Source organism: Lentzea sp. NBC_00516 (assembly GCF_036346835.1).
GTDB lineage: Bacteria > Actinomycetota > Actinomycetes > Mycobacteriales > Pseudonocardiaceae > Lentzea > Lentzea sokolovensis.
This window is the reverse complement of sequence record NZ_CP107840.1, coordinates 804,248-1,726,993: the sequence shown is the minus strand read 5'-3', so window position 1 is coordinate 1,726,993 and position 922,746 is coordinate 804,248. Positions and strand designations below refer to the sequence as shown.

Here is a 922,746-nt window from a genome sequence, read left to right as displayed (position 1 = left end):
GCCGAGACCTCGCCCACCGACTGGGCCGACTGGATCCCGTTGGTGCCTCACCAGCAGGACACCAGGATCCTGTGGGCGATGACCTTCGCCCGGCACACGATGGTCTACTTCCGCCGCGACGGCACCACAGGACTCAGCGTGCTGTCCGGCGGGAAACTCAGGGAGATCGGGTTTCCCGAGGACGTGCACCTGGTCGCTCCCGCGGCCAACCCGGAGTTCGACGCCGGGCGGTTCCGCCTGACGTACGCGTCGGCCGTGACCCCGGAGACCGTCTACGAGTGCGACATGGACAGCGGCGACCTGACGCCGTTGAGACAACGTCCGGTCCGTGCCCGACCGGACGGGAAAGCCTTCAACGGCAATGATTACGCGATTCACCGGGAGTGGGTGACCTCCCCCGACGGGACCAGAGTGCCCGTGACGGTCGTGGCCCGCCGCGACCTGCGGCGGGACGGCGGAGCGCCGATGGTCCTGTACGGCTACGGCGCCTACGAACGGGCCGCCGACGTGGGGTTCTCGATTTCCCGGCTCTCGCTGCTCGACCGGGGAGTGGCCTACGCGGTGGCCCACGTGCGGGGCGGTGGCGATTTCGGTCGCCCGTGGCATGCCGCCGGAAAACTGGAGCACAAGCAGAACACGTTCGACGACTTCATCGCGTGCGCACGTCATCTGGTCGCAAGGGGATGGACCTCGCCGGAACGGCTGGTGGCGAAGGGAACCTCCGCAGGCGGGCTGCTCGTGGGAGCCGCCGCCAACCAGGAGCCCGGCCTCTTCGCGGGTGTCGTCGCCAGGGTCCCGTTCGTCGATCCGCTCACGACGCTGCTCGACCCGAGTCTGCCGTTGACGAGGACCGAGTGGGAGGAGCTGGGCAACCCCGTGGCGGACCCCGAGGCCTATGCGCGCATCAAGTCCTTTTCGCCGTACGAGAACGTCGCGCACCGGCGTTATCCGGCCGTGCTGGCGCTGGCGAGCATGAACGACACCAGGGTCCGCTTCCACGAATCAGCCAAGTGGATCGCCCGGCTGCGTGCCGAGGCGACCGGTGGCCCGTTCCTCCTGCACACCGAGTTCCAGGCGGGGCATCGTGGCAAAACGGGCCGGCACGAGCAGCGTCGCGTCGAAGCGATGATCTCCGCCTGGATCCTGAGCGTGGTGCGGCCCTCCACCGAGTCCCCGGCGTCCACCGATGCTGCTTGAGGTGGATCGGCTTTTCGACGGCTTCTCCTGGCACGGGCCAAGCACCATCGCCGTGCTGGACGGTGTGGTGCGCGGCGTCGAGGCCGCACGAGCCGGACGAGCACCGACCGGCCTGACCGCCGTTCCCGGCCTGATCGACGCACACGTGCACCTGTTCCCCGGCTACCTGCAGCGATTGCCCTACTTCGGCGTGACCGCTGCCGTCGACATGTTCTGCACCCCTGGGGTCGCACGGGCGCTGTGCGAGGAGTCCGGGGCGTTCTTCGTCACGGCGGGGGTGGGCGCCACCGTTCCCGGTGGGCACCCGCACCAGTTGGCAGGAGGGGCGTACGAGCCTTTTCCGTCGCTGCGAGCGGAGGACTCGCCAGAGGAGTTCGTCCGTGCCCGGCAAGCAGAGGGCAGCGCTTTCCTCAAGGTGTTCGTGGAGGACGGCTCGCTGGCCGGGGTCGCCTTGCCGACGTTGTCCTCCCGGCGGCTGCGCGATCTGTGCCTGGCGGCCCACGACCACGGCATGACGGTGGTCGCGCACGCCCCTACCGCGACCACCGCGGCCCTCGCGATCGAGTCCGGTGTGGACGGACTGGCGCACGCGGTGATCGCCGTCGATGCCGTCGCTCGCGCGGACGTGGTGGACGCGTTGAGAGCACGGGACGTCTTCGTGGTGACCACGCTGTCCGCCACTGCCTCGCTCTGCGGCGTGCGGGTGGCGGACACGCTGACGGCCAGCCCGATCGGGGCGCTGATCGGTCCTCGTTGGCGTGCCTATCTGGATCGACTGGCCTGTGCGCAACCCCGGCGGGCCGAGTGGGAGGCGGCCCTGGCGTTCGTCGCCGAGGCGAACGACCGCGGTGTCCGGCTGCTCGCGGGCACCGATGCCGCCTTTCCCGGGGTCGTGCCAGGTGCCGCCCTGCACTGCGAACTGGAGTTGCTGACCGCGTGCGGGCTGGATGCCACGGCCGCGCTGCGAGCGGCGACCTCCGCGGTCGCCGCTGCGTTCGATCTGGGGGAACGCGGGGAGATCCGGCCGGGTGCGATGGCGGACCTCGTCCTGCTTCGAGGAGATCCGTCGGTGGACGTCACCGCCACCCGCCGACCGGCCTCAGTCATCATCGGCGGCGCGTCGGTGCACTCCTGAGGTGTCGACGGGCTCCCCCGCCGCCGGTTGCCCGGTCCACAGCCATCTGTACAGCACGACAGATCCGGCACCGAAGGCAGCGAGCAGGAGGAAACCCCAACTCAGGGCGGTCGTCGCGGCGTACCCGAGTGACCGCAGGACCGAGTACGTCCCGCCGCCGACGAAGCCCGCGATCGCGGTCCCCGCCGTCTCGGAGAACGCCACCGCGGTCGCCACGGGCAGGACCCGTTCCGGCGGCAGCTCGTCCATCGCCGAGGCGGAGAACCTCGGGTAGGAGATGCCCATTCCCGCACCGGCGAGGAACCAGCTGCCGATCAGCACGACCAGTGCCGTGGTGCCGGTGAGGAAGGTCTGGGTCGCGACCGCGGCGATCAGGGCGACTGTGACCAGAACGAGGCCGGTCACCTGCGGTTTGGGGATCCACCGGTCGGCGAGTTCGGGTTTGAACCCGGTGAGGGACCACGTGAGCAGGCCGGCGCCGACGACGACGGTTCCGGCGACGATGCCGTAGCCGAGTCCTGTGATGGCGGCCAGCGAGACGATGCCGGCCCCGCCGAAGTAGCACAGGCAGAGCAGGAACAGCAGGACGACTTTCCCCAGCCGAGCCCGTTCCGACCCCACCTGGATCTGCAGGATGCGCACACTGGCGACCGTGGCGAGCACGCAGCCGACGACCAGCAGTGCGATTCCGGTGGCGCCCTTGGGAAGGGTGGCCACCGTCGCCAGGACGAGTCCGCCCAGCAGCACGGCGACCCACGTGAGGGATGGCCGTGCCGCCGTGCTGTTCTTCCACGGGACCAGGTCGATGTTCTTTCCGATGAGCATCCGGCCCGCGATGACGAGCAACGCAGGCCACGCGAGTGCGGCGCGCCAGCCCCACGCGAGCGTGACGACGGCGTTGATCGCGGGGCCGACCATCGACGGGAGGAGCCACATCATCGCGAACAGCCCGTAGACGCGAGTGCGTTCCTTGTCACCGAACAGACCGCCGAGGATCGACAGGCCGAACCCGGCGAGCATGCCTCCCGCGATGCCTCGCACGACGGTGCCGATGAGGATCATCGACATCGACACCGCGGCGACCGCGACCACCGACCCGACCACGAAGAGCACCGTCGCGGTTCCCAGCAGGGTGATGGGCCGCAACCGCGCGAAGGGCGCGGACCCGATCGCCAGCACGAGGATCTGGGTGAACGAACCGGCCGCCAGCGTGGCGCCGTACAGGCCCGCGCCGTGCAGGTCCTCGGCCGCGATCGGCAGCACCGACGAGTAGGCGATGCTCTGCACCGCGCCACCGAACTCCGTGAACAGCAGTGCGAGCAGGAGCGCTCCACGCCGTCCGGAGAACATGGACCGCAGGCTCGTGGACGCGTCAGCGGTCTGCTTGTCGCTTTTTCCCACGGCATCACTCCGACGACCAGGCGACCACTCGATCAGTCGATCGCGACTTCGGTTCGGTCAGTTTCGGTTCTTGCCGGAACCGGTTCCCCACCCCACAAGCGGATCAAGCTACCGGCGGTACGACGACGACAGCAAGAGCAACCCACCGGCAGCTTCATTACTACAACACGTCCGCGATTCGCTCGACCTGACCGGCGTCCCTGGCCCAGCAATAGCACATCACTTCGTCGACACCGAGATCCGAGTACCGGTCAATGGCAATTCGGAGATCCCGCGGAGTCGTCACCATGTATTCGGCAATTCCGCCTGCCTCTCCGGTGTAGTCGTAGTAGTCGACCAAGGTGGTGCGTGCGTCGTCGACGACGTCCTCTCCACCCAGTGCCACGTAGCAGTGCGCCACCACTCGCGGAGAGCCGGACCGGCCTGCCGCGCGCCAGTGCCCGTACACCTCCTTCATGAGGTGACCGACGTACGGCGGCGGTCCCGCGGCGAGGAAACCGTCACCGAAGCGCGCGATGCGGGCCAGTGCGCGCGGGCGGAAGCCCCCGAACAGGATCTCGGGCCCGCCGGGCCTCGTCGGCTGAGGGCCGATCGGGTCGGTCTCCGCGTCGTACGGTTCGCCTTTCCAGATGCGCCGCATCTCGGCCACCTGTTCGTCGAGGCGCCGGCCGCGCGTGTGCCGATCCACACCGGCGACCTTGTAGTCGTCGTAGCGCGGCCCCCGGTAGTTGCCCACACCGAGGCCGAGCACGAAACGACCACCGGACAGGCGGTCGAGGCTCGCCACCTGCTTCGCCAGCAGCGCGGTGTTCCTCAGCGGCGCCAGCAGCACCTCGGTCTGCAACCGGACTCGCGTCGTGACGCCGGCGAGCACAGCAAGGGTTATGAGGGGGTCGGGGCTGTGGTAAACGATGCGGTCCAACATGCCGATCGCACTGAAAGGCCCTTTTTCGATCCGGCGCGCCCAATCGACGAGAGAAATGGGATCGTGCGGCGGCAGTCCGATTCCTACCTTCATGAGGTCCTCTCCGAAGCCGAACAAGAAAATGACGCCTCGACATCGTCCTGCTTTTCCGCCTGACAGGCGATCCACTCGCTGAACCCCTGCCATTTCTCCGCACGCCTGCGAGTGAGCTCGACCAACGTGGACAGCCAGTGAACCGGCACGTTCTCCACCAGCTGCCGCCAACTGCCGGGGTCCACCGCGCCCGCGTCGAGAAGTCTCAGCAGGGCCCTGCCGCTCTCGGTGAAGCGGATGGCGGGATCGCTGCGGAGCTGACGGACGATCAGGCCTTCGTCAGGCGACCGGAGCGAGGTGCCGACGTCGCGCCCCGCCTCGTCCTCGACGGCCCTGGCTGATCCACTGCGGAGCTCGTTGCGCACACTGCGGGCCGTTTCCGGCGAGATCCCCACAGCACGCGCGATCGTGCGGAGAGAGGCGTCGGGGTTGCGTTTGATGAAGTCCTCCGCCAGGCCACGCCGAGCAACCTGGTCGAGTGGCCGCATCCGGCCGTCACGACCGATCCTGGCGTCCAACTGGTTCTGCTCGCCACTCAGACACCTGCGTCGCAACGCGCCGATCGTCTTGTGCGCGAGCCCTACCTTGACCGCGACCGTGCGATCCGACCAGTGCGGGTGCGTCGTCAGGATCTTCAACGCCGCCGCACTCCGGTCGTCCTTCGTCAGAGGCAAGCCGTGCACGGTGTTGACCTGCACCGCGAGGACGAACGCGTCCCGTTCGGGTCCGTCGAAGAACCGGACCTTGATCCGCTCGTCGCCGCGGTCCAGCGCCACCCTGAGCCGGTGCGCGCCGTCGATCACCCGCATGGTCGACCGGTGCACGATTATGGGCGGAAGAACAGCCTCGGATTCCGCGAGAACCCGAACGTGATCGTCGTTCTCACCGTCGAGCCGAGGCGATTCGGTGACAGCGATGTCGGCCACCGGAACTTCGGACCAGTCAGCAGAAACTTGTCGTAGAACGTCGTCCACCAATGCCCCTTCCCCTAAGCCGAGCGGAGGCACCGGGGAGGCTGCGCCACAGGCGGAAATCCGGAAGCGCTGATCCCGCACAGAGAAATCACCGAAGGCAGTGACAAAGCAACATCGCACCGATTCGGCACTACAGGCTCCCCCAGGTCGCCACTGGCCAGCTTAGAACCGATCAGCATTGCGGAACTCGGCCGATCGGGTGGTCGGGAAGTGACTGTGAGTGCGCCAAGCTAGACGCTTGCGCAGCACCCGAAGGCGCGCAATACCCCGCCTGCGGGACCTCGAAACACCTCCATTTCATCGAGATCTGCGTCCCGAGCCGCTTATCCAGCGAAATTGTCTTTCACGGCGCTCGGCACAGTTCAATCGGGAGCGCCAACGGGTGCAGGCAGGCCAGTTGCACGTCTCGCGCTCTCATCTGCGCGTCGCGCCTCACCACGTTTCTCGACACCGTCAGACACTGCTCTCAGAGCCGCGAAACCGAACGAGCCGGCAGGCTCTCGACCATCAGCAGGGCCTGCTCGTTGTTGAGCCGTGGGTCGCACAGCGAGGTGTACCGGCGGGTGAGCGCGGCCTCGTCGGGCACGCGCGAGCCGCCGACGCACTCCGTCACGTCCTCCCCCGCGAGTTCGAGATGCACCCCTCCCGGCCACTGGCCCAGTTCGTGCAGGGTCTCGTGGAACGCCGCCGCCTCGCCGGCGATGTCGTCCAGGTGCCGAGTCTTGACGCCGCCACTGGTGATCCTTGTGTTGCCGTGCATGGGATCGCACATCCACACGACCGGATGACCCGCGTCGCGCACCGCGCGCACCAGTGGAGGCAGCAGGGTCCGGACCCGGTGCGCGCCGAGCCGGCAGATCAACGTCAGTCTGCCCGGTTCGCGTTCCGGGTCGAGTCGCGCGCACAGTGAGACGACCTCTTCCGGAACGGCGCCAGGACCGATCTTGCAGCCGACCGGGTTGCCGATCCCGGCCATGAACTCGACGTGCGCGCCGTCGACGGCACGGGTGCGCTCGCCGATCCAGGGGAAGTGGGTGGACGTGAGGTACCAGCCGCCGGTGCTCGGGTCGAACCTGACCAAGGCCTCCTCGTAGTCCAGCAGCAAGGCTTCGTGGCTGACCCACACGCCATTGTGCCGCCAGCGCATTTCGCCGTCGCGGCGGGTGCGGCCGTAGTGGTCGCCGACGGCGCCGAGCGACTCCCCGATCCATGCGGGCGCCCGGTTCCGCCGCCGGGCCAAGCCGCGCAACTCCGACATCACCGCACGTGCTGCGTGATAGGCGGCGACCATCCGCTGTACGTCCGGAACCCGCCGGAGCGCCACGGGGTGCGGGCTGTTCACCGCGAGCCCGCGGAAGGTCGGCATCGCCTCGCCGTCGATGACCTCCGTCGGTTCGGAGCGCGGTTTCGCGAACTGGCCCGCCAGTCGTGCGATCGCGAGTACCGGTACGTCCATCGCGCGGCTGATCCGCTCCGACAGCACACCCAGGATGTTGTCCTTGGCCAGTGCGCCCCTACGCGCGGCGAAGCCGAACGGTTCGGCACAGTCACCGCCCTGCATGACGTACGCCCTGCCCGCGGCGACCTCGGCGAGAGCGCGCCGGACCGAGCGGATGTCCTCGGGGGTCGTGAGCGGCGGCGCGCTCGCCAGCCGCAACCGCGCACCGGTGAGTCCGCAGGAGTCCGGCCAGTCCGGCTGGTGGGCGGCGACCTTGTCGCGCCAGGTCGACGGGCTCCACTCCGATTGATTCCACGCCGCAACACCCTGGGCGGGCACCGCTGTCACTCGGCGCCTCGGTCCCCTGCGCGCAGCACGCGCTGTACGAGCTGGTCGGTCGCGCCGAGATAGTCCGTGGGGTCGCACAGACGCTCCAGCGTGCCGGCGTCGAGCACCGCCGCCACATCCGCGTCCTGCGCCAGCGCCTCCGCGAGTTCCCCGCCTCGGCCGACGGCGGTCGCGACCGCACGCATCGCCGTCACCTTTCCCAGGTGCGGCGTCAGGTGCGCCGAAAGACGTTCGGCCACGATCGCCCCACGAGTGATCTCCAGGTTGGCCCGCATCCGGTCGGCGTGCACGCGCAGACCGGTGATCAGTTCCACCGCGGTGTGCGCGGCGCCGCCCGCCAGACGCAGGCACTCCCTGAGCGGCTGCCACTCCGCGTGCCAGGTTCCGGCAGGCCGCTCGTCCTCGGCGAGCATGCAGTGGGCGAGGGTCGAGGCGAGACCGGGCACCTGCAGCGCCGCGGACCGGATCAGCGTGGCGAGGCTGGGATTCTGCTTCTGCGGCATCGCGGAGGAGACTCCCCTGCCGACGGCGAGGGGCTCGCCGAGTTCGGCGATCTCGGTGCGGCACAACGACTGCACGTCAAGGGCGATCTTGCCGAGCGCTCCGGTGAGCAGCGCACACCACGCGGCGGTGTCGACGATCGGCGTGCGCAGGACGTGCCATGGCACCACGGGCTCGGCCAGGCCCATCTCGTCGGCATAGGCGGTGATGAGGTTCGCGGCGTAGTCCGCGGGAAGCCGGTCAGGGCCGAAGTGCAGCCGGGCGTGCTCCAGGTAGCCCGCCATGGTTCCGGCCGCACCACCGATCTGCACGGGCAGGCCCCGCCGCAGCAGGTGCCGTGCCCTGATGTCCGCTTCCCGCACCAGGTGCAGCCATCCTGCCGCCTTGAGCCCGAACGTCGTGGGCACGGCGTGCTGGGTGAGCGTGCGGCCGGCCATGACGGTGCGACGGTGCCGGTCGGCCAGGTCCTCCAGCGCGCCGATCACCGTGGCGAGGTCCTGCCTGACGTGGACCAGCACCTGCGCGACGACCAGGCAGCAGGCCGTGTCGAGGACGTCCTGGCTGGTGGAGCCGCGGTGGACGTACTCGGCGGCGGCCGGGTCGACGGCGGCGACGCGCGCGGTGAGATCCGCGACCACGGCGACGACCGGGTTCGCCGCGCCACGGGAACGCGCGGCGATCCCGGCGGTGTCGAAGCACCCGTCGCGGGCGACCTCGGTGATCACTTCGGCGGCGGCCGCGGGAACGGTGCCGACCCTGGCCTGGGCGCGGGCGAGTCCGGCCTCCGCCGCGCACATCGCACGCAGCCACGCCTCGTCGGACGTCATCGCCTCCACCGCGGTCGTCGCCCGCACCGGCGACAGCAGTCCCGTGTCGCGGAGGTCGTACCCGGTGTGGATCACATTGCCCTCCCGAGCACGCTGATGTCCTCACGCACGTCGCGAGGAACGCGATGCGGACCGAGCACGGCCCGCGCGATCGCGTCCGCGTCGCCGACGGTCGCCGAGGCCGAGCAGGGCCGGATGCCCACCGCGGTCACCCAGTGCACCGACTCGGTCGGCACGCCGAGCGCGTACAGCCCGGGGGCCGGGGCGCCGTCGGCGGCGATCACCCTGGCAGGTCTGGGGGTCACGTCCAGTCCGCCCGTCTCCAGGACGCCGCCCTCACCGTCGGGTACGCGATGCGGCCTGCAGCGCCCGGTGGCGAGCAGACGCTGGAGCAGCTCGTCGTCGGCCGTGCGGATGTCGGGCGCCGGCATACGCGCGTCGATCACCACCCGGACGGGCATCGGCTTCGGCATCAGGTCGGCGACCGCGAGGAACGTGCCCGCCGCGTGGTCGGCCTCAGCACGTGTGCCGGGCCCGAGCACGTCGAGCACGCCGGCGGAGATCAGCGCCGCCAATTCCTCGATCCGCCGGGCGGGAGGCCCGATGGACAGGAATGCGTTGAGCGGACTGAACCAGCGCTCGAGGTCGTCGCGACGAGAGCGGCCGTGCAGCCCGCCGTGGTCGACCACCGCCCGGATCTCGTTGCGCAGGTCGCGAAGGACGTCCAGCGCCGCCTTGACCGGTCCGCGCACGTTGCCCTCGGCCGCTCTGGCCACGTCGTCGCGCAGGTGTGCCAGCAGCCAGGGGCGGAACTCCTCCAGCGACCGGAACCCGAGCGGGTCCAGTGGATGCTCGACCCGCGTCCAGTCCCATCGCGAGCCCTCCGCGATGCCGTACTCGTCCAGCAGCACCGCTTCCTCCTGGCCACGGGCGCACGAGCGGTACCGGCCGGAGAACCTGGCCACGTCGACCGGTTCCAGCCGTGAGGCCAGCTCGGTCGTGTAGTAGACCGTCTCGACCTCCTTCGCGATCAACGGCCACAGGTCTGCGCGGAAGTCGACCGGCGCGGAACGCAACGCCCGCACGACGTCCTCGGTCAGCACAACTGCCTGGTGACGGCCGTGGGCGCCTTTTTGGTTCTCGCCTCTCGCGTGCAGCGGCACGCCCCGGCGCGACCCCGCGTACAGCTGAGGCTCGTCGCCAGAAGGGTGGTAGACGAGGACTCCGTCGTGGCGCTCGAACCGCCCGCCCCTGCCGGTGCTCAGCACCGCGAGGTGGTCGAAGAAGTTCAGGCCGAGGCCCAGCAGCAGTGTGGGTTCACCCGGTGCGATCGGAGCCAGGTCGGTGTCGGCGGGGTTGCCCGGCGCCACGTACCGCAGACCTCGGGCTGCCGCGAACTCACCGAGTTCACGCTCCCGAGTCCCTGGCCGCGATGGCAGATGCCCCTGCGCCAGGACGACCGCGTCCAGCCCGCCGAGCAGCTGTCCGTCGGCCAGCCGGACCGAGTATCGGGTCCCGTCCACCCCGGTCCGATCCTCGGCCACCTCCACCGCCCTCTGGCGATGGTGGACGATCCGCACCCCGACGGGAGCGCTCCGGACCATCTCCCTCAGCGCCCACACGAGGTAATGCCCGTAGAAGGCGCGCGTGGCATAGGAGTCGGGTCCCAGGCGCCTGGCCTCGCTCCTGATCGTGTCGTTCCCGTCGTCGAGACTCGCGGTGGACGCGACCGATCTCGACCATTCGTACAACGAAGGGCCACGGCGGACCGGACCTTCCATCCGCACGCTGTCATCAGGGAAAACCGTGACCTGTGAACACACCGTGTTCATCAGGAATCCGCTCGACTGCCGCGTGTTCCACACAGATCCAGAACCGTGCTCCGCAGGGTCCACGATATGAACTTCAAGCTCGTCGCCCAACACGACGGGCGCCCAGTTGGAACACATTCTTTCCAATACCGAGAGACCCCTCGGACCCATTCCGACGATACCTACACAGCATTTATCCACAATGGATTTACCAACTTCCAGAGCAGGCGGGCTGCCGATACTCCGCCTGCCGATGTGTGATCGACGTGAGATCCAGCGGCCGCAACTTCGGTTGAACCCACAACTACCTGCGCCCGTATGAATCTTTGTACGCCTTTCATGTCGCACCGAAGGGATCACTCGATGCCTTCCACTCACGCGACTGATCCGACGTACGACGGAAAAGCAGACGTCGTCATCAGCACACACCGGGTGAAGCCGGGCAGGATGGCGAGTTTCGCGACGTCGGTAAAGGGCCTGCTCGGCGCGGCATCCAGATCACAGGGGTATCTCGGCGGGAGAATGGAGAAAGCGCCGGGAGATTCGGCGACCTGGCTGGTCGTCTGCTGGTTCGACAGCGCGGAGAGCGCCGGTGAGTGGAGCCGTTCGCGGTCTCACGCGACCTGGCGCGAGTACGTCGGGCGCTTCGCCACCCGCGTCGATCCGCCGCCACCCACGCAGGCACCGCCGGGCGCCACACCGCCGAGCCCTCCACCGCGGTGGAAGACAGCGCTGGTGACCTTGACCGGCGTGTTCCCCGCGGTGTTGCTGGTCAACGTCACCGTCATTCCGCGCGTGACGGGCCTGCCGCTCCTGGCGCGCACGTTCGTTCTGTGCGTGTGCGTGACGGGGCTGATGACCTGGGTGCTCATGCCGCAGGTGATGAAGGTGCTCGGCCCGTGGTTGCGCCGGGGCACCGTCCCCGTGGCGGCGCCGGGCGGTGCCACGCCCGGCTCTCCGGTCGCCGGCTCCCCCGATACCGACAGACCTGACACCGGCCGGCTTGATGCCGTCGACGCGCCCACTTCGATCTCACACGGCCTCCGGCCCCTGGCCGCGCCGGCAGACAACGGAGCCCGGCAGGGCTCACGACCACCCAGAGCATCGCGGTCACAGCACGCCGCCCCGGCGACCTTCCCCGGCGGGCAGCAGTCTCGCCCGCGTCGCCGCTGAACCGTCGCCGCCGACCCCCGAGCACCGGAGCGTATTCAGTGCGGACCCTTCTGATCGACAACCACGACTCGTACACCTACAACCTGTTCCACCTCGTCGCGAGCGTGAACGGGGAAGACCCCCTCGTGCTGAGCAACGACGACCCGGAGCTGGCCAGGTTGTCGTTCGGCGAGGTGGACAACGTGGTGATCTCCCCCGGTCCCGGGCGACCGGGCCGGAGCCGGGACCTCGCCGGATCGACCAGGTTCCTGAACCAGGACGTGCTGCCGGTGCTCGGGGTGTGCCTCGGCCACCAGGGGCTCGGGTTCCAGGCGGGCGCGCAGATCGGGCTGGCGCCACGGGCCCGCCACGGCCACCCGACCGCGGTCACGCACGACGGTCAGGACCTGTTCGAGGGCATTCCCCAGGGGTTCACGGCGGTGCGCTACCACTCGTTGTGCGTGCGCGAACCGCTACCGCCCGACCTGGAGGCCACCGCGTGGGCGGAGGACGGCGTGCTGATGGGGCTGCGCCACCTGTCGCGCCCGCACTGGGGAGTGCAGTTCCACCCCGAGTCGATCCTCACCGAGTGGGGATCCCGGCTGCTGGCCAACTTCCGCCGGCTCTCCGAGGTGGCGAGGCCGTCCATCACCGTGCGCGGCACTGCCGGCACATCGGCGGACCACGCGATCGAGGCGCCCGTCAGGCACACCAGCCATCGGTTGCACACCGCCGTGCACCACGGGGTCGTCGATCCCGAGCAGGTGTTCGCGGAACTGCATTCGGCATCGGAACGCGCGTTCTGGCTGGACGGCACAGGAGCGGGCGAGCGTGGCGCGCGGTTCTCCTATCTCGGCGACGACACCGGTCCGCTCGCCGAGTACTGCAGCTACGACGTGCGTGCGGGCGTGGTGACGGTGGAGCGCGCGGGCCGACCGGCGACCAGGCTGCGCGACGACGTCTTCGCCTACCTGCGGGACCGTCTGGCCGATCGCGCACACCCGCCGCAGGACCTTCCGTTCGACTTCACCTGCGGCTGGGTCGGGTACTTCGGCTACGAGCTCAAGGCGGCGCTCGGTGGCCGGGCCGCCCACCGCAGCAGCACCCCGGACGCGGCCTGGTTGTTCGCCGACCGCGTCGTCGTCATCGACCACCAGGAGCACACGGCACATCTGCTCTGCCTTGCCGAGGACACGCGATCGGCCCACGAGGAGGCCACCGCGTGGCTCGACGCCACGTCCGCCTTCCTCTCCTCGCTGTCGTCGCACCAGGCACCGCCCGCCGGGCCGCCGGTTCCGGACGACGACGCTGTGGAGATCACCGAGCGCTGGCTGCTGCGTGAGGCGGAGGACTATCGCCTCGACGTCGTTGCCTGCCAGGAACAACTGCGCGCGGGCGAGAGCTACGAGATCTGCCTGACCACGGCGGTGGAACTGCCCGCGACGTGCGCGTCCGCCGACTACTACCGGGCGCTGCGCCGGGTCAACCCGGCGCCGTACTCCGCCTACCTGCGCTTCGGCGAGGTCGACGTGGCCAGTTCCTCGCCGGAGCGGTTCCTCCGGGTCGGCGCCGACGGCGTCGTGCAGGCCGAGCCGATCAAAGGCACGGCCGCACGCGGCGTGACCCCCGAACAGGACGCCGCGCTGCGCGACGGCCTGGCCGAGGACCCGAAGACGCGCGCGGAGAACCTGATGATCGTCGACCTGCTGCGCAACGACCTGGGGCGGGTGTGCCAGGTGGGCACCGTGCGGGTGCCGGAGCTGATGGCGACTCGCACGTACCGGACCGTGCACCAGCTCGTGTCGACGGTGCGGGGCGAGCTGAGGCCGGAGCTGGACGCGCTGGACTGCGTGCGCGCCTGTTTCCCCGGCGGGTCGATGACCGGAGCTCCCAAGGAACGCACGATGGAGATCATCGACGACCTCGAGCCGAGCGCGCGGGGCGTGTACTCCGGCGCGCTGGGTTTCTTGAGCTGCAACGGATCCGCCGACCTGAGCATCGTCATCCGCACCGCGGTCTTCGCCAACGGACGGGTGCGGATCGGCGCGGGCGGGGCGGTCGTGCTGGATTCCGATCCCGACGCGGAGTACCAGGAGATGCTGCTGAAGCTGGCCGCGCCGATGCGGGCGTACTGGAGCTCCGGCGCACACCAACCCGCCGCCGTGCTGCCCGCCGAGCCACGCGTCCACCGGCGGGGCAGGCACGCGCGCCGCCGCCGGGCCGCCACTCGCGGCGCAGAGGTGGAGGCAGGCTGATGAACCGAAACCGCAACGCGGCCCTGGCACTGGCGACACGCGCCGATCGTTCCGGCTGGTCGTCCCGGCCCGCGTACCTGGTGGGCGACGAGGTGTGGACGCACGGCCAGGTTCACGACCTCGCCGGAGGGGCGGCGGGAGTGCTGCACGAGCACGGCATCGGCCGGGGTGACCACGTGCTGCTGGCCGCACCGGACGGTGCCGCGTGGGTCGTCGCCTTCCTCGCGATCGCCCGCGTGGGCGCGGTGGCCGTGCTGGTGAACCCGGAACTCACCGCGGCCGACCATCAACTGCTGCTCGCGGACTGCGATGCCCGTGCCTGCGTGACGGACGCGGCGCTGGAGGACCGCTTCTCCGGCTGCCGGTGGATCGACGTCGACCACTTGCTCGACCAGGCCTGGACCACCACGACCGGACCTGCCGCCGAGGTCACCGCGACGAGCCCGCTCTACGTGCAGTACACCTCCGGCACCACAGGCCGGCCCAAGGGCGTGGTCCACTCGCACAAGGACCTCGCCCTGTACGGCATGTCGGTGGGACGCGACGTCCTGCGCATCGGTATCGGCGACATCGCGCTCTCGGTGTCGAAGATGTTCTGGGCGTACGGCTTCGGCAACGCGCTGGTGTTCCCGTTGCACTCGGGTTCGTCCGCGGTGCTCACACCGCACCGGCCCGGCGCGGAAGAGGTTCTCGACCTGGTGGCCCGGCATCGGGTGAACCTCCTGTACTCCGTGCCGTCCTCCTACACGGCACTGGCGTCCGCCGACACGCGTGGTGCGCTGGCCTGCCTGCGTGCCGCGGTGTCCGCCGGCGAACCGCTGCCGCGGGCGCTCGGCGCACGGCTGCGCGACGAACTGGGGATCGAGATGCTGGAGCAGATCGGCTCCACCGAGGCCGGACACGCGTTCTGCGCCAACGGGATCGGCGACAACACCCCCGGCACGCTGGGCCGTCCCGTACCCGGCTGGGAGGTGCAGGTGCGGGACGAGCAAGGCTTCCCCGCCGAGGCCGACGGTGAGCTGTGGGTGCGCGGCCCGGCGCTGTTCTCCCACTACCTCAACCAGCCGGAGCTCACGCGGAGCACGCTGGTCGACGGCTGGCTGACGACCCACGACCGGGTTCGCCACAACCCGGACGGCACGCTGAGCCATCTCGGCCGCACCGACGACATGGAGATGGTCGGTGGGATCTCCCTGTCCCCGCAGGAGATCGAGGGCGTGCTGGCGGCACATCCGCTGGTGCGTGAAGCCGCCGTGGCCGCTGTTCTCGACCATCACGACGCCTCACGCCTGCGGGCGTTCGTCGTTCCCGCACAACGGACACCGGGGCTCGAGGAAGAACTGATCACCTGGACCAGGTCCCGGCTCCCCTCGTTCAAGGTCCCCCGCACCGTACGGCTCGTACGTGAGCTGCCGAGGACCGCCACCGGCAAGTTGCGCCGGCATGTCGTGCGCACCGGATCCTGGTAGCCGAGTAAGGAGTTTCCCTTGCAGCAAAAGCTTTTCTCCGGTAGCGGCTTCTACATCGGACAGATGTTCCGCGAGGCCGCGGTGCGCCACGGCGCGGTACCGGTCGTCCTCGACCGTCCCCTGGACGTGGCTCCCGGCGACGGGTTGCGGCACACTTACCGCTCACTCGCCGATCTGGTGGACCGCCTTGCCGATCGGCTGTGGGCCACCGGGGTCCGGCCCGCGAGCCACGTCGCGATCCACAAGCGCGACAACGTGGACATCGCGCTGCTCGCCTGTGCCGTGTCGCGTCTCGGTGCGGTGCCCGTCCTGTTGTCATCCGGCCTCGACGCCACTGCGGTGAGAATCCTGCTCGGCCGGCTCGACCGCCCGCTGCTGGTCACCGACGAAGCGACGCTGTCCGGGCTGACGCCGCACATCTCCGGACTGACCGGCGACCGCGTCCTCGTCAGCGCGCTTGCCGGTCTGGAGGTGACCGGACGCGCCACGCCGGTCCGGCTGCATCCCGACGAGCCCGCGATGATCACGCACAGCTCGGGCACGACCGACGTGCCCAAGCTCGCCGTGCACTGCGCTCGCGCGCTGTGGAACCGGTTGGTGCCGCAGAAGATCATGGCGCTGCCCGTGCGCGGGGAGACGGCGGCCTTCTGCATGTCCTTCGTCCACTCGCGCTTCTACCACGCGCTCGGCACGTTCCTGTCCGGCGGAAGCCGCCTGCTCCTGCTGGTGGACCACGACCCCGCCTCGGTCGGGCCACTGCTGGCGCGGTGGCGGCCGGGGGTCGTGGAGACGCACCCCAACACGTTCGTGTTGTGGGAGGACCTGGCGGACGCCCCCGGAGCACCGCTGCGGGACGTCCGCTGCTTCGGCAGCACCTTCGACGCCATCCACCCGCGCACCGTGCAGCGGTTGCTCGGTGCCTCGCGGCGACGTGGGAAGTACCTCATGCAGCTCTACGGGCAGAGCGAGACCGGGCCGGTCGCCATGCGCGTGTTCACCGAACGAGGTGCGGCCCGCGGCAACGGACGCCTGGTGGGTACAGGCATCCCGGGTTTCACCAAGGTCAGGATCACCGACGACGCCGGCGCATCGGTGCCGCGCGGGACGGTCGGGCACATCGAGGCGCGCACCCGCGGGCGGATCGTCACCTACCAGGGGGCTCAGGACAGGTTCGACGCGCAGCTCAACGGAAACTGGTGGCGCATGGGCGACATGGGCACGCGCAGCTGGTGGGGCGGCCTGCACCTGATCGACCGCGAGATCGACCAGATCGAGGACGTGGACAGCAACCTCCGGATCGAGGACGTGCTGATGTCCCGGCTCGGCGAACTGCGCGAGGTGGTCGTGGTTCCCGGCGCGGGCGGCGTTCCGGTGCCCGTGGTGTGCACCCGCAGCGGTGCGCCACTGGCACCGGACCGCTGGCGGCGTGCGACGGCCGACCTGCCGGCCCTGGACGCACCGCGGCAGTGGGCGTTCGACGACCTGCCGAGGACGTCGACGTGGAAGATCAAACGCGTCGCGCTCGCACAGTTGATCGCCACCGCGGACAGCGCGGTCGCCCATGGCTGACGAGGCACCGGTGGTCGTCGTGGGCGCCGGTCCGGTCGGGCTCTTCGCAGCACTGGCCCTGCGCGCCCACCAGGTGCCCGTCGTCCTGCTCGAAGCGGACCCCGCCGACCGGCACCGCGCCGGCAGCCGCGCCCTCTACGTTCATGGAAAGTCGTTGTCACTGCTGGAATCCGCCAGCCCAGGGCTGGGCTCGGAGCTCGCGACGCAGGGCGTGCTGTGGAACGTCCGCCGCACCCTGTACCGCGGGCGGCAGGTGTACGCGCGGGAGTTCCCGCCGCACGACGCCACCCGCGGCCTGCCCCCGTTCACCAGCCTGCGGCAGAGCGAGACCGAGCGCGTCCTGCTCCAGGCCTGTGAACGGGCAGGCGTGGACGTGCGGTGGAACCATCCCGTCACCGAGGTAGTCACTCACTCCGGCGGCGTCACCGTCGCCACCGCTGATGGCACGACCTGGTCAGGAAGCCACGTCGTGGGAGCCGACGGCGCCAGGTCGACCGTGCGCAGGTGCACCGGCACCGCGTTGGACGGCTCGGCCGCGGACGGCTTTCACGTGGTCGTCGACATCGCCGACGAGCCCGGCGGCACACCGAGCCTGGAACGGGTGATGCACTACGAGCATCCCGCCGCGGACGGCCGAGGCGTGCTCGTCGTCCCCTACGCGAACGGCTTCCAGGTCGACGTGCAGAGCCGGGCAGGGGACGATTCGGACCTCCTCGCCTCGCGGCAGGAGGTGCGGCGGTGGCTGCCCGCGTTGATCGGGCCGACACCGACCGAGCGCATCACCGCGATCTCGGTGTACCGGTTCCTGCAACTGATCGCCGATGACTTCACCGACCCGCACCACCGGATCCTGCTCGCCGGAGAGGCCGCTCACCTGTTCCCACCTTTCGGCGCACGTGGCATGAACAGCGGCTTCGCCGACGCACGGGCAGCTGCGGACGCCATCGTTTCAGGGCGTCGTACCCCCGAAGTGAACGCCGGCGCCGTCGCCGAGTTCGCCACGGCGAGGCGAGCGGCGGCAGAGGTCAACAGCGCCGCCGCGGGCGCCGCCCTGCGCCACCTGCGACCGCCCACCGCGGCGGCCCGGCTGCGGCGCGGCGCGGCGGCGCGGCTGGCGCCCGTGGTGCCGAGATTCGGCGAGTGGCTGGAACACGCCCCTTACGGCCCGCGTGTGCCGATGGTGAGGCACTGAATGGCTGAGGACGCTCCCCTGCTGGTGGCCGATTCCCTGCTGGTGCTGGACGGATCGGTGCGGTCGCTGGACCGGCACGTCGGCAGGTTCACCCGGTCCTGTCTGGAACTCGGCGTCGTCACAGCGGAGGAACTGGACCGGTTCTGGCGCGAGACGATCTCCGCCTTGCCTCACACCGGCGCGTGGTTCCCGCGAGTGGAACTCGCGGGCGACCCGCCATCGTTGCGACTGCGGCTCCGCCCGGCACCTGCGCGCGGCGAGCACGTCCGGGTGTGGGTGCCGGACGCGCCCGATCGCCGGCGCAGCCCGGCTTGCAAGGGGCCGGACCTCCACGCGCTGACCAGCCTGCGTGCCGAGGCGGAGAGCCACGGCGCCCAGGAGGCGCTGCTGCGGACAGCGGACGGCATCGTGGTCGAAGCCGCGACCTCGTCCGTGCTGTGGTGGGAGGACGACGTGCTGTGCTCACCGCCAGAGGAGATACCAGCGCTGCCAGGAACGACCGCCGGACTGGTGCGGGATCTGGCTGCCGCACGGGGAATCCGGACAGCGCGACGGGCCCGCCGCGTCGACGACCTGACAGGCCGGGAGGTGTGGCTGCTCAACGCCCTGCACGGCATCCGCCTGGTGACCAGGTGGATCGGCTGCGACACGACTCCCGGCAGCGGCAGGCACTTCACGCCGTGGCGGGAGCGGGTCGAACGGCTGCGCACGCCGCTGAACCCGCTCTCCGCCACGTCAGCTGGAGGTCGCCGATGACTGAGACGGCGGGGGAACCATGCGAGTGCTGATCGCGATGCGGTTGTAGGCGTTGATGACGGTGCAGACCCAGATCAGCGCGGCGGTCCCGTCCTCACCGAACTCTGTGGTGGCGGCCAGGTACACCTCGTCCGGCACCCGGCCGTCGTGCACCAGGGTGATCGCCTCGGCCACCAGGAGGGCGGTCTTCTCCCGCGAGTCGAACAACGTGGACTCCGGCCAGGCGCTCAGCGCGTCCAGGCGCTGCGCCGCCTCGCCGCCGGTCCTGGCGTCGCGGGCATGCAGTTCGATGCAGAACTCGCACCCGTTGATCTGCGAGACGCGCAGGCGCAACAGGTCCAGCAGCAGAGCGGGCAACCCGGCCCGCGCCGCGGAGTCCGCGGCAGCGACGTGCAGCGCCCGCATCGCCGTGGACACTTCCGGGGTGATCGACTTCAGGTTCACCCGCGGCTCACTCGTAGTGGTTGACATGCCTCGACACTAGCGGACTTACACCCCTATTAACGTTGTCGCACAACGGAATTATTCGCTTCTTCCACTGTGGACGTTGCGCTCTGAGCCCTGCAATCCAAAGACAGTCCATTGTGGTGGGACACCCTGGGACCACGATCCGCTGTTGGATCCGTAGCGGCCCGCCGCAACCTCCGTGCCGGTGCGGCGTCCTCATGATCGACGAACGGGGTGCGGCATGTCCGGTTGGCGGTCCGCGTCGTGTCCGGTGGCGGGGGCGCTGTGGCTGATGGCCGGCGCGCGGCACCTCGGCAGGCCCGTTCGGCAGTGGTGGCCGTTGATGCTCGTCCCCGCCCTGTTCGCGACGAGCTGGGCGGCCGCGTCCGGTGACCTGGTCGGCCGTGCGCTGTTTCCGTTGCACCGGGCGGCGTTGGAGAGCCGTTCCGACGGCAGCCCTGGCACCGGGGGACCACGGTCGGCCTCTACTCGTTCAGGACCAGGTTCAAGAGCCGGGGATGCTCGTTCCTCGAAACGGAGGACCCCGGTATGTCGCAGAGTTCGGGGTTCGTCCGGTGTCCCGGTTCGAGCCCCACCGCGCAGAACTGGGACGGACCGATCACGTTCGAATCGATCGAGGGCGGCTGGTCGGCGCGGGGCGTTGCTCGACTAGCTCTTGAGCGCGGCCTTCCGGCACGAGTTCGAGCGGTACTCCAGGAACGTGCCCTTCGGGTCCTCGAAGCGGCTCCACGGTGCGCCGTCCGCCCGGCTGCCGAGGGCCCGGAACTGCTCGATCGCCTCGGCGAAGCGGTTGTGGTCGTACAGCGCGAGGACCAGGTGGCCGCGGTCGTCGTTCGAAAGCTCTTCCTCGGCAAGGAGTTGCTCCACCGCGTCGGCCACGAGTGCCGTGCGCCAGATGAGTGGATCGTCGTCCTCCAGCAGGAACGCCGCCCGCAGGACCAGCGCGGGGCCTGCGTTCGCCGCGAAGTCGAGCAGCACGTCGGACGACTGCCCCGCCCAGTACTCCAGGGCGGCCTCGTGAGCGGCACGGTGCCGCGGCGCGCGGATGAGGAGCTCGTGCCAGATCTCGGCGAAGCGTGCCTGGTCGAACGAGAGACCGCCGGCGACCTGGACCAGCGTCCACCACGGCGTCGGGTCCTGCGGGGCGAGCTCTGCCGTGTGTCGTGCCGCCCGTTCGGCCCGGCGCAGCACGCGGTGGAAGCCGTCCACGTGATCCTGCTCGTCGCTCTCGCCGCGGATCTCCTTCGCCACCAGCACCCACGCGGCGGCGTCGAGCACAGCCAGGTCCCGGTCCGGCTGCTCGTCGCGCCAGTTGTTCAACCACTCGTCGGTGCGCGCGCCTTCACGGGCCAGCGCCAGGGTCACGCGGGCGCGGTCGTCCCAGTCGCCCCAGGTGGTCTTCATCGCGTCCGCGGCCTGCTGCCACCGACCGCGGGAGGCGGCCGTGATCGCGCGAGCCAGCACCGGGTCCTCCTCGGGGAGGAAGTCGCGGACGTACACGTCCGGGACCAGGCCCCAGCGTTCCGGATCTGCATGTCTGGTCGGATCGAGCACCACTGCGTCGTTCTCCTAGCGGGTCGGGACCTGGTCGACGCGGAGTCCGGCGAGCGCCGCGCGCAGACCTTCCGTGGAGCCCCTGTCGTCGGTGGCCCGTTCGATCTCGGCGGTGAGATCGGGGCCGTGGAACGTCGTGGTGCCGAGCCAGTCGGACTCCCAGCGCGCCTGGTGCTGGTCGGCGAAGGTGAGCTCGACGAGCGCGGTCAGCTCCGTGATCAGCAGGCCGCGGGCGAACTCGCGCCGCACTCTCGGCCCCGACGTTCCGCTGCCGGGCCGGACGTCGGTGCGGAGCAACGAGGACAGCCTGCCCTCGTCGATTAGGTCGAGAACGGCGCCGAGCGAGCCTCCGCCGACCCGCACCAACCGCCGCGACCGGTCCACCCGCGTGGCGCGGACCGCGGTCTGCGACAACGTCGCCCAGTCGACGCGCCTCTTCACGCCGAGCTCCTCGACCAGGGGGCTGACCAGGGTCTTGTCCATCACCGCGCCGTTGTTGGCGAGCAGTGCACCGGCCGGCCGGTCGGGGCCCCTGCTCGGCACGGCCATCGCGGTGACAGCGGCGATCCGCTCCGGCAGCGGCGGGTGTGAGTCGTAGCGGCCGAGCACGCGCTCGGGCGGGTTCTGCCTGACCTCGTCGAGGTAGGCGTGCAGCTCCGGCGAGCCGCGCAGCCCCGCGAACGCGTCGAAGATCGTCGTCGGCAGGAACCCCGCCTCCCAGGCCGGGCGGAAGTGCCTGTCGTGGAACAGGGTCCAGGCGGCTTCGACCACCGGGAGCTCCCGCAGAGCGGTCACCGCGGCCTCGGTCCCGGCGATCCGGGTGGCCGTCGCGTCAGCGGCGAGCTCCTGCTGACGCGACAGGGACGCGGTGACAGCGAAGTAGAGCTTCGCGTAGTACGCGAACATCACGGCGACCACGGCGTGGTACCAGGAGCGGTTGTTCAGCTTGGTGAGCATGCGGACCAACGCGACCCGTCCGGCCACCACCACACCCGTCAACCTCGTGTCGTGGTTGCCGTAGTGGCCGAGCTCGTGCGTGAGGACGAAGCTCAGCTGCCGCTCGGTCAGGCACGCGAGCAGCGGTGCTCCCACGTACATCCGGCGGGTGGTCGCGACGAGGCCGAGCAGTCTGGTGCGCTGCGACACCGCGGCGTTCGCCTCCGGCACGATGAAGACGCGGTCCGGCGGACGCGTGCCGACCTCGTCGGCGAGCCTGCGGACCAGCGCCCACAGCTCGGGCTCGTCCTCCTCGCCGACCAACTCGCCGCGCTCCTCGTCGTCCGAGGTGCCCGCGATCGTGAACAGACCGCTGAGCAGCGCGAACGCCAGCATTCCGCCGATCACGACGGACCAGATGAAGCCGATCGGCCGGTCGTTGACGAAGAACAGCACGTTGACCAGCACGATTCCGGCGATCAGCGCCAGCCCGAGGACGTACACCCCCACGAGCAGCGCGACCGCGACGACAGCACGCATAACTTCCCCCCAGCACCGCACCCCTGCGGTGGGAGAAGTGTGCACGATGGACGGTCCCACCGGAGAGCGTGCCCACGAAAGTCGTGCATCAGCCCGTGCCGTCGGTCAGTCGCTCCCGCTCATCGCCGGACGGCATCTTCAAGCTGCCGGGAGGCAGCGGGTCCAGCACAGGAGCATGATCTTCCGGCCGGGACCGATGAGTTCTCGCGGGCCCCGTGGTCAACACGTCGACCAAGAGTGGAAGGAAGCCCATGACCCAGCTGGTGAAGGTCCAGAACTTCGTCGTGTCGCGGGACGGGTTCGGTGCCGGTGAGGACCAGACCCTCGACCGGCCGTTCGGCCACGCGGATCCCGGCACCATGTTCGCGTGGGCGGGTGCCACGGCGAGCTGGCCCAATCGCACCGACCCCGGTGGCACCCGCGGCCTCGACGACTACCTGACCCGCGACTTCGCGCACAACATCGGCGCGGAGATCATGGGCGCCAACAAGTTCAGCCCGCACCGCGGCCCGTGGCAGAACCACGACTGGCAGGGCTGGTGGGGCGACGAGCCGCCGTTCCACACTCCGGTCTTCGTGCTGACGCACCACGAACGGCCGTCGTTCACGCTCTCCGACACGACGTTCCACTTCGTCAACGGCGACCCGGCCGACGCCCTCGCGCTCGCCAAGAAGGCCGCGCAGGGCAAGGACGTCCGGATCGGCGGCGGCGCCACCACCATCCGCGCGTTCCTCGACGCCGACCTCATCGACACGCTGCACGTCGCGGTGTCGCCGGTCGAGCTCGGGCACGGGGTGGCGTTGTGGAAGTCGCCGGACGAGTTGCTCGACCGGTTCCACGTCGACGTCGTGCCCAGTGCGAGCGGCGTGACGCACCACCTGTTCTGGAGGAAGTGACGCAGGCGGACGGCGGGGGCTCGGCCTGCCGCCGTCCGCGTGCCTGCTACTCCGCGCTGTCTTCCCAGAGCCAGCCGGTGTTGTTCATGTTCACGGCCCCCTCGGCGGAGATCATCGTGATGTTGTAGTCGGGCCGGTCCGGAGCGGTGTTCCTCGACGGGCCTGGTGGACGTCGCCTCCCAGCAGGTCCGGGTGTTCTTCGAGGATGCGCGGGTGCACTTCCGCGACACGTTCCAGCGCGCTCTGGCCGAGACGCGCCGGCTGGGTGAGCTCGTACATCCACCTCACGACGAGTTGCACCGCGCCGAACGGGAGGGTCGCGGCGTTCTGCTCGACGATCTCGCTCACCACGTACGCCATGAGCGGCCCGGGCAGCGGCAGCTCGGTCTGCTCGCGTCCTGACCTCGGGTGTCACGGCCGGGGCAGCAGCCCGATCCGGTAGCGGTGGTGGTAGTGCCTGCCGGTGAGCCACAACTCCCCCGCCGCGCCCGGCACCGCCGCGATGCCGCCGATCACCTGGTTGCGGCCCGTCGGCACTTCGGCGACGGTGACGGCGGTGAGGTCGGCGTCCGCGGTGACGGTGCCCGAGGCGAGGTCCACGCGGATCATCCAATCCGTGCCGTCGACGGCCGCCCACACCTGCGGGCGGCCGTCGATGCTCGTGCAGTGGAGTTCGCCGAGCCGTGCGGCACCCCATTCGCGAGCATCGATGCGAAGTTCGCGGATCAGCTCGGCGGTGTCGTGGTCTCGCAGCAGCAGCGTGGTGGTGCCGTCGGACTGCACGAGGTGCGTTCCGTCGTAACACAGTCCCCAGGCCTCGTCTGTGATCGTGGCCCGGCGTCGTTCCGCCAGTGAGCGCGGATCCAGCAGGACGGCGGCGTGCCACAGGCCGGCCGGGGTCAGCGCGGTTCCACTGCCCGGCGCCACGGTGCGCTGGGCCTGGACCTCACCGGTGGCGGGTGCCACCGTGCGGATCACGGGGCCTGTGTTCTCCACCAGCAGATCGCCGACCAGTTCGAGGCCGCGCGCGTCGGCCCTGTCGGTGGGGACACGGGCGAGGACCTGCGCGCGGAAGTGGCGTGAGGCGGACTTCGTGGCTATCGGCACGGGACTGGCGGTCGTCGAGGTGACCTGGGCGACGGGGTGGGGAGCCGCACAGGCGGTGAGGGCCAGCAGCGCCGCGGCCGCCGAGCAGAGGGCTTTGTTGACGCACAACGGTTTCACCGCACCGATCGTCGTGCCGCGCTGACGGTGGCGCTTCCGCCGTCGTGGGTGAGCCCGCCGGGTCCGTTCATCCGCCGGGGATGAGGCCGCCCGCGTCCCGTACGGCCACGCTGGAGGGACATTCCACTGTGGAGGTTGCCGTGACCGATGTGACAACGCCGGAACAACGCTGGGCGGCCCGCCTCGCGTTCCTGGTCGCGGGAACGGCCGTCGTGGTCGTGCTGGTGGCGGCCGGGGTGCGCGGCGGTGTCGGGCTGGTGCTGGTCGGTGCGACGGGAACGGCGCTCGCGCTGGCGGGTGTCTGGTGGTTCCTCGCCCATCGCGGTCTCGTGCGGTGGCTGGCCGGTGTGCTCGTGGTGTTCGTGCCGCTGACCGTGGTCGTCCTGTACGTGCAGGCACGGTTGGCGTGGGTGGTCGTGGTGTGCGCCCTGCTGTGGTTCGTCGCGGTGGCCTGCGGACGGCGTGCGCTCGCCACAAACGGCGGTCCGGTCGAGTTCGAGGTGCCACGGCCCCGGCGGCCGCACCTGATCATGAACCCGAGGTCCGGCGACGGGAAGGTCGGGCGGTTCGGGCTGCCCGACCTGGCCACGGTGCTGGGCGCGGAGGTCTGCGTGCTCGACGGCTCGCAGGACGTCGCCGCGCTCGCCCGGCAGGCTCTGGACGACGGCGCCGATCTGCTCGGGGTGGCCGGAGGTGATGGCACGCAAGCGATTGTGGCCGGTATCGCGGCGGACCGCGGGGTGCCGTTCATGGTCATCTCGGCGGGCACCCGCAACCACTTCGCGCTCGATCTCGGGCTGGACCGCGACGATCCCCGCCGCTGCCTCGACGCGCTCACCGACGGCGTCGAGGTGCGGGTCGACCTCGGCGTGGCCGGGGACCGCACCTTCGTCAACAACGCGTCGTTCGGCGCGTACGCCGAGGTGGTGCGGAGCCCCGCCTACCGCGAAGGCAAGAGGCGGACGACGCTGAACCTGTTGCCCGGCCTGCTGATCGGGCCTCGGTCGGCGGCGCTGCGGGTGCTGGCGGGCGGGGATCGGCTGGACGGGGCGCAGGCGGTGCTGGTCAGCAACAACCCTTACGGCTCAAGCGATCTGGCGGGGCTGGGGCGCAGGCCGCGACTGGACGGCGGCGTGCTGGGCGTGCTCGCGGTGACGGTGCGCGACGCGGCGGAAGCCGCCGGCCTGTTGCGCGGCCGGCGGCGGTCGGACGCCGTGGTCCTGCGGACCGCGACGGAGGTCGTCATCACGGCGGACACCCCGTTGCTGCCGGTCGGCGTGGACGGCGAGGCGGTCACGATGACGGCTCCCGTGCGGTGCGTGGTCAGGCCGGGGGCGCTGCGGGTACGGGTGCCGCGCCACCGGCCTGGAGTCCCGCGGGCACGGCCGGAACTCGACTGGACGCGCCTGCGCGAGCTGGCCCTGTCCTGAGTCGGTGGCGTCCGCCAGTACCACCGGCTCAGGACAGCCACATCCCTAGCGGCGCCGGACTACCCGGCGTGCCCTGAACATTCCCGGAGCTCCTCCGCTTCGCCGCACCGTGCGTCGTGCGGTGCGGCGGGCCACGCGGCGTGAACCGAACATGTCTGCCTCCTCACCGCGTCGATCCTGCTGTTTCCAGGTCGTGCAGTTCCTGTGCCTCCTCCGCGCTCACCAGCCCGATCGCGATCAGGTCGAGCGGACTGATGAAGCCGTCGGAGACGCGGAACCCCTGGGCGCGGGCCACGGCGTCGCGCAGCGGCACGGCCCAGTGGTGCTCGATGAGCAGCAACGCCGCCGCGCTGTCGTTGGGAATCTCGGCGAGCACGTCCCACGCGTCCGCGTCGCTGAACGGGTGGACGCCTCCTTTCTCCCGCACCGACTCGGCTCCCGCTGCCGCACCGAGGCCGAGCAACGCGCTGATCTTGCTGCCCAGCTCGACCGCCTCCGCGGGCGAGAGGTTGCTCAGGTGCTCGACCGCGATGGCGCCCTTGGGGTCCTTGTGGACGGCCAGAGCGTCGATCACGCGGACGGTGTCGGTGCTGCGGAGTTTCTCCAGTTCGGCGATCACCTCACCGCGGAAGTCCGGGTGGGTGAAGCCCAGCACGATCAGTTGGATCGGCCCGATGGCCATACGACTCCTCCTCTGTTCGATCAGTTACGTCATCCGGTGCGGGTGGAGCGCAGGGCGAACACGGTCACGAGCAGCTCGTAGGCCGCCAGCACCACCACGATCGACAGCAGGGCCGTCCACGACGAGAACAGCAGCGCGAGCACGACAGCCACGGCGACTCCGCCCACGCGCACGGCGTCGAGGTGCCGTGCGGTCCAATCGGGACCGTGTGCGACGAGCGCCCGCCCGCCCCGGCTGATCGCGCCCCAGGCCTCGACTGTCCTGTGGCGCAACCACACCGGTCCCCTGCCCGGTCCGATCGCGTACATCAGCAGGGCGAGCAGCGCGCCCGTCCAGAGCATCTGCCAGCCCCGTGTGCGCAGCTGGCTGAAGACCGCCGTCAGCACGTCCGCGGCACCGTCGCGGTAGAGCCCCTCCGGCACTTTCTGGAGGATCTGTTCACGGACCGCGCGCAGCACCGCCGTGACCGCCACGGCGGCGACCACCAGCCACAGGCCGAGCTGCAACGACGTGCGCCGGCGATCGGGCGAAACGAGCAACGCGAGCACGAGCAGCACGAGTGTGCTGAGCAGGAACAGGACGAGGCCTCGCTTGGCCGTCGTCACGGCCTGCTGGGCCGCCCACAGCTGCCCCGAGTCGTAGACGGTGAACCGCGCGAAGTTCTCCGGCAGCATCACGCCGAGCGAGTCCTGCACCCGGACCCGCAGATCGGCGGGGATCTCCCCACTGCTGAGATCGGGCAGCGAGAGTTGCTTGCCGAACAGGGTGGGCAACTGGGCGCTGAGCGTCCGGAGCACCTCGTTGATCAACGGCAGCAGGTCGATCTCGACCCGGTCCTGGTGGACGGCCACGAACTCGCTGTCGCCCTCGACGACGGCGAGCGCGCGTTGGTGGGCGCGGCGGTTCAGCTCAGTCCAGACGCGCTGGAACTGGTCACTGCCCAGGACCTTGGTGGCCGTCGCACGCACCGGGGCGTGCAGCTGGCTCGCCAACGGCCCGGCGACGAACGCGGCCTCCTCGGGCAGCACCGACCGCAGCCGCTGTTCGACGTCGACGGCCTCGAAGAGCTTCACGGTCGCGAAGTCCGCCACCGCCGCGACGACCTCCGGGTCCTTCGGCAGGGGCGCGACCGTGGCGACCCACCGGTCGGTGTTGAGCGCGGTGCGCGCGCTCCAGATGCCGACGACGCTCATCACGAGCGCGAACGCCGTCACCGCGATCAGCACGGCAGCAGCGATCCGGCGGAGCATCCGGACCGTCGCCGCGCGTCGTTCGCGCCGATCCAGCCGTGCCTGCAACGCGTACACCTGCGCCCGCAGCTGGGGCAGCTCGTCCGTCATCCCGGTCACCGCGCCTGGCTCTGCGCGGCCCGCGGCAGGAACGCGGCCGCCACCATGCCGCCGAGTGCGATCAGCGCCAGCACGACCAACGCCAGCGCGTAGGAGCGTTCGGGTGTCCTGGTGATGCCGGCGACGAGGATGGTGCCCGCGATCGCCGCTCCGAGTGAGGAGCCGAGGTTGGACACACTGCGGGACAGACCGGAGATCTCGCCCTGCAGCGCGTCCGGGAAGCTCGACTGCACGACGTTCACCGACGGGGTCAGCATCGCGCCGATGCCGAGCCCGATCAGGAACAACCCCGGCAGGAACGTCCACGCCTGCGGCGACAGGGCCAGCAGGGCGAGGAAGAGCGCGATGCCGCCGATCGTCACGGCGAACCCGGTCAGCACGAGGCTGCGCTGGGCGTGCCGGCGTGCGAGACGTTCGGCCGACAGGGACGCGAGCAGCACACCCGCCGTGGCGGCCGTGAGGATCAGACCGGTCTCGATCGCGTTGTAGCCGCGCACGACCTGGAGGTACGCCGAGACCACGAACGAGATGCCCATGAGCACGAGCCACTGCACGTTCTGCGTGACCAGGCCGAGGTTCGAGGTGCGGCTGCGGAACAACTCCGTCGACAGCAACGGTTCCACACCGGCGCGTTCCTTGGCGCGCACGGAGTGGAAGAACCACACGAGCGTGAGGACCCCGGTGGCGAGCAGCCCCAGCATCAGCCAGAGGTTGTTGTCCGCCGCCAGCACGCCCGACACGATCAGGACGAGCCCGACCGACGACAGCACCGCACCGCGGACGTCGAACGGGCGGCTCGGGTCCGGTGGCCGCGGGTCCCGGACGTACCGGCGGCTCAGCACGAAGATCACCACGACGACCAGCGCCTGGAACAGGAAGGCCACCCGCCAGCTGAGCACCGTCGTGATGAGCCCGCCGATCAACGGCCCGGTGGCCGCGCCGATGCCCGCCATGCCGTTGATCACGCCGAAGGCGCGGGCCCGCGAGGTGACGCCGGTGAACAGCATCGTCGCCAGGATGTAGACGGGCGGGATCAGCAGCGCGGTGCCGACCCCCTCCAGGATCGAGTTGCCGACGATGAGGACGGGCAGGCCGGGCGCGAACGCGCTCAGCACGGCGCCGAGGCCGTACACGGCGAGACCGGCGGTGAGACATCGCTTGCGGCCGTAGCGGTCGGTCAGCTTGCCGCCGGGGATCATCAGTGCCGCCATGACCAGTAGGAAGATCGTGATCGCGAGCTGGACGCCCTGGACGGTGGTGTCCAGGTCCCGGCTGATGTCGTTGATCATCACGTTCATGTTGGAGCCGGCGAAGCTGCAGATGAACTGGGCGAGGGCGAGGGGCACGAGCACTCTGCGCAAGGCGTTGGAGTCCACTCACGCAGACTCCAGCGGTCACGGCCCGAGCGCTTCACGCGGCGCGGATGAGGTGCCGCGCCGGTGCTCCCCCGCGGCGGGTGGTGTGCCGGCGACCGCGGCGGTGTTGCGTCGCAGGTGGACCGGAACCGCCGGTCCCGTCTGCGGGGAGGTGCGCGATGACCGGTTCAGTGGCCGCGAGGGTCGCCGCGGGTCTGGCCGCCCGCAAGGAGGTTCCGCTCGACGCCCACGCGGAACTGAACTCCGACACCGACCGGCGCGACCCGGTGGACGTGCTCGCCGGGCAGGACGCCACGCGGCTGCCGGAGCTCGTGCCGATCCGGTACGGACGGATGCTGGCCTCGCCGTTCGCGTTCTTCCGCGGCGCGGCCGCGGTGATGGCCGGTGACCTCGCGGCCACGCCGTTCGCCGGGCTGACCTGCCAGCTCAGCGGCGACGCGCACGTGAGCAACTTCGGGGTCTTCGCCTCCCCGGAGCGGCGACTGGTGTTCGACCTCAACGACTTCGACGAGACGCTGCCCGGTCCGTTCGAGTGGGACGTCAAACGCCTCGCGGCCAGCATCGCCGTGGCCGGCCGGCAGAACGGGCTGGGGCGCAAGGCACGCGCCGCCGCCGTGCGCGCCGCCGTCGGCCGGTACCGGACGGCGATGATCCGCTTCGCACAACAGGGTGACCTGGAGGTCTGGTACGCCCATGCCGGTGCCGACGAGGTCGAGATCCTGCTCAAAGCACGTGCGGACAAGGCGAAGCAGCGCCGGTTCGCGCAGCAGCAGGCGAAGGCCCGTGCGCGGGACAGCTTGCAGGCCTATCGCAAACTGACCTCCGTCGTCGACGGATGCCGTCGCATCACGGCGGATCCGCCGCTGCTCGTGCCGGTCGGCCACCTGATGCCCGACGCGGACCGCGCGGACCTGGAGTTCCTGATCCAGGACCTGCTCGCCGGCTACGCCACCACCCTGTCCGCCGATCGGCGTCATCTGATGAATGGGTTCCGGTTCGTCGACATGGCGCGCAAGGTCGTCGGCGTCGGCAGTGTCGGGACCCGCTGCTGGATCGTGCTGCTGTACGGGCGGGACGAGAACGATCCGTTGCTGCTGCAGGTGAAAGAGGCGTCGCGGTCGGTTCTCGCGGACCACCTGCCCGACGGCGTGCGCACGTCCCACCGCAGCGAGGGCGAACGGGTCGTGGCCGGGCAGCGGCTGATGCAGGCCGCCGGTGACATCTTCCTCGGCTGGGAGACCGCTGAGGGCATCGACGGTCTCACCAGGGACTTCCACGTCCGGCAGTTGCGCGACTGGAAGGGCTCGGCCTCGGTCGAGGCCATGGACGCGGCAGGCCTGCGGCTGTACGGCGCGTTGTGCGGGTGGACGTTGGCCCGAGCGCACGCGCGCACCGGTGACCGGATCGCGATGGCCGCGTACCTCGACGACGGCAGGACGTTCGACGCCGCGCTCGTCGAGTTCGCCGAGCGCTACGCCGATCGCAACGAGCAGGACCACCGGCTCGTCGCGGAGGCGGCGCGGGCCGGGCACCTCGAGGTCCACAGTGGACTCTGACGACTCTTTGCCAGGAACGAATTCCTTCTGAGGAGGCCACATGTGCCGATGGCTCGCGTATTCCGGTTCCCCCGTTCTGCTGGAGGAACTCCTCTACGTCCCGGCGAACTCGCTCGTCACCCAGAGCAAGCACTCGCGGATGGGAGTGGAGACCACCAACGGTGACGGCTTCGGGGTCGGCTGGTACGCGACCGCACAGCAACCAGGTCTGTTCCTGAGCACCGAACCCGCCTGGAACGACCGCAACCTGCGGGAGCTGTCCGCGCAGACCACGGCGGGCGTCGTCTTCGCGCACGTCCGCGCGTCCACCGGCACGGCGGTCCAGCAGACCAACTGCCACCCGTTCCGGCACGGCCGCCGGCTGTGGATGCACAACGGGCTCATCGCCGGTTTCCCGTTGGTGCGCCGGGAACTCTCGCTGGTGGTCGATCCCTCGCTCTACGCCGAGATCGAGGGATCGACCGACTCGGAGATCCTCTTCTTCCTCGCGCTGACCTTCGGCCTGGAGCACGATCCACCCATCGCCGTCGCCCGCACCGCCGCGTTCGTCGAGGCGATCGGCAGGAACCACGGCATCGCGCATCCGCTCCAGATGACGGCCGCCACGACCGACGGCGAGACCACCTGGGCGTTCCGCTACTCCACCGAACACCGCTCGCGCACCCTGTTCCACAGCACCGACATCACGACACTGCGGCAGCAGTACCCGGACAACCCGACCCTGCACGGGCTCTCCCCCGACACGCGGCTCGTGGTGTCGGAACCGCTGGGCGACCTGCGCGGCGCCTGGCGCGAGGTGCCCGAGTCGACGTGTGTCGTCACGCGGGGCGGCGTCGAGGAACTCCTCCCGTTCGGACCGCTCCGATGACGGCACCCGTGGTGGCCGGGGTCGACGGCTCGTCGTCCGCGCTCGCCGCGGCCATGTGGGCCGCCGACGAATGCGCCCGGCGCAACGCACCGCTGCGGCTGGTGCACGCGTTCTCGGTGCCCGCCCAAGAACATCTCACCGGGACGGACGAGGAGCGGGTCGCGGCGTGCCTGGCCGAGGCCGCCACCGCCGCCCGTGCCGCGGGACCGGACGTGGAGATCACGACCGAACCGCTCGGCGGTGGCGCGACGACCCTGCTGATCGAGGAGTCCCGGCACGCGCGACTCCTGGTGCTCGGGGCGCAGGGCATCGGCAACGTCCGGGGCCTGCTGGTCGGCTCGACGGCGGCGGCACTGGCCTCGCACGGCAAGTGCCCGCTGGTGATCGTGCGCGGCCTGGCGGCGACCGACGGCCCGATCGTGGTCGGGCACGACGGTTCCGCGGCGAGCGAGGCCGCACTGGCGTTCGCGTTCGCGGCCGCCTCTCTGCGCGCCGCCCGGCTCACAGTGGTCCTGTGCCGGCCTGGCTTCACCGTGGAGAGCGCCTACCGCACCGCACGGTTCGCCGCGGCCCGCGACGAGGCCGACGACGACGCGCGCGAGGTGCTCGCCCGGTGGCAGACCCAGTATCCCGACGTGCGGGTGGAACGCGCATTGCCACGGGATCGCCCCGTGCGGGCGCTCATGCGGTACGGCACCGAGGCACAGCTTCTGGTGGTGGGCAGCCACGGCCGAGGCGGGTTCGACGGCATGTTGCTCGGCTCGACGAGTCAGGCTCTCGTCTCGCACGCGCCGTGCCCGTTGGTGATCGTGACCTCGGCGGACCGGCGGGCGGGCCTCATCCGGTGACGGGGTGCAGGAGGCCGCGTTCCGGCCGACCGGCCGCGAGCCACTGCTGAGTGCTCCGGTGGGCGGCGTCGATCAGCTCGCGGGACCGGCTGAAGTCGGCTGGTGACACGCTGAGCGGGCACAACGGCGGCACCACGCGGAGGTCGATCTCGTCCCGGTAGCGCTCGACGTCCACCGCGAGCCGGTGGTTCACCAGCAGCGTCAACGCGTGCAGCGCCATGCCGAGAGCACTGCGCGGCGGCTCTTCGAGGTCGCACGCGTACCCGGTCGGCAGCACCCACACCCGTTCCGCGCCCAGTGCCACCGCGTGCGACACGGGATTGTTGTTCACCGCGCCACCGTCCATGAGGTACCGGCCGCCGAGCGACACCGGCGGGAACACCGCCGGAATCGCGGTGCTGGCCATCAACGCGTCCACCGCGTCACCTTCGGAGAGCACCACCTCCTCTCCGGACAACACGTCCGTGGCGCCGACGTGCGCGGGCGTCGGCGTGTTCTGGAGCGTGATGCCGGAGAGGTGGGTCCGCAGCAGGCGACGCAACGCCGTGCTGGGCACGAGGTGGTCGCTCAGCCCGAAGACACCGAGGAGGCCGCGCACCGGCCGGATCGGGAAGACGTCCTTGCGCGACAACGACGTCCACAGATCCGTGAGGGTGCGGACCCCCTCGGAGCCGGGGTGGGCCGCGTGCCAAACACCGTTGACCGCGCCAACCGATGTTCCGACGACCAAGTCGGGCTGGATGCTCTCGCCGACGAGCGCCGCGAGCATGCCCACCTCGACCGCGCCCAGACTTCCGCCGCCAGCGAATACGAACGCGGTCTTCATCGAGCCATTCTGCCGCCGGGCGGGGCGGCTCACGAGGGGCCAGTCCCCTGCCGAACCACCCGCGCCGGGTGACCCGTCGCGTCCCGTCCACCACCAGCCTGGCGATCACCTGATGTGCCAAGCGAAGGGCGGACGACGTGGCCGGTGCGGAGAAGGAAAGGCTGCGGGAACCGGACGAGTGGCGGCGCTGGGGACCGTATCTCGGGGAACGGCAGTGGGGCACGGTCCGGGAGGCGTCGAACGGCGACGACGCGTGGACGTCGTTCACCCACGACCAGGCGCGCTATCGCGCCTACCGCTGGGGCGAGGACGGGCTCGCGGGCTTCAGCGACGACCGGCAGCGGGTGTGTCTCGCGCTGGCGTTGTGGAACGGGGCCGACCCGATCCTCAAGGAACGGCTGTTCGGCCTGACCAACGGCGAGGGAAACCACGGCGAGGACGTCAAGGAGTGCTACTTCTACCTCGACGCCACGCCCACCTCGTCGTACCAGCGGATGCTCTACAAGTACCCGCAGCGGGTCTTCCCCTACGACGACCTGGTCGTCACCAACGGGAAGCGCGGCCGCGACGACCCGGAGTACGAGCTGCTCGACACCGGCGTCTTCGACGACGACCGCTACTTCGACGTCGTCGTGGAGTACGCCAAGGCAGGCCCCGAGGACGTCCTCATGCGGATCACCGCGCACAACCGCGGGCCGGACGAGGCGACGCTGCACGTGTTGCCGACGCTGTGGTTCCGGCACACGTGGTCGTGGGCGGGCACCTCCGAGCCCTCACTGCACACGCTGGGCACGGGCACGGTGCGGGCCGCGCACCCCGAGCTCGGCGTGTGGTGGTGGTACGCCGAGGGCCAGTTGATGGTCACCGGCAACGAGACCGACGACGAGCGGGTCTTCGGCATTCCCAACACCACCCCGTACGTGAAGGACGGCATCGAACGCGCTGTGCTGCGCGGAGATCTCACCGCGCTCGCTCCGGACGGCGTCGGCACGAAAGCCGCCGCCCACCACGTGCTGACGATTCCGCCGGGTGGCAGCGAGACCGTCCGCGTCCGCTTCACCACCGCCGCCACGGACGAGCCGTTCGGCGGGTTCGACGCGGTGATCTCCGCCCGGCGCGAGGAGGCCGACGACTTCTACGACGAGGTGCTCGGCGGCGATCCGAAGAGCGACGAACGGCTGGTGTGCCGGCAGGCGCTGGCCGGGCTGCTGTGGTCGCGGCAGTACTACGGGCTCGATGTCGAGCGCTGGCTCACCGAACGCGGCGCGGACCCGATCGGCGCACCGACCGGTCTGTCCAATGAGGACTGGCGGCACCTCGCGGCTGGGGACGTCGTCGTCTTGCCGGACAAGTGGGAGTACCCGTGGTTCGCCGCGTGGGACCTCGCGTTCCACGCGGTGCCGCTCGCGGTGGTGGACCCGGCCGCCGCGAAGCAGCAGGTGGAAATGCTGCTCGGCCGCCGCTACCTGCACCCGGACGGGCAGCTGCCCGCCTACGAGTGGAACTTCGGGGACGTCAACCCGCCGGTGCACGCGTGGGCGGCCTGGTTCGTCTACCAGTACGACCGCGACACCACCGGAACCGGTGACCGGGCGTTCCTGGAACGCGTGTTCCCGCCGCTGCTGCGCAACTTCGGCTGGTGGCTCAACCGCAAGGACGCCGACGGCCGCAACCTGTTCCAGGGCGGTTTTCTGGGGCTGGACAACATCGGCGTGTTCGACCGCAACGCCCCGCTGCCTGCCGGTGGGCGCACCGACCAGGCGGACGGCACCGCGTGGATGGCACTGTTCTGCCAGAACCTGTTGCAGATCGCCCTGGAGCTCGCGCGCGAGGACCCGGTCTACCTGGAGCACGCCGCGACGTTGCTGGAGAACCTCGCGTGGATCGCGGCGGCGACCAACCACGTCGGCAACGGGCTGTGGGACGAGGAGGACGGGTTCTTCCACGACGTGCTGCGAAATCCCGACGGCACGTCGACGCCGCTGCGCGTCCAGTCGGCCGTCGGGCTGATCCCGCTCGCCGCCGCGACCGTGGTCGGCGCCGAGCTGCGGCACGACCATCCCGGACTCGTCGACGGCATGCGGAGCTTCCTCGACCGGCATCCCGCGGTGCGGGCCGCGCTGTGGGGCCACGGCGCGCAGACCGACGGCGACGGGCCGGTGTTGTTCGCGCTGTTCGACGAGAGCAGGCTGCGCCGCATCCTCGCCAGGGTGCTCGATGAGAACGAGTTCCTGGGGCCGTACGGCGTCCGGTCGCTCTCACGGTGGCACGCCGAGCATCCGTACGTACTGACGCTGGACGGCGTGGAGCATCGCGTCGGCTATCAGCCCGCGGAGTCGGACAGTTCCATGTTCGGCGGCAACTCCAACTGGCGCGGCCCCGTGTGGTTCCCGATCAACGCGATGGTCGTGCGCGCGTTGCTGCATCTGCACACCTACTACGGGGACGGTTTCACCGTCGAATGCCCGACCGGGTCGGGGCGGCGCCTCACCCTCGAGCAGGTGGCGGGCGAGATCGGCGACCGGTTGCTCGCGACGTTCCTGCCGGGGCAGGACGGTCGCCGTCCGGTCCACGGTGGACAGACGCGCTACCGGGACGACCCGCACTGGCGGGACCTGCCGCTGTTCTACGAGTACTTCCACGGCGACAACGGAGCGGGCATCGGTGCGAGCCACCAGACCGGCTGGACGGCGCTCGTGGCGCTGCTGTCCCGCGTGCCCGCGAAGGAGGACGTGCGATGAGCGGATGGCCGGACCGGCCCGTCGTCCACGAGATCAACACCGCGGTGTGGCTGGGCGAGCTGTCGCGGGACGCCGAACGGCCCGTCACGCTCGCCGAGGTGCCTGCCTCCGCCTGGAACGCCGTGACGCCGGCCGGAGTCGACGCGGTGTGGCTGATGGGCGTGTGGGAGCGCAGCACCACCGGCCTGGCGCTCGCCAACGCGCGGTCCGGGTTGCGGGCGTCGTTCAAAGCCGCGCTGCCGGACCTGCGCCCGCAGGACGTGAGCGGGTCGCCGTACTGCGTGCGGCGCTACGTCGTGGCCGAGGAGTTCGGCGGCGACGACGGCCTCGCGCAGGCGAGGGCGGAGCTCGCGATCCGCGGGGTGCGGCTGGTGCTCGACTTCGTGCCGAACCACGTGGCGCCGGACCACCCGTGGGTGACCGACCATCCGGAGTTGTTCGTCCGCGGTGACGTGGACAACTACGCGGAGAATCCCGAGCGCTGGCTCGCGATCGGCGAGCACATCTTCGCGCGCGGCCGGGACCCGTACTTCCCGCCGTGGCCGGACGTCGTGCAGCTCGACGCCTTCTCCCCCGCCCTGCGGACCGCGGCCGCGACGACGCTCGCCGGCATCGCGGCCCGCTGCGACGGCATCCGGTGCGACATGGCGATGCTCATGACCAACGACGTGTTCGCGCGCACCTGGGGCCGCGAGGCGCCCGAGCGGGAGTTCTGGCCGGAGATCATCGACGGGTTGCGCGATCAGCACGCCGAGACCGTGCTGATCGCCGAGGCGTACTGGGACATGGAGTGGACGTTGCAGCAGCAGGGTTTCGCCTTCTGCTACGACAAACGCCTCTACGACCGGCTCGTCTCGCGGGACGTCGAGGGGGTGCGCGCGCACCTGCGTGCCGACATCGGTTACCAGGCGAAGCTGGTGCGGTTCCTGGAGAACCAGGACGAACCGCGGCTGGCGGCCACGCTCCCGCCGGACGCCGCCAGGGCCGCCGCGGTCGTCATCGCCACGCTGCCGGGCGCGACGCTGTGGTACGAGGGCCAGTTCGAGGGCAGGACGGTCCGGCCACCGGTGTTCCTCAACCGCCGCCCGGACGAGCCGCTCGACCACGACCTCGCCGCCTGGTACCGGCATCTGCTCGCGACCGTGCGGGAGCACCGCCTCCGGTGCGGCGAGTGGTTCCTGCTCGGCACCGAGGGCTGGCCGGACAACCAGTCGCACCGCTCGTTGCTCGCGTGGGAGTGGATCGAGGTCGGCGGGTCCCGGCACGTCGTGGTGGTCAACTTCTCCGATTCACCCGCGCAGGCCCGGATTCCGCTCGACTGGGAGCCGCGGCCCTGGCGGTTCACGGACCTGCTCGGCGGTGAGGTCTTCGACCGCGACCTCACCGCCGAGGGACTCTTCGTGTCACTGCGCCCGTGGGGTTTCCACGTGTTGTCCGTGGCGTGATCGAGCCCGCGTGCGGAGCAGGGCGGCGGCCCAGCCCGCACGCGGGTCCGCGTCCACCAGCAGCACCTTGACCAGCACGGTGAGCGGCACCGCCAGCAACGCGCCGAGAGGGCCGAGCACCCACGCCCAGAACGCCAGCGAGAGGAACGTCGTGGTGGTCGACAACCCCGCGGCGTCCCCGGTGTAACGCGGCTGCACCAACGACTGCACGACGAAGTTCAGCACCCCGTACACGGCCAGCACCGCCAGTGCGCGGCGCGGACCGTGCTGCAGCAGGGCGAGCGCGACGGGCGGCAGCAGCCCGAGCACGAAGCCGACGGTGGGAACGTAGTTGGTGACGAACGACAACACGCCCCACAGCAGCGCGAGCGGGACGCCCAGCAACGCCAGCGCCACCGTGTCCAGAACCGCCACGACCGCTCCGAACACCGTCGTCACCAGCAGATAGCGCCGGGTGCGGCGGGCGAACTCCCGCAGCGCCACCGTTAGATGCGGCCGCTGGTCCGCGATCTCGGCCAGCCTGCTGTCGGTCCAGTGCACCTCGACGCCGAGAAAGAGCAGCAGCGCCAGCAGGAACACCAGACTCGTGGTGAGCCCGGTCAGGTCGGAGAGCAGTCCGGTGATCGAGGCGAGCACCTTGCCCCGGTCGAGGCCGGCGAGCACGTGCTCCGCCTGCTGCACCAGGTGGTGACCCGCGTACTCGGGCAGCATCCCGGCGAGTCGCACACCGGACACCACCACCGTCACCGCGATCGCGCCCAGCACCGCGTACACCAGCACCACGACGGCCGTGGTCGCGAGCCAGGACGGTGCGCCCCGGCCGCGCAACCACCGGTGCGCGGGGCTGATCGCGATCACGATCAGCCCCGCCAGCACGGTGGGCGCCACCAGCCACGCGATCGCCTTCACCCCGGCGACCACGACCACCGCCGACGCGGCGCCGAGCAGAATCGTCAATGCGCGTGGCATCAACGAGATGACGACTCGAGCGTTGCCGCCGCCTCGCTGCCGTGCACCACCACGGCCCAGATCACCACCACGCACAGCGTGATGACGATCGTGGACCACAACGGGTGCACCGAGACGAAAGCGAGTTGTGCCACCGCGTTCACCGCGGCGAGGATCACCGTGATCACTCTGGCCCACGCGGCGCCGGAGAGCAGCGCGGCGCCCGCGACCACCACCAGGACGCCGAGCAACAGGGTGATCCAGCCCCAGGTGGTGAGGTCGAAGACGATCACCTGCTCGCCGTTGGCGACGTAGTACTCGCCGCGGAACAACCCGACGAGCCCCTCGATGGCGTTGAACGCCCCCATGACGATCATCATGATGCCCGCGAACCAGATCCAGCCGAGCCAGCCTGTGTCCTGCATCGTGCCTCCGTTGTCTCCCGAAGCGTTGGTCGGGCTCACCGTGCCCCCGCGCCGAGGCGTGGATCTTCACCCGCCGCGTGTGAGTGCCTGGGCACGTGTCCGCTCCGGCGGGTGAAGACCTGGGCCGTTCGGCGGACGAGCGTCGGCACCATGACCACACCCCCGTACGCGCCGATCGCCGATCACGGGCTGATCGGCGACCTGCAGACCACCGCGCTGGTGTCCACCGACGGCACGGTGGACTGGTTCTGCTGCCCGCGGTTCGACTCGCCCTCGGTGTTCGCCTCCCTGCTGGACCGCAAGCGGGGCGGGTTCTGCCGGATCCGGCCCGCCGGGTTCACCGGCACCGGAAAGCAGCTGTACTTCCCGGACACGGCGGTGCTGATCACCCGGTTCATGACCGAGGACGGCACCGGGGAGGTCGTCGACTTCATGCCGCCGCTGCCGGACGAGGGCCCGTCCGAACGGCACCGGCTCGTGCGCCTGGTGCGGTGCGTCCGGGGCCGGATCACGTTCGAACTCGACGTCGCCCCTCGCTTCGACTACGGCCGCCGGGCGCACCGCGCGCACCTCACCGACGACGGCGTGATCTTCGCGTGCGGCCAGTTCGGCCTGGTGCTGCACGCCGTGCGCGAACCGGGCGACGCGCGGCTGGTGTCCGGGCAGATCACCGACACCGGTGACCTGCGCGCGACGATCAGCCTGGAGGAGGGGCAGACCCGCGGCATCGTGCTGGAGTCCGGTGTGGACGGTCCGCCGCGCGCCGTCGCCGCGGCCGAGGCGCGAGAGCTGTTCGAGCGGACGGTGCGGTTCTGGCACGACTGGCTCGCCCGCGGCACCTATCGCGGCCGCTGGCGGGAGGCGGTCGACCGTTCGGCCATCACCTTGAAGCTGCTCACCTACGCGCCGACCGGGGCGATCGTCGCCGCCCCGACGGCCGGCCTGCCCGAGCAGCTCGGCGGCGAGCGGAACTGGGACTACCGCTACACCTGGATCAGGGACGCCTCGTTCGCGGTGGGTTCGTTGCTGCGGCTGGGGTTCACCGACGAGGCGGCGGCGTTCGGCGGGTGGCTCACCGAGCGGTTCGTGGAGGGTGAGCCGTTGCGGGTGATGTACGCGGTCGACGGGTCGGCCGACCTCACCGAGCACGTGCTGGACCACTGGGAGGGACATCGTGGGTCGTCGCCCGTGCGGATCGGCAACGACGCGGCCGGCCAGCTGCAGCTCGACATCTACGGCGAACTGCTGGACAGCGTGCACGCCGCCCACCTGCACGGCGTGCGCATCGGGCACTGCGGCTGGCACGCGGTGGTCGAGTTGCTGGACTGGCTGGCGGAGAACTGGAACCAGCCGGAGGAGGGGATCTGGGAGACGCGGGCCGGCCGCGCGGACTTCACCTACGGCCGGGTGATGAGCTGGGTCGCGTTCGACCGGGCGATCCGCATCGCCGAGAGCGAGGGAAAACCCGCGCCGGTGGCGAGGTGGCGCTCGCAGCGCGACCGGATCTACGGCCAGGTGTGGGACCAGGGCTGGGATCACCGCACCGGGGCGTTCGTGCAGCGGTACGGCTCGCAGGTCCTCGACGCGTCGTTGCTGCGGATGGCGCAGGTGGGGTTCGTCGCGCCCAGGGACCCGGTCTGGCTGGACGCCCTCGCCGCGATGGAGTCACTGGTCAGCGACAGCCTCGTGCGGCGCTACGACACGGACGCGGCACCCGACGGGCTGCGCGGCTCGGAGGGCTCGTTCTCGTTGTGCACCTTCAACTACGTGACCGCGCTGGCGTTGTCCGGCCGGGCCCGCGAGGCGCGGCTGGTGTTCGAGAAGATGCTGACCTACGGCAACCACGTCGGTCTCTACGCCGAGGAGATCGCGGTGACCGGGGAACAGCTGGGCAACTTCCCGCAGGCGTTCACCCACCTGGCCCTCATCGACGCCGCCGTCACCCTCGACGACCAGCTCACTCGCGACGGGTGAGGACGCGGCGGCGTCGGCCTCGCACAGTCATCGGCATGGCGACTTTGACCGTGTGGAAGTTCGACTCGACCGACGGGGCGCACAGCGCGCTGCAGGAGCTGACGAAGCTGCAGGACCAGCAGCTGATCATCGTTCGCGACGCGGCCTACGTGTACTGGGACCCGGACGCGAAACGGCCGAAGACCAGGGAGCTCGGCAAGCTCACCGGTGCGGGAGCGCTCGGCGGCGGCTTCTGGGGGCTGTTGTTCGGCCTGATCTTCTTCGTGCCCGTGCTGGGCGCGGCGATCGGGGCCGGTGTCGGCGCGCTGGCGGGATCGATGTCCCGTGCGGGTATCGACGACGACTTCGTGAAGGAGATCCGGGACACCGTCACGCCCGGCACGTCCGCGCTGTTCGTGATGTCCGAGGGCGCCGTCGTCGACCGGGTGGCCGAGAGGTTCAAGCAGACCGGCGCAACCCTGCTGACCACCAACCTCACCAAGGAACAGGAGGAGCTGCTGCGCGAGACGTTCTCGTCCTGACGTCTCGATGATCACGGCGGTGACGGTCCGGCGACGACTGCCGGGGTGCCGATGCCGGCCTGCCACCGTCTGCCGATGAACCGGCCGGAGCGCGGAAGACCACGCTCCGGCCGGTTCCTGCGTTCACCGCGCCGGGCCCGCCACCCGCACCCGCGCGGCCGCCTCACCCAGCAGCGAGTGCACGACCCGCAGCACGTCCGCCACGTGGTCGCGGTGCTCGCTGATCACCTCGGCCCGGCGGGTCGCCTCCCGCACCACGCTCTCCGCCCGGCGGCGGGCGGTCTCCTCCATCAGCCGCACGTCGTGGCAGGTCTGCTTGCGCCGCAACGCCAGCGCCAGCTCGAAGTCCTCGGTGACCTTCGCCCGGTGGCGGGCCGCCGCCTCGTCCAGCGCGCGGCGGCCCGCCTCCCCCTCCCGCAGGATCCGCGCCATCCGCACCCGCGTCTCCGCCAGCAGCTCCCGATGCTCGGCGTGCGTGCGGCGCGCGGACTCCCACGCGTGGTCCTCCAGCGCGGTGGCCCTGTCGGTGATCTCGGCCGCCTGCGCGAGCGTGCGCTCCACGACGTACCGGAGGCGTTCGCCGACCGCGTACGGGGACTGCGGCACGGCGCGCAGCCGGTCGAGCCGCTCCCGCAACGCGCGGTTGTCCTCCCGTTCGGACTCCAGGTGCCGGGCGAGCGCCTCTGCCCTGGCCTCCGCCGCGTCGCGGTCCGCGGTGAGCGTCTCGATGTCCCGTTCGGCCTCGTGGACGTAGTGCCACACCTGGTCGCGGCGCAGGCCCAGCCACGCCACGTCGAACGCGGTGCGCAGCGGCACCAGCTCGGCGGTCACGGCCGCACCAGGGTCAGCGGCACGCGGCACAGCGCCCCGATGCCGTCCTCGGGCGCCTGCCGGGTGTCCGAGGCGATCACGTGCACCCGCGTGCCGCTCAGCAACGCCGCTCGCACGGCGACGTCCGCGAGCAGCCCGCAGCGGCGGTGGGACCCCACCGGCCGGCCCGGAGCCACGTCGGTCGGCGCGAGGCCGTACCAGGCGGTGGCGGTGACGTCCTCCGGCTGTCCGACGAACAGGTCGTCGACCCGGCCGTCGGCCAGCGCGCCAAGGGTCTCGTCCACGCCCTCGACCCCCAGCCGCCGGGCGCGGCCGCGTTCGTGGAAGTCCGCCAGCACTCCCGCGGTCCACGTGCGGGCGGCCCCGCGCACCTCGTCCTCGATCCGGCTCGGGCTCAGGTCGGTGCCGACCCAGCGCACCGTCGTCTCGCGCCGCACGGGCGCCGGCAGCGCGGCCCACAGCGCGGCCACCACCTCGTCCTGTCCCGCCACGACCAGCAGCCTGGCGTCCTGCCGGACCAGCATCGCCGCGACCGCCGACGCCACGGACCGCACACCCTCGTGCCAGTGCCGATCCTCGTAGTGCAGCGACATCCACTCCGCTTCAGGCGTGCCCAGTTCGGCCGTCTCGCGGGTCGCGGCGGCGATCACGCACGGCGGCCGGTCCTGCACCCACGCGAGCAACGGCAGCACGTGCGCGGGCGAGCTGAACCACGCGAGGTCCAGATGGCGCAGTCCGGGCGCCTGGAAGACGCGCGGCGGCACCTCTCCGCCCGCGAACGCCACCAACGTTCCGGCGGACGGATCAGCGTCGTGCGCCCGGTTCAGCGCGCCACCGATCGCACCGACCACGTCGTCGCCGGCTCCGTCACTGCGCAGCTGGTCGGCGAGGCGGATCCAGCGCGACCGCCACGAACGCAACGGACTCGATCCCATGTAGACGGACGCGACCGGCCGGGCGGGCCGGACGACGTCGATCAGATCCCGCAGCGCGGGCAGGCAGGTCTTGGGCACAGCAGCGACTCCTCTTCCCCGTCGTGGACTGGCCACAGAGTCCGGGGAGGCGGTGATCCGCTTCTTCACCCGGCGCGGATGAACCGGCCTACCCGCACGAGTGCGGCGCTCGCCCTGTGCGGGGGAAGTCCAGCCCGTGCGCGACGAGCAGCGTCGGACCTCTAAGGAGGTGCGGACTTCCATGAGCCGTCAACCTGATCGTTCCCGCTCCCGTCGCATCGTGCTCGCCGTCGTGCTGTTCGCCTTCATCGTCGCCGCCCCCGGTGACGACGACGAGTGCGGGGAGACCTCTCCACTCGCGGTCACCGGTGTCCTCGCGGCCGCCGGCCTGCTGCCCAGGCTGGTCGGGGTGGCCGGACGCGCGCTCGTGCTGTTGGCCCAGCCGGGCAAGGCGATCCGGCCCCCCTGCCCGGCGAAGTGATGCGGTTCGATCGCATGATCATTCACGGTAACTCCATCGGGGAGAGTCATCTTCATGTCCGACAGTTCGGAGTGCGAACGACCAGCGCACGACACCAGCCCGCCCAGATTCCGGGTTCCCGTCTCGGCCGTTCCGCTCGTCGCACGAGACCAGCTTCTGTCCGTTGTGGACGGTCACGTCGCGGCGGCACCGGTCACCCTCGTCACCGGGCCCGCGGGGAGCGGCAAGACCACGTTGCTCGCGGAGTGGGCCAGACGCCGCGCCGGCCGGGTCGCGTGGCTGACCCTCAACGAGCACGACAGCATGCCCGCCCGGCTGCGCATCGCGATCAGAGACGCGCTCACCGGCGTCTGGCCGGACCAGAGCCATCTCGACGCGATCCCCTGGTCCGAACCGGGTTTCTCCTCGGCGATCGTGGCCGCGTTCGACCACCTGCCCACGTCCGCCTGCCTGGTGCTGGACAACGTGCACGAACTACGTGACCCGGAGGCTCTCGCCACCATCGACCTGCTCACCCGGCAGCCACCGGACCGGCTGCGGCTCGTGCTGCTCGGCCGGTTCCCGCCACCGCTGCACCTCGCCCGGCTGCACCTGGAGGGACGGCTGCGCGAGGTGCTGCCCGACGAGCTCGCGTTCGACCGGGCGGAGACCGAGGCGCTGCTCGCCGCGTACGACGTGCCGGTCTCACCCGAAGAGATCACCCCGCTGCTCAACGGCACCGAAGGCTGGGCGGGCGGGCTCACGTTCGCGGCGATGCGGATGAACACGACCGGCGCCCGCCCGGCCGGCCTGCTCATGTTCACCGGGCAGGACGAGATCGTGAACGGCTATCTGACCGAGGAGGTGCTCGCGCCCCACTCACCGAGCACGCGCGACCTGCTGGTCGCGACCAGTGTCTGCGACTCGGTGAGCACGGGTCTCGCGAGCGCGCTGGCACCGGAGCACCCGAGTCCCGGCGTGGTGCTCGATCAGCTGGAACGCACCAACGCGTTCGTGAGCAGGCTGAGCGAGACACCCGAGTGGTACCGCTGTCATCCGGTGCTGCGGGCACATCTTCTCGCCGAGCTCCGCCGCACCCGTCCGGCCGACGAGAGCGCGCTGCACCGGTCCGCGGCGCGCTGGCACCACGAGCAAAGCCTGCCCCTGACGGCGTTGCGGCACGCGGTCGCGGCCGGCGAGGACCAGCTCACCGCGGAGATCGTCGAGCACTCGGTGCTGCGGGAGATGCTCCACGCGGGCGGCGCGAAGGTGCACCCGGTGCTGGCCTCGGTGCCCGCCCACGTGCTGGCCCGGCCCGCGGTCGGCGTGGTCGCGGCGCTCGTCGCACTCGACGCGGGCGACCTCGCCGCCGCCGACCGGGTGCTCGCGGGAATCGGCGGCGGTTCCCCCGCGCTACGACCGGAACGGGTCAGGGTGTTGCACGGCACGGCGTTGCTGCGCCGCGGCCGGTTCGACGCGCACGTCGGCGAGGCGCTCGACATCATGGCCAGGACGGCCGCCGGTCTGAGCGGCACACCGGACGCGGACGTCGCCGCCCTGCTCGACCGCGGCGTCGCGGCGTTGTCGCGCGGCGAGCACCGCGCCGCCGAGACCGACCTGGTCCGTGCGGCGGCGCTCGCCAGGAAGGAGGGGTTCACCCACGCGGAACTGGACTGCCGGGTGCACCTGGCCGCGCTGGCGAGCGCGATGGGCGACATCGTGGAGGGGGCGCGGCAGGCACAGGCCGCGGTCGAGTTCGCCGAGAGACGCGGGTGGCAGACGCACTTCACCTGCGCGCTCGCCTACTCGCTGATGGGCGTGCACGCCTACCTGCGCATGGAAGACGCGCACGCGACCGACCTGGCCAAGCTCGCGACCACGGCCCTGGGCGACCGGCCCGACCTCGGGGTCGGGATCGCGGTCCGCACGCTGGACGCGGCGGTGTCGTTCGCGACGGCCGGCGACCCGCGCGCCGTCGCCGGGCGCCTGCGCACCCAGTGGCAGGACGTCGCCGGGCGCGAGGTGACGCCGCCGGTGGTCGCGCACATAGCGCCCGCGCTGCAACGGATGGCGCTGCGGACCGGTGACGAGCAGTGGGCCGCGGCGATGCCCGGCCAGGTCGAGGCGATGTTCGGACCCTGCGGAGAACAGGCGGTGCTCCAGGCCGTGCTGCACTCCCACCACTCCCGCGTCAACCAGGCCCGCAAACTGGTGGAACCGCTGCTGTCGGGCGACCTGCCCGCGGTCGCCGCGCCGACCGTCGTCGACGCCTGGCTGCTGGAAGCCGTGCTGGTGGAACGATCCGGCGACCAGCGGCGCTCGCACGAGGCCGTCACCAGGGCGCTGGCGGTCGCCGAACCCGTCGGCACGATCAGGCCGTTCGTCCACGCGGGCAAGCCGGTGCGCGAACTCCTCGCCCGCGGCGCAGGCCGGTTCGGCAGGCTCGACCGGTTCGCCACCACGACGATGACGGCTTTGCCCACGGCGGCAACGACTTCGGCGGGTGTGCTCACCAGTCGCGAGCGCGATCTTCTGGTCGAGCTGCCGTCCATGCGCACCACAGAAGAGATCGCCAACTCCCTGTTCGTCTCCGTCAACACCGTGAAGACGCATCTGCGCGGCATCTACCGCAAGCTGGGCGTCAACCAGCGGCGTGACGCCGTGCTCGTGGCCAGGCGGCTCGGTCTGATCTGACCGCGATTGGCCCCTTGGGCCCCGGACCCGGCCCTTGCCACACTTGATCCGCACGGGCTCGCCACAGCGCGGTCCGCACCCCGAGCCGGCGACACGATCGCCAGGGTCTCGGTCATCGAATTCCCCAGCGGGCACCCCCGACGGTGCTCAGTTCGGCCTGCGCACAGCCGGGTGGGGTGTCCGGGTCGTGAGTGGTTTCCGTTCCCGTGGGCGCACTTTCGGGGTCGCAGGAGCCACTCACGGCCAGTCCGCTGTGGATGGTCGGCAGCGGCGCACTCGCCCGCTCCGGTAGATCTGACGGATGCCCGGCTCGGTCAACTTCGGGATCCGTGCGGCGAGAGGGCGGTCTGCTGGTAGGAAGGTTCGTCTGGCTTCGACCCGTCCGGGAGCCCGAGCGAGTCGAGAAGCTGCCGCAGACGCTCCTCGCGTGATCCGCGACACGAGGGCAACCAAAACGGTGCCCGATCGCATGGGTAGGGGTGAGGGCACCTGACGAGTGCCCCTGACCCGGCGGAGAGTCGCAGTGCGCAGTGGACAGGTGATCGCGGCAGTGGTGTTCGCACTGGCTGTCGCGGGAATCCTGGTCCCCGTGCTCACGCTCGTCGACGTGGAACGGCCTCCCGAGCAACGACCGACGGTGGTGCGGACCGACGACATGACGTGGCGGAGCACGCCGTCATCAGAACCGTCCCTGCAGCCGCGCGCACCGGGCCAATGATGACGCCGAACTGGGAATCCGAGTTCACCCACCTCTACGACCGGTGCGTCGACTCGATGCGCTTCACGGCGTTTCTGATGTGCGGCAACTGGCACGAGGCGGAGGACGTGCTGCAGTCGGCCTTCCTCAAGCTCTACCTGGCGCAGCCGGATCTGGCGGACCGGAGCGGGATGGAGGCCTACCTGCACCAGATCGTCGTCCGGACCTTCATCGCCGAACGCAGGCGCGTGCGCTGGCGCAGGGAGAAGCTGACCGACGCGCCACCCGAGAGCCTGGTCGTCTCCCCCGGCGCCGAGGACGGGCTCGTGGTGTGGGAGGCGTTGTCGTCCATGCCCGCACGCCAGCGCGCGGTCCTGGTGCTGCGCTACTGGAACGACATGAGCGTGGAGGATGTCGCCGCCACACTCGGTTGCTCGACCGGCACCGTGAAGTCGCAGAGCAGCAAAGGATTGGAAACGTTGCGGCGCAAGCTAGGGCCGGAGTTCGCCCGGTCGAGGCTGGAGGCGTGATGGAGCACGAGGACACCCTGCGAGCGACTTTTTCCACACTGGGAGGGGAAGTCGCGCCGCCGAACTCCCACTCGGCCGCCGGCGTGATCAGGCGTGGCCGGGCCGTGCGGTCCCGTCGCCGCACCGCCGCCGTGATCGGCAGCGCCGTCGCCACGGCCGCGGTCGCTGCTCTGGCACTGGCGTTCCTGCCCGGCGCTCCGAGCACGCCGGTGGTGCCGGGCCCGTCCCTTCAGACGCCGAGCCGGACGACGACCGGCGGGGTGAGCACCACGCCCACCGACGTGCCCGAGTCGCCGGCGGGTTCGCCGACCACGACCAGGTGATCCGTCCTAGAACTGCGACAGGACGTTGTGGTTCCACCACAGGTCGAGCTTGTCGAGGGTGTCGACGTCGCCCGGCTTCTTCAGCGTGCCGATGGTGAGGTTCCTGGTGTCGACCCACCAGACCTGGGCGTTGCCGTCGGCGAGGAAGCACGTGGTGAACTCGCCTTCCAGCGGCCCGGAGGTGTCCCGGTAGAAGAGCGCGTAGTGGATGGGGTCCGACTTGGGACGGCACCCGCCGCGCTCGTCCATCCGCGGGATGCCCCGGCTCGTCACCACCGCCTGGAAGAACCCGTCCTGCTTGGCGCGGTCGGCGAACAGCCGGAACTCGGCCTCCGCGGGCGGCGGGGCGTAGGGGTCGTCGGACTTCACGCCGCCGCAGCGAACGGTGGCGACCGTGCCTGTGTCCGGAGCGGTGGGCGCGCACGTGGTGGTGACGGTCCGGTAGATCGCCGGCAGGGCGTCCAGCAGCGCGTTGTCCTGTGGCGTTCGGGTCTTGGTCGGCGTGGTGGTGGTGGTGGTGGGCGTGCTGGACTGAGTGCTGCTCGGGGTGCTGCTGGACGTCGTGCCCGTGCCGAGGATCTTGTCCTTGTTCGCGACGATCAGCGACGTCACGACGATCCCCACCACGACCGCTAGCGCGCCGACGGCGAGAGCGGCGCGCTTGGCCGGTGACACGGCGCCGGTCCGTGCACGGGTCGGCGGGTACGGCTGTGCGGCGACGGGCTGGGGGCCGGTCGCGGTGTGCTGGAAGGGAGGCGGCGTCAGGGGTCCGGACTGGGGTCCGGGTGCGGCCGGACGAGGGAACGGTGGCTGCGGGCCCGTCGCGACGGGCCGTGGCAGGCCTGGGTGCCCCGCGGGCGGGGTCCCGGGGTTGGCGAGCGCGGACTGCCCAGCAGGCGGAGTACCGGGGTTGCCCAGGCCCGGCTGCCCACCAGGTGGGGTCCCGGTGTTGGCGGCGAACTGCCCCGCAGGCGGAGTACCGGGGTTGCCGAGGCCAGGCTGCCCACCGGGTGGGGTCCCTGGAGCAGCGAATCCGGCCTGGCCCACCGGCGGCGTGCCGGAAGCGGCTGGGCCTGGGTGTCCCGCAGACGGGGTCCCCGGGGTGGCGAAGCCCGGCTGCCCGCCGAGCAGGATCCCGGGAGTGGCCAGGCCGGCAGGCGGAGTCGCCGGGGCGGTCAGGGCCTGGGCCGCCGCCTGGGCGAACGCTCCCGCCGTGGCGTAGCGGTCGGCCGGGTTCTTGGCCATGCCCTTCGCGATCACGTCGTCCAGTGCCGCCGGGACCGCCGGGTTCAGCGGGGATGCCTTGGGCGGCGCCTCGTTCAGGTGCGCCCAGATCTGGGCGGCGGTGCCGTCCGCGGTGAACGGGCGGCGGCCCGCCAGGCAGGCGAACAGGACGCAGGCCAGGGCGTAGATGTCGGCGCGGCCGTCCACCAGGCCGCTCTCGAAGCGTTCCGGGGCCATGTAGTCGAGGGTGCCGACGACCGAGCCGGACGCCGTCAGGCCCGTCGCGGACGGCGAGACGCTGCGGGCGATGCCGAAGTCCACCAGGTACACGAAATCGCTCGAGGTCACGAGGATGTTCGACGGCTTCACGTCGCGGTGCACGAGGCCGTCGGCGTGTGCGGCGTCGAGGGCACTCGCCACCTGGTCGACGATGCGCACGGCCCGCACGGGGTCGAGGGTCTGCTCGCGGATCAGGTCGGACAGGTCGGAGCCCTCGACCAGCCGCATGTCCAGGTAGAGGCGGTCGTCGATCTCGCCGTAGGCGTGGATGGGGATGACGTGCGGTTCGCGCAGCCGAGCGACGATCCGCGCCTCGCGGCGGAAGCGGGCGCGGTAGTCCTCGTCGTCGTGGTAGCCGGGTGACAGCCTTTTGAGCGCCACGAACCGGTCGTGCGCCGTGTCGTACGCGCGGTGCACCTCGCCCATACCGCCGCGACCGAGCAACTGCTCGATCCGGTACGGCCCGAACGTCTCTTCCGTCATCGTCCTCGTGTCCCGAGCGTCTTGTCCGTTCGAGTCGACGCGCGCCGACCGCCGCGGGTTCCGCAGGCAGCAGCCTACAAACGCGCGAGGCGGCTGGTTCGTGCAGGACGCGGTCATCCGTTCGGACGTTGTGCCCGGCGGCGGGGGTGGGTGAGGGTTCGGCGGTGGCGATCAAGAAGCGACGGGCCGGCGGCGGGGTCTCGGCCCGGGTCCGGCGGGGGTGGGAGGTGGTCACCACCTCGCTGGCGCTGCTGACGGGTGTCTACCTGATCCTGATCACCATCGAGCCGACCCGGATCGTGCTGGAGCGCTACGTCGGCAAGCTCGACCTGCAGGGACTCGTCGCGCTGGTCGCGGTGATGCTGGAGATCGTCACCATCGCGATCTACCAGCACGGCAGGGACGTCCGGGCACTGAAGGCCCTCGTGACCGAACGCGAACAGCGGGACGTCACGCACTCCATCACCGACGTGCTGTCGGCCACGGCACAGACCGGGGCCGGACGGCGGGCGCGGCAGGTCGAGGTGCTGGGGCTGACGTTGAACACGACCTGGCCCGCGCTGGCGACGTGGCTGACCTCGCAGGCTCAGCCGCACGGCTGGAAGGTCACGCTGCACTGCCTGGACCCGGACTTCGTCGCACGGTCCGGCGAGTTCCCCGCCGAGTGGGCCGGTGAGGCGCGGCGCAGCCAGGACCGCATCCGGTCGTTCCTCGCCGAGGAGGCCGACTACCTGGCCCGGCACCGGATCAGCGTGGAACTCCGGGCCTACGCGTGTGTGCCCGTCGTGCACGGCTTCCGCTTCGGCGACGGCACGGTGTTCCTGTCCTACCTGCAGTGGACGGAGAACGGGCGCATCCGGCCGTTCGAGTTCTACGACCGGATCGGCGCCGACGACCGCTCACCCCGCGCGGGGCACTACCGGGACCTGTTCGACAGCTGGCTGCACCGGGCCGGCGCCAAACGGGTCACCGGCTGATCCTCACTTGAGCGGCATGACCCGCAACAGCACGGGCACCGTGGCCGCGGCGACGACGGTGTGCATCAGGATCAGCGCGAGCGAGTTCACCACGGTGGCGCCGCCCGCGAGAATGCCCAGGTCCGGGATCCACGAGAGCACGACGACGACGGGAACCAGCACCCGCAGGACGCGGCGCGGGTTGCCGGCGAAGCGGCGCACGAGGTACCAGCCGAGCGTGCCCAGCGCGATGCCGAGCACCGTGGCGGGCGCGTACTCCGCGAAGGCCAGGCCCATGCGTTCCGCGCCTGCGGGGACGAACTTGCCCGCGACCAGGGCGACCAGCGCGTTGACCACGACCGAGATCACCGCGGCGCCGAGAAGGCCGACGACGACCTCTCCGACGCTGGGCGCGAGCACTGAGGAGCGAGCGGGGAGGCTGGTGTCGGCCATGTGCCGTGTCCTTCGGTAGGCTGAATTGCAAGCAGTCACTTGCAATCAAGGTAGCCATCCGGTCACGCTTATGCAAGTGTCCACTTGCATCGATCGAGGAGGGTGAGTGGCTGGCAGGGTCACCGACGAGACGGTGTTCGCCGCGGCCTTGGCGGTGATCGCCGAGCAGGGGTACGAACGGGCGACCACCCGCGGGATCGCCGACGCCGCCGGGATCAACGAGGCGACGCTGTTCCGCAGGTTCACGTCCAAGCAGAACCTGTTGCGCCAGGCCGTCCGCGCCAGCTTCGCGGGGTTCGCGCTCGACCTCGACGCACCGGGCGACGACGTGACCGCCGACCTGCTCACGATCGTGGGCTACTACTCGCGGCTCTACGAAACGCGCGGCGGCGTGGTGCTCACCCTGATGAGGGAAGCGAAGTTCAACCCGGAGGTGGCGGCGGTGCTCGCCGAACCGGAGAAGCTGCTGGAGCGGGTGGACGCGGTCATCCTGCACCACCAACGGCGCGGCTCTCTCGTCGTGGAGCCGCCACGGCACACGTTCTTCGCACTGGTCGGGCCGGTGATGATGCGGGCCATCGCCCGGCGGGTGGACCAGCGCGCCACCCAGGCGCCCGCCGATCCCGAGGCCGTGGTGCGCCGGTTCCTCGACGGGCACAGGCCGTGACAACGCACCACTAGAGCCAGCCGCTGTCCTCGGCCACCTTGACGGCTTCCGCCCGCGTGCGGGCCCCGGTCTTGCCGATCGCCGCGCTCAGGTGGTTGCGCACGGTGCCTTCGGACAGGTGCAGCGCCTTCGCCAGGTCCGCCACCGTGCCACCGTCCCGGGCAACGGCGAGCACGTCGCGCTCGCGCTCGGTCAAAGGACTGTGTCCCGTGGCGAGCGACTCGGCCGCGAGAGCGGGATCCACCACGCGCAAACCGGCGTGCACCCGGCGGACCGCGTCGACCAGCTGTTCCGGGGAGGCGTCCTTGACCACGAATCCCGCCGCGCCCGCCGCCATCGCCCGCGCGAGGTAGCCGGGGCGGCCGAACGTCGTGCAGACGATCACCCGGCAGCTCGGCAGGGCCCTGCGCAGGTCCGCGGCGGCGCTGAGGCCGTCCTGGCCCGGCATCTGCACGTCGAGCAACGCGACGTCGGGCGTGGTGCGGCGGGCGGCGGCCACGACCTCGTCGCCGGCGCTGACCTGGGCGACGACCTCGATGTCGGGCTCCAAACCCAGCATCGCGGCGAACGCGCCCCGCACCAGCGCCTGGTCGTCGGCCAGCAGCACCTTGATCACACCGTCTCCCCTGTCACGCGACTTCGGCGCGCAGCCGGTAGCCACCGTCGTCCAACGGCCCCGCGAGCACGGTGCCGCGGTGCGGCGCGAGCCGTTCCGCCAGGCCCTTCAGCCCGCTTCCCGGGGTGCCCACCCCGGTGCCGCGTCCGTTGTCCCACACCTCGAGCCAGGTGTCGCCGAGGCGCACCGAGCACCGGGTCGCGGCGGCGTGGCGCAGGACGTTGGTGATCGCCTCGCGCAACACGTACCCGAACACCCCCTGCAGTTCGGGTCGCACGTTGTCCACGGCGTGCGGCAGGTCCGCCTCGATCTCGGCCGCGCGCAACGCCGCCCGCGCGCCCACCATCTCGGCCGCGAGCGACACCTCCCGATAACCCGACACGGTCGTGCGGACGTCGCTGAGCGCCTGCCGGGTCAGGTGCTCGACCTCGCGGATCTCCTCCAGCGCCCGGTCGGCCGACGAGCTCTCCAGCAGCCGCCGCGCCACCCCCGCCTTCAGGGTGATCGTGGTCAGGCTGTGCCCCAGAACGTCGTGCAGGTCGCGGGCCAGGCGGCTGCGTTCCTCGGTGCGCGCCATCGCGGCGATCTCCTCCTGTGCCGCGGACAAAGCCATGTTCGCCCGGATCATCCTGCCGACCGCGAGCATCCCCAGCGAGATCGACAGCAACGTGCCGAGCTGGCCGCCGTCGATGCCCAGGTCCCGTTCGAGGAACATCGTCCCCGCCAGCGCGAGCAGCACCGTGCCGTCGATCAGGATCGCCCGCCACGGCTTCAGCACCACCGCGACCGACGACATGATGTAGACCATCAGCCCCGCGTACGCCATCCCCAGCCAGTACACGGCCACCAGCCCGAGCACCGTCAGCCCCACGCCCAGCAGCGTGTTGAAGTTCTCGCTGCCGCTGCTCCAGAACCACCGCGGCGCCAGCATCCAGCCGACCGCGTAGGCCACCAGCAGCAGCACCAGCACGACCCGCGCCGCCACGCCCCGGTCGCTGATCACGACGTCGTAGATCACGGACGGGATGTAGAGCAGCACGAAGATGGCGGCGAACCAGAACCACTTGGTGTTGTCGTTGCTGCGGCGCACGACCATGAACCTAGTGCTGTGGAGACGCACCACTAGTTCTGCGCGCGGTAGCGGCGCGCGGCGACCACGGACAGTGCGGCCACCCACAGCCCGATCACCAGCAGCGCCTCCTTGACGTCCACTCCGGACACGAACGGCGCCTGCGTCAGCTGCTTCACCCAGAACGTCGGCAGTACCTTCATGATCCCCGCCAGCCAGGCGGGCGCCACGTCTGCGGGGATCCAGATCCCGCCCAGCAGACCGAACAGCATCGACGCCAGACCGGTGATGGCCTGCATGCCGTCCGGGGTCGCGATCAGCCCGATCACGATGCCCAGCAGCACGAACGGGATCGCGCCCAGCCACAGCGTCGCCAGCACGCCGAGCCAGTGCATCGCGTCCATCCGCACGCCCTCGACCGCGCCGATCACGCACACCAGCAGGATTCCCGGCAGCCCGACCAACATGCCCAGCGCGCCCTTGGTCGTCAGGTAACCCGCACCGGTCAACGGCGTCAGGCGCAACTGCCGCTGCCAGCCCAGCCCTCGCTCCACGGCGATCCGCGCGCCGATCGACAGCGGCCCGGCCATCACGCCGAACAACGCCATGTTCATCATCAGCGACGTGGTGACCGGCAACCCGTTCGGGAACGTGCCCTCACCGCCGCCGTAGAGGTTCACGAAGAGCACGAACATCACCGAGGGCAGCACCACGGTGAAGATCAGGTAGCGGCCGTTGCGCACCGCTCGCCGCAGTTCCAGGCCCAGGAAACGCGTGTTCATCAGTTGTCCTTCCCCGTGAGCGCGAGGAACGCGTCCTCGAGGCCGAGCGCGGTGATCTCGATGTCGTGGGCTTGCGGATAGCGGGCCAGCAGCGCGCGCACGGCAGCGTCGGAATCCGCACAGGTCAACATGATCTGGTCGCCCCGCCGCTCGATCGCCCGCACGCCGGGCAGGTCCAGGTCCCCAGCCCCCGGCACGACCGCGCGCAACGTGCGGCCGGACACCGTGGCACGCACCTGCGCCACCGACCCGTCCGCCACGATCCGGCCCGAGCGCATCAGCACCACGCGGTCCGCGTACTCCTCGGCCTCGTCGAGGTAGTGCGTCGCGAACAGCACCGTGCGGCCCGTGTCGGTGTACGCGCGCATCTGCTGCCAGAACGCCCGCCGCGTCTCCACGTCCATCGCGACCGTCGGCTCGTCGAGCACCAGCAGGTCCGGCTCGCACACCAGCGCCAGCGCGAACCGCACCCGCTGCTTCTGCCCGCCGGACAGCTTCGTGCACTTGCGCCCGGCCAGATCCGCGATCCCCGCCTGCTGCAACGCCCGCGCGACCGGCATGGGCCTGCGGTGCAGCGCCGCGATCAGCCCCACGGCCTCGGCGACCGTCGCGTCGTCCAGCAGAGCGCCGCTCTGCAGCATCGCCGAGATCTGCCCCGCCACCACGGCGTCGCGCGGCGACTTGCCGAAGACCCTGATCTCGCCCTCGTCCGGAGTGGACAGTCCGAGCAGCATGTCCACCGTCGTCGACTTGCCGGCCCCGTTCGGCCCGAGCAACGCCACCACCTCGCCGGGAGAGATCACCAGGTCGACCCCGTCGACCGCGCGGACCTCACCGAACCGCTTCCGCAGGCCGCTCAGCGCCACCGCGGCGCCGGCCCGCACAGCTGTTTCCGTCATGCCCCCAATGCTCGGCGCCGGAGCAGGACGGCGAGGGGCTCAAGCGTCACGACCTCGCCATGACAGATGTCATGGGCGTGACCGTGGCGGCTGTTCGGGTGGTTTCTCCTCGCCACACTCGAAGTTCATTTGGTTGCTCATTGACAGACCCGGCGCGGACTCGACACTCTGCACCTTCCCTGTGATCGAAAGGTGCCGCTTGTCATGAAACTCCGTTTCGTCTTACCGGTCCTCGCCCTGCTCTCCGCGGTGGTCGTCACCCCTGCCGCGGCGGCGGAGGCGGATCCCGTGCAGGCCGCCGACGCCTGCTACACCTGGGGACGCACGCTGTCGCAAGGAGCGTCGGGCGAGGACGTCCGGCAGCTGCAGATCCGCGTGGCCGGCTATCCCGGCTACGGCGCCGTGCTCGCCATCGACGGGCAGTTCGGGGCCGGCACGAAGGCGGCCGTGACCCGGTTCCAGCAGGCCTACGGTCTCGGTGCCGACGGCATCGCCGGCGCCGCGACGTTCTCGAAGATCTACGCGTTGCAGGACAACGACTGCACGCCGGTCAACTTCACCTACGACGAGCTGAACAACTGCAACTCCGACTGGTCCGGCGGCAACGTCTCGGCGGCGACCGCGCGCGCCAACGCGTTGGTGTCCATGTGGAAGCTGCAGGCGATGCGGCACGCCATGGGAGACAGGCCGATCGACGTCAACGGCGGCTTCCGCAGCGTGTCGTGCAACAACGCCGTCGGCGGTGCGACAGGAAGCCGGCACCTCTACGGCGACGCCGTCGACCTGGGGGCCGGGCCGCAGGGCTTCTGCGCACTGGCGAAGCAGGCCCGCAACCACGGCTTCAACGAGATCCTCGGCCCGGGCTACACCGGCCACAACGACCACGTGCACGTGGCACACAAGTCCAGCCGTTTCTGGTCCGCGCCGACCTGCGGCATCTAGAGCCGGTGGCGTGAAACAGAGCGACGGCTTCCGAACGGGAGCCGTCGCTCACTCGTTCGACGTCCTCGGTGGCACCGCGAGCCACTCGAGTTCGGCGGCGAGCACGCCGAGCTGAAAACGCGACTGCACGCCCAGCAACGACTGCAGGCGCGCGATGCGCCGGTTCAGCGTGCGGAGGCTGACGTCCAGTTCGCGGGCGATCGCCCGGTCGGTCGCGCCGGTCCGCATGAGCCGCAACAGGTGCTGGGTCGCCGTCGTGGGTTCCTTCCCCACGGACCCCACGAGCGCGCGCGTCCCTACGGGGTGTGCGACCACCCCCGGTGTTGCGTGGGTCACCGTCATGAGGCGACGGTAGGCCGGACTATTGGCGACTGTCAATCAAAAGTCGGCGCTTTGCTGTCAAATCGCACCTATCTTCAGGATGAACGACGCCATTACTCCGCCAGTTGCACCTCACTGGCGGCAACCTCGTCCAGCCGCGCGTCCAGCACCTCCGGCGACAGCACGTGCCGGACCACCATCGCCGCCGCGCCCAGCGCGCCGGCGGTGACACCGGCGCCCGACGCGACGATCCGCAGGTTCTCCGTGGCCAGCGGCAGCGAACGCCGGTAGATCGACTCGCGCACGCCCGCCAGCAGCATCTCGCCCGCCTCCGCCAGCAGGCCGCCGATGACCACGAGCGACGGGTTGAACATGCTCACGCACCCGGCGAGCACCTCCCCGATGTCCCGGCCCGCCTGCCGCACGACCCGGCCCGCCTCGAGGTTGCCGGAGCGGACCAGGTTCACCACGTCGGCCGTCGAGTGCGCGGGATGCCCCAGGTCGCGAAGCTTCACCGCGAGCGCGGGACCGGCGGCGACGGCTTCGAGGCAGTCCGTGTTGCCGCACCGGCACAACGCCTCACCGCCCTGGGGCACCCGGATGTGCCCCAGGTCCCCTGCCGCGCCCGCCGCGCCGCGGTGCAGCACACCGTTGCTGATCAGCCCGGCGCCGATGCCGGTCGCCGCCTTCACCACGATCATGTGCCGCACGTCCGGGTGCGACGCGGTGTGCTCGCCCAGCGCCATCAGGTTGACCTCGTTGTCGACCAGCACCGGCACACCGAACTCCGCCGCGATGGCCGCCGGCACGTCGAACCCGTCCCAGCCCGGCATGATCGGCGGGTTGTTCGGGCGGCCGGTGGAGTGCTCGACCGGCCCCGGCAGGCCGATGCCCACGCCCGCGATCTGCGCGTCGTCCCCGGTCTTGAGCAACGAACGCCAGGTGGCGACGAGGAGAGGCAGGATCGCCTCCGGGCCGTCCGCCACGTCGAGTTCCACCTGTTCGACGGCGAGCAACCGGCACGCCAGGTCGGAGACGGCGACGGTGGCGTGGGTGGCGCCCACCTCGGCCGCCAGCACGTGACAGGCGCCGGGGTTGAACCCGAACCGGCCCGCCGGGCGGCCGCCGGTGGACTCCCCCGTGCCGCTGTCGCTCACCAGACCGGCCGCCACGAGCAGGTCCAGCCTGGCGCGCACCGTGGACCGGGCGAGGCCGGTCGCGGCCACGATCTCCGCTCGGGTGCGCGGGCTGCCGTCCATCAGCATGCGCAGCACAGCGGCCGGCGAACCCGCCTCTACACCCAAGGTGCTCTCCATCGAACAATTGTCACATCGGCGACACAGGACCGAGCGCCACCGTCAGCCACCCGAACTGAACGCGGCGTCGAACGAGGCCGACGGCGGGTCGAAGGCGTTGCGGCGGATGAACTCCAGCGCCTCGGGCGCACCGACGAGCCGGTCCATCCCCGCGTCCTCCCACTCGACGCTGATCGGGCCGGAGTACCCGATGGTGTTGAGCATCCTGAACGACTGCTCCCACGGCACGTCACCGCGTCCGGTGGAGACGAAGTCCCAGCCACGCCGCGGGTCCCCCCACGCCAGGTGCGAACCCATCCGGCCGTTGCGGCCGTTGCCGACCTGACGCCGGGCGTCCTTGCAGTCGACGTGGTAGATCCGGTCGCGGAAGTCCCACAGGAACCCGACCGGGTCGAGGTCCTGCCAGACGAAGTGCGACGGGTCCCAGTTGAGGCCGAACGCGGGCCGGTGCCCGATCGCCTCCAGCGTGCGGACGCACGTCCAGTAGTCGTAGGCGATCTCCGACGGGTGGACCTCGTGCGCGAACCGGACACCGACCTCGTCGAACACGTCCAGGATCGGGTTCCAGCGGTCCGCGAAGTCCTGGTAGCCGGCGTCGATCATCGACGCGGGCGCCGGCGGGAACATCGCGACGGTCTTCCAGATCGACGAGCCGGTGAACCCCACGACGGTGTCGACGCCGAGCCTGGCCGCGGCCCGCGCGGTCATCTTCATCTCCTCCGCCGCCCGCTGCCGCACCCCCTCGGGGTCCCCGTCACCCCAGTTGCGGGCGGACAGGATGCCCTGGTGCCGCTCGTCGATGGGGTCGTCGCAGACGGCCTGCCCGGTGAGGTGGTTGGAGATCGCCCACACCTTCAGGTCGTGCTTGGCGAGGATCGCGAGCCGGTCCGCGACGTAGTCGTCGTCCTCCGCGGCCCGCCACGGGTCGAGGTGGTCGCCCCAGCAGGCGATCTCCAGACCGTCGTAGCCCCAGCCGGAGGCCAGCCGGCAGACCTCCTCGAACGGCAGGTCGGCCCACTGACCGGTGAACAACGTGATCGGACGTGCCATCTCCGGAATCCTCCCTCAGACCTGTTGCCACGAACCGGACGACGCGCTGTCCTCGACGGCGGCGAGGACGCGCTGCACCTGGAGCCCGTCGGCGAACGACGGCGCGGGATCGGTTCCCTCCGCCACCGCCCGCACGAAGTCGACGGCCTGGTGGGTGAACGCGTGCTCGTAGCCCAGGCCGTGCCCGGCGGGCCACCAGGCGGCCACATACGGATGTTCCGGCTCGGTCACCATGATCCGGCGGAACCCCGAGACGGCGGCGTCCTCGGTGCCGTCGAAGAACTGCAGCACGTTCATGTCCTCGAAGTCGAAGGCCAGGCTGCCCGCCGAGCCGTTGATCTCGATGCGCAGCGCGTTCTTGCGGCCGTTGGCGAACCTCGTGGCCTCGAACGAGCCGAGCGCGCCACTGCCGAAGCGCGCCAGGAACAGCGCGGCGTCGTCCACGGTGACAGGCCCGGTCTGTCCGGTCGCGGCGGTACCGGACAGACCGGAGTGCGTGGAGGCGAGCGGACGCTCCGGCACGAACGTCACCAGCGTCCCCATCACCTCGCTGATGGTGTCGCCGAGGATGAACTGGGTGGCGTCGACGATGTGCGCGCCGATGTCGCCCAGCGCGCCCGAACCGGCCTTCTCCTTGTCGAGCCGCCACGACAGCGGCGCGGCGGGATCGACGATCCAGTCCTGCAGGTACTGGGCCCGCACGTGGTGGATGCGTCCTAGCCTGCCCTGGGCGACCAGATCACGGGCCAGGCCCAGGGCAGGCACTCGCCGGTAGCTGAACCCGACCATGGCGCGCACGCCGCGCTTCGCCGCCCGTTCCGCGGCCTCCGCCATGGCGACGGCCTCGGCGACGGTGTTGGCCATCGGCTTCTCGCACAGCACGTGCTTGCCCGCGTCCAGGGCGGCGACCGCGATCTCGGCGTGCGTGTCACCTGGTGTGCAGATGTCCACCACGTGCACGTCGTCGCGCTCCAGCACGGACTTCCAGTCGCTCGTCGCCTCCGCCCAGCCCAGGCGCTCGGCCGCGGCCCTGGTGCGGTCGGCGTCCCGCCCGGCCAGCACGGACATCACCGGCCGCACCGGCAGGTCGAAGAAGTGCGGCGCGACCCGCCACGCCTGGGAGTGCGCCGCTCCCATGAAGGCGTGGCCGATCAGCGCGATGCCAAGTTCAGTCACCGTGCGGTCCTCTCGTGTTCTCAGGACTCGAAGGCAGTCGGCAGGTAGCGGTCGACGTTGTCCTTCGTGACGACCGGGGCGTACAGCTGGACCTGCCGGGGAACCTCCACCTCGACCAGGTCGCCGAGGCTCTTGTTCTGCACCGCGAGCCGCGCCAGCCGGATGCCGTCGGCGCCTTGGGTTGACGGGTAGATGACGGTCGCCTTGTGCGGGCCGTTGTCCGCCTTGATCTCCCGCATCACGTTGGCCGATCCCGCGCCGCCGACCATGAAGAACTCGCTGCGGCCGGAGTTCTTGATCGCGGCCGCGACGCCGACGCCCTGGTCGTCGTCGTGGTTCCAGATGGCGTCGAGCTTCGGCGCGGCCTGCAGCAGGTTCGCGGCGGCCCGCTCGCCGCTCTCCACGGTGAACTCGGCCGCCACGCGGTTGTTCACCTTCAGCCCGCACCCCGCGAGCGCCTCCGCGAAGCCCTTGCTGCGGTCCTGGGTCAGCGGCAGCGAGTCGATGCCGGCGATCTCCGCGACGACGGCGTCCGCCTTGCCCTTCAGGCGTTCGCAGACGTACGTGCCCGCGGACACGCCCATGCCGTAGTTGTCGCCCAGCACCGTGGACCTCGCGGCGAACGGGCTGTCGAACTGCCGGTCGACGTTGATCACGGTGATGCCGGCCTTCATGGCCTTGAGCGCCACCGGGGTGAGCGCCGCGCCGTCGAACGGCAGCAGGACGATCGCGTTCACCTTGTCGTTGATGAACGTCTCGACCTGACTGATCTGGAGGTTGACGTCGTTGGTGCCCTCGACGACGCGCAGCTCCACATCGGAGTACTTGGTCGCCTCTGCCTTGGCGGCGTTGGTGATCGCGGCCATCCAGCCGTGGTCGGCGGCCGGTGCGGAGAAGCCGATGACGACCTTCTTGCCGGGCTCGTCGTTGGCGACCTTCACTCCGCCGCTCTGGTTCCCGCCGCCCTGGGGCTCGGGCGTGTTGCCCGTGCAGGCGGTGAGCGCGAGTGCTGAGGCGGCGGCGAGAAGAGTGATTCTCTTGAACTGCATGGGTTTCTGGTCTCCTCGGGGGGCGGCGGTCGTGGACGGCGCGTCAAGCGCCACTGCGTCGGGCCAGTCGCTGCTGGAGGAGGACGGCGACCACGATGATCGCGCCCTTCGCGACGGCCTGGGCGGAGATGGAGAGGTTGTTGAGGGTGAACACGTTCGACAGCGTGGTGAAGATCAGGACGCCGAAGACGGTGCCCGCGATCGTGCCTCGGCCGCCGGACAGCAGCGTGCCGCCGATCACGACCGCGGCGATCGCGTCGAGCTCGTACAGGCCGCCGTGGGTCGCGCTGCCGGTCGTGGTGCGGGCGATGAGCATGGCGGCGGCCAGCCCGCAGCACAGCCCGAGCAGCGCGTAGAGCAGGACGGTGTGCCGCCGCACGTCGATGCCCGCCAGCCGGGCCGCCTCCGGGTTGCCGCCCACCGCGAACGTGCGGCGGCCGAACGTGGTGCGGTTGAGCAGCACCCATCCGGCCACCGCGACCACCGCGAAGATCACCACGAGCACCGGTACCCCCAGCACCGATGCGTCGAAGAACGCGGCGAAGCCCGGCACGTTCACGATCTGCGTCTTGCGGTTGGAGATGATCTCGGCGAGACCGCGGGCGGCGGCCAGGCTCGCCAGGGTCGCGATGAACGCCACGACCCGGCCGTAGGCGATGAGCATGCCGTTGACCAGTCCGCACGCCCCGCCCACCAGCAGCGCGGTGAACACGATGACGATCCAGTGCGTGTCGTTGGCGATGCCTTGGGTGGCCAGGGTCGTCGCCCACACCGAGGACAGCGCGACGATCGCGCCGACGGACAGGTCGATCCCTCCGCCGGTGATCACGAACGTCATGCCGATGCTCACGACACCGATCACCGCGGCGAGCCGCAGGATGGTCAGCACGTTGTCGACGTCGGCGAACCGGTCGCCCGCGGTGATCACCCCGCCCAGGCACAGCAGGACCAGTGCGACCACGAGACCGGTGTTGCGCCCGGCCGGGGAGGCGAGCAGCGCCGAGACGCTCGACTCCTTGGCGACCGGGGTGTGCTGGGGCGCGGCCACTGCGGCGGTGTCCTCGCTCATGCTGCGTGTCCTTCCATGACCAGGTCGAGGACCCGGGACTCGTCGATCTCGTCGGCGGGACCGTCGTGGACCACCCGGCCCTCGCGCACCACCAGGACCCGGTCGGCCAGGCCCAGTACCTCCTCGACGTCGCTGGACACGACGACGACGGCCACGCCGGAGTCCGCCAGCGCGCGGATGAGCTCGTAGATCTCGCTGCGCGCGCCCACGTCCACGCCGCGGGTGGGTTCGTCCAGCAGCAGCACCCGGCACTCCCGCAGCAGCCACCGCGCGAGCACGACCTTCTGCTGGTTGCCGCCGGACAGGCCGCGCACCACGCGGTCGACGCCGGCCGGCCGGACGTCCAGCGTCTCGGTGAGCTGGGCCGAGCGGACGCGTTCGGCCCGGTCGTCCAGGAACCCGAAGCGGGCGAACGACGACATCGACGAGACGGTGATGTTGCGGTACACGGCCTGGTCCAGCAGCAGTCCCTGGCTCTTGCGCTCCTCCGGGCACAGCCCCATGCCCGCGCGCACGGCCACGCCGACACTCCCCCGCCGCAGCCGTTTGCCGTCGACCTCGACGGTGCCTTCGGCCGCCTTGCGCGCCCCGTAGATCGTCTCCAGGATCTCGGAGCGGCCCGACCCGACGAGCCCAGCGAGCCCGACCACCTCACCCGCGCGGACCGTGAGGTCGACGTCGCGGAAGCGGCTCTTGTCGGCCAGCCCGCTCACCTTCAGCACTTCCGGTGCGGCCGGGTCGACGGGTTTCCGTTGCGGGAACACGTTGTCCAGCACGCGCCCGGTCATCAGCCCGATCAGTTCCGAGGTCTTCACCTCGCGTGCGGGCAGACCTGTGGCGACGGTGCGGCCGTCCTTGAGGACGGTGACCCGGTCGCCGATCTCCCGGATCTCCGCGAGGCGGTGCGAGATGTAGACGACGGCCACGCCCTGCGCGGTGAGCTCCCTGATCACCCCGAACAGGACCCGCACCTCGTCCGGGTCCAGCACGGCCGACGGCTCGTCCATGATCAGCAGCTGCCCGTCCAGCGACAGCGCCCGTGCCATGCTCACGACCTGCTGGTGCGCGACGGACAACCGGCCGACGTCGCGGTCGGGCGAGATCTCCGGGTGCCCCAGCCGGGCGAGCAGCGCGCGGGTCCGGCGCCGTGCGTCCGCCCGCCGCGTGAAGCCCGCAGTGGACAGTTCGTGGCCGAGGAACACGTTGTCGGCCACCGACAGGCCGCTCACGAGATCGAGCTCCTGGTAGATGGCCGCCACCCCGCTGCGCATCGCGGCGGTCGGGTTGCCGAACGACACGACCTCGCCCCGCCAGCGGATCTCACCCTCGTCGGGACGGTGCGCGCCGGACAACACCTTGATCAGCGTCGACTTGCCGGCGCCGTTCTGCCCGAGCAGGCAGTGGACCTCACCCGCGCGGACGTCGAAGTCCACGCCCTGCAGGGCCATCACGCCGGGAAAGCGCTTCACCAGACCCTGGACGGACAACAGTGCCGCGGCCGTCATCCGGTCCACAGCCGAAAAGGCGCGCGGCAACGCGCGGGCGAGCTCACCATTGAGTCCTCCGGGGCCCCGGCAACCGTTGTGCCATCGGGGAATTCGGTCTTGCGGACTCTCAAGCTAATTCGCCGGTTTTGTCCCGGCAAGAAGGTGGGAGTGGCACATATCGGCCAACTTTTCCCTTGACCCGGCGAGCCCTCCCATCCACATCCCATCGACAAACGGTCGACCGCCGCAGTGCACCGTGCGTGCGTCACAGGAGGAGACACCAATGGCGGCACTGCAAGCTGGGTTCGTCCGGACGTACGCGCACAAGAAGGTCGTGATCCTGAAGACGGGCTTGAGCATCGGCGACGAGGACGCCGTGCTGATCGCCCCGCTCATCTCGGCCAAGCCGCCCGCCACCACTCGCGGCGTCGAGGTGAAGACCGGCTACGGCAGACGCTGGGTGCTGATCGGCCAGGTGAACACCGTGAAACCCGCCAGCCTGGTCACCGTGTGGAAAGGCCCGGACCGTCTCAAACCAGACCAGATGAAGATCGTCCTGCAGGAGCTCGACAAGCCCTCCAGGTAGAGCAGCGACGGCTGCGCGTCCGCGTGACTCCCGGCAGTGGAAATGCGGCGCGCCCGCACCGCGCCCTCTGCGATACTTCTGCTGTGAACAGGGGGAACGGCCTGCCGGGAGTGCATTTTCTGCTCTCGCTGATCGAAGCGCGGGACGCGGCCGTGGTGCGGCATCGGCTCGGCATCAGAGAGCCCGAACAGCACACCGTCGACCGCGCGGCGCAGGAGTTGGAGCGGCTGCGTGCACCGCGATCGGTGCTGCTGTGGATGCTCGAGGAGGACGACCCCTGGACGAACCGCGTGGTGTTCCACCACTCCGGTACCCCGGACTCGGTCAAGCGCGACATCCTGCGCGGAGTGCCGTTCGGCGGCGCGGAGGGGTGGCTGCCGATGGCTGCGCACTGCCGGGATCCGTTCTGCTCCCACAAGGCGCCGGAGATCCAGGTCGGCCCGCACGGTGTGGTCGGCGGGCTGCGTGCGGCTCGGACGTTGGGGGTGGCCAGGAACGCCGCGCGGGCGGTGGGCCGGGACGACTGGGCCGAGGTCGCGGAGGCGGACCGGGTCGAGCCGCTGCCCGGCTATGCGCGCTGGGCGCTGACCGAGCGGATCGACTGTCCGCCGGACGTGCGCGCGCAGTTCGGGTCGCATCCCAAGTTCACTCGTCGGCTGCGGCAGGCGGGCATCGTCGAGCCGGCGGAGTACGTCGAACTGGCCAGGCCGCCGCACGAGGTGCTGGGGGTGCTGCAGTTCGGTCGCCTGCTGTTCCCGCGCCGCGGGCGGGAGGTCGCCACGTCGCTGGCGCCGTTGGTGCACGCCGAGGTCGGTGCGAACCCGGACGCGTGGGCGGTGCTGGCGCGGTTGCTGCCGACGTTCGCGGGAACGGTGCCGGAGCTGGTGAGGACCAGCGGAGCCATCGCGCACGCGTGAGGTGACGGGCGGCTGGATTCGAACCAGCGTGCCCCACCTGTGCAGGGTGGTGCGTCTGCCTCTGCGCTACGACCCGTCGGCACGGATCCTACTGGTGGGAAAATGAGCATCCGAAAGCGGTTGCCGGTCGTCGACCTGACCGACCGCCGGGCACTGGCGAACTGGCGTCCCGCCGCGCCCTCGGTGATCGCCGAGGCGGAGCGGCTCAAGGAGGCCGCGCTGCTCGACTTCGGGCTCACCGAGTCCGCGGTCGGCTCGTGGCTGTTCTCCAAGTGCCGCCACCAGATCGCCACGACCGCGGTCGACACCGCGGCCGTCGTGGCGTCCGGAGACGGCACGTGCCTGCTGCTGTTCAACCCGGACTTCTTCGCCGGCATCGGACTGGACGGCGTGAAGTTCGTGCTGTTCCACGAGGCTCGGCACCTGGTGCACCGGCATCTGTTCGTGGAGCAGGACCTGCGGGCCGACCCCGTGTTCACGCTCGCGGCCGAGGTGGTGATCAACCACGTCGCGACGGTGCGGCTGGGCCGGGGACTTCCCGTGCTGGAGGGCAAGCCCATCGGCATCGATCCGGCGGCGATCCACGCGAAGTACGTCGAGGACCTGACGGCGCATGACCTCGTTCCGTTGGAGTACGAGGACTTCCTCGACACCGATATGTCCGTCTACACCGAACTCAAGCGGATGAGGAACCCGCCGGTACCGGCACCACTCTGTGTCCACCTGACCCACGAGGTCCAGCTGGACCAGGAGACGGTCGACGCCGTCGTGTCGTCGACGCTGCTGAACTCCCTGCTCGCGGCACGCCGAGGCAACGGCAACGCCGAGTCCGAGCTGCTCGACCTGATGGGCCGCACCGAGGACGTCGCGAGCAAGGTGTGGGGGAACCTCGGCGCGGGCGCGTTGCGGGGCACGACGTCACGGACCGGCAAGGTCGACTGGTGGCAGCGGTGGCTCGTCGACGTGCTCGGGTCGAAGCTGCGCGAGGGCGAACGGCTGGTGTACCCGAAGAAGCGCGGCGCGGTTCTGGCCGTGCTCGGGCACGACCCGATGCTGTCGCGGCGTGGGCCGGTGCGAGACAAGGTGCTGGTCATCGCCTACGACACCTCGGGGTCGATGCCGTCGAGCGTCGTCGAGTGGATGACGGACCTGGTCGGCGGGATCGACGGCGTGCGGGCGCACTGGCTGGCCTTCGACGGCGTGGTGATGCCGTTCCGGCCGGGTGAGCCCGTGCTCGGCGGTGGCGGGACCAGTTTCCAGGCCGTGGTGGACCACGTCGAGGGACGTTCCATGGTGAACGGCGAGCACTTCGAGGAACAGCCGGACGCGGTGATCATGCTGACCGACGGTCACGCCCCGCCCGTCACACCCGCGGAGCCGGACAAGTGGATCTGGCTGATCACCGAGGGCGGCGACGACTGGCCCGACCACCACACACCACCCATGGCCTGCCACCGCGTGCGGCCCGTGACCGGAAGAAGCCGATGACCCCGACGACCACCACCCGGTCCAAGCTGGCCGCGTTCATCGACGCGATGATCGACATCGGCCAGACGGGCCAGATCTTCGGCTCGCACGGCATCGGCAAGACCGCGACCTTCTTCTCCCACCTCGCCGAGGCGCACCCGGACACCGAGCTGGTGTTCGTGCCGGCGGCGAACCTCACCCCGGACGACCTGCTGATCAACGCGCCGGTGCGGGAGGCCGACGGAGAGCTCGTGCTGCGCCAGCTGGTGATGAGCCAGCTGCGGCCGGGCAGGAGGTTCGTGCTGCTGATCGACGACTCGCTGCAGGCGGGCGAGACGATCCAGTCGCAGCTCATGCAGGTCGCGTGCAACTGGACGCTGGGCGAGTTCGACCTGCGCGCCCTGGGCTGCGTCGGCGTGTTCCTGACCGACAACGAGTCGCTCGCCGAGACGTCGGCGCGACGCAGCGACCTCGCGATCCTCGACCGCATGGTGACCGTGCGGATGACCGCGAACGACACCGCGTGGCGCACCAAGCTCGCCGGGCGGTACCGCGAGTGGGACCTCGGCCCGTTCTTCGGCGTGTGGAGCTCACTCGGCCCGGAACTGCGGGAGTTGTTGTCGCCGCGCACGATGGAGCACGTCCTGGCCAACGCCCGCGAGGGTTTCCCGTTGCGCTGGGCACTTCCGCTCGTCAACGGCGAGCGGCTGCGGCTGGAGGAGACCCGCGGACGCAAGAGTGCCGACCGCACGCCGGAGATCCTCGACAGGCTCGCGACCGCGCTCGGCGTGCGCAATCCCGCGACCGTCCCGGATCCGGTGCGACAGGTCCTCAAGGCCGCGCTGCGCAACCGCTGGAGCGTGCTGCTCCAAGGACCGCCCGGCTGCGGCAAGACCGAGCTGGTGCGCGAGACGATCCGGGCCGAGCTGGGCCGCGACCCGCTGTACTTCTCGTTGCCGGTGACCAACGTCGAGGACCTCTGCGCGCCGCTGCCCACCTCCGACGGCACGCTGGTGAACCTCATGGCGCGGGCGTTCACCGGCCGTGACCCGAAGGCGATCGTGTGGGACGAGTACAACCGGCCCAAGGACAAGGCCGCGTTCGCCCGGCTGATGGAGATCACCCAGGAGTGGTCGCTGGCCGGACAGCCCATCGAGAACCTGCGAGCCCAGATCGCGATCCAGAACCCGCCGTACCACCTGGGCCGCAAGCTCCTGGTGGCACGCAACAACATCGCGCAGGCGACCCGCTTCACCGCGTCCCTCGTCGTCGAGCCGTCCGACATCCCGGCGAACGAGTGGCTGATCCGCAAGTACGGCGGCGTGGCGGAGACCGTGCTGGAGTGGTGGAAGCACGACATCGACGACGAGGGCCGGGAGTGGATCACCAAGCGCACGATCGAGCGGCTCGTCAAACTGCACGAGCGCGGACTGCCGCTGGAACTGGCGACGATCTACCTCGGCGAGGGCGAGTACGCGCCCGTCCCGCTGACCGCGCTGATGGACCGCCTGACCAACCGGCCCGTCACCGGGCTCGGTGAGCTCGCCCGGCAGGTGCACCTGTGGGAGGAACGGCTGCGCGCCGAGTCGGCGTCGGCCGAGGGTGGCAACGACGGCGACGTCGTGCACCAGGTGCTGGCCAACGCCGAGCTGTCCCAGCTGCGCCGGCATCGCAAGGTCGTCACGCGGCTGGTCGCGCTGCTGCCACCCAAACTCCGGGCCACCTACTTCGTCGGGGTGGCGGAGGATCGGCAGCGGTTCTGGGTCGAGATCTTCGCGAAGATGCCGCGTTAGGCCCTGTCCTGCAAGTTCGTCAGGTGAGAGACGCGGTCGAGAGTCCCGGAGGCGGTGCCGCCGCGGTGCCCTCATACCCGGGCGTATTCGGGCGTTGCGGCGGTGCCGTCTCCGGGGCCCTCGGCCGCTGCTGTCGCCCGACGAGACTTACAGGACAGGGCCTAGCTTGAGTTTTAACCTCTGAGCTGTTGGGTGAGACCCCGGTTGATCATGGGTGAAGCCCTTGGTCGATTCTTCTTCTTGCGACAGACGAAGATCGAGACCAAGGGCTTCAGTTGATCAGTGTGCACCATGCCCGGGACGCCGCCGCGTTCAGGGAGTTATCGGCGTTGCGGCAGGAGTTCTACCGGTGCCTGCTCAAGCGGGCGGACGCGTTGTTCGAGCTGACCGACGCTGTGTTGTGCGCGGACGGGCCGGTCCGGTCGGTCGCGGAGTTGTCGCTGGCCGGTGAGCATCGGCGTGGGCATGGCAGTGGCTATGCCGCGCTGGCCCAGGGGCGCGTCGAGTTCGACCGGTTACGGACCGCGCTGACCAGTGTGTCGTTGCCGCGCGCGGCGGATGGGCGGCTGGTGCTGGCGGTGGACGTGACCTGCTGGCTAAGGCCCGAGGCGCACACGTGCCCGCAGCGGATCCTGTGTCACACCTACGGCCGTGGCAAGGACCAGCACGCGATGGTGCCGGGCTGGCCCTACTCGGTCGTCGTCGCGCTAGAAGCCGGGCGGGGTTCGTGGACCGCGCCGCTGGACGTGGTCCGGCTCGCGCCCGGTGACATCGCCGCGAACGTCACCGCCCGGCAGATTCGCGACGTGGTGGACCGCCTGACCACCGCCGGGCAGTGGCGGCCAGGAGATCCGGACATCCTGCTGGTCGCCGACGCCGGCTACGACGGCCCGCGCCTGGCCCACGTGCTGGCCGGCCTGCCGATCACCGTGCTGGTCCGGATGCGCTCGGATCGGGTCCTACACCGCCCGGTCGGACCACAGCCGCCCGGCACGACGGGCAGGCCCCGCCGCCACGGCAGCGAATTCGCCTTCAGCGACCAGAACACCTGGGGCGCACCGGATATCACCATCGAGACCACGACCCGGCTCTACGGTCCCGCGCTGATCCGCGCCTGGGACCGGCTGCACCCCCGCTTGACGCACCGCATCGCCTGGGCCGGCCACGACGGCACCCTGCCGATCCTTGAGGGCACCGTGATCCGGCTGCAGGTCGAACGCCTGCCCTCCGGGGCGACACCGAAACCCGTGTGGCTCTGGCACTCCCGCACCGGCCTCGACCACACCGAGGTCGATCTGGCCTGGCAGGCGTTCCTGCGCCGCTTCGACATCGAGCACACCTTCCGCATGCTCAAACAAACCCTCGGCTGGACCACCCCGAAACTGCGCTCACCCCAGGCGGCCGATCGCTGGACCTGGCTGCTGATCACCGCCTACACCCAACTTCGACTCGCCCGCAACCTCACCACAGACCTGCGCCGCCCCGGGAGAAACCCCGCCCAGCGCAACGCCTCAGCCCGGCACGAGTCCGCCGAGGGTTTCGGAACCTGCGCCCACAACTCACCTGCCCAGCCCATGTCCCGAAACCTTCACGGCCAGGCCCCGGACGCCCCGCCGGAACACCCAACCACCGGCCCGCCACACGACACGACGTCCACACCGTCACCAGCACGAACACCCGAAAACCCAGACGCGGCAACAAACCCGCGTCGAGCAACCCCCGACCCCGCCGAACCAGTTAAAACTCAAGCTAGTCGGCCGGCTGTCGGTGCACGCTGCGCACCGCCGCCACGTCCGCGGGCACCGGCGGCCGTTCGGGAATCGCGGCGCTCAGCGCGTCGAGTCTGCGCCTGATGCTGCCGGCGACCCCCTTGCCCAGCACGAAGCGGGTGGGGGTGGCCGCGCGCTGGGCGCCGTCGAGCAGCCGATAAGCGGCCTGACTGCCGAGCCCGGTGTTGCTCAGCACCAGGTGCCGCAACCGATGTGGCCGTTGCGCCAACGCGTCCGCGATGGCCGTCGCCGCCGCCGAGTCCATGCGGTTGTCGTGCGCGCCCAGGACTCCGGCGGCCTTGACCCGTCCGAGATCGCACACCTCGACGCCGGCCTGGGCGGCGGCGACCACCAGACGGGCCGCGGCCTGTGGGCCGATACCGTTGCTGGCCAGGGAGATCCGCCGCAGCCTGCCAGGGACGAGCGCGTCCGCGATGGTGTGAGCGCCCTCGTCGCCCAGTCCTGCCGCGGACACGTACAGCTCGCTCACCGCGTCGGCGGCGAGCAGCGCCGCCAGGTGCGTCGCGCCGGCCGGGCCGAGCGGGTTGCCGCCGACGTAGAGGCGTTCCACGGGACGGCCCGCGGCGGCAGCGGTGATCATGGCTGCTGCCAACCGTTGCACGGCGGTGGCGTCGAGGTCGGTCTGGACGAGGTCGAGCGTGCGCAGCGACCGGGCGGACTCCACGAGCGCGGCCGCCGCGTCGCCGTCGCCGATCGGGTTGCGCTTGAGCCAGATTCCGGTCACCCTGCTCGCCTGCGGCGACATCCGCAGGTTGTCCGCGATGCGACAGGCGCCGCCGGCCGTGATTCCGTTGCACCCCAGGTACAACGTCTCGACCTCGCGCTCGACCGCCTGCCCCGCCACCTCGGCCGCGCCGTCGCCGAGACCGTCGGTGCCCAGCAGCAGGTGCTTGACGACGCCGGGCCGCAACGCCTGCGCCACCTGTGCCGCGCCGCCAGGCCCGAGGTCCTGCTTGCACAGATCCAGCCTGCCGTCGGGAAGCGCGGTGCCGGTCGGGAAGTCCAGCCGCTCCCCCGCGCTCGTGCCGGTGCGCAGCCAGGCCAGCAGCGGCTCCAGCGGGCTCACCACGCCGCCTCCCGGTAGTCCTTGAGGAACACTCCGGCGACCGGTGCGCCGGCCTCGCCCCGCACGATCGGGTCGTAGATCCGCGCCGCACCGTCCACGACGTCCAGCGGCGTGCGGAACCCGTGCTCCGCCAGCCGTGTCTTCTTCGGCGCCGGGTTCTCGTCGGTGATCCAGCCGGTGTCGACGGAGCACATGTAGACGCCCTGGTCCGCGAGCTCGGGCCCGCTGGTGCGGGTCAGCATGTTGAGCGCGGCCTTGGCCATGTTCGTGTGCGGGTGGCCGGAAGTCTTGTTCCGCACGGCGAACCGGCCCTCCACGGCGGTCACGTTGACGACGTACCGGCGCGGGTGCGGCGACGCCAGCAGCAACGGCAACAGCCGATCGCACAACAGCGTCGGCGCGAGCGCGTTCACCAGCTGCGTCTCCAGCACCTCGGCCGCGTCGAGCTCGCCGACCCGTGCCGACCAGGAGTTGACCGGCGCGGTGTCCGGCAGCAGCCCGGCCTCGTCGATCTCCGCGAGCGCCAGCGCGCCGTGGCTCTGCTCCAGCGCGAGCATCGGGCTGAAACCCGGCGCCAGCAACACGTTCGGCGGCACACCGGTCTCACCGGCGATCAACGCCGCATAGGACTCCGGCGGGCGGCGCACGGTCTGGGCGGCGTTGTTGACCAGGACGTCGAGCGGCCTGCCGTCCTCGCGCAAGGACTCGGTGAGACCGAGCACCTGCCGTGGGTCGCGCAGGTCGATGCCGACGAGCGTCAGCCGGTGCAACCACTCCTCGCTGCCAGGAGCCTCCTCGAACCGGCGCCGGGCGTCGCGCGGGAACCTGGTCGTGACCATCAGCTCGGCCCCGTCCCGCAGCAGCATCAGCGCCACCTGGAAGCCGATCTTCACCCGCCCGCCGGTGAGCAACGCCCTGCGCCCGGTCAGGTCGGCGCGCGCACCGCGGCGCTCGGTGTTCTCCCGCGCGCACGACGGGCAGAGCCGGTGGTAGAACGCGTCGGCGCGCTGGTAGAAGTCCTTGCACACGTAGCAACGCCGAGCCCGCGACAGCTCGAGTGCGACCGCGTCCTCCACAGCCGGCAGCGGCGCGTCCTCACGTCGGTCCAGCGCACCCGTCGCGGTCGAGGCGTCGATGGCCGCGTCGGCTCGGGCGTGCTCCTCGCCGCGCACCTTCCTGCGGTTCTTCCTGCCCTCGCGGGCGAACGACTCCGCGACCCGCTCGGCCTTGAGCCGAACCGGGTCGTCGGCAGGAAGCGCCCGCAACCTCGCGACGGTCTCGTGGAACGTCGCGAGGTCTGCCTCGGTGATCGTGCTGTCCTTCATCGTGCGGTCCCGGCCGGATTCGAACCGGCGTGATCCACCCTGACAAGGTGGTGCGACTGCCTCTGCGCTACGGGACCTGGCCTGCCGGGGCGGCCGGATTCGAACCGGCGTGTGCTGGATCTGGAGTCCGGTGCGACTGCCTCTGCGCTACGACCCCGGCATTGCCGCCATCGTATCCAGCGATCGGCGAACGGGCGGCGCCACCGTCCGTAGGGTGTTGCCCGCCGAGCACACCTGGGGGACGAGAAATGGGCGAGAAGACCTACATCCTGCACGACGAACCGGCGTTGACGACCGCGCAACCGTGCGTCGCGCACGCGGACCTCACCCCGTTCGGATTCGACGACCTGCACGAAGAGCTGTGGCTCGCGGATCTGGGCGACGGCACGTTCGAGCTGCGCTGCCTCCCGTTCCTGGTCCACGGCCTGTCCCTGCACGACCGCGTCACCGTGACCAACGGCCTGGTGACCGGCCTGGCCGCGGCGCGCGGCCACCGCACGTTGCGGGTCCTGATCCTTTCCGAACCGCCGACGGCGACGCTCGAAGACCTCCGAGAGGCGTTCATCCGGTTCGCCCGTGACGAGAAGCTGTTGTCCGAGTGGAGCGGTGACAGGCACGTCGCCATCGACTTCCCGCCGGACCGCAGGCCCGCGTCTCTCGCCGACCTCCTGGTGCAGAACCAGCGCGACGGCAACATCGTGTGGGAGTGGAACATCGCCGAGCCGTTCGTGGCCGGCACTCCCGAACCGCTGGACCGCCACGTCCGGTGCGTGCTGCCGCAGCCGGTCCTCGACTCCCCCGGCCGCGAGCAGGTGGACGGCGCCTGGCTGAGCCACGAGACGGCAGGCGAGTCGGTGATGATGCAGGTCCCCGGCGTCGGTGCGTTCGTCCGCGTCCTGCTGCCGATCCAGCTCGTCGACGGCGGCAAGATCACCTACAACGTCTGGATCGGCGTCCCGCAGGAAGAGCTGGCGCGGATCTTCGGCGTGTGGTGGGAACCGGAGTACGCCGACCTGCGGATCGCCGGGCTCCTCGCCAACCCCGTTCCACCCTGGGGACTGCTCGGCGCGCCGGTGGAGGCCGTGGTGCGCGACGTCGACGAGGTGCCGTACTGCGCGCGTTCTGACCATCCCGAGCTGGAACGAGCGCTCACCGCCGAGTGGCCCGTCGACGTCGCCGACCAACCTCGTCCCTAGCGGGCGGTGAGGGCGTAGGCGGGCAGCGGCACGTTGCCGCTCTCCCGCGCGGTCTGGCGGAGCAACTCCTTCGCCAGCCCGTCCGGCGCCTCCTTCAGCGCGATGGAGATCTCCCAGTCCGCGTCCTGCAACGCGCTCGTGTCGACGTCGCCGATCTGTTCGACCTGCCAGCCGGCGGTGTCGAGCGCGGCGAGCAGGGTGGCGCGGGTCAGCGGGGCGCGGACGTTGCCGTCGGTCTCGCCCATGCGGTCCTGGGCGAGCACGGCCAGCAGGTGCGGCACCTGGTCGGCCCGCTGGGGTTCCGGGTCCCACTCGGCGAAGCAGAGCCGCGCACCGAGCGCGCGGGCCTTCGCCAGGGTGCGTCCGAGCAGGTCGGCCGACGCGAAGTACCAGGAGCAGTGGGCGAGCACGACGAGGTCGTAGCCGGTGCCGACGTCGTCGGTGAGCGCGTCGGTCTCGTACCGCATCTCGATGCGGTCGCCGAGCGGACCGTCGAGCAGGTGCCGCGCGGAGTCGCCGACGGTGACCGGGGCGCCGTAACCGGGTGGCGCGATGTCGGTGCCGACGACCCTCCCGTGTGGACCGACGAGGTCCGCGAGCACGGCGGTCATGTCTCCCTGGCCGCAGCCGATCTCCAGCACTCTCGCGCCGTCGGGGATCTGCCAGGTTCGCGCCAGCTCCAGGCGGTACGCGGTCTGCGTGACCTGAACGTCCGGGCTGACGGAGTGGGCCGCCATGAGGCGGGCGATTTCTTGGGGATTCATCGTGGCGGAGCGTAAGAGCGGTACTCCGCCACCGCATCTTATTTCGGGCCGATGCCGAACCGGCCCAGGCCCAGCGGCGTCCGGTCGTGCTCCAGGCGAGTGCGCAGCGCGGCATACGCCTCCGCGCGGGCAAGATCCTTCGCTCGGGGCGGATCAGGCACGCGGTCCAGCACCTCGCGCGGATCGCACACCCACACCGGCAGCCCGGCGAGTTCCATCCTGGACGCGCCCTCCTTGAGCTGGGCGTAGGTGCCGGTGAGCTTCGGCGGGACGTCCACCATGCCCAGCCTGGTGACGAACAGGTGGTCCAGTTGCTCCAGCGTCACCGGCTCCGGGCGCCACGCACGGCACTGCTCGACGGTGAGGCCGTTGCGCCAGCTCGGGTCGTGGGCGGGGACGGCGTCGAGTCGCAGCAGGAGGTCCGCCACGCGGCGCAGGTTCGCCGGGTCCGGCGACGGCACGACGTCGAGGTCGTTGGGTTCCAGGTCCACGCCGTAGATCGCGAGGACGGTGGACCCGCTCATCACCCAGTCGATCTCACGCAGTGCTTCGAGCAGCTCTCGCACCCGCAGCCGCGGACGGTCTCGTGGATCAGGCATTCCGCCGAGGCTAGCCCGCAGGGGCCGGAGACGTTGCTCACGATCAACCCCCGCCGAACCAGGCCCTGCCCGCACGGCACCCTAGAGTTGGGCCACCTCCTGGGCGGCGTTGCACCAGGACGTTCACCCGATGCTCATCCTGCCAGGCACCACGCCGCGGGACCGTCTCCTGAGGTGCTGATGTCCTCGTTCCAGGCCGCCCCGCGGCCGTCCCTGTCGCAGCGCGTCCGCACGACGTGGTTCGCGAACCCGCGGGCCGATCTGCTGTCCGGTCTGGTCGTCGCGCTCGCGCTGATTCCCGAGGCGCTGTCGTTCTCCGTCATCGCCGGCGTCGACCCGAAGGTCGGCCTCTACGCGTCGTTCACCATCGCGATCATCATCGCGTTCGCGGGCGGGCGGCCCGCCATGATCTCCGCCGCCACCGGTGCGATGGCTCTCGTGCTCGTGGGGCTGGTGCGCGATCACGGTGTCGAGTACATGTTCGCCGCCACGGTGCTCACCGGTGTGTTCCAGATCCTGTTCGGACTGCTCGGCGTGCACAGGCTGATGCGGTTCGTGCCGCGCACGGTGATGGTCGGTTTCGTCAACGCGCTGGCGATCCTGTTGTTCGCCGCGCAGATCCCGCACATCACCGGAGGCGGCTGGCCCGTCATCGCGCTGGCCGCGCTCGGCCTCGCGATCATCTACCTGCTCCCCCGCCTCACCAAGGCCGTGCCCGCGCCGCTGGTCGCGATCGTGGTGGTCACCGCGCTCACGGTGTTCCTGCACATCGCCGTGCCCACGGTCGGCGACCAGGGCGAGCTGCCTTCCGCGCTGCCCGGTTTCGGCCTGCCGATGGTCCCGTTCACGCTGGAGACCCTCGGCATCATCGCCCCGTACGCGCTGACGCTCGCCGCGGTCGGCCTGATCGAGTCGCTGCTCACCGCCCAGCTGCTCGACGACATCACCGACACCGGCTCCAGCAAGGGCAGGGAGGTCCGCGGCCAGGGCATCGCCAACATCGCCACCGGCTTCCTCGGCGGCATGGCCGGGTGCGCGATGATCGGCCAGTCGATGATCAACGTGAAGTCCGGCGGCCGCACCCGGCTGTCGACCCTCGCGGCGGGCGTGTTCCTGCTGGTCCTCGTCTTCGTGCTCGGTCCGGTCGTCTCGCTGATCCCGATGGCCGCGCTGGTGGCGGTGATGGTGTTCGTGTCGGTCAGCACGTTCGACTGGAGCAGCATCAAGATCTCCACGCTGCGGCGCACGCCGAAGAGCGAGACGGCGGTGATGGTCGTGACCGTCGGCACCGTCGTCGCCACCCACAACCTCGCACTCGGCGTGCTCGCGGGCGCGTTGCTCTCCGCGATCTTCTTCGCCCGCCGCGTCGCGCACCTCGTCGAGGTCTCCAGCGTCCTCGACGGCGACACCCGCGTCTACACCGTCACCGGCGAGCTGTTCTTCGCCTCCACCAACGAACTCATGCACGCCTTCGACTACACCGACACAGTGTCCAAAGTGGTCGTCGACCTCTCCGGCGCCCACGTCTGGGACAGCTCCGCCGTCGCCACCCTGGACGCCGTCACCGCGAAGTTCACCTCGCGCGGCGTCGAAGCCGAGCTCATCGGCCTCAACCCGGACAGCGAGCACCTGCACACCAGACTGTCCGGCCAACTGACCGGCTCGCACTGACCGCGAAGGCCTCCGCGGCTTCCTCAACGGAGAGCCGGGTGCCCGGCTCGAACGCCACGCCGAACGCCGCGTCGCCGAGCTGGTTGACGAGTTTGGTTTGTGATGCAAACCTAATGGCATCACAGTCGACTTGGGGGACGAGATGACGGACGATCCGGCGGAACTGCTCGACGAACTGGCCGGCCTGCGCAGGCGGGCGCGCGACGACCGGCACGGCTACTGGTTCCCGTTGCTGCTCTTCGGGATCCTGTCGTTCGGCTCGATCCCGCTCTCCCAGCCCGATCCCCACCCGACCGACCACCTGGTCGACGGCGGGCCTGGCTGGTGGCTCAACCCGCTGATGCACCTCGGGACGACGTACGAGGTGACGCACCCGCTCGCACTCGAGCTGTACTGGCTCGGTGCGCTGATCGCGGGGCTCGTCGCCACGGTGTGGTGGTATCGCTGGCGAGCCCGGCGCGTCGGCGTGGAGACCTCGACCGGCACGTATGCCCAGGTCGCGTTGTTCGGCTCGGTCGCCGTGCTGCTCGGGATCCCGCTGAGCACCAGCCTTTTCTTCGAGTACCGCCTCTTCTACCCGACGCTGCCGGTGGCCGTGGCCGTGATGCTGGTGCTCCTGGGGCTGGCCCTGCTGGCCTTCCGGGCGCGGCGGGCCAGGCCGCTGTTCGTTCCCCTCGGTCTGGTGCTGGTGTCGATCGCGTTGTCGTTGCTGCAACTGCCCGGCATCGACGTCGACCTGGGGATGGGCGGCATGGCCCAGTTCATGGTGATCGCGCTCGGCCTGCTCGCCCTCGCTTGGATCGAACGCAGCGTGGTGTGCTCGGTGATCGCGGCCGTGTTCGCGGTTGCGGTGCTGATCGTCAACAATTCGCCCATGAAGATCGACGCGTTGGGCAGCGCCCAGGACGTCTTCCTGCCCGCGACGGTGCTCGTGCTCGGCGGGCTGGGAGCACTTGCCGCCCGCCGGTACTCCTCATGAGCGAACACCCCACCGCGGCGCTCGACGACGTCGTTCACCAGCGCCACCGGCTCGGCATCCTGACCGTCGCGGCGGAGGTGAAGAGAGTGGAGTTCGGTTACCTGAAGTCCACCCTGAACCTCACCGCGGGCAACCTGTCGCGGCACATCACCGTGCTGGAGGACGCCGAGCTCGTGGTGGTCGAGAAGGGGTACGACGGCAAGCGCCCGAAGACCTGGGTCAGCATCACCGCCGCGGGGCGCCACGCGCTCGCCGTCGAGATGTCCGCACTGCGCGCTCTGCTGGAGCGCCACGGCAAGTCCGGCTGAGGTCAGCCTGCGTCCACAGGGGTGCCGTACTCGTCGTGGCGACGCCACCACTGGTACGGCGCCTCCTGCGGATAGCCCTCCGGCGAGTCCTCCCACTCCTCCTGGCGGCCGAGCGGGGTGAGGTCGAGCAGGCTCCAGACGTTGCCGGTCTGCTCCGCCGAACGCGCGTTGGTGAAGTAGGTGCGGTAGACCTCGTCGCCGTCGCGGAAGAAGACGTTGAGGCCGAAGTACTCGTCGACACCGAAGTCCTTCGAGAACTCGTCCCGCGTCGTGCACCAGGGCACCTGGTCCCAGCCCATCCGGTGCCGGTAGCGCCTGATGTCGGCCTGCGGAGCGGGTGAGACCAGCACGAACGTGACGTCGCGGGCGTTGAGGTGGGCGAGGTGGCCCAGGTTGTCGGTGAACATCGCGCAGCCGCTGCAGCCGCCCTCCGGGAAGTCGGCGACGCCCGGCTCGAAGAAGTGCCGGTAGACGATCAGCTGGCGCCGCCCGGCGAACAGGCCGGGCAGGTCCACCGTCCCGTCCGGCCCCTCGAAGGCGTACTGCTTCCCGACCCGGACCCACGGCAACCGGCGACGCTGCGCCGACAACGCGTCCTTCGCGCGAGTGTGCTCCTTCTCCTTGCGCAGAAGGTCTTCACGGGCCGCGTTCCACTCCTCGGCCGACACGACAGGTGGCGTCCTCACGCCTTGTCCGTACCCCGCACCGGCCGCCCGGCAAACCTCAGCCGGTACCGATGGCGAACAGGTGGATCTGCTTGTCGGACGGCAGGGTCACGGCGGCGATCGTCTTGCCCTCGGGCGCGTCGAACGGCGCGGTGGCGAAGATGAACGCGGGTCCGGTGCCGCCCTGGTTCACGTTGCGGTAGCGGGGATGCGCGACCACGGTGTTGCCGAAGACCGGGTCGTTCGCGCTGCCGCCGGGCAGCACCCAGTCGCCGAACGACAGGTCGGTCCGGGCGGTGCCGCCGTCGGTGAAGGTGACGGTCGCGGTGCCGCGGTGGTCGCCGTTGCTCGCCGCGCCCACGAACACCAGGCGCCGAGGCTGACCCGCCACGGTGACGGTCTGGCCTTCGGCGGCGACGTTGTCCGGGCGACCGTCAGGAGCGGCGGGCCAGGTGAACGCGGTGCCCGCGACCTCGACCCGTTTGCCCCCGGTCAGGCCCGCCTCGGCCAGGGCCTGGCGGGAGTAGCTGTTGCCGGCACCGTCCAGGTTGGCCTGCGACCTGGCGTCGTCGTCCGAGATTCCGGTGTTGTCGTACCGGGTGGCCAGGCTGCCTTCCGGTGCCACCAGAACGGTCACCGTGGTCGTGACCGTGCGGTGGTCGCCCTTGAGGGTCACCGGGATGTCGTGGTAGCCCTCGGGCGCGGTCGCGCTCACCTGGAACTTCGCCTGGCCGTCCTCCAGCCGGAACCGCTGCGGACCGCTGACGGTGATCCCGGCGGGCGGGGCACTCGACACCGCGAGGGTGCGATCCTTGCCCGCCAGCTTGCGCGCGGACACCGTGAACTCCGCGGTGCCACCGGGCCGCACCGTGATCATGCTGTTGGCACTGGCCAGGAAGTCGTACTCACCGTCGCGATAGGACGGTGGCGCCTCGTCGGCGTCCGTCGCCCAGCCGCGGTCAGGCGTGGTGCCGAGCTCGAAGTCGAGCCTGCCGCCGGTGCTGACGATGTCGCGGGGCAGGCCGGTGCGCTCGTGGTCGCGGCCGTTGAGGTTCAGGTCCTGCACGTACATCGCGGTGGCGGAGGCCTTGGGCGCGTTGATGGTCAGGTCGCGGCCGGGCAGGTCGAGCACGATTCGGGGGAACAACGGGCTGTGCAGCGCCAGGTCGGACGTGCCGGGTGTGGCGGGATAGAGACCCAGTGCGGCCCAGACGTACCAGGAGGACTGGGCGCCGAGGTCGTCGTTGCCGGGTTCGCCGTCAGGGGTGGGGCTGAACAGGGTGGTCATGATCTGCCGGACGACCTGCTGGGTGCGCCACGGCCGTCCGGTGTGGTTGTACAGCCAGGGAATGCCGAACGCAGGTTCGTTGCCCGCCCACATGTACGGCTCCTGCGGACCGGCGTTGAGCTTGGTGGTGAACGTGTCCAGCCGCGCCGCCGCGGCGTCCTTGCCGCCCATCGCGGTGATCAGGCCCGCCGGGTTGTGCGGCACCATCCAGCTGTACTGCACCGAGTTGCCCTCGTCGAACCCGTCCTGGCCGAACCCGCCGCCGGGCGAGAAGGCCGGACCGTCCGGGAACCGGCCGTCGCCGTCACGCGGCTGGACGTGGGAGGTGGCGGGGTTGAACAGGTTCTGCCAGTTCTGGCCGCGCTGAGTGAACTCCGCGGCGGTCTTGCGGTCACCGGCGGCCTTCGCGAGCTGGGCGATGGCGAAGTCGTCGATCGACCACTCCAGCGTGATCGAGGCGCCGACCCGGTTGTGGTCGCCGCGGGCGGCGTCGGTGTTGGGCAGGTAGCCGCGCTTCACGTACTCGGCGATGCCCGGCCGTTCCTGGTAGGCGCCGGGCGTGGTGTCCACGCTGGTAGCGCCCTTGACCAGGTACTGCATCGCGGTCTTGAGGTCGAAGTCGCGCGCGCCGTACGCGTACAGGTTGGCGATCAGCGGGACGGAGCTGTCGCCGGTCATCTGCGCGGTGTAGTCGTTGGCGAGCGGCCAGCGCGGCCACCAGCCGCCCTGCACCGCGTCGTTGACGAGCGACTGCGCCATGTCACTGGCCTCGCGCGGCCACAGCATGGCGTGCAGCGGGGCGAGGCTGCGATAGGTGTCCCAGTCGGAGAAGTTCGCGTACTGGGTGCGTCCGGCGGGCAGCGTGTGGATCTGGTCGTCGAAGCCGATGTAGCGCCCGTCCACGTCGTTGAACGTGTTGGGGTGCATCAACGAGTGGTACAGAGCGGTGTAGAAGGTCTTCAGCTCGCCGGTGTCCGTGCCCGCGACGCGGATCTTGCTCAGCTCGGTGCGCCACTTCGCCCTGGTGTCCGCGCGGACCTGGCCCGCGTCCCAGTGCGGGATCTCCTGGGCCATGTTCCGCTTCGCACCGTCCACACCGACGAACGACAGCGCCACCTTCGCCTTGACCTGGCCCGCGGGGAAACTCAGGTACGCGCCCGCTTTCGGGGCTTTGACACCGCCGCTGCCGGGGCTGATCGCGTTGCCGTCCCACGTGCCGCCGGCAGTGAACGGCTGGTCGAAGGTGATGGCGTAGTAGACGGTGTACTTGTTGGACTTGCCGCAGAAGCCGCCGGTGCTGGCCGAACCGGTGACCGTGGTGTCGTTCTCGATCCTCACCTCGGCCGCCGAGTTGCCGGACAGGCTCGCCCCGCCCTTGATCAGCACGTGGCCGTCGGCGGGCAGCGTGAACGTGGCCAGGCCGGTGCGGGTGGTGGCCGTGAGCTCTGTCCGGACCTTCGAGTCCTCCAACGTCACCGCGTAGTAGCCGGGCTCGCCCTGCTCACTGGTGTGCTGGTAGCGATCGACCCGGTCCCAGGGCTTCTCCCCCAGGTCACCGGTGATCGGCAAGATCGGCACGTCACCGAAAGCGGTGCACCCGACGCTGGCGTGCGTGAGGCTGAAACCTCGGATCTTTTCGTTGTGGTACTGGTAGCCGGCGTAGGAGCCCAAGGTGTCCGGCGAGAACTGCATCATGCCGAACGGCACCGCCGGACCGGGAAAGTTGTTGATCTCACCAGCGGCGGCGTTGGCCAAACCGGTGCCGATGAACGGGTCCACGTACGCCGTGGGGTCGGAGACCAGCGCGGGCACCGGTTCCGCGGCGGCCACCACCGGAGCCGCGAGCACCAGCGCGGCCGCCATCACTACCAGTCCCCTGAAGCCCATAGATCGGAACTTTCCGCAGACCTACCGCGCTGTCAACGTTGTCGACATCGATCTGGCCGGTTCCGGACACCACGTCACGCGGGTGGCGCCAGCACGATCGCCGAGTTGTGGCCGCCCATGCCGAGCGACGACTTGATCGTGAGGCCGTCGGCGAGCGGCGTGAGCCCGTCCAGGAGGGCCGGATGCCCCGGCGCGACCACGGGCGGCGCCGGGATCACGCCGGTGTCGTACGCCATCGCCGTCACCGCGGCCTCGATCGCCGACGCGGCGCCCTGGCAATGTCCCGTCAGCGGCTTCACCGAGTAGACCTCGGTCTCCGGCCCGAACAGCTGCTCCAGGACTGCCGCCTCGGCCGCGTCGCACTGCGCGGTGCCGGGACCGTGCGCGTTGAGATAGCGCACGTCCGCGGCGCTCACCCCGGCGTTGTCCAGCGCGTCGGTGAAGCACGCGGTGATCTGGTCGAGCTGCGGATCGATCGACGTCACGTGGTACGCGTCGTGCGACATCGCGCCGCCCAGCGTCATGGCGTACGGCCGGGACGCGTGCCGGGAAAGGACGAACGCCACCGACGCCTCGCCCATCACGAAACCCCGGCTGCCCTGCTGGAACGGACGGCACGCGTCGAGCGGCTCGGCGTCCACGATGGCCACACCGAGCCGGACGAAGTGAGCCACGTTCTCGGGCGTGAGCGACAGATCCGTCGCGACGAACACGACGTCGTCGACGATTCCCGCGTCCAGCCACGCTTTCGCCGTGATCAGGCCGGCGTTGCCCGACGCGCACATCGCCGAGACGTTCATGGCGGGCCCGTGGAAACCGTATTCCTGCATGAGCATCGACATCGGCGTGGACGGCATCAGCGCCAGATAGTCGTGCACCGGCAACGACCCTCCGCGCGTGACGTAGAAATCGCGCCACAGGTCCACCTCGCCCAGCACCACCGCGTGCAGGAGCCCGACCCGGCGACCGGGATGCCAGCCGCGGGTGCCCGCGTCCTCGATGGCCTCTCTGGCAGCGGCTCGCATGGCCTGCGCGAACCGGCTCGGTCCGTCGAGCGGATCACCGCCGTCGCCGACTCGCGCCGCCCAGACCGTCTCGCCGGGGTTCCTGCCCAGCTCGGGAACAACGGTGGCGGCGGGTTTCCCGCTCGCCAGACCGTCCCACAGAGACCGGCGGCTCCAGCCGTACGCGCTGACCACGCCGATTCCGCAGATGCTCACACCTCGCGCGACCATATCCAGCTCCACCACCGAGGGCCGACACCTCCTACCAGGGTAACTGCCCAGCACACCTGGCGGGTGAGCGATCTATTCGTCCACATTGGACAGTGAAGTCGACCCCCTGACCGTCGGACGGTGTCCGGGTACCGATATAACGGCACACCATGTTTACGCCAGACGGATGCGCCTCCGGCCGCCTGTGCGGTAGGACTTCACGATGGCCACGCCACCGCGAATCCGAGGGAGCGCAGGACCTGGGAGTCATGACGTGAGCGGCCTGACCGGTGACGCGGAGTTCGACCACGAGCTGCTGGCCGGCCTCGCGCTCTCGATCGGCGCCTCGGTGGTGTGGTGGCTCGACCTGGACGAGGACCGGCTCGGCTGGATGCCGGGCCTCGACGTGGTGATCGGGGTGCCCGGCGCGGACTCCGGCACCGTGCGCGCCGCGCTGGCCGGCCTGGTGGCGCCGCTGACGGTGGCCGCGAAGTCGGCCCCCGCCTGGCAGGACTTCGAGCTGGAACAGCCGGTGGAGACCCCGGCCGGCACGCGCCGGCTCCAGTTCCGCGCCCGCGTGTCGACCCGCGGCTCCGCACCGGCGCTGGTCGGCGTCGTCGCGGACGTGACCTGGCGGCACACCCAGCAACAGCAGCTCACCGACCTCGCGGACCGCTACCGGCTGCTGGTCGACCTCTCCCCCGACGCGATCGTGGTGCACGAGTCGGGCCGGATCGTGTACGCGAACCCGGCGGCGGTGCGGTTCGTGCGGGCGCTGTCCGAAGGCGAGATCGTCGGCAGGCTGATCACCGACTTCGTCCACCCCGCCTCGCAGCAGGAGATGCTGCGCCGGATCGCGAAGCTGTCCGAGCCCGGCGCCGCCAGCGACCCGGCGGACGCGGTGCTGGTCCGGTTCGACGGGGGCACGACCGACATCGAGTCGGTGTCGGTGCGCACCACGTGGGAGGGCAGGCCCGCGTTCCAGGTGATCATGCGGGACGTCACCGAGCAGAAGGCGGCCGCGGCGGCGTTGCGCTACCAGGCCGCGCTCGCCGCGCACGTGAGCGACGCGCTCGTCGCCACCACCTCCAGCGGCGTCGTGACCAGCTGGAACCCCAGCGCGGAGAACGTCTACGGCCACCGCGCCGCCGACGCGATCGGGCGGCCCATCGCCCTGGTGGTCGGGGCGGCGCTCGACCCGGCGACGATCCTGGACGCGGGCGGCGTGGTCCAGGCGGAACACCGCAGATCCGGCGGCGAGCCGCTGACGGTGCGCGTCTCGGTCGCCAGGATGGACGACGGGTACGTGCTGATCTGCGCGGACGAGACCGCGCGCAGACGGGCCGAGCAGCGCTTCACCGCGGTGGTCGACGCCATCGAGGAAGGCGTGCTCGTCGTCGGCGCCACGGGGCTCGTCGAGTCCGTCAACCCGGCCGCCGAACGGATCCTCGGCGTGAGCGCGCGCGAGGCGACCGGCGAGCTCGCGTCGTCGGTCGGACTGCACGACGAGGCGGGCAGGCCCATCCCGCTCGAACGCTTCCCGTCGGCCATCACCCGCACGACCGGCAGAGCGCAGCACGGGCGGATCGTCCGGGCGCCCCGGCCGGACGGCAGCCACGTCTGGCTGTCGCTCAGCGCCCGTCCACTCAGCCAGGACGGCACCCTGCCGACGGCGACGGTGTTGTCCTTCACCGACATCACCGAGCGGCGCATGATCGACACCAGGCTGGAGCACGAGGCGACGCACGACGCGTTGACCGGCCTGAGCAACCGCACGGTGACCATCAACCGGCTCAGCCAGCCCGCCAGGGCCCACCGGTCGGGGCTCACCGCGGTGCTGTTCATCGACCTGGACAAGTTCAAGGTCATCAACGACTCCCTCGGCCACAGCGCCGGCGACGAGGTGCTGCGGGTCGTCGGCTCCCGGCTGAGCCTGAGCGCCCGCCGCGGCGACGTCGTGGGCAGGCTCGGCGGCGACGAGTTCACCGTCATCGCGTACGGCGTGACCGGCCAGGACGAGGCGACCTCCCTCGCGGACCACATCCGCGCCGAGATGAACCGGCCGATCATGGTGGACGGCCGCCAGCTGCACGTCGACGCGAGCGTGGGCATCGTGCTCGCCGAACCCGGCGACCCCCGCGACGGCGCCGACCTGCTCCGCGACGCCGACCTCGCGATGTACCAGGCCAAGACCAAGGGGCGCGGGCGGATCGCGTTCTTCGACGTCGAACTGCGCGACCGCATCCAACGCCGCCTGCAGCTGGAGCAGGACCTGCGGATGGCGCCGCTCAACGACGAGCTGTGGCTCGCCTACCAGCCGATCGTCGACCTCCGCACGGACCGGCGCACCGCCGTCGAGGGCCTGCTGCGCTGGACGCATCCCCGCTACGGCCTCATCTTCCCCGGCGAGTTCATCACGCTCGCCGAGGAGAGCGATCTCATCAACATCGTCGGCGCGCACATGCTGCACACGGCGGCACGCGAGATCGCCGAGCAGGCACCGGATCTCCAGCTGACGGTGAACCTGTCGGCCCGCGAACTCGACGACCCGTGGCTCGTGTCGGCCATCCGCAACGCCACGCACAAGGCAGGGCTGACCCCCGCCTCGCTGTGCCTGGAGATCACCGAGAGCGCTCTCATGCGCGACCCGGCGCTGGCCGCCCGCACCCTCTCCTCGTTGCGCGACCTGGGAGTGCGGCTCGCGATCGACGACTTCGGCACCGGCCACTCCTCGCTCGCCCAGCTGCTCACCCTGCCGCTGGACACGCTCAAGATCGACCGCTCCTTCACGGCGGGCCTCGGCCGTTCCGACGAGGCGACCGCGATCGTCACCAGCATCATCGCCATGGCCCACGCGGTCGACCTGACCGTGATCGCCGAGGGCGTCGAACATCCCGAACAGCTGGAGATCCTTCGCGCCCTCGGGTGCGACCAGGCACAGGGGTACCACCTCGGCCGGCCGGCACCACTGGCCGAGCTCTGACTCTGTTGACGCCGTAACCGGGCAGGTCCTAGGGTCGGTGCAGCACCAAATTGAAACGTTTCAATCGGCCGCCTGCGTTACCAGCACTCCCCTAGCCCAGGAGAAACGCGATGCGAAGTCGATCCCTGCCGCACGCCCCAAGTCGGTTACTCTGCGTGATATTGTCGGCACTCCTCGCCATGTCCGTGATCATCGTGGTCCCTGCCGCGGCGGCGCCCGCCGATCTCTCCGGGGCGCACTGGATCTGGTACCCCGAGGGGAACCCCGCGGTCTCCGCCCCTGCCGAGCACCGCTACTTCCGGCGCACGTTCACCCAGCCCGCAGGACAGGTCGGTGAAGCCAGGCTGACCGTCACCGGCGACGACACGGTCGACGTGTGGCTCAACGGCGAACCTCTCGCCGCGTCCGCCCGCTACGTCAGTTCCTGGCAGCGCGCGGTCACCGTCGATCTGCGCTCCGCCCTCGTCACCGGCACCAACACGCTGGCGGTCGCGGTGCGCAACACCACCGCCGGTCCGGCGGGGCTCGTCGCCCGCGCGCGGATCGTCACCGGCGGCACGGCCGCCGACCTGGTCACCGACGGGGCGTGGAAGGCGGGCCGGGGCGCGGGCGAAGGCTGGGAGAAGCCTGGTTTCGCCGACGGCGCCTGGCCCCAGGCCGCGGACCTCGGCTCGTACGGGATCGAGCCGTGGGGCAGCGGTGTGACCACGACCGATCCGGATGGGGCGTCGCCGTTGTCCATCGCCTCGATGACGACGGAACGGCGCGTCGCCCCGCTCGGCGTAGACGCGAGGCGACCGAGGCTGGGCTGGACGCTCGCCTCCACGGCCTCTGCTCAACGGCAGGGCTCGTACCAGGTGATCATCGCCAGCACGAAGGCCCTGGCCGAGGCCGGGACCGGAGATCTCTGGGACAGCGGCCGGGTGCACGACGAGCAGTCCGTGGACGTCATCTACGGCGGTGCCGCGCTGTCCTCGCTGACCGCCTACCACTGGCGGGTCCGCGTCTGGGACACGCAGGGCAGAGCAGGAAACTGGAGCGCGGTCTCGTCGTTCGAGACAGGGCTCTACAACGCCGCCTCGGAGTGGCGTGGAGCGTTCGTCGGCGGGCCGGTCGGCCAGGGCTTGGACGGCGCCACCTGGATCTGGTACCCGGAGGGGTCGCCGACGGCCGGTCTGCCGCCGATGACGAGGTACTTCCGCAAGACGTTCACGCTCGCCTCGGTGCCGGCCGCCGCCACGCTCGCGGTCACCGCCGACGACACGGCGACCGTGTGGGTCAACGGCGTGAAGATCTACTCCAGTCCTCAGGTCGAACATGCCTGGCGACGCGCCGGAGTGATCGACCTGACCGGCCGGCTGCGGTCCGGTGCCAACACCATCGCGGTGTCGAGCGCCAACACGTCGGACTCCCCCGCGGGTCTCGTGGCCAAGCTGACCGCGGACGCCCTCGTGGTGCAGTCCGACGGCAGTTGGAAGGCGTCGACCCAGTCCCCCGCCGGCTGGGAGCAGCCTGGGTTCGACGACAGTGCCTGGGTTCAGGCGAGGGCGCTGGTCGGCATCGGCGGAGCGCCGTGGGGCAACGAGGTCGTCGTGCCGCAGCCCGCTCCGTTGCTGCGCAAGGGTTTCACCGTGAACAAGCCCGTGCGCAGCGCCCGGTTGCTCACCACCGCGCTCGGTCTGCACGAAACGCAGCTCAACGGCGCCAAGGTCGGTGAGGACGTGCTGGCCCCGGCGTGGACCGACTACAACAAGCGCGTGCAGTACAAGGTGCACGACGTCACCAGCCGCATTCGCCAGGGCGACAACGCTCTCGGCGCGTGGCTGGGCAACGGCTGGTACTCCGGCAGCCTCGGCATCGGTGGCAACAGGTTCTACGGCACCCAGCCGTGGTATTCGGCGCAGCTCGTTCTGACCTATGTGGACGGTACGACGCAGACCGTGGCGACGGACGGTTCCTGGAAGTACCGGGCCAGTCCGATCATCGCCGACGACCTCTACCACGGTGAGCACCAGGACGCCCGGCTCGCGGTGCCGGGATGGGACGGCGCCGGCTTCGACGACAGCGGCTGGCGTTCCGCCCAGGTCCGGCAGGGTGCGTTGCCGAACCTGGTGGCCCAGGTGGACGCCGGCACGAAGGTGCAGCGGGATCTGCGGCCGGTCGCGCTGACCCAGCCCAAGCCGGGCGTGTGGGTCTTCGACCTCGGCCAGAACTTCTCCGGCTGGAACCGGCTCCGGGTGCAGGGCCCCGCGGGTACGACCGTCACGTTGCGGCACGCGGAGGTCCTCAACCCCGACGGCACGCTCTACACCACCAACCTGCGGGCCGCGCAGGTCACCGACCAGTTCGTGCTGGCGGGTACCGGCCAGGCCGAGACCTTCGAACCCAGGTTCACGGTCCACGGCTACCGCTACGTCGAACTGACCGGTCTGCCCAGCGCGCCGACGCTCGACACGATCACCGGCCGGGCGGCGTGGACGAACGGCGAGGAGATCGGCGGGTTCGACACCTCCGACCCGATGCTCGACAAGCTGCAGAACGCCATCGTGTGGGGACAACGGTCGAACATGCTCTACGTGCCCACCGACTGCCCCCAACGCGATGAGCGACTGGGGTGGACCGGGGACATCGCGTCGTTCGCTCCCACGTCCACGCACAACATGGACGTGTCCGCGTTCCTCGACAAGTTCACCGACGACATGGTCGACGCCCAGCGCTCCGACGGCGCGTTCACGGACGTCGCTCCGAACGTCGGCGGCATGGGCGGCGGCACCGCGGCGTGGGGCGACGCGGGCGTGATCGTGCCCTTCACGCTCTGGCAGCGCTACGGCGATCTGCGCGTGGTGCAGGACAACTTCGGCGCCATGACGAAGTGGGTCGACTACCTGCGTTCGACCGCGGAGGCCGATCTCATCCGTGATCGCGGCGGATTCGGTGACTGGCTCAACGTCAACGACGACACGCCTCGCAACGTCATCTCGACGGCGTACTTCGCGTGGTCCGCACGTCTGGTGTCCCAGATGGCGCAGGCCATCGGGAAGCCCGCCGAGGCGGCGGCCTACGGTTCGCTCGCCGACCAGGTCTCTGCCGCGTTCACCAACCGGCTCGTGGCCGCGGACGGCACCGTCTCCGGCAACACCCAGACCGGGTACTCGCTCGCGCTGGCGTTCGGCCTGGTGCCGGCGAACCGGGTCCAGTCCCTGGTGGACAAGCTCGTGGCCAGGATCCGTGCCGCCGGCAACCACCTCACCGTCGGGTTCGTCGGGGTGTCGCACCTCCTGCCGGTGCTGGCCGACCACGGCCGGGCCGACGTCGCGTACCAGGTGCTGACGCAGCCGGACTACCCCGGCTGGGGCTACATGATGAACAAGGGAGGCACGACCGTGTGGGAGCGGTGGGACAGCCTTCGCCCGGACGGGTCGTTCCAGGATCCGGGGATGAACTCCTTCAACCACTACGCGATGGGCTCGGTCGGCGACTTCCTCTACCGCACCGTCGGTGGCCTGAGCCCGGCCTCGCCCGGCTACCGGTCGCTGCTCATCGCCCCGAAACCGGGTGGCGGGCTGACCTCGGCCAGGTCGTCGCACCGGACGCCGTACGGAGAGGCGGTCAGCGAGTGGAACACGACCGGAGGGCGCTTCACCCTCCACGTGGTCGTGCCCACCGGGACGTCGGCGGTCGTGCGCGTGCCGGCGACCACCGCGGTGACGGCTCCGGCCGGGGCCGTTCCGCTCGGTTCCGGTTCGGGTGTGGCGTCGTTCCACGTTCCGGCCGGTGATCACACCTTCACGGTCTGACGGGTGAACGGTTCGGCGCGGATGTCGTCCGCGCCGAACCGTTCAGCACAGCGACGAATTGCCTTAATACTATTATCGGCCGTTCGCCGCCCAAATTTTTATTAGGCGTCTGGACCGTTTTCGCGAAACGCAGCAGTCTGGCTGTGCGCCCGCAACCCTGCCGGGGGCGATTCTCGTTGCACAGTCGGGAGTTTTCGATGCGCAGTTTCCCTGCCGCACTCAAGTTGGTGTCGATAGCCGCGCTGGCGGCCGGTTTCGTCACCGCACCCGCCGCACAGGCCGATGTCTCCACTCTGGAAAAGCGGCTCGGCTCGTCCGCCGCGGGGTCCTATTTGGACGATTCCGGCCGGCTCGTCGTCGCCGTGACCGACCAGGCCGCGCTCGCCACCGTCACCGCGTCCGGCGCACGAGCCCGGCTCGTCCAGCACAGCGCCGCCACCCTTCAAGCCAGCACCGCCGTGCTCGACCGCTCGGCGAAGATCCCCGGCACCTCCTGGGGCACCGACCCGGTCACCAACCAGGTGGTCGTCTCCGCCGACACGACCGTGACCGGCGCGTCGCTCGCCCGGTTGAAGGCCGCGGTCGCCGGTCTGGGCGACACCGCGCGACTGGAGCAGGTCCCCGGCTCGTTCACGACCACCATTTCGGGCGGTGACGCCATTCTCGGCGGCGGCGTGCGCTGCTCGCTCGGGTTCAACGTGAAGAGGCCCGGCACCAGCACCGCCTACCTGCTGACGGCCGGCCACTGCGGCAACCTCACGTCCACCTGGTCCACCTCCGGCGGCCAGGTCATCGCCTCCAGGACCGGAACCAGCTTCCCCGGCAACGACTACGCGCTCTTCCAGTACACCAGCAACATCAGCAGGCCCGGTGAGGTCAACCTCTACAACGGCACCCGGCGTTCCATCGACAGCGCGGGCAACGCCGTGGTGGGCCAGACCGTCGGGCGCAGCGGCAGCACCACCGGGTTCCACCGCGGCAAGGTCACCGGCCTCAACGTCACCGTCAACTACGTGGACGGCACGACGGTCACCGGCATGATCGCGACGACGGTGTGCGTGCAGGGCGGCGACAGCGGAGGGCCGTTGTTCGCGAACAACACCGCGCTCGGCCTCACCTCCGGTGGCAGCGGTGACTGCACCAGCGGTGGGCGGTCCTTCTACCAGCCCGTCACCGAGGCACTCAACGCCTACGGGGTGACGGTCTACTAGCCGGCACGCCGGTCGGCATGATCGACGCCTACCGCGTCGCGCCCTGATCACCGCGGGGCCGCTTGCGCAACCGAAGCGGGTCGCCGGGCGACGGGGTCTCAGGACTCCGTTCGCCCTCGATCTGGATCTGGATGTTCGTCCGGTGCGAGATCGGGTCCCAGATCTCCTCGATCGGCGACAGCATCGACCCGCCACCTCCGCTGCGGCGGGCGCGCACGGCGTACAGCACGAACCCGGCCAGGCCGAGCGGCACGCTCAGAAACGCCGCCAGCGGCCCCAGAAGCTCCATGCGTCCGACGGTACAGTAACGTCGTGTTTCCAGAAACGGTCTGTTACTGAACGGCGGGCGATGACCAGGCTGACGCGGGCCGAGCAGCAGCGACGCACCCACGAACACCTGCTCGCCGCCGGGCAGCAGGTGTTCCTGCGACGTGGTTTCCTGGCGGCGACGGTCGAGGAGATCGCCGCCGACGCCGGCTACACCCGTGGCGCCGTCTACAAGCACTTCGGCGGCAAGGAAGGGCTGTGGCTGGCGATCATCGAGGCCGGCGCGGACGCCCACCTCCAGGGACTGCGGGACGCTCTCGGCCGCGCCACCGGTCGTGAGCAGGTGCTCGCGGCCCTCGCTCCGGCCGACCCGTCGGACGAGGACGCCGCGAAGTGGAGCGCCGCGGCCGCGGAGGTGCTCGCAGCGACGGCCCAGCAACCCGAGACCGCGACCCTGGTCGCCGCCATCCAGCGGCGGCACGACGACGAGGTCGTCTCCCTGCTCACCGAGCACTCGCAGCGCTTGGACCTCGAACCCGCGATGCCACTGGACCAGGCCGTGGTCATGCTGGGTGCCCTGGGCATCGGGCTCGCCCTGCGGCAGACGGTCGCCCCCGCGTCCGATCCCGGCGCCATCCTCGCCCACGTCCTGGGCACGATCTTCCGGTGACCGTCAGGGCTGGAGGCGCACGACGTCCTCCAGCACGGCACGCACCGGAATGGCCGGTCGTCCGAGCAGGTTCTCCAGCGCCGGGTCGGTGACCGCGAACTGACCTGCCCGCGCCGCGCGGAACATGCCGAGCGTGAACTCGGCGGCCGCGGCCGGCATGCCCTGGGCGACCACCGTCTCCTTCCACTCCTCGTCGTCCACCACGACCCGTTTGATGTCACGTCCGGTCAGTTCACCGAGAACACGTGCCACGTCGGCGAAGTCGAGCAGGTCGGGCGCGGTGAGCGGCGGCGTCAGGCCGTCGAGCGCGCCGGGGCGCGTCAACGACAGGACGTCCGCTTCGACGAGGTCGGCGTGCGCGGTCCAGGAGAACGGCCCGTCCTCCGGCAGCCGGAACTCACCCGTCTGCAGCGCGGCGGGCACGTAGTGCTCCAGGGTGCTCGTGTAGAAGCCGTGGCGCAGGGCCGTGTACGCGACGCCCTGGCCGGCGAGGTGCCGCTCCGTCGACGCGTGCTGCCGTCCCGGGTCGAACAACGAGTCAGGCGAGGCCGCCTGGTGGCTGGTGTAGTGCACGCGCGACGCGCCCGCCCGCACGGCGGCGTCGATCGCGGCCACGTTGGCACCGGCGGCCTGCGGGCCCCTGATCGAGGCCGAGACGACGAGCACCTGGTCCGCACCCTCGAAGGCGTGGTCCAACGTGGACGGATCGGTGAAGTCGCCGGCGCGCACGCGAACGCCGCGAGCGGCCAGTGCCGCCGCCTTGTCCGGATCGCGCACGCTGGCGCCGACGGTGCCGGCGGGAACGTGGTCCAGCAGCTTCCCGACGATCTGGGCGCCGAGCCTGCCGGTGGCTCCGGTAACGATGATCATGGCTTCCTCCTGCGTGAACCAGTGATTCGTTTCGACGATATCACTGATCCGGATCGATGATATCAACTTCCTGATACCATCGATCCATGTCGGAGCCGACCACCACTGACACCCGGTCCGGGATCGTCGCCGCCGCGGCCCACCTACTCCGCACGAGCGGCGCCAAGGCGGTCACCACCCGCGCGGTCGCCCAGGAGGCGGGCGTGCCGCCGCCGACGATCTTCCGGCTGTTCGGCGACAAGGACGGTCTCCTGGAGGCGGTCGCGGAGCACGTGCTGGCCGACTACGTCGCCACGAAGGCAGCCAGGGCCGCCGAGGAGAACGGCGACCCGGTCGAGGACCTGCGGGCCGCCTGGCGCGCGCACATCGCGTTCAACCTGGCCAATCCCGACGTGTTCCTGCTCCTCGTCGCGCCGGGGCGGCTGCGGAACTCCTCCGCCACCAGCGACGGCGCCGAGGTGCTGCGGGCCAGGGTCGCACGGGTGGCGGCCGCGAGGTTGCTGAAGGTCTCCGAGGCACGGGCGGTCGACATGATCCACGCCGCCGGCACCGGCGCCGTGTTCGCGCTGCTGGGGCAACCCGAGGACCGTCGCGATCCGGACCTCGCCACCGCGCTGCTGGACGCGGTTCTCGGCGAGATCCTGACCTCGACGTCCGTCCGGCCCGACTCCGGGCCCATCGCTCTCGCCGTGGCGCTGCAGGCCGCGCTGCCCGAGTTCCCGGCGCTCAGCGAGGCTGAGCGCACCCTTCTGGCGGAGTGGCTCAGCCGTGCCGTAGCCGAACTCCAGGACCGTCCACAACGGTGACCGACACGGGCCGGCGCAGCGCGATCGCCGTCACCGCAACGAGAAGCTGCACCACGAGGACCACCACCTGCGTCATCGGTGAGAAGGCGTTCAGCACGGCCGTCGTCGCGTTGACTCCGAAGTGGACGGCGATGGCCGCGGGCACCCCTCCGAGTTCGTAGGCATAGCCGGTCAGCAGTGCCATCGGGAAGACGCTGAGCGTGAACAACAATCCGCTCCAGCTCACCAGCCCGAAGCCCGCCTGCACGGTTCCGGTCATGAAGAACAACGGCAGGTGCCAGACCGCCCACGCCGCACCGAGAACCAGCCCGACGCGGACGCGCCCCAGGCGCGCCAGCAGGCGCGGATAGGCCGTGCCGCGCCAGCCCGGTTCCTCGGCGAGCGGACCGCCGATGAGCATGCTGACGAAGAACGGCGCAGCGCCGCCGGCCGTCGCGATCAGCGCCCGTCCCGCGTCCAGGCTCAGCACCGGACCGCCGAGTGCCTGAGCGAGCACCGTGCCACCGGCCACCGTCGCGACCGCCAGCACCAGCAGGGGCAACGCCCAGAGCAGCCGGGCGTTCAGCCGGAACCTGACGGCGTGGACGGGAACCGGCTCGCCGAGCCGGTTCCGGCGCAACCTGACCGCTATCGCGCCGAAGACCGGACCGAAACCGCCGAGCAGGAACGGGATCACCGCCGGGAACGTCGTCGGCGGTTCACCGAGCACGATGGCGACGAGCCAGCACCCCCACGTGACGATGAAGGTGACCACGAAGAACGTGGCGAGGCCACTCCCCCGGCCGGCCCGCGCGTTGTCGTCCATCTCTGCTCCTCGAGGTGCGATCGCTATCAGTTTCGAGAACATTATCAGAACTGATAGCGATGTCGAGCCCTCAGTGCCCGAGGCGGGCCAGCAGCAGGTTGGGGTCCTTCGCGGTGAGGTAGGCGGCACTCGGCACGTACACGGTCCGGCCGCGCACCGCGATCGACGTCGGGCCCTGCAGACCGTCGGCGGCGGTCAGGACGACCTCGTGCGTGCCGTCGGACTTGACGAGCGCGACCTCGTTCACGGTGTCCAGCGCGGCGATGATCTCCTCGCCCCTGCCGGTGAACGCGAAGTCGTCGATGCCGGTCAACCCGGTGGCGGCGACCTGCGTCTGACCCGCACTTCCGTTGGCGCGCAAAGGGATGCGCAGGATCGTGCCCCGGTCGAGGTTGGTCACCCACACCGCCCCGTCGTGCAGCTTGAGACCGTTCGCGCCGAGGAAGCCGGCCGGCTTGAGCTCCTCGCCGGACGCCCAGACGGTCGCACCCCCGGACGTCGGCACCTTCCACACGGCACCGGTGGAATCGGCGACGTAGAGGGTGCGGGTGCGCTGGTCGAGCGCGAGGCCGTTGGGCAGGCTCGCTGCGGGCAACGGTGCGATGCGGCGCGGCGGCGTCCCACCCGGTCGCAGGCTCCACACGCCGGTGAGGTCCGCGGTGCCGGTGGCGTACAGGAAGTACAGCGTGCCGTCGGACGCCCGGTCGATGCCGACCGTCAGCGGGAAGCCCAGCGCGGGAGTGCCGACTCCGCCGTCCGCGGGCGCGGGCAGCGTGGCCAGGATGCGGATCTTGCCGCTGGGCGAGATCTCGGCGATCTGCCGGGCCTTGGCGAAGGTCACGTACGCGGTTCCGTTGGGAGACAACACGATGCTCTCGGGCGTCTGCCCCTTGGCCAGGTCGAAGTGCTGGACGACGTGCGGGGCGCACAACGCGGCGTACGCAGGGGTGGCAGCAAAGGTGGTCGCGGCCAGGATCGCGGCGACGAGCGCCTTGCGGACATGCTTCGCGGACATGGTTTCCTCACTGTTTTCGGGCATGCGGCAGCGCCGCACCCTTCTGATGTGGTTGCTGTGCGGGCGTTCTACGCCCGGATCAGGTGAGCGAGCAGGGACAGCCCTGCGGCCGACGGCGAGCCCGGCGGCGCGGTCGCGACCACGATGCTCGGGCCCGGTCCGTTGCTCAGGGTCTGCTGCGTGACGACCAGCGGACCGACGAGGGGATGCCGCATCTCGTACACGGCGGTGGCGCACGCTTTCACGCGGTGGTCGGCCCACATCGAGGCGAAGTCCGTGCTCTTCGCGCTCAGCTGTCCCACCAGTTCGTGCAGCGCGGCGTCGTCGGGATACCGCCCCGCCATCAGGCGCAGGTTCCCCACCACCGCCCTGGCCTTGCTCTGCCAGTCCGCGTACAGCTCACGGGTGTGCGCGTCGAGGAACACGAGCTGGGACATGTTCGGGCGTTCCGCCACCCTGTCGACGGCGGTGAAGTCCAGATGTCCCGCGAACAGCGAGTGCCCCAGCCTGTTCCAGGCCAGCACCTCGCTGCGGCGGCCGAGCACGATCGCGGGAACGTCCGCCAGCGCGTGGAGCAACTGGACGGTCGCCTCCGGCACGCGTTCGGGAGCGGGCCTGCGCGCTCGGCGAGCCTGCTTCGCGGGCGTCGCCAACGTGTGCAGGTGCTGGCGTTCGGCCTCGTCGAGCTGCAGAGCGGTGGCGAGCGCGTCCAGCACCTCGGGTGAGGCGCTGAGGGAGTGTCCCTGTTCGAGCCTCGTGTAGTAGGACACGCTCACGCCGGCCAGCTGCGCGAGTTCTTCCCGTCGCAGACCCTGCACGCGTCGCCGTTCGCCGTAGGTCGGGACGCCGACGTCCTCCGGGCGAAGCTGCGAACGCCTCGTCTGGAGGAAGTCCCCGAACTGTGCGGTTCCGCTCATGGATTCGAGTATGGGCCGGGGCGGCGCCCGTTACCTCTCCCAGCCAGGGATACGCAGAGCCGGGAGTGGTCCGCCCGCGCGGCACCCGCTGAAGTGAGTCCCATGAGCACTGTCACCGAGCTGGACCCGTCCGATTTCACCTTCACGCGTCGCACGTGGATCGATGCCGATCCCGTCGACGTCTACCGCCTCGTCAGCGACGTGGCCGCGATCAGCCGCTGGAGTCCCAACGCGAGCGACGTCGCGTTCGACGAGGGTTCCGGACCCGAGGCTGGCGCGTGGTTCAGCGGCCGCAACCGCAGGGACGGCAAGGAGTGGACCACCCGGTCGCAGGTCGTGAAAGCCGAGCCGGGAGCCGTTTTCGCCTTTGTGGTCGACGGAATCGTCGAGTGGACCTGGACGTTCGAGGCCCACGACCGCGGCACCGCGGCGGAGCAGTCGTGGCGGTTGCTGCGCATGGATCCGGTGCTCGGCGGCACTCGCGCGGACGTGGAAGCGCTGCGCGACTACATGGCGGCCAGCGCCGAGACCACGCTCACCGCGCTCGCCGACTGGGTCACGCGGAACCCGCCGGCTCGTCGGGCACCACGACAAGACTGACGACCCTGCGGCGGCGTCCGCCGTCCCGCTCCCCGCCCGTCCGCGACAGGACCGCGTGCTGGATCTCCTTGAGCATCGTGGCGAACTCCTCGTCGGTCAGCCACACCGCGGCCTGCTGGTAGACCACGCCGTCCGCGTGCGGATCCGCGTCGGGATGAGCGAGATAACGGTCGAAGTCGCCCATCAGCGAGGCGGCGAACGTCGAGTACGACCGCAGGTGGTCTTCCCTGGTCATCGCGGCGCGCGCGTCCTGGTCGACCGTGGCCTCCTCCTTGCGCACCCGGTAGCTGCGCTCGACCGTGCCTCGCACCCGGCGTTCGTCCGCCACTTCGAGCACGCCGCTCTCGGCGAGGACCGCGATGTGCCGGTACATGGTCGCCGGCGCGATGTCGGGCAGGCGTTCCCTCAACTGGGCCGTGGTGAGCGGATCAGTCTCGAACAACGCCTGCAGGATGCGCATCCGCACGGGATGCAGGAGGAGGTCCGCGGTCGCCATGACCCCATCTTCTCACGTACGGTAATGTTCTCAGAGTCGATAATATTCGTGCCCCTGAGAGACGTGCGGAGCTGGGACTTTGCGGAACCTGGACCTGACGATCATCGCGAGTGACGGCACACCGCTGGCGGGCACCCTGTCCGTTCCCGACGGCGCCGGCCCACACCCGGCCGTTCTGCTGCTGCACGGCTCCGGGCGGCTGGACCGCGATGGCAACGCCGGGCGACTGAAGCAGAACCTCGGCCCGGTGCTGGCCGAATCGCTTGCCCGGCAAGGCATCGCGACCCTGCGCTACGACCGGCGCGGCGTCGGGGCCTCCCCCGGCGACTGGCTGACGACCGGGTTCGCCGACAACCGGGACGACGCCGCCGCGGCACTCGACGCTCTCGCGGCGCGGCCCGACATCCGGTCCGACGGCATCGGCGTCGTCGGCCACAGCGAAGGCGCGCTGCACGCCATGGCACTCGGGTCCCGTCCCGGTGTCGCCGCGGTGGTGCTGCTGGCCGGGTTCGCTCGTTCCGGCGAGGACGCCCTGCACTGGCAGGCCGACGCCATCGCCCGTGGACTTCCCGCACCGTTGCGGCCCCTGGCCCGGCTGGCCGTCCGGCGGGTGATCCGGCTCAGGACGCCCGGGCCGGACGTCGTCCGCGTCGCCGGGAAACCGATGAACGCCCGGTGGACGCGGGAGATGCTGGGCCACGACACGAGGTCTGACCTCGCACGCATCCAGGTTCCGGTGCTGGCCGTGACCGGCGAGAAGGACATCCAGGTCGATCCCGACGACCTGCACCGGATCGACGCCCTCGTCCAGGGCACGGCGGAGGTGCGGCGAGTTCCCGACCTGACGCATCTGCTCCGCCGCGACCCCGGCCGTCCGTCGATCCTCTTCTACCCCAGGCAGTTGCGCCGGCCCGTGGACGAGGAACTCGTCGGGACCACGACGTCGTGGCTCGCCCGCACTCTCGCCCCCGAAGGAACCGAACTACGCCGGTAGTCCCCGCGCGGCGATCGTCAACGCCTCGGCGGTCGCCACCGCCAAGGACGCGGGCGTTTCGGCGTTGAACGCGTGGTGCTCCACGGCCACCCGCAACGCCCCGTTGATCATCGCCGCCTGGATCGCGGTGGCCAGGTCCGGCTCGGCCAGCCCCGCGCGGTGGGCGAGCGCCTCGGCGAAGGCCGGCTCCGCCTCCCGGTGCGCCTCCAGCCAGACCGCGCGCAGGCCAGGATCGGTCCTGGTCAGCCGGACCAGGTTCAGCATCTCGGCCATGCTCTCCGGGGACCCGGCGTGGCCGTGTGCGAGCGTGCTGAGCAACTCCGACACGCCCTGGTCACCGCGCCACGACCGCAGCCGCGCCGCCGTGTGCTCGATCCCGCTGACCAGCAGCGGCATGACGCAGCTCTCCTTGCTCGGGAAGTAGCGCCACAGCGTGCGCGCGGAGATGCCCGCCTGCGCCGCGATCTCCTCGACGGACGTGTCCGCGACCCCCTGTGCCAGGAAGAGGCGGACGGCCGCGCGGGCGACCTCAAGCCTGGTCTCCGCCTTGCGCCGTTCGGTCAGCGGCGGGCGCCCGGTCCGCTCCGCCGCACGGGTCTGCTGATGGCCGGTCATGCCACCTCCGTCCTGTGTGCTCCACATCCTACTTTTTGTCTGTGAATGACATAGTGGCGCATCGTGCCATTAAGTCGGTACGGTGATCACATGACCACAACCAGTGACCTGGACGGCAGCAGCGTCGTCGTGACCGGCGCCGGATCGGGCATCGGACGGGCAGCGGCCCGTCAGTTCGCCCTGCTGGGCGCGAAAGTGGTGGTGGCCGACGTCAACGGCGACGCCGCCAAGACCGTGACCGAGGAGATCACGACGGCCGGCGGGACCGCGGTGGCCGTCGCGGGCGACCTGACCGAGGCAGCCGTGGTGGACGAGGTGGTCACGACGGCGGTGAGCACGTTCGGCGGCCTGGACGTGCTGGTGTGCAACGCCGGGATCATGGACTCGATGACGGCGGCGGCCGACGTCTCCGACGAGGAGTGGGATCGCCTCATCGCCGTCAACCTGACCTCGCCCTTCCGGCTGACCCGTGCCGCGTTGCCGCACCTGCTCGCCACGGGCAGGGGCGCCATCGTGTACACCGCGTCGGAGGCCGCGCTGCGCGGCAGCGCCGCCGGACTCGCTTACACGACAGCGAAAACAGGACTCGTCGGACTCATGCGCTCGGTCGCGGTCATGTACCGGGAGTCGGGTGTCCGGGCCAACGCGATCGCGCCCGGCGGCACGGCGACGGGCATCTCCACCTCCCCCGATCCCGCCGGGCACGGACCGCGGGTCGTCGGCCGGTACCTGCCCAACGTCGGCCGCATCGCGGAGGCCGAGGAACAGGCCGCCGCGATCGTCTTCCTCGCCTCCGCCGCCGCCTCCAACATCACCGGCGTCGTCCTTCCGGTCGACAACGGCTGGTCCGCGGTCTGACGACCCCTTTTCAGCGAAAGGCTTTCTCTGTGCTGTCCGTTTCCGACGCCGTTCCGGAAGACCTCGGCTTCGACCCGCACGAACTGCGCGCCAGGTACCAGGCCGAACGGGAGCGCCGCATCCGTCCCGACGGCGCCGCCCAGTACCGCGACGCCTCCGGCGAGTTCGGCTACTACGCCGAGGACCCGCACGTGGATCCGCAGTTCACCCGCGAACCTCTGCAGGACAAAGTAGAAGTGATCGTCATCGGTGGCGGGCTCGGGGGCCTGCTCGCCGGGGCACGACTCCGGCAGGCGGGTGCCGGTTCCATCCGGGTGATCGAGAAGGGCGGGGACTTCGGCGGTACCTGGTACTGGAACCGCTATCCGGGCATCCACTGCGACATCGAGTCCTACATCTACCTGCCGCTGCTGGACGAACTCGGTTACGTCCCCGAGTGGAAGTACGCGCCCGGCGAGGAGATCCGCCTGCACGCGCGCGCCATCGGTGAGCACTTCGACCTCTACCGCGACGCGTGTTTCCAGACCGCGGTCACGGAGCTGCGTTGGGACGAGGACGCGGCCGAGTGGATCGTGTCCACCGACCGCGGCGACCGGATGCGCGCGCGGTACGTGGTGATGTCCAACGGAACCCTGGACCGGCCCAAGCTCCCCGGCATCCCCGGCATGGAGACCTTCACGGGCCACACCTTCCACACCAGCCGCTGGGACTACGGCTACACCGGCGGCGACACGAACGGGAACCTCACCGCACTGGCGGACAAGCGCGTCGCCCTGATCGGCACCGGCGCGACCGCGATCCAGGTCGTCCCCCATCTCGGCCGGGACGCCGAGCGACTGTACGTCTTCCAGCGCACGCCGTCCACTGTGGACTACCGAGCCAACCGGCCGACCGAGGCGGCCTGGGCCGCGTCCCTGGCACCGGGCTGGCAGCGGCACCGGATGGAGAACTTCCTCGACATCCTCAGCGGTGGCCAGGCCGACGAGGACCACGTGGGAGACGCGTGGACGGACAGCGCCCAGTTGCTGCGGAAGATGACCCAGGGCCAGGCGCACGAGTCGCTGACGCCGGAGGAACGCGAGCGCGTCGAGGAGATCCTCGACTTCCGCAAGATGAACCAGGTCCGCGCCCGCGTCGACGGCATCGTGGAGGACCCGGACACGGCCGAACTCCTCAAACCCTGGTACCGCTACGCGTGCAAGCGGCCGACGTTCAGCGACGAGTACCTCCAGACCTTCAACCGTCCCAACGTCACCCTGGTCGACACCGCCGACCAGGGCGGCGTCGAACGCGTCACGGAGAACGCGATCGTGGTCGGCGACCGCGAGTACGAGGTGGACTGCATCATCTTCGCCACCGGCTTCCAGGTCGGCATGTCGGACCTGGTGACCGGCCGGCTGCCCGTGTACGGGCGCGACGGCACCCACCTGTTGCAGCACTGGAGCCGCGGCCTGCGGACGTTGCACGGCTTCTACAGCAACGGTTTCCCCAACCTGTTCACGATGGGCGCGCTGCAGAACGCCGCCTCGGTGAACTTCACGCACGTCCTGGACGAGCAGGCGAGCCACATCGCGGCCGTCGTCGCGGAGGCCGGCAAGCGTGGCGCGCGGTGGGTCGAGCCGAGCGCCGAGGCCGTGGACGCCTGGGTGTCGGCCCTCGGCGCGAACGCGGAGGAGCTCTACAGGTTCCACCTCGAATGCACGCCCGGCTACTACAACAACGAGGGGAAACCCCAGCCGCGCAACGGTTACGGCGGCGGTGCCAGCGCGTTCCACGCCCTGCTCAGGGACTGGCGGGCCGGCGGCGGCATCGACGACGTCATGGTGATGGCCGGATGAGCCCGTTCCGCGGCACCAACGGCATCGCCTTCGGCCCGGACGGCCGGCTCCACGTCGCCGAGTACCTCAGCGGACGCATCAGCGCCGTCGACCTCGCCACCGGCGAGATCGAGGTGATCGTGCCGGACGGCAGCGTCGTCCAGTCGCCGGACGACCTGGCGTTCGGCGCGGACGGCTCGATGTACATCGCCGACCTCGCACCCGGCCGGGTGTGGCGCCGCGACCCGCTCGGCGAGTACACGCTGGTCTCCGACGAGGTGAAGGCGCCGAACGGCATCACGTGCGTGGGAGACCGCCTGTTCGTCAACGAGATGCGGCCCGGCGGCCGGTTGTTCGAACTGTTCCCGGACGGCCGCGAGCCCGTCGTGCTCGCCGCCGAGCTGGCCATCGGCAACGCGATGCAGGCCGGCCCCGACGGACACCTGTACTACCCGCACATGCTCACCGGCGAGGTCCACCGGATCTCACCCGACGGCGGAACGCCCGAACTCGTCGCCGACGGGCTGCACTCCCCGGTCGCGGTCCGCTTCGACCGCGAAGGCACCCTGCTGATCCTGTCCGCCGGCGTCGAGGGCGAGATCACCCGCATCTCCCCCGCCAGGCAACGGCGACTCCTCACCACCGGGGTGTTCGGACTCGACAACGCCGCGGTCGACGACGACAACCGCGTGTACGTCTCCAGTTTCGCGGGCGGCGGTATCGCGGAGGTCCACCCGGACGGCCGGATCCGGCAGATCGTGCCGCAGGGCCTGGTCGGGCCCTACGGCGTCGCGGTCGACCCGGCCGGCGTCGTCCACGCGGCGGACCACTATCGCGTGGCCGGTGACCGGGCGGTCAGCTTCACGCACGGTGTGGCCGCCGATGGGGACCGGCTGCACACGACCTCGCAGTACGGCGAGGTGCGCACGGACGGGAAGGTGCGGGCCAAGGGACTGCGCTGTCCGCTCGGTGTCGCGGTGCGCGACGACGGGGTGCTCGTGGTCGCGGAGACAGGCGCCGGGCGGATCATCGCGATCGACGCCGACGACACGGTCACGGTGCTGGCGGACGGGTTCCGCGAGCCGGTGGACGTGGCGTTCGATGCCGGGCAGCGGTGCTACGTCAGTGACGAGCAGGGCGTCCACCGCGTCGACGACGGGCGGCCGGTGCCGATCGCTGAAGGCCTTGCGGCACCTCAGGGTCTGGCCGTCCGAGACGACGAGCTGTTCGTCGTGGAGGCGGGCCGCCGGCGGTTGCTGGCGATCGACCTGACCACCGGCGCGATCAGGACCGAGGCCGAGGACCTCGCCCTCAGTCCACTGGAGACGGTTCCACGCGCGCTCGTCGTCCACGGAATGCCGGGGTGCCCGCGTGGCTTCGCCGGGCTCGCCGTCGCACCGGACGGCGCGCTGCACGTCTCCGGCGATGGCGTCGTGCTCCGGCTACCGCGGTTCAGATCACCGATTTGACCGTGCCGCCGTCGACCCTGATCGTCGCGCCGCTGACGTAGTCCCCGTAGGGGCTCGCCAGGTAGGCCACGGCGCCGGCGATCTCCTCCGGGCGGCCGAAGCGGCCGATGTCGTTGGGCACGAAGTCCCTGGCGGCGTTGCGTTCGATGTCCTCCCAGCGCTCACCCCAGCCGTTCGCCGGCGCGTGACTCGTCAGCCAGTCGCGGACCGAGTCGACCATGATCGCGCCCGGCGAGACCACGTTCGAGGTCACGCCGGTCTCCTTGAGCTCTCGGGCCAGGGAGACGGCGAGGCTGTGCCGGGCGGCCAGGGTGGCGCTGTAGTGGGGCTGGACCGGGATCGGCTGGGAGCCGAGGCCGCCGCCGATCTGGATCACCCGGCCCCAGCCGCGGGCGCGCATGCCGGGGACGAAGCGCCCGATCATGCGCACCGCGGAGACCACGTTGGTCTCGTAGATGTCCCGCCACACGTCCGGCGTCGCGTCCTCCCAGCCTTCGTGGCCGTACACACCGGCGTTGTTCACCAGCACGTCGATCTCGCCGGCGGCCTCGGCGACCGCGTCGGCCCCGGCGTCGGTCGCGAGGTCGCCGATCGCCACCGCCGCGGCGCCGATGTCCGCCGCGACCGCCTTGGCGCGAACCTCGTCGCGACCGTGCACGACGACCTCCGCCCCTTCCGCGGCCAGCAGTCGTGCGATTGCTTCTCCCAGCCCTGAGCTCGAGCCCGTGACCAGGGCGCGCTTGCCTTTCAGGTTCAGTTCCACTGCGTCTCCGTCAAGTCTGCAGTCGTATACTTACAAAGTAAGTCTACACTTGTATACATGACGACGACACATCGCCGGGACGCGTCCGCCACCCGTGCCGCGATCCTGCGCGCGGGCATCGAGGGATTCACGCGGCACGGCTTCGACGGGATCGGCGTCCGCGAGATCGCCCAGGCGGCCGGGGTCAGCGCGATGCTGGTGAACCGCTACTTCGGTTCCAAGGAAGGACTGTTCGCCGAGGTCGCCGAGGTGTCCATGACCGACCGCACGGTGCTGGGCGGCGATCCCGCGACCCTGGCCCGCGACATCGCCGCCGCGCTGGTCCGCCGCACCGCGCCGACCGCGGACGACCTGTCGCCGTTCCTGCTCATGCTGCGGTCGGCGGCCAACCCGCGGGCCGCCGAGATCCTGCGCGAGAACATCGAACGACACGTCGAGGCCCACCTACACGAGGTCGCGCCCGGGACCCGCGGCACCGACCGCGCCGCAGTGGCGTTGTCGGTGATCGCGGGATTCTGGTTGCTGCGCAAGGTGATCGGCAGCACCGCGTTGAACGGGACGGACGAGGAGACGCTCGAAGCCACCCTGCGGCAACTGTTCGAGCTTCTGCTGCCCTGAAGTCAGCCGAGGAGCCTCACGAGGTGCACCGCCTGGTCACCAGGCCACGATTGGCGCGTGCCACCGCGGAAGGTCACCTCGACGACCTCGCCCAGCGTCACCGCCGCGACGTGCCCGACCGGTCCGATCGAGCCGTGCAGCCGAACGTCGTCGCCGGGCATCAGCTCACCCGCCGGCGTGGTCCCGATGTTGCGGGCCGGGGACGCGGGCTTCAGCCGCCCGGTGAACAGCCACCACGCCCCGCCGCACACCAACGGCACCGTGAGCACCAGGACTCCGGCGGCGACGGGTCGGGTGCCCACCAGCGCGGCCGCGACGACCAAGGCTCCCAGCAGGCCCACGACCGCGGCGACGAGTGCCGAGCTCACGGGATGGTCGCCGACCTGGAGCCAGCCCGTCGTGCGCACCCAGCCGCCGGGCGTCAGGCCTCGCGGTGTCCTGCCGTCGGCGAGGCTGGGCCCTGTTTCGGCGGCAGGCACGGCTTTGCTGAACAGGTCGACGTCGTCCTCAGTCGGCACGGCGCCACCTCAGCTGGTTCTTTCCGTTGCGGGAGCAGACGATCTCGTACCCGTCCTTGGTCGTCCTGCGCGCGCCCTCGAAGAGACACAGCTTGCCCAGCCGGGAGTCGTCCCACTCCTCCTCGTCCGGGGGCTCCGACGAGGTCGTCGTGGTCGGCGGCGGCGGAGGTGGTGGAGGGGTGGAGGTCTCCGTCGTGGTCGTGACCGTTGTCGTCGTGGGCGCACTCGACTCGGAAGACGACGGAGGCGTGCTGGAAGCGGTCGTCACTCCGCCGGGAGCGCACCCGGCCGCCCACAGACCGAGGCGCCCCAGCCGGGCGGCGGACTCGTCCCCTGCCAGCTCGCCGCGAGCCGTCAGGTCTGCCGGCACCGCGCCGCCGCTCACCACGGCCTGCGCGTAGTCCGCACCGTCCGGCAGTTCCACGTCGACCAGGAGCCGATCGCTCCCCGACGCGTCCTTCTTCACCACGAGACGCACGTCCTTGCCGCGCAACAGGTCCTGGGCGGTGGCCCGGGACTCCGCCGCCCAGCAGTCCGCCACCGGCCGCAACCCGGCGACACGGGCGCGGACGACGCGTCCGGTGATGGGCTCCGCGCCCTCGAAAAGATCTACTTCGGTCACTTCGCGCACGGTCAACTGGAGTGTGTCGCCTCGGAACCCGCTCGCTTCGAGCCCGTTCCCCCGTTCCCGAGAAAGATCGTCGCCGCCGAACGCGACCGCGCCCGTGGCGGCGAGCGCGGTGACGACACCAAAACATCCGATCGCCAGCCTCGCGGGCTGGCTGGTGCGCCACCAGAAGCGGCGAACGATCCCCGTGACCGCCCCGTGAGCGGCGGATTCAGCTGTGCTGGGCAATGGCGGTCCCCGGCTTGATGAAGGTCGGACGATCCATGACACAAACGGCCGTTCCGTTCATTGACTAAATACGCGTCAACGACGGGATCGTTCATTCACAGAGTTCCGTTATCGTTCACAGCACGCCGGGGGCTGTGATTGATGGCGCACGTTCTGTCACTTCTTCTTGGGCCAGGGAATCAGCATCATGACGCCGGCGCTGGCGCACAACAGCCCGATCGTCGTCCACAGCTGCTGCCCCGTCATGAAGCTGCCCTTCAGATAGCCCAGCCCCTGCGCGGTCCACACCCCGCCGACCAGCAGCAACACGATTCCGAGCCCGACCAGCAGTTTTCTGCTCATGGACGGGAGGCTACCGGCGGCAGGACGCCCGGAAGGTTCGATGGCGGTCGTACTATGAACGCCGTCGAAGTCGTGAGGAGTCACCGTGGCACGTCCCCGCACCACCCCGCGGACCGTGGAGCACCCCGAGCTGTCCGAGGTCACGTTGCAGCAGGCCCTGGAGGCGCTGGCGGACCCGGTCCGGCGCATGGTCGTGTGCCAGCTGACGCGGGCGGGCGGCGAGAAGGGCTGCGGCACGTTCGACACGCCGGTGTCGGACTCGACCCTCACCCACCACTTCACCGTCCTGCGCGAGGCGGGCGTGATCCGGCAGCACTACCGGGGAACGACCAAGCTGAACTCGTTGCGCACGGCCGAGATGGAGGCCCGGTTCCCCGGCCTGCTGCCGGCCGTGGTGACCGCGGCGGAGACCGAGGCCTAACTTCGATGGCGGTCAAAGTTTGACGGCCATCAAACTTTGGGGCAGGGTGGGCGGCACAGCTTCCCGACCCCTGAGGACGGCTCCCCCATGGCAAGACTCGTGCAGTTCGACCGGCTCGGCGGTCCCGAGGTGCTGACGCTCCGCGACGTCGCGGTCGGCGAACCCGGAGCCGGCGAGGTGCGGATCCGCGTGGACGCGATCGGCCTGAACCGGGCCGAGATCATGTTCCGCGAGGGCGTCTACTACGAACAGCCGGTCTTCCCCGCCACGCTCGGCTACGAGGCCGCGGGCGTGGTCGAGGCGGTCGGCGAGGGCGTGTCGCACGTCGCTGAGGGCGACCCGATCGCCGTCGTGCCGGCGTTCTCAATGACCAGGTACGGCACCTACGGCGACCACGTGATCGTGCCCGCCTCCGCCGTGTTCCCCCGCCCGGCGAACGTGGGCGCGGTGCAGGCCGCGGCCGTGTGGATGGCCTACATCACCGCGTACGGACCGCTGTTCGAGTCCGGCGAGGTCCGCCCCGGCGACCACGTGCTGATCAGCGCCGCCGCGAGCAGCGTCGGCCAGGCGGCCGTCCAGATCGCCCGCCACATCGGCGCGATCCCGATCGCCACCACCCGCGACGCCGCGAAGAGCCAACGACTCCTGGACGCGGGCGCGGCCCACGTCATCGTCACCGCCGAGGAGGACCTGCCCACGCGCGTCAAGGAGATCACCGGCGGCGAGGGCGTCCGCCTGGCGTTCGACCCGATCGCGGGTCCCGGCGTCGAGACCCTCGCCCAGGCCATCGCTCCCGGCGGCCACCTGGTGGTCTACGGCGCGCTCGACCCGCGCCCCACGCCCCTGCCGAACGCGAGCAGCTACCCGCAGCTCACCAGCCGCGCGTACTCGATGCACTCGATCAGCAGGGACCCCGAACGCCTGCGCCGCGCCGTCGCGTTCATCAACGCCGGGCTCGCCGTAGGCTCGTTCACGCCCGCCGTGGACCGCACGTTCGATCTTGCCGAGATCGCCGACGCCCACCGCTACATGGAGGCGAGCAACCACATCGGCAAGATCGTCGTCACCGTCGGCTAGACCAGCCAGGCCGGCTCTCCCGTCACCACCTCCGCGATCGCGGACAGCGGAATGACCGTCCACTCCGGACGGAACCGGTGCTCGTGCAGCACCTCCAGCACCGCCCGGTCCAGTTCGACGGCGGTCAGCAGCGCGCCATCGGGCCGCAGGTCCGGCGCCAGCTCGGCGTACCCGTCGCAGAACGCCTTCCGGTTGCGCTCCAGCCACCGCGCCGCGCTGGGCAGCAGGGTGGCCACGTCCTCCGCGCCGACCAGCAGCTGTGCCGCCGCGTAGTGCAGCGACCTCAGGACGGTGGCCACGTCGTGCTCGGCGGGGCGTGGCCGCGCGCGTTCCGCCGCGCTGCCGTTCGGGTCTCCCTCGAAGTCGACGAGCACCCAGGTGCGCGGCGACCGCAGAACCTGACCCAGGTGCAGGTCGCCGTGCACCCGTTGCAGCCGCAGGGATTCGGAGGTAGCCGGCACCGCGTCGAACCGGGCGCGCAGGCCCGCCTCGAACGGCGCCAGCGCGGGGACCTCGGTCAGCGCGGCGTCCAGGCGGCGGTGCAGGGCCGCGGCGAACTCGACCTCGTCGTCCGGTCCGGCGATCTGCTCGCCGAGCGTCTCGCGCAGGTCGGCGTGCACGCGGGCGACGGCCCTGCCCAGCCGGTGCGCCTCGGCGGCGAAGTCGCCGCCCGCGTCCTGCGGGTCCGCGCCGGGGCCTGCCAGGAAGTCCCGGACGCTGGCGGTGGCCATCGGCCAGCCGAGCGCGCCGAGCGGCACGAACTCGTGCAGCACCGCGAAAGTCGTGCGCACTCCGTCCAGTTCGGACTCCAGCGCGCCCAGCGGCGGTGCGATGTGCGGGTCGTCGATCTCGTGCAGTGCGGTGTGCAGCACCAGTTCCGGGTTGTCGCCGGGCACCAGCTCGCGGAAGAACTTCAGCACGTGCCGCTGGCCGTAGACGATCGAGAAGTTGCGCTGCGGGCCCGGGAACGGCCGTCCGACCGGCGCGGCGGTGTACCTGGGCGGCAGCGCGCCGCGGAACCGCAGTTCCTCGATCTCCGAGGGCTTCTCGAAACGGTCGAGCAGCACGGCCGTCAGTTCCGGGTCGTACACCGCCTCGTACACCTCGCGCTCGCCCGCGCGGCCGATCCGGGCGTGCACCAGACGCTCGGGCAGTTCGTCGCGCAGGCCCAGCAGCAACTGGTACCGGCGTCCGTCGCACGCGAGCACGACGTGGACCAGCGCGGGATCGCCGTCGCGCAGGACGGTGACTCGTTCGCACACCACCGGCCCGCGGCCGTGGAACCAGGGCTGCGCGTGCAGCCAGCGATCCAGCTGCTCGGGGGCGGGGACGACCTCGACGGCCTCGCTCGTCGTCACTTCTTGTCGCCGCCTTCCACGTCGGAGCTCAGCTGGAACCAGTAGAAACCGTGGCCGGGCAGGGTCAACTGGTACGGCAGTTCGCCGACCGCGGGGAACGCCACCCCGCCGGTGAGCTCCAGCGGCACGGTGCCGGCGTGCTCGGACAGGTCGAGCTCGACGGGCTGCGGGAAGCGCGAGAGGTTGTTCACGCACAGCACCACGTCGGCGCCGAGCGTGCGGCGGTAGGCGAGCACCGTGGGGTTGGACGCTCCGAGCTCGGTGAAGTCGCCGTGCCCGAACGCGCGGTGCTGCCTGCGCACCTCGATCATCCGGCGGGTCCAGTTCAGCAGCGACGACTGGTTGCGGGTCTGCGCCTCGACGTTCAGACCCTGGTAGCCGTAGACCGGGTCCATGATCACCGGCAGGTAGATCCGGCCGGGGTCGCACGACGAGAAGCCGGCGTTGCGGTCGGGCGTCCACTGCATCGGCGTGCGGACGGCATCGCGGTCCTGCAACCAGATGTTGTCGCCCATGCCGATCTCGTCGCCGTAATACAGAACGGGCGAACCCGGCAACGACAGCAACATCGCGGTGAACAGCTCGTGCTGGTTGCGGTCGTTCTCCAGCAACGGCGCGAGGCGGCGGCGGATGCCGATGTTCGCCTTCATCCGCGGATCTTTCGCGTACTCGGTGTACATGTAGTCACGTTCGTCGTCGGTGACCATTTCCAGCGTCAGTTCGTCGTGGTTGCGCAGGAAGATGCCCCACTGGGCGTTCTCCGGGATCGCCGGCGTCTGCGCCAGGATCTCCGAGATCGGGAACCGCGACTCGCGCCGCACCGCCATGAAGATCCGCGGCATCAACGGGAAGTGGAACGCCATGTGGCACTCGTCGCCACCGACGGCCTGGTCACCGAAGTACTCCACGACGTCGGACGGCCACTGGTTCGCCTCGGCCAGCAGAACGCGGCCGGGGAACTCGTCATCGACGACCTTGCGGCACTTGCGCAGGAAGTCGTGGGTCTCGGGCAGGTTCTCGCAGTTCGTGCCCTCACGTTCGAACAGGTAGGGCACGGCGTCGAGGCGGAAGCCGTCGATGCCCAGCTCCAGCCAGAACCGGAGGATGTCGAGCATCGCGTCCTGGACGGCGGGGTTGTCGAAGTTGAGGTCCGGCTGGTGGCTGAAGAAGCGGTGCCAGTAGAACTGCCCGCGCACCGGGTCGTAGGTCCAGTTCGACGACTCGGTGTCGACGAAGATGATCCGCGCGTCGCTGTAACGCGAGTCGTCGTCGCTCCACACGTAGTAGTCGCCGTACGGGCCCGTCGGGTCCTGCCGTGACTGCTGGAACCACGGGTGCGCGTCGCTGGTGTGGTTGAGCACCAGGTCCGTGATCACCCGGATCCCGCGCCGGTGCGCCTCCTCCAGCAGGTACACGAAGTCCTCGACCGTGCCGAACTCCGGCAGCACCGCCCGGAAGTCGCTGATGTCGTACCCGCCGTCACGCAACGGCGACGCGTAGAACGGCGGCAGCCACAGGCAGTCGACACCCAGCCACTGGAGATAGTCCAGTTTGGACGCGAGCCCGCGGAGGTCGCCGGTGCCGTCACCGTTGGAGTCGCTGAACGCCCGGACCAGAACCTCGTAGAAGACCGCGCCCTTGAACCAGTTCGCCTCGTGCTCCATGGCACCTCTCGCTCGCACGTAGTGGGAATTGCGGCAGAGTGCGGCACAGCGGGCGCCAAGATCAAATCGTTCACCTGACCGTGTGAACGGCTCCGGAGGTCAGTGTTTTTCGTGCCGTTCGAGCACGCAGGCGATCCGTTGCATCGGGATCTCGTGCCGGTCGCGGGTGAGTTCGTCCTGCACGACGTAGTGCAGCTTCTCCCCCACGCTGCGCAGCATCATCACGATCCCCTTGTGCGTCTGTTCCCCGTCGACGCTGAACTCGACGAAGTCCCCTTGCCGCGCATCAGACCCGTGGTCACGCAGAATCACGGTCCCCACCTCCACCTCGTTGTGGCTGCGAACTGCACCTCGCCGAGGGGATACCCCCGCGCGAACGGCCCAGTTCGGCGTTTCCCCTGTCGTGGCGGGAATTCACCCGGCCAGGTGGCAGGATGCGGTGATGGACACGCGGCGGAGGAACAACGTGACCGTCATCGGTCGCGAGGACGGTCCGACCGTGCTGCTCGCCCACGGCTTCGGCTGCGACCAGAACCTGTGGAGACTGGTGGCGCCGGCGCTGGCCGAGCAGTTCCGCGTCGTGCTGTTCGACTACGTCGGATCGGGCAAATCCGACATCGCCGCGTGGTCACCACAGCGCTACTCCACGCTCGACGGCTACGCCGAGGACGTTCTGGACATCTGCGCCGAACTCGACCTGCGCGACGTCGTGCTGGTCGGGCACTCGGTCAGCGCGATGATCGCCGTGCTCGCCGCCAACCGCGAACCGGCGCGGTTCGCCAAGCTCGTGCTGCTCACCCCGTCGCCCTGTTACCTCGACGACGGCGACTACCGCGGCGGTTTCTCCCGCGCGGACATCGACGAGCTGCTCGACTCGCTGGAGTCGAACTACCTCGGCTGGTCCGCGGCGATGGCACCGGTCATCGCCGGCAACCCTGACCGTCCCGAGGTCGCCGGTGAGCTGGAGGACTCGTTCTGCCGCACCGATCCGGCGATCGCGCGGGTGTTCGCGCGCACCACGTTCCTGTCGGACAACCGGGCGGACCTCGCGGACGTCACCGTGCCCACCGCGGTGGTGCAGTGCGCGGCGGACGCGATCGCGCCGCCCGAGGTGGGCCAGTTCGTCCACGACCAGATCCGGGACAGCGTCCTGGTGACGCTGGACGCGACCGGGCACTGCCCGCAGCTGAGCGACCCGGAGCAGACCACGGCGGCGATCGCCGGGTTCGCGGGTGCCCGGTGATCAGCCAGGCTGACGACGCCCGCGAGAACTTCGCGGACCTCTACGAGCACGCGCCGTGCGGCTACCTGTCCACGTCGATGGACGGCACGATCACCAAGGTCAACGGAACGCTGCTGGGGTGGCTCGGCATCGGGCGCGACGAGCTGGTCGGGCGGCGCCGGTTCGCCGACCTGCTCACCGTCGGCGGTCGCATCTACCACGAGACGCACTTCGCGCCGATGCTGCGCATGCACGGTGAAGCAGGCGGCATCGCGCTGGAACTGGTGCGCGCCGACGGCACCCGGTTGCCGGTGCTGGTGAGCTCGACCGTCAAGACGAGCGCGAGCGGCGCCGCCGAGCTGATCCGCACCACCGTCTTCGACGCGCACGACCGGCGCTCCTACGAGCAGGAGCTGCTGCGGGCCCTGCAGGTGGCCGAACGGGAACGCGATCGGGTGCAGCTGCTGGCCACGACGTTGCAACGCACCCTGTTGCCGCCCTCGCTGCCGCACATTCCCGGCATGGACGTCGCGGCCTACTACCACCCGGCCTCGGCGGACGAGGTCGGCGGCGACTTCTACGACCTCTTCCCGCTGGCCGACGGCACCTGGGCGTTCTTCCTCGGCGACGTGTCCGGCAAGGGCGCGGAGGCCGCCGTGGTCACGTCGCTGGCCCGCTACACGCTGCGCGCCGCCGCCGTGTACGACCCGCGTCCGGTCGCCGTGCTGGAGCACCTCAACACGGTGCTCATCCAGGAGCAGATCAGCACCACGCCACGCTTCTGCACCGCCATCCACGGCCTGCTGGAGCCGGCCGACGGCGGCGCCACGATCACGCTCGCCGGCGGTGGGCACCCACCCGCGCTGCTGATCCGCCACCACGGCGCGGCCGAGCTGCTCACGATCCGCGGCGGTCAGCTGATCGGCGCGCTGCCCGGCGCGCGGTTCGCCGAGCTCCAGGTGCACCTGCGGCCCGGCGACACGCTGCTGCTCTACTCCGACGGCCTGACCGAGGCCAGGACCCACGGCCGCGTCCGCTACGACGAGGAGGAACTGCGCGACTTCGCCGACGCCCTCGACGTCAGCAGCGCGACCGAGACCGTGGCCGCCGTGTCCAAGCTCCTCGCGGGCTTCGGCGTCGACGACGACACCGCGCTGCTCGCGCTGAGCGTCAACCTCGACGAGGAAAGCCGGTCATGACCACGTTCACCGTCCTCACCAGCGACACCCCGGCCGGACCGGTGCTCGAACTCGCCGGAGACCTCGACGACGCCACCGCTCCCCTGGCCCTCCAGGCGGTCAAGGCCCTCACCCCACGAGCGGGCCAGCAGGTGGTCGTCGACCTGACAGGACTGCGGTTCTGCGACTCCAGCGGCATCTCCACGCTGATCGCCGCCCACAACCTGGCGCACGCGGCCGACGCCGGCATCGCGCTGGCGGGCGTGCCCCGCCACCTCACCCGCACCCTGGCGCTCGTCGGGCTGGGCGACTTCTTCGTCACCCATCCCACCGCCGCGCAGGCCCAGGCCGCCTGGGCGGAACCGCCTGGCGAGTGAGTGGCATCTGGCCCCTCGACGTGCGTCGGCCCGTTCGGGACAATCGTGACCTCGCGCGGGTTCCGACCAGGTGACGGAGGCTGAACGGCGGCACGCGGGCGCGAGCCGTAAGCTGAGTGAGTTGATCCTGATGCGATCGTGCAAGGCGTGGGCCTAGACCTCGCTACGTCCAGGAAAGACTGGAAGCAGTCGACGTGGTGGAGGAAGCTGTGCCAGCCGTGAATGATCTGCCTTTTCCCGGTGGTGTGATCACCGGTGCGCGAACCTGACAGACCCCGTCAGGCACTGAGTCATGCGCGCGCGACGGTGATGGCCGCGCTGCGCGACAGCGAGAGCAAACTCGACACGCTGGCGCGCGTTGTTCGCGCGTGCGTGGACGTGCTGCCGGTCGACGGCGCCTCCATCTCGGTGATGAGCGGTCCGCGCGAGCGGGAGACCTTGTACGCCAGCGACGAGATCGCGGCGCAGATCGAGGACGTGCAGTTCAGCCTGGGCGAGGGTCCGTGCTTCGAGGCGTTCTCCACGCGCAGGCCCGTGCTGGTCCCCGACCTGCCCCAGGCATCGATCGTGGAATGGCCGGTGTTCGCCACGGCGATCGCCACCCTGCCCATCGGCGCGATCTTCGCGTTCCCGTTGCAGGCGGGCGCGATCGGTATCGGCGCGGTCGATCTGTACCGCCGTCGGCCCGGCTGGTTGTCTGGCGACGAACTCGCTGTGGCGCTGGAAGTCGTCGACCTCGTGACCGCGGTACTGCTCGGGCTGCTGCTGGGCGAAGCCGGTGACGTCGACGGGTTCCAGGGTGTGCTGTCGCCGGGACGGGAGCAGGTGCACCAGGCGACCGGCATGCTCATCGCGGCCTTCGACATCTCGGCGGAAGAGGCTCTGGCCCGGCTGCGGGGCTACGCCTTCGTCATGGACAGGTCGCTGGACGACGTCGCCAAGGACATGGTGAGCCGCAGGTTGTCTCCGCTGGAACTGGGCAAATGATCGCGCAGGAGGTGTCGATGGCTACCCGGTGCGGGCAGCACTACCGTCGGACGAACATGACAGGAGCTGTTGATGAGCGGTAGCGCACCTTCCAGAACGGAGCGAGAATCCCGGCTGCTCCAGGCCTTCGTGCAACTGGCGGACACCCTCGTCGACGACTACGACGTGGTGGACGTGCTGCACCGGCTGGTCGACCACTGCGTTCAGCTGCTGGACGCGACGGCCGCCGGCCTGATGCTGTCCGACCAGCGCGGCGGTCTGCGGGTGGTGGCCTACTCGTCCGACCAGACTCGGATGCTCGAACTGTTCCAGCTCCAGGCCAGCGAAGGTCCCTGCCTGGAATGCGTCCAGACCGGCGAACCGGTGCTGGTCGCGGACCTGAAGACCGCGACAGAGCGCTGGCCCCGGTTCGCGCGGCTCGCCATCGAGGAGGGTTTCGCCTCCGTGCACGCGGTGCCGATGAGGTTGCGCCGCGAGACCATTGGCGCGTTGAACCTGTTCCGCCGCGAGACCGGCGCGCTGGGCGACGAGGACCTGCTGGTCGTGCGAGCGCTGGCGGACACCGCCACGATCGGGATCCTGCAGGAACGTGCCATCCGGCGCGGTGAGGTCGTCACCGAGCAGTTGCAGACGGCGCTGAACAGCCGGGTCGTCATCGAACAGGCCAAGGGCGTGCTCGCGTTCGCCGGAAACCTGGAGATGGAGAAGGCGTTCCAGGCGTTGCGCGACTACGCGCGCAACCGTGGCCGCCGGCTGGCCGACGTCGCGCGGGAACTCGTCCTCGGCGAGCTTCGCCCGGACGACCTCCTCACCTCGCAGCACCGTCCGATCGACGGATGACCGGGGTAACCTGGTCAGGCTGGTAGAAGCAGCAACCGCCCGGACCCGCGGTCTCGTCACCTCGTCGTGAGGAGATCACCGTGGCCGGCGGTATCGAGCCAATCGCGCTGACGCGGATGGGGATCGCGCTCGTCTCCGAGCACGCCAGCCCGCTGACGCCGCCCGGCGCGTTCGGCGCCGGAAGCCAGAACCTCCACGTGGCGGGGCTCGCGGCCGCGTTGTCCGCCCTCGGCCACCAGGTGGTCGTCTACACGCGGCGCGACCATCCCCACGTTCCGCAGCGCGTGCGCGCCGCTGACGGGTACGACGTGGTGCACGTGCCGGCCGGGCCCGCGAAGAAGCTGAACGGCGAGGAGGTCCTCGCCTACATCGGGGACTTCGTCGGATTCCTCAAGCTCACCTGGAAAGCGCGCCGTCCCGACGTCGTGCACGCCCACGGCTGGTTGTCCGGCATCGCGGCCGTGCTCAGCGCGCGGGACTTCCCGGTGCCGGTGGTGCAGACGTACCACTCGGTGGGCAGCGTGCCACTGCCCGACCGACAGACGAACGGTCCGGCATCGACCAAACGGCTGGCCGTCGAGCGGCTCGTCGGCCACGAGGTCGCCCGTGTGGTCGCGCTCTGTTCGACTGAAGCACGGGCCGTGCTGGGCATGGGGATAGACCGGGCGAAGCTCGCCGTGGTGCCCAGGGGTGTCGATCTCGACCTGTTCACCCCGAAACGGGAACCGGTGCGCCGGCTGCGGCCGCGCAAGATCGTTTCGGTCGGCAGGCTCCTGCCGCGCAAGGGATTCGACGCCACCATCCGCGCTCTGTCCACAGTGGAGGGAGCTGAGCTGGTGATCGCCGGCAGTGGCGCGCGGGGTGACGTCTACGGTGATCCGGAGACGAAGCGGCTGCTCGCGCTGGCACGCTCGTTGGGAGTCGGAGACCGGGTCGTGTTCGCGGGCCACGTGCCGTACGCCGAGTTGCCCGATCTGCTGCGGTCCGCGGACCTCGTGGCGTGCACCCCGCAGCACCAGTCGTCCGGTGGCGTGGCACTGGAAGCCATGGCATGTGGCATACCGGTCATCGCTACCGCGGTCGGAGGCCTCATCGACGCCGTCGTGGACGGGCTGACCGGCGTGCTGGTCCCGCCGGGGAAACCGGACGCGATCGGCAAGGCGCTGAGAGCGTTGTTCGCCGACAGCACGCATCGGGAACTGCTCAGCGTGAGCGGGCACGACCGTGCGCACGCGCGGTACTCGTGGCAGCGCGCCGCCACCGACCTGACGCGGAACTACGCCGCGGCGGGAGTCCGCCGATCGTCCTTTGTGGATGGACGTACCGCCACGAGAGGTAACGCTCTCGCTCCGCAGCGCGACAGCCGGTAGCCTGAACCCCGTTCAACCGCCCGGCCCCCGCGGACTCGTCACCTCGCTGTGAGGAGATCCACCGATGGGCAGGATCGCGCTGGTGTCCGAGCACGCCAGCCCGCTGACAGCACCCGGTCAGCTCGACGCGGGAAGCCAGAACGTCTACGTCGCCGCTCTTTCGGCCGCGTTGTGCGGCCTCGGTCACGAGGTCGTCGTCTACACCCGGCGCACCGCACCGCGTGTCCCGAGCCGGGTGCGCACCCAGGCCGGTTACGAGGTGGTCCACGTGCATTCCGGCCCGTCCAGAAAACTGGCCGAGGGCGAGGCCACCGCCCGCGTCACCGACTTCGCCCGGTTCCTGAGCACCGACTGGAACGCGAAACGGCCTGATGTCGTGCACGCACAAGGCTGGCTGTCCGGGATCACGGCGGTGCTGGGAGCCCGCACCAGGCAGGTGCCGGTGGTGCAGACGTTCCACACCCTGGGCTCCGCCGACCGGAGCCTGGCGGTCGAACGCCTGCTCGGCCAGGAGGTCGCCAGGGTGGTGGCCACCCACTCGGACGAGGCGGACGACGTGCTCAGGATGGGGATCTGCGAGTCGAAGGTGTCCGTGATTCCCCACGGCGTCGACTTGAAGTTGTTCACACCGCACGGTGCGATCGCGCCACGCGACCGCGCACGCCGCGTCGTGACGATCGGCCAGCTGGTTCCGCACCAGGGATTCGACGACCTGATCCGCGCATTGTCCACTGTGGAGGACACCGAGCTGGTGATCGCCGGCGGGTCCGCGAACGGACCGCTGCGCGGCGACCCGGAGGCGAGACGGCTGCGGACGCTCGCTCGTGCCCGCGGCGTCGCCGACCGGGTCACGTTCACCGGCCACCTGCGCCAGCGCGAACTGCCCGCCCTGCTGCGGTCGGCGGATGTCGTGGCCTGCACACCGTGGCACGAGTCGTTCGGCGTCACCGCGCTCGAAGCGATGGCCTGCGGTGTCCCCGTGGTGGTGACCGCCGTGGGAGGCCTGGTAGACGCCGTGGTCGACGACCGGACCGGCGTACGGGTCCCGCCGCGGGATCCGCCGGCGATCGCCGAGGCGTTGACAGCACTGCTCCGCAACGCCACCTGGCGCCGAGCGCTCGGCGTCGCGGGTCAGGAGAGGATTCGCGCGCGGTACTCCTGGGATCGCGTCGCCGCCGAACTGGTTCGGGTCTACGCCGCTGTCATGCGACCGTCATCCGAGGTGAACCGCGCCGACGAGCCGTGGGCGTAGTGTGAGCACCCCGAGGGGACTCGCGCATCGGTGGCCAAGCCGGTACCACCCCCGGAGCGTCAGAAACCCGCCCGGCTGGTCCGGACGGAGGCGGGAGAACCGAGATGATCTCGGGCCCGATCAGCGTCGACGTCGAACCGACCCCACTTCGCGGCCTGCGCCCACCGGCGACCGGCCCCGCCATCGCCGTTCTCCCGCTGAACCCGCCGTCCCCGGCGAAAGCGGCCGTGACACAGCACGCCTGACCGCCGTCTCCCGGCAGTCCTCTGTGGACTTCTGCTCGGCAGCCGATCCGAAAGGCCGTCCGCTTCATGGTTCGCACCTATGGCTTCATGAGCACGTATCCGCCAACACAATGCGGGCTCGCCACGTTCACCGCGTCTCTCCGGCGCCATCTGACCGCCGTCACCCCTGGCAGCGGAAGCCGGGTCGTCCGCGTTCTCGCGCACACGGACGCCGACACCGCGGCAACGCCGGCCGTGCACCCGATGCGTCCCGGCGCGGTGGAGGCCGCCGCCGATGTTCTCAACCGTTGTGACGTCGCGGTCGTCCAGCACGAGTACGGGATCTACGCCGGGCAGGACGGCGCGGAGGCGCTGAGCGTGCTCGTCCGGCTGCGGGTCCCGGTGATCGTCGTGCTGCACACGGTGCTCACCTCTCCCTCCCCCGGACAGCGTCAGGTGCTCGAGGCCGTCGTCGACCACGCCGGCGCCGTGGTCACCATGTCCGAAGCGGCGCGGAGCCGCCTCCTGGCGGGCTATGCGGTCGAACGGCCAGGCAAGGTCGTGGTGATTCCGCACGGCGCCGTCCCTTCCGCCAGATCCGCGCCCGGCACGCCCGGAGGCAGGCCGTTGATCCTCACCTGGGGCCTGCTCGGGCGCGGCAAGGGCGTCGAGTGGGGCATCGCGGCACTCGGCGCGCTGCGCGACCTGCGACCGCGCTACCTGGTGGCGGGGCAGACCCATCCCAAGGTGCTTGCCCACGAGGGCGAGGCGTACCGGACGCACCTGCGAGATCGCGCTGCCGCCGGTGGCGTCGCGAACCTGGTCGAGTTCGACCCCGCCTACCTCGAAACGGACGCGCTGGCGAACCTGGTCGGCCGGGCGGACGTCGTCCTGCTGCCGTACGACTCGTCCGAACAGGTCACCTCCGGCGTGCTCGTCGAAGCTCTCGCGGCACGGAAACCGGTGGTGGCGACGAGGTTCCCGCACGCGGTGGAGCTGCTGGCGGACGGCGCCGGTCTGCTGGTGCCGCACCGGGATCCCTCCGCCATCGCCGCGGCGCTGCGACGGGTGCTGACCGAACCCGGACTCGCCGCCGCGATGCGCGATCGCTCCGCCGACCTGGGTCCGGCGCTGAGCTGGCCCGCGGTGGCGAACCGCTATCGCCGGCTCGCCGGGGACCTGGTGGCGGACGAGCTGCTCACCGGCCGAGCGGTCGTGACGACGTGAGCGGCCCCGACTTCGCCCACCTGATCCGGCTCAGCGACGACACCGGCCTGTACGAGCACGCGGAAGGCCCGTTGCCGCGCCTGGAGCACGGCTACTGCCTCGACGACGTGGCCAGGGGCCTGGTCGTGCTGAGCCGTGAACCGCACCTGTCCGCCGACCTGACCGCGCTGGCGGAGCGCTACCTCGCCTTCATCGCCTACGCGCAGAGCGAGGACGGCCGCTTCCACAACCGGCTCGGCCCCGCCCGCGTCTGGCTGGACGAGCCGGGGCTGGGCGACTGGTGGGGACGCGCGCTGTGGGGGCTCGGCACCGCCGCCGCCCGCTCCCCCGTGCCCGCGGTCCGTCAGGCCGCGCTGGAGTGCTTCGACCGCGGCGCCCGGCACCGTCCGCCGTCGGTGCGCACGATGGCGTTCGCCGCGCTCGGGGCCGCGGAGGTGCTGAGCGCCGACCCCTTGCACGCCTCCGCCGCCGCGTTGCTCGGCGACGTCCCCTCGTACGTCGGTGAACCACGTCCCGACGAGAACTGGCCGTGGCCGGAGAACCGGTTGTTCTACGCCAACGCGGTGCTGCCGGAAGCGTTGATCGCCGCGGGCGACCTCCTCTCGGACGACAAGGTCCGCGACGACGGCCTGCGGCTCCTGGACTGGCTGCTGGCCGTGGAGTCCACGGACTTCCACCTCTCGCCGGTCCCGGCCGGCGGGTGGTCCCTCGGCGAGTCGCGTCCCGCGTTCGACCAGCAACCCGTCGAGGCCGCCGCGATGGCCGACGCCTGCGCCCGCGCCTACCGGATCACCGCCGACCCCAGGTGGCTCGCCGGGGTCCATCGTTCGATCGCCTGGTTCAACGGCGACAACGATCTCGGCACGCTGATGCACGACGAGCAGACCGGCGGCGGCTACGACGGCCTGACCCCGGACGGCCCCAACATCAACCAGGGCGCCGAGTCGACGCTGGCGCTGATCTCCACCATGCAACACCTGCGCACGCTCCTGGAGAGCACCGGATGAACGCCCGAGTCACGCGCAGTCCGCTGCGGCTGCGCCCGGACCCGCGACGGGTCATCACGAAGCTCTTCGTGCCGGGCGAGGAGGTTCCCGAGCACGAGTCGCGGTCCGCGGCCGTGATCCGGCGGGTGATGGCACTCGACGAGGACACCGCGTGCGCCGCGCTGGAACGCACGGTCCGCCTGTTCGCGGGACGGCACCGGGACGTCCGCGTGACCTTCGCGGACAACTTCGCGAGCGTGAGCCACCGGCTGCCGGAGGACTCCGGCCTGTCCGAGTCCCGCCGGTTGCTGATCGGCGCGTACTTCACCCACGAGTACGCCGTCGAGGGCGCCGCGCTGTGCAACCCGTCCATGGTCGCGCATCCGGACCAGAGCGGGACGGCGCCGGGACAGCTGCGGTTCGTGCTGAGCGTCCGCGGCATCGGCGAGGGGCACCTGTCCTCGATCGGCTTCCGGACCGGACTGGCCGGGCCAGGCGCTGTGCTCACCGTGGATCCGCCACCGGGCATCATCAGCACCGGCCTGCACCGGGACTCGATCTACGAGAAGAGCCTCTTCCAGGGCAAGCTCGCCGATCGCGGCCACGACGACGAGGTCTCCGCCGTGCTGAACCGGTGGCTGCCCGAGAAGTTCACCGGCGCCGAACTGGACGAGCTGCTGGCGGGCCTGCACCCGAAGCTGGTCGCCAGGCAGGCGGCTCACCGAACCGTCGAACTGGTCAGGTGGATCGCCGCGTGCAACTACACCACCGAGTTCCCGGAGGACTCGGTGGTGAGCGGGCGCGTGCTCTGGCCGATCGGCCCGTCCGAGCGCCACGGCATGGAGGACGCGAGGTTCGTCCTCTTCACCGACGACGACGGCGATCAGACCTACTACGCCACCTACACCGCGTACGACGGGGTCGACGTCGAGCCACAACTGTTGCAGACCAACGACTTCCGCACCTTCAGGGTGTCGCAGACGACGGGTTCCGCGGCACGCAACAAGGGCATGGCGCTGTTCCCCCGGCGGATCGGCGGAAGGTTCGCGGCGTTGTCCCGCGGAGACGGCGAGAGCACGGCCGTGACGACCACCGACGACATCCGGACGTGGAACGATCCCCGGCCGGTGGCGGTGCCGGCCAGGGACTGGGACCTCGTCCAGGTCGGCAACTGCGGTTCACCGATCGAGACGCCCGAGGGCTGGCTCGTGCTGACCCACGGCGTCGGGCCGATGCGGCTCTACTCGATGGGCGCGATGCTGCTCGACCTCGACGAGCCCTGGAAGGTGCTGGCCACGCTGGCGGAACCGTTGCTGGTACCCAGTTCCACCGAACGCGACGGATACGTGCCCAACGTCGTCTACTCGTGCGGTGGCCTGCTGCACGGCGACACGCTGGTGATCCCGTTCGGCGCGAGCGACGCGACCATCGGCCTGGCCACGACGTCAGTGAGCGCCCTGATCGACGCCATGGAGCGGTGACGGCGGCTCACCGACGAGGAGGTGCACGAACGTGCCCGACAGGCCGTAGCTGCTGACCCCGGCGATCGCCGGTCCGGTGCCCGGCCACGGTGTCGTGCTGGGCACCGGCGCGATGTTGAGGCCGGTCCAGTCCACCTGGGACGTGGGCCGGTCGCTGTGCAGGCTGGCGGGAACCGTGCGCTCCCGCACCGCGAACGCCGCCTTGACCAGCCCCGCCATCCCGCCCGCTGCCTCCGGATGGCCGATGTTGGTCTTGACCGATCCGACGAGGCACGGTTCGGCGCGGTGCACGCCGATGGTGGCGCCGATGGCCTGCAGTTCGAGCCGGTCGCCCGCCGGAGCCGCGTTGCCGTGCGCCTCGACGTACCCGATGGCGGCCGGGGTGATGCCCGCGACGGCCGCCGCGCGGGAGATCACCTGCACGTAGCCCTCCACGGACGGCGCGATGACCGCCTTGGCGGTACGGCCTTTGCTGGCCTGTGCGCTACCGAGGATGAGCGCGTGGATCCTGTCGCCGTCCGCCTGTGCCTGCGAAAGCCGTTTGAGTACAACGACTCCAGCACCGTCCGCGCGCACGAAACCGTCGGCGTCCTCGTGGCCGAAGCGACAGCGGCCCGAGGAGGACAGCATGCCGGCTGCGGCGTAGCCGTCGGTGTGGTCGGTGCCGAGCACGAGGCTGACACCTCCGGCGAGTGCCGTGTCGCACTCGCCGGTGCGCAGGCTCTGGCAGGCCAGGTGGACGGCGAGCGTGCCGGACGAGCAGGCCGCGTCGACGGTGGCGCAGGGACCGCGCAGGTCCCAGGCGTAGCTGATGCGGCCCGACGCCATGCCCCGCGCGGCGGCAGTCGCGATCGCGTACATGTCCACAGTGGTCTCACCGTGCAGGCGGTCCCAGTGTTCACCGGTGCTCTGTCCCATGAACACGCCGACGTCCTGGCCCGCGATCACCTCGTCCCGCAGTCCGGCGTCGGCCAGCGCGTCACGAGCGCAGGACAGCAGCATCCGGTGCTGCGGGTCGAGGGTGGCGTTCTCCCGTTCGGTGACGAAGTAGTCCTCCGGCGCGAACTCCGGCGCGTCGTCGGCGAACCGGCCGGTGGTCACCGCGTCGACCTCGCCGCGCACCAGTTCCCAGAGCCGCCGGGGGCTGTCCGCGCCGGGGAAGCGGCAGCCCATGCCGACGATCGCGATCGGCTCGCAGGTGTTCATCAAGATCTCTCCGTCATCACTTCGGGTGTCCTAATTGGACCATCAGTCGATCTTGCTGCTCTCATTGGCCCGTTCCTGATCATCGATCGAAAGAACCGTGAGCCGATGTGCGGCATCGCAGGCTGGGCCGATCTCGTCCACCCCTCCCCCGGGATGCACTTACGCGTCCAGCGGATGAACGACGCCGTGGCGTCACGCGGACCTGACGGAGACGGCGTCTGGTCAGGTCCCCACGCGGTGCTCGGTCACCGCCGCCTCGCCGTGCTGGACCCGGCGCACGGGCAGCAGCCGATGGTCTTCACCGACGACGGCGACGAACCGGTCGTGGCGCTGACCTACAGCGGTGAGGTCTACAACCACCGCGAACTGCGCGACGAACTGGAGCGGCGCGGACACAAGTTCCGCACCGGCACCGACACCGAGGTCGTCCTGCACGCCTACCTGGAGTGGGGCACGGACGCGGCCTCCCACCTCAACGGCATGTACGCCTTCGCCGTCTGGGACCACCTGCGCGGCCGCCTCGTCCTGGTCCGCGACCGCCTCGGCGTCAAACCCCTGCACTACACGCGGCACGGCGCCGGCCTGCTCTTCGCCTCCGAGCCCAAGAGCCTGTTCGCCAGCGGTCTGGTCACCCCGTCGGCGAGCACGGACGGGCTGCGGGACTTCCTCGCGTCCGTGCACACTCCGGGAACGAGCCTCTTCCAGGGCGTGCACGAGGTCCGGCCGGGCACCGTCGTGATCCTCGACGCGAACGGCGTGCACGAGCAGCGCTACTGGCAGCTGGAAGCACATCCGCACCACGAGGACGTCGGCGCGACGGTCACGAACGTCGCCGATCTCCTGGAGGACATCACCACGCGCCACATCCAGGCCGACGTCCCGCTCGGCGCCCTGCTCTCCGGCGGACTGGACTCCAGCGCACTCGTCGCGCTCGGTCAGCGCGCGTCGAGGCGGAGTGGAATGCCGCCGTTGCGGACGTTCTCCGTCGACTTCGCGGGCGACCACTTCACCGGCACCGGCCTGCGGTCCACTCCGGACGGTCCGTTCGTGCGCGATGTCGTGGCGCACTGCGGTACCGACCACCGCGACATCGTCCTGGACGCCGCCGATCTGACCGATCCCCGGCACCGGCAGGCCGTGGTGGCCGCCAAGGACGCGCCCGCGCTCGGCGACCTGGACGTCTCGCTCTACCTGCTGTTCCGCGCGGTGCGCGAGCACACCACCGTGGTGATCTCCGGCGAGAGCGCGGACGAGGTCTTCGGTGGCTACCCGTGGTTCCACGAGACCGATCGCGTCGGCGCCCACGACTACCCGTGGCGGTACTTCACCGGGCACAGCGGTACCTACCAGGCGTTGCTGCGCGACGACGTCACGACCGAACTCGGGATCGCCGCGCATCGCGAGGCGCACTACCGCCAGGCCCTCGCCGAGGTGCCCCGGCTCGCGGGCGAGACCGGCGGCAGGATGCGCGAGGTGCTGTACCTGCACCTCACCCGCTGGCTGCCACACCTGCTCGACCGCAAGGACAGGCTCAGCATGGCCGTGGGGCTGGAGGTGCGCGTGCCGTTCTGCGACCACCGGCTCGTCGAGTACGCGTTCAACGCGCCGTGGACGCACCACATCTCGGACGGCCGCGAGAAATCCCTGCTGCGCGCCGCGGTGGCTCCCCTGCTGCCCGCGAGCGTGATCGGCCGCACCAAGGCGCCCTACCCGATCACGCACGACCCGGCGTACCACCGGATGATCTCCGGGCAGGCGCACGACCTGCTCGCCACCCCGTCGGCCCCGGTGTGGACCCTGCTGGAGCCCGCGCGCCTGCGGGACCGGCTGGAGCGACCGGCCACCGACCACGCCACCCGTTCCGGCATCGACTTCGCTCTCAACCTCGATCTGTGGCTGCGCGCCATACGACCCTGATAACACCCAGCAGGGTTTCGCCATCGCGCGATTCCGGGTAGACACCAGGTTCCGGCGCTTCGGCACCGCTGCCAGCGCCGGCCCCTTCCCGTTCGCCCGAGACCCCGGCGGCATCGACGAGATCGCCGTCCCGGAGGTTCGCGACGTGAGCACGACTACCAGCACCGCACAGCCACTGCTGGCGGGCGAGAACTCCCCGTTCGAGAGATTCCTGATCAAGCTCTTCACGGTGGTGCCGGCACTGGCACTGGCCGCCGCGGTCCCGCTCGCGTGGGGCTGGGGCCTGGGCTGGACCGACGTCGGCATCGCCCTCTTCTTCTACTCCTTCACCAGCCTCGGCGTGACGATCGGCTTTCACCGCTACCTCACCCACGGCGCGTTCAAAGCCAACCGGGCACTGCGGATCGCCCTCGCGGTCAGCGGCAGCATGTCGATGCAGGGGCCGCTCATCGGCTGGGTCGCCGACCACCGCCGGCACCACGCCTTCGCCGACCGCGAGGGCGACCCGCACTCCCCCTGGTTGTTCGGCACGTCGATCGGCGCGCTGGCCAAGGGTTTCTGGCACGCCCACCTGGGCTGGATGTTCCGCCGCGACCTGACCAACGCCGCCCGCTTCGCGCCCGACCTGCTCGCCGATCCCAACATCCAGCGCGTCAACCGGCTGTTCCCCGTGCTGACGGCCGTCACGCTGGTGGCGCCCGCCGTGGCGGGCGGGCTGATCAGCTGGAGCTGGTGGGGTGCGGTCACCGCGTTCTTCTGGGCGAGTCTCGTGCGGGTGGCCGTGCTGCACCACGTCACGTGGTCGGTCAACTCCATCTGCCACATGATCGGCGACCGGCCGTTCGAGGCGCGCGACAAGTCCGCGAACTTCTGGCCGCTCGCGATCCTGTCCATGGGCGAGTCCTGGCACAACTCCCACCACGCAGACCCCACCTGCGCACGGCACGGCGTCCGCCGTGGTCAGATCGACATCTCCGCGCGGCTGATCCGGGTGTTCGAGATCTTCGGCTGGGCCACCGCCGTCCGCTGGCCGCGGCCGGAGCGGCTGGCGCGCAAGCTGAAGGCGTCCGGTGACGTCCGAACGGCGGCGTAACCCGGGATTGCGGAGCACTAAGATCAACCGTGAGCCTGGCCCAGGTCAGGTGAGAGAGCGACACCCGCCCCGGCCCCCGGCGGTGCCACTTCCACCACCACTGGTCTGGGGTGTTGCCTGCCATGATCGGTCTCGCCGACGTCACTCGTCTGGAAGAGGACATCCGCGCCCTGCGCGAACTGGACTACCGCCACGGCGGCGAATCCTGCCTGGACCGGGTGCGGCGGCGGATCCGCGACAACCTCCCGTTGCTCACCGCGCCGGCGGCCGCGGAGGTGCGGCAACGACTGCACGTCGCCATGGCCGACCTGCGGAACCTGGCCGGGTGGGTCTGCTTCGACGCCGGACTGGTCACCAACGCGCACAACCACTTCTCGCACGCGCTCGCGCTCGCCGGGATCGCCGGGGACGACGGGTTGATCGCCAACGTGTGCTACCGCCTCGGACGGGTCTACCTGCACCACGGGCACCTCGACGAGGCGCTGCGGTACTTCGACCTCGGCCGGATCGCGGCCTCCCGGTCCGGTGACCGGCTCGCCGCCGGCATCATCTCGGTCAACTCGGCCTGGGCGTGCGCGAAGAAGGGCGACGAACACGGCGCGCTCACGTTGCTCGACCGCGGTCGTGAGCAGTTCACCGCCTCGAACCGCACCGAGGTGGCCGAGTGGGCCCGGTTCTTCACCGAGTCCGACCTGTCGGCCATGGCGGGGGCGGTGCACACGACCCTGGCGGGCACGGCGGGCAGGCACCACGCGCGGACCGCGGTTCCGTTGCTCCACACGGCGGTCAACGGCTACGGCGAGGACATGGCCCGCAGCCGGATCCTCAGCCTGGTCCTGTTGTCCACCGACCAGTTGATCGAGGGGGACGTCGAGGTCGGGGTCGGCACCGGGCTGCGGGCGCTGGACTCCGCCGCCGCTGTAGGGTCGGCCCGCATGCGCGACCGCTTCCGCCCGCTCGCCCTCCAGGCGCGCAGGCACCACGACCACGCCGGCGCACTCGACCTCGCCGAGCGGATAGACGCCCGCACCACCCGGCCGGACGCGCTGTGAGCGGTGAACGGCTCGCGAAAGTGCTGGCACGCCTCACCGGCGACACGGCTCATCGCGATGTCGCGATGCCCAGCGAGGCGGCGTGTGAAGCGAGCGTGGCGTTGCTCGGGGTGAGCGGCGCTCAGCTGACATTGACGCGCGGCACGGGCCGGACTGCGTACAACTACGCCACGAACCAGACCGGCACGCTCCTCGAGAACATGCGGTTCATCCTCGGTGAGGGGCCGTGCGAGCATTCTCTGCGGTCCGGCTCACCTGTTCTGGTTGAAGACCTGGACTCCTGGGAAAACCATCAGCGGTGGCCGCTGTTCACGCTGTCCGCCGGCGCGACCGGGGCGCGGGCGGTTTTCGTGTTCCCGTTGCGCAGCGGCGCGATCCATCTGGGCGCGCTCGTGCTCCACAGGACGAGCCCGGGGCCGTTGACCTCAGAACAGGTGGCCGACGCGCAGGTCGTGACCGACGTCGTCATGTCGTTGGTGCTGGACGAGTTGACCCGCGTCCACGTCGAAGTTCCCCCGCCGACTGGAATGCCGCTCCGCCAGGCCGAAGTGCACCAGGCCATCGGGATGTTGTCCGTCCAGTTGGGAGTGAGCATGGACGAGGCGCTGGTGCGGCTGCGCGCGCACTCGTTCGCGCACGACAGGCCGGTCGTCGAGGTCGCTCGCGACGTCGTCACCCGGCACCTGCGACTGAGTCCGGACGGCCGGTTCGATCCCCGATGATCCTGCCGCCCCGGCGAGAACCGACAGAGGTGACTTGTCATGTCCGTGGAGAACCTGGCGGAGACGTTCGTCGAACTGGCCGACACCCTGGTCGCCGACTTCGACCCGGCCGAGTTCATGCATCTTCTGGCCGACCGCTGCGTCAGCACCCTGGAGGTGGACGCGGCCGGCATCCTGCTCGCAGACCACTTCGGTGAGCTCCAGGTGGTCGGTGCGTCCAGCGACCGCGCCCGGCTGCTGGAACTCTTCGAACTCCAGCACCGGCAGGGCCCGTGCATGGAGTGCTACCTCACCAGTGCGCCGATCACGGTCACCGGTTTCACCGAACCACCCCAGCGGTGGCCCGAGTTCTCCTCGGCCGCGGTGGCCGCGGGCTTCGGCGCGGTGCACGCCCTGCCGATGCGGCTGCGCGAGCAGACCGTCGGAGCGCTGAACCTGTTCACCGCCAACGAGAACGAGCTGGACGAGACACGGGTAAGGGTGGCGCGGGCCATGGCGGACGTCGCCACCATCGGCCTGCTCCAGGCCCAGGTCATCAGCCACCGCGAACTGCTCGCCGGGCAACTCCAGCACGCGTTGCAGAGCAGGATCCTCATCGAACAGGCGAAGGGGGTGCTCGCCGAGCGGCTGCAGATCGACATGAGCACGGCCTTTCAGACCCTGCGGCAGTATTCGAGGAGCAACCGTCTTCACCTGAGCAAGGTGTCGGAGGACGTCATCGACGGCACGATCGACATGACCGCGCTGACGGCCTCCAGGGCGTAGTCGCCGGGCCCGCTCACCGCAGGGCCGGCGCCCCACCGTCGTGGTGTCAGGTCACCGCACCCGCTCCGGGATGTGGTCCAGCGCGCGCAACACCTGCGCCGCCACCTCCCGCGCGTCCTTGCCGATCTCGGTGCGGCCGGTCAGCACGTCCTCCACCATCTTGAGCCTGCGGTCGTAGGCGGACGTGTAGGTGGAATCAGTCATGCGGGAACTCCCGACTTCGGCCGAAAGACGACCGCGTCACGTTTCATCGAGCACGACAGGAGCTTGAACGCTCAGGTGCGAAATGTTCTCGACGAATTGACACTACACTCTTTCGGACGCGTTCCACCGAGGTGGAACTCGGCATTCCGATGGTAATTCCCGGAAAAGCGTGTCCCCCGCCGTCGCGGCGCTAGTCTGACCAGAACCGCCCTGACCCCGCGGCTGCCACATCGACGAGCGAGAGGTGACCGGCGTGTCGGACCAGCGGGTGGCACAGACGTTCGCCGAACTGGCCGACGCACTCGTGGAGCGGTTCGACACCATCGAGTTCCTGCACGTCCTGACCGAGCGCACAGTCGAGCTGCTGCCCGTGGACGCGGCGGGGATCCTGCTGGCCGACGATCAGCGCGCGCTCAGGCTGATGGCCACCTCCAGCCACCTGGCCCGGCCGCTCGAGAACCTGGTGCCGCAGGGCGAAGACGGCCCGTCCGAGGAGTGTGTCCACTCCGGATGGACGGTGCGCTGCCCCGATCTGCGCGGGCAACCGCGGTGGCCCCGGTTCACCGCCGCGGCCGTGGAACTGGGATTCGCCGCGGTCGACGCGGTGCCGATGCGGTCGCGGGACGAGGTCATCGGTGCGCTGAGCCTGTTCCGCACGTCGCCCGGCGCGCTGCCCGCCGAAGCCGCCGCGCTGGCGCAGTCCTTCGCGAACGTCGCCACGATCAGCCTTCTCCAGGTGCGCGCGACCGAGCAGAGCGAGGTGGTCGCCGCACAACTCCAGACCGCGCTGACGAACCGCGTCGTGATCGAACAGGCCAAAGGCGTGCTGACCGAACGGCTGGAGATCGGCGTCGCGGACGCCTTCTCCCTCATGCGGAACTACGCGCGCAACACCGGTCAGCTGTTGTCCGACGTGGCCCGGCTGGTCAACGAACGGTCGCCGGAGGCCGCCGGGCTGACGAGGGTCGACAAACCGCGGCCGCGGTGGTGACGGAGTAGCGTCGAGCCATCGACCCCTCATCGCAGCGCGAACCCGGCACGGACTCGGCTCGGCTCACCGGGAGGATCCGGGCGGGCGCCGCGGTGGTCGCGATCCTGCTCGTGCTCCTCGCGGCGACGCTGGCGGTCCTCCTCGGCGTCTCCCAGGCGGGCACGGCGCTGGTCGGCGTCCTGGGCTGGCTGGCCGCACTGGCGGCACGCCTGCCTGCGCTGGGCACGGCCGGCAGACTGCACGCGGTCCGGCGGCGGGACACGATCATCGGGGTGACGACGGGAATCACCGACGAGGTGGTCCGGCTCGCGCTGGTCCTGGTCGCCGTCAGTGGCGTCGAGTCCGCGCTCTGGGCCGGATTCGGCTGGGCGCTGGCCCAGCTCGTGTTCATCGCCGCCATCGAGCTGACGACGTTCACCTGGCCCATCGGGCGTCAGGCCGCCGAACAACTGAAGGCGCAGGGCGGGTTCGTCAGCACGCATCCCGCGCACAGCGGCGTTCGTGGCCTCACGGCGATGTCGTTCTACCTGGGTGCGACTCTGCTGCTGACCGCAGGGCCGTGGTGGGTGCTGGCCACCGCGTCCGCGCATGTGCTGGTGAACCTGGCTTTCGCGCGGCAGGCCAGGAAACGGCTCGTGGCGGTCGAGGTGTTCGGCGCCGTCATGAGCGTGGCGCTGTTGCTGGCCGGTCTGATCGGCGCCGAAGTGCTCGCCTGAACGCAAAACGGGAGCACGCACCCGGAGGATGCATGCTCCCGTGAGAGCGGAACGCCGGTCAGTCCTTCTTGAAGGCGTCCTTGACCTTCTCCGCCGCGTCCTTGAGGTGACCCTTCGCCTGGTCCACCTTGCCCTCGCCCTGCAGCTCACGGTCGCCGGTGGCGTCGCCGACGCCTTCCTTGACCTTGCCCTTGACCTGGTCGGCCTTGGCGTCGATCTTGTCGTCGGTGCCCATGTCTTCCTCTCCTCCACCCGTATCTCAGATGGGACGTCGACCATCGGATGCCCACGGCGGAGAACCTCAACCATCGTCCACGCCACGTTTGTGGCGCGTCCGGCGGGGAAACCTGGACAGAGGTGTGCGGGCACGCATCGCCCATCTCACCGATGACCCCGGACCCCGGCGTCGGAGACCGACACCGGAGGTACGAACGCCGTGAGCACCGACCGCCGGGACCCGCAGGACTCCGTTCCCTTCGGACTGCGCGTCGGTGCGGCTCTCGGGTGGCGCTTTCTCGTCGTGGTGGCCTCGCTCTACGTGATCGGCACCATCTTCGGCCGGCTCGCCTCGCTCGTCGTCCCGCTCGCGATCGCGTTGCTGCTGGCCGCGTTGCTCACTCCCGCCGTCAGTTTCCTGACGCGACACACGTTTCCGCGAGGATTCGCCACCTTCGTGGTGCTCGTCGGCGGACTGGCCGTGCTCGGCGGACTGCTCACGTTCGTCGTGATGACCTTCGTCAACGGCCTTCCTGATCTGGCGGCACAACTGGCCCGCAGCATCGACGCGGTGTCCGACTGGCTCGTCAACGGCCCGTTGCAGCTCAGCGAGACGCAGCTGCGCGAGTTCGCCGACCGGATCGTGAAAACCCTGCAGGAAAACCAGACCGGCATCACCACCAGCGCCATCACCACCGCCGCGACGGTCGGCGAGACCCTCGTCGAGATGTTGCTGGTGCTGTTCGCGCTCGCGTTCTTCCTCTACGACGGCCCCAGGATCTGGCAGTTCCTCATCCGCATCGTCCCCGGTGGGCCCCGCAGGCGCGTCGACGTCGCTGGCAGGCGCAGTCTCGCCGCACTCGTCAGCTACGTCCGCGCGACCGGAGCGGTCGCCGTGGTGGACGCGCTCGGCATCGGCATCGGACTGGCGATTCTGCGTGTGCCTCTGGCGGTTCCGTTGGCAGCACTGGTGTTCATCAGCGCGTTCGTCCCGATCTTCGGTGCCGTGGTGGCGGGTGGCGTGGCCGTGCTCATCGCCCTGGTCGCGAACGGGCCGGTGACCGCCGCGATCGCCCTGATCATCGTCATCGCCGTGAACCAGCTGGAAAGCCATGTCCTGCAACCGTTCCTGCTGGGCCGCGCGGTGAAGCTGCACCCGCTCTCGGTGGTGCTGGCCATCGCGTCCGGCCTCCTCGTCGCGGGCATCGCGGGCGCATTGCTCGCGGTGCCACTGCTGGCGGTGCTCAACTCCGCGATCCGGTCCCTGCTGAGCGAGGCGGACGAACACGTCGCGCCCGCCGACGTGCACACCAGCGAACCGGAGGAGTCCGGGCCGGACGAACCCGGCCTGGACAGGGAATCCGACGAACCATCGCCCGCCTGACTCAGCCGCCGGCCTCACCAGGCCGAAGTCGAGATCGCCTGCTCGCGGAGCGCCTCGACGAGGGTCGTGACGCAGGGCTGGTCGCTTCGGCTGAGCGCGGCAACACCGATGTGGCGGATCGGTCGCGGCTGCGCGATGGCGACGGTGCACAGGCCTGGGATCTCCGGGGCGAGCGCGATGGACGGGATCAGCGAGATCCCCATTCCCGCGGCGACGAGTGAGCGGGCGAAGAAGTAGTCGGTGGTGGTGCCGCGAACGTCCGGGACGAACCCGGCGCGCTCGGCGTAGCGGCGCAGATAGGCCTCGGTCTTCAGGCAGCCGAGCACCCACGGTTCGGCGGCCAGTTCGGCGAGGTCGAGCGCATCGCGGCCGGCGAGCCGATGTCCTTGGGGCAGAACGACGTGCAGGGGGTCTTCGAGGAGCGGAGTCCACTCCAGACCGGCGTTCGGCCCGGTGGGGAGCGGGCCGTCGAAGTGGTAGGAGAGGGCGAGGTCCACGGCGCCTTGGCGGACCAGCGGCAGCGCCTCCTCGGGTTCACTCTCCCTGATGTGGACGACGGTGCCGGGGTGGACCGTCGTGAGGCGCGTCAGGGCGGCGGGCAACAGGACCCGGCCGCCGCTGGTGAACGTGGCGACGGTGATCTGCGTGCGGCCGGTGCTGAGCCGGGCGACCTGCCGCTGGGCGTGTTCGAGCTCCGCTGCCACGGACTCGGCGGCGCGGACCATGATCTCGCCGGCCCTGGTCAGGGTGACACCGCGGGTGCTCCGGCTGACGACCTCGGTGCCGACGCTGCGTTCCAGCGCAGCCATCTGCTGGGAGACGGCCGAGGGGGTGAGACGAAGCGCGGCGGCCGCCTGGTTGAAGCTGCCGTGCTCCGCCACTGCCCGCAGGACGCGGAGCCGTTGCACGTCGATCAACAGTTTTCCTTAATGCCAGTACAGCAGGTCGGGACTTCTGCTGATGATCGCAGATCTCCACGATGGGGACATGTCCAAGATCTGCGTCATCGGCGGAAGCCGGTACTTCGGAACGCTCCTGGTGGAGCGCCTGCACGAGGAGGGCCACCAGGTCACCGTGATCAACCGCGGTGCTGCCTCGCCGCCCGCCGGCGTCGAGCACCTCGTCGCCGACCGGAACGACGAGTCCGCGCTGAAGGCGGCGCTCGGCGACCGCACGTTCGACGCCGTGGTGGACCAGGTCTGCTACACCCCGGTGCAGGCCGCGATCGCCGCCCGCGTCTTCACCGGCCGCACCCTGCGCTACGTCATGACGTCCACGATCGAGGTCTACGACCCCGCGACAGCCGCACTGACCGTGCCTCCCGGTACGCCCGTGCGGGAGGAGCTCGTGGACCCGTCCATTTGGCTGGTGGCCCTGGACCTTCCCTGGCACGACAACAGGTATCTGGAGGCGCACTACGCCGAGGGCAAGCGCCAGGCGGAGGCGGTGTTCACGCGTGCCGGCGGCTTCGACTTCGTCAGCGTGCGCAGCGCTCATGTGCTCGGCGGCGGCGCCAGAGAGTTCACCGGACGGCTCGCGCACTACGTCGGACGCGTCCTGCGCGGCGAGGAGATCCTGGTGCACGCCAACGCGTTGCCCACGGTCTTCGTCCACTGGGAGGAGCTGGCGGACGTGCTGCGGTGGACGGCCACCGGCGGCTTCACCGGTCCGGTCAACGCCTGTTCCGACGGCCCGCTCGACGTCCACGAGCTCATCGCGCTCATCTCCGCGCAGGCTGGCCGGGCGCCCGTCTGCCGAACGGTTTCCGAGGGCGCCGAGGCGTCGCCGTTCTCGTTCGACCGCCACTACGCCATGAGCAACGCCCGCGCGAAGCAACTGGGCCTTTTCGTCTCGCACACCCGTGACTGGCTGCCTGGCGCCGTCACCGACCTCCTGGGGACCTGATGCGCCACCGCTTCATCGCGACCACCGCCGTCAGCGCCATCGGCCTGGGCGCCATGCCGTTGTCGATCGAACACCGTCCGGACGAGACACGGGCCGTCGCCACGATCCACGCCGCTCTCGACGCCGGCGTCACGCTGATCGACACCGCCGACAGCTATCACTGGCACGCCGCCGAGGAAGGCCACAACGAACTGCTGATCGCACGCGCCCTGGCCCGCTACGGCGACACTTCCGGCGTCCTCGTAGCCACCAAGGGCGGGCGCGGCCGTCCCGGCGACGGCAGCTGGACCGTCACCGCCACCCCGGAGCACCTCAAGCGGGCCGCCGAAGCCTCCGCCCGGCGCCTGGGCGTCGACGCGATCGGCCTGTACCAGCTGCACAAGCCGGATCCCGCGGTGCCGTGGGCCGAGTCCGTCGGCGCGCTGCGCGACCTGCTCGACGCCGGCACGATCCGCTCTGCGGGCATCTCCAACACGACGACGGCCCAGGTCCTCGAAGCACGCGAGATCCTCGGCGATGGACTCGCGTCCGTGCAGAACAGGTACTCCCCCGCCGTCCGCGACAGCGAGCCCGTGCTGCGGCTGTGCACCGACCTCGGCCTGGCGTTCCTGCCCTGGAGCCCACTCGGCGGCATCTCCCGCAGCTCCCTCGACGGACCGGGCCCCGCCTCGGCGGGCACCGCGTTCCACGCCGTCGCGGCCGAACGCGGCGCGAGCCCGCAGCAGATCGCCCTGGCGTGGCTGCTCGCCCGCTCCCCCGCCGTGATCCCGATTCCGGGAGCGAGCCGTCCGGCGTCCATCACCGCGTCGGCCCAGGCCGTGGAGTTCACGCTGAGCGCGAACGAGCTGGACCGGCTGGGCGACTAGGTGAGATCGGCGAGCCGTTCGACCTCGGACGTCCTGCCCGCCACGATGAGCACGTCACCGGCGTGCACCATGGTCTCCGCGGTGGCGTAGGTGAAGCCTTCGCCTGGACGCTTCACGCCGACCACGGTCACGCCGTACTTCTTGCGCAGCCTGCTGTCGCCCAAGGTGTGGCCGACGGCCTCCTTCGGCGCGCGGGTCTTGACGATCGCGTAGTCGTCCTCGAACTGGATGAAGTCGAGCAGGCGGCCGGTGACGAGGTGGGCGACGCGTTCACCCATCTCGTACTCCGGCAGGACCACGTGGTGCGCGCCGATGCGTTCCAGGATGCGGCCGTGCTCGCGGCTGATCGCCTTGGCCCAGATGGTCTTGATGCCGAAGTCGGCCAGGACGGCCGTGGTCAGGATGCTGGCCTCCAGGTTCGTGCCGATGCCGACGACGGCCAGTTCGAACTCGTCCACGCCGAGCTGCCGCATCACCTCGGCATCGGTGCTGTCGGCGACCACGGCGTGCGTGAGGTCGTCGGCGTGGCGCTGGATCAGTTTGGGGTCCTGGTCGATCGCCATGACCTCGGTGCCGTGACTGACCAGTTCCAGCGCGAGCGAGCTGCCGAACCGGCCGAGGCCGATCACGACCACCCGGTTGGCCTGCCTATCCGACAATGGGGCGCTCCTCGGGTAGTTCGTAGCGGCGCCCGCGTTCGCGCAGCGCCAGCGTGGACACCAGTGTGATCGGGCCGAGCCTGCCGATGAACATCAACGCCATGATCACCAGCTGTCCCACCACGGGCAGCTGCGCGGTGATGCCGGTCGACATGCCGACACCGCCGAACGCCGACGCCGCCTCGAACAGCACGGCGTCGAGCCGGAACGAGGTCGTGGCGAGCATGATGAGCGTGGCGGTCATGACGGCGCCTATGCCCATCAACGCCACCGTGACGGCCTGGCGCTGCACGTCGTTGGCGAGCCTGCGGCCCATCACGTGCACGCTCGGTTCGGCCCGCACCTCGGCGAGCAGGACGAACGCCAGCAGCGCGAACGTCGTCACCTTGATGCCGCCGGTCGTACCCGCACTGCCGCCGCCGATGAACATCAGCACGTCGTTCACCAGCAGCGTGGCCGGCTGGAGCTGGGAGACGTCGACGGTGTTGAAGCCCGCCGTGCCCGGCTGCGCGCCGTGGAAGACGCCGATCAGCAGCTTCTCCCAGATCCCGTACGGGCCGAGCGTGTCCGTGCGGGCCCACTCGACGACGAGGAACATCACCGCGCCGAACGCGATCAGCGACAGGTACACCGGCACGGTGATCCGGGTGTGCAGCGACCAGCGCTTGCGCCGCCGCCCGCGCAGCACCTCGAACAGCACCGGGAAGCCCAGCCCGCCGATCACGCCCACCGTCACGACCGTCAGCGACACCCACGGGTCGGTCGCGAACCTCATCAGGTTGTCGGGGTAGAGCGACAGTCCGACGCTGTTGAACGCCGACACCGAGTGGAACACGCCCGAGTAGAACGCCCTCTCCGGCGTGTAGCCGTGGCCGAGCCAGAACCGCAGGCCCAGCACCACCGCGCCGATCGCCTCGACCACCAGGCTGATCACGACGACGCCCAGCGCGACCCTGCGGACGTGGCCGAGGTTCAGCGTGTTCGTCTCGGTCCGGACCGTGAGCTGCAACTGCAGGCCGATGCGGTTCGACACCATCATCGCCAGCAGCGACGCCAGCGTCATGATCCCGATGCCACCGATCTGGGACAGCACCAGCAGCAGCACCTCGCCGAACGTCGACCAGTGCGTGCCCGTGTCGACCACGGCGAGACCGGTGCCGGTGAGGCCGGAGACCGCGGTGAAGAACGCCGTCATGAACGGGGTCGTCTTCCCGGGCTCGGCCGCCATCGGGAGCATGAACAGCGACGTGCCCGTCGTGACCGCGGCCAGGAACGACAGCACGACGAGGCGGCCAGGGTGGCGCCGGCCATTGATCACCGGCGTAGCTTAACCGTCCTCACCGGACGAAACAGGCTCGCACCTCTGGCGGCACGCTGGCACGATCGCGACCGTGCAGCGCGTGGTGATCCTCGGCCGTGGCGGCGCGGGGAAGTCGACCCTGGCCGCCGCCCTGGGCGCCGCGACCGGGCTCCCCGTCGTCGAACTCGACCAACACTTCTGGGGACCGGGCCTGGAAGCGACTCCCCCGGACCGCTGGGCCGTCGTCCAGGGCGAACTCGCCGCCGCCGACCGGTGGATCATGGACGGCGACCTCGGCCCCTACGACGTGCTCGACGTCCGGCTGCACAGGGCGGACACCGTGCTGCTGCTCGACTACTCGTTCCCGCGCTGTGCCTGGCGAGCGCTGCGCCGTTCACGGGAACGGGCCGATTTCTGGCTCTGGGTGTGGTCGTGGCGCCGCCGGCATCGACCGCTCCTGATGAACGCGATCGCGACGCACGCTAAAGGCGCGCGACTGCGGGTGTTCCGAAATCCGCGGGCGACGGCGCGGTTCGTGGCACACGAGGTTTGCGGCGTTCCAGGATCCAGTCCGTCAGCAGGAGCAACAGAAGCGGACTGAGCCAGACACCGATGCTCGTCGCGGTGTTCCGCATCAGTTCCTCGTTGCCACCGAACGCCGTGTCGACCTGCGGCGTCAGCACGATCATGGCCGGGATGTTGATCACCCGGCTCAGCGCGATCGACATCGCGAGCGCGAAGCTGCGCGACATCCACCGGCGGTGCTCGTCGTAGCGCCGTTGAAGGGCCTTGCGCAGCCCGACGATCGTGACGAGCAGCCACAGCGCCGATCCCACGAGGTTCGCCACCAGCACCGACGGGCCTGCCACGGTGTGCCAGCCGATGTACAGGCCGAGCACACCGGCGGGCAACGCCCCGGCGTAGACGTAGATCCGGCCGGTGATCCGGTGCCCGACGCGGTGCCGCGCGCGGAACGCCGGCCAGACCTGGAAGCAGGCGGTCGCCATCGCGACGGTGCCGAAAAGGACGTGCGCGACCAGCAGCGGGTAGTAGAGGTCGTTGCCCTCCGGCGGTTTCAGGCGGGACTGGGCGGGGTCGAAGGTCAGGTACGGCGGCACGGAGAACGCCAGGAACGCCGCCACCACCAGCATCAGCGGCACGATCCAGGGCCGCCGCCACCAGGACGTGCGCGAGGTCGAAGTCATGACAAGTCCGTTCGAGTGGGGACCGGGCGGAAACTATGTACACCATACATAGAAACGTATGACGTACATAGTTTTAGGATGACACCGGGCGACCGGACGGGATGGCGGATGACGACACGTGACAGCAAGGACCCTGACCTGCGGCGCAGCCTCACGCTGCTGTGGGAGGGACGCCAACCCGGCCGGCGCGGCCCCCGGTCCCGGCTCAGCGTGGAGCTGATCGCGCAGGCCGCGGTCAGGGTCGCCGACGCCGACGGCCTGGAGGCGCTGTCCATGCAGCGGATCGCCGCCGAACTCGGCTACTCGACGATGTCGCTCTACAACCACGTGCCGAGCAAGGACCTGCTGCTGGAGGTGGCGGCCGACGTCGGCGCGGGCGCTCCCCCGGACCTCGACGACGCCGCGGACTTCCGGGAGGCCGTCCGGCTGTGGGCCGGCGCGCTGTGGGCCGGGTTCCACCGCCGCCCGTGGATCCTGCGCGTCCCGCTCGACCACGCGCCCGTCGGGCCCAACCAGCTCGCTTGGCTCGACCGGCTGCTGCGCCCCCTGCTGGCAGCGGGTCTGAGCGGCGGCGAGGCGCGGGCGGCGGCCCTGCACCTGACCGCGGTCGTCCGCGGCACGGCGCAGATCAGCACGAGCATGGCCGGCCAGTACAAGCACGACGACGGAATCCCGCACACCGACGCCGACCTGACGCACGTCGTCGCCGACCTCATCGACCCGGAGGCCTACCCGGCGCTGACCGCGGTCCACGCCGCCGAGATCGCCGCAGGGCCCAGGAAAGCGAGCGGCGACGCGCTGCCGTTCGAACTCGGCTTCGGCGTGGACCGGTTCCTGGACGGGCTCGAGACCTGGGCGGCCACGAAGTCCCGTTAGCGGACCGAAAGGGGCCGAACGAGTGAACCCGCCCCAGCACCCGTAGCGCCGGAAGTCCAAGCCGCGACAGCACGAATGTGGCACTTGCGGACGTTCTGCGCGCCCTGATCGGCCCGGTCACCGGAGCCATCCTCGGAACGCTCGTGCTCGGCGGGTTCATCACCTGGCTCAACCACACCATCCAGACCAGGCGCGCGAACCGCGAGCTCCGCAGCGAACTGGTCAACCAGGTCACCGACGCCGCCGGCTCGTTCCACTTCCTCGCCACCTACTACTGGTTCATGAAGGACACGACGGCGTCCGCCACGGGCAACCGCGGCTACCTGGAGACGGTCAAACACGACCTCGGCCAGCAGTACCGGAGATCCCGCGTCGTCGGCAAGGCACTGGAAAGCCGCCTGCAGACCTACTTCCCGAAGGCCGGCCTGCACGCGGACTGGCACGCGATGATGGACATCTGCTCCGTGCTGTACTTCCGGCTCGTCGACAGCCCGGCCGAACGGCTCGAACGGATCTACCGGCAGGACGCGATGACCGAGACCGACCGGCACTCGGGGTTCTCCGTGGAGGAACTGCGGACCAAGCCCACCGACGACCTGCTCGACGCCCTCTGGAACGGCCTCACCGCGCTCGCCCGGCAGCTCCTGGTGGCGAAGATCGCCCGCACCTGACCGGCCGTGTCAGCTGATCGCGAGCTGCCGCACCGACGCGGTCCCTGCGTACACGTTGAGCCCCACCCGTCCCGCGCCGTAGGTCGCGTCGGTCGCGTCGATGACCGGTGAGGTGCCGCGGTCGAGCCAGACCTGGATCCGGGAGCCGGTCGCCTGCACCTTCAGGTGGTAGGCGCGGCCCTGGACGATCGGCGTCGAGTAGGTCGCGATGTCACGGCCCGGACGCCACAGCTTCACCGCGCCACTGGAGTCGATGTTCGCCGTGTAGCCCGCGCCATCGGCACCCGCGCGGAACGTCAGGCCCACCGCCACCCCGTTCACGATCGACAGGTCGCCCTCGTAGACGAGGTCGGCCGCGGTGCGGTCGCTGAGGTAGAAGGCGTCGCCGGAAGCGCTGGCGCGCAACGAGTCCGGTGTCGCGGTCCAGGTGCCGCCGACCGCCGTCCACGGTCCGGACGCGAACGCGGCGAACCCGGACGGGCCGGTGTTCAGGTTCTGCACGGTCGCCGCGCCGCGATAGACGTTCGCGCCGAACCGGCCGCTGGCGTACGCGGTGTCGGTGGCGTCGATGATCGGCGAAGTGCCGTGGTTGAGCCAGACCTGGATGCGCGATCCGGTCGTCTGCACCCTCAGGTGGTAGGTCTGGCCCTGCGCGATCGGCGTGGCGTAGCTCGCGATGTCACGGCCGGGACGCCACAACTTGACCACCCCGGCCGCGTCGATGTTCGCGGTGTACCCGGCACCCTCTGGCGTGGCACGGAAGGTGAGGCCCGCGGCCTGCGCGGTGTCCAGGCGCAGATCTCCCTGATAGGTCGCGTCGCCGGCCGTGCTCGCGCTCAGGTAGAACGAGTCGCCGGCCGCCTCCGCCCGCTTGCCGCCCGCCACGTCGGTCCACGAACCCGCGGTCGCGTGCCAGGGCCCCGAGAGGTTGCTCTCCAAAGTGGACTGAGCGGTGCCCCAGCTCGTGCTGAGCCGGGTGAACTTCGCGTCCTTCAATCGCACCTGGCCGCCGTTCGCGAACAGCCTGATGCCCTGACTGACAGCGGCAGAGTCGAAGTTCACGTTGTCCGCCACCGAGAACAGCCCGTCACCGCTGAAGACCTCCAGCTGGCCCCGGTCGACCAACAGCCGCACGCTGACCTCGTCACCGGTGACCTGGAAAGGCCTGTCGTACAACGTGCCCGCGGCCCGGTCGTAGGTGACCGTGCGGTCGGCGGTGCCATCGGAACGGCTGTGCAGCGCGAAGCCGAACTCCTGGGCCGTCGCACCGCGCAGGTCGAAGCGCGCGGTGATCTCGTAGGTGTCGGCGAGGATTCCGGAGAACGGGTTGTTCGTGGCGGTCACCGTGGTGTTGCGCCAGGTTCGGGTGTCGGCGCGCAGCGAGTCCAGTTCGGCCACCGGGGTCCTGGTGATCTTCGGGCCGTCCGGCGACCCGACCAGGCCCAGCGCCACGGGGAACGTCGCGTTGCCGGTCCAGGAGCCACCTCTGTTGCCGCCCTGCCAGGCCATCTGCACCACGCGGCCGTCCGGCGTGTTGTCGAACGACTCGGCGGCGTAGAAGGTCCCGCCGGGGTACGTGGTGCCCAGGTTCATCTTCTTGGGCTGCGGCCGGTCGGTGCGGAAGGTCTTGCCGTCGAACGTGCCGACCACGTACTCGCTCGTGGCGGACGTGAGGACCCACTGCGGCCTGCCGTCGAGCGGCAGCACGAACAGGTCGGGGCACTCGAACAGCCAGTCCGCGGCGTAGCGGCTGGCGAACGTCCACTGGAGGAGGTTGGGCGAGGTGTAGATGTCGGCGCCGTTACCTCCCCGGTTCGACCAGACGACCATGACCCACTGGCGGCGGTCGGCGTCCCACACGACGTTGGGGTCGCGGCTCTCCTCCGGGATCTCGATCTGCTTGCGCCCGCCGTCGTACGCCTGGAAGCTGCGGCCGTTGTCGTTGCTGTAGAAGACGCTGACGCCGTTGGTGTTCGAGAAGACAACGATCGGGTCCAGGGCGCCGGTCTTGAGGCCCGAGGTGTTGAACTTGTCGACGATGCCGCCGCCGGAGAACAACGTGCCGGGGTGCACGCCGGGTTCCAGCGCGATCGGTTTCTGGGTCCAGTGCACGAGATCCGGGCTCGTGGCGTGGCCCCAGTGCATGGTGTCCCACTCGAGACCGTGCGGGTTGTGCTGGTAGAAGAAGTGGTAGAGGCCGTTCGCGAACACCAGCCCGTTGGGGTCGTTCATCCACCCCGACTGCGAGCTGAAGTGGAACTGGCCGCGGAACGGCTCCGCGTAGGTCGTCGGCGCGTACGGGAACTCCGCGTAGTCCGGCGCGGTGCCCGCCGAGGTGGGCCCGGCCGGAACGAGCAGGGCGAAGGCGGTTGCCAGCACGACCAGCAGCGCACGCATGAACAGACCTCCGGGACAACGTTGTCAGCCGGTGGTCACCGTGGCGCACCACCCGCGGGCGTCACAACCGCCCTCTGGGTGAGAGCGTTCCCATCGTTCTGGGCCTGCGGAGTGCGGGCGAGCACCTGGTAGGCGGAGGCCGCGAGCAGGGCGAGCACCGCGATGGTGATCGCCATCGGCAGCGCCGAGTGGCCGTCGCCCACGCTGACCAGCGGGGAGACGAGCGCGGCGAGCGCGAACTGCGACGCTCCCAGCACGGCCGACCCGGTGCCAGCGGCGCCCCGCACCGCGTCGAGGGCGAGTCCCGTCGCCGGTCCCGCGATGAAACCCAGGGCCGGGACCAGGAAGAAGATCGGCACGACGAGCCAGGCCGCGTTGATCGGCAGGAGAGCCAGGAGCAGCAGCGTCACGGCGGCGGTGAGCAGCCAGGTGGTGCCGATGGCGAGGATCTGCCGCGGGGACCGGGTGCGCAGCAACCGGGAGGCGACCGTGCTGCTCGCGATCAGGCCGAGCGCGTTGAGCGCGAACAGCATGCCGTAGCCGACGGGGCTCAGCCCGATGACGACCTGGTAGAGGAAGGGCGAGGCCGAGATGTAGGCCATCAGCACGGCGAACGAGAGCACGAACGTCGCCGTCGCGGTCAGGTAGGCGCGCCGGCCGAGACTGCGGAAACCGCCGCCGTGCGCCGAGCCACGGCGTTCCCGGGGATGGGTCTCGCGGACGAGCGCCGCCGATCCGGCGAGCATCGCGACGGCCAGGCCGGCCAGCACGAACAGCACGCCTCGCCACCCGATGCCGTCGACCATCAGGCTGCCCAGCAGCGGCGCGACCACCGGCGCCACCCCGGTCACGGTCATCATGAGGCTGAACGCCCGCGCCGCGGCACGTCCGGTCACGAGGTCGGCGATGATCGCGCGGCCGATGACCATGCCCGCCGCGGCACTCACGCCCTGGACGAGCCGGGCCACCAGCAGGATCGCGATCGTGGGCGCGACGGCGGCGAGCAGGCTCGCGGCCACGAACAGCGCCGACCCGATCAACAGAGGCCCGCGCCTGCCCCACCTGTCCGAGACCGGGCCGAAGACGAGCTGACCGGTCGCGAGCCCGAGCAGGAACATCGTGAGGGTGAGCTGGATGGCGGTGTCGCTGGTCACCAGTTCGACGGCCATGCGCGGGAACGCCGGCAGGTAGAGGTCGATGCCGAACGGGGCGACGCTCGCCAGCAGGGCGAGCACGAGCAGCAACGGCACGGGAATGGCACTGCGTGACGGCGAGTTCACCACTTCTCCTGTCAGATGATAGCTATCAGATGACAGCAAAAGTAACATGGGTCGCGTGGATGAGGACGAGAAGGCCCGTTTGTTCGAGCTCGCCGACCTGATCGCCGCGGTCGGCCGCCAGATCCACGCCTCCAAGGAGGCGCTGAACCGGGAGTCGTGGACACCGGGCGACATCGCGGTGATGCGGTACATCGACCGCAACCCCGGCACGTCGGCCCGCGCCGCCGCCGAGGCCACCCAGCAGATCTCCAGCAACTTCAGCCGGGCCCTGCGCGGTCTGGAGAACAAGGGCCTGGTGCACCGCGAACCCGACCCGGAGGACGCCCGGCGTGTGCGCCTCTACCCCACCGACCGCGCGCAGGAGAACCTCCGGCGGCTCAGCGACCTCTGGAGCGACCTGCTCGACGGCGTCGTCACCGACCGGGCCGAGGTGGACGCGACGATCGCGACGCTGCGGCACATCGAGACGAAGCTCGCCGAGAAGGCCCTCGCCCGGCCCGACAGGTGATCAGCCGATCACCGCGTTCAGGCCGCTCGCCTGCGTGCGCCAGTCCACCTGGTTGGGCGTGCCTCCGGCCCAGCGCTGGCCGATCCGGTTCAACGCGTCGCGGTCGTTCGCCCACACCGAGTCCGACTGCTGACGCGCGAACCGTTGGTAGGCGGCGGAGTTCGTGGCTCTGGCGAGGTCGTTCAGGTAGCGCACGAAGATGCCCTTGAACTGCTTCTGGTTGTCGTCGCAGGAGTTCGAGCCGACGTCGCAGGACTCGGTGAGCACGCCGCCGCGGGTCAGCACCGGGCTCGCGATCGCCGAGTCCGCCAGGCGTTTCGCGGTGTCGAGGTACCTGGTGTCGCCGGTCGCGCGCCACACCTCGACGAAACCGCCGATGCCCAGCCCCTGGTTGTAGGTCCACACCGTCTGGCCGTTGTTGCGGCAGTCGCCGGTCAGCCCGTCGTTGACCAGGCCGGACGAGCTGATCAGTCCGCTGTTCAGGTACCAGTCCGCAGCGGTGCGGGCGCGTTGGAGCCACACCGAGTCGCCGGATGTGCGGCGGTGGATCGACGCGGTCAGCCGCAGGTACTGGCCGTTCGTCACGGCGTTCTTGTAGGTGCGTTCGCGGTCCCACCAGACCCCGCCGCCGCACGTGCGGGTGTCCCAGTACTGGTGCACGTACGTCGCGATGGTGGTGGCCATGGTGAGGTAGCGCTGGTCGCCGGTGTGGTCGTAGGCCGCCACCCAGGCGAGGCCCCACCAGGCGCTGTCGTCGATGGAACGGCTGATGAAGTCGCCCTCGATCGGGTCGCTGCCGCGCTGTCCCGCCGCGAATCGGCCGCGGTTCACGTCGAACGTCCGCGCGATCACCCAGTCGTAGTCCCGGATTCCGGAGTCCATCACCGCTGTCAGCGTCGTGGCCGAGTTCCACCAGCTCGTCGGCCACCACGCGGTGAACGGGTCGTAGGAGTACAGGAGCGCGTCCACGGCGGCGCGCGCCCTCGTGGGGACGGGTCGCGCCCACGCCGTGCAGCTGCCTTCCTGGTGGGCTGCTTCTCTGCCGCACGCGCGCACGGCGCCGCCGTAGTGGCGGCCGCGCGGGTCTCGGGTCGCGAACATGCTGCTGCGCACCGAGTTCGCCCCGGCGGGTGTCGCGGTGCGCCCCAACGAGGAACCGCCGGGCCAGCTCACGCCGCTGTCCCAGGAGCGGTCGAGCCAGACCTCGTCGCCCGGCCCACCCGCCTCGATGCTCGCCCACGCCATCGCGTTCGCGTCGGTGTGCAGCCGGATGACCCGGCCGTACAACGTCGTCGGCGGCACCGGCTGCACGTCGCCGTTGGCCTGGCCTGCGCTCGTGCGGTCGCACAACACGTCGCACACGGTCGGATAGATCCAGTCGGTGCACGTGACCGCGGCGGCGTCACCGCACGCGCGGAGCAAACCGCGCCGGTGGCTGACGGGGTCGGTCACGTTGTACATCAACGTTCTCGTGCCCGTCCACGAGCCGGGAATGCTCGCCCTGCCCAGCAGACCCTCCCAGCTCGCGCCGCCGTCCCACGACCTGTCCAGCCACACCGAGTCGCCGGCGACACCGTTGTCGATGCTCCCCCACGCCATGCCGTCGCGGTCCGACACGTGCAGCACCAGCCGCCGGCCGTTGATCTGCTTCTCCGGCACTGGAAAGGTCTCCTGACCGGCCTTGGAGGGATCAAGCGTGTCGCACGAGAGCACGCACACCACGGCGGCCGCGACCACGGGCAGGGTGCTGGGCGGCGGTCCGCTGGGCGGTGCGGAGGGAACCAGCGCCACCAGGAACGCCACGAAGAAGTTCAGCACACCGACCACACCCTCGCGTCCGTGGGAACGCTCTCATGGTCTTGGGTGCGGCGCGGCCCGGTCAACGGCGCGATCGATTGATGTCCTGGACAGGTTTTCTAACGGTCGCCCGGCATCACTCCATGGCCGAACGGGAAGAGCGGGTCCTCGTAGCCCGCGACGTCCTCGGGGTGGCGGCGGACCTGTTCCATCGAGCGCGGCAGGTCGAACGGAAGCCTTCCCTGTGCCGGGCACACGCCCGTCAGCGCGTCGACCAGGGCCTCGTCGTTGGTGCCGTAGCTGACCACCAGGGTCGACGCGACCTGAAGCAGTGGCGTCAGGACGGCCGGGCGGTCCAGCGTCACGTCGACGACCAGTGGACAGGCCTCGGCGATCCGCGCCAGGCGTGAGGCCAGGCCCGGCTGGAAGTCCAGCGAACCCTGGTGGAACCACGACTCCAGAAACAGGTCCGATCGCGGATCGAACGGGGCCATCAGCCGCACGAGCGCGAAGTCGGCCTCTTCTGGCGTGGCTACGACGGTCCCCAGACGCGCTGCGGCCTCGGGCGAGACGTTCTCCACGTAGACCTTCAAGCCTGACTGCAATGGCAGACCCGAGCCCGCCTGCAGCACCGTGACCGACCTGGCCTGCGCTTCGTGGCCCTCGTCGCGGAAGTCCTGCCGTCCCACAACCTCCGCCGCCAGGTCCTCGTCGACGAACGGGTCGTCGAAGAGGCCGAGGAGGAACTTGACCTTGAGCAGCCTGCGCGCCGACTCCTCGATCCGCTCCTCCGAGACTCGGCCCTGCGCCACGAGTTCGAGCAGTACCTCGACGCATTCCTCGCCACCGAACTGGTCGGCTCCCGCAGCAAGAATGAGTTCCATGCGTCCGTGCGCGTCGAGGTGTTCGACACCCCAGGCGCGTGCGGGGAGCACCTTGTCGCCGACGTGGTTGTCCATGACGAGTTCCCAGTCGGTGAGCACCACGCCGTCGAAGCCGAGGCCCTCGCGCAGCATCCCGGTGACGACCTGGCGGTTGTAGCCGAAGCCCACCTCCTCGATCGCCTCGCCGTCCACCTCCAGGCCGACGGGCATCCCGTAGTACGGCATCACCGCCGCCGTGCCCGCCTCGATGACCGCGCGGAACGGCGCGACGTGGTCGTCGAACCGGCCGCCGGGATAGACCTGCTCACGGCCGTACGGGAAGTGCGCGTCCTCGCCGTCCTTCTGCGGGCCGCCGCCGGGGAAGTGCTTGCTGGTGCAGGCGACCGATTCCGAGCCCAGTGACGGACCCTGGAACCCGCGCACGTAGGCGACGGCGAGTTCAGCCGTCAGCGTGGTGTCCTGCCCGAACGTGCCCGCCTGCCGCGCCCACCGCGGCTCAGTGGCCAGGTCGATAGCGGGATGCAGGGCGCAACGGATGCCGGCCGCGAGGTACTCCTGGCGCGCGATGTCCGCGAACCGTTCCACCAGCGCCGGATCACGCAGCGCCGCGAGGCCCAGCGACTCGGGCCACTGGGAGAAGGCCTTGGCGCTGAACGAAACACCCGCGTTCTCGATGAACGCGTGCCGCGGGTCAGTGGAGATCGTCACCGGGATTCCGTGCGGCGTGCTCTCGGCGATGAGCTGGAGGTTGTTGTACCAGCGCGCCGCCATGCGGGCGTCGTCGAGCGCGTGCACGTTGAAGTGCGACAGGTGTTTCTGCTTCACCACAACACTGGTCGGCGACTTGCTGATGTCGCCGGGCGCCTCCTTCACCGTGCCGTCCGAGCCCGCCTCGATGACGGTGTGGAACAGCAGGCCTGCCTTCTCCTCCAGAGTCAGGCGTCCCAGCAGGTCCGTCACGCGTTCCGCCACGGGCAGGCGTGGATCCTCGTAGGGGTCCATGACGCCGTTGCCGTTGAGGTCGCGGTACTCGACACCGTCCTCGGAAATCAGCCGTACGGGCCGCATGCCTTACCTCCCTTGCTCTCAGACTCGGCTCGCACCGAACTCCTCGACACCGATCACCGGCCGGAGCGCGCGCTCGACGGCCGGCGTCGCGAACGCCCGGCGGATCACGTCGCGGCACAGGACGTTCCCGATCGCTCCCATGACCATCGCCTGGTCCAGCGAGAGGTAGCGCCGCGCGATGGTGCCCGACCGCACGGCGACCGAGTCGAAGAACCCGCCCGTCCCGTAGGCGCGGAGATCGTTCTGGATGCCGACGAGGTTCGTGTACGCCTCGTCGCGTTCGTGCATCATCGCCAGGAACGCCGCGTGCGGGGTGACCACGCCGTCGCCGTAGGTCGGCGTGGGGGCGGTGGCCGGACGGCACGAGCCGAAGCCGACGTCGTAGTTGGTCATCTCCTGGTCGGAGAAGTAGCCGCTGGCCGGGTTGCCGGGCTCGCCGCCGGGCCCGATGCCCAGCGCGTCGACGCCGTACTCGCGGTACCCGCCGGCCGGGTTGCTCGCCGGGCTGAAGCCCCAGAAGCCGTACTTCGCTTCCAGCAGACCGTGTTCCCGCTGAGCCCGGACGTGCAACGGGTGGTTGCGGCCCCACGACCGCGGCGCCCACTTCGCCTCGGGCACGAACACGTCCGGCATCAGCTCCTCGAACATCGAACCGCCCCAGCCCGGCACGATCCGCATGCCGCGATAGGTGTAGGCGCCCTCGAAGACCTCGATGCCGTAGTAGGTCCGGTTCTCCCCCACCGGCTGCATCTCGTGCCACGACCAGTCGCACGACGCCGGCAGCGTCCGCCACATCGCGAAGTACTGCTTCGGCGGGATCTGGCCCGTGATGATGCCCAGGTAGCTGGTGATGCGCGTTTCGGACACCGTGGTGTCGTAGTGGTGCGTGGTCAGCCAGACCGGGTCGCCGCCGATGTGCGTGCCCTGGTAGACCCCGCCGGGCCGGTCGTGGTCGAACGGGAAGAACCCGCCGTGGATCAGGCCGCCCGGCCGCACGGGGTGCGCGGGATCGTCGCCGGGGTTGTAGAACGCGTCCCACCGCATCCGGCCGAAGATCCGCTTGGCCAGGCCCGACGCCGCGCGGTCGGCCTCCGCCACGACGCGCAGTGCCGCGCCGAGCCAGCCGTTGTCCACGCTGGAGCAGAACGGGTGGACGACGGCACCCGTGCCGGGCCAGGCGCGCAACGCCTCCCCGGTCTCCTCGTCGTACCAGTTGTAGTACATGCCACTCGGGGTGTGGTGTTCCATCCGGTCCAAAGTGGACAAAGTGCGGACCAGTCGTGCCGACGCCTCGCCCGAGGTGATGAGACCGAGTTCGCGGGCCACGATCGCCGACCACAGGTACCCGCCGATGTTCGTCGGCGACGTGTAGCCAGAGCGGTCGGACGCGGCGAGCGACTCGGGGATGTTGTCCGCGGGCAGACCCGTGCGGGACGGGGTCATGGCGACGAGGCTGCGCCAGGTGTCTTTAGCCCATCCACGCACTCGGACGGGGTCGGCGGTCAGCACCTTCCGCGCCGGAGCGGCGGAGGCGAACGAGGGAACGGCGAGCGTGGCCGCGCTCGCGACGAGCAGTGTTCGGCGGGTGATCCTTGCTGGCGTTGCCATGAGAGTCCCCTTTGGACGATCACTTGATGCCGGTGGTCGCGATGCCTTCGATGAAGCGCCGCTGGAAGACGAGGAACACGAGCAGGACCGGGACGACGACGATGGTGGCCCCGGCCAGCAGCAGGCCGTACTGGATCGAGTTCTGGCCGGTCGAGTACAGGGCCAGCGCGACCGGGAGCGTGTACTCGCTCTCCTGCTGCGCCACGACCAGCGGCCAGAGGAAGTTGTTCCAGCTGCCCAGGAACGTGAGGATGCCGAGGGTGGCGAGCGCGGGCCCGCACAACGGCAGGATGATCCGGGCGAAGATGCGCACCTCGCTCGCTCCGTCGACGCGGCCGGCGTCGATCAGCTCCGTCGGCAGGCCCGTCATGAACTGCCGCATCAGGAAGACGCCGAACGGGGAGACGAGGAACGGCAGGATCAGCGCGGGCAGCGAGTTCGCCAGGCCCGCGTTGACGACGAGGACGTACAGCGGCACGAACGTGACGACGCCCGGGATCATCAGGGTCGCCAGGACGACCGCGAACAGCGCCCGCTTCCCGCGGAACTCCAGCTTGGCGAGCGCGTAGCCCACCATCGAGCAGAAGAGCAGGTTCCCGGCGGTCACCAGGACGGCGACGATCGCCGAGTTGAGGAAGTACGTCCCGAACCGCAGGCGGGAGAACAGCTGCGTGTAGTTGTCCAGGGACGCGGACTCCGGCAGCCACGTGGGCGGGTTGGCCAGGATCTCGCCCTCGCCCTTGAAGCTGCCCAGCACCATCCAGACGAACGGCGCGATGACGGCGACGAGCGCGACCGTGAGCGGAACGTAGATCCACCAACGGTTCTGCGTGCGTTGCCCGGTCATGTCAGCCCCTCTCCCGCAGCAGGCGGAACTGCAGGGCGGTGACGATCGCGATGACCACGAAGATCAGGTAGCTCATCGCGGAGGCGAAGCCGTAGTTGCCGAACCCGAACTGCCGGTAGGTGTACATCGACGCGGAGATCGTCGAGTTGAGCGGGCCGCCGTTGGTCATGACGTACGGCTCCTCGAAGAACTGCAGGTAGCCGATCGCCGTCGTCACCGACACGAACAGCAGCGTCGGGCGCAGCAACGGCAGCGTGATGTACCGGAACCGCGTCACCGCTCCGGCGCCGTCGATCGAGGCGGCCTCGTGCAACGACGCCGGTACCGCCTGCAGCCCGGCCAGGAAGATGATCATCGCGGTGCCGAAGTTGCGCCACGCGGCCATGAGGATCAGCGCGGGCATCGACCAGTCGGGGTCACCGAGCCAGTTCGGCCCGGTGATGCCGACCCAGCCCAGCACGGTGTTGATCAGCCCGAACTCGTCCTGGAGCAGGAACCGCCACACCACCGCGACCGCGACGATCGACGTGATCACCGGCGTGTAGAACCCGAGCCGGAAGAACGCGCGGAACCGCGAGATCCCCTTGTCCAGCACGACAGCTGCCACGAGCGCGACGGCGAGCGTGAGCGGCACGCCGACCAGCACGAAGTACGCGGTGTTCGCCGCCGCCGTGCGGAACAGCGGGTCGGCGAACGCCTGGACGTAGTTGTCCAGCCCGACGAACTCCACGGCGAACGGCGTGCGCAGGTCGCGGTTGCGGGTGTCGGTGAAGCTCATGAACAGCGACTGGATCACCGGCCACGCCGTGAAGACGAGGAACAGCAGGCAGAACGGGAGGATCAGCAGCCAGGCCGCCCGCTCCGCGCCTCGGCGGCGGGCCGGAGCGGTCAAGCTCACCGGCCGGTGCCGATCGAGTCAGCCGATGCCTGGGCCGCCTTGAGAGCAGCGGCCGGGTCGGCGCCGGAGCGGGCCACCTTCTCGACCTCGGTGTCGAGCGCGGTGATCGCCTGCTCCCAGGTCGCGAAGGTCGGCGGCGCCTGCGCGGTGTCGAGCTGCTTGCCGAACTTCGCGAGCTTCGTGTCGGCGGCGAGCGCCGAGTCCTGCCAGGCGCTCTTCACCGACGGCAGGTCGGTCGACTGCTGGTACCACTTGGCCTGGGTCTGCGGGTTCGCCAGCCAGTTCACGAACTTCCAGGCGGAGTCGCGGTTCTTGCTCTCCTTGAAGACGACGAAGTTGCAGCCGCCCACGAAGCTCGACGACGTCTTCTTCACCGGCATCGGCATGACGTCGTACTTGTCCTTGAAGCCTTCCCCGCCGAGCTTCTCGACCGCGGACATCATCCAGGGACCGGAGATGAACATCGGCACGCGCCCGCTGACGAAGTCCGGTTCGGTCGTGGGCTGCGCGGGGGCTTCCTTGTCCGCGATGCCCTCGTTGAAGAAGGAGCCGTAGTACTTCAGCGTCTCCTGCATCTCCGGGCTGTCGAAGTTGTAGGCGGCGTCGTTGTTCTTGGTCAGCGCCGCGCCGTTCGACCACGCGAAGGGCAGCAGCGACTGCCACGAGCCGGTGCCGCCGGCCTGCAGCCCGATGCCCCACTTGGCGCCCGACTTGGCCTGCAGCGCTTTCGCCATCTCCTTGAGGCCCGCCCAGTCGGTGGGCGGCGTCTCGTACCCGGCCGTCTTCGCGAGGTCCTTGCGGTAGTAGAGAAGCCGCGTCTCCACGTACCAGGGAATGCCGTACGAGGTGCCGCCGACCTCGGTCGTGCGTTGCGCGCCTTCGAAGAACGCCTTCTTGTCGATCGAGGACGGCGTCGCGTCGAGCGCACCCAAGCCCGCGAACTCGCCCATCCACGTCGATCCCACCATGGCCGCGTCGGGCGCCTGGCCCGCCGTGATCGCCGAGGTGAACTTGTTGTGCGCGGCGTCCCACGGGATGGCGGTCACCTGGACGTCGACGCCGGGGTTCGCGTCCTCGAACTCCTTCGCGAGCGCCGGGAGCTTCTCGCCCTCGGCACCCATCGCCCACACGGTGATGGTGCCCGTGGCAGGGCCCTGCGCGATGTCGGCGCTGCTCTGACCACCGGTCTGGTCGTCGCCGCGCCCGCAGGCGGCCAGCACCAGCACGAGGGCCGACACCCCCGCGATCGACCTGGAAGTTTTGCGCACCATTGCTTTTCGCTTCCTTTCGGCGTTCGTCTCGAGTAGACGGTGGTGAATCAGGTGACAGGCAGGCAGCCGCACGAGGTGCGCACCACCAGCCGCGTCGGCAGCATTTGGGCGTAGGTTCGCGGTGACTCGCCGCCCACGAGTTCGTGCAGGCGATCCGCGGCCAACGCGCCCAGTTCGTGCACGGGCTGGCGCACGGTGGTCAGCCCCGGCCGCACGTACCGCGCGGTCATGACGTCGTCCCAGCCCACGATGGCGATGTCGCCGGGTACGTCCCGGCCGGCGTCCTGCAGCGTGGTCATGATCGACAAGGCCAGCTCGTCGTTGGCACACATCAGGGCGTCCGCCTCGTGCTCACCGGCCAGCAGCCGTTGCGCGAAGGCCGTGCCGTCGGCCTCGGACAGCCGGGCCAGGACGGGTTCGGCGGCCTTGAGACCCCGATCCCGGTGCGCGGCGAGGTAGCCCGCGTACCGGTTGCGGATGTCGGGACCGCTGTCCGGGTCGCCGACGAACAGCGCCCGCCGCCGGCCGTGGTCGAGCACGTGCCCGGCCAGCTCCCGCGCGCTCTCCAGGTTCTCCGCCGCGACCGCCTCGATGCCGTCCTGCGGTTCGCCCGCGATGACGACGACCGGCTTCTTCGCGCGCAGCAACCGCACGAGGTCGGCCGGAATCGCCGCCGAGCCGAACACCGCGATGGCGTCGACCCTGGTCGCCAGCTGCCGTACCGCCGCGGCCATGTCGGTGCGGCTGTTGGTGAGCACGAGCACCACGGACTGCGCGAGCTCGGCGGCACGAGCCTCGAAGCCCATCAGCAGTTCGGCGTAGTAAGGACCGGACAGTTCCGGCAGCACGAGCCCGTGTGCCTCGTGGTGCCGCACGGCGAGACTGCGGGCCGCACCGGTCGGCACGTAGCCGAGCTCCTCGACGGCCGTGAGCACCTTCTGCCGGGTGGCCTCGGCCACGACGGTCGCGCCCTGGAGCACCCGCGACACGGTGGCGATCGACACGCCGGCGTGGTCGGCGACCGAGTAGATCGTCGCTCCAGCGGACCGGGCCTCCGCAGAGGCTGGGTGCTGCTTCGCCATGCGCTGCCTGCCGCCCTCGTCGTCGTTGATCGAGATGTAAGCGCTTACATGTCACGCTTCGTAATGTAAGCGCTTACATAGTCGTGTTTCGGCAAATATAGGCACGAGTGGACGCCCGACACAAGGGCCGTCAGCGATGGTTGCTTGCTGGCAACCTGAAGAAAGCGCAGGTCAGGAACGCGCGAAGCCGCCAAAAGAAGTTTGCACGGCTAAGAGCGTGCCTCGATGGCGTCGAGGTCGCGGGTGGCGTAGCGCAGGTGCTCCCACTCCTCCACGAGGATCGTGCGCAGTCACGAACCCGTGGTCACTTCGTGCTCAGGACTCCAGGGGTTGCTGCGCGTCACGGCCAGGTCGGCCGCGGTCACCCCGGCCAGGAAGTCGCGCACCATCGCCATCCGGCCGGCCCGCGCTTCCAGCACCTCGGCGTACGGCGGGGTGCCCGGCACGAAGACGGACAGGTCGTACCCGTCGGTCCCGTACTCGGCGTTCGGCAGGCCCAGCGGGTGGTAGGGCTTCTCGTGGCCCAGGACCGGCCCGCCCAGCCAGGTGTCCGTCGCCATGATCAGGTGGCGGACCGTCTGCGCGAACGACCACTCGCCGTCCACCGAGACGTCCTCCGTGCCCGGCGGCATTCCGGCGACTCGCCGCAGGGCCGCGTCCCACGCCGCTTCGGCCTTGGCCCAGGCCGCGCGCAGCCCGTCCGGATCCTTCGCCCGCCGCTCCCCTCGTCCGGGAAAGCGCCGGTCGAGCTCGGCCTCCACGAACGGCGCGACGTCGACCCCGTTGACCAGCAGCGCGTTCTCGCCGCCGAGCAGCCACGGCGCGTCGATGTCGGCACCGGCGATGTCGACCGCCCGCATGACCACGCCGGACAGGTCCGACCGCGTGAAGCGCGCGCCCCGCAGACTCACGTCCGCGAACGCGGCGCTGGTCAGATCGTCAGGATGGCTGAAGGTCACCATCGGCCGACCCTACTGCCAGGCGCGGAGCTTCTCCGGGTTGCGGACGGCCCAGATGCGGGTGATCCGGTCGCCTGCGATGTCGAACGCGTAGACCGACGACGTCACGCCGTCGTTCTCGATCAGCAGACCGGGCCTGCCGTTGACGGCGCGCTCGGTGATCGTGAAGTCGCCGGGAACCCTGGTGGCGACGGCGACGACGAACCGGGCGATCCGGTCCCCGCCCTCGATCGGGTCGAGCACGGTGGTGACCAGGCCGCCGCCGTCCGCCGTGAAGGTCGCGCCGGGGTCCAGCAACCCGACCAGGGCGGGGATGTCCCTGGCCTCCCAGGCGTGCTTGAAGTCGCGGACCAGGCCGGCGTGGTGGACGGCCAGTGCGGCGGGCGGCACGGACGTGCTGACGCGGCGGCGTGCCGCGGAGGCGAGTTCACGGCACGCGGCCGGGGTGCGGCCGGTGATCTCGGCTATCTCGTTGAACGAGTAGCGGAACACGTCGTGCAGGACGAGCGCGACGCGTTGGGCAGGCGTCATCGATTCGAGGGCGACGAGGAACGCCATGCTGACCGACTCGTCCAGGGTGACGCGGTCGGCCGGGTCCGCGGTGGTCCCCTCGGCGGGGTCGGGCAGCGGCTCGGGGATCCACTCGCCGACATAGCGCTCCCGGCGCGCGCGGGCCGACCCCAGCAGGTCGAGGCAGATGCGGCTGGTGACGGTGGTGAGCCAGGCGCCGGGAGAGGCGATCTCGTCCTGCTTCGGCCCGGACAGCGCGTACCAGCGGGCGTAGGCCTCCTGGACGGCGTCCTCGGCCTCGGCGAGGGATCCCAGCAGCCGGTAGCCGAGGTTGATCAGATGGCGTCGCTCGCCGAGGATCGCGTCGGTCACCGGTGCTCCTGTCCGTTCGTGGCTTCACCCAGTCTGACGAGACAGCGCGCCGGAATGTCAGGCCTGACGTTTCCCGGAGTCGTCTCGTCGTAGTGCTCGGAAGCGACACACGAACGAAGGAGACCGATGATCAGGATCGGCATCGTCCTCGGCAGCACCCGGCCGGGTCGCCGGGGCGAGCAGGTGGCCCGATGGGTGGAGCAACGGGCGCGGCTGCGCGCGGACGCGGAGTTCGAGGTGATCGACCTGCTCGCGCATCCGTTGCCGCACCTGGACGAACTGCCCGGCGAGTACGAGCACCCGCACACCAGGGCGTGGGCGGAGACGATCGCCTCGTTCGACGGGTTCGTCGTGGTCACGCCCGAGTACAACCACTCGGCGCCGGGGGTGCTGATGAACGCGATCGACTTCCTGCGCGCGGAGTGGCGGGACAAGGCGGTCGGGTTCGTCTCGTACGGCGGGGTCGGCGGCGCCCGCGCGGTCGAGCAACTGCGGTTGATGTGCGGGGCGTTGGAGATGGCGGACGTGTCGTCACAGGTGACGTTGTCGCTGGCGACCGAGTTCGAGAACTTCGTGGTGCCGGCGCCGGGCGAGCACCACGTCGCCGCTCTGGACCGGACGCTGGACCAGGTCGTCGCCTGGAGCACGTCTCTTCTGCCACTGCGCGCCGGTTCCCCGGTGGCCGTGGCATGACCGTGCACAAAGGACGGATGATGGACGAGATCACCCAGCACATCACCAGGATCGTCGAAGGCATCGAGGCCAAGGACCTGGACGTGCTGCGGCGGCTGTACTCGGCCGACGTCGTGTCGTTCGACGTCGAGCCGCCGCTGCAGCACGCCGGCATCGACGCGAAGCTAGCGAACTGGGCCAAGGCGTTCGCGTTCTTCCAGGACGTGCGGTACGAGGTTCGCGATCTGGCGGTGACAGCGGACGAGAACGTCGCGTTCGCGCACGGCTTCGGACGACTGCACGGCACGCTGAAGAACGGCGTGCCGGTGGACGGGATGTGGGTGCGGGCGACGTTCTGCTGCCGCAGGATCGACGGGCACTGGCTGGTCACGCACGATCAGGTCTCGGTGCCGTTCGACATCGCCGGTGGCACGGCGGTGACCGGCCTCGAGCCCTGAACCGGCCCGGCTCAGGAGCAGATGCATCCTCTGGGCAGTGCGGAGGCCGCCGTCGCGGTGCAGTACCGCACTCCCAGCGGGTCGTGCTCGCGCCACGGGTGGGGACACACGTCGCAGGAGAGGTCGGGATCGGTGATCAGGGGCTCAGGCGTGGTCAGGGGCTCAGACGTGGTCATGCGGGTACTCCGATGAACGCTGCTGGAACGTGAGGATGCCGGGGTTCTGGATGACGCCGTCGCGGATCTCGATGGCGCGCCGGATGGTCTCCCCGGCGTCCCAGGCGCCCGTGAGGACGGTGCGCAGGTGCGGGAGCAGCGCCTCGCTGATCTCCCAGGTCGCCGAGTTCCACAGGTACGACGGGCTGTGGTCGACCCCGTAGTGCACGACGTGGTCGCCCACCACGAACGACGGCTCGGCGAACGAGGTGGGGCGGGCCCAGCTGAAGCCCATCCCCCGGTCGCACGACACGTCGATGACGAGGGTGCCGGGCGGCAGGGTGGGCAGGTCGTCGTCGATGAGGAACGTCAGCGGCTTGTCGGGGTCCTGCAGCACGCAGTTGACGATGATGTCGTGCTGCGCGAGGTAACCGGCGAGCGGGACCCGACCCTCGTCGGTCAGCGCGTGGCTGCGCCGCGGATCCTCGTCGTCGTGGTCGAAGTGGACCATCCGCGCCGAGTGGATCGGTGAGCTGACCGCGGCGACGCCGCGGTTGGTGAGGATGTTGACCTCGTGCACGCCGTGCGCCTTGAGCGCCGTGACGGCACCTCGTGCGGTGGCACCGAATCCGATGACGGCGGCGGTCAGCCTCCTGCCGTAGTCACCGGTCGAACCGGCGATCTGCAGGGCGTGCAGCACCGAGCAGTACCCGGCCAGCTCGTTGTTCTTGTGGAACACGTGCAGACCGAACGAACCGTCGGTGGTCCAGTGGTTCATGGCCTCGAACGCGATCAGCGTCAGCCGCCGTTCGATGGCCAGCTGGGTGAGCTTCGAGTCCTGCACGCAGTGGGGCCAGCCCCACAGCACCTGGCCCTCGCGCAGTTCCGCGACGTCCTCGGCGAGAGGTTTGGGCAGCAGAATGACGTCGCACTCCGCGATCAGCTGTTCGCGGGTGCGCAATCCCCCCACGGACAAAGAAAGTTGTTCGTCGGAGACACCGAAGCGCTCGCCATAACCGCGTTCGAGGAAGACGCGCTCACGCAGATCAGCGTCGATCCGGTCGAGGTGCAGCGGATGGATCGCCAGCCGGTGCTCGTTCTCCTTGCGCGACAGTGCGATGACGCCGAGACTGAGGTGCGCGGCACGGGTCAGCATCGACCGCTTTCCGCGAGAAGTTCTTTGGTGCAGAGCAGATCCGAGCTCAACTCGGCGCTCCCGCCTCCAGCCAGACGGCCGGGCTTCCTGGTGCGCCCAAGGCGGCACCAGCTTGACCGCTGCTGCACGACATGCCCTCGGTGGGTGCAGCTTACGCTAAAATCGGTGACGACCCGGCCGCTCCGGACCTCGGCGGTGCCCGCTCGCAACCGAATCCGGTGTGAGGTGCTCCCCCGTCATGATCGGCCTGTCCGAGGTCACGCGTCTGGAAGAAGCCACCCGCGCGTTGCGCGAACTCGACTACCGCAGCGGGGGCGAGCCCTGTCTCGACGGCGTCCGCCTGTGCCTGCGTGAGAACCTCCCGCTGCTCACCGCGCCCGCGTCGGAGCAAGTCCGGCAACGGCTGCACGTCGCCGTGGCGGACCTGCGGAACCTGGCGGGCTGGGTGTGCTTCGACGCCGGTCTGGTCGACAACGCGCAGAACCACTTCTGCCACGCCCTGGCGCTGGCCGGGCTCGCCCGCGCGGACGAGCTCACCGCCAACGTGTGTTACCGGCTCGGCCGCGTCTTCCTGCACCACGGGCACTTCGACGAGGCGCTGCGGTACTTCGACCTCGGTCAGCTCGCGGCCTCCCGCTCCGGCGACGGACTCGCGGCAGGCCTGCTGTCGGGCAACGCGGCCTGGGCGTGTGCGAAGAAGGGCGCCGAGCACAGCGCCCGCATGCTGCTCGACCGCGGCCGGGCGCAGTTCGACGCCGCGAGCCGCACGGGCGTGGCCGGCTGGGCGGCGTTCTTCACCCCTGCCGACCTGTCCGGGCTCGCCGGGGCCGTGCACGCGGACCTGGCGGTCACCGCGGGCAGGCACTACGCACAGACGGCCATCGTGCTGCTCACCACCGCGATCGACGGCTACGACGAGGGCATGGCCCGCAGCCGCACGCTCGGCCTGATCTCCTTGTCCACCAGTCATTTGATCGAGGGCGACCTCGAGGCGGGCGTGGAGGCCGGGCTGCGCGCGCTGGCGTCGTCGGGGCCGATCGGCTCCGCTCGCGTGCGCGACCGCTTCCGGCCACTCGCCTCGCACGCGCGCCGCCACCGCGGCCACTGCGGGGCGCGGGAACTGGCCGACCGGATCGACGCCGTCTCAGCGGCGTGAACGGGCGTGGCCCCTTCCGCTGTGCGCACCCTCGCGTGGGATGCTTCCGCACAACGGAAGGCGGAGTCGGTGAGCGGTGAGCGACTGGCAAAGGTGCTGGCGCATCTCGCCGGCGAGGCAGCGGCGAGAGGCGTGGCGACGTCCTGCGAGGCCGCCTGTGAGGCGTGCGTGTCGCTGATCGGGGTGACCGGCGCCCAGCTGACCCTGATGAACGGCACGGGCCGTGGCGAGTCGCGCTACGCCACCAACGACATCGGCGCCCAGCTCGAGAACCTGCGCTTCACCCTCGGCGAAGGACCGTGCGAGGACTCGATCCGCTCCGGGACGCCGGTGCTCGCCGGTGATCTGGACTCGTGGGACAGCGACCGGCGCTGGCCGTTGTACGTGCGGGCCGCTGTCGCCGCCGGGGCCAGGGCGGTCTTCGTGTTCCCGTTGCGCAGCGGCGCCATCCGGATCGGCGCGCTGGTGCTGCACCGGACGAGCCCCGGCCCGCTGACCCAGGAGCAGATCCTCGACGCGCACGTCGTCGCCGACGTCATCATGTCGTTGCTCCTGGACGAACTGACCATGGCGCACCTCGACACCGAGATCGTTCCACTGGACGGCATGCCGCTCAGCCGCGCCGAGGTGCACCAGGCCACCGGAATGCTGTCCGTCCAGATGGGGGTGAGCTTGGACGAGGCTCTGGTGCGGCTTCGCGCTCACGCGTTCGCTCATGACCAGCCGGTCGTCGACGTGGCCCGCGACATCGTCGGCCGACGCCTGCGACTGAGCCCGGAGAGCAGCTCTGATCCCCGATGATCACGCCCGCTCCCCGGCGAGAAGACCTACAGAGGTGACTCCCATGTTCCTGGAGAATCTGGCGGAGACGTTCGTCGAGCTGGCCGACACGCTGGTCGCCGACTTCGACTCGGTCGAGTTCATGCATCTGCTGGCCAACCGCTGCGTGGCCACGCTGGAGGTGGACGCGGCCGGCATCCTGCTCGTCGACCACCACGGCGAACTGCAGGTGGTCGGCGCCTCCAGCGACCGCGCCCGGCTGATCGAGCTCTTCGAGCTCCAGCACCGGCAGGGTCCGTGCATGGAGTGCTACCTCACCGGTGAACCGGTGACGGTCGCCGGCTTCACCGAAGCACCCCAGCGGTGGCCCGAGTTCTCCGCCGTGGCGAAGGACGCCGGGTTCGGCGCGCTGCACGCCCTGCCGATGCGGTTGCGCGAGCAGACCGTCGGGGCGTTGAACCTGTTCAGCGTCGAGGAGGGCGCGCTGAGCGAGCCGACGCTGCGGGTCGCGCAGGCGATGGCGGACGTCGCCACCATCGGCCTGCTCCAGGCCCAGGTCATCAGCCATCGCGAACTGCTGGCCGGGCAGTTGCAGCACGCGTTGCAGAGCAGGGTCCTGATCGAACAGGCCAAGGGCGTGCTGGCCGAACGGCTCCAGATCGACATCAGCACGGCCTTCGAGACGCTGCGCCGGTACGCGCGAAGCCACAACGACTACCTCAGCACCGTGGCGGCGGACGTCATCGCCGGCACGATCGACATGGCCGCGCTGACGGCCGTCGCCGAGGCGAGGCACCCGAGGCCGTAGTCGGAGCGAGCGTCACCCGCCCACGGGACTGAGCTCCTCCTCCGCGCGCACGACCATGGACTCCAGCACCGGGCCGCCGAACGTGGTGACCATGGCGACGTCCGCGGCGTCCCTGCCGCGGCCGATCACCACGCGTCCCTTGCGCGGCATGTTGTTGCGCGGGTCGAAGGTCCACCAGCGGTCCTCCAGCCAGACCTCCATCCACGCCGCGAAGTCCATCGGCGCGCCGTCGGGCGGCACGTCCAGATCCGGCAGGTAGCCGAAGACGTAGCGGGCGGGAATGTTGAGGGCGCGGCAGAACGAGATCGCCAGGTGCGTGAAGTCGCGGCAGACGCCGAAACCCGCGGCGTTGACGTCGGCCGCCGTGGACAGCGCGGTGGAGGCGCCGTAGCGGAAGCTGAGCGCCTCGTGGACGTACCGGCAGATCTCCCTGACCCGGCCGTAGCCGGGCGGATGGGCGCCGAACCTCGACCAGGCCTCGTCCCCGAGCACGTCGGACACGCAGTAGCGGCTGGACAGCGTGTACAGCAGCACGTCGTCGGGAAGATCGTCGGGCAACGCCTCCGGCACCGTCTCGTCGACGGCCTCGGTCTCGTCGGGGACCTCGGCCCACGCGCTGTAGTTCACCGTGGACAGTCCGGGCGGCAGCACCAGGCGCGCCAGCCAGTTTCCGTAGAGGTCGAAGTAGTGCCGCACCGGGGTGTCCGGCTCCACGGACATGCGCTCACAGCTGACTTTCACGTCGCCCTGGCGGTCAGGGCGCACCAAAAAGACCGCCGGGGTGGGCGCTTCGGCGCGGTAGGTGAACGCGCAACCGACGCGGAGCATTCGGGGTGCCCGCGTCGGTTGCGCCTCCTCGCGGCCGTTGTCGCGGTGCGAGGTCAACGAATGCGCTCCGAACAGTCGTCCGAAGCGCGTGGCAATGTGGTCATCAGAATCCTCGCGTCTCCTGCCTGATGACGTCCACAGTGGACTTGCGGGCGCGGAGCAGGGTCTCGACGGAGTCGGTGTTGTCCCGCAGAGCAGCGCGCATCATGGTCTGGTGAGCGGCGAACGGGTCGGCGTCGGGCGGCACGAGCAGCAGCGTGGTCCGGCTTCGGTCAGCCGCGACGACGTCCACGGTGTGCTCGGGCCTGGACCAGAACCCGCTGAGGCGGACCCGGACCCCGCCGACCGCGATCTGGCGCGGCGCGATGTCCCATTCGGTCAGGTTGTAGCTCACCCGCGGGATGTCGCCCAGCCGAACCGCCAGCACCGCGAGCAGTGCCGGCAGCTCGGCGGCGAGGTCCCGGGTACGTGGCCACCAAGCACCGTCGACGTGCCCCGTGGTGGGCGCCTTCGGCCGCAACCGCAATCGCAGCGGATACCGAGGCTGCTCGCTGGCCTTCATGGCCGGTGGGGCGTGGGAGAGGTGCGGAGCCGACATCATGCCGGGACTCCCGTCTCCGACCGGAAAACGGCCGGTTCTGGTTTTGCCGAGCACGACTTGAGCTTGACCGCTCAGGTGCGAGAAGTTCTCGACGAATTCGACACTACACTCCTCTCCGGCTGATCAACCGAAATAGTTCGAAGTATTTCCAAACGACTCCGTGCGCACGTCAGAGCCACTCAACCGTTCGGACGCACAATTCTCAGTCAGCTTCCCGACACACGGCTGACAGCGGCGAAAAATTCCTTCAGAAGGTTTGACACCTGTTGACCTGGCGTTACCGTGAAAACACCGCCCAGACCCTGCGGTCGCCGAGTACCACCAGTGAGAAATGGCGAGGTGACGCAGTGTCGGAACACCGCGTGGCACAGACGTTCCTCGAGCTGGCGGACACGCTCGTGGAGCGGTTCGACGGCATCGAGTTCCTGCACGACCTGGCGGAGCGGAGCGTCGAGCTGCTCGGCGTGGCCGCGGCGGGGATCCTGGTGGCCGACGACCAGGGCGAGCTCAGGCTGATGGCCGCGGCCGGCGACGGGGTGGGTTCCCCTGAGGAGTTCCAGAACGGCGAGGACTCCCGCTGGGCCGCGGTCGACGCGTTCCCGATGCGGATGCGCACGGAGGTCATCGGCTCGCTGAACCTGTTCCGGACGTCGCCCGGCGCGCTCCCGCCGGAGACGGCGACCCTGGCGCAGTCGCTCGCGAACGTCGCGACGATCAGCCTGCTGCAGGTGCGGGCGGTCCGGCAGGGCAGCGTCGTCGCCGAGCGGCTGCGGACCGCGCTGGACGGCCGCGCCGCGATCGAGCAGGCGAAAGGTGTGCTGACCGAACGGCTGGAGATCGGCGTCGCGGACGCCTTCTCCCTCATGCGGACCTACGCCCGCAATACCGGCCAGCTGCTCTCCGAGGTCGCCGGGCAGGTCAACGCCCGGTCGCCGGAGATCGCCGGCCTGACGAGAGTGAGCAAGCCGCGGCCCCGCTGGTGAGTGAAGTGCGCGCGGACAGGGTACAAAGGAGATAGCCCGTGCGTTCGAAGCTCCGCACGGGAGGTTCGCCGCCGGACCCTCCGCGAACATCACCGCTGTGCGTTCATTCCCGCCTTCGGCATGTCCGAGCCTCCCCGCAGCACCTCGACCCGGAGCAGGTACATGACCACGACGGACACCATCCCGACCTCGACAGCGGAACGACAGCCCGGCAGTGACTTCGCCCGGCTCACCAAGGAGCTCAAGGCGGCCGGCCTGCTGGACCGCCGGCGCGGCTACTACCTGCTGCGGATGTCGATCAACGCGCTGGCGCTCGCCGTGATCGCCGTGGCGTTCGTGTGGCTGGGCGACTCCTGGTGGCAGGTCATCACGGCGGTCGCGCTCGCCGTGGCCTCGACCCAGCTCGCCTTCATCGGGCACGACGCGGGACATCGGCAGATCTTCCGCAGTCACCGCAACAACAACGTGGTCGGGCACCTGCACGGCAGCCTCACCGGGATCAGCTACCAGTGGTGGGTCGCCAAGCACAACCGCCACCACGCGAACCCGAACCACGAGGACCAGGATCCGGACATCGAGATCCACGCCCTCGCCTTCAGCCGCGCGCAGGCCGAGACCAAGCGCGGTGTGTACCGCTGGATCACCCGCAACCAGGCGTTCCTGTTCTTCCCGCTGCTGCTCGCCGAGGCGGCCGTGCTGCGGATCTCCGGCCTGGTGGCCCTGTGCCGCAAGGAACTGCGCAACCCGTGGCGTGAGGCCGCCCTCCAGCTCCTGCCACTCGCCGCATACCTCGCGGCGGCGTTCATCGTCCTGTCACCCGTGAAGGCACTCGTGTTCATCGCGGTGCACCAGGGCCTGATGGGCGTCTACCTGGGCTGCTCGTTCGCGCCCAACCACAAGGGAATGCCGATCATCGCCGAGGGCCAGCGCCTCGACCACCTCCACAAGCAGGTGCTCACCTCGCGCAACGTCACCGGCGGCGTCTGGGTCGACGCGCTGCTCGGCGGCCTGAACCACCAGATCGAGCACCACCTCTACCCGCACATGCCGCGCCCCAACCTGCGCCGCGCGCAGCCCGTCGTCGAGGACTTCTGCGCCCGCCACGGCATCCCGTACAGCAAGACCACCATGGTCCGCTCCTACGCCGAGGTGCTGCGCCACCTGCACGACGCCGGGGCGCCGCTGCGCCGGGCGAGCTGAGCTACAGCTTTCGCAACCGGACCCGGTCCACCCGGTGGTCAGGGCCCTTCTGCAGCACGAGGTGGGCCCGTGACCGCGTGGGCGCGATGTTGCGCACGAGGTTCGGGCTGTTGATCCGGTCCCAGATGTCGAGCGCGGTCCTGCGCGCGTCCGGTACCGACAGTTCCGCGTACTTGCGGAAGTAGGAGGCCGGGTCGCGGAAGGCGGTGCGGCGCAAGGTGAGGAACCGGTCGACATACCACTTCCTGATCAGGTCGTGGCCGGCGTCGAGGTAGATCGTGAAGTCCAGGAAGTCGGCCACGAACACCGACGGCGCGTCCTCGGCGCGGCCGGTCCACGTCTGCAGCACGTTCAGTCCCTCGACGATGAGGATGTCCGGCGTCGAGATCCTCTCGACGTCCGGCAGCACGTCGTAGACCAGGTGCGAGTACTTCGGCACCTCGACGTCGTCGCGGCCGGAGGTGATCTCGTCCAGGAACCGGATCAGCCGGCGCACGTCGTAGCTCTCCGGGAAACCCTTGCGGTCCATCAGACCGCGCTCCTTCAGCACCGCGTTCGGGTGCAGGAAACCGTCCGTGGTCACCAGGGCGACCTCGGGATGGTTCTCCCACCGCGACAGCAACGCCCTGAGCACGCGTGCCGTGGTGCTCTTGCCGACCGCGACGCTGCCCGCGATCCCGATGACGTACGGCGCCTTCACCGGTTCACGGCCCAGGAAGTCGTTCGCCACGTGGTGCAGGCCCTGCGTCGCGACCACGTACAGGTTCAGCAACCTGGACAGCGGCAGGTAGACCTCGGTGATCTCCTCGACCGACAGCTCCTCGTTGAGGCCCTGGAGATCGGTCAGCTCCTCCTCGGTCAGCGTCATCGGCGTGGACTGCCGCAACCGCGCCCATTCGGCCCGGCTGAAGTCGAAGTGGCCGACCGCCGCACGGTCCCCTGTGGACAATTCCGAAGTGGACAAGCTCTCTCCCCCGATCGTCCGCGTACCGGTCCAGTCTCAGGCGAACCAGACCAGGTCGCCAACGGTCGCGACGTCTTCGGCGAGCCGGGCGGGATCGCGGTGCCACAGCAACACCGAGGCGCCGATCAGCCCGCCCCCGGTCTCGTTCCCCTCGCGGCCGGCCCGGCGGACGTGGACCTCGTGCCCGCTCGCCAGACCGCTCAGATCAGGGCCCGGCTCGTGGAACCTCGTGCCCGGCATGACCGGTGGCCACAGCCAGGCGGCCTGGAGGTCCTGCGCGACCGGCTCCGGCACCGGCAGCCCTGCCTGCATCCTGAGGTTCGTCACCTCCAACTGCACTCCGGCGTGCAGCAGCGCCAGTTCCGACACCAGCGCGCCCGGCGCTCGTCCGGCCACCTCCAGCACCACCATCTCGCCGTCGCCGTTCACCGCGAACTCCGTGTGCACCACGAAACTTCCTATGCTTCCCAACGCGCGCACGACGCGTTCGTTCAGCTCGTGCGCGGCTTCGGTGAACTTCGACTCTTGTTCGGTGGCACCGCCGAGGGTGCGCCCGGCGTCCAGGCCGATCAGGGGCCCCAGGTATCGGCCCACCTGCACCGGGGTGATCACGCCGTCCCGCACCAGCGCGTTGACGTGGTGCAGTGGGCCGTGGACGAACTCGTCGACCTGCCAGCCGGGCTCGCCGTCGTGCTCGGCCAGCCAGGCGCGCAGATCCTGCGGCGTGTGCAGGATCGTGATGCCGCGCGAGTTCGCCTCCTGCCGCGGTTTCGCCACCGCGGGCAGGCCGATCTCCTCGATCAGCAGGTCGGCCGCCGTCGCGGTGACGACGGGCTCGAACGCGTGGAACCTCGGCACCCGCACGCCACCGGCCGCGAGCAGCCGCTTCATCACCACCTTGTCCAGGTAGGCCGCCGGCCGGCGCGGGTGCCGCGGCGCGAGACCCAGTTCCTCCCGGATCCGCGCGCACTCGGCCAGGCAGTACTCGTCGTTCGTCACGACCTCGACCGGCCCCTCGAAGCCGCGGATCTGCTCCAGCCACTTCTCCCGGTCCAGCACGATGATCTCGGGCGCGGCACCGGTGACGTCCTCGCGCAGCACCGCGTCCGCCTCGCCGTCCGTCAGCACGACGAGATCGAACTCACCGGGAGGGAACGCCACGGCCGGCGCGACGGTGAGCGGCTGCTTCGACTGCAACGCGACGATCGTCGTCCTCATCGGTGCTCCCCTGCTCACACACGCTGGTCCCGTTCGAGCCTTCCGGAACCTCGCCTCCGCACGCCAGCGCTTCGGGAGTGGGATGAGCCACGTGGGAGGCGGGTCCTGGGGGTGAGATCGCGCCTCCCACGCCGCCGGTGCCGGGGTGCGCCTCAGTTGACGCTTGCCCGCAGCTCGCGGATCAGCTCGCGCACGGCGAGGGAGTGCCTGGCCGCACTCGTGGTCACGTGGACGAGCCTGCGCGTCGGCCGTTCGGGCCCGAGGTCGACGAGCTCCACCCCAGGCGGAGGACCGATCACCGTCAGCCGGGGCAGGATCGCCATGCCGATGCCCTGCGCCACCATCGACAGCACGACGCTGTCGTCGGCCACGTCCAGCCTCCTGGGCGGCAGCCAGTCCTGCGTCCTCCACCACGTGCGGGTGTAGGAGGAGCAGTTCTCCGGCCAGTCGAGCAACGGCAGCGTGCGCGGCCGCGGGTGGCCGGCCGGGTGCACCAGCAGGTACGGCTCGGTCAGCAACTCGCCGTGGTGCAGGCCGGGGAGTTCCGCGTGGTCGTCCAGGGTGGCGATGGCGAGGTCGGCACGGCCGTCCGCGACCTCGCCCGCCGCGCCCCGCCCCAGCTCGGGCACGACCAGGACCTGCGGTTTCAGTCCGGGGAACCGGGTGGTCAGCCGGTCGAGAGCGGGTGGCAGGAGGTGCGCCGCGGCGGTGCGGAACGCCGCGATGCGCACCGTCCCGGTGACCGATCCGGCCGCCGCGTCGCGTGCCTCGGTGCGCAGCAGCTCCAGCTGGCGCAGGATCTGGCGTGCGTGCACGAGTGCTCGTTCACCGGCCGGTGTCGGGTTCGCGCCTCGCCTGCCGCGTTCGAACAGGACGGCTCCCACGCGACGCTCAGCCTCCCGCACGGCGTGCGACACGGCGGACTGCGAGAGGCCGACCTCGCGTCCCGCGGCGGTGAAGCTGCCGGTGTGCTCGACGGCGACGAGCAGGCGCAGGTCGGAAGGGCTCAGGTCCACGGTTCCACTATCCATGAGCGCGGTTCATGGAACGGCGGGATCGATCGACTTCGCGCTCTGCCGCATAGGGTCCTGCCGTCCCTACGTTGTCCGCATGAGCACATTCCTCGCCGTCCGCCAGGTGCGCCGCCCGCAGGGCACGCCCAGCGCGGAGGACTTCACCGTCGTGACGGAGTCCCTGCCCGCCCTCGCCGACGGACAGGTGCTCGTCGAGAACGTCTACCTGTCGGTCGACCCGTACATGCGGCAGCTGATGAACACCGGCGAGGCCGGGACGGAGGGCAGGGCCATCGGCCGGGTCGTCGAGTCCCGGGCACCGGAACTCCCCATCGGGACAACGGTGTTCCACCGCGCCGGGTGGTCGACGCACGCCGTGGCCGCAGCTGAGGAGGTTCGGCGCGTGCATCAGGCCGAGGGCGTGCCGCTGAGCGCGTACCTCGGCGTGCTGGGCGGCACGGGCCTGACGGCGTTCGTCGGACTCACCCGGATCGCCGCGCTGCAGCCGGGCGAGGACCTGTTCGTGTCCGCCGCGGCGGGAGGGGTGGGCAGCGCGGCCGGGCAGATCGCCAGGCTGATGGGCGCCGGGCGGATCATCGGCAGCGCCGGATCCGCGGCGAAGGTGGCGCACCTGAAGGAGATCGGCTTCGACGCGGCGTTCGACCACCGCGCGGGACCGGTCGGCGAGCAACTCGCGCAGGCCGCGCCGGACGGCATCGACGTCTACCTCGACAACGTCGGCGGTGACCACCTCGCCGCCGCGATCGACGCGTTGCGCCCGCACGGCCGGATCGCGTGGTCGGGCGCGGTCGCCCAGTACAGCTCGGCTCCGCCCGCCGCGCCGCACAACCTGGCCGACGTCATGTTCAAATCCCTGCGGCTGGAGGGCTTTCTGGTTCGCGAACACCTCGACGCCCGCGAACGGTTCGAACGCTTCCTCGTACCGCACGTCCAGAACGGCACGGTGCGCGCGTCCGAGACCGTGGTGGACGGGTTCGAGAACGTCGTCGAGGCGTTCCTCGGTGTGCTGCGCGGGGACAACATCGGCAAGATGCTGGTCCGCGTGACGTCTACAGAGGACTAGTCCGGAAGGCCCGGATCACGAGTTCGGCGAACCGCCGGGAGGCCGCGGCACGGGTGGCCGGTGAGCTCGCGTGGATGCCGCTGTTGGCCATGAGGACGAGGATCAGGTCGTCCAGCACGAAGTCCTGGCGCAGATGACCGGACCGCTTGGCCTTGCGGGCCAGCTTCGCGACCGACTTCAGCGTCCGCTCGCGCCGCTCCGTGAAGTCCACGGCGTGCGGGAAGGCCGACGTGAAGGCGGCGGTGAAGCCGCGGTCACGGGCGTGCAGCTCGCAGATCCGTTCGATCACCGAACAGAAGCCCTGCCACGGATCGGGATTCGCCAGCCCGTCGTCCACGATGGTCTCGCAGGTCCGCATCTGGCCGGCGAACGCCTCGGTGGCGAGGATCTCCTTGGTCGGGAAGTGGCGGTAGAGGGTCGCGGGACCGACACCGGCACGGCGGGCCACCTCGCGCATCGGCGCGTTCAGGCCATCGGCGGCGAACACCTCGCGCGCCGCGTCCAGGATGTGTTCGCGGTTGTACCGCGCGTCGGAACGCACTGTCTGAGACAAACGACCGGGCATGCTCTCACTTTAGCGAAACGGACGGGTGCGTCCGTTAGTTTCGCGGTCGTGAAAGCTGTTGCGGTGCAGGAGTTCGGCAGCCCGGAGGGGATGGCCGTGGTGGACCTCGCCACCCCGGTTCCCGCGCGGGGGCAGGTGCTGATCGCCGTCGAGGCGATCGGGGTGGGCGGGGTGGACGTGGTGATCCGGCGCGGTGATCTCGCCGCCTACGGGTTCCGCGAGGGCCATGTCCTCGGCGGTGAGGTCGCGGGCACGGTGATCGCGGCGGGCGACGACATGGCCGCGTCCTGGATCGGGCAACGGGTGTGGGCGGCCACCGGCACCGGTGGTGGCTACGCCGAGTACGCGGTCGCCGCGGACTTCGTCGCCCTTCCGGCGGCCCTGTCCGCGGTCGACGCGGTGGCGCTCGGCAGCGCCGGACTCGTGGCGCACTTCGGTCTCGCGCACGCCCGGTTCGTTCCCGGCGAGTCCGTGCTGGTGCGTGGCGCGTCGGGCAGCCTCGGGATCATGACGGTCCAACTGGCGGCGCTGGGCGGTGCGGGCGCGGTCGCGGTCACCACGTCCTCGGCCGCGAGGGGCGAACAGCTGCGCTCGCTCGGGGCGACCGAGGTGCTCGACCGCTCGGGTCAGGGCGGCCAGGCCGGTTACGACGTCATCGTCGACGTCGTCGCCGGACCGGACCTGCCGTCGTTCTTCGGCAGGCTCAACCCGAACGGGCGCATGGTCGTGGTCGGCGCTGTCGCGGGCCAGCCGCCGGACGACTTCGGCACCCGGATCATGGGCGCGTTCCAGAAATCGCTGTCGTTCGCGACCTTCAGCGCCTCCACCGTGTCCGAATCGGACGGACGAGCGGTGCGGACCGGGCAGTTCGACGCGGCCGCGCGCGGCGAACTGCGGGTGGTGGTGCACGAACAGCTGCCGTTGACGGAGGCCGCGCTCGCGCACCGGAAGATGGACGCGGGCGAGGTGTTCGGCAGGATCGTGCTGATCCCTCAGGGGTAGTAGCCCTTGACCGGGATCCACGCCTCCTCGAACAGGTGCGGTCCGTCGGCCGGCACGTCGGCGAACCCGCCGGAGGTCTTCAGCAGGTTCAGCTGGCTGCCCGACAGCGCGAACACCACGTGCCCGATGCCCGACCGGGCCAGCGCTCCGGCGCACATCCCGCACGGCTCGCAGCTCGTGTACATGGTGGTGCCGGCGGCGGTGGCCTGGTCGAGCTTCTGGGCCGCCCAGCGGGCCAGTTTCAGTTCGGGATGGGCCGTGATGTCGTCGTCGGTCAGGCAGGAGTTGCGCTCCTCCGCCAGCACCGACCCGTCCGGGCCGACCAGCAGCGACCCGAACGGCGGGTTCCCGCCGGCCCTCGCCTCCGCCGCCAGCGCGATCGCCCTGCGCAGGTGTTCCTCGTTCACCGCAACTCCTTTCGCACCGCTGCCAGCGCGTGCCACGCGGCTTCCGGACGCCGAGTCTCCTCCGGATCACCGATGAACGGGTCCAGGACCACGGCCTTCGCGCCGTCCGCACGCAGTCGTTCGAGGTCGCCGACGACCTGTTCCAGCGTGCCCTCCCCCAGCCTGCGGTCGTCGAGCGGCTGGTCGGTCAGCCTCAGCAGGATGCGCGGCGCCAGTTCGGGCAGTGACCGGTCCTCCTCCACCGCGACCTTCCGCAGTCGCGTCAACGACTCCTGCCACCCGTCCGGAGTCTGCCGCAGCGGGTGCCAGGCGTCGCCGAGCCGGACCGCGCGCCGCAGGCCCGCGTCGCTGTCCCCGCCCACCCAGATCGGGATGTCCCCGGCGCGGTAACCCTCGTCGCGCCACGCCTCGCGCACCGTCATGATCAGCTCGTCGGTGAGCTTGCCGCGACGGCCGAACTCGACGCCCAGCGCCTCGAACTCCTGCCGCGCCCAGCCGACCCCGACGCCGAGCACGAACCGGCCGCCGCTCAGTTCCGCCAGGTTGGCCGCCATCCGCGCAACCAGCAGAGGGTGCCGGTACGGCGCGATCAGCACGGTCGTGCCCAGGGTGATCCGTTCCGTGACGCCGGCGAGCCACGCCAGGGTCGTGAACGGGTCGTAGAACGGGGTCGGGTACTGCTGCGCCACGTCGGGGGTCACCACCACGTGGTCGGACACCATGAGCAGGTCGAAGCCCAGGCCTTCCACCGTCCGCGTCCAGTCGCGCAGCACGGCCGGGCTGGTGCCGGGGCCGAAGTTGGGGACGTTCACGCCGATCAACACGTGATCAAGACTAGGCGCTCCCTGCCTGCCGCTGAAGGGAGTCTTCACGGCTTGAATCCCGTTCAGCCGTGGAATCCACGGTAGTTTGGCGGGATGACCGAGACTCTGGACGAGACCGACTGGGCGATCCTCGCCGAGCTGCAGCAGGACGGCCGCGTCCCGCTCACCGAGCTGGGCCGCCGGGTCAGTCTCAGCGCCTCGGCCACCACCGAACGCGTCAAGCGCCTGGAGAGCATCGGTGTCATCACCGGCTACCGCGCCACCGTGGACCTCGGCAAGGTGGGCTACGGCGTGCTGGCTGTGGTGCGCCTGAAGTACCCGGGCAACCAGCACGGGCCGTTGCACCGGCTGCTCGCGCACCGCGCCGAGATCCTGGAATGCCTGCGCACCACCGGTGACGACTGCTACACGCTCAAGGTCGCCGCCACCTCGATGCGGCACCTCGAACAGGTCGTCGACGAGCTGATCGCGTTCGGCAGCACCACGACCAACATCGTCTACAGCGAGACTCTGGGCTACCGGGGCGTGCTCACGGCGCCGCCGGAGTCCTCCCAGTAGCTGGAAGCGACTGACAGCGACGGGCTTCTGACGGACTTGGCGAGTTCACCGGCCAGCCGCCGGGTCCGGCTCTGGGTGGCGGCGTCGAGGTCGTGGTGCGCGGTGAGGACGATCTCGGTGGCCCCAGCCTCGGCATACTGCCGCAGTCCCTTCGCCACGTGGTCCTCATCGCCGATCAGCGCGAGGTCCACGGGGTTCTCGGTGTCATTGAGCGCAAGAACGCGCCGATAGGACTCGAACTGCGTGTAGAAGGACAGCCCCTCGGCCATCTTGTCGTGTGCCTGAGCGTCAGTGGTGACCGCGGCCGGCACAAGGGCGACGATCCGCGGCGCGGGCCGTCCGGCAGCTTCAGCGGCGGCCGTGATGGCGGGAATGATGTGCTCCGCCAGCGCTTTCGGACCCGCCAGGTACGGCACGGTCCCGTCCGCCAGTTCGCCGGTGACGCGCAAGGCCTTGGGAGCCATCGCAGCGACCAACAACGGTGTGCGCCGCGCGCCGGGAACATGCGTCGGCAGCAGAGAGCGAGCGGTGATCAGTTCACCCTCGTGCTCAACCGCCTCACCACGAAGCAACGGCCCCAGCACGGTCAGAAACTCGCGCAACCGTGCCACCGGCCGTTCCCAGGCCAGCCCGAACGCCTGCTCGACGATCGGTGGCGCCCCCAGAGCCACGGCAAGTTGGAACCGACCTCCGGTGGCCGCCTGCGCGGTCTGAGCCTGGCTCGACACCAGCAACGGATGACGACCGAAAACCGGCACCGCCGACACCCCGACGTCGATGCCCGGCACCCGCGTGCCGACGATCCCGGCCAGCCCGACCGCGTCGTAATCCAGCCGCTGCCCCATCCAGACCGAGTCCACGCCGCTCTCGGCGGCTTCGCGGGCTTCGGCCACAGCGGCCTCCACCAGGTTGTACCCGGCCGAACCTGCCAAAGTCACGCCGAACCGTGTTGTGATCGCCATGCCGCAATCTCACTCGGCGAAGGCCTCCACAGGTGGCGATGATGCCCGCCCACCCGCTTTCCGATGCCTCTTGAGCATCAACAGGTTGAGCCGCTTGCCCGTGTCCGGGCAGTGCACAGCCGTGACGGCAAGAAACGCGTCCAGCGGCGGCGACTCGTCCGCGGTGCGAAACGCCATCGTGAGGTCAGGCAGCCGCAACGGCGGCTCCACCTCCACCATCACGGTCTCCGCCCGAGTGAGCCGCCGCGCAGAGGACGGCAGCAACCCGACCCCGATCCCACAGGCAGCAAGCCCGATCACCGTGTGCACATCACGAGCATGCGTAACTCCGCTAGCCGCCCCAAGCAACGGCTGCAACACGCGAACCGCAGCGGGTTCGTCAGCGGCAGACGCGGCAACAAGCGCCTGCCCACGCAACTGCTCCACTGAAACCGCCGGCCGACTAGCGAACGGGTGGGCACGGTGGCACGCGACAACAAGGTGATCCCCGGCCACAGGCACCGCAGTCAGCCTCTCCGCGCCATCACCGGTAGGCGCACCCCGACTGATCGCCAGATCGATGTCACCCGCAAGCAGCGCGGCACCACTCTGCGCCGTAGAGAGCTCACGACACTCCAGGTGCACCCCGGGATGAGCAGACCGAAACCGCGCCAACAGCGACGGCAACAACTCGATCAACGCCTCGCCCACAAACCCAAGCCGCAAAGCCCCGGTCTGCCCGCGCGCAGCCCGCTGCGCCTCAGTCGCCCCAGCGGCAACCTGCTCCAGCACACGCCGAGCATGCACGACATAAACCTCGCCCGCCGCAGTCAACACAGCGCCACGCGCAGTCCGCTCGAACAACGCCGTGCCCAACTCCCGCTCCACCGCGCCCACCTGCCGCGACAGCGAGGGCTGAGTCATACCGAGCGCCTGGGCGGCACGCCTGAAGTGACGGTGCTCGGCCACCGCCACCACATACCGCAGTTGCCTCAACTCCACAGCCCAAGCCTGCCACGCCGATGCCCAGCAGGCATCGATCACGCCCACGCTCGCCCCCGCGCGGTGCCAACCGGCGCATACCAAAGCAACTCGACCCGCACGGCCCCCTTGCCGCCAACGCAAAACGACCCGCGCGGTGCCACCAGGCGCGGCCCCTCGCAAAGCAACCACGTACGAAGCCTGGCGTGGCGATGCGGAGCGAGCCGTCTGAACCTAGGCCGCCGGGTAAGCGGTGCACCCCGCTCACGGCGATTGGGGCTTTACCTTGAGGGGGCGGGATGCTCCCCTCATGGGCACGGCCGGGCGCTTTTCAGCCCGGCCTTTTCCGGCCGTCAAGCATCCCGCCAGAGGCTCAAGGTCAAGCCCCAATCGCAACCCCGCACTTCGTCACTACCCGCGCGCCCACCCTCGCAAGGCGACCACTCGCACGGAACGCGACCAACCCCGCTGGAACAGGAACGGCCCGCACGCAACGAGCCCCACACAAGCCGTCAAACCGCAGAAAAGTGCCCCGCATCCCCCACAATCGTCGTACTGGCCACCCCATCCACACTGACCGGCACATCACCGGCAACGGTGATCCGATGCAGCCGCCGCCTCAAATCGTCATAGTCAGCAACCCCGTAGTGCTGAGTAGCCCGGTTGTCCCACACAGCGACGTCCCCATCCACCCACTGCCACCGCACGGTGTTCTCCAACCGAGTAACCCGATTCTGCAACAACTCGAAAATCGCCCGAGACTCAGACGGACTGACCCCCACGATCCGCTTCACGAACTGCCCCAACAACAACGCCCGCTCCCCGGTCTCCGGATGCACGCGAACCACCGGATGCTCGGTCTCGTACCGCTGAGACACGAACTCCTCACGGTAGGCCTGCTCCTTCACGTCCACTCCCCCGATCCGGGTCGAGTCGACGTGCCCCGCGTAGTCGTAAACGTTGGTGTGCACAGCCCAAAGCCGATCCACCAACGCCTTCAACGCCTCCGGCAGTTCCAGATACGCGCGAGCGGTGTTGGCCCACACCGTGTTGCCACCGTAGGGAGGAAGCTCGACAGCACGCAGAACACTGATCGCGGGCACCCGATCGACGAACGTCACATCGGTGTGCCAACTGTTGGCCTTGCCGTGCTCGGAGTCAATGGCCAGGACATTGCTGTGCGACTGCCCCGCCACCGTGGGATGCGCCAGCGTCGGCTCACCCAGCAACCGCGCAAAGGCCAACTGCCCGGCGTCGTCAAGGTGCTGCTGATCGCGGAAGAACACAACCTTGTTGGCCAGCAACGCCTCCCGGATCTCGGCGACCACCTCGACGGCCACATCCCCGCCAAGCCGGACCCCGTCGATCCGCGCGCCGATGCCCGCGCCGAGTTTGTGCACGGTGACGGTGCTCGAAAGCTGTCCGTTGCTCGAAAGCTGTGCGGTCATCGCGATCTTCCTTCCCTGGAACGGCGAACCCCCTCCACCGTGCTCAAGCCCGCACAGCCGACGCAACATTGCGACGAAGGAAATTAAGACTTCCCAGCAGCTGGACCCCTTCAGGACACCGTCTCAGCAGCCCACTCCGCGAAGCTCGTGAGCGGCAACCCGAGCGCCGTGGCGTACGAGGGACGTCCCACCATGCCGGTCTCGTTCAACCGGTCGTGTCCGGCACCCATCTCCGGCATGCCCGCGGCGAACGCCTCCTCCAAGGTCATGTCCGGTGCCGGCAACGGGAAGCCGAGCGCGTCCGAAAGCACCGCGGCGATCTCCGTCATCGAGAGGTGGTCGCTCGCGAGCTCCAGTTCGACGCGGTCGAACCGCTCCGGATCGGCAACGGCGGCCGCGACCGCGGTGCCGACGTCCCGCACCGCGACCAGGGACAGCCGGGTGTCCGGCTTGAGCAGGCTCACCAGGCCTCCCTCGACGCCGCGCGGGAACAGGAACGCCGACGACGGCAGGAAGTTCTCCATGAAGAAGCCGGGTTTGAGCAACGCCCACCGCTCGAACCCGGCCGCGCGGACCCGGTCCTGGATCTCGGCCTTGGTGTTCAGCGACGCCTCACGGATCGGGAAGCGCTCGTCGGTGATGCGTTCCCCAGCACCATCCACTGTGGTCTGGATGAACTGCCGCACGCCGGCCTCCGCCGCGGCCTCCAGCAGGTTGGTGGCCTGGGCGAGCTCGCCCGCGAAGTCGAACCCCTCCTCGGTCAGCGCGGCCATCTGCACCGAGAACACGGCCCGAGCGCCCTTGGCGGCACTGACCAGCGAGTCCCGGTCGTTCAAATCACCCGCGACGAGCTCAACGCCGAGTGCGGACGCACGATCGGCCGACGGATCACGGACCAACGCGCGCACAGGCACGCCTGCCGCCTTGAGGGCGTGCACAGCGGCACCGCCCTGCTTTCCGGTAGCTCCCGTGACCAGCACTGGTGCGGACATGGCTCTCCTCAGCAGCGAAAACATAAACGGCGGGGCCCGCCGTTTAGACGTCCGCTACGATATGGCGGACCCCGCCACTTAGCAAGAGGGTGACCATGGCCGACCGCCAGCGCGCCGACGCCCGGCGCAACTACGAGCGAATCCTCGCCGTGGCCGAGCAGGAGGTGGCCGCACACGGCGGCGGCGCGTCACTGGAACAGATCGCTCGCATCGCCGGAGTGGGCTCGGCGACGGTGCGACGGCACTTCCCGACCCGTCACGCCCTGCTGGAAGCGGTCTCCGCACAACGGATCGAGGCCCTCTGCGACCGGGCCCGCGAGCTCGACGGCGTGGGCGACAGCCGGGACTCGTTGCTCACCTGGCTGGACGACGTGATCGCGTACTGCGTGGCGGCACGCGGGCTCGCCACGGCACTGGCCTACGAAGGCGATCCGGTGCACGGGAACTCCTGCGCGTCGGCCATCGAAGAGGCCGCCAAACCGCTGCTGCACAGGGCGATCCAGGACGGCGCGGTGACCGCCGGCGTGACGGTCGTCGAACTGGTCACGATGATCGTCGGCATCGTGACGGTCACCGAGCACCACCAGGATCCCGCCGCCTCGGCCGAGCGGCTGTGGGCGCTGGCCGTGGCGGGGATCAGCCCGGTCCGCTGACTCACCAGGGCAGTTCGCCGGACTCGTCCTGCAGGGTTCCGGTCGGACCGTCCGGCCCGAAGGTCGCGAACCGCACGACGACCCTGGCGCTCTCCTGCACCGGCCGGCCGATTCCGAACGCCGCGGTCATGTCGGTGGCGGTCGCGCCGGGCTCCAGCGCGTTGAACTTGATGCCCGGATGGGCCTTGGCGTACTGGACGGTCAGCATGGTCGCTGCCGACTTGGAGGCGGCGTAGAGCGCCAGCGGCAGGCCGAACTCGGGCCGTTCGGGGTTCGTCACCGCCCAGAACGACCCCAGGCTGCTGGAAATGTTGACCACGTTCGGGTTCGAGGACTTCCGCAGCAACGGCAGGGCCGCCTCCGTGACGCGCACGATCCCCACCGCGTTGGTGTCGAAGGCGCGCAGTGCCATCGGGCCGTCGAGAGCCTCGGTGGCGAGGATGCCCGCGTTGTTCACCAGCACGTCGAGCCGTCCCTCCTCGGCGTCGATCGCGGCCAGCGCGGCGGCCACCGAGGCGTCGTCGGTCACGTCGAGCTGGACGAACCGGGTGCCGAGCTCGGCCGCGGCCTTCTCGCCGCGCTCGGCGTCACGCGCACCGACGTAGACGACGTGGCCCAGCTCCAGCAACTGCTTGGCGGTCTCGAAACCGATGCCCTTGTTGGCCCCGGTGATCAGCGTGACGGTCATGCGCTTCTACCCCTCAGTTCTAGAGCGATCACTTCAGAACTCGACCGTAGCACGTTCTGCAGCGATCACTTCAGAAGAGGTAGGCTGCGGACGTGACGACCACTCCGCGCCGTGCGACCGGCCGACCCAGGGGGTTCGACGCCGACGAGGCCCTCGACCGCGCCCTGCTGGTCTTCTGGGAGCAGGGCTACGAGGGCGCCAGCCTGGCCAACCTGACCGAGGCGATGGGCATCTCCACGGCCAGCATGTACGCGACCTTCGGCAACAAGGAGCAGTTGTTCCGCAAGGCTCTGGAGCGCTACGACGAGGGCCCGAGCGCGTACGTGCCCCTGGCTCTGGCGGAACCGACCGCGCTCGGGGTCGCCAGGGCGCTGCTCGCCGGCACCATTCGCACCACCACCCGCGCGGACCAGCCGCACGGGTGTCTGGGCGTGCAAGGCGCGCTGGCCACCGGTGACGCCGGCCGGGAAGTGCGCGCTCTCCTCGTCGACTGGCGCAAGAACGGCTTCGCGCGCATCCGGGAGCGGTTCGAGCGAGCACTCGCGGAGGGAGATCTGCCCGCGGGCACCGATCCCGCGCTCCTGGCTCGCTACATCGCGATCCTGCAGCAGGGCATCGCCGTGGAGGCCGCCGGCGGCGTCGATCCCGCGGAACTCCAGGAACTCGCCGACGCCGCCCTGCGCAACTGGCCGCTGCCCTGACTCACAGCTCCGTGTTGATGATGGCCTCCACCAGCACCTCGCCGTCTTCGGTCAGCGTGACTCCCCCGGCGTCGACCGACACGAGGCCGCGGTCGGCCAGGGAAGCGAACTTCTCCCGCCACGGACTCTCGTGCAGGGACCTGCCGTACAACGAGCTGTGCAGATCGGCGCGAAGAGGTTGCAGGGTCGACAGCGCCATCTTGACCGCACGAGCCTCCTGCGCGGTGGTGTCGAACCCGGTGGCCGAGCCGAGAGGCACCCTGCCTTCGTCGACGGCCTGGGCGTAGTTCTTCCAGTTCACGTCGGTGATCGCCTCGGAGGCGCGGCAACTGGAGCTGCCACCGAGGCCGATCGCGACCTCGGCCTCCTGCTTGTCCTGGTCCACCATGATGGACTTCCACTTCTCCGGACCGAGGCCGTCGCGGGCGAAGTACATGGTGGGGTGCTCGGTGTAGCCGGCGGCGCGCAGGCCGTCGGTCAGCACCTCGCGCATCCGGTACTGCTCCTGCAGGGTCGGCCAGAAGTGACCGTCCTTGACGAGCTTCTCGCGGTACTGCGGCAGTTGCCACGGCGCCGGCTGCTCGCCTGCCACCCCAGTCCTGGTCTCTGCGTAGGACTTCAGGTGCAGCTTCGTGCACACCACGGCGGTGATCTCGTTCTCCAGCACCACGTCGAGGTCGCGTTTGACGCTGTCGACGGTCTGGTCCAGCAGGCCGTACATCAGGTCGATGCTGACCCACTCGAACCCGGCGGCCTGCGCGTTGCGGACGAAGTCGACGCACATCTGCGCCGAGTGCTCGCGGCCGCACTCCCGCAGCACGTCGTCGTCGAACGACTGCACGCCGCTGGACAGCTTGGTGCAGCCCAGTTCCCTCAGGGTCTCGAGCTTCGCCGGGGTGAACGTGCTGGGGTCGCCCTCGAACCGGATCGTCGTGTCGTCGGTGAACCCGAAGTTCTCCCGGTAGAAGTCGAGCAACCGGCGGATGTCCTTCTCCGGCAACAACGACGGGGTGCCCCCGAAGACGTTGAACTCACCGACCGGCGCGGTCGCCAGCTCCGGCACGCGTTGCAGCCAGAGCTCGGCCTCCCGGATGTTCCAGTCCACCCACTGCGTCAGCTTCTGCTCGTTGCGGCCGCCCTTGACCAGCACGACCGGGTACTGGCAGAAGCGGCACTTGTAGGCGCACGTGGGGATGTACGACCAGAGGTGGATCGGCGCGGTGCCGACGAGCTGGTCGGTCAGATCGTCGAGGAAGTTGTCGACGCCGTAACCCTCGACGTTGCCGGGGAACACGTGCGCGCCGAACGGGTCTTCGGTGACGTAGTCGAGCAGGTGGGCGTTGGCGGGGTCCTGCAAGGCCGCCCACACCCTCGGTTCGGGGTTCGTCAGGACTCGGTTCATCAGAACACGCCTCCATTGCCGAAGTAGTTGTGCGCCTCCCCCGATTCGCGGTCCTCGCAGTAGTACTTCACGAACTCCGCGAACCTGGTGGCCGGTACCGAGTCGAAGCACTCCGGCAGCGGTGGCGGGAAGCCGATGTCCTCGCCGACCGTCGCACGCAACCGGGCGAAGATCTCGTCCCGGAACTCCAGGTAGAGCCGGTACGACGGCGTCTTGTACGAGTGGATGGGCAGGAAGTCGGTGACGCTCATCTCGGCCTTGATCTCCGCGATGCGTGCGCCCAAGCGGTGCGCGAGGTCCTCGCCGAAGAACTCGACCACGGCGTCCTCGTCCAGAAAGGACGGTGTGAGCAGGACGGGGAGGATGGTGTTCTTCGGGGTGAAGTCCTTGATGGAGAACTCCCAGGCCTGCACCGCCTCGGCCTCGGTGAGGTCGACCGTCACCGGCGGTGCCTCTGGCCGGATGTCCCGCATCACGATGATGCCGTCGTTGCCGTACGCGCGGCCCGTGATGACCTCGTCGATGGCGTGGTTGACGCGCCGCGGGTTGATCTCGACCTTCGACTTCGGGGCGTAGGTGATGTCGTGGCCGAAGCCCGCGACCCGGATGCCGAAGTCCCAGTCGTCGGACAGGTGGTTGACGAACCTGCCGTGCTGCAGCTGGTAGAAGATCTCGATGCCGCCGACGTCCTCGTAGGCCTCGCGCTCCACCGCGAAGCCCTTGCCGTCGGGAAAGCCGCCGAACAACGAGAACGTCACCGCGCGGCACCGCAACGTGCGCTGGATCGCGTCCCAGAGCCGTGGCCTGCCAACGAAGTGCTCGGCGTTGTAGTAGTAGTCGCACACGCCGATCGCGGCCTTGTCCTTCTCCATCGCCGCGAGGAGCTCGGTGAGCCAGCGACGGTCGACCCGGCAGTCCGCGTCGGCCGACATCAGGTAGAAGCGCTCGCCGGGGTCCTTCCGGTTCCTGCTCCTGCGCACCGCGAACTCCATGCCCGCCCGGCGCGCGCACGCGACGCCCTGCTCGCGTTCGCTGATCACCTGGATGTCGACCGGTGAACTCTCGGCGAACCTGCGGGCGATCTCGACCGTGTCGTCCGTGGAGTTGTTGTCCACCAGCACGATCTCGTAGGTGCCGGGGTCGATGTCGTCCTGGTTCTGCAACGACAGCAGCACGGCGTCGATGTTCGCGGCCTCGTTGTACACCGGCAGCACCACGCTGAGCCGGACCTCCGCGCCCATCGCGGGCGGGTACAACGTTGTCACCAGCTCGTCCGCGACCTCGCGGGTGTGCGTGCCGAGCTGCCGGTTGTGCGCCACCACTTCCGCCCGCCTCTCCGCGTTCGTCATGAGATCGTGCACCTGCCGCGCGAACTCCGGCGTCGGCAGGTCGTGCTCCAGGATGTCGAGGACCGGGGCCTCGAAACCCGCGTACACCGTGTCGTACAAGGCATAACGGCTCGCGATGTACGGCACGCCGGCCGCGATCGCCTCGCCGATGGGGTTGCCGTAGCTCTCGTAGTCGTACGACGTCAGGAACGACACGACGTCGGCGTGCGCGAGCAGATCGCGCACCGAGAACTCAGCACTGGCCGACTCGCACGGCTCCAGCACACCGCCGAAGACGACCGGCACCTGGAGTTCTTCCGCGAGTGCACGGAGTTTCGCGGTCTCGGCCGGGTTCTCCTCGGTGTCGCCCGCGATGAACAGGCACGTACCCGGGAGCTGGGCCACCAGGTGCAGGTCCCGATCGATGCGCTTCTGCGGGATGATCCTGGTGAACCTGGCGATGATCTTCGTGTCCGGCGCGATGCCGTGCCGTTCACGGAAGTCCGGACGACCTGGCCGAGTCGGCGGGGTGAAGGTGTTCGGCAGCACGTCGAGATTGCGCAGCTGCGGCATCCATTCGAGCGTGCGCCGTTTCGCTTCCCCGTGCAGGGCGAAGTAGTGGATGTGCGGCGAGTTCACCATAGGAGGCGTTGCCGGATAGGGAAAGCTGCCGTACTTCGCCGGCTCGCTCTGCCACATCAGGTCGTGATCCCGCCACAACACGAACCGGCCGAGCTCGTGCGCGGCGCCGTATCTCGCGATCGCCTGATAAAGCGCCTTCGTGTAGGCGACGTTCTCCGGCAGCGTCCCGTTCTCGACCACGACGAGCGTGACACCGCGGTCTTCCCAGGTCCGCACGATCGCGTCGGCGAGTTCCGCGGTGACGCGATCGGTGTCGGGCAACTCGTTGCGACGCACGGATTCCAGTGTCGCGGCCACGAATTCCCGGTCGTATCCCGCAATGCGCGCGACGCCGTCGACGCGGTCGAGCGTCACCCAGTCCGGCACGCGTTCGTGCCGATAGTCCTGGAAGAAGCGGCCTTTGTCGGCCTTGATGTCGTACCCGAGATCGAGATGAACGCGATAACCCTGGTCCGCGAAGGACCTGGTGGTCTTGAGAAACTCGACCACCACTCCGGACATTGCCGTGGCATCGAAAGAAACACCCCAAAGAGCCGGCATTGGCTGCTCCGTTTCGAGTGAGTCACTCTCACTCGAACCTAGCATGGAAGCGCTTCCCCACCAGTTTGCGTCTCAATGGGCTCGACGCCGAACGGACCGCTCACCACGTTCAGCGGTGAGCGGTCCGTTCCCGTGCTACTTCGTGGCGATCCTGTCCCCGACCCCGATGAGGTCCGGGTTGGTCAGGAACCGGGAGTTCTTGGCCACCAACGCCTGCCAGCCCCCGTCGACGCGGAGTTCGGCGGCGATGCTGCTCAGCGTGTCACCGGGCTTGATCGTGTAGTCGCCGTCCGGGTTGCTCGTGGAGGGCGCGGCCACCGATACCAAGGGCGCCACCCGCGACACGGCCTTGCTGCCGACCGGGACCTGCCGCTGCCGGACCGGCTGCGGGCTGCTGCCACCGCGCCGGCCGCACGCGCCCCACGCTCCGATTCCCTGGCTGGCCAGCACGCGTTCCGCGACGCGGATCTGCTCCTCGCGGGAAGCCTGGTGGGCGCTGCCGGTGCCGCCGTTGGCCTGCCAGGTGGACGGGCTGAACTGCAGTCCGCCGGAGTAGCCGTTGCCGGTGTTCGTCGACCAGTTGTTGCCGCTCTCGCACTGCGCGATCCGGTCCCAGTCGACCGACGGCGCGGCGGAGGCGATGGTGCTGCCCGCCGCGATCAGTGCCGCCGTGGAAGCGGAGAGGAGCAGGACGCGGGCGGTGGTGGCGCTGAGATGACGCATGTCTCTTTTCGGGCTCCGCCGCGCTCTCGCCGCGAACGGCGCCTGTCCGGCGGAGACGTGTTCCGTGACCTGGAACAAGGCCCGGCCGCTGGACAGGTGAGCGCACGGCGGGCCTTGGTGCTGCAGCGGCCTTGCGGTCGCTGGCAGGACCGTAAGAACGCCGGGCCGGATCCGCACGTCCGGACGCGAGCAAGATCACTCGATCGGTGATGATCACGAACTTCGTGTTTCGGCTTCGCGCGACCGTGTTCACGGTGGACGTGTTTGCGTCACCGCCGTGAGGTCGATCCGTCGGTCAGCGGCTCGCCAGTCCGCCTACCGCACCCGTGTGCGCCGAGCAGCTGAGAGGACCCGATGTCTGACCTTCCCACCACCAACGACGCCGGCATCCCGGTCGAGAGCGACGAGCACTCGCTCACGATCGGCGCCGGTGGCCCGATCGTCCTGCAGGACCACTACCTCATCGAACAGATGGCGCAGTTCAACCGCGAGCGCATCCCGGAGCGCCAGCCGCACGCCAAGGGCAGCGGCGCGTTCGGCAGGTTCGAGGTGACCGCGGACGTGTCGTCGTTCACGAGGGCGGCGGTGTTCCAGCCGGGCGTCACGACCGACGTGCTGGCGCGGTTCTCGACCGTCGCCGGCGAGCGCGGCAGCCCCGACACCTGGCGCGACCCTCGCGGGTTCGCGCTGAAGTTCTACACCTCAGAAGGTGTGTACGACATGGTCGGCAACAACACGCCGGTCTTCTTCATCAAGGACCCGATGAAGTTCCAGCACTTCATCCGGTCGCAGAAGCGGCGCGCCGACAACAACCTGCGCGACCACGACATGCAGTGGGACTTCTGGACGCTGTCACCGGAGTCCGCGCACCAGGTCACGTGGCTGATGGGCGACCGGGGCATTCCGCGCACGTGGCGGCACATGAACGGCTACAGCTCGCACACCTACATGTGGGTCAACGCCGCCGGCGAGCGGTTCTGGGTGAAGTACCACTTCAAGACCGACCAGGGTGTCGAGTTCTTCACGCAGGACGAGGCGGACCAGCTCGCCTCCGCCGACACGGATTACCACACGCGCGACCTGTTCGAGTCGATCGCGAAGGGCGACAACCCGAGCTGGACGCTGTTCGTGCAGCTCATGCCGTTCGACGAGGCGGCGGGCTACCGGTTCAACCCGTTCGACCTGACCAAGGTCTGGCCGCACGGGGACTACCCGCTGACCGAGGTCGGCAAGCTGACCCTCGACCGCAACCCCACCGACCACCACACCGAGATCGAGCAGGCCGCGTTCGAGCCGAACAACCTGGTGCCCGGCATCGGCGCCAGCCCGGACCGCATGCTGCTGGGCCGGATGTTCGCCTACGCCGACGCGCACCGGCACCGCATCGGCGCGAACTACAAGCAGATCCCGGTCAACGCCTCGAAGTCGCCCGTGCACAGCTACAGCAAGGACGGGGCGATGCGGGTGACGAACGTGTCCGACCCCGTCTACGCGCCGAACTCCAAGGGCGGCCCACGCGCCGACGTCGAGCAGTACGGCACACCGGCGGGATGGGCGGCGGAGGGCGACATGGTGCGCGCCGCGTACGTCTCGCACGCCGAGGACGACGACTGGGGTCAGGCCCGCACGATGGTCCGGAAGGTCCTGGACGACGACGCGCGGGCACGGCTGACCGAGAACATCGTCGGTCACCTGCTCAACGGCGTGTCCGAACCGGTGCTGGTCCGCGCGTTCGAGTACTGGCGCAACGTCGACGAGGACCTCGGCAAGCAGGTCGAGGCCGGGGTGCGCGCGAAGCAGGACGAGAAGGACCCGAAGGCGGAGAAGCAGGCGAACCCGGCACGCGAGAGCATGCAGCGAAAAGCCTGAACCAGGCCGTGAACGGGCTGGACGACGTTGCTCGTCCAGCCCGTCGGCTCACCGGTTCCGGTAGGCCGCCAGACCGCCGAGTTCCTCGCTGGCGATGTACACCGATCGCACGTGGATCAGGGCTTCCTCGACGTGGGCGGCGCAGCCCCAGGCCGCGTCACCCCACGAGTCGGCGACCTTGACCTCCGCCGCCGCCGTGCACCCGGACCTGCCGCCGAGCTGGCAGTGCTCGGGGTGCGGCGTGGCGGCCTGCTCCGCCGCGGCCGCGCGCAGCTGGGCGGCGAGTTCGGCCGCGGCGGTGGCGCGTTGCTCGGCGTCGGCGCGCAGCTCCTGCTCCACGCGCATCGCCTCTGCCAGGCGGGCTTCTGCCGCCTGTTTCGCCTGTTCGGTGTGGTGGCGTTCGATGGCCAGGGCAGCGGTGCCGGCGAAGACGCGGATGAGGGCCAGGTCGGTGTCCTGCGGCGCCCGCGGGGCCCGGTGGTACATCGCGAACGTGCCCAGCAGGCCGCCGTCGCGCGCCAGGATCGGCGTGGACCAGCAGGCACCCAGCCCAGCCTTCTCGGCCAGATGGCGGAAGTCGTCCCAGAACGGGTCGGTGGCGATGTCCGTGACGATGACCGGTTCCCGCCGGTGCGCCGCGGTGCCGCAGGAACCGACGCCTTCACCCGTGGCGATGCCGTCGATGGCATCGTTGTAGAAGGCGGGCAGGCTGGGCGCGGCGCCGTGCCGCAGGTGCAGGCCGTCGGGTTCGGCCAGCAGCACGGACACGAGCACCTCCTCCGGCGCCAGTTCCTCGATGCACCGGGCCATTCCGTCGAGCACCTCGGTCAGCGGCGCCTGCCGGGCGATCTGCTCCAGCAACGCGCGGTGTTCGGCCATCAGCCGTTGGGCGTGCTTGACCTGAGTGGTCTCCACGCCGATGACCGTCACCCCGGCCACGTCGCCGGCCGTATCCCGGCGCGGTTCGCAGGTGAGGTCGAAGAACAACTCCCGCACGTGCGGCCCGGTGCCCAGCACGACCCGGATGTCACGGCCGGTGCGCGGTTCACCGGTGCGGTACACCTCGTCCAGCAGCGGGTCGAGGTAGGTGCGGTCCTCGCCGATGGTGGCGAGGAACGGCGGGTTGGCGGTCTCCACCGCGTGTGCCGGGCCTGCGAACGCCGCGAAAACAGCGGCGGACTGCCCAAAAAGTGTCCTTACGTCCTCGGTCTGTTCGTGCATGCCAAATGCGCTCACGGCGCGCCCTCTCGCAAATGCGCCACAGGCTCGCTGCTTGACCTCGGACGCTCATCTTCTGTGCCCGCCCACGGCGAGTTGCTCCGATCGTACGCACCGCCGGTGATCGCCGGTCAGGAGCACTTCCGGTCGGGCTCGGCGCGGTCCGCGTTGTCGACGTCCAGCAGGTCGAGCAACGACTCCACCTTGCCCCCGCGGAACACCTGGCGCTGCCGGTCCGCGCCGCCTCCGTCGCCGTCCAGCAGCCGCAGACCTCGTTGCACCGCAGGCAGATCGCCGTTGGACTCCAGCACAGGGGTCAGGCGGCGCACCAGGTCGTCCAGCTGCTCGCGCACCGGCCGGGTGTCGCCGGACAGCACGTCGAAGGTGTCGCCCCGCAGGCCTTCGTTGGCCACACCCCAGCACGCCTGTCTCAACGTCTCCTGTGGAACGTCCGGCGCGGACACACCGCGTTCGACGTCCACCACGGCCTGAGCGACCAGGGCGCGAACGAGCGCCGCGAGCAGCACCGCCTCGTCCGCGGTCGCCGCGACGTCCGCGACCCGCACCTCCACGGTCGGCAGGTCGGTAGCGGGGCGGACGTCCCAGTAGACCATCGCCCGGTCCAGCGCCGTGCCGGCCTTGATCATCGTGTCGGCGACCTCTTCGTAGTGCTGCCACGAGGTGAAGAACGGCGGCGGGCCGGAAACCGGCCAACGCGACCAGATGGTCGAACGCCAGCTCGAGAAGCCCGTGTCCTCTCCGTCGGAGAACGGCGAGTTCGCGGTCACCGCCGACAGCACGGGTAACCAGGGCCGCACGTGGTTGCACACCTGCACCGCCGTCTCACGGTCGGGCACGGCGACGTGCACGTGGCATCCGCAGATCAGCTGCTGCTCGGCGAGCGCGCCGAACTCGCGGGCGATCCGCCGGAAGCGCAGGCTGTCCGTGATCTCACCGGTCGCGCGCCCCAGCGGCGGAGCCCCGACGGCGATGGCCCGGCAGCCCGCCGTTCGCGCGGCCTGCGCCACCAGACGACGCAGGTCGAGCAGTTCGCGGCGAGCCTGTTCCGCGTCGGCGCACACGGTCGTGTTGATCTCCACCTGCGCCCCGGTCAGTTCGTGGTGCAGATCAAGACCCAGTTGCTCCCGTGCGATGGCGACGACCTCGTCCGCACGGTTCACCGCGACGCCGGTCGCCGCGTCCACCAGGAGGAACTCCTCCTCGACGCCGAGGGTGGGACTCCACGCGTCCTTCGATGACGCCATTTCCACGTCTCACCAACCTGTTCTGGGCGCCGTTGCGCGCCGGGGATTCCGGGAACCGGCGAATACCCCTTTCCCACCAGGGGAAACCCGATCAGCGGCCGGTGAAAGTCGGTAACGCGCCGTAGGAGGCCTTGCGCGAGGCGCGCCGCAGGGTCGCCAGCACCGCCGGCCCGATGACGAGGATCGCGACGGTGTTCGTGATGGCGCGGCCGGTGTCCCAGCCCGCCGTCGAGGTCAGCAACGTGAACACCGCGAACCGGTGCAGGTTCTCGAGCATCGGAGCGCCTGGCACATAAGAGATGTGGCCGTCGTGATACGGGACCTCGGCGTCGGTGATGAACGGCCAGAACCACAGGTTCATCAGGAACCCGAACACGTACGCGACCACGATCCCGTACGCCACGAGCATCGCGATCTCGGCTTTGCCGGTGACCCGCTTCGGCAACAGGCCCGCGCCCATGCCGATCCACGCCGAGCACATCATCTGGAACGGCAGCCACGGCCCGACACCGGCGGTGAGCAACGCCGAGGCGAACAACGACGTGCAGCCCAGGACGTAACCGAATCCGGGGCCGAAGACGCGGCCCGCCAGGATCAGCAGGAAGAAGACGGTCTCGATGCCCGCCGTCCCCGCGCCCAACGGCCGCAGTGCCGCGTTCACCGCCGAGAGGACACCGAGCATCGCCAGTGCCTTGGAGTCCATGCCGCCTTCTGACAACTCCGCCAGCACGATGACGATCAGGATCGGCAGGATGCCGATGAACACGAACGGCGCGTCCGGGCCGTGTTGCATCGACTGCGGTTCGACACGGACGAGCAACGGCCAGACGAACATCATCAGGCTCGCGATCGAGGCCAGCGTCAGCACGACCGCCGAGCGCTTGCCGATCTTCACCGCCGAGCCGGTCATCGCACCTCCTGCGGCAGGGCGGCGCGCACGTCGGCGACGGTGAGCCAGGGTTCGCCGAGGATCTTGGCGACCTGGGTGGCGAACGCGGGTGAGCCGCCGAGGACCTCGGCGGTCGGCCCGTCCGAGACGACCTCGCCCTCGGCCATGACGACCACGCGCTGGGCGATCGTCGCGACGAACTCGACGTCGTGCGTGGCGACGACGACGGCGCGTCCTTCGGCGGTCAGGCCGGCGATCATCTGTGCCAGCGCGGTTTTCGCGGTGTAGTCGAGGCCTCGGGTGGGTTCGTCGAGCAGCATGACGCGCGGCGCGGCGGAGAGCTGGACCGCGAGCACCAGCGCGAGGCGCTGGCCTTCGGACAGGTCGCGCGGGTGCACGACGGGATCGATGCCGGGAGCCAGCCGGTCGAGCAGACCCCGGCACAGGCCAGGTTCCGCGCCCGATTCGGCGTCGGCGGCGGTGCACTCGGCCTCGACGGTCTGCAGGTACAGCAGGTCGCTCGCGGTCTGCGGCACCATCCCGACCAGTTTGCGGCCCTCGGAACTGCTCAGGGACTTCGGGTCCGCGTCGCCCACGCGAACTGTGCCGCCCTGCCGGGGACCGGAGCCCTGCACCGCCCAGAGCAGCGACGACTTGCCGGAACCGTTGCGGCCCATGATGGCCAGCACTTCGCCTGCGTGCAGCGAGAGGTCCACGTCGCGGACGGCGACCTTCGGCCCGTACCGCACCACGACTCCCGACGCGGTGAGCAGCACGTCCCCGGCTGTCGTGGTCCTGGCCGGTGGGCTGCCGAGCGTGAGCGACGAGGCGCGGCGGCGGGCGTCCCGGACGGACATCGGCAGCGGGTCCCAGCCGGCCAACCGTCCCAGTTGGACGATCGGCGGCGCGATCGGCATGTCCCGCAGCACTTCCGGCGGTGTGCCGTCGAGCACTCCCCCGCTGCCCGGCACGTAGATCATCCGGTCGGCGAACGGGATCACGCGCTCCATGCGGTGTTCCGCCATCAGCACCGTCGTGCCGAGGTCCTGCACCAGACGCGCGAGCGTGGCCAGCACGTCCTCCGCTGCCGTCGGATCCAGTGCGGACGTCGGCTCGTCCAGCACGAGGACCTTCGGGTGAGTGGTCAGCACCGAGCCGATGGCGACGCGTTGCTGCTGGCCGCCGGACAACGTGCGCAGCGCTCGCCGGCGGAGTTCCGCGATGCCCAGCAGGTCCAGGGTCTCCTCGACGCGGCGGCGCATGACCTGCGGTGACAGGCCGAGTTGTTCCATGCCGTAGGCGAGTTCGTCCTCGACGGTGTCGGTGACGAAGCCCGCCAGCGGGTCCTGGCCGACCACGCCGACCAGGTGCGCGAACTCGCGCGGCGGGCGCGACCGGGTGGACACGCCGGCCACCGACACGTCGCCTTCGAGGTGGCCGCCGGTGAAGTGCGGGACGAGGCCGTTGATCGTGCCGAGCAACGTCGACTTGCCCGCGCCGGTCTGGCCGGCGAACAGCACGAGCTCGCCTTCCCCGATGGACAGCGAGATGTCGCGCAGCACCGGCTCGGACCGGCCCGCGTACCAGAAGCCGACGTGGTCGAGTTCGATCATGAGGCGGCCACTTCTTCTTCGAAGGCAGCGAAAGGTGGTTCCGGAACGGGAGTGAGGAACGCTGGTAGGACGCCGATCAGCACGCCCAGCAGCGGCCCCCAGGACAGCAGCGGCCACGACAGTTGGATCAGCGACGGGTTGAGGTTCGTCGGGTCGACGCTGGACGTCACGAACAGCACGGCCGCGACACCGAGTCCGCTTGCCGCCACCACGAGTTCCGGTGGATGCCAGCGGTCCGGGCGGTAGCGGGTGCGTTGAACTCGCTGACCGGCCATGCGGAATCCGGCCAGGCCGATCAGCAGCCCGACCGACAGCACCGGCGCGGCCAGGAAACGCGGCGTCGACCCGTCCAGCGTCGCGTAGACGCCCACGCACACGCCGATCAGGCCGACGATCATCATCGTGCCGGTGAGCACGCGCTGCCGTGCCTCGACCAGCCCTGCCCGGCCGTAGCCGCGGGAGTCCATCGAGGCCGCGAGCTGCAACGAGCGGGACAGCGCGTCCTCCAGGATCGGGATCATGATCGAGTGCAGCACCTGTGTGCGCTTTCCGCTGCCACCACGCAACTTCCGGGCACGACGCACGCGCAGCACGCTCTCGGCCAGTTGCGGGAACACCGACAGCGCGACGATCACCGCCGTGCCCACCTCGTAGAGCGCCGGTGGCATGGCCTTGAGCAGCCGCTTCGGATTCGCCAGCGCGTTGGCGGCGCCGAGGCAGATCACCATGGTCGCGAGGCGCAGGCCGTCGTAGAGGCCGCCCAGCAACGACTCCGCGGACACGTCGCCGAACAGCCGGATGCCCGCCGCCCACGCCGGCAACGGGATCTCCGGCAGCCGCAGGATGATCGTCGATCCCTCGGCCCCGCCGAACACGAGCCGGAAGAACACCCGGATCGCCACGATCCACGCACCGAGCACGAGGTACAGCCGGAACGCCAGCGCCCACGGCGCCTCGGAGCGGCGGGCCACGACGACGTACCCCGCCACCGCGATGATCGTGAGCAGCAGCCACGGGTTCGTGGTGCGGGTCGCCGCGACCGCGAGGCCGAGCGCCCACACCCACCACGCCGCCGGGTGCAGGTCGCGCGGCAGGAAGTACGACGTCACGACTCGTTGACCCGTTTCCGCCGCCGTGCCACGAAGAACCCGGCGGCCAGCAGCACCACGACCGCACCGCCCGCGGCCCACGGCGCGTAGTCGCTCGCGCCGGACGTCCGCTTGATCACCTCGTTGACGTCCTCGGCGTTCTCGCCGCCGCTGAACGCGATGTTGCTCGACGGGTCGTTCGCCTTCGGCCGCGCGGTGGCACTGGCACGGGGCTTGGGCGGCGGCAACGCACCGGTCGGCGCACCGGGCGGCGGAGTCTCCTGCCGCTCTGCCTCAGGAGTGGCCTGCGGCGGGCGGCCCTGGACGGGAGCCTGCGTCTCGTTGGGGTCGTTGCTGACCGGCTTCGCCTCCTCGACGGCGTTGCACGCCTTGCCCTCGGTGCCGGGACGCACGGCGGCGACGCGCGGCACCGGGTTCGTGTCCGCGGTGGCGTTCAGGGAGAACGACCAGCCTTCGAAGCCGCCCGGGATGAACTGGCGGTTCTTCACGCCCCACTGGCTGTAGTCCCAGGCGCAGTTGTTCCCGGCGTGCCAGTACGACCAGTAGGCCGCCGCGGGAGGGGTGTCGATGCACAGCTCGCGGTAGTTCGCGCGGCCGTTGATCGGGATCTGGTCCGCGGCGGCGGGCTTGTTCTCGACGCGGCAGATGAAGGCCTCACCCCACCGCTGCGCGCCGGCGACCTGGAAACCGGCGCCCTTCATCGCGTCCAGGCCGGTGCCCGCGGTCGGCTGCGGGTTGCAGCGCACGATCGCGTCGCCCCCGAGCTGCTGGAAGTCGATGACGACCGTCACGCCCTTGTCGTCCTTGCAGAAGCCGGGATGGCCCTTGCCGTGGTCGATCGCGTGCACCACCGGTGCCGCCGCCACCGCCAGGAAGGCGGCGGCCAGCGCCGCGAGCGTCCTCATTGGACGGTCAGGGTGGCGGACGAGTACACCGTCACCCCGTTCCCGGTCGCGGAGATGATGTAGGTGTACGTGCCGGTCGCCGTGGGCGTGATGTTCTGCGTGCCGCCGGGCGTCGCTAGAGAACCGGACCAGCCACCGCCGCCACTGGCAGGAGAGACGGAGGACGCGCTGACCGACGTGGCGTTGGTCGAGGTCCAGGTGAGCGACGTGGTCTGGCCGAGGGTGATCTTGCGGTCCAGGTCGTTGATCGAGAGCGCCACGGTGGGGTTGCTCGCGCTCACCGCCGGGTTCGTCGGTGTCACGCCGGGAACCGGGTTCGTGCCGGCCGACTTGTTCAGCGAGAACGACCATCCCTCGAAACCACCGGGGACCACGTTGCGGTTCAACGCGCCGTAGCTGCTGTAGGTCCAGGTCGAGCCGGAACCGTCGGCGTGCCAGTAACCCCAGTACGCGGCGCCGGGCGGGGTGTTGAAGCACCCCTCCTTGTAGGTCGGGTTGCCGGTGACCGGGATGTTCTCGGTCGACGACGGACGGCCGCCCACTCGGCACACGAAACCGAGGCCCCACTTGACGGTGCCCGCGACCATGATTCCCGCGTCCTGCAACGCCTTGATGCCGGTGCGGTCCGTGCCGGGAGTGGCGTTGGGCGAACAACGCGTGATCGTCGGCGCGGCCACCCCGCCGTTGCCGTCCAGTTCCTGGAAGTCGACCACGATCGTCGTGCCGCTCAACGCGTCCGCGCCGGTGCAGATGCCGTCGTAGCCCGCGGCACTGGCCGGAGCGGGCGCGACGACCAGCCCGGTGAGCACCAACGCGGCGGCGAGAACTCTCTTCATCACTGAACCCCCTGAGTGAGACGACGGCGAAGCAGCAGAACGAGACCGGCGAGCACCATGGCGCCGCCGAATGCGAAGTAGGACCACAGCGGCGGATGCCACGGCGCGTTCTGGGCGACCAGTGCGGGAACCGGTTCGGCGTCCGTCAGCGGCAGGCGCACCACCGGCGACAGCCCGGACCCGTCCGCGCTGATCCACGAGCGGCCCGCGATGCCCTGTGCGCCAACGAGACTCGTGCCGAAGTCGGTCGCGCCGTCACCGCCGGACACCCGCGGCAGACCACCGTCGGCGAGCACCATCCCGCCGATCGTCTTCGCGGTGCCGCTCACGTCCAGGCCCGCCGCCTGCCGGGCGCCCGCGACCGAGGCGCTCAACGCGATGGAGGGCGCGCCGCCTTCGTCGTCGACCATGCCCTTGCCGTTCGGCTTGGCGCTGAGCAACGAGATCGCCTTCACGAACGCGGCCGCGCGTTCCTTCGACCACTCGGCCGGGGCCTGGGCGGCGGGCGCGTCCTCGGTGAACGGCCTGCTGTTCAGCGCGGTCACCGCGGCGGCAGTGGAGGCGAGATCCCCTGCCTTGCAGTCGTTCTCGTCCATGTGCTCCGGGAAGGTGCCGTCCGCGCACTGGCGAACGGCGAGCGCCTCGATCGCCTGGCCGGGGTCGGCGACGGTGGCGAGCACCGCCCAGGTGTGGCGGCGGACGGAGTCCTCGGAGTCCGCGAACGAACCGGTGTCGGTGAACAGGCCGTCCGCGCCCCGCAGCCCGGCCAGTTCGGTGCGCAGCCGGTTCGCGAGGTCGTCGGACTTCTGGAACTGAGCGAGGATCACGAGTTTCGCGAGCGGTTCGGCGTAGGCGGCCTCGCCGGTCTCCTGCCCGGCGCCGTGCGCGTAGGCGTTGATCGCGTCCGGCGTCAGCAGGAACTCCGTGGCCTTCTTCGCCGCGTCCGGCTGTTCGCCCAACGCGTGCAGCGCCAGCACCAGGTCCGCGGTCGCGTCGTAGTCGACGTAGGTCCTGTCGTTCTCGGTGACCTCGACGTGGTCGCCGCGCACGAGCTTGTTGGCCAGATAGGCGCCGAGCTTCGCGGCGGACGTCTTCGCGGCCGGTTGCACGGTCTTCGGCGCCGGGGCAGGTTGGCGGACCACGGCCTTCGGCCTGGTCGCCGGCGCGGGCGTCTGAACGGTGACCGTCGCGGTCGTGGTGTGCCCGGTGACAGGTGGCGGCGTGGTCGTCGTGCTCTGAGAAGTCGTGGTGGTTCGAGACGTGGTCGTCGTCGTGGTGCTGCTCGGCGTGGTGGGCTCGGGCCCTTCGCCCTTGGCGAGCGCGTAGAAACCGGTCTGCGACAACCCGAGCGAGGCCTGCGCGCTCGCCCTGATCCACGTGTCGATGCCGGAGATGCCGCCGGTGCGCGCTGCCTGGTACGAGGCCGGGTTGTACGCGATCGCACCGATCTGCCCGGCCAGCGCGGTGCCCGAGTCGGACTCGCCTGCCTGCGCGGACTTCAGGAACTCCGTGCCCCTGCCCACCTCAGGGCCTGCGCCGCCTGCATCAGCGAGCGCCTGCACGATCAGGCCGGTGCTGTTGGTGTTCGGCGCCTCGGTCCCGACACCGCCACCCCAGCCACCACTGTCGGCCTGGTTGTTCTTCAGCCACGTCACGGTCCTGGCGATCGGCTCGTCGAGCCCGGCCGCCCCGGCGCGCTTCGCGGCGAGCATGGCCGACAGCGCGAGGCCGGTCGCGTCACCGTCCGGGGACGACGAGCCGTCGGCCTTGCCCTCGTCACACGACGACACCTTGAGGCCCTCAGGCCCCTGCACGTACCCGAAGAAGATCCGGAAATAGCCCTCGGAACACTGCTGCGTCACCATCTTGTCGATGGCGGGCTGGTCGTTCTCCCCCGCCACCGCCAGGCCGATCACGGCGAGGGACTGGCCGAACATGTTGGCGTTGTTGTTCACCATGTCCGACCACTCGGGGTTCTTCGAGTAGTCGCTGATCCGGCCGGCGTCGACGCCGGAACGGCGGATCGCCGCCTTCGTCTCGGCGACCATGTCGTGGCCGTCGAAGTCGCGCGGGTCGCGGCCGGAGATCTGCGCGGTGAGCAGGGTCTTGGCCACAGCACCGCCGACGATGATCTGGTCGAAGCCCTGGCCGGGAGCGAGGCCGTCCCAGGTGAAGTAGTCGGTGGCGTGCCCCTGGTCGTCCAGGAACTTGACGATCGGCTCGGCGAGCGCGCCGTCGCCGGACGCGTGCATCGCGAAGACCAGGTCGATCATCAGACCGTGGTCGGGCAGCTCGCCGCCGAGCGGGTTCTCCAGGGTGCCGTCGGGTCGAAGCTGGTGGGAGAGCCACACGGAGCTGGAGTGGGCGGCTTCGCGATCTCCCGCGGCGGCCGCGGTTCCGGCGATCGCCGTGGTGATCAGGCCCGCGCTGACGACGAACGCCAGTGCGGCCAGGCTCCTTCGCCGGGTCATCCTCTCCCCCTCCTCGTGCTGCTCGAGGAGAGGAGACGGCGCGGGGCGCCGGCAGCCACCCCTGCGTTTCGCGACAGCGGTCGGTCTGTTCACCCCGCCCGGATGGTGACCCGACTCGCCACTGCAGCAGTGGCCCACGGTTGCGCGACAGTGCCGGATTCCGACCGGCTTCCCCGTCACGGGCGAGGTATGAAGTTGTCGAGCCGAGCGAGGCTAACACCTGGAAACCGCCGATCGGCACCGCCTTCGGGGTCGGAGGCGAGCGTCACATCGCAACTCGGCACGAGGTCTTGCGCGACATGAGAACCTGTTGGGCGTTCAGCGCGGCGCGGGGGAAGTCCGGTGAGAATCCGGCGCTGTCCCGCAACGGTGTGCCCATTCGGGCGAGCCCGGTCACCCGCATCGCGCGGTGTTCACCAACTCCTGTCGTGGAAGTGCGGGAAAGGGTTCTCATGAGACGTCTGGTGCTCGCTGCTGTCCTGATGCTGGGCATTGGCACCGCTGTCACCCCCGCGGTGGCGGCAACGCACAACAAGTCCGACGCCGCCGCGGGCTGGCTCGCGCGGCAACTGGTCGACGGCGAACGGTTCGAGGCCGACTTCGGTGGCGAGAAGTTCCCCGACCAGGGCCTGACCATCGACGCGATCTTCGCGTTCGCGGCCGCTCGTTCCTCGGACACCAACGCCGAGAAGGCCATCACGTGGCTGGCCAAGCCGGAGATCACCACCGGGTACGTCGGTTCCGGCACCGAGGCCTACGCGGGCGCGCACGCCAAGCTGTTGCTGGCGGCGAAGGTGCGGCACAAGAACGGCAACTCGTTCGGCGGTGCCGACCTGGAAGCCGGTCTGCGCGGCCTGCTCGCGCCGTCGGGCAGGTTCTCCGACCGCTCGGACTTCGGTGACTTCTCCAACGCCTTCACCCAGTCCCTGGCGCTGCTGGCCCTCGACCGCACGCCGGGCGGCACGCCCGCGGCGGCCAGGACCTTCCTCGCCGGAACCCAGTGTCCTGACGGAGGTTTCCCGCTGAACTTCGGCCAGACCCCGTGCGCCAGTGACGTGGACTCGACCGCGCTGGTCGTGCAGGCGTTGCGCGCCACCGGTGACAGCGTGAACGCCGCCGAAGGCACCACGTGGCTCGTGTCGAAGCAGAACGCCGACGGCGGTTTCTCCGTCGGCGCCAACGCGTCCAACGCGAACAGCACCGGTCTGGCCGCGCAGGCGCTGGCCGGTCACCGCCCGGCCGCCGCGACGCAGGCACGGCAGTTCCTGCGTTCGCTCGCGGTCGGCTGCCCGGGTGCCGTCGCGGACCGAGGCGCGATCGCCTACGACGCAACGGGATTCGACCAGACGACCGCTCCGCGTGCCACGGCTCAGGCGGTCCTCGGCCTGACCGGGGTCAAGCTCGCGAACCTCGACGGCGGCGGCAACCCCGCCGCGCCGACGCTCGCCTGCTGACGAAGCGGTGCCCCTGACCGGCTTCCCGGTCAAGGGCACCGCACCCGCACGACTCAGAAGTCCTCGTCGAACGCCACCGTGCCGGTCACACCGACCTGGTAGGCCGACACGCGCCGTTCGAAGAAGTTCGACAGCTCCTGCACGTCCTGCAGCTCCATGAACGCGAACGGGTTCTTGGAACCGTAGATCGGCTCGATGCCGAGCACCTGCAGCCGCCGGTCCGCGACATGCTCCAAATAGGACCGCATGTCCGCCACCGACATGCCGGCGACACCGCCACCGAGCAGGTCCTCCGCGAACTGCACCTCGGCCTCGACGGCCTCGCGCAACATCTGCTTGACCTCCTCGTACAAGGAGTCGTCGAACAGGTCCGGCTCCTCGCGGCGCACGGTGTCCACGACGTCGAACGCGAACGCCATGTGCATCGACTCGTCGCGGAACACCCAGTTGGTGCCCGACGCGAGACCGTTCAGCAGGCCGCGCGAACGCAGGAAGTAGACGTAGGCGAAGGCGCCGTAGAAGAACAGGCCCTCGATGCACGCCGCGAAGCAGATCAGGTTGAGCAGGAACGACCTGCGGTCCTCCCGCGACTCCAGCTGCTTGAGGCTCGAGATCGAGTCGATCCACTTGTAGCAGAACTCGGCCTTGGCACGGATCGACGGAATCGTCTCGACGGCGGCGAACGCCTCGATGCGGTCGTTCTCGTCGGGCAGGTAGGTGTCGAGCAGCGTCAGGTAGAACTGGACGTGCACGGCCTCCTCGAACAGCTGCCGCGACAGGTAGAGCCGGGCCTCCGGCGCGTTCACGTGCTCGTAGAGGTTGAGCACGAGGTTGTTCGCGACGATCGTGTCCCCGGTCGCGAAGAACGCGACGAGCCGGTTGACCAGGTGTCGCTCGGCCTCCGAGAGCTTGTTCAGGTCGGCGAGGTCCGAGTGCAGGTCGACTTCCTCGACGGTCCACGTGTTCTTGATGGCGTCGCGGAAACGCTCGTAGAAGAGCGGGTAGCGCATGGGCCGCAGGGTGAGGTCCATGCCGGGGTCGAGCAGGGCGTTCTGACGCGCGGTGCTGGCGAGCGTGGTCACTGGCAGGCCTCACAGGACTCGGGGTTTTCGAGGGAGCAGGCGATGGCTTCGTCCGACGTCACGACGGGCACGGTCGGCGCCGCCGTGGTCGTCGTCGTGGTCGCCTGCTGGATGCGCGTCGCCGGGCGGGAGCGCAGGTAGTACGTGGTCTTGAGCCCGGCTTTCCAGGCGTAGAGGTACATCGAGGAGAGCTTGCCGATCGTCGGCGAGGCGACGAACAGGTTCAGCGACTGGCTCTGGTCGACGTACGGGCCACGCGCGGCGGCCAGTTCGATCAGCGCCTTCTGCGGCAGTTCCCAGGCCGTGCGGAACAACGAGCGCACGTCCTCCGGCAGTTCGGCGATGCCCTGTGCGGAGCCGTCGTCCTGCTTGAGCCGGTTGCGCACGGCCTCCGTCCACAGGCCTCGGGCCTTGAGCTCGCGCACCAGGTAGGAGTTGATCTGCAGGAACTCTCCGGACAGCGTCTCGCGCTTGAACGTGTTCGACACCTGCGGCTCGATGCACTCGAAGCAGCCGGCGATCGAGGCGATCGTCGCGGTCGGCGCGATCGCGATCAGCAGCGAGTTGCGCAGGCCGTGCTCGCTGACGCGTTCCCGCAGAGCACTCCAGCGCTCGGTCTGCGTGGGCGTGACGCCCCACAGGTCTGGCTGCAGATCTCCCTTGGCGGCACGGGTCTCCCGGAACGCCGGGTGCGCGCCCGCGGACGAGGCCAGCTCCGCCGACGACTCCAGCGCCGTCAGGTAGATCTCCTCGGCGATGCGCGTCGACAGCTCACGGGCCGCCGGCGAGTCGAACGGCAGGCGCAGCTTGAAGAACACGTCCTGCAGGCCCATGACACCGAGACCCACCGGGCGCCAGCGCGGGTTGGACCGCGCCGCCTGCTCGGTCGGGTAGTAGTTGATGTCGATCACGCGGTCGAGGAACACGACGGCGGTGCGGACCGTGGAACGCAGCCGCTCCCAGTCGACGGAACCGGCAGCGTCGTCGATATGAGCACCGAGGTTGACCGAGCCCAGGTTGCAGACCGCGGTCTCCTCGTCGCTGGTGACCTCGAGGATCTCTGTGCAGAGGTTGGAGAGGTGCACCACGTTCGAAGGCGACGCGGTCTGGTTGCACGTGCGGTTCGCGGTGTCCTTGAACGTCATCCAGCCGTTGCCGGTCTGGGCGAGCGTGCGGATCATCCGTCCATAAAGGTCACGAGCCTTGACCGTGCGGACGGCGCGACCGGCCTCCTCGGCGCCGCGGTAGGCGCGGTCGAACTCGTCGCCCCACAGGTCGACCAGCTCGGGAATCTCGTCGGGGTCGAACAGCGACCAGTCCGCGTCCGCCTCGACGCGGCGCATGAACTCGTCCGGGATCCAGTTCGCCAGGTTGAGGTTGTGCGTGCGGCGCGCGTCCTCACCGGTGTTGTCGCGCAGCTCCAGGAACTCCTCGATGTCCGGGTGCCACGTCTCCAGGTACACGCAGGCGGCGCCCTTGCGCCGGCCGCCCTGGTTGACCGCGGAGACCGACGCGTCGAGTGTGCGCAGCCACGGCACGATGCCGTTGGAGTGGCCGTTCGTGCCGCGGATCAACGCACCGCGCGAACGGACCCGGGACCACTGCACGCCGATGCCGCCGGCGAACTTCGACAGCCGGGCGATCTGCTTGTAGCGGTCGTAGATCGACTCGAGCTCGTCGCGCGGCGAGTCCAGCAGGTAGCACGACGACATCTGGGTGTGCTGGGTGCCGGAGTTGAACAGCGTCGGCGAGCTGGGCAGGTACGCCAGCGACGACATCAGCCGGTAGAAGTCGATCGCCTCGGTCGCCGTCTGCGAGAGACCGCAAGCGACGCGCAGCAGCCAGTACTGCGGCTGCTCGATCACCGAACGCTTCGCGGGGTGGCGCAGCAGGTAGCGGTCGTAGACCGTGCGCAGGCCGAAGTACTCGAACCGCCGGTCGCCGTCGAGGTCGATCGCGTCGTCGAGCTTGCGGGCGTTGGCGGCCACGAACTCCGCGGTCGCGTCGCCGATCAGGCCTTCCGCGTGGCCGAGCGCGATGCTCTGACTGAAGGACATCACGCCCTGGCGGCGCACTTCCTTCTCGATGAACGCGGCGAGCAGACCGGCGGCGAGCTTGGAGTACTCGGGCTCCTCGGACACGAGGGCCGCGGCGGTCTGGATCGACAGCCGGTCCAGTTCCTCTGTGGTGGCGCCGTCGTAGAGGCCGCTGATCGTCTTGGTGGCGACCCGCAACGGGTCGACGTCGTGCAGACCGACCGTGCAGCGCTCCACCGCGCGCACGATCTTGTTCAAGTCAACGGGTTCCAGTGAACCGTTGCGTTTCTTGACGCGCATAGTGGTGGTGACCGTGTCGACCGCCGTCACTAGCTCTCTCCTCGCGAGCTCGGGTGGCCACGGGGACAGCGAGGAGTGAACGGGCGCGCGCGACCGCCACGTCCTCCCGCCCTCCCTCGGGGCCGCGGACGCCCGCACGCAGGCACGTGCGGGGCGCTGGCAGGTCTTCGGACTCATGGGCGAGCCTGTCGCCAGGCGCCTACCGGCCGTCGCTTCCCAGACATCGATGTCCAGTGCTTTCTGACGGCTTTCGTTCCCACTCACCGCTGCGGGGCAGTCCCGGACTCACACCGGGTTCCCTCTTGCGACGACCGATCTGGAGGATCGGCCGAACCAGCTTCGGAGCACAATACATGGGCGCGGTCGAGCCACGAGCAACTACATCTAGTGGGCGTGTCGCTCAGTTGGCCCAGAGGACGTCGGTCAGGGCGCGCAGGCTGTTGTGGATGTGGAACGACATCGCCAGCGCGGCCCTGTCCTCCTCCCCGTCCGCGATCGCCTGACAGATCACGCCGTACTCCCGCATGGTCACCCCGAGGCGTTCCGGCGAACGGCGCGCGGCCAGTTGCAACCGCCGCAGCTGCCCGCGCAGCGACCCGAGCGCCTCGCCGAGGTAGGGGTTGCCGGCCGCCTCGTCGATCAACTCCTCCAGCCGCGCGATCAACTCCTCGGGGTCGCCGTCGCCGAACTCGGTGTGCAGCCGCACGAATCGGGAGCGGTCGTGGGCGCGAGCGCACATCTTGACCGCGTACGTCTCCAGTGCCTCCCGCATCTGGAACAGGTGCCTCACGTCGCTCAGCGCCACCTCGGTGACGAACGCGCCGCGCCCCGGCGTGATCCGCACGAGGTTCTCCCGCGCGAGACGCTGGATCGCCTCCCTGAGGGGCGTGCGGGAGACGCCGAGCCGTTCAGCGAGACGCACCTCGTTCAGGTGCGCACCCGGCGCCAGGTCCCACGCCACGATCTCGTCGCGCAGCTGTTCATAGGCCTTGAGACTTTGACTCACCAGCTCTGTGTACACCGTGAATACACGGCTCACCACATATCGCTTGCGACCAGATCCGGGGAGCCCCACACTAGGCCGCCGATACCGGGGCTGAATGGGTGGTTCATGTTCGATGTGATCATTGCCGGGTGCGGTCCGACCGGTGCGATGCTGGCCGCTGAACTGCGGCTGCACGACGTGCGAGTGCTCGTTCTCGAAAAGGAACCGGAGCCCGCGTCGTCGTTCGTGCGCATTGTCAGTCTGCACATTCGCAGTCTGGAAATCCTGGCGATGCGCGGACTGCTGGACCGCTTTCTGGAACGCGGCAGGCAGCGTCCGGTCGGCGGTGCCTTCGCGGCCATCCCCAAACCCACGCCCGAGGGCCTGGATTCCGCGTTCACCACCATGCTCGGCATCCAGCAGCCGATCGCCGACCAGTTGCTCGCCGACCACGCGATCGCACTGGGCGCACAGGTCCGGCGCGGTGCCGCGGTGATCGGGTTCGAGCAGGACGACGAGGGCGCGACCGTCGAACTGGCCGGCGGCGAGCGGCTCCGGTCGCGGTACCTCGTCGGCTGCGACGGCGCCCGCAGCACGGTGCGCAAACTTCTCGGCGTCGGTTTCCCCGGCGAGCCCTCGCGGAACGACACGCTGATGGGCGAGATGAAAGCGGGCGCACCCGAGGACGAGATCGCCGCCAAGGTGGCGGAAATCCGCAAGACCAGCAAGGTGTTCCACCTCGGACATTTCGGGAACGGGCTTTATCGCGTCGTGGTCCCTTGCGCGGTAGTCAGCGAGGATCGCGCAGAACCGCCGACCATCGAGGATTTCCGGCGGGAACTGCGCGCCGTCGCCGGAACCGATTTCGGCGTGCACTCCCCGGGCTGGTTGTCCCGTTTCGGCGATTCCACCCGATTGGTCGAGCACTACCGGATCGGGCGGGTGCTGCTGGCCGGCGACGCGGCGCACATCCACCCGCCCGCCGGTGGCCAGGGCCTGAACCTGGGCGTGCAGGACGCGGTCAACCTCGGCTGGAAACTGGCCGCGCAGATCCGCGGCTGGGCGCCGGAGACGTTGCTGGACAGCTACCACTCCGAACGTCATCCGGTCGCCGCGGACGTCCTGGACAACACCCGCGCCCAGGTCCAGCTGTCGTCCCCCGAACCGGGCGCGCAGGCCGTGCGCAGGCTGCTCACCGAACTGATGGACATCAACGAGGTGAACCGGCGGCTGATCGAGAAGATCACCGCGATCGGCCTCCGCTACGACTTCGGCGAGGGCCCCGACCTGCTCGGACGGCGCCTGCCCGACACCGACCTGGCCCAGGGCCGTCTCTACGACCGGCTGAGCCGGGGGCGAGGTCTCCTGCTCGACCGCACCGGACGTCTGGCCGTCGACGGCTGGTCGGATCGGGTGGATCTCATCGCGGATACCGTTGCGGCACTGGACGTTCCGGCCGTCCTGCTGCGCCCGGACGGCCACGTCGCCTGGATCGGCGAACAGCAGCAGGACCTGAACGACCACCTCGCCCGCTGGTTCGGCAAGCCGTTCGCCGCCTCCTGACGAGCCGTCAGCGAGCGAACTTCTCGACCGCCGCCGGGGTGACCGGGGTGAAGAAGTTGACGAGGTTGCCGTCGGGGTCGCGGAACAGCAACGCGCGGTTGCCCCAGGGCATCGTGGTGGGTTCGGTGACGACGTCCTCCACGAAGCCGGTCAGGTTCTCGCGCACCGCGTCCACGTCGTCGACGAGGAACTCGATGATGACGCTGCGGTTCGCGCTCGGCTCTGCCGAGCCGGGCGCGAACAGGCCGACGGTGCGGGTGCTGCCGATCGCGAGCGTGCCCGAACGGGTCGTGAGCTCGGCGAAGTCGTCGTTCGCCCAGGTCGCCCGCAGGCCGGTGGCGCGCTCGTAGAAGGCGACGAGCCGGGTGATGTCGCCGGTGATGACGCGGATCGAGATGAAGTCCATGACTGCACGCTAGAAGCGATACCGGACAGAATCCGCCCGGTATCTGCGGAATACTTTCGGACATGCCCCGGCCCACCGCCCGCGTCCTCACCCTGCTGGAACTCCTGCAGTCGGGAGGCCTCCGGACCGTCGCCGAACTCGCCGACCGGCTCGGCGTGGATGAACGCACGGTGCGCCGGTACGTCGAGCACCTCGTCGATCTCGACGTCCCCGTCGAGTCGGTGCGCGGCCGTTACGGCGGCTACCGGCTCGCGTCCGGCTACCGCATGCCTCCGCTGATGCTGAGCGACGACGAAGCACTCGCCGTGCTGCTCGGCCTGGTCGCCGGGCGCCGATCCGGTTTGACGACGGCCACGAACACGGCCGGGGAGACGGCGGCGGCGAAGATCAGGCGCGTGTTGCCGCAGCGGCTCGGCGGCAGGCTCGACGCCGTCCTCGGCTCGATCGCCTTCACCGCGCCCGAAGGTGAACCCGCCGCACCTGACGCCACGGTCCTGCTCACGATCGCCGACGCGGTGCGCCACCACAGGCCGGTCTCGATCCGGTACACCGCAAGGGATGGCCGGCACAGCGAACGCACTCTGCACCCGTACGGGCTCGTCGCCCACTCGGGCCGGTGGTACGTGACGGGCACCGATCCCGCGATCGAGGAGAACCGCACGTTCCGGCTGGATCGCATCGCCAGTGCGCGGACGCTGCCCGGCTCGTTCGACTCGCCAGAGGGAATCGACCCGGCGGAACTGGTCCTGAAAGGACTCGCCACCGCCGCGTACCGGTACGAGGTCACTCTGCGAATCCGGGGAACGGCCGAGCAGATCCGCACCCGGTTGCCCGCGAGCGTCGCGCTGATCGAGGAGTCGGACTGGTCCCGCGTCGAACTGCGGGTGGAACGGCTCGACTGGCTGCCCGGCGTCCTCGCGTTGCTGGACCTGCCGTTCGTGATCGAGCGACCGGATGAGCTGCGCGGCCTCGTCGCAGCACTCGCCGACCGACTGAAGAACTCAGCCTTGCGTTGACCTCTATGAAGGTAAGCGCTTTCCAGTTAGCCTCTGAACCGCCGGGGGCACGCGGTTGTTCCAGCCGCCCGTGCCCCTGGCCCTACCTCATCAGACGCCGTCGATCAGCCGGATGGCCAGATCGGGGTTGAACGTGCCCGCCGGGGTGTTCGGCGCGATGCCGCACGGACCGTCGGACACACCCGGTGTCTTGACCCACAACAAGAGGTCGGCACCGCCACCGATCTGCGACGCCACACCGAGCTTGCGACCGGCGGGGTTGCACCAGCCGTCGCCGCGCCCCTTGTCGTTGCGGCTCGTGTCCACCACGAAACCGGCCGAGTAACCGAGGAAGCCGTTGACCTGACCGGCATAGCTCGTCGACTGGCTCGTCGTGTAGTAGTTCGACACGTTCACCGAGAACCCGCGCACGTTCCGCACGCCGGCCTCGTTCAGCCGGTACGCGATGGTGGACGGCGACACCCAGCCGGCGTTGCCGCCGTCGAGGTACGCGTACGTGTTGGGGGCCTTGGCCTTGAGCTGTTCGGTGGCGTACTTGAGCAGGCCCGCCATCTCCGTCCGCTGTGCCGCCGTCAGGCAGTCGTAGGCGGCGAGCGCGTCCGGTTCGATGATCACCACCGCGGGCTTGGTCCCGATCCCGGCCGCGAAGCCCGAGATCCAGGTCCGATACGCACCGGCACTTCCGGCGCCACCACCGGAGTGGCCACCGCAGGCGTCCCTGTTGGGGATGTTGTAGGCGACCAGGACGGGGAGTTTGTCCTGGCCGTCGGCCGCGCCCGCGTAGTTCGCCACGGTCGAGCCGATGGTGGCGTCGTTGCCGAACCAGCGCGCGATCGGCCTGGAGCCGATCGAGGACTGGATCCGCGCGGACCTGGAGTCACTCGGGTTGTTCCGGGCCCAGGTGGCGGGCGCGGAGTTGGGGTTGACGTAGAAACCGCTGGTCAGGTCGAGCGGGCTGGCTGCTGTGGCAGGGGTGGCCGGGGACAGCAGCAAGACCGCGCAGACCGCGACCGTCGAACGGGCAATCCACCGCACTGTGGATCTCCTCTCGGATGGGACTCTTCCTCTCACCCACCGCCCGCGCGGCATCGCGCGGACGGTGGGAGTTCTCGTGACGGGGAGGTCAGCGGGTGTCGGCGAACGCCGCGACCCAGGCCAGGGCCGAGTTCCAGTTGATGGCGACCTCGTTCGTCGACCACGACCCGAGCTCGTCGAGGTAGCACTTCGCGGGCGCGCAGCCCGGCAGGTTCTGCTGGGCCACCGGGTCCTGCAGGCCAGAGTTGGGGCCGCCGGCGAGCGATCCCGCCGGTGGGTTCGGCATCCTGGCGTCGACCTGGTTGGCCCAGTGCCGGTGGTGCTGGTTCCTGCTGGCCTTCTCGCCGTAGCCGCTGATGAACGACTGGTTGAGGCCGTTGCGGCCGAGCAGGTAGTCCATCGACTCCAGCACCGCGTCGCTGTACTTGCGGTTGAGCGTGGTGTCGTAGGCCATCGCCATGATCATCGACGCGGTGAGCGTGGCGCTGGTCGAGCCCCAGGCGTACAGGCCGTCGGCGGGCTTGGACGGGTTGGGGTAGCCCTGCGACCTCAGGTCGCGCAGGTGCCCGTCGGCAACGTTGATGACCCGCGCGCGGGCGGTGATCACTCGATCCAGCGGGAACTTCAGCGGCAGCCGCAGGATCGTGAGGTCGGCGAGGCCGCCGGTGTCCTTCCAGGAGAACCCGGCCGAGGTGAGCTTCGTGGTGACCTTGTTCAGGTACTCGCGCTTGCCCGTCGTCCCGTACAGCTCGGCCGCGGCCCACGAGAACTCGTCGGTCACGTTGGTGTCGTCGTAGGCGCCACCGCCGACGCCGTCCTCCTTCGGGGCGTACTTGGCCGGGGTGGCCAGGGCGGCCTTCCAGGCGGTCTCGGCCGCGGCCAGGCACCTGTCGGAGAACGCGCGGTCCCACAGCTTGTAGACGCGGGCGCACTGGGCACCGGCGGCGGCGAGGTTCAGGGTGGCGGCCGTCGACGGGGCGTGCAGATAACGCGGCTGCGGGTCGTTGCCGGGCAGCATCGGGTGGCCGGTCCAGGCCAGGTCGTGGATCTTGTGGTGGACCATGCCCGCGAGCGGTTTGCCTGCCGGGACCTGCATCTTCAGCAGGAACTCCATCTCCCAGCGCGCCTCGTCGAGCACGTCGGGCCGGTGGTTGTCCTGTTCGGGGATGGACAGCAGGCCGTCCCGGAAGCCTTCGACGTCGAGCGTGTAGAGCGACCGCTCGTAGGTGTCCATGAGCTGCCATGCGGCGAGCGCGCCGTTGACGACGTACTTGCCGTGGTCGCCCGCGTCGTACCAGCCGCCGCTCACGTCGAGCGAGTAGTCGCACTCCCCCGGCAGACATGGCACCGACACGTCGCCCTGGTTCGGCGCCACACCCACGTGTCCAGCGGGGCGCGCGTACGCCTCACCCACGTACTTCGCCTCGATCGGGATGCCGCTGCGGTTGTGGTAGAAGTACGCCAGCGAGTCCCGTCGCAGCTGGTCATAGGGCTTGTCGGTGATGTCGAACGGGAAGCTGCTCTGGTCGCCGACGGTCAGACTGTAACCGCTTCCAGCCTTCCGGTAGGCCGAGAAGTCGGCGATGTGCACGTGGTCGCGCGTCATCGCGTCGTCGCCCTTGACCTGCGTTTTCCCGGCTTGGACGACAGCGCCCGCGGCGTCGCGCAGCTGCCAGTCGACCGGCGTGGTGGAGCTGTTCACGATCGACGCGCGCTTGGTGCCCGCCGTCGGGTAGGCGTACTGGTTCGTGCGCACCGGTGAGCCGTAGTCCCAGCCACCGCCGGGCGGGACGACGCCGCCGGTCAGCGACACGTCGTCGATGCACAGCGTGTACGGCTCGGCGGAGACGCCACCGGCCTGGATCGCGACCTGGCCGCCGGTGCGAGTGGCCACTGTGGACGTGCCGGTGAACTCGAACGTCTTGGGAGTGCTGGTCAGCGCGGCGGCCTTGTTCAGGACCGTGGTGTTCGGCGCGACGGACAGAGCGACCGCCGCCCGCAGCGTGACGTTCTGGGAAGCGGTCGCGGTGAAGCGCAGCGTGTAGGGCTGACCGGCCTCCAGCGGGATGTCGTTCTGGCCGATCATCGCCGTCCACGGGTTCGCGGTGCCGCCGGGGATCTGCGCGCACAGCCTGCCGCCGGCCACTGTGGACGGAGCGATTCCACTGCTCCACCAAGGCGTCTTCACACTGTCGAACTTGCCGTTGAGCACGCGCTCATAGGGCTCGGCCGCGGTCGCGGGTGCCGCGATCGTGGCGATCAGGACGAACGGAAGGCCGGTTGCCACCAGCCTGGTCTTCACGGACATACCGGGGGCCTCTCGAGGTCGACTGTCTCCCGGCGCGACCGCAGCGTCGAGGCGAATGTTCACCCACCCGACCCCGTGTGTCAACGATCCCGCGTCATCGAAATGTGACCGGCGCTACCTCTTCACATCCGGATGGCCTCGTGGTTACAGTCCTGTAAGCGCTCACAGTTTCCCCCGATCCCGGTGGGCGCACACCGGCCGAAGCCGCAGCGTCGCAGCAGGTGAACGGTGTTCCAGTGGTCTGTCAGACGGCCAATTTCAGGTGTTAGCGCTTGCAGACCATCCGCCAACTGGAGGTTCTTCGATGGGTGTTCGACCAAGGCGCGCTCTGCTCGCCACAACTCTGCTCAGCTCGCTGGTGGCCGTGTCCGCGTGTGGCGGTGCCGCCGACTCCGCGTCGTCGGGGGACGTCACGCTGATCGTCAAGACCTTCAGCCAGTTCGGCTACGACGAGCTCTACGAGGAGTACGAGGCGAGCCATCCCGGCATCAAGATCAAGGAAGAGAACATCGGCAAGCTCGGCGACTACACGCCGAAGCTGCAGCAGTGGCTCGCCACCGGGAAGGGCGCGGGCGACGTCGTGGCGATCGAGGAGGGCATCCTCTCGCAGTTCATGGCGAAGCCCGACCAGTTCGTGAACCTGCTCGACCACGGCGCCAAGGAACTCTCCGGCAACTTCCTGCCGTGGAAGTGGCAGCAGGCGTCCACTTCGGACGGCAGCAAGGTCGTCGGCCTCGGCACGGACGTCGGCGCGCAGGGCATGTGCTACCGCAAGGACCTCTTCGAGGCCGCGGGCCTGCCCACCGACCGGGAGGCGGTCGGGAAGCTCTGGCCCACCTGGGACGCCTACCTCGCCACCGGCAAGCAGTTCAAGGCGAAGACCCCCGGCGCCGGGTTCTACGACTCGACCGGCGGCGTCTACCTGAACATGCTGATGCAGTCCGGTGACCACACCTACTACGACGCCACGAACAAGCTGGTGATCGACTCGAACGCGGCCGTGCGGGACACCTGGGACAAGTCCATCGAGATGGTGAAGGCCGGTCTCTCGGCCAACATCGAGATGTGGAGTCCACAGTGGAACGCGGGCTTCAAGAACGGCACGTTCGCCACGATCCCGTGCCCGTCCTGGATGCTCGGCACGATCGAGAAGCAGGCGGGCCCGGAGAACAAGGGCAAGTGGGACGTCGCGAAGGTGCCGGGCAACGGCGCGGTGCGCGGCGGTTCGTTCCTCGCGGTGCCGGCGCAGAGCACGCACCAGAAGGAGGCCGCCGAGCTGGCCAAGTTCCTGACCAGCGCCAAGGGGCAGACCACGGCGTTCAAGGCGAAGAACAACTTCCCGTCCTCGCCGCAGGCCATCGACGACCCGGTCGTGCAGGACTTCAAGAACCCGTACTTCGGCGACGCGCCCGTCGGCAGGATCTTCGGCGAGAGCGTGAAGGCCCTCAAGCCGGTCTACCTCGGCCCGGACAACAACGCCATCGGTGACCGCGTCGGCAACGCGCTGCTCGCGGTGGAGCAGGGCAAGCTCCAGCCCGACGAGGCCTGGGCCAAAGCCGTCGACGACGCCAAGCGCCTGGCCAAGTAGGGGCTCGGGGCGGCGCGGAGTCCCCGCGCCGCAGCCGACCACAGACCTGGCGGCCGGGGCGCTGCGGAGAAACCCGCCCCGGCCGTCATCCCCACACCACCTGAGGACACACGATGGTGACCGATCTGCGGCCGAGAACGGCCCCAAGCACCCCGGCGGGCGGGAGCAGGCCTCCCGAACAGCCACGTTCCCGGCTGCGCGACCGGATCTCGCGCGTCGAGGTGAAGTGGTCGCCGTACCTGTTCATCGCGCCGTTCTTCGTGATCTTCGTGGTCTTCGGGCTGTTCCCGCTGATCTACACGGCCTGGGTGTCGTTGCACGACTGGGACATCACCGGCGCGGGCGCGTTCGTCGGGCTCGACAACTACGTCACGTTGTTCGCCGACCCGGACTTCTGGAACGCGGTCGTCAACACCCTCGGCATGCTCGTGCTCGCCACCGTGCCGCAGTTGCTCGGCGCCCTGGTGCTCGCGAGCCTGCTCAACCAGAAGCTGCGCGCCGTGACGTTCCTGCGGATGGGCGTGCTGCTGCCGATCGTCACGTCCGTCGCGGCCGTCGGCATCGTGTTCAGTCAGATCTTCGACCGCGACGCCGGCATGGTGAACGGCCTGTTGGGGCTGGTGAACGTCGACGCGATCGACTGGCGCGCCGACAAGTGGTCGTCGTGGACGGCGATCGCCACGATGGTCAACTGGCGGTGGACCGGCTACAACGCGCTGATCTACCTCGCGGCCATGCAGGCGATCCCGAAGGACCTCTACGAAGCGGCCACTGTGGACGGTGCGGGCAAGATCCGGCAGTTCTGGAGCATCACGGTCCCGAACATCCGGCCCGCGATCGTCTTCACCGTCATCATGTCCACCATCGCGGGCATGCAGCTCTTCACCGAGCCGCTGATCTTCGGCCAGGGCAGCTTCGCCATCTCCGGCGGCAGCCTGCGGCAGTTCCAGACGGTGTCGATGTACATGTTCGAGAAGGCGTTCCGGGACTTCGACTACGGCTACGGCTCTGCCGTCGCGTGGATGATCTTCCTGCTGATCACCCTGCTCGGCGTCGTCAACTTCCTGATCACGCGGAGGTCGAGGTAGCCATGCGCAAAACCCATCCCCTGGTCTACTTCACGCTCCTCGCGGGCATCGTGCTCTCGGCGTTCCCGCTCTACTGGCTCTTCGTCGTCGCCACCCGCGCCAACGACGTCGTCGGCGACTGGCCACCGCCGCTGGCACCCGGACCCAACTTCGGCGACAACGTCGGCAGGCTGTTCGCAGCGGAGGACGCTAACTTCCTGCTGGGCCTGTGGAACTCGCTGCTCAGCTCCGCGGTGATCACCGTCTCGGTGGTGTTCTTCTCGTCGCTCGCGGGTTTCGCGTTCGCCAAGCTCAAGTTCCGCGGCCGCAACGGGCTTCTGCTCGTCATCCTCGCCACCATGATGATCCCCGTGCAGATGGGCATCATCCCGCTGTACATGATCATGGTCGAACTGGGCTGGCAGAACCGGATGGAAGCGATCATCGTGCCGGCGCTGGTGTCCGCGTTCGGCGTCTTCCTGATGCGCCAGTACGCCGAGCAGGCCGTTCCGGACGAGCTCATCGAGGCCGCGCGCATCGACGGGTGCAGCACGTTCCGCACGTTCTGGAGCATCGTGCTGCCCGCGTTGCGTCCCGGCGCGGCGGTGCTCGGCCTGTTCACGTTCATGGGCGCGTGGAACGAGTTCCTGTGGCCGCTCGCGGTCCTCGAAGCGGACAACCCGACCGTCCAGTTCTCGCTCTCGCAGCTCTCCACCACCTACTACACCGACTACACGCTCATGTTCACCGGAGCGCTGATCGCCACCGTGCCGTTGCTGCTCGTGTTCGTCGCGTTCGGTCGCCAGATCATCGGCGGCATCATGGAAGGGGCGGTCAAGGCATGACCACGTTCGAACCCGGTTTCCTCTGGGGCGCGGCCACGTCCAGCTACCAGATCGAGGGCGCGGTGGCCGAGGACGGGCGCGGACCGTCCATCTGGGACACGTTCTGCGCGACACCGGGCAAGGTCGACAACGGCGACACCGGTGACGTGGCCGCCGACCACTACCACCGCTATCCCGAGGACGTCGCCATCATGCGCGAACTCGGGCTCGGCGCCTACCGGTTCTCCGTCGCGTGGCCCCGGATCCAGCCGCTCGGCTCCGGTGCGGCCGACCAGCGCGGGCTCGACTTCTACTCGAGGCTCGTGGACACGTTGCTGGACAACGGCATCCAGCCGTGGCCGACGCTCTACCACTGGGACCTGCCGCAACCGCTGGAGGACGCGGGCGGCTGGCCGGAACGCGACACGGCCCTGCGGTTCGCCGAGTACGCGCAGATCGTGCACGAGGCGCTGGCTGACCGCGTCACGCACTGGACGACGTTGAACGAGCCGTGGTGCTCGGCGTTCCTCGGTTACGCGACCGGCAGGCACGCACCCGGCCGCCAGGACCCGGCCGCGTCGATCCGCGCCGCCCACCACCTGTTGCTGGGCCACGGACTCGCGGCGCGGGCCATGCCCGACGCGCGACTGGGCATCACGCTCAACCTCACCCACGTCACGGCGGGTTCGGCCACCGAGGAGGATCTCGACGCGGCACGCCGGATCGACGGCATGCAGAACCGGCTCTTCCTCGACCCCGTGCTGCTGGCGGAGTACCCGGACGACGTGCTGCGGGACCTGGCGCCCGTCACCGACTTCGACCACGTCCAGGACGGCGACCTCAAGACCATCGCCGCGCCCATCGACTTCCTCGGCGTGAACTACTACTCCCCCATGCTCGTCGGCCACGGCACCACCCCGTCGCCCTCGGCCTACGTCGGCTCCGAGCACGTCCGGCACCTCGACGGCGGCCGGTCGCGCACGTCCATCGGCTGGGAGATCGACGCCGGCGGGCTGTTCGACCTGCTGCTGCGGCTGGACCGCGACTACCCCGCGATCCCGTTGTACATCACCGAGAACGGTGCCGCGTTCGACGACGAGGTGCACGACGCCGGCCGCGTCGCCTACCTGGACGGGCACGTGCGGGCCTGCGCGGAGGCCGTGGCGAAAGGCGTGGCGCTGAAGGGCTATTTCGCCTGGTCGTTGCTCGACAACTTCGAGTGGTCCTTCGGCTACGCCCAGCGGTTCGGCCTGGTGCACGTCGACTACGACACCCAGCGCCGCACCCCGAAGGACAGCGCACGGTGGTACGCCGACATGATCGCCAGAGGTGGACTGTGAGCGCTTACAACATTGGTAGGGTGCGGCCATGAACACCCGGCCTCCCACCCTGGAGGAAGTGGCGCAACGCGCGGGCGTCTCGACCGGCACCGTGTCCCGCGTCATCAACAACGCGCGCCACGTCAGCGAGAAGTCGAAGCGCGCGGTCCAGAGCGCCATCGCGGATCTGGGCTACGTCCCGAACACCGCCGCCCGCTCACTCGCGAGCCAGCGGCGCGGCGCCGTCGTTCTGGTGATCTCCAGCGACGACCCGGCGATCTTCGCCAACCTCTTCTTCGCCGAGGTGATCAGCGGCGTCAACGCGGCGCTCGAGGAGACCGACCTGCACCTGATGCTGCTGCTCGCCGCGTCCCAGCGGGGCAGGGACAGGTTCGCGCAGGTGCTGCAGTCGCGCGGCGCGGACGGCGTGATGCTGCTGGCGCTCAAGGAGAACGACCCGCTGTCCAAGATGGCGGAGGACAGCGGTCTGCCGGCCGTCCACGGTGGACGGTCGCTCGACCGCGCACCGCAGTGGTACGTCGACGCCGACAACCGGGGCGGTGCCCGCACGGCCGTCGAACACCTGATCTCCTCCGGCCGCACCAGGATCGGCACGATCACCGGCGAACTCGACACCCACGCCGGCATGTCGCGTTACATGGGCTTCCGCGAGGCCGTCGTCCTGGCGGGACTGAGCGACGAACGCGTGACACACGGCGACTTCAGCGAGGCCAGCGGTGCCGCGGGCATGAAACTCCTGCTCGACGACCACCCCGACCTGGACGGCGTGTTCGTCGCCTCCGACGCGATGGCCACCGGGGCGCTCGCCGTCCTGCGGGAACAGGGCAAGCGGGTTCCCGAGGACGTCGCGGTCGTCGGGTTCAACGACATCGTGACGGCACGGCACACCCAGCCCGCGCTGACCACCGTCCGGCAGCCCATCGAGGCGCTCGGCCGGGAGATGACCAGGATGCTGATCCGGCTGCTGAACGGCGAACAGCCGACGTCGCTGATCCTGCCCACCGAACTGATCGTGCGCGACTCGGCCTGAGAAAAGGGTGGCGGGCGCCCGGGAAACGGGCGCCCGCCGTCACCTCAGTGCCTGCCCCAGCCGGGAACGGTGCCGTCGATGGCGACCTCGAACTGGTCGTACTTCGCCATCAGGGTCAGCAACTCGTCCTCGGTGGGCTGGTTGCCGTCCGCGTACATCTCGGAGAGGCCCCGGAAGTACTCCTCGCGGTTGAGCGCGGGCGTGAAGATGATGAGCATCGTCGCCTGGTCCTGATACGGGTTGTGGAACCCGTGCGACACGCCCATCGGCACGTTCACGTACGTGCCGGGAGGCGCGGCGAACGACTTGCCGTCGAGGTGGAGCTCCACCATGCCGCTCAGGACGTAGAACGCTTCCAGCTGCTCGTTGTGCACGTGCGGCGAGGCACCGGGAGCTCCCGCGGCCATCCGGTGCTCGTACAGGCCGAGGCGCCCGTCCGTTTCACTGCCCCTGGCCTTGAAGGTGGTGTGGGTGGTGGTGCCGATCTGCACCGACTCGCCTTCGCCGGGAAGCAGGATGTTGGACACTTGCGTCATGTCTGTTCACTCCTCGTTGATGGCTGCGGGCGTCTCGCCGCTGTCCGTCGTGTCTTCCTGGTTGAACCACGAGAGGTACCGCTCGCCCGTGTCCGGGAACACGGTGACCAAGTTCTTGCCCGCGTACTCCGGCCGCGCGGAGAGCACCCGGCAGGCGTGCGCCGCCGCGCCGGAGGAGACCCCGACCAGCAGCCCCGCGGTCCGCGCGAGTTCCCGCGCCGTGCTGTAAGCGTCCTCATTGGACACCGCGAGGACCTCGTCGATCAGGGCCACGTCCGTCGTCGGCGCGACGAAACCCCCGTTGAGCCCGGGAATGCGGTGCAGTCCGCCCCATCCCTGACTCAGCACCGGTGACCCTTCCGGCTCCACCGCGACCACGCGGATGCCGGGGTTGCGCTCCTTCAGGTATTTCGCCGTGCCGCTGAGCGTTCCGCCGGTGCCGACGCCGCAGACGAAGACGTCGACCTCGCCGTCGGAGTCGTTCCAGATCTCCGGTCCGGTGGTGGCGTAGTGCGCCGCCACGTTGTCGGGGTTCTCGTGCTGGCAGGCGAACCACGACCCTGGCCGTTCGCGGTAGATCTCCTCGGCCTTGGCGATCGCCGCCACGTACCCCTCCTGGTACGGGGTCAGCACGATCTCGGCGCCGAACGCGCGCAGCAACTGGATGCGCTCGCTGGTCGCGCTGTCCGGCAGGACGATCACGCACTTGTACCCGCGGGCGGCCGCGATGGCCGCCATGGAGATGCCCGTGTTGCCCGAGGTCGCCTCGACGATCGTGCCCGTGCCCCTGGTCAGGTCCCCGCGCTCTTCCGCACCGTCGATCATGTAGAGCGCGGCGCGATCCTTCACGCTGGACAGGGGGTTGGCCATCTCCAGCTTGGCGTACAGGTTCGCGGTGGTCACGCCGAGGTCGAGCCGGACGGTGGGTGTGCCGCCGATCAGGTCCACGAGCGAGTGCGCGGGCGGGCGTCTGGTGAGGGGCTGACTGACTCGGGTGTTCACGCGAACTCCGATCGGTTAGTTGTCACCAAGTGGGGAACACGGCCTGGGCGCCCTTGTGCCGCAGTCCCGTGATCTGCACGGGATGACGGGCCCTTGCGGCCTTCACCACTCCACGCGTCGACCTCAGTGCGGGCACGGAGAACGGCGCCAGGACACGCGAGTCCGCCGGTACGTCGCGGATGACGAGTGCCTGGGCGCCGACCACCGAGTCGTGGCCGACCGTGATCGGGCCGAGCAGCGTCGCGTTGGCCCCGACGACGACCCGGTCGCCGAGCTTCGGATGCCGCCGGGATCCTTCCGGGCGTTGGTTGTCGTGCCACCACCCGACCGCGCCGAGCGTCACCTGGTGGAAGATCGTGACGTCCTCACCGATGATGACCGTCTCGCCTATGACCACGCCTGCGCCGTGGTCGATGAAGAATCCACGGCCGATCTCCGCACCGGGATGGATCTCGATGCCGCCGGTCAGCAGTCTGGCGATGACCATGACCAGCCGGGCGCTGCGCCGGTGACCCCGCAGGTGCAACCAGTGCGACACGCGATAGCCCCAGATCGCGATCACCGTCGGGTGCAGCAACGCCTCGCTGCGCGACGTGATCGACGGGTCGCGGTCGAGGACCATGTCCAGGTCCGCGGTGATCGCGCCGAGCAGCGCCCGCGGGTTCACCGGACCGCTCCCGCCTTCTCCGGGGTCTTGCGGAGTTGTCCGAGCCTGTTCTCCGCGTAGGCCACGCCGACGAGCACGACGAGACCACCCGCGATGAGGTTCCACGTGACGTGCTCACCGAGGAACAACACGCTGACGAGCACCGCGAACACCGGCACGACGTAGTTGACCGCCGATGCCGTGGTGGCCCCGACGTCGCCGATGAGGCGGAAGTACAGCACGTAGGCCAGGCCGGTGCTCAGCAGGCCGAGCAGCACGATGCTCATCGTCACCGGGCCGGTGAAGCTGGGCGTGCGCCAGTCGAGGAACGGCGTCACGACCGCCTGCAGCGCGGCCGCCGCGACGAGCTGCGACGCGGCCAGCGACAGCGGCGCCAGTCCGAGCGGCGACAGGTACTTGCGGACGTACACGAAGCCGATCGCGTAGCTGACGGCCGCGCCGAAGCAGGCCAGCCGCCCGCTGAACGAGCCGAGCGCCTCGTCCCACGGGCCGATCAGCAGCACCACGCCGATGAAGCCGAGCACCAGGCCGACCGCCTTGCGGGAGGTCGCCCGCTCGGTCGGCAGCGCGGCGGTGGCGAGCGCCAGCGTCAGCAACGGGCTGGCGCCGATCAGGACGCCCGCGATGCCGGCGCCGGTGGTCTTCTCGCCGTAGGACAGCAGGAGGAACGGGATCACGTTGCCGAACAGTCCGGCGGCGGCGATGTGCCCCCAGATCTGGGCGGAACGCGGCAGGGCGACCTTGCGGACGGCCGCGATGGAGAGCAGGACGGCCGCGCCCAGGATGAGTCTGCTGAGCACGAGCTGTCCCGGTGTCAACCCTTCCAGGGACACCTTGATCAGGGTGAAGCTGCTTCCCCACAGCAGCGCCAGCAGCAGGAAGCGCGCGACGGATGCCTTGTCCATTGCTTCTCGATTCGGATCATCTGTCAGTAGTCGTTTGGACACTTCAACAGATGCTCCTAGGGGCTCACTAGAGCGAGCCCCGTCAGCGCGAGGAGATCAGCCGGCGACCACCGCGACCCCGGTCCGCCCGCCGTCGACGTCGATCACGGTCCCGTGCACGAACGCGGCGTCGTCCGAGGCCAGGTAGACGGCAGCCCCGGCGATCGCGTCGGGATGCCCGGACCGGCCGGCCGGCGTGCCGTGCATCATCACCTCGCCGGGGTGGACGGTGGAGGGGTCCCAGTCCGGCGAGACGACCACGCCGGGCGAGATGGCGTTCACCCGCACGCCCTGCGGGCCGAACTCCGCCGCCCACGCGCGGGTAAGCGTTTCCATGGCTCCCTTGGTGGAGCTGTAGAGCGAACCGCGCGGCACGGCCAGGCGGGCGATCCACGAACCCAGGTTGATGACCACGCCGGAACCCGCGCCGATCATCGTGGGAACCAGGGCCTGCGTCAGGAAGAACGGTGCCTTCACGTTGACGCCGTAGACGCGGTCGAAGGTCTCGTCGTCGGTGTCGAGGGTGCCCGGCGACGGGTAGATGCCGGCGTTGTTCACGAGGATGTCGACGCGGCCGCCCAGCAGCGTCAGCACTTCCGCGGCCAGCGCGCGACTCGCGGCGGACGAGCCGTCGAGGTCGGCGCGGACGAAGTCGGCTCGGCCGCCGGACGAGCGGATCTCGTCGACGACCTCCGCTCCCCTGGCCTCGTCGCGCCCGGAGACGACGACGTGCGCGCCCTCGTGGGCATAGGCGACCGCGATCGAGCGGCCGATGTTGCTGGTGGAACCGGTGATGAGGGCGGTCCTGCCCTGCAGTCGTTGTGCCATGCACTCGAAGCTAGGTCCGCATTTTTGGACCCGCAAGTCCAGGACTTCAGCCGCGCAGATAGTCGATGACGATGTCGAGAGCCGCCTCCAGATGCGTGACGTCGCCGGTCGACCGGAGCACCTGCACGCCGCCCTGGATGCCCGCGATCAACGCCGCGGAGACGCGGCCTGCGTCCACGCCGGAGCGCACCAGACCCGCCTGCTGCATCTCGGCGACGCCGCGGCGCAGCTCTGACTGCCACTGTTCGAGGAGCGTGCCGATGACCTCGTGCGCGCCCGGCGTGCTGTTGAGCTGGCCCATCAGCACGCCCAGCGGGCAGGTCCGGCCCTGCGCCCGGTAGCGGGCGATGACCGAGTCGCGCCAGCGTTCCCAGGCTGCCCACGACGTCAGGGCACTGAGGTGCGGTTGCTGGTCGGACAGCACGCGATCGGCCTCGAACCGGGCCACGGCGAGGAAGAGCTCCTCCTTGCCGTCCGGGAAGTAGTGGAAGATCTGGCCTTTGCTGGTGCCGGTGATCGCCCGGATGTCGTCCAGGGTCACGCCCGCCGCGTCGTCACTGCGCAGGTACGAGGCCGCGCCCTCGATGATGCGCTGCCGGGTCGCCTGCCCCTTCACGGTGAGCTTCATGTACCCAGAATACGTTTTCTGGACCAGAGGGTCCACTGTGGTTGACTGGGATCATGCTGCCTTGGGAGGGACCGCTCGCCGGCCGGCTCGACCGGCACACCGTCGAGTCCGCGTTGCTGCGCGACAACCCGCTCGGAGATCCGCACGAGCGGCCGCTGTGGGTGTACGTGCCGCCGGGCTACGACTCCGGGACCGAGCACTACCCCACCGTCTACATGATCCAGGGCTACACCGGGCACGTGCAGATGTGGGCGAACCGCATGCCGTTCCGCCAGCCGTTCATCGAGACGGCCGACGCGGTGTTCGCGCAGGGAACCCCTGGCTGCATCGTCGTGTACGTCGACGCGTGGACGTCGTACGGCGGGTCGCAGTTCGTCGACTCGCCCGGCACCGGTCGCTACCACTCGTACCTGTGCGACGAGATCGTGCCGTGGGTGGACCAGCACTACCGCACGATCCCGGATCGCGAGTCGCGGGCGATCGCGGGCAAGTCGTCGGGCGGGTTCGGCGCGATGATCACGCCGATGCTGCGGCCGGACCTGTTCGGCGCGTTGGCCACGCACGCGGGCGACTCGCTCTACGAGCTCTGCTACCTCGCGGACTTCGGCAAGGCCGTGCGGGCGTTGCGCGGGTACGACAACGACGCCCAGAAGTGGTGGACGGACTTCCAGAGCCGGACGGCGTTCACCAAGCCGGAGGACATGGACCTGCTCGGGATTCTCGGTGTGGCAGCCTGCTTCTCGGCCACCGAGGACGGCACGCCGGAACTGCCGTTCGACTCCGTCACCGGAGCCCTCAGGCCGGAGGTGTGGCAGCGTTGGCTCGACTGGGACCCGGTGCGGATGGTCACTGGGCACGCCGACGCGATCCGGTCGCTGCGGGCCGTGTGGATCGACGCGGGCACCAGGGACGAGTACTTCCTCGATCTGGGCGCAGAAGCGTTCCGCAAGGAGATCGCGCTGGCCGGAATTCCGGACGACCGCGTGCACTTCGAGCTCTTCGACGCGGGCCACGGCGGCATCGACTACCGATATCCCCTCTCGCTGGCGTGGCTCGCGACTAGGCTGGCTCGATGATCGGTGAAGTGACTCTGCGGGGCGTCGAGGACGCGGACCTGGACGTGTTGTTCGAGTTCATGCGCGATCCCGAGGCCGCGTGGATGGCGGCGTTCACGGCGGAGGACCCCGAAGACCGCGAGGCGTTCGACGCGCACATGCGCAGGATCCGGGCGAACCCCGAGACCCTCAACCACGTGATCCTCGGCGACGGCGTGGTCGTGGGCAGCATCGCCAGCTTCGTGATGGAGGGCGACACCGAGATCACCTACTGGGTCGACCGCGCGGTGTGGGGTCAGGGCGTCGCCGGGCGGGCGCTGGCGTTGCTGCTCGAACGCGTGACGGTCCGGCCGCTGCACGCCCGCGCCGCCAGTGACAACGCGAGCTCGTTGCGGGTGCTGACCAGGGCGGGGTTCAAGCCTGTCGGCACCGATGTCGGCTATGCGGCGGCACGGAGGGCCGAGATCGAGGAGACGATCCTCGTCCTCAGCTGACGAACTTCTCCGTGCCCAGCACGCCGAGCAGCTGCAGCTTGTCGAACGCCTCGGTGCGCGGCGGCGCGGTCAGCACCAGCAACGCCTGCGACTGGTCCTCGGTGAACAACGCCTGGCAGTCCACCTCGATCTCGCCGAGCTGCGGGTGGATCAGCACCTTGTGATCCTCGAACCGCTTCGAGACCTCGTGCCGTTCCCACAGTCGGGCGAACTCCGCGCTTTCCTTCTGCAGCGCGCGAACGAGCTCCCCGGCCCGTGAGCGCGGACCCATCGAGGCGTAGGCGGCACGGAGGTTCGCGACCTGGGTGCGGCTCTGCCTGTCGCGGTCGTGCTCGGGGTAGATCAGGCGTTCGTCCGGGTCGGTGAACCAGCGGTAGATCCCGCTGCGGGCGTGGCCGGTGAAGCGCGACGAGTCGCCGTACAACGCCTCGGCGAACCGGTTCTGCAAGAGGACCTCGCTGAGGTTGGACAGGATCAGCGCGGGCGTGTCGTTGAGCCGGTCCAGCACCCGTTGCAACGCGGGCGCGACGTGCGTGGGGGCGGACCGGGGCGACGGGGCGTTCCGTCCGGCGACGCGGAACAGGTAGTCGCGTTCGTCGTCGCTCAGCCGCAGAGCACGGGCCAGCGAGGCCAGCATCTGCTCGCTGGGCTGCGGGCCGCGTTGCTGTTCCAGGCGCGTGTAGTAGTCCGTGGACATGGCGGCCAGCGCCGCGACCTCCTCGCGCCGCAGCCCCGGTGCACGCCTGCGCGCGCCCGTCGGCAGGCCGACGTCCTCCGGCCTCAGCTCCTCCCGGCGGCGGCGCAGGAAGCCGGCCAGTTCCATCCGATCCATGCACCCCAGTATCCGGGGTCCTGCCGGTTCAACCAGGGATCGCCGATCCCCCGATAAGGGCTCTCTGGTGAGGTACCAGCGATCCGGCCGAAACTCAGTGCCATGGACATCACCGGAAACACCGTCTTCATCCCCGGCGCCACCAGCGGCATCGGCCTGGCGCTCGCCCTCGCACTGCGCGAGCGCGGCAACACCGTGATCGTGGGCGGCCGGCGCACCGAACTGCTCGACCGGATCGCCGCCGAGCACCCCGGTGTCGAGACCGTCCGCATCGACACCGCCGACCCCTCCAGCATCCAGACCGCGGCCAAGGACGTCATCGCCCGCTTCCCGTCGGTCAACGTGCTGGTCACCATGGCCGGTGTGATGCGCGTCGAGGACTGGCACCGCCCGGAGTCGTTCCTGGAGTCCGCCGAGGGCATCGTCACGACGAACGTGCTCGGCCCGATCCGCCTGATCGCTGCGTTCGTCGAGCACTTCCAGTCGCTGCCGGACGCCACGATCATGACCGTCTCCTCTGGCCTCGCCTTCGCGCCGTTGAAGATCACGCCGAGCTACAACGCGTCCAAGGCCGCCATCCACATGCTCAGCGAGACGCTGCGACTCCAGCTCGCCGACACGTCGGTGAAGGTCGTGGAGCTGGAGCCGCCGTCGGTGCAGACCGATCTGCTGCCCGGCCAGGCCGAGAGCGATCACGCCATGCCGCTCGACGCGTACGTCGCCGAGGTCATGAGCATCATCGAGACCCAGCCAGACGCCCGCGAGATCCAGGTCGAGCGCGTCAAGTTCCTGCGCTACGCCGAGGCGCGCGGCGACTACGACCAGGTCGTCGCCATGCTCAACAACTCGGACCCGCACGGCAAGTGACGCTCCGGGGCAGGCGTCCTCCGAGGCCTGCCCCGCGCCGGTCACAGGCCGCGGGCGTACTCCCGGAACGTGACCGGTTCACGGCCGATCAGACTCGCCAGCGCGCCGGCGTCGGCCGCCACGGTCGAACCGTGCTCCGCCACCCGTGCCGCCACCGAGGTGATGTGACCGGCCATGTCGGCGTTCACGACATCGTCCACAGCGGACAGTTCGACGAGCTCACGCCGCCACCGCTCCGCGGAGACGGGCTCGAACCGGACCGGCCTGCCCAGTTGCTCGGCGAGGACGGCCGCTATGTCGTGGTGGCTCAGTTCCTCCGCGCCCGCGGGGTAGCAGATCGGGCCCTCGAACCGTTCGGGGTGCAGGATCGCGGCCACGGCCAGTTCGCCCGCGTCCCGTCCGTTGATCCAGGCGACCGGGCCGGGCCCGAAGCAGTTGCGGATCACGCCCTCGTCCCGGACGGATTTCCCGTGCAGCGCGGGGATGTTCTCGTGGAACGCGGCCGCGACGCGCAGGATCAGCACGTCCAGGCCGGCCCACTGCAGGACCTCCTCGGCGAGCCACTGGTCACGGCCTCGAGCGCTGGGATGACCAGGATGTGCCGGCCCCATCGACATCACGACCGTGCGTGGTGCCGTGCCGGACTCCTTTGTGGCGGCCGCGAAGTTCGCCGCGGCTCCGATCACTCCGGCGTCGATCGGGTACGTGAAGTAGGCCAGTTCCACGTCCTGCAGCGCCGGCACGATGCTGCGGCGGTCCTGCAGGTCGCCGATCATCACCTCCGCGCCGAGCGATTCGAGGAACTCGGTGCGGGCACTGCGGGTGCGGGCGAGCACGCGGACGTCCCGGCCCTCCTCGCGCAGCCGTCGCACCAGGTGGGCGCCGGTGCCGCCGTGCCGTCCGGTGGCACCGGTCACGAGAATCCGCGTCAACTCTTTCCTTCCTGGATCAGGCAGGTGCTCGACGCGGTCGCCAACAGCCGCCCGGCGCCGTCGACGAGACGTGCCTCGGCCAGCGCGGTCCGTCTTCCTTGGTGGACAAGGGTTCCGACACACGTGACCGTGCCGGTGTCCGTCCTGATCGGACGGAGGAACCGCACGGCGAGGTCGAGGCTCGTGTACCCGGTTCCGGCGGGGAGCGTCGAATGCACGGCACAACCCGTCGCCGTGTCGAGCAACGTCGCGTAGACGCCGCCGTGCACCGAGCCGATCGGGTTGTAGTGGAACTCCGCCGGGTCCAGGGAGAAGACGACCGACCCCTTGTCGACGGACACCATGCGGGCGCCGATGAGTTCCACGACGGGCGGAGGCGGCACCTCACCGGCGGCGATGGCGCGAAGGAAGTCCAGGCCGTTGAGCTTCATGGCCATCGCGGCGGTCTTCTGCGGATCGGCCCAGGTGACCGTCCGCGTGCGTTCTTCGGACATCAGGCGGCCACGTTCCCCTTCATCAGCCACGTCGGACCCTCGGCGTAAGCACTGGCCTCCGCGAAGAAGGCACCGAAGTACGGTCCGGTCGCATGGGCGGTGAACGCGTCGACGTCGGCGTAGACCTCGTTGAGGTAGAAGAGATCCGGGTTCTCCTCGTCCGCGATGACCTCGAACCGCAGCGAGCCGGGTTCGTTCGCGAGGGAGTCCTCGGCGGTCTTGCGCGCGACCTTCACGAAGTCCTCGCGGTGTGCGGGCTGGACGGTGAACGACACCAGGAACTGGTACATGGCGGCAGCCTCTCTCGATCGGTCAGTTCATTCACTGAACTAGACGAACCGTAGCATGGCAGTTCAGTGAATGAACTACAGTGGGATCCATGGCACTGCCCAGCACCTATGCGGACCGCAACTGCTCGTTGGCGCGAGCGCTGGAGATAGTCGGCGAACGGTGGACGTTGCTGATCGTCCGCGACGCCTTCCTCGGCATCCGCCGGTTCGGCGACTTCGCGACCCAGCTGGGCATCCCGCGGGCCGTCCTGACCAACCGCCTCAAGTTCCTCGTGCAGGAGGACGTGCTCGCCCACACCGACGGCGAGTACCGGCTCACCCCCAAGGGCGTCCAGCTCTGGCCGATCCTGCGGGCGATGATGACCTGGGGCGACGAGCACTACTCCCCCAACGGCGAAAAACGCACCTTCTGGCACGCCGCCGACAACGGCCGGCTGGACCCCGAGGGCCGCTGCGCCACCTGCGGCGGCCTGGTTCCCGCCGGAGACACCCGCGTGGACCCCGGCCCGGGCTTCGAACCGGGCAACGCCAACCCCGATCCCGTCTCGGCGTTGCTCAACACGCCCCGCCGCCTGATGGAGCCGCTCGCATGAACCCGCTCGACCACGCCGCCCACTCGGCACTGACCGGCCCGCACGCCCAGTTCGCCGAGCACAAGGGCAACGTGCTGCGCTACCCGCCGGACATGTCACCGTTCGTGGCGCTGCCTCCCGAACCAACGGACGCCGACTGGCGGGACCTCGCCGCGCTGGCCCCGCACGCCGCCGTGACCAGCCACGAACCGCCGTCCGGCTGGGAGATCGAGGGACGCCTGCCGCTGCTGCAGTACGTCGGCGAGGACCTCGCGGCGGCGCCGGAACCCGAGGCCGTTCGCCTTGGTGCTGCGGACGTTCCGGAGATGCTGGCACTCGCGGAACTCACGCGGCCGGGCCCGTTCCTGCCACGCACCATCGAGATGGGTGCGTATTTCGGCGTCCGGCGCGAAGGCCGGTTGGTGGCGATGGCGGGCGAACGGCTGCGCGTGCCCGGCTACACCGAGATCAGTGCGGTCTGCACGCATCCGGACGCGCGTGGGCAGGCGTTGGGGACGCGGCTGTTGCTCGCTGTCGCACACGGCATCCAGGAGCGTGGGGAGACGCCGTTCCTGCACGTGCTCGCGTCCAACACCGGGGCGATCCGGCTGTACGAGAAGCTCGGGTTCCGGCTGCGGCTGAGCACGGAACTCCTGATTCTGACTCACGACGAGGCCGCGTGACCTAGGCTGGGGGAACATGATCGCCCGTTGGCGGTCCGATTCGAAAAGAAGTCGCCTGGATGTCCCAGGATCTCTCGCCCATGGTCGACAACGTCCCGTGGGAGTCTCTGCACCATCACTACGGCTCCGCAGAGGACATTCCCGCTCTGCTCCTCGCCAGTGCCACCGATCCCCATGCATTCGGTGAGCTGCACAACAAGGTGTACCACCAGGGCGGCGGAATCCTGTCCGCCGCACCACCCGTACTCCCTGTTCTCGTGCTGTGGGCACATGATCCGGGTTTCGCCTTGCGGGACGCGGCCATCAGGTTCATCGGCGACCTCGCCCAGACCGCGCGGAAGGCCGATCCCCAGTACGTCAACGCCGCGTGGCCGGCGGCATGGCAGGAAGCACTGCCGCAACTGCTCGGCCTGCTCGCGGACCCCGATCCAGTAGTCCGCAGAGCGGTCGCGTCCCCGTTGGGACAGGCCGCCGACCAGGCCGCGGTCGTGTTGCCCGCGCTGCTCGCGAGGTGGCACGAGGAACTCGATGAGGCGGCCAGCCTCAAGTACGTGCTGGCTGCCGCCCAACTGCTGCGTGACACGTCCGCAGAGTGGCCGGTGGAGGTGATCGACTGGCTTTCCTCCTTGCACGAGAACGAAAACCCCGCACTCCGGTTCGCCGGGGCTTTGGCGGCACGCCGCTGCGGGCTCGGAGGCCGCGACCCCCGGCACGTCGACGAGGCCGCGTCCTACCTGTCCTCGGCAGATCTGGCTGTGTGGCACGACGTCTGGCCGGTAGGACGACGGGTCGTCGGGCGGCTTCTGTGGTGCACGAACGACTATCTCGACGACGACCGGGACGGCAGAACCAGGCTGGCCGCGACCCTGCTGGGCAGCCTCGATGCCGACCGCCGCGCCAACGCGCTGACCACCGCCGCAGCCGTGATGGACCGCTGGCGTTCCCCAGTCACGACGCTTCTGCCACTCGTCGCGAACCGGCTGTCCGATCCCGACTCCCGGCAGCGGCGGTCGGCGTCCTCGATCCTCGCGTCCGCCGGCCGGGCGGCCGCGCCTTGGACGGCACAGCTGCTCGCCGCGTGCGAAGACGAGCCCGCCGTGGCCCGGCCCGCCCTGCAGGCCTTGGTCAGGATCGGCGCTCCCGAAGCCGTCGGCCTGGTCGCGGACCTTCTCGACGCACCCGATCACGGGCTCTCGCACAACGCCGGATGCAACGGCCCTTCACTTCGCGACATCCTCACGGCACTACGTCCTGCCGCCGCGTCGCTGCTGCCGGCTGTACGGCGGCGACTGACGGCGTCGAGCACGCTGACGGAGCAGCGCGCCTTGCTGTTGACGCTGGCGGAGTGGGGTCCTGACGCCCGGGACGCCTTCGTGGAGATCACGTCGTTCCTCGGCACGGAAGCAGAAGACTGGGCACTGGACGCCCTCATCGCATTGGATTCCGAGGAAGCACGCGAGGCGGCGCTGCCCGCGGTCGTGGCCGCCAAGGACGTTCCGGTCTCCACGAGGGCGGCAGTACGCCGGTGGAAGGTGACCGGCGAGCCCGGAGAACTCCTGCTCCACCTCCAGGCGGACGACCCCACCCTGCGGCAGCACGTCGAGGTGCTGGCCCGACTGGGCCCGGCAGCGGCCGGGCTCGCGGACCGGGTGCGCGACCGAACAGCGCTGCATCGCGGATGGGCGCTGGTGGAACTCCGGTACGCGCTGTGGCGGATGACCGGAGACCCTGAGGACGGGCTCTCGTTCGCCACCGCCACGCGGTTGGCGATCAGTTCGGACGGCGTCTTCGGCCGCTATTGCATTCGCGCTGTCGGCAAGCTCGCGGCGCTGGGCACCCTCGCCGCACCGGCCGTGCCCGCGTTGCGGCCGTTGCTCCACGGGGACGTGCGTCCCACCAAGGGAATCCCAAATGATGATCTGCTGTGCGAGACGGTCCGCGAGGTCCTGGCCGCCGCCGGTAGCGTGAGCCCATGCCACAGATCACCGTCGAGTACTCCGCCGAACTGAGCGACGCGTTCGACCGCCGCGCCTTCGCCCTCGCGCTGCACCAGGCCGTCGGGCCGCTGGTCAGCGCGGAGGTGTCGGCGTTCAAGACGCGGTTCCGGCAGATCGAGGAGTCCGTGATCGGGGACGGGTCGGCTGCGGGGATGATCCACGTCAGGGTCGGGTTGCTGACCGGGCGGTCCGTCGAGCTCAAGCAGGAGGTCGGGCGGGTGAGTCTCGGGATCGCTCAGGATCACCTCAAGCCGGTCGACGGGCTGCCGACCCAGGTGACGCTGGAGGTCTACGACATGGACCGCGAGCAATACCAGAAGGTCGTTCTCTAGGGCAGGATGCCGACCGCGCTGGTGCAGTACTGCCAGAACGCGACGACGTCCTCGGGCTTCTCGCCGGTGGTCGGCAGCAGGTGTGTCGGGCGCGCGCGGCGGTCGTGCCAGAACTGGCCGGAGCGGGGCGCGGGGCTGGTCGCGGCCAGCCAGACGATGGTGTCCGCGCCCTCCTCGGCGGTGCGCAGGAACGCCTTCGTCAGCTGGTGGAAGCCCGGCAGCGAACCGGCGACGCCCGGCGTGTCCGCCCAGCCCGGGTGCATGGCGTGCACGCCGATGCCGTCCTGGGCGTAGCGCTCGGTCAGCAGTGGAGCGAGCGTGACCTGCATGCGTTTCGTGCGGGCGTAGGCGGTCGCGCCGCGGTAGTCGCCCTCGCGGTACTCGGGGTCGTCCGCGCGGAGGCGTTGGGTGTACATGCCTCCCGACGAGACGAGCACGATTCGCGGGTCCGGGGAGGCGGCGAGGAGCGGGCGCAGCAGGTCGGTCATCAGCAACGGGCCGAGCACGTGGGTTGCGAACGTCAGCTCGTGGCCGTCCGGGCTGACCTTGCGCTCCGCGGGCAGGACGCCGGCGTTGTGCACCAGGACGTCGAGGCGGTCGTCCCGCATCTCCGCGGCGAACCGGCGCACTGACTCCTGGCTCGACAGATCACAAAGCCTGATCTCCACCACAGCTCCGGGCACCGCGGCGACGATCTCGTCGCGAGCGGCGGCGCCTTTGCGTTCGTCGCGCACCACCAGGACCACCTCGGCGCCGAGGCGGGCCAGGCCCAGGGCGGTCGCCTTGCCGATGCCCGTGCCTGCTCCGGTCACGACGGCTTTCCTGCCGCGCAACGCGTCAGGCGACAGGTCGGGCCAGCCTCGGCGGCGGAGTTGGAATCCCAGCTTCGAGTAGCCGGGGACCACGAGCCGGTCCGCGACGGTGTCCAACACGCGGAAGAGTCCGCTCACCCGTTTCACTCCCTGCATTCGTCACCCGTAGCGGAGTGGTTTCCTCGCGGGCTCTGCCAGCACACGTGACGCGAGCCACGCGAGGCCGTCGGCGGTGCCGGCCGGGGTGCCCGTCGGCTGGACGACGTGGCTGAGCACCGTCCTGGTCATGAGGTCGATCAGCACCTCGATCTGCTCGCCCGTGAGGCCCGGCCGGTAGGACTCGACCCGTGCCGCGAGCATCGTCTTGACCTCGATCAGCAGGGTTTCGGCGTGGGTGGTCAGCAGCGGCACCAGTTCGGTGTCCGCGCCGTGCGTCGCCGAGGCGATGGCGCGGACCAGCAGGTTGTCGCGGGCCAGGTCGAGGACGTCGCGGACGGCGTCGTAGATGGCCTCGACCAGGTCGTCGGCGTGGCGGTCGAACGCGGCGCCGATCACGGCGAGGAACCGGCCGAGCTCGTGGGCGAGCATGGCGTCGGCCAGGGAGTTCTTCGAGCCGATCTCGTTGTAGACGGTCTGGCGGCTGACCCCGACCTGCTCGGCGAGCCGCGTCATGGTGACCGCGGCCCAGCCGTCGCGGGCGGTCATCTCGACGGCCGCCTCGATGATCGGCTGCCGCCGGCCGGAAGCCGCCGCTGAAGTCCCGCCCATGAGAGCGATCCTAGGCCGTGCCGACGCGTCCCGGCGCCACGAAGTCGATCTTCTCGCGCACGCCGCAGTCCGGGCAGCACCAGGAGTCCGGGATGTCGGACCACGGTGTTCCGGCGGGGAAGCCCTCGCGCGGGTCACCGGTCTTCTCGTCGTAGACGTAGCCGCAGCCTGGACACATGCCGCCCGCGGTCGCGTCGCCACGGGTGTCGGTGACGACGTCCTCGCCGGCGTCCACGCCGTCGTAGCGGGCCAGGACCTTCGTGCGCTTGCCGGGCTGGATGTTGGCGCGGCCGATGTCGCCGCCGAAGTGGCCCTGCACCCGCGGGTCCATCACGCGCCGCCACAACGGCGGCACCAGTGCCAGCAGGATCATGCCCGCGTAGCCGGTCGGCAGCACCGGGGACTCGGCGAAGTCGCGCAGCGTCTGGTAGCGCCGGGTCGGGTTGGCGTGGTGGTCGCTGTGCCGCTGCAGGTGGTAGAGCAGGACGTTCGTGGCGATGTTGTTGGAGTTCCAGCTGTGGCTGGGGTCGACCCGCTCGTACCGCCTGCGGTCCGGCGCCCCGACCTTCTGCCGCAGCATCCCGTAGTGCTCCATGTAGTTCACGACCTCCAGCAACGAGAAGCCGATCACCGCCTGGATCAGCAGGTACGGCACGATGCCCGCGCCGAGCCAGATGATCATCGCCGCCCACAGCACCGCGGACATCAGCCACGCGTTGAGCACATCGTTGCCCAGGCGGTACGGGTGGCGGTCGCGCCGCCCGTAGCGCTTGCGTTCGAGCCGCCACGCGGACTTGACCGAACCGAACACGGTGCGCGGCCAGAACCGGTAGAAGCTCTCGCCCACCCTGCTGCTCGCCGGGTCCTCCGGAGTCGCGACCCGCACGTGGTGGCCGCGGTTGTGCTCGATGTAGAAGTGGCCGTAGAAGCTCTGCGCCAGCGCGATCTTGGACAGCCAGCGCTCGTGGCTCTCCTTCTTGTGCCCCAGTTCGTGCGCCGTGTTGATGCCGATGCCGCCGATGCACCCGATCGACACCGCCAGGCCGATCTTGTCCACAACGGACAGATCTCCGCGCGCGATCACCCAGAACGCCACCACGAACCCGACGTACTGGATCGGCAGGAACAGGTAGGTGATCCAGCGGTAGTAGCGGTCGTTCTCCAGCCGCTCGATCACGTCGTCGGGAGGATTGCTTCGATCGAGGCCCGCGAAGAGGTCGATCGCCGGGACGATGACCAGCACCACGATCGGGCCGATCCAGAACCACACGCCCCAGCCGGTCGCCGCGTGCATCCCGATCGCCAGGAACGCCAGGGACGGCACGACCAGCCCCAGCAGCCACAGGTACCGCTTGCCGTCCGTCCACTGCTCGGTTGAGCCGACGGGCACCGTTGCCTTCATGTCGCTCATGCCACGCTCCTCAGGAGGTTGACAGAATGGTAGGACATGTAAAGTCCATTTGACAAGGGGGCACTATTTGTAAACCACGAGCAGAGTCGTGGCGCGCCTCCTGTAGGCGACGGCGGACACCGTCAGGCGTACGGGCACGCCTGGAAGCACGGCACCGAGAGCGGCGGTGATGTCGTGGACGGTCCGCAGCGGCGAACTTCCGCGCCACACCACGACCTCGACGCGGATCCCGTCCTCAGAGGACAGTTCGACGCTGTGCACGGCCGGGTGGCACAGGGCGGTCTGCTCGACGAGCAACAGTCGCTCGTCCTCGTGCAACTGGCGCAGGGTCACGAAGTCCAGGACCGCGCAAGACGCTGATACGTCACGCTCGTTCACCGAATCGAGGTACGACGCCGTTGAGCCGCAGATGGGCGAGCAACGGCTGGGAGTGGCTGTGCAGGTTCGCGACGGGGTACGCCTGCATCGCGGTGCCGAAGTCGGGCAACGCCCACGTCTCGCCGGGACGGTCGCTGTCCGGCGCGAGGTAGCAGTCAGGACCGGACAGCGTGCCCGTCCACACGTCTGGATAAGCGGCCGTGTGCGCGTGCAGGGTCATGCGCCGCCACTCGTCCCAGGCCAGGTCCGGGAAATAGCGCGAGGCCGCCCAGATCAGGGTCATGTTGACCGAGAACCACACCTGGCCGTGCGTGCCGTCGGGAACGGGCCAGCGATGACGGGCGCCCAGCGGCGAACCGGCCCGGCACGTCTCGTCGATCGTGGTGAGCAGGGCACGCGCTTGGTCCGGAGTGGCGGCACCGCACAGGATCGCCCACGGCTGCACTTCCAGCCACAGGTCATGATCGCCGACGACCTTGCCGCCAGGGCCGTGTGCGCGCCGGAACCAACGGCCGTTCCACTCCCCCGCGACCAGCGAACGGAGTGCGGCGGCACGTTCGCGTGCCTCGGCGGCCGTCGCGTCATCGCCCAGACGTTCGGCGAGGTCCGCGTACAGCGGAAGCACCCAGGCCGCCATCGCCGAGTTCAGGACCGACTCGCCCCGCTCGATCATCAGCTCACGGTCCACACCGGACTCTTTGATGGCGAGGTCGTTCCAGTCGGCGTTGAGAATCCGGACGTGACCGTGCTCCCCCACGCCCACTTCGTCGACGAAGAACCGGAACTGGCGCCTCAAATTCTCGGCGAGCGGAACAGGAACGGCGCCGTGACACGGGTGGTACGGCACCGGCTGTTCGAATGCGGCGAGATCACCGGTCGCGGCCGCGTACTCGGCGGCGAGCCAGAGCGCCCACAGGTTCTGGTCGGACGGCCGGAACAGCTGCGTCCACGGTTGTTTGCGGCCGTCGAGGGCGTACGGGAGGTCGCCGTCCGGGCTTCCCCAGGCACAGGTGTTGCGCAGCACCGACAGGGCGAGGTCCGGTTCGAGGTGCACCAGCGGCAGGGCGTGCTGCAACGGATCCCTTGCGGCGCCGTTGAAACCGTGCCGGAACGAGTAGGCGGACCCCTGGTTCAGCGTGTGACCGCCGAGCACACCGTCGACGCAGGCACCGCCGGTGAGCAGGGCCGCGTGCCAGGGAATCTCGGCGGCGGCCTCGGGAGCGCGGCCGGACGCGGCGGACGGGAGCCGCTCGCGCAGTCCCGCCAGACTGGCCGCGTAGATCGCCGCCGGGTCGGCGGCGGGATCGTCGAGCAGACCGAACCGGAACCACACCGTCGTCCGCTCCCCCGGCGCCAGTTCCAGCGCGGCCTCGACGGTCAGCATCCCCGCCGTGGTCTCCGCCCGTTCGCCGCCGAAGTTCTCCAGCGCCACCACGGGTGCGTCCGGCGGAGCATCACCGCGCACGGGCCCGAACTCCAGATCCACCAGGCGTGGCCGCACGACCCACTCCTCGGTCAACGACCGACGCAGCACCGCATCGCCCCGGTTGAGCACGTCGACCCTGATCAACACCCACGGCACCTCGCCCTCTGGGCACAGCACCGTGCGTTCGATCTCGACCTCGTCCGACACCACCGCCATCCGGCAGAAGGTCGGCCCGAACAGCTTCGCGGAATCGATCTCCAGGTCACCGAACCGCGCGATGCCCGTGTGCTCGGCGATCCACCGGCACCCGAGGTGCTCGTCCCAGAGCCCGAACAGTCCGTCGCTGCCGGCGACCAGGGTGATCCGGCGGTTGCCCAGGTGCACCCGATGTGTCGACGTCGGCGGGTCGATGATCGGATCCCACGGCCGGGGGCCTGCCCGGTACTCGAAAGCGGGCAGGCCCTCGACTGTCGTCCACTCACCGAACGCGCTCACACGACAGAGCGTTCCGGCACGACCACCCGGTGGGCAATCGTCCGATCAGCGCCAGAACCTGCGGCGGCGCTCCGGCTCGGCGGTCTTCCCCGCCACGAACTCCCGCAGCACGTCCAACGCCCGCGCCCAGAGCTCGTCCACGTCTCCCCCGGCCGTGATCTCCGCGACCAGGCCGTGCAACGGCGCGTGGGCGTCGCCCTGCCGACCGGCGATCAGGGTGCCGAGCCGGCTGGCCAGGTCGGCGAGCAGGTCACGACGCTCCCACGAGGGCAGCGCCACGTCCTTCTCCAGGCGCTGGACCTCCAGCGCGACGATCTCCCGCAGGTCGGCGGGTTCCTGCACCGGCACGGGCACGGGCATCGGTGGCGGCACGGGCATCGACACGGAGTCGCGCATCCGCTTCGGCGCCGCGGCCCTGGCCATCGGCGCGGCGGCCACAGCAGGCGGTGGCGCGCCGTAGCCGCCACCAGGCGCGGCACCGGCGAAGCTCGCCGCCACCGGCATCGCGAACCCCGGAGCCGGACGCTCCCATCCCGCGGGCTGCTCGACCGGCTGCACGACCCGGTGCACCGTCCCGTCGGACACCACCCGCTCGTCCACCGCCACGAACGCGGTGAAACGGCACAACACCCCGAACTTCAACGAGGTCTGGACGATCGACGACTCCAGCGTCCTGTCACCGACCGCGTACCGGTCCTCCAGATCACGCAGCGCGGCACGGGCCCACTGCGCCCGGACTGCCGGTGACGTGTGCTGTTGAACGGCCACCGTCTCCTGCCAGTCCGCACCTTCCCGGGTCCGGCCGCGCACGCTGAACGACTCCGGCACCGCACCCCGGTACCGGCCGAAGGCGACCAGCGGCACGCCCGGATAGATCGCCGTGGGCTGCCGGGGCAGGTCGGACGACGGCGACACCACCACGTCGGTGATGACCGGCGCGCCGATGCGCCGCTGGATGTGCGTCATCGCCTCGTCCAGCCGGTCCTCGCTCTCGACCAGCTCGCAGCGGCCCGCACCGGCGGCGGCGAGCCTGCCGAGAAAGCCCGCGTTGACGGCCGTGTCGATGCCGACGGCGTGGATCCGCGTCCGGTTGATCATCGGCGCGATGTCGCGCAGCATCTGGTCCTCGTTGCCGACCTGGCCGTCCGTGACCAGCACGAGGACGGGGTCGCGTTCCGAGGTCGCGTCGGCGAGCAGGCTCAGGCCCTGCCGCAACGGCTCGTACATCTCGGTGCCGCCACGGGCCTGCACGGCCGCCAGGTGTTCGACGGCGCGGAAGCGGTGCCGGTCGGTGGCCGTGACCAGCGCCGAACCGAGAGTCTCCGGCCGTTCGAGGCGGTCGTCGAAGGTGATCACGGAGAACGTGTCGTCCGCGGTCAGCGTGTCCACGATCCGGGCGGCCGCACGCCTGGCCGCGACCATCTTCCAGCCCGACATGCTGCCGGAGCGGTCGAGCAGCAGCACGACGTCCCGCGCACGGACCGGGGCCTCGGGCTCGGGCGGCAGTACCGTCAGCTGGTAGGTGCCCTCACCGCTGTCGTCCAGATCCGGCACGCACACGACGGCGGAGCTGTTTCCCTGGTACGCCAGGCGAAGCACGAAGTCGCGATCGACCCGCTCGCCCGGCGCGACCGTCACGGTGTTGCCCTCGGCGACCACGGTGTGCAGGCTCGACCGCACCTCGCCGAGCTCCAGGCCCGCCGGGTCGATCTCCACGCCGATGCCCAGCCGCACGGGGTTGGGGAAGCCCGGCAGCAGCACCGGCGGCGTGATGCGCGACGCGTCCGGCACCGCGTCCGTGTCCTGCGCGTACCCGTCACCCACCGATGGGCCCTCCAGCGGCGAGCCCGGCACGTACCTCGGCGCCACCACCAGCGGGAACCGGAACGTGGCCGCGCCGTCCTCGAACACCAGCGGCCCCACCATCGTCAGCTCGACGGTGACCCGTTCGCCGGCCGGGATGTTGCCCACGCGCATGGTGAAGACATCGGGCCGTTCTTCCTCCACGATGGACGCTCTTTTGCCCGCCGCGATCGCGTCGTCGTAGGTCTGGCGAGCCTGCGCACGTTCCTGCAGGTCGGCTTCCACTGTGCGGTCGCCGGCGGTCATCTTCATGCCGGTGACGGCGGCGCGATCCGGCAACGGGAACACATAGGTCGCTTCCAAAGCGGTGTCATAGGTGTTCACGAACCCGGTCGTCAGCACGACGCGGCCGACCAGACCGGTGATCGCCGCTCGCACGTCGAGCCGCTCCAGCGGCAGGTTGCCGCGTTCGGTGCGCAGCGCACCGACACCCGCGTCCTCGGTCGTCCGGCCGATGCGGTCGGCTTCGGCGGCCTTCATCGGGGCGACGGAGATGGTCATGACGGATCCCTTTCGTTGAGCAGGCCACGGGCGGCGAGCAGATCGAGCAGTGGCCGGGCGGCGGCGGCGATGTCGGCGCGGTCGGCGGCGGTCGGCGTCCCCGGCACCAGGACGACGGCACCTCCGCCGAGCGCGACGCCGTTGAGCGCGAACGCCTCCGGAGGTGCGGGTGGAGCGGGCGGTGCGGCTGCCGGTTCGGCCCAGAACCTCGGGCGAACGGCCTCCGGCTGCGGTGCCTCACCGGAGTCGAGCAGGTGTTCCGGGACGCGGGCGACGGCCGCCAGCGTCGTGTCGGTGGCGCCCGCGAGCACCTTCTGGATGTCGGCCAGCGTCCTCCCCTGCGACTGAAGTCTCTTCACCGCCACGAGCTGGAGCAGGTGGCGCCTCTCGTACAACGCGGTGCGGCCGCGCATCGCCGATGGCCGGTCGACCAGCCCCGTCGTCGCGTACCAGCGGACGGCCCGCTTGTCGGGCACGTCCCGGACGCGGCCGTTGGGCGCGCCCGAGTACTCCGCCGTCAACGCGGCGGAGACACGGTCCAGCAACTCGTCGAGCGTCCACACCCCTCGATACTGACACTGCAACCGTGACAGTGTCAACGTCACCCGAAAAACCTGATGATGTTCACGCGCGGTAGCCGGGTAGGGTCCAGCGCGTCCGCGTGCCCCTGAAAGTTCACCCACATGAGGACGGAGAGCACGAGTGACCACGGACGAGGTCGGCACCCTGACCGACCACCGCGCCGAGTTAGGCCGGTTGAACACCAAGAAGGCCCAGATCGTCTATGCGCTGGAGAACATGCCGCGCGGTGGCACGGTCGAGGACGTCCGGCGCTGGCTGCACAAGCAGGGCCAGGTCGTGCCCGCGCCTTCCCACGCCAGGACGATCGTGAACGAGTGGCGTGCCCGCAACGGCATGACCGACACGAGCGGTCACGTGGTGCTGACACCGGAACTGATCGCCGAGTTCGACAAGGCAGAGGCAGAGGCCTCCTCCCACGCCCCTGAACCACCCGCAGAGCCCGCGGAGCCGTCAAAGCCCGCCGGTGCCAAGGGTTTCTACGCCGTCGCGCTGATGAGCATCGGCGTCAGCGTGGACACGTCGTGGCGGTTCTTCGAGCAGCGCCTGGGCATCACCGACGTCGTCGAGCGGGTCGTCCTGTTCTCCGTCATGGAGGCGGCACTCGTCGCGTGCGGCTGGGCGATGCGCGGTGGCGTGCGCCGGGACGGCCGTCCCGGTCCGGCCCGCCTGGTGGCGTGGGCGCTGACCGCGTTCGCCGCCTTCGCGGCCTTCAGCCTGTCCGGCCCGGTCGCCGGTACCGCCCGCGTCCTGCTCGGACCGGTGCTCGGCCTGGTGATGCTACACCTCGCGCTCGGCATCGAAATCCGCGCCTCGCGTCAGCGCACGACGACGTGGGCACGCGTGGGCCGTGAGCTCCGCGAACGGCTGCTGTCGTTGCTGGGCCTGGGCGACGACCACCGGGACGCCGCCGCGCGCACCCGCGACAAGGCCGCCCTGCGCGCCGCGAAGCTGGCCATCGCCAGCCGGTGGACGCCGCGCCGCAAGGCCCGTCTGCGCAAGGCCCTGCACGCGTCGCACGTCGCGCACGACTCCACCCAACGCGACCGGATGCTGCGGGAACTCGGCGTGCTCCAGCACGCGGACGAGCTCGCCAAGATCTCCCAGCCGTCGCCGTGGTGACTCCTGTCCTGATCTCCGACACCGGACTGGCCGCGGAGATCGCCGGCCTGATCAACCGCGTGTACGCCAAGGCGGAAAAGGGGATCTGGCAGGAGGGCAGCGCCCGGACCACCCAGGAGGAGGTGGCGGAACTCATCGCCACCGGGCAGATCGCGGTGCTCAGGTCGGACGATCGCATCGTGGGTTCGGTGCGCGTGCACGAGATCGAGGACGGCGTCGGCGAGTTCGGGATGCTGGTCGCCGCGCCGGAAGAGCGCGGCACCGGCATCGGCCGCGACCTCGTGTCGTTCGCCGAGAACTGGGGCCGCGAGCGCGGCTTCGCGGAGATGCAGCTGGAGCTCCTGGTACCGCAGGGGTGGGCGCACCCGGTCAAGGAGTTCCTGCGCGGCTGGTACACGCGGATCGGCTATCAGGTCGTGCGCAAGGACAGTCTGGAAGACGCGTATCCGTTCCTGGTGCCGCGTCTGGCGTGCCCGTGCGACTTCCTGGTCTTCCGCAAAGATCTCGATCCCAGTAAGTGAACTCTCAACCGGTTTGATCGAGGTGCGAGGTACCGTCCGCCTCCTAAAGCCGAGTTAGAGGAGACGAACCGTGCGTCGTCGTATGCGTGGCACCGCCGTGGCCGCGATCGCGCTGACCAGCCTCATGGTGGTGAGCGCCTGCGCGAAGGACTCCGGTGGTGGCACCACGCCCACCGGATCCGGCAGCGCCTGCGAGTTCTCGACGCCGCCCACCGCCCCCGCCACGTCGAGCACCAGCGCCGCGAGCGGCGACAAGGTCGACGGCAGCGCGTTGAAGATCGGCCTGGCCTACGACATCGGCGGCCGCGGCGACGCGTCGTTCAACGACCTCGCCGCCCTCGGGTTCGACCAGGCGATCAAGGACATGGGCGTCAAGAAGGAGAACACCCGCGAGCTCTCCGCCGCGCCGAACGAGGACGAGGCCGCGAAGCAGACCCGCCTGCGCCAGCTCGCGTCCGAGGGCTTCAACCCGATCGTCGGCGTCGGCTTCGCGTACACCGAGTCGCTCAAGGTGGTCGCGCCGGAGTTCCCGAACGTCAAGTTCGGCCTGGTCGACTCCGCGGTCGAAGGCGCCACCAACGTCACGCCGCTGGTCTTCGCCGAGCAGGAGGGCGCGTTCCTCGCGGGCGTCGTAGCCGCCTACCAGAGCAAGAAGTGCCACGTGGGCTTCGTCGGCGGCGTGGACATCCCGCTGATCCAGAAGTTCGAGGCGGGCTACAACCAGGGCGCCCGCACCGCCGCACCCAAGGTCAAGATCGACAAGAAGTACATCACCCCGGCCGGCGACTTCACCGGCTTCCAGGACCCGCCGAAGGGCCAGGAGGCCGCGAAGGGCCTGATCGACAAGGGCGCCGACGTCGTCTACCCGGCCGCCGGCGCGTCCGGCATCGGCGTGTTCGCCGCGGTCAAGCAGGCGGGCGTGCTCGCGATCGGCTGCGACGCCGACCAGTACAACCAGCCGACGCTCGCCGCCAACCGGGACGTCATCGTGGCGTCGAGCCTCAAGCGCGTGGACGTCGCCGTCTACGACTTCTTCCACGCGGCCGCCGCCAACAACCTCGCGGCGCTGCCCAAGGTCTTCGACCTGAAGGTCAACGGCATGGGGTACGCGACGTCGGGCGGCAAGATCGACGCGAAGCTGCAGGGCATTCTCGAGGGCTACAAGAAGGACATCGTCGACGGCAAGATCAAGGTCGCGGACACGCCGTAGTGCTCACGCCGTTGGCCGATGCGATGAGCGTCATCGGCCAACGGACGTCCTCGCCTTCGCCCCGACGGCTCAGCGCGATGGTCAACTGCTCGCCGGTGAGCCGCCTGTTGGCGACGCACGACCGCACGAGTGACCGCACTTCATCGTCCACAATGGCCGGTTCCTGCTCCCACAGCTTCAACGCGTGCAGGGCGGCGCGCCGCGCCATGCGTGGATCCCGCGCGTACCACTGGCCCGTGCGCCAACTCTGGAGACCGCCGAGTTCGCGCGGCCTAGCCGCACGACTGGCTTCCAGTTCGTCCATCGCACGCAGCAACGCGCGCTCGTTCCGTTGGTACGGACCGGCCAGTTCGATGAGGAAGCTCAGCGTCGCCCGGTGGCCGATCGGGTGGTACAGGCGCACGCACGAGCACAGCGCCGCGACCCGTTGGCCCTGCTGGAGCCATTTGTTGCGCACCCTGCTCGCTCGATCGTTGAACCCCACCAGCCGAGGCTACCGACCACCCGCAACCGATTTGGATACGCGGGCGATATGAGCCTTGGCCTAGCCTCGCGGCGACGGGCTGGGAGGCGGGCGTGGACAGGGCACCGGGCGTGAGCGTCCGCCTCAAACTCACCATCAGCTACGCCGGCTTCCTCATGCTCACCGGCATCCTGCTGATGGCCGCGGTGCTCGTCTACTACACCTACTTCCTGCCCACCGGCTGGATCCTCACGCCCACCGGCGACTTCATGATCAACCGTGGGCGGCTGCTGGGCTCCTTCGCCCCGTTCATCGTCGGCGTGCTGTGCTTCCTGCTGGTGTTCGGGCTTCTGGGCGGCTGGTTCCTGGCCGGGCGCATGCTCGCGCCGCTCGACCGCATCACCGACGCCACGCGCGTCGTCGCCACCGGTTCGCTCTCGCATCGCATCGAGTTGCCGGGACGTTCGGACGAGTTCCACGAGCTCGCGGACGCCTTCGACGCCATGCTGGCGCGGTTGGAGACGCACGTCGCCGAGCAGCAGAGGTTCGCGGCCAACGCCTCGCACGAGTTGCGCACTCCGCTGGCCGTGACTCAGACGTTGCTCGACGTGGCGCGCAAGGACCGCGACTCCGATGAGCTCGTCGAGCGGTTGCACTTCGTGAACGCGCGGGCGATCGACCTGACCGAGGCGTTGTTGTTGCTCAGCCGGGCCGATCAGCGGTCGTTCGTCAAGGACCGGGTCGACCTGTCGCTGGTCGCCGAGGAGGCCGCCGAGACGTTGCTTCCCTTGGCGGAGAGGCACGGTGTCACCATCGAGACGGCCGGCGATCTGGCGAACGCCGTCGGGTCGCCCGCGTTGTTGTTGCAGATCACGACGAACCTCGTGCACAACGCGATCGTCCACAACCTCGCCGAACGCGGCACCGTGTGGATCGGCACCGCGGCCGGGCCCGCGTTCGTCACGCTCACCGTGGAGAACACCGGCGAGCAGCTCACGCAGCACCTGGTGTCGACGCTGACCGAGCCGTTCCAGCGTGGTGCCGAACGCGTCCGGCGTCATCACGCCGGGGTCGGGCTCGGGCTGGCGATCGTCAAGAGCATCACCTACGCGCACGACGGAACCCTCACGCTCACGCCTCGGGCCGGTGGCGGGCTGCGCGTCACGGTGCGACTGCCCGCCGCATCGTGACGCGAGGCTTCAGCCGATCGGGAAGTCGAAGTAGGTGTCCGGGTAGGGCTCGTCGATCAGGGTGTAGTGCCACCATTCGCTGTCGTAGCGGTGGAACCCGCAGGCTTCCATGATCGAGCAGAGGTGCTGCCGGTTCGCCGTTTCGGCCTCGGTGATCCCGAACGCGCCGTGGTGCGAGATCGGGTCCATCAGGTCGTGGTCGCCGCCCATCGGCACGAGTTCGCCGGTGGTCAGGTGGTAGAGCGTCAGGTCGACGGTGCTGCCCCGGCTGTGGCCTGATCTCCTTGCCACATAACCCTTCTCGAACATCTCGGCCCTGGTGATGTTCGGGTGGTACCGCGCTTTGGTCTTCTCGTCCTCGGGTTGGTCCGCCCAGCGCAGGAAGCAGTCCACGGCGCGTTGCGGGCGATAGCCGTCCCACAGCAGCAGGCCGAAGCCGAGCGACTCGGCCTTCTCGTGTGCCTTCTCCAGCGCGGCGGTCAGGGCGCGCGTGCCGACGACGCGGTTGACGAGGTAGCCGTCGACGGGTTTGCCGGTGAAGTTGTCCCACGTGGCGTACTTGGCGTCCCAGCGGATTCCGGGTGCGCACTCGTCCACGAAGACGAAGTCCGGGTTCACCGGAACCTTCCCGTCAGCGCCAGCGACACCAGCCGGTCGATCACGTCGCCCAGCGACAGGCCCGCGGCCGCCATCATCCTCGGGTAACGGCTGTAGGAGGTGAGGCCGGGCATGGTGTTGACCTCGTTGAGGACCACCTTCCCTTCCGGCGTCAGGAACATGTCCACCCGCGCGAGGCCGGAGCAGCCCAGCGCGCGGTAGATGACCTTCGCCGTCTCCTGCACGAGTGCGCGGGACTCCGCCGGGATGTCCGCGGGCACGATGAACGTCGAGTTCTCCGAACCCGTTTCGGGCGTGCTCTCCTGATGGATGCGGAAGAAGCCGTGGGTCAGGGCGACCCGGTCCGGTTCGCCGGCGATCAGGTCCAGGTCGTTGCCCAGGATCGAACAGCCGATCTCGTTGCCTGTCACGGCTTCCTCGATCAGCACCTTCGAGTCGTACTGCCGGGCGACCTCCACCGCGACCGCCAGTTCGTCCTCCGTGGACACCTTGGTGACGCCGAAGGACGACCCGGAGCGGGCCGGTTTGACGAACACCGGGTAGGTGAGCTCGCCGGGTTCGATCTTCTCGTCCGGCGTCACGGTCCAGAAGTTCGGCGTCGCCACGCCGGCGCTCCTGGCGACGACGTACGTGAGGGACTTGTCCATGCACAGCGCGGAACTCTGGACGTCGCACCCGATGTAGGGCACGCCCGACAGCTCCAGCAGGCCCTGCATCGCGCCGTCCTCCCCCAGCCTGCCGTGCAGCACGGGGAAGACGACGTCCAGGCTGATCGATTCGAAGCGGTCCTCGTCGAGGACGAGCAGTCCGTCAGCGGAGAGCACGACCGGGCGGCCGTCCGTCGCGTCCGGGCCGTCGCACAGCCTCCAGTCGCCGTTGCGCGTGATCTTGATCCAGAACGGGTCGTACTTCGCGGCGTCGAGGCTCCCCGCGACCTCCTGCGCGGACTTCACCGAGACGGGATGTTCCTCGAACGACCCGCCGAAGATGATTCCGATCTTCACCTTGGTCATGCTCTTCCCCCGAAGTTCAGGCAGTTGATGAGACTGTTCTCCACGGTGTCGCTCAGCGCGTGGTCCGTGTAATAGGCCGTGTGCGGGCTGATGAGCACGTTCGGCATTCCTTGCAACCGCAGCAGCGGTTCGCTGTCGATCTCGCGGGCACGACAGTCGGCGTAGAAGATTCCCTCTTCGCCTTCGACGACGTCCAATGCCGCGCCGCCCAGACTGCCGCTTTCCAACGCCTCGACCAACGCCTTGGTGTCGATGAGCGGGCCGCGTCCGGTGTTGATGACGACCGCGCCGCGTTTCATCAGCCCGATGCGGTCGCGGTCGAGGAGGTGATGGGTTTCCGCGGTCAACGGCGTGTGCAGCGTGACGATGTCGCACAGCCGTAGCAGTTCGTCCAGCGGCACGTAGTCGGCGGAGTTGCGCGGCCTGCTGTCGTGGGCCAGCACGCCGCAGCCGAAGCCGCGCAACCGGTCCAGGACCGCCACGCCGATGCGCCCGGTGCCGATCACCCCGACGGTCAGGTCGCGCAGTTCCTTGCCGCGCACGGCCTGAAGCCGATAATCGTGCAGGTCAGCACGCCTGAGGACGGACTTCATGTCGCGGATGACCATCAGCATCAACATCATCGTGTAGTCGGCGACGCTGTCGGGTGAGTAGGTGACGTTCCCGACGGTGATGCCCACGCTCTCGGCGTACTCGACGTCGATGTGGTCGAAGCCGACGCTTCTGGTGGAGATGTAGCGGACGCCCACACGACCGAGCGCCGAAAGCGTGGCGCGAGTGATGCGGGTTTTGTGGCCGACGCTGACGCACTGGTTTCCGCGTGCCAGTTCAGCGTTGGACTCGGAAACCGCTTCTTCGGTGATGGTCGGTGTCACGCCGCAGCGGGGTGCCATTGTCCGGAACAGGACGGCCTCGTCCTGCCCGCACCCGTAAATCGTGATGCCCGTTGCCATGCGCCTCAGTCAAGACGGCACGGCGTTGCCAGCCCGTATGCGGTTTTCGATATGTCGGCGATATGGCCGCTATTCGGCCTTGGTCACCATCAGACCGATCGCGGCGGGCAACTCGACGCGCAACTGGGCGACGTTGTCCGCTTTGCCCGCCAGATGGTTCAGCAACGCCCGCTGGAAGATGCCGTCGAGCGTCACGTAGATCATGGTGGGCGAGACGGCGACCGTGCCGCCGACCAGTTCGGCGTAGCGGCTGACCACGCGCCACACCATGTCCTCGCGGTGGCCGTCGATCTCGAGCACGTCGGCGCGGAACGACTCGTCGAACAGGCTCTGGTTGCGCAGGTCGTACCAGAGGCGGTGCAGGGTCGCGTCCTGGCCGAGGGTGTCGAAGAACATCGCCACGAACTCGTCGCGCAGCTGGTCGGCCGTCGTGGAGGTGGCCACGACCTCGTCGTAGCGCGTCACGCAGACGACCTCGTACTGGCGGACGGCCTCGGTGATCAGGTCACGCTTGTCCGCGAAGTAGTAGTGCAGGACGCCGTGGGAGAACTCGGAGTTCTGCGCGATCTCCCGCAGGCTCGTCCGCGCGTACCCGAGTTCGGCCAGCGTGTGCAGGGTCGCCACGGCGAGCTCGGTCCGCCGGGCGTCGAACTTGTCGACCTGCCGGCGGGTGATGCGGTCCTGCTTGCGCGAAGCGACATCCGTCACGCCTCGGATCCTAACGCTCACTGCGACAAACATTGACCATTCGTCCAAAAAATCTTGGACAGTCGTCAAAGAAAAACTTGACGACTGTCAAGGAAAAGCTAGTGTGTGAGCCATCTCACCGAGGAGGCGACTCAATGACGAGTTATCAGCTGAGCGGACGAAAAGCGCTGGTCACCGGGGGTGCGCGAGGACTGGGCGCGGGCATGGCCCAGGCCCTGGCGCAGGCCGGCGCGGCGGTCCTGATCGGCGACGTCCTGGAGGAGGAGGGCAAGCAGACCGCCCAGGCGTTGCGCGACTCGGGCGCGACGGCGGAGTTCGTTCCGCTGGACGTCACCGACGACGCGAGCTGGGCCTCGGCGGTGAGCACGGCGGTCGACGCGATCGGCGGCCTCGACATCCTCGTGAACAACGCGGGCATCGAGATCACCAGCCTGATCACCGAGCTCGACCCCGCCGACGTCCGCAAGATGCTCGACGTGAACGTCCTGGGCACCGCCCTCGGCATGAAGCACGGCCTGCGCGCGATGCGTCCCGGTGGCGCGGCGGGCAACGGCGGCTCGATCATCAGCGTCGCGTCGGTCGCGGCGACCATCGCCTTCCCCGGCATCAGCGTCTACTCGGCGACCAAGTCCGCCATCGACCGGCTGACCAGGGTCGCGGCCGCGGAGTCGGGCAAACTCGGCTACGGCGTGCGCGTCAACTGCATCTACCCCGGCCTCACGCCCACCGCCATGGGCAACCAGCTCGCGGTCGACTGCGCGCAGCTGGGCCTGTTCCCCTCGGTCGAGGCCGCTGTCGGAGCGGTCATCGAGCTCACCCCGCTCGGCCGCCTCGGGCAGGTCGACGACATGGCCGACGCGGTGGTCTTCCTCGCGTCCGACGCGTCCAAGTTCATCACCGGAGCGGGTCTTCCGGTCGACGGCGGAATGGGAATTTGACTTCATCCCCGCCATGAAGAACGGGGATTCCCGTTCGGCTCGCGCCGAACACCGCTCACGCGGTTTGCCTCGCAGCACGGGTTTCCTGTTTCACAGCCGACCGCGGAAGGGAGGTCCCTTGCCGGCTCACGTCAGCTCCACAGGCATCGCCCTGGCTGTCCGCCAGGGCTACGGCTCGACCAGCCGCAAGAATGTTCTTCGCCGCGTTGATGTCCCGATCATGCCGGGAGCGGCAGCCTGGACATGTCCAGTACCTGGTGGACAGCGCCAGTTCAGCCAGCAGATGCCCGCAGGCCGAACAGGTCTTGCTGCTGGGAAACCAGCGATCGATGACCACCAGCAAGCGCCCGGCACGCTGGGCCTTGTACTCCAGCATCGCGCGGAACTCACCCCACCCGGCATCGCTGATCGCGCGGGCCAGACGGCGGTTGCGGATCATGTTCGCCACCGCCAAGTCCTCGATCACGACAAAGTCCGCACGGCGAATGAGCCCGGTGCTGGTGCGGTGCAGGAAGTCCTGCCGGGCGTGCCGAACTTTGCGATGTGCGGCGGCGACCTTGCGCCTGGCCTTCGAACGGTTGAGAGAGCCGCGCTGGGTGCGCGCCATGCACCGCTGGTAGCGGGCCAGGTTGCGCGCCTTGCGTTCCAGGTGCCGCGGGTTGGGGATCTGCTCGCCATCCGAGGTCACTGCAAAGTCCTTCACCCCGAGATCCACGCCGACAGCATGGCCGATCTCGGGCAGCGTCGCGGGAGCGGCCGTGTCCACGGCGAACGTCACGTACCAGCGGCCGTCCGGCTCCCTGGCCACGACCACCGTGGTGGGATCCACAGTGGACAGCTCTACTTCGTGGAAGGACCATGCGAAACGCAATGGCCTGCTCGTCTTGGCGAGGTAGAGCAATCCACCACGCAGCCGAAACGCCGACCTGGTGAAGTGCGCGGTCTGCCGGCCGGAGCGGGACTTGAGGCGGGGACACTTCGCGCGCCCGGTGAAGAAATTCCGGTACGCGGCATGCTGGTGTCGCAACACCTGCTGCAACGGCACGCTGGACACCAGGGACAGAAACTCCAGTTCCTCAGTGCGTTTCCACCTGGTCAGCGCCGCGTCGGTCTCTCGGTACGAGGTGGACTTCCCCTCGGCGTGGTAACGGTGCTGCCGCTCAATCAGGGTCTTGTTCCACACCAGGCGCGCACACCCGAACGTGCGGTTCAACACCGCGACCTGTTCTGCGTCCGGGTAAGCCCGGCAGCGATATGCCGTACGCACAACATCTAGTCTACCGAAAGGGTTTTGTCGTGAGTGAACACCCTGGTCGTCTGCTGGCACGCTCCTTGCCGGAGCTGCCCCGGCTTCATCCGGACACTCCTGCGGGAATCCGGATACCTGCCCTGGCTGAAGGCTGCGGCCTTCACCGCCGGACGCGGTGATCGGCATGCCAACTGACAAGCCTGTCGTCGTCTACGGAGCCTCCGGCTACACCGGACGCCTGATCTGCGAGTACCTCCGCGAGTACGGGATCCCGTTCCTCGCCGCCGGCCGCGATGGCAAGAGGGTCAAGGAGACCGTCGACGCCGTGCCCGGCATCGACACGGTCTCGTACGACATCGTCGAGGTCGAGCACACCGAGGCCGCGCTGACCGAGGCGTTCACCGGTGCCAAGGTCGTGCTCAACACCGTCGGCCCGTTCTCCCGCTACGGCCACGAAGCCGTGCGGGCCAGCCTGAACGTCGGCGCGCACTACACCGACACGAACGGCGAGCAGGACTGGATGATCGACACCGACGCCCAGTACGGCGCCGAGTTCGCGAAGCAGGGCCTGCTGCTCTCCCCCGGCATCGCCCAGATGTACACGGTCGGCGAGATCGCCGCGCAGATCTGCCTGGAGCAGCCGGGACTGGACACTTTGGACATCGGGGTGTTCTGGAAGGGTTACCCCACCGTCGCTTCCACCAACACCATCCTGACGAACGCCGCGTTCTCGAAGGCCTTCTACCTGGAGCAGAACGAGTACGTCGAGTGGCCCGCGGACGCCGGCCTCTACGAGCTCGTCGTGCCCGGCCAGCACGAGCTGGGCCTGGCGCTGCCGTGGGGCGGAACGGCTCATCCGGTGTGGTTCAAGAGGGATCCGCGGGTGGCGTCGGTGCGTGCGCTCGGCGGCGTGTTCAACCGGCCGTTGATGCAGGGTGTGCCGCAGATCGTCGCGGCGGCGCTGGAGCAGATGGAAGGCAAGTCGGACAAGGAGAAGTACGAGATCGTCGACGCGTTCTCCGCGCAGGTGCGCAGTGAGATGCCGCCGCGCGAGAACCCGCGGATCAACATCTCGCTGGACTCCGTGCACGCCTCGGGTCCGCTGGGCCGCGCGAGCTGCGTGATCCACGGCAACTGCAACTACAAGCAGACGGCGTTGCTGAACGTGCACGCCGCCGTGCACCTGCTGCAGGACGCGCCTCGACGGGTCGGGTTCGCGTCCGGCTGCCAGGCGTTCGGGCACCGGGAGCTGCTGGGCGCGCTGCGGTCGTTCGGCCTGGTGCTCGACCCGATCGTCGAAGTGCACCGCTGATGCGCCTCTGCGACTACCTGGACAAGGGCGCGTCGCTCGGGGGCGACGCGCCCTGCCTGACCATCGGCGGGGTCTCGCAGAGCTATGCCGAGGTGCAGCAACGCTCCCGTGCCATCGCGGGAGCGTTGCAGGGCAGCGGAATCGGCCCCGGCGACCGGGTCGCGGTGCTGTCGGCGAACGACCCGCTCGCGCTCACCTGCGTGTTCGGCATCTCGCGGGCCGGGGCGGTGTGGTGCCCGGTGAACCCCCGCAACGAGGCGGCGGAGAACCGTGAGCTCCTCGACCTGTTCGGGTGCCGGTGCCTGTTCTTCCAGGCGAAGTTCGCGCCGCTCGTCGACCGGATCCGGGGCGATCTGCCCGCGCTGACCACGCTGGTGTGCCTGGACGGCGAGGTGGAGGACGCGGTCACGTTCGCCGACTGGCTCTCGGAGCACGGACGCGAGCCGGAACCGGTGGAGGTGGCCGACGACGATCTCTGCGTGCTGGCGGGCACCGGCGGCACGACCGGGCGCCCCAAGGGCGTGCGGCTGACCGGGCACAACCTGGAGACCGCGACCGCGCTGACGTTGATGAGCTACCCGTTCAGCGCTCGGCCGCGTTATCTCGCGCTCGCCCCGCTCACGCACTCGGCGGGCGTGCTCACGTTCCCGATCATGTCGCTGGGCGGCGAGACGGTGATCATGCCCGCACCGGACCTCGGCGAGTTCCTGCGGCTGATCGAGCACCACCGGATCACACACGCGTTCCTGCCGCCGACCGTGATCTACGGCCTGCTCGACCACCCCGCCCTGGACTCGACGGAACTCGGTTCGCTGCAGTGCCTCTGGTACGGCGCCGCACCGATGTCCCCGGTGCGACTGACCGAGGCGCTGCACCGGATCGGGCCCGTGATGGGACAGCTGTTCGGCCAGACCGAAGCGCCGAACATGATCGCCACGCTGGCCCCTGCCGACCACTTCCTGCCCGACGGGTCGATCGCGGTCGACCGGTTGTCGTCGGCGGGCAGGCCCACGCCGTTGACGCAGGTCGCGATCATGGCCGCGGACGGCACGCTGCTGCCGCCGGGTGAACGCGGCGAGATCGTCGTGCGCGGGCCGTTGGTGATGGCCGGGTATCACGAGAACCCGGCGGCCACGGCCGAGGTGAGTGCGTTCGGCTGGCACCACACCGGTGACATCGGGTACCTCGACGCGGACAACTACCTGTTCATCGTCGACCGCGCCAAGGACATGATCATCACCGGCGGGTTCAACGTGTACTCGGCCGAGGTCGAGCAGGCGTTGCGGGCACATCCGGCGGTCCAGGACAGCGCGGTGGTCGGACTGCCCGACGCCAAGTGGGGCGAGCGGGTGACCGCCGTGGTGCAGCTGCGGGTCTCCGGTCAGGCCGACCCCGACGCGTTGATCGCGTTCGTGAAGGACCAGCTGGGCAGTGTGAAGGCGCCCAAGCAGGTGGAGATCTGGCCGGACCTGCCGCGGTCCAAGGTGGGCAAGGTGCTCAAGGCCGAGATCAGGCAACAGCTGACCTCTGGGCCCTGAGTTCGGCGAGGTGCTCCTCGAACGTGCCTGAAGCCTCGGTGAACGGTCCCTGCGGCAGCAACGCGCCGCCGGTCATCGCCTTGCCGACCCGGCCGGGCAGCCGCACCGGGACGAGGATCTTGCGGTCACCCCGTGCCTGCGCGATCTGCTTCGCCATGTCCTGCATGAGCAACTCCCGCGGCCCGGCGATCGGCGGCACGAACCGCCCGCCGGGCCGTCCTGCCAGCTCCACCAGCCTCCTGGCCACGTCGGCCGTGGCGACCGGGCGGCACAGCATCTTCGGCACCACGACGAACGGGCCGCGTGCGTCGAGCAGCGGTTCGGCGAACCCGTGGAACTGGGTGGCGCGCAGGATCGTCCACGGCAGCGGGCCGTCGCTGACCAGCGCTTCCTGCCGGCGTTTGCCCATGTAGTAGCCCGAGTCCACCTTGTCGGCGCCCACAATGGACAGTGCGACGAAGTGGCCGATCCCCGCTCGCGCACCCGCGTCGAGCAGGTTGCTCGTCACGGTGCCGAAGAACCGGACGGCCGCCTTCCTGCTCAACAGCATCTGGTTGCTGACGTCGATGATCGCCTCGCAGCCCTTCAGCCGCTCCACGAGCCCGTCCCCGGTCATCAGGTCCACACCGGACCCGCGGGACAACACCACGGCGTCGTGCCCGGCCCGTTCCAGCTCTCGCACCACATGCCGGCCGACCGCACCCGTTCCCCCAGCCACTGCCACTCGCATCGCCGTTCTCCTCTCCCTGACCTGGTCATCAAGTAGACGAGGCAGCGCTTCGTTTTGTGACAGACGCGCGGTCAGGGATCACCAGAATGATCGACATCACCACGAGCAGGCTCAGCGAGACGACGTTCAGCGCCTGGTCGAGCGGCTCGTACATGTGCAGCATCGTCAGGTGGTAGAGGAAGTGCAGGGTGTTGAACACCAGCAGGGCGGCACCCGCGAGTGGCACGACCCCCGGCTTCCTCGCGTAGGCCAGCGCGACCAGGCTCAGCGCGGTGAACGCCAGGTAGGCCGCGCCGACGTCCTTGGCGAAGTGCTCGTTGTAGGGGCCGAGCTGCGGCAGCCAGCGCAGGCCCAGTCCGGGGAACGTGTCGTACCAGGTCCTCGGGGCGAAGTAGGCGAAGACACCGACGTAGGCGGACGTGGCCCCGATGAAGGCCAGGCTGATCCGGTCGAGCAGAAGTTTCATGTCACGGTCCTTTGCGTTGGGCAGCGCGAACGTAGAGAACCTGGACATTGAGTGTCAAGGTTCGGCGCGGAGTGGGTCGACTCCGCCTTCCGGGGCTGAGCGGGGATCACCGGGTAGCGTTCAGGTCGTGGAACCAGTCGCGCTGCCGTTGGGACGTCCCCGAGAAGAGCGGGCCGATGCCGCGCGCAACCGTGCCCATCTGATCGAGGTCGCCCGCGAGATGGTCGCCGAACTGGGCGTGGACAAGGTCACGATGGACGGGCTAGCCGAACGCGCCGGGCTCGGCAAGGGCACCGTGTTCCGGCGCTTCCGCACCCGTGCGGGCATCTTCCACACCCTGCTGGACGAGGAGGAGAAGCTCTTCCAGGAACGGGTGATGACCGGGCCGCCGCCGCTGGGTCCCGGTGCGCCGCCGGCCGAGCGGCTCTCCGCGTTCGGACGGGCCCGGCTCGAGTTCCTGATCGAACACACCGCCCTGGCACGTGCCTCGCTGGACCCCGGCCAGCCCGTCCCCGCCGGGGACAGCCCCTCGCTGTTCCACGTCCACATGCTCCTGAGCGAGGCATGTCCGGACGACGCCGCCAGCGGCACCCTCGCCCTTCAGCTCGTCGCCGCGCTGGAAGGGCCGATCCTGCTCTACCTGCGGACGCAGGACGGCGACGCGCCCGACCCGGAAGCCGTGGTGCACAACCTGATCACCAGCTGGCAGGTCCTGGTCGAGCGCGTCTGCGCCTAGGCCGTGTCCTGCAGGTCTCGTCCGCGATAGTCGCGGCCGAGGGCCCCGGAGGCGGCACCGCCGGAACGCCCGAATACGCCCGGTATGAGGGCGCCCCGGCGGCACCGCCTCCGGGTCTCTCGCCCATGACACTCATCGAACGGACCTGCAGGACACGGCCTAGCGGGCCCGCACGGTGAAGCGGTCGATCGTCAGCGCGCCCGCGTCCAGCCGCAGGCCGAGAGCCGGCGCCCATCCCGCGACCAACGAGGGATCCACAGCGGACCCGATCGGCGCGGACCGCAGCAGCGTCCACCGGCTCGCGTGCTCCTGCCAGCTGGTCAGCTGACCGTTCTCGACCACCACGGCGAGCCGGTCGCCCGGTGCCCAGGTCAGGCTCGCGCAGCACCCGCCGGTGGCCTCGTCGCCCCTGCGGACGCCGTCCACGGTCACGTCGACGCCAGAGGCCTTGCCCGCGTTGTTGAACCAGGCCAGGGCGAAGTCGCGGTTGCCGGCGGTCTGGCCGAGGAACAGGCTGTCCTCGGGAGCCGAGCCCGCGAACGACCGAGGTTCGACGACGACGGCGGTCCCGCGCGCGTCCCCGGTCACCGGCGCGGCCAGCACCGCACCGGCGCGACCACCGGCCGAGGCGGTCAGCACGCCGTCCGCGACCTTCAACGTCGGCGGCGGTTCGCCGAACGGGCCGTCCACGCGGTAGGGGGCCGCGCTGGAGTCGAACGTGTCGTCCCACACGACGGTGCCGTAGTCGGCAGGATCGAACACGGTCTGCGCCGAACTCAACGAGGTCGTCGCGCCACCAGAGCCGGAAGCCGTTGCCAGCAAACGAATCGGCGCACGCTCTCCCAACCGAAGGCCCGCAGGTGCCGTTACGCGCCACCGGGTCACGAGGCTTCGGCCCGGCGCGAGCTGCGCGGCGTAGGCCGAACTGAGCGGCACAGCGTTCCACCCGGCTGGCACGGCGAGAGTCGCCCGGACGCCGCGCAACGGTTGCTGCGCCTGCAAAGTCGTAGTCGTCTCGACCCCACCGGCACGGACGGCGAGATCATCCGGCAGCGACGCGCGCAGACCACGGACGGCCGAGCGCCACGACGAGAACGACGTGACGCCCACAGCTCCGCCATCGGCACGGCGCGGCAGGATCCGCACCCGGCTGGTGGTCAGCGCCGGTTGCACCAGGACGCGATTGACCTGACGCGCCACCGGTTGCGCGGGAGTTCTTTGCTGGCCCGGTATGTCACGCCACTGGCCGTCCCAGTACTGCAGGTCGAACGTCGTCGGCGCCCGCACTCCCCCGCCGTCGTCGTAGAACACGACGCGCAGGTCGGAGATCTGGATCGGCGCCCCGAGGTCGACCTCCAGCCAGTCCGCGGCGTTCGGACTGCCGTACGACGTCCAGCGCGTGCCGGGCACGTCGAGGTGGAAGTCCTGGCCGTCGATCGCCTTCGTGGGCGGATCGGCGCTGTAGCTGTAGGACGCGCGGGCGGTGGGGAACCCGGACTGGCTGACGTTCGCGAAGTCGTCGACCAGCTCCGGCACGTCCGCCGAGGTCCGCGCCGGAATGGTCAAGCGCACCGCGGCCAGACCGGCCTGGGTGTGGGTGAGCCTGCCGTCGACCCAGACGCGCAAGCCGGCGCCCTTGCCGTAGCGGCTGCCGTCCCTGTCCCACAGCACGGTGAGGTTGTGCCCGTGGTACGGCACGTTCTCGACGGCGAAGTGGTTCCACGAGTCCGGGACCAGCGGCGCGATCGACACCGTGTTGCCGAGCTGCGGCCGGATGCCGAGCAGCCCGGAGAGCACGTTGTCGTTGAAGGTCGAGTGGTTGTAGTCCTCGCTGTGGCCCTTGCCGTCGTACAGCCAGCGGTTCTCGTCGGGGTGGTGCGCCTCGGCGACGTAGGGCTGGCCGTTCTTGCGCTGGGTCAGGGCATAGCCGCGCAGCACGGCGAGGTAGTCGTCGCGGTCGACGTAGGGCTGGCTCGGGTAGTCGATCAGCAGGTTCGCCAGCGCGGTCAGGGTCTGGCTGGTGGCGAACGGCCAGCTGGGGCCGTTCCAGCGACAGCACCCGTTCAGCGCGTCGCGCATGAACCACGGGCTGCGGCGCTCGGCGGTGGTCGGGCCGTAGGGAGACGCGAACCCCTGCGGGTCGGTCAGCTGCGCCCAGGCCGCGCTGTTCGCGGCCGGTGGCATGTGGAAGTACCACGGCACAAAGCCGATCTCCTCGCGGTCGGCGAGCTTCGTGCGGCCGGGGTTGTTGTCGCGCATGACGTGCTTGTAGAACTTGCCCGCGTCGTCCCAGAGCCACCGCTCCTGGTTCGTGCGCAACGCGTCGGCGGCCTGGTCGAACGGACGCGCGCCCGCGGCGTCTCCCCGTGCCCTGAACAGCTGCGCGATCGCCCGTGCGTCGCCGTACTGGTAGGCGTTGAGGGTCGGCCGGAAGCCGTCGCCGCCGTGGTAGGGATCGGGGCTCTGGTACGAGCTGGCCGTGTACTCCATCGCGTCCCACACCGGCGTCTGCCAGTAGAGCCCGAGGTCCTGGTTGAGCTGCGGCGACCAGCGCTGCCACTGTCGCACAAGCTCGGGCAGTCGGTCGGTCGCGAACTGGGAGCGGCCGTCGACCGCGGCACGGGCGGCCACGGCGTCGGCGGCCCAGAACGAGTACTGGTGGGCCCAGTCGGTGGTGTTCTTGTTCAGGAAGTCGGTCGCGGGCTTCGGTCCGGCGCCCGAACCGCGCAGCCAGTAGTCGACGTAGTCGTCCAGATATCGGTGGTCACGCAGCCAACGGCCCTCGTAGACGTGATGGCCCGCCGCGGCGACGATTCCGCCGTTCGGCGCCGAGTAGCCGACCGGGCCGAGGAACTCCGAGATGATCCAGCCGTCTTTCGGGCCGGTGTACTTGAGCGCCTCGCGGTAGGTCCGCCAGCGGTAGTAGTAGGTGTCGCGGATCTCCCGGTCGGGAAGGTCCACGAACGGGATGTTGGCCTCGTACCAGGCCGGCTCCGGGACGTTCCCCAGCAGCTCGGAGTGGTTGAGGAAGTTCGTCCCCGCGCCGACGGCCGGGTACAGGTCGGGCGCCACAGCGCGGTCTTGCCGCGCCACCGCCGGCAGGGTCGAGATCGATAACGCCGCCACCACGAGCATCGTCATTGACACGCGCATGGGTCCATTGAAGTGGGAGCGCTCTCAACGCGCAAGACTCAACGCAGTCCGACATACCTCCACAGGATCTCGAACATCGGCGATCGTCGCCGCCGCGAGAGCCGCCGCAGACGCGAACGCGGGGTCGCCCAGCACGCGCGTCACCGCGTCCCGCAGCCCGTCCACGGTGGACGGCCGGACGATCACGCCACTGCCCTGCCGCGCGACCCGGCAGGCCATCTCCCACTGGTCGCCACCACCGGGCACGACCACGACGGGAACACCGGCCCGCAACGCCTTGACCAGCATTCCGTGCCCGCCACCGCACACCAGCACCGAGGACTGGCGCAGCAACTCGTCCTGCTTGCCCGGCCCCGACCGCACCCACTCCGGCAGACCGGCAGGAGCAGGCGCGAACGTGGACACCACTGCCCGGACATCCATGTCCCGCAACGCTTCCAAGGCCATCTCGGCCATGCTCTCCGCCCCGGTCCAGGCCGTGGACGGAGCCACCATCACGAGCGGGGCGTCGCCCGGCGGCGGGCTCAGCGTCTCCCTGCTCGCCTCCCACAGCAGCGGCCCGACGACGTGGGCGTCGCGCGGCCAGTCCGGGCGCGGCACCTCCAGTGCGGGCAGCGTCGCGATCAACCGCGCGGCCGGGCCGGGCTCCTTCGCGGTGAGGCCGATCCGTTGCCGCACAACGGCTCGCTGCCGTTCACCCTGACGCAGCGACCTGGCCGTCATCGCCCGCAGCACCGCGTCCCGGAGCTTGCCGCGCACACCGGTTCCGGCGGCCAGCCCGCTGCCCATCGGTGGCAGCCACTTCGACGGCTCGTAGAGCGGGTGCGGCGACAGTTGAACCCAAGGCACGCCGAGCAGTTCCGCGGCCATGCTGGCCCCTAGAGCGAGAACGTCGCAGACCACCAGATCCGGTTCCAGCTCAGCGAGTTGCGGGGCGAGCGCCGACGCCAGCACCGCGGCCTGGTCGTGCAACGCGCGTCCAAGATCCGGCACGTCCCGCAGGTCGTCCAGCGACAGGCCCGGGACCCGTGACGCCGTGATCCCCTCGGCGGTGGCGGGCTCGACCCAGCGGTCGCCGGTCAGCAGGATCGGGGTGTCCCCGGCCTCCGTGAACCGCAGGCACAACGCGATGGCCGGCACCACATGACCGGGATCGCCCCCGGAGACAACGACGACTCGCACGGAGCAGATCCTGCCCTGCTCGCACTGGTGTTGACTGGACGGCATGGACCAGGCCCGCTGGCAGACGTACTGGGACCGCAAGTCGGCCACCTACGACGCCGAGATCGGCATCCTGGACCGCCGGGTCTTCGGCGACTCCCGCCAGTGGGCCTGCTCCCAGGCCTCCGGCGAGGTGCTCGAGGTCGCCGTCGGCACCGGCCTCAACCTGCCGCACTACCCCGCCAGCGCCACCGTGACCGGCCTCGACCTGAGCGAGCAGATGCTCGGCCTCGCCCGCTCCCGTGCCGCTGACCTGGGCCTGCAGGTGACCTTGCGGCAAGGCACCGCGCACGCCCTGCCGTTCGACGACGGCTCGTTCGACACGGTCGTGTGCACGCTGGGCCTGTGCGCGATTCCCGACCACGAGGTCGCGGTGGCCGAGATGGTGCGGGTCCTGCGGCCGGGCGGACGGCTGATCCTGCTCGACCACGTCGCCAGCACGTCCCGGCTCGCGCGGGGCGTGCAGTGGCTGGTGGAGCGGATCACGGTGCCGATGGCGGGCGAGCACTTCCTGCGCCGTCCGCTGCACCTGGTCGAGGCCAACGGCCTGGTCGTAGAGCAACGGCAACGCTTCAAGCTCGGCGTGGTGGAACGACTCGTCGCCCGCAAGCCGGTCAGCAGCAGTGGTGGCCGCGCCACGCCTCCCGGCCTTCTTTGACCGCCACGACGGCGATCACCAGCGCCGCCAGCGGGTCGGCCCACCACCAGCCGAACAGGCTGTTGACCACGAGCCCGACCAGCAGCACCGCCGACAGGTAGGTGCACAACAACGTCTGCTTCGAGTCCGCCACCGCACTGGCCGACCCGAGTTCGCGCCCGGCCCTGCGCTGGGCGTAGGACAGGCCGGGCATGACCAGCAACGAGACCGCGGCCAGCACGATGCCGACCGTCGAGTGCTCCGCCCGTTCCCCCTGCAGCAACGACAGCGCGGACTCGACCGACACGTACGCCGCCAGCGCGAAGAACGACACCGCGATCACCCTGAGCGCCGCCCGTTCGCGCTGCTCGGGATCGCGCCCGGCGAACTGCCAGGCCACGGCGGTCGCCGACGCGACCTCGATCACCGAGTCCAGTCCGAACCCGATCAGCGCCGTGGAGCCCGCCACCGTGCCCGCCGCGAGCGCGATGACCGCCTCGACGACGTTGTAGGTGATCGTGGCGGCGACGAACATCCGGACCCGGCTTTGAAGTACGAGCTTGCGCTTGTCCACCGCGGGTGCGCAGCAGGCGTCACTCATCGACGCAGTCCGGTCCCGGCTCGACGGCCAGCACGACGTCCACGAGTTCGCTGATCGCGCGCTTGAGGTGCTGGTCCGCGAGTTCGTAGCGCACCTGCCGGCCCTGGTAGGTCGCGACGACCAGGCCGCACCCGCGCAGGCAGGAGAGGTGGTTGGAGACGTTCGACCTGGTCAGCTCCAGCTTCTCGGCAAGCTGCGCGGGATAGCCGGGGCCGTCGAGCAGGGCGATCAGGATGCGGCACCGCGTCGGGTCCGCCAGGGCGCGGCCCAGCCGGGCGAGAGCCGCCTCCCGCGTCTCACAGGTCAGCATGGGCAGAACAGTACAGCGTTGGCTGTAGTACAGCCAACGCTGAACAGTTGTTCAGGGACGGACGCGGTCGGTCGCGCAGCCGACGAGGAGCATCGCCAGGACGGCCGCGAGCGCGTGGTCGCCACTGAGCGCGCAGACGCACGCGAGTGTGAGCCAGAGCACAAGCCTCATGAACCGAGGTTAGGGACCGTACGACGGAGATCGCATCTCATTTGGGCAAGGCTTGATGGTCTCTTAGGCAAAACTGAATCCGTGACGACGCGAGAGTTCTGGGACGAGCACGCCGCGACGTTCGACGACGAGCCTGACCACGGGCTTCGTGACCCACGGGTGCGCGACGCCTGGGCCCGTCTTCTCCTGCCGCTCGTCCCCGCGGAGTCGTCGGTGGCGGATCTCGGCTGCGGCACCGGCAGCCTGTCGGTGCTGCTCGCCGAAGCGGGCCACGACGTGCACGGCCTGGACCTGTCTTCGCAGATGGTGGAAGCCGCGCGAGCCAAAGCGTCAGGCATGTCCGCCAGCTTCACCAACGGCGATGCGGCTCATCCGCCGTACTCCAAGGCGTCGTTCGACGTCGTGCTGGCGCGGCACGTGCTGTGGGCGTTGCCGGATCCGGCAGCAGCCCTGCGGGAATGGGTGTCGCTGCTCAAGCCGGACGGCGTTCTCCTGCTGGTCGAGGGCCGGTGGTCGACCGGAGCCGGGCTGACCGCCGCACACACCCGTTCGTTGGTGCTGGGGGTGCGCACGGAGGCCGTGGTCACCCCGCTGACCAGCGAGGACCTGTGGGGACGCCCGATCGAGGACGAGCGCTACCTGCTGGTCAGCCGGCGGTAGCCAGACCGTCGAGCAACAGCCGGAGCGCGAACTCGAACCGCTCGTGCCCCTCGCCGGAGTTCAGCGTGTCCACGTGCTCGACGACGTGCGGGAAACGGCTCGCCGGAAGCATCCGCAGCCGTGCGAGCATCTCGGCCCTGTCCGGCTGCCCGCCGCGCAAGGACGATTCGTACGTGTAGCCGCTCACGTACAGAAGCACGGCGTCGATCGCCCACGCCGCCGACTGCGGTGACACGCCACCGACCAGGAAGATGCCGAGCAGGCCCTCGGTGATCCGGAGCGTGTCGAGGTTGGCGGGCGGGGCGGACAACGCGGCCCGCGCGATCCCCGGATAGCGCAGGAACTGGTCGCGCAGCTGACCGCAGACGTCGAGGACCTGCTCGCGCCACCGTTCCGCGTCGGGCGCTGGCACCGACACGTTCCTGCTGAGCGTCCCGATGAGCAGGTCGTCGAGGTCGGCCTTGTTGCGCACGTGCGCGTAGAGCGAGGCGGGCCCGGTCTGCAGCGCGGCGGCGACACGACGCATGGTCAACGCGTCGAAACCCTCGGCCTCGACCAGCGTCAACGCCGTGGTGACGATGCGGCCGACCGTGATCGGCTCCTTGCGCGCCGGGGCGGGTTTCTGCTCGAGCTCGGCGATTTGGGTCGCCCACTCCTCGCGGGACTTGCGGTTCATGTGACCAGCCTACCAGTTGACTCGAACAGTGTTCGTGAGTAGAACAGTGTTCGTGACTATCTACGACCTCGCGCAGCCCGGACTGCGCTCACCGCGATCCCTTCGGGAAGCGTGGATCGCCCTAGCCGGGCTCTCCGCGGTGTTCCTGTTCGAGATGCTCGACAACTCGATCCTCAACGTCGCCCTGCCCACGATCGGCCGCGACCTGCACGCCTCGACGACCGCGCTGCAGTGGGTGTCGAACTCCTACGCGGTCGTGTTCGGCGGCCTGATGCTGGTGTTCGGCGCCGTGGCGGACCGCGTCGGCCGCCGCCGCGTGATGCTCGCCGGACTGGCGCTTCTAGGGGTGGCGAGCCTCGCGACCTTGTTCGTCACGTCCGTGAGCGGGCTTATCGCCGTGCGCTCGGTGATGGGCATCGCCGCCGCCATGACCACACCGGGCTCGATCGCGCTGGCGTTCCGCCTGTTCCAGGCCGACGACCTCCGCATCCGCGCGATGACGCTCATCTCGACCGTGGGCCTCGTCGGCCTGGCGATCGGCCCGCCACTCGGTGGTTTCCTGCTCGCCGTCGCGCCCTGGCAGGCGTTGCTGCTGATCAACGTCCCGATCGCGGTGCTCGCGTTCATCGGCATCGGCCGCGGTATTGAGGCCGACACGGACCTGCACCGCGGTCCCGCCGACTACCTCGGCGGCCTGCTCGGCACCGCGACCATCGCACTCGCGCTGGTGGTGCCGACGCTGTTCGTCGAAGGCTCCTGGACCGCTTGGGGCGCTGCCGCACTGACCGTCGTGACCGCCGTTCTGTTCGTGATTCGCGCGCGCACGGCCAGCCATCCGTTGCTGGACCTCAAGCTCGTCGGCCACCCGTTGGTCGCCAGCGGCCTCGCGTACAAGGCCGCGACCGGACTGGCTGCAGCCGGTCTCACCTACCTCGTGACGCTCCAGCTCCAGCTCGACTGGGGCTGGTCCCCCGCGCTCGCCGCCGCCGGCATGCTGCCGCAGGTCGCCGTCCTCATCGCCGCGGGCCCGCTGGTCAACCGCTTCGTGCGCTGGGCGGGCCTCGACCGGGCCGTGTTGCTCGGCGCGCTCTGCGTCGTCGCCGGACTGGCCGTCTACGCACTACTCGGCCGCCTCGGCTACGCACCGGTCGCCGTCGCGCTGGTGCTGGTCGCCATCGGCATCCGCGTGGTCGGCGCCGTCGCGGGCGTCAACGTCCTCAAGGGCCTGCCGGAGAACCGGACCTCGATCGGTGCCGCCCTGGTCGACACCGCGTCCCAGGTCACCTCGGCCGCGGGCGTCGCCGTCAGCGGCACGGTGCTGGCGGTGCTGTTCACCGGCGGCATCGCACAGGCGGGCTGGACGAGCGCGCAGACCGCGCAGTTCGAGCGGGCCGTCACGATCGGCAGCCTCGCACTCACCGCGATGGCCGCCGCCCTCGTCGGCTGGGCGTACTTCCGAGCACGTCGCGCGCACTAGGCCGAATTACTCCGGAAAGTTCTTGCAACGCTTTGCCCGGTGTGCCTGCGGATGCTACGACGTGTGGTGAACCCCTGCAGCAAGGAGACAACGTGGTTTCCTCGGCTTCGCGCACCCTTCTAGCGGTGCTGCTGATCGTCGGACTGTCCACACCGGTGCAAAGTCTTGCGGCGCCACCGGGCGCCAAGGACGTCACCGTCACCCTGTTCCAATGGCCGTTCGCCCGTGTGGCGACGGAATGCACGAACGTTCTCGGTCCCAAGGGCTACGGCTACGTCGAGGTCTCCCCCGCGACCGAGCACGTCCAGGGTCCGCAGTGGTGGACCAGCTACCAGCCCGTCAGCTACAAGATCGCGGGCAGGCTCGGCGACGAGAACGCGTTCCGGAACATGGTCAGCACCTGCCACAACGCGGGTGTGAAGGTCATCGCGGACGCGGTGATCAACCACATGAGCGCCGGATCCGGCACGGGCACCGGTGGTTCCGGCTATTCGAAGTACAACTACCCCGGTTACTACAGCGACTGGGACTTCCACGGCTGTCGCTCTGCGATCAACAACTACCAGGACCGCTACAACGTCCAGAACTGCGAGCTCGTCAACCTGTCCGATCTGGACACCGGCAGCGACTACGTGCGCGGGGCGATCGCGGGATACCTGAACCGGTTGATCGCGATGGGCGTGGACGGGTTCCGCGTCGACGCGGCCAAGCACATCGCGGCCGCGGACCTCGCCGCGATCAAGGGGAAGCTGAGCAACCCCAACGTGTTCTGGGTGCACGAGGTGATCTACGGCGCCGGCGAGGCGGTGCAGCCCGGCGAGTACACGGGGTCCGGTGACGTGGACGAGTTCCGCTACGCCTACGACGTCAAGCGGATCTTCCAGAACGAGAACCTGGCCTATCTGAAGACGTTCGGGCAGTCGTGGGGCTTCCTGCCGAGCGGGCAGGCACGGCCGTTCGTCGACAACTGGGACACCGAACGCAACGGGTCCACGTTGACGTACAAGGACGGTTCGACCTATACGCTCTCGAACGTCTTCATGCTGGCGTGGAACTACGGTGCGCCGCAGGTGTATTCGGGCTACGAGTTCACCGACAAGGACGCGGGTCCGCCCGGCAACTCGGTCTGCTACAGCGGCTGGAAGTGCCAGCACGCGTGGACTCAGGTCGCGAACATGGTGGCGTTCCGCAACACCGTGGCGGGCACCGACGTGAACAACTGGCAGGACAACGGGTTCGACATGATCGCGTTCGGGCGCGGCAACAAGGGATTCGTCGCGATCAACCGCGAGACGTTCCCGGTGAGCCGCACGTTCCAGACCGCGCTGCCGGCCGGGAGCTACTGCAACGTCCAGGAGAACGGCTGCGTCCGCGTGACCGTCGACTCGCAAGGCAGGTTCACGACGACGCTCGGCGCGGGAACCGCCCTGGCGTTGCACGTCAACGCACGCTAGGAAATCACCGGCTGTCCACCACGCGAAGTGGTGGACAGCCGGTAGTTTCATCAGGCGGTGTGCAGCCTCAGGCCGTAGACGCTGAGGATCTCGTTGATCGGCTGGAACCACGTGCGGCCGCCGCTGGAGCAGTTGCCGTAGCCGCCGGACGTGACGCCCTGGGCCTGGTCACCGGTGATGAACGAACCACCGGAGTCACCACCCTCGGCGCACACGGAGGTGCCGACCATCTGGTAGACCGCGCCCTGCTGGTAGTTCACGGTCTCGTTGCGGCCCTGGATCACGCCGCAGTGCCAGCGCGTCGTCGAACCGGAGCGGCACACGGAGGTACCGACCGGTGCCTCCCACGAGCCGCGCACCAGCGAGTCGCTCACGGTGCCCCAGCCGAGCACGACGGGCACGGTCCACCAGCCACCGCCGGTGCGGACCCAGGCGTAGTCGTTGCCGGGGAACGACGAACCGGCGAAGTTGCCCTGGAAGGAGCGGTCCCAGCCGTAGACGGCCGCGCCGTTGCCGCCGCAGTGGCCCGCGGTGACGTAGCCGCCGTGCACCGAGAAGCCGATGGAGCAGCGGACGTTGCCGGTGTAGTACGGGTCGCCGCCGACCGTGCCCGCGGCGAACGTCTGCGGCTGCCGCACGCCCTCGGTGCGCACGGTGATGGCGCCGAACTGACGTGCCTTGTCCAGGAACGAGGCCACCTCAGCGGTCTGCTTGCCCGCCTCCACGCTCACCACGACGGTGCCGGTGCGTGCGTCGGGACGCCAGCTCGCGACCGCGGACGGCACCGAGCCGGCCGCGGACAGGGCGTCGAGGCGGTTCTTGTGGGCCGCCATCGAGTTCGCCGAACGGCCGACGACAACGGCTTCGGCACCGGTGGCCTCGACCTTGCGGGCGACGGAGGCGTCCGTCACCGCGACGACCAGGCGGTTCTTCGTCTCGTCGAACCAGCTGCCGGCGAGTGCGGCACCGGCCTCGCCTTCGGCGCGCGGGGCGAGGACCGACGCGCTCTGTTCCTTCTCCAGACGCAGGCGCGCCTGGCTCTCGGTCAGCCCGAACGCCGAGCTCATCGCGGTGAGCAGGCCGGGTGACATCTCCTTCTCCGACGCCTGGGCCGGAACGGTGAAGGTGGACCCGACCAGCACGAGTGCCAGCGCGGGCACGATTCTGGGCATGGTGAAGCGCATGCTCTTCTCCTTGTCCGTGCAGGGATCGCCACCCGCCCCGTTGCGAATGGCGACGAACATGAGAGCGCTCTCACCGTGCAGCAGGCAGACCTCGGTGGTCAACAGCTGACACCGGAACTGTCCTGCCCGATTCGTGCCCGGATGGGCCGAATCGGGCGTCACTCCATGACGACGACCTGCCGGACGGCCTCCCCGGAGGCGAGCTTCGCGAACCCGTCGTTGATCTCGTCGAGCCCCAGCCGGCCGGACAGCAGGCCGTCGACCGGCAGCCGTCCCGCGCGGTAGAGGTCCACGAAACGCGGCACGTCCCGGCGCGGCACGCACGAGCCGAGGTAGCTGCCCTTCAGCGTGCGTTCCTCGGCGACCAGGTTCAGCGCGGGCAGCGACACGGTGCGATCGGGGTGCGGCAGGCCGACGGTGACCGTGGTGCCGCCGACGGCCGTGGCGGCGTAGGCCTGTTCGAGCACCGCGGCGACGCCAGTCGTGTCGATGACCTTGTCCGCGCCACCACCGGTCAGGTCACGCACGTGAGCGACGACGTCCGGGCCGCCCGCGGCTTCGTGCGTCGCGCCGAGTGTGAGGGCGAGCTTGCGCTTGTGCTCGACCACGTCCACCGCGACGACCTGCGTGGCACCCGCCGTCACGGCCGCGAGCACCGCCGCCAGGCCGACGCCGCCGAGCCCGAACACCGCGACCCGGTCCCCCGGTTTCACCTCGGCGCTGTAGAACGCCGCTCCCGCACCGGTCAGCACCGCGCACCCGAACAGGGCGGCGATGTCGAACGGCAGGTCGCTCGGCACTCGGGTGGCCGACCTGTCGGAGATCACCGTGTACTCGGCGAACCCGGACACGCCCAGGTGGTGATGCGGGCGCGTGCCGTCCGGGAGGGTCCAGCGCCGCTGTCCGCTGAGCAACGTCCCGTCACGGTTCGCGGCCGCTCCCGGTTCGCACAACGCCTGACGGCCCGACGCGCAACGGCGGCAGGCACCGCACGCGGGCACGAACGACAGCACCACGTGGTCGCCCGACGCGAACTCGGCGTTCGGGCCCGCCTCCACGACCTCACCCGCCGCCTCGTGGCCGAGCACCATGGGCAGGGGCCGGATGCGCGAGCCGTCGATCACGGACAGGTCGGAGTGGCACAGACCGGTGGCGTGCACGCGCACCAGCACTTCGCCCGGACCGGGCGGGTCGAGTTCGAGCTCCACGATCTCGAGCGGCCCGCCGACTCCGGTCAGCACCGCGCCTCGCGTCTTCACGCCACCACCAGACCTTCCATCGCCGTGCGCAGGTTCGCGGGGATCTCCACCGGTTTGCGCGTCGCCCGGTCCACGAAGACGTGCACGAAGTGGCCGTCCGCCACGACGTCCTCGCGTCCCTCGAAGAAGAACCCGACCTCGTAGCGCACGCTCGACCGGCCGAGGTGCCCGACGCGCAACCCGGCGTCGAGCGCCTCCGGGAACGCCACCGAGGCGCGGTAGTTGCAGTGGGACTCCACGCAGAGCCCGATCTGCTGCCCGGCCTGGATGTCCAGCCCGGCGCCGATGAGCCACGTGTTGATCACCGTGTCCATGAACGCGTAGTGGACGACGTTGTTCACGTGGCCGTAGACGTCGTTGTCCGCCCATCGGGTCGGAATCCGCTGCCAGTGCCGGTACTGCTCGCGCACACGACCTCCAAGATCAATCGAGTCTCCTGGTGAGCTCGACCCTCGACCGCACGCCGAGCCGCGCGAAGATGTTGCGCAGGTGGTGCTCGACGGTGCGGTGGCTCAGGAACAACCGCGCGGCGACCTCGCGGTTCGTGGCGCCCTCGGAGACCAGCCTGGCGATCTGCGCCTGCTGCGGCGTCAGGCCGGGGTGGTCCCTGGGCTCGCTCGTGGAGTCGCCGGCCGCGCGGAGTTCGGCGCGGGCCCGTTCGACCCAGTGATCAGCCTGGTAGGACTGGAAGATGCGCACGGCGTCACGCAGGTGTTCGCGCGCCGCCTTGGGTTTGCGCCCGCGCCGCAGCCGGTTCCCGTACAGCAGCTCGGTCTTGGCGAGTTCCAGCGCGGTGCCGCTGGCGCGGTGCAGCCGGATGGCTTCCTCGAAGTGCTCGTCGGCCGTTCCGGTCTCCAGCAGGCCGTGGCAACGGTGCGAGAGCGCCATGCGGGCCGTGCTTCCCGTTGCGTCGGCCCACTTCTCGAACGGCTGGAGCGCTCTGTCCGCTGTGGACGGCTTGCCGCACGCCACGGCGGCCTCGACCACGTGAGGTGCGGCCATGACCTTGATGCCGGCGTGTCCTGGCTGCAGCCGCAACCGGTCCAGCGCGTCGGCCGGCCGGTCGCGGGCCAGGTCGACGCACGCGAACGCCCAGGCGCCGAACGTGCCGGGCCGGGTGAGTCCGCGCTGGGTGATGTGCTCGGTGGCGATGTCGATGCAGTCCAGCGCCGTGTCCGCGTCACCGCGGAGCGCCGCCAGCAGCGCGAGGATCGTCAGGTGGTCGACCACGGCGTTGTGCTGCCCGATCGCCGTCGCCGCGTGCACGCCCTCGGTGGCCGCCGTCAGCGCCGCCGCGTGCTGGTCCAGCAACAACGCCGACAACGCCCGGTACACCAGCGCCCACGGCACCAGCGCGACGAACCCGCTCTCCCGCGCCGCCGTCACCGCGCTGGTGGCCATCTCGTGCGACCGGGTGGCGTCGCCGAGCACGTAGGCGGCCTGACTCGCCCAGATCCGCGCCTGCGGGCCGGGGACCTGGTCGGCGAGGTCGACGACGGTGCGCAGCGCGGGCAACGCCACGTCGTGCCGTCCGTCGAACGTCGCGAGCATGCCGGTGAGGTGGTCGAGTGTGAGCCGGGTGTCGGGTGGCTCGTCTTCGCGGCGGATCTCCCGCGCGAACTCGGCGACCGCGGTGTAGCGGCGGTGGTCCCCGGCGATGCTCGCTGCCTCACCGGCGAACCCCAGCGCGGCCACCGCGAGCGTGCGACGGGTGCTGACCAGGCCTTTCGCCGCGCGAACCAGGCGGTCCGCCGCCACGTCGGGGAGGCTCTCGCCCAGGTCGATGCCGCCGACGACCAGGTCCATCAGCGCCCTGAGCTCCGGGGTGTGGGTCATCCGGACCGCGGTGCGCAGGACGGCCCGCGACCGGTGCGGCGCTCCGTGCGCCCAGTGGTCGGCGGCGGCCTTGAGCAGGCGGTGCGCCTTCTCCTCGGGGTCGGTCGTCAGCCGGGCCGCGCGGTCGTGGTCGCGGGCGGCCGTGGCGAAGTCGCCGCACAGGCGGGCGTGCTCGGCATGGGTGGTGAGGACGTCGGCGAGCCCGGTGTCCTGCGTCGTGACCGCCTGGTGCCACGTGCGCCGGGCACCGGGCGGCAAGGTCTCCGCGAGCTCGGCGTGGGCTCTGCGCCGCAGCGGCAGCGGCACGTCCGCCCGCAGCGCGGACCGGACCAGCCTGCGCGGGTCGACCAACGGGCCCGCCTCGATCACCGCGTCCAAGTCGAGTGCCTCAGCGTCGATCTCCTCGTCCACCGCGACCAGCGCGACGACGTGCTGCGCCTGGGGCGAGAGAGCGTCGAACCGCGCTCGCCATCGCAGCCGCAGCGAGCTGTTCTCCGGCAGCACCTCGGGCGCTGCCGCGATGCCTCCGAGCTGCGCGGACGTGAGCGATCCCGCCAGCTCGACCAGCGCCAGCGGGTTCCCGCAGGCGAGGTCCGCGAGGTCCGCCGCGAGGGTGGCGGGCAGGCCGGGCACCAGGTCGTGCAGCACCCGCAGGCTCGTCGCGGGGTCCAACGGGTCGAGCGTGACGCTGGGCAATCCGCACGCCTCGCCCTCGGTCGCGATGAGCAGCGCGGCCCTTGTACCAACGACGTCCCGTGCGAGTTGCACGAGGTCATCGTCGAGTTCGCGGACGTCCACGCACAACAACGCGTCGTAGGTCTGCCGTACGGCGTCAAGCAGCGCCGTCTTGCCCGAACCGGCTTCTCCGCGCAGCACGAGCACCCCGCCGCGCCCAACGCGCGCACGGTCCACCAACGCGTCCACGGCGACGCGTTGCCGCTCTCGGCCACGCAGCATCGGACCAGTCTTACGGCGGTAGCGGCTCCTCCGGAAGGGGTAGGACCCAAATTCACCTACCACCGTTAGTTTTGCCACCGAAGTTTTTCGCCGATACCGGTGGTTGCACCGATGCGGACCCAGGGGCCGGGGCAGCAGGGTCGAGGTCGTTCCTCCCCTGTTCCCTGCCGAATGAGGTGTACAGCGCTGTGCAACTCCGCACCCTGATTCCCATCGCACTCTCCCTGGTGCTCGTCACGGGCACTGAAGCCCGAGCGGCGGACAACCCGTTCGAACGCGGCCCCGCGCCGACCAACTCGAGCATCGAGGCGACACGCGGCTCGTTCGCCGTGTCGGAGACCTCGGTGTCGTCACTGGTGGGCGGCTTCGGTGGCGGCACGATCTACTACCCGACCAGCACCTCCGCCGGCACGTTCGGCGCCGTGGTCATCTCCCCCGGCTACACCGGCACGCAGTCGAGCATCTCGTGGCTCGGCCCGCGCCTGGCCTCGCAGGGCTTCGTGATCTTCACGATCGACACGAACACGATCTACGACCAGCCCGACAGCAGGGCGTCGCAGTTGCTGGCGGCACTCGACTACCTCACCCAGCAAAGCACCGTCCGCACCCGGATCGACTCCTCGCGCCTCGGCGTCATGGGCCACTCGATGGGCGGCGGCGGCACCCTGCGCGCGGCCAGCCAGCGTCCAGCCCTGCAAGCGGCGATCCCGCTGACCGCCTGGCACACCACGAAGAACTGGTCGTCCGTCCGCGTCCCGACCCTGGTCGTCGGCGCCGAAAGCGACTCGGTCGCCCCGGTCTCGTCGCACTCCGAACCGTTCTACACGTCACTGCCGTCCACTTTGGACAAGGCGTACCTGGAACTCAACAACGCCTCGCACTTCGCACCCAACTCGTCCAACACGACGATCGCGAAGTACAGCATCTCGTGGCTCAAGCGGTTCATCGACAACGACACCCGCTACGAGCAGTTCCTCTGCCCGGCGCCGGGACGCAGCACGCTGATCGAGGAGTACCGGGACACGTGCCCGCACTCCTGATCCCCTGAACGCGGGTCGCGGCGCCAACCCGAGCGCGGGGCGCCGCGACCCGCACTCATCCCTCAAGCGACGAGTTGACGCTTTCCTACAGATCGGTGCATAGTTACGACCATTAACAGAGTGACGGACAGTCGCACCACTTCCAGGAGTCGGACATGACCGAGACCAGCGCCCCCGGCGAGACGACCGTGATCGCCACCGAGGTGGTGCTGCCGGGCAAGGTCGACCCGTCCGGCCTGCGACTGGTCCGGCGCCCACTGCCCGCGCCCGTCGCGGGACAGGCCCTGGTCCGGGTCGAGTCGACCGCCGTGTCCTTCGCCGAGAGCGCGATGCGCCGGGGTCGCTACTTCGGTCAGCCCGCGTTCCCGTTCGTACCCGGCTACGACCTCGTCGGCGTCGTCGAAGTCGTCGGCCCCGGCGTGGACGGCGCGTTGCTCGGCCGGCGGGTCGCCGCGCTCACCAAGACCGGCGCCTGGTCGACCGCCGTTCTGCTGCCCGCCGCGGACCTGGTGGAGGTGCCGGAGGGCATCAGCGCCGACGAGGCGGAGACGGTGATCGTCAACGGCCTGACCGCGTACCAGATGCTGCACCACGTGGCGAAGGTCCAGGCGGGGCAGACCGTGCTCGTGCTGGGCGTCAGCGGCGGTGTCGGCTCGATCCTGGCGCAGCTCGCCCGGCACGCGGGCGTCCGCGTGATCGGGACGGCCGGCCCTCGCCACCACGAAGCACTGCGTGAGCTGGGCGTCGAGCCGATCGACTACCGGGACCCCGACCTCGCCGCGCGAGTCCGCGCACTCGCGCCCGAGGGTGTGGACGCCGTGTTCGACCACCTCGCGGGCAAGAGCATCACCCTGTCCCACCGGCTGCTCAACCGCACCGGCACGCTGATCTCCTACAGCATCGCCAGCAAGCTCGACGACAGCACTCCCGTGGTGCTCAGCTTCCTGCAACTGCTGGCGAAGCTGACGTTCTGGAACTACCTGCCCGACGGCAGGCACGCGAGCTTCTACGACGTGTGGGCCGGCTCCGGCAAGCCGGACTCGGCGAAGCGCGAGGCGTTCAGGGCACGCACGCGCACCGACCTCACCCACGTCTTCGGCCTGCTGCGCACGGGTGTGCTCACCGCGAAGATCGCCGCCCGCTACCCGCTGGCCGAGGCGGCCGCGGCCATGGAACTGTCCGAGTCCTCGGCGCGCACCGCCCTGGGCAAGATCATCCTCGCGCCCTGAACCGGTGGTTCAGCTCGTCAGGGAGCCGACGGCGTTGTCGATCTCCAGATCGATCAGCCGCTGCGCCTCCAGGGTGCCGTGGTCGAACACCCCGGTGAGCTCGAGACTGACGATCCCGTGCACTCGTGTCCACATCAGGATCGCGGCGGTGGAGACACGGGGTGCGGTGTCCGGCCGGTCCTGCGAGCGCGCCCAGTGCCGCAGTTGCCCGTCGAGAACGCGGTCACCGGTCGTACCGGCGGACGGCGTGCTGTTCTGGACGGCGGCCAGCAGGTCGATGAGCAACGCCATCGCCTCGTCCAGTGGAGTCCGCGCGGGCTCCTGACTCGGGACGTCGTCCGCACGCTCCGCGAAGAGCATCCCGTAGCGGCGCCGGTGACTCAGCGCCCAGTCGCGGTACGCGGCGACGACCAGCTGCACCCGCGCACGCGGCGCTCGCCTGCTGCCTACCACCGCACCGCTCATGGCCTCGGCGAGCTGCCGGTAGGACAGGGTGACGAGATGCGCGACCAGTGCCTCCCTCGAGGGGAAGTACCGGTAGACGGCCGGCGCGGACATCGCCATGCCGCGGGCGAGTGCCGCGATCGTCAGCGCGTGCACGCCCTCCGCGTCGATGATCGCGAACGAGGTGTCCTCGATCTCCTGCAGCGTCTGGGCCCGCAGCCGTTCACGCCGGCTCACCGCCTGCGGTGGGTTGGTCATCATCGCATCGTAAAGGACAGTAGCGAGAACAAGGGGCACATCGACTGGTTACGGGCAGTCGCACATCGAGCGAGTGCTCACACTCGGTCAGGGCGTTGGCCGACGACGCTCATCCGCACGTCCCCGGACAGCCGATAGGGCCGCGTCTGCACCAACGCCCCGAGCAGCCGCCGCAACCGCGACACCTCGGCCCGCACCGTCACGACGTGCTCGGCGTCCCCGTACAAAACACTGCTCAACGCTTCCGCGGACAGCCCGGCCCTGCCGGCGCGGTGCAGCAGCACCAGGATCTCGGCGTGCCGGCGGGTGACCGTGCGACGCCAGTCCGCGTCACCACCGGAGAGCCGCACCTGGGGAGTCCCGCTCAGGTCCAGTTCGAGCGTGACGGTCCGGTCCACAGAGGACGGTCGGATCAACCAGCCGCCCGCGAGGCGTTCCGGCGTGCAGGCTCCGAGGCCTGGTACCGCCACGGGTTGTCCGGCAACAGGAACGGCGATGCGCGAGCCCACCGCCACCCCGTGCGAAGCCGCCACCCACCCGTGGTCGTCCACGACGAGCGACGGTCCGGTGAGCAGGGCCGCGGACCGCAACCGGTCGAGCCGCTCCTGGTGATACCGCCACAGCCGCGACTCGGCCAGCATCCGGCCGGTCTCCACCAACGCGCCGATCGCCGGGTGCAGAGTCAAAGCGGGACCGCTCACGTCGATCACCCCGAGCAACGAGCCGGTTCGCGGGTCGTGGACGGGTGTCGCCGTGCAGTACCAGGGGTGCTGGCCCTGCTCGAAGTGCTCCCCCGCCAGCAGTTCCACCGGCGCGGCTTCGGCGAGGGCGGTGCCGATCGCGTTCGTGCCCACGCGGCGTTCGGTCCAGTCGGCGCCCTCGAAGAAGCCCAGCGCGTCGGCCCTGCGGCGGACGGCAGGGGTGCCGGAACGCCAGAGGATGACGCCCTCGTGGTCGGTCACCACGAACAGCAGTTGGGAGGCGTCGGCCAGCGATCCGACGACGGCGCGCAGGTCGGGGACCACCTCGCGCAGCGGGGACGCTTCCTGGCGGCGGCCGATCTCGGCTGTGCCCAGCCAGTCGCGGGTGTTGACGTCGTCTGCTCGCAGGCCCAGGTCCAGGACGCGGTTCCACGAACGGGAGACGAGGGCTCGTGGGCGCAGTGTGGAGCGGCTGCCGGCGATGACCGCGTCGTGCATGCGCACGAGTTCGCGGGCATACGTGGGCAGGTGCTGACCGGGCGGCACTGCCCTGGGCACGCTCACCGGTCGAGCATGGACCAGGGATGCAATCCGGTGCAACGGTTTCACCGAAGCGCGGGAAGGAGGTGAATGCAACCACGACGAGCGACGAGGAGTGGCGATGACGCAGACCATGGATCGCACGGCGCAAGCACGCGTGGAGGCCTGGCTGGAGCAGTTCGAGGCCGCGCTCAAGGCCCGTGACGTCGACGCCGCCGCCGGGATGTTCGCCACCGACAGCTACTGGCGTGATCTCGTCGCCTTCACCTGGAACATCAAGACCGTCGAAGGGCGGGAGGGCGTCGCGGACCTGCTCAGCGCGTGTCTCGACGGCACCGATCCCTCGAACTTCCACACCACCGAGACGCCCACCGAGGCCGATGGCGTGGTGGAGGCGTGGCTCGAGTTCGAGACGGCGGCCGGGCGTTGTCGCGGCCATCTGCGGCTCAACGACGAGGGCGCGTGGACGTTGCTGACGAGCCTGCACGAGCTGAAGGGGTTCGAGGAGAACAAGAAGGAGACGCGGCCCAAGGGCGTGCGGCACGGCGTGATCGAGGAACGCCGCTCGTGGGCCGAGGAACGCGAACGCGAGCAGGCCGAACTCGGGTACGCGCAGCAGCCCTACGTGGTGGTGATCGGCGGCGGGCAGGGCGGCATCGCACTCGGCGCGCGACTGAGGCAGCTCGGTGTGCCCGCGCTGGTGCTGGAGCGCAACGACCGGCCCGGCGACTCGTGGCGCAAGCGGTACAAGAGCCTCTGCCTGCACGACCCGGTCTGGTACGACCACCTGCCGTACCTGCCGTTCCCGGACAACTGGCCGGTGTTCGCGCCCAAGGACAAGATCGCGGACTGGCTGGAGATGTACACGCGCGTGATGGAGGTGCCGTACTGGACCCGTTCGGAGGTCAGGGAAGCAACCTACGACGGTGCACAGTGGACGGTCACGGTCGACAGGGACGGCGAGACCGTGACCCTGCACCCGAAGCAGCTCGTGTTCGCGACCGGGATGTCCGGCAAGGCGAACGTGCCGTCGTTCCCGGGAGCCGACGAGTTCGAGGGCGATCAGCACCACTCGTCGAAGCATCCGGGACCGGAGGCCTACGCGGGACGCAAGGCCGTCGTGATCGGCTCGAACAACTCAGCCCACGACATCTGCGCGGCACTGTGGGAGCACGGCGTGGACGTCACCATGGTCCAGCGCTCGTCGACGCACATCGTGCGCTCGGACTCGTTGATGGACATAGCCTTGGGCGACCTCTACTCGGAACGGGCCGTCGCGGCCGGCGTCACGACCGATCGCGCCGACACGATCTTCGCCTCACTGCCCTACCGGATCCTGCCGCAGTTCCAGATCCCGGTGTACCAGCGGATCAAGGAACGCGACGCGGACTTCTACGCCAGGCTGGAGAAGGCCGGTTTCGACCTCGACTGGGGTGACGACGATTCCGGGCTGTTCCTCAAGTACCTGCGCCGCGGCTCCGGCTACTACATCGACGTGGGCGCCTCGGAACTGGTGGCGAACGGCAAGATCAAGCTCGTCCGAGGCCAGGTCGACCGCCTGACGAAGAACGCGGTCGTGCTCTCCGACGGCACCGAGCTGGAAGCCGATCTCGTCGTCTACGCCACCGGCTACGGCTCGATGAACGGCTGGGTCGCCGACCTCGCCGGACAGGAGATGGCCGACCGGGTCGGCAAGTGCTGGGGCCTCGGGTCCGGCACGACCAAGGACCCCGGCCCGTGGGAGGGCGAGCAGCGCAACATGTGGAAGCCGACCCGGCAGCCCGGCCTCTGGTTCCACGGCGGCAACCTGCACCAGTCGCGCTACTACTCGCACTTCCTGGCGCTGCAACTGAAAGCGCGGTTCGAGGGCGTGCCGACGCCGGTCTACGGCGCGCAGGAGGTGCACCACCTCAGCTGAGCAGCTTCTCGGTCTCCTCCCACAACAGGCGCTGGACGACGCCGCGCCCCGCCTCCGGGCACCGCAGGGGCGCGGCGTCCTTGACCGAGAAGTAGCCGCCCGTGACGTCCGCGAAGGCCGGATCGGTCGCGAGGCGCGTGATGATCGAGGCCCCACGACCGGGGTCGCCGATCCGCAACGCGTGCAGCGCCTTCTCCAGCAGGCCCGCGAACGGCAACTCACGGCCGAGACCGGTGGTGTTGAAGCCGGGATCGCAGCAGTTGGACGTGACCCCGGTGCCCTCCAGCCGCCGGGCGAGCTCCTGGCTGAACATGATGTCCATCAGCTTGGTCCGGCCGTAGTGGGCGGCGGACGTCAGAGCGGTCGCCGGATCGATGCCACGAGCCTGCCTCGACGCCTCGGACGCGACGGTGACGACGCGCGCCGGAGCCGAGGCGATCAGCTTGTCGCGCAACGCGTTCGTGAGCACCCACGGCGCCAGGTAGTTCACCGCCGTCATCTCGGGCACGCCGTCCGCGGTGACGCGCGGGCTGAACGCGTGGATTCCGGCGTTGTTGATCAGCACGTCGACGCGGTCGTAGTGCGCGTCGATGGCCTTGGCCGCGCGACGGACGTCTTGCAGCGAGGCCAGGTCGGCGACGAAGGCCGTGACGGTGACGCCAGGGCCGACCTCGGTACGCAGGTCATCCACCTTCGAGGCGCTGCGAGCGACGACGCCGAGGTCGAAGCCGCGGCGGGCGAGATCGAGCGCGACGAGCCGGCCCAGGCCGTGCGTGGCGCCCGTGATGATGGCGGTGGTCATGGTTCAATGATGCACGATACTGAGGTACCTCACAAAGGAGGCCGATGGACGCCGCCGACGTCGGACTGCGCTACCTGACGACGTCCGCCCGGATCCGCAGGGCGGTGGACGAGCGCATGTCCGGGACCGGGGTCTCACTGGCGCGCACGAAGATCCTGCAGGTGCTCGTCAGGCTGGGACCGGTCAAGCAGACGCGGCTCGCGACCGAACTGGGGATGGCCGCGCGGTCGATCACCCAGGCCGTCGAGGCGATGGAACGGGACGGCCTGGTGCGGCGGTCGTCCGACTCCGCCGACAAGCGGGCCAAGGTCGTCTCCGCGACCAAAGAGGGCGTCCAAGCCCTCGCCGCAGGCGAGGAGTCCGGCAGCGAGATCCTGCGGTCGATCTTCGAACGCCTCAGCCCGGCACAGCTGAAGGCGCTGGACGACGTCCTCGACGCCCTGGGCTAGGTGGACCTAGCGCGCCTTCTTGGCCGTCTTGCGGAGTTTGCCGCGCAGTGCGCGAAGGGCGACCGGCCCGAGGTCGTCCACCACCTCGATGAGCACGGCCAGCCGGTCGAGCGCGTCCAGAGCCGCCGTGGCCCCGTCCGGGTCGACGCCCTCGTAAAGCTCCAGACCGATGAACCCGGCGCTCACCGCGCGGGCGAGACCCGCCGTGTCGATCAACTCGGACACCGGCGAGCCGGTCAGCAACCTGGTCAGGGCGCGTTCGATCGGGGTGATCCACAGCTGCAGCGACGCCGCGGTGGCCTCGGCCAGCTTGGGGTCGGTCTGGGCGCCCGCCAGCAGTTGGGCGAGCACCATGACGTTGCCCTGGGCGCTCTCCTCGCTGTGCAGGGCGCGGCCGAGCGAGAGCAGCTGCCGCAGGTCGGTGATCTGCTCGAGACGTTCGGCGAACAGTTCGACCCTGGCCTGCGTGGCGGCGAGGCACGCGGCCTGGAGCAGGTCGTGGACGGTGCCGAAGTGGTAGAAGACCAGCGCCTGGTTGACCTCGGCGGTGGCCGCGATGCTCCGCGCCGTGGTGCCGGTCAGGCCGTGCGTGCGGATGGTCTCGATCGCGCCGTCGATCAGGCGTTGTCGGGTGTCGGCCACGGCATCACCGTAGAGGCCCCCGGAGACGTCGGCGCAGCGCCTCGGCGATCCCGTGCCCGTCGCCGGGATCGAGCGCGGCGAAGATCACCGCCTGCACCGAGGCCACGAAGAGATCCCGGTTCTCCCCCGTGTCGTCCCCGGCACCGGCGACCTGCTGCGCGAAACCCGACGTCTGCGCGGACACCATCAGGCTGAGTTTCCGCGCCGTGATGCCCGGCCGGAACCGCACGTCCAGCAGTCGCAGGCCCTCCTCGTACACCGGGATCCAGCGCGTGGAGTACGCGTCCAGCATCTCCCGGTAGGCCTTCGTGGCAACGGACTGCCACTTGGCGTCGATCGTCAGCGAGAGCTGGAACAGCCAGTACCTGGCCAGCCGGCCGCGCATCCGCAGGTCGTGGGTGGCGATCTTCGCGATGAGATCGGTCAGGTCCAGCCTGCCGTCGCGCACCTTCGGCAGCTCGGCCAGCGCCCGGCGCGGACCGTAGTCGAGGAAGTTGCTCCAGCGCGGTGCCGTGCACGTGTACTTGATGAGGCACATGAAGAAGTTCGCCATGCCACCGGCGCCCGGCCAGCGATCGCGGAACGCGCCCTCACCGACGTGGGCGACGTCGGACAGTCCGGCGGCGACTCCGGAGGCACGACGCACCACGATCTCCCGCGTCAGCCGGGCGCCCGCGAGTTCGTCACGGCTGCGCGAGTTGCGACCGGACAGCTGGTCGTCGATCTCCTGAAGCCCGCCTTCGAGGAACACCATCGTCGTGACGTAGGCCGACCGGCGTGGATTACGAGGATCGGCGAGGCTGGAGCGGGAAATGTGCTCCCCGAACACTTCCGGCCAGTCGACTTCGTCGTTGAAGCGCACAGGACCCCCTGGAGATCACCTCATTGCAGCACAGGGCCCGGACCACCGGCAACGCTCTCCCCGGACCCTCCTGAACAGGAGGATGACGCGCACGACCTCAGGCCTCATCGTGAAACCACGGGGAAACGAGCGAAAGGAGACTCCGATGCGGTTCACGGTGGAGAACTCGTTGTTGTCGGTGCGTCTGATCGAGATGCTGCTGGTCGTGCTGGCGGCCGCGGTGTGCGGAGGGCGCCGTCGTCCTCGCCCTCCGCGGTGAAGCGGAACACCGGGACGATCAGAAGTTTCATGGTGGCGAACTCGGGAACTGCCTATTCTGTTCACGAGTGTGACCAGCGGATATTTCCTGTCCACGCCCGTTGATCGATTCGATTGGCAGTGACCTGGACATTCGATTGATTCGACCTCGAACATCGACTGAACTCGTATATTTTCGAGGTTTGACCTTCACCGGAGAATGCCCATAACATCCGACCGGAAACCGCCGCGCATTCCGAACGGAAACCCCTTTCTCTCAGCGTTGAGAAGTGGAGTCCTCATGGGCATTTCACGACAACTCGCGCGACGCCGTGTTCGCGCCGGGCTCGTCTCGGGTGGCGCCGTCGTCGCACTGGTCACCGTGCTCGCCGCGTGGCCCGGCATCGCCGCGAACGCGAACGCCGCGGGCACCTACGTGCTGAAGAACGCCGGCAGCGGCCAGTGCCTCGACGCGGGAACGAGCCCGTCGAGCGGAACGCAACTGCGGCAACAGGCGTGCGCCGGCCAGGAGTGGGTGCTGACCGAGGTCAGCGGCGGAGTCAGGATCACCGCGGGCGGCCTGTGCGTCGGCGTGCGCGACGCGTCGACCAGCGCGGGCAAGCCGGTCCAGCTCGAGGCGTGCACGGGCGCCACGAGCCAGGTGTGGGCACTCAACGCCAACGGCAGCGACTACCGCCTCGCCAACGCGAACGGCGGCAAGTGCCTGAACGTCAAGGACAACGCCACCACCGCGGGTGCGTTGATCCAGACCAACTCCTGCGACAGCGCCGCCACCAAGCAGTGGACGCTCGCACCGGCCGGCGGCGGCCCGACCAGCACGACTACGACGACGACCACCACCACGACAACCACGACCACCGGCACGCCCCCGGCCAACGCGTTGTACGTGTCGCCGACCGGCACTGACGGCGCTGCCGGCACGATCTCCGACCCGACGACGCTGACGTCCGCACTCCCCCGCGTGGCCGCGGGCGGCACGATCTTCCTGCGCGGCGGCACGTACAGCTTCTCGCAGACGGTGACGATCCCGCCCACCAACAACGGCACGTCGAGCGCCCGCAAGAAGCTGGCGGCCTACCAGGGCGAGAAGCCGGTGCTGAACTTCTCGGCGCAGACGGAGGACCCGGCCAACCGCGGCCTGGCCGTGAACGGCTCGTACTGGCACGTGCAGGGCGTCGTCGTCGAACGCGCCGGGGACAACGGCATCTTCGTCGGCGGCAGCTACAACATCTTCGAACGCACGATCACCCGGTTCAACCGCGACACCGGCCTGCAGCTCTCCCGGATGCTGTCCAGCACCCCGAAGGACCAATGGCCGTCCCACAACCTCGTCCTCAGCGCGGAGTCGCACGACAACGCCGACTCCGACGGCGAGGACGCCGACGGGTTCGCCGCCAAGCTCACGTCCGGTCCCGGCAACGTGTTCCGCTACTCGGTGGCGCACAACAACATCGACGACGGGTGGGACCTCTACACCAAGTCCGACACCGGTCCGATCGGCGCCGTCACCATCGAGGACTCGCTGGCCTACAAGAACGGCACGCTGAGCAACGGCGGCCAGGCCGGCAACGGCGACCGCAACGGCTTCAAGCTGGGCGGTGAGGACATCGGCGTGAACCACACGATCACCCGCACGATCGCCTACGACAACGGCAAACACGGCTTCACCTACAACCGCAACCTCGGATCCATGACCGTGTCGAGCAACCTGAGCATCGACAACGACGAGCGCAACTTCTCGTTCGACGCGGGCAGTTCGGTGTTCCGCACCAACACCTCCTGCCGCAGCAGTAGCGGGAGCAACGACAAGGTCGTCGGCAACTCCGACTCCTCCAACCAGTTCTGGGCGGGCGCCAACGGTTCCCGCTGCTCCAGCTACACCGGAGCCCTCGGCTGGTCGTTCGCCTCCGACGGCAGGCTCGTCGTCACCCTCGGCGGCAAGGCCGTCGCGTTCTGACCACCGTCGCCACCTCGTGCAGGCCGGGTCAGTGCATGAGCCGCGCTGACCCGGCCTGCCGGCAACCGCCTCCCCGGGAGCAAAGTTGAAGCTGAGTCCGCTCGTCTCAGCGGCGGTCCTGTCCGCCGGTGCCGTGCTCGTGCCGCTGCCCGCGACCGCCGCGGCGTCTGCGTTGTACGTGGCAACCACCGGCAACGACGGCAACGCCGGCACGGTCACCGCACCGCTGAAGACCATCCAGAAGGCCGTGGACCTCGCCCAGCCCGGCGACACCATTCACCTCCGCGGCGGCACGTACGCCCCGACGACCAACATCCAGATCCTGAAGAACGGCACGCAGAGCGCTCCGATCACGTTGCGCGCCCACAACAACGAGCGCGTGGTCATCGACGGCGAGAACATGCCGCACACGCCCGGTCCGGTCGGCTCCTCCATCCCGCGCGCCGAGCGCGGAGCGATCCACATCGAGGGTGACTGGTGGCGGCTCGTCGGCCTGGAGATCACCCACGGGCCGTACGGCATCTTCGGCCTGGACGTCAACAACACGGTCTTCGACCGAATCGTCACGCGGGACAACTACGACTCCGGCCTGCACATCGTGCTGGCGTCGAGCAACAACCAGATCGTCAACCTCGACAGCCACGGCAACCGTGATCCGCGCAAGAACGGCGAGAGCGCGGACGGCCTCGCGATCAAGGAAGGCTCGGGCACGGGCAACGTGGTGCGGGGCGCGCGGTTGTGGAACAACTCCGACGACGGCCTCGACTTCTGGATGTTCTCCTCGCCGGTACTGGTGGAGAACAGCGTGACGTGGGGCAACGGCTTCAACCGCTGGAGCCTTCCGGACTTCACCGGCGACGGCAACGGCTTCAAGCTGGGCGGCAACAGCGTGGCGGCGGGCCACACCGTGCGCAACAGTGCCGCGTGGGACAACGCGGTCGGCGGGTTCATCGACAACAACAACCCCGGCCGGCACAAGATCGACCGCTGCACCGCGTGGGACAACCCCGGCACCGGCTTCAACTTCAGCCGTTCCTCCAGCACGCTGACGAAGAACCTCTCGATCGCCAACGGCACGGCCGTCTCGCTCGGCTCCCACTCGACCGGCAGCGGGAACTCGTGGAACTCCAGTGGTTCCTGGTCGCTGCAGAGCACGGATCCCAGCACCGTCACAGGACCTCGCAACGCCGACGGTTCCGTCCGGTCGTCTCCCTTCCTGCGCCCGGCCGACAATGCCGACCTCGGCGTGCGCTTCCCCTGACGGACCAGCGGCGGCTGAATCATCGATTCCTCGTCGAATGACGTTCGACGGAATTCGACCACAATCGCCGGACCTGGTTGTTATCGCTAATTTGAGGTCCACACCGCAAGGACCATTGCCAGGAGCGGCAACCTTGCAACATAGTGTTAACGCTAACTATCCGGAGCCTCCAATGGTGCAAGGAGCCGGTCCATGCGTTTCGCCGTCATCGCCGCACTCGTCGCCGGTGTCCTCGTCCCAGGTCCGGCGGCATCGGCCGCCGGACCCGTGCCGCACTACGTGATGACCGCGTTCACGAACAGCAGCGAGTCGAACATGTACGTCTACGACTCGGCGAACGCGACCAGCTTCAGCCAGGTCAGGGCGAACGCCTACACGCCGCCGTCGGGACTGATCCGAGATCCCAGCGTCCTGCGGCACACCGACGGCTACTACTACATCGTCTACACGACGAACTGGACGGGCGACACCATCGGCTTCGCTCGCAGCGCGGACTACGTCAACTGGACGTTCCTGCGCAACGTCCGGGTAGGACTCAACGGCGCCACCGGCAGCACGTGGGCGCCGGAGTGGTTCAAGGACTCCGACGGCAGCGTGCACGTGATCTTCTCCGCGTCCACGGCCGGAACGGCGGGACAGTTCCGGCCCTACCGGATCACCGCGACGAACACTGATCTCTCGGCGTGGAGCAGCCCGGTCGCGCTCGGCATCCCGGCGAACTTCATCGACAGCTTCCTGATCAAGGTCGGCGGCACGTACCACAACTTCCTCAAGAACGAGACCACGAAGTACATCGAGCACGCGACCGCGACGTCGCTCAACGGGCCGTGGACCTTCGTCGGCACGGGCAACTGGGCGGGCTGGGGCTCCGGACTCGAAGGGCCCGCGCTCGTGCGGCTGCCCGACGGCCGGTGGCGGATCTACTTCGACCAGTACGGCCAGCGGCGGTACTTCTACGCCGACAGCACGAATCTCAGCAGCTTCGGCGCCAAGACCGAACTGGCCGGGTTGTCCGGCACCGCCCGGCACTTCACGGTGCTGCGGGAGGACTCCGGCGACGGCACGGCGGTGGCGACGGGTGCCCGGTCGTTGCGCTCGGCCAACTTCCCCGACCGGTACGTCCGGCACCGCGACAACCTCGCGTACGTCGATCCGGTGAGCTCGTCGAGCACGCAGCCAGTGCGCCAGGACGCGACGTTCACGGTCGTGGCCGGTCTGGCGAACGCGGGCTGCTACTCGTTCCGGTCGGTGAACTTCCCGGACCGCTACCTGCGGCACTACGACTTCCGCGTCCGGCTGGACACCAACAGCGGTGACGCGGTGTTCGCGCGCGACGCCACCTTCTGCGGCCGGGCCGGTCTCGCGGGCGGCGGGAGCACGTCGTTCGAGTCCTACTCCCACCCCGGCCGGTACCTGCGTCACCAGAACTACGTGCTGCGCGTCGACTGGCGCACCTCCGACTCGGCGTTCGCCGGTGACGCATCCTTCACCGTCACCGCGCCACTGGCCTGAAAGGACAGTCGATGAAGACGGTTCTCCTCCGTCTGGCCGTGCTGGTCCTCGCCGCCGTCACCTGCGTGGCCGGAATGCCCGTGCCGCAGGCGGGTGCGACACCCGCGGTGCGGTACACCAACCCGATCGCGGAACGGCGTGCCGACCCGCACGTCTTCAAGCACACCGACGGCTTCTACTACTTCACCGCGACCGTTCCGGAGTACGACCGGATCGTGCTGCGCCGCGCGACCACGATCCAGGGACTGGCCTCCGCGCAGGAGACGGTGATCTGGCGCAAGCACTCCAGCGGCGAGATGGCCGCCCACATCTGGGCGCCGGAGATCCACTTCATCAACGGGAAGTGGTACGTCTACTTCGCGGCGGGCCGCAGCGACGACATCTGGCGCATCCGGATGTACGTGCTGGAGAGCTCGAGCGCCAACCCGTTGAGCGGATCCTGGACCGAGCGCGGCCGCATCACGACCCCGTGGGACACCTTCTCGCTGGACGCCTCAACGTTCGTGCACAACGGCGTGCGGTACCTGACCTGGGCGCAGCAGGAACCGGGAATCGCCACGAACTCCAACGTCTACCTCGCCCGCATGGGCGCGAACCCGTGGACGATCACCGGCACGGTGACCCGGCTGGCGGTGCCGTCGCTCGCCTGGGAGACCCGCGGGTACAAGGTGGCGGAGGGTCCGGCGGTCCTGCAGCGCAACGGAAAGGTGTTCCTGACCTACTCGGCCAGTGCCACCGACGCGAACTACTGCCTCGGCCTGCTGACCGCCTCGGCGTCGGCCGACCTGCTCAATCCGGCGTCGTGGACCAAGGGCGCCAGTCCCGTGTTCACCAGCAACGACGCGACCGGTCAGTACGGGCCCGGCCACAACTCGTTCACGGTGTCCGAGGACGGCAGCAACGACGTGATGATCTACCACGACCGCAACTACCGCGACATCAGCGGTGACCCGCTCAACGACCCGAACCGCCGCACCCGCCTGCAGAAGGTCTACTACAAAGCCGACGGCACACCAGATCTCGGCATTCCGGTCGCCGACGGGCCGACCCCGGTCAGGCTCAGGTCCTATGCCGCCGCCGACCGCTTCGTGCGGCACTGGGAGTACCGCGCACGTCTGGAGGCCGGCGTGGCCCCGTTGGCCGACTCCCAGTTCAAGCTCGTCACGGGACTGGCCGGCTCCGGCGGGGTGTCGCTCGAGTCGACCAACTTCCCGGGTTACTACCTGCGGCACCGCGACAACGAGCTGTGGGTCGAGCGAAGCGACGGCAGCACGCTGTTCCGCAACGACGCCAGCTTCGTGCAACGCGCGGGGCTGGCGTCTGCCTCGGCGGTGTCGTTCGAGTCGGTGAACTTCCCCGGCCGCCACATCCGCGTCAGCAACGGACTGCTCTACCTGCAGGCCGTCAGCGACGCGCAGGGACGGTCGGACGCGACGTTCGTACTGGAGTGACATGAGCACCTCGTGGAAAACCACACTGAGCAGAGCCTCTCTGGCCGTGGCGGTGGTCCTCACCACCACGGTCGCGACGGCACCACACGCGTCGGCCTATCCCCTGCCGGGCCGCGTCACCGGCGACATCAGCGTGCACGACCCGAGCGTGGTCAAGCGAGCCAACGGGAGTTACCTGGTGGCGCACACCGGCACCAACATCGCGCTGAAGACCTCCACCGACCGGATCGCGTTCCGCAACGCGGGTTCGGTGTTCCCCGGCGGCGCCTCGTGGACCACCCCGTACACCGGTGGCGGCACCAACCTCTGGGCGCCGGATCTGTCCTATCGCGACGGACGGTACTGGCTGTACTACTCGGCTTCGACGTTCGGCTCGAACCGGTCGGCGATCTTCCTCGCCACCAGCCCGAGCGGTGACTCCGGCACGTGGACCCACCGCGGCCTGGTCGTCGAGTCCCGGACGTCCGACAACTTCAACGCCATCGACCCGGATCTCGTCGTGGACGACCAGGGCCGCTGGTGGCTGAGTTTCGGCTCGTTCTGGTCCGGCATCAAGATGGTCGCGCTCACCCCGTCGACCGGTCTGCGGTCCGACTCGGCCGTCCGCTCGGTCGCGGGCAGGAACGGCGGTCCGATCGAGGCGCCGAACATCGTCAAACGCGGGGCGTACTACTACCTCTTCGTCTCGTTCGACTACTGCTGCCGTGGCGCGTCCAGCACGTACCGGGTGGTCGTCGGCCGCTCCACCAGCGTCACCGGGCCCTACGTCGCCCGCGACGGCACGGCCATGACGTCCGGCGGTGGCACGGAGGTCCTGGCCGGTCAGGGCAGTGTGCACGGGCCGGGGCACCAGGACGTCCTCGCCGATGCCGACGGTGACGTCCTGACCTACCACTACTACACCGACTCCGGCGCGTCGCGGCTCGGCATCAACCTGCTGGCCTACGACTCGGCGGGCTGGCCGTTCCTGCGCTGAGGAGAAGACCTTGAGCTCGATCAGCAGCTTGCGAAGCACCGTTCTCGGCGCCACTGTCCTGCTGCTGAGCGGCATCACCGTCGCCGTGCCGACGGTGGCGGCCGCCGCTGTCGTGGACACCAGCGCGTCGTACGCGTTGGTCAACCGCAACAGCGGCAAGGCGCTGGACGTCTACGAACTGTCCACTGCGGACGGTGCGAGAATCTCGCAGTACGCGCGCAACGACGGCGCCTGGCAGCTGTGGCAGTTCGTCGACTCCGGCGGCGGCTACTACCGGCTGAAGTCCCGGCACAGCGGCAAGGTCCTGGACTTCCCGTCGACCGCGGACCGGGCCGGGCTCGTGCAGACGACGGACGCCGGCCGCTCCGGTCAGCAGTTCCGGCTGGCCGACTCACCGGACGGGCACGTCCGGCTGGTCAGTCGCGCGAGCGGCAAGGCGGTCGACGTCCTCGACTTCTCCGCCGCCAACGGCGCGCAGGTGATCCAGTGGCCCGACACCGGCGGCACGAACCAGCAGTGGCAGCTGGTGAAGATCGGCGCCGCCGGCAACGTCACCAACCCGATCAAGCGCGGCGGCCCCGACCCGTGGCTGCAGTTCCACAACGGCTACTACCACCTGGCCACCACGACGTGGAACTCCACGATCACCATGCGCCGCTCCCGCACGCTGGCGGGCCTGTCGAGCGCGGCGGACACCGTGGTGTTCAACCTCGCCGGACGGCCCAACGGGTGCTGCACCATGTGGGCGCCGGAGTTCCACCTGCTGAACGGCCGGTGGTACCTGTACTACGTGGCCGGGCAGAACGTGCCCGACTACAACCCCACCCAGCGCCTGCACGTGCTGGAGAGCGCGGGCTCCGACCCGATGGGCCCGTACACGTTCAAGGCGGACCTGGGCGACACGTGGGAACTCGACCCGAGCATCCTGCAGCACAACGGGAAGCTGTACCTGATGGGCAGCGCGATGGACGGCACCCAGAGCCTGACCATCACCCCGCTCTCCAACCCGTACACCGTCAGCGGCGCGCGGCGCACCATCTCGCAGCCCACCCTGGCGTGGGAGCGGCAGACCGCGCCGGTCAACGAGGGCGCAGAACCGTTGTACCGCAACGGCCGCACCATGATCGTGTACTCGGCCAGCGCCTGCTGGGGTCCCGACTACAAGCTCGGCCTGCTCACCCTCACCGGGTCCGACCCGCTCAACCGCGCGCACTGGACGAAGTCGCCCAGCCCGGTGTTCCAGCGCAACGACGACCACGGTGTGTTCGCTCCAGGCCACAACGGGTTCTTCAAGTCCCCCGACGGCACCGAGGACTGGATCGTCTACCACGGCAACACGAGCGCCTCGGCCGGCTGCGGCATGGAACGGTCCACGCGCGCGCAGAAGTTCACCTGGAACACCGACGGCACCCCGAACTTCGGCACCCCGGTCCCGCTCGGCGCGCAACTCCCCGCGCCGTCGGGCGAACAGGCCGGATGACCCGGCCGTCCTGATCGACGGGTCTCCTGGCTCGCGGCACGACAGCGACCGGCCCGGCACGCTCACCAGCGTGCCGGTCGTCACCGCGCCGCCGTATCGCCCCCAACCTCGCGAAACGTGAGAGAGTGGACATCTCCGCCCACCCAGGACCCGGTGGCGCGCCTTCACCCCGGAGCGGACGCCGCCTCATCCAGGCGCGTTTCACCGCTCCCGGTCAGTTCGCACCACTCCACGCCCAGGACCGGGCACAAGAACAACCCCACGAGGGAGATCTCCCATCACCGCTTCCGCGCTCACGCCGACCTTGGCCGCTCCTCGCACCCTCACCGACATCTACGGCCCTGACATCGCCGTCTGCGCGCGCCCCTCCCAGGAACCGACGGTGCCGTCGAGCAGGCACCGGATCATGCGCGACGTCCTGTCCGCCCGCCCTCTCGCCGTCGCCGCCGGCACCCCCGTCATCACCAGCGCGGGCGGCACCGAACCCAACCTGATCGCCGCCCTGCGCGACGGCGGCCTGCCCGTCGGCACCGACCCGCGCGAGTTCCGCACCGAGGCCGAGTTCGCCACCCGCGTCACCGAGGCACTGAGCGACGGCCTGCGCCTGTCGATGGAATACCCGCAGCCCACGAGCCTGTACCCGGACGAACGGTCCGTGAAGAGCGCCGAACTCGTCGGCTACCTCAACAACAAGGCCAGCATCAGCACGTTCGTCGCTCCCCGCTTCCAGGCCCGCCGTGAGATCGTCGCGACCGAGGACCTCGCCCTGGCCGCGCCCGCCGAGAAGTCCTGGGTCCTCAAGGCCGCCACTAACGCCGCGCACGGCGCCAGCCTCGACGTGTACCTGCACCGGGCGGGGGACCTGGTGGCGCTGCCCGCGTTCACCGACATCCTCACCGAGGTGGTCGTCGAGGAGTACCTGAGCATCCACCGCAACTGGGGCGTCCAGCTCTACGTCGCCGCCGACGGTCAGGCCCGCCTGCTCGCCGTGACCGACCAGCGCATCGACTCCGACGGCATCTACACCGGCGGCCGCTTCGGGCTCGTCGTGCCCCTGCCGGCCGACCTGCTCATCGAGTGCCTGGCGATCGCCCAGCGCGCCGCCGACGTCGGTTACCGCGGGATGTGCAGCCTCGACTGCGCCGAGACCCACGACGGCAGACTCGTCATGCTCGACCTCAACTTCCGCATCACCAGCGGGTCCATCCCGTTGCTGGCGCTGCACACCATCCGCCCCGACGCCCTCGACCGCCCGTCGGAGTCCACGAAGATCACCACCTCCGCCTCCGTCGCCGCGCTGCTCGCCGCGTTACGACCCGCGCTGCTGCGCGGAGGGCTCCTCGTCACCGGCGGGCACGACACCCGCCGCACCGACAACCCGATCAAGCAGACCACGCTGCACCTGCTCGTCTTCGGCGACGATCCCGACGACGTCGCCACCCGCCGCGCCGCGCTGGAAACCATGTACAACCACTGACACGAGCGGGTGCGCTCACGAGGCAGTGAGCGATCATGGCCGCATGGCGAGTATTTCCGACGACGGGCGTTACCCGTCGAGTGAGCCGCACGAGTCGGGCATGTTGCAGGTCGGCGACGGTCATTCGCTGTACTGGGAGGTGTCGGGCAACCCCAGCGGCAAGCCGGCCGTCGTGCTGCACGGCGGTCCCGGTTCGGGGAGCTCTCCGAGGACGCGGGGCCTGTTCGACCCGGACCGCTATCGCGTGGTCCTGTTCGACCAGCGCAATGCCGGGCGCAGCACCCCCTCGGCGACGGACCCGGTCGTCGACCTGTCGGCGAACACCACGCAGCACCTCGTCGCCGACATCGAGGCGCTGCGGGTCCACCTGGGAATCGAGCGCTGGCTGGTGGAGGGTGGCTCGTGGGGAGTCACTCTCGCTCTCGCCTACGCGCAGGCGCATCCGGAACGGGTGACCGAACTGGTGCTCGCGGCCGTGACCGACGGCGACCGCCGCGACACCGACTGGATCACCCGTGACATGGGCCGCGTCTTCCCGCGCGAGTGGGAACGGTTCCGCGACGGCGTGCCCCCCGCCGAACGCGACGGCGACCTGGCGGCCGCCTACAGCCGGCTGCTCCACGATCCCGACCCCGAGGTCCGCGCCACGGCCGCACACGAGTGGTGCCTGTGGGAGGACACGCACATGTCGCTGGCCCCCGACGCGGCCCCTTCGCTGTCGGTCGCCGATCCGGCCTTTCAGCTGGCTTTCGCCCGTCTCGTGACCCATTTCTGGTCCCACGGCTGCTTTCTGGAGGAGAGGCAGCTGTTGCGTGGCATCGAACGGCTCCACGGAATTCCCGCCGTGCTGATCCACGGGCGTTACGACGTCAGCGGTCCGCTCGGCACGGCCTGGGCGCTGCACCGGGCCTGGCCAGGAAGCGAACTCGTGGTCCTCGACGACACCGGTCACGGCGGCGGCAGCATGGGCGCGGCGATCGTCGCCGCCACCGACCGCTTCGCCTGAACGCACGGACAGGTCGATCAGATCTTGCCCGCCACCACGTCGGCGAGGTGCACACGGGACGACTTGTAGTTCACCATCGAGGGCTTCGACGGGTCCGCCGAGTCCTTGGCCGGGACGACCTCGGAACTGATCGGCAGTCCGTTGTCGGCGTTGACGGTGATCACCTGTGCACCGCCGCCACCCTGAATGGCGGCGTTTCCGGTGAGGGTCAGCGCGCGCCGGCCGTTGACGTCGGTCTCGCCGACGGTCACTTCCTTCATGGCCGCGAGCAGCTTCAGCACACCCGCGCGGACCTCGGCGTTGGCGGCGCCGACGAACAGCGCGTACGTGGCGTTGCTCCACAGGTGGTTGCCGATGCGGTTCTCCAGGTCCTTGCCCGTCGGACGCGGTTTGGGGGCGGGGACCTCCTTGCCGGCCTTGCGGAACATCTTCGCGACCTCCGCCTGGGCGTCCGCCCAGGCCTTGTCCGCCTCGACGGGGCTCAGGCCGATGCCCAGGGCGTTGCCGGACGCGGTGATCATCGCGACCCTGGCCTTCTCCACGTCGCCGTTCGCGGCCTGACGGGCCGCCGCCGTCACCTTCGCGTCGTACGGGTGGGCCGCGTCTTCGCCTCTGGCGGCCGCGGCCGCCAGGCCCTGCACCGAGTCTCCGTGGAAGACCTGTCCCTTGTCGGTGTAGACGGTGTAGATGATGTACAGCGAGCCGTCCGGCGCGATCTTCTGGGTGATGACCAGCGACGAGTCACCGGGCTGCGGGGCGGCCTTGACCTTGCCGGCCAGTTTCACCGACGGTGGCTCGACCGCCGCCAGCGGGGCCGCGTCGGGCGGATCGGCCGGGACGGTGCCGCCCGTCGTGCCCATCACCACGGCCGTGGCGACGGCTGCCGCCGTCATCGCCGAGTGCAACGCCGTGCGCGCACGGTCGTAGGCCTCCGGCCCCGGAGACGGCACTTCACGCAGATTCCTCATCAGATCCATTTCCTCCACGAGGTCAGGTCCGGCGCCGGTTCCGACCGCCAGTACCGACGCAACCCCTCTTTGCCAACGCGCGCCCAAAGCGTTCAGGTTGCTTCGATGCCTGGCGAACGTCGCTGTTCAGTGAGTGACGAGCCCTGCTAGCCTCCACGCCACTTTCCTCGACCTGGTGGGATGAAACGTGTTCGACGCTGATGACCTGCCCGCCTTCGAGCCGCCGGAGTTCGACGACGAGTACCAGGACGAGAGCGACGTGGAACGGCCGCCGTTGCGCGGCGGCACGACACCACCCGCCGGACTGCACGACGTGGATTGGGCTGCCCTCGACGACGCGTACGGCTCGGCCGACGAGACGCCGTTGTTCATCGAGGCGCTCACGAGCGACGACGACGGCGACCGGAGTTTCGGTGTGTACGGCCTGTATTCGGCCACCACGCACCAGGGTTCGGTCTACTCGGCGTCCAAGGCCGCGATCCCGTTCCTCGCCGAACTGGTCCGCCGGGACAACGCGATGGCGCTGGTGTTCCTGGCCCGGATCGCCGTCGGCGAGACGCATTTCGTGACGCGGCCCGACGACGTCGCCAAGGCCACCACCGAGTACGCGGATGTGGTCGCGGAGTTCGCCGCCGACGTCGAGGCGATGTGGAACCGCACCGGCAACGACGAGGCGTTGCGGCTGCTGGTGTTGCTGGGCAGGGAACCGAAGGAACTGCCCGCGCTCACACCGGACGCGACCGCGGGTTTGTGCCTGGCCCACGGTTTCCTCGCCGCGCGGGACAACGGCGTCACCCCTGGCGGCGCGAAAAGCACCGATGCGAGGACAGAACACGTTGCCGCGGCACGGGATCTGATGGCCACCAGCCCGTCGCTGTACGTGCGGGGCGCCGCCGCGGTGTGCCTGGTCCACTCCGGATTCGCCGACGACGATTCGCTGGCGCTGCTCCACCACCTCGCGCAGGGCGAGTATCCGGTGCGGGACGTGTGGGCGGGAGACCTCGCCGAACTGGCCGCCTCGGCGTGGACCTTCGGCACTGACGACGACGGGCTGCTGGCGGCGTCCGGAGACAACAGGCCGAACCTGCACACCCGGTTGCTGGAGCGGATGGCGCGGCAGTTCCGTCCCAGCGGCGCGGTCTACCGCCCGTTGTCGCCGGAGGAACTGACGGCGGCCCAGCGCACGACCCTGGAGACCGCGCTGCGGGACGCGCCGGAGGCGATCACCGGAGTGGACTCGGACTACCTGTGCGTCGACGTCCCCGCGACGGAGGCGGCGGCACACCGGTTGCTCGGCACCGCGGGCGGCGAACTGAGCCGGCGCACGTCCCGGGGTCTGCTGTGGTTCGTGCTGGAAGACGGTCTGCTCGCCCAGAACGACAGGGAGTCCGCGCTCGCCGCCCTGGCCGAGGTGGACGCGTGGGCCGCGCTCGGCGAGGTGTTCGCCGCCCGGCGGCCGGACGGCGTGGAGGAGTCGATCAGTCTGACCGTTCGCCACCTCCACGGCGACGACCGCGAGAACGCCGTGACACTCACGCTGTGCTCGATCTTCGCCGACGCACTCGCCGGCCATCGCCACCAGGCGGAGGCGTTCCTCGACGAGTGGTTGCCAAGAGTGTCCGAAGTGGACGGTTACGACCTGGCGTTCGGCGTCCCCGCCCAGCGCATCGGCACGGCACTGGCGGCGCTGGCCAGGTCCGGCGGGCTGCCGCCGCGCTTCCACCCGATGATCAAGCCGTACCACCGTTTTCCGGAGTACTCCAAGGTTCCGCTGCCGCTGCTTCGTGAACTGGCGGACGTGCTCCCTGCGGACTCGCGGTCATTCATGTCGTGAATGGGGTTTTTTCGCCAAACGCGACGGAACCGCACATTGCGGCATGCATCATGACCGCCATGGGTGAGAAGTTCCACGTCGTGCCGGATGAGCTGCGCGGCTACAGCGGGCTCCTCGAACGTCAGGCCGAGCACTTCCTGACGATCCGGGAGCACGCGATCTCCAAGGGTGGGGACACGTCCGGGTTCACCGGGCTGCTGTCGCTGCTCGATCCCGTCGTGGTCGGGGTCGCGCAGCTCTACGGCGAGACTCTCGAAGCCGCCAACCAGAAGATGACCCAGGACGCCGAGTCGCTGGTCAAGTCGGCCCGCGCCTACGAGAAGGCGGACGAGATCGGGGTCTGCCTGATCGACAGTGCGGGTAGTAGGTCGGAGCCGCCGTCCTGGCTGGCGCGGTACCTGGGGGTGGGCGAATGACCGGCGCGGTGTGCAACGGGTATCAGGACATCGAGGATCCGAACGTCGCACTGCGCGCCGCTCCCGACGACCGGCCGGGCCGGCAGACCGTCAAGGAGCTGATCGAGGCCGCGGGGTGGAAGATCCAGGGCGTCAACTGGATCTACCAGCAGGTCACCGGCGACGACCTGGTGCGCGACCTGGTCATGCCGCTGGCGGGCGACTTCGAGAAGATCGACGCGAACGCCGCCGCGTGGGACCGGGTCGCCAAGGCGCTGGACAACGTGCGGCACAACGTGAACAACGGCATCGAGGAGCTCTCGCCGAGCTGGGACGGCGGCGCAGCGCAGAGCTTCGAGAACCGCGTGCGTCGCACGTGGACCACGGCGATCGAGTGGGACTCGCAGGTCGCGAAGTTCATCGGCGACCGGTTCAAGAACATGGCGAGCTCCTGCCGGTCGGCCGCGAAGCTCGCGCTGACGCTGCTCGACAAGATCTGCGACAAGCTGATGAAGGCCGCGATGACCGCGTGGATCCCGATCGTCGGCTGGGGTCGTGCCGTGTGGATGGTCTACGACGTGGTCAACATCGTCGACCAGGTGCGCAAGCTCATCCAGTCCATGCAGACGCTCATCGAGGGCGTCAAGGGCATGATCAACGGCATCAAGCTGTGGGGCACCGCGCTGGCCAAGATCCCCGACGTGCGCGACGTCAACGACTTCTTCGACGTGGTCGACACGTGGCAGGACGGCACGGAGAAGTTCGGCGACGGCACGGCCGCCGTGGGCAGCGGCGCGTGGGGCATGGCCAAGAACGGGTACAAGGCGCGCGGCAAGTACACCGACGCGCTGAAGGAAGAGCGTTGGGCGGAGCCCAGTTCCTCGAGTTCGGGCGGTGCGGAATGACGTTCCCGTACGACAGCGCTCGTCAGCAGTTGCAGGCGTGGCAGAAGGATCTCGACGCCAGGGGCGCGCAGCTGGAGAAGGTCGCCCTGGAAGCGTCCAGGGTGCAGACCCGCGGCGCCGACCTGTCCCCCGCGGACATCGCCGCGATCGAGAAGTTCGCCCGGTCGAAGGACGCGCCGAACGCGCTGAAGGACCTGCAGCGCAAGGTCGACGCGGGCCAGATGTCCTGGCGGGACATCGCGTCCGGCAGGGCCGTCCACGATCCCGACGTGCGACGTGCGATGCAGACCAGCATGCCGTCGCTGAAGCGCGCGTACACGGGGATCAAGGAGGGCCAGAACCTCGACGAGATCATCGTGGCGGGTCAGCAGCGCGCCCGGCCGTCGCGCGGCGACTTCGACGACGACGCGCCGAGCGACTTCACCGAGGACGCCTTCTAGGACAGTTCGGCGATGATCTTCTCGATCCGGCGCGCGCGGGTCTCGGGTTGTTTCGCCGCCGCCACGGCCTCGGCCCGCTGCCGCTGGTTGCTGTAGGACAGTGCGGTGAACGCGGCCCGGACCGCAGGGTGCTGATCGAGTGCCGCCGCGAGGTCGTCGGGCACCTCGACGGTGCGTTCCGCCAGATCCGGTTCGAGCGTCACCTCGACGGTGTCCCCGGCGGCGACGCCCGCGGCCTCCCGGTTGGCGGCACTCAACGGCAGCATGAAGTCGCCGCCGTACACCGCCACCGTGCTGCGGTAGGTGTGGACGCCGATGGTCACCGCCACCCTGGGTTTCTTGCCCTGCCCGAGTGCGTCGACCACGTCCGCGGGGACGCGGAGCCCGGTCGCGGTCTTGCCGGCGAGCTCGATCGGCGTGGTGAACGTGTGGCGCGTCAAGGTTCCTCCTCCGGGAGATCGGCCGTTCACCCGGATAGTAGGCACGGACTGGGCTGTTTCGTCCCACACGATCCGGGTGTTCACGTAGTGTGATCGACCGGCGTCGAGAGGGGTGGGCCGATGTTCGGACGGGGAACGCGGAAGGTCACCGTGCGCGGCTTCGCGGACGCGGTCACGCGAGGGATCCGCCCCGCCATGACGCACCTCTACCTGATGTACCAGGTGGGCGGCACCGTGATCGTCAAGTGGGAGGAACCCCGCGGGGATCGGCGGAAGCCGTTCCGGATCGTGCCGGACGAGGACGGCAACGCCTGCCCGCACTGCGCCGTCCTGCTCGCCGTCTCGAAGATCGCCGACGTGCTCCCGCTCGGTGACGAGAGGGTCGAACGGGTCCGCCGCGAGTACCTGTCGGTGCTGGACCAGGGAATGCTGCCCTGTCCCGCGATCGGCCGGTCGCCGTCCATGAGCACTCCCTTCGGCGAGATGCCACTGATCATCGGTGTCGGCGCGTGGATGGCCGAGTGCCACGTGGGGCACGGCGACCCGGCCACGGCAGCGGACTGCGCCCGGCACCGCCGCGCATGATCCTGTGGGACGACGGCGGCTACGAGCGTGCCTCCGACCACTTCCGGGCTTTCGAACGGACGGGACAGCGGTCCGAACTGGAGGCCGCGATCAGCGGGTTCCGCGCGTTGGCGTCGACTCGCCTGGACGGGGCCGTGGCGAACGGACTCGCCATCGCGCTGTGGTCGCGCTACGAGGTGCTCGGTGATCGAGACGACCTGGACGAGGCGGTAACCGGGCTGCGGCAAGCGATCGGCTGGCATCCCGACGACGCCGAACGCCTGCCGTCGTACCTGGCCAACCTCGCGGGAGCGTTGCGGGTGCGGTGGAGGGCGACGGGGTCCGGTGACGACCTCGTGGAGGCGGCCGAGGCGAGCCGCCGCGCGGTGGAGGTGACGCCCGCGCACCACCGCCGGCGTTCCGCGCGCCTGAACAACCACGGCGACGGTCTGCTCACCGTGCACCTGCATTCCGGTGACAGCTCCGCGCTCGACAGCGCGATCTCGTTGTTCCGCCAGGCCGTCGACGCCGCCGACGCGGGCAGCGACGACCTGGTCAACGCCAAGTCCAACCTGGCGGAGGCCTTGCGGCTGCGATTCCAGTCCACTCGCGACATCGGCCTGATCGACGAGGCCGCGGTGCTGGCCGGTGCGGTGGTGCCACGGGCGCGGACGCGCGCACTGCGAGCCCGGTTCCAGTCCAACCTCGCACTCGTCCTGCTCGCCCGCCACAGCGCGACCGGACGGCACCAGGACCTGCGGGCCGCGACCGACCTCGTCCACCAGGCGCTGAAGGAGAGTCCGGCCGGGCATCCCAACCGCGCGGAACGCTCGGCCGTGCTCGCGGAGTGCCAGCGGCTGGCGCTGGTGTCGTCGCACCGCGGCGCGCGGGCGCCACACCGACTCGGCGCCGATCAGGCTTCCGGCCTGCCGTTCCTGTTGCGCCGCAAAGGAAAACTGCTGGTCCGTGCCACCGAGGACGCGGTCCGGTCGACGCCGCACGGGCATCCCACCCGTGCCGACGCGGTGCTGAAACACGCCCTCACGCTCGCCTTCGTCGGTGACCGTGCCGCGGCACTCGCGCTGTACCGGCAAGTCGCCGAGGAACCCGATTTCCCGCCTCGTGTGCGAGTGGAGGCAGCAAGGCTGTGGGCGTACGAGATGGTGGCGCGGCGGGACTGGCGGGCGGCGCTGGACGCGTTCCGGCTGGCCGTGGAACTGTTGCCGCGCACCGCACCCAGGCACGTCACCCAGGCCGACCGTGAGCAGGCGCTCGCCGCGTTCGCCGGGCTCGCGTCCGACGCCGCGGCCTGCGCGATCCAGGCCGGTGACCCGCCGCTCGCGGTGGCGCTGCTGGAACAGGGCCGCGGCGTGATGATCGGCCACGCGCTCGACGCCAGGACCGAGCTGACCGATCTCGAGGGACAGCACCCGGATCTCGCGCGGCGGTGCGACGAACTGCGGTCCGCGCTCGACACCCCGAGCAGTTCGTTCGTCCAGGTAGCCGGGCTGAGCGGTGAACGCCGGCACGCGCTGACCGAGGAGTGGCACGACCTGGTCGATTCCATCCGGTCGCTCCCAGGTTTCGCGCGGTTCCTGCGGCCTCCCGCGGTGGAGGAGTTCGTGGACTCGGCCGACCGCGGCATCGTGGTCATCGTGAACGTGAGCGCGTTGCGGTGCGACGCTCTGCTCATCGCCGGACGGACCATCGTGCCGGTCGCCCTGCCGGAGCTGGACCTCGCCGACCTCGCCGACCGCGCGGAGCGGTTCCGCCTCAGCCCGCCGGACGAGATCGACTCCGTATTGTCCTGGCTGCGGCAGGTGATCGTCGACCGGCTGCCGCTGCACGACCACGTGGGCCATGCCGCTCCGACACGGCTGTGGTGGATGCCGACGGGCCCGTTGACCGCGCTGCCGCTGCACGCCGCCGGCGACGTGATGGACAGGTTCGTCTCGTCCTACGCACCGACGTTGCGCAGCCTCGTCACGGTGTGGAAGGCGGCCGCGATCACCCGGCCGGACGACCCGCTGATCGTGGCCGTGCCGTCGGCGCCGGGCATGCCCGAGCTTCCCGGCGCCCAGGACGAGGCGGACGACGTCGCGACCCGGTTCGCGAGCCCGCACCTCCTCACCGCGGACCGCGCTCTGCGGCACCCCGTCCTGGAAGCCCTGCCGCGCCACCGCTGGGTGCATTTCGCGTGTCACGCCAGGAGCGCCGACATCGGTGGCGAAGGTCGCCTCGTGCTGTGGGACCACCTCGAGAAACCGTTGAGCGTCAACGACATCGCCCGCCTGCGCCTGGCCGGTGCGGAGATCGCGTTCCTGTCGGCGTGCGAGACCAGCGCGGCGCCACCGGAACTGACCGACGAGTCCCTGCACGTCACCGGCGCCTTCCACATGGCGGGCTTCCAGCACGTCATCGGAACGCTCTGGCGGGTCGGCGACCGCACCGCCCAACTGGTCGCGAGCCACTACTACGACGCGTTGGCCGAGACCCCGTCCCCCGCGATCGCGCTGCACACGGCCGTCCTGAAGGTCCGCGCCACCCACCCCGCCGCGCGGTGGGCCCCGTTCGTGCACGTGGGAGGTTGATCTCCGGCATCATGGTCGGCATGACCGAACACGAGTCCGATCGCGGCTTCCTCGACGCCCTGATGGGAGCGGCCGCGGGCTCGGTGCTGCTGCCGTTCGTCCAGGCGATCGTCACCAAGAGCGGTGAGGACGTCTACGCCAAGATCAAGGAGCTGCTGTCCAAGCCCGACATCAAACGGACCAAGGACGAGATCAAGGACGCGGGCACGGTCACCCTGTTCTCCGACGACACGCGGATCGTGCTGCGGATGCCGTCGCGGATGACCCCTGAGATGACGGAACGGCTGAAGCAGGTCCGGATCCCCCCGCGCGGTTCCGAGTGGTTGCGGATCTCGTGGGACAACGCGAGGGCCCAGTGGGTGGTGCGGGAATGCGATCCGCCGGACGAGCTCACCACCGGCCGCTGAAATGCGGCCTCTGCCGATGAAGCTCGACATACGTGACACTGACGCCTGGATCTTCGACCTGATCGCTCGGGACGACGTCGACCGCGGCCGGGCGCTCGCACGGCACCGCGACCTGGTGGCAAGAGATTCGGGTCTGTCCTACGGATCCGACGGTGATCGGACGATCTTCTGGTACCTCGACGCTCATTGGTACAGGGAACCGTGGGGCACCATCACACTGGACCAATGGCCGTTCGTGGCGCTGTACCTGCGGTGGGAGGGACGGTTCCCCGACGAATGGCGTTCGTCGCTCCCGTGGTCACCGTGGGGCGGCAAGGAAGCAGTGCTCAGTCGCCTGGCACGGAAGGGAGTGCCGGCGGAAGCGAGGCCGCCGAGCTGCTGCTCGACGTGCTGCACCGCCCCTATCGGTGCAAGGACTGGATGTACGCGCTCCTGGTGCGCCATGTCGACGACGCGGACTTCCGCGACCGGCTGGCGAGTCTCGCGGGTGCGGACGATCCCCTCGTCCGGCTCCGTGTCCAGTTCCTCCTGCACCTCGCCGACCACCCCGAACAAGGGATCACGCGGAAGACCTGGGGCCGCTGGCTCGAAAGCAGGCTTCGTGACGACGACCAGCCACAGATGACCGGTTCGTGACCTGTTCCCCGTGAGCACTCCCCCGGATCATGGTTCTCGCAAGCGAAAACCGTTGAGGGGGAACAGGAATGGTGTTCGGCATCAAGAAGACGATCGCCGGGGTCGCGGTCGCCCTGGCCGGCGCGACGGTGCTCACCGGGGGAACCGCGCAGGCGGGCGAGATCGGCGTCGCCGCGTTCTCGGAGTGTCCGCCGGTGCACATGTGCGGATTCGAGCACGAGAAGGGCGGGGGCCGGTACGTGGCGATCCAGCAGCGCATTCCCGACCTGGCGCAGTTCAACGGCGGTTACCTGGACAACCGGATCACGTCCGGCTGGAACAGGAGCGGCTCCTCGTTCTGCTGGTTCACCGAGCCCAACTACCAGGGCGAGCGCTACCAGTCCGACCCCGGAACGTGGGGGTACTTCCCGCACAACGACGTGTACAGCTCGGTTCGGCGCGGCACGTGCCGATGAACTGACGTCGCTGCAACGGGTCAGCCGACGTCGACCGTGAAGGCTGCCCGGTGCACCTTGCCGCCGTGGGCGAACTCCAGGAACAGCCGGTACTCGCCCCGGTCGGCGAAGACGGCCTGGAAGCTCAGTTCGCCGTTGTTCAGCGGGATGCCCACCAGTTCGACCGGGTGCAGGTGTGTCGCCGACAGCAGCATGGTGTGGAAGCCGGTCATGTGTCCGTTGGCGCCGAGGTGCGGTTCCAGGGAGCTGACCGGCTTGCCGTCGGGTCCGCGGATCGACAGGCGCAGCACGTGCGGGTTCATCGGCGTCGGTTGTGCCTGGGAGTCCACCCGCACCACGGTGTAGCCGTCGGTGGTCGTGGCGCCGTCCGACGGGGCGGGCACCGGGGCCAGGGTCGTGTCGCCGGGGACGCTGAACGGGACGCCGAGCACGACCGGGTGGCGTGGGTCAGCGGTGTCGAGCGGCACGAACTCCGCGAACATCCGGTAGGCGCCGCCGTCGGACAGCGAGAGCGTGGTGTGCCAGGTGTCGCCGTCCAGAACGGGATGCAGGTGCTCGAACACGTTCATGTCCTCGCGGACGGCGAAGAAGTGCATCTGCTTGGTCTGGTTGTCCAGGAACCTGGTGACGGGTTTGCCGGCGTTGTCGAGGATCCGGAACGCCACGGGCACCGCCGTGCCCCGCGACTCGGGCATGGTGACGCGGTCGAAGCGGTAGCCGCTCTCCACTTCGGACAGACCGTCGCTGTGCGCGGCGGGCAGGACCGGGCCCATGTTCTGGTGCTGCGTCGGCGAAGCGGACCGGGCGAACAGCATGACCCCGCCGCCCGCCACCACGGCGACGGCGAGCAGGGCGAAGAACCAGTCGGCGAAGCTCAGTTTGCGCATGACCACTCCTGAGCCGTGGGTGGCCGGTGCCGGCCACCCACGGCCTCGTCTCAGAACTGAAGGCTCCACGCGTCGATGTAGCCGACGTCGGAGCGGTAGAGGTCCTGCACCTTGAGCTGCCACGTGCCCGCGGCGTCCTCGGCGGAGGCGTTCACCTCGTAGGTGGCCACGACGTTGTCGCCGGAGTCGTTGCTCGAACCCTTGAGCCGGAACGCCGTGCCGTCCGGCGCCACGAGGTCGATCACCAGGTCACCGCGGTACGGGTGCTTGATGTCGACATTCACCTTGAGGGCTCCCGGCGCCTTGCCGGGCACGCCGGACACCGTCACCGGTGACGTGATCGCGGCGCCCGCGTCCGGAATGGACACGTCGGCCGTGTTCTCGAACTTGCCACCGGTGGGCGGCGGTTCGACGGCGCCGAGGTTGGGCTTGACCACGACCAGGCCCTGCTCGATGCCGTTGACCAGGACGATGCCGCTCGCGAAGTACGGGTAGTTGCTCCACGCCCCGTTGAACTTCGCCTCGTTCGCCGCCGGGTAGATGTCGAAGTACCCGGCCTCCGTGAGCTGCGCCGACGCCACGTCGCTGACGTCGAGGATGCGCAGTCCGGCCTGGTAGTTGGCCTGGTAGGAGTACTTGCCCTTGATGTACTGGTTGTGGTCGATGGCCGTGGCCGGCGAGTTGTAGACGCCGGTGTGCGCGGGGTTCGCCAGCGACGCGAGGTCCCAGATGTAGGTCTTGGTGCGCTTGTCGGTGCCGCGCGACTCGTCCAGCTCGTCGTCGAGCAGGAAGTAGCGCTGGTCCTCGGTGAGCCAGCCCTGGTGCGAGTACTGCGCGCCGGAGTAGGCCTTGCGCACGATCTGGACCGGGTTGGCCTTGTCGGTCACGTCGACGATCGTCAGCGTGTCCTCGTTGGAGTTGAAGCAGATCTCCCGGCCCTTGTAGGTCGCGTCCGGGCCGCGGTAGATCACGCACTGGTTGTCGTGCGTGTAGCCGTCCTGCGCGACGCAGCCCGCGTTCTTCGGCGACTTCGGCGTGCGGATGTCGACCATGTGCGGGCCGCCGCTGCACGTGTTGGAGCCGATCGCGTACGCGTACCCGGTCTCCTCGTTGATGGCGATGTTGTGCGCAGGGCCGAAGTCCTTGTACAGGGTGTCGGCCGTGAACGTCTGCGGCGTCGTGATCGTCCGCAGGCGGGTCAGGTCGAACACCTGCATCCCGTGGCCGGTGATGAAGTCGGCGACGATGAACGCGTGGTCCTTGTAGACCTTCATGTCACGCCACGAGCTGCTGCCGCCGTTGGACGGCAGGTTGCCCAGGAACTTGGGCGCGGTGGGCGTGCTGACGTCGACGAACGCCGTGCCGTTGGTGCGGCCGACGATCGCGTACTCCTTGCCGGAGGACGGGTCGGTCCAGCCCCAGATGTCGTTGCCGTTGCCACCGCCCATCGCGGACAGCGGCAGCACGCTGAGCAGGTCGACGTTCTTGCAGGGGTAGATGTCGGCCTTGCCGTCGACACACGGCACTCCGGCGGCGGCCTGGCCGGTCACGGCGTGCCGGTCCGCGGGGAGGTGGTCGGCCAGGAACGTTCTGGCCGCCGCCTGTCCTTCTGCTGTGTTCGGGTCGTGGGCGGAGGCGCCCGTCATCGAGAGGGCGACCACTGAGGCCGTCAGGACGGCCAGCGCCCCCGTGCGCAGGGATTTCATGCAGCTGTACTCCTCACGACCGGGAAGCAGGGGGTTTCCCGGTCAGACACAGACGGTAGAAGCGACGGGCACTCCCCGTGAACCGTCGTTCGTCTGGTTCGGGTGGAATGTGGATCAGATCGATACGCTCGGGCGATGGACAGCAGCCGGCAGACCCGAGTGCGCCAGGCGTTCGACGACTTCTTCGCTCCCGCCGAGCCGAAGTCCCCGAGCTGGGTGCTCGACCTGTTCCAGCACACGGCCGCGACCGTGCCCGCCTACCGGAAGCTCCTGCGGGAGAACGGGATCGAGCCCGCGCGTATCGAGACGTTCGAGGACTTCCAGCGGCTGCCGTTGCTCGAGAAGGCGAACTACCACGAGCGGTACCCGCTGCCGGAACTGTGCCGCGGCGGACGGCTCGAGAACTGCGACATGATCGCCGTGTCGTCGGGATCCAGTGGCAGGCCGACGATCTGGCCGCGGGCGCTGGAGGACGAGCTGCACGTGGCGCGGCGGTTCGAGCAGGTGCTGGTGGACGGATTCCACGCGGACGAGCGCAGGACGCTGGCCGTGGTGTGCTTCCCGCTCGGCACGTGGGTGGGCGGGCTGTTCACGCAGGCCTGCGTGCGGCATCTCGCGGCGAAGGGCTGCCCGATCACGGTCGTGGCGCCGGGCAACAACAAGGCCGAGATCCTGCGGGTGCTGCCGGAACTGGCGCCGCACTTCGGGCAGGTCGTGCTGCTGGGCTACCCGCCGTTCGTGAAGGACGTCGTCGACACCGGGCTCGCGCAGGGCGTCGACTGGCCCGCGTACCGGATCAAGCTCGTGCTCGCGGGTGAGGTGTTCAGCGAGCAGTGGCGTGACCTGGTTTCGCAGCGGGCTGGAATCGCGGACCCGATCAGTGACGTCGCTTCTCTTTACGGCACAGCGGATTCCGGCGTGCTGGGCAACGAGACGGCGCTGTCCGCGGGCATCCGCAGGTTCTTCGCCGACCACCCGGAGAAGGCGCGGGAGATCTTCGGCGACTCGCGGCTGCCCACGCTCGTGCAGTACGACCCGGCGAGCCGGTTCTTCGAGGTGCACGACGGCACGCTGGTGTTCACCTCGGACGGCGGCATCCCGCTGATCCGCTACCGGATCGCCGACGAGGGCGGGCTTCTGGAGCACGCCGACCTGCTGGCCTACTGCGCCCGCAACGGCTTCACTCCCCCGCCGGGCCCGGCGCTGCCGTTCGTCTTCCTGTTCGGGCGGTCGCTGTTCACGGTGTCGTTCTTCGGCGCGAACGTCTATCCGGAGAACGTGACCGTCGGATTGGAGCAGCCCGGCATCAGCGAGACGGTGACGGGAAAGTTCGTGATCGAGTCCGTCGAGAACGAAGATCGCGATCGGCTGTTGCGGATCACCGTGGAGACCGCGCAGGGCGCGACGGCGGACGCGGCGGTGATCGCGGAGGCGGTGCGGACCCAGCTGCTGCGACTCAACAGCGAGTTCGCGCACTACGTCCCGGCCGAGCGGCAGTTGCCCGAGGTCGTGCTGCGACCGGCAGGAGATCCGGAGTACTTCCCGGCCGGCGTGAAACACAGGTACACCCGACGGCCGTGAAATGTGCTTTTGCGCCACGAAGCAATAGCTTTCTTCCAGATCCTCTCTCTGCCTAAAGTGACGACGGCCGAATTCATTTCGGGTTTAGGGAGGAATCCTTTGAGGTTCGTTCGGCGTATTTTGCTGGCGTTGATGCCACTCGCCATGCTCTTCACCGTCGCTCTCGCGGCACCGAGCGCTCAGGCGGAGGCTCCGGTCGCCGAGGCCGCCGCTGTGGGCGCGGCGTTCGACTCCGAGACCGGCCAGGCTCTCGCCGCCTGGGACTGCAACACCGGCAACATCTGCTTCTGGAACGGCTTCGGCGGAACCGGCGGCCGGTGCATGTGGGACGTGGCGGACTCGGACTGGACCGCGGGGACCTACAAGTGCTCCTGGGCCACGACCAAGGAGGTCAAGTCCGTCTACAACCGGGGGACCTCCTCCGCCAAGGGCGTCAGGTTCTACCGCAACACGGGGTACAACAACTCGATCGGTTGCACGAAGCAAGGTCAGAAGGGTGACCTCGCCGGCACCTACCAGGTGCGTTCGCACCAGTGGGTCAGCACCACCTGCGGCTGATCCAGCCTGATAGCACAGAACCGGGCGCGGGGCCTTAGTCCCGCGTCCGGTTTTCGTTGCGCAATTCGGCGGAGTGACACGCCCAGTATTGTTGTGCGCGGTGACCTGGCCTGGGGAGGTTGCTGTGTTGCGCATCCATTTTTCGCCTGGCGATCTGGAGCGTACGCAGGTAGCGGAAAGGGTGGATCCACTCTGGGAAATGGTGTTCAGCTGGCTTCGGCTGACCGAACTGGACAGCGGGTTGTTGTTGCAGCCGTGGCTGCGTCACATCCGCCGCAACGGCGACCGGCAGGTGATCACGTCCGGCGTCCGAACGCTGTCCGTGCTCGCCCCGCTGGGACCGTACTTCCCCGACTTCCTCACGCCGCCGGAGGGCGCGCAGGGCCTGGGGAGCGCGCTCGCCGCGATCCGGTCCACACCGCGGCACCGGTTGCGAGAGGAGTTCGGGCTGCTGGAGGACGTGCGTCCCACACCTGAGTGGACACGTCCGCTGGCGGCGGGTGACGGCGAGTCCCTTCTGGAGCTCACCGAGGCGTTGGCCCGCTATCACTGCGCGGTCATCGCGCCGTACACCGATCTGATCGAGGAGGCCGTCGAGACCGATCGTGTGCATCGCAATGGCGTCGCGGGGTCCATCGAGGGACTGCTGCGGGGCATGTGGCCGTTGATGAACTGGCGGCCGCCGGTGCTGGAGGTCCAGTACGCGCACGACCGGGACCTGCACCTCAACGGGCGTGGGCTGCGGCTGGTGCCGTCGTACTTCTGCCGCCGCACGCCTGTCGCGTTCGCTGATCCGGAGCTCCCGCCGACCGTGGTGTACCCGTTGCACCACGACTGGACCTGGCAGCGGCAACTCGACAGCGGCCGGCGTGAGCAGGGCGCGCTCGCGGCCTTGCTCGGCAACACCCGATCCGCGGTCCTGGCGGCGGTCGGTGCCGGGGCGACGACGACCGAGCTGGCGGAACGCCTCGGGGCGTCCCCGTCCTCGGTCAGCCGGCACACGAGCGTGCTGCGGGAGGCGGGGTTGCTGACGACGGAGAGACAGGGGTTGTCCGTGCTGCACCAGCGAACGCTGCTGGGGTCAGCCCTGCTCGGCAAGAACTGAGGCGCGGCGGCGCCTCCACAACCCGACCACGCACGCGGCCAGCGCCGCGCCCGTGAGCAGGACGTGGATCGCGCCGCCGAACCTCGTCGCGAACGTCAGGTCCGAGCGCAACGGCACGGTGTCCACCATCAGGTCGTCGGTGAACATCCCGGTCGACTGCACCACGCTGCCGTCCGGGCGCACCACCGCGCTCACGCCGCTGATCGCCGCGACGACGACCGCGCGGCCGTGTTCGATGGCGCGCAGCCGGGCCATCCCGAGCTGCTGGTAGGTCATCTCGCCCCGGCCGTACCAGGCGTTGTTCGTCGGCACCACAAGCAGTTGCGCGCCGTCGGCCGCACTCTCACGCAGGACGTAGTCGTAGGCGACCTCGTAGCAGATGCCGACGCCCACGCGCGTGCCTGCGATGTCGAGCACGCCGGGTTCGGTGCCCGCGTCGAGGTCCGGTTGGTCCGCGAACGGCGTGAAGATCCGGGCGAGCGGGCGCAACGGGATGTGCTCGGCGAACGGGACGAGTTCCTGCTTCGCGTACGACTTGCCCGCCCCGGTCTTCGGGTCCCACGCGATGACCGAGTTCTGCCCGTGGCGCAACGCACTCACCAGCGTCGGCACGCCGAGGTCGGCGATGGCGCCGTCGAGCACCGGGTCGCGGTCACCGGTCCTGGTCGCGCTCTCCGGCCACACCACGAGATCCGGCTTCGGCAGCGCGCCGCCACGGACCAGCGCCGCCAGTTCGGCGGTCTTGCGCAGGTGGTTGGCGCGCAGGGTGGCGCCCTCGGTGAGCAGACCAAGCCCGAGGTCGGGAGCGTTGCCCTGAACGACGCCGACGGTCCGTTGCCCGGTCTGGGCCTCGATCGAGATCAACGGGCTGACGGCGAGCGCGGCGACGATCGGCACCAACGCCCAGGCACGGGTCCACTTGGGGAACCAGGCGGCCAGGCCGAATCCCGTGAAGACCACCGCGAACGTCACCAGCGGCGCGCCACCGATCACGGCGAGCCGCGCGAACGGGCCGTCGACCTGGCCGAACGCGACGCGGCCCCACGGGAAGCCGTTGAACGGGATCAGTCCGCGCGCGGTCTCCTGCAGCACGAACAGCAGCGCTGCCCACACCGGCGCCGCGGGCAGCCGGGCCACCAGCGGGAACAGCGCACACACGGCACAGATGAACAACGCCATCAACGCGCTGAGCACCAGCCACGGCCACGGCCCGAAGTCGTCGCCGAGGAAGTGCTGGATCCACCACAGGTGCGGCAGGAAGAACGTCAGCCCGAACACGAACCCGAGGCCAGCGCTGCGACGCGCGCCCGCGCCCTTCAAAGCCAGCCACAGCACCACGAACGCGGGCACGGCGAGCCACCAGAGCGTACGCGGCGGGAAGCTCAGGGCCAGTGCGCCGCCGGCCACCGCCGCCGCGCCGTAGCGGGCGAGGTCAGGCTTGCGCAACGGACACCCTCGCCCTGCGCAGGACGAGGTACGCGCCACCGACCAGGGCGATCCCGAGGACGTAGGCGCCGATCAGCTCGGGCACGCGGCCCGCGAAGTTGCCCGCGAGCGGCGGCACCAGCAGCGCGAAGACCCCGGCGAGCACGGCGACCCTGGTCCGCCACTTCCCCACCGGCAGGCACGCGGCCAGCGGCAGCACCGCCCACAGCAGGTACCACGGCTGGATCACCGGCCCCAGCACCACGATCAGGCTCATCATCATCCCCAGCGCCGTAACCCGAGAGACCCTGCCGCGCAGCTGCCGGTCGATCACCACCGCCACCCCGCACAGGATCAGCACGAGCCCCGCGATCCGTGCCGAGGAAATCATCGCCTGACCGCTTTCCGGCCCGAACACCGCACCCGCCAGATAGCCCGGCCAGTTGGTCGGCGCCATCCAGCTGTTGACCTTCGACGGCGTGCCGAGCGCCTGCACCCAGCCGAAACCGGACATGCCCGCCAGCGACGTCACGACCGACACCACCACGGCGGCCACGACCATCCCGAGTCCGGCGGCGACGAACCGCACCCAGCCACCGCCCAGCCTGCGGGCCAGCGCGGTGCCGACCACGGCGAGCGCGACCAGGGCCGGCAGCTTGACCTGAGCACCCAGCCCGATGAGCACGACACCGGCCGTGAACGGCCACCACTTCAGTTCAGGCAGTGCGTGGAACGCGATGACGGTGCCCGACAGCATGAGCCCGAGCATCAACGCGTCGTTGTGGACGCCACCGATGAGATGCCACAGCACCAACGGGTTCATCACGCCCAGCCACAACGCCGCGCGCTCCGGCACGCCCGTCATGGCCGCGAGCCTCGGCACGGCCCACACGACGAGCAGCAACCCCAGGACGGCGACCAGCCGGTACGCCACGATGCCCGCCACCGGATCGCCGCCGGTGACCTGGGTGATCGAGCGTTCGACCGCGGTGAACAGCGGCCCGTACGGCGACGGCGTCTCGCGCCAGTAGACGCCGACCCGCGCCACCGCCTCCGCGCTCGCCCCGACCGCCGGGCTGACGACGTTCGGGTCGAGGCCCTTCGCCGCCACCTCGCCCTGGGCCAGGTAGCTGAAGACGTCCCCGCTGAACAGCGGCGGGGCCACCAGCAACGGCCCGCACCACCACGCCAGAGTCCTGCGCAGCCACGGGGCGTCCGGCCTGGTGCGGCCGAGCAGCGTCCACGCCAGCACGACCAGTCCGGCGCCCGCGATCGCGACCCCCAGCGCCAGTCCCCCTGCTCTGGCGCTCACGGCCCACGCACCCGCGGTGAGCAGGAGCGCGCCGCCGAAACCCGTCCAGCGCAACAGTTCCGGGGTGTCGGTGGTGACCGCGGTCGGCCAGCGGTAGGTGACGGTCTGCACAGGAGAGACAGTGCTTTCCGGACGGATCGTCACGCGTCCGACTGTGGTCGCGTTCCCACGTACGACTTCAGGATGATCTTTTTTAATTGTGTGTTGCGGCTCAACTTCCGGCGAAGTCGTGCGTCATCCACACGGTTCCCTTGGCGTCGCGGATCACCACGATGCCGATGCGCGTGGACGACTTGCTCAGGATGTTCTTGCGGTGGCCGTCGTTCGGCGGCTTCTCGTCGATCATGCCCTGGGTGAGGCCGAGCGCCATCTTGGAGATCGCGTCCACGTTGTCCTTGACCGGGCCGCCCATGCCGACGTTCTCCGCGACGGAGCTCCACTTCACGCCCGCCGCCGTGCTGCGTTCGCCGAGGCCGCTCTCGCCGGCGCACTGGTGCGACAGGCCGCAGCCGTTGCTCATCATCGCCCTGGTGTGGCGGTCGGCCGCGGTGACCAGTGCCGGGTCGACCGACAGCGGGGGCAGGCCGTCCTTCGCCCTGGTCTCGTTGATCAACGCCAGGACGCGTTCCTCCGGGGTGGCGGCGCGCACGGGCTCGGGTGGAGCGGTCGTCGTGGTCGTGGTGGTGGTCGTTGTCGTGGTGGCGCTGGACGGCGGCGCGCTCGACGTCGTTTCCGCCGCCTGCGACGAGGACGTGGTGAGGGCGAGCCCCTGGGTGGTGTTCGGCCCGGCGACGGCGGCGGGCGGGTCGGAGGGCAGCAGCACCACGGTGCCGACCACGCCGACGAGCGCGCACACCGCTGCAGCACCGGCCACCACGAGGATGGGCTTGCCACTGGCGATGCCCGCGAGCTTGCCGAACACACCGGTGGGTTCCGCGAGATGAGCGGCATGGGTGGGATCGGGCCCGAGGCCGGGCGCGTACGCGACGGCCTCCGGCGTGACGTCCCGCAGGCCCTCCAGCAGTCGCGGCAGGTAGGCGGCCGGGACCACGAGCAGTGCGGCACCGGTCAGGATGCGCTCGACCGGCATCGCGTCGTCCACGCCGCGCCGGCACCGGCCGCACTCGTCGACGTGCCGCAGGAGTCGCTTGCGCCACAACGGGTTCGGTTCGCCGTTCCAGCCCTGCGCGGCCCGGTCGAGCCCGGCGCAGCGCGGTTCCATCGACAACGCGCGCACCAGGTGCCGGATCGTCTCCAGGCGGCCCTTCAACCTGCTGACCCGCACCGTGACGGTGTGCGCGCCGAGGTCGAGCGCGTCGGTCACCTCGGCCCTGGTCAGCTGCCCGACGCGTTCGAGGGTCCACAGCGCCAGCAGTTCGCGATCAGCGGGATCGAGCCACCGCGCTGCCTCGTCGACCTCCCGGCGCTGCTGGGCGAAGTGCAGCCGCGACAACGCCACCTCGACGAACTCGGCGCCGGGATCGGCCCGGTCGTACTCCTCCAGCGGGGCGGGGGCCAGGTCGCGGCGCCGGTAGTGCTCGCGGACCTGGTTGATCGTGACGGCCACCAGCCAGGACCGGAACCGCTCTGGCTCCCGCAGCGCGTCGATGCCGCGGATCACGCGGACCATCGTCTCCTGGACCACGTCGTCGACTTCGGCGTCGGCGTGCAGCGCCCGACCGGCCACGTTGTAGACCAGCGGCAGGCAACCCGCGACCACGGCGTCGAGCGCCGCCCGATCACCGGCCCGCGCGGCCTCCACCTGCTCCGCGTCCACCTGCCCCAGCCACTCCCGACCCGTCACTTCCGCACCCTTCGCCGACTGATCCTGCACGCCATGGGAGACCGGCGAGTCTCACCTCAGGTCACAGAAACCGGGTCCATAAGTGACCCAGGTCACTTGGCCCCGTGCCGTCCCGGTGAGAGCGCCGGGCCCGGCTATCGCGGACCAGACTTCGATACAGGCCCTAAGCTCTCGGTCCATGCTGGTCGGCCGGGATGGGGAACGGGACCACGTCGAGCAGGCACTGGGGCAGGCGGCTTCCGGTCGCAGCACGGCGCTGGTCGTGCGAGGCGAGGCGGGGATCGGCAAGTCCGCGCTGCTCGGCCACGCCGTGACGGTGGCCACGGACATGAGGGTGCTGCGCGGTGTCGGCATCGAGTCCGAGGCCGAGCTGGCGTTCGGCGCGCTGCACCTGCTGCTGTACCCCTACCTGGATCGGCTCGACTCGCTGCCCGGACCGCAGTCGGCGGCGCTGCGGGGCGCGTTCGGGCTGAGCAGCGACACGACTACCACTCCGTTCCTGATCGGCGCGGCCACGTTGACGTTGCTCGCCGAGCTGGCAGCGGAGAAACCGCTGTTGTGCGTGGTCGACGACGCGCAGTGGCTCGATCGCGGGTCTTCGGACGCGTTGCTGTTCGCCGCCCGGCGGTTCCAGGCGGACCCGGTGGTGATGCTGTTCGCGGTCCGCGACACGGCCGTCCCGTTCCGCACGCCCGGCATCGAGGAACTGCGGTTGCCGGGCCTGTCTCCGGACGCGGCGGCCGGCTTGCTCGACCGGCACAGTCCCGGGCTGACGGCGCCGATGCGGGCGCGGGTCCTGGAGGAGTCCAACGGGAACCCGCTCGCGTTGCTCGAACTCGGTGCGGCGCGGCTGTCCGCACAGCGTGACGGCCGGGCGGAACCCGCGCACCAGGTCGGTCCGTTGCCGGTCACGCGACGGGTGCAGGACACGTTCCGCGACCAGATCGTCGACCTGCCGCAGACCTCGCAGTCCATCCTGCTGGTCGCCGCCGCCGACCGCTTCGCCGGAATGGACACCGTGCTGTGCGTCGCCCGTGCGGTCGGCGCGGACACCTCCGACCTGGACGCGGCCGAACGCGCGGGACTGATCAGCGTGGCGGACGGGGAACTGACGTTCCGGCATCCACTCGTGCGTGCCGCCGCCTACCAGTGCGCCACCCACCACCAGCGGATCGCGGTCCACCGGGCGTTCGCCGAGGCGCTCACCGCCCCGGACGTCCTCGACCGCAGGGCCTGGCACCTCGCGGCGGCCACGACGGAGCCGGACGAGGCGGTGGCCGCCGAGCTCGAACGGACCGCGATCAGGGCGGAACGCCGTGGCGGGGCCATGGCCGTGTCCGCCGCGTACGACCGGGCCGGCCGGTTGAGCGTGGATCCCGAGCTCAAGGCGCGGCGCATCGCCAAGGCCGCGCTCGCCGCCTACGACGCGGGCAAACCCGACCGCGCGGCCCGCCTGGCCGTCGAGGTCACCTCTCTCACCACCGATCCGGCCACCATCGCGGAGGCCACGCTGCTGCGGGGCCAGATCGAGTACGAGCGGACCTCCCCCGAGGCGGACGCCGCGCTCGCGTCCGAGGCGGCGAAGCTGATCAAGGACAGCGATCCCGAACGGGCCGTCGTCATGCTGACCGAGATGATCTGCGCAGGCCGGGACGCCGGCGCGCTGCCCCTGGTCGCCGAGGGCGGAAGGCTGATGTCCGGGCTGCGGCTGGAGCCGGGTTCCAGGCCGCGCGCGTCCGCCGACGCGTTGATCAGCTGGGGCGACCTGTTGAGCGGCCGGCCGGAGCACGCCGTCGCGCCGCTGCGCGCCATGGTCGAGTTCGGTCGCGGGCCGGGCGAGGACGTCATGCACCGGGTCGTGGCGGGGTTCAGCGGCCTGATGCTGGCCGACGACCGGGCGACCATCGCGGCGATGGAGGTGATGGTCGCCGAGGCGCGCGCCAGCGGGGCGTTGACCTGGATCCCCTACGCGCAGGAGGTCCTGGCGTTCGCCCAGGCGTTGCACGGCGACTTCCTCACCGCGCAGACCTGTCTGGCCGAGGCGGTGGCGCTGAGCACCGAGTTCGGGATGGACATGGAGGTCGCGGTGCTGCGGTCGGCGTCCGTGTGGCTGGCCGCGGTGACGGGCGACGAACCACGCTGCCGCGCACTGGCCGCCGAGGTGCTGCCGGTGCTCGAGAAACGGCACGCCGTCGGCACCGCGATGACGTTCTGGGGCCTCGGCCTGCTCGATCTCGCCGCGGGACGGTACGGAGCCGCGTTCGACGCGTTGCACGCCGTGTGCACGGGACCTGCCAGGTACGACTTCCTCGTCCGCGCGGTTCCCGACCTGGTGGAGGCGGCGGTCCGCGACGGCCGTCCCGGCGAGGTGACCGAGGAGCTCGCGGCGTTCGACCGGTGGGCGACGCACGTGGACAGTCCTGTCGCGACCGCGTTGTCCCTGCGTTGCCGAGCGATGATCGAGGACTCGGAAGAGCACTACAGGGCGGCACTCGACCTGCGCACCGGCCGGTTCGACGAGGCCAGAACCCAGCTGCTGCACGGCGAATGGCTGCGCCGAAGACGCCGCCGCGGCGAGGCCCGCACCGCACTGGCCGCCGCCCTGGCCGGCTTCACGCGGCTCGGCGCGTCGACCTGGCAGGCCCGCGCGACGAGCGAACTGACCGCGCTCGGCGAACGTCCGTCCACCTCCCTGGAAGCCGACGACGTGCTGAAGACGCTGACGCCGCAGGAGGTGCAGGTCGTCCGGCTGGCGGCGGCGGGCCTGAGCAACAAGGAGATCGGCGCGCAGTTGTTCCTGAGCCCCCGCACGATCGGCCACCACCTGTACCGCGCGTACCCGAAACTGGGCGTCACCAAGCGGATCGAACTGGCGCAGCTCGGCCTCGGATGACTTACCCGCCGGCCCGCGGGCCGGTCGCACGCCAGTCACGTGACCGATGTGGATCCACCCGCACCGGGCATAGGTTCTCCGGCAACGACAAGGAGAAGAACATGTTGCTGGAGAACAAGACCGCCGTGATCTACGGCGGCGGCGGCTCGATCGGCGGCGCGATGGCCGACGCCTTCGCCGCCGAGGGCGCGCGGGTCTTCCTGGCCGGCCGCACCCCGGCGAAGCTGGAAACGGTCGCGGACCGGATCCGCACGGCGGGCGGCCAGGTCGAGACGGCCGTGGTCGACGCGCTGGACGCCGCCGCGGTGAACGACCACGTCGACGCCGTCGTGGAGAAGACCGGCAGCGTCGACATCTCGGTCAACCTCATCACCATGGAGGGGATCTTCCAGCCGCTGTCGGACATCTCGACGACGGACTTCGTCGCGGGCATCGGCAAGGGCCTCACCACCCAGCTGATCACCACCAAGGCGGCGGCCAGGCACATGGTGAAGCAGGAGTCCGGCGTGCTGCTGTTCTTCGGCGGCTCCGACCACGCGAACACCACGGCGGGCATGGGCAACGTGCAGATCGGCTTCGACGCCGTCGAGGCGCTGCGCAAGCAGTGGGCCGTGGAGCTCGCGCCGCACGGCATCCGCACCGTGACGCTGCTGACCGGCGGCATCATCGACACCTTCCCGGACATCCCCGAGATGGAGGGGGCCCGGCAGGGCATCATCGGCGCGTCACCGCTCAAGCGCGCCGCGACGATGGCCGACGTGGGCAGCGTCGCCGCGTTCGTCGCGTCGGAGAAGGGCCGCAGCATCACCTCGACGCAGGTCAACATCTCGTTCGGTGCCTGCTACGGCTGATCCGGATGCGGTGCCCCATTAGAGTCTGCGCATGCTGGAGATCGTGGTGCGGACGGAGACCGGGGAACGGCACGTCCGCGTGTCCGCCGAGGAACTGGCCGGGCTGGTCGAGCGCATCGGCGGAGACGGTGACCGGTTCCTGGTGATCCAGCGGGTGCCGGACCTGCCCGACGTCTTCGCCCAGGTCTGGCACGCGGCCGGCGGCGACTACTCGGTGGAGCACCGCGACGGCGGCGCCGACCGGCACTTCGAGACGACGGCCGAGCAGCCAGGGGCCGTGATCGCGGCGCTCACCGGCTGGGCGCGCCGGGAAGCTGGGTGGGACAGCGGTCTGGCCTGGTCGCCGCTGGGCCTGCCGCCCGCCCGCGAGGTGCCGCCGCTCGACCTCGGCGACAAGGAGCACGAGGAGCTGGAGACCCGCGTCCGCGAGGCGCTGGCAGGCGGCTACTGCTCCCGTGCCCAGCTGGCCGAGCTCGCGGAGGACTACCTGGTCACCGAGGACCGCCGGCCGGTGTCACGCGAGCAGGCGCAGGCGCTGGCAGACCGGTTGTGGCTGGAACGGGTCGCGGAACAGCAGTCCTGGCAGGGCGAGACCGACCCCGAACGGCTCACCCGCGCGTTCGCCGCCCTGCAGCGCAACGGCATCACCGCCCGCGAGAACTTCGCCTGCTGCCGCAGCTGTGGCCAGGCGGAGATCGGCACCGAGGCCGGGCCGGGCTCCCGCGGGTTCGTCTACTTCCACTCGCAGTGCACGGAGTCCGCCGCGGCAGGTCACGGGCTGACGCTCCTGTACGGCGGCTTCGACGGCTCGTCCGAGACGACCACGGCCATCGGCGACGAGGTCGTGGCCGCCCTCGAAGCAGCCGGTCTGAGCACCCGGTGGGACCGTGACCCCGGCCGGTCGATCACGGTCACGCCGCTGGACTGGCGTCGCCGCCTGGTCGGCTGAATCCGCGGACAACAGCACGACAACCTCGCCACAACAGCACGGCGGTACTCCTTCATCGGCAGACCACAACCGATGGAGGACATGGTGAAAGCCAAACTGGCAACGGTGCTGGCGGGCTTGCTGGCGGTCACGGCGCTGATCGCGCCGGCCGCGGGCGCCACGCCGTTCCAACGTGACGTCTTCGTGCGCGACAACGTCAGCGATGTCGGCAACGAGCCCAGCGCCGGCAGCATCTACTACAGCCCCGACATCAAGGTGTGCTCGACGCCGGTGCTGTGCGCGGTGTCGCAGAACCCGGTCGTGGGCGTGAACAACTACGTGTTCGTCACGTTGAGACGCAAGCCGGGCGGCATCGGCTTCGTGGACGGCAACCTCCACCTGTACCGCAGCAACCTCGGCGGCGGCACGGCCTGGCCGGGCGGCTGGACCTACATCGGCACCGCGGGCTCGTCCGTGCCTGTCAGCGGCACCACCGTCATGATCACCTGGCCCGGCTGGAACGTGCCCGGTCCCGCGCACTTCTGCCTGCTCGCCCGCTGGGTGTCGAACGCCGACCCGATGACGTTCGCCGAGGGCGCCAACACCCAGCTCAACGCGCAGCGGAACAACAACATCGCGTGGCGCAACGTCGACTCCGTGCGGGTCCGCCCGTTCGAACCCGTCCGCGTGCCGTACACGATCGGCAACCCCGAGCGCGGTGACGCCAGGCAGAACCTGATCTTCGAGCAGCCCCGGCCGTTCGCCGGCACCGCGACGATCGACCTCGGCCGGGAGCTCACGGCACGGTGGAAGGCCGCCGGCGGGAGGGCCACCGGCGTGAAACAGGTCGGCGAGACGCAGTTCCAGCTCGTCGACACCAAGGCGAGCATCGAGGGGCTGGTGCTCAAGGGCGACGAGCGGATCGAGACGGCACTGACGTTCGCGACCGACAAGGAGGCCGGTCCGGCCGAGCTGCACGTGCGCCAGGTCGACGTCCAGGGCACGGATCTCGGCGGAGCGCAATACCTGATCAACGAAAAGGACTGAGTATCAACCCCGGTGGGTCCGTCTCCGTTGTTCGGAGACGGACCCACCGAAAGGGTTGTCAATGAAGACCATCATGGTGTTGTTGCTGCTTCTGCTGGGGATCGTGCCCGCACACGGAGCAGCGGACTGCGAGCCGCCGGACTGCCCGGACGTCGTGGACGCGATAGACGGGCCGGTGCACGAGTCGGCGGAGGAGTACACGGCGGTCCTGAAGCTGCGCGACGGCAAGGCGAAGCAGAACGTCGAAGTGACGTACAGGTTCGTCGACGGCACCGCGAAGCTGGGTGAGGACTACCAGGCCGCGCCCCGCGGAACGGTCACGATCAAGGCGGGCGAGAGCCAGGCCGGTGTGCCGTACAAGGTGCTGCGCGTGACCGGGCAGCAGAAGAAGTTCACGCTGGAGATCACGTCGGTGAAGCCGGGCCAGATCGGCAAACGCGTCGCCGTGTTCACGATCGCCGGCAAGCGGTGAACAGCGTGACGGCCTGAGCCCAGTGCCGTGCGGCCTCGGTCCACCGCCCGCACCGGCCCTCCAGGCCGGCGAAAGTGCGGTGGACCTGGGCCAGTTCGAACTCGTCCTGCGCCTGGGTCCTGGCCGTCAGCGCGGCCGCGAGGTGGTCACGGGCGGCGGTGAGGTCGCCGAGCGCGAGGTCGGTCTCGGCCAGTTCGCGCAACGTCGACGCCTCGCGGTGCCCGTCACCGAGAGCGCGGCACACCACGAGTGCGCCGGTGAGGCATTCCCTTGCCACGGCGGGATCTCCGAGCGCGAGGTGGGTCACGCCGAGGCCGGTCAGCGCGTCGGCTTCGAAGCGGTGGTCGGTGATCTCGCGGCTGATCCGCAGCGCGTCGCCGAAGAAGCCCAGCGCCGGTTCGAAATCGGCGAGCTTGTGGAAAGCATTGCCGAGCGACATCAGCGTCGCCGCCTCCAACCGCGGGTTTTCCTTGGCACGGAACGTTTCCAGCGCCGCGAACAACGGTGAGGCCGCCAGGTCCGGCTTGCCCATCCGGACGTAGGTGTAGCCGAGGTTGCGGCGGGCCAGCGCCACACCCACCTCGTCCCCCGCCGCGCCGTGCACCTCCATCGCCGCGCGATAGGACTCCAGTGCCAGGTCGAACTGACGCAGTTCGGAGTGCGCGTTGCCGATGTTGTTGTGCAGCCGCGCTTCGCCACGCAGGTCGCCCGCTTCGCGCACCAGGACGAGCGCCTGCCGTTGCACCACCATGGCTTCGGCGATGCGGGAGGTCATCTGCAGCGCGATGCCCTGTCCCCGCAGCATCTCGGCCTCGGCGCGCTGGTCGCCGAGCGCGCGGGCGGCCTTCACGGCGTGTTCGCACTGCTCGACGCGCGCCGCCCAGTTGCCGCGTGCCTCGAAGTAGCCCGTCAGCAGGTACGCCAGCTGCCACGTCTCGCGATGCAGGCCGGACCGTGCCGCCATCCGGATCACGTGCAGCACGTTGTCGCGTTCGGCGTCGAGGTAGGCGAGCACCTCGACGCGGTCGGCGGCGAACGGGAGGTCGTCGCAGTGCGGCCGCGTCACGAGGTCGTGGCGCGGGTTGAGGACCTCCCCCGCCGCGTGGGCGATGGTGAGGTAGCGGTCGAGCAGGCGCTCCACCCCGTCGCCGAGGTCGCCGCTCTGCCGGGCGAACAGCCGGATCAGGTCGTGCAGCGCGTACCGGCCGTTGCCCATCTCGTTGACGAGGTGCGACGCGACCAGTTCGTCGAGACCAGGCCCCATCGCGTCGGCGAGGTCGGCGGGAAAGCTCGCGCCGGGATGTTCGCCGAGCACGCGGAACAGCCGGGCCGCCTGCGGGCTGAGCGTGCGGTGCGCGCTGGCGAATACGGTGCGGACGGTGCGGTCGTCGCCGTCGACCGTCAGCACGTCCAGCGGGTCGTTGCGGGTCAGCTCGCGCACGAGGTCGGCGATCCGCCTGCCGGGCCGGATCGCGAGCCGCGCGGCCGCGATGCGCAACGCCAGCGGCAGCCGTCCACAGTGGACGACCAGGTCCGCGGTCGCGTCGGATTCCGCGCACACCCTGGGCTCTCCGAGGATGTCGGCCAGCAGGTCGCGTGCCTCCGGTTCGCTGAGCAGGTCGAGGCTCACGGTGTGCACGGCGTGGCGCGTGCCGAGCGCCGAGAGCGCGTCGCGGCTCGTGATCAGCAGCAGGTTGCCCTGGTCGCCGGGCACGAGCGGCAGCACGTCCCGCGCGCGGCGGACGTCGTCGAGCAGGATGAGCACCCGCTTGCCGTGCAACAGGGTCCGGTACAGCGCGGCCGGGTCGGCGGGAACCCGGTCCGCGGGAACGCCGAGGCTGTGCAGCATCTCGGTCAGCGCCTGGGCCGGTGTGAGTCGTTGCAGGTCCAGGAACACCTGTCCGTCCGGGAAGCGGTCGGCGACGCGCCGCGCCCACTCGACGGCGAACGTGGTCTTGCCGACCCCCGCGACTCCGGAGACCACGACGATCGGTGGCAGGCCGGCGAGGGCGGCGAACTCGGCCGCGCGACCGGTGAAGTGGCCGGCGCGGGCCGGCAGCTGGGCGGGTTTCGCGGTGTGCAGCACGGGATCGCGGCGCAGGATTGCGGTGTGCAGCGCGAGGAGGTCAGGCCCGGGGTCGACGCCCAGCTCGTCGGCGAGCCGGTGTCTGAGTCTTCGGAACACCTCCAGGGCGTCGGCGTGCCTGCCGTCGCGGTGCAACGCGCGCATCAGCAGGCCGACGAGCCGTTCCCTGGTCGGATGGCCGACCACCAGCCGTTCCAGCTCCTCGATCGCGTTCGGCCGGTCCAGCCGATCACCCCAGTACGCCTCCAGCGCGGCGATCCGCTGCTCCCGCAACCGATCGATCTCCGCGCGGCCCCACCCGAACAGCTCGGTGCCCGCCAGCGGCTCACCCCGCCACAGGCTCAGGTCCCTGGTCCGGTCGAACGCCGCCGCGTCGACGAACGCGTCGAGCTGGTAGCCGCCCGGCTTGGTCATCAGTGCGCCGGGCATCCCGCAGTCGGCGAGCGCCTGCCGCACGCGCGCGACGTGGCTGTGCAACGACCTCACGGCCGTGCGCGGCGGATCGTCTCCCCACAGCACGTCCACGAGACGGTCGACCGCGACCGGCGTGCCCGCGTGCAGGGCGAGCACCGCGACGATGCTGCGCTGCCGGGCACCGGTCAGCACCGCGCGGCCGTGCGGGCCGCACACCTCGACCGGCCCAAGGATCTTTACCTCGCCACCTGTTCGCCGCACATCGCGTTACGTTAGCTCGCTCAATTGCCTGGTGGCAGCGCTGATCGTGGGACGGAACCGGCAATTCGCCGCGGCCGCACGCGGGCAGAACGGGCGGGCGTCGCCGACCCGGCTCTGGCCGGAGCCACCGCCGTCGACTACAAAGCCCTGGAAGTTTCTGTTATCGCCGGGCGCCAGGGACATCTCCTGGTCAGAGGACCCTGGACCGGCAAGTGAGGTGGGCATGGCAGCACCGGAGGAACCCGGCGTCGCGACGGTGGTGGCCGCGCGCGACGGCGACCAGCGCGCGTTGGACGACCTGGTGAGCGGGTACCTGCCCCTCGTCTACAACATCGTCGGGCACGCGCTCGGCGGGCACGCGGACACCGACGACGTGGTCCAGGAGACCATGCTGCGCGCGGTGCACGGGCTGCCCGGACTGCGCGATCCCGCCGGGTTCCGGTCGTGGCTCGTCGTGATCGCGATGAACCAGATCCGCCTGCGGCACCGCGAACGTCAGCGCGTGCCGGTCACCGGGCCGGTACCCCAGGACGTCGCGGATCCCGGTGCGGACTTCGTCGACCTCACGATCATGCGGCTGCAGTTGTCCGGGCAGCGCCGTGAGGTCGTCGCGGCCACGCGGTGGCTCAGCGAGGACGAGCGCGAGCTGCTGTCGCTGTGGTGGCTGGAGGCGGCCGGGCGGCTGACCCGCACGGAGGTCGCCGACGCGCTGGAGCTGACCCCGCAGCACACCGCCGTGCGGGTGCAGCGGGTCAAGGCCCAGCTCGACGCCGCGCGCATCGTCGTGCGGACGCTGGAGCGCACGCCGCGCTGCCCCGAGCTGGCCGATGTCGTCGCCGAGTGGGACGGCGATCCCAGTCCGTTGTGGCGCAAGCGGATCGCCCGGCACAGCCGTGAGTGCGTCCGCTGTGAACGGTGCGGGTACGACCTGGCGTCGGTCGAGGGGCTGCTCGCGCGGCTGCCGCTGGTGCCGCTGCCCGCCGCGCTCGTGTTCGACCCGTCCACGCTGGTCGTCTCCCAGATCGGCGCGAGTCCTGCCGGCGCGAGCCCGGTCACCGGCGGCAAGGTCGGTCTGTTCCTCAAGGGCACGCTGGCGAAGTCCATCGCGGCCGCGGCCGCCACGGTTCTGGTCACGGGCGTCGTGGTCGCCGTGCTGCCGTCAGGTGAGGAACCGGTCGCACGGGCGATCCCGGCCGTCACCCAGACCACCTCCACACCGCCTCCCACCACCGTTCCCCCGTCGTCGGTGTCGTCCTCGGCGCCGCCCTCGACGACGACGGCCACTCAGCCCGCTCCGCCCGCCGTTCCCGTCACGGCGTCGGTGAAGAAGGGCGTCAGCACCTGGAACTTCGACGGCGTCGGCAAGGCGCTGACGGACGTCCGTGCGGGCTGGTACTACAACTGGGCCGCGCAGACCGACGGCATCGCGACTCCGCCGAACGTCGAGTTCGTGCCGATGATCTGGGGCACGAAGTTCACCGACGACGCGACCCTCGCCAGGGCGAAGGCGAACGGCAAGGTGCTGCTCGGGTTCAACGAGCCGGACTTCCCCGAGCAGGCGAACATGAGCCCGGAGCAGGCACTGGACCTGTGGCCGAAGCTCGCGGCGACCGGTCTGCGGCTCGGCAGTCCCGCCGTCGCGCACAGCGGCGACAAGGCGGGCGGCTGGCTCGACCGGTTCATGACGGGCGCGGCCCAGCGCGGGCTGCGCGTCGACTTCATCGCGGTGCACTGGTACGGCTCCGACTTCAGCGACGCGGCCGTCGGTCACCTGAAGAACTACCTCGACGCGGTGCACGCGCGGTACGGCAAGCCCGTGTGGCTCACCGAGTACGCGCTCATCGACTTCTCGGGCGGTACGGCGCGCTTCCCCACCCAGGCGCAGCTCGCGGCGTTCGCCCGCGGGTCGAGCGCGATGATGGAAGGCCTGCCGTACGTCGAGCGCTACGCCTGGTTCGCGCTGCCCGCCGAGAAACCCGGCACCGGCCTCTACGCCCCCGGCGGCACCCCGAACGAGGCAGGCAAGGCGTACCGCGAGGCGGGCTGAGCAGGTCGTGGTCGAGAATCACGGCGTGAACCCACGTCTGCTGGTCTCCGGGAGCACCGGAGGCGCCGTCACCGACCTGGTGGTCCCGGCACTGCTGCTGCGCACCCCCGGCCCGGCGTGGTCGCAGCTCGTCCACATCTACGTGCCGCGAAGCCCCACCGTCGCGTTCAGCGGCCGCGATCTCCGCTCGCCCGGCATCACCAAGGCCACCGAACTGGCCCGTGAGGCGGGATTCGAGCCGGTGGTCCGGTCGCCTGGCGGGCGGATGGTCGCCTACGACAGCGGCGCCGTCGTGATCGACCACCTCGACGCCACGACCGACATCCGCCAGGCCGGTCGTTCGACGTTCGCGGCGAACGCCGACAGCCACGTCCGCGTGCTGCGCGCACTCGGCGACGTCGACGCGCGCATCGGCGAGGTGGACGGCGAGTACTGCCCCGGCGAGTTCAGCATCAACGTCGAGGGCGACACGAAGGTCGTGGGGTCGGCGCAACGGGTCACCGCCACCGGTTCCCTGTTCAGCACAGTCGTGCAGGTCGTCGTCTCGGACCGGGTGCGCGCCGTGATCACGGACGTGTCGGAGGCGCTCGGCTACGACCTGCGGCAGAGTTCCATCGCGGGCCTGGCCGACTACGTCCCCGCGCTGACCGCCGACGAGGTGGCCGCGGCGTTCGTGACGGACTACCGCGACAGGCTCGACATGACCGACGGACAGCTGCCCGCCGAGGTCGTGGCGCACGCGTCGACCGCCACGCCGAGCGCCACGTCGCCCTTCCACGTCGATGACTGGACACGGGCACATCCGGTGTTAGCTTGATCTGCATGAAGATCGTCCGTGACGCCCTGCAGGAGCTCTACACCCGCCGGCTCCGCAGGCAGCTGCGGACCGCGCCGTTGCCGAGGCACGTCGCCATGATCATGGACGGCAACCGGCGCTGGGCCAGGCAGACAGGCCTGGACAACGTGAGTCTGGGCCACCAGCGCGGCGCCGAACACGTGCAGGACGTCATGGGCTGGTGCGAGGACATCGGCATTCGGCACATGACCGTGTATGTCGCGTCCGCGGACAACCTGCACAAGCGCGACGACGCCGAAACGAAGTTCCTCCTGGAACTCGTCGAACGAATCGTGATCCGCAGGGCCGTCGAGTCGGACCGCTGGCAGGTGCACGTCGCCGGCCGCCTCGACCTGCTCCCGGACTCCACCAGGAACGCGCTCAAACTCGCCGTGGAGGACACCCGCGACCGGGAGTTCCACCTGACCCTGGCCGTGGGCTACGACGGCCGCAACGAACTGGTCGACGCGGTGCGCTCGCTGCTCGACGACCGGGCCTGTGCCGGGACGAGCCTCGAAGAGCTGGCGTCGACGCTGACCGCGGACGACATCTCCCGGCACCTCGACACCGCCGGGCAGCCCGATCCCGACCTGGTGATCCGCACCAGCGGCGAGGTGCGCATGTCCGGTTTCCTGCTGTGGCAGGCGGCCCACGCGGAGCTGTACTTCTGCGACGTCCACTGGCCCGGCTTCCGCCACCTCGACTTCCTGCGCGCCCTGCGCTCGTACGCCGCCCGGCACCGCCGCCGCAGCGCCTAGAACACGGCCTGGTTTCGGCACCGTTACGTCGGGTATGTACGAATTCGTGACTGTTGATTCCGCAGAGCTGCTCGCCGAGGGCTACACCGCCGACTTCCCGGACGACGACGAGCCCGTTCTCCGGGACGCGCACGGCCGCGAGGTGCTCACCTGGCAGGAGAACTACCCGTTCACCGAACGGATGCCGCGTCCCGAGTACGAGCGACTCAAGCGGCTGCTGCAGATCGAGTTGCTGAAACTCCAGCACTGGGTCGCCGAGACCGGGCAGCGCCTCGTCATCCTCTTCGAGGGCCGCGACGCCGCCGGCAAGGGCGGCACCATCAAGCGGTTCACCGAACACCTCGACCCTCGCGGCGCGCGCACGGTCGCCCTCGACAAGCCGGGCGAACGGGAACGCGGCGAGTGGTACTTCCAGCGCTACGTCCGTGAGCTGCCCACCGCGGGAGAGATCGTTCTGTTCGACCGCTCCTGGTACAACCGCGCCGTCGTCGAGCACGTCATGGGGTACTGCACCAAAGCCGAGTACGACCTGTTCATGCAGCAGGCGCCGGAGTTCGAGCGGATGCTCGTCGAGGACGGCGTGCTGCTGGTGAAGCTGTGGTTCTCGGTGTCGCGCAGCGAACAACGGACCCGGTTCGTCATCCGCCAGATCGACCCGGTACGGCAGTGGAAGCTCAGTCCCAACGACATCAAGTCGCTGGACCGCTGGGACGACTACACCGAGGCCAAGGTCGCCATGTTCCGCTCCACGGACACCGAGATCGCACCGTGGACGGTGGTCAAGAGCAACGACAAGAAACGGGCCCGCATCGAGGCCATGCGCAGCGTCCTCGCCCGCTTCGACTACGCCGACAAGGACACCGGCGTGATCGGCACCCCGGACGTGCGCGTCGTCGGTGCCGCCGCCACGTTGCTGGAGGAGGGCGAGGACGACACCGCGCTCAGCCCCACCCCGATCGCTCCCGGCACGGAGCACGGTCCAGGCCTTCATCCCTGACGGACAGGGTCGTGACCACGGCGAGGCGGGTGGCAGGATCAACCCATGCGCGTGCTGCTTCCCTTGCCCGACCAGGACTTCGACGTCACCGAGGTGGCCGTGCCGTGGCGGGTGCTCACCGACGCCGGGCACGAGGTCGTCTTCGCGACCGAACGCGGTGGCACCGCGCCGCGGGCGGATCCGTTGCTGCTGACCGGTGTCGCGTTCGGCAGGCTCGGCGCCGAGGCCGAGCCGAAGGCGTTCTACCGCGACCTGCTCGACTCCCCCGCCTACCCCGCGCCGCTGGCGTGGGGGTCGGTGGTGCCGGAGGAGTTCGACGGGCTGGTGCTGCCCGGCGGGCACGCGCCCGGCATGCGGCAGTACCTCGGTTCGGTGGAGCTCCAGCAGGTCGTCGCGCGCTTCTGGGCGTTGCGGCGGCCGGTCGGCGCGATCTGTCACGGCGTGCTGGTGCTCGCCCGCGCCGGGGTGCTGGAGGGGCGGCGCACCACCTGCCTGCCGAAGTACATGGAACGGGCGGCGTACTTCTCGACGGCGTGGCTGCGCGGGCGGTACTACCGGACCTACCCAGCGTATGTGCAGGACGAGGTCGTGGCGTCGGGCGCGGTGTTCGAGCGCGGGCCGGTCGAACTGAGCAGGCGTGGCACCGCCACCGACGACGGGCCCGCGTTCGTGGTGCGAGACGGCGACTACGTGTCCGCGCGCTGGCCGGGCGACGCCTACCTGTTCGCGAGGACCTTCGCCGAACTGCTCGGCTGACGGTCACCCGTCCAGGTTGGACGGTCGCACGCAGGGTGTGATTTCTTCACGACGCCACATCACAACAGGTGATTTCGCGGCTTCAGCGACACCTCCACGTCTCGGAATGGGTACCCACCCCGCAGATCTTCCGAGCGGGGAGGCACGATGCTGGAGAAAGCAGGCAAGGTACGGGGAATTCTGCCGATAGTGGCACTGCTGGCGGGTCTCACCTCGCCCGCTGACGAGGCCGCACCCGTGGCACGCACCCAGTCGTTCTGGTTGCACCTCAACAGCACGCCGGTGGACGACGCCACGATCGCCACCGAGGCCAAACGCCGCGCACACGTCGTGCTGAACGCGTGGGAGGGCGACCTCCTGCGCAAGCTGAAGGCCGCGAACCCCAAGGTCAGGGTGTACGTCTACAAAGACCTCTCGTCCACGCGCTCCTACGCGTGCAAAAAGGGCGAGGACGACGCCCACCTGCCTGCCGGACTGGGCTACTGCGCGGTCCGCGAGTCCAATCCGGACTGGTTCCTCAAAGGACCCGACGGAGAGGAACTCTCCTACTCCGGCTACGAGGGCCACGAGCAGATGGACGTCGGAAATCCCGGCTACCGCAAAGCATGGGTGAGCAGCGTCGTGACGAGCGCCAAATCCACCGGATTCGACGGCGTGTTCCTCGACAACGCTCTGTACACGTGCGACACCTACCATGCCGGCGTGTGCCCGGCGAAGTATCCGGACAACGCGTCGTTCCAGGCGGCCTACAAGGGCATGCTCGCCGAGGTCCGAAGCGGATTCACGGCCGCAGGACTGCTCTCGGTGGGGAACCTGACCAACGCACGCCTGCACGCGGGCGGCTGGGAGGCCTACGGCGCCTATCTCGACGGCGGGTTCGACGAGTGGTGGCTGACGTTCTCCAGCGACAGGCTGCTGGAGGACTACCCGGAGGGCTGGCGCAGGCAGGTCGCCGAGATCACCGCGAACGCGACGAGCGGCAAGATGACCTGGGTGCAGCCGCACTTCGACGCGGGCGACACGCAGGCCTTCCGGTACGCGCTGGCCAGCCTGTTCATGACCACCACCGGACACGCCGCGATCGCCGAGGTCGCCAAGACCGACGGCTACGCGGGCCCGACGCCGTGGCACCCCGAGTACGACTGGGACCTCGGGCACCCCGCCGGCGCCTATCGAACGGTCGTGGACAAGGTCTACCGCAGGGACTTCACCTGCGGCATGGCGCTGGTCAACGCCAACCCGACCGGCAGCCCCGCGACCACGGTCTCGCTCAACCGCACCTATCAGGACCACGACGGCAAGTCCGTCACCTCGGTCAGCCTGCCCGGCACCACCGGCGTGCTGCTGCGGGCGAACTGCTGAGGTCAGGCCCCCGTGATCACGGCGAGCAGCATGCGGAGCTCGGCCTCGGCGGCGTGAGGGGCGTCGGCCTGGACGAAGACCGATCGGGCCAGTGCGGTGCCGATCAGCACCAGCGTCAGGACGTCGATCTGCGCGCTGTCGACGGCGGCGGCCAGTTCCCCGCGGCGGACCGCCTGGGCGATCAGGGCGCCGAGCTGGTCGCGGACCGCGAGGTAGACGTCGTCGTGCAGGATCTGCCGCAGCTCCGGGTCGTGCGCGGCCTGACCCATCAGCGACAGCAGCGCGGGGCCGGTGGCCGCTTCGAGGATCCTGCGCTTGCGCGCGAGGAGCTCCCGGACGTCGCCTTCGAGGGCGCCGGTGTCGATTCCGCTCAGTTCGGCCTGGGCGATGTGCCTGGCCACGGCTCCGGCGAGTGCCTGTTTGGACGGCCAGCGGCGGTAGAGGGACGCGGTGGAGGCGCCGGCCCGCCGGGCGACCTCGGTGGTGGTGAACGCGGCCCATCCTGACTCGTTCAGGACCTCGATCGCCGCGGTGATCAGGGCCGCGTCCACCCGCGGGTCCTTCGGGCGCCCCTGCGCGGCCTTCGTCGTCACCTCGTCCACTGTACCGGTCGAGAAACGAAAAGGATCTGTTTCGTATTGCGGTACGGTGGGGCCATGCCCACGACGACAGGTGTCATCCCCGCGGTCGTGTCCGACGCGCGCAAGGTCTTCGACTCCGGCGCCACCCGCTCCCCTGCCGCCCGCGCCGCCGCACTCCGGGCGTTGCGCGCGATGGTCACCGAGAACCAGCAGGAGCTCGAAGCCGCTCTGTGGAGCGACCTGCACAAAGGCGCGAACGAGGCGCAGCTGACCGAGATCAGCGTGGTGCTGGCGGAGATCAGCCACACGCTGCGTCACCTGCGGAAGTGGACCCGTTCCCAGCGCGGCCCGGTGCCGATGGCGCTGTGGCCTGCGCGGGCCCGGCTGGTGTCCGAACCGCTCGGCGTGGTGCTGGTGATCGCGCCGTGGAACTACCCGGTGCAGCTCCTGCTCGACCCGCTCGTCGGCATCCTGGCCGCGGGAAACACGGCCGTCCTCAAACCGAGCGAGCTGGCGCCGGAGACATCAGCGCTGATCGCGAGACTCGTGCCCGCGTACTTCCCCGACGGCACCGTGCGCGTGGTCGAGGGCGGCGTCGAGGAGACCACCGAACTGCTGGCCCAGCGGTTCGACCACATCGTCTTCACCGGCAGCGGCGCGGTGGGCCGGGTCGTGATGCGAGCCGCGGCCGAGCACCTGACCCCGGTGACGCTGGAGCTCGGCGGCAAGTCGCCTGCCTGGTTCGACGACGACGCGCACCTCGACCAGGCCGCGCGGCGCCTGGTGTGGGCGAAGTTCACCAACGCCGGCCAGACGTGCGTCGCCCCCGACTACGTGATGACCACGCCCGACCGGATCCCCGCACTCGTCGACGCGTTCCGCAGGGCGATCGAGGACCTGTGGGGTTCCGACCCGCGGGCGAGCAGTGACTACGGCCGCGTCGTCAACGAGCGGCAGTTCGACCGTCTCGTGTCCCTGCTGGACGGCACGGACGTCGTGATCGGCGGCGAGCACGACCGGGCGGAGCGGTACATCGCGCCCACCGTCGTCGTCACCGAAGGCCACACCGTCGGCCCGGACGCCGCTCATCCCGTGCTGCGCGAGGAGATCTTCGGCCCGATCCTGCCGATCGTCGCCGTCGAGTCGGCCGAGCGGGCGATCGACATCATCACCGGCTGGGACAAACCGCTCGCGCTGTACGTGTTCAGCTCGTCGGCCAGCACCCGCCGCCTGTTCGAGCAACGAACCTCGTCGGGCGCGGTGGTCCACGACGCGGGCCTGATCCACGTGGCCGCGACCGGCCTGCCGTTCGGCGGGGTCGGCGCCAGCGGAATGGGCGCCTACCACGGTCCCTACTCGTGGCGTGCTTTCTCGCACCTCAAGCCCGTGCTGCGCAAGCCGCTCGCGCTCGACACGCTCCGCCTGGCCCAGCCACCGTTCAGCGGCCTGGGTCCACGCCTCGCCCAACGGCTGATGCGCCGCGGATGATCTCGTTCCGGCTCACCGTAACCCGTTGCCGTGCTTGATTGTCCCGTGTTCTGAGACTGGGTCGAACGGGTGTCGTGGGTCGTGGGTCGTGGGTCGTGGGTCGTGGGTCGTGGGAATCGTCAGCGCGGAAGCGGGCCGAGGCCGTGCGGCGCCGGGTGCGCGCCGCCGTGGTGTCGGTGTCGGTGACACTCGTGTTCATGGCGGCTGTGGGCGTGCTCGGTCTTCTGCTGTCGATGCTGCCGGACCACGTGAGCACCGAGGTCGTCGGCGGTGAGGCTCCCCGGCGCGGCAGGGCCTCGGCAGGTTCTCGGTCGAGTTGCCCGGCTGCGAGACCGAGGTGAAGTGGCACGTCACCGTCGACGGCAGGACCGTCGCCGAGGCCGTGTCGCACGACGTTCTGGTGAACGCCGAGTTCCCGATGGCGAGCGACCGCGAGTACACCTTCGTCGCCGAACGCGCGGGCGGTGACTGCGCCGGCACGGAACTGCGCGTGCGCACCGGATTCACGTTCGACAGCTAGTGCCGTCGGTCCGCAGGCGGGCGTGCAGGTGCATGTCGTGCCAGCCGTCCGCGTGCCGTCCGGATCCCCGCAGCGTTCCCTCGACCGCGAACCCGAGCTTGGCGGCGACCCGGCACGACGCCGTGTTGACCGTCGAGTGCTCCAGCGAGACCCGTTGCAGGCCAAGGGTTTCGAACGCCCACTCGATCAGGGCGTGCGCGGCACGGGCGGCGATTCCGGCGCCGCGGGCCTCCGGCAGCACCCAGTAGGACAGCGCCGCCGACGCCTCGACCAGCGAGAGGTGCCGCAGGCCGGCCTGACCGATCGGTTCGTCGTCGCGGCTGATCGCCCAGCTGGCGGCCGTCTCGTCGTCCCAGCGCGCCGGCCAGGCCCCGATCCACTCACGGGCTTCGTCACGCGTGTCCATGCGCCGCACGTGCCACCGTTGGATTTCGGGACAGCTGAAGGCTTTCAGCACGGCGTCGGCGTCACTTTCACGCCACGGCCGCAAAGTCAGACCGCCGACCTCGATCCGCGGTTGCATCAGCGACCGTCCGCCTTGCGCTCGCGGAACGCGATCATGTTCATCCGGTTGCCGCACCGCACGCTGCAGAACCGCTTGAGACCGTTGCGAGACAGGTCGAGCAGCAGGCCCTCGCAGTCGTCGGCCGCGCAGACCCGCAGGCGGTCCATCTCGTTCATGCGGATCACGTCGATGAGGGCGAGCGCGACCTCCACCCGCATCCGTTCGGCGAGCGGGGAGTTGGGCTCGGTGGCGTGCATGTGCCAGTCGAGGTCGTCGTGCCGCACGAGGTGGGGAAGCGCCTTGGCGTCGCGCAGCATCTTGTTCACAGCTTCGACGGCGTCGTCGCGATCGAGGGACCACACGCGCCTGAGCAGCGCACGGGTCCGATGGACGTCATTCAGCTCCGTCTCGTCGCCGTCGATGCGGCCCGAGTAGTGGAACTGGCCCAGCAGACCCTGGAGCCCCGCGACCGTGCCGAGCTCGTCCTCGCCGGTCCGCGACGCCGACGGGTCGGTGTTGCACAGCGCTACGACGAACGCCAGCGACTCCTCCGTGTCAGGGGCAAAACGCAAATTGACTCCTTACTGAGACGGGCCTACCGTCAGGGGTATCAGTCAGGTTAGGTCATGACATCGTTCGGCGCCGGGAGGCAATCATGGTGAGTCCGTCGAAGTCCACCGGCCTGATCGCGGCCGCGGTCTCGTTCATCTCGTTCGGCACCTCGGGCGCGTTCGTCAAACCCCTGCTGGAGGCCGGCTGGTCCCCCGCCGCCGCCGTCACGGCCCGCGCGCTCACCGCCGGACTGGTGCTGCTGCCGTTCGTGATCATCCTGATGCGCGGCAGATGGGCACTGTTGTGGCAGGCCCGGTGGCCCGTGCTGGGCATGGGCCTGGTCGGTGTCGCGATCACCCAGGTCCTCTACTTCGCGGCCATCCAACGGATCCCGGTCGCGACGGCGCTGCTCATCGAGTTCCTCGCGCCGCTCATCCTGGTCGGCTTCACCTGGGCGGTCAGCAGGCGCACGCCCGCACCCGTCGTGCTGATCGGTTCGGTGCTCGCGGTCGGCGGCCTCGTGCTCGTGATCGGACCCGGCGCCATCCAGGCCGTGGACCCGATCGGCCTCGCGGCCGCGTTCGGTGCCGCCATCGGCTGCTCCGTCTACTTCGTGGTGGCCGCGCGCCCCAACAACGGCCTGCCGCCGGTGGCGCTGGCCGGGGCCGGACTGCTGCTGGCCGCGCCCGTCCTGGCGCTGGTGGGCGCGACGGGTCTGCTGCCGTTCACCGCGACGTTCGGCGACGTGCCCCTGTTCGGCAGCCCGACGGCCTGGTGGGTGCCGCTGCTCGTCGTCGCGGTCGTCGGCACGGCACTGGCCTACGCGAGCGGCATCACCGCCTCCGGGATCCTCGGGTCGCGGCTCGCGTCGTTCATCGCCCTGCTGGAGGTCGTCTCGGCCTCGCTGTTCGCCTGGCTCCTGCTGGGCGAGGGGCTCGCGCCGTTGCAGCTGCTGGGTGGCCTGCTGATCCTCGGCGGTATCGCGTCGGTCCGCGCCGAACGGCAGAAGGTGGAGCCGAAAGCCGAGCCCACCCTAGTGGCGTGATCGGCCGTACCTGCTCGGAGTCACCCCGAACCAGCGCCGGAACGCGTGGATGAAGCTCGCGGCCTCGGCGAAACCGAGCTGGTCCGCGACCGCCTCCACCGACATCTCACCGCGCGAGAGAAGCCGGACGGCCCGCTTGGCCCGGACTTCGTCCAGCAGCGCCTGGTAGCTCGTGCCCGACGTCGCCAGCCGACGACGAAGGGTGCGCGGACTGACACCCAGCGCGCGGGCCACGACGGGCATCGTCTCCTGGAACCTCACCGAGGACTCGAGCAGCCGTCGCACCTCCTGGGCGACTCCCGGGCTCTCCCGGCGGCGGGTGGCGAGGGCGCGACACTGCTCCTCGCACGCCGCCGTCGTCTCGGGACTCGCGAGCCGGAGCACCTCGGCCAGCACGGCGACGTCCACAACGGACTGGTCGGCGTCCGCCCCGAAGTGCGGGCGGACGCCGAAGACCTCGTGGTGCTCGCGCAGGTCCTCGGGCGGTGTGTGCCTGAAGTCGACGCCCAGGACCGGCACGGCACCGGTCATCAGCTCCCCCACGACCGTGTGGATCGCGGCGAGGTCCCGTTCGGCGAGGAACGAGGCCACGTCGCCCGGCAGCGCACCGGCGTCGAGCGCCAGCACCAGCCGGTCGCCGTCGATCACGGCGGAGGGGGCGGTGAAGGCGAAGCTGAGGTCGAGGTAGCGCAGGGCAGTGGTGATCGCGTCCTGGAGGGTCGCCGCGCTGAGGAACGCGTAGCCCAGCACGCCGAACGTCGTGGCGTGGTAACGCCGTCCGACGGCCACGCCCGCGTGCGGCAGCCGGGCGGCGAGGTTGCGCACGACCGTCAGTTCCTGGTGGGCCTCGATCTCCGCGACCGGGTCCGCGAGCAGGGCGGGATCGATGTCGCTGCCCTGCAGCAGGCCGCCCAGCGGCACCCCGTGCTCGGCGCCGAAGCGCACCAGGAGCGCGACGCTCGCGATGCCGCGCGGGAAGTCCCAGTGCCGGACGACCGGCTCGGCCAACGACGTCATGGCCGCGATTGTCAACTTCGCGGCCGGTGTTGTCCTGGTGCGAACGGGTGGTTGTTCCTAGCTTCGGTGAGGTGACAGCGAACCCCGAGGTGGTCGTCATCGGTGCCGGATTCGGCGGGCTGGGCGTGGCGTTGTCCCTGCGCAGAGCCGGGTTCGAGCGGTTCACCGTGCTGGAGCGGGCGAACGAGGTCGGCGGGGTGTGGCGGGACAACACCTATCCGGGCGCGGCGTGCGACGTGCCGTCGTCGCTCTACTCGTACTCCTTCGCGCCCAGCACCTCGTGGCCGCGCCGGTACGCGGCACAGCCAGACATCCTGCGCTACCTGCGCGACACCGCGGCCGTGGTGCGCGACCGGATCAGGTTCGGCGCCGAGGTGGTGGCCGCGACGTTCGACGAGTCGCGACACCGGTGGAGCGTCGCTCTGGCAGACGGTGATGTCGTCGAGGCCGACGTGCTGGTCTGCGCGACCGGGCAGCTGACCACGCCGTCGATCCCGGCGCTGCCCGGACTCGGCCGCTTCGCCGGTGAGGTCTTCCACAGCGCCCGCTGGCGGCACGACGTCGACCTGCGGGGCAGGCGGGTGGCGGTGGTCGGCACGGGAGCGAGCGCGGCCCAGTTCGTGCCGGAGATCGCGCCTCTCGCCGGACATCTGACGGTCTTCCAGCGGTCGGCCCCGCACGTGCTGCCGAAACCCGACGCCCGGTTGTCCGGCCGATCGCACCCCACAAGACTGCGGGCCGCACGAGCCGGTGTGTGGCTCGCGGGCGAACTCCTGACCGGTCTGCTCAACGCCGGACGGCTCTCGCGCCGGGCGGTCGCGGCCGTCGCGGCGACGCATCGACGGTTCCAGGTCCGCGACGCCGCGCTGAGGGCGGCGCTGCGGCCCGACACCCAGCCCGGCTGCAAGCGGGTGCTGTTCAGCAACGACTGGTATCCGGCCCTCACCCGGCGGAACGTCGGCGTGGTGGCCGAGCCGATCACCGAGGTCACCGAGCACGGCCTGCGCACCGCCGACGGCCGCGACCACCCCGCGGACGTGCTGATCTGGGGCACCGGGTTCGCGGTCTCCGGCTTCGGGACGCCGGCGCGGATCACCGGCAGGAACGGCAGGAGCCTCGCCGAGGCGTGGGGCGGACGGCCGCGGGCCCACCTGGGCCTCACCGTGCCCGGTTTCCCCGGCCTCTTCCTGATCTACGGCCCGAACACCAACCTCGGGGGCAACTCGGTGATCACCATGATCGAGGCGCAGTGCCGGTACGTGGTGTCCGCGGTGCGTCACCTCGCGGAGACCGGTGCGGCGACGCTGGAGGTGCGGCACGACGTCGCGGCGGCGTTCGACGAGGAGATGACCGCCAGGCTGACGAAGAGCGTGTGGAGCACGTGCTCGTCGTGGTACCGGACCAGCAACGGAACGATCACGACCAACTGGCCCGGCGGGACCCTGGAGTACCTGCGCCGCACCGCACGCCTGCGGACGTCGGACCACGAGCCGGCCCGCACGACCGCGGAGGTGTGACCCGTGGACTACGACGTGCTGGTGATCGGGTCGGGGTTCGGCGGCGCGGTGACCGCGTTGCGGCTGACCGAGAAGGGCTACCGCGTCGGCGTGCTGGAGGCCGGGCGGCGCTTCGCGGACGACGAGTTCCCGGAGACGTCCTGGCAGGTGCGCGACTACCTGTTCGCCCCACGGCTCGGCTGCACCGGGATCCAGCGGATCACCCCGCTGCGCGACGTCGCCGTGCTCAGCGGCGCGGGCGTCGGCGGTGGTTCCCTGGTGTACGCCAACACCTTGTACCGGCCGCCGGCACCCTTCTTCCGGGACTCCCGGTGGGGCCACATCACCGACTGGGAGGACGAGCTGGCACCGCACTACGACCAGGCGGCCAGAATGCTCGGCGTGGTCGACAACCCGTGCCGGACCGCCGGTGACCGGCTCCTGCGTGACGTGGCGACGGATCTCGGTGTCGGAGCGACGTTCCGGTCCTCCCGCGTGGGAGTCCACTTCGGACCCAGCGGTGCGGACCCCTACTTCGGCGGTGCCGGTCCGCGGCGGGGCACCTGCGTCGGATGCGGCGCGTGCATGACCGGGTGCCGGCACAACGCGAAGAACACGCTGCCGAAGAACTACCTCCACCTCGCCGAACGGGCCGGCGCGCAGGTGTGGCCGTTGACCACGGCCGTCGACGTGCGGCCTCATCTGCACGGATACCGGGTCGTGGCACGGCGTACCGGAGGTCGGGCGACGCGCACGTTCACCAGCAGTCACGTCGTGTTCGCGGCGGCATCGCTGGGCACGCAGCGCCTGCTGCACCGCATCCGCGATCGCGGCGGGCTGCCGAACCTGTCGTCCCGGCTCGGTTTCCTGTGCCGCACCAACTCCGAGGCGGTCGTGGCCGTGCGGGTGCCCGGTGGGCGGGTGGACAACTCCCGCGGCCTCGCCATCACCTCGTCGATCCACCCGGACGCCGACACGCACGTCGAGGTGGTCCGGTACGGCAGGGGCAGCAACCTGATGGGGTTGCTCATGACGACGCTCGTCGACGGCGGCCCGGCGAGGTTGCGCCGCGGACTCGCCCAACTGGTGCGGGAACGCGGCTCGGCGCTGCGGATGCACACTCCCCGCGCGTGGTCGGAGGAGACGATCGCGTTGCTGGTGATGCAAAGCCTCGACAACTCGCTCACCACCGTGTCGCGACGCGGGCGGATGACCACCAGACAGGGCGAGGGCGCGCCGAACCCGTCCTGGATCCCGGCGGGGCACGACGTGGCGCGGCGGCTCGCGGCCAAGGCGGGCGGCACCGCCAGAGGAGCGTGGACCGACCTGGCGAACGTGCCGCTCACCGGCCACCTCATCGGCGGCTGCGTGATCGGCGACTCCCCCGCGACCGGCGTGGTCGACCCGTACCAGCGGGTGTACGGCTGTCCCGGCCTGCACGTCGTGGACGGGTCGGCGATTCCCGCCAACCTCGGCGTGAACCCGGCGCTGACCATCACCGCGCTGGCGGAGCGGGCGATGTCGTTGTGGCCCAACAAGGGCGAGCCCGATCCACGCCCGGAGCCCGGTGCCGCGTACCGGCGCGTGGCCGCCGTGGCACCGCGGAGCCCGGCCGTTCCGCACACCGCGCCCGGTGCCCTGCGCCAGGAGGTGTCCGATGTCGAGTGAGTGGCCTGCGCAACCGTGGGACCTGCACGGGCAGGGCTGGCTCACCGTGTGGACGGCACCACGTTCGGCGATCTCCCTGCCATCGCCGGACGTGGTGCCGCTGACCCTGTTCGGCCGGGTGGTCGTGGTGTCGGCGTTCGTCGACTACCAACCACCCGGCGTGCTGGCCTACCACGAACTGATGGCCGCGGTCCTGGTGCGCCGCAAAGCTCGTCCTGGCCTGTCCATTCTGGACATCTGGGTGGACGACACCACGTCCCAGCGTGGGGCGAGGGCGATGTGGGCGATCCCGAAGCTGTTGGCGGACTTCGCCTTCTCCCCCGGATCGCTCACGGCGACAGCGCACGACGACGAACCCATCGCCTCCGCGAACGAGACCCGCAGGTCGTCACGAACGTTTCCCGTCCGGCTGACCACGTCGGTCTGGCAGTCCGCTGAAGGCCAGGTGAAGCGCACCGAACTGCGCACCTCCGCCCGCACCGGCCTGACCCGGCTGCGCTGGCGCATCACGCCGGGCAGCGGCCTCGGCTGGCTCAACGCGGCCAAGCCGCGGCTGCACCTGTTCGTCACGGACCTGCACATGCGATTCGGCTCCCCCTGACGACGCGGCACCACAAGTGCCGCGCGGACCGATCTCACGAGGAGAAGCTCATGCGAGTTCTCGCGATCACGCTCGCCCTGGTGGCCTCGACCCTGGCCACACCGGCTGCCTCAGCGGCGCCACCGGACTACGGCCTGCCCGGCTCGTATCCGGTGGCGTACAGCGATGTCACGGCCGTCGCGGGCGGCAGGTCAGTCCCGGCGCGGGTGCACTACCCGGCGACGGCCGCGGGCGTGAACCAGCCGGTCGCCACCGGCAGGTTCCCCGCGATCGCGTTCGGGCACGGCTTCTTCCAGGCCACGTCGAAGTACACCAGCACGAACACGCATCTGGCCTCGTGGGGCTTCGTCGTCGTGGTGCCCACCACCCAGGGCGGCCTGAGCCCCAGCCACAGCGCCTTCGCCGACGACCTCAACACCGGACTCACCTGGCTCGTCGCGCAGGACGGCACCGCGGGTTCGCGCTTCCAGAACCACGTCACCACAACGGCATTAGGTGCTTCAGGACATTCCATGGGCGGGGGCGCCGCCGTCCTCGCGGCCGCGCGCAACCCGAAGATCACGGCGATCTCGACCTACGCCGCGGCGGAGACGAACCCCTCCGCCAAGGCAGCGGCGGCCACCCTGAAGGCACCCGCGCAGTTCCTCGCCGGCTCGCAGGACACCATCACCCCGGTCGGTGAGCACCAGCAGCCGATGTTCGCGGCGAAGGCACCGTCGAAGCAGCTCCGCACCGTCACCGGCGGGTTCCACTGCGGCTTCATGGACACGTCCGGACTGTTCTGCGACAACGGTTCCGTCACCAGGGCGGCTCAGCTCGTCGCCGCCAAGCGGGTGCTCACCTCGTGGTTCCGCCACTACCTGGCAGGCGACGCGGCCGCCCGCGACTTCGTCTGGGGCCAGCCCGCCCGCACCGACGCCGCGGTGACCTTCGAGGGAACCGAATAACCGAGGAGGCGGCCCCCAGGCCGAACCTGGGGGCCGCCCCGGCTCAGGCCAGCTGCCTGCCGGTGAACCACGACAGCGGTGTGGCCGGATCCTGCGGGACCCCGGCGTCGAACCGCCAGTACGAGCCCGTGCTCGTCACGGCCACCACCGACAGGAACCCGGTGTCCATCCGCATGCTGGCCGGCTCGGTGAACTCGACGTTCAGCCCTTCGGCGCTCACCTGCTGCCACGGGTGGAACTCGGTGCCGTCCGCGGCGCCCTTCGACGTGGTCGCATAGACCTTGCCGCCGGCCGTCAGCGACACGGCGAGCGTTCCGTTCGACAGGACCGTCGCGTCGACCTGGCTGCCCTCCAGAGCAGGTGCGCCGGGCAGCGCCGGCAACATCGTCCTGGTCGTCACGAAACCGGCGCGGTCGGGCCACTCCGGAAGCACGAAGACACCTTCACCCGGCGCCCAGCTGACGTCCACGAGCAGGATGCGGCTCTGCGGGGTCGCCACGAGCTTCGGCCTCGGGCTCACGTAGTGGGGCAGCCGCCCCTGATCGACGGGCACGCCGTCTGCCCGGGTCCGGTACCAGGTGGTGAAGCCGCCGACGGTCCGTCCGACGATCGTCACCTCGTCGCCCCGGTTGATCACGCTCACCGTTTCCGTGTGGAGCCCGTCGCTGAACCGCTTCCACGCCAGGAAGTCACCGTTGGCGAGCTGCTCGCGGTAGTAGAGCTGGCCCTCCCACGGGCCGCCATCGCTCGCCTTGTCGCCCATCGCGTAGACGACCAGCGTGCCGTCAGGGCGCCGTACCAGCGAGGGAGCCACCCTCATCGCGCCCTTGAGCGACTGGACCCGCCATCGGCCGTCGTTGCCCAGCGTCGTCAGCACGACGTCACCGCCCGGCCGCCGGGTGGTGCCGAACACCTCGGTGCCGGACTCGGCGCCGGGCACGACGTTCGAGGTACCGGTGTATTCGCCGCTGAACGGCTTGAACATCCAGTAGCCCTGGCCGGTGTCGAGCAGGTCGGTGAGCTGGTTGTCGGGCAGCACCCGCACCAGATGCGCGGCGCCGCGTGGGCTCACGTACGCGACCGGCATGGCGCTCTGGTCCTCGACGACCGGGTTCCTCGGGAACCAGTAGCCGCTCTGGTTGCAGTCCGAGGTGGTCGCCGTGATGTCGACGTCGGTGCCCCAGTCGTAGCCAATCACCGCACCCGTGGAGGTCCGCCAGCCGTCGCCGGAGTACTCGGAGTAGTCGTTCCACATCAGTTCGCCGGAGCCGGGGCGCACGGTGTAGTAGATGTCGCCGCCGGGCGAGAAGAGCTTGGTGCCCGTCTGCCACGTCAGGTTGTGCTGCCACGTCTCGTAGAGCGCGAACCGCTCGCTCACCCGGTCGTAGCGGAAGTGGTGCAGCACACCGGAGGCATCGCGTCCCTTGAGGCCGCCCTGACCGCTGGCGGCGATCGCGTTGAACCGGCTCCAGCCCTTGTCGATGACGCGGCCGCTGTCCGGCGTCCACGCCCGCTGCTGCTGGTCGAAGAACCACCAGCGCAGGTGGTCGCCTTCGAGTGTGTAGAGGGAGCCGTCCGAGTCGATCGTGATCTTGCCGCGGTTCGCCGACTCGACGTACTTCTGCCAGCCCCAGCCGATGGTGTCGTACTGGCCGCCGCCGGGGAACGTGTCCCAGCCGCTGCCGTTGTACCGCAGCCGGCGCAGCTCGCCGCCGGTGGTGATGTTGAACAGCCAGCCGTTCGGCCCGGCGAACGTCTTGCCTCCCCAGCCCCAGCCGACCTGCCTGGCGCCTGCCCAACTGGCAGCCCCGCTGCTCGGGCCGGAGTGCTGGTAGAGCCACAGGTCGCCGTCCGCCTGCATGGTGAAGATGTTCGACACCGGCCCGCAGAGACCGGCGGACGCGGTGCCCGCGCCGGTGGTCACCGCCGTGGCGACGCTCGCCACCAGCGCCACGGACAGCACGAGCGGTCTCAGCTTCTTCTTCATCGGAAACCCCCAGAAAGATGTTCGGGACTCAGTACCCGTAGATCGGTCCGCCGGTGAATCGCGGCGGTGCCGCCGGATCAGCGGGCACGGGCGCGGTGAACAGGTGCTTGCGGGTGCCCGACACCGCCGAGAGCAGCACTTCGCCGTTCGTGCTCAGAGTCAGTGCGGTCGGTTCGCTGAACCACGCGTCCTTCGCGACGTCGACCGGCGTCCACGGGAAGGCGAACTCGGTGCTGCCAGGGCCCTTCGACGTGGTGACGTACGGCTTGCCGTCCGCAGGCACCGAGACCGCCACCGTGCCGTTCGGCAACAGCAACGCGGACACCGGCTCGGTCATGACGCCGCGCCTGCCGAACTCACCGAGCGACTGCCAGGTGTCCTCGAACCCGCTGCGGTCGGCCTTCTCCCGTCGCACGTGGACGATGCGGATGCCGTCGTCGGTGCGCAGCACCGCGAACACGAGGATCGTGCCGTTGCTGTCCAGGACAGTCGTCATCGGCCCGAAGAGACTGCGTCCGGCGAGGTGACCGGCCGGCACGGGAGCCGTACCTGGTGCGTGCCGGAAGACGTGCGCGACGTAGTCCCGATCGGTGGCCAGCACGGTCGTCTGGTCGCCGCGCGTGATCGCGTTGATGTTCGAGTAGTCCACGGCCGGATCGCCGAACCTGCGCCAGGCGAGGAAGTCGCCACCTGGCAGCTGTTCGCGGACGTGGAGGTGGCCGACACCGTCGCCTGCCGACGCGAGCGAGTACACGGCCACCGTGCCGTTGGCGCGCCGGACGATGGTCGGTGTGCTGCTCATGGCGCCGCGCAATGAAACAGTCGTGCTCGCCTGCCAGTCGCCTCCGCGCAGGGTGACCAGATCGGTGCCGGTCGAGCCCCGCGCCCCGAACGTCACCGCGCCCGCGGCGGCGTCGACGATCGGGGTTCTGATGGCGTCGTAGCCGTTCGTCTCCATCGTGGTCCGCCAATTCCGCGCGACGGGGTCGAACCAGTCGGTCACGAGTGCGCTTTGGTAGCCGGGGCCCAGCACGTACCGGCCACCCGACGCCAGGTCGGCGACGTGCGACGCGCCGTCTCCAGCTCCCAGCCACTCGGCCGGCGGTGGCCCGGGAAGGCTGACGGAGCAGTCGGTCGTCGTCGCGGTGACGTCGACGTCGGTGCCCCAGCCCGTGCCGATCACCGCACCGGCGCCGGTGCGCCAGCCGGTGTCCTCGGTGAACTGGTTCCACCGCAGCTCACCGGTGTGGGGCCGGACGGAGTAGTAGAGGTCGCCGCCCGGCGAGAACAGCGTGCCGCGCCCCTGCCAACCGGCCGCGGGAACGACGTCGTAGGCCACGAACCGCTCGGTCTCGGCGTGGTACCGGAACCGGTGCAGCGCACCCGAGGCGTCCCGCGCCTGAAGACCACCGTTGCCACCGGCGGCGATCAGGTCGAACCGGCCCCAGCCGACGTCGAGCACGCGACCGCTGCCGGGAGCCCACGCACCGGCCTGCTCGTCGTAGCGCCACCACCGCAGCTGGTCGCCTTCGAGCGTGTAGAACGACCCGTCGGCGTCCACGGTGATCTTGGCGCGGTTCGCGGTCTCGGCGAACTTCTGCCAGCCCCGGCCGATCGTCTGGAACTGCCCGCCGCCGGGGAACGTGTCCCAGGCGCCGCCCCGGTAGCGCAGTCTGCGCAACTCACCGCCCGTGGTGATGTTGTAGACGCGCCCGTCCTGGCCGGCGAACGTCTTGCCGCCCCAGCCCCAGCCGATCTGCCGCGCCCCCGCCCAGGCGAAACCGCCGGACGCGGGCGCCGAGTGCTCGTACAGCCACAGGTCGCCGTCGGCCTGCGTGGTGAAGACGTGCGCGACCGGCCCGCACGCCGGGTCGGCGGCCGACGCCGCACCCGTGATCGACACCGTTCCCGCGGTCACGGCCGCGACAAGGCACAGCGATCTCAGCTTCTTGCTCAAGATGAACTCCCCCAGGCGGTTCTTGCGTCCGGCAGGGAGCATACGACGCGGCACCGACAATTCCGACAAGTCGTGACCTGCCTCAACGATCGGACATGCCCGCGACGATCGAGACCGAGGCCGCCCGCCGGGCCGGCAGCAGCGCAGCGAGCACCCCGGCGACCGCGACGGCCACGAACAGCGCGGCCAACTGTCCATACGGCACGGACACCGTCATCCGAAGGTCGTCGTCACGCCCCACCGCCACGACGAGCAACGCCGCCGACGCCGTCCCGGCCACCGCACCCAGCACGGCACCGGACAACGCGATCAGGATCGACTCGACGACGAGCATCCGCCGCAGCTGCGCACGCGTGAAACCCAAGGCGCGCAACAACGACGATTCCCTGGTCCGTTCGAACACGGACAGGGTCATGGTGCTGGCGATGCCGAGCAACGCGGTCAGCATCGCCAGGCCGATCATCGCCCACACGAACGCGAGCAGCCGGTCGATCTGGGCGGTGAACTCGGCGCGGGTGTCGGCGAAACTGGTGATCTTCGCGGTCGGCACGGACTCGACGGCCGAGTTCAGCACCGCCCTGCCGTCCGTGCCGGGAGCCATCTTCACCGAGATCGTCTGCGCGCCCTGTCCCGGCCACGTCGCCAGGTCGGCGTAGGCGTCCAGGCCGGGTCCGGACCTCGTGAGCGCCACGACGCGCAGGTCCTGCGAGACCGTGCCGACGGTCGAGGTGACCACCGTGCCCACGTCGGCGCGCAGCGCCAGCGCGATCTCCTCGGTCAGCGCGATGCCGTCGCCGCGCACGGCGGACAGGTCCCCGCGCACGACCTCCGGGCGGATCAGGGTGCCCAGCGAGGACGGCGTCACGGCGGCGAGTCCGATCGTGCGCTTCCTGTCCCCCACCGCGACGACCAGGTTCTCCGTCCGTTCCGCGCCGGCCGCCTCGACCCCGGGACGCGCGGTGATGCGGTCCAGCAGCGACGCGGGCAGCGGCCGGTCGTGCACCGCGCTGCTCACCTCGTAGTCGGCGGGGAACTGCTGGGCGAACGTGCTGTCGCTGTTGTCCTTCACCGAAGTCGCCATCATCGTCAGCATGGACACCACCGCGACGCCGACCAGCAGGGCCGACATGGTGGCGGCGGTGCGGCGGGGGTTGCGCCCGGCGTTGCCCGCGGCCAGTGCGGCGGGGACACCGAACAGTGCCCGGGGCACCGCGCCCAGCCCGCGGATCAACGGCCCGACCAGCAGCGGGCCCGCCGTCACCACGGCACCGAGCAGGAACAGGCCCGCGCCGATCGCGAACGCCATGGCGAGCTTCGGACCCGACGACTGGGTCAGCGCCAGCACGGTGAACAGCACGGCGATCGAGCCGAGAACCCCGGTCACCACGACGCGTGCCCGGCCGGTGCGCGACACCTCCTCACGGCTGTCCACCTGCGTGCGCAGCACCTCCATCGGCGCGACCCTCGTCGCCCGGCGCGCCGGCAGGAACGCCGCCACCAGCGTGACGCCGAGACCGACGGCGAACGCGGCGGCCACCGCCAGACCGCTCACCGGCAGCCGCACGGGCGACGAGCCCAGCACCGACTGCAGTGCGGCCGCCAGGCCCACGCCCGCGCCCAGGCCGAGCACGGACGCGACCATCCCGATGACCGCCGCCTCGAGCAGCACCGAGCGGAAGACCTGCCCGCGTCCCGCGCCGATGCTGCGCAGCAGGCCCAGCTCACGGGTGCGCTGGGCGATCAGGATCGTGAAGGTGTTCATCACGACCATCGCCGCCACCACCAGCGCGACCACCGCGAACAGGCTCATCGCCAGTGCGATGTCGTCTCCGCCCTGAGCCGCGAGCAGCATCTCCGTGTGCGTCGTACCGGTGCTCACGTAGAAGTCTTGTCCTAGCAACGTTTGCAGGCGTTCGACCAGCACCGACTGGTCCACTCCGGACGAACGCACGACCACGTGCGCGCCGTAAGGGGGCTCAGCCGGGTCGACGAACCGGGCGATGCCGGGCAGCAGCAGCTCCGCCGTGCCAGGGCGTTCCGCCGTGCCCGTGTCGTAGACGCCGCTCACCGTGAACCGCTCCGGCGCCGAGTCCCGGCCGAGCAGCACGACTTCCGCGCCCACGCTCAGGTTCCGGTCTCGGGCGGTCTGCTCGCTCACCGCGATCTGCCCGGCGGCGGGGAACGCGCCCCGCACCACCTCCTGCGCGCGCAACGACGGATCGGCCGCCAGTTCCACCAGGTCGGCCTCCTCGGCCCGGCCCTGCGCGCCCACGATCGGCACCGCGACGGTCTGCCTCAGCGCGGCGGCCGCGACCCCGTCGACGCTCGCGATCGCCGCAACGTCCAGCACGGCCTTGCGTTCCGGCTCGACCACCGCGTCGACACCGCGCGCGGACCGCGCGAACTCGTCCCGCATGGTCGCCTGCAGGGCGTCGGCCAGCACCATCGTGCCCGACACGAACGCCACGCCGACCACGATGGCGATCGACGACAGCACCAGGCGCAGGAACCGCGCCCGGATTCCGGCCAGCGTGGTTCGCAGCATCACGCCCCCAGCTTCGACAGCGCGGCCAGGACGTCCTCGGTCGTCGGCCAGTAGATCTCGCCCGCCACCTTGCCGTCGGCGAGCAGCACCACGCGGTCGGCGTACGACGCGGCGATGGGGTCGTGGGTCACCATCACCACGGTCTGCCCCAGTTCGCTCACCGAGGCGCGCAGGAACGCCAGCACGTCCGCGCCGGTGCGGGAGTCGAGGTTGCCGGTCGGTTCGTCGGCGAACACCACGTCCGGCTTGCCCACCAACGCCCGTGCGCACGCCACGCGCTGCTGCTGGCCGCCGGACAGCTCACTCGGCTTGTGCCGCAACCGGTCCCGCAGGCCGAGCATGTCGATGACGCGTGCGAACCACTCGCGGTCAGCGGTGCGTCCGGCCAGCCGCAACGCGAGCAGGACGTTGTCCTCGGCCGTGAGCGTCGGCAGCAGGTTGAACGACTGGAACACGAACCCGATCCGGTCCCGCCGCAGCCGGGTGAGCGCCTTGTCGCCCAGCGACGTCAGCTCGGTCGAGCCGATGTGGACGGTCCCGGAGTCGGCGGTGTCCAGGCCTGCCAGGCAGTGCAGCAGCGTCGACTTCCCCGACCCGGACGGGCCCATGATCGCGGTGAGCTCGCCGGCGCGGAACTCCGTGCTCACGCCGTCCAGCGCACGCACCGCGGCCGGGCCCTTGCCGTACACCTTCACCAGTTCGTGGGCCGAAACAGCCCCGCGAACTTCCACTGGGGACACTGTCATCGCACAGGCTCCACTTTCTCCGGGGATACGAGCGGCCAGACGGCGACGCCGCCGGGCACGGTTCTCCGGGAGCGGATTTGTGACGCACGCCACAGCGATGTGAGAACCTCGCGCGCGATACCGACGTCTTGCGGAGTGTGAGAGCGATCCGGGAAAAGCCCGCCGAACTCGACGAGGAGCAGCTCGTGCGCCGTGTCGCACGAGGTGACCGCGCTGCGTTCGAGGAGCTCTACCGCCGCAGCGCGCCGTGGCTCACGGTGCGCCTGCGCAGGCGGTGCTCCGACGAGCAGATCGTCGCCGAGGTGCTTCAGGAGACCTACCTCGCGGTGTGGCGGGCGGCAGGCGCCTTCGCGGGCAGCGCGACCGACGGCACCGCGGTCGGCTGGCTGTGGACCATCGCCGCGCGCAGGCTGATCGACGCGTTCCGCAGACGGGCGCACCACGCCCAGCCACCGAACGCCGCCGCGACCGAGCCCGCCGCCCGTGCCGCCGAGGACGAGGTGCTCGAAGGCGTGGTCGGCGACGAGGTGGGCGACGCGTTGCGCAGGCTGGCCCCGGAACTGCGGCAGGTGTTGCAGGCGATGGTGCTCGACGGATTGTCCGTCCGGGAGACGTCGGTGCTGCTCGGGGTGCCGGAAGGCACCGTCAAGACCCGCGCCAGGCGGGCGAGGATCGCGATGCGGGAGGCTCTGTCATGACCGCGCACCACCCTGGAGAGCAGCTGCTGCTCCGTTACGCGCGGGGCGACGAGGACATCCCCGCCGACGAGCTGTGGGCCGTCGAGTCCCATCTGGAGACCTGTGCGGCGTGCCGAGGCCGTCTCGCACCCGAACCGGTGGCCGACGCGGTGTGGCTGGAGCTCGCGCCGTTGCTCGACCACACCCCGCAGATGGCCCCCGCACGGCCGTGGCGCCGCCGCCTCGCCCGGTGGGCGTCGCCTGCCGCCGGACCGTGGCTCGCGATGATCCTCGTCGTCACCTTCATCGCCGTGCTGCTCGACCGGCTCACCTCTCTCTCGCCCGACCGCGTCTCGTTGGTGCTGCTCGTCGCCCCGGTGCTGCCGGTGCTGGGCGTCGCCGCGTCCTGGAGCAGGGCGCTGGATCCGGCGTACGAGCTCGCCACCGCCACGCCCCGCGCCGGACTGCCGCTGGTCCTGCGCCGCACCGCCGCTGTGCTCGCCGTGATGGTGCCGGGCCTGTTGGTGGCCGGATGGTCCAGCGGTGCCTCGCTCGCGCAGTGGCTGCTGCCGTGCCTGGCGTTCACCGCGGGCACCCTCGCGCTCGGCGGGCTGGTCGGCGTGACCCGCGCGGCGATCGCCCTGATCGCGCTGTGGGCCGTCGCGATCGTCGCCCCGACCGTGGTGCTGAGCCGCACGTCCGTCGCGTTCGCGCCCGCGGCCGTCCCGGTGTGGGCCGCGGCGCTCGCGCTCGGCCTGCTCGTGATCGCCCTGCGCAGGACCGACTTCACCCGCCTGCGGGCCAACCGATGAGGAACGACATGACCACCCCCACCACGTACGCCTGGGAGATCGCCGCCCACGACCTCGCGGTCAAGGTCGGGCGCAGGCGCATGGCCGTCGACGGCGTCACCCTCACGATGGGCCGCGGCGTGCACGGACTGCTCGGCCCCAACGGCGCGGGCAAGACGACGCTGATCCGCGCCCTCGCCACCGTGCTGCGCCCCACGTCCGGCACGCTCACCCTGCTCGGCGGCCTCGACCTGCGCGAACTGCGCCGCCGCATCGGCTACCTGCCCCAGGAGTTCGGCTACTACCGGCGGTTCACCGTGCGGGAGTTCATCGAGTACATGGCCTGGCTCAAGGAGATGCCTGCCCGCGACATCCCCGCCGCGGTGCAGCGAGCCGTCGAACGCGTGGGTCTCGCCGACCGCGCCGACGACCGCCTGAAGACGTTGTCCGGCGGCATGGTGCGGCGTGCGGGCATCGCCCAGGCCATCGTCAACGACCCCGAGATCCTGCTGCTGGACGAACCGACCGCCGGGCTCGACCCCGCGCAGCGCATGCGGTTCCGCGAACTGCTCGTCGAACTCGGCACCGACGCCTGCGTGGTCGTGTCCACCCACCTCGTCGAGGACGTCGCGACCGCGTGCACCGACGTCGTGCTGCTCGCCGACGGCAAACTCGTCTTCCAGGGCACGCCGGCCCAGCTCGCCGCCGCCGGAACCGACGACCACGCGGGTGACAGTTCCATCGAACGCGGCTACACGGCGCTCCTCGCCGCCCCGAAGCGACAGGGATCGTGGTGAAGGCGCTGCGCGTCGAACTGCGCCGCTCGGTCGCGCCGTGGGCGGGCCTGGTCCTGGTCGGCGCCGCGGTGACGTTGCTCTACTCGCTGAGCGCGCCGTGGTGGAAAGGCCCGGAGGCGTGGGACGAGCAGTGGCACTCGGCCGCCCAGTGGGTGCGCTTCCTGCTGGTGTTCCTGTGGCCGATGGTCGTCGGAGCGGGCGCGATCGCGGGCATGCGCGACCACCGCGCCGGCGTCGAGGACCTCCTCGCCACCACCGCGCGCCCCGCCTGGCAGCGCGCCGCCGCCACCGCGGGCGCGCTCGCGTTCTGCCTCGTCGTCGCGTACCTGCTGGTGTTCGCGCTCGGCGCCGTCCTGGTCGTGGGGCACGGCGGCTACTTCCACCTCGCCTGGCTCCCGATCACCGCGGTCGGCGCGCTCGCCGTCGTGGCCGGCGGCTGGCTCGGCATGGGTGTCGCGCGCGTCTTCCCCTCGGTGCTCACGCCGCCGCTGCTCGCCCTGAGCTCACTGATCGCACTCGTGTTCCTGACCCTCTCCCAGGACCCGGTCAGCGAGCCGGAAGTCGTGGTGCCGAACCAGATCACGCTGCTCTCCCCCGCGCTCGGCGCGATGCGCAACGTCTACGACACGGTCGCCACGGCCGCGAACACAGGCCAGGCGATTTGGCTCACCGGCCTCGCACTCACCGGCTTCGGCCTGTACGCCGCCGCCACGACGCGCCTGCGACTGCTCGCGTTGGTGCCCGTGGTCGTCTCCGCAGCCGTCGCGCTTCCGCTCCTGCCGGCCAGGACGTTCGTGCTCAACGAGGCCGCCTCCGCCGCGGTGTGCCGGGGAAACGTGTGCCTGAGCCGGATGCGCGAGTCCACACTGGACGCGTTCGCACCAGTGGCCGAGGAGGCGTTGCGACTGCTGGCGAAACTGCCTGACGCGCCGAAGTCCGTCCGCGAAGTCCCTTACCCCGCGAAGAACCAGGACGGCATTCCGCGCACCGCCGACGTCGTGCCGGTGCACTTCAACGGCAACGCGTTCGACCTCGCCACCCCCGGCGACTGGCTCGCCGAGCTCGTCGCGGGCGGCGGCACGCCCACCTGCTTCAACCCCGACGGGAACGAGAAGATCATCCGCGAGGCCGCCGCGCGCACGGCCGTCGCCGCCTGGTTCACCGGCGACCTGAAACCCCTGCCCAACTACCGGCTCATCCGCTCCGGTGCCGACGAGCCCGCCGCTCGCGCGTTGGCGGCCTTGCGTTCTCTGCCCGCCGACGAGCAGTTGGCACGGGTGAACGCCGCGCGCGAGGTCGGACTGTCCTGCCAGGGCGACCAGCTCGCGGCGCTCACAGGCGGCACTCTGTGAGAGCGCTGCTGTTGTACGCGCGATCCCGCCAGATCCCGGCATCCGTTGCGACAGCGACACTCTGCTGCCTGCTGGTGCACCTTGTCGCTCCGGTCGCGGACGCCCGGTGGTCGGCGCTGGCGATCACCACCGCCGTCTCCGCCTTCGCCATCGGGCTCACCGGACAGGACGCAGACCTCGACGCCACGTCCGCGTGGCCGTGGCCCGCGTACCGCATGGCCCATGTCGTCGCCATCATCGCCGTCACGACCGCACTCGTCAGCTCCATCTCTCCGTTGTCGTTCGTGCTGCGTGGATCTGTTGGCCTGGTAGGACTTGCTGCGCTCGGTGCCGCGTTGTTCGGCGGTTACCTGGCATGGACGCTGCCGTTCGCGTGGTTCACCGTCACGTTCTTCGCCGACAGCTGGCTGCTCGCGCCGACCGGTTCCGTCGTGGCGGCGTGGTCAGCAGTGGCGTTCGGCGTGACCGGCACGACCGTCTACGCTTTGATTCGGTCACCACTGAAGCAATAGTGACCTATGCCACAGGGAGAACCTCGCGCCGTGCCCTGATCGTCTTGCGAGACATGAAGATCCTCGCGATGGCGCTCACCCTGGCGCTGCTCCCGATCACCCCGGCGTCCGCGGCTCCCGCGTTGCGGTTCCAGCCGTGCGCGGACGTTCCCGAAGCCGATTGCGCCAGGCTCACCGTGCCTGTCGACCGCGACGACCCAGGCGGCCCACAGGTCGCATTGGCCGTCGCGCGCCGCAAGGCGACCGACCCGGCCCGCCGCATCGGGGTGCTGATGGTCAACCCCGGCGGCCCCGGCGGTTCCGCCGCCCAGTACGCCAAGGACGCGCCGAAGGTCTTCAGCGAGGAGGTGCTCGCCCGGTTCGACGTCGTCGGCTACGACCCGCGCGGCGTCGGCGACAGCAACCCGATCTACTGCGACACCTCCGCCGTGGGTCTCCCCTACCCCACCGGCCGCCCGGACACCCCGGAACGCTTCGCCCAGCTCACCGCCTACAACCACCGGCTCGCCGAGGACTGCCGCACCCGCACCGGCCCCGTGTTCGACCGCGTGGACGCACAGAGCGCCGTGCGCGACATGGACGACCTGCGCAAGTCGTTGGGAGAAAAGCAGATCACCTACTACGGCATGTCCTACGGCACGCTGTACGGCCAAAAATACGCCGAGCGGTACGGCAAACACGTGCGCGCCATGGTGATCGACAGCGTCGTGGAAGCAAGCCTTCCACTGGACGGTCTCCTGACCGCCGGCGCCCGCGCGGGCGAGGACATCTTCACCGAGTTCGTCCGCTGGTGCGGCACCACACCGACATGTGCGGTGCACGGCAAGGACATCCCCGCGCTCTACGCCGACCTGCGAGCCCGAGCCACCCGCGGCGAACTGCACACCCCCGGCGCCCCGGACCAGCCGTTGACACCGACCGAACTGGCCAACCGCACCGTCCGCTTCGGCTACAGCCCGGACTTCCCGCGCATGGGCGAGTACTTCAGCACCCTCGCCGCCCAGCCGGAAGCGAGCTTCGGCACCGCGACCCGCCGACCCCAGGCCGTCCTGTGCCAGGACTTCACCGGCCACCCGGCCAGCGCCGCCGACGTCGCCACGATGGACTCCCACGTGCGCGCCGCCGCCCCGAACGTCCAGGCCTCGCCGATCTGGGACCAGGCACTCACGTGGTGCGCCGGCTGGCAGGGACCGACCCTCAACCCCGCACGCCCCTGGCACCCGGCCACCACGTCGCAGGTCCTGATGCTGAACTCGCTGCACGACCCCGCGACCGGTCACGAGAGCGCGGTCAGCGTGCACCGGCAGGCCCGCGGCAAGGCGACGCTCGTGACCTACGAGGGCACCGGACACGGCGTCTACACCCGCACCCCGTGCACCCGCGCGGTCACCGACGCCTACCTGCTCGACCGCACCGTGCCGCGCGACGGCCTGCGCTGCCCGGCGATCCGACTTCTCGAACAGGGCACCTGACCTGCGGTTCAAGAAAACCCGCAAGGAGTTCCGCAAGGTCGATTCGCGAAGTTGCTCCTGGAACAACCATCTTCACCGATCCAAGGAGCAACCGTGCGCACATCGACGGCGCTGAAAGTCTTCGGCGCGGTGGCAGCGCTGATCCTCGGCGTGTTCACCGCCCCGGCGGCGAACGCCGACACCAGGCAGTACTTCAAGACCACCTCTGGCCGGTTCTGCCTGTTCGGCGGAAACCTGTCCAGCGCCACCGGGCTCGTGGCCACCAGGGCGTGCGCGGCGTCGAACAACATGGTGTGGACCTGGAACGGCAACGTGGGCAAGGGCCACTGGCACCGGATCACGGGCGCGGCACAGGGCAGTTGCCTCGACTCCGACGCCTCGGGCTCGGTGTACGTGCACCGGTGCCTGAGCAACAGCAACAACCAGTTCTGGCAGGTCTACAAGAACGACGAGCGCGGCTGGCTGATGATCGAGAACCTGCAGACGAAGCTCTGCCTCACCCACCTGTCCGACGGGGGCGGCGTCAGCGCCCGCGGGTGCCGAACCGGGGACAGCACGCAGTGGTGGGGCGTCGCCAACCGCCCCTGACCTGCGATTCAAGAAAATCCGCAAGGGAACCCGCAAGGCCCGTCTGCGACGTTTCGCCCCGAAACGAATTTCGAAGGAGGGACGACCATGCGCGCATCGATCTTCGCGGTGCTGGCAACGCTGATCCTCGGCGTGTTCACGGCCCCGGCGGCGAACGCGGCCGACCTGAGGCAGTACGTCAAGACCCCGTCGGGCCGGTACTGCCTGTACGGCAGCACCATCACCAGCGGCGAAACCGGCCTGGTCGCCACCAGGGCGTGCGCGGCCTCCAGCCCGATGATCTGGACCTGGGACGGCCACGTCGGCAAGGGCCACTGGGCCAAGTTCAAGTCGAACGACAACTGCCTCGACTCGAACGCCCAGGGCGCCGTCTACATGCACCGGTGCCAGGCCAACAGCCCGAACCAGTTGTGGATGGTCTACAAGAACGACGCACGTGGCTGGCTGATGATCGAGAACTACTCGACGAAGAAGTGCCTCACCCACCTGTCTGAGGGCGGCGGCGCCTCCGCCCACGGGTGCAGCACCGGGGACAGCACGCAGTGGTGGGGCGTCGCCAACCGCCCGTGAGACCGGTTCCTGGATCTCGTGCGCGACGGCCGGGCCTGACGTCCTCAGGCCCGGCCGTACGCCTGCCTCGCGATGCGGGCGGCGGACGGCGCGTGGGCGTCCGCTTCGGCCTTGACGTCGGCGATCGTCTGCGACGCAAGGGACTGACGCCATTGGAGTTCCGCGCGCTGCATGGCGCCGTGCACCGCGCAGGTGCGGCGGAAGGAGCTCTTGGGCGCGTCCTCGCCCATGCCGCGGCGGCGGATCTCGGTGCACGTGAACGCGGGCTCCGGGCCCTCGATCGCGGTCACGACGTCCATCAGCGTGATCTTGTCGGCGGGGCGCGCCAGCAGGAATCCCCCGCGTGCGCCGGGAAGCGACTCGACGAGACCGGCTCTCGCGAGTGCCTGCAACTGCTTGTGCAGATAGGCCTGCGGCAGGTCGTAGCTCGCGGCCAGCGCGGCGGTGCTCACCGGGCGGTCGTCGCCGACCCACGCGAGGGACAGCAGCACGTGCACGGCCCACTCGACGCCCTGGTTCATCCGCACCGGCCGATGCTAGGAAACCTGGACATCGAGCGTCAAGTTTCAACCGGTGAGGACGAGATCCGGTTCGAACGCTCGCAGCAGCAGGTCGCGCATGCGGTCGGACCGCATCTCGTTCGACGACGCGAGGATCTGGACCGCCAGCCCGTCGGCCATCGCGATGAAACGATCGGCGAGAGCCTCGACGTCGGCGCCACCGCACAGGCCTTCCGCGCGGCACTCCCCCAGCAGGTCCACGACGACACGGCGCCAGTCCGCGTAGACCAGGCGCTGGACCGGGCGCAGCCGCGGCTCGAGCATCGCCTGGCTCCAGAACTGGACCCACACCGACCACTCGTCCACGTCGTCGGTGCCGAGCGGGAGCTGGACCTCGACCAGGCGGCGGAGCTTGTCCCGCGCCGAGGTGGCCTGGCTGAACTCCCGTTCCACGCGGACGCGGAAGCGCCGGGCGTAGTGCTCCATCGCAGCGTGCAGAACCGCTTCCTTGGTCGGGAAGTGGTAGTGCACGGTCGCGGTGCTGGTGCCGCAGTGACGTGCGATGTCGGACACGCGCACGTTGTGGTAGCCGCGCCGGGCGATCAGCACGGTGGCGGCGGCGAGGATCTGGTCGCGGCGTTCCCGCGCCGTCACGGCTTCCGCGCGGTCGCGTACGGCCTGGGGCACAACGGGTTCCGGGCCGGTGCCCCGCGTCAGGTAGGCGACCGTCACGGAGCAGACCCTGGCGATGGCCGCGATCTCCTCGTCGCGCAGCCGCCTCGTGCCGCGCAGGGCCTTGGACAACGCCGTCGGGTCCATGCCGATGCGCACGGCCAGTTCGCGCTGCGACAACGTCACCGCCCGCAGCGCCGTCCGCACGCGCGAGGACAAGCCGGTCATCTGGCGATCTTCAACGCGGTCATCACCTCATCGGCGGCCCGCTCGCCGGAGGTGATCGCGCCGTCGACGTAGCCGTTCCAGACCGACGCGGTCTCGGTGCCCGCCCAGTGCACGTTGCCGGTCGGCGCACGCCAGCCGTGCTCGCCGTATTCGCTCCAGCCACCGGGATACACGAAGCACGCGTAGCCGCCGATGGTCCAGCCGTCCTCGGACCAGGCCATCTCGGCGTAGTCGATCGGCATGCGCGCACGGGTTCCGGCGACCTCGGCCAGCGCGGTGAGAACGTCGGTACGCCGGACCGACTCGGGCGCGGCGGCCCAGCGGTCGACACGGTCGCCGTAGATGAACGCGACGAGCACGCCACGAGAGGCGTCTTCCGGCGAGTTGTCGAACACCACGCCCACCGGGTTGCGGTTGTAGAGCGTGGCGATGCCGGAGCGATCCTTCTTGCGCCAGAACGGTTCCTCGTACACCGCGTGGATCTTCGCGACCCGTCCCATCGGCGTGTGACCGGTCCAGCCGCGACGCGCCTGCGGCAGCACGGGCTCGAACGTGATCCGTCCCAACGCCGCCGGGGGCACGGTGACGATCACCCGCCGTGCGCGGACCACTCCCTTGCCGGTCACCGCTTCGACGCCGTCGGAAACGTGCCGGATCTCCCGCACCGGCTCGTCCAGCCGCACGACACCGGGCATCGACGCGGCCAACGCCCGTGCGAGCGCGTCCGCACCGCCGGAGAAACGGGACTCCTGCGCGCTTCCGGTGGTTTCCATCAGCTGCCCGTACCCGCCAGCCGAGGCCACGTAGAACAGCACGTGGAAGAACGAGATCTCCCTCGGCTCGCAGCACCACACGCCCTGCACGGCGAGCGCCAGCCGTCGCAACGCGTCCTCGTCGCTGGTCTGCGAACCGAAGAACTCCTCGGCGGAGAACGCGTCGAACTCGGCGAACCGCGGCGTGAGCCAAGGCCGTTCCAGGTCGACGGTCAACGCGAGGTCGTCGAGCGACTTGATCACGCGGTGGTAGTCGTCGATGCCGGGACCGGACCTCGGCACGGCGCCGGAGTAGTCGGTGCGGGTGTCGTCGTGCCACACCTCGACGTGCTGGCCGGTCTCCCACGTCGGGAACGTCGCGCAGCCGAACTTGGCCGCGAGCTCGTGAAAACGCTTCTGCGTCGGGCCGATCCACTGTCCACCGTGGTCCACGCGCACACCGGACGACAGCTCCTCGCTGAACACCCGGCCGCCCACCCGATCAGCGGCCTCCAGCACGACGACGGCGAGTCCGGCGGCCGTGAGCCGGGACGCGGCGGCCAGCCCCGCATAGCCGGCACCGACGATCACGACGTCGGTAGAACGCTGCTCCAGTCCAGTCACGCCGCACACGATTGGGCAACGTTGACCCACCAGTCAAGCTCCGGACGAAAATTGCGATCCGGCCTCCTACCGAGGCGGGACGATCCGGTGGATCACGGGCAGCACGAGCGATCGCGGCGGATCCCAGACGTGCCGATCCTCGAACGGCCACGCGTAGGTCAGGGCGCCGTCGCGAACGCAGTCGAGCAACCCCGGCGCCTCCAGTTCGCGGGCCGACCACTCGTAGAGCCGCTGCATCCTCGGCACGATCATGCCGAAGTCGACGAGACGGGCGAATCCGTGTTCCTGGGCGAGGTAGTACCGGACGTCGTCGCGCAACGGGTACTCGTCCGGGAGCACGCGGGAGAGCTGCAGGAAGATCCCGGTCATGCCCAGCCTGGGGTCGCCGAGCAACGGCGCGAGCGCGCGCATCCAGCCCAATGACATCCGAGGCGCGGCCACCAGCGCGTGCGTGTAGAGCACCCGGCACAGGATGACGTTCATGAAGAACCGCTCGGGCTCGCTCTCGGCCTCCGCGAGTGAGCGGTGCTCCAGGTAGGCGGCGACCACGCTCCCGTTGTGCGCGCGGTACCAGGCCTCCGCGGTGGGGTTCAGCGCGAAGGCCAGCCACTGGGCAGCCGAGTGCGACGACGGCGGGCCACCCAGCCCGCCGCTCAGACCGACCGCCTCACAGCCGTCGCGGAGGATGCGTTCGTTCACCTCACGCCACCACGGACTGCCCGGCCGTGCGTGAAACGCCGGTTGCAGCACGCCGCGCCCCAGCTGCCAGCGCATGAACGACCGAGCCGCGCGCCGGAACGGCAGGTGCTGGGGCGCCTGGCCGAACGGGCCGTAGTAGCAGCGTTCCATCAACGCCAGCCGGCCTGCGGGGTCGTCGCGGACCATCGCCACCCGCTGCCCGGCCCAGGCCTCGGCCTCCGCCATCACGTCAGAACTGGTCGCCGCTCGTCAGCTGGTGCTCCATCGCGTCCGCACGGCCGACCAGCAGCGCGAGCGGGCGTTCGAACTCCTCGCGCACACTCAGGTCCTCCAGCGGCACCACGTGCTTGAGCAGCGCGAGACCGTCCACCACGGCCGCTCCACCGACCTGCGGCTCGCCCGCGAGTTCGAGGAACCGCAGCAGGTCGACGTCGGCGGCACGACCGACCGGCGAGGAGATCTCCACCCACGCCGTCCCGTCGAGGTCCGGCAGGTGGTGCACGGAGACCTGCTGCGTCCGCTCGCCGTTCGTGGCGAGCCGGAACCGCAGCCAGGCGTCGGACTCCTCCAGCACCTCGTACCGCAGCCGAACATAGTTGATCACTTCGACCCAGGACGTCACGCCCGGTTCCGCCTCTCTCACGGCTTTTCCCATCACCACCGTAATGCGGGCACAGGGCGTTCGTGTTGCTTTGGACGATCGTGTCTCAGCCGAACTGGACGAGCAGCGAACCGGCGACGAGCAGTGAGAGCCCGGCGACGCGGGCGGGCGTGAACGGCCGACGCGGCATCCGGAAGAGTCCACGGTGGTCGATCAACGCCGAGGCGAGCTGCTGCCCGGTCACGGTGAGCACCACGGTGGTCGCGGCACCGATCTCCGGGATGAGCAGGAACGTCGCGGTGACGTAGGCCGCCGCGCACCCGCCGCCGAGCCAGCCCCACCACGGCATGTCCCTGAGGGGCGCCAGGTTCGGCGGCGGTGTGCGGTTGAACAGCAGCACCACCGCGATCGCGAGTGTCGCCACGACGAAACTGATCAGGGCGACGGCGATCGGCGCGTGCAGGTCGGCGCGCAACTGGGCGTTGATCGCCCCCTGCACCGGGAGCACGGCACCCGCGACGACGCCGAGGCCGATCCAGCCCACGTGTCTGGTCTTCAGCGGCTGGGCGATCACGGTGATCCCCGCGAGCACCGCCACGGCACCGATCACGATGCCCGCGGAGAGCGGCTTCTGGTGCAGGCCGAGCAGTCCGAACAGGTCCAGCACCAACGACGCGAACATCTGACCGGTCACGAAGAGCCCGACGGCGGCGAGCGCGCCCAGCCGCGGGAACAGCAGGATGCCGCTGGTGATGTAGAGCGGGCTGGCCAGTCCGCCCAGCAGGTGCCACGGCTCGACGTCCGGCACCAGCGCCACCGCGCCGATCGTGCCGGTCGCCACCGCGAGCACGGCGAGCACCGCCGCGGCGAACCCCAGTTGCAGCGTCGACGCCCCGTACGGCGTGCCGACCGCCTTGGTGAGCTGCAGGTTCGCCGACGCCTGCACGGCGAGCAGGCATCCGACGAGCAGCGCTGACCCCAGTAACGCGAAGTACACGACGACCCCCAATAAGTGGACACAGTGTCCGCTAATCCAGGGTAGGCACGAAGTGGACGCACTGTCCACTTGTTCGGTGATCGCGTACGATCCGTTCATGGTCATCGGGCAGCCACCGGCCAGGGAACGCGCCGACGCCGCGCGCAACCGGGCGCGCGTGCTGGCCGCCGCCGAGGAGTTGTTCGCGACCAAGGACGCCCGCCAGGTCACGATGGACGAGATCGCGCGTGCCGCCGGCGTCGGTCGCGCCACCCTGTACCGCCGCTACCCCGACCCGGCCTCCGTCGCCGCGGCCCTGCTGGACGAGCACGAACGCGTGCTGCAGGAACAACTGATGGGCGGTCCCCCGCCGCTGGGCCCCGGCGCGCCACCGGCCGAGCGGCTCGCGGCGTTCTACACGGCCATGACGGGCCTGCTCGAACGGCACCTGCACCTGGCGCTCGGAGCGGAGACCGGCGACGCCCGGTTCCGCACCGGCGCCTATGGTTTCTGGCGGCTGCACGTGCTGGCGCTGCTGACCGAGGCGGCCGCACCGGACCCGAACGGCCTGGTCGAGGTGCTGCTGGCGCCACTGGCCCCCGAGCTCTACCAGGAACAACGACGGCGCGGCCTGTCCCCGCACCAGATCACGGCCTCGCTCACGTGGCTGAGCCGGCTGCTGAACACCTGAGAACGAAGGCGGATTCGAGCGTGGCCACTGCCAATGAGAGCGCCGTGAAACTCGCGGTGCTCATCGACGCGGACAACGCCCAGCCCTCGATCACCGAGGCGCTGCTGGCCGAGATCGCCAAGTACGGCACCGCGCACGTCAAGCGCGCGTACGGCGACTGGACCGGCACCAGCCTCAAGGGCTGGAAGGACCACCTGCTGGCCCAGTCGATCCAGCCCATCCAGCAGTTCGCGTACACGACCGGCAAGAACGCGACCGACGCGGCGATGGTCATCGACGCGATGGACCTGCTCTACTCCGACCGCTTCGACGGCTTCTGCATCGTCTCCAGCGACTCGGACTTCACCCGCCTCGCCGCCCGCCTGCGCGAGTCCGGCCTCACCGTCTACGGCTTCGGCGAACGCAAGACGCCCAAGCCGTTCGTCGCGGCCTGCGACAAGTTCGTCTACGTCGAGAACCTCGCCTATCCCGAGGCCGCGACCCCGGCCGAGACGCCGCTGCTGCCGAAGTCGACGACCTCCGCGGCGCAGCTCAAGGGCGACACGACGCTGGTCAAGCTGCTGCGCAACGCCGTAGAGGCGGCATCGGACGACGACGGGTGGGCGACGCTCTCCGCCGTCGGCAGCATCATCACCAAGCAGCGCCCCGAGTTCGACTCCCGCACGTACGGCTACTCGAAGCTCAGCGACCTGATCACCGCGACCACGCTGTTCGAGGTCGACCGCCGCGGGCCGCGCGAGGGCAAGCAGTCGGCGGTCTACGTGCGTGACCGCCGACGGTGACGTCCTTCGATCAACGCCAGCCGAGTGCCGGTGCGACGTGCGTGAGGATGTTCTCCAGCACGTGCACGTTGAACTCGACGCCGAGCTGGTTGGGCACGGTCAGCAGAAGGGTGTCGGCCTCCGCGATCGCCTCGTCCTCCGCGAGCTGCTCGACCAGCACGTCGGGCTCGGCCGCGTAGGACCGGCCGAAGATCGCCTTGGTCGGCCCGTCGATGAAGCCGATGGAGTCGGTGCTCCTGCCGTCTGCGCCGAAGTACGCGCGGTCGAGGTCCGTGGTGAGCGCGAAGATGCTGCGCGACACCGAGACCCGCGGCTCGTGCTCCCAGCCGGCCTCGGTCCAGGCCTTGCGGAACGCCCTGATCTGGTCGGCCTGCTGGACGTGGAACGGCGCGCCGCCCTCGTCGAACTTCAGGGTCGAGCTCATCAGGTTCATGCCCTGCTTCGCCGCCCACACGGCGGTGCCGTTGGAGCCGGCGCCCCACCAGATCCGGTCGCGCAGGCCCGGCGCGTGCGGTTCGACGCGCAGCAGGCCGGGAGGGTTCGGGAACATCGGGCGGGGCGCCGGTTCCGCGAAGCCTCCGCCTTCCAGCACCTTCAGGAACAGCTCGGTGTGCATGCGGGCCATGTCGGCGTCGGTCTGGCCCTCGGCGGGCTGGTAGCCGAAGTGCCGCCACCCGTCGACGACCTGCTCGGGCGATCCCCGGGAGATGCCGAGCTGGAGCCTTCCGCCGGCGATGAGGTCCGCGGCGCTCGCGTCCTCGACCATGTACATCGGGTTCTCGTAGCGCATGTCGATCACGCCGGTGCCGATCTCGATGCGGTCGGTCTTCGCGCCGATCGCGGCGAGCAGCGGAAACGGCGAGGCGAGCTGCCGCGCGAAGTGGTGCACGCGGAAGTAGGCGCCGTCCGCGCCGAGCTCCTCCGCGGCCACCGCGAGGTCGATCGACTGCAGCAACGTGTCGGCCGCCGACCTCGTCTGCGAGTGCGGGCTGTCCGTCCAGTGCCCGAACGACAGAAAACCGATCTTCTTCATACCGTCCAAGATAGTTCAATCTTCAAGTAAATGCCCATGACGCGTGCGTCACGCCCGGCGGAGCAGCCGATGCGTGCGCCGGACCGCCGCCAGCCGCTCGTCGCCGTTGATCGCGAGCGCGCGGACCACCGGGTCGTCGGGGCCCCTGCGCTGCCGGATCTCGGCCAGCCTGCCGTGCACCGTCGTCGGATGGCCGTCCGGGCCGGTGCTCATGTCGCAGTACCAGAGCGCGTCGCGGAGCCGGCCGCGGTTGTCCGGGAACTCCCCCAGGCCCTCGGCGAGCCCGACCAGCCCGGCGACCGCCGCCGCGCCCGAGTGGTGCGCGACCAGGCCGCAGATCCGTTCCGAGACACCCGCCCGGCGCAGGTAGCGCGCGCCGTCGAGCGAGTGCAGACCCGTGTCGGTCAGCTCGGCCGCGTAGCCGATGTCGTGCACCCACGCCGCCGCCACGAGCAACTCGCGTTCCTCTTCGGGCAGCACCCGTGCGACGTGTTCGGCACGACGCGCCACACCAGCCGTGTGCGCCCAACGGCGTGGCAGCTCCGCGGCGAGCAGGCGGCGTGCCGTATTCCGCGCCCAGCTCGACAGGAACGTCCCTGGCGTCTCCTGCGCCGGGAACGCCCGTGCGGAAGCTCGCACCTCACGGGCCACGAACAACGGCACGTAGTCCTGCAGCCGTGCGCCGCCGAACCGCGCCCGCGCCCGTTCGATCCACTCGTGCACGATGCTCGGCGGCACGTCGTGGAACTCGCGGACCAGCCGGGACTCCAGGCGCCGGATCCGGTCGTCTACCTGGCTCACAACCTCCGCCGTGGTCGTCACGCGTCCACCGTAAGCCTTCGCGCCGGATGTCGAGAGGGTCCTTCGAAGGGTTCTACCGGACGCCACGCAGGCGCAGCAGTTCGGCGCGGGCGTGCGCGACTTCGCTCGTCTCGCTCCCCTGCGCACGGGCGAGTTCGCGGGCCAGATCGGCCGTCGCGTCCAGCAGGTGCCGCGTCCGGCTCCGGCTGTGCACCAGCTTCCGGAACGCCTTGCGGTCCTTGCGGAGTCCGCTGACCGCCGCGAGCAGCGCGGGATCGATGACGCCGGCATCCGACTCCGGCTGCAGCAGCATGCGGATCCAGACCCGCTCCTGCGTGGCCGCGTGCCGCAGGACGTAGAACAGGGTGACGAGCTCGACCGCCGCGATCACGAACGGCAGCGTGACGGCTAGGGCGCCGATGCCACCGCTCAGGCCCGCCATGTCGTCCCACGCGAAGTGGAACACCATGGCGGTCAGCATGGTCAGGACGCCGCGCGGCACGTTGCGCTCGCCCGGCGTGCGGCCGAGGACCCACATCAGACCGGCGCAAAAAATGGCGCTGAACAACGCGTGCGACACGATGCCGGCGGCGCCGCGGAGCAGGAAGACCTGCAGCGACGAGCCGATCTGGTCGGTGCCGAAGGTCTGCGCCGCGCCGTTGTAGACGTAGAGCACGTCCTCGAAGACCTGGAAGCCCAGCCCGATGAACGCACCGATGATGAAGCCGTCGTAGGCGCCGCGCACCAGTCTCGGGGCGAGGCCGATCAGCAGCACCAGGCCCAGGGCCTTGCCGAACTCCTCGTTGATCGGCGCGGTGAGGCCGGCCGCCCAGTCCGAGGCGAAGGCCGTGCCGCCCAGCTTCGTCCAGATCTCCAGCAGCGCGGTGTTCGCCGGCAGCGCGATCCAGAACGTCGCCGCGAGGCCACCCCAGGCGAACGCCGCCGCGAGGAGCGTGCCGGGCTGCGCGGTGTAGCGGTTCTGGTGGCGCAGCAGCAAGAACCACGGCACCAGGTACAGGCCGAACAGCAGCACGCCGCCGGTCAGCGCCGGACTGTAGAAGTGCGCGCCGGGGCCGAAGTAGCGCAGCACCGCCAGCGCACCGCCGCCCACGCCCAGCAGGTAGACCCAGAACGCCAGGTTGCGCGGCTGCACGAGCCGGAACGGCTGCCCCCAGCCCGACTGCTCGATCGCGGCGAGCTGCGCGGTCTTCGCTTCGGATGTCGTCGTCATCGGACCGCTCCCGGGGTGATGCTGCGCAGGAACGTGCCCACGGTGTCCTGCAGACGTTCGAACTGTCCGGGCGCGGTCCGCACGCTGACCAGCAACGCGGGCGCCGCCTCGGCCTCACCGGATGCGCTGGCCATCTTGAACGCGACGTCGAGGACGTCCCCGTTCGGCGAGGTGCCGGCCAGCGCGACGCCGACCAGACCGGCCGCCGTCGTCACCGTGCCGCGCGACCCGTCGACGCCCGGCGCGGCGCCCTCCGAACGCAGCACCTGGTCGAGGAACGCGTCGGCGGTGCCGTCGAACGACGTGCCCCGCAACGCGATCGTCGCGCCGCCCGTCGCCAGCTGGACCTGGAGGGCCGACGAGGACACCGAGCCGGCACCGGTCAGCGTGCCGCTCTCCAGCTGCCAGCCCACCGGCGGCACCGCGGTCGCGCCGTCACCGAGGTTCAGCACGTCCCCGGCGCGGACCTCGTTGTGCCACGGGATGACCGCGTTGAGGGCGGGCAGTCCGTAGAGGAGCAGCAACGCGATCACCAGGACGCTCAGGGCGGGCGCGAACGTCCGCCGGTCCAGTCCGAGGAACCGGTGCTCGACCGGCACCCACCCTCGCGGTGCTGCGTCCGTCATCCAGAGCCCCTCTCGCGGCCGTGCCCGGCACCACTTGACCACAAAAGGCCGCGCCCGGCAGGGCGTGATCGCGCTACTTTCCGGTCATGGCGTCTTTCGACCCGCAAGCGTTCTTCAACAACCCGGATCGACGCCTCGAACTGGTCCGGCCTGCAGGATCTTCACCGGGACGTGGCCGCCGCACTCGACTTCCCCGACTACTACGGTCGCAACTTCAACGCTCTCAACGACTGCTTGCGAGACGTCGTCCACCAGTACTACGGATGGACACCGGGCACGACGGGTCTCGCCCTCGTCCTCACCGGCTACGACGCCTTCGCCGGCCAGTGCCCCGACGAGGCCTGGACCACGCTGGACCTCGTCGCGAAGTGCTCCCGTGTGGCCTCTCTCCTCGGCCGCCGTCTCCTGTGCCTGGTCCAGAGCAACGACCCGAACATCCAGTTCGAGCCCGTCGGGGCGATGACGCCGCACTGGAACGACGCCGAGTGGCTCCACTCCGCCCGCTGATCAGGCCAGAGCCGCGATCACCTGATCGGAGCTGACCGGCAGCGAGAACATCGGGTAGTCGTACGTGATCGCGTTGTCGTGCTCGGCGACCGACGTGGCCGCGACGCAGTCGGTGAGCGTGATGACGCGGTAGCCGTTCTCGTAGCCGGTGCGCATGGTCGACTCGACGCAGCAGTTGGTGAGGAACCCGCCGAGCACGATCGTCGTGATGCCCTTGCTGCGCAGGATGAAGTCGAGGTTGGTGCTGGCGAACGTGTCCAGCCCGCGCTTGCCCTCCACCACGATGTCACCGGGCTGCGGCGCGAGCTGGTCGGTGATCGCGGCGCCCCAGCTGTCCTTGACGAACGCGTTGCCGTCCACGACGCCCTTGAGGATGCCGTACGGGTGCGCGGAGATCTCGTGGTAGCCCTGCGCGAACGTGATGGGCGCGTGCATGATCGTCGCGCCGGCGGCGCGGGCCGCCGAGACGACCGCGATGGTCCTGTCGAGCATTCCGGTCTTGTCCATCACCTCGGACACCGCGCCGTGCAGCACGCCGCCCTCGCTGGTGAAGTCGTTCTGGTACTCGATCAGGACCACCGCGGTCGTCTTGGGGTCCAGCGTCAGTTCGCTCATGGACCCCATCCAACGTTCGCGACGAACCCCGGAGCAATCGCCAGACCGGGTGTTCAGCTGTTCGTGGAGTACGAGTGCGCGCCCGTGCCGGCGAGCTTGCCGGCCTCCACGATCAGGTACTCGTCGCGGATCGGCGTGCCCGCGAGGAACGACTCCAGGATCTCCCTGGTGCCGGCCGCGTACCGGGCCTGCGCGGACAGCGAACTGCCGGAGATGTGCGGGGTCATGCCGTGGTGCGGCATCGTGCGCCACGGGTGGTCGGCGGGCGCGGGCTGCGGGAACCACACGTCGCCCGCGTATCCCGCGAGCTGGCCGCTCTCCAGGGCGCGCACCACGGCGTCGCGGTCGGCGATGCGGGCACGAGCGGTGTTGATGAGGTAGGCGCCGCGTTTCATCGTGGCGATCAGGCCGTCGTCGAACAGCCCCTCGGTCTCGGGGTGCAGCGGCGCGTTGATCGTCACGACGTCGCAGTGCGGCACCATGTCCGCCGTGCTCTCGTGGAACGTCAGGTCGTACTCGCGCTCGACGCTCTCGGGCAGGCGGTGCCGGTCGGTGTAGTGCAGGCGCATGTCGAACGATGCCAGGCGTTTCAGCACCGCGAGTCCGATGCGTCCGGCCGCGACCGTGCCGACGTGCATGCCCTCGACGTCGTAGGAACGGGCCACAGCGTCGGCGATGTTCCAGCCGCCGTCCAGCACGATCTGGTGCGCGGGAACGAAGTTCCGCACCAGGTTCAGGATCGACATCACCACGTGCTCGGCGACGCTGATGCTGTTGCAGTACGTCACTTCCGCCACCGTGACGCCGTGCTCGATCGCCGCGTCCAGGTCGACGTGGTCCGAACCGATGCCCGCCGTGAGCGCGAGCTTCAGCTTCGGTGCGCGGGCGAACCGTTCCGCGGTCAGATAGGCGGGCCAGAACGGTTGGGAGATCACGACGTCCGCGTCCGTCAGTTCGCGGTCGAACTCCGAGCCGGGGCCTTCCTTGTCGGACGTGACGACGAGGGTGTGGCCCTGGCTCTCCAGGTACCGGCGCAGGCCGAGCTCACCGGAGACGCTGCCGAGCAGGTGGCCCGGCGTGAAGTCGACGGTGGACGGGGTCGGCAGCGTCTGGCCGCCCGGATAGCCGTCGAGGTGCGGCAGGTCGTTCCGCGCGTAGGTGGACGGATGGCCGTTGACCGGGTCGTCGTAGAGCACGCACAGGACCTTCGCCATTGCAGGTCTCCCGTTCGGAAGTCGTTGTGGTATCTCGACTTTCCTCCCGGGATCGGCACGCTGTCCAAGCGAACGTTCCTATCGCGTGATAGCCGCCGGCTATCAGACCGGATAGACGTGGACCTCGGTCGCCTTCACCGCCGCCCACAACTCGTCGCCGGGACGCAGCCGCAGCTCGGCGAGCGTGGCCGTGGTGATGTCCGCGAGCACGTTCGGCGCGCCGTCCAAGCGGACCCGGGTCGTGTGCGCGTGCTGTTCGATCGCGGCGACCGTGACCTGCCAGACGTTGCGCGGACTGCCTTCCGGCTTCGCGGCGTGCAGACTCACGGCGTTGGGCGGGAACACGACGTGCACCGGACCGTTGACAGGCCTGGGAATCGTGAGCCGGCCACCGCTGTCCAGGTCGACGTCCGTACTTGACGCCTTGCCGCGGTAGAAGTTCAGGCCGACGAGATTGGCGACGTAGTCGGTGCGTGGCTGGCGGGCCACCTCCGCGGGTGGGCCGGACTGCACGGCACGGCCGCCTTCCAGGATCACCAGCCGGTCCGCAAGCACCATGGCGTCCAACGGATCGTGCGTCACCAGCAGTGTGTGTCCGCCGAAGTCCGCGAGGTGACGGCCCAGCTCCGTTCGGACCTGCAGGCGGGTGCTCGCATCCAGCGCGGCGAGCGGTTCGTCGAGCAGCAGCAGGCTCGGGCCGGTCGCCAACGCCCGTGCCAGTGCGACCCGCTGGGCCTGACCTCCTGACAGGGAACGGGGTTTCGCCTGCGCGTACCCGTTCAGCCCGACCCGGTCGAGCCAGCGCGACGCCTCGGCTCGTGCTTCGGCGCGGCGGGTGCCACGGGCTCTGAGTCCGAATGCGACGTTCTCCAGCGCGGACATGTGCGCGAAGAGCAGGTAGTCCTGGAACACCACGCCGATCGGTCGTTTCTCGGCGGGCACGAAGTCCGCTCCGTCCCAAGTGGACTCGCCGACCGTGATGTGCCCGGAGTCCAGCGGAAGCAGCCCGGCGAGGGCTCGCAACGCGGTGGACTTGCCCGCGCCGTTCGGGCCGAGCAACGCGACGACCTCGCCCGGCGCGATGGTCACGCCGAGGTCGAGGGAGAAGGTGCCGCGCGTGACGCGCAGCTCCGCGTTCAGGGTCATGTCGGCCCGCTGATCCACCGGTCGCGAAGACCGGCCAGCACTCCGACGGACACCAGCAGCAGCACGATGCTCAGCACGATCGCCGCGTCCGGATCCGTTTCCAGGGCGAGGTAGACCGCCAGCGGCATGGTCGTCGTCTCACCGGGGAAGTTGCCCGCGAACGTGATCGTCGCGCCGAACTCCCCCAGCGCCCGCGCCCAGCACAACACCGCGCCCGCCACCACACCCGGCAGCACCGACGGCAACGTCACCCGCCGGAACGTCAGCCACCTCGAGGCGCCCAGCGTGGCCGCCGCCTCCTCATAGCGCGGATCGGCGGCCCGCAGCGCGCCCTCGACCGAGATCACCAGGAACGGCATCGCCACGAACGCCTCGGCGACGACTACACCGGCCGTGGTGAACGGCAGCGAGATGCCGAACCACGCGTCCAGGTGCTCCCCGATCAGGCCGCGGCGACCAAGCACGAGCAGCAACGCGACACCGCCGACGACCGGTGGCAGCACGAGCGGCACGGTGACGAGCGCGCGCAGGAACCCGCGTCCCGGCAGGCCGGAGCGCGCCAGCAGCCAGGCCAGCGGGATGCCGAGGAACAGGCACAGCACCGTCGCCAGCGAGGCGCAGATCAGCGACAGCCGCAGCGCCTCGCCGACCTCGGCGCTGAGCAGCGTGGTCAGCGACGTCCACGGCGTCCTGACGAGCAGCCCGGCGAGCGGCACCAGCAGGAACGCCAGCCCGAGCACGGCGGGCAGGACGAGAACGACGGGCAGCCGTCCCCGCACCCGGTTGCGCCTCACGGGTTGTCGAAGCCCGCCGCGCTCAGCACCGTGCGGCCCTTGTCGGACAGCACGAAGTCCACGAACGCCTTGGCCGTGGCGGCGTTGGGCGCCTTGGCCAGCGACGCGATCGGGTAGTCGTTGACCGCCTGCGCCGACTCGGCGAACTCGATGCCCTCGACCTTGTCGCCCGAGGCCTTCACGTCCGTCTGGTAGACGAGCGCGCCGTCGACCTCGCCGAGCGAGACCTTGGTGAGCACGGCTTTGACGTCCTGTTCCAGGGTGTCCGGCGCGGGCGTGACCTTGGCGAGCTCGAAGACCTTCTTCGACGCGGCGCCGCACGGCACCTGCTCCGCGCAGAGGGCGATCTTCTTGCCGGCGTTCGCGAAGTCCGCGAGTCCGGCGATCTTGCCGGGGTTGCCCTTGGGCACCGCGATCGCGAGCTTGTTCTTCGCGAACGTCCTGGGCGCGTCCGTGATCGTCTTGGTGTCGGTCACCTGCTTCATGTTCGCAGGCGCGGCCGAAGCGAACACGTCGGCGGGAGCGCCCTGGTTGAGCTGCTGGGCGAGCGCCGAGCTGCCGCCGAAGTTGAACTTGACCTTCGTGCCGGGGTGGGCGGCCTCGAAGTCCTCGCCCAGCTGGGTGAACGTCTCCGTGAGCGACGCCGCCGCGAACACCGTCACGTCACCGGTGGGCGCCTCCGAGCCCGACGCGGGCGCGGCGGCCTGCTGGCCGGAGCCGCACCCCGCGAGCACCAGCGCGGCCGAGGCGACCGCGCTGATGAACCTGATGGACTTGCTCTTCCGCAGATTCGGCACTGACACATCTTAGATGCCGCTTTCACGGATGCAATCCAGGAACTGAAGAGGCTTCTGCGGATCGTTGCTGTCCGAGGACCAGGTCCTGGTCACCGGAGACATCGCTGACGACTGGATCTACCAGACGTCCCACCTCGACGCCCACGCCCGCGAGCCGGTCAACGTCCAGTACCGAACGACCCGCGTCCGCGAGGTCCACCAGGTGCGGGGCGTTCCGCTGCACGAGGTGCTCGCGAAGGTCACGCTGCGCACCTCCGGCGGCAGCAAGATGGACAGGCTCAGCTTCGTCGTCGTGGCCTCGTCCGCCGACGGCTACCGCGTGCTGCTGTCGTGGGCGGAGGTCGACCCCGAGTTCGGCGCCTGACGGCCATAGGGTGAGCGGCATGGCGGAACTGCTGACCATCGACGACGTCCGGGCCGCGGCCGAGGTGCTCGACGGGCGCGTGCTGCGCACGCCGACGGTGTCCTCCCCCGGCCTGTCCGCGCTGTTCGGCGTGCCGACGACGGTGAAGCTGGAACTGCTGCAGCGCAGCGGCTCGTTCAAGACGCGCGGCGCGTTCGCCAAGATCCTCTCGCTTTCCGACGAGGCACGGGCGGCGGGCGTGGTCGGGGTCAGCGGCGGCAACCACGGGATCGCGCTGGCCGACGCCGCGCACGAACTCGGCGTGGCCGCGACCGTCGTGATGCCCTCCTCGGCGCCTGCTCGCTCCGTCGAACTCGCTCGTGCGTCCGGCGCGGACGTGCGGCTCACCGACGGCCTGGCAGCGGCGTTCGCGCTGCTCAACGACCTGGTGACGGCGGGCGCGACGCTCGTGCACCCCTACGACGACCCGATCGTGGTCGCGGGCCAGGGCACCGTGGGGCTGGAGTTCGCGACCGACGCCCCGGACGTCACCGACGTGCTGGTGAGCATCGGCGGCGGAGGGTTCATCGCGGGCGTCGCGACGGCGTTCCACGCGCTCGTGCCCGGTGTTCGGGTGTGGGGCGTCGAGGTCGAGGGTGCCGACGCGATGCACCGGGCGCTGGCCGCGGGCGGACCTGTCGAGATCGCGCCGACGTCGATCGTCTCGACCCTCTCGGCACCGCACGTGTCGCAGCTGACCTACGACCACGCCGTCGCGCTGGTCGAGGACGTCCTCGTGGTGTCCGACGCCGACGCGGTGCGGGGGTCGATCACGCTCGCCGAGACGCAGAAGGTGTGGGCCGAGCCCGCCGCCGGGTGCCTTGTGGCGGCGGCGCGCCCGGTGCTCGACCGGGTCGGGCCGGGCGCGCGGCTGGGCATCGTGGTGTGCGGCGGGAACACGACCTTCGCGGACGTCGTCCGCTGGACGGAGGCCTGAACAAGTGCGGTACGACGATCCACTTGCGCAGGCTGTTGTCATCGCTGTCCGCAGCGGCGACCTGGCCACGTTGCGGCAGTTGCTGGCCGACCACGCCGACCTGGCGACCGCGCGGATCGTCGATGATGGTGGCAACGCGCGAACCCTGTTGCACGTGCTGACGGACTGGCCCGCCCAATGCCTTCACGGCGCAGAGACCGTGGCGATGCTTGTGTCCGCGGGTGCCGACGTCAACGCACGGTTCCAGGGTTCACACAGCGAGACACCGCTTCATTGGGCCGCGAGCGCCGATGACGTCGTGGTGCTCGACGCACTTCTCGACGCAGGCGCGGACATCGACGCCGACGGCGCGGTGATCGGCGGTGGCACTCCCCTGGCCGACGCACGGGCGTTCGCGCAGTGGAACGCGGCTCACCGGCTCGTGGAGCGCGGCGCGACGGTCACGTTGACCGACGCCGCCACGCTCGGCCTGTCCGATCGGCTTGAGCGTCTTCTCGTTGGTGCCGCGGGAGAAGACGTCAACGCGGCGTTCTGGGGCGCGTGCCACGGTGGTCAACGGGAGTGCGCGGAACGCTTGCTGGCGGCGGGTGCGGACGTGAACTGGCTTCCGCCGTGGGAACGCCTCACACCGCTCGACGCCGCCGTGCGCAACGGATTCGAGGACGTCGCGGCATGGTTGCGGAGTCGCGGCGGCAGGCCGGCGACGGGGTGACGCGTCCCTGTGCGTCCGGTCCAACGCGGACGCACAGGGACGTGCGTGGCGCCGTCCCGAGCCGGCTGAACCGCATCTGGCGGATCCACGCGTTCTACATCCGCGCCGCACCACCGCATCGGATCGGTGCGACGACCCGATCCACCCGATGGAGTGACCACCTGGTCGCGGGTTGATCTTCGCGAGCAATCCGTTCATCGGATGGCTTCGAAGTAGCAGCGTGAAACCGGGAAGAACGCGTGCGATCAACCCGCACCTGCTGACCGGTGCCCATGCTCTCGGCGCGCTCCCCGGCGCCGAGCGAGTCGAGTTCGAAGCGCACCTGGGGGTGTGCCCGGCCTGTGCGGACGAGGTGGCCGGACTGAGCGAGACCGCGGCCCGGCTCGCGAGCGCTGTCGAGCACCTCGTTCCGAGCGCCCTCCGGCCACGGCTGCTGAACGCGGCCCGGCACGTGCGGCAGGTCCCGCCGGACTCCGAGATCAGGGCTGTCTTCTCACGGCGGCAAGGCTTCCGGCACGCAGCGGCACTCATCTCGGCCGCCTGTGTGGCCGCCGCCGCGGTGGCCGGTGTGCACGGCGCGCTGACCGCGTCGAGGATCGCCCCCGTCGTGGTCTCTCAGCACACTCGGACAGGCGATCTCCTGGCAGCGCCGGATCTGCGGCTCGTCACCTCGGCCGCTGGTACCGCGGCGATGTCGCGCGGCCGCGACGAGATGCTCTTCCTGGCGGACGGCCTGCGCACGTTGCCACGTGGCCGCGTCTACCAGCTGTGGCTGGTGGACGGCGACGGTCCGCGATCAGCGGGAATCCTGCGGCCGGCGGGCACGGCGATGTCGCTGCTCGTGACCGGGATCGCGGGGGTCGGCGAAGCCCTCCTCACGGTCGAGCCCCTGGGCGGGTCACCGGGTCCGACGAGCGCGCCGGTCCTCACCCTCGACCTTCACTGAATCGGACGCCAATCCGGTTCGACCGGCACACCGAATACCTGGTCGTGACCGATCACATCCTCGTCATCGGATATGGCGACACCGGGCGCTGTGCCGTGAACTCGGTGCTGGCCGACCAGCCGGACGCCCGGCTGACCGTGCTGGACATCGACCTCTTCGCCGTCGTCGAGGCGATGGCCAACGGCGCCACCGCGATCCTCGGCGACGGACGGGACAGACGCGCCCTGGACGAGGCGGCGATCGACGCCGCCGATCGGATCGTCGTGGCGGTGCCGGACGACCTCGCCGCCTTCCTGATCACGTGCGCCGTGCGGCCGTACAACCCCGACGCCGTGATCGTCGTCGTCATCCGCGAGGAGGAGAACCACGCGCTGTTCCTGTCTTCCGACGCGACGTCCGTCCACATCAGACCTCCCGATGAGCGGACATGAGAAACTCCGGAAACAGCAGCGCTGTTTCCGGAGTTCGAGGTGTCGCCGTTCTGCTTACGCGGGAAGCAGAACCGTGTCGATGAGGTAGACGGTGGCGTTCGCGGTCTTCACGCCACCACAGATGACGTTGGCGTCGTTGACCTTCAGCGCGTCCTTGGAACCGGTGACCTTCACGGTGCCGGTCTCGACGGTCTTCTGGTCGCCGGCGATCTTGTCGGGCGTGATCTGGCCGGGGACGACGTGGTAGGTGAGGATCTTGGTCAGCAGCGCGTCGTCGGTCTTGAGCTTCTCGATCGTCGCGGCGTCGATCTTCGCGAACGCCGAGTCGACCGGCGCGAACACGGTGAACTCCGCGCCGTTGAGCGTCGAGACCAGGTTGACCTTCGGGTTGAGCTTGCCGGACACGGCGCTCACCAGCGTCGTGAGCAGCGGGTTGTTGCTCGCGGCCACGGCGACCGGGTCGGCCGCCATACCGCTCACAGAACCAGCGCCGGACGGGACCTGCTTCGCGTAGTCGGCACAGCCGGGGCCGACGAGGTTCGCGGCCGGGTCGGCCATCGCGGCGGACGACGGCGCCGTCGAGGTTGCGGAGGTGGGCGCGGTGCTGGAACTGCTGCTCGCCGTGTCACCCGAGCCGCAAGCAGCTCCGAACAGGGCGAGCGAAACAGCGCCGACGGCCAGAACGGTGCTCCGGGCGGTCTTGTTCATGACGGGACATCTCCAAAGGTGTTCGGGCAGTTGATGGTGATTCGCCGCCCCGAGGGGAACGGATTGGTGCGGTTATCGATCCGTTACCGAACCGGCCGAAACCGCGCGCTACCAGGTGGAATTCCTCGATCGTCCACAGTGGACGAAAGCGACGAGCGGCTAGCCGACCGAGGTGAAGACCATCGAGTGCCAGCCGGTCGCGCCGTCTGGGATGGGGGCGGCACGCTCGTTGGTCTGCGTGTAGCCCTTCCGGTCAGTAGCGCGGCATTCCACGGTGTGGTTGCCGGGCTTCAGGTCCAGTTCGATGCGCCACATCCGCCAGGTGTCGACGTTGACCTCGGTGCTGAGCGTGGTCTTCTGCCACGGCCCGCCGTCGACGCGCACCTCGACGCCGTCGATGCCGGTGTGCTGGGCCCAGGCGATGCCCGCCACGACGAACCGGCCCGCCGGCACCCGTTCGAAGGACTTCGGCCGGTCGACCCTGGACATGACCTTGACCGGCGCCTTCTTGCCCCAGCCGCGCTGCGCCCAGTACGGGTCGAACGCGTCGAAGGTGGTGAGTTCCATGTCCACCAACCACTTCGTGGCGGAGACGTACCCGTAGAGACCGGGCACGACCATGCGCACCGGGAAGCCACGTTCCAGCGGCAACGGCTCGCCGTTCATCCCGATGGCCAGCATCGCGTTCGATCCGGGCGCCATGATCGACTCGACCGGAGTGCCGCACGTCCACCCGTCCACGCTGCGCGTCGCGAGCTGGTCGGCGCCGGGCCGCACGCCGGCGTCCCGCAGCAGGTCGGGCAGGGAGACGCCGATGAAGTTCGACGTGGAGATGTACGGGCCGCCGACCTCGTTCGACACGCACACCAGCGTGATGGTCTTCTCCACCAACGGGCGCCGCAGCAGGTCGTCGTAGGTGAGCACCATTTCGTTGTCCACCATGCCGTGCACCCGCATGCGCCAGTCCTCCGCACGCAGGCGAGGCACGGTGAGCGCGGTGTCGACGCGGTAGAACTTCTCGTTCGGCGTCAGGAACGTCGGTGTGCCCTCGCGGGCGAAGTCGGCGTCGAACGGGATCTCCGGCGCGGTCTCCCTGGGGCGCAGCTTGATGCCGCGCCGGGAGGCCTCGACGTCCACGCGCCCGGCGAGCAGCTGCCCGCCCACGGCCGCGAGTCCGGCGCCCGCCGCGATCGCCGCCGTCGACAACAGGAACTTCCTTCTCCCCTGCGCCACGACCGGCGCCTGGGACCACAGCCAGCGGAACGCGGCGACCCCGACCACGAGGCTGGCCAGCGGTGCGATCACCGACCACGCGGTCGTGGTGGGCCTCGCCAGCACGGCGGCGATCCCGAGCAGCCCCAGCACCCCGGCGAGGGCGGTACCGGGCCAGGGACTGCGGCGGGACACGAGACCCGCCACCACGCCCAGTGCCGCGAGCACGACCGCCATGCCGGCGAGCAGCACCAGCTTGTCGTTCTCGCCGAACGTGCGGACGGCGAAGTCCTTGACCGGGTGGGGCGTCAGGTCGATCGCGGTGTTGCCGACCGCGAGGAACGGCGAGGCCAGCGGGCTCACCAGCCCCGCGACCAGATGCCCCGCCGCCAGTGCCGCGGCCACCGACACCAGGCCGATGAGGATCGTTCGTGTTGCCTTCACACGGGTGGTTCGGAGCCGGACGCTCACCGGATTGGCTGATGAGCGTCACCCACCGCGGTGGGTGACGCTCACGCCGTCACGGCTTGGTCAGGCGCACCAGGAACCCGTCGTGGTCGGTGTGGCTCATGCCGTACTTGGAGGTGCTGACGAACGCGATGTCGTTGGAGAACACCACGTGCTGCACGTCGTTGTCCCCCTTGCGGATGTGGCCGGGCGGGACGCAGTTCTGCGCGTTCTCCGGATCGGAGGTGTCGTACTCCAGGTTGAAGTCGCCACCGACGATCGTCTTCCCGGTCACGCCCTCGGCCGCCCGGATCTGCGGGATGACGTCGAACAGCAGGGACCGGCACTGCGCGAGGGCGACCGGTTCGCTGCTGGCAGACAGATGCGTCGCGCATCCGAGATGGTCACCGATCGCGTACGCGCACACGTACGTCCGCTGCTCGTTGCCGCCATCCTGTGTGGCGTACCTGCCGCTGTAGGTTTTCACGCCCTGGTAGTTCGCCGCCGCCACCCGGCCGATCACGGCGTTGCCGTAGTCCTGACCGTTGGCGCACTTCACCGGCGCACCGGTGTCCCGCCGCAGCGCCGGCGCGAACTGCGAGTACACCCGGTCACCCGGCCACGCCTTCACGAGCGACGGCACCAGGTAGTCCGGCAGGTCGTTGGCGCAGATCTCGTTCAACGTCACCATGTTCGGGCGCAGCCGGGCGATCAGGTCGCCGCCCTCGATGATCGATCGGCCCTGCGCGTAGCAGTTCACCCCGGGAACGCCGCTGTTGCACAGGTTCAGCTGGAGCTCCCAGAACCGTTCCGCGGCCGCGGCGGGCGCCGCGGATGGGACCAGCATTCCCAGCCCGAACGCCGCCGCGATCACCAGAACCGCCGCACTTCGTCGACTCATTCGTCCTCCGTTGATGGAGTCCCCCACAGGTGACGTCCCACTCCGGCCCATCCCCGCAGCGATCCGCCACCGTCGTTCTACACGGCGTGCGTGCCCGCCGGAGCCGGATCGAGCGTTCCCGGTTGCCGTTCACGACAACCTGTCGTAATCTTTTGCGACAGGTTGTCGCAAAAGCCGGGAGTCACCGTGAACACGCTCGAAGATCGCGCCGAACTCATCGAACTGATCAGCCACTACGCAGACATCGCGGACCTGAAGGAGTTCACGACCCTGCCCGGCCGGGTCTTCACCGACACGCCCACGCTCGACTTCGAGTCCGTGACGGGCATGGCGCCGATGACGATCCCGCTCAGCGACTACGTCGACGCCCTTCGCGCTAGCTTCGCGCCGTTCAAGGCGACGCACCACGCCATCACCGGTCACGTGGTCACACTCGACGGCGACACCGCGAAGATCCACGCGCACGTCCGCGCCGAGCACTGGCTGCCGACCGGCACAGGACCTTGGCTGGTCGTCGGCTTCTACGACAACGAGGCGGTCCGCACGCCGGACGGCTGGCGGCTCAGCCGTGTCAAGCTGACCGCCGTCCACCAGGAGAACCAGCCGACGATGCCGGACGTGGCGCCCGCGCGGTAGCAGGCGGCCCCGCCCACGACCGAGGAGAACGATCAGATGCCGCGGATTCGCGCCGCCACCATCGAGGAACACCACGAGATGGTGTGGGCGGACCTCACCGAGGCGATGCGGCAACTGCTGCTCGAACGCGACTACGAGTCGATCAACATGGGCCACATCGCCGCCCAGGCTGGACTCGCGCGCAACACGCTCTACAACTACGCCGCCGACAAACGAACACTGGTCCTGGAACTCGCCCGGCGGGCGAGCCGTCCCCTGGCCGAGCAGGTGGCCTCGATCGCCGCGCGCTCACCGGACCCGGCCGCGGACCGGCTGCGGGAGATCATCGAGGTGATCCTGTCCGCGTCCACGAACCACGCCATGCGGCTGATGTTCCTCCCGAACTCCGGCTCGCTGGTGGCCGATCTGCCGGACGGGCCGGACAACCCGTTCACCACGCTCGTGGTCGAGGTGGAGAACGTCGTCGGGGACGGTCTCACCAACGGTGAGTTCCACGGCGTCGAAGACGTGCGGCTCACCGTGGAACTGCTGTCCGGGGCGATGCGCGCGGGCATCGAGCGCATCAGCCGGGATCCGGCCGCCCTCCCGGCCACGATCCGCGCGGCGCAGCAGATCGTCCTCGCCTCCCTCGGTCCTTCGAACGGAACCTGACCCGTCGGACGTGCTCCGGACCTCGTGGCACGGAGCACGTCCGAGAGGTCAAGCCACGCGGAACGACTGCGCGGCCCCGCCGTTGCACGCCGCCTGCACCAGCTGCACCCCGTCGGAGGCCGAACCGCCGGGAACGGTCAGGCACTTGCCGCTGTGCCGGGCGACCAGGTGGTAGTAGCCGCCGCCCTCGGAGACCGCCTGCCACTGCTGGTTGGTGCCGCCGCCGTACGTCCACAGGTGCACGCCCGCGTTGTCGGCGAGCGACACCCCGGACACGTCCAGCACCAGCGCGGCGTTCGTGCGGTTGTTGACGCGGGTGTAGCCGCCGGCCGGCTGGAACTGGAACTGCTGCGCGGTGGTCCCGTTGCACGAGTACTGCTGGATCACCGTGCCGTTGCTCGATCCGGCGGCCCGAGCGTCGACGCACTTGCCGTTCGCTTTGCTGACGACCGGGTACCAGGTGGCGGGGTCGATGCCGCCGGGATCGCCCGTGCCGCCACCGCCGAGGCCGCGCAGCCCGTCGAGGATCAGCCTGTTCTGCTGCGCGCTCTCGAACGTCGACGACAGCGCGGTGTCCGTCGCGTAGTTCATCTTGTCGTGGCCGAAGTTCGCGTACAGCATCTTGTAGTTCTTGTTCGTCCAGATGATCGGATAATCCCCGGAGTACCAGATCTCGCCGGGGTTGTCGCCGACCGGGAACGTCGACTGGTCCAGCGACGCCAGCACCGTGATGTCCGGGTTCTGCCGGATGTTCTTCTCCCACGCGTACCACTCGCTGGCCGACGACAGGATGGTGTCCGGCAGGTTCGCGGTGGCCGGGTTGCCCTTGTTCTCGATCCGCAACGTCTCGGCGGTCGGCGCCCAGCTGTTGTCGGCGAGGTGCCCGGACCCGAGGAAGTCGTAGTGGTACCAACGGGTGTAGGCCTGGTCACCGGAGTCGGAGTAGGCCGAGACGTGGAACCCGAAGAACGCGCCGCCTGAGTCGAGGTAGCGCTTGAAGCCCTCGTACTGCTGCTGCGTGTGCGGCTTGTCGTCGAGGAACATCACGACCTGGTACTGGCCGGGTGTGATGGTCGTGAGCAGGTTCCAGTCCTTGGTGGCGGTGTAGGTGAACCCGTTGGCCGCGGACTGCTGCGGGAACCACACGTTGGCCTGGCGCTGGAAACTGCGGTGCGCCTGGTCCTGCGCCTCGCTGTAGAAGGCGAGGACCTTGAACGGCGCGGCGGCCTCGGCCCGCGGCGTGACGGCCGCCGGACCGGCGACCAGAGCAGCCGCCGCGACGGCGGCGGCAAGCGCTTTCCAGGCATGCGTGAAGAAGCCTCTGGGCATGGGGGTTCCTTTCCGGTACGGCAGGGAGGGCACCGGGCGACCGACACTCGGATTAAGACACAGCGGGAGCGAGGTGGTCCAGACCTCTGCGTGCCGATACCGCGACCGGGAACGCGACCGCGCCGGGCCAGCGAACCGAGATGCTCATCACCGTGTGAGAAGGGCCATGGCGGGGTATTGACTCAACGCCGAACACGCGCGTGTTCGCACTGGAGGACCGCCCTCGGGTGGTTCGGCCGGCGTCGGCACGGGACGTTGAGACCTTGCAGCAACCCGCCGCCGGCGCCGGTTCCAGTGCGTCCGTTCCGGACCGTGCGTTGCCCCTGGCCGTACGATGCGCTGAACGTGCGTCAAGCAGCCGGCGCCGTGGACTCCGCAGAGGCAGAAGGGGCCGCGGCATGGCGGACTACGTGCAATCAGGATCGGTGAGATCGATCGACGGCGAGCGCCCCGATCCGATGGTGCGGCTGGACGAGACCACCGAAGCGCTGACACAGCTGCACGACGCGTTCACCGGCGAGGAGTCCCTCGACGACGCGTTGCAGCGGGTCGCGGACACCGCGGCCAGGGCTCTGCCCGACGCCGACGCGGTGACGGTCTCCGTGGTCACGGACGAGCAGCCGCACACGGCGGCGGCCACGGACCAGCGGCTGGTCGAGCTCGACCAGAAGCAGTACGACTCCGGCCGCGGGCCGTGCCTGGAGTCGGCGCTCAACCTGACGCCCGTGCGGGCGGTGATCGGCGAGCACCGCGAGGCATGGCCCGAGTTCGAGGCCGCGGCCGAGCAGGCCGGTGTGCGCGCCTACCTGTCGGTGCCGGTCGTGCTGCCCGCCTCGGACAACACCGAGGCGCGCCACATCGGGACGCTCAACATCTACAGCCGGACGGCGGAGGCCTTCGACCCGTTCGACGAAGGCCTCATGCGGCTGTTCACCACGGCCGCGTCCGCCACGATCACCAGTGCCCAGCGGTGGCAGCACTCACAGGGCCAGGTCAAGCAGCTGGAGCGGGCCCTGGGCTCGCGCGCCGTGATCGACCAGGCGAAAGGTGTGCTGATGGCGGTGCACTCGTGCAGCGCGGATGACGCGTTCGAGCTGCTCGTGGCGGAGTCGCAGCGCCTGAACGTCAAGCTCCGCGACGTCGCGGCGAAACTGCTCGAGTCGGTGGCTCGACAGGACGAGCCAGCCTGACGCCCGCCCAGATCAGCACGGCGAGCACGGCCACCAGCAGGTACTCGATCAACGGGATCCGCACGACCTCGTCGATCCTGCCGAGCCCTCGCCAGGAGTAGACGGCGAGGGCGGCGACCACGAAGGTGCCGCCGATCCACCACCGCGTCGCCGCGCTGAGGCCGACGCCGTGCATCTGGGTGAGCACGAAGATCGCCACGAACCCGAAGAAGAACATCGGCCACATCCCGTTCGGGCCGGAGTTCATCACGGCGACGAGCGTGCCGTGCGCGGCCACGAGCAGCTCCAGGGTCAACGTCCACCAGCGGTTCGTGTGGGATGTCGTGAACATCAGACTGCTCTGCACGAGCAGCAGGAACATGTAGAAGAACCCGATGAGGTGCCCACTCGAGGACTCCATCGGGTGGTACCAGAACGTGTAGATCGCGGCCCAGCTGAACAGGTAGCCGTGGTAGCGGCGGGCGAACCCGACGACCTGCGCGGAGATCGGCGCCGACCAGGTGAGGACGAGGCCGCGGCGGCGGTTCTCCATCAGCAGGACGACCACGAGCAGCAGGACGACGGAGCCCTGCGAGCTGAAGATCGAGACGTCCTGGGCGAGGCCGTCGTAGAACACCTGCGTCTGCAGGGCGTGCAGGCCGATGAACGCGCCGTTCGCGGCGAGGGCGACGACGTTGAGGCGGTGCAGGCCGGTGATGTAGCGCCGGACCCTGGTCTGCGCGTAGTAGATCAGGCCCCACGACACGAGTTGGTGCGCCGCGTAGCCCAGCCAGGCGGACGCCCTGGTCCAGAAGGTCGGATCCGGCAGCTTCCAGTAGTACCAAGAGGCCCCCTGGTCGGGCAGCAACGCGATGCCGTGCAGCCGCTGGCCCAGCAGCCACACCAGGCCGGTGAGCAGCGCACTCGCCACCACACCCCACACCAGCACGCTCGGACCTGGCCGCCGCGTATCGTTCAGCATGCTGAGCATTATGCACGGTTCGTCGTGATACGTTCAGCGCACTGAGCAAATCAGGAGGCATCGCGGTGGCCCGATATCTGTTGCGCGTCAACGGTGAACGGCGCGAGGTGAACGTCGAGGGCGACACTCCCCTGCTGTGGGTGTTGCGGGACGAGCTGGGGCTGACAGGGGTCAAGTACGGGTGCGGGGTCGGCCTGTGCGGCGCCTGTACGTCCCATGTGGACGGTCAGGCCGCACGGCCCTGCGTGCGCACGGCGGCGGACAGCGCGCAGACCCGGATCACGACGATCGAGGGGCTGTCGCGCGACGGGGACCACCCGGTGCAGCGGGCGTGGCGGGAGCTCGACGTGGCGCAGTGCGGCTACTGCCAGCCCGGCCAGGTCATGGCCGCGGCGGCGCTGCTCGCCCGTGATCCGGACCCGGACGACGCGGCGATCGACGAGGCCCTGCGCGACAACGTGTGCCGCTGCGGCACCTATCCGCGCATCCGCGCCGCCGTGCGCCGCGCCAGCCGGATCATGCGGGAGGAACGATGATCAGCAGGCGGACGTTGCTGCGCGGCGCAGGAGTCGGCGCCCTGATCGTCGCGGTTCCGGTGCCCGCTCTCGCCGCAGAAGGCCTCGTGCCGAACGTCTTCGTGCGGCTGGACGACGCGGGCCGGATCACCGCGACCGTGCCCCGTCCGGACACCGGCCAGGGCGTGCGGACCGTGGTCGCGCTGATGGTCGCCGAAGAACTCGCGGTCGAGGCCGGCGACATCACGCTGGAACAGGCGCACGGTGACACGGAACGCTTCGGCTCGCAGGGCGTCGCCAACTCGACGTCCGTGCGGCAACTCTCCACCCCGATCCGCACGGCCGCCGCGACCGCGCGCTGCCTGCTCGTCACCGCCGCCGCGCAACGCTGGCGCGTGCCGGTCAGCGAGTGCACGGCGAAGGACGGCGCCGTGTGCCATCCGCGCCGTGGCCGGCTGCCGTACCGGGCGCTCGTGCGTTCCGCTGCGGCCCTCGACCCCGCCACCGTGCCCGTCGAGCTCACGCCGCCGGAGAAGTGGCGGCTGCTGGGCAAGACCCGCGGCGGCCGGGTCGACGCCCGCGACGTCGTCACCGGTCGCGTCCGGTACGGCATCGACTCGCGGCCTCCTGGCGGCATGGTCGCGGTCGTGGCCCGCCCGCCGTGGATCGGCGCGGTTCCCGACACGATCGACGACACCGCGACTCGTGCCCTGCCTGGCGTGGTCGACGTGCTGACGCTCACCGCGCCGGCCGAGGGCCAGGGTGGTGTCGCGGTGATCGCCCGGTCGACCCATCAGGCGTTGCGGGGCCGTGACGCGCTGCGGATCACCTGGCGCGGCGGCACACCCGGCGCGGACAGCCGCGCGTGGCTCGCCGATCTGCACTCGGCGTTGCCCGCGCAGAGCCCGATCAACGGCCTGCAGCGGGTCTACCAGATGCCGTTGCTCGCGCACGCGCCGATGGAACCGATGAACGCCACCGCGCACGTCCGTCCGGATGGCGTGACCATCTGGGCGCCGACGCAGGACCCCGGCAGCTTGCGCACCCAGTTGGCACGCCAACTCGGTCTGCCCGTGACGGCCGTGCGGGTGGAGACGGCGGCGTCCGGCGGCGCGTTCGGGCGTCGTATCGAGCCTGATCCGGTACTGGAGGCGGTGGCCTGCTCACGACGCGCGGGCGCCCCTGTCCAGGTGCTGTGGACACGGGCCGACGACATGCGCAACGACTCCTACCGGCCGATGTCGGTGCACAGGATGTCCGCGGAGATCGGCGCCGACGGCCTTCCCGTCCGCAGGGCCCACGAGGTCGTCACCTGGCCGCTGACCGTCCTGCCGATCTTCGCCAACCCCGCCCTGATCAAGGCGAGCGGCGACCACTACCCCTACACCGTGCCCGGCGACGTCACGGTCACCGTGCGGCCCGCACCGCTGCGCACCGGGTTCTGGCGGTCCGTCTACGCGGGGCAGTTCCTCTACGCCGAGGAGAACTTCCTGAGCGAGATCGGCACGAGGTCCGGCCTCGACCAGGTCGCGCTGCGCCGGACGCTGCTGCCCGCGGGCTCACGGCTGCACAAGGTGCTCGACACCGTCGCCGACCGCGCCCGCTGGAGCAGACCAACGGCGCCCGGCACCTCGCGGGGCGTGGCCTGCCTGGAGGAATACGGCTCCGCGATCGCGGTGATCGCCGTCGCCGAACCGGGATCGCGCCGGGTGCTGCGCGTGCACGCGGCCGTCGACGTCGGCGTGGCGCTGCACCCGTCCGGAGTCCGCGCCCAGGTGGAGGGCTGCGTGGCCGACGCACTGTCCACTGTGCTCGGCGCGCAGATCACCGTCCGGGAAGGACACGTCGCGGAGTCGTCGTTCGGCGACTACCGGTGGGCGCGGATCACCCAGACACCCGACACCGACGTCACGATCGTGCCGTCGACCGCTCCACTGGGCGGTCTCGGCGAGCTCGCCTACCCACCGGCGGCCGCGGCCATCGCGGCGGCGCTCGCGGGCGACACGCCGGTGACGGGCATGCCGTTCGGGACCGACGTGGGGTGATCGGGCGGGTCTGGGATGATGGCACCGTGGCGCAGGGAGACGAGCCGGCGGTGCCAGACCGCCCGGACCAGGTGGACGTCGACTCCTGGCCGACCGGCAGGCTCCTGTCGGTCGCGGCGCGCGTGGTCGAGAAGCGCTTCGAGGACTTCCTGGCGGGCCGCGGTCTCACCCACGCGGGCATGATCACCCTGCACCACCTCGCCGACGGACCGCGCTCCCAGCGCGAACTCGCCGTGCTGTGCCGGGTCACCGACCAGACCATGAGCCGCACCATCGAGCACCTCGACCGCGGCGGCCACGTCGTGCGCAGCCAGGACCAGCACGACCGCAGGCGCACGTCGGTGAAGATCACACCGGCCGGTCGCCGCGCCCTCGCCGCCGCCCGCCGCGAGGAACGCGAGTCCGACACGCTGCTCGGCGCCGTGGACGACTACGAGCACTTCCGGCAGCAGCTGATCGCACTCATCGCGGCCGCCACGTCCACAAGGGACTAACGCGCTCCGCAGGAGTCCCTGACCACCAGCTGGGTCGGCAGCACCACGGGCTCTTCACGCCCGGCACCGGTGATCATGGCCATGATCGCCTTCGCCGCCGCCACCCCGAACCCCGGCTTGTCCTGCGCCACCGTCGTCAGCGCCGGATCGACCACCGAGGCGATCTCGATGTCGTCGAACCCGACGAGCGCCAGGTCCTGGGGCACCCGCAGGCTGGCTGCACGGGCGGCGAGCAGTGCGCCGACCGCCATCTCGTCGCTGGCCGCGAACACAGCGGTGGGCGGCTCGTCCAGCGCCAGAAGCCGTTGCGTGGCAGCGGTTCCGCTCGCCCGGTAGAAGTCGCCGGCGACCACGTAGTCGTCGCGCGGCACGATGCCCGCCTCCCGCAATGCCGTGCGGTAGCCCGAAACACGGGCTTCGGAGGGCTGGTTGCCTGGCGGGCCGGTGATCATCGCGATCCGGGAGTGGCCGAGACCGACGAGATGACGAACGGCCGACAGCGCGCCGCCCACGTTGTCCGACGTCACGTAGGTGGCCCTGGGTCCGTCGACGGCGACGTCCAGCGCGACGCACGGAAACCCTGACTGCGCAAAGGCTTCGAACGCGTCGCCGTCGGAGCCGCTGTCGATCAGGACCAGCCCGCCGAGGTGGTGGCGGCGGGTCGTGTTCACGTAGCCGACGGGGTCCGCGAGCGACACTCCGATCTCGCGGGAGTCGCCGCTGGTCGCGAGCATCAGCAGGTGGTAGCCGTGCGCACTGAGCGCGGACTTCAGTCCTATCAACAGGTCCTGCAGGTACGGGTGGCGCCAGCCGGGCCTGCGGTGGTCGGTGTCCCAGACCAGGCCGATCATCGTCGACTGCTTCGTCGACAACGCCCGCGCGGACTCGTTGGGCCGGTAGTCCAGCTCTTTCGCGACGCGCAGCACCCGTTCACGCGTGTCCTCGTTCACCGTGTCCGGCTGGTTGAAGACGCGCGACACCGTCGCCACGGACACGCCGCAGAGCTGGGCGATCTCTCGCCCGGTCGCCATCGGACCTCCCGAATTACCGTAAGCGGTTACATAGACCCTACGAGCAGCACTTACCCTAGTCAAACGGGTGCGGAAGTTGATCTGTTTATCATCTCGTTACTTGACGGACACCGCGTAACACCGCTGTCATTGGCGCCACACACCTTCTCCACGAAGCACTTCTTCTGCTTCAGCGCGCCCAAAAACCAACGGAGGCCTGGAAATGCGCCCCAAAGCACTCGCCCTCGGCTGCGCCGCGGTGGCGACCGCCCTGGTGCTCAGCGGTTGCGGCAGCGACGCCGCGTCCGGTGGCAAGACGAAGCTGACCATCGGCCTGTTCGGCAACTTCGGCTACGCCGAGCTGCTCAAGGAGTACGCGGCCGCGCACCCGGACGTCGAGATCTCCGACCGCACCGCGTCCTACTCCGACCACCACAAGAACCTCGCCGCGCACCTCGCCACCAGCAGCGGTGCCGCGGACATCGAGGCAGTCGACACGGGGTACGTCAACCAGTTCAAGGCCACCCCGGACAAGTTCGTCGACCTCAACACCAAGGGCGGCGACCAGCTGAAGGACCGCTGGCTGGGCTGGAAGTGGGAGGCCTCGCTCAGCAAGGACGGCAAGCAGATCGGTTACGGCACCGACATCGGCGGCCTGGCCATCTGCTACCGCCGCGACCTGCTGCAGAACGCCGGGCTGCCCGCCGACCGCGACCAGGTCGCGGCGCTGTGGCCGACCTGGCAGGACTTCATGGCCGCGGGCAAGAAGTTCCAGGAGAAGGCGCCGGAGGGCGTGAAGTGGTTCGACGGTGGTCCGACCGTCCTCAACGCGATCGTCGGCCAGGCGTCGACCGGCTACTACGACAAGACCGACAAGATCGTCGTGGGTGACAACAAGGAGGTCAAGGCCGCCTGGGACCTCGTCGTCGACGGCGTGCAGTCCGGTCTGTCGTCCAAGCTGCTCTACTCGACGCCCGTCTGGAACACCGGGTTCAAGCAGGGTCAGTTCGCGACGGTGACCTGCCCCGCGTGGCAGATGGCCAAGATCAAGGACCAGGCCGGTGCCGAGGCCGCCGGCAAGTGGGACGTCACCTCCGTGCCCGGTGGTGGCGGCAACTGGGGCGGCTCGTACCTGACGGTTCCCAAGTCGGGCAAGAACGTCGACAAGGCCGTGGAGCTGGCGGCGTGGCTGACCGCGCCCGAGCAGCAGGCCAAGGTGTTCAAGAGCGCCGGGCTTCTGCCGTCGATCCCGAAGCTGTACGAGGACCCGTCGATCGTCGACTACAAGAACCCGTACTTCAACGACGCGCCGATCGGCAAGCTCTTCACCGACGCGGCCAAGAAGCTGAACCCGCAGTACCAGGGCCCGAAGGCCGGTGACATCCAGACCGCGATCGGCAACGCGATGCAGCGCGTCGAGCAGGGCAAGCAGAACGGCGACGAGTCGTGGCGCCAGTTCGTCGGCGACGTCCAGAAGTGACGAGCTGACCATGGTTCTGATGGACAAGACGGCCAGAAGACACCGGTGGGACACCAAGTTCGCGCCGTACGGGTACGTGGCGCCGTACTTCCTGATCTTCGGTGTCTTCGGGCTGTTCCCCCTGCTCTACACCATCTGGGTCTCGCTGCAGGACCGCAACCTGCTCGAGTCGGACGCGGCGACCTTCGTGTGGTTCGACAACTACGCGAAGCTGATGGCGGACCCGTACTTCTGGAACGCCATGGGCAACACGCTGAGCCTGTGGCTGCTGACGACGGTCCCGCAGATCATGTTCGCGCTGTTCATCGCGCAGCTGCTCAACCGCAAGGTCCGCACCCGCACGCTGTTCCGGATGGGCGTGATCCTGCCGAACATCACCTCGGTGGCGGCGGTGACGATCATCTTCGCGCAGCTGTTCGGCCGGGACTTCGGCCTGATCAACTGGGTGCTGGAGCTGTTCGGTGCCGGGCAGATCGACTGGCAGGCCGGCACGGCCAGCTCCCACATCGCCATCGCCGTGATGGTGGTGTGGCGCTGGACCGGCTACCACGCGCTGATCTTCCTGGCGTCCATGCAGGCGATCCCGTCGACCCTGTACGAAGCGGCCACCCTGGACGGAGCGAACGGGCGGCAGCAGTTCTGGCGGATCACGGTGCCGTTGCTGCGGCCGCAGATCATCTTCTCGACGATCATCGCGACCACCGGCAACATGCGGCTCCTCGCGGAGCCGCTGCTGTTCAACCCCGGTGCCGCTGCCGCGACAGGTGGTTCCGACCGGCAGTTCCAGACCGCCGCGCTGTACCTGTACGAGCAGGGCTTCACGAACTACGACTTCGGCTACAGCTCGTCGATCGCGGTCGTGCTGGCCATCGCCACGGTCATCGTGGCCGGTCTCGGCTACCTGGTGACCAAACGGATCCGGACGGAGTGACCCCATGACCGCAGTGCTGGAGCGCCCCGCGCCCGTGCAGCCGGCGGGACCCTCGGCGAGGGCGCGCAGGCTGGCCAGGCGTGTGGCGGGGCCGTGGACGTACGCCGGGCTGATCGCGATCCTGGCCGGGTCGGCCTTTCCCGTGTACTGGTCGTTCGTGGTGTCCTCGCAGACACCGGACGCGATCGACAGCGTGCCGCCCGTCCTAGTGCCGGGCGGCCACCTCTTCGCGAACATCGCCCGCGTCTTCGACACCACCGACTTCGCGCTGGCGCTGATGAACTCGATCATCGTGTCGGGCACGGTGACCATCTCGGTGGTGTTGTTCTCGACGCTGGCCGGGTTCGCCTTCGCCAAGATGAAGTTCCGCGGCCGCAACGTGTTGCTGCTGCTCATCATCGCCACCCAGGCGATCCCGACCGAGCTCGGCATCATCCCGCTCTACATGATGATGAGCGAGTTCGGCTGGGCCGGCGAGATCCACGCGGTGATCGTGCCGGGACTCGTCACCGCGTTCGGCGTGTTCTTCATGCGGCAGTACTTCGAGCGGGCGATCCCGGACGAACTGCTGGAGGCGGGCCGGATGGACGGCTGCCACTCGCTGCGGCTGTTCTGGCACGTCGCGCTGCCCGCTGCTCGTCCGGCCGCGGCGGTGCTCGGGCTGTTCACGTTCATGCAGGCGTGGAACGACTTCTTCTGGCCACTGGTGGTGCTCGTGCCGGAGAACCCGACCGTGCAGACCGCTCTGTCCACTTTGGCCAGCGGCTACACCACCGACTACACGCTGGTGCTGACCGCCGCGACCATCGGCACGGTGCCGGTGTTGCTCGTGTTCCTGTTGTTCGGCCGCCAGATCGTCGGCGGCATCATGTCGGGTGCCGTCAAGGGCTGATCTTCTTTGGAGACTGTTGTGAGTTTTCCGGCCGGCTTCCGCTGGGGCGTGGCGACCTCGGCCTTTCAGATCGAAGGAGCGGCGCGGCTCGACGGCCGCGGTCCGTCCATCTGGGACACCTTCGCGCAGGTGCCCGGTGCCGTCGCGTCCGGCGACACCGGGGACGTGGCGGCGGACCACTACCACCGCTGGGCCGAGGACGTGCGGCTGCTCGTCGACCTCGGCGTCGACGCGTACCGGTTCTCGGTGTCGTGGTCGCGGATCCTGCCGGAGGGCAGCGGACGGATCGAGCAACGCGGCCTCGACTTCTACCGGCGCCTCGCGGAGGCGTTGCTGGACAACGGGATCGAGCCGTTCCTGACGCTGTACCACTGGGATCTGCCGCAGGCGCTGGAGGACCAGGGCGGGTGGCGCAACCGCGACACCTCCCACCGGTTCGCCGACTACGCCGCCCTGGTGCACGAGGCGCTCGGTGACGTCGTCACCAAGTGGACCACCCTGAACGAGCCGTACTGCTCGTCGATCGTGGGTTATGGCGAAGGTCGCCACGCACCTGGTGCCCGTGAGGGGCACGGCGCGTTGGCGGCGGCACACCACCTGCTGCTCGGTCACGGACTCGCGGTGCAGGCCATGCGCGCCAACGGTTCCGGCGGCGAGTTCGGCATCGTGCTGAACCAGTCCCCCACCGTGCCGGTCAGCGACTCCCCCGCCGACGTCGCCGCGGCCGGCCGGCAGGACTGCCTGCTGCGGCGGCAGTTCACCGACCCGCTGTTCGGTTCGGCGTACCCGGACGACATGACGTCGACGTTCGGCGAGATCAGCGACTTCTCGTTCCGGCACGACGGCGACCTGGCGATCATCGGCCAGCCGCTGGACTACGTGGGCCTCAACTACTACTACCGGCTGCACGTCGCGGACGCGCCGCACCGCGAGCCCGACCCGGCCAAGCGCACGGCCCACGACATCGGCGTCGACACGACCCAACTCCCGGACGTGCCGCGCACCGGCATGGGCTGGCCCGTCGAACCCGCCGGTCTCACGACCGCGCTCACGGACCTCAAGGCCCGGCACCCCGGCCTGCCACCCGTCTACGTCACGGAGAACGGCTGCGTCTACCCGGATTCGGAGGGGTTCGAGGACACCGAACGCATCTCCTACCTGCGTGACCACATCGCGGCCGCCCAGGCCGCGGACGTGGATCTGCGCGGCTACTTCTGCTGGTCGCTGCTCGACAACTTCGAGTGGGCACACGGCTACAAGCACCGGTTCGGGCTGGTGCACGTCGACTACCAGACGTTGCAACGCACTCCGCGTGCCAGCTACCGCTGGTACCGCTCGTTCATCACTACGGCACGGCAGGACAACTGATCGCGGGAGTCTTCAGGTCGAGGAGATAGTCGTCCACCCCGCCGCGCGTGCAGGCGCTGCGGGGATAGGCGATGTGACCCCAGCCCTCGTAGGTCAGCAACGCGGTGTTGCGCGGCGCCTGCCGGTGGACGTTGACGGCCCACGCGTACGGGGTCGTCGGGTCGTACTTGGCGTTGAGGACCAGGATCTTCGGCGCGTCACCGATGTCGAGCCGGTGGGGCGGGTTGGCGGGCGGTCCGGGAACCCCGATGCACGCGGTGGCCTCGTCGTGGCCGAGGAAGCTGCCGCGCATGATCGGCGAGCGGCGCAGCTCGTCGGCCCGCAACCGCTGGTAATCCTGGAAGTTCCTGATGCGCAACGAGAAGTCCTGGCAGACCGTGGCCAGCCGGACCGACTCGTAGTTGGGTTCGAAGGCCTGGGCCCGCAGCGACCGTCCCGCGACCAGGTCGGCGGCCCAGAGCCATTCCGGCCCGCGCAGCGCGTAGTACATGCCGTCGAGCAGGCCCTGCCGGCCCTGCGGTTCGCCGTCGGCACGGACGAGTGCCGCCTCCCAGGCCGCGTAGACGTCCTGGCCGTGCAGCACGCAGTCGGTCGTGCGATCGCACCAGCTCGCGAACTCCCGGAACGCGTCGTCCCCGGCGGCCGCCCGGTCTCCCACGAACCGCCGGGCGTCCGCGCTGTGGTCCACGACGCTGTCGAGGACCATCGCCCGGACCTTGCCACCGAACCTCTCGGCGTACGCCTGGCCGAACACCGTGCCGTACGACAGCCCGAAGTAGCTGATCTTCCGCTCCCCCAGCGCCCGCCGGGCCGCGTCCATGTCCTGGGCGACGGTGGCACCGTCAGCGTGGTCGAACACCGGCCCGCTGCGCTCGCGGCACTTCCGGAGCACGGTCTTGTTGTGCGCGAGCAGCGCCGCGAACCCGGCTTCGTCCTCCGGATAGATCGACGGCTGCCCGTCCATGAGGTCGGCGCAGCGGATCGCCAGGCTTCCGCCAGTGCCTCGCTGGTCGATGCCGACGATGTCGAACCGCGCCCGGAGCTCCGGACTGAACAACCCGGAGAGCGCGAACTCCGCCGCCGATCCCCCTGGTCCGCCGGGATCGACCATCAGCACACCCAGCCGCCGCGCCGGGTCGGTGGCCCTGTGCCGCCCCAGCGCGATGTCGATGCGTTCGCCGCGAGGCTTCCGCCAGTCCAGCGGCACGCTGAGCGTTCCGCACTCGCCGTCGGGGTTGTCCTGGCAGGGCGCCCAGGCGATCGACGGCACTGGTTCGGCGTGCGCCGCACCTCCGGTGACCACCAGAACCACAGCGGCGACGGATGCCGCCAATGCCCGCCTCATCGTGCGCACGAAGCCCCCTCGAGCTTTGCCCTGAAGCGGCTCACCCTACGAGAGAAAGCGCTCTCACGGTTGCTCCGGACGCCGGAGCCGTTCGGCGGCCAGCCGTCCGGAGATGAGCACCGGCGGGATGCCGACGCCGGGCGTGGTGCCGCTGCCCGCCAGCACCACGTTGCCGTCCCGGAACGGCAGGTTGCGCGGCCGGAACGGGCCGGTCTGGCCGAACGTGTGCGCGGCGGAGAACGGCGTGCCGGCGGCCTGGCCGTCGCGCGCCCAGTCGTCCGGTGTCACCACGGCGAGCGGTTCGGCGTCGACGAGGAGCTTGCGCGCGGACATCTCGTCGACGAGTTCCTCGGCGTACCGGCGCGCCATCGCGTCCCAGCGCAGCGGAGCGGCGTCGAGGTTCGGGCAGGGCGCGAGGAGGTACTGCAGGTGCCTGCCCTCGGGCGCGAGTGCGGGATCGGTGAGGGTGGGCGTGGTGAGCAGCAGCGACGGGTCGCTCATCAGCCTGCCCTGCCGGATGATCTCGTCGAACGTGCCGTCCCACTTGTCACCGAACGAGATCGTGTGGTGGGCGAGGTCGTCCGCCACCCGGCCGGCACTGAGGTGCACGACCACCGCGGACGGCGACCAGCGCAACGGCCGGATCCGGCGCGGTTCGCCGTGCAGCAGCCGGGTGCTCTGGGCAGGTCCGGTGGCGAGAACGACGGCGTCGCAAGGGAATCGTGCGTCGGCCGTGCGCACGGCCGTGACGCGGTGACCGCTCCGTTCGAGCTCCTGGGCCTCCACGCCGTAGTGAAACTGCACCCCCGCGTCGGAAGCGGCGTCCGCCATGGCCTGCGGCACAGCGCGCATGCCGCCGCGCGGGAACCACACGCCCGCGATGGTGTCCATGTAGGCGATGACGGCGTAGGCAGCGAGAGCGTCTTTCGGTGCGACACCGGCGTAGAGCGCCTGGAAGGTGAAAACGCGCCGGAGCCGGTCGTCGTGCAGGAACCGGCCCACCGCCTTGGCCAGCGAGCCGAAGCCGCCGAGCCGGGCGAGTGCGAGCAGGTCGGGGCCCGCGAGGTCGAGCGGGGAGTCGAAGCTAGCGCCGATGAACCTGTCCCGTTCCACCTCGTAGAGCCTCGTCAGCCAGGCACGCAGGTCGCGGTACCCCTGCGCCTCCCGGTCCCCCGCGAAGTCGCGCACCGCCTGCTCCATGCGGTCCGCGTCGGTGTGCACGTCCAGCGCCGTGCCGTCGGCGAACGTCGCACGGTAGGCGGGGTGCAGCGGCAGCAGTTCCAGGTGGTCCTCGCGCCGCCGGCCCACTGCCGCGAACGCGTCGTCCAGCAGTTCCGGCATGGTGAGCACGGTCGGGCCGGTGTCGATCCGGTGGCCGCCGATGTCGCGACGACCGGCGAGCCCGCCGGGGTGCGGCCGTCCTTCGAGGACCGTCACCTCGTGCCCCGCACCGCGCAGGTGCAGCGCCGCCGACAGTCCCGAGAGTCCCGCGCCGACCACGACCACACGGTCCGTGCGGCCTTTCACCACGTGCACCACTGCGTTCCCCTCGCTCAGGTCGTTCGTGCCACGGCGCGGCCGGCCAGGCGCACCAGCTCATGACGGGCATCGTCGTCGATGACGGCGCGGTCCAGCGCCGCGATCCCCGATCCGGCCAGCCTCTCGATGTGCTCCTCCACCGCGGCGACGGCTCCGAGTTCCACGAGCAACGCGCACACGTCCCTCACCGTCCGCTCGCTGACGGTCCCGCTCTCCAGGCAGCGTCGCAGCAACCGTTGCGCCGCGGGTTTGCCCTGCGCGCGGGACAGCGCTATCGACATCAACGGCGTCCGCTTGCCCTCCCTCAGGTCCTCGCCCACCGGCTTCCCGGTGACAGAGGGGTCGCCGAACACCCCGATCAGGTCGTCCCGCAGCTGGAAGGCGACGCCGATGTCGTGGCCGTACGCGCGCAGGCAGTCGACGACGTCGTCGTCAGCTCCCGCGAGGGCGGCTCCGAGGTGCAGCGGCCGTTCCACCGTGTACGCGGCGGTCTTCAGCGCGGCCACCCGGACGGCGTGCTCCAGCGACTCCTCGCGCCGTGCGACGGCCAGCAGGTCGAGGTGCTGTCCCATGATCATCTCGGTGCGCATCGCCTGCCACGGACCCCAGGCGCGGCTCAGCGCGTCGGCGGGCAGACCGGCGGTCACCAGCGCGTCGTCCGCCCACGCCAGCGCGAGGTCGCCGACCAGGATCGCGGCCGAGTCCCCGTACCGGCGGGCGCTCGCGGCCCACCGCTCCCGCCGGTGCAGGGCGGCGAACGACTCGTGCGTCGACGGCCTGCCCCGCCTGGTCGCCGAGCGGTCCATCACGTCGTCGTGCACCAGCGCGCAACACTGCAGCAGTTCCAGCGCCACCATGGCCCGCACCACGGCGTCCACCGGCGCGGCGCCGCCTGCCGCACGCCATCCCCACCAGGCGAACGTGGGCCTGATCCTCTTGCCACCGGCCAGGACCAGTCCGCGCAGCTCAGCGGTGAGCTCGGTGGCCAGGTCCTGCCGGGCGAGCAGGAACTCGTGCAGTGCTTCGTCGAGCAGGGCGTGGAAGTCGTCCACCCGCGACGTGCGAGCGTCCACGCTGGTCAGCAGCGACATCGGCGTTCCTCGGAAGTCGGTGGGAGTTCGATGCTCCGAGCTAAGCAGCGCGGTGCGGGGTCCGCATGATGAGCGCGGTCGTTGTGCGGAAGGCAATTCGCGGACTTAGCGTGGGGGGAACCTCCTGTTCGAAAGGACCCCTGATGTCGGCTGAGCGCGAACTGGATGCCGCGGGCGTCACCGCACCGGCGTTGCGCGACGCGTACCGGCGCTGCCGTGAGCTCAACGCACTGCACGGCCGCACCTACTACCTGGCAACGAGGTTGCTCAGCCCGGAGCAACGTCCCGCCGTCCACGCGCTGTACGGGTTCGCCCGCTGGGTGGACGACGTCGTCGACGACGTCCACAGTGGAATCGACGACAAGAACGCCGCGCTCGGTGCGATCGACGGCCGCCTTCAGGTCGCGCTGAGGGACGGGGCGACGGACGACCCGGTGCTGGCGGCGCTGATGGACACCGTGCACCGCTACGACATCCCCGTCGAGCACTTCCAGGACTTCATGGAATCGATGCGGATGGATCTCACCGTCACCGACTACGCGACCTATGCCGACCTCGAACGCTACGTGCACGGCTCTGCCGCCGTGATCGGCCTGCAGGTGCTGCCGGTGCTCGGCACCAGCGTGCCCAGGCAGGAGGCCGAACCGGCCGCGGCGGCGCTCGGTGTCGCGTTCCAGCTCACCAACTTCATCCGCGACGTCGGCGAGGACCTCGACCGCGGCCGGGTGTACCTGCCCGCCGACGAGCTCGCGGCGTTCGGCGTCGACCGGGAACGCCTGCTGCACGCGCGGGCACAGGGCAGAGCCGACCAGCAGGTGCGGGCCGCCCTGCGTGACCAGGTGCGCAGGGCGCGCCAGGTCTACGAGCGGGCCTGGCCGGGCATCGGCATGCTCGCGCCGCGGTCGAGGCCCTGCGTGCTCACCGCCTACCGGCTGTACGGCCGGATTCTCGACCTCGTCGAGGGCGCGGACTGCGACGTGCTGTCGCGCCGTGTCGTCGTGTCGAACGGCAGGCGGCTCGCGGTCGCCCTGCCCGCGCTGGCGAGGGCGGTGTTCGCCCGTGCGGCCTGACGAGAGGAAGTCGATGCGCGACCGGATCCCGTTGCGGATCTACTCGAGCCCGCCGTGGCGGAAGCAACGGCCGACGTGGCAGGACGCCAAGCCGGCGCTGATCGAGGCCGCGCTCAAACGCGCCACCGCGCGTCCGTCCGGCAACTGGTTCGTCGCGGGCGCCAGCCGGGACGTCGTGAAGGGCAAGCCGTGCGGACGCACCATCGCGGGTCAGGAGGTCGTGCTCTGGCGCGGGCCGCACGGCGTGCTCATGGCGGGGTCCGGCTCGTGTCCGCACCTCGGTGCTCCGCTGTGCGACGGCGCCGTGGCCGAGGGCAAGCTGATCTGCCGCTGGCACGGCCTCGCACTCGACGGCACGCGGTTCGGCGCGTGGACGCCGTTCCCCGCGCACGACGACGGAGTTCTGGTGTGGGTCCGGCTGGACCAGGCGGGTGGAGAGGAGCCGCTGGACGCTCCCGTGCTGCCCGAACGGCCGCCTGCGGGGTCGATCGACGCGGTGGCCACGATCATCGGCCGGTGCGATCCCGAGGACGTCGTCGCCAACCGGCTCGACCCCTGGCACGGCGCGTGGTTCCACCCCTACTCGTTCGCGAACCTGCACATCCTCGAAACCCCCACGGAGGTGGAGGACCGCTTCCTGGTCGAGGTCACCTTCCGCGTCGCCGGACGGGTCGGTGTGCCGGTCATCGCCGCGTTCACCTGCCCTGAGCCGCGCACGGTCGTGATGCACATCGTCGAGGGCGAAGGCGAGGGCAGCGTCGTCGAGACGCACGCGACGCCCATCCGCGACGGCCGGACCGCCGTGGTGGAGGCGACCATCGCGCACTCGGACCGGCGCGGGTTCGCGCTGGCCAGGCCGGCGGCGGGCGCGTTGCGGCCGGTCATGCGCTGGGCGGCCGCCCGGTTGTGGCGCGACGACCTCGACTACGCCGAACGCCGGTACACACTACGCCAGGCGGGCCGCTTCCCCGATTGAGCCCCCCGAGTTGCGTCGTTTCTGAGTCGATTTTACGATGGGCCTCCCATCGAGGGTCGACTCCGAAGGATGTGCGCCATGCCCGAACTGTCCCGCCTGCCCCAGCCAGTCGCGGAATCGTGGGACTGGCAGCTCTCCGGCCTGTGCCGCGGCATGGACAGCACCTACTTCTTCCACACGCCCAACGAGAGGGGCTCGGCACGCGACAAACGCGAGGCCGCGGCGAAGGCCGTCTGCCAGCGCTGCCCGGTCATGGAAAAATGTCGCTCGCACGCGCTGGAGGTCCAGGAGACCTTCGGCATCTGGGGTGGACTCGGGGAAAGTGAGTTGAGGGCGATTCTCGCGAAACGTGCCCGTAGGACGTGACCTACACACCGCGCGCGGTGGCGGGGATGCTCGGCGTCGCCCCGACCACGCTCAGGACGTGGGACCAGCGCTACGGACTGGGTCCCTCCATCCGCACCGACGGCGGCCACCGCCGTTACGAGGAAGCGGACGTCGACGTGCTGCGCAGAATGGTGGTGCTGACCGGTCAGGGCGTGTCGGCGGCCGCCGCTGCCGTGCTGGCGCGCCAGAAACCGGCCGCCCGCCCCAGCCTCCCGCTCACGCCGCTCGGCTCCGAGGACGCCGTCCTGGCACGGCGGAGCTTCCTGGCCGCGGCGAAGCGCCTCGACGAACCGATGATGTCCGACCTCGCCGAGAAGCTCATCACCGACCACGGCGTCGTTTGCGCCTGGGAGTCCGTGTTCGTCCCCTCGCTGGTGGAACTCGGCGAACTGGTCGCCGACACCGGCCAGGGAGTGGAGATCGAACACCTCGCCAGCGGAAGCGTGCTTTTCGCCCTGCGCGGGATTCCCCGCGCGAGCAGCCCTGGAGTGCTCTCCGCGCTGTTGTCGTGCGCACCGGACGAACAACACTGGCTGCCGTTGGAGGCGCTCGGCGCGGCACTGTCCGAACAGGGCCGCATGTGGCGCAACCTCGGAGCGCGGGTGCCCGCCGACGCCCTGTACGACGCGGTGACCCGCCTGCGGCCCGCCGTCGCGCTGGTCTGGGCGCACCGGCCCGAACTGGCACTCCGGGTGCCGCTCGAGGAACTCGGAGCACGACCGGGCACGGTGCTCGCCGTCGCGGGCGCCGGGTGGAACGGTCTGGAGCTGCCGCCGTTCGTGCACCGGCCGGCGACGCTCACCGAGGCGATCCAGCTGGTCGTGGACCGCACCAGCCCTTAGAAGACTTCGCGGTCGCGTTCCCGCACACGCACCTCGTCCAGTTCCGCGATGCGACGCAGCCCCTGCACGGCCCGCGCCATGCGGTGGTTTCCGCTCACCTGCTCCTCGTGCCGGTCGAGCCACGCCCAGTACCCAGCCGTGAACGGGCACGCGCGGTCGCCCGTGCGCCGCTTCGGATCGAACCAGCACGTGCCGCAGTGGTCCGTCATCCGGTTGAGGTAGGCGCCGCCGCTCAGGTACGGCTTGGTCGCGATCACGCCGCCGTCCGCGTGCTGACTCATCCCGATGACGTTGACCGGCATAACCCACGGGAAACCGTCCACGAAGGACGTGACGAACCAGTCGTTGAGCGCGGCGGGGTCGTAACCCCGTTGCAGCGCATGGTTCCCCAGCACCATCAGTCGTTGGATGTGGTGCACCCAGCCATGGTCGCGGACGCCTTCCAGGGCGGTCCGCAGGCACGCCGCGCGCACCGTGGCCGGCCGCAGCTCCGCCCACCACGACGGCAGCCCGGCGGTGGCGCGGAAACCGTTGCGCCGCCCGTATTCCGGACCGAGGTGCCAGTACAGGTGCCACACGTACTCACGCCAGCCGAGCACCTGCCGGACGAACCCCTCGACGCTCGCGAGTGGCGCGGCGCCGTCGCGGTAGGCGTCCTCCGCCGCGTAGACGACCTCCAGCGGGTGCAGGAGTCCGTGGTTGAGCGGCACCGACAGCAGTGAGTGCGCCATCGTCCAGTCCTTGGTCAGGACGGCGTCCTCGTGCGGGCCGAAGTGAGGAAGCCGGTCGCGCAGGAAGACCTCCAACGCGGTGAGCGCTTCCTCTCGTGTGATGGCGAAGCGGCGCGGACCGTCCCTGCCCACTGTGGGCAGGTCCATCGCGTCGAGGTCGGCACGCACCTGCGCGTCGATCTCGTCCTCTTCCGGCCACCACGGCGCCGGAACCCCGAGTCGCCCGCGTTTCGGCGGGGGTTCGCGGTTCTCGGTGTCGAAGTTCCACCGGCCGCCCACCGGAACGTCGCCCTCCATGAGCACGTCGAAGCGGGTGCGCTGGTAGTGGTAGAAGTCCTCCATCAGAAACCGCTCGCGCGGCCCCGCCCACGCGGTGAACTCGTCGCGAGACAACGCGAACGCGGGAGTGGGGAAGACTTCCACGCCGAGTTCGATCAACATCTTGTGCGCGGCAGCCGAACCCGGTTGGTAGGCGGCCAGTGGGCGGTCCAGGTCGCGGATGGCTTCGCCGTACGTGTTCGCGCGCACGAGTGTGACGCGATCGGGGTACTCGGCGGCGAGATGACGCATGCCGGACAGGACCAGGTGCAGCTTCTGCCGGTGGTACGGCTTGCGGCGCAACGCCGCGGCCGACTCGATCAGCACGATGTCGTCGTGGCCGGAGTGGAACTGCGGTCCGAGCTGGTCGCCGAACAGCAGCAACGTCGTCACTGATCACCACGCAGGTCGGCCAGCACGGCGTGCGCGGCTCTGCGTCCCGAGTGGAGTGCTCCCTGGATCGAGCTGGTGTCGCGGTGATCACCGCAGACGTACCGACGACCACCCGCGCGAACGGACTGCTTCAGCCGGTGCGGCGCCGTCATCGCGGGGATCGCGTGCGGGATGTCGTACCGCCGCAGCACCTCCCACCGGCTGGTGTCCGTGCTGTACAAGCGATCCAGGTGAGCCCGGACGGCCTGTTCGTCGGCGTCGCCGAGCACTGAGGCCTGCACCAGTGGGGCGTGCGGCGAGTACGGGCGTGACACCTCCGACATCACCGCCGTGTTCACGACCGGCCCGCCGCCGGCGTCGACGACCAGGCAACCGTCGCGCAGCGGTGACCTCGGCGGCCGGAAGTACCACGTGGTCACGCCGTTCCAGCGCGGTTCGGCCAGTCCCGGCAGCAGACGGGCCGCGGTCGTGCCGTCCGTCGCCACCACCACGGCGTCGGCGGCGATCCGGCCGCCCTCCTCCAGGTCGACGCCGTTGTCGTGCACGGCCCTCACCGCGGTCTCCAGGCTGACGGCGTCCCTCGGCAGGCGTTCCGCCATCGCCTTCGGCAACTCCCCCATCCCGAGCGCGGGCACCGCGGCGCCGCCTCGGGCGAAACTGCGCCACACCAGGTGGAAGAACCTCGACGACGTGCTGAGCTCCCGTTCCAGGAACACGCCGGACAGGAACGGCCGGAACACCGCCTCGACCGCTCGGTCGGACACCCCCAGCCGCCGCAGTTCCTCGCGGGTCGTGCGGTCCTGCGCGGTGAGCAACGGCCGCGACGGGCCGAAGGCGTCCGGTCCGGAGAACCGGGCCACCGCCGCCACGTCCCGCACGCCCAGGACGTGCTGGCGCAGGAAGCCGTCTCACGCGGACGGCCCGCTGCGCGGATCGGCGAGCAGGTCGTGCCTGCCGTCGTCGTGCACGAACGCGCCCGGCCTGAAGTGCCGCAACGGCAACGGATCGAGCCCGAGCCGCTCCAGTTCGGGATAGGCGGGCAGCATGATCTGGAAGCCGCGGTCGAACCGCACGCCGTCCTCTACGTCCGTCCGCACCCGCCCGCCGACCTCGTCCCCCGCCTCCAGCACGGTGACCTCGACGCCGGCCGCTTTGAGCTCCAACGCGGCACTCAGGCCCGCCAGTCCGGCTCCCACCACGACGATCACAGCGTCCTCCAGCGTCGGGCGACCGAGCGCAGCAGCGGCACACGGCCCTCGGCCGGCACGGTCCACAGCTCGGTGCCCGCGACGCCCCAGCGGCTCAGCAAGTGGTTGGCGGCGGCGAACCCCGTGGTGGCGGCACGTTCCATGAGCGCGACGGGCAGGTCGATGCGCACGAGATCGCCCGCGACCACCAGGAAGTCGTCCGGTGTCCGCACCCCCGGCCGGTTCGCGTAGCCCCCTGCCGGGAACAGCGGGCAGTCCTCGCGCAGCTCGTGCCGTTCGTCGATCACCCCTGCCCGCTTGGTCTCCGGGTAGACCTCGGTGAGCTGCTCCCAGAGCCGGGCGCGTGCCGACCGTTCGTCCACATCGGACGGGAGCGCGTACCCGTGCAGTTCCACCACCGAACCGCCCGTGCGGGCCGCCCACGCCCGTGCCTCGTGCTCGTAGTGGTCCAGAACGCTGATGTTGTCCAGCAGGTCGTGCCCGCCGGTGCCGAGGAAGCCCGGCCGGTCCGGGTCCACGGGCGTGTCCAGCCAGTACCTCGACACGAGGAATCGGGGCGCGGTGCGCAGCCCGCCGACCTTCTCGCGCCACGCGGCGTCGCCGAGCGTGGGCGACTCGCCGACGAGTGCCCGCAGGCCTTTGACGTCCGCGGCGAGCACCACGGCGTCCGCCTCGATCGCGCCGTCGCCGATGGTGACGGAGAACCGCTTCTGCTCGCCCGGCCGCACGGAGCCGACCTCGACGCCCGTGCACACCGTCGCGCCCAGCAGGGCGAGGTGGCGCCGGAGCGGCTCCCACAGCCCGTGCGGGAACGGATCCGCGGCCACGTCGAACAGCAGTCCCTCGTCGGAGCCGAGGAAGTAGATGTGGAACATCACCGCGAGTTCCGCGGCCGACATGCGGGTGGGGTGGGCGAAGAAGCTGCGGGAGAACACCTCGAAGGCGAGGGCGTGCGCGGCCTCCGGGAAGCGGATGCGTTCCAGGTAGGTCGCGGCGTCGATGCCGTCGAGCTCCTCGTACACCCGCGGCACCGACACGTCGAGCAGCGACAGCGCGGCCCGCGCGTTCACGTCGGGCAGGTCGCGCCAGCGGAACGTGGGACTGCTGCGCAGGAAGGCCAGCGCGTTCCACGGCACCGCCGTCGGGAGGTCCGCGAAGCTGTCCCGATGGCCCGAAGCGTGTTGCAGCGGGTAGTCCGGCAGTCCGACCAGGGCGCGTCCCGCCGGGTCGACGCGCTTGAGCAGTGCGCGAAGGTTGTAGTACTGCCGGAAGAACGCGTGGAAGCCGCGCGTCATGGTGGCGTCGCTGCCGTCCGCGAGCCTGGTGCTCCAGCCGCCGACCCGTCCGCCGAGGTAGTTCTCCCGTTCGCACAGCACGACCTGCGCCCCGCGTTCGGCGAGCAGGGTCGCCGCGGAGAGCCCGGCGATGCCACCGCCCACCACGGCGACCACGGGGGCGTCCCCCTCGAACTGCGCGCGCCCGGCCGGTGCCGGGATCCGCACGGCCTTGCGATCCCTCACCGCTGCTCCTGTTCCGGCGCGTGGCCGCGGAAGGTGTGCACCACGCCGAGCTGCAGGCCCGGCACCGGAGCGCTGCGCACGCCGACGAAGCCGTTGCGCCGCAACCGGTCCCGCAGCGCCGTCGCCCCGTCGAAGTCCATCACGCTGCGCCACAGGTAGGTGTAGAGCGAGCGGTCCCCGGTGGCCAGCCACCCCGCCGGCACGATGAACCCGCACAGCACCGTCCACACTGCCGTGCTCAGCAGCGAGTCGCGCACCGAGTACTCGTGCAGCACCAGCGTTCCGCCGGGTTTGAGCGTGTCGCGGAGCCGGCTCAGCGTCGCGTCCGGCTCGGGCAGGTTGCGCACCAGGTAGGCGGCGAACACCGCGTCGAACGGCCCCTCGTCCACGTCCTCCGCCCGGCCGTGCACGAACCTCACCGTCGCCGGCCAGCGCTTCTCCCGCGCCCGCTCGATCATGCCCGCCGAGGCGTCGACGGCGACGATGTCCACGCCTGGCGCGGCGGCGACCAGAGCGGCCGTGGAGGCGCCCGTGCCGCAGCCGAGGTCGAGCACCCGCATCCCGGGGCGCAGGCCGAGCGCTCTCGCGGAACGGCGCAACGCCTGGTGATAGCCGGGATTGAGCCCGACGAGGAAGTCGTAACCACGCGCCGCGCGGTCGAACTTCGCCGGCACCTCAAGCTTGTTCACGCGCCACCCTTCCCCGTTCCCACAGCAACAACACGGCGGTGACCATGGCGAACCCGTAGAGGAAGTCCTCCACCGGGATGTCCCACGGCACCCGCACCCCGCTGATCGCCCAGTCCGCGTACAGCACGACGGGCGCGTCGAGCTTCGTCAGCCATCCGTCCACCGGCACCTGGAACCCGAGCACGATCACCATCGTGATCCAGTAGGCGGGCCGGCTGAACAACCCCGTGCGCAGCACGCAGAACTCCAGCAGCAGCACCACGACGACCGCCGCCATCGCGGCGAGCGAGTACTCCTCAACCATCACGCAACCAACGTTCCGAACGTCCCCGGACGGCCTCGTAGGTCAGCACCGCGCAGAGCGGGATCGCCAGGAAGAACAGAACTTCCTCGATCGGCAGCACCCCACCGATCAGCACCCCCGTCGTCGCCTCGGGGTGAAAGCTCCAGTGCCCGCGCAGGATGGCGACGACATCCCAGACCGCCAGGACGAGCAACACAGGTGCGATGGCGCGCGCCAGGTCGGGAGCACGGCGGTAGACCCCGCGTCCCATCCACTCCAGCGGCAACGTGATGAGCACACACACGCCCAGCACCACCAGGTATTCGTACTGGCTTCGCATCGCCGACCTCCCGCAACGACCGTATGGGCGGCGCGGCGAGTCTGCACAACGGCGAGAGGACTTTCATGCGATTCGTTGGCGGAGCGAGGTTCCACCGCCGTCAGGTCGTCTCCGCCTTGGAGATCGCGTAGTAGGCGTCCACCGTGTCACCGTCGATGCCCACGTAGGTGTCGATCCACGCCGCCGCGGCACGCACCAGCACCAGCAGCGCGTCGAACCGCTGTTCCTCCGCCAGCATCCCCAGCGCCACCACGACCCGCCCGTCGTCACCACAAGCCAGGCCGCTCAGCACCTCCGAGGCCACCTCGGCCGCCTGCACGGGGATCTCCTCACCCGGCGCCGCCGGCACGGAGACCGGAATGCGCACGGACGGATCGAGCGATCCACGCGGAACGCCGCGCAGCAGGATCGCCGCGCACGTGTCGATCGCGACCATCCTCAACCGCTCGTCCGATGCCAGGCACCGCACGGCCTCGATGGACCACCGGTGATCACGCCTGTTGATCGCGCCCACCGCGGCCAGGGTCACTTCCCTGGCCTGCACGTCGTCGAGCCGCTGCATCGACTCCCTGCCTCCTCCACAGTCGGCCCCGACTGGAATGCGCCCCCGCGCACCACTTTTGTGTCACTACAACTCAGCAATGGTCGAACGGCCTCAAACACGCTGCATGACGAGTGGCCCGCAGTTCACCCGTCCGCAGCAACGCATTCGATACGGCTATCGACTCACTTCGACAACTCAGATGTTGCTAACATCCGAATACTCACAACCTGGGAGAGACATGGCGACTCGACACCTGTACGTCGTGCGGCACGGCGCAGCGGACCCGTTCGGCGAGCTGACCAGCACCGGCGAACAACAGGTACACCTCCTCGGCAAGCGCCTGGCCCACCTGCCGATCGACGCCGTGTGGCACTCACCCCTGTCCAGAGCAGCAAGCACCGCGCAGATTCTGGGCGAACACCTGCCGAACGCCCCCGTGGGCGAAGCGCCCGAACTGGTAGACCACATCCCCCACGTACCGGCCACCCCTCCACCCGCGTGGGCGGGTTTCTTCGACGGCTTCGACGCGACGGAGGCAGCCGCCGGTGCGCACCTCGCGGAATCCCTGACCACCCGGTTCGCCCACCCCACCGAGACCGAGTCACACGAGGTCCTGGTCACCCACGCCTACCAGGTGGCCTGGCTGGTCCGACACGCCCTGGACGCGCCTGCGGACCGCTGGCTGGCGATGAGCTGCGGCAACACCGCCCTGACAGCCCTCCAGTTCCGCGACGGCACACCGCCGACCTTGCTGCTGTACAACGACATGAGCCACCTCCCGGCGGAGCTGCGCTGGACGGGTTTCGGTCCAGGCACCCGACCTTGAGACCAGGCCACCGCTGAACCACGGCCTCCACCTCGGCCCGGTCCCGGGCGCGTCGTCCGCCCACTCCGCAACCGGCGCCCGCGGCCGTCTTCCGACCTATGACCGCGAATTTCGCTGGGACAAGGCCTCCACGACACCAGCCACTTACCCCACGGCACGCCGCACACCCCACCGCCGGCACGTCCACACGGGCAGGCCGGGCACCCAGCGACGCAAGTCCGCGTCCCGAACGTACGGGCACAACCCGCCCTGTCCCGCAAGACACGGCCAGCGCGGCACCCAGGCACTCGCCTCCACAGCGGGCCACGCACCGGACCGCCACGCTGCCACGCGATCGCCCATCCGATCTACGACGCGAGCTTCTCCGGAACGAGGCCCGCACGGCACCCGGTCGCTCGAACCCACGACATGGCGCGCACCTGACCGATACGAGGCCACGCCCTCAAGCGCAGCGGGGTGATCCGCCCTGTCCTCGCCGGAGCACCGCCTGCAGGTACCCCAGGCACCCGCCCTCACAACGTGCAACGCACCCGACCAACGGTAGGGCCGCCACACCCCACACTCAGGCGTAGCCAGCCCTACCGTTGGCGCAGCACCGCCTGCGCTGCGCGGAGGCGCTCGGCCTCCTCCCGCTCCGACCAGTCCCCCGACACCTCGTCGGCCCACCCCAGCAACCGGTGCAGGTGCTCGTCCGCCCCGGCCGTCACGACCCGCGCCGAACCGACGACGACCGCACCGCTCGTCCCGTCGATGGTGACGGTCGCCCCCACGCCGACGGTGTGCCCACCCACCGTCACCGAGTCGGTGCCCACGACGAGGTCGGCGACCCCCACGACGGCCGGTTTGCCCATCGAGCGCGCGACGACGGCCGCGTGGCTCGCCGGGCCTCCTCGCGCGGTGACGATGCCGGTGGCCGCCGCCAGGCCGCGGATGTCGTCCGGTGACGTCTCCGGCCGCACCAGGACGACCGGGCCGCCGGCGGCCATGCGGACCGCCTCGTCGGCCGTGACCGCCACCCGGCCCGACGCCACTCCCGGGCACACGCCCAGCCCGCGTGCGATGACGTCCGCATCTGGGGCGATTCGGGTCGTGCGCACGTGCCGGAGGTGCTGAGGCGAGACGCGGAGCAGGGCAGCGTCGCGGTCGATCATGCGCTCGTCGACCAGGTCCGTGGCCAGGCGGACGGCGGCGGCTCCGGTGAAGCGTCCCGGCCGCACCTGGAGCAGCCAGAGCTTGCCCGCCTCGAAGGTGAACTCGACGTAGCAGGCGTCGCGGTAGTGCTGTTCAAGAAGGTACAGCGCGGCCAGAAGGTCGCGCCACACCAACGGTTCGCGGTCGGCCAAGGCGTGCAGCGGGTTGGTCAGCGCGCGGCCGGAGACCACGTCGGAGCCCTGGTGTCCGAAGAGGACCTCGCCGAACGGCACGTTCTCGCCGGTGTCGGGGTCGCGGCTGAAGGCGACGCCGGAGCCGCTGTGGTCGTCGCGGTCGCCGAACACCATCCGTTGCACGATCACGGCCGTGCCCGAGTCGTGCGGGATGCCGTGCAAGGTGCGGTAGGTGCGTGCGCGGGGCGTTTCCCATGACGAGAACACCGACTTCAGTGCCTCGTCGAGGGCCTCGGAGGTGGGATGCAGGTTGAGGATCGTGTCCATCATGCCGGGCATCAACACGGCGGCCCCGGAGCGCACCGAGACCAACGCCGGCGTTCCCATCGTCTCGACGGCCGTCGCCAGCTCGTCAGACAACCCGTCCGGCAGTTCGCCGTCGCGCAGGAAGGCGCGGCAGGCCTCGGTGGTGACGACTACACCGGCGGGTACGGGCAGGCCGAGGCGGTGCAGCAGCACCAGGCCGTGAGCCTTGCCTCCCACCACTTCCGGCGGTTCGGCGAGCTCGGCGGAGAGGTGCCTCACCCACCCCATCGCGCGATCCCCAGCGTGGCGAGCAGGTCCTCGTGCAGCTCGGCCCACACCGTGTGGAACGAGTCGATGGTGTCGGCCAGGTGCTCCAGCTTTCCCGCCTGTGCGCGGGCCAGGGCTTCGGCCAGGCGCGGTTCGTACCGGGCGAACCTCGGAACGGCGGCGGCCAGTGCGGCGATCACCACTACGGCGCGGGCGTGGAAGTCGGCGAACAGGCCGAGAACTCGGGCGTCGTAGACGGTGTCGGTGTGGTCGTTGATGACGCCGTCGACGGACCGGACCTGCCACGCCGTGCAGAGGTCGAGCAGTTCGGGGTTGAGCACGAGGAACGCGTCGAACGCCTCCATCAGCGCGGGGCGCGTCCCGGCCGCCTCCAGCTCGGCCTTGGTCCCGGCGGCGTCGGCGGCCCGGCCGGACTCGGTCAGCGCCCACCCGCCGAAGCCCTTGTGGTGCGTGACGAGACCGGCGACCGCGAGGTCGATCAGTTCGGACTCCACTTCGGACTCTTCCAACCCGGTGAACGAGGCCACGCGGGCGAGTCCGGTGGTGCCGACACAACGCAAAGCGTGCAACACCATCAGGTTCGCGTTCACGACGTCGCCTCCCGCCTGCGCGCACCCGCCGCGTAACCGGCGCCGCGGCCGTCGGCACGGGCGACGATCACGCCGTTGCGCACGCTGACGGCGGACTCGGTGTCGTCGCCGGGATCGGTGAGGCCGATCGCCGACGCCACCAGCGCGTCGCCGTCGAGCACCAACCGCACGTGCTGCCAGGCCTCGGGCGCGAACACCCTGCGCAGGCATCCGACGGCATCGCTCACCCGAAGCCGGACGAGACGGCCGGTCTCCTCCGCGTCACCGGTGACGACGACCACCGTGACCTGCTCGCCGGGCTTCGCGGACCGGACGGCTTCCTCCGCCGCGCCCAGACGTCCAGCGCCCAGTACCACCACCAGGCCGTTCGCGAGGTCGACCGGATCACCGCTGATCTGGTCGACGAGGCCCTCGGGGATGGTCCAGGCATCCGCGCACGTCCGCGCCGGGGCAACGTAGGGCAGGTGCGGAGGAGCCCAGGTGTCCTTCAGGTCGATCCCGCCCAAGTGGCGGCAGGCGTGCGCCACGTCGAACGGGTCGCCGAACCCCGGCAACGTCTCGGCCCGATGGCCCGCCCCGTCGAGCAGCGTGAGCACCAACTCGGCCAGCCGCACCTGCCGGGCCGGCGCGCCTCGCTCCAGGGCGATGGCCAGCAACAACGCCTCCAGCCTGGCAACCTGCGCCAACACCGCCGGACCATGCTCGTCCTCGAGAACGCCTTCGAGCGAACGCAACTGCAGACGGCCGCCCGGCGCCGAGTCACCCACCAACGGCAGCCGTTCGAGCCAAACCCTCGCGAACACGCCGAGCGCGTCGACCCTCGAGGAAGGCGACACGATTGCCCGCGGCTCACCGGCAGCGACCTTCTCGATCTGGTCGATCAGCACGGCCAGGTACAGGGCCCGCTTGCTCGGAAAGTTCGAGTACACCGCGCCGCGCGTCAGCTCAGCCCGGTCGGCGATCCGGTCGACCTTGGCCGGCACGAACCCGTGCTCCGCGAACTCCTCCCTCGCCGCCGCCAGCACCGCGGCACGAGTGCGCGCCTGCTGCTGCACCCGAGTCAGCCGAACCATCGCCACTCCCGCCAGACGCACTTGGGATGTTCTCATCATCCAGATTACCCGAACCTTCGAGTGCGACGCCCTGCGGGTATGGAGGACGACCCAGCCGGTCTTGGACGGTCCTTCGAACTCCGCAGAGGCTGGAGGCACCACCGAGGAAGGAAGCCGCCGCAGGCTGGCACGCCTGACGCCCAAGCGGCGCCAGCACGCCCCTCACAGCGGGCTGTGGAATGTCAGTAGGCGACGGTGGTGCGGCGCTGGACGGCCTCAGACCTGGCCGATCCCGCCGCCGACCGGTGGTGACCGCGTGTGCACCCTCCACGGCGAAACCTCGCTGCGACAGCGCCAGCAGAGACGCTCCGAGAAGAAATGAAGTCCGCGGAGCCAGGCTGTGCGCAGCAACTAGGTCGAACGGAGCAGAGGAGGGGCGATGCGCTGGATCACAGTGCCGGTCAAGGCTTCGGATCCGCTCGTCCACACGGGGATCGACGCGATGCTCCGCGCCTGCGCCCAGATCGACGTGCTCGGCGAGGCGGCGAGGGACGACGCTGATGTCGTCGTCCCGGCAGAACGAGTGGTGAGTGCCGGACGTCTGCACGCGATCGTCCAGCGTGGAGCGGGGAAGAACGTCGACGAGATCGCGACGAGAATCGGCTGCCCAGAGGGAACGATCCAAAAGACTCTGAGTCACATGATGCGCAGACTCAACCTGAACAACCACTCCCACGCGGTCGCCTACGCGTTCCGATCCGGCGCACTGACCTGACCCGAAAGTAGCAGAAAACGGCCGAGCAAGCTGTTTGTACAGAATCTTGAGCTGCACAAACACCTTTAGCGCGCCCAAAAACAAGGCTATCCCACTCGGGACCCAGAATCGGCAAGAAATGGCATGACCATTCCCGATGAGCGGTTCCGAGTGTTGACTCGGTACTGCCGACCGGTGACCAGAACACTCGTGGAACGGAGCGCATGAATGCACATCTTCTCGCGTGCCGCGACAACATCTCGCGGCGAGCGGCAACCTCTTGCGGTTCGGCTGCTGTTCGTTCTCGCGGTCACCCTGATGCTGACGTCGTGCGGTGTCTCCGCCACCGGAGGCTGGCACGGGGAGGTGCCCGGCGAGCACGTCCGCAAGCACACGACTCTCGACTCGCCGCACGGCCCGCTGTACCCGGCCGACGTCAAGCTGCTCGTGGCAGTCGCCCAGGCCGGTCTGTGGGAGGCGCCGGCGAGTGAGGACGTCGCACGTCGCAGCACCAACCCGAAAGTGCGCAAGGTCGCCGAGCAGCTCGCCACGGAGCACCACGCGTTGCACGAGAGCAACATCGCCGCCGCCGACCGGCTGCAGGTGCAGCTGCCGCAGGCCCCCACCCCGCAGCAGAAGGGCTGGCAGGACGAGATCAGGGCCGCCGGCGGTGACGAGCTCGACCGGACCTACGTCAACCTGACCAGGGCCGCGCACGGTTCGGTGTACATGGCCATCACGACCGTCCGTTCCACTACTCAGAACGACGTCATCCGCTCGATGGCGGCGATCGCCGAGGACTACGTCGCACGGCACATGTCCCTGCTGGAGAGCACCGGACTCGCCACTTTCGACGCTCTGGCCGTCCATTCCGGAACGGACGCGCGGTACCAACCGGTCCCGGCTCCGATGGACCTCGGGCTCGGCATCAGCCTGGCCGTCGCGGTCGGGCTCGGAACCCTGGTGCTCGTCCGGCTCGGTTCGCGGACGCGGCCCGTCGAAGCCGCCGAGGAAGACGAGGAGGCGGGACAATGGGCCTGACGAGTCTGCACGAGACAGTGCTCGCGGTCGGCTACACGGGCAACGACAACGGTGTCCGCAGCGTGGTCGCGTTCTCCGCGCGGTTGTCCTACCTGTCGATGTGCCTGACGCTGTGCTGGGGCATCTTCACCGCCACCGGCTGGATCCGCCGCTTCACCGGACATCACGCGCTGCGCAGCGGACATGCCATGCTCGCCACCTTCACGCTGGCGACGGCAGCCGTGCACGGGCTCGGTTTCTGGTTCCTGGACGAGCAGCTCGTGGTCGGCGCACAGGTGTTCATCCCGTTCCTGAACGGGTACGTGCGGCACGCGCTGGGAATCATCGCCTTCGATCTGCTGGTGGCGATCATCGTCACCGCGGGCATGCACCGCCTGTTCCGCTATCGGAACTGGTTGCGGTTTCACCAGACCGCGTACGTGGTCTTCGCGCTCGCGGTCACCCACGCGTGGTGGGGCGCCTGGGCGAACGGCAACTTCGAGTTGATGTGGCTGGCTGGGATCACGGTGTCCGCCCCGGCGCTCGCGCTGGCCGCGGTCCGGTTCGTGCCGCCCAGGGTTCTGGTCAGGATCGGCCTGATCGAGGGTGACGCGAGCGAGGTGGCACCGATCGACAAGGCGGCGCCGCTGAAGATCAGCGTCGACAACCAGCGGTGTCACCGTTACGGCTTCTGTCAGTCCGAGGCTCCGGACGTGTTCCAGCTGCGCGAGGACGGACGGCTCGCCTACCGGCAGAGCCCCGAGGTGTCGCGCAACCTGGACGTGCTCTCGGCGGCGCGGTCGTGCCCGATGCGGGCCATTGAGATTGCGGGGAGGGAATCGTGAGCGAGCTGCCGCGAATCGTGATCGTCGGAGCGGGGATCGCCGGGCTGTGTTCCGCGGAACGGTTGCGGGAACTCGGGTTCGACGGCGAGATCGTCATCGTCGGATCCGAGCCGACGATGCCGGTGTACCGCCCGTCGCTGTCCAAGCAGTTCCTCACGGGCGAACTCGGCTCCAAGGACGTGCTGACGGCACCCGCCGAGGATCTCGGCGCGACCTGGCGGCTGAACACCTCGGTGTCCCAGCTGGATCCGCGCCGCCGGGTCGTGCACCTGCCCGGCGGAGAGGAACTGGAGTACGACGGCCTGGTCATCGCGAGCGGTGTCGAGCCGCGCAGGCACCCCGGCGGACTGAACGGGCATCCACGGGCAGCGGTGATCCGCACCCGCGCGGACACCCGGCGGCTGCGCCAACTGCTCGACGGATCACGTGAACAGGTCGTGGTGATAGGTACCGGCTTCATCGGCTGCGAGGTGGCGTCGAGTCTGCGGCACATGGACCGGCCCGTCACCGTGGTCGGCCGAGCCAACGTGCTGATGAACAACCTGCTCGACAACGACCTGGCGACACGACTCACGGATCTGCACCGGCGCAACCGGGTTCGGCTGGAGCTCGGCGCGAAGGTGGACTCGTGGGCAGGCGGCTCGTCGCGGATCGACCTGCTGCTCTCGAACGGGCGGAGTCTCAGCGCCGCCTGCGTGATCGTCGCGGTCGGCTCGGTCCCGGCGGTGTCGTGGCTGCGTGACTCCGGTGCCAGGCTCGACAACGGCGTGGTGTGCGAGGCCACCTGTCACGTCGAGGGACTGGAGGACGTGGTCGCCGCCGGTGACGTCGCGTCCTGGCCGAACCTGCGGTTCGAGACCACCCCGCGTCGCGTGGAACACTGGACGAACGCGATCGAGATGGGTCGTGCGGCGGCGGAAAGCCTGTTGAGCGGCCGGGAGTCCGCGACACCGTTCACACCGATCCCCCGGTTCTGGTCCGAACAGCACGGCCTGCGCATCCAGGCGGCCGGCATGCCCGCGGCAGGAACCGAACGCGTCTCACTCGATCCTGTGTCCACTTCGGAGCGCTCGCTGACCGGCTATCTGCGCGACGACGAACTCGTGGGCGTCATCGGCTTCGACCGGTCGGTGGCGGTGCTGAACTACGCCAAGAAGCTGCAGAGCAAGGGTTTCATGACCGGGGCAGCACGCCCGCAGTCACTCCTGTCCGCCTGACCGGTCAGTGGTTGAAGAAAGGAGGTCCGTCGTGCGGCTGAGTCCACGAGCGTTCGTCATGGCGCTCACATTCCTGGCAGGCGTCGCCTTCGCAGTCGCGCAGTCGCCCAACTTCTCGTCGCTCACCACCGTGGTCAACGTGCTCACCTCGGACTCGACGCACTCATTCCAGGTCACCGTTCCGCTGCCCTACCGGGAGCCCCAGCGAACCCTGCTGGCGCCGGTTCCGGCAAGCAGGTTCGACGTCACCTGGCCGCTGTCGGAGCGAGGGATAGGCATGCGAACCGATCACGCGACGGAGGGCTGATGATGAGCTGGGACAGCACCGCGTCGTCGCACCCTTCGCCGAGGCCCCAGAAACGACACCTCCCGGCCTCGTCCGAGGCGGTCCGGTTCGGCGGCTGGACCGACTACCGCGAGTGGGCCGAGCACGACTTCCGTGATCGGTCTCCCGCCGAGGAACCCGGCGCGGCCTCCCAGGGCGCGATCGTGGTGGAAGCGCTGACCGATCTGGTGCCGATCAAGGTGCTGCTGGAGGAGGACGCTCAGGGCTCGCGGAAGGGTTGTCTGATTCCGTCGAGCGGCCTGGCGATGACCGACCTCGAACCCGAGCCGGAGCTCGACGTCGAGGACTCGGCGATCATCCGGCCGTACGTGCGCTCGGGTGGCCGGTCCGAGGTCAAGTACGACCTCGAGTTCGAGACCTTGGTCGAGGCCGCCCGCCCGTACGCGTCCCTGCCGGCCAAGGACCTGTCAGAGGATCAGCGGCACATCTGCCGGGTGTGCGTGGTACCGCAGTCGGTCGCGGAGGTCGCGGTGGCGATCTCCGCACCGCTCGGGCTCGCGCGCACGATCATCAGCGAGAGCATCGAGAGGGGATACCTGCGGGTCCATCAGAACATTTCCATTGTGGACGGACTGCCTCCGATGGATCTGTTGCGGCGGGTCTACTCCGGTCTCGCCCAGCTTTCCGACGCGCGATGAGTCCGAAGGAGACGCGATGAGCGCGCAACTGAAACGCAGAGGCCGTCCGGCGCCACTGGCGATCGGGTTCGCCGTTCTCGCGCTTGCACAGATCACGACGGTGACCCTGGTCGCCATGGCCGTGGTCCGGACCGACGGCTGGACACGGCTGACGGCCCTGCTGGCCGCGATCGGCGCTCTCGGCGCCGGCGCGGTGCTGTTCACCTGGTCACGCCAGGTGTCGCGGTCACAGGACGCCGTGCGCGGCGAGATCGACGTGCTCGCGACGCAGCCGCTGACCGAGATGCTGACCGACGTCGTCAGGAGCCGGGACATCGCGGAGTTCCGCAAGCGCCTTCCCGCGGTGTCCGATGCTGGGCTCGCCCAGCTGACCGACCGGGTCGAGGAGGCGTGCGCGACCGCGTTGCGGATGGCGGTGGAGCACGAGGACCTGCGGGTGGGTTACACAGAGGTCTTCGTCAACATGTTCCGCCGCACGCAGACCCTGCTGCAGCGTCAGTTGCAGGTGATCGAGCGGCTGGAGCAGGGCAACCGCTCACCGGCGGACATGCACCTGTTCTTCCAGCTCGACCACCTCGTGACCCGGATGCGGCGCAACAACGAGAACGTGCTGGTCCTCGCCGGGACCGAACTGGTGCGCGCCACCAAGAACCCCGTGACGATCGCGGACGTGTTCCGCGCGGCGATGTCCGAAGTGGACAAGTACCAGAAGATCCGGGTGCTGGGCACGCCGTCGATAAGGGTCTCCAACACCGCGGCGGGCGACCTGATCAGGATCATCGCCGAGCTGCTGGACAACGCCACGTCGTTCAGCGCACCGGCCAAGGAGGTCACGATCAACGCCGAGCTCGGGCGGCACAACGGTCTGTCCATCGGAGTCTTCGACAACGGGATCGGCATGTCCGACGAGGACATCCGGAAGGCGAACGAGCAGCTGAAGAAACTGGGCTCGGAGGAGATCGCCCGATCGCGCCGGGTCGGGCTGTTCGTGGTCGGAAGACTCGCCGGTCGCAACGGCTTCAAGGTCGAGCTGTTCGGTGGCGACGACGTCGAGGGCGTGTCGGCGCTCATCTCGGTGCCGAGTTCGGTGCTGCTGGAGGAGGACGCGATGCGCGCGATGCTGCCGGGAGACTCGAGGCGGATGACCACCGGTGCGAAGCAGGCGAGTTCTGCGGGGCCCTCGGTGGCGGTGACGACAAGCGTGCGCCGGACCAGCACGCCGCACGTCGCCGAGAACCCCGCCTCCGGCCGGCGCCGGATGTCCTCCTGGTACGGCAGGTCGCAGGCCTGGCGGACCGAGCGCGACAACGTGCGCAAGGGTCCGTCCGGGTCGGATGCCGGGGCCCAGCAGGTAGACCGGACCCACGAGGGGGTGGCGGAGGAGCTGCCGATGCGAGTGCCGGGCAAGCGTGCGGTGGAGCTCGCCGCCGAGACCGCGGTGCGACAGCAGGCGCTGGTGCTGGAGGCCCAAGCCGTCGAGCCGCCGTCGGGGCCCACCGACGTGCCGGAGCGTGAAGCCCCGTCGCCGCGAACCCGCGAACCCGCGCCGCTGCCGGAAGATCGGGGAACCAGGGTGGCCTCCCGGTGGTTCAAGGCTCGCGGTAACGCCGACGAACCCGCGTTACCGGCGCGGACTGGGCAACCGAAGCGGGAACAGGCATCGCGGACGGCCGAGCCGGAGGCGGACCCGCCGCCCTGCAGCTACACCGAGGACGGTCTGCCGTTACGGCGGCAGGGAGCGCATCTGCAGGCGACGATCGCGGCCGGCGATCCCGCACCGGAGATGCCGAAGGAGATCAGGGCCGTCGAACGCGACCCGGCACACATGCGGCGCAGGTTGTCCAGTTACCAGCTGGGTGTGCAGAAGGCCAAGGAACAAGAGGACCGGATGCGCGGCCGGCAACAGCAGGCAGGCGGTTGGACCGTGTTGGAGAGGAAGGCAACGAAATGAGCGGAGAGCCGAAGCAGCAGGCCATGACCTACGAAGAGCTCGTCAACGAGAGCTCGTGGCTCATCAACGACTTCGTGGACCGAGTGCCCGGCGTGGCACACGGCGTCGCCGTGTCCGCGGACGGTCTGCTCCTGGCCGCGTCGAACACGCTTCCCGAGGACCGGGCGGACCAGCTCGCCGCGGTCTCGTCGGGCCTGCTGAGCCTCACCGACGGCGCGGCGCGGTGCTTCGAGGCGGGCAACGTCCGGGAGACCATCGTCGAGATGGACGCGGGAACCATGCTGCTGATGGCGATCAGCAACGGTTCTTGTCTGTCCATTCTGGCCGATCCTGGCTACGACATCGGCCAGATCGCCTACGAGATGGCCCTGCTCGTGGACCGGTTCGGCCGTCAGCTCACACCGGGTGAACGCGCGGACGAGACGGCGGCGATGGCCGCCGGTTCCGCTTCGAACTGAGGGACCGGAAAGGAGAGGAACGCGAGATGAAGAGGCTTGAGTTCGGTCCTGTGAAGAAGTCCGGTTCGGTCACCTCCACCAAGATCGTGGTGGCCGGCGGGTTCGGAGTGGGAAAGACGACGTTCGTCGGTGCTGTGTCCGACATCCAGCCGCTGACGACCGAGGCGATGATGACGGTCGTCAGCAACGAACTGGACGACACGACCCGGATTCCCAACAAGGTCGCGACCACGGTGGCGATGGACTTCGGCCGCGTCGCGCTCGACGACGACCTCCTGCTCTACCTGTTCGGCACACCCGGTCAGGAGAGGTTCTGGTTCATGTGGGACCACCTGGTGCGAGGTGCGCTCGGCGCGGTCGTGCTGGCCGACACCCGGAGGCTCTCCGACTCGTTCAGCTCGATCGACTTCTTCGAGAGCCGCAAGATTCCCTACGTCGTCGGAGTGAACACATTCGACGGAATCCTGCACCACCCTCTCGAACACGTGCGGCGGGCGATGGCGATCAACCCGAGCGTCCCGCTCCTGCGCTGCGACGCGCGTGACAGGGGTGAGGTGCGTAGGACGCTGCTGGAGCTGATCGCGTACGTGATGCAGCGAGTCGAGCACGTCGCTGAACCTCTGACGGTGTGACGCCCCTTCCTGGCGCTCGCGGTCAGCCGATCGCGCACGAAGTTTCCGCACGGGCGCATCGGGTCTTCACTCGCGGGCCACGGCACGCGAGGTGTTCCGAACGGTGAGAGATACGAGAGATCAGCAGGGATGGTTGGTTATGCCGAACGTCAGCCGTGAAGTGATCGCACTGGACGTGCCCCGGTTCCAGGAACTGATCAAGACCAACGATGTGGTGGTCATCGACATCTCCGCGGAGTGGTGCGGTCCGTGCCAGGCGTTCACGAGTACCTTCCGCGACGCGGCCGCGTCCTACGAGGACGTCGTGTTCGCCTCGGTCGACGCCGACGAACAGCTGGAGCTGGGCGCCGCGTTCAACGTCAAGACGATTCCGACGGTCGCGGTCATGCGGGCGGGCGCGCTGATCTTCGTGCACGAGGGTTCGCTGAGCGAGCAGGCGCTCGCGGACGTGATCAGGCAGGCACGAGCACTCGATGTCGAGAAGGTGCGACAGTCGGTCATCGCCCGCGCGGCCACGTCCTGACCGCGACGCCACGAGGAACCAAGGAGACAGGTCATGGTGCTGGAAGTCGGTTCACGGGCTCCCGATTTCACCCTGGAGGACAACAAGCTCAAGCCGGTCACGTTGTCCTCGTTCGTCGGCGAGAAGAGCGTGCTGCTGGTGTACTACCCGCGCGCGTTCACTCCCATCTGCAAGGGAGAGCTGTGTCAGATCCGCGACGAGATCGAGGTGTACCGCGACTACAACGTCCAGGTGCTCGGCGTCTCGGTCGATTCGCCTTTCTGCCTCGACGAGTGGGCGCAGAGGCAGAAGTACCCGTTTCCGCTGCTGTCCGACTTCTGGCCGCACGGCGAGGTGGCCACGACGTACGGAACGTTCAACGACGACGCCGGTGTGGCCCGGCGTGGCACGTTCCTGATCGACACGGAGGGCATCGTCCGGTTCGCCGAGGTGCAGAAGGCGGACCAGGCGCGCAACCAGTCCGCGTGGAAGGCCGCGATCGTGAGCGCTCTCGAACCGAAGGTCGGCTCAGGACTGTCCGTGCCCACGGCGGCCGGCAACTGGATCGACCTGCCACCGGAGTAGCCCGTCTGAGCTCCGGACGCGGCTGGGACGTCCGCGCACCTCGTTGCGCGAGTGGGTGGTGGCCGGCGGGTGCGACAAGCGCCGGTCACCACTGGAGCTGCCACCGACTCGGCCGGGTCCGGATGCCGCGATCTGCTCGATTCGGATGCGGCGGAGCAGACCGCGTGAAGTCCCTCCGCCGATGCTTCGCCGGGACAGGCGGAACGACGGGAGTGCAACGTGAACGAGCTGCAGGTCGCTGTTTTGTGCGCTTGATCCGATCACGAAGGTGGGCGTGTCCGCCTGCCTTGCGACGGAGTGCGCCTGGAACCGAGAAAGATCGAGGTGCTCCGGCTGATGGCGGACGGCCTCGACACCAACGAGATCGCGCGCGATCTGTCCTGTTCGGAGCGTGCGGTGAAGAAGATCATCTGATCATCAGGTGCCGAACTGGCACCGGAAGCGGGCCCGCGTCGCCACCAGCACGCCGCGGTGCGGGTGATCGGCCGGACAGGTGTCCAGTGCCTGGTTGAGAACCCAGAACACGGGCAACGGCGCGCAGGCCGCGAGCTCGTCGTCGTGGGAGACCAGCCACTCGACCACCCAGGAGTCGAGCTGCCCGTCGCTGACGGCCGCGAGCTGGTCGCAGACGCGCTCGACCTGTGCTCCGGAATCGGCCAGAGACCTCGCCGCCCTGCGGTGCAACAGCGGCAGCATGTCCAGCGGGGTTCCGTCGTAGAGGGCCCGGCGTTGCGCGGGGTGGGCAAACGTCAGGCTCTGACCGACGTGCGCGAGCACCTTCGCGCGCAGTGCCTCGTCCAGCACGTCGAGCAGCTGTGACGGCCATCGGCCGACCACGGCGGCGAGCTCGCTGGTGGTGAACCGCTGTCCGAGCACGGCGGCCGCGCGCAGTGTCTCCAGGGCGTCGTGGGACAGCCGGTCGAGCCGTGCGGTCATCGACGCCGCCAGCGCACGTTCGGCTGAGCCCACCCCACCGGCGCCGTGCAGGTCGACCACACCGCCCTCGGCACGGACGGCGTTGTCGCGTACCAGCATCGCGATCGTCTGCCGCAGCACCAGTGGATTGCCCAGGGCATTGGTGGTGAGCGCCTGCAGCGCCGGCCCAGGTGGCATGCCGACGACCTGGTGGATCAGCTGGGAGGAGGCGGCCCTGCTCAACGGCCGCAACGGCATGATGACGTCGTCGCGCGTGGCGATGCCACGCCGCAGCCGCGCGAACTCCGAAACGTCCACATCGGACCTGGCGGTCGCCATCATCAGCAACGGCAACGACCTGGTGGCAAGACAAAGCTGGTCCCACACGAGCAGGCTGGGATCGTCCGCCAGATGCAGGTCGTCGATGACCAACACGAGCGATGCGTTGGCGCACAGCTGTTCGACTCGCTTGAGCACGTCGTTCATGGCGATCGGGACGTCGCTCTCCATACCCAGCGCCCGGCTCAGCGCACTGAGCGGTTCCTGGCAGAACTTCTCCGCCACGGCCCACGCGAGGTGGTAGCAGCGGGGCTCGATCGAGGCCAGTACCGCGGACAACAGTGCCGACTTGCCGATCCCCGCATCCCCCTCCACGAGCACCGAACGTCCACGTCTGGTCTCGATATCCCTTATGTGGGAACGCAGTTTCGCCGTTTCGAGCTCCCGGCCCGCCAGTTGAGGCCGGGTGACGCCTTCCGGAATCACGGAGAGCAGCTCGGGCTTCGAGCGGCGGCGGGTGTTCGGCTCCGGCGTCGCGTGTGCCGGATCTCCGGCGAGCAGTTGATGGTGCAGCAAGCGGATCGCGGTACCCGGTTCGACTCCGAGGTGCTCGCGCAGGACGCCGCGGAGATGAGCGATCCGGTCCAGCGCCTCCATTCTGCGTCCGGCTCGCTGCAAAGCGGTGATCAGCGTTTCCCACAGGGACTCCCGCAACGGGTGCTCCTGGACGAGAGCTTCGAGTTCGGGGACGAGGTCGCTGTGCTCCCCGAGTGCGAGCAGGCTCTCGAGGCGCTGCTCCACCACGGCGAGACGTTCCTCGGAGAGTTCGGCGCGGCGTCGTTCCGCGAACGGACCGGGCAGCCCACCGAACGCTTCACCGCGCCACAGCGCGAGTGCGGAGTCGAGCCGCTGCACCACTCCTTCGTGGTCACCCGCGGTGCGCCGTTCGCCCGCCCTGTCGCGCAGGTCGTGGAAGGTGGCGAGGTCGATGCTGTGGGGCGGCAGTCGCAGCCGATAGCCCGGCGGCTCCGACAACAACACCTCGCCACCGGACCAGCGTGCTCTCTCAGGTTCCAGCACCCGCCTCAGACCGGAGATGTAGGTGTGCACGTTGCCATCGACGCTCGCGGGCGGTGAGGCTCCCCACACGCTGTGAATCAGCTCGTCACGCGGAACGATCCGGCCGAGGTGATCCGCCAGCACGGCGAGGATCGCCTGCTGACGTGCCGGGCCGAGCTTGATCTCCTGCTGCTCCAGCCGGATCCGCAGGTGCCCCAGCAGATCGATCCGCAACATTGTTTCAAACATGATCAGCCGCACGGTCGAAACGCAGGAACGCGCGTCGCATGTCCCACCTGGCCCGCACCTGGGTGAAGCACTGGACCGCGGCATCGAGCGCCTCCGCCGCCTTCTCCGGTTGCTCCTGTGCGACGAGGAGAACCGACGCGTCCTCCGCGGCCTGGGCGTACGCGAACTCCCGGCCGGCCCGCCGGTACTCCCCCGACGCGACGAGCACCGCCTCGGGATCCTGGGCCAGCAACGCGCGGCAGTGCAGAGCGGTTGCCCGCTGTTCCGGCAAGCTGTCGGCCACCGCGATGGCACGCAGCGCGGCACTCTCACGCTCCTGGTCCACGGCAAGACGTACCAGCCAGGGAAGCCAGCGGGCACAGTCGTCCGCCGGAACCGACTCGTCGTCGAGCAGCCCGACGAGCACGTCGCAGGCCGCGACCGGTTCGCCCCGCTGTTCGGCGACAAGTGCGCTCGCTGCGCGAGCCACGGCGGACTCGCGCTGATCCGCCTCTCGCCCAACGGCTTCCAGCGTGGCGAGTGCCTCGCCCGGTTCACCTCGATGGGCGCAGATCAGGGCGGCGGTACCGTGCGTCAGCCGCACCGCGGTCAGCGCGGTCAGCGCTTCCTCCCACTGCCCGCCCCAGTACCAGGCGAGCAGATCACGCGTGAAGTCCGAAGTGTCTTCACACCACACCGCGGGCTTCACGAGCAGCGCGGAGAAGTTGTCCTTGCGAGTGGACGAGATCGCATCCGACGACACGAGCCGGCCGAGCAGGGTCGAGGCCAGCCGCGGCGCACGCACCGACAGCGCCGCGGCGTTCTCGGTCAGCCAGTGGTTCAGCCACGAGCCGTTGTCGATCGGCACGAGCATCAGCTGCTGGGCCACCCGCTCCGGCGGCCTGCCGATGGCGATCCACGCCTCCGCGAGCTGGCGATGCAGCGACCCGCGGATCGCCGACGCGTACCTGCCGTAGAACGCGCGCTGAATCATTTTGTGACGCAACGAGAACTCGTCGCCGGACACGACGAGGTAGCCGCCTGTGACAGCGTCGGCGACCATTGTGGACACCTCGTGGGCCGGCAGCATGAGCGCCGCCGCGATCTCGTCGAGGGTGAACCCGTCGCCGCACAGTGACGCCCAGCCCAGCAGGTCCCGGATGTGCTTGGGCACCGTCTGCATGTGGTCTTCGATCACGTCGACGATCGTGCAGTGGTTCGGTGGTGGCGAGCAGGCCTTGAGATCGACCTGGTGGTCTTCAGGCACGAGCACCCCAGAGCTGGTCATGTACTCGACGAGCACTTCGACCAGCCAGGGGTTTCCCGCTGCCTGACGAGACAGTTCGAGCAGAGCCGGACCCGGCGTGGCTCCGGCGAGTGCGGTGACCAGGTCGTCGACCTGGGCGTCGGCCAACGGTCCCAGCGTGATCACTTGGCCGTGCTGCCGCAGCACCGCACGCGTCCGATCGATCTCCTGCCGACTCGGCACCGGCCTCAGCGCCACGACGAGCAGCAACGGCATCGCCGCGGTCTCGGTCGCGAGCTGGCGCAGGACGTGCAGACTCACCGGGTCCACCCAGTGCAGCTGATCGACCACCAGGACCAGCGGTCCGTCCTCGCACAACTGGCCGACGAGAGCGAGCACACCATCGACAGCGGCCACGGTGCCCGAAGAGTCTTGTGCGGTCGTCGAGAGTTCCACCCTGCGGACGGTGGCTGCGAGCGAGGCCCTGCGCGGATCCGGCGACAACCTCGTCACGTCCAGGCCGTCCACCAGTGCGCGAAGGGGCACGACCTGTCCGAACTCGTCGGCGGTGACCCAGGCGAGCTGGCAGCCCCGCGCGTCGGCGAGCGCCTCGTTCAGCACCGCCGTCTTGCCTATGCCCTGCTCTCCTTCGAGCCAGAGAACCCCGCCTGTCCCCCTTGTGACCGACGTGACCGCGGTACGCACCGCCGCGATCTCCGACACGCGCCCGATCAGGCGACGGGTGGTGGGTCGCAGCGTCTTCGTGACGAGCGGGATGGGCCGGGTCATGCCGGGAACGCCGTCGACGGTCCAGCGCAGCGCCGGGTCGTCGCGCACGATCTTGTCGTGCACCGTGGTCAGCGATCCGCCCGGCTCGGTGCCGAGGCTCTCGACCGTGGCGCTGCGCTGCCGCTGGAACACGCCGATGGCGGCTTGGCGACGCCCAGTCAAGTACAGGGCCTGCATGAGAAGCCCGTGCAGGCCCTCGCGCAGCGGGTGTCTCCTGGTCAGCTCGTGCAGGTCGTCGATGAGCAGGTGCGGCCTGCCCGCGTTGAGCAGGATACGCGCACGCCGCTCGACGGCGTCGAGCTTCAGTTCGGCGAGCCGGGCCCGCTGCCTGGCCGCGAAAGGTCCGGGTGTGCCATCCAGCGCGTCGCCGCGCCACAGGTCGAGCGCGGTCTCGAGAGCTGCCAGCTCCCCAAGGGTGTCACGGTTGTTGCGGCACGCCCTCGCCTCGTCGCGCAGCTGCTGGAACCGAGTGACGTCGACAGCGTCTCCTGGCAGCGTCAGGCAGTAGCCCGCCCCCACGGAGGTGAGGAGCGTTCCCTCGGAACGCCGTGGCCGGTGTGGCTCGAGTGAGGCGCGCAGGCCGGAGATGTGGGAGTAGATGCTGCCTTGAGCGGTCGCGGGCGGCTCGTCACCCCAGAGAGCGTCCACGAGTTCGCTCTTGCTGACCGAGTGACCTGCCTGCAGCGCGAGCACCGCCAGCACCGCTTTGCGTTGCGCGGAGCCGAGCTCGACCTCGCCATCGGCACCCCACGCGCTCACGGGGCCCAGCAGGGAGATCCGCACCGCGGTGGGACCGGAGCCGATGTCGTTCGTCGGACGTCGCGCCTTCGGATCGTACGAGAGTGTCATTTCCCACCCTTCCGGCGCGGTCGGGAGACCACGTGAACAGCAGCCAAGCGCAGGTTGGGGCGCGTATTCCGTTGTGGACAGTCGTTGTCAGCTGGCAATGAACCTAGGATTACCACGACTACTCGTCAAGGGCCACCCGATCACAAAGCGTGACCTCGCGGCCGTGACGGGCGAACCCTTTCGGATCGATCCGCCGGCTCTCGGCGGACACGACGCCATCACACTGCACGATCTGGATATGTGCGAAAGCACCGAGCAGGATGCTGGAACAGCAGCACACCGAGACATTCATCCCCTGCTGGACGCGTTGGCAGGCAGAGGATCAGCCCGGAAGGTCTCACCGTCGTTGTTGGACGGTGAGAATCCTTGCTCTGACAAGGACGCGCGACCACTCAGAGGCTCGACAGTGGCCTTGATGGCGGCGACGACCTCGGGGCGCAGGCGGGTGATCCGGCGCGCCAGCCGATCGACGAAAGCGTCGACCTCGTCAGCGGGAGTGCGCGGTTGACCAGGCCGTAGCGTCCACCGCGATGATCCCCTCGACCTGCGCAGTCAGAACTCGCGCCAGGCCGGACCGCATCGACGCGGAGCCGGATCTATGCCCACGCGATTCAAGATCTCCCAGACAGATGGTGTGAAGCGTATCGAGACGAGGTGCGACCGTTCGGACTGAAGACCTGCAACACGCTTTGAGCTGCAAAGAAGCATTTCCAAGCACAGAAGGCCAACACAACCCCACGCAACGCGGGCAGCAGGTGCGCGTCACTGTGAGAAAGACGTCCCTGCCGTCGGAGGTAGTCAGCCGTGCGAGTCTTGGTCTGCGTCATCCTGTTGGCAGCAAGCCTGATGAACGCAGCGAATGCGGGGGCCTCCGAGCGGCCGTTGATCGGACCCGCACGCGGCGATTCGTTGCACATCATGTCGTTCAACCTGAGATACGCCTCGCTCCACGAACCGAACTCGTGGACAACCAGACGGCCGATCATGGCCGAGCTGCTGCGGCGCGAGCAGCCGACCGTGATCGGCACGCAGGAGGGCCTTTTCGCTCAGCTCAAGGACATCGAGCGCGACCTGCCCCCGCAGTACGACTGGATCGGTGTCGGCAGGGCCGGGGGCAGCAGGGACGAGTTCACGGCCGTGTTCTTCGACAGCTCGCGGGTCGATCCCCTCGAGTTCGACCACTTCTGGCTGTCCGCGACGCCGACCGTGGCAGGCTCGAAGTCGTGGGGCAACAAGGTGATCCGCATGGTCACGTGGGTGCGGTTCACCGATCGCGTGACAGGCAAGCAGTTCGTCGTCGTGAACACTCATTTCGACCACGAGTCCGAGACCTCCCGCCTGCGCAGCGCGGAGCTGGTGCGTGACCGGGTCGGTGCCATCGCGCCGGGACTGCCAGTTGTGCTCACCGGTGACTTCAACGCCGCACCCGCCGCGCCCACACACGACATCCTGACGAGCGGGGCGGGCCTGACCGACTCCTGGCTCGCCACCGCGGAACGCCGTACCCCGCTGTACGCGACGTTCCACGGCTACCGGCCGCTCGTGCCGAACGGGTCGCGCATCGACTGGATTCTCATCCGAGGCGTCCGGGTGCTCCTGGCCGCGGCGATCAACACCTTCCAGCGAGGTGGCCGGCTCCCGTCCGACCACCTCCCGGTCCAGGCGTTGATCAGACTCTGACAGCGCCTCGTCTCTCAGCGGCGGACCCGCACGACGGTGACCCGACCAGCTGACGCTTTAGCCCTGTGCAGGTGGCTTGTGTGATCACCAGGTGCCTATCTGCTCCAGGTCGTGCTGGCCTGAGTGGCGAATCTGGTCATGGTGCGGTCAGCACGGCATTGTTCTTCTGTGAGCCCGTTGCGCCAGCTCGGGTCGTGGGCTGGCACCGCGTCCGGTTCCACCAGCGGGTCCGCGAAGCGCTGGAGGTTATCCGGTTCCGGCGACGGCACAACGTCGACATCGTTGGGCTGCACGTCCGCGCCGTAGACGGCTAGAAAGGCGGATCGCTCGTCACACAGTAGCGATCCGCTTCCTCCAGGTGCAGCGCAGACTTCTCCCCCAGCGAAGGACGGTCAGTCGTCGGTTCCTGCGACGAGGGACTCCAGTCGCACCTCGGGATGCAGGCGCCGCATGACGCCCAGCGCGGTGGAGTCGACGAACAGGGCGAGGTCCACGCCGTCGGTGCGGGTGAGCACCTCGGTGCGGTTGCCGTCCACCAGGGACCGTTGCCTGGGGTCGGCCAGGCGGCGCACGACGGTGTAGGGCAACGGTTCCAGCCGCACGGGCGACTTGAACTCCGCTTCGAGGCGATGTGCCGCGACCTCGAACTGCATGGGACCGACCGCGGCGAACACCGGCGCCCCGTCACCGCGACGCAACGAACGCAGGATCTGCACGACGCCTTCGGACTCCAATTGCTCGATGCCTCTGCGGAACTGCTTGGAGCGACTGAGGTCCGCCGGTCGCGCGACGGCGAAGTGCGCCGGCGCGAAGCTGGGCAGACCAGGGAAACGCACCACGGGTTTGCCCGCGTGCAGGGTGTCGCCCACGCCCAGCGCGGTGGCGTTGACCAATCCGATCACATCACCGGGAAAGGCAGTGTCCAAGGTGGAGCGCTGTTGGCCGAAGACCTGTTGCACGTACTTGGTGGCGAACGGCTTGCCCGTGGCGGCGTTGGTCACGACCATGCCTCGCTCGAACACGCCGGAGCACACACGCGCGAACGCGATCTGGTCGCGGTGCGCGCGATCCATGCCCGTCTGCACCTTGAACACGAACGCCGAGAACGGCGCGTCCAGCTTGCGCGGATCACCGGCGGCATCCGGCCGCGCGGTGGGGCGGGGCGCGATCTCGACGAGCAGGTCGAGCAGCTGCCGCACACCGAAGTTGAGCACCGCCGATCCGAAGAGCACCGGTGTCGCCGTGGCGGCGAGGAACCGCTCGAGCTCGAACTCACCGCCGGACGCGCCGAGCAGTTCCGCTTCCTCGCAGGCACGCGTCCAGCCCGCGCCCTCCTCGGCTTCGGCCTGACTCGGCAGCAGGTGCTCCTCGCCCGCGGCGGTGGCTCCGCCCGCGGTGCGCTGGTAGCGCACGAAGTGCCCGCTGCGGCGGTCGAGCACGCCGCGGAAGTGGCCGGCGTCGCCGACCGGCCAGGTCAGCGGCATCGCCTGCAGCCCGATCCGCTCGCCCAGTTCGTCGCACAGATCCAGCGCGTCCCGGCCGGGACGGTCCCACTTGTTGATGAACGTGATCACGGGGATGCCGCGGTAGCGGCAGACGTCGAACAGCTTGAGGGTCTGCGGCTCCAGGCCTTTGGCCGCGTCGAGCAGCATGACCGCGCAGTCCACCGCCGACAGCACCCGGTAGGTGTCCTCGGAGAAGTCGGCGTGGCCGGGAGTGTCCAGCAGGTTGATCACGCAGTCGCGGTAGGAGAACTGCAACGCGGCGGACGTGATGGAGATCCCGCGCGCCTTCTCCATCTCCATCCAGTCCGACACCACACCGCGCCGACCGGCCTTGCCGTGCACCGCGCCAGCCTCGGAGATCACCTTCGCGTGCAGGGCCAGCGCCTCGGTCATGGTCGACTTGCCCGCGTCCGGGTGGCTGATCACCGCGAAGGTGCGCCTGCGTTCCGCTTCCGCGAGCACGGTTGCGGACGAGGCGGTCACCGGGGTGGCGGTGGTCATTCGCGATCCTTCGGGGTTAGACGACATCTCGCCAAACTCTACCCTCACGTGACGGTAATCTGAACCTGCCCCCGGAGGCACGAGTGGGGGTACGAGCACCAGAATGGCTGGTGATCGTGACGCAGTTCGGGAAGGGATGTTGTGGGCGAGCACATGCAGATCGGCGAGGCAGCCGAGAGGACCGGTCTGTCGCTGCGCACGATCCGGTACTACGAGGAGGTCGACCTGGTGGTGCCGAGCGCACGCAGCCAGGGTGGTTTCCGCCTCTACACCGAGCCTGACGTGCAACGCCTCGACGTGATCAAGCGGATGAAACCGCTCGGCTTCCAGCTCGAGGAGATGCGCGAGCTGCTCGGGATCCTCGACGCGCTGTCCACTGGCGACGATCCCAATCGCGACAAGCACCTCGACCGCCTGTCCGGGTTCTGGACCGCCGCCGACGAACGCTGTCAGCAGCTGCGCGCGCAGCTGCGCATCGCCGAGGACTTCGCCACGACGCTGCGGTCCCACCTGCCCTCGGACTGACGAACATCACGCCTGGCCCGCGTCGCGGATTTCCTCTCACCGGCAACTCTCACGTAACGTGAGGGTGTGACCATGGCTCGAACGTCCACCCCTCCGCCCGCACTCGCCCCGGATGCCCTGCGGGTCATCGCCCTCGGCGGCCTCGGTGAGATCGGCCGGAACATGACCGTGTTCGAGCACGAGGGCAAGCTGCTCATCGTCGACTGCGGGGTCCTGTTCCCCGAGGAGCACCAGCCCGGCGTCGACGTGATCCTCCCGGACTGGAGCTGCATCCGGGACCGGCTGGCCGACGTGGTCGCCATCGTGCTGACCCACGGCCACGAGGACCACATCGGGGGCGTGCCGTACCTGCTGCGGGAACGACGGGACATCCCGGTCATCGGCTCCCGGCTCACGCTGAAGTTCCTGGCCGCCAAGCTGGCCGAGCACCGGATCAAGCCCGTCCTGGTCGAGGTCAAGGAAGGCGAACAGCTCGCTCAGGGTCCGTTCGACCTGGAGTTCCTCGCCGTCAACCACTCCATCCCCGACGGTCTGGCCATCGCCATCCGCACCGACGCCGGTCTCGTGCTGCACACCGGTGACTTCAAGATGGACCAGTTCCCGCTCGACAAGCGGATCACCGACCTCCGCGGTTTCGCCCGCCTCGGCGAGGAGGGTGTCGACCTGTTCCTCGTCGACTCCACCAACGCCGACGTGCCCGGCTTCACCACCTCGGAACGCGATCTCGCGCCCGCGATCGACGAGGTGTTCCGCACCACGCCGCGCCGGGTGATCGTCTCCAGCTTCGCCAGCCACGTGCACCGCATCCAGCAGGTCCTCGACGCCGCCGCGGCGCACGGCCGCAAGGTCGCCTTCGTCGGCCGCTCCATGGTCCGCAACATGGGCCTGGCCACCGAACTGGAATACCTGAAGGTGCCCGACGGACTCGTCGTCGACATCAGGGACGCCAACCGGCTTCCCGCCCACCAGGTGACCCTGGTGTGCACCGGGTCGCAGGGAGAGCCGATGGCCGCTCTGTCCCGCATGGCGGCCGGCGAGCACGAGATCGTCATCGTCGAGGGCGACACCGTCCTGCTGGCCAGCTCTCTGATCCCCGGCAACGAGAACGCCATCTACCGCGTGATCAACGGCCTGACCGACCTCGGTGCCAACGTGGTGCACAAGGGCAACGCCAAGGTCCACGTCTCCGGGCACGCCAGCGCCGGTGAACTGGTCTACTGCTACAACCTCGTGCAACCCACCAACGTCCTGCCCGTGCACGGCGAGGCACGCCACCTGCGGGCCAACGCCGAGCTGGCCGTCAAGACCGGGGTCGACCGCGACCAGGTGCTCGTCGCCGCGAACGGCCACGTCATCGACCTGCACGAGGGCCGGGCCTCGGTCACCGGCCAGGTCGAGATCCACAACATCTACGTCGACGGCCAGACAGTCGGCGGCGTCACCGAGGACTCCCTGGCGCAGCGCCGCACGCTGGGCGAAGAAGGCATGATCACCGTGGTCGCCATCATCGACACCGACACCGGGCGGCTCGACGACACACCCGACTTCATCGCCCACGGCTTCGAACACGACGCCTCGACGTTCCTGCCGGTGATCCCCGCCATCGAGAAGGCCCTCGCGGGCGCGGCGGAGAGGAGCACCACCGACGTGGCGGAGTTCGAACGTCTCATCGGCCAGCAGGTGCAAATGTGGGCACAACGCACATACCGCCGCCGACCGGTGGTCATCCCGGTCGTCATCGAAGCCTGAATCGCACGTGGTGATGGCCATGAGCAACCCGCGCCGATTCGAAGCGACGAGCATCTTGCAGATGCCCTGGTCTGATTCCAGATCATCGTGCGGTCCGACAGTTCGCCGCTAAATTTCTTGGCCCCGGTCGACATAACTTAGCGACGAAAGATTGAATCGAGTCGACTGGCCCTCCATACTAGGTTCGAGCTATCCAATAGCGCATGAACACACGAACTGCGCAAGCTTGCTACATATTGGGACCGAATTCCCCCTCGGACACAAAGGTAAGGCAGAAGGGTGGTTGACCAAATGGTCAACCACCCTTCTGCCTTATGTCAACTTCGCCGGGCTCACTTTCTCGGCCACTACGAGAACACCGTCGAACAAGCTTGTTTCTGCAGTTCACACCACCCGTCCCGGGACGGGTTCGCCGTGACCCTCGCCGCCGACTCAGTGCCTGAAATCGCACCCGAGCAGACCCAACCCGGCCACCCGTCCCCTGCTCCGGATCGAGCAATCAGCGCAGCTCAAGTGCCTACTTGAACCCGTCCCGCCGGCCTGTCCGCGAGCGATCCTTGCGGGACAGCTGGGACAGGTCACCAGGGCGCCCTGTCCCTCATACCGACTCGGCAATCGCAGCTCGGATGCCCGCTGTCAAGTAGCCGCGAACGCGCCGTGTGTTTTCCCCGTCGTGGACGTACTGGCGCGCGGGAGAACATCCGAGATCACCCATCTCTTTCCCGAATGTCGTGGGCTCGACATCCAGTGCCTTCACCAACTCCGCAGTGGGTATGAACTCGCGTTCACTCAGGTCTTTGCCCAGGTAATGCGCGACCGAAGCCAACGGCTCCGGCAGCCTGTCTCCATCGTGGTCCGACTTCCCGCCCGTGATCACGACCGCCTCGCGATCACGGGCCGGCAGCGCATCCTGCCCAGCGGCGTGGCCCGTCAACTTTCCTTCCGCTTCACGCAGCGCGCGGCCTCGTTCGCAGATCACCCTCCAGTCGTCGTTAGGCATGTAGAACGTTCGTACCGTCAGCGCCAGGACGTCGGCACCGAGCTGCGTTTCGCCGTCAGGGCGCAGGATTCCCACACCCTTGTGCGATGGGAGGAGTCTGCTGCTGTCGTACCCGCGGGTGTTCATCTGATCACCCAGCACGATGTTGCTGTCACGCCAGTCCATGACCCGCAACGCGAACCGTGATCCGAGGACTGCTCGCAGCTTCGACGGGATCGTGGTGCTGTCCGGTCTCTGGGTAGCGAGCACCATCACCAGACCCGCAGCCGGTGCCTTCTTCGCGAGCCACGTCAGCAGTTCACCGATCCTCTCGCCCGCCGTGAGCCGCTTGCCCTGCACCAGCACGGACGTGCGGTCCTCCAGTGCGATGTGGACTTCGTCGACGATCAACGCAGTGAGCGGCATGTCCAGCGACTGGTCCCTGGACATCGCGGGCGTCACCTTCGATTCGGGACATGTCACGTCGTCCAGGTGCTGCATCCGGCGATAGCGCTGCTGCACGTCGTCAACCAGCTCCTCCAGCCAGTCCATGAACATCAACACGTGTTCACCGTCGTCACCTGCCATGAATCGATGCGCGACCTGCTCCGCTGCCCGCCAGTCCTTCCCGTTCTTGAAGTCCGCGACGTAGAGCCGTGCGTGCGGATCGAGTACTAGTCCGGCAACGGCGAGCCGTTCAGCCATCGTCTTGCCTTGCCGCGGAATCGCACCGATGAGCAACGACGTCCACACCAGCGACAGGTCGATCCGACGTCCACGCGCGTCTGTCCCGAAAGGCACCGGCTTCCACGCGTCCCAACGCCGCACCTCGAGCAACGGTGTCCGAACAGGTGGTGAGGCGTACGGGTCTTTGTCGGCCACCCAGATCGCCACGCGACCGGCATGGCCACCCTCTCCGCGCACCCGTTCCACACTGAGCTGGATCTCGTCCACCGCCAGTGCGGACGCCAGCTCCTCCCGGTTCTTCACGACATCGGCAGCCTTGCGCGTAGCAGGCAGGTCTACCGTCAACGCCCACCCGTCACCTTGCCGGGACGGCCGTTCGACCAGCCGCAGGGTTTCGTCTTTTCCGATCAGCTTGGCGTTCCGGAATACGTCGATCAGCACCTGGGCGTCCATCGTCCACATGAGGATCCGCGGCCCCGCGAGAACGGTCTTGCGGCCCGATGCACCGTCCTTCGCCCGGCCGGCGACCGCCAGTACGACCGCGCCGACGCCTCCCAAGATCCACAGCACCAGATCGCCGTAAGCCAGTCTCGCGATCGCGAGAACCACGCCACTGACCAGCAGCACGGTGGCGGTCACCTTCCACCGGAACAATGTCAGCGCCCGGATCTCGACGAACTTGTCCGCCAGTTTCTCCGACTGCTCTGCGGCCTCGCGGTAGTCACGAACCCGGACCCAGTTCCGCCAGCCTCGCGCCGAGATCACCAGGCCCCGACCCACTGCCCTCGCACATCGGAACGGCACTCGGACCGCCCAAGCGGATACACCCTTAACCGCGTCCCTCAGAGCCTGCCGCGATCTCAACGCCGGCGGCACCGCACGTGAACCACGCCAGGTGCTCTCCAGGCGCCGCATCAGCGCCGCGCGCTCGTCCACCACCTCACCCTCGAGCACCTGCTCGGAATGGACCAACTCGCCGCTCATCGCCGGTCCTCGTTCAACGCCGCCGCCAGCTTGGACGACAGCCCGCGCGAACACCCGGTGGCCTCGCGAACCCATGCGGGTGAGACCTTCTCCCCTGCCTTCTTGGTCTTGCGGGCGACCGCGAGGTACTCCGCGAACGACGTCCGAGGAACCCGCACCCCGTCCTCCACCGCACCCAATTTGTCCCGCAACTCCGTCACCGCTTCGGCAGCGACGAACACGACCAGCGGCGGCACGGAGTGCAGAACCACGAGTGCCGCAGACCCGGCCACGAACGCACTCCAGGTGTTCATGACGTAGGTGGCGCCGAGCGTGAACCACTTCGCCGTCCGCACCCATCCACCGAGCCGCACACCCCTGCGAGCGGTCACCTGTTCCGCTCGCAGGATCGCCAGCAGGACCAGCGACACCATCGGGTCCAGCAACCAGGCTGCAAACCACGTCAACGACCGCACTGGTGCTCCGGCCGCGGCGAACTGCTGCACGTTGGTCATGGTGAACGCAAGCCCCAGCAGAATGCCGGTCCAGCACAACCGGTCCACCTGCACGGCAACCCGCTCGATCGGTTCACTCACTTACGATCACCACCACGACGACGAGGCGCATAGGCGGTCACCGTGAGCGCCCTGGTCAACGTGAACGACGCCAGCAACGCCGGCACCCCGAGCGCCACGAACAGCAAGCACCCCTCGCCGCGGTTCGTGATGATCACCCACTGAACGATCACGATCAGCACGGCGTTCACGACAACCCGCCCACCCAGAGATATCAGCCGCACACTCGTCCGCGCCGCGTTCGCTGTCGCATTCGCCCGACGACAACCAGTCCGCCAGACCAACGCCAGAACCAAGAGCACGCCGGCCGCGGCCAGCACCTGAGTGGGCGTCACGCTGATGGTGTTCATGAGCGCGGCCCCCTCTCGGCCCGTTCACCGCGCTGGAGCCAGTGCCGGTGCACCTCGCGCCGCTCGTCCTCCGGCAGCGCACCCCACACACCGACCGTCTCAGCGCCGGCCGTGCGCAACTCCAACTCCAAGCACTCGTCCCGCACGGGACACCCCGAGCACTGCCGCTGAGCCAACTCCCGATCGGTGAGCTCTTCGTCCGCCCACGGTGGTTCCCCCGTGAACGCCCACATGCACAGCCCGTCGCTCTCGACGACGTCGGTCAACTCATCGGTCGGCACCCATCGCAAGTGGTCCAGCGACCAGGCAATGCCGACCAGCCGCAGATCAGTCACGAAGCGCCCCCGGCTCCGAAAGCACTCGCCGAAGCGAGCTACTGGGGACGACGAGACGGCCGTACTGGCGCTCAGCCGTCAACAGCCCGAGCCGGATCGCCCGAAACACGAGTCCCTCGCTGATACCGAGCACCCAAGCGGTCTCGCGGATGGAGTGAACAGAAGACACAGAAGTGCGCATAGGAATAGGCCCTTCAAAGAGCGAGCTGACGATTTCAGCTCTAATTGATTGATTTCAGCGCATACGAAGGCGCGCTTGATCCCGCACAGCGCGAAATGCGCCGTGTCACGTCTCCAAACAGCGCAAGGCGGCTAATATCAGCGCCGAGGCGGAACGCGGAGGAATTACGTGTCGGAGGATTGGGCGGCAGTCGCCAGAGCCATCAACGAGCGCGTGAACGAGCTCGGCTGGCGTCAACGCGAGCTAGCAGAACGCTCGAACGTCTCCCAGGCGATCGTCCGCGAGATCCAACACAACACAGTGGAGCGCCGGCGAGGGCCGCGGACGCTGGAGTCCTTGCCTACAGCCATGGGCTGGCACCCGATGCACCTCGACGCGGTGCTGCACGGCCGCCGCCCACCCGAGCGAGACGAGCCGATCACCGACCCCGGCGACTCGCTGTGGTCGCGTTTGGACAGTGTCGAACAGCGCCTGATCGACATCACCGAACGCCTCGACGACCTGAAGTCGGACCTCGCGTCGGTAGCGAAGCAAGTCCGCGAGAACCGGTAGCACTGTGCGTTTCTGCTGGTTGAGCGCTTTGATTTCCATGCACCAATTCCAGCGTGAATCGGCGCCCGAACCCATGCATGTCCAATGCAAGTTCAATGCAGGTTCTGCGCTCCGGGGGTAGCGCGAGCATGAGCGTGAACGACGAGTGGACCGGCCAATCAGCGCGTTGCCTCCAGGCAGCACTGCGCATGACTCACGAGGCTTTCGCCGAACACCTCGGCATCGGCGTCCGCACCGTGGCCTCCTGGCACCAGAAGCCAGACACCAAGCCACGCTCAGGAGTCCAGCGCGCACTCGACACCGCACTGGCGAACGCACCCGCTGACGCAGCTGACCGTTTCCATGAGCTGATCAACGGCGGACCGCTGGACCTCCCGGACGGCGCGTCCAAGGACGCGGAACTCCGTCTCAGCGAAGACGCGACGATCGTCGCCGCTCTCGACTGGCTCGACGCCCACGCAGGCTGGGATCCCGGCACAGCCCGCCGCGAAGTAGCTGCACGCCTAGCAGCGCTCGACCTGCACGCCCTCCAGGACCGCGGAGTCCTCCGTGGCCGCGTGAATCAACGCGACACTGCGAGCGCACTCGCGAACTACTACGGCACCTCGACCACCGGCCACGGCCGCTACTCAGCAACGTTCGGCACAAACACGGCAGCCTCGACGACCGTGCTGACGCACCCGGACTGGTTGGACCTCGACTGCCTGCTGTTCCCCAAGCACGACAAGCTGAAGCTCGCCGGCGTAACCCCAGCCGACAACATCACGATGGACGAGGCGAGCGCAGACCGCGCCGCGCAACGGCTGGCCGAAACGCTGGCCCTGGGACACCGCATGGTGAACATGCCGCTGTTCCGGCTGCTCGACGTGGACATGCGGAAGCACCAGCTTGCGGGCACCGTGGGCGTGACGGACTTCGTGGGGTACGTGGTGACGATGGACCTGCTCGAAGGCGAGCTGGTCGACGCGCTCACGACCGACAAGCCGACGAGCCCCGGCGCACTCCCCCTCCGCGACACCTACATGCCGAACCTGACGGCAGCGCTGAACGTCGGCGACCGGATGTGCGCAGGCGGAGCCCTCGCGCTCACGGCCATCGCCCGCCCCGCAGACGCGTTCCGCAGCGAACCGGACTACCTCCTCCTTGTCCAGGAACGCTCAGGCCACGTGATCAACGCAGCCCGCCGCCTGGCCGTGATCCCGAAGGGCTTCCACCAGCCGCTAACGGACTTCCGCGCCGACACACAGGTTGGCGCGACCCTCCGCCGCGAGATGGAAGAGGAACTGTTCGGCCGCGACGACGTGGACAACACCGTCGGCGAACAGCGCCACGCAGACCCCATGCATCCAAGCCGGCTTTCCGAGCCGATGCGCTGGCTGCTGGCCGAACCCGGCCGCCTTCGCATGGAGTGCACAGGCTTCGGCCTGAACCTCGTGAGCGGCAACTTCGAGTTCGCCAGCCTCATCGTCATCGAAGACGTGGAGTTCTGGACCCGCTACGGCGGTGACGTCCAAGCCAACTGGGAAGCGTCCCGTCTGCACCAGTACTCCAGCCGCGACGCGGAGCTCCTGGACGAACTCGTCAACGATGTAGCTTGGAGCAACGAAGGGCTCTTCGCCCTTCTGCAGGGCCTACGCCGCCTCCGCGAGATCGGCGGCACCCGCGTAGACCTGCCAGAGATCGAATGGGAGATCAGGTGACCGCCAACTGGCAGGCCGGCAACGCCGCGGACGACAGCACGGAGACCCGCGGGTGGCTGGTCGGACACTTCATCGACCCGTCGATCGGCGTCCGCTCCCAAAAGGACGTCGAAGTGAAGTGGGGAACTCACCCCGCCGGCGACAAGCGTCCAGATTGGACCGCAGACGACCAGCGCACGACCCTGGTCCTGTTGGTAGAAGGCAACTTCCGCGTAGACACCACTGACGGCAGCAAGACCATGAGCCGTCAGGGTGACTACATCATGTGGGGACCGGGCGTAGACCACTCGTGGGAAGCCCTCGCGGACTCCGTCGTCATGACTGTCCGCTGGCCCTCACAGACCTGACACCTCGAAGCTCGGCAGGCTCACCCGCGAGCCACCGATCTCACGCAGCCGCCGGAGCCCTTGGAGCAACGCGAACAACCCTTCGTTGCTCCAAGCCTCCTGCTGCACCAGGTCCGTGATGAGTTCGCCGTCGAGGCTGGAGTACAACGTCAACCCGGACGCCTCCCAGTTCGCCTCAAGCTGCCCACCGAACCGCGGCCAGAACTCCTCGTCCTCAACGACGACGAGTGTCGCGAACTCGTAGTTGCCGCTGACGAGGTTCAGCCCGAACCCGGTGCACTCCATCCGCATCCGGCCTGGCTCATCCTCCAGCCACCTCATCGGCGCAGACCAGCGCCCAGGATGCATTGGCGATGCCGCCCGCGAAGCACCTGCAGTCACGTCCACATCGTCGCGCCCGAACAACTCCTCTTCCAGCTCTCGCCGAAGCGTCGCACCGATCCGGACATCAGCCCGAGGATCGGTAAGCGGCTGATGGAAGCCCTTCGGGATGACCGCCAACTTCCCAGCGGCGTTCACAACCTGGTCCGACCGCGTCTGCACGATCAACGCGTAGTCCGCAGCACCACGGAACGGGTCCGCTGGCCGCGCAATCGCAACGAGCGACAGAACCCCACCTGCACACACGCGCCCGGCGACATCGACCACAGCATCCATGTCCGGCAAGTACCTGTCCCGCAACGGGTTCAGAGCCTTAGAGCCGCTTACCACCGCGTCCGCCAACTCCGCTTCGAGCAGGTCCATCGTCAGCGCGTACTCGACAAAGCTCCCCACGTCGACAGCCCCACCGATGCCGCGTGCGCTGACGTCGATCTCCGCCAACCGGTACAGCGGCAGGTTCGCGAACCGCACGCCAAGAGCAGCAGCCATCACGAGCCGCTGGACAGCCGCCTCCGCGCAACCTGCACTCAAGACGGGTGCCGCCCCATCTCCCTGTACGAGGGCCAGCCGCTCATTGCCGGCATCGAGCGGCAGCCCAAGGCCGCTCCATTCGGACCGCGTGAACACGCTGGTCTGCACATCCAAGCCCAGGCCTCGAACCCCGAACGTGTCGTTGACTCGGTAGTACCGCCGCACCGCGTCCGCGATCTGCTGCCGGCTGATCCGACTACGCCGTGCCCGCTGTCCCTGGAACATCCCGACGTCAGCGACCTTCAGTCCTGCACTCACCTTCGCCGCGGCCGAACCTGACAGCCAGCCAGCCGCACCATCCAGCCACTCGAACGCACCCGCCAGGCCCGGATGAGCCGATATGCCGACCGAGCTTCCCCCAGGGCTGCCCTCCATTGGTGGAGACAGCAACACCTCGACCGTCGAACCGAACATGCTCTCCAGCAGCCGGGCGGTACTCGCTTTCACCTGGCCCAGAGGCTCGTCAGCAGACCGACGCCCAGCAACGAGCCGCTGAAGGTGCCGAAGCCCAAGCGTGCCCGGCTCCCTGTGCTCCCGCGCGTACAGCTCGGCTTCCTCGACAAACTCCTCCAGCGTCAGCCGGCGTTCCCAAATCCGCTGCTCAAGCACGGTGCGAAACGTCCGCATCGCCCCTCCCAACTCGCCAGGTCGCATCAGGACGTCCCCCGGTCGCCCACAGGCCGTTCCGCTGACCGAGCGCTGATGAAATCTTGATTTCAGTCTGACACGCCCACTCAACACCCGTCAGACCGTCCGGTGGCGTGAGGACTCCGCGTCCGCCTCAGACACATCACCGGACACCCCAAACGCACACCTTCGTGAAGGGAGCGCCGATGATCGCAATCACGATCGCCCTCAGCCTCGTGGCAGCGACGACATGGACATGGATCATCGGCGACCACCTCGACTGGTGGCAGCGAGCAGCCGCACGCCGCCGTCACCAGAGGGCCAGCCACTAACCGGACGCTCGGATGGAAGACCTAACAGCCGAAGCGCTAGGCGAGAAGTGGTTGTCGTTCACCAACGAACAGCGGTCCGAGTTGCTGTCACAGCGCCGCGAGAACCAGCTCAACGAGATGGCGCTCGACAAGGCGCCGACCGACCACGGCGAGACCACACAGCCCTTCAGGCGTATGAGCGCCCAAATGCCACGCATCTCGCCAAGTTTTCGCACCAGAACGAGGAATCCGGACATGCCTCTTAGATACTCAACCGTGCGCGGCCGAGCGTTCGGCGAAGGCATGCGAGCGGCAATCGCACGGTCGGGGATGACCGGCCGAGAACTTGCCGACGTGCTGGGTTGGCAGGAAGCCAAGGTCTCAGACATGGTGAACGGCAAGGGAGGGGTCATCCTCCAGGACGTTCTACTGGTGCTCGGCGCCTGCCGAGTCCCCGAGCCAGAACGTGAACGCCTGCTGGACCTCTTTCCAGGCAGGGAGTTGGACGGCTGGTGGCAGCCGCACGGCAAGTGCATGCCGATCCGGCCGCTCACCGCTCGGACCCAACTTGCCGCGGCCGAGTCCCTAGTCAGCTGGCATCCGCATGCGATCCCGGATCTCCTCCAGACAACTGACCACGCCCGTGCGTGGTTGGCCGCCTCCGCAACGGTGCCAGCGACCGAGGTGGACGAGCGGTTGCGCACGCTGCACGAGTTGCAGGAACTGCTTCGCAACGGCGTCGACTGCACCTTCTACATCCACGAGTTCGCGCTCGCACTTCAAGTCGGCGGGCACGAAGTGCACGCCACCCAGCTATGCCGCCTCATGCTCACGGCGAGTTGGAAGAGGGTCAAGGTTCTAATCGTGCCCGCAGCAGCCGGTGTGCATGCCGGCATCGCAGGTCCGTTCACACAGCTCAAGTTCCCGAAGTACCAGCCACTGATCTGGACCACGACCGAGAACTCCAGCCTTTTCGTCGAAGAAAAGTCCGCAGTAGAAGGCTACGAGTCGATCCTCCAGGCGCTCAGCAAGATCAGCCTTGACCAGGAAGAGTCAACAGCCTGCCTCAGCCGCCTGTGTGTGCGCATCCAAGAAGCGAGCGGAGCCGAGCACGTGAACGACGAAGGCGAGGACGAGCCCTTTCCGCCGATATAGACGCGATACACATCGGACCGACACGAGAGCGAACACCGTGACGAACCAGGACGCCGCAACTGCCCTGAGGCTCGCCGTGATCAAGGCGGTAGCGCTGCAACCGCGCGAGGCGATGGAGAGCGGCCGGCACCAAAAGCGCAGCCTCATCCACGAGATCCGGCGCGTTGTCGACCGGCACGTTCAGTTCAGCCGGAGGCGACTTCGCCTTGCCTCGACGCTTGTGATTCTCGCTGTCCTCGTGATCGAAGGGACCTCCGGTTCGCTCAGGGCCGCCACGGCGCGAAATTGGGCAATGGCTGCTCTCCTCATAGATCTCATGATTGTCGGAGTCTTCGTCCTCGACCAGGTCCGGCTGATGCAACGACGAGACGACTCACTAAAGACAGGGATGTACGTCGCCGCTGCAAATCAGGAGGTCCCCGCGGCAGCCAACCCGCGCAGGACCGCACCAAGGCATGAGGTGTCGACTCCTCATGCCTAAGGACTTCCGGGCCACCGCGCTTGAACGCGCTGTTGGCCGAAAGCTGGCCAGCTGGCGAGACGAACGCTGCCTCAGCCTCGTCGAAGCTGGCAGGCTCATCGGATTCAGCAGCGCCAAGCTGTCCATGATGGAGAACGCGATACAGCCCTCGCCGGTTGTCGACATCATGGCACTGGGTTACGTATACAAGGTGCCCACACCTGAGTGGCAGTTCGTGATGTCGCAAGCACAGCACGCTGCAGACCTGAGGACGTTCCATCTGTCCCGTGCGGCCATCTTCGATCCGGCTGAAGACTTCCCTCTTCTGATAGCTGACGCGACGCAACTACGAACGTTCGCCAGCGGCACTGTGCCGACCATCTTCCAGCTTGCTGACTACACCGGAGCAATAACGCAGCGAGACAACCCTGCCAGAGCCGCACAGCTCTCACGCGTCAGGGAGACCTGGCTTAATCGATCGAACGGCGACGACCCGATCGCAGTCGAGGCCGTCGTCCTAGAGTCGGTGCTGCGACAAGTAACAGGGGGAAGGCGTGTGGCGAAGGCACAACTCCTCTATCTTATCGAGGCCAGTGAACTACCAGAAGTAAGCGTTCGAGTGGTGCCGCTATCGTCTGCACCCTGTTCGATGAACTTCCCATTCACATGGCTAAGTTTCCCACACCAACAACACAACGACGTAATCTATACGGACACATTTCTTAATGTCGAGTACGCAGAAAAACCATCACAGATCCAGCTGGCTGCAGAACGGTTCTCCGAAGCTCGCTCATTGGCGCTCAGCGAAAGGAATTCCCTGGAACTCATCGCAGACACTGCTGCACGAATCTAGTCGAATCCTTGAAGCCAACTCACGCCCTCGCAGTCGACATTACTGACATCACGCCTACCTAGCGACCCTCCAGGCCGCCGCAGTTCCCTGAAGGATGTTCGCTGAAAGGTTGAGCTCAGTTTGACTGGTCGCCTGGAAGCTTAGCCTCATGCTATCAATCTGCACGGCATCGGGGACAAGCGGAGTATCAAGCCAAACTACACTACCCGATCTTGGCAACTCGGGCATCACATCAGCGACAGAAAAATGCACGGAAGGGGATCCGACCGGCGCGATTTCAAGGTCGATCGGACGCAAGGTGCCAATAGGGTAACACGCAATCTGACCAAATATGTTGCTAGCAAACTTCTGAATTAGCCCGTCAGCGTCCCCGAACGCAGCGGCATAGTTTCCAGCAATTCCAGTTAGTCCATCAACCTCATCGCGAAGTACGTATTCGCGATACTCGTCTCGGGGCAGCGCAAACTTAGGTTCGTGAGCATCCACCGCGGCGGCCGTCAGCCGTTCGCGTACACGCGCACGAGCCCCCCGGAGCTCCGCTCGCGCAAAATCATCGAGCGCAGCAGTCGCATCGGCGAGCGTGATCCACTCCGGTGTAGCGACAAGAGCAGAGGCAACGTCACGGGAAGCCTGCATCAACCCTTTCGCCACGACTGCATCAGCCTGCAGCTCATTGGGAACCTCGGGAGGAAAATCGCGCAGCTGCAATTGCTGAGCGCGCTCGCCTGGACTAAATATAAGACGAAAAGTAAATTCGTCGGTAACTAGAGGAGACCCAGGCGCCAGTTGAGGCGCTGGCAAACTCGGGTATCCGGGCATCCGAGCACGTAGCCACGCACACGTAAGGCGATGTGCGGCTTCAACGCGTTTAGCTGCATCAAACCAGTCACGATATGTGGCATAAAACTCCTGCTCATTCAACTCCGGAAGCACACTCAACGCCATAGGCATACGGCTCGCAAGCACTAAGGGGGTTCCGATCATGGCAGCAGCACTTGCATGGATATTCTGCAGAACCCCCGGCAGCCCTGTCGATACGCGCGATGCGTTTCCAGGGAGATCACTTGTAAATCTTTCCAAAACAGGCGTCTGTCGCCACGCTTTAGAAAGATCATGCAGTGCCCGCCAAAAGTCATACGTCGTCATCGGTGTTCACATCCTGATCCGAAATTAGAGCCAGTCGCGATCAACTATTTTATTGATCGCTTCACGGATGCGTGCAGCAGCCCTGGTTTGCGATGGAACTGACAACACGTGCTGAACACTTCCCGTCGTTCCAAGGCGATCGACCCGATCTGATTCATCATCAATTTCGGCGATGTCGATCTCTTCAGAGTGACCAAAGGTCACGATCCACTCCATGCTGCCGAAACTTTCCTGCTGATGTCGATCAATGCGCGCAGTCATCCCGAATGGCCCAACTTGTATCGCAACCGCGGCCCGCGCTGAGACTGGCAGAATGCGGAGGAGTTTCTCGATCTCAGCCGCAGTTGAGGTTGCGTGCAAACGTAGCGCATCAACAGCCTGAGCGCTCGTCCTCGGACGGCCTATCGGCGCACCGTCCATCGGTGTCAACCGCAAGCGAAGATGGCGTCTCCAGAGCCGCACTGCGAGATCCAACGGTCCACCTCTACCAGTAACGCTCGGCGAATATTTGGCGAGTTCTTGGGCCTCATCGTCATTAACCCAGCCCGACTCACCATTATTCCTCAGGAAAGCAACAACACCGTCTTGGTAGCGCCAAAAGGAGACTATTGGCAGCGCATCAGACCGAACAAGGACAGCGAGTAGATTGGCAGTCTCGGCGGGCGCCGACTCCTCAAGGCCGCGCGTATCGTAGTCTGCGACCGCAACTGCAGCCATCGGCAGATCTCGAACAACGGCCGCAGCGAGTTCGGCGTCGACTCCACCGATCTGCGCAGCGAAAACGACGCGCTGCTCATCGGCTTGACTTAGTTTAATCGGATACGGAATCAGCCTGGCCGCATGTGCCGCTCCGGCAAAAAAGTCTGCAAAGGAGTCATGCATTGGCATAACCGTCTGCGAGTACCCCACAGATACAATAAGCCCAGCTCGGCGCGCGGCATGGTCAGCCCGAGAAGCATCCGCATCAAATTCCTGCGCGGCTTCACCTATTAGCTTCCGCCACTCGTAGGGATTTGAATAGCGTCGCCCCTCATTCAGGAGCCGCGCGAACGCGACGCCTAGCACTCTTTCTACCTCAGGAATTCCCTCCACTCCACTTCTCTCCGCTAGCCGCTCCACGAATGCTGCGTACATTCCGGATCGATCCTTGAATGACACGCCTCGGTAGATGAGCTGCGCCGCCATCGTGAACAATAGGGGATTTCCTGCCGCATCTCCCAACGCATGGTCTGCCCGAGCCGTCAATGTTCGCGCGTCCATCGAAGATGCTTGCTGGTTTGACAGCAATTCGCCTGCCAAAAGTCGCTGAGCTGCGTCTATACGATGCTTATGATCCAGCGCCACAACCGCAAACCGCGTCGACTTGCGACTATTTGGCAACACGGCCCGCAACGCAACAGCGTCTCGTCCTACAACGACCACACCTGCACCACGGCCGGATGCCACAAGTACTCGCAGATCCTCAGCCATGGCGTCTCGCAGCGCTGGCGGTATTTCTGAAACACCATCTATCACGAGGGCCACAGCCGGGTCGGCTAGCAACTGGACACCTGTGGATAATGGCATTGGTTCGTCCAGCACTTCAGACAATGCGTCTGCAGCCAGTGCCGCCAAACGGCCTGGAAGATATGCTTCGGCGTGTGCCAGAAGCACTGTTTGATCTGCGTTGGCGGCGTCTCTTATTAGCACATGACAAGCAGTCGACTTGCCTGCGCCGGTCGGGCCCGCCAGTAAGGACGGCACTTGTTCCACCATGCTGATTACCGATAGTCGGCCAGCATCCCGAAAAACGCTAGCACGACCAGCAGCACCGTCAACGCCGGCATCTTTCAGGAGTTGCGGCGTCACCATGTTGAAGGTCAGTGCGGAGGCTCTGCTCAAGTACCGTCCACGCGCCTGCCCTGGCCACCGTTGGCTTGGAGCCTGATCAGAAGCGACCCCGAGTGCAGCAGCGATCTCAGCCCGACTGATCAGTCTTCTTTGCGGGTCCGGATTCCCCGCCCGTTCCATCAGAAGGATGAACAATCGGTTGACACCGGTTTCTGCAAGGTGCCGCGCATCTGCAACTGTCACTACAGCAGGCAGCATCGACATTACTTGCAGCTCCACATGAAGGAGAAGTGGCCCAACTCCTACGGGATCACGGCGCACGGACGCTCGGGCCATCCGCCGAATCACAGCATCGTCGTCGCTGACACCGATGATCGCAGCGAGGTCTTTGAAATCCCCAGATGACGCCTCAGTCAGCGCGTCACGCACCCGCTCCCCCGACGGCCCGAGCACGCCGTCTGTCACAAACTCAAAGACTGCGGACTCCGCGCCAGGCACTGCGGCCCATCGCCGCATGACAGCTACCAGCTCCGCTTGCCCCCAGCTGTACCCGTCGCGTCGAACCTTGTACTGCTTGCCTGCCAACAGTTGCAAGCGATGATCAAGGATCTCGACGTCCACGATGTCCTCAACACCCTCGACCCGAAGCGCAGCTACCCGCTCATCGTTGAGGAGCGCGACGGCCTCCAGGACAGCCTGCGCCTGCTGATATGCGATGCCACGTACGGTATCTGAACCGGACACCTCCATATTCTGACAGCTACATCCCGCCACCCTATGGATGACACACGGTGGTGGATCTGAGTTCTCGGCACGTCGGCCCCATGTAACGCTAGATGATCATGGCTTCGCCCGCGCACGAGTCCTACTAACGCAAGCACCTGCTTCGCCTTTAAGCGCCACCACATACACCGACCTCAGCTCAGCACTACCGACTATTCCCCAACGCGATCAAAGTCAGGATCGTTAGAGCGGGGAATCAACCTAGATCGATCATCTTGAGCGAGTTGCGAGTTGAAAGCGAAAGAAGCAACTTCGCGCCACCTGTGACTGTTTCTCTTTGACCAGCGCGACGGAATCAGTGCCTCAACCGTCGCCCTATAGGGCCCATCATTCAGCGAAGAACCTGAGCTTTCAGCTTGAAATTCGATGAACTTTTCAACAATTTTTCGACCGTCCACCGCGAAAGCCGACATGTATTCGCGCGTCTCGTTCTTTGGATAAATCGATGAGTGACTTGCAATCCATCGAAGTGTAACTGACGGTTCGGCGGACTTACCGATAGAACGATCTTCCGGCAGGCTTAGCTGAAGCCTGAGATCGAGGACCGCAATTGGCGCTGGCGCCGGATTATGAAAGGCGAATGACAGTACCAGGATTGGCCTAGAAGAGAATGCCCCGCTATACGCGTGCGAGGTGTAGCAACGAAGTCGACCTCGTCGCACATGTATCCACCAAAACGACAGAACCGTGAAGAAAAGAGCCAAGATCGAGATACTCAACCCCGGAGTAATCCAGGCATCTTTACCGTCAAACACCGGTAGTGCGAGCTGCATACCCCAAGTTACCCTGCTGCCATCAGACGCACCCACCGCAGCAGCCTTGGCTGTCGCCTTGGGTTGCAGTCTTCTGTGGTTGGTCGATCAGCCAGCGTCACCGACGGGAACCCGCGCTCATGGGCACCGTACCGCCCGTGTTCGCCCACACCGCAGCCCGGAGGGGTTACGCAAGGTGGCGGTGAGCCCCCACGGCCAGCTTGGATGGCGCGCTTGCTGCGACGGGTTGGCCAGGTCGCATGTGGCGTCGCTGACAGCCAGCAAGTTGCGCCAGCCGTCCCGGCAATACGGCGCTCACGATCGCTCCTCGACAGACCACTTTGTCAGTTTCGGGACACGTCGAGAACGGGGCTGTCCCAGTGTCCCATGCACAGAGATTTGCTGGTAGGAAGCCCGAGGCGCAACGTATACGGCCCGTCCCGCTCGACTACTGCGGGACGGGCCGTAGGTGCTGAAGGGCCAGGTTGACCTACTGAGTACTAGGCACGGCTACGTGGGTGAATAGTGTGCGACTTCGTCCTCGGACACTTGGGGGTTCAAGTCGGTAGCGAATTGGACCATTGCGTCTGGCGAAGTGCTGGCCTTGCACGCAGCGAGCGGGCCGCTTCCCGGCTAGGTCATATGCGACTCGTGCGAGTTGCCCTCCCTGGATGCCTGCTTTCAAGCTCGTCAGGCAGTCAACCTCAGCCGCCGCGACAAGTCGCGGCGCCTCAACCGAGCCGAGGCGCAAACCTACGGCTGGAGAAGTCGAAGTCCAGCACAGTTCCGAACCGCGACTCGTGCGTCCAGCCGATGGTCCGGAACGGATCACCGGCGGTGGACCCGTCTGACCGGACGACGACCGTCTCGACCTTGTTCTCATACCTGACGTCGACCACGAGTTCCCAGTCGTACTGAAATTCGCGAGCGGTCGCGATGACGTCGAGCACGAGCGGCTCGCCCTTCTCGAGATAGCGGAAGTTGACGTCGAGATACGGCCGGTACCCGCCATCAGTCCTGGCCTGGGCACGCGGGCTCTCCGCGCTGTCGAGATCGAGAACGACCGCGTCCACCGCACCTCCGCCCTGCGGTGGACCGAAGAGCAGCGCACCCCGCGGCGGTGCCTCCTTGCCGAGCACCTTCGCCCTGACGTCCACCAATTGGACTTTCTGTTCCCTGTTGCCCGTCAGCGACACCTTGACATGGGTAGTTCCGAGGCAGAGCTGAGGTTCTCCTGGTTTGTAGTAGGGATTCACCCGAGTGCCGCCCGCCGCTTCGACGAGGCCGGCGAACTCGGGCCGGATGGGATCTCCACCTGTCGCAGCGGAGAGCACCTCCGTGCGCTCGATCTCAGCGACCTGCGCGGCGGTGATGTCGTTGCGGAACACCCACGTGCCCGCCTCAGGGTCGAACGGCGTCACCTGTGCGAGCAAGGCAGGAGCGGACGCCAGGCGCTGGTCCTTGTCGCGGTCGATCGCCCGCTGGGACTCCACCCCCGTCTGCGGCGTTCGCGTCCACTGGACCGCGGCGAAGATCAGGCCCACCACCGTGAGAACAACCGGAAGCCAGAACTTCCACGACTTCTCTCCCCCGGACGACCTGGACTGGTTCTTCCTCTTCCGCCTCGCGCTGTTCGACTTCCTACTCACCAGACAAGCTCCTCGGACCGCTTGCGCGACAAACCACCCACAGTGGCTATCGCTCGGTCACCGCACCGCGTAACCCGACAGCGTCTGTTCGCTCGAAACCTCGCGGCCAGCGGCTGTGTACTGGCCTGTGGTTCGTGAGATGGCTCCCAGCAACGAACTGCCGTTCGCACCAACTTGGCGGAGTCCTTGCCACATAGCCTGGTATGGACTCGATCATTGCGGAGCCCGAGCTGCACACAGCCGACCTTGGCATAGGTGAGTCGCCAGTCCAGCCGCTTCTGTGACCAGGTGCCCTCGGCTCTACCGCATCCGTCCGGGTGACACGAGAACCAAAGGTGTCAGTCGATCTTGTAGCGGCTAACGACCGTCACGGCGCAACCGACAATCTGGTAACACCATCGCACTACTCGCTCAATATCTATTTATTTCAATCAATGACTGCCTGCGGCCGCCCCGGATCTACCGAAAGCCGCATTGTTACGCGGAGGAACACATGGAAGATAGTAGTCACTCAAGCGATGACGATGCAGTCAAGGCTACAGACCCAGCAGACCAGAAAGATCATAACGAGATAGCTGCCGCATCAAGGCCTCAGCGCACTGTTTCTCGACGAGATGTAATCTTGGCAGGCACCGTAGGCCTAGTCGGTGTAGCTACAGGGATAGTTGGCACTGTAGTTACCACTTATGTTCAAGAACGCGCAAGGACCGCACTCGCAACATCCGAGTTGCGCGTGTTCACAGACATCGCCTGGACATTTAACGGTCATTGGAGGTTTAACTCTGCAGTGCCGATCGACCTCACGACACAACCAAATGGCACCCTCGACAACTACAGCGAAGAACTAACCTCCTTCTTGCTGGAAAGAGGCTGCATACGCGTATCACCCCTCGTGATGGTGTTACACCTGTCGCGACCAGGCGATTCAGCCGCAATAGTGCGCGGGGTATCACTTATCGACCATAAGTCATATCAACCAGACTTTGAGTCATCCTACCTACACGATGGCGCCGGCGGCTCAAACAACACGGTGCTAGCAATCAACCTTGACAATCCTCGGCCCAGATTCGTTACTACGACAAGTTCGGAAATGCTGCAAGTGGAGAAGATATCCAACAAACCAGACGCCTTTACTGAATCTACGTTTTCCATCGCACCACACTTGACAGAATCGATTACGCTGGCATTCCATACATCCAAGTTGGTTCACGAATTTAAGCTCCGACTCGATTACTTCGTTGAAGGCGTCGAGCACAGATTGGATATCGACTTCGAGGGAAACTCTTTCCGCGTGTCACCCGGTGGACAAGATGTTAAGCAGTACTGCGTTCCATGGTATGAGCACAACCTGAAAATAGTTCCATGCGCCTAGTTCCATGTGAAGGTCACGGATGGAGTGCCAAGCACATATGTGCGTCGCCGGCGGGACCGTACAGAACGAGGACTCGTGTGTGGGGTCGTGAAGACGACGCTTCCCCTTCCACAGCCGACCGGGCGTGAAGATATCCGCACCCAGGGATGCGGGATCCTGAGACTGGGCGTCGTCGCCGCAGACCTCCTCGAGCCAACCTACGAAGAGCTCGCCGACATGCTTCAGGAAGACCTGGGCCTCGCCGGCGTCTGGAACGTCGACGGGATACGCACTGCGGACTTACCGAACCGGCGCATGTCAATGGGTTGCTGCGGCGAGACATCGTGCGCTAGCACGCTCACCGCCCTTTGGAGCGCCCTACGCCGCAACACGTCCCGTGTCTGTACGCCGGTCCCACAGACAGGAGCCCTCGGCGTCATACCGTGAGGCCCGCCCCGCCCAACCGCCGACAGGGCGGGCCTCGCGGTTCGTACCGGCCAAGCAGGCCTTACCGAGGGCCAAGAAGGGCTACGCGGGTGAATAGTGTGCGACTTCGTCCTCGGACACGAAAATGTGGCATGTATGCCACGTCTACGTGGCAGGTGCTCAAGTCCACTTGAGCACCTGTTTTGTGTTTCGGCGCCACTTCCAGGTGGCGTCCGATGACGATTTCCTACATCCGTCCCATCGTTCCTGACACCGCGCCAGGAAACGCAAGGGCCGCATCTGGCCGCATTGTCGGGCAGCCTCTTCCCCTTATCGCCGTACCGGCGACGCCGCCACAACGGCTGAGCAACGTCCTGTACAGCGTCGCCACGGTCGACGACCGCGGCCGGGTCGCCGACCGCCAGATGGCCGCGGCGTTGAACTGGACCGCCGCAACCCGGCTGAGCATCCGCGAACACGACGGCCTGCTAGCTGTGGCTGCCGACCCGCACGGCGTCTTCAAACTCACCAAACAGGGACACGTCCGGCTACCAGCCGACGCCCGTCGAGCAGGACACCTCAGTTCCGGCGACCGTGTCCTCCTGCGAGTCCGCTGAGCTGCGTGCCGCTCGACAACGGATTCGGGAGCTCGAGACCGAGTTGTTGATCGTGCGTCAGGCAGCGACGTTCCTGGAGACGGATCGCCCTCGCCCAAAAGGTTCTACCCGGTGATCGACAGGCTCGCCGACGCCGGGATTCCGGTCGACCGTTCCTGTCGCGTCCTCGGGGTCGCTCGCCAGAACTACTACAAGGCCAAACGAACACCGGCCACACCGACGGAGCTGCGACGCCGCTGGCTGACCGGAGTGATCCGCGAAGTGCACGTCGCCTCACGCGGCACCTACGGCCATCGACGGGTCCACGCCGAACTCACCCTTGGCATGGGCATCACCGTCTGCGAACGCACTGTCTGGCTACTGATGAACCAGGTCGGCATCCACGGACTTCCCGGGCCGGCACGGGTCAAACAGCTCCGCGGGGTCGTCACCGCCGGCGACCTGGTGAACCGCAAGTTCCATCGACTGAAACCGAACGAACTGTGGGTCACCGACATCACCCAGCACAGGACAAGGGAAGGATGGCTCTACTGCGCCGCGGTCCTCGATGCGTTCAGCCGTCGAATCGTGGGCTGGTCGATTGACTCCACGCAGGACTCGACCCTGGTCGTCAACGTACTCGATATGGCCATCCGCAACCGGCGCCCCGAGCCCGGCGGCATCGTCCACGCCGACCACGGAACCTAGTTCACCTCATGGGTCTTCGGCGAGAAGATTCGCTCAGCCGGCCTGCTGCCATCCTTCGGAACCGTAGGCGACGGTCTCGACAACGCGATGATGGAATCCTTCTGGTCATCAATGCAGATCGAGCTACTGAACCGCCAACGATGGAAGACCCGCGTAGAGCTGGCCAACGCGATCTTCGACTACATCGAGATCTTCCACAACCGCCGCCGCCGGCACTCCGCCCTCGGCTACCTCACCCCAATCGAGTACGAACTACGCTCTGACCACGACACCATCACCGCTGCCAGTTAGCCACAACGACTGGAACCCTTCCGGTAGGGCAGGTCAAGATGTCACCTATCGGTGCAGCAGACCCATGGGCTGTCCGTTCACCTGGCTAAGCTTCCCTCACCGCCAGCACAACGACGTGGTGTACACGGAAACACTCCTGCGCCCCGAGTACGTAGAATCCCATGTCCAGTTGAGCACATCGCGGAACGGTTCTCGACGCTGCGAACGTTCGCGCTCGACGAAGGTGAATCGATGGACGTCATCGCCGAGGCTGCCACGTACCTCTAGTCGAACCTGGTCGCGCCAACCGACGCTCGTGGTGGCGAGGTCCGCCGAGGTCGTCTGGTGAAACGCCTGCCCCACAGCGTTCTTCCGCTCTCCAGAGCCCATACCGAGGCACATCAGCAGCGGTGCTGCGCAGATCACGCACGAGATCGCCGGGCGGCAGCAGTGTAGGTACGCGGGTCACGTACGTGACCGAACATGTGGCTCGACACCGGTCGCAGCGTAGAAGGGGCAGCGCCGTGAGCGGAGCGGATAGCCATCACCCGGCTCCCGACGATCGCCTGCTCACCACAATCGGAATACTCTCAGGGAGTCCATACCGCAATCATATTTTCGCGCTCATCTGCATATTTCTTCACAAATAGATCTTCAATATTAGATGTACGCCTCCGTACCCACTCAAGAGCGTTTTCTATTTTAAGACTGCCACCAACACCCGCGCATTCGAATGCGAATCGCATCGTCTCCACCGTGAAGTGATGAATATGATCGGCCTTAAATTGGACGTACTTTGCTCCTTGGGTGGTCGATAACCTCCCACCATACATGGGTGTCATGACAACAAGTTTTCCGCTTTTAGATAAAAGATCACAAGCGTGCTTCAGGACCGACACCGGATCCCTGACATGCTCAATAAAATCCATCATGGTTACCAGCCCAAAGTCTTCGCCAGACGCCAGAACCTGCGCAGGAAAATCCGAGATGATATATTCACCCTGATTTATGATGCGGGCCTGTTGAATTGCGTACTCGGACGAGTCGATTCCGACCGCCTCAAAACCAGCACAGCAGAGAGCGCTCACCAGGTACCCGCCGCCGCACCCTATGTCCAGAGCTCGCATTCCGGCACTTCCGTCGTCGCCTCGAATCGCTCTCGCGAATACTGAAGCACAAATTCTCCTTTCGCTTCGCTCCACACCAAAGTAGTCGACATAGCCTCCATGCTGACAACCTCCACAGTAGTAGGCAGAATCGTACGAAAGCTCAGGAAATCCTAGAGTCACAGGATCGATCATGCGAACCATTTCACAGTTTGCACAGCGAGCAACAATTCCGAAATCCAAGTCGAACACACGAGAAAAATTACGGCCCGCACAGAGCGAGCATTGCGCGCCAGAAATCATTATTTCTCCCCACTCAGCCAAGGCTTCGAATATACTGTCTAGCCCGCTCCAACGCAAAAGCACTGCCAGGAGAGAAAGTTCCGTTCACCAGACACTTTTCCAGATCAACCCCAAGCAGGTCCCACGGTGTTACATGTTGAATCTCCCAGTTGGCCTGCATCCTTTCGACCTCTCTTAGCGCAAATTCCTCGCTTCGCAAATGCGCCACCGCCGCAATGTTGACCTCACCGTTAAGTGCATCAAAACCGAAACCCGTAATCTGAAAAACAAGATCCCCAGACCCCTTAGCTGCTATCAGACGCGCAACGGGCTCTTCGGCGTAGAACCAACTCGAATTTACCGACCCTCTCGGACGCTGCACTAGCTCGCCACCATACAACTCCTCGTACATTTCCCTCAAGAAATTATGAAATAGGGAAACGCGGCTTTGCGCCGAGATATCCAAGGTCTGACACCCGAAGACCGGAACTGCAGCCAATCCTCCTCCATACAACGCAACATTCCTTGACCTTTCCTGAATGAGCACCCTGAAAGAATTCCCTTGCGGGTAGACAACGGCCACCTGCATACCAAGACCATGAGCCCCGAGTCCGGCGGTCTTAGCCTTCTCTAGACTAGAAAGAAACCGATCCCTCAGTGGCGTACCCTGGCGAGCATTGCGAATAGCCCTGTATGTCTCGTCCTCAAGGGCTCCACAGGCCGACAGGTATTGAAAGTACTCCGCAAGGTGCACGCTTATTCTCGGCCGCCCTTTTGTGTCATCAATACCTTTCACGCACACCAGAAGGTCGTTCCAGACTTCATCCCCATCAACTCCACTCATGAAATGTCCGCGTTCCTTTAGGATGGACTTGACAACAGGGACGGTTGATTTAGCGTGCGGGATTGTTTGGACAATCAGGTCATCTTCATTAAACTCACCGCTGCACCACAATGGCTTAGTCAGAAAAGGCACCGAATGCAAGGCGCCGAAAGCTTCGATCGAAAAAAGCTCCAAGGTCCTGCCGTTCGTCGCATAGTAGCGCAGGATCCAATCCCTTGCGTACACCGGGAGCCTCTCCTGCCCCTGCCTTTGCTGTATCGAGCTCACCCTCTTTGACTGAAACCTTGTCTTTGCCGAGTGAAAGAGAATTCCGGCTACAAAAGACACAAGCGAAGTTGTCAAGCCGATCAATATCTGCCCCATCTCGACCCCTCTTTCACACTTCCGCTAAACTGCACTAGCCATACCCCAAGGTCGACCAAACTCATGAATTCCACATCTTCTTGCAGATTCAGGGCAGTATTTTTATTTGACTTTAAGGATCCGCCAGATTGATTCTGAGCCGCACTACCTGCAGTCCGCAACCCGGACTACTAGAGGCCGAGGTGCACCGCGCAGCGATGGCCGTCAATCCCTCACGGGTTGAGCGCTTTGACCGGTCGACACGGATACACCCATGCCATACCAGCCGCCACAACCACCGTCGGTTCCATATCGCAACTGCTTCAGTCGAGTAGCACAAAACTCTCAATTGCGGCGAACTCGATGTCATAGCCAGCGAATCCCACTGGAGCGCGGGCACCTGCCGCGGCACCAGCGCCTCATTGCTACGATCACTAATACAATACCGCCTCGTCAACCGTGCCTACCTGGACGATCACACTCCACCATTCTGCTTACACCTCCGCATCACACCAAGCCATCTTCACCCGGTCTCAACCCGATGCCACCCCGATGGCGCGAAGCACCACCCGGTCGGACGACCATGTGCATCCCGAGATTTACTCCATGCAGCTTGAGCCATATGGACGTACTCGTAAGTAGTTCCGCCTAGGCGTCGTGAAGCACTCGATCTGGCTGAGGTCAAGAGGTCAAGCGAGCTCGCCATAGCGACCTAGGGTTCGGCGATTGGGCAGACGCGGAGCGTCCGGACACCCGCCGCACGGTCGCGGTCCCGCGGAGCGCGAGGATCTTGTCGATCAACGCGAGGTTTTCGGCGTCGTGGTCGCGGATGAGTAACCTGATCCGCGCGAGATACACGGTAGGTCCATGAGCAGGTTGCGGCCGACCACAAGATTCCGCAGCCGTATCTCTCACGGCCGACAACACGCGTCTCAGGCTCGACGACGCCACTGTGTCTACCACGCGAGTCCATGTAGGCCTGTGGGGTGCCAAAACATGACCCAACGGGCCTGACCTGCGGATCAAGCGGCTGCAGGTTCGTACTCGTTGATCAAGCCGCCGAGCACGCGTCGACGACGTACGGATTTACAACCTGGGTCTCCGGTCGGATGATCGGGTCGTGGCGCGGTGTGCTGCAGCGCTCGGTGTGGTCGCCGGTGGTTGTAGTGGGAGACGTACCGGACCAGCACTGACGTCAGGTGACGCTCATTGATGATCAGCAGCCGATCGGTGAGCTCTCGTCGAACAGTGCCCACAAAGCGTTCCGCGTAGCAGTTGGCCCGCGGACATCGCGGTGGGATCTTCACAATGTCGATGCCGACGTCCGCGAGAACGGAATCGAACGACACCGTGAACTGACCAGCCCTGTCACGAACCATGAAACGAAACTCGCTGGCCCGGTCGTCCAACTCCATGAGGAAGTTGCGAGCCTGCTGTGTAGTCCACGGGCCGTCAGGGTTGGTAGTAGTGCCGAGGATGTGGACGTAACGGGTGCCGACCTCCATCACAAAGAACACGTACACCCGCTTCAACGTGACAACGCAGTCGACATGAAAGAAGTCGCACGCCAACATGCTCCCCGCCTGAGCACGCAGAAACCGGCGCCACGACATGTCAGTATCCCGAGTCGGCGAAGGCGGAACCCGAAGCCGCTTCAGCACCCGGCGAACAGTCGACGCGGACGTCCGGTGGCCGAGCTTGAGCAGCTCACCATGGATACGCCGGTAACCCCAGCCGGCGTTCTCCCGCGCCATCCGCTCGATCAACGCCACTACCGTCTCGTCGACCCGCGGGCGACCACTCCGATTCGGGTAGGTCCACTTCTCGGCGACCAACCGCCGATGCCACCGCAACACCGTGCCCGGCGACACCAACCGGTGCTCCCGCAGCCAGCGTGTGGGGTGCCAAAACACGGCTCGATAGGCCTGACCTGCGGATCAAGCAGCTGCAGGTTCGTACTCGTTGATCAAGCCGCCGAGTACTCGCCGACGACGTACGGACCTACAGCCGGGCTCTGGGACCGGGTGATCGGGTTGCGGTGGGGTGTGGTGCCGCGCTCGGTGTGGTCGTCGGTGGTTGTAGTGGGACATGTAGCGGTTCAGGACTGACTTCAGGTGATGCTCGTTGATGATGAGCAGCCGGTCGGTGAGCTCTCGCCTTACAGTGCCGACGAACCGTTCCGCGTAGCAGTTCGCCCGCGGACATTGCGGTGGGATCTTCATGACGTCGATGCCAGCGTCGGCGAGAACGGAATCGAACGACGCCGTGAACTGGCCGGCCCTGTCACGAATGAGGAATCGGAAGTCGCTGACCCGATCGTCACGAACCATGAGGAGGTTGCGCGCCTGTTGAGTGGTCCACGGACCGTCAGGGTTGGTGGTGGTGCCGAGGATGTGGACGTAGCGGGTGCCGACCTCCATGACGAAGAAGACGTACACCCGTTTCAACGTGACGGCGCAGTCGACGTGGAAGTCGCACGCCAGCATGGTCTCCGCCTGAGCGCGCAGGAACCGCCGCCACGACGTGTCGGAGTCTCGAGTCGGCGAGGGCGGAATCCGAAGACGACTAAGCACCCGGCGAACAGTCGACGCGGCCGCCCGGTGGCCGAGCTTGAGCAGTTCACCCTGGATACGGCGGTAACCCCAGCCGTCGTTCTCCCGCGCCAAACGCTCGATCAACGCCACGACGGTCCCATCGATCCGCGGGCGCCCAGCTCGGTTCGGATAGGTCCACTTCTTCGCGACCAAGCGCCGATGCCACCGCAGCACGGTGCCCGGCGACACCAGGCGATGATCCCGCAACCAGGACGGTAGCCGCCCCACCAACGCAGCCAGCACCGCACGATCAGCCCAACTCAACCGCGGACGGCCATGGGTACGCCGCAACACCGCGACCTCGTGCCGCAGAACGAGCAACTCCACGTCTTTGGCCGCCGAAGACCGGGCTAGCAGAACCAGCCAACCGACAAGCCGAACAAAGACGAAGTACAACAATCGAAGCGCCACGCTCACGATCATGCCGTCAGGGCGACAGCACACGATCGCCGCTGCTCAGCTGGCGAGTGCAGAGTTCTGGTACCCCACAGGCCCCGCAGTGAACGCCCGCGGTGGGCCAGCCGTGGCTCGGGCAACCGGAGCCGGAGGGGGCGGGCGCTTGGACACGTCGAAGGCGTCGAACGATGAGACCTTCGCGTTCATCGACAACGAGCTGGCGCTGAGACCTACGAGGCCGGGCCGCCGAGCAGTCGTTTCCGCTCGGCGGCCACGATCTCGCGGGCGATCTCGGCGTCGGAGATGTCGAACGCCTCGGGGGCACTGTCCGCGGTCGCCGAGACCCGTGCGAAGTCGTCGAAGAGCTCGCGCTTGCGTCCGAGGATGTCGGTGATCCGGCGGTCGACACCCTCCTCGGACAGCAGCCGGTGGACCTGGACCGTCTCGAGCTGGCCCATCCGGCGCGCCCGCGCGATCGCCTGCCACTCCGTGGTGGGCTTGAGCTGGGGCTCGCAGATGACGACCACGGAGGCGGACTGGATGTTGAGACCGACACCGCCCGCCACGATCTGGGCGACCAGGACCGCGCCTCGGGGTGCCTGGGAGAACTCGTCGACCATCTCCTGGCGCTTGGCCGCGGGCACCGATCCGGTGAGCGGCCCGAACACCTTGCCGGGCAGGATTCGGGCGACATCGTCCAGGGCCTCCCGGAAGTGGGAGAAGACCAGCACCTTGCGGTGGTTCTCCTCGGCCTCCTCCACGATGTCGAGCAGCCTGCTGATCTTCTCGGACCTGCGGCCCGCCCGCATCGCGGCCTGGCGCATCGCCATGAAGTTCGACTGGGCCACGGACGCGCGGTAGGCGCGCTGGTCCTCGTCGGAGAGCGGCAGCCACTCCTCGACCTCGACCAGCTCCGGCAGCTCGGTGAGCACGTCCTCCTGATTGCGCCGCAGGTAGGCGGGGGCAACCTGCTTGCGGAACTGGCGCGGGGCGTGCTCCCCCGCGTCGACCGTGAGGTCGGGGCGCAAGTAGTCGACGAGGTTGCGGAACTCCTCGATCCGGTTCTCCAAGGGCGTGCCGGTCAGCAGGATCGCGCGCGGAGCCCTGTCGATGAGCGCCCGCGACCTCGCCGTCCGCTTGGCCGAGGGGTTCTTGATGTAGTGCGCCTCGTCGAACACCAAGCAGGAAGGGACGGCCTTCGAGGGAATTCGTCCCTCCAGCCACGCCAGGCTGTCGTACGTCGTGACGGCCACGCCGCCGTCCCGGATCCATTGCTTGAGCGAGTCGTCGCGGCCCTGGCCGTGCAGCCGGAAGGCCCACAAGTCCGACTTCGACCGGACTTCGCGGATCCAGTTCGTCACCACGGCTGCGGGGCAGACGACCAGGAAGTGGTGGGAGCCCTTGGCGCGCAGGTGCGTGAGCACGGCGAGCGCCTCGACGGTCTTCCCGAGCCCCATCTCGTCGCCGATGATGACCTTGCGCTGCACGATCGCGAACCGCGCGCCGAACGACTGGTAACCGCGCAGCGAGGCGCGGAGGTGAGCCGTCTCCAGCTTGAGATCGCGGACCGCCTCGAGGATCTCGTCCGGGAGGTCGCCGGTGCCTTCCTCGTCATCGCTCAGGAAACCCAGCTCGGAAAGCATCGCGTAGTAGTCGGCAGGACGCGCGAAGAAGTCCTCCCACGGGTCGGCCGGGCCGCCGGACGTTCCGCTGCCGTCACGGTGCCCCAGCACGCCCGCCCAGTTCGTGACCCTGTCGCAAACCGTCCGAAGATCCACGACCTGCCGTTCGGCGGGGATCACCACCAGGTGGGTGGCGCCGTTGACGACGGTGCGCAAGACGGCGCGCAGCTCTTCCACGGCCGCCAGCTCGGCGGAAGCCGTGCCGATGGACCGGACCGCGTCCCAGGCACGCAGGGCGCGGAGCAGCTCGGTGGCCGCAGACGTTCGCTTGGTGATGTCGATGCGCACCGGCATCTCGTCCAGGGTGGTCTGCCAAATGGTGCGCGCGGCCCCGATCATCCGCTTGCCGGTCACCTCACCCACGCCAGGGAGCGAGGGAATCACGTTCTCGTGTCGCAGGGCCTCGCCGACGGTGTTGATCCCCGCTTCGCGGAGCGCTCCGAGCCGGAGCTGTCCGCTCGTGGCCTCCCGCAGGCGCTCGACCGGCATCTCGACGACCATCGCCATGGTCTCGGCCTGGCGCAGCGCTTCGGCGGCGGCGGCGACAACGGCCTGGACCTGGTTCACCGCGCGCAGCGACCGGTCGATCGCCGCCAGAGCAGCCCGTGCCGGTGCCAGAACCCGCACGTCGATCATCTGCGAACCGGCCGGAAGCCTGTGGGCGAAGCCGACTTCGGGCGCCAGCAGCATGTTCTCGGGGACGTCGTTCGTCAGCGCCGGGTCCCACCGCTCCAGCTGCGCCAGCACGTTCAAGGCACCCGAGCTGGTCAGCCGGCCGTCGAACTCGGCGAGGTACCCCACGCTGCCCGCGGCCTTCTCCTTGCGATCCTTGGAGGCGAACAGACGCCGGGCACCGAACGCCGACCTGCTGTCGGCCAGCGCCAAGCGGATCCGATCGTCCGTGAGACCGTTCAGAGCCTTGTGCGTCACCTCGGAGAGCTTCGGCATCTCGTGTGCCCGCCGCAGCGCAGTGACGCGGGCACCGTCGTCAGAGCTCAGGTTGAAGGTCTTCCACAGGACGGTCTGGCCGACCACGCACCGGTAGATGCGGCGCTCGATCTCCCTGGCTGCGGCGGCGGCCTCGTCCGTGACAGCCTTCCTTGTCGCAAGCACACTCGCGGCTCGGTGAGACCACTGCTTGAGGCTGGCCGCGATCTCCTTGGCCCGCTCGCGTTCGACCTTGTCCATCGTTCTCTCTCGTCACCTGCCTGCCGGCGTTAACCGGTGGACGCTGCGGTGGTCAGCGGCTGATGTTCCGTGGCGGATGTGTCCTGGTCAGAAGGGTGTTGCCGCTTTCGCCCACGACTGGGCCCAGTCCCCGCGGACGCCCGTCGCCGAGAAGCCTCCCAGGTCGGTGGTCCTGAAGGGATCGGCGATGTAGCGCACCTGGTCGTGCTCCGGACCGCGCGGATCGACCGAGACGAGGGCGAGGCGGTAGTGGGGTGCCGCGTTCTTGCCCGTCATGACCTCGTTGTGGGTCACGAAGAAGTCTTCGGCACCTGCCTTGCGCGCCTTCACCTCGATCCGGACCGTGGTGCCGTCCGGGGCGGCGGAGAGCACGTCGAAGCCGGGGTTGGTGAAGGTCTGCTCCTCGGCTGCGCGTCCGAGGTTCCGCTCAGTCGCCAGGACGAGGTTGATCCCGCGCCGCTCGACCTCCTTGGTCTCCTTGGCGTGCAGGGGTGCGTTGCGGTCGATCTCGTCGGCGACCGCGGAGAGCGGGAGGACCAGTGCGGCGGTGACGAACCGCGGTGGCTGTGTCGACATGTGGCTCTGCCGGTCCAGCAGCTCCATCCGCTTGATGAGCCGGACACCGAGATCGGTGGCTTTGCTGGTGAGGCTGGCGGCCGTCTCCTTCACCTTCTCCCCGCGTCGCTGCTTCTCCTGTGCGGTGGAGGCGTCCCGGAGCAGGCGCTCCCGCTCGGCGACCAGGCGCTCCCGCACCTGGCCTCGCGCACGCTCCAACTCGGCGGCGCGGGCCGGGCGGACTTCGTCGAGGTACTCACGGAGGCGGTGTGCGCTGATCCAGCTGAGTGCCTTGGTCTCGGCGTCTGTGAGCCACGCGGCGGACCTGGCCTGGTCCACCTTGTGGCCGCGAGGAGCAGCCACGCAGTCCAGATACGGCGCCGGGCCCGCGGAAGCCACGGTGCCGTGCTCGTCCACGAACACGTACCCGAAGCGGCGTGCCACGGACGCACCTGTGCCGTCGTTCACGGTCTCCTCGACGCCGACCAGGAGATGGGGTTTCTCCAGCGTTGCCGACACCAGCACCGTGCCAGCGTTGAGGGAACCGGAGAACTGCTTGGTCGCCAGGTCCATCACCGCGTCGTGCAGCGGATGGCCCGGCGCGAGCAGGTCGGCCCGGATGGTTTCCTCGTCCCCGATGTGGTCGAGCGCGAAGCACACCCGCTCGTACCGCGACGCGACCGGGGCGTGCGCTTGGGCACGGACCGTCGCCGGGACGTGGGTGATCTCGAAGCGTCCCTTCTCTCGCCGGACGATCTTGCCGCCAAGCCGCGCGAACGCGACCTTGAACGCCATCTCGATGTAGTGCGGCTGCAGGCGCTTCGCCCTGGCTTCGTCCATGGCCGCACGCATCGTCTGGAGGTCGTCCTCCGAGAAGCCGGTCGCGGCGAGCGCCCGCTCGGTGAGCAGGTGCCGCACTCTCTTTCCGGCCGCCTCGTCGATGACCTCGTGCATGCGCGCCCGCACCTCGGGCTGCTCGCCGTACTGGATAGCACGCAGCAACAGGTCACGCAGAGGCGTCTCCGCGAACGCCTCGCCGAGGACATCGAAGACCTTCCCGCCGTACGACTCGCTCATCTGCTCCAGCTTCCAGAGCAGGGTGGTGAAGACTTCGCCCTCACGGGTGTTGGTGGCCACCAGGTTCCACAGCCGGCACACCTCGGTCTGGCCGATGCGGTGCACACGTCCGAACCGCTGCTCGATGCGGTTCGGATTCCACGGCAGGTCGTAATTGACCATCAGGTGTGCAGCCTGGAGGTTCAGGCCCTCCCCCGCGGCGTCCGTCGCCAGCAGCACCTGGCACCCCGGGTTCTTGGTGAACTCCTCGGTGATCCTGCGCCGGTCCAGCCGCCGCACACCGCCGTGGATGGCCACCACCGCTTCGGGCCGCCCCAGCAGCGCGGTGACACGTCCTCGCAGATAGTCCAGCGTGTCCCTGTGTTCGGTGAAGATGATCAGCTTGCGCGGCAAGCCCTTGGCGTCGGTCGTGAGCGTGTGGTCGTGGAGGATGCGGGACAGCTCCGACCACTTGCGGTCCGTGCCGGACGCGCAGACCTGGGACGCGGCCGAGATCAGCACGTCGAGCTCCTTGAGTTCGGCACCGAGCTCGGCGACGGTCTGGGCCGCCGTCGCGGCATCCATGACCTCCTCCTCAAGGAACTCCAGCTCCTCGGCGCTCAGCTCGTCGTCATCGAGGTTCGTGAGGTCGACGTTCGGAAGCGGCTCGGCGAACAAACCCTCCTCGATCTCGCGCTTCTTGCGTTCGAGCCGCTCGGCGCGGCGGACCAGGGACTTGTAGATCGCCCCTGGGCTCGACGCCAGCCGCCGCTGGAGAACGGTCATCGCGAACCCGACGGTGTTCCGCCGCTTCCCGTCCAGGCGCTCGGCCCGGTTCATCCCGGTGCGCACGTACTCGGTGACGTCCTCGTACAGCTCCTGCTCCAGCGAGGTCAGCGCGTACGGAACCGTCTCGGCGACGCGTTCGGGGAACAGCCGCTTCCCCTCGAAGGTGAGCAGGTCCTCCTTGACCATGCGACGCATGAGCCCCGCGGTGTCGACCGAGGTCTTCTTCTGGCCAGCGAACCGATCCCGGTCGAGCAGGGTGAGGAAGGCCTGGAAGTCCTCCTCCTTACCCGAGTGCGGGGTGGCGGTCATCAGCAGCAGGTGCCGGGCGATCTCGCCGAGCTTCTCCCCCAACAGGAACCGCTTCGTCTTGCGCAGCTCGCCGCCGAACCAGTTCGCGCCCATGCGGTGTGCCTCGTCGACGACGACGAGGTCCCACCGGCTCTCCATGAGCCTGCGCTGGAGCTCCTCGTTGCGGGCGAGCTGGTCCATCCGAGCGATCACGAGGTTCTTCGTTTCGAAGACGTTGACGTTGACGTTCGCGTCGATCAGCTGGTTGGTGAGCAGGTCGAAGTTGAGGCCGAACTTGAAGAAGAGCTCGTCCTGCCACTGCTCAACCAGCCCACCGGGAGCCACGATCAGACACCGCTGCACGTCGTCGCGGAGCACGAGCTCCTTGACGTAGAGACCCGCCATGATCGTCTTGCCCGCGCCGGGGTCGTCTGCAAGGAGGAACCGCAGCGGCGTGCGCGGCAGCAGCTCGCGGTACACGGCAGAGATCTGGTGCGGCAACGGGCGGACGTTGCTGGTCGCCACCGCCAGCATCGGGTCGAACAGGCCGGCCAGCTGAATCCGCTTGGCCTCGGCCGCCAGCTTGAAGTCCTCCGCTGGAGCGTCGAACGCACGCGCTCCGGTGTTAGCGACGGTGAGCGAGTCCTCGTCGTCGCGGAAGACGAGGCGCTGCCCCAAGGAGCCGTTAACGCGCTTGTAGGCCAGCTCGACAGCGTCGGCACCGTGCGGCTGAGCGAAGAGAACGGTGACCGTCTCGCCTGGCTCCACCCCGTTCAACCGGATACCGGACGTCAACGACTCCAAGCGCACGCGCGAAACTCCTGTCGACCGCACCACGACGTTCCCCACGGCATGTCGTGACGCCGGCAGGCGGTGTTACCCGGCCGCCGTGCCAATCACGTCGAGCGTTGGCGAACGTCTTCACGAAGATCCGCCTCGCGGAGACCAGTTTGCGCCTCGGCCGCCAAGTGGGTGTGCCCGAACGAGACCACCTACATGATGAGCGTTGCGCGCGCCGAACACAGCATCCGCTCAGTTAAGTGGGATGACGACCCTCATGGATGACTCCACCCAGACGGGTCTGCCGATCTATGGCGAGGCGTTCAATCCGGCCAAGTCCAAGAGAGTGAGACCCTGCCCGCAGGGTGCTTCGGCGACGAGCGATCTATTGACACGTTGCTCAGTAATTGCCGACGAAATCTTGAATCGCATCGACTGGCCCTCTATACTAGGTTCGAGCTATCCAATAGCGCATGAACACGCGAACTGCGCAAGCTTGCTACATATGGGGAATCAAGTCCCCCTCGGACATTCTATTACCCCACGGGATTCACCAGAATCCCGTGGGGTAATTCATATTTGGGCAAATTTCATGTCATCACACCAATCCAACGCAAGCATCGGTTGAACTGGGCGACGAGCAGTTTCCACAGCTTTGAGCGTTAGCGACGCGGGTCGAGTTTCAAGACGCCGGTCACTGTAGTGAATCTGCAGGTGTTGCTGGCGGAATTGATCGACCAGGCTTTCGCCCATACCTGATTCCGCAGGTCGCGCGGCCCGCCCGAGCAGATGTGGCAGTGCTTCGAGAAGGTGGTCTTCTCGGACGTAGATGCTCCGCGGTTCGCCGTCGGAACGTCGCTTGACGCTGGTGAAGCCGTGCCGGCATCGATAGCCCGCTCGCCCATGAACCCAGTGCCCGTCCATCCGCCGGCCACACAGCCCGCACACGACGAGCCCCGCCAGCAGGTAGCACCGGACCTCGCCGTCTTTTGCAGGCTTCGCCACCCGCAAGCCCTGAACGGCGACGAACGTCTCGTCATCCACGAGTGGCTCGTGCGCGATCCGTTCGGAGACCTCCCACTCGCTGACGGGTTCCATCGCAGCACACCTGAACCGCGTCCGCCGGGACGGCCTCCAGGTCCGTGACCCGTTGTGCTGCTTCGGTTCCATACCTGTCGGCCGGTATAGCGCGGGTTCTCCAGGATCATCGCGACCGTCCGGACAATCCACCGCTCTCCCGATCTGTGCGCGTTCCGCTCCGGATCCGCGCCCGACGGGCATACCACGCCGCGTTCGTTGAGCTCCCATGCCAACGACGCCACCGTCCGGCCGCGAGCACGTTCGGCGAACATCCACCGCACCCACGGCGCCGTCACCGGATCCGGCGCCAACACCTGCACCCGCCGGCCCCATCGCCCGTGCACAGGATTCGGATGACGACCACCGTCAACAAGCCGATACCCATAAGGCGGCCGACCACCCAAGAAACGGCCCTGCAACCGTGCCTGAGACCGCATTGCCGCCAGCACGCGCTGCCGTGCCCTCGCCACCTCACGTTGCGCCTGCGCGCCCAGCAACACCATGAGGGCTTCGTGCACCGGGCTCCCGAGCTCGACCGGACCACCCGCCTCCGGCAGCCACACCGCGACACCCAGCGCATTCAGCTTTGAGACGACTTCACGGAACTGATCACCATGAAACGCGCGCTCGTACTCGCCCACCACAACCGCGTCGAACTCACGACCAGTGTCCGCGGCGGCGGTCAGCAATGCTGCAGCCTCCGGACGTTCCCGCCACGCCCACCGGCGCGACACACCCACATCGAAGAACTCCGCAACCACCGAGCCGACACCGTCGATCAACTCCTCCAACACCGCACGCTGCCACGCACGAGACGTCTGAACGTCCTGAAACGAGCTCGTCGACATCCGGCCGTAGAACGCGAAGCGAAGGCCAGCCTCCTCGGATGGTGGCGTGCGACGGCGATGGCCCGTCACCGCGGTGAGCAGTTCAGCGTTCGTCAGCCTGGCCACGATCAGCTCCCTTAGTCGAAGCCGAGACCCGGCGATCGGACACACCATGACGACGACTCAAGCCGACTCCACCTAAACAGCCCAACACTGTCAGCCAATGCTGATGGAGGGGGGTGAGCCCTGCCCTACATGGGCGGGTCCACTCACCAGCAGAACCAGTCGACCTGACGATGTGAAGACGCCGGCCGGACCGCTACGGGCGTCATAGACAGGGGCCGTCGATGGATCAGCAGGAGTCGCTGTCTTACGACCACTGCCTGCCGACGACCATCCTGGATGCGCACTGCGCCGTAACGTCCCGCACTTCGGTACCGACAAGTGCGTATGCGCGCCGCACACCTGCGGCGAGCGGTAGCTGCGCGCCGCCGATCGGTCGATCTTGATGATCCCGGCCTCGCAGCCGAACGACTACGCCGTGTAGTAATTCTTCGAGTTGGAGAATATTGGCCACTATTTGGCCAATGGACGCGCTCTCACAGGCCTGACAGGCACCCCAATAACCGAACAACGTTAGTTATTTTGGGGCCCTCACACGGAACGCGCTGTGTCGAGTTGCGCTTCGCCTATCAGTTCGACCACACTCACTTTCCACCCAACCGGTGGAATCTGCCGTTTGGCGCAGCACCTCGAACCGGAGCAGACGCCACCCGTTCGCGTGAGGCATCCTGATCACGTTCGGGTGACGCTACTATCTCCGAACACAAACGCGGCCCCCCGCTGGAACAGGGAGCCGCGTGAAGCTTCACCCCATGTCCGCCTGGCCTAGCAACCAGCAAGTCTCTTGGAGGAAGCGCGTTGAGTCTAGGGCTAATGCCCGCGTTCCACTAGAGCCTCGGCCGAGTGAATCGGCGAGCTCGAATGTTCGCTTGCACACAGCCTCGTTGAGGTCGAACGACCTTCTCCCCCTTCACAGTCGCGTTCGGTGACACTTCTGCGCTTTCGATGACGTCGACCACGACGTCATGATCAGCGACGCTTGCAACGAGACGGCTGCCGGCTTCCTGCTTCTGGCTCGAAGTCGGCCACCCGTTGCTGCACAGGCTCTTGCGCAGTCGACGTCGCACTTGCGTGTACGGCCTCGTCCGTACACAACAGACTCAACGTCACGGCGGGCGCACGCCGTCTGGCTGCGCTCGTCGTTGCAAGACAAGGACGACTCTTTTGGCAGGCAAAGCACTTCCCACCGGGCCCACAGCCCTCTACCGATTCCGGGCCGGTCTCGTTCTCACCGACTACCTCAAGCTCGCCGACGGCGCCGAAGTCGAGGTCGACACCGCAACGGAGATCGCAGGTGCGCCCGCACACGTACTCGCAGGCGTGCGGACGGCCGACGACGCAACGTGGGCACCGCACCCCCGAGAGGTGACAGGCTTCGGCCTCGCGTTGTCGTCGACGACGCCGTTCACCGTGATCCTCACCCAGATCGACGAGAACTGGGTGATGGCAGCATGCTGGGGCGCCAGCGCTCGACACCTGCTCGACGATGTCCTGCTGGACGAGGGCTTCGGACTGCGATTCGGCATCCGCCGGCTCGACCCCGTCAAGCTGCGCACGCTGAACAGCAACTCGCTCGACACCAGTTCCCGCAGCAAGCAGACCTCGTTCCCACAAGGGCACTCGCTCTCCGGCTTCGGCCTCGAGCCGGCCGGCGAAGTCGTTACGCGGCTGGCAGGCCCAGCCAGCCTCGAAGGCCTCACCTACCACGCCGCGGCCGACGGGAAGGCGTGGCAGATCAGGTGCGGAAACTCGCTGCGCATCCAGGTCGGACGCTCGCCCGAAGACTTCATCGAGGATCTGCGTGCCATCTCCAGCATCGTGGACTCCAGTGACGAGAACTCGCCGCTGCGATTCCTCAACGAGGTACGACCGGTCAGCTCCAACCACCCCTTGAAAGCCGAGCTCGACGCTCTGTTAGCGGTCGCACTGGGCGGCGACGAGTGCTTCGGGGCGATCGGGATCTGCTGGCCGACCGCGGTGCACGGCGTGGTCGAGGAGGCTGACTCCTTCGTCACCACGAGCATCGCTGGCCTTGGCTCGCTACTACTCGGCGCCGACTTCGACATCGTGGAGATCACCGGCCGGTTCGCGCAGATCAGCGAGGGATCTCGGCTCGCGGAACTGGAAGCGGCACGACTCGTGCCGTGCGAGGACGACCAAGGCCAGGCTGAGCTGTGCCGGCCGATCTCGATGTTCAAGTGGATCTCCTTCGAGACCACCATCGGCGACAGCACCTTCTGTCTGCAGCAAGGCCGGTGGTACGAGCTCAGCAAGGACTCCATCGACCGAGTCAACGAGCAACTCGCCGAACTCATCGCAAACAAGAGCTCGCTGCTGTTCCCCGTGTGGGAACGGCAGCGAGGCAAGGACGACGAACACCGCTACTGCAAAGACGAGCTGGCGAAACAACCGGGTTTCCTCTGCCTGGACCAGGACTTCGCCAACACTCCCATGCACCCGAAGCTGGAACTCGCGGACGGCATCGGCCCCAACGATGAACTGATCCACATCAAGTGGCCATCACGCGCCGCCGAACTCGGACACCTGTTCAGCCAGGCACAGGCATCCGCCTGGTCACAGCGCCTTGAGCCCGAGGCGCTGCAGCAGCTCCGGGAGAAGGTGCAGGCACTCGACAGCACCCGGACGATCGCCGACCGGCCGCGAACGGTGGTGCTCGCGCTCGGCGGCCGGCTTTGGGACGTCGGAAAGATCTTCCCTCTCACCAGAGTCAGCCTCCTACGGCTGAACCAGGAACTCACCTTCCTGGGCATCAAACTCGAGTTCGCTGACATCCCGTCCGTGGCAAAACCGAAGAACGCCAAGGTGACAGGGCCGTCTAACGGGAAGGCTGCTTAGACAGGTAGTTAGCTGCAGCCTCGTTGAATCCAGTACAGGTCGCGAGCCCTAGATCAAAAACCTGGATTCACGCGCTGGTAGCGGCGAAGTGAGACTGGGGACATCAGTTCCGCCAGAGCCGGTGTCCCCATCATCCCGTGACCGCGCGGGTCGTCTAAGAAGCGCGAACCGATCGCCGCCCATCGAACGGGCCGCCACTGGGCAGGAAGTCCCGATCGGACTCCGCATTCAAAATCTAGATCTTGTGAAAGGAACGCCTCGATGCGTGTCAGCTGCAAAAACAGTACGTGGCAACTCAGCGACCTGATCGGTGGGGGCGGCTACGGCCAAGTGCTAGAAGCCCAGTCCGACTCGGGGATCGACGGTGCGGCCAAGCTGGTACCCAAGGAACCCGGCGCGGAGCGTGAGCTGTTGTTCGCCGACCTGAAGGGGGTCCGCAACGTCGTGCCGATCATCGACGATGGTGAGACCGACGACGCGTGGGTGCTGGTCATGCCACGGGCCGAACATTCTCTGGCGGATCATCTCGAGAAGGTCGGCGGTTCTCTCGACGTCGGCTCGGCCGTGGAGGTGCTGCGCGACATCGCGGCGACACTGGCCGATCTCGAAGGCCGCGTTGTTCACCGTGACCTGAAGCCAGCCAACGTGCTTCTGCTCGGCGGCCATTGGTGTCTGGCCGATTTCGGCATCGCCCGCTACGCGGACGTCACAACCGCCCCGGATACCCGTAAGGGTGCCTTCTCCGCGCCCTACGCGGCTCCGGAACGATGGAGCAACGAACGCGCCACCGCTGCCACCGACGTCTACTCCTTCGGGTGCATCGCCTACGAGATACTCGAAGGCGTTCCGCCGTTCCAGGGCCAGTACATCCACGACCTACGCGCGGCGCACATGCACGGCGACGTGCCGCACCTGGTCTCCGCACCTGCGGTGCTGGCCGCATTGGTCGAGGAGTGCCTATACAAATCCCCAGGAGCCCGACCCAACGCCGCGAACCTGATCAAGCGGTTGGAGCGCGCGGCGGACCAGGCTGCCTCACCTGGGTTGGCCGCGTTGCAGGAAGCCAACCGCGCCCAGGTCGTCCGCAAGGCAGCGCCTGTGCGAGCAGAGTCCATCGAGCAATCGGAGCAGCAGCGTCGCGCGGGGTTGTTCGACGCGGCCACGCGCAGCTTCACCAGGATCGCCGAGATGTTCAAGGACGCGTTGACGACCAATGCTCCGGGAGCCGGAGTGCAGGCGGTACGGGGCGGCGGCTGGGAGATTCGCTTGGGGCAGGCCGCCCTCACCTTGACCGGTCCGAAACCGACGGCGGAGTCAACGTGGGGTGAGGGGAACCGGCCTGCTTTCGATGTGATCGCGCATGCCGAGATCGACCTGCGCATTCCGACCGATAGCTACGGCTACGAGGGACGCGGGCACTCGTTGTGGTTCTGCGACGCAGCCCCTACCGGCGAGGGCAACTACCAATGGTTCGAGACAGCGTTCATGGTCTCGCCTCTGATCAACCGCTCGGCGCGGCAGGACCCCTTCGCCTTCGACCCCGGCACGGAAGCCGCCAAGGCCTTGTGGAACGGAATCGCAGAGTGGCAACTCGCTTGGCCGTTCACACCGCTGACCGTGGACGATTTGGGCGAGTTCATCGGGCGGTGGGCGGGATGGTTGGCCGCAGCGTCAGACGGCAGACTGAGCCATCCCAGCTCGATGCCTGAGCGGCGCCCTGAGAACAGCTTCCGCCGGCGCTGACACCAGCGCGATTGAGGTCGCCGACGTTGTGCGTCGGCGACAGGTCTACCTCACCGCGAGGCGCGCTCCTGGGCGGCCGCCAACCAGAATCGCGCCTCGCGGCAGCCCATCGCGACAGGTGCTGTCGCTGCTCGCGATGGTGCTGACACCATCAGGACTTCGAATGGGTGCTTGTGACCTCTGCGCCGCCACCAGCAGACTCCAGGAGACGACGTCAGGTGGTGCGCGCATGTCAGGAGATGACGAAGAAGACCTGGCCCCGGCGGGAACCACCCACTCGGAGATGAGCGGTTCCGCGCATAACGTCGTCCAGGTCAGGGACATCTACGGCGACGTGCACGTCCAGGGCCGCGACTTCCCGCACGGCCATCCGCGCCAACTGCCGGGCCGTGTGCGGCACTTCATAAACAGAACCGCGGAGCTGGGCCGGATGGACGACGTCCTCGACGCCGCGCACGACACCCCCGCCGTCTGCGTGGTTACGGGCACAGCGGGCGTGGGTAAGACGTCCTTAGCCGTGCACTGGGCTCACCTCGTCGAGCATCGGTTCCCGGACGGTCAGCTGTACATCAACCTGCGCGGACACGATCCTGGTCAGCCGGTGGAGCCGGACGCCGCACTCGACCAGTTCCTACGAGGCCTCGGTGTTACGGCCAAGGGCGTTCCCGCCGACGTCCAAGCGAAAGCCGCTCTGTTCCGTTCGCTCCTCGCCGGGAGGCGGGTCCTCGTCCTGCTGGACAACGCGATCTCTCCCGAGCAGGTTCGTCCGCTGCTGCCCGGCACATCCGGTTGCCTGGCGCTGATCACGAGCAGGAGCCAGCTCTCGGGTCTGTCCATTCGGGAGGGAGCGTGGTCGGTGCCGGTGCACGTGCTCGACCCGGCCGATTCGACCGCGTTGCTGCGGGAGGTGATGGCGGGACACCGATCCGCGGACGACCCCGCCGATCTCACCGAGTTGGCAAGACTCTGCGCGGGTCTTCCACTGGCACTGCGGATCGCCGCCGACCGTGCCATCACTCACCCGTGGGCGCGACTCACGGACCTCATGGCCGATCTGCGCGACGAGTCGGGACTGTGGACCGCGCTGTCCACAGCAGACGGTGACGAGTCGGGCGCGGTACGCGCGGTGTTCGCGTGGTCCTACCGAGCGCTCACGGCCGATGCCGCCCGTCTCTTCCGGCTACTCGGCTTGCATCCCGGCGCCCAGTTCAGCCTCCCCGCGTCCGCCGCCCTGGCGGGGCTGGACAACAGTACTACCCGGGGTCTGCTGGACGGCCTGGTGGCGAACCACCTGATCGACCAGATCGCCTCGGACAGGTACCAGTTCCACGACCTGCTGCGCGCATACGCGCTCGACCAGGCCCGCCTCGACGAGCCTCCAGACCAGCAGGTCTCAGCGACTCGGCGCGTGCTCTCCTGGTATCTGCACACCGCTGATTCGGCCCGACGAGTCCTCGCCCCGTCCCTGCACCGCATGCCGATCCAGCTCACGGCCGCGCCCGAGGGCGTCGCACCGCTCGTGCTGGCCGACCACCAGCGCGCCGCTGACTGGTACGAGACCGAACGGGCGAACCTCCTCGACGCGACGATGAGCGCTGCCCGCACGGGAAACCTGGTCATGGCCTGGCAACTTCCCGCCGTACTGGCCGCAATCTACGACAACCGCGACTCGGGACGGACGTGGGCGGACGCGGAGAAGGTCGCGCTCGAGGCTGCCAGGCAAGTGCAGGATTCCTACGGCGAGGGGGTTTTGCTCGACCGCATCGGAATCAAGCACCGCGCGCAGCGCGACATCGGAGCGGCGGCGAACTGCTTCGACGCGGCGATTGCGGCGTTCCGCGCGGTCGGAGACAGGCTCGGGGTGGCCAGGTCGATGCACAACCTCGGGCTGACCCACCTAGTCGATCACCAGCCGGTCGCGGCTCTGAGCACGTTCGAAGAGAGCCTCGCCATCGCGTCCGAACTGGGCAACCGGCCGATGGCATCGGTGATAGAGGTCAACCTCGGCGTGACCCTGTCGCACTTGGGCGAACTCACGGCAGCCGATCGCCACATCACCTCAGCGGTAGCCGCGGTACGCGAGTTCGGCGATGAGACCCTGGAAGCCCGTGCGCTCCTCGAACTATGTGCGGTGCAACAGGAACTGGGCGAGCTCGACTTAGCACACGAAAGCATCCAGAGGGCTCTTTCGGTCGCCCGCGCCCACACGTCACTGCCGCTCGAAAGCGGCTGCCTCGTGGCGCTCGGGACGCTCCAGATCGCCATGAACGAGCCGGAACAGGCGCTGGAGAGCAGCCAACGGGCTGCGGCGATTGCACGGCGCTTCGGCAACCGCACCATCGAAGCCGGGGCGTTCGACGTCACGGGCCTCGCCTATCGGGAGCTCCACCGCTACGACGACGCCATCGCCTTTCACCTCGCGGCAGTGCGCATGCACCGCGACCGGGAAACCGACTGGGAACTCGCGGTGTCCCTGGACCATCTCGCCGCAGCCCTCGACAGCACCGGCCGGACAGACGAGGCGCGAGAGCGATGGAGTGAAGCCTTGACGCTTCTGACCAGGTTCACCTGGCCTGCCGCCAACGCGCTGAAAGACCGCATCGACCGCCACCGAGGTCCCCGCACCTCCAAAAGATCATGAGGACACGATGACGAGGGCCCCACGATGGATCAGATCATCAGCGAGCAACTCGACGTCCGGTGGCGACTGCGTCGAGGTGTGCTCGACACCGGACGGGGTGCTCGTGCGGGACAGCAAACATCCCGCCCTCGCACTGCGCTTTCCACGTGACCAGTGGGAAGCGTTCCTCGCCACGATCCCCGGGCATCAAGTCACCACGCCGTCTCGGTGAGCCTCTCGACCCGGCGCGGCAGACTTGCGGCGCTCGGGCGCGCACCAGACGCCTTCTCCATGCATTGGTCCACCAGCAAGGCGAGAGAAGCCGGCGCGGTCGCGGGAATGTCCGGAGGCACGCTCAGGTGCTGGCGTTCGAACTCCTCGCGCTTCCTCCCCGCGAACGGCAATCTGCCCACCATCAACTCGTAGGCCATCACCCCGAACGAGTAGACGTCCGTCGCACTGGTCGCCGTCTCGTTGGTCCACCTCTCCGGCGCCGCATACGGCGACGACCACTTGTCCTTCCTCGTGGACGGCCCCGTCGAGGCCTCGGAGTACCGGGCGATTCCGAAGTCCGCCAAGCACCAGCGTCCGTCGAGGAGCAGGACGTTGTGCGGCTTCACGTCGCGGTGAACCACCTTGCGGGCGGCTTCGTCCAGGTCCGCGAGGGTGGCCGCGACGTCGGCGAGGATCTCTCGGCACGCCACCAGGTCGAGCGGACCTCCCACCGTCTTCAGGTGGTCGTACAGCGACTTCTCCGCTCTAGGCATGACGAGTGCCCACTTCTCATCGGTCTCACCGTCGTCGATGATCGGTACCACGTTCCGGACGCCAGCCACGTTCGCGAACAGCAGCTCTCGCTCGGCCCCGGGGTCCTTCGGCACGAGCTTGATCGCCCCGACGAGGCCGCCGGGTTCGGACCGGGCCTCGTACACCTGACCCCAGCCGCCCTTCTTGATCATCTCGCCCACCCGCCAGGTCCACCGCTTGCAACGAACGAGTTGGCCCTCCATCACACCTTCCTCCAGCTACCCTCGACCGGGCGTTCGGGAAGCAAGGACGGCACCCTGAGGGTGCGGTCCGCAGCCTGGGCGAGAGTGCCGGCCCACCTGTCGACGAAGTCGTCCATGTCTCCGGGCACGACCGGCAGGAACGGCCACGCGTGCCGCCACCGCCCGCTCACACCGCTGAGCGCCATGCCGATCTCCCGGCTCGGCCGCATCGAGAACGGGGTGACCGAGGCGGTCTCGTTCAGCGAGAAGGCCATGAATCCCGTTTCGTACCACTGGAAACGTCCGGCCTGCTCAACGTCGCAGTACCACAACGAGTGCGACCGGCCTTCGTAACCCAGGCGGTTCGCGGGCATCTCCACGCTGATCTCGGTGCACGCGACCACGTCGAACGGAACCCCATCCCAGTCTTCCCACGGGTTGTCGACGCGCGAGAGCCAGTTCAGCGAGAGCAACGCCTTGCCCACGCCGACGCGCAGGCCGTTCGCGTCGCGCACGTCCGCCGCAGGGGCCTCGGCCGACGCCATGGTCTTCATCCCGTCGACGATCCACGTCAAGCTTCGCGCCGCTGCCACGGCCAGTTCTTCCCGCTTCTCGCGCCTCGTGCGTGCCAGCGACAAGGTCGCAGCCTCCTGAGCGCGCCTGCGTGCCTCGGCCTGCCCCGCAACCTGCAGCGCGGCCACCCCGGCGAGCCTGGGCACGACCTCGGTGCGCCTCAGCCGGCCGGGCAGGTCTGCCGACCGCGGGCGCGAGGCAGACGGTTTCGCCAGGCACATGTCGATCAAGCCGGCGAGCTGAGGCGAGGCGTCGCTCAGGAGCGGCGGCATGCTGTGCAGGTGCTGATCGCGCAGTTCGGGGGTCTCGCCGCGGAACGGCCGCTCGCCTGTGAGCAGCTCGTAAGCCATGACACCGAACGAGTACACGTCCGTCGCGGTCGTCACCTTCTCGTCCCGCCACCGCTCCGGCGCGGTGTACGCGGAGGACTTGGCATGGCTGCGCGTGTTGGAATCGGTCGCGGACTCGGCATACCTGGCGATGCCGAAGTCGGACGTGCACCAGCGGCCGTCCAGCAGGAGGATGTTCTCGGGCTTCAGATCCCGGTGGATCACCGGGCCTCCGTCACACGCGGCGAGGTCCGTGAGCGTCTCGGCGACATCGGAAAGGATCGCGGTGGCCGCACCGCTGTCAAGCGCGCCCACGTGCTCGTCGAGGTGCTGGCGCAACGACTTCTCCGCCCTCACCATCACCATCACAAGATGTGTGTCGGTCTCACCCCGGTCGATCACCGGTATCACATGACGCACTCCGGTGAGGTGGGCGAACAGCAGCTCGCGTTCCGCTCCCGGCTCCTTGAACACCAGCTTGGCGGCGCCGAGCTCACCGGACTCCGTCCACGCCTCCAGGACGTCGCCGAACCAACCTCGGCCGAGCCGCTCACCCAGAGTCCACACCTCACGTTCGAGGCTCACCCGCATCTTCTGCTGTTCCCGTCGTTCTCGGACCGACGCACGGCCGCCCTACCGGCCATAGTGCACCGTCAGTGGCTCCGTTCCCTCCAAATGGTCACGCACGTACCTCATCCGGGTGATCAGATCCGGGTCGATCGTCTGTAGGAGAATGGCCGCATGCCCGAGTCGTTCGTCGTCTGCGCCGCGGACATCGACGTGACCTGGGCTCAGTGGATCGCACGTCAGCTCGAAGGCGCGGGCGTACCCGTCCACGTCGACGCCGGGTCCCGGCACCGCCTCGTCGACGTCGCCGCGCACGCCGCGAACAGCCAGGCAGTTCTGCTCGTGCTGAGCCCTACAGCGGTGGCGGACGAGGCGTTGCAGGCACGGTGGGCCATCGCGGCGGCCAACTCTCCGACGCAGGTCGGGGTCATCGTCCGGCCGTGCCAGGCACGTGCCCAACGAGTGATCGAGCTCTCCGGACTCGATGATCAGGCCGCGAGACACCAGCTGCTCAACGCCCTCGGGCTGGCCCCACCCCCATCGGCCTCCTCCCGGATGGCCGGCGACTCGACGAGCTTGGCGATGGTCGAACACCTCGTCAACGCGGTGCCGAAGCCTCAGGACCACGAACAGGTCGCATCTGCGGCCGGTTCCCTCTCCCGGCTGCGGCTGCTCAGCGAGCGCGCCGAGGAGGAGATGGGGCAACTGGCCGGCGGCCTGCGGTTCGAAGCAGGGCTCTACGTGCCTCGCGATGTCGAGGAGGAGCTGCTCGCCGGTGTCCACGCGCCTGGACACCGGCCACTGGTGCTGTACGGCCCACCAGGCGCCGGCAAGACCAGCCTGGTCTGGGGCCTCTCCCGGCAGTTGTTGCGCGACGGCAATCGCGACGTGCACCTGTTGAAGGCGACGTGGCTGTACGAGAAGGACGTCGATGGCGCACCGATCGTGGCGCGCCACGTCCTGACCGAGGCCGTGCACGCGGCGGTCACCGCCGGCCGTGCGTGCACGATCCTCATCGACACGGTCGACCTGCTGGTCAATGACGACGTGACCTGGATGGCGCTGCGAACGCTCGTGTCGGAAGCGCACGCGGCGGGGGCATCGGTAGTGGTCACGAGCCGTCCCGCGGAAGCACGGCGGCTGCCGGACGAGTGGCAGCTCGTGGAGCTGCGCGACTACGACACCGTTCGTCCGCCAGGCGGGTCGAGCGAGTTCGAGCGAGCCGTCGCCGCACACTGTCGCGTCTACTGCACAGCCCAGGTCGGCCACGAGATGGCCGACAAGCTCATCTCCGCCGTCGCCCGACGCCAGCACCTGGGCGTGCTGGCACGGAAACCCTTGACGCTGCGGATGTTGTTCGAGCTTTACGCACCCACCACCATCTACGACGACGTGGACGTGACCGGGCTGCACCGAAAGTTCTGGGCCGACCGCGTGTGCCAGGACCGTCGAGCCTGGCACGGCTGGGCGCCCGCCTCCACTGCCGACGTGAACCTGGAGAACACGGCGGCTCTGCTCGCGTTGCACATGCTCATCACCGGCGTCCCGGAAATCGCGCTCAACGAGATCGCACCTGTGTCGGCGGGGACCTTCTACCAGGAGGTCGAGCTCCTGGTGCAACGTGGTGTCGGTGCGCTGACGACGGTGTCGGGCCAGACCGCGTTCCGGTTCTTCCACCAGACCTTCTTCGAGTTCGCCGCGGCCAGAACGCTGTTGCTCATCTGGGGCGTACAGGGTCTCGCTCTGCTGGAAGAGCGGTGCCGTGCACAGCCGAACGACTACTTCATGCTGGCCGTCTTCGAACAGACCTGGCTCTGTGCCTGGCCGGACGGCGCGTTCGCCGCCGACGCCAACGCCATGGCCGGCCGGTTCCTGACCGACGCCGGCGCAGTGGCGCTCCCCGCCGAACTCAGGACCACCGTGCTCAGGGTGACGGCCCAGAGCGGAGGGGTGTCGGCAGAGTGCCTCGAACAGCTCGGCGAGGTGCTGGCGACGGCGGAACTGCCCGAGGTGCGAGACTGCCTGGCACTCATGCCGTCCCCGGTGCGCACCTGGGAGCAGGCAGACGTCGACGTGCTGCACCGCTGCGTCCAACGGGGTGATTCCGCGTGGCTCGCGGTTCTCAAGGTGCTGGAACGTCTCGGCCACCGTGATCGCAACCTGGCGGCGCGAGCGATGGAGAAGCTTGACCTCGGATCGCACGTCGCTTCTCTGTCGCGCCAGGAGTTCGGTGACCATCGCGAGCTGCTGCAGCAGCTCGGTTCGTTGCTGCACGTAGCGCCCGACGTGGTCATGGATCAGCTCCGCGTCCTGTGCAGCACGGCGACAACACACGGATTGAACACTTACGTCATCGACGTCTTCAATCTGCTGTCCGCACACGCGGACGCTGTTCCCGAGTTCGATCTCGGGCAGTGGGCCGACGAGGTCGTTCCCATCAGCCCGAAGAGGACGCACACGGCCGTAGTGGCGCACGCGGAGCTGCACAAGATCCAAACCGCGCGCGTGGCAGCCACCGCAGGCGGCTGGTCCCGTCAACTGGCGGAGTTGAAGACGCTGATCGGTCGGATGGACACGAATCGGGATCTGGCCTGGCTCGACATCGTCCGGCTCGGCGGCATGGTCAGCGCGTTCGCCTGGCACGCGCCACCGTCGACGACCGCAGCCGCGCTCGTCACCGTCCTGCGCACCGTGTCCAGCAACCAGGTGCACGGCGAACTGCGCCGTGGCTGGCTCGTCGACTTCGGCCTGCGGCAGGACAACGCCGTGACCAGAGCATGGACGTCCTGGCTGAGCGACGGCCTACCTGCTTCCCAGCACAAGCAGCACACACCCGAGCAGAACTGGGCCGAGACCGCACGCCGCGCGCTGGAATCACCTCGACTGCCCGAGTCGCAGATCGCCCGCCTCGCGGACCAGGTCGCGGTACGACTCGTCGACCACGCCGCAGAGGGGCCTGCCGTGCGCGACGCTCCCCTCACGCCGTGGACCGACGCGGATTTGCTGCTTCGACTCGTGGTCCGCAGCATGCTGGGCGGGTCGAGGACGGCCAGAGAAGCCGTGCGCCACATCGCAGCCAATCCGGGCGTGCTCGGCAACGCCCGCGCGATGTTCGTCAAGCAACTGGTGCCCACGGACACTCTCAACTCGGACGCCCTGATGCTGTTCGACATCGCACTGGGGTGGGCCGAACGCCGTGTGGTGCAGGATTTCCTGATGCTTCCAGGATTCGCGGCACGAGCACAGGCCAGGGCAACCCAGGTCCGGGAACTCGTGGACACCGGCGTCGCGTCGCCAAAGGAACGAGACCAGAGCGCTAGCGCCAAACTGCTGCGCACAGCGATCGACACCCAGGTGCTCTCACTGCCGACATGGCACGAGCTGACGGCGTGGCTGCGTCAAGCGCGACAATCCGTCCACCTCCGCCAGACTCTCATCGAACTGATCGGCACCGGAGTCGAGGAAGGCCGATACGAACCGGGTCCCGCACGCACCGTCGTGGAGTCATACCTCTCCGACCGCAACACCGCCGATGCGACAGCCGCGCGCACCGTGCTCGTCGTCTTGCTCGCGAAATGGTTCGACGATGAGCAGGCGTTGCTCGACACCGCCTTCCGCGATCCGGTCGACGGCCCCTTCATCGCTCCGGTGTCGAGCTACGTCCAGCCAGGCCATCGTCGTGGCCGTGCGGTGAACGGGGCGGAGGCGGTGCGGTTCATGCTCACTTTCGGCAGACGTCTGAGGGGCGCACCACCCCGCACCCAGAAGGACACCGCGATCTGGTGGCGCGCGGCCATGAGGGAGTTGCTGTCCGGGGCGAGTGGCGCGCTCCAAATGCAAGTGATCGACGCATTCCCTGAACTGGACGACGAGTTCGTGTCGAGCCTGGTGCTCCAGCTCAAACCGGATCGCCACCCTCAGGTCAGGGAAGCGTTGAACGATCTCGTACAGGATTCCAGCCGCAACGAACGTCTTCGCCGCAATGCCCGGCTGGTACTGGCCGACGGCGCACCCCAGCGCGGCTGGCCACAACTGCGCGTTCTGTTGCGCGACCGGCAATTTCCGCCGTTCACGGTTCGGACCCTCGATGACGTGGTGTGACGGCAAGCTTCATCTTGCCTGTGTCAGTTCACGGAGGATCTTCTTCGCAACGGGGCAACTGGCCCCCATTCGCGTGGGCGAGGCCGTCGTAGGCGAGGATCTCGGTGTGGTTATCACCGCCGTCGAAGAAGCGACGAAGCGCCTCGCCGAGGTCTCCCGGCTCGCGCCCCGTCGTCCCGCGCCTCGCCCCCGCACCGGTTGCCGCGCACCAACGTGGCCACCACTCCTTAGGCCGCAACGCTTCCAGCCCTGCGATCACGGTTGACCGACCAGCCAGATTCATCGGTCGCCGCCATTCGCCGTACTACGTAACGGTGTGCGTGCCGAGTTTACGTCCGCACAGGTCAAACGGAGTTGTGCGTGCCGAAAACTACGTCCATGCAGGTCAAGACATATGGCGATACTGGTACATGACTGAGTCGAGAAGATCATGTCGGTCTATGATGAGGTGTTCGATCGGAGCGGGTTCGCCAGGCCTTGGGCCGGCCCCGCAGGAGTGCCGCGTCGGCGAGCGATTGGCGGGCTCGATTCTCGCTACAGTATCACTCGTACTCAGCCAGCGCCTAGCGCAGATGGGACTGATTCCAAGATAAGCGGACAGTCGAAGAGGTCGCCGCGAAAGTTCTTGCCTAGCCGATACAGATCAGCCCATAAAAGATTGATTAGTGTCGACTGGCCCTCTATACTGGATTCGAGCTATCCAATAGCGCATGAACACCCGAACTGCGCAAGCTTGCTACGTATGGGAACTCAAGTCCCCCCTTGAACCGCGATCCATGCAACTTGCGACAGCAGATCTGACGCACATACGGTGTTGATGGCAGCATCAGCTTCGTGAAGGTAGCTCGTGCCGAACTCGCAGTTCTATCGCTACGTACAGCTCGCCCGGCCTCATCGGTGCATGATCTCTGAGCACCGCGCTGACGTCTTCTAACAATTCAATCGCTGCGTAGACGATGCTGCCGGTGATGCATGAGGAGTGCTGCTCGCGCAGTTCAGGACCGGCGAAGTCCAAATCGGACGCTTTTGATTCGCTGCGATGACCTCACCGCACGCCCGCTGGACGAGGTTCTTTCCGTCACGGAATTCTTCGAGATGCTGCTGGTGGGTGTCCGCGAGAGTTCCTCGTCGGCGCCATCGAACGCGCTGCTGTCGATCACCTTGCCGCACTTCTCACGCTGCCGCACGCCAGGCGTGGTAGCCGAGACCGATCGCGCCCACCGCCATCGGGACGCTGGTCAGCAGGCCGGTCAGGCCGTCGCCTGGGCTCACGAACGTGAGCACGATGAACAGCAGGAGCACGGGCACCCACGCCGGGACCGCGTGCGAGCGGAAGAGGCCCACGCACTGCAGCACGGTCCCCAGCAACACCAGTGCGGCTCCGGGGATCACGAAAGCGAAGAGGTGCCCGGTGTCGTTGTTGGCCGCCTGGATCACCGCATCTCCGACGCCGGCGTCAAGTCCGGGGTCGGTCGGGAAGAAGTACGCGGCCGCCCAGCCCGCGACCCCGGCGCCCTGCAGCCCGCCGCCGATCCACATGAGCGCGGCACCCCAGGTCGCCCAGGCGCTGCCGCGGCGCCGGACCAGGAACATCGTCGCCAGCGCCTGCAACGGGATGTTGAGGACCTGCATGGCCGCGAGGCCGGTGAGCAGCGTCCACCACAGATCGCGGTCGGCCGCGATGTCGGTGTACGAGTAGGTTTCGCCGCCGCCCGCCGGTTCCGGCCAGAGCAGTCCGCCTGCGACGGCGGCGACGGACGTGACACCCAGAACTAGCGCGAGGACGGCGACGCGTCCCCGTGTGGAGCTTGCGGCGGTGTCGTGCGCCGCGGTGATGTCGACGGACATGGTTCCTGCCCTTCCACGGGATTCGGTTGCCTCATGCAACCGGCGCAGGGGGCCGTCCACATCGGTACCGGCCCCGAACCCGTTCTCCGTGCCAGCACTGAGGCCAGGCCGCCGCACCGGCCTTACCCTGGGGCGATGACGTGGCCGCGGCCGGCAGGACTGGCTCTTCTGGGCATCGCCGTCCTGATGACGGCGGGCGCCGGCTGGCTGCTGTTCCGCACGCCTAGCGACATGATCGGCGCGTTCGCCGGGCTCGCGACGCTCGGACTGGCTATGGCCGCGCTCGGCGTGACGATCGCGTTCCGGGTGCGTGCCAACCCCGTCGGCCCGCTCCTCGCCTGGGTCGGGGCGATCGTGGTCTTCCTGGCCGCCCGCGACGTCTACTACGGGCGCTGGCTCGCCGATCCGGCCTCGGTGCCGCTGGACTCCCGCGTGGTCGCGGTGCTCAACGAGAGCGGCTGGTGGCTGCTCGCCGCCGTCGCGTTGCTGCTGCTCCACTTCCCGGACGGCTCGCTGCCCGGGAAACGGTGGTCGTTCCTGCCGCCGTTGATCGTCGTCCTGGCCCTGGCGCAGCAGGTGTTCGGCGCGACGCCGCGGGAACCGTTCACCGAACCGATGGAGGGGCTGGCCAAGCCCTGGGGGCCACCGTTCGATGTGGTCCACGTCCTCAGCTACGTGGTGAACATCGGGTTGATTCTGACGTTGCTCGCCGCCGGGGTCTCGCTCGTCGTGCGGTTCCGCAGGTCCGTAGGCGTCGGCCGGGCGCAGTTGAAGTGGCTCGCGTTCGCCGGACTGGCCGCGACCGCGTACCCGGTCGTGTGCCTGGCCGAGATCGTCGTGACCGGCCGAAGTGGTGTCGTGGCAACGGTGTTCGGCGTCGTCACGATCATCGCGCTGTTCTGCTCGGTCGGTGTCGCCATGCTGCGCCACGACCTCTACGACGTCGACCGCGTGCTGGCCGACACGATCAGCTACACGATCGTCCTGCTGGTCCTCATCGGGGCTTACGCGCTGTCGGCCCTGACTCTGGGGCTCATCGCGGGCCAGGACTCCCCCGCCGCCGCGGCCGGCGCCACCGCTGTCTGCGCCGTGCTGCTCACGCCCGTCCGCAGGCGTCTGCAACGGGAGGTCGACCGGCGGCTCTTCCCGCGCACGAGGGCCGCGCTGCTCGCCATCGAAGACCTGCAACACCGCGTGCACACGCAGGCCGCCCAACCGGAAGAGCTCGAAGCGACGCTGCGCACGGCGTTGCGGGACACCACGGTCAGGGTCGGGCTGCTGTTCCCCGCGTCGACCGGCTTCGTCGACGCGAAGGGCGCACCGGTGACCGACACCGGACTCGTCCCGATCACGTTGGGCGGCACGCAGATCGGCGTTCTCGCCTCGTCCGTCACCACCCCGGCCGTGCTGCGGGTCGTCGCGACCGCCGCCGCGAGCCTGGTCGAGGTCGCCCGGCTGCGCGGTGAGCTCGCCACCGCCCTGCGCGAGGTGGAGGCGAGCCGCACCCGGATCATCCAGGCAGGAGACGCCGAACGGCACCGGCTCGAACGCGACCTGCACGACGGCGCCCAGCAGCGGCTGGTGTCGCTGGGCATGGCGATGCGGCTCGCGCAACGGCAGCTGCCCACCGGTTCCGTCGACGTGCACGCCCTGCTCGACCAGGGCGTCGCCGAACTGGCCACCGCGATCGCCGAGCTCCGGCAGATCGCCCACGGTCTGCGTCCCACGAGCCTCGACGACGGCCTCCACTCCGCACTCGCCGCGCTCACGAACAAGCTGCCGGTGCCGGTGGCGCTGGAGATCATGTCCGAACCACTCGCCGACGACATCGCGATCACCGCCTACTTCGTCGCCGCCGAGGCGATCACCAACGCCGCCAAGCACGCGCACGCCAGCGCCATCACCGTCCGCGTCACGCAGCAGGCGGACGAGGTGAACGTGTGGGTGAAGGACGACGGCTGCGGCGGCGCCGATCCACGCGGCGGTTCCGGACTGGCCGGGCTGGCCGACCGCGTCGCCGCGCTCGGCGGTTCACTCCTGCTCAACAGCAGGCCCGGTGGCGGCACGACGATCCAGGCGGTGCTGCCGTGCGCATCGTGATCGGCGAGGACTCGATGCTGTTCCGGGAGGGAATCGCAAGCCTGCTCTCCCACGCGGGACACGACATCGTGGGCCGTGCCGGCGACGCGGACACTCTCGTGGCCGTGGTGGCTCAGGCGGAGCCGGATCTGGCCATTGTGGACGTTCGAATGCCTCCCGACCTGACCGACGACGGCGCACGGGCCGCCCGCCGGATCCGGTCCGCCCAGCCCGGTGTCGGGATTCTCCTGCTCTCCCAGCACATCGAGACGCGGCACTCCGTCGACCTGGTCAGCCAGGGTGGATTCGGGTACCTGCTCAAGGATCGCGTTCTCGAGGTCGACGACTTCCTGGAGTCGATCGCGCGGGTCGCCGCCGGCGGCTCGGCACTCGACCCGGAGGTGGTGGGCAGGCTGCTCGGCCGGCCCGCCACCGGGTCACTCACCCCGCGCGAACGCGAGGTCCTCGGACTGATGGCCGAGGGCTGCACGAACGTCGCGATCGCGCGTCGGCTCTGGCTCACCGAACGCACGGTCGAGACCCACATCGGCAGCATCATGGCGAAACTGGGGCTGGCCGCCAACGTGGAGGAGCACCGCCGGGTGCTGGCCGTCCTGACCTATCTGGCCGAGTTCGGCTGATGCTCCTCCACTGACGACTCAGCCCAGCACGCAGAGCAGCGAACAGGCCTTCGCGGACGACCAGTCGCTGTACACGCGCGTCCCGTTGACCGGCGTGTACTTCGCCTTCGCCTTGTTGGTCAAGGGGAACAGCGACAGCAGCGCGTAGGTCGAACAGTGGACCTGCTTCGACTCACCGGGCTGCAGCGTGAACGGCCCGGTCTGGCAGGCCGGTTCCACGTCGTCGACCACGTAGGCGTCGACGATGGCGATCGGGCCGTTGTTGGTCACGGTGATCCGCCAGTACGCCGTGGCGTTCAGCAGGCCGAGAACGCCCACGGGTGCTTGCTTCACCCAAGGCCCGGCGCCGCCCGCCTTGCAGTTGGCGGGTGTGTGCGAACCGCAGATCTCCTTGTTCACCACAACGTTCGGCATGCATCCCGCGCCCGGTGCGACCTGGCGGGTCACCGTGTTGGACGAGAAGCCGCCGGTCGCGTCGGTTCCGTCAGCCTTGTTCGCGACCGAGGAGACCGGGCAGTCCGCGGAGATCGTGGTGCGGAAGCACACCTGCGGCGCGTCGCCGTTGAACTCCAGGGCCAGTGACGGCTGGTTGCCGCCGCCGAAGTCCGCGGCGTTGTTCAGCACGAGCGACGCCGTGAGGGTCAGCGTGGCGGCCGTGACGCCGGTCAGGTCGACCGTCCCGTCAGGAGCGAAACTCGGCACGGTGACGGGGTTTCCACCGCCGTCCACGGCCTTCACGGTGGACGCGCCGAGGTTCACGTTCGCCGGTGTCACGCCGACGAGCCGCGCCTTGGTGTAGGTGGTGGCGTGCGGTTTGCCGTCGCAATAGAACTGCGAGGGGGTGAGCGACACGGAGGCGCCACTGCGTACGCACGGCGACGCCCCCGTGTCAGGATCCATCGAGAACAGCACGCCGGCGTCGCCCAGCCCGATCATGCAACCGGTGGGAGCGTCGTAGGCGTAGCCGTAATCTCTTGTGTCACCACCGTTGGCGGTGGGATGGGTGATGCGCGCCGGCACTCCGGCACACGACGTTCCGGTGCTCCAGTCGTGACACACCGCGGCACCGATGTACGGGCCGCCCCAGATGCCGATGAAGCTGCGGACGCGGTTGCCGGTGCGGACCACCTCGGGGTTGAACGAGATGACACCGCTCTCCAGACCGGCGGGAGCCGACGGTGCGGGCAGGGACGAGCCGTCGATCGCATAGCAGGTGGTGACGTTCTGGCCGGTCGTGCTGGAGCACGCGCCGGTCTCCGCACCTGTTGTGCTGTAAGCGGTGTAGGCGTTGTAGGTGTAGTTGCCGGACGGGCCGATCTGCTTCGGGGAGGCCCAGCCCGCGCACGCGGCGTTGGTGCCGGGGTCGAAGCAGCCCATCCTGGGGATGCCGCCGCCGGGCAGTGACGACGAGGCGAAGATCTTGCCCCCGGCGACGGTCAGCGCGCCGAGGTAGTAGTTGTTGCTGCTGGTGAACGGCACGATCGGCGCGTAGGGCTGGCCTCCGCACGCGCTCTGCGTGGCGATCGTCCAGCACACCACGCTGCCGGAGGTCGCGACGCCGTAGAGGTTTCCGCCGACCTGGACGAGTCCCGCCATCTCGACGTTCTGCCCTGCCCGCGGCATCAGGGACCAGAACCCGCAGTTGCCGGGCGCGGCGAGATCGAGGCAGGCGACGCCGAGCGAGGACGCCGTGACGGCCGAGTAGTACACGCGAGCGGGATTCGCCTCGTCGCGGACGTACTGCGGTTCGAGTGGACTGCCGATGTCACCGGTGTTGCCCGTGCCGAACGGACCGGACGACGTGTTGAGCGGCTTCGGCCACGGACCGCCCGAGCAGAGCGAACTGGTCGTGAGATCGGTGCACACGAGCTTCGGGGCGGCGGGGCCCACGTGGTGGTAGACGTTCCACGCCTGCAGGCGGCCGTCCGGCGTGCGCTGCAGGATCGGGGTGAAGCCGTCACCGCCGGTGCTGCTCGCGCTGGCCTGCACGGGCGGGGTGAGCAGGCTGGACAGTGCCTTGCCGCCGTTGCGCACGTTGGGGTTCGTGGCGGTGACGGGGTTGCCCTCGGTGCCGGTCCAGCCCGGCGGCACTTGCAGCGAGCCGGCCAGGAGGGTCTGGCCGGGGCCGATGGGGTCGGTGATCGCGGCGGCACCGTTGGCACCGTTCGCATAGGACACGACCCAGGAGGCGTTGTCGCCGTGGGAGGCGGGATCGGACACGCCCTGCACGGACTTGGTGAGCGTGGAAACGGGTGGCTGGGCGGCCACGGGAACAGCGGCGGTGAGCGTGGCGCCGGCGAGCACGCCCGCTAGCACCATCGCCGGCAAACGTCTTCGCACGAGAACGATCCCTTCGGTGGCGGTTCAGTGGGGAACTGACCGCCGACGCTAGGGATCGCGCCAGTGTTCGAAACACCCCCTCACCCGCGTGCGTGGGAGGTCTGCCCCATCAGACCAATGCGGACGCGCGGAACATGTGACCAGACAAGAGATTCCAATTCATAGTCGAATGAAGTTTCACCTGAACGCGCCTGAAGTGCCTATCCGAGAACCGAATGCTCGCGGCGCGGCGTCCAGCGCAGGTGCACGTTCCGATCTGGAGGGTCGGCCCGCAGCAGCGACAACCTCGGCCGGACGGCGTCGGTGCGCGCCGACGGCGGCTTGCGGCTGCCCGCCCGGTACTGGACCGGCCACTCGGCGCGAAATTCCTGTTCCGCGGCCGCGTGCAGGGTCCAGTGCGGGTCGTAGAGGTGCGTGCGGCCGATCGCGCACAGGTCTGCGCGGCCCGCCAGCAGGATGGAGTTGACGTCGTCGTAGGAGGCGATGGCGCCGACCGCGATGACAGCCGCACCGGTGACCTCGTGGCGGATCCGGTCGGCGAACGGGGTCTGGTAGCTGCGACCGTACGCCGGGCGCTCGTCCGCCGTGACCTGGCCGGTGGAGACGTCGATCGCGTCGGCGCCGTGGGCGATGAACGCGCGGGCGATCTCCACGGCGTCGTGCTCGGTGTTGCCGCCGTCGACCCAGTCGGTCGCGGAGATGCGCACGATCATCGGCCGTTCCGCGGGCCACACCGCGCGGACGGCGTCGAACACCTCCAGTGGGAACCGCAGCCGGTTGGCGAGTGTGCCGCCGTACTCGTCGGTGCGCTGGTTCGCGATCGGTGAGAGGAACGAGGACAGCAGGTAGCCGTGCGCGCAGTGCAGTTCGAGCAGGTCGAAGCCCGCTTCGGCACCACGTTGCGCCGCCGCCACGAACTCGGCGGTGATCCGCTCGCGGTCGACTTCGCCCGGGACGGCGTTTCCAGGGCCGTACGGCAGCGGTGATGGGCCGACGACGTCCCAGTTGCCCTCGGGGAGCGGTTCGTCCATGCCCTCCCACATCAGGCGGGTCGAGCCCTTGCGGCCGGAGTGGCCCAGCTGGAGGCCGATGCGGGCGGTGCTCCGCTCGTGCGCGAACGACACGATCCGCGCCCACGAGTCGCGTTGCTCGTCAGTCCACAGGCCGGTGCAGCCCGGCGTGATGCGGCCTTCCGGCGAGACGCAGACCATCTCGGTCATCACCAGTCCCGCACCGCCCATGGCCTTCGATCCCAGGTGGACGAGGTGGAAGTCGCCCGGCACGCCGTCGACGGCCGAGTACATGTCCATCGCCGAGACGATCACGCGGTTCTTGAGTTCCAGCCGCCCCAGGCGGAACGGCTGGAACATCGCCGGCGCCGTGGTCGGAAGTCCCTGGGAGGCGGCGAAAGCGGCGTCGACGCGGTCGGCGAACTCCGAGTCGCGGGTGCGGAGGTTGTCGTAGGTGATGCGGCGGGACCGGGTGAGCAGGTTGAAGCAGAACCGCGTCGGTTCCTGGTCCGCGTACATGCCGATGTTCTCGAACCACTCCAGGGACGCCTGGGCGGCGCGCTGCGTCGACTCCACGACGGGGCGGCGCTCGGTCTCGTAGGCCGTCAGCGCGGTCTCGACGTCGCGGTGTTCGTGCAGGCACGCGGCGAGGGCGAGCGAGTCCTCCATCGCGAGCTTGGTGCCGGAGCCGATCGAGAAGTGCGCGGTGTGCGCGGCATCGCCGACCAGGACGAGGTTGCCGTCGTGCCAGCGCTCGTTGCGCACGGTGGTGAAGCTGAGCCACTTCGAGTTGTTGGCGAACACCTGGTGGCCGGCCAGCTCCTCGGCGAACAGCTCACGGACCCGTTCGACGGCGCGTTCGTCGGAGGCGCCCGGCGGGAACTCCTCGCCGGTGTCGAAACCGGCGCGGCGCCAGACGTCCTCGTGCATCTCGACGATGAACGTGGAACCGCTGTCGGAATAGGGATAACCGTGGACCTGCACGGTCCCCCACGGCGTGTCCTTGATGAAGAACTGGAACGCCTCGAAGACCAGGTCCGTGCCGAGCCACATGTACTTGTTGCGACGTGGGTCCACAGTGGAGCGGAAGACGTCGGAGGACCGACGCACCAACGAGTTGACGCCGTCCGCTCCGACCACCAGGTCGTACGACTCGCGCAGGACGTCGACGGCGGGCGCGGGCGTCGAGAAGTGCACGACCACGCCGAGATCGCGGCACCGTTGCTGGAGCAGGCCGAGCAGCTCCTTGCGGCTCATCGCGGCGAACCCCTGCCCACCGACGGTGTGGCTCTCGCCGCGGTAGTGGATGTCGATGTCCGTCCACCGGGCGAACCGGCGCGCCATCGCGTCGGCGAACTCCGGGTCGGCGTTCTCGATCCCGCCGAGCGTCTCGTCGGAGAACACCACACCGAAGCCGAACGTGACGTCGGATGCGTCGCGTTCCCAGATGGTGACGTCATGCGCGGGGTCGAGCTGCTTCATCAACGCGGCGAAGTAGAGGCCACCGGGCCCACCGCCGACGATGGCGATCTTCATGACAGCACCTCGTCCTCGACGATCTTGCGGAGCGTGAAGCGCTGCAGCTTGCCGCTCGCGTTGCGCGGCAACGACGTGCGGAACCGCACCTCGCGGGGATATTTGTAGGGCGCGATGGTCCGCTTCACGTGATCTTGGATCTCGCGCGCCTTGGTGTCGTCGCCCAGAGTGCCGTCGCGCAGCACCACGAACGCGCACACGACCGAGCCGCGTTCGTCGTCGGGTTTGGCGACGACGGCGGACTCCAGCACGTCCGGGTGGGTGTCGATGGCCTCCTCGACCTCGGGACCGCCGATGTTGTAACCGGATGACACGATCATGTGGTCGCTGCGGGCGTGGTAGTGGAAGTAGCCGTCCTCGTCGCGGTGGAAGACGTCGCCGGTGACGTTCCAGCCGCCCACCACGTAGTCCTTCTGCCGCTCGTCGTCGAGGTAGCGGCAGCCGACCGGGCCGATCACGCCGAGTCGTCCCGGCTCGCCAGGGCCCAGTTCGTCGCCGTCGGGGCCGAGCACGGTGGCGCGGTAGCCCGGCACCGGCCGGCCGGTGGAGCCGGGCCGGATGTCGTCGCCGGCGGCGGAGATGAAGATGTGCAACAACTCCGTGGCACCGATGCCGTCGATCACCCTCAGTCCGAGCCGGTCGTGCAGCCGTCGCCAGGTCTCCTGCGGGATGTGCTCCCCGGCCGACACCGCGGTCCGCAGTCCGGCGAGTTTTCCTTCCGTGCCATCGCGCAGGATCGCCTTGTACGCCGTGGGCGCCGTCGCGAGCACCGTGACTCCGTGCGCCTCCACCAGATCCGCGACCTGGGCGGGCGTGGCCGCCTCGGTCAGAAACGCGCAGGCACCGGCCCGCAACGGGAAGACGACGAGCATGCCCAGGCCGAACGTGAAGGCGAACGGCGCCGTGCACGCGACGAGGTCGTTCTCGGTCAGGCGCAGCACGTGCCGGCCGAAGGTGTTGTCGATGGACAGGACGTCGCGGTGGAAGTGCGCAGTGATCTTGGGCGAACCGGTGCTGCCCGACGTCGGCGCGAGCAGGGCCACGTCGTCGGCAGCCGTGTCCACCGCGGTGAACTCCCCCGGCTTGACCGCTGCGAGCACCTGGAGGTCGTCGTACGCCACCACGGTCAGCGACGGCAGAGCCCGAACGTCCTCCGCGAACCGCTGGTCCACCAGGGCGATCGACGGACGCGTCCGCTCGACGATCGGCGCCAGTTCACGGGTGCGCAGCGCGGCCATGGTCGTCACGACCACACCGCCCGCCTTGAGGACGCCGAGCCACGCGGCCACGGTCCACGGGGTGTTGGGCGAGCGCAGCAGAACCCGTTGCCCCGCGACGAGACCGAAGTCCTCGATCAGCACCTGCGCGATCTGGTTGGCACGTGTCCGCAGCTCGCCGTAGGACCAGACCTCACCGGCGGGCGTGCGCAACGCCGGGCGGTCGGCGCCGTACTTCGCCGCCGGGACGTCGATCAGCTCGGTGGCGGCGTTGAGGCGGTCCGGGTACTGGAGCTCCGGCGTCGTGAACTCGATCGTCGGCCATAACGCCGCGGGTGGGAGGTGGTCGCGAGCGAAGGTGTCCATGGTGAGTCCTTCCGCGGGCGGCGGGTCAGGAAGCGCGGATCATGCCCTCCTGGGCAACGGTGGCGAGGTGCTGCTGATCGCGGGTGAAGAACCGGCCGTACCCGAGGCCCCTGCCCGCGTCGGCGGCGACGGCTTCCTGCACGTAGAGCAGCCAGTCGCCGATCGGACCCTCGCGGTGGAACCACATCGAGTGGTCGAGGCTCGCGGTGACGAGTCCCGGCTGGGCCCACGGCAGGTCGAGCACGCGCAGGACGGGTTCCAGGATCGTGTAGTCGCAGACGTAGGCCAGCGCGGCGAGGTCCCGTTGGGCGTCGGTCAGTCCGTCGACCGGGCGCAACGGGTCGAACGGCTTGATCCACACGGCCTGGTGCGGCACCTTCTCGCCCTCGACGGCGAGGTAGACCGGGCCGGGCACGTGCCGCATGTCGAAGCTGCGGCCACCCGCCCAGTACGCCTTCGACTCCTCGGTCATCGACCCGCCGGAGCGTTCGGCGAGGAAGTCCGCCGAGCTCGGCAAGTCCTCGGGACCGGGCAGGTCGTCGGTGAACCCGGCCCGGAAGCTGCCGCCCGGCTCGCCGGCGGCGAAGTTGGCCAGGCAGACGTAGAGGGGCTTGCCGTTCTGGTAACCGCGGACCTGCCGGGTGCTGTAGCCGCGGCCGTCGCGCAGCAGTTCCACCTCGTAGCGCACCTGGGCGCCGATGTCGGCCGGGCGCAGGAAGTAGCTGTGCATCGAGTGCAGCGTCTTGCCGTCGGTGACCGAACGCATGGCGGCGGCCGCGGCGGCGGCGACCAGGTCCCCGCCGTACGCCTTGGGCCACGGGCAGGGCTGGGTGACGGCGGTGAAGGCGAGGTCGAAGTGCTCGGGTTCGGCCTTCTCCAGCGTGATGGCGTCGGTGAAGATCGCGGAGGTCGTCCCGGGGGTCATCGGCTCAGCCAGTCGCGCAGTTCGTCGTCCGGGACGTCGTCGAGGTTCACGACGATGTTCTCCGGCGTCCGCGTGGTCATCCACGTGAGCGGGTTGTTGCGGTCGAGGTTGCACTCGATGTGCGGCATGAACGGCGGGACGAACACCCAGTCGCCCTCCTCCATGTCGAGGTAGTCCTCGAACTTCTCGCCGAAGTAGATGCGCGCCCGGCCCGACAGCACGTACCCGCCGGTCTCGGCCTCGCCGTGGTGGTGGGAGACCGAGCGGTAGCCGGGCTCGTTGGTGACCTTGCCGAACCACAGCCGCGTGGCCGGGGTGTGCTGGATGCTCACGCCCGAGATCCGGATCGCGCCGCCGGAGTTCGCGGTGTCCAGGTTCTCGGCGCCGCCGCGCGTCACGACCGGCGCGACCAGTCCGCTGGGCAGCCGGTACATCGAGTTGTCGCCTTCGAGCCGGTACTTGCTGAGGTCGGGCTCCATATATCGCATTCTTCACCGCCGTCAGATATTGTCAATACGCATGAGGCCCGTAGCAGTGAACCCGGCCAGCCTGCCCGTCCCGCGCGGGTACTCCCACGGAACACTCGCCGGAAACACCCTTCACCTGGGCGGCCAGACCGCCCTGGACGCCGACATGAAGATCGTTCCCGGCGGCATCGTCGAGCAGTTCCGCCAGGCGTTCGGCAACGTGCTGACGACGTTGCGCGCGGCGGGTGGCGAGCCGGAAGACCTGGTCAGCATCACGATCTACCTCACCGACATCCCGGACTACCAGGCGCACGGCAGGGAGATCGGCAAGGTGTGGCGCGAACTCGCCGGCCCCGTCTACCCGGCCATGGCGGGCATCGGCTGCACGGCGTTGTGGCAGCCGGAGGCCCTCATCGAGATCCTCGGCGTGGCCGTGATCCCGGAGGAGCGGCTGGTCAGGCCCAGCTGAATCGATAGCGTTCTCATGATCTACGAAACATGAACGCGATATTCTGGAGGTTCACGGGTGAGGCTGGCTTCAGTGACCGTCGACGGTGTGCGTCGTGGCGGTGCCGTCGACGGTGAGTCGATCGCGCTGTTGTCGTGCACGGTCGACGACGTGGTGCGGGGCGCCCCTGTCGACACCGCCGAGGTGCTGCCGTTGGCTGACGTGCGGCTGGAATCGCCGTTGCACCGCTTCAACCGCGACATCCTGTGCACGGGCTGGAACTACTGGGACCACTTCGAGGAGTCGAAGGGCAAGCGCGAGGCACAGGATCCGGTGGAGCGGCCGCTGCGGCCCACGTTCTTCACCAAGGGCCCGGACACCGTCATCGGACCGTCCGACGGCATCGCCTACGACCCCGCGTTGTCGCAGAAGTGGGACTACGAGGCCGAGATCGCGATGGTCATCGGACGCGACGGCCGGTCGATCCCGGAGGAGAAGGCGCTGGACCACGTGTTCGGCTTCCTCGTCGCCAACGACGTCTCGCAACGCGACCTGCAACGCGCGCACGGCGGCCAGTGGCTCAAGGGCAAGAGCCTCGACGCCACGATGCCACTCGGCCCGTGGCTGACCACCGTCGACGAGATCGACGACCTCGCCGGGATGCGGGTGCAGTGCGAGGTCAACGGCGTGCTGCTGCAGGACGCGACCAGCGCGCAGATGGCGTTCTCGTTCGCCCGGATCATCGCCGAGCTCAGCCACGGCATGACCTTGCGCGCCGGGGACGTGATCCTGACCGGCACGCCCAGCGGCGTCGGCAACGCCCGCGAGCCGCAGCTCTTCCTGCGCGACGGCGACGTCGTCGTGACGTGGGTCAGCGGCCTCGGCGAGCTGCGCAACACCGTCACGCTGACCGATCTCGGCACGAGTTAAGCTCGGTTGATCGAGATGAGGGAGAGGGCACTGAACGTCGCGGACATGACCGTGGAAGCCGCGGCTCCCGCCGGGCGCGACCGGCTCGGCCCGCTCATCATCACGATCTTCGGCCTCTACGCGCGCGGCGAGCACAACTGGCTGTCCGTGGCGTCCGTCGTGCAGCTCATGGCCGACCTCGGCGTCGAGAGCCAGGCCGCACGCTCGTCGATCTCCCGCCTGAAGCGCCGTGGCGTGGTCCGCGCCGAACGCCGCGACGGCGCCGGCTACGCCCTCGCCGAAGCCACCCTGGAGACGCTGGCCGAGGGCGACACCCGGATCTTCGAACGCCGCCGCGCGACCGCAGAGGACGGCTGGCTGGTGGTCGTGTTCTCCGTGCCCGAGTCCGAACGCGAGAAGCGCCACGCCCTGCGCACCAGCCTCACCCAGCTCGGCTTCGGCACCACGGCTCCCGGCGTGTGGATCGCGCCCGGCAACCTCGCCACCGAGACCCGCCGCACCCTCGAACGACGCGGCCTGTCCGAGTACGTGGACATCTTCAGCGGCCACCACTTCGCGTTCGGCGACCTGCGCTCGAAGGTGCGCGCCTGGTGGGACCTGGACGAGCTGACCGACCTGTACGCGGACTTCCTGCGCCGCCACCGCCCCGTTCTCGACGGCGGGGTGCTGTCACCGGAGCAGGCCTTCCAGACGTACGTGCCGATGCTGACCGCGTGGCGGCGGCTGCCCTACAGCGACCCCGGACTCCCCCTGTCCCTGCTGCCTCCCGGCTGGAACGGGGTGACCGCGGAAGCCCTGTTCGAGCAGCTCAACACCACTTTGAGCGCACCGGCCCGCGAGCACGCCCTGGCCGTGATCCACGGCCGCTAGGTGGACTGCGGCTGCGGGCACTGGCCACCCGGAGTCGTCAGCAGTTCGAAGTGCCACATCTCGTTCGCATAGGCCTGGCACAGCCCGTAGTCCGCCCCGTGCTGGATGAGCCAGTCATCGGCGTTCGTCGGCCCGATGTCGATCGCCTTGCCCGTGACGTGCGCCGACTTCTCCGGCGGGAGCACCCACCGCCGGGCCTCCTCCTCGCTGCGGTACAGCTCGACGGCCTCGTCCAGCAGCCGCTGCTGGTACTCCGCGCTGCGCCAGCCCGACGTCACCCGCAGCTCCACCCCGGCGAGCTTCGCGTCCGCCGCGGCCTTCCGCATCGCCGTCAGCAGCTCGGGGTCGAGGTTCGCGATGGCGGCGTGCTTGCCGTCGTCCAGCGAGATGCTCTCGTTCTTCGGGATGCTGCCGTCCTCGGTCACCCGCACCTGCGCGCTCGTGGACCTCGGTCCAGCGGGTGTGCAGGCCGTCACCATCACGAGCAGGAGCGCCATCCAACTTCCTTTACCAGCCACGACTTCGACTCTGACGCAGCGATGTCGCCGGACGGCCAGCGGAATGTGCTCGTTGTGCAACGAACCGCCGACTGGGTAGAACGGTGATCATGACGTCACGGATCACCGTCTGCCGAGGTTGCTGCTGCGGCACCGAGCGCAAGCACCCCGAGGTCGACCACGACCGCCAGCTCCAGGCGCTGCGCGCGAAGCTCGCGGACGTCCGGGTCGCCGACTGCCTGGACGCGTGCGAGGTGTCGAACGTGGTCGTCGTGCAGCCCAGCCCCGCCGCACGGGGCGCGGGGGCCAAGCCGGTGTGGGTCGGGTCCGTGCTGGACGACGACGCGGTGCGCGGCGTGATCGACTGGGTCGACGCGGGCGGACCGGGGCTCGCCGCTCCCCCGCCCTCGGTGAGCGCGCGGATCGTGCCCGCTCCCGGCCCCAAGAAGACATGAACTACGTTGGTGGCATGGAGATCTACGACATCCCGGTCCAGACTCTCGCGGGTGAGCCCGGCGACCTGAGCGCGTTGCGGGGCAAGGTGACGCTCGTCGTCAACGTCGCCTCGAAGTGCGGCCTCACCCCGCAGTACGCGGGTCTGGAGCGGCTGCAGGAGAAGTACGGGACCGAAGGTTTCTCCGTGGTCGGCTTCCCGTGCAACCAGTTCATGGGCCAGGAGCCGGGCACGTCCGAAGAGATCGCCACGTTCTGCTCGGCCACCTACGGGGTGTCGTTCCCCCTGTACGAGAAGATCGAGGTCAACGGCCCCGGTCAGCACGCCGTCTACCAGGAGCTCACGAAGCACGCCGACGCCGACGGCACCGCCGGTGACGTGCAGTGGAACTTCGAGAAGTTCCTCGTCTCGCGCGACGGGCAGGTCCTCGCCCGGTTCCGCCCGCGCACCGAGCCCGAGGACGCCTCGATCACCGAGGCGATCGAAGCCGCTCTTCGCTGACCACCTACTCGGTGAACATGGTGAACGAGCGCATCTGGTCGAAGCGCTGGGCCGCGAGGTCGTCGAAACTGATCAGGAAGCACCCGTAGTAGAGGTCGCTCGTCGTGTAGAACTGGGCGAGCGGCACCCATTCCCGGTTCAGCCGGTGCGCCTCGTCGTGGAGCAGGCGGGACCGCTCCGGCCCCCGGAGGCCGGCGTCGGCACTGTTCCTGAGGTGGGCGTCCGCCATCTGCGTCCACGGCGGGTTCTGGCCGCCCATCTCCTCGCAGTACCCGCCGAGACGCAGGAAGCAGCTCCCGTCCGGATCCGGCCACAGTTCGTCCACCAGGTCGCACAGTTCGTCGACGTGCTTCAGCTCGTTGAGCAGCTGCTTCACCGCTTCCGGTTCGAATCGCAGGTCCTCCGCCTCGATCCAGTCCGGCAGGATCGGCTGGATCCACGCGGAGAACTCGCCCTGCGGCAGGAGGAACGGCGTCCGGCAGGGGCAGCCCGTCCGCCCGCGGGACGAGCCCGCAGTCGATCGAGGCGATGAACGGCAACGAGGAGCCGTTGGCGGAGGCCGGCCACTCCATGCCCACCGGTAACCGCGGAAGTCCTCCTGACTGCGCGACGACCTTCTCGTCGGGGCCGGAACCCAGCCGGATCTCGAAACGGAGGTGAGCGGCGAACTTGGCGGCCTCGTCCTCCGGCAGACCCTGGTCGATCGCCGCGCGCCGGAACTGTTCGTAGCGGTCCATGGCGCAGCATGATCGCAGACCGATGCCGCGCCGCGGACCGCCCTTCGCGGGACGAGACCGCCGCCGAGCAGGACCGCGCCGATCCGCCGTGGCCGTCCACAGTGGAATCGTGCCGGGCCGTTGCCGATTCGGCACGATCCGGCCGCCGCCACGGCGTTCGGCGGAGCACTCGATCCCCGTTGTCAGGAAAGGGATCCCCCGTGCTGTCGACTCGCTATCCATCACCTGGTCCACCACGACACAGGTCGAACCGGCAGTTTCGGTGCGAGCACTACCTCAAAGCCCGTCGGCTGGTGAACACTCTCGGAGTCGGACATACCGGGAGGTGGCGTTCACGTGGCACCGGGAGACGAACCGCCGCAGTTCCGGGTTCTCGGTACGTTCGAAGTGTCGCGAGGCAACCGCCGCTGCACGCCGACGGCACCGAAGCAACGGGCGTTGCTCGCGCTGCTCGCCTTGCACGCCAACGAGTTCGTGCCAACCAGCCGCATCGTGGACCAGCTGTGGACGCGGGGCGCGCCGAGGTCGGCCGTCGCCGCGCTGCACGGTTACGTGACGGCGGTGCGGCGAGTGCTCACGCCGAGCTGGGTGAGTTCGCGAACGTCGCATCCCGTCCTGAACACGCGGCCGTCCGGTTACATCCTTTGCCTGGAACCGCATCAGCTCGACCTGACCAGGTTCCGGGACCTGGCGAGACAGGGCCAGGTGGCGATGGCGGCCGGCGACTGCGCGCGGGCCCGGGAGATGTTCGCCGTGGCGGTGGGCCTGTGGCGGGGTGCTCCGCTGGCGGACCTGCGCGAGACGGGGATGTTCGACCACGACATCTCGCGACTGGAGCGCGAGTACCTGGAGGTGCTGCGCAACAGGTTCGACGTCATGCTCTGCAACGGTGACGGGCATCTGGCGGTGTTCGACCTCGAAGAGCTGTGCCGCACATACCCATTGTGGGAGAGATTTCACGAGCAGCTGATGCTCGCTCTGTGCCAGTCCGAACGCCGCGCCGACGCGTTGACTGCCTACGCGAGGGCGTACCGGCTGCTGTCGAGCCAGGCCGGAATCGAGCCAGGGCCCCGGCTCCGGGCCATGCACCAACTCATCCTCAACGGAGAGGACCCGTTCGACCGGGGTCATCGGCACGAACGGGTGCTCACCGGACTACAGCTGGCGCACACCGTTTCCCCTTAGCCGCCAGTCGAACAGGCGGCGGTAGAAGACGAGCGGCTCGGCCTCCCTCACCTCCGTGCGGGTGACCTCACCGATCAGGATCGTGTGGTCGCCGTGATCGAACATCGCGGTCACGGTGCAGCGCAGGTAGATCGGCGCCGCACACAGCCTTGGCACGGCTCCGTCCCACTCCCAGGCGATGTCGGCGAACTTGTCCGCGCCACGGCTCGCGAACGTCCGCGCGGTGCGTTCCTGGGCGCTGCCGAGCACGTGCACGCCGAACTCCGCGCAGTGCGTCAACGGCTCGCGGCAACGAGAAGCGTGGTCGACCACCACCAGCACGGAGGGCGGATCGACGCTGTACGAACAGATCGAGGACACGAGCAACCCGCACGGCCGGCCGCCAGACTGACGTGTGGTGACCACGGCGAGTCCGGAGACCAGCCGGCTCATGGCGTCGGTGAACGTGGCCGCCGGCGGTGCGGCGGTCACGTTCTCCGTTGCTGTCACGGCGTTCTCCTAGCTGGCCGACGCCGCGGCGCAGAGTTCCCTGCGCTGCCGGGCGTCCTCGTCGTCGGTCACCGCGAGCACCGCGTCGTAGTCGAGGATCGCGGCATCGAGCTCGCCGGACTCCTCGTAGGCGACGGCGCGGTTGTAGCGGGACTCCGGGTTGTCGTCGAGCGTGATGGCCCGGCTCAGATAGCTGATCGCGTCGGTGAGTTCGCCGGAGGCCACCGCGATCGTGCCGCGGATCGCCCACGCCTCCGCGAGCCGGTCGTTTCGCCGCACCGCCTCTGCCAACGCCTCGGACGCCGCCGTGTACTCGTCCTGCTCGACCAGCAACTGGCCCTTGAGACACAACAGGAGTGCGTTGTTCGGCGCCAGTTCCAGAGCGGCGGCGACATCGCGCCACGCCCCCTCGACGTCGCCACCGGCGAGCAGGTACCCGGCGCGGTTGATCCTGGCGTCCACGTGCCGCGGGTCCAGTTCGATCACATAGCCGAAGTCGGTCATCGCGCCCTCGACGTCGCCGAGCGCGAGCCGCGCGTCGCCGATGTTGTAGTACGCCTCGGGGAACGGCGGCGAGAGGCGCAGCGCCTCGCGGTAGGCCTCGATCGCCTCCTCGTCGCGGCCGAGCCGGCGCAGCACGTTGCCGACGTTGAAGTGGTGCTCGGGGAAGTTCGGATCCCGCTCGAGGACGTAGCTGTAGTCGGCGAGCGCGTCGTCCAGGCGGCCCATCGCGCCGTAGACCTGGGCACGGTTGTAGCGCAGCACCAGGCGGTGCAGCACGTGCTCGTCCGGTTCGAGGTCGCGGTCCAGCCTGGCCATTCCGTCGTTGACCAGGGCGAGCGCCACCTCTGGCTTCTGCTCGCGCACCTCGACCAGCGCCAACCCGTTGCGGGTGAAGACGGACTGGAAGGCTTCCTTCTTCGGGTCGGTGAGCTGGGAGGCGATCGCGATCGCCAGGTTCATCCACGCCCGCGCCCGAACGTAGTCGCGCTCGGCCTCCGAGTAGTGCCGCGCGTGCAGCATCGCCGTGGAGTAGGCCAGTTCGAGGTGAATGGCCGCGTCCGTGGAGGCGGCACGTCCCTCGACGTAGAGCGTCTCGGCCTCGGCGGCGCGTCCGACGGCCGCCAGCACGATGCCGGTCTGGAACGTGAGGTGCCACCACAGGTCGGGGTCGGTCTCCCGATCGGCGGCCGCCCGCCCGCGCAGGCCGTGGTCCGCCGCGGCCTGGTAGAGCCCGACCTTGTGGCAGTGGTCCAACGCGACGCGCAACGCCTTCGCGCCCGCTCCGGCCGGATCGCTGCCGTGCTCCAGGTGGTACGGGATCGCACCGAGGTGCAACGAGAACTCCCCGGACGCCGCGAGCTTCTCGGCTCGGGCGTCGTGCAGCGCGGCACGGGCATCAGCCGGCAGTTCGAGGTAGGCGGCGAGCACGCGTGGGTCGTCAGCGGTGCCGTCACCGTCCACATAGGTCCGTGCCAGGTCACCTTCGAGAGACTTCTCCGCGACCGGTTCTGCTTCGACGACCTGAGCGTGTGCGGCGATCGTCTGCGCCAGCGACACGTCGATCTCGCCGAGCGGGTCTGCCAGCGGTGCGCGGCTGGTGCCCACGACCACGGTGAGGTCCGGGATGTCGCTGCGGCGCAACAGGACCGCGATGAACTCCTGGTCGGACGCGTCGGCCTCGTGCGCGTTCTCGATCACGAGGGTGCGCGGACCGCCGCCCAGGGCGGTGAGGTAGTCGCGCAGCAGTTCCGCCAGGCCGTTCGCGATGTTGCGGGTGTGCAGCCGCGAGTAGTAGCGGGTGCGTTCGCTGTCCTGCACGGCCCATTCGAGCGTGTGCCAGGCACTCGGCACCCGGCCGGCGAGTTCCGGTGTGGTCGTGAGGAGCTCGATGTTGTGCCGCTCCCCCAGTTCCGGGCACCGTTCCAGCAGGTCGTCGGCGATCTGGCGCAGCAGCGACCCCGCAGCCGTGTACGGTCCGCGCAGCCGCCGGTGGGCGTCGAGGACCGCCCAGATCGGCGGCAGTTCCAGTGCGGCGAGGGCGTGTGCCCGGTCGCGCCGCCGGTCGGCGCGGATCCAGTAGCGGCTGTCCATGGTGCGTCCCTTCAGTGAATGACGTGGTGCAGACGACGGTCCCGGCGTGCCCGCACGCGTTCCCGGACCATGAGCCAGCCGAGCACTGCGCACTGCGCGATCGCCACGCCGCCGAAGACGATCGAGTCGAGCAACTGGGCCGTGGGCACCCCGTCCCCCGTGAGCCGCCCGATGACGCCGGTGACGAACCGGTAGAGCACGGGGGCGCCGGCGAGCACGAACGTGGTGAGGCTGGCCGTGTAGCCGACGACGACGAGCCACGAGTACCAGCGAGCCACCTTGCGGTCGACCGGGTGCAGCGCCGACTCGTCCGTCTCCTGCTTGCCGAACAACCGCCGGAACCTGTTGCGGACCATCAGAAGTGCGGCCCCGTGCAGGTCGACGCAGCCGAGCACCGTGCTCACGAGCACGTAGACATCGGTGCGCAGGTAGAGGAAGAACTGCCAGATGACGCGGAGCAGCGCGGCGAACGCGACGGCCAGCAGGAACCGTCCGGGGCCCGACAGCGTGCCGTCCGCGTGCCGCGTCAGATCGGCGGCGATGGTGCACGCGGCGATCCCGAGGACGTCGGCCAGCAGCCCTGCGACGATCGGCAGGTAGCGCTGCCGGCGCGGCACCGCCACGAGCCCGTCGAGCGAGGTCTCCAGCACGATGAAGTAGAGCCGTCGCCCGATGCGCAGCCTTGACCGAACGCCGAGCCGGCGCCCCGCCAGCGCGTGAAAGGACTCGTGCAGGAAAAGAAGGGGAATGGCGGCGAGGAACAGTCCGACCTGGATGACCATGTAATAGTCGGAGAAGAAGATGTTGTGATAAGTCGGCCGCAGGTCCGCGTTGAACACCATCGCGAACAATCCCCAGACGGCCACACCCGCGTAACCGAACCAGGCCACCGGCGAGAACAACGCGGCGCCGAGTCCACTGAAACGCACCGGCGCCGTCTCGGCGGCGACTTCACCGGATTTGCGAATGAGCTCGAGTTCGTCCAGTCCGGCGACGATGTCCTCGATGTCGACTTCTTCCCCGTATTCACGCTCGAACCATCGGGCGGCCTCGCGCGGGGTGTCACCGTCGACCAGCCTGCGCACGAGCGCGGCGCCCTCACCGGGGAAGATGCCGTACGAGTCGACGTCGGGGCGACCGATCGTCACCTCGTCGCCGTCTTCCAGGAACACCAGCGAATGCAATGGCACCGGCCGGTCCAGATCGATCTCGGTCACGACGTTCCTCCCCGGCGTCAGGCCGGATGCGCTGGGCCTCGGGAGCCCAGCGCATCCGCGTCGCGCCTTAGACCGGCTTGACGTTGTACTGCGAGCAGGCGGCCGCCGTGAGGCGAACCGGGCCCACCTTGCGAATGGTGATTCGCTTCATCTTGGCCTTGGTCTTCTCCATGAGTGCTCCTCCCTCCGATGTGCAACTGACATCGAGGAGTCTGCCCGCGCACTCCAAGAAAGCTCCAAGAGCGCTCCAAAATCGTTTAGCCGTGCCTGAGCAATGAAAATCAAATGGGCAGTATTGCTCGGATCAGCGCCGGGTGGCCGTCGCGCCGTTGGCGATCAGGTTGTTGCCGATGTACTTCTCGGACAGCGCGCGGAACGTGTACCTGGCGGCGTCACCGTTCAGGTTCGGGGTCCAGCAGCGACGCTGGCCCTTCTCGATGTGCTGGTTGCCGCCAGGCTCGGTGTCGCAGTTGACCTCGCCGACCCAGTTCCCGTTGTCGAAGCGCTGGAGCCAGACCTGCGCCGTCTGATTCGTGACGAAGGTCTGCTCGTACAGCGCGAACGCGAAGTACAGGCTGCCCTCGCGGCAGAGGTAGATCGTGCCGATGCGGTCGCCGGTCGAGATGGACTTGATCGGCCCGGTGGTCACGACGGTCTGGAAGCCGTTGTCGTTCTGGCAGTCCGGGTTCGCCTCGATGCCCGCCGACGCCGGCGCCGCCAGGCCCAGCAGAACCGCCCCCGCCACGGCGAGAGCCGCGGTGATCTTCTTGAACATGTCCCCTCCTCGTTCACGGCAGGTTGCCGTGCCACCACGATGGAGAGCCGATGCTGTGGAGTCCTTGCAGGCTTTCTGGAATCGCGAGGTCAGCGGCTGTGGGCAGCGTCAGGTCAGGCGAAAGTCTTCGCCAGCACCGTGTTCACGTGCGCGGCGATCTCGTCGGCCGCCTCCTCCAGCGCGAAGTGACCGGTGTCGAGCAGCACGACCTCGGCGGAGGGCACGTCGCGGCGGTAGGCCTCGGCGCCGGGAGCGATGAAGAACGTGTCGTTGCGGCCCCAGATGGCGAGAACATTCGGCTGCCGTTCGCGCAGCCACGCCTGCCAGGACGGGTAGCGGACGGGGTTGGTCTGGTAGTCCCACAGCAGGGACTTCATGTACTCGGCGCGGCCCGGCAGGTCGATGACGGCCTGGTCGGCCAGCGCCTGCTCCGGGTCGATGTGCTCGGGGTTCTTCGCGCCCGTGAGCCACTGGTGCCGCGTGCCCGCGAGGCTGACGACCCAGTCGACGGTGTCCTGGTGCTTGGCCTTGTCGCTCCACCAGCCGTTCAACCCTTCGACGTCGGGGCCGAACCCCTCGACGTAGGCGTTGCCGTTCTGCGTGATGACGGCCTTCACGCGCTGGTCGTGCTCCAGCGCGATCCGGAAGCCCACCGGGGCGCCGAAGTCGAACATGTAGACCGCGTAGTCGCCGATGCCGAGCAGGTCGATGACCTTGCCGGTCACCTCGGCCAGCCCGTCGAACGTCGGGCTCTCCGGCAGCGGGTCGGACGAACCGAAGCCGGGGTAGTCGATCGCGACGGTGTGCCAGTCGGCGGCGAGGCGGTCGATCAGCCGCACGTAGGCGCGAGTGCTCGACGGGTAGCCGGGCAGCAGGACCAGGGTGGGCCTGCTCGCGTCGCCGGCCTCGCGGACGAACACCTTCAGGCCGTCGACCTCGACGTGGTGGTGGCGGATCGCGGGCATGTCGTTCTCCTCGGTTCGTTCTAATGGATAGAACGACCGTATACACGTTAGGTTCGCTGCCGCAAGCGTCCCCGGCGAGAATCTGCTAACGTCTCAGTCGTTGCTTCAGCCATTAGGAGAGGCGTGACCACGACACTGTCCGAGTTCCAGGCGGCGGGCTTCCCCATGGGTGCCGAGCCGCTCGTCGCGCTCGACCTGGTGGACACGCGGGCGTTGTGCCTCGACCCGGTCAGGGACTTCCTCGCGGACGAGGCCGACCACGCGAAGTGGTGGGCGCTGCAGGCGGACCGGCTGCCCGCCGCGCCACCACCGGCGATGAGCGCGACCCGCCGGCTGCGTTCAGTGCTCCAGGACCTGTTCGACGCTCACCTGACCAGGCGCGCGCCGGATCCAGCGCTGATCGCGGATCTCAACGCCGTCGCCGCCGCGGTGCCCACCAGCCCGAGGCTCGACGGCTGGGGCAGCGAGGCACGGGCCGGGATCCGGTGGCACGACGACTACAACGGCCATCCGGCGCTGGCCGCGATCGCGGGAGAGGCGATCCGGCTGCTGGCCGACCCCGTTCAGCTGGAGAAGCTGCGCGCGTGCGGCAACCCGGCCTGCTCCATGGTGTTCCTGGCCGAGAACAAGCGCCGGGTCTGGTGCGCCGCCAACGTGTGCGGCAACCGGGCCCGGGTCGCGCGGCACTACGAGCGCACGCGCGCCTGATCCTTCGTGACCTGGTGCAGCAGCTCGGCGAGCGGGCCGGGCGTGGACAGGAACGGCGAGTGCGACGTCGGCAGGTGATGCACCACCGACGCGCGGGCGGCCAGCTCCTCCTGCACCGCGGGCGGCATCGTCTTGTCGTTGTCGCACACCAGATACGTGGACGGGATCGTGAGCCAGCCGGCGGCCCTGAGCCGATCCGTGGCGACTCGGGCGCTCTGCGGCCGAAGCATCGCGACGGCACGCTCGGCCACCTCGGGATCGACGTCGCCGTAGAACTCGGCGAGGGCGTCGGCCGGCGGAGCGACCAGCTCCGTCTCGAACGGTGGCATGCCCGCCGCCTCACTGATCGACGTGCCCGCTTCGAGCATCCACGCCGCCAGGTAGACCAGCCGCGTCACGAAGGCCGAGCCCGCCGTCGCCTCGGTGACCGGAAACCCGCCGTAGGAGTGCCCTACCACCGCGACCGGCCGGTCGATCTCCGCGATCGCGTGCCGGATCGCCTCCGCGTCCTCGTGCAACCCGGCGGCCGAGCCCGAGCTGGGAAGGTCGACGGTGTGCGCGGTGCGGCCGAGGCTCCGCAGTTCCTCGATCACGAGCTCCCAGCACCACGAACCGTGCCACGCGCCGTGAACAAGAAGGATGTCAGGTAAGAGCATCTGTTCTCCCGCCAGGAAGCCGGAATCCTCTCACGGGCACGCCTCTCGCCGGACGAGGCCCGGCTAAAGTCGATCACGCTGGCGGAGCAGGTGCCGCCACCGCATCCCTGAGGAGACGCACATGCGGACGATCAGCCGGCTCGCTCTGATCACAGCCGTCGTCGGTCTGGCGGCCGCCGCGTCACCGGCCGTCGCGGGCGCGACGCCGGGGCGTGGGGTCAGCGCCGTCACGATCTTCGACCAGACGGTGGGCGACACCCAGTACGTGATCAGGGAGATCACCATCGCGCCGGGTGGCGCCACGGGCTGGCACTACCACCCCGGACCGGTGCGCGGCGTGGTCACCAAGGGCGTGCTGACCCACCACGACGCCGACTGCTCGGTGGACGGCGTGTACCGGCCGGGTCAGTTCATCAGCGAGCGCAGCGGCACCGGGTACGTCCACATCGGACGAAACCTCACGGACGCCCCGCTGGTGCTGACCGTGTTCTACGAGAACCCCGCAGGTGACCCGTTGGCGGTCAGCACGCCGAACCCCGGCTGCTCCTTCGAGTAACGCCCCGACGACGAGCGGCACTCACCCGATCGGGTCCTGGTCCACGGGGTACCGTGCCGTCGCATGAGTGCTCGGTTCCAGGAACTCGACTACCGCCAGACCCCGCTCGGCGAGCTCACCCTCCGCCGCCGGCTCGATCCCGGCAGCGGCAGGGAGATCCACGAGATCAAGCTCAACGACGAGTTCCTGATGTCCAGCCTCTTCGTCGTCGCCGAGGTCGAACTGGCTCACCTCGCACTCGCGGAACTGCCAGGGGACGACCTCAACGTGGTCGTGGGCGGCCTCGGACTCGGTTACACGGCGCAGACGGTGCTCGAAGACCCGCGGGTCGGTTCGCTGCTGGTCGTCGACGCCCTCAACGAGGTGATCGAATGGCATCAGCAGGGCCTCATCCCCGCAGGGAAGACGCTGGCGGCCGACGAACGTTGCCGGCTCGTCCACGGTGACTTCTTCGAGCTGACCCGGTCCGGGCAGGGCTTCGACCCCACGGGGCCGGGCAGGCTGTTCGACGCCATCGTCGTCGACATCGACCACTCGCCGCGGCACCTGCTGCACCCGTCCAACGCGGACTTCTACGAACCTGAAGGCGTGCGGCGGATCAGCGACCTGCTCAGTCCTGGCGGGGTGTTCGCGCTGTGGTCCAACGACCCGCCCGAGGACGAGTACACCGCCACTCTCTCGACGGTCTTCTCCGACGTGCGGGCCGAGGTCGTCAGCTTCCCCAACCCGATTCAGGGCCGCGACTCGACGAACACCGTGTACCTCGCGAAGCACGGCTGATCGCGGCCGTTCGCCGCAACTTCGCGAATCTTGGTTTGACCACAGCCGTTCGTGGGCATTGGACGGCTCATGATGGCGTCGTACTGGGAGACCGCCCGGACCGGTTTCCTGGCGTTCGTGGGCATCGGGTTGATGGTGCTCGTTCCGCTGGTGTTGCTGCACTACTTCCGGTTCCGGCGGGTGGAGCCGCGCAGGGCCTTCGTGCTGTACGGCCTGCTGGCCTACGGACTCGTCGCGCTGGCGCTGATCTTCCTGCCGTTCCCGTCCGACGTGGCGAAGCTGTGCACGGGCGACCAGATGCTGTCCACGGTCCCGTTCCAGTGGGTGACCGACATGAACAACAACATGGCGGCGAACGGGCGTTCCGGCATCCTGGCGATGGTGCGGTCGCAGGCGTTCCTGCAGCAGCTGTTCAACGTGGCGCTGTTCGTCCCGCTGGGTATCGTGCTGCGCAAGGCGTACGGCAAGGGGCCGCTCGCCGTGATCGCCATCAGCATCGGGCTGTCGCTGGCCATCGAGGTCGTGCAGTACACCGGCAACCTCGGCTTCTACCCGTGCCCGTACCGAATCGCCGACGTCGACGACCTGATCTCCAACACCTTCGGCGGCCTGCTGGGGTGGATGATGGCGCCGGCCGCGTTCGTGGTGCCGAGGGTGCCGTCGTCGGACGAGTCGGCCGCGCCGTCCAACACCGTCACCGTGCCGCGCAGGCTTCTCGGACTGCTCTCCGAGCTCGTGCTGGTGATCGTGATCGCGAAGCTCGTGCTGCACTCGGACCCGTTGTGGGCCGTCTGCGTGCTCGTGGCGTTCCGCGTGGTGCTGCCGGCCGCGGCGAACGGGATGACGATCGGCGGAATCCTGCTGCACTACCGGATCCGCTCCCAGGACGGGTCGCGCGCCAACCCGGCCCAGCTCGCGCTGCGCGAACTGCTCGGCCTCACCGGTTTCATGGCGTACGCGACGGTCGTGTCCCCGCTGATCGACATCGGCTGGTGGGACCTGATCGTCGTGGCGTTGTTCGTCGGCGGCGCGTTCGTCGTCCCGGTGTTCCGGCGTGACCAGCGCGGATGGCACGAGCACGCGGCCAGGACGGTGGACGTGTTCGCGGAACGGAAGACCGGGTACCCCGAGCCCCATGACGACGTACACGCACACAGCTGAGGCCGACATCCCGGCCGACACGCTGTTCGGTTTCCTGGCCGAGCCGCGCAACCTGCCCCGGTACTTCCCGCAGATGACCGCGGCCGAGCCCGAGGGCGGTGAGCAGGTGCACGTGGAGGCCGAGGTGCACGGCCACCACGTCGAGGGCGAGGCGTGGGTGCGGCCGGACGCCGGACGGCGGACCCTCGAGTGGGGCGCCGAGGGTCCCGACGACTACCACGGCGAACTCCAGATCGAGGAGGTCGCGCCGGGGCGGTCGCGGATCACGGTGAGCCTGCACAGCGTGCGGGAGGCACAGGGCGACGAGGTGCAGCGCGGGCTGGAACAGACGGTCGCCGTGCTCACCCAGACCGCGGCCGCCGACGACCGTTCGCAGGGCTGACTTCTCAGAGCAGCTCGGCGAGCAGGGCGGCGGCCCGGGCCGCGCCGTCCGACTCGACCGGGCGGTAGGCGGTCTCGCGGCCGATCTCCTCGGCGATGGCGGCGGCCAGCACCTCGCGGTCGGAGACCTCCTCGTAGGTCATGCACCGGCCCGCTCCGTAGCGTTCGAGCCGGTGCCGCACGTGGAAGTTCTGCTCGAAGTGGTGGCGCAGCGGGACGAAGAGGAACGGGCGCCGGGCGGCGGTCAGTTCCATGCACGTGGTCAGGCCGCCCTGCACCACCGCCAGGTCGCACGCGGCGAGATGCCGGGGCAGGTCCGGGAGGTAGCCGCGGATCTCGACGCCGGGGTGGCCCGGCAGCGAGGCCGGATCGATGCGGGGTCCGGTGACGACGAGGAACTTCAGTCCTGGCACCCGTTTCGCCGCGGCGGGCACGGCGTCCAGCACTCGCCGCAGCAGCGACTCCCCCACCCCGGAGCCGCCTACCGTGACCACGCACAGCTTCTCGCCCTCGCGGACGCCGATCTGCCGGCGCAACGCGTCGCGCTCGCGTTCGCCCGGCGGGTCGAATCCCGTGACGTAGCCGGAGAAGTCGAAGTTCTGCTCCGTCCACTCGCGAATCGCGGGCAGGCCCTCGCCGAACGGCAGGGAGATCACGTCGTCCGGGTTGCCGACGAACACCGAACGGTCGCGCACGCGGCGCAGGCGGGCTCGTTGCTCGATCATGTCGAGGTTGTAGTCGGCGGTCAGGCGTTGTTCTCGGGCGCCACCGTCGGGCATCGGGAGCCAGCCGACGAAGTCCGTCAGCCAGGCGAACGAGAACCGCTTCAGGGCGGGGTTCTCGTGCAGGAAGTAGTCGACGTCCCACGCCTCGTCGCCGATCACCATGTCGTACGGTTCGGCGTCGAGGACGTCGTTGAACACCATGAAGTTGTTCACCAGCACCGCGTCCAGCCGCCGGAACGCCTCGAACACGTGCAGGTCGTGCTCGCCGGCGTCGTCCTCGACGTGGGACGACTCGTTCGCCAGCCACGCGGACGCCGGGTGGATCCGCTCCCCCGCCGGTCCGAGCACCTCGGTGACCGGATGTTGCGCGAGCCAGTCGATCTGCAGGCGCGGGTGCAGTTTGCGCAGCTCGGACGCTATGGCGAGGTCGCGCCGGGCGTGCCCGAGGCCGATCGGCGAACTCAGGTACAGCGCTCGCGGCGGCCTGGTGATCGCCCTGGACGACCTGGTGCGCCGAGCCACGGGGTGCACGCGCTCGACGAACTCCCTGATCAGCAGGTTGATCCGCACCGGATCGCGGGCGTGCACGCCGTGCCCGGAGTCGTCGAGCAGCACCAGCGAACCGCCGGTCAACTCCGCGAGACGTTCCCCGATGGCGTGCGGGCGGACGCGGTCGTCGGTTCCGTGGATCACCAGCACCGGGCACCGGACCTTGCGGCAGTCGTCCTCGATGGAACCGGAACTGTTGCGGCCCGTGGTCGTGTCGACCAGCGTGGCGGGCTCGACCTCGTGCGCCCACCGCACGGCGTCCTCGATCTGCTTGGTGGAGTGGGGTTCGGGGAACATCCGCGCGAAGAACCAGACGGCGAAGTCGTCGTAGCCGCCGTTCAGCCAGTGGTGCCGGTTGTACTTGATGCCGTCCTCGGTCGATTCCCAGGCAGCTTTCTCCTGCGCCTGCGCACCGATGAGCGAGCCGCTGGCCGGGCCGATCACGACCATGCCGGTGACCCGGTCGGGATGGTGCGCGGCCGCGAGCACCGACCAGGCGTCCCCGCGCGACAACGCGACGAGCACGGCTCGTTCGGTGTCCGTCGCGTCCAGGACGGCGATCGCGTCCGCGGCGTACTCGGCGTCCACATAGGACTCTCCGCCGGTCGGGCGGTCCGAGTCGCCGCACCCGCGTCCGTCGAAGGTGACCACCCGGAAGTGCCTTGCCAGGTAAGGGACCTGCGCCTTCCAGAACCTCGACGGCACGATCGACCACGTCGGCATCATCAGCACCGTCGGCCTGCCGGGGTTGTCGTAGACCCGGAACGCGAGCCGCACCCCGGCGCGCTCGGCGAACCCCGTCCGGTCTGCCTCGCGCACCGGGCGCGGCTCGGCTCTCACGGCCGGACTTCGAGGACCTGGTTGAACGGGGTCTGGGCCACTCCGGCGAAACGGGTGAACCCACCGGCCACCGCCACGTCGCGGATGCGCGCGGGCCCGGCCTGGGTGCCGAGCGCGAGACCGACGTCCTGCGACAGCGAGGCCGGCGTGCACAGCAGCGTGGAGAAGCCGTAGTAGGTGCGGCCGACGGGGTTGAGGTTGTCCTCGACGTGGTCGCCCGCCATCGGTTCGACGATCATCCACGTGCCGTCGGACGCCACCGCGTCCCTGACGTGCCGTGCCGCCCCGACCGGGTCGCCCATGTCGTGCAGGCAGTCGAACATGGTCACGAGGTCGTAGTCCCTGCCGCTGAACTCCTTCGCGGAGGCGACCTCGAACGTCACCCGGTCGCCGACTCCGGCGGCCTCCGCCCGTTCGCGGGCGATCTCGATCGACTCGGGGTGGTAGTCCGACCCGGTGAAGAACGACTTCGGGAACGCCTGTGCCATCAGGATCGTTGATGCGCCGTGGCCGCAGCCGACGTCGGCGACCCTCGCGCCTGCCTGGAGTTTGGCGGTCACGCCGTCGAGCGCGGGCAGCCAGCCCTCGATGAGGTTCGCCGCGTAGTTCGGCCGGAAGAACCGCTCGCAGCCGAGGTGCACGTCGGTGTTGTGCTCGTGCCAGCCGACACCGGAGCCACCGCGGGCCGCGTCCAGCACCCGTCCGGCGTCGTGCACGGTGCCCAGCGCGATCTGGAACATGCCGGGCAGGAACGCGGGGCTGTCCTCGACCGTCAACGCCACCGCGTGCTCGATCGGCAGCGTGTATCGGCTGGTAGCGGGGTCGTAGGTGACGTAGCTGCCCGCCGCCTGGGCGTTGAGCCACTCCCGCGCGTAGGGCTCGGCGGTGCCGGTGCGGTCGGCGAGTTCGGCGGGGCTGATCGGGTCGCCGGACGCCATCGCGCGGTAGTAGCCGAGCTTGTCGCCCATGACGACGAGCGCGGCGTTCAGCGTGGCGCCCACCTCGTCGACGGCGCGGAACACGAACTGCATGAGCTTGTCGGTGTCTACCTCGGGTCTTGTGGTCGTCATCTGCTCTTCCCTCCGGTGAGGGTCGGAACCTATGAGCGCCAACGGGACGGTCGCATCAGGTGCCCCACCTAGTCACCCAGGTCTGCTTACACTCCCCCGTGTGCTGATGGGACGCGAGTCCGAGCGTCGACAGGTCGAGCGGCTCGTCGCGAGCGCCCGGCTCGGGCACGGCGGCGTTCTGGCGATCACCGGCGAGCCCGGTGTCGGCAAGACCGCGTTGCTGCGGTTCGCCGCCGAGTGCGCCACGGGCATGACCGTCCTGCAGGCTGCGGGGAGCGAGCCGGAACGGGAGATTCCGTTCGGTGCCCTGCACCAGGTGTTGAGGCCCGCACTCGACCGTCTCGACGAGATCCCGGCCCCGCAGGCGCAGGCGTTGTCCGTCGCGCTCGCGCTGAGTCCCGGGCCCGCGATCGACCGGTTCGCCGTCGGAGCCGCCACGCTGAGCCTGCTGTGCCGGTTCGCCGAGGAACGGCCGGTCGCGGTGCTGCTGGACGACCTGCACCTGGTCGACCGGCCGTCGGCGGACGCGCTGGCGTTCGCGGCGCGCAGGCTCGTGGCCGACCCGATCGTGCTGCTGGCCACCACTCGCTCCCCTGATCCCGGACTGCCCGCGCTGCCGTTGTCCGGCATCGATCTCGCGGCCGCCGGTGAGCTGGTGTCGAGCCGTTCCGGCACAGCCCTGTCGCCCGAGTTGATCGCGCGGCTGCATCGCGCGACGGCCGGGAACCCGCTGGCGTTGATCGAACTGGCCGCGCACCGGTTGGAGCACGTGTCTCCCGAGGCTCCGCTGCCGGTGTCGGCGGCGCTGGCCCACGAGTTCGCGGCGCAGGCCCGGTCGCTCGGTGAGGACGGGCGGGCGGCGGTGACCGTCGCCGCGGTGGCGGGCAACGACCTGCGAGTGGTCGCGAACGCGTGCCGGTTGCTCGGTGTCACGGTCGGTTCGCTGGCCGAGGCCGAGAGCGCCGGGCTGGTCCGGATCACCGACGGCCGGGTCGAGTTCCGTCATCCGCTGATCCGCTCCGCCGTGTACGGGGACTGCGATCCGCAGCGGCGCCGGTCGATCCACCGTGCGGTGGCCGAGGCCGTCGGACCGCACGACGCCGATCGGCACGCCTGGCACCTGGCCGAGGCTTCCGTCGGACCGGGCGCCGGCGTCGCCGATCTTCTCGAACGGGCGGCGGAGCGGGCCCACGAACGCGGTGCGCACGACGTCGCGGCCGCCGCGTACGAACGGGCCGCGCGACTGAGCCCGGACGTCGAACGGCACGCCCTGCTGTGCGTGACGGCCGCGGAGTCGGCGTGGCTCGCCGGCACCACGCCGCGCGCCGTCGCGCTGCTCGACGAGGGCGGGTCGAACGGGCCGAGGGCGTTGGAACTGCGCGGAGCGATCGCGGCGCGCACCGGTTCGCTGACCGAGGCTCGCGACCTCTGCTGGACCGCTGCCCGTCAGTCCGGTGACCCGGACGAAGGTGTCGTGTTCCTGGCCGACGCCGTGAACGCCTGCTTCTACCTCGGCGACACCACGTCCGCGATCGCGCTGGCCCACGAGATCGAGGTGTTGCTCGAGCAGGTGACGACGCCGCGAGCACTCGGGCTGGGCCGGATGGCGGCGGGAGTGGCCCGGATTCTCGCCAACCAGGGCGGTGCCGACCAGATCCGTTCCGCCACCGGCCTGCTCGCCGCCTCCGACGAGTGGCGAGACGACCGGCGCAGGCTGTGGTGGCTGATGATCGGGCCGTTGTTCCTGCGGGACACCGACTCCGGCGCCGAACTCAGGCGCATCGTCGGACGGGCACGCACGGAGGCGGCCGTGGGAACCCTGCCGTCGTTGCTGTTCCACGTCGCGAGGGACGAGGCGACCACCAACCAGTGGGTGCGGGCCGAAGCCACCTACGACGAGGCCACCAGGCTGGCGCGGGAGACCGGGCAGGAGACCGATCTCGCGATGTGCCTGGCGGGCCTGGCGTGGCTGCGGGCACGACTGGGCGACGAGGCGCGGTGCCGTGTGCTCGTCGCGGAGGCGCTGCCCCTCTGCCGCTCCCGGGACATCCACATCGGACGCGTCTGGTCGCTGTTCGCGTTGGGAGAGCTGGAACTGGGACTCGGCGATCCGCAGAAGGCGTTGACACACCTGGAAGAGCTCGCGACCCTCCTCGACGAACTCAAGCTCACCGACCCGGACCTGTCGCCCGCGCCCGAACTCGCCGACGCGTTGGTGCGGCTGGGCAGGCACGAGGACGCCTGGCAGGTCGCCCGGCGCTACCGTGCCGAAGCCGCCGCGAAGGGCCAACCTTGGGCCATGGGACGGGCCGAACGGACGATCGGCGTGCTCAGTCCCGACTTCGACACCCACTTCGAGGCGTCTTTGCGGTTCCACGAAAGGACTTTGGACGACTTCGAGACCGCGCGCACCCGCCTCGCCTACGGTGCCCGCCTGCGCCGCGCCCGGCGTCGAGTCGACGCCAGGCCGCACCTGCACGCCGCGCTGGACACGTTCGAGAACCTGCGCGCGGCCCGGTGGGCGGATCTCGCCGCGGTCGAACTCGGCGCGACGGGCGAGACGATCAAACGTCGCGCGCCGGGCGAAACCCTCACCCCGCAGGAGTTGCAGGTGTCACTCCTGCTCGCGGAGGGCAAGACCACCCGTGAGGTCGCCGCCGCGTTGTTCCTGAGCCCCAAGACCATCGAGTACCACCTGCGCAAGGTCTACACGAAGCTCGGCATCCGCTCACGCGCCGAGCTGGCCGGCCGTCTGCCCTGACGCCCACGCGAACCCGTCCGGATCGACGAACCGACCGGGGCCGCTCATCACGATCCGGTGCGAGCCGGAGCCCTCCGGCGACACTCCCGCGTCCTTCGCGAGGGCACGCCGCCGGTACAGCCCCAGCTTCACGGCACCGGACGAGGCGAACTGGACATACATGCGGCCGAAGCTCTTCTCGACGGTGAAGCCCTGGTCGAGGTAGCACTGCTTGCTGGCGACGATGTCGGTGGCGCCGAGCAGGAGCACGACGTCCTCGATCTGCCCGGTGGCCGGGCCGGTGTTCTTCTTCTGCGAGGTCGCGACCTTCCAGATGGTGCCGTCCGGCGCCCGCACGACTCCGCCGTAGCCCCACATCGACTTCGCGGCGGGCTTGAGCACGGTCGCGCCGGCGTCGATCGCGCCGCCGATCAGGACGTCGACGTCGGCGGGCTGCGCCACCGTGAGGGACAGGGTGAAGCCGCGGAAGCCGGTGGCCGGTTCCTGGCTCTCGCGCAGGCGCAGCCGGGAGCCGAGCCCGAAAGCGTTGGCGTAGAAGCGTTCGGCGGCCGCGAGGTCGGCCACTTCGAGGGTGATCGCGTCGAATGAGGTCATGCCGGAAACGCTAGGCGCCACCCTGGGACCGTTGCTTCTCGATTCCTGACCGCCTGCGCAGCACCACCACCGCCACTACGACAACCACGGCGACGGCCGCGATCGTGCTCCCCGTGCCGACGAGTTTCTCGATCCGCCGGGCGGTCTCCCCCGCCGCCGCGCCGAGGCCGATGTGCAACGCGCACCAGCCCGTGGCACCGACGAGAACGGCGGGCAGGAACGTCCGATACGGCAGCCCGGCCGCTCCGGCAGCGGCGGGCAGCAGGGTGCGCAGCACCGGGAGGAAGATCGCGATCAGCACCGCGACCGCTCCCCGTCGGCGCAGGAAGTCGGTGGCACGGTCCCAATGCCGCGCACCGTGCCTCCGCACGATCCGCGTCTCGCGCAGCCGGGCGCCGTACCGCCTGCCGATCAGGAACCCGACCGAGTCGCCTCCGACCGCGCACGCCGTGGTCACCAGCCACATCAGCACGAACGCGGGCGGGCTGGTGGCGGTCGTGCCGAGCACGAACAGGCCGGTCTCGCCGGGAGCGATAAACCCCAGGCCGAGCGTGCACTCGCCGAACACGAGCAGTCCGGCGGCGACGACCACCCAGGCCGGCGGCAGCTGCGCGAGCCAGTCGAGGAACGCGGTCACGGAACGAGCCTCGCGTCCGGGTGGTTGGGCGAGTCGCCGTCGAACAGGGTCGTGGACTGTCCGCGCAGGTGCAGGCCGAAGAACGCGGCGAGGTAGTCGCGCTGGGCGGTCAGGCTCCGGCGCGCGTCCACGGTGCCGATCGCCGCCGCGAGCCTGTCCGCGGGCAGCGGGTGCTTCCGGTCGATCTGCGGCAGCAGCACCTGGGCGTCGGTGAAGCTCGCGTGTTCCGCCTCCGGCAGGTAGACGTCTCGCTTCCAGCCTGTCGAGTTCGCCCAGAACGACGCCCAGTCCGGTGCGTGCAAGTGGTCGTGCGGGTGCTTGTCCGAGCCGCTGGTTCCCCCGCCCATGAGCAGGAACGGGCGGTCAGCGCCCCGCGCGCTCGACTGGCCCGAGTTCGGGTCCAGGCTGCCGTCGAGGTTGGCGCCCGCGTCGATGCGCGGGTCGGTGAGCATGGCCTCGGCGGCGGTGAACCCACCCATCGAATGGCCGACCATGCCGATCCTCGACAGGTCCATCGAGGAGGCGAGGGCGGTGGAGCCGAGCCGGTCCAGCACGAAGCCGGTGTCGCGCACCCGTTCCCGCATCATCAGCGCCGTGTCCGCGCGGCTCACGGGGAGTTCCACGCGGTCGGGGAACTCGACGGGACCGGCGAAGGTGTGGTCGATCGTGACGACGACGTAGCCGCGACTGGCGAGGTCCTCGACCAGCGTCGTGCCGAACGAACGGGACTGGCCGCGTCCCGGCGAGTAGAGGATCACGGGGCGGCGGCCGGGAAGTGCGTGCGCGGCGGTCTTCGCGTGGGTCCGGGTGCCCGCGAAGTCGGCGACGCCGGGGTCGAGCCCGACCGAGGGACCGGAGGTCTGGTCGTAGAACGCCGCGATCCCCGCGCTGAGGTGGCGGGACGGGGCCTTGAGCGCGGGCATCGCCGGGTACCACAGGGAGATCATCAGCTCCCGTGACCGGCCGGGCGCCCACGGGTCGGTGCGGGAGTGGTCGACGAGGTGCAGTTCGGTGGTGCCCACGGGAAACGGCCCGGCCGGTTTCGGCAATGCCAGTGCGACGGGCTCGGCCGCGGCGGGGACGGCCAGTGCCGCGGTCAGCCCCACCGCCGCGACGACGGCCTTGTACCTGGTTCTCATGCGGTCAGCCTGTCGATCACCACCACCGACCGGCATCTGCCGAAGGCTGCCGGGAGGACTGGCCGAAAGGCATAGATCAACCCTGACCGACGAGCCCCGCCTCGAACGCGATGATCGCCGCCCGCACCCGGTTCGGCACCTCCAGCCGGCGCAGGATGGAGCCGACGAACACCTTCACCGTGCCCTCCACGACGTGCAGCCGCCGGCCGATCTCGGCGTTCGGCAGCCCGGCGCCGACCAGCGCGAGCACCTCCCGTTCGCGATCGGTGAGCCTCGCGACCAGCTCTCGCGCACGGGTCGCGCCGGTCTCCCGTTCACCGCCCAGCCGCCGGATCGCCCAGTGCGCGATCTTCGGCGACAGGTACGCCGCCCCCTCCGCCACGGCCCTGATGCCCGCGAAGAGTTCCCTCGGATCGCCTGACTTGAGCAGGAAACCGCTGGCGCCGCCGTCGAACGCGCGCGCGATGTGCTCGTCCTCGGAGAACGTCGTCAGCATGATCACGCCGGTGTCCGGGACGGTGCGGCGGATCTCGGCCGCCGCGGCGAGCCCGTCCATGCCCGGCATCATGATGTCGAGCAGCACGACGTCCGGCCGGTGAGCCTGCGCGAGTTCCACCGCCGCGCGCCCGTCGGCTGCCTCGCCCACCACCTCGAACTCCGGGTCGGCGCCGAGCACGGCCCGGACACCGGCTCTGGTCAGCGGTTCGTCGTCGGCGAGCAGCACCCTGATCACCTCGCCACCCCCGCCGAGATGGCGCTGCGCGGCACGGTCTCCTTGAGCACCAACCGGTTCTCGACGAAGCACAGCCGGAAGAACAACCGGTCGTCGGTCTGCACGCGCGACCAGTGGTAGCGGCAGTCGGCGCCCTGCGGCGGGTCGGACAGCATGCGTTCGGAGTCCCCCAGGATCTGGAACGGTGGCAGCACGGCCTCGACGTCCGCGCGCGGCGCGCCGAGCTGGATCTGGTCGTACACCTCGGGGTCGAGGCTGTTGTTCGCGCCGACCACCGCGTACAGGGCCATCGCGAGCACGGCGACGGAGGTGCCGATCAGGAGCGGTTTCCTGGCCACGCCGAGGAGGCTTCGGCGAGCCGGCGCACTGACGGTCGCCGGTCGCGCGTCGTGCGGTAGCTCCGCCACCAGCGCGAACCCGCCTTCGTGCGGCTCGGCGGTGAGCGTGCCACCCAGCAGCCGGGCGTGTTCGGTCAGTCCTGCCAGTCCGACACCTCCGCGCGCCGCAGCGGGCTTCCTGGTCGCCGGTCCATTCGCGACAGTGACGGTCGTGCTGTTGTACGAGCGTTCGACCCGCACGCTGACCGGTGCTCCGGGCGCGTGCTTGGCGGCGTTGGTCAGTCCTTCCCGGACGATCCGGCACACAGCGCGTTCGACCGCTTCCGGTGACGGCTCGGCCGGGATCCAGGTGACGTCCATGCCCGCAGCCGCCGCGCGTTCGACCAGTTCGCCGACGCCGGTCCGTTCGTCGCGCGGTCCCAGCAGGCCGATGATCTCCTGGAGCCGCTCGGTCGCCGCCGCGACCCCCGCCCGCAGTTCGCCGGCCGCGACCTGATGCCGTTCGGCGAGATCCGGGGCCACTTCGAGAGCCGCGGCACGCAAGGCGATGAGCCCCCACTCGTGGCCGAGCGAGTCGTGCATCTCCCTGGCGATCCGGGCCCGTTCCAGCAACGCGGCCCGCTCCTGCCCCGCCGCCACGAGTTCGGCGCGCGACCTCAGGTAGCGGCCCGCGAACCACGGTCCCAGCACCACGACCAACACGATCAGCACCAGCAGGAACCAGTCGTAGACCCCGAACAGCACGCCGAAACCGCCGCGCGTCGAACCGTCCGCCAGCACGCTGACCGGCAGTCCCGCGAGCAACACGGCCGCCAGTGGCACCAGCACCGGCTCCGGCACCCACCGTCCGGCGCGGAACCCGAACACCCCAGCGGCGAGGAACGGCCAGACCCACGGCGGGTTCGTCACGGTCGGCGCCAGCACCAGCGCGGGGAGCGCCGCGGCGGTGACGAGCGCGCACAGCGTCCACACCGGAAACCTGCGGAAGAGCACCACCGCGGCGGTCAGCAGGACCAGACCGGCGGCCAGCTCGACCGGATCACCCCACGCTCCCGGCACCAGCGGCACCACCAGGACCGCCCACAACGCGGCTTCCTGCCACCGCAGCCCCCAGCCGCCCCTCATCGGTTCATCGTAGAAGACGGCCGTTGTGACCCACGGCATCGAACACTCCTCGCACAAGCGGGGTAGAGTCCACTTATGGAATCGGGGTGCAGTCCGCTTAACTCCAGATGATCTCGGCAAAGGACCTCAGGAACATGACGCACATCGGAATCATCATCGGCAGCACCCGTCCCGGCCGCAACGGCGAGCAGGTGGCCAGGTGGGTCCTCGAGCACGCGGAGCGGCGCGACGACGCGACGTTCGAACTGGTCGACCTCAAGGACTTCCCGCTGCCCCACCTCGACGAGCCGATGCCCCCGATCATGGGCCAGTACCAGCACGACCACACCAAGGCGTGGTCGGCGAAGATCGCGGGCTTCGACGGGTTCGTCATGGTCACGCCGGAGTACAACCACTCGACGTCCGGCGTGCTCAAGAACGCGATCGACTACCTGTTCGCCGAGTGGAACAACAAGGCGGTCGGCTTCGTCTCCTACGGCGGCGTCGGCGGCGCCAGGGCCGTGGAGCACCTCCGTCTGGTCGCGGGCGAGCTCAAGCTGGCCGACGTGCGCACCAGCGTGTCGCTGTCGATGTTCACCGAGTTCACGAACTTCACCGAGTTCCACCCGTCCGAGTTCCAGGCGGCCACGCTGTCCACGATGTTCGACGAGCTCGTGGCCTGGAGCAGCGCACTCGCCCCGCTGCGCGACCGTCAGCTCGCCGCGCAGGCATGACGTTCCGCGGTCACCGCAGCAGGCGCGGCACCACCCGCACGTAGATGACCATGCCGATCACCTCGACCAGCGTCTGCGTCACCACGACGACAGCGGCGAGATCGGACAACGACAACGCCAGCGGCAGCACGACCAGCGAGTTGCGCGTGGCCCCGGTGAACACGATCGCGCGCCCGGAAGCGACGTCCAGGCGGAACAACCGCGCGACAGCCACCCCGACGAACGCCATGACCAGCAGAAACGCCACGTAGAACGGCACCACGCCGAGGACCGGCTCGAGGTCGCCGAGCTTCGGCACCTGCGACGCCACCACGGCGAACAGGGTCGCGGCCATCAACGGCACCATCGTCGTGCTGATCGCGCCGACCCGCTCCCCCGCCCAGGTCTGGGTGAGCCACGCCAGCACCAGCGGGATCGCGATCAGCACGACGAACGCCTCGACGAACGGCCCCGGCTCGACCACGGCCAGGTCAGAGCCGAGGAACAGCAGCAGATAACCGGGCAACAGCACCATCTGCGCGATCAGCAGCAGCGGTGTGGCGGCGAGCAGGCGCCGGCTGTCACCGCCGGCCAGGCCGCTGAACACGATCACGTAGTCGACGCACGGCGCGAGCAACACCAACAGCACGCCCAGCCTGATCGCCTGGTCGGCGGGCAGGAACGTGAAGAACGCGGCGACCACCAACGGCACGACCGCGAAGTTCACGACGAGTGCGGCACCGAGGAACCGGCCCGCACGCAGCGAACGCCCGAGCTGCCTGACAGGCACCTGCAGGAACGTCACGTACAGCAGGGCCGCCAGCACGGGGTTGATGGCGTGTTCGAGCAACGTCCCCGCGCCAGGAGCCGCCCAGCCGGCCACCCCGCCCGCGGCCAGTGCGCCGAGGTAGACGACGACCTGGTGACGTTCCATCCCCGCGACGAACCCCGGCAAGGCACCCTCCCGATCAGTTGATCAGGACGATATCCCCGGCAGCGGGCAGGCAGGTGTGTGCGAGCAGGTGACCAGGTCGTCACACCCCGCGGAGATCGCCGCGCGCAACGCCTCGCGGACGACCTCCAGGTCCGCGATCTTCGCTTCCACCTCGCCGAGCTTCACCTCGGCACGTTCCCGCAGGCCAGGGCGACGGGAGCCGAGCAGTTCGGCGACCTCGTCCAGGGCGAACCCGAGCCGCTGCGCCGACTTGATCACCCGGATCACCGTCACGGTCTCGCGCGGGTACAGCCGATGCCCGCCCAGCGAACGCTCCGGCCGCGCCAGCAGACCGACGCGCTCGTAGTAACGCAGCGTCTCCCGGTTCACGCCGGCCGCCGACGCCACCTCGCCCGTGCGCAGCGCGGTCATCTCGCCGCCAGCGCGTCGAGCACCTCTGCCTGCGCGTCCGGCACCGAGATCGCCAGGCTGAGGCCGCCGCCGGTCGCCGTGAGCTCGAACGTGAAGAACGAGCAGCAGCCCGTCTCCCGCACCGCCAGATCCGCCGCGCGGGCCGCGACTTCCGGCCGTGGCTCCAGGTCCAGCACCAGCCGTGTCCTCTCTGGACGGTGGCGCACGGCGGTCGCGAGCAGTTCGTCGAACTCGGCCTGGCGGAACGGCCTCTCCGCCGTCGGCAGCGTGCAGGCCTCGGGCGCCCAAATCTCGCTCATGCCTCGACGGTAAACCCGTACCTGGGCACCGGATGCAAGTCAAAACCGGAAGTCCTTCAACGCGGACACGTAGCGCAGCTGCTGGACGTCCATTCCCGCATGTCAATCAGCGAACGCGTCCGCCTGCGACCGGTAGAGCCGCGCGTACCGGCCGTTCCGGTCCAGCAGCGCCCGGTGTGAGCCGAGTTCCGCGACGCCGCCGTCGGCGAGCACCACGATCAGATCCGCCGACCTGACGGTGGAGAAGCGGTGCGTGACCAGGATCGTGATCATGCCGTTCGCGCCGTCGGTGGCCCTGGTCATGCTGTCGAACAAGGCGTCCTCGGTGAACGCGTCCAGCGACGCGGTCGGTTCGTCGAAGAACCGCACCAGCGGGGTGGTCCTGGCCAGGCCGCGGGCGAGCGCGATCCGTTGCCACTGGCCGGTGGAGAGGTCCGTGCCACCCCACGACGTGCCGAGTTGGGCGTCCTGGTCCAGCACGTCGGCGCTCGCCCTGGTGATCGCCCTGCGGACGTGCCCGGTGTCGTCGAGGTGTTCCAGGTCGCCCACGCCGACCGCGTGCTGGACGGTGAACTCGAAGCGGGCGAAGTCCTGGAACGCCGCGGCGAGCCTGGCGCGCCACTCGTGGACGTCCAGGTCGGCGAGGTCCACGCCGTCGACCGTGATCCGGCCTTCGGTGGGCTCGTACATCCTGGTCAGGAGCTTGACGAGGGTGGTCTTGCCGGCGCCGTTCGCGCCGACCACGGCCAGCGCCGCACCCGCCGGGATGGTCAGCGAGACGTCGCGCAGCACCCACCTGTCGGTGCCGGGATAGCGGAAGGACACGTTCTCCAGCCGAATGCCCTCGACGATCTGCTCCGGCGCTCGTTCGCTGCCCGTCGCCGGGTGGGCGTGGTCGGCGAGCCAGAGGAAACGGCTGACGGTGTGCAGGGTGCGGCCGAAGCCCGCGACGGCCTGGATCGGCCAGATCACCGCGGTCTGCACCTGCTGCCCGAGGTAGATCGCCAGCACGACGTCACCGGGCGCCGACCTGCCCTGGATCGCCTGGTGCAGCACGAAACCGACGGCGGCGATCACGCCGATCACGTAGAGGACCTGCTGGGCGAGCGAGAGGAGCGCGACCTTGCGTTCGGCGTGCTCGATCGGCCGGCGCTGGGCGTTCCAGAGCGTGCCGATGCGGCGTTCGAGGTTGTCCGCGAGCCCGAAGAGCCGGATCTCCACGGCGGCGTCCCGATCCTGGGCGACCGCGCGCAGGTGCCGGGCCGTGCGACCGGGCAACGCCGACTGGTCCTCCGCCTGTGCCCGCCACCGCTGTTGGGTCTTCGTGATCAGCAAGGCGGGCAACGCGAGCAACACCAGCAGGAGCATCGCCGGGTGCGCGACGACCAGCAGCACGAGGACCGTGAGGCCCGCACAGATCGCCTTGATCGTGACGGCGAGGGCGCTCATCGAGTTGCCGAGCTGGCCTTGGCGCTGCCGCAGGATCTCGAGCTGGTCCTGGTACTCGGCGCGCTCGAAGTGTTCGAGGGTCGGCAGTTCGGCGGACAGGCGCGCGATCTCCGTGTCGAACGCGTGCGCGACCTTCTCCCCCAGCACCATCCGCCACTGGCTGGCCGACAGGTCGAGCTGCCAGCCGAGCCCGGCGCCGAGCACGAGTGCGGCGACACCGGTGACGACCTGGCGGGTGTCGTTCTGGATGACGCCGTTGGTGAGCATCGCCAGCCACAGGCCGGACAGCAGCACGAGGGTGTTGCCGAACGGCTCGGCGATCATCGCGAGGGTCAGCCTGCGGTCCACCCGCCACGCCATCGCGACCAGGACGCGGATCTCACGCATGACTCACCTCCGCGAACCGTTCTGCCTGCAGGGAGTACATCGCGGCGTACTGCCCGTTCGCCGCCATCAGTTCGGCGTGGGTGCCGTCCTCGGCGATGCGGCCGTCCGCGATGACAACGATGCGATCGGCGTGTTTCACCGACGCCAGCCGGTGCGACACGAGGATCGTGGTGATCTCGCCGGCCAGTTCGCTGAAGCGGGCGAAGAGTTCTTCCTCGGCCAGCACGTCGAGGTTGGCGCTGGGCTCGTCCATGATCAGGGTGCCGGACTCGACCGCTCGCAACGCCCTGGCGAGCGCGACCTTCTGCCACTGGCCACCGGAGAGATCGCGGCCGTTCGGGTGTGAGGACGACAGGACCGTGTCCCAGCCGTGCGGGAGGTCGTCGAGCAGGCCTTCGCCGCCTGCCCGTTCCAGTGCTTCCTCGACGCCTCCCTCACCGAAGCCGATGTTGTCCTTCAGCGAGAGTTCGAAGCGGGTGAACCGTTGCACGATCGCGCTGACCTTGCCGGGCATGGTGATCTCGCCGCTGTCCGGCTGGTAGATGCCGCACAGCAGGTTGACGAGCGTGCTCTTGCCCGCGCCGTTCTCGCCGACGATCGCCAGCGACTGTCCTTTCGGGACCGTGAGGTCGATGCCCTTCAGGACGGGCTTTCCGGCGTATCCGAAGTGGACGTTCGTGAGCTGGATGGCTTGTGCGGTCACCTGTGGCCGAGTGGGGGCCGCGGTGAGGCGCTGAGCGAGGGTCCGGGCCAGTTCCGCGACCTTGCGGGCACGGGCCAGCGGGATCTCGGCGCCGAACACGTAGCCGAGCGCGCTGGTGGACAGCACCGCCTGGGCGTAGACGACGATCTCCGCCGGTGTGGTGGTCGCCTGGGCGATCGCGGTGAGGACGACGAGATGGGCGAGCAGCACACCGCCGGTCGCGGCGAACACCGTGCGCATGCCCAGCTTCCGTCCGGCCCACACGACCTCCAGCGCGCTGAGGTACGAGTCGCGGTACAGCGGCACCAGCCACCCGGCGAGGCCGAACACGCGGATCTCCTTGGCGGCGGGGCTGTCCACGGCGAGGCCACGCAGGTAACGGGCGCGGCGCATCGCGTTCTCGCCCTGCTGCGCGCCGAGGGTCATGCCGTGGTCGAGCCACTTCCGCACGCCGAAGCTCAGGCCGCGCCACCCGAGGAACATGACGATCGGCGCCCACCAGGCGAACGTCGCCAGCACCACCGCGGCGCCGACGCCGGTCGCCCGTTGCCTGAGCAGTTCCTTGAGGGCGGTGACGGTGCCTACGAAGCCGTCGACGCGTTCGAACTCGGCCAGCGCGCCCAGTTCCTTCGTAGTCCTGGGGTCGACCAGGTTCGCGGCGCTCGTGCGGAGGGTGGCGCCGGCGACCGTCTCGTGGACGGCCTGGGCGAACCTGCCGTCGAGAACGGCGGCTTCGTGGTCCAGGACCGCGGAAAGCACTGTGCCCACGAGGAGTGCGGTGCCGAACAGGGCGAGCCCGAGGGTGGCCTGCGCGGGGTCGTCCGGGAGTCCGGCGACGAGCACGCCCGACGCGGCGATGGCGGCGGCCGGGGCGAGGCCCTGCAGCACCGCCAGCACGCAGAACAGGGCGAACCGCCAGCGACCGGCTTGCCAGAGCAACGTCTTCACGCCGACACCTCCTCCCGCACGGCGCGGACCATCAGGTCTGCCAGGTGCGCCACGACTGCAGCCGTCCACGCCGCCATGTCGGCTGGTTCGTGGCCGTTCCCGTGCTGCTCCAGGTAGCGCTCGGCCCCCAACCGCTCCACGAAGGCACGCGACTGGCCGACCGGCACCCTGTCGTCTCCCTCGCTGTGCCCGATCAGCAGTCGTGGCGCGGTGAACGGCCGGTGGATCGGACTGCGTTCACGTAGTTCGGCTGGATCCTCTGCCAGAGCGCCGAGTTCGGTCCTGAGCCACTGGCGGTGCAAGCCGGTCGCGGACTCCAGCAAGGCGTTCAGGTCCGTGACCGGCGCCCACACCGCGACGGCGTCCACCAGGTCGGGTGCGGCGGCGAGCAGGGCCAGGTAGGCGCCGTAGCTCTGTCCGTACAGGCACAACGGCCGGTCGCCACGCAGTTCGCGCAGCCGGGCGATGACGGCCGCGACGTCGGCGCCGCCCCAATCTCCGACCACGACGTCGCGGAACGAGTCCCCGTAGCCGGAGCTGCCGGGGTAGTTCATGCCGATGACGGTCCAGCCCGAGTCGACCAGCGCGGCGATCATCGGTTCGTGGATCTGCCTGAGCTGGCTGCGCGGGCCGCCGTGCAGGTGCAGCACCACGCCGCCGTGGCCGTTCTCCGGTTCATAGAGCCATTCCGGCGACTGCGCCGATTCGCGGTGCCTCCAGCGGACGGTGATCTCCTCCCGCTGCTGGCCGGGCAGCACCTGCATTCGTCCACTGTGGATGTTCCAGCGGACGAGCGAGGGCGACGCGGCCGGGGACTGGTGGCGGCCGAGCAGGTGGCGTTCGTCGGCGGTGAAGGCCAGGTCGGTGGCGATGCCGTGGTCGGGCACGGGCGTTCCGATGATGTGACCATCCCGATCGAGCACCCGGTGGACGTAGCGGTGGTCGGTCCAGGCCATCGTGAGCAGCAGCCCGGATGGCGAGACCGCGATGCCCCCGCCTTCCTCGGTGAACCACCGCGTCCGGCCGGTGGCGAGATCCAGCACTCCCGGCACTTCGCCCTCTCCCGTCAACGCGACGAGCGGGCCCTCCCCTGCCGCGGACACCGCGCCGAGGTCGATCCGCTCGCCGCCCTGGATCAGGGTCACGCCTCGGTCGCTGGTGAAGACCAGGGTGCTCCGGTCCCATGCGGCGATCGAGCGAACTCCCTCGGTGCCGTCGAGGAGCCGGTAGCCGCCGTCGTCAGGACGATGAACGCACAGCATCGGGCGGCCGTCGCGCACGACCGCGATCAGTGCTTCCTCGCCGTCGTACCGCAGAGTGCGTCCGACCACCGGATGCGATGACGTCAGCATCCGGCGGTCGGTGTCCAGGAGGCCCAGTTCGCCTCGGCGGCGCAACGTGAGCAGGGTCGGGGCGGCCCAGCCGGCGAGGTGCCAGTCGCCGGCCGGGATCCAGTCCGTCGCGGCCAGGTCCGCGTTGCCGTCCGGGTCGACCTCGACGAGGCCCACCTCGCCCGGTCGGGTCAGGGCGAGCAGGTCGCTGCCCGGCGAGAGCATCGTCATGCCGCACCGGCCAGCAGACCCCGCAGTGCCAGGAGATCCTCGGCGACGACGGCGTGCGCGGCGCGTTCCCGCAGCAGCGCTTCCGGCTGTTCGCCGAGGTTGCGCAGGACCGCGTCGACGACGTCCGGCGCGCCGCGGCGCATCCGGCTGACCGCGGCGAGGTACCAGCGGGCCGCCTCGGTGATCGCGCCCGCGGAGAGTCGCCGGTCGGCAAGGCGGAAGCACACCGCGGAGACGGCCTTCTCGCTCGCCTGGTTCGTGTCGGCGGCGCGGTCGAACAGGTCGAGCAGCCGCGTGGCGACGGCCTCCGCCTCGGCCTCCTCCCCCGCGTCCAGCAATACCCGCACGAGGTCGGACGCGACATAGGTGGCGTTGGCGACGTCGTCCGCGATGCCCCACGCCTGCCGGTAGAGGCCGACAGCTTCAGGGGTGCCGCGGCGCAGCTTGGCCAGGTTCGTCAGGAGCTGGATCTGTTGATCGGCAACGGTGTCGTGGCCTTCCAGCAGCTTCAGCGCGTTCCGCATGCTGGTGACGGCGCCGTCGAGGTCGCGGTCGCGGTAGAGGGCGAGCGCGGCGCCGTTGAACGACGCGGCGACCTGGGTGACCGGCACGTCCAGTTCGCGGGCGTGCGCGAAGCACCGTGCGGCCGATGAGCGCTCGGCCTGGTCGGGGTCCTTGGCAAGCAGCTGGCCAAGGCTGTAGGCGAGCATCGCCTGCTGCGCCGGTTCGACGTCCCACTTCGCGGCCTGGTCGAGGATCAGGCCGGCCAGCGTGCCGGAGACCCGGCGGCGGTCCGCCACCAGTGCCGCCAGGTAGGCGCTCGCCGCCGTGCCGTGCGGAATGCCGTCGGACTGGAGTGCGCGCCGGTAGAGATTGCCCGCGTAGCGCGACAGGACGCGTCCCTGACCGGCGGCTTCGGCGGCGGCACCGGCGGTGAAGGCTTTCAGCGCCAGGACGGGATCGGTGAGCAGCGCGGCCGTCGAGAGCGGCGCGGACGAGGTCGTGACGACCTCCGCGGCCAGTTCCGGGGTGATCGGCACCGGGCGCGCGACCGGGGTGGCATAGGTGCGCAGACCGTCCCTTGTGGACGTCACGGCGTGGACGAGCGAGTCGTCCCAGCCGTGGGCGGCCTGCCAGGCGCGAAACTCGTTCTCCGGCACCGATCCACCGGCCAGGCGCAGCATCGCCAGGATCTCGTCGCCTTCGACCGGCACCGCGCCGCGGATGTGCCGGAGCACGGTGACCGATTGCGCTTCCCCGCGCATCAGCCGCATGCGGCACTCCTGCAGGAACCGCACGTCGTCGTGAGTCGGCGCACCGAACAGTTCGACCACCACGGCCCGCTTGCCGCCCTCGGCCAGCCACTCACGCACGGCCCTGACCTCGGCACGCAGCCGTGCCTCGCGTTCGTCGTGGCACCTGAGCAACGCCGTGGTCAGGTCAGCGGGTCCGTCTTCCTTCAGCCACAACGGCCGCCCGGCCGACAGGTAGTAGCGGACCTTCCCGTGTCGCGCCCGCAGGTCGGCCAGCACGCCGGGAATCCACGCGGACTCGACCGACAGCACCGTCACGCTCATGACGTCACCCGGCTCGCCTTGAGCATCGCGCGGTCCTGCACGAAGCCAATCGATCGGTACAGCCGCCGCGCGGTGAAGTTCTCCGCCATCACGTTGAGGCGGCAGTCGGCGTATCCGGCGGACGCGAGCGCGAGCATGCTGCGCACCAGCAACGTCTTGCCCAGACCCGCGCCCCGCTGCCCGGACTCGACCACGAGGTGCCCGATCAGCGGCACACCCCGGTCCTCCGTCACGGCGATCGCGCCCTTGGTGCCGTCCTCCACGATCCTCAGGCTGGCCTCGTCGATGAGCGGCCCGTACTGGCCGGACACGATCTCCTCGAACACGCCGCGGTCGTGGTCGCCGCCCGGCAGTTCGGTCGTGAACGGCGCGATCCGGTACCCGACCGGCAGCGCCCGTTCGAATGACGCGATCATCTCGCTGTCGAGCCTGAGCCACATCGGCACGATGCGGCCGCAGTCCGTGCCGCCGACGTCCCAGAACTCCGGGTGGACCGCGACGACGTCGTTCATCCCGAGCCCTCGCAGGTACGCGAGCACTTCGGCCAGGTGCTCCACGGTCGCCGGATCGTCGCGCTGCGGCAGGCATTCGGTGACGTAGGTGAGGCCTTGGGCAGGCCTCACAACGCATTCGAACACCGTCTCGCCGTTGCGCTTGGTGATGACGCGCCGGTTGGAGCCCCAGTCCACGACCATCTCGTGGACCAGGAGGTCGGTGAGGTTCACGGTCGCTCCTCGAGTCGCAGGGTCAGTGGCGAACGGGCGACGTGGCCCGCGAGCCGAAGCCGGAACGCGTGCACGCCGGTGTAGCCGCGCATGTAGTCGGGCCGGGGCACGCCGAGCCCTTCCGGCGCCCACTTGACGGCGAACCCGTCCCGGAACCGCAGCGCGTCGAGCTTGCGTCCGATGTGGACGGCGCCCTCGTGGAACTCCTCGTGGTCCGCCGCGAGGTCGAGCAGGAAGTCCCCGTCCCCCGCCAGCCCGTGGCACCGGCACGTGCTCCCGAACGGCCGCGCGGTCGTGATCGCCCGGCCCGCGGCGATCGCGCCTCGGGTCAGGTCGTCGTCTCCGGTGTGTCGTGCCAGCGCGTGCAGGAGGATGCCGACCCCCGCCGCGCCGTTGCACCAGTGCGACCAGACGGTGTCGCTGTTCGGTTTGTGAGGCCAGGACAGGCCTTTCGCGGCGGGAATCGCGTGGGTCAGCAGCGCACGCCCGGTGGCGACGGCCAGATCGACCGCGACCGGATCGTCCACGGCGAGTCCGGCGTGCAGCAGGAAGTACGCGACGCCCGCGCTGCCGTGCGCGAACCCGTGGAACGCCGAGCCGTTGTTCGGCCAGGCGGGAATGCCGTCCTTCGTCGACACCCCGGCGAGGATCCTGACGATGATCTTCGAGACCTCGTCCGCACCTTCACCGGTGGCCCGCAGCAACGCCGTTCTCGCCAGCCCGACGCCCGCCCAGCCGTGGGTGATGTCCCAGCCGTGGACGTCGATCGCCGCGAGTTCGTCGGCGAACCTCAGTGCTTCCTGCTGCCACAGGTCGGGTTCGTGACCGGCCTGTGCCAGGTCGGTCATGAGCCACGGGAGTGCGCCGAGGCCGAAGTACAGGCCTGGCGGGGTCTGGCCCGGGACCACGGGGTTGTTCTCGACGGTCCAGGTCAGGAGCTTGTCGGTGTGCTTGAGCCACGTCTTGTCGCCGGTGGCTTCCCACAGGTCGAGGTAGAAGCGGGCGATGCCGGCCGTGCCCGCCATGAACGAGGCCGGGTGCATCGAGCCGGGAGCCCAGCGCTGGGGCCACGGCCAGGGATGCCGGTCCCACTCGGCGAGGCGGACGAGCTCCTCACCGGCCTCGACCGCTTCCTCCACCGTCGAATCGGCGGCAAGCGCCGTCGCCGTCGCACCCAACCGGCCGCGAATGTCGTCCACCACTGTCGTGTCCAGCCCAGCCGGGACGAAGGCGTCCAACACCGCCGCAAGGTGCGAGGCGTAGTCGACGTCCCGCCCCAGAAACGGATCGATGCCGGTCAGCACGTAATGCCCGATAGCCGCGAGCGCGTACTCCGTGTCCGCCGCCCAAGGCGCAGCAGCCGGCACATACCCAGGCGTGTGCGCGACGAACGGCGGCTCCGGCGAGTCGACGAGCCCGGCGTGCTCCAGATCGATCACGGCCAGCCGGGCCCCGTCGACCATGATGTTGTTCGGCGTCAGGTCGAGCAGCCGGATCCCGCGAGCCTCGACCGCGGAGACCAGCCGCCGCACCCCGTCCAGCAGCTCCAGCAACGAGGCCGGCGACACCTCGGAGCGGTAGTTCCGGCGTTCCACCTCGGCCCGCAACGTCCGTCCCGGCAGGAACTCCTGCACCAGGTACGCGTTGTCCTCCTGGTGGAAGAACGCCAACGGCTCCGGCGCCAGCCCTGACCCGCTCAACGCGCGCAGCAGCTGCCACTCGTTGCGCAGAGCGGTGCGCGAGTCCCGGCCGAGCCGGTCCGGCGTGGTCCCGATCCGGGCTTCCTTCAGCACGGCCGGCACGCCCCGGTGCAGCACGCGGAACACGCCGCCCTTCACCGACTGCCGCAGCACGCCCTGCACGACGATCTCGCGCCCGAACAACCCGCTGCCGGGCCGGGCCAGGAACGCCCGCGGCCGCGCGGGCACCAGGTCGTCGATCCAGTCCGGCGCGGCCACGCCCGGCGCGCGCCGGTCTTCCACGCGACGGCCGGACGGGTCGACGAGCACGTACTTCAGGCTCTGCTCGACAGGGTCGAAGACGCTCTGCCCGACGAACGCACCGTAGCGGAGGTAGACGTTGCTGTGCGGCCGGAACCGGCGGTCGGACGGAACGACGGGCGCGTCGAACTCGCGGGTGACCGCGTCCAACGACGCCGCGAGCGACTCGACGTCCGACTCCGGGTAGATGGTGATGAACTTGCCGGACTGCGTCAGCGGGGAGGGCGGCGAGCTGAGGTCCATCAGCTTGTCGACGGACCGCGCGGCCTTCCAGCGCAGTGACAGCGGAACGACGACGGCGGCCACCCGGCGCAGCACCTCGGCGGCGTGCAGAGGTGAGGCACTCACGTGGATCTTCCAGCCCTGGCGGCGGGCCGGACGGTCGGCCACCGGGTCGAAGTGCCACCAGAACGGCTCACCGCGCACGGTGTAGGTGTCGGCGCAGGCGGCGGCGATCTCGCCGGCCTCGCGCCGGATCGGGTCCGGGGCAACGCGTCGTCGCATGACATTCACCTGCCTGAGAAGGGACTTGCGGTGGGCCGCCAGAAGGCGGCCCACCGCATTACCGGAGATCCGGTCAGTTCTGGCTCGACGTCCAGGAGCAGAGCGTGCAGAGGGAGTTGTCCTCCATCAGCAGCGCGTCGTCCTCGAAGCCCATGGTCAGCAGGTCGGTCGCGTCGACGATCTTCTCCATCGGAAAGCACCTCCGTGTAGTGGTTCTCGGTGTTTCAGGCCCCGTTGCGGCCTGACACAAATGTGCCTTCCACCAGCGAAAACCTCATCCGTGGCCGCTACCACCATTCGGAAACCGCAGCTCGACGCCACTGCGGGGAGGGGTGCGACCGGCATGCGCTCAAGCGATTCGCGAGCGGCATGGGTGAGCATGCGTACTGGCCCATGCGTAGCGGCGGGCCAATGGTGGTGTTCTACACCCATGACCCGCCGGTAGCGCCCTGGCACGCTTCGTCTCATGGAGATCGCCTGCCGCGCCACACCCGCTCCCACGGACGTGTTCGCGCACGTCGTGGAGCCTTGGGTGGCCACGGCGAGCGCCCGTCTGCACGCCGCTCTGGCCGCACTGCCCGAGCACGCCGTTGATCCGTCCGCACTGGTCGCCTCGTGCGCCGGGCTCCTCACCACCCGGCTCACCCGCCTCGCGGCGCCGGCTCTCGTGCACGAGATGGGGCAGGCGGACGACCTCAAGGGCGCGGACGAGCACGAGCGGTTCCAGGACTTCCTCACCCGCGCCCACTTCGAGCACTACCCCGTGCTCGTGCGGGAGCTGGACGGGGAACGCGACACCGCGGTCGAGGTCATCACCGAGCTCGCCACGCGCTATGCCGCCGACCAGGACCGTCTGACCGGCACACTGCTCAACACGAAGTCCGCGCTCGTCGCGGCCCGTCCCGGCGGAGATCGGCACCGGGGCGGACGGGCGACGACGGTCCTGGAACTCGCGGACGGGCAGCGGCTGGTCTACAAGCCGCGCGGCGTCGACGCCCACCTCGGGCTCACGCACGTCGTCGAGCTGGTGAACGACCTGGTGGACCTCGGTCTCGCGACCGTCAAGGCGGTGCCGGGCGACGGTTACGGCTGGACCGAGCACGTCGAGCCGGCTCCGCTGCCCTGCCCCGACGCCACGGCGTACTTTCTGCGACTTGGTGGCCTGCTCGCGGTGCTGCACCTGCTGCGCGCCACGGACATGCACCACCAGAACGTGATCACCCGCGCAGACCAGCCGCTGCTGATCGACGTGGAGACCCTCTTCCAGGCCCAGCTGCCCGGTGAACGACCCGACCCTGCCGTCGTCGCGCTCGGCCGTTCGGTCGCCCGCACCGGCCTCCTGCCCGCCGTCGCCGGACGGCACGGGCTCGTGGACATCTCCGGCGTCGGCGGCGACGCAGGCCAGGAGACCTCCAGCGCCACAACGGAATGGCTCGACGCCGGCACCGACCGGATGCGCGCGGTCCTCAGGCCCGAGTTCGTGATCGGCGCCGCCAACCGCCCGACGTGGCAGGGCCAGGCCGTCGAGGCCGCCGACCACGCGGACGCCGTCCTGTCCGGGTTCCGGCAGACCTACGACGCGATCTCCTTGCACAGTGCGGAGTTCGCCGCCCTGCTGGCCGGGTGCGCCTCGGTGCCGGTGCGGATCGTGCCCCGGCCGACGGCCCAGTACACCGGACTCCTCGCCGCCACCCGCGGGCCGGAGTTCCTGCGCGACGCCGGTGTCCGGCTCGCCGCGTTCACGACGGCCTGCGCGACGGACTTCCTGCCCGGCCTGGCCGAACTCGAGGCGGCCGAGCTCGACACGGGCGACGTCCCGTTGTTCACGACCCGCGCGGACGGCCACGACCTGATGTCCGCCAAGGGAAAGCTTCCCGGTGTGCTCGCCACGTCCGGGCTGGAGGACGCGCTCGCGGGCCTGTCCGAGTTCGACGAGTTCGACCGCGACGACCAGGAGTGGGTGATCGCCGCGGCACTGGCGACCCGCCGCGTCGCGGTCACCGGAGCGGGGCCGGGCAAGGTGCGGCAGCACGCCGTCGGCACGGACGAGGTGCTGTCCGCGGCCTGCGCGATCGCCGACCGGATCGTGACGACCAGCTACGGCACCGAGCGGATCAACTGGATCGGTCTCGAACCCGTAGGTGACACGCGGTGGCTGGTGCTGCCGATGGGCGCCGGACTCGCGCACGGCTACACGGGCGTGGCGCTGTTCCTGGCCCAGCTCGGCCGGATCAGCGAGGTCTGCCGCTACACCGACGTCGCACGGCGTGCGCTCGCGACGGTGCCGGACCTGCTGGCCGCGCTCAGGGGCAACGACGACCTGATCGCCGCGGTCGGCTCCGGCGGCCTGAACGGGTTCGCCGGAATCGGTTACGGGCTCGCGAGGATCGCCAAGTTGCTGGACGACGACGAGGTCGCTCGCTGGGCCCGCACGACCGTTCGGTTGGCAAGTGCCGCCGCGGAGTTCGAACCGGAACACGGCCTGGCGGCGGCGATGCGGGCGCTCGACGCGGAAATCGGCTGCTCCGACGCACGTGAGCTGGCCGAGCGGTACCCGGACGGACCGGCCGGTCCTGACCGGTGGTGCCAGCACGATGCTTCCAAATGGACGGACGACGACTTGTCCTTGTGCCACGGGGAACTCGGCCATGCGGACGTGTCGGTGACCGGCTGGTCCGCCGCGACCCGGCACCGCCGTACGGGCGAGGTGCTGGCCACGTTGCGCCGCGACGGTCCCCGCTGCGTCACTCCGGACCGCGTGCCCACCCCAGGACTCCTCACCGGACTCGCCGGGCTCGGGATGGGCCTGCTGCGCCTGGGATTCCCGGAGCGGACACCGTCCGTCCTGCTTTTCGAAGCAGGGAACTGATCTTCCCCGTCGATCGGGGCAGTGCAGGAAACCGTTACTCACCAACAGGAGAAACAATGAGATTGCCGGAGACCCACGACCAGTCCGCCTCGGTTCGCGCCACCACCAGGAAGATCGGCCTGCGGATCGCCGCGCTGACCGGCGTCGTTCTCTCCGCCGGCGTCATCGCCGCAGGTCCGAGCGCCGCGGCGCCGACCAGCGCCGACGTCGTGCTCGACTCGGTCGTGTCCGTCAACGGCGGTGGGAACGGTTCCACCTGTTGCCGTCCGGAAAACTGACGCCCGATTTCTGACCGTATGTCACCGTTTCGTGGCAGGTCGTGATCTCATGTGCAAGTGGCATTACGTGCACCAGTCGTCGTCGGTCGTGACCATGAGCTGGGACTGATCAGGACGACGTTGGCGAAAGTCGCTACGGGGAGGGGTCAGGTCGTTTTCCTGACCGGCGAAGCCGGGATCGGCAAATCCCGGCTCGCCACCGCCGCGACCGACCTCGCCTACCAGAGCGGGATGAGCATCATGCGCGGCCGCGGCAGCGCCATGAGCCGCACGATCCCGTTCCGCTGTCTGAGCGAAGCGTTGCTGTCACTGCAACGCCTGGGCACCACCGTCGACATCGACGAGCTGGGCCCCTACCGTCCGGCACTCGCCCGGCTGAACCCCGACTGGGGCACCCCGGCCGACGACGCGTCGAGCAGCTCGCTGATCGTGCTCGCCGAGGGCGTGCTGCGGCTGACCGAACTCGTGGGCCGCGACGGCGGATGTGCCGTCGTCATCGACGATCTGCAGTACGCCGACCCGGACACTTTGGCAGTGCTCGAGTACGTCATCGACAACATCTCGCACCAGCCGACGTTGCTGCTCGCGACCATGCGCGACGACGACAGCGCGGCGCTGGAGTTCGCCCGCGCCACCAGCAAACGCGACTCCGCCACGCTCATCGAGCTCCGGCGTTTCAAGCACGAGCAGGTGTCCGCGCTCGCGGGCGCGTGCCTGGAGGGCGCTTTGCCCGCGCCCGCACTGGATCTGCTGTGGGCGGGCAGCGGCGGGCTTCCGCTGTTCGTGGAGGAACTGCTCGACGAGATCGTCTCGGACGGGCACCTCGTGCGAACCGGGGACGTCTGGTGCATGGGCGAGGCCGGTGTGCCGCCGTCCGCGTTGGTGCACAGCGTGGCAGGCCGGTTCGGCCGCCTCAACGACCAGGCGCGCGAGTTCGTGTCGGCCGCGGCCGTGATCGGCCTCAGGTTCCCGCTGACCGTCGTCCGCGAGGTCACCGGCCTCGACTACCGCACACTGCTGCGCCACCTGCAGAGCGAACCCGTCGCACACCTGATCGGCCCCGACGACCACACCCCCGACTGGTACCTCTTCACGCACGCGCTGGTCGCCGACGCGGTCCTGACCCTGATCCCCGAGGACGTCCAGTCGTCCCTGGCCCGGCGCGCGGCCGACGCCGTCGAGAAGCGCTACCCCGGCGTGCCCGGCGACTGGTGCCACCTCTGCGCGACGTTGCGGGAGGCGGCCGGCCAGACCGCAGAGGCCGGTGCGCTCTACGCCGAGGCCGGACGGCGGGCACTGGCCCAGGGCGCCGCGCAGTCGGCCGTGACGTTGCTGGAACGCTCGCTGGAACTCGTCGAGGACCCCGTCCAGCGCTTCGAGGCGCTCGAAGCCCAGCTGCTGGCGCTGACCGAGGCCGGACAGGTCGACCGCGCGCTGGCCATGAGCTTCGACAGCTCCGGCCTCGACCGCCCGCACCGCGCCCGCCTGCACACGCAACTGGCGTGGGCGGCGAACCTGGCCGGCCGCACCTCCGACGGCCTCGCCCAGGTGGAGATCGCGCGGGCGTTGCTGGGTGACGCCCCTCCCGAGGAGTGCGCGCCTGTGGACGTCGTGGCCGCCCACCTGGAACTGGACCGCGCCGAACAGGGCAGCCTCGAACGCGCAGAGGAGACCGCGCTGCGCGCCGCGACCGTCGCCGAACGCGTCCCGCTCCCCGTCGTCGCCTGCCAGGCGTGGCAACTGCTCGGAGCGCTGACCCGCCGCCGCGACCCGGCCCGCGCGACGGCGTACCTGGAACGCAGCCGGGCTTTCGCGATCGCGCACGACCTGCCGATCTGGGAGATCCACGCCCTCGTGCGGCTTGGCCTGGACGACGCCCTGCGCTCGGGCGACCTCGGCCGCCTGGAACAGGCCCGCGACCTGGCGTCCCGGATCGGCGCGGTGATCGCCCGCTACCAGTCCGAGGTCAACATCGGCCTGCAACTCGTCCTGCGCGCCGACTTCGCCGCTGCCTCCCTGGTCGTCGACGACGTCTCCTCCGCCGCGAAACGCCTGGGACTGCAGGAGATCAGCCAGTTCATGGCGGTGCTGCGCGCCGTGCTGGCTGGCCACCGCGGCGACCGGACGACGTTGACCGAAGCCTGGTCCGTGCTGTCCGAACCAGGCGGCGAACAACACACCGCACGTCTGCACGGCCTCGCGGCGACGTTCTGCTCACTGCTCGAGGAGGACAGACCGAGGGCGCGGGCCGATCTCGCACTGGCGTTGGCCGCCGAACGCGCCACCCCCACGACCTACCACCTGACCGGCCGCCTGGGCCTCTCCCTGTTGCTCAGAGCCGTCGACGACGACCTGACCAGAGCCGAGTACGACGAGGTCGTCGCCGATCCCGCCGCGGGCCTGCGCTGGGACCACCACTTCGCCCTGCTGGCCTCCGCCGTCCTGGCCGGCGCCGAAGGCGACAAGGACGCGGCCCTGGCCCAGGTCCAGGAGAGCGGCGACGTCGGCCACCCCTACCCGATGGCCCGCCACCTCGGCCTGCGACTCGTCAGCGAGGCCGCCGCCCGCGACGGCTGGGGCGACCCCGAAACCTGGCTGCGCGCCGCCGAACACCACTTCCACGACGCCGGCATCGCCGCCGTGGCCGGAGCGTGCCGCGCCCAGCTGCGCCTGATGGGCGTGCGGGTGACGCAACGCCGCTCCGGCGCCGACGAGGTGCCCGACGAGCTGCGGCTGGCCGGCGTGACCGTCCGCGAGTACGAGGTGCTGCGGCTGCTCGGGGTCCGGTTGGCCAACAACGAGATCGCCGCGCAGCTGCACCTGTCGCGGAGGACCGTCGAGAAGCACGTGTCGAGCCTGCTGACCAAGACGGGGCTGACGAACAGGCACGCGCTGGGCAAACTGGCCACCGAGCGGTCGGACTAGCGCGCGGCGAGGTCCATCCGGAGGAACTCGGTGATGCGCAGCGCCTTGGGAGGCCGTTTCACCTCGTCGGCCAGTGCCGCGAACGCCTCCGCCTCACCGACCACCCGCGGCGCGGTCAGTTCGAGCTCCTCGCCGTCGACCGTCAGCTGCGCACGACCGGACGCCATGACGTTGCGGACCCAGTCCGAGTTCGATCCGTAGACCAGGACGACCAGGTAGCCGCCGTCGACCGGGTGCGCCTCCATCGGTGTGCGGTAGGGCATTCCCGAGCTGCGGCCCACGTGTGTGAGCACCGCCCACTTGCCGCTCTTGATCGCGCGCGGGTTGAACACGCGTTTGTTGATGTGGCCCCACCATCTGGGCATCGGCATGTCGGACTCCTCTCCTCGTCCCAAGACGCCGCTCGCGGCCGATCTGTTGAAGTAGCGTGCGCGCGTGGAGATCACTGACGACCGGGACTTCCCCGCCGCGCTGGCCGCACTGAGCGGCATCGACTTCCCCTGGGAGTACGACGAGAAGGCCGACGAACCCTCGCCGGGCAACATGGACTACGAGCCCTACCAGGAGTTCGACTCCGCCGAGGAGACGACCGACTGGATCAGGTCGTGGACCGGTGACAAAGAATTGGACGGCGACGCGTTCCGGACGTTCGGGCAGGACGGCACCGGCGGGCTGGCCGTGCTGTGGCTGGTGCGGGAGGGGCCGTTGACCGCGCAGCCCGTCGTGTTCTTCGGGTCGGAGGGTGAGGTCGGGCCCGTCGCGACGAGCCTGGGCGAATTCCTGTGGTTGCTCGCGGGTGGCGTGGGGCCGCAGGAGGCCGTCGAGTTCGGCTCGGACACCGGTGTGCCGAACGCCGAACTGCGTGCCGTCGCGGAGAAGTACTCCGGGATCGAGCCGCGCACACCGGCCGAGGTGCTCACCAAGGCGCGGGCGGAGTTCCCCGACTTCGCGGAGACCGTGCAGTCCTGGTGTCGTTAGGGCTGGTCAGGGGAACCGGTACTGGTTCCGGTTCCCCGATGGTCTATACCACTTTGTGAACGCGGGTTACGCTCGGCGAACCCTGTTGTGCCGCAAGGTAAACAGGACCTCGTCCTGCGGAGGTCTGCCCTGTGAGAAAGTTCCTCGCGGCCGCACTACTGCTCAGTGCCGCCGTCATCCCCACCGGTACGGCCGCCGCGGCCGACCCCATCTACAAGGACCCTGCCCAGCCGATTCCGGCGCGCGTCGCCGACCTGCTCGGCCGCATGTCGCTCGACGAGAAGGTCGGGCAGATGACGCAGGCCGAGCGCAACTCGGTCAGCAACGCCGACCTGACGAACTTCCGGATCGGGTCGCTGCTGTCCGGTGGCGGTTCCGCGCCGTCGCCGAACAACGCCACGTCGTGGGCGAACATGTACGACAACTTCCAGCGGGCGGCGATCGCGACGCCGCTGGGCATTCCGATGATCTACGGCGTGGACGCCGTGCACGGCCACAACAACGTCGTCGGCGCCACGATCTTCCCGCACAACATCGGCCTGGGCGCGACGCGTGACCCGGCGCTGGTGCAGCGGATCGGGCGTGCCACGGCCGAGGAGGTGTCGGGCACCGGCATCGACTGGGACTTCGCGCCGTGCCTGTGCGTCGCGCGCAACGACCGCTGGGGCCGCACCTACGAGTCGTTCGGTGAGACGCCCCAGGACGCCACGTCGATGACGACGATGATCACCGGCCTGCAGGGCTCGAAGCTGTCGGACTCCGGTTCGGTGCTCGCCACGGCCAAGCACTACATCGGTGACGGCGGCACGACCAACGGCACCGACCAGGGCAACACGCAGGTCAGCGAGGCCGAGCTGCGCGCGACGCACCTGCCGCCGTTCCGCGACGCCATTGCCAAGGGCGTCGGCTCGGTGATGATCACCTACAGCAGCTGGAACGGCACGAAGCTGCACGGCCACAAGTACCTGATCACCGACGTGCTGAAGAACGAGCTCGGCTTCAGCGGCCTCGTCGTGTCGGACTGGAACGCGATCGACCAGATCGACGGCCAGGCCGGCTTCACCGCGGCCGAGGTGCGCGACTCGATCAACGCCGGCCTCGACATGATCATGGTGCCGACCGCGTGGCGCCAGTTCATCACCTACCTCAAGCAGGAGGTGCAGGCGGGCCGCGTGCCGATGTCGCGCATCGACGACGCCAACCGCCGCATCCTCACCAAGAAGTTCGAGCTCGGCCTGTTCGAGAAGCCGCTGACCGACCGCGCCTACACGCCGACCGTCGGCAACGCCGCGCACCGCGCGCTGGCCCGTGAGGCCGTGCGCAAGTCGCAGGTGCTGCTGAAGAACCAGAACGGCGTGCTGCCGCTGCCCAAGACCGCGTCGAAGATCTTCGTGGCGGGCAAGAGCGCGGACAACATCGGCTACCAGAGCGGCGGCTGGACGATCTCCTGGCAGGGCGGCAGCGGCGCGGTGACGCCGGGAACCACTGTGTTGCAAGGCATCCGCTCGGCCGTGTCGACGTCCACCACGGTGACGTACAACCGCAACGGCACCGGCGTCGACGGCACCTACCAGGCCGCGATCGCCGTCGTCGGCGAGACCCCGTACACCGAGGGCGCGGGTGACCGGCCCGGCGGCCTTGGCCTCGACGCCGAGGACATCGCGACCCTGAACACGTTGCGCGCCACCGGTGTCCCGGTCGTGGTGGTGCTCGTCTCCGGCCGCCCGCTGGACATCGCGGCGCAGCTGCCGCAGTGGCACTCGCTGGTCGCGGCCTGGTTGCCCGGCACCGAGGGCAACGGCGTCGCGGACGTCCTGTTCGACGACTACCGGCCGACCGGCACGCTGCCGTTCACGTGGATGCAGAGCGCCTCGCAACAGCCGATCAACGTCGGTGACGGCAAGGCACCGCTGTTCCCGTACGGCTTCGGCGCCCAGTTCCCGGCCACGCAGAACGCGTACGCGCTGATCGGCGCCTCGTACTACGACGAGCAGAGCGGCACGCAGGTCGAGCGGTGCACCGATTCGGGCTGCGGGCAGAACGTCGGCTACCTGACGCCGGGCGACTACGTGGCCTACGCGGACGTCGACTTCGGCGCCACTCCCCCGACCTCGGTGACCACGCGACTCGCGTCCGGTTCCACGGCGAACGGCACCCTGCAGTTCCGCCTGGACAGCCCGACCGGCCCGCTGGTCGCGACCGTCTCCGCGGCGAGCACGGGTGGGTGGCAGACGTGGGCCAGCCGCACGGCCGCGGCGTCCGGCGCTACCGGCGTGCACCGGCTGTACCTGGTGGCGACCGGTGGCACGGGTGGCGACCTGGCGAACGTGAACTGGTTCCAGTTCGCTCGGTAGTCGTGAGGCTGAACGGGGTTCCGGGCGGGAGCCCCGTTCAGCCTCAAGCTCCCACGCACACGAAACCGTTGGGCCGGCCCAGTTCCTCCTGCGCCTCGGCCAGCGCCGCCGCGGGCGAACAGCCTTCGCGCAACCGGCGGTGCACTCCCAGCATCAGGTCCTTGGTCTCGGCGTCCGGCACCGGCACGACCGGGGCGATCAGCTGCGAGGTCCCGCGTTCGAGGAACGTGGCGGCGAGGCCGAGGAGTTCGTTGCCGGACACGACGACCGAACGGCCGACGTCGCACGCGGCCATGATCACGGTGTCCGGGACCTGTTCGAGGCGTTGCACGTCGTAGACCACGAGCGGGCCGTCGTGCAGGTCCAGCGCGGAGAACAGCGGGTTGTCCGGGTTCAGGCGGCCGTGCGCGGCCAGGTGCACGGTGCTGGCCGTGGCCAGCGCTTTCAGGACGTCGTCGACCGTCGCGTCACGCGGGTTCGTGGTGGCGTGGAGGTCCGCGACGGCCTGCGCCTCTTCCTGCGCGCCTGGCAGCCCAGGGCCACTCGCCACGGCGAACGTGCGTGGGCGAGCGGGCCGGGAGGCGGCGCTGCGCCACGACGTCGCCGAGGGTGCGACGACGACCGGTTTTCCACGGCACGACGGCAAAGTCGACCACGGGACGTTGTGCAGCAGGCCGGTCGGCACGACCACCAGCGGCCGGTCGCAGCGCGGCAGCAGCAGCGAGTCCAATGTGGACGTCGTGGTGTTCAGCAGCTTCAGGATCTCGGGACGTGGGCGGCGGGCCAGGTGCCGCAACGCGAACGGCACGCGTTCGAGCAGGTCGGCCACCTCGCGCACCGGGCCCACGACGCGCAGGTCCAGGCGCCGGTCGGTGAGGGTCAACGCGAGCAGGTCACCGTCGGCCTCGACGTACTGGACGAGCACCCGGCCGCCCAGGTCCAGCTCGGCGGGCCGCACCGGTTCGGACGGGCCGGGGCCGGTCGCCCGGAGCAGGCGGCTGCGGTTCTTGATCCGGCGTTCCAGCTCCACCTGGCGGTGGGTGAGCTTCGTGGCGCGCAACGACTGCAGCAGCGCGGCGAGTTCGGGATCGTCCGGCGGGCGGACCGGGCGGTGCAGGAACCGGCTCGCGCGGCCGCGTTCGGCCCATTCGAAGACGTCGGCGAGCCGGCCGGACCTCAGTGCCACGCGCAGGCCCAGTTCGGCGAGGTCCGCGCGGTGGGTGGCCGAGTGGGCGCGGAGATCGCCGGCGCCCAGGGCCGCGTGGTTCTCGTCGAGGACGCGCAGGCCTCGCCTGGCGGCGGCCACGGCGCGTTGAGGCGTGGTGTGTTCGTACAGCAGGGCTTCGGCGTACCAGCCACGCGCCCGCAGCGTCGCCGGGCCACGTGTCCGCGCCTGGCTCGCGGTGGTCAGGTGCGCGACCGCACGGGCCGGTTGTCTTCGGCGTCCGGCGACCACGGCCAGGTCGAGGTGCGCCTGCACGGCGGGTCTGCCGTGCAGTGCGGCCATCATCGCGTCGGGATCGCTGATCCGGCAGGGCTTTCCGGCGCTCAACGAGGCGCGCAGCACCGTTGCCCGCGCGAAAGCGGCGTGCTGGTCACGGCCCTGGCGGACGAACTGGGCGAGCGCGGCGCGCGCGTGCCGACCGGCGGCGGCCCAGTCGCGGCCGAGCAACGCCGCGTCGGCCAGCAGCAACAACGTCTCGGGGACCATGAGCCGGCGTCCCTCGATGCGGAACGCCGTGACGGCCTGCGAAGCGTGTTCTCGCGCCTCCCCGGCCAGACCGACGGACAGCAGCAACTCGGCGCGGTCGAAGAGAACGGGTGCGAGCCGGCCGCCGTTCCGCGTGATGATCTCCTCGGCCCGGTCGAAGTGCGCGAGCGCGGCAGGAACGTCACCGCGACGGCTCTCCACGAAGCCCAGGTTCTCGGCGATGATCCCGACCGCGAGATCACGGCCGAGGTCGCGCGCCAGCCCCTCCGCCTCCACCAGATCCCTCACCGCGAGCCCGAAGTTCTGGCGTTCGGCCTGCACGATGCCCCGGTTGACGAGGTTCCGCTGCACGGCCAGCTTCTCGCCGCCCCGGCGCAACGCGCGGTCGGCGGCCTGATAGTCGGCGAAGGCGTCGTCGAGCCTGCCGAGGTGGTAGAGGATCACGGCGCGCTGGCTTCGGGCGCGCGCACCCAGCAGAGGAACGGCCAAGTCCACCTCGTGCAGCGCCGACGTGGGTCTCCCCTGCTGCACGAGCGCGAACGCGAGCTTCATCCGGCTCTCGGCCGCCGCCTTGCCCGCGCCCAGCCTGACCGCGCGACGCAGGTGCGTGACCGCCTCGCCGATCTGGCCGGTCTGGCACAGCGCGTGGCCCCACGCCTGCTCGGCCAGCGCCAGGGCGGGGACGTCGTCGCGAGAATTCCTCACGACCTGTGCCGCCAGCGGGATCGCCCTGATCGGGTCGACGTCGGCGAGCCGCATCGCTTCGCTCGCCGCGTGTAACACCGATCCCGCCAGCATGATGACCAATGTGCACGGCGAGGTCGTTCTTCGCCAGGTATCAGGGCGAGCCGTTCCGGCATCGGTTCACCGGAGACCCCAACGGAGGCTGAGATGAACCCCGAACAGGACAACACGACCGCCGTTCTCGACGAGCTCGTCGTCGACACCCACCACCTCGGCGCCGTGCGGCACGTGCTCGGCGAACTGCACATCGAGGACGCCGTCAAGGACGCCATACCCGAGTTCGACCTGACACTGCTCACGCTGAAACACGGGGACACGCAGAACCCCGTCACCGACCTCGACCCGGTGCTCACCGAGGTGCGCGCACGGATCGCGGGACGCAGCGGCGGCTGGACACCGCTGATCGGCAAGAACCGGAAGATGGGGAACGTCTTCGGCGCCTACCCGCAGACCAAGAGCCAGGCGTTCTGGAACCCGATGCCCGCCACTCACGAAGGTCCGTGGATCCAGGGCGACGCGGGTCAGGGCGTGCGCGTCGGCATGGTGGACACCAAGATCTACCAGCACCCCCAGCTCCCCAAGACCTCCGTCCGCGCCTCTGACCACGACTGGTTCACCAAAGACCGGCAGGGAACCAGCCACTTCGAGGAGGGCCACGGTGTCTTCGTCGCCGGGCTGATCCTCAAGACCGCACCCGGCGCCACGGTGGTCCCGCGCGCCGCGCTGGGTCCCGACGGCAAGGCCGAGGCGTGGGTGGTGGTCAAGAAGCTGGCGACGTTCCTCGCGGACAAGCCGGAGGACCGCGTCCACCTGATCGTGATGGCCAACGGCTGCCGCACCCACGACGGCCAGCCGCCGCTGATCCTCGAACGGGCCGTCGAACGGCTCAGTCCGCACATCGCCGTCGTCGCGGCGGCCGGCAACCACGGGGGCTTTCTCGGCATGACCTCGTCCTCGCTGGTCACCCGCAACTCCGCGACGTGGCCCGCGGCGCTGCCCGGTGTGATCGCCGCCGGAGTGCCCGACCTGCCCGACCCCGACCCGACCACGCACTACAGCGCTGATCTGCCGTGGGTGACGCACATCGTTCAGCCGGAGGTCGACGACACGTTCACCAGCACCTATCTCGACTCCGCGACGGTGACGATGTTCAAGGGCGACCCCGCCACCGACCTCATCACGGGGTACGCGACGTGGCGAGGCACCTCCTGCGCGGCCGCGTACCTCGGCGGCCTCATCGCCGCGGAGATGCCCTCTTCCGGCATGGACGCCGCTCAGGCGCTGGCGCGGGTGGTCGCCGGTCCCCTGGTCGACGAGTTCGTCTGGCCTCGCCCCGCGCTCTGAGCGGACCGGACCGCGCACCAGCAGAGGAACGCGAGGCCCAGCCACACGTAGGTGTTGCCGACCAGGTGCTGCCACCACGTCCACGCCAGTTCACGGTCGCCCGCGGTCGGCAGCAGCCAGTGCGGGCCGACCGCGAACGCCGCCACGACCGCGATCCTGACGCGTCCGCCCAGCAGCATCAACGCGGGTGCGATCCACACCCAGTGGTGTGACCAGGACACCGGCGAGATCAGCAGACCCGCTGCCGCGACCGCGACGAGGGCCGTGAGGTCGTCACGCAGCCGCGGCAGCAGCACGACGGTCACCGCGAGCACCGCCAAGACCGCGGCGAACCACACGAACTCGGGCGCGCCGAGCCGGAACAGCAGGCCGCGCAACGACTGGTTGGCGCTGTAGGAGAGTCCGCCGACGCGTTCCGGGTCGAGCATCGCGTGGAACCAGAACTGCTTCGACTGCCCCGGCGCGAGCACCCAGCCGAGCAGACCGCACGCCGCGAACGTCGCCACTGCGGTCAGCGCGGGCCGCCATCGCCCGCGGCACAGGAAGAACAGCACGAAGATCGCCGGGGTCAGCTTGATCGCGGCGGCGAGTCCGACGAGCAGGCCGCGCGGCCACGGGGTGCGCGGCAGCAGGCAGTCGGCCGCGACCAGGCCGATCAGGACCATGTTGACCTGACCGAGGTCCAGCCCTCCGCGCAACGGTTCGAGCAGCAGTCCTAACGCGGCCAGGCCGAAACCCGTCTGCAGGCGTGGCGCCGCCACGAGGCAGGCCGCGGTGAAGAGCGCGATGCCCGCCGCGGTGAACAACAAGCCGTTGAGCGGCAATGGAAGCGTGACGAGACCGCTGAACAGCACGGCCGCGAACGGCGGGTAGGTGAACGGCAGATCTCGGGGCGCCTGGAAGTCCGCGGTGTACAGGTCCGTGCCCGCCCGCCAGGCCTCACCGCCCGCGAGGTAGACCCGCAGATCCAGCAGGCCGGTGCCGAACCCGCGCACGAACACCCAGAGGAGCAGGCAGGCGGCCACGACGACCCAGATCCGCTGGGGATCGACCCGGGGCATCGCACTGAGGGGCCACCACCCGAACCTCCGCACCTGATCCAGCACAGTCCAGAACCCTTCGTCCACAACGAAATCCGTTGTGGACGAGCCTGCTGGTACGACGGGTACCGCCGGATCAGCCGCAGAGCCGCAAGATCATGGCCGTAAGGACGACAGCGAGCCGGGAACTGGCCATCCGGCCATGGTCAGCCGGCCACCACGTGCGAGCGGAACGCCCACGCGACGATCTCGACGCGGTTGCGCGCACCGACCTTGGTCTGCACGGACGCCAGATAAGCCTTGACCGACGACACCGAGACCTTCATCGCGGCGGCGATCTCGTTGTTGCTCAGTCCCTGCGCGACGCGCCGCACGACGTCGAGTTCGCGTTCGTTCAGCACGCCCGCGTCGGCGCTCGCGACCGGCTGCACCGACCGCCGCAGCACCCGCAGCACAACTTGGGGCGACACGAGCACGTCGCCACGTGCCGCCGACCTGACCGCTTCGGCGAGCAGTCCGGGACTGGCGTCCTTCGTGAGAAACCCGCACGCGCCAAGGTCCAGCGCCTTGTTCAGCACCTCGTCGCTGTCGAACGTCGTCACGACCACGACACGGGTGTGTGGAGCGAGCTGCCGGGTGACCTCCAGCCCGTCGAGGCCGGGCATCCGCACGTCCACCAGACACACCTGCGGCTCCAGCTCGCGGGCGCGCTGCACCGCGCTCACCCCGTCCGCCACGTCGGCGACCACGGTGATGTCCGGCTGCGCCTCCAGGATCAGCCGGAACCCCGCCCGCACCATGTCCTGGTCCTCGGCGATGAGCACGGAGATCACGCACGCACCTCCAGCGGCAGCTCGGCGGTGACCAGCCAGCCTTCCCCGGTGGCGCCCGCGAAGAACCGCCCGCCCAGCTCGTGCACCCGTTCCCGCATGCCCACCAATCCGAAACCGCCCGAGTGCGAAGGTCTCACCGACCCGTTGTCCACAACGGACAGCAGTACCGCTTCGTCCGTGAGGTGCACGTCCACTTCTACGCTCGTGGCGTCGAAGGCGTGCTTGCGGGTGTTGGTCAACGCCTCCTGCACCAGCCGCAGCACCGACCGCCCCAGTTCCGGGCGCACCTCGCTGGTCAGCTCGATGCTCGTCCGCACCGGCAGCCCCGACCTCTCCACGAGCCGGTGCAGGTCCGCCGTCAGATCGGTGGTCGCGGTCGCGGCTCCGTTGTCCCGCAACGTCCTGACCATCGCGCTCATCGCCCCCAACGCGTCCGTGCCGCCCACCACTATGCCCGGCAGCATCTCGCACGCCTTGTCCTTGTCCTGCTGCGCCACCACGAGCGCGGCCTGCGCCTGCACCAGCATGCCCGAGACGTGGTGCGCCACGACGTCGTGCAGTTCCCGGGCCATGTCGAGCCGCTCGTCCCGGCGAGCCCGTTCTTCCGCCGCCGCGGCCAACGCGGCTCGCGACCGCTCTCGCATCCGCAACAGCAGACCGCCCGCGGCCATGATGATGCTCAGGATCAGCATCAGCTGAACGGCGTCCGCGCGGGACATCGATATGTGCGGGCGGTAGAACGCGGCATGTTCGACGACGAGCACGAGTGCCACGATCGACGGCACCGCCATGAGCACAGGTGTGCGCCAGGCGTGCGTGAACACGAGAACCAGCACGAACGCCGACTCGACGATCGTGTACACCGGGTTGTCGAACGCCGACTTGCCGACGCCGGGACCGCTGATCAGGTGCAGTGCCCGGTCGAAGCCGATGATCCGTCCCGTGACCGCGAAGACGGCCGCGCACAGCAGGACGGTGGCGATGATCAGCGGTTTACGGCGAAGTTCCCCCACGCGGGGATCGTACGAGCAGCGGAACCGGCCTGCCTCGACCTTCCAGCCGAGACGAATGGCCAGATGGTCAGGCCGACCCGATCGCCTCGTCCAGGATGCCCAGCCCGAGCGCCAGCTCCTCCTCCGACGCCGTCAACGGCGGCGCGATCCGGAACACCCCGCCCATCCCCGGGATCTGCACGATGTTCATGTGCAGCCCCAGATCCAGGCACTTCTGGGTGATCGGCGCGCTCAGCGACTCGTCCGCGATCTCCAGCCCGACCAGCAGCCCTCGCCCACGCACGTCCGACACGAGCGAGTGACGCGCGGCGATGTCGTCCAGCCCGTTGCGCAGGAACGCGCCGAGCTTCGCTGCCCGTTCGTCCAGCCGTTCCTCGATCAGCACGTCCAGCACGGTGTTGCCCACCGCCGCCACCAGTGGATCCGACACGTGCGTGGTGAAGAACAGGTAGTCGCGGGCGTGCGCCTCCGCCTCGATCTCCGCGGACGTGATCACGGCGGCCAGCGGCAACCCGGCGCCCAAAGTCTTCGACAGCGTCAGGATGTCCGGCACCACGCCGTCCCGCTCGAACGCGTACCAGTTGCCCGTGCGGCACAGCCCGGTCTGCGCCTCGTCCATGATCAGCAACATCCCGCGCTCACGGCACTTGGCCGACAACGCCGCGAAGTAGCCCGGCGGTGGTTCGAGGACGCCGCCGGAGCTCAGGATCGGCTCGACGATGCACGCCGCCAGCGATCCCACGGACTGCGCGTCGATCAGGTCGAACGCCAGGTCGAGCTGCGCCTGCCAGTCGCCGGACGGCGCAGGGATCGCGAAGTTGCCGGGCGTGGCGGGGCCGTAGCCCTTGCGGCCCGCGCTGTAGGTCGCGGCGGCTGCGGCGGCGGTCATGCCGTGCCACGAGCGGGCGAACGCCACCACCTCGTGCCTGCCGGTGACGAGCTTGGCCATGCGCAGCGCGGCCTCGTTCGACTCGGCGCCGGTGGTCAGCAGCTGCACCTTCGAGAGCGACTCGGGCAGCGTGTCGGAGAGCCTGCGGGCCAGGTCGACCACCGGGCGGCTCAGCATGCCGCTGAACAGGTGGTCGAGGTTCGCGATCTGCCGCTGCACGGTCTCGACGATGCGCGGGTGCGAGTGGCCGAGGATCGCGCTCATCTGCCCGGACGTGAAGTCCAGGATGCGGCGGCCGTCCTCGGTGAACAGGAAACTCCCCGACGCGCTGTCGATGATCTCGCGCGTGAACGTGCCGCCGTAGCGGACGAGGTGGCGGTCGACGTCGTCCCAGAAGGTGTCCATGCCGAAAACGCTAGGACGCGCCGAGCATCAGGTCCATCTCACAATTCCACGCTCGCTGTTCGGAAATACTGCACAACATGACGCTGAACCCGTGGCGCCTGCGCCTGCTCAGCCAGCTCGACGCGCTGGGCACCGTGCGGGCCGTGGCACAGGCCGCGAACCTGAGTGCTTCTAGCGTGTCGCAGCAGCTCGCGGTGCTCGAGAGCGAGACGCGCACCCAGCTGATCGAACGGACCGGGCGGCGCGTCCGGCTCACGTCGGCCGGGCACATCCTGGCGAGGCGGGCGCGGTCGATCCTCGACCAGATGGACGCCGTCGAGGCCGAGCTCAGAGGCCTCAGCCAGGAGCCGTCCGGCCTCATCCGGCTGGGCGCGTTCCAGAGCTCGATCCACACCCTGGCCGTGCCGGCGATCCAACGGCTCGACCACCCGCACCTCGACGTCGAGATCGTCGAGCTGGAGCCGCACGCCAGCATGCCCGCGCTGCTCGCGGGCGAGGTCGACGTGATCATCACGACCACCGACTTCGTGGAGCTGCCCGTGCCGCGCGACATCGACGTCGTGCCCCTGGGCGAGGACCCGATCGTGCTGGTCACGCCACCGAACCATCCCGCGGCGGACATCCCGGCGTGCAAGGACGAGCCGTGGGCGTTCGACATCCCCGGCTCGTACATGGCCAAGCTCGCGACGCGGCTGTGCCGTCAGGCCGGGTTCGAGCCACGGGTGGTCGGGCGGTTCAGCAACTACATGCTGACGCTCAAGCACGTCGAGGCCGGGCTGGCGGTCGCGGTGCTGCCCGCGCTGGCCGTCGACCGGCGGTTCGACGTCGTCACCAGGGAGTTGCCGGTGACGAGAAGGATCACCGCCGCCGTGCGCCGCGACTCGCGCGCCGCGATCACCGTGGTGCTCGACGCCCTGCATACTCGGTCGCAGTCGGACGAGAGGTGATCATGGGCAAGCGCGTCACGATCAACGACGTCGCGCGGGTCGCCGGTGTCTCGCGGCAGACGGTGTCGCGGGCGCTCAACGACAAGGGCGAGATCGACGCCGGCACCAAGCAGCGGGTCCTCGACGCGGCGCGGGAGCTGGGCTACCGGCCGAGCCGGTTCGCGCGGGGTCTGGTGCGACAGGACAGCACCACGATCGGCCTGGTCATCCCCGATCTGCTCAACCCGTTCTTCACCGAGGTCGCGGCCGGGGCGCTGGAGGCAGCGCGGGCCCGCGGCTGGCACGTGATCGTCTACGACACGGCCGACAGCATCGCCGTGGAACGCGGCACGCTCGAGGTCGTCGTGGCCCAGGTGGACGCCGTGGTCGGCTACTTCAGCCTGGACGAGGCCGAGCTCGACCGGCACCTCGGCGGAATGCCCGCGGTGCTCATCGGACGTGACCACAGCTCGCCGCGCTTCAGCTCGATCCGCATCGACGGCGAGAAGGGCGTGCACGAGGCCGTCGATCATCTCGTCGCCGCAGGTCACCGCAGGATCGGCATGCTCGACCACGCGGGCCGCGCCGAACCGAGCCTGCGCCGTGACTGGTTCACCGACGCGATGGACGAGCACGGGCTGCACGCTCCCGTCGTCGGCAACGCCGTGCAGTCCGCCGACGGTGGCGCGGAGGCGTTGAACGAGCTGCTCGACCAGCATCCCGATCTCACCGCCGTGTTCACCTACAACGACATCATCGCCATGGGCGCGCTCAAGGCGGCCCGCAGGCTCGGCAAGGCCGTGCCCGGCGACCTGGCGGTGATCGGGTTCGACGGGCTGCAGCTCGGCACGGTCGTCGATCCGGCGCTCACGAGCGTCGCGCTAGACACCCGCCGGATCGGTGCACTCGCGATAGCGCAGGCCGGTCGGCTGGTCGCGGGCGAGCCGTCGTTGCCCGACGAAGAACTGCTGGTCAGCGCCGTTCTGTTAGTGCGCGAATCTGCCTGACCCTTGACAGGGTCACCCGTTCAGCTCATCATTCGCGGCAATCCGTGAACGCTCACGGGAGCGTTCACGGGCTCTCCGGAGGGTCCCCGATGACGTTGACTCGACGCAGGTTCCTGACCGGCGCGGCCGCACTCGGTGCCACCGCACTGGGCGCGACCGCCTGCACCAGCCCGACCACGGCCAACCCTGGCAAGATCACGCTCTGGTACTCCACGAACGGCCTGTCGGAGAAGGTGCTCGGCGAGGCCGTGCGGCGCTTCCCCACCCAGAACCTCACGCCGTCCAAGGTGAGCGGCGAACTGAACCGGCGACTGCTCGCCGCGCTGTCCGGCGAGGCCTACCTGCCGGACATCACGATGCTCGGCGACGGCATCTCCACCTACTTCTCGGCCACGGACAGGTTCGCCGACCTCAACGCGCTCGGCGCGAAGCAGGACGAGTCGCGCTACCTGCCGTGGAAGTGGCAGGCGGGCCGCAGCCCCGACGGGTTCCAGCTCGGCTTCCCGATCGACACCGGCCCGGCCGCGCTCTACTACCGGCACGACCTGTTCGCCGAGGCCGGCCTGCCGAGCGAACCGGACGCGGTGGCGGCCGCACTGTCCACCTGGGACGACTACTTCGAGTTCGCTCTGCGGGTCAAGGAGAAGCTGCCCGGCCGGTACCTGATCACCGACACGAAGATGGTGTTCACGTACTCGCTCGCGCAGGAGAAGCAGAAGTACCTCGACCGGCAGAACCGCTACCTCGACGACCAGTCGCAGGTCCGGCGGGCCTGGGACCGCGCGGTCAAGGCGTTCCAGCTGGGACTCACCGCGGGCTACGCGGGTTCGGCCACCGGTGAGGGCGTCGACCGGCGCGCGGCCTGGACGAACGGCAAGGAGGTCGCGTTCGTCAACGCCTCCTGGATCACCGGAAACCTCAAGCAGTCCGCGCCGGGCACGTCCGGTCAGTGGCACGTCTGCCAGGCACCCGGTGGCCCCGGCAACCAGGGCGGCTCGTTCCTAGCGATCACGAGGTACTGCCCCGATCCGCAGGGCGCCTACGAGGTCGTGAAGTGGCTGATGTCGCCGGAGAACCAGGCGTCGACCTACCTGGAACTCGGTCTCTTCCCGTCCAGCCCGGCCGTCTACTCCGACCCGAAGGTCCTGGCTGCCGAGGAGTTCTTCGGCGGGCAGGCCACGATCCAGGTGTTCGGCGAGATCGCGGAGAAGGTCCAGCCCGTCTACTTCTCGCCCTGGGACATCACGATCTCCGACACCTACACCGATGAGCTGACCAACGTGGAGAGCGCGGGCAAGGACCCGGAACAGGCCTGGCAGGACGCTCGGACGGCGGTCGACCGGCTGCTGCGCCGGCAGGGGGTGCTCGCGTGAACCGCAGGTGGAAGTACCTTCCGCAGTACCTGGCCATCGCGCCGTTCTTCGTGCTGTTCGCCATCTTCGGGGTCTACCCCGTCGTCTACTCGCTGTGGCTGTCGTTGCAGCGCTGGAACGGCGTCAGCGAGATGAAGTTCGTCGGACTGGAGAACTTCGCGTTCCTCCTCACCGACACGGCGTTCTGGGACGCGATCGGCAACACCCTGATCATCTGGGTGATGTCGACGATCCCGATGCTGGTCCTGTCGATGCTCGTCGCTTTGGGGCTCAACTCCTCGGTGCGCCACAAGGGTTTCCTGCGGGTGGCGTACTTCCTGCCCAACGTCACGTCGATCGTGGCGATGTCGCTGGTGTTCGGCTCGTTCTTCTCCAGCGAGTTCGGTGTCCTGAACTGGTTCCTCGGCCTCATCGGCGTGGATCCCGTGCAGTGGCTCACGGATCCCTGGGCGATCAGGACCGCCATCTCGGTGATGATCATCTGGCGCTGGACGGGCTACAACGCGATCATCCTGCTGGCGGGCCTGCAGGCACTCCCCCAGGACGTCTACGAGGCCGCGAAGCTCGACGGCGCCGGACCGGTGCAGACGTTCTTCCGCGTCACACTTCCGTTGCTGCGCCCGGTGATCCTGTTCTCCGTCGTGATGTCGGCGATCGGCGGCCTGCAGATCTTCACCGAGTCGCAGATCCTGCTCGGCGACCGCGGCGGACCCGAAGGCGCGGGCATGACGATGGTCCTCTACTTCTACAACACGGCGTTCGCGGACAACGACTTCGGCTACGGCGCCGCTATCGCGTGGGGCATCTTCGTGGTCGTCGTCCTCTTCTCGATCCTCAACTGGCGGCTCGTGCAGCGCCCGGCGCGCGTGAACGGAGGCGACAAGTGAACCGGACGAAACCCGGCAGCCTCCTCACCTACGGCGCGTTGGTGGTCGGTGCGCTGATCACGCTGTTCCCCTACTACCAGCTCGCGGTGATGGCCTCGAACACCACCGCCGACATCTACTCGTCGCCACCGAAGTTCTGGTTCGGCGGGCACCTGGTGGAGAACATCGGCGAGGTGTTCGCGAAGGTCGACTTCTTCGGGTCGGTGTTGAACACGCTGGTCGTGGCGATCGCGATCACGTTGCTGGTGCTGTTCTTCGACTCGCTGGCGGCCTTCACGTTCGCCAAGTACGACTTCCCCGGCAGCAACGTCCTCTTCGGAATCCTGCTGGCGACGTTCGTGGTGCCGACGCAGCTCTCGGCGATCCCGCAGTTCGACCTGATGGCGAAGTTCGGTCTCGTCGGCAGCCTGAACGCGCTGATCATCCCGGCGGCGGCCAACGCGTTCGGCATCTTCTGGATGCGCCAGTACGCCCGCGGCGCCATCGCGGACGAGTTGCTGGAGGCCGCCCGGGTCGACGGCGCCGGCTTCTTCCGCACCTACCTGTCGGTCGGCCTGCCCGTGCTGCGGCCCGCCTTGGCGTTCCTCGGGATCTTCACGTTCGTCAACGCGTGGAACGACTACCTGTGGCCGCTGGTCGTGCTGATCGACTCCAACCACGTGACGCTCCAGGTGGCGCTGGCCCAGCTCAACGGCCTGTACCTGCAGGACTACGCCGTCGTGATGGCCGGGACGCTGGTGGCGATCGTGCCGCTGGTGATCGTGTTCCTGATCGGCGCACGCCACTTCATCCGCAACATCGCCGCCGGCGCAGTGAAGGGCTGAAACACTTTGTCGTACATCGAGGACATGGGTCCGGGCACCGGTTCCTTGCCGCCGCGTGCGTTCTTCACCTCCGACGCGGCCTCGTTGTCGCTGGACGGGAACTGGGACTTCCGTCTCGACGAAGGCGACTGGGGCACCATCACCGTGCCAGGGCATTGGCAACTTCAGGGACACGGTTCGCCCGCGTACACGAACGTGCGCTACCCGTTCCCGGTCGAGCCTCCGTTCGTGCCCTCCGACAACCCCACGGGCGACTACCGGCTGACGTTCGACCTGCCGGAGAACTGGCCGGACGAGCCGGCGGCACTGCGCTTCGACGGCATCGACTCGTGCGGACGGATCTGCCTCAACGACGTCGAACTGGGCATCACCCGCGGCAGCAGGCTGCCAGCGGAGTTCGAGGTGGGGCACCTGCTCCGCCCTTCGGGGAACGTGCTGACCGTGCGCGTGCACCAGTGGTCGGCCGGCAGCTACCTCGAAGACCAGGACATGTGGTGGATGTCCGGGATCTTCCGCTCGGTCGCGCTGCTGTCCCGTCCGCGCGGTGGTGTCGCGGACTACGAGATCCACGCCTCCTACGACCACGTCACCGGTTCGGGAACGCTGTCGGTCGAGGGCGGACTGCTCTCCGTGCCGGAACTGGAGGTGACCGATCTCCTGCCGGGGCAGTCGTTCTCGCTGCCCGTCGAACCGTGGAGCGCGGAGAGCCCTCGGCTGTACGACGGCGTTGTGCACACCGACGCCGAACGCGTGCCGGTGCGGATCGGGTTCCGAACGGTCGCGATCTCCGATGGCGTGCTGACGGTCAACGGCGCTCGTGTCGTGTTCCGTGGCGTCAACCGGCACGAGCACCATCCCCGGTTCGGCCGCGCGGTGCCACGAGAGGTCGCACTGCGGGACGTGCTGCTCATGAAGCGGCACAACGTCAACGCCGTGCGCACCAGCCACTACCCGCCGGACCCGTACTTCCTGTCGTTGTGCGACGAGTACGGGTTGTGGGTGATCGACGAGTGCGACCTGGAGACCCACGGGTTCGGCGAACTCGGCTGGGCCGGCAACCCGAGCGACGACCCGCGCTGGGCCGAGTCCTATGTGGACCGGATGCGCCGGATGGTCGAGAGGGACAAGAACCACCCATCGATCGTGATGTGGTCGCTGGGCAACGAGTCGCACACCGGTCGCAACCTCGCGGCGATGTCTGAGTGGACCCGCGACCGCGATCCGTCCCGGCCGGTGCACTACGAGGGCGACTTCGCCTGCGAGTACGTCGACGTCTACAGCCGGATGTACGCCTCGCACGAGGAAGTCGACCAGATCGGGCGCGAGCACACGCACGGACTGCCGTTCGTGCTGTGCGAGTTCGCGCACGCGATGGGCAACGGTCCGGGCGGGATGCTCGAGTACCGCGAGCTGTTCGAGCGGTACCGGCACGTACAGGGCGGGTTCATCTGGGAGTGGATCGACCACGGGCTGGAGAGCGACGGGCACTTCGCGTACGGCGGCGACTTCGGCGAACCGCTGCACGACGGCAACTTCGTGATCGACGGGCTGGTGTTCCCCGACCGGACGCCGTCGCCGGGGCTGCTGGAGTTCGCCAAGGTCTTCGAACCGGTCCGGATCACGGGTGGCGGGGCCGGGATCCGGGTCGAGAGCTTCTACGACCACGTCGGGCTGGACCACCTGCGGTTCGACTGGGCGTACGAGGACGACGGGGCAGAGGTCGCCTCGGGCACGCTCGGTGTGGCCGCCGGGAATTCAACGGACCTGCCACTTCCTCCACTGCCTCCGGTGGCCGGCGAGGGCTGGCTGACCGTCCGTGCGTCCCTGGCCGCCCCCACCACCTGGGCCGACGCGGGCCACGTCATCGCCTGGGGCCAGATCTCCGTCTCACCGGCCGCCCCCTCCTCCCCCGTCACCGGCACCGAACCCCTGCGGCTCGGCGACTCCCTCCGGCTCGGCCCCGGCGAGTTCGACCCGGTCACCGGCCTGCTCACCAAACTCGGCGACCTGACCCTCGAAGGCCCCCGCCTCGACCTCTGGCGTGCCCCCACCGACAACGACCGCGGCTCCGACCACCCCGAGGAACGGGCGTGGCGCGAGGCGGGCCTGCACCGGCTCCAGCACCGAGTCGTGGAGATCGTCCACGGGTCCGGGTTGGTCGTGCGCACCCGTGTGGCGCCTCCGGCCTGGGGTTTCGGCATGTTCGCCGACTACCGCTGGACCGCCGATGGCGACCGCCTGCGGCTCCAGGTCGACGTCACCCCGGACGGCGAGTGGCCGTGCACGCTCCCCCGCCTCGGCCTGCGGCTGGCACTGCCCGGCGCGGACGCCGTCGAGTGGTTCGGCACGGGCCCCGGCGAGGCGTACGCGGACAGCCGTCAGGCCGCCCGCGTAGGCCGGTTCTCCTCCACCGTGGACGCGCTGCAGACGCCGTACGTCTTCCCGCAGGAGAACGGCAACCGCGCGGACGCCCGCTGGCTGGAGATCGGCGGGCTGAGGATCACGGGTGAGCCGGTGTTCGACTTCACCGCCCGCCGCTGGACCAGCGAGGACCTCGACGCGGCCAAGCACACCGACGACCTCGTGCCGGGCGACCGCGTGCACCTGAACCTCGACCTCGCCCAGCACGGCCTGGGCACGGCGTCGTGCGGGCCGGGCGTGCTGCCGCAGTACCGGCTGCACGCGCGGAAGGCGTCGTTCGCGGTCACGTTCGTTCCAGCATCTGGACGTAGTTGAGACGTCACCTAAACTGGGAAGGGAGACTGGATCGAGGAGGGTTCCGTGCCGCGGAAGTCAGAGCCGTTGCGAAAGCTGGGTTTTCTCACCATCGGCCTGTTCGACGAGAAGGACCCGGGAGCGGGCCACCGGTCCACGCTCGACGTCATCGTGCTCGGCGAGGAGCTCGGGTTCGACAGCGCGTGGGTGCGGCACCGGCACCTGCAGTTCGGCATCTCGTCGCCGGTCGCGGTCCTGGCCGCCGCCACCCAGCGGACCAGCCGGATCCAGCTCGGCACCGCGGTCATCCCGCTGGGCTGGGAGAACCCGCTGCGGCTCGCCGAGGACCTGGCCACGGTCGACGTGCTGTCCGGCGGCAGGCTGAATCCCGGCATCAGCGTCGGGCCGCCGATGCACTACGACGACGTCAAGCACGCGCTCTACCCGGAGACCGCGGACGTCGAGAACTTCAGCTACGACCGCGTGCAGCGGCTGCTGGACTTCGTGGGCGGCGAGAAGGTGGCGTCGTTCAGCGGTGTCGAGGGCATCGAGGTCTGGTCGGACCGCGTCCAGCCGCACGCCCAGGGCCTGCGCGAACGGATCTGGTACGGCGGCGGCAGTCTGCGCTCGGCGAAGTGGGCGGGCGAGCACGGCCTGAACCTGCTGGCCAGCAACGTGGCCCAGTCCGAGGAGTCCGAGGACTTCGCCGAGACCCAGCTGTCGCACATCAGGACGTTCCGCGAGCACGGCGGCAACCGGGTGTCGCAGGGCCTGGTGGTGATCCCGACCGACTCGGCGACCTCCGAGCAGCGCGCCAAGTACGAGGCCTACGTCGAGGGACGCGCCGCGCGGGTCGGCAAGCCGTTCGGCCCGCGCAAGTTCATGTTCGAGCGCGACATCATCGGCACGTCCGCGGAGATCGCCGAGCAGCTGTACGCGCACCTCGCGTTCCAGGAGGTCGACGAGGTGGCGTTCGCGCTGCCGTTCAGCTTCGACCACGAGGACTACGTGCAGATCCTCACCGACATCGCCACGAAGCTGGGCCCGGAACTGGGCTGGTCACCCGCCTAGAACCCACCAGGTGTCCATCCGCGGCACCGACCTCAGGTCGCCCTGTTCCACGCGGCCCGCGTGGAACAGGAACCCGGCGATGCCCGCCGCACCCTGCATCCAGCCGATGCCGGGCGGCAACAGCGGGTCTTCGTTGCGGTGCTCGATGAACCGCCAGCACACGCCCGACCCGTCCGGGACAGCGCGCTCCACCACCACGTCGGCCAGGTGGAGCGCGAAGTCCGTGTGCTGTCCCGAGTCGAGCAGCACGTCGCCGACGCCCGCCGAGCCGCAGCACCGGCCGTCGTTGTCCCAGAATCCCGGGTACTTGCGTTCGGGCAGGCCGGACACGCGAATGCTGTGCAGGCACCGGCGATGCCAGTCGGCGACGTCCACGCCGGCCACCTCGGACACGCCCGCGTGCCGCAAAGCCGGCCACAGCAACGAGGTTCCGGTCGGTCCGTGGCACCAGCCGTAGCTGAACGGCTGCACGTCCTCGATGCCGGGACAGCGGGTTTTCACCCGGAATCCGCCATCGCTGGTGTCCCCGAGCGACACGAGGTGCTCGGCACCGTCGACGGCCGCCCCGACGAGGTCCGGTCGCGCGAACTCGGCACCGGCCAGGACGAACGCGGCGGCGATGCCCGCGACGCCGTGCGAGAAGTTCGGCGAGTGCCAGTCGTTCGTCGTGAAGCGCTGCGGCACCCACCGCCAGTTGGCACCGAACTCCGCCTCCTCCCGTTCGGCCAGCAGCACATCGGCCGCCACCCGCGCGAGCTCCTCCGCACCTTCGACGCCGTGCCGGCGAGCCCACACCGCGGTCAGCAGCACGCCCGCCGAGCCCACCACCAGGTCGTGCGCACGAGCGCCGGGCAGGTACTTCTCCGCGTTGTCCAGGAAGTCCTGCGGCCATCCGTCCGGTGTGGACAGTTCCAGCAGCCTGGCGACGGCCGCGTCGGCTCCGGGCGCGCCCAAGGTCGTCAGCACGCTGACCGTGCTGCCCAGCCCGTTGAAGAACGTGATGTCGCTCGTCGTACCGATGCTCGCCTGGACGCGTGCCGTGATGGCGTCGGCCAACTCCGCTTCGCGCGCCGTCCACTCCCGGCTCAGACGGATCTCCGCCAGCACGTGGGCCAGCCCGCCGATGCCCGCGTACATGCCGTCGCGGAGCCGGAGCTCCAGGTCACCGCCCGGATACTCCGGAATCCACCAGCCGTCGTCGTATCGCACCTGGTCCATGACCCATCGCCAAGCCAGCTCGGCGGTCCCCCAGTACGTCCCCATGCGGCCGATCATTACATTGGCGGAGGTGACCGTGCAGCGAATCCTCACCGCCGCCGGGCTCACCGGCGCGACGACGAGCCCGTTGGGCGGCGGCACCTACAACTCGGTGTTCCGCGTGTCGGCGCGCGAGGGCGAGTTCGTGCTGAAGGTGTCGCCGGGCGACCAGCCCGGCCTGACCTACGAGCGGCACCTCATGCGTACCGAGGCGTTGTTCTGCACGCTCGGCTCCAAGGTCGCACCGGTGCCGGACGTCGTCTACGCGGACGACACGGCACTCCTGGCGACGTGCCTGCCGGGCGAGCCGGTGTTCGGCCGGTCCGATGTCGACCGTCCGCTGCTCCGCCGTCAGCTGGGGCAAGCCGTGAGAGCGCTGCACGAGGTGACCGGGCCAGGCTTCGGCTACCCCCAGCTCGGCCTGCGCACGACGTGGACCGAGGCGTTCTTCGGGATGTTCGACGCGGTGCGAGCCGACGCCGAACGCTACGGCGTGAAGCTCCCGACCGCTGATCTGCACCGGCACGCCAAGGCGTTCGACGAGGTGCGACGACCGGCCCTGGTGCACTTCGACCTGTGGGACGGCAACGTCCTGGCCGATACCGGACTTACCGGACTGGTCGACGGCGAGCGCGCGTTCTGGGGCGATCCGGTCGCGGAGTTCGTGTCGCTCGCGCTGTTCGGGTCCATCGAGGACGACGAGGACCTCCTGCGGGGCTACGGCTTCGAGTTCACCGGCTCCGCACGCCTGCGGCTGGCCGCCTACCAGGCCTATCTCTACTCGATCATGCTCGTCGAACGGGTGCCGCGCGGCAGCACCGACGAGGCGATGGAGAGCATGATCACCGGCGCGCTGACCCGCGCACTCGGCGTTCTCGCCTGACCGCCGCCGACGATCTGGGAAGCTGGACCTGTGCGTGTGGCATTGCTGGGGCCGACGAGTGTCGAGGCCGAGGACGGCACACCGGTCGACATCGGTGGTGCCCGCGTTCGCATGCTCGTGGCCCGCCTCGCGCTCGACCCCGGCCGCGCCGTGCCGACGGCGACGCTGATCGACGACCTGTGGGGCGAGCAGCCGCCCGCCGACGCCGTGAACGCCCTGCAGTCGCTCGTGTCGAGGCTGCGCAAGGTCTGTCCCGTCGCGCTGGAGCCGGGCGGATACCGGCTGGGCGTCGCGACCGAGGACGTCGACGTCTTCCGGTTCGAACGGCTGCGGGCGGCCGGGCAGCTGGACGAGGCGCTCGGGCTGTGGCGTGGTGAGGCGCTGGCCGACGTGCGGGACGCGCCGTTCGCCGCTCCCACCGCCGCTCGTCTCGAAGAAGCACGTCTCTCCGCGGAGGAGGACCGGTTCAGGACCGGTGAGCTGGACGTCGCCGCGCTGACGGCGATGCACGAGAGGCATCCGCTGCGGGAACGGCTGGCCGGGCTGTTGATGCGGGCGTTGTGCGCGCAGGGCAGGCAGTCCGACGCGCTGCACGTCTACGCGGAGGTCCGCGGGCGGCTCGCCGACGAACTGGGCGTCGATCCGTCCCAGGAGTTGCAGGACGTTCATCTCGCCGCGCTGCGCGGCGAACTCGGGCCGCGAGCCGTTGTCGACCGGTTGCCGGTGCGGCTCACCAGCTTCGTCGGGCGTGACGACGAGCTCGCGGAGATCGCCGGACTGCTCGGCCAGGCCCGGCTGGTGACGCTGGTCGGGCCGGGTGGTGCGGGCAAGACGCGGCTCGCCACCGAGGTCGCGGCGCGGCATCCGTTGCACGGCAAGGGACGCGTGTGGTTCGCGGCGCTGGCGGGTGTGCGGGCGGCGGAGGACCTGGCCGGTGCGGTGCTCGGCGCGTTCGAACTGAGCTTCGTCGCCGATCCGATGCGGCGGGCGAGCGAGAGCATGGCCCGGATCGCCGAGGTGCTCGGCGCGGGCGAGTCGGTGCTGGTGCTGGACAACTGCGAGCACCTCATCGGCGCGGCCGCCGAGTTCACCACCGATCTGCTGCGCCGGGTGCCGAACCTGCGGATCCTCGCGACCAGCAGGGAACCGCTCGCGATCGACGGCGAGTCGCTGTGCCCGATCGGCCCGCTCGCGGTGCCCGACGGGCAGGCGGACGTGTCCGGGTTCGGCGCGGTGCGGTTGTTCCTGGACCGGGCCGGCGCGGTGCGGCCGGGGTTCGCGCTCGACGAGTCCACTGTGGACGACGTGCGGCTGATCTGCCGCAGGCTCGACGGCATGCCGCTCGCGCTGGAGCTGGCGGCCGCCCGGCTGCGGTCCATGACGGTCCGGCAGATCACCCAGCGCCTGGACGACAGGTTCCGGCTGCTCACCTCCGGCAGCCGCACGGCGCTGCCCCGCCAGCGCACGCTGCGCGCGGTCGTCGAGTGGAGCTGGGACCTGCTGACCGAGGAGGAGCTCCGGCTCGCCAGGAGGCTCGCGGTGTTCCCCGCGGGAGCGGGCCTCGACGCGATCGAGGAGGTCTGCCTGCCGGACGCGCTCTACGTGCTCACGTCACTGGTCGAGAAGTCCATTGTGGATGTCATCGAGCTGGACGGCGAGGCGCGGTACCGGATGCTGGAGACGATCCGGGTCTACGCGGCCGAGCAGCTCGACGCGTCCGGGGAGAAACGCGAGTTCGTGAACCGCTTCCGGCACTACTACCGGGAGCTGACCGACAGGTGGGAGCCGCTCACCCGCACGGCCAGGCAGATCGAGGCGATCAAGGTCTACGAGACCGAACAGGACAGCATCGTGGCCGCGTTGCGCGGCGCGATCGACGACCGCGAGGTCGGGCTGGCCGCGGACCTGCTCTGCGGCGTGTTCTGGTACTGGCTGATCAAGGGCGACAACGAACGCGCGGAGACCTCGGTGCGCGACCTGCTCACGCTCGGCGACGAACTGCCCGCCGACATCTTCGCCACGTTCCGGGCGATGCAGCTGATCATGGCCGCCGTCCCCGGCCTGCCAGACTCGAACGACACCGTGCAGGTGATCGAGGACTGCGTGAACACCGGCGCCACCCAGAAGTACCCGTCGCTCGCGATCGCGCTGCCCATGCTCGCGTTCCTGAGCCAGAACCGCGAACTGGCCCGGCGGGAGGTCGCGCGTGCGGCGGCGAGCGAGTACCCGTGGGCACGGGCGGCGGCGGACTGGGCGCTGAGCTTCATCCTGTCCGACGAGGGCGATCTCGACGGCGCCGAACTGGCCCGCGACCGCGCGTACGACCAGTTCGTGGCCGTGGGCGACCGGTGGGGATCGGCGATGACGCTCGGCATGAAGGCCGCGTTCGTCTCGCACACCGGAGACAACCTCGCGGCGATCGCGCTGTACCAACGAGGTCTGGACACGGCGCAGGAACTGGGCTCCCTGGACGACTCCGTCCAGCAGCGGTGGCGGCTCGCGGTCGAGTACGCCCGGCTCGGCGATCACGCCGCCGCCGAGCGCGAGGTGGTCGAGGCGGAGCGGTACGTCCAGAACCTGGGCAACGACCAGATGGCCATGATGATCGGCTACGCGCGGGCGGAGGTCGTGCTGCGCGCCGGCAAGATCGCGCAGGCGCGGGAGCTCAGCACCCGGTTCAAGGAATCGGCCACGTCCTCGAGCGTGCTCGGCACGTTCGTGGCGGAGTGGGCGGCGATGCTGGACGCGCGCATCGCGATCGCCGACGGCAGGCCCGACGAGGCCGAATCCCGCATCGTCGTGGCGGTCGAGACGACGTCCGAACGCGGTGACATGCCGGACCTGTCGACGGTGACGGAACTGCTCGCCCTGGTCAGGCACGCGCAGGGCCGCACCGACGCGGCGGCCGGGTTGCTCGCGCTCGCCGAGGTCCTCCGCGGCCGGCTCGACCTGGGAGATCCCGACGTGCGCCTGCTGGTCGCGGAGCTCGGCGAACCGGAACGGCTGACGATCACCAAGGCCGAGGCGCTGCGCCGGATACGCGAAGAGGCGGGCATCAGCAAGAGCTGACGCCCGCCCCGTTTCCGAGACGTCACACGCGCTTGCGGTAGGCCCACATCGCCAGCGGGAAGAACACCGCGACCGCACCGGCCATCCAGATCAGCGATCCGGTGAGCGGCCCGGCGATCGCGCCACCGTTGAGCAGGCCGCGCAGCGCGTCCGACAGCAGGCTGACGGGGCTGACGTCCGCCCACGCCTTGAGCCAGCCCGGCATCGTCGAGGTGCCGACGAACACGTTGCTGCCGAACGTCAACGGCATGATCAGCACGATCATGATGCCCTGCACCGCCTGCGGCGTCTTGAGCAGCATGCCCACGAACACCGCCGCCCAGCAGAAGCACAGTCCGAACGCGATCGCGAGCCCCGACGCGATCAGCAGCTCGGCCGGTCCGGTCTGCACCCGGTAGCCCATGATCGTCGCGACGACCATCAGCACCACGATGCACACGACGTAGCGCACGATGTCCGCGAGCACCGCCCCCACCAACGGCGCCGAGCGCGCGATCGGCATGGAGCGGAACCTGTCGAACACACCCTTGGAGACGTCCGTGTTCATCTGCACGCCCGCCGTCATGCTGGACTGCAGGATGACCATCACCATGATGCCCGGCACGAGCATCTGCAGGTAGGCGTCCGTGTTGCCGGCGAGCGCACCACCGAACAGGTAGGTGAACATCACCAGGAAGATGATCGGGGCGATCGTCACGTCCGCCAGCTGCTCGGGGTTCTTGCGGATCTTGAGGATTCCCCGCCAGGCCAGCGCGAAGCCGTGGCGCACACTCCTGTCCAACGACAGTGTCGAATTTCCCGTTGGCGAGCTCACACGAGGCTCCCTTCGTTCTGCTTGCCGGTGAGTGCGAGGAACACCTCGTCGAGCGAGGGCAGCCGCAACGCCAGTTCGTCGGCGGTGATGCCGGCGTCGTCGAGCTTGCGGACCAAAGTGGACAGCAGCACCGGGTCGTTCACCGGCGCCGTCAGCAGTCCCGTGTCGTCGTCGCGGGTCGGCCGGGCCCCCGTCAGGTCACCGAGAATCCGGTACACCGCGTCGAGATCGCGCAACGACGTCGGCCGCACCTGCAGCGTCTGCCCGCCCACGCGCCGCTTCAGCTCGTCCGGCCTGCCCTCGGCCACCACGCGGCCGTGGTCGAACACCGTGATCGAGTCCGCGAGCTGGTCTGCCTCCTCCAGGTACTGCGTGGTGAGCAGGACCGTCACACCGTTCGCGACGAGCTTGCGCACCACCGCCCACACCTCGTTGCGGGCGTGCGGGTCCAGCCCCGTCGTCGGCTCGTCCAGGTACAGCACGGACGGATTGCCGACCAGGCTGGCCGCGAGGTCGAGCCGCCGGCGCATACCTCCCGAGTACGTCTTGGCAGCCCTCCCCGCGGCGTCGGTGAGCTCGAACTGCTCCAGCAGCTCCGCGGCCTTCGCCCGTGCCCCCGCACGGGAGAAGTCGAGCAGCCTGGCCAGCAGCACGAGGTTCTCCGTGCCGGAGAGGTCCTCGTCCACCGACGCGTACTGCCCGGTCAGTCCGATCAGCGACCGGACCGCCCTCGGGTCCTTCAGCACGTCGTGCCCGTGGACCGTGGCGTGCCCCGCGTCCGGGCGCAGCAACGTCGCCAGCACCCGCACCGCCGTGGTCTTGCCCGCGCCGTTCGGCCCGAGCACCCCCACGACCTTCCCCTCAGGCACCTCGAGGTCGACGCCGTCCAGCGCTTTCGTCTCCCCGTAGTGCTTGACCAGGCCTTCTGCCCTGATCGCCAGCGCCATCGTTGGTCCCTCCCTGTGTCGGGAGGAACTGTGCGCCGCCGCGCTGGCAGACCGCTGGCAGCCCGCTGGTAGTCCTTGTCAATGCCTGACAGCCGAGGCCATCCGCGTGACCGCCTCGGTGATGATCTCCGGCGAGGTGCCGATGTTGAGCCTGACGTGGCCCTCCCCGCCGCTGCCGAACCCGGCGCCGGACATGAGGGCGACCCGTCCTCGTTCGACGAAGAACGCGGCCGGGTCGTCGCTGATGGCCCGGCAGTCCAGCCAGGCCAGGAAGGTCGCCTCGGACGGTTCGTAGCCGATCTCCGGCAGGTGCTCGGTGAGCAGGTTCTTGAGGAGCTTCCGGTTCTCGTCGAGGCCCGCCAGCAGCGCGTCGAGCCACTCGCCGCCGTGGCGCAGCGCGGCCGTGTGCGCGATCGTGCCGAAGTGGCTCGGCCCGTGGCTGACCTCCTCCGGCAACCGCGCGAGGTCGTCGGTGTTCGCGACCGCGACCGCCGCCCGCATCGCCGCCAGGTTCCAGCCCTTCGACGCGGACATGAGCGACATCCCGCGGTCGTCGACGCTCAGGTACGGCACGAACTTCGCGCTCTTGGACACGACCGGTGCGTGGATCTCGTCGGCGATCACGCGGACGCCGTACTTCTTCGCCAGTCCTGCGAGCGCCGTCAACTCGTCGCGGGTGTGGACGGTGCCGGTCGGGTTCTGCGGGTTGCACAGCAGGTACACCGGGTGATCGGCCTTGACGTGCCGGAACGTCCGCTCCAGCACGGCCGGGTCGAGGCGTCCGTTCGTCAGCGGCGCCTCGATCACGGCCCGGCCCATGCTCCTGACGAACAGGTAGAACGGCGGGTACACCGGCGGGCTGACGATCACCGGGTCGCCTGGCCCGGACACCAGCTTGATCAGCTCGACGATGCCGAGCATCACGTCGGACACGAGCGCCGTGCGTTCCACGGCGATCCCGTCCCAGCCCCAGCGTTCGTTCGCGAACGCAGCGAGCGCCTCGGGGTAGTCCGTGCCGGCCGGGTAGCCCGTGTCGCCCAGTTCGAGGGCGTCGATGATCGCCCGCTTGATCGGCTCAGCCGGGTCGACGTCCATCTCGGCCACCCACAGCGGCAGCACGTCGTCCGGGTACTCCCGCCACTTCACGCTCGTGCGCTGCCGCAACCGTTCCAAGGACACCTGGCTCAGCGGGTTCAGCATGCGTCCCAACGTAGGTCACCCGGGATGAGCCGTCACGTTGTGCGCGGTGATCTCCTCGCCGCAGCACCGGCACGCGAGGAACGCGTCGGCCGGCTTCCCGCAAGCGCTGTGTTCCAGCACGATCGGCGGCCCGTCCGGATCAGGCACGTGCCGGTCGCCCCACTTCATGAGGATCACGATGGCGGGGAACAACTCCAGCCCCGCCTCGGTGAGCCGGTACTCCTCGCGGTCCTCCGCGTACGGCACGCGCTGCAGCAGCCCGGCCTCGACCAACGTCTTCAGCCGCGCGGACAGCGTGGGCCGCGGGACGTTGAGGTTGCGGACGAACTGCCCGTACCTGCGGACGCCGAAGAACGCCTCGCGCAGGATCAGCAGCGTCCACTTCTCCCCCACGAGGTCGAGCGCCCGCCCGACGGATTCGCCGCGGAACCGGCGGTCGAGGGCGTCGGAGTCGATCATCGGTGTCCTTTCGTCAGCAGCGGGGAGAGCGTGGTCAGCAGCCTGGTACCCGCCGGATCCTCGGCCGTCGCGGGTACCAGGCCGACGTGCTCGGCTCCCGCGTCGAAGTACTCGTCGACGCGGCGGGCGATGTCCTGGGCCGAGCCGATCGCGCCCACTGCCTCGATGAGGTCCGCGGGGATGGCCTGGGCCAGTTCGGCACGCGGCCTGCCCGCTCTGGCCTGCTCGACCAGGGTGCCGTGGCCGAGGGCGGTGAACATCTCGCCGTAGCCGGGCGGGGACAGGTAGACGGCCAGTTGGGCGCGGAGTTGGTGGAGGGTGGCGGGGCCGGGATCGAGAGCCGCGGGGATCCAGACGGCCAAGGGTGGAGGAACACTCGCCAACGCACTGACCTGCTTCTTCGCGTTGGCGACGTGCTCGGCGCTCACCAGGTTGAGCACCACCTCGTCCGCCACCGCCGCCGCCACGCGAGTCATGGCGGGCCCGAACGCCGCCACCGAGATCGGCGTGCCGGGAACCGGCTGCTGCAACCGGAACCCGGCCACCCGGTTCCCGTCCAGGATCGCCCGCGTGTCCCGGACCGTCTCCCGCATCCGCCGCACCGGTTCCCAGTCCCGGCCGTGCCACTCGGTCACGATCCGCGGACTCGAAGCCCCCAGCGCGAGCCCAGCTCGCCGCCCGGTCGTCGCGACCACAGTGGACAGTCCCAGTGCCAGAGCCACCGGACTCCGCACGCCGGCCGCGAGCGGCCCGATCTTCAGCGAGATGTTCGACGTCCGCAGCCCGGCAGCCGTGGCCAGGGCGAACGCGTCGAACGTCGCCATCTCCCCGATCCACAACGTCCCGAACCCGGCCTCATCGGCCATGACGGCGATGTCCAACGCCTCGGCGAGCGGCCGGTCGAGCCAGAACGGCGTCACCACCCCGACCGACGTCACAGCTGTTCCGTCCGCGCGGGCACGCCGAGCAGCACCTTGCCCGGCAACTCGAAGGACGCGGCGTTGACCTGGAAGTGCGCGGAAGCCGTGTGCGCGTCCCGGAACCGCCGCTGAATCGGCGCCCCGTCGTAGATCGCTCCTCCACCGGCCAGGTCGCAGAGCGAGGAGACGACCTCACGAGCCGTCCGGGTCGCGTGCGTGGCAGCCAGCCGCACCCCGGCCTGAGCCTCGACCGGCACCGGGTCACTCCCCTGTGCCGCCTCCCAAGCCTCCGACACCGCCTCGTAGAAGAACGCCCGAGCGGCCCTCAGCGACGCCGAAGCCGATGCCACCGCGGACTGCGTTGATCCGCGTTCGGCCAAGGTGCGGCTCGACCCGAGCGGCTTGCGGCCGGCCAAAGAAACGAAGTCGTCCAGCGCACCGAACGCGTTCCCCATCGCGGCCGCCGCGACCGAGAGCGCGAAGAACCCGAAGACCGGGAAGCGGTACAGCGCACCATCCCGCAGCGGTCCGTCCAAAACGGACAGAATCCGCGAGTCCGGCACGAACACGTCCCGTGCCACGCAGTCGTGGCTTCCGGTGCCGCGCAGCCCGGTGGTGTGCCAGGTGTCGAGCACGTCCAACGAGGTCTTGGGCAACGCGGCCACCTTCAGCGTCCCGGAGGAGTCCACGAACCCGGCGAACAACCAGTCAGCGTGCCCGATCCCGGAGCAGAACGACCACTGCCCGGACACCACGACACCGCCGTCGGCCGCGACACCACGTCCCTTCGGCGCCCACACCCCGGCCGCGACCGTCCGCGGGTCCCCGAACACCGCCTCCGCTCCCGCATCAGGCAGGTAGGCGGCGAGCAGGCCCGAGGTCGCCGCGATCGACACGCACCAGCCGGCGGAGGCATCACCGCGGGCGATGGACTCGGCGACGGCCAGCGTCTCGGCCGGCGCGAGCTCCGCCCCGCCGAGCGTGCGCGGGACGCCGAGACGGAACAGCCCCTGCTCGCGAATCGCTTCCACCAGTTCGGGAGCGAGCGCGCGGGCCGTCTCGGTCTTGGGCGCGAGTTCGCGGGCGAGGTCGGCGACAGCCTGCACAGCTCCTCCTGGTTCAGAATTCTTACCGGTTCAGTTTCGTTACCGTAGCCACGCTGCAGCGGGCAAAGCAAGAGGGGCCTCACCCGGCAGCAGGTGAGGCCCCTCCGTGAGCAACGAACTCAGGCGAACGGCGACTTGTCGATGCCGCACGTCTTCTGAGCAGGCAGCACGCCGGTGAAGAGGTACTCCCGCTTCACCTTCTCCGCGCACGCGCTGCGCACGTACATGGAGGTGTGCCCGTATCCCTCGACGGTGAGGAACCCGGTGCGGGCCATCTCCGCCGCGCCGTCGCGAGCACCGTGCAGCGGCGTCGACGGGTCGAACCTGCTGTTGATGAACAGGATCGGCGCCGCCGTCCTGCGGTTCCACGGCCCGGTGTAGCGGTCCTCGTCACGGCCCTGCCAGAACGCGCAGGCCATCATGTCGAACACCACGGCACGGCCCCAGTAGGGAACGCGCTCGTCCTCGCTCTTGCCGTACTTCGAGTACGCGGCCGGGTCACGCGGGAAGTCGCTGTCCGAGCACTGCACGGCGTTGAACCCCTCGAACCGGTTCGTGACGTAGTCGGCCGACGCCGTCAGCGAAGCCGGCGCGTCCCAGACCCCCTGCAGCACGCGAGCCGTGTCCTGCCAGGTGTCCGGCTGCGCCAGCGCGTCCCACACGAGACTGATCAGCGAAACGCGGTCGAAGCGCCCATCCGGCGTGGTGACCGGAGACGCCGACACCTTCGCGACGAGGTCCGCCCACTTCTGCTTCAGGTCACCGCCCGCGAACGCGCACTGGGCACCAGGAACGGCGCACAGCCGCAGGAACTGGTCGAACGTCTCGGCGACACCACGCGGCACGTCCTGGCGGGTGTCCAGCGGCACGGTCGTGCCCTGGTCACCGTGCCCGGTGGCGTTGCCGACGAAGTCGAGCGAGCCGTCGAACGCGAGCGCGCGAACCTTGTCCGGGAACATGTTCGCGTAGATCGCGCCGAGGTGCGTGCCGTACGAGATGCCGTGGTACGTCAGCTTCTTGTCCCCCACCGCCTTGCGCAGCAGGTCGAGATCGCGGGCCGTGTTCGCGGACGAGACGTGGTCCAGCAGGTCGCCGGACTTCTCCTCGCAGCGCCGGACGAACTCGCGGTAGCCGTCGTAGAAGGCGGGTTCCTCCGCCGCGGTGTCCGGATACACCGGGATGGAGTTGAGGAACGACTGCTGCTCCTCGACGCTGTCGAAGCAGCGCACGGTCGCCGAACGGCCGATGCCGCGCGGATCCCACGACACCACGTCGAACCGCGCCCGCAGCTCGGGCGAGAACAGCCACTCCCACTTGCCACGAGCCCGCAGTCTGTCCACACCGGACGCTCCGGGCCCGCCGAAGTTCACGAACAGCGAGCCGATCCGCTTCGACGGATCGGTCGCGGGCAGCCTGATCAGCGCCAGGTCGATCTTCGAGCCGGACGGCTGGTCGTAGTCCAGCGGGACCTTCGCGGTCGAGCACTGGAACCCGTCCTGGCAGTCCTGCCAAGACAGCACGGGCGTCTGCGCCTCTTCGGCGGCCGGCGCGGCCGGTGCCAGCCCGATCAAGAGCGCAGCCGTCAACAACATTGATTTCACAACGAAGCTCCCCAGGTAGATCTCTCGACGACCTAGACGCCGTGGAGATCAACCTGGTTGCGTCCCGGCAAGAGTCAACCGCTCAGCGCGTGCGTCGCCGTCGCCCCTCCGTCGACCACGAACTCCCCGCCCGTGCAGTACGCACTGTCGTCGCTGGCCAGGAACAGCACGACGTTCGCGACGTCCTCCGGCTGCCCGATTCGGCGCAACGCCAGCTTCTTGCCGATCGGCGACACGTCGATCGGCCTACCCAGCGCCTCGCTGACCATCGGGGTGTCGATGGCACCGGGATGCACGGAGTTCACGCGGATCCCGTGCTGCCCCAGCTCCATCGCGGCGACCTTGGTCATGCCCCGGATCGCGAACTTGGACGCCGTGTACGCCACCAGATAGGGCATACCGCCCAGGCCTTCGACCGACGACACGTTCACGATCGACCCGCCGCCCGCGGCCCGCATCGACGGGACGATCGTGCGCATGCCGAGGAACGTGCCGACCTGGTTGATGCCGATCACCCGCTGGTAGTCGGCGAGCTTCGTCTCGGCCAAAGCGGAGAAGTGCAGGATTCCGGCGTTGTTCACGAGAACCGTGATGTCGCCGAACGTCTGCACGGTGAACGCGACGGCCTCGGCCCACTCGTCCTCCGACGACACGTCCAGATGGCAGTACTCGGCACCGAGTTCGGCCGCGAGCTCCTTGCCCTGGTCGTCGAGGACGTCGGTGATCATCACCCGCGCGCCCTCGGCGACGAACCGGCGTGCCGCGGCCGCGCCCTGACCCCGCGCCGCGCCGGTGATCAGGGCGACTTTTCCGTCCAGCCGCATCTACATCATCTCGTCGGTCAGCGGCATCATCACGGTCTTGAGCTCGGTGTAGGCCTCGTAGGCGCTCTGCCCGCCCTCCCTGCCGAGGCCCGACTGCTTGTAGCCACCGAACGGGAGGTGCGGTTCGAGCTGGAACCCGTTGATGCCGACCATTCCGACGCGCAACGCCTTCGAGACGCGGAACGCGCGGCGCACGTCGTTGGTGTAGACGCCGGCGCCCAGTCCGTACTCGGTGTCGTTCGCGATGCGGATGGCTTCCGCCTCGTCGTCGAACGGGACGACGGTCAGCACCGGGCCGAAGATCTCGTCGCGGGCGATCGCCATGTCGTTGTTGGCATCGGCGAAAATCGTTGGCGCGACGAAGTTTCCGGACGCGTAGTCGCCGTCGAGCCGGGTGCCGCCGGTGACGAGCCGGGCGCCCTCCTCCTGACCGCGCTCGATGTAGCCGAGCACGCGTTCGAGCTGCTTGGCGTTGATCAGCGGGCTGGCCAGCACAGCTGGGTCGAACGGGTCGCCGAACGTCACCGCGGTCGCGAGCATCTGCGCCATCGAGAGGAACTCTTCCTGCGCGTCACGCTGCACCAACGCCCGTGTGTGCGCGACGCATGCCTGCCCGGACAGGCCCATGGTGACCATGCCCATGCAGGTCATCGCGGCCAGGCCGACGTTCGGGGCGTCCGCGAACACGATCGCCGGCGACTTCCCGCCCAGTTCCAGGGACACGCGCTTCATCGTGCCGGCGGAGGCCTCGACGATCCGGCGGCCGACGGTGCGGCTGCCGGTGAAGCTGATCTTGTCGACGCCGGGATGGGTGATCAGCGCCTCGCCGGTCGGGTTGCCGGGACCGGTGACGAGGTTGATCACGCCTTCCGGCAGGCCGGCCTCGATCAGCAGCTCAACCATCCGGATCACGCAGAACGACGCGTACTCCGACGGCTTCACCACGACCGTGCAACCCGCGGCCAGTGCGGGCGCGAGTTTCTGGGCGAACAGCACGAACGGCGCGTTCCACGGCAGGATCGCCGCGACGACGCCGACCGGTTCGCGGAACGTCATCGCGAGGTGGTCGCCGCCCTGGTACGGCGGCAGGGTCTGGCCGCCGACCTTGTCGATCCAGCCCGCGTGGTGGTCGAAGATGTCCGCCGCGATGCCGACCGAGGTGGCGTAGATCTGGCCGAACGACAGCGGCACGCCGTTGTCCAGCGCCTGCAGGCCACGCAGCTCGTCCGCGTGCTCGCGCAGCAGATCGCTGTACCGGCGCAGGATCTTGATCCGCTCGCCGGCCCGGCTGCGGGGCCACGGTCCCTCGTCGAACGCCTTGCGGGCCGCGAGCACCGCCGCGTCCACGTCCTTGGCCGACGCGACGGCGAAGCTGCCGATCTCCTCGCCGGTGGCGGGGTGGTGGTGGGTCCAGGTCTCGTCCGCCTCGCGGAACTCGCCTCCGATGAGGAGCCGGCCGTCCTTGAGGCCCAGCGTCTCGCGATGCGGTTGGACGGTGAGCGGCACAGCTCCTCCTACAGATCCATCGTTTCCGTGCAGGCGAAAGTCCTTTGTGGATCGCGATCGGCGAAGTAGCCGTCGAGATCGGTGAACGCGCCGAACTTCTGCTCGACGGTCGGTGGTGCCATCAGCGCGACCATGCCGCCGTGCACGACGAAGACCTGTCCGTTGATCTTGTCTCCGGACGGTCCCGCCAGGTGCGCGACGAACTTCGCGACGTGCTCGGGCGCCAGCGAGTCGTCGCCCTCTGGTGCGTCGCCGAACACGTGCGCCGTCATCTGGGTGCGGGCGCGTGGGCAGATCGCGTTGGCGCGCACGCCATAGCGGCTGGTGCCACGAGCGGTCGCCACGGTCAGCGCCGCGATGCCCGCCTTGGCCGCCGCGTAGTTGGCCTGGCCTTCCGAGCCGAGCAGGAACGCCTCCGAGGAGGTGTTGACGATCCTGGCGTAGACCGGTTCGCCCGCCGCCTTCGACTGCTGCTTCCACAGCGAGACGGCGTTGCGCGACAACAGGAAGTGGCCGCGCAGGTGCACCCGCACGACCAGGTCCCACTCCTCGTCGGACATGTTGAACAGCATCCGGTCGCGCAACACGCCCGCGTTGTTCACGAGGACGTGCAGCCCGCCGAACTGCTCCATCGCGGCGGTGACGAGGGCGTCGGCGGTGCTCCGCTCGCCCACATCACCCTCGACCACGACACATTTCGCGCCCAGCTCCTCGATCTCGGCCGCAGCGGCGTCGGCCGATCCAGGCAGGTCGTTGAGCACGATCGACGCACCGGCTCTCGCGAGCTCCAGCGCTTCCGCGCGGCCGAGCCCGGCACCGGCGCCGGTGACCACGGCGACCTTCCCCGCAAGGTCCACAAGAGACTCCCAGAAATGTGTCAGTCGAAGAGAATGACCTGCCGGATCAGGGATCCGCCACCGCGCAACGCCTGGAGACCCTCGTTGACGTCTTCCAGCCTGATCCTCTTGCTGATCATGCCTTCGAGGTCCAGCCGGCCCTGCCGCCACAGCGCGATCATGCGCGGGATGTCACGGCGGAAGTTCGCCGTCCCGTAGAACGAGCCGTGCAGGGTCTTGTCGTGCAGGAAGAGTTCCTGGGCGCTGAACGACACCATCGCGTCCGCCCGGCCCGCGCCGACGACGACCGTGTGGCCACCGCGGCGGGTCAGGTCCCACGCCTGGCGGATGGTCGCGGGCAGGCCGACGACGTCGAACACGTAGTCGAAGCCCATCCCGAAGTTCAGCTGGTTGTTCAGGTCCACGATGCCGTCGGGCGTAGTCGCGTGCGTGGCACCGAACTTCTGCGCCACCTCGTGCTTCTCCAGCACCGGGTCGACAGCGACGATCCGCGTCGCGGCGGCGAGCCGCGCACCCTGGATCACCGCGACACCGACACCACCGCAGCCGATCACGGCGACGCTGGTGCCCGCTTCGACCTGCGCGGTGTTGAGCACCGCTCCGACGCCGGTCAGGATGCCGCACGACAACAGCGCGGCGATCTCCCACGGCACGTCGTCGTCGATCTTCACCGCGGCGTCGGCGGGCACGACCATCTCCTCGGCGAACGCACCGAGGCCCGCGTACCCGAAGGCGGGGTTGCCCCCGACGACGAACCTCGGTGAGGTGAACGCCGAAATGGTGTGGATGAGACACAGATGCGACTGGCCCGTAACGCACTGAGGACACTTCCCGCACGGCGGCACGAACGTGATCGCCACGTGGTCGCCGACCGCGAGCGACGTCACGGCGCTCCCGATCTCCGCGACCTCACCGGCGCCCTCGTGCCCGACGATGCCGGGGGTCAGCGCGGGCAGCGTTCCGTCCATTGCGGACAGATCACTGTGGCACACCCCGCAAGCCTTGATCTTGATGCGGATCTCCTGCGGCCCCACCGGGGCGGTGGTCACGTCGTCGCGGAGCTCGAGCTTGTCGTCGCCTACCTGGTTGAGCACGGCAGCCTTCACCGGTATCACTCCTCGCTGAGCTCACGGTCGAAGTACTCGTCGCACACTAGAATCTGTTCCTGTTCATGACAAGGCCCATCAGGTTGAGAGGCGCAGCGCGCCCTTGGGGCAGGACGCGACCGCACGTTCCGCCGGAGCCACCTCGCCTGAAGCCAGCTCACCGTCCCGGATCTGCAGAACCTCGTCATCGTCAAGGTCAAACACCTCAGGCAGGATTGACATGCACTCCCCGTGCGCCTCGCACAGCGAAGGGTCGACGTCGACCTTCATCGCGGCCTCCTGACATCAAGTAGAACTTGTTCTAGAGTAGCGGTCATGCGCATCGGTTTCACGCCCGAACAGGAGCAGTTGCGCCAGGAGTTGCGGGCGTACTTCGCCGCGCTCATGACGCCCGACCGCAGAGCCGGTCTCGCCGGTGGCGGCGACTACGGGGACGGTGAGGCCTACAAGGACACCGTCCGCCAGATGGGGCTCGACGGCTGGCTGACCATCGGCTGGCCGCGGGAGTACGGCGGCCGCGACCGTCCGATGATCGAGCAGCTGATCTTCCTCGACGAGGCGTCCGCGGCCGGCGCGCCCGTGCCGTTCCTGACGCTGAACTCCATCGGGCCGACGATCATGAGCTACGGAACGCCCGAGCAGAAGGCGTTCTACCTGCCGAAGATCGCGTCCGGGGAGATCCACTTCGCGATCGGCTACTCCGAACCGGAGGCGGGCACCGACCTCGCCGGGCTGCGCACGCGGGCCATCCGCGACGGCGACGAGTACGTGATCAACGGCCAGAAGATGTGGACGAGCCTCATCCAGTACGCGGACTACGTGTGGCTGGCCTGCCGCACCGACCAGGAGTCGCAGCGGCACAGGGGCCTGAGCATCATCATGGTGCCGACCACGGCCCCCGGCTTCTCCTGGACGCCGGTGCCGACGATGTCCGGCCCGACCACGAGCGCCACCTTCTACGACAACGTGCGCGTGCCGGCGGCGAACCTCATCGGCGAGGAGCACAAGGGCTGGAAGCTCATCACCAACCAGCTCAACCACGAGCGCGTCGCCCTGTGCTCGGCCGCGCCCCTGCAGACCGCGCTGCGCGAGGTTCGTCAATGGGCGGACGAAACCGGTGCCGCGAAACAGGAGTGGGTGCGCCTGCACCTCGCCCGCGTGCACGCCAAGACCGAGTTCCTCAAGCTCATCAACTGGCGGATCGCGTCCGGCGGCGACGAAGCCCCCTCCCCCGCGGAGGCGTCCGCCACCAAGGTGTTCGGCACCGAGTTCGCGACCGAGGGCTACCGGCTGCTGATGGAGGTGCTGGGCGCCAACGGAATCGTGCGCACCGGCTCACCGGGAGCGTTGCTGCACGGCCGGGTGGAACGCATGCACCGGTCGTCGCTGATCCTGACCTTCGGCGGCGGCACCAACGAGATCCAGCGGGACATCATCGCGCGCGTGGGCCTGGGGCTTCCCGCCGTGCCCCGGTAAAGGAGACTTCCGTGGACTTCACCCTGACCGAGGCCCAGCGCGAACTGGCCGCGTTGACCCGCAAGATCCTCGACTCGTCCGACTCGCCATGGCTCGACCTCGTGAAGTCCGGGGTCGTGCCGGAACAGCCCGACGAGTTCGGCGTGCTGGAGCAGTGCTCGGTGCTGATCGAACTGGGCCGCGCGGTCTCCGCCGTGCCCTACCTGCCCGCGACGGTCGCGGCGTCGGCGCTCGCGGAGTTCGGCACGCCCGAGCAGCGCGAACGCTGGCTCACACCGGGAACCGTGCTGTCCGTGGCACTCTCCGAGGCAGACGGCCTGAAGACGACCGTGCCGTTCGCGACCACCGCGGCCGCTTTCCTGGTGGCACAAGACGAGCAGGTGTTCCTCGTCGAGGCGGAACAGCTGGAGATCACTCCGCAGGAGCTGGTCGACGGCTCGGACGCGGGATCATTCGAGCATTCCGGTGGGGAACTGGTGCCCGGTCTCTCCCCCGGCTGGCTGATCACGAGGTACACGCTGGGGTTGTGCGCTCTGCAGCTCGGCGTGACCGAACGGGCTTTGGAACTCACGGCCGAGTACGCGCGGACCCGCGTGCAGTTCGACCGGCCGATCGGCAGCTTCCAGGCTGTGGCGCAACGGCTTGCTGATGCGTACATCGACGTCGCGGCCATCCGGTTGACGCTCTGGCAGGCGGCCTGGCGGCTCTCCGAAGGCCTGGACGCTTCAGAAGAGGTGGCCACCGCGAAGTTCTGGGCCGCCGACGCAGGACACCGCGTCGCACACACCGCCGTGCACGTTCATGGTGGAACAGGCATCGACATGAGCCACGAGGTGCACAAGTACTTCACCGCGGCCAAGCGCAACGAGTTCGAGCTGGGCGGGGCGACCGTCCAGCTCCTCAAACTCAGCGCTGTGCTGTGATCAGCTGCAGAGCCACCGCGCCGGGCGGATGCCCTGCTCCGCGCGGTAGGTGCCGATCAGCGTGGCGGCGTCGGTGATGTCGGAGTAGGTGCTGACCAGCGGCATCGGGTCCGCGACCAGGTCGGTCCGGCCCGTGGTGCGCCACAGGGCGTGGACCTGGGTGAAGCCGGACCGCACGTAGGTGCCCCACACGGTGCCGCTGCCGTTGCGGCCGAACGTCCTGCTCCCGATGGGGTGCGACGTGATCTTCACGCCGTTGAGGTCGTACTCCGCGGTGACGATCTCGCCCGCTGCGTTCCGCTCACGGATGAACACCCTGTTGTTGTCCATCACCGGCCCACCGGCGCTCCCGGCTGGGAGGTCCACCGTCGGGCCGCCGTTGACGTCGTACACCTTCGCCGTGAACCTCGGCGCCGCGGTCACGATCTTGCCGTCGTCGGTGATGCCGAGCACCAGGCTGGCGTTGGTGGCGATCAGCTTCCGGCCGCCACCGCGCGGCCACAGGTACAGGTCGTTGCCGTGTGTACCGGCGATGTCACCCGCCTCGTTGATCGCGCGCCCGAACGACTCCACGCCCGCGTCGGTCTCCAGGAACTCGTACGCGCCGTTCTCGTAGCGGAACGCTCGCGCCGTCCACGGCATCCCGTCTCTCGTGTCGGTCACGGCGCCGGTGATGACCCCGGTGTTGTTCACGTCGAGCGGGCTGACGTTGTTCGCGCCCGTGGGTGACGGCGGCAGTTGCCCCAGGGTGCTGTTCGCCCAGTAGGTCCCGACGGTGTCCTGCCCCACCTGCGTCTGACCGACGATCCGGCTGTTGTCGGCGCTGCCACCGTTGAGGAAGACGTTCGTCGCCGCTCCGGCCGGAACGGGCAGATCCTGCTTGGTGTACTGACAGGCGGTGGCGGAGGCCTGCGGCGCGGCGACGAGCGACGCGAGCACGACAAGGCATGGCAAAAGTACGCGCTTCACGTGTTCCCCCCAGAACGGATTCCGACGCACACCCTAACTCGCCGCGCCGCCAGGTCAAGAGGGATGAGCGTCAGCCGAGTGCGGTCAGCCTCCTGACAGCCTGGTCGAACTCTGCCAGCAGGTCCGCCATGACCTCGGCGACCGGGCGCACCTCGTTCATCCGCCCGACGATCTGACCGACCGGCATCGACACCACGGACGGATCGTCGGACCGGGCGATCCGCAGATGCGCCTCGCTCACCAGGATGTTCTGCAACGGCATCGGCAACGGGTCCGGGGCGTCCGGCTCGGCCCACGCCTCGGTCCACCGCGTCTTCAGCAACCGCGCGGGTTTGCCGGTGTAGACGCGGGTGCGGACGGTGTCGCTGGAACCGGCGGCGAGCAACGCCTCCTTCGTGCTGGTGTTGCCCAGGGTGTACTCGGCCGTGGTGAGCCAGTAGGAGCCCATCCACACCCCGGACGCGCCGAGCGCCAGCGCCGCGGCCGCCTGCCGGCCGGAGCCGATGCCCCCGGCGGCGAGCACCGGCACGTCCACCGCGTCCACGATCTCCGGCACGAGCACCATCGACGCGACCTCACCCGTGTGGCCGCCGGCCTCGTAACCCTGCGCCACCACGATGTCGACGCCGTTGGCGACGTGTCTGCGCGCGTGCTCGGCCTTGCCCGCCAGCGCCGCCACCGGAACTCCGGCCGCGTGCACTCGTTCGATGACGTCGGTGGGCGGCGAGCCCAGGGCGTTCGCGATGAGCCGGATCGGGTGTTCCAGCGCCACGTCGACGTGCGAGCGCGCGACCGAGTGCAGCCAGCCGAGCACGCCCTCACTGCCTTCGCCGTCGGGCAGCGGGGGCACGCCGAGCTTCAGCAGCGTCTGTTGCACGAACTCCTTGTGGCTCTGCGGAATGAGCCCGGCCAGGTCGATCTGCGTGCCCTCCTTCGGCACGGTGGCGGGCATGACGATGTCGACGCCGTACGGCTTGCCGTCGGTGTTCTCGTCCATCCACGTCAACGCGCGGTCGAGGTCCTCCGCGTCGTTGAACCGCACGCATCCGAGGACGCCGAGCCCGCCCGCCCTGCTGATCGCCGCCGCCACGTGCTCGGACGGCGTGAAGCCGAAGACGGGGTGCTCGATGCCGAACTCGTCACACAGGCTGGTGCGCATGGTCCTCCACGTGGCGCTTCGCCCACTGGTAGTCGGGTTTGCCGCTGGGGGTGCGGCCGATCTCGCCGACGAGCCACAACGACCGCGGCACCTTGTAGCCGGCGAGGGTCTCGCGCACGTGAGCGTCCAGTTCGGACAGTGTCGGCGTCGCACCGTCGCGCGGTTGGATGATCACGCCGACGCGCTGGCCGAGCAGGTCGTCCGGGATGCCGATCACGAGCGCGTCGAACACGTCCGGATGCGACTTCAGCACCCCCTCGACCTCCTCGGGGAACACCTTCTCGCCACCGGTGTTGACGCAGGTGTTGCCGCGTCCCAGCAACGTGACGTCGCCGTCCTCCTCGAACCTCGCGAAGTCGCCGGGCACCGTGAACCGCTTGCCGTCGACCTCCACGAACATCCGCGCGGTCTTCTCGGGGTCCTTGTAGTAGCCGATCGGGATGTGCCCGCCGCGCGCCAGCTTGCCGATCACGCCGGGCACGGGCTCGAGCTTGTTGCCGTCCTCGTCGATGACGATGGTGTCCTCGTTGAGCTTCACCTTGGTGCCGTCGGTCTTCACGATCTCCTTCGACACCGCGCCGATGCCGGTGGACCCGGTCTCGCTCGACCCGATCGACTCCAGCAGCGTCGTGTGCGGCAGGTGCTCCTGGTACTGCTTCTTGACTGTGTACGAGAACAGGGCGGCGCTGCTGTTGAGGATGAACAGCGACGAGCCGTCGTAGGAGCCGCGCTGGAACTCCTCGATCAGCGGCCGGCCCATGGCGTCCCCGGTGATGGCGGCGACCTGGACCTTTTCCCTTTCGATCACCCGCCAGATCTCGGCGGGGTCGAACTTGGGCACCAGCACCACCGTGCTGCCGCTGAACAACGCGCCGAGCATGGCCCACTGCGCCGCGCCGTGGATCAGCGGCGGCAGGCACAGCCTGATGAGCCCGTAGTCCTTGCCGGCCTTGGACTGCTGCCACTCGTCGGTCAGTCGTTCGCCGGTCACGAAGTCGATGCCGCCGCCGAGCGTGCGCCACACGTCCTCGTGCCGCCACATCACGCCCTTGGGCATGCCGGTCGTGCCACCGGTGAACAGGATGTAGAGGTCGTCCGGGCTGCGCGGCCCGAAGTCCCGCTCCGCCGACTCCTCGGCGAGCGCGGTCTCGTAGTCGGCACCCGCGAACGTTTCTTCCGTCTCGTCGTCGATCACGACCGTGTGGCCGGGGGCGCCGACCTCCGCGACCAACGGCGAGTACCGCCGTTCGTGTACGAGTGCCGTCAGATCCGCTTCACCGAACAAGTACTGCAACTCGTTCTTGGTGTAGCGGTAGTTCACGTTGATGGCCACGGCACGCAGCTTGAAGACCGCGAGCATGGCTTCGACGAGCTCGATCGAGTTGCGCGCGTAGAGCCCCACGTGCGCACCCTGTGTCACGCCGTTCTTTGCCAGGTGGTGAGCCAGTTTGTTGGCTCGCGCCTCAAGTTCGGCGTAGGTGACCCTCTTGGACCCGCACACGAGCGCGGTCCGGTCGGGCACGGTGTCGGCGGCGTGTTCAACGAGGTCTGCGACGTTGAGGGCCATGGTGGCAAAGTAGAACGTGTTACTGTTCTGGACAATCCCCCGTGCGGTCAGACTCGATCCAGGAGGCGCGTGAATGACGACCACGACGGAACCACATGCGTTGGTGGACTTGGTCGGCAACGTCCTGGTCGTCACGATGAACCGCCCGGAGGTTCGCAACGCGTTGTCCGGCCCGATGCTGGCCATCATGCGCGAGGCGTGGGACCGCGTGGACTCCGATCCGGACGTGCGCGTCTGCATCCTCACCGGCGCGGGCGGCTCGTTCTGCGCGGGCGCGGACCTGAAAGCCATGACGTCCAACCATCCCAGCGAGAACGCCGGCAAGTTCGACTTCTCCGTCATCGAACCGCTGCTGAAAGGTCGTCGATTGACGAAACCGCTCATCGCGGCGGTGGAAGGACCCGCGGTCGCGGGCGGCACGGAAATCCTTCAGGCGACGGACATCCGCGTGGCCGGCGAGAGCGCGCGGTTCGGCGTCTCCGAGGCGCGCTGGGGCCTGTTCCCGCTGGGCGGCTCGGCGGTCCGGCTGCCGCGGCAGATCCCGTACACGGTGGCGGCCGACCTTCTGTTGACAGGACGGCACATTCGCGCGGCGGAGGCCAAGGAGATCGGTCTGATCGGGCACGTCGTGCCGGACGGTCAGGCGCTCGACAAGGCGATGGAGCTGGCCGCGTTGATCACGGCCAACGGGCCGATCGCCGTCCAGAAGATCCTGCAGACCATGCGGGAGACCGAGGCCATGCACGAGAACGACGGGTTCAAAGTGGACGCTCGGCTCGGGATGGAGGTGTTCTCCAGCGAGGACGCCAAGGAGGGCCCTCGCGCCTTCTCCGAGAAGCGCAAGCCGGAGTTCAAAGGCCGGTAGATACCTCTCCAACCAATTCGTTCGTGCCCGTAACACTCCGCGGGACAGCTCCGATCTGCGTATCAAACATCCGCGGTCCGGGGCAGGTGCAGGTCTTGAAACACTCCGATCAGTCGGCCGAGAACGACATCAGCGGGGATGTCCACGGCACGTCGTTGCAGGCCACGTCGATGGGCGACGTCTACGTCGGCGAGCCCGCCAGGCCCCGGTGGCTCAAGGCGGTGCAGTACCTGGCCGCGCCGGCGGTGGCGGTCGTCGCGGGCGCCACGCTGACGGCCGTCCAGCTGGTGTCGCCGAACGACCCGATCACGGAGACCCCGCTGGCCGAGGCAGGTTCTGTCCCGGCGGAGACCACCACGACGTCGTCATCGTCCTCCGCGGCCGATGCGCGGACTCCCGCCACAATGGCCGGTGCGAACCGTCCGGTGCCGCCCGGATCGACTCCGCGCACCGCCAGTGGCACGTCGATCACCGCCACGCGCGCCCCGAAGACCAAGGTCACTTCGGCCGCGCCACCGATCACGCAGTCCGGCGTGCGGTACAGCGGCGAGCTGCGGTTCGGCAGTTTTCACCTGGATCCCGCCACCCCGCGCGACGTGCCGGAGTCGAATGTCTGGGCGCTCACCCCGACCCGGCTGCACGGCGACCCCGGTTACTGGCTGGCGGAGTGGCACAGCGACGGCGTGCCGGGGCAGCAGGAGTGCGTGGCGCACCTCGAGAAGAACTCCACGCTGGACGCGGACAACGTGGTCGTGGGCAGCCGGGTCTGCGGGAAGACCCCTGAGGGCCGGATCTTCCGCATCGACGTCACGGTGCTGGACGGCAGCGCGATCACCGGCCAGGTCACCGTGTGGGAGTCCTCCTGAACGCCGCTCGACTCGGGATCGATGTGGTTAGCATCGGATCCGTGAGACCTGTCGTCATCGTCGATCTCGACGACTGCCTGATCCCGGACGGTGCCGCGGCGCGTGCCGCCATCGCCGCCGTGCTGGACGAGTTCGCGATCGCAGCGACCGAGCAGGCCGTCGACTCGGTGCTCGTCGCCGCCCGCCGGGAATGGCGCGACCACAGGCGCGTCACCCATCGCGAGGTCGAACGGGTCGCGTCCTGGGAGGCGCTCTGGGCGGACTTCCACGACCTGCCGATGCCGCGCGAGACCGTTCAGGCGCTCGTCGGCAACGACGTCCGAGCGTGGCGGCTCGCCCTGGACGACCTGGGAAGCGCCGCCGACGCCGCACAGGCCGCGCTGGCGTTCCGCAGGCTGCGCAGGGCTTTGGTGCGGCCGTTCCCCGGTGTGGAGTCCGCATTGGACTCACTGCGCGAACGCCACGAACTGTGGCTCGCCACGGACGGCTGCCGGTCGCTCCAGCGCGCGAAGATACAGCTGTCCGGGCTGGCCGACCGGTTCGAGCGCGTGTTCGTCTCCGGCGAGGTCGGACATCCGAAGGGCACAGCCGAGTTCACGGCGGCCGTCCGCACCGCGCTGACGGACGGCCGGACCGTGTGTCTCGTCGCGGGAGACAGCACGACCACCGATCTCCTGCTCGCGGAGACCGGTGGCTGGCCTTTCGTGCAGATCACCGACGAGGTGCGGTTCGTGGACGTGCCCGCACTTTGCCGCTGTCCCTAGACGTCGTTGGCCGCGATGTACCCGAACGTCATGGCGGGCCCGATCGTCGACCCCGCCCCGGCATAGCTGTGGCCCATCACGGCCGAGCTGACGTTGCCCGCCGCGTACAGCCCGGGAATCACCGAACCGTCCGGCCGCAGCACACGGGCCCGCGCATCGGTGACCAGGCCGCCCTTCGTGCCGAGGTCGCCGGGCACGATCTTGAAGGCGTAGAACGGCGGTGCCCACAGCGGTGCGAGGCACGAGTTCGGGAAGACCGCGGGGTCCGTGTAGTAGTGGTCGTAGGCGCTGTCGCCGCGTTTGAAGTCGGGGTCGCGGCCGGTCATGGCCTGGCCGTTGAACCGGCTGACGGTCGACTTCAGGGCCGCTCCGGGAACCCCGATGGCGCCGGCCAGGCCGTCCAGGGACCAGTTCTTCACCACGGCGCCGGACTGGTACCAGCCGTCGGGCAGCGGCAGGGTCGGGGCCACGTCGGCGAACAGGTACCTGTTGCGGTAGTTCTGGTCCACGACCAGCCAGGCGGGGATGCACGGATCGGCGGGGTTCTTGTCGTACATGACGTGCACGACGTCGCTGTAGGGCGCGGCCTCGTTGACGAAGCGCTTACCCGCCGCGTTGATCATCAGGCCGCCGGGGAGCGTGCGTTCGGCGAGGCAGAAGTACGGGGAGCCCGGTGTCGGGATGGCCGGACCCCACCAGGCGTCGTCCATCAGGTCGAGCGCGGCGCCCGCTCGTTGGCCGGCGCGGTGGCCGTCGCCGGTGTTCTCCTTCGCGCCGACGGTCCACTGTGTACCGATCGGCTGGCGCTGGTACTGGGCGCGCATCGCCGCGTTGTGCTCGAAGCCGCCGGAGCCCATGATCACGCCGCGCCGGGCGCGCACGACGCCCCGTGACGTCAGCACTCCCTTGACGGCGCCGTTCTCCACGAGCAGGTCCTGGAGGCCGGTGTTGAGCCACACCGGGACGTTCGCCTGCATCAGGCCCGCCCGCAGACCACCGGCCAGCGCCTGGCCCATGGTCAACGGCTTCTGGCCGGCCAGTGCGGCTGCCGTGCCTCGCGCCAACGCCGCTGCAGCCGTCGCGGCGCCCTTCGCGTTCACGAGAGCGAGTGCGAGCCACTTGTAGTCGGCACCGTAGATGACCATGCCCGCCGGGGTGGCGAGGTAGGGCGCGTTCAGGTTCGCGAGCTCGGCGCCGAGGATCCGGCCGTCGATCATCTCCGGCTCGATCGAACGGCCCTTCGCGATGCCACCGGGGTATTCCGGGTAGTAGTCGCTGTAGCCGTCCATGTGCCGGAAGCGCAGCGGGCTGTTGCGCATGACGAACGAGATCATCTGCGGCCCGTGCGACAGGTAGGCCTGTTGCCGCACCAGCGGGATGTCACCGACGACCGCGGCCATGTACTGCGCGGCCTTCGCGGGCGTGTCCGGGATGCCGGCCGCGAGGATGACCTCGTTGTTGGGGACCCAGATGCCGGCACCGGACCGGGCGGCCGAACCGCCGTAGGTCGGCGCCTTCTCCACGACCACGCAACTCAGGCCGCGCTTGGCGGCGGCGAGCGCGGCGGTCATGCCGGCCGCACCCGCGCCGACGACCACGACGTCGAACTCGCCGAGGTCCGCGGAGGCCGACGACGGCTTGACTAGTCCCGAAGCCAGCGCGAGACCGGCTCCGGCGAGCACCTGACGGCGGTTCAGGTTCATGGGGTCACTCCAGACATCGTCTTCCGGTGGTCCCAGCTGGCGGTCTTCGTCGGACGGAAGATCACGGCGACGCGTCTCGACATCGCCTTGCGCAAGGCCTCGCGGGCGTCGGGATCGGAGCCGACCTCGCCGAAGTTGCGCGCCACCACCGCGTCCACGACCCGGCCGAGGTCCGGCATGAACTCGGTGACGCCCTCCATGTGCACGCCGCGCAACTGGTCGTAGGTCTCCCCCGCCTCGGCCAGCACGCTGCAGCGCGGATCCCGTTGCAGGTTCACGATCTTCTGCGACTTGCGGTCGGTGCAGAACACGAGCTCGCCGTCCACCCACGCGAACCACATCGGCGCGAGGTGCGGCAGCCCGTTGCGGCCGATGGTGGCGACGATCAACGTCTTCTGCTCACCCAGAAACGCCTCGACCTCTTCGGCCGACATCTTGATCGCGTCACGCACGGTCACGCAACTTTCGCTTGTACAGCTTGCCGTTCGGATCGCGCGGCAGTTCAGCGAGGTACTCGATCGTCCGCGGCAACTTGAACTTGGCGAGCCTCGTGCGCGCGAACTCCAGCAGTTCCTCCGTCAGCGCGTCATCGGCGACCACTCCGTCCGTGGGCTGGACAACGGCCTTGATCGCCTCGCCCCAGTCCGGGTGCGGCACACCGAACACGGCCACGTCCGCGACCTTGGGATGACAGATGAGCTCACCTTCGATCTCGGCCGGGTAGATGTTCACCCCACCGGAGATGATCATGTCGTTCTTGCGGTCACACAGGAACAAGTAGCCATCGTCGTCCAGATAACCGATGTCCTGCAACGTGAACAGCTTGCCCACCCGCGCGGCACGGGTCTTCTCCGCGTCCTTGTGGTACTCGAACGTCGCGTCGCCCATCCGCATGTAGACCAGGCCCTGCTCACCGACGGGCAGCTCGGTGCCGTCCTCTCCCAGGATCTTGATCTCGGACGTCGGCCACGGCAGCCCGACGGATCCGGGTTTCCGCAGCCATTCCTGAGCGGTGATCGCGGTGCCGCCGCCCTCGGTGGCCGCGTAGTACTCGATCACGACCGGTCCCCACCAGTCGAGCATGCGGCGCTTGACCTCCAGCGGGCACGGCGCCGCACCGTGGATCATCGCGCGCAGCGAACCCATGTCGTACTTGGCCTTGACGTCGTCCGGCAGCGCGAGAAGCCGATGGAACTGGGTCGGCACCATGTGGCTGTGGGTGACCTTGTGCCGTTCGATCAGCCGCAGCATGTCCTCGGGCGCCCAGTGGTCCATCAGCACGGCGGCGTGGCCGAGCTGGATCGAGATGACGACGAAGTTGAGCACCGCCGTGTGATAGAGCGGCGACCCGCACAGGTGCACGTGCCCGTCGTGCGGCTTGATCCCGAAAATGCCGAAGAACCAAGGGGCGGACGGCGGCACGACATCGGGGTCGGCACCGGTCAGTGGCCTGCGCACGCCCTTGGGCCGGCCGGTCGTGCCGGAGGTGTAGAGCATCGGCGACCCGGTGGTACGTCCCTCGGGACGGCCTTCCTCACCGGCACCGAGCTTCGCCAGCGGCGTGAAGTCCGGGATGTCCCCGACCGCGAACCGGGCGTTGGCGGGCAGACTGGCCGAGGCCTCCGCGGCGGCGGCCGCGAACCGTTCGTGGGCAACGAAAGCCTTCGCTCCGCTGTCCTGCACGAGGTACGCGACCTCGGCCCCGGTCAGGTGCCAGTTGGCCATCACGACGTAGAGGCCGGTCTGGAAGGCGGCGAAGTACACCGACACCAGATCGGCGCTGTTGGGCAGCATCAGCACGATGCTGTCGCCGGGTTCGAGCCCCAGGGCCCGGAACCCGCGCCCGTAGCGGTTCGCGGAGTCCGCGAGCTCCGAGTAGGTGATCTCTCGACCACTCGGATCGACCAGCGCGGTCAGGTCCGGCTGATCGGCAGCGATGTTCCAGAGTCCTGTGACCACACCCTCAAAGTAGAACGCGTTTCACCTACTGACAAGCCTCCGACAAGGCCTTGATCGAGGCAACGTCGCGGCAGCCGACGAGCAACGTCGTGACGCCCGCCTTCTCCCACCGGCGAACCTCGTCGCGCACGTGCTCGGCGTTGCCGACGATGCTGATCTCGGCCACCAGCTCGTCCGGAACCACCTGCGCCGCCTCGTCCTTGCGGCCCGCCTGGAAGAGCCTGCCGACGTCCTCGACGACCTCGCCGTATCCCATGCGGGTGAACACCTCGGCGTGGAAGTTCATCCCCGGCGCACCCATTCCGCCGATGTACAAAGCGACGAACGGCTTCAACATGGCGCGCACCGACGCCGGATCGTCCGTCACGACGACCTGGCACGTGGCAGCGATCTCGAAGTTCTCCCTGCTACGGCCCGACTTCGCGAAGCCTTCGTCAAGCCATTCGTCGTACATGCCGGCGAGCCTGGGCGCGTAGTAGATGGCGAGCCACCCGTCCGCGATCTCGGACGTCAGCGCGACGTTCTTCGGCCCCTCCGCACCGAGCCAAATGGGCAGGTCAGCGCGCAGTGGATGGGTGATGGGCTTCAACGGCTTGCCCAGCCCGAGAGCGCCCGGCCCCTGGTAGGGCAACGGGTAGTGCGGGCCGTCGTTGCGCACCGGCGCCTCGCGAGCCATCACCTGACGCAGGATCGACACGTACTCCCTGGTCCTGGCCAGGGGTTTCGCGAACGGCCGCCCGTACCAGCCCTCCACGACCTGCGGCCCGGACACACCCAGGCCGAGCACGAACCGGCCGCCGGAGAGGTGGTCCAGGGTCAGCGCGTGCATCGCGCAGGCGGCCGGTGTGCGCGCCGACATCTGCACGACGGACGTGCCGAGCCGCACCCTCGAAGTCTCGGATCCCCACCACGCCAACGGGGTGAACGCGTCCGATCCCCACGCCTCGGCGGCGAACACCGCGTCGAAGCCGAATTCCTCCGCCGCCGCCACGAGTTCGGCGGCGTTCTGGGGCGGACCGGCGCCCCAGTACCCGAGCTGCAGACCGAGCTTCATGCACCCATCTTGCCACCATTTCGAGAACCTGTTTCACTTTGATCTGTGACTCGGCCGCTGAGTGCTCCGCTCGACGTTGGCTTCGACTACACGCGCTCGCTCGGCCCGACGCTGGGCCGGTTCCTCTCGGATCTCCGCCGCCGCAAGGTGACCGGGATCCGCGGCAGTGACGGGCGCGTGCACGTGCCGCCGCTCGAGTACGACCCCGTGACCGCCGAACGCCTCCATGAGTTCGTGGACGTGACGGCGACCGGTGTCGTGCGCGGGTGGTCGTGGATTCCCGAACCCCTCGAAGGACAGCCGCTCGACCGGCCGTTCGCGTGGGCGTTGATCCAACTCGACGGCGCGGACACCTCGTTGCTGCACGCCGTCGACGCCGGCTCGCCGGACCAGATGGCGACCGGAACACGCGTGCGCGCAAGGTGGCGTGACGAACGCGTCGGCGCGATCACCGACATCGAGTGCTTCGAGATCTCCGACGAACCCGCCGACCCACCGGTCGAGGCGGAGGCCGTCACGATGGTCACGACACCGGTGAACCTGCACTACACGCACTCGGCGTCGCCGACGGAGGACCCGTTCCTGCGTGGCCTCATGGAAGGCAGGCTGATCGCCCAGCGCTGCCCGGTGTGCGAGAAGGTCTACTTCCCGCCGCGCCCCGCCTGCCCCGTGGACGGCGTGCCGACGACGGACCAGATCGTCCTGTCCGACCGCGGCACCATCACGACGTACTGCGTGGTCAACGTCCCGTTCCTCGGCCAGCGCATCCCGCCGCCGTACGTCTCGGCGTACGTGCTGCTCGACGGGGCGGACATCCCGTTCCTGCACCTGCTGCTCGGCGTCGCACCGGAGGACGTGCGGATGGGCATGCGCGTGGAGGCGGTCTGGAAGCCACGCGAGGAGTGGGGCCCGACGATGCAGAACATCGACCACTTCAGGCCGTCCGGTGAGCCGGACGCGCCGTTCGACTCCTACTCCCAGCACCTGTGAGGCTCGCGTGCGTGACATTGCGGTAGTCGGCTTCGCGCAGACGCCCTGCGTGCGCGAGACCGACGGCACCACCAACGGTGTCGAGATGCTGGTGCCGATCTTCCACGAGGTGCTCGGCGGGCTCGGGATCACCAAGACCGACATCGGGTTCTGGTGCTCGGGCTCCTCGGACTACCTGGCCGGGCGCGCGTTCTCGTTCGTCTCGGCGGTCGACGCGATCGGCGCCTTCCCGCCGATCGCCGAGTCGCACGTCGAGATGGACGCGGCCTGGGCACTGTACGAGGCGTGGGTGAAGCTGCTCTGCGGCGAGATCGACACCGCGCTCGTCTACGGCTTCGGCAAGTCGTCGGCCGGCCAGCTGCGGCGGGTCATGGCGATGCAGCTCGACCCCTACCTCGTGACGCCGCTGTGGCCGGACTCCCTTGGCCTGGCCGGAATCCAGGCGCGCATGGGTATCGAGAACGGCCTCTGGGACGAACGCGCGATGGCCGCCGTGGCCGCGCAGAGCCGTTCTGCCGCCCTCTCGAACCCCCTGGCCCAGCTGTCCGGTGAGGTCGATGCCGACGAGTTGCTGAACTTGCCTTACGTCGCGGATCCGTTGCGCCGTCACGACTGCGCGCCGATCACCGACGGCGCGGCCACGATCGTGCTGGCCGCCGGAGATCGTGCACGAGAACTGTGCGAACGTCCGGCGTGGATCACCGGCTTCGAACACCGCGTCGACTCGCCGTCGTTCGGCACGCGCGACCTCACGACTTCCCCGTCAGCGGTGGCCGCGGGCAAGTCGGCGGGCACCGATGGCGTCCAGGTGGCGGAGCTGCACGCCCCGTTCACCCACCAGGAAATCCTGCTGCGCCAGGCACTCGGGCTCGGCGACGACGTGACCGTGAACCCGTCCGGCGGAGTGCTCGCGGGCAACCCGATGTTCGCGGCCGGGCTGGCGCGCATCGGTGAGGCAGCCCGCAGGATCCACGACGGTTCGGCGACCAAGGTCCTCGGACACGCCACCAGTGGGCCACTCCTCCAACAGAACCTCGTCTGCGTCATGGAAGGGCGTGAGTGATGCGACCGGCAGCAGTGGTAGGCGTCGGCCAGACGCACCACGCCGCGAAGCGCCTCGACGTGTCGATGGCGGGCTTGTGCCGTGAGGCGATCGATCGCGCGATGGCCGACGCCGGCGTGGACTGGTCCGACATCGACGCCGTGGTCCTCGGCAAGGCACCGGACCTGTTCGAGGGCGTGATGATGCCCGAACTGTTCCTCGCCGACGCTCTGGGCGCGGTCGGGAAACCGTTGCTGCGCGTGCACACCGCCGGTTCGGTCGGCGGCAGCACGGGCAACGTGGCGGCCTCGCTCGTCCAGTCCGGTGTGCACAACCGCGTTTTGGCCGTGGCGTTCGAGAAGCAGTCCGAGTCGAACGCGATGTGGGCGCTCTCCGTGCCGACGCCGTTCACGATGCCCGTGCACGCGGGTGCCGGCGGCTACTTCGCGCCGCACGTACGTTCCTACATCCGCCGAGCCAGTGCCCCCGAGCACATCGGCGCGATGGTCGCCGCCAAGGACCGCCGCAACGGCGCTCGCAATCCCTACGCGCACCTCAAACAACCGGACATCACCGTCGAATCGGTGCAGGCCTCCACCATGCTGTGGGACCCGATCCGTTACGACGAGACGTGTCCCTCCTCGGACGGCGCCTGCGCGGTGGTGATCAGTGCGGAACCCACGTCGGGCCAGGCCGCCTGGATCCGCGCGACCGCGATGCGCACCGAGCCGACGACGTTCGCCGGCCGCGACCAGGTCAACCCGCAGGCGGGCCAGGACGCCGCCAGGGCGTTGTGGAAGCAGGCGGGCATCACCGACCCGCTGTCCGAAGTGGACGCCGCCGAGATCTACGTGCCGTTCTCGTGGTTCGAGCCGATGTGGCTCGAGAACCTCGGCTTCACCGACATCGGGCAGGGCTGGAAGCTCACCGAGGCCGGCGAGACCGAGATCGGCGGCCGCCTGCCGGTGAACCCGAGCGGCGGCGTCCTCTCGTCCAACCCGATCGGTGCCTCCGGTCTGCTGCGCTTCGCCGAAGCCGCCATGCAGGTCATGGGCACCGCGGGAGACCACCAGGTCGACGGCGCGCGGGTCGCGCTGGGCCACGCGTACGGCGGTGGTTCGCAGTTCTTCGCCATGTGGGTCGTAGGATCGGAGAAGCCTTGAAGTTCACCGTTGGCATCGCCATGAGCCCACTCGACCAGCTGACCGAGTTGGCCCAGTGCGCCGAGGAGTGCGGCTACGCCTCGATCGCGCTGCCGGACTCCCTGTTCTTCTCGGAGAAGGTGTCCGCGGACTACCCGTACACCCCGGACGGCTCCCGCATGTGGAACGCCGAAACGCCGTGGGTGGACCCGTTCGTCGCCGCCGCCGCGATGGGCGCCGTGACGTCCAGGATCAACTTCTACACGCAGGTCCTGAAACTGGGCTCCCGCAACCCGTTGCTGCTCGCCCGCCAGGTCGGGTCGGTCGCGCACATGACCGGCAACCGGTTCGGGTTCGGCGTCGGCCTCGGCTGGTCGCCGGAGGAGTTCGAGTGGTGCGGCGTGCCGTACAAGAACCGCGGCCCGCGCGTGGACGAGATGATCGACGTGCTGAAGCTGGTGCTCGGTGGCGGAATGGTCGAGTACCACGGCGACTACTTCGACTTCGACCGGCTGCAGATGTCGCCGGCACCCACTTCGCCGGTGCCGTTCTACGTCGGCGGCCACTCCGCCGCCGCGTTGAAGCGCGCCGCCCGCGTCGGCGACGGCTGGACCTCGGCGATGATCAAGTTCGAGGAGCTCAAGTCGGTGATCGCCCAGCTCACCGACCTCGGCTGCTTCGAGCGGCCGTTCGAGATCCAGGCCGTGTGCATCGACCGGTTCGGTCTCGACGGCTACAAGCAGCTCGACGAGGTCGGCGTGACCGACACGATCGTCGTGCCGTGGCTGTTCTACGGCGTCGGCTTCGACGGCAGCCTGCAGGCCAAGAAGGACGGACTTCGGCGCTTCGCCGACGAGGTGATCGGAGAGTTCGCGTGACCGCAGTTACCTGGACGGCGTCCAAGACAGAAACCCCCGCCCGTTTGGCCTCGTGGCGTTCCATGGAGGCCGTGTCGAGCGGCAAGAAGGACGAGTGGCTGGCCCTGTTCGCCGAGGACGCCGTGGTCGAGGACCCGGTGGGCCCGTCGATGTTCGACGCCGAGGGCAAGGGCCATCACGGCAAGGAGGCGATCGCCGCCTTCTGGGACCTCGCGATCGCCAACGTCGAACGCTTCGAGTTCGCGATGCACGACTCGTTCGCGGCGGGTTCTGAGTGCGCGAACGTCGGCACGATCAGCGCGTTCCTGCCCGGCGGGGCGCGCGTCGACACCGAAGGCGTGTTCGTCTACAACGTGGGCGAGGACGGGCTGATCAAGTCGATGCGGGCGTTCTGGGAGACCGAACGGGCGCTCGCCACCCTGCGCGTCGAGTCCTGAGTTCATGACTGAGGGCCCCTCCGAACCGGAGGGGCCCTCAGTCGTGCGTCACGAGTACTGGACGCGGAACTCCTTGATGCCGTTGAGCCAGCCGGAACGCAGCCGCCGCGGCTCGGCGATCTGGCGGATGTTCGGCATGGCGTCGGCGATCGCGTTGAAGATCAGGTCGATCTCCAGCCGGGCCAGGTTGGCGCCGATGCAGAAGTGCGCGCCGCTGCCGCCGAACCCGAGGTGCGGGTTGGGGTCGCGGAGGATGTCGAACTTCTCGGGGGCCTCGAAGACCTCGTCGTCGAAGTTCGCCGACGAGTAGAACATCCCGACCCGCTGCCCCTGCTTGATCTCCACGCCGCTCAGTTCGGTGTCGGCCATGGCGGTGCGCTGGAACGAGATCACCGGCGTGGCCCACCGGACGATCTCGTCGCCGGCCGTGGTGGGCCGTTGGTCCTTGTACAGCTCCCACTGCTCGGGGTGGTCGAAGAACGCCTTCATGCCGTGCGTGATGGCGTTGCGCGTGGTCTCGTTGCCCGCCACAGCGAGCAGCAGCACGAAGAACCCGAACTCCTCCGACGCGAGCCCGGCACCGTCCACGTCCGCCTGGACGAGCTTGGTGACGATGTCCTCACGCGGGCACTTGCGCCGGTCCTCCGCCATCGTCCAGGAGTAGCCGAGCAACTCCGTGGCGGCGGTCAGCGGCTCGATCTCGAACTCGGGGTCGTCGTAGGCGATCATCTGGTTCGACCAGTCGAAGATCTTGCGACGGTCGTCCTGCGGAATCCCGATCAGCTCCGCGATCGCCTGCAACGGCAGCTCGCACGCGACGTCCGAGACGAAGTCACCGCTGCCCTTCTCGAGTGCCTCCGCCACGATCTGCTCGGCGCGCGAAGCGAGTGCCTCGCGCAGGCTGTTCACCGCGCGAGGGGTGAATCCGCGCGACACGATCCCGCGCTGCTTGGTGTGCGTCGGCGGGTCCATGTTCAGCAGAAGCAGCCGCTGCATCTCGATGTTGTCGCGCGGCATGTCGTCCTTGAACCGGATGATCGCCGTGTTCTCACGGCTGGAGAACAGCTCGCTGTTGCGCGAGACCTCCTTGACGTCGTGGTGCTTCGTCACCACCCAGAAGCCTTCGTCCGGGAACCCGCCCTCGCCCAGCGGCTTGGAGTTCCACCAGATCGGCGCGGTCTGGCGCAGTTCGGCGAACTCCTCGAACGGCAGCCGGCTCGCGTACATGTCGGGGTCGGTGAAGTCGAAGCCTTCCGGGATGCGCGGCTTGCTCACAGGCACCTCCTAGGTGGAACGCGTTCTATCCGATTCAAACACGCTTGCGGCTTGTATTGAAGGCCCCAGACGGCCAATCTGGAGCAACACAGGAACGTGTTCTAGTTCTCCAGGCCTAGGAGGCTCGTGTGGGCAGTCCGGTGATCGTGGGAGCGGTGCGCACGCCCATCGGCAGGCGCAACGGCTGGTTGTCCGGCCTGCACGCCGCCGAGCTCCTCGGTGCGGCACAACGAGGTCTTCTTGACAGGACAGGTCTCGATCCGTCCACCGTCGAACAGGTCATCGGCGGCACCGTCACCCAGGCGGGCGAGCAGTCGAACAACATCACCCGCACGGCCTGGCTGCACGCGGGCCTGCCGCAGACCACCGGCTGCACCACCGTCGACGCCCAGTGCGGCTCGGCCCAGCAGTCCACGCACCTCATCGCCGGTCTCATCGCGGCGGGCGCGATCGACGCCGGCATCGCGTGCGGGGTCGAGGCGATGAGCCGCGTGCCGTTGCGCAGCAACATCGGCGAGACCGGCATGCCGCGCCCCGACTCGTGGACGATCGACCTGCCCAACCAGTTCGTCGCCGCGGAACGGGTGGCGGAACGGCGTGGCATCGGGCGCGAGGAGGTCGACCGGTTCGGTGTCCAGTCGCAGAACCGGGCGCGGGCGGCGTGGGCGGCGGGCCGGTTCACCGCCGAGGTGGTGCCGGTGAAGGTCGGCGAGGAACTCGTGGACACCGACCAGGGCCTGCGGGAGACGTCGCTGGAGGCGTTGGCGGCGTTGAAGCCCGTCGTACCGGACGGCGTGCACACCGCCGGGACGTCGTCGCAGATCTCGGACGGCGCGTCCGCTGTGATGGTCGTGGACGAGGAATTCGCACGGGCGCACGGGCTCAAGCCGCGCGCACGGATCGTCACGCAGTGCCTGGTCGGGTCCGACCCGTACTACCACCTGGACGGTCCCGTGGACGCCACCGCGCGGTTGCTGAAGCGCAGCGGCATGAAGATGGCCGACATCGACCTGTTCGAGGTCAACGAGGCCTTCGCGTCCGTCGTGCTGTCGTGGGCGGCGGTGCACCGGCCGAATCTGGACCGGGTCAACGTCAACGGCGGCGCGATCGCGATCGGTCACCCCGTGGGCAGCAGCGGCACCCGGCTGATCACCACGGCGTTGCACGAGTTGGAGCGCAGGGACGCTTCGACGGCGTTGATCACGATGTGCGCGGGTGGCGCCATGGCCACCGGCACGATCATCGAACGGATCTGAGGTCCACGGCCGGGTATGGAGTCCGCCGGCTCTCGTGCTGGAACCGGCGGTAGAAGTCCTTCATCACCGCGGCGACATCGTTGTGGCGGCTCAGGATCGTCGCGATCCGTGGCGGAACTCCCTGCGAGCGCAACTGGTACGCGAACCACATCATCAGGTGCGTGACGGTGTAGTGGCGGTCGTAGTCCTGGTTCTCGGCGAAGAACGCGATCTCCTCCTCGGACAGGTCGAACCGGGAGGAGATCGCGAGGCCGTAGTCGGCGAAGTACAGGCGCTCGCCGTCGGTCAGGATGTTCTGGAAGTGGCCGTCGAAGTGCAGCAGGCCACGGGAGTTCATGAACTCCACCCCGGCCGCCATCTCGCGTTCGACCATCTCGCAGGCAGTTTCGAGGTCGTCCTGGGTGTTCAGCCAGTCGTGCAGATTCTGCGGGACGTACTCCAGGAACAGCGCGATGCTCGCGGTCGACTTCTTCAGCGCCTCGATGCGGGGACCCACCTCCGGTCCCCAGTAGTCGACCGCCTGATCCAGTTCCGCGGACAACGTCTGGCCTGGGTGCGGCAGGACCCGCCAGTGGTACGTCAGCGGGAAACCCTCGTGCTCGCCCGCCAGCACCCAGTCCGTCGTCATGGCGTGCACGGCCAGCTCACGCCAGGCGCCGAAGCCCGCCGAGCCGATCAGGCCGACGCCGTAGTGGGCGTGCATGGGCAGGTCGTAGAGGTTGGCCGTCGATCCGGCGTGCCGCAGCTCCAGGTCGGTCAGCGGCAGCCGCTTCACGAAGACCGGGATCCCGCCGACGTCCGCCAACGCCGTCGGCCCGCCGATTCCCGTCCCTCTCGGCTCGGCACGATCTACCAGGTCACCGAGTTCACGGTCGCTGAGCAGCGCCAACGCGCTGGAGACGGCGGTGTAGGAGGCCAGACGGGTCACATGATCGAAGTTAGTCGGCTCCGTAGACCGGCGTCGGGTGATCATCGGCCACGAGCTTGCGGACGACGCTCCCCAGTTCCTCTGGCGACCACCGCTCACCCTTGTCGATCTCAGGCCCGCGCTGCCACCCGTGCACGACGCAGACGCGGCCGCCGTCGACCTCGAACATCCGCCCTGTCACGTCCCCGGCCTCCTCGCTGCCGAGCCACACGACCAGCGGCGAGACGTTCTCCGGGGCCATCGCGTCGAACCCGTCCTCCGGCGCCGCCATCGTGTCCGCGAACGTCGCCTCGGTCATCCGCGTGCGGGCGGCCGGGGCGATCGCGTTGACCGTGATGCCGTACCGCGCCAGTTCGGCGGCCGCCACCAGGGTCATCGAGGCGATGCCCGCCTTGGCCGCCGAGTAGTTCGCCTGTCCGACGCTGCCGAAGATCCCCGCCCCGGACGACGTGTTGATCACCCGGCCGGACACCGCGCCACCTGCCTTGTGCACGGCGCGCCAATGCGCGGCGGCGTGGTGCAGCGTCGCGAAGTGGCCCTTCAGATGAACGCGGACGACCTCGTCCCACTCGTCCTCGCCGCAGCTCACGATCATGCGGTCGCGCACGATGCCGGCGTTGTTGACGAGCACGTCCAAGCCGCCGAACTCCGACACCGCGGTGTCGACCAGCCGTTGCGCACCTGCCCAGGTGCCGACGTCGTCGGTGTTAACGACGGCCCGCGGCCCGATCAGCTCCGCCACCTCGCCCGCGACCGCCTCGGAGAGGTCGTTCACCACGACCCTGGCTCCAGCGGCACCGAACGCCAGCGCGTGGGCACGGCCGATGCCACGTCCGGCCCCTGTCACGATCACAACCCGGTTCATGAAGAGCCCCCATCGGCAGCGGTCAGGAACGCGGGTGCCTCTCCCCCGCCGTGCACGACCAAGGTCGCGCCGCTGACGTAGGACGCCAGCGGTGAAGCCAGGAACACCGCGCATGCGCCGACCTCGTCCGGCGAGGCCAGTCGCCCCAACGGCACGGTCCGCGCCACGGCCTCGATCCCGGCCTCGGAGCCGTAGTGCAGATGCGACTGTTCGGTGCGCACCATGCCCACGGCCAGCGCGTTGACCCGCACTTTCGGCGCCCACTCGACGGCCAGCGACGAGGTCAGGTTGTCGAGCCCGGCCTTCGCGGCGCCGTAAGCGGCGGTTCCGGGCGACGGACGCCGCCCGCTGACACTGCTCACGTTCACGATCGACCCGCCCGAGCCCTGCTTCTGCATGACCTCGTTCGCCACCTGCGACACCAGCAAGGGCGCCAGCAGGTTCAACTCGACGATCTTGGAATGGAACCGCGGCGAGGCCTTGTCCGCCAACGCGAACGGCGCGCCACCGGCGTTGTTGACCACGACGTCGAGGCGGCCGTGTGCGGCGACGATCCCGGACACCAAGGCAGCCACCTGCTCCGCGTCCCGCACGTCGCACGGCACGAACGACGCGCCCTCCACCTCCGCGGAACGCCGAGCACACGTCACGACGACAGCCCCGGCCGAGAGAAACGCACGGGTGATGCCCAGACCGACACCCCGCACGCCGCCCGTCACGAGGACGACTGCTCCGTCGAGGTCCAGTTCCACAAGCACCTACCCCGGTCGCTTCAGCACTGCTAAGTTACCAAGCAATCGCTTGGTTCGGAAGGCGGCTCCATGGGAATCTCCAGCAGCCACACCGAAAACGGCATCATCGAGGTGACCGTCGACTATCCCCCGGTGAACGCCATCCCGTCGCAGGGCTGGTTCGAGCTGGCCAAGGCCATCACGGCCGCGGGCGAAGACCCGGACGCACGTGTGGTGATCCTCCGGGCCGAGAATCGCGGCTTCTGCGCGGGCGTCGACCTCAAGGAGATCCAGCGCGCCGAGGGCTACAACGCGCTCGTCGCGGCCAATCGGGGGTGTGCCAAGGCTTTCGCGGCCGTGTACGACTGCGAGGTGCCGGTGATCGCCGCGGTGAACGGGTTCTGCCTCGGCGGCGGTGTCGGACTGGTCGGCAACGCGGACATCATCGTCGCGTCCGACGACGCCACGTTCGGGCTGCCCGAGGTCGACCGGGGCGCGCTCGGCGCGGCCACGCACCTGGCCAGGCTCGTTCCGCAGCACCTGATGCGAACGCTCTACTACACGGCCCGCAACGTCAGCGCGCAAACCCTGCACCACCACGGCAGCGTCGTCGAGGTCGTGCCGCGCGCACAGCTCGACGACGCGGCGCGCGAGATCGCCAAGGAGATCGCGAAGAAGGACACGGCGGTGATCCGCGCGGCCAAGGAGGCCATCAACGGCATCGACCCGCAGCGCGTGCACCAGAGCTACCGCTTCGAGCAGGGCTTCACCTTCGAACTGAACCTCACCGGCGTGTCCGACCACGCCCGGCAGGCCTTCCTGGACGGAAACCATGCGCGACAAGCGAATGACAGCTGACGAGGTCGTCGGCGAGATCAAGGACGGGATGACCGTCGGCATCGGTGGCTGGGGCTCGCGGCGCAAGCCGATGGCACTGGTCAAAGCGCTGCTGCGGTCCGATGTCAAGGATCTGACGATCGTCACCTACGGCGGCGCGGACGCCGGGTTGCTGTGCGCGGCGGGCAAGGTCCGCAAGCTGGTCTACGGTTTCGTCTCACTCGACTCGATCCCGTACGACCCGTGGTTCAAACGGGCGCGCGAGACCGCCGCGATCGAGGTGCTGGAGCTGGACGAGGGCATGTTCCAGACCGGGCTGCGGGCGGCAGGTCACCGGTTGCCGTTCCTGCCGATCAGGGCCGGACTCGGTTCGGACGTGCTGAAGTACGCGCCCGAACTCAAGACCGTGCGATCGCCCTACGACGACGGCGAAGAACTGGTCGCCATGCCGGCGTTGAAGCTCGACGTCGCGTTGGTGCACCTCAACCGCGCGGACAAGCACGGCAACGCGCAGTACCTCGGGCCCGACCCGTACTTCGACGACCTGTTCTGCCTGGCCGCGGACCGGCGTTACGTCTCGTGCGAGCAGATCGTGGAGGCGTTCGACGGGCCGCCGCAGACGTTGCTGCTCAACCGGATGATGGTCGACGGCGTGGTGGAAGCGCCGGGTGGGGCGGGGTTCACGAGCTGCGTCCCGGACTATCCGCGCGACGAGGCGCTTCAGCGCTCCTACGCCGAAGCGGCCGCCGACCTGGAGAAGTGGCCGGAGTTCTACGAGAGGTTCCTCGGATGAGCGACATCACGCGAGCCGAAGTCTGCGTCGCCGCCTGCGCCGACCTGTTCCTCGGAGCCGGTGAGACGCTCGCCAGCCCGATGGGCCTCATCCCGTCCCTCGGAGCCAAACTCGCCCGTCTCACCACCGAACCGGACCTGCTGCTGAGCGACGGCGAGGCGTTCCTGCTCACGCCCGAGTCCACTGTGGAGGGCTGGCTGCCGTACCGGAAGGTGTTCGACGTCGTCGCGCACGGCCGCCGGCACGTCGTGATGGGCGCGAACCAGGTCGACAGGTTCGGCAACCAGAACATCTCCGCGATCGGCGACCACGCCAAGCCCACCCGGCAGCTGCTCGGGTTCCGCGGCGCGCCCGGCAACACCGTCAACCACCGCACCAGCTACTGGGTGCCGAAGCACAGCCCGCGAGTGCTGGTCGAGGCCGTGGACGTGGTCTCCGGCGTCGGCTACGACCGCGCCGCCGGGCCGTTCCACGACATCCACCGCGTCGTCACGAACCTCGCCGTGCTCGACTTCGACACCCCGGACCACTCGATGCGCATCGTCTCCGTGCATCCCGGCGTGTCGGTCGACGAGGTCCAGAAGCAGACGTCGTTCCCGCTCCTGGCCGAAGATGTCACCGAGACGCGGCTCCCGACCGACGAGGAACTGGACCTGATCAGGACCAGGCTCGATCCGGGCAGCAAGCGCGACAAGGAAGTCCCGCAGTGAGAACCGCGCTCACCGACCTGGTCGGCGTCCGGCACCCGGTCGTGCAGACCGGAATGGGCTGGGTCGCGGGGCCACGGCTGGTCTCCGCGACGGCCGAAGCGGGCGGCCTCGGCATTCTCGCCTCGGCGACCATGACCTACCCGGAGCTCGAAGCCGCCATCAAGGAGACCCGGTCCCGCACGTCCGCGCCGTTCGGCGTGAACCTGCGGGCGGACGCCTCCGACGCGCCGGAGCGGATCGATCTGCTGATCCGCGAACAGGTGAAGGTCGCTTCCTTCGCGCTGGCCCCGAAACCGGACATGATCGCGAAGCTGAACGACGCCGGGGTCGTCGTGATCCCGTCGATCGGCGCCGCGAGGCACGCGGAGAAGGTCGCGAAGTGGGGCGCCCACGCCGTGATCGTCCAGGGTGGCGAGGGCGGTGGCCACACCGGCGGCGTCGCGACGACCCTGCTGCTGCCGAGCGTGCTGGACGCCGTCGACATCCCGGTGATCGCGGCCGGCGGCTTCTTCGACGGCCGAGGCCTCGCGGCGGCGCTCGCGTACGGCGCGGCGGGCATCGCGATGGGCACCAGGTTCCTGCTCACCCGGGAGAGCACGGTCCCGGACGCGGTGAAACAGGCCTACCTGCAACGGGATCTGAACGGCACGGTCGTGACGACCCGCGTCGACGGTCTGCCGCACCGGGTCCTGCGGTCGGATCTCGTCGAGCACCTCGAAAAGTCCGGCAGGCTCAGCAGCCTGGCGCGGGCCGTCACCAACGCGGCCAGGTTCCGGCAGCACACGGGTCTGTCGTGGCGCGCGATGATCCAAGAGGGCCTGGCCATGAGGCACGGCAAGGACCTCACCTGGTCGCAGGTGATCATGGCCGCGAACACGCCGATGCTGCTGCGCGCCGGCCTGGTCGAGGGCAGGACCGACGCGGGCGTGCTCGCGTCCGGTCAGGTCGCCGGACTGCTCGGCGACCTGCCGACGTGCGCGGAGCTGATCGAGACCATCGTGAAGGACGCCGAGTCGGCGATCGACCGGCTCAGAGACGTTCGATGATCGTCACGTTCGCCTGACCGCCGCCCTCGCACATCGTCTGCAGCCCGAACCGGCCACCCGTCCGCTCCAGCTCGTGCAGCAACGTCGTGAACAGCTTCGTGCCGGTCGCGCCGATCGGATGCCCCAGCGCGAGCGCTCCCCCGTTGACGTTGACCTTCCCCATGTCGATCTTGAGCTCCTTGGCCCACGCCAGCGCCACCGACGCGAACGCCTCGTTGATCTCGAACAGGTCGATGTCCGAAATGGACATCCCGGCCCGCTCCAGCGCGTACCGGGTGGCCCGGATCGGCGCGGTCAGCATGTAGATCGGATCCGAACCGCGCGCCGACATGTGGTGTACCCGAGCCCGAGGCTTCAGCTTGTACTCGCGCACGGCCTGTTCCGACACCACCAGCACCGCCGAGGCGCCGTCGGAGATCTGCGACGACAGCGCCGCCGTCGTGCGTCCGCCCGGCCGCAACGGCTGCAGCTTCGCCATCTTCTCGGCACTGGTGTCGGGACGCGGGCACTCGTCGGCCGCGACCCCGTTCACCGGCGCGATCTCGCGGTCGAACCGGCCCTCCTTGATCGCGGTGATCGCGCGGAGATGGCTCTGCAGCGCGAACTCCTCCATCTCGCGGCGCGACAGGTCCCACCGCACGGCGATCAGGTCGGCCGCCCGGAACTGGTTGACCTCCTCGTCGCCGTACCGGTGCTGCCAGCCCTCGCACCCCTCGAAGGGGCTGACCGTCATGGCTGACCCGATCGGCACCTGCGACATGTTCTGCACGCCGCCCGCGACCACGACGTCGGCCGTTCCGGACATCACCGCCTGCGCCGCGAAGTGCAGCGCCTGCTGGCTCGACCCGCACTGCCGGTCGACCGTCACGCCCGGCACCTGCTCCGGGAAACCCGCCGCCAGCCAGGACGTCCGCGCGATGTCACCCGCCTGCGGGCCGACCGTGTCCACGCACCCGAAGATCACGTCGTCCACGTCCGTCGGGTCGACGTCGACCCGGTTGAGCAGCGCCGTGATCACGTGCGCGCCGAGATCGGCGGGGTGCACGTGGCTCAGTTCGCCGCCACGCCTGCCCGCCGGAGTCCGCACAGCCTCGATGATGTACGCCTCGGCCACGAGGGCCCTCCTTCTACGGCTTTGCTACGTCTTGGAGTTCTTCCTGCGGCCCGTGGCGATGCCGTCGAGCAGAATCGCGAGGTACTGGTCGGCGACCTCGTCCGCGGCCAGGTCACCGTCCGGCCGGTACCACCGCACGGCCACCCACACCGTGTCGCGGATGAACCGGTACGCCACGTCAACGTCGAGGTCGGCGCGGAACACGCCCGCGCTCATGCCCTCCTCCAGCAGCACCGTCCACAGCTTGCGGAACTCCACGCTGCGATCGTCCACGTAGGAGAACCGCTCCAGCGGCATCAGGTGCTTGGACTCGTTCTGGTAGATCGCGACCGCGGCGTGCCGGGTGTCGATCGCCTCGAACGACGCCACGACCAGCGCTTTCAGCGTCTGCTTCGGGCCGAGGCCGGCCTCGACGATCTCCCGGTACCGCGTGAACAGCTCGTCCAGGAAGGTCCGCAGGATCTCGTCCACCATCGACTCCTTCGAGTCGAAGTGGTGGTAGAGGCTGCCGGACAGGATGCCCGCCGCGTCCGCGATGTCCCTGACCGTGGTCTGCCCGTAGCCACGCTCGGCGAACATCTTCGCGGCGAGCTCCAGCAGCTCGGCCCTCCGGCTACTCATCGGTCGTTCCTTCCTCACGGGTGCTGACTGCTCACCGAGACGACCTCGCCCGTCAGGTAGGTCGAGTAGTCGCTGGCGAGGAACACGATCACATTCGCGACCTCCCAGGGCTCGGCGGCGCGCCCAAAGGCTTCTCGGGACGCCAGCTCCGTCAGCAACTCCTCACTGGTGACCTTGGTCAAGAACGGGTGCGCCGCCAAGCTCGGGGCGACCGCGTTCACCCGGATGCCGTGCTCGGCGACGTCCATCGCGGCACATCTGGTCAGCGCCATGACTCCGGCTTTCGCTGCCGCGTAATGGGCTTGACCCTTCTGAGCGCGCCAGCCGATCACACTGGAGTTGTTAACGACGACACCGCTTCGTTGGACGACCATTTGGCGTAGCGCGGCCCTGGTGCAGCGGAAGGTGCCGTTGAGCGTGACGTCGAGGACGCGTGACCACTCGTCGTCGGCCATGTCCAGCAGGGACTTCTCGCCGCCGAGGCCGGCGTTGTTCACCATCACGTCGATGCGGCCGTAGCGCTCGACCGTCTCGTCGATGAGCGTCTGCACCTGCTGCTCGTTGGTGACGTCGCACGGGATCGCGTGGTCGGTGCCGAGTGCCTCGTGCGTTTCCTTGAGGCGGCGCTCGTGCCAGTCGCTGATGATGACCTTCGCGCCTTCTTCGAGGCACCTCTTCGCGGTCGCCGAGCCGATGCCGGTGCCCGCCGCGGCCGTCACGACGACGATCTTGTCCTTGAGCAGGTCGTGGCCGTTCATCGGGGCAGCCCCAGGATGCGGTGGGCGATGATCTCGCGCTGGATCTCGTCGGAGCCACCGTAGATCGTCTCGGCGCGGCTGAACAGGAACATCCGCTGCCACTCGTTGTCGTCGATCATCGACTCGGGGCCGAGCGAGTCCATCGCCAGCTCGCCGAGCCTGCGGTGCCAGCCCGCCCAGAACAGCTTCAGCACGGACGCCTCCGGACCTGGGTCGTCGTTGAGCGTTCTCATCGTGTGCGAGCGCATGACGTGCAGTTCGAGCCACGCTCGGGTGAGCCGTTCGTCGTCAGGTGTGGCGGCCATGATCGCGTCGAGCTGGCGGCGGAAGCTGACCTGGTGGCCGAGCATGGCGGTGCCGCGCTCGAAGCCGAGGGTGGCCATGGCGATCTTCCAGCCCTCGCCGGGCTGCCCGACGACGTTCTCGCGCGATGTGACGGCGCCGTCGAAGAAGACCTCGTTGAACTCGGACGTGCCGGTGAGCTGGCGGATCGGCCGCACCTCGACGCCCGGCTGGTCCATGGGCACGAGCAGGTACGAAAGGCCCTTGTGCCGTTGCGAACCGGGTTCGGTGCGGCAGAGGACGAAGATCCAGTCCGAGTAGTGCGCGTTCGACGTCCAGATCTTCTGGCCGTTGATCACCCACTGGTCGCCTTCGAGGGTGGCCTTGGTCGTGACCGAGGCGAGGTCGGAACCCGCGCCCGGTTCGGAATAGCCCTGGCACCACAGCTCTTCGAGCGAACGGATCTTGGGCAGGAAGCGTTCCTTCTGCTCTGGCGTGCCGAACGCGACGAGCGTCGGGCCGAGCAGGCCCTCCCCCACGATGTCGACCTTCGCCGGAGCGTCGGCCTCCGCGTACTCCTCGTGGAAGATCACCTGCTCTTCCACACTGCGCTCACCGGGCCAGCCGAGGCACGTCCACCCGTTGCGCGCCAGGTGCCGGTGCCACCGCAGCCGTCCCTCGAACGCCTCGTGCTCGCGGCCGGGTCCACCCAGGCCGCGCAGCTCAGCGAACTCACCGACGAGGTTGGCGGACAACCATTCCCGCACCTCGCGCCGGAAGGACTCCATGCGCCATACTCTAACCTACCAAGCACTTGCTTTGGAGGGCGTGATGGCGGACGTTCCAAGCAGGCAAACGGTTTCAGCCGTGCTCGACCGCGCTGCTGCTTCGTACATCGACGCGGAGGCGTTGGTGGACGGGGAGGTTCGCCTCACCTGGCTGGAGTTGCGTTCGGCGGTGCTGGACGCGGCGCGCGCACTCGTCGGGATGGGTGTGCGACCGGGTGATCGAGTGGCTCTGTGCGCGCCCAACTCCGCTCACTGGGTGGTCGCGGCGCTCGGGGCGTTGCGCGCGGGCGCGGCGCTGGTACCGATCAACACGCGGTTCACCGCGACGGAGACGTTGGACGTGCTGCAACGCAGTGCCGCTCGCGTGCTGATCGTCGAGGGCGAGTTCCTCGGGCGCGACCGGGAGGCGGAGCTGCGGGCGTTGTCGCCGGACCTGCCCGCGGTGGTGCGATTACCGGCCTCGTGGGTCGCCGCGGACGTCGATCTTCCTGAACTGAATGAAGATCAGCTCTGCGACGTCATGTTCACGTCCGGCACCACCGGGCGCAGCAAAGGGGCGATGAGCGCGCACCGGCAGTCGCTCGGGGTGGCCGAGGCCTGGGCCGCCTGCGGTGAGCTGACGTCCGCGGATCGCTATCTGATCGTCAACCCCTTCTTCCACACCTTTGGTTACAAGGCGGGGATTCTGGCCTGTCTGCTCACCGGGGCGACGATCGTGCCGCAGCCGGTGTTCGACGTCGTGGAGACGATGCGGCTGATCGAACGGGAACGGATCACCGTGCTGCCCGGGCCGCCGACGATCTTCCAGGCGTTGCTCGACCATCCCGAGCGCGGCTCGTTCGACCTGTCGAGTCTGCGGCTGGTCGTCACCGGCGCGGCGGTCGTGCCCGTGGTGCTGATCGAGCGCCTGCGGGAGGAGTTGTCGCTGACCGTGCTCACCGCCTACGGGCTGACCGAGGCCGTCGTCGCCACCATGTGCCGCCCTGGCGACTCACCCGAGACCGTCGCGCACACGTGCGGTGCGCCGATGGCGGGGTTCGAGCTCCGGCTGGGCTCGCAGGACGAAGTGCTGCTGCGCGGACCTAACGTGATGCTCGGCTACCTCGACGATCCGGAGGCCACCGCCGCGGCGATCGACGCCGACGGCTGGCTGCACACCGGCGATGTCGGTGCGGTGGACGAGCAGGGTTACCTGTCGATCACCGACCGGCTCAAGGACATGTACATCTGCGGCGGTTTCAACGTCTACCCCGCCGAGATCGAGCAGGCGCTGGCCCGGTTGCCGGGGGTCGCGGAGTCGGCCGTCGTCGGGATGGCCGACGGCCGGCTGGGTGAGGTCGGGGTGGCACACATCGTCACCTCACCTGGTTTCGTGCTTTCCGCCGACGAGGTAATCGCGTTCAGTCGCGAACGGCTGGCGAACTACAAGGTGCCGCGTGCCGTCGAGTTCCACCCGACCCTCCCCCGCAACGCCATGGGCAAGGTCCTCAAAACCCAACTGCGCAAGGAGAACGCGTGACAGTCTCGTATGAGCGGCGGGACGCGGTCGCCGTCGTGACCATGAACCGCCCGGAGTACCGCAACGCGCAGAACTCGGCGATGACTTACGCGTTGGACGAGGCCTTCACCCGCGCCGTGAACGACGACGAGGTCAAGGTGATCGTCCTGGCCGGTGCCGGCGACCACTTCTCCGCGGGCCACGACATCGGCTCGCCCGGTCGCGATGTCGACGTCTCCTTCGAGCGCAAGGCCGTGATGTGGTGGGACCACGTCGGCCGTGAGGGCGGTGATCTCCGCTTCGCCCGCGAGATGGAGGTCTACCTCGGCATGTGCCGGCGGTGGCGGGAGATCCCGAAGCCGACGATCGCGATGGTGCAGGGTGCGTGCGTGGCGGGCGGCCTGATGCTCGCCTGGGTGTGCGACCTGATCGTGGCCGCGGAGGACGCGTTCTTCGCCGATCCCGTGGTGCGCATGGGCATTCCGGGTGTCGAGTACTTCGCGCACCCGTGGATGCTCGGCCCGCGCGCCGCGAAGGAGGTGCTCTTCACCGGCGACCGGTTCTCGGCCCAGCGCGCCTACGAGTGGGGCATGGTGTCACGTGTCGTGCCGCGCGCGGAGTTGGAATCGTCGACTTTCCAGCTGGCTTCGCGCATCACGGCGATGCCGCGCTTCGGGCTGGCGTTGGCGAAGAAGGCGGTCAATCAGTCCGAGGACCTGATGGGGTTGCGTGCCGGGATGGATTCGGTGTTCGGGCTGCACCACTTCGCGCACGCGCACAACGCCGAGGTGAGCTCCGACGCGTTGGCCGGGATGGACGCCCGTTCGATGAAGAAGGCCTCCGGCTGATGGACCTCTCACTGGACGCTCAAACAGTGGAGTTCCAGGCAGAGGTGCGTTCGTGGCTGGCCGCGCACGTTCGGCCGCTGTCCTCTATGGACACTGAAGCGGGCTTCGAGGAACATCGCTCGTGGGAACGACTGCTCGCGTCCGAACGGCTGTCGGTGGTCTCGTGGCCTTCTTCGTACGGTGGCCGGGAAGCCTCACTGCTGCAGTGGCTGGTGTTCGAGGAGGAATACCACGCTTCGGGCGCGCCGGGCCGGGTCTCGCAGAACGGCATCTTCCTGCTGGCACCGACGTTGTTCGCGCACGGCACCGACGAGCAGCGCGCCCGGATCCTGCCGTCGATGGCGCGTGCCGACGAGGTCTGGGCGCAGGCCTGGTCCGAGCCCGAGGCCGGATCGGACCTGGCGTCGTTGCGCAGCACCGCCGTCCGGTGTGACGGCGGCTGGCTGCTGCGCGGTCAGAAGACCTGGAGCTCGCGGGCGGCGTTCGCGGACCGGGCGTTCGGCCTGTTCCGCACCGGTCCCGGCGAACGTCACCGCGGCCTGACCTACCTGCTCTTCGACCTGCGTGCTTCAGGTGTCACCGTGCGGCCGATCGACCAGCTCGACGGCGAACCGGGCTTCGCCGAGATCTTCCTGGACGACGTGTTCGTGCCGGACCACGACGTCGTGGGCGAGGTCGGCGACGGCTGGCGCGTGGCGATGAGCACGGCGGGCAACGAGCGCGGCCTGACCTTGCGCAGCCCGGGCCGGTTCACCGCGGCGGCGTCCCGGCTGGTGGAGCTGTACCGCAAGAACCCGGACCCGGCGCTGCGAGATCGGGTCGTCGACGCGTGGATCGGCGCGCAGGCCTACCGGCTCCACACGTTCGGCGCGCTGGCCAGCCCCTTGTCCGGGCCTGCCGCCAGCGTCACGAAGGTGTTCTGGTCCGAGCTGGACGTGGCGCTGCACGAGACGGCGCTCGACCTGCTCGGCGAGGTCGCGCCGGGGTGGCGGGACGGGTGGCTGTTCTCGCTGTCGGGGCCGATCTACGCCGGTACCAACGAGATCCAGCGCAACGTGATCGCCGAACGACTCCTGGGGCTGCCGCGATGATGTTCACGCTCTCGCCGGAGCAGACGGACTTCGCCACCGTGCTGCACGGGTTCCTGGCCGCGGGGAAGACGGACCTGGCCTCGCTCGGAGTGGACGAGGTGACCGACCCGGTCGACCTCGTGGTGGTGTTCGAGGAGTTGGGGCATCACGCGGTCAGCGGCCCGCTGGTGGAGTCGCTCGCGGTGGTGCCCGCGCTGGTGGACGGCCTCAAGGCTGGGGCTGGGACCTGGTCTGTTGCCTTCCCTCCCTTCCTCCCCCATGCCGTCGAAGCCGACCACTACCTGCTCGTCGAGGGCGACACTCTCCGCGAGGCCTCCCCCACCGCCGAACTCCAGTCCGTCGACCCGGCCCGGCGCCTCTTCGAACTCTCCGCCGGCCCGGTGATCGCCACCGACGTGCCGGCAGATCGAGCTTTCGACCTCGGCGTCCTGACCTGCTCGGCCCAACTCCTCGGCCTCGGCCGCGCCATGCTGGAGATGACCACGGCCCACGCCAAGGCCCGCGCCCAGTTCGGCAAGCCCATCGGCCAGTTCCAAGCGGTCAAGCACCACCTCGCGAACGTCCTGATCGGACTCGAGCTCGCCCGCCCGCTGGTGTTCGGCGCGGCCGTGACCATGTCCTCCCGCGACGTCTCCGCCGCCAAGGTCGCCACCTCCGACGCCGCCTGGCAGGCCGCCCGTACGGCACTGCAGGTCCACGGCGCCATCGGTTACACCGCCGAGCACGACCTGGCCCGTTTCCTGTTGCAGACCCGAGCCCTGCGCACGGCGTGGGGCAGTCCGTCGATGCACCGAGCACGCGTGCTGGAGGCGTTGTGACACCGGAACAACTCGCGTTGCGTGACGCCGTCCGCAGCCTGCTCGACAAGCACTCGGACGTCCGCGCGGCCATCGAGACCCCGCACGGCTACGACAAGGCCGTGTGGGCGCGGCTGTGCGACATCGGCGTGCTCCCGATCCCCGAGCAGCACGGCGGTTCCGGCGCCGGCCTGACCGAAACCCGCATCGCCCTCGAAGAACTGGGCCGCACCCTCACCCCGTCACCGCTGCTGGCCTCGACCATCGCCGCACAGGCTCTGCTGACGCTCGACAACTCGGACCGGCTGCTGCGCCGGATCGCCGACGGGGCCATCGCCACACTCGTGTGGCCTTGGGACGGCACCGGGATCAGCGCCACGAGCGACCACCTCGACGGCGTCCAGCGCTACGTCCTGGACGGCGACCTGGCCGAGATCCTCCTGGTCAGCGACGGCGAGTACCTGTACGAGGTCGACCCTGACCAGCCGGGCGTCAGCCGCGAACACACGCCGACGATGGACCAGACCCGCCGTCTCGCCACCATCAGCCTGACCAACGCGGCGGCAACCCGTCTGGGCCACTGGTCACCAGAAATCCGTGACATCGCGCTGGCCGCACTGAGCGCGGAACAGGTCGGCGCCGCCACGAGAGCCCTCGAACTCACCGTCGAGTACACCAAGACCCGCGTGCAGTTCGGCAAACCCATCGGCTCGTTCCAGGCGCTGAAGCACCGCATGGCGGACATGCACGTCCTCGTCGAAACCGCCAGGTCAGCCGCCGAAGCAGCGACCGACGAGGTGTCCGCGGCGGTGGCGAAGGTGTACTGCTCGGAGGCGTTCTTCAAGGTCGCCGCCGAGATGGTCCAGTTGCACGGCGGCATCGCGATCACCTGGGAGCACGACGCGCACCTGTACCTCAAGCGGGCGCACGGCAGCGGCCAGCTGTTCGGCAGCCCGGCCGTGCACCTCGAACGGCTGCGGGCGAAGATCTGAGCTGTGGACGTGCCGTTGCTGTCCACGGCAAACGAGGACATCGGTGTCATGCAGGAAACTGGTCGACCGGAACTCGGCGCGTCGCTCAGGATGACCCGATGAGTGAAGACTTCGCGACGTTCATCAGCGCACGGCTGGATGAGGACGCCGACTTGGCCCGGCGCTGCGAACGTAACGGATGCGGGGGCTGGGCTGCTGACGGGAACATCTTTTCCCAGGAGAACTCGCCGCACTTCATCCCGCCATCGCCCAGCACGTGGCACTGCACGACCCCGCCCGCGTCCTCCGCGAGGTCGAGGCCAAGCGACGCGTGCTCGCCCGCCACGTCTTCAGTCCAGCGGGAGGCGATCCGGAACTACCGTGGGAGAACCACGATGACTGCCACCTCGACGGCGAACTCTGGCCGTGCGACGACGTGCTCGACCTCGCTGCGCCCTACGTCGATCACCGTCACCACCCCAGGCAGCCCTGACCGAAGAGCGTCGACGTGGCTCAGGTCTGACCCAGCACGCGGCGGAACGTCGGGCACTCCATGTGCGTCGGCGCCGGGCAGGCCGCCGCGTGCCGCAGGTCGTCGCGCATCGACGCCAGCTTCTGGATCGTCACGTCCAGCTCGTCCGCCTTGGCCGCGAGCATCGCGCGGTTCGGCGACGGGCTGCCGTCAGGCGAGAACATCAGCGTGATCTCGTCCAGCGAGAACCCCGCCGTGCGGCAGACTGCGATCAACGCCAGCTGTTCCAGCACGGCCGGTGCGAACACGCGGGTCAGGCCCTGTCGTCGCACGGACGCGATCAGGCCGCGTTCCTCGTAGTAGCGCAGGGTCGACGCGGGTACACCGGAACGCCGGACCACCTCGCCGATGCCGATCTCGGTTTTGCCCACGACACTTGACCTCAAGCCGACTTGAAGTAGGACGGTAGGAGCATGACAGCAGACGTGAACAGCGAGCAGGCCGCCTGGTGGAACGCCGCGGGGCAGGGCTGGGCGAACGTGCAGGAGATCGTCGACATGATGCTCCGCCCGTTCCAGGACCTGCTCGTCCAGGCCGCGCTCGAACGGCCGCGCGAACGGGTTCTCGACGTCGGGTGCGGCACGGGCGGCGTCACGAGGGCGATCACCGAGGCCACCGGGGCGGCCTGCGTGGGCGTCGACATCTCCGAGACGATGCTCGCCGCCGCCCGCGAGCACGGAAAAGCGGAGTACGTCCTGGCCGACGCACAGGTGCACGCGTTCGACACCAGCTTCGACCTGATCGTGAGCAGGTTCGGGGTCATGTTCTTCGACGACCCCACCGCCGCCTTCCGCAACCTGCTGCGAGCCACGTCGCCCGGCGGTGAACTCTGCTTCATCACGTGGCGCTCCGCGGACGAGAACCCGTTCATGACCACCGCGAGCAAGGCCGCCGCCCCGCTGCTACCCGACGCTCCCGCGCCGGATCCGGACGGGCCAGGTCCGTACGCCTTCGCCGAACCCGGCAGGACGCGCGAGATCCTCGACGAGGCCGGCTGGGGCGGGATCGACATCCGCCCGGTGGACCACGTCCGCTCCCTGCCGGAGGAACTGCTGGTCCCGTACCTGAGCAACCTCGGACCGGTCTCCCGTGCGCTCAAGGCGGCGGAGGAGTCCGAACGGCCCCGGATCATGGCGGCCGTCCGGGGCGCGTTCGACGGTTTCGTGCACGGGGACGAGGTGCGGATTCCCGCCGCGGTGTGGCAGGTCACCGCGTCAGCTCCACTCTGATTGACGCTGCCAGGTCAAAAGGTTGTCGAGGACCTCGCCGGACCAGCCGCGGGTGTCCAGCTCGGCGTGCGAGGCGTAGCGGCCGCGGTAGAACAGCAGCGGCTGCGCCTCGCGCACCGGGCCGAGCTCCACGACCGAACCGACGACCATGTGGTGGTCACCGGCGTCGTGCACGACCGACACCTGGCAATCGGCCCAGGTCAGCGCGCCGTCGAGCACCGGAGCGCCGGTCGGGGAAGGCGTCCACGAGACGGTCGAGAACTTGTCCGTGCCCGCCTTCCCGAACACCGTCGACACCTCGCGCTGGTCTTCGGCCAGCACGTTCACGCAGAACGAGCCGGCCGACGCGATCGCCGCCCAGCTGCGCGAGGTCCGTTGTGGACAGAACACCACCAGCGGCGGGTCCAGCGACAACGCCGCGAAGGCCTGGCAGGCGAACCCGACCGGCCCGTCGTCGGACATGCCGGTCACCACGGTCACCCCTGTGCAGAAGTGACCGAGCACGGAACGGTAGCGGGCGGTTACTTCTGGACGCCCACGCTGAAGTCGTGTCCCCACAGGCTCACCGCCGTGCTCTCGCGTGCGATCCAGTCCTCATCGTCGACCTGCCGTCCCTCGCAACCGAACTCGACGTCGAACCCGCCGGGCGTCTTCATGTAGAACGACAACATCAGGTCGTTGACGTGCCGGCCCAAGGTCGCGGACATCGGCACCTTGCGCCGGGTCGCCCGGTCCAGCGTCAGGCCCACGTCGTCGGTGTTCTCGACCTCGACCATCAGGTGCACGATCCCGCTCGGCGTCGGCATCGGCAGGAACGCGAGGCTGTGGTGGCGCGGGTTGCAGCCGAAGAACCGCAGCCACGCGGGCGGTCCGTCGGCGGGCCTGCCGACGAACTGCGGTGGCAGCCGCATCGAGTCGCGCAGCCGGAATCCCAGCACGTCGCGGTAGAAGTGCAGCGCGGCCTCGTCGTCCGAAGTGGACAGCACGACGTGCCCGAGGCCCTGTTCCCCTGTCACGAACCGGTGCCCGTACGGCGACACGACCCGCCGGTGCTCCAAGGCCGCGCCGTGGAAGACTTCCAGCGTGTTGCCGGACGGGTCCTCGAACCGGATCAGCCCGGTGACCCGCCGCTCCGCCAGGTCCTCCGCCGATCCTTCGACGTACGCGACCCCGGCCGAGGCCAGGCGTTTCGCCACCTCTTCGACCTCGGCCTCGGTGGCGGCCTCCCAGCCGGAAGCCTGCAACCGGTCAGTCTCCCCCGGCACGATCACGAGCCGCGCCGGGAAGTCGTCCATCCGCAGATACAGCGCGCCCTCAGTCGTTCCCTTGCCCTCGACCATGCCGAGGACCTTCAGCCCGAACTCGCGCCACCGGTTCATGTCGGTGGCCTCGATCCGGAGATACGCCAGCGACCGGATGCCCATCACGCCTCCGTCAGAAAGTCGAGGGCGAGCCGGTTGAACTCGTCGAACTTCTCCAGCTGCGCCCAGTGCCCGCACCCGCCGAACACGTGCAGTTGCACGCGCGGGATCAGTTTCGTCGCCAGCAACGCGCCGTCCAGCGGGTTCACCCGGTCCTCCCGGCCCCAGACCAGCAGGACCCGTTGGCGCAGCTTGTAGGCCTCGCGCCAGAGCATGCCCTGCTCGAAGTCGGGACCGGAGAACGACTTGCCCAGCGCGGCCATGGCCCGCAACGACTCCGGCTTCGACGCGGCCTCGAACCGTTCGTCGATCAGCTCGTCGGTGATCAGCGACTGGTCGAACACCATGATCCGCAGGAACTCCTCGATCTTCTCCCGCGTGGGTGTGCGAGCGAACGCGCTGAGCTTGCGCACGCCTTCGGTCGGGTCGGGCGAGAAGACGTTGAGAGACAACCCACCTGGGCCCATCAGCACCAGTCGACCAGCGCGTTTCCCGTTGTCCAACGCGAAGCGGACCGCGGTGCCGCCGCCGAGCGAGTTGCCGAGGATGTGCGCCCGCTCGATCTCCAGCGAGTCCAGCAGATCCTTCAAAGCCCTGGACGCGAAGGAGAAGTACTGGTCGTGCTCGGCGGGCTTGTCCGACTGGCCGTACCCCGGCATGTCGACCGCCAGCACGCGGAACGACTTCGCGAACACCGGGATGTTCGCGCGGAAGTTGCTCAGCGCCGACGCGCCTGGCCCGCCACCGTGCAGCAGGACCAGCGTCTCGGCGTTGTCGGTACCGGCTTCGTGGTAGTGCAACCGCACGCTCATCAACGCCCCCTCAGAACAAGCCGTCGCGGACCTGGATGCCGAGCTCGTTCTTGCCGTACAGCACAAGCACGCGCTCCGGATCGTTTCCCGCGTGCACCCGTGCGGCGTGGGCGTCGCGCCAGAAGCGGGGCAACGGCAGACCGGCGTTGATCGCCTTGCCGCCCGCGCTCTCGAAGAGCAGGTCGATCGCGGCCAGCGCCCGCCCGCTGCCGAGCACCTGGTCGCGCCGAGCCCTCAGGCGCAGGTCGATCGGGATCTTCGTCTCGGCCACGGCGTGCGCCCACTCGTCGTTGATGTCCTTCTCCAGCGTCCACCACGCCACGTCGACGTCGGCCGCCGCGGTCGCGATCCTGACCTGGGCGAACGGGTCGTCGACCGACTTCTCACCCAGGTACGCCGCCCGGACGCGTTCACGGGTCGCGTTGACGTGCAGGTCGTACGCGCCGGTCGCCATGCCGATGATCGGCGCCGTCACCGCGTACGGGTGGATCGTCCCGTACGGCATGCGGAACAACGGGCCGGGGTTGACCTCCTGGCCAGGGCACTTGCACCGCGCGGTGTTCGACATGCTCAGCGCCCGGTACTCCGGCACGAACACGTCGTTCACCACGATGTCGTTGCTACCCGTGCCACGCAGGCCGACCGTGTCCCAGACGTCGTTGATCGTGTAGTCCGCGATCGGCAGCAGGAACGTCCGGAAGTCGATCGGCTTGCCCTCGTCGTTCATCACGAGGCCGCCGAGCAGCACCCACGTCGCGTGGTCGCAGCCGGACGAGAAGCTCCACTTGCCGCTGAACCGGAATCCGCCCTCGACCGCCGTGGCACGACCTGTTGGCGCATAAGAAGACGAGATCCGGGTGTCCTGGTCCTCGCCGAACACCTCTTCCTGCGCCCGCACGTCGAACAGCCCGACGTGCCACGGGTGCACGCCCAGCACGGACGCGACCCAGCCCGTCGACCCGCACGCGCTGCCGATCATCCTGACCGCGGTGTAGAAGTCGAGCGGATGCGACTCGAAGCCGCCGTACCGCGCGGGCTGCAGCATCCGGAAGAACCCGGTCTCCTGCAACGCCTTCACCGACTCCGGCGGCACCTTGCGCAGTTCCTCCGCCTCGGCCGCGCGTTCGGCCAGCGCCGGCAGCAGTTCCCGCACCTTGCCGAGGATTTCCTCGCTCATCGGACTTTCTCCCTGCTCAGCTCCAGTGCGATGTCGATCAGCTGATCCTCTTGCCCGCCCACGAGCTTGCGCTCGCCCGCGCGGACGAGGATCTGCGCGCCGGACACGCCATAGCGTTGCGCCTGCGTGTACGCGTGTTTGAGGAAGCTGGAGTAGACGCCCGCGTACCCCATCATCAGCGCCATCCGGTCGAGCAGGCACTCGTCGGGCATGACGGGCCGGACGACGTCCTCGGCCGCGTCCACGATCTTGAAGAAGTCGACGCCGGTCTCGAACCCGAGCTTGTCGCAGACGCCGACGAACGCTTCGAGAGGCGTGTTTCCCGCGCCCGCGCCAAATCCGCGCACGCTGCCGTCGATCTGCTTCGCGCCTGCCCGTGCCGCGGCGACGGAGTTCGCGACGCTCAGCCCGAGGTTCTCGTGCCCGTGGAAGCCGACCTGGGCATCGTCACCGAGTTCGGCCACCAGTGCTTCGACCCGCTCCGAAACCTGTTCCAGGACAAGGGCTCCGGCCGAGTCGACCACGTACACGCACTGACACCCGGCATCGGCCATGATCCTTGCCTGCTTCGCCAACGCTTCCGGCGGCTGCGAGTGCGCCATCATCAGAAACCCGACGGTCTCCAGGCCGCGTTCACGAGCCAATGCGAAGTGCTGCACGGAGACATCGGCCTCGGTGCAGTGCGTGGCGATCCGGACGATCGAGGCGCCGTTGTCCTGCGACACCAGGATGTCGTCCTTCACCCCGACGCCCGGCAGCATCAGCACGGCGATCTTGGCCTGCTGGGCCGTCTCGACCGCGACCTTGATCAGTTCCTGCTCGGGTGTGTGGCTGAAGCCGTAGTTGAACGACGACCCGCCCAGTCCGTCGCCGTGCGTCACCTCGATGACCGGCACCCCGGCGCCGTCGAGTGCCGCCACGATCGAGCGCACGTCGTCGACCGTGAACTGATGCCGCTTGTGGTGCGAGCCGTCACGCAGTGACGTGTCGGTCAACCGCAGACTCAGACGTTGCTGCACGAGCGATCTCCTCCCCCACCTTGGTCGCGGCGGCCGTCATGATGTCGAGGTTCCCCGCGTACTCGGGCAGGAAGTCGCCCGCACCCGCGACCTCGACGAAGATCGCTACCCGTCCCGCGTCGAACTGCGGCTCCCGCAGCAGCCGGAATCCCGGCACGTACGACCGGATGTCGGTCTCCATCCGGGCGATCGAGTCCGTGATCGGGTCGGGATCGGCGTCCTCGGGAATCGCGCAGAAGATCGTGTCGCGCATGATCATCGGCGGGTCCGCCGGGTTCAGCACGATGATCGCCTTGCCGCGGTCCGCCCCACCGATCGCCTCGATGCCACGACTGGTCGTGCGGGTGAACTCGTCGATGTTGGCCCGCGTGCCCGGTCCCGCCGACACCGACGCGACGCTCGCGACGATCTCCGCGTACGACACCGGAACCACACGGGAAACCGCGTGCACCATGGGAATCGTGGCCTGGCCACCGCACGTGATCAGGTTGATGTTGGGCGCGTCCTGGTGCTCACCGAGGTTCACCGGCGGCACGACGTAGGGCCCGACCGCGGCCGGTGTCAGGTCGATCGCCCGGATGCCCGCCTCGGCGTAGCGCGGGGCGTTGGCCCTGTGCACCGCCGCGGACGTCGCCTCGAAGACGATGTCCGGCAGTTCGTCCTGACGCAGCAACCACTCCGCGCCGTCGACCGAGACCTCAAGCCCGGAATCGGCCGCGCGGCGCAGTCCCTCGCTGGCCGGGTCGATGCCCACCATCCAGCGCGGTTCCAGCACCTGCGAGCGCAGGAGCTTGTAGAGCAGGTCGGTGCCGATGTTGCCGGAGCCGACGATGGCCGCCTTCACCCAGTCACCTCATTCGAATTTCAGGTCGACAGAACCGAGTCCGGCGAACTCGGCGCGGAACTCGTCACCCGGCCGGGCGTCGATGGCGCGCGTGCACGAACCGGGCAGCACGATGTCCCCCGCGAGCAACCGGACGCCGAAGCTCGCGACCTTGGCCGCCAGCCACGCCACCGCGATCGCCGGATCACCCAGCACGGCGTCACCACGTCCTTCGGCGACCACCTCGCCGTTGCGCCGCAACGTGGCCGCGACGGCGCCGATGTCCAGTTCGGACGGACGAACACGCTCCGATCCCAGCATGAACCCGGCCGACGACGCGTTGTCCGCGATGGTGTCCTGCAGACCGATCCGCCAGTTCTCGATCCGGCTGTCGATCAGCTCGATGGACGGCACGACGAACTCGGTGGCCGCCAGCACGTCCTCGACCGTGCAGCCCTCGCCGGGCAGGTCGCGGGCCAGCAGGAACGCGATCTCCACCTCGACCCGCGGGTACAGGTACGCCGACGCGTCCGCGGTTCCGGCGAGCTGCATGTCGTCGAGCAGGTGGCCGTAGTCGGGTTCGTCGACGCCCATCATCTGCTGCATCGCCAACGACGAGAGGCCGACCTTGTGGCCGATCACATCCCTGTTGCGGTGCCGGACGTTGAGCAGCTGGATCTCGTACGCGTCGACCACGTCGATGTCGGGATACAGCTCCACCAGCGGTTTGATCGGCACGCGGTCGCGTTCCGCCGTCCGCAGCAGTTCGGCGGCCGCCTCCCTGGACTGGATCGTCAGCACCGGGCCTCCTTGGCTACGTGTTGCCCCGCACGGCGGCCCGAGAAGACGCAGTCGGCGAGCGCGAGGCCGCTGACGTAGGACTCCGAGCACACCCCGACCGCCGACCGGCCCGCCGCGTACAGGCCTGCGACTCCTTGCACCTGACCGGTGTCCTCGTCCACGACGAGCCCGCCGAGCGTGAGCATCGGGCACGGGTAGCCGAACCCCGCGCGCACCGACACGTTGATCAACGAATAGGGCGGCGTCCCGAACGGTTCGGGCGTCGCGATTCCGGCTTTGGCAGCCACTTCCTCGATGGTCGGCGCGGTCACCATGCCGCGTCCCAGCAGGTAGCGGACCTGCCAGCGCTGGAACAGCGCCGTTTGCGTCTTCACCTGGGCCCGCGCAACCTGGAGGATCTCGTCGTCGATCAGCAGCCAGGCCTTGCCGCCGCGTTCGACGATCGCGCCTCCGTTGGCGGCGCCGTACAGGGTCGCGTCCCCGAACCGCTGCCCGGCCGAGTCGACCAGGACTCCGCGCTGCAACGCGCTGGGCGGTGTGATGAACCGCCACACCGAGATCTTGTCCATCCGCGCGGTCTTGCCACCGGCAGCCAGGCCGAGCCGGATCCCGCCACCGTCGTCGGCGGGCGTGCCCAGCGCGAGGCCACCGCGGTAGGCCGGAGCGTTCTCGTGCACCAAACCGCGGTCGGCGATGAAGCCGCCGGCCGCGATGATCACGCCCTGCCCGGCGTTGATCATCAACGGCCGGCTGAACCGTTCGAGCCACGCTGCCAGCCCGAACAGCCTCTTACCGAGCGGCGGGTAGTAGAGCCACGGCTTGGCACCCGCCTTGGACAACGCGCCGTGCAGAGCACGTACAACACCAGTGAGAGTCCGGCATCGCACACCCGTCACCCGGCCGTCCGCGACGACCAGCTCGACGGCCCGGGTCTGCGGCATGATCCGCACTCCCGCACGCCGGGTGGCTTCGGCCAGACGGGTGAAGAAAGCCTTGCCCGAAGTGCCTTTCGCCCTGGTCCGATGCCCGCGCGGCGCCGGGTCGGGCCAGGCGTCCTCGCTGCCGGACAGGTAGAGGTAGTAGTCGTCGGTCGGGTAGGAGGTCTTGAACGGCGACACCCGCGCGTCGAACGGCACGCCCTGGTCCTCCAGCCAGGCCAGCATCTTCGCGCTGTCCTCGCAGAACCGCCGCAGAGTCTCGGGCGACACCGCGTCCCGGACCTCGTGCCGCAGGTAGGAGAACATCGCGTCGGCCGAGTCGGTGACACCGGCCTCGACCTGCTGCCGCGTACCGCCGCCCGCGTAGACGACGCCGCCGGACAACGCGGTCGCTCCACCGCCTCCGAACCGGTCCAGCACCACCACGGACGCGCCAGCCTCCGCGGCCTCGATGGCGGCGCACGCGCCGGCCGCACCGAAGCCGATGACGACCACGTCAGCGGTGACTTCCACGCAACCCTCCAGAAACAGGTTCTTGGTGAGTCGACTTGCCTGGAACTCCTACACCATAGCGCCAAACCGCCTCAGAACTATAACCTGTTCTAGTTGGAGCCCCGTGGAGGTGTGATGTACGACGTGATCGTCGTCGGCAGCGGCGCGGCGGGCATGACAGCCGCACTCTGCACCGCTCGAAACGGCTTGCGGACCTTGGTCATCGAGAAGGCGGCGCACTACGGCGGCTCGACCGCGCGGTCGGGCGGCGGCATCTGGGTGCCGAACAACGCCGTGGTCGCCGCCAACGGCATACCCGACTCGCCGGAGCAGGCCAGCACCTATCTCGCGCACATCGCGAGCGAGGTCCCGGCCGAGCTGCGGGAGGCGTTCCTGGACGCCGGACCGGCCATGCTGGCGTTCGTCTGCGCCCACACGCCGCTGAAGTTCCGCTGGGTCCGCGAGTACTCCGACTACTACCCGGAGGCGCCAGGAGGGCAACCACGCGGCCGCTCGGTCGAGCCCCTGCCGTTCAACGCGGCGCTGCTCGGCGACGACATCAAGACCCTCGAGCCGCCGTACGTGCCGACACCCGCGGGCATCGTGATCACCCAGACCGACTACCGCTGGCTGACGTTGATCGGACGGCACCCGCGCGGCATCGTCACCGCCGCCAAGGTCTTCGCCCGCCGGTTCCTGCCCGGTCGTCGGCTGACCATGGGCCAGGCGCTGACCGCGGGGCTGCGGGCAGGGCTGAAAGCGCTGAACGTCGAGGTCAGACTCAACACCGCGATGACCGACCTGCACTTCGAGAACGGCCGCGTGGCCGGCGTTCTGGTCGGCGAGAAGGTGATCCTGGCGAACCACGTGGTGCTGGCGTCCGGCGGGTTCGAGAACAACGAACGGATGCGCAAGCAGCACCAGGACATCGGTACGGAGTGGACAGTCGGCGCCAAGGCCAACACCGGCGACGGCATCGAGGCCGGGCAACGGGCGGGCGCGGCCGTCGGGCTGATGGACGACGCCTGGTGGGGCCCGTCCGTCCCGTTGCCGCGCGGCCCGTTCTTCCTGCTCGCGGAACGGTCCCTGCCCGGCTGCGTGCTGGTCGACAAGACCGGCCGCCGGTTCGTGAACGAGGCCGCGCCCTACATCGACGTGGTCAACGCGATGACCGGCGACACGTGGCTCGTCTTCGACCACTCCTACCGCAGCCGCTACCCGTTCTGCGGCATCCCGCCGCGCAGACCGCTCCCCCGCCGCTGGAAGGACTCCGTGCTCACCGCGCCCGGTCTGGACGAGCTCGCCCACGCGGCCGACCTGCCGGAACTGGTGGACACCGTGCGGCGGTTCAACATCCTGACCGTGGAAGGCAAGGACGCCGACTTCCACCGCGGCGACAGCGCGTACGACCGCTATTACGGCGATCCGCGCAACAAACCGAACCCCAACCTGGCGCCACTGACCACAGGCCCGTTCTACGCGGTCAAGATCGTGCCCGGCGATCTCGGCACCAAGGGCGGCCTGCGCACCGACACCCGTGCACGGGTGCTGCGCGAGGACGATTCGGTGATCGAAGGCCTGTACGCGGCGGGCAACACCAGCGCGTCCGTCATGGGCCACACCTACGCGGGCGCGGGCGCCACCCTCGGACCGGCGATGACGTTCGGATATCTGGCCGGCCTCGACATCTCTGGAGGAAAGCGATGACGCAGGACAGCGTGCGGACGATCGATGCCGGCGCGCCTCCAGCGAGGTTCGCGCGCGGATGGCACTGCCTCGGCCTCGCCAGTCACTTCCGCGACGGCAAACCTCACCCCGTGGAGGCGTTCGGCACGAAGCTCGTGGTGTTCGCCTCGGAGGACGGCAAGATCAACGTCCTGGACGGGTACTGCCGGCACATGGGCGGCGACCTCACCCAGGGCACGATCAAGGGCGACAACATCGCCTGCCCGTTCCACGACTGGCGGTGGGCGGGCAACGGCAAGTGCGTCGACATCCCCTACGCCAAGCGGGTTCCGCTGCGGGCGCGCACCCGGTCGTGGATCACGCTCGAGGAGAACAAGCAGCTCTTCGTGTGGAACGACCCGCAGGGCAACCCGCCGCCCGAGCACATCACGATCCCGCGCATCGAGTCGGCGTTCAGCGACGAGTGGAGCAACTGGACCTGGGACTCGGTGGTGATCGACAACGCGAACTGCCGCGAGATCATCGACAACGTCGTCGACATGGCCCACTTCTTCTACATCCACTTCGCGTTCCCGACGTACTTCAAGAACGTGATGGAGGGCCACGTCGCCTCGCAGTACCTGACCACGCGCGGCCGTCCGGACGTCGCGATGGGCTCGAACTACACCGGTGACGTGGAAGTGCGTTCCGAGGCCGCGTACTACGGGCCGTCGTACATGATCGACTACCTGTGGAACGACTACAAGGGCCTCGAGATCGAGACGGTGCTGATCAACTGCCACTACCCGATCTCGCCGACCTCGTTCAAGCTCCAGTGGGGCGCGATCGTGAAGAAGCTGCCCGGCGTGGACGACGAGCACGCGGACAAGATCGCGAGGAAGTTCGCGCGCGGCATCGGTGTCGGGTTCCTGCAGGACGTGGAGATCTGGCAGAACAAGTCGCGCATCGACAACCCGTTGCTGTGCGAGGAGGACGGGCCGGTCTACCAGCTTCGCCGCTGGTACGAGCAGTTCTACGTCGACGCCGAGGACGTCAGCGACGACATGGTGCGGCGCTTCGAGTTCGAGGTCGACACGAGCCGGGCGGTCGAAGTCTGGGAGAAGGAGGTCGCCGAGAATCTCGCCAAGCAGCAACCAGCGCCTCAGGAGTCGGCGACGTGAGCGAGCGCGACGAGTTCCTCGCCGGTGGCATGGTTCCGGTCCGGTGCGACTGCGGGAACCGGGTGCTGGTCAAGAAGAACAGCCCCCAGCACACCAGCGTGCAGTGGCTTTCCGACACTTCCACGTGCGTCGAGCTGTGCGGGCCGCGGTCCGCGTTCGTGCCCACGTGTCTGCGGCTGCGGAACGGCATCGAGAAGGCCGTGCGCGAGGGAACGCTGGAGGTCGCCGATGGCTGAGGTGCACCGGCTGCGGGTCGACGCCGTGATCGAGGAGACCGCCGACGCGCGTTCGTTCGTGTTGTCGGGTGTGGACTTCGCGGTGAAGCCCGGCCAGTTCCTGACCGTGCGGGCGGGAGACGTGGCCCGGTGCTACTCGCTGTCCAGCGCGCCGGGTGAGCCGTTGAAGATCACGGTCAAGCGGACGCCGGACGGGTACGGGTCGCACTGGATGTGCTCGTCGTTGTCCGCCGGGATGGAACTGGACGTGCTGGCGCCGGCCGGGGTGTTCACGCCCTCGTCGCTGGACGGGTCCTTGCTGGCGTTCGCGGCCGGGAGCGGGATCACGCCGGTCATGTCGATCATCCGGGCCGTGCTCGGTGAGGGTTCCGGGCGGGTGTTCCTGGTGTACGCCAACCGGGACGAGGCTTCGGTGATCTTCGCCCGCGAGCTCGCCGAACTGGCTCGCGCGCATCCGGAACGACTGACCGTCGTGCACTGGCTGGAGTCGGTGCAGGGACTGCCTTCCGTGGCGGGACTGCGGGCGTTCGTCCGGTCGTGCGACGAGGCGTTCGTGTGCGGGCCCGGGCCGTTCATGGAGGCCGCTCGCAAGGCTTTGCACGACGTTTCGGTCGTGCACATCGAGAAGTTCGTCTCACTGTCCAGTGATCCGTTCTCGACTGTCGAAGAACCGATCACGGACGATCGGCCGGACGCGGTGGTCGAGGTCGACCTGGACGGTGAGCAGCACCGGTTTCCGTGGCCGGCTCGGACGAGGTTGCTCGACCTGTTGCTGGAGAAGGGACTCGACGCGCCGTACTCGTGCCGGGAGGGTGCGTGCAGCGCGTGCGCGTGCCGCCTGGTCGAGGGCGAGGTCAAGATGCTCAACAACGACGTGCTCGACTCCGACGACATCGCCGAGGGCATCGTGCTGGCGTGCCAGTCGGTTCCGGTCACCGACATCGTGAAGATCAGCTACGAGTGAGGGGCGCCTGATGCCGATCGATCCCACTGTCGCGATCGGGGCGGAACTTCCCGAGATCAAGTTCTCCTGGTCCGAGTCCGACGTCCTGCTCTACCACCTGGCTCTGGGCGCGACCGAGCTCCGTTACGTCTACGAGCAGGGTCTGCGGGTGCTGCCGACGTTCGGTGTTGTCGCGCCTCGCTTCCACGAGACCGCACCGCCTGCCGTGTCGTTCCCCGGTGTCGACATCGACCTGGCCCGCGTTCTGCACGGAACGCAGGAGATCACGGTGCACGCTCCGCTGCCCGCCGAAGGTGAGGCGGTGCTGCGGACTCGGATCGCGGACGTGTGGGACAAGGGGAAAGCCGCGGTCATCGTGCAGGAGTCGACCGCTGTCACCCCGGACGGGACCGCGCTGTACACGACCCGGTCCAGCATCTTCGCTCGTGGCGAGGGCGGGTTCGGCGGAGACCGCGGGCCTTCCGGCAGGGTCGAGGTGCCGTCGCGCGCACCGGACTTCGTGATCGAGACGCCGACTCTGCCGCAGCAGGCCTACCTGTACCGGTTGTGCGGTGACCGGAACCCGCTGCACGCCGATCCCGAGTTCGCTGTCCGGGCCGGGTTCGACGCGCCGATCCTGCACGGGCTGTGCACCTACGGGGTGGTGTGCAAGGCCGTGATCGACGCGATGCTCGACGGACCGGAGCAGGTGTCGTCGTTCGGGGCGAAGTTCGCGGGCGTGGTCTTCCCCGGCGAGACGCTGACGACGCGGGTGTGGCGGGACGGCTCGCAGTTGGTGCTGACGACTTTCGCCGGGGACCGTCCCGTTCTCGCCGACGCGGTGCTCACCACCGTGTGACGGCTTCGGTGCCTTCGTCCCAGCGCCAGCCAGGCTGACTCCCTCGCAGGTGGACGCCGCCGATCCACCTGTCGACGCCGTTGATCGTGACGTGGTCCGCCGTGCCCGCGAGCACCTGTGCCCCGGTGCCGGTCAGACTCAGGCGGGTGCGGCGGGTGATCCGGTCGTCCGACGCGATGAGCAGCGGGACAGTCGCGTGCGCGAGCCGTTCCATCATCAGGAAGCACCACGTGTCACCGAGATAGGGGCGCGTTTCCCTGGCCGCGGCACGGACGAACGCCGTGCCCGCGTCGGCGGCACCGCTCGCGACCGCGGCCAGCACGCGTCGTTCGGTGAGCGACAGACCGTCGCGAGTGGACGGATACTCGCGGCCGAGCCGGTCGAACGCCTCGCCGAGGAACCGCAGTTCGCCGGAGCGGCGGGCGGCGATCTCCGCGATGCGTTCAGGACCAGGCGCCCGAAAGGCCGCCCACGCGTCGACGGCCAGCTCCAGCGCGTTCGAGGTCAGGACCGCGCACGCGTTCGTCGCGGGCAGTTCCCGCAACTGGTCCGCCGTCAACTCGCCCAGGCCGCCGAACCGGGCGATGCCGGGGTACTCACCGATGCAGATCAGCGTGACGCGCGAGGCCTGGACGCCCAGGCTGGCCAGGCGGTCGAGGATCTGGATGATCTGCAGCTGGTCGTACAGATCGGCTTCGAACCACAGCACGTACTCGCCGTCCCTGCCGGCCTCCAGGACCCGGTCGCGCTCGGCGAACATGGCCGAGCCCTCCGCGTGCTCGTCGACGCCGCTCTCCGCCAGGAAGCCGGCCCTGATCCCGCGCAGCTCCTCGGGCCCCACTTCGGGCACGGGGCCTTCGTGCAGCGAGTCACGCCAGTACAGGACGCGCTGTGCGAGCCCGGTGCCCGGAACGTCGGTGCTGTCGCCATTGCTGACGTGCAACGCGGGCTCGGTCATGGTCGGCCAGCTTAGGCCTCCCGGCCGAGTACCAGGCCACTGGTCGGGACGCCGGTGCCTGCGGTGACCAGGACGTGCTCGACGTCCGCGACCTGGTTCACCGCGGTGCCGCGCACCTGACGGACGCCCTCGGCGATGCCGTTCATGCCGTGCAGGTAGGCCTCGCCGAGCTGGCCCCCGTGCGGGTTGAGCGGAAGAGTCCCGTCCAGTTCGAGGGCACCGGACTTGATGAAGTCCTTGGCCTCACCGCGACCGCAGAAGCCCAGCTCTTCGAGTTGGACCAGGACGAACGGCGTGAAGTGGTCGTAGAGCACGGCGACGTCCACATCGGACGGACCGATGCCCGACTTCTCCCACAGTCCCCTCGCCACCACGCCCATCTCGGGCAGCCGGGTGAGGTCGTCGCGGTAGTAGCTGGTCATCGTGAACTGGTCCACGCTGCTGCCCTGCGTCGCCGCCTTGACGTGCGCGGGCTTCTTCGGCAGGTCGCGGGCCCGTTCGGCCGAGGTGACGACCAGCGCGACTCCGCCGTCGCTCTCCTGGCAGCAGTCCAGGAGCCTGAGCGGTTCGGCGATCCAGCGGGACGACTGGTGGTCGTCCAGGGTGATCGGCCGGTCGTGGAACCAGGCGTGCGGGTTCGTGGCGGCGTGCTTGCGGTCGATCACGGCGATCCGGCCGAAGTCCTCGCTCGTGGCGCCGTACTCGTGCATGTACCGGCGGGCGAACATGGCGACCATCGCGGCCGGGGTGCCCAGGCCCATCGGGTACGACCAGCTGTTGTCGATGTTGGCCGCCGCCGCGGTCTGCACCTGCCCGAACCGGTGCCCGGAGCGTTCGTTGAACGCCCGGTAGCAGACGACGACCTTGGCCGCACCGGTCTCGACGGCCATCGCGGCCTGCTGCACCGTCGCGCACGCCGCGCCGCCGCCGTAGTGGACGCGGCTGAAGAACGTCAGCTCCGGGATGCCCAGTTCTCGTGCGACCGCGATCTCGGCGTTGGTGTCCATGGTGAAGCTGACCAGGCCATCCACATCGGACGGTTCGAGGCCCGCGTCCTCGATCGCGGCTCTGACGGCCTCGGCCGCCAGCTGGAGTTCGCTGCGGCCGGAGTCCTTGGAGAAGTCGGTCGCTCCGATTCCGACGATCGCGGCGTTCACGCGGGCACCTCGATCTTCACGGTTCCGGTGACGTGGTCGCCGTGCACGGTCCGGCCGACGACCTCGATGGTCAGGTCCTGCTGCTCGCGTTCGATGACCTGGCCGAAGAACTTCAGGGTGTCGTAGGCGAAGCAGGGCGCGCCGAGCTTGATGTTCACCTGCCGTACGAGCACTTCCGGGCCCGCCCAGTCCGTGACGTAGCGCTGCACCAGCCCGGTCGTGGTGAGGATGTTGATGAAGATGTCCTTCGAGCCGCGCTGGATCGCCAGGTCGCGGTCGTGGTGCACGTCCTGGAAGTCGCGGGTGGCCAGCGCGGTGCTGATCACGAACGTCGGCGTGGCCTCGACGTGCCACTCGGGCAGGGAATCACCGATCCGCACGGGGCCTCCAGCTCGGCATCGTCAGGTCGTCGTCGACCTTGGTGAACACGACCTCGACTCGTTGCCCGACGCTGGGCTCGCCGTCCAGTTCGCCCAGCATCCGCACGCCCTCGTCCAGTTCGATCAGGGCGATGACGAACGGGGTCTGCTTGCCGGGCACCTGCGGGTGGTGGTGCACGACGTAGCTGTAGACCACGCCGTAGCCCTCCGAGACGAGGTACTTCGGCTTCGTGGCACCGCATTCCGGGCACATCGGGCCTGGTGGATGGCGCAGGAGACCGCAACCGCCACACCGCTGGATGCGGAGTTCGCCCTGCCGGGTGCCTTCCCAGAAGTACTCGGTGTCGCGATTGACGGACGGCCGGATCGCTTGTGCTTTCGGAGCTTCCTTCGGAGGTTCGGGCTTCTGCGCGGGCTTGAACTTCAGCACGCGGAACCGCATCTCGGCCACGGCCTCGTCGCCGACCCACCAGGTGCTCCTGGTCGTGACGAACCAGCCCTCGCCCAGCCCGGTCTTCTTCGGCCCGGTCACGTCCTCCAGGCTCGTCGTCACCGACAGATGCTCGCCGACCTCGAGGTAGCGGTGGTAGGTCTGGTCGCTGTTGGTCGCGACGACCGAGGTGTAGCCGGCCTCGTCCAGGATCGTCATCATCGCGCCGAGCGGGTCGTCCAGGGTGCGCTGGCCGCGCAGTCCCGCCATCGTCCAGACCTGGACCATCGCGGGCGGCGCCGTCCCCGTGTAGCCGGGGTGTTCGTCGCCGATGGCCTCCAGCCAGTTGTTGATCATCGGCTGGTTGACCGGGTCGCGGGCCAGTCGTGGCGCGCACTCGCCCTGTTCGGCGATGCGGGCGGCTTCCTTCTCTATGTCGATCATCGCACCACCCGCGGCAGTCCGAGCCCGATGTTCGCGATCAGCTCGCGCTGGATCTCCTGCACTCCCCCGCCGAACGTCAGCACGAGGTTGCGCCGTGCCTGGACGTCCAGCCACTTCGTGAGGTCGGCCGGCCCGCCGTGCCGTCCGACGAGCTCCTCCAGCAACCGGCCGATGCGCTGTGTCCTGTCCGCGGCGAACACCTTGGTGGCACTCGCGTCCGCGACCTCCAGCTCACCGCCGGCGACCTGCCAGTTGAGCAGCTCGTTCACGCGGTGGACCGCCCGCGCCTCGGCCAACGCCCTGCGCACGTCCGGTTCGTCGAGGAGCTGACGTTCCGAGGCCCAGCCGTGGACCCGTTCGACGAGCGCGCCGAGCCGTCCGGACGGGCCGAGCATCACGCGCTCGTGGTTGAGCTGGGTGGTGATGAGCCGCCAGCCCTTGTTCTCCTCGCCGACCCTGCGGGCCTCGGGCACGCGGACGTCGTTGTAGTAGGTGGCGTTGACGTGGTGCGCGCCGTCGCAGGTGATGATCGGCGTCCACGAGTAGCCGGGATCGGTGGTGTCGACGATCAGGATCGTGATGCCCTTGTGCCGCGAGTCCGCTGCTCCGGTGCGGCAGGCCAGCCACACGTAGTCCGCGTCGTGACCGCCCGTCGTGAACGTCTTCTGCCCGTTGACGACGTAGTGATCGTCTTCGCGAATGGCCTTGGTGCGCAACGCGGCCAGGTCGGTGCCCGCGTCCGGTTCGGTGTAGCCGATGGCGAAGTGGAGGTCACCGCTGAGGATCTTGGGCAGGAAGAAGTCCTTCTGCTCCTGGGTTCCGTACGTCTGGAGCGTCGGGCCGACGGTCTGCAGCGTCACGTACGGCAGCGGGACGTCCGCGCGGGCGGCCTCGTTGACGAAGATCTGCTGCTCGATCGGCCCGAACCCCAGCCCGCCGTACTCCTTCGGCCAGCCGACGCCGAGCCTGCCGTCGCCACCGAGTCTCTTGACCAGCTCGCGGTAGGTCACGCCATGCCGTTCGGTCAGCATCGCCTCGCGTTCGGCGTCGGACATGACGGTCGCGAAGTACTCGCGCAGCTCGTCGCGCAGCTTGCGTTGCTCGTCGGTGAGGTCAATGAACATCGATGGCTCCCAAGCGGTGCTCCACTCCGCCGACGAACCGCGTCAGCTCCTTGGCCATGCCGTAGTAGCGGTGCATCGGGTAGGTGATGTCGAGCCCGAGGCCGCCGTGCAGGTGGTGGCAGGTGTGCACGGCCGGCAGGGCTTCCGCTGCCAACCAGTACGCGGCTGTGTCGAGGTCGTTGTCGTCGAGGCTCCAGGCGGCGGTCAGCGCGGCGAGGTGCAGGGTGCGGGAGGCGATGTAGACGTCCGCGACCAGACACGCCGCGGTTTGGAAGGTCGCGAGGGGTTTGCCGAACTGGTGGCGGGTGCCGACGTGCTTGACGGTGAGGTCGAGGGCTCCGGCCAGGACACCATCCGCCACCGCAGCCGCTCCGGCCAGGGCGAACCTGCGGATGCCTTCCTCCGCGCCTTCCAGCAGTTCACCCTGAGCGCCTTCGAGACGCACGGTTCCGTCCGATGTGGACACACCGGGTTGCGCCGGGTCGACGACGAAGACTCCGTTGTCCGTGCTGACGAGGATTCGGTGCGCCTCGGCGGCGTACGGCACGTTGATCTTCACGCCGGAGATGCCGTCCGGTCCCGCCGTGGTCTCCGGCGCGGAAGGCAGAGGTCTCGAAGGTTCACTCAACGCCGCTGTCAGCACGCCGTGCTGTTCGGTCACCAACGGCAGCAAGGCGTCCTGCTGCTCGGGGGTGCCGTAACGGACGATCGGCAACACGCCCAGCGCGAGCGTGGCCAGCGCCGGAACCTCCACCGCCCGCCGGCCGACCTCGGTGAGCAGCACGGCCGTCTCCAGCACGCCGAGCCCGTCACCACCGAGCCGTTCAGGAACGGCCAGGGCCAGCAGTCCCGCCTCCCCCAGCGCTTTCCAGGGGGTCGCGCTCTCCCTGCCCAGCACGTCGGCCGCCAGGGTGGCGATCTCCTGCTGGGTCTCGTCGAGCTTGAAGTCCATCAAAGCTCCCTCGGTAGACCGAGAATTCGCTCGCCTGCCAGGTTCATCAGCACTTGCGTCGTTCCGCCCGCGATGCTCAGGCACCTCGTGAGCAGGAACTCGTAGATCAGCTCACCTTCGACCGCGGCGTCCGGACCGAGCAGCTCGACCGCGAACTCGGCGACGTCCTGCCGTTGCCGCACCCCGGCCAGCTTGCGCACGCTGGACTCCGCGCCCGGCTCCTGTCCGCTGAGCACCCGCAGGCTCGCGCGCAGGTCCAGCACGGACACCGCCAGCCCCTGGGCCACCAGGGCCCCCAGCCGTTCCGCGTGGTCCGGAGCCGACGGTGACTTCAGGACCTGTTCCAGCGGCTCGCCGAGTGCCGAGCCCATCGCGACGCGCTCGTTCGCGAGAGTGGTGCGGGCCAGCCGCCAGCCGTCGTTCACCGCGCCGACCACGCAGTCGTCCGGCACGAACACGTCGTCCAGGAAGACCTCGTTGAACCGTGCGTCGCCGGTGATCTCCTGCAACGGCCGCACGTCCACCCCGGTCGCGCGCATGTCGACGAGGAAGTAGGTGATGCCCTTGTGCTTCGGGACGCTGGAATCCGTGCGGGCCAGGCAGATCGCCCAGTCGGCCTGGTGCGCGAGCGACGTCCACACCTTCTGCCCGGTGAGCTTCCAGCCGCCGTCGACGCGAACGGCCTTGGTGCGCAACGAGGCCAGGTCCGAGCCGGCCTCGGGTTCGCTGAACAGCTGGCACCAGGTCAGCTCACCGCTCAGCGTCGGCGGCACGAACCGTTCCTGCTGCTCCGTCGTGCCGTGGCGGAGGATCGTCGGTCCCGCCCAGCCACCGATGATCAGGTCCGGCCTGCGCACGCCGGCGCGGACGAACTCGCTGTCGATGACCATCTGCCTGGCCTGATCGGCGTCCTGCCCGTACGGCTTCGGCCAGTGCGGCACGAGGAACCCGCTGTCCGCCAGCCGTTCTCGTTGGGCGGCAGGGTCGAGTCCGGCGATCTCCTCCGCGAACTTCCGCACTTCCGGATCCGACTCGACCTGGACGGTGAGCGAACGGCGCGCTCCCGCCAACGCCAGCTCGGCGACACGTCGGCGCCAGAAAGCCACACCACCCGCCAGTTGCTGCAGCGCCAACGCCCTGCGCAGGTAGCGGTGCGCGTCGTGCTCCCAGGTGAAGCCGATACCGCCGAGCACCTGGATGCAGTCCTTGGCGTTGCGGACGGCCGCGTCGAACGCCACCGCCGCCGCGACCGCCGCCGCCAGGGGGTGTTCCTCCTCGCCGACCGACCGCGCCGCGTCCCAGGCCACCGACGACGCCTGCTCGGCGCGGCACAGCATCTCCACGCAGAGGTGCTTGACGGCCTGGAACGACCCGATGACACGCCCGAACTGCTGACGCTGTTTCGCGTACTCGACAGCGGTGTTCAGGCACCACGCGGCGACCCCGCTCGCCTCGGCGGCCATCAACGTCACCGCGAGGTCGGTCGGGTCGTCCACGGTCCGCCCAGGCTCGTTGACCACCGCCGATCCCAGCGAACGTGAGTGGTCCACGGCTTCCAGCGCGGTGAGCGACACCTGCTCGACCGGCACGAGCATCCAACTGTCCGTTTTGAGCAACAGGTGCGTCGCCTCGGCGGCACCGACCACGTGCTGGGACGAGAACCCGAACCCGGCGATCCCCTCGAAGTCCGGGAACAGCACCGACACGAGCGCCGTGGGCAGCAACGGCCCCGGCACGAGGTTCTCGGCCGCCCGCTCCAGCATCACCGTGAGATCGGCGACCGTGCCGCCCTCCCGCGTCACCTCGAAGAACCCGACCTTGACGAGATCGGCCCACTCACCCTTGGCGGCGTCCACGCTGTCGCGCAGGGCGCGTTGTTCCCCGGTCGTGGCGATCGGCATGCGGCCTCCTCCAGTACATGAAGAAGTTTATAGAACGTGTTCTATTTCCGGCAACAGATCATGGCTGGGAAACCGATCGAGTATGATGCGAAGGCAGCTGCAACACGTTCCAGGAGGATCATCTCCGTGTCACCTTCGAAGTCGCGCACGGACGCGCTCATGGCGGGCGACGAGCTCAGCTCGGCCGCCCAGCGCGAGCGTCGCAAGCGGATCGTCGACGCGACCATCGCGCTGGCGTCGAAGGGCGGGTTCGACGCCGTCCAGATGCGCGCCGTGGCCGACCGCGCGGACGTCGCGCTGGGCACGTTGTACCGCTACTTCCCCTCGAAGGTCCACCTGCTCGTGTCGAGCCTCGCGGTGGAACTGGAACGCGCCCAGGAGAAGATGGACCGCACCACCGTCCCCGGCGAGAGCCCGTACGAGCGCGTGCTGTTCGTGCTCGGCCGCATCACCAGGGGCCTGCAGCGCAACCCGCACCTCACCGAGGCGATGACGCGCGCGTTCACGTTCGCCGACGCTTCCGCGGGCGCCGAGATCGACCGGGTCTCGCTGCTCATGGAGAGCATGTTCACCAAGGCGATGAGCGACGACGCGCCGACCGAGGAGCAGAAGGCCATCGCCCGCGTCATCGGCGACGTGTGGCTGTCGAACCTGGTCGCCTGGGTCACCCGCCGCGCCACCGCCACGGACGTCGCGAACCGCCTCGAACTCACGGTGCGTCTGCTGCTCAAGTGAGTAGTCCTGGGGAATGACCCGCGAGTCACACCGCCGAACGATGCCGGTGCACGGCGTTCACCCCTACCGTCTGTCCTATGAAGACGCTCGTGGTGGTCCTCGTCGTGCTGGCCGTGCTGGGCGGCGGAACCGTTGCCCTGGTGAACCACTTCGGCGGCTGGACGACGCTCACCGGCAAGGCCTGGGCGATCACCTACGAGGTCTCGTCCCAGCCCGCCGAGTCGCTCGGGGACGTGACGTACACCGAGTCGCCCACCCGGTACCGCAAGGAGACGCCGCAGAACGTCAGCGTCTCGAAGCCGCTGCCGTGGACCGCGGAGGTCGTGATCAACGCCGGCGAGAAGGCCCAGGTCACCGCCGCGCCCAAGGGCGATCAGGTGCTGACGTGCCGCATCCTGCTCGACGGGGTCAAGGAACTGGCGACCGCAACGGGCGCGCCCGGTCAGAAGGTCAGTTGCGACGCCGCGCCCGGTACTTGATGATCGGCGGCACCACGATGAGCACGAGGACGACCTCGATCACGTAGATCCACGGCCTTTCGATCCCGAGCACGCCGATGACGGCGCCTGCCGCGAATCCCAGCAGGATCAGACCGAGCACGATCAGCACAAGTTGTCCGCGTTGCGACACGATTGCCACCCCCTCTCCCCAGCGCCGAGCCCCCACGCACCGGCGACCTCCTTCCGGATCGGCCGACCGCGCCCCAGGTCAAACCCGCCGGCGGTTCACGCTCGTGAACCTCGCCAACGCCAACCTCGCCAACACCAACCTCGCCTCGTACCTCGTGCCGGTGCACGCGGACGTCCCGCGGATCGACGTCCGGCTCCTCGACCACCCGGACCCGCTGGTCAGCGGCCTGGGCGCGAAGGGCGTCGGCGAGCTCGGCATCGTGGGCGCGGCCGGCGCGATCGCGAACGCCGTCCACCACGCCACGGGTGTCCGGGTTCGCGATCTGCCGATCACACTGGAGAAACTGCTGACCTGATCAGACCTCGATCAGACGTTGTCGACGTGCGCGACGCCCGCGGTGCGGTAGTCCTGCACGGCCGTCTTCACCTGGGCCGGGCTGAGCACCTGGTCCTTGGCGAAGTACACGTAGTCGACCTCCTGCTGGTAGGCGCGTTCGGCACTGCTGCCCTGCAGGCCGCCCGAGATGAACCAGAGGTTGAAGTTGATCGACATCGGCGTCTCCGGGTAGTACTTGTCGCCGTGGTCGGCGACCAGGTTGCCGTCGATGTAGTACTTCACGCGGCCGTTCGCCACCTGGAAAACGAGGTCGTGCCAGCCGTTGTAGCTGACGCGCTGCTCGTTGTGGATGTTGTCGGCGACCCACGGTTCGTTCTGGTAGGTCTCCCAGGTGGTCTCGTACATGACGTTGGCCGGTTCGCCCCAGCCGCCGTTGGGCAGGTACTCGAAGTCGATCTCGCCGTAGTTCGGGGCCATCGGCGCGTCGAGCGGGGTGATGGTGAAGAACGTCTGCACGACGTGGTCACCGTCCGGGCCGAAAACGGGCGCGTCGCTGAACTTCACGCGTGACGCGTAGGTGCCCTCGAAGAACTTCCGCTGGTGGTACAGCTCCGTCTGCCTGGCGGCGGAACCGTTGTTCCACGAGTCGAGGCGCATGACCTTCTGGCCGTCGACGGTCGGGAACGTGATGCGCGACGGGTCCCAGGTCGCGCCCGGCACGCCGGGGCCGCCACCGCCCGAACGGACGGTCCAGCCGCGCTGGCCGATCCGCGAGTCGCTCGAGTTGTTGTAGGCGAAGTCGTCGAACATCTTGGGGCCGTTGGGATTCGGCTGCGTCGTCGTGGTCGTCGTGGTGGTGGGCGGGCTGCCGCCGGGCGGGGTGCCCCACAGCAGCGTGCTGCCGCGGTGGACCGTGACGCGGTTCCACGCCGAGTAGGTGCTCTCGCCGCGGAACGAGTAGTCGTCGGACTGGGCGATCGGGCCCCAGTTGGTGCGGTAGAAGCGGAGTTGCAGGTCTCCGGAGTCGGCGCCGGCGTTCAGCGTGCCCGCGCCGGAGGTGAAGCCGACCTCCAGGTAGCGGTCGGCAGGGCCGCCGGTCAGGGTGCCGAACTGGCCGGTCACGTTGCCGCAGCCGCGCACGGCCCACGAGCAGGCGAACCGGTAGCCGACGTCCGGGGTGTCGCTCTTGAAGTAGTAGCGGATCTTCACGTCGGACAGCGGCACGCTCGTGGTGCCCGAGTTGACCAGTTTGAACCACGGTTCGGCCTGGTCGGTGGTCGCACCGGACGCGCTGGTCCGGTACTGGGCGGTGATCGCGTCGGCGGCGAACGCGCTGGGCGCCACGGCCAGTGCTGCCACCGCCAGGGCCGCGCAGGACGCGGCTAGGAGTGCTCGCAACGTTCTCTCCTCATTTCGGCAGGGATGGACAGGGCGGCGAGCCTTGACGAGTGGAGGCGCATCCTGGTGGTGAAGCCCTCCCACTCGGGGCGCTGGGACCAGAGGGTGTCGGCCAGCGCGGCAAGACGGGGAAATGCCAGGTATTCCAGGTGGTCGCGGGAACGGGCGTGCTCGGTCCACAGCTGGCACTGGGCGCCGAGCACGCCGTCGGGCAGCGGCACGTGGTAGACGTCGCGGGCGGTCACGACGTACCCGGGCTGGCCGGGTGGTTCGTGCGGGGCGTCCGACTGGGGGTAGTCGAGGTAGGTGGAGGTGTGCGGGGTCATGACGACCGGCTGGCCGCGCTCCAGTGCTTTGGCCGCCTGGGTTTCGTCCTTCCACGGCATCACGAGGGATCGCGGGTCGCCCGTCGGTTCCCAGGCGGCCGGGACGCGGCCACGGTCGAGCAGGTACTTGCTCGCCTGGCGGAGGAACTGGGCGTGCACGTCCTCCGGCAGCAGGCATTCGTCGCCGCCGAGGTGGACGTGCTCGCCGGGGAAGACCTCCAGCACCTCGGCCAGGACCTCGCGGACGAAGCCCATCGCGTGCAGGCCGAACGCCGCGTCGCTGATGCCCCAGCGGGTCCAGACGGGCAGCGGTTCCGAGGCGATGCCTAGGTCGGGATAGGCAGCCAGCGCCGCGCGGGCGTGGCCGGGCATCTCGATCTCCGGCACGACCCGGACGCCGCGCTCGGCGGCGAACGCCACCAGGCCTTCCAGCTCGGCACGGGTGTAGGTGCCGCCGTGCGGGACGCCGTCGCCGTTCGTCTCGGTGCGCCAGCCGCCGATCGAGGTCAGCAACGGGTGCGCGGGCACCGGCATGCGCCAGCCCTGGTCGTCGGTCAGGTGCAGGTGCAGGACGTTGAGCTTGTGCAGGGCCATCAGGTCGATGAACCTGCGCAGCACGTGCACCGGCTGGAAGTGCCTGGCGACGTCGAGCATGAACCCGCGCCACGGCAGCCTGGGCACGTCGCGGATGTCGACGCCCGGCAGCGTCCAGTCCACTTCGGACGCTCGTGTCGGCCTCAGCGCCTCGACCGGCAGGAGCTGGCGGATCGTCTGGACTCCGTGCGTCAGGCCTTCTCTGGTGCCCGCGCGCAGCAGGACGCCGTGCTCGTTGACGGTCAGCGCGTAGCCCTCCGCGCCGAGTCCGACGAGCTTGGCGTCCAGCGCGATGACGATCTGGCCGTGGTCGGCGATCGGCAACGGCAGTCCCGTAGCCGGCCTGAGGAGCGAGCGCAGGAGCCTGGCCACGGGCTCGGCGCCGGGCGTGACGCGCACGCTCGTGCCGCAGTCCAGCGTGAACCCCTTGCCGCGCCGCACGATCCTGGTCGGGAGTGGAACGATCATCCCTTCACCGCCCCTCCGACGATGCCGGTGGTCACCCGGCCCTGCAACACGACGAAGATCAGCAGCACCGGCAGCATGAACAGCGTCGAAGCGGCCATCGTGGCTCCCCAGTCGGTGCCGAAGGTGTTGTTGAACGAGGACAGCCAGACCGGCAGCGTGCGGTCGTCCTGGTCCTTGATGATCAGCACGTTGGCGAAGGCGAACTCGTTCCACGCGGTGATGAACCCGAACAGCGACGTCGCCAGCAGACCAGGTGCGAGCAAGGGGAACACGACCTTGCGGAACGCCTGCCCGCGCGTGCACCCGTCGACCTGTGCCGCTTCTTCGAGGTCGACCGGGATGGCGGCGAGGAACCCGCGCAACGTCACGATGGTGAACGGCAGCGTCATCATGAAGTAGACCAGCGTGAGGATCCACAGCGTGTCGAGCATGCCGGTGTCCCTGGCGATCACGTAGATCGGGATGAGCAGCGCCTCCCACGGCGTCATCTGCGCGACGAACACCATCAGCACGAAAGCCCTGCGGCCCTTCCACTGCAGCCGCGCGATCGCGAACGCCGCGAGCAGGGCCACCAGCAACGCCAGGACCACCGCGCCGCCCGCCACGAGAAGACTGTTGCGCCAGAACGAGAAGAACCCCTTCGCAGCGATCGCCGTGCCGAAGTGGTCGAACGTGATCGGCAGCGGCAGGAACGTCGGTGTCGCACTCTGGATGTCCTTGGTGGGCTTGAAGGCCGTGAGCACCATCCAGTACACGGGGAACGTCGAGATCACGAAGACGATGAGCGCCGCCGTGGTGCGCGAGATCCGTCCGATCATGCGTCCCGCTCCTGCCGGTAGAGCTGGCGGAAGTACGCCAGCAGTGCGAGCACGAGCAGCACCACCATGAGCATCGACACGGCCGCGCCCAGGTCGTAGCGCTGCAACGACTGTGCGACCTGGAAGGCGTAGACCGGCAACGTCGTCGTGGCCTGGCCAGGACCGCCCTGGCTGATCACCCAGATCTGCACGAACGCCTTGACGACCCAGATCACCTCCAGGCACGTGATCAGGCCGAACATGGCGCGCAGCATGGGAAACGTGATGGTCGAGAACACCCGCCACGCGCCGGCGCCGTCGATGCGCGCGGCCTCGTACAGCTCCTGCGGCACGGTGATCATCGCCGCGTACAGCGACAGTGCGGCGAACGGGATCGACTGCCAGACGATCAGCGTGATGAGGATGCCGAACGTCGCCTCGCCGTTCGCGAACCAGGTGTAGTCGCGGTACTCCTCGAAGCCCAGCGCGACCAGCGCCCAGTTCACGACGCCGAGCCTGGACTGGAAGAGCCACTGGAACACCGTGGTCGCCGCGATGATCGGCGTCGCCCAGGTGAGCACGAGCCCGCCCATCACCAACAGGCGCAGCCATTTCCCGAGCCTGACGAGCAACAGCGCGACCAAAGTGGACAGAACCATGATGAGCACCACGTTGATCGCGGTGAACCAGAGCGTGCGCCTGACCACGCCCCAGAACTCGGGGTCGGACAACACCTTCACGTAGTTCGCGAGCCCTACGAACTTCGCGTCGCCGCGCACGAGCTGCGGCAGCCCGAACTCCTGCAGCGAGATGATCACGTTGCGAACCAGCGGGTACACCAGCAGGTACGCGGTGGTGAGCAGGGTGGGCGCGATCAGCAGATACGGCAGCACCGGGCGTTTGCGGCGCTTCGGGGCGGCCGGCGCGGTCTCCCGCACCGGCCTTTCGGCCAGGAGCGTCATTTGCCCGAGTTCAACGCTTGGGTGATCACTTCGTCGGCGGTCTTGGCCGCTGTCGCGGGATCGGCACCGGTCAGGACCGCGGTCTGGAACTCCTTGATCGGGTTGCGGGCCTCGACCGCCGCCCAGTTCGGCGAGTTCGGGGTGGCGTGCCCGTTGGCAGCGCCCTGCGCCATCGCCGCCGTACCGGGATCGCCGCCCACCGCCTGCGCGAGCGACTTGCGGTTCGGCACGTAGTTCATCGCCTTCGCGAGCTCGACCTGCCACTTCTCGCCGGCGAGCGCCTTGACGACCTCGTACGCGCCGTCCTGCCTGCCCGACGCCATCGGGATGATGAGGTCGGAACCGCCGGTGAACACCGCGCCGGGCTTGTCCGCGGTCTTGCCGGGGATCGGGAAGAAGCCGATCTTGCCTTCGAGCTCCGGGTTGGCCTTCGTGACGAGCTTCGCCGCGCCGGGCACCGCGATGAACTGCGCGACCTTGCCGCCCGCGACCACGTCCGTCTGCTGCGGCTTGGCCTCGTCGGAGTCCTTCGGCCCGTCGCCGAGCGCCTGGAGCTTCTTGTAGAAGTCCATGCCCGCCAACGCCTGCGGCGTGTTCAGCGAGCCGCTCCACCTGTCGCCGCTCTGCTTGGCGAGGTCGCCGCCCTCGTCCCAGACGAACCCGGACAGCGTGTACCAGTTCTGGCCGGGCAGGTAGATCCCCTGCTGGTCGCCCTGGTCGAGCTTGGCGGTGGCGGCGAGCCACTCCTCGCGGGTCTTGGGCGGCGTGACCTGGGCGGCCTCGAACAGGTCCTTGCGGTAGATGACGACCCGGTTGGCCGCGTAGAACGGGACGCCGAACTGCTTGCCGTCCACCGCACCCGGTTCGCCCAGGCCAGGAATCCAGTCGTCGCCCTGAAGCTCGCTCTTCTTGGCGGACAGGTCCGTGACGCCCTTGCTGGCCACGTACTGGGCGACCTGGGTGTTGCCGACCTCGATCACGTCCGGCGGATCAGTGCTGGCCAGGGCACTGGTCACCTTCTGCGTGATGCCGTTCCACTCCTGAATCTGGATCTTCAGGTCGAGGTCGGCGTGATCACGTTCGAACTCGCTCTCGAACTTCGACACGAACTCCTCGGTGGCCGTGTCCTTCATGAGCCACACGGTGATCTCCTGCTTCCCACCGCCGCCGCCCGCGGACGTACCGCAGGCCGACAACGTGAGAGCCAGGGCTAACAAGGCAGCGGAGCGCGACACGACTCACCTCTCGCTGGGATGTGACCAATTGGTCAGGTCCGATGGGAGTGGGTAGAAAGTGGCATAGACCACTTCTCAGGTCAATCCCCTGGTTGGCTGCGTGAGAGCGCTCTCGATCTTCAACAGGCTGGTTACTTACCAGTGGTATGCCATACTGGCCGCCGACCGAGCGGAGGGGCATGGCCGAAGCGATCCTCAAGCGCGAGCAGGTCCGCGACTACCTGCTCGAGCTCATCGAGACCCACCCGGCGGGCGCCCCGATCCCCGCCGAACGCGTGTTGTGCCAGCAACTCTCAGTCTCACGCCCCACTGTCCGCTCAGCCGTGGAGGAACTGGTCAACACCGGCCTGCTCGTCCGCCAGCACGGCCGGGGCACCTTCGTCGCGCGCGCCAAGATCACCCAGGAGATGGTGTCCGACACCGGATCCATGTCCCTGCCCCAGGCAGGCGGCACGTGGTCGTCCCGGGTGCTCGAACACGCCCGCATCCCGGCCGGCGCCCGAGTGGGCCGCCGCCTGCACCTCTCCCCCGCCGCCGAGATCCACTACATCGCCCGCCTGCGCCTGGTCGACGGCGAACCGATGGCGTTGGAGTACCTGCACGTACCCGCGCTGGTCGCGCCCTCGTTGACGTTGCACGACATGGAGTCCGGCGACTTCTACGAACGGCTGCGCGAGCACGGCGTGCACGTTTCCGAGGCCGTGCAGTCGATCGAGCCCACGGTGGTCAACGAGTCCGAGGCCGCATTGCTCGGAGTACCGGTGTTCGCGCCTGCTCTGCTGTTCGAGCGGCTGACGACCGATGCCGAAGGGCGGCAAGTGGAGTACGTGCACTCGATCTATCGGGGGGACCGGTATCGGATCGTGTCGCGGTTGACGCTCGGGGCTTCGCCGCGCAATACCGTGGACGTGCAGGCGAAGGTCGGGAACGACCTGTTCCAGTAACACCGGACTGCCTTGGCACGACGTGAAATCACGTGCAGGGACCTACGTTCGTTCGCGCGGTCGAGGCCACACTGGCCGGCATCGCCTTCGTCGCCGAAGTCGGGACCCCCTGCTGCCCCTCACGAACAACGACCACACCGAGGCCGGAATCCACCTCGCCCTCGACGACCACGAGTACGACGCCGGCGTCCCCGCGCTGCGTTTCATCGTCACCGCGACCGCCTTCAACCCGGCCGAGCGCAAACCGGTCGCGCAGTACGGCGTTCTCAACGAGGAGTACGCCAGCTCGAAGCTGAACGTGACGCTGACCAACTCGCTCTTCGGATCGACGACGGTGCCGTTTCCGGTTGCGTACGCCGTGGACCCGTTCGGCCCGGAAGACGCCCGCCAGGTGACCGCCTCCGTACCGGCCGACGCCGACCCAACGCAGTTTCCCAACGACACCTACTCCCTCAACCTCAGCGTCGGCGTCAGACTTCCTCCGGAACTCGGCGCCGCGGTGCCGCGGTGCCGCGGTGCCGCAGAACGTGACCGACGGGACCTCGGTGAGCGCCGGCGAAGCGGCCAAGCTCCCAGTGGCTTTCGGCCTCGCGCTCGACCGCAGGCTCGGAAGGTGGAAGCCTCGGCACCGACAAGATCGTGGCGGGCGAGTTCGAGACCGAATCTCGGACCTACGCGGCGCGCATGGAGGCGGAGTTCAGCCGCGGATGGGCGTACTGGGCGTTCATCTAGGCGGTGAGCCTGATGCCGGCGGTGATCGGGCTGAGCTTCTTCGTCCGCACCAGAAGACGGCGCGGGAGCAACGACACCTCGGCCGCCATGGAACTAGCGGCCGCGCAAGCCTTTGCCCCCGCGAGTGCCCGACGGGGCCGTCCGCCGGATCACATGAACCGGGTGCTCTGGCTGTCAACGAAGGTCTGCGCGCGTTCCAGGGTGTGCGAGGCGTAGGTTCCCCCGGCACGCGCGTCCAGCAGGGCGTTCTGCTGCGCGTCCGTCATCATCCGCTGCAGCTCGAAACGCTGGTGCAGCGACTTGTCCGGGTCCTGCTCCAGGAACTTCTTCTCGATGCCCTCGCTCATCGCGATCGTGCGTTCCAGCGTCTGCTCCAGCAGGTGCTCGTCGAACGGCTCACCGTTCTCGCGGCACAACGTCGAGCTCTCCAGCAACGTCCGGCTCGCCGTCACCAGTTCGCCCGCCAGCCGGGCGTACTCGCGGCGTTCGTGGTCCTCGTCGTTGCCCCGGATGCCCAGCCACCTGATCACCAGCGGCAACGAGCCGCCCTGCACGACCAGGGTGAGGATCGCGACCGTGAAGGCGATCAGGATCAGCTCGTTGCGGAACGGCAGGTCCTCCGGCAGTGTCTGAGCGGCCGCCACCGTCACCACGCCGCGCATGCCGGACCAGGCGAGCACCGCGCCGCCCCGCCAGCTCAGGCCCTCGGTGGCGTAGAAGGCCACGTCGGCCTGTTTGCGTTGCAGCATCCGGATTCCGCGGTCGTACCGCTTCTCCTCGCCGGGCTTGGGGCCGCGTGCGACGAACCGGTCGGCGAAGGCCTCGAGCTTGCCGGTGAACGCGTCCGCGCGGCGTTGCTGGCGGCGCAGCAGGGCGATCACCGGGATGGTGAACGCCACGCGCAGCAGCACCAGCGCCACGGTGGCCAGCGCGCCGATGACCAGCGTTCGCGCCAGGTCGTCGTCCGCCACGGTGGCGACGACCGACGTGAGCTCGAAGCCCACCAGCAGGAAGACGCCGTTCTCCAGGATCAGCTGGATCGTGCGCCAGTTGGTGCGTTCGGAGATGCGGTCGTGCGCGGTGAACCGCTTGGCGCTCTGGTGCCCGGTGATCAGACCGGCCACGACGACGGCGATCACGCCGGACGCGTGCACCTCCTCGGCCGGGATGAACGCCAGGAACGGGACGACGTACGAGATCGCGGTCGTGAGCACCGGCTGGCCCTGGATCTTCGACCGCGCCCACACCGACACGATGCCGACCGCGGCGCCGATCACCACGCCCACCGACACGGCGTACGCGAAGTCGCCCACCGCACTGCCGAACGACACGCTCGCCGTGATCGCGACGATGGCCGTGCGCAGCAACACGAGCGCGGTCGCGTCGTTGACCAGGCCTTCGCCCTCGAGGATCGTGACGAGCCTGGGCGGCAGGCCGAGCTTCTTGCCGATCGACGTGGCGGCAACCGCGTCGGGCGGGCTGATCACCGCGCCCAGGGCGAGCGCCGCCGCGAAGCCGATCTCGGGCAACAGCCACCAGATCAGCAGACCCGTGCCGAACGCGGACACCACCACGAGCAGCACCGACAGCGCGCCGATGGTCGCGAAGTTGCGTCTGAAGTCGACCACCGGCACGTTCACCGCCGCCGAGTACAGGATCGGCGGCAGCACGATCACGAGGATCCACTCAGGCTCCACGAACAGGTGCGGAGCTCCAGGCAGCTGGCTGCAGCCCATGCCGACGAGCACGAGCAGCACGGGTGCGGCCACGCCCAGTTTGGGCGCGGCGTACGACACCACCACGATGATCAGCACGGCCGCGACGGCGAGCAAGGCCCATTCCTGCATGACGTGCAGTTTGCTTGATCGGAACGGACCTCGCCCGGGCAGCCACGCCGGTCAGGAAGCAGGAAGCACGTGGCGGCCGTCACGATCGGTGCTCAGGCACAGTGAGCAGATCTCGCCGCCGAGAGCGCTGGCCGTCATGTCCGGTCGCTCGTACGACTCCGTGCACACCACGCACTCGTACCGCGTCCCGCTCGGGTTGCCGTCCTCGTCGAGCACCGGCTCCGCGATGCCGTCGTCCGTGCGGCGCAGGTAGAACCGGCCGCGCGTGAGCACCGCGAGCAACGGCGTCAGCACGATAGGGATGCCGACCGCGACCAGTGGCGAGTAGGGCTGGATCGCCGCGCCGAACAGTCCGAAGTAGACCGAGATGGAGCAGATCGACGAGGCGAGGAACGACCCGACGCCCACCGGGTTGACCGCGAACAGCATGCCGCGGCGGAACTCCGGTTGCTTGGGCGAGAGCTTCAGCAGGTACTTGTTGATCGCGATGTCCGCCGCGACCGTGACGACCCACGCCATCGCACAGTTCGAGTAGAAGCTCAGCAGGTTGTTGAGGAAGCTGAACATGTCCGCTTCCATCAGCACCAACGCGATCACGAGGTTGACCAGCACGAACACCAGTCGTCCCGGATAGTGCTTCGTGACGCGGGTGAAGGAGTTCGTCCACGCCAGCGACCCCGAGTAGGCGTTGGTGACGTTGATCTTCACCTGGCTCAGCACCACGAGCACCAGCGCCAGCGGCACCACCAGCCACGCCGGCATGAACTGCTTGAACACCCCGGTGAACTGCTCGATCGGCTCCACCGCGGCGACCTTGCCGACCGCGTCGAGCACGTAGACCGCCATGAACGCGCCGATCGCCTGCTTCAGCGCGCCGAACACGACCCAGCCCGGTCCGGCCATGATCATCGACGTCCACCACGCCCGCCGGTTCTCCGCGGTGCGCGGCGGCATGAACCGCAGGTAGTCGATCTGCTCGCCGATCTGCCCCATCAACGACAGGCACACGCCAGCGCCGAGCATCACCGCCGCGGTGTTCACGCCGGTGTCCCCGTAGGCGAGCCAGCGGCTGACCGAGTCCGGGTCCGCGATCACCAGGTACAGCAGCGGCGCCACCATCAGCAGCAGCCACAACGGGTTCGTCCAGCTCTGCAGCTTCGCGAGCACCTTCATCCCGTAGATCACCAACGGGATGATCACCAACGTCGACGCGAGATACCCCAGCCACAGCGGCAGCCCCAGCGCGTACCGCAGGCCCTGCGCCATGATCGAGCCTTCGAGCGCGAAGAAGATGAACGTGAAGCTCGCGAAGATCACGCTCGTGATGACCGAGCCGTAGTAGCCGAACCCTGATCCGCGCGTGATCAGGTCGAGGTCGATGTTGTACCGCGCCGCGTAGTAGGCCAGCGGGAACCCGGTCACGAAGATGACGATCGCCGCGAACGCGATGGCCAGCAACGCGTTCCCGGTGCCGTGCGCGAGCCCGATGCCCGCACCGATCGAGAAGTCCGCCATGTAGGCGATCCCGCCCAGCGCGGACGCACCGACGACGGCGGGCGTCCAGCGCCGGTACGTCCGGGGTGCGAACCGAAGGGTGTAGTCCTCAAGCGTCTCTTTGGACGCCGCACGTACCGGCGCGGGCTCCACAACCTCGTCAAGGGTCATGGATCTCGACGCTAGGAACTGCGCGTTTCGTTCAGTCGCACCACTTGTGACGAGCGCATCACGCTCCGCGCACTCACAACTTCCAGATCCTGACGGTCTTGTCGTCGCCACCCGCCGCGATCCGCTTGCCGTCCGGCGAGAACGCCACCGTCTGGATCTGCCCGGCCGCACCGATCACGGTCGCGCGGATCTTCTTCGTCTCCACGTCCCACAGCTGGACGAAGTTGCCCTGCCCCCAGACCGCGATCGTGTCGCCGTCCGGGTGGAACAGCGCGCTCGACACCGTCAGACCGTCGTCCGCGCGCAGGAACACCGCCTTGCTCTGGCCCGACTCGACGTCCCAGAGCTGCATCGCGTTCGTGCCGTCGCCGTCGATGACCGCGAGTGACTTGCCGTCGGGCGAGAACGTGCCGCCGTCGCCGGTCGAGTCGTTGATGGTCTTGACCGTCTTGCCGGTGGCCGGATCGACGATCTTGATCTCCTGGTACTTGGTGCCCGCGTAGGCGAGGAGTTTTCCGTCCGGGCTGAAGGAGAGCTCGCTGCTGCCCTGGGCCTCGGTCAGGCCGATCTTGACCTTGCGCGTCGCGACGTCCCAGACCTGCAGGCGGCCGGTGTGGGTGATGCCGGCGAGGGTCTTGCCGTCCGGGTGGAAGCGCAGGTTCTTCATGATCGAACGGCTCTCGTCGAGGCCGCCGATCATGGTGCGGTCGGCGAGGTTCCACAGGTACGTGGTGAAGTCGCCGGTGCGGTTGCCGCCCGCCGCGAGGATCTTGCCGTCCGGGCTGATCGCGACAGCGGTGGCCGCCGCGCCGCCGGGACCGGCCGGGAGTTGGACGGTGCCGACGACCTTGTTGGTCGTGGTGTCCCAGATCCGGACGGTGTCACCGCCGTCACCCAGGCCGTCCTGGGCGCTGGCCAGGAACTTGCCGTCCGGGCTCCAGGCGACGGAGGCGATCGCGTACGTGTGATCGACGAGCTGGACGTGCTCGGTGAACTCCTCCGGGCGTCCCGGCTGGGCCTTCGACGACGTCGTCGACTGCTCGGAGCCGCCCTCCTTGTCGGACGCCGCCTTGTTGTCGTTGTTGGACGGCAGTACGGCCTCCCCACCGTCGTTGTTCCTCGTGCCGATCCACCACGCGGTGCCGCCGCCGATCAGCGCGACCGCACCGACACCGGCGAACAACGCCGTGCGTCTGCTGACACCGCCAGACTTCGCCACGACCGGCAGCACGACGGGTGCGCCCGCGAGCATCGCCAGCGCCTGGTCGACCGAGGCGCGGTCGACGGGGTTCTTGCGCAGCAGCCCACCCAGCAGCGACGCGAGGTGCCCTGCTCGTTGCGGGGGCGGCGGGTCCTGGGTGAGCAGCATCGACAGGGTCGTCATGAAGTCCTTGCCCTGGTACGGCGGCCGGCCTTCCACGGCGGCGTACAGGGTGGCGCCGAGCGACCACATGTCGGTCGCCGGGGTGATCGGCGCGCCGGTGCCCTGCTCGGGCGCCATGTACGCGGGCGTGCCGACGATCGAGCCGTCGGTGGTCAGCGGGACGTCGCCGGTGAGCCGCGCGATGCCGAAGTCGGTGATGACGACCCGGTCGCCGGACAGCAACACGTTGGCGGGCTTGAGATCGCGGTGCACGATCCCTGCCTGGTGCGCCACCCGCAGCGCGCTCAGCATCGACGTGGCGATGTAGGCGACCTGGTCCGGCGGCAGCGCGCCCTGGGCCTTGACGGCGTCGGACAGCGAGCCGCCCCGGACGTACTCCATCACGATCATCGGGGTGCCGTTGTACTCGACGACGTCGTGCACGGTGACGATGCCGGGGTGGTTGAGCTGGCCGGCGAGCTGCGCCTCCCGCATGGCGCGCTGGCACAGCAACGCCCGCTGCTGCGGGTCGAGCCCGACCGGCAGCAGCAGCTCCTTGATGGCCACCTCACGGCCGATGACCTCGTCCCGGCCGAGCCACACCCGGCCCATGCCGCCGACGCCGATCACCTGAACGAGCCGGTAGCGCTGCGCCACCAGGCTTCCCGTCGCATCTGTCACGGCGCGGAGCTTAGATGGGAGAACGCGCTCCCACGACGGTAACCGGCAAGTTCGTGAACAATCGGAACTGTTGGCAGCAAAGAAACATCATGCGCGTTCAATCGGTCGACAATGGACCTGTCCCTAGTGGACTCTCGCGACCTCGATCCCGATCTCCCCGAACATCCGCAACTTCCGCGTCCTCGTCGGTTCCGTGGTGAAACCGGCCTCGCCGATCCCCTTCGCCGCGTGGCCGTGATGCACGATGTCGGCGAGCACGAGCAGGCCTCCGGGCCGCAGCACGCGGCGCACTTCGGCGAGCATCTCGCCCTTCGAAGGCCCGTCGAGGTGGTGCAGCATCAGGCTCGAGAAGACGACGTCGAACGAGGCGTCCGGGAACGCCAGCTCCTGCGCGAACCCCCGGTCCAGCTTCGCCTTCACCCCAGCCCGCCGCAGCTTGCGCTCGGCCCGCGCCAGCATCTTCAGATCGGGGTCCACGCCGACGAGCTCGACGTCGCCATGACGCTTTCCGGTGGAGCGCAACAGGTTCCCGGTGCCGCAGCCGACGTCGAGCACTCGTTGCCCGGCACCCAGTCCGGCCACCTCGACCATCTCCTGATGGATCGCGGACAAGCCGGACACCCGGTGCAGCACGTCGTAGAACGGCAGCAGGAAGTGCTTGCCCATCCCGGGCAGGTAGTCACGCTCTTGGGACGATGTTTCGGCCATGAACTCATTCTGACTGGCCTCAGACCTGGATTTCTGTGCCGATCCACGGTTTGAGTGGGACGATTTGACGGTGCGCGCCATCCGAACACCGATGAAGGGCTCCGGGCCCGCGAAGTACGCCTGGCAACCCGCTCCCGGCGACCTGCCCGTCATGGCCCTGCGGCTCGGGCACGGCGCGGACTTCGACGGTTCGCACGAGGCGCACTCCCACGACTTCCCCGGCCTCGCCTACTTCGAGACGGCGGGCGGCGTGGTGCGGCACGGCCGTCAGGTCAGGCAGGTCGAGGCCGGCGACCTGTTCGTCATCGCGCCCGGCGACGTGATGGGCCAGGCCCGCAGCGACGACCTCCTCGGCGCACGGGGCTGGGGCGTCTTCTTCACCGCCGACTCGCTCGGCCAGGACACTCCCGGCGCGCACCTGGCGTGGCGCACGCACCCGCTGCTGTTCCCGTTCGTCCACGGCGGCGCGACGGGTGCGTTGCGGCTCAAGGTCCCCGTCGAGCACCGACCCGAGTGGACTGCCCGAGTGGAGGCGCTGCACGCGGAACTCGTGCGACGCCAGGACGGCTACCGGGAAGCCGTGTCGGCGCACCTGACGCTGCTGCTGGTCGGGGTGTCGAGGCTGGCCGCGGACGTCGTCGGCGACCTGCGCGAGAACGCCGAGCCGCTGCTGGCCGAGGTGTTCGACGTGATCGAGCGGCGTTACCAGGAACCGCTGTCGCTGCGCGAGGTCGCCGCCGCGGTCAGCATCTCCCCCGGCCACCTGACCTCGACGGTGCGCAAGCGGACCGGGCGCACGGTGCAGGAGTGGATCACCGAACGCCGGATGGTCCAGGCACGGCGGCTGCTGGCCGGGACGGACCTGCCGGTCGGCGACATCGGGCGAGACGTGGGCATCCCGGACGCCGGCTACTTCGCGCGGACGTTCGGCAAGGTGCACGGGATGAGCCCCACGCGTTGGCGGCGGTTCAACCATCTGAACGCCCGCTGAACTCCTGTGGACGGCCTGTCGATCAAGGGCCGTTTCGTCGCTTTCGTCCCTCCCAGCCGTGGCACTGTCGTGCCATGACCGGCACCACCCTGAACGACGGCAGAGACCTCGGCGCGAGGTTCCACGACCGGATGGAAGTCGTGGTGAGGTGGCTGCCGTTCGGGCTCTCCCGCGTCGTGGCGCCGAGCTTCCTCGGGTTCGCCCTGATCAACGGGTTCACGTTCGGCGTCGACCTGCTGCTGCTCACGCTGTTCCGCAGTGGACTCGGCCTGCCGGTGCCGATCGCGTTCACGATCGCCTACGTGCTCGCGTTCGGCCTGAGCTTCGTGCTCAACCGGGCGCTGAACTTCCGCTCGCACGCGCCGGTCGGCCCGCAGGCGGGCCTGTACGCCGTCGCGATCGCGATCAACTACCTGGCGTTCATCCTCGGGGTCGGCAGCGCGCTGACCGAGATCGGCCTGCAGTACCACCTGTCCCGCATCGTCGCCGGCGCGTGCGAGGCCGCGTTCATGTACAGCGCGATGCGCTGGATCATCTTCCGCGACACCGAGGACTGACCTACTGCAGGTAGCCCTCGACCTCGCCGACCGTGCGGGCGGGGACGTCCTCCGCGTCGCCGCCCAGCGACCGGGCCGACCGGCGGCGCCGCAGCAGGTCCCAGCACTGGTCGAGGGCTTCTTCCAAAGACCGCAGCCGGGCGTGCTCCTCATCCGTGGAGATCTCCCCGGACGCGAGCTGCTGACGCAACTTGTGCTCCTCGTCGACCAGTTCGTTGATGCGGCCCAGCACGTTCTCGTCGCTCATCTCGCCGACTCTACGACGTACCCGAGGGCAGCGCGGCCAGCGACAGGCTGTTGCCGTCCGGATCGAGCACCTCGACGTGCCGGACGCCGTTGGAGTACGTCTCGACGGGCTCATGGCCGACGCCGAAGGCCGCGAGCCGGGCCAGTGCCTCGTCGAACTCGTTCAGCTCCACCCCGAACGTGATCATCGAGCCGCCCACGCGCGACGACCGCACGTCACGGGCGTCGAGCACGATGTACGCGTTCTCCCCGACCTGCCAGAGGTGTTCCTCGCCGATGACCTCGTCCGCCCCGCGGCCGAAGAACACCTCGTACCACTCCAGCGACCTGGCCAGGTCACTCACACACATCACGCTGTGCAGATCCACGCGGTCCACCCTTCCCATCGTCTTGAAAGGGTGGACCGGTCGCGCGACGAGAACTCATCGGTGAACCACGGGCGATTCGTCCGGTTGGTCCAATGAAATGGTTCAACCACTTGTTTACACTTGTGAACAGGGCCGCCGACCCGTCACGCGAACCACCTCCCTCGCGGAAGTGCTTCGCCACCTCCGCCTGCCAGGAGGCGTTGTGAAGTCACGTACTCGGCTTGCTCTGGCGAGCCTCACGTCCACCGCCGTGGTGGTCGTCGCGTTCCTCGTCCCCACGACGCCCGCGGTCGCCCACGGCACGATGTCCGATCCGGCCAGCCGGGTCTACACGTGCAAGAACGAGGGCCCCGAGACCCCGAAGTCCGACGCGTGCAAGGCGGCCGTCGCCGCCGGTGGCACGCAGGCGTACTACGACTGGAACGAGGTGTCGCTGCTCGAAGCCGGCGGGCGCCACCGCCAGCTCATCCCGGACGGCAAGCTGTGCAGCGCGGGCCGCGACAAGTACCGCGGACTCGACCTGCAACGCGCCGACTGGCCCGCCAAGCGGGTCTCCGCCGGGCCGCTGACGGTGACCTACCACGCGTCGGCGCCGCACTCGAACAGCAACTTCGAGTTCTACCTCACCAGGGACGGCTGGGACCCGACGCAGCCGCTGCGCTGGTCGGACCTCGTGCACCTGCAGACGTTCAACGGCCAGAACCCCAGCACGTTCACGAACTGGACGCTGAACCTCCCCGGTCGTTCCGGCCGCCACGTCCTCTATTCGATCTGGCAGCGCGTGGTCGGCAGCAACGAGGCCTTCTACACCTGCTCGGACGTCGACTTCGGCGGCGGCAGCACGCCTCCCCCGACCACGACGACCACCACACCCCCGCCGACCACGACCACCACGACTCCCCCGCCGGCCGGTGGAACGTGGGCCGCGGGCACGACCTACTCGATCGGCAACCGCGTCACCTACAACGGCGTGAACTACGAGTGCCAGCTCGCGCACACCGCCCTCGCCGGGTGGGAACCGCCCGCCACGCCCGCCCTGTGGCGACGCCTCTGATGCGGTTCCTGTTGCTGGCGCTCGCTTTCGTGGTGTCCGGCTGCGCGACCACGCAGCCGGACACCGTGTTGCGCGGCGATCCGCTGGACGTGATGTTCCTGCAGATGATGCTCCCGCATCACCAGCAGGGAGTGGAGATGGTCGCGCTCGCCGAAGACCGTGCCCACAACGAGGAACTGCGCATGCTCGCGGCCGCGATCGAGCAGACCCAGGCGACCGAGGCCGGCACGATGCGGGACTGGCTGACGTCGTGGGGCGAGCCTTTGACGGCACCGCCGGATGCCCACTCGGGCCACGGCGGCATGCGGCAGTCCGATCCCGAAGAGGTCGCGAGGCTGTCCGCGCTGCGCGGCTCGGAGTTCGACAAGCGGCTGCTCAACGTCATGATCGCCCACCAGGACGACGCCGTGCAGATGGCGCGGTGGGAGACGGGCAGCGGCGCCGACCGGGAGGTGAAGGATCTCGCGGACCGGATCGACAAGTCCCGCACCGCGCAGATCGGCATGATGAAGAAGTTCCTCGACAGGGCGTAGCGGGGTACCCCATGCCGGACTGAAGGAGGCCGACATGCAACCCGTCCCGTTCATGCCGTGGGTGTGGCGCGATCCGTCGTGGGCCGATGAGCCGGAACAGGACCTCGCGGATCGCCCCGACACCGGACTGATCGGCTACGACGTCGAGGCGACCGACGGCGGCATCGGCAAGATCGACCAGGACAACGCCAAGGTGCCGCACGACTGCCTGATGGTCGACACCGGACCGTGGATCTTCGGCCACCGGGTCGTGCTCCCGGTCGGCACGGTGCGGCACGTGGACCACGAGGAGCGCAAGGTCCACGTCGACCGCACCAAGGAGCAGATCAAGAACGCGCCGGAGTACGACCCGGACGACCACGAGGGCTACCGCAGTCGCACCGACGACTACTACACCGAGAGCTATCGCACCAACCCGCGCTGACCTGCGGAAAAACGACTCTTGCAGGTCAGCGCGGATCCGTTCAAGTTCGTTGGAATCCGTACTGAAACGTTGAACGCATGGTTCTGCTCCCCGATTGCTCCCGTTGGGTGCTCCCCGAGGCGACGAGGCTCGTGGGTTCGGCCGTCACTCAGTCGGTCGCGGATATCAATGCGGTCAGGGCGCCGACCGCACATGACCACCGCGCTGGACCGGACCGCAGGCACTCAAGGCGCGGCTCGCAGCTGGAATGGGATCAACCCACCTGCGACGACGACGCTCCCTACCCGAGCCTGTCCCAGCTTCTGGACAACTGGCGAGCCTTCGCCCCTGGCGACCTACAACAGACCGTGGTGGCGCAACAATAGGAGGGCTACGAGTTCTTCTGGACTTGCATGAACTAAGCCACTGCCAATCGACTAGGCCCGTCGAGCGCAGCGAGCCGCACTGCGACCGGCCGCAGGGCCGCGTTTGCTGGCCGAGTACGACAACACGCAGCGGACATGAACCACATCCACACGGTTTGGCGTGCCCGCGAGGGCGCATCGGTGACGGTGTCGTCGCGCGGCACCCCGCGCAGTTCCACACGACCCTGAGTTGGCATGTCTGGCGGCCACGCCACGGTAGAATTCGGGACCAGCACCCAACATCTGACGAGGGCCGCATGAACCGACGGGCGACTGAGCAAGAGCGGGCTGGCAAGCCGCCTCAAATACGAGCACCCCGACCGCACGGCTGCGCTCACCGCGTCCGCGAGCACTCCCCACACTTGAGGGGTGGTCCCACTCCCATCGCGAGTTTCGTCCATTCGCTCCACCTTCTCCCTGTACACATGGGGATGGTCCCTTCGTGATCGAGACGGTCTACAACTGCGGCATGTTTTCCCCTGGACCCGCGGGGGTGGTCCGTCCTTCGCGGTGTCGACGCCCTCATCGATCGTTCTCCCCGTGTGCACGGGGTGGTCCCCAGTTCTGGAGGCTGACTGACAGGTTCACGAAGGTCTCCCGGCAAATGCGGGGTAGTCTGTCGTTGTAGTGCCTGTGCAGGTTGCGCTGCAGATTCTCCCTGCACCGCAGGGGTGGTCCCTCCTCCCAGATTCACGCCTCGTACGTGTTCCGGTTCTCCCCGCTAGCGCAGGGCGGTCCGATCCGCTCCTAAGAGCGCCGCTCGACAAAACCGTGTTCTCCACGCTCGCGGGGACGGTCTACGCGGCTACGTGTATCCGGGCGAACTCCAGTCGTACTCCCCGCGCACGCGGGGGTGGTCCCACTTCCTGGCCAATCCAGTCGGCACGCTTCTCGCTCTCCCCGCACACACGGAGTCTCGGTCATGCCGACCTGTGCAACTGAATGAAAGACGCACTCAACCTGAGCATCTTGCCGTTCATGAAGCGTTCTCGCCGTGCGTGCGGGATGGTCCCAGCAGTACCCATGGCGCGATCAGCGCGACGTCGTTCTCCCCTGTCACCCAGGGGCGGTCCCAACAGCAAGACCATTCAGATCCACACGTAGGTGCTCTCCCGCGTGCGCGGGGTGGCCCCTTGATATGCCCGCCCTTGCGGAGCCTGATGCCATTCTCCCCGTGCGCGGGGTGGTCCCAAGCTTTCCTGATGGCGAAGCGGGTCTACCTGTGTCCCCGCGCATGCGGGGGCGGTCTACCTTGCTGGGCGCGGATGAGCACGAGGTCGTCGCTCTCCCCGTGCAAGCGGGGTCCCACGGCGCGACCCGAATCGTGTCCGCGCTCAAGTTCTCCCCGTGCGCGGGGGTGGTCCCCGGTTGTGCCCGCCGATGCCTCCGCCGGCCCAGTTCTCCCCGCGCGTACGGGGGTGGTCCCGACATCGACAACTGGCCAGCCGTCCGCGGCAAGTTTCTCCCCGCATGTGCGGGGGTGGTCCCAGGCACAAATGGTTGGGCTCCAAGGAAGATGTTCTCCGTGGCGCGTGCGGGGGCACGAGTTCTCCCCCGCGTGCGCGGGTGGCCCGTCGGCCTGGGCGTGCCACGCCAGCATGATCGGGTTCTCCCCGCGCGTGCCGGGGGCGGTCTCGCCAAACGACACGCCGAAGAAAGTACAAAGCCGTTCTCCAGGCACGCGGAGATGGTCCCCTCCTCGCGGAAGCCTGCCCGGCGCGCGCCATCTCTCCGCGCACGCGGTGGTGGTCCCAAGCCGTGCATCGACGTCCCGTGTCTTCAGCAGTTCTCCCCGCACATGTGGGGGTGGTCCACGCAGACGCAAGCGTTGCTCGGCGAAGGGCTGGTTCTCCCCCGTGCGCGGGAGTGCTCCGTTCAGCGGAACGGTGACGGGTTCGATCGGGTGTTTCCAGCGCACGCGGGGTGCTCTTGTGGGATGACGCCACTTACCGGTTCAGGTGGTCTTCCCAGCGCACGCCCGATGAGGCAGAGACTCGGTCGCGAAGCGCCTCAACACAGAGGGACGCCGTAGCGGCATCGCGTTGACCGTTAACATACATATTGCAGCTCACGTGCTCGAACGGAAGGTGTCGAGCTTGACCTCCCAGAATGGTCCCCAGCGTCATGTCGCCCAGGTGAAGCACTTCGACGAAGACGAGCGGCTCGCTTACCTCGAACTGTTCGGCGGCCAGCTGTTCATCTTGGAGGATCTGCCACGAGCAGTTGATCTTGAGGAGGGCGACTTCGTCTTCGTCAACAACGGCTACCAGTTCGCCGGCTTCGCGCCACGTGAGCTGTGGCCGGACGCTCCTTGGGTCGGGATCGTCCGAGCCATGCTCGCGGACGGGGCGATCGTCAGCATCAACGGCAGTCTCAAGATGGTCTCCTTGCCCGCAGAGCTGGAGATCGCCGTGGGGAACACCGTCGCGGGCTCCAGCGAACTCGGCATCACCCGGCTCCTCACCGACGAGCCGCTCAAGGAGTACGAGTTCTCGCTCGGCGACTCGTTCGACGTGAGCAAACTCCGCGAGGAGCCCGACAGCACCCTCACTTACGAGGACTTCGGTGGCTACGAGGAGGTCAAGAACCGCACGCGGGACCTGATCGAGCTGCCGCTGCAGTACCACAACCAGCTTCAGAGGATCGGCGCACGTGCCATCAAGGGCGTTCTGTTCACCGGCTCCTCTGGAACCGGCAAGACGCTGCTCGGACGGATCATCGCCCAGCAGGCTGGCGCGGTGTTCTACAAGATCAGCGGCCCGGAGATCATCAGCAAGTACGTAGGCCAGAGCGAGGAGATCATCAGGTCGATCTTCGAAGACGCGCGCACCAAGGACCGCGCGATAATCTTCTTCGACGAGATCGACAGCGTCGCGCCCCAGCGCAGCGACGAGTCGCACGAGGCGTCGCGACGTCTCGTCGGCCAGTTTCTGACCTTGATGGACGGCTTCGACAAGACGACCAACGTCATAGTGATCGCCACGACGAACCGGCCTCAGGACATCGACGTGGCTCTGCGCCGACCTGGACGGTTCGACTGGGAGATCCATTTCTCCAACCCGGACAGGGACGACCGCGAAGCCGTCCTCATGACCAGTGCGCGCACTCTCAACACGGTCGGCGACCTTCCCCACGACATCATCGCGGGTCGGACGAACGGCTGGTCGCCGGCAGAGCTCACCGCCATCTGGAGCGATGCGGCACTGTTCGCGGTCAAGGACGGGCGCGATGCGATCACGGCCGAGGACTACTTCGCCGGCTTCGAACAGGCCGCGAAGCGCCGCAGCACGATCGCCTCCACTCAGCAGTCGACGAGCACGAAGACCGAGGCCGACAAGTGAAGTGGTTCAAGAAGCACCGCGAGAGGAAGGCCGAAACGCAGACGCAGCAGACCAAGAACGAGCTGCGCGAGTTCGTCTACCTCGACGAGGTGAGCGTCACCAGCCTCTTGTCAGCCCGCACCGGCGCGATCCCCCACGAGTTCACGGACAGTGCGGGCTCCGCTTACAAGGGCGACGTGAACGGCCAGATCGAGGTCGGCATCGGACCGCTGAAGAGCCGTGTCGGCTCGCGGTACGAGTCATCACGAAGTGCTAACTCGCAGGTGGTCAGCAAGGCCACCGTGCAGGCGTTGGTCGGGCGCTTGTTCGAACTCGAGGAAGGCGACCTCTTCATGCGTGCCAACCTCCCCACCTCCACGAGGCCGCCGAAGAAGGACACTGGGCGCGTGCTCGCGGAGGAACTCGATCCGGCGGAGAAATACTGGGTCTCATCCCGGCCTTCAGCCTGACCCGCGGGCAGCTGGCCGAGATCGAGGTCGAGTTGGAGACGGACGCCATCTTCCAGCTCAGCAACATCCTCGTGACGCTTAAAGAGCTCACCGACGAAAGCGCCGACCTGCGCGCACAGCTCGGGTCGGCTGAGCTCCTGGAGGAGCTCATCGCGATCAACAACCTGATCGAGAAGATGATGGTCGGCCTCATCCCGTTGAAGTGCCGCATCGTCGACTACGTCGCCGTGGACACCGAACACGGCGTCAAGATCGTCCACCAGAGCATCTTCGACGACCTCGACACGGACTCGGGCTATACCGCCCAACCGCTCTACCTCGTGGGCGACACGCAGCGAGACCTGTATTGGAAAGACATCCGCCGAGTCCTGTTCACCCAGTCCAGATTCCGCGTGCTGTGCCGCTTGAACGTCACCGGAATCACGACGAGCTGGAACCCGCTGAAGATGGGGAACTCCCTGAGGACGGTCGTCCCCGACCTGAGCAGCAAGCTCGCTGCGTTCGGAAGAACCGCGGTGTCGGCCTTCTCCGGCACCGCAAGCCCCGAAACCCACGTCCACGAGCGCCGCACGGCCGCACTGGACACCTACGGGAAACTCGTCGCCGAGGAGCTGCACTACTCGCTGAATGCCGAGCAGGTGAGTCAGCTCTCTGTGCTGGCGCACGACAACCGGCACGTCTTCAAGTCAGCCAGCACCGCACCGAGCGCCTTCAACCCGATCAAGCAGTACGTTGAGCAACTGGCAGGTGCCACGCTGTCGCCAGAAGTGCATTCCCGGCTCCGCGCGGCGGCATGCCACCGACAAGAACTCCTGGTCGACGGAACGCTGAGCAACCCAAGCAGCTACACCTATCCCCTGCAGCAGGAGCCGAGCGAGGAGAACCTGATCGACGCCGAAATCATCGCGATCTACTGGTAGCAGTGGGGTTCGACCTGCACGTACGGGGATGGTCTGGAGTACGCCACTTCACCGAAGAAGATCGATGCGTTGTCCCGCGCATGCGTGGGTAGTCCCGTCTCGGTGTACCAGGCCGAACCGGAGACCGGGGTTCTCCTGCGCGTGCGGGGGTGATCCCATGGCGATCGAGGGTGCCATCTCGATTCCTTCATTTCCCTGCGTGTGCGGGGTTCCCTTGATCCAGCGGTGTGGAACGCGGGGGTCCTGGTTTTCCCCGCATGTGCGGAGGTGGTCCCGACTGACACGTGCCTACATGGACGACGTTCGGGTTCTCCTCGCTCACTCGGGGGTGGTCCCGCCTTGGACTGGTCTGCGAAGTTGGGCATCAGATTCTCCCCACGCACGAGGGTGGTACAGGGCGCCGGCACGGCAAGGCTCTTCGCGTATCCTCCGCGGCGTGTGAGGGGAAAGTAGCGACACGATCTCCGGCTTCTGACCAAGGCCGACGTTCTCCTGCGCGGGGATGTTCCAGACATAACCATCAACGTCATGGGTAAGGACGCGTTCTCCCCGCGCGTGCGGGTAATCCGTTCGGGCGCGCCTGACCCTACTTCGACCGATGTTCTCCTCACGTGCAGAGATGGTCCCCACGAGAGCAGCACCGACTGAAGGCACATCGCGTTCTACTGGCGAGTGCGGGTAGTCCCGAAGGACGCAACACCTTCCAGACCATGCGCTGGTTCTCTCCGTACGGAAGGTCCTGGCGCGTAGGGTTCAGGAGTCGGTTGGCACAGCTCTCCCCGCGCGTGGCGCGACCCCAGCGCTACGGAACCTTGCGCAGTCGGCGTATTGCCTACCGATGCCTACCGGGGTGACGCCGGCGCACTTGCCGCCATCGCCAGCGTCACGCCGGTTCTGTTCGCACATACGAGGTGACGCCAGGAAAGCAGGCGCACTCCGCGATAAGACGTTTGACAGCGTGGACGCTCAACAAGATCGCAGAGATCCGTTCAGCCGAACGATTCGACGGCAGCGAGAGAGGCCGTGAATGTCCACCGTTGAACAGACTGCATGCCTGTTCGCCTGACACTCGAAGAAGGCGGACTGACCTCGCGCCAAGCCCACCTGATCGCACGAGAACTCGCCTTCAGCAGATCCAGATCGTAAGTTGTTCGCTCACCGGCCGGTTCGAGCCGGCGCGAGGCTGATCAGGCCGCACCCATACGCCTTGGCCCGTCCCACGCCGTTGATCACCGCATCGGTGAACGCCTTGGCATCAGTGACGATCAGGTGTCCGTCGAACCGGACCGGCACCACGGTGATCTTGCCTTGGTCCTTCTTCTGGCCGATCAGCGTGGGAACTGGCGATGGTGCGACGTCAGGCTCGCCGCGGCGCGCTGTGGGGATGACGAAGCCATCACGCTCGCCGCGGCTGATGAGCCACTCGATCTGCGCTTCGGGTGTCGTGTGTGCGCGGCGCTTGCGAACGTCCTGGCCGTTCTCGACGCGGGCGCTGCGGGTCGGGTTCGCGAGCAGGCGGAACGAGAACTTCCGGCCAGGAGCGATTGCCGAGATCACCGGTGCGAACGGTCGTACCTCGGCTGGCATCATGAGGTGCCCGGCCGGCAGTCGGCTCCAATCCGGTTCTGTGTGGCTCTGGACGTACTGGGTGTATCCGCTTTGGGTGGCGTCCAGGCGCCAGAGGATCTTGTGCTCGAGCCGGGCGGGCGTTTCGCCGCTGACATCGGGATAGGCGCTCATGATGGTGCGGTGCATGTCGTGGATGTTGGCGTAGTCGCGGCGGAACTCACGGGATCGCACGTTGATGGTGAGTTTACTTAGGAACACGAGGAGTCTCCGGTGGTGATCATGCTGTCGGTCAGGCTGACTTGCTCGACGAGCACGGTCCGGGTGGCGAATCGGCGCCTGCCTTCGGCGAGGCTGACGGGGTGGTCGTGGCGGACTTCGGCGCGTTTGTCTGTCGCCGGACAGTCGACGACCGTGCGCAGGTCGACGCGGTCGCCTTTCGAGAGCTCGATGTCCCGCACGGTCTTCGACGTCTCCAGCCACGGCTCGCGCGCGAGCAAATCTTCCGCGGTGGACACGACTGGCCCTCCACTTGGCGGAAGCAGCGGCCGTGCCGGCACGAACGCTCGTCGGCCGAAGAAAATCGGCCAGTGTGGCCGGTCGACTGCGGAAGCGATGCGCGACAGCAGACGTTCGTCTCCTTGAAGCACAACGAGGAACAGTGCATCGGCCAGGTAGTAGCGCTCGCTGACGACCGTGCGGTGCCCCGTGCCCTTCGTGGTGGGTACATTCTGTGTGGTGTGAAAGTCGCGTTCGAGGATGCCTTCCCGGTCGACCCTTACAGCGAGTCGAAGCCGCGCGAGCTCCGCGATTGCGTGATCGTCCTCCCTCGAAATGCCGAGGGCGGCGGCGATCAATCCGACAACGCCGGACTTGGTGGGCTCCGACGTGGTGTCTCGGATGACGCCCCGTGAGCGGGTTCCCCAGGATTGCATGGGTGCGTCGAAGCACAGGGCCAGTGACGTCACCATTGTCAGACCGTTGCCCCAGCGAGGATCCGGTCGGTGAAAGCGTCGATACTGGCGACGATGTCGCCTTCGTCGAGGTACGGCAGTTCAGCGGTGACCGAGGCTGCGGCAACTGTGCGGAGGTCGTTGTTGCCGTAGAAGCCACGTAGCCGGTGGAAGTGCTGGGTCAGGCGCTCGGTGGAGGCAGCCATAATGTCGGCGTCGACTACGGGAGCCTGGAACGCGTTGGCGAGGTTCCACGCGCCCCGGTCGCGGACGACGCCGAGCAGCGTGTCAGGCATCGTGCGGGCGGCCATGGAATTCTGTGCGCCGGTGGGCATGGCGTGGATGAAGGAGTACAGCCAGGCACGTGCGGTGCGGCGGACCAGGTCCTGGTCATCGGCGAGGTTTGTCGCCAACTGGTTGAGGTCGAGGTTGGCGTAGCGGTAGTAGCAGGCGGAGTTGAAGTCGATGGTGCCGATCATGTCGGCACCAGACTCCCCCCGTGGCTTGAGGTCGTCGACCGCGGTGTAGAAGTCGAACTCGTTGACCACTGCGTGGGTGCTGATGGCGTGGGCCACCTGGGACGCGGCTTCGACGCTGAAGTCCTTGTTGTCGGCGATCATGCGTCCGAAGAGCGCGACGTCGGCGACGCGGCTGGCATCGAGGATGCGGCGCGCTTGCTCTACTGCCACCTTGTCCGGCTTGGCGACCTTGCCTCCCTTCTTCGGCTCGCCGTTCTCCGTTTTCTTGCTGTCTTTGACCTTGTCCGCACCAGCCTTGTTCTTGGCTGCGATGGCGTGCAGGGTGTCCCAGTTGTCGTCGCAGTAGGTCGTCAGGTGGTCGATGGCGTGCCGGCCGACGAACAGCAAGTACTCCGTGAGCCTTGTGTTCTCGTCCACGCCGAAGCCGAGTTGCTGCAAGCCGGTGGCGACGACCTGAGCCGCGAGTTCCGCGTCACGTCCGTTCTCGGCCAGAGCCGCGGCGGCGTGGTCGAGTAGCCGCTTGGTGCGGACGGCGGTTTCGGACTTCTCGAGTCCGTAGTCGTTGAACAGCTGGCGGGTAGCGCGTTTGAAGCATTGGCTGGAGACCCGCCCGCGGGTGTGGCCGCCAAACGTGGCGGTCTTGGGCTGACCGACATCGTCGCGGTTGAGGTTGCTGACGGGGAAGGACTGAAGCAGGTGCAGTTCGATGATCACTGGAGGGTCTCCGCTATATCAGTTGGTGTCAGCGAGCGTTGAAGAGTCCTTCATGGACTCACGCGCGCCTGGGCGGTAGTGGAACTCGCGCGCCCATCGGAGTCGGATGCGCTGGGCCTCGTCGCCTCGATAGCGGTCACCGAGAAGTACGACGAGGTCCGCGAGCAGTTGGTCGTAGTCGACCGGCACTTTTTCGGTGTCGAGCAGGCGGACCACCTGCCGCAGTTGGTAAGCCAAGGCAGCGCGGTCGCGGGCGATCAGTTGAGTGAACCTGCGCGTCACCGATTCACCTCGCGCCGACGCGAGCTTTCCCATGGAAGCGCCGAGCGAGCGCGCGTTCCTCCTCGGTTGGGGGTGCAGGGCGAACAGTCCCGCTACGAGCAACCAGATTTCTTGCTCGGCCTCGGGCGGGTTGTGGGCGAAGACGAAGTCGTAGGCCTCGGCTTGCTGCCGGGCTCCGGCGAAACTGCGTCGCAACCTCGCCAGAACCTGCCGGGCCTCCGACACGCGATGAGACACCGGGGACGACAGCGCACTGTTCAGGCGGTAAAGGTGAGCGGTGAACTCCTGGCGCCGCTCGATGATCGATGTGGTCACGCGGCTCCTTTCGTGACGATGTAGGCAGCGGCCTCGGCGTGGAAGAGGCGCGTCAGCTCGCTGAGGCGCCCGAGGAACTGACCTTGGTGCTTCCCCCTGAGGAGGAGATCGCGTCCCTCCGCTGGAGAGCCCTCAGCCCAGCGATCTGTGGCACGTAGCGCGACGACAGCGACGGCCTTCTGCCACACCTCGGTCACGTCCGCCAGGGACTCGCCCTCCTCGTAGGCTCGGGCGATGCCCTCGAGATAGGTGGCGAACGGCCGCGCCAGCTTCGGCCAGTACTCGACGTCGAGGCTCCAAGTGGGCGTCACACGCTTGTTCTCCCGGTTGCCCTGCTTCTCGACGCGGTAGTTGCGTTGCATGTGACGCAGAGCGGCTCCAACGCTGTCCGCATACACGATCGCGCACCCCAGCAGCGCTCCAAGCGTCTTGTCCTTGGAACGCAACACAGCGACCGGCGCGGGGACGACCTCCTCGAGCCAGGCCTCCACCACCGTGCCCTTCGAATCCAGCTTCTGATCGAACACACGCAGCGTGTAGACCGCGCCGGCCGGAATGTGTCCGTGCTCGGCGAGTTCGGAGATCTGCTCCAACGTGCGCGGCCGTTGCCTGGTCTTGCCCTCCTCCCAGAGGTTGGTCATCAGCAACTCCACGCTGTGCCGCCACACTCCCCGCACCGGATGCAGCCGCACCGGCAGCATCGGCGCGTCCCGCTTCGGTTGCCCCTTCGGGCCGGAGGGTTTGCGGAACGCAGCCATCATCTCCACCTGGACGCTCTCGGTGTTGAGTCGCGACCCCGGCGTGATGGTGACTCCGTCGACGACCAGTCCCTCGCCGGTTTGCTGCGTGGACAACAGGACGCGGCGAGCAGGCCACGTCAGCAGATCCGTCCATCCCCGCGGCACTCGCTTGTCCGGCAGCGGCGAGGGCGGAGCCTCCTGCTCCCAAATCGGGCCGTCCTCAGGCGTGCTGGGCGCCGGCCGCTCATGTTCGGGCCGATAGGTAAGCAAATTCAGCAGCAGGGTCTCTTTGAGCGTCTCGCCCTCCACGAGCACCACTCCGAGCCACGCGCACGGTGCACGCTGGGAGGACTTGTCCTTCTCGAACGGCGTCTTCATGCCACCGGGATCGAACGATTGCACGGTGACCAGCCAGCGCGCTGCCTCGGCGGGTGTGAGCTGAACCTGATCGGTGTCGATCGTCTTGTCGAACAGGGTGACGTTGTTGCCGACGGACCGGTACGGGACGAGCTTGGCCGCGGTGGCGGGCGCCAGCTTGGCCAGACCTGTGCACTGCAGAAAAGGATGCTGGGCGTCGAAGAGGTCAAAGCGGCTTCCCTGGCCGCGCAGGTACCTGACCAGCGGAGCGGACGGCAAGCTCGGCAGTTCACACAACCGCGCCCATTCCTCTTCCGAGGGCGGCCCGTAGACGCGGTGGAGCAGCGCCAGCACCAGCCGATGCAACGCCGCGGTCATCGAAGGCGTTTCGCCGACGATGCGGCGGATGCGGTGCGCATTGAGAACAAGTCGCGTCAGGCTGACGAGCTCGTGGTTGCCGTCGCGGTCGACGACGGGCAGCCAGGGCTGAGTGCGCAGATCGTAGGAGGCGGGTCGGGTTGAGGTCACAGTGCTTCCTCGGCGTGCACGCCGATCCTCTCGTCATAAGCAAGGACGTGGTCACCGACTGAGCACCGACCGTCGACGAAGACCAGGGCTCGATGCTGCCGCAGCCATGGCGACTGTTCGAACGCGTGCGGCACTGCCGTTTCCCGCAACGCTCGGACGACTTCGACCGGCACGCCCACGTGCGCTGTCAAGGTCGTACGTGAGTCAAGCAGTTCGCGAAGAGTGCGTTCTGGCAAGGGATCAGGTGACGTCAGCAGGACGGGGCGGTCTCCGCACACCGCCACCACACGGTCGTCGTCGGTGCCGTTGAGCAGCACGACGTCTACCAACAGCTCACGTGGCTCATCGTCGAGGTTCATCGGCGGCGGCTCTTTCGGGTCTTGCTCGGGTTCTGCGGGCGGGTGGTCAAATCGGCGAGCCGGTGTGTCGCCACCGGCAACGGCAGGTACATCAGCCGAGCGTCGTGCTTGTCCTTGTCGAGGGAGCGACGCAGCCGCTCATCCGCGTGACCCCAGGCTTGTTCCCAGCCCGACGGGCATTCGATCGCCTCGGCTGGTCCGTACACCGCGTCGATGAGCACCGGAACCTCCTCTGGCGAACGCAGCTCCTCCTTGTGTCGCAACAACGCCCACGTCCGCAGCAACACCATCGGCGCGTAAACATTGGTGGTGTAGGCCGGGAACACTGGCCCGGCGGCCGTTTCCACAACACCGGTGATGGCCAGGGTGAGCACGCCCCGTGCTTCCCGACTGTGGCGATGTACGCGTCCGGCTCGTTGGACCAGTGCATCGATCGGGGCCAGGTCGGTGAGCATCGTGTCGAAGTCCAGGTCGAGGCTCTGCTCGAGGACCTGGGTTCCCACCACGATCGCTGGCGATCGGGTGCCTTCAGGTCCGAACTCGGCTCGAAGATCGGCTTCCACGGCTCTGCGATGCCCGGCGGCCAGCTGACCGGTGATCGTGATCAGCCTCGGTCGTTGCAGTTCGGGAAGCGCAGCGATCCTCTTGGCCAACGCGTCGCTGGTTTCCTTGGCCCGGTTGACGAGATTGTGCACGACCGCAACGCATTGTCCCGCTACCGCGCGAGCAAGCGCCCATTGCACGACGTCCTGGTCCTCGACCCGTTCGAGGCTCGCCCTGCGGTCGTGGTTCAACGCGGACACCTCGGCGCCTTCCGCCGTGCTCGTGTCGCTATCGACCAGAGTGATCCGCGGGTACGCGGTCGAGGCGGGCAATGGCGGCACAGCCTGAGGCACGCAGTTCTGCGCCCCGGCCCGCCACGCCGCGGTCAGCTCTTCTCGCCGGCGCGAAGGCAGTGTCGCCGACAACAACAGCACCGAGATTCCCATGTGCCCCAACCACATGAGCAACCGATCAAGCAGGGTCGACATATAGGTGTCGTAAGCGTGCACCTCGTCGATCACCACGACCTTGTTCGACAGCGCTGCCAGCCGAACGAACACGTGTCCCGATCGGATCGCTCCCTTCAGCGCTTGGTCGACCGTGCCCACCCCGAGGGGCGAGAGGAGGCTCTTCTTGCGGGTGAACCACTCTTGGGCAGCAACATCACAGTCGTCGAGATCATCGGTTCCGACATCGGTGGGCGTCGTGACCCTGCTGGCCAGGAACTCCTTGGCGTTGGAGTGGATCAATCGCACTGCCGAGGTGTCGCCGACGTGAGCGAGCATCGTCTCGAACTCACCGAGCATCTGATGGCTCGTCGCCTGCGTGGGCATCCCTACGTAAGCGCCGGCAAGCCCGAGGTCACGCACGAGGGTCGCGACTGCCTGCAGCGCCGCTTTCGACTTGCCCTCGCCGGTTGGTGCTTCCACTACCAGCATCGTCGGTTCCGTGTGCCCTCGAAGCGCCCGTTCGACCACCGCCTGGACTGGACGTGGCGTCTCGGCGGCGAAGAGACCGGCGAAGCTGGTGTCCTGCGGTGGCGTCCACGGTTGCAGATCCAGCCGGGCAACAGCATCGTCCGCAAAGGTCTCCGCCACACGCAGGTAGTCGACGAGGTCGCTTTCGGATTCAGGTGACTGATAGTTGCGCTCGTCCGAGGCGATCCAGTCGCTGACGGTGGTCAACCCGGCAAGAGCGACGGCGCCGGCCGAACTCAAGCGCACCTGGCTCCAGGGCAGGGTGCACGGATCCGGCAACCCGAGCGCGTTGAGTACGGCATCGACCAGGTCGTCCCGCCAGGCCCTCCACCGCTCGTCGCCGTGGTTGTTGACCTGGGCCCGGGCTTGCTCGAACTCCTGCCCGGTGGGGAAATAGCCGTGGTGGCCACCTAGCACCACCGCAATTCGTTCGGCGGTGCGGGCTTCCACGCCCCAGGAGATGAGCATGTCCTTCATGTGCAGGGCAGTCAGGAGTCCGTGCGGAGTGTCCAGTCGCGGTAGACCCGACTTCCGCCGCACTCGCCGCACATCAACCGCAGCCATCTCACCGAGGCGTTGTTCCGCGAGGTCGGCGTTCAGCCCCTGGAACGTGGGGGAATACTTTCCCAGGTCGTGCAGCCCGCAGAGCAGAGTGACCCATACCTTCGCGTCACCCACCGCCGAGAACACGGCCTCCAGCTCATTGCGGCAGCGCGGACCAAGCACCAGGACGAACATCCGCGACGCCATCGCCGCAGTGTCGACGATGTGACACACCAGCGGATGAGGGATGGCTCTACCTGCAGATTTCCCCCATGGCGCCCACAGCGACGGCTTGGCTCCTGCCCTGCTCACAACACTCCACTACAGCTCGAAACCGTCGACCCAACAGCAACCAAGAGCAGACATGAAAACAGATCGCAAAGGAACTTCAAAGCGAGACTTGGACACCCTACTCCATTCAAGCATGGCACTACCCGATCGCCACAGAACCTACTGACCTGTAGATAACCTTGACTTACCTGAAGTTCAGCATGCGCTCGATCACAACGCCCGCAAGTGCGTAAATACGCAGACGCGACTCAGCTTCGACCTAAGGTGGAGGCAAGCACCCCGCTGACACCTGCGCGGCCGACCTTTGATAATTAAATGACAAATTAAGGTCAACTCTCCGGGCTTGGACGGGGCGACCGGCCGGAACGTGCTGCCTAGCCGCACGGGCGGAGCGGTCTCAGCCATCCTTCCGCTGATCGTGCCCATGTAGCCTGCCTGCACACATGCGGGTGTGACCCCAAGGTCGTGCTGACGAACGGCGAACCTATGACGTCAACCCGCGCCTGCGGGGGTGATCCGGCGTCCTGCCAGTCTACGACGCACTGCAGGTTGTTCTCTCCGAGTGTGCGGAGGTGGCCCCACCTAGCCTGGCTAAATCCGGTGCGGGTATTTGCTCTCCCCCGCGTGTGCGGGGTGGTCCGTACTTGCGCACGAACTCGCGTGGGTCGAGCCGTTCTCCTCGCGCATGTGCGGGTGGTCCCAAGGTCACCATGACCGCATCGTTATTCGGATCGTTCTCCCCGCGGATGCGGGGTGGTCCCGCGGCGATGCTCGCGCCGGCCGTCACGAACACGTTCTGCCCGCGCGCGGGCGTGGTCCTAGGCGTGGTCCTACCGTGGCGTCGGCAGGAAGGTTCTCCCCCACGCGGAGGTGGCCCCTCGTCGTGGGTGCGATCGTCGAGCTCGCAACCGTTCTCCCCGCGCGTGCGGGGTCGTCCGCGCGACCTCGGCGCAGCCCTCACCAAGCTGCGGTTCTCCCCGCACGTGCGGGGTGGTCCCAAGCCGGTGAAGTACCGGCATGTCCAGTTGAGGTTCTTCCTGCGCATGCGGGGGTGGTCCGTAGTCCTGTGTGGTCCTGAGTTCTTAGGTCACGTTCTCCCCGCGTGCGGGGTGGTCCGTGCTGGAAGAACTGGACGTCGCGGGATGTCTCGTTCCCCGCGTGCGGGCTGGTCGGTACCCCCGGCGTGGCCGCCAGCCAGGTGATCAAGTGCCCTGGCGCGCGTGGCGGGGTGATCCCGACCGTACGCTGTACTCGATGCTCTACTCGACCTTCTCCCCGCGCGTACAGGGTGGTCCGATGCGCCAGTTGATCGTGAGGTTCGAGTACGAGTCTCCCCGCACGTGCGGGGTGGTCCCGCCTGACCTAGGGCCGTAGAGGTTCGCGGGTCGTTCTCCCGCGTGTGCGAGGGTGGTTCGCGTGTGCGGGGACGGTTCGCGCATGGAGCCGCGGCAAGCCCGCCGCCTGGTCGTTCTCCCCGCGCGTAAGGGGATGGTCCCGCCGGGTTGCATCCCGCGAGGATGTTGCCCTTGTTCTCCCCGCGCGTGCGGGGGTGGTCCCGGGGTCATCGTCACCGGAGAGTCCCCAGGTGAGTTCTCCCCGCGCGTGCGGGGGGTGGTTCCTCGGTGCGGATCTGGGCTTCTCCGAATCGCCTGTTCTCCCCACGTGTGAGGGGGATGATCCCTTCAGCTTGTGCTCGCTCGCCGCACGGTCAGCGTTCTCCCCGCGCGTGCGGGGTGGTCCCCAGCGGATCGCGGCGTTCGCGTTCGTCCTGGCGTCTTCCCCGCGCACGCGGGGGTGGTCCCACGTTCAACGCGAGGCCACGCCGCTGCTGCGAGTCTTCCCCGCACACGCGGGGGTGGTCCCGAGCCGCTCAGGCATGTGAACACCTGGCTGTGGGTCTTCCCCGTGCACGCGGGGGTAGTCCCTCGGTCAGCGCGGCACTGCGCGCAACCCGGCTGTCTTCCCCGCGCTCGCGGGGGTGGTCCCTCGGCCTTCACCTTGATCACGCGTTCTTGCTCGTCTTCCCCGCGCACGTGGGGTGGTCCCTGCCTGGAGCCCTGGAAGGGCTTTGCCCTGCTGTCGTCCTCGCGCACGCGGGGATAGTCCCAGCTTCTCCGTGCCGCAGACCCACAGCACCGCGTCGTCCCCGCGCACGCGGGGGGTGGCCCCCAGTACCGGCTGCGCATCACCAAGACCGCCCGGTTGTCCCCGCGCACGCGGGGGTGGTCCCATGACGTAGAGGTGAACCAACCACGGGCCCAGATCTTCCCCGCGCACGCGGGGATGGGCCCCGGTTCTCGCCGAGGATGATCGCGAGGTCGAGGTCGTCCCCGCCCACGCGGGGGTCCCCAAGGTGTTCGTGATCCCGTGAGCACGAGCTTGGTGTCTTCCCTGCGCACGCGCGGGGGTGGTCCCTGGCCGGCATCGCCATGCCTCGCGTCGCCAGCGTCTTCCCCACGCACGCGGGGGTGGTCTCGACACCAACAACAAGCCCTTGTGGGGGCCAATGTCGTCCCCGCACACACAGGGGTGGTCCCGGCGCGAACGAGTCAGGCAACGGTGGGGATGGGGCTTCCCCGCGCATGCGGAGGTGGTCCCGTACCAGCGGTGCTCGCGGACCAGGCGGAAAAGTCTTCCCCGCGCACCCAGGGGTGGTTCACACACCGGCGGCGGCGGGGCGCTGAACGTCAAGTCTTCCCGACGCACGCGGGGGTAGTCCCAACCCGACAAGGCATCCGGCCAGAAGCCGTGGTCTTCCCCGAACACGCGGAGGGTTCCCACAGGTAGCGGTTGACGAACTTGTACCCGGCGACTTCCCTGTGCACGCAGGGGTAGTCCCAGCTTCGAGCCGACCGCGCGTGAGGCCGTCCCGTCTTCCACGCGCACGGAGGGGTGGTCCCATGAGTGTGAGCTGTCCCAGTCGGGTCCCCGCGTCTTCCGCGCGCACGCGAGAGTGGTCCCGAGAACGAACCGCCGGTGACACCGGAACCGGCGTCTTCCCCAGGCACGTGGGGGTGGTCCCCAGATCCCGGGCACCAAGGACATCTTGGTTCGGTCTTCCCCGCGCACGCGGGGGGTCCCTGCATCAACACGATCACGTTTTCGGACACCAAGTCTTCCCCGCATACCGTCACGGATACGGGACGTGGCTGTGGTCGCCTTCGGCGTACAGCACCTCCGCCGCTCGCGTCGGACGCCGTGTGCCGTACCGCGCGACTTGGACAATCTGGTCGCCGTCCAGGCGGGGAACGCGCCGTGCTGATCCGGTGTCTCCTGCGGCCCTGACGAAGGCCGGTCAGACATAACCCTCGTGGTCAAAGCGCCACCGCCAGTTCTCGCCCGCGTCTTCCCCGCGCACGCGGGGTGGTCCCCGGAAAGGCGGTACCTCGTCGCCTGTCACCCAGTCTTCCCCGCGCACGCGGGGGTGGTCCCCCCGGCGAGTCGGCCACGAGCCCGCCGACGTCGTCTTCCCCGCGCACGCGGGGGTGGTCCCTACGCGGAACCGACGATTCATCATCACGTCGGGTCTTCCCCGCGCACGCGGGGTGGTCCCGGGATCACCGCCATCGATCCACCACGCCGCTCGTCTTCCCCGCGCACGCGGGGGTGGTCCCTTGTACGCCAGCGCCCATCGAGGCGCCCTGCTGTCTTCCCCGCGCACGCGGAGGGTGGTCCGGTGTGAAATGACGCCACTCGTCAAGGTTCTGAGTCGTCCCCGCGCATGCGGGGGTGGTTCCAACACCCCGTCCTGGACTACCTGAGCCGGCACGTCTTCCCCGCGCACGCGGGGGTGGTCCCGCGAAGTTGCGGCCTCGCCGGTGCTGGGGTTGCTCTTCCCCCGCACGCGGGGGTGGTCCTAGGTGCCTCCGGCTGGTAGGCGTCATCACTGCGTCTTCCCCACGCACACGGAGGTGGTCCTTACGAGCGGGTGCCCATCGCGGTGCCGAGCGTGGTCTTCCCCGCGCACGCGGGAAGTCCCCCGGTCAGGGTCAGCTGGCCGGCGGTCGGCGGGTCTTCCCCGCGCACGCGGGGTGGTCCCTTCCAGTCCAGGACCGCGCTCGGGTCCTTCACGTTCTCCCCGCGCGTGCGGGGGGTCCCTCGGTGAGTCGCTGGCCGTACTTCTCGGCGGCGTTCTTCCCGCACACGCGGGGGTGGTCCCATGGCCCACAACACGGCACGCTCGCTCGCCGAGGTTTCCCCGCGCACGCGGGGGTGGTCCCGCCTGCACCCCCAAAGGCACAGCACCGCAGCGTTCTCCCCGCGCACGCGGGGGTGGTCCCTGGACGGAGGGGCTGAGGAAGTGGCGTGTGACGTTCTCGCCGCGCACGTGGGGGTGGTCCCGGTGCGAAGAACCTCTCAGGCGGCGTGGGCGGGTTCTCCCGCGCGTGCGGGGTGGTCCGGAGCTGCCGGGCCTGGTGGCGAAGATGAAGACGTTCTCCCCACACATGCGGGGGTGGTCCCCATGTGGCTGCCCGACCGACCCGCGACCGGTCGTTCCCCGCGCATGCGGGGGTGGTCCGTGGGACGAGTACCTCGCGTCGGTCGGGCCCGTGTTCTCCCCGTGCGTGCGGGGATGGTCCCAACGGGCGCGTGCTGTTCACCCGCAACCCGAAGTTCTCCCCGCGCGTGCTGGGGTGGTCCCGCGTCCTTCGCAGCCTCGAAGTTGCCGGCATTGTTCTCCCCGCGCGTGCGGGGGTGGTCCAGCGCCGTACGGCTTCGGCTTGGAAGAGACGTTGTTCTCCCCGCGTGCGGGGGTGGTCCCGGCGCCCACTCGGCGACGAGGAGGTGCTGTCAGATCTCCCCGCGCGTGCAGGGGTGGTCCGCTGCTGCCCTCTTGCGTGATGGCCCCGCCGCAAGTTCTCCCCGCGCATGCGGGGCGGTCCCACGTGGAACACCGCGTACAGGTGTTTGCCCGAGTTCTCCCCGCGCGTGCGGAGGTGGTCCCACGATCAACCTCACGTTCAACAAGAGCGGCACGTTCTCCCGCGCGTGCGGGTGGTGTCGCTGGACGGCGATATGGCGAAGTTGTTCTCCCCGCCCGTGCGGGGGTGCTCCGTAGTCCCGCGGCCGGGGATCGCGGGCGTACATGTTCTCCGCGCGTGCGGGGTCCCTCGGCGGGGTCGACCCGCGCGGAGCGGCGACGTTCTCCCTGTGCGTGGGGAGTGGTCCGCTCGTGCGACTCCAGATGCCGGTCGTCGGCATGTCTTCCCTGTACACGCGGGGGTGGTCCGTCCTGCCGTTCTGGTCCGGCACCGCGCTCGGCGACATCGAGCGGATCGAGGTCAAGGGCTGGGTGAACAGGACACTGCGGTCGAAGCTCGCCGACAAGAGTGCACGGGATGTTTTCAAGCTCTTCTCCCAGATCATCGGCGAGGCGGTCGACGAGAAGCTGATCGGTTCGAACCCCTGCCGGAAGCTGCGGATCGTCTTCGCCGATTCACCAGAACGACCTCATGCCACCACGGACGAAGTGGACGCGCTCGCAGCGCGAATGCACCCCGATGACGGCTTGCTGGTGATCACAGCCGCCTACACCGGCCTACGCTGGGGCGAGCTGACCGGACTGCAGTGGATCAGGACTCACCTGGACTCGAATCCGCGCATCACCGTGGATCCTGAGTTCGGCGCGCTGCACGAAATTGGGGGACGCAAGCCCACTCTCGGGCCGCCCAAGACGCCGTCCAGCGCCCGCGACGTGCACCTGCCACCGTTCCTCGTGAACGAGTTGCTCGCGCATCGCGAACGCAATCCCGACTCGCGATTCGTGTTCCCCACGAGACGGGGCCTGCTTCAACGTCGCGCCAACTTCCGGGCGCGCGCTTGGTTGCCAGCCGTCTCTGGCAACGAAGCACTCGGCTGGGCTCCGCTGAAGGAGGGCATGGTCTTCCACGATCTCCGGCACACACAGGAGACTTGGCTCATCGAGGACGATGTGCCACGCGTGCTGCGGCTGGAGCGGTTGGGACACAGGCGCAGTTCCACAGATGACCGGTATTCGCACGTGACCGAGGCGATGATCAGCAGGATGCTCGAACAGCTCCAGCGCCGCTGGGAGGTCGACGGCGGCTGGTCCTGGATCCTGGAAGGACCCGACGAAGCCTGGTGAACACTTCTGCTTTGCGAATGTGTTCGGCACCTGTGCTCCCAAATTGCTCCCAATCAGCACTAACACCTCGACTAGAACGTCGTCGACAAGCCAGCTGACCAGCACATATGCACTGGTCCACTGATGGGCCTCAATAGGCGAACACTTCCCCGAGAGCTATCGCACCGACCCGCGCTGACCTGCAGGGCATCCAGCACGAGGTCGGGGAAGACGTTCGCCTGTATGAACGGGCCGCAGAGTCATCCGCTCGTCGGCATGTTGGGTACGTGCCTCGCGGCATGAGCGGACGGGTTGCCCCTGCGAAAACCATTGGTGAACCGACTTACTCCGCTGATGTACTGATGTGCCGGCGTGAGTGGGCCGCTGACGGAGGTAGTAGTTGACGGGTTATGACGCGCTTGCCGAGGTGTACGAGTGGCTCATCTCCGATGCGAAGCTGGCTCCGGCCGAGTTCGCTGCGTCGTTCGCTGATGTCCTCAGCCTCCTGCCGTCGAACGCCCACGTCCTCGATTGTTCGTGCGGCACCGGACAGTTGGCGGTAGGCCTCGCCGATCTTGGCATCCAGGTTGTCGCAACTGACGCCAGCGAAGCGATGGTTCGTCGGACCGCGGAGTTGTCAGAGGAGTTCGGGGCATCTGTTCGGACGGTGCGGGCAGACTGGGAAGAGTTGCCCGACCATTTCGATGACGCCACCTTCGACATGGTGTTCTGCGTTGGCAACTCGCTGCACCATGCCGTCGGCGCGAGAGGCAGGGTTGCTGCTCTGGAGTCGATGTCACGGCTTCTGCGCCGTGGCGGGCGCTTGGTGCTCACCTCCCGCACGTGGGAACTCGTGAGGGCCAAAGGTTCTCGACTGGACATCAGCGACCGACTCGTCCGCCGGAACGGTCGCGATGCCGTCGTGGTCTACCGCTGGGACATTGCGCCGAACTGGGAGGACGAGCACCACATCGAGATCGCGATCGCGCAAGTGGATGCGGCTGGGCCGGTTCTTGTCCGCTCGGAACTGCTGTCGTGCTGGCCCTACCGATACGACGAACTCGAAGTCGAGTTGCACCGGGTCGGACTTCGGATGGAAACGAGCACGTTCGACCCTGAGGCCGAGAACTACGTGGTGGTGGCGAGCAAGGTGTAGACAACGGGCTCACAGTCCCTGGCCGGACCGCGCGGCTGCTCGCAGGAGGCTTGCGCTCTCATCGGCACGAGCGCGTCTCTGCCCGGCGCTCGCGGCCACGGCGATCGACGCCATCCATGTCGCACTGGCCGGCAACCATTGGCTCCCCGTGCCGGAACCCACGCAGACGGCATCCCTGTGGTGCTCACTCGTGCCGGCCAGGGGTGGCTTGCCGCACTGCCACCCATTGCGCGGCGCGATGCGTCGCAGGCACACGACGCCTTGGTGCCAGCAGGCCGGCCGCGGCACAGCCCAGCACGGCGAAGCCCCAGTAGATGTAGCCGCCGCCGAGCAGTTGCTGCCACAACGGCCAGGTGCGTTCCACGTCGCCGGTGGCCGGGAACCACCAGTGCGCGCCCAGTACGAACAGCGTCATTCCGCTGATGGCCAGCACCAGTGGCGGACGGGCCTGCCAGCCCGCCGCGCCCAGCGCCAGCACCAGGGGAACCGCCCACACCCAGTGGTGTGACCACGAGATGGGCGAGCACAGCAGGGGGACGAGGGCGGTCAACGCCAGTGCGAGGGTGGTCTGATCTTCGGCCAACGCCTTGCGGATGCCGACCACGGCAAGGGCGACGACCACGGCGCCCATCACCGACCACAGGCCGGTGTGCAGCCACGGCGGCACGTCGAACCGCGCGAGCACGCCGGTGATGGACTGGTTCGCCGTGAACGTCGGGCCGCCGACACGCTTGGTCTGGTACAGGACGTCCGTCCAGAACCGCCACGATTCCACTGGGGCGCAAAGGAAACCGATGGTCGAGCACGCGGCGGACGACAGCACGGCGTTCAGCGCTGCCCGTCGATCGCGTTTGAGCAGGAAGAACAGGATGAACGCGGCGGGGGTGAGCTTCACCGCCGCGGCGACGCCCACGAGTGCGCCGCGGTAGCGCGACGGGGTGAGCGCGAGGCAGTCCACGACGACGAGCAGCAGCAGGACCGCGTTGATCTGCCCGGCGGCCAGGTTGCTGCGCAGCGGCTCGAACACCAGCACGAACGGGACCGCGGCGACGGCGAGCACGGCGAGGTACTGCCGCGGGGCGCCCAGCGCACGCGCGACCAGCACTGTCGACAAGGCCATGACGATCACGGTCACCACGGTGAGCAGCGTGTTGGCCACCCACAACGGTGGCATGGCCAGCGGTGCGAGCACGACCGCCGCGAACGGCGGGTAGGTGAATGGCAGGGTGAACCCGGCCAGGAGGGGGAGGTCGGCGTACAGGTCGCCGTCGTCCAGCCAGGCCTGTGCCCCGGTCCGGTACACGTCGAGGTCGAGAAGGTAGCCGTTGCCCACCGACGGGTGGAATGACAGCACGGTTGACACGAACAGTGCGAGGTCGAATGCGAGCAGGGCCGCGAATACCGCGGGATGCCGGGTACAGCGGAGAAGGAACGTCATTTTGATGGAATCCTCTTTTCGGCCGTTTTCGGCAGGGAAAGAGGTACGCGCCGGGCATTACACACCCGATAAGCCGATTTCTTATGCCGCGCTTATCCCCACGCGGGTAGACAGTGCGAACGGAGGTGGAGATGCGGGTTCTGGTCGCCGAGGACGAGCGCAAGCTGGCAGATACCGTCGCGCGCGGGCTTCGGCATCTGGGGATGTCCGTCGACGTCTGCTACGACGGCGACGCGGCGCTGGAGAAGGCGTTGGTGCATGACTACGACGTGATAGTGCTCGACCGCGATCTGCCGGAGGTGCACGGTGACGAGGTGTGCCGTCGGATCATGACCGAGCAGCGCGACAGCCGGGTTTTGATGCTGACGGCCGCCGCGTCCATCCGTGACCGGGTGGAGGGGCTGGGCATCGGCGCCGACGACTACCTCACCAAGCCGTTCGCGTTCGCCGAGCTCGTGGCGCGGATCGGCGCGCTGGGCCGCCGGGTGCGGCCGGCGCTGCCACCCGTGCTCGACCAGGCCGGCGTGCAGCTGGACACGGCGCGGCGCTTCGCCAGCAGGGACGGCTGTCCGCTCAAGCTGGCGCCGAAGGAATTCGCGGTCCTCGGCGTGCTGATGCGGGCCGAGGGCGCGGTGGTCACCACCGAGCAGCTGCTGGAGAAGGCATGGGACGAGCACGCCGACCCGTTCACGAACGCGGTCAGGGTGGCGGTGATGACGTTGCGGCGCAAGCTGGGCAGCCCACCGCTGATCCACACCGTCGCCGGCGCGGGGTACCGCTTCGGCGGCTGATCAGCGAGCCCGCGTCGCTGGCGGGCCGGGTCGCCACGCTCGTCCTCGGCAGCTTCGTGCTGGGCGTCGTGCTCTTCCACCCGGTGATCAGCCTGGGCAGGTGGATCGGCGAGCGGTTCGCAGACCTGCGGTGGTGGTGGGACGGATGGGACCGGTGGAACCAGACGCTGATGAACTGGCGCTCGTTCTGGGCGGTGCTCGGCATGGTGGGGCTCGTGCTCGCGATGCTGATCGCGCTGGTGGTACTCCATCGGCTGATCCGCACGGTCGTCAACGAGGTCGTCCTGCGCCCGCTCAAGGCGATGCAGGATGTCCTGCGCGCCACCGGGCCGCAGAACCTGAGCCAACGCGTCCCGACGGCAGGCGCACCCGACCAGTTGACGGACCTGGCCCTCGCCATCAACGCCATGCTGGACCGGGTGGCGCTGAGCTACGAGGGCCAGCGGCGGTTCGCCGCCAACGCCTCCCACGAGCTGCGCACGCCGCTCGCCGTCCAGCGGACGCTCGTGGAGGTGGCGATGGTGACGGAGGAGGACAACCCCGGCGTGGACCGGCTCGGCCGGGAACTGCTGCTGGTCAACGAAAGCAGTGAGGCGTTGATCGAGGGCCTGCTGGTGCTCGCGGAAAGCGACCGGGGCGTTTCCGGTGCGATCCCGGTACGCCTGGACGAACTCGCCGGTTCCGTGCTCGACCGCTACTCGGATCTGGCCGCGCAGCACGAGGTCTCGCTGCGCCCTGCGCTGAGGGAACGCACTGTGCCGGGCGACCCGGTGCTACTGGAGCGGATGCTCGGCAACCTGGTGCACAACGCCATCAAGTACAACCGCACCGGCGGCTGGGTCGAGGTGGCCGTGAGCTCCGACGGGGTCACCGTGCACAACACCGGCCGGGAAGTCCTCGCCCACCAGGTCGCCCCGCTGTTCGAGCCGTTCCGCAGGCTCGTCGCGGACCGGACGTCGCACCGGGAAGGCGCGGGCCTCGGCCTGTCGATCGTGCGGTCCATCACGGCCGCGCACCACGGCACGATCGATGCCCGCCCCGGCCTGGACGGTGGCTTGCGCGTCGAGATCGACCTGCCGGCGGGTTAGCGGACAGCAGGTTGATCTTCAGCACGTACGACCCTCAGCTGCCTGGCTCCGCCGTCGATGGACAACAGGTCGATGGCCGTCAGCCGGCCGCAGCGCCCGGCACTCTCACCTGACGTCACCTGCGACAACCAGGGCTTACCTTAGGATGTCACTGGTCAGCCGGATTTTAACGTTCAACTCGGTCAGGGGTGCCCGTCGTGGCGAAGTCGCCTGCCAGGCCTGCCGCTCCGCGGTCCGGTCCGGTCACGATCGCCGACGTCGCCGTGGCGGCCGGGGTGTCCAAGCAGACGGTGTCGAACGTGATGAACTACCCCGAGAAGGTCCGGCCGCAGACCCGGGACCGCGTGCTGTCCGCCGTCGCGGACCTCGGGTTCCAGCCCAACCGGGCCGCTCGGGCGTTGCGCTCCAGCTCGGCCGGCATGATCGCCTGTCGCATCGAGCCCGTCTCCTCCCACTCGCTCGCCCACCTGCACGACCGGTTTCTGCACGCGCTCGCCGAGGCCGGTCAGGCGGTGGGCAGGCACCTGATGTTGTTCGCGGTGGACGACGTGGAGAACGAGGTGGTCACCTGCGTGCGGCTGGTGCGCAGCGGGGCGGTCGAGGGTGTCGTGCTGTACAACGTGGTGCCCGACGATCCGCGGCCGTCGATGCTGCTGGACGCCGGGGTGCCGTTCGTGTGCTTCGGGCGGTTCTCCGACTCCGCCGGCGCGACCGGCTGGGTGGACGTCGACAACGCGGCGGGCATCGCCGTCGTCGTCGAGCATCTGGCCGCGGGCGGCCATCAGAGGATCGGGTTCCTCGGTTTCCCCGAGGGCCACCGGGTCGGCGACGATCGGGCCAGGGGCTGGGTGACGGCCATGGACCGGCACGGCCTGCTGGCAGGCAGCCACCGTCTCGACGTGCGGGGCGAGGACACCTGGATCAGCGGCGCGAGGATGGCTCGCGGTCTACTGGACCGAGCCGATGCGCCGACCGCCCTCGTCGCGGCCTCCGACACCCTGGCCGCGGGCGCCATGCAGGCCGTTCGTGATCTTGGACGGACTCCCGGGGAGGACGTGGCCCTGGTGGGGTACGACGACACGCCTTCGGCAGAGGTCCTCGACCTGTCGAGCGTTCGCCAGCCGATCCCCGAGATCGGGCGGCGGATCGTGGAAGCCCTGTGCCCGCCCGACGGGACGGTGCTCTCCGTCGCCACGCTGCTGGCGCCGGAGCTGATCGTGCGTGGTTCGTCCCGTCATCGGGCTTGATCGTTCGCGGCGGCCGACGCCGGCGGAGTGGTCGATCCACCGCACCCCGCCGAGCCGGAAACCAAGGCGTTGCGGGGAGTTCTCCCAGCGTTGACAGTCTGAGCGAGCCTGTGGTTGGGTTTGGTCCACGCCAATTTTAACGATCCAATTCGGTGCGCCCGGAGGGGAAGGCCCGTCAATGAAGACGTACAGCCGAAAGCGGCGCGGGTGGCCGGTCGTGGCCGTCACCGCGGCCCTGGTCCTGGCCGGCAGCTCCCCAGTGTGGCACTCCGGTGACGCGCGAGCCGCGGTGACGCAGCACGACAGCGCCTCGATCGGCTGGGAGGGCGACTACTACGGCGTGCTCACGCACAAGGACGGGAGCTTCGACGTCCACTCAGGACCGAACACCACGGTCCGGTTCGGGATCTACAACAACCCCGGACGCGTCCAGTGGTTCAACGCCGGGGGTTACCACCCCGCCCTGACGACGCAGTTCGAGCGGGACAACAGCACCGTCACCATCACCAACTTCGGTGACATGGTCACCACCGGCAACCGGGACTTCGTCGCGATCTACTCGCGGGTCCGCGTCGTCAACCACGACACGGTCGCGCACGTGCTGGACCCGGCGCCGACCGGCGGGACCCTCCCTCTCAACCGCCCGTCGACGACCGTCGGGCCGGGCCAGACCACCGACTTCGACTACGTGATCGCGGCCGACCGGTTCGGCCAGAGCTACGCGTGGCCCACGGCCGCGGAACTGACGGCGGCCGGCGGTTACGACGCCCACTACGCGCACATGACGTCCTATTGGGACGGCAAGCTCGCGCAGATCGCCCAGATCCAGGTGCCCGACCCGCAGCTGGCCAACGCCTACAAGGCCGGCTACATCACCACGAACCTCGTCAAGGACGGCAACCGCCTCAACGTCGGCGAGAACGGCTACGACGCGATCTTCAACCACGACCTCGTCGGCATGCTGGTGCAGCTGCTGGAGGCGGGAGACCTGAACAGGGCCAAGGACTACCTGCCGACGCTGATCGCCCAGGACGACCCGAACGACATCACCCGGATGTACCCGGACGGGACGTGGAAGTACAACTGGCCCTGGGCGGTGTACCTGCGCAAGACCGGCGACGCCGCCTTCGTCCGGTCCCACTTCGCCACGATCAGGCAGACCGCCCGCAGGATCGAGGCCGACGCCACCGGCCCCGGCGGCATCATGAAGGCGACCGTCGCGGTGGACCACACCGGTTACTGGACCGTCGACAACCAGTCGGCGTTGCTCGCTCTTCTCACCTACCGGTACATCGCCACCACCCTCGGCGAGACGGCCGAGGCGTCCTGGGCAGGCCGGACGTACGACACCCTCCTGCGCGCGGTCAACGCGCGGCTGAACACCACGATCTCGGCCAACGGCCTGTCCTATCTGCCCTGTGCCATGGACGTCCCCAACAGCAGTGCGAACGTCTGCGGCCAGACCAACAACGGCAACTGGGCCTCGATGTTCCTGTTCGGACGATGGGCGTGGGACGGCCAGCTGTGGGGCAGCAGCCCGGCCGGCCCGATGATCGACCTGATCGATTCCACCTACGACAACGGTTTCAGCCGCCTGTCCGGCCTGCCCAAGCACACCTTCGGCGGCTACCCCGGCGTGAGCAGCTCCTACAACGCGGGCTACGGGTCTGCCGGACTGGCCTCCTCCCGTTACCGCTCAGAGGGCATCTACGGCTACCAGTACCTCGTCCAGAACGCGCAGAGCGCTCCTTTCTCGTGGTGGGAAGGAATTCAGGCCGTGGGAACGAGCAACTGGTCCCCCGGCACCCACAGCACCGCGGGTAGCGGCTCGAGTCCTCACATGTGGGGACAGGCCAACGCCTCCAAGGTGCTGCTGGACTCGCTGCTCGCCGAGAAGCTCGACGGCACGGTGATCGTCGGCCGCGGCCTGCCGAAGCAATGGCTCCGTGACGGCGCCACCACCAGCGCCGGCAACTTCCCCATCGCGGGCGGCAGGCGCATGGGTGCGGCGATCACCGCCTCCGGGGCGGACATCAGCCTCACCCTGTCCGGCGCCACCCCCGCGGGCGGCGTGAGCTTCGAGGTGCCCGCGTTCCTCGGCAACATCTCCAGGGCGAGCGCCGGCACCGTCGACAGCGCCAAGGGGACCGTCAGGCTGCCGGCCGGCACCAACTCGGTCACCGTGACCCTCGAGCGGCCGCCGGCGTTCACCGAGAAGGGCGGCCTCGACCTGCAGGGCTACTGCACGTCCATCGGCGCTGTGAACGGGGTCGTCCTCGCGGGGACGACCGCCCACGACTGGCGCTGCGTCACGGGCACCGGCGCACAGATGGCCATGGACCTGGACGACGCCTGCCAGCGCCAGAACCCGCACGAGCAGGCCGTCTTCTCCCGGTCTACCGCCATCGCCGACCCGTACAGTTGGAAGTGTCTCGCCTAGTGGTTCCCAGGGCGTGTTCGGCGGCAGGTTGCCACCATCTCCACTGCGAATGCCTGCGACACAAGATCCAGACTCTGTTAGACAGCCCTGGTGGAACGACACGAACTCACCACCATCGCACACACCGACCACCCGATATCCGCGCCGTTGAGCGACAGCACAGTGGCGCACCTGCTCGACCGGTCCATCCGCGGGCAGGACGATCACCTGCTCGATCTGGGCTGCGGCGACGGCACCTGGTTGCTACGCGCGTTGCAGGCGCACGACGGCGTGACGGCTGTCGGAGTCGACAAATCGGGTGAGGGCTTCGACCACGTCCTGGGCGAGGCCGCCCGGCTCGGTCTGGCCGATCGGCTGGAACTGCGCCGCCAGGACGTCGCCGAGTACCGGTCGGCCAGGAAAGCGGACCTGGTGCTCAGCGTGGGGGCCGCCTACGCGTACGGCGGGCTGCTCCCCACGTTGAACGCCGCTCGGGAACACCTCGCCGAAAACGGGATGCTCCTGCTCGGCGACTGCTTCTGGGAGCGCGAACCCGACGCCGCCGTCCGCGCGGAACTGGAGGACGGTCCGCAGAAGTTCGCGGACCTCCCGACCACCGTGGCCCAGGTCGTCGCCGACGGGTGGGCACCGGTCTACGGATACGTCAGCACCATCGCGGAGTGGGACGAGTACCAATGGTGCTGGACCGGCACCCTCGCCAACTGGGCCCTCGACAATCCCGAACACCCCGGCAGCGACCTCGCTCTTGAGACGTCAGCGGCCCACCGCGCCGGCTGGCTGGGCGGCTACCGCGGAGTTCTCGGATTCGTCGTACTCCTGCTGCGACGCACACCTCCACCGGCACCGACCCAGGTGTCCTGAAGCGCAGTGGCAGTCGACTGCGATACAGGCCCTAGTGCGCGGTCAGCGCGAACGCCAGCAAGGCCGTGGAGGTGAAGTCGATCGCCACCTCGGCGCTGGCCCACGCGCCCGCGTGGTCCAGGAACCGCGCGCCGGTGCCGTCGAACTCCGCCAGGGTGTTGGACCCGTCCGAGGGACAGGCGCGCATCGTCGGGAAGGTGTTGAGCTCCTTGAACTGCTCGGCCGCGTTGGGGCCGTTGACCACGGCTCCGACCGGCGACCCTCCGGTGAGGTTCGCGATCGCGTGGGACGGGCAGTCCAGTGAGCGGGTGCCGGCTCCGATGACGAACGACCTGCCCCACGGGTTGGCGCCCAGGGCCCAGCCCCGCTGGCGCCCGGCGAAGGCCGTGAACTCCTGGTCGCCGGTGAGTTTCCGGTAGTACGCCTCGGTGAGCACGAGGCCGAACGTCTTCGGCACCGAGTCCCAGCTCCAGTAGGCGACGCCGGAACCGAACGGGTCCTTCTGGGCAAGGGTGACGGCGTCGCCCAAGTGACCGCGCAGGTCCTCCACCAGGCGGTCGCGGATCTCGCCGTCGAGGTGCGGGGCGAGGTCCGCGTGCGCCATCGCGCTCACGTCGGCGATGCCGAGCGAGCCCCGCCCGTCGCCGTCGAGGTAGGACGTGGCCCAGTCGGTGGCCTCGGCGAACCAGCCGGCCGCCCGGTCGTCTCCGAACCGTCGCGCCGCCAGCGCGAGCTCGGTCGCGCCGAACTCCATGTCGTCGCGCCATCCGGTCTCCGGGTAGTACTCGGGCGGATAGGCTGTGACGAGCGCACGGGGACTGTGGTCGGCTCGGGCGTACACGGCCGCCGCGAGATCGAGGTAGTGACGGTCACCGGTCACCTGGGCGGCCAGCGCGAACGCGGCGGCGACACGGCCGGCGAGGTTGGGGCTCACGGGCTCGCCGGGGTTGTTCGCCGGGAACACCGGGCGGTGCTTGATGTGGAAGTCGCGATCGCCGGGCTTCACGTCGAGCGCGTCGTCGTCCTCCGGCAGGCGCCACACGTCGTGGTCGGTGCGCAGTCCGTCGTTGCCGACGCCGATGCCGACCTGGGCGTGCAGGACGTCGCCCGTCCACATCTTGCCGAGCCACCTGATTCCGTGCATCGCTTCCGCGGCAAGGCGTTCGTCCGGCACACCGTCCCGTTGGGCCAGCAGCAGTTGAGCGGTGGCGTAGGACGTCGTGTGGGTGAACTTCAGGAAGTCGCCTGCGTCGAACCAGCCGCCTTCCGCGTCGATCGGGCCACCGATCTCGGTCAGCGCCTTGTCGAGCAGCTCGTAGCGCTGCATGTCGATGCGCGGCGGGGCGTACACCACGGCCTCGCGGTCCGCGAGGTGTGACGGCTTGCGCCGCAACAGGTTCGGGTCGACCTCGGTGCCGTCGCGCTGGGCGCGGAAGAACGACGTGGTGCTCGACACCAACGGCCGCAACAGTTCTTGCCGCGTGGCGACGCGAAACCAGTTCGATCGCGCACCGGCCGCTTCGACGACGTAGCGGCCGGGTGCGGTGAGCGCGGAGAGGTCGGCGACCCGTACCACGCGGTACCTGTCGTTCCACGGACGGGACGAGGCCGACAGGATCCCGCTCAGCACGGCGCGGCCCGACTGGTCGAGCACCGAGAACCTCTCGTCGGCGACGTCGCGGGACGCCATCAGGTAGGCCGGTTTGGCCTCGTCGGGGGCGAAGCCCACCTGGTCGACCCGCAGCACCGCGAACGGTTCGCTGCTCGCGTTGACCACGATGGGCACGACCGGCGCCAGCACGGCGACGGCTGCCGCCACGATCAGGATTTTGCGCATGCCTCAGGCTGCGGGGCGGATCGTGAGGAAATCATGAGGACGGCGGCGGCAGTCGCAGCACGGCTCGCACCCCGCCCTGTTCCCGCTCCCCGATCTCCACGCCGCCGCCGTGCAGCCCGGCGACCCAGCGCACGATCGCGAGGCCGATGCCGTTGCCGCCGTTGCCACTGCGGCCGAGTCCCGGCCCGTCGTCGTCGACCACCACGGCGTGCCCGGTCACCTCGACGCGCGCGCCACCGCCGTGCCGCACCGCGTTCTCCACGAGGTTGCGCACCGCCTGGCCCAGCAGGTCCGGGTCACCGCGCACGATCGTCCGCTCGCCCCGCACCGCAACGGTGTCGTCGATCTCGGCGACCACCTGCTCGACGAGCTGGTCGAGGAACAGCTCGACGTGTTCGACCTCCTGGGCACCGCCGCGGACGCGAGCTCGCGTCAGCAGCCCGTCGACCAGCCGGCCCAGCCGGTCGACGTGCCTGGTGACGTCCTCCTCCCGCGACACCAGCCGCAACGTCGCCAGCGGGGTGCGCAGCTCATGTGCCGCCTCGGCCAGGAACTGCTCCTGTTCGGCGAGTCCCCGCACGGCGGGACGCATGCTCAGGTGTGCGAGCAGGTGACCACCCACCGCGGCCACCGCCACGAGCGCCGCGCAGCCGATCCACAGCCAGCGCACGAGCAGGTCGTGCTCGGCCAGCGACTGGCGCTCGCTCGCCACGACCAGCACCACCGCGCCGATGGTGTCGCCGTTCCAGACCGGCGCGCCGACGAGGTGCGGCGCGAGCAGCGCCGTGTCCTGGTCCCGCAACACCGGCTCGAGCCCGGTGCCGGACGAGGGAGCGTTCCCGTGCTCGAACCGCGTCCGCCAGCCGGTGCCCGCACGCTCCACAATCCTGATCCCGTGAGCCTCGCGCGAGAGGTAGTCCTCGGCGAGCGGCTCCAGGTGCAGCACACCGTCGAGGAAGTAGACGGCCCTCGACAGGCCGGTGGCCTGCCGGTTCGCCTCGGCGTCCACCGCGGCCTCCCGCGACCGCAGGTCGATCGTGGCCACCAGCAGCGCGAGCACCGCCAGGCACGCGGAAGTGGTGATGGTGAACAGGACGGTGAGCCACCACCGCAACCGGCGCAGCCGGCTCACGGCCGCACCACGAAACCCGCACCGCGCACCGTGACGACCACCGGAGGATCGCCGAGCTTGCGGCGCAGCTGCGCGACCACCGCGTCGACCACGTTCGACATGGGCTCGGCCATCTCGTCCCAGCAGTGCTCGATGAGCTCGCTCCGCGACACCACCCGGCCGGCCCGCGCGAGCAACAGCTCCAGCACCGCGAACTCCTTGCCGGTCAGCGTGAGCACGACGCCGTCGCGGGTGACGCGCCTGCGCGGCAGGTCCATCTCCACACCGCCCACACCCAGCAGGGTGTTCCGCAGCGCCTCTCCCCTGCGGCACAGCGCGACGACCCGGACCTCCAGCTCCTCCACGGCGAACGGCTTGCCGAGGTAGTCGTCGGCACCGACGGTGAAGCCCGCCACCCTGTCGGTCACCGCACCGAGCGCGGTCAGCACGAGCACCGGCACGCGCACCCCGGCACGCCGCCACGCCGCGAGCAGGTCGAGTCCGTCACCGTCGGGCAGACCGCGGTCCAGGACCACGCAGTCGTAGAGGTGCACGGACTGCTTCAGGTCCGCCTCACCGAGGTCGGACGCGCGGTCGACCGCGAACCCACGTGCCCGCAAGCGCCGCGACACCTGGTCACCCAACTCGTGGTCGTCTTCGACGAGGAGCACTCGCACGGAAACGCACCCTACCGTCCACGTTGGACACCCACCGGCGACCAAGCCGTGCCGAGGCCGGTCACAGCGGGCGGCGCAGCCCGTCCAGCAGGAGGGTGATGACATCGTCGGCCTCGGCCCGCCAGCCAGGGCGGTCATGGCCCGCGGAGATGCCGTGCAACGCCATCATCACGGCACCGGCACCCACGTCGTCGCGCACGGTGCCGTCGCGCACGGCGGCGGCAACCAGGTCGGTGACGGCCTGCTCCAGCGCGCGGCTGCCCTCGGCGAGGGCGGCCGCGCGGGTGGTCATGAGCGTGGACAGCGTCCGGGCCAGGCCCTCGTGGGCAGCTATGTGCTCGACCATGCCGCGCAGGAACGTCGCCAAAGCCTCCGACGCGGGCAGCTCGTCCCGCAACTGGCGGACACGGTCGCACAGCGCGGCGATCTCTCCGTGGTAGACGGCCTCGGCCAGCGCCTCCCTGGTGGGGAAATGGCGGTACAGCGTGCCCGTGCCCACCCCGGCCAGACGGGCGAAGTCATCGAAGCGCAGGTCGAAGAAGCCACCGGCGTCGAAGACCTCCCTGGCCGTGGCGAGCAGGGCGTCGCGCTTGCGCTGGGCGTCGGCCCGGAGCGGCTTGTCTGCGGTCATGCGCCACCTCGCGTTGACAAATGGAGATGACCTCCATATTTTCGAAAGTGGAGATCTCCTCCAGATCGATCGTATCCCACGAGGTGCAGCGTGAAGATCCTGATGTTCGGCCGAGGTGTGATCGCCACCATCTACGGCTGGGCCCTGCAACAAGCGGGACATGACGTCGAGTTCTACGTCCGGCCGGGCCGCGCGGCGACGTACGGGGACGCGGTGGACCTCGACCTGCTCGATGCGCGGCGCCGGGTGTGGGGACAGCGCGTCGTCGAGACGTGGCCGGTGCGCCTGCGCGAGACGCTGGAGCCGGACCACGACTTCGACCTGATCGTGCTCAGCCTGCCGCACCACCGCCTCCCGGAGGCGACGGCCTTCCTGTCCCCGCGCGTCGGCCAGGCCACGGTGCTGGTCTTCGGCAACCTCTGGACCGAGCCCCCGGCCGCGATCGGCGACCTCCCCGCCGACCAGGTCGCCTGGGGTTTTCCCCAGGCCGGTGGCGGTTTCGACGCGGACGGCGTGCTCCGCGGGGCGCTGCTGCCGTCGGTGTTCTTCGGCACCTTCGGCCGGCCCCCGACCGACCGGGAACGGGCCGTGCGCCAGGCGTTCGGCGAGGCCGGGCTCCGGCTCAAGGAGCGGCCTGACTTCCGCGGCTGGCTGTGGGTCCACTTCGTGTCGGATGCCGGCCTGTTCTCCCAGGGTCTGCGGCTGGGTTCCCTGTCCGAACTGGTCGGGTCGAGGGGCGACCTGCGCGAAGGGCTGCTGGCCGCCAGGGAACTGCTGCCGCTCCTCCAGGCGCGCGGCATCGACCTGAGACGTCACCGGGGAGGTGTGCTGCTGTTCCGGGCACCCACCTGGCTGACAGCCACCGCGCTCGCCTGGCTGACCGCTCATGTCCCGATCGCGCGCTTGAGCCTCGCGGCGCACTCCGACCCCGACGCCGAGGAGCCGCGTGAGGTCTGCCGGGACACCCTGGCCGAAGCACGACGGCTGGGCATCTCGGTACCGCGACTGGAAGCAGCCGAACCGCACTTCGCCCTCGACGTCGTGAAAGGACAGTCATGACCACCACCGAGAAGCACGAGTTCCCCATGGCCCGCACGTGCCCGTTCGCGCCGCCGCCCGCGTACGAGGAGATCCGCGAAGAGGAGCCGGTCTCGCGGGTTCGCCTGCCCGACGGCGGGTGGGCCTGGGTGATCAGCCGCCACGAAGACGTGCGCACCGTGCTGAACGACCGGCGGTTCAGCGCCGACCGGCAGCATCCGGACTTCCCGGCGCTGGTCCAGGGCGAGGCGGCGTCCCGGCGGCCGGACGAAGAGCGCATGTTGCTCGCGATGGACGCGCCCGAGCACGGGCCGGCGCGCAGAGCCGTGCTCGGCGAGTTCACGGTGCGCCGGCTGGAGGCGCTGCGGCCGCGGATCCAGGAGATCGTCGACGGGCAGATCGACCTGCTGCTGGCCGGGCCGCGGCCCGGTGACCTGGTGGAGTCGCTGTCGCTGCCGGTCCCGTCGCTGGTGATCTGCGAGATGCTGGGCGTGCCCTACGCCAACCACGAGTTCTTCCAAGAGCACACGGTGAAGGTGATCAAGCAGTCGACACCGCCCGAGGAACGGTGGGCGTCCGCGAAAGCCGTCCAGGACTACATGATCGACCTCATCGCGCAGAAGGAGGAGAACCCGCCGGACGACCTGCTCGGGCGGCAGATCGTCAAGCTGCGCGCGGACGGCACCTACCGGCGGACGGCACTGGCCGGCATGGGCTTCCTGCTGCTCGTGGCCGGCCACGAGACGACAGCGAACATGATCTCGCTGTCGACCGTGGCGTTCCTGCGCAACCCCGAGCAACTCGCGATGATCAAGGCCGACCCCACCAAGACGCTCAACGCGGTCGAGGAGATGCTGCGGTACTTCACGATCGTCGACGTGGCGACGGCCCGGCTGTGCGTCGAGGACATCGAGGTCGGCGGGCAGCTGATCCGCGCGGGCGAAGGAGTGCTGGCGCTCGGTTACTCGGCCAACCGGGACCCGCGGGCGTTCGAGAACCCGGACGAGCTCGACATCGAACGCGGCGCACGCCACCACGTCGCGTTCGGGTTCGGGCCGCACCAGTGCCTGGGCCAGAACCTGGCCCGGATGGAGCTGCAGATCGTGTTCGACACGCTGTTCCGCCGCATCCCCGGCCTGGAGCTCGCGTCGGACGTCGACGAGCTGCCGTTCAAGGACGACGCGAACATCTACGGCCTCTACCAGCTCCCGGTGACCTGGTAGAGGCCCGACCGCCACCCCCATCTCAGGAGGAGAGGGCCCGTGCAGATCATCGCGGACACGAGCAAGTGCGTCGGTGCCGGACAGTGCGTGCTCACCGAGCCCGCGCTGTTCGATCAGAGCGACGACGACGCAACCGTCATCGTGCTGAACGAGACACCGGAGGGCGAGCTGGTCGCGAAGGCACGCGAAGCGGCGCACGTGTGCCCTGGCCAGGCCCTCTCCCTGCAGGAGTGAGGTTCTGGTATCGCCGGCTTCAGACGTAGAAGCCGCTGCCCGACGCCGAGACGTCGGGCGCTACGGGATCAGGACGCGCCCCACCGTGTGATGAAGTCGAGTTCCAGGCCGTGAACGGAGCGGTAGAAGATGTCGGCGGCCGAGAGATGCGGAGCTTTGGCGCGATTGCGCTCGACCTGCCCGACGACGACGGCGGGCATGACACTGGTGACGTCGAGCCGAGGGAACGCATCGTTGATGACCACGGCTTCCTCGTCGGACATGAAGTCGGAATCCTGTCCGAAGTCGAGGGCGCTGCCGGCGAAGGTGAGTTCACAGACAATTCCTTTGCGCTGCGCGATCCCCGGCACGGTGTGGAGCGCGATCGCGTCCCAGACGATGTCGGTGGTTTCCGGCTGCACCCCGTGCTCGCGCAGGAACTCGACAGCGAGATCGGCGCCCGCGATCTCGAAGCGATCCGGACGAGCGTCGCCCTCGTCCGACAGTCCGAGGTCGTGCAGCACGGTGGCGAAGAACAGCGCGTCGTCGTCGTAGTCGACATCTCGCCGGAGACCGCGGTGCTCGGCCAGTTTGGTGGCGAACAAGTAGGTGCGCAGACTGTGATGCGCGACCGAGGTCTCCTCGCTGGACAGAACTCGCTCGGCCACGAGCTTGCGCAGGGGTGATGACAGCAGTGCCGGATCGGTCAGACCGGGTGCGGGTGTGCGTTCCATGCGGAAATCGTGGCTTTCGTGATCGCCACGGACGAGAGGCACGATTGCCGTTCTGCGATTCTTTCTTGCCGCCCAGCGGCGTTGACCGCTATGCGGCCGGAGAACTGTCCTCACGGCAGTACGCCCTTCGGTAAGCCGAAGGGGAAAGCCCGCAGTTCTGCGAGAAACGAGCTCGGAAGTTGGCCGCGGTACCAAGACCGCTGTCGCGGGCGATCTCATCGATCGAGGCATCGGTCTGTTCCAGGAGCTGCTTCGCGTGATCGATGCGCGCGACGGCCATCCATTTCATCGGCGGCATCCCGGTCTCAGCGACGAAATGGCGGATGAACGTGCGTTGGGACAGGTGCGCGTGCGCCGCCAGTTGCCGGAGAACCAGCGGTTCGGCGAGCCGCTCGAGCGCCCAGGCACGGGTCGCGGCGGTGGTGCCCCCCTGTGCCACCGGAAGATGGCGCTTGATGAACTGTGCTTGGCCGCCGTCGCGGTGTGGAGCGGCCACCGCGTTACGCGCGGCCTGATTGGCGACTGCCGCACCGTAGTCCTTGCGAACCAGGTGCAGGCAGAGGTCGATGCCGGCGGACGTGCCGGCGGAGGTGAGCACGGTCTCCTCATCGACGAACAGCACGTCGCGATCGACGATGACGTCGGGGTGCTCTCGTGCGAGACGCTCAGCGTGGATCCAGTGCGTTGTCGCTCGCCGCTGTCCGAGCAGTCCTGACTGGGCAAGAGCGAAGGCGCCCACGCAGAGCGACACCACGCGCTTCGATCGTTGCAGGCAGCTCCGGAGTGCGTCGGCCACATGCGGCGACAGGCCCTCTTCGAAGGCGTACGCGGGCACGATCACCGTGTCCGCGTACCTCAGGTCCGTCAGCGTGCCCGCCCCCGACAGGCGCAAGCCGGCGTCGGTGGTGACACCGGCTTGTGTCGGTGTCACCACCGACAGCTCGTACAGGTCGTCCAGAGACCCGAAGATTGTGAGCGGCATGCCGAACTCGAATGCCAGAACTCCTTCGAGGGCAAGCAATGTGACGCGGTGACCGGCCATGACCGGAAACTACCGCAATGCGACGAAGTGCTGTGCCATGGACTACGACCGGCAGATGCGCCTTCTCCTGGGTTCGCGGCGTTCTCAGTCTCCCCATCGGGCCGCCATGTTCCGGTCGTGGCCCATGTTCTCGGTCGTCAGGAGATAGAGGGCCAGTGAGGCGAGCGGGGCCTTGGCGGGGTTGGCTTTCGCCTGCCCGACGATGGCGGCGTGCAGTGCCACCGCGTAGAACACTTCGAGTGGGTGATAGTCCTCATGGCTTCGCATGTGCAACTGGTCGACGAGAAGCTCCGCGTAGACGTACGAGCGGATGCAGTGGTTGGCCACCGGCTCGGTGACCGCGGATCGCAGAAAGTCAAGGGTTTCCGTTGCGAGTGGTTCGGACAGCAGTGTCGGGATCCGGATCATGACAGCAACTCTGCTCACGCGACGGAACGACCACCAGATGCTGAAATGCCGACTTCCGCGCCATTGTTGCCACGGCCGAGCGTGGCGACCGCCCCGCTACCGCACAGCCGACAAGGACGCGATTCTTCGGTCGCGGTGGCAGGAAACTGTCGCAAAGCGGCAACCCTGCCCATAGCCGACGGGTGGGCAACGCCACGAAGATCGACCAGCTGGATCACTCTCGTGGTCAGCCGCATCGCCGCGCAGGTCCGTTGCCGGGCCCGGCACGCGACGCTCACCTGCTCTCAGTTGGGGAGATCCATGACAGAGCAACGATCCGTGTTGATTCCTGACAAGCCCGCCCTGCCGGCGGTGACCGTCGGCATCCTCGTGTTCGACGGCGTCACGCTGCTCGACGTCATCGGTCCGCACACGGCGTTCACGCTCGCGGGCATGCACGTCCAACTCATCGCCGAGACCCTCACACCGATCAGCACGGACACCAGCATCCGTCTCACGCCTGATGTCACGATCGATCAGAGTCCTCAGCACCTCGACATCATCTGCGTGCCTGGCGGCGGAGTCGGCGACGCCATGTCGAGCACCCAGCTGTGTGACTTCTTGCGTGCTCGCGCCACAACGGCGCGGTATGTCACGTCGGTGTGCAGCGGCGCGCTCGTCCTCGCGGCAGCGGGACTGCTGGACGGCTACCGCGCCGCAACGCACTGGGCGACGCGGGACGTCCTGGCAGGCCTCGGCGTCGAGGTGTCCACCGAGCGTGTCTGCATGGACCGCAACAGGATCACCGGCGGCGGCATCACAGCAGGAATCGACTTCGGACTGACAGTGGTGGCGGAGCTTCTGGGCCGCGACATCGCCGAATTCGTCCAACTGGGGATGGAGTACGACCCGCAACCTCCCTTCGACACCGGCTCACCGGAGAAGGCCGGCGTCGACCTGACAAACCTGTTCACGACCGTTACCAAGCCGGTTTTCCAACCCCTCGCTGACGCTGCGGCACACCTGTTGACCCAAACACGTGACCGGCTCTAGACGACTGTCAACTGCTCTGTGGACAGGCAGTGGACTGCAACTCACCGCAGCCGGTTCGCCGGGCAAACCCGCGGGAGCACGCGCTCGGCAGGCGGCCTGGTCGCCGCCAGGCGGATCGCGAACGCGAGAGCGTGCGAGCTACCGGCTGATGCCGCCGATGCTCCAGCCGCGGCAATAGGCTGGCGCGCATGACATCTGTGTTGCAGAACGTGGCGATCGACTGCGCGAACGCCTACGAACTGGCGCTGTTCTGGAGCAAGGTCACCGGTCGCCCGATGCACCCCGACGACAAGCCGGGCGACCGGGAGACCGAGGTGCTGCTGGCCGAGGGCCCGGTGCTCTTCTTCAACGAGGTGCCCGAGCCCAAGACCGTCAAGAACCGCCTGCACCTGTGCCTGCGCCCCGACACCTCGCGAGACGAGGAGGTCGAACGGCTGCTGGGCCTCGGCGCGACGTTCGTCGGCGATCACCGCAACCCCGACGGGACCGGCTGGGCGATCCTGGCCGATCCCGAGGGCAACGAGTTCTGCGTGCTGCGCAGCGAGTCCGAGCGCGCCTAGGCCGGCGCCATGGCCTCCAGCACGCTGGACCGCACGCCCAGCACGCTCATCAGTTCCAGCGCCTGCAACGGCCGCAGCACCGCGGCGGTGTTCGCGACGATCACGAGCGCGCTGCCGCGGCGCAGGCAGAGATCCTGGTGGTCGAGCAGCAGGCCGATGCCCTGGGCGCCGAGGAAACGCACGCCGCTGAGGTCCAGCACGACGGACGCGGGTGGGGTGACCGTACGCACGGCCTCGCCGAGACAGTCGGCCAGGTTGTGGGCGGTCGAGACGTCGATTTCGCCGGCGACGCGTACGAGAACGGTGTCGCCCACTCTCTCGCGGGTGGAGCGGAAGGGCACTTGACCGTTGGGGAGCACGCGGCAACCTCCAGTAGGGACGGCACGAACGACCGTCACAGGGGCTGGCTGCTCAACCCAACTAGAACGGTATCGCAGTTCACGGCCGTCGGCGCGCGTAGCATCAGTTATCGTGACCGGTTTCTTCCACGAGACCGCCTTCTACGGCTCAGACGACGACTTCCTCGCGCACGCCGTGCCGTTCCTCGAGAACGGCCTGCGCGCCGGTGAGCCGTCGGTGGTGGCGTGCAACGAGCAGAACACCGCGCTGCTGCTCGGAGCACTCGGCCGCGGCGCCTTGGTGACGTACACGCCGGGTGCGGACCAGTACGCCCGGCCGTCCGAGGCCATAGCCAGCTACCGGCAGCTGTTCGCCGAGCACACGGCTTCCGGCTCACAGCAGATGCGCGTGGTCGGCGACGTGCCGCATCCCGGCATGGGCGCGCCGTGGGACTGGTGGGCCCGTTACGAGGCCGCCGTGAACCTGGCCTACGCCGAGTTCCCGGTGTGGGGCCTGTGCCCGTACGACACCAGGACGACGCCCGCCGAGGTGCTGGCCGACGTGGTCCGCACCCACCCCAACATCTCCACCGCGCCCGGCACGCACGAGCCGAACCCCGGCTACCGCGAGGGTCTCGCGGCATCGGCGCAGGTCCCGGACGTGCTGGAACAGCGCGTCCCGCTGGTCGAGCTCGTCGACCCGACCGCCCGCTGCGTGCGCGAGGCGGTGGGGACGGCGATCGGCGAGATGGGCCTGACCGAGGATGACGCGCACGACGTGGTCTACGCGGCCAGCGAGATCGTCACGAACGGCCTGACGCACGGCGTCGCGCCGGTCCGGTTCCGGTTGTGGTCGGACGACTCGCGCGTGGTGGTGACGGTGACCGATCGGGGCGCCGGCCCGTCCAACCCGCTGGCAGGCCTGATGCCGACCGCCGAGACCCTGTCCGCCGGGCTCGGGCTGTGGATCCTGCACCGCACGTGCGACTACGTGTCGATGTGCCGGGACGACGACGGGTTCACGGTGCGGGTGAGCATCGGCGGCCAGACGTAGGGCAGGTCGTCCGGCACGTCGGGAAAGTACCGGCGGTAGTGCGCGGGAAACTTGCGCACCAGGGCCGACCGGTGGCTGCGGTGGAAGTCCTCGTCGCCCAGCCAGCCCGGCAGGTCGCCGGCCTCGGCCAGTTGCTGCTGGGTGCGCACCACCACGACGTTCCTGGCGTGCGCCAGGTCCGACCGCATCATCTCTTCGCGCGTGTCGGGGAACCCCAGCTCACGCCACGCGGCACAGACCTCCAGGCCGTACCGCACGAGCGCTTCCTCGTGGCCGGCCCACATCTTCACCGCCGGGTGGTGGCGCCAGCCGTAGCCGGGCACCACCAGCCCGCGCTGGACCTGGATCGTCTCGACGCGTTGCTTGCCGAGCCTGCTCCGGTCCAGCACGTGGGCCGACTCGGCGAAGTCCGGGTACGGCAGGAAGGTCTGCATCGGCTCAGAGCACGTACTTCGCCGCCCGCGCGGCCTGCTCCTTGTCGACGTGCACCTCGTACCGCCGCGCCTGCAGCGTCATGACGCTCGCGAAGTCACGGCGCCCGCGGGTGGTCCAGTGCGCCACGAACCCGAAGACCGCGCCCCAGAAGGCACCGACCACGAGGCTGATGAACACGAACCAGGCCCAGGTCTGACCGGCGGTGAACAGGCCGAAGAGCAGGCCGATGAACACACCGAACCAGGCACCGCTGGCCGCGCCCGTCACCGCGGCGCGGCCTCGCGTCATGCGCCCGGTCACCTGCTCGACCGTCCGGACACCGTCACCGATGATCCGCACGCTCTCCACCGGGAACCCGTCGTCGGACATCCGGTCCACGAGCCGCTGGGCGTCGAGGTAGTCCGGGTAGCTCGCCAGCAGGGAAGACTCGGTCCGGGTCACTTCGTGCTTGATGTCCACGTCCTCCGGTTACCCGCGGGCGCGGCGTCCAACACGATCAACTTCCCCGGCCGGTCTTCTCCTGGAGCCGGTCGATGAGCTGCGACGCCTCCACCTTGGTGAGTTCGGCCGGCACCTCCTCGTCCGCTTCCTGAGCGAGGGTGTGCAGGTACGACTCCTGTGGACCGGTCATCGGCTCGTCACCGGTCGTCCAGTCCTGCGGGTCTTTCTCCGGCGTGCGGTTCACCGCGATCCCCTTCCACTCGAACGTACGTTCGAGATACCCAGGGCGTCACGGGTCCAATCACCGATGGAGGACGACATCACCAGGAGTCGAGGGAGCCGGTACGGCCGTTGTGCGAGAGGCACGGCTGAGCAGGCGGTGAGCGACGGTCAGCAGAGTCCGGGCTTCCATCCGCTCGCCGTAGCGCAGGTGCTCGCTCGCGGCTTCGACATACCCCATGAGCTGCGGCGACACGGTGGTGTGCGCGGCCGAGCACGCTGCCAGTGCCTCCTTGAGTCCTCTGCGGGCCTCGTCTTCGTCAATGCCCGCCAACGCGGTGCAGACCGCGTTGTCCAGCTTCTCCAGAGCGGTCGCGCACTGCTGCCGCGACGACGGTTCGTCGAGTTCGGTGGTCATGGTCATCGCCTGCCTTCACAGCCGGATACTCCGCGCCGACTGCTTGACGCGCACGCGCCCGTATACCCGGTTCGAGCGCCGTCAAACCGTCGCTTCACCGGGCGCGGCTACGGTGTCGGGATGCGTGTGACCTGGCGCGAGAAGAACGCGCGACAGTGGATCTCCGAACTCTCCGACCGGATCGGTGCGGCCGGGTGGGCGACGCTCGCCCTCACCCCCGCTCTCGCCGCCGAGGTCGACCAGCACGGCGCCGCGGTGCGCGACATCCTCCTGCTCGGTGTCGAAGGCGTAGGCACGGTGGGTGCGGTCGTGCTCCTCGCCGCGTACGGGCGAGGTCTGCTCGACAACGCGCTCGAGTCGGATTGGACACCCACGTCGTGGCTCGGCGTCCGCCTGATGGCCGTGTGTCAGCTCGCGCACGTGCACGACGCGAAGCCGTTGACCGACAGCGTGTCCGCACTTCCGAAGCTCACATGAGAAACGAGGCGCACCCAGGCGGTGCGCCTCGTCGTTGTTCCTCGTTCAGCGGTCTTCCGGCCTCCGCTCACCGAGCACCGGCTCCTCCGGTCGCACGGCGGCCGGCACCGGCGCGGTGACGGGCTCGGCCGGTGCGGAGGTGCCGGTGCGCACGGCGTCCTCACGCCCGCGCTGGTACGCCTCCGCCTGAGCCTGGGCCTGCGGCAGCTCCTGCTCCGCGCGCCCCAGCCAGCCTTCCCACCGCTGCTGCATCGGCCTCACCAGACCACCGCCCACACCGACGACGAGGATGCCGCCGACCGTGGCGAGCACCGCGATCAGGACCGGTGTGGTGACCGTGGTGGCGACGCCGATCTGGTTCAGCGCGGCGATGATGCCCAGCGCCCAGATGAAGATCGACGCGATGTTCGCGAGAACGCGGCCGTAGGACAGGCCGCCCAACGCGCCGCCGATGAAGTCCTTGACCGCGTTGGCGACCGCGCCCGCCACGACGACGATGATGATCGCGACCGCGGCCTTCGGCAGCCACGACACGATGCCGGTCAGCAGCTCGGAGACGGGGTTCGGGCCCCAGACGCCGAACGCGAACTGCAGTGTGATCAGCAACAACGCGTAGTAGACCAGTTTGGCGAGCAGGTCAGAGGCGTCGTACTTGCTGTTCGCGAGCATCCGGCTGATGCCGCCGCGCTCCACGAGCCGGTCGAACCCGACGCGTTCGAGCACCTTGTCGACGAGCTTCGCCACCGCTTTCGCGACGAACCAGCCGATCAGCAGGATCAACAGGAACGCCGCGAGCTTGGGCACGAACGTGGCCACGGCGCGCCAGGCGTCGGTCAGCCCTTGTCCGAAGTCCATGTCGAACTCCCTTCGCACGGGCGCCCGACCGGGCCACCCGCACCTGGCAGTACCCGGTGCGGGCTCACTTCACACGGACTTCACACAACCTGGCGCAGCTCGCGATCGCAGGCGATCAGGTGTTCCCACGTGCGGCCGCGCTGGCTCGGCGGTGCCGAACCGTCCGCGGTGCAGATCGGATACACCAGACCGAACGGGACGGGTTGATCGAACTCGTCTCCGGTGTGGACGTCGACCAGATGACGTACGTGTGCCATCGCGACCACTCCTTCGCATGGATTGCGGAGCCAGCGGGTTTGGGATCACCGAATACCCCGTGAGCTGCGCGAACATGCCTGCTACCACTGCGACATAAGGGTGAACCATTCCGTCCTCAGTGGACTAACGCGCCGTGATCGTGAGGGTGAACGTGCCGTCGTGCGGCACGGTGAGGATCTCCATGCGACGGCCGGGATAGGTGATCGTGGACGCCGGCCGCAGCCGCGGATCCAGTGACCGCGCCCAGTCGAACCGGATCACGGTCCGCCCGCGGGTGAGCGTGAGGCCGCGTGAGTCGAGCGCCACGGTGTCGGAATCCCTTACCACCAAAGGGATCTGTTCGGTCGCCGCGGACTGGGCGCGTACCGACCGCACGACCCGATCGCCCACCGTCACCTCGGTCACCACCGAACCGGACGGCGTGCGGTAGCGGAACCGGTACGGCTCGCCGCCGAGGAACTCCGCCTGCTGCGGGCCGTTCGAGTCCGGCACCTGGCCGGGGAACACGGTGGCCCAGCACGCGTGGTTGTTGTTGTTCATCGACTGCACCAGCGTGCCCGCCACCGGGTGCCACAGGAACGTCAACCCGGTGCGTGCCAACGAGGTCGCGCGGCGGGCACCGAAGTAGCCGCCGACATACCACCGTGGACGCCGCACGAACAGGAAGTCCTGCCCCTGATCGCTCCGCCGCTCGGTGAAGTGCGCGCGGTGGTACGGCAACCGTGCGATCGCGGCCGTCCGCTCGGCACGGCTCGGGTAGCGCTCGCCGTAGATGGCGTGCGCGAGGATGCGCGGTGACGTGTCGGGCTTGACCAACGCGGGCACCGGTGCCGAGGAGGCCGCCCACGCGGCCCGTGCGACGGCCAGGTCCTCACGACTGGACACGAACGCGGCGAGATTCGGCACCTCCGCTGCGAACTGGGCGTTGAGCGCGGTCCGTTCGGGATCGGGCCGCACGTCGGCGTAGAACTTCGACGAGGTGCGCGAGTTCGTGGCGATGTTCGCGAACCAGCCGGAGCCGTCCGGTTCGCGGAGCAGGTTGTAGCCGAGCCAGTCGATGTACCTGCCGGCCATGGTGACGAGGTTCGGGTCGCCGGACTGCCGCCACGCGTCGGCCAGTTCGGGCAGCATGACCTCGAAGTTGTAGTTGGTGTCCGCGCCCGACTCCTCGTAGAAGAACCCGGCGGGGCTCTGACCGACAGTGGTCAGCCGCCGGAACGCCTCGGTGAGCCGCTGTCGCAGCACGGCGTCGGGGTCCTGCTTCAACGCGAGCGCCGACCCCGCGAGCCCGGAGGTGGTTTGGTTGGCCCAGGTGAGCGGCGACTGCCAGACCGTGCCGTTCGACGGGTCGAGGAACCAGGTCATGGCCCTGCGCAGCGCGGCGGAGATCTGGGCCTGCCGGGACGGCAGCGCTCCGGCCCGCTTGAGCAACGCGTTCGTCTTGCTCAGGTAGCCCATGGCGAACCCGGTCGCCGCGAGCGAGTGCTGGTCCGCCGAGTACTCCGGCCACGACCCGTCGGCGTGCTGCAGCCCGAGGTAGTGGCCGAGCCCGGCGTCCAGCGCGGCGAGGACCAAGCTGTTGCCGCGGTACGGGTTCCACGAGCGGGACTGCGTCGCGAACCACGCCAGCGTGTAGACGTGCTCCTGGACGCGGGCGTTGTACGAGACGTTGGGGCTGCGCCACCAGCCACCGCCGAAGAAGCCGCCGGCGTTCATGTCGGAGACCATCGGCGAGACGAGCATCAGGTACTGCGCGAACCGCTGTTCATCGGGCTCGAACAAGCGCCGGTTCGGGGTGACGGGTGGGGGCGCTGGCAAGGCGTGCGCCGGCGTGGGCAGGGTGGCGAGCAATCCGATCGCGGTGGCACCGGTGATCAGGCTGCGTCGGCTGAATGCGTTCACGTGGCCTACCTCCTTGGCGGAGGACACTCGCGCGGCCAGGCGCGGCCCGTCAAGATGCTAATTCGAATTATTACAGGGTTGACGGCGACACAGGTGCTGACGCAGACTCCCTGCCAATTCGAATTGGCAGGTGCTCATGGCCAAGCGGCTCACCCAGCAGGACATCGCGCGGATGGCAGGCGTCAGCCAGGCCACGGTGTCGCTGGTGCTCAACAACCGGACCGACGGCGGTGTCCGCATCGCGCCGGAGACCCGTGCACGCGTTCTGGAGGTCATCCGCAGAACGGGCTACGTCGCGAACCCCATCGCGCGCCGGCTGCACGACCAGCGCAACCGGATCCTCGGCGTCTTCACCTACGAGGCGGTGTTCCCGAGCACCCGCGCGGACTTCTACCAGCCGTTCCTCGAAGGCATCGAGGAGCAGGCCGAGGTGGCCGGCTGCGATCTGCTGCTGTTCACCAGTGCCAAGGCGGCAGAGGGGAAGCGGCGGATCTTCAGCGACGACAGCAGGATCCGGCTCGCCGACGGCTGCGTGCTGCTCGGTCGTTCGATCGACCGCGACGACCTCGCGCAGCTCGTGGCGGAGGGCGTCCCGTTCGTCTCGATCGGCCGGCGTGACGACGCGGGCGGGCCGGTGCCGCACATCGGCGCCGACTACCCCGCGGCTGTGCGGAATCTTGTGGACCGAGCGGTCGCCCTGGGCCACCGCAGGTTCGCATACCTGGGTGCCGGAACGGGCGCGGAGTCGTCGGCCGACAGGCTGCGCGGGTTCAAGCAAGCCGTTGCGGCACACGGCGTCGAGGGCACGCACGTGCAGTTCGCCGGACTCGGCCAGTTGCTCGACGCGGGCATCACGGCCGTGCTCGCCGAGGAGGTCTCCGACGGTGCCGCACTCGTGCTCGCCGCCCGCGAGCGCGGCCTGTCGGTCCCCGGTGACCTCTCCGTGCTCATGCTCGGTGCCGCGACCCGTCCGGCGCCGGACGACGTCCAGCTCACCGGATTCCGCATCCCCCGGCGCGAGATGGGCCGCCGGGCGGTGCAGGCGCTGACCGAGGTGCTCGAACACGGCACCACCCCGCGGGAGCTGCTGGCCTGCGAGTTCGTCGAAGGCACCACCCTGGGCCCGTGCAGGGCCCAGGGTTGATCAGGAGGAACCTGTTGCCGCACAACACAGATGTCGTCGTCGTGGGCGGTGGACTGGGCGGGGTCGCCGCCGCGCTCGCGCTGCTGCGCGCCGGTCGCCGGGTCGTGCTGACCGAGGAGTTCGAGTGGCTCGGCGGGCAGCTCACCAGCCAGGCCGTGCCTCCGGACGAGCACAGCTGGGTCGAACGCTTCGGTGTCACCGCTTCATACCGCGCGTTACGTGACGGCATCCGCGACTACTACCGCCGCCACTACCCCCTGACCCCGCAGGCGCGGGCGTGGCGCGAGCTCAACCCCGGCGCCGGCAACGTGAGCAGGCTCTGCCACGAGCCCCGCGTCGCCGTCGCAGTGATCGACGAGATGCTGGCGCCGTACCGGGGCAGCGGCAAGCTCACGGTCCTCCAGCCCGCCAGGCCGATCTCCGCGCGCACCGACGGCGACCGGATCGTGTCGGTCACCGTCGAGCACAACGGTGCCGAGATCGAACTCGCCGCGCCGTACGTCCTCGACGCGACCGAGACCGGCGAGCTGCTCCCGTTGTCCGGCACCGAGTACGTGACGGGCTTCGAGTCCACTCTGGACACAGGCGAGCCCAGCGCGCCGGAAACTGCGCAACCGGCGAACATGCAGGCGATGTCGGTGTGCTTCGCGATCGACCACGTCGACGGCGACCACACGATCGACAAGCCGGCGCGCTACGACTTCTGGCGCGAATACCAGCCGGACTACTGGGGCGACCGCATGCTGTCGTTCCGCTCCCCCGACCCGCGCACGCTGAGCATCGCCGAGCGCACCTTCACCCCGAACCCGGACGACGACCCGCTCTCGGTCCTGTCCGACCAGCGGCTGAGCGCCGGCGACAGCAACCTGTGGACGTTCCGGCGCATCGCCGCCCGCCGCAACTTCGTCGAAGGCGCCTACGACAGCGACATCTGCCTGGTCAACTGGCCGATGATCGACTACTTCGAGTCGCCGGTGATCGACGTGCCGGACGTGGACAAGCACATCGCGGCGGCACGGGAACTGTCGAAGTCGGTCCTGTACTGGCTGCAGACCGAGGCACCGCGCGCGGACGGCGGCACGGGCTTCCCCGGGCTGCGGCTGCGCGGCGACGTCACCGGCAGCACGGACGGCCTGGCCCAGGCCCCGTACATCCGCGAGTCGCGGCGGATGAGGACCGAGTACACGATCGTCGAGCAGGACCTCTCGCTCGCCGTGCGCGGTGACAAGGGCGCGGTGCAGCACGCCGACGCCGTGGGTGTCGGCATGTACCGCATCGACCTGCACCCCTCGACCGGCGGCGACAACTACCTCGACGTCGCCAGCTGCCCGTTCGAGATCCCGCTCGGCGCGCTCATCCCCCAGCGCGTCGAGAACCTGCTCCCGGCGGGCAAGAACATCGGCACCACCCACATCACCAACGGTTCCCACCGGCTGCACCCGGTCGAGTGGAACATCGGCGAGGTCGCGGGCGCGCTCGCGGACTTCTGCCTGGCGCACCGAGTCACCCCTCGCGCGGTGCGCAACACCCCCGGCCTGCTCGCGGACTTCCAGCACCGGCTGGAACGCGACGGGGTCGAGCTCCGCTGGCCGGACGTGTCCGGCTACTAAGCCCAGGGAGACAACGATGTCCCGCCTCACAGCCTTGATCGTCGCCGCACTGCTCGCCCTCACGGCGTGTTCAGGCTCTTCAGCACAGTCCGGTCCCAAGTCGCTGCGCATGACCGTGTGGACCGCCAACGAGGCGCATCTCAAGCTGCTCAACGAGATCGCGTCCGAGTACAAGGCGTCGCACCCGGACGTCACCGAGATCAAGTTCGACTCGATCCCGGCCGACGGCTACACCACCACGCTCACCACCCAGATCGCCGGCGGCAACGCGCCGGACCTGGCGTGGATCCTGGAGGAGTCCGCACCGGACTTCGTCTCCTCCGGCGCGCTCGCACCGATCAAGGGCAAGGTCGAGAAGGCCGACGAACTCGTGCCCTCGGCCACCAAGCTCTGGGAGAAGGACGGCGAGCTCTACGCCTACCCGTTCTCCACCTCGCCGTTCGGCCTGTTCGTCAACACCGACCTGGTCAAGGACCTGCCGAAGACCTGGGAGCAGGCGGTCGCGGCCGCGGCGGGCAAGAACCTGGTGCTGCCGGACTTCAAGTACCAGAACTGGGCGGTGCTCTCGGCGATCTGGCGCGGCTGGGGCGCGAACGCGTGGAGCGAGGACGGCAGGTCCTGCGGCTTCTCCAGCCAGGAGATGAAGGACGCCATGACGTTCGTCCACAAGGCGATCTTCACGGACAAGGCGATCCCCGGCCCTGGCACGACGGTGGACTTCTTCGCGGGCGACGCGGCCATGGCCGTCAGCCAGATCTCGCGGGCGGGTGCGTTGAAGGAGGCCAAGTTCGGCTGGACGCTGCTGCCGTTGCCGCAGGGCCCGAAGGGTGACTACGCGGTGATCGGCCAGGCCGGCGTCGGTGTGCTCAAGCGCTCGAAGAACGCCGACGCCGCCGCGGACTTCCTCGGCTTCTTCACCAACTCGGCCAACTCGGCCAAGCTCGCCCAGTTCTTCCCGCCGGTCCGCCAGTCGCTGCTCAACGCGGAGACCCTGGCCAAGAGCAACCCGCTGATCAAGCCGGAGCAGCTGCAGTCGGTCGTGATCGACGGCATCAGCAAGGGCGTGGTGAAGCCGAGCCACCAGGGCCAGGAGGAGCTGAACCAGACGATCCGCGCGGCGCTCGACCCGTTGTGGAAGCCGGACGCGAACATCGGCCAGGTGCTCGACGGCGTGTGCGCGAAGATCAAGCCGTTGCTGGAGCGCCAGTGACGTTCTGGACGTATCGCAGGCGCGACAACCTGGTCGGCTACCTGTTCGTCGCGCCTGCTCTGCTCGGCAGCCTCGCGTTCGTGCTCATCCCGTTGGGGCTGGTCGCCTGGTACAGCCTCAACGAGTGGAACGTGCTCGGCGGAACGTTCGAGTTCATCGGCGGCGAGAACTACCAGCGGCTCCTCGCCGACGAGAAGCTGCGTGACTCGCTCGTCTCCACGGCCTGGTTCGCCGCCGGGCTGGTGGTGCTGAACCTGTCGCTGGCCCTGCTGCTCGCGGTGCTGCTCAACCAGAAACTGCGCGGCACCACGCTGTTCCGCACGCTGTTCTTCTCTCCTGTGCTGGTGTCGCTGGTGGCGTGGACGCTGGTCTGGCAGCTCATGCTGCAGCCGGACGGCAGCGTGAACGGGCTGCTGAGCGTGTTCGGCGTCGACGGACCGAACTGGCTGCGGGGCGAGACCACCGCGATGGTGTCGGTGGTCGTCGTGCAGGTGATCAAGAACGTCGGCCTGAACATGGTGCTGTTCCTCGCGGCGCTGCAAGGGGTTCCGGCACCGCTGTACGAGGCCGCGAAGATCGACGGCGCGGGCGCGTGGAGGCGGTTCCGGAGCATCACGATCCCGTTGATCAGCCCGACGATCCTGCTCACGTCGATCATCACGATCGTCGGCTCGTTGCAGGTGTTCGCGCAGATCGCGGTGCTCACCCAGGGCGGTCCCGGCACGTCCACGACCGTGTTGATCTACTACCTGTACCAGCAGGCGTTCCAGTTCCACCACTTCGGCTACGGCGCGACGATCTCGGTGCTGCTGTTCGTCATCGTCGCCGCTCTGACGCTGCTGCAGTGGCGGATGCGCCGGAAGTGGGTGCTCCATGAGTCGTAACGTCTCCAAGCGGAACGTCGCGCTCTACGGGTTGTTGTCCGTCCTGTGCGTGCCGTTCGTGTTCCCGACGTGGTGGATGGTCACCTCGTCGATGAAGCCGATCAGCGAGATCTTCTCCGAGTCGCTGCTGCCGTCGGAGTGGACGTTCTCCACGTACTCCCAGGTGTTCCGGATGCAGCCGTTCGGGCAGCAGTACTGGAACAGCCTCTACATCGCGGTGATCGTCACGGCCGGCACGATGGCCGTCGCGGCGCTCGCGGGCTACGCGTTCGCGCGCATCCGGTTCCCCGGCCAGAACGCGCTGTTCGTGGTGGTGCTGACCGGCCTGCTGATCCCGAGCGAGGTGACGATCGTCCCGTTGTTCCAGATGTTCCAGTCGCTCGGGATGACGAACACGCACTGGCCGTTGATCATCGTGCCGATCTTCGGTGCGCCGTGCGTGCTGGCGATCTTCATCATGCGTCAGTTCTTCATCGCGCTGCCGCCGGAACTGGAGGAGGCCGCCCGCATGGACGGCCTGGGTCGGGCCGGGATCTTCTACCGGATCGCACTGCCGCTCTCCCGCCCGGCACTGGGCGCGGTCGCGATCTTCACGTTCCTGCACTCGTGGAACCTCTACCTGGAACCGATCGTGTACCTGTCCACACCGGACATGTTCACGCTGCCGCAGGCGCTGACCCAGTTCGTCGACATCTACGGCGGTCCGATGTTCAACGTCCAGCTGGCCGCCGCGACGATGACGGCGGTGCCGATCCTGGTGGTGTTCGTGCTGGCACAGCGGCAGTTCATCGAGGGTCTCGCGCACACGGGCGTGAAGGGATGATCGATCCGGAGCTCGCGGCGGCGATCGACCTCTCCCGGCCACCGCTCACGGCGGACGGGATCGCGGCGAGGCGGGCCGCCAACCGGGTCGTCACCGACGCCGAACTGACTCGGGACGGCTCGGTCACGTTCACCGAACAGGACGCGGACGGCGTGCCCGTGCTCGTGCTGCGCCCCGCCGGGGTTGCGGAGGGTCCGCCGGTCCTGCACGTGCACGGCGGCGGCATGGTCGCGGGTACCCGCCGCTCCGACCTGCACGTGCTGGCGGAGTGGGTGTCGGAGCTCGGCGTCACGCTGTTCTCCCCCGAGTACCGCCTGGCGCCCGAGAACCCGCATCCGGCGCCCGTGCAGGACTGCTACCGGACGCTGACGTGGATGGAGCGCAACGGTTTCACCTCTCCGGTCGTCGCGGGCACGTCCGCCGGCGGTGGGCTGGCGGCGGCGGTGACGCTCATGGCCCGCGACCACGGCGGCCCTGCCGTCCGCGGCCAGCTGCTGATCTACCCGATGCTCGACGACAGGTGCGAGACCCCGTCCAGTCACCAGTTCCTCGACGGCACGATCTGGGTCCGCTCGTCGAACATCACCGGCTGGACGGCGTTGCTGGGTGACGCGCGGGGCGGTCCGGACGTGTCGCCGTTCGCCGCTCCCGCGCGCGCCACCGACCTCTCCGGGCTGCCACCGACCTACGTCGACGTCGGCTCGGTGGACGTGTTCCGCGACGAGGCCGTCGGCTACGCGTCCCGGATCTGGCAGGCCGGTGGGAACGCCGAGCTGCACGTGTGGCCCGGCGGCTGCCACGGCTTCGACCAGCTCGCGCCGGAGGCCGCCCTGTCGCGGCGCGCCCGTGCCACGCGCATGGACTGGCTGAGCAGGGTGATCGGCTGAGGTCCTCGCGGCGGTGGGGAGGGAGAGTCACCGCACGCGAGGAGGTCCTGTGGTCACCGGTAACGCGGATGCGTGGTGTGCCATTCGAAGCCGCCGCCCATCCAGGCCTTGGTGCCCTTCAGGAACCGGTGCAGCTCCACCGACGGCACCGCGAGCAGTGCCTTGTGCCCGGCCTCGAAATCGCGCACCAGCTGGTTGTGCAGCTCCACGGTCCGTGCGGTGGCCTCGGCGATCGAGCACTCCCGGTCGGCGGCGATCTGCAGCACCATGTTGCAGACCGGTTGCTCGTCGGCGGCGTCCTTCTCCACCGACACCAGGTCGTTCACCATGACCGACGCCGTGCCCGCGGCCGTGAGCAGCTGCCGCACGCGCGGGTCGTAGTACAGCGGCGCGGGCAGTTCGTAGCCTCCGACGGCGTCGATCAGCGTCATCGACGTGTAGAAGGTGTCGTGCTGCCGGGTCGCGAGGTACTGCCACGCGGGCGGGTAGTTGCCGGTGTGCCGCCAGGCCGCGTAAGCGCCCCACGACACGAACATCGCGAACGTCGAGTAGCAGACCCGTTGCACCACGGTCGCTGTGGTGCGGGACGTCAGGTGCGCGATGCCCGAGCGCAGGCCGACGAGCACCGGGTCGGCGGCGAGCGTCTCCTCCAGTTCGGTGGTGAACTCGGCGGCGGGCGCGACCGGGTCCATCGCGGCCATCGCCAACGCGAGGCGCGGCGGCAGTTCGGCCGGGATCGCGCCCATCTCGGTGCTGTCGGCGTACAGGTCGTCGGCGGCCCACCACGCCGCGTTCAGCTTCGCCGCGATCAGGAGCTGGTCGACGTCGTCGGTGTCCACGTGGGTCAGCACCGCGAGCCGGCCGAACATGCCGCCCAGGAACCGTTCCGGCTCCTCGAAACCGCACTCCCCCGCCCACGCGACGAGGCGTTCGTCGACGGCTGCCGCCAGCACGGCGTCCTCGCGTTCGAGCACCGGCACGTACAGCGGAGGCGCGGTGCCGTCACCCCACGGGCGTTCGGCATAACCGGGTTCGGGCGGCAGAGCAACGGCCTCGGGCCGTCCGAGCCGGGCAGCGGAGGTGCCCAGCCCGGACGGCCCCGTGAGGAGATCCCTCATCAGATGCGGTCCGCGACAATCAACAGGTAGTGGAACGACCCTTCCTTGTAGGCGGTGAGGAACGGGTCCTCGACTCCGGTCGCGACCGACGACTTGGCGCGCAGCTCCCAGTACGGGATGGTGTCCGGCGTCAGGTCGACCACGCTGATCGGCACGAAACCGTTGTCCGCCAACGCCCTGAAGTACTCGCTGCGCGGGTGGATGTTGCAGATGTAGTGCTGGTCGATCTGGCTGACCGCCCGCGAACGGCCGCCCGTCAGGTCGTTGTAGCAGCCGGTGATGCAGACGTACCGGCCGCCGGGCGCGATCAGCCGCGCGAACTCGCCGTAGAGCTGCTGGAGGTCCACGTACATCGTGGTCTCGTTGGTCCAGATGCCGTTGAACGAGCCGGTCTCGAAGCCGGTGTCGAGCATGTTCTTGAAGTGGAAGCGGACCTGGTCCGCGACATCGCGTTCCACGGCCTGGTCGTTGGCGAACGCCACCTGCTGCTCGGAGATGCTGACGCCGTCGACCAGGGCGCCGAACCGGGCGTTGGCCATGAAGCTCGTGCCGCCGCGGCCGGAACCGCCGTCCATCAGGTGGCCGCGCACGGGAACGTCGCCGAACGCGTCCAGCAGCACCTCGGCCTGGGCGGTCTCCAGCCGGTGCATCTCGGCGATGATCGCCTGGTCGCGCACCGCGAGCGGCGCCTCCAGGACCGCGGGGTCGTACTGGCCGAGCCCGTAGTGGTGGTGGTAGAGACCGTCCACCTCACCGAGCTTGATGTTGACCGGGTCCTTCTCCTTGTTCCAGTAGTCCGCGACGGAACGCTGGTAGTCGGTGCGCAGAACCGGCTTCACAGTGGGGCTCGCCATGGTCTGGGTGGCTCCTGTTCGTTGGAACGCTCACTGCCGAACAGGAACTGACCTTTGCAGCTGATGGCCCAGTCAGCGATCCGCCGTTCAGGCTTGGTTCGGACACGAACGGGTGGCCCGGCAACCAACCGGATGACAGCGGGAAGCGGGATTCCACGCCGCCTGGCAGAAATCCCGGTACAGCGCCCGCGGGACCTCATTCGCCCCTCCGGGACGTGGCCGGCCCGATCGACTCACACGATTCAGACGCGTGAGCTGCTCCGTGCATTGTCCGATCAGGCAAGAACCGTCATTGAAAACCATTGCATCATTATCTATTTCATGAATGTGAAAGTTTGACAGAGGTCTACACCTCTACTACAAAGAAATGGCCCCGCCCTGCCAAACGAGGTCAATCAATGATGCGAACCTCCCTGCCCCTGCTATCCCTGTTTCTAATAGGTTCCCTGGCCGTTCCCGCTGCCACGGCGATCGCCGCACCTGCCCTGACGGGCCTGGACGTCTCGTCGGGCAACCGGCGCGCACCTGTTTCCGGCCTGTACGACTGGTCGAAGGCCGGGTATCGCGGCAATGGTGTGCTGCCGGGGAACAATGAGGTGAACCCGAGCGCCGCCTGTCAGATCACGGCGGCGGAACTCGCTTCTCAGTTCTCCGTGCGTCCCGATGACGCGGCCGACGACACGGCAGGGCTCCAGGCCGCGATCGACGCCGTCAAGACGCAGTGTTCGCCCAGTGCGAGCTACTCGAAGCTCAGCACCATCACGCTGCCGGCGGGCCAGTTGAAGGTGTCGAAGGAACTGCACGCCGACGCCGACTACCTGATCATCAGGGGTGCCGGCGCGACGGCGACGAAGATCGTCTACACGCCCGACGCGAACACCCGGTACGACTCCCTGACGCCGGACGGTTCGGACTGGGACGAGGACGGGATGACGTCCGGGCAGGGCAAGGGCGGCTGGCTGTGGCCGGGCCGCGGCCTGTTCCGGGTCCAGTCGCGCGGGGTGCACGCGAGCTACGCGAGCGACCACGCGGCGGCGCCGGAGAACCGCAAGGACATCTTCGAGGGCACGATCAACGTGCACTGGAAGGCCGGCGCGAAGGTGAGCGCCGCCGCCAAGGCCGGTGACCGCACCATCAAGCTCGCCTCCGCCAGTGCGATCAAGGCGGGCATGTTCGTCAACGTCCGTGCCGCGAACTCGGTCAAGTTCTACGAGCAGCAGTTCGCCACGGGCACCCCGTACCCGATGCTGAACATGCACATGCGGCAGCAGATCTTCACCGTCGCGTCGGTGTCGGGCACCACCGTCACGCTCGACAAGCCGCTGGAGTTCGACGTTCCGGTCAACTCCACCTCGGACGGTTCACCGGCGATCGGCGGGGCGACGTACGACTCGAAGGTGTCGCCGCTGGTGGACCCGGTCCTCGGCGTCGGGTTCGAGAACTTCGGCTTCACGCAGGCGATGCCGAACCTCGACCCCGCCGAGGCCACCAACAACTACGGCAACATGGCTCCCGCTGACGAGATGCACGGCATCGTCTTCAAGTGGGCGGCCAACTCGTGGGTGCGCGGCATCAGGGCGGAGATGACGGGCTCGCACCCGATCGTCACCGAGGAGGCCAAGAACCTCCAGATCGTCGACAACCACCTCGACGGTTCGTGGAACAAGGGCAAGGGCGGCAACGGTTACTTCCGCGGCTCGCGGGTGTGGGACTCGCTCTACGCCGGCAACACCTCCCGCAACCTGCGCCACTTCACGTTCCAGTGGTCCGCGTCGGGCAACGTCGTGATCGGCAACGACTTCGACTCCGACCTGAACCTGCACGGCGGCTGGGAGCGCAACAACCTGTTCGAGAACAACAGCGTGAAGGTCTCCTACGCACACCGCTCCGGCAACTGCCGCGCGAACTGCGGTGAGGAGGGCGGCGGCGGGCCCGACGACTCGAACTGGTTCCCGATCTGGTGGGGCGCCGGCAAGAAGGCCGTCAAGTGGTCGGGCGCCTCCGGGCCGCGCAACGTGTTCTTCAACAACGGCATGACGAAGCAACTGTCGACCGGTGGCTCCTACGACGCCTTCTACAGCGAGAAGTCACGGGTCTACCAGTTCGGCTGGAACGGCAGTGCCTACAAGCACCTCGACGTCGGAGGCGCCCCGATCACGGACTGGGCGAAGAACGAGCAGCGCGACTACACCGGCGGTCACGGCGTCGACGCGACCAAGACCGACTCGGCGAAGTCGTTGTTCCTCAAGAACATCCCGGCCACCTTCGCCGCGGGGTCCACAGAGGACGACTTCGGTGCGCGGGCCACCATCCCGGTGTCGAACGCCGACCAGCTCAAGGCGGCGCTCGCCGGTGCGAAGCCGGGTGACACCATCCAGCTCGCGTCCGGCACCTACCGCGGGTCGTTCGTCTCGCAGAAGGCCGGCACGTCCGGCAACCCGATCACGCTCACCGGGCCCTCGTCGGCCGTGCTGGTCAACGACGGCCCGTCCGGCACGGCACCGTCCTGCCCGGTGCCGACCGCGGGCTGGGACTCGGGCTACGGCCTGTGGCTGTACAACGCGCCCTACTGGAACATCAAGGGCATCACGGTGGCGGAGTCGAAAAAGGGCATCGTCCTCGACAACTCCCACCATGTCACCATCGACGGCGTGACCGTGCGCAGGACCGACGAGGAAGGCGTGCACTTCCGGCGTTCCTCCGCGGACGGCGTGATCAGGAACTCGACGATCACGGACGCCGGCGTCGTGACGAAGGACTACGGCGAGGGCGTGTACATCGGCTCCGCGAACTCGAACTGGAAGTGCCACGGCAACTCCGGCGGCGTCGACAAGTCCGACCGCGTGCAGGTGCTGAACAACAGGATCGGCCCTGGGGTGTCCGCGGAGCACATCGACGTCAAAGAAGGCACGCAGGGCGGCCTGATCAGCGGCAACACGTTCAACGGCACCGGGATCTCCGGCGCCAACTCCGCCGACTCCTGGATCGACGTGAAGGGCTTCGACTACCGGATCGAGAACAACACCGGCACCTTCGCCTCGCCCGGCACGTTCAAGAACGGCTACGAGACGCACAACCCGAGCACCACGCCCGCGTTCGGCAACGGCTGCGGGAACGTGTGGCGCGGCAACAAGTCCGACCTCGGCAACGTCGGCGAGTACGCGGTGTACGTGTCGTCCACGTCGAAGTGCAAGGCCAACCCGAATGTCGTGCACGCCTCGAACACGGTCACCAGGGCCAAGAAGGGCGTGTCGAACATCCCGGTCACCCCGTAGAAGGCGGGGGTTGCAGGGATCCCGATCGGTGTACGGCGGCGTCGCCGATCGGGATCCCTGGCTTGCTGTCAGGCGTTCTGACGCATCGACCGCACTTCGTCCCTTAGCGCGCGGACCTCCATCAGCAGGAGGTCGTCGTGGCCCGCGGAACGGGGTGCGGGCACCGTCACCTCCTCCTGCATGGCGCTGCACACGACCGCGATGAACAGGTTGAGCATCGTGAACGTGCCGACCAGCAGGTAGATCAGGAAGAAGATCCACGCGAACGGCTTCTGCACCATCAGGTCGCGCATGACGTCCGACCAGCCGTCGCCGGTCGTGATCTGGAACAGCGTCAGCAACGTCGGGCCCAGACCGGTGAAGCGGGGGTCGCCGGTGTCGCCGAACAGATTGCTCGCGATCACGCCGCCGATGTAGACGAGCAGCACCAGCAGACCGGACAACGACACCAGGCCGGGAATCGACCGCACCAGCGCCGTGACGACCCGGCGCATGCTCGGCACCATCGCCACGAGCCGCAGCGCGCGCAGGATCCGGAGACTGCGCAGCACGGCCAGCGGTCCCGCGGCCGGGATCAGCGCGATGCCCACGATGATGAAGTCGAAGACGTTCCACGGGTCTTTGAAGAACTTCCAGCCGAACGCGTACAGCCGGGCCGCGAGTTCGGCCGTGAAGATCGCCAGCGCCAGGTGGTCGATCGTCGTCAACAGCGGGCCGAACTTCGCTTCCAGGACGGTCGACGTCTCGGCTCCCAGGGTGATCGCGTTGATCACGATCACGCCGACGATGAACATCTGGAACCGGTTGCTCTCCACGAGCTCGCCGACGCGGGCGCGCACCATCATCACTTGCTGCTCCTACTACAGGGGTTGTAACTGTTTGGTGGAACGTGAACAAACGCGGAGTTGTGTGAGTTTTCGTGGAGCGGGGCCAGGGCGGTGTTGTCGGTGTCGGCCGCTACGGTGTCGGTGAAATGGTCACGGTGATCCAGGCGTATCGGTTCGCGCTCGATCCGACCGCGGGGCAGCATTCGGCTCTGCGGTCGCATTGTGGTGCGCAGCGGTACGCGTTCAACTGGGGCTTGGCGCGAATCAGGGTGAACCTGGACCAGCGTGCCGCCGAGAAGACCTACGACATTCCCGAGGATCAGCTCACCCCGCCGGTGTCGTGGTCGGCTTACAGCCTGCGCAAGGGCTGGAACCAGGGCAAGGACGAGGTCGCGCCGTGGTGGGCTGAGAACTCGAAGGAGGCCTATTCGTCCGGCTTGGCCAACCTCGCGGCCGCGCTCGGTAACTGGGTCGGCTCCACAAGCGGGAAGCGGCGCGGCCAAGGGGTTCGGTTCCCCCGGTTCAAGGGCCGCCGGTCCGGGTTGTCGTGCCGGTTCACCACCGGCGCGTTCGGCCTCGCCGACGACCGGCGGCACGTGAAACTGCCCCGTATCGGTATGGTGCGCACCCACGAGTCGACCCGCAAGCTCGCCCGGCACGTCGAGCGTGGTACAGCGCGCATCCGCTCTGCGACCGTCTCCTTCCGGGCCGGCCGCTGGTTCGTGGCGTTCTCCGTGGAGATCACCCGCGCCGATCCCGTGCCCACCCGGCCGGAGAGCGTTGTGGGTGTGGACCTGGGCGTGAAGTCCCTGGCCGTGCTGTCGACCGGCGAGATCATCCCGAACCCGCGGCATCTGGAGACCGCTCAGCGGGAGTTGCGTCGCCTGCAACGCCAAGCCGCGCGCCGCACTGGCCCGGACCGGCGCACCCGCCGGGAACCCTCCGCCCGATGGCGCAAGACCCAGGCGCGCATCACGCGGCTGCACGCCGCGATCACCAACGTCCGGCGCGACGGGCTGCACACGCTGTCCACCCGGCTCGTGCGCACCCACGGAACGGTCGTGATCGAGGACCTGAACGTGGCCGGCATGACCCGCAACCGCAGGCTTGCCCGGCACATCGCCGGTGTCGGTATGGCCGAGCTGCGCCGCCAGATCGAGTACAAGGCCACATGGGCGGGCGTGCATGTGCATGTCGCCGACCGGTGGTATCCCTCCTCCAAGACGTGTTCGGCCTGTGGCGCAGTGAAAGCCAAACTGCGCCTGGGCGAACGCGTGTACCGCTGCGACGCGTGCGGTCTGGTCCTGGACCGTGATCTCAACGCCGCGTGCAACCTCGCCGCGCTCGTGCGCTGCGAGATGTCCTCCCCGAGTTGCGGGGCGACGGTAAACGAGCCCGCTGGAAACCTGCGTAAGACCCGCGCTGCGCGGGCGACGGGTACTGCCACGGGAAGACCCGCACAGACCAGTACGGGTCAACGCCGACGCCGCAAGGCGACGGCTGTCTGAACACAGTGGACTCACACTCGCTCACAATTCAGGCAACGGTTGTGCTACCTATCGGCGGTGGAGGCGACCCAACTGTTCACCCGGTCGTGTTGATCAGCTCCAGCCTGCTGGCGGTGCGGGCGAGGTCGCGCGTGTCGCCGCCGACGATCTCCCCGAGCGCGTGGTCGCTCACGAGCGTCAGCCGGACGTCCTTGTCCACCAACACGTCCACGACGTTCGCGAACCGCTGCCTGGTCTCCCGGCCGCGGGTGCCCAACCGTGGGACGTCCGTGATCACCCAGTCGTCGAAGCGGTCCGCGAGCACCAGGTAGTCCTGCGTCGAGGTCGGTTTCTCGCACAGGTCGCCGAAGTCGAACCAGATCCTGGCGCCTTCGGTGCCCAGCGCGGTGAACGCGCGGCCGTTGACCTCGAGGACGACCGGCGTGTCCGGCAGGGTCGCGGTCCTGGTGATCTCGCCGGTCTCGAACCGCGACCGCGGCTCGGTGTGCAGGTGCCGGTAGTCGGTGGCGCCGTCGAGCTCCACCGCGTCCATCAGTTCCTCGATCAGCGCGATGCCGGGCAGGAAGTGGTCGTGGTGGAGCGGGTCGGGCAGCAGGCCGTCCGGCGGGTAGTTGGAGGTGGCGATGATCATCACGTTGCGCGCTTGGAGCTCCTCCAACAGCCGCGTCATCAGCATCGCGTCGCCGACGTCGTGCACGTGCAGCTCGTCGAACGCCAGCACCTTCGCCCGCCCGATCAGCTCCTTCACCGCCCTGGCGACGGCGCCGCGCTCGTGCAGCCGTTCGGAGATCCTCTGGTGCAGCTCCTGGAAGAACGCGTGGAAGTGCACACGCTTCTTGGGCTCCGGCAGCACGTCGAACAGCGCGTCCGCCAGAAAGCTCTTCCCGCGGCCGACCGGCCCGTGCAGGTAGACACCCCTGCGTTGGCTTGCGAGCTCGTTGAGCCTCGTGATGGCTTCCAGTTGTGCGTCGTCGAGCTCGTACCCGCTGCCCGACACGTGCGCGCGAAGATCCACTGCTCCCCCCGCGCCAGCTTACGATCGACCCCGTGAGCAATGTCGAGGCCGAGCCCGCAGAAGTGACGTGCACCTCCTCCCCCGGCGACGTGGAAGTCCTGACCCCGCGCGACGTCCCCCTGGGCGGCCCGCGAGCGATGTCGGTCCGCCGGACGCTCCCCCAGAAACAACGGTCGCTGATCGGCGCGTGGTGCTTCTGCGACCACTACGGCCCGGACGACGTCAGCATGGACGTGGCCCCACACCCCCACACGGGCCTGCAGACCGTCAGCTGGCTGTTCACCGGCGAGATCGAGCACCGCGACAGCCACGGCGTCCACGCCTACGTGCGCCCCGGCGAACTCAACCTGATGACCGGCGGCCGCGGCATCGCGCACTCCGAGGTGTCCACCGCCGCGTCCTCCGTGCTCCACGGCGTGCAGCTCTGGCTGGCCCTGCCCGGCGCCCACCGCGACGCACCGCGCGACTTCCAGCACTACGCCCCACCGACCGTTGCCGTTGATGGTGCCGCTGTGCGCGTGTTCCTCGGCTCGCTGGCCGGGTCGACGTCGCCGGTGCGCACCTTCACCCCGCTGCTCGGCGCCGAGATCGTGCTGCCTGCCGGTGCGTCGCTGACGTTGGACGTGGCGCCGTCGTTCGAGCACGGCGTCCTGCTCGACACCGGTGACGTGACGCTGGGTGCGACCGCGTTGTCTCCTGGGTCGCTCGGGTACGTCGGCACCGGCCGGTCGACGCTGACGCTGTCCTCGGTTGCCGGGGCGCGGGTCGTGCTGCTGGGTGGGGAGCCGTTCGGCGAGGAGATCGTCATGTGGTGGAACTTCGTCGGGCGCACGCACGACGAGATCGCCGGGTTCCGGGAGGAGTGGCAGGCGGAGACGGACCGGTTCGGGCGGGTCGAGGGCTATCCCGGTGATCGCCTGCCGGCGCCGCCGCTGCCGGGTGGGCGGTTGCGGCCGCGCGGCAACCCGGCATGACCGCCACCGACGACGACGCCCGGCAGGCCGCCGTGACCGCACTGGTCCGGCTGGCCGCCAGTCCTCACCACCGGGACAGGGCCGACGCGGGCCGCGGTCTCGCGAGTTTCGCCGACGTGTCCGCGGCCCGCCCGGTGCTGTTGAAGCTGGTGCTCGACCCCGCGGACACGTTCGTCACTCAGGAGACGGCCGAGGCGCTGTTCCGCCGTGGCGACGCTCTGGGGTTCGCCGTCGTGAGCGCCGCGGTCGCGGCCGCCGACCACGAGCAGGCCGACCACCTCGACGCCGCTCTGCACGCTGTGCTCGGCGTGTTCGAGCGCGAACGGGACGCCGCTGTGCGGATCTGTCGCGAGCTGACGCAGGACCCGGCCCAGCCCGTCGAGGTGCGGGACGGAGCGGCGTCGCTCGTCGCCGACCTCACCGCCCTGCGGCCATCACTTTCCGTGCTGAATTAACTACGGAAAGCACTTCCACATTTAAGTCGAATTAAGGTAACGGGCTTCACCGTCTCAGCATCCGGGCCTTCCCCATACCGCATCCAGCGCGTCCGAGCTGGTGATTTCTTCCACAGATGACCGAACCCCACCAGCACAAAGAACGCAAAACCGCAGGTCAGAACAGCTAAACAGGCTCGTCTCACCTGGTGAGCGAAGCCGGTTGTCAAAAGTCATACTTCAGGACCATTGAAAATCACGTTCTGATCGCTTTTCCTGATCGAGGCATCCACGGAGGCTGCTGTACGTCTTAGGGGGCATGACGAACGTGACACGAGTGGGCGCCGAGTCCGTCTTCGCCTTCATCGCCCCCTCCGGGCGCCCCTTGCCCGTCGAGGTCGAGCTGGGCTACCGCGCCGACGACCCGCACGCCGTGACCATGACGTTCCGCATGGGACGCCAGGAGACCGTGTGGCTCGTGAGCCGCGACCTGCTCGCCGACGGGTTGATCACCACCAGCGGTGCCGGCGACGTGACGCTGCGGCCCCACAACTCCACGACGGCTGTTCTCGAGCTGCGGTCCGACGTGTCGCACGCGGTGTTCCACGTGCAGTCGTCGGAGATGCAGGAGTTCCTGAACTCCACCTACGACGTGGTCGCCCCCGGTCACGAGAACGACTACGTCGACTTCGAGGCCGAGCTCCGCAAGCTGCTCGACCCGACTAGCTGACGCCGGTGCGGATCGCGCTCGCGTAGGCCGCCGCGGTGCCTTGTGCCGCGCACGCCTTCATGTCGTCGTAGAGCCGCATGAAGCCGCCGGTGATGCCGGCCGGGGTCCACCGTCATGCCGAGCGCGCGGTTCCAGGTCGCCGGGTTGTTGCCCGCGCCGCCCGCGTAGCCCTGCAGGTACGCGCGGTCGACCAGTGAGCCGAGGTTCGACTTCAGGCTCGCCCAGAACGACTGGTTCGTGTACGGCGCGAACGTGAACTTCGAGTACCCGAGGCCCGCCGCCATCCGTGCGATGGCCGCAGTCGAGGACGAACCGGTGTCGCCTGTGCGGAGGCCGGTGCGGCGAAGGCCAGAGCCAGTGGTGCGGCGAGAAGAGCGGGGATCCAGGGCCGCCTCATCAACGCATGTCCCTTCGTCAAGGCGGCCTGAGACCAGCCACAGCGGCGCGTTCAAGAACGCGTTTTCACCCGAACGAGCCCGTGGCATGGAGTTGTTCCAACCCATACGTTCGAGGTCGTGACCGTGACGACTTCCACCGCGTACAGCAGGGACATGGGCGACGAACTGCGCCGGCTCAGGCAGAGGTTCACCGGCTTGAGGGGCCGCGCGATGGCGCTGCAGCTCGGCTGGGATCCGAGCAAGGTCTCCAACCTCGAGCACGGCAAGATCAAGGGCACCGACATCGACCTCGCGCAGTACCTCACCGTGTGCGGCAAGGACATCGACTACTTCGAGGACTTCCTTCGCCGCTACCACAACGCTTTCGACCCGTACCTCGCGCAGGCGCCGGACAGCCTGCGCACCCTCGAGATGACGGAGGCGATGTCCACCGGCATCACCGCCTACGACGTCCTGACCGTCAACAGCCTGCTGCGGACGCCGAAGTACGCGCGTGCCGTGCAGGCCGCGACCGGACAACCGATCGAAGACCTGGACAGGCAGGCGGTCATGCGCCGCCCCAACGGTCCCAAGTGCGTCTTCTACCTGCACGAACTGGCGTTGCGGATGCGGCTCGGCGACGACCGGGTGATGGAGGAGCAGCTCGTGTGGCTGCTGGCGAACTCCTCCATCGTCCGCATCGTGCCAGAGGAGGCGGCGTCGGCGGCGTTCCAGTCGGCGTGCACGCTGTTCGAGTTCGAGAAGGCGTCGCCGCTCGTCCACGTGGAATCCGGCCTGGCCAGGGTCTTCGCCCAGGGCGAGGCGGCCGTCGAGCGGAGCCGGAAGCTCTTCGACCTGCTCGAGAACGTCGCCCTGGACGAGAACCAGTCACGGCGCAAACTCGCGGAGTACCGCGGGCCCACACCGCTGCGCGCCCTGGTCAAGACTCAGTAGCCGTACACCAGGTCGAACGCGAGCTGCGGGTCGAACTTGCCTGCGTCGACACCCGGCGCCTTGCCGCAGCGCCCGTCCGAGTCGCCGGGAACCTTGACCCACAACAACATCTCCGCGCCGCCACCGGTGCGAGCGGGCGTGCCGAGCCTGCGGCCGCCGGGGTTGCACCACTCTCCGTTGTGGCCGTTGCCGTTGCGGCTGGTGTCGATCACGTACGGCTTGGTGTAGCCGGGAAGCGCGCCGCTGACCGAGTTGCCGTACGCCGTCGAGGCCGCGGTGGTGTGGTAGTTGGACACGTTGATCGAGAAGCCGCGCACGTTGCGCACGCCCGCCGAGTCCAGGCGGGTGGCCATCGCCGCGGCGGGCACCCACTGCGCGTTGCCGGCGTCGAGGTAGGCCCACGTGTTGGGCGCCTTGGCCTTGAACTGCTCGGTGGCGTACCTGATCATCGCCGTCCGCTCGGCGATCTTCGCGCTGTCCATGCAGTTGAAGTCCGCCAGCGAGTCCGGCTCGATCACGACCACGGCCGGGCGCGTGCCGATGGCAGAGGCGAAGGAGGAGATCCAGGTCCGGTAGGCCTCCGGCGTGCCGGCACCGCCTCCGGAGTGGCCGCCGCACGCGTCACGGCCGGGGATGTTGTAGGCGACCAGGACGGGCAGCTTGGTGCCGGTCTTGTTCACGTAGGCCGACACCGAGGTCTTGATGTCGCCGCTCCAGGCACCGAACCAGCGGGCGATCGGCTTGGACGAGATGTTCGCCTTGATCGCGGCCTGGCGCCCGTCGGCCGCGTGGTCGCGCACCCACACGGCGGGGTTGGAGTCCGGGTCGACGTAGAAGCCGTCAGTCATGCCGACGGGGCTGGCGGCGTGCGCGGCCGGGGCGGTCGCCACGACGGCCAGCAGGGCCAGCGCGAGTACTCTGATCATGTCCAGCACCCTCGCGCGGGTCGCTTAAGGCGTGGTTATTCGGCGGTGAACGTCCACTTCTCAGTCAGGAGTGGACAGTTCGTTGACGCACAAAACCACATCGGTGAACCATGCGGAGGTGACGTCGAGCCTCACCAAGCTGAGCAACGATCAGGTGCACGCCTACGCGGTGTACTGCACGGCGGCGGAAGCCGTCCGGAAGACCATGCTGCCGGTGGAGGTCCGATCGGAACCACGACGCTACCGCCTCAAGGTCGGCGGGCGGCTGGTGCAGGTGTTCGGCAAGCGCTCGGACGAGTGGCAGCTGTCCGACGCGTTGAAGCCGCTGGCTCCGGACACCGATGCCGTGGTGTTCGTCGACCTGGAAGGCGAACACCCCGAGTTCTACCCGGTGCCCGCCGACTGGTTCCGCCAGGACGTCGAGAAGCGGTACACCGAGTACCTGGCGCGCGTGGGCACGCGTCCCAAGAACCCCGACAGCCGCCACTACGCCGTGCCCGCGTCCCACGTCGTGCGGTGGTGGGACAAGTGGGACGTGCTCAGCGGCTGAGGCCGGGCTGAAGCGGCAGCAACGGCGACACCACGCGAGCGAACGGGCCGCTCTGCACGACACCGCCCTCAGGCCCGGCGAACGGCGCGGCCGGGTCCACCACGTCAGGCATCCGGGCCCACACGGCCCACCGCTCGTCCCACGCCTGGATCACGTCGAGTTGCCCGCCGGGAAGGAACCGGGCCAGGTGCACCCCTGCGACCTGCCCGGTGTTCCCGAGCAGCGGGAGCAGCCGGAAGCCGCCTTCCCGCCGCAACCTCTCGATCAGCTCCGCGCTGTCCATCTCATCTCGCCGCCAACTCCGTGCTCGTCCGATAGGACTCCACAGCAGCAACACGTTCATCAGAAGACCAGCCCAGCGGACCGGCGATCAGATCCGCCACCTCGCCGGCGACCGAAGCACCGAAGTCCAGGTGCTCCATCGCGATCCGGGTCCGCCGCGCGAGAACGTCCTCCAGCCCCAACGCGCCCTCGTGCGTCACGGCGTACACGATCTCCGCCGCCAGGTACCCCGCCACCGGCGCCGCCAGCGAAGGATCCTGCGCGATCATCGCCAGCACGTCGGACACGGCCGAGCCGTACCGGCGCAGCAGACGCTCCACAGTGGACGTGGGCAGGCCGGACTCCGCAGCGACTCGAGCCCGGTCCGCCCACAGCTCTTGGAAACCGACGGCGCCGCACAACGGCAGCCGGGCGGTCAGAGAAGGCGCCACCGCACGCCCCAAACCAGAAACCGCGGCGTTCACGACGTCCGCGGCCATCACGCGGTAGGTCGTGTACTTGCCGCCCGCGATCACGAAGAACCCCGGCTCGGGCTCGGCGACGGCGTGCTCGCGGGAGAGCTTCGAGGTGTCGCTGGAAGCCCCGGCGAGCAACGGCCGCAGACCCGCATACGTGCCAACGACGTCGTCCACGGTCAGCGGAGACCGCAGCACGGCGTTGACGTGGTCCAAGATATAAGAGACGTCTTCGGAAGTAGCGACAACGTCTTCCGGTGAACCGGAGTACGGCGTGTCGGTGGTGCCGATGATCCAGTAGGCACCCCACGGGATCACGAACAGCACCGACTTCTCGGTCTGCGTGATCAGCCCGCCGTCCAGCTGGATCTTCGACCGTTCCACCAGCACGTGCACGCCCTTGGACATCCGCACGTGGAACGGCGGCGCGCCGGGCGACATCGAGTTCAGCGAGTCGGTCCACACACCGGTGGCGCTGATGACCCGGCGGGCTCGCACCACGTGCGTCACGCCGGACAGCTCATCGCGCACCGAAGCACCGGAGACCCGGCCGTCAACACGCAGAAGAGAAGTCACGCGAGCCCGCGACACCACCGTCGCACCGTGCTGGGCGGCCGTGCGGACCAGCGTCGACACCAGCCGGGCGTCGTCCATCTGCGCGTCGTAGTACCGGATGGCGCCCGCGAAGGCCGAAGAGTCGAGTGATGGCCCCAGAGCGGCCATCTTGCGGCGGGAGAGGTGCCGGTGCATCGGCACGGCTCCGGCGCCGCCGATCGAGTCGTACAACATCACGCCCGCGCCGACGTAGGCGCGTTCCCACTGCTTCTTCAACGGGAAGAGGAACGGCACCGGCCGCACCAGGTGCGGTGCGAGCCGGCGCAGCAGCAGGCCGCGTTCCTTCAGAGCTTCACGGACCAGCTTGAACTCCAGCTGCTCCAGGTATCGCAGCCCGCCGTGGACGAGCTTGCTGGACCGGCTCGACGTGCCCGCCGCCCAGTCGTCGGCCTCGACCAGCGCGACGGAGAGGCCGCGGGACGCCGCGTCGAGAGCGGCACCCGCGCCGACCACACCACCTCCGACGACGAGGACGTCGAACTCCGTGCTGCCCAACGTCTCCAGAGACCGAGCACGCCGAGCCGGATCCAGCCTTGCGAACAACTTCTTCAGCTCCTAAAGAAAGAAGTCAGCGAACGTCGGCGTCGACCCAGTCGAACGACTTGGTGACGGCCTTCTTCCAGTTGCGGTACTCGCGCTCGCGCTCGTCGGAGTCGAGTGCCGGCGTCCAGCGCTTGTCCTCGGCCCAGTTGGCGCGCAGCTCGTCGAGCCCCGACCAGTAGCCGACGGCCAGACCGGCGGCGTACGCGGCGCCGAGAGCGGTCGTCTCGGCGACGACGGGACGCACCACCGGCACGTCCAGAACGTCGGCCTGGAACTGCATCAGCAGTTCGTTGGCGACCATGCCGCCGTCGACCTTCAGCTCGGTCAGCGGCACACCGGAGTCGGCGTTCATCGCGTCCAGCACCTCGCGGGTCTGGAACGCCGTCGCCTCCAGCACGGCCCGCGCCAGGTGACCCTTGTTGACGAACCGGGTCAGACCGACGACCGCGCCACGCGCGTCCGCTCGCCAGTACGGCGCGAACAGACCGGAGAACGCCGGCACGAAGTACGCGCCACCGTTGTCGTCCACCGTCTTCGCCAGCGTCTCGATCTCCGCGGCGGAGCCGATGATGCCGAGGTTGTCGCGCAGCCACTGCACCAGCGAACCGGTGACGGCGATGGAGCCTTCCAGCGCGTAGACGGGAGCCTCGTCGCCGATCTTGTAGCAGACGGTCGTGAGCAGACCGTTCTTCGAGGCGACCTTCTCGGTACCGGTGTTGAGCAACATGAAGTTGCCGGTGCCGTAGGTGTTCTTCGCGGTGCCCGGCTCGTAGCAGACCTGGCCGAACGTCGCGGCCTGCTGGTCGCCGAGGATGCCCGCGATCGGCACGCCCTTCAGCACACCGCCGGGACCGCCGGTGCCGTAGACCTCCGAGGAGGAACGGATCTCCGGCAGCATGGACAGCGGAATGCCCATGTCGGAGGCGATCTCCGCGTCCCACTGCAGCGTGTCGAGGTCCATCAGCATGGTCCGCGACGCGTTGGTGACGTCCGTGGCGTGCACGCCACCGTTGGGGCCGCCGGTGAGGTTCCACAGCGTCCACGTGTCGGTGTTGCCGAACAGCAGGTCGCCGGCCTCGGCACGCTCACGGGCGCCCTCGACGTTGTCGAGGATCCAGCGGATCTTGGGGCCGGAGAAGTAGGTCGCCAGCGGCAGGCCGACCTTCGCCTTGTAGCGGTCGGCACCGCCGCCGAGAGCGCCGAGCTCCTCGACGATGGCCTGGGTGCGGGTGTCCTGCCAGACGATCGCGTTGTAGACCGGCTCGCCGGTGTTCTTGTCCCACACCACCGCGGTCTCGCGCTGGTTGGTGATGCCCACGGCGGCGAGGTCACCGGTGTTGAGGTCGGCGGTGGAGAGCGCCTGGCCGATCACGAACCGGGTGTTCTCGGAGATCTCCACCGGGTTGTGCTCGACCCAGCCGGCCCGCGGGAAGATCTGCTCGTGTTCCTTCTGGCCCACGGCGACGATGGAGCCGCTGTGGTCGAAGATGATCGCCCGCGTGCTGGTCGTGCCCTGGTCGACGGCGAGAACGTACTGCGACATCGAAGAAGTCCTTTCCGGATGGTCAGCGTCAGAACGCGAGCGAAGCGATCACACCGGCGAGCGCGCCACCGATGAGCGGGCCGACGACCGGCACCCAGGAGTAGCTCCAGTCGGAGTCCTTCTTGCCCACGGCCTCGCCGTCAGTGCCCTTGTAGGACAACGGAAGCAGCGCGTGTGCGATGCGCGGGCCGAGGTCGCGGGCCGGGTTGATCGCGTAGCCGGTGGGGCCACCGAGGGAGGCACCGATACCGACGACCAGCAGTGCGGCGGCCAGCGGGCCGATCTGGGTCGGCGTCTTGCCGAACGCGAGGATCACGAAGACCAGGACGAACGTGCCGATGATCTCGCACACGAGGTTCCAGGCGTAGCTGCGGATCGCCGGGCCGGTGGAGAAGACGGCGAGCTTGAGGCCCTCGTCGGGGGTCTCGTCGAAGTGCGGCTTGTAGGCGAGCCAGGCGAGCACGGCACCGAGGAACGCGCCGAGCATCTCGCCCGCGAAGTAGATGATCGTCGAGCCGAAGCTGACCGGAACACCAGGGGCGTACTCGGCCGCACCGCTGGTGAGAATGCCCACCGTCACCGCGGGGTTGAGGTGCGCGCCCGACTTGTAGGCGACGTACACACCGGCGAAGACACCGAGGCCCCAACCGAAGTTGATCAACAGCCAACCGCCGTCGAAACCCTTCGACTTGGCGAGCAGCACGTTGGCCACCACGCCCGCACCCAGCAACAGCAGGACGCCCGTACCGAGCACCTCGCTGAGGAACACTGACCCGAGACCCACGCTGGCCTCCCATTCGTCTTTGAACGGCTGATCACCACGTGGTGATTGAGGCGGAACGTATGACTGCCTGAACGCCTGTTCAACAGGTGCTGTTCGACAATGTCGACACCTGCGACCCCAAAAGGTGTGACCGACCGGTCACGCTGCGCGCAGACAAGGCGTTTCAGGCCCGTGTCCAGGCGTGATGCTCGCCCCAGCCGTTCGACATTGCCGACACGGGCCGTCTCAATTACGTTTCACGCGTGCCGGGACCCATCCAGTCGATCGAACGCGCCGCCGCCGTGCTGCGGCTGCTCGCGCGTGGCTCCGGCCATCACGGTCTCACGGAGATAGCCGACTCGCTCGGTCTCGCGCGGGGCACCGCGCACGGGATTCTCCGTACGCTGCAACGGGTCGAGTTCGTCGAACAGGATCAGGCGACGGGCCGCTACCGGCTCGGCGCCGCCCTCCTGCACCTGGGAACGTCCTACCTCGACGCGAACGAACTGCGTTCTCGATCGATCAACTGGGCCGACACGCTCGCGTCGCGCAGCAGCCAGGAGGTCAGGATCGGCATGCACCACGACGGTGCCGTGCTCGTCGTGCACCACGTGTTCCGGCCTGATGACTCTGTGCAAACACTCGGCATCGGCGCGATGCTGCCGTTGCACGCCACCGCGCTCGGCAAGGTGCTGCTGGCCTACGACCCGGATCTGTCGGCGGCCGCACGCCGACGGGAGCTGACGTCGTTGACGCGCAGGACGATCACGCGCACGCAGATGCTGGAGCGGGTGCTGACCGAGGTGCGCGGGCAGGGCTGGGCGGGCGAGGCCGAGGAGTACATGCCGGGTGAGGCGAGCATCGCCGCGCCCATCCGCATCCCCGGTGGCCTCGTGATCGGCGCGATCGGCATCTCCGGCGCGGCGGACCGGCTGTGCGACTCGGCGGGCCGTCCGCGTGCGACGCTGGTGCGTCAGGTCGTGCAGGCCGCGGAATCCGTCACCACTTCGCTTGTCGACGAGAACTGAGGGGCTCGCCGTGCAACGGTTCGTAATGGCGATCGACCAGGGGACGACGTCGACGCGCTGCATCGTGTTCGACCAGAACGCCCGCCTCGTCGCTGTCAGCCAGCGCGAGCACCGCCAGTACCACCCGCGGCCCGGCTGGGTCGAGCAGGACGCTGTGGAGATCTGGCGCAACGTCGACCGGATCGTGCCGCAGGCGTTGCGGCAGGCGGGGATCACCGCCGACCAGGTCGTCGCGATGGGCATCACGAACCAGCGTGAGACGTTCGTGCTGTGGGACCGGCACACCGGTGTCCCGATCGGACGCGCGATCGTCTGGGAGGACATCCGGACCGAGGAACTCGTCACCGAACTCGGGAAGAAGCCGGGCCTCGAGGAGGTCCGCGACCGGTGCGGCCTGCCGCTGGCGACCTACTTCTCGGCGCCGTCGCTGCGGTGGATGCTCGACAACGTGGCCGGGCTGCGCGAGAAGGCCGAGCGCGGCGACGTCCTGTTCGGCACCATGGACACCTGGCTCATCTGGAACCTCACCGGCGGCGTCAACGGCGGCCTGCACGTCACGGACGTCACCAACGCGTCGCGGACGATGCTGATGAACCTCTCGACGCGGCAATGGGATCCGATGCTGCTGGAGTTCTTCGGCGTGCCGCCGCAGATCCTGCCGGAGATCCGTCCGTCGACGGAGATCAGCGGTGTCACGACGCGCGTGGTGCCGGGCATCAAGATCGCGGCGGCACTGGGCGACCAGCACGCGGCGCTGTTCGGGCAGACCTGTTTCGAGAAGGGCTCGATCAAGGGCACGTACGGCACCGGCGGATTCCTGTTGATGAACACGGGAAGCGAGCTGGTGCGCTCGAAGCACGGGCTGCTGACGACCATCGGCTACCAGATCGGCGGTGAGCCGGCGTACGCGCTGGAGGGCTCGATCGCCGTCGCCGGGTCGCTGGTGCAGTGGTTCCGCGACAACCTCGGGCTGATCCACTCCGCGCCGGAGATCGAGACGCTGGCGCGCACGGTGAAGGACAACGGCGGCTGCTACATCGTGCCGGCGTTCTCCGGGTTGTTCGCGCCGCACTGGCTCTCGCAGGCGCGCGGGCTCGTCGTCGGGCTGACGTCGTACATCAACAAGGGGCACCTGGCGCGGGCCGTGCTGGAGGCGACCGGCTGGCAGACGCGGGAGGTCGTCGACGCGATGAACGCCGACCTGGGCGTGCCGACGCCGGTGCTGAAGGTGGACGGCGGGATGACCGCCGACCACCTGCTCATGCAGTTCATCTCGGACGTGCTGGACATCCCCGTGCAACGGCCGCTGGTCGCCGAGACGGTGTCGCTCGGTGCGGCCTACGCCGCCGGCCTGGCCGCCGGGTACTGGCCGGACCTGGAGGGGCTGCGCCGCAACTGGCATCTGGCCGCGCGGTGGAACCCGGCGATGGACGCCCGGCACCGCGAGAACGAGTACGCGAACTGGAAGCGGGCCGTGGAACTCACGTTCGCCTGGGCCCGCTCCACTCCGTCCAATTAGGAACGCTGCTTGCGCACCCACGCGGCGACGTCGTCCGCGTCGATCGGCAGCGAGTCCGACAGGACGTCCGCGCCGGTCGACGTGACGACCAGGTCGTCCTCGATGCGCACGCCGATGCCGCGCAGCTCCGGCGGCAGCGTCTCGTCGTTGGGGTGGAAGTACAGGCCGGGCTCGACGGTCAGCGCCATGCCGCGTTCCAGGATGCCCTGCTGGTAGGTCTCCTGGCGGGCGTCGGCGCAGTCGTGCACGTCGAGGCCGAGGAAGTGGCCGGTGCCGCAGACGATGTAGCGCCTGTGGTGCTGCCCGGACGGGTCGAGCGCCTTGTCGACGCTGACGGGCAGCAGGCCCCAGTCGTGCAGGCCCTCGGCGAGCACGCGCATGGCGGTGTGGTGGAAAGCGCTGTAGTCGTTGCCCGGCCGCACTTCCGCGAGCGCGGCGACGTGTGACTTCAGCACGAGGTCGTACACCTTGCGCTGCGGCTCGCTGAACTCGCCGCTCACCGGGAACGTGCGGGTGACGTCGGCGGTGTAGAGGGAGTTCATCTCGACACCGGCGTCGAGCAGCAGCAGGTCGGAGTCGTTCACGCGGCCGTCGCAGCGCGTCCAGTGCAGCACCGGGGCGTGCGCGCCGGCGGCGACGATCGAGGTGTAGCCGGGGCCCTTGCCCTCGGTGCGCGCACGACGGTCGAACGTGCCCTGCAGCCAGCGCTCTCCCCCGCCGCGCACGGCCTGGCCGAGCTCCATGGCGACGTCGGCGAAGCCCTTGACGCTGGCGTCGACGGCCTGGCGGAGCTGGTCGATCTCCCAGTCGTCCTTGATCCGGCGCAGCTCGGAGACCACGGTCCGCAGCTCGTCGCTGTGCGAGCCGGTCAGCGCGTCCAGCACCGGGTCGACGCCCTTGGCGACGAGCGTCTCGGGGTGGCGGCCGCGCAGGGCGTTCGCGAGGTCCTCGATCGGGCGGGCGGTGATGCCGAGCGCGGCACCCCACTCCTTCGGGCCGGCGGCGGCGCCGATCCAGAACGGACTGCGGTCGGCGTCGCCGAAGAAGTCGACGCTGTGGGTCTCCGACGGGACCGGCACGAACAGCGTGGCGTCGTCGTCGGTCAGCACCAGCACGGCGCCCTCGACCTGGCAGCCGGTCAGCCACACGAAGTCGCTGTCGGCGCGGAACTCGTGGAACGTGTCGTTGGACCGCACGTGCGCACGCCCGGCGGCCAGCGCGATCCGCTTGCCGGGCAGCGCCGCGGTGAGCCTGGCGCGGTGGGCCGCCGCCGCCTCCGCCGTGCCGTCCGGGAGGTCGACGGAGCTGTCCCACTCGCCCCAGCCGTCGCGGATGTACGTGCGGAAACCGTCCGCGTCCACCAGTTTCGCCATGTCGCGGCGTGTCCGAGCCAATTCGAGTCCTTCCAGGGTTGTCCTTACCTTCCACCCTTGCCTGAGCCGGAGCTGTCTCGCCAATCCCAGTTGGCCATAGCTTCAGGCTATGGAAGACGGCCGGTGTATCCGCCGGTCCGCGGCAGGCCTCCATTTGTAAAGGAGGCATTCGCCATGAACCGCCGAACCGTCATCTGTCTCCTGGCCGCCGCCACGCTCACCGCCTGCGGCCAGCCGCCATCACCCGGCACCGCCCAACCGGTGCCGAACACCGAGGTCACGGCCACGTCGACCACCGAGGCCACCACCAGCGCCGTTCCGCCCGCGCGCACGACGACCCAGCCACCGAAACCTCCGCCACCGCCGCCTCGCACCACGACGACGAAGCCACCCCCACCGCCGCCAAAACCCCCGGACCGCTGGGTGCTCACCTCCGAACTGCGCGGATCCATCGAGCAGCAGGACGAGATTCCGTTCAAGTTGTCCTGGACCAACATCTCGGGCCAGCTCACGGAAGCCTGTCCCGGCAAGAAGCTGTGCGTCGGCTACACCCTGGTGGTCGACGGGTCCACCGGCCTCGAGGGCGACTGCAAGGTCGTCGACAAGGGCATCAAGGTGCCCGTCCCCCTGCACGAGGGCGGCAAGATCACCTTCAGGATCACCAACAACCTGTGCTCCGAGGGCTGACCCGTGCGCCCGGCTCCCGCCAGGCCGAAGGACGAGGCGCCGTCGAAGGGGTTGCGGGTCTTCGGTTCCCTGCTCGCGCCGACCACCTTGCTGACCGCGCTGCTGTTCTACTTCGGCACCCGGCACGCGACGTTCTTCTGCGACTGGTTCGGCGTGCACTACTCCGTGCTCGGCCTGACCGCGCCGGACTACCTGATCCGCAGCTCGGACGGCATGTTCGTGCCGCTGACGGTGCTGGCGGCCGGCGGGCTCGCGACGTTGTGGGGCTACCGCTTCTTGCACTCGGCACTGGCTCCGAGGACGTGGCGCGCCCTGACCCGGCGCGCCGTTCCGGTGCTGGTGTCGCTTGGTCTCGTGTTCCTGCTGCTCGGGCTCACCGGCCTGGTGTTGCCCCGGCTGCTCTACGCCGTGCCCGGTCTTCCCGGGGTGTGCGTGGCGGTGGGCGTGATCCTGTTCCCGGCGGCGGAGCACCTGCAGACGACGCTGTCCGGCAAGCGCGCCGCCGGCGTCGTGCCGGTGATCCAGTGGACGTTCACGTTCGTGCTCGCGAGCATCGGCCTGTTCTGGGCGGTCAACGACTACTCGGCGGCCGTCGGGGCGACCAGGGGCTACGAGTACCAGACCAGGCTCGGCACCCTGCCCCAGACGGTCGTGTTCAGCACCAAGGACATCGGGATCCGCGGGCCGGGCGTCACCACGACCGCGTGCTCCACCGCGGACTCGGTGTACAGGTTCCGCTACGACGGGCTGGTCATGGTCCTGCAGTCGACCGGCCAGAGCCTCCTGCTGCCGAAGGAGTGGAACCAGCGCGACGGAGTGGCCCTCGTGCTGCCCCGCTCCGGGGACACGCGCCTGGAGTTCTCGCGGCCGGAAGCCCAGCGCGACCGTTCCTGCTGATCGCGCGTATAGCCTGGCCCTATGGAACTGGAGATCCGGCACCTGAGGGCGATCTGCGCCATCGGTGACGCGGGCAGTCTCTCCCGCGCGGCGACGCAGCTCGGCATCTCCCAGCCGTCGCTCACCACCCTGCTGCAACGGGTCGAGCGCATGGTCGGCGGCACGCTCTTCGACCGCGGCCGCTCCGGCGCCGTGCCCACCCCGCTGGGCGCGCAGATGCTGCAACGCGCCAGGTTGCTGCTGGTGGAGCTGGAGGCGTTCGGCTCGGACACGGCCGGTCGCGGCGGGCCCGTCCGGTTCGGATCGGTGCACATGGAGTGCGTGGCCGCCCTGTACTCGCGGCTGGAAGAGGTGCTGGACGACGTCACGCTGGTGGTCGATCCCTCGTCGACGGGCCTCGCACTGGCGCTGGCGAACGGGCACCTGGACGCGGCGGTGATCGCCGTCGACGAGGAGGGCGACCTGGGGTTGCCGCGCGGGGTGGCGCAACGGGTCGTCGTGCCGTGGGTGCCGGTGTACATCGCCGTTCCCGCAGGTCATCACCTTGCCGAACGCACCGAGGTGGAGCTTGCCGACCTGGCCGGCGAGGCGTGGATCGGGCCTCCGGGGGCCGAGGACGGGTCGCTGACGGCGTTGCGAGCGGCCTGCCGGGCGGCGGGGTTCGTGCCGCGGGTCCGGTTCGAGGTGCCGAGCGGTGCCGGACGTCAGCTGATCGCGGCGGGCAAGGCCGTGCAGCTGGTCGAGCCGACGTCGCAGGGTGGTCCCGGGGTGGCGGTGCGGCCGCTGGCGGGAGCGCCGATGCGGATGCGGGTGGTGTTCGCGTGGCGGCGGGAGCGGCTGACCTGGAGTCAGGCCAGCCGCGTGTTCGCCGAGGTGCTGGACGCCTACTCGGATCAGGCGCTCGCCAGTCCGGTGTTCCGGCCGTGGTGGGAGGAGCGCGGCACGGCTCTCACTTCAGCGAACTGAGCCAGCCGTACCAGTCGGAGTCGTAGCGGTTGCCGATCACCCGCGTGAGGTGGTCGCGGGCACCCGCCCAGTCCCCCACGCGGTAGTCCGCCAGCACCGCCGTGACATCAGCCGGGTGCTTCTCCACGAGGTACCTGACCGCCAGATAACCCCAGTTGTAGACCCGCTTGGTGTCGTGGTCGTAGGTCGTGTCGAACAGCGTGCTCAACGCGTAGGTCTGCTTCTTGGCCTCGGCCAGCGCGTCGGTGTAGACCTCGGCGCGGTAGCTGTAGGAGAGGTATTCGGCGAAGCCCTCGATCCACCACACGGTCGGGGTGGTCACGTTCTCCTCGAAGTCGCCGTGCATGTCGAATCGGCCGTCGAGGTAGTGGGTGTACTCGTGGTTGAGGTTCCAGATCGCGAACGCCGGCAGCCAGTCGGCCTCGTGCGCGATGAACCGCGCCTGGTTCAGCGCCGGGTCGCCTTCTAGGTACATGCCGCCGTTGTTGGTGGAGATGTCGAACAGCACCCCGGCGTACGTCCGGTAGTCGTTGCTGGTGTTGAAGACGACGACCTCCAGTGCCGTGTTCTGGTCGCCGGCAACGGGTCCCGGATCGCGCACGACGCGGTGGAAGGCCGCGTCCTGGCCTGCGAGCGACGCGCAGGTCTGGCGGAGCTGCGTGCGCGTCAGCTGCTGGGCGCGGATCTTCAGCGTGGCACTGCAGGTGTGCCGGACGGTGAGCACGCGGCGGTCGATCTTCGCGCGGAAGTCGCAGGTGTTGTAGCGGCGGCAGTTCGGCTTGTCGTACCAGTCGGCCATCTCCGCGACGCCCACCCACAGCGGGGCGAGGCGGCCGACGACGTCCCCGCGTGACGCCATGTCCGCGAGCAACGGATGTACGCGTGGGGCGATGTCGTTGTGCTGCAAGAACCTGCCCAGTTCGCGGGTCGCGTTCTGGACCAGGTATTGGCGATCGGTGCCGAAAAGGTCCAGGTGCCCCAACACGAACCGGTGCAGCGCCCGCAACACCTCCGGGTCGGCCCGCACCGCCGTCAGGAACTCCGGGTAGCCGTGGCCGTAGTAGAGCAGGAGCATGCCGGCGTGCACGGCCGCGTCGTCCGCGCTGGTGTAGTTGTCGAGCACGCGGGTCAACGCACGCAGTTCGGCCGGATAGTCCGTCACGGCCGCGTAGATCGTCGATTCCGGCGCGGGATGAAGGACGTTCCTGGTGGTCTCGGGCGGGAGCAACGGGCTGTTCGGTGCGCCGGGTGCGGCGGCTTGAGCTGTGGCAGGGGCGAGCAGCCCGGCTAACAGCGCCAGGACAAGCGCGAGTGATCTCATTGGGTCCTCCGCAGGGTTCTGAGGTGTCCCAGAGCGTCACATCGCCCGTCGGCCCGCGATCATCCCTTCCGCACATAGCGCGCTGCTATGGGTTGTCCCCGACGTCTACTCCGGCTTGGTCGGTTCGGCGAACAGCAGGTGCCGCACGTGCGCCGGTCCCTTGGCCAGCGCGCGTGCGGTCTCCTGGTTCTGCTGGTCCACGACGGTGCCGCGTTCGACGTGCTGGCGCAGGTGTTCCTGCCACGTCGCCACGGTGAAGGTCTCCAGGAACGTCTCGGGCTTCTCGGTGTCCCGGAACAGTCCCCACATCGTGGCGCCCGTCCGGCGCCGGGCCCTGCCGACGCGCTGCATGGCGTCGATGAACGCGTCCTCGTTCTCCGGCGCCACCGGCCACTCCACCGTGACCAGCACCGGGCCCGCGTCGGTGTCGGTGATCTCCGGCGGTTCCTCCCAGTAGGTCGCCGGGCTGACGTCGAGCGGCCGGTCGTGCAGCGGCAACCACTTCGTCGCCACGGCGGCCAGCACGACCATCGCCACCGCGGGCACGATCATGGCGACCTTGAGGCTGTACGCGTCCGCGATCACGCCCCACACGACCGCGCCGAGCGCCTGGCCGCCCATGAGGATCAGCTGGTAGTAGGCCAACGCCCGCGCACGCGTCCACGCCGGCAGCAGCACCTGCGCGAGCGCGTTGAACGTCGACAGCGTGGCGATCCAGCAGGCGCCCGTCAGCAGCATCGCGACGATCACCACCGCGAAGCTCTGCGTCAGCACCGCCGTGCTGGTCGCCGCCGCGTAGACGAACGTCGCGAGCAGCACCATCCGGTTCTTGCTCATGCGCTGCAACAACTTCGGCACCACGAACGCGCCGCCGATCGCCCCCGCCCCCACGCTGCCGAGCAACACGCCGTACCCGCTCGCGTCGAGTCGCAACGGCCCGCGGGCGATCGCCGGCAACAGCGCCCACAACCCGCTGCCGAACACGATGAACAACGTCAACCGCGTGAGCACGCGCCGGAACAACGGCGAACTGGCCACGTACCGCGCACCCGTCCGCATGGCGGTGGTGATGTGCTCGGTCCCGAGCGGCCGGTGGTCCGACGGCCGCTTCCACCGCGAGAGCACGATCAACACGCCGAAGAAGCTCACCGTGTTGAACGCGAACGTCGCCTCCGACCCGGCCAGCGCGATCAGCAACCCGCCCAGCGCGGGCCCGATCGCACGCCCGACGTTCATGTTGACGCCGTTGAGCAGCGCGGCCTGCGGAATCTCCTCGCGCGACACCAGTTCCGGCTGAATGGCCTGGAACGACGGCATCGACAACGCCTGCCCGATCGCCATGAGCGCCAGCAACCCCAGGAGGCTGGCCGGAGTCGCCTTGTCCGTGCCCGCCAGCACCATCAACCCGCCCGCGCCCGCGAGCATCAACGCCTGCCCGGCGATCAGCACCTGCCGCCGGTCCAGGATGTCGCCGAGCGCTCCGGAGGGCACGACCAGCAGGAACACCGGCAGCGTCGTGGCGGTCTGGACGAGCGCGACCTGCAGGGCGCTGCCGCCCAGGTCGCCCATCAGCCACTGGGCACCGACCGTCTGCGCCCAGGTGCCGATGTTGGAGGCGAACTGGGCGAGCCACAGCGCACGGAACGCGCTGCGGCGCAGGGGCGCCCACGGGGAGACAGTCACTGACTGATCTTCACACCTGAGGGTGCGCCTTGCCGAGCACAGCTGGAGGCTTGCTTTTGGTCGACACTGAAGCTATTGAGAGAACGAAAGCTCAGGCCACCGTCACCGGATGCCGGACCACGGCCCCGAACAGGTAGCCCTGCGTGTTGTAGGGCGACTCGTCCGGCTGCCCGTCCACCCGCGCCCGCAGCACGTGCTCCCCCGGAGTCGCCTGCCACGGCACCTGCCACCGGGTCCACCCGCCGCGCGACACCGGCGTGGCCCGCCGCCACGACCGCCCGTCCGTCGACACCTCGACCTTCCGCACCCCGCCGGGCGACCAGGACCGCCCGGTCAGCACCTGACGCCCGGCCGGCACCACGGCGCCCCACCCGAGTTCGAAGGCGCTCTTGGCCACCTGCGAGGTCACCAAAGTCCCGTCCGCCGGATATGTGGGACCGAGCAGCCGGTAGTACTGCGTGTCCCACGGCGAGTGCAGCGCCGACGCCGACACCTCCAGCGATCCCAGCCACTTGATGCTCGCGATCCCGACCCATCCCGGCACCACCAGCCGCGCCGGGAACCCGTGGTCGGGCGGCAGCGGCTCGCCGTTCATCTCGTACGCCACCAGCACGTCGTCCAGGGCCTTCGGCACGGGCAGCGGGCGCCGCACCCGGCCCAGGTTCACGCCGCCGGTCACGTACTCCGCGTCCAGGCCGGCGGGCAGCACGTCGACGGCGGAGCGGCGCAGGCCGGCCAGCCGCAGGAGCAGGCCGAGCGACACGCCTCGCCACCGGGCGTTGCCGACGGCGCCGAGCTTCCACGGCGTGCCCGACACGGTCTGGCCCTGCTGCGTGGTGAAGAAGCTGCGGCCGTTGCCCGCGCACTCGATCACCGCCTCCACCGAGCACGACGGCAGCGCGCGCAGGTCTCGCAGGGACAGCGACAGCGGACGTGCCACTCCGGAGCCGTGGATCTCCAGCCGCCAGGACGTGGCGTCGAGCAGGGGTGTCGAGGTGTGGTTGCGGACGAAGAACTTCGGGACCGGCGTCAGCGAGCCGGTGCCGCGCAGGGCCTCCCACCGCGTCTCCGCGTTGGTGCCGTGCACGATGAAGTCCGCGTCGGGCAACGGTTTCACGATCGCGGGAGCCGCCACGGCCCTGGAGGGAAGCACCGAAGGCAGCACCGAGAGTCCTGCCGCGAGGAGCACGCCGCGCCGAGAGATCATGCGTCCGAAGCTAGCTACCCACCGCAAGAGTGCGTCTCACATCGCAGGACCACCCAGGCGGCGTGATTTGGGTCACAGCCAACCGGCCGAACGACGCCCGTGAGGACGTGTGAACGGGCCGCGGGCATCTGCCCAGGTCACGCATTGAGAGCGCTCCCGGAACCTGGGAAAACAAGTGTGCACACAGGTTCCAGCTGCCCGGAAGTGGCCCGTTTCGGGCCGCCGCGACTGATTGTGAACATTCGTCTCAACCGGGTACGTATTCGGCCGATGAGGAACGGTTGACGCATTTCTGCCCGATACTGCGCGCAAAGCAGGCAGAGCAGAAAGGTTCCGAGCACTCGTGATCACGCCCGAGTACTTGCTGTCGACCCGCGAGTTCGAGGTGCTGTGGCAGACGCTGCGGCTCGGCAGAATGCCGTACCCGCTCGACGTGCCCAGCGAAGGAGCGACCGAGCAGGACGTCAAAGCACTGCGGCACAGCACGATCGCCGGACTGCGGCGGCGCGGCATCGCCGACGACCCCCGGCTGGAGGACCTGTTGCGGGTGCTCGGCGACCACGAGGTGTCCGTGGACGCCGTCGCCGGGCTCGACCGGACCGTGCGGGCACTGGCCGCCACCGCCGGGACGGAGGCCGTGCTGGCCGTCATCGACGGCGACACCGTCGGCCTGTCGCAGATCAGGCCCACCTCTCTCGCACGCGAGATCGTCAGGGTGCTGCCCGACGGGGTGGCGGGGCCCGGCAGCGCGCTGTCCGTGCGGCTGGAGACGTTGCAGCAGGCCGTCGCGCTGCAGGAGGCCGAGCAGGAGGAGGAATCCGAGGACCCGTGGGGTGCGGCCGACGAGGAACTCGACGACCGCGAGGCGTTGCTGAAGGCCGGGCTGTCCGCGCAGGACGCACGGCAGATGGACGAGCTCGCGCAGAACCGGGTCGCGGGTGGCCAGTTCGGTGTCACGCACGGACGGCACCGCGCTGACGTGGTCATCAACTGGTTCGACACCCACCAGGGGCGCTACCTGATGGTGCGCTCCGACGGGTGGCTCAGCCTGTCGCCCACCGACAACGACCGCATCGCGACGCGGATCGACGCCGTACTGGCCTGAGAGCGGTGCGTTCCAGCGCACAAGAATGATCCAAATCGGGCATCGCGGGCGTACTCTCCGGAGTGCGCCCGCGCTCTTGTTCCGGTCGACTGATTCACCCGATCCGGTGATCGACGAACCAGGCTGTGACGGACCTCAAGAAAGCCCTAAATTCCAGAGAATCCCCTATGTGATTCGCGTCACAGTCGGCCCAGGTCAAGGGCCGTTCCAGGGATGTGAACAGAGATCGAGAGCCCGAACGGGCAGCACCCGGAGAGCGCTCCCACAACCAGGGCAAACGATCACCCCGTTACACGACGTTCACCGGTTCGTGGCCCGATTCGGTCAGCGACAACGCATTGTGAACGGGGATCTCAATTGGTAACTCGCGCGCGGCAAAGTGAGCGATACACCTAAAGACACCCGATACTGCCCGCATGTACATCGTCGGTGACAAAGACGCTGTCCCACTCGGCGACACCGTCAGCACGGGTCAGGTGCAGATCGACCCGGAGGCGGGCGAGGAACTCCGCAAGCAGTTCCAGGCCCAGATCGACCAGGTCGACTCGTGGATCGAGCGCGCCAACTCGAGCATCGCCCGCCCGGCGCCGCTTGGTGCGAACCCCGTCGGCGACAAGATGCGCGACAAGTTCACGCATCGCGCCGAGGGTGAGCAGTACTCGTTCGTCAGCGTCATGACCGCGTATCGCACGGTTCTGGAGCAGACGAAGAACTCCATCGTCGAAGCGATCGGGAACTTCACGAAGCTCGACGAGGAACAGCAGGCCGAACTGAAGAAGCACATGGGTAACAGCTGATCTTGTGGCCAGCTGATCCAACGGAGTGAGAGGCGAGCCGGTCATGCCCCCCGAGACCGACCCGAGCGAGGTCGAGAACGTCCCGGTCCTCACGGACCCGCAGAACTGGGCGTCCCGATCGCACCAAGAGCTGTATGCCGCGGTGCACAACAACAACGACCCCGGTCAAGCCGGCCAGATCAGCTCCGACTGGAGCAAGTACGGCAACGAGCTGACCGAGGCGTCCAAGACCATCAACTCGGTCATCACCGCGTCGGAGTCGAAGTGGACGGGTGGAGCCGCCGAGGCCGCCCGTGCCGCGATGAAGAAGCTCGGGGACTGGGTCGACGAGACCGCGCGCACGGCCGTCGACGTCGGCACCAAGGTCGCCGACCAGGGCCGGGTCATGGAGAACGCCAGGGCGCAGATGCCCCAGCCGGTCCAGTTCGACTGGAACAAGGCCGCTGCCGCGCTCTCCCAGCCGGGCACGCCCGCCTTCGTGCTGGCCTCCGCCGACATCGCGGTCGCCAACGCCGCGTCGCGCGCGGCGCACGACCAGGCGGTCACCGTGATGACCGACATGGAGAACAACTCCCGCCAGATCGACTCGACGACGCCCGCCTTCAAGCCGCCGTTCAACCCGAACACCGGCAAGGTCGAGGAGCCGGTGATGGCGGTCCCGCGCTCCGGTGCGGCCGCGTTCACCGGCGGTGCGGACGGCCTCATGTCCACCCAGGCGGCGAGTGCCGGTGCGGCGACGGCCGCCCCTCCGACTCCGACCGGCCAGCAGTCGGGTTCCGGCGCGGGTGCCGGAGCCGGCGGCGGCGCGGGTGCCGGCAGTGGCGTGAACCAGCCCGCCGCGGCCGCGTACAACCCGAGCGCGCCCGGCTACACCGGAGCAGGCGCCGGCGGCGGCGCGGGTGGTGGCGCCGGTGGCGGCAGCAGCTACACGCCGCAGATGGGCAACACGAACACCAACACCGCTGCGGCCTACACGCCGACCGCGCCTGGTTACAGCCCCAGCAACACGGGCAGCACGTACACCAGCGGCAGTGGTGGTGGCGGCGGTGGCGGTGGCAGCTACACGCCGACCGCGCCCGGCTACACGCCTCAGATGGGCACCGGCGGCAAGACGAACACCGGCCAGAACCAGAACGTCCCGAAGACCCCGGTCGTCGGCAAGGACCTGGCGAACCCGAACTACACCCCGCAGAACCCCAAGGGTCCCGCGGCCTACAACCCCTCGGCGCCCGGTTACACCGGTCCCGGTGGTGCGGGCGGCGGTGCCGGTGGTGGCGGCGGCGGTGCCGGTGGTGGCGCCGGTGGCGGTGGCGGCATGAAGGGCGGCCCGATGCCGTACTCCCCCCAGATGGGTGCCGGAGGCGGCGGCGGGTTCGGCGGCGGCGCGAGCGGTGCCGCGGGCGCGGGCGGCTCGATGCAGTCCGGTGGCGCGTCCGGTGTCCAGGGCCAGGCCGCTCGTGGCGGCATGCCGATGGGCATGGGCCCCGGTGGCGCTTCCGCGGCGGGTGCCGGTATGGGTGGCGCGCCGATGGGCGGCGCTCCCGGTGGTGGCAAGGGCGAGGACGACAAGGAACACCGGTCCGCCAGCTACATCATGGGCGGCGACCTGTTCGAGCTCCCCGGTGAGAACCTGCCCCCGTCGGTGATCGGTGCCGCGAAGGTCAAGAAGCAGAAGGGGACCGAGTCGCAGTGATCACGCCCGAGTTCCTGCTGTCGCCGCGCGAGTTCGACGTGTTGTGGCACGCCCTGCGGCTCGGCAGAGTGCCGTACCCGCTGGACGTGCCGAACGAGGGCGAGACCGAGCAGGAACGCCGCGTGCTCGTCACGAAGACGATGGACGAGCTGCGGTCACGCGGGCTCGTGGACAACCAGCGTCTCGAGGAATTCCTGCGGCTGCTCGACGACCACGAGGTGTCCGTGGACGCCGTCGCCGGTCTCGACCGCACCGTGCGCGCGCTGGCCGTTTCCAACGGCCGGCGCGCCGCGCTGGCGATCATCGACGGCGACCGGGTCGGGCTGCTGGAGATCCGCGAGACCGGGATCGCCCGCGAGATCGTCAAGGTGCTGCCCGACGCCGTGCCCGGACCGGGCACGGCGGTGAACGTCCGGGTCCAGTCCCTTCAGGACGCGGTCGCGTTGCAGGAGGCCCAGGAGGTGGACCCCTCCGACGACCTGTTCGGCGACGGCGGGGTGGACGACCAGGAGGCGCTGCAGCAGGTCGGTCTGTCCGCACAGGACGCGAAGCAGTTCGACGAACTCGCGTCGAACCGCGTCGCGGGCGGCCAGTTCGGCGTCACCCACGGCCGCCAGCGGTCGGGTGTCGTGATCAACTGGTTCGACACCCACCAGGGCCGTTATCTGATGGTCAACTCGGACGGCTGGATGAGCGTCTCGCCGACCGACAACGACCGCATCGCCACCCGAATCGACGCTGTGCTCGCGTGAACTAGCGCGTCTCAGTTGAACCGCCGCCGCCGGAGGACCGTGTGAATCCCGCGAACCCCTATCAGTGGGTCGAAGAGTACGAGGCCAAGCTGGCCGACCTGAAGCAGAAGTCGGAGGACCTCTCGGAGAACGTCGCGGCGGCCTCCGCCACCGTGACGTCGAAGGACGGCGCGGTGACCGTGACGGTGGGCCCCAACGGCGGCCTGCAGAACCTGCAGCTGGGACACCGCGCGGTCGAGCTGGGCGGCCCCCGGCTCACCGCGCTGATCCTGGAGACCGCGCGGAAGGCCCAGAAGCAGGCCGCGACGCAGGTCCTCGAGCTCTTCAAGCCGCTCGGCGAGGGCACCGAGGCCTACCAGATGGTCTCGGACTCGATCCCGGACGACGAGGTCGAAGAGGACACCGACCCGTACGACGAGGTCGACGAGGAACCGGAACCTGCTCCGGCTCCTCCGGCGAGCAGGCCCGCGGCGACCCCGCAGCCGGCGCCCGTCCGCGGCCGGCGCCGTGCGGACGACGACGATGACGACGACGACAACCCCTGGTAAGGAACAGCGATGACCGCGCCTGAAACTCCACTCCCGTCTCCTCCCGGGATGAAGATCACCGAGGAGAACAAGCTCAAGGGCTCGCTGTTCATCGAGGCCTACGGCAGCCTGATCGACGGCATCAGCAAGGACGCGGAGTCCGAGACCGAGAAGGCTCTCGACATCACGTTCAACGCCATCGGCGCGGCCTCGGCCACGGTGATGTTCGCGATCGACCCGCTCGGCAGCATCATCGGTGCCGGTGTCGGCTGGCTGATCGAGCACGTGTCGTTCCTGCGTGACGCCCTGAACCAGCTGATGGGCAACCCGGAGGAGATCCAGGCCAACGTCGAGGCCAACAAGGCGCGCGCGGCCGAGCTGCGGGTGCTGGCGGAGGACCACAAGAACGGGCTCGCGACGTTCGACGGCTGGACCGGTCAGTCGTCCGAGCGCTTCAAGACGTCGATGGACGGCATGAGCCAGGAGCTCGACGACCTGGCGAACGCCGTCGAGTCCAAGGCCAAGATCGTCGCGATCATGGGCATGCTCGTCACCGTTCTGCGTGACATCGTCCGCGACCTGATCGCCCAGCTGATCGGTTCGCTGATCGCCGGCGCGCTCATCGCCGCCGCCATGATGATCCCGACGTTCGGCACCTCGATCGCGGTCTTCGGTGGTTTCGCGGTCGGCAAGGCGGTCGCGCTGGGCGTGAACATCGCGTCCCGCGTCGCCCGTGTCGTCGCCGCCCTCGGCCGTCAGATGAAGCGCATCGGCGACCTCGACGACATCATGAAGAAGGTCAGCAAGGGCTGGGAGCGGTTCGAGAACTCCGCTGACGTCGCCGAGATCACCTACGAGGGCTACAAGGCCCAGGACGGCGTCAACAAGAAGATCGACGAGGCGGTCGCGGGCAACCAGGGCGGCGGCGGTGGCGGCAACACCCCGCCCGGCGCCTCCGGTGGCAAGACTGCCGCGGACACGACCGGTACCGCGAGCGCGGCGACGCTGGCGGACACCCGCGTCGGCATGGTCCAGCAGGACGGGACCGCGCAGGCCACCCTCGCCAACGCCCGCATCGGCACCGTGCAGCAGGACGGGTACGCGCAGGCGACGCTCCAGAACGCTCCCCTCAGGGCGACGGCAGCGACCGAGCCCATGCAGGCTCTCAGGCGGACGACGGCAGCTGAGCCAATGCAGGCCCTCAGGCGGACGGAAGCGGCCGAGCCCATGCAGGCCGTCAAGCGACTGGCCACCGAGCCGTTGCAGCCGATGCAGGCTGTCCGTGCGATGGACGCGGCCGAGCCCCTTCAAGCCCGTACCGCGGCGGTGCACGCCACCGAGCCACTGCAGGCCCGTGCGATGCACGTGACCGAGCCGATGCAGCCGTTGCAGCCGATGCAGCGGGCCGAGGCGGTTCAGGCACCGATGGCGTTCTCCCGCGTGGAGGCGGCCGAGGCTCCCGTCGCGTTCTCCCGTGCGTCGGCGCAGGACTCCACGATGGTGTCGGGCGTCAGCATGACCTCGGGGGCGCCGATGCACGAGGCCGTCCAGCCGATGCAGGCGCGTGAGATGTACTCGAGCCCTGAAACCCCGTCGGAGCCGTTGCAGGCCCAGTCGGGTTACGAGCCGCTCGCGCGCACGCAGATGTCGCACGCGTACGACGCCCTCGAGCCGTCGCAGGCGCGTGAGGTCTACGGGCGGGTCGACGCACAGCCCGTTTACGAGAGCGTCAACCCGCTCATGGCGAGTGAGCCGCTGCAGCCGACCGTCGGCTACGAAGCGGCCGGCGGTGCCGCGGCCCAGCCGCTGCAGCCGACCATCGCGCACGAGCGGTCCGTCCGGCCGACAGAGTAAGTCCAGCCAACAGCCGGGATCCCCGCGATCCCGCCTTGTTCTGACGCAGCACTGGAGAATCGCCGCTCATGGCCAAGGGGAACGTCAATCCCAACCCAGCGCCGAACCCGGGAGCCAACCCTCCCGCCTCGGCACCGCCCACCAGCGGAACGGGCGGAGGCGGTCCCACCGGCAACACCGGTTTCTCCATGAACGACTCCTCGATGCAGGGGTTGCAGAACAAGGCGGGTGACCTGGGGTCCCGGCTGACGGGCATCTCGTCCGGCCTGCGGGGCCTGAACTTCAGCGGCAACGCGCTCGGGCCCATCGGCCTGTTCGCGGTGCCGGCGCTCAACGCGTCCAACGACAACGCCGTCTCACAGGCCGACCGGGGTGCCAAGGCGTTCACCGAGGTTCAGACGAACCTGAAGGCGACGCAGCAGACCGCGGTGCAGGTCGACCAGACCAACCAGACCAACATCAAGTCGATCGACTCGACCACCGACGCGAAGAACGTGCCCGGCGCCGGCACCGGCACGGCGGGCAACAAGACTCCGGCCGGCTCCACCGTCACCGGCCCGCAGGCGATCAACGGCGGCACCGGCGCGACGGGCGGCGGCGCCAAGGGACCCGGCGGTCCCAACGTCACCGGCCCGCAGGCGATCAAGGGCGGCGCCGGCGCGACGCCCGGCGGCGGCAAGGGACCCACGGGTGGTGCCGCGGCCGGTCCGGCCCCGAACATCAAGGGTGGCACCGGCGCGACTCCTGGCGGCGGTGCCAAGGCTCCCGCTGCCTTCAGCCCGACGGCGCCCGGCTACACCCCGCCCGGTGGTGGCGGCGCCAAGGGCGGCGGGTCCGGCGTGAACCCCGCCGGTGGTGCCGCGGCAGGCGCTGCCCCGAACATCAAGGGCGGCGCGGGCGCGACGCCCGGCGGCGGTGCCAAGGCTCCCGCTGCCTTCACCCCCACCGCACCCGGCTACACCCCGCCCGGCGGCGGCGCCAAGGGCGGCACGTCCGGCGGCGGGAAGGCCACCGGTGGTGCCGCGGCAGGCGCTGCCCCGAACATCAAGGGCGGTGCCGGCGCGACTCCTGGCGGCGGCGCCAAGGCTCCCGCTGCCTTCACCCCCACCGCACCCGGCTACACCCCGCCCGGCGGCACCAACACGTCCGGTGGCAAGGGCGGCGCTGCCGGCGGCGTCAAGAGCCCCGCTGCCTTCACGCCGACCGCGCCCGGCTACACCCCACCCGGCGGTGCCACGGCCGCCGGAGGCAAGGGCACGGGCACGACGCCAGGCGGCGGCGCCAAGGGTCCTGCGGCCTACACACCGACGGCGCCCGGTTCGACGGCACCCGGAGGCGGAGGCAAGGGCGGGGGCGCGACTCCCGGTGGCGGTGCGACGCCTGGTGGCGGCGCCAAGGGCCCCGCGGCCTTCACGCCGACGGCACCCGGTTACAACGGCCCCAACACGCCCGGCGGCGCGGCCGGCACCAAGCCCTCCACGTCCGCTCCCGGCCCGCAGGGCGCCGTGACGTCGCCTTCGCGCGGCGGTGCGACGCCTTCCGCGGCACCCCCCATGGCCCCGCCGATGGGCGGCGCGAACCCCGGTGGTGCCGCCGGCGGTGAGCGCGGTGGCAGCAAGTTCACCCCCGCCGGCGGCGGTGCGAAGGGCGTGTTCGACGCGCCCAAGCCCGGCTCGCCCGACGGCACCATCACCAAGGCCCCGCCGTCTTCCTCGCCCTCGACTCCGCCCCCGGCCCCGAAGCCGGGCGTCGGCGGCACCCCGTCGCCCACGAGTGGCGCGACTCCCGGTTCCCCGGCTTCCGGCGGCGCCAAGGGCCCCGCTCCCTTCACGCCGACGGCGCCCGGCTACAACGGCCCCGGCAGCCCCGGCAGCAGCCCCGGTGGCGCGACGCCGCCCGCCGGTGGCGCGACTCCCGGTTCCTCGGCTCCTGGCTCCTCGTCGCCCGGCGGCGGTGCCAAGGCCCCCGCTGCCTTCACGCCGACGGCGCCCGGTTACAACGGCCCCGGCAACCCCGGCGGCCCGGCGGCGCCCGGTTCGCAGAGCGCCGTCGCCACACCGCCGCAGAGCGCCGGCCCTCGTGCCGGCGGAGCCCCCGGCGTGACGCCTTCCGCCGCGGCCGCTCCTCCCATGGCGCCGCCGATGGCGCCTGGCGGCGGCGCGAACCCCGGTGCGACCGGTGGCGAACGCGGCGGCAGCAAGTTCACCCCCGCCGGCGGCGGCGCGAAGGGCGTGTTCGACGCGCCCAAGCCGCCTTCGCCCGACAGCACCATCACCAAGGCCCCGCCGCAGACGTCGCCCTCCACGCCGCCTCCGGCCCCGAAGCCGACGCCGCTGTCCCCGCCGCCCGCGGCCACCGCGCCTTCGACGACCTCGCCGAACACGGCACCGCCGGCACAGAACCGCCCTGGCACGCCACCGGTCTCTTCGCCGGCACCCGCGCCGAACACGAACGTCGCGCCGCCCGCGCAGAACCGGCCCGGCACGCCGCCGGTGTCGACGCCGCCTCCCGCGGCGAACGTGCCGCCGCCCGCCGCCCAGTCGCGGCCGGCTCCGGTGGCTCCGCCGGTGTCGCCCGCGCCGAACACGAACGTGTCGTCGCCCGCACCGAACACCAACACGCCGTCGCCGAGCACCAACGCGCCGTCGCCCGCACCGAACACCAACGTGCCGTCGCCGCGTCAGGACACGACGCCGCCGCGCGCCGACGCACCGCCGGTGCAGACGCGTCCGGCACCGCCCGCGAACGTGCCGCCGGTCAACACGCCGTCGCCCACGCCGAACGTCAACGCGCCCGCACCCAACACGGCGACCAACACGCCACCGGCCAACGCGCCCGCGCCCAACCCGGCGACCAACGCGCCTTCGACCAACGTCCCGCCGGCGAACACGCCGTCTCCCCGTCCGGAGACGACGCCGTCCGCGCAGCCGCCGCGTGCCGACGCACCGCCGGTGCAGACGCGCCCGGCACCGCCCGCGAACGTGCCCCCGGTCAACACACCGTCGCCCACGCCGAACGTCAACACCCCGCCGGTCAACACCCCGTCGCCCACGCCGCCGGTCAACACCCCGTCGCCCACGCCGCCGGTCAACACCCCGCCCGTCAACACTCCGCCGGCGAACACTCCCGCGCCGTCGCCGCGGCCCGAGACCACCGTTCCCCCGGCGAACACCTCGCCGAACCCGAACCCCGCCCCCAGGCCCGAGACCAGCGTCCCGCCGGTCAACACGCCGAACCCCGCTCCGAACACCACCGTTCCCCCGGCCGCCACGCCGTCTCCGAGGCCCGAGACGAACGTCCCGCCGACGAACACGCCTTCGCCCACCCCGGCGACGAACGCGCCGCCCGCGAACACTCCGTCGCCCAGCCCCGCGACGAACGTGCCGCCCGCGAACACGCCGTCACCGAGGCCGGACACCGCCGTTCCCGCGGCGAACACGCCGAAGCCCGAGACCAACGCTCCCCCTGCCGGGCCGAAGCCCACCCCGGACACGGCCGTGCCGCCGCCCGCGCAGACGCGTCCGGCGCCGCAGGTCGACGCGCCGGTCAACGGCCCCAACACCGACGCGCCGCCCGTCCAGACGCGGCCGTCGCCCCCGCCGCCCACCGGCGCGGCGCCGAACCCGAACACCACGGCGAACCCGAACACGACGGCCAACCCCACTCCCGACCTGGTCGTGCTGCCGCCCGCGGCCGCCGGATCGAATCCCAACCCCAACGCGGAGACGGGCCGTGCGTCCGACTCCGACTCGTCCAGCGGTGCCCAGCAGGAGGCCACGACCTCCACTACCGCTCCGACGGTGAAGGACCTGCTGGCGGACGTCGACAATGTCATCGTCGCGGTGGACAACGCGGCGGGGCTCGGCCACCAGGCCGCCGCGACGACGCTGGTGAAGGCGCTGCGCGACGGCGGCTACAAGGACAAGATCACCTTCGTCACCGATCCGGAGTCCGTGGCGAAGATGGACCTCCTGATCACGCCGGACCTGCAGCCGGTCGAGGTCACCAGCTCGCCGAACCATCCCGCCGACAGCAACACGTTGCTGATGTCGGCAGGCGACGACTCACTCAACGCGCATGACACGAACACCGCCACCAACTACCTCAACAAGAACAACGTCAACGAAGCTGTCATCCTCAAGCCTTACGCCTGGGACAGCAGCAAGCGGCTTCTCATCAAGCGCGACGCCCCCGGCAGCGAGGTCAAGATCATCGATCTGGACCCGCACATCAGCCCGGACGCCAGGTACGTCTACGACGTGCCGAAGATCACCGATCCGCAGGCACTGGCCAACCTCATCGACCAGGAGATGGCCGCCAACCCCGCGAAGGCGGACGGCATCAAGAAGGTCGCCGACGCGGTGCTGGGCGACAAGGCCGACCTGATGCCGGTCTACGGCCTCGTGGCTGTCGACCCCATCAGCCGTCCCGGCGTGTCCAACCACCTCGCGATGGCTCTGCACTCGCTGAACCAGAAGCCCGCGATCATGATGGAGATCACCCCCTCGTCGGTCTGGTTCGTGCCGCAGCTCGAGGCGGACGGGATCCAGCGCGCGGACATCACCTCACCCGACCTGCAGCAGAAGATCGACAACCTGAAGCAGGGCGACGTCCTGGTGGTGAACACCGGGTCCATGCCCCAGGCGGTGTTCCAGCAGGTCTTCCAGCTCGGCACCCTGCCCGCGATCAACGAGGGCGCGAACTCCACGAACCTCGCGCACCTCGTCGAACGGCCGAACATCTCCGTTCTCACCAGCAAGACCCCTTATCCGAACGTCCCCGGTGCCGACGCCGCCACCACGAACCTGAACAACGCGAGCAACGGCTTGCGAGCGGACACCGCATGGACTGCAGCCATCGACGCGGCCTTGCAAGCGGACGCCGACCCCAAGAACCCGTCGGCTGCAAAGCAGGCGTTCAAGGTGACCACCGCCATCGAGACCTTCTCGGCGCTCCGGGACTACGTGGCGTCGCCGGACCGCGACCCCGCAGAGCCAGCCAGCTCTGTCTCCCAGATCGCCTCCATGCTCTCGCCCGCGCTCCACGGCAGGGGCGCGGAGGTCACGAACATCCTTTCCGGAATCCCCGAAGCCTCGGCCAACGAGATCAGCAGCGTCATCGACGGCAACCAGCCGTCGCCGAAGTTCCTCGACGACTCCAAATACGCGGTCGACCTCACCAAGGATCAACTGGACCAGATCATCGATCTGCTCGAGTCGCGGAAGCCGGACCTCCAGCAACAGTTGGCCGACAACTTCCCGAGCAACAATCCGGTCGATCCCGCCAATCCGGATTCGGCTCAAAACGACGTTGCCCAGCTCGCTGACCTGCTGAAGAACCTCTCGCAGAAGGACAGTCCCGAGAGCAAGTACTTCTCCCAGGTGTTCGAGGACGCTCGCGCACCGCAGAACAACCAGGTTCTCCAGGCGCTGACCCTGCGGCTGGACCCGCCGTCCCCACCGCCGCCTGCCCCGGCAGAGCAGACGCCGGACGCCGAGGTGCCGAGTCCGCAGACGCCGGTGGAATCGACGCCCCCGGCCCAGCAGGCCCCTGCTTCGGTGGCGCCTCCCGCCGTCACGACCCCCAACGCCAACGTCGAGACCAACGCCGGCAGCGACGTCGAGAGCGATGCCGAGTCTGACGGACCCGACATGAGCGGCGGCCTCTTCGGGTTCGACAGCGACGTCGAGACCAACACCGGCGCCAACGCCGAGAGCGACGTCGAGAGCGACGTCGAGTCCGATGCCGAGTCTGACGGACCCGACATGAGCGGCGGCCTCTTCGGGTTCGACAGCGACGTCGAGACCAACACCGGCGCCAACGCCGAGAGCGACGTCGAGAGCGACGTCGAGTCCGATGCCGAATCCGACGGACCCGACATGAGCGGCGGCCTCTTCGGATTCGACAGCGACGTCGAGACCAACACCGGCGCCAACGCCGAGTCCGACAGCGACAGCGAGTCCGACAACGACGTTTACGTGGATGCCGAGTCCAACCCCGGCACCAGCAGCGACGTCGAATCCGACAACGACGCCTTCTTCGACGCCGAGTCCAACCCCGGCACCGACCCGGGGGACGGCACCCGTAGCGCGCCCCCGGCGCCCGGCAACACCGACGTCAGGCCGAACACCGACACGAACAAGGCCGCGGACGCCGACGCGCCGTCCCAGAACACCCAGCAGACCACCGGCAACGGCCCGGCGCCAACCAGGGACGCACCGGCCACCCCGCCGCCCGCGCCGGCACCGCCCGCTCCCCCGGCACCGCCCGCTCCGGCCTCGAACCTGAGCCCCGACGGCACCCGCAAGGACGTGCCGAAGGTCGGTGCGCCGCCGGCGATGACGCCGCCGACCCCGGAGTCGCACAAGGGCAAGGAAGTCCTCACCGACCAGTCGTGGCGCCACGACCCGGCGAAGACCGCGGAGTGGTCCAACCCGAACAACCCGGCCGACCGCAGCACGTGGGCGGACCGCCGCAACGACACCGACGTGCGGACTGTCAACCAGACCGTGCACGACGTCCGCACGGACAGCACGCCGTCGAACATCAAGTCCTACCAGGGACTCATCAACTACGACCTGCGGCGCATCGAGACCAGCCCCGGCAACTTCGTGCAGGAGTACACCGTCAAGGTGCACATCGACCCTGCCGCGAACATGACCCCGGAGGCCATCGCGCAGGTCAAGGAGAACGCCACCAACGGCGTCAACTCCATGCTGAACCAGGGCCACCGGCTGCCCAGCGGTGACCAGTTCCACCTGAACCTCGAGTTCACCGACAACAAGGCCGACGCGCACACCAGCATCAAGGTCGACCCGAACAACCCCAACCCGGACCAGACGCACTGGGGCGCCGACACCAGCCCCGAGGTCCTGGCGCACGAAACCCTGCACTACCTGGGCATCCCGGACGAGTACAAGGACTCGAGCCGCGTCTTCCAGCAGCACGACACGAACTCGGGCGTGCACCAGAACGACGGCGGCATGATGGGCGCCGACATCCACCTGGACGACCCCGGCATCCGGCCGCGTCACCTGTGGCTGATCGAGAACAGCGCCAACAGCCAGGTCGCGGTGCCCGACACCACGATCAACCCGGCCGGCCCCGCGACCGTGCCGCCGCCCGCGGACTGGACTCCCAAGCCCGCCACGGACAGCACGCCCGCACCGTCCACTCCGAACACCGACACCACCGACTCCGGCCCCGACGTCGACACCGACGTGCGGACGCGTCCGATGCCCTCGGACACGCCGAACCTGCCCGGCAGCTGGGACGTCGACTCCGATGTGGACGCCGACGTCCGGCCCAACAGCCAGACGCACCTGCCGAACCTGGACAAGGTCGGTCTGGTCGAGTCGGTGCTGCGCAGCGCCGCGTTCCAGAACACGCCGGTCCCGAACGCGTCACCGGTGGTCGGCACCAGCGACGTCAAGTCCACTGTGGACAACGTCATCAACGACGTTCAGCAGAACCCGCAGAACCACAACCACCCCGGCCTGAACCCGCCCGCCCTGTCGAACTGGGTCGCGAGCCAGGTCGACCCGGCCACGCTGGCGAAGTTCCACCCCGACCTGGAACCGAACGTGCCCGGCCTCACCGGTGACGCCAAGGTGGACCAGTGGCGGGCGAACCTCGCGAACGACCTCGCGAACGGAACGCCGAAGCGCTGGGACGTCGTCAACGCCGGCCTGAACACCGACGGCATGAAGCCCGGCGACGTCGACATGGTCAACCACGTCACGCAGGAGGTGAAGCAGAACGGCGCGCTGCCGTCGTCGCCCGACCTCGTCACCCACGCCCTGCAGACGCCGTCCTGGGCCGACTCCCACGTCGGCTCGCACCTGCCTGACACGATCGCGCAGTCGTTGGGCGTGCAGCTCGTCGTCGACAACAACGGCGTGCAGACCGTCCACGGCCCCGCGGGCGCGCCGCAGGTGCAGGTCTCCTCGCAGAACGGCACGTTCGGCGCTCTCGGCGGCCCGACGCCGCAGGAGGTCCGCGCCGGCATGGAGGCCTGGCTCGGCGGCAAGTCCTCCGCCGAGGTCAACCAGACCGTCGGCGACCTGTACAAGGGGCGCCAGGACAAGGGCCTCTACGACGCGGCGCAGAAGACCCAGCTGATCAAGCGCGCGGCCGCGCATCCCGGCGGTCCGCAGGTCTTCACGAACGACCTGATGCAGCGGTCGGCGGACCTGCAGAACCGGATCGACGACGCGAAGTCCAAGGGCTCCTGGAAGCCCGAGGCGATGCAGAACCCGCAGGAGCAAGCGCAGACGGCCGCGATCAAGGAGCAGGTCGCGACCCTCACCGATCTGCTGGACAACACCAACAGCCAGATCGACACCCTCAACGCCGAGGGCCCGAACGTGGGCATGACCCACATCATCGACACCCAGGTCGCGGGCCCCAACGCGGACGGGCTCGCGAGCATCAAGCCGACCGTGCTCACCCAGCTCGACGCCCACCTGACCCAGCAGATCGCGGCGGCGGAGAACGCCGGGTTCGACGCCCAGAGCCTCAAGGACCTGCAGCAGCGGGTGCAGAACGAGGCGGACGTCCGCAAGGTGCTCTCCCACGCCTCGACGCGCGGCCTGGACGGGTTGAGCACCCAGCTGGAGAACGCCAAGGAGGCGTTGCAGAACTACCGCGACGGCAAGTCGGCGAACACCGGCATCAAGGGCTTCCTGACCAGCATGTTCGGCGGCGAGGTCGACACCTCGGTCGACTTCGACCAGAAGATCGCCGACGCCGAGGCACTGGTACAGCAGACGGAGCACAACCTGTCGTTCGTCGGCAACCCCGACTACGACAACCGCTTCGCCAAGGCCGCGGACACGTACGCGAACATCCAGGCCACGCAGGCCAAGATCGCGCAGATGAACGCGGACATCGAAGCGCGCGCGGAACGCCTGCGCGACCTCGATGCCAGGACCCGGGAGTTCAACAACCGCCAGTTCGAGCTGGAGCTGGAGCAGCGCCGCCAGGAGATGGCGAACGAGGCCGCCCTCAACGGTCCCGACTCCGATGTGCAGTCGGACGTCGACGCGCAGTCGGACGTGCGGTCGGACATCGACGCGCAGTCGGACGTGCGGTCGGACATCGACGCGCAGTCCGATCTCGACGCTCAGTCGGACCTCGACGCCCAGTCCGATCTCGACGTGCAGCCGGACAACCGCGGGCTCGACCCGCGGCAGGAGTTCGCGGCGTTCAGGGCCTCGCTCTTCGGCAAGACCCCCGCCGAGCTCGCCGACCTCGCCGTGCAGCACCGCAACGACCCGTTCCACGTGCAAGAGATCAACCAGATGTCCCGCAACCTGGAGATCGCGCAGAAGCCCGGTGGCATCCAGCAGCACCTGAGCGACCTCCAGACCGAGATCAACGACAACCACCGCAAGGCGACCGACCTGAAGCACGTCACCGACGCGCTTCCGGACATGTTCAAGTCCGAGCTCATGCGCACGGACCAGGCCGAGCGCCAGGCCCAGCAGCAGACGCTCAAGCAGCAGCAGTCGCAGCTCTCCAACGAGCTGATGACGCTGCAGTACGACCGCAAGGACGCGCTCACGACGTACGCGCTGAACCTGCCGCCGGACGACCTGAACGCTCCCGGCTGGCAGTCGGTGACCCCGCAGGACGTCGAGGTCCTCCAGGACCACGTCACCGACCTGATCCGCGACGCACGCGTGGGCGGTCAGCCGACCCCTGAGCTGGACCAGCTCTACGGCCAGCTCCAGGACCTCCAACTCCTCGACTCGGCAGTGCCCTACCGGCCGGAGACGCCGCCGGTCCAGGTGGACGACGCCTCGTCCGTCCACTCGGACAACGACGCGCCGGCCCAGCCGGCCGGCGACGTCCGGGACCGCGCGGCCGACCAGAACCAGCAGGCCCAGCCCGCACCGGCGCCCGCGCCCCGTGCCGAACCGGGCCCGTTCATGCAGGACCCGTCCGCGCGGCCCGCGAACCCGGACGTGGACCTCGTCGTCCCCGGCGGTTTCGGTCCCGTCCAGGAGGGCACGACGCGGCGCTCGTTCGAGGCATCTCTGTACGGCCTCGACACCCCGGCGCTGCGTGAGATGCAGCAGAACCCGGCGTACAGCAACAACCCGGACCGTGCGGCCGCGATCCAGAACGCGATCGACATCTCCCGCCACGCCGGTCCCCCGCACATCTACGACCAGCGAACGCAGATCGCCGAGCAGGGCCTCGCCAAGGCCAAGGCCGACAGCACCCGGTGGAACGCCGCCGACATGGTGCCGGACGCTCTCAAGACCCAGTCGATGCTGGACGACCAGGCGGCCCGCCGCGAGCGGGCCGGCCGCGACGTCCAGTGGCAGCAGAACCGGGTCGACCAGTTCACGAACAACCGCGACGCGGCGCTCACCACGTACGCGCTGCAGCAGCCCGCCGACCCGAACTCGTACGGCTGGCGCCAGTTCAGCGACGCCGACATCGCGGCCGTGCAGACCCACCTCGACCAGCAGATCCAGGACGCGCAGGCGGGCGGCCACAACACCGGCCACCTCGAGGCCCTCCGCGACTTCACCAACGAGGTCCAGGAAGCGCGCGCGAACGCCGACGCCGACACGCGTCCCGCACCGCCCGCGCCCGACACGGACACGCGGTCGGCCCCCGACGCGGACACGAACGCCAACGTCGAAACCCGTCCCGCGCCGCCGAAGCCGACGCCGAACCCGGTCATCCCGATGACCACCATGGCTCCGCAGCCGGTCGGCCAGGTCCCGGGCACGAACCTGCCGAGCTTCTTCCAGGACAACAAGGCACTGGGTTCGATCGCACCGACCGAGGTGCGCGGAGCGGACGCCGTCGTGGCCGAGATCCAGGGCCTCAAGGCGGACGACCAGGCGCGCATCAAGAACGCGATCGAGAACGACTTCGAGACGTTCCTCGACGGTGGCCGCAACTTCCAGGTGAAGATCGGCAACGCCTGGTTCGAGGCGAACATCCGCGCCGAGATGCACGCGGACGCCGCCACGAACGTCGCGGCCGACGCCGACACCAAGGTCGACAAGAACTACCAGGCCGCCACGTCGACCACCACGACGAACACCATCTCCACGTCCAACGACGTCGGCGCTTCGGCCACGGCCGGCGTCGCGATGGGCCCGTACGGCACGGCGGGCGGCAAGGCCGCGCTCGCGACGCCCGCGGTGTCGCAGTCGAACACGAACAGCACCACCGAGCAGCGCGCGATCAAGGGGTCGGACGACGGCTCCAAGAAGGTCACCGTCCCGGTCTCCTACGAGATCACGCTGAACGACGCGTCCGGCAACCCCAAGCAGTTCGCGACCCTGAGCACCGGCCCGGACGTCACGCTGCAGATCCCCGCGGACCTCAGCAAGATCACCGACTCCGGCAAGACCTCGGACGTGAAGAAGCCGGACGACGCCGCGTGGGGCACGAAGCTCGAGAACGCGGTCCCGGAAGCCGTGGTGGTCAAGGACTCCGGCAAGGCGTTCACCGACGTCGCGGCCGGCCTGCACCCGTCGATCACGAAGATCGGCTCGCCCGGTCGTGAGGCGCTGCAGAACTTCCTGAGCCCCACCTCGATCCGCAACAACCTGCCTTCGATGCTCGGCGGCTTCGTCACGTCCCCTGACCTGATGAGCCCGCACGCCAGCAAGGCCGGCGCGGTGCAGATGACCGCGACGCTGAAGGAAGCGAAGCTGGTCGGCACGCACGACACGGCGGCATTGGACCTGAAGGACACCTCGTCCTGGGGCAGCAGTGTGTCCGCGTCCACCAAGACCGGGTTCGACGCCACCGTCGGCGGCGGCGCCAACATCGGCGTGCCCGGCCAGGTCGGCGGCACCGTCGGCGCGACCGCGACGTACTCCGCGCGCACCGCGGAGGGCGTGAACGCGGGGTCGAGCAGCAGCCACAAGACCGGCATCGGCGTGAAGAACGAGACCGGCATGTACGAGGTCACGGCCGAGGTCGAGGTCCGCACGCCGTCCGGCGAAAGCGTGAAGATGGAGGTCACCACGCACATGCGCATGGGCCTCCACGAGGCCGGTGCGGTGGGCCTGCCCACTCCGGACGGCACCAGGAACTCGATCACCGACCCGGCCACCGCCGACACGAAGTTCCTGCCGCCGTTCGTCGCCGACACGATCGCCGCCGGCAACGCGAAGGTCGGCGAGTTCACGCCGGCCAACAAGGTGCAGGGCCAGGTCGAGGGCGCGCTGAAGGACATCCCCGGCATGGCCAAGTTCCTGCCGAAGTGGAACAACCCTGACGCGAACCCGCGCAGCAGCAAGGGTCAGGGCTTCGCCGACGTCGCCGAGCAGCTCGCGAACCAGCGCAAGATCGCGGCGACGCTGTCCCCGGCCGCGTTGAAGGCCAACATGGACAGCCTGCTCGGGCCGGGCGTCTCCGTGCAGCTGAAGAACTCCGGCAAGACCACCAACACCTACGTCAACGTCACGGTCAAGGCGAAGGTCAGCAACCCGAAGCACCTCGGCCAGGCCGACGCGCGCCCGGTCAGCGACTCGACCACGACCGGTCCGAAGCTCGACGCCAACACCAGCACCACCAAGGGCTGGACCGGCGGCGTCCAGGGCAGGGCCAACATCCCGGTGAAGACCGGCGTCGCCTCGCTCACCCCGATGCCGCAGGCCGGTGTGTCCTACAGCCACTCGTGGACGGACAAGACCGCGGCGGGACCGGCGGTCAGCGCCACGTCGTCGAACCCCGGCAGCCCGGACGCCCAGGTGTTCCAACAGGACGTCGAGTTCGAGGTCGAGATCACGACCTTCACCCGGCCCCGCACGTGGGTGCGCAACGTCGTGCCAGGAGCACCCGGACAGCAGGCGCCCGAGGTGACGACGGTCGCCAAGACCGGCGCCGGCCTCGACAAGATCGACGGCAAGGTCAACCTGTGGGTGTCGGACGGCTCGACGCTCAAGAACGACCCTGGCGACGGCTTCAAGCCCGGCGAGCCGAAGCCGACGCAGCTCGAGAACTCCCCGACCGTCAAGGACCTGCTCAACCCGAAGGACGCGCGGCCGAAGTCGCCGGAGTTCCTCAACGTCGAGGCGGTCGCGAACACGACCGCGTTGCGCGACCAGGCGATCGACGCGCTCAACCGCGCGGCCAACGGCGACTCGTCGCTCACCACGCCGGGCACCGCGTCCCGTGCCCAGATCGACAAGATGTTCGCCCCGGAGAACATCAAGGCGAACCTGCAGCGGCTCATCGAGACCGGTGTGCAGGAGCAGGGCCTGAAGTACGACCGGCGCGTCACCGACCGTTCCGGCGCCATCGGCATGTCCGTGAAGCTGGGCGAGGCGAAGCTGGTGTCCATTTCGGACACCACCGGCTCCGACAACTCGGTCAGCGGCGGTTACAAGGCCGGTTCGTCGTCCTCGACCAGCCGGTCCGTCGACCTCACCGCGGGCATCAACATCCCGGTGCGGCCGAACGTCACTCCGCCGCCCGCGGGCACTCCGTCGAACCCCAGCGGGTCCGGCGGTGCCGCGGTCACGGGCAAGATCACGCCGTGGTCGGACAGCAAGACCACGTCGAACGAGATCGGCGGCAACGTCGACCGCGGCCGGACCACCCCCGGTGACGCGCGGACCGTGCTGGTCCAGGTCGACGCCGAGTTCACCATCGTCGGCGAAAGCCGCGCGGGGAACTTCCTGCACGGAGGCACACCGCACGCCGAGGGCGTCAAGGTGGACATGCCGAAGTCGGTGTTCGTGCGGGTGTCCGAGGACGTCGCGCGCGAGATGGGCGTGCTGCCCAAGGTCGAGTCGAGCGTGCCCAAGCCGGACTTCCCGAAGATGGCTCCGCCCTCGACGGTGGCGACCAACGAGCCCGGCGCGCTCGGTCTGTCCAACGTGGAGTCGGTGCCGAACCTCTCCGGCGTGGTCAACAACCTCACCGCCGAGCTGTCCGCGAAGACCAAGAAGTTCGGCAGCGACTCGCTGATCCCGGACTCGGTCCTCAAGGACTCGATGAGCAACCTGCAGCGCATCGTCGACCTCAACTCGCCGGCCAGCGTCAAGGCGATGATCGACAGCGCGCTGGACGGCGGCGTTCCGCTGCTGGTGCACCAGCCCGGCACGTTCGGCAAGGACTCGTACCAGGTCACGTTGCGCGCCAAAGCGGGCACGCCGCAGTTCGACCAGGTCGTCAACGACGGCGTGGACATGTCGCACAACGCCGGCGGCTCCCGCAAGGAGAGCGACGGCGCAGGCCGCGGCTCCGGCTGGGGTGCGGGCGTGCGGGCACCGGGCCTGGCCTCGCCAGGTAGTGCCAACCCGGCCGTCTCGGGCACCGCGGGTGTCAGCGCGGGCGCGAACATCGGTGGCAGCAAGAGCAGTTCGGTGACGACCTCGACCAACGAGGCGTTCAGCCAGACCCGCACGGCCAGTGGCCCGGCGGCGCAGTACACCGTGCCGGTCGAGTTCGAGCTCGTCGTGGAGAAGGGCACCAAGCTCGTCGCGAAGGCGGAGAGCGGCCCGCAGGAGATGAAGGTCCGCACGCACGCGGACAACCAGAAGATCTCCCAGCCGACCACCGGTCACGGGAATCCGCAGCCGTACATGTCCGCGGCCAGCAAGCGCAGCAGTGAGTTCGGCACGCCCGAGGCGACGTTCGCGTTCCAGCAGGACACCCGTGCCTCGCAGCTGCCGGCGACCGCGTCGGTGGAGAACCTGCGCGGTGCCAAGGACCTGCGCGACGCCGCGGTGAAGGCGATGACGGAGGCCGGCGCGGGCAAGGGCCTGACCGGCAAGGGCACGGGCTCGCTCAACGCCCTGTTCTCCACGCTCAGCCCGGAGAACCTGCAGCCGCACCTGCCGTCGATGCTGTCCGGCCCGCTCGACGTGCCGGGTCTGAAGGAAGCGGCGCTGACGTTCGGGCAGGACGCCGACGTCAAGGTCTACGCGAAGCTGGTCAACCCGCAGCTGGGCTCGCTCAGCGACGACGTCAAGATCGAGACCCCGCTCACCACGAAGACCACCGAGACCTCCAGCGAGGCCAAGGTGTCCGAGACCGCCGACGTGTCGGTCGGTCTCGCGCAGGGCGGCGCGGCGGTCAAGCAGGGCACCGACCCGAAGGACACCGTCAACTTCGGCACCGGCGGTGTCGAACTGCGGCACGCGGGTGAGGACTCCTCCGCGGTGTCCGGCGGTCCCTCGCAGGCCGAGGGCGGCAACGTCAAGCCCAAGGACGCGTCCCGCACCGGTCTCGTGCAGTTCGACGTCGAGTACCGCGTGGTGGCGACCATCGGCGGCAAGACCGGTGTCGTCGACCTGACGGTGCCCGGCTCTGCCGGCGTGCGCGTGCCGGCCGCCGAGATCAAGAACGTGCTGAAGCACGATCACGATCTCAGCGACTCCTTGAAAGACGCCCAGACCGAGGTCAAGAAGGCGGCCGACGACTGGCGGACCGCCGAGCAGGGCGTCGAGAAGGCCCGTCACGACGCCCAGGACGCGATCAACGAGGCCGCGGCCGTGCTGGCGCGGACCGACACGAAGCTGGGCGAGGCGTCGACGGCACTGAACACGGCGATCGACACGCACCTCGACGCCGAGGCCAAGGTCACGCCGGTCCAGACGGCGTTCGACAACACGATCAGGGACGCGGGCCAGACCCGTACCGCGATCAAGGACCTCAACGCGCAGGCCGTGTCGCTGAGCCAGGACGCGCAGGTGGCCGACAACGCGGTGAACGATGCGCGGGACAACGGTGCGCCGCAGGCCGAGATCGACCGGCTCACGCAGGAGGCCGACGCGGCGCACACCGCGTTGACCGACGTGCAGCAGCAGATCGCCGACGTGCGTGCGGAACTCGACGTCCAGCGTCAGGCCGCCACGGACGCCCGCACCGACCTCCAGGGTCCGAAGGAGACCGCCGCCCAGGCCGAGACCGCCCGCACGGCCGCCGAGGACGCGCGCCAGAAGCTCGTGAACGAGCAGACCGCGGCCGAGCAGGCGATCAAGGACGCGGAGACGAAGCTCGACGCCGCCCGGCGCGAGGCGGACGTCAAGCAGAAGCTGTGGTGGGACGCCAAGGTCAAGGTGGACAACGAGGTCGACGCGTTCAACACCACTGCGAACACCCCGCCCGCGCCGACCACGACCGCCTCCACGACGGCCCCGGCCGTCGACCAGAGGCCGCTGCCGCCGCTGCCGCCGGAATCCTCCGTGGCGGAGACCAGCCGCAGTGGCGCCGAGGCGAGCTCGTCCCGTCCCGCGCCGCCCGTGGCACCGCCCGCTCCCCCGGCGCCGGTCGCCCAGAGCGACGCGCCGAAGCAGGTCAAGAGTGGCGGCGCGCCGCCGAGGATGACCCCGCCGACCCCGGAATCCCACCAGGGCAAGGACGTCCTCACCGACGAGTCGTGGCGGCACGACCCCGCGAAGACCGCGGACTGGTTCGCGCCGAGCAAGCCGGCCGACCCGAGCACGTGGGCCGACCGCAGGGCCGACGCGAACGCCAAGACGGTCGACGTCGTCGTGCACGACGTCCGCACGAACAGCACGCCGTCGAACCTGAAGTCCTACAAGGGCCTCATCAACTACGACCTGCGCCGCATCGAGACCTCGCCCGGCAACTTCGTGCAGGAGTACACCGTCAAGGTGCACATCGACCCTGTCGCGAAGACCGACGCGGCCGACATCGCAAAGGTGAAGGAGAACGCCGCCAACGGCGTGAACTCCTTGCTGAACCAGGGTTTCCGGCTCCCGAGCGGTGACCAGTTCCACCTGAACCTGGAGTTCACCGACAACAAGGCCGACGCCCACACCAGCATCAAGGTCGACCCCAAGAACCCCAACGTCGACCAGACGCACTGGAACCCGAACACCAGCCCCGAGGTTCTCGCGCACGAGACGCTGCACTACCTCGGCATTCCCGACGAGTACAGCGACAAGTCGCGCGTGTTCCAGCAGCACGACACGAACTCCGGTGTGCACAAGGACGACGGCGGCATGATGGGCGCCGACGTCCACGGCAAGGAGCCCGGTCTGCGGCCGCGGCACCTGTGGCTCGTCGAACGCACGGCCAACAGCCAGGTCATGGTGCCCGACACCAGGCTCGACTCGGCCGGCCCTGCCACGACGCCGCCGACCACGACTCCGGACTCCACGCCGGACGGCGACACCCGGCCAATGGCGAAGCGCGATCGTTCCCCTGAGAGCGGCAGCAACTCCCCGGTCGACGACCGGAGCACCAAGAAGAAGCCGGAAGCCGACCGCTGGACCAACACCGAGGCCGGGCCGAGCAACGCCGACACCGCGATGGACGTCGACTCCGACTCCCAGAGCGACTCCGACCTCGACGACCTGGCCACCGACCTGGACAAGCTCTCCCTGGGCAAGGTCGACTTCGCCTACAACCCCGCGTTCGCGAAGCTCGCCAAGGGCGTCGACCTCGTGCGGCCGACCATGGACACCTACCTCGGCGACCTCCGCAAGAGCGTCGAGGAGGGCAGGCGCCCGTCGTTCGTGGTCAACATGATCGTGAGCCACAGCGCGCTGAACGACCCCAAGGCCGACATCAACCAGGTCATCGACGCGATCACCAAGGACGCCGGTCCGCTCGGCAAGGACATGGTGTTCGTGATCGGCGTCAACGGCCCGACCGGCGCGGACGCGAAGATCGGCGCCGAGATCGCCAAGGCGAACGACGACGTGGCGAGCCGCAAGGAACCGATCGCCCTCGTCCCGCTGCCGACGTTCGCCCCGAAGGACGGTTTCCCGTTCGGACGGATGCGCAACGGCACGATGCAGAGCTCTGCCACGCAGTTCGCCATCGGCGCGATGAACGGCAAGAGCACCCATCCGTACATCTCGTTCCAGGACTTCGACACCGGCTCACGCCGGGTGCAGACGCCGGACGGCACGCCGCCGAAGGACATCTTCACCCACGTCGCCGAGTCCATGAGCTCGGACGCGGGCCCGATCCGCCCGCTGCTGTACTCGGGCGGCTACCGCGTCGGTGACCCCGCGAAGCTCGTGGCGGACACCCAGGCGCGGATCGACGCCGAACGGGCCTCGGTCAAGAGCGACTCCACGCTCAAGCCCGAGGAGAGGCAGAAGGCGCTCGCCGAGCTGAAGGTCGCGCAGGCCTACCTCGCGAAGCCGGAGTTCGCCGAGAAGTTCCAGCAGGCGATGAGCGACGACATGGACGCGCGGAGCCGTCAGAAGGACTCGGCGCCGCTGCTGCCCTACTCGCCGGAGCCCAACCTGTTCATGGACGCGGCCGTCACGGTCGTGGACCCGAGCGTGAAGTTCAGCGACGGCGGCAACGAGTTCGGTGACCTGAGCGACTCGATCAACGAGTTCGCCGGCAAGGAACTGGTCGAACTCCACGAGAACCAGCTGCCCACGCCGCCGAGGCCCGACGAGTCGCTCGCCGACGCCAAGGCCCAGTTGGAGGCGGACATCGCGGCCGAGGGCCGCGACCCGAGCCCCCGCGAGATCCGGACGCTGCAGCGGCTCCAGGCGGAGATCGACAAGGCCGAGGCGGACATCGCCCAGCTCAAGTCCGAGGTCGAGGCGACCTTCAGGGCCACGCAGCCCGATCTTCCGCAGTCCAAGATGGACGAGGCCGTCGCGGCCGTGGTCGACGGCACGCTCGCGAACAGCACCATCGAGTCGGCGATCGACGTCGACATGCAGAACAACCGCAACCCCTATCGCGGCGAGAACTTCACCAGCGATTTCGTCAAGGGCGCGGTCGGCACGGACCTGTCGCGTCTCGCGCTCGGTTTCGCGAAGACCGAGGGCAAGCAGTGGCCGCAGTCGCACGTCGCGCTCACCTCGGTGACGAACCGCGCGTACGGCGCCCTGCCGGACGCGGACGGCAAGGTGGACAACAAGGCGGACCGGGCGGCCAAGGCCGACGTGTCCGGTGCGAAGGTCCGCGACGAGTACGGCGACAAGAAGCCCAAGGCGGACGGCACGCCGAACCCGAAGAACAAGCCTCACTCGCAGCGTGAGGCCCAGCAGATCACCCAGCACGAGTACAGCGTCGACCCGCAGACCGGCCTGCACACCGAGACGGGCAAGTCGGGCGGCTGGCAGCCGTCCAAGGTCGACGCGCTGCACCTCGGCTGGGAGGACAAGAACACCCTGGGCGGCGCGATCTCCGCGCCCATCCCCGGCCACGGCCACATGGGTGTGGACCCGCAGGTCGACCCCACCACCGTCTACCCGGAGAAGCCGGTGGCGGAGAAGCCCGTCAAGGGGAAGGGCAAGGAGAAGGAGAAGACCCCGGCCAAGAAGGCCAAGACCGAGGACGACGTCCAGCACATCGTCCCCGGCAACAAGCAGCAGAAGATGGCGACGATGCTCAACCTGGCCATGTCGGCCAACACGAGCAACGTCACCCGCACGTTCGGCACCCTGGAGCACGGCATCCTGCCGATCGCAGGGGACCCGCGGCCCGACGGCCTGTTCAGCGCCGTGCACGACGCCCTGAACAGCCAGACCCCCGCCCCGGCATCCGGTTCCGGCAAGAAGAAGGGCAAGGCCGCTCCGGCGGTCAAGACCCCGGCGGAGTTGCGGTCCGGTGCGGTCCAGAAGGCCTCGATCTCCTCGCCCGCGATCAACAAGGAGATCGCGAGGTTCCGCCAGGAGCACGGTCTGGACAACGGTCACCTGGTCACCGCGCTCGTCGAGCCGGGCCCGCCGTCGGTCACCGACCCCGACGCCACCCCGTTCGCCCTGGAACACTCGGCCGACGTCGACAGGCTCGCCAAGGCGGAGGAACTGGCCGCCAAGCTGCTCGCGACCGAGATCGGCCGGCCGCTGACGATCCACGGCCCCAACGGGTCCACGACCGTCGAGCCGTTCTTCGAGCCCCGCCCGGAGACCACCTCCAAGTCGTCCGATGCCGACCTCAAGAAGGCGAAGGACTGGAAGAAGCCGAAGTTCCCGGCACCGCTGGAACTCGACGCCCGCCCGCTGGACAACGGCAGGAGCGCGTTCACCCGGCACGACCCCGCGAACCAGTCCCTCGACGATGCGATGGACACCCGCCAGGCACCGCCGCCTCCCGCACCGTCCACTCAGGACGCTCCGGTGTGGACGGCTCCGGAGACCGAGACCGAGGCCGAGGTCGAGACGCGGCCGGCACCGCCGACGCCGAACCCGGTCATCGCGATGACCACGCTCGCGCCGCAGCCCGTCGGCCAGGTCATGCCGGGCACGCAGGCCCTGCCGGGCTTCTTCCAGGACAACAAGGCGCTGGGCACCATCGCGCCGACGGACGTCCGTGGCGCCGAGAACGTCACGAACGCGATCGACAACCTCAAGCCCGCCGACGCCGCCCGCATCCAGCAGGCGATCACCGGTGACTTCGAGTCGTTCCTGGACAAGGGCCGCAACTTCCAGGTCAAGATCGGCAACAACTGGTACGAGGCGAACATCCGCGCCACCATGCAGGCGCAGACGGACGTCGCACCGGTGGACGCGCCGGGCGTCAAGGTCGACGCGACCGCGCAGTCGGGCAACTCGTCGTCGGCCACGCACACCGTCGCCACGGCCAACGACATCGGCGGCTCGGCCTCGGCCAGCAACGGGCTCGGCGCGTACGGCTCGCTGGGCGGCAAGGCGCAGTTCGCCACGCCGGCTCAGTCGCAGAGCATGGCGTCGTCGCTCACCGACCAGCGGATCATCCGCGCGGGTGAGGGCTCGACGCAGGCCACTGTGAACGTGTCCTACGACATCACGCTGACCAACGCCAGCGGTGGGCTCCGGCCCGTCGCCACGGTCGACACCGGCACCGACGTGACGCTGCAGATCCCGAACGACCTCGCCACGATCACGAACTCGGGCAACACCTCCGCCGCGGTCACGCCGCCGGACGCCAAGTGGGGCACCAAGCTCGAACACCCCGCGCCCGAGGCCGTGTCGGTCGACAACCCGGCGAAGGCGTTCTCCGACGTGGCGCGCAAGCTGCACCCGTCGATCGTCAAGGTCGGCTCGCCCGGCCGTGAGGCGCTGCAGAACTTCCTGAGCCCCACCGAGATCCGCAACAACCTCGGCGCGATGCTCGGCGGCGCCTACGTGACGTCACCGGACCTGATCAGCCCGCACGCCAGCAAGGGCGCGGCGGTGCAGATGAAGGCGACGCTGCAGAGCGCGCAGCTCGTCGGCACGCTCGGCACCGGTCAGCTCCGCCTGCACGAGACCTCCGCGCACAGCAGCGGGGTGTCCTCGACGACCAAGTCCGGTGGCGACCTCAACGCCGGCGTCGGCTTCAACGCCGGTCTGCCGAACGTGGTGGGCGGCCAGGCCGGTGTCACGGTCGGCTACGCCGCGCGCGTCGCGGAGAACGTCAACGCGGGCATCAACACCGCGCACAAGAGCGGCATCCAGCTCAAGGGCGACACCGGTCTGTACAAGGTGACCGCCGAGGTCGAGGTCCGCACGCCCAGCGGCGAGAGCGTCAAGATCCCGGTCACGTCCTACCTGCGCGTCGGTCTGCCCGAGGCGGGTCAGATGGGCCTGCCGACGCCGGACGGCACGCGCGACAAGATCGTCGACGAGTCCAACAAGGGCCAGAAGTTCCCGCCGCCCTACATGAGCGACGCGCTCGCCGCGGGCAACGCCAAGGTCGGTGAGTTCGCGGTCGCGTCGGAGGTCCAGACGCAGATCGAGGACGCGCTGCGGGACGTCCCCGGCCTGGGCAACTTCCTGCCGAGCTGGAACGACCCGAACGCGAACCCGCGCAGCAGCAAGGGCAAGTCCTTCTCCGACGTCGCCGAGCAGCTCGCGAACCAGCGCAGGCTGACCTCGCAGCTCTCGCCGGCGGCGTTGCGGACCAACATGGACAGCCTCATGGGTCCCGGCGTCCAGGTGCAGCTCAAGAGCAGCAGCAAGTCCACCAACACCTACGTCAACGTGACCGTCAAGGCGAAGGTGACCGGCACCGAGCACCTCGGTCAGGCCGACGCGCGCAACGTCCGTGACGCGTCGTCGACCGGCCCGAAGCTCGACAGCGCGACCAGCACCACCAAGGGCTGGAGCGCCGGCGTCGAGGGCAAGGTCGTCATCCCCGCGGAGACCAAGGCCGCCAAGCTGACGCCCGCGCCGCAGGCCGGGGTGAAGTACAACCACTCGTGGACCGACAAGACCTCGGCCGGTCCGACGGTCAACAGCACCTCGCTGAGCGTCGGCAGCCCGAACGCCCAGGTGTTCCGCGGCGACGTGGAGTTCGAGGTCGAGATCACCACGTTCACCCGGCCGCGGGCCTGGGTGCGGCGGGTCGTGCCCGGCGCTCCCGGTTTCCACTCGCCGGAGCAGCACACGGTCGCGAAGACCGGCGGCGGCGTCACCGACCTCAAGCCCATCAAGGGCCCGGTCAACCTCTGGGTGTCGGACAGCTCCACTTTGGACTCCGACCCCGGCAAGGGCTTCGAGCCGGGCGCTCCGGAGCCGAAGACGCTCAAGGACGCGCCGACCGTCAAGAAGCTCCTGAGCACCAGGCCTGCCGAGAAGGCGCCGGACTTCCTGCACGTGGAAGCCGTGGCGAACACGACGGCGCTGCGCGACCAGGCCATCGACGCGCTCAACCGCGCGGCCGGTGGCGACTCGGCGCTGACCGTGCCGGGCACCGCGTCGCGCGCCCAGATCGACAAGATGTTCTCCCCGGAGAACATCAAGGCGAACCTGCGCACGCTGACCGAGACCGGCATCCAGGAGCAGGGCCTCAAGTACGACCGCCGGGTCACCGACCGGACCGGCGCCATCGGCGTCAAGTTCGGGCTGAGCAACCCGAAGATCGTGTCCATCTCGGACAACACCGGTACCGAGAACGCCAGCACCGGTGGCTACAAGGCCGGTCAGTCGTCGTCGACGAACCGGTCGGTCGACGTCACCGGCGGCATCAACGTGCCGATCAAGCCGAACACCACCGCCCCACCCGCCGGTGAGCCCACACCCGCCAGCGGTGCCGGTGGCTTCGCGGTGGCCGGCAAGGTCACGCCGTGGTCGGACTCGAAGTCGACCGGCAAGGAGGTCGGCGGCAGCCACGACCGCAACCACGTGACGCCCGCGGGCGGCCGCACCGTGCTGGTGCAGCTCGACGCCGACGTCACCGTGGTCGGCGAGAGCCGCGCGGCGAACTTCATCGCCGGCAGCACGCCCAGGGCCGAGGGCGCGACCGTCAGCCTGCCGAAGTCCGTCTTCGTGCGGGTGACCGAGGACGTGGCCCGGGACATGGGGCTGCTGCCCGACGTGCAGCCGACCGTGCCCAAGCCCGAGTTCCCGAAGATGGCGCCGCCCGCGACGGTGGCCGAGGGTGAGCCCGGCGCGCTCGGTCTGTCCACTGTGGAGAGCGTGCCGGACCTGTCGAACGTGGTCGAGGACCTCTCCACCAAGGTCAACGCGAAGACGGCGAAGCGCTTCGGCAATCCGCTGCTGCCGGACTCGGTGCTCAAGGACTCGATGAGCAACCTGCAGCGCCTGGTCGACTTCAGCTCGCCGGCCAGCGTCAAGGCGATGATCGACAGCGCGCTGGACGGCGGCGTTCCGCTGCTGGTGCACCAGCCCGGCACGTTCGGCAAGGACTCGTACCAGGTCACGTTGCGGGCCAAGGCGGGCACGCCGGAGTTCCAGAACGTCGTCAACGACGGCGTCGAGATGGAGTCGACGATCGCCGGCTCGCACAAGGTGACCGACGGCCAGGGCCGCGCCACCGGCTGGGGTCTCGGGCTCAAGGCGCCGGGCCTCGCCCAGCCGGGCAGCGCGAACCCGAACGTCTCCGGCACCGCGGGTGTCATGGCGGCGGCGAACATCGGGCAGTCCAAGAGCAGCTCGGTCTCCACGTCCACGACGGACCAGTTCGCGAGCTTCCGCGCGGGCAGCGGACCGGCGGCGCGCTACACCATGCCGATCGAGTTCGAACTCGTCGTGGAGAAGGGCGACAAGCTCGTCGCGAAGGCGGAGAGCGGCGCGCAGGAGATGACCGTCCGCCTGCACGCGGACAACCAGAAGGTCGACGGCTCGGCCGCGCCGCAGCCCTACACGAAGGACCAGAACTCCCGCACGGCCGACCAGGGCACCCCGCAGGCCGTCTCCGACTGGCAGCAGGAGGGCAGCCCCTCCGCGCTGCCGCCGGGCGCGTCGGTGGAGAACCTGCGCGGCGCGCAGGACCTGCGTGAGGCGACGATCCAGGCGTTGAAGGACGCGGGCGCCAAGAAGGGCCTGACCGGCAAGGGCACGGGCGCGTTGAACAGCCTGCTGTCCACGCTGAGCCCGGAGAACCTGCAGCCGCACCTGCCCGGCATGCTGTCCGGCCCGCTCAACGTGCCGGGCCTGCACGAGGCCGCGCTGACGTTCGGCCAGGACGCGGACGTCAAGGTCTACGCCAAGCTGGTCGACCCGACGCTGGGCTCGCTCAGCGACGGTGTGGCGCTGGAGAACCCGAAGTCGCAGGTCACCGCGACCAGCACGGACTCGAAGGTCACCGAGACCGGCGACCTGTCCGTCGGTCTCGCGACCGGTGGCGCGGGCGTCAAGCAGAACACCGATCCGAAGGACAACGTCACCTTCGGCACGAGCGGTGTCGAGCTGCGGCACGCCGGTGAGGACGCCACGGCGAACTCCGGCGGCCAGACCGACAACAAGGTCAACAACCTCAAGCCGAAGGCCACGACCGGACTGGTGCAGTTCGGTGTCGAGTACCGCGTGGTGGCGACGATCGGCGGCAAGACCTCCGTCATCGACCTGTCCGTGCCGAACTCGGCCGCGGTCCGGATGCCGACCTCGGACGCGCAGACCGTGCTGGGCAAGAACTTCAGCCCGGAACTCACGGCCGCCCAGGCCGAGGTGAAGACCGCCGCGGACGCCTGGCGCACCGCCGAGGTCGACGTCGACACCCGGCGGCACGACGCGCAGCAGGTGATCAACAACTCGGCCGCGGCGCTCGCCAGGGCCGATTCCTCCTTCACGCCCGTCCAGATCGACTACAACAACGCCATCCAGGCGCACCTGGACGAGCAGGCGAAGCTCCCGGACCTGGAGACCAGGGCCGAGAACGCCCGTCTCGAGGCGCAGCGCACGGTCGACGCGATCTCCGAGCTGTCGCCCAAGGTCGGCGGCTTCGGGGCGCTGGCGATGACCGCGCAGTTCGAGGTGGACGACGCGAAGTCGGACGTCGAGGCCAAGGCCGCGACCGTGCGGTCGCTGGAGAGTCAGCTGGCCGCGACGCCGGGCAACGTGGCCCTGCAGGGTCAGGTCGACGCGGCGCGGCTGGCGCACACGAACGCCCAGACCACGTTGCGGACCGCGGAAGGCTCGTTCGCCGGCGCGAAGGCGGGCATGCAGGACGCCCAGCACCAGCTGGACGCCGCCAACGCCGCGATCGGCGGTCTGCGCGCGGAGGCCACCGCCCGGCGCGCGGACCTCGTGGCACAGCAGCAGGTCGTGGCCCAGCTCGAGGCGGCCCGCATCGCGCAGCAGGCCCGTCACGACCAGGCGGCGGCCCAGCTCGCCACCGACCACGCGGCGCAGAAGGCCCTCGTCACGGCGGCCGAGACCAGGCTGAACGACGCCCGCACGACCGCGGACGGCCGGCAGCAGGAGTGGTGGGACAAGAAGTCGGCGGTCGACCAGAGGATCGCCGACTACAACACCCCGCCGTCGACGACCACGACGTCGTCCACTCCCCCGCCGCCTCCGCCCGCGCCGGAGACGTCCTCGCCCACCGAGGCCTCGACGAGCACGGAGGCCGAGCCCCGGCAGGCACCGCAACCGCCGGCGCCTGAGGCGTCGAGGAGCAGGGACGCCGAGACGTCCTCGTCCACCGAGGCCTCGTCGAGCAGGGACGTCGAGACGCGACCGGCACCGCAACCGCCGGCAGCCAAGGCGACCTCGTCGAGCGAGGCCTCGTCGAGCAGGGACGCCGAGACCCGGTCGGCACCGCAGCCGCCGAACGCGCCGTCCACCGAGGTGACCACCTCGTCGAGCACCGACGCCCAGGCGCCCACCAGCGTGCCGGACGTCGTGGTGCGGAGCCATCTCCAGGCGTTGACGGCGGACGCGATGACGAACGCCTCGCCGCTCGCCCACGAGGTGGAGTCGGCGCTGCGGTCGAACCCCGGCCAGTACGTGCAGTCCGAGGCGGGGCTCGACCTGCTGCGGGCGTCGGTCGTGCTCGACACGAGGACCGACGACGTCGCCGCGATGATCCAGCGGCACGGCGTCGAGCAGGTGGCGCGGGCGTTCAACAGGGAGTTCGGCCGCCCGGTCATCGAGTCGGCGCAGCTGGCGCAGTTCGGCGACCTGAGCACGCCGGAGAGCCGGGCCGCGTTCGACGGCTGGGCGCACCGGATGTGGGACACGATCGGCAACACGCCGTCCTACACCTCGAACCCGGACAAGCTCGCGGCCGACATCTTCAACCACGACAAGGGATACAACCGCGGCACGAACTTCGCGCAGGAGACGGCGTTCGCGGACCTGGTCGGCGCACCGCCGCTGGCCGACTCCATCGCCGCCACCCCGGTCTACGGCACCGACTCCTACAGCCAGGCGCTGTGGGTGCAGAAGGTGCTGGGCGACGCGGAGATCATCCCGTCCGACGCGATCGTGAGCCCTGAGGCGTTCACGCAGGCCGTCACGGACCACAGGGCCGAGATCGGTGCGGCTCTCGGCGTCGAGGTGACGCCGGAGCTGGTCACCGAGCTGAAGGAGAAGCTCCAGGAAGACGGCATGGTCGCCGACGACCCGGCGCCTGCCCCGGCTGCCGCGCCCGTGCCGCCGTCGGCTCCCGCTCCTCGCAGCGCGGCCGAGACCGAGCTGGTGGCGTTGACCGAGGACGCCGTGGAGAACGCCACCCCGCTGATGAAGCAGGTGGAGGCGGAGCTCGCGCAGAACCCGCAGAAGTACCTGGACCACAAGGCGGGCATGGACCTGCTGCGTGCTTCGGTGGTCCTGCACACCCGCGCCGGCGAGGTCGCGGCGCTGGTCGACCAGCACGGGCTGGAGGCCGTCAGGAAGGCGTTCAACGACCAGTTCGAGCGGCCGATCATCGAGAGCGAGCAGATCGCCGCGTTCGCCGACGACCCCGGCCACGGGAAGTTCGACGACTGGTCGCACCAGCTGTGGAACACCCTGGAGAACAGCCCGACGTTCGCGGCGGACCCCGCGAAGATCGTCTCCGAGATCTTCAACCACGAGAAGGGCTACAACCGGGCGTTCAACTTCGCCCAGGAGACCGCGATCATCGACGTGATGGGCGCGCCGCCGCTGTCCGACTCGATCGGTGAGATCGCGGTCCCCGGCACCGACGCCACCAGCCAGGCGCTGTGGGTGCACCAGGTGCTCGCCAAGTCGATGCTCGTCCCGGAAGGACTCGTCAGCCCGGACGCGTTCACCCAGGCCGTCACCGACAACCAGGCCGAGCTCGGTCAGGCCCTCGGCGTCCAGCTCGACCCCGCGCTGATCACCGAGTTGAAGCAGGAGCTCCAGGACTACGGCATGGTCGACGACGACCCGGCGCCGTCCGCTCCCCCGATGGACGCGCCGACGTCCACAGTGCCGCCCGCCGACCCGAGTCCGTTGCACAGCACGGAGACGAGCGCGGCGTGGTTCGACGCGCAGAACCCGGTGTCCTCGCAGGCCATCGCGGACGTCCGCGCCACGACCCCGGCCACCAGCTGGGTGCGCGGCGAGGACGGCGGTGTCCTCGACTCGACGAAGGTCGGCCCGCACGGCATCGCCATGAAGGCCTGGCGCGGCCCGATCGCGTACGACAACCGCGTGCTGAACGTGGACGGCGTGCCGGTCCGCGACTTCACCGTCCGGCTGCACCTGAACGGCGGCGACGCCGACGTTCAGGACCGCACCCGCGCGGGCGTCGAGGAGCTGTACAACCAGGGCTACAAGCTGCCCACCGGCGAACAGTTCCACGTCACGGTCGAGTTCACCGGCAACCCGGCCGACGCGCACGCCACGATCGACGTCACGAACGACCCGGACGGCCGGGCCAACCAGCTCACCTGGCCCTCGCACACCGACTCCCGGCGCCTGGCGCACGAGGTCGGGCACTTCCTCGGGCTGCGCGACGAGTACCTCGAGACCGGCGACGTGAAGCCGATCTTCCAGCACCAGGACGGCCGGGGCCGCGTCGTCAACGACAACACCCCCATGACGCAGGGCATCGACAAGGCCGACGCCCGACTCAAGCCGCGCCACCTCCAGCTGGTCCAGAACCGGATGGAGGCGCTGCAGACGCACAACAGGCCTCAGCCCGTCGTCGAGGAACGGTCCGAGCTGCCGCCGCCGAACATGCCCAAGCGCGGCAACGAACATCTCGGCGACGACCCGGCAGGGGACGCTGCCAAGCGCACCCGCGAAGAGCTCGCCGAGTTGTCCATCGAGGACAACGAAGACGTCGAGATGGCCGAGCAGGAAGCCACGTCGTTCAACGAGAACGGCGTGCACAACGCGGCGTACGAGAACCTGGCCAGGGGCAATGCGCTCGCGGAGGTCACCGCCGAGAACTACCTGCAGTGGACGCAGGCGAGCATCGACGCGGGCGAGAAGCCGTCGTTCGTGGTCAGCATGATCGTCCGCGCGAGCGAGCTCGGCCAGCTCGACACCGTGATCGACGGTGTCATGGCCGGCACCCAGGACATGGACGGCCGGGTGGCGTTCGTGCTCGGCGTGAACGGCGCGACGCAGGCGGAGATCGACGCCGCCATCGCCACCGCGACCCCGTCGGTCGCCGGCCGGCCGGAAGCGGTCGCGCTGGTGAGCGTTCCGCACGGGCCGCAGGGCTTCAAGTTCGGCGAGACCCGCAACGCCACGCTGGAAAGCGAGGCGCACGTGTTCGCGGTGACCGCCCTGGCCGTTGCCGGAACGCACCCGTACGTCGCGGTCATGGACTTCGACGCGGGCGACCGCACGACCCGCGACGGCGTGCACGTCTTCGACCACGTCAAGCGGCTCACGGACGCCGACGAGGTCGGGCCCGCCGACGGTCCCGACGTCCCGGCACCGCTGCGGCCGTTGATGATCGGCGGCGGCTACCGGGTCGCCGTCACGCCGGAGCAGCTGCACGCCGACGTCCTCGACCGCATCAACGGCGACTCGAAGACCACGGACGCGCAGAAGAAGGCCTACCGGGCCAAGCTCGACGATCCGGGCTTCCACGAGCGGTTCGTGCACGTGATCGACGCGGACATGCACGCGCGCAGGAACCAGCAGGGCATCCACCCGTTGCTGCCCTACACGCCGGAGCCGAACCTGTTCGTCGACGGCCTGGTGCCGCTGGTGGACCCGAACGTGCGGTTCGGTCCTGGCCAGGCGGAGTTCGGGCAGCTCAGCCAATCGCTCAACCGGTTCTACGCCGCGGAGCTGGCCAAGCTGCACACGCCCGCCGACGCCGCGGACATGGACGCCGCCACCGAACGGGCCAAGGTGGACGTCCAGAACAACCGGCACCCGGTGCGCGGTCAAGCGTTCACGACGGACTTCGTGGCGGGCGACACCGGCACCGACCTGTCCAGGATCGCCTACGGGCTGATCACGGACGGCAAGCTGCCGCAGTCGCACACCGCGCTGCCGAACGTCTCGGAGCGGTTCCTCGACGGCAAGCCCGCCAAGAAGGGCACGAAGTTCGCCGACGAGCGCGAACGTCTCGCCACCGGTGAGCACGCCGTGGTCGAGCCGTTCCTGCCTCCTGCCGACGGGCAGACCACGAACACGTGGAACCCGCCCAGGAAGATGGAGACCCAGCTCGGCGCGCCGCAGAAGAACCGGATGAACCCGGCGGTGTCCGCGCCGATGCCCGCGCCGTTCGACCAGATGCAGGCGGGCGTCCAGAAGGACCAGAAGGTCGTCGCGGCGCACGGGCTCGTGGCGTCCGACCACGTGAGCAACACGCAGCGGCAGTTGCGGTTCCTCAACGAGGACGTCCTGGTCCGCCAGCCCACGCCGCCGGTCACCACCAACGGCCTGTACTCGGTCGTCGCGCAGGCCCGCGGCATCGACCCGGTGACGCTGCGCCAGCAGGTGGTGGGCCTGGCCGCGAGCCACCAGGCCGTCACGAAGTTCGTGGCGGAGTACACCGTCAGCAGGCCGATGCACCAGGGCCACATGAACGGCGCACTGGTCGAGAACGCGAACTGGCACATGAAGCCGGACGCCGCCGAGAACGTCGGCGCCGGCAACGCCCGTGACCTGGTCGGACAGCTGATCGCGACGCAGCAGGGCGTCAACATCCGGATCCACCAGGCAGGGGGCAACCCGGTGCTGCTGCGGCCGATGGGCCCGCCGTTCCCCGACACCGTCGACGTCGAGATGGTGATCGACGGACGGCAGGTCACCTACCGGCCGTACCAGCCGCCCGGAGGGGTGCAGCCGGACGTGCAGATGCATTAGCGTGGCTCGCGTGGACGAGTTCGCGCAGGCGCTCCGGACGGCGATCACGAATCGCGGTCTCGGTCTGGAGCGCCTGCGCGAGCACCTCTCGCAGAACGGCGTGTCGGTCTCGATGGCGACGCTGAGCTACTGGCAGACGGGCCGAAGCCGTCCAGAGCGGCAGAAGTCGCTGCAGGCCGTCGTCCACTTGGAACACATCCTGCAGCTGCCGCCGGGCCACCTCTCGGAGCTGCTGGGGCCACCGCGTCCCCGTGGCCGCTGGCTGAGGCACGCCCCGGCGCCGATGTCCGCGTTCTGGCCGTCTCCGTCGCCCGTCGAGCAGGCGCTGCACGACCTCGACACGCAGTGGGACGACCAGCTCCTGCGCGTGAGCCAGCAGGACTTCGTGACGGTCGGGGCGGACCGCACCGAGCGGGCGTTCCGCTCGCGGCAGGTGCTGTCGGCGTCGATGACCGGGCCGGACCGGTGGGTCGTGATCATGCACGTCGACTCGCACGACCGACCGTTGCCGCTGGTCAACGCCCTGAAGAACTGCACGGTCGGGCAGGTGGTCCGGGAACCGTCCGAAGGCTTGCTGGTCGCGGAACTGCTGTTCGAACGGCCGCTGCGCAAGGGTGAGAGCGTCGTGATCGAGCACGAGCTGGTCAACCAGGACCCGTGTCCACTCGCGACGAACTACGAGCGCAAGTTCCGCCTGCCGACGCGGGAGTACGTGCTGGAGGTGACGTTCGAGGGCGCCGCGCCCGCGTCCGTCGTCCAGCTCGCGGACGGTTCCGCCGTGACTCCCGGCCGCACGCTGCTGGACGTGGCGCTGGACGTGCAGCCTGGTGTCCGCGGGTTCAGCTGGACCTGGTGAAGCCGCGCGACGACGGGATCAGCGCAGCGGCGGCGGGTGCGGCGAAGCAGATCACCGCGCAGACGCCGAGCACCGCGCTCGCGCCGAACCGGTCGATCGCCGGCGCGATGAAGGCCAGGCCGACCGGCGCCAGGCCGTAGGACAGCAGGAAGTCCAAAGAGGACACTCGGGCGAGCTTGCCCGGTTCGACCTCGCGCTGGATCGCGGTGAACCACGGGACGTTGAACAGCTCGATGCCGACCCCCGCGACGACGTACACGGCGATCAGCACGAACGGGTGCACCGGCGCCAGCAGGCCCAGCGGGATGAGGCCGTAGCAGGCGAGTCCGGCCAGCGAGGCCCATCCCGCCGCCCGAGGCCGCCAGCGGGCGATCAGCACCGCTCCCCGAGCGCTCCCAGGGTGTACGCGGTCGTCGCGGCCGCCAGCACCGCCTCCGTGTCGTAGCGATCCCGGCTCACCACCGGCAGCAGCACGGCCGTCGCGGAGTAGCCGAAGGCGATCATCGCGGTCAGCGCACCGAGCCCGCCGAGAAGCCACGGGTGCCGGCGTGCCTCCCTGATGCCGTCGAGGAAGTCGGCGACGAACCCCGCGCGGGCTTCGCCGGTCTGCGGCGGCTTGCCCGTCCCCTTCGGTGGCACGAGCGCGGCGCAGAGCCACAGCACGGCGGTGATCGCGAGCAGCGCGCGGGCGTCCAGGAGCAGTGCCGCGAGCGCGGTGAGGCTCGGCGCGACCAGCGTGGTCACCCTGATCGCCAGGGTGGTCGCCGCGTTGGCCTGCTGCCGTCCGGATTCCGGCACGACCTCGGCCACCAGCGCCTGGAACGCCGGCCGGCAGGCGCCCTGACCGGCGCCGACGATCGCTGCGGCGACGGCCATGAGCAGCAGGGACTTCCCCATCCCCACCGCGATGACCGGCGTCATGACCGCGGCGACGAGGCATGACCAGAAGACCACGGCGCGGCGGGGGTGCCGGTCGGCGAGCACACCGGCGACGGGGACCGCGGCGACGAAACCCGCGGTTCTGGTGGCCAGGACGACACCCAGTTCCACGGCGGTGATCGAGCGTTCCAGCACGGCCAGGCCCAGTACGAAGGGCATGGCCCACATCGCGAACCCCGACGCGGTCGTGCCCGTCCACAGGCGCAGGAACGCGGTGTTCCGGAAGACAGATGGTGCCGATGCTTTCTCCGTCACGACGACCAAGGTCTCATCCTGGGCCCGCTTCTGACCACCACGAGATCGTTATTCCCGGTGACCGCGCACGGACGGCACGATGCCGGGTGTTCCCCCGCGCCTTGACGGGAACACCCGGCCTCGTGCCGTCCGTTGTGGACAGATCAGCCGATCTTCTCGATCCGCGCGTTGCGGATGAGGAACTTGCCGGGCTCGCGGACCTGTTCGAAGGCCGCGTTGTTCAGCAGCGCGCAGCTGCCGGAGGCCGACGCCACCTTGACGGTCGTGGACTTGTTGTTGTCCAGGTTCGTGACCTTCAGCGTGGTGCCGATCGGGAACGTGCCGCTCGACGCGGCGGGCTCGCCGCCCTCGCCGGACAGCGTCACCGTGGAGCCGTTGCAGACCTGCTGGCCGGTAGCGCCACCGGCGTTGTTGTTGCCCTGGTTCGCATCGGGCTGTTTGGTGGGCTGCTGGGCCGGTGCCTGGCCGGCGTTGTTGCCCTGGTTCGCGTTGCCCTGGCCCGCGTCGGCCGCGCCACCGTCACCCTTGCAGCCCGCCGCCTTGCGTCGCTGCTGGATGAGGTCGACCACGGCCTGCCTGTTCGCGATGCGGGCCTCGGACTGGGAGTCCGGAGCGGACTTCTGCCCCGCGATGAAGGTCAGGTTGTTCTGCAACGCCTTGTCCAGCCCGCCGCAGTCCTCACCGGACGTGGCGGCCTGCCCCGCTTCGGGCTTCGCCTGGACGTTGTTGCCACAACCAGCCGCCGCACGCCGCTGGTTGATCAGGCTGACGACCGCCTGCCGGTTCGCGATGCGAGCGTCCGACTGCGCGTCGGGGTTCGCCTGCTGACCGGCGATGAAGGTCAGGTTGTTCTGGAGCGCGGTGTCGAGTCCGCCGCAGTCCTCCGCCGCGTTCGAGTTGGTGCCGCTGAAGGCGAAGATGCCACCGGCGACAGCGGCGACCGCCAGCACGGCGCCCGCGCCGATCATCGCGGGTTTGCGGTGTCGAGCGCCCATTCTGTGTCTCCTCGGGGGGTCGAACGGTGTTGTACCGATGACTACGGGGACGTCACGGACGGGGTTCAAAGTGAACAGAACCCTGTTGGTTTTAAATGCCTTTAAGGTTTTCGGAGTGATGGTGATCTTGCTGGTCAGGCGGCGTTTTCATGGCGCGAGGGGCCAGTTCGGCCTGGTGAGTGCGATGGGGCCGGGCGATAGGACCAGTGAGGGCCGTGGTCTGGTCGCGGCGGGGATCCGCGCCTGCAGCCGAGCGGGAAAATGAGAAAAGGCGTGCCGTTCAACCGCGAAATCCGGCACTTTCCCGGCGATGAATTGACGCTCGAACAGCCGATCCCTGCACCGCGCGAGCGGAATCGGCGGCATGGACGCGGGACACCCGCGGTACGGGGTCTTCCTGGACCCGCGGGCGCCGTCGGACGGGCGCGCGGTGCTCGACGTCGGCGACGCGGACGTACCGGCGGCCGAGGTCGCCAGGGCGCTCATCGCCCTGTATCGCACCGAGCCCGGCCTCGACCAGGTGATGCTCACTGTGGGGCGCGGCCGATCGGCGCCTGCACGCGCACGTGGTTCGCGCGGCTGTCCGGCGAGCCGCTGCACCGGCTGGGCGAGGGCGACCGCGCCGGCCAGCCCGGTGTCTCCACTCGGTTCGAGCAGCTCGCCCGACCGCTGAACGACGCCATGTCGGGCCGGTTCGTGCTGGTGAACTACCTGCCGACGGCGGCGGGCGCGGTCTGCGTGCTCGTGCTGGTGTGGGCCGGTGCTCCCGGTCCGCGGCTGGACTTCGGCGCGGCCTGGCGCACGGCGGGCAAGATCGGCGTCGGCGAGGCGTTCGTCCTCGTTCTCGCGGTGACCCTGCTTTCCCTGCTCGTGCAACCGTTGCAGCTCGCCCTGGTCCGGCTGCAGGAAGGTGCGTGGCCGCGCTTCACCGCTAGGCCGTTCCTTTGGTGGCAACGGAAGCGGCGCGCGAGGAACTGCCGGTACACCATCGCGACGAACGCGTCGAGCAGCCGGGGATCGGGCAGCGCCGAGATCCGGGCCCACAGGTGGCCCGCGGCGGAGGCCAGCTCCTCCTGATCGCCGGACTGGTCGAACCGCGCGGCGAGGTGCCGCGCCCACTGCACGGCCGCGTCCACCGTGTCGAGCGCGGCCCTTTCCACCCCGCCGACCTTCATGCCGACGGTGATCTGACCGGGATCGTCGAACCCGATGGCCCGCGCCAGGGACATGCTGCGCAGGTGGTCGCCTTCGCACTGTCCCTTGGGAAGCGCGGTGTGGCGGAACCAGTGCACCAGCGCGGCGAACGTGACGGCGTCGTGGTCGAGCACCTCGGCACGGCCGTCCGGACCGGCCCTCAGCGCGGCCTCCAGCACCTCCAGGGACTCGTCGACCGCGGCGTCCTCCAGCAACGGGCCGGGTCGCCGCCCGTCGTGAACCACCAGAGCCGTTCCGCCAGACGCGACAACGGATCCACGGGCCTTCCCCGATCGGCACCCTGCACACGCACGAGAGCTGGTTACATGATCCCATGCCCCACGACCTGGAGCACTGGCGTACCAAAGTCCTTGACGCCGGACTGGGCTTCGCGGACGACCCGATCACCCTGTCCCTGACCCTGGCCCTGCCCGCCCTGTTTCCCGTGCGCGACAGGCGATCGACGGAAGCGCTGCTCACCGCGTTGCCGGGCTTCCGCGCGCGGCTCTACGACGTCCGGCGCACCGCGGACTTTCTCTTCCCCGTGGAATCAGGCGACGAGCTGGTGCGAGAAGCGCTGAACGCCTACGGGGAACCGGACAGAGGCGCCGACGTGCTCGTCGACGCCCTGCGCGCCGTCGCGGCACCAGATCGTCCACGTGCCGTGGAATCCTTGTGCCGCTTGGCCTCCGTGCCGGGGGTCGCCGCGGAGGCCGCGGACCTCGCACTGGCACAGGCGTTGACCGGCGACCCGGACGCCTACCTGCCCGCGCTCGCGCTCGCGGCGCCCTCGGTCGAGGATCCCGCGCGGATCATCGAACTGCTGCACCGGGCTTTCGCCGCGGCGAGTTACGAGGTCGCCGTCGACGCCTATCTCAGCCTGCCGCGGCAGCACTCGCGGCTGGGCTCGGCCGCCGCCCAGATCGCGCTGGACCTGTTCGCCCGCAACACCTTCGACTCCGAGCCCGATCCGGCGCACGAGCCCAGTCCCATGTTCGACCTCGACCTCGCCACCCGGATGCTCGACGGACGGCGACCGGAACAGGCCGCCGCGTTCGCCCGGCGTGCCGCCGACAACGCGCACAGCCAGGAGCTCCGCGTCCGTGCGCTGGTCACGCTCTGCCAGGCGGTGACTCAGCTCGGCCACCCCTGGTACGCCCGTGAGAAAGCGGACGAGGCCCTGGCCATCGCCCGTGGCGTCGGGAACAGCGGCCTGCTCTTCGACACCCTGCAGACCGTCGTGACGAGCAATCACGCCGTGAACGACCACACCCGTGCGGAAGCCGCGTCGCTCGAAGCCCTGGAGCTCTCCCGGAAACTCGACCCCGGCGATCGGGCCGTCGCGCTGAGCCTCGCCTGCGCGGTCCACACCGGAGACCCGGCCCGCGCGGCCGAGTTCGCCGCCGAGTCGGTCGCGCTGCTCCGCGACCTGGCCGACCGCGATCCCGGCCGGCACCTGCCGCGCTACATCGCCGCACTCGACAGCTACGCGATCGCAATGAGCGCGGCGGGCCAGGACGGGTTCGAGGTAGGCCAGCAGGCCCTGACGCTGATCCAGGACCTCCACCGGCGCGACCCCGAGCGGCACGGCCCGCAGTACGCCCAGGTGGTGCTGAACTTCTCGAACCGCCTGGCGGCCCGCGGTGATCACGCCAACGCGCTGGAGGGCTACCTGAGTGCCACCCGCGCGCTGCACGAACTCGTCTCGCAGTCGCCGCGCGCCTACGCCGCCAAGTGCGCCATCGCCACGTGGTCCATGGCCAACGCGTACGCCGCCCTGCACCGCTGGAGCGAGGCGGAGCAGGCGATCCTGGCCACCATCACGCTGCAACGCGGCTGCGTCGGCGAGTCCCAGCCGTGGGTGATCCCCGACCTGCTCGACTCGCTGGAGTTCCTGAAGCTCTGCCTGTCCCGCGCCAAGCGGTTCGCGGAACTTCCCGCCCTGGAGAAGGAAAAGCAGGTGTTGCTGATCGTGCACGCGCGCTACCAGAAGCTCAGCGGGTCAGCCGTTCCGCCCGACGCGTGACGCGGTCGAGGCCGGACTTCGTCAGCGGCAGCGTGTGCAGCTTCCGCGGCTTGCTCGTGGGCGCCCATTGCCCGTCCTGCTGGAGCATCTCCCACTCCTGGGAGTCGGCGACGCGGAGGAGCGAACGCGCGTTGTCCAGGTCCACGACCTCGTGCAGGAACTCGAAGACGGCGAAGTAGAAGTGACCGTCGATCGGCTGCGCTTCCCGGCGGGCGTTGCGGAGGTGCAGGCGGGCGGTGAGGCGGGCCTTCTCCGACTCGTTCAGCGGCACGGAGAACTGGCCCTCGGGTTCCGGCACGACGGCGTACGCCGAGTCGAGGTCGAGGACGTCGGTCAGCCGGTGGAAGACCGCGTACCCGGCGGTCTCGCCCGCCCGTGCCTCGGCCCGCCACCTCGACGAGAGCCGCGCCATCGTCTCGACGGCGGTCGCCATGGACGTCCGCACGGCGTCCATGCGGGGCTCGCGGGCTGCCTGGGCGAGCAACCTCGACGGCTGCGGCTCCGGGTCACCGGTGAACGCGAGCTCGCTGTCCGGGTCCTTCGCCACCTGGGTGACCACGGCCACCGGACGCTTGTCCACGAGGACGACGTGGTGAGTGCAGCCCTGGTCCCAGTGCGCGTCGATCAACCTCTTGACGGAAGCGGCCTCGACGAGGCTGAGCGCGACGTACTCCTCCGGCTTGTCGAGCCCGGAGTCGATGCGGTGGAGCTTCTCGCTGGGCTCCCACGTCTCGTGCCCGGCGTACTCCTCCTCGGCACCGCCGTCCGGCCGGCGGAGGAGCCGGTCCGCCTCGGCCAGGTCGAGCACACCGAGCGCGTCCTTGAACGACGCGTAGTACTTGTAGTCCGTCAGCTCCGACTCGTGGTCGCGCGACCGGATCGTGCGGATCATCTCGACCAGGAACCCGCTGGCGTCGCTGACGCCCACGTCGCGCGCCGTCCAGTCCGGTTCGGACGGAACGCGGCCGAGCAGATCCGACGGCTCCCAGCGCAGTTCGTGCGTGAACGCTTCCTCAACGGCCCCGGTCAGCCGTACGACGGCGAGCGGAAGCCCTTGTCCTTCAACGAGAATGATGACGTAACGGGCTTCCGGGCTCATGCGGGCAGTGTACGTCTACCGGCGCATCAGCGTGCGGGCGGCCACCGTGATCCACGCGACCACGAGCACTCCGTACAGCACAACGGAAACCCCGGAGAGCATCGCCGAGGGAACCCGGACCGCGAGCGCGCTCGTCCCGGTCACCAGGGTGCCGAGCGGGAAGACGAAACTCCACCACGTCAACGCGAACGGCAGCCCGCGCCGCGCGGTCCGCACGGTGACGGCCGCCGCGAGCGCCACCCACAGCAGGGCGAAGCCCCACGTGATCGTGCCGTAGAGCACACCGAACGCGGCCTGGCCCGGCAGCACGGGCACACCCGCGAGCAGGTTCGCGGCGGTGATCGACTGGCCCAGCGGCCCGAGCACGATCCACAGCGTCGGCACGGTCGAGGCCGCGCCCAGCCCGTGCTGCACCAGCCGTTGCCAGATCTGCGGCACGATCACCATCGTCGCGAACAGACTGACGCCGAACAGCGCGTAGCAGCCGAGCACCATGGTCTGCCGCGCTGATCCTTCCGGCAGGTGCTGAGCCAGCAGAGCACCGGAGGCGGCGGACACCATCGGCGGCACCACGGGCATCAGCCAGCCGGCGAACGCGCGCTCGCCGCTGCCGATCATCCGCAACGGCACCAGCACCGAGGTCGCCAGCCCGAGCAGCGTGCCTGCCGTCCACAGTGTCCAGTCGAGCGCCAGCGCGGCGGGCAGTCCGATCCAGTCGGAACCGAGCAGCAACGCGCCCGTGCCGACGGTCATCAACGCCATCGGCGGCGCGCCCCAGAACTGGGCCATCACGGGATCGGCGAGCTGCGAGCGCACCGTCGACCACGTCCAGCGCCTCAGGGCGGCGGCCACGAGGAAGACCAGCAGCGCGGCGTCGAGCGCCCACACGTACGTGGCGGCGGTGCGCAGGCCGGGTATCGAGGCTCCGGCCGTGGCGACGATCCCCGTCCCCATCACCGAGGCGAAGAGGTTCGGGCCGAATGGTGCCGCTCGTCGCACCCCGACGGGCACGGTGTGTTGAGGTGCGAGAGCGGTCACGACATGACAATCCCCGCGCCGCGCCTGGTTCGGTAGGCACCAATCGCCGAGGTGCACATAGGCTGTCCCTATGCCTCTGCCGTCCAGGGTCACCGACCTGACCAGCTTCGACCTGCTGCGCAGCGTCGCCGAGCTGGGCAGCATCGGCCGCGCGGCCCAGGCGCACGGCATGTCCCAGCCCAGCGCCAGCGAGCGGCTCAGGACCCTCGAAGCCCGCGTCGGCGTCACGTTGCTCGAACGCACTTCGCGCGGCGCCCGGCTCACCACGGCGGGCCAGCTCGTGGCCGGTTGGGCGGCCCAGGTGCTGGAACGCGCGGCCGACCTCGACGCCGGCATCACCAGCCTGCGCGCGGACCGGCAGAGCCACCTCAGGATCGCCGCGAGCCTCACCGTGGCCGAGTACCTGCTGCCCGCGTGGCTGATCGCGCTGCGGTCCGTCAGCCCGGACACCGCGACCGTGCTGTCGGCGGGCAACTCGGTGCACGTCGCCGAGCAGGTGCTGGCCCAGAAGGCCGACCTGGGGTTCGTCGAGAGCACCGACGTGCCGGCGGGCCTGGCCAGCCGCGTGGTCGCCCAGGACGAGCTCGTGCTCGTCGTCGCTCCCGGTCACCCCTGGGCCAAGCGGCGGCGCGTCACCGCCGCGAAGGCCGCCGCGACGCCGCTGGTCAGCAGGGAGTCTGGCTCGGGCACGCGGCAGGCCTGGGAACACGCGCTGAAGGCCGCGGGCATCACCGAGTCCGCGGGGCCGTTGCTCGACATGTCGTCGACCACGGCGATCAAGGCGGCCGCGATCGGCGGCATCGGCCCCGCCGTCCTGAGCATTCACACCGTGGCCGCCGACATCGCCGCCCGCACGCTCGTCCAGGTCGAGGTCAGCGGCGTCGACCTGCACCGCGCGCTCAGGGCGGTCTGGCCGTCCGGGCGGACACCCCGGGGCCCCGCCTCCGACCTGTTGACCATCGCGACGCGTAGTCTCACCGATCGTGCCGACCGGCGGTAGCAAACAGGTTCGCGCCGCGCGCAAGCGCAAGAAGCGCATGGCCCGCGTCATCAACGACCTCACCGACGAGCAGTGGGACGCCCTCAAGACGGCGTGGGGCGGTTGCGCCTACTGCACCGCTCCCGCGAGCTCGTTGCAGAAGGACTGCGTGCAAGCCCTCTCCCGCGGCGGCCGCTACACGCTCGGCAACATCGTGCCCGCGTGCGGATCGTGCAACGCGAGCAAGTGCAACGCCGAGGTGACTGGCTGGCTGCGGCGCAAGAAGCTCGACGAGCGCACGTTCCTGGTGCGCCACTACGAGATCTCGAACGAGCTGACCGCGCGTTTCGCCGAGGTCGTCGAGGTCGTCGAGTCCACAGTGGAACCAGACTAGGCGGAGTTGCGCACGGCGCTGTAGCCGTCGTAGAGCGCGTCCCAGGCTTTCTTGCACGCGGCGTCGAGCTGCCCGTCCGCACTCGTCCCGCCGGCCGCGAACCACGGTTCGCACGGCGCGATCTCGGCGAGCTGGCGGCGCACCTCGGTGAGGGCGGTCTGGCCTGCGGGTGGCAGCTTGGCCGACTGCTTCTCGACCTCGTCGATCACCCCTGTCACGTCGGGCATGACGTGCGTGCAGTTGTCGGCCGGGGCGACGGGCTCGCCTCGCAGGCGCGCCGCGCAGTCCGTGAGCAGGACGCCGATCGCGTCGAGCCTGGGCTGCAGGTCCGGCAGCGGTGAGCCGGTCGACGAGGTGGGGGCCGGCTTGATCGTGGGCAGGGACGACGTCCCGGTGCCGCACCCGAGCAGGAGGAAAGCCAGCGCAATGGCGGAGTAGCGCATGCGGGCAGCGTAGCGAGCCCGAAAGGCCGCCTGAGCTGGGGTGCTCCGGCGGCCTTGGCGTTCACCCGATCAGGTTCACGCGCGGATGTAGGACTTCACACCGTCGGGGAACCCGAGCGCGGCCGTGTCCGCGACGTCGTCGGACACGACGGTGGACTTGCCCTTGCAGCCGGGCTCGGACCAGATCTTCACGGCGCCGTCCGGGGACAGCGACTTGAAACCACCACGCAGGTCGCCGCACTTGGCCTCGACCTTGACGCCGGTCGCGAAGTTGTTGCCGCTGAAGTCGTCGAAGTTCTTGCCGCTGAAGAAGGTCACGGAGTTCGCGGGCTTGGCGCCGGAAGCGGGCGGGGCGGGCTGGGTGGCGGGAGCCTCGGCGGGAGCGACGGCGCGCTTGCCCTCGGGGTTGATGACGAACCACTTGTTGCCGACGTTCTGGCCCTTGATGTCACCGGCCTTCTCGTCCTTGCCGAACAGGTAGATCGGGCGGCCGCCGATCGTCACCTGGGTAGCGCCGTCCTGGCGCTTGACGAAGCCGATGTTCTCGCGCTTGATGCCGGGGAAGAAGAGCTTGGTGCCCTTGGTGACGGTGATCGGCGGCCACGTCTTGGCGCAGTCACCGTTGCAGTTGGACACTCCGCCCTTCACCGGGTCGTCGCTGAACCAGTAGACCGAGAGTCCCTTGCCGTTGACGACGGCGGGCTCCAGGCCACCGGCGTCGGCGACGCGCAGCTCGACCCACTTCTGCTTCACCTCGGGAGACGCGGTCGCCGGAGCGCGGTCGCCGGTGTTCTGGTCGGCCTTGTTGGAGTTCGCCGATCCGCGCAGGAAGTCCACATCGGACTGTTCGGCGGACGCCTGCTGCGCCTCCGAGGACGATTCCGTTGCGGGAGAGGCAGATCCGGACTGAGCGGCACCCTGACCGCACGCCGTCAACGCGATGACACCGACCGCGAAAAGGGCAGCAGCGAACCCAACTTGCTTGCGACGCATTGTTTTTCTCATTCCTGAGTGGACTTTCGTCAACCTGTTCACCCCCAATCACGTACAGCTCCTCGGATCGGTTCAGCCGAGTTCGAGGTGAGAGCGCGATCACACTCATCGAGAGGCGCACCCGGTACCGTTGGGGGCGTGAACATCAGCCTGAGCAGCGACTTCGCCGACGCGGTGCCGGAGATGGCGGTCTCGTGGGAGGCCGTCCCGGTCGCCGAACCGGAACTCCTGGCCCTCAACGAGCCACTCGCGAAGGAGCTCGGCCTCGACCCCAGCCGGCTGCGCGCTGACGATCTGCCGTTTCTCGTGAGCGGTCGCGGTGTCGCCCAGGCCTATGCCGGGCACCAGTTCGGCGGCTACTCCCCCAGGCTCGGCGACGGCCGCGCGCTCCTGCTCGGTGAACTGACCGACGCCGACGGACGGCTCCGCGACCTTCACCTGAAGGGCTCCGGCCGCACCCCGTTCGCCCGAGGAGGCGACGGGCTGGCGGCCGTCGGCCCGATGCTGCGCGAGTACCTGATCAGCGAGGCCATGTACGCGCTCGGCATCCCCACGACCCGTGCGCTGGCCGTCGTGTCGACCGGGCACGTGGTCCAGCGCGAGGAACCGCTGGCCGGTGCCGTCCTGGCCAGGGTCGCCGCGTCGCACCTGCGGGTCGGCAGCTTCCAGTACGCCCGCAACACCGGCGACCTGGACCTGCTGCGCCGCCTCGCCGACCACGCGATCGCCCGCCACCACCCCGGCAGCACCTACCTGGAGCTGTTCGCGCAGGTGGTCGCCGCCCAGGCGTCCCTCGTCGCCCGGTGGATGCTGGTCGGCTTCATCCACGGCGTGATGAACACGGACAACATGACGATCTCCGGCGAGACGATCGACTACGGCCCGTGCGCGTTCATGGAGGCCTACGACCCGACGACGAAGTACAGCTCCATCGACCACCGCGGCCGCTACGCCTACGGCAACCAGCCGATCATCGCCGAGTGGAACCTGGCCCGCCTCGCCGAGGCCCTCCTGCCGCTGTTCGCCGAGAACGAGGACGAGGCCGTCTCACTGGCCCTCGCGACGCTGCGGACGTTCGACGCGCACTTCGAGGAGACCTGGATCGGCGGCATGCGGGCCAAGCTCGGCGTGTCCGGCGACGTGAAGCCCCTGCTGCAGGACCTGCTCGCGTTGATGCACGAGAACCACGTCGACTTCACGTCGTTCTTCCACCTCCTCGGCAAGGCGGCTCGCGGCGACGCGGAACCCGCCCGCTCGCTGTTCCTCGACCTCGCGGCCGTCGACGCCTGGCTCGCGCGCTGGCGCGAACTCGGGCCGGACGCCGAGGCGATGGACCGCGCCAACCCCGTCTACGTCCCGCGCAACCACCTCGTGGAGGAGGCGCTGGCCGCCGGGGCGGACGGCGACATGGGCCCGTTCGACCGTTTGCTGAAAGCGGTTACCTCCCCGTTCGGCGAACGGCCCGGCCTGGAATACTTCGCCGATCCCGCGCCGCGGGACTTCAGTGCCACCTACCGGACCTACTGCGGGACTTGATGAAGCTGCAGCCGATCGGCCACGTCGAATCGCCCCTCACCGACCGCTCCGTCGCGCCCAAGCAACCCGACGAGGGCGCGCCAGAGGCCCTGCTCGTGTTCGCGCCCGAGTACGCGCGGGCGATGCGGGAACTGGAAGCGGGCCAGGACGTCCTGGTCCTGACCTGGCTCGACCGCGCCGACAGATCGGTGCTGGCCGTGCATCCCCGCAGCGAGGAGGCCCGGCCGGAGACAGGCGTGTTCTCGACCCGCTCGCCGGACCGCCCGAACCCGATCGGCCTGCACCACGTCCGGATCACGGCGGTGGACGGCCTCAAGATCCGGGTGGCGCACCTGGAGGCCATCGACGGCACGCCGATCGTCGACGTCAAGCCCGTGCTGGGTCCGGAACGCTGACCTACTGGGGATCGCGCGGGCATCCCCCGTCCTGCTCCAGCCCTGCCGCCAGGTCCTCGCGGAACGGCAGTTCACCGCACAACAGCCGAGGCGTCGAGGTCGTGTCCGTGTTGCCCTGCAACACCAGCACGGCCTTGTTCGCCGGCAGGCGGGTGCTCGCCCCGAACCCGATCGTCCCGGTGGCGCCCTGGATGGCGTTGTCCGGCCGGATGCTGCCGATCCCGGCGAGCAGACCTTCCCGCACCCGCGCGCCCGGATCCGTCCGCCGCACCTGCCGGACCCCTTCCGCCAGCACCTGCATCGCGTCGTAGGCGGCGGCCGAACGCCCGTCCCCCAGCGTCTGGCAGGTCTTGCGGAACACGTCGAGGTAGTTCTTGTAGAACGGCACCTTCCCGCAGTCGGCCCACGCGGCGGGGCTCGCGAACGACAGGTAGTCCAGCCGCACGTTCGGGAACTGGGCCATGGTCCCCTCCAGGATGAACCGCGTGGACGAGTCGCTCGCGATCACCGGCGGCGTGCTGCCCTGGCACTTGCTGTTCATGCCGCGCAGGAACTCCGCCAGGTACTGGGCGCGGCCGGCGTAGAAGACCGCGTAGCCGGGTGTGTCCTCCGCCGGGCACGCGCCCTGGCCGAGGCTCGCCGGCGCCAGGCCCTCGTCGTCGTTCGCGACCCGGTACGACTTGTACTGGCTGACCACGATTCCGCGCTCGGCGAAGGAGAGCCGGGCGTCCTCTGCCAGGTTCTGGCTGTACCTGTCGCCGGTGTCGCCGGAGAAGAAGATCGCCACGTTCGTCACGTTCAACCGGCTGCGCAGGTAGTAGGCGGCGACCTTCGCCTCACGCAGGTTGTTGGGCCCGACCTGGTAGTAGTACTCGTTGATGCTCGCCATGTCGTCGGCGGACGTCAGCGTGCCGATGATCGGCAATGCGTTGCTGCCCAGCCGTTTCACAGCAGACTTGGCGGTGTCGGAGCTGATCGACAGCCCGGTCACCGCGACCACGCTGCGGTCGCGCGCCGCCAGTTCGATGATCTTGTCCGCGGCGATGTCACCGGACGCGAGGCCGCGGCCGCCCGGTCCTTCGCCGCCGTTGGCCAGCAACATCTTGATGGGCACGTCGCTGTTCTTCTGCGCCACCCACACCCCGCGCAGCTCCTCGACCAGGGCGTGGAAGCTGTTGGCGGTGCTGGGGGTCAGCACGCTGAGGAAGACGATCGTGATCGCGTCCGGCCGCAGCGCCGCCTTGCGGTTCTCGGCCACGATCCGGCCGTAGACGTCCTCCAGCGCGGGCCGGATGTCGTCCGGCACCCAGTCGGGAACGAAGTGCCGCAACGGATCCGCCGACACCCCGATGCACTCCGCGCCGACCCGTTCCAGCGGTGAGCGCAGCGACGGCGACCACCACTCGTCGCACCTGGCGTTGTTGAGGAAGGGCACGGCCACCAGTGATCCGGCGAGCACCAGCAGCACGAGTGGCGCGGCGAGGGCTCTGCGCAGGCGCAGGGGCGGGAACTCGGACAGCGCGCCGACGATGCCGCGCGCGGGCTCGGTGGCGTCGGTGTCGAGCGCCAGCACCCAGTTCTCCGACCGGGACAGCTGCCGCAGCCAGTCGTGATAACCCGCGAGCGCGTCCGCGGCGTGCGTCGCCGGTACGTCTGCCGACTCCTTCGCCGCGACCACGAGCAGCGGATCCGGCCGGCTCAACGGGTTCGCGCGCCACGACTGTCCACTCCGGACGCCACTGCGAGCACGGCCGATGGCGTCGACCAGCCACTGTCCCACGCAGTCACCGTTGTGGTTGTCGAGCAGCAGCCACGGACACCCCGTGCGCCGCCGGCCCGTTCCCCACAAGGTCCAACGGCGGTGCGAACGTCGCAGATCCTCCAGCAGCGCGCGCACGAGCAGGTCGCCGACCTCGTCCTCGTGGTGTTCTGCCAGGCGTTCCTTCACCACTGTGCGGGCGAGCCGGTAGAGGCCCTGGCGCGACCGGCCGCCCAGCGACTGCTCGCCCACCCACTTCGCCGGGCGCCACAGCAACGCCATCAGCGCGAGGCCGATGCGCGGCATCACCCCGATGATCAGCCGGATCCACCAGGGGAAGTCGTGCGCGAGGTCCTGCATCCCGTCCCGCGTCACCCGCATGCGCCGCTGCAGGTGCAGGCGGAACTCCCGGGCGATCTCCCGTTCCTCTTCCTCCGCCTCGACGCCGGCGGGCAGCGTCAGGTCGAGCAACCACCCGACGAGCGCGAACCGCGGGAACCGCAGCCGCGCCACGCCCCGCACCTCGCTCGCGAGCTGCCCGACCACGTCGTCGAGGAGCCTCCGCCGGGATTCCGCGGCACCGTTGACCAGCGCGTACGGGATCCGGCGACCGCGCGTGTCCGCGGGCCGGTTCACCAGCGCCTCGAGCGGCCCCTTCGCACCGGGCGGGCGGCGCAGGCAGACGATCGGCAGCGGCACGTCGCGAGACGGCCAGCGCGGGCGGGTTGCCAGGCGGTCGAGCAGCCGCAGCAGCTCGATCGCGCCGCTGAACTGCAGGCCGCGGGTCTGCTCGGAACCGTGGAACCACCCCTGTGTCGCCCTGGACAGCGTCAAGTCCCCGCCCCGTTCTGCCGGATCCAAACAGAATCTGGACGGATTGTCGGCCAGGCAGGACGGCTCATTAGCGGAAACGGGCTTAATTCGACGCGGATGAGAATCGGGTGGGAAGGGTTTGACCGGCGGGTACCCAACGGTCATGAACCAACCGATTCCACCAGCGGAACCCGTGCCGACCACGCCGGGTCCGGATCAGCCGCAACCGACCGGGCCGGACCAGCCACATCTGCCCGGCCCGGACGCCGACCCGGTGCGGCCTCCCGGGCCGGACGACGATCCGCTTCCTCCGCAGCCGAAACCGGTTTGAACCGCTGAGCCGCCGGGTATGCGGCTCTTCGGCAGGCCGGACCGACCTGGGGAGCGGGCATGCTCAGTGCTCAGGAACAGCAGCAGCTCAGTGACATCGAACGGTGGCTTCGCGCCTCAGACCCGGACCTGGCTCACGCGCTGAGCCAGGGTCCGCTGGCTCAGCGGAACGTGGGGCAGCGCGTGGCGGCGTTCTTCAGGAAGCCACCGCGATCGGCCGACTGACCGCGTTCGGCGGCGCCTCTGCCCGGTTCCAGTGCATCCGCGACCACGGCAGGTCCATCTCCGTGAGCTTGGCGATCTGGCGTGGCCGCAACTCGTCCGGCGTGGGCACCTCCGCGTGCCGGGAGTACGCGGCGTCGACGTAGCGGTGGCCGGTGTCCGGGGCCAGCACGACCACGTGCCGTTCCGGATCCAGCCGCTGCTCCCACCGCGCCGCCAGGTACGCCGCTCCCGCTGACAGCCCGGCGAAGATCGCGTGCTCGCGCAGCAGGGCCACACTGCCGGACAGAGCCGCGTCGAAGCCGAACCAGTGCACGGTGTCGTAGAGCGTGTGGTCGACGTTGCCGAACGGGATCGAGCTGCCGATCCCGGCGATGATGATCTCCGGGTCGTGCACGTGCTCGCTGCCGAACGTGACGCTGTCGAACGGTTGCACGCCGACCAGTTCCACGCCGGGCGCCGTCTCGCGCAGGAACATGGCCAACGCCCCGGTCGACGCCCCGGTGCCGACACCGCCCACGATGCTGAGGTGGTCGCAGTCGGTGTGCTCGCGGATGAGGTCGGCGATCGGCCGGTAGCCGCGGTAGTGGACGTCGTCGTGGTACTGGCGCATCCAGTGGTGGCGTGGATGATCGCGCAGGATCTCCCGCACCCGTGCCACCCGCCGGCTCTGGTCGAGCTTCAGGCTCGCGGACGGCGGCATCGGTTCCACGGTCGCACCGAGGATCTCCAACTGCGTGCGCAACGTCTTGTCGACCGTCGTGGAGGCGACGATGTGGCAGCGCAGGCCGTAGCGGTGGCAGGCCAACGCGAGGGCGTGCGCGTAGATGCCACTGGAACTGTCGACCAGCGTGTCCCCCTGCGCGATGGTGCCGCGTTCGAGCAGGTACCGGACGGCTTCGAGGGCGGAGGCGACCTTCATCGTCTCGAAGCGCAGGCAGAGGGTGTGGGAGTCGAGGCGTACCAGGGCGGGACGGCTCAGCGCGTCGGCGATGTGGTGGTCCACGTCTTCTCTCCTGCTCGGTAGCGGTACAGCGCGGATTCGTCGGCGCTGAACTGCGAGAACGGGAACGGTTCCGCGGACAGGGCGGTGACTCCCGCGCCGAGGAAGTGGCGCGCGACGGCGCTCGCGGTCTGGGCGTAGACGATCAGCGGGATGTCGCGTTCGCGGCAGGCGCGCAGGATCTCGTCGAACGTGCCGTTGCCGATCGTCATGCCCGTCGCCACCACTGCGTCCGCGACTCCGAGGACGTCGCGCATGTCCGGGGTCACCGGGTCGCCCCACTGCGTCGTGCGCAACGAGAGATCGCACGGCAGGCACTCGGCGCCGCGCTCGCGGATGGCCGCCACCAACGGGTTCACCACGCCGATCAACGCGACCTTGGCGCCGGGATCGACGTCGAGCAGGCCGGCGACGGCGGCATCTCTCGCCCGCGCCCGTTCCTCCGGCGTTCCGGACGGCAGCACGACCCGTTCGGCATCGGAGGTCCGATGTGGACGGACGCTGCCGAGGTAGGCGTCGAGCGCCGCCACCCGCACCGGAGCCGGGGCCTCGGTGAGCAGGCGGGCGACGGGAGCACCGGAGTAGTTCGCTGCCACGGCCGGGTCGGCGTCGCCTTCCGCGAACGCGCAGGCGCCGAACGCGCTTCCGACGCGGACCAGCACGTACTGGTTGCGGTAGGTGGTGTCGCCGCCGGCCAGCCTGGTGCCGTGGTGGACCCAGAACACGCTGGTGGCAGGTAGTTCTCGCGGATCGGGACCGTGTCGGCCCGCCAGCACCTCTGCTATCAGATCATCCACAGTGGACATGTCTCCCCCTTCTCAGCGGACCGGCTCGCGGTAGCCGACGGCCAGGTGGCCCAGGCTGTCGCGGCCGATCTCGGCTTCCACGTCGAACACCTCGCGCAGCAGCGGCGTGGTCAGCACGTCGGCCGCCTGGCCGTCCGCGACGACCGTGCCGCCGTGCATCAGGACCAGCCGGTCGCAGTAGCGGGCGGCCAGCGCGAGGTCGTGCAGCGCCACGACAACTGTTTGCGGTGTGCGCCCTGCCAGTTCCATCAGTTCGAGCTGGTGGCGCACGTCCAGGTGGTTCGTGGGCTCGTCCAGCAGCAGTCCGGACGTGCGTTGCGCCAACGCCCGCGCCAGGTGGGTGCGCTGACGTTCGCCACCGGACAGCTGCTTCCACGGCCGGTCCGCCAGCGCGGTGAGGTCGAGCCTCTCCAGTGCGGCGGCGACGATCGCGTGATCACTCGCGTCGGGCCCACGCCATCGCGACCGGTGGGCGGTGCGGCCGAGCATGGCGACCTCGGCCACCCGCAGGTCGCTGTCGGTGTCGGCGGTCTGCTCGACGAACGCCAGCCTGCGCGCTCGCTCGCGGGCGGACCACGACGTGATCTCCACGCCGTCGTGACGAACAACGCCGCTGGTGGGAGTACGCAGACCGGCGAGGCACCGCAGCAGCGAGGACTTGCCGGAGCCGTTCGGCCCGATCAGCCCGACCGTCTCCCCCGGCTCGACCGTCAGGTTCACGTCCCTGACGATGGTCTTGCCCGGCACGCCCCAGCTCAGGTTCAGGACGTCGATCCTCACAGCTCACCCCGCTTGCGCAGCACCAGCAGGAAGAGCGGCACGCCGAGCAGCGCGGTGAACACGCCCACCGGCACCTCCAGCGGCGAGAACACCACGCGGGTGAGCGCGTCCGTCCAGACCAGGAACACCGCGCCCACGACGGCCGACAGCGGCAGGAGCTTGCGGTGCAACGGCCCGACGAGGAACCGGACACCGTGCGGGACGATCAACCCGACGAACCCGACCGCGCCCACGGCGGCCACCGCGACCGCCGTCAGCACCGAGGTCGTGACCAGCAGGACGATCCTCGTCGTGCGCACGTCGACCCCCAGCGAGGACGCGGTGTCGGTGCCGAACGCGAACCCGTCCAGCGCGGCCGAGCACAGCCACACCACCAGCAGCCCGAAGGCCAGGACCACCGCGCACACCACGACGGACGTCCACCGGGCCGACGCGAGCGATCCCAGCAGCCAGTTGGTGACGGCGCGGATGCTGTCGGCGTCTCCGGACGTCAGCAGGATCAACGAGGTGAGCGCGGCGAACAGCTGTCCCACGACCACACCGGTGAGCACGACGCGCGACGAGTCCAGGCCGGTGCGCCGGAGCAGCAGCATCAGCAACCCGAACGCCACCAGCGCGCCGATCAACGCCCCGCCGGTGACCCCGAGCTGCGAGCCGGCGAACCCCAGCACCACCACGACCACCGCGCCCGTCGAGGCGCCGGACGACACCCCGAGCAGGTACGGGTCGGCCAGCGAGTTCCGCGTGACGCTCTGCAGCACCGCGCCGCACACCGCCAGCGCCGCGCCGACGAGCGCCGCGAGCAGCACCCGCGGCACCCTCAGATCCCAGATCAGCGAGTCCAGCAGGCGCGGCAGCGGAACGACCGGCAGGCCGAGGCGTCCACCCGCGGCCCTGCCGATCTCGGCCCAGCCCGCGCCCACGCCGATGCGGACGGCGAGCACCATCGACACCACGAGGACGACGAGGCTCAGCCCGACCACAAACGTGTTCTTCTTGCGTTGAAAGGTTTTCGGAGCTTCCAGGACGACCGGGTCGAGAAGAGCGGCGTCAGCCACGGCCGGCGATCTTGTCGAGCCCGGCGCCGAACGCCTTGAGCGCGTCGACCGTGCGCACGGACGGGTCCATCTCGATGCCGGGCAGCTCGATCACGTTGTTCTCCCGCAACGCCTTGAGCTGCGAGACGACCGGGTGTTCACGCATCATCGCGAGCTTCTCGCTCGCCTTGTCGCCGGGGTTGCCGCGTTCGGACAGATCACCGATCACGATGACGTCGGGGTCGCGGCGGGCGACCTCCTCCCAGGACGCCTCCGGCCACTCCTGACTGAGGTCGTCGAACACGTTGACAGCACCGGCGATCCTGCTCATCTGACTGGGCATGCCGTCCTTGCCCGCCACGTACGGGACGCCCTTGAACACCGAGTAGACCCAGACGACCTTCACCGGATCCCGTTTCACGGCCTGGACTTCGGCGACAGCCGCGCGTTGCTCGGCGGCGAGCTGGTTCGCCTTCTCGGTGATGCCGAAGATCTTCCCGAAGTTCTCGTAGTCGCGGAACAGCCGGTCGAACGGCGCGGTCGTGCCGTCCGGGCAGTTCACCGCGCTCACGAACGTGGGCACCCCAAGGGTTTCCAGCTCGTCGCGCGTTCCGGCGCGGTCGGCGGTGAAGAGCTCCTTGAACGACGCCACGACGACATCGGGGTTGGCCGCCCGCAGCGGTTCCGAGGTGAGGATCTTGGGCGACAGCACCGGGATCTTCGCGTAGGCGTCGGCGAACCGGGGCGACACCTTGGTCTTGACGTTCGCGGTGCCGGCCATCCGGTCCTGCATTCCCAGCGCCAGCAACGTCTCCGTCGAGTTCTGGTCCAGCGTGACCACCCGCTGCGGCGTGCCGGTGAACGTGAGCTGCTTGCCGCAGCTGTCCACCACCACCGACTGAGCCGTCGGCGCCTGGGCGCCTCCCGGTGTGGCGCAGCCCGCGGCGAGCACCGCGACCAACGCCAGGCCGAACCGGGCGGGGTGAGACATCGGATCCTCCAGAAAGTTCACTCGAACGGTGTGCGCTACTGTAACGACAATCATTTTCATTGCAACCCTGCTGGAAGGTCGATCGCGTGGCCCACGACACAATGCGCAGCCCATCGGTGTTGCGCAGCACCACTTTTCTCCGTCTCTGGACCGCGACGACGGCATCGGGCATCGCCACCTGGGCGCTGCCGTTCGTGCTGGGCCTGGCCGTGCTCTCGCGCTCGCTGACGGCCGTGGAACTCGGCGTCCTGCTCGCCGCGCGCACCGCTGGATTCCTCGCCGCCGTCCCGGTCAGCGGCGTCCTGGCCGACCGCTACGCGCGCCGCCAGGTGGTTCTGTGGTCCGGTCTCGTGTCCGCCGTCGCCGCGCCCGTCCTCGCTGCCTTCGTGGGCAACTCGCTGGTGTTCGCGGCCGTCGCGGCCGCGGCGATGGGAGCGGGCCAGGGCGCGTGCCGCCCGGCTTTCCAGGCGCTGACCGCCGAGGTGGTCGCGACCGACCAACGGCAGCAGGCCAACGCCGCGATGACCCTCTCGGTGCGGGTGACGACGTTGGTGGCGCCGGGCTTGACCGCGTTGCTCGCCCTGGTCCTGAACACCCAGGTGCTGCTGCTCGGCATCGGCGCGTTGTGGCTGGTCGCGGCCCTGGTCCCGCCCGCGGGAACCGGCAGCACGGCTCCTGGCGGCGGTTCGGGCTTCGTGGCGGACTTCTGGGACGGCGTGCGCGAGGCCCGCAGGCATCCGTGGTTCCTGGCCGGGCTCGTCGCGCTGACCGCGGTGATCGCCACCGGCTACTCGGCGACCGGCGTGGTGCTCCCCCTGGTCAGCCGCGACCGCTACGACACCGAGGCGGTGCTGGCGGGCGCGTTGACCGCGTACACGCTCGGCGCGCTGGCCGGCGCCCTGCTCATCGCCCGCTGGCGGCCGCGCCACGCGGGCTGGACCGCGCTGTTCGGCCTCGCGCTGTACGGGTTCGCGCCGCTGAGCCTGCTGATGCCGGTGCACCCGTTCGTCGTGATCGCCGCCTACGCCGTGGCGGGACTGGGCATCGAACTGTTCAACGTGCCGTGGTTCACCGCGACCCAGCGCGAGGTCGAGCCGTCCAAGCTCGCCCGGGTGTCCTCTTTGGACTTCCTGATGTCCTACGGCCTGGCGCCGATCGGCCTGGCGCTCATCGCCCCGGCGATCTCGGCGTTCGGGGCTCCGGTGGTGCTGGCCGCCTGTGCGGTGATCTGCTTCGCCGCGCCCGCGCTGGCCGCGCTGGTGCCGTCGTCACGCGACTTCGGGCCGCGCCGATGATCGTGCCCCGCCTGCAGGCGCTGGATCCGGCCGCGCAGGACGTTGACGGACACGGGCGCGGTTGGTCCTGACCGGCCTTCCGAACTCGTTGCCCGTGGCAGCTTCCCTGCTGTCCGTCACCAGATCGGGCGTTCGGTGGACGGCGAAGCCGGGTTGCACGCGGACAGCTTCGACATGGTTTTCGGCATCGCCGGAAAACCCGTGGCGCGCAGGCATCCCGACGAGGACCACGTCCAGGTGCTAGGCGCTTCCCAGGCCCAGTAGGGAGGCCAGTCCTTCGTCCTCGACGCGCACGAGTTCGCCGATTCGCTCGACGCGGAGCTGAAGGACTTCCTCACGGGGTGCGACGTGGACCTGTATGGCCAGTGGCAGGCACGCGCACCAGCAAGGGCATCACGCGGCGCACGGACGGGGTCGCGGCCCTGCACCGCGACCCCGCCGCCGAACACGTCATCGACATGCTCGCCCGCTTCGACAACGAGGTCGAGCGGGTGCAACGGACGCTGCCGAGGATCAGGGTGAACGAGGGCGAACTCCTGGTCATCGACAACTACCGCTGCTGGCACGGCCGGGACGCACACACCGGCGCCCGGACCGTGCACATCCAACCGTGCGGACCGACGACGCTTAGGAGGACGCTGCCTTCTCCAGCTCCTTGCGCAGCTGCTCCTTGGTCATGTTCGACGCACCGGTGACGCCGAGGTTCTGGGCCTGGGTGAGCAGTTCCTCGCGGGTGGCCTGACCGGGCAGCTCACCGAGGTGGTCGGCCCGGCTGCGGGCGAACGCCTCGCCGAGTTCGTAGCGACGCTGCGCGCTGAGCCGCTTGCGCATGCCCGGCAGCACCGTCTTCTCCTCTTCCTCCACGTGGTGGGTGATGGAGTCGATGACGTCCTGCAGCGCCTTCTCGTACTTCGGCGAGTCGTACTCGCAGTCGAGGAGCTTGGCGAGCAACTGCTCGGCCTCGGCGTGCTCCTCCTGGCTGTGCTCGACCTCGTCCTCCCCACCCGCGTCCTTGGCCGGCGGGTAGACCTCGGACTCCTCCGCGCGGCTGTGGGCGACGAGCAGGCCGCACATGACCGGGGTCAGCAGCGGGCGTTTCTCGGGGTGGTTCTTCAGCTCGTCGAACAGGCGCTCCACCTCGCGGTGGTCCTGCATGATCAGGTCGACGACGTCGTACTGCATGGTGGTTCTCCTTCAGTTCGGGTCTTTCCTCGGGTAGCGCGTGGCGATGGGGGCGAGGCCGCGCCGTCCGATCCGGCCGAGTGCCACGCCGAACGCGCTGAACACCACTACCGCGCCGATGGCGCCGATCACGATCGACCACGTCAGGCCCGCGCTCAGCAGACCTGCCGCCGAGCCCGCGATGACGCCGGCGACGAGGCCGTTCACCAGGTTCACGAGGCCGGACACGCCCAGCGTCGTGCCGATCAGCCGCGGCCGCCGGGTCTTGCGCCAGCCGGTCTGGCCGCCGTCCGCCTCGACGCCGAGGGTGTCGTCGTGGATCTGCCGCACGAAGACGTCCCTGGTCGACGGTTCGAGGTCGCCGTAGACGTGCCGGATGCGGTTGATCCCGAGGCCGGCCTGCACGTCCTCGATGGTCAGCTCGACCGTGCGGAACAGCGTGGCGAGTCCGATCAGGAACAGCGCCGAGAAGATGACCAGCATCAGCGTCAGCAACACCGTCAGCGGCACGACCTGCGCGACGAACCCGAGGGCGATCATGGACGCCGAGATCGTCGTCAGCAGGTGGCCCGCCCGGCCGGTCGCGTCGGTGATCGTCGCCGTGCGGATCATCTGCAGCGTGTTGTGCTCCATGGTGAGGATCGTCAGCGCGGCGTTCTTGTCCACTTCGGACACGTCAGCGGCCGAGAGCGTCGGCGAGTTCCTTCTTCGTCATCTTGGAGCGCCCCTTGACGTTGCGCTGCTTCGCCTCGTTGTACAGCTGGTCGTACGTCGGCCCCTGCGCACCGCTGTGCGACCGCTGCCCGCCGCGCTTCTGCGGCGACATGTCCTTGATGGACGATCGGCTCGCGGTCTTGGACTCACCGGCCTGCGCGCGGTTCTTGTTGACCGTCCGCGCGGCGATCTCCTTGGCGCGCTTGGGCGAGGCGCCACGGTCCTCGGCGGAGTCCTTGATGTGCTCGTACTGACGTTCGCGCTTCGCGTTCGATCCCGCTGGCATCACGACCTCCTGGCTCGGTGCTGGTCAGCGAATACCCCCGGTCAGGACGATTCACACCAGCACGACCGGGTAGTCGGTAGGGACCGGGTGGCCGGTAGGGCATGGCGATCTCTTCCCGCTCGACACCCGCCCGGCCGTCCCGGTCACGCGAAGTGGAGGAGGCCCTGATGCGTGCCGTTGTGCTCAACTGCACCTTGAAGAAGTCCCCTGACCCGTCCAACACCGACCTGCTCGCCCAGGTCGTGATCGACGAGCTGACCAAGAAGGACGTCGAGGTCACGTCGTTCCGCCTCGCGGACCACGAGATCCCGCCGGGCGTGGAGACCGACCTCGGCGGCGGCGACGAGTGGCCGAACGTCCACCAACTGCTGCTCGACGCCGAGATCCTGGTGTTCGCGACCCCGACGTGGGTCGGCCGCCCGTCCTCGCTCGCCCAGCGGGCGCTGGAACGGATGGACGCCATGATCTCCGAGACCGACGACGAGGACCGGCCCGTCGCCTACAACCGCGTCGCGGGCGTGGTGGTGACCGGCAACGAGGACGGCGCGCACCACGTCATCAGCGAGATCTGCGGCGGCCTCGGCGACATCGGCTACACGATCCCGGGCCAGGCCTGGACCTACTGGAACCGCGGTCCGGGCCCGGGCCCGAGCTACTCGGACACCGACGAGGGTCACGAGTGGTCGGAGAAGACCGGCCGCACGATGGCCGCCAACCTGCACGCCGTCGCCCTGGCCCTGGCAGAGCGCCCGATCCCGGCCTGAGCCAGCGCCACCAGAGCGCCGATCGTCAAGCCGCCCAGGACGTCCGTGGGCCAGTGCACACGGGTCCTGAGGCGGCTGTAGGCGACCAGCAACACCACCGGCGTCACGAACACGGCGGCCTCGCGGTCCACGAGCGCGGTGGCGGTGCCGAACGCGGCGGCCGTCACCGCGTGCTTGGACGGGAACGAGGACGAGCGGGGGTGCTCCGGCAGCGCCCTGCGCGCGGGCATGGCCGGGACCTGCGGCCGGCGACGGTGCACGAAGAGGCTGATCAGGTGTCCGAGCGGCATGGCGAAGATGGCCGCCACAAATGCGCGCTTCGCGGCCTTTTCCCTGCCTGCCAACACGAGCAGCCCGGCGATGGGCAACCAGAGCACACCACCTCGCGCGGTCAGGCTCGCGGCGACGATGATCGGGTGCGGACGTCTGGTGGGCAACGCCTCGCTGTCGTGCAGCGACTCCTCGTCCAGTTCGTTCTCACCGTTCACGCGACACCGGACAAACCGACACAATCATGACGAATCTCAAGAATCCTCCAAGGCGGACTCGTCGCTCGAGCGACGATCTGTCCCCGCGGGGTTCCACCGGGCCGCGATTCGAACCCATTTGCGACGGCGAGGGGTAACCGGAAATCGACGATCTGGTCGATTTACCGACAATTCCTATCGGAACGGACAAAGTACTCGTATGCGCATGTCGACTTCATCGACAGCGAGCGGACTGAGTTTCAACGAAAAGACGCCGGGTACTGCTTTTTCGTGAATCGCATCGCCGACGGCCAGATGGAGAAACTCGGCCTGCGGAACTGGGTGAAGACACGGATCAAGCAGAGCGCGGCTCAGGCGCTCATCGCGGTGAGGGGCTGAGATGGCCGACGGTGTGAGCACACTGATTCCCGCCAGGATCGATCGGCTGCCCTGGTCGCCGTTCCACACGCGCATGGTCGTCGCGCTGGGCGTCGCGTGGATCCTGGACGGCCTGGAGATCACGGTCGCCAGCGCGATCGCCGACACGCTGACCAAACCGGAGACGCTGGGGCTGTCGTCGACCGCGGTCGGCCTGCTCGCCACCGTCTACCTGATCGGCGAGGTCGTCGGCGCGCTGTGGTTCGGTCACCTTTCGGACCGGCTGGGCCGCCGCAAGCTGTTCATGATCACGCTGGGCGTCTACCTCGTCGGCTCCGGCCTGACCGCGCTGACGCTGGGCAACGGCACGGGCTGGCTGGTCTTCCTGTACCTGACCAGGTTCATCGCCGGCATGGGCATCGGCGGCGAGTACGCGGCGATCAACTCCGCGATCGACGAGCTCATCCCCGCCCGCTTCCGGGGTCGCGTCGACATCGCGGTCAACGGCACCTACTGGGCGGGCGCGGTGCTCGGCACGCTCGGCTCGTACATCCTGCTCAACCACGTAGAGCTGTCGCTGGGCTGGCGGCTCGGGTTCCTAATCGGACCGGTGCTGGGCCTGGTGATCCTGGTGGTGCGCAGGCACCTGCCGGAAAGCCCGCGCTGGCAGATCATGCACGGCCACGAGGAGGCCGCCGAGAAGACGATCACCGGCATCGAGCGCGAGGTCGAGAAGGAGTCCGGCGCGGAACTGCCACCCGTCGACGAGAAGAAGGCCATCGAGATCAAGCCCGCCGAGGAGATCGGCTACTTCGCGCTGGCCCGCGTGCTGTTCCGCGAGTACCCCAGCCGTGCGGTGCTGGGCGCGACCCTGATGATCACGCAGTCGTTCCTCTACAACGCGATCTTCTTCACCTACACGCTGGTGCTGGGCAAGTTCTACGGCGTGCCCTCCGAGGTGACACCGCTGTACCTGATCGCGTTCGCGGTCGGCAACCTCGTCGGGCCGTTCACCATCGGGCACCTCTTCGACACCATCGGCCGCCGCCGGATGCTGTTCCTGACCTACGCGATCTCCGGCGCACTGCTCGGCATCACCGCGTTGCTGTTCTACAGCGGGGTGCTGAACGCGATCACGCAGACCATCGCGTGGTGCGTGATCTTCTTCTTCGCCTCGGCCGGCGCCAGTGCCGCGTACCTGACGGTCAGCGAGATCTTCCCGCTGGAGGTGCGCGCGAAGGCGATCGGCGTGTTCTTCGCGATCGCCCAGTGCTTCGGCGCGCTCGGCCCGGTGATCTACGGCGCGTTGATCGGCACCGGGGACCAGCCGGTGCGGTTGTTCATCGGCTACCTGGTCGGTGCGGCGATCATGGTCGCGGGCGGACTGGTCGCGCGGTCACTCGCGGTGGACGCGGAGAACAAGTCCCTGGAGGACGTCGCCCTGCCGCTGTCCGCCACCGCGCGGCGCAGCCACACCCGTGCCGAGGGTGCTGGATCACCCTTCAAGACGTGAGACCAGCACTCCCCCGCGCTCGACGAACGCCTCCGGCAGCCACGGCTGCTCGACCTTGCGGCCGTTCCACCGCGTCTCCTGTACATAGATGCCCGGCGTGCCGGTGGCCAGGATCGTGATGTTCTTCTTGGTGATCCGCGCCTTGGGGAACATCGGGCTCGACACGTGCAGCTCGGCGCTGCTCGGTGTGCGCGGGTACAGGCCCAGAGCGGCGAAGACGTACCAGGCCGACATCGTGCCCAGGTCGTCGTTGCCGGGCAGGCCGGACGGGCCGGTGCGGTAGACCAGCCGCGCCATCGCGCGCACGGTCTCCTGGGTCTTCCGCGGCTGGCCGAGCTCGTTGTAGATCCACGGCGTGTGGATGCCCGGCTCGTTGGTCGGGTCATACCGCAACGCGTCGCCGCCGGTCGCCCACGAGCCGTCCGCGCGGTGGAAGAACGCGTCGAGCCTGGTCGCCGCCGCTTCGGGTCCGCCCATCACCTCGGCCAGGCCTTGGACGTCGTGCGGCACCATCCACGTGTAGGTGGCGCTGCTGCCCTGCGCGAAGCCCTGGTCGGAGGCCGGGTTGAACGGTGTCACCCAGGTGCCGTCGGCCTTGCGGGCCTGCTGGTGGCCGGTGGCCGGGTTGAACGTGTTGCGCCACCAGCCCGCGCGCTTCCGCATCTCCTCGCTGGGACGGCCGAGCCTGCTACCCAGGTCGGCGAGCGCCTGGTCGGCGACGGAGTCCTCCAGCGTCTCGGCGGCGCCGCCCCAGCAGTGGCAGGTGTCCTGCGGGGCGTAGCCGAGGCGCATGTACTCGGCGAGGTTCGGGCGCTGGCCCTCGCACTGGCCGGGGCAGCCCTTGTCGGACAGGCCGTCCGGGTGCGGGACGGTGGCCTGCCGCAGCAGTGAGTCGTAGGCCGCCCGCACGTCGAAGTTCCGCGCGCCCATGGCGTACATGCCCGCGATGGCCGGGGCGGACGGGTCGCCGGTCATGACGTGCGTCGGGCCGGTGATGTGGACCCAGCGATCCCACACACCACCGTTCTTGCGCGAGATGTCCAGCAACGACTGGGCGTAGCCGCTCGCCACGTCCGGTGCCAGCAGGGCCAGCAACTGGGTGTGGGCGCGGTACTGGTCCCAGCCGGAGAAGTTGCCGTACCGCACCTCGCGGCCGACGTCGCTGATCACGTTGGGCTGCAGGAAGGTGTGGTAGAGCGCGGTGTAGAAGATCGTGCGCTCGTCCGCGGTGCCGCCGTCGATCTCGACCGCGCGGAGCTGCTTCGCCCAGGCCTTCCTGGCTTCCGCCGCCACGTCGGCGACGGTCGCGCGCTTCGGGATCTCCGTCGCGAGGTTGCGCTTCGCGGCGTCGAGGCTGGTGTAGGAGATGCCGACGCGCATCCGCACCGCACTGTCCGCAAAGGACACGTAACCGCCGGAACCCTTGCCCGCGCGGTTGCTTCCGGTCAGGTAGCCCTCGCCGCCGGAAGCGGACGTCGTGCCGGGCCGCAGTTCGCTGTTGATCCACGTGCCGTAGGCCGAGATAGGACGGTCGAACGACGCGGTGAAGTGCAGGCGGTAGTAGGTCTTCTGGTTGTTCGTGCCGCCGTTCGCACGACGGCCGCAGAACGCGCCGGTCAGCACCGAGCCCGAGACGGTGTTCGTCGCCGGGTCGATGCTGATGTCGGCGTCCTCGCTGCCGTTGAGCGAGTTCGAGGTGCGGAACAACAGTGATCCGTTGACGGGGAACGTGAACTCGCCGATGCCCGCGCGCGTCGACACGGACAGGTCCGCCGTGGCACCGGACTTCAGGCCCACCCGGTAACGACCGGTCTCGGCCTTCTCGTCGGCGTGGGAGAAGTCGCTCGCGAAGATCTGGTCCTTGGTGTCCGCGGTCGGCGACGAGGTGATGTCACCGACGTGCGGCATGATCGGGACGTCCCCTGCCGCGCCGGGATGGCAGCCCGCGCCGTTGACGTGCGTGAGGCTGAAGCCGCGCACCCTCGTGGCGTCGTAGGCGTAACCGTTGGCAGCGCCCGTGTTCGTCTGGTCGCCGCGGGTCGACGTCGGACTCCACGAGATCATCCCGAACGGCCGCACGGCGCCGGGATAGGTGTTGCCGCCGCCCGCCGAGCCGATCAGCGGGTCGACATAGCGCGTGTCGTCTCTCACCGCCGCACTCGCGGGAGTCGCCAGCGCGGCGGTGAGGACAGTGACCAGGAAGACCGGGAGCGCTCTCACGTCCCGGGACAGTAACCGGTTCTCAGTAAACGCAGGGTGGCCGGTAGCCGTCGATCTTCAGGCTCTGGAACTCCAGGTCGTTCTTCGTGTTGCCGACGAACACCAGGCCACGGGCGTCGTCGAGGGCCTCGGCGAGCGGGTAGGACGGCTTGCCGAGCGCGGGCAGATATGTCCAGTCCTTTGTCTTGAAGCTGAAGAACCGCTTCACGAGCCTGCCGCCGGTGGACGGAATCTTCGTGACCCACTTGTCGCCGCCACTCCAGAACTCCGCGGGTCGCAACTGGACGTAGAGGTCGTTGGTGGCGCGGTAGGTCATCCAGAAACCGGCCGAGTGCGACAGGTCGGCCTGGGCCTCGAACCTGTTGCCCAGCCACACGACCATGACAGCCCAGTCGTCGGCCAGGAACTTGATCTTCGCGGTGTGGTCGTGCCGTCCCTTGGGCACGAGGATGCTGCCGGTCGCGGGCTCCGTGGCACCTTCACCACTGGCGATCCACTGCTGGTACCGGTCGATGGACGGGGTGGCGCACTCGCGGCCGTGCGAGGCGTTCGCGACCGCTGTCGAGCCGAGGGTGAACAGCAGCGCGTACGCGATCACCGCGACGCGGCCGAACGTCGATTTCAGGCGCATCTGGCGGACCGTAGCGGAAATTGGTATAAACCATTTCTGTTCACCGTTGACAGGGTCTCACTTGGCTACCTGGACAGCGGATTGTGAGGACCCGTTCGCCAGGTTCACAGTGAGCCTCGTGCAGCCCGCCAGATGCATCGCATTCATAGGTGTCGTAACGGTTCTCTCCCTCCAACTGACCGCTCCGGCCGTCGCGTCGGCCGACTGCTCCCCCACCGTCGACGACCGGTCGTTCGCCTCCGCCGCCCAGTTGCGCGCTCTCAACGCCACCGTCGCCGGGTTCGGCGTGCGCGCGACCGGCAGCCCTGCCCACAATCGCCTGATCTCGTGGCTGGAACGCCGCGTGGACCGGCTGCCGGGCGTGTCCGTGCGGTCGGAGCCCGTCGCGATCCAGCGCTGGAAGCCCGGTCCCGGTCTCCTGCTCTCGGGCGGTGTCGTGCCGGTCGCCGGCGCCATCCCCTACTCCGAGCCAGGCCTGCGCAGCGGTGAGCTGGTCAGGTTGCCCACCGGCACGCCGATCACCACCGCGAACGCCCGCGGCAAGATCGTCCTGCGGGACTTCCCCGCCCTCGACCGCGGCTACCTCGCCGAGCCGTTGCTGGACAAGGACATGGTCGACGCGGGCAGGGCGGGCGCCGCCGGGGTGGTCATCGCCTTCCCGTTCCCGCACGAGCAGGTGAAGGGCTACTGGGATCCGCACCTCGGCACCCACTACCGCGTGCCGGGCGTGTTCGTCGGCTCCGACGCGGCTGTCCGGCTGGTCCCGGGCACGCGAACGACGATCGGTGTGCTGGCCGGGCGCGCACCGGCCGTCACGCGCTCGCTGATCGCCACGCTGCCCGGTCTGAGCAGTGAGCGGATCGTCCTCGACACCAACACCGACGGCGTGGGGTGGGTGCAGGAGAACGGCACCGTCGCGCTGCTGGCGCTGGCCGAGCACTTCGCACGCCTGCCGTTGCGCTGCCGGCCGCGCACGATCGAGTTCGTCTTCGCGACCGGGCACCTGCACCGCCCGGCGGAGGGCAGCGAGTTCCGGGCCCGCGCGCTCGACGCCGAGTACGACTCGGGTTCGGTCGCGTTCGCGTTCGTGCTGGAACACCTCGGCACGCGGGAGTTCCTGCCTCAGGAAGGTTCTCTGCGACCGACGGGCCTGGCCGAGCTGTCCGGCTGGTTCGCGGGCAGTCCGGTGCTGGCCCAGAGCGCGCAGACGGCACTGGCCGGGCGCGCGGTCGATCGCACGTTCGTCCTGCCCGGCAGCGACCCACCGGTGCCCGGCCGGGTGCCGGCGCAGTGCTCGTTCGGCGGCATCGGCACGCACTTCCACTCGCACCTGGTCCCGACGATGGCGATGATCTCCGGGCCGTGGACGCTCTGGGCGCCGTCGTTCGGCTCGGCGGCCGTCGACCACGAACGGATGCGGCGCCAGGTCCTGGCCGCGGGCGACGCGATCACGGCGCTGGCCCCGGTGCCCCGGGACCAGATCGCCGGGCCGTACCTGGAGCAGCGGCAGGCGCGGGCGGCCGGAGCACCGACCTGTTCGCACGACCTGCCGCCCGAGTGGGCGCCTAGAAGCTGATGTGCGCCTGAACAGCGAGGTGGTCGGACGGGAACTGGCCATCTCGCTGGAAGGTGTTGATCGCGGCGGCCTCGACGGTGGCGCCGCGGGTCAGGATCCAGTCGATGCGCGGGCCGTCCGGGACGAGCGGGCCGTAGCCGTGGAACGTCCCGTACGCAGGAGTGGTCTGCGGACCCGCGAGCCACGTGTCGGCCAGACCGGCCGTGAGGGTGGCGTAGGGCGGTGAGCCGGGGACGTCGTTGAAGTCGCCGGTGAGCACGACCGGCAGTGTCTGGGCCTGGAGGCGGTCGCGGACGAACTCGGCGCTGCGCAGGCGGGAGTTCGCCGACTCGTGGTCGAAGTGGGTGTTGACGGCCACGAACTGCCTGCCCGTCAGGCGGTCCGCGAACCGGACCCAGGTGACCATGCGGATCACGTTGTTGCCCCACGACCGGGAGCCCACGACGTTCGGGGTGGCGGACAGCCAGTGGTGGTCGAACTCGAGGGGTTCGAGCCGGAGGGTGTCGAAGAAGATCGCCATGAACTCGTCGTGGCTGCCGCCCGCGCGGCCCAGGCCGATCCAGTCGTAGTGGGCCGGCAGGTCGTGGGCGATGTCGAGGAGTTGCCCGTACAGGCCCTCCTGCGTGCCGAGCAGGGCCGGCAGTTCGGTGAGCAGCATCTGAGCCATCACCGGACGTCTGGTGGCCCACGAGTTCGGCTCGGCGGCCGAGGCGTACCGCAGGTTGAAGGACATCACGCTCAACGGGTCCACTCGGCCGATCATGGCACAGGCCCGCCTCTCACGAGACGGGCCTGCTTCCATCTATGCGGGCGCGTAGCCGGTCGGCGTGGCGGTGAAGCTGCCGCGGCCCTGCGTCCGGCTGCGCAAGCGAGTCACGTAGCCGAACATCTCCGCCAACGGCACGCTCGCCGTCACCACCGTCGTGCCTGTCCGGGCCGTCGAACCGAGGATCCTGCCCCGGCGCGAAGCCAGATCACCGAGCACACCACCGAGGTACTCCTCCGGCACGGTCACCGTGACCTCGGCGATCGGTTCGAGCAACGTCATCGCGCCGGCCTTCAGCGCGTCACGCAGCCCGAGTCGTCCCGCCGTGCGGAACGCCATCTCCGACGAGTCCTTGACGTGCGTGGACCCGTCGACCAGCGTCACCCGCACGCCGGTGACCGGGTGCCCGAGCGGCCCTTCGGCCAGCGCGTCCCGGCAGCCCTGTTCGACCGCGCGTACGAACTCCTGCGGCACGCGCCCGCCGGTGACGGCCGAGCGGAACTCGAAACCGGTCTCCAGCGGCTCGGTGTCGAGCACGACGTGCGCGAACTGGCCCTGCCCTCCGTCCTGCTTCACGTGCCGGTAAACGAATCCCGTCACGCCTGAGGCAACGGTCTCGCGGTACGAGACGCGCGGGCGTCCCATGGTGATCTCGATGCGGTGCAGCGTGCGCGCCTTCTCCACCGAGACCTCCAGGTGCAGCTCGCCCTGGCCGGACAGCACCGTCTGGCCGGTCTCCGGGTCCGTCCCGAACCGCAGGGACGGGTCCTCGTCGACCAGGTGGGCCAGCGCCTCCGTGAGCTTGGCGTTGTCCGCGCTGGTCCGCGGTTCCACCGCCACCGACACGACCGGATCGGCCGACACCGGAGGTTCGAGCAGCAACGGAGCCGTTGGCGCACACAGGGTTGTGCCCGTGCGTGCCGACTTCAGCCCCACCAGCGCCACGATGTCACCCGCGACGGCCTGGTCGACCGGCGTGTGCCGATCGGCCTGGACGCGCAGGATCCGTCCGATGCGCTCGTTGCGGCCGCCCACCTGGACCGTCTCTCCCTTGTGGAGGGTGCCCGAGTAGACGCGCACGTACGCCAGCCGTCCGGTGGCGGTGGCGTTCACCTTGAACACCAGCGCCGCGAACGGCGCGTCCGGGTCCGGCTGCCGTTCCTGGCCGTCGACGCCGCGCACCGGCGGAACGTCCACAGGGGACGGCAGGTACGCGATCACCGCGTCCAGCAACGGTTCGATGCCGCGGTTGCGGTACGCCGAGCCGCACAGCACGACGGTGGCCTGACCTCGCTGGGTCAGTTCCCGCAGTGCTTCGACGAGCGTCTGCTCGGACAGGCCTTGTGCGAAGAACTCCTCCAATGCGTCGGGGTGCAGTTCCGCCACCGCCTCTTCCAAGGCCCGGCGACGTCGTTGTGCCTCTGCCAGCAGCGTTTCCGGCACAGGCCCCTCGGTCATGCCGTCGTCCCAGGTCAGCGCACGCATGCGCACCAGGTCGACGACACCGCGGAACCCGTCCTCCACGCCGATCGGCAGTTGCACGACGAGCGGCACGGTGTGCAGCCGGGTGCGGATCGACTCCACGACGGCGTCGAGGTCCGCGCCCGCCCGGTCGAGCTTGTTGACGAACGCGATCCGCGGCACGCCGTGGCGATCAGCCTGCCGCCACACGGATTCGCTCTGCGGCTCGACACCGGCGACGCCGTCGAACACCGCGACGGCCCCGTCCAGCACGCGCAGGGATCGTTCGACCTCGTCAGCGAAGTCGACGTGCCCCGGCGTGTCGATGAGGTTGATGCGGTGCCCGTCCCACGTGCAGGTCACGGCCGCGGCGAAGATCGTGATGCCGCGGTCGCGTTCCTGCGGGTCGAAGTCGGTGACGGTCGTGCCGTCGTGGACCTCGCCGCGCTTGTAGGTGCTGCCGGTCGCGAACAGGACGCGTTCGGTGAGCGTGGTCTTGCCCGCGTCGACGTGGGCGAGGATGCCGAGGTTGCGGACAGCGTTCAACGTGATCGTGCGCATGGCTGTGTGCCTTTGGTGTCAAGGACTTACGGGGTCAGCGCGATGACCCGACGAACACCTGGAACGGGTTCGTCAGACACTCCGGTACCCGGCGCGCAGCGGGCAGCCGGGGTGCGGAGACACGAGGATCACGTCGAAACGGGACGGGAGCACGGCGGTGGTGCGCATGGCCGGTCCCCTCTCGCTCGGTAGCTCGTTGATGATCGTGGAGTGTAGACAGATCAGCACTCTCACGACAGCGGTTTACTCACATCAACATTCGCTCACAGCAGATTGTTCCCCGGAACACCACCGCAACGGCTGTTCGTTCACCAACCATGCGCCTCTGTTTGCTCGGCGACTCGATCGCCGCTGGAGTGGGCAGCACGCGCCGGGAGGACACGCTCGGCCCGTTGCTCGCCGAACGCCTTCGGGCGATGGGACACCAGGTCGATCTCAGCGTGCACGCCTTCGCCGGCGCCCGCTCGGCCGACCTGCGCGCCCAGGTCCGAGCGGCGGGCAAGGTCGACCTCGCGGTAGTGGTGATCGGCGCGAACGACCTGACGAGGTTCGTCCCGGCGCACGTCGGCGCGCAGCAACTGCACGACGCTGTCACGGACCTGCGGCGAGCGGGCGCCGCGGTCGTCGTCAGCACCGCGCCCGACCTGAGCGTCGTCGCCCACGTGCCGCCCGCCCTGCGCGACGTCGTATCGGCCGTGAGTCGCGACTACGCCCAGGTGCAGCAGCAGGCCGTCATCCGTGCGGGTGGTGTGGTCGCCCACGTCGAACGCGCGGTGACGCCCCAGTTCGCCGCCGACCCCTCGCTCTTCGCGGCGGATCGCTTCCACCCGTCGGCCGCCGGCTACCGCGCGATCGCCGCGGCTCTCGCGCCCGCGGTCGAGGCGGTCGCCGCGGAACTTCGCGCCTGAGCGATTGCGATCAACGCCGTGGCATCGTACTGTCCGCACTAAGTTCAAGCATTGAACGAATGAGGTGGATGATGAGCACGCCCACTCCGGCGGACAAGTTCTCCTTCGGTCTCTGGACCGTGGGCTGGCAGGGCCGTGACCCGTTCGGCGAGGCCACGCGGCCCGAGCTGGACGTGGTCGAGGCGGTGCACCGGCTCGCCGAACTCGGCGCGTACGGGCTGACGTTCCACGACGACGACCTGTTCGGCTTCGAGGCCACGAACCGCGACCAGCAGATCAGCCGGCTGCAGGGCGCGCTCGCCGAAACCGGGCTCGTCATCCCGATGGTGACGACGAATCTGTTCAGCCACCCCGTGTTCAAGGACGGCGGCTTCACCAGCAACGACCGCGGCGTACGGCGGTTCGCGCTGCAGAAGGTGCTGCGCAACGTCGAACTGGCGGCGGAGCTCGGCGCCAAGACCTTCGTGCTGTGGGGCGGGCGCGAGGGCTCCGAGTACGACGTGGCCAAGGACGTGCGAGCGGCGCTCGAGCGGTACCGCGAGGCCATGAACCTGCTGACGCAGTTCGTCACCGACCGGGGTTACGACATCCGGTTCGCGATCGAGCCGAAGCCGAACGAGCCGCGCGGCGACATCCTGCTGCCGACGGTCGGGCACGCGCTGGCGTTCATCACGTCTCTCGACAAGCCCGAGCTGGTCGGCGTGAACCCCGAGGTCGGGCACGAGCAGATGGCCGGGCTCAACTTCGTGCACGGCATCGCGCAGGCGTTGTGGCACGGCAAGCTCTTCCACATCGACCTCAACGGCCAGCGCAGCATCAAGTACGACCAGGACCTGGTGTTCGGGCACGGCGACCTGATGAACGCGTTCGCGCTGGTGGACCTGCTGGAGACCGCCGGTTACGAGGGTCCGCGGCACTTCGACTACAAGCCGTCGCGCACCGAGGACATCAAGGGCGTCTGGGACTCGGCCAAGGCGAACATGGCCACCTACCTGCTGCTTCGCGACCGCGCGGCAGCCTTCCGGGCCGACCCGGAGGTGCAGGAGGCGCTCGCGACCGCGGGTGTCGCCGAGCTGTCGCAGCCCACGCTGAACGCCGGCGAGTCCTACGATGACCTGATCAAGGACACCGGTTTCGACCCCGACCAGGCGGGCGAGCGCGGCTACGGCTTCGTGCAGCTCAACCAGCTCGCCATCGAGCACCTCACGGGAGCACGCTGACATGACGCTCGTCGCCGGCATCGACTCGTCCACGCAGTCGTGCAAGGTCGTGGTTCGTGACGCGGAGACCGGCAGGCTCGTCCGGGAGGGCCGCGCGGCCCACCCGGACGGCACCGAGGTCCACCCGTCGCACTGGTGGTCGGCGTTGCGGTCCGCGCTGTCCGACGCCGGCGGGCTGGACGACGTGTCGGCGGTGAGCGTCGGCGGTCAGCAGCACGGCATGGTCTGCCTCGACGAGGACGGCGAGGTCGTGCGCGAGGCGCTGCTGTGGAACGACACCCGTTCCGCGGCGGCCGCCGCGTCGCTGACCGACGAACTGGGCGCGGCGGAGTGGGCATCGCGAATCGGCCTCGTGCCGGTCGCGTCGTTCACGATCACGAAGCTGCGGTGGCTCGCCCAGCACGAACCGGCCAACGCCAAGCGCACCGCCGCCGTCTGCCTGCCGCACGACTGGCTGACGTGGCGGCTGCGCGGCACCGGTGACCTCGCCGACCTCGTCACCGACCGCTCGGACGCGTCTGGCACCGGCTACTTCGACTCGGTGACGAACGCCTACGTGCCGGAGCTGGTCTCGCTGGCTCTGGGGCGCTCCGACGTCGTGCTCCCCCGAGTCCTGGGGCCGGCGGAGTTCGTGGACGGCCCGCTCCGGCTGGGCGCGGGCGCCGGGGACAACGCGGCGGCCATGCTCGGTGTGGGCGGCGGCACGGACATCCTCGTGTCGCTCGGCACGTCCGGCGTGGTCACGGCCACCAGCGACGTCCGGGCGCAGGACCCGTCCGGCATCGTGGCGGGGTTCGCCGACGCCACGGGCCGCTACCTGCCCCTGGCCTGCACGTTGAACGCCGCCCGCGTGCTGGACGCGACCGCCAGGATGCTGGGCGTCGACCTCACGAAGCTCAGCGAGCTCGCCCTGTCCGCCAAGCCGGGTGCGGAAGGCGTCGTGATGGTGCCTTACCTGGAAGGCGAACGAACGCCGAACCTGCCGGACGCGACGGGTGCACTTCACGGCCTGACGCTTGCCAACGCGACGCCCGCGAACATCGCGCGTGCGGCCGTGGAAGGCATGCTGTGCGGTCTCGCCGTGGGACTCGACGCACTCGCTGAGCAAGGTGCGGACGTCACGGGCGTGCGGCTCGTCGGAGGAGCGGCGGTTTCTCCAGCGGTGCGGGAGATCGCGCCGGTGGTGTTCGGGGTGCCGGTGACGGTGCCCGCGCCTGGTGAGTACGTCGCCGACGGCGCCGCGAGGCAGGCGGCGTGGACGCTCACGGGCGGTGCGACGCCGCCGGAGTGGACGCTCGCGGACAGCACCCGCTACGAGGCGGAGGCGGTGCCGGAGATCCGGGCGCGGTACGGCGATGCCGCGCGGAAGTACCTGAACCGATGACCACCCGGAGGCCGGGAGTCCGCGTGCGGACTCCCGGACCCGCGCAGCGATACTTGAGTCGATGACCACCGTCGACCACCTCCGCCAGGTCCGCCTCGGCAACCTGCGGACGGTGCTGCTCGCGCTCGTCGACCGCCCCGGCTCGCGGGCCGACCTGGCCGGGCGCACCGGCCTCACCAAGGCGACGCTGTCCAACCTCACCGAACCGTTGCTGGCCAACGGGATCCTGGTCGAGGAACCGGCCACGCTCGCCGGCATGGGCAGGCCGTCCAAGCCGCTGCGCTTCCACCCGGACGGCCCGGTCGCGGTGGGCGCGGAGATCAACGTCAGCCACCTCGCCGTCGAGACCATCGGACTCGACGGCGAGACGCTCGACCGCCGTCTCGTGCCCGCCGACATGCGCAAGGCCACGGCGGACGAGGTGCTCGACCGGATCGCCGAACTGATCCGCGAGGTCACCGGGCCGCGGCCGTTCCTCGGCGCCGGCCTGGCGATACCCGGTGTCGTCCACGACGGCGTCGTCATCAGGACCCCCAACCTGCCGAACCTCGTCGGCGTGCGGCTGGCCGAGAGGCTGAGCCTGCGAACGGAACTCGACGTCCAGTTGGACAACGAGGCGAACCTCGCCGCGCTCGCCCACCTGTGGCCGCGGCACCTCGCGGGCGAGGACTTCGTGCACGTGACCGCGGACGTCGGCATCGGTGCGGGTGTCGTGCTGAACGGCGAGGTCTATCGCGGCGTCAGCGGGTTCGCGGGCGAACTCGGGCATGTCGTGATCGAACGCAACGGCGTCCTCTGCACGTGCGGCAGCCGCGGTTGCGTTGAGCGGTACGCGGGCCTCGACGTCATCCTGCGCGAGGCGGGACGGCGGCGGCTCGACTCCCTGTGCAAAGCACTCGACGCGGGCGATCCCAGGGCGCTGGAGGCCGCGCGGAGCGCCGGCGAGGCGCTCGGGGTCGGGCTCGGGACCCTGATGAACCTCTTCGACGTTCCGACGGTCGTGCTCGGCGGCAGTTATGCCGTGCTGTACGACCATCTTCGCGAGGCCGTGCAGTCCGAAATGAACCGCAGGGTGCTCGCGGGCGGCGAGCGGCACACCAGGCTGATCGCCTCACCCCTCGGCGAGTTCGCGGTGGTGCGGGGCGCGGCGGGACTGGTCACGAGGCGCGCGGTGCAGCAGCCCGAACGACTCTTCGCCTAGCCAGCACGCCGAGCACCACGGCGGCGAGGCCCACCACCAGCGACACGTAGCCGCCGACGATGCCGTAGCCGGTGCCGGGGCCGCCCTTCGCCATCAGCACGACCACCACACCGAGCACCACCGCGACCCCACCGGCGATCGCGGCGACCAGGCCGCTCCGGCCTCGTCTCAGGGCCAGCACGCCCATCACCACGCCGAAAACTCCGGCGGCGGCGCCGATCAGCGACCACATGCGTCCGGCGGACATCTCGTAAGCAGCTGAGAGCAACATGGCCCCAGCCTGTCCCGCGAACCGCGAACGGTCGTCGTGCGTGCGCAGACAGCGACTACCGCGGTCGCGGTAGTCCCGAAGTCATCCCAGCGCAGGATCTACCAGCGTCAACACCGGATTAGTGTGCACGCATGAGCAGGCGCTGGCTGGACTGGGCGATCGCCGCCGGGGTCGCCGCGAGCCTGGTGGTGGCCGGGCACCCCGCCACCGGCCCGGGCTACGCGTTGCTGGCCGCGAGCGGGCTGGCGCTCGTGGCGCGCAGGACGGCTCCGATCGCCGTGCTCGCCGCGACCGGGCTCCTCGCGCTGGGCTACCAGGCGACCGGGGCCGACGTGCCCGTGATCGCGTTCCTGTTCGCCGTGTACGCGACCATGCGGGCGGGCCATCGCGTCGTCACGCTCGCCGGTTCCGTGCTGATGCTCGCCACGCTCCCTCTCGCGGCGCTCCTGTCGCCCCGCGATCTCACGGCGTACGAGGCGTTCGGGCAGACCAGGGACGTCCTGCAGATCGCGTGGCTGATCGCCGCCGCGGCCGCCGGTGAGGCGCTCAGGCAGGCCGAGCGCAGAGCGGACGAGGCCGAACGCACCCGTGAGGAGACGGCGCGCAGGCGGGCGGGCGAGGAACGCCTGCACATCGCCCGCGAACTGCACGACTCCCTCACCCACCAGATCTCCGTGATCAAGCTGCAGGCCGAGGTCGCCGTCCACCTCGCCCGCAAGCGCGGCGAGGACGTGCCCGAGCCGCTCCTGGTGATCCGGGACGCCGGCCGCGAAGCCGCCAGGGAGCTGCGGGCGACGTTGGAAGCGCTCAGGGACGACGACAAGAACCCACCGCACGGCATGGACGACGTCCCCGCGCTCGTCGAACGTGCGAGGTCGAACGGACTGGACGCCCGGCTCACGATCGAAGGCCGCCACGACGACGTCCCCGCCGCGGTCGACCGGACGGCGTACCGGATCGTGCAGGAGTCGCTGACGAACATCGCCCGCCACGCCGTCGCGGCCACCGCGCAGGTCCACATCGACTGCCGGCCGGACGCAGTGGTCATCAAGGTGGACGACGACGGCACGGCGACGCCCAGGAACCCGGAACCGGGCGTCGGGCTGCTCGGCATGCGCGAACGGGTCACGGCGCTCGGCGGCCACCTCCGCGCCGCGCCGCGCACTGAAGGCGGTTTCAGCGTGCAGGCCGAACTTCCCGTGGTGCAGCCGTGATCCGCGTCCTGCTGGTGGACGACCAGCCGCTGATCCGCAGCGGTTTCCGCGCGTTGCTGGAAGCCGAGGACGACATCGAGGTCGTCGCCGAGGCCGCGAACGGCGCGGAAGGGCTCGACCAGGCTCGTCGGCACCTCCCGGACATCGCGCTGATCGACGTCCAGATGCCCGGGATGGACGGCATCGAGGCGACCAGGCAGATCGCCGCCGACCCGGCCCTGACCTGCACGCACGTCGTGATCCTCACCAACTACGGCCTGGACGAGTACGTCTTCCACGCTCTGAAAGCGGGCGCGGCCGGGTTCCTCGTCAAGGACGTGCAGCCGGAGGACTTCCTGCACGCCGTGCGGGTCGCGGCCCGCGGCGACGCGCTGCTCGCCCCGTCGATCACCCGCCGGCTGATCGACCGGTACGTGAGCCAGCCGCCGCACCGCAACCAGAGCCTCGCCCACCTCACGAACCGCGAACGCGAGGCCGTGACGCTGGTCGCGCGCGGCCTCTCGAACGACGAGATCGCGGCCGGCATGGTGATCAGCCCGCTCACCGCGAAGACCCACGTCAACCGGGCGATGATGAAGCTGCACGCCCGCGACCGGGCCCAGCTCGTGGTGATCGCCTACGAGTCGGGCCTGGTCGTCCCGCAGGCCTCGGAACGCGGATAGCCCTCGGAGCAGATCCGCGCCTCGGCGTCCGCGGTGGACAGTGACCAGCGGATGATCCGTGAGTCGTTCGCGCCGGACACCAGCTCGTCCTCCCGCGTGAACGCCACGGCCTGCACCGGGCCGGTGTGCCCGGTCAGCGTGGTGCCGGCACGGGTGTCCAGGTTCCACACGACGACCGAGTCGTCCTCTCCCCCGGACGCCAGCGCGTCGCCGGACGGGCTGAACGCCAGCGCCACCACCGCGGCGGAGTGGCCGGTCAGCGTCATCAGCTCCGCGCCCGTGGCCACGTCCCAGATCTTCACCGTCCGGTTGGCGCCCGCCGTCGCGAACCGCGTGCCGTCCGGGCTGACCGCGACGTCCCTCACGTCGCCCTGACCGGTGCTGACCCGTCGTTCCAGCCGGTCGCCTGCGAGGTCCCACAGCATCGCGCCGCCCGCCGGATCGGTGGAGATCAGCAGGCGGCCGTCCGGGGTGAACTCGACGGCGCTCGCGATGTACGGGCCGCCGGAGAACGCGCCCTGCGTCAGGCCGGGCAGGCTCCAGCGGAACCGGCCGAGCGACGCCGTCACGATCCCGCGCCCGTCCGGCTGGTAGGCGATGTCGGTCGACGCGCCCAGACCGTTGTAGGACAACGACGACAGCCGTTCCCGCCGGGCGACGTCCCAGAGCGAGATGGTGTGATCCCGGGTCAGCGCGGCCAGCCGGGAGCCGTCCGGGCTGAACGCCACCGACTCCACCCGATCCGAATGACCGTCCAAAGTGGCCACCGTGGCGCCGTCGAGATCCCACAGCCGCACGGTTCCGTCGTCCCCGGCGGACGCGACCAGCCTGCCGGACACGTCGATGTCGTTGATGCCGTCGGCATGTCCGGTGAACGGCGGCACGGCGTCCTCGCGCACCGCCACGATCCGGCCGTAGCCGCCGGAGACCAGCAGCGTGCCGTCGCGGCCCAGCGCGATCGCCCTGGACTCGGTGCGGCCGCGGTCTCGGTAGGTCGTGATGGGACGGCCGGTGCGGATGTCCCAGATGGTGATGAGGCCGTCCTCGTCCGCCACCGCCATCCGGCCGCCAGCCGGCCCGGACGCCTCCCACGCGTAGGCGCCCTGCTTCGGCAGCTCGGACAGCAGCGTCCCGCTGACGTCCCAGAACTTGACGCCGTCGCGCAGGGTCGCGGTGACGATCGCCGCGCCGTCGAAGCCGACGTTGTTGACCTCCAGCGACGGGATCTCGCCGATGCGCGCGCCGGACGCGACGTCCCACACCAGCGGACGTTCCTTGCCGTTCGCGGTGACGAGCAGCGTTCCGTCCGGGCTGAACGCCAGCGCGTTCACCTCGTTCGCGTGCCCCTGGAAGATCCGGCTGGTCCTGGCGGCCACGTCCCACACCTCGACGGCTCCACCGGCGACGCCGACCGCGAACGACGTCCCTGCCGGGTGGAACGCGAGCCCGGTGGTGATCACGTCGAACTGGTGGGAGAACACGGCGGTGCCGCTCGCCAGTTCCCAGACCACGACGTCGCCGCGGCTTCCGCCCAGCGCGGGCAGTGACGCGTTCGAGGCGAGGAACCTGTCGTCGGCGCTGAACTCGGCCTGCCTGGCGTAGCCGCCGTCGGTGAACCCGTTGTGGTCGGCCAGAAGGAGCTTTCGGGACCGGGTCTGCGGGTCCCACAGCGTGACGTGGCCGTCCCGATCGGCCGTCGCGATCACATCACCCTTGTGCGACACGCTCACATCCAGCACGGGCGGGCCGTCCGCGTTGAGCTCGATTCGCCGTCGCGGTGCGGAGGCGGCGCTCAGCAACGCGCCTCGGGTGTCGTCGTCCGCGTGCAGCCGATAGGCCGACACGGCGAGCTGTCCGGCGAGATCGGGGGCCGTGTCGACGAGGCCGCGCGCGGACAGCGCGATCTGGTGGGCCTGCTCGATCCGTTGCCGGAGCTGGGCTTCCCGCGACTGCCACCACGCGACGCCGCCACCGCCCGCGGCCAGCAGGAGCAGCACGCCCATGATCGAGACGAGTCTGGTCAGCAAGCGGTTGCGGCGCTTCACCGTCACCTGCTCGGCCTCGTCGCGCTCGCGACTAGCCGCGAGGAACGCCTCCTCCGCCGCGTTCAGCTCGCCGGGATGGTCCTGCGCCCAGGCCGACGCGGTGACGAGCTGGGTGCCCCGGTAGAGCGCGCCCTCGTCCCGGTCGAGCTCGCTCCAGGTGTGGGCGGCGGCGGTCAGCCTGCGGTGGACCAGCAGCGTCGAGCGGTCGTCGGACAGCCAGCGCTGCAACCGGGGCCACGCGCGGATCAGCGCTTCGTGCGCGATCTCCGCGGTGTCCTCGTCCACCACGATCAGCCGCTCGGCGACCAGGCGGCCAAGTACGCCGTCGATCACCCCCGGCTCGGCGATGCCGTCGAGTTCGGCGCGGCGGATCGGCCTGCGGGTGTCCTCGGTGCCGTCGCCGAACGCGGTCAGCCGCACCAGGATCCGGCGCATGGCCTGCCGTTCGGCGTCGTCCAGGTCGTCGTGGGCGCGTTCGGCGGTCTGCGCGATCGCCCCGCGCACCCCGCCTCCGGCGCGGTAGGCGGACAGCGTCAGTTCGGTGCCGGAGCGTTGCCACGTCTCGACGAGCGCGTGCGACAGCAACGGAAGCGCGCCCGGTTCGGCGTCCACGTCGGCGAGAACGGTCGCGAGCAGGTCGGCGGCGACGGACAGCCCGCTCATCGTGGCCGGGCGCAGCACGATGTCCCGCAGGTCGGCGCTGGACGGCGGTCCGACCAGCACGGTCGCCTCGTCCGCGAGCGCCCGCACCAGGCCGGGGTGCTGCGTGACGTGGGCGAGGAAGTCCGCCCGGACGCCGAGCGCGACGTGGGTGCGGCGGTGCGGTCCCTGGGCCGCGTCGAGCAGTACGCCGATGAACTGTGAGCGCTCACTTTCGTTGGTGCACAACGTGAACAGCTCTTCCAGCTGGTCCACCACGAGCAGCACGCGCACGTCGTCCGGGCCGTTCGCGAGCGCGTTGCGGACCTCGACGTCGAACGCCGCCGGGTCGGCGCCGAGGTCGGTCCGCTTGCCGGTGAACGCCGCGAGCGCGTTCGTGAGCGCTGCCATCGGGTGCGCGGTCGGCGTGATGACGATCGGCCGCCAGGTCCTGTCGAGCCCACCGACGACACCGGCGCGCAGCAACGAGGACTTGCCGCTGCCCGAAGCGCCGAACACCCCGACGACGGGATGGCGGTCGATCCGGCGCGTGACGAGGTCGACGAGGTGATCGCGGCCGAAGAACCACGGGTGGTGCTCCGGCTGGTACGCCATCAGGCCGCGATACGGACAGTCCGCGCGGGCGGTCTTCGGCGGCGCGGGTTCGTGCAGCGGCGCGCCCTGCAGCATCGTCTCGTGCAGGCCGCGCAGTTCGGGGCCGGGTTCGATGCCGAGGTCGTCCACGAGCCGTTCGCGTGCCCGGCGGAACACTTCCAGGGCCTCTGCCTGGCGGGATGCGCCGTAGAGGGCGGTCATCAGCTTGGCGTGCAACGGTTCGCGGTACGGATTGGCCTGTGCCAGCTCGGCCAGGTCGCCGATCACCTCGGCGTGGCGGCCCAGCGCCAGTTCCGCCGCGGCACGCGCTTCGGCCGCGCGCAGCCGGGCCTCGTCCAGTCTCGCGGCGAACTGGCCCGGCAGGTCCGGATAGGCCGGGCCGCGCCACAGGCCGAGCGCCTCGGTGAGCAGGTCGGCCGCCTTGGCGGGGTCGCCGTCCGCGAGCGCCCGTTCACCGTCCTCGGTCAGCTGGTCGAACAGGTCCGCGTCGAGCTCGCCGGCGTCGATCCTCAGTTCGTACCCGGCCGGCTCGCGGGTGATCCGGTCGCCGAGGCCCAGCGCGCGCTTGAGCTGGTAGACGTACAGCCGGACGTTCTCCTGAGCGGAGGCCGGCGGGACCTCCCAGAGCGCCTCGATCAGCCGTTGCGGGGAAACGGGTGTGTTGGCGTGCCGCACCAGCATCGCGAGCAGGATCCGCTGCTTCGCCGACCGCAACGGGGTCTCTTCCTCGCCCGCCGCGACGACGATCGGACCGAGCACCCGGAACCGCACGCACCCTCCCCCGATGATCGGCGGAACGGTAACAACGACCTGGCGTTATACGCAGCCGATACGCGGAAATACGGTCCTTTCCCGACTGTTCCGGGATGTGCCGACCATCCGTGTGTCCCTGTCGCTGCGCAGCACGTTGCTGGCCGACCGGATCTCGTCCCGCCTCACCGCCGTGCCGTGGGCTGTCCCAGGCACTCCCGCCGACGTGATCGTCACCGACGCCGCTGCCGCCGCCGGGCCGCGCACGGTCGCGGTGCTGTCGTCGTTCGACGCCGTGGAAGGACTGGTGCGGCTGGGCGTGACGGGGCTCGTGCTCGCCGACGACCCTCCGGAGGACATCGTGCGGGCCGTGCACGACGTGCACCGGTTCGGCGGCTGGGTGTCGCCGCGGCTGGTGTCCTCGTTGCTGCCCGGTCCCCCGCCGGCGTCCCTGACCGTCCGGGAGCGGGAGACGTTGCGGCTGGTCGCCGAGGGGCGGGAGAACGCGGAGATCGCCGCGGCCATGTTCATCACCGTGAGCGCGGTGAAGTACCACGTGTCGAACCTGCTGAGAAAGTTCGGTTGCCGTGACCGCACACAACTGGTCTCGCGACTAGGGCGTCCGCTGGCCGTCCGTTCCTAGCGTGCTGGGCATGAGAATCCTCGTTGCCGCCCTGATCTCGTTCGGGGTTCTGATAGGAGTCGTCAGCCCCGCACAGGCGGCGCTGCCGTCGTGGCCGAACGTCAAGGAAGGCCAGAACGGCGCGACCGTGCTGACCGCCCAGCACCTGCTGCGTCACCGCGGCTACAACATCAGCGCCGACGGCGACTTCGGCCCGGCCACCGAGACGGCGGTCAAGCAGTTCCAGACCGCCAACGGCCTGTCGTCGGACGGCCAGATCGGCCCGAACACCTGGCCGAAGCTGATCGTCAGCGTCCAGCAGGGCAACAACAGCAACGCCGTCCGCGCCGCCCAGGTGCAGCTCAACCGCTACGGCTACGGCCTGGACGAGGACGGCGACTTCGGCGGCGGCACGCACAGCGCGGCCGTGGCGTTCCAGAAGTCGAAGAGCCTGTCGGCGGACGGCGTCGTCGGCCCGAACACCTGGCAGACCCTGGTCGGCGGATCGGGCTCCGGCGGCGGTGGCGGCGGCACCTTCAGCCTGCCGCTGGCCAAGAGCGCCCTGCCGCGCAGCGAGTACGACGACCCGCACCACGACTACCCCGCCATCGACCTGCCCGTGAACAGCAAGCCGGCGTACGCGATGGTCACCGGCACCGCCTACCGCATCAACGAGCCCAGCGGCTGCGGCAACGGCCTGCGGATCGTCAAGAGCGGCGTCGACTACATCTACTGCCACTTCTCGTCGTGGTCGGTCTCGAACGGCACCGCCGTCAAGGCCGGTGACCGCGTCGGCACGACCGGCAACACCGGCAACTCGACTGGCCCGCACCTGCACATCGCGATCAAGATCAGCGGAACGTCCTACTGCCCGCAGAACTTCCTGCTCGCGCTGTACGACGGGCGGACACCGCCGGCGCCGTCGTCGCTGCCCCGCACGGGCTGCTTCTACTGATCCACGCTCTGGAACACCGGACCTGGATCGCCGAGGCTCTCGGCGATCCAGGTCCGGCTAGATCTCGGCCTCACGCAGGAGACGGCCGGCCGCGTCGTAGGCCCGGACTCGCACGTTCGTGAGCTTCTGCGGGATGCGGCAGAGGTAGATCTCGCCGTACAGCTCGGCTCGGAGACCTGTCCGTCGCGCAGCCGACCAGGCCCAGACGACTGGCGAAGTACTCGGCACCCGGTGAACCGATCTCGGACGTCGAGGCGGCCTGCGACTGAGGTTGACGGTGGCCTGCGGCGACCGTTGTCCGCGAGAGCGCGCATCGACTCGACTGACAGCGGTGCTGGCGTTCCGGCAATGGCGACAGCGCCCGCCGTGTCGCGGGCAGGCAACCGCCGCTGCCGGACGGCTTTCGCTCTTGGAGCCTGTTGGCGAATGGTTGCGCGAGGTCGGCGCCTCCATCGACGCGGCGGAATGGGTGCTGCTCGGCGAGCTGGCCAGGGGCGCGAACCAGCTCAAGGGCAAGGACCGGCCGATGGTACTGCCCGCGGACAAGCTGCCAACCGAGCTGCGCTACCCGAATCAGCGCTTCGGCGTGGAACTGGCGTGGGACGAGCGCGGTCAGCCGCACGTGTCGCCGCAGGCGGTCCCGGTGTTCCCCCCGGGTCACCTCGCCAGCGCAGGTACCGGACGCCGACGGGCGGATGCCCCGGCGGCGGTTGGACTTCGAGCCCGACCGTCGGCACGCCCGCAGGCACAACGAGATCTACCGGCGTGGCGACCGGCCGTGGCTGCGCACGGTCGCGGTGACCGGAACGCTGCTGGCGCTCGGTGGCGCACTGTTCGTCCTCAGTGGACAGTGGTGGGATCCCGCTCGTATGGCCCGCAGGTGAAGGAGTCCCACGAATCGTCGAGGGACTGGAACACGATGACCCAGGGCAGGTCCTCGATTGGGGAGCCTTCCTCCGGCTCACTGATGATCACACCACCCGTGTTGGGTCCTTCTCGGTCCGTGCCGTGTCGGGGCAATGTCTACCGCCCCCGCTCAGACCCCCGTCGCCGCCCCTCGGTGTTCACCGGCCCGTTCTCCCGCCGTGGCCGAGGCGTCCGGCTGAATACGTCCGACTGACACATTTCGGCCGCAAGGCCTACCAGCGCTCCGGCGCGCTGAGCTCGGTCGAGGCCCAGATCACCAAGCCGGATCAGCTCACCAGCGCGACGAGCTTCGACACCAGCTCCGACGGCAGGGGGCGTGCGGCGTTCTCCGCGCGGAGTCGCTCGCACGCCGCCCTGATCTCCTTGTCCTCCAACAGCTTCGTGAGATGCGAAGCGTCCACAGTGGTGTCTTCGAGCCACAGGCCGATACCAGCGTCGCGGACGAGTGTCGCGTTGTCGAACTGGTCGGCGCTGTGCGGAAGCAGCAACTGCGGCACTCCGGCGGCCAGCGAGGTGAAGGTGCTGCCGGAACCGCCGTGGTGCACGATCGCGTCGCAGTGCTCCAACAGGGCGTTCAACGGGATCCACTCGACGAGGCGCACGTTCTCCGGCAGCTCGCCCAGTTCCGCGACGTCGGAGTCGCCGAGCGCGAAGATGAACTCCGCGTCGATCTCCTTGGCCGCCTCGACGATCTGGCCCAGCGCGCCGACGGACATCAGGCCGACCGCGGTGCCGAGGGTGACGCACACCCTCGGCCGTTCCCGCTTGGCGAGCAGCCACCCCGGCAGCACCCCGCCCGCGTTGTACGCGACGTAGCGCATCGGCCACCCGATCTGCGGGGTGCCGAGCCCCTCGGTGGCGATGTCGATGATCGCGTCGGCCTCGGTCGGCCGCGTCACGCCATGCCGGTCGTAGGCGTCGGTGTACTTGGCGTACAGCGCGAGCTCGTCGGTCCCGCGCGCCGAACCGAAGTTGTGCTGCACGGCGGGAATTCCGAGCTTCGCGGCGATGAACGGGCCCGCGGAGTCCATCTGCTCGAAGACCACCAGGTCCGGCCGCCAACCCTGGGCGGCGGCGAGCATCCCCTCGGTGAGCCGGTCGCCGAGCGCGGCGAACACCCGCGCGACGAGCTCCATCGCCCGCCGCGGGTCCTCCACGAACAGCTCGTGGATCGAGGCGAAGTCCCCGAACCGCTCGTTCTCCCGCACTGTAGTCCCGAAGAACTTCATCACGTCCAGCCCCGGCGCGGCCTCCACCGCGGGCAGCCCAGCTTGCGCGGCGCGCTCGACGACGTCACCGGTGCTGGCGACCAGCACGTCGTGACCCCCGGTCCGCAGCGCCCAGGCGAGCGGGATCATCGGAAACAGGTGGCCAAGCCCCGGCGATGACGAGAAAAGAACTCTCACGACTTCCTCCCTGGGAGTCTGTTGGCGAATGGTGTGGGTTGGTCGTGAGCGTGAGGGCATGAAGGTGGGGCTTCTGGTAATCGAGATGTACCACCAACTTGATCATTAAAAGCCCCAGGATGTCTGTCTACCGTGCCGAGGCCGCGAAGGCGAGTTGTGGCGTGTCTGGTTGCGCATGTCGTGACCGGACACGTCGGTATCCGTCTGATCTGACCGATGAGCAGTGGCAGGTGTTGGAGCCGCAAGCGCGGGCGGTCATGGCCGAGTTGCGCAAGAGCCCTGCCGGAGCGCCAATGAAGCATGACCTGCGTGCGATGGTGGACGCGATCGGCTATCTGAGCCGCTATGGCATCGAGTGGCGGGCGTTGCCGGTCGACTTCCCGCCCTGGGAAGCGGTGTATGCGTTCTTCGAACGGTGGAGCGAACGGGGCCTGCCGCAGCGTCTGGTCGACCGGTTGCGGGACGCATCCGGATCGCGTGTGGCCGGGCCGAGTTGCCTACCGCAGCGGTCATCGACGCCCAGACCGTGCGCGGTGCCGACACCGTGGCAGCCGACGGCGCCGGCTATGACGCGGGGAAGAAAACCAAGGGGCGTAAGAGAAACATTGCCACTGACTGCCTCGGACTCCTGTTAATGGTGACCGTCACCTCCGGCGGCATGCAAGACCGCGACAGCGCCCACCGGCTGCTGGCACTGCTGCGCGAACACTTCTCCACCATCACCCTGGTCTGGGCCGACGGCGGCTACGCCGGACGCCTCGTCACGTGGGCCAAAGCCGTGCTGTGCCTGACACTCACCGTTGTCAAACGCACCGACGACATCAAGGGCTTCGTGGTACTGCCCCGCAGATGGGTCGTCGAGAGGACGTTCGGCTGGCTGACCCGCCATCGACGCCTCGTCCGGGACTACGAACGCCGACCAGAACACCACGAAGCCATGGTGTGGTGGGCCACCGTCACGATCATGACCCGCCGCCTAACCCGAGAACTCTCCGGCGACCCACCACCAGCACGCTGGGGCCAGCCCAGACAACCCAGCTCAACCACGGCATGACCATCTACCAACAGGCTCTTAGAGGCGCGCGACCTCCGACGTGGCGAGCAGGAACGCCCCGACGGCGAAGTTCGACGTGTCGTTGGCGCGCACGGGCTGGTGGTCGGACGGCTGCTGCCCCACGCCCTGCACGTATCCGAGCCGACCGCTGGACTGCAAGGCGAGCCTGGTCAGTCCGTCCCAGCCCTTCGTCACGACCGGGCGGTAGGCGGTGGCGTCGAGGAGCCCGGACCGCACACCCCACGCCAGGCCGTAGGTGAAGAACGCCGTGCCGCTCGTCTCTGGACCCGGATAGTTGTCGGGGTCACCGAGGTTGACGTTCCAGAACCCGTCCGAGCGCTGCACCTGCGCGAGCCTCGCGGCCATCTGCCGGAAGTCCGCCTCGTAGCCCGCGCGGTAGGGCGACTGCGGCGGCAACACCTGGAGCACCTTGGCGAGCGCCGCGATCGCCCAGCCGTTGCCGCGCGACCAGTAGATGTTCTTGTTCACGAACTTGCTGTCCCGCCACCACGACCCGTTGTTCCACAGCCGCTGCCGGGTGTAGCGGTAGAGCCGGTCGCCGTAGTCCATCCTGCCGAGCCGCGCGAAGATCGGCAGCGCCATGTGCAGCGCGTCGACCCACCACCAGTAGTCGGTCCTGCCGGTCGCGATGGTCGCGTCGATCTCCCGGACGATCGCCGCCCTCCGCCGCGGTTCCGGGTTGTCCTCGTAGAGGTCGAGGTAGGCCTGGCCCGCTGCCTGGTGATCGGCGAAGTGCGGGTTGCCCGACGAACTCCTGAGCCCGAAGTTGTGCCGGTTCGCCCAGCCCAGCGTGTAGTCGCGGTACCTGGTGTCGTTGGTGGCCCGGTACAGCGCCATGACACCGCTGTGCAGGGTCGCGTCCTGCCAGTCGTTGCCGCCGACGGCCTGCGTGCGGATCCAGTAGTCCGCGGCCAGCCGCCCGGAGTCGAGCGGCCCGGCGTCCGCCAGCGCGGTGCCGGGACCGATGAGTGGCAGGGCTGATGCCCCGAGCAGGAACGAACGCCGCCTCACCATCAGGTTTTCTCCAATTTGTGACATGGGCGGCGTCATCGCCCATTAGAGCGGGGAGTGGCCCGCCAGGCCAGGGTTTCGGAGGATCCCGGTACGTGGTGAGCGACCACACAGCCCGTTCCGGAAACACTGTGGGCATGGGGGCCGTTATACGTGTTGGTCGGTGCGATCCGTGTCCCCCGGGCCTCACCTCAACGCCTTCGCGGAAGACCGTTCGGCTGGTACCGCGCAGAGCCACTCGCCGAGAGGCGACCGATCGCATCGGCCTCACCAGCTCGTCCTCAAGGCGTCGCTCTCCCCGACAGACGTCTTGAGGGCGTCCGGTCGGCGCGGAGCTCTCCTGCCGCGCCGACCACCCGGTTTCTTCTTGCCCCGGAAGGTCTTCCGCGTTCGTGACGGTGACCGGCCACACAGGTTCCCCTGGAACACAACGGATCCCCGCGCCGTTGTACGGGGTGGTCGGTGCGGAACGAGTCCCCGGGCCCCAACACAAACGCCCTCGCGGCATACCGTTCGGCTGGAACCGCGTCGTGCCCACCGCCGAGAGGCGACCGCCGCACCGACCACAAGCTCGGCCCTCAGGCTGTACACCCCCCGGACGGCTTGAGGGCCTTCCTCTTCACCCGGATTCCCTTGCACGGCTGGGAATTCGACGCCGGACGACCGGGTGAGCGAGCACACAGCACGCCGGGAACACAACGGAACCCGCACCGACCACAAGCTCGGCCCTCAGGCCGTACACCCCCAGGCAGCCTGAGGGCCTTCCTCTTCACCCGAATTCCCTTGCACCACAAAGAATCCCGCACCGGACACGCTCAATCCCTTGCGAAACCAGGAATTCAGTACCCCGCGCGGTGAGCGAGCACACAGATCACCAGGAAACACAACGGAACCCCGCGCCGTTGTACGAGACGGTCGGTGCGGAACGAGTCCCCGGGCCCCAACACAAACGCCCTCGCGGACCACCGTTCACCCGGAGCCGCGTCGTGCCCACCGCCGAGAGGCGACCGCCGCACCGACCACCTAACTCGCCCCCAGGCTGCCGTCCTCCCCCAGGCAGCGTGGGGGCTTCTCGCATCTGCGGGCCGGACGGGTCAGGCGACTCCGGCGGCGATCAGCTTCGTCCAGATCTCGCCCTGGTCGACCACCTCGACGCCGAGCTTCTCCGCCTTCGTCAGCTTGCCCGCGCCCACGCCCTCGCCCGTGATGAGCAGGTCGGTGGTGGCCGAGACCGAGGAGGCGGCGGTGGCGCCGGCGCGTTCGCACATCTTCTGGAACGTCGGGCGGGTGACCTTCTCGCCGGAGCGCGGGTCGCTGATCGAGCCCGTGATCACGACGGACTTGCCCTCCAGGGGCGCGCCGGCGACGACCACCGGTGGCAGGTCCTCCGAGCGGACCTCCAGGGAGACGCCGCGCTCCCGCAGGCGTTCGATCTCCGGGCGCAGCCGGGACAGGTGGAAGTTGATCGACTCGGCGACCTTCTGGCCGATGTCCTCGACCGCCACGAGCTTCTCGACGCCCGCGTCGGCCACCTCTTCCAGCGAGCCGAAGCCCGCGCGGCACAGGCGGGCCGCGGTGCCTTCCGAGGCCATCGGGATCGAGAGGCCGATCATGGCTCGGCGCAGGCCCACGGAGCGGCTGCGGTCGATGGACTCGATCATGCGGGTCGCGGAGATCTCGCCCACGCGGTCGAACTCCAGCAGGCGTTCCTTGGTGAGCGTGTAGAAGTCCGACGGGTTCACCAGGTCGCCGGTCTCGGCGAGGCGCTCGATCCACACCTGGCCGATGGCGTCGATGTCGGCGGCGGCGCGGGACGACCAGTGGATCAGGCGGCGCACGGTCTGGGCGGGGCAGACGGCGTTCGTGCAGAACAGCTCGCGGCTGTTGCCCTGCTCGGTCAGCGGTTGCGAGCACGACGGGCAGTCGGAGGGCGGGATGATCTCGCGTTCGTCGCCCGTGCGCTTCGACTCGTCCAGGACGCCCGCGACGAACGGGATCACGTCGCCCGCGCGGCGGACCAGGACCGTGTCGCCGATCTTGATGCCGCGCGAGCGGATGACCTCCTGGTTGGCCAGGGTCGCGCGGGTGACCGTCGTGCCGCCGACGAACACCGGCTCCAGCCACGCGACCGGGGCGATCTTGCCGGTCTTGCCCACGTCCCAGACGACGTCCTTCAGCACCGTCGTCTTCTCCTCGGCCGCGAACTTGTACGCGATCGCGCCGCGCGGAGAGGACGAACGGGTGCCCGCGGCGGCGAACGCGTCACGGTTCGCGAGGCGCAGCACGGCGCCGTCGAGGTCGTAGTCGAGCTTGTTGCGGGCCTGCTCGATGCCGCCGATCAGCTCCTGCGCCTCGGCCGCGGTGGAGCAGTGCTTCATCTCCGCCACGCTGAAGCCCAGCTTGCGCAGGCCCGCGTCGAGGTCGGAGTCGGCGCTCTCCGGCTCGGTCGTCAGGTCGAACGCGAAGAACTGCATCCGCCGGCCCTCGACCGCCTTCGGGTCCTTGGCGCGCAACGTGCCCGCGGCGGCGTTGCGCGGGTTGATCAACGGCTTGTCCGGGTGCGCCGCGTTGTACGTGTCGAACGTCGAGCGCAGCATCACGCACTCGCCGCGCACCTCGACGCGGCCCGGCGCCTCCACCTTGTCCGGCACTCCGTCGCACAACGCGCGCGTCAGGAACGTGACGTCGTCCCCAGTCGAGCCGTCGCCACGGGTGACAGCGCGCGCGAGCCGGCCGTTCTCGTACACCAGCGCCAGCGACAGTCCGTCGAGCTTCGGCATGACGACCACGGGCTGACCGGGGAACCGCGAGAAGAACGACTCGACCTGCTCGGGCTTGTTCGCCTTCTCCAGCGACAGCATCGGCCGTGAGTGCCGCACGGGCGCGTGCAGCACCGACGGCGCACCCACGTGGTCGAGCGGGTTGTCCTTCGGCGCCAGCTTCGGGTGTTTCGCGACCAGACCGCGGAACTCGTCCTCGATCGCGTCGTACTCCGCGTCCGCCACCAGCGGCTCGCCCTGGTAGTACGCGTCCCGCAGCTCGACGATCCGCGCCGCCAGCTCCTGAATCCGATCCCCCGCAGCACTCATGGACAGGACGTTACCGGGCACCCCTGACAATTCCGTGCAGCCGCGATCGAGCACCGCTCAAGCCGTGTGCTCCATCAGAGCGTCGACGAACTCGGGCCACACCGGACGGGGCAGATCGTGCCCGACCGAGTCCAGGACCAGCAGCGACGCACCCGGCACGGCGTCACGCAGAGCTTCCCCGTGCTCCAGCGGATAGACCGGATCGAGCGAACCGTGTACCACCAAAGTGGGCGCGACGATGTCACCGAACCCACCTCCACTCGGTGCGTCGAACTCCATGCGGAAGTGGTTGGTCATCGCCGACGCCACGTTCACCGTCCGCGCCACGTCCTGCACGGCCAGCAGACGCACGGCTTCCTCGTCGAAATACGGCGACGTACCCGCGTACGCCCGCAGCACCGACACGATGGACTCCACATCGGACGAAGCCTGCGCACCCGAGGCCTCCAGAAATGCCTCGGTCATCGGCGGCAGGTCCGGGTCACCGGTCGTGGTCGCCACGAACGTCAGCGACAGCACCCGATCCGCGTGATCGACGCCCAGCGCCAGCGCGATGGCCCCGCTCATCGATCGTCCGACCACATGAGCACGGCCGACGCCCAACGCGTCCAGGATCCCCACGGCGTCCAGCACCAGGTCGGACAGCGCGTACCCCGGCTCACCCGGCGGATAGCTCACGGACAGCCCTGTGTCGCGGTTGTCGTAACGGATCACGAACCGCCCACGCGCCGCGATCGCCGCACACAACTCCGACTCCCACCACAACATGGACGCGCACGCGCCGTGGATCAGCAGCACAGCCGGATCGGCAGGATCCCCGAACGTCTCGACGCACAACTCCACCCCGTTGACGCGCATCACCGCACCGCCGGTCCATCGCGCAGCACGCCGCGCACGTGATCCACGGACAAGGCAGCGGGGTCGAAGGCGGTCAGGCACCAGGTTGCCCCAGCAGAGGCGTACGGCGTGACGTCCTCACCAGGAGAGACCTCGCAGACGTAGTCGAACGGCCCGTCACCGGTCCGCAGTGCCTCCACCTGCCCCACCGCGTCAGCGAACTCACCGGCGGACGACAGGTTCACGGGGAAGAAGCCGTCCAGACCGGCGGCCCGACGCATCGGCCGCACCTTCCCCGGGAACCCGGCGGCCCACACCGGAACTCCAGGCCGCTGCACGGGCCGAGGCAGGAACGTCACACCGTCCACTGTGTAGTGCGCGCCGCGATGACGCACGACCTCCCCCGACCACGCCGCCCGCAGGATCTCCAGCGACTCGTCCAGCATCTGCCCGCGCACCCGGTCGTCGCACTCCTCCCCGGTCCGCGAGAACTCGCCCGCGAACCGGTCGCTCCCGAGCCCCACCCCGAGCACGAGCCGTCCGCCGCTGAGCAGGTCCAGCGAAGCGGTCTCGCGGGCGAGCTTCACGGGCCGCCGCCGGGCGACAGCCGACACCATCGGCCCGAACCGCAGCCGCGAGGTGGCCGAGGCGACGGCCGCCAGCGTGATCCACGGATCGGCCACGTGCGTGACCGGCTCGCGCCACCGGACGTGGTCCCAGACGAACAGCCCCGCCCAGCCCGCCTCCTCCGCCTCCGCGGCGAGCCGGGCGACGAGCAACGGATCGGCGAGCGCGTCGAACAGCGGCAACCAGAGAGCACATCGTGGGTTCATGAGAGCAACGCTAGAAACGAACGAGCATTAACAAAAGCGATAGATTCTGCTCACAACAACAAGCCACGCTTATACTCGGGGCCGTGATGGACCTCCGCCACCTCGCAACCCTGGACGCCGTGGCCACCGAAGGCACCTTCGGCAAGGCCGCCGACCGCCTCGGCTACACGCAGTCGGCCGTGAGCCAGCAGGTCGCCGCGCTGGAGAAGGCCGTGGGCGGCGCCGTGTTCGACCGTCCCGGCGGCCCGAAACCGGTCCGCCTCACGCCACTGGGCGAGGTGGTGCTCGCCCACGGACGCGAACTCCTGGCCAGAGCCGCCGCCACCGAGGACGCCGTCGAACGGTTCAAGGCAGGCGAGGGCCGCGTCGACATCGGCACCTTCCAGAGCGTCACCAACGTCATCCTCCCGACGGTGGTCCGCCAGATCCTCATCGAACACCCCAACGCCGACATCCGGCTGTTCGAGGAGGAGACCGACCAGCCCACCGCCGACGGCCTGGACCTGGTCTTCTTCGACGGACGGGTCAAGGACGCCGAGCAGGTCAAGATCCTCGACGACCCGTACGTGCTGGTCACCCGCCGCGTCCAGTTCCCGGCGGGCCCGGTCCCGCTCCAGGCCCTGCACGGCGCAGCGATGGTCGCCCAGCCGCCGATCTGCGACCAGGCCAGGGTCGAACGGGTCTACGCCGACGCCGGGGTCGCGCCGCTCATCGTGTTCCGCACGGCCGACAACCGGGGCGTGATCTCGATGGTCCGCGCCGGCATGGGCGTCGCCGTGATGCCGAGACTCGCGCTCGACGTGCCCTCGGACGACCTGTCCACACACGAACTCGAACCCGCGCTGGCCCCGCGCGAGATCTACCTGGCCTGGCAGGCGAACCGGACGCTGTCACCGCTGGCCACCCGCGTCATCGAACTGACCAGGCAGACGGCCGCGAAGCTCTAGGCGCTGTCCTGCAAGTTCGTCAGGTGAGAGACGCGGGTGAGAGTCCCGGAGGCGGTGCTGTCGCCCGACGAGACTTACAGGACAGGGGCTAGTCACTCGGCCCGCGCAGCATCAGCACCACCCGCAGGACGTGCTCGACGGCCGCCGGGAACACCGCTCCCCGCAGTTCGTCGCGGCGTGCCAGGGTCTGCCCGGCGAAGTCGACCATGCGTTCCGGCCCGACCCTCCGGACCACGAGCGCGGCGACCTCCTCCAGGTCGAGGCCGGGGTGGTCGAGGCGGGTCAGCGCGAACTCGACGATCAGCTCCTCGTCGCTCATCCGGCACCTCCTCCCGACTCTTCGGATTCTTCCACCGATACACGTCGAAAACATGTGCTGGACCGATGATCCGCGTTACCAGCACGCTGTCGTTCATGAAGTTCTCGCGGCCAGAGGCCCGCAGCTGGCGATGCCCGCCCGCGCCCACCGAGGTGCGGGACTTCCACGCTCAGCTGCCTGACTACGCGCCCACCCCGCTGACCGCACTGCCGGCTCTCGCCGCGGAGCTCGAGATCGGCCGTTTGTTCGTCAAGGACGAATCCTCCCGGCTGGGCCTGCCCGCTTTCAAGGCCCTGGGCGCGTCCTGGGCCGTTCACCGCGTTCTTCAGCATCACACCGGGCCGGTCACGCTCACCACCGCGACCGACGGCAACCACGGTCGCGCGGTCGCCCGCATGGCCCGGCTACGCGGCCGGCGAGCCCACGTCTTCGTGCCGAACACCGTGCCCGCCCAGGCGATCGAGGCCATCCGCGCCGAGAACGCCGAGGTCACCGTCGTCGACGGCACGTACGACGACGCGGTCGCCAGAGCCGCCGAAGCGGACGGGATCCTCGTGCAGGACATGGGGTGGCCCGGTTACGAGGAGATCCCGGCCTGGATCGTCGAGGGTTACGGCACGCTCTGCCACGAGATCGACGAACAGCTCGACGCAGAACCCGACCTGGTGGTCATCCCCGTCGGCGTCGGCTCGTTCGCCCAGGCCGTCATCACGCATTACCGCAGCCGTGACTCGCGCACGAGACTCCTCTCCGTCGAACCCGACAGTGCCGCCTGCGTCCTCGAAAGTCTGAAAGCGGGCGAACGCAAGACCATCCCCACCGGCGACACGATCATGGCCGGTCTCAACTGCGGCACCCCGTCCGCGACCGCCTGGCCGTACCTGAGCAACGGCCTGGACGCCGCCGTGTCCATCTCCGAAGCCGAATGCGCCCAAGCAATGCAAGACCTCCACGCGCAGAACGTCCACTCAGGACCGTGCGGCGCCGCCCCTCTCGCCGGACTGCGCGCCATCCGCAGCGAGTTCGGCGAGCTCGCCACCGTTGTGCTCATCAGCACCGAAGGACGCCCGTGAACCCACGTGACCTGCTGGCCGACCTGATCTCCATCGACTCGGTCAACCCCGACCTCGTCCCCGGTGGCAACGGCGAAGGAGCGATCGCCGGCTTCTGCGCCACCTGGTTCCAGCGCAACGGCTTCGAGGTCCACCGCCTGGAGCGGCGACCGGGCAGGCCGTCGCTCGTCGCCGTCAGGAAGGGCACCGGCGGCGGGAGGTCGTTGATGCTCAACGGCCACCTCGACACGGTCGGCCTCGCGGGCTACGACGGCGACCCGCTCAAGCCCGAGATCAACGACGGCAGGATGTTCGGCCGTGGCACCTTCGACATGAAGGGTGGCATCGCGGCCATGATGATCGCCGCCGCCCGAGCCACCGAACGCCCGCTGCGCGGCGACGTGATCGTCGCGTGCGTGGCCGACGAGGAACACGGCAGCTCCGGCACGGAAGAGGTGCTGGACCGCTTCACCGCCGACGCCGCCATCGTCACCGAGCCCAGCCACCTCGAAGTCACGCTGGCGCACAAGGGTTTCGTGTGGTTCGACGTCGAGGTCCAGGGCAGGGCCGCGCACGGGTCACGGCCGGAGCTCGGCATCGACGCGATCGCCAAGGCCGGCCACTTCCTCGTGGCACTGGAACAACTCGGCCGAGATCTCGCAGAGGGCCCGAGACACCACCTGCTCGGCACCGGCACGGTCCACGCGTCGCTGATCGGCGGTGGAGAGGAGGCCTCGACGTACCCCGCGACCTGCCGGATCACCCTCGAACGCCGCACCGTCCCGGGAGAATCCCCGCAGCAGACCGAGGACGAGCTGCGCACGATCCTCGACCATCTCACCACGACGGTCCCGGACTTCACCGCCACGCTCACCCGAGGCCTCGCCAGGGAGCCGTTCGAGGCAGACCCCGAAGCCGAGATCGTCCGCACGCTCATCGCGAACCTCGGCGAGCCGCCCGTCATCCGCGCCGAGCCGTTCTGGACCGACTGCGCCCTGCTGGACCGCGCCGGCATCCCCTGCCTGCTGTTCGGCGTCGACGGCGCGGGTGCCCACGCGGCCACCGAGTACGTCGACCTGGCCTCGCTGGACCGGCTGACCGAGGTGCTGACCGCCACGATCGCCGGTTTCTGCCACTAGTGGCCCGCAACTTTGCCGGGGGATTCGTGGTCAGACGGGTGCATCGTGGAGTTCAGGGAGCCGGGCTGGCCCGCTCTGGTGAACGGCTTCCTCGCCGTATGACCGGTTCCTCGACGTAACGCCAGCTGAGCGCCGCCGCCACGATCGTGAGCACCGCCGCGATCGGCCCGGCGGCGGCCCCCAGTTCGGGCCGCAGCCACAGCGTCAGCGGGTAGTTCCACAGGTAGGCGCCGTAGGACAGGGTGCCGAGCGCCACCAGCGGGCGGATCGGCGTCGCCACCTGCTCCCACTTCGACCAGACCAGCAGCAGGACGGCCGTGCAGGCCGCGATCGCCGGGCCCGCCACGAGGTAGGTCAGCGCGTGGCCTCGCAAAGGCACCACCGACAGCACCGCCAGACCGGTCAGGGCGATCGGCACGGCCCAGCGCGGCGCGGTGGTCAGCTTCAGCCTGGTGGCGGCGCCGATCACGAAGCACACGAACCACGACGTCGGCAGCGCGTAGGCGTTGTCGGCGTTCGGCCACAGCCAGACGAGCGTGGCCGTGCAGGCCGCGAGCGCGCCCAGTGCCGTGACGACCAGGACCGCGCCGGTCCGGTTGCGGACCCAGGCGAACGCCAGCACAGCGGGCCACAGCAGGTAGAACTGCTCCTCGGTCGCGAGCGTCCAGCCGTGGAACGCCGCCGGACTGACCCCGCTGATGGGCAGGTTGCCGGTGAACGTCACCAGCACGACCACGGTCTTGAGCAGCTTGTCGCGCTCCCCCAACGGGTCGAACACGAGCGTGACGATCGCGAAGATCAGGGTGAGCGCCAGCAACGCGGGCAGCAGCCTTCGCGCCCGGCGCAGGTAGAACCGCTTGAAGTCGACACGTCCGGTGTTCGTCAGCTCCCGCTGCAGGACGCCGGTGATCAGGTAGCCGCTGAGCGTGAAGAACACGACCACACCGACCACGCCCGCACCGGGGAACACGTCAGGGAACGCGTGGCGCAGCATCACCAGCAGAATCGCGATGCCGCGCAACACGTCCAGCCCGGCGATCCGCTTCACCGCATCGCTCCCCGGACGAGCTTGTCCAGCAGGTCCGAATAGGACAGTCCGGCGGCCGCGAACATCTTGGGCACCTGCGACTCCGCCGTCATGCCCGGCATGGTGTTGACCTCGTTGAGCACCAGGCCGTCCTCGGTGAGGAAGAAGTCGACCCGCGCGAGTCCACGGCAGCCGAGCGCCTCGTAGACCTTCAACGCCGCGTCTTCCAAAGCCTTGAGTTCCGTGTCCGCCAACGGGGCCGGGATGACGAACTTCGCGCTGCCGTCGTACTTCACGGCCGTGTCGAAGAGTCCGGGAACCTGGATCTCCAGCGGTGGCCCGGTCCTGCGCCCCTCCTCCGGGTCGTCCAGGACCGCGATGTCGATCTCCCGGCCGTCCAGGACCTCCTCGACCAGCACGCGGTCGTCCAGCTCCAACGCGTGGCGCACGGCCGGTTCGAGCTCTTCCTCGCGTTCGACGAGCTTCACCCCGAAACTCGACCCCGCCGCCACCGGCTTCACCACGACAGGACCCGTGAAGTCCACAGTGGACGCGTTGGTGACGAGCGTGCCCTTCGCCGTACGGACCCCGACGGCCTCGGCGACGAGCTTGGTGACCCATTTGTCCATCGCGAGCGCGCCGGCCCGCAGCGGCGAGCCCACGTACGGCACGCCCGCCAGTTCGCACAGGCCGGCCAGCGTGCCGTCCTCGCCCAGCGGCCCGTGGACCAGCGGCAACACTACGTCGCAGGTCGCGATCACGTCGAGCGCGGCGGCGAGGCTGCCGGACGTCAGCGTGTCCAGCACCTGGCCGTTCTGGCCGTACCACCGGCCGTCGCGTCCGATCGTGAGCGCCACGGCCTCGTACTTCGCCGGGTCGAGCGCCTCGCGCACCGACGCCGCCGACGCCACGGAGACGTCGTGCTCGCAGTTCTGCCCGCCACCGATCACGGCGACGCGGATCCCCCTCATCGAACGCTCCTCCGCACCCTCGCCCCAATGCCCGTCACGATCTCGTGCGGGATCGTGCCCGCCCACCGGGCCCAGTCCCCCGTCGTCGGCTCGCCGCCGTCCCCCGGCCCGAACACCACCGCCTCGTCCCCCGGTTCCACCACGTCGTCCCCGACGTCGACCACGACCTGGTCCATCGAGATCACCCCGGCGACCGGCCGGCGCCGTCCCGCCAGCCACACCTCAGCCCGCGTGGACGCGTTGCGCGGCAGGCCATCCGCATAGCCGACCGGCAGCAACGCCAGCGTCGTAGCGTGTTCCGTCACGTACGTGTGCCCGTAGCCGACGCCGGTTCCCGCGGCGACCCGCCGCACCTGGACCACCGGCGCCGTGAACCGCAACGCGGAGCGCAGCCGGGTGGTCCCGGACGGGTCGATCCCCACCAGCCCGGCCCCGATCCGGACGACGTCCAGATGGGTGCCGGGGTCCGTCAGCGCGGCGCTCGTGGCCGCGAGGTGCCGCACGGACGGCCGCAGCCCCGCCTGGCGCGCCATCGCGACTCCCCGCAGCAACGCCCGCTTCCCGGTCTCATTCGCTCCAGGAATGTCGGCACAAGGCAGATGTCCCATCACTCCAACGACCGAGACCCTCCCGGCCAGTTCCGCGCGACGTGCCGCCGACATCAGCGACAACCAGGTCTCCGGCGCGGCCCCGTCCCGCGCCATTCCCGTGTCCAGCTGGAGGTGCACGCGCACCCCGGCCTCCATCGCGGCGAGGTGGTCGAGACTCGGCACGCTCAGGTCGATCCCGTACCGGACCGCCGTCCGCACGTCGGCGTCGACCGTGTTGAGCCAGCTCAGCACCGGAACGTCCACACCGGACTCCCGCACCCGCACGGCCTCGGCCAGGGACGTGACCCCGATCCAGGTGGCGCCCGCGGCCACCGCCGTGCGGGCGACGTCACCCAGCCCGTGCCCGAACCCGTCCGCCTTCACCACCGCCATCACGCCACCGCGGGCGAGCGAGACGAACCGCCTCGTGTTGGCGGCCACCGCGGCGAGGTCGACCGAGAGCGACGGCCCGGCCGAGACCTGGCGCAGGCTCGTCACGCGCGCGCCCACGCAGGCACCTCCACTGGTCCGTAAACGGCGTGGTCGGCCCCGGTCAGCAACGCCCAGTAGCGGTCGCCGTAGGACCAGTGCCACCACTCGGTCGGATAGTTGATCAGGCCGGCCGCACTCAGCGCGTCGGCCAGCACCGTCCGGTTGCGGCGGGCCTCCTCGTCGACCGGTGCCGCGAAGAAGCAGGCGCCGTCGCTCTCCTCGGGAGTGGCGTCGACCGCCGTGCCCATCCACAGCTCGGCACCCGACGCCGTGACCAGCGTCAGGTCGACAGCGGCGCCCGCGACGTGCGGCGCGACGGCCAGCGGAGCCACGAACCGGCTCGACAACCGGCCGAGCTCGACGGCATCGGCCGTGGGGTGCAGTTCGAGCAACTCGGCCGTGTACCGCTCGATGATCGCGCTCTGGTCGTCGATGCTGCGATGCCCCTCGATCACCCGCAGGTCCACACCGGACGGAAGCAGCGCGCGGGCCACGTCGAGCCGCCGCGCGAGTCCCTCCCGCACCCACACTCCAGGTGCGTGGTCCAATGGCACCAAAGGATCCCCGTTGTCGAGCACGCGGACGGCGCGCACGACCGGATCGGCTAGCAGGATGGTCATGCAGCCAACCTAGAAACGGTCGTCCACTCCGGACTCCTCCTCGAGGTCACGCCCGCCCGCCGAACGGCCGGTTCGCAGGCGTGCGGATCAGCCGTTCGGACGAGGGACGCACGTCCGCCCGGAATTCGGCAGACTGGCGTCGTGACCCGACAGAGGACGAACTGACGTGCACGCCGCCGGCCTGGTGCTGCACCCGCAACGAGACTCCGCCGCCGCCGTCGAGGCGGTCCTCGGCTGGGCGACCCTCCGCGGTGTCGAGATCCTCGGCATCTCCGACGAGATCCAGCGCCTGCGTTGCGAGGCCACCCCGGTCACCGCGGAGGAACTGGGCCGCCGCGCCGACCTGCTCGTGAGCCTCGGCGGCGACGGCACCATGCTGCGCGCCATGCGCATGGCCGACGGTGAACGAGCCCCGGTCCTCGGCGTCAACCTGGGCAAACTCGGCTTCCTGGCCGAGGTCGACGTCCCTGACCTGCCCGCCGCACTGAGTGCCATCGACGCCCACGAGTTCACCGTCGAACCCCGCCTCGCCGTCGACGCGCACTTCAACGACCAGAAGGTCACCGCGTTCAACGACATCGCCGTCGTCCGCATCCCCGGCGAGGGCAGCGCCCGCGTCGCCGTCCGCGTGGCCGGTCAGCCGTTCGTCAGCTACGCCGCCGACGCCGTCATCGTCGCCACCCCGACCGGTTCCACCGCCTACAGCTTCTCCGCGGGCGGCCCGATCACCAGCCCGTCCGTCGAGGCCCTGCTCGTCACCCCGGCCGCCCCGCACTCCGCCTACAGCCGGGGCATCGTGCTGTCGGTCAACGACGAGGTCGACCTGGACCTGCTGCCGTCCAGCGGTCGCCTGGCCGTCGAGGTGGACGGCATGGTCGCGGGCTACGTCGAACCCGGCCAGCGGGTGTCGTTGCGCGGTCGCGCCGGTGCCGCGCGGGTGGTGCGGCTCGGGTTGACGACGTTCTACCAGCGGGCGCGCCGCAAGCTGCGGCTCACCGACTCCGCCGAACTCGGATGAGGCTGCGCGAGTGGACCGTCGAGGACGCGGCCTGGTACGCGGAGGCCACCAGGGACCCGGAGGTCCAGCGCTACACGACCGACCCGCCCACGATCACCGAGGCACAGGTCGCCGACGCGATCAGGTCGTTGTCCACGAACCCCACCACCGCGTCGTTCTGCATCGAGGACGCGGGTGAACGCTGCGGCAACGTGGCCGTCGACTTCGAGGACGGCATCGGCCACGTGTCGTACCTCGTGGCCGCTCCCGCACGCGGCCGGGGACTGGCGACCAAGGCGCTCACCGAGTTCGTCGCGTGGATCCTCGCCCGTCGCACCGTCGGCGAACTGAGGTTGTGGACGCACCGGGACAACATCGGCTCTCGCAAGGCCGCCGAGCGCGCCGGGTTCGTCCGCGATCCCGCCCGCGACGAGGACCGGGAGATCAAGGGCGGCATCTGGCCGACGGTCGCCTACCACCTCGTTCCCTGATCTCCAGTCGTGCTCGAGCGCCGCTTGTTCGGATGTCCGCGCCGAGCAACGGATGGGGGCAGGGGACATGGAACTGAACAGGCGCAGAGTGTTCGCGCTGGGTGCGGGTGCCGCGCTCGCCGCGGGCGCCGGGACCGCCGGTGCTGACGCCGAGCGGAAGGTCACCGAGCCGGACCTCCCCGGTTTCAAGCACAACTACGCGCAGGTCAACGGGGTGCGCCTGCACTACGTCACGGGCGGCAAGGGCGAGCCGCTCGTGCTGCTGCCGGGATGGCCGCAGACCTGGTGGCTGTACAACAAGATCCTGCCCGCGCTCGCCACGAAGTTCCGGGTCATCGCGGTCGACATGCGCGGGCAGGGCGGATCGGACAAGCCGGCCGGCGGGTACGACAAGAAGACGATGGCGACGGACCTGCACGAGCTCGTCAAGAAGCTCGGGTACGACAAGGTCAACGTCCTCGGGCACGACCTGGGCAGCATGGTCGCGTTCTCGTTCGCGGCCAACTTCCCGAACGCGACGAAGAAGGTCGCGTTCATGGACGTGCTGCACCCCGACGAGAGCTTCTACCAGATCCCGCTGCTGCCTCGACCGGGCGGATTCAGCGTGTGGTGGTTCGCGTTCAACCAGGTCATGGGGCTGCCAGAGCAGCTGCTGGCCGGGCGGTTCCGGTACCTGATCGACTGGCTCTTCGCGAACACCGCGTTCACGCCGTCCGCCATCGACGAACGCTCGCGGCGGATCTACGCGCAGAACTACAACTCGGCTGACGCCATCCGCGCCAGCAACGGCTGGTACCAGGCGTTCCACCAGGACATCGCGGACGGCAAGACCTACGCCAAGCTCGTGCCGCCGGTGCTGGGCCTGGCCTCGATCTCGTCCTACGACCAGTTCCTCGGGACGCTGCCGAACGTCGCGAACCAGTTCGAGGTCGTGCGCGTCGACGGGTCCGGCCACTGGCTCGCCGAGGAGCAGCCGGACTTCGTCACGGGCGAGATCGTCCGCTTCTTCAGCTGACCTGCCTCACCGGACGTGCCGAGGGGATGAACGCCGCGACCACGACTGCCAGCAGCGCGGTCGCGGCACCCAGGCCCATGATGAGCTGGAAGCTGAACGGCACGCCGACCTGCGTGAGCACAACGCCCGCCACCGCGCTCGACACCGACGTGCCGATCGCGCGCATCAACGCGTTGAGGCTGTTGGCCGCGGCGGTCTCCGACGTTGGCACGGCACCCATGATCAGCGCGGGCATCGCGCCGTAGCCGAGACCGATGCCGGCGCCGATCACGGCCGAGATGATGACGAGTTGCCACACCGCGGTCAGCATGAAGATCCCCGCGCCGTAACCGATAGCGACCACGAGCGTGCCGAAGATCAGCGTGGTGCGCGGGCCGCGCGCGTTCGAGATCCGCGCGGCGATCGGTGACGTCGCCATCATGACCAGACCGGACGGCACCAGCACCAGGCCCGTGACCAGCAGCGACTGCCCGAGTCCGTGCCCAGTGGAGACCGGCAGCTGCAGCACCTGCGGCAGCACCAGGGACTGCGCGAACATGGCGAACGCGAACACCGCCGATGCGATGTTGGTCAGCAGCACCTGACGCCGGGCCGTGGTGCGCAGGTCGACCAGCGGCCGCGGTGACCGCAGCTCCCACCAGCCCCACAGCCCGAGCACGACCGCCGTCACGACGAACAGGCTCGTGACCGTGCCACCGCTCCACTGGGACGCCTTCGACACCCCGAGCAGCAGGCAGACCAGCGCGACCGACAGGCCTGCCGCGCCGAGGACGTCGAACCGCCCTCCGCTGCGGACAGGGGACTCGGGCACGCAGACCAGCACCGCGGCCAGCACCAGGGTGCCCACGCCCGCCGACGTCCAGAACAGCATGTGCCAGTCGGTCTGCTCGACCAGGATCGCCGCCGCGGGCAGGCCGAGCGCACCGCCGACGCCGAGCGAGGCGCTCATCAGCGCGGTCGCCCCTGCCAGCCGTTCCACCGGCAGTTCGTCCCGCATGATGCTGATGCCGAGCGGGATGACACCGACCGCCAGCCCCTGCACCACGCGTCCGATGACGAGCGGCACCAACGAGTAGCTCAGCGCGGCGATCACCGAGCCGGCGACCAGCAGGATCAGGCTGACGAGGAGCATGCGGCGCTTGCCGTACATGTCGCCGAGCCGGCCGACGACGGGGGTCGCGACCGCGCCGGCCAGCAGCGTCGCCGTGATCACCCAGGTGGTGTCGGCCGGCGAGGAGTTCAGCAGTGCCGGGAACCTCGGCAGAAGCGGGATGACCAGGGTCTGCATCAGCGCGACCGTGATGCCGCCCAGCGCGAGGACTGCCACGACGACGTTCGGACGGGTCACCGGAGGCGTTTCTTCGAGGAGCACGCCACCGAGTCTAAGTCAGTCACTTGACTTAATCTGGAGAGGGCGGGCATCTTGCACGGCCCGCGCGAAGGATGTCCGCGATGTCCGGAGCAGCTCCCGGTGGAAGATGGTGACGTGATGAGCAAGGTCGACAACCCGACGAGAGCCGAACGGGCGCACGCCACCCGTGAGCTGATCCTGACCGCCGCGGAGCGCCTGTTCGCCGAGCACGGCGTGCTGGCCGTGTCGAACCGCCAGGTCAGCGAGGCGGCGGGTCAGGGCAACAACACGGCCGTCGGCTACCACTTCGGCACCAAGGCCGACCTCGTCCGTGCCATCGCCCGCAAGCACCTGGCGCAGGTCGAGGAGATCCGGCAGCGCATGGTCTCCGAGCTCGGCGACTCCCCCGGCATCCGCGACTGGCTCAGCTGCCTCGTCCGCCCGGTCACCGAGCACCTGGACGCGGTCGGCAGCCCCACCTGGTTCGCCCGGTTCGGCGCGCAGGTCATGACCGACCCGACGCTGCGGCCGATCATCATCGAGGAGACGCGCTCGTCACCGTCGCAGGTGCGCATCCTGGCCGGCCTGAACGCGTGCCTGGCCGACCTGCCGGACGACGTGCGCGCCGAACGCCACGACATGGCCCGCCAGCTGCTGGTGCACATGATCGCCGAACGCGAGCGCGCCCTGGCCGACAACACCCCGACCCCGCGCGCCAGCTGGCACGACACCGCGACGGGCCTGGTGGACGCCCTGGTGGGTCTGTGGCGGGCGCCCGTCAGCGGCTAGGAGAGGCCGCTGAAGAAGGTGCGGATGTCGTCCGCGAGCAGCTTCGGCTCCTCCATCGCGGGGAAGTGACCGCCCTCGGCGAACTCGCTCCAGTGGCCGATCGCCTTCCACGGGTCCATCGCGCGGCGCACGAGCGGGTGGGTGTCGAACACGGCCCATCCCGACGGCACACCGGCGGACATGACCAGGTCGAGTCCGGAGTGCTCTGACTCGTAGTAGAACTGCGCGCTCGACGCGCCACTGCGGGTGAACCAGTACAGGCTGACGTTCGTGAGGAGCTGGTCGCGGTCGACCGTCTCGTCCGGCGTCCGGTAGCCGCCGCCGGTCCTGGTCCTGAACTTCTCCGCGATCCACGCGAGCTGCCCGACCGGCGAGTCGGTGAGCGCCGCGCCGATCGTGTCGGGACGGTGGTCCTGCATCAGCAGATACCCGCGATCGGCCGCGTCCTCGGTGCGCACCGCCTCGATCTGGGCGATCTCGTCGTCGGACAGGCCGTCGGGGAAGGGGAACTTGTCGCCGAGAAACCCGAGCAGCCGGGGGTCGACGCCGATGTGCGTCCCGATGACGCGCTCGGGGTGGATCGCCGCCAGCCGGCCGGTGGTGCCCGAGCCGACATCGGTGCCGTGGGCCCCGAACCTCTCGTAGCCCAGCCGCGTCATGATCTCGGCGTAGGCCTCCGTCGTCCGCGCCAGCTCCCAGCCGGTCCCCGACAGCGGGGTGGAGAACCCGAAACCGGGCAGGGCCGGGATCACCACGTGGAACTCGTCGGTCAGCAGCGGGACGAGTCGCTGGTAGTCGACGAACGATCCGGGCCAGCCGTGGTTCAGGACCAGCGGGGTGGCCTCCGGGTTCGCCGATCGAACGTGGACGACGTGGAACGTCTGGCCGTCGACGACAGTCGTGAACTGGTCGTGCTCGTTGAGCTTCGCCTCCTGCGCACGCCAGTCGAATCCGTCGCGCCAGTACTCGGCGAGTTCCTTCAGGTACGCCAACGGGATGCCACGACTGAAGTCGCTGCGATCGTCCCTGCCCGGCACGGGGATCGGCCAGCGGGTGCGTGCCAGCCGGTCGCGCAGGTCGTCGACGTCCGTCTGCGGGATGTCGACGCGGAACGGCGTGAGTGCGTTGCTCTGGTTCATGAGGCCGACGTTTTCAGGTAATGCGGCAGGTTGGCTTCCGCAATTGCTGGAATGATCGAGAACATGCTGGAGACCTCGGCCCGCCTGCTCGAACTGCTGTCGTTGCTCCAGCTCAAGCGCGACTGGACGAGCACCGAACTCGCCGGCCGGCTCGACGTGAGTACGAGGACCGTGCGCGCCGACGTCGGCAAGCTGCGGTCGCTCGGCTATCCCGTGCAGGCGCGCCCCGGCGTCGCGGGCGGGTACCGGCTGGCGGCCGGGACTGCGATGCCCCCGCTGCTGCTCGACGACGACGAGGCCGTCGCCGTCGCGGTCGGACTGGGCGCGGTCGCGACCCAGCGGCTCGGAGTCGAGGAGACATCGCTGACCGCGCTCGCGAAGCTGGAGCAGGTGCTGCCCTCGCGGCTGCGTCGGCGCGTGGAGTCGGTACGCGAAGCTATGAGCGTTGTTCCGGGGGCAGGCCCACCGCTCGACGTCTCGGTGCTCGGCGCGGTCGCCGCCGCGATCCGCGGCCACGAACGACTCCGGTTCGGGTACACGAAGCCCGGGGGCGACGAAGAGGCGCGCCACACCGAACCGCAAAGGCTGGTGAGCTGGGGAACGCTCTGGTACCTGCTCGCGTGGGATCTCGCCCGTGACGACTGGCGGGTCTTCCGCGTCGACCGCATGGTTCCGCACGCACCGACGGGTGCGCGGTTCCGGCCGCGCGTGATCCCGGAGGACGATGCCGTCGAGTACGTCCTCGGACGCGTCAGCAAGGGGGCCTCGAGGTACCGCGCCCTGGTACTCGTGCACGCGCCCGCCGCCAAGGTCGCCGCGAGGATCCACATCCCGGTCGGCGTCGAGGCGGTCGACGAGTCCACGTGCCGGGTCGAGGTGGGTTTCGACGCCCCGGACCGGATCGCGCTGTGGATGGCTCAGCTCGACTTCGACATCGAGGTGATCGACGGAGTCGAGCTCGCGGCGGCGTTCGACCGCCTCGCGACGAGGTTCCGCCGCGCGGCGGGTGGCACATCCGCGCCGTGAAACAGGGCCTAGTCGTCCCGCAGGCGGCGCAACATCAACGCCAGATGGAGCCGGAACCGGCCCGCCGAGTCGAGTTCGAAACCGAGCACCGATTCGGCGCGGGCGAGCCGGACGGTCATCGTGCTGTGGTGCCGGTGCAGCACCGCCGCGGCCTTGCGCACCGAACCGGTGGCGCACAACGCGTCCAGCATCGTGATCATGCCCGGCTCCGCGGCCAGCCGGTCGAGCGCGCGCACGTCCGGCAGCGCCGCGATGTCGGCGGAGTCGAGCTGTTCGGCGAGAAGTGCCAGTCCGCCGAGCCTTTCCCACCACACCACCGGTTCACTGTCCGATGTGTACCGCAACGCCGTCCGCGCGGCCTGCCAGGACCGCGCCGCCTCGATCGCGGGCAGCAGCGGCCCGACGCCGAGACGCCCGTCCACGTCGGGGACCTCGGTGCTCAGCACCGCCCGCACGTTCCCCAGCAGCACCGACCGACCTGGTACCTCGCCGGTCGCCGCCAGCACGCGCAGCGGTGCCGTGGCGGCGATGCCGAGCAGGTGCAGGGCGCGGGATCGTTCCGCTGTGCCAACGCTTTCGGACAGCACCAGTTCCACCAGCGCCGGATCGCCCAGCTCCGGCAGCGGCACGCTGGAGTGCTCCAGCAGCACGGCGGCGGCGATCGCGAACCGTTCCAGCAACATGTCGTCCAACGGTGCGGGCATGCCCTCGCGCGCCACCCACACCTGCACGCCGCCTTCGAGAGCGCGGACGGCGGCCCCCGCGGGCACCGGACCCGCCGTGACGGCACCACCGGCGTCGGCCCGCAGCGCCAGTCCCTGTCCGGGCGCGCTCAGCCCGGCCGGGCACCCGGCGAGTTCGGACGTGCTGCGCACCAACGCGTCCAGGCCCGCGCGCTCGGTGATCAGGCGATCGAAGAACCCGATCACCCTCACCGCGCTCTCGGCGTCGGCGTCCAGCCCGGACAACCTCAGCAGCAGGCCTCGCATCACGCCACCATAGCCCCGACAGGTGGCTGGCCGGGTGGCCGAATCTCCCGCCACGTGTCGGCTGCCCACACCGTCGTCCCACCCCGAGGATCAGTGCATGAGTTACAACGTCGATCCCGAACTGCTGCCTTGGCTCGACATGCTGCCGTTGGTGGCCCTGCCCGACTACGAAGCACTGCAGGCGGCGCGCGGCCAGCAGTCACAACTGAGCGATCTCATGCCGGCCTACGAACCGGCGAACCCGATCGACATCCGGGACCTCACGGTGCCCGGCCCGTCCGACGCCCCGGACGTGCCGGTGCGCGTCTACAGCCCGGCGAACCGCCAGGGCCTGGTGCCAGGACTCGTCTACGTCCACGGCGGCGGGTTCGTCCTCGGCGACCTCGACACGTTCCACGCCCATGTCCTGCGCCTGGCCGACGAACTGGGCATCGTCATCGTGTCGGTGGACTACCGGCTCGCGCCCGAGCACCCCTTCCCCGCTCCGGTCGAGGACTGCTACGCGGCGCTGAAGTGGACCGCCGAGAAGGCGGGCGAGCTGGGCATCGACCCCGCACGGCTGGGCATCGGCGGTGAGAGCGCGGGTGGCGGTCTCACCGCCGGCACCGTGCTGATGGCACGCGATCGTGGTGGCCCCGAGCTGTGCTTCCAGTTCCTCGGCATCCCCGAGCTCGACGACCGGCTCGGCACCGAGTCCATGACCGACTACGTCGACACCCCGATCTGGAACCGCCCCAACGCGGTCTACAGCTGGACGGCCTACCTCGGCACCGAACCGGGCGGGGACGACGTCTCGCCGTACGCCGCTCCCGCCAGGGCGGCAGATCTCCGGGGCCTGCCGCCGACGTTCGTGTCGACGTGCCAGTTCGACCCGTTGCGCGACGAGGGTGTCGAGTACGCGCGCCGCCTCGCACACGCGGGCGTGCCGGTCGAGCTGCACCTCTACCCCGGCACGTTCCACGGTTCGTCGATGGTGGCGAGCGCGGAGATCTCGGCCCGGATGTTCGCCGACGAGATCGCCGCGCTGCGCCGCGGGCTGAAGGTCACAGGCTCCCCGTGACCGCGCTGCCCGACCTGGTGACGTAGTAGGTGACGGTGGCGCCACTCCAGTAGTGGAACGTCAGCGTCACCCGCGCGTTGTCGTTGACCTCGGCGAAGAACTCCGGCGTGAGCGTCGTCGCGCCGGTGGTGTAGTTCGGTGCGAACGCCCGGTCGAACTCCTTGAAGGAAGTCCAGTTGTGCGGGCCGGCGTTCGACCCGTCCGCGTACTTCGCCTCCATCGTGGCGAGCAGGTCGCCGCGGAAGGTGGTCGGGATCGAGAACGCGGCGGTGGTGCCGGTCGCGGCGGACAGCACCGGGACGTCGTGGGTGATGAGGTTGATCCGCCACGGCACACCCGTCGAGAAACTCGCTGTGAGGACGGCGTTCGTGCCGTAGCTCCGTGATCCGCTCAGCCGGGTCATCGCCGCCGCCGTCAGCGTGAGCTGGTCGCCCGCGATCGTGTAATCGGTGCCGCGCACCAGTTCCGTCGTGCCCTGACGCAGGCCGATGAACGTGGTTCCGTTGGTGTTCAACGTGATCGTCTTGGCGGCGACGGCGCTCGACCGGGCGCTGAACACCTGGTCGCTCGACGCCGTGCCGGAACGGGTGGCCCAGCTCGACTTGATCTGCGCGATCAGCTCGGGATCGCTCCACTGGAATGAAGTGCGGCCGAGGTGCTGGCCGTTGTCCCACAGCATCGTGGTGATCTTCTTGGTGCGCGCGTAGTAGCCGAGGTGCTCGAAGAACTTCAGCTTCTCGCCCTGCTCGATCGTGCCGGTGTGCCGGTCGAACCCGAGCAGCCCGTACTCGCCGAGGATCACCGGGACGCCGCGTGCCACGAAGGTGTTGTGGACGCGGTCGAACGAGTCGGTCAGGTCCTTCTGCGCGGTCGCGTCGTAGCGCGTGCCGCCGGCCACGTTCACGCTGAACGGCCAGTAGCCGTAGTAGTGGAAGGTCGCGATCAGGTTGGGGTCGTTGAACCCGCTGATCGACGTCGCCAGCTCGTCGAGGCGCGCCTGGTCGGACGACGTGTGCAGGGTGGGCAGCACGAGGAGGCGGCTCGCGTTGTTACCGCCTGAGCGGCGCACGATGTCGCGGAACGACGAGTTCAGCTCGTGCAGCAGCTGGGCGCTCTGAGCGTCGCCCGAACTGCCGGTGAACTGAGGCTCGTTCACGCTCTCGAACACGAGCTTTCCCGGTGAGTCCTTGAAAGCCGACGCGAGCTGCGTCCAGATCGCGTTGTAGCGGGTGAGCACCCCGGTCCTGTTGGACGGCATGGCCGAGATCCACTGCCACGAGTCGTGGTGGATGTTGATCATCACCTGGAGGTCGTCGGCCAGCGCCCATCCGACGACTTCTTTGACGCGGTTGAGGTAGGCCGCCTCGATCGTGTGATCCGACGCCTGGTGCTGGCCCCACGTGACGGGGATGCGAATGCTCTTTAAGCCCTGCGCCTTCACGTTGTCCAGCAAAGCCTCCGTGACGCGCGGGTTGCCCCAGGACGTCTCGTCGCTCCCGGTCGCGTCGAGCGAGTTGCCGAGGTTCCACCCCGGTTGCATCGCCGCCACCTGCGCCATCGCGTTGCCCGGCACGGGATTTCCCGTGGTGGTGGTCGTGGTGGTGGTCGTCGTCGTGGGCGTGCCGGGACTTCCGGTGCAGGTGACCCCGTTGAGAGCGAACGACGCCGGCGCGGTGTTCGTGCCCGACCAGCTGCCGTTGAAGCCGAACGAGACCTTGGCGTTCGGCTCGATCACCTTGTTGTAGCCCGCGTCGGCGGCCGTGACCTGGCTGCCCGACGACGTGACGGTCGCGTTCCAGGCCTGCGTCACCTGCTGGCCGGACGGCCACGTCCAGGTCAGCCGCCAGCCGTCGACGCGGTCGCCGACGTTGGTCACGGACACGTTGGCGGTGAACCCGCCCTGCCACTGACTCGGTACCGCGTAGTCCACCTTGCAGCCCGGCGCGGCGGCGGCGGGAGCCACGACCGCCAGGCCGATGCTCGCGGCCACCGACACGAACGCCGCCGTCAGCGCGACGATGCGCCTTCCGGTCATGCCACCCACCTCCACGGCCTGGGAGCGTTCCCAGTTCGGAGCCGGACTGTAACCAGCATCAACACGCTCGAAAAGTGAGCCGTCGAACTGTGGTCGATGTGCCTGTCGAATGAGTCCAGCCCTCTGTCGGAGCGCTTTCATGACCGTTACAGTCCGAAACCTGGGAGCGCTCCCAGACACAGTCCGCACCCTGTCATCGGAGGCTGACGTGCACCGTCGCATGTCGAGAGCTGTGGCAGCCGTCCTCGTCGCGTTGCTCGCGGGGATGGCCGGCCCACTGGCGCCACCATCGGCCGCCGCACCCGCGTTCAACTACGCGGAGGCGTTGCAGAAGTCGGTCTGGTTCTACGACGCCCAGCGGTCGGGGGCGCTGCCCGCGAGCAACCGCGTGAGCTGGCGTGCGGACTCGGCCCTGCGCGACGGCTCCGACGTCGGACTCGACCTTTCCGGCGGCTTCTACGACGCCGGTGACCACGTCAAGTTCGGGCTGCCCTTCGCGTTCAGCGTGTCGATGCTCGCCTGGGGAGCCGTTGAGAACCGGGCCGCCTACGCCGGTTCCGGCCAGCTCCCGCACCTCCTGGCGAACCTGAGGCACGGCACGGACTGGATCATCAAGGCGCACCCGTCCCCGAACGTCGTCTACGGTCAGGTCGGCGCGGGCAACCCCGACCACGCCTGGTGGGGATCGGCGGAGGTCATGCCGATGGCCCGTCCGTCGTACAAAGTGGACAGTTCGTGCCCCGGCTCCGACCTCGCGGGCGAGTACGCGGCGGCGATGGCGTCGGCGTCGATGGTCTTCAAGGACACCGACCCCACCTACGCGGCGACTCTGCTCACGCACGCCAAGCAGCTCTACAGCTTCGCGGACACCTATCGCGGCAAGTACAGCTCGTGCATCACGGACGCCGCGAACTACTACAACTCCTGGAGCGGTTACCAGGACGAGCTCGTCTGGGGTGCGATCTGGCTGCACCGCGCCACCGGTGACGCGAGCTACCTCACCAAGGCGAAGACGGAGTACCAGAAGCTCGGCACCGAACCGCAGAGCTCCGAACGCTCCTACAAGTGGACCATCGCGTGGGACGACAAGTCCTACGGCGCCTACGTCCTGATGGCCAAGCTCACGGGCGAGCAGGCGTACATCACCGACGCCAACCGCTGGCTGGACTTCTGGACCACCGGCTACAACGGCAACCGGGTCCGCTACTCCCCCGGCGGTCAGGCGGTGCTCGACAGCTGGGGATCGCTGCGCTACGCCGCCAACACCGCGTTCGCCGCCCTGACCTACTCCGACTGGCTGTCCACTCGAGACAGCGCCAGAGCGAGGACCTACCACGACTTCGGTGTGCGGCAGGTCAACTACGCCCTCGGCGACAACCCGCGCAACTCCAGCTACGTCGTCGGCTTCGGCACCAACCCGCCGCGCAACCCGCACCACCGCACCGCGCACGGTTCGTGGGCCGACAGCATCCAGGAACCGACCACCAGCCGGCACGTGCTCTACGGCGCGCTGGTCGGCGGTCCCAGCACCAACAACGACGCCTACACCGACAGCCGCAGCGACTACGTGATGAACGAGGTCGCGCTCGACTACAACGCCGGCTTCACCGGCGCGCTCGCCCGCCTGTACGGCGAGTTCGGCGGCACCCCGCTCACGAACTTCCCGGTGGCCGAGACGCCGGACGGCCCCGAACTGACCGTCCAGGCGTCGGTGAACCAGAGCGCCGCGCAGTTCACCGAGATCAAGGCGTTCGTGCTCAACAAGAGCGCGTGGCCCGCGCGGACGTTCAACGGCACGCTGCGCTACTACTTCACGCTCGACGGCGCCACGACGCCGAGCCAGATCACCGTCACCACGAACTACAACCAGTGCGGCACACCGAGTGCGCCGGCGCAGTACCGCGGCGCGGTGTACTACGTGGAGATCCCGTGCCCCGGCGTGGCTCCGGCCGGGCAGTCCGCGTTCCGCAAGGAGGTCCAGTTCCGCATCGCCAGCACCGGCACGTGGGACCCGGCCAACGACTGGTCCCACACCGGCCTGGGCAGCGGCAACACCGTCGCCCAGACCGACAGGATCGTGCTGCGCCAGGACGGCAGGACGGTGTGGGGCAACGAACCCGGCGGCGTGGTCGAGGACAGCGAGGCACCGTCGGTCCCGAGTGGATTGACCGCCTCCGGCGCCACCGCCACCGGCGTCACGCTGAGCTGGACGGCGTCGACGGACAACGTCGGAGTCGCCGGATACGACGTGCTCAACGGAACCACGGTCGTCGGCACAGCGACCACGACCAGCCTGCAGGTCACCGGCCTCACGCCGGACACGCCGTACTCGTTCTCCGTGCGCGCAAGAGACGCGGCGGGCAACACCTCCGCAGCCAGCACCTCGGTCGCCACGCGCACACTCCCCGGCGCCGCAAGCACGCTCTCGGTGCAGCACAAGGGGTCCGGCTCGGCCACGTCGAACCAGATCGGCGCCACGCTTCAGCTGACGAACCGGGGCACCTCACCGGTCAGCCTGGCCACCACGACGATCAGGTACTGGTTCACCGGTGAGGCGCCGGCGGCGACGTACCAGACCTGGTGCGACTGGGCGCAGATCGGGTGCGCCGGCGTCCAGGTGCGGGTGGTCAGGCTCACGACCGCACGTGCGGGAGCCGACGCGTACCTGGAGGTGTCCTTCGCCTCCGGCAGCCTCGCCGCGGGCGCGAGCACGGGCGAAATCCAGGTGAGGATCGCGAAGTCCGATTGGTCCACTTTCGTCCAGTCCGACGACCACAGCTACCGGATCAGCAGTGCTCTCACCGACTTCGACAGGGTGACCGCCCACACCGGTGGCGCCCTCGCGTGGGGTGCCGAGCCCTGACGACTTCGGGGCGGGACGTTCTGAGCGGCAGGCGTCCCGCCCCGACCCCAGCCGCGTTCCCGGCACAGCGTCGTGCCGTGAACGCGCTCTCACGGGCCTCTACGATGGACTCATGACGGAGATCGACCGGCAACGACGGCCCGGCCCCCGGATCGAGGAGGTCGCCCGACTGGCCGGGGTGTCCAAGTCCACGGTCTCCAGGGTGATCAACGACGAGCCGTACGTGAGCGCCAAGGCCCGTGACGCCGTGCACACGGCGATCACCCACCTGAAGTACAGCCCGAACCAGGCTGCCCGCTCCCTCGCGGGCAGCAAGGCGAACGCCATCGCGCTGATCGTCTCCGAGCAGAGCGGCCGGGTCCTCGGCGACCCGTTCTTCGCCGGGGTGCTGCGCGGCGTCCACGCCGAACTGACCGGGCGGCAGATCCAACTGCTGCTCATGCTCAGCCAGCCGGAGGACCACGACGACCTCGTCGGCTACCTGGCGAGCGGCCACGTCGACGGCGCGTTGCTGGTGAGCCTGCACGGCGACGACCCGCTGCCGCGCCGGCTGCAGGAGATCGGCCTGCCGGTCGTCGCGGGCGGGCGCCCCCTGGGCTCCGGCTCGATCCCGTTCGTCGACTCGGACAACTTCACCGGAGGCCTGGACGCGGCACGGCACCTGGTCTCACTGGGACGCACCAGGATCGCGACCGTCGCGGGCCCGCGCGACATGGCGGCGGGCCTCGACCGGCTCAGCGGCTGGCGGCGCGGGCTCGGTGAGGCGAGGCTGCCCGCGGACCTCGTCGCGGAGGCCGACTTCACGCCGGAGAGCGGCGCTCGCGCGATGAGCGACCTGCTCGACCGCGCACCCGACGTCGACGCGGTGTTCGTCGCCGCCGACATCATCGCCCTGGGCGTGCTGCAGGTGCTGCACGCACGCGGCAAGCGCGTTCCAGAGGACGTGGCGGTCGTCGGGTTCGACGACTCGTTGCTCGCCTCCACGGCCACTCCCCCGCTCACCACCGTCCGGCAGGACGTCGAGCAACTCGGCCGCACGATGACGTGGCGGCTGCTGGGCGAATTGGCCGGCGAGGACGGCCTTCCGCCGTCGCTGTTGCTGCCGACTTCTCTGGTGCGCCGCGCGAGCGCTTAGGAGCCGTCCAAGTCCGGTTCGCCGAGAGCCGCACTTGCGGTGGTTGCTGGTGATGCGGCCGGACGGCCCGCACTCCGGTGCCTCCGGATGCCGCCTCGGACCCGGCTGTCGCGGACCGGACTTCACCACGGGCTCTGACGCTTTCCGTGCCGGGATCAGCACGGAGTGTTAACCCTTAGGACACATTTCCGGGAACGCTCCCAGGTTTCCCAACCGTGACCTGAGTCATGAATGACGAGGTCACCCGGTCGAGTGACATCGAAAACGCCTGGTGTGGGCCGAAGCGTGTCTTGACACACGTTCGAAGCCAGTACGACACTCCCCTGCATCTGGGAGCGCTCCCAGAACCGCCGCCGAGACCAGAGGAGTTCTCCCGTGCGACACCGTTGGATCAGCGTGCTGATCTGTGCCGCCGTGACCGCCGCCGCCACCACAGCGTGCGGATCAGGCGGGGCCAGCCAGTCCGCAGACGGAAAGACCGAACTCACGATCGCCACGTTCAACGAGTTCGGCTACGAAGAGCTGTTCAAGGAGTACGAGGCGGCTCACTCGGACATCAAGATCACCCAGCGCAAGACCGGACAGGGCCAGCCGCACCACCAGAACCTGTTCACCAAGCTGGGCGCCGGCTCCGGGCTCGCCGACATCGAGGGCGTCGAGGAGGGCTACCTCAGCCAGGTGATGTCGAAGTCCTCCCAGTTCAACGATCTCAAGGAGATCGGCCCGAAGATCGAGGACGGGCGCTGGCTGGACTGGAAGACCCAGGCGATCACCACCAAGGACGGCAAGCTCATCGGCTACGGCACCGACATCGGTCCGCTGGCCATGTGCTACCGCAAGGACCTGTTCCAGCAGGCCGGTCTGCCGTCCGACCCCGAGGGCGTCAAGGCCCTGTTCGCCACGTGGGACAGCTACTTCGCCGCCGGTGACCAGTTCGTCGCCAAGGTTCCGGGCGTCGCGTGGTTCGACAGCGCCGCGCAGGTCTACAACGCCATGCACAACCAGCTCGAGACCGGCTACTACGACAAGTCCGACACGCTGGTCGTCGACACCAACGCCGGCATCAAGTCCAACTGGACCGCGGTGACCGGGGCCGTCGCGAAGGGACAGTCGGCTCGGCTCGGCGCGTTCAGCAACGAGTGGAACACCGGCTTCAAGCTCGGCAAGTTCGCCACCAAGACCTGCCCGTCGTGGATGCTCGGCGTGGTCGAGACGCAGGCGGGCCCCGAGAACAAGGACAAGTGGGCGGTCACCGACGCGTTCCCGAACGGTGGCGGCAACTGGGGTGGCTCGTACCTGAGCGTGCCGAAGCAGAGCAAGAACGCCAAGAAGGCCGCCGAGCTCGCCGCCTGGCTGACCGCGCCGGAGCAGCAGATCAAGGCGTTCAAGGCCAAGGGCACCTTCCCCAGCCAGACCAAGGCCCTCGAGGCGCCTGAGCTGCTGGAGCAGACCAACGCCTACTTCGGCAACGTCAAGGCCGGCGAGCTGTTCGCCACGCAGGCCAAGAAGATCAAGGCAGCGCAGTACAAGGGTCCGGCCGACGGCCAGATCCAGGAGACGGTGTTCAGCCCGGCACTGCAGTCGGTCGAGCAGGGCAAGAACGCCGACGAAGCCTGGACGACCGCCGTCGAAGGCGCGAAGAAGGCGGCCAAGTAGTGACGGCCACTCTCTCCAAGGTGGACCGCGGGCGAGAGCAGGAGGCTCGCCCGCGGCCTCCGCGGCGGTACCGGCTGTCCCATCTGGACACCAAGGTGTCGCCGTACCTCTTCGTCGCACCGTTCTTCGTGCTCTTCGGGGCCATCGGGCTGTTCCCGTTGCTCTACACGGCCTACGTCTCCCTGTTCGACTGGGAGGTCGGCGCCGACGAGCCGCTGTTCATCGGCCTGGAGAACTACCGGACGCTGTTCGAGGACGACCAGTTCTGGAACGCGCTCTTCAACACCTTCAGCATCTTCCTGCTCTCGAGCGCGCCGCAGATCGTCGTCGCGGTGCTGATCGCGGCACTGCTGAACGCGAACCTGCGGGCCCGCACCGGGTGGCGGATGGGCGTGCTGCTTCCCTACGTGGCGAGTCTCGTGGCGTTGACGATCATCTTCGGCAACCTGTTCGGCCCGCAGTACGGCCTGGTGAACGACGTGCTCGGGCTCGTCGGCGTCGACCCGATCGACTGGCAGGCCAGCACGTTCGGCAGTCACGTCGCCATCGCGTCGATGGTCAACTGGCGGTGGACCGGCTACAACGCGTTGATCGTCCTCGCCGCGATGCAGGCGATCCCCCGTGACGTCTACGAGGCCGCACTGGTGGACGGCGCGAGCGCGCTGCGGCAGTTCTTCAGCATCACGCTCCCGATGCTGAAGCCGACGCTGATCTTCGTGATCATCACCACGACCATCGGCGGCCTGCAGATCTTCACCGAGCCGAAGCTGTTCGAGCCGTCCGGCGGCAGCGGCGGCGGCACGGAGCACCAGTACCAGACCGTCGTGCTCTACCTGTACCAGTCGGCGTTCCAGGGCCTCGACCTCGGCTACGCCTCCGCGATCGCATGGGTGCTGTTCATGATCGTGATCGCCGTCGCCGCCCTCAACTTCTTCCTCACCAGGAGGGCCGTGCGATGATGAGACGACCGTCCTTCGCGATCTACGGAATCCTCGGCGCGTTCGTGCTCGGTTCCGCTTTCCCGTTCTACTGGTCCTTCCTGGTCGCGAGCCGCGACAACTCGGTGCTGACGGGCGACTTCACGCTGATCCCCGGCGGCAACTTCTGGTCGAACTCGCTGCGCGTGTTCGACACGATCCCGTTCTGGAAGGCCCTGGGCAACAGCTTCCTCGTGTCCGGCACCGTGACGTTCTCGGTGGTGCTGCTGTCGACGCTGGCCGGGTTCGCCTTCGCCAAGCTGCGCTTCCGCGGCCGAGGAGTGCTCTTCCTGTTCGTCGTGGCAACGTTGGCAGTGCCGACCCAGCTCGGGATCATCCCGCTGTACATGGCGATGGCCGAGTTCGGCTGGGCCGGCGAGCTGGAAGCCGTGATCGTGCCGAACCTCGTCACCGCGTTCGGCGTGTTCTGGATGCGGCAGTACCTGCTCGACGCCATTCCGGACGAGCTCGTCGAGGCGGCCCGGATGGACGGCTGCAGTCTGTGGCGCGCGTTCTGGCACGTCGCACTGCCCGCAGCCCGGCCGGCCGCCGCCATGCTCGGCGTGTTCACGTTCATGCAGTCCTGGAACGACTTCCTGTGGCCGCTGGTCGTGCTCAACGCCGACAACCCGACGCTCCAGGTCGCACTGGAGAAGCTGCAGAGCGGTTACTACGTCGACTACTCGCTCGTTCTCGCCGGAACCACGCTCGCGACGGTTCCGGTGCTCATCGTGTTCCTCGTACTCGGGCGGCAGATCGTCGCCGGTGTCATGCAGGGCGCCGTCAAGGGGTGAAAATGGAGAACATTCTTTTCCCACAGGGTTTTCTGTGGGGAGCCGCGACCGCCGCGTTCCAGGTGGAAGGTGCGACCGACGTGGACGGCCGCACCGACTCCATCTGGGACGAGTTCTGCCGGCAACCCGGCAAGGTGGTGGGCGGCGACTGCGGTGAACCCGCCGCCGACCACTACCGGCGTTTCGAGCAGGACGTCGCCATGATGGCGGACCTGGGACTGAAGGCCTACCGGTTCTCGATCGCCTGGCCGCGCGTGCGGCCGGACGGCGGGAAGGTCAACCAGGCGGGGCTCGACTTCTACAAGCGGTTGATCGACTCGCTGCTGGCGCACGACATCGCGCCGTGGCCCACGCTGTACCACTGGGACCTCCCGCAGAAGCTCGAGGAGACCGGCGGCTGGGCGAACCGCGACACCGCGTTCCGGTTCGCCGACTACGCGGCCGCCACCGTCGAGGCGCTCGGTGACCGGGTCGGCACCTGGACGACGATGAACGAGCCGTGGTGCTCGGCGTTCCTCGGGTACGCGGGCGGAATCCACGCGCCCGGCCGCACCGAGCCCAAGGCCGCCGTCGCCGCGGTGCACCACCTGCTGCTCGCGCACGGGCTCGCGGCCGACACCATCCGCGCCGCCCAGCCGGAAGCCAAGGTGGGCATCACGCTCAACATGTACCCGATCATCCCCGTGGATCCCGGCAACCCGGCGGACCTCGACGTCGCGCGGCGGCTCGACGGGCTGCAGCAGCGGATCTTCCTGGACCCGTTGCTGCGCGGGGAGTACCCGGCCGACATCCTCGCGGACCTCGAGCCGTTCGGGTTCGGTGAGCACATCAAGGACGGCGACCTCGGCGTGATCTCCGGGCCGATGGACATGCTCGGCGTCAACTACTACACCGAGCACTACGTCAGCTCCACGCCCAACGGCGAGACCGGTCCGTCGCCGTGGGTCGGCGTGCAGCACGCCTCGTTCCCTGCCAGGGACGCTCCCATGACCGACATGGGCTGGGAGGTCAGGCCGGACGGCCTCACCGCCGTGCTGATGCGGGTGCACCAGGACTACCCGCGGCTTCCGTTGTACATCACGGAGAACGGCGCCGCGTTCCGCGACGACTTCTCCGGCACCGGCGCGATCGACGACGTGGACCGCACCGGTTTCATCGCCTCCCACCTTCGTGCCGCCCACGCGGCCATCGAGGCGGGTGTCGACCTGCGCGGCTACTTCTGCTGGTCGCTGCTGGACAACTTCGAGTGGGCAGAGGGGTACGCGAAGCGGTTCGGCATCGTCCACGTCGACTACGACACCCAGATTCGCACGCCGAAGATGAGTGCGAGGTGGTACAGCAGGGTGGCTCGGGACAACGCGTTGGTCGCCGTCTCATGACGGAAGGCAGGAGTCGCCGCCCCGGCCCGCGCATCGAGGAGGTCGCGCGCGTGGCCGGGGTGTCGAAGTCGACGGTCTCCAGGGTGATCAACGGCGAGAAGTACGTGAGCGAGCGGTCGCGCCAGGCGGTGCACCGCGCGATCGCGCTGCTCGGGTACAGCCCGAGCCACGCCGCGCGCACCCTGGCCGGCAGCAGGGCGAACGCGATCGCCCTGGTGATCTCCGAGCAGGGCAGCCGGGTCCTCGCCGACCCGTTCTTCGCCCAGGTGTTGCGCGGGGTGCACGCCGAACTCGCCGGACGGCACGTACAACTCCTGCTGATGATGAACCGGCCGCACGACGGTGAGGACCAGGTCGCGTACCTCACCGGCGGGCACGTCGACGGTGCCCTCGTGGTGAGCCTGCACGGCGACGACCCGTTGCCGAGGACGTTGCACGAGACGGGGCTGCCCATCGTGGTGGGCGGCCGTCCGCTCGCGGGTGGCGCCGTCCCGTTCGTCGACGCCGACAACTTCAACGGAGCTCTGGGGGCCGTGCGGTTCCTCATCTCCTTGGGTCGCGAGAAGATCGCCACGATCGCCGGTCCGCTCGACATGGCGGTGGGCATGGACCGCCTGAGCGGCTGGCGGTGCGGGCTCGCGGAACACGGCATGGCCGTGGAACTGGTGGTGCACAGCGACTTCACGCCCGACAGCGGCGCGCTCGCGATGGAGGAGCTGCTGCGCAGGGCGCCCGATCTCGACGCGGTCTTCGTGGCGGCGGACATCATGGCGCTCGGCGCGTTGCGAGTGCTCCAGGAGAGCGGCCGCCGGATCCCCGACGACGTAGCGGTCGTGGGGTTCGACGACTCCGTGCTCGCCGCGACGGCCGTGCCGCCGCTCACCACCGTGCGGCAGGACGTCGAGGGGTTCGGCCGCACCCTGACCTGGCGGCTGCTGGCCGAGCTCGCCGGTGAGGAGAAGCTGCCGCAGTCCATGCTGCTGCCCACGTCGCTGGTGCGCCGCGCGAGCGCTTGATCATGCTTGCACCCCAACGGTTCGATCGCCCTCGCGTCGAATCGACTCGAACGCATTCGACGCGGAAGTAATTCCTCCCGAGCCTGAACCAGAGCCAGGACCAGGCCGTATTACGACATGCGAGGGAGAGAGAGCGGGGGTTGCGATGCAGGCGGGCCGATTCTTCGACGATTCACCGGACAATTCACCGGACAGCGGTCCGGAACTATCGGACACAGCGGTGCTGCGCGTGCTGTGGATGACGGCGCAGGGCATGGTGTGGCCGTGGCTGCTGCAGAGCATGTGCCGCGGCGACGCCATCGAGGAGGCCCTGAAGAGCGAGCTGATCTGGGCGCCGGTCGGCGACCACCTCGGCTACCACATCACGGACGCCGGGCGGCGGCGGATCATGGACTGGTACCAGGAGAACCGCCCCGGCAGGGGCACGCAGGACGACTCGGCGCACTGGCGCGCCGTCACCATGCGCTGAAGGACCTGCGCTGAAGGATCTGGCGCACGCCTACCGGTCCGACGCGAACACGCGCACGTCCCGTTCCCCGAGCGCGACGCGCCCGCCTGCCGGAACGCCGTCGCCGCCCAGCAGGTCGGTGAGCGCGACCGGCGTGACGATCTCGGCGCGGTCTCCGCTCCAGTTGTGCACCACGTGCAGACGACGTCCGTCCGGCGAGGTGCCGGTCGTCACGGTGACCGTCTCCGGGAGATCCGCCCAGCCCGACACCGGTGCGGGCGCGAACCACGTCGCGAGCGCGGCGGCGAGAACGCGGCCGGGCACCGTGCCGACGCACGTGACGCGACCGGCGCCGTGTCTCCGGGTGGTGACCGCGGGCCACCGTCCGAAGTGGTGGTGGTCGTACTCCACGAGCACGTCCGCGTCGGTGACCACGTACCCCTCGACCCACCGGGTGGCGACCGCGTCCGCGGGCAGGTTCAGCGCGGATCCCTCCGTGGCGTGCACGCGCAGGTCGCCGGAGAGGTTGCTGAACTCGTCGTAGTGGACGCCCGCGACCTCGGTGAGACGGCCGGGAGCAGGCTCGTGGCGTGCCCTGCCCTCGTGGTCGGCGTAGGCGGTGCGAGGTCCGATGACCAGGTGGCCGCCCGAGTGCGCGTACTCGGCGAGCCAGTCGATCGTCGCGTCGTCGGCGAGGTACAGCGCGGGCGCGATCAGCACGGGGTGCCGGCGCGCGGCCTCCTCCAGGTCGTGCAGCTGACCGGCGTGGATCATCCGCACCTGCCGTCCCGCCTCGAACGCGCCGCGGTAGAACGAGTCGAAGATCCGCTGGTACGCGGCGGCGTCCGGGCCACCGTCCGGAGTGGACAGCGGTGGGTACTTCTGCATGAGCCACTTGCTGGGCAGCGAGTGGACGATCGCGATGTCGGCGTCCGGCTCGACGCCCGCGACCGCCGCGCCCGCGGTCTCGAACTCGGCTCCCAGCCGCGCGAGCTCGGCGTGAACGCGACCGGGCCGGCCGCTGTGCGGCAGCACGCCGCCCCAGTAGGTCTCCGCGCCGAAGTGCAGCGTGTGCCAGTGCCAGTACTCGATCATCCGCGCGCCGCGGGCGACGAAAGCCCAGGCCGCCTGGCGCCACTGGCCGTCGTAGGCGGGACGGTTGTCCCAGGGCGTGCCGATGTTCCCGGCGTTGGTCTCGGTGACCAGGAACGGTTCCTGACGGGAGGAGAAGATCCAGTCGGCACCGCGGTAGAACGCCCAGACTCCCCTGGTCTTCCAGCCCTGCTCGTGGTCGTCCGGCGTGGGGTCGGGCAGCGTGAGCCCGTCCTGCATGTCGTAGTAAGGATTTCCGGCGGTGACGTCCACGTGGCCGGTCAGCCCGTCGTCGTCCAGAGCCACGTGCGGGTAGTGCAGGCAGGTGGTGACGAACTGCTCCGGCCGCGCGTACTCGCGGACGATGCCGGCCTGCCACGCCACGAACTCCGTGGTCTGCCGCGCCTGGAACGCCCGCCACGCGACGTCGTACTGCGGCTGGGCGTTGCCCTCCGGCGTCCACAGGTCGGCCCAGTCCGACAACCGGTGGGACCAGTACACCAGGCCCCACGCGCGGTTCAGGTTCTCGACGTCGCCGTAGGTGGCGCGCAGGTGGTCGACGAAGCGCTGGAACACGCCTCGGTTGTGCAGCAGGTGCACGCCCGGTTCGTTGTCCACCTGGAACCCGATGATCGAGGGGTGGCCGACGTACCGTTCGACGATCCTGCGCGTGACGCGTTCGGCGTGGAAGCGGAAGGCGGGGTGGGTGAAGTCGGCCTCCTGCCGGGCTCCCCAGCCGACGCGCCGGCCGTCGGCCCGCCGCGCCGCGATCTCCGGGTACTGCCGGGCGAGCCACGGCGGCACCGCGTACGTCGGCGTGCCGAGCACGACGGAGATCCCGCGTTCGTGAGCGCCGTCGAGCACCGGCTGGAGCCAGTCCAGCTCGAACCGGCCGTTCTCCGGCTCCCACGTGGACCACACCGACTCGCCGACCCTGATCACGGTGAAACCGGCCTGCACCATGAGGTCCAGGTCGGTTTCGAGCCGCTCGTACGGCTGGTACTCGTGGTAGTACGCGGCGCCGAACAGCACCCGCTCCGGCAGGACAGCCATCAGGAGACCTCCGTCGTGAGCGGGACGCTCACGTGATCATCGGAGGCTTTTCCGGACGGCGCAACGGAAGCCGGCGTTTCCGTTGTGGCGCTGGGCCTTTCGGGGCACGTTCGACTCGAATCGACAGTCGAACGTGAACCTGGGGATCAGACGGTGGCGGCGACGCGGGCGGCGAGACCCTCGACCACGCCGGACAGCTTCTCGGTGACCTCGGGGTCGTCGACCGGGTGGAGGTCGGCGAAGCGCACCACCGAGGAGGGGATCGAGAGGGTCAGGTCCTCGGCGACCGCGCCACCGGCGATCTTGACGGCCTTGCGGGCCTCGTCCTGCGCCCACACGCCGCCGTACTGGCCGAACGCGGTGCCCACGACGGCGACCGGCTTGCCGGACAGGGCACCCGCGCCGTAGGGACGGGACAGCCAGTCGATGGCGTTCTTCAGCACGGCGGGGATGGTGCCGTTGTACTCGGGCGACACCAGGAGCAGGGCGTCCGCCTCCGCGGCGGCCTCCCGCAGCCGGGCGGCGGGGGCGGGCACGGTGCCCTCGGCGTCGAGGTCCTCGTTGTAGAACGGCACGGTGTCCAGGCCCTCGAAGAGGCCGACCTCGACGTGCTCGGGCGCGATCTGGACCGCGGCCTCGGCGAGCCTGCGGTTGTGCGAACCCGAACGGAGGCTGCCGACGAGCGTGAGGATGCGGACGGCCATGAAGTGACTCCCAGGTGCGGTGTGTGCTTGAACGACTACACCCTAAACGGGACGCGGCCCGGTTATCTTCCGGCTACGCTGCCGAGGTGATCGACAGCACATCCCTGCCCCTCGCCGGTGCGGAGCCGCCCCTGCGTGCGGACGCGGTGCGCAACCGGGCGTTGCTGCTGGAAGCGGCCGCCCGGCTGGCGGCGCGACGGGGTGCGGGAGCGATCACGATGGAGGCGGTCGCCGCGGAGGCCGGGGTCGGCAAGGGCACGGTGTCGCGGCGCTTCGGTGACCGCAACGGACTGCTCCAGGCCCTGCTGGACCGCTCGGAGAGCCTGTTCCAGGAGGCGTTCCTCAGCGGACCGCCGCCGCTCGGGCCGCAGGCCGATCCGGCCACGAGACTCAGGGCGTTCGGTCCGGCTCTGCTGCGCCACGAGCACGCCGACCTCGAGCTCTACCTGGCGGCCGAGCCGTCGCCGAGCCGCCGGTTCGCGGTCCCGGCCAAGCAGTTGCGCCACCGGCACGTGGCGCTGCTGGTGCGCGCGCTCCTGCCCGATGCCGACGCAGACCTGCTCGCCCACACCCTGCTCGCGTCGGTGGACGTCGTGCTGACCGACCACCTCGTCCGTGGGCACGACATGCCGTTGGCACGAGTGGAGGCCGGGTGGCACGACCTCGTCGACCGGCTCCTGACCTGACGACTACCGCTCCAGGCGGCTGGGATCCCCCACATCGCTGCGGCGGACCAGCCAGGCCTCGGTGATGTGCGTGAACATGGCCTCGGCGGCGCCCGCGGGGTCGTGCGCGGCGATCCGCTCGTAGACGCGGCGGTGGCCCTCGTTGGACGCGGCGCACAGGGCACGGTCGCTGCGGCCCGTGTAGCGGGCGGTGTTGATCACCTGGCTCTCCAGCGCCCGCACCACGCCCCTGGCGATGCGGTTGCCGGACGCGCGCATGATCCGGTCGTGGAAGAGCCGGTCCTGCTCCCGGTAGGCGTCCGGATCGCCGACCAGCCGGTCCATCAGCTCGACGAGGTCGCGCAGCGCGGCGACGGTGGCCTCGTCGGCGGTGCGGGCGGCGGCCTGGGCCATGTCCGACTCGAGCAGGCGCCGGGTGACCACCAGGTCGTCGAGCACCGCGAGGGTCTCGTCCTCGGCGACGATCGCCCCGAGGACGAGTTCGTCGAGCACGTTCCACGAGGACGGCGGGGTGATCTGGGTGCCCGCGCCCTGGCGCACCTGCACCAAACCCTTCTCCTGCAGGACTTTCACCGCTTCGCGGATGACCGTCCTGCTCACCGAGAAGGCCTCGCACAGCGCGGGCTCGGGAGGCAGCGACGTCCCGGAGGGGTGGTCGCCGCGCACGATCCGGCTCACGAGCTCGGCGGTCACCGCACTGGCCAGGCTCGCCGGCCTGCGCACCCAGGAAGGGGCGGCGGCGGCCGGTCTCCGGCCTGATGCGGTCATCGTTCCTCCGGTCACGTCCCCCGCGCCGTCGTGCGGGTACGTGCGGCGAGAGTACTGCAGAACGGGCGATTGACGTAATACGTCATACGACTTACGTTCACGGCACCCCGTCGGGAACGACGCAGCCCGGCGCCCTCTCGGGAAGAGAAGTGAGCCAGCGATGAAGCAGCGCACACTCTTGTCCGCCGCCCTGGTCCTGGGGCTGACGCTGACGGCAGGATGCGGCAGCGCCTCCGGGCCGGGCACCTCGTCCGGCGGCTCCGGCGACAAGCTCGTGGTCTGGGACTGGAAGTCCGGTGACGCCAAGGCAGCCGCCTACGTGGAGAAGGCGAAGGCCGACTTCGCGAAGAAGCACCCCGGTGTGAACGTCGAGTTCGTGGCCCAGCCGTTCGACCAGTACTACACCCTGCTCGGCGCGGCCATCCAAGCCGGCAAGGGTCCCGACGTCGTGCTCTTCAACTGCGGCGGGCAGATCCGCGACCGTGCCGACGCGCTCGCCCCGCTCGACACCTACGTCGCCGACGACCGGAAGCGGCTGGCGGGCTGGGACGCGTTCACCAAGGACGGCAAGGCCTACGCCGCACCGGTGACGCTGCAGGGACATCCCCTCTACTACAACAAGGAGCTCTACCAGAAGGCCGGCCTCGCCCCGGACTCCCCGCCGAGGACGTGGGACGACTTCGTCCGCGACTGCGGTGTGATCGCCCAGAAGACCGGCGTGAAGTGCCTGGCGCAGGGCAACAAGGAGGGCTACGGCATCCAGTTCTTCCTGTCCGCCATGGGATCGGCGGTGCTGACTCCGCAGGAGTACGACGACTGGATCGCCGGCAAGCGGGACTGGTCCTCCGCGAACGTCAAGCGGATCTTCGAGCTGTGGAAGCAGACCGCCGACGCCGGGCTGAACACCGACGGCGCCAACTCCACGGCGATGTTCAACGACGCGTTCGCGCTCTTCAACTCCGGCAAGGCGGCCAACGTCATCGGCCTGATGTCGGACGTCGGGCACTGGAAGGACTTCGCCGAGTTCCTCACCCCGGAGAAGCTCGGCGTGATGCGGGCGCCCGTGGTGAACCCCGCGGCGAAGCCGAGCCTGCCGTTCGACGGCGGCATCGGGTACGCGGTCGCGAAGTGGACCAAGGACCCGAAACTGGCCGCGGACCTGGTGCGCTCGCTGACCTCCGCCGACGCGCTGAAGGCGTTCTACGCCGACGGTGGCGCGATCGCGTCCGACGCGACGATCGACGTCTCCTCTGGCGGCCCCGCGGTCAAGGCGATCGTCGCGGAGGTCAAGTCGGGCAAGCCGGCACTGCACGTCGCCCTGTCCTCCAAGACCCTCGACCTGATGGGACGTCTGTCGCAGCAGCTGCTGAGCGGATCGGCCACAGTGGACGACGCGGTGGCGCAGCTAGCCGCCTCCGACAAGACCGGCTGACCGTCGTGGCGGCACCCACGCTCTCCCCCGCGCGCCCGGCTCCGGCCGGGCCCGCGAGGCCGCGCCGCTCCGGCTCACGGGCCGAGCGCCTGGCTCCCCTGGTGCTCGTGGCGCCGGCCGTCCTGATCATCGCCGGGTTGCGCCTGTGGCCGTTGGTGCTGGGCGTCAACTTCTCCTTCACCGGCGACGGTGATCGGGACGGCGTGATGGTCGGCCTCGACAACTACGTGACCCTGTTCGCCGATCCGTTGTTCCGCACGGCCCTGCGCAACGTCGGGCTGCTCGTCCTGCTGCTCCCGGTGGCGGTGGCGATCCCCGGTCTCCTCGCCACGCTGATCTACCTGCGCGTGCCGGGACATCGGCTGTATCGCGGCGTCTACTTCTTCCCCGCGGTGCTCTCGCCGGTGATCGTCGGCGCGATCTTCACCCTGCTGCTGGCGTTCGACGGGCCGCTCAACAGGGTCCTCGGCGGCCTGGGGATCGGGCCGGTGGACTGGCTCGGCGATCCCGGCGTGGCGTTCTTCGTGGTCGTCGCGGTGCACGTCTGGGCGACGTTCGGCATGGCGCTCGTCGTGTTCCTCGCCGGGTTCGCCACCCTCGACCAGTCGCTGCTCGACGCCGCGAAGATGGACGGCGCGTCGTTCCCGCAGACGGTCCGGCACGTGATCGTCCCGGGCCTGACGCGCACGATCCAGTTCGTCTTCGTCACCACCATGATCGGCATGCTGACCTCGATGTTCGGCCTGCTCTACGTGATGACGAGCGGCGGGCCGGAGGGGTCGACCTACCTGCCCGAGTACTACATCTGGATCCAGCAGGGGCGCCTGAACCAGCCCGCGCTCGCCTCCGCGGCGTCGACCGCGCTGTTCCTGATCATGCTCGTGGTGGGGCTGGCCCAGATCGCGATCCTGCGCCGTGCCGCCGGCAAGGAGGACTGATGTCCGGCTCCCGTCCCGTCAGGTGGGTCGTCGCCGTCCCGATGGCCGCGCTCGCCCTGGCCACGATCTACCCGCTGGTGTTCACCACCAACGTCGCCATGAAGACCCGGCGCGAGTACGTCCTCGACCGGTTCTCCCCTGCGGACTCGTTCAGCCTCGACAACGTCGTCAAGGCGTGGACGAGCGTCGGGATGTCCCGGTACTTCCTGAACTCGGTGGTCGTCGTGGCGTGCTCGGTCGCGCTGCTGCTGTTGTTCGGCTCGATGGCGGGCTTCGCGCTCGGGCGGCTGCGGTTCCGCGGTTCGTCCGCGCTCTTCCTGGGGATCCTCGCGGCGCTGTTCGTGCCGTTCCAGGTGATCATGGTCCCGCTGGCGCGGACGATGGCGGACACCGGTCTCATCGACACGTATCCCGGCCTGGTCCTCGCGTACGTGGCGCAGTTCCTGCCGTTCACGATCTTCCTGCTGACGAGCTACTACGCCACCGTGCCCGCGGAGATCGTCGACGCCGCGCGCATCGACGGGAACTCGGTGTACGGGGTGTACTGGCGGATCATGCTCCCGATCGGTGCGCCCGCGCTGTTGTCGGTCGGTGTGCTCAACGCCCTGTTCTGCTGGAACGACGTCCTCGTCGCGTTGCTGATGATGCCGTCCGCGGAGCACCGCACGCTCATGGTCGGTGTCACGTCGTTGCGCGGTCAGTACTCCGACGACATCCCCACGTTCGCGGCGGGAGTGCTGATCGCCGCGGTCCCCGTCCTGGTCGTCTACCTGTTCCTGCAACGCCAGATCGCCGACGGTGTCACCGCCGGGTCGACGAAGGGCTGACATGCGCATCACTGGCTACCGGACGCTCACCACGGTCCAGGACTGGGGCCGTCCTGTCGGCGACGCCAACGGCGTGATCCCCGACGGCCTCGTCCGGGTCCCGATCGTCGTCGTCGAGACCGACACGGGCCTCACCGGTGTCGGACTCGGCCCGCACGTGGAGATCGAGGCCGTCTTCGCCGCCATCGAGGGCGAGGACCCGCGCTGCGTCACCGCCCTGTACGACCGGATGCTGCGGCGGATGTTCAAGGCCGGGCACGCCGGTGCGGTGTTCGGCACCATCGGCGCCTTCGACAGCGCGTTGTGGGACATCAAGGCCCAGGCGGCGGGGGAACCGCTGTGGCGGTTGCTCGGCGGCCGTGACCGCCGAGTGCCCGCCTACGCCTCGGCTCTGGACATCGCGCTGACCGACGACGAACTCGTCGCGGTGTACCAGGGCTACGCCGATCGCGGACTGCGGGCGGCGAAGCTCAAGGGCGGCCTCGACGTGGATCGCGACCGGCACCGTCTCGCCCTCGTGCGGGACGTCCTGACCGAGGCGGGCGGCGGCGCGCGGCCGAGCCTGATGCTCGACGTCAACGAGACCTGGACGCGCAAGCAGGCGGTCCGGTACGTCAGCGAGCTCGAGCGGACCTTCGACCTCACGTGGGTCGAGGAACCCGTGCGCCGCTGGGACGTGGAGGGCCATGCGGCGGTCGGCCGTGGAATCCGTGCCTCCGTCGCCACCGGTGAGAACCTCACCGGGCTCGAGCAGCACCGTCCGCTCATGGCGGCCGGTGCTGTCGACATCGTGCAGACGGCCGGAGTCTGGGGCATCACCCACTTCCTGCGGGTCGCCACCCTCGCGCACGCGCACGACCTGCCCGTGAGTCCGATCGGCACCAGTCCGATCGGCCTGCTGCACGGCGCCGCGTCGGTGCCCAACCACCTGGTCAGCGAACTGCAGGACCTGCGGCCCGCGGTGGGCGTCTCGCTCGACCTGCACGTCGAGGACGGCGCCTACGTCCTCGGCGACAGCCCGGGACTGGGCGTGCGGCTCGACGAGCAGACCATCGCCGCGTCGAGCCACCTGCTCCCCCACCCGTCGGCCGGCGGCACGCACATCCGGCCCGAACGCGCGGGACGGCGCCTGCACGCGGTGGAGGCGGGTGAGGAGAGCCCCGTTCTCAACGCCGGGGTGTAGTGCTCCGGTCGACCTCACCGGCGAGCAGGAGGTAGGCGCCGGCCGTCCACGTGTAGGCGCGGTCGCGCAACCCTTCCCCGGTGAGCGCGTCGAAGTTCTCCGCGAACCCGGACTTCTCGCAGGTGGCCAGGAACCGCGCGCTCACCTGGTCTGCCAGGTCCACCGCGCCGCCGCGGCGCAGGCCGTCCTCGATCAGCACGGTGGCCGGCGCCCACACCGGTCCGCGCCAGTAGCCGTCGGGCTCGTAGTAGGGCGAATCCGGCTGCTCCGTGGCCAGGCCGACGGGCGTGAGGTGCGCGGCGACACCGGCGCACAGGGCGTCGAAGACCTCCCGCGGCAGGTGCTCCCCCAGCACCACGGGCATCAGGTCGAGCAGGCTCGCGCTGCGCCGTTTCGTCCCGCTGGCCACGCCCTGGCTGACGAAGTGATCACCCAGCCACAGCTCGCCGAGCAGTTCGTCGAGCAGCGCGTCCGCCTGCTCCGACCACCGTGCCGGCTCTTCCCCCGCCTCGGCGGCGAGCCGGGCGAGCTCCTTCAGTTGCAGCACCAGGAAGGCGGCGAGGTCGGGCGAGCGGACGAGGCGTTCCTCCCGGAACACCGTCGAGTTGTCCCACCCGCTGTCGTTCCCGTGCTCGTAGTGCGGCAACAGGCTGCCGGGGGCCGTCCGGTGCTCCAGCCAGAACGAGGTCCACGCGCGGAGCTGCCGGTACGTCGGCGCGGCGTCGGGCAGTCCGCCCGGAAGTCGTTGCCGCAGAAGGGAGAGCGCCCATCCGTGCACCGGCGGCTTGACGAAGTTGCGCAGCACCTCGGAGTGGGTGACCGAGTCCGGCAGCGCACCCTGCTCGTCCTGATGGTCGAACACGACCTGGAACTGCTGCCAGGCGAGCGCCGGTGCGCCGGGCGCCAGTGCCAGCGCGGTGAAGCAGTGGTCCCAGCTCCACACCTTGTCCATCCAGTGCTTGGACATCAGCACGGCGGGCCGGTGGACGAACCCGGCGGGCCGCACGGTGGCCGACCAGAGCACGTAGCAGGCGAGCTCGGCGGCCGGGGTGTGGTCGCCGCGCCAGGGTGCCACGGCCTCGGCGAAGCAGCCGAACTCGTCCCGCGCGTCCGCCACGGCGTCGTCGAAGTCGTTCGCGGGCCGGGACGGCGGACGGGCCGTGCCGAGTTCCTCGATCGTCAGCTCCCAGGGTTCGCCGTCGTCCAGGACGACCCCGCGCTCCGCCTCCCCGAGCTCCTGGTCGCCGCACGGCCACCACTGTCCGGTTTGGACGGTGAGACGAAGGCGGTGGCCGGTCTCGTAGGAGGTGAAGACGAGCCCACCGGCGGGATCGGTGAAGAAGTAGGTGCCGGTGAACGGGGTGAGCGTCCTCTGCGCGGCACTGATGCGCAGGCCCAGGCCGGTACCGCGCAGCCGCACCGCGTCCGGTGACGAGAACACCGCCGTGACGCTGCCACTTCCGGCGCGCCAGCGCAGTGCCGAGGGGTCGGCGGTCACCTCGACCGGCACGCGTTCGCCGCCGAGCAGCGGAACGAACGAGAGCACCGGGTGCATGCCGTTGCGGTGCGACACGAGGTGCACGTCGTCGGCGTACTCGGCGAGTCCTACCACCGGGGAGAGGCAGAACCACGCGCCGTACCGGCTGAAGGGGATCTCACGCACGGAGAACTCGGTTGTCACGCCGGACCCCTCTCAGTCCTTCACGGCGCCGGAGGTGAGCCCGGCGGCGACGAAGCGTTGCGCCACCACGAGCAGCACGGACGCCGGTACGGACGCGACCACCGCGGTGGCCATGATGGAGTTCCACTCCTGGTTGTTGTTGCCGATGTAGCGGTAGATGCCGAGCGTCAGCGGTTGCAGCGCCCCGCCGGAGTCGAGCGTGGCGGCGAACAGGAAGTCCGACCACGCCCACAGGAACGAGAACAGCGCCGCCGTGATCACGCCGTTGCGGCTCGCGGGCAGCACGACCGAGACGAACGCGCGCCACGGTCCCGCGCCGTCGATCCGGGCGGCCTGCAGCAGTTCGTCCGGCACCGAGGCCATGAACGCGGTCAGCACCAGCACGGCGAACGGCACCGCGACCGTCGAGTCGGCCAGGACGAGGCCCCACACGGTGTTCGTGATGCCGAGGCGGACGTAGATGCCGTAGAAGCCGAGCGCCATGATGATCCCCGGGATCATCTGCGCGACGAGCAGGACGAACCCGAACGCGCGCCGCCCCGCCGGCCACAGCTTCGCGAGCGCGTACGCGGCGGGCGCGGCCAGCGCCAGGGTGAGCACGACGGTTCCCAGTGCCACCAGCAGGCTCGTGCCGAAGTACGGCAGCTGTTCGCGCAGAACCCTTTCGTACCCCTCCAGCGTGGGCGAGGCCGGGAACAGGCTCGGCGGCGACTTCCGCATCTCGCGCGCGGGCGTGAGCGACACGACGACCATCCAGTAGACCGGGAACAGCATCACCGCGGTCATCAGCAGTCCGGCGGCCGTGCGCCAGTACCGGGTCCTCATGTGCGCCCCTGCGCGCGGATGTGGACCAGGCCCGCCGCGAGCGCCATCAGGATCAGCACGTTGCCCACCGCGGCACTCGGCCCGAACCGGGGCAGCGCCCCGCCGAAGCCGAGTTCGTAGGACCAGGTCGCGAGTGTGGAGGACGATCCGCTCGGCCCGCCCCTCGTCATGATCCAGATGATGTCGAACACCTTGAGCGTGTAGACCAGGCCGAGCAGCAGGGTGATCGCCGACACCGGGCGTAGCAGCGGGAAAGTGACGTGGCGGAACGTCTGCCAGCCGCTCGCTCCGTCCAATGAGGACGCTTCGTGCACCTCGGGCGGCAGGCCGCGCAACCCGCTGTGCAGCAGCACGAGGTTGAACGGCACGCCGATCCAGATGTTGGCGATGACGACGGACACCAGCGACCACGACGGTGAGGTCAGCCAGTTGACCGGCCCGATGCCCACGACCCCCAGCGCCGCGTTGACCAGCCCGGACTCGCTGTTGAGCAACCACGCCCAGGTCGACGCGGACACGATGAGCGGCAGCAGCCAGGGCACCAGGAACAACGCGCGCAGGGTCGCGGACAGCGGGAAGTGGCGGGCGAAGAACACCGCCAGCGCGAAGCCGATGGTGTACTGGAACAACAGCGACACGGCGGTGAACACCACCGTGTGCAGCAAGGCCGTCCGAAAGGCCGGGTCGGCGAACACGGTGGCGTAGTTGGCGAACCCGGCGAACGGCGCACCGCCGTGGACGAAAGTCCGCACCGTGTGGTTCCGCAGACTCAGATCGACGTTGGTGTACAAGGGATACGCGTAACACACCAGCAGGTACACCACGAGCGGGAGCACGAACGCCCACCCCGTGAGTCGCGTGCGCACCGGCGGCTACTTCGCGGACGCCGCGGCGGCCTGGGCGTCCTTCAACGCCGCCTCCGGGGTCTTCGCACCGGTGAGCGCGGCCTGCACGGCGCCCCACAGCGGTTGCGAGATCCGGGGATAGCGGGTGCCGAGGTTGTCGCCGGTGCGGCCCTTGGCGTTCTGCACGGCGTCCACCCAGACCTTGAGCTCCGGCGTCGCGGCCACCTGCTGCTCCCGCACCGAGGGCACCGCCGAGACGTACGTCAGCGCGGTGACGGTGGCGAGCACCCGGTCCGGCGCCGTCAGGCAGGTCGCGATCTGCGCGGCCTTGGTCTCCGTGCCCTTGTCGTCCTGCGCCGGAACGGTGACGAACTCGCCTCCCGTGGGCGCGGGCGCCGTGCCCCCGGTGCGGCCGGGGATCGCGATCACGCCGTACTCGAAGCCGGCCTTCTTCGCGTTCTGCAGCTGCCAGGTGCCGTTCTCGGCGAACGCGTACTCCCCGGTGGCGAACTCCTGCCAGCTGGTGGTCTGGGTGTTGCCGACCACGGAGTTGGGCGCGAGTCCCTTGTCCAGCCAGGACTTCCACAACGTCAGCGCGCTGACCGCCTCCGTGGACGACAGGTCGGTGAGCGTGGCACCCGAGCCCCAGAACCACGGCAGGAACTGGAAGCTGCCCTCCTCGGTGCCGATCGCGGAGAACGTGATGCCCTTCTTGCCCGCGGCCTTCACCTTGCCGAGAGCCACGTCCAGCGACGCCCAGTCCGTGACGGACGCGGGGTCGACGCCGGCGGCGCCGAGCACCGCCTTGTTGTAGTAGAGGGCGAGCGTGTTCGCGCCGATCGGCGTGCCGTAGGTCTGGCCGTTCGACGTTCCCGCGGCCACCAGGTTCGGGGACGCCTGCGAGGCGTCGAGACCGACGTCGGAGTTCGACCTGAGCACCCCGGCCTCGGCGAGCGTGGAGACCACGGGGTTGTCGACCACCAGCACCTGCGGGGCCGTGCGCTGTTGCGCGGCGAGCAGCACCTTGCCGGTGAGGTCCGTGGTGTCGTAGGCCTGCCGCTGCACCTTCACCCCCGCCTGCGCCGCGCACCCCTCGATCGTCCGCACCCAGTCGGAGCCGGCGGCGAACTGCGGGTACGGGTCCCACACGGAGAACGTGTCGGGCGAGGAGCCGCCCGGCGCGGAGGAGCAGGCCGTCGCGGAGACGGCCAGACAGGCCGCGGTCAGGAGCCTCGGAACAGCCGCGCGTCGCATCTTGGTCCTTCCTGCCGACTTCGTTGACGACATTCATCGAACCGGTTCGATTTGGAGGAACTGCGCCAACGTAGCCGTGCCGAACGAAACGTCGCAAGAGCCAGTGGCCTACGATTGTCGATGGTCGAACCGGTTCATTCGACGGACCGGAGACGGGAACGGGCATGAACATCGGAGAGATCGCCAAACGGGTGGGCGTGTCGCGCAGCACCGTGTCGTACGCGTTGAGCGGCAAACGACCGGTCTCCGCGGCGACCGTGCGGCGGATCAACGACGTCATCGCCGAGCTCGGTTACCGCCCGAACGCCAGCGCCCGCGCGCTCGCCGAGGGGCGCACCAGGACGCTCGGGCTCGTGATCCCACCGGCGAGCACCCGGCTGACCGACGTCCAGCTGAGCTTCGTCGCCAGCGTCGTCGAGGTGGCCGCCGCGTACGACCACGACGTGCTGCTGTCGCCGAGCGGCGGCGACCACGACAGGTCGTTCGACCGCGTCGTGACCGGCCGCAGGGTCGACGGGGTGATCCTGATGGAGATCCTCCTGCGGGATCCGCGGGTCGACCGGCTCACCAGCTCCGGCCTGCCGTTCGTCACGATCGGCCACGTCGCGGACTCCGCCGCGTCCCGGTGGGTCGACGTCGACTACGCGGGCCTGATCAGCCGCTGCGTGCGGCACCTCGCCGACCTGGGGCACGAGCACGTCGTCCTGATCAACCGCTCCGACGAGCTGGTCGCGTCGGGCTACGGCCCCGCGATGCGCGCGTCGGCCGGCTTCCTCGAGACCGCGGAGGGGTTCGGCATGACGGCGCACGACGTGTGCTGCGCCGACGACCCGGCGGCCGGTCTCGCCTGCTTCGAGCAGATCCTCGAGCGCCGCCCGGAGGTGACGGCGGCCGTGACGATCAACGAGGCCGCGCTGCCCGGCGTGCAGCGCGCGTTGCACCGCGCCGGGCTCGACGTGCCCCGCGACTTCTCGCTCACCGGCGTGATCGCCGACCGGCTGGCCGTCGACTTCCACCCGCCGCTGACGGCGGCGGACGTCCCCGCCGGGCAGATGGCGCAGCTCGCCGTCGACCTGCTGATGGAGCAGATCGCCGACCCGTCCGCGCCGCCGCGGCACGCGCTGCTCGCTCCGCCGATCACCCTGCGCTCCAGCACCGGAGCCTGCCGCAGGAGCTGACCGGAGACGAATCGGTTCGACCCTCCGGTCCATTGCTGTCACTCGTCGCTCGGGCGTACCTTCGTTTCTCGATCGAACCGGTTCGATTCTCCGTCACCCCTGACCCGTTACGGAGTCCCACATGGTTCAGCGACGAACCAGCACAGTCCTCCTGGCCGTCGTGGCGTCGGCACTCGCCTTCACCACCCCCGCCCAGGCCGCGAACGAGTCCATCAGCGTCGACTTCTCCGTCACCAGAGGCACACCGCGCGTCCGGCTGGATCTACGGCATGACGGAGAACGCCGCGGGCCCCGCAGACCACTTCTTCCGCGACGTGAAGTTCCGCTACATGAGGGCGGGTGGCGCGCAGCTCGACGGTCCCGGTGGCTGGGTGTCGGGCAAGTACGACCGCCGCTGGAACGCCACCAGGGCCCAACTCCTGCGCACCCGCTCGCTGGGCGGCGAGTTCGTCCTGCTGCCCCACGACCTGTGGGGCGCCGACGGATACCCGATCTCGCGCTTCCCCGGCGACAACGGCGACTGGACCGACTACGACAACTTCCTCACCCGCCTGATCGCGGACATCCGGGCGACGGGCGCGCCGGTGCAGTGGGACCTCTGGAACGAACCCAACATCACGCTGTTCTGGAACCGGCCGCAGTCCCAGTACTTCGAGCTCTGGCGCCGCACGTACCAGCGCGTCCGGGCCGCCTTCCCCACTCAGCTCATCGTCGGGCCGAGCCACGCCGGGGTGCCGTCGACCGGCGGCTGGTGGACCCAGTACCTGGACTTCGTGCGCGCGAACAACGTCGTGCCCGACATCTTCAGCTGGCACGCGCTGCCGAGCGATCCGGTGGCGAACGTGGCGGTGGCGAACTCGACGCTCGACGCGCGCGGCATCCCGCACCCACGGCCGTACCAGATCAACGAATACGGCGCGGGCAACGAGCAGAACTCCGGCGACGGCGCGTGGTACATCGCGCGGCTCGAACGGGCGGGCGCCGACGGCCTGCGCGCCAACTGGGCCAGTGCCGGCAACCTGCACAACGACCTCGGCAACCTGCTCGTGCGCAACTCCGCGGGACAGCACCAGCCCAAGGGCGAGTGGTGGGCCTACCGGTTCTACGGCTCGCAGACCGGCCAGATCGTCTCCACGACACCGAGCCAGTCGTACGACTCGTTCGCCACCAAGGCCGGTGGCGTGGCGAAGGTCCTCGTCGGTGGCGGCAGCACGACCGGCAACGTCGCGATCACGTTGCAGCGCCTGGACACCACGACCGGTCTCGTGCAGAACAACCAGGTGCGGGTGCTCGTGCAGCGCATCCCGTACAACAACGGCGGCGCCGTGCAGGGGCCGGTCACCGTGCAGAACTCCGTGGTCTCGTTGTCCGGCAACAACGTCACGGTCACTGTGCCGCACAACAGCGTCGACGAGACGTTCACCGTCACGCTGCTGCCACCCGGCGACAGCGGATTCCAGTCCGTCGCCGCCGCGCAGCACTCCCAGCAGTGCCTGGACAACACGAACCTGGGCACCGCCGACGGCAACCCGCAGCAGCAGTTCCACTGCGAGGGCGGGGACCAGCAGCTGTGGAACTTCACGCCCGTGCAAGGCGTCGCCGACACCTACACCGTCGTGAACCAGCAGTCGGGCAAGTGCCTCGACGTCCTCTCCACCGCGGACGGTGCCGCCGTCGTGCAGCAGACCTGCTCACCCGGCTCGGCGAGCCAGCAGTACTCGTTGCGCAAGGTCACCTACAGCGGCAACGACCCGCACGACTACCAGCTGGTCGCGCGGCACAGCGGCAAGTGCCTGGACGTCAACGGGATCTCCACGGCCGCGGGGGCCCGGATCATCCAGTGGGCGTGCAAGTCCGCTGCCCAGGGCAGTGAGCTCAACCAGACCTGGCGTCTCTGGGGCCGGTAGTCCCGAGGCGGGTCATGTCCATCCACAACGCAGTGGAGCACCTCATGACAGTGAAGGCTCGAAGCAAGGTGCGGCGCCGTCTGGCCGCCGCACTCGGGATGTGCGTCGCGGCGGCACTGGCCGTCGCACCGGGCAGCGCGCCGGCGTCGGCAGCCGGCACCGGACCATGTGACATCTACGCCGCCGGCGGCACACCCTGCGTCGCCGCGCACAGCACCGTGCGAGCGCTCTACGGCTCGTACGGCGGCAACCTCTACCAAGTCCGGCGATCATCGGACAACACCACACGCGACATCGCCGTACTGGCTGCGGGAGGCACGGCCAACGCGACGACCCAGGACACGTTCTGCGCGGGCACCTCCTGCGTCATCACGGTGGTCTACGACCAGTCCGGGCGCGGGAACGACCTGTGGTACCAGGGTTCCAGCGTCGTTCCCGGCTCCAGTCAGAGCAGGCCCGCCACCGCCACCTCCGAGGCGCTCACCGTCGGCGGCGGCAAGGCCTACTCGCTCTACATCAACCCCGGCAACAGCTACTGGCGCGACGGCCACCTGACGGGTGTCCCGACCGGCAGCGCGCCGGAGGGCATGTACATGGTCACCAGCGGTACGCACGTCAACGGCGGCTGCTGCTTCGACTACGGCAACAGCGAGACGACCCGCAGCGCGGACGCGGCCGGGGCGATGGACGCCATCAACTTCAGCACGCAGTGCTGGTTCGGCGGGTGCTCCGGCACCGGCCCGTGGGTGCAGGCCGACCTCGAATGGGGGCTCTTCTCCGGCGGCAGCCAGTCCTGGAACCCCAACCAGAGGGCCTTCCCGAACAGGTTCGTCACGGCGATGCTCAAGAACAACGGGACCTCGCGGTTCGCCATCAAGGGAGCCAACGCGCAGTCCGGTGGCGTGACGACGTTGTGGGACGGCTCGCTCCCACCCGGCTACAGCCCCATGCGGAAGCAGGGCGCCATCATCCTCGGCAGCGGCGGGGACTGCTGCAAACCGGGCGGTGGCGCCAACCTGAGCGCGGGCACCTTCTACGAGGGCGCGATGGTGTCGGGCTACCCGTCCGACGCGACCGAGAACGCGGTGCAGGCGAACATCATCGCGGCCGGGTACAGCAGCGGGGGTTCCGGTGCCACCGGAGCGGTCCGTTCGGTCGCCGCCGGCCGGTGCCTGGACGTCAACGCGGGCAGCACCACGGCGGGAACACCACTGCAGATCTGGGACTGCAACAGCGGCACGAACCAGACGTGGACACGCACCACGTCCGGTCAGCTGACCGTCTACAGTGGAGACTCGACTCGGTGCGCAGCCGCGTCTGGCCCCCAGACCGGCGCCGCGGTGGTGATCGCGGCCTGCGACGGCGGAGCCGGACAACGCTGGCAGTTCAACGCCAACGGCACCGTCAGCAGCGCGCAGTCGGGGCTCTGCGTCGACGTCAACGGGGCAGCCACCGCCAACGGCACGAAGACGATCCTGTGGACGTGCCACGGCGGCGGCAACCAGCAGTGGACGACCGGGTGACGTGGCCCCACCGGTGGCGCCCGGCGGTTCGAGTCGAATCGACCGTCGAAAGCGTCCGGTGACCGAACGGGGCTTGTAGCCGTCGCAGAACTCCGCCTACGGTCGGCCTGGGAGCGCTCCCAGGCCGATCGTCGACGAGGACGGAGAACCTCAAAGCTTGACCTCTCTCCCAGCTGAAGCAGGGAGATTCTTCCCTCGCGGGTCGAGTTTTCTGCTTCACAGCCCGTCGCCGCCTGGGTTACCAGCACAGGGACGGTGTACCGCCCACGGTCTTACACGAGCTCCACAGACCTGACATCCCACCAGCCCGGCGGTAGACCCGGCCGACTTGGTTATCGCCGACCGGGCGCGACAACTCCACAAGCCGCTCCGTCAACCGCCGAACCTGGGGTCAGGGCACGGTCTTTCGCCCTGGAGGCGAAACCCCGCCCTTGTCCTGCTCCGCAGGGGTCCGTTTCCTCCCGGCCTGAAGGCCGGGGTATCCACGAAGGAATCCCGATGAGATCGTCACCCCCACGTCTCCTCGCCGCGACCCTGCTCGCGGTGCTGACGGCGAGCTCACTCCAGGCCGCGGGCTCAGCCGCGGCGGCAGACTACGAACGCGTGCTCAACGGCACGTTCGACAGCGGCGCCGCCGATCCCTGGTGGAGCGGCGCCGGAGTGACCAACCGGGTCACCGGCGGCGAGTTGTGCGCGGCGGTCACCGGTGGGACCACGAACCCGTGGGACGCCCTGATCGGCCAGAACGGCGTTCCGTTCGAGACCGGCCAGTCCTACACGTTCTCGTTCGACGCCCGCGCCACCACGGCGCAGCCGATCACGGCCGCCGCGGGCGAGAGCGTGAGCCCGTACCGCGGGATCGCGAGCCAGCAGTTCGCGCTCTCCACCGCCAAGCAGCACTTCACGTTCACCTTCACGTCCACTTTGGACTTCCCGGACGCGGGCAACGGCCAGGTCGCGTTCCAGCTGGGCGGACAGGCCGCCGACAACACGATCTGCGTGGACAACGTCTCCGTGGTCGGCGGCGTGAAGCCACCCGGTGGCGTCAACCCCAACCCCACCAAGAAGGTCCAGGTCGACCTGGTGGGGTACGTACCGGGTCTGCCCAAGCGCGCCACCCTCGTCTCCACGGCCACGACGCCGCAGACGTGGACGCTCAAGAACTCCGCGGGCACGGCCGTCGCCACCGGCCAGAGCACGCCGAAGGGCGCGGACGCCACGTCCGGTGACTCGGTGCACCAGATCGACTTCTCTTCGTTCGACACGGCCGGCACCGGCTACACGCTGTCCGTCGGTGAGGACAGCAGCTTCCCGTTCGACATCTCCGCGGACCCGATCAAGAAGCTGCGCTACGACTCGCTCGCGTTCTTCTACCACCAGCGCAGCGGCACGCCGATCCAGGCGCAGTACGTCGGCGACGAGTACGCGCGGCCCGCCGGGCACATCAACGTCGCGCCCAACCAGGGCGACAACAACGTGCCGTGCCGGGCCGACCTCGCGTGCGGCTACACGCTCGACGTGCGTGGAGGCTGGTACGACGCGGGCGACCACGGCAAGTACGTGGTCAACGGCGGCATCGCGGCATGGCAGCTGCTCAACTCCTACGAGCGGGCCACCCGCGTCGGTGACGCGTCCGCGTTCCGCGACGGCACCCTCGCCATCCCGGAGAAGACCAACGGCGTGCCCGACCTGCTCGACGAGGCGCGCTGGGAGGTCGACTTCCTGCTGAAGATGCAGGCACCCGACGGCATGGCGCACCACAAGATCCACGACGCGAACTGGACGGCCCTGCCGACCCGGCCCGAACTGGACGACCAGCCGCGCAGGCTGTCCGCGACCAGCACCGCCGCGACGCTGAACCTGGCCGCGGTCGCCGCGCAGGCGTCCCGGCTGTGGAAGGGCATCGACGCCGCGTACTCGGCGACGCTGCTCACGGCGGCGCGCAAGGCCTACACGGCGGCCAAGGCGAACCCGGCCAAGATCGCCGACCCGAACGACGGCACCGGCGGTGGCGCCTACAGCGACAGCACCGTCAGCGACGAGTTCTACTGGGCCGCGTCGGAGCTGTACGCGACCACGGGTGACAGCGCCTACCGGACCGACGTGACGGCCTCGCCGCACTACAAGGCGGCAGGCCTGACCAGGGCCGGTTTCTACTGGGGCGGCACGGCGCCGCTGGGTGACATCACGCTCGCCCTGGCGCCCAACGGCCTGCCGGCGGCGGACGTCGCGGCGATCAAGTCCGCGTTCGCGACCGTCGCGGACCAGCACCTGACCGCCATGGCCGGGATGGGCTACGCCGCGCCGTACGACAACAGCGTGGACGGGTACGTCTGGGGCTCGAACTCCGCGGTTCTGAACAACGCCCAGGTGCTCGCGCTCGCCCACGACTTCACCGGTGCCGCCAAGTACCGCGACGGCGTGTTCGAGGCACTGCACTACGTCCTCGGCCGCAACCCGCTGAGCACCTCGTACGTGGCGGGCTACGGCGACCAGGCGATGCGCAACGCGCACCACCGGTTCTGGGCCAACCAGAACGACCCGACCCTGCCGATCGCGCCGGCCGGTTCGCTGTCCGGCGGCCCGAACAGCGCTCTGCAGGACCCGGTGGCGCAGCGGCTGCTCGCCGGCTGCCCGCAGCAGAAGTGCTGGGTGGACGACATCGGCGCCTACTCGGTCAACGAGGTGGCGGTGAACTGGAACTCCGCGCTCGCCTGGGTCTCGGGCTGGGCGGCGGAGAAGTCCGGGACGACCGCGCCGAAGCCGGACTGCGAGGTCGGCTTCACCGCCGGCCGGTGGAACGACGGCCTGTCCGCGCAGGTGAAGCTCACCAACACCGGTACGACGGCGTGGACGTCGTGGAAGCTCGGGTTCGCGTTCCCCGGCACCCAGAAGGTCACCGCGGGGTGGTCGGCGACGTGGAGCCAGACCGGGCGGGACGTGACGGCGGCCAGCATGCCGTGGAACGGGCAGGTCGGACCCGGCCAGGCCGTCCACATCGGATTCAACGGCTCCGGCACCGGAACGGATCCGACCGCCTTCACCATCAACGGAAAGGCCTGCAAGATCGCCTGACCCGCACCAGGGATGCGCCCGCTGTCACTTCGGTGGCGGCGGGCGCTTTGCGTTCGTGGTGTGGACACGGCTTCCCAGCTACGCCAGTATCGCCAGATCACGACGCCCGACCACGCGGCCTCCAGCGCGAGGACGGGACCGGAAGCGGCACGCGACACCAGCTCGAACATCCCGCTCGGCGACCCCACCAGTCCCCAGGCACCAGGGCATCGCCCGCCGGCGGGGCCGAGGCCGCCAGGAACGCGTCCGTCGACCTCGACAACCCGAGGCGGGCGCTCCGCATTTCCGTTTCCTGTGAGCGCTAACAGGTACTACCTGCTGTTATCCAGTTGAAACTTGACGGGCAAGTTGTTAGCGATAACACTCGCCGCCTACAGCATTTGTTGCCTGTCGGTGACATCGAGGAGAAGCAATGAGGCTTGCCAGGATCGCGGCCACCACCGCACTCGCCGTCACCCTCACCGCCTGTGGTTCGGCGCAGAAGACGGTCGACCAGCAGACTGGCTCCAGCGAGGGTGCGCTGGTGGGCGTCACCATGCCGACGCGGTCGTCCGAACGCTGGATCCACGACGGTGACAACATCAAGAAGGCCCTGGAGGGCAAGGGGTACAAGGTCGACCTCCAGTACGCGGAGAACGACATCCCCACCCAGGCCAACCAGATCGAGAACCAGATCACCAAGGGCGCCAAGCTCCTGATCGTCGCCTCGATCGACGGCACCGCGATCACGTCGCAGCTGCAGCAGGCCGCCGACGCGAAGATCCCGGTGGTCGCCTACGACCGGCTGATCCGCAAGAGCCCGAACGTCGACTACTACGCGACGTTCGACAACTTCAAGGTCGGCGTGGAGCAGGCGAACTCGCTGCTGGCCGGCCTGAAGACGAAGGGCGAGGGCCCGTTCAACGTCGAGTTGTTCGCCGGGTCGCCGGACGACAACAACGCCACGTTCTTCTTCAACGGCGCCATGTCCGTGCTCCAGCCGCTCGTCGACCAGGGCAAGCTCGTGGTGAAGTCGGGCCAGAAGGACTTCAAGACCGTCGCGATCCTGCGCTGGGACCCCGCGACCGCGCAGAAGCGCATGGAGGACCTGCTCACCTCGACCTACGGCGGTGCCAAGGTCGACGGCGTCCTGTCCCCCTACGACGGCATCTCGATCGGCATCCTCTCCGCGCTCAAGAGCGGTGGCTACGGCACGGCCGGCCAGGCCTACCCGATCGTCACCGGTCAGGACGCCGAGGTCGCCTCGGTGAAGTCGATCATCGCCGGTGAGCAGTACTCGACGATCCACAAGGACACCCGCCTGCTCGCCGACGTCACGGTGAAGATGGCCGACGCGGTGCTCAAGGGCGGCAAGCCCGAGGTCAACAACACCAAGGACTACGACAACGGCAACAAGGTCGTGCCGTCCTTCCTGCTCCAGCCCGTCCCCGTGGACAAGGCGAACTACCAGAAGGAACTGATCGACTCCGGTTACTACACCGCCGACCAGCTCAGGTAGATCCTGTGTCCGACGACATCCTGGTGATGCGCGGCATCACCAAGAGGTTCGCGGGTGTCACCGCGCTGCACGAGGTCTCCTTGACCGTGCGGCGCGGTGAGATCCACGCGATCTGCGGCGAGAACGGCGCGGGCAAGTCCACGCTGATGAAGGTGCTGTCCGGGGTCCACCCGCACGGCACGTACGACGGCGACATCCTCTTCGAGGGCGAGCCGTGCGCGTTCGACGGCATTCGTGACAGCGAGCGCCGCGGCATCGTGATCATCCACCAGGAGCTGGCGCTGTGCGGTCAGCTCTCCGTGGCGGAGAACCTGTTCCTGGGCAACGAGAGATCGCGGCGCGGGCTCATCGACTGGAACCGCACCAACCACGAGGCCCAGGCGCTGCTCGACCGCGTGGGACTGCAGGCGAACCCGACCGCCCCGGTGAACGACCTCGGCGTCGGCAAGCAGCAGCTCGTCGAGATCGCCAAGGCGTTGTCCAAGGAGGTCAGCCTCCTGATCCTGGACGAGCCGACGGCCGCGCTGAACGACGACGACTCCCAGCACCTGCTCGACCTGCTCGACGGCCTGCGGGACGAGGGCATCACCTCGGTGATCATCTCCCACAAGCTGGGCGAGGTCACCAGGATCGCCGACACGGTCACCGTCCTGCGGGACGGCAAGACCATCGAGACGTTGCCCGCCAAGGGACTCAGCGAGGAACGCATCATCTCCGGCATGGTCGGCCGCGACCTCGAGCACCGGTTCCCGCCGCGCACGCCCGACATCGGCGAGGAGGTGCTGCGCATCGAGGACTGGACCGTGCACAGCCCCGCCCAGCCGGACCGGGTGGTCGTCGACAACGCCACGTTGTCGTTGCGGCGCGGGGAGATCGTCGGTCTCGCGGGCCTGATGGGCGCGGGCCGCACCGAACTCGCGATGAGCGTCTTCGGCCGTTCCTACGGCGTCGGCATCTCCGGGCGCGTGGTCAAGGACGGCCAGGAGATCGACACGCGCACCGTGCGCGGCGCGATCCGGCACGGCCTCGCGTACGTGAGCGAGGACCGCAAGAAGTACGGCCTCAACCTGATCGAGGGCGTGCAGCGCAACGTCTCCGCCGCGGCGCTGGGCAAGCTCGCGAACCGCGGCTGGGTGAACGAGAACGAGGAGTACACCGTCGCGGAACGGTTCCGGAAGTCGATGGGCATCAGGACGGCCGCCGTGTCGACGGTGACCGGCACGCTGTCCGGCGGCAACCAGCAGAAGGTCGTGCTGGCGAAGTGGATGTTCACCGACCCGGACGTGCTGATCCTCGACGAACCGACGCGCGGCATCGACGTCGGCGCGAAGTACGAGATCTACTCGATCATCAACGAGCTCGCCGCCCAGGGCCGCGCGGTGCTCGTGATCTCCTCGGAGCTGCCGGAACTCCTTGGCCTGTGCGACCGCGTGTACGCGCTGTCGGAGGGCCGCATCACCGGCGAGGTCAGCCGCGAAGAGGCCACGCAGGAACGCTTGATGCAGTACATGACGCGAGGACAGAGCTGATGACCACGAAGACCGCGCCCGCTCCCGCCGCCGCCACGCCGGCCCAGTCACGGCGGTTCTCGATCAACCCGCGGCAGTCGGGCATCTACGTCGCGTTCGCGTTGATCGTCGTCCTGTTCGCGGTGCTGACCGACGGCGCCCTGCTGCAGCCGCAGAACATCTCGAACATCATCGTGCAGAACTCCTACGTGCTGATCCTCGCGATCGGCATGATCCTGGTGATCATCGGCGGGCACATCGACCTCTCGGTCGGCTCGACGGTGGCGCTGACCGGGGCGATCTGCGCGGTGCTCACCGTCCAATGGGGACTGCCGTGGCCGGTGGCGGTGCTGCTGACGCTGCTCTCGGGCGCGTTGATCGGCGCGGCGCAGGGCTACTGGATCGCGTACTTCGGCATCCCGGCGTTCATCGTCACGCTGGCGGGCATGCTGGTGTTCCGCGCGCTCACCCTGACGACGCTGGGCAACCAGGGAATCGGGCCGTTCCCCGACGAGATCCGGTCGCTGGCGAACGGCTTCACGGGCGGCTACCTCGGCAACATCGCTCTCGGCCCGCTCGGCGGGGCCGACCTCGTGAGCCTGCTCGCCGGACTCACGTTCGTGGCGGGGTTCGCGTTGTCGCAGTGGCGCAAGCGCGCGGCCCGGCTCGGCTACGGCCAGGTCGTCGAGCCGATGCCGGTGTTCGTCCTCAAGATCGTCGGCGTCGGTGTTGTCGTGATGGCCGTCGTGGTGCAGCTCGCCCGGTTCCGCAACCTGCCGTGGGTCCTGGTGCTGCTCGCGGCGCTCGCGCTCGGCTACTCGCTGATGGCCGGCAACTCGGTGTTCGGACGGCACATCTACTCGATCGGCGGCAACCTGCAGGCCGCCACGCTGTCCGGCGTGAAGGTCAAGGCCGTCACGTTCTGGGTGTTCGTGAACATGGGCGCGCTGGCCGCACTGGCCGGCGTGATCTTCGCCGGCCGGCTCAACCAGGCGGGCCCGACGGCGGGCATGTCGTTCGAGCTGGACGCCATCGCGGCGGCGTTCATCGGTGGTGCCGCGGTCCAGGGTGGTGTCGGCAAGGTCGTCGGTGCCATCACCGGCGGCCTGATCATGGGCGTGATCAACAACGGCATGTCCCTGATCGGCGCGCCCAGTGAGCGCGTGATGCTCGTGAAGGGTCTCGTCCTGCTCGCGGCGGTCGCCTACGACGTCTGGACCAAGCGACGCGCCTGAAATCTCCTCTCTCCACCCCGGAAGGCGAACAACAACGATGTTGTCATCCCTGCGCCGTTTCGGTCTGGTGGTGGCCGTGACGGCCGCCCTGGTCCCCATCACCCCTGCCGCCGCCGAACCGCTCGTGCGGACAGCGGCGAACGCGCTGGAAGTCCCGAACATCGACGACGTCCGCGGACATCTCACCCTGCCCGCCACCGGCGCGCACGACACGACCGTCACGTGGAAGTCGTCCAACGGCAAGGTGATCACGGCGACCGGTGAGGTGAGCCGCCCTCCTGCGGGCGGCAAACCCGCCAAGGTCGTGCTGACGGCGAAGGTGAGCCGCGGGCAGCAGAGCGTCACCCGCGCGCTCACCGCCACCGTCACCCCGTTGCCCGTCAAGGAACCGCTGGCCGGCTACAGCTTCTTCTACTTCACCGGCGAAGGCAGCCCGATCGGCGAGCAGATCTACGCCGCCGCCAGCAACGGGAACAACCCGCTGGACTTCTCCGAGGTCAACGGCGGCCAGCCGGTCCTGAAGTCCAGCCTCGGTGAACTGGGCGTGCGCGACCCGTTCATCCTGCGCTCCCCCGAGGGCGACAAGTTCTTCCTGCTGGCCACGGATCTGAAGATCAACGGCGGGCGCGGCTGGGACGCGGCGCAGCGCAGCGGCAGCCGGTCGCTGATGGTGTGGGAGTCGACGGACCTGCGGAACTGGTCTCGCCAGCGCAGCGTCCAGGTCTCGCCGCCGACCGCCGGCAACACCTGGGCACCGGAGGCGTTCTGGGACGCCAAGCGCGGCCACTACGTCGTCTACTGGGCGTCGAAGCTGTACGCGGAGAACGATCCCGGCCACACCGGCGACAGCTACAACCGGATGATGTACGCGACCACGCGCGACTTCGTGACGTTCAGCCCGGCGAAGGTGTGGATCGACCCCGGCTACTCGGTGATCGACTCGACCGTCATCGAGCACAACGGCACCTACTACCGCTACACCAAGGACGAGCGGAACAACTCGTCGTCCTCGCCGTGCAGCAAGTACATCACCGCGGAGAAGTCGGCGGACCTGCTGAACCCGAAGTACGACTTCGTCGCCGAGTGCATCGGCAAGGCCACCTCGACCAGCCCCGGCCTGAGCGCCGGTGAGGGCCCGACAGGGTTCAAGTCCAACACCGAGAACAAGTGGTACCTGTTCATCGACGAGTACGGCGGCCGCGGCTACGTGCCGTTCGAGACGACCGACCTCGCCTCCGGCAAGTGGACCATGTCCACGGGCGCCCGCCTGCCCACCTCTCCGCGGCACGGCACGGTGCTCCCGGTGACCCAGGCCGAACTGTCCCGGCTCACCGCTCCCCCAACGCCGGTGAAGGCCGACTCGAAGGGTCTCGTCGCGCACTGGCCGCTCAACGGGTCCGCCGCCGACGCCACCGGCCACGGCTACGACGGCGTGCTCGCCGGCGACGCCACGTGGTCCGAGGGCTCCCTGTCGCTCAAGGGCGGGCACGTCCAGCTGCCGAACAACATGCTGACCGGCGCCCCTGCCGCCACGATCTCCGCCGACGTGCTGGTGGATCCGGCCCAGCAGACGCCGTACTTCCTCTACGGGTTCGGCAACACCGCGCCGAACGGCGTCGGCAACGGCTACCTGTTCAGCACCGGTGACGGGTACCGCGGCGCGATCGCGACCGGCAACTGGACGACCGAGCAGGGCGTGAACTCCAGCAAGGCGCTGCCGCGCGGCGTCTGGAAGAACGTGACGCTGACCGTCGGCAACGGCGTGGAGGTGCTCTACCTCGACGGCGTGGAGGTGGCCCGCAACACCGCCGTCACCATCAAGCCGTCCGACCTCGGCGGTGGCGTCACCGCGGCCAACTACCTCGGCCGATCGGTCTATGCGGCGGACAGGACGTTCCAGGGCAGGATGAAGGACGTCCGGCTCTACAACCGGGCGCTCGCGAGCACCGAGGTGGCCGCGCTGCCGTTCAACGCGACCCTGATCCGGTCGGTCGCGCACAACTCGCTCAAAGCGCCCGCGGTCATCGAACCCGGCAGCGTGGTGCTCCCGGTGCGACCTGGTACCGACCTGCGGCGGGTCCAGCTCGACTTCGGCCTGGCTCCCGGCGCGACCATCACGCCCAGCGGCCCTGTCGACCTGCGCAAGCCGCGGCAGTTCACCGTGAAACTGGGCCGCGAGAGTCGCGTGTGGACGGTCGAGGCCCACGAGATGCGCAGTCCCGTGCTGCCGGGCCTCAACGCCGATCCGAACATCGTCGCGTTCGGCGACACCTACTACATCTACGCGACCACCGACGGCTTCGACGGCTGGAGCGGCACGAAGTTCTCCGCCTGGTCGTCGAAGAACCTGGTCGACTGGAAGGACGAGGGCGTCATCCTCGACCTCGGTCCGGGCGTGAGCTGGGCGGACCGCAACGCGTGGGCGCCGACGATCGTCGAACGCGACGGGAAGTACTACTTCTACTTCTGCGCCGAGGCCAAGATCGGCGTCGCGGTGAGCGACTCCCCGACCGGCCCGTTCGTCGACTCCGGTCAGCCGCTGATCGCCCGCAACCCCACCGGCGGCGGCCAGGCCATCGACCCCGCCGTCTTCGTCGACCGCTCAGGGCAGGCGTACCTCTACTGGGGCAACGGTGAGGCCTACGTCGTTCCGCTCAACAGTGACATGATCTCCTACGACCCGGCCAAGATCACCCGCCTCACCGGGCTGACGGACTTCCGGGAGGGCCTGTTCATGGTGGAGCGGAAGGGCACGTACTACCTGAGCTGGTCGATCGACGACACCCGCAGCGAGGACTACCGCGTCGCCTACGCGACCGCGCCCAGCCCCACCGGCCCGTTCACGAACCGCGGCCTGATCCTGAGCAAGGACCTGAAGCTCGGCGTCAAGGGCACCGGGCACAGCTCGATGCTGCAGGTGCCGGGCACCGACGACTGGTACCTCGTGTACCACCGCTTCGCCATCCCCGGCGGGGACGGCACGCACCGCGAGACCACGATCGACAGGATGAGGTTCGGCCGCGACGGCTCCATCGTCCCGGTCACGCCGACCCTGGAGAGCGTCGCACCACAACGGATCCGGCCGCAGCACTGCCGGGCCCTGATCAACTGACACGAGGAGTTCGATGTCGCAGCGGGAACCCGAGCTACGCCGGGAGCAGTTCGGCCGGGTCGGTGACACCGACGTCCACCGGTACGTCCTGGCGTGGCCGGGTGGCCTCACCGTGCGGGTGCTGGACTACGGCGGGGTGATCCAGTCGCTGGAGGCGCCCGACCGCCACGGCGTTCCCGCCAACGTGGTGCTCGGGTTCCCCACGCTCGACGACTACGTCGCGAACACCCGGCCCGGCGCGACCAGGGTGTTCTTCGGCGCCGTGATCGGCCGGTACGCCAACCGGATCGCGCGCGGCGCCTTCACCCTCGACGACGTCCAGCACCAGCTCCCGCTCAACAACGGCCCGAACAGCCTGCACGGCGGACCGGCCGGCTTCGACACGCGGGTGTGGTCCGCGACCGAACTGCACGAGACGGACAGCGTGGGCGTGCGGCTCGAACTGGTGAGCCCGCACGGGGACGGTGGCTTCCCAGGCGCCGTGGACGCCCAGGTGACGTACCGGCTCGACCGGCACAACCGCCTGAGCATCACCTACCGCGCGACGACGGACGCGCCCACCGTTCTCAACATGACCAACCACACCTACTGGAACCTGGCCGGGGAAGGCAGTGGCGACGTGCACCGCCAGTCGCTGATGCTCAACGCGAGCCGGTTCTGCGCCGTCGACGAGGCCCTGATCCCGGTGGGCGCTCCCGTGCCGGTCGAGGCGAGCCCGTTCGACTTCCGGCTGCCGACCGCGATCGGCGCCCGCATCCGCGCGGCCCATCCGCAGCTGCGGATGGCCGGAGGGTACGACCACAACTGGGTGCTGGACTCGTCCGGTGCCTCGTTCGCCGCGCAGGCCTGCGACCCGGTCTCCGGACGCCTGCTGACCCTGTGGACCAGCGAGCCCGGCCTGCAGTTCTACTCGGGCAACTTCCTGACCGACGACCTGGTCGGCACCGGTGGCCGCCCGTACGGCCGCGGCGCGGGCTTCGCCCTGGAGGCACAGCACTTCCCGGACTCGCCGAACCGCCAGGACTTCCCCAGCACGGTGCTGCGGCCCGGCGACGTCTACCACCAGGAGACGGTCTTCCAACTGTCCACTGCGGACTAGGGTCTGTGTCGAAGTCTGGTTCGATGAGAGTCGCGCTTGAGGTGGTTCCTGGTGGTGCGGCCGGACGACCCGCATACCGTTGTTGTATGTGGGTCGTCCGGCCGTGCCGCCAGGGGCCGCCTCGGGCCCGGCTATCGCGGACCAGACTTCGACACAGGCCCTAGATCACGCCGCGTGACTGCACGTGGGGCAACTGCAGTTGGCACACGTGCAGTTCGCACACGAGTCCGAGCAGCCATCGCACGCGCACTGGGCGTGGTTGCACGTCGGGCAGTCGCATTCTGAGCAGTCGCACTGCGCGCACGAGTCCGTGCAGTGCGCGCACCGGCACTTGTCGCACTCGTCGTAGTGCACACCGCGATCCGTCACGTGTTCGCGGTGCAGGTGTCCGTCGTGCAGGTAGTCGACGTGGTCCCGGTGCACGACGGCATCGTGGCCGCAGCCGGGGCCGTGGGTGTGGCGGTGCAGTTCCGCGGGAGCGTGCTCGACAGTCGTCATAGGACAGATGCTCATATGCGCAGACGACTATGACAAACGCAGGAGCCCTGGATCATCCGTCTGGGTGACGGGACAGTCCCGCTCACGCGCGAAGAAAAGCTTTGCACGGCAAGGACTTTTCGAATTCGACGAGCGATTCGACACGACGTGAACTTCCCGACGGGCTGTCTCGTTCAAGCGGTTGCCCACGCACCGCTCACGAAAGGGCACCCGTCGTGACAGCCCTGTTCCAGGAATCCGCCCTGTGCGATCTGTCCCCCGCCGACCGCGAACTGTTCCAGGCGTTCGGCGCCGGTCCAGTCCGGACCCCTCCGTCCGACCACGTCCACCACGCCTTCGAGACGCACGCGACACGTCGCCCGCACCTGACCGCGGTGGAACACCTCGGTGAGTCCCTGACCTACGGGGAGCTCGACGCCAGAGCCTCGACACTGGCCGAGATCCTGGTCCGCGGCGGCGTGCGCCCCGGCGACCACGTAGGACTGTTCCTGACGCGGTCGATCTCCATGGTGGTGGGCGTTCTCGCGGTGCTCAAGGCCGGCGCGGCCTACGTGCCACAGGACGTGCGCATCACCCCCGAGGCCCATCTGCGGCACATCGTCCGGACCGCGCGGGTGAACGTGGTGCTCACCACGACCGCGGACGCGGCCTCCCTGCCCCCTCACCTCGCCACGATCATCACGATCGACACGCTGCCCGCGGCCGGTGCGTTCCGCCGCACCATCATCGCGGAGTCGGACATCGCCGCCGTCATCTTCACGTCCGGCACCACCGGGCGGCCCAACGGGGTGCGGGTCTCCCACGCCAACCTGTGCAACGTCCTGCTCACCGCGCCCGGTTCCCTGGGCATCGCACCGGGGATCAGGGTGTCGCAGCTGCTCAACATCGCCTTCGACATGGCGATGTGGGAGATCCTCGGCACGCTCGCGAACGGCGGCACGCTCGTGATCCGCGGCGACGACCTCGGGCGGACGGCGAGCACGGTCGACGTCGTGATCGCCACGCCCAGCGTGCTGGCGACGCTGGATCCCGCCGCGTGCCACCGGGTGCGCACGGTCGCGGTCGCCGGCGAGCGCTGCCCGCAGGCCCTCGCGGACGTGTGGGCAGGCCGCGTGGCGTTCCACAACGCCTGCGGTCCCACCGAGGTCACCATCGTCAACACGGTGCAGCGCTACGAACCGGACTCCGGGCAGCTCACCATCGGCAGGCCCGTGCCGAACACGACCGTGTACGTGCTCGACGACGACCTGCGGCCGTGCCCCATCGGCGCGGTGGGTGAGATGTGGGCAGGCGGGGCGTGCGTGACGGGGGGCTATCTGGGCGACCTCGACCTCACGGCGGAGCGGTACCGCCCCGATCCGTTCCTCGGCGGCGACCACCTGATGTTCCGGACGCGCGACCTCGGCAGGTGGACGCGCGAGGGCCGGCTGGAGCACCGCGGCCGCACCGACGACCAGGTCAAGGTGCGCGGGTTCCGGGTAGAGCTGGACGCGGTCACCGCGGCGCTCGAGCGCGCCGAGGACTGCGACCGCGCGACGACCGTGGTGCACGACGGAAAGCTCGTCGGATTCATCAGCCCCGGCACCGCGACGCCGGAGCAGGCGAGGCGGGCGGTCTCGCAACGGCTGCCGTACTACTGCGTGCCGACGCTGATCGTCCCGGTCGACACGCTGCCGACGACCGACCGCGGCAAGGTCGACCGGCGCGCGCTTCTGTCGCGTGTGGACGGACTGCGGCGGGAGCCCGTGGCATGACGGTGCACGATCTCGTTCTGCCACCGGCCGAACGATCCCTGCGCGCGGTCCTGCGCCGGCGCCCGTTCACCCACCACAACCGGCTCGCGGCGGGCGTCGTCCTCGCGAACCTGGTCTTCGCCGTGGCCGGCGACTGGTGGGGCGACCAGGACGTGCTGACGACGCTCGTGGTCGTCAACGTGGCGCTCGCCGCGCTGATCCGGCAGCAGCTGGTGATCAACCTGCTGTTCCGGCTGGCCACCAGCGCGCCGACGCACTGGCCGTTGCGGGTGCGGTGGACGCTGGGCAAGGTCTACCACTTCGGTGGTCTGCACGTCGGCGCCGCCGTCTGCGCTGTGGCCTGGTTCGTCCCGCTCGCCGTCATCACGCGCGGCGCGCTGCCGATGGCGTTGAGCTGGACGATCCTCGCCCTGCTCGTCGCGATGACCGTGATCGCGCTCCCCCGGTTCCGTGCCCGCCACCACGACCTCTTCGAACGGTCGCACCGATTCGGCGGCTGGACCGTGCTCGTGCTGTTCGGAGTGCTGGCCGCGGTCTCCAACCCGGTGTTCCTCTGGCCCCTCGCCCTCGTGGTGGTCAGCGTTGCGCTGCCGTGGTTGCGGCTGCGGCGTGTGCCGGTGCGGATCGTCAGCCCGTCACCGCACGTCGCGCTCGTGTCGTTCGACCACGGCGTCACGCCGTTCGCGGGCTCCTCGACAGCGGTGAGCCGCAACCCGTTGCTCGAATGGCACTCGTTCGCGAACGTGCCCGCTCCTGGACGCTCCGGCTTCCGGCTCACCATCTCCCGCGCGGGCGACTGGACGGCGAAGCTCATCGCCGACCAGCCGAGCCACCTGTGGGTGAAGGGGATCCCGACCGCGGGTGTCGGCAACATCGACAAGCTGTTTCGCCGGGTGGTGTGGGTCGCCACCGGCAGCGGCATCGGTCCCTGCCTGCCGCACCTGCTCGCCCGCACCGCGCCGGCCACGCTGGTGTGGTCGACCCGCGACCCGCGCCGCACCTACGGGGACGCGCTGGTCGACGAGATCCTCGACGCGCAACCCGACGCCGTCGTCTGGGACACCGCCGGTCAGGGCAAGCCTGATCTCGTCGCGCTCGCGCACGACGCCTGCCGCCGCTTCGACGCGGAGGCGGTCATCTGCATCTCCAACAAACAGACCACCTGGCACGTCGTCGAAGAGCTGGAGGCCAGGGGAATCCCGGCCTACGGCGCCATCTGGGACTCGTGAGGAGACCACTGTGGACTATCAGGACCTCGTGCTCGACCAGCAGGGCGGCGTACTGACGGTGACCGTGCACCGGCCACACGCCCGCAACGCCCTGTCCCAGCGGACTCTCACCGAACTGCGCCACCTGCTGTCGACCCTCTCCGGTCCCCGCGCGGTCCTGCTCACGGGATCGGAGGGGCCCGCGTTCATCGCCGGCGCCGACATCCGCGAGATGGCGGCCATGACCGCCGAGGAGGGAGAGGAGTTCGGCGCGCTGGGCCAGGAGGTGACGTGCCTGCTCGAACGGCTCCCCGTCCCCGTCGTGGCCTGCGTCGACGGCTACGCGCTCGGCGGCGGCTGCGAGATGGCGCTGGCGTGCGACTTCGTCTACGCCACCCGCAAGGCCGTGTTCGGGCAGCCGGAGGTGCTCCTCGGCCTGATCCCCGGGTTCGGTGGCTGCGTCAGACTGTTCCGGCGGGTCGGGGTGGCGCGGGCCCGCGAGATGATCTTCTCCGGCCGGCAGGTGGACGCGGCGGAGGCGCACCGCACCGGGCTGGTGAACCAGGTCTTCGACACCCGCGAGGAGATGTTCGCCGCCGCACGGCTGGTGCTCGGCGACATCGCCGCCAACTCGCCCGCCGCGGTGGCCGCGTGCAAGTCGGTGATCAACGCCGCGGACGGCATGCCGGTCGGGCTGGGGCTGCACGTCGAGCTCGAGGCGTTCCGGCACACCTTCACCACGGACGACATGCGCGAGGGCACAGCGGCGTTCCTCGGCAAACGCTCCCCGGCGTTCCGCACCTAGGCGGGGTGCGTCATCAACGACGACCACATCGCCCTGTTGCGCGCGCTGCACGACGGCCACTCCGCCGCCCTGTGGCGCTACGCCCTGCGGCTGACCGGGGACGAGCAACTCGCCGAGGACATCGTCCAGGAGGCGCTGCTGCGCGCCTGGCGGCATCCCGAGGTGCTGGAGCAGGGTTCGTCGGCGTCCAAGGCGTGGCTCTACGCCGTGGCGCGCAACTACGCCATCGACGAACGCCGCAGCGCCCGTGCCCGGTGGGAGGTCGACTCGGAGAGCCTGCCCGAACGCTCGCGGGCCGACCACACCGACTCCACGCTCGACGCCTGGCTCGTCGCCGACGCGCTGTCCACGCTCAAACCCGAGCACCGGCAGGTGATCGTGCGGGCCTACTACCGCGGCGAGTCCATCGCCGAACTCGCCAACGCGCTGGAAGTACCGCAGGGCACGGTGAAGTCGCGGCTGCACTACGGCCTGCGGGCGTTGAGGCTCGCCCTGCAGGAGAACGGGGTCACGGGGCGGTGAACACACCGGATCCGTTCCGGGAGTGGGACGGCGCCTACGTCCTGGGCTCGCTGTCGACCGCGGACCGGCTGGCCTACGAGCAGCACCTCGCGCAGTGCGCCTCGTGCGAACGCGAGGTCTGCGGGCTCGCCGGGGTGACGGGCCTGCTGTCGCGCGTGCCGGAGGCGTGGGCGGTGCAGTCGCTGGACACCGACCCGGAGGTGCCCGCCGCCGTCCTGCCCCGGCTCGTCCGGACCGTGCGGCGGCGTCACCTCGTGGTCGCGGCGGCGACGGTTCTCGTCGCCGCCGTGACCGGTGCGGTGCTCGCCGTGCTGTTGTGCTGTTAGTGGCGTGGCTCGGAACGTCGCCGGGGGAATTCGCGGTCAGACGGGTGCATCGTGGTGCCCTGCTGAGCGTGAATTACCCAGCCACGTTCCCGGGCCACGCCACTACCTCTGAACTGTCAGGGAGTGGTCAGCTCGAATCGCTGTACCCCTACTGAGCCGCCGAGCGCCTGCGTGGCGTGGTTGAAGACACCGAACCGGTAGCCCATGAAGAACTGCCAGTCGCTCTTCAGCGTGAAGCCGCTGCCCAGTGACGTGAAGTTCACGCCGTCGATGCTGTAGGAGAACCTCGCCTGCCGTCCGCTGCCGGGACGGATGTCGGCGTTGGCGCGCAACCAGATCCGGGTGCCGGTGAGGTTCGCGCTCGCGACCTCGGTGCCGGTGCCGGTGGTGTTCCAGTTGCTGTCCATGGTGAGGCCGTTGACCATGACCACGCGGTTGCGGCCGCTGTCGCGCTTGACCCCGATCCACGCGGAGGAGTCGCGCAGCATCGCCAGTCCGGTGCGGTCGCCGTCGCGCATCGACGCGAGGTCGAGTGTGACAGTGGCCGTGGAGGTCGGGCCCTGTATTCGGTGGGTGAGGGTGTTGCGGGCGTTGTACAGGTCGTTGGTGACGGTCGCGGTGGACAGCCTCAAACCGTTGTTGACGCTGTACTTCGTGGTGTCCGGGTTGTGGTTCCACTCCCACTGCGGACCGAGTTTCGTTCCGTCGAAGGTGTCCACCCCGGTCATGGGTTTGACCTGGCGCGGTGGTGCGGGCAGGTTCGGCATCGGGTAGTTCGCGCCCCAGCCGCCGTTGACGGTGGTGATGCGCGGCCAGCCGTCGGAGGTCCAGGTGATCGGCGCGAGCACCGGCACGCGGCCGCCGGGGTAGGCGTCCACGAAGGCCATGTAGTACCAGTCGCCGTTCTGCGTCTGCACCATGCCGCCCTGGTGCGGCACTCCCCCGCCCTGGATCGGCGTGGGCATGTTCAGCAGCACCTGCTGGACTGTGTAGGGGCCCCACGGGCTCGACGACTTGAGCACGTACTGGCCGTTCGCGGGCCTGGTCAGCCAGATGTAGTAGCTGCCGTTGCGCTTGTAGAACCGCGCGCCTTCCAAGGTGCCGATGTTGGACGGCGTCTGGAAGACCTGCTGCGAACGGACTTCCGACTTCCCGTCCGCCGAGAGCTGCGCGACGCTGATCGTGGTGTTGCCGTAGGCGACGTACATCGTGTCGTTGTCGTCGACCAGCATTCCCGCGTCGTAGTAGCACTTGTTGATCGTGGAGAGCTTCGACCACTGCCCGTCCACGGCCGCGGCGGTGTAGATGTGGGTCTGGGCGAAGTCGACGCACCCGCCCCAGTAGAAGGTGTTGTTGCTCTTGCGGTGGTTGAACATCGACGCCCAGATACCCCGCACGTAGCCCCGGCTGCCGTTGAGGTCGTACTTGGAGCCGAAGTCCAGACGTGGCACGGAGTGCCCGGCGAACTCCCAGTTCACCAGGTCGTAGGAACGCAGGATCGGCGCGCCCGGCGAGTAGTGCATGGTCGACGCCGAGTAGTAGTAAGCGTCGCCCACGCGGATGATGTCGATGTCCGCGAAGTCCTGCCACAGCACCGGGTTGGTGAACGAGGCCGGCCGGGGTGTCGACGTCGTCGTGGTGGTCGTTGTCGTGGTGGTGGTGGTCGGATCCGTGCCGCCGTTGCAGGTGGTTCCGTTGAGGCGGAACGACACCGGGTCGGGGTTGGCGGAGCCGGACGTGGCGTTGAACCCGAACTCCACCTTGCCGCCGGAGGGCACGGACCCGTTGTAGGAGGCGTTGCGCGCGCTGACGTCGCCGCCGCTCTGCGTGATCACCGCGTTCCAGTGCTGCCCGACCTGCTGGCCGGAGGCGTACGCCCACTCGAGCGTCCAGCCGGTGATCGCGTCACCGGTGTTCGTGATGGACACGGACGCGCCGAAGCCGCCCTGCCACTCGGAGGTCAAGGTGTAGCTGACCGAACAGCCGGGAGCGGCCTGTGCGGTCGTGCTCGCGGCCAGTCCCGCGGCCACCAGAGTGAGGGCGGACACCGCCGCCGCGACGGGAGCCCATCTCATGATCGTGACCACCTCTGGTTGGTCTGGCCGTTGCAGGTCCACAGCACCAGCTTCGAGCCGTTGGTGGTCGCGGCCCGTTCGACGTCGAGGCACAGACCGGCGTTCGTGTTGCGCAGCGTCCCGTCGGAGCCCAGCGTCCAGCGCTGGTTCGCCTGGCCGTTGCACTGCCAGACGATGACCCTCGTGCCGGTGGCGGTGCCCTGGTCGTACGCGTCGAGGCACTTGTCGCCGAACACGCGGACCTCGCCGTTCGTCCAGGACGTCCACCGCTGGGAGGCCGGGGTGAGGCAGTCCTGGATCACGGCCGCGGCCCCTGCCGCAGTGGAACCGTTCTCGACGTCGAGGCAGCGGTTCGACCCGGCACCGCGCAGCCGGGAGGTGGTGTTCTCCAGCGGGCTGCCGCCGGTCACCCGGAACGCGGTGACGCCGTGCGCGGGAACGGCCGCGGAGATCGCGCCCGACGTGCTGGACGTGCCACCGGTCCAGAGGTCGGTCAGCGTGAAACCGCTGCCGGACAGGCCGATCTGGGCGGCCGTGGTGGCGATGGTCGCGGTGCCGCCGCCCCGGTTGAACAGGCCGACGGCGACCGAGCCGTCCGCGAGCGGTTTGGCGAACACCTCGGTGGCGCCGTCGTCACGCACCCGGCGACCGCCCGCACCCAGGCTGTCCTGGTTCACGGTGATCAGGCGCTGGTTGCGCAGGACCGCGCTGACGTCGGCGGACATGGTGCGGATGTCGTTGCCCGCCATCAGCGGCGCCGCCATCAGCGACCACAGCGTGAAGTGCGACCGCGACTCGGTGAGCGTGAGGCCGGGGCGGCCGACGACGAGCATGTCCGGGTCGTTCCAGTGGCCGGGACCGGCCTGCACGGCGAGCGGGGCGGTGATGTCGACGACGTTGCCCACGCCCATCGGGTAGCTGTTGGTGTTGCCGTTCTGCCAGATGTCCAGCAGGTCCTCGGTGGTGCGCCACAGGTCGGCGATCTCGCTCCAGTCGTACCTGTCGCCGGTGGGAGCGTGGAAGCTGTTGGAGTTGATGCTGTAGACGATCGGGCGGCCGGTGGCGCGCAGGGCGTCGCGCATGATCGTGAACCGGGCGATCTGCTCGTCGCGGGTGCCGGCGCCCGAGCACCAGTCGTACTTCAGGTAGTCGACTCCCCACGACGCGAAGCTCCGCGCGTCCTGGGCCTCGTGCCCCTTGCTCCCCGTCGAACCGGGGTGGGCGCCGGTGCCCTGCGCGCACGTCTTCTCGTTCGGCGCCTGGTAGATGCCGAACTTCAGGCCGCGGCCGTGGATGTAGTCGCCCAGCGCCTTCATCCCGCTCGGGAACTTCGACGGGTGCGCGCGCAGGTTGCCGGAGGAGTCGCGCTGCGGGTCGAACCAGCAGTCGTCCACGACGACGTACTGGTAGCCGGCGTCGCGCATGCCCGACGACACCATCGCGTCGGCGGCCTGGCGGACCTGGCCCTCGGTGATGCCGCAGCCGAAGCTGTTCCAGCTGTTCCAGCCGAGCGGCGGGGTCAGCGCCGGGCTGCCGGGAGCGGCGGGCGCGGCGGCGGGATTCGCGGTGACGGTCGCCATCGCCGCCAGCAGGACGGCGGCGAGGCGCGTGATTTTCCTGGACCAGGAGGGCATCGTTGCCCCTTTCTCGCAGGGGGACGCCGCCGGTGCGCGTGCCCGGCGGCGTCGGTCCTGCACTCAGCAGGTCGAGTTGGTCTGGGTCAGCAGGCCGAGCCGCCAGGGCAGCCGGTTGTAGTCACCCCCGGCGTTGGGATCCATGCCCTGGTAGAGGTAGCTGAGCTTGCAGGGGCTGATCTCCATCGTCTGGTCGACGTTCGTGCGCACCATCTCGCCGTGGCTGATGTCGCGCGTCCACTGTCCACCTGGGAACGTCACGTTGTTCGCGCGGGCGAACGGGTTCGACTCGCTCTCCGCCAGTCCCGTCCACGGACCGGTGATCGAGGGCGCGGTCCAGGAGCGGAACCAACGGCGGCCGTCCGAGCCGATCGCCTCGTGCACGAGGAACCACTGGTTCTTGCCGGCGATCTTGTAGACGTTGGCCGCCTCGAACAACCGGTTCTTGTTGCTGTCCTGCATGGCGATCACCGTGTTGGTGAAGCCGTTCGGGAACTGCGCGAGGCTGGTCTCCGACCGATAGAGGTGGCCGTTGTCGTCGGAGGAGAACAGGTAGCACTTCCCGGTGTCGCACACCGTCCAGAAGTCGACCCAGTAGCCGTTGCCGATGTTGTCGCGGATGATCTGCGGCATTCCGTTGGCGTAGAAGTTCTTCGGCGTGGACCACGAGGCCGGGTTGGAGATGTCCGTGGTCGTGGAGTACGACGCGTTGGACCCGGTCTGGTAGACGAGGTACCAGAGGCGTTGCGGCGCGAAGTAGAACACCTGCGGCGCGGCCCGGTACCCGGCACCGACGCCGGAGCGGTCGAGGTAGTAGTGCGGTGCCGACGACGCCTGGGACCAGTCGCTGAAACTGGTGTACATCAGGTTGTAGCCGTTGGTGTAAGTGGACGCGAAGACGTGGTACTTGCCGTTGTAGTACACGACGCTCGGGTCCTTCACCGCGACGTTCGCGTGCGTGGCGTCCGGCTTCGGGCTGATCAGCACGCCGCTCGAGTTCCAGCGGAAGCTCGACGGCAGGTTGCCCACCGGCGGGTTGCCCGTCGTGGTCGTGGTGGTCGTCGTGGTGGTGGTGGTGGTGGTCGGGCCGACGTCGCCGGTGCACAGGGTGCCGTTGAGCGTGAACGCCGTGGGGTTCGGGTTCGTCGAACCGGTGGAGGAACCGTTGAAGCCGAACTCGACACGGCCGCCGGTGGGGATCGTCGCGTTGTACGCGACGTTGCGCACGGTCACCTCGGTGCCCGACTGGGTCGCCTCGGCGTTCCAGGCCTGCTTCACCTGCTGGCCGGCGGAGAAGCCCCAGGTGAGCGTCCAGCCGTCGACGGCGTCACCGAGGTTGGTGACGCTGACGTTCGCCGTGAAGCCACCGTCCCATTGCGACGGTGCGGAGTAGGTCACCGAACAGCCCGGCGCGGCGGCTGCGGGAGGCACCGCCACCGCGGCGAGCGCGGACACCGCGATGAGCGGCACGGCGGCGACGGCCGTGAGCCGGGCTCGTCGTGATGTGAACAATCGTGCGAAGAACATGATCACCCTTCGTCGTCGGAGGGAGCGGAGAAGCAGGGATCACGCACTGGCGCAGGTGGCGGTTCCGACCGCCACCGCACCGGAACCGGACGCGAGGAAGCCGAACGTCGTCGAGGCGCCGGGGTTGATCGAGCCGTTGTACGGGGCGTTGGTGACCGTGACCGAACCGCTGGCGACGCCGCCCCAGATCTGCGACACGGTGTGCCCGTTGGGAAGCGTGAACCTGACGGTCCAGCCGGAGAGGGCGGACGCGGTGGGGTTCGCGACGGTGACCTCGGCCTGGAAACCGCCGTTCCAGTGGCCCGTGACGCTCGACGTGGCGGTGCAGGTGCCGCCGGGTGCGGGAGGATCACCGATGCTGCCGGGAACCGAGGACAGCGCGGTGAACCAGACGGCCGCCATCTTGCTGTAGCCCGCGGCGTTCGGGTGGATGCCGTCGGGCAGGTCGGAGATCGGCACCGCCGGGTACATGTCCACGACGTGCACCCGCTTGCCCGCCGCCGCTTTCGCCCGCAGCAGCGGGACGATGGCGGCGTTGTAGCCGCGCACGGTGGCGTCGGCGAACCGGATCGGGATGATGGTCGAGACGAACACCTCGGCGTTCGGCGCCTGAGCGGTGATCTTGTCCACCAGCGCGGAGAGCCGGCGTGGCGCACCGGCGGGGTCGCTGCCGTACATGTCGTTGGTGCCGATGTGCAGCAGGATCGTGCGCGGGGTGTAGGTCCTCAGCCAGTTCACGACGTTCGCGTCGACCTGCGCGATGGTCCAGCCGGGGTGCCCCTCGTGGTTGCGGTCGGGCATGGAGCCCGGCCCGTCCGCGAGCGAGCCCACGAAGTCGACGGCGCGTCCGGCGGCACGCAGCTTCGTGCCGAGGTCGAGGCGGTAGCCACCGATGGAGCCGCCCTGGGTGATGGAGTCGCCCAGGGGCATCACCCGCACCGGGTCGGCGGAGACGGCCGGAGCCTCCACAGTGGACGGTTCGGCGAGAGCGGGCGACGCGGCCAGCAGAGTGGCGATCAACGCACCGCACAGCGCTTTGAGCGGGCTCGGCATGATGAGCCTTTCGACGAGCGGTCAGCGGCGGGGCGGCTTCCAGCAATGTAGAAGACCCCGTCACGCCGGGTCAAAGCTAAATGTGAGCGCTAACTTTTAGCAAAACGACGTGCACAAGCGTTCAACCCACAAACGGTCGCCTTCGCGCTGTTAACGCGAACAACGCCGCTCACCGCTGCGGCGGCGCGACCGAACCGCCCTCGCGCACCGGCATCGGCACCCGGTGGACCAGCGGGGGCCGGACGCCGCGTCCCCGTCGCCCGAGCATCCCAACCAGGATCTCGACCGCCTGCACGCCGAGCTCGTGGTGGGGCAGGGCGATGGTGGTCAGCCTGGGCCGCATCCACGAGGCGACGGGGTGGTCGTCGAACCCCAGCACGGAGACGTCGCCCGGCACCGAGAGCCCGGCCTCCCCGAGTGCCTGGTAGGCCCCGAACGCCAGGCGGTCGTCGAAGCACACCAGCGCCCTGGGCAGGTGGTGCCGCAGCAGCTCCCTGGTCGCGTCGTACCCGTCCTCCGGCGTCCACGTGGGGCAGCGGTGCGCGCTGACCACCTCGACGCCCGCGGCCGCGAACACCTCGCGCATCCCGATGAGGCGCTGCACGGCAGCGATGCTGTGGGGCGGGACGTCGTAGGGACCCGGTCCCGCGCCGATCAGGTGCACGCCGTGGCGGTGCCCGGCCTCGACGAGGACACGTGCCGCCGAACGACCGCCCTGCACCTCGTCGGACACGACCGACGGAATGCTCGAACGGGCCCCGGCGGTGGCGTTGAGCAGCACGGTGGGCCCGTGATGCAGGCCTTCCGGCACCACGATGGCCCTCGTGTGCGTGGTGGCGTAGACGATGCCGTCCGCGCGCCGGTCGCGCATCGCCTCGACCAGCGACCGCTCGAGTCCGGCGTCTCCGCCGGTCTCCCCGGCGAACAGCATGAAACCGTGCCGGTAGGCGGCTTCCACCGCGCCCTTCACCACCTCGCCCGCCAGTCCGGAGGAGGTGACGGTGTCGAGCACGAACCCGATCGTCCGCGACGGTCCCGGACGGGGCCCGCCCACCAGGGCGGCGCGCCGGTAGCCCAGCTCCCTGGCCGTGGAACGGACCCTCTGCTCGGCGTCCTCGGAGATGCGCAGTTCGCGCGCGCGTCCGGTCAGCACGAGCGACGCCGTCGTCACCGACACCCCGCTCGCCGCCGCGACGTCGGCCAGGGTCACGCGAGTTCGTCCCACCGCAGATCCGCCTCCCGTGCTGTACGGGCCCGACCGCGTTCCAGTCGGATGTTCCACAAAATGGTTGTGGTCACACGCCTTCCGCCGAACGGCCCTGGCGGAGGGGACCGTCCGGCGACGAGCGGTCTACCGCTTCAGGCGGCCGGGGTCCCCCGCCTCTCCTCGGCGCACGAGCCACGCCTCGGTGATGTGGGTGAACATGGCCTGCGCGGCACCGGCCTCGTCGCGGGCGGCGATGCGGTCGCAGATGCGGCGGTGCCCCTGGTTGGAGGCCGTGCACATGTCCCGGCCGCTGCGGCCGTGGTAGCCGGCGCTGTTGAGCACCTGTCTCTCCAGCGAGCGCACCACGCCACGGGCGATGCGGTTCCCCGAGGCCTGCATGATCGTGTCGTGGAACAGGCGGTCGTGCTCCTCGTAGGTGGCCGTGTCGCCGACGAGCTCGTCCATCCGGTCCACCAACGCGCGCAACCGGTCCAGGGCGTCCTGGCCGGCGGTGCGCGCGGCGACCTGCGCCATGTCCGACTCGAGCAACCGGCGGGTCACCACCACGTCGTCGAGGATCGCGAGGCTCTCGTCCTCGTCGACCGCGGCGGCGAGCACCAGCTCGTCGAGCATGTTCCACTGCGCCATCAGGGTGACCGTGGTGCCCGCGCCCTGGCGCACCCGCACCAACCCCTTCTCCTGCAGGACCTTCACCGCCTCGCGGATCACCGTCCTGCTCACCGAGAAGGTCTCGCACAGCACGGGCTCCGGCGGCAGTGTGGTTCCGGGGGCGTAAGTGCCGCGCACGACGCGTTGCACCAGCTCCGCGGTGACCGCGGCGGCCAGGTTCACCGGTCTCCGCGTCCATCCGGGGATCGCGGCCTCGCCCTGCTCCGGACGTGTCACCGACATCTCGCCTCCGTTGCGCCGCAACCTGTTGCCAGGACCCGACAGTATACGTAACACCATTGACGTCACACGTCATACGAGTTACGTTCGCGTTGTTCTTGAGCCGGCCTGGACGCCGGTCCTCCCGTCCGCGGGACCCCGTCCGCACGCCCCGTTCCACGGTGCCGTCGCCGCGAATTCCTCCGCCCGACGCCGGCACGTTCCCCCGGCGGGCTCGACGAACCTGACCGTCCACACAGGACACGAGCTGTCCCGTCCGCCGCAGCGGGAGAGGTGATCAGGCCACACCCACCAGGAGGTCACTTGTCCACGTCCTCGTTCCCCGCTGTGCGCGGGCGGATCGCACTCGCCGCCTCGGCCGCGGTGATCGCCGCCCTCACCCTCGCTCCCCCGGCCTCCGCGGCCACCACGACCCTGTACGCCTCTCCCTCGGGCACCGGCACGGCCTGCTCCGCCGCGGCGCCGTGCTCGTTGACCGGTGCGCAGGCCGCGGTGCGGTCCCTCAACACCTCGATGTCCGGTGACATCGTGGTGGAGCTGGCCGACGGGACCTACCGGCTCACCGCGCCGTTCCGGCTCACCGCGGCGGACTCCGGCGGCAACGGGTACCGCGTGCGCTGGCAGGCGGCACCGTCGGCGCGCCCCGTCATCAGCGGCGCCAGGGCGGTCACCGGCTGGTCGCTGGCCGACGCCGGCAAGAACGTCTGGCGGGCCAACGTCGGCACCGGTGTCGAAAGCCGCCAGCTGTACGTCAACGGCGCTATCGCCACCCGCGCGCGGACCCAGGTGAACCGCGCCGACTTCACGTTCACCGACACCGGCATGCGCTTCTCGAACGGCGCGCTGAACTACCTGAACAACCTGGCGAACCAGAACCGCGTCGAGGTCGAGAGCGTCAACTCGTTCACCGACCGCTACTCGCCGGTGCAGAGCATCGCCGGGAACTTCCTCACGATGCAACAACCCGCGTGGAACAACAACACCTTCGGCTACGACACGCTCAGCAAACCGCACCGGGCAGGGCCGCTGTACCTGGCGAACGCGTACGAGTTCCTCGACGCGCAGGGCGAGTGGTACGTCAACCCCGGCGCGGGCGCGCTCTACTACATCCCGCTCGCCGGCCAGAACATGAGCAACGTCAACGTGGAACTGCCGGTGTTGCAGTCGCTGGTCAACGTCGGCGGCACCTACGACGCCCCGGCGCGCGACATCACGTTCGGCGGCATCACCTTCACCGGTACGTCGTGGCTCGGCCCCAGCAGCAACCAGGGATTCGCCGACCAGCAGACCGGCGCCTACATGGCGGGCAACCAGAACTGGCCCGCCGACCGGATCAACTCCTGCCAGCAGGGTTGCGCGCAGTTCGAGGCGGCGCGGCCGCACTGGTCCCAGATGCCCGCGGCGGTCCAGGTCTCGGCGGCGAGCGGCATCACCTTCACCGACTCGCAGTTCGTCAACCTCGGCCAGACCGCGATCGGCATCGGCAACGACGCCAACGCGCACGCCAGCGGTGTCGGACTGGGCGCGTCCGGCATCACGATCACCAGGTCGGAGATCGCCCGCAACTCGGCGGGCGGCGTCGTGGTCGGTGGCGTGCGCGCCGACGCGCACCACCCGAGCGACCAGCGGATGGTCAACCGGGACATCACGGTCAGCCAGAACCGCATCCACGACCTCGCCGTCGAGTACCGCGGCAACGTGTCGGTGCTCAACACCTACGTCACCACGGCGACGGTGTCCCACAACGAGATCTACAACATGCCGTACTCCGGCCTGTCCCTCGGATACGGCTGGGGCGCCAACGACGCGGGCGGCAGCAACCACTACGCCAACCGCGGTCTGTACAACTACCAGCCGCGGTACTCCACGCCCACCACCGCGTCCGGCAACAAGCTCATCAACAACTACGTGCACGACGTCATGCAGCAGATGACCGACGGAGGCTGCATCTACACGCTCGGCTGGAACCCGAACGCGGAGATCAGCGGCAACCACTGCCTGCGCACCAACGGGTGGTTCGGGCTCTACTTCGACGAGGGCTCCAAGTACTACCGCGCGACCGGCAACGTCTTCTCCTCCACCGGAACCTGGGCCACCGCCAACTACTGGGGCGGCGAGAACATGGGCAACTGGACCCTCACCGGCAACTGGTCGACCAACAACAGCACCAACGTGACCAACGGCGACCGCGGCAACGTGGTCAACGGCAACGTCGTTGTCTCAGGCGGAAACTGGCCGTCCGGTGCGCAGGCCGTCATCGCCAACGCCGGACCGGGCGGCAGCGGGGGCGGTGGCCGCGAGAACGTCACGGTCGTCGGAAGCCAGTCGAGTCGCTGCCTCGACGTCGCCAACACCGGCAACAACACCCAGGCAAGGCTCTGGGACTGCAACGGTGGCGCGAACCAGCGTTGGAACCACACGGCGAGCAGGCAGCTCACCGTGCAGGGCAAGTGTCTCGACGCCAGCGGCGGAGGAACCGCCAACGGCACCGCGGCGATCCTCTGGGACTGCCACAGCGGTGTGAACCAACAGTGGAACGTCAACGCCGACGGCACCATCACCGGTGCGCAGTCGGGGCTGTGTCTCGATGCCAGCGGCAACGGCACCGCGAACGGCACGCTCATCCACCTCTGGGCCTGCCACGGCGGGACGAACCAGCAGTGGAGCCTGCGCGGCTGAGCACAGCCAGTGGTGTGGCTTGGAGGGTCACAGGGCGAGTTCGCGGTCAGACGGGTGCGTCGCGGCGCCGCGAGGCGCTCCCCTGAGCGTGAATCACCCAGCCGACCTTCCGAGTCACACCACAGGGTCCCCGCACCGGCCGGTGCGGGGACCCGTCCACGTCACCTCAGGAGCAGGCGACGCCGTTCAGCACCGCTGACGAGAACGGAGGCGTGCCACCGTTGTAGTTCGCGTTGAACCCGATGCTCAGCTGGGCGCCGGCGCCCAGCGAGCCGTTCCAGGCCGTGTTCGTCACGCGGACCTCGTCGCCCGAGTCGGTCCACGTCCCGTTCCAGCCCTGCGTGACGGACACGCCGGGAGCGGAGAACGAGAACGTCCAGCCGTTGATCGCCTGGCCGCGGTTCTCGATCACGATCTCGCCGGTGTAGCCGCCCTGCCACTGGCTGACGACGCGCTGGGTGGCCTTGCAGCCACCGCCGGGGTTGCCACCAGTCGTCGTGGTCGTTGTCGTGGTGGTCGTCGTGGTCGTGGTGATCGGGCCCGCCGCCATCGCGAGCTCGTAGGCGCGCTGCGGCACGAACTGACCGGCCTGCGCGATGCAGCCGTCCGCCTCGCCGGGCAGCTTGACCCACAGGAACGCCTCGATCTTCGAGTCGCCCGTGTTCGTCGTGCTGGGCGTGCCGATCGCGCGTCCCGCCGGGTCGCACCACTCGCTGCCGGCGGGACCGTTGCCGTTGCGGCTGGTGTCGATCACGGCCTTGAGACGGCTGTCGCCGACGGCGTTGAGCGTGGCCTTGGCGAAGTTCACCGAGTCGGACGTGGACCGGTAGTTCGACACGTTCGTCGAGATGCCGTCGGCGCTGTTGGAGATGTCCGCGCCGCGCAGCCGGTTCGCGGCCTCCGACGGGTTCAGCCACGCCGCGTGCCCGATGTCGAAGTACACCTTCGCCTGCCCGGAGCCGGACTTGAGCTTCTTGCCGGCGTAGGCCATGGACGCCTTGGTCTGGTTCTGCTGGTCCGCGTTCTGGCAGCTGGTCATCAGCGGCAGCACGTCCGGTTCGAGCACGATCGTCGCGGGACGGCCTGCCAGGCCCGCGGCCACCTCGTCCACCCACGCCCGGTAGGCCTCGTGGGAGGAGGCACCGCCGCCGCTGGCTCCTCCGCAGTCACGGTTGGGGATGTTGTAGACCACCAGGATCGGGATCTTGCCGGCGGAGGCCGCCGCGCCGACGAACGAACTGATCTCCGACCGCACCGTCGAGGTGTTGGTCGTGGTGTACCAGCGCGCCTGCGGAACCGACGCGATGCGGTCGCGGATGACCGCGGCCCGCGAGTCTCCCGGGTTCGCGGCGACCCACCTGGCGCTCGAGCTCGACGGGTCGACGTAGAACGCCGACTCGGCCGCGCTGACGTTCGTGCCGCCGCTGACCACCAGGGCGGTGATCCCGGCGACGAGAGCGCTCGCGAGCAGGCCCGCGCCCGCCGCGCGCCTGCCCGGTGCCGTCGTGTCTCCTGGGGACGGAACAGTTGCTGTCATTCAGGTCCTCGCAGCGTCGTTGCTGATGGGAAAGGGCGCGATGCATGAGAGCGCTCTCATAAGCGGCGCGCGGATCTGCGGCCGCACAGCCGAGCGCCGGCCCGGTTCGGGCCGGCATCGCGGAAAAGCGATTACGAGTTCGGGTCAACGTAGCCTCGTAACACCGTTCCGTCAATGCTAAAATTGTTAGCGCTAACTTTAGCAAAATAGAGTTTCAATACCGTTCGATGAACGTGTTCAAACGGTTTGACGTTTGCACTGGGAGCGCTCCCCTACATTCGTACGCCGATCGAGTCAACCTGGCGTCGAATTCGACAGCACCTGCTTGTGAGCGTGAACACCCGACTGCCACACTCAGGGACGGCAACAGCGGCGATGACGGGAAAGTGCACCGTCAACCACTTCACCGCTCACCGGATCCGGCCCTGGCGCACCGGTTCCGGCCAACCGTCCTGCCCATCACCACCCTGCGGTCGGGGTGTTCCTTGCGAAAGCGTGAATGATGAAACTGACATCGAGGTCAGTGTCACTGATCCCTCTCGTGGCGACAGTCGCGGCGGCGGTGCTCGGCGCCTCTCTGATCGTGACGGCCACAGCCAACGCGGCGACCACTCTCGGTGCCGCGGCAGCCCAGTCGGGCCGCTACTACGGCACCGCGGTCGCGGCGGGAAAACTCGGTGACTCGACCTACGTGAACATCCTCAACACCGAGTTCAACATGGTCACCGCCGAGAACGAGATGAAGTGGGACGCGACCGAGCCCAACCGCGGTCAGTTCAACTACTCCGGCGGCGACCGCATCCTCAACCAGGCGGTGGGCAACGGCAAGCGGGTGCGTGGGCACGCATTGCTGTGGCACCAGCAGCAGCCCGGCTGGGCCCAGGGCCTGAGCGGTTCCGACCTGCGGCAGGCCGCGATCAACCACGTCACCCAGGTCGCCACCCACTACCGGGGCAAGATCTACGCCTGGGACGTCGTCAACGAGGCGTTCGCCGACGGCGGCAGCGGCGGCCGGCGCGACTCCAACCTCCAGCGCACCGGCAACGACTGGATCGAGGCCGCGTTCCGGGCGGCCAGGGCGGCCGACCCCGCCGCGAAGCTCTGCTACAACGACTACAACACCGACGGCATCAACGCGAAGTCCACCGGCATCTACAACATGGTGCGCGACTTCAAGTCCCGCGGTGTGCCGATCGACTGCGTCGGGCTCCAGGCCCACCTGACCAACAACGCCCCGTCCGACATGCAGGCGAACATCCAGCGCTTCGCCGACCTCGGCGTCGACGTGCAGATCACCGAGCTCGACATCGCCGGTTCCAACCAGGCCAACGCCTACGGCGCGGTCACCAGGGCATGCCTGGCCGTCGCCCGCTGCACCGGCATCACCGTGTGGGGCATCCGGGACAGCGACTCGTGGCGCACCGGTGAGAACCCGCTGCTGTTCACCAGTTCCGGCGCCAAGAAGGCCGCGTACAACTCGGTGCTCGACGCGCTCAACGCGGGCGGCCCCGGTCCGACGACCACCACGACCACGACCACCACGACGACGACCACGACCACCGACCCCGTTCCGGGCGGTTGTACCGCGTCGGTGTCGCTGAACCAGTGGAACGGCGGTTTCGTCGCGACGATCAAGGTCACGGCCGGCTCCAGCGCCCTGCGCGGCTGGAGGGTCACCACCACGCTGTCGAGCGGCACGGTCACCAGTTCGTGGAGTGCCAACGGAAGCGGCACCAGCGGAACAGTCAACTGGACCAACGTGGACTACAACGCCAACGTGCCCGCGGGCCAGTCCACCGAGTTCGGCTTCCAGGGCAACGGCAGCGGATCAGGACTGAACCCGTCCTGCGCCGCGAGCTGACTCCCGCACCACCGACCGGCAAGCTCCGGCGGACGAGCGATCGTCCGCCGGAGCGGCCCTGCCCCGGGAGACGACAATGGTCACGAGAAGAAGGTTCTGGACGAGCATCGCCCTGGTGGTGGGCACGATCCTGACGGTGGTCTCGCCGGTGAGAGCGGACAACCCGATCGTGCAGCACATCTACACCGCCGACCCCGCACCGTTGGTCCACAACGGACGGGTCTACCTCTACACCGGGCACGACGAGGACGGCTCGACCTGGTTCACCATGAAGGAGTGGCGGGTCTGGTCCTCGGCCGACATGGTGAACTGGACCGACCACGGCTCTCCCCTGAACATCGCCTCGTTCAGCTGGGCGAAGCAGGACGCGTGGGCTGGGCAGGCCGTGGAACGCAACGGGAAGTTCTACTGGTACGTCCCCGTGGTCACGAAGTCCACCGGACGTCCGGCCATCGGAGTCGCCGTCGCCGACAGCCCCACCGGCCCGTTCCGCGACGCTCTCGGCCGTCCCCTGGTGGAGAACGGCGAGATCGACCCCACGGTCATGATCGACGACGGCGGCCAGGCGTACCTGTACTGGGGCAACCCCAACCTCTCCTACGTCCGCCTCAACACCGACATGATCTCCTACTCCGGCGGCGTCAACAGGATCCAGCTCACCACGGCGGGCTTCGGCACCCGTACTGGCGACCCGAACCGGCCCACCCTCTACGAGGAGGGTCCCTGGGTCTACAAGCGCAACGGCCTGTACTACAACGTCTACGCAGCCAAGTGCTGCTCGGAGTTCATCGCCTACTCCACCTCCCCCGGACCGACGGGGCCGTGGACCTACCGCGGCACGGTGATGTCCACGCAGGGCAGCAGTTTCACCAACCACCCCGGCATCATCGACTTCAAGGGCAGCTCGTACTTCTTCTACCACAACGGCGCCCTGCCCGGCGGTGGCGGCTTCACCCGCTCCGTCGCCGTCGAGAAGTTCACCTACAACGCCGACGGCACCATCCCGTCCCTCACCATGACGACGGCCGGCCCACCGGCGGCGGACACTCTCAACCCCTATGCACGGCAGGAAGCCGAGACCATCGCGTGGGGCAACGGCATCGAGACCGAGGCCTCCAGCGAAGGCGGCATGAACGTCGGCTTCATCAACAACGGTGACAACATCAAGGTGAAGAACGTCGCGTTCGGCAACGGCGCCTCGACGTTCACCGCCCGCGTCTCGTCGACCGTGGCGGGAAGCTCCGTCGAGGTGCGCAGCGGCAGCCCGACCGGTGCTCTCGCGGGCAGTTGCTCCGTGCCCAACACCGGCGGCTGGCAGACCTGGACCACGGTCTCCTGCCAGGTGAACGGGCTGACCGGTACGCGTGACCTCTACCTGAGGTTCAGCGGTGGCAGCGGTTACCTGCTCAACATGAACTGGTGGCAGTTCACCGGGGGGAGCTCATCATGAGCAATGCGAACTCCAACGGCCGGACGGGCCTCGACGGGCTCGGTCTCGTCGGCATCATCGCGGCCGTGCTGGTGCTGATCGCGGCGGTCGCGCTCTCACTGGTGCCCCAGCCGGCCCAGGCCGCGTCCCTGGTGCGGGTCACGAACTTCGGCACGAACCCGACCGGCCTGAACATGTACGTCTACGCACCCGACCGGCTCGCGGAACGCCCCGCGCTGCTCGTGATGGTGCACTACTGCACCGGTTCCGCGAGCGCGGTGCACAACGGCGGCGGGCGCGACTACGTCACCGCCGCGGACCGCAACGGGTACGTGATCATCTATCCCGAGGCGACGCGGGACGGGCACTGCTTCGACGTGTCGACCCAGAACGCGTTGCGCCGCAACGGAGGCAGCGACTCCACCGGAATCATGTCGATGGTGTCGTACGCTCGCCAGCGCTACAACGTGGACCCGGAGCGCATCGTCGTCTCCGGCATCTCGTCCGGCGCGATGATGACCAACGTGCTGGCCGCCGAGTACCCGGACGTGTTCAGCGCCGGCGCGGCGTTCGCCGGTGTTCCGGCGGGCTGCTTCGCGACGACGGACGGGTCGATGTGGAACAGCCAGTGCTCCGGCGGGAACCTGCTGAAGACCCCGCAGCAGTGGGGCGATCAGGCGAGGGCGATGTACCCCGGCTACACCGGGCGCTACCCGCGGATGCAGTTGTGGCACGGCACCGCCGACACCACGCTGGCGTACCCGAACTTCGGTGAGGCGCTCGACCAGTGGACGAACCTGCACGGGGTGAGCAGGACACCGACGTTCACCGACCAGCCCCAGTCGAACTGGACCCGCACCCGTTACGGCACCGGCACGCCGGCCGTCGTCGAGGGGATCAGCGCCCAGGGCACCGGCCACGACGTGCCGACCGCGGGAATGGTCGCGCAGGCCATCACCTTCCTCGGCCTGGACCGACCGCCGACGACAACAACGACCACTACCACCACGACGACGACCACCACCACGACCACGCCGCCGCCGTCCCAGGGCTGCTCGGTCAAGGTCGTCGTCAACGCCTGGAACACCGGCCTGACCGAGACGATCACCATCACCAACACGTCCTCGGCACCGGTGAACGGCTGGACGCTGCAGTTCACGTTGCCCGGCGGGCAGACCGTCACGGGCGGCTGGAGCGCCACCTACTCCCCCGCCACCGGCCAGGTGACGGCCAGGAACGTGGACTACAACGCGCAGATCCAGCCCTCGGCCCAGGTGTCGATCGGCTTCCAGGCCACGCACACGGGAAACAGCGCACCCGCGGACGGCTTCACGCTCAACGGCGTGCGTTGCACCGTGGCCTGACCGCGCACACCACTGGAGGACCGGCATGTCCGAACTGAACCGCCGGCAGCTCATGAAGCTCGGCGCAGGTGTCGCTCTGACGCAGGCGGGGTGGATCGCGAGCCCCGCCTCGGCGGACGTGCGCGCACCCAACGACCTCTCGCTGTGGTACGGCGGACCCGCCGGGAGCGACTGGTTGCGCGCACTTCCGATCGGTAACGGGCGCCTGGGCGCGATGGTGTTCGGCAACACCGACACCGAACGCCTTCAGCTCAACGAGGACACGGTCTGGGCGGGCGGGCCGCACGACTACACCAACCCGCGCGGCGCCGGGGCTCTCGCCGAGATCCGGCGGCTCGTGTTCGCCGGCCAGTGGACGCAGGCGCAGTCGCTGATCGACCAGACCATGCTCGGCAGTCCCGCCGGGCAGCTGGCCTACCAGCCGGTCGGCGACCTGCGCCTGACGTTCCCCTCCGCGACCGCGTCGTCCTACCAGCGGTCGCTCGACCTCACCACGGCGACGACGGTGGTGACCTACACGGCGAACAACGTGCGCTACCAGCGCGAGGTGTTCGCCAGCGCGCCGGACCAGGTGATCGTGATGCGCCTGACGGCCCAGACGCCCGGCTCGATCTCGTTCACCGCGTCGTTCGGCTCACCTCAGCGCACGACCACGTCCACAGTGGACGGAACGACGATCGGGCTGGACGGGATCTCCGGCACGCAACGCGGCATCGCGGGCACCGTCCGGTTCCTCGCGCTCGCCAGGGCGGTCACCGAGGGCGGCACCGTCAGCAGCTCCGGCGGGACGTTGCGCGTCACCGGTGCGAACGCGGTGACGGTGCTGATCTCCATCGGCAGCGGCTACGTGGACTTCCGCACGGTCAACGGGGACTACCAGGGCATCGCCCGCTCGCGTCTGAACGCGGTGCAGGGCACCGGTTTCGACACCCTGCGGGCCCGGCACGTCGCGGACTACCAGGCGTTGTTCGGGCGCGTGTCGCTCGACCTCGGGCGGACGGCGGCGGCCGACCAGCCGACCGACGTCCGGATCTCCCGGCACGCGAGCACGAACGATCCGCAGTTCGCGGCGCTGCTCTTCCAGTACGGCCGCTACCTGCTGATCTCGTCGTCGCGCCCCGGCACGCAACCGGCGAACCTGCAGGGCATCTGGAACGACCAGATGGCGCCGTCGTGGGACTCGAAGTACACCATCAACGCGAACCTGCCGATGAACTACTGGCCGGCGGACACCACCAACCTCGGCGAGTGCCTCCAGCCGGTGTTCCGCATGATCAACGACCTGACCGTCACCGGGGCCCGCACCGCGCAGTTGCAGTACAACGCGCGCGGCTGGGTCACCCACCACAACACGGACGCCTGGCGCGGTTCCTCGGTCGTCGACTTCGCCGCGGCGGGCATGTGGCAGACCGGCGGGGCGTGGCTCTCGACGCTGGTCTGGGACCACTACCTGTTCACCGGCGACCTCGAGTTCCTGCGCACGTACTACCCGGCGGTGAAGGGGTGCGCGCAGTTCTTCCTGGACACGCTCGTCACCGAACCGAGCCTCGGCAACCTCGTCACCAACCCGTCGAACTCGCCGGAACTCAACCACCACACGAACGCCAGCGTCTGCGCCGGGCCGACGATGGACATGCAGATCCTGCGCGACCTGTTCGACGGCTGCGCGAGCGCCTCCGAGGTGCTCGGCGTCGACGCCGACTTCCGCACCCAGGTGCGCACCGCGCGGCAGCGGCTGGCGCCGACGAGGGTCGGGTCGCGGGGCAACGTGATGGAGTGGCTGTACGACTGGACCGAGACCGAGCGCAACCACCGGCACGTCTCGCACCTCTACGGACTGCACCCGAGCAACCAGATCACCAAGCGCGGCACTCCCCAGCTGCACGCAGCGGCCCTGCGCACCCTGGAACTGCGCGGTGACGCGGGCACCGGGTGGTCGCTCGCCTGGAAGATCAATTTCTGGGCGCGGCTGGAGGAGGGTGCCAGGGCGCACGACCTGCTCCGGTCGCTGGTGACGACCGACCGCCTCGCGCCCAACATGTTCGACCTGCACCCGCCGTTCCAGATCGACGGCAACTTCGGCGCCACCTCCGGCGTCGCGGAAATGCTGCTGCACAGCCACAACGGCGAACTGCACGTGCTGCCCGCGCTGCCACCGGCCTGGTCCGCGGGCAGCTTCACGGGGCTGCGCGGACGTGGTGGGCACACCGTCGGCGCGACCTGGGGGGCCGACGGCGCCACCACCCTGTCCGTGACGCCGGACCGGGACGGCACCGTGAGGATCCGCAACCGGGTCTTCGCCGGCACGTTCGAGCTGCGCGACACGACGAGCGGCGCCTTGGTGGAGCACACCAAACCGGAAGCCGACGTCATCACGTTCTCCGTCCAACGTGGACACACCTATCGCGTGACGGGCCAGGCCTCGGGTCCGGGGGTGCGCCCTGGCGTCTACTACCGGCTCGTCGCACGGCACAGCGGGAAGTACGCCGACGTCAGCGGTGGGTCCACGGCGGCAGGAGCCTTGCTGCAGCAGTGGTCCGCGACCAGCGGGCTGAACCAGCAGTTCGACTTCCTCGACTCCGGCAGCGGCTACTACCGCGTCCGGGCCCGGCACAGCGGGCTGGTGCTCCAGGTCGCGAGCTCCAGCAGCGGCGCGGACATCACCCAGCAGCCCGACACCGGTGCGACGAGCCAGCAGTGGCAGGTGACCGACCACGGCGGTGGCGTGATCAGCCTCGTCAACCGCCAGAGCGGGCTCGCCGTGGACGTCTGGGAGGCGTCGGCCGCCGACGGCGCCCGGCTGTCCCAGTGGAGTCCGACCGGCTCCACCAACCAGCGGTTCCAACTCCAGCAAGCCTGACGAGCGAAGGGACGACGATGTTCCACCTGCACAAGGGGTTCTGCCATGTCGCGGCATAGGTCCGTGCTCGCGGCGGCCGTCGCGAGCGCCGTGGCCTTCCTGGGCGCGGCGGGCATCGCGCTGGGCGGCCAGGCCGCCGGGGAGACCGGCACGGCGGCGACGGCGGGGTGCGGCAAGCCACCGGCGCTGACGAGCGGCCAGCACACGATCAACAGCGGTGGCCAGAACCGCTCGTACATCCTGCGGCTGCCGACCAACTACGACAGCAACCGCCAGTACCGGCTGTTCGTGGGCTTCCACTGGCGGGGCGGCACCGCGAACGACGTCGACTCCGGTGGCACCGACGGCTACAACTGGTCCTACTACGGGTTGCGGCGGCTCGCCGACGCGGAGAACAACGGCACGATCTTCGTGGCGCCGCAGGGCAACGGCAACGGCTGGGCCAACCCCGGCGGCCAGGACCTGAGGTTCGTCGACGACCTGGTCAGCCTCCTCGACAACGGGCTGTGCGTCGACACGACCCAGCGGTTCGCCGGTGGCTTCAGCTACGGCGGCGGCATGTCGTACGCGGTGGCCTGTGCCCGCGCCAACGTCTTCCGCGCCGTGGTCGCCTACTCGGGCGCGCAGCTCAGCGGTTGCGACGGCGGCAACCAGCCCATCGGGTACATGGGCATCCACGGTGTGAGCGACAACGTGCTCGGCATCGGACTGGGCCGCGGCCTGCGCGACACGTTCGTGCGCAACAACGGCTGCACCCCGCAGAACGCTCCCGAGCCCGCTGCGGGCAGTCGCCGGCACATCGTCACGAACTACAGCGGCTGCCGGGCGGGGTATCCCGTGGTGTGGGCCGCGTTCGACGGCGGCCACACGCCGGGTCCGATCGACTCGGGCGGCGACGGCTGGCGGACCTGGACGTCCGGTGAGGCGTGGAAGTTCCTCACCCAGTTCGCGGGCGGCGGCGGCCCGACGAGCACCACCACGACGACCACGACCACCCCGCCTCCCGGCGGCGCGGCCTGCCGCGTCGGCAACGTGATCAGCGCCTGGAACAACGGCCTGACTTCGAACATCACCATCACCAACACCGGTTCCTCACCGATCAGCGGATGGTCGCTGGTCTTCACCCTGCCCGGCGGGCAGACCATCACGTCCGGCTGGAGCGCCACCTACTCCCCCAGTTCCGGGCAGGTGACCGCGAAGAACGTCCAGTACAACGGCGACATCGCGCCGAACGCGTCGATCACCGTCGGCTTCCAGGCCACGCACACCGGCAACAACTCGGCGCCGGCCTCGTACAGCCTCAACGGCAACGCGTGCTCAGTCGCCTGACCGTCACTACAGGGAGCGCGAACAAACCCATGCACCAGCACAAGAAGTGGTGGCTCACCGCGGTGGCCGTCGCCGCACTCGTCCTCTCCGGCGTCAGCATCGGCACCGCCGCCGCCGACCAGCAGACACCTCTCGCCGCCGGTTCCCCGGCGCCTCTTGCCGCGACCCCTGGCTGCGGCAAGGCCCCGACGCTGCGCAGCGGCACGCAGACGATCCAGAGCGGGGGCAAGAGCCGGTCGTTCGTCCTGAGCGTCCCGGACAACTACGACAACACCCGGCAGTACCGCCTGGTCTTCGGCTTCCACTGGTGGGGCGGCACGATGAACGACGTCGCCTCCGGCGGGAGCGACGGCGACGTCTACGCCCACTACGGACTCCGGCGGCTGGCGAACAACAGCGCGATCTTCGTGGCACCGCAGGGCATCGGCAACGGCTGGGCCAACTCCGGCGGCGAGGACGTCACGTTCGTCGACGACATGCGCAGCCGGATCGAGAACGACCTCTGCGTCGACACGACGCAGCGCTTCGCTCTCGGCTTCAGCTACGGCGGCGCGATGAGCATCTCGCTCGCGTGCTCGCGGCCGACCGTCTTCCGCGCGATCGCCGCCATCGCGAGCCCCGGCGAGATCAGCGGATGCGCGGGCGGCACCGCGCCCGTCGCGTTCATGGGGATCCACGGCAACGGCGACAACCTCGGCTCCGGCCGCGGCCAGCGGGACAGGTGGGTGCGCAACAACGGCTGCCAGTCCCAGAACGCACCGGAACCGGCGGCAGGCAGCCGGACGCACATCACCACCACCTACGCGGGCTGCCGGGCCGGGTACCCGGTGGTGTGGGCGCCCTTCGACGGAGGCCACCAGCAGGGACCGGTGGACGGCTGCGCCGGTTGTGAGAGCGGAGCCCGCAGCTGGGTGAAGACCGAGGTCTGGAAGTTCTTCACCGGCGACACCACTCCCGCACCGACCACGTTCCGGCTGCGCGGCGAGGCCTCGGGCCGTTGCCTGGACGTCAGCGGCGCCGGCACGACCAACGGCTCCCCGATGGTCGTGTGGGACTGCCACACCAACGCCAACCAGCAGTTCACCCGCACCGGCCAGACCCTGCAGGTCCTGGGCAAGTGCCTGGACGCCCCCGCCAACGCCACGGCGGGCACCGCGGTACGCCTCTGGGACTGCCAGGGCGGCACGAACCAGCAGTGGAACGTCAACACCAACGGCACGATAGGCAACGCCCAGACCGGGCTGTGCCTGGACGTCAACGGCGCCGGCACCGCCAACGGCACGGCCGCGATCGTGTGGACCTGCCACTCGGGCGCGAACCAGCGCTGGTCGCAGGTGTAGGCCGCGTCCCGCGGCTTCGTTCGACGTGACTCACGGGCGAGAGGCCCGGAGGCGGTGCCGCCGAGACGACCTCATACGGGCGTGTCCGGTCGTTTCGGCGGTGCCGCCGCCGGGTCCCTCGCCCGTGGCCGTCGCGGACGAGGCCCGTGGGACGTCGCTCGGCCGCTCGGAGGGCTTTCGCCGACCTGGAGCCGGCGGAAGCCCTCTCACCGTGAGCACCTGCGCCAGATCCCGTTCAGCACCAACGCGAACGAGATCCACGGGCCGTTCTTCTGCCGAACGAGGGGCTTTCGCCGGACTGAACCCGGCGGAAATCCGCTCACCTCAGCGCCGCAAGCCCTCCGCCAGCACCGCGATCGCGTCCGGACCGGTCCGGCAGCACCCGCCCACCAGCCGGGCACCACCGTCGACCCACCCCTCGGCCCGAGCGGCGAAGCCGGCACCGTCACCCGACCACGACCGCGCCGCCGCGTCCCACTGCTCGCCGCTGTTCGGGTACACCACGACCGGCAGCCCGCTCACCCGGCCCGCCACGGCGACCGCGTCCGCCACGTCCTCCGGTGCGCAGCAGTTCACGCCGACGGCGATGACCTCGTCCACTCCGGCCGCGACCGCGAACGCCTCCTCGAGCGGCTGGCCCGCGCAGGTCCGGTCGCCGCGCACGGTGTAGGAGAGCCAGACCGGCACCCCGCTGCCGCGCACCACCTCCAGCACGGCCTCGGCCTCGTCGACGTCGGGAATCGTCTCGATCGCGAGCACGTCCGGGCCCGCCTCGCAGAGCGTCGAGATGCGAGGGGCGTGGAAGCTGATCAGTTCCTGCCGGCTCAGGCCGTAGCGGCCGCGGTACTCCGAGCCGTCCGCGAGCACCGCGCCGTACGGGCCGACCGACGCCGCCACCCAGCGCGGTCCGTCCACTTCGGACGCGGCGGAGCGGGCGAGCTCCACGCTGGACCGCAGCAGCCGCGCCGTCTCCGCCTCGCTGATGCCGCGGCGGGCGAAGCCCGAGAAGCTCGCCTGGTAGCTCGCGGTGATGACGACCTCGGCGCCCGCCCGGTAGTAGGCGAGGTGCGCGGCGCGCACGGCGTCCTGGTCGGTGAGCAGCAGCCGGGCCGACCAGAGCTCGTCGGACAGGTCGTGCCCGGCGAGCTCCAGGGCCGTCGACATCCCGCCGTCGAGCACGACCGCCCTGTGTGCCAAAGCCTCTGCCAGTTCCATCCCGGCGAGTCTACGGACGCCGGAACGATGGGGAGGGGTGCGCGACGGCCGCTCCGCCGTGGTGTCGCGCACCCCTCCAGGACGATCTTCGGGGGCCTCCGCGTGTGCGCGCCGCATTTCCGCACGCGCGGAGGCCGTCCCAGTGACCGCCCGTCTTCGTCCCGATCCGCCGATGGCGGACCGGTCAGCCTGTCGCGCCGCGGTGGGTGGCGTGGTCCGGCGTGCTCGCCCGGCGGGAAAGCCTGGGCGGCAACAACATCAGCGGTGGCGGCTGCTTGCCCTCCAGCTTGGCGACGAGCAGGTCGACGGCGTGCCTGCCCAGCTCCTCCGCGGGCAGGCGCACCGAGGTGAGCAGCGGTGACGTCTGCTCGGCCAGCTCGTCCGGGCAGATCGCGACCACCGCCACGTCGCCGGGGACCTGCCGGCCGGCCGCGCGCAGGCAGGTGGTGATCCAGCCGAGCGCCGCCTCGTTGTGCACCACCAGCGCCGTCATCGACGGGTGTGCGCGGATCAGGGCCTTGGTCGCCCTGAGCACCGAGTCGTGGTCACCCTCGACGGCGAGTGCGGTCGCGGCGACCCCCCTGCGCATGGCGGCCGCGCTGAAGCCGTTCATGGTGCGGTGGGCGAAGCCGGTGCTGCGCCGGTAGACGGCGCTCGGCGCGCCGAGGAAACCGATGGAGCGGTGGCCCAGGTCGGCGAGGTGGTCGACGCACTTCGCGCCCGCGGCCTCGAAGTCCAGGTCCACGCAGGTCAGTCCGCGCGCGGCCGCCGGGTGTCCGATGAGGACGGACGGTTTGGACAGCTGCCGCAGCAGCGGCACGCGGTCGTCGTCCATCTCCACGTCCATCACGAGGAAACCGTCGACCTGGGCGCTGTTCGCGGCTCGGCGCAGACCCGCCGCGCCGTCGTCCGCGGTCATGAGCAGCAGGTCCATGTCGTAACGGCGCGCGGTCGTCACCGCGGCGGTGACGAAGCGCATCACCGCGGGCAGGTGGGTGCCCGCCCGCAGCGGGAGCACCAGCCCGATCACGTTCGTCCGGCCCGCCGACATGGTGCGGTCCGAGGCGTGCGGCTGGTAGCCCAACGCCCTGATGCTCTCGCGGACTCTCGACTTCGTGTCCGCGGAGATCGACCGCTTGCCCGTGAGGACGTAGGAGACCGTGCTCGGGGCTACCCCGGCGTGCCTTGCGACGTCCGCGATGGTGACCACACAGCCTCCTTTCGCGCTTGCGCTCAGTGAGCGTGTCGACACCATAGGGAGCACCTTCTGATGACATCAAGGGTTATGTGTGCGTTAACATTGCGCAATTCGGGTGGTCCAGACGAATTCCGCACTGTCTGGAAACTTGCCCGACAGAAACCGAGACCAGGTAGGAAGAGCGCGCCCACACGGCGCGGCCCCGAACGACAGGGCCGGCCGCATGGGCACGTTCACATCCAGTTGCTCACAGCGCCGGGTAGGCGTTGCGCATGAGCTCCTGGAACTGGGCGGAGAACCACTTGCCGGAAATCGGGGCGTTCCCCAGCGCTCCGGACATGTTGTTGCCGTTGCGCACGTTCCCGGTGTAGGTCGGGTCGCACATCCGGTCGAAGCCCTTGCCCTCGTTGTTCGGGATCTCCTCGCTCGCGCCGTCGGACTCGCCCGGGGGCTTCACCCACACGTACGCGTCGATGCCCGACTCCGGTGCCGCCTTCGGGCGCTCACCGAGGCCCGCACCCGACTGGTTGCACCAGTTGCCGAGGTGGATGCGGCGGTCCAGCTTGCCGCCGTTGACGTACGCGTCGACGCCGGTCGTCGGGCCGGGACCCGTCGGCCGGGCGCTGCCGCCCCAGCCGTTGCGGCTGGTGTCGATCAGCATGCCGACGTTCGCGTCGAAGCCCGCCTGCACGGCCCGCTGCCGGAACGCCTGCGCGTAGGACAGCTCGTCGACGTAGCGGTTCCAGTCCACCCACTTCGACTGGCGCACGGAAGTACCGTTCACCGAGTCCTCGATCTTGAAGTAGGGCTCCTTCAACGCGCCGTAGTTCGCGGTGTTGGCGATGAAGCCCTGGACGTTCGCCTTCGTGCTGCCGGAGGCGTTCGCCGCCTGGAACAGCAGGTCGGCGGTGGCGCCGAAGTTGTCGTCCCAGCCGATCCAGCCGTGGTGGCCGATGTCGAGGTAGTTGTAGGTGTTCGGCACGGCACCCAGCTTCGCGAGCGCGTAGCCGACACCGGTGACGTAGTTGCCGTTCGCCTTCATCACGTCGCACGCCGCCACGGCGGTCGGCCGCGGGGTCACGTTGGTGACCAGGTTCGGCAGCGAGTCGATCTCCACCGTCGTGACGATCCGCAGGCCGGCGTACGCGGGCCTGGCGAGGATCGACGCGATCGGGTCGATGTACTCCGACTTGTAGCGGTCGATCTCCGTCGCCTTGAGCTCACCGTTGGAGGCGAGCGCCGAGCAGTCACGACCGGGCAGGTTGTAGATCACCAGCTGGATGACGAGTGGTGAGCCCGCCGCCTGGCGCACCGCCTCGTCCAGGTGTCCGACCAGACCGCGGGAGTCGGCCGTCCCGGCGATCGCCGCGATGCGGTCCAGCCACACCGCCGTCGGCTGGTTCGCGACCCGGCTGCCGCCCGCCTCGGCGTTCGCCTTGGCCGCCCAGTCCGGGTTGATGTACTGCTTCGCGCCCACGTAAGCGTTGTCGACGCGGCTGCCGGGGTCCGGGTTGCCACTCGTCGTCGTGGTGGTCGTGGTCGTCGTGGTGGTGGTCGTCGGCGCACCGGTGCACACCGTGCCGTTCAGGGTGAACGTCGTCGGGTTGACGTCACCGCTGGCGGCACCGGAGCCGTTGAAGCCGATGTCGATGGACGCGTTGGTGCCCAGGCTCCCGTTCCACGACATGCTCGCCGCCGTCACGTTCGCGCCGGACTGCGTCCAGTTCGCACTCCAGCCCTGCGCCACGCGCTGGCTGCCGGGCAACGCGAACTTCAGCGTCCAGCCGCCCGTCACCGCGTCGCCGAGATTGGTGATCTTCACCGAGGCGCCGAACCCTCCGCCGCCCCAGTTGTTCGCCGTGTAGTCGACACGGCAGCCGGGTGCGGCGCCCGCGGGAGGCGCGGTCAGCGCCACCGCGATCGTCGCCGCGGTGGTGGCGACCACGACTCCCGTCGCGGCCCACCGCCTCTGTCCGTTGAGCTTCATTGCTCCGGATCTCCTGTCTTTCAATGGTGTTTGATCTCCATGAGCGAACACGCCGTGGGCGTGCACTCAAGTCTTTTGAGGCCGAGGTACTCCATGCCGATCGAGCCGGTGAGCGCGAAACCGTCCCCGAAGGCGAGGTCCGGGTCGCCCCGGACCTCGCCGTTCGCGAGCGCCGTCCGCCAGGCCTGTTCCAGGCCCGGCTTCAGGACCAGCAGCCCGAGCCGCTCGTAAGGCGGCTTGGCGCAGGTCCCCCACTCCGCGATGAACGGCGCGTAGACCTTCGACCGCACCGGACCTGCGAAGTCGGTGAAGTCGTCGTCCCGCTCGACGGTCGCGCACTCGTCGGTCAGGTCGTTCAGCCATGCCGCGATGCCGTCGACGCCCTTGCTGAGATCTGGGGTGGGTTCGGCGCGTCCTACGAGGAGGGCGAACGCGACCGAACCCACCACCAGGAGGGCGACCAGGGCCCTCATCACCGGATGGCGCACGCGGATCCGTTGAGCGTGAAGGACGTCGGATCAGCCGGTGTGGACGTCGTCGTGGCGTTGAACCCGAACGTGACCGAACCTCCGGCCGGGATGTCCGCGTTGTACGACACGCCCTTCGCGGTCGCCTGCCCGCTCGCGACGGCGACCGTCGACGACCAGGCCTGCGAGAGCTGTTGTCCGGAAGGGAAGTCCCACACGAGCTGCCACGCGCTGATCGCGCTGGTGCCGCTGTTCGACACCGTCACGTTCGCGGTGAATCCGCCGTTCCACGTGCTCGGCCGCGAGTACGCCACCGAACAGGAACCGATGCTGCCACCACTCGATGTTCTGACCGCGACGGCCGACGACGCCGAGGAGGCGTTGCCCGCCGAGTCCGTCGCGACCACCGTCAGCGAGTACTGGGTGTCCGCGGTCAGACCCGTGACGGTCACCGAGTTCGTCGCGGAGGTCGCGACCACCTGGCTGCCGTTGTAGACGCGGTAGCCCGTCACGCCGATGTTGTCGGTCGACGCGCTCCAGTCCAGTTTCACCGTGCTGCTGGTGACGCTGGACGCGACAGGGGTGCCGGGCGACGACGGCGCGGTGGTGTCGGGCGTGCCGCTGCCGCCGCCGAACACGACGTCCGAGCAGCTGTAGAACGCCTCCGGGCTGTCCGAACGCTGCCAGAGCGAGTAGATGACGTGCCGGCCGGACTTGTTGGGCAGCCGGGCCTGCCAGGCGTACTCGCCGTTCGCCAGCGGCGGGTTCGTCACCTTGTCGAACGGTGCCGACTCCAGGTCGGACCACTTGAGCGGCTTCGTCACGTCGAAGCCGTCCTTGGTGACGTACTGCTCCCACGTGCCGGGGTGCGGCGCCCATGCGTTGTACCGGAAGGTGACCGAGCTGTTCGCCTGCACCTGAGTCGTGGGCCAGTCGGCGCGCGTCAGGTTGTAGGCGGCGTACTTCGTGGTGGGGCCGCAGAGGTTGCCGTCGGGGATGATCTCCCGGTGACGCCCGGCGGCGTTGCTGATCAGGTTGCCGAACCAGTCCCACAACGGTTGCTTCCCGCCCTGGGCCACCGCCGCGGCGCACGCGGGGTTGGTGGGCTGGATGTCGCCGCCACCGCTACCGGCGCGGCCGTCCTCGTAGCAGAGGTAGGTGCGGCTGCCGGGCCAGACCATCGACCCGTGCGCGACCGCCGTGCCACCGGTCTGCACCAACAAGGCGCCGACCGCGGCTGCGACCGCCAGCAGAGCTATGCGTTTCCTCATCTCGGGACTCCTCACCCGTAGATCTCGGCGTGCAGGGAGAACGCCGTCGCGATCTCGGCTTGCGCCCAGAAGCGGTGATAGGTGAACGTCGGTGCCGGTCCACCGTCCAGATAGGACTGAACCTTCGGCCACTGCGGGTCGTTGCGGAACATCGACCGCATCGACAGGAACGACGAGCCCTGCCCGATCTGGTCACCGTTCGGCATCTTCCCGGTCCAGCCCGGCGGCACGTACGGGCCTTCCGCGGTGGAGGTGTTGTAGACGTCGTCGAACCGGTTGTAGTCCGTGCGGGTCTCCGGCGTCGCGATGCCCAGGCTGTCCTGGTGCGAGAGCAACGACGTCAGCAACGACTCACCCGTGGTCTTGGCCGAGGCGTTGCCCGACCTCGCCGCGTAGTTGAGCAGCACCTTGGCGTACGACGCGGCCACACCGACGTCCTGGTTGTGGTTGAGCACGCTGACCCGCAGGTTCGCGTTCGAGCCGGGGTTGGTGGCGTTCCACGTGTCCGGCGCTCCCGACCACTGCAGGTCGGCCGGGATCTGGAAGTTCGTGCCCGTGGTGGTGTTCGCGATCGCCCACGGCACCCACTTGTCGAGGATCTTCTTGGCGCGCGCGTCCCCGGTCAGCCGGTACAGCGCCGCCGTGCGCTCGATGCCCCACACCTGGAAGCCGAACCACCGGTTGCTCGGCGGGTCGCGCCACACCGGGTGGGCGTCGTAGTACATGCCGTAGAACGTCGGCGTGCCGGACGGAGGCGAGGCGTACTGCCCCTCCCAGCTGTTCGTGACACCGCCGGCGAGACCGCCGTCGGCCGACTGCAGCCACTGCAGCATCTCGAGCTGCCTGCTCAGCGACGTCGCCCAGTCCTGCTGTCCGGTGGCGGACAACGGCTTGAGCGCCGGCACGTTCGCGAGAGCGTGCGCTGCCAACGGGTTCTGGTAGCCCTGGTGCGAAGCGCCGTCACCGATGCGCCACGCCCAGCCCGCGGACGTGTCGGTCGCGCCGCCCCACGCGTAGTACCAGGACATCAGGTAGTGCGCGCTGTTCTTGCCCGTCGCGCCGGGGCACGACGAGGGGCTGTTGCAGTTGCCGACGCGCTTGAAGTACTTGTCGAACATGGCGTACCGCAGGTAGTCGCCCATCTTCGCGGACTTGCCGATCTCGCTGGAGATGTCGCCGGCCTTGCCCTGTGCCGTCGCCCACTGCTGGGCGAGCAGCGCCACCTGCACCACGCGGGCGTCCGCGTCCGGCGCGTTGGTGTACTTCCACTGCTTGGCGTAGGACGAGTCCTTGGTGAACAGGTCCAGGAAGCCGTTGGGGCCACCGTGCTTGAACGTGTCGCACGAGGGCTGCGGGATGGTCTCCCACACCGACTCCGACGAACCGCGCTGGTAGGTGTTGATGTACGCGGGCGCCGTCGTGCCGTCACCGCACTTGCCGAAGCCGTAGGTGTTGTCGACGTCGATCAGCCAGTGCATGCCGTAGACGTCCGAGTTGCCGTACGCGGTCTTCAGCTCGCCCGCGATCGGGTCCTGGCCCACGGGAACGGTGCCGTCCAGCGTCGACGGGTAGGCGTCCATCCTCGGGTGCTCGGGCGCGTAGGTGGCCGGCTTCGACGGGTCGTACTTGTCGTTGGTCGGCTGGTCCGCCTTCGCCGGGATGATGTACTTCTCCATCGACGCGAACGCGGACTTGAACGGCGCCCAGTCACCGGTGACCCGGCCGTAGCTCGCCTCCAGCCACAGGTAGTAGCTGAACGCCTCGGACGTGGTCTGGTGACCGTGGTCCGGTGCCTCCACCATCAGCGTCTCGACCGAGTGGTACGGCACGAGCAGGTCGCCGAACTTGCGGAAGTAGCCGCTCGCCGGGTCCTTGATCTTGTTGTACTGGTCGAGGAACGCCTTGTTGAAGTCCGATGTGGACGGATCGATCTCGTTGACCGTGACGCTCGCCGGGCTGTACCCGGTGGCCGACGCCGTGAACGTCGCGGTGCCGAGCGCGCCGCCGTTGTTCGCCGACGTCACCGTCACCGTCTGCTTCGCGGTGCCGGAGAACGTGAGCGTGGTGGGCGTCGCCGTCAGGTCCGCACTGCCGCTGCGGGCGAGCGTGACGGTGACGGGCTGACTCGGTGCCGTGGCCAGGGAGACGTCGAACGTCGCCGTCTGGCCCTGCTTGACCGAGACCGTGCTCGGCGAGGCCACGACCGCCGGTCCGGACAGCACCTTGACCGCGGCCGGTGCCGACGTCGCGGTGGCACCGCGGTTGTCCGTCGCCCGCGCGGTGATGCTGTGGTCACCGGCCGGTGCCGACGTCCACGTGCCGGTGAACGGCGCGCTGGTGTCGGTGGCGATGAGGGTGGCACCCGCGTAGAAGTCGACCTTGGCCACCGTGCCGTCGGTGTCCTGCGCGGTCGCCGCGAGCGGGATCTGCGCGGGCAGGGTGTAGCTGCTGCCGCTCGCCGGCGCCGTCAGCGCCACGGAAGGCGACTGGTTGGGCCCGGTGCAGGACACGCCGTTCACGGCGAAGTCCGTCGGGGGCCGGTTCGTCGAGCCCTTGCTGCCGTTGAAGCCGACCTGCGCGGTGCCGCCAGAGGGCAGCGAGGGCGCCCAGGCCGGGTTGGTCACGCTCACGACCGCACCGGTCTGCGTGAAGTTGCCGCTCCAGCCCTGAGTGACGCGCTGGCCGTCCGGGAACGTCCAGGTCAGGTTCCAGCCGTTGAGCGCCTCCCCGTCGTTGCGGATCGACACAGCAGCGCCGAATCCGTTGTTCCACTCGTTGGTGATCTGGTAGTTGACGGTGCAGGCCACCGCGAGTGGTGCGGCGACGGCGGGTACCCCGCCGATCAACACCACCGCCGTGACCGCCAACGCCATTGTTCGTCGAGTCATGCCGCCGCCCTCTCGACAACTGGGAGCGCTCCCAGAGTTCACGGCACTGTAACGTGGACCACATCGGCCAACTGGCCGCCGGTGCAGCCGACGATCCACCGAAGGGCACTGGGTTTGGGCCCGTGTGGCGCAACGACGATTCGTCTGCCGGTTCCTCTTACTGCTCTCTTCGAGTGGAATTCTGGGAGCGGTCCCAGACGAGGGTGGGGGCGCCCACGCCACTTCGGGCGCCCCCTGGTCTCGTCAGCCGCGTCCGGCTCCAGCACCGGCCGTGACCACGCTCTTCACGCTGCTCGCGCCGTCCAGCGGGTACGAGTAGGGAATGCTCTTCACCGAGCCGCCCTGATCGCCCGTGCCCGAGTTGACGAAGTGATTGCTGCGCGCCACCAGCGAGCCACCGGGCGAGCTGCCCTCACCGCGGTGGAACGGGTCCTCGGTGTTCTCGAAGTAGTTGCCTTCGACCAGGACTCCGCCTTCGACGGTCGACGCGACGCCGTAGTCGGTCACACCGCCGTAATAGTTGTTGTAGACGTGCACCGGGTTGCCGAACCGCACGCGCGGGTGGCGCTGCTGCGTTCCGTCGAACCAGTTGTGGTGGTAGGTCACCCGGAGCTTGCCGCGGTCTTCTGAGCCGTTGTCATCGCTGTGGCCCAGCAGCATCGTCTTGTTGTGACTGGTGAACTTGTTCCAGGACACCGTGACGTAGTCCGAGGCCCGCTTGACGTCGACCGCACCGTCATAGCCGTTGGAGAAGGTGTTGTGGTCGATCCACACGCGGGTGGAGTACTGCACGTTGATCGCGTCGTCACCCCAGCTGCGGAAGTTGAGGTTGCGCACGATCACGTTCGAGGCGTTGGCGATGTTCAGGCCCTGCCCGGTGATCGCCGAGGACGAGCCGACGCCCTCGATGGTCTTGTTCGAGGCGACCTTCGTCATGCTCGACAACGAGATCGTGCCGGAGACCCGGATCACCGCCGCGCCCGACGCCTTCGCGGCCGCGACGAACGCGGACGCCGTGGTGACGGTGACCGGCGAGGCGCTGCCGCCACCCGTCGTGCCACCACCCTGAGTGGCCCAGCCGACCAGCCCGAACGGAGCGGCGGCCGCCTGGGGAACGGACATCGCACCCAGGACCAGCGCGACGGCGGAAATCAATGCTGTGCGCTTTGGAATCATTTACTCGCTCCCAATGAGAGTGAGCGGCGGTAGAACTCACACAACCAGCACCGGACAGAACGGTCAACCAATTCGAAGATATTCGATTCGAACATTCGAATAGAGGTTGACAGAAAAGATCTCCGCCCTACCATCGAATTACCGCCGCGCATCCCCCTGCAAGCGGAGCGCACATGAAGAAAATGGCACCATTGGTGTTGGCCGCGGCTCTGGCCGCGTTTCTCGCACCTCAGGCACAGGCAGCGGGCAGCACCTTCCCCACGCCGTCCGGGTCGAAACCGGTCGGCACGACCATCAAGGTCGGATCGAGCGGTTACGACGGTGGCATGCAACGGTTCTACGGCACCGGCGAACTCGGATCCGGCGGACAGGGCGAGGACCAGGGCCCGATCTTCCAGCTGGCCGACGGCGCGACGCTGAAGAACGTCGTGCTCGGCGCGCCGGCCGCGGACGGGGTCCACTGCCTCGGTACCTGCACGCTCACCAACGTGTGGTGGGAGGACGTCGGCGAGGACGCGGCCACGTTCAAGGGCACGTCGTCGTCGCAGACCATGACCATCAGCGGTGGTGGCGCGCGCAAGGCTGCGGACAAGGTGTTCCAGCACAACGGGCCGGGCACGATGATCATCCGCAACTTCCAGGTGGACGACTTCGGCAAGCTCTACCGGTCCTGCGGCAACTGCAAGACGCAGCACAAGCGCAACGTCGTGCTGGAGAACATCACCGCGTTCTCCCCCGGCAAGTCGCTGGTCGGCATCAACACCAACTACGGCGACACCGCGCGGTTCTCGAGGATCACCATCGTCGGGGACAGCAGCAAGAAGATCGCGATCTGCGACAAGTACCAGGGTGTCACGAGCGGTGAGCCGAAGAAAATCGGCACCGGGGCGGACAGCACGAACTGCCTGTTCAAGTCCTCGGACATCACCTACCGATAGCACTGATAGAGGAAATGCCCCGGCCGCTGGCCGGGGCATTTCTCACCACACTTCAAGAGTGTGAACTCCGATGTGTTCGAAATTCCAGTCGTCGCCAATTCCGGGAATCACCGGCAGCGACACGTGCCCGTTCTCGTCCAGCGGATCGGCGATGGCGTTGCGGTGCGGCGGGACGCGGTCGAAGTCGACGTGCGGGTGCAGCAGACCGCGTTCGTACCAGCGGCCCGCGTCGGTCGCGCCGAGCACGGTGAGGCTGCCCGACCCGTTGCCGTGGATCTCGCAGTCCATGTTGAACGACTCCGCCAGGTGCACGGTCTTGAGCACCGGGGTGATGCCACCACTTCCCGCCGGTCCCGCCCGCAGGATGTCGCACGCGCCCGCGGCGATCCACTCGGCGCGGGTGAGGTGCTTGCCCCACGCCACCTCCGGGCCGATCACCGGGATGTCGAGCTGCTCGGTCAGCCACCGGTAGGAGCTGATCGACGCCTCCTCCATCGGCTCCTCGAACCAGTAGAAGTCCAGCTCCTGCAGCGCCTTGCCGAGCCGCAGCGCCTCGGTCCGCGAGTACCAGTGGCTCGCGTCGAGCATCAGCGCGACGTCCGGCCCCACCGCGTCCCGCACCGCCTGGCACGCCTCGACGTCACGCGAGACGCTGGGCGCGCCGGGCACGGGTGGCATCCACGTGTGCAGCTTGATCGCCCGGTAGCCCAACGACACGAGGTGCTTCGCGAAGTCCGCGTAGTCGCCCGGTGTCGCGAGGCCGTCCGTGTCGCCGCACATCGTGCTGCCGTAGGCGGGAATCCGGTCGCGAGCACCCCCGGCGAGCTTCCACGCGGGCAACTCGACCCGGCGGGCGACGAGGTCCCACAACGCCTGGTCGACGAACCCGAGCGCACGGTCGGTGAACCCGCCGTGCGCGCCCCGCTGCCGGCGTGCGAGCAGGCGCCACAGCCGTTCGCGGTCCCACGGGTCCTGGCCCAGCAGCACCGGCCGCACGTGCTTGTCCAGCACGGCGGGCCGCAGCTGGTCGGGCTGCACCTGGCAGTAGCCGGTGGCACCGTCGGCGTCGGTGATCTCCAGCAGCGCCTCGACCACCTCGTGCTCCGGCGCCGGATGCCGGTGCCCCTCCGGGTCGACGGACGTGGCAGCCGTGGTCTTGAACGTCCGCACCACCACCCGTTCGATCACTTGCGCTTCTCCCAGTCCTGCTGGGCGGTGGTGAGCTTGGCCGCGAGCTGGTCGAGGAACTCCTGCGCGGACATCTGCCCCAGCAACACCTTCTGGTACAGCGGCTCGGTGTCGGTCTTGGTGATCGAGGAGTACTCGGGCAGGTAGACCGGCGCGGGCACGAGCACGGTCGCCGGGTCCTCCAGCACCCCGAGCGCCATCTTCACGGCCGGGTTCTTCTGGATCCACTCAGCCCCGCGCACGTCGGTGTTCGCCGGGATCTGGCCGACCTTCTCGTTCCAGTAGCCGTTGCTCTCGGCCGACGTCAGGAACTCGACGAACTTCCAGGACGCGTCCCGGTTCTTGCCGCCCTTGAACACCGCGAAGCCGTCGGTCGGGTTCGGCACCACCGTGCGCTTGCCGGACGGCCCCTTCGGCAACGGCATGGCGGCGACGCGCTCAGGGCCGAGCGCCTTCATCACGTCCGCGGTCGAGCCGAGGTTGTGGTGCATCATCGCCACCGTGCCCCCGGTGAACTGCGCGACCATCTGCGTGTAGCTGTTGCTCACGTCCGCCTCGGGCGTGGCCTTCTTGTACAGCTCGGCCACCTTGCGCACGAGCTCGGCGTTGCGCGGGTCGGCGACCGTGCTCTTGCCGCCGTCGTAGAACTTCTCGACACCGGAGTAGGAGTAGGCCTCGGACAGCAGCTGGAAGACCGATCCGGCACCGCCGCGGATCGTGAAGCCGTACTGGTTGTCCGCGGGCTTCGTCAGCTGGGTCGCGGCCTTGGCCAGATCGTCCCAGGTGGACGGTTCCGGGATCTTGTTCTCCTCGAACCGGTCGGACCGGTACCAGATGATGTCCATGTTGCCCGACGCGGGAACGGCGTAGAGCTTGCCGTCCGGTGCGGTCTGCCGCACGGTCTCCAGCAGCCCGTTCAGCAGCTTTCCCTTGAGCGGGCCGTTCTCCACCCGGTCGTCGGCCGGTTCGAGCGCGTCCTGGCCGACGAGGTGCGCGAGGTAGGACGTCGTGACGCCGCCGACGTCCGGCGTGGACCCGCCGGCGATGGCCGTGTCGTACTTCTGTTGCACCGAAGCGCTGGGAATGCCGACGTACTCGACCTTGATGTCGGGGTTGGCCGCCTCGAACCGTTTGATCAGCTCCTGGTAGATGGGCGTGCGGCCGGGGCCGCCGTTGTTGTCCCAGAACGTGATCGTCGTGGGCCCGTCCTGTCCCGCGGAACACGCGCTCAGCAAAAGCACCAGCGCGACCAGCAGTCTTCTCATGTCTCCCTCATCCCTTGACCGCGCCGGCACTCAGTCCCTGCACCAGGAACCGTTGCACCACGGCGAAAACCAGCACGACCGGCACCGCGGCGATGACGCCGCCCGCCGCGAGCGCCCCGAAGTCGGTGTTGAACTCCCCCAGCGCGTAGCTGAGTCCGACCGGCAGCGTGAACTTGTCCTGTCTGCTCGCGAACATCAGCGCGAACAGGAAGTTGTTCCAGGCACCGATGAACGCGAACGACCCGACGGCGACGATCGCGGGCTTGAGCTGCGGCAGCGTCACCGCGAAGAACGCGCGCAGCCGCGAGCAGCCGTCGACCATCGCGGCCTCTTCGAGCTCGATCGGAACGTTGCGCACGAACCCGCTCATCAGGATCAGCGCGAGCGGCAGCTGGAACGCGGTGTCGGCGACCACCAGGCCGGTGAGGCTGTTCAGCAGCCCGGCGGACTTGAAGATCACGAACAACGGGATCAGCATCATCGCGCCGGGGATGAACTGCGTGCACAGCAACGCCAGCAGGAACACCCGCTGGCCGCGGAACTTGAAGCGCGCCAGCGCGTAGCCGCCCATGAGCGCGAACACGGTGACGACGATCATCGTGCCGACCCCGATGATCAGGCTGTTCTGGAAGAACACCCCGAACCCGATGCCGTTCCACACCGTGTCGAAGTGCTCGAACGTGATCGGCCACGGCACGAGCGAGGTCTCCCCCGCCGGCCTCACCGCGAAGACCACCATCCAGTAGAACGGGATGAGCGTGAACAGCAGGTAGAGCACCAGCGGCAGGTGCAGCCGGAAGTACCGGCTCGGATCGCGGTGCCTCTTGCGGCGAGGTGGCGCCGGCGGCGGTGTCAGGACCGTGGGCGGGCGGGTGAGCGTCTGGGTCATGCCCGGCTCCCGAACTTGGACAGCCTCAGGTAGAGGACGGAGAAGAACAGCAGGATCACGAAGCCGGCCATCGTGAGCGCCGATCCGTAGCCGAAGTCGTGCGAGTCCACGGCTTTTCGTGCCACGTAGAGCGGCAGCGTGGTGGTCTGGTTCGCCGGTCCGCCACCGGTGAGCGTGTAGATGAGGTCGACGTTGTTGAACTCCCACACCGCGCGCAACAACGTGGACAGCACGATCGCGTCCCGCAGGTGCGGCAGCGTGACGCTGACGAACCGGCGCCATCGCCCTGCGCCGTCGACCGCCGCGGCCTCGTACAGGTCGTTCGGGATGGTCTGCAGGTCGGCGAGCAGCAGGATCGCGAAGAACGGCACGCCACGCCACAGCTCGGTGACGACGGTCGCGGGGAACACGGTCGACGGATCGCCGAGCACCGACGTGCCGGGATCGCCGATGCCCCACTGGGCCAGCTGCTGGAAGATCCCCGTCGACGGGTTGTAGAGCAGGATCCAGATGCCGGTGGTGAGCACTCCGGACACCGCCCACGGCGAGAACACCAGTGCCCGCGCGATCGCACGGCCGACGAACGTCTCGTTGACGATCAGCGCGAGGACGAGTCCCAGCACCAGCTGCAGTCCCACTTCGACGGCGACCCACTTGGCGCTGAACGCGAGGCTCTGCCAGAACAGCTGGTCCTCGAACAGCATCCGCCGGAAGTTCTCGAACCCGATGAAGCCGTTCTTCCAGGGCTGGGTGACGGTGTGCTGACGCAGGCTGAACCATCCGACGCTGGCGATCGGGTAGACCAGGAACACCGCCATCAGCGCGAGCGTCGGGGCGATCAGGGCGTACGGCGCCCAGGTGCGGGTCCTCACGCGGGGTTCCACCCGCTCAGGTAGGCGTCCTTCGTGTGCTGCCGCGCCTGCTCGGCGGTGAGCTGCGGGCGGTCGGTTCCGGTGCCCGCGCCGGGCCCGGTGTTGCGGTACTCAGCGAACCTGGCTCCACGCCACGGGAATCCGGACATGTCGGTCCACGGCGCGCTCTTGATCGCGGCGGGCAGCACGGTGTCGCGGATGACGACCTGGGCGATCGCGTCCGGGTCACCGCCGGGGTGCCAGGGCCTGCCGAGGAAGTACGTGCCGGCCGGGGCGTCGCTGAGGATCTTCGAGTTGACGATCAGGAAGCCGTGCGGGTTGTCCTTGCGGGTGCTGGCGGCGGTCACGTAGCCGTTGGGGTCGCCGCCGCGGTTGAGCGCGGTGATGGTCGCCCGTTCGAACACGGCCGTGGCCCGGCCGAAGAGGAAGTCGACGTCGCCGGTGATCGCGCAGTCCCGGTAGTACTGCCGCGATCGCGTGGCCACGTCCGGGGTGTCGGCGTACAGCGTGTCCTGGTGGCCTTCGAAGCGCACGCGGTCGAACAGCATTCGATCGCCGGTGGCCTTGACCGCGACGGCCTGCGTGCCGGTGATCTCCGGGTGCTTCGCGCGGTCGAACGAGTTGCGGAACGTGAGGTCGCGGGCGGTGAACCCGCTGGCCGCGATGGTCGCCGTGGCGCTGCCGGTCGTGCCGTAGGTGGTGCCGTCGGGCTTCTTGGTGCCGTTGGCGTTGTCGAAGTCGATCACCACGTCCTGGGCGCGCCCGGTGGCGCCCCGCAGCGTGAGGTTCTGCTTGGTGGCCGGGATCTTGACGACCTCCCGGTACACGCCCTTCGGCAGGGTGATCACGCCTCCTGCCGGTGCCGCGTCGATCGCGGACTGCACGGTGGCGAAACCCTGGCCCACCACGAGGTGGTGTCCTGCCGGTGGCGCGCCCGCCTGGAGGTGCCTGATCCGGTGCGCGGGTTCGAGTCCGCGGTTCAGGGTCGGCGTCCACCCGGCGTCCGTGCCGAGTGCCTTGTCCGGGAACGCCGTGTTGTGAGCGTTCACCAGGCTCGCCGGCCTGCCGTCGACGAGGTTGCCGGTGTCGGTGATCGCCGTGCCGCCCCAGTTGTAGACGACCTCCTCGGGCGCGATGCCCCTGACGAAGTTGTTCTGCGCGTAGATCTGGGACTTGACGCCGACACCCCAGCTGTACGTCTGGGCGCCTTCGTACAGGTTGTTGTAGACGTGCACCTGGCCGAACCGCACGCGGGGCGCGCGTTCCAGCACGTCGCGGAAGACGTTGTGGTGCACCGAGACCCGCAGCTTGCCCGGATCGGTCGTGGACGAGTTCGACGACCCGATCAGCATGGTCTTGCCGTGCTCGGCGAAGACGTTGCGGGACACGGTGACGAGGTCGGACCCGTTCGTGATGTCGAGCTGGCCGTCGTGCACCTGGTACGGCCGTCCGAAGTGGAGCGGCTGGGTGCTGTCGACGTTCGGCTCGTCGGTGAACGTGCTGTGGTCGACCCACACGTTCTCGGACCGCTGCAGCGACACCGAGTCGTAGAGCGAGTTCCAGTTGCCGGGCGGGGAGGCCGGGCTGTTGTCGGTCGGATCCCACTGCGGGAAGCAGTCACGGGTGTCGCGGAAGGTCAGATCGCGCACGATCACGTTGCGCGCGCCGTGGATCCGCAGGCTGCCACCGGTGATGCCGGCGCCACGGCCGACCCCGACGATCGTGGTGTCCGCCTGGACGTTCAGGCCGATGACCGCTTCCTGCTTCTTCGCCGACGCGGCTCGCGCGTCCTCCAGTGCCCCTTCGGGTTCACGTTCCCATCCCCAGACGGCCGGGTCGTACGCCGCGAGATAACCGGCCAGCGTGTAGCCGTCGGCCGCGTAGTCCTCACACCGCAACGGTTTCCCGTCGTCACCGGTGTTCGCGTCGATCACGCCCCTGACCTTGATGATCCGTGGTCCCGGCGAGGCCAGCGCCGCGACGAGCTGGGCCCGTGTGCGCACCTCGTGCACGTGAGCGGCGGGCGCCGCCGCTCCCCCGGTAGTGCCCGGCCCGGCCGACGCCCAGCCGTCCCCCGCGGGTAGCACCTGCCTCGCCGGGTCGTGTCCGGCGTGCGCGGAAGGGCTCACCACCCCGGCGGATGCGCAGGCCAGAACCAGCGCGCCAACGAAAAGCCGCATGACGGAATACCCTTCGGAAGGGAGGATTCACATTCTTGAACAAGGTCCACGATCGTGAACCGAGTATTACGAATGCGTCCGGCATGCGTCAACGAAGTGAATTCATTCGACGATTCAGCACGGCGTTCGACGATTCTTCGAATCGAATACCGTCGATTGTTCAGGAGTGTGGATCAGCGGTTGATCGATTCTCGCGCTCCTGCTTGGAGCAAACAGACGAACGCCGCGATCGGAAGTCGATCGCGGCGTTCGTCATTCGACGGCCCTGCTCAGGCCCAGGAGGGCCTCAGCTCTTCACCTGCCGCAACGAGGGCACCAGCACCAGCGCGGGCAGCAACAACAGCGGCACGATCATCAAGGCCCGCAACACCCCCCACTGGTTGCCGAGCAGCCCGACGAGCGGCGGTCCCGCCAGGAACGCGGTGTAGCCGATCACCGCGACGACGCTGACCCGTGCCGCCGCGCGTTCGGGATCGTCGGCGGCCGCGCTCATGCCCACCGGGAAGCCCAGCGCGGTCCCGAGTCCCCAGACGGCCACGCCGGCGACCGCCAGACCGAACGATCCGGCGAACACCGCCAGCGTCACGCCGGAGACGGCCAGCAGCATCGAGAGGACGACCGCGGGGACGCGGCCCCAGCGGTCCAGCGCGATGGTGCCGAAGATCCGGCCGAACGTCATCGTCGTGACGAACACGCCGAACACCAGGGCGCCCAGTGCCGGGTCGGCCTGGTAGCCGTCGATGAACGCCACCGCCACCCAGTCGTTCGCGGTGCCCTCGGTGAACGCCAGCACCAGCACCAGCAGCCCGATCAGCAACGTGCGGGGTTCCCGCCACGCCGCCATGACCCCGCTGCCGCTGCCCTGTTCCGCCTCGGCGGCCAGGCTGTACGTGCGCGCGGCCACCAGCGTGCCGCCGGCGACGACCACGGCCACCACGGCCAGGTGCCCGGTCACGGGCAGGACCGCCCACGCCGCGAACGACGCCAGACCGGCGGCGGCCACCGTGCCGAGGCTCCACATGGCGTGGAAGCGCGGCATCACCGTCTTGCCGAGTGCGCGTTCCACCTCCGCGGCCTCGACGTTCATCGCCACGTCGCACAGCCCCGAGCCGTAGCCGAGCACGAAGATCCCGATCGCCGTCACCACCGGCGACGGGTAGGCGCCGATGCCGACGCCCGCCACCGCGAGTCCCAGCGCGACCGTCACGGCCGACAGGCTCACCGTCCGTTTCGGCCTGAGCCGGTGCGTGACCTCGCCCGCGGTGAGCATCGCCAGGCACGCGCCCACGGACATCGACAGCAGCAGCAACCCCAGCGCGCCCGGCGTCAGATCCAGCGCGTCACGGGCGGCGGGCACGCGGGCGAACCACGTCGCCACGGCCACGCCGTTGAGCCCGAAGGTGACCGCGACCCCCGCGGCGGCGGCTCGGACCTGATTGCGCGGCACCGTGACCGACATCCCGGTCCTCCTTTCTCGATACACGAAGTACCTACCCCATACATGGAAGCGCTTCCACCGCAATACTGCTGAGATGACGGGAGAACGCACCGCGACACTCGACGACGTGGCACGGGCCGCAGGCGTGTCCCGGGCCACCGCCTCGCGCGTGGTCACCGGACAGGGTCCTGCATCGCCGCGGGCACGGGACAGGGTCACCGCCGCCGTGGCCGCACTGGGCTACGTGCCGGACGCCTCCGCCCGCGCGCTGGTCACCCGCACCGGCACCCGCCTGGCCATCGCCGTCATCGGGCACACCGCCGCCGTGCTCGACGACCCCTACGTCGGCCGGGTCCTGATCTCGGCGGCGCACGTCGCCGCCGAGCGCGAGGTCGGCGTCTCCCTGCACTGGCTGCCGCTGGACGACCCCGGCTCGCTGGCCCGGCTCGCCGACGGGCGCGGGCTCGGCGGCCTGGTGGTGGTGAACCCGACGCGGCCGGCGCTCGAGACCGTGCCGCGAGGCCTGCGCGGCCGGGTCGCCGCGGTCGGGGTCGGCGCGCGGCACGTGCCGTCGTTCGACGTCGACAACCGCGCCGGCACGGACGGGGTCGTGCGGCACCTCGTGCGCACCGGCAGGCGCCGGATCGCGATGATCACCGGGCCGTCGTGGCTGCCCTGCGGCGACCGCGCCGTCGACGCCTACCGGAAGGTGCTGCGCGACAGCGGCGGCGAACCCAGGGTCGTCACCGGGGACTTCACCGCCGCCCGCGGTGCCGAGGCGGCCACCGAGATCATGGCGCGGTGGCCGGACACCGACGCGGTGTTCGCGCTCAGCGACCTCACCGCGCTGGGTGTCCTCGACGGACTTCACGCGCTGGGCGTGCGGGTGCCGGGGGACGTGGCCGTCGCCGGGTTCGACGACATCGCGTTCGCCGGGCTCAGCCGCCCCGCGCTCACGACGAGCACGCACCCGGTGGAGGACATCGCCGCCGCCGCGGCGCAGGCAGTCCTCGACCGCCGCGACACGTCCGGGGCGACGTTCTACCCGTCCGCACTCGTCGTGCGGGACAGCGCGTGATCACTCGACCGAACAGGTCTGACCGTTGAGCGTGAACGCGCCCGGCGCGGAGTTCGCGCCCCGCACCGAACCGTTGAATCCGATCGACACCGAGCCGCCCGGCTGGATCTGCGGGTTGTAGTCGGCGTTCGCGGCGTTGACGGTCGCACCGGACTGCCGCGCCTTCGCGTTCCACATGTCGGTGACGGTCTGCCCGTTCGCGAAACTCCATTTCAGCGTCCAGCCGTTGACGGACGAGGAACCAATGTTGCGCACGTTCACATTCGCCTGGAAACCACCTGGCCATTGACCGGAGATGCGATAGGCGACCGCGCACGTCCGTGCGGGAGGCTTCGGCGACGTGGTCGTGGTCGTGGGCGCGGGACGGGGTGGCGTCGTGGTCGTGATCGCCGGAGCCGGTCGCGGCGGCACCGCGGTCGTGCCCGGCGCGGGGAGACCCGTGGTGGTGACGGGAGGCAGGGCCGCGTCGAGACCGTCGCACGGCGGTCCCCACAGGCCCCTGTCGGCGCCGGCCGCCTCGGACTCCGCCGTGAGCAGCGCGCCGCCGTCGACCCCTTCCGCCCGCAGCACGCCCTGCCGCACCGCGAGCAACGCGTAGTCGGTGCCGTCCTCCAGCATCAGGTTCACGTCGCCGGAGACGACGGGACTGATGCGGACGGCGCTGGCCAGCAGCGTCGTCCTGGCGAACGACAACGCGCCCTCCGCCCAGCAGGCCGGAGGCTCCGCCAGCTGCGCGATGCGGGCCTTCGTGCCGTCCGCCAGTTCGACGGTCCTGCCGTCGATCACGTCGCGCACGAAGTGCAGCACGCCCTGGTACCGCGCCTCCTCGTTGATGAGGGAGGGCGGTTTCCAGGGCGTGCGGGTGGACGGCGCCGGCGACGGCGGCCCTGCCGTGCATGCTCCGGTGAGCAGGACCAGAACGACGAGCCAAAGCTTGCGCGACACCGTTACCCCAATTGTCATTGAACTATCAACAACCCTAGAGGGTCGCGGGCCGCGCTCAATCGACCGTTCGGAGTGGACTACCTGCGCGGAACGGCCGTCATCGACCAACGCTGATTGGCGCCGGAAGTCGCTTGGTACAAACCAATTCTGGCTCCGTCCTCACGCGACTCACCGGCGACGTCGAGCAGACTTCCGTTCTCCTGGTTGACGAAAGTCCACGTGCCGTCCCCGGTGGACGAGAGCACCCATCTCGCGGCCGGGCTGTCGGACGAGGTCAGCACGACGTTCCCGCCGGCCGCCGCGATCCGCTGGCCCGTGGCGGCGTTGACGACGGAGAACTGCGCGCGGTTGTCGTAGCCGCCGGATCGGCGTTCCACCCGCCACACCTGGTCGGCCGCGGTCGCGTTGGTGGTGCGCTGGACGAGCGAGGTACCCGACGGAGCAAGGGACTTGCCGCTCTGCACCCCGGTGAGCCGGTACTGCCCGCCCAGAGCCGCCTCGCGGTTCACGCCGCTGACACCGCTCACCTCGAACGTGACGACCGACTTCGCCGGCACGGACAGCGTTGCCTTGCGGTCCTTGACCCGCACAGCGGCGCCCTTCATCAACGCGCCGTACTGGTCCGTCACGACCGGACGGACGGACGCGTTCTGCCGCACAGTCGCGAACGCCGACAGGTCCAGCGTCACGGACTGCGCCTGATCGCTCTTGTTGAGGTGCACCAACGACTTCAGCTCGGTGTTGCGCACCGCCGCCACGTCGGTCGTGGTGTTGACCTTCACCAGGCGGTCACCGGGCTTGACGAAGTGCGTGAAGTTGCGCAGCGCGTGGAACTTCGTGTTGACGCGTGCCGGGCACGTCGCGAGCGTGTCCTGGGCCCCGCAGTTGAACGGGATCTGGATCACGCCCCAGTTCATGCCGTCCGGGGACTCGGCGCCGGGCGTCATGTTGTTGTAGTCCTCGACCGCCTGCCACAGCAGCCACGCACGCGGTTCCAGCTCGCGCAGGTCGTCGATCACGCGCTCCGCGATGCCGAGACCGGGCTCCATGCTGGTGAAGCTCTGGCCGGAGCCCCAGTGCCCGTCGACCTCGCTCATCCACAACGGCTTGCCCGCGCCCTTGGCGATGTCGCGGGCGGACGTGCGGCGCGCCGTGCCGTAGGTGTGCACGTTCAGCTGGCTGACCTGTGCGCGCGTCGCGGCGGGATAGCCCGCCCAGTCGTCGGCGAAGATGCCGGGGTTGGTCTCGTCCGGCGCGGACACGGTGGCCTTCAGCCTGTTGGCGCGCAAGGCCTGCGCCATCGCGGGCACGACCTTCGCCTGCAGGGCGGGCCCGATGTGGGCGCCTTCCTGCCGCCCGCCTGTCGGGTTGCCGTCAGGGCCGAGCGTCGTGCGCCAGTAGGAGGTGTTGGGCTCGTTGAACGGGTCGACCGTGGCGAACTTGATGCCGTGGGCCCGTTCCAGTTCCGCGGTGGCCTGGGCGAGGTAGGCGGCGAAGTCTCCGATCCGGTCCTCCCGCAGCTGATCCGCGTTCGCGTCGAAGCCGCCGGACACGTACCCGCTGACGGTCTGGAACCACGGCGGCGAGTTGCTGAACGACTCCCACCGGGTCACGTCCTGCTTGATCCGGTCGACCCACCACCGCTGACGGGGATCCGCGGCGGCGTCGAAGAAACGCGGGTCGCCCGGCTTCCACCAGTCGGTGTCCGTGCGGGTGGTACCGGCCGGCGCCTTCCACCACCCCGGGACCGCGGCACCCGCTCGCAGGTACTGCGGCACGTCCGGGGCGTTGCCACCGCCGATGTTGTACCGCGCGATGTTGAGGTTCAGTCCGTCCTCACCGAACAGCAGCTCCGCCAGCTGGTTGCGGATCTCGTCCGGATAACCACCCGTGGCGTTGGCGAACCACACCAGGCTCGTGCCCCAGCCCTGGAACGGCTCCTGCTGGTAGGTCGGATCCGGTCTCACCGTGACGGCTTCCACGGCGGCCGTCGCAGGGGCCGCGGTGGACAGTGACAGCACCGAAACGGCAAGCAGAGCAAGAAGTCTGGTCATCGGTTCTCCGTTGAACGCGCGATGTTCACGCTAACATCTATCGAGAACCTACTCGCGCGTCAAGGTCCTGCCGGACGGAGGCGCGTCCGTCCGGCAGGTCCCCTTGGAACGCTCGCCCCCGAGGAGACGGGCCCGCACGCTCGAACCCCGAGGAGAGTTACTTGAGCGAGCAGGTGGCGAAACGTTCCAGTCCCTGAGGCCGCGCCCCCACGCGGCCGATGGCGATCGCGATGCGGTCCAGCGCTGAGGCGCGCTTGCCGGCCAACGGACCCAGGATCGCGTTCTGCACGAAGTTCGGCCCGCCCTGACCGGCCGACGTGCGCAGCCTCTCGTTCGACTCGGCCAGCTGCTTGCCCAGGTTGGCGAGTTCGCGGTCGACCTCGGCACGCGCGGCGGCGGGGACGTTCTGCACCACCGGCAGCGGGCACTCGATCACCTGCCCGGCCGCTGTACCCGTACCGGTGTTCGTGCCCGTCGACGCCGGCTGTGACGTCGTCGGCGGCGCGGACACGGCGGGTGCCTGACCAAGTCCGCAGGTAGCGAACCTTTCCAGACCCTCTGGCTTCGCGGCGACCCGGCCGATGGCCGTCTCGATGCGGTTCAGCGCCGCGACCCGCTTGCTCGCCAGCGGGCCGAGAATCGCGTTCTGCACGAAGTTCGGCCCGCCTTCACCGGCCGACGTGCGCAGCCTGTTGTTCGCCTCCGCGATCTGCTTGTCGAGGTTGGCGAGTTCTCGCTGGACCTCTGCCTGCGCCGCGGCCGGCACCGCCGGGACGACGGGCTGCGGACACGCGATCGAGCCGGTGGTGGTCTCCCCGCCCGCGAAGGCGACGGCCGCGGTCACCGCCGTCAGCGTTGCGGCGACGGCGACTCCGGCCACGAGCACCCGCTTGCTCCGCTGGGGTCGTGCATGCGCTCTCGACATATTCGAACCTCACGACTAGGGGACGTTTTGTGCCGGCACAACGGGATACGGACCGGGAAAGCAAAAAGTTCAACCACTTGTGAGCGTTCACAGCTGCTGGCATGCTCACGGTTCATTCCGCAGCACCGCACCTGCGAAGAACCGGGGAACAGCCATGCCATCGGCAGACAGAGTCGTCCACGAGCAGATCCCGTTGCGCATCCACGGGGTGAACCTCAAGGTCGCGTCGGTGCGTCGCGCGGGCGTCGATGCGCCCGTCGTCTTCCTGCACGGGTTCGGCACGAGCAAGGAGGACTATCTGGACGTCCTCCAACGGCACGAGTTCGCCGGGCGTCCGTTCCTCGCCTACGACGCGCCCGGTTCGGGCGCCACGGAGTGCTCCGGCCTGGGCGAGGTCGACGTGCCGTTCCTGGCGGAGACCGCGCGGGCGATGCTCGACCGCGCGGGCATCGGCCGGTTCCACGTGGTCGGACACCTGACGGGAGCACTCGCGGCGCTTCTCCTGGCTCACCAGGAGCCGGGCCGGGTGCTGAGCTTCGTGAACATCAAGGGTGTGCTCGCACCCGAGGACTGCGTGCTGAGCAGGGAGGCGCTGAACCACCGCGATCCCGGTGACTACCTCTTCAGGCTCGCGGAACGCAGCCGGGAGACCCCCTGTTACGGCGGCGGCCTGTACGCGGCGAACCTCCCGATCAAGGTCCAGCGCGGTGCCGTGCCCACCCTCTTCCGGTCGATGGTCGAGCTCGCCGACCACGGGAACCTGCTGCAGAAGTTCCTGTCACTGCCCTGTCCGAAGATGTACCTCTACGGCGAGCAGTGCGCCGGTCTGTCCTATCTGCCGATCCTCGACGCGAACGGGGTGGAGCTCGCGGAGATCCCGCACAGCGGGCATCTCCCCATGTACTCCAACCCCGTCGCGATGTGGCGGCAGATCGCCGAGTTCCACGCGCGTCAGCTGATTCCCAGCGCCAGGCGGTGGTAGGCGGAGTTCCAGCGCAGCCGGTCGGTGAACGAGGCCGGGGTCGTCGCGGAGTCGATCAGCACGAGCTCCGTGGCGGCCATCTGCGCGAAGTCCCGCAGCACCTCGGCCCCGACCGCCTGGGTCATCACCGTGTGGTGCGGGCCGCCCGCGGTGAGCCAGCACTCCGCTGACGTCGACAGCGACGGCGCCGGCTGCCACACGGCCCGTGCGACCGGCAGCTTCGGCAGCGGCTCGTCCGGCGGGACCACCGTGACCTCGTTGGCCACCAGGCGGAACCGGTCACCCATGTCGGCCAGGCCGACCACCACGGCGGGGCCGGGCGCCGCGTCGAACACCAGCCGCACCGGGTCCTCCCGGTCGCCGATGCCCAGCGGGTGGACCTCGCAGGACGGCTGGGCCGCGGCGATCGTCGGGCACACCTCCAGCATGTGCGCGCCGAGGATCTTCGGCGTGCCCGGCCCGAAGTGGTAGGTGTAGTCCTCCATGAACGACGTGCCGCGGCCGGTGCCGGTGCCCATGGCCTTCACGGCCGCGAGCAGTGCGGAGGTCTTCCAGTCGCCCTCGCCGCCGAAGCCGTAGCCGTCCGCCATCAGGCGTTGCACGGCAAGGCCCGGCAGCTGCCGCAACCCGCCGAGGTCCTGGAAGTTCGTGGTGAACGCGCCGAACCCGCCTTCGTCCAAGAAGGACCGCAGACCGATCTCGATGCGGGCCGCGTAGCGCAGCGAGTCGTGCCGCTCTCCGCCGCGCGCCAGCTCCGGTGCGAGCCGGTAGGTCTCGGCGTAGTCGGCGACGAGCAGGTCGATGCCGGCGTCGGGCACCGCGTCGACCACTTCGACGAGATCGTTGACGCCGTAGGTGTTGACCGAGACGCCGAACCGCAGCTCCGCCTCGACCTTGTCGCCCTCGGTCACGGCGACGTCGCGCATGTTGTCGCCGAACCGGGCCAGCTTCAGGCCGCGCAGGTGCGCGCGACCGGCGGCGGCGCGGGCCCAGCCGTCGATCCGCTCGGCCACCACCGGGTCACTCGCGTGCCCGGCGACCGTCTTGCGGGCCACCCCGATCCGGGTCTGCACGTAGGCGAACTCGCGGTCGCCGTGCGCGGCCTGGTTGAGGTTCATGAAGTCCATGTCGATGGTGGACCACGGCAGCGCCTCGTTGAGCTGCGTGTGCAGGTGCAGCAACGGTTTGCGCAGCAGGTCCAGCCCGGTGATCCACATCTTCGCCGGTGAGAACGTGTGCATCCACGCGATCACGCCGACGCACGACGGGTCGTTGTTCGCCTCCTGCATGATCGCCCGGATGGCGCCGGAGTCGGTGAGCACCGGCTTCCACACGATCTCCGCGCTGATCCGGCCGGACTCGCCGAGCATCCGCTGGATCTGCTGGGACTGGGCCGCGACCTGGTCGAGTGTCTCGGGGCCGTAGAGGTGCTGGCT

The 922,746-nt window shown here is 69.3% G+C and carries 802 protein-coding genes, 3 tRNA genes, 8 pseudogenes and 3 riboswitches (2 of these 816 only partly in view); of the genes and pseudogenes, 395 read left to right on the top strand and 418 right to left on the bottom strand.

Annotated features, from left to right (window positions below; all coding sequences use genetic code 11):
- Positions 1 to 1,197, top strand: partial view of a S9 family peptidase gene (locus OG205_RS07655; protein WP_330275540.1) — the 3' portion only. Its footprint begins 933 nt before the window's first position; the window shows 1,197 of its 2,130 coding nt (coding positions 934-2,130); the start codon falls outside the window, past its left edge; it ends in the stop codon at positions 1,195 to 1,197.
- 1 nt (position 1,198) lies between these two features.
- The gene (locus OG205_RS07650) at positions 1,199 to 2,332 is read left to right on the top strand and encodes an amidohydrolase family protein (protein WP_330275539.1); all 1,134 of its coding nucleotides are present in this window, start codon (positions 1,199 to 1,201) and stop codon (positions 2,330 to 2,332) included.
- On the opposite strand, the gene OG205_RS07645 is transcribed toward OG205_RS07650, so the two are convergent.
- The 6 genes from OG205_RS07645 to OG205_RS07620 form a co-directional block, all read right to left on the bottom strand.
- Positions 2,297 to 3,733, bottom strand: coding sequence for a hypothetical protein (locus OG205_RS07645; protein WP_330275538.1), 1,437 nt, complete (start codon positions 3,731 to 3,733; stop codon positions 2,297 to 2,299). The two genes, OG205_RS07650 and OG205_RS07645, sit on opposite strands and share 36 nt — an antisense overlap.
- A gap of 160 nt (positions 3,734 to 3,893) precedes the next feature.
- Positions 3,894 to 4,751 (bottom strand): LLM class flavin-dependent oxidoreductase, encoded by an 858-nt coding sequence (locus OG205_RS07640; protein WP_330275537.1) that lies wholly within the window; start codon positions 4,749 to 4,751, stop codon positions 3,894 to 3,896.
- Positions 4,748 to 5,560, bottom strand: a complete 813-nt coding sequence (locus OG205_RS07635) for a hypothetical protein (protein WP_330275536.1) — start codon at positions 5,558 to 5,560, stop codon at positions 4,748 to 4,750. Before OG205_RS07635 ends, OG205_RS07640 begins: the two co-directional genes overlap by 4 nt.
- Before the next feature lie 631 nt (positions 5,561 to 6,191).
- Entirely contained in the window at positions 6,192 to 7,511 is a 1,320-nt protein-coding gene (locus tag OG205_RS07630) for a 3-deoxy-7-phosphoheptulonate synthase (protein WP_330275535.1), read from the bottom strand.
- Positions 7,508 to 8,839 (bottom strand): class-II fumarase/aspartase family protein, encoded by a 1,332-nt coding sequence (locus OG205_RS07625; RefSeq protein WP_442916809.1) that lies wholly within the window; start codon positions 8,837 to 8,839, stop codon positions 7,508 to 7,510. Before OG205_RS07625 ends, OG205_RS07630 begins: the two co-directional genes overlap by 4 nt.
- Before the next feature lie 71 nt (positions 8,840 to 8,910).
- Positions 8,911 to 10,821 (bottom strand): FAD/NAD(P)-binding protein, encoded by a 1,911-nt coding sequence (locus OG205_RS07620; RefSeq protein ID WP_330275533.1) that lies wholly within the window; start codon positions 10,819 to 10,821, stop codon positions 8,911 to 8,913.
- Between the two features lie 192 nt (positions 10,822 to 11,013).
- Here OG205_RS07620 and OG205_RS07615 point away from each other — a divergent pair, with 192 nt between their 5' ends.
- The 6 genes from OG205_RS07615 to OG205_RS07590 are packed head-to-tail and all read left to right on the top strand — an operon-like array spanning position 11,014 to position 19,043.
- Entirely contained in the window at positions 11,014 to 11,823 is an 810-nt protein-coding gene (locus OG205_RS07615) for an antibiotic biosynthesis monooxygenase (protein WP_330275532.1), read from the top strand.
- 38 nt (positions 11,824 to 11,861) lie between these two features.
- Positions 11,862 to 14,057, top strand: coding sequence for an aminodeoxychorismate synthase component I (gene pabB / locus OG205_RS07610; RefSeq protein ID WP_330275531.1), 2,196 nt, complete (start codon positions 11,862 to 11,864; stop codon positions 14,055 to 14,057).
- Positions 14,057 to 15,526, top strand: coding sequence for an AMP-binding protein (locus OG205_RS07605; RefSeq protein WP_330275530.1), 1,470 nt, complete (start codon positions 14,057 to 14,059; stop codon positions 15,524 to 15,526). The genes pabB and OG205_RS07605 overlap by 1 nt, the downstream gene beginning before the upstream one ends.
- A gap of 18 nt (positions 15,527 to 15,544) precedes the next feature.
- A complete protein-coding gene (locus tag OG205_RS07600) occupies positions 15,545 to 17,095 on the top strand; it encodes an AMP-binding protein (RefSeq protein WP_330275529.1) in 1,551 nt (516 codons plus the stop codon).
- On the top strand, positions 17,088 to 18,287 hold the full coding sequence (locus OG205_RS07595) for an FAD-dependent monooxygenase (protein WP_330275528.1): 1,200 nt from the start codon (positions 17,088 to 17,090) through the stop codon (positions 18,285 to 18,287). Before OG205_RS07600 ends, OG205_RS07595 begins: the two co-directional genes overlap by 8 nt.
- Positions 18,288 to 19,043, top strand: coding sequence for an aminotransferase class IV (locus OG205_RS07590; protein ID WP_330275527.1), 756 nt, complete (start codon positions 18,288 to 18,290; stop codon positions 19,041 to 19,043).
- On the opposite strand, the gene OG205_RS07585 is transcribed toward OG205_RS07590, so the two are convergent.
- The 3 genes from OG205_RS07585 to OG205_RS07575 all read right to left on the bottom strand — a co-directional run bounded on the left by OG205_RS07585 (position 19,023) and on the right by OG205_RS07575 (position 22,541).
- Positions 19,023 to 19,514 carry a carboxymuconolactone decarboxylase family protein gene (locus OG205_RS07585; protein WP_330275526.1) on the bottom strand — a complete coding sequence of 164 codons (492 nt, stop codon included), beginning with the start codon at positions 19,512 to 19,514 and terminating at the stop codon, positions 19,023 to 19,025. The genes OG205_RS07590 and OG205_RS07585 overlap by 21 nt on opposite strands.
- A 645-nt stretch (positions 19,515 to 20,159) precedes the next feature.
- Positions 20,160 to 21,068, bottom strand: a complete 909-nt coding sequence (locus OG205_RS07580) for a hypothetical protein (RefSeq protein WP_330275525.1) — start codon at positions 21,066 to 21,068, stop codon at positions 20,160 to 20,162.
- Positions 21,069 to 21,080: 12 nt separating this feature from the next.
- Positions 21,081 to 22,541 carry a M48 family metallopeptidase gene (locus OG205_RS07575; RefSeq protein WP_330275524.1) on the bottom strand — a complete coding sequence of 487 codons (1,461 nt, stop codon included), beginning with the start codon at positions 22,539 to 22,541 and terminating at the stop codon, positions 21,081 to 21,083.
- A gap of 251 nt (positions 22,542 to 22,792) precedes the next feature.
- On the opposite strand from OG205_RS07575, the gene OG205_RS07570 reads away from it, so the two are divergent.
- Positions 22,793 to 23,437 carry a dihydrofolate reductase family protein gene (locus tag OG205_RS07570; protein ID WP_330275523.1) on the top strand — a complete coding sequence of 215 codons (645 nt, stop codon included), beginning with the start codon at positions 22,793 to 22,795 and terminating at the stop codon, positions 23,435 to 23,437.
- Positions 23,438 to 23,548: 111 nt separating this feature from the next.
- Here the strand turns inward: OG205_RS07570 and OG205_RS07565 are convergent, their stop codons facing one another.
- Together OG205_RS07565 and OG205_RS07560 are read right to left on the bottom strand one after the other, a co-directional pair.
- Positions 23,549 to 23,797: a hypothetical protein gene (locus OG205_RS07565; RefSeq protein WP_330275522.1), complete on the bottom strand. Its 249-nt coding sequence runs from the start codon at positions 23,795 to 23,797 to the stop codon at positions 23,549 to 23,551.
- Positions 23,798 to 23,848: 51 nt separating this feature from the next.
- Positions 23,849 to 24,661 (bottom strand): glutaminyl-peptide cyclotransferase, encoded by an 813-nt coding sequence (locus OG205_RS07560; RefSeq protein ID WP_330275521.1) that lies wholly within the window; start codon positions 24,659 to 24,661, stop codon positions 23,849 to 23,851.
- A 140-nt stretch (positions 24,662 to 24,801) separates the two neighbouring features.
- Between OG205_RS07560 and OG205_RS07555 the strand changes: the two genes are divergently transcribed.
- A complete protein-coding gene (locus tag OG205_RS07555; RefSeq protein ID WP_330275520.1) occupies positions 24,802 to 26,091 on the top strand; it encodes a diacylglycerol/lipid kinase family protein in 1,290 nt (429 codons plus the stop codon).
- A 163-nt stretch (positions 26,092 to 26,254) separates the two neighbouring features.
- Here the strand turns inward: OG205_RS07555 and OG205_RS07550 are convergent, their stop codons facing one another.
- Genes OG205_RS07550 through OG205_RS07540 form a run of 3 tightly spaced genes read right to left on the bottom strand, consistent with a single transcriptional unit; the run spans position 26,255 to position 29,498 of the window.
- A complete protein-coding gene (locus OG205_RS07550) occupies positions 26,255 to 26,773 on the bottom strand; it encodes a hypothetical protein (RefSeq protein ID WP_330275519.1) in 519 nt (172 codons plus the stop codon).
- 29 nt (positions 26,774 to 26,802) lie between these two features.
- Entirely contained in the window at positions 26,803 to 28,113 is a 1,311-nt protein-coding gene (locus tag OG205_RS07545; RefSeq protein WP_330275518.1) for a hypothetical protein, read from the bottom strand.
- A 5-nt stretch (positions 28,114 to 28,118) separates the two neighbouring features.
- On the bottom strand, positions 28,119 to 29,498 hold the full coding sequence (locus tag OG205_RS07540) for an MFS transporter (RefSeq protein ID WP_330275517.1): 1,380 nt from the start codon (positions 29,496 to 29,498) through the stop codon (positions 28,119 to 28,121).
- 158 nt (positions 29,499 to 29,656) lie between these two features.
- Between OG205_RS07540 and OG205_RS07535 the strand changes: the two genes are divergently transcribed.
- From OG205_RS07535 to OG205_RS07525, 3 genes are read left to right on the top strand one after another with little or no spacing between them, the layout of a single operon-like run.
- Positions 29,657 to 31,054 carry a DUF2252 domain-containing protein gene (locus OG205_RS07535; protein WP_330275516.1) on the top strand — a complete coding sequence of 466 codons (1,398 nt, stop codon included), beginning with the start codon at positions 29,657 to 29,659 and terminating at the stop codon, positions 31,052 to 31,054.
- A 40-nt stretch (positions 31,055 to 31,094) separates the two neighbouring features.
- Complete coding sequence (locus OG205_RS07530; protein WP_330275515.1) at positions 31,095 to 31,922, top strand: class II glutamine amidotransferase; 828 nt, start codon at positions 31,095 to 31,097, stop codon at positions 31,920 to 31,922.
- On the top strand, positions 31,919 to 32,770 hold the full coding sequence (locus tag OG205_RS07525) for a universal stress protein (protein WP_330275514.1): 852 nt from the start codon (positions 31,919 to 31,921) through the stop codon (positions 32,768 to 32,770). Before OG205_RS07530 ends, OG205_RS07525 begins: the two co-directional genes overlap by 4 nt.
- Here OG205_RS07525 and OG205_RS07520 read toward each other — a convergent pair.
- Positions 32,760 to 33,596, bottom strand: coding sequence for a patatin-like phospholipase family protein (locus tag OG205_RS07520; RefSeq protein WP_330275513.1), 837 nt, complete (start codon positions 33,594 to 33,596; stop codon positions 32,760 to 32,762). The genes OG205_RS07525 and OG205_RS07520 overlap by 11 nt on opposite strands.
- Positions 33,597 to 33,733: 137 nt before the next feature.
- On the opposite strand from OG205_RS07520, the gene OG205_RS07515 reads away from it, so the two are divergent.
- Both OG205_RS07515 and OG205_RS07510 read left to right on the top strand, forming a co-directional pair.
- Positions 33,734 to 36,337, top strand: coding sequence for an MGH1-like glycoside hydrolase domain-containing protein (locus OG205_RS07515; protein ID WP_330275512.1), 2,604 nt, complete (start codon positions 33,734 to 33,736; stop codon positions 36,335 to 36,337).
- A complete protein-coding gene (locus OG205_RS07510) occupies positions 36,334 to 37,782 on the top strand; it encodes an alpha-amylase family glycosyl hydrolase (RefSeq protein WP_330275511.1) in 1,449 nt (482 codons plus the stop codon). The genes OG205_RS07515 and OG205_RS07510 overlap by 4 nt, the downstream gene beginning before the upstream one ends.
- On the opposite strand, the gene OG205_RS07505 is transcribed toward OG205_RS07510, so the two are convergent.
- Positions 37,741 to 38,751 (bottom strand): AI-2E family transporter, encoded by a 1,011-nt coding sequence (locus tag OG205_RS07505; RefSeq protein WP_319974081.1) that lies wholly within the window; start codon positions 38,749 to 38,751, stop codon positions 37,741 to 37,743. The two genes, OG205_RS07510 and OG205_RS07505, sit on opposite strands and share 42 nt — an antisense overlap.
- The gene (locus OG205_RS07500; protein WP_330275510.1) at positions 38,751 to 39,155 is read right to left on the bottom strand and encodes a DUF7144 family membrane protein; all 405 of its coding nucleotides are present in this window, start codon (positions 39,153 to 39,155) and stop codon (positions 38,751 to 38,753) included. Before OG205_RS07500 ends, OG205_RS07505 begins: the two co-directional genes overlap by 1 nt.
- A 150-nt stretch (positions 39,156 to 39,305) precedes the next feature.
- Here OG205_RS07500 and OG205_RS07495 point away from each other — a divergent pair, with 150 nt between their 5' ends.
- The gene (locus OG205_RS07495; protein WP_330275509.1) at positions 39,306 to 41,129 is read left to right on the top strand and encodes a glycoside hydrolase family 15 protein; all 1,824 of its coding nucleotides are present in this window, start codon (positions 39,306 to 39,308) and stop codon (positions 41,127 to 41,129) included.
- Between the two features lie 35 nt (positions 41,130 to 41,164).
- Positions 41,165 to 41,650 carry a DUF1269 domain-containing protein gene (locus OG205_RS07490; RefSeq protein WP_319974084.1) on the top strand — a complete coding sequence of 162 codons (486 nt, stop codon included), beginning with the start codon at positions 41,165 to 41,167 and terminating at the stop codon, positions 41,648 to 41,650.
- Positions 41,651 to 41,773: 123 nt separating this feature from the next.
- On the opposite strand, the gene OG205_RS07485 is transcribed toward OG205_RS07490, so the two are convergent.
- The gene (locus OG205_RS07485; RefSeq protein ID WP_330275508.1) at positions 41,774 to 42,481 is read right to left on the bottom strand and encodes a hypothetical protein; all 708 of its coding nucleotides are present in this window, start codon (positions 42,479 to 42,481) and stop codon (positions 41,774 to 41,776) included.
- Positions 42,478 to 43,494 (bottom strand): hypothetical protein, encoded by a 1,017-nt coding sequence (locus OG205_RS07480; protein ID WP_330275507.1) that lies wholly within the window; start codon positions 43,492 to 43,494, stop codon positions 42,478 to 42,480. The genes OG205_RS07485 and OG205_RS07480 overlap by 4 nt, the downstream gene beginning before the upstream one ends.
- Before the next feature lie 181 nt (positions 43,495 to 43,675).
- Here OG205_RS07480 and OG205_RS07475 point away from each other — a divergent pair, with 181 nt between their 5' ends.
- The 5 genes from OG205_RS07475 to OG205_RS07455 all read left to right on the top strand — a co-directional run bounded on the left by OG205_RS07475 (position 43,676) and on the right by OG205_RS07455 (position 48,138).
- Positions 43,676 to 43,915, top strand: a complete 240-nt coding sequence (locus OG205_RS07475) for a hypothetical protein (RefSeq protein ID WP_330275506.1) — start codon at positions 43,676 to 43,678, stop codon at positions 43,913 to 43,915.
- A gap of 54 nt (positions 43,916 to 43,969) precedes the next feature.
- The gene (locus OG205_RS07470) at positions 43,970 to 46,588 is read left to right on the top strand and encodes a LuxR C-terminal-related transcriptional regulator (RefSeq protein WP_330275505.1); all 2,619 of its coding nucleotides are present in this window, start codon (positions 43,970 to 43,972) and stop codon (positions 46,586 to 46,588) included.
- Positions 46,589 to 47,111: 523 nt separating this feature from the next.
- Positions 47,112 to 47,306 carry a hypothetical protein gene (locus OG205_RS07465; RefSeq protein ID WP_330275504.1) on the top strand — a complete coding sequence of 65 codons (195 nt, stop codon included), beginning with the start codon at positions 47,112 to 47,114 and terminating at the stop codon, positions 47,304 to 47,306.
- Positions 47,306 to 47,815 carry a SigE family RNA polymerase sigma factor gene (locus OG205_RS07460; RefSeq protein ID WP_330275503.1) on the top strand — a complete coding sequence of 170 codons (510 nt, stop codon included), beginning with the start codon at positions 47,306 to 47,308 and terminating at the stop codon, positions 47,813 to 47,815. Before OG205_RS07465 ends, OG205_RS07460 begins: the two co-directional genes overlap by 1 nt.
- Positions 47,812 to 48,138 carry a hypothetical protein gene (locus OG205_RS07455; RefSeq protein WP_330275502.1) on the top strand — a complete coding sequence of 109 codons (327 nt, stop codon included), beginning with the start codon at positions 47,812 to 47,814 and terminating at the stop codon, positions 48,136 to 48,138. The genes OG205_RS07460 and OG205_RS07455 overlap by 4 nt, the downstream gene beginning before the upstream one ends.
- Positions 48,139 to 48,144: 6 nt before the next feature.
- Here the strand turns inward: OG205_RS07455 and OG205_RS07450 are convergent, their stop codons facing one another.
- Complete coding sequence (locus OG205_RS07450; RefSeq protein WP_330275501.1) at positions 48,145 to 50,124, bottom strand: serine/threonine-protein kinase; 1,980 nt, start codon at positions 50,122 to 50,124, stop codon at positions 48,145 to 48,147.
- A 164-nt stretch (positions 50,125 to 50,288) separates the two neighbouring features.
- Between OG205_RS07450 and OG205_RS07445 the strand changes: the two genes are divergently transcribed.
- A complete protein-coding gene (locus OG205_RS07445) occupies positions 50,289 to 51,101 on the top strand; it encodes a hypothetical protein (protein ID WP_330275500.1) in 813 nt (270 codons plus the stop codon).
- A 3-nt stretch (positions 51,102 to 51,104) separates the two neighbouring features.
- Here OG205_RS07445 and OG205_RS07440 read toward each other — a convergent pair whose 3' ends face one another.
- Positions 51,105 to 51,533, bottom strand: coding sequence for a DUF6069 family protein (locus OG205_RS07440; protein WP_330275499.1), 429 nt, complete (start codon positions 51,531 to 51,533; stop codon positions 51,105 to 51,107).
- Positions 51,534 to 51,639: 106 nt separating this feature from the next.
- Between OG205_RS07440 and OG205_RS07435 the strand changes: the two genes are divergently transcribed.
- The gene (locus tag OG205_RS07435; protein ID WP_330275498.1) at positions 51,640 to 52,200 is read left to right on the top strand and encodes a TetR/AcrR family transcriptional regulator; all 561 of its coding nucleotides are present in this window, start codon (positions 51,640 to 51,642) and stop codon (positions 52,198 to 52,200) included.
- A gap of 10 nt (positions 52,201 to 52,210) precedes the next feature.
- On the opposite strand, the gene OG205_RS07430 is transcribed toward OG205_RS07435, so the two are convergent.
- Genes OG205_RS07430 through OG205_RS07415 form a run of 4 tightly spaced genes read right to left on the bottom strand, consistent with a single transcriptional unit; the run spans position 52,211 to position 55,566 of the window.
- A complete protein-coding gene (locus OG205_RS07430; RefSeq protein WP_330275497.1) occupies positions 52,211 to 52,816 on the bottom strand; it encodes a response regulator transcription factor in 606 nt (201 codons plus the stop codon).
- A 13-nt stretch (positions 52,817 to 52,829) separates the two neighbouring features.
- Positions 52,830 to 53,906, bottom strand: a complete 1,077-nt coding sequence (locus OG205_RS07425) for a sensor histidine kinase (RefSeq protein ID WP_330275496.1) — start codon at positions 53,904 to 53,906, stop codon at positions 52,830 to 52,832.
- A 32-nt stretch (positions 53,907 to 53,938) separates the two neighbouring features.
- Positions 53,939 to 54,667 carry an ABC transporter permease gene (locus tag OG205_RS07420; protein WP_330275495.1) on the bottom strand — a complete coding sequence of 243 codons (729 nt, stop codon included), beginning with the start codon at positions 54,665 to 54,667 and terminating at the stop codon, positions 53,939 to 53,941.
- Entirely contained in the window at positions 54,667 to 55,566 is a 900-nt protein-coding gene (locus tag OG205_RS07415; RefSeq protein WP_330275494.1) for an ABC transporter ATP-binding protein, read from the bottom strand. Before OG205_RS07415 ends, OG205_RS07420 begins: the two co-directional genes overlap by 1 nt.
- Before the next feature lie 204 nt (positions 55,567 to 55,770).
- On the opposite strand from OG205_RS07415, the gene OG205_RS07410 reads away from it, so the two are divergent.
- Complete coding sequence (locus OG205_RS07410) at positions 55,771 to 56,508, top strand: D-Ala-D-Ala carboxypeptidase family metallohydrolase (RefSeq protein ID WP_330275493.1); 738 nt, start codon at positions 55,771 to 55,773, stop codon at positions 56,506 to 56,508.
- A 48-nt stretch (positions 56,509 to 56,556) separates the two neighbouring features.
- On the opposite strand, the gene OG205_RS07405 is transcribed toward OG205_RS07410, so the two are convergent.
- The 7 genes from OG205_RS07405 to OG205_RS07375 form a co-directional block, all read right to left on the bottom strand.
- Complete coding sequence (locus OG205_RS07405) at positions 56,557 to 56,781, bottom strand: helix-turn-helix domain-containing protein (protein WP_330275492.1); 225 nt, start codon at positions 56,779 to 56,781, stop codon at positions 56,557 to 56,559.
- 161 nt (positions 56,782 to 56,942) lie between these two features.
- Positions 56,943 to 58,145, bottom strand: coding sequence for an ROK family transcriptional regulator (locus tag OG205_RS07400; protein WP_330275491.1), 1,203 nt, complete (start codon positions 58,143 to 58,145; stop codon positions 56,943 to 56,945).
- 42 nt (positions 58,146 to 58,187) lie between these two features.
- On the bottom strand, positions 58,188 to 59,195 hold the full coding sequence (locus OG205_RS07395) for a sugar phosphate isomerase/epimerase family protein (protein WP_330275490.1): 1,008 nt from the start codon (positions 59,193 to 59,195) through the stop codon (positions 58,188 to 58,190).
- A 15-nt stretch (positions 59,196 to 59,210) separates the two neighbouring features.
- Positions 59,211 to 60,371: a Gfo/Idh/MocA family protein gene (locus OG205_RS07390; protein WP_330275489.1), complete on the bottom strand. Its 1,161-nt coding sequence runs from the start codon at positions 60,369 to 60,371 to the stop codon at positions 59,211 to 59,213.
- A gap of 20 nt (positions 60,372 to 60,391) precedes the next feature.
- Positions 60,392 to 61,420, bottom strand: a complete 1,029-nt coding sequence (locus OG205_RS07385) for a substrate-binding domain-containing protein (protein WP_330275488.1) — start codon at positions 61,418 to 61,420, stop codon at positions 60,392 to 60,394.
- A 43-nt stretch (positions 61,421 to 61,463) separates the two neighbouring features.
- Positions 61,464 to 62,489, bottom strand: coding sequence for an ABC transporter permease (locus OG205_RS07380; RefSeq protein WP_319974101.1), 1,026 nt, complete (start codon positions 62,487 to 62,489; stop codon positions 61,464 to 61,466).
- Positions 62,486 to 63,994, bottom strand: coding sequence for a sugar ABC transporter ATP-binding protein (locus OG205_RS07375; RefSeq protein ID WP_319974102.1), 1,509 nt, complete (start codon positions 63,992 to 63,994; stop codon positions 62,486 to 62,488). The genes OG205_RS07380 and OG205_RS07375 overlap by 4 nt, the downstream gene beginning before the upstream one ends.
- Positions 63,995 to 64,259: 265 nt before the next feature.
- On the opposite strand from OG205_RS07375, the gene OG205_RS07370 reads away from it, so the two are divergent.
- Together OG205_RS07370 and OG205_RS07365 are read left to right on the top strand one after the other, a co-directional pair.
- A complete protein-coding gene (locus OG205_RS07370) occupies positions 64,260 to 64,562 on the top strand; it encodes a hypothetical protein (protein ID WP_330275487.1) in 303 nt (100 codons plus the stop codon).
- 83 nt (positions 64,563 to 64,645) lie between these two features.
- Positions 64,646 to 65,479, top strand: coding sequence for a hypothetical protein (locus tag OG205_RS07365; RefSeq protein ID WP_330275486.1), 834 nt, complete (start codon positions 64,646 to 64,648; stop codon positions 65,477 to 65,479).
- A 2-nt stretch (positions 65,480 to 65,481) separates the two neighbouring features.
- On the opposite strand, the gene OG205_RS07360 is transcribed toward OG205_RS07365, so the two are convergent.
- Positions 65,482 to 65,557: transfer RNA gene (locus OG205_RS07360), tRNA-Cys, on the bottom strand.
- 24 nt (positions 65,558 to 65,581) lie between these two features.
- On the opposite strand from OG205_RS07360, the gene OG205_RS07355 reads away from it, so the two are divergent.
- From OG205_RS07355 to OG205_RS07345, 3 genes are all read left to right on the top strand, one after another.
- Entirely contained in the window at positions 65,582 to 66,967 is a 1,386-nt protein-coding gene (locus OG205_RS07355; RefSeq protein ID WP_330275485.1) for a vWA domain-containing protein, read from the top strand.
- Positions 66,964 to 68,739 (top strand): AAA family ATPase, encoded by a 1,776-nt coding sequence (locus tag OG205_RS07350; RefSeq protein ID WP_330275484.1) that lies wholly within the window; start codon positions 66,964 to 66,966, stop codon positions 68,737 to 68,739. The genes OG205_RS07355 and OG205_RS07350 overlap by 4 nt, the downstream gene beginning before the upstream one ends.
- A gap of 284 nt (positions 68,740 to 69,023) precedes the next feature.
- The gene (locus OG205_RS07345) at positions 69,024 to 70,592 is read left to right on the top strand and encodes an NF041680 family putative transposase (protein ID WP_330275483.1); all 1,569 of its coding nucleotides are present in this window, start codon (positions 69,024 to 69,026) and stop codon (positions 70,590 to 70,592) included.
- On the opposite strand, the gene OG205_RS07340 is transcribed toward OG205_RS07345, so the two are convergent.
- The 4 genes from OG205_RS07340 to OG205_RS07325 form a co-directional block, all read right to left on the bottom strand.
- Positions 70,489 to 71,598 carry a ribonuclease inhibitor gene (locus OG205_RS07340; protein WP_330275482.1) on the bottom strand — a complete coding sequence of 370 codons (1,110 nt, stop codon included), beginning with the start codon at positions 71,596 to 71,598 and terminating at the stop codon, positions 70,489 to 70,491. The two genes, OG205_RS07345 and OG205_RS07340, sit on opposite strands and share 104 nt — an antisense overlap.
- Entirely contained in the window at positions 71,592 to 72,920 is a 1,329-nt protein-coding gene (locus OG205_RS07335; RefSeq protein ID WP_330275481.1) for an SDR family NAD(P)-dependent oxidoreductase, read from the bottom strand. Before OG205_RS07335 ends, OG205_RS07340 begins: the two co-directional genes overlap by 7 nt.
- Before the next feature lie 4 nt (positions 72,921 to 72,924).
- Positions 72,925 to 72,997: transfer RNA gene (locus OG205_RS07330), tRNA-Asp, on the bottom strand.
- Positions 72,998 to 73,004: 7 nt separating this feature from the next.
- A tRNA-Trp gene (locus OG205_RS07325) sits at positions 73,005 to 73,078 on the bottom strand.
- A 90-nt stretch (positions 73,079 to 73,168) separates the two neighbouring features.
- Between OG205_RS07325 and OG205_RS07320 the strand changes: the two genes are divergently transcribed.
- Complete coding sequence (locus OG205_RS07320; protein WP_330275480.1) at positions 73,169 to 74,116, top strand: DUF4265 domain-containing protein; 948 nt, start codon at positions 73,169 to 73,171, stop codon at positions 74,114 to 74,116.
- Here OG205_RS07320 and OG205_RS07315 read toward each other — a convergent pair.
- Positions 74,113 to 74,880: a class I SAM-dependent methyltransferase gene (locus OG205_RS07315; protein ID WP_330275479.1), complete on the bottom strand. Its 768-nt coding sequence runs from the start codon at positions 74,878 to 74,880 to the stop codon at positions 74,113 to 74,115. The genes OG205_RS07320 and OG205_RS07315 overlap by 4 nt on opposite strands.
- A 38-nt stretch (positions 74,881 to 74,918) precedes the next feature.
- Positions 74,919 to 75,479 (bottom strand): hypothetical protein, encoded by a 561-nt coding sequence (locus OG205_RS07310; RefSeq protein ID WP_330275478.1) that lies wholly within the window; start codon positions 75,477 to 75,479, stop codon positions 74,919 to 74,921.
- A gap of 180 nt (positions 75,480 to 75,659) precedes the next feature.
- On the opposite strand from OG205_RS07310, the gene OG205_RS07305 reads away from it, so the two are divergent.
- The 3 genes from OG205_RS07305 to OG205_RS07295 all read left to right on the top strand — a co-directional run bounded on the left by OG205_RS07305 (position 75,660) and on the right by OG205_RS07295 (position 78,437).
- Positions 75,660 to 77,150 carry a SulP family inorganic anion transporter gene (locus tag OG205_RS07305; RefSeq protein ID WP_330275477.1) on the top strand — a complete coding sequence of 497 codons (1,491 nt, stop codon included), beginning with the start codon at positions 75,660 to 75,662 and terminating at the stop codon, positions 77,148 to 77,150.
- A 142-nt stretch (positions 77,151 to 77,292) separates the two neighbouring features.
- Positions 77,293 to 78,129 (top strand): hypothetical protein, encoded by an 837-nt coding sequence (locus tag OG205_RS07300; RefSeq protein ID WP_330275476.1) that lies wholly within the window; start codon positions 77,293 to 77,295, stop codon positions 78,127 to 78,129.
- Positions 78,126 to 78,437, top strand: coding sequence for a transcriptional regulator (locus OG205_RS07295; protein ID WP_330275475.1), 312 nt, complete (start codon positions 78,126 to 78,128; stop codon positions 78,435 to 78,437). Before OG205_RS07300 ends, OG205_RS07295 begins: the two co-directional genes overlap by 4 nt.
- 2 nt (positions 78,438 to 78,439) lie before the next feature.
- Here the strand turns inward: OG205_RS07295 and OG205_RS07290 are convergent, their stop codons facing one another.
- The 3 genes from OG205_RS07290 to OG205_RS07280 form a co-directional block, all read right to left on the bottom strand.
- A complete protein-coding gene (locus OG205_RS07290) occupies positions 78,440 to 79,123 on the bottom strand; it encodes a DUF899 domain-containing protein (protein ID WP_330275474.1) in 684 nt (227 codons plus the stop codon).
- Positions 79,124 to 79,160: 37 nt separating this feature from the next.
- On the bottom strand, positions 79,161 to 82,277 hold the full coding sequence (locus OG205_RS07285) for a GH92 family glycosyl hydrolase (protein ID WP_330275473.1): 3,117 nt from the start codon (positions 82,275 to 82,277) through the stop codon (positions 79,161 to 79,163).
- Positions 82,278 to 82,351: 74 nt separating this feature from the next.
- A complete protein-coding gene (locus OG205_RS07280) occupies positions 82,352 to 83,512 on the bottom strand; it encodes a beta-ketoacyl synthase N-terminal-like domain-containing protein (protein ID WP_330278123.1) in 1,161 nt (386 codons plus the stop codon).
- 202 nt (positions 83,513 to 83,714) lie between these two features.
- On the opposite strand from OG205_RS07280, the gene OG205_RS07275 reads away from it, so the two are divergent.
- The 3 genes from OG205_RS07275 to OG205_RS07265 all read left to right on the top strand — a co-directional run bounded on the left by OG205_RS07275 (position 83,715) and on the right by OG205_RS07265 (position 91,482).
- Positions 83,715 to 86,474, top strand: a complete 2,760-nt coding sequence (locus OG205_RS07275; RefSeq protein ID WP_442916760.1) for a sensor domain-containing protein — start codon at positions 83,715 to 83,717, stop codon at positions 86,472 to 86,474.
- 179 nt (positions 86,475 to 86,653) lie between these two features.
- Positions 86,654 to 90,271: a family 78 glycoside hydrolase catalytic domain gene (locus OG205_RS07270; RefSeq protein WP_330275471.1), complete on the top strand. Its 3,618-nt coding sequence runs from the start codon at positions 86,654 to 86,656 to the stop codon at positions 90,269 to 90,271.
- Between the two features lie 197 nt (positions 90,272 to 90,468).
- A complete protein-coding gene (locus OG205_RS07265; protein WP_330275470.1) occupies positions 90,469 to 91,482 on the top strand; it encodes a S1 family peptidase in 1,014 nt (337 codons plus the stop codon).
- A 28-nt stretch (positions 91,483 to 91,510) separates the two neighbouring features.
- On the opposite strand, the gene OG205_RS07260 is transcribed toward OG205_RS07265, so the two are convergent.
- Positions 91,511 to 91,771 carry a hypothetical protein gene (locus OG205_RS07260; protein ID WP_330275469.1) on the bottom strand — a complete coding sequence of 87 codons (261 nt, stop codon included), beginning with the start codon at positions 91,769 to 91,771 and terminating at the stop codon, positions 91,511 to 91,513.
- 60 nt (positions 91,772 to 91,831) lie between these two features.
- Between OG205_RS07260 and OG205_RS07255 the strand changes: the two genes are divergently transcribed.
- The gene (locus OG205_RS07255; RefSeq protein WP_330275468.1) at positions 91,832 to 92,419 is read left to right on the top strand and encodes a TetR/AcrR family transcriptional regulator; all 588 of its coding nucleotides are present in this window, start codon (positions 91,832 to 91,834) and stop codon (positions 92,417 to 92,419) included.
- A 3-nt stretch (positions 92,420 to 92,422) separates the two neighbouring features.
- Here the strand turns inward: OG205_RS07255 and OG205_RS07250 are convergent, their stop codons facing one another.
- Positions 92,423 to 93,289 carry an NAD(P)H-binding protein gene (locus OG205_RS07250; RefSeq protein ID WP_330275467.1) on the bottom strand — a complete coding sequence of 289 codons (867 nt, stop codon included), beginning with the start codon at positions 93,287 to 93,289 and terminating at the stop codon, positions 92,423 to 92,425.
- 86 nt (positions 93,290 to 93,375) lie between these two features.
- Here OG205_RS07250 and OG205_RS07245 point away from each other — a divergent pair, with 86 nt between their 5' ends.
- Positions 93,376 to 94,095, top strand: coding sequence for a TetR/AcrR family transcriptional regulator (locus OG205_RS07245; RefSeq protein ID WP_330275466.1), 720 nt, complete (start codon positions 93,376 to 93,378; stop codon positions 94,093 to 94,095).
- Here OG205_RS07245 and OG205_RS07240 read toward each other — a convergent pair.
- From OG205_RS07240 to OG205_RS07230, 3 genes are all read right to left on the bottom strand, one after another.
- Positions 94,052 to 94,900: a type II CAAX endopeptidase family protein gene (locus OG205_RS07240; RefSeq protein ID WP_330275465.1), complete on the bottom strand. Its 849-nt coding sequence runs from the start codon at positions 94,898 to 94,900 to the stop codon at positions 94,052 to 94,054. The two genes, OG205_RS07245 and OG205_RS07240, sit on opposite strands and share 44 nt — an antisense overlap.
- A 70-nt stretch (positions 94,901 to 94,970) precedes the next feature.
- Positions 94,971 to 95,915, bottom strand: a complete 945-nt coding sequence (locus OG205_RS07235; RefSeq protein WP_330275464.1) for an SMP-30/gluconolactonase/LRE family protein — start codon at positions 95,913 to 95,915, stop codon at positions 94,971 to 94,973.
- A 68-nt stretch (positions 95,916 to 95,983) separates the two neighbouring features.
- Entirely contained in the window at positions 95,984 to 96,832 is an 849-nt protein-coding gene (locus OG205_RS07230) for a helix-turn-helix domain-containing protein (RefSeq protein WP_330275463.1), read from the bottom strand.
- A 102-nt stretch (positions 96,833 to 96,934) separates the two neighbouring features.
- Here OG205_RS07230 and OG205_RS07225 point away from each other — a divergent pair, with 102 nt between their 5' ends.
- Positions 96,935 to 97,432 carry an SRPBCC family protein gene (locus tag OG205_RS07225; protein WP_330275462.1) on the top strand — a complete coding sequence of 166 codons (498 nt, stop codon included), beginning with the start codon at positions 96,935 to 96,937 and terminating at the stop codon, positions 97,430 to 97,432.
- On the opposite strand, the gene OG205_RS07220 is transcribed toward OG205_RS07225, so the two are convergent.
- Complete coding sequence (locus OG205_RS07220) at positions 97,389 to 97,928, bottom strand: helix-turn-helix domain-containing protein (protein WP_330275461.1); 540 nt, start codon at positions 97,926 to 97,928, stop codon at positions 97,389 to 97,391. The two genes, OG205_RS07225 and OG205_RS07220, sit on opposite strands and share 44 nt — an antisense overlap.
- Before the next feature lie 79 nt (positions 97,929 to 98,007).
- Here OG205_RS07220 and OG205_RS07215 point away from each other — a divergent pair, with 79 nt between their 5' ends.
- Positions 98,008 to 98,922, top strand: coding sequence for an alpha/beta hydrolase (locus OG205_RS07215; protein ID WP_330275460.1), 915 nt, complete (start codon positions 98,008 to 98,010; stop codon positions 98,920 to 98,922).
- On the opposite strand, the gene OG205_RS07210 is transcribed toward OG205_RS07215, so the two are convergent.
- Entirely contained in the window at positions 98,911 to 99,537 is a 627-nt protein-coding gene (locus OG205_RS07210; RefSeq protein ID WP_330275459.1) for a TetR/AcrR family transcriptional regulator, read from the bottom strand. The two genes, OG205_RS07215 and OG205_RS07210, sit on opposite strands and share 12 nt — an antisense overlap.
- Before the next feature lie 90 nt (positions 99,538 to 99,627).
- On the opposite strand from OG205_RS07210, the gene OG205_RS07205 reads away from it, so the two are divergent.
- The 3 genes from OG205_RS07205 to OG205_RS07195 are packed head-to-tail and all read left to right on the top strand — an operon-like array spanning position 99,628 to position 103,681.
- Entirely contained in the window at positions 99,628 to 100,395 is a 768-nt protein-coding gene (locus tag OG205_RS07205; protein ID WP_330275458.1) for an SDR family NAD(P)-dependent oxidoreductase, read from the top strand.
- Between the two features lie 29 nt (positions 100,396 to 100,424).
- Positions 100,425 to 102,233 carry a flavin-containing monooxygenase gene (locus OG205_RS07200; protein ID WP_330275457.1) on the top strand — a complete coding sequence of 603 codons (1,809 nt, stop codon included), beginning with the start codon at positions 100,425 to 100,427 and terminating at the stop codon, positions 102,231 to 102,233.
- Entirely contained in the window at positions 102,230 to 103,681 is a 1,452-nt protein-coding gene (locus OG205_RS07195) for a hypothetical protein (RefSeq protein WP_330275456.1), read from the top strand. Before OG205_RS07200 ends, OG205_RS07195 begins: the two co-directional genes overlap by 4 nt.
- Here OG205_RS07195 and OG205_RS07190 read toward each other — a convergent pair.
- Positions 103,665 to 104,444: an SDR family NAD(P)-dependent oxidoreductase gene (locus tag OG205_RS07190; protein ID WP_330275455.1), complete on the bottom strand. Its 780-nt coding sequence runs from the start codon at positions 104,442 to 104,444 to the stop codon at positions 103,665 to 103,667. The genes OG205_RS07195 and OG205_RS07190 overlap by 17 nt on opposite strands.
- A 57-nt stretch (positions 104,445 to 104,501) precedes the next feature.
- Here OG205_RS07190 and OG205_RS07185 point away from each other — a divergent pair, with 57 nt between their 5' ends.
- A complete protein-coding gene (locus OG205_RS07185) occupies positions 104,502 to 105,062 on the top strand; it encodes a TetR/AcrR family transcriptional regulator (RefSeq protein WP_330275454.1) in 561 nt (186 codons plus the stop codon).
- Positions 105,063 to 105,064: 2 nt separating this feature from the next.
- Here the strand turns inward: OG205_RS07185 and OG205_RS07180 are convergent, their stop codons facing one another.
- The 3 genes from OG205_RS07180 to OG205_RS07170 form a co-directional block, all read right to left on the bottom strand.
- Positions 105,065 to 105,580, bottom strand: coding sequence for a hypothetical protein (locus tag OG205_RS07180; RefSeq protein ID WP_330275453.1), 516 nt, complete (start codon positions 105,578 to 105,580; stop codon positions 105,065 to 105,067).
- Positions 105,570 to 106,436 carry a thermonuclease family protein gene (locus OG205_RS07175; RefSeq protein WP_330275452.1) on the bottom strand — a complete coding sequence of 289 codons (867 nt, stop codon included), beginning with the start codon at positions 106,434 to 106,436 and terminating at the stop codon, positions 105,570 to 105,572. The genes OG205_RS07180 and OG205_RS07175 overlap by 11 nt, the downstream gene beginning before the upstream one ends.
- Before the next feature lie 156 nt (positions 106,437 to 106,592).
- Positions 106,593 to 106,778: a hypothetical protein gene (locus tag OG205_RS07170; protein WP_319974135.1), complete on the bottom strand. Its 186-nt coding sequence runs from the start codon at positions 106,776 to 106,778 to the stop codon at positions 106,593 to 106,595.
- An 85-nt stretch (positions 106,779 to 106,863) separates the two neighbouring features.
- Between OG205_RS07170 and OG205_RS07165 the strand changes: the two genes are divergently transcribed.
- Positions 106,864 to 107,199, top strand: a complete 336-nt coding sequence (locus OG205_RS07165; protein ID WP_330275451.1) for an ArsR/SmtB family transcription factor — start codon at positions 106,864 to 106,866, stop codon at positions 107,197 to 107,199.
- An 87-nt stretch (positions 107,200 to 107,286) separates the two neighbouring features.
- Positions 107,287 to 108,276 (top strand): zinc-dependent alcohol dehydrogenase family protein, encoded by a 990-nt coding sequence (locus OG205_RS07160; RefSeq protein WP_330275450.1) that lies wholly within the window; start codon positions 107,287 to 107,289, stop codon positions 108,274 to 108,276.
- On the opposite strand, the gene OG205_RS07155 is transcribed toward OG205_RS07160, so the two are convergent.
- The 3 genes from OG205_RS07155 to OG205_RS07145 all read right to left on the bottom strand — a co-directional run bounded on the left by OG205_RS07155 (position 108,273) and on the right by OG205_RS07145 (position 111,610).
- Positions 108,273 to 109,634 (bottom strand): maltokinase N-terminal cap-like domain-containing protein, encoded by a 1,362-nt coding sequence (locus OG205_RS07155; RefSeq protein ID WP_330275449.1) that lies wholly within the window; start codon positions 109,632 to 109,634, stop codon positions 108,273 to 108,275. The two genes, OG205_RS07160 and OG205_RS07155, sit on opposite strands and share 4 nt — an antisense overlap.
- Complete coding sequence (treS, locus tag OG205_RS07150; RefSeq protein ID WP_330275448.1) at positions 109,631 to 111,298, bottom strand: maltose alpha-D-glucosyltransferase; 1,668 nt, start codon at positions 111,296 to 111,298, stop codon at positions 109,631 to 109,633. The genes OG205_RS07155 and treS overlap by 4 nt, the downstream gene beginning before the upstream one ends.
- Before the next feature lie 99 nt (positions 111,299 to 111,397).
- The gene (locus OG205_RS07145; protein WP_330275447.1) at positions 111,398 to 111,610 is read right to left on the bottom strand and encodes a hypothetical protein; all 213 of its coding nucleotides are present in this window, start codon (positions 111,608 to 111,610) and stop codon (positions 111,398 to 111,400) included.
- 154 nt (positions 111,611 to 111,764) lie between these two features.
- On the opposite strand from OG205_RS07145, the gene OG205_RS07140 reads away from it, so the two are divergent.
- From OG205_RS07140 to OG205_RS07090, 11 genes are all read left to right on the top strand, one after another.
- Entirely contained in the window at positions 111,765 to 112,541 is a 777-nt protein-coding gene (locus OG205_RS07140; RefSeq protein ID WP_330275446.1) for an alpha/beta fold hydrolase, read from the top strand.
- On the top strand, positions 112,538 to 113,719 hold the full coding sequence (locus OG205_RS07135) for a PP2C family protein-serine/threonine phosphatase (RefSeq protein WP_330275445.1): 1,182 nt from the start codon (positions 112,538 to 112,540) through the stop codon (positions 113,717 to 113,719). Before OG205_RS07140 ends, OG205_RS07135 begins: the two co-directional genes overlap by 4 nt.
- Entirely contained in the window at positions 113,716 to 114,075 is a 360-nt protein-coding gene (locus OG205_RS07130) for an STAS domain-containing protein (protein WP_330275444.1), read from the top strand. The genes OG205_RS07135 and OG205_RS07130 overlap by 4 nt, the downstream gene beginning before the upstream one ends.
- Positions 114,076 to 114,330: 255 nt before the next feature.
- Positions 114,331 to 115,062 (top strand): GAF and ANTAR domain-containing protein, encoded by a 732-nt coding sequence (locus OG205_RS07125; RefSeq protein WP_330275443.1) that lies wholly within the window; start codon positions 114,331 to 114,333, stop codon positions 115,060 to 115,062.
- A 72-nt stretch (positions 115,063 to 115,134) separates the two neighbouring features.
- Positions 115,135 to 115,902, top strand: a complete 768-nt coding sequence (locus tag OG205_RS07120; protein ID WP_330275442.1) for a GAF and ANTAR domain-containing protein — start codon at positions 115,135 to 115,137, stop codon at positions 115,900 to 115,902.
- 80 nt (positions 115,903 to 115,982) lie between these two features.
- Positions 115,983 to 117,272 (top strand): glycosyltransferase, encoded by a 1,290-nt coding sequence (locus OG205_RS07115; RefSeq protein ID WP_330275441.1) that lies wholly within the window; start codon positions 115,983 to 115,985, stop codon positions 117,270 to 117,272.
- A 64-nt stretch (positions 117,273 to 117,336) separates the two neighbouring features.
- Complete coding sequence (locus tag OG205_RS07110) at positions 117,337 to 118,524, top strand: glycosyltransferase (RefSeq protein WP_330275440.1); 1,188 nt, start codon at positions 117,337 to 117,339, stop codon at positions 118,522 to 118,524.
- A 104-nt stretch (positions 118,525 to 118,628) separates the two neighbouring features.
- Complete coding sequence (locus OG205_RS07105) at positions 118,629 to 118,769, top strand: hypothetical protein (RefSeq protein WP_330275439.1); 141 nt, start codon at positions 118,629 to 118,631, stop codon at positions 118,767 to 118,769.
- Between the two features lie 87 nt (positions 118,770 to 118,856).
- Positions 118,857 to 119,975, top strand: coding sequence for a glycosyltransferase (locus tag OG205_RS07100; RefSeq protein ID WP_330275438.1), 1,119 nt, complete (start codon positions 118,857 to 118,859; stop codon positions 119,973 to 119,975).
- Complete coding sequence (locus tag OG205_RS07095) at positions 119,972 to 120,982, top strand: hypothetical protein (protein WP_330275437.1); 1,011 nt, start codon at positions 119,972 to 119,974, stop codon at positions 120,980 to 120,982. The genes OG205_RS07100 and OG205_RS07095 overlap by 4 nt, the downstream gene beginning before the upstream one ends.
- The gene (locus OG205_RS07090; protein WP_330275436.1) at positions 120,979 to 122,442 is read left to right on the top strand and encodes a glycoside hydrolase family 130 protein; all 1,464 of its coding nucleotides are present in this window, start codon (positions 120,979 to 120,981) and stop codon (positions 122,440 to 122,442) included. Before OG205_RS07095 ends, OG205_RS07090 begins: the two co-directional genes overlap by 4 nt.
- Here OG205_RS07090 and OG205_RS07085 read toward each other — a convergent pair.
- Positions 122,407 to 123,648, bottom strand: coding sequence for a beta-ketoacyl [acyl carrier protein] synthase domain-containing protein (locus tag OG205_RS07085; RefSeq protein WP_330275435.1), 1,242 nt, complete (start codon positions 123,646 to 123,648; stop codon positions 122,407 to 122,409). The genes OG205_RS07090 and OG205_RS07085 overlap by 36 nt on opposite strands.
- Positions 123,649 to 123,753: 105 nt before the next feature.
- On the opposite strand from OG205_RS07085, the gene asnB reads away from it, so the two are divergent.
- The 5 genes from asnB (at position 123,754) to OG205_RS07060 (ending at position 129,197) form a co-directional block, all read left to right on the top strand.
- Positions 123,754 to 125,565 (top strand): asparagine synthase (glutamine-hydrolyzing), encoded by a 1,812-nt coding sequence (asnB, locus tag OG205_RS07080; RefSeq protein WP_330275434.1) that lies wholly within the window; start codon positions 123,754 to 123,756, stop codon positions 125,563 to 125,565.
- A gap of 145 nt (positions 125,566 to 125,710) precedes the next feature.
- Complete coding sequence (locus tag OG205_RS07075; RefSeq protein ID WP_330275433.1) at positions 125,711 to 126,658, top strand: acyl-CoA desaturase; 948 nt, start codon at positions 125,711 to 125,713, stop codon at positions 126,656 to 126,658.
- A gap of 122 nt (positions 126,659 to 126,780) precedes the next feature.
- Complete coding sequence (locus OG205_RS07070; protein WP_330275432.1) at positions 126,781 to 127,710, top strand: hypothetical protein; 930 nt, start codon at positions 126,781 to 126,783, stop codon at positions 127,708 to 127,710.
- Positions 127,707 to 128,432 carry a GAF and ANTAR domain-containing protein gene (locus tag OG205_RS07065; RefSeq protein ID WP_330275431.1) on the top strand — a complete coding sequence of 242 codons (726 nt, stop codon included), beginning with the start codon at positions 127,707 to 127,709 and terminating at the stop codon, positions 128,430 to 128,432. The genes OG205_RS07070 and OG205_RS07065 overlap by 4 nt, the downstream gene beginning before the upstream one ends.
- A gap of 39 nt (positions 128,433 to 128,471) precedes the next feature.
- The gene (locus OG205_RS07060; protein ID WP_330275430.1) at positions 128,472 to 129,197 is read left to right on the top strand and encodes a GAF and ANTAR domain-containing protein; all 726 of its coding nucleotides are present in this window, start codon (positions 128,472 to 128,474) and stop codon (positions 129,195 to 129,197) included.
- Positions 129,198 to 129,248: 51 nt separating this feature from the next.
- Here the strand turns inward: OG205_RS07060 and OG205_RS07055 are convergent, their stop codons facing one another.
- The gene (locus OG205_RS07055; protein WP_330275429.1) at positions 129,249 to 129,401 is read right to left on the bottom strand and encodes a DUF6307 family protein; all 153 of its coding nucleotides are present in this window, start codon (positions 129,399 to 129,401) and stop codon (positions 129,249 to 129,251) included.
- A 253-nt stretch (positions 129,402 to 129,654) separates the two neighbouring features.
- Between OG205_RS07055 and OG205_RS07050 the strand changes: the two genes are divergently transcribed.
- Positions 129,655 to 130,392 carry a GAF and ANTAR domain-containing protein gene (locus tag OG205_RS07050; protein ID WP_330275428.1) on the top strand — a complete coding sequence of 246 codons (738 nt, stop codon included), beginning with the start codon at positions 129,655 to 129,657 and terminating at the stop codon, positions 130,390 to 130,392.
- Between the two features lie 92 nt (positions 130,393 to 130,484).
- Positions 130,485 to 131,108, top strand: coding sequence for a hypothetical protein (locus OG205_RS07045; RefSeq protein ID WP_330275427.1), 624 nt, complete (start codon positions 130,485 to 130,487; stop codon positions 131,106 to 131,108).
- 58 nt (positions 131,109 to 131,166) lie between these two features.
- Here the strand turns inward: OG205_RS07045 and OG205_RS07040 are convergent, their stop codons facing one another.
- Positions 131,167 to 131,343, bottom strand: a complete 177-nt coding sequence (locus tag OG205_RS07040; RefSeq protein WP_330275426.1) for a CsbD family protein — start codon at positions 131,341 to 131,343, stop codon at positions 131,167 to 131,169.
- A 201-nt stretch (positions 131,344 to 131,544) separates the two neighbouring features.
- On the opposite strand from OG205_RS07040, the gene OG205_RS07035 reads away from it, so the two are divergent.
- Entirely contained in the window at positions 131,545 to 132,708 is a 1,164-nt protein-coding gene (locus tag OG205_RS07035) for an AI-2E family transporter (RefSeq protein WP_330275425.1), read from the top strand.
- A gap of 14 nt (positions 132,709 to 132,722) precedes the next feature.
- On the opposite strand, the gene OG205_RS07030 is transcribed toward OG205_RS07035, so the two are convergent.
- Positions 132,723 to 133,616 (bottom strand): LysR family transcriptional regulator, encoded by an 894-nt coding sequence (locus OG205_RS07030; protein WP_330278122.1) that lies wholly within the window; start codon positions 133,614 to 133,616, stop codon positions 132,723 to 132,725.
- 79 nt (positions 133,617 to 133,695) lie between these two features.
- Here OG205_RS07030 and OG205_RS07025 point away from each other — a divergent pair, with 79 nt between their 5' ends.
- Both OG205_RS07025 and OG205_RS07020 read left to right on the top strand, forming a co-directional pair.
- On the top strand, positions 133,696 to 134,613 hold the full coding sequence (locus tag OG205_RS07025) for an NAD-dependent epimerase/dehydratase family protein (RefSeq protein ID WP_330275424.1): 918 nt from the start codon (positions 133,696 to 133,698) through the stop codon (positions 134,611 to 134,613).
- Complete coding sequence (locus tag OG205_RS07020; protein WP_330275423.1) at positions 134,613 to 135,479, top strand: aldo/keto reductase; 867 nt, start codon at positions 134,613 to 134,615, stop codon at positions 135,477 to 135,479. Before OG205_RS07025 ends, OG205_RS07020 begins: the two co-directional genes overlap by 1 nt.
- On the opposite strand, the gene OG205_RS07015 is transcribed toward OG205_RS07020, so the two are convergent.
- Together OG205_RS07015 and OG205_RS07010 are read right to left on the bottom strand one after the other, a co-directional pair.
- The gene (locus OG205_RS07015) at positions 135,476 to 136,138 is read right to left on the bottom strand and encodes a potassium channel family protein (protein WP_330275422.1); all 663 of its coding nucleotides are present in this window, start codon (positions 136,136 to 136,138) and stop codon (positions 135,476 to 135,478) included. The two genes, OG205_RS07020 and OG205_RS07015, sit on opposite strands and share 4 nt — an antisense overlap.
- Positions 136,128 to 137,456, bottom strand: coding sequence for a TrkH family potassium uptake protein (locus OG205_RS07010; protein WP_330275421.1), 1,329 nt, complete (start codon positions 137,454 to 137,456; stop codon positions 136,128 to 136,130). Before OG205_RS07010 ends, OG205_RS07015 begins: the two co-directional genes overlap by 11 nt.
- A 73-nt stretch (positions 137,457 to 137,529) precedes the next feature.
- Here OG205_RS07010 and OG205_RS07005 point away from each other — a divergent pair, with 73 nt between their 5' ends.
- Positions 137,530 to 138,039 carry a DNA topology modulation protein FlaR gene (locus OG205_RS07005; RefSeq protein WP_330275420.1) on the top strand — a complete coding sequence of 170 codons (510 nt, stop codon included), beginning with the start codon at positions 137,530 to 137,532 and terminating at the stop codon, positions 138,037 to 138,039.
- Here the strand turns inward: OG205_RS07005 and OG205_RS07000 are convergent.
- Entirely contained in the window at positions 137,921 to 138,643 is a 723-nt protein-coding gene (locus OG205_RS07000; protein WP_330275419.1) for a DUF2306 domain-containing protein, read from the bottom strand. The two genes, OG205_RS07005 and OG205_RS07000, sit on opposite strands and share 119 nt — an antisense overlap.
- A gap of 108 nt (positions 138,644 to 138,751) precedes the next feature.
- On the opposite strand from OG205_RS07000, the gene OG205_RS06995 reads away from it, so the two are divergent.
- The gene (locus OG205_RS06995) at positions 138,752 to 139,519 is read left to right on the top strand and encodes a TetR/AcrR family transcriptional regulator (RefSeq protein ID WP_330275418.1); all 768 of its coding nucleotides are present in this window, start codon (positions 138,752 to 138,754) and stop codon (positions 139,517 to 139,519) included.
- A gap of 77 nt (positions 139,520 to 139,596) precedes the next feature.
- Entirely contained in the window at positions 139,597 to 140,190 is a 594-nt protein-coding gene (locus OG205_RS06990) for a hypothetical protein (RefSeq protein WP_330275417.1), read from the top strand.
- Positions 140,191 to 140,199: 9 nt separating this feature from the next.
- Here the strand turns inward: OG205_RS06990 and OG205_RS06985 are convergent, their stop codons facing one another.
- Positions 140,200 to 142,587, bottom strand: coding sequence for a glycoside hydrolase family 32 protein (locus OG205_RS06985; RefSeq protein ID WP_330275416.1), 2,388 nt, complete (start codon positions 142,585 to 142,587; stop codon positions 140,200 to 140,202).
- A 35-nt stretch (positions 142,588 to 142,622) separates the two neighbouring features.
- Positions 142,623 to 143,867, bottom strand: a complete 1,245-nt coding sequence (locus OG205_RS06980; RefSeq protein ID WP_330275415.1) for a multidrug effflux MFS transporter — start codon at positions 143,865 to 143,867, stop codon at positions 142,623 to 142,625.
- A 46-nt stretch (positions 143,868 to 143,913) separates the two neighbouring features.
- On the opposite strand from OG205_RS06980, the gene OG205_RS06975 reads away from it, so the two are divergent.
- The gene (locus tag OG205_RS06975; RefSeq protein ID WP_330275414.1) at positions 143,914 to 144,375 is read left to right on the top strand and encodes a MarR family winged helix-turn-helix transcriptional regulator; all 462 of its coding nucleotides are present in this window, start codon (positions 143,914 to 143,916) and stop codon (positions 144,373 to 144,375) included.
- Here OG205_RS06975 and OG205_RS06970 read toward each other — a convergent pair whose 3' ends face one another.
- The 9 genes from OG205_RS06970 to sigJ form a co-directional block, all read right to left on the bottom strand.
- The gene (locus tag OG205_RS06970) at positions 144,376 to 146,193 is read right to left on the bottom strand and encodes a glycoside hydrolase family 76 protein (RefSeq protein WP_330275413.1); all 1,818 of its coding nucleotides are present in this window, start codon (positions 146,191 to 146,193) and stop codon (positions 144,376 to 144,378) included.
- A 98-nt stretch (positions 146,194 to 146,291) separates the two neighbouring features.
- The gene (locus OG205_RS06965) at positions 146,292 to 148,124 is read right to left on the bottom strand and encodes a glycoside hydrolase family 3 protein (protein ID WP_330275412.1); all 1,833 of its coding nucleotides are present in this window, start codon (positions 148,122 to 148,124) and stop codon (positions 146,292 to 146,294) included.
- Positions 148,125 to 148,142: 18 nt separating this feature from the next.
- Positions 148,143 to 149,732 carry a glucoamylase family protein gene (locus OG205_RS06960; RefSeq protein ID WP_330275411.1) on the bottom strand — a complete coding sequence of 530 codons (1,590 nt, stop codon included), beginning with the start codon at positions 149,730 to 149,732 and terminating at the stop codon, positions 148,143 to 148,145.
- 19 nt (positions 149,733 to 149,751) lie between these two features.
- A complete protein-coding gene (locus tag OG205_RS06955) occupies positions 149,752 to 150,579 on the bottom strand; it encodes a carbohydrate ABC transporter permease (RefSeq protein WP_330275410.1) in 828 nt (275 codons plus the stop codon).
- A gap of 1 nt (position 150,580) precedes the next feature.
- A complete protein-coding gene (locus OG205_RS06950; protein ID WP_330275409.1) occupies positions 150,581 to 151,477 on the bottom strand; it encodes a carbohydrate ABC transporter permease in 897 nt (298 codons plus the stop codon).
- Positions 151,474 to 152,748 carry a sugar ABC transporter substrate-binding protein gene (locus OG205_RS06945; RefSeq protein WP_330275408.1) on the bottom strand — a complete coding sequence of 425 codons (1,275 nt, stop codon included), beginning with the start codon at positions 152,746 to 152,748 and terminating at the stop codon, positions 151,474 to 151,476. Before OG205_RS06945 ends, OG205_RS06950 begins: the two co-directional genes overlap by 4 nt.
- 47 nt (positions 152,749 to 152,795) lie before the next feature.
- Positions 152,796 to 153,830 carry a LacI family DNA-binding transcriptional regulator gene (locus OG205_RS06940; RefSeq protein ID WP_330275407.1) on the bottom strand — a complete coding sequence of 345 codons (1,035 nt, stop codon included), beginning with the start codon at positions 153,828 to 153,830 and terminating at the stop codon, positions 152,796 to 152,798.
- 290 nt (positions 153,831 to 154,120) lie between these two features.
- On the bottom strand, positions 154,121 to 154,792 hold the full coding sequence (locus OG205_RS06935) for a DinB family protein (protein ID WP_330275406.1): 672 nt from the start codon (positions 154,790 to 154,792) through the stop codon (positions 154,121 to 154,123).
- 9 nt (positions 154,793 to 154,801) lie between these two features.
- Positions 154,802 to 155,671 (bottom strand): RNA polymerase sigma factor SigJ, encoded by an 870-nt coding sequence (gene sigJ, locus OG205_RS06930; RefSeq protein WP_330275405.1) that lies wholly within the window; start codon positions 155,669 to 155,671, stop codon positions 154,802 to 154,804.
- Between the two features lie 126 nt (positions 155,672 to 155,797).
- Between sigJ and OG205_RS06925 the strand changes: the two genes are divergently transcribed.
- Positions 155,798 to 156,364, top strand: coding sequence for an NADPH-dependent FMN reductase (locus tag OG205_RS06925; RefSeq protein ID WP_330275404.1), 567 nt, complete (start codon positions 155,798 to 155,800; stop codon positions 156,362 to 156,364).
- Positions 156,361 to 156,801, top strand: a complete 441-nt coding sequence (locus OG205_RS06920; RefSeq protein WP_330275403.1) for a YybH family protein — start codon at positions 156,361 to 156,363, stop codon at positions 156,799 to 156,801. Before OG205_RS06925 ends, OG205_RS06920 begins: the two co-directional genes overlap by 4 nt.
- A gap of 11 nt (positions 156,802 to 156,812) precedes the next feature.
- Here OG205_RS06920 and OG205_RS06915 read toward each other — a convergent pair whose 3' ends face one another.
- Together OG205_RS06915 and OG205_RS06910 are read right to left on the bottom strand one after the other, a co-directional pair.
- Complete coding sequence (locus OG205_RS06915) at positions 156,813 to 156,977, bottom strand: RGCVC family protein (protein ID WP_330275402.1); 165 nt, start codon at positions 156,975 to 156,977, stop codon at positions 156,813 to 156,815.
- The gene (locus OG205_RS06910) at positions 156,964 to 158,112 is read right to left on the bottom strand and encodes a N(5)-(carboxyethyl)ornithine synthase (RefSeq protein ID WP_330275401.1); all 1,149 of its coding nucleotides are present in this window, start codon (positions 158,110 to 158,112) and stop codon (positions 156,964 to 156,966) included. The genes OG205_RS06915 and OG205_RS06910 overlap by 14 nt, the downstream gene beginning before the upstream one ends.
- A 238-nt stretch (positions 158,113 to 158,350) precedes the next feature.
- On the opposite strand from OG205_RS06910, the gene OG205_RS06905 reads away from it, so the two are divergent.
- From OG205_RS06905 to OG205_RS06895, 3 genes are all read left to right on the top strand, one after another.
- Positions 158,351 to 159,268: a hypothetical protein gene (locus tag OG205_RS06905; RefSeq protein ID WP_330275400.1), complete on the top strand. Its 918-nt coding sequence runs from the start codon at positions 158,351 to 158,353 to the stop codon at positions 159,266 to 159,268.
- 69 nt (positions 159,269 to 159,337) lie between these two features.
- Positions 159,338 to 160,069: a GAF and ANTAR domain-containing protein gene (locus tag OG205_RS06900; protein ID WP_330275399.1), complete on the top strand. Its 732-nt coding sequence runs from the start codon at positions 159,338 to 159,340 to the stop codon at positions 160,067 to 160,069.
- A gap of 43 nt (positions 160,070 to 160,112) precedes the next feature.
- Positions 160,113 to 160,856, top strand: coding sequence for a GAF and ANTAR domain-containing protein (locus OG205_RS06895; RefSeq protein WP_330275398.1), 744 nt, complete (start codon positions 160,113 to 160,115; stop codon positions 160,854 to 160,856).
- 12 nt (positions 160,857 to 160,868) lie between these two features.
- Here the strand turns inward: OG205_RS06895 and OG205_RS06890 are convergent, their stop codons facing one another.
- Complete coding sequence (locus OG205_RS06890; protein ID WP_330275397.1) at positions 160,869 to 161,741, bottom strand: transglutaminase-like domain-containing protein; 873 nt, start codon at positions 161,739 to 161,741, stop codon at positions 160,869 to 160,871.
- Positions 161,742 to 161,787: 46 nt separating this feature from the next.
- On the bottom strand, positions 161,788 to 162,285 hold the full coding sequence (locus OG205_RS06885) for a DUF5994 family protein (RefSeq protein WP_330275396.1): 498 nt from the start codon (positions 162,283 to 162,285) through the stop codon (positions 161,788 to 161,790).
- Between the two features lie 347 nt (positions 162,286 to 162,632).
- Between OG205_RS06885 and OG205_RS06880 the strand changes: the two genes are divergently transcribed.
- A complete protein-coding gene (locus OG205_RS06880; RefSeq protein WP_330275395.1) occupies positions 162,633 to 163,268 on the top strand; it encodes an ANTAR domain-containing protein in 636 nt (211 codons plus the stop codon).
- A gap of 162 nt (positions 163,269 to 163,430) precedes the next feature.
- Entirely contained in the window at positions 163,431 to 164,468 is a 1,038-nt protein-coding gene (locus OG205_RS06875) for a fatty acid desaturase family protein (RefSeq protein ID WP_330275394.1), read from the top strand.
- 1 nt (position 164,469) lies between these two features.
- Here OG205_RS06875 and coaA read toward each other — a convergent pair whose 3' ends face one another.
- From coaA to OG205_RS06860, 3 genes are all read right to left on the bottom strand, one after another.
- Positions 164,470 to 165,432 carry a type I pantothenate kinase gene (coaA, locus tag OG205_RS06870; protein ID WP_330275393.1) on the bottom strand — a complete coding sequence of 321 codons (963 nt, stop codon included), beginning with the start codon at positions 165,430 to 165,432 and terminating at the stop codon, positions 164,470 to 164,472.
- Positions 165,433 to 165,468: 36 nt separating this feature from the next.
- Entirely contained in the window at positions 165,469 to 166,650 is a 1,182-nt protein-coding gene (locus OG205_RS06865) for an ATP-grasp domain-containing protein (protein WP_330275392.1), read from the bottom strand.
- Between the two features lie 152 nt (positions 166,651 to 166,802).
- Positions 166,803 to 167,666, bottom strand: coding sequence for a LysR family transcriptional regulator (locus OG205_RS06860; protein ID WP_330275391.1), 864 nt, complete (start codon positions 167,664 to 167,666; stop codon positions 166,803 to 166,805).
- Between the two features lie 94 nt (positions 167,667 to 167,760).
- On the opposite strand from OG205_RS06860, the gene OG205_RS06855 reads away from it, so the two are divergent.
- Positions 167,761 to 168,747 carry an NADP-dependent oxidoreductase gene (locus tag OG205_RS06855; protein WP_330275390.1) on the top strand — a complete coding sequence of 329 codons (987 nt, stop codon included), beginning with the start codon at positions 167,761 to 167,763 and terminating at the stop codon, positions 168,745 to 168,747.
- Here the strand turns inward: OG205_RS06855 and OG205_RS06850 are convergent.
- Positions 168,734 to 169,312: a TetR/AcrR family transcriptional regulator gene (locus tag OG205_RS06850; protein WP_330275389.1), complete on the bottom strand. Its 579-nt coding sequence runs from the start codon at positions 169,310 to 169,312 to the stop codon at positions 168,734 to 168,736. The two genes, OG205_RS06855 and OG205_RS06850, sit on opposite strands and share 14 nt — an antisense overlap.
- Positions 169,313 to 169,360: 48 nt before the next feature.
- Between OG205_RS06850 and OG205_RS06845 the strand changes: the two genes are divergently transcribed.
- Positions 169,361 to 170,314 (top strand): zinc-binding dehydrogenase, encoded by a 954-nt coding sequence (locus tag OG205_RS06845; protein WP_330275388.1) that lies wholly within the window; start codon positions 169,361 to 169,363, stop codon positions 170,312 to 170,314.
- Here the strand turns inward: OG205_RS06845 and OG205_RS06840 are convergent.
- Together OG205_RS06840 and OG205_RS06835 are read right to left on the bottom strand one after the other, a co-directional pair.
- On the bottom strand, positions 170,305 to 170,721 hold the full coding sequence (locus OG205_RS06840) for a nucleoside deaminase (RefSeq protein ID WP_330275387.1): 417 nt from the start codon (positions 170,719 to 170,721) through the stop codon (positions 170,305 to 170,307). The genes OG205_RS06845 and OG205_RS06840 overlap by 10 nt on opposite strands.
- Positions 170,718 to 171,545 carry an LLM class flavin-dependent oxidoreductase gene (locus tag OG205_RS06835; protein WP_330275386.1) on the bottom strand — a complete coding sequence of 276 codons (828 nt, stop codon included), beginning with the start codon at positions 171,543 to 171,545 and terminating at the stop codon, positions 170,718 to 170,720. The genes OG205_RS06840 and OG205_RS06835 overlap by 4 nt, the downstream gene beginning before the upstream one ends.
- Before the next feature lie 93 nt (positions 171,546 to 171,638).
- Here OG205_RS06835 and OG205_RS06830 point away from each other — a divergent pair, with 93 nt between their 5' ends.
- Positions 171,639 to 172,103 carry an Lrp/AsnC family transcriptional regulator gene (locus OG205_RS06830; RefSeq protein ID WP_330275385.1) on the top strand — a complete coding sequence of 155 codons (465 nt, stop codon included), beginning with the start codon at positions 171,639 to 171,641 and terminating at the stop codon, positions 172,101 to 172,103.
- On the opposite strand, the gene OG205_RS06825 is transcribed toward OG205_RS06830, so the two are convergent.
- The 4 genes from OG205_RS06825 to OG205_RS06810 form a co-directional block, all read right to left on the bottom strand.
- Positions 172,061 to 173,065 (bottom strand): TIGR03564 family F420-dependent LLM class oxidoreductase, encoded by a 1,005-nt coding sequence (locus tag OG205_RS06825; RefSeq protein WP_330275384.1) that lies wholly within the window; start codon positions 173,063 to 173,065, stop codon positions 172,061 to 172,063. The genes OG205_RS06830 and OG205_RS06825 overlap by 43 nt on opposite strands.
- A gap of 9 nt (positions 173,066 to 173,074) precedes the next feature.
- The gene (locus OG205_RS06820) at positions 173,075 to 174,094 is read right to left on the bottom strand and encodes a LysR family transcriptional regulator (RefSeq protein ID WP_330275383.1); all 1,020 of its coding nucleotides are present in this window, start codon (positions 174,092 to 174,094) and stop codon (positions 173,075 to 173,077) included.
- 443 nt (positions 174,095 to 174,537) lie between these two features.
- Positions 174,538 to 175,473, bottom strand: a complete 936-nt coding sequence (locus OG205_RS06815; RefSeq protein WP_330275382.1) for a TauD/TfdA dioxygenase family protein — start codon at positions 175,471 to 175,473, stop codon at positions 174,538 to 174,540.
- A 110-nt stretch (positions 175,474 to 175,583) separates the two neighbouring features.
- The gene (locus OG205_RS06810; protein WP_330275381.1) at positions 175,584 to 176,465 is read right to left on the bottom strand and encodes an NmrA/HSCARG family protein; all 882 of its coding nucleotides are present in this window, start codon (positions 176,463 to 176,465) and stop codon (positions 175,584 to 175,586) included.
- A 95-nt stretch (positions 176,466 to 176,560) separates the two neighbouring features.
- Here OG205_RS06810 and OG205_RS06805 point away from each other — a divergent pair, with 95 nt between their 5' ends.
- Positions 176,561 to 177,118, top strand: coding sequence for a TetR/AcrR family transcriptional regulator (locus tag OG205_RS06805; protein WP_330275380.1), 558 nt, complete (start codon positions 176,561 to 176,563; stop codon positions 177,116 to 177,118).
- A gap of 1 nt (position 177,119) precedes the next feature.
- Here OG205_RS06805 and OG205_RS06800 read toward each other — a convergent pair whose 3' ends face one another.
- A complete protein-coding gene (locus OG205_RS06800) occupies positions 177,120 to 177,806 on the bottom strand; it encodes an SDR family NAD(P)-dependent oxidoreductase (RefSeq protein WP_330275379.1) in 687 nt (228 codons plus the stop codon).
- Positions 177,807 to 177,898: 92 nt separating this feature from the next.
- Between OG205_RS06800 and OG205_RS06795 the strand changes: the two genes are divergently transcribed.
- The gene (locus tag OG205_RS06795; RefSeq protein WP_330275378.1) at positions 177,899 to 178,507 is read left to right on the top strand and encodes a TetR/AcrR family transcriptional regulator; all 609 of its coding nucleotides are present in this window, start codon (positions 177,899 to 177,901) and stop codon (positions 178,505 to 178,507) included.
- Between the two features lies 1 nt (position 178,508).
- Here the strand turns inward: OG205_RS06795 and OG205_RS06790 are convergent, their stop codons facing one another.
- From OG205_RS06790 to OG205_RS06780, 3 genes are all read right to left on the bottom strand, one after another.
- Positions 178,509 to 179,909 (bottom strand): radical SAM protein, encoded by a 1,401-nt coding sequence (locus OG205_RS06790; RefSeq protein WP_330275377.1) that lies wholly within the window; start codon positions 179,907 to 179,909, stop codon positions 178,509 to 178,511.
- Positions 179,909 to 182,368 carry a glycosyltransferase gene (locus tag OG205_RS06785; protein WP_330275376.1) on the bottom strand — a complete coding sequence of 820 codons (2,460 nt, stop codon included), beginning with the start codon at positions 182,366 to 182,368 and terminating at the stop codon, positions 179,909 to 179,911. Before OG205_RS06785 ends, OG205_RS06790 begins: the two co-directional genes overlap by 1 nt.
- A 186-nt stretch (positions 182,369 to 182,554) precedes the next feature.
- Positions 182,555 to 183,142 (bottom strand): LysM peptidoglycan-binding domain-containing protein, encoded by a 588-nt coding sequence (locus tag OG205_RS06780; protein WP_330275375.1) that lies wholly within the window; start codon positions 183,140 to 183,142, stop codon positions 182,555 to 182,557.
- Positions 183,143 to 183,496: 354 nt separating this feature from the next.
- On the opposite strand from OG205_RS06780, the gene OG205_RS06775 reads away from it, so the two are divergent.
- Positions 183,497 to 185,011 carry a catalase gene (locus OG205_RS06775; protein ID WP_330275374.1) on the top strand — a complete coding sequence of 505 codons (1,515 nt, stop codon included), beginning with the start codon at positions 183,497 to 183,499 and terminating at the stop codon, positions 185,009 to 185,011.
- A gap of 48 nt (positions 185,012 to 185,059) precedes the next feature.
- On the opposite strand, the gene OG205_RS06770 is transcribed toward OG205_RS06775, so the two are convergent.
- From OG205_RS06770 to OG205_RS06735, 8 genes are all read right to left on the bottom strand, one after another.
- Positions 185,060 to 186,247, bottom strand: coding sequence for a GAF domain-containing protein (locus OG205_RS06770; protein ID WP_330275373.1), 1,188 nt, complete (start codon positions 186,245 to 186,247; stop codon positions 185,060 to 185,062).
- 113 nt (positions 186,248 to 186,360) lie between these two features.
- A complete protein-coding gene (locus tag OG205_RS06765) occupies positions 186,361 to 187,494 on the bottom strand; it encodes a carboxylate-amine ligase (RefSeq protein ID WP_330275372.1) in 1,134 nt (377 codons plus the stop codon).
- A 91-nt stretch (positions 187,495 to 187,585) separates the two neighbouring features.
- On the bottom strand, positions 187,586 to 188,404 hold the full coding sequence (locus OG205_RS06760) for an ECF transporter S component (RefSeq protein WP_330275371.1): 819 nt from the start codon (positions 188,402 to 188,404) through the stop codon (positions 187,586 to 187,588).
- On the bottom strand, positions 188,401 to 189,996 hold the full coding sequence (locus tag OG205_RS06755; RefSeq protein WP_330275370.1) for an ABC transporter ATP-binding protein: 1,596 nt from the start codon (positions 189,994 to 189,996) through the stop codon (positions 188,401 to 188,403). Before OG205_RS06755 ends, OG205_RS06760 begins: the two co-directional genes overlap by 4 nt.
- Positions 189,993 to 191,105 carry an energy-coupling factor transporter transmembrane component T gene (locus OG205_RS06750; RefSeq protein ID WP_330275369.1) on the bottom strand — a complete coding sequence of 371 codons (1,113 nt, stop codon included), beginning with the start codon at positions 191,103 to 191,105 and terminating at the stop codon, positions 189,993 to 189,995. The genes OG205_RS06755 and OG205_RS06750 overlap by 4 nt, the downstream gene beginning before the upstream one ends.
- Entirely contained in the window at positions 191,102 to 192,010 is a 909-nt protein-coding gene (locus tag OG205_RS06745) for an ABC transporter substrate-binding protein (RefSeq protein WP_330275368.1), read from the bottom strand. The genes OG205_RS06750 and OG205_RS06745 overlap by 4 nt, the downstream gene beginning before the upstream one ends.
- On the bottom strand, positions 192,007 to 192,846 hold the full coding sequence (locus OG205_RS06740; RefSeq protein WP_330275367.1) for an ABC transporter substrate-binding protein: 840 nt from the start codon (positions 192,844 to 192,846) through the stop codon (positions 192,007 to 192,009). Before OG205_RS06740 ends, OG205_RS06745 begins: the two co-directional genes overlap by 4 nt.
- On the bottom strand, positions 192,846 to 195,317 hold the full coding sequence (locus tag OG205_RS06735; RefSeq protein ID WP_330275366.1) for a hypothetical protein: 2,472 nt from the start codon (positions 195,315 to 195,317) through the stop codon (positions 192,846 to 192,848). Before OG205_RS06735 ends, OG205_RS06740 begins: the two co-directional genes overlap by 1 nt.
- 83 nt (positions 195,318 to 195,400) lie before the next feature.
- A riboswitch (cobalamin riboswitch) is annotated at positions 195,401 to 195,540 on the bottom strand.
- Positions 195,541 to 195,585: 45 nt separating this feature from the next.
- Positions 195,586 to 195,736, top strand: a riboswitch (cobalamin riboswitch).
- Between the two features lie 33 nt (positions 195,737 to 195,769).
- Between OG205_RS06735 and OG205_RS06730 the strand changes: the two genes are divergently transcribed.
- Positions 195,770 to 196,771 carry a prenyltransferase/squalene oxidase repeat-containing protein gene (locus tag OG205_RS06730; protein WP_330275365.1) on the top strand — a complete coding sequence of 334 codons (1,002 nt, stop codon included), beginning with the start codon at positions 195,770 to 195,772 and terminating at the stop codon, positions 196,769 to 196,771.
- Between the two features lie 53 nt (positions 196,772 to 196,824).
- Here OG205_RS06730 and OG205_RS06725 read toward each other — a convergent pair whose 3' ends face one another.
- The 3 genes from OG205_RS06725 to OG205_RS06715 all read right to left on the bottom strand — a co-directional run bounded on the left by OG205_RS06725 (position 196,825) and on the right by OG205_RS06715 (position 201,195).
- Complete coding sequence (locus tag OG205_RS06725; protein WP_330275364.1) at positions 196,825 to 197,853, bottom strand: ribonucleotide-diphosphate reductase subunit beta; 1,029 nt, start codon at positions 197,851 to 197,853, stop codon at positions 196,825 to 196,827.
- Positions 197,850 to 200,219, bottom strand: coding sequence for a ribonucleoside-diphosphate reductase subunit alpha (locus OG205_RS06720; protein ID WP_330275363.1), 2,370 nt, complete (start codon positions 200,217 to 200,219; stop codon positions 197,850 to 197,852). Before OG205_RS06720 ends, OG205_RS06725 begins: the two co-directional genes overlap by 4 nt.
- 111 nt (positions 200,220 to 200,330) lie before the next feature.
- A riboswitch (cobalamin riboswitch) is annotated at positions 200,331 to 200,542 on the bottom strand.
- Positions 200,543 to 200,589: 47 nt separating this feature from the next.
- Positions 200,590 to 201,195, bottom strand: coding sequence for a GntR family transcriptional regulator (locus OG205_RS06715; protein ID WP_330275362.1), 606 nt, complete (start codon positions 201,193 to 201,195; stop codon positions 200,590 to 200,592).
- 105 nt (positions 201,196 to 201,300) lie between these two features.
- Here OG205_RS06715 and OG205_RS06710 point away from each other — a divergent pair, with 105 nt between their 5' ends.
- Positions 201,301 to 202,737 carry an FAD-dependent monooxygenase gene (locus OG205_RS06710; RefSeq protein ID WP_330275361.1) on the top strand — a complete coding sequence of 479 codons (1,437 nt, stop codon included), beginning with the start codon at positions 201,301 to 201,303 and terminating at the stop codon, positions 202,735 to 202,737.
- A 7-nt stretch (positions 202,738 to 202,744) separates the two neighbouring features.
- Here OG205_RS06710 and OG205_RS06705 read toward each other — a convergent pair whose 3' ends face one another.
- Positions 202,745 to 203,143, bottom strand: coding sequence for a VOC family protein (locus tag OG205_RS06705; protein WP_330275360.1), 399 nt, complete (start codon positions 203,141 to 203,143; stop codon positions 202,745 to 202,747).
- Between the two features lie 62 nt (positions 203,144 to 203,205).
- On the opposite strand from OG205_RS06705, the gene OG205_RS06700 reads away from it, so the two are divergent.
- Positions 203,206 to 204,159, top strand: a complete 954-nt coding sequence (locus OG205_RS06700) for a helix-turn-helix transcriptional regulator (protein WP_330275359.1) — start codon at positions 203,206 to 203,208, stop codon at positions 204,157 to 204,159.
- Positions 204,160 to 204,249: 90 nt separating this feature from the next.
- Here OG205_RS06700 and OG205_RS06695 read toward each other — a convergent pair whose 3' ends face one another.
- Both OG205_RS06695 and OG205_RS06690 read right to left on the bottom strand, forming a co-directional pair.
- Positions 204,250 to 205,194: a glycoside hydrolase family 6 protein gene (locus OG205_RS06695; RefSeq protein ID WP_330275358.1), complete on the bottom strand. Its 945-nt coding sequence runs from the start codon at positions 205,192 to 205,194 to the stop codon at positions 204,250 to 204,252.
- Positions 205,195 to 205,282: 88 nt separating this feature from the next.
- The gene (locus OG205_RS06690; RefSeq protein WP_330275357.1) at positions 205,283 to 207,496 is read right to left on the bottom strand and encodes a glycoside hydrolase family 9 protein; all 2,214 of its coding nucleotides are present in this window, start codon (positions 207,494 to 207,496) and stop codon (positions 205,283 to 205,285) included.
- A gap of 310 nt (positions 207,497 to 207,806) precedes the next feature.
- On the opposite strand from OG205_RS06690, the gene OG205_RS06685 reads away from it, so the two are divergent.
- The 5 genes from OG205_RS06685 (at position 207,807) to OG205_RS06665 (ending at position 213,351) form a co-directional block, all read left to right on the top strand.
- The gene (locus tag OG205_RS06685; protein WP_330275356.1) at positions 207,807 to 209,090 is read left to right on the top strand and encodes an ABC transporter substrate-binding protein; all 1,284 of its coding nucleotides are present in this window, start codon (positions 207,807 to 207,809) and stop codon (positions 209,088 to 209,090) included.
- A gap of 113 nt (positions 209,091 to 209,203) precedes the next feature.
- Complete coding sequence (locus OG205_RS06680) at positions 209,204 to 210,178, top strand: carbohydrate ABC transporter permease (protein ID WP_330275355.1); 975 nt, start codon at positions 209,204 to 209,206, stop codon at positions 210,176 to 210,178.
- Positions 210,179 to 210,180: 2 nt separating this feature from the next.
- On the top strand, positions 210,181 to 211,002 hold the full coding sequence (locus tag OG205_RS06675; protein WP_319974231.1) for a carbohydrate ABC transporter permease: 822 nt from the start codon (positions 210,181 to 210,183) through the stop codon (positions 211,000 to 211,002).
- Positions 210,999 to 212,321: a GH1 family beta-glucosidase gene (locus tag OG205_RS06670; protein WP_330275354.1), complete on the top strand. Its 1,323-nt coding sequence runs from the start codon at positions 210,999 to 211,001 to the stop codon at positions 212,319 to 212,321. Before OG205_RS06675 ends, OG205_RS06670 begins: the two co-directional genes overlap by 4 nt.
- Before the next feature lie 28 nt (positions 212,322 to 212,349).
- Complete coding sequence (locus OG205_RS06665) at positions 212,350 to 213,351, top strand: LacI family DNA-binding transcriptional regulator (RefSeq protein ID WP_330275353.1); 1,002 nt, start codon at positions 212,350 to 212,352, stop codon at positions 213,349 to 213,351.
- A gap of 44 nt (positions 213,352 to 213,395) precedes the next feature.
- Here the strand turns inward: OG205_RS06665 and OG205_RS06660 are convergent, their stop codons facing one another.
- From OG205_RS06660 to OG205_RS06635, 6 genes are all read right to left on the bottom strand, one after another.
- Positions 213,396 to 213,887 carry a cupin domain-containing protein gene (locus OG205_RS06660; protein ID WP_319974234.1) on the bottom strand — a complete coding sequence of 164 codons (492 nt, stop codon included), beginning with the start codon at positions 213,885 to 213,887 and terminating at the stop codon, positions 213,396 to 213,398.
- Positions 213,888 to 213,893: 6 nt separating this feature from the next.
- A complete protein-coding gene (cysK, locus tag OG205_RS06655; protein ID WP_330275352.1) occupies positions 213,894 to 214,889 on the bottom strand; it encodes a cysteine synthase A in 996 nt (331 codons plus the stop codon).
- A gap of 22 nt (positions 214,890 to 214,911) precedes the next feature.
- Positions 214,912 to 215,556 carry a serine O-acetyltransferase EpsC gene (epsC, locus tag OG205_RS06650; protein ID WP_319974236.1) on the bottom strand — a complete coding sequence of 215 codons (645 nt, stop codon included), beginning with the start codon at positions 215,554 to 215,556 and terminating at the stop codon, positions 214,912 to 214,914.
- Positions 215,553 to 216,461 (bottom strand): DMT family transporter, encoded by a 909-nt coding sequence (locus OG205_RS06645; RefSeq protein ID WP_330275351.1) that lies wholly within the window; start codon positions 216,459 to 216,461, stop codon positions 215,553 to 215,555. The genes epsC and OG205_RS06645 overlap by 4 nt, the downstream gene beginning before the upstream one ends.
- A gap of 96 nt (positions 216,462 to 216,557) precedes the next feature.
- Positions 216,558 to 217,328, bottom strand: coding sequence for an SDR family NAD(P)-dependent oxidoreductase (locus OG205_RS06640; protein ID WP_330275350.1), 771 nt, complete (start codon positions 217,326 to 217,328; stop codon positions 216,558 to 216,560).
- A gap of 46 nt (positions 217,329 to 217,374) precedes the next feature.
- A complete protein-coding gene (locus tag OG205_RS06635) occupies positions 217,375 to 217,956 on the bottom strand; it encodes a TetR/AcrR family transcriptional regulator (RefSeq protein ID WP_330275349.1) in 582 nt (193 codons plus the stop codon).
- Positions 217,957 to 218,009: 53 nt separating this feature from the next.
- On the opposite strand from OG205_RS06635, the gene OG205_RS06630 reads away from it, so the two are divergent.
- Together OG205_RS06630 and OG205_RS06625 are read left to right on the top strand one after the other, a co-directional pair.
- Positions 218,010 to 219,032: an alpha/beta hydrolase gene (locus tag OG205_RS06630; RefSeq protein WP_330275348.1), complete on the top strand. Its 1,023-nt coding sequence runs from the start codon at positions 218,010 to 218,012 to the stop codon at positions 219,030 to 219,032.
- Positions 219,029 to 219,505: a GNAT family N-acetyltransferase gene (locus tag OG205_RS06625; RefSeq protein ID WP_330275347.1), complete on the top strand. Its 477-nt coding sequence runs from the start codon at positions 219,029 to 219,031 to the stop codon at positions 219,503 to 219,505. Before OG205_RS06630 ends, OG205_RS06625 begins: the two co-directional genes overlap by 4 nt.
- On the opposite strand, the gene OG205_RS06620 is transcribed toward OG205_RS06625, so the two are convergent.
- Entirely contained in the window at positions 219,498 to 220,337 is an 840-nt protein-coding gene (locus OG205_RS06620; protein WP_330275346.1) for a helix-turn-helix transcriptional regulator, read from the bottom strand. The genes OG205_RS06625 and OG205_RS06620 overlap by 8 nt on opposite strands.
- A 102-nt stretch (positions 220,338 to 220,439) precedes the next feature.
- On the opposite strand from OG205_RS06620, the gene OG205_RS06615 reads away from it, so the two are divergent.
- Positions 220,440 to 221,204 (top strand): SDR family oxidoreductase, encoded by a 765-nt coding sequence (locus tag OG205_RS06615; RefSeq protein ID WP_330275345.1) that lies wholly within the window; start codon positions 220,440 to 220,442, stop codon positions 221,202 to 221,204.
- A 41-nt stretch (positions 221,205 to 221,245) separates the two neighbouring features.
- Here the strand turns inward: OG205_RS06615 and OG205_RS06610 are convergent, their stop codons facing one another.
- Genes OG205_RS06610 through OG205_RS06600 form a run of 3 tightly spaced genes read right to left on the bottom strand, consistent with a single transcriptional unit; the run spans position 221,246 to position 222,920 of the window.
- Positions 221,246 to 222,136 (bottom strand): NmrA family NAD(P)-binding protein, encoded by an 891-nt coding sequence (locus OG205_RS06610; protein ID WP_330275344.1) that lies wholly within the window; start codon positions 222,134 to 222,136, stop codon positions 221,246 to 221,248.
- The gene (locus OG205_RS06605; protein WP_330275343.1) at positions 222,133 to 222,630 is read right to left on the bottom strand and encodes a PaaI family thioesterase; all 498 of its coding nucleotides are present in this window, start codon (positions 222,628 to 222,630) and stop codon (positions 222,133 to 222,135) included. The genes OG205_RS06610 and OG205_RS06605 overlap by 4 nt, the downstream gene beginning before the upstream one ends.
- Positions 222,630 to 222,920, bottom strand: coding sequence for a putative quinol monooxygenase (locus OG205_RS06600; RefSeq protein WP_330275342.1), 291 nt, complete (start codon positions 222,918 to 222,920; stop codon positions 222,630 to 222,632). Before OG205_RS06600 ends, OG205_RS06605 begins: the two co-directional genes overlap by 1 nt.
- An 89-nt stretch (positions 222,921 to 223,009) precedes the next feature.
- On the opposite strand from OG205_RS06600, the gene OG205_RS06595 reads away from it, so the two are divergent.
- From OG205_RS06595 to OG205_RS06580, 4 genes are read left to right on the top strand one after another with little or no spacing between them, the layout of a single operon-like run.
- The gene (locus OG205_RS06595) at positions 223,010 to 223,513 is read left to right on the top strand and encodes a winged helix-turn-helix transcriptional regulator (RefSeq protein ID WP_330275341.1); all 504 of its coding nucleotides are present in this window, start codon (positions 223,010 to 223,012) and stop codon (positions 223,511 to 223,513) included.
- A complete protein-coding gene (locus OG205_RS06590; RefSeq protein ID WP_330275340.1) occupies positions 223,510 to 224,175 on the top strand; it encodes a GNAT family N-acetyltransferase in 666 nt (221 codons plus the stop codon). Before OG205_RS06595 ends, OG205_RS06590 begins: the two co-directional genes overlap by 4 nt.
- 59 nt (positions 224,176 to 224,234) lie before the next feature.
- Entirely contained in the window at positions 224,235 to 226,184 is a 1,950-nt protein-coding gene (locus tag OG205_RS06585; protein ID WP_330275339.1) for a hypothetical protein, read from the top strand.
- Positions 226,148 to 226,504, top strand: coding sequence for a 5-carboxymethyl-2-hydroxymuconate Delta-isomerase (locus OG205_RS06580; RefSeq protein WP_330275338.1), 357 nt, complete (start codon positions 226,148 to 226,150; stop codon positions 226,502 to 226,504). Before OG205_RS06585 ends, OG205_RS06580 begins: the two co-directional genes overlap by 37 nt.
- Here OG205_RS06580 and OG205_RS06575 read toward each other — a convergent pair.
- The 7 genes from OG205_RS06575 to OG205_RS06545 form a co-directional block, all read right to left on the bottom strand.
- Entirely contained in the window at positions 226,501 to 227,454 is a 954-nt protein-coding gene (locus tag OG205_RS06575; RefSeq protein WP_330275337.1) for an SDR family NAD(P)-dependent oxidoreductase, read from the bottom strand. The two genes, OG205_RS06580 and OG205_RS06575, sit on opposite strands and share 4 nt — an antisense overlap.
- A 21-nt stretch (positions 227,455 to 227,475) precedes the next feature.
- Positions 227,476 to 228,093: a TetR family transcriptional regulator gene (locus OG205_RS06570; protein WP_442916808.1), complete on the bottom strand. Its 618-nt coding sequence runs from the start codon at positions 228,091 to 228,093 to the stop codon at positions 227,476 to 227,478.
- A 1-nt stretch (position 228,094) separates the two neighbouring features.
- On the bottom strand, positions 228,095 to 229,495 hold the full coding sequence (locus tag OG205_RS06565; protein WP_330275335.1) for a fatty acid desaturase: 1,401 nt from the start codon (positions 229,493 to 229,495) through the stop codon (positions 228,095 to 228,097).
- Positions 229,496 to 229,558: 63 nt separating this feature from the next.
- Positions 229,559 to 229,828, bottom strand: a complete 270-nt coding sequence (locus OG205_RS06560; RefSeq protein WP_330275334.1) for a hypothetical protein — start codon at positions 229,826 to 229,828, stop codon at positions 229,559 to 229,561.
- A 31-nt stretch (positions 229,829 to 229,859) separates the two neighbouring features.
- Positions 229,860 to 231,794, bottom strand: a complete 1,935-nt coding sequence (locus tag OG205_RS06555) for a GH36-type glycosyl hydrolase domain-containing protein (protein ID WP_330275333.1) — start codon at positions 231,792 to 231,794, stop codon at positions 229,860 to 229,862.
- A gap of 45 nt (positions 231,795 to 231,839) precedes the next feature.
- A complete protein-coding gene (locus tag OG205_RS06550; RefSeq protein WP_330275332.1) occupies positions 231,840 to 234,158 on the bottom strand; it encodes a VIT domain-containing protein in 2,319 nt (772 codons plus the stop codon).
- Positions 234,155 to 234,721 carry a MerR family transcriptional regulator gene (locus tag OG205_RS06545; RefSeq protein WP_330275331.1) on the bottom strand — a complete coding sequence of 189 codons (567 nt, stop codon included), beginning with the start codon at positions 234,719 to 234,721 and terminating at the stop codon, positions 234,155 to 234,157. Before OG205_RS06545 ends, OG205_RS06550 begins: the two co-directional genes overlap by 4 nt.
- 139 nt (positions 234,722 to 234,860) lie before the next feature.
- Here OG205_RS06545 and OG205_RS06540 point away from each other — a divergent pair, with 139 nt between their 5' ends.
- The 3 genes from OG205_RS06540 to OG205_RS06530 all read left to right on the top strand — a co-directional run bounded on the left by OG205_RS06540 (position 234,861) and on the right by OG205_RS06530 (position 237,590).
- On the top strand, positions 234,861 to 235,859 hold the full coding sequence (locus OG205_RS06540; RefSeq protein ID WP_330275330.1) for a hypothetical protein: 999 nt from the start codon (positions 234,861 to 234,863) through the stop codon (positions 235,857 to 235,859).
- Positions 235,856 to 236,380 carry a GNAT family N-acetyltransferase gene (locus tag OG205_RS06535; RefSeq protein WP_330275329.1) on the top strand — a complete coding sequence of 175 codons (525 nt, stop codon included), beginning with the start codon at positions 235,856 to 235,858 and terminating at the stop codon, positions 236,378 to 236,380. The genes OG205_RS06540 and OG205_RS06535 overlap by 4 nt, the downstream gene beginning before the upstream one ends.
- 82 nt (positions 236,381 to 236,462) lie before the next feature.
- On the top strand, positions 236,463 to 237,590 hold the full coding sequence (locus tag OG205_RS06530) for a BMP family lipoprotein (RefSeq protein WP_330278121.1): 1,128 nt from the start codon (positions 236,463 to 236,465) through the stop codon (positions 237,588 to 237,590).
- Here OG205_RS06530 and OG205_RS06525 read toward each other — a convergent pair.
- The gene (locus OG205_RS06525; protein WP_330275328.1) at positions 237,568 to 238,074 is read right to left on the bottom strand and encodes a hypothetical protein; all 507 of its coding nucleotides are present in this window, start codon (positions 238,072 to 238,074) and stop codon (positions 237,568 to 237,570) included. The genes OG205_RS06530 and OG205_RS06525 overlap by 23 nt on opposite strands.
- 92 nt (positions 238,075 to 238,166) lie before the next feature.
- Between OG205_RS06525 and OG205_RS06520 the strand changes: the two genes are divergently transcribed.
- The gene (locus tag OG205_RS06520) at positions 238,167 to 239,243 is read left to right on the top strand and encodes a sensor histidine kinase (RefSeq protein WP_330275327.1); all 1,077 of its coding nucleotides are present in this window, start codon (positions 238,167 to 238,169) and stop codon (positions 239,241 to 239,243) included.
- Between the two features lie 9 nt (positions 239,244 to 239,252).
- On the opposite strand, the gene vanX is transcribed toward OG205_RS06520, so the two are convergent.
- The 4 genes from vanX to OG205_RS06500 form a co-directional block, all read right to left on the bottom strand.
- Entirely contained in the window at positions 239,253 to 239,861 is a 609-nt protein-coding gene (gene vanX / locus OG205_RS06515; protein WP_330275326.1) for a D-Ala-D-Ala dipeptidase VanX, read from the bottom strand.
- Entirely contained in the window at positions 239,858 to 240,874 is a 1,017-nt protein-coding gene (gene vanA / locus OG205_RS06510) for a D-alanine--(R)-lactate ligase (RefSeq protein WP_330275325.1), read from the bottom strand. The genes vanX and vanA overlap by 4 nt, the downstream gene beginning before the upstream one ends.
- Positions 240,871 to 241,827, bottom strand: a complete 957-nt coding sequence (locus OG205_RS06505) for a D-isomer specific 2-hydroxyacid dehydrogenase family protein (RefSeq protein ID WP_330275324.1) — start codon at positions 241,825 to 241,827, stop codon at positions 240,871 to 240,873. The genes vanA and OG205_RS06505 overlap by 4 nt, the downstream gene beginning before the upstream one ends.
- Positions 241,828 to 241,896: 69 nt before the next feature.
- On the bottom strand, positions 241,897 to 242,535 hold the full coding sequence (locus tag OG205_RS06500) for a TetR/AcrR family transcriptional regulator (protein ID WP_330275323.1): 639 nt from the start codon (positions 242,533 to 242,535) through the stop codon (positions 241,897 to 241,899).
- A 134-nt stretch (positions 242,536 to 242,669) separates the two neighbouring features.
- Here OG205_RS06500 and OG205_RS06495 point away from each other — a divergent pair, with 134 nt between their 5' ends.
- The gene (locus OG205_RS06495; RefSeq protein WP_330275322.1) at positions 242,670 to 243,473 is read left to right on the top strand and encodes an SDR family NAD(P)-dependent oxidoreductase; all 804 of its coding nucleotides are present in this window, start codon (positions 242,670 to 242,672) and stop codon (positions 243,471 to 243,473) included.
- Positions 243,474 to 243,528: 55 nt separating this feature from the next.
- On the opposite strand, the gene OG205_RS06490 is transcribed toward OG205_RS06495, so the two are convergent.
- Complete coding sequence (locus tag OG205_RS06490; protein WP_330278120.1) at positions 243,529 to 244,740, bottom strand: RNA-guided endonuclease InsQ/TnpB family protein; 1,212 nt, start codon at positions 244,738 to 244,740, stop codon at positions 243,529 to 243,531.
- A 166-nt stretch (positions 244,741 to 244,906) separates the two neighbouring features.
- Between OG205_RS06490 and OG205_RS06485 the strand changes: the two genes are divergently transcribed.
- Entirely contained in the window at positions 244,907 to 246,034 is a 1,128-nt protein-coding gene (locus OG205_RS06485; RefSeq protein ID WP_330275321.1) for a DUF5938 domain-containing protein, read from the top strand.
- Positions 246,034 to 247,572: an acyl-CoA synthetase gene (locus OG205_RS06480; RefSeq protein WP_330275320.1), complete on the top strand. Its 1,539-nt coding sequence runs from the start codon at positions 246,034 to 246,036 to the stop codon at positions 247,570 to 247,572. Before OG205_RS06485 ends, OG205_RS06480 begins: the two co-directional genes overlap by 1 nt.
- Here the strand turns inward: OG205_RS06480 and OG205_RS06475 are convergent.
- Positions 247,544 to 248,302 carry an SDR family oxidoreductase gene (locus tag OG205_RS06475; protein WP_330275319.1) on the bottom strand — a complete coding sequence of 253 codons (759 nt, stop codon included), beginning with the start codon at positions 248,300 to 248,302 and terminating at the stop codon, positions 247,544 to 247,546. The two genes, OG205_RS06480 and OG205_RS06475, sit on opposite strands and share 29 nt — an antisense overlap.
- A gap of 28 nt (positions 248,303 to 248,330) precedes the next feature.
- Positions 248,331 to 248,768 carry a hypothetical protein gene (locus OG205_RS06470; RefSeq protein ID WP_330275318.1) on the bottom strand — a complete coding sequence of 146 codons (438 nt, stop codon included), beginning with the start codon at positions 248,766 to 248,768 and terminating at the stop codon, positions 248,331 to 248,333.
- 127 nt (positions 248,769 to 248,895) lie between these two features.
- Between OG205_RS06470 and OG205_RS06465 the strand changes: the two genes are divergently transcribed.
- Positions 248,896 to 249,504: a TetR/AcrR family transcriptional regulator gene (locus OG205_RS06465; protein ID WP_330275317.1), complete on the top strand. Its 609-nt coding sequence runs from the start codon at positions 248,896 to 248,898 to the stop codon at positions 249,502 to 249,504.
- A gap of 159 nt (positions 249,505 to 249,663) precedes the next feature.
- Here OG205_RS06465 and OG205_RS06460 read toward each other — a convergent pair whose 3' ends face one another.
- A complete protein-coding gene (locus OG205_RS06460) occupies positions 249,664 to 252,657 on the bottom strand; it encodes an MGH1-like glycoside hydrolase domain-containing protein (RefSeq protein ID WP_330275316.1) in 2,994 nt (997 codons plus the stop codon).
- Between the two features lie 24 nt (positions 252,658 to 252,681).
- Positions 252,682 to 253,839: a glycosyltransferase gene (locus OG205_RS06455; protein ID WP_330275315.1), complete on the bottom strand. Its 1,158-nt coding sequence runs from the start codon at positions 253,837 to 253,839 to the stop codon at positions 252,682 to 252,684.
- 43 nt (positions 253,840 to 253,882) lie between these two features.
- On the opposite strand from OG205_RS06455, the gene OG205_RS06450 reads away from it, so the two are divergent.
- Entirely contained in the window at positions 253,883 to 254,536 is a 654-nt protein-coding gene (locus OG205_RS06450) for a class I SAM-dependent methyltransferase (RefSeq protein WP_330275314.1), read from the top strand.
- On the opposite strand, the gene OG205_RS06445 is transcribed toward OG205_RS06450, so the two are convergent.
- Positions 254,493 to 255,116 (bottom strand): cation transporter, encoded by a 624-nt coding sequence (locus tag OG205_RS06445; RefSeq protein ID WP_330275313.1) that lies wholly within the window; start codon positions 255,114 to 255,116, stop codon positions 254,493 to 254,495. The two genes, OG205_RS06450 and OG205_RS06445, sit on opposite strands and share 44 nt — an antisense overlap.
- Positions 255,109 to 255,426: a Cd(II)/Pb(II)-sensing metalloregulatory transcriptional regulator CmtR gene (cmtR, locus tag OG205_RS06440; RefSeq protein ID WP_319974273.1), complete on the bottom strand. Its 318-nt coding sequence runs from the start codon at positions 255,424 to 255,426 to the stop codon at positions 255,109 to 255,111. The genes OG205_RS06445 and cmtR overlap by 8 nt, the downstream gene beginning before the upstream one ends.
- 252 nt (positions 255,427 to 255,678) lie before the next feature.
- On the opposite strand from cmtR, the gene OG205_RS06435 reads away from it, so the two are divergent.
- Positions 255,679 to 256,257, top strand: a complete 579-nt coding sequence (locus tag OG205_RS06435; protein WP_330275312.1) for a class I SAM-dependent methyltransferase — start codon at positions 255,679 to 255,681, stop codon at positions 256,255 to 256,257.
- Here the strand turns inward: OG205_RS06435 and OG205_RS06430 are convergent.
- Complete coding sequence (locus tag OG205_RS06430) at positions 256,244 to 256,933, bottom strand: TetR/AcrR family transcriptional regulator (RefSeq protein WP_330275311.1); 690 nt, start codon at positions 256,931 to 256,933, stop codon at positions 256,244 to 256,246. The genes OG205_RS06435 and OG205_RS06430 overlap by 14 nt on opposite strands.
- Before the next feature lie 52 nt (positions 256,934 to 256,985).
- On the opposite strand from OG205_RS06430, the gene OG205_RS06425 reads away from it, so the two are divergent.
- Together OG205_RS06425 and OG205_RS06420 are read left to right on the top strand one after the other, a co-directional pair.
- A complete protein-coding gene (locus OG205_RS06425) occupies positions 256,986 to 258,410 on the top strand; it encodes an MFS transporter (protein WP_330275310.1) in 1,425 nt (474 codons plus the stop codon).
- A gap of 125 nt (positions 258,411 to 258,535) precedes the next feature.
- A complete protein-coding gene (locus tag OG205_RS06420) occupies positions 258,536 to 259,864 on the top strand; it encodes an alpha-amylase (protein ID WP_330275309.1) in 1,329 nt (442 codons plus the stop codon).
- Positions 259,865 to 259,914: 50 nt separating this feature from the next.
- Here OG205_RS06420 and OG205_RS06415 read toward each other — a convergent pair whose 3' ends face one another.
- From OG205_RS06415 to OG205_RS06400, 4 genes are all read right to left on the bottom strand, one after another.
- On the bottom strand, positions 259,915 to 261,036 hold the full coding sequence (locus OG205_RS06415) for a S1 family peptidase (RefSeq protein ID WP_442916807.1): 1,122 nt from the start codon (positions 261,034 to 261,036) through the stop codon (positions 259,915 to 259,917).
- Between the two features lie 170 nt (positions 261,037 to 261,206).
- Positions 261,207 to 262,307 (bottom strand): zinc-binding dehydrogenase, encoded by a 1,101-nt coding sequence (locus tag OG205_RS06410; protein WP_330275307.1) that lies wholly within the window; start codon positions 262,305 to 262,307, stop codon positions 261,207 to 261,209.
- Positions 262,304 to 262,717: an acyl-CoA thioesterase gene (locus tag OG205_RS06405; protein WP_319974280.1), complete on the bottom strand. Its 414-nt coding sequence runs from the start codon at positions 262,715 to 262,717 to the stop codon at positions 262,304 to 262,306. Before OG205_RS06405 ends, OG205_RS06410 begins: the two co-directional genes overlap by 4 nt.
- A 13-nt stretch (positions 262,718 to 262,730) precedes the next feature.
- Positions 262,731 to 265,100 (bottom strand): helix-turn-helix transcriptional regulator, encoded by a 2,370-nt coding sequence (locus OG205_RS06400; protein ID WP_330275306.1) that lies wholly within the window; start codon positions 265,098 to 265,100, stop codon positions 262,731 to 262,733.
- Positions 265,101 to 265,288: 188 nt separating this feature from the next.
- Between OG205_RS06400 and bdeA the strand changes: the two genes are divergently transcribed.
- Both bdeA and OG205_RS06390 read left to right on the top strand, forming a co-directional pair.
- Positions 265,289 to 266,140 (top strand): bis(hydroxyethyl) terephthalate hydrolase, encoded by an 852-nt coding sequence (gene bdeA, locus OG205_RS06395; protein ID WP_442916754.1) that lies wholly within the window; start codon positions 265,289 to 265,291, stop codon positions 266,138 to 266,140.
- Between the two features lie 155 nt (positions 266,141 to 266,295).
- Entirely contained in the window at positions 266,296 to 267,369 is a 1,074-nt protein-coding gene (locus OG205_RS06390; RefSeq protein WP_330275305.1) for a zinc-binding dehydrogenase, read from the top strand.
- Positions 267,370 to 267,378: 9 nt separating this feature from the next.
- Here OG205_RS06390 and OG205_RS06385 read toward each other — a convergent pair whose 3' ends face one another.
- Both OG205_RS06385 and OG205_RS06380 read right to left on the bottom strand, forming a co-directional pair.
- Positions 267,379 to 268,071: a TetR/AcrR family transcriptional regulator gene (locus OG205_RS06385; RefSeq protein WP_330275304.1), complete on the bottom strand. Its 693-nt coding sequence runs from the start codon at positions 268,069 to 268,071 to the stop codon at positions 267,379 to 267,381.
- 77 nt (positions 268,072 to 268,148) lie between these two features.
- Positions 268,149 to 269,336 (bottom strand): helix-turn-helix domain-containing protein, encoded by a 1,188-nt coding sequence (locus OG205_RS06380; protein ID WP_330275303.1) that lies wholly within the window; start codon positions 269,334 to 269,336, stop codon positions 268,149 to 268,151.
- 97 nt (positions 269,337 to 269,433) lie between these two features.
- On the opposite strand from OG205_RS06380, the gene OG205_RS06375 reads away from it, so the two are divergent.
- Positions 269,434 to 271,230 (top strand): NAD(P)/FAD-dependent oxidoreductase, encoded by a 1,797-nt coding sequence (locus OG205_RS06375; protein ID WP_330275302.1) that lies wholly within the window; start codon positions 269,434 to 269,436, stop codon positions 271,228 to 271,230.
- Here the strand turns inward: OG205_RS06375 and OG205_RS06370 are convergent.
- On the bottom strand, positions 271,223 to 272,032 hold the full coding sequence (locus OG205_RS06370; protein ID WP_330275301.1) for an SDR family NAD(P)-dependent oxidoreductase: 810 nt from the start codon (positions 272,030 to 272,032) through the stop codon (positions 271,223 to 271,225). The genes OG205_RS06375 and OG205_RS06370 overlap by 8 nt on opposite strands.
- Before the next feature lie 44 nt (positions 272,033 to 272,076).
- Here OG205_RS06370 and OG205_RS06365 point away from each other — a divergent pair, with 44 nt between their 5' ends.
- The gene (locus tag OG205_RS06365; protein WP_330275300.1) at positions 272,077 to 272,481 is read left to right on the top strand and encodes a MarR family winged helix-turn-helix transcriptional regulator; all 405 of its coding nucleotides are present in this window, start codon (positions 272,077 to 272,079) and stop codon (positions 272,479 to 272,481) included.
- A gap of 6 nt (positions 272,482 to 272,487) precedes the next feature.
- Here OG205_RS06365 and OG205_RS06360 read toward each other — a convergent pair whose 3' ends face one another.
- Together OG205_RS06360 and OG205_RS06355 are read right to left on the bottom strand one after the other, a co-directional pair.
- Positions 272,488 to 273,123 carry a TetR/AcrR family transcriptional regulator gene (locus OG205_RS06360; RefSeq protein ID WP_330275299.1) on the bottom strand — a complete coding sequence of 212 codons (636 nt, stop codon included), beginning with the start codon at positions 273,121 to 273,123 and terminating at the stop codon, positions 272,488 to 272,490.
- 4 nt (positions 273,124 to 273,127) lie between these two features.
- On the bottom strand, positions 273,128 to 273,985 hold the full coding sequence (locus OG205_RS06355) for a hypothetical protein (protein WP_330275298.1): 858 nt from the start codon (positions 273,983 to 273,985) through the stop codon (positions 273,128 to 273,130).
- Positions 273,986 to 274,523: 538 nt separating this feature from the next.
- On the opposite strand from OG205_RS06355, the gene OG205_RS06350 reads away from it, so the two are divergent.
- The 8 genes from OG205_RS06350 (at position 274,524) to pip (ending at position 285,363) form a co-directional block, all read left to right on the top strand.
- Positions 274,524 to 276,200 (top strand): RICIN domain-containing protein, encoded by a 1,677-nt coding sequence (locus OG205_RS06350; protein ID WP_330275297.1) that lies wholly within the window; start codon positions 274,524 to 274,526, stop codon positions 276,198 to 276,200.
- An 85-nt stretch (positions 276,201 to 276,285) separates the two neighbouring features.
- Positions 276,286 to 277,461, top strand: coding sequence for a right-handed parallel beta-helix repeat-containing protein (locus OG205_RS06345; protein WP_330275296.1), 1,176 nt, complete (start codon positions 276,286 to 276,288; stop codon positions 277,459 to 277,461).
- A gap of 192 nt (positions 277,462 to 277,653) precedes the next feature.
- A complete protein-coding gene (locus OG205_RS06340; RefSeq protein WP_330275295.1) occupies positions 277,654 to 278,973 on the top strand; it encodes a glycoside hydrolase family 43 protein in 1,320 nt (439 codons plus the stop codon).
- A gap of 11 nt (positions 278,974 to 278,984) precedes the next feature.
- A complete protein-coding gene (locus OG205_RS06335) occupies positions 278,985 to 280,424 on the top strand; it encodes a family 43 glycosylhydrolase (RefSeq protein WP_330275294.1) in 1,440 nt (479 codons plus the stop codon).
- Between the two features lie 46 nt (positions 280,425 to 280,470).
- Positions 280,471 to 281,400 (top strand): arabinan endo-1,5-alpha-L-arabinosidase, encoded by a 930-nt coding sequence (locus tag OG205_RS06330; protein ID WP_330275293.1) that lies wholly within the window; start codon positions 280,471 to 280,473, stop codon positions 281,398 to 281,400.
- 10 nt (positions 281,401 to 281,410) lie between these two features.
- Positions 281,411 to 282,880 (top strand): family 43 glycosylhydrolase, encoded by a 1,470-nt coding sequence (locus OG205_RS06325; protein WP_330275292.1) that lies wholly within the window; start codon positions 281,411 to 281,413, stop codon positions 282,878 to 282,880.
- A 304-nt stretch (positions 282,881 to 283,184) separates the two neighbouring features.
- Positions 283,185 to 284,357 (top strand): hypothetical protein, encoded by a 1,173-nt coding sequence (locus OG205_RS06320; protein WP_330275291.1) that lies wholly within the window; start codon positions 283,185 to 283,187, stop codon positions 284,355 to 284,357.
- A gap of 43 nt (positions 284,358 to 284,400) precedes the next feature.
- Positions 284,401 to 285,363, top strand: a complete 963-nt coding sequence (gene pip, locus OG205_RS06315) for a prolyl aminopeptidase (RefSeq protein ID WP_330275290.1) — start codon at positions 284,401 to 284,403, stop codon at positions 285,361 to 285,363.
- Positions 285,364 to 285,380: 17 nt separating this feature from the next.
- Here pip and OG205_RS06310 read toward each other — a convergent pair whose 3' ends face one another.
- Positions 285,381 to 286,331: a hypothetical protein gene (locus tag OG205_RS06310; RefSeq protein WP_330275289.1), complete on the bottom strand. Its 951-nt coding sequence runs from the start codon at positions 286,329 to 286,331 to the stop codon at positions 285,381 to 285,383.
- Positions 286,332 to 286,518: 187 nt separating this feature from the next.
- Here OG205_RS06310 and OG205_RS06305 point away from each other — a divergent pair, with 187 nt between their 5' ends.
- Genes OG205_RS06305 through OG205_RS06290 form a run of 4 tightly spaced genes read left to right on the top strand, consistent with a single transcriptional unit; the run spans position 286,519 to position 289,905 of the window.
- Positions 286,519 to 288,165 carry a hypothetical protein gene (locus tag OG205_RS06305; RefSeq protein ID WP_330275288.1) on the top strand — a complete coding sequence of 549 codons (1,647 nt, stop codon included), beginning with the start codon at positions 286,519 to 286,521 and terminating at the stop codon, positions 288,163 to 288,165.
- Positions 288,166 to 288,224: 59 nt separating this feature from the next.
- A complete protein-coding gene (locus tag OG205_RS06300; RefSeq protein ID WP_330275287.1) occupies positions 288,225 to 288,581 on the top strand; it encodes a hypothetical protein in 357 nt (118 codons plus the stop codon).
- Positions 288,578 to 289,465: a WXG100 family type VII secretion target gene (locus OG205_RS06295; protein ID WP_330275286.1), complete on the top strand. Its 888-nt coding sequence runs from the start codon at positions 288,578 to 288,580 to the stop codon at positions 289,463 to 289,465. The genes OG205_RS06300 and OG205_RS06295 overlap by 4 nt, the downstream gene beginning before the upstream one ends.
- Positions 289,462 to 289,905, top strand: a complete 444-nt coding sequence (locus OG205_RS06290) for a hypothetical protein (RefSeq protein WP_330275285.1) — start codon at positions 289,462 to 289,464, stop codon at positions 289,903 to 289,905. The genes OG205_RS06295 and OG205_RS06290 overlap by 4 nt, the downstream gene beginning before the upstream one ends.
- Here the strand turns inward: OG205_RS06290 and OG205_RS06285 are convergent.
- The gene (locus tag OG205_RS06285; protein ID WP_330275284.1) at positions 289,902 to 290,345 is read right to left on the bottom strand and encodes a YdeI/OmpD-associated family protein; all 444 of its coding nucleotides are present in this window, start codon (positions 290,343 to 290,345) and stop codon (positions 289,902 to 289,904) included. The two genes, OG205_RS06290 and OG205_RS06285, sit on opposite strands and share 4 nt — an antisense overlap.
- A gap of 120 nt (positions 290,346 to 290,465) precedes the next feature.
- Between OG205_RS06285 and OG205_RS06280 the strand changes: the two genes are divergently transcribed.
- From OG205_RS06280 to OG205_RS06260, 5 genes are all read left to right on the top strand, one after another.
- Entirely contained in the window at positions 290,466 to 290,930 is a 465-nt protein-coding gene (locus OG205_RS06280) for a hypothetical protein (protein ID WP_330275283.1), read from the top strand.
- Positions 290,927 to 293,500: a CHAT domain-containing protein gene (locus OG205_RS06275; RefSeq protein WP_330275282.1), complete on the top strand. Its 2,574-nt coding sequence runs from the start codon at positions 290,927 to 290,929 to the stop codon at positions 293,498 to 293,500. The genes OG205_RS06280 and OG205_RS06275 overlap by 4 nt, the downstream gene beginning before the upstream one ends.
- A 20-nt stretch (positions 293,501 to 293,520) precedes the next feature.
- Positions 293,521 to 293,907, top strand: coding sequence for a hypothetical protein (locus OG205_RS06270; RefSeq protein ID WP_330275281.1), 387 nt, complete (start codon positions 293,521 to 293,523; stop codon positions 293,905 to 293,907).
- 276 nt (positions 293,908 to 294,183) lie between these two features.
- The gene (locus OG205_RS06265) at positions 294,184 to 294,543 is read left to right on the top strand and encodes a hypothetical protein (protein WP_330275280.1); all 360 of its coding nucleotides are present in this window, start codon (positions 294,184 to 294,186) and stop codon (positions 294,541 to 294,543) included.
- A gap of 68 nt (positions 294,544 to 294,611) precedes the next feature.
- The gene (locus OG205_RS06260) at positions 294,612 to 294,998 is read left to right on the top strand and encodes a peptidase inhibitor family I36 protein (protein ID WP_330275279.1); all 387 of its coding nucleotides are present in this window, start codon (positions 294,612 to 294,614) and stop codon (positions 294,996 to 294,998) included.
- Positions 294,999 to 295,018: 20 nt separating this feature from the next.
- On the opposite strand, the gene OG205_RS06255 is transcribed toward OG205_RS06260, so the two are convergent.
- The gene (locus tag OG205_RS06255) at positions 295,019 to 295,885 is read right to left on the bottom strand and encodes a hypothetical protein (protein WP_330275278.1); all 867 of its coding nucleotides are present in this window, start codon (positions 295,883 to 295,885) and stop codon (positions 295,019 to 295,021) included.
- 50 nt (positions 295,886 to 295,935) lie between these two features.
- The gene (locus tag OG205_RS06250; RefSeq protein ID WP_330275277.1) at positions 295,936 to 297,591 is read right to left on the bottom strand and encodes a choice-of-anchor B family protein; all 1,656 of its coding nucleotides are present in this window, start codon (positions 297,589 to 297,591) and stop codon (positions 295,936 to 295,938) included.
- 135 nt (positions 297,592 to 297,726) lie between these two features.
- Between OG205_RS06250 and OG205_RS06245 the strand changes: the two genes are divergently transcribed.
- The 3 genes from OG205_RS06245 to OG205_RS06235 all read left to right on the top strand — a co-directional run bounded on the left by OG205_RS06245 (position 297,727) and on the right by OG205_RS06235 (position 300,835).
- Entirely contained in the window at positions 297,727 to 299,172 is a 1,446-nt protein-coding gene (locus OG205_RS06245; RefSeq protein WP_330275276.1) for a phenylacetate--CoA ligase family protein, read from the top strand.
- Between the two features lie 132 nt (positions 299,173 to 299,304).
- Positions 299,305 to 299,730, top strand: a complete 426-nt coding sequence (locus tag OG205_RS06240; RefSeq protein WP_330275275.1) for a peptidase inhibitor family I36 protein — start codon at positions 299,305 to 299,307, stop codon at positions 299,728 to 299,730.
- A gap of 199 nt (positions 299,731 to 299,929) precedes the next feature.
- Positions 299,930 to 300,835, top strand: coding sequence for an ArsR/SmtB family transcription factor (locus tag OG205_RS06235; protein WP_330275274.1), 906 nt, complete (start codon positions 299,930 to 299,932; stop codon positions 300,833 to 300,835).
- Here OG205_RS06235 and lnt read toward each other — a convergent pair.
- From lnt to OG205_RS06220, 3 genes are all read right to left on the bottom strand, one after another.
- Positions 300,812 to 302,281: an apolipoprotein N-acyltransferase gene (lnt, locus tag OG205_RS06230; protein WP_330275273.1), complete on the bottom strand. Its 1,470-nt coding sequence runs from the start codon at positions 302,279 to 302,281 to the stop codon at positions 300,812 to 300,814. The genes OG205_RS06235 and lnt overlap by 24 nt on opposite strands.
- Positions 302,268 to 303,716, bottom strand: a complete 1,449-nt coding sequence (mptB, locus tag OG205_RS06225; RefSeq protein ID WP_330275272.1) for a polyprenol phosphomannose-dependent alpha 1,6 mannosyltransferase MptB — start codon at positions 303,714 to 303,716, stop codon at positions 302,268 to 302,270. Before mptB ends, lnt begins: the two co-directional genes overlap by 14 nt.
- 67 nt (positions 303,717 to 303,783) lie before the next feature.
- Entirely contained in the window at positions 303,784 to 305,376 is a 1,593-nt protein-coding gene (locus OG205_RS06220) for a sigma-70 family RNA polymerase sigma factor (RefSeq protein WP_330275271.1), read from the bottom strand.
- Between the two features lie 178 nt (positions 305,377 to 305,554).
- Here OG205_RS06220 and OG205_RS06215 point away from each other — a divergent pair, with 178 nt between their 5' ends.
- The 5 genes from OG205_RS06215 to OG205_RS06195 all read left to right on the top strand — a co-directional run bounded on the left by OG205_RS06215 (position 305,555) and on the right by OG205_RS06195 (position 311,567).
- A complete protein-coding gene (locus OG205_RS06215; RefSeq protein WP_330275270.1) occupies positions 305,555 to 308,269 on the top strand; it encodes an ATP-binding protein in 2,715 nt (904 codons plus the stop codon).
- A gap of 101 nt (positions 308,270 to 308,370) precedes the next feature.
- On the top strand, positions 308,371 to 309,120 hold the full coding sequence (locus OG205_RS06210) for an SDR family NAD(P)-dependent oxidoreductase (RefSeq protein WP_330275269.1): 750 nt from the start codon (positions 308,371 to 308,373) through the stop codon (positions 309,118 to 309,120).
- Positions 309,121 to 309,151: 31 nt separating this feature from the next.
- Positions 309,152 to 310,069, top strand: coding sequence for a DUF6891 domain-containing protein (locus OG205_RS06205; protein WP_330275268.1), 918 nt, complete (start codon positions 309,152 to 309,154; stop codon positions 310,067 to 310,069).
- A gap of 81 nt (positions 310,070 to 310,150) precedes the next feature.
- Positions 310,151 to 311,095: a hypothetical protein gene (locus OG205_RS06200; RefSeq protein WP_330275267.1), complete on the top strand. Its 945-nt coding sequence runs from the start codon at positions 310,151 to 310,153 to the stop codon at positions 311,093 to 311,095.
- A gap of 61 nt (positions 311,096 to 311,156) precedes the next feature.
- The gene (locus OG205_RS06195) at positions 311,157 to 311,567 is read left to right on the top strand and encodes a Calx-beta domain-containing protein (protein WP_330275266.1); all 411 of its coding nucleotides are present in this window, start codon (positions 311,157 to 311,159) and stop codon (positions 311,565 to 311,567) included.
- Here OG205_RS06195 and OG205_RS06190 read toward each other — a convergent pair.
- Complete coding sequence (locus OG205_RS06190; RefSeq protein ID WP_330275265.1) at positions 311,545 to 314,328, bottom strand: AfsR/SARP family transcriptional regulator; 2,784 nt, start codon at positions 314,326 to 314,328, stop codon at positions 311,545 to 311,547. The genes OG205_RS06195 and OG205_RS06190 overlap by 23 nt on opposite strands.
- Before the next feature lie 223 nt (positions 314,329 to 314,551).
- Between OG205_RS06190 and OG205_RS06185 the strand changes: the two genes are divergently transcribed.
- The 6 genes from OG205_RS06185 (at position 314,552) to OG205_RS06160 (ending at position 321,083) form a co-directional block, all read left to right on the top strand.
- Positions 314,552 to 316,375: a sigma-70 family RNA polymerase sigma factor gene (locus OG205_RS06185; protein ID WP_330275264.1), complete on the top strand. Its 1,824-nt coding sequence runs from the start codon at positions 314,552 to 314,554 to the stop codon at positions 316,373 to 316,375.
- Positions 316,376 to 316,400: 25 nt separating this feature from the next.
- Positions 316,401 to 317,192: a lipoyl protein ligase domain-containing protein gene (locus OG205_RS06180; RefSeq protein ID WP_330275263.1), complete on the top strand. Its 792-nt coding sequence runs from the start codon at positions 316,401 to 316,403 to the stop codon at positions 317,190 to 317,192.
- Positions 317,193 to 317,197: 5 nt separating this feature from the next.
- Positions 317,198 to 317,968 carry a polyprenyl diphosphate synthase gene (gene uppS / locus OG205_RS06175; RefSeq protein ID WP_330275262.1) on the top strand — a complete coding sequence of 257 codons (771 nt, stop codon included), beginning with the start codon at positions 317,198 to 317,200 and terminating at the stop codon, positions 317,966 to 317,968.
- Between the two features lie 46 nt (positions 317,969 to 318,014).
- The gene (gene ppk2 / locus OG205_RS06170; protein WP_442916751.1) at positions 318,015 to 318,965 is read left to right on the top strand and encodes a polyphosphate kinase 2; all 951 of its coding nucleotides are present in this window, start codon (positions 318,015 to 318,017) and stop codon (positions 318,963 to 318,965) included.
- 45 nt (positions 318,966 to 319,010) lie between these two features.
- Positions 319,011 to 319,721: a type 1 glutamine amidotransferase domain-containing protein gene (locus tag OG205_RS06165; protein WP_330275260.1), complete on the top strand. Its 711-nt coding sequence runs from the start codon at positions 319,011 to 319,013 to the stop codon at positions 319,719 to 319,721.
- 147 nt (positions 319,722 to 319,868) lie between these two features.
- Positions 319,869 to 321,083, top strand: coding sequence for a putative glycoside hydrolase (locus OG205_RS06160; RefSeq protein ID WP_330275259.1), 1,215 nt, complete (start codon positions 319,869 to 319,871; stop codon positions 321,081 to 321,083).
- Positions 321,084 to 321,085: 2 nt separating this feature from the next.
- On the opposite strand, the gene OG205_RS06155 is transcribed toward OG205_RS06160, so the two are convergent.
- A complete protein-coding gene (locus OG205_RS06155) occupies positions 321,086 to 321,676 on the bottom strand; it encodes a TetR/AcrR family transcriptional regulator (RefSeq protein WP_330275258.1) in 591 nt (196 codons plus the stop codon).
- 63 nt (positions 321,677 to 321,739) lie between these two features.
- Here OG205_RS06155 and OG205_RS06150 point away from each other — a divergent pair, with 63 nt between their 5' ends.
- The 3 genes from OG205_RS06150 to OG205_RS06140 all read left to right on the top strand — a co-directional run bounded on the left by OG205_RS06150 (position 321,740) and on the right by OG205_RS06140 (position 323,672).
- A complete protein-coding gene (locus OG205_RS06150; protein WP_330275257.1) occupies positions 321,740 to 323,152 on the top strand; it encodes an aldehyde dehydrogenase family protein in 1,413 nt (470 codons plus the stop codon).
- Positions 323,153 to 323,247: 95 nt separating this feature from the next.
- Positions 323,248 to 323,493 carry a hypothetical protein gene (locus OG205_RS06145; RefSeq protein ID WP_330275256.1) on the top strand — a complete coding sequence of 82 codons (246 nt, stop codon included), beginning with the start codon at positions 323,248 to 323,250 and terminating at the stop codon, positions 323,491 to 323,493.
- Entirely contained in the window at positions 323,490 to 323,672 is a 183-nt protein-coding gene (locus OG205_RS06140; protein ID WP_330275255.1) for a hypothetical protein, read from the top strand. Before OG205_RS06145 ends, OG205_RS06140 begins: the two co-directional genes overlap by 4 nt.
- Here the strand turns inward: OG205_RS06140 and OG205_RS06135 are convergent.
- Together OG205_RS06135 and OG205_RS06130 are read right to left on the bottom strand one after the other, a co-directional pair.
- Positions 323,656 to 324,195, bottom strand: coding sequence for a GNAT family N-acetyltransferase (locus tag OG205_RS06135; RefSeq protein WP_330275254.1), 540 nt, complete (start codon positions 324,193 to 324,195; stop codon positions 323,656 to 323,658). The genes OG205_RS06140 and OG205_RS06135 overlap by 17 nt on opposite strands.
- Entirely contained in the window at positions 324,195 to 324,749 is a 555-nt protein-coding gene (locus OG205_RS06130; protein WP_330275253.1) for a CGNR zinc finger domain-containing protein, read from the bottom strand. The genes OG205_RS06135 and OG205_RS06130 overlap by 1 nt, the downstream gene beginning before the upstream one ends.
- A gap of 83 nt (positions 324,750 to 324,832) precedes the next feature.
- On the opposite strand from OG205_RS06130, the gene OG205_RS06125 reads away from it, so the two are divergent.
- Entirely contained in the window at positions 324,833 to 325,774 is a 942-nt protein-coding gene (locus tag OG205_RS06125; protein ID WP_330275252.1) for an EamA family transporter, read from the top strand.
- Here OG205_RS06125 and OG205_RS06120 read toward each other — a convergent pair.
- The gene (locus OG205_RS06120) at positions 325,763 to 326,791 is read right to left on the bottom strand and encodes an AraC family transcriptional regulator (RefSeq protein WP_330275251.1); all 1,029 of its coding nucleotides are present in this window, start codon (positions 326,789 to 326,791) and stop codon (positions 325,763 to 325,765) included. The genes OG205_RS06125 and OG205_RS06120 overlap by 12 nt on opposite strands.
- A 71-nt stretch (positions 326,792 to 326,862) precedes the next feature.
- On the opposite strand from OG205_RS06120, the gene OG205_RS06115 reads away from it, so the two are divergent.
- The 4 genes from OG205_RS06115 to OG205_RS06100 are packed head-to-tail and all read left to right on the top strand — an operon-like array spanning position 326,863 to position 331,503.
- The gene (locus OG205_RS06115; RefSeq protein WP_330275250.1) at positions 326,863 to 328,308 is read left to right on the top strand and encodes a flavin-containing monooxygenase; all 1,446 of its coding nucleotides are present in this window, start codon (positions 326,863 to 326,865) and stop codon (positions 328,306 to 328,308) included.
- Positions 328,309 to 328,311: 3 nt separating this feature from the next.
- Positions 328,312 to 329,955, top strand: coding sequence for a GMC family oxidoreductase (locus OG205_RS06110; protein ID WP_330275249.1), 1,644 nt, complete (start codon positions 328,312 to 328,314; stop codon positions 329,953 to 329,955).
- Entirely contained in the window at positions 329,945 to 330,556 is a 612-nt protein-coding gene (locus OG205_RS06105; protein WP_330275248.1) for an acetoacetate decarboxylase family protein, read from the top strand. Before OG205_RS06110 ends, OG205_RS06105 begins: the two co-directional genes overlap by 11 nt.
- 50 nt (positions 330,557 to 330,606) lie before the next feature.
- A complete protein-coding gene (locus tag OG205_RS06100; RefSeq protein WP_330275247.1) occupies positions 330,607 to 331,503 on the top strand; it encodes a poly(ethylene terephthalate) hydrolase family protein in 897 nt (298 codons plus the stop codon).
- Positions 331,504 to 331,546: 43 nt separating this feature from the next.
- On the opposite strand, the gene OG205_RS06095 is transcribed toward OG205_RS06100, so the two are convergent.
- The 4 genes from OG205_RS06095 to OG205_RS06080 all read right to left on the bottom strand — a co-directional run bounded on the left by OG205_RS06095 (position 331,547) and on the right by OG205_RS06080 (position 338,738).
- Complete coding sequence (locus tag OG205_RS06095) at positions 331,547 to 333,490, bottom strand: tachylectin-related carbohydrate-binding protein (protein WP_330275246.1); 1,944 nt, start codon at positions 333,488 to 333,490, stop codon at positions 331,547 to 331,549.
- Positions 333,491 to 333,518: 28 nt separating this feature from the next.
- Positions 333,519 to 335,447: a tachylectin-related carbohydrate-binding protein gene (locus OG205_RS06090; protein WP_330275245.1), complete on the bottom strand. Its 1,929-nt coding sequence runs from the start codon at positions 335,445 to 335,447 to the stop codon at positions 333,519 to 333,521.
- An 82-nt stretch (positions 335,448 to 335,529) separates the two neighbouring features.
- Positions 335,530 to 337,992, bottom strand: coding sequence for an ABC transporter permease (locus OG205_RS06085; protein ID WP_330278118.1), 2,463 nt, complete (start codon positions 337,990 to 337,992; stop codon positions 335,530 to 335,532).
- The gene (locus OG205_RS06080; RefSeq protein WP_330275244.1) at positions 337,992 to 338,738 is read right to left on the bottom strand and encodes an ABC transporter ATP-binding protein; all 747 of its coding nucleotides are present in this window, start codon (positions 338,736 to 338,738) and stop codon (positions 337,992 to 337,994) included. Before OG205_RS06080 ends, OG205_RS06085 begins: the two co-directional genes overlap by 1 nt.
- A gap of 146 nt (positions 338,739 to 338,884) precedes the next feature.
- Here OG205_RS06080 and OG205_RS06075 point away from each other — a divergent pair, with 146 nt between their 5' ends.
- The 8 genes from OG205_RS06075 to OG205_RS06040 all read left to right on the top strand — a co-directional run bounded on the left by OG205_RS06075 (position 338,885) and on the right by OG205_RS06040 (position 345,497).
- On the top strand, positions 338,885 to 339,436 hold the full coding sequence (locus OG205_RS06075) for an RNA polymerase sigma factor (protein ID WP_330278117.1): 552 nt from the start codon (positions 338,885 to 338,887) through the stop codon (positions 339,434 to 339,436).
- A complete protein-coding gene (locus OG205_RS06070; RefSeq protein ID WP_330275243.1) occupies positions 339,433 to 340,227 on the top strand; it encodes a zf-HC2 domain-containing protein in 795 nt (264 codons plus the stop codon). The genes OG205_RS06075 and OG205_RS06070 overlap by 4 nt, the downstream gene beginning before the upstream one ends.
- An 8-nt stretch (positions 340,228 to 340,235) precedes the next feature.
- Entirely contained in the window at positions 340,236 to 341,003 is a 768-nt protein-coding gene (locus tag OG205_RS06065) for an ABC transporter ATP-binding protein (protein WP_330275242.1), read from the top strand.
- The gene (locus OG205_RS06060) at positions 341,000 to 342,355 is read left to right on the top strand and encodes a hypothetical protein (protein WP_330275241.1); all 1,356 of its coding nucleotides are present in this window, start codon (positions 341,000 to 341,002) and stop codon (positions 342,353 to 342,355) included. The genes OG205_RS06065 and OG205_RS06060 overlap by 4 nt, the downstream gene beginning before the upstream one ends.
- 74 nt (positions 342,356 to 342,429) lie before the next feature.
- Entirely contained in the window at positions 342,430 to 342,867 is a 438-nt protein-coding gene (locus tag OG205_RS06055; RefSeq protein WP_330275240.1) for a hypothetical protein, read from the top strand.
- A gap of 53 nt (positions 342,868 to 342,920) precedes the next feature.
- Positions 342,921 to 344,339: an alpha/beta hydrolase gene (locus tag OG205_RS06050; protein WP_330275239.1), complete on the top strand. Its 1,419-nt coding sequence runs from the start codon at positions 342,921 to 342,923 to the stop codon at positions 344,337 to 344,339.
- A 93-nt stretch (positions 344,340 to 344,432) separates the two neighbouring features.
- Positions 344,433 to 344,927, top strand: coding sequence for an RICIN domain-containing protein (locus OG205_RS06045; RefSeq protein WP_330275238.1), 495 nt, complete (start codon positions 344,433 to 344,435; stop codon positions 344,925 to 344,927).
- A gap of 87 nt (positions 344,928 to 345,014) precedes the next feature.
- On the top strand, positions 345,015 to 345,497 hold the full coding sequence (locus tag OG205_RS06040; RefSeq protein WP_330275237.1) for a ricin-type beta-trefoil lectin domain protein: 483 nt from the start codon (positions 345,015 to 345,017) through the stop codon (positions 345,495 to 345,497).
- A 44-nt stretch (positions 345,498 to 345,541) separates the two neighbouring features.
- Here the strand turns inward: OG205_RS06040 and OG205_RS06035 are convergent, their stop codons facing one another.
- The 6 genes from OG205_RS06035 to OG205_RS06010 form a co-directional block, all read right to left on the bottom strand.
- On the bottom strand, positions 345,542 to 346,018 hold the full coding sequence (locus tag OG205_RS06035) for an RrF2 family transcriptional regulator (protein ID WP_330278116.1): 477 nt from the start codon (positions 346,016 to 346,018) through the stop codon (positions 345,542 to 345,544).
- 45 nt (positions 346,019 to 346,063) lie between these two features.
- The gene (locus OG205_RS06030; RefSeq protein WP_330275236.1) at positions 346,064 to 346,897 is read right to left on the bottom strand and encodes a TetR/AcrR family transcriptional regulator; all 834 of its coding nucleotides are present in this window, start codon (positions 346,895 to 346,897) and stop codon (positions 346,064 to 346,066) included.
- Positions 346,894 to 348,273 carry a flavin monoamine oxidase family protein gene (locus OG205_RS06025; protein ID WP_330275235.1) on the bottom strand — a complete coding sequence of 460 codons (1,380 nt, stop codon included), beginning with the start codon at positions 348,271 to 348,273 and terminating at the stop codon, positions 346,894 to 346,896. Before OG205_RS06025 ends, OG205_RS06030 begins: the two co-directional genes overlap by 4 nt.
- Positions 348,274 to 348,339: 66 nt before the next feature.
- Positions 348,340 to 349,197, bottom strand: a complete 858-nt coding sequence (locus OG205_RS06020) for a hypothetical protein (protein ID WP_330275234.1) — start codon at positions 349,195 to 349,197, stop codon at positions 348,340 to 348,342.
- A gap of 4 nt (positions 349,198 to 349,201) precedes the next feature.
- A complete protein-coding gene (locus OG205_RS06015) occupies positions 349,202 to 349,594 on the bottom strand; it encodes a hypothetical protein (RefSeq protein WP_330278115.1) in 393 nt (130 codons plus the stop codon).
- A gap of 85 nt (positions 349,595 to 349,679) precedes the next feature.
- Complete coding sequence (locus tag OG205_RS06010; RefSeq protein ID WP_330275233.1) at positions 349,680 to 350,570, bottom strand: DMT family transporter; 891 nt, start codon at positions 350,568 to 350,570, stop codon at positions 349,680 to 349,682.
- A gap of 97 nt (positions 350,571 to 350,667) precedes the next feature.
- On the opposite strand from OG205_RS06010, the gene OG205_RS06005 reads away from it, so the two are divergent.
- Positions 350,668 to 351,240 carry a TetR/AcrR family transcriptional regulator gene (locus OG205_RS06005; protein WP_330278114.1) on the top strand — a complete coding sequence of 191 codons (573 nt, stop codon included), beginning with the start codon at positions 350,668 to 350,670 and terminating at the stop codon, positions 351,238 to 351,240.
- Between the two features lie 20 nt (positions 351,241 to 351,260).
- Positions 351,261 to 352,022 (top strand): NYN domain-containing protein, encoded by a 762-nt coding sequence (locus OG205_RS06000; protein ID WP_319974346.1) that lies wholly within the window; start codon positions 351,261 to 351,263, stop codon positions 352,020 to 352,022.
- Between the two features lie 10 nt (positions 352,023 to 352,032).
- Here the strand turns inward: OG205_RS06000 and OG205_RS05995 are convergent, their stop codons facing one another.
- Genes OG205_RS05995 through OG205_RS05980 form a run of 4 tightly spaced genes read right to left on the bottom strand, consistent with a single transcriptional unit; the run spans position 352,033 to position 355,713 of the window.
- Positions 352,033 to 353,055, bottom strand: a complete 1,023-nt coding sequence (locus tag OG205_RS05995; protein WP_330275232.1) for an LLM class flavin-dependent oxidoreductase — start codon at positions 353,053 to 353,055, stop codon at positions 352,033 to 352,035.
- A gap of 48 nt (positions 353,056 to 353,103) precedes the next feature.
- On the bottom strand, positions 353,104 to 353,877 hold the full coding sequence (locus OG205_RS05990; RefSeq protein WP_330275231.1) for an HD domain-containing protein: 774 nt from the start codon (positions 353,875 to 353,877) through the stop codon (positions 353,104 to 353,106).
- Positions 353,878 to 353,929: 52 nt separating this feature from the next.
- Positions 353,930 to 355,087, bottom strand: a complete 1,158-nt coding sequence (locus tag OG205_RS05985) for a PrsW family intramembrane metalloprotease (RefSeq protein ID WP_330275230.1) — start codon at positions 355,085 to 355,087, stop codon at positions 353,930 to 353,932.
- Complete coding sequence (locus tag OG205_RS05980; protein WP_330275229.1) at positions 355,084 to 355,713, bottom strand: hypothetical protein; 630 nt, start codon at positions 355,711 to 355,713, stop codon at positions 355,084 to 355,086. Before OG205_RS05980 ends, OG205_RS05985 begins: the two co-directional genes overlap by 4 nt.
- Between OG205_RS05980 and OG205_RS05975 the strand changes: the two genes are divergently transcribed.
- Positions 355,672 to 356,220, top strand: a complete 549-nt coding sequence (locus OG205_RS05975) for a barstar family protein (protein WP_330275228.1) — start codon at positions 355,672 to 355,674, stop codon at positions 356,218 to 356,220. The two genes, OG205_RS05980 and OG205_RS05975, sit on opposite strands and share 42 nt — an antisense overlap.
- Here the strand turns inward: OG205_RS05975 and OG205_RS05970 are convergent, their stop codons facing one another.
- From OG205_RS05970 to modA, 5 genes are all read right to left on the bottom strand, one after another.
- Positions 356,221 to 356,835, bottom strand: coding sequence for a cysteine hydrolase (locus OG205_RS05970; protein WP_330275227.1), 615 nt, complete (start codon positions 356,833 to 356,835; stop codon positions 356,221 to 356,223).
- A gap of 53 nt (positions 356,836 to 356,888) precedes the next feature.
- Positions 356,889 to 358,049, bottom strand: a complete 1,161-nt coding sequence (locus tag OG205_RS05965; protein ID WP_330275226.1) for an NAD-dependent formate dehydrogenase — start codon at positions 358,047 to 358,049, stop codon at positions 356,889 to 356,891.
- Positions 358,050 to 358,151: 102 nt separating this feature from the next.
- Positions 358,152 to 359,195, bottom strand: a complete 1,044-nt coding sequence (locus OG205_RS05960; RefSeq protein ID WP_330275225.1) for an ABC transporter ATP-binding protein — start codon at positions 359,193 to 359,195, stop codon at positions 358,152 to 358,154.
- Positions 359,192 to 359,989 (bottom strand): molybdate ABC transporter permease subunit, encoded by a 798-nt coding sequence (modB, locus tag OG205_RS05955; RefSeq protein ID WP_330275224.1) that lies wholly within the window; start codon positions 359,987 to 359,989, stop codon positions 359,192 to 359,194. Before modB ends, OG205_RS05960 begins: the two co-directional genes overlap by 4 nt.
- Positions 359,986 to 360,786 (bottom strand): molybdate ABC transporter substrate-binding protein, encoded by an 801-nt coding sequence (modA, locus tag OG205_RS05950; RefSeq protein ID WP_330275223.1) that lies wholly within the window; start codon positions 360,784 to 360,786, stop codon positions 359,986 to 359,988. The genes modB and modA overlap by 4 nt, the downstream gene beginning before the upstream one ends.
- A gap of 64 nt (positions 360,787 to 360,850) precedes the next feature.
- Here modA and OG205_RS05945 point away from each other — a divergent pair, with 64 nt between their 5' ends.
- From OG205_RS05945 to OG205_RS05925, 5 genes are all read left to right on the top strand, one after another.
- Positions 360,851 to 361,150 (top strand): hypothetical protein, encoded by a 300-nt coding sequence (locus OG205_RS05945; protein ID WP_330275222.1) that lies wholly within the window; start codon positions 360,851 to 360,853, stop codon positions 361,148 to 361,150.
- Positions 361,151 to 361,169: 19 nt separating this feature from the next.
- Positions 361,170 to 362,126: a threonine ammonia-lyase gene (locus OG205_RS05940; RefSeq protein ID WP_330275221.1), complete on the top strand. Its 957-nt coding sequence runs from the start codon at positions 361,170 to 361,172 to the stop codon at positions 362,124 to 362,126.
- Positions 362,127 to 362,130: 4 nt separating this feature from the next.
- Entirely contained in the window at positions 362,131 to 362,838 is a 708-nt protein-coding gene (locus tag OG205_RS05935; RefSeq protein ID WP_330275220.1) for an ankyrin repeat domain-containing protein, read from the top strand.
- A 220-nt stretch (positions 362,839 to 363,058) separates the two neighbouring features.
- Positions 363,059 to 363,784, top strand: a complete 726-nt coding sequence (locus tag OG205_RS05930) for an anti-sigma factor (protein ID WP_330275219.1) — start codon at positions 363,059 to 363,061, stop codon at positions 363,782 to 363,784.
- Positions 363,785 to 363,828: 44 nt separating this feature from the next.
- A complete protein-coding gene (locus OG205_RS05925) occupies positions 363,829 to 364,215 on the top strand; it encodes an NAD-binding protein (protein WP_330275218.1) in 387 nt (128 codons plus the stop codon).
- A 54-nt stretch (positions 364,216 to 364,269) separates the two neighbouring features.
- Here the strand turns inward: OG205_RS05925 and OG205_RS05920 are convergent, their stop codons facing one another.
- The 3 genes from OG205_RS05920 to OG205_RS05910 form a co-directional block, all read right to left on the bottom strand.
- A complete protein-coding gene (locus OG205_RS05920; RefSeq protein WP_330275217.1) occupies positions 364,270 to 364,923 on the bottom strand; it encodes a fasciclin domain-containing protein in 654 nt (217 codons plus the stop codon).
- Between the two features lie 159 nt (positions 364,924 to 365,082).
- Positions 365,083 to 366,579, bottom strand: a complete 1,497-nt coding sequence (locus tag OG205_RS05915) for a molybdopterin-dependent oxidoreductase (RefSeq protein WP_330275216.1) — start codon at positions 366,577 to 366,579, stop codon at positions 365,083 to 365,085.
- 76 nt (positions 366,580 to 366,655) lie between these two features.
- On the bottom strand, positions 366,656 to 367,483 hold the full coding sequence (locus OG205_RS05910; protein WP_330275215.1) for a hypothetical protein: 828 nt from the start codon (positions 367,481 to 367,483) through the stop codon (positions 366,656 to 366,658).
- A gap of 186 nt (positions 367,484 to 367,669) precedes the next feature.
- Between OG205_RS05910 and OG205_RS05905 the strand changes: the two genes are divergently transcribed.
- Together OG205_RS05905 and OG205_RS05900 are read left to right on the top strand one after the other, a co-directional pair.
- Entirely contained in the window at positions 367,670 to 368,119 is a 450-nt protein-coding gene (locus tag OG205_RS05905; protein WP_330275214.1) for a nuclear transport factor 2 family protein, read from the top strand.
- A 36-nt stretch (positions 368,120 to 368,155) separates the two neighbouring features.
- Complete coding sequence (locus OG205_RS05900) at positions 368,156 to 368,770, top strand: TetR/AcrR family transcriptional regulator (protein ID WP_330275213.1); 615 nt, start codon at positions 368,156 to 368,158, stop codon at positions 368,768 to 368,770.
- A 48-nt stretch (positions 368,771 to 368,818) separates the two neighbouring features.
- Here the strand turns inward: OG205_RS05900 and OG205_RS05895 are convergent, their stop codons facing one another.
- Complete coding sequence (locus OG205_RS05895) at positions 368,819 to 370,099, bottom strand: RICIN domain-containing protein (RefSeq protein ID WP_330275212.1); 1,281 nt, start codon at positions 370,097 to 370,099, stop codon at positions 368,819 to 368,821.
- A 398-nt stretch (positions 370,100 to 370,497) separates the two neighbouring features.
- On the opposite strand from OG205_RS05895, the gene OG205_RS05890 reads away from it, so the two are divergent.
- Positions 370,498 to 371,289, top strand: a complete 792-nt coding sequence (locus OG205_RS05890; protein ID WP_330275211.1) for an ANTAR domain-containing response regulator — start codon at positions 370,498 to 370,500, stop codon at positions 371,287 to 371,289.
- On the opposite strand, the gene OG205_RS05885 is transcribed toward OG205_RS05890, so the two are convergent.
- On the bottom strand, positions 371,225 to 372,250 hold the full coding sequence (locus tag OG205_RS05885) for a hypothetical protein (RefSeq protein ID WP_330275210.1): 1,026 nt from the start codon (positions 372,248 to 372,250) through the stop codon (positions 371,225 to 371,227). The genes OG205_RS05890 and OG205_RS05885 overlap by 65 nt on opposite strands.
- 65 nt (positions 372,251 to 372,315) lie before the next feature.
- Between OG205_RS05885 and OG205_RS05880 the strand changes: the two genes are divergently transcribed.
- The 3 genes from OG205_RS05880 to OG205_RS05870 are packed head-to-tail and all read left to right on the top strand — an operon-like array spanning position 372,316 to position 375,304.
- Entirely contained in the window at positions 372,316 to 372,786 is a 471-nt protein-coding gene (locus OG205_RS05880; RefSeq protein WP_330275209.1) for a (2Fe-2S)-binding protein, read from the top strand.
- A complete protein-coding gene (locus tag OG205_RS05875) occupies positions 372,783 to 374,810 on the top strand; it encodes a xanthine dehydrogenase family protein molybdopterin-binding subunit (RefSeq protein WP_330275208.1) in 2,028 nt (675 codons plus the stop codon). The genes OG205_RS05880 and OG205_RS05875 overlap by 4 nt, the downstream gene beginning before the upstream one ends.
- 26 nt (positions 374,811 to 374,836) lie before the next feature.
- A complete protein-coding gene (locus tag OG205_RS05870; RefSeq protein ID WP_330275207.1) occupies positions 374,837 to 375,304 on the top strand; it encodes a MarR family winged helix-turn-helix transcriptional regulator in 468 nt (155 codons plus the stop codon).
- Here OG205_RS05870 and OG205_RS05865 read toward each other — a convergent pair.
- Entirely contained in the window at positions 375,301 to 376,335 is a 1,035-nt protein-coding gene (locus tag OG205_RS05865; RefSeq protein ID WP_330275206.1) for a LacI family DNA-binding transcriptional regulator, read from the bottom strand. The genes OG205_RS05870 and OG205_RS05865 overlap by 4 nt on opposite strands.
- 202 nt (positions 376,336 to 376,537) lie before the next feature.
- On the opposite strand from OG205_RS05865, the gene OG205_RS05860 reads away from it, so the two are divergent.
- Genes OG205_RS05860 through OG205_RS05845 form a run of 4 tightly spaced genes read left to right on the top strand, consistent with a single transcriptional unit; the run spans position 376,538 to position 380,985 of the window.
- Positions 376,538 to 377,794, top strand: a complete 1,257-nt coding sequence (locus OG205_RS05860) for an ABC transporter substrate-binding protein (protein WP_330275205.1) — start codon at positions 376,538 to 376,540, stop codon at positions 377,792 to 377,794.
- Positions 377,795 to 377,813: 19 nt separating this feature from the next.
- Complete coding sequence (locus OG205_RS05855) at positions 377,814 to 378,725, top strand: carbohydrate ABC transporter permease (protein WP_330275204.1); 912 nt, start codon at positions 377,814 to 377,816, stop codon at positions 378,723 to 378,725.
- Between the two features lie 4 nt (positions 378,726 to 378,729).
- Positions 378,730 to 379,617: a carbohydrate ABC transporter permease gene (locus tag OG205_RS05850; protein WP_319974377.1), complete on the top strand. Its 888-nt coding sequence runs from the start codon at positions 378,730 to 378,732 to the stop codon at positions 379,615 to 379,617.
- An 18-nt stretch (positions 379,618 to 379,635) separates the two neighbouring features.
- Entirely contained in the window at positions 379,636 to 380,985 is a 1,350-nt protein-coding gene (locus OG205_RS05845) for a GH1 family beta-glucosidase (protein WP_330275203.1), read from the top strand.
- Here the strand turns inward: OG205_RS05845 and OG205_RS05840 are convergent.
- The 3 genes from OG205_RS05840 to OG205_RS05830 all read right to left on the bottom strand — a co-directional run bounded on the left by OG205_RS05840 (position 380,963) and on the right by OG205_RS05830 (position 384,960).
- Complete coding sequence (locus tag OG205_RS05840; RefSeq protein WP_330278113.1) at positions 380,963 to 382,330, bottom strand: alpha/beta hydrolase; 1,368 nt, start codon at positions 382,328 to 382,330, stop codon at positions 380,963 to 380,965. The two genes, OG205_RS05845 and OG205_RS05840, sit on opposite strands and share 23 nt — an antisense overlap.
- A 63-nt stretch (positions 382,331 to 382,393) precedes the next feature.
- A complete protein-coding gene (gene crtI, locus OG205_RS05835; RefSeq protein WP_442916806.1) occupies positions 382,394 to 383,866 on the bottom strand; it encodes a phytoene desaturase family protein in 1,473 nt (490 codons plus the stop codon).
- A gap of 17 nt (positions 383,867 to 383,883) precedes the next feature.
- Positions 383,884 to 384,960 carry a polyprenyl synthetase family protein gene (locus tag OG205_RS05830; protein ID WP_330275201.1) on the bottom strand — a complete coding sequence of 359 codons (1,077 nt, stop codon included), beginning with the start codon at positions 384,958 to 384,960 and terminating at the stop codon, positions 383,884 to 383,886.
- Positions 384,961 to 385,103: 143 nt separating this feature from the next.
- On the opposite strand from OG205_RS05830, the gene OG205_RS05825 reads away from it, so the two are divergent.
- From OG205_RS05825 to OG205_RS05810, 4 genes are all read left to right on the top strand, one after another.
- On the top strand, positions 385,104 to 386,030 hold the full coding sequence (locus OG205_RS05825; protein WP_330275200.1) for a phytoene/squalene synthase family protein: 927 nt from the start codon (positions 385,104 to 385,106) through the stop codon (positions 386,028 to 386,030).
- Between the two features lie 13 nt (positions 386,031 to 386,043).
- On the top strand, positions 386,044 to 387,006 hold the full coding sequence (locus tag OG205_RS05820; RefSeq protein ID WP_330278112.1) for a DUF5914 domain-containing protein: 963 nt from the start codon (positions 386,044 to 386,046) through the stop codon (positions 387,004 to 387,006).
- 78 nt (positions 387,007 to 387,084) lie between these two features.
- On the top strand, positions 387,085 to 387,372 hold the full coding sequence (locus tag OG205_RS05815) for a WhiB family transcriptional regulator (RefSeq protein ID WP_330275199.1): 288 nt from the start codon (positions 387,085 to 387,087) through the stop codon (positions 387,370 to 387,372).
- Positions 387,369 to 388,235: a MerR family transcriptional regulator gene (locus tag OG205_RS05810; protein ID WP_330275198.1), complete on the top strand. Its 867-nt coding sequence runs from the start codon at positions 387,369 to 387,371 to the stop codon at positions 388,233 to 388,235. The genes OG205_RS05815 and OG205_RS05810 overlap by 4 nt, the downstream gene beginning before the upstream one ends.
- Here the strand turns inward: OG205_RS05810 and OG205_RS05805 are convergent.
- The 7 genes and pseudogenes from OG205_RS05805 to OG205_RS05775 form a co-directional block, all read right to left on the bottom strand.
- A complete protein-coding gene (locus OG205_RS05805) occupies positions 388,232 to 389,677 on the bottom strand; it encodes a cryptochrome/photolyase family protein (RefSeq protein WP_330275197.1) in 1,446 nt (481 codons plus the stop codon). The genes OG205_RS05810 and OG205_RS05805 overlap by 4 nt on opposite strands.
- Positions 389,674 to 390,873 (bottom strand): annotated as a pseudogene (locus tag OG205_RS05800) (NAD(P)/FAD-dependent oxidoreductase). Before OG205_RS05800 ends, OG205_RS05805 begins: the two are co-directional and overlap by 4 nt.
- 8 nt (positions 390,874 to 390,881) lie before the next feature.
- Positions 390,882 to 392,405, bottom strand: coding sequence for an FAD-dependent oxidoreductase (locus OG205_RS05795; RefSeq protein WP_330275196.1), 1,524 nt, complete (start codon positions 392,403 to 392,405; stop codon positions 390,882 to 390,884).
- Positions 392,402 to 393,094 (bottom strand): class I SAM-dependent methyltransferase, encoded by a 693-nt coding sequence (locus OG205_RS05790; RefSeq protein ID WP_330275195.1) that lies wholly within the window; start codon positions 393,092 to 393,094, stop codon positions 392,402 to 392,404. The genes OG205_RS05795 and OG205_RS05790 overlap by 4 nt, the downstream gene beginning before the upstream one ends.
- Positions 393,081 to 393,398 (bottom strand): lycopene cyclase domain-containing protein, encoded by a 318-nt coding sequence (locus tag OG205_RS05785; protein ID WP_330278111.1) that lies wholly within the window; start codon positions 393,396 to 393,398, stop codon positions 393,081 to 393,083. Before OG205_RS05785 ends, OG205_RS05790 begins: the two co-directional genes overlap by 14 nt.
- Positions 393,391 to 393,717, bottom strand: coding sequence for a lycopene cyclase domain-containing protein (locus OG205_RS05780; protein WP_330275194.1), 327 nt, complete (start codon positions 393,715 to 393,717; stop codon positions 393,391 to 393,393). The genes OG205_RS05785 and OG205_RS05780 overlap by 8 nt, the downstream gene beginning before the upstream one ends.
- A 100-nt stretch (positions 393,718 to 393,817) precedes the next feature.
- Positions 393,818 to 394,279, bottom strand: coding sequence for a hypothetical protein (locus tag OG205_RS05775; RefSeq protein ID WP_330275193.1), 462 nt, complete (start codon positions 394,277 to 394,279; stop codon positions 393,818 to 393,820).
- Between the two features lie 220 nt (positions 394,280 to 394,499).
- Here OG205_RS05775 and OG205_RS05770 point away from each other — a divergent pair, with 220 nt between their 5' ends.
- Entirely contained in the window at positions 394,500 to 395,087 is a 588-nt protein-coding gene (locus OG205_RS05770; RefSeq protein ID WP_330275192.1) for a histidine phosphatase family protein, read from the top strand.
- 578 nt (positions 395,088 to 395,665) lie between these two features.
- On the opposite strand, the gene OG205_RS05765 is transcribed toward OG205_RS05770, so the two are convergent.
- Genes OG205_RS05765 through OG205_RS05755 form a run of 3 tightly spaced genes read right to left on the bottom strand, consistent with a single transcriptional unit; the run spans position 395,666 to position 398,669 of the window.
- Positions 395,666 to 397,006, bottom strand: coding sequence for a PEP/pyruvate-binding domain-containing protein (locus OG205_RS05765; protein ID WP_330275191.1), 1,341 nt, complete (start codon positions 397,004 to 397,006; stop codon positions 395,666 to 395,668).
- A complete protein-coding gene (locus OG205_RS05760; RefSeq protein WP_330275190.1) occupies positions 396,994 to 397,596 on the bottom strand; it encodes a transcriptional regulator in 603 nt (200 codons plus the stop codon). Before OG205_RS05760 ends, OG205_RS05765 begins: the two co-directional genes overlap by 13 nt.
- Complete coding sequence (locus tag OG205_RS05755; RefSeq protein WP_330275189.1) at positions 397,593 to 398,669, bottom strand: TetR family transcriptional regulator; 1,077 nt, start codon at positions 398,667 to 398,669, stop codon at positions 397,593 to 397,595. The genes OG205_RS05760 and OG205_RS05755 overlap by 4 nt, the downstream gene beginning before the upstream one ends.
- 418 nt (positions 398,670 to 399,087) lie before the next feature.
- Here OG205_RS05755 and OG205_RS05750 point away from each other — a divergent pair, with 418 nt between their 5' ends.
- From OG205_RS05750 to OG205_RS05695, 12 genes and pseudogenes are all read left to right on the top strand, one after another.
- Complete coding sequence (locus OG205_RS05750) at positions 399,088 to 399,423, top strand: LuxR C-terminal-related transcriptional regulator (RefSeq protein ID WP_330275188.1); 336 nt, start codon at positions 399,088 to 399,090, stop codon at positions 399,421 to 399,423.
- Positions 399,424 to 399,630: 207 nt separating this feature from the next.
- Complete coding sequence (locus OG205_RS05745) at positions 399,631 to 400,443, top strand: DUF4142 domain-containing protein (protein WP_330275187.1); 813 nt, start codon at positions 399,631 to 399,633, stop codon at positions 400,441 to 400,443.
- Positions 400,434 to 401,267 (top strand): 4Fe-4S domain-containing protein, encoded by an 834-nt coding sequence (locus tag OG205_RS05740; RefSeq protein WP_330275186.1) that lies wholly within the window; start codon positions 400,434 to 400,436, stop codon positions 401,265 to 401,267. The genes OG205_RS05745 and OG205_RS05740 overlap by 10 nt, the downstream gene beginning before the upstream one ends.
- On the top strand, positions 401,264 to 402,484 hold the full coding sequence (locus OG205_RS05735) for an NAD(P)/FAD-dependent oxidoreductase (protein ID WP_330275185.1): 1,221 nt from the start codon (positions 401,264 to 401,266) through the stop codon (positions 402,482 to 402,484). The genes OG205_RS05740 and OG205_RS05735 overlap by 4 nt, the downstream gene beginning before the upstream one ends.
- 31 nt (positions 402,485 to 402,515) lie before the next feature.
- A complete protein-coding gene (locus tag OG205_RS05730; protein ID WP_330275184.1) occupies positions 402,516 to 402,791 on the top strand; it encodes a hypothetical protein in 276 nt (91 codons plus the stop codon).
- The gene (locus tag OG205_RS05725) at positions 402,791 to 403,468 is read left to right on the top strand and encodes a DUF742 domain-containing protein (protein ID WP_330275183.1); all 678 of its coding nucleotides are present in this window, start codon (positions 402,791 to 402,793) and stop codon (positions 403,466 to 403,468) included. The genes OG205_RS05730 and OG205_RS05725 overlap by 1 nt, the downstream gene beginning before the upstream one ends.
- 16 nt (positions 403,469 to 403,484) lie before the next feature.
- Positions 403,485 to 405,419, top strand: a complete 1,935-nt coding sequence (locus tag OG205_RS05720) for a sensor histidine kinase (RefSeq protein WP_330275182.1) — start codon at positions 403,485 to 403,487, stop codon at positions 405,417 to 405,419.
- Positions 405,416 to 405,877 carry a roadblock/LC7 domain-containing protein gene (locus OG205_RS05715; protein ID WP_330275181.1) on the top strand — a complete coding sequence of 154 codons (462 nt, stop codon included), beginning with the start codon at positions 405,416 to 405,418 and terminating at the stop codon, positions 405,875 to 405,877. The genes OG205_RS05720 and OG205_RS05715 overlap by 4 nt, the downstream gene beginning before the upstream one ends.
- A gap of 26 nt (positions 405,878 to 405,903) precedes the next feature.
- A complete protein-coding gene (locus OG205_RS05710) occupies positions 405,904 to 406,509 on the top strand; it encodes a GTP-binding protein (protein ID WP_330275180.1) in 606 nt (201 codons plus the stop codon).
- 139 nt (positions 406,510 to 406,648) lie between these two features.
- A complete protein-coding gene (locus OG205_RS05705; RefSeq protein ID WP_330275179.1) occupies positions 406,649 to 407,032 on the top strand; it encodes a thioredoxin family protein in 384 nt (127 codons plus the stop codon).
- 33 nt (positions 407,033 to 407,065) lie between these two features.
- Positions 407,066 to 407,596 carry a peroxiredoxin gene (locus tag OG205_RS05700; RefSeq protein ID WP_330275178.1) on the top strand — a complete coding sequence of 177 codons (531 nt, stop codon included), beginning with the start codon at positions 407,066 to 407,068 and terminating at the stop codon, positions 407,594 to 407,596.
- Between the two features lie 303 nt (positions 407,597 to 407,899).
- Positions 407,900 to 408,007 (top strand): annotated as a pseudogene (locus OG205_RS05695) (LuxR C-terminal-related transcriptional regulator); the annotation flags it as partial.
- A 6-nt stretch (positions 408,008 to 408,013) separates the two neighbouring features.
- Here the strand turns inward: OG205_RS05695 and OG205_RS05690 are convergent.
- Both OG205_RS05690 and OG205_RS05685 read right to left on the bottom strand, forming a co-directional pair.
- On the bottom strand, positions 408,014 to 410,086 hold the full coding sequence (locus OG205_RS05690; protein ID WP_330275177.1) for a BTAD domain-containing putative transcriptional regulator: 2,073 nt from the start codon (positions 410,084 to 410,086) through the stop codon (positions 408,014 to 408,016).
- Positions 410,087 to 410,090: 4 nt separating this feature from the next.
- Positions 410,091 to 412,961, bottom strand: a complete 2,871-nt coding sequence (locus tag OG205_RS05685) for a BTAD domain-containing putative transcriptional regulator (protein WP_330275176.1) — start codon at positions 412,959 to 412,961, stop codon at positions 410,091 to 410,093.
- Positions 412,962 to 413,807: 846 nt separating this feature from the next.
- Here OG205_RS05685 and OG205_RS05680 point away from each other — a divergent pair.
- A complete protein-coding gene (locus OG205_RS05680) occupies positions 413,808 to 414,641 on the top strand; it encodes an endonuclease/exonuclease/phosphatase family protein (RefSeq protein ID WP_330275175.1) in 834 nt (277 codons plus the stop codon).
- 392 nt (positions 414,642 to 415,033) lie between these two features.
- On the opposite strand, the gene OG205_RS05675 is transcribed toward OG205_RS05680, so the two are convergent.
- A complete protein-coding gene (locus tag OG205_RS05675; RefSeq protein ID WP_330275174.1) occupies positions 415,034 to 416,647 on the bottom strand; it encodes a peptide chain release factor 3 in 1,614 nt (537 codons plus the stop codon).
- A 153-nt stretch (positions 416,648 to 416,800) separates the two neighbouring features.
- Between OG205_RS05675 and OG205_RS05670 the strand changes: the two genes are divergently transcribed.
- Complete coding sequence (locus OG205_RS05670; protein ID WP_330278110.1) at positions 416,801 to 417,172, top strand: MerR family transcriptional regulator; 372 nt, start codon at positions 416,801 to 416,803, stop codon at positions 417,170 to 417,172.
- Between the two features lie 72 nt (positions 417,173 to 417,244).
- Positions 417,245 to 418,921, top strand: coding sequence for a ribonuclease J (locus tag OG205_RS05665; protein WP_330275173.1), 1,677 nt, complete (start codon positions 417,245 to 417,247; stop codon positions 418,919 to 418,921).
- 598 nt (positions 418,922 to 419,519) lie between these two features.
- Here the strand turns inward: OG205_RS05665 and OG205_RS05660 are convergent.
- From OG205_RS05660 to OG205_RS05645, 4 genes are read right to left on the bottom strand one after another with little or no spacing between them, the layout of a single operon-like run.
- Positions 419,520 to 421,571 (bottom strand): FtsK/SpoIIIE domain-containing protein, encoded by a 2,052-nt coding sequence (locus OG205_RS05660; protein ID WP_330275172.1) that lies wholly within the window; start codon positions 421,569 to 421,571, stop codon positions 419,520 to 419,522.
- Positions 421,568 to 422,146, bottom strand: a complete 579-nt coding sequence (locus tag OG205_RS05655; protein ID WP_330275171.1) for a hypothetical protein — start codon at positions 422,144 to 422,146, stop codon at positions 421,568 to 421,570. The genes OG205_RS05660 and OG205_RS05655 overlap by 4 nt, the downstream gene beginning before the upstream one ends.
- The gene (locus OG205_RS05650) at positions 422,143 to 422,475 is read right to left on the bottom strand and encodes a hypothetical protein (RefSeq protein WP_330275170.1); all 333 of its coding nucleotides are present in this window, start codon (positions 422,473 to 422,475) and stop codon (positions 422,143 to 422,145) included. Before OG205_RS05650 ends, OG205_RS05655 begins: the two co-directional genes overlap by 4 nt.
- On the bottom strand, positions 422,472 to 422,810 hold the full coding sequence (locus tag OG205_RS05645; protein WP_442916745.1) for a WhiB family transcriptional regulator: 339 nt from the start codon (positions 422,808 to 422,810) through the stop codon (positions 422,472 to 422,474). Before OG205_RS05645 ends, OG205_RS05650 begins: the two co-directional genes overlap by 4 nt.
- A gap of 349 nt (positions 422,811 to 423,159) precedes the next feature.
- Here OG205_RS05645 and OG205_RS05640 point away from each other — a divergent pair, with 349 nt between their 5' ends.
- The 3 genes from OG205_RS05640 (at position 423,160) to OG205_RS05630 (ending at position 425,590) form a co-directional block, all read left to right on the top strand.
- On the top strand, positions 423,160 to 423,543 hold the full coding sequence (locus OG205_RS05640; protein WP_330275169.1) for an XRE family transcriptional regulator: 384 nt from the start codon (positions 423,160 to 423,162) through the stop codon (positions 423,541 to 423,543).
- 128 nt (positions 423,544 to 423,671) lie between these two features.
- Complete coding sequence (locus tag OG205_RS05635; protein WP_442916744.1) at positions 423,672 to 425,243, top strand: transcriptional regulator; 1,572 nt, start codon at positions 423,672 to 423,674, stop codon at positions 425,241 to 425,243.
- Entirely contained in the window at positions 425,240 to 425,590 is a 351-nt protein-coding gene (locus tag OG205_RS05630) for a signal peptidase I (RefSeq protein WP_245982818.1), read from the top strand. The genes OG205_RS05635 and OG205_RS05630 overlap by 4 nt, the downstream gene beginning before the upstream one ends.
- Here the strand turns inward: OG205_RS05630 and OG205_RS05625 are convergent.
- Positions 425,579 to 427,129: a transcriptional regulator gene (locus OG205_RS05625; protein WP_330275167.1), complete on the bottom strand. Its 1,551-nt coding sequence runs from the start codon at positions 427,127 to 427,129 to the stop codon at positions 425,579 to 425,581. The two genes, OG205_RS05630 and OG205_RS05625, sit on opposite strands and share 12 nt — an antisense overlap.
- Before the next feature lie 383 nt (positions 427,130 to 427,512).
- Between OG205_RS05625 and OG205_RS05620 the strand changes: the two genes are divergently transcribed.
- From OG205_RS05620 to OG205_RS05610, 3 genes are read left to right on the top strand one after another with little or no spacing between them, the layout of a single operon-like run.
- Complete coding sequence (locus OG205_RS05620; RefSeq protein WP_330275166.1) at positions 427,513 to 428,595, top strand: helix-turn-helix domain-containing protein; 1,083 nt, start codon at positions 427,513 to 427,515, stop codon at positions 428,593 to 428,595.
- Between the two features lie 37 nt (positions 428,596 to 428,632).
- Positions 428,633 to 429,076 carry a hypothetical protein gene (locus OG205_RS05615; RefSeq protein ID WP_330275165.1) on the top strand — a complete coding sequence of 148 codons (444 nt, stop codon included), beginning with the start codon at positions 428,633 to 428,635 and terminating at the stop codon, positions 429,074 to 429,076.
- On the top strand, positions 429,069 to 429,908 hold the full coding sequence (locus tag OG205_RS05610) for a helix-turn-helix domain-containing protein (protein ID WP_330275164.1): 840 nt from the start codon (positions 429,069 to 429,071) through the stop codon (positions 429,906 to 429,908). Before OG205_RS05615 ends, OG205_RS05610 begins: the two co-directional genes overlap by 8 nt.
- 54 nt (positions 429,909 to 429,962) lie before the next feature.
- Here OG205_RS05610 and OG205_RS05605 read toward each other — a convergent pair whose 3' ends face one another.
- Positions 429,963 to 431,054 (bottom strand): hypothetical protein, encoded by a 1,092-nt coding sequence (locus OG205_RS05605; protein WP_330275163.1) that lies wholly within the window; start codon positions 431,052 to 431,054, stop codon positions 429,963 to 429,965.
- Between the two features lie 24 nt (positions 431,055 to 431,078).
- Positions 431,079 to 433,505 carry an ATP-binding protein gene (locus OG205_RS05600; protein WP_330275162.1) on the bottom strand — a complete coding sequence of 809 codons (2,427 nt, stop codon included), beginning with the start codon at positions 433,503 to 433,505 and terminating at the stop codon, positions 431,079 to 431,081.
- Here OG205_RS05600 and OG205_RS05595 point away from each other — a divergent pair.
- The gene (locus OG205_RS05595) at positions 433,482 to 433,619 is read left to right on the top strand and encodes a hypothetical protein (RefSeq protein ID WP_330275161.1); all 138 of its coding nucleotides are present in this window, start codon (positions 433,482 to 433,484) and stop codon (positions 433,617 to 433,619) included. The two genes, OG205_RS05600 and OG205_RS05595, sit on opposite strands and share 24 nt — an antisense overlap.
- A gap of 200 nt (positions 433,620 to 433,819) precedes the next feature.
- On the opposite strand, the gene OG205_RS05590 is transcribed toward OG205_RS05595, so the two are convergent.
- The gene (locus tag OG205_RS05590) at positions 433,820 to 434,476 is read right to left on the bottom strand and encodes a hypothetical protein (RefSeq protein WP_330275160.1); all 657 of its coding nucleotides are present in this window, start codon (positions 434,474 to 434,476) and stop codon (positions 433,820 to 433,822) included.
- Positions 434,477 to 435,150: 674 nt separating this feature from the next.
- On the bottom strand, positions 435,151 to 436,068 hold the full coding sequence (locus OG205_RS05585; protein WP_330275159.1) for a hypothetical protein: 918 nt from the start codon (positions 436,066 to 436,068) through the stop codon (positions 435,151 to 435,153).
- Positions 436,069 to 436,801: 733 nt separating this feature from the next.
- Between OG205_RS05585 and OG205_RS05580 the strand changes: the two genes are divergently transcribed.
- From OG205_RS05580 to OG205_RS05570, 3 genes and pseudogenes are all read left to right on the top strand, one after another.
- Positions 436,802 to 437,440: a hypothetical protein gene (locus tag OG205_RS05580; RefSeq protein ID WP_330275158.1), complete on the top strand. Its 639-nt coding sequence runs from the start codon at positions 436,802 to 436,804 to the stop codon at positions 437,438 to 437,440.
- Between the two features lie 641 nt (positions 437,441 to 438,081).
- Entirely contained in the window at positions 438,082 to 438,462 is a 381-nt protein-coding gene (locus OG205_RS05575; RefSeq protein ID WP_330275157.1) for an AbrB/MazE/SpoVT family DNA-binding domain-containing protein, read from the top strand.
- Positions 438,440 to 439,440: pseudogene (locus OG205_RS05570) on the top strand (IS3 family transposase); the annotation flags it as partial. The gene OG205_RS05575 and the pseudogene OG205_RS05570, both read left to right, overlap by 23 nt.
- 569 nt (positions 439,441 to 440,009) lie before the next feature.
- On the opposite strand, the gene OG205_RS05565 reads toward OG205_RS05570, so the two are convergent.
- The 8 genes and pseudogenes from OG205_RS05565 to OG205_RS05530 form a co-directional block, all read right to left on the bottom strand.
- Positions 440,010 to 440,849 carry a class I SAM-dependent methyltransferase gene (locus OG205_RS05565; protein WP_330275156.1) on the bottom strand — a complete coding sequence of 280 codons (840 nt, stop codon included), beginning with the start codon at positions 440,847 to 440,849 and terminating at the stop codon, positions 440,010 to 440,012.
- Positions 440,842 to 442,014, bottom strand: coding sequence for a hypothetical protein (locus tag OG205_RS05560; protein WP_330275155.1), 1,173 nt, complete (start codon positions 442,012 to 442,014; stop codon positions 440,842 to 440,844). Before OG205_RS05560 ends, OG205_RS05565 begins: the two co-directional genes overlap by 8 nt.
- Before the next feature lie 1,001 nt (positions 442,015 to 443,015).
- Entirely contained in the window at positions 443,016 to 443,765 is a 750-nt protein-coding gene (locus OG205_RS05555; RefSeq protein WP_330275154.1) for an integrase core domain-containing protein, read from the bottom strand.
- A gap of 165 nt (positions 443,766 to 443,930) precedes the next feature.
- Positions 443,931 to 444,776 (bottom strand): integrase core domain-containing protein, encoded by an 846-nt coding sequence (locus tag OG205_RS05550; RefSeq protein WP_330275153.1) that lies wholly within the window; start codon positions 444,774 to 444,776, stop codon positions 443,931 to 443,933.
- Positions 444,777 to 445,213: 437 nt separating this feature from the next.
- Positions 445,214 to 447,853 carry a DEAD/DEAH box helicase gene (locus tag OG205_RS05545; protein WP_330275152.1) on the bottom strand — a complete coding sequence of 880 codons (2,640 nt, stop codon included), beginning with the start codon at positions 447,851 to 447,853 and terminating at the stop codon, positions 445,214 to 445,216.
- Between the two features lie 87 nt (positions 447,854 to 447,940).
- Complete coding sequence (locus OG205_RS05540) at positions 447,941 to 451,351, bottom strand: helicase-related protein (RefSeq protein ID WP_330275151.1); 3,411 nt, start codon at positions 451,349 to 451,351, stop codon at positions 447,941 to 447,943.
- Positions 451,352 to 451,894: 543 nt separating this feature from the next.
- Complete coding sequence (locus OG205_RS05535; protein ID WP_330278108.1) at positions 451,895 to 452,245, bottom strand: hypothetical protein; 351 nt, start codon at positions 452,243 to 452,245, stop codon at positions 451,895 to 451,897.
- 290 nt (positions 452,246 to 452,535) lie between these two features.
- Positions 452,536 to 453,249: pseudogene (locus OG205_RS05530) on the bottom strand (recombinase family protein); the annotation flags it as partial.
- A 1,266-nt stretch (positions 453,250 to 454,515) separates the two neighbouring features.
- On the opposite strand from OG205_RS05530, the gene OG205_RS05525 reads away from it, so the two are divergent.
- The 4 genes from OG205_RS05525 (at position 454,516) to OG205_RS05510 (ending at position 460,802) form a co-directional block, all read left to right on the top strand.
- Positions 454,516 to 456,207, top strand: a complete 1,692-nt coding sequence (locus tag OG205_RS05525; RefSeq protein ID WP_330275150.1) for a TIGR04141 family sporadically distributed protein — start codon at positions 454,516 to 454,518, stop codon at positions 456,205 to 456,207.
- Between the two features lie 261 nt (positions 456,208 to 456,468).
- Positions 456,469 to 457,950, top strand: a complete 1,482-nt coding sequence (locus OG205_RS05520; protein WP_330275149.1) for a serine/threonine protein kinase — start codon at positions 456,469 to 456,471, stop codon at positions 457,948 to 457,950.
- A gap of 229 nt (positions 457,951 to 458,179) precedes the next feature.
- Positions 458,180 to 460,591 carry an ATP-binding protein gene (locus OG205_RS05515; RefSeq protein ID WP_330275148.1) on the top strand — a complete coding sequence of 804 codons (2,412 nt, stop codon included), beginning with the start codon at positions 458,180 to 458,182 and terminating at the stop codon, positions 460,589 to 460,591.
- 7 nt (positions 460,592 to 460,598) lie between these two features.
- The gene (locus tag OG205_RS05510) at positions 460,599 to 460,802 is read left to right on the top strand and encodes a DUF397 domain-containing protein (protein WP_330275147.1); all 204 of its coding nucleotides are present in this window, start codon (positions 460,599 to 460,601) and stop codon (positions 460,800 to 460,802) included.
- On the opposite strand, the gene OG205_RS05505 is transcribed toward OG205_RS05510, so the two are convergent.
- On the bottom strand, positions 460,783 to 461,580 hold the full coding sequence (locus OG205_RS05505; protein WP_330275146.1) for a serine/threonine-protein kinase: 798 nt from the start codon (positions 461,578 to 461,580) through the stop codon (positions 460,783 to 460,785). The genes OG205_RS05510 and OG205_RS05505 overlap by 20 nt on opposite strands.
- Positions 461,580 to 463,046, bottom strand: coding sequence for a serine/threonine-protein kinase (locus OG205_RS05500; RefSeq protein ID WP_330275145.1), 1,467 nt, complete (start codon positions 463,044 to 463,046; stop codon positions 461,580 to 461,582). The genes OG205_RS05505 and OG205_RS05500 overlap by 1 nt, the downstream gene beginning before the upstream one ends.
- Positions 463,047 to 463,202: 156 nt before the next feature.
- Here OG205_RS05500 and OG205_RS05495 point away from each other — a divergent pair, with 156 nt between their 5' ends.
- A complete protein-coding gene (locus tag OG205_RS05495; protein WP_330275144.1) occupies positions 463,203 to 467,129 on the top strand; it encodes a TIR domain-containing protein in 3,927 nt (1,308 codons plus the stop codon).
- A 1,173-nt stretch (positions 467,130 to 468,302) separates the two neighbouring features.
- Here OG205_RS05495 and OG205_RS05490 read toward each other — a convergent pair.
- Positions 468,303 to 468,977, bottom strand: a complete 675-nt coding sequence (locus tag OG205_RS05490; RefSeq protein ID WP_330275143.1) for a hypothetical protein — start codon at positions 468,975 to 468,977, stop codon at positions 468,303 to 468,305.
- A gap of 135 nt (positions 468,978 to 469,112) precedes the next feature.
- On the opposite strand from OG205_RS05490, the gene OG205_RS05485 reads away from it, so the two are divergent.
- Entirely contained in the window at positions 469,113 to 471,077 is a 1,965-nt protein-coding gene (locus OG205_RS05485; RefSeq protein WP_330275142.1) for a sensor histidine kinase, read from the top strand.
- On the top strand, positions 471,065 to 471,697 hold the full coding sequence (locus OG205_RS05480) for a response regulator transcription factor (protein ID WP_330275141.1): 633 nt from the start codon (positions 471,065 to 471,067) through the stop codon (positions 471,695 to 471,697). The genes OG205_RS05485 and OG205_RS05480 overlap by 13 nt, the downstream gene beginning before the upstream one ends.
- Before the next feature lie 18 nt (positions 471,698 to 471,715).
- On the opposite strand, the gene OG205_RS05475 is transcribed toward OG205_RS05480, so the two are convergent.
- The 5 genes from OG205_RS05475 to OG205_RS05455 all read right to left on the bottom strand — a co-directional run bounded on the left by OG205_RS05475 (position 471,716) and on the right by OG205_RS05455 (position 479,570).
- Positions 471,716 to 474,037, bottom strand: a complete 2,322-nt coding sequence (locus OG205_RS05475) for a DUF7617 domain-containing protein (RefSeq protein ID WP_330275140.1) — start codon at positions 474,035 to 474,037, stop codon at positions 471,716 to 471,718.
- Positions 474,038 to 474,237: 200 nt separating this feature from the next.
- Positions 474,238 to 476,583, bottom strand: a complete 2,346-nt coding sequence (locus OG205_RS05470; RefSeq protein ID WP_330275139.1) for a bifunctional salicylyl-CoA 5-hydroxylase/oxidoreductase — start codon at positions 476,581 to 476,583, stop codon at positions 474,238 to 474,240.
- On the bottom strand, positions 476,580 to 478,166 hold the full coding sequence (locus tag OG205_RS05465; RefSeq protein WP_330275138.1) for an AMP-binding protein: 1,587 nt from the start codon (positions 478,164 to 478,166) through the stop codon (positions 476,580 to 476,582). Before OG205_RS05465 ends, OG205_RS05470 begins: the two co-directional genes overlap by 4 nt.
- 25 nt (positions 478,167 to 478,191) lie before the next feature.
- The gene (locus tag OG205_RS05460) at positions 478,192 to 479,091 is read right to left on the bottom strand and encodes an acyl-CoA thioesterase (protein ID WP_330275137.1); all 900 of its coding nucleotides are present in this window, start codon (positions 479,089 to 479,091) and stop codon (positions 478,192 to 478,194) included.
- Complete coding sequence (locus OG205_RS05455) at positions 479,088 to 479,570, bottom strand: cupin domain-containing protein (RefSeq protein WP_330275136.1); 483 nt, start codon at positions 479,568 to 479,570, stop codon at positions 479,088 to 479,090. The genes OG205_RS05460 and OG205_RS05455 overlap by 4 nt, the downstream gene beginning before the upstream one ends.
- Before the next feature lie 40 nt (positions 479,571 to 479,610).
- Between OG205_RS05455 and OG205_RS05450 the strand changes: the two genes are divergently transcribed.
- Genes OG205_RS05450 through OG205_RS05440 form a run of 3 tightly spaced genes read left to right on the top strand, consistent with a single transcriptional unit; the run spans position 479,611 to position 481,806 of the window.
- Positions 479,611 to 480,027: a RidA family protein gene (locus OG205_RS05450; RefSeq protein WP_330275135.1), complete on the top strand. Its 417-nt coding sequence runs from the start codon at positions 479,611 to 479,613 to the stop codon at positions 480,025 to 480,027.
- A gap of 57 nt (positions 480,028 to 480,084) precedes the next feature.
- Entirely contained in the window at positions 480,085 to 480,936 is an 852-nt protein-coding gene (locus OG205_RS05445) for a fumarylacetoacetate hydrolase family protein (protein ID WP_330275134.1), read from the top strand.
- A gap of 15 nt (positions 480,937 to 480,951) precedes the next feature.
- Positions 480,952 to 481,806 carry a PaaX family transcriptional regulator gene (locus OG205_RS05440; RefSeq protein WP_330275133.1) on the top strand — a complete coding sequence of 285 codons (855 nt, stop codon included), beginning with the start codon at positions 480,952 to 480,954 and terminating at the stop codon, positions 481,804 to 481,806.
- Here OG205_RS05440 and OG205_RS05435 read toward each other — a convergent pair.
- Positions 481,803 to 482,303, bottom strand: coding sequence for a M15 family metallopeptidase (locus OG205_RS05435; protein ID WP_330275132.1), 501 nt, complete (start codon positions 482,301 to 482,303; stop codon positions 481,803 to 481,805). The genes OG205_RS05440 and OG205_RS05435 overlap by 4 nt on opposite strands.
- 110 nt (positions 482,304 to 482,413) lie before the next feature.
- Between OG205_RS05435 and OG205_RS05430 the strand changes: the two genes are divergently transcribed.
- Both OG205_RS05430 and OG205_RS05425 read left to right on the top strand, forming a co-directional pair.
- Positions 482,414 to 482,758 (top strand): hypothetical protein, encoded by a 345-nt coding sequence (locus OG205_RS05430; RefSeq protein WP_319974418.1) that lies wholly within the window; start codon positions 482,414 to 482,416, stop codon positions 482,756 to 482,758.
- Positions 482,759 to 482,772: 14 nt separating this feature from the next.
- Positions 482,773 to 483,258, top strand: coding sequence for a glutathione peroxidase (locus OG205_RS05425; RefSeq protein ID WP_330278107.1), 486 nt, complete (start codon positions 482,773 to 482,775; stop codon positions 483,256 to 483,258).
- A gap of 4 nt (positions 483,259 to 483,262) precedes the next feature.
- Here the strand turns inward: OG205_RS05425 and OG205_RS05420 are convergent, their stop codons facing one another.
- On the bottom strand, positions 483,263 to 483,634 hold the full coding sequence (locus OG205_RS05420) for a hypothetical protein (protein ID WP_330275131.1): 372 nt from the start codon (positions 483,632 to 483,634) through the stop codon (positions 483,263 to 483,265).
- Between the two features lie 118 nt (positions 483,635 to 483,752).
- Positions 483,753 to 483,995 (bottom strand): annotated as a pseudogene (locus OG205_RS46725) (DUF1963 domain-containing protein); the annotation flags it as partial.
- A 336-nt stretch (positions 483,996 to 484,331) separates the two neighbouring features.
- On the opposite strand from OG205_RS46725, the gene OG205_RS05415 reads away from it, so the two are divergent.
- Positions 484,332 to 485,180, top strand: coding sequence for an AfsR/SARP family transcriptional regulator (locus tag OG205_RS05415; RefSeq protein ID WP_330275130.1), 849 nt, complete (start codon positions 484,332 to 484,334; stop codon positions 485,178 to 485,180).
- Here the strand turns inward: OG205_RS05415 and OG205_RS05410 are convergent.
- The 5 genes from OG205_RS05410 to OG205_RS05390 all read right to left on the bottom strand — a co-directional run bounded on the left by OG205_RS05410 (position 485,151) and on the right by OG205_RS05390 (position 490,720).
- On the bottom strand, positions 485,151 to 485,669 hold the full coding sequence (locus OG205_RS05410) for a flavin reductase family protein (protein WP_330275129.1): 519 nt from the start codon (positions 485,667 to 485,669) through the stop codon (positions 485,151 to 485,153). The genes OG205_RS05415 and OG205_RS05410 overlap by 30 nt on opposite strands.
- Before the next feature lie 9 nt (positions 485,670 to 485,678).
- On the bottom strand, positions 485,679 to 487,763 hold the full coding sequence (locus tag OG205_RS05405) for a tetratricopeptide repeat protein (RefSeq protein WP_330275128.1): 2,085 nt from the start codon (positions 487,761 to 487,763) through the stop codon (positions 485,679 to 485,681).
- Positions 487,764 to 487,774: 11 nt separating this feature from the next.
- Positions 487,775 to 488,980 carry a hypothetical protein gene (locus OG205_RS05400; protein ID WP_330275127.1) on the bottom strand — a complete coding sequence of 402 codons (1,206 nt, stop codon included), beginning with the start codon at positions 488,978 to 488,980 and terminating at the stop codon, positions 487,775 to 487,777.
- A gap of 304 nt (positions 488,981 to 489,284) precedes the next feature.
- A complete protein-coding gene (locus OG205_RS05395) occupies positions 489,285 to 489,755 on the bottom strand; it encodes a hypothetical protein (protein ID WP_330275126.1) in 471 nt (156 codons plus the stop codon).
- Positions 489,756 to 489,868: 113 nt separating this feature from the next.
- Positions 489,869 to 490,720, bottom strand: a complete 852-nt coding sequence (locus OG205_RS05390) for an alpha/beta fold hydrolase (RefSeq protein WP_330275125.1) — start codon at positions 490,718 to 490,720, stop codon at positions 489,869 to 489,871.
- Between the two features lie 123 nt (positions 490,721 to 490,843).
- Between OG205_RS05390 and OG205_RS05385 the strand changes: the two genes are divergently transcribed.
- A complete protein-coding gene (locus tag OG205_RS05385) occupies positions 490,844 to 491,428 on the top strand; it encodes a CGNR zinc finger domain-containing protein (protein WP_330275124.1) in 585 nt (194 codons plus the stop codon).
- On the opposite strand, the gene OG205_RS05380 is transcribed toward OG205_RS05385, so the two are convergent.
- The gene (locus tag OG205_RS05380; protein WP_330275123.1) at positions 491,407 to 492,084 is read right to left on the bottom strand and encodes an alpha/beta fold hydrolase; all 678 of its coding nucleotides are present in this window, start codon (positions 492,082 to 492,084) and stop codon (positions 491,407 to 491,409) included. The two genes, OG205_RS05385 and OG205_RS05380, sit on opposite strands and share 22 nt — an antisense overlap.
- 121 nt (positions 492,085 to 492,205) lie before the next feature.
- Here OG205_RS05380 and OG205_RS05375 point away from each other — a divergent pair, with 121 nt between their 5' ends.
- From OG205_RS05375 to OG205_RS05360, 4 genes are all read left to right on the top strand, one after another.
- A complete protein-coding gene (locus OG205_RS05375; protein WP_330275122.1) occupies positions 492,206 to 492,640 on the top strand; it encodes a cupin domain-containing protein in 435 nt (144 codons plus the stop codon).
- 63 nt (positions 492,641 to 492,703) lie between these two features.
- A complete protein-coding gene (locus tag OG205_RS05370) occupies positions 492,704 to 493,420 on the top strand; it encodes a spermidine synthase (protein ID WP_330275121.1) in 717 nt (238 codons plus the stop codon).
- Between the two features lie 69 nt (positions 493,421 to 493,489).
- A complete protein-coding gene (locus OG205_RS05365) occupies positions 493,490 to 494,581 on the top strand; it encodes a VanZ family protein (RefSeq protein WP_330275120.1) in 1,092 nt (363 codons plus the stop codon).
- Positions 494,556 to 494,963: an SRPBCC family protein gene (locus OG205_RS05360; protein ID WP_330275119.1), complete on the top strand. Its 408-nt coding sequence runs from the start codon at positions 494,556 to 494,558 to the stop codon at positions 494,961 to 494,963. The genes OG205_RS05365 and OG205_RS05360 overlap by 26 nt, the downstream gene beginning before the upstream one ends.
- Before the next feature lie 4 nt (positions 494,964 to 494,967).
- Here the strand turns inward: OG205_RS05360 and OG205_RS05355 are convergent, their stop codons facing one another.
- Together OG205_RS05355 and OG205_RS05350 are read right to left on the bottom strand one after the other, a co-directional pair.
- Complete coding sequence (locus OG205_RS05355; RefSeq protein WP_330275118.1) at positions 494,968 to 497,076, bottom strand: alpha/beta hydrolase; 2,109 nt, start codon at positions 497,074 to 497,076, stop codon at positions 494,968 to 494,970.
- Complete coding sequence (locus OG205_RS05350; protein ID WP_330275117.1) at positions 497,073 to 498,146, bottom strand: class I SAM-dependent methyltransferase; 1,074 nt, start codon at positions 498,144 to 498,146, stop codon at positions 497,073 to 497,075. The genes OG205_RS05355 and OG205_RS05350 overlap by 4 nt, the downstream gene beginning before the upstream one ends.
- 106 nt (positions 498,147 to 498,252) lie before the next feature.
- Here OG205_RS05350 and OG205_RS05345 point away from each other — a divergent pair, with 106 nt between their 5' ends.
- The gene (locus OG205_RS05345) at positions 498,253 to 500,907 is read left to right on the top strand and encodes a helix-turn-helix transcriptional regulator (RefSeq protein ID WP_330278106.1); all 2,655 of its coding nucleotides are present in this window, start codon (positions 498,253 to 498,255) and stop codon (positions 500,905 to 500,907) included.
- On the opposite strand, the gene OG205_RS05340 is transcribed toward OG205_RS05345, so the two are convergent.
- The 5 genes from OG205_RS05340 to OG205_RS05320 all read right to left on the bottom strand — a co-directional run bounded on the left by OG205_RS05340 (position 500,875) and on the right by OG205_RS05320 (position 505,473).
- Positions 500,875 to 501,501, bottom strand: a complete 627-nt coding sequence (locus tag OG205_RS05340; RefSeq protein ID WP_330275116.1) for a glyoxalase — start codon at positions 501,499 to 501,501, stop codon at positions 500,875 to 500,877. The two genes, OG205_RS05345 and OG205_RS05340, sit on opposite strands and share 33 nt — an antisense overlap.
- 10 nt (positions 501,502 to 501,511) lie before the next feature.
- Positions 501,512 to 502,138: a DedA family protein gene (locus OG205_RS05335; protein ID WP_330275115.1), complete on the bottom strand. Its 627-nt coding sequence runs from the start codon at positions 502,136 to 502,138 to the stop codon at positions 501,512 to 501,514.
- Positions 502,135 to 503,277, bottom strand: coding sequence for an alpha/beta hydrolase family protein (locus OG205_RS05330; protein WP_330275114.1), 1,143 nt, complete (start codon positions 503,275 to 503,277; stop codon positions 502,135 to 502,137). Before OG205_RS05330 ends, OG205_RS05335 begins: the two co-directional genes overlap by 4 nt.
- A 76-nt stretch (positions 503,278 to 503,353) precedes the next feature.
- Positions 503,354 to 504,010 carry a response regulator transcription factor gene (locus tag OG205_RS05325; RefSeq protein WP_330275113.1) on the bottom strand — a complete coding sequence of 219 codons (657 nt, stop codon included), beginning with the start codon at positions 504,008 to 504,010 and terminating at the stop codon, positions 503,354 to 503,356.
- Entirely contained in the window at positions 504,007 to 505,473 is a 1,467-nt protein-coding gene (locus tag OG205_RS05320; RefSeq protein ID WP_330275112.1) for a sensor histidine kinase, read from the bottom strand. Before OG205_RS05320 ends, OG205_RS05325 begins: the two co-directional genes overlap by 4 nt.
- 134 nt (positions 505,474 to 505,607) lie before the next feature.
- On the opposite strand from OG205_RS05320, the gene OG205_RS05315 reads away from it, so the two are divergent.
- A complete protein-coding gene (locus tag OG205_RS05315; RefSeq protein WP_319974438.1) occupies positions 505,608 to 506,186 on the top strand; it encodes an NADPH-dependent FMN reductase in 579 nt (192 codons plus the stop codon).
- A gap of 10 nt (positions 506,187 to 506,196) precedes the next feature.
- Here OG205_RS05315 and OG205_RS05310 read toward each other — a convergent pair whose 3' ends face one another.
- The 9 genes from OG205_RS05310 to OG205_RS05270 form a co-directional block, all read right to left on the bottom strand.
- The gene (locus tag OG205_RS05310; RefSeq protein ID WP_330278105.1) at positions 506,197 to 507,099 is read right to left on the bottom strand and encodes an arsenic resistance protein; all 903 of its coding nucleotides are present in this window, start codon (positions 507,097 to 507,099) and stop codon (positions 506,197 to 506,199) included.
- A gap of 42 nt (positions 507,100 to 507,141) precedes the next feature.
- Positions 507,142 to 507,531 (bottom strand): MerR family transcriptional regulator, encoded by a 390-nt coding sequence (locus tag OG205_RS05305; protein ID WP_330275111.1) that lies wholly within the window; start codon positions 507,529 to 507,531, stop codon positions 507,142 to 507,144.
- On the bottom strand, positions 507,528 to 507,830 hold the full coding sequence (locus OG205_RS05300) for a hypothetical protein (RefSeq protein WP_330275110.1): 303 nt from the start codon (positions 507,828 to 507,830) through the stop codon (positions 507,528 to 507,530). The genes OG205_RS05305 and OG205_RS05300 overlap by 4 nt, the downstream gene beginning before the upstream one ends.
- A gap of 102 nt (positions 507,831 to 507,932) precedes the next feature.
- Positions 507,933 to 509,666, bottom strand: a complete 1,734-nt coding sequence (locus OG205_RS05295; protein WP_330275109.1) for an ABC transporter ATP-binding protein — start codon at positions 509,664 to 509,666, stop codon at positions 507,933 to 507,935.
- The gene (locus tag OG205_RS05290) at positions 509,659 to 511,317 is read right to left on the bottom strand and encodes an ABC transporter ATP-binding protein (protein ID WP_330275108.1); all 1,659 of its coding nucleotides are present in this window, start codon (positions 511,315 to 511,317) and stop codon (positions 509,659 to 509,661) included. Before OG205_RS05290 ends, OG205_RS05295 begins: the two co-directional genes overlap by 8 nt.
- Positions 511,314 to 512,879: an alpha/beta hydrolase family protein gene (locus tag OG205_RS05285; RefSeq protein ID WP_330275107.1), complete on the bottom strand. Its 1,566-nt coding sequence runs from the start codon at positions 512,877 to 512,879 to the stop codon at positions 511,314 to 511,316. Before OG205_RS05285 ends, OG205_RS05290 begins: the two co-directional genes overlap by 4 nt.
- Complete coding sequence (locus OG205_RS05280; protein ID WP_330275106.1) at positions 512,876 to 514,456, bottom strand: hypothetical protein; 1,581 nt, start codon at positions 514,454 to 514,456, stop codon at positions 512,876 to 512,878. Before OG205_RS05280 ends, OG205_RS05285 begins: the two co-directional genes overlap by 4 nt.
- The gene (locus OG205_RS05275; RefSeq protein WP_330275105.1) at positions 514,453 to 515,181 is read right to left on the bottom strand and encodes a GNAT family N-acetyltransferase; all 729 of its coding nucleotides are present in this window, start codon (positions 515,179 to 515,181) and stop codon (positions 514,453 to 514,455) included. The genes OG205_RS05280 and OG205_RS05275 overlap by 4 nt, the downstream gene beginning before the upstream one ends.
- The gene (locus tag OG205_RS05270; RefSeq protein WP_330275104.1) at positions 515,178 to 517,685 is read right to left on the bottom strand and encodes a class III lanthionine synthetase LanKC N-terminal domain-containing protein; all 2,508 of its coding nucleotides are present in this window, start codon (positions 517,683 to 517,685) and stop codon (positions 515,178 to 515,180) included. Before OG205_RS05270 ends, OG205_RS05275 begins: the two co-directional genes overlap by 4 nt.
- 466 nt (positions 517,686 to 518,151) lie before the next feature.
- Between OG205_RS05270 and OG205_RS05265 the strand changes: the two genes are divergently transcribed.
- From OG205_RS05265 to OG205_RS05255, 3 genes are read left to right on the top strand one after another with little or no spacing between them, the layout of a single operon-like run.
- Positions 518,152 to 520,554 (top strand): type 2 lanthipeptide synthetase LanM family protein, encoded by a 2,403-nt coding sequence (locus OG205_RS05265; protein ID WP_330275103.1) that lies wholly within the window; start codon positions 518,152 to 518,154, stop codon positions 520,552 to 520,554.
- Between the two features lie 56 nt (positions 520,555 to 520,610).
- Positions 520,611 to 520,832, top strand: coding sequence for a hypothetical protein (locus tag OG205_RS05260; RefSeq protein WP_319974447.1), 222 nt, complete (start codon positions 520,611 to 520,613; stop codon positions 520,830 to 520,832).
- Between the two features lie 51 nt (positions 520,833 to 520,883).
- Positions 520,884 to 523,757 carry an ATP-binding protein gene (locus OG205_RS05255; protein ID WP_330275102.1) on the top strand — a complete coding sequence of 958 codons (2,874 nt, stop codon included), beginning with the start codon at positions 520,884 to 520,886 and terminating at the stop codon, positions 523,755 to 523,757.
- On the opposite strand, the gene OG205_RS05250 is transcribed toward OG205_RS05255, so the two are convergent.
- Entirely contained in the window at positions 523,754 to 524,128 is a 375-nt protein-coding gene (locus OG205_RS05250; protein WP_330275101.1) for a nitroreductase family deazaflavin-dependent oxidoreductase, read from the bottom strand. The two genes, OG205_RS05255 and OG205_RS05250, sit on opposite strands and share 4 nt — an antisense overlap.
- 64 nt (positions 524,129 to 524,192) lie before the next feature.
- On the opposite strand from OG205_RS05250, the gene OG205_RS05245 reads away from it, so the two are divergent.
- The 3 genes and pseudogenes from OG205_RS05245 to OG205_RS05235 all read left to right on the top strand — a co-directional run bounded on the left by OG205_RS05245 (position 524,193) and on the right by OG205_RS05235 (position 527,089).
- Entirely contained in the window at positions 524,193 to 524,735 is a 543-nt protein-coding gene (locus OG205_RS05245; protein ID WP_330275100.1) for an SMI1/KNR4 family protein, read from the top strand.
- A gap of 131 nt (positions 524,736 to 524,866) precedes the next feature.
- Positions 524,867 to 526,675, top strand: a pseudogene (locus tag OG205_RS05240) (glycoside hydrolase family 3 protein); the annotation flags it as partial.
- 24 nt (positions 526,676 to 526,699) lie between these two features.
- Positions 526,700 to 527,089, top strand: a complete 390-nt coding sequence (locus tag OG205_RS05235) for a carbohydrate-binding protein (protein ID WP_330278104.1) — start codon at positions 526,700 to 526,702, stop codon at positions 527,087 to 527,089.
- 43 nt (positions 527,090 to 527,132) lie between these two features.
- Here the strand turns inward: OG205_RS05235 and OG205_RS05230 are convergent, their stop codons facing one another.
- Positions 527,133 to 529,598 carry a CHAT domain-containing protein gene (locus tag OG205_RS05230; RefSeq protein WP_330275099.1) on the bottom strand — a complete coding sequence of 822 codons (2,466 nt, stop codon included), beginning with the start codon at positions 529,596 to 529,598 and terminating at the stop codon, positions 527,133 to 527,135.
- A 93-nt stretch (positions 529,599 to 529,691) separates the two neighbouring features.
- Here OG205_RS05230 and OG205_RS05225 point away from each other — a divergent pair, with 93 nt between their 5' ends.
- Positions 529,692 to 530,888 (top strand): S8/S53 family peptidase, encoded by a 1,197-nt coding sequence (locus tag OG205_RS05225; RefSeq protein ID WP_330275098.1) that lies wholly within the window; start codon positions 529,692 to 529,694, stop codon positions 530,886 to 530,888.
- Here the strand turns inward: OG205_RS05225 and OG205_RS05220 are convergent.
- The 4 genes from OG205_RS05220 to OG205_RS05205 all read right to left on the bottom strand — a co-directional run bounded on the left by OG205_RS05220 (position 530,819) and on the right by OG205_RS05205 (position 535,068).
- Entirely contained in the window at positions 530,819 to 531,949 is a 1,131-nt protein-coding gene (locus OG205_RS05220; protein ID WP_330275097.1) for a glycosyltransferase 87 family protein, read from the bottom strand. The two genes, OG205_RS05225 and OG205_RS05220, sit on opposite strands and share 70 nt — an antisense overlap.
- A gap of 185 nt (positions 531,950 to 532,134) precedes the next feature.
- Entirely contained in the window at positions 532,135 to 532,761 is a 627-nt protein-coding gene (locus tag OG205_RS05215; RefSeq protein WP_330275096.1) for a response regulator transcription factor, read from the bottom strand.
- Positions 532,758 to 533,774, bottom strand: a complete 1,017-nt coding sequence (locus OG205_RS05210) for a sensor histidine kinase (protein WP_330275095.1) — start codon at positions 533,772 to 533,774, stop codon at positions 532,758 to 532,760. The genes OG205_RS05215 and OG205_RS05210 overlap by 4 nt, the downstream gene beginning before the upstream one ends.
- Before the next feature lie 67 nt (positions 533,775 to 533,841).
- Positions 533,842 to 535,068 (bottom strand): aspartate aminotransferase family protein, encoded by a 1,227-nt coding sequence (locus tag OG205_RS05205; protein ID WP_330275094.1) that lies wholly within the window; start codon positions 535,066 to 535,068, stop codon positions 533,842 to 533,844.
- 77 nt (positions 535,069 to 535,145) lie between these two features.
- On the opposite strand from OG205_RS05205, the gene OG205_RS05200 reads away from it, so the two are divergent.
- The 7 genes from OG205_RS05200 (at position 535,146) to OG205_RS05170 (ending at position 543,871) form a co-directional block, all read left to right on the top strand.
- A complete protein-coding gene (locus tag OG205_RS05200) occupies positions 535,146 to 536,015 on the top strand; it encodes a LysR family transcriptional regulator (RefSeq protein WP_330275093.1) in 870 nt (289 codons plus the stop codon).
- Positions 536,016 to 536,017: 2 nt separating this feature from the next.
- The gene (locus OG205_RS05195; RefSeq protein ID WP_330275092.1) at positions 536,018 to 537,001 is read left to right on the top strand and encodes a LacI family DNA-binding transcriptional regulator; all 984 of its coding nucleotides are present in this window, start codon (positions 536,018 to 536,020) and stop codon (positions 536,999 to 537,001) included.
- An 89-nt stretch (positions 537,002 to 537,090) separates the two neighbouring features.
- The gene (locus OG205_RS05190) at positions 537,091 to 538,374 is read left to right on the top strand and encodes an extracellular solute-binding protein (RefSeq protein WP_330275091.1); all 1,284 of its coding nucleotides are present in this window, start codon (positions 537,091 to 537,093) and stop codon (positions 538,372 to 538,374) included.
- Positions 538,371 to 539,261 (top strand): carbohydrate ABC transporter permease, encoded by an 891-nt coding sequence (locus tag OG205_RS05185; RefSeq protein WP_330275090.1) that lies wholly within the window; start codon positions 538,371 to 538,373, stop codon positions 539,259 to 539,261. The genes OG205_RS05190 and OG205_RS05185 overlap by 4 nt, the downstream gene beginning before the upstream one ends.
- Positions 539,258 to 540,085, top strand: coding sequence for a carbohydrate ABC transporter permease (locus tag OG205_RS05180; RefSeq protein WP_330275089.1), 828 nt, complete (start codon positions 539,258 to 539,260; stop codon positions 540,083 to 540,085). Before OG205_RS05185 ends, OG205_RS05180 begins: the two co-directional genes overlap by 4 nt.
- A gap of 6 nt (positions 540,086 to 540,091) precedes the next feature.
- Positions 540,092 to 542,821: a glycoside hydrolase family 2 TIM barrel-domain containing protein gene (locus tag OG205_RS05175; protein ID WP_330275088.1), complete on the top strand. Its 2,730-nt coding sequence runs from the start codon at positions 540,092 to 540,094 to the stop codon at positions 542,819 to 542,821.
- Positions 542,822 to 542,866: 45 nt separating this feature from the next.
- On the top strand, positions 542,867 to 543,871 hold the full coding sequence (locus OG205_RS05170) for an LLM class flavin-dependent oxidoreductase (protein WP_330275087.1): 1,005 nt from the start codon (positions 542,867 to 542,869) through the stop codon (positions 543,869 to 543,871).
- Here OG205_RS05170 and OG205_RS05165 read toward each other — a convergent pair.
- Entirely contained in the window at positions 543,860 to 545,134 is a 1,275-nt protein-coding gene (locus OG205_RS05165; protein WP_330275086.1) for a lanthionine synthetase LanC family protein, read from the bottom strand. The genes OG205_RS05170 and OG205_RS05165 overlap by 12 nt on opposite strands.
- Positions 545,135 to 545,159: 25 nt before the next feature.
- Between OG205_RS05165 and OG205_RS05160 the strand changes: the two genes are divergently transcribed.
- Complete coding sequence (locus OG205_RS05160; RefSeq protein WP_330275085.1) at positions 545,160 to 546,011, top strand: aminoglycoside phosphotransferase family protein; 852 nt, start codon at positions 545,160 to 545,162, stop codon at positions 546,009 to 546,011.
- 30 nt (positions 546,012 to 546,041) lie between these two features.
- Entirely contained in the window at positions 546,042 to 549,080 is a 3,039-nt protein-coding gene (locus OG205_RS05155) for a BTAD domain-containing putative transcriptional regulator (protein WP_330275084.1), read from the top strand.
- 22 nt (positions 549,081 to 549,102) lie between these two features.
- Here OG205_RS05155 and OG205_RS05150 read toward each other — a convergent pair whose 3' ends face one another.
- The 12 genes from OG205_RS05150 to OG205_RS05095 all read right to left on the bottom strand — a co-directional run bounded on the left by OG205_RS05150 (position 549,103) and on the right by OG205_RS05095 (position 560,690).
- A complete protein-coding gene (locus tag OG205_RS05150; protein ID WP_330275083.1) occupies positions 549,103 to 549,849 on the bottom strand; it encodes an ABC transporter permease in 747 nt (248 codons plus the stop codon).
- Positions 549,850 to 549,890: 41 nt separating this feature from the next.
- Positions 549,891 to 550,841: an ATP-binding cassette domain-containing protein gene (locus OG205_RS05145; RefSeq protein ID WP_330275082.1), complete on the bottom strand. Its 951-nt coding sequence runs from the start codon at positions 550,839 to 550,841 to the stop codon at positions 549,891 to 549,893.
- 78 nt (positions 550,842 to 550,919) lie between these two features.
- Positions 550,920 to 552,041: a MalY/PatB family protein gene (locus OG205_RS05140; RefSeq protein ID WP_330275081.1), complete on the bottom strand. Its 1,122-nt coding sequence runs from the start codon at positions 552,039 to 552,041 to the stop codon at positions 550,920 to 550,922.
- A gap of 15 nt (positions 552,042 to 552,056) precedes the next feature.
- Positions 552,057 to 552,500 (bottom strand): winged helix-turn-helix transcriptional regulator, encoded by a 444-nt coding sequence (locus OG205_RS05135; protein ID WP_330275080.1) that lies wholly within the window; start codon positions 552,498 to 552,500, stop codon positions 552,057 to 552,059.
- Positions 552,497 to 553,438, bottom strand: coding sequence for an LLM class F420-dependent oxidoreductase (locus tag OG205_RS05130; protein ID WP_330275079.1), 942 nt, complete (start codon positions 553,436 to 553,438; stop codon positions 552,497 to 552,499). The genes OG205_RS05135 and OG205_RS05130 overlap by 4 nt, the downstream gene beginning before the upstream one ends.
- Complete coding sequence (locus tag OG205_RS05125; RefSeq protein WP_330275078.1) at positions 553,435 to 554,526, bottom strand: acyl-CoA dehydrogenase family protein; 1,092 nt, start codon at positions 554,524 to 554,526, stop codon at positions 553,435 to 553,437. Before OG205_RS05125 ends, OG205_RS05130 begins: the two co-directional genes overlap by 4 nt.
- Positions 554,527 to 554,645: 119 nt before the next feature.
- Positions 554,646 to 556,118, bottom strand: a complete 1,473-nt coding sequence (locus OG205_RS05120) for an alpha/beta hydrolase (protein WP_330275077.1) — start codon at positions 556,116 to 556,118, stop codon at positions 554,646 to 554,648.
- An 83-nt stretch (positions 556,119 to 556,201) separates the two neighbouring features.
- Entirely contained in the window at positions 556,202 to 556,951 is a 750-nt protein-coding gene (locus OG205_RS05115; RefSeq protein ID WP_319974474.1) for a glucose 1-dehydrogenase, read from the bottom strand.
- Positions 556,952 to 558,457 carry an aldehyde dehydrogenase family protein gene (locus tag OG205_RS05110; RefSeq protein WP_330275076.1) on the bottom strand — a complete coding sequence of 502 codons (1,506 nt, stop codon included), beginning with the start codon at positions 558,455 to 558,457 and terminating at the stop codon, positions 556,952 to 556,954.
- Positions 558,458 to 558,465: 8 nt separating this feature from the next.
- Entirely contained in the window at positions 558,466 to 559,314 is an 849-nt protein-coding gene (locus OG205_RS05105; RefSeq protein ID WP_330275075.1) for an SDR family NAD(P)-dependent oxidoreductase, read from the bottom strand.
- Positions 559,315 to 559,334: 20 nt separating this feature from the next.
- Complete coding sequence (locus tag OG205_RS05100; RefSeq protein ID WP_330275074.1) at positions 559,335 to 560,420, bottom strand: Zn-dependent alcohol dehydrogenase; 1,086 nt, start codon at positions 560,418 to 560,420, stop codon at positions 559,335 to 559,337.
- 78 nt (positions 560,421 to 560,498) lie between these two features.
- On the bottom strand, positions 560,499 to 560,690 hold the full coding sequence (locus OG205_RS05095) for a ferredoxin (protein ID WP_330275073.1): 192 nt from the start codon (positions 560,688 to 560,690) through the stop codon (positions 560,499 to 560,501).
- A 45-nt stretch (positions 560,691 to 560,735) separates the two neighbouring features.
- Here OG205_RS05095 and OG205_RS05090 point away from each other — a divergent pair, with 45 nt between their 5' ends.
- On the top strand, positions 560,736 to 561,896 hold the full coding sequence (locus tag OG205_RS05090) for an acyl-CoA dehydrogenase family protein (RefSeq protein ID WP_330275072.1): 1,161 nt from the start codon (positions 560,736 to 560,738) through the stop codon (positions 561,894 to 561,896).
- Positions 561,897 to 561,907: 11 nt separating this feature from the next.
- Complete coding sequence (locus OG205_RS05085) at positions 561,908 to 562,819, top strand: acyl-CoA dehydrogenase family protein (protein ID WP_330275071.1); 912 nt, start codon at positions 561,908 to 561,910, stop codon at positions 562,817 to 562,819.
- On the opposite strand, the gene OG205_RS05080 is transcribed toward OG205_RS05085, so the two are convergent.
- From OG205_RS05080 to OG205_RS05070, 3 genes are all read right to left on the bottom strand, one after another.
- Positions 562,820 to 563,788: a hypothetical protein gene (locus OG205_RS05080; RefSeq protein WP_330275070.1), complete on the bottom strand. Its 969-nt coding sequence runs from the start codon at positions 563,786 to 563,788 to the stop codon at positions 562,820 to 562,822.
- 70 nt (positions 563,789 to 563,858) lie between these two features.
- Complete coding sequence (locus tag OG205_RS05075) at positions 563,859 to 564,947, bottom strand: NAD(P)H-dependent flavin oxidoreductase (RefSeq protein WP_330275069.1); 1,089 nt, start codon at positions 564,945 to 564,947, stop codon at positions 563,859 to 563,861.
- The gene (locus OG205_RS05070; RefSeq protein WP_330275068.1) at positions 564,928 to 566,514 is read right to left on the bottom strand and encodes an acyl-CoA synthetase; all 1,587 of its coding nucleotides are present in this window, start codon (positions 566,512 to 566,514) and stop codon (positions 564,928 to 564,930) included. Before OG205_RS05070 ends, OG205_RS05075 begins: the two co-directional genes overlap by 20 nt.
- A gap of 73 nt (positions 566,515 to 566,587) precedes the next feature.
- On the opposite strand from OG205_RS05070, the gene OG205_RS05065 reads away from it, so the two are divergent.
- The 3 genes from OG205_RS05065 to OG205_RS05055 all read left to right on the top strand — a co-directional run bounded on the left by OG205_RS05065 (position 566,588) and on the right by OG205_RS05055 (position 569,009).
- Positions 566,588 to 567,379: a crotonase/enoyl-CoA hydratase family protein gene (locus OG205_RS05065; RefSeq protein ID WP_330275067.1), complete on the top strand. Its 792-nt coding sequence runs from the start codon at positions 566,588 to 566,590 to the stop codon at positions 567,377 to 567,379.
- Positions 567,380 to 567,474: 95 nt separating this feature from the next.
- The gene (locus OG205_RS05060; protein ID WP_330275066.1) at positions 567,475 to 568,245 is read left to right on the top strand and encodes a hypothetical protein; all 771 of its coding nucleotides are present in this window, start codon (positions 567,475 to 567,477) and stop codon (positions 568,243 to 568,245) included.
- A gap of 41 nt (positions 568,246 to 568,286) precedes the next feature.
- Positions 568,287 to 569,009, top strand: coding sequence for an HAD family hydrolase (locus OG205_RS05055; RefSeq protein ID WP_330275065.1), 723 nt, complete (start codon positions 568,287 to 568,289; stop codon positions 569,007 to 569,009).
- Here the strand turns inward: OG205_RS05055 and kstD are convergent.
- The 4 genes from kstD to OG205_RS05035 are packed head-to-tail and all read right to left on the bottom strand — an operon-like array spanning position 569,006 to position 573,725.
- Positions 569,006 to 570,712: a 3-oxosteroid 1-dehydrogenase gene (kstD, locus tag OG205_RS05050; RefSeq protein ID WP_330275064.1), complete on the bottom strand. Its 1,707-nt coding sequence runs from the start codon at positions 570,710 to 570,712 to the stop codon at positions 569,006 to 569,008. The two genes, OG205_RS05055 and kstD, sit on opposite strands and share 4 nt — an antisense overlap.
- On the bottom strand, positions 570,709 to 571,170 hold the full coding sequence (locus OG205_RS05045) for a pyridoxamine 5'-phosphate oxidase family protein (protein WP_330275063.1): 462 nt from the start codon (positions 571,168 to 571,170) through the stop codon (positions 570,709 to 570,711). The genes kstD and OG205_RS05045 overlap by 4 nt, the downstream gene beginning before the upstream one ends.
- Positions 571,157 to 572,671: an acyl-CoA synthetase gene (locus OG205_RS05040; protein WP_330275062.1), complete on the bottom strand. Its 1,515-nt coding sequence runs from the start codon at positions 572,669 to 572,671 to the stop codon at positions 571,157 to 571,159. The genes OG205_RS05045 and OG205_RS05040 overlap by 14 nt, the downstream gene beginning before the upstream one ends.
- Before the next feature lie 25 nt (positions 572,672 to 572,696).
- Entirely contained in the window at positions 572,697 to 573,725 is a 1,029-nt protein-coding gene (locus tag OG205_RS05035; RefSeq protein ID WP_330275061.1) for an LLM class F420-dependent oxidoreductase, read from the bottom strand.
- A 45-nt stretch (positions 573,726 to 573,770) separates the two neighbouring features.
- On the opposite strand from OG205_RS05035, the gene OG205_RS05030 reads away from it, so the two are divergent.
- Genes OG205_RS05030 through OG205_RS05010 form a run of 5 tightly spaced genes read left to right on the top strand, consistent with a single transcriptional unit; the run spans position 573,771 to position 578,214 of the window.
- Positions 573,771 to 574,715 carry a Zn-ribbon domain-containing OB-fold protein gene (locus OG205_RS05030; RefSeq protein ID WP_330275060.1) on the top strand — a complete coding sequence of 315 codons (945 nt, stop codon included), beginning with the start codon at positions 573,771 to 573,773 and terminating at the stop codon, positions 574,713 to 574,715.
- Positions 574,716 to 574,722: 7 nt separating this feature from the next.
- Positions 574,723 to 575,778: a thiolase domain-containing protein gene (locus tag OG205_RS05025; protein WP_330275059.1), complete on the top strand. Its 1,056-nt coding sequence runs from the start codon at positions 574,723 to 574,725 to the stop codon at positions 575,776 to 575,778.
- Positions 575,778 to 576,920, top strand: a complete 1,143-nt coding sequence (locus OG205_RS05020) for a thiolase domain-containing protein (protein WP_330275058.1) — start codon at positions 575,778 to 575,780, stop codon at positions 576,918 to 576,920. Before OG205_RS05025 ends, OG205_RS05020 begins: the two co-directional genes overlap by 1 nt.
- Complete coding sequence (locus tag OG205_RS05015) at positions 576,917 to 577,777, top strand: TIGR03619 family F420-dependent LLM class oxidoreductase (protein WP_093590912.1); 861 nt, start codon at positions 576,917 to 576,919, stop codon at positions 577,775 to 577,777. The genes OG205_RS05020 and OG205_RS05015 overlap by 4 nt, the downstream gene beginning before the upstream one ends.
- The gene (locus OG205_RS05010) at positions 577,774 to 578,214 is read left to right on the top strand and encodes a nuclear transport factor 2 family protein (RefSeq protein ID WP_319974494.1); all 441 of its coding nucleotides are present in this window, start codon (positions 577,774 to 577,776) and stop codon (positions 578,212 to 578,214) included. Before OG205_RS05015 ends, OG205_RS05010 begins: the two co-directional genes overlap by 4 nt.
- A gap of 48 nt (positions 578,215 to 578,262) precedes the next feature.
- On the opposite strand, the gene OG205_RS05005 is transcribed toward OG205_RS05010, so the two are convergent.
- On the bottom strand, positions 578,263 to 579,489 hold the full coding sequence (locus tag OG205_RS05005) for a cytochrome P450 (protein ID WP_330275057.1): 1,227 nt from the start codon (positions 579,487 to 579,489) through the stop codon (positions 578,263 to 578,265).
- Between the two features lie 128 nt (positions 579,490 to 579,617).
- Between OG205_RS05005 and OG205_RS05000 the strand changes: the two genes are divergently transcribed.
- Positions 579,618 to 580,745: a steroid 3-ketoacyl-CoA thiolase gene (locus OG205_RS05000; RefSeq protein WP_330275056.1), complete on the top strand. Its 1,128-nt coding sequence runs from the start codon at positions 579,618 to 579,620 to the stop codon at positions 580,743 to 580,745.
- Here the strand turns inward: OG205_RS05000 and OG205_RS04995 are convergent.
- The 3 genes from OG205_RS04995 to OG205_RS04985 are packed head-to-tail and all read right to left on the bottom strand — an operon-like array spanning position 580,729 to position 583,296.
- Positions 580,729 to 581,673, bottom strand: a complete 945-nt coding sequence (locus OG205_RS04995) for a hypothetical protein (RefSeq protein ID WP_330275055.1) — start codon at positions 581,671 to 581,673, stop codon at positions 580,729 to 580,731. The two genes, OG205_RS05000 and OG205_RS04995, sit on opposite strands and share 17 nt — an antisense overlap.
- Positions 581,674 to 581,683: 10 nt before the next feature.
- A complete protein-coding gene (locus tag OG205_RS04990; protein ID WP_330275054.1) occupies positions 581,684 to 582,538 on the bottom strand; it encodes an SDR family oxidoreductase in 855 nt (284 codons plus the stop codon).
- Positions 582,535 to 583,296: an SDR family oxidoreductase gene (locus OG205_RS04985; protein ID WP_330275053.1), complete on the bottom strand. Its 762-nt coding sequence runs from the start codon at positions 583,294 to 583,296 to the stop codon at positions 582,535 to 582,537. The genes OG205_RS04990 and OG205_RS04985 overlap by 4 nt, the downstream gene beginning before the upstream one ends.
- Positions 583,297 to 583,359: 63 nt before the next feature.
- On the opposite strand from OG205_RS04985, the gene OG205_RS04980 reads away from it, so the two are divergent.
- From OG205_RS04980 to OG205_RS04965, 4 genes are read left to right on the top strand one after another with little or no spacing between them, the layout of a single operon-like run.
- Complete coding sequence (locus OG205_RS04980) at positions 583,360 to 584,127, top strand: enoyl-CoA hydratase family protein (protein WP_330275052.1); 768 nt, start codon at positions 583,360 to 583,362, stop codon at positions 584,125 to 584,127.
- Positions 584,102 to 584,899, top strand: a complete 798-nt coding sequence (locus OG205_RS04975) for a CoA transferase subunit A (protein WP_330275051.1) — start codon at positions 584,102 to 584,104, stop codon at positions 584,897 to 584,899. Before OG205_RS04980 ends, OG205_RS04975 begins: the two co-directional genes overlap by 26 nt.
- Positions 584,896 to 585,609 carry a CoA-transferase subunit beta gene (locus OG205_RS04970; RefSeq protein ID WP_330275050.1) on the top strand — a complete coding sequence of 238 codons (714 nt, stop codon included), beginning with the start codon at positions 584,896 to 584,898 and terminating at the stop codon, positions 585,607 to 585,609. The genes OG205_RS04975 and OG205_RS04970 overlap by 4 nt, the downstream gene beginning before the upstream one ends.
- Positions 585,606 to 586,655, top strand: coding sequence for an NAD(P)H-dependent flavin oxidoreductase (locus OG205_RS04965; RefSeq protein WP_330275049.1), 1,050 nt, complete (start codon positions 585,606 to 585,608; stop codon positions 586,653 to 586,655). Before OG205_RS04970 ends, OG205_RS04965 begins: the two co-directional genes overlap by 4 nt.
- Here OG205_RS04965 and OG205_RS04960 read toward each other — a convergent pair.
- Genes OG205_RS04960 through OG205_RS04945 form a run of 4 tightly spaced genes read right to left on the bottom strand, consistent with a single transcriptional unit; the run spans position 586,639 to position 590,218 of the window.
- Complete coding sequence (locus OG205_RS04960; RefSeq protein ID WP_330275048.1) at positions 586,639 to 587,769, bottom strand: acetyl-CoA C-acetyltransferase; 1,131 nt, start codon at positions 587,767 to 587,769, stop codon at positions 586,639 to 586,641. The genes OG205_RS04965 and OG205_RS04960 overlap by 17 nt on opposite strands.
- Positions 587,770 to 587,793: 24 nt before the next feature.
- A complete protein-coding gene (locus OG205_RS04955; RefSeq protein WP_330275047.1) occupies positions 587,794 to 588,390 on the bottom strand; it encodes a TetR/AcrR family transcriptional regulator in 597 nt (198 codons plus the stop codon).
- Between the two features lie 14 nt (positions 588,391 to 588,404).
- The gene (locus OG205_RS04950; RefSeq protein WP_330275046.1) at positions 588,405 to 589,148 is read right to left on the bottom strand and encodes an SDR family oxidoreductase; all 744 of its coding nucleotides are present in this window, start codon (positions 589,146 to 589,148) and stop codon (positions 588,405 to 588,407) included.
- The gene (locus OG205_RS04945; protein ID WP_330275045.1) at positions 589,145 to 590,218 is read right to left on the bottom strand and encodes an acyl-CoA dehydrogenase family protein; all 1,074 of its coding nucleotides are present in this window, start codon (positions 590,216 to 590,218) and stop codon (positions 589,145 to 589,147) included. Before OG205_RS04945 ends, OG205_RS04950 begins: the two co-directional genes overlap by 4 nt.
- Positions 590,219 to 590,261: 43 nt before the next feature.
- Between OG205_RS04945 and OG205_RS04940 the strand changes: the two genes are divergently transcribed.
- The 6 genes from OG205_RS04940 (at position 590,262) to OG205_RS04915 (ending at position 595,916) form a co-directional block, all read left to right on the top strand.
- On the top strand, positions 590,262 to 591,737 hold the full coding sequence (locus OG205_RS04940; RefSeq protein WP_330275044.1) for a FadD3 family acyl-CoA ligase: 1,476 nt from the start codon (positions 590,262 to 590,264) through the stop codon (positions 591,735 to 591,737).
- On the top strand, positions 591,734 to 592,564 hold the full coding sequence (locus tag OG205_RS04935; RefSeq protein ID WP_330275043.1) for an enoyl-CoA hydratase: 831 nt from the start codon (positions 591,734 to 591,736) through the stop codon (positions 592,562 to 592,564). The genes OG205_RS04940 and OG205_RS04935 overlap by 4 nt, the downstream gene beginning before the upstream one ends.
- Positions 592,564 to 593,655, top strand: coding sequence for an acyl-CoA dehydrogenase family protein (locus OG205_RS04930; protein WP_330275042.1), 1,092 nt, complete (start codon positions 592,564 to 592,566; stop codon positions 593,653 to 593,655). The genes OG205_RS04935 and OG205_RS04930 overlap by 1 nt, the downstream gene beginning before the upstream one ends.
- Complete coding sequence (locus tag OG205_RS04925) at positions 593,652 to 594,473, top strand: acyl-CoA dehydrogenase family protein (protein ID WP_330275041.1); 822 nt, start codon at positions 593,652 to 593,654, stop codon at positions 594,471 to 594,473. The genes OG205_RS04930 and OG205_RS04925 overlap by 4 nt, the downstream gene beginning before the upstream one ends.
- Positions 594,470 to 595,444 carry an acyl-CoA dehydrogenase family protein gene (locus OG205_RS04920; RefSeq protein ID WP_330275040.1) on the top strand — a complete coding sequence of 325 codons (975 nt, stop codon included), beginning with the start codon at positions 594,470 to 594,472 and terminating at the stop codon, positions 595,442 to 595,444. Before OG205_RS04925 ends, OG205_RS04920 begins: the two co-directional genes overlap by 4 nt.
- Before the next feature lie 244 nt (positions 595,445 to 595,688).
- Positions 595,689 to 595,916, top strand: coding sequence for a DUF6221 family protein (locus OG205_RS04915; protein WP_330278103.1), 228 nt, complete (start codon positions 595,689 to 595,691; stop codon positions 595,914 to 595,916).
- Positions 595,917 to 595,936: 20 nt separating this feature from the next.
- Here OG205_RS04915 and OG205_RS04910 read toward each other — a convergent pair whose 3' ends face one another.
- Positions 595,937 to 596,326, bottom strand: coding sequence for a helix-turn-helix domain-containing protein (locus tag OG205_RS04910; RefSeq protein WP_330275039.1), 390 nt, complete (start codon positions 596,324 to 596,326; stop codon positions 595,937 to 595,939).
- A 42-nt stretch (positions 596,327 to 596,368) separates the two neighbouring features.
- Here OG205_RS04910 and OG205_RS04905 point away from each other — a divergent pair, with 42 nt between their 5' ends.
- Positions 596,369 to 597,184, top strand: coding sequence for a class I SAM-dependent methyltransferase (locus OG205_RS04905; RefSeq protein WP_330275038.1), 816 nt, complete (start codon positions 596,369 to 596,371; stop codon positions 597,182 to 597,184).
- Here OG205_RS04905 and hsaB read toward each other — a convergent pair.
- The 8 genes from hsaB to OG205_RS04865 are packed head-to-tail and all read right to left on the bottom strand — an operon-like array spanning position 597,170 to position 604,688.
- Positions 597,170 to 597,742, bottom strand: a complete 573-nt coding sequence (hsaB, locus tag OG205_RS04900; protein ID WP_330275037.1) for a 3-hydroxy-9,10-secoandrosta-1,3,5(10)-triene-9,17-dione monooxygenase reductase subunit — start codon at positions 597,740 to 597,742, stop codon at positions 597,170 to 597,172. The two genes, OG205_RS04905 and hsaB, sit on opposite strands and share 15 nt — an antisense overlap.
- Positions 597,706 to 598,608, bottom strand: coding sequence for an iron-dependent extradiol dioxygenase HsaC (gene hsaC / locus OG205_RS04895; protein ID WP_330275036.1), 903 nt, complete (start codon positions 598,606 to 598,608; stop codon positions 597,706 to 597,708). The genes hsaB and hsaC overlap by 37 nt, the downstream gene beginning before the upstream one ends.
- Positions 598,608 to 599,417, bottom strand: a complete 810-nt coding sequence (gene hsaD / locus OG205_RS04890; RefSeq protein ID WP_330275035.1) for a 4,5:9,10-diseco-3-hydroxy-5,9,17-trioxoandrosta-1(10),2-diene-4-oate hydrolase — start codon at positions 599,415 to 599,417, stop codon at positions 598,608 to 598,610. Before hsaD ends, hsaC begins: the two co-directional genes overlap by 1 nt.
- A 10-nt stretch (positions 599,418 to 599,427) precedes the next feature.
- On the bottom strand, positions 599,428 to 600,594 hold the full coding sequence (gene hsaA, locus OG205_RS04885; protein ID WP_330275034.1) for a 3-hydroxy-9,10-secoandrosta-1,3,5(10)-triene-9,17-dione monooxygenase oxygenase subunit: 1,167 nt from the start codon (positions 600,592 to 600,594) through the stop codon (positions 599,428 to 599,430).
- Positions 600,591 to 601,613 carry a 4-hydroxy-2-oxovalerate aldolase gene (dmpG, locus tag OG205_RS04880; protein WP_330275033.1) on the bottom strand — a complete coding sequence of 341 codons (1,023 nt, stop codon included), beginning with the start codon at positions 601,611 to 601,613 and terminating at the stop codon, positions 600,591 to 600,593. Before dmpG ends, hsaA begins: the two co-directional genes overlap by 4 nt.
- A complete protein-coding gene (locus OG205_RS04875) occupies positions 601,567 to 602,457 on the bottom strand; it encodes an acetaldehyde dehydrogenase (acetylating) (protein ID WP_330275032.1) in 891 nt (296 codons plus the stop codon). The genes dmpG and OG205_RS04875 overlap by 47 nt, the downstream gene beginning before the upstream one ends.
- A gap of 9 nt (positions 602,458 to 602,466) precedes the next feature.
- Positions 602,467 to 603,237 (bottom strand): 2-keto-4-pentenoate hydratase, encoded by a 771-nt coding sequence (locus OG205_RS04870; RefSeq protein WP_330275031.1) that lies wholly within the window; start codon positions 603,235 to 603,237, stop codon positions 602,467 to 602,469.
- Positions 603,231 to 604,688 carry an FAD-binding protein gene (locus OG205_RS04865; protein ID WP_330275030.1) on the bottom strand — a complete coding sequence of 486 codons (1,458 nt, stop codon included), beginning with the start codon at positions 604,686 to 604,688 and terminating at the stop codon, positions 603,231 to 603,233. Before OG205_RS04865 ends, OG205_RS04870 begins: the two co-directional genes overlap by 7 nt.
- Before the next feature lie 114 nt (positions 604,689 to 604,802).
- Between OG205_RS04865 and OG205_RS04860 the strand changes: the two genes are divergently transcribed.
- Genes OG205_RS04860 through OG205_RS04840 form a run of 5 tightly spaced genes read left to right on the top strand, consistent with a single transcriptional unit; the run spans position 604,803 to position 609,551 of the window.
- A complete protein-coding gene (locus OG205_RS04860; protein WP_330275029.1) occupies positions 604,803 to 606,374 on the top strand; it encodes an FAD-dependent oxidoreductase in 1,572 nt (523 codons plus the stop codon).
- A complete protein-coding gene (locus tag OG205_RS04855) occupies positions 606,371 to 607,513 on the top strand; it encodes a Rieske 2Fe-2S domain-containing protein (RefSeq protein WP_330275028.1) in 1,143 nt (380 codons plus the stop codon). The genes OG205_RS04860 and OG205_RS04855 overlap by 4 nt, the downstream gene beginning before the upstream one ends.
- A complete protein-coding gene (locus OG205_RS04850; RefSeq protein WP_330275027.1) occupies positions 607,510 to 607,749 on the top strand; it encodes a hypothetical protein in 240 nt (79 codons plus the stop codon). The genes OG205_RS04855 and OG205_RS04850 overlap by 4 nt, the downstream gene beginning before the upstream one ends.
- Positions 607,742 to 608,713, top strand: coding sequence for a ferredoxin--NADP reductase (locus OG205_RS04845; protein ID WP_330275026.1), 972 nt, complete (start codon positions 607,742 to 607,744; stop codon positions 608,711 to 608,713). The genes OG205_RS04850 and OG205_RS04845 overlap by 8 nt, the downstream gene beginning before the upstream one ends.
- Before the next feature lie 10 nt (positions 608,714 to 608,723).
- Complete coding sequence (locus OG205_RS04840; protein ID WP_330275025.1) at positions 608,724 to 609,551, top strand: MaoC/PaaZ C-terminal domain-containing protein; 828 nt, start codon at positions 608,724 to 608,726, stop codon at positions 609,549 to 609,551.
- Here the strand turns inward: OG205_RS04840 and OG205_RS04835 are convergent.
- From OG205_RS04835 to OG205_RS04805, 7 genes are read right to left on the bottom strand one after another with little or no spacing between them, the layout of a single operon-like run.
- A complete protein-coding gene (locus OG205_RS04835) occupies positions 609,538 to 610,509 on the bottom strand; it encodes a hypothetical protein (protein WP_330275024.1) in 972 nt (323 codons plus the stop codon). The genes OG205_RS04840 and OG205_RS04835 overlap by 14 nt on opposite strands.
- Positions 610,510 to 610,520: 11 nt before the next feature.
- The gene (locus OG205_RS04830; protein ID WP_330275023.1) at positions 610,521 to 611,666 is read right to left on the bottom strand and encodes a lipid-transfer protein; all 1,146 of its coding nucleotides are present in this window, start codon (positions 611,664 to 611,666) and stop codon (positions 610,521 to 610,523) included.
- Positions 611,663 to 612,046: a MaoC family dehydratase gene (locus OG205_RS04825; protein WP_330275022.1), complete on the bottom strand. Its 384-nt coding sequence runs from the start codon at positions 612,044 to 612,046 to the stop codon at positions 611,663 to 611,665. Before OG205_RS04825 ends, OG205_RS04830 begins: the two co-directional genes overlap by 4 nt.
- Entirely contained in the window at positions 612,033 to 612,917 is an 885-nt protein-coding gene (locus tag OG205_RS04820) for a bifunctional MaoC family dehydratase N-terminal/OB-fold nucleic acid binding domain-containing protein (RefSeq protein WP_330278102.1), read from the bottom strand. Before OG205_RS04820 ends, OG205_RS04825 begins: the two co-directional genes overlap by 14 nt.
- Positions 612,917 to 614,044 (bottom strand): acyl-CoA dehydrogenase family protein, encoded by a 1,128-nt coding sequence (locus OG205_RS04815; protein WP_330275021.1) that lies wholly within the window; start codon positions 614,042 to 614,044, stop codon positions 612,917 to 612,919. Before OG205_RS04815 ends, OG205_RS04820 begins: the two co-directional genes overlap by 1 nt.
- A complete protein-coding gene (locus OG205_RS04810; protein ID WP_330275020.1) occupies positions 614,034 to 614,996 on the bottom strand; it encodes an acyl-CoA dehydrogenase family protein in 963 nt (320 codons plus the stop codon). Before OG205_RS04810 ends, OG205_RS04815 begins: the two co-directional genes overlap by 11 nt.
- Positions 614,996 to 616,897, bottom strand: a complete 1,902-nt coding sequence (locus tag OG205_RS04805) for an acyl-CoA dehydrogenase family protein (protein WP_330275019.1) — start codon at positions 616,895 to 616,897, stop codon at positions 614,996 to 614,998. Before OG205_RS04805 ends, OG205_RS04810 begins: the two co-directional genes overlap by 1 nt.
- A 159-nt stretch (positions 616,898 to 617,056) precedes the next feature.
- Between OG205_RS04805 and kstR the strand changes: the two genes are divergently transcribed.
- On the top strand, positions 617,057 to 617,632 hold the full coding sequence (gene kstR, locus OG205_RS04800) for a cholesterol catabolism transcriptional regulator KstR (RefSeq protein ID WP_245821835.1): 576 nt from the start codon (positions 617,057 to 617,059) through the stop codon (positions 617,630 to 617,632).
- Between the two features lie 77 nt (positions 617,633 to 617,709).
- Positions 617,710 to 618,111: a hypothetical protein gene (locus OG205_RS04795; protein WP_330275018.1), complete on the top strand. Its 402-nt coding sequence runs from the start codon at positions 617,710 to 617,712 to the stop codon at positions 618,109 to 618,111.
- Here the strand turns inward: OG205_RS04795 and OG205_RS04790 are convergent.
- Positions 618,083 to 618,271: a hypothetical protein gene (locus OG205_RS04790; protein WP_330275017.1), complete on the bottom strand. Its 189-nt coding sequence runs from the start codon at positions 618,269 to 618,271 to the stop codon at positions 618,083 to 618,085. The genes OG205_RS04795 and OG205_RS04790 overlap by 29 nt on opposite strands.
- Before the next feature lie 94 nt (positions 618,272 to 618,365).
- Here OG205_RS04790 and OG205_RS04785 point away from each other — a divergent pair, with 94 nt between their 5' ends.
- Positions 618,366 to 618,617 carry a hypothetical protein gene (locus OG205_RS04785; RefSeq protein ID WP_330275016.1) on the top strand — a complete coding sequence of 84 codons (252 nt, stop codon included), beginning with the start codon at positions 618,366 to 618,368 and terminating at the stop codon, positions 618,615 to 618,617.
- Between the two features lie 11 nt (positions 618,618 to 618,628).
- On the opposite strand, the gene OG205_RS04780 is transcribed toward OG205_RS04785, so the two are convergent.
- From OG205_RS04780 to OG205_RS04760, 5 genes are read right to left on the bottom strand one after another with little or no spacing between them, the layout of a single operon-like run.
- Positions 618,629 to 619,996 (bottom strand): cellulose binding domain-containing protein, encoded by a 1,368-nt coding sequence (locus OG205_RS04780; protein WP_330275015.1) that lies wholly within the window; start codon positions 619,994 to 619,996, stop codon positions 618,629 to 618,631.
- Positions 619,981 to 621,384 (bottom strand): beta-N-acetylhexosaminidase, encoded by a 1,404-nt coding sequence (locus OG205_RS04775; RefSeq protein ID WP_330275014.1) that lies wholly within the window; start codon positions 621,382 to 621,384, stop codon positions 619,981 to 619,983. The genes OG205_RS04780 and OG205_RS04775 overlap by 16 nt, the downstream gene beginning before the upstream one ends.
- Positions 621,381 to 622,202 carry a carbohydrate ABC transporter permease gene (locus tag OG205_RS04770; RefSeq protein WP_330275013.1) on the bottom strand — a complete coding sequence of 274 codons (822 nt, stop codon included), beginning with the start codon at positions 622,200 to 622,202 and terminating at the stop codon, positions 621,381 to 621,383. Before OG205_RS04770 ends, OG205_RS04775 begins: the two co-directional genes overlap by 4 nt.
- Positions 622,199 to 623,143 carry a carbohydrate ABC transporter permease gene (locus OG205_RS04765; protein ID WP_330275012.1) on the bottom strand — a complete coding sequence of 315 codons (945 nt, stop codon included), beginning with the start codon at positions 623,141 to 623,143 and terminating at the stop codon, positions 622,199 to 622,201. Before OG205_RS04765 ends, OG205_RS04770 begins: the two co-directional genes overlap by 4 nt.
- Entirely contained in the window at positions 623,140 to 624,378 is a 1,239-nt protein-coding gene (locus OG205_RS04760) for an extracellular solute-binding protein (RefSeq protein WP_330275011.1), read from the bottom strand. Before OG205_RS04760 ends, OG205_RS04765 begins: the two co-directional genes overlap by 4 nt.
- Before the next feature lie 179 nt (positions 624,379 to 624,557).
- On the opposite strand from OG205_RS04760, the gene OG205_RS04755 reads away from it, so the two are divergent.
- Complete coding sequence (locus OG205_RS04755; RefSeq protein ID WP_330275010.1) at positions 624,558 to 625,322, top strand: GntR family transcriptional regulator; 765 nt, start codon at positions 624,558 to 624,560, stop codon at positions 625,320 to 625,322.
- A gap of 881 nt (positions 625,323 to 626,203) precedes the next feature.
- Here the strand turns inward: OG205_RS04755 and OG205_RS04750 are convergent.
- The 4 genes from OG205_RS04750 to OG205_RS04735 form a co-directional block, all read right to left on the bottom strand.
- A complete protein-coding gene (locus OG205_RS04750) occupies positions 626,204 to 627,901 on the bottom strand; it encodes a cation:proton antiporter (RefSeq protein ID WP_330275009.1) in 1,698 nt (565 codons plus the stop codon).
- Between the two features lie 51 nt (positions 627,902 to 627,952).
- Positions 627,953 to 629,566 (bottom strand): purine-cytosine permease family protein, encoded by a 1,614-nt coding sequence (locus tag OG205_RS04745; RefSeq protein WP_330275008.1) that lies wholly within the window; start codon positions 629,564 to 629,566, stop codon positions 627,953 to 627,955.
- A gap of 73 nt (positions 629,567 to 629,639) precedes the next feature.
- A complete protein-coding gene (locus OG205_RS04740) occupies positions 629,640 to 631,610 on the bottom strand; it encodes a WD40 repeat domain-containing serine/threonine protein kinase (protein WP_330275007.1) in 1,971 nt (656 codons plus the stop codon).
- A gap of 123 nt (positions 631,611 to 631,733) precedes the next feature.
- The gene (locus tag OG205_RS04735; protein WP_330275006.1) at positions 631,734 to 632,318 is read right to left on the bottom strand and encodes a class I SAM-dependent methyltransferase; all 585 of its coding nucleotides are present in this window, start codon (positions 632,316 to 632,318) and stop codon (positions 631,734 to 631,736) included.
- Positions 632,319 to 632,388: 70 nt separating this feature from the next.
- On the opposite strand from OG205_RS04735, the gene OG205_RS04730 reads away from it, so the two are divergent.
- Together OG205_RS04730 and OG205_RS04725 are read left to right on the top strand one after the other, a co-directional pair.
- Complete coding sequence (locus OG205_RS04730) at positions 632,389 to 633,309, top strand: helix-turn-helix transcriptional regulator (RefSeq protein ID WP_330275005.1); 921 nt, start codon at positions 632,389 to 632,391, stop codon at positions 633,307 to 633,309.
- Positions 633,310 to 633,383: 74 nt separating this feature from the next.
- Positions 633,384 to 633,866 carry a GtrA family protein gene (locus tag OG205_RS04725; protein ID WP_442916740.1) on the top strand — a complete coding sequence of 161 codons (483 nt, stop codon included), beginning with the start codon at positions 633,384 to 633,386 and terminating at the stop codon, positions 633,864 to 633,866.
- Position 633,867: 1 nt separating this feature from the next.
- Here the strand turns inward: OG205_RS04725 and OG205_RS04720 are convergent, their stop codons facing one another.
- Together OG205_RS04720 and OG205_RS04715 are read right to left on the bottom strand one after the other, a co-directional pair.
- Positions 633,868 to 634,113, bottom strand: coding sequence for a DUF2630 family protein (locus tag OG205_RS04720; protein WP_330275004.1), 246 nt, complete (start codon positions 634,111 to 634,113; stop codon positions 633,868 to 633,870).
- 10 nt (positions 634,114 to 634,123) lie between these two features.
- Positions 634,124 to 634,498, bottom strand: a complete 375-nt coding sequence (locus tag OG205_RS04715; RefSeq protein ID WP_330275003.1) for a VOC family protein — start codon at positions 634,496 to 634,498, stop codon at positions 634,124 to 634,126.
- Between the two features lie 184 nt (positions 634,499 to 634,682).
- Here OG205_RS04715 and OG205_RS04710 point away from each other — a divergent pair, with 184 nt between their 5' ends.
- The 6 genes from OG205_RS04710 (at position 634,683) to OG205_RS04685 (ending at position 641,605) form a co-directional block, all read left to right on the top strand.
- Positions 634,683 to 635,534: a lytic polysaccharide monooxygenase auxiliary activity family 9 protein gene (locus OG205_RS04710; protein WP_330275002.1), complete on the top strand. Its 852-nt coding sequence runs from the start codon at positions 634,683 to 634,685 to the stop codon at positions 635,532 to 635,534.
- A complete protein-coding gene (locus OG205_RS04705) occupies positions 635,519 to 636,067 on the top strand; it encodes a DUF305 domain-containing protein (RefSeq protein WP_330275001.1) in 549 nt (182 codons plus the stop codon). The genes OG205_RS04710 and OG205_RS04705 overlap by 16 nt, the downstream gene beginning before the upstream one ends.
- A gap of 34 nt (positions 636,068 to 636,101) precedes the next feature.
- Positions 636,102 to 636,491 (top strand): PRC-barrel domain containing protein, encoded by a 390-nt coding sequence (locus tag OG205_RS04700; RefSeq protein ID WP_330275000.1) that lies wholly within the window; start codon positions 636,102 to 636,104, stop codon positions 636,489 to 636,491.
- Positions 636,492 to 638,991: 2,500 nt separating this feature from the next.
- Positions 638,992 to 640,236, top strand: coding sequence for an ATP-binding protein (locus OG205_RS04695; protein WP_330274999.1), 1,245 nt, complete (start codon positions 638,992 to 638,994; stop codon positions 640,234 to 640,236).
- Complete coding sequence (locus tag OG205_RS04690) at positions 640,233 to 640,685, top strand: DUF6414 family protein (RefSeq protein ID WP_330274998.1); 453 nt, start codon at positions 640,233 to 640,235, stop codon at positions 640,683 to 640,685. Before OG205_RS04695 ends, OG205_RS04690 begins: the two co-directional genes overlap by 4 nt.
- Before the next feature lie 32 nt (positions 640,686 to 640,717).
- Complete coding sequence (locus OG205_RS04685; RefSeq protein WP_330274997.1) at positions 640,718 to 641,605, top strand: DUF6414 family protein; 888 nt, start codon at positions 640,718 to 640,720, stop codon at positions 641,603 to 641,605.
- 1,155 nt (positions 641,606 to 642,760) lie between these two features.
- Here OG205_RS04685 and cas6e read toward each other — a convergent pair.
- The 8 genes from cas6e to OG205_RS04645 form a co-directional block, all read right to left on the bottom strand.
- A complete protein-coding gene (cas6e, locus tag OG205_RS04680; protein WP_330274996.1) occupies positions 642,761 to 643,405 on the bottom strand; it encodes a type I-E CRISPR-associated protein Cas6/Cse3/CasE in 645 nt (214 codons plus the stop codon).
- Between the two features lie 17 nt (positions 643,406 to 643,422).
- Positions 643,423 to 644,142: a type I-E CRISPR-associated protein Cas5/CasD gene (gene cas5e, locus OG205_RS04675; RefSeq protein ID WP_330274995.1), complete on the bottom strand. Its 720-nt coding sequence runs from the start codon at positions 644,140 to 644,142 to the stop codon at positions 643,423 to 643,425.
- Positions 644,143 to 644,144: 2 nt separating this feature from the next.
- The gene (gene cas7e / locus OG205_RS04670) at positions 644,145 to 645,317 is read right to left on the bottom strand and encodes a type I-E CRISPR-associated protein Cas7/Cse4/CasC (protein ID WP_330274994.1); all 1,173 of its coding nucleotides are present in this window, start codon (positions 645,315 to 645,317) and stop codon (positions 644,145 to 644,147) included.
- 18 nt (positions 645,318 to 645,335) lie between these two features.
- On the bottom strand, positions 645,336 to 645,914 hold the full coding sequence (gene casB / locus OG205_RS04665; RefSeq protein WP_330274993.1) for a type I-E CRISPR-associated protein Cse2/CasB: 579 nt from the start codon (positions 645,912 to 645,914) through the stop codon (positions 645,336 to 645,338).
- Complete coding sequence (casA, locus tag OG205_RS04660; protein ID WP_330274992.1) at positions 645,911 to 647,539, bottom strand: type I-E CRISPR-associated protein Cse1/CasA; 1,629 nt, start codon at positions 647,537 to 647,539, stop codon at positions 645,911 to 645,913. The genes casB and casA overlap by 4 nt, the downstream gene beginning before the upstream one ends.
- Positions 647,536 to 647,898, bottom strand: a complete 363-nt coding sequence (locus OG205_RS04655) for a hypothetical protein (RefSeq protein ID WP_330274991.1) — start codon at positions 647,896 to 647,898, stop codon at positions 647,536 to 647,538. Before OG205_RS04655 ends, casA begins: the two co-directional genes overlap by 4 nt.
- Positions 647,895 to 650,273 carry a CRISPR-associated helicase Cas3' gene (gene cas3, locus OG205_RS04650; RefSeq protein WP_330274990.1) on the bottom strand — a complete coding sequence of 793 codons (2,379 nt, stop codon included), beginning with the start codon at positions 650,271 to 650,273 and terminating at the stop codon, positions 647,895 to 647,897. Before cas3 ends, OG205_RS04655 begins: the two co-directional genes overlap by 4 nt.
- A 3,897-nt stretch (positions 650,274 to 654,170) precedes the next feature.
- Positions 654,171 to 654,323, bottom strand: coding sequence for a hypothetical protein (locus OG205_RS04645; RefSeq protein WP_330274989.1), 153 nt, complete (start codon positions 654,321 to 654,323; stop codon positions 654,171 to 654,173).
- Between the two features lie 1,015 nt (positions 654,324 to 655,338).
- Between OG205_RS04645 and OG205_RS04640 the strand changes: the two genes are divergently transcribed.
- Positions 655,339 to 656,358, top strand: coding sequence for a tyrosine-type recombinase/integrase (locus OG205_RS04640; protein WP_330274988.1), 1,020 nt, complete (start codon positions 655,339 to 655,341; stop codon positions 656,356 to 656,358).
- Between the two features lie 379 nt (positions 656,359 to 656,737).
- Positions 656,738 to 657,493, top strand: a complete 756-nt coding sequence (locus tag OG205_RS04635; protein WP_330274987.1) for a class I SAM-dependent methyltransferase — start codon at positions 656,738 to 656,740, stop codon at positions 657,491 to 657,493.
- A gap of 184 nt (positions 657,494 to 657,677) precedes the next feature.
- On the opposite strand, the gene OG205_RS04630 is transcribed toward OG205_RS04635, so the two are convergent.
- Positions 657,678 to 658,931 (bottom strand): glycosyltransferase 87 family protein, encoded by a 1,254-nt coding sequence (locus OG205_RS04630; RefSeq protein WP_330274986.1) that lies wholly within the window; start codon positions 658,929 to 658,931, stop codon positions 657,678 to 657,680.
- 131 nt (positions 658,932 to 659,062) lie between these two features.
- Here OG205_RS04630 and OG205_RS04625 point away from each other — a divergent pair, with 131 nt between their 5' ends.
- The 5 genes from OG205_RS04625 (at position 659,063) to OG205_RS04605 (ending at position 665,358) form a co-directional block, all read left to right on the top strand.
- Positions 659,063 to 659,722 (top strand): response regulator transcription factor, encoded by a 660-nt coding sequence (locus OG205_RS04625; protein WP_330274985.1) that lies wholly within the window; start codon positions 659,063 to 659,065, stop codon positions 659,720 to 659,722.
- Between the two features lie 56 nt (positions 659,723 to 659,778).
- Positions 659,779 to 660,810: a sensor histidine kinase gene (locus tag OG205_RS04620; protein ID WP_330278100.1), complete on the top strand. Its 1,032-nt coding sequence runs from the start codon at positions 659,779 to 659,781 to the stop codon at positions 660,808 to 660,810.
- Positions 660,811 to 661,007: 197 nt separating this feature from the next.
- Positions 661,008 to 662,057 (top strand): LacI family DNA-binding transcriptional regulator, encoded by a 1,050-nt coding sequence (locus tag OG205_RS04615; protein ID WP_330274984.1) that lies wholly within the window; start codon positions 661,008 to 661,010, stop codon positions 662,055 to 662,057.
- A 178-nt stretch (positions 662,058 to 662,235) separates the two neighbouring features.
- Positions 662,236 to 664,497, top strand: coding sequence for a hypothetical protein (locus OG205_RS04610; RefSeq protein ID WP_330274983.1), 2,262 nt, complete (start codon positions 662,236 to 662,238; stop codon positions 664,495 to 664,497).
- Positions 664,498 to 664,587: 90 nt separating this feature from the next.
- Complete coding sequence (locus OG205_RS04605) at positions 664,588 to 665,358, top strand: SAM-dependent methyltransferase (RefSeq protein WP_330274982.1); 771 nt, start codon at positions 664,588 to 664,590, stop codon at positions 665,356 to 665,358.
- Positions 665,359 to 665,389: 31 nt separating this feature from the next.
- Here the strand turns inward: OG205_RS04605 and OG205_RS04600 are convergent, their stop codons facing one another.
- From OG205_RS04600 to OG205_RS04585, 4 genes are all read right to left on the bottom strand, one after another.
- Entirely contained in the window at positions 665,390 to 667,195 is a 1,806-nt protein-coding gene (locus OG205_RS04600) for a glycoside hydrolase family 9 protein (RefSeq protein WP_330274981.1), read from the bottom strand.
- 31 nt (positions 667,196 to 667,226) lie between these two features.
- Positions 667,227 to 668,327, bottom strand: coding sequence for a sensor histidine kinase (locus OG205_RS04595; RefSeq protein ID WP_330274980.1), 1,101 nt, complete (start codon positions 668,325 to 668,327; stop codon positions 667,227 to 667,229).
- Complete coding sequence (locus OG205_RS04590) at positions 668,324 to 668,983, bottom strand: response regulator transcription factor (RefSeq protein ID WP_330274979.1); 660 nt, start codon at positions 668,981 to 668,983, stop codon at positions 668,324 to 668,326. The genes OG205_RS04595 and OG205_RS04590 overlap by 4 nt, the downstream gene beginning before the upstream one ends.
- A gap of 61 nt (positions 668,984 to 669,044) precedes the next feature.
- On the bottom strand, positions 669,045 to 669,614 hold the full coding sequence (locus OG205_RS04585) for a TetR/AcrR family transcriptional regulator (RefSeq protein WP_330274978.1): 570 nt from the start codon (positions 669,612 to 669,614) through the stop codon (positions 669,045 to 669,047).
- A 90-nt stretch (positions 669,615 to 669,704) separates the two neighbouring features.
- On the opposite strand from OG205_RS04585, the gene OG205_RS04580 reads away from it, so the two are divergent.
- The 3 genes from OG205_RS04580 to OG205_RS04570 are packed head-to-tail and all read left to right on the top strand — an operon-like array spanning position 669,705 to position 672,109.
- Positions 669,705 to 670,673 carry a ketopantoate reductase family protein gene (locus OG205_RS04580; protein WP_330274977.1) on the top strand — a complete coding sequence of 323 codons (969 nt, stop codon included), beginning with the start codon at positions 669,705 to 669,707 and terminating at the stop codon, positions 670,671 to 670,673.
- Positions 670,670 to 671,875 carry a cytochrome P450 gene (locus OG205_RS04575; RefSeq protein WP_330274976.1) on the top strand — a complete coding sequence of 402 codons (1,206 nt, stop codon included), beginning with the start codon at positions 670,670 to 670,672 and terminating at the stop codon, positions 671,873 to 671,875. The genes OG205_RS04580 and OG205_RS04575 overlap by 4 nt, the downstream gene beginning before the upstream one ends.
- Before the next feature lie 39 nt (positions 671,876 to 671,914).
- The gene (locus tag OG205_RS04570) at positions 671,915 to 672,109 is read left to right on the top strand and encodes a ferredoxin (RefSeq protein WP_330274975.1); all 195 of its coding nucleotides are present in this window, start codon (positions 671,915 to 671,917) and stop codon (positions 672,107 to 672,109) included.
- A 68-nt stretch (positions 672,110 to 672,177) separates the two neighbouring features.
- Here OG205_RS04570 and OG205_RS04565 read toward each other — a convergent pair whose 3' ends face one another.
- The 3 genes from OG205_RS04565 to OG205_RS04555 all read right to left on the bottom strand — a co-directional run bounded on the left by OG205_RS04565 (position 672,178) and on the right by OG205_RS04555 (position 674,272).
- Positions 672,178 to 672,936, bottom strand: coding sequence for an HD domain-containing protein (locus tag OG205_RS04565; protein WP_330274974.1), 759 nt, complete (start codon positions 672,934 to 672,936; stop codon positions 672,178 to 672,180).
- Positions 672,911 to 673,864 carry a GlxA family transcriptional regulator gene (locus OG205_RS04560; protein WP_330274973.1) on the bottom strand — a complete coding sequence of 318 codons (954 nt, stop codon included), beginning with the start codon at positions 673,862 to 673,864 and terminating at the stop codon, positions 672,911 to 672,913. Before OG205_RS04560 ends, OG205_RS04565 begins: the two co-directional genes overlap by 26 nt.
- 84 nt (positions 673,865 to 673,948) lie before the next feature.
- Positions 673,949 to 674,272: a hypothetical protein gene (locus OG205_RS04555; protein ID WP_330274972.1), complete on the bottom strand. Its 324-nt coding sequence runs from the start codon at positions 674,270 to 674,272 to the stop codon at positions 673,949 to 673,951.
- A gap of 45 nt (positions 674,273 to 674,317) precedes the next feature.
- On the opposite strand from OG205_RS04555, the gene OG205_RS04550 reads away from it, so the two are divergent.
- Together OG205_RS04550 and OG205_RS04545 are read left to right on the top strand one after the other, a co-directional pair.
- Complete coding sequence (locus tag OG205_RS04550; protein ID WP_330274971.1) at positions 674,318 to 675,304, top strand: DJ-1/PfpI family protein; 987 nt, start codon at positions 674,318 to 674,320, stop codon at positions 675,302 to 675,304.
- A 188-nt stretch (positions 675,305 to 675,492) separates the two neighbouring features.
- Positions 675,493 to 675,864 (top strand): VOC family protein, encoded by a 372-nt coding sequence (locus tag OG205_RS04545; protein WP_330274970.1) that lies wholly within the window; start codon positions 675,493 to 675,495, stop codon positions 675,862 to 675,864.
- Here OG205_RS04545 and OG205_RS04540 read toward each other — a convergent pair.
- Positions 675,861 to 676,178 carry an STAS domain-containing protein gene (locus tag OG205_RS04540; protein WP_330274969.1) on the bottom strand — a complete coding sequence of 106 codons (318 nt, stop codon included), beginning with the start codon at positions 676,176 to 676,178 and terminating at the stop codon, positions 675,861 to 675,863. The genes OG205_RS04545 and OG205_RS04540 overlap by 4 nt on opposite strands.
- A 157-nt stretch (positions 676,179 to 676,335) precedes the next feature.
- Between OG205_RS04540 and OG205_RS04535 the strand changes: the two genes are divergently transcribed.
- Positions 676,336 to 677,256, top strand: a complete 921-nt coding sequence (locus tag OG205_RS04535) for a sensor histidine kinase (protein ID WP_330274968.1) — start codon at positions 676,336 to 676,338, stop codon at positions 677,254 to 677,256.
- Here the strand turns inward: OG205_RS04535 and OG205_RS04530 are convergent.
- From OG205_RS04530 to OG205_RS04515, 4 genes are read right to left on the bottom strand one after another with little or no spacing between them, the layout of a single operon-like run.
- Positions 677,190 to 677,690, bottom strand: coding sequence for an MSMEG_6728 family protein (locus tag OG205_RS04530; protein WP_330274967.1), 501 nt, complete (start codon positions 677,688 to 677,690; stop codon positions 677,190 to 677,192). The two genes, OG205_RS04535 and OG205_RS04530, sit on opposite strands and share 67 nt — an antisense overlap.
- A gap of 4 nt (positions 677,691 to 677,694) precedes the next feature.
- Entirely contained in the window at positions 677,695 to 678,150 is a 456-nt protein-coding gene (locus OG205_RS04525) for a general stress protein (RefSeq protein ID WP_330274966.1), read from the bottom strand.
- 37 nt (positions 678,151 to 678,187) lie between these two features.
- Positions 678,188 to 678,376, bottom strand: coding sequence for a DUF3072 domain-containing protein (locus tag OG205_RS04520; protein WP_330274965.1), 189 nt, complete (start codon positions 678,374 to 678,376; stop codon positions 678,188 to 678,190).
- Between the two features lie 57 nt (positions 678,377 to 678,433).
- Positions 678,434 to 678,769 (bottom strand): hypothetical protein, encoded by a 336-nt coding sequence (locus tag OG205_RS04515; RefSeq protein WP_330274964.1) that lies wholly within the window; start codon positions 678,767 to 678,769, stop codon positions 678,434 to 678,436.
- 120 nt (positions 678,770 to 678,889) lie between these two features.
- On the opposite strand from OG205_RS04515, the gene OG205_RS04510 reads away from it, so the two are divergent.
- Positions 678,890 to 679,246, top strand: coding sequence for a DUF6401 family natural product biosynthesis protein (locus OG205_RS04510; protein WP_330274963.1), 357 nt, complete (start codon positions 678,890 to 678,892; stop codon positions 679,244 to 679,246).
- Positions 679,247 to 679,291: 45 nt separating this feature from the next.
- On the opposite strand, the gene OG205_RS04505 is transcribed toward OG205_RS04510, so the two are convergent.
- The 3 genes from OG205_RS04505 to OG205_RS04495 form a co-directional block, all read right to left on the bottom strand.
- Complete coding sequence (locus tag OG205_RS04505; protein WP_330274962.1) at positions 679,292 to 680,101, bottom strand: mechanosensitive ion channel family protein; 810 nt, start codon at positions 680,099 to 680,101, stop codon at positions 679,292 to 679,294.
- Between the two features lie 80 nt (positions 680,102 to 680,181).
- Entirely contained in the window at positions 680,182 to 680,358 is a 177-nt protein-coding gene (locus tag OG205_RS04500) for a hypothetical protein (protein ID WP_177320336.1), read from the bottom strand.
- 124 nt (positions 680,359 to 680,482) lie between these two features.
- Positions 680,483 to 682,261, bottom strand: a complete 1,779-nt coding sequence (locus tag OG205_RS04495) for a hypothetical protein (protein ID WP_330274961.1) — start codon at positions 682,259 to 682,261, stop codon at positions 680,483 to 680,485.
- Between the two features lie 136 nt (positions 682,262 to 682,397).
- Between OG205_RS04495 and OG205_RS04490 the strand changes: the two genes are divergently transcribed.
- Genes OG205_RS04490 through OG205_RS04465 form a run of 6 tightly spaced genes read left to right on the top strand, consistent with a single transcriptional unit; the run spans position 682,398 to position 688,819 of the window.
- Positions 682,398 to 683,405 (top strand): LacI family DNA-binding transcriptional regulator, encoded by a 1,008-nt coding sequence (locus OG205_RS04490; RefSeq protein ID WP_330274960.1) that lies wholly within the window; start codon positions 682,398 to 682,400, stop codon positions 683,403 to 683,405.
- 14 nt (positions 683,406 to 683,419) lie between these two features.
- Positions 683,420 to 685,015 (top strand): FAD-dependent oxidoreductase, encoded by a 1,596-nt coding sequence (locus OG205_RS04485; protein WP_330274959.1) that lies wholly within the window; start codon positions 683,420 to 683,422, stop codon positions 685,013 to 685,015.
- Between the two features lie 16 nt (positions 685,016 to 685,031).
- The gene (locus OG205_RS04480) at positions 685,032 to 686,225 is read left to right on the top strand and encodes an ABC transporter substrate-binding protein (RefSeq protein ID WP_330274958.1); all 1,194 of its coding nucleotides are present in this window, start codon (positions 685,032 to 685,034) and stop codon (positions 686,223 to 686,225) included.
- On the top strand, positions 686,222 to 687,109 hold the full coding sequence (locus OG205_RS04475) for a carbohydrate ABC transporter permease (protein ID WP_330274957.1): 888 nt from the start codon (positions 686,222 to 686,224) through the stop codon (positions 687,107 to 687,109). Before OG205_RS04480 ends, OG205_RS04475 begins: the two co-directional genes overlap by 4 nt.
- Entirely contained in the window at positions 687,099 to 687,932 is an 834-nt protein-coding gene (locus OG205_RS04470; RefSeq protein ID WP_330274956.1) for a carbohydrate ABC transporter permease, read from the top strand. Before OG205_RS04475 ends, OG205_RS04470 begins: the two co-directional genes overlap by 11 nt.
- Positions 687,929 to 688,819, top strand: coding sequence for an alpha/beta hydrolase (locus OG205_RS04465; RefSeq protein WP_330274955.1), 891 nt, complete (start codon positions 687,929 to 687,931; stop codon positions 688,817 to 688,819). Before OG205_RS04470 ends, OG205_RS04465 begins: the two co-directional genes overlap by 4 nt.
- A 53-nt stretch (positions 688,820 to 688,872) precedes the next feature.
- Here OG205_RS04465 and OG205_RS04460 read toward each other — a convergent pair whose 3' ends face one another.
- Together OG205_RS04460 and OG205_RS04455 are read right to left on the bottom strand one after the other, a co-directional pair.
- Positions 688,873 to 689,937 (bottom strand): family 2 encapsulin nanocompartment cargo protein terpene cyclase, encoded by a 1,065-nt coding sequence (locus OG205_RS04460; protein WP_330274954.1) that lies wholly within the window; start codon positions 689,935 to 689,937, stop codon positions 688,873 to 688,875.
- Positions 689,937 to 690,791, bottom strand: coding sequence for a geranyl diphosphate 2-C-methyltransferase (locus OG205_RS04455; RefSeq protein ID WP_330274953.1), 855 nt, complete (start codon positions 690,789 to 690,791; stop codon positions 689,937 to 689,939). Before OG205_RS04455 ends, OG205_RS04460 begins: the two co-directional genes overlap by 1 nt.
- Before the next feature lie 398 nt (positions 690,792 to 691,189).
- Between OG205_RS04455 and OG205_RS04450 the strand changes: the two genes are divergently transcribed.
- Complete coding sequence (locus OG205_RS04450; RefSeq protein ID WP_330274952.1) at positions 691,190 to 694,066, top strand: right-handed parallel beta-helix repeat-containing protein; 2,877 nt, start codon at positions 691,190 to 691,192, stop codon at positions 694,064 to 694,066.
- Between the two features lie 68 nt (positions 694,067 to 694,134).
- Here the strand turns inward: OG205_RS04450 and OG205_RS04445 are convergent, their stop codons facing one another.
- A complete protein-coding gene (locus OG205_RS04445; protein WP_330278099.1) occupies positions 694,135 to 694,911 on the bottom strand; it encodes an ion transporter in 777 nt (258 codons plus the stop codon).
- A 128-nt stretch (positions 694,912 to 695,039) separates the two neighbouring features.
- Between OG205_RS04445 and tnpB the strand changes: the two genes are divergently transcribed.
- Entirely contained in the window at positions 695,040 to 696,401 is a 1,362-nt protein-coding gene (gene tnpB, locus OG205_RS04440; RefSeq protein ID WP_330274951.1) for an IS607 family element RNA-guided endonuclease TnpB, read from the top strand.
- A 76-nt stretch (positions 696,402 to 696,477) separates the two neighbouring features.
- On the opposite strand, the gene zapE is transcribed toward tnpB, so the two are convergent.
- Positions 696,478 to 697,416 carry a cell division protein ZapE gene (gene zapE / locus OG205_RS04435; protein WP_330274950.1) on the bottom strand — a complete coding sequence of 313 codons (939 nt, stop codon included), beginning with the start codon at positions 697,414 to 697,416 and terminating at the stop codon, positions 696,478 to 696,480.
- A 32-nt stretch (positions 697,417 to 697,448) separates the two neighbouring features.
- Here zapE and OG205_RS04430 point away from each other — a divergent pair, with 32 nt between their 5' ends.
- The 3 genes from OG205_RS04430 (at position 697,449) to OG205_RS04420 (ending at position 699,554) form a co-directional block, all read left to right on the top strand.
- Positions 697,449 to 698,390, top strand: a complete 942-nt coding sequence (locus tag OG205_RS04430) for a pirin family protein (protein WP_330274949.1) — start codon at positions 697,449 to 697,451, stop codon at positions 698,388 to 698,390.
- A complete protein-coding gene (locus OG205_RS04425; RefSeq protein WP_330274948.1) occupies positions 698,387 to 698,845 on the top strand; it encodes a hypothetical protein in 459 nt (152 codons plus the stop codon). Before OG205_RS04430 ends, OG205_RS04425 begins: the two co-directional genes overlap by 4 nt.
- A 298-nt stretch (positions 698,846 to 699,143) precedes the next feature.
- Complete coding sequence (locus OG205_RS04420; RefSeq protein ID WP_330274947.1) at positions 699,144 to 699,554, top strand: SsgA family sporulation/cell division regulator; 411 nt, start codon at positions 699,144 to 699,146, stop codon at positions 699,552 to 699,554.
- Here the strand turns inward: OG205_RS04420 and OG205_RS04415 are convergent.
- The gene (locus OG205_RS04415; protein WP_330274946.1) at positions 699,503 to 699,838 is read right to left on the bottom strand and encodes a hypothetical protein; all 336 of its coding nucleotides are present in this window, start codon (positions 699,836 to 699,838) and stop codon (positions 699,503 to 699,505) included. The two genes, OG205_RS04420 and OG205_RS04415, sit on opposite strands and share 52 nt — an antisense overlap.
- 231 nt (positions 699,839 to 700,069) lie before the next feature.
- Here OG205_RS04415 and OG205_RS04410 point away from each other — a divergent pair, with 231 nt between their 5' ends.
- On the top strand, positions 700,070 to 700,885 hold the full coding sequence (locus OG205_RS04410) for a helix-turn-helix domain-containing protein (RefSeq protein ID WP_330274945.1): 816 nt from the start codon (positions 700,070 to 700,072) through the stop codon (positions 700,883 to 700,885).
- On the opposite strand, the gene OG205_RS04405 is transcribed toward OG205_RS04410, so the two are convergent.
- Positions 700,879 to 701,811 carry a glycoside hydrolase family 6 protein gene (locus OG205_RS04405; protein ID WP_330274944.1) on the bottom strand — a complete coding sequence of 311 codons (933 nt, stop codon included), beginning with the start codon at positions 701,809 to 701,811 and terminating at the stop codon, positions 700,879 to 700,881. The genes OG205_RS04410 and OG205_RS04405 overlap by 7 nt on opposite strands.
- A 118-nt stretch (positions 701,812 to 701,929) precedes the next feature.
- On the opposite strand from OG205_RS04405, the gene OG205_RS04400 reads away from it, so the two are divergent.
- A complete protein-coding gene (locus tag OG205_RS04400; RefSeq protein WP_330274943.1) occupies positions 701,930 to 702,361 on the top strand; it encodes a hypothetical protein in 432 nt (143 codons plus the stop codon).
- Here OG205_RS04400 and OG205_RS04395 read toward each other — a convergent pair.
- From OG205_RS04395 to OG205_RS04380, 4 genes are read right to left on the bottom strand one after another with little or no spacing between them, the layout of a single operon-like run.
- Positions 702,351 to 702,644: a hypothetical protein gene (locus tag OG205_RS04395; protein ID WP_330274942.1), complete on the bottom strand. Its 294-nt coding sequence runs from the start codon at positions 702,642 to 702,644 to the stop codon at positions 702,351 to 702,353. The genes OG205_RS04400 and OG205_RS04395 overlap by 11 nt on opposite strands.
- Before the next feature lies 1 nt (position 702,645).
- Positions 702,646 to 704,256 carry a glycerol-3-phosphate dehydrogenase/oxidase gene (locus OG205_RS04390; protein ID WP_442916738.1) on the bottom strand — a complete coding sequence of 537 codons (1,611 nt, stop codon included), beginning with the start codon at positions 704,254 to 704,256 and terminating at the stop codon, positions 702,646 to 702,648.
- Positions 704,257 to 704,281: 25 nt separating this feature from the next.
- Positions 704,282 to 705,799, bottom strand: a complete 1,518-nt coding sequence (gene glpK, locus OG205_RS04385) for a glycerol kinase GlpK (RefSeq protein ID WP_330274941.1) — start codon at positions 705,797 to 705,799, stop codon at positions 704,282 to 704,284.
- A gap of 28 nt (positions 705,800 to 705,827) precedes the next feature.
- Positions 705,828 to 706,583 (bottom strand): MIP/aquaporin family protein, encoded by a 756-nt coding sequence (locus OG205_RS04380; RefSeq protein WP_330274940.1) that lies wholly within the window; start codon positions 706,581 to 706,583, stop codon positions 705,828 to 705,830.
- 242 nt (positions 706,584 to 706,825) lie between these two features.
- Between OG205_RS04380 and OG205_RS04375 the strand changes: the two genes are divergently transcribed.
- Together OG205_RS04375 and glpK (OG205_RS04370) are read left to right on the top strand one after the other, a co-directional pair.
- Complete coding sequence (locus OG205_RS04375; protein WP_330274939.1) at positions 706,826 to 707,590, top strand: IclR family transcriptional regulator; 765 nt, start codon at positions 706,826 to 706,828, stop codon at positions 707,588 to 707,590.
- 25 nt (positions 707,591 to 707,615) lie between these two features.
- Positions 707,616 to 709,109: a glycerol kinase GlpK gene (gene glpK / locus OG205_RS04370; protein ID WP_330278097.1), complete on the top strand. Its 1,494-nt coding sequence runs from the start codon at positions 707,616 to 707,618 to the stop codon at positions 709,107 to 709,109.
- Here glpK (OG205_RS04370) and OG205_RS04365 read toward each other — a convergent pair.
- Positions 709,106 to 710,482, bottom strand: a complete 1,377-nt coding sequence (locus OG205_RS04365) for an aminopeptidase P family protein (RefSeq protein ID WP_330278096.1) — start codon at positions 710,480 to 710,482, stop codon at positions 709,106 to 709,108. The two genes, glpK (OG205_RS04370) and OG205_RS04365, sit on opposite strands and share 4 nt — an antisense overlap.
- A gap of 174 nt (positions 710,483 to 710,656) precedes the next feature.
- On the opposite strand from OG205_RS04365, the gene OG205_RS04360 reads away from it, so the two are divergent.
- From OG205_RS04360 to OG205_RS04350, 3 genes are read left to right on the top strand one after another with little or no spacing between them, the layout of a single operon-like run.
- Complete coding sequence (locus OG205_RS04360) at positions 710,657 to 711,169, top strand: hypothetical protein (RefSeq protein ID WP_330274938.1); 513 nt, start codon at positions 710,657 to 710,659, stop codon at positions 711,167 to 711,169.
- Positions 711,170 to 711,172: 3 nt separating this feature from the next.
- Complete coding sequence (locus tag OG205_RS04355; RefSeq protein ID WP_330274937.1) at positions 711,173 to 712,066, top strand: hypothetical protein; 894 nt, start codon at positions 711,173 to 711,175, stop codon at positions 712,064 to 712,066.
- Positions 712,067 to 712,087: 21 nt separating this feature from the next.
- On the top strand, positions 712,088 to 713,032 hold the full coding sequence (locus OG205_RS04350) for a LysR family transcriptional regulator (protein WP_330274936.1): 945 nt from the start codon (positions 712,088 to 712,090) through the stop codon (positions 713,030 to 713,032).
- On the opposite strand, the gene OG205_RS04345 is transcribed toward OG205_RS04350, so the two are convergent.
- The 3 genes from OG205_RS04345 to OG205_RS04335 form a co-directional block, all read right to left on the bottom strand.
- Positions 713,016 to 714,353, bottom strand: a complete 1,338-nt coding sequence (locus OG205_RS04345) for a collagenase (RefSeq protein ID WP_330274935.1) — start codon at positions 714,351 to 714,353, stop codon at positions 713,016 to 713,018. The two genes, OG205_RS04350 and OG205_RS04345, sit on opposite strands and share 17 nt — an antisense overlap.
- 105 nt (positions 714,354 to 714,458) lie before the next feature.
- Positions 714,459 to 716,036: an MFS transporter gene (locus OG205_RS04340; RefSeq protein WP_330274934.1), complete on the bottom strand. Its 1,578-nt coding sequence runs from the start codon at positions 716,034 to 716,036 to the stop codon at positions 714,459 to 714,461.
- A gap of 91 nt (positions 716,037 to 716,127) precedes the next feature.
- The gene (locus OG205_RS04335) at positions 716,128 to 717,243 is read right to left on the bottom strand and encodes a molybdopterin-dependent oxidoreductase (RefSeq protein ID WP_330274933.1); all 1,116 of its coding nucleotides are present in this window, start codon (positions 717,241 to 717,243) and stop codon (positions 716,128 to 716,130) included.
- Between the two features lie 343 nt (positions 717,244 to 717,586).
- Here OG205_RS04335 and OG205_RS04330 point away from each other — a divergent pair, with 343 nt between their 5' ends.
- From OG205_RS04330 to OG205_RS04295, 8 genes are all read left to right on the top strand, one after another.
- A complete protein-coding gene (locus OG205_RS04330; RefSeq protein WP_330274932.1) occupies positions 717,587 to 718,348 on the top strand; it encodes an ESX secretion-associated protein EspG in 762 nt (253 codons plus the stop codon).
- A gap of 416 nt (positions 718,349 to 718,764) precedes the next feature.
- On the top strand, positions 718,765 to 719,145 hold the full coding sequence (locus OG205_RS04325; RefSeq protein WP_319974588.1) for a hypothetical protein: 381 nt from the start codon (positions 718,765 to 718,767) through the stop codon (positions 719,143 to 719,145).
- A gap of 43 nt (positions 719,146 to 719,188) precedes the next feature.
- Positions 719,189 to 720,838, top strand: coding sequence for a PPE domain-containing protein (locus tag OG205_RS04320; RefSeq protein ID WP_330274931.1), 1,650 nt, complete (start codon positions 719,189 to 719,191; stop codon positions 720,836 to 720,838).
- Positions 720,835 to 721,590 carry an ESX secretion-associated protein EspG gene (locus tag OG205_RS04315; protein WP_330274930.1) on the top strand — a complete coding sequence of 252 codons (756 nt, stop codon included), beginning with the start codon at positions 720,835 to 720,837 and terminating at the stop codon, positions 721,588 to 721,590. The genes OG205_RS04320 and OG205_RS04315 overlap by 4 nt, the downstream gene beginning before the upstream one ends.
- A 41-nt stretch (positions 721,591 to 721,631) precedes the next feature.
- Positions 721,632 to 722,138 carry a YbaB/EbfC family nucleoid-associated protein gene (locus OG205_RS04310; RefSeq protein WP_330274929.1) on the top strand — a complete coding sequence of 169 codons (507 nt, stop codon included), beginning with the start codon at positions 721,632 to 721,634 and terminating at the stop codon, positions 722,136 to 722,138.
- 48 nt (positions 722,139 to 722,186) lie between these two features.
- Positions 722,187 to 723,971, top strand: coding sequence for a hypothetical protein (locus OG205_RS04305; RefSeq protein WP_330274928.1), 1,785 nt, complete (start codon positions 722,187 to 722,189; stop codon positions 723,969 to 723,971).
- A 188-nt stretch (positions 723,972 to 724,159) separates the two neighbouring features.
- Positions 724,160 to 754,336 carry a hypothetical protein gene (locus tag OG205_RS04300; protein ID WP_330274927.1) on the top strand — a complete coding sequence of 10,059 codons (30,177 nt, stop codon included), beginning with the start codon at positions 724,160 to 724,162 and terminating at the stop codon, positions 754,334 to 754,336.
- 10 nt (positions 754,337 to 754,346) lie between these two features.
- On the top strand, positions 754,347 to 755,192 hold the full coding sequence (locus OG205_RS04295) for an XRE family transcriptional regulator (RefSeq protein WP_330274926.1): 846 nt from the start codon (positions 754,347 to 754,349) through the stop codon (positions 755,190 to 755,192).
- Here OG205_RS04295 and OG205_RS04290 read toward each other — a convergent pair.
- A pseudogene (locus tag OG205_RS04290) lies at positions 755,176 to 756,386 on the bottom strand (MFS transporter). The gene OG205_RS04295 and the pseudogene OG205_RS04290 overlap by 17 nt on opposite strands.
- A gap of 143 nt (positions 756,387 to 756,529) precedes the next feature.
- Positions 756,530 to 757,147: a hypothetical protein gene (locus OG205_RS04285; protein ID WP_442916805.1), complete on the bottom strand. Its 618-nt coding sequence runs from the start codon at positions 757,145 to 757,147 to the stop codon at positions 756,530 to 756,532.
- Between the two features lie 598 nt (positions 757,148 to 757,745).
- Between OG205_RS04285 and OG205_RS04280 the strand changes: the two genes are divergently transcribed.
- Complete coding sequence (locus tag OG205_RS04280; RefSeq protein ID WP_330274924.1) at positions 757,746 to 758,054, top strand: hypothetical protein; 309 nt, start codon at positions 757,746 to 757,748, stop codon at positions 758,052 to 758,054.
- A gap of 34 nt (positions 758,055 to 758,088) precedes the next feature.
- Here OG205_RS04280 and OG205_RS04275 read toward each other — a convergent pair whose 3' ends face one another.
- Positions 758,089 to 758,820, bottom strand: coding sequence for a hypothetical protein (locus OG205_RS04275; RefSeq protein ID WP_330274923.1), 732 nt, complete (start codon positions 758,818 to 758,820; stop codon positions 758,089 to 758,091).
- A gap of 89 nt (positions 758,821 to 758,909) precedes the next feature.
- Between OG205_RS04275 and OG205_RS04270 the strand changes: the two genes are divergently transcribed.
- Positions 758,910 to 760,601, top strand: a complete 1,692-nt coding sequence (locus OG205_RS04270) for a hypothetical protein (RefSeq protein WP_330274922.1) — start codon at positions 758,910 to 758,912, stop codon at positions 760,599 to 760,601.
- Here the strand turns inward: OG205_RS04270 and OG205_RS04265 are convergent.
- Both OG205_RS04265 and OG205_RS04260 read right to left on the bottom strand, forming a co-directional pair.
- Positions 760,570 to 761,700 (bottom strand): hypothetical protein, encoded by a 1,131-nt coding sequence (locus OG205_RS04265; protein WP_330274921.1) that lies wholly within the window; start codon positions 761,698 to 761,700, stop codon positions 760,570 to 760,572. The two genes, OG205_RS04270 and OG205_RS04265, sit on opposite strands and share 32 nt — an antisense overlap.
- A 15-nt stretch (positions 761,701 to 761,715) precedes the next feature.
- Positions 761,716 to 762,738 carry a TDT family transporter gene (locus tag OG205_RS04260; RefSeq protein WP_330274920.1) on the bottom strand — a complete coding sequence of 341 codons (1,023 nt, stop codon included), beginning with the start codon at positions 762,736 to 762,738 and terminating at the stop codon, positions 761,716 to 761,718.
- Positions 762,739 to 762,808: 70 nt separating this feature from the next.
- On the opposite strand from OG205_RS04260, the gene OG205_RS04255 reads away from it, so the two are divergent.
- A complete protein-coding gene (locus OG205_RS04255) occupies positions 762,809 to 763,738 on the top strand; it encodes a LysR family transcriptional regulator (protein ID WP_330274919.1) in 930 nt (309 codons plus the stop codon).
- Entirely contained in the window at positions 763,722 to 764,111 is a 390-nt protein-coding gene (locus tag OG205_RS04250) for an HNH endonuclease (protein WP_330274918.1), read from the top strand. The genes OG205_RS04255 and OG205_RS04250 overlap by 17 nt, the downstream gene beginning before the upstream one ends.
- Here the strand turns inward: OG205_RS04250 and OG205_RS04245 are convergent.
- Positions 764,108 to 764,554 carry a hypothetical protein gene (locus OG205_RS04245; protein ID WP_330274917.1) on the bottom strand — a complete coding sequence of 149 codons (447 nt, stop codon included), beginning with the start codon at positions 764,552 to 764,554 and terminating at the stop codon, positions 764,108 to 764,110. The two genes, OG205_RS04250 and OG205_RS04245, sit on opposite strands and share 4 nt — an antisense overlap.
- Positions 764,555 to 764,629: 75 nt before the next feature.
- The gene (locus OG205_RS04240) at positions 764,630 to 765,547 is read right to left on the bottom strand and encodes a COG4315 family predicted lipoprotein (RefSeq protein ID WP_330274916.1); all 918 of its coding nucleotides are present in this window, start codon (positions 765,545 to 765,547) and stop codon (positions 764,630 to 764,632) included.
- 138 nt (positions 765,548 to 765,685) lie between these two features.
- Here OG205_RS04240 and OG205_RS04235 point away from each other — a divergent pair, with 138 nt between their 5' ends.
- Positions 765,686 to 767,083 carry a protein adenylyltransferase SelO gene (locus tag OG205_RS04235; protein ID WP_330274915.1) on the top strand — a complete coding sequence of 466 codons (1,398 nt, stop codon included), beginning with the start codon at positions 765,686 to 765,688 and terminating at the stop codon, positions 767,081 to 767,083.
- A complete protein-coding gene (gene tsaA / locus OG205_RS04230) occupies positions 767,083 to 767,478 on the top strand; it encodes a tRNA (N6-threonylcarbamoyladenosine(37)-N6)-methyltransferase TrmO (protein ID WP_330274914.1) in 396 nt (131 codons plus the stop codon). The genes OG205_RS04235 and tsaA overlap by 1 nt, the downstream gene beginning before the upstream one ends.
- Before the next feature lies 1 nt (position 767,479).
- Here tsaA and OG205_RS04225 read toward each other — a convergent pair whose 3' ends face one another.
- Entirely contained in the window at positions 767,480 to 770,071 is a 2,592-nt protein-coding gene (locus OG205_RS04225) for an ABC transporter substrate-binding protein (protein WP_330274913.1), read from the bottom strand.
- A 369-nt stretch (positions 770,072 to 770,440) separates the two neighbouring features.
- On the opposite strand from OG205_RS04225, the gene OG205_RS46720 reads away from it, so the two are divergent.
- Positions 770,441 to 770,605: a DUF3040 domain-containing protein gene (locus OG205_RS46720; protein ID WP_442916737.1), complete on the top strand. Its 165-nt coding sequence runs from the start codon at positions 770,441 to 770,443 to the stop codon at positions 770,603 to 770,605.
- On the opposite strand, the gene OG205_RS04220 is transcribed toward OG205_RS46720, so the two are convergent.
- From OG205_RS04220 to OG205_RS04200, 5 genes are read right to left on the bottom strand one after another with little or no spacing between them, the layout of a single operon-like run.
- Positions 770,577 to 771,608, bottom strand: a complete 1,032-nt coding sequence (locus tag OG205_RS04220; protein ID WP_330274912.1) for a pyridoxal-phosphate dependent enzyme — start codon at positions 771,606 to 771,608, stop codon at positions 770,577 to 770,579. The two genes, OG205_RS46720 and OG205_RS04220, sit on opposite strands and share 29 nt — an antisense overlap.
- Positions 771,581 to 772,411, bottom strand: a complete 831-nt coding sequence (locus OG205_RS04215; protein WP_330274911.1) for a Rossmann-like domain-containing protein — start codon at positions 772,409 to 772,411, stop codon at positions 771,581 to 771,583. Before OG205_RS04215 ends, OG205_RS04220 begins: the two co-directional genes overlap by 28 nt.
- Before the next feature lie 12 nt (positions 772,412 to 772,423).
- Positions 772,424 to 773,191: an ABC transporter ATP-binding protein gene (locus OG205_RS04210; RefSeq protein WP_330274910.1), complete on the bottom strand. Its 768-nt coding sequence runs from the start codon at positions 773,189 to 773,191 to the stop codon at positions 772,424 to 772,426.
- Positions 773,188 to 774,249, bottom strand: a complete 1,062-nt coding sequence (locus tag OG205_RS04205) for a FecCD family ABC transporter permease (RefSeq protein WP_330274909.1) — start codon at positions 774,247 to 774,249, stop codon at positions 773,188 to 773,190. The genes OG205_RS04210 and OG205_RS04205 overlap by 4 nt, the downstream gene beginning before the upstream one ends.
- Positions 774,242 to 775,219, bottom strand: a complete 978-nt coding sequence (locus OG205_RS04200; RefSeq protein ID WP_330274908.1) for an ABC transporter substrate-binding protein — start codon at positions 775,217 to 775,219, stop codon at positions 774,242 to 774,244. Before OG205_RS04200 ends, OG205_RS04205 begins: the two co-directional genes overlap by 8 nt.
- 101 nt (positions 775,220 to 775,320) lie before the next feature.
- Here OG205_RS04200 and OG205_RS04195 point away from each other — a divergent pair, with 101 nt between their 5' ends.
- Complete coding sequence (locus OG205_RS04195; protein WP_330278095.1) at positions 775,321 to 776,514, top strand: MFS transporter; 1,194 nt, start codon at positions 775,321 to 775,323, stop codon at positions 776,512 to 776,514.
- A 135-nt stretch (positions 776,515 to 776,649) separates the two neighbouring features.
- Positions 776,650 to 776,778, top strand: a complete 129-nt coding sequence (locus OG205_RS04190; RefSeq protein ID WP_330274907.1) for a hypothetical protein — start codon at positions 776,650 to 776,652, stop codon at positions 776,776 to 776,778.
- Between the two features lie 363 nt (positions 776,779 to 777,141).
- Here OG205_RS04190 and OG205_RS04185 read toward each other — a convergent pair whose 3' ends face one another.
- Genes OG205_RS04185 through OG205_RS04175 form a run of 3 tightly spaced genes read right to left on the bottom strand, consistent with a single transcriptional unit; the run spans position 777,142 to position 778,696 of the window.
- Complete coding sequence (locus tag OG205_RS04185; protein ID WP_330274906.1) at positions 777,142 to 777,696, bottom strand: hemerythrin domain-containing protein; 555 nt, start codon at positions 777,694 to 777,696, stop codon at positions 777,142 to 777,144.
- A 12-nt stretch (positions 777,697 to 777,708) separates the two neighbouring features.
- The gene (locus OG205_RS04180; protein ID WP_330274905.1) at positions 777,709 to 778,362 is read right to left on the bottom strand and encodes a hypothetical protein; all 654 of its coding nucleotides are present in this window, start codon (positions 778,360 to 778,362) and stop codon (positions 777,709 to 777,711) included.
- Between the two features lie 10 nt (positions 778,363 to 778,372).
- A complete protein-coding gene (locus OG205_RS04175; RefSeq protein ID WP_330274904.1) occupies positions 778,373 to 778,696 on the bottom strand; it encodes a plasmid stabilization protein in 324 nt (107 codons plus the stop codon).
- 167 nt (positions 778,697 to 778,863) lie between these two features.
- Here OG205_RS04175 and OG205_RS04170 point away from each other — a divergent pair, with 167 nt between their 5' ends.
- On the top strand, positions 778,864 to 779,460 hold the full coding sequence (locus tag OG205_RS04170) for a flavodoxin family protein (RefSeq protein WP_330274903.1): 597 nt from the start codon (positions 778,864 to 778,866) through the stop codon (positions 779,458 to 779,460).
- Here the strand turns inward: OG205_RS04170 and OG205_RS04165 are convergent.
- Positions 779,370 to 779,948, bottom strand: a complete 579-nt coding sequence (locus OG205_RS04165; protein ID WP_330274902.1) for a phosphatase PAP2 family protein — start codon at positions 779,946 to 779,948, stop codon at positions 779,370 to 779,372. The two genes, OG205_RS04170 and OG205_RS04165, sit on opposite strands and share 91 nt — an antisense overlap.
- A gap of 379 nt (positions 779,949 to 780,327) precedes the next feature.
- On the opposite strand from OG205_RS04165, the gene OG205_RS04160 reads away from it, so the two are divergent.
- Positions 780,328 to 781,818, top strand: coding sequence for an MFS transporter (locus tag OG205_RS04160; RefSeq protein WP_330274901.1), 1,491 nt, complete (start codon positions 780,328 to 780,330; stop codon positions 781,816 to 781,818).
- On the opposite strand, the gene OG205_RS04155 is transcribed toward OG205_RS04160, so the two are convergent.
- Both OG205_RS04155 and OG205_RS04150 read right to left on the bottom strand, forming a co-directional pair.
- Positions 781,801 to 784,038, bottom strand: coding sequence for a GH92 family glycosyl hydrolase (locus OG205_RS04155; RefSeq protein ID WP_330274900.1), 2,238 nt, complete (start codon positions 784,036 to 784,038; stop codon positions 781,801 to 781,803). The two genes, OG205_RS04160 and OG205_RS04155, sit on opposite strands and share 18 nt — an antisense overlap.
- A gap of 22 nt (positions 784,039 to 784,060) precedes the next feature.
- Positions 784,061 to 784,669, bottom strand: a complete 609-nt coding sequence (locus tag OG205_RS04150) for a hypothetical protein (protein WP_330274899.1) — start codon at positions 784,667 to 784,669, stop codon at positions 784,061 to 784,063.
- A 118-nt stretch (positions 784,670 to 784,787) separates the two neighbouring features.
- On the opposite strand from OG205_RS04150, the gene OG205_RS04145 reads away from it, so the two are divergent.
- Complete coding sequence (locus OG205_RS04145; protein WP_330274898.1) at positions 784,788 to 786,245, top strand: hypothetical protein; 1,458 nt, start codon at positions 784,788 to 784,790, stop codon at positions 786,243 to 786,245.
- On the opposite strand, the gene OG205_RS04140 is transcribed toward OG205_RS04145, so the two are convergent.
- Together OG205_RS04140 and fusA are read right to left on the bottom strand one after the other, a co-directional pair.
- Positions 786,235 to 787,008: an endonuclease/exonuclease/phosphatase family protein gene (locus OG205_RS04140; protein ID WP_330274897.1), complete on the bottom strand. Its 774-nt coding sequence runs from the start codon at positions 787,006 to 787,008 to the stop codon at positions 786,235 to 786,237. The genes OG205_RS04145 and OG205_RS04140 overlap by 11 nt on opposite strands.
- A gap of 39 nt (positions 787,009 to 787,047) precedes the next feature.
- Positions 787,048 to 789,033 carry an elongation factor G gene (gene fusA / locus OG205_RS04135; protein ID WP_330274896.1) on the bottom strand — a complete coding sequence of 662 codons (1,986 nt, stop codon included), beginning with the start codon at positions 789,031 to 789,033 and terminating at the stop codon, positions 787,048 to 787,050.
- Between the two features lie 317 nt (positions 789,034 to 789,350).
- On the opposite strand from fusA, the gene OG205_RS04130 reads away from it, so the two are divergent.
- The 4 genes from OG205_RS04130 (at position 789,351) to OG205_RS04115 (ending at position 793,746) form a co-directional block, all read left to right on the top strand.
- Positions 789,351 to 789,941 (top strand): SGNH/GDSL hydrolase family protein, encoded by a 591-nt coding sequence (locus OG205_RS04130; protein WP_330274895.1) that lies wholly within the window; start codon positions 789,351 to 789,353, stop codon positions 789,939 to 789,941.
- Between the two features lie 68 nt (positions 789,942 to 790,009).
- On the top strand, positions 790,010 to 791,161 hold the full coding sequence (gene xylA, locus OG205_RS04125; RefSeq protein WP_330278094.1) for a xylose isomerase: 1,152 nt from the start codon (positions 790,010 to 790,012) through the stop codon (positions 791,159 to 791,161).
- A gap of 1 nt (position 791,162) precedes the next feature.
- Positions 791,163 to 792,545 (top strand): xylulokinase, encoded by a 1,383-nt coding sequence (xylB, locus tag OG205_RS04120; RefSeq protein WP_330274894.1) that lies wholly within the window; start codon positions 791,163 to 791,165, stop codon positions 792,543 to 792,545.
- Positions 792,546 to 792,606: 61 nt separating this feature from the next.
- Positions 792,607 to 793,746, top strand: a complete 1,140-nt coding sequence (locus OG205_RS04115; protein WP_330274893.1) for an ROK family protein — start codon at positions 792,607 to 792,609, stop codon at positions 793,744 to 793,746.
- On the opposite strand, the gene OG205_RS04110 is transcribed toward OG205_RS04115, so the two are convergent.
- Entirely contained in the window at positions 793,703 to 794,017 is a 315-nt protein-coding gene (locus tag OG205_RS04110) for a DUF6223 family protein (protein WP_330274892.1), read from the bottom strand. The genes OG205_RS04115 and OG205_RS04110 overlap by 44 nt on opposite strands.
- Positions 794,018 to 794,148: 131 nt before the next feature.
- Between OG205_RS04110 and OG205_RS04105 the strand changes: the two genes are divergently transcribed.
- Positions 794,149 to 795,231, top strand: coding sequence for a sensor histidine kinase (locus OG205_RS04105; RefSeq protein ID WP_330274891.1), 1,083 nt, complete (start codon positions 794,149 to 794,151; stop codon positions 795,229 to 795,231).
- Positions 795,228 to 795,893, top strand: coding sequence for a response regulator transcription factor (locus tag OG205_RS04100; protein WP_330274890.1), 666 nt, complete (start codon positions 795,228 to 795,230; stop codon positions 795,891 to 795,893). The genes OG205_RS04105 and OG205_RS04100 overlap by 4 nt, the downstream gene beginning before the upstream one ends.
- Here the strand turns inward: OG205_RS04100 and OG205_RS04095 are convergent.
- Positions 795,848 to 799,963 carry an nSTAND1 domain-containing NTPase gene (locus OG205_RS04095; RefSeq protein WP_330274889.1) on the bottom strand — a complete coding sequence of 1,372 codons (4,116 nt, stop codon included), beginning with the start codon at positions 799,961 to 799,963 and terminating at the stop codon, positions 795,848 to 795,850. The genes OG205_RS04100 and OG205_RS04095 overlap by 46 nt on opposite strands.
- A 97-nt stretch (positions 799,964 to 800,060) precedes the next feature.
- Between OG205_RS04095 and OG205_RS04090 the strand changes: the two genes are divergently transcribed.
- Entirely contained in the window at positions 800,061 to 800,585 is a 525-nt protein-coding gene (locus OG205_RS04090) for a response regulator transcription factor (RefSeq protein WP_330274888.1), read from the top strand.
- A 10-nt stretch (positions 800,586 to 800,595) separates the two neighbouring features.
- Positions 800,596 to 801,519: a peptidoglycan-binding protein gene (locus OG205_RS04085; RefSeq protein ID WP_330274887.1), complete on the top strand. Its 924-nt coding sequence runs from the start codon at positions 800,596 to 800,598 to the stop codon at positions 801,517 to 801,519.
- A gap of 57 nt (positions 801,520 to 801,576) precedes the next feature.
- On the opposite strand, the gene OG205_RS04080 is transcribed toward OG205_RS04085, so the two are convergent.
- Positions 801,577 to 801,747, bottom strand: coding sequence for a hypothetical protein (locus tag OG205_RS04080; RefSeq protein WP_330274886.1), 171 nt, complete (start codon positions 801,745 to 801,747; stop codon positions 801,577 to 801,579).
- A gap of 467 nt (positions 801,748 to 802,214) precedes the next feature.
- Here OG205_RS04080 and OG205_RS04075 point away from each other — a divergent pair, with 467 nt between their 5' ends.
- Positions 802,215 to 802,403, top strand: coding sequence for a hypothetical protein (locus tag OG205_RS04075; RefSeq protein ID WP_330274885.1), 189 nt, complete (start codon positions 802,215 to 802,217; stop codon positions 802,401 to 802,403).
- A 309-nt stretch (positions 802,404 to 802,712) separates the two neighbouring features.
- Here the strand turns inward: OG205_RS04075 and OG205_RS04070 are convergent, their stop codons facing one another.
- Positions 802,713 to 803,804, bottom strand: coding sequence for a nucleotide disphospho-sugar-binding domain-containing protein (locus OG205_RS04070; protein ID WP_330274884.1), 1,092 nt, complete (start codon positions 803,802 to 803,804; stop codon positions 802,713 to 802,715).
- Between the two features lie 167 nt (positions 803,805 to 803,971).
- On the opposite strand from OG205_RS04070, the pseudogene OG205_RS46715 reads away from it, so the two are divergent.
- Together OG205_RS46715 and OG205_RS04065 are read left to right on the top strand one after the other, a co-directional pair.
- Positions 803,972 to 804,286, top strand: a pseudogene (locus tag OG205_RS46715) (transposase); the annotation flags it as partial.
- On the top strand, positions 804,208 to 804,906 hold the full coding sequence (locus tag OG205_RS04065) for a transposase (RefSeq protein WP_330274883.1): 699 nt from the start codon (positions 804,208 to 804,210) through the stop codon (positions 804,904 to 804,906). The pseudogene OG205_RS46715 and the gene OG205_RS04065, both read left to right, overlap by 79 nt.
- 18 nt (positions 804,907 to 804,924) lie before the next feature.
- Here OG205_RS04065 and OG205_RS04060 read toward each other — a convergent pair whose 3' ends face one another.
- The 4 genes from OG205_RS04060 to OG205_RS04045 all read right to left on the bottom strand — a co-directional run bounded on the left by OG205_RS04060 (position 804,925) and on the right by OG205_RS04045 (position 810,697).
- Positions 804,925 to 805,941, bottom strand: a complete 1,017-nt coding sequence (locus tag OG205_RS04060; RefSeq protein WP_330274882.1) for a glycoside hydrolase family 88/105 protein — start codon at positions 805,939 to 805,941, stop codon at positions 804,925 to 804,927.
- Positions 805,942 to 807,032: 1,091 nt separating this feature from the next.
- The gene (gene ligA, locus OG205_RS04055) at positions 807,033 to 809,027 is read right to left on the bottom strand and encodes an NAD-dependent DNA ligase LigA (protein WP_330274881.1); all 1,995 of its coding nucleotides are present in this window, start codon (positions 809,025 to 809,027) and stop codon (positions 807,033 to 807,035) included.
- Between the two features lie 57 nt (positions 809,028 to 809,084).
- The gene (locus tag OG205_RS04050; protein ID WP_330274880.1) at positions 809,085 to 809,885 is read right to left on the bottom strand and encodes an alpha/beta fold hydrolase; all 801 of its coding nucleotides are present in this window, start codon (positions 809,883 to 809,885) and stop codon (positions 809,085 to 809,087) included.
- The gene (locus OG205_RS04045) at positions 809,885 to 810,697 is read right to left on the bottom strand and encodes an LLM class flavin-dependent oxidoreductase (RefSeq protein WP_330274879.1); all 813 of its coding nucleotides are present in this window, start codon (positions 810,695 to 810,697) and stop codon (positions 809,885 to 809,887) included. The genes OG205_RS04050 and OG205_RS04045 overlap by 1 nt, the downstream gene beginning before the upstream one ends.
- A gap of 86 nt (positions 810,698 to 810,783) precedes the next feature.
- On the opposite strand from OG205_RS04045, the gene OG205_RS04040 reads away from it, so the two are divergent.
- Positions 810,784 to 811,644 (top strand): LysR family transcriptional regulator, encoded by an 861-nt coding sequence (locus OG205_RS04040; RefSeq protein ID WP_330278093.1) that lies wholly within the window; start codon positions 810,784 to 810,786, stop codon positions 811,642 to 811,644.
- An 88-nt stretch (positions 811,645 to 811,732) separates the two neighbouring features.
- Here OG205_RS04040 and OG205_RS04035 read toward each other — a convergent pair whose 3' ends face one another.
- Positions 811,733 to 811,963 (bottom strand): hypothetical protein, encoded by a 231-nt coding sequence (locus tag OG205_RS04035; protein WP_330274878.1) that lies wholly within the window; start codon positions 811,961 to 811,963, stop codon positions 811,733 to 811,735.
- A 65-nt stretch (positions 811,964 to 812,028) separates the two neighbouring features.
- Between OG205_RS04035 and OG205_RS04030 the strand changes: the two genes are divergently transcribed.
- Both OG205_RS04030 and OG205_RS04025 read left to right on the top strand, forming a co-directional pair.
- Entirely contained in the window at positions 812,029 to 813,036 is a 1,008-nt protein-coding gene (locus OG205_RS04030; RefSeq protein ID WP_330274877.1) for a pyridoxal-phosphate dependent enzyme, read from the top strand.
- Entirely contained in the window at positions 813,033 to 814,154 is a 1,122-nt protein-coding gene (locus OG205_RS04025) for an ArgE/DapE family deacylase (RefSeq protein ID WP_330274876.1), read from the top strand. The genes OG205_RS04030 and OG205_RS04025 overlap by 4 nt, the downstream gene beginning before the upstream one ends.
- A gap of 52 nt (positions 814,155 to 814,206) precedes the next feature.
- On the opposite strand, the gene OG205_RS04020 is transcribed toward OG205_RS04025, so the two are convergent.
- Genes OG205_RS04020 through OG205_RS04005 form a run of 4 tightly spaced genes read right to left on the bottom strand, consistent with a single transcriptional unit; the run spans position 814,207 to position 817,854 of the window.
- Positions 814,207 to 815,202 (bottom strand): acyltransferase family protein, encoded by a 996-nt coding sequence (locus tag OG205_RS04020; RefSeq protein WP_330274875.1) that lies wholly within the window; start codon positions 815,200 to 815,202, stop codon positions 814,207 to 814,209.
- Positions 815,199 to 816,152 (bottom strand): D-alanine--D-alanine ligase family protein, encoded by a 954-nt coding sequence (locus tag OG205_RS04015; protein WP_330274874.1) that lies wholly within the window; start codon positions 816,150 to 816,152, stop codon positions 815,199 to 815,201. The genes OG205_RS04020 and OG205_RS04015 overlap by 4 nt, the downstream gene beginning before the upstream one ends.
- Positions 816,149 to 817,252, bottom strand: a complete 1,104-nt coding sequence (gene alr / locus OG205_RS04010) for an alanine racemase (protein WP_330274873.1) — start codon at positions 817,250 to 817,252, stop codon at positions 816,149 to 816,151. Before alr ends, OG205_RS04015 begins: the two co-directional genes overlap by 4 nt.
- Positions 817,237 to 817,854: a M15 family metallopeptidase gene (locus OG205_RS04005; RefSeq protein ID WP_330274872.1), complete on the bottom strand. Its 618-nt coding sequence runs from the start codon at positions 817,852 to 817,854 to the stop codon at positions 817,237 to 817,239. The genes alr and OG205_RS04005 overlap by 16 nt, the downstream gene beginning before the upstream one ends.
- 166 nt (positions 817,855 to 818,020) lie before the next feature.
- Between OG205_RS04005 and OG205_RS04000 the strand changes: the two genes are divergently transcribed.
- The 3 genes from OG205_RS04000 (at position 818,021) to OG205_RS03990 (ending at position 820,357) form a co-directional block, all read left to right on the top strand.
- A complete protein-coding gene (locus tag OG205_RS04000; RefSeq protein ID WP_330274871.1) occupies positions 818,021 to 818,872 on the top strand; it encodes an NAD(+)/NADH kinase in 852 nt (283 codons plus the stop codon).
- Positions 818,869 to 819,342, top strand: coding sequence for a GNAT family N-acetyltransferase (locus OG205_RS03995; RefSeq protein ID WP_330274870.1), 474 nt, complete (start codon positions 818,869 to 818,871; stop codon positions 819,340 to 819,342). Before OG205_RS04000 ends, OG205_RS03995 begins: the two co-directional genes overlap by 4 nt.
- A gap of 67 nt (positions 819,343 to 819,409) precedes the next feature.
- Positions 819,410 to 820,357: an alpha/beta fold hydrolase gene (locus OG205_RS03990; protein ID WP_330274869.1), complete on the top strand. Its 948-nt coding sequence runs from the start codon at positions 819,410 to 819,412 to the stop codon at positions 820,355 to 820,357.
- Here OG205_RS03990 and OG205_RS03985 read toward each other — a convergent pair.
- A complete protein-coding gene (locus OG205_RS03985) occupies positions 820,350 to 821,645 on the bottom strand; it encodes an MFS transporter (RefSeq protein ID WP_442916804.1) in 1,296 nt (431 codons plus the stop codon). The two genes, OG205_RS03990 and OG205_RS03985, sit on opposite strands and share 8 nt — an antisense overlap.
- A gap of 201 nt (positions 821,646 to 821,846) precedes the next feature.
- Between OG205_RS03985 and OG205_RS03980 the strand changes: the two genes are divergently transcribed.
- Positions 821,847 to 822,497: a TetR/AcrR family transcriptional regulator gene (locus tag OG205_RS03980; RefSeq protein WP_330274867.1), complete on the top strand. Its 651-nt coding sequence runs from the start codon at positions 821,847 to 821,849 to the stop codon at positions 822,495 to 822,497.
- Here OG205_RS03980 and OG205_RS03975 read toward each other — a convergent pair.
- Positions 822,494 to 823,636, bottom strand: coding sequence for an epoxide hydrolase family protein (locus tag OG205_RS03975; protein ID WP_330274866.1), 1,143 nt, complete (start codon positions 823,634 to 823,636; stop codon positions 822,494 to 822,496). The two genes, OG205_RS03980 and OG205_RS03975, sit on opposite strands and share 4 nt — an antisense overlap.
- Positions 823,637 to 823,699: 63 nt before the next feature.
- On the opposite strand from OG205_RS03975, the gene OG205_RS03970 reads away from it, so the two are divergent.
- Complete coding sequence (locus OG205_RS03970) at positions 823,700 to 824,662, top strand: helix-turn-helix transcriptional regulator (RefSeq protein WP_442916803.1); 963 nt, start codon at positions 823,700 to 823,702, stop codon at positions 824,660 to 824,662.
- An 8-nt stretch (positions 824,663 to 824,670) separates the two neighbouring features.
- Here OG205_RS03970 and OG205_RS03965 read toward each other — a convergent pair whose 3' ends face one another.
- Positions 824,671 to 825,651, bottom strand: a complete 981-nt coding sequence (locus OG205_RS03965; protein WP_330274864.1) for a helix-turn-helix domain-containing protein — start codon at positions 825,649 to 825,651, stop codon at positions 824,671 to 824,673.
- Between the two features lie 97 nt (positions 825,652 to 825,748).
- Here OG205_RS03965 and OG205_RS03960 point away from each other — a divergent pair, with 97 nt between their 5' ends.
- Complete coding sequence (locus tag OG205_RS03960; protein ID WP_330274863.1) at positions 825,749 to 826,711, top strand: alpha/beta hydrolase; 963 nt, start codon at positions 825,749 to 825,751, stop codon at positions 826,709 to 826,711.
- Here the strand turns inward: OG205_RS03960 and OG205_RS03955 are convergent.
- Positions 826,695 to 828,746, bottom strand: a complete 2,052-nt coding sequence (locus OG205_RS03955) for a cellulase family glycosylhydrolase (RefSeq protein WP_330274862.1) — start codon at positions 828,744 to 828,746, stop codon at positions 826,695 to 826,697. The two genes, OG205_RS03960 and OG205_RS03955, sit on opposite strands and share 17 nt — an antisense overlap.
- Positions 828,747 to 828,966: 220 nt before the next feature.
- Here OG205_RS03955 and OG205_RS03950 point away from each other — a divergent pair, with 220 nt between their 5' ends.
- From OG205_RS03950 to OG205_RS03915, 8 genes are all read left to right on the top strand, one after another.
- A complete protein-coding gene (locus OG205_RS03950) occupies positions 828,967 to 831,609 on the top strand; it encodes a glycoside hydrolase family 9 protein (protein WP_330274861.1) in 2,643 nt (880 codons plus the stop codon).
- Between the two features lie 112 nt (positions 831,610 to 831,721).
- A complete protein-coding gene (locus OG205_RS03945; RefSeq protein ID WP_330274860.1) occupies positions 831,722 to 832,744 on the top strand; it encodes a LacI family DNA-binding transcriptional regulator in 1,023 nt (340 codons plus the stop codon).
- Between the two features lie 375 nt (positions 832,745 to 833,119).
- On the top strand, positions 833,120 to 834,400 hold the full coding sequence (locus OG205_RS03940; protein ID WP_330274859.1) for an ABC transporter substrate-binding protein: 1,281 nt from the start codon (positions 833,120 to 833,122) through the stop codon (positions 834,398 to 834,400).
- Between the two features lie 20 nt (positions 834,401 to 834,420).
- Positions 834,421 to 835,359 (top strand): carbohydrate ABC transporter permease, encoded by a 939-nt coding sequence (locus tag OG205_RS03935; protein WP_330274858.1) that lies wholly within the window; start codon positions 834,421 to 834,423, stop codon positions 835,357 to 835,359.
- A complete protein-coding gene (locus OG205_RS03930) occupies positions 835,356 to 836,171 on the top strand; it encodes a carbohydrate ABC transporter permease (RefSeq protein ID WP_330274857.1) in 816 nt (271 codons plus the stop codon). Before OG205_RS03935 ends, OG205_RS03930 begins: the two co-directional genes overlap by 4 nt.
- Positions 836,172 to 836,173: 2 nt before the next feature.
- Positions 836,174 to 837,550, top strand: coding sequence for a GH1 family beta-glucosidase (locus OG205_RS03925; RefSeq protein WP_330274856.1), 1,377 nt, complete (start codon positions 836,174 to 836,176; stop codon positions 837,548 to 837,550).
- Positions 837,547 to 838,566: a LacI family DNA-binding transcriptional regulator gene (locus OG205_RS03920; RefSeq protein WP_330274855.1), complete on the top strand. Its 1,020-nt coding sequence runs from the start codon at positions 837,547 to 837,549 to the stop codon at positions 838,564 to 838,566. Before OG205_RS03925 ends, OG205_RS03920 begins: the two co-directional genes overlap by 4 nt.
- Positions 838,567 to 838,786: 220 nt before the next feature.
- Positions 838,787 to 839,035: a hypothetical protein gene (locus OG205_RS03915; protein WP_330274854.1), complete on the top strand. Its 249-nt coding sequence runs from the start codon at positions 838,787 to 838,789 to the stop codon at positions 839,033 to 839,035.
- Between the two features lie 30 nt (positions 839,036 to 839,065).
- Here the strand turns inward: OG205_RS03915 and OG205_RS03910 are convergent, their stop codons facing one another.
- Together OG205_RS03910 and OG205_RS03905 are read right to left on the bottom strand one after the other, a co-directional pair.
- Positions 839,066 to 841,159 carry a beta-galactosidase gene (locus tag OG205_RS03910; protein WP_330274853.1) on the bottom strand — a complete coding sequence of 698 codons (2,094 nt, stop codon included), beginning with the start codon at positions 841,157 to 841,159 and terminating at the stop codon, positions 839,066 to 839,068.
- Positions 841,160 to 841,305: 146 nt separating this feature from the next.
- Positions 841,306 to 841,863, bottom strand: coding sequence for an NAD(P)H-dependent oxidoreductase (locus OG205_RS03905; RefSeq protein ID WP_330274852.1), 558 nt, complete (start codon positions 841,861 to 841,863; stop codon positions 841,306 to 841,308).
- Positions 841,864 to 841,949: 86 nt separating this feature from the next.
- Between OG205_RS03905 and OG205_RS03900 the strand changes: the two genes are divergently transcribed.
- The gene (locus tag OG205_RS03900; RefSeq protein WP_330274851.1) at positions 841,950 to 842,549 is read left to right on the top strand and encodes a TetR/AcrR family transcriptional regulator; all 600 of its coding nucleotides are present in this window, start codon (positions 841,950 to 841,952) and stop codon (positions 842,547 to 842,549) included.
- A 3-nt stretch (positions 842,550 to 842,552) separates the two neighbouring features.
- Here the strand turns inward: OG205_RS03900 and OG205_RS03895 are convergent, their stop codons facing one another.
- Positions 842,553 to 843,317 (bottom strand): FadR/GntR family transcriptional regulator, encoded by a 765-nt coding sequence (locus OG205_RS03895; RefSeq protein ID WP_330274850.1) that lies wholly within the window; start codon positions 843,315 to 843,317, stop codon positions 842,553 to 842,555.
- 160 nt (positions 843,318 to 843,477) lie between these two features.
- On the opposite strand from OG205_RS03895, the gene OG205_RS03890 reads away from it, so the two are divergent.
- The 4 genes from OG205_RS03890 to OG205_RS03875 are packed head-to-tail and all read left to right on the top strand — an operon-like array spanning position 843,478 to position 847,697.
- Complete coding sequence (locus tag OG205_RS03890) at positions 843,478 to 844,749, top strand: ABC transporter substrate-binding protein (protein ID WP_330274849.1); 1,272 nt, start codon at positions 843,478 to 843,480, stop codon at positions 844,747 to 844,749.
- A 5-nt stretch (positions 844,750 to 844,754) separates the two neighbouring features.
- Positions 844,755 to 845,687: a carbohydrate ABC transporter permease gene (locus OG205_RS03885; RefSeq protein WP_330274848.1), complete on the top strand. Its 933-nt coding sequence runs from the start codon at positions 844,755 to 844,757 to the stop codon at positions 845,685 to 845,687.
- Complete coding sequence (locus tag OG205_RS03880; protein WP_330274847.1) at positions 845,687 to 846,514, top strand: carbohydrate ABC transporter permease; 828 nt, start codon at positions 845,687 to 845,689, stop codon at positions 846,512 to 846,514. Before OG205_RS03885 ends, OG205_RS03880 begins: the two co-directional genes overlap by 1 nt.
- Before the next feature lies 1 nt (position 846,515).
- A complete protein-coding gene (locus tag OG205_RS03875) occupies positions 846,516 to 847,697 on the top strand; it encodes a mandelate racemase/muconate lactonizing enzyme family protein (protein WP_330274846.1) in 1,182 nt (393 codons plus the stop codon).
- Here OG205_RS03875 and OG205_RS03870 read toward each other — a convergent pair.
- Genes OG205_RS03870 through OG205_RS03855 form a run of 4 tightly spaced genes read right to left on the bottom strand, consistent with a single transcriptional unit; the run spans position 847,681 to position 852,302 of the window.
- The gene (locus tag OG205_RS03870) at positions 847,681 to 849,378 is read right to left on the bottom strand and encodes an amylo-alpha-1,6-glucosidase (RefSeq protein WP_330274845.1); all 1,698 of its coding nucleotides are present in this window, start codon (positions 849,376 to 849,378) and stop codon (positions 847,681 to 847,683) included. The genes OG205_RS03875 and OG205_RS03870 overlap by 17 nt on opposite strands.
- Before the next feature lie 12 nt (positions 849,379 to 849,390).
- Positions 849,391 to 850,203 (bottom strand): carbohydrate ABC transporter permease, encoded by an 813-nt coding sequence (locus OG205_RS03865; RefSeq protein ID WP_330274844.1) that lies wholly within the window; start codon positions 850,201 to 850,203, stop codon positions 849,391 to 849,393.
- A complete protein-coding gene (locus tag OG205_RS03860; protein ID WP_330274843.1) occupies positions 850,200 to 851,069 on the bottom strand; it encodes a carbohydrate ABC transporter permease in 870 nt (289 codons plus the stop codon). The genes OG205_RS03865 and OG205_RS03860 overlap by 4 nt, the downstream gene beginning before the upstream one ends.
- Positions 851,070 to 851,075: 6 nt before the next feature.
- Positions 851,076 to 852,302 carry a sugar ABC transporter substrate-binding protein gene (locus OG205_RS03855; RefSeq protein ID WP_330274842.1) on the bottom strand — a complete coding sequence of 409 codons (1,227 nt, stop codon included), beginning with the start codon at positions 852,300 to 852,302 and terminating at the stop codon, positions 851,076 to 851,078.
- Positions 852,303 to 852,466: 164 nt separating this feature from the next.
- On the opposite strand from OG205_RS03855, the gene OG205_RS03850 reads away from it, so the two are divergent.
- From OG205_RS03850 to OG205_RS03810, 9 genes are all read left to right on the top strand, one after another.
- Positions 852,467 to 853,480 carry a LacI family DNA-binding transcriptional regulator gene (locus tag OG205_RS03850; RefSeq protein ID WP_330274841.1) on the top strand — a complete coding sequence of 338 codons (1,014 nt, stop codon included), beginning with the start codon at positions 852,467 to 852,469 and terminating at the stop codon, positions 853,478 to 853,480.
- 269 nt (positions 853,481 to 853,749) lie between these two features.
- A complete protein-coding gene (locus OG205_RS03845) occupies positions 853,750 to 855,387 on the top strand; it encodes a ricin-type beta-trefoil lectin domain protein (RefSeq protein WP_330274840.1) in 1,638 nt (545 codons plus the stop codon).
- 44 nt (positions 855,388 to 855,431) lie between these two features.
- On the top strand, positions 855,432 to 856,910 hold the full coding sequence (locus OG205_RS03840) for an arabinofuranosidase catalytic domain-containing protein (protein ID WP_330274839.1): 1,479 nt from the start codon (positions 855,432 to 855,434) through the stop codon (positions 856,908 to 856,910).
- Between the two features lie 498 nt (positions 856,911 to 857,408).
- A complete protein-coding gene (locus OG205_RS03835; RefSeq protein WP_330274838.1) occupies positions 857,409 to 859,985 on the top strand; it encodes a glycoside hydrolase family 9 protein in 2,577 nt (858 codons plus the stop codon).
- Positions 859,986 to 860,397: 412 nt separating this feature from the next.
- Entirely contained in the window at positions 860,398 to 861,483 is a 1,086-nt protein-coding gene (gene chvE / locus OG205_RS03830; protein ID WP_330274837.1) for a multiple monosaccharide ABC transporter substrate-binding protein, read from the top strand.
- A gap of 26 nt (positions 861,484 to 861,509) precedes the next feature.
- On the top strand, positions 861,510 to 863,012 hold the full coding sequence (gene mmsA, locus OG205_RS03825; protein WP_330278092.1) for a multiple monosaccharide ABC transporter ATP-binding protein: 1,503 nt from the start codon (positions 861,510 to 861,512) through the stop codon (positions 863,010 to 863,012).
- Positions 863,012 to 864,226: a multiple monosaccharide ABC transporter permease gene (mmsB, locus tag OG205_RS03820; RefSeq protein ID WP_330274836.1), complete on the top strand. Its 1,215-nt coding sequence runs from the start codon at positions 863,012 to 863,014 to the stop codon at positions 864,224 to 864,226. Before mmsA ends, mmsB begins: the two co-directional genes overlap by 1 nt.
- A 37-nt stretch (positions 864,227 to 864,263) precedes the next feature.
- On the top strand, positions 864,264 to 867,338 hold the full coding sequence (locus OG205_RS03815) for a family 43 glycosylhydrolase (protein WP_330274835.1): 3,075 nt from the start codon (positions 864,264 to 864,266) through the stop codon (positions 867,336 to 867,338).
- Between the two features lie 13 nt (positions 867,339 to 867,351).
- The gene (locus OG205_RS03810) at positions 867,352 to 868,437 is read left to right on the top strand and encodes an aldose epimerase family protein (RefSeq protein ID WP_330274834.1); all 1,086 of its coding nucleotides are present in this window, start codon (positions 867,352 to 867,354) and stop codon (positions 868,435 to 868,437) included.
- A 165-nt stretch (positions 868,438 to 868,602) separates the two neighbouring features.
- On the opposite strand, the gene OG205_RS03805 is transcribed toward OG205_RS03810, so the two are convergent.
- On the bottom strand, positions 868,603 to 868,935 hold the full coding sequence (locus tag OG205_RS03805; protein WP_330274833.1) for a hypothetical protein: 333 nt from the start codon (positions 868,933 to 868,935) through the stop codon (positions 868,603 to 868,605).
- A 215-nt stretch (positions 868,936 to 869,150) separates the two neighbouring features.
- On the opposite strand from OG205_RS03805, the gene OG205_RS03800 reads away from it, so the two are divergent.
- The 5 genes from OG205_RS03800 to OG205_RS03780 are packed head-to-tail and all read left to right on the top strand — an operon-like array spanning position 869,151 to position 873,550.
- On the top strand, positions 869,151 to 870,689 hold the full coding sequence (locus tag OG205_RS03800) for an amino acid adenylation domain-containing protein (protein ID WP_330274832.1): 1,539 nt from the start codon (positions 869,151 to 869,153) through the stop codon (positions 870,687 to 870,689).
- On the top strand, positions 870,686 to 871,918 hold the full coding sequence (locus OG205_RS03795) for a hypothetical protein (RefSeq protein ID WP_330274831.1): 1,233 nt from the start codon (positions 870,686 to 870,688) through the stop codon (positions 871,916 to 871,918). The genes OG205_RS03800 and OG205_RS03795 overlap by 4 nt, the downstream gene beginning before the upstream one ends.
- Positions 871,919 to 871,928: 10 nt before the next feature.
- Positions 871,929 to 872,702, top strand: coding sequence for an enoyl-CoA hydratase/isomerase family protein (locus OG205_RS03790; protein ID WP_330274830.1), 774 nt, complete (start codon positions 871,929 to 871,931; stop codon positions 872,700 to 872,702).
- A 12-nt stretch (positions 872,703 to 872,714) separates the two neighbouring features.
- Positions 872,715 to 873,224 carry a sigma-70 family RNA polymerase sigma factor gene (locus tag OG205_RS03785; protein WP_330278091.1) on the top strand — a complete coding sequence of 170 codons (510 nt, stop codon included), beginning with the start codon at positions 872,715 to 872,717 and terminating at the stop codon, positions 873,222 to 873,224.
- Positions 873,221 to 873,550: an anti-sigma factor family protein gene (locus OG205_RS03780; RefSeq protein WP_330274829.1), complete on the top strand. Its 330-nt coding sequence runs from the start codon at positions 873,221 to 873,223 to the stop codon at positions 873,548 to 873,550. The genes OG205_RS03785 and OG205_RS03780 overlap by 4 nt, the downstream gene beginning before the upstream one ends.
- A 116-nt stretch (positions 873,551 to 873,666) precedes the next feature.
- Here OG205_RS03780 and OG205_RS03775 read toward each other — a convergent pair whose 3' ends face one another.
- The 6 genes from OG205_RS03775 to OG205_RS03750 form a co-directional block, all read right to left on the bottom strand.
- A complete protein-coding gene (locus OG205_RS03775) occupies positions 873,667 to 875,625 on the bottom strand; it encodes a family 43 glycosylhydrolase (RefSeq protein ID WP_330274828.1) in 1,959 nt (652 codons plus the stop codon).
- Entirely contained in the window at positions 875,622 to 877,259 is a 1,638-nt protein-coding gene (locus OG205_RS03770; RefSeq protein WP_330274827.1) for a glycoside hydrolase family 27 protein, read from the bottom strand. The genes OG205_RS03775 and OG205_RS03770 overlap by 4 nt, the downstream gene beginning before the upstream one ends.
- Before the next feature lie 63 nt (positions 877,260 to 877,322).
- Positions 877,323 to 878,786 carry a non-reducing end alpha-L-arabinofuranosidase family hydrolase gene (locus OG205_RS03765; RefSeq protein ID WP_330274826.1) on the bottom strand — a complete coding sequence of 488 codons (1,464 nt, stop codon included), beginning with the start codon at positions 878,784 to 878,786 and terminating at the stop codon, positions 877,323 to 877,325.
- Between the two features lie 39 nt (positions 878,787 to 878,825).
- The gene (locus OG205_RS03760) at positions 878,826 to 879,839 is read right to left on the bottom strand and encodes a cellulose binding domain-containing protein (RefSeq protein WP_330274825.1); all 1,014 of its coding nucleotides are present in this window, start codon (positions 879,837 to 879,839) and stop codon (positions 878,826 to 878,828) included.
- A 169-nt stretch (positions 879,840 to 880,008) separates the two neighbouring features.
- Entirely contained in the window at positions 880,009 to 881,049 is a 1,041-nt protein-coding gene (locus OG205_RS03755) for a LacI family DNA-binding transcriptional regulator (RefSeq protein WP_330274824.1), read from the bottom strand.
- Between the two features lie 141 nt (positions 881,050 to 881,190).
- A complete protein-coding gene (locus tag OG205_RS03750) occupies positions 881,191 to 881,958 on the bottom strand; it encodes a FadR/GntR family transcriptional regulator (RefSeq protein ID WP_330274823.1) in 768 nt (255 codons plus the stop codon).
- A 300-nt stretch (positions 881,959 to 882,258) separates the two neighbouring features.
- On the opposite strand from OG205_RS03750, the gene OG205_RS03745 reads away from it, so the two are divergent.
- On the top strand, positions 882,259 to 884,634 hold the full coding sequence (locus OG205_RS03745; protein ID WP_330274822.1) for an RICIN domain-containing protein: 2,376 nt from the start codon (positions 882,259 to 882,261) through the stop codon (positions 884,632 to 884,634).
- Positions 884,635 to 884,800: 166 nt separating this feature from the next.
- On the opposite strand, the gene OG205_RS03740 is transcribed toward OG205_RS03745, so the two are convergent.
- Positions 884,801 to 886,171: a glycoside hydrolase family 6 protein gene (locus tag OG205_RS03740; RefSeq protein ID WP_330274821.1), complete on the bottom strand. Its 1,371-nt coding sequence runs from the start codon at positions 886,169 to 886,171 to the stop codon at positions 884,801 to 884,803.
- Between the two features lie 502 nt (positions 886,172 to 886,673).
- On the opposite strand from OG205_RS03740, the gene OG205_RS03735 reads away from it, so the two are divergent.
- The 6 genes from OG205_RS03735 (at position 886,674) to OG205_RS03710 (ending at position 896,354) form a co-directional block, all read left to right on the top strand.
- Positions 886,674 to 888,032, top strand: coding sequence for an endo-1,4-beta-xylanase (locus OG205_RS03735; RefSeq protein ID WP_330274820.1), 1,359 nt, complete (start codon positions 886,674 to 886,676; stop codon positions 888,030 to 888,032).
- 76 nt (positions 888,033 to 888,108) lie between these two features.
- Positions 888,109 to 889,482 (top strand): glycoside hydrolase family 43 protein, encoded by a 1,374-nt coding sequence (locus OG205_RS03730; protein ID WP_330274819.1) that lies wholly within the window; start codon positions 888,109 to 888,111, stop codon positions 889,480 to 889,482.
- A complete protein-coding gene (locus OG205_RS03725) occupies positions 889,479 to 890,825 on the top strand; it encodes an extracellular catalytic domain type 1 short-chain-length polyhydroxyalkanoate depolymerase (protein WP_330274818.1) in 1,347 nt (448 codons plus the stop codon). The genes OG205_RS03730 and OG205_RS03725 overlap by 4 nt, the downstream gene beginning before the upstream one ends.
- A 25-nt stretch (positions 890,826 to 890,850) precedes the next feature.
- Positions 890,851 to 893,685 carry a glycosyl hydrolase family 95 catalytic domain-containing protein gene (locus OG205_RS03720; protein WP_330274817.1) on the top strand — a complete coding sequence of 945 codons (2,835 nt, stop codon included), beginning with the start codon at positions 890,851 to 890,853 and terminating at the stop codon, positions 893,683 to 893,685.
- Between the two features lie 45 nt (positions 893,686 to 893,730).
- Positions 893,731 to 895,014 (top strand): cellulose binding domain-containing protein, encoded by a 1,284-nt coding sequence (locus OG205_RS03715; protein WP_330274816.1) that lies wholly within the window; start codon positions 893,731 to 893,733, stop codon positions 895,012 to 895,014.
- Positions 895,015 to 895,043: 29 nt separating this feature from the next.
- Positions 895,044 to 896,354, top strand: a complete 1,311-nt coding sequence (locus tag OG205_RS03710) for a ricin-type beta-trefoil lectin domain protein (protein ID WP_330274815.1) — start codon at positions 895,044 to 895,046, stop codon at positions 896,352 to 896,354.
- Between the two features lie 324 nt (positions 896,355 to 896,678).
- Here the strand turns inward: OG205_RS03710 and mmuM are convergent, their stop codons facing one another.
- The 7 genes from mmuM to OG205_RS03675 all read right to left on the bottom strand — a co-directional run bounded on the left by mmuM (position 896,679) and on the right by OG205_RS03675 (position 906,556).
- A complete protein-coding gene (mmuM, locus tag OG205_RS03705) occupies positions 896,679 to 897,569 on the bottom strand; it encodes a homocysteine S-methyltransferase (RefSeq protein WP_330274814.1) in 891 nt (296 codons plus the stop codon).
- Positions 897,570 to 897,753: 184 nt separating this feature from the next.
- Complete coding sequence (locus OG205_RS03700) at positions 897,754 to 898,779, bottom strand: LacI family DNA-binding transcriptional regulator (RefSeq protein WP_330274813.1); 1,026 nt, start codon at positions 898,777 to 898,779, stop codon at positions 897,754 to 897,756.
- Between the two features lie 235 nt (positions 898,780 to 899,014).
- A complete protein-coding gene (locus tag OG205_RS03695) occupies positions 899,015 to 900,754 on the bottom strand; it encodes a glycoside hydrolase family 6 protein (RefSeq protein ID WP_330274812.1) in 1,740 nt (579 codons plus the stop codon).
- A 20-nt stretch (positions 900,755 to 900,774) separates the two neighbouring features.
- The gene (locus tag OG205_RS03690; protein WP_330274811.1) at positions 900,775 to 901,227 is read right to left on the bottom strand and encodes a hypothetical protein; all 453 of its coding nucleotides are present in this window, start codon (positions 901,225 to 901,227) and stop codon (positions 900,775 to 900,777) included.
- Positions 901,227 to 902,492 carry a lytic polysaccharide monooxygenase gene (locus OG205_RS03685; RefSeq protein WP_330274810.1) on the bottom strand — a complete coding sequence of 422 codons (1,266 nt, stop codon included), beginning with the start codon at positions 902,490 to 902,492 and terminating at the stop codon, positions 901,227 to 901,229. Before OG205_RS03685 ends, OG205_RS03690 begins: the two co-directional genes overlap by 1 nt.
- Positions 902,493 to 902,503: 11 nt before the next feature.
- Entirely contained in the window at positions 902,504 to 905,380 is a 2,877-nt protein-coding gene (locus OG205_RS03680; RefSeq protein ID WP_330274809.1) for a glycoside hydrolase family 48 protein, read from the bottom strand.
- 243 nt (positions 905,381 to 905,623) lie between these two features.
- Complete coding sequence (locus OG205_RS03675; RefSeq protein WP_330274808.1) at positions 905,624 to 906,556, bottom strand: pectate lyase family protein; 933 nt, start codon at positions 906,554 to 906,556, stop codon at positions 905,624 to 905,626.
- Between the two features lie 173 nt (positions 906,557 to 906,729).
- Here OG205_RS03675 and OG205_RS03670 point away from each other — a divergent pair, with 173 nt between their 5' ends.
- Positions 906,730 to 907,494 (top strand): pectate lyase, encoded by a 765-nt coding sequence (locus OG205_RS03670; RefSeq protein WP_402899346.1) that lies wholly within the window; start codon positions 906,730 to 906,732, stop codon positions 907,492 to 907,494.
- A 42-nt stretch (positions 907,495 to 907,536) separates the two neighbouring features.
- Here the strand turns inward: OG205_RS03670 and OG205_RS03665 are convergent, their stop codons facing one another.
- The 6 genes from OG205_RS03665 to OG205_RS03640 all read right to left on the bottom strand — a co-directional run bounded on the left by OG205_RS03665 (position 907,537) and on the right by OG205_RS03640 (position 915,347).
- Complete coding sequence (locus OG205_RS03665; RefSeq protein ID WP_330274807.1) at positions 907,537 to 908,682, bottom strand: enolase C-terminal domain-like protein; 1,146 nt, start codon at positions 908,680 to 908,682, stop codon at positions 907,537 to 907,539.
- On the bottom strand, positions 908,679 to 909,947 hold the full coding sequence (locus OG205_RS03660; protein ID WP_330274806.1) for an ABC transporter substrate-binding protein: 1,269 nt from the start codon (positions 909,945 to 909,947) through the stop codon (positions 908,679 to 908,681). Before OG205_RS03660 ends, OG205_RS03665 begins: the two co-directional genes overlap by 4 nt.
- Positions 909,948 to 909,954: 7 nt before the next feature.
- Positions 909,955 to 910,836: a carbohydrate ABC transporter permease gene (locus OG205_RS03655; protein ID WP_330274805.1), complete on the bottom strand. Its 882-nt coding sequence runs from the start codon at positions 910,834 to 910,836 to the stop codon at positions 909,955 to 909,957.
- Entirely contained in the window at positions 910,833 to 911,708 is an 876-nt protein-coding gene (locus OG205_RS03650; protein WP_330274804.1) for a carbohydrate ABC transporter permease, read from the bottom strand. Before OG205_RS03650 ends, OG205_RS03655 begins: the two co-directional genes overlap by 4 nt.
- A complete protein-coding gene (locus OG205_RS03645) occupies positions 911,705 to 913,888 on the bottom strand; it encodes a pectinesterase family protein (RefSeq protein ID WP_330274803.1) in 2,184 nt (727 codons plus the stop codon). The genes OG205_RS03650 and OG205_RS03645 overlap by 4 nt, the downstream gene beginning before the upstream one ends.
- A 286-nt stretch (positions 913,889 to 914,174) precedes the next feature.
- On the bottom strand, positions 914,175 to 915,347 hold the full coding sequence (locus tag OG205_RS03640) for an MFS transporter (protein WP_330274802.1): 1,173 nt from the start codon (positions 915,345 to 915,347) through the stop codon (positions 914,175 to 914,177).
- Positions 915,348 to 915,420: 73 nt separating this feature from the next.
- Here OG205_RS03640 and OG205_RS03635 point away from each other — a divergent pair, with 73 nt between their 5' ends.
- Positions 915,421 to 916,404, top strand: coding sequence for a LacI family DNA-binding transcriptional regulator (locus tag OG205_RS03635; protein WP_330274801.1), 984 nt, complete (start codon positions 915,421 to 915,423; stop codon positions 916,402 to 916,404).
- On the opposite strand, the gene OG205_RS03630 is transcribed toward OG205_RS03635, so the two are convergent.
- The 3 genes from OG205_RS03630 to OG205_RS03620 all read right to left on the bottom strand — a co-directional run bounded on the left by OG205_RS03630 (position 916,405) and on the right by OG205_RS03620 (position 920,328).
- Positions 916,405 to 917,349, bottom strand: a complete 945-nt coding sequence (locus OG205_RS03630; RefSeq protein ID WP_330274800.1) for a cellulose-binding domain-containing protein — start codon at positions 917,347 to 917,349, stop codon at positions 916,405 to 916,407.
- A gap of 77 nt (positions 917,350 to 917,426) precedes the next feature.
- On the bottom strand, positions 917,427 to 919,403 hold the full coding sequence (locus OG205_RS03625) for an RICIN domain-containing protein (RefSeq protein ID WP_330274799.1): 1,977 nt from the start codon (positions 919,401 to 919,403) through the stop codon (positions 917,427 to 917,429).
- Positions 919,404 to 919,560: 157 nt separating this feature from the next.
- Positions 919,561 to 920,328: a hypothetical protein gene (locus OG205_RS03620; RefSeq protein ID WP_330274798.1), complete on the bottom strand. Its 768-nt coding sequence runs from the start codon at positions 920,326 to 920,328 to the stop codon at positions 919,561 to 919,563.
- A gap of 154 nt (positions 920,329 to 920,482) precedes the next feature.
- Here OG205_RS03620 and OG205_RS03615 point away from each other — a divergent pair, with 154 nt between their 5' ends.
- Positions 920,483 to 921,310: an alpha/beta fold hydrolase gene (locus tag OG205_RS03615; protein WP_330274797.1), complete on the top strand. Its 828-nt coding sequence runs from the start codon at positions 920,483 to 920,485 to the stop codon at positions 921,308 to 921,310.
- On the opposite strand, the gene araA is transcribed toward OG205_RS03615, so the two are convergent.
- Positions 921,280 to 922,746 carry the 3' portion of an L-arabinose isomerase gene (gene araA, locus OG205_RS03610; RefSeq protein ID WP_330274796.1) on the bottom strand. The gene runs 36 nt beyond the window's last position, so the window shows 1,467 of its 1,503 coding nt (coding positions 37-1,503); the start codon falls outside the window, past its right edge; it ends in the stop codon at positions 921,280 to 921,282. The two genes, OG205_RS03615 and araA, sit on opposite strands and share 31 nt — an antisense overlap.

Excerpts from the sequence above, each read along its gene's own strand:
- OG205_RS07640 (WP_330275537.1), bottom strand. The coding sequence starts at position 4,751 with ATGAAGGTAGGAATCGGACTGCCGCCGCACGATCCCATTTCTCTCGTC.
- OG205_RS07635 (WP_330275536.1), bottom strand. The coding sequence starts at position 5,560 with ATGCGGGTGATCGACGGCGCGCACCGGCTCAGGGTGGCGCTGGACCGC.
- OG205_RS07625 (WP_442916809.1), bottom strand. The coding sequence starts at position 8,839 with ATGACGTCCGACGAGGCGTGGCTGCGTGCGATGTGCGCGGCGGAGGCC.
- OG205_RS07620 (WP_330275533.1), bottom strand. The coding sequence starts at position 10,821 with ATGGGTCCGAGGGGTCTCTCGGTATTGGAAAGAATGTGTTCCAACTGG.
- OG205_RS07615 (WP_330275532.1), top strand. The coding sequence starts at position 11,014 with ATGCCTTCCACTCACGCGACTGATCCGACGTACGACGGAAAAGCAGAC.
- OG205_RS07605 (WP_330275530.1), top strand. The coding sequence starts at position 14,057 with ATGAACCGAAACCGCAACGCGGCCCTGGCACTGGCGACACGCGCCGAT.
- OG205_RS07595 (WP_330275528.1), top strand. The coding sequence starts at position 17,088 with ATGGCTGACGAGGCACCGGTGGTCGTCGTGGGCGCCGGTCCGGTCGGG.
- OG205_RS07590 (WP_330275527.1), top strand. The coding sequence starts at position 18,288 with ATGGCTGAGGACGCTCCCCTGCTGGTGGCCGATTCCCTGCTGGTGCTG.
- OG205_RS07585 (WP_330275526.1), bottom strand. The coding sequence starts at position 19,514 with ATGTCAACCACTACGAGTGAGCCGCGGGTGAACCTGAAGTCGATCACC.
- OG205_RS07575 (WP_330275524.1), bottom strand. The coding sequence starts at position 22,541 with ATGCGTGCTGTCGTCGCGGTCGCGCTGCTCGTGGGGGTGTACGTCCTC.
- OG205_RS07570 (WP_330275523.1), top strand. The coding sequence starts at position 22,793 with ATGACCCAGCTGGTGAAGGTCCAGAACTTCGTCGTGTCGCGGGACGGG.
- OG205_RS07565 (WP_330275522.1), bottom strand. The coding sequence starts at position 23,797 with ATGGCGTACGTGGTGAGCGAGATCGTCGAGCAGAACGCCGCGACCCTC.
- OG205_RS07550 (WP_330275519.1), bottom strand. The coding sequence starts at position 26,773 with ATGGCCATCGGGCCGATCCAACTGATCGTGCTGGGCTTCACCCACCCG.
- OG205_RS07545 (WP_330275518.1), bottom strand. The coding sequence starts at position 28,113 with ATGACGGACGAGCTGCCCCAGCTGCGGGCGCAGGTGTACGCGTTGCAG.
- OG205_RS07535 (WP_330275516.1), top strand. The coding sequence starts at position 29,657 with ATGACCGGTTCAGTGGCCGCGAGGGTCGCCGCGGGTCTGGCCGCCCGC.
- OG205_RS07530 (WP_330275515.1), top strand. The coding sequence starts at position 31,095 with ATGTGCCGATGGCTCGCGTATTCCGGTTCCCCCGTTCTGCTGGAGGAA.
- OG205_RS07525 (WP_330275514.1), top strand. The coding sequence starts at position 31,919 with ATGACGGCACCCGTGGTGGCCGGGGTCGACGGCTCGTCGTCCGCGCTC.
- OG205_RS07520 (WP_330275513.1), bottom strand. The coding sequence starts at position 33,596 with ATGAAGACCGCGTTCGTATTCGCTGGCGGCGGAAGTCTGGGCGCGGTC.
- OG205_RS07510 (WP_330275511.1), top strand. The coding sequence starts at position 36,334 with ATGAGCGGATGGCCGGACCGGCCCGTCGTCCACGAGATCAACACCGCG.
- OG205_RS07505 (WP_319974081.1), bottom strand. The coding sequence starts at position 38,751 with ATGCCACGCGCATTGACGATTCTGCTCGGCGCCGCGTCGGCGGTGGTC.
- OG205_RS07500 (WP_330275510.1), bottom strand. The coding sequence starts at position 39,155 with ATGCAGGACACAGGCTGGCTCGGCTGGATCTGGTTCGCGGGCATCATG.
- OG205_RS07495 (WP_330275509.1), top strand. The coding sequence starts at position 39,306 with ATGACCACACCCCCGTACGCGCCGATCGCCGATCACGGGCTGATCGGC.
- OG205_RS07490 (WP_319974084.1), top strand. The coding sequence starts at position 41,165 with ATGGCGACTTTGACCGTGTGGAAGTTCGACTCGACCGACGGGGCGCAC.
- OG205_RS07475 (WP_330275506.1), top strand. The coding sequence starts at position 43,676 with ATGAGCCGTCAACCTGATCGTTCCCGCTCCCGTCGCATCGTGCTCGCC.
- OG205_RS07470 (WP_330275505.1), top strand. The coding sequence starts at position 43,970 with ATGTCCGACAGTTCGGAGTGCGAACGACCAGCGCACGACACCAGCCCG.
- OG205_RS07460 (WP_330275503.1), top strand. The coding sequence starts at position 47,306 with ATGACGCCGAACTGGGAATCCGAGTTCACCCACCTCTACGACCGGTGC.
- OG205_RS07450 (WP_330275501.1), bottom strand. The coding sequence starts at position 50,124 with ATGACGGAAGAGACGTTCGGGCCGTACCGGATCGAGCAGTTGCTCGGT.
- OG205_RS07440 (WP_330275499.1), bottom strand. The coding sequence starts at position 51,533 with ATGGCCGACACCAGCCTCCCCGCTCGCTCCTCAGTGCTCGCGCCCAGC.
- OG205_RS07420 (WP_330275495.1), bottom strand. The coding sequence starts at position 54,667 with ATGAACACGCGTTTCCTGGGCCTGGAACTGCGGCGAGCGGTGCGCAAC.
- OG205_RS07415 (WP_330275494.1), bottom strand. The coding sequence starts at position 55,566 with ATGACGGAAACAGCTGTGCGGGCCGGCGCCGCGGTGGCGCTGAGCGGC.
- OG205_RS07410 (WP_330275493.1), top strand. The coding sequence starts at position 55,771 with ATGAAACTCCGTTTCGTCTTACCGGTCCTCGCCCTGCTCTCCGCGGTG.
- OG205_RS07400 (WP_330275491.1), bottom strand. The coding sequence starts at position 58,145 with ATGGAGAGCACCTTGGGTGTAGAGGCGGGTTCGCCGGCCGCTGTGCTG.
- OG205_RS07395 (WP_330275490.1), bottom strand. The coding sequence starts at position 59,195 with ATGGCACGTCCGATCACGTTGTTCACCGGTCAGTGGGCCGACCTGCCG.
- OG205_RS07385 (WP_330275488.1), bottom strand. The coding sequence starts at position 61,420 with ATGCAGTTCAAGAGAATCACTCTTCTCGCCGCCGCCTCAGCACTCGCG.
- OG205_RS07380 (WP_319974101.1), bottom strand. The coding sequence starts at position 62,489 with ATGAGCGAGGACACCGCCGCAGTGGCCGCGCCCCAGCACACCCCGGTC.
- OG205_RS07375 (WP_319974102.1), bottom strand. The coding sequence starts at position 63,994 with ATGACGGCCGCGGCACTGTTGTCCGTCCAGGGTCTGGTGAAGCGCTTT.
- OG205_RS07370 (WP_330275487.1), top strand. The coding sequence starts at position 64,260 with ATGGCGGCACTGCAAGCTGGGTTCGTCCGGACGTACGCGCACAAGAAG.
- OG205_RS07355 (WP_330275485.1), top strand. The coding sequence starts at position 65,582 with ATGAGCATCCGAAAGCGGTTGCCGGTCGTCGACCTGACCGACCGCCGG.
- OG205_RS07350 (WP_330275484.1), top strand. The coding sequence starts at position 66,964 with ATGACCCCGACGACCACCACCCGGTCCAAGCTGGCCGCGTTCATCGAC.
- OG205_RS07335 (WP_330275481.1), bottom strand. The coding sequence starts at position 72,920 with ATGAAGGACAGCACGATCACCGAGGCAGACCTCGCGACGTTCCACGAG.
- OG205_RS07320 (WP_330275480.1), top strand. The coding sequence starts at position 73,169 with ATGGGCGAGAAGACCTACATCCTGCACGACGAACCGGCGTTGACGACC.
- OG205_RS07315 (WP_330275479.1), bottom strand. The coding sequence starts at position 74,880 with ATGAATCCCCAAGAAATCGCCCGCCTCATGGCGGCCCACTCCGTCAGC.
- OG205_RS07310 (WP_330275478.1), bottom strand. The coding sequence starts at position 75,479 with ATGCCTGATCCACGAGACCGTCCGCGGCTGCGGGTGCGAGAGCTGCTC.
- OG205_RS07305 (WP_330275477.1), top strand. The coding sequence starts at position 75,660 with ATGTCCTCGTTCCAGGCCGCCCCGCGGCCGTCCCTGTCGCAGCGCGTC.
- OG205_RS07300 (WP_330275476.1), top strand. The coding sequence starts at position 77,293 with ATGACGGACGATCCGGCGGAACTGCTCGACGAACTGGCCGGCCTGCGC.
- OG205_RS07295 (WP_330275475.1), top strand. The coding sequence starts at position 78,126 with ATGAGCGAACACCCCACCGCGGCGCTCGACGACGTCGTTCACCAGCGC.
- OG205_RS07285 (WP_330275473.1), bottom strand. The coding sequence starts at position 82,277 with ATGGGCTTCAGGGGACTGGTAGTGATGGCGGCCGCGCTGGTGCTCGCG.
- OG205_RS07280 (WP_330278123.1), bottom strand. The coding sequence starts at position 83,512 with ATGGTCGCGCGAGGTGTGAGCATCTGCGGAATCGGCGTGGTCAGCGCG.
- OG205_RS07275 (WP_442916760.1), top strand. The coding sequence starts at position 83,715 with ATGGCCACGCCACCGCGAATCCGAGGGAGCGCAGGACCTGGGAGTCAT.
- OG205_RS07270 (WP_330275471.1), top strand. The coding sequence starts at position 86,654 with ATGTCCGTGATCATCGTGGTCCCTGCCGCGGCGGCGCCCGCCGATCTC.
- OG205_RS07265 (WP_330275470.1), top strand. The coding sequence starts at position 90,469 with ATGCGCAGTTTCCCTGCCGCACTCAAGTTGGTGTCGATAGCCGCGCTG.
- OG205_RS07260 (WP_330275469.1), bottom strand. The coding sequence starts at position 91,771 with ATGGAGCTTCTGGGGCCGCTGGCGGCGTTTCTGAGCGTGCCGCTCGGC.
- OG205_RS07255 (WP_330275468.1), top strand. The coding sequence starts at position 91,832 with ATGACCAGGCTGACGCGGGCCGAGCAGCAGCGACGCACCCACGAACAC.
- OG205_RS07250 (WP_330275467.1), bottom strand. The coding sequence starts at position 93,289 with ATGATCATCGTTACCGGAGCCACCGGCAGGCTCGGCGCCCAGATCGTC.
- OG205_RS07245 (WP_330275466.1), top strand. The coding sequence starts at position 93,376 with ATGTCGGAGCCGACCACCACTGACACCCGGTCCGGGATCGTCGCCGCC.
- OG205_RS07240 (WP_330275465.1), bottom strand. The coding sequence starts at position 94,900 with ATGGACGACAACGCGCGGGCCGGCCGGGGGAGTGGCCTCGCCACGTTC.
- OG205_RS07235 (WP_330275464.1), bottom strand. The coding sequence starts at position 95,915 with ATGTCCGCGAAGCATGTCCGCAAGGCGCTCGTCGCCGCGATCCTGGCC.
- OG205_RS07230 (WP_330275463.1), bottom strand. The coding sequence starts at position 96,832 with ATGAGCGGAACCGCACAGTTCGGGGACTTCCTCCAGACGAGGCGTTCG.
- OG205_RS07225 (WP_330275462.1), top strand. The coding sequence starts at position 96,935 with ATGAGCACTGTCACCGAGCTGGACCCGTCCGATTTCACCTTCACGCGT.
- OG205_RS07220 (WP_330275461.1), bottom strand. The coding sequence starts at position 97,928 with ATGGCGACCGCGGACCTCCTCCTGCATCCCGTGCGGATGCGCATCCTG.
- OG205_RS07210 (WP_330275459.1), bottom strand. The coding sequence starts at position 99,537 with ATGACCGGCCATCAGCAGACCCGTGCGGCGGAGCGGACCGGGCGCCCG.
- OG205_RS07205 (WP_330275458.1), top strand. The coding sequence starts at position 99,628 with ATGACCACAACCAGTGACCTGGACGGCAGCAGCGTCGTCGTGACCGGC.
- OG205_RS07195 (WP_330275456.1), top strand. The coding sequence starts at position 102,230 with ATGAGCCCGTTCCGCGGCACCAACGGCATCGCCTTCGGCCCGGACGGC.
- OG205_RS07185 (WP_330275454.1), top strand. The coding sequence starts at position 104,502 with ATGACGACGACACATCGCCGGGACGCGTCCGCCACCCGTGCCGCGATC.
- OG205_RS07170 (WP_319974135.1), bottom strand. The coding sequence starts at position 106,778 with ATGAGCAGAAAACTGCTGGTCGGGCTCGGAATCGTGTTGCTGCTGGTC.
- OG205_RS07160 (WP_330275450.1), top strand. The coding sequence starts at position 107,287 with ATGGCAAGACTCGTGCAGTTCGACCGGCTCGGCGGTCCCGAGGTGCTG.
- treS (WP_330275448.1), bottom strand. The coding sequence starts at position 111,298 with ATGGAGCACGAGGCGAACTGGTTCAAGGGCGCGGTCTTCTACGAGGTT.
- OG205_RS07130 (WP_330275444.1), top strand. The coding sequence starts at position 113,716 with ATGACCACGTTCACCGTCCTCACCAGCGACACCCCGGCCGGACCGGTG.
- OG205_RS07120 (WP_330275442.1), top strand. The coding sequence starts at position 115,135 with ATGAGCGGTAGCGCACCTTCCAGAACGGAGCGAGAATCCCGGCTGCTC.
- OG205_RS07110 (WP_330275440.1), top strand. The coding sequence starts at position 117,337 with ATGGGCAGGATCGCGCTGGTGTCCGAGCACGCCAGCCCGCTGACAGCA.
- OG205_RS07105 (WP_330275439.1), top strand. The coding sequence starts at position 118,629 with ATGATCTCGGGCCCGATCAGCGTCGACGTCGAACCGACCCCACTTCGC.
- OG205_RS07100 (WP_330275438.1), top strand. The coding sequence starts at position 118,857 with ATGAGCACGTATCCGCCAACACAATGCGGGCTCGCCACGTTCACCGCG.
- OG205_RS07090 (WP_330275436.1), top strand. The coding sequence starts at position 120,979 with ATGAACGCCCGAGTCACGCGCAGTCCGCTGCGGCTGCGCCCGGACCCG.
- OG205_RS07085 (WP_330275435.1), bottom strand. The coding sequence starts at position 123,648 with ATGAACACCTGCGAGCCGATCGCGATCGTCGGCATGGGCTGCCGCTTC.
- asnB (WP_330275434.1), top strand. The coding sequence starts at position 123,754 with ATGTGCGGCATCGCAGGCTGGGCCGATCTCGTCCACCCCTCCCCCGGG.
- OG205_RS07070 (WP_330275432.1), top strand. The coding sequence starts at position 126,781 with ATGATCGGTCTCGCCGACGTCACTCGTCTGGAAGAGGACATCCGCGCC.
- OG205_RS07060 (WP_330275430.1), top strand. The coding sequence starts at position 128,472 with ATGTCCGTGGAGAACCTGGCGGAGACGTTCGTCGAACTGGCCGACACC.
- OG205_RS07055 (WP_330275429.1), bottom strand. The coding sequence starts at position 129,401 with ATGACTGATTCCACCTACACGTCCGCCTACGACCGCAGGCTCAAGATG.
- OG205_RS07040 (WP_330275426.1), bottom strand. The coding sequence starts at position 131,343 with ATGGGCACCGACGACAAGATCGACGCCAAGGCCGACCAGGTCAAGGGC.
- OG205_RS07025 (WP_330275424.1), top strand. The coding sequence starts at position 133,696 with ATGTCCAAGATCTGCGTCATCGGCGGAAGCCGGTACTTCGGAACGCTC.
- OG205_RS07020 (WP_330275423.1), top strand. The coding sequence starts at position 134,613 with ATGCGCCACCGCTTCATCGCGACCACCGCCGTCAGCGCCATCGGCCTG.
- OG205_RS07000 (WP_330275419.1), bottom strand. The coding sequence starts at position 138,643 with ATGACTTCGACCTCGCGCACGTCCTGGTGGCGGCGGCCCTGGATCGTG.
- OG205_RS06995 (WP_330275418.1), top strand. The coding sequence starts at position 138,752 with ATGACGACACGTGACAGCAAGGACCCTGACCTGCGGCGCAGCCTCACG.
- OG205_RS06985 (WP_330275416.1), bottom strand. The coding sequence starts at position 142,587 with ATGCGTGCGCTGCTGGTCGTGCTGGCAACCGCCTTCGCCCTGCTCGTT.
- OG205_RS06975 (WP_330275414.1), top strand. The coding sequence starts at position 143,914 with ATGGGTCGCGTGGATGAGGACGAGAAGGCCCGTTTGTTCGAGCTCGCC.
- OG205_RS06965 (WP_330275412.1), bottom strand. The coding sequence starts at position 148,124 with ATGCGGCCCGTACGGCTGATTTCCGAGGACGGTGTCGAGTACCGCGAC.
- OG205_RS06960 (WP_330275411.1), bottom strand. The coding sequence starts at position 149,732 with ATGGCAACGCCAGCAAGGATCACCCGCCGAACACTGCTCGTCGCGAGC.
- OG205_RS06955 (WP_330275410.1), bottom strand. The coding sequence starts at position 150,579 with ATGACCGGGCAACGCACGCAGAACCGTTGGTGGATCTACGTTCCGCTC.
- OG205_RS06945 (WP_330275408.1), bottom strand. The coding sequence starts at position 152,748 with ATGGTGCGCAAAACTTCCAGGTCGATCGCGGGGGTGTCGGCCCTCGTG.
- OG205_RS06940 (WP_330275407.1), bottom strand. The coding sequence starts at position 153,830 with ATGGCGAAGCAGCACCCAGCCTCTGCGGAGGCCCGGTCCGCTGGAGCG.
- OG205_RS06935 (WP_330275406.1), bottom strand. The coding sequence starts at position 154,792 with ATGGTGACCTTCAGCCATCCTGACGATCTGACCAGCGCCGCGTTCGCG.
- OG205_RS06925 (WP_330275404.1), top strand. The coding sequence starts at position 155,798 with ATGATCAGGATCGGCATCGTCCTCGGCAGCACCCGGCCGGGTCGCCGG.
- OG205_RS06920 (WP_330275403.1), top strand. The coding sequence starts at position 156,361 with ATGACCGTGCACAAAGGACGGATGATGGACGAGATCACCCAGCACATC.
- OG205_RS06915 (WP_330275402.1), bottom strand. The coding sequence starts at position 156,977 with ATGACCACGTCTGAGCCCCTGACCACGCCTGAGCCCCTGATCACCGAT.
- OG205_RS06910 (WP_330275401.1), bottom strand. The coding sequence starts at position 158,112 with ATGCTGACCCGTGCCGCGCACCTCAGTCTCGGCGTCATCGCACTGTCG.
- OG205_RS06905 (WP_330275400.1), top strand. The coding sequence starts at position 158,351 with ATGATCGGCCTGTCCGAGGTCACGCGTCTGGAAGAAGCCACCCGCGCG.
- OG205_RS06895 (WP_330275398.1), top strand. The coding sequence starts at position 160,113 with ATGTTCCTGGAGAATCTGGCGGAGACGTTCGTCGAGCTGGCCGACACG.
- OG205_RS06885 (WP_330275396.1), bottom strand. The coding sequence starts at position 162,285 with ATGATGTCGGCTCCGCACCTCTCCCACGCCCCACCGGCCATGAAGGCC.
- OG205_RS06875 (WP_330275394.1), top strand. The coding sequence starts at position 163,431 with ATGACCACGACGGACACCATCCCGACCTCGACAGCGGAACGACAGCCC.
- OG205_RS06865 (WP_330275392.1), bottom strand. The coding sequence starts at position 166,650 with ATGAGGACGACGATCGTCGCGTTGCAGTCGAAGCAGCCGCTCACCGTC.
- OG205_RS06855 (WP_330275390.1), top strand. The coding sequence starts at position 167,761 with ATGAGCACATTCCTCGCCGTCCGCCAGGTGCGCCGCCCGCAGGGCACG.
- OG205_RS06850 (WP_330275389.1), bottom strand. The coding sequence starts at position 169,312 with ATGCCCGGTCGTTTGTCTCAGACAGTGCGTTCCGACGCGCGGTACAAC.
- OG205_RS06830 (WP_330275385.1), top strand. The coding sequence starts at position 171,639 with ATGACCGAGACTCTGGACGAGACCGACTGGGCGATCCTCGCCGAGCTG.
- OG205_RS06825 (WP_330275384.1), bottom strand. The coding sequence starts at position 173,065 with ATGGCGATCACAACACGGTTCGGCGTGACTTTGGCAGGTTCGGCCGGG.
- OG205_RS06815 (WP_330275382.1), bottom strand. The coding sequence starts at position 175,473 with ATGACCGCACAGCTTTCGAGCAACGGACAGCTTTCGAGCACCGTCACC.
- OG205_RS06810 (WP_330275381.1), bottom strand. The coding sequence starts at position 176,465 with ATGTCCGCACCAGTGCTGGTCACGGGAGCTACCGGAAAGCAGGGCGGT.
- OG205_RS06805 (WP_330275380.1), top strand. The coding sequence starts at position 176,561 with ATGGCCGACCGCCAGCGCGCCGACGCCCGGCGCAACTACGAGCGAATC.
- OG205_RS06800 (WP_330275379.1), bottom strand. The coding sequence starts at position 177,806 with ATGACCGTCACGCTGATCACCGGGGCCAACAAGGGCATCGGTTTCGAG.
- OG205_RS06790 (WP_330275377.1), bottom strand. The coding sequence starts at position 179,909 with ATGAACCGAGTCCTGACGAACCCCGAACCGAGGGTGTGGGCGGCCTTG.
- OG205_RS06780 (WP_330275375.1), bottom strand. The coding sequence starts at position 183,142 with ATGCGTCATCTCAGCGCCACCACCGCCCGCGTCCTGCTCCTCTCCGCT.
- OG205_RS06775 (WP_330275374.1), top strand. The coding sequence starts at position 183,497 with ATGTCTGACCTTCCCACCACCAACGACGCCGGCATCCCGGTCGAGAGC.
- OG205_RS06765 (WP_330275372.1), bottom strand. The coding sequence starts at position 187,494 with ATGGCGTCATCGAAGGACGCGTGGAGTCCCACCCTCGGCGTCGAGGAG.
- OG205_RS06760 (WP_330275371.1), bottom strand. The coding sequence starts at position 188,404 with ATGACCGGCTCGGCGGTGAAGATCGGCAAGCGCTCGGCGGTCGTGCTG.
- OG205_RS06755 (WP_330275370.1), bottom strand. The coding sequence starts at position 189,996 with ATGATCGAACTCGACCACGTCGGCTTCTGGTACGCGGGCCGGTCCGAG.
- OG205_RS06745 (WP_330275368.1), bottom strand. The coding sequence starts at position 192,010 with ATGAGGACGCTCGCGGCGCTGGCCGCCGCCTTCCTGGCGGTGGCGGCG.
- OG205_RS06740 (WP_330275367.1), bottom strand. The coding sequence starts at position 192,846 with ATGAAGAGAGTTCTCGCCGCCGCGTTGGTGCTCACCGGGCTGGTCGTC.
- OG205_RS06735 (WP_330275366.1), bottom strand. The coding sequence starts at position 195,317 with ATGACCCGGCGAAGGAGCCTGGCCGCACTGGCGTTCGTCGTCAGCGCG.
- OG205_RS06730 (WP_330275365.1), top strand. The coding sequence starts at position 195,770 with ATGAGACGTCTGGTGCTCGCTGCTGTCCTGATGCTGGGCATTGGCACC.
- OG205_RS06710 (WP_330275361.1), top strand. The coding sequence starts at position 201,301 with ATGTTCGATGTGATCATTGCCGGGTGCGGTCCGACCGGTGCGATGCTG.
- OG205_RS06705 (WP_330275360.1), bottom strand. The coding sequence starts at position 203,143 with ATGGACTTCATCTCGATCCGCGTCATCACCGGCGACATCACCCGGCTC.
- OG205_RS06700 (WP_330275359.1), top strand. The coding sequence starts at position 203,206 with ATGCCCCGGCCCACCGCCCGCGTCCTCACCCTGCTGGAACTCCTGCAG.
- OG205_RS06685 (WP_330275356.1), top strand. The coding sequence starts at position 207,807 with ATGGGTGTTCGACCAAGGCGCGCTCTGCTCGCCACAACTCTGCTCAGC.
- OG205_RS06680 (WP_330275355.1), top strand. The coding sequence starts at position 209,204 with ATGGTGACCGATCTGCGGCCGAGAACGGCCCCAAGCACCCCGGCGGGC.
- OG205_RS06675 (WP_319974231.1), top strand. The coding sequence starts at position 210,181 with ATGCGCAAAACCCATCCCCTGGTCTACTTCACGCTCCTCGCGGGCATC.
- OG205_RS06670 (WP_330275354.1), top strand. The coding sequence starts at position 210,999 with ATGACCACGTTCGAACCCGGTTTCCTCTGGGGCGCGGCCACGTCCAGC.
- OG205_RS06665 (WP_330275353.1), top strand. The coding sequence starts at position 212,350 with ATGAACACCCGGCCTCCCACCCTGGAGGAAGTGGCGCAACGCGCGGGC.
- OG205_RS06660 (WP_319974234.1), bottom strand. The coding sequence starts at position 213,887 with ATGACGCAAGTGTCCAACATCCTGCTTCCCGGCGAAGGCGAGTCGGTG.
- OG205_RS06645 (WP_330275351.1), bottom strand. The coding sequence starts at position 216,461 with ATGGACAAGGCATCCGTCGCGCGCTTCCTGCTGCTGGCGCTGCTGTGG.
- OG205_RS06640 (WP_330275350.1), bottom strand. The coding sequence starts at position 217,328 with ATGGCACAACGACTGCAGGGCAGGACCGCCCTCATCACCGGTTCCACC.
- OG205_RS06635 (WP_330275349.1), bottom strand. The coding sequence starts at position 217,956 with ATGAAGCTCACCGTGAAGGGGCAGGCGACCCGGCAGCGCATCATCGAG.
- OG205_RS06630 (WP_330275348.1), top strand. The coding sequence starts at position 218,010 with ATGCTGCCTTGGGAGGGACCGCTCGCCGGCCGGCTCGACCGGCACACC.
- OG205_RS06625 (WP_330275347.1), top strand. The coding sequence starts at position 219,029 with ATGATCGGTGAAGTGACTCTGCGGGGCGTCGAGGACGCGGACCTGGAC.
- OG205_RS06620 (WP_330275346.1), bottom strand. The coding sequence starts at position 220,337 with ATGGATCGGATGGAACTGGCCGGCTTCCTGCGCCGCCGCCGGGAGGAG.
- OG205_RS06615 (WP_330275345.1), top strand. The coding sequence starts at position 220,440 with ATGGACATCACCGGAAACACCGTCTTCATCCCCGGCGCCACCAGCGGC.
- OG205_RS06605 (WP_330275343.1), bottom strand. The coding sequence starts at position 222,630 with ATGTCCGAAGAACGCACGCGGACGGTCACCTGGGCCGATCCGCAGAAG.
- OG205_RS06600 (WP_330275342.1), bottom strand. The coding sequence starts at position 222,920 with ATGTACCAGTTCCTGGTGTCGTTCACCGTCCAGCCCGCACACCGCGAG.
- OG205_RS06595 (WP_330275341.1), top strand. The coding sequence starts at position 223,010 with ATGGCACTGCCCAGCACCTATGCGGACCGCAACTGCTCGTTGGCGCGA.
- OG205_RS06590 (WP_330275340.1), top strand. The coding sequence starts at position 223,510 with ATGAACCCGCTCGACCACGCCGCCCACTCGGCACTGACCGGCCCGCAC.
- OG205_RS06585 (WP_330275339.1), top strand. The coding sequence starts at position 224,235 with ATGTCCCAGGATCTCTCGCCCATGGTCGACAACGTCCCGTGGGAGTCT.
- OG205_RS06580 (WP_330275338.1), top strand. The coding sequence starts at position 226,148 with ATGCCACAGATCACCGTCGAGTACTCCGCCGAACTGAGCGACGCGTTC.
- OG205_RS06565 (WP_330275335.1), bottom strand. The coding sequence starts at position 229,495 with ATGAGCGACATGAAGGCAACGGTGCCCGTCGGCTCAACCGAGCAGTGG.
- OG205_RS06550 (WP_330275332.1), bottom strand. The coding sequence starts at position 234,158 with ATGACCATCTCCGTCGCCCCGATGAAGGCCGCCGAAGCCGACCGCATC.
- OG205_RS06530 (WP_330278121.1), top strand. The coding sequence starts at position 236,463 with ATGCGTGGCACCGCCGTGGCCGCGATCGCGCTGACCAGCCTCATGGTG.
- vanA (WP_330275325.1), bottom strand. The coding sequence starts at position 240,874 with ATGACCAAGGTGAAGATCGGAATCATCTTCGGCGGGTCGTTCGAGGAA.
- OG205_RS06505 (WP_330275324.1), bottom strand. The coding sequence starts at position 241,827 with ATGGCAACGGGCATCACGATTTACGGGTGCGGGCAGGACGAGGCCGTC.
- OG205_RS06495 (WP_330275322.1), top strand. The coding sequence starts at position 242,670 with ATGACGAGTTATCAGCTGAGCGGACGAAAAGCGCTGGTCACCGGGGGT.
- OG205_RS06485 (WP_330275321.1), top strand. The coding sequence starts at position 244,907 with ATGCCAACTGACAAGCCTGTCGTCGTCTACGGAGCCTCCGGCTACACC.
- OG205_RS06480 (WP_330275320.1), top strand. The coding sequence starts at position 246,034 with ATGCGCCTCTGCGACTACCTGGACAAGGGCGCGTCGCTCGGGGGCGAC.
- OG205_RS06475 (WP_330275319.1), bottom strand. The coding sequence starts at position 248,302 with ATGCGAGTGGCAGTGGCTGGGGGAACGGGTGCGGTCGGCCGGCATGTG.
- OG205_RS06470 (WP_330275318.1), bottom strand. The coding sequence starts at position 248,768 with ATGAAACTTCTGCTCGACCGGATCAGCCTGGCCTTCATCGGGGCCACG.
- OG205_RS06460 (WP_330275316.1), bottom strand. The coding sequence starts at position 252,657 with ATGCGCGTGTCAATGACGATGCTCGTGGTGGCGGCGTTATCGATCTCG.
- OG205_RS06450 (WP_330275314.1), top strand. The coding sequence starts at position 253,883 with ATGGACCAGGCCCGCTGGCAGACGTACTGGGACCGCAAGTCGGCCACC.
- OG205_RS06445 (WP_330275313.1), bottom strand. The coding sequence starts at position 255,116 with ATGAGTGACGCCTGCTGCGCACCCGCGGTGGACAAGCGCAAGCTCGTA.
- cmtR (WP_319974273.1), bottom strand. The coding sequence starts at position 255,426 with ATGCTGACCTGTGAGACGCGGGAGGCGGCTCTCGCCCGGCTGGGCCGC.
- OG205_RS06430 (WP_330275311.1), bottom strand. The coding sequence starts at position 256,933 with ATGAACCGCAAGTCCCGCGAGGAGTGGGCGACCCAAATCGCCGAGCTC.
- OG205_RS06415 (WP_442916807.1), bottom strand. The coding sequence starts at position 261,036 with ATGCCCAGAATCGTGCCCGCGCTGGCACTCGTGCTGGTCGGGTCCACC.
- OG205_RS06400 (WP_330275306.1), bottom strand. The coding sequence starts at position 265,100 with ATGCTGCGTGGCCGAGAGCGGCAACGCGTCGCCGTGGACGCGTTGGTG.
- OG205_RS06390 (WP_330275305.1), top strand. The coding sequence starts at position 266,296 with ATGACCGAGACCAGCGCCCCCGGCGAGACGACCGTGATCGCCACCGAG.
- OG205_RS06385 (WP_330275304.1), bottom strand. The coding sequence starts at position 268,071 with ATGACCAACCCACCGCAGGCGGTGAGCCGGCGTGAACGGCTGCGGGCC.
- OG205_RS06375 (WP_330275302.1), top strand. The coding sequence starts at position 269,434 with ATGACGCAGACCATGGATCGCACGGCGCAAGCACGCGTGGAGGCCTGG.
- OG205_RS06370 (WP_330275301.1), bottom strand. The coding sequence starts at position 272,032 with ATGACCACCGCCATCATCACGGGCGCCACGCACGGCCTGGGCCGGCTC.
- OG205_RS06365 (WP_330275300.1), top strand. The coding sequence starts at position 272,077 with ATGGACGCCGCCGACGTCGGACTGCGCTACCTGACGACGTCCGCCCGG.
- OG205_RS06350 (WP_330275297.1), top strand. The coding sequence starts at position 274,524 with ATGGGCATTTCACGACAACTCGCGCGACGCCGTGTTCGCGCCGGGCTC.
- OG205_RS06340 (WP_330275295.1), top strand. The coding sequence starts at position 277,654 with ATGCGTTTCGCCGTCATCGCCGCACTCGTCGCCGGTGTCCTCGTCCCA.
- OG205_RS06335 (WP_330275294.1), top strand. The coding sequence starts at position 278,985 with ATGAAGACGGTTCTCCTCCGTCTGGCCGTGCTGGTCCTCGCCGCCGTC.
- pip (WP_330275290.1), top strand. The coding sequence starts at position 284,401 with ATGGCGAGTATTTCCGACGACGGGCGTTACCCGTCGAGTGAGCCGCAC.
- OG205_RS06310 (WP_330275289.1), bottom strand. The coding sequence starts at position 286,331 with ATGAGGAATCTGCGTGAAGTGCCGTCTCCGGGGCCGGAGGCCTACGAC.
- OG205_RS06300 (WP_330275287.1), top strand. The coding sequence starts at position 288,225 with ATGGGTGAGAAGTTCCACGTCGTGCCGGATGAGCTGCGCGGCTACAGC.
- OG205_RS06295 (WP_330275286.1), top strand. The coding sequence starts at position 288,578 with ATGACCGGCGCGGTGTGCAACGGGTATCAGGACATCGAGGATCCGAAC.
- OG205_RS06290 (WP_330275285.1), top strand. The coding sequence starts at position 289,462 with ATGACGTTCCCGTACGACAGCGCTCGTCAGCAGTTGCAGGCGTGGCAG.
- OG205_RS06280 (WP_330275283.1), top strand. The coding sequence starts at position 290,466 with ATGTTCGGACGGGGAACGCGGAAGGTCACCGTGCGCGGCTTCGCGGAC.
- OG205_RS06275 (WP_330275282.1), top strand. The coding sequence starts at position 290,927 with ATGATCCTGTGGGACGACGGCGGCTACGAGCGTGCCTCCGACCACTTC.
- OG205_RS06270 (WP_330275281.1), top strand. The coding sequence starts at position 293,521 with ATGACCGAACACGAGTCCGATCGCGGCTTCCTCGACGCCCTGATGGGA.
- OG205_RS06265 (WP_330275280.1), top strand. The coding sequence starts at position 294,184 with ATGGCGTTCGTCGCTCCCGTGGTCACCGTGGGGCGGCAAGGAAGCAGT.
- OG205_RS06260 (WP_330275279.1), top strand. The coding sequence starts at position 294,612 with ATGGTGTTCGGCATCAAGAAGACGATCGCCGGGGTCGCGGTCGCCCTG.
- OG205_RS06255 (WP_330275278.1), bottom strand. The coding sequence starts at position 295,885 with ATGCGCAAACTGAGCTTCGCCGACTGGTTCTTCGCCCTGCTCGCCGTC.
- OG205_RS06250 (WP_330275277.1), bottom strand. The coding sequence starts at position 297,591 with ATGAAATCCCTGCGCACGGGGGCGCTGGCCGTCCTGACGGCCTCAGTG.
- OG205_RS06245 (WP_330275276.1), top strand. The coding sequence starts at position 297,727 with ATGGACAGCAGCCGGCAGACCCGAGTGCGCCAGGCGTTCGACGACTTC.
- OG205_RS06240 (WP_330275275.1), top strand. The coding sequence starts at position 299,305 with ATGCCACTCGCCATGCTCTTCACCGTCGCTCTCGCGGCACCGAGCGCT.
- OG205_RS06235 (WP_330275274.1), top strand. The coding sequence starts at position 299,930 with ATGGTGTTCAGCTGGCTTCGGCTGACCGAACTGGACAGCGGGTTGTTG.
- OG205_RS06215 (WP_330275270.1), top strand. The coding sequence starts at position 305,555 with ATGCTGGTCGGCCGGGATGGGGAACGGGACCACGTCGAGCAGGCACTG.
- OG205_RS06210 (WP_330275269.1), top strand. The coding sequence starts at position 308,371 with ATGTTGCTGGAGAACAAGACCGCCGTGATCTACGGCGGCGGCGGCTCG.
- OG205_RS06205 (WP_330275268.1), top strand. The coding sequence starts at position 309,152 with ATGCTGGAGATCGTGGTGCGGACGGAGACCGGGGAACGGCACGTCCGC.
- OG205_RS06200 (WP_330275267.1), top strand. The coding sequence starts at position 310,151 with ATGGTGAAAGCCAAACTGGCAACGGTGCTGGCGGGCTTGCTGGCGGTC.
- OG205_RS06195 (WP_330275266.1), top strand. The coding sequence starts at position 311,157 with ATGAAGACCATCATGGTGTTGTTGCTGCTTCTGCTGGGGATCGTGCCC.
- OG205_RS06185 (WP_330275264.1), top strand. The coding sequence starts at position 314,552 with ATGGCAGCACCGGAGGAACCCGGCGTCGCGACGGTGGTGGCCGCGCGC.
- uppS (WP_330275262.1), top strand. The coding sequence starts at position 317,198 with ATGAAGATCGTCCGTGACGCCCTGCAGGAGCTCTACACCCGCCGGCTC.
- OG205_RS06165 (WP_330275260.1), top strand. The coding sequence starts at position 319,011 with ATGCGCGTGCTGCTTCCCTTGCCCGACCAGGACTTCGACGTCACCGAG.
- OG205_RS06160 (WP_330275259.1), top strand. The coding sequence starts at position 319,869 with ATGCTGGAGAAAGCAGGCAAGGTACGGGGAATTCTGCCGATAGTGGCA.
- OG205_RS06150 (WP_330275257.1), top strand. The coding sequence starts at position 321,740 with ATGCCCACGACGACAGGTGTCATCCCCGCGGTCGTGTCCGACGCGCGC.
- OG205_RS06135 (WP_330275254.1), bottom strand. The coding sequence starts at position 324,195 with ATGCAACCGCGGATCGAGGTCGGCGGTCTGACTTTGCGGCCGTGGCGT.
- OG205_RS06125 (WP_330275252.1), top strand. The coding sequence starts at position 324,833 with ATGGTGAGTCCGTCGAAGTCCACCGGCCTGATCGCGGCCGCGGTCTCG.
- OG205_RS06120 (WP_330275251.1), bottom strand. The coding sequence starts at position 326,791 with ATGACGTCGTTGGCCGAGCCGGTCGTCCGGCACTGGGACTTCCCGCGC.
- OG205_RS06105 (WP_330275248.1), top strand. The coding sequence starts at position 329,945 with ATGTCGAGTGAGTGGCCTGCGCAACCGTGGGACCTGCACGGGCAGGGC.
- OG205_RS06100 (WP_330275247.1), top strand. The coding sequence starts at position 330,607 with ATGCGAGTTCTCGCGATCACGCTCGCCCTGGTGGCCTCGACCCTGGCC.
- OG205_RS06095 (WP_330275246.1), bottom strand. The coding sequence starts at position 333,490 with ATGAAGAAGAAGCTGAGACCGCTCGTGCTGTCCGTGGCGCTGGTGGCG.
- OG205_RS06085 (WP_330278118.1), bottom strand. The coding sequence starts at position 337,992 with ATGCTGCGAACCACGCTGGCCGGAATCCGGGCGCGGTTCCTGCGCCTG.
- OG205_RS06080 (WP_330275244.1), bottom strand. The coding sequence starts at position 338,738 with ATGACAGTGTCCCCAGTGGAAGTTCGCGGGGCTGTTTCGGCCCACGAA.
- OG205_RS06070 (WP_330275243.1), top strand. The coding sequence starts at position 339,433 with ATGACCGCGCACCACCCTGGAGAGCAGCTGCTGCTCCGTTACGCGCGG.
- OG205_RS06065 (WP_330275242.1), top strand. The coding sequence starts at position 340,236 with ATGACCACCCCCACCACGTACGCCTGGGAGATCGCCGCCCACGACCTC.
- OG205_RS06050 (WP_330275239.1), top strand. The coding sequence starts at position 342,921 with ATGAAGATCCTCGCGATGGCGCTCACCCTGGCGCTGCTCCCGATCACC.
- OG205_RS06040 (WP_330275237.1), top strand. The coding sequence starts at position 345,015 with ATGCGCGCATCGATCTTCGCGGTGCTGGCAACGCTGATCCTCGGCGTG.
- OG205_RS06035 (WP_330278116.1), bottom strand. The coding sequence starts at position 346,018 with ATGAACCAGGGCGTCGAGTGGGCCGTGCACGTGCTGCTGTCCCTCGCG.
- OG205_RS06030 (WP_330275236.1), bottom strand. The coding sequence starts at position 346,897 with ATGACCGGCTTGTCCTCGCGCGTGCGGACGGCGCTGCGGGCGGTGACG.
- OG205_RS06020 (WP_330275234.1), bottom strand. The coding sequence starts at position 349,197 with ATGGCGGAGGCCGAGGCCTGGGCCGGGCAGCGGGTGGCGATGGTCCGC.
- OG205_RS06005 (WP_330278114.1), top strand. The coding sequence starts at position 350,668 with ATGGTCATCGGGCAGCCACCGGCCAGGGAACGCGCCGACGCCGCGCGC.
- OG205_RS05995 (WP_330275232.1), bottom strand. The coding sequence starts at position 353,055 with ATGAAGAAGATCGGTTTTCTGTCGTTCGGGCACTGGACGGACAGCCCG.
- OG205_RS05985 (WP_330275230.1), bottom strand. The coding sequence starts at position 355,087 with ATGACGACGACATCCGAAGCGAAGACCGCGCAGCTCGCCGCGATCGAG.
- OG205_RS05980 (WP_330275229.1), bottom strand. The coding sequence starts at position 355,713 with ATGACGGACGCAGCACCGCGAGGGTGGGTGCCGGTCGAGCACCGGTTC.
- OG205_RS05970 (WP_330275227.1), bottom strand. The coding sequence starts at position 356,835 with ATGAGCGAACTGACGCTGGACCCCAAGACGACCGCGGTGGTCCTGATC.
- OG205_RS05965 (WP_330275226.1), bottom strand. The coding sequence starts at position 358,049 with ATGGCGAAGGTCCTGTGCGTGCTCTACGACGACCCGGTCAACGGCCAT.
- OG205_RS05960 (WP_330275225.1), bottom strand. The coding sequence starts at position 359,195 with ATGACCCTGAACGCGGAGCTGCGCGTCACGCGCGGCACCTTCTCCCTC.
- OG205_RS05940 (WP_330275221.1), top strand. The coding sequence starts at position 361,170 with ATGGCGGAACTGCTGACCATCGACGACGTCCGGGCCGCGGCCGAGGTG.
- OG205_RS05920 (WP_330275217.1), bottom strand. The coding sequence starts at position 364,923 with ATGAACAAGACCGCCCGGAGCACCGTTCTGGCCGTCGGCGCTGTTTCG.
- OG205_RS05910 (WP_330275215.1), bottom strand. The coding sequence starts at position 367,483 with ATGAGTCGACGAAGTGCGGCGGTTCTGGTGATCGCGGCGGCGTTCGGG.
- OG205_RS05900 (WP_330275213.1), top strand. The coding sequence starts at position 368,156 with ATGCCGCGGATTCGCGCCGCCACCATCGAGGAACACCACGAGATGGTG.
- OG205_RS05895 (WP_330275212.1), bottom strand. The coding sequence starts at position 370,099 with ATGCCCAGAGGCTTCTTCACGCATGCCTGGAAAGCGCTTGCCGCCGCC.
- OG205_RS05890 (WP_330275211.1), top strand. The coding sequence starts at position 370,498 with ATGGCGGACTACGTGCAATCAGGATCGGTGAGATCGATCGACGGCGAG.
- OG205_RS05885 (WP_330275210.1), bottom strand. The coding sequence starts at position 372,250 with ATGCTGAACGATACGCGGCGGCCAGGTCCGAGCGTGCTGGTGTGGGGT.
- OG205_RS05875 (WP_330275208.1), top strand. The coding sequence starts at position 372,783 with ATGATCAGCAGGCGGACGTTGCTGCGCGGCGCAGGAGTCGGCGCCCTG.
- OG205_RS05865 (WP_330275206.1), bottom strand. The coding sequence starts at position 376,335 with ATGGCGACCGGGCGAGAGATCGCCCAGCTCTGCGGCGTGTCCGTGGCG.
- OG205_RS05860 (WP_330275205.1), top strand. The coding sequence starts at position 376,538 with ATGCGCCCCAAAGCACTCGCCCTCGGCTGCGCCGCGGTGGCGACCGCC.
- OG205_RS05855 (WP_330275204.1), top strand. The coding sequence starts at position 377,814 with ATGGACAAGACGGCCAGAAGACACCGGTGGGACACCAAGTTCGCGCCG.
- OG205_RS05850 (WP_319974377.1), top strand. The coding sequence starts at position 378,730 with ATGACCGCAGTGCTGGAGCGCCCCGCGCCCGTGCAGCCGGCGGGACCC.
- OG205_RS05840 (WP_330278113.1), bottom strand. The coding sequence starts at position 382,330 with ATGAGGCGGGCATTGGCGGCATCCGTCGCCGCTGTGGTTCTGGTGGTC.
- OG205_RS05830 (WP_330275201.1), bottom strand. The coding sequence starts at position 384,960 with ATGTCGCTGCTGACCAGCGTGGACGCTCGCACGTCGCGGGTGGACGAC.
- OG205_RS05825 (WP_330275200.1), top strand. The coding sequence starts at position 385,104 with ATGTCGGCTGAGCGCGAACTGGATGCCGCGGGCGTCACCGCACCGGCG.
- OG205_RS05820 (WP_330278112.1), top strand. The coding sequence starts at position 386,044 with ATGCGCGACCGGATCCCGTTGCGGATCTACTCGAGCCCGCCGTGGCGG.
- OG205_RS05815 (WP_330275199.1), top strand. The coding sequence starts at position 387,085 with ATGCCCGAACTGTCCCGCCTGCCCCAGCCAGTCGCGGAATCGTGGGAC.
- OG205_RS05785 (WP_330278111.1), bottom strand. The coding sequence starts at position 393,398 with ATGGTTGAGGAGTACTCGCTCGCCGCGATGGCGGCGGTCGTCGTGGTG.
- OG205_RS05780 (WP_330275194.1), bottom strand. The coding sequence starts at position 393,717 with ATGCGAAGCCAGTACGAATACCTGGTGGTGCTGGGCGTGTGTGTGCTC.
- OG205_RS05775 (WP_330275193.1), bottom strand. The coding sequence starts at position 394,279 with ATGCAGCGGCTCGACGACGTGCAGGCCAGGGAAGTGACCCTGGCCGCG.
- OG205_RS05770 (WP_330275192.1), top strand. The coding sequence starts at position 394,500 with ATGGCGACTCGACACCTGTACGTCGTGCGGCACGGCGCAGCGGACCCG.
- OG205_RS05765 (WP_330275191.1), bottom strand. The coding sequence starts at position 397,006 with ATGGGGTGGGTGAGGCACCTCTCCGCCGAGCTCGCCGAACCGCCGGAA.
- OG205_RS05755 (WP_330275189.1), bottom strand. The coding sequence starts at position 398,669 with ATGGTTCGGCTGACTCGGGTGCAGCAGCAGGCGCGCACTCGTGCCGCG.
- OG205_RS05750 (WP_330275188.1), top strand. The coding sequence starts at position 399,088 with ATGCGCTGGATCACAGTGCCGGTCAAGGCTTCGGATCCGCTCGTCCAC.
- OG205_RS05745 (WP_330275187.1), top strand. The coding sequence starts at position 399,631 with ATGCACATCTTCTCGCGTGCCGCGACAACATCTCGCGGCGAGCGGCAA.
- OG205_RS05740 (WP_330275186.1), top strand. The coding sequence starts at position 400,434 with ATGGGCCTGACGAGTCTGCACGAGACAGTGCTCGCGGTCGGCTACACG.
- OG205_RS05725 (WP_330275183.1), top strand. The coding sequence starts at position 402,791 with ATGATGAGCTGGGACAGCACCGCGTCGTCGCACCCTTCGCCGAGGCCC.
- OG205_RS05720 (WP_330275182.1), top strand. The coding sequence starts at position 403,485 with ATGAGCGCGCAACTGAAACGCAGAGGCCGTCCGGCGCCACTGGCGATC.
- OG205_RS05715 (WP_330275181.1), top strand. The coding sequence starts at position 405,416 with ATGAGCGGAGAGCCGAAGCAGCAGGCCATGACCTACGAAGAGCTCGTC.
- OG205_RS05710 (WP_330275180.1), top strand. The coding sequence starts at position 405,904 with ATGAAGAGGCTTGAGTTCGGTCCTGTGAAGAAGTCCGGTTCGGTCACC.
- OG205_RS05705 (WP_330275179.1), top strand. The coding sequence starts at position 406,649 with ATGCCGAACGTCAGCCGTGAAGTGATCGCACTGGACGTGCCCCGGTTC.
- OG205_RS05700 (WP_330275178.1), top strand. The coding sequence starts at position 407,066 with ATGGTGCTGGAAGTCGGTTCACGGGCTCCCGATTTCACCCTGGAGGAC.
- OG205_RS05690 (WP_330275177.1), bottom strand. The coding sequence starts at position 410,086 with ATGTTGCGGATCGATCTGCTGGGGCACCTGCGGATCCGGCTGGAGCAG.
- OG205_RS05685 (WP_330275176.1), bottom strand. The coding sequence starts at position 412,961 with ATGACACTCTCGTACGATCCGAAGGCGCGACGTCCGACGAACGACATC.
- OG205_RS05680 (WP_330275175.1), top strand. The coding sequence starts at position 413,808 with ATGAACGCAGCGAATGCGGGGGCCTCCGAGCGGCCGTTGATCGGACCC.
- OG205_RS05675 (WP_330275174.1), bottom strand. The coding sequence starts at position 416,647 with ATGACCACCGCCACCCCGGTGACCGCCTCGTCCGCAACCGTGCTCGCG.
- OG205_RS05670 (WP_330278110.1), top strand. The coding sequence starts at position 416,801 with ATGCAGATCGGCGAGGCAGCCGAGAGGACCGGTCTGTCGCTGCGCACG.
- OG205_RS05665 (WP_330275173.1), top strand. The coding sequence starts at position 417,245 with ATGGCTCGAACGTCCACCCCTCCGCCCGCACTCGCCCCGGATGCCCTG.
- OG205_RS05660 (WP_330275172.1), bottom strand. The coding sequence starts at position 421,571 with ATGAGCGGCGAGTTGGTCCATTCCGAGCAGGTGCTCGAGGGTGAGGTG.
- OG205_RS05650 (WP_330275170.1), bottom strand. The coding sequence starts at position 422,475 with ATGAACACCATCAGCGTGACGCCCACTCAGGTGCTGGCCGCGGCCGGC.
- OG205_RS05635 (WP_442916744.1), top strand. The coding sequence starts at position 423,672 with ATGAGCGTGAACGACGAGTGGACCGGCCAATCAGCGCGTTGCCTCCAG.
- OG205_RS05625 (WP_330275167.1), bottom strand. The coding sequence starts at position 427,129 with ATGCGGACGTTTCGCACCGTGCTTGAGCAGCGGATTTGGGAACGCCGG.
- OG205_RS05610 (WP_330275164.1), top strand. The coding sequence starts at position 429,069 with ATGCCTAAGGACTTCCGGGCCACCGCGCTTGAACGCGCTGTTGGCCGA.
- OG205_RS05605 (WP_330275163.1), bottom strand. The coding sequence starts at position 431,054 with ATGACGACGTATGACTTTTGGCGGGCACTGCATGATCTTTCTAAAGCG.
- OG205_RS05595 (WP_330275161.1), top strand. The coding sequence starts at position 433,482 with ATGATCAAGGATCTCGACGTCCACGATGTCCTCAACACCCTCGACCCG.
- OG205_RS05575 (WP_330275157.1), top strand. The coding sequence starts at position 438,082 with ATGACGATTTCCTACATCCGTCCCATCGTTCCTGACACCGCGCCAGGA.
- OG205_RS05560 (WP_330275155.1), bottom strand. The coding sequence starts at position 442,014 with ATGGGGCAGATATTGATCGGCTTGACAACTTCGCTTGTGTCTTTTGTA.
- OG205_RS05545 (WP_330275152.1), bottom strand. The coding sequence starts at position 447,853 with ATGGACAAGGTCGAACGCGAGCGGGCCAAGGAGATCGCGGCCAGCCTC.
- OG205_RS05535 (WP_330278108.1), bottom strand. The coding sequence starts at position 452,245 with ATGGACGGGCACTGGGTTCATGGGCGAGCGGGCTATCGATGCCGGCAC.
- OG205_RS05520 (WP_330275149.1), top strand. The coding sequence starts at position 456,469 with ATGCGTGTCAGCTGCAAAAACAGTACGTGGCAACTCAGCGACCTGATC.
- OG205_RS05515 (WP_330275148.1), top strand. The coding sequence starts at position 458,180 with ATGTCAGGAGATGACGAAGAAGACCTGGCCCCGGCGGGAACCACCCAC.
- OG205_RS05510 (WP_330275147.1), top strand. The coding sequence starts at position 460,599 with ATGACGAGGGCCCCACGATGGATCAGATCATCAGCGAGCAACTCGACG.
- OG205_RS05505 (WP_330275146.1), bottom strand. The coding sequence starts at position 461,580 with ATGGAGGGCCAACTCGTTCGTTGCAAGCGGTGGACCTGGCGGGTGGGC.
- OG205_RS05495 (WP_330275144.1), top strand. The coding sequence starts at position 463,203 with ATGCCCGAGTCGTTCGTCGTCTGCGCCGCGGACATCGACGTGACCTGG.
- OG205_RS05490 (WP_330275143.1), bottom strand. The coding sequence starts at position 468,977 with ATGTCCGTCGACATCACCGCGGCGCACGACACCGCCGCAAGCTCCACA.
- OG205_RS05485 (WP_330275142.1), top strand. The coding sequence starts at position 469,113 with ATGACGTGGCCGCGGCCGGCAGGACTGGCTCTTCTGGGCATCGCCGTC.
- OG205_RS05470 (WP_330275139.1), bottom strand. The coding sequence starts at position 476,583 with ATGAAGATCGCCATCGTCGGCGGTGGGCCCGGTGGCCTCTACTTCGCC.
- OG205_RS05465 (WP_330275138.1), bottom strand. The coding sequence starts at position 478,166 with ATGGACACCTTCGCTCGCGACCACCTCCCACCCGCGGCGTTATGGCCG.
- OG205_RS05460 (WP_330275137.1), bottom strand. The coding sequence starts at position 479,091 with ATGACCCCCGGGACGACCTCCGCGATCTTCACCGACGCCATCACGCTG.
- OG205_RS05455 (WP_330275136.1), bottom strand. The coding sequence starts at position 479,570 with ATGGAGCCCGACCTCAGCAAGTACCGGCTCGAAGGCGACAACTCGATG.
- OG205_RS05450 (WP_330275135.1), top strand. The coding sequence starts at position 479,611 with ATGAGGCCCGTAGCAGTGAACCCGGCCAGCCTGCCCGTCCCGCGCGGG.
- OG205_RS05440 (WP_330275133.1), top strand. The coding sequence starts at position 480,952 with ATGAGGGAGAGGGCACTGAACGTCGCGGACATGACCGTGGAAGCCGCG.
- OG205_RS05435 (WP_330275132.1), bottom strand. The coding sequence starts at position 482,303 with ATGGCGCTCCTGCTCGTGATGGTGACGGCCTGCACACCCGCTGGACCG.
- OG205_RS05430 (WP_319974418.1), top strand. The coding sequence starts at position 482,414 with ATGACGTCACGGATCACCGTCTGCCGAGGTTGCTGCTGCGGCACCGAG.
- OG205_RS05425 (WP_330278107.1), top strand. The coding sequence starts at position 482,773 with ATGGAGATCTACGACATCCCGGTCCAGACTCTCGCGGGTGAGCCCGGC.
- OG205_RS05405 (WP_330275128.1), bottom strand. The coding sequence starts at position 487,763 with ATGGACAGCCGCTACTGGATCCGCGCCGACCGGCGGCGCGACCGGGCA.
- OG205_RS05395 (WP_330275126.1), bottom strand. The coding sequence starts at position 489,755 with ATGTTCAAGAAGATCACCGCGGCTCTCGCCGTGGCGGGGGCGGTTCTG.
- OG205_RS05390 (WP_330275125.1), bottom strand. The coding sequence starts at position 490,720 with ATGCCCGCGATCCGCCACCACCACGTCGAGGTCGACGGCCTGAAGGTG.
- OG205_RS05380 (WP_330275123.1), bottom strand. The coding sequence starts at position 492,084 with ATGCTCTTACCTGACATCCTTCTTGTTCACGGCGCGTGGCACGGTTCG.
- OG205_RS05375 (WP_330275122.1), top strand. The coding sequence starts at position 492,206 with ATGCGGACGATCAGCCGGCTCGCTCTGATCACAGCCGTCGTCGGTCTG.
- OG205_RS05370 (WP_330275121.1), top strand. The coding sequence starts at position 492,704 with ATGAGTGCTCGGTTCCAGGAACTCGACTACCGCCAGACCCCGCTCGGC.
- OG205_RS05365 (WP_330275120.1), top strand. The coding sequence starts at position 493,490 with ATGATGGCGTCGTACTGGGAGACCGCCCGGACCGGTTTCCTGGCGTTC.
- OG205_RS05360 (WP_330275119.1), top strand. The coding sequence starts at position 494,556 with ATGACGACGTACACGCACACAGCTGAGGCCGACATCCCGGCCGACACG.
- OG205_RS05350 (WP_330275117.1), bottom strand. The coding sequence starts at position 498,146 with ATGACGACCACAAGACCCGAGGTAGACACCGACAAGCTCATGCAGTTC.
- OG205_RS05345 (WP_330278106.1), top strand. The coding sequence starts at position 498,253 with ATGGGACGCGAGTCCGAGCGTCGACAGGTCGAGCGGCTCGTCGCGAGC.
- OG205_RS05340 (WP_330275116.1), bottom strand. The coding sequence starts at position 501,501 with ATGACCTCATTCGACGCGATCACCCTCGAAGTGGCCGACCTCGCGGCC.
- OG205_RS05330 (WP_330275114.1), bottom strand. The coding sequence starts at position 503,277 with ATGAGAACCAGGTACAAGGCCGTCGTCGCGGCGGTGGGGCTGACCGCG.
- OG205_RS05320 (WP_330275112.1), bottom strand. The coding sequence starts at position 505,473 with ATGAGGGGCGGCTGGGGGCTGCGGTGGCAGGAAGCCGCGTTGTGGGCG.
- OG205_RS05315 (WP_319974438.1), top strand. The coding sequence starts at position 505,608 with ATGACGCACATCGGAATCATCATCGGCAGCACCCGTCCCGGCCGCAAC.
- OG205_RS05310 (WP_330278105.1), bottom strand. The coding sequence starts at position 507,099 with ATGGAACGTCACCAGGTCGTCGTCTACCTCGGCGCACTGGCCGCGGGC.
- OG205_RS05305 (WP_330275111.1), bottom strand. The coding sequence starts at position 507,531 with ATGACCGCGCTGCGCACGGGCGAGGTGGCGTCGGCGGCCGGCGTGAAC.
- OG205_RS05300 (WP_330275110.1), bottom strand. The coding sequence starts at position 507,830 with ATGAGCGAGATTTGGGCGCCCGAGGCCTGCACGCTGCCGACGGCGGAG.
- OG205_RS05295 (WP_330275109.1), bottom strand. The coding sequence starts at position 509,666 with ATGCGTGAGATCCGCGTCCTGGTCGCGATGGCGTGGCGGGTGGACCGC.
- OG205_RS05285 (WP_330275107.1), bottom strand. The coding sequence starts at position 512,879 with ATGACGATGCTCTCGCCGGGCAGCGACCTGCTCGCCCTGACCCGACCG.
- OG205_RS05280 (WP_330275106.1), bottom strand. The coding sequence starts at position 514,456 with ATGAGCGTGACGGTGCTGTCGGTCGAGTCCGCGTGGATTCCCGGCGTG.
- OG205_RS05270 (WP_330275104.1), bottom strand. The coding sequence starts at position 517,685 with ATGCGACGACGCGTTGCCCCGGACCCGATCCGGCGCGAGGCCGGCGAG.
- OG205_RS05265 (WP_330275103.1), top strand. The coding sequence starts at position 518,152 with ATGGAGATCGCCTGCCGCGCCACACCCGCTCCCACGGACGTGTTCGCG.
- OG205_RS05260 (WP_319974447.1), top strand. The coding sequence starts at position 520,611 with ATGAGATTGCCGGAGACCCACGACCAGTCCGCCTCGGTTCGCGCCACC.
- OG205_RS05250 (WP_330275101.1), bottom strand. The coding sequence starts at position 524,128 with ATGCCGATGCCCAGATGGTGGGGCCACATCAACAAACGCGTGTTCAAC.
- OG205_RS05230 (WP_330275099.1), bottom strand. The coding sequence starts at position 529,598 with ATGCTGGCGGGATCGGTGTTACACGCGGCGAGCGAAGCGATGCGGCTC.
- OG205_RS05225 (WP_330275098.1), top strand. The coding sequence starts at position 529,692 with ATGAACCCCGAACAGGACAACACGACCGCCGTTCTCGACGAGCTCGTC.
- OG205_RS05220 (WP_330275097.1), bottom strand. The coding sequence starts at position 531,949 with ATGCCCCGGGTCGATCCCCAGCGGATCTGGGTCGTCGTGGCCGCCTGC.
- OG205_RS05205 (WP_330275094.1), bottom strand. The coding sequence starts at position 535,068 with ATGGACACCTTCTGGGACGACGTCGACCGCCACCTCGTCCGCTACGGC.
- OG205_RS05200 (WP_330275093.1), top strand. The coding sequence starts at position 535,146 with ATGACGCTGAACCCGTGGCGCCTGCGCCTGCTCAGCCAGCTCGACGCG.
- OG205_RS05195 (WP_330275092.1), top strand. The coding sequence starts at position 536,018 with ATGGGCAAGCGCGTCACGATCAACGACGTCGCGCGGGTCGCCGGTGTC.
- OG205_RS05190 (WP_330275091.1), top strand. The coding sequence starts at position 537,091 with ATGACGTTGACTCGACGCAGGTTCCTGACCGGCGCGGCCGCACTCGGT.
- OG205_RS05165 (WP_330275086.1), bottom strand. The coding sequence starts at position 545,134 with ATGGGGACGTACTGGGGGACCGCCGAGCTGGCTTGGCGATGGGTCATG.
- OG205_RS05145 (WP_330275082.1), bottom strand. The coding sequence starts at position 550,841 with ATGGCGCTGGCGATCAGGGCAGAAGGCCTGGTCAAGCACTACGGGGAG.
- OG205_RS05140 (WP_330275081.1), bottom strand. The coding sequence starts at position 552,041 with ATGCTGAACCCGCTGAGCCAGGTGTCCTTGGAACGGTTGCGGCAGCGC.
- OG205_RS05135 (WP_330275080.1), bottom strand. The coding sequence starts at position 552,500 with ATGATCGACTCCGACGCCCTCGACCGCCGGTTCCGCGGCGAATCCGTC.
- OG205_RS05120 (WP_330275077.1), bottom strand. The coding sequence starts at position 556,118 with ATGTTGTTGACGGCTGCGCTCTTGATCGGGCTGGCACCGGCCGCGCCG.
- OG205_RS05115 (WP_319974474.1), bottom strand. The coding sequence starts at position 556,951 with ATGCGGCTGGACGGAAAAGTCGCCCTGATCACCGGCGCGGCGCGGGGT.
- OG205_RS05095 (WP_330275073.1), bottom strand. The coding sequence starts at position 560,690 with ATGAAGGTCGACGTCGACCCTTCGCTGTGCGAGGCGCACGGGGAGTGC.
- OG205_RS05090 (WP_330275072.1), top strand. The coding sequence starts at position 560,736 with ATGCGCATCGGTTTCACGCCCGAACAGGAGCAGTTGCGCCAGGAGTTG.
- OG205_RS05075 (WP_330275069.1), bottom strand. The coding sequence starts at position 564,947 with ATGCGCACCAGCCTGTGTGACGAGTTCGGCATCGAGCACCCCGTCTTC.
- OG205_RS05070 (WP_330275068.1), bottom strand. The coding sequence starts at position 566,514 with ATGGCCCTCAACGTCGCAGACCTCGTTGAACACGCCGCCGACACCGTG.
- OG205_RS05065 (WP_330275067.1), top strand. The coding sequence starts at position 566,588 with ATGACGACCACGACGGAACCACATGCGTTGGTGGACTTGGTCGGCAAC.
- kstD (WP_330275064.1), bottom strand. The coding sequence starts at position 570,712 with ATGAACCTGAACCGCCGTCAGGTGCTCGCCGGAGCCGGTCTCGCGCTG.
- OG205_RS05035 (WP_330275061.1), bottom strand. The coding sequence starts at position 573,725 with ATGAAGCTCGGTCTGCAGCTCGGGTACTGGGGCGCCGGTCCGCCCCAG.
- OG205_RS05020 (WP_330275058.1), top strand. The coding sequence starts at position 575,778 with ATGCGACCGGCAGCAGTGGTAGGCGTCGGCCAGACGCACCACGCCGCG.
- OG205_RS04990 (WP_330275054.1), bottom strand. The coding sequence starts at position 582,538 with ATGAACCGGGTTGTGATCGTGACAGGGGCCGGACGTGGCATCGGCCGT.
- OG205_RS04980 (WP_330275052.1), top strand. The coding sequence starts at position 583,360 with ATGGGAATCTCCAGCAGCCACACCGAAAACGGCATCATCGAGGTGACC.
- OG205_RS04975 (WP_330275051.1), top strand. The coding sequence starts at position 584,102 with ATGCGCGACAAGCGAATGACAGCTGACGAGGTCGTCGGCGAGATCAAG.
- OG205_RS04970 (WP_330275050.1), top strand. The coding sequence starts at position 584,896 with ATGAGCGACATCACGCGAGCCGAAGTCTGCGTCGCCGCCTGCGCCGAC.
- OG205_RS04955 (WP_330275047.1), bottom strand. The coding sequence starts at position 588,390 with ATGAGTAGCCGGAGGGCCGAGCTGCTGGAGCTCGCCGCGAAGATGTTC.
- OG205_RS04950 (WP_330275046.1), bottom strand. The coding sequence starts at position 589,148 with ATGAACGGCCACGACCTGCTCAAGGACAAGATCGTCGTCGTGACGGCC.
- OG205_RS04945 (WP_330275045.1), bottom strand. The coding sequence starts at position 590,218 with ATGGAGTCCTTCCGGCGCGAGGTGCGGGAATGGTTGTCCGCCAACCTC.
- OG205_RS04940 (WP_330275044.1), top strand. The coding sequence starts at position 590,262 with ATGGCGGACGTTCCAAGCAGGCAAACGGTTTCAGCCGTGCTCGACCGC.
- OG205_RS04930 (WP_330275042.1), top strand. The coding sequence starts at position 592,564 with ATGGACCTCTCACTGGACGCTCAAACAGTGGAGTTCCAGGCAGAGGTG.
- OG205_RS04925 (WP_330275041.1), top strand. The coding sequence starts at position 593,652 with ATGATGTTCACGCTCTCGCCGGAGCAGACGGACTTCGCCACCGTGCTG.
- OG205_RS04905 (WP_330275038.1), top strand. The coding sequence starts at position 596,369 with ATGACAGCAGACGTGAACAGCGAGCAGGCCGCCTGGTGGAACGCCGCG.
- hsaC (WP_330275036.1), bottom strand. The coding sequence starts at position 598,608 with ATGGGCATCCGGTCGCTGGCGTATCTCCGGATCGAGGCCACCGACATG.
- hsaD (WP_330275035.1), bottom strand. The coding sequence starts at position 599,417 with ATGAGCGTGCGGTTGCACTACCACGAAGCCGGTACCGACAACGCCGAG.
- hsaA (WP_330275034.1), bottom strand. The coding sequence starts at position 600,594 with ATGAGCGAGGAAATCCTCGGCAAGGTGCGGGAACTGCTGCCGGCGCTG.
- OG205_RS04860 (WP_330275029.1), top strand. The coding sequence starts at position 604,803 with ATGTACGACGTGATCGTCGTCGGCAGCGGCGCGGCGGGCATGACAGCC.
- OG205_RS04855 (WP_330275028.1), top strand. The coding sequence starts at position 606,371 with ATGACGCAGGACAGCGTGCGGACGATCGATGCCGGCGCGCCTCCAGCG.
- OG205_RS04845 (WP_330275026.1), top strand. The coding sequence starts at position 607,742 with ATGGCTGAGGTGCACCGGCTGCGGGTCGACGCCGTGATCGAGGAGACC.
- OG205_RS04840 (WP_330275025.1), top strand. The coding sequence starts at position 608,724 with ATGCCGATCGATCCCACTGTCGCGATCGGGGCGGAACTTCCCGAGATC.
- OG205_RS04835 (WP_330275024.1), bottom strand. The coding sequence starts at position 610,509 with ATGACCGAGCCCGCGTTGCACGTCAGCAATGGCGACAGCACCGACGTT.
- OG205_RS04815 (WP_330275021.1), bottom strand. The coding sequence starts at position 614,044 with ATGTTCATTGACCTCACCGACGAGCAACGCAAGCTGCGCGACGAGCTG.
- OG205_RS04810 (WP_330275020.1), bottom strand. The coding sequence starts at position 614,996 with ATGGACTTCAAGCTCGACGAGACCCAGCAGGAGATCGCCACCCTGGCG.
- OG205_RS04805 (WP_330275019.1), bottom strand. The coding sequence starts at position 616,897 with ATGCCGATCGCCACGACCGGGGAACAACGCGCCCTGCGCGACAGCGTG.
- kstR (WP_245821835.1), top strand. The coding sequence starts at position 617,057 with ATGGCGGGCGACGAGCTCAGCTCGGCCGCCCAGCGCGAGCGTCGCAAG.
- OG205_RS04795 (WP_330275018.1), top strand. The coding sequence starts at position 617,710 with ATGAAGACGCTCGTGGTGGTCCTCGTCGTGCTGGCCGTGCTGGGCGGC.
- OG205_RS04775 (WP_330275014.1), bottom strand. The coding sequence starts at position 621,384 with ATGATCGTTCCACTCCCGACCAGGATCGTGCGGCGCGGCAAGGGGTTC.
- OG205_RS04770 (WP_330275013.1), bottom strand. The coding sequence starts at position 622,202 with ATGATCGGACGGATCTCGCGCACCACGGCGGCGCTCATCGTCTTCGTG.
- OG205_RS04765 (WP_330275012.1), bottom strand. The coding sequence starts at position 623,143 with ATGACGCTCCTGGCCGAAAGGCCGGTGCGGGAGACCGCGCCGGCCGCC.
- OG205_RS04755 (WP_330275010.1), top strand. The coding sequence starts at position 624,558 with ATGGCCGAAGCGATCCTCAAGCGCGAGCAGGTCCGCGACTACCTGCTC.
- OG205_RS04750 (WP_330275009.1), bottom strand. The coding sequence starts at position 627,901 with ATGCAGGAATGGGCCTTGCTCGCCGTCGCGGCCGTGCTGATCATCGTG.
- OG205_RS04745 (WP_330275008.1), bottom strand. The coding sequence starts at position 629,566 with ATGACCCTTGACGAGGTTGTGGAGCCCGCGCCGGTACGTGCGGCGTCC.
- OG205_RS04735 (WP_330275006.1), bottom strand. The coding sequence starts at position 632,318 with ATGGCCGAAACATCGTCCCAAGAGCGTGACTACCTGCCCGGGATGGGC.
- OG205_RS04725 (WP_442916740.1), top strand. The coding sequence starts at position 633,384 with ATGACCGGCACCACCCTGAACGACGGCAGAGACCTCGGCGCGAGGTTC.
- OG205_RS04720 (WP_330275004.1), bottom strand. The coding sequence starts at position 634,113 with ATGAGCGACGAGAACGTGCTGGGCCGCATCAACGAACTGGTCGACGAG.
- OG205_RS04715 (WP_330275003.1), bottom strand. The coding sequence starts at position 634,498 with ATGGGAAGGGTGGACCGCGTGGATCTGCACAGCGTGATGTGTGTGAGT.
- OG205_RS04700 (WP_330275000.1), top strand. The coding sequence starts at position 636,102 with ATGCAACCCGTCCCGTTCATGCCGTGGGTGTGGCGCGATCCGTCGTGG.
- cas5e (WP_330274995.1), bottom strand. The coding sequence starts at position 644,142 with ATGGTGACGTCACTGGCCCTGTGCTTCGACGCACCCATGCAATCCTGG.
- OG205_RS04655 (WP_330274991.1), bottom strand. The coding sequence starts at position 647,898 with ATGAACCTCGACGATGAGCCACGTGAGCTGTTGGTAGACGTCGTGCTG.
- OG205_RS04640 (WP_330274988.1), top strand. The coding sequence starts at position 655,339 with ATGTTCTCCGCGCGTGCGGGGTCCCTCGGCGGGGTCGACCCGCGCGGA.
- OG205_RS04630 (WP_330274986.1), bottom strand. The coding sequence starts at position 658,931 with ATGACGTTCCTTCTCCGCTGTACCCGGCATCCCGCGGTATTCGCGGCC.
- OG205_RS04625 (WP_330274985.1), top strand. The coding sequence starts at position 659,063 with ATGCGGGTTCTGGTCGCCGAGGACGAGCGCAAGCTGGCAGATACCGTC.
- OG205_RS04610 (WP_330274983.1), top strand. The coding sequence starts at position 662,236 with ATGAAGACGTACAGCCGAAAGCGGCGCGGGTGGCCGGTCGTGGCCGTC.
- OG205_RS04600 (WP_330274981.1), bottom strand. The coding sequence starts at position 667,195 with ATGCGCAAAATCCTGATCGTGGCGGCAGCCGTCGCCGTGCTGGCGCCG.
- OG205_RS04585 (WP_330274978.1), bottom strand. The coding sequence starts at position 669,614 with ATGACCGCAGACAAGCCGCTCCGGGCCGACGCCCAGCGCAAGCGCGAC.
- OG205_RS04575 (WP_330274976.1), top strand. The coding sequence starts at position 670,670 with ATGACCACCACCGAGAAGCACGAGTTCCCCATGGCCCGCACGTGCCCG.
- OG205_RS04560 (WP_330274973.1), bottom strand. The coding sequence starts at position 673,864 with ATGGCCGGTCACCGCGTCACATTGCTTGCCCTCGAAGGAGTTCTGGCA.
- OG205_RS04555 (WP_330274972.1), bottom strand. The coding sequence starts at position 674,272 with ATGATCCGGATCCCGACACTGCTGTCCGAACCACTCGCAACGGAAACC.
- OG205_RS04550 (WP_330274971.1), top strand. The coding sequence starts at position 674,318 with ATGCCGACTTCCGCGCCATTGTTGCCACGGCCGAGCGTGGCGACCGCC.
- OG205_RS04545 (WP_330274970.1), top strand. The coding sequence starts at position 675,493 with ATGACATCTGTGTTGCAGAACGTGGCGATCGACTGCGCGAACGCCTAC.
- OG205_RS04530 (WP_330274967.1), bottom strand. The coding sequence starts at position 677,690 with ATGCAGACCTTCCTGCCGTACCCGGACTTCGCCGAGTCGGCCCACGTG.
- OG205_RS04515 (WP_330274964.1), bottom strand. The coding sequence starts at position 678,769 with ATGACCACCGAACTCGACGAACCGTCGTCGCGGCAGCAGTGCGCGACC.
- OG205_RS04510 (WP_330274963.1), top strand. The coding sequence starts at position 678,890 with ATGCGTGTGACCTGGCGCGAGAAGAACGCGCGACAGTGGATCTCCGAA.
- OG205_RS04505 (WP_330274962.1), bottom strand. The coding sequence starts at position 680,101 with ATGGACTTCGGACAAGGGCTGACCGACGCCTGGCGCGCCGTGGCCACG.
- OG205_RS04500 (WP_177320336.1), bottom strand. The coding sequence starts at position 680,358 with ATGGCACACGTACGTCATCTGGTCGACGTCCACACCGGAGACGAGTTC.
- OG205_RS04490 (WP_330274960.1), top strand. The coding sequence starts at position 682,398 with ATGGCCAAGCGGCTCACCCAGCAGGACATCGCGCGGATGGCAGGCGTC.
- OG205_RS04480 (WP_330274958.1), top strand. The coding sequence starts at position 685,032 with ATGTCCCGCCTCACAGCCTTGATCGTCGCCGCACTGCTCGCCCTCACG.
- OG205_RS04470 (WP_330274956.1), top strand. The coding sequence starts at position 687,099 with ATGAGTCGTAACGTCTCCAAGCGGAACGTCGCGCTCTACGGGTTGTTG.
- OG205_RS04465 (WP_330274955.1), top strand. The coding sequence starts at position 687,929 with ATGATCGATCCGGAGCTCGCGGCGGCGATCGACCTCTCCCGGCCACCG.
- OG205_RS04460 (WP_330274954.1), bottom strand. The coding sequence starts at position 689,937 with ATGAGGGATCTCCTCACGGGGCCGTCCGGGCTGGGCACCTCCGCTGCC.
- OG205_RS04455 (WP_330274953.1), bottom strand. The coding sequence starts at position 690,791 with ATGGCGAGCCCCACTGTGAAGCCGGTTCTGCGCACCGACTACCAGCGT.
- OG205_RS04450 (WP_330274952.1), top strand. The coding sequence starts at position 691,190 with ATGATGCGAACCTCCCTGCCCCTGCTATCCCTGTTTCTAATAGGTTCC.
- OG205_RS04445 (WP_330278099.1), bottom strand. The coding sequence starts at position 694,911 with ATGATGGTGCGCGCCCGCGTCGGCGAGCTCGTGGAGAGCAACCGGTTC.
- tnpB (WP_330274951.1), top strand. The coding sequence starts at position 695,040 with ATGGTCACGGTGATCCAGGCGTATCGGTTCGCGCTCGATCCGACCGCG.
- OG205_RS04425 (WP_330274948.1), top strand. The coding sequence starts at position 698,387 with ATGACCGCCACCGACGACGACGCCCGGCAGGCCGCCGTGACCGCACTG.
- OG205_RS04420 (WP_330274947.1), top strand. The coding sequence starts at position 699,144 with ATGACGAACGTGACACGAGTGGGCGCCGAGTCCGTCTTCGCCTTCATC.
- OG205_RS04415 (WP_330274946.1), bottom strand. The coding sequence starts at position 699,838 with ATGGCGGCGGGCCTCGGGTACTCGAAGTTCACGTTCGCGCCGTACACG.
- OG205_RS04405 (WP_330274944.1), bottom strand. The coding sequence starts at position 701,811 with ATGATCAGAGTACTCGCGCTGGCCCTGCTGGCCGTCGTGGCGACCGCC.
- OG205_RS04395 (WP_330274942.1), bottom strand. The coding sequence starts at position 702,644 with ATGGACAGCGCGGAGCTGATCGAGAGGTTGCGGCGGGAAGGCGGCTTC.
- glpK (WP_330274941.1), bottom strand. The coding sequence starts at position 705,799 with ATGTCGCAGTACGTTCTCGCCGTCGACCAGGGCACGACCAGCACGCGG.
- glpK (WP_330278097.1), top strand. The coding sequence starts at position 707,616 with ATGGCGATCGACCAGGGGACGACGTCGACGCGCTGCATCGTGTTCGAC.
- OG205_RS04365 (WP_330278096.1), bottom strand. The coding sequence starts at position 710,482 with ATGGCGAAACTGGTGGACGCGGACGGTTTCCGCACGTACATCCGCGAC.
- OG205_RS04360 (WP_330274938.1), top strand. The coding sequence starts at position 710,657 with ATGAACCGCCGAACCGTCATCTGTCTCCTGGCCGCCGCCACGCTCACC.
- OG205_RS04350 (WP_330274936.1), top strand. The coding sequence starts at position 712,088 with ATGGAACTGGAGATCCGGCACCTGAGGGCGATCTGCGCCATCGGTGAC.
- OG205_RS04345 (WP_330274935.1), bottom strand. The coding sequence starts at position 714,353 with ATGAGATCACTCGCGCTTGTCCTGGCGCTGTTAGCCGGGCTGCTCGCC.
- OG205_RS04335 (WP_330274933.1), bottom strand. The coding sequence starts at position 717,243 with ATGATCTCTCGGCGCGGCGTGCTCCTCGCGGCAGGACTCTCGGTGCTG.
- OG205_RS04325 (WP_319974588.1), top strand. The coding sequence starts at position 718,765 with ATGTACATCGTCGGTGACAAAGACGCTGTCCCACTCGGCGACACCGTC.
- OG205_RS04320 (WP_330274931.1), top strand. The coding sequence starts at position 719,189 with ATGCCCCCCGAGACCGACCCGAGCGAGGTCGAGAACGTCCCGGTCCTC.
- OG205_RS04305 (WP_330274928.1), top strand. The coding sequence starts at position 722,187 with ATGAAGATCACCGAGGAGAACAAGCTCAAGGGCTCGCTGTTCATCGAG.
- OG205_RS04300 (WP_330274927.1), top strand. The coding sequence starts at position 724,160 with ATGAACGACTCCTCGATGCAGGGGTTGCAGAACAAGGCGGGTGACCTG.
- OG205_RS04280 (WP_330274924.1), top strand. The coding sequence starts at position 757,746 with ATGGACGCGGGACACCCGCGGTACGGGGTCTTCCTGGACCCGCGGGCG.
- OG205_RS04270 (WP_330274922.1), top strand. The coding sequence starts at position 758,910 with ATGCCCCACGACCTGGAGCACTGGCGTACCAAAGTCCTTGACGCCGGA.
- OG205_RS04265 (WP_330274921.1), bottom strand. The coding sequence starts at position 761,700 with ATGAGCCCGGAAGCCCGTTACGTCATCATTCTCGTTGAAGGACAAGGG.
- OG205_RS04255 (WP_330274919.1), top strand. The coding sequence starts at position 762,809 with ATGCCTCTGCCGTCCAGGGTCACCGACCTGACCAGCTTCGACCTGCTG.
- OG205_RS04245 (WP_330274917.1), bottom strand. The coding sequence starts at position 764,554 with ATGCGCTACTCCGCCATTGCGCTGGCTTTCCTCCTGCTCGGGTGCGGC.
- OG205_RS04240 (WP_330274916.1), bottom strand. The coding sequence starts at position 765,547 with ATGCGTCGCAAGCAAGTTGGGTTCGCTGCTGCCCTTTTCGCGGTCGGT.
- tsaA (WP_330274914.1), top strand. The coding sequence starts at position 767,083 with ATGAAGCTGCAGCCGATCGGCCACGTCGAATCGCCCCTCACCGACCGC.
- OG205_RS46720 (WP_442916737.1), top strand. The coding sequence starts at position 770,441 with ATGCTCAGTGCTCAGGAACAGCAGCAGCTCAGTGACATCGAACGGTGG.
- OG205_RS04215 (WP_330274911.1), bottom strand. The coding sequence starts at position 772,411 with ATGTCCACTGTGGATGATCTGATAGCAGAGGTGCTGGCGGGCCGACAC.
- OG205_RS04200 (WP_330274908.1), bottom strand. The coding sequence starts at position 775,219 with ATGTCTCACCCCGCCCGGTTCGGCCTGGCGTTGGTCGCGGTGCTCGCC.
- OG205_RS04195 (WP_330278095.1), top strand. The coding sequence starts at position 775,321 with ATGCGCAGCCCATCGGTGTTGCGCAGCACCACTTTTCTCCGTCTCTGG.
- OG205_RS04185 (WP_330274906.1), bottom strand. The coding sequence starts at position 777,696 with ATGCAGTACGACGTCGTCGACCTGATCATGCAGGACCACCGCGAGGTG.
- OG205_RS04175 (WP_330274904.1), bottom strand. The coding sequence starts at position 778,696 with ATGCCAGCGGGATCGAACGCGAAGCGCGAACGTCAGTACGAGCACATC.
- OG205_RS04170 (WP_330274903.1), top strand. The coding sequence starts at position 778,864 with ATGCGTGCCGTTGTGCTCAACTGCACCTTGAAGAAGTCCCCTGACCCG.
- OG205_RS04160 (WP_330274901.1), top strand. The coding sequence starts at position 780,328 with ATGGCCGACGGTGTGAGCACACTGATTCCCGCCAGGATCGATCGGCTG.
- OG205_RS04150 (WP_330274899.1), bottom strand. The coding sequence starts at position 784,669 with ATGCGCCTGAAATCGACGTTCGGCCGCGTCGCGGTGATCGCGTACGCG.
- OG205_RS04140 (WP_330274897.1), bottom strand. The coding sequence starts at position 787,008 with ATGATCGGCCGAGTGGACCCGTTGAGCGTGATGTCCTTCAACCTGCGG.
- fusA (WP_330274896.1), bottom strand. The coding sequence starts at position 789,033 with ATGCGCACGATCACGTTGAACGCTGTCCGCAACCTCGGCATCCTCGCC.
- OG205_RS04130 (WP_330274895.1), top strand. The coding sequence starts at position 789,351 with ATGCGCCTCTGTTTGCTCGGCGACTCGATCGCCGCTGGAGTGGGCAGC.
- xylA (WP_330278094.1), top strand. The coding sequence starts at position 790,010 with ATGATGAGCACGCCCACTCCGGCGGACAAGTTCTCCTTCGGTCTCTGG.
- xylB (WP_330274894.1), top strand. The coding sequence starts at position 791,163 with ATGACGCTCGTCGCCGGCATCGACTCGTCCACGCAGTCGTGCAAGGTC.
- OG205_RS04115 (WP_330274893.1), top strand. The coding sequence starts at position 792,607 with ATGACCACCGTCGACCACCTCCGCCAGGTCCGCCTCGGCAACCTGCGG.
- OG205_RS04110 (WP_330274892.1), bottom strand. The coding sequence starts at position 794,017 with ATGTTGCTCTCAGCTGCTTACGAGATGTCCGCCGGACGCATGTGGTCG.
- OG205_RS04105 (WP_330274891.1), top strand. The coding sequence starts at position 794,149 with ATGAGCAGGCGCTGGCTGGACTGGGCGATCGCCGCCGGGGTCGCCGCG.
- OG205_RS04085 (WP_330274887.1), top strand. The coding sequence starts at position 800,596 with ATGAGAATCCTCGTTGCCGCCCTGATCTCGTTCGGGGTTCTGATAGGA.
- OG205_RS04075 (WP_330274885.1), top strand. The coding sequence starts at position 802,215 with ATGCCCCGGCGGCGGTTGGACTTCGAGCCCGACCGTCGGCACGCCCGC.
- OG205_RS04070 (WP_330274884.1), bottom strand. The coding sequence starts at position 803,804 with ATGATCCCGCTCGCCTGGGCGCTGCGGACCGGGGGTCACGACGTGCTG.
- OG205_RS04060 (WP_330274882.1), bottom strand. The coding sequence starts at position 805,941 with ATGGTGAGGCGGCGTTCGTTCCTGCTCGGGGCATCAGCCCTGCCACTC.
- ligA (WP_330274881.1), bottom strand. The coding sequence starts at position 809,027 with ATGAGTGCTGCGGGGGATCGGATTCAGGAGCTGGCGGCGCGGATCGTC.
- OG205_RS04050 (WP_330274880.1), bottom strand. The coding sequence starts at position 809,885 with ATGCGCGTCAACGGGGTGGAGTTGTGCGTCGAGACGTTCGGGGATCCT.
- OG205_RS04045 (WP_330274879.1), bottom strand. The coding sequence starts at position 810,697 with ATGAACCCACGATGTGCTCTCTGGTTGCCGCTGTTCGACGCGCTCGCC.
- OG205_RS04040 (WP_330278093.1), top strand. The coding sequence starts at position 810,784 with ATGGACCTCCGCCACCTCGCAACCCTGGACGCCGTGGCCACCGAAGGC.
- OG205_RS04035 (WP_330274878.1), bottom strand. The coding sequence starts at position 811,963 with ATGAGCGACGAGGAGCTGATCGTCGAGTTCGCGCTGACCCGCCTCGAC.
- OG205_RS04030 (WP_330274877.1), top strand. The coding sequence starts at position 812,029 with ATGATCCGCGTTACCAGCACGCTGTCGTTCATGAAGTTCTCGCGGCCA.
- OG205_RS04015 (WP_330274874.1), bottom strand. The coding sequence starts at position 816,152 with ATGAGGGGGATCCGCGTCGCCGTGATCGGTGGCGGGCAGAACTGCGAG.
- OG205_RS04005 (WP_330274872.1), bottom strand. The coding sequence starts at position 817,854 with ATGACCATCCTGCTAGCCGATCCGGTCGTGCGCGCCGTCCGCGTGCTC.
- OG205_RS03995 (WP_330274870.1), top strand. The coding sequence starts at position 818,869 with ATGAGGCTGCGCGAGTGGACCGTCGAGGACGCGGCCTGGTACGCGGAG.
- OG205_RS03990 (WP_330274869.1), top strand. The coding sequence starts at position 819,410 with ATGGAACTGAACAGGCGCAGAGTGTTCGCGCTGGGTGCGGGTGCCGCG.
- OG205_RS03985 (WP_442916804.1), bottom strand. The coding sequence starts at position 821,645 with ATGCAGACCCTGGTCATCCCGCTTCTGCCGAGGTTCCCGGCACTGCTG.
- OG205_RS03980 (WP_330274867.1), top strand. The coding sequence starts at position 821,847 with ATGAGCAAGGTCGACAACCCGACGAGAGCCGAACGGGCGCACGCCACC.
- OG205_RS03975 (WP_330274866.1), bottom strand. The coding sequence starts at position 823,636 with ATGAACCAGAGCAACGCACTCACGCCGTTCCGCGTCGACATCCCGCAG.
- OG205_RS03970 (WP_442916803.1), top strand. The coding sequence starts at position 823,700 with ATGCTGGAGACCTCGGCCCGCCTGCTCGAACTGCTGTCGTTGCTCCAG.
- OG205_RS03965 (WP_330274864.1), bottom strand. The coding sequence starts at position 825,651 with ATGCGAGGCCTGCTGCTGAGGTTGTCCGGGCTGGACGCCGACGCCGAG.
- OG205_RS03960 (WP_330274863.1), top strand. The coding sequence starts at position 825,749 with ATGAGTTACAACGTCGATCCCGAACTGCTGCCTTGGCTCGACATGCTG.
- OG205_RS03955 (WP_330274862.1), bottom strand. The coding sequence starts at position 828,746 with ATGACCGGAAGGCGCATCGTCGCGCTGACGGCGGCGTTCGTGTCGGTG.
- OG205_RS03950 (WP_330274861.1), top strand. The coding sequence starts at position 828,967 with ATGTCGAGAGCTGTGGCAGCCGTCCTCGTCGCGTTGCTCGCGGGGATG.
- OG205_RS03945 (WP_330274860.1), top strand. The coding sequence starts at position 831,722 with ATGACGGAGATCGACCGGCAACGACGGCCCGGCCCCCGGATCGAGGAG.
- OG205_RS03930 (WP_330274857.1), top strand. The coding sequence starts at position 835,356 with ATGATGAGACGACCGTCCTTCGCGATCTACGGAATCCTCGGCGCGTTC.
- OG205_RS03925 (WP_330274856.1), top strand. The coding sequence starts at position 836,174 with ATGGAGAACATTCTTTTCCCACAGGGTTTTCTGTGGGGAGCCGCGACC.
- OG205_RS03920 (WP_330274855.1), top strand. The coding sequence starts at position 837,547 with ATGACGGAAGGCAGGAGTCGCCGCCCCGGCCCGCGCATCGAGGAGGTC.
- OG205_RS03910 (WP_330274853.1), bottom strand. The coding sequence starts at position 841,159 with ATGGCTGTCCTGCCGGAGCGGGTGCTGTTCGGCGCCGCGTACTACCAC.
- OG205_RS03905 (WP_330274852.1), bottom strand. The coding sequence starts at position 841,863 with ATGGCCGTCCGCATCCTCACGCTCGTCGGCAGCCTCCGTTCGGGTTCG.
- OG205_RS03895 (WP_330274850.1), bottom strand. The coding sequence starts at position 843,317 with ATGACCGCATCAGGCCGGAGACCGGCCGCCGCCGCCCCTTCCTGGGTG.
- OG205_RS03890 (WP_330274849.1), top strand. The coding sequence starts at position 843,478 with ATGAAGCAGCGCACACTCTTGTCCGCCGCCCTGGTCCTGGGGCTGACG.
- OG205_RS03880 (WP_330274847.1), top strand. The coding sequence starts at position 845,687 with ATGTCCGGCTCCCGTCCCGTCAGGTGGGTCGTCGCCGTCCCGATGGCC.
- OG205_RS03875 (WP_330274846.1), top strand. The coding sequence starts at position 846,516 with ATGCGCATCACTGGCTACCGGACGCTCACCACGGTCCAGGACTGGGGC.
- OG205_RS03865 (WP_330274844.1), bottom strand. The coding sequence starts at position 850,203 with ATGAGGACCCGGTACTGGCGCACGGCCGCCGGACTGCTGATGACCGCG.
- OG205_RS03855 (WP_330274842.1), bottom strand. The coding sequence starts at position 852,302 with ATGCGACGCGCGGCTGTTCCGAGGCTCCTGACCGCGGCCTGTCTGGCC.
- OG205_RS03850 (WP_330274841.1), top strand. The coding sequence starts at position 852,467 with ATGAACATCGGAGAGATCGCCAAACGGGTGGGCGTGTCGCGCAGCACC.
- OG205_RS03845 (WP_330274840.1), top strand. The coding sequence starts at position 853,750 with ATGACGGAGAACGCCGCGGGCCCCGCAGACCACTTCTTCCGCGACGTG.
- OG205_RS03840 (WP_330274839.1), top strand. The coding sequence starts at position 855,432 with ATGACAGTGAAGGCTCGAAGCAAGGTGCGGCGCCGTCTGGCCGCCGCA.
- OG205_RS03835 (WP_330274838.1), top strand. The coding sequence starts at position 857,409 with ATGAGATCGTCACCCCCACGTCTCCTCGCCGCGACCCTGCTCGCGGTG.
- chvE (WP_330274837.1), top strand. The coding sequence starts at position 860,398 with ATGAGGCTTGCCAGGATCGCGGCCACCACCGCACTCGCCGTCACCCTC.
- mmsA (WP_330278092.1), top strand. The coding sequence starts at position 861,510 with ATGCGCGGCATCACCAAGAGGTTCGCGGGTGTCACCGCGCTGCACGAG.
- mmsB (WP_330274836.1), top strand. The coding sequence starts at position 863,012 with ATGACCACGAAGACCGCGCCCGCTCCCGCCGCCGCCACGCCGGCCCAG.
- OG205_RS03815 (WP_330274835.1), top strand. The coding sequence starts at position 864,264 with ATGTTGTCATCCCTGCGCCGTTTCGGTCTGGTGGTGGCCGTGACGGCC.
- OG205_RS03810 (WP_330274834.1), top strand. The coding sequence starts at position 867,352 with ATGTCGCAGCGGGAACCCGAGCTACGCCGGGAGCAGTTCGGCCGGGTC.
- OG205_RS03805 (WP_330274833.1), bottom strand. The coding sequence starts at position 868,935 with ATGACGACTGTCGAGCACGCTCCCGCGGAACTGCACCGCCACACCCAC.
- OG205_RS03795 (WP_330274831.1), top strand. The coding sequence starts at position 870,686 with ATGACGGTGCACGATCTCGTTCTGCCACCGGCCGAACGATCCCTGCGC.
- OG205_RS03775 (WP_330274828.1), bottom strand. The coding sequence starts at position 875,625 with ATGAGATGGGCTCCCGTCGCGGCGGCGGTGTCCGCCCTCACTCTGGTG.
- OG205_RS03770 (WP_330274827.1), bottom strand. The coding sequence starts at position 877,259 with ATGCCCTCCTGGTCCAGGAAAATCACGCGCCTCGCCGCCGTCCTGCTG.
- OG205_RS03765 (WP_330274826.1), bottom strand. The coding sequence starts at position 878,786 with ATGTTCTTCGCACGATTGTTCACATCACGACGAGCCCGGCTCACGGCC.
- OG205_RS03760 (WP_330274825.1), bottom strand. The coding sequence starts at position 879,839 with ATGCCGAGCCCGCTCAAAGCGCTGTGCGGTGCGTTGATCGCCACTCTG.
- OG205_RS03750 (WP_330274823.1), bottom strand. The coding sequence starts at position 881,958 with ATGTCGGTGACACGTCCGGAGCAGGGCGAGGCCGCGATCCCCGGATGG.
- OG205_RS03740 (WP_330274821.1), bottom strand. The coding sequence starts at position 886,171 with ATGACAGCAACTGTTCCGTCCCCAGGAGACACGACGGCACCGGGCAGG.
- OG205_RS03735 (WP_330274820.1), top strand. The coding sequence starts at position 886,674 with ATGAAACTGACATCGAGGTCAGTGTCACTGATCCCTCTCGTGGCGACA.
- OG205_RS03730 (WP_330274819.1), top strand. The coding sequence starts at position 888,109 with ATGGTCACGAGAAGAAGGTTCTGGACGAGCATCGCCCTGGTGGTGGGC.
- OG205_RS03725 (WP_330274818.1), top strand. The coding sequence starts at position 889,479 with ATGAGCAATGCGAACTCCAACGGCCGGACGGGCCTCGACGGGCTCGGT.
- OG205_RS03720 (WP_330274817.1), top strand. The coding sequence starts at position 890,851 with ATGTCCGAACTGAACCGCCGGCAGCTCATGAAGCTCGGCGCAGGTGTC.
- OG205_RS03715 (WP_330274816.1), top strand. The coding sequence starts at position 893,731 with ATGTCGCGGCATAGGTCCGTGCTCGCGGCGGCCGTCGCGAGCGCCGTG.
- OG205_RS03710 (WP_330274815.1), top strand. The coding sequence starts at position 895,044 with ATGCACCAGCACAAGAAGTGGTGGCTCACCGCGGTGGCCGTCGCCGCA.
- mmuM (WP_330274814.1), bottom strand. The coding sequence starts at position 897,569 with ATGGAACTGGCAGAGGCTTTGGCACACAGGGCGGTCGTGCTCGACGGC.
- OG205_RS03695 (WP_330274812.1), bottom strand. The coding sequence starts at position 900,754 with ATGAAGCTCAACGGACAGAGGCGGTGGGCCGCGACGGGAGTCGTGGTC.
- OG205_RS03690 (WP_330274811.1), bottom strand. The coding sequence starts at position 901,227 with ATGAGGGCCCTGGTCGCCCTCCTGGTGGTGGGTTCGGTCGCGTTCGCC.
- OG205_RS03685 (WP_330274810.1), bottom strand. The coding sequence starts at position 902,492 with ATGAGGAAACGCATAGCTCTGCTGGCGGTCGCAGCCGCGGTCGGCGCC.
- OG205_RS03680 (WP_330274809.1), bottom strand. The coding sequence starts at position 905,380 with ATGACTCGACGAACAATGGCGTTGGCGGTCACGGCGGTGGTGTTGATC.
- OG205_RS03675 (WP_330274808.1), bottom strand. The coding sequence starts at position 906,556 with ATGATTCCAAAGCGCACAGCATTGATTTCCGCCGTCGCGCTGGTCCTG.
- OG205_RS03670 (WP_402899346.1), top strand. The coding sequence starts at position 906,730 with ATGAAGAAAATGGCACCATTGGTGTTGGCCGCGGCTCTGGCCGCGTTT.
- OG205_RS03660 (WP_330274806.1), bottom strand. The coding sequence starts at position 909,947 with ATGAGAAGACTGCTGGTCGCGCTGGTGCTTTTGCTGAGCGCGTGTTCC.
- OG205_RS03655 (WP_330274805.1), bottom strand. The coding sequence starts at position 910,836 with ATGACCCAGACGCTCACCCGCCCGCCCACGGTCCTGACACCGCCGCCG.
- OG205_RS03645 (WP_330274803.1), bottom strand. The coding sequence starts at position 913,888 with ATGCGGCTTTTCGTTGGCGCGCTGGTTCTGGCCTGCGCATCCGCCGGG.
- OG205_RS03640 (WP_330274802.1), bottom strand. The coding sequence starts at position 915,347 with ATGTCGGTCACGGTGCCGCGCAATCAGGTCCGAGCCGCCGCCGCGGGG.
- OG205_RS03635 (WP_330274801.1), top strand. The coding sequence starts at position 915,421 with ATGACGGGAGAACGCACCGCGACACTCGACGACGTGGCACGGGCCGCA.
- OG205_RS03625 (WP_330274799.1), bottom strand. The coding sequence starts at position 919,403 with ATGACCAGACTTCTTGCTCTGCTTGCCGTTTCGGTGCTGTCACTGTCC.
- OG205_RS03620 (WP_330274798.1), bottom strand. The coding sequence starts at position 920,328 with ATGTCGAGAGCGCATGCACGACCCCAGCGGAGCAAGCGGGTGCTCGTG.
- OG205_RS03615 (WP_330274797.1), top strand. The coding sequence starts at position 920,483 with ATGCCATCGGCAGACAGAGTCGTCCACGAGCAGATCCCGTTGCGCATC.